Source organism: Streptomyces kanamyceticus (assembly GCF_008704495.1).
In the GTDB taxonomy this organism is placed as follows: Bacteria; Actinomycetota; Actinomycetes; order Streptomycetales; family Streptomycetaceae; genus Streptomyces; species Streptomyces kanamyceticus.
Genome location: NZ_CP023699.1, coordinates 6,677,009 through 7,599,754, shown reverse-complemented (window position 1 = coordinate 7,599,754; position 922,746 = coordinate 6,677,009). Strand labels below are relative to the sequence as shown.

The 922,746-nt window shown below is 71.2% G+C and carries 804 protein-coding genes, 7 tRNA genes, 1 other RNA gene, 10 pseudogenes and 3 riboswitches (2 of these 825 only partly in view); of the genes and pseudogenes, 379 read left to right on the top strand and 443 right to left on the bottom strand.

Annotated elements, in window-relative coordinates; translation table 11 throughout:
- The 3 genes in view from CP970_RS32890 to CP970_RS32880 are tightly spaced (at most 17 nt apart) and all read right to left on the bottom strand, a layout consistent with a single transcriptional unit that may run on beyond the window.
- Positions 1-746, bottom strand: partial view of an acetoin dehydrogenase dihydrolipoyllysine-residue acetyltransferase subunit gene (locus CP970_RS32890; protein ID WP_055554320.1) — the 5' portion only. It extends 457 nt beyond the left edge of the window; only the first 746 of its 1,203 coding nucleotides appear in the window; the start codon lies at positions 744-746; its stop codon lies beyond the left edge, outside the window.
- Positions 734-1,747, bottom strand: a complete 1,014-nt coding sequence (locus CP970_RS32885; protein WP_055554322.1) for an alpha-ketoacid dehydrogenase subunit beta — start codon at positions 1,745-1,747, stop codon at positions 734-736. The genes CP970_RS32890 and CP970_RS32885 overlap by 13 nt, the downstream gene beginning before the upstream one ends.
- A gap of 17 nt (positions 1,748-1,764) precedes the next feature.
- On the bottom strand, positions 1,765-2,775 hold the full coding sequence (locus tag CP970_RS32880) for a thiamine pyrophosphate-dependent dehydrogenase E1 component subunit alpha (RefSeq protein ID WP_055554324.1): 1,011 nt from the start codon (positions 2,773-2,775) through the stop codon (positions 1,765-1,767).
- Between the two features lie 243 nt (positions 2,776-3,018).
- Here CP970_RS32880 and CP970_RS45155 point away from each other — a divergent pair.
- A pseudogene (locus CP970_RS45155) lies at positions 3,019-3,549 on the top strand (ABC transporter ATP-binding protein); the annotation flags it as partial.
- A gap of 357 nt (positions 3,550-3,906) precedes the next feature.
- Here CP970_RS45155 and CP970_RS45150 read toward each other — a convergent pair.
- The 3 genes from CP970_RS45150 to CP970_RS32855 all read right to left on the bottom strand — a co-directional run bounded on the left by CP970_RS45150 (position 3,907) and on the right by CP970_RS32855 (position 6,598).
- Positions 3,907-4,098, bottom strand: coding sequence for a hypothetical protein (locus tag CP970_RS45150; RefSeq protein ID WP_079043924.1), 192 nt, complete (start codon positions 4,096-4,098; stop codon positions 3,907-3,909).
- A 219-nt stretch (positions 4,099-4,317) separates the two neighbouring features.
- Positions 4,318-5,001, bottom strand: coding sequence for a DUF899 domain-containing protein (locus tag CP970_RS32860; RefSeq protein ID WP_055554328.1), 684 nt, complete (start codon positions 4,999-5,001; stop codon positions 4,318-4,320).
- Positions 5,002-5,188: 187 nt separating this feature from the next.
- Positions 5,189-6,598 carry an amidohydrolase gene (locus CP970_RS32855; RefSeq protein ID WP_055554330.1) on the bottom strand — a complete coding sequence of 470 codons (1,410 nt, stop codon included), beginning with the start codon at positions 6,596-6,598 and terminating at the stop codon, positions 5,189-5,191.
- Positions 6,599-6,705: 107 nt separating this feature from the next.
- Here CP970_RS32855 and CP970_RS32850 point away from each other — a divergent pair, with 107 nt between their 5' ends.
- Complete coding sequence (locus CP970_RS32850) at positions 6,706-7,662, top strand: endonuclease/exonuclease/phosphatase family protein (protein ID WP_055554332.1); 957 nt, start codon at positions 6,706-6,708, stop codon at positions 7,660-7,662.
- Between the two features lie 64 nt (positions 7,663-7,726).
- Here CP970_RS32850 and CP970_RS32845 read toward each other — a convergent pair whose 3' ends face one another.
- Positions 7,727-8,761, bottom strand: coding sequence for a phosphatidylinositol-specific phospholipase C domain-containing protein (locus CP970_RS32845; protein ID WP_055554334.1), 1,035 nt, complete (start codon positions 8,759-8,761; stop codon positions 7,727-7,729).
- A 187-nt stretch (positions 8,762-8,948) separates the two neighbouring features.
- Here CP970_RS32845 and CP970_RS32840 point away from each other — a divergent pair, with 187 nt between their 5' ends.
- The 3 genes from CP970_RS32840 (at position 8,949) to CP970_RS32830 (ending at position 11,529) form a co-directional block, all read left to right on the top strand.
- Positions 8,949-9,521 carry a 2'-5' RNA ligase family protein gene (locus CP970_RS32840; RefSeq protein WP_055554336.1) on the top strand — a complete coding sequence of 191 codons (573 nt, stop codon included), beginning with the start codon at positions 8,949-8,951 and terminating at the stop codon, positions 9,519-9,521.
- A gap of 204 nt (positions 9,522-9,725) precedes the next feature.
- Positions 9,726-10,217, top strand: a complete 492-nt coding sequence (locus CP970_RS32835) for a DUF3574 domain-containing protein (RefSeq protein WP_055554338.1) — start codon at positions 9,726-9,728, stop codon at positions 10,215-10,217.
- Positions 10,218-10,323: 106 nt separating this feature from the next.
- Positions 10,324-11,529: a hypothetical protein gene (locus tag CP970_RS32830; RefSeq protein WP_150494340.1), complete on the top strand. Its 1,206-nt coding sequence runs from the start codon at positions 10,324-10,326 to the stop codon at positions 11,527-11,529.
- Between the two features lie 9 nt (positions 11,530-11,538).
- Here the strand turns inward: CP970_RS32830 and CP970_RS32825 are convergent, their stop codons facing one another.
- The 4 genes from CP970_RS32825 to CP970_RS32810 all read right to left on the bottom strand — a co-directional run bounded on the left by CP970_RS32825 (position 11,539) and on the right by CP970_RS32810 (position 18,017).
- Positions 11,539-12,357, bottom strand: coding sequence for a nucleotidyltransferase domain-containing protein (locus CP970_RS32825; RefSeq protein WP_055554342.1), 819 nt, complete (start codon positions 12,355-12,357; stop codon positions 11,539-11,541).
- A gap of 77 nt (positions 12,358-12,434) precedes the next feature.
- Positions 12,435-12,857, bottom strand: coding sequence for a hypothetical protein (locus tag CP970_RS32820; RefSeq protein ID WP_055554344.1), 423 nt, complete (start codon positions 12,855-12,857; stop codon positions 12,435-12,437).
- A gap of 86 nt (positions 12,858-12,943) precedes the next feature.
- Complete coding sequence (locus tag CP970_RS32815) at positions 12,944-14,698, bottom strand: SWIM zinc finger family protein (RefSeq protein ID WP_150494338.1); 1,755 nt, start codon at positions 14,696-14,698, stop codon at positions 12,944-12,946.
- Between the two features lie 208 nt (positions 14,699-14,906).
- A complete protein-coding gene (locus CP970_RS32810) occupies positions 14,907-18,017 on the bottom strand; it encodes a DEAD/DEAH box helicase (protein ID WP_150494336.1) in 3,111 nt (1,036 codons plus the stop codon).
- Positions 18,018-18,246: 229 nt separating this feature from the next.
- On the opposite strand from CP970_RS32810, the gene CP970_RS32805 reads away from it, so the two are divergent.
- The 5 genes and pseudogenes from CP970_RS32805 to CP970_RS45140 all read left to right on the top strand — a co-directional run bounded on the left by CP970_RS32805 (position 18,247) and on the right by CP970_RS45140 (position 22,550).
- On the top strand, positions 18,247-19,200 hold the full coding sequence (locus CP970_RS32805; RefSeq protein ID WP_055556461.1) for a metallophosphoesterase family protein: 954 nt from the start codon (positions 18,247-18,249) through the stop codon (positions 19,198-19,200).
- A 19-nt stretch (positions 19,201-19,219) separates the two neighbouring features.
- Positions 19,220-20,512, top strand: coding sequence for an MFS transporter (locus tag CP970_RS32800; protein ID WP_055556463.1), 1,293 nt, complete (start codon positions 19,220-19,222; stop codon positions 20,510-20,512).
- A complete protein-coding gene (locus tag CP970_RS32795; protein WP_055556465.1) occupies positions 20,509-21,567 on the top strand; it encodes a TolB family protein in 1,059 nt (352 codons plus the stop codon). Before CP970_RS32800 ends, CP970_RS32795 begins: the two co-directional genes overlap by 4 nt.
- Positions 21,568-21,668: 101 nt before the next feature.
- Positions 21,669-22,004, top strand: a pseudogene (locus CP970_RS45145) (RidA family protein); the annotation flags it as partial.
- Between the two features lie 96 nt (positions 22,005-22,100).
- Positions 22,101-22,550, top strand: a complete 450-nt coding sequence (locus CP970_RS45140) for a GNAT family N-acetyltransferase (protein WP_055556469.1) — start codon at positions 22,101-22,103, stop codon at positions 22,548-22,550.
- 43 nt (positions 22,551-22,593) lie between these two features.
- On the opposite strand, the gene CP970_RS32785 is transcribed toward CP970_RS45140, so the two are convergent.
- From CP970_RS32785 to CP970_RS32760, 6 genes are all read right to left on the bottom strand, one after another.
- The gene (locus CP970_RS32785) at positions 22,594-23,619 is read right to left on the bottom strand and encodes a glycoside hydrolase family 6 protein (RefSeq protein WP_150494334.1); all 1,026 of its coding nucleotides are present in this window, start codon (positions 23,617-23,619) and stop codon (positions 22,594-22,596) included.
- 363 nt (positions 23,620-23,982) lie between these two features.
- Positions 23,983-24,936, bottom strand: a complete 954-nt coding sequence (pip, locus tag CP970_RS32780) for a prolyl aminopeptidase (RefSeq protein ID WP_055556319.1) — start codon at positions 24,934-24,936, stop codon at positions 23,983-23,985.
- Positions 24,937-24,961: 25 nt separating this feature from the next.
- Positions 24,962-26,152, bottom strand: coding sequence for an MFS transporter (locus CP970_RS32775; protein ID WP_191094978.1), 1,191 nt, complete (start codon positions 26,150-26,152; stop codon positions 24,962-24,964).
- Positions 26,153-26,191: 39 nt separating this feature from the next.
- Positions 26,192-26,902, bottom strand: coding sequence for a uracil-DNA glycosylase (locus CP970_RS32770; protein ID WP_055556323.1), 711 nt, complete (start codon positions 26,900-26,902; stop codon positions 26,192-26,194).
- A gap of 23 nt (positions 26,903-26,925) precedes the next feature.
- Entirely contained in the window at positions 26,926-28,461 is a 1,536-nt protein-coding gene (locus tag CP970_RS32765) for a YfcC family protein (RefSeq protein ID WP_055556325.1), read from the bottom strand.
- Positions 28,458-29,810: a M20/M25/M40 family metallo-hydrolase gene (locus CP970_RS32760; RefSeq protein ID WP_055556331.1), complete on the bottom strand. Its 1,353-nt coding sequence runs from the start codon at positions 29,808-29,810 to the stop codon at positions 28,458-28,460. The genes CP970_RS32765 and CP970_RS32760 overlap by 4 nt, the downstream gene beginning before the upstream one ends.
- A gap of 136 nt (positions 29,811-29,946) precedes the next feature.
- On the opposite strand from CP970_RS32760, the gene CP970_RS32755 reads away from it, so the two are divergent.
- Positions 29,947-30,369 carry an RNA-binding S4 domain-containing protein gene (locus CP970_RS32755; RefSeq protein WP_055556327.1) on the top strand — a complete coding sequence of 141 codons (423 nt, stop codon included), beginning with the start codon at positions 29,947-29,949 and terminating at the stop codon, positions 30,367-30,369.
- Positions 30,370-30,460: 91 nt separating this feature from the next.
- On the opposite strand, the gene CP970_RS32750 is transcribed toward CP970_RS32755, so the two are convergent.
- The 3 genes from CP970_RS32750 to CP970_RS32740 all read right to left on the bottom strand — a co-directional run bounded on the left by CP970_RS32750 (position 30,461) and on the right by CP970_RS32740 (position 32,806).
- Positions 30,461-30,907: a DoxX family protein gene (locus CP970_RS32750; RefSeq protein ID WP_055556329.1), complete on the bottom strand. Its 447-nt coding sequence runs from the start codon at positions 30,905-30,907 to the stop codon at positions 30,461-30,463.
- A 207-nt stretch (positions 30,908-31,114) separates the two neighbouring features.
- A complete protein-coding gene (locus tag CP970_RS32745) occupies positions 31,115-31,810 on the bottom strand; it encodes a class I SAM-dependent methyltransferase (RefSeq protein ID WP_055556333.1) in 696 nt (231 codons plus the stop codon).
- A 69-nt stretch (positions 31,811-31,879) separates the two neighbouring features.
- The gene (locus CP970_RS32740) at positions 31,880-32,806 is read right to left on the bottom strand and encodes an acyltransferase domain-containing protein (protein ID WP_150494893.1); all 927 of its coding nucleotides are present in this window, start codon (positions 32,804-32,806) and stop codon (positions 31,880-31,882) included.
- A gap of 124 nt (positions 32,807-32,930) precedes the next feature.
- Between CP970_RS32740 and CP970_RS32735 the strand changes: the two genes are divergently transcribed.
- Positions 32,931-33,209, top strand: a complete 279-nt coding sequence (locus CP970_RS32735) for a DUF6343 family protein (RefSeq protein ID WP_055554882.1) — start codon at positions 32,931-32,933, stop codon at positions 33,207-33,209.
- A gap of 23 nt (positions 33,210-33,232) precedes the next feature.
- Here CP970_RS32735 and CP970_RS32730 read toward each other — a convergent pair whose 3' ends face one another.
- The 4 genes from CP970_RS32730 to CP970_RS32715 form a co-directional block, all read right to left on the bottom strand.
- The gene (locus CP970_RS32730) at positions 33,233-33,610 is read right to left on the bottom strand and encodes a tetratricopeptide repeat protein (RefSeq protein WP_055554884.1); all 378 of its coding nucleotides are present in this window, start codon (positions 33,608-33,610) and stop codon (positions 33,233-33,235) included.
- Between the two features lie 108 nt (positions 33,611-33,718).
- Positions 33,719-34,102 carry a DUF3592 domain-containing protein gene (locus tag CP970_RS32725; RefSeq protein WP_055554886.1) on the bottom strand — a complete coding sequence of 128 codons (384 nt, stop codon included), beginning with the start codon at positions 34,100-34,102 and terminating at the stop codon, positions 33,719-33,721.
- Between the two features lie 49 nt (positions 34,103-34,151).
- A complete protein-coding gene (coaE, locus tag CP970_RS32720; RefSeq protein ID WP_055554888.1) occupies positions 34,152-34,763 on the bottom strand; it encodes a dephospho-CoA kinase in 612 nt (203 codons plus the stop codon).
- Between the two features lie 23 nt (positions 34,764-34,786).
- The gene (locus tag CP970_RS32715) at positions 34,787-35,725 is read right to left on the bottom strand and encodes a PAC2 family protein (RefSeq protein WP_055554890.1); all 939 of its coding nucleotides are present in this window, start codon (positions 35,723-35,725) and stop codon (positions 34,787-34,789) included.
- A gap of 364 nt (positions 35,726-36,089) precedes the next feature.
- On the opposite strand from CP970_RS32715, the gene CP970_RS32710 reads away from it, so the two are divergent.
- Complete coding sequence (locus CP970_RS32710) at positions 36,090-37,067, top strand: right-handed parallel beta-helix repeat-containing protein (protein WP_055554892.1); 978 nt, start codon at positions 36,090-36,092, stop codon at positions 37,065-37,067.
- Between the two features lie 186 nt (positions 37,068-37,253).
- Here the strand turns inward: CP970_RS32710 and rpsA are convergent, their stop codons facing one another.
- Positions 37,254-38,771: a 30S ribosomal protein S1 gene (rpsA, locus tag CP970_RS32705; RefSeq protein ID WP_055554894.1), complete on the bottom strand. Its 1,518-nt coding sequence runs from the start codon at positions 38,769-38,771 to the stop codon at positions 37,254-37,256.
- 345 nt (positions 38,772-39,116) lie between these two features.
- Here rpsA and CP970_RS32700 point away from each other — a divergent pair, with 345 nt between their 5' ends.
- Entirely contained in the window at positions 39,117-39,938 is an 822-nt protein-coding gene (locus tag CP970_RS32700; protein ID WP_055554896.1) for a class I SAM-dependent methyltransferase, read from the top strand.
- A gap of 4 nt (positions 39,939-39,942) precedes the next feature.
- On the top strand, positions 39,943-42,525 hold the full coding sequence (gene hrpB / locus CP970_RS32695; RefSeq protein ID WP_055554898.1) for an ATP-dependent helicase HrpB: 2,583 nt from the start codon (positions 39,943-39,945) through the stop codon (positions 42,523-42,525).
- On the opposite strand, the gene CP970_RS32690 is transcribed toward hrpB, so the two are convergent.
- The 5 genes from CP970_RS32690 to polA all read right to left on the bottom strand — a co-directional run bounded on the left by CP970_RS32690 (position 42,522) and on the right by polA (position 49,874).
- Positions 42,522-43,526, bottom strand: a complete 1,005-nt coding sequence (locus tag CP970_RS32690) for a DUF3068 domain-containing protein (RefSeq protein ID WP_055554900.1) — start codon at positions 43,524-43,526, stop codon at positions 42,522-42,524. The two genes, hrpB and CP970_RS32690, sit on opposite strands and share 4 nt — an antisense overlap.
- Positions 43,527-43,544: 18 nt before the next feature.
- The gene (locus CP970_RS32685; protein ID WP_107099098.1) at positions 43,545-43,679 is read right to left on the bottom strand and encodes an SPW_0924 family protein; all 135 of its coding nucleotides are present in this window, start codon (positions 43,677-43,679) and stop codon (positions 43,545-43,547) included.
- Positions 43,680-43,850: 171 nt separating this feature from the next.
- Positions 43,851-45,662 carry a lytic transglycosylase domain-containing protein gene (locus tag CP970_RS32680; RefSeq protein WP_055554902.1) on the bottom strand — a complete coding sequence of 604 codons (1,812 nt, stop codon included), beginning with the start codon at positions 45,660-45,662 and terminating at the stop codon, positions 43,851-43,853.
- 181 nt (positions 45,663-45,843) lie between these two features.
- The gene (locus CP970_RS32675; RefSeq protein WP_055554904.1) at positions 45,844-46,794 is read right to left on the bottom strand and encodes a serine hydrolase; all 951 of its coding nucleotides are present in this window, start codon (positions 46,792-46,794) and stop codon (positions 45,844-45,846) included.
- Between the two features lie 338 nt (positions 46,795-47,132).
- Complete coding sequence (gene polA / locus CP970_RS32670) at positions 47,133-49,874, bottom strand: DNA polymerase I (RefSeq protein WP_150494332.1); 2,742 nt, start codon at positions 49,872-49,874, stop codon at positions 47,133-47,135.
- Between the two features lie 124 nt (positions 49,875-49,998).
- On the opposite strand from polA, the gene CP970_RS32665 reads away from it, so the two are divergent.
- From CP970_RS32665 to CP970_RS32625, 9 genes are all read left to right on the top strand, one after another.
- The gene (locus CP970_RS32665; RefSeq protein WP_055547625.1) at positions 49,999-52,278 is read left to right on the top strand and encodes an FdhF/YdeP family oxidoreductase; all 2,280 of its coding nucleotides are present in this window, start codon (positions 49,999-50,001) and stop codon (positions 52,276-52,278) included.
- A gap of 63 nt (positions 52,279-52,341) precedes the next feature.
- Positions 52,342-52,836, top strand: coding sequence for a PaaI family thioesterase (locus tag CP970_RS32660; RefSeq protein WP_055547623.1), 495 nt, complete (start codon positions 52,342-52,344; stop codon positions 52,834-52,836).
- A gap of 143 nt (positions 52,837-52,979) precedes the next feature.
- On the top strand, positions 52,980-53,378 hold the full coding sequence (locus tag CP970_RS32655) for a hypothetical protein (RefSeq protein WP_055547621.1): 399 nt from the start codon (positions 52,980-52,982) through the stop codon (positions 53,376-53,378).
- The gene (locus CP970_RS32650) at positions 53,375-53,968 is read left to right on the top strand and encodes a hypothetical protein (protein ID WP_063806090.1); all 594 of its coding nucleotides are present in this window, start codon (positions 53,375-53,377) and stop codon (positions 53,966-53,968) included. Before CP970_RS32655 ends, CP970_RS32650 begins: the two co-directional genes overlap by 4 nt.
- 291 nt (positions 53,969-54,259) lie before the next feature.
- Positions 54,260-55,510 (top strand): branched-chain amino acid ABC transporter substrate-binding protein, encoded by a 1,251-nt coding sequence (locus CP970_RS32645; protein ID WP_055547617.1) that lies wholly within the window; start codon positions 54,260-54,262, stop codon positions 55,508-55,510.
- 164 nt (positions 55,511-55,674) lie between these two features.
- Positions 55,675-56,604, top strand: a complete 930-nt coding sequence (locus CP970_RS32640) for a branched-chain amino acid ABC transporter permease (protein WP_055547615.1) — start codon at positions 55,675-55,677, stop codon at positions 56,602-56,604.
- A gap of 5 nt (positions 56,605-56,609) precedes the next feature.
- Positions 56,610-58,454 carry a branched-chain amino acid ABC transporter permease gene (locus CP970_RS32635; RefSeq protein WP_055547613.1) on the top strand — a complete coding sequence of 615 codons (1,845 nt, stop codon included), beginning with the start codon at positions 56,610-56,612 and terminating at the stop codon, positions 58,452-58,454.
- Positions 58,455-58,458: 4 nt separating this feature from the next.
- Positions 58,459-59,280, top strand: coding sequence for an ABC transporter ATP-binding protein (locus tag CP970_RS32630; RefSeq protein WP_224058856.1), 822 nt, complete (start codon positions 58,459-58,461; stop codon positions 59,278-59,280).
- Positions 59,280-59,996, top strand: coding sequence for an ABC transporter ATP-binding protein (locus CP970_RS32625; protein ID WP_055547611.1), 717 nt, complete (start codon positions 59,280-59,282; stop codon positions 59,994-59,996). Before CP970_RS32630 ends, CP970_RS32625 begins: the two co-directional genes overlap by 1 nt.
- Before the next feature lie 89 nt (positions 59,997-60,085).
- Here the strand turns inward: CP970_RS32625 and CP970_RS32620 are convergent, their stop codons facing one another.
- The gene (locus tag CP970_RS32620) at positions 60,086-60,748 is read right to left on the bottom strand and encodes an ANTAR domain-containing response regulator (protein WP_055547609.1); all 663 of its coding nucleotides are present in this window, start codon (positions 60,746-60,748) and stop codon (positions 60,086-60,088) included.
- Positions 60,749-60,850: 102 nt separating this feature from the next.
- Between CP970_RS32620 and CP970_RS32615 the strand changes: the two genes are divergently transcribed.
- The 3 genes and pseudogenes from CP970_RS32615 (at position 60,851) to CP970_RS32605 (ending at position 63,830) form a co-directional block, all read left to right on the top strand.
- Positions 60,851-60,936, top strand: a tRNA-Leu gene (locus CP970_RS32615).
- An 80-nt stretch (positions 60,937-61,016) separates the two neighbouring features.
- Complete coding sequence (locus tag CP970_RS32610) at positions 61,017-61,805, top strand: hypothetical protein (protein WP_055547607.1); 789 nt, start codon at positions 61,017-61,019, stop codon at positions 61,803-61,805.
- 115 nt (positions 61,806-61,920) lie between these two features.
- Positions 61,921-63,830, top strand: a pseudogene (locus CP970_RS32605) (alkyl/aryl-sulfatase).
- Between the two features lie 17 nt (positions 63,831-63,847).
- Here CP970_RS32605 and pyk read toward each other — a convergent pair.
- Entirely contained in the window at positions 63,848-65,284 is a 1,437-nt protein-coding gene (pyk, locus tag CP970_RS32600; protein WP_079044086.1) for a pyruvate kinase, read from the bottom strand.
- Positions 65,285-65,404: 120 nt separating this feature from the next.
- Positions 65,405-66,127 carry an SIMPL domain-containing protein gene (locus tag CP970_RS32595; RefSeq protein ID WP_150494330.1) on the bottom strand — a complete coding sequence of 241 codons (723 nt, stop codon included), beginning with the start codon at positions 66,125-66,127 and terminating at the stop codon, positions 65,405-65,407.
- 129 nt (positions 66,128-66,256) lie between these two features.
- Here CP970_RS32595 and CP970_RS32590 point away from each other — a divergent pair, with 129 nt between their 5' ends.
- Positions 66,257-68,059, top strand: a complete 1,803-nt coding sequence (locus CP970_RS32590) for a bifunctional metallophosphatase/5'-nucleotidase (RefSeq protein WP_055552572.1) — start codon at positions 66,257-66,259, stop codon at positions 68,057-68,059.
- A 4-nt stretch (positions 68,060-68,063) separates the two neighbouring features.
- Here CP970_RS32590 and CP970_RS32585 read toward each other — a convergent pair whose 3' ends face one another.
- From CP970_RS32585 to CP970_RS32555, 7 genes are all read right to left on the bottom strand, one after another.
- Positions 68,064-69,260 (bottom strand): GDSL-type esterase/lipase family protein, encoded by a 1,197-nt coding sequence (locus tag CP970_RS32585; protein WP_055552574.1) that lies wholly within the window; start codon positions 69,258-69,260, stop codon positions 68,064-68,066.
- Between the two features lie 167 nt (positions 69,261-69,427).
- Positions 69,428-70,867: a lysine N(6)-hydroxylase/L-ornithine N(5)-oxygenase family protein gene (locus CP970_RS32580; protein ID WP_150494329.1), complete on the bottom strand. Its 1,440-nt coding sequence runs from the start codon at positions 70,865-70,867 to the stop codon at positions 69,428-69,430.
- Complete coding sequence (locus CP970_RS32575) at positions 70,864-72,315, bottom strand: pyridoxal phosphate-dependent decarboxylase family protein (protein ID WP_150494327.1); 1,452 nt, start codon at positions 72,313-72,315, stop codon at positions 70,864-70,866. Before CP970_RS32575 ends, CP970_RS32580 begins: the two co-directional genes overlap by 4 nt.
- A 200-nt stretch (positions 72,316-72,515) precedes the next feature.
- Entirely contained in the window at positions 72,516-73,367 is an 852-nt protein-coding gene (locus CP970_RS32570) for an SDR family oxidoreductase (protein WP_055551738.1), read from the bottom strand.
- A 139-nt stretch (positions 73,368-73,506) separates the two neighbouring features.
- Positions 73,507-76,026, bottom strand: coding sequence for an aminopeptidase N (gene pepN, locus CP970_RS32565; protein ID WP_055551736.1), 2,520 nt, complete (start codon positions 76,024-76,026; stop codon positions 73,507-73,509).
- Between the two features lie 93 nt (positions 76,027-76,119).
- Positions 76,120-76,464 (bottom strand): chorismate mutase, encoded by a 345-nt coding sequence (locus CP970_RS32560; protein WP_055551733.1) that lies wholly within the window; start codon positions 76,462-76,464, stop codon positions 76,120-76,122.
- An 11-nt stretch (positions 76,465-76,475) separates the two neighbouring features.
- Positions 76,476-77,384, bottom strand: coding sequence for a helix-turn-helix domain-containing protein (locus CP970_RS32555; RefSeq protein ID WP_055551731.1), 909 nt, complete (start codon positions 77,382-77,384; stop codon positions 76,476-76,478).
- 128 nt (positions 77,385-77,512) lie between these two features.
- On the opposite strand from CP970_RS32555, the gene CP970_RS32550 reads away from it, so the two are divergent.
- Positions 77,513-79,267: a glycoside hydrolase family 35 protein gene (locus CP970_RS32550; RefSeq protein WP_150494325.1), complete on the top strand. Its 1,755-nt coding sequence runs from the start codon at positions 77,513-77,515 to the stop codon at positions 79,265-79,267.
- Positions 79,268-79,383: 116 nt separating this feature from the next.
- Here CP970_RS32550 and CP970_RS32545 read toward each other — a convergent pair whose 3' ends face one another.
- Both CP970_RS32545 and CP970_RS32540 read right to left on the bottom strand, forming a co-directional pair.
- Complete coding sequence (locus CP970_RS32545; RefSeq protein WP_055556302.1) at positions 79,384-82,476, bottom strand: endo-alpha-N-acetylgalactosaminidase family protein; 3,093 nt, start codon at positions 82,474-82,476, stop codon at positions 79,384-79,386.
- Positions 82,477-82,689: 213 nt separating this feature from the next.
- Positions 82,690-83,424 carry a S1 family peptidase gene (locus CP970_RS32540; protein ID WP_398656167.1) on the bottom strand — a complete coding sequence of 245 codons (735 nt, stop codon included), beginning with the start codon at positions 83,422-83,424 and terminating at the stop codon, positions 82,690-82,692.
- Between the two features lie 322 nt (positions 83,425-83,746).
- On the opposite strand from CP970_RS32540, the gene CP970_RS32535 reads away from it, so the two are divergent.
- Positions 83,747-84,646 (top strand): hypothetical protein, encoded by a 900-nt coding sequence (locus CP970_RS32535; RefSeq protein ID WP_150494323.1) that lies wholly within the window; start codon positions 83,747-83,749, stop codon positions 84,644-84,646.
- Between the two features lie 24 nt (positions 84,647-84,670).
- Here the strand turns inward: CP970_RS32535 and CP970_RS32530 are convergent, their stop codons facing one another.
- The 4 genes from CP970_RS32530 to CP970_RS32515 form a co-directional block, all read right to left on the bottom strand.
- Positions 84,671-85,537: a pentapeptide repeat-containing protein gene (locus CP970_RS32530; protein WP_150494321.1), complete on the bottom strand. Its 867-nt coding sequence runs from the start codon at positions 85,535-85,537 to the stop codon at positions 84,671-84,673.
- A gap of 417 nt (positions 85,538-85,954) precedes the next feature.
- Positions 85,955-87,589, bottom strand: a complete 1,635-nt coding sequence (locus CP970_RS32525) for a DEAD/DEAH box helicase (protein WP_055556532.1) — start codon at positions 87,587-87,589, stop codon at positions 85,955-85,957.
- A 142-nt stretch (positions 87,590-87,731) separates the two neighbouring features.
- Positions 87,732-87,935: a cold-shock protein gene (locus CP970_RS32520; RefSeq protein WP_055556530.1), complete on the bottom strand. Its 204-nt coding sequence runs from the start codon at positions 87,933-87,935 to the stop codon at positions 87,732-87,734.
- Between the two features lie 256 nt (positions 87,936-88,191).
- Positions 88,192-89,643 carry an MFS transporter gene (locus CP970_RS32515; protein WP_150494319.1) on the bottom strand — a complete coding sequence of 484 codons (1,452 nt, stop codon included), beginning with the start codon at positions 89,641-89,643 and terminating at the stop codon, positions 88,192-88,194.
- Positions 89,644-89,764: 121 nt separating this feature from the next.
- On the opposite strand from CP970_RS32515, the gene CP970_RS32510 reads away from it, so the two are divergent.
- The gene (locus CP970_RS32510; RefSeq protein ID WP_055551955.1) at positions 89,765-90,247 is read left to right on the top strand and encodes a MarR family winged helix-turn-helix transcriptional regulator; all 483 of its coding nucleotides are present in this window, start codon (positions 89,765-89,767) and stop codon (positions 90,245-90,247) included.
- Positions 90,248-90,420: 173 nt separating this feature from the next.
- Positions 90,421-91,365, top strand: coding sequence for a tyrosine-protein phosphatase (locus tag CP970_RS32505; RefSeq protein WP_055551952.1), 945 nt, complete (start codon positions 90,421-90,423; stop codon positions 91,363-91,365).
- Positions 91,366-91,371: 6 nt separating this feature from the next.
- Here CP970_RS32505 and CP970_RS32500 read toward each other — a convergent pair whose 3' ends face one another.
- Positions 91,372-92,094 (bottom strand): vWA domain-containing protein, encoded by a 723-nt coding sequence (locus CP970_RS32500; RefSeq protein ID WP_055551957.1) that lies wholly within the window; start codon positions 92,092-92,094, stop codon positions 91,372-91,374.
- A gap of 111 nt (positions 92,095-92,205) precedes the next feature.
- On the opposite strand from CP970_RS32500, the gene CP970_RS32495 reads away from it, so the two are divergent.
- Positions 92,206-92,952, top strand: a complete 747-nt coding sequence (locus tag CP970_RS32495; protein WP_055551950.1) for an SDR family NAD(P)-dependent oxidoreductase — start codon at positions 92,206-92,208, stop codon at positions 92,950-92,952.
- A 12-nt stretch (positions 92,953-92,964) separates the two neighbouring features.
- Here the strand turns inward: CP970_RS32495 and CP970_RS32490 are convergent, their stop codons facing one another.
- The 9 genes from CP970_RS32490 to CP970_RS32450 all read right to left on the bottom strand — a co-directional run bounded on the left by CP970_RS32490 (position 92,965) and on the right by CP970_RS32450 (position 105,651).
- Positions 92,965-93,321, bottom strand: coding sequence for a hypothetical protein (locus CP970_RS32490; protein ID WP_055551948.1), 357 nt, complete (start codon positions 93,319-93,321; stop codon positions 92,965-92,967).
- Between the two features lie 225 nt (positions 93,322-93,546).
- Complete coding sequence (locus tag CP970_RS32485) at positions 93,547-94,638, bottom strand: hypothetical protein (protein WP_055551945.1); 1,092 nt, start codon at positions 94,636-94,638, stop codon at positions 93,547-93,549.
- 30 nt (positions 94,639-94,668) lie between these two features.
- Positions 94,669-94,896, bottom strand: a complete 228-nt coding sequence (locus CP970_RS32480) for a hypothetical protein (RefSeq protein ID WP_055551943.1) — start codon at positions 94,894-94,896, stop codon at positions 94,669-94,671.
- Positions 94,897-95,065: 169 nt separating this feature from the next.
- Positions 95,066-95,899: a carbohydrate ABC transporter permease gene (locus tag CP970_RS32475; RefSeq protein ID WP_055551941.1), complete on the bottom strand. Its 834-nt coding sequence runs from the start codon at positions 95,897-95,899 to the stop codon at positions 95,066-95,068.
- Entirely contained in the window at positions 95,896-96,888 is a 993-nt protein-coding gene (locus CP970_RS32470) for a carbohydrate ABC transporter permease (protein WP_055551940.1), read from the bottom strand. Before CP970_RS32470 ends, CP970_RS32475 begins: the two co-directional genes overlap by 4 nt.
- Before the next feature lie 66 nt (positions 96,889-96,954).
- On the bottom strand, positions 96,955-98,256 hold the full coding sequence (locus CP970_RS32465; protein ID WP_055551938.1) for a sugar ABC transporter substrate-binding protein: 1,302 nt from the start codon (positions 98,254-98,256) through the stop codon (positions 96,955-96,957).
- Positions 98,257-98,586: 330 nt separating this feature from the next.
- On the bottom strand, positions 98,587-100,047 hold the full coding sequence (locus tag CP970_RS32460) for a glutamate synthase subunit beta (protein WP_055551936.1): 1,461 nt from the start codon (positions 100,045-100,047) through the stop codon (positions 98,587-98,589).
- On the bottom strand, positions 100,040-104,611 hold the full coding sequence (gene gltB, locus CP970_RS32455; RefSeq protein WP_079043797.1) for a glutamate synthase large subunit: 4,572 nt from the start codon (positions 104,609-104,611) through the stop codon (positions 100,040-100,042). The genes CP970_RS32460 and gltB overlap by 8 nt, the downstream gene beginning before the upstream one ends.
- Positions 104,612-104,919: 308 nt before the next feature.
- Positions 104,920-105,651, bottom strand: a complete 732-nt coding sequence (locus tag CP970_RS32450) for a VIT1/CCC1 transporter family protein (RefSeq protein WP_150494317.1) — start codon at positions 105,649-105,651, stop codon at positions 104,920-104,922.
- 302 nt (positions 105,652-105,953) lie between these two features.
- On the opposite strand from CP970_RS32450, the gene CP970_RS32445 reads away from it, so the two are divergent.
- Genes CP970_RS32445 through CP970_RS32415 form a run of 7 tightly spaced genes read left to right on the top strand, consistent with a single transcriptional unit; the run spans position 105,954 to position 113,716 of the window.
- Positions 105,954-106,967, top strand: coding sequence for an ADP-ribosylglycohydrolase family protein (locus tag CP970_RS32445; protein WP_055552193.1), 1,014 nt, complete (start codon positions 105,954-105,956; stop codon positions 106,965-106,967).
- Positions 106,964-108,253 carry an ADP-ribosylglycohydrolase family protein gene (locus CP970_RS32440; RefSeq protein ID WP_079043804.1) on the top strand — a complete coding sequence of 430 codons (1,290 nt, stop codon included), beginning with the start codon at positions 106,964-106,966 and terminating at the stop codon, positions 108,251-108,253. Before CP970_RS32445 ends, CP970_RS32440 begins: the two co-directional genes overlap by 4 nt.
- Positions 108,237-109,415 carry an ADP-ribosylglycohydrolase family protein gene (locus CP970_RS32435; RefSeq protein ID WP_055552195.1) on the top strand — a complete coding sequence of 393 codons (1,179 nt, stop codon included), beginning with the start codon at positions 108,237-108,239 and terminating at the stop codon, positions 109,413-109,415. Before CP970_RS32440 ends, CP970_RS32435 begins: the two co-directional genes overlap by 17 nt.
- Complete coding sequence (locus CP970_RS32430; RefSeq protein ID WP_150494315.1) at positions 109,412-110,794, top strand: ADP-ribosylglycohydrolase family protein; 1,383 nt, start codon at positions 109,412-109,414, stop codon at positions 110,792-110,794. Before CP970_RS32435 ends, CP970_RS32430 begins: the two co-directional genes overlap by 4 nt.
- Complete coding sequence (gene rbsK, locus CP970_RS32425; protein WP_055550370.1) at positions 110,791-111,702, top strand: ribokinase; 912 nt, start codon at positions 110,791-110,793, stop codon at positions 111,700-111,702. Before CP970_RS32430 ends, rbsK begins: the two co-directional genes overlap by 4 nt.
- The gene (locus CP970_RS32420; protein WP_055550368.1) at positions 111,699-112,886 is read left to right on the top strand and encodes a CaiB/BaiF CoA transferase family protein; all 1,188 of its coding nucleotides are present in this window, start codon (positions 111,699-111,701) and stop codon (positions 112,884-112,886) included. Before rbsK ends, CP970_RS32420 begins: the two co-directional genes overlap by 4 nt.
- On the top strand, positions 112,883-113,716 hold the full coding sequence (locus CP970_RS32415; RefSeq protein WP_055550366.1) for an HpcH/HpaI aldolase/citrate lyase family protein: 834 nt from the start codon (positions 112,883-112,885) through the stop codon (positions 113,714-113,716). The genes CP970_RS32420 and CP970_RS32415 overlap by 4 nt, the downstream gene beginning before the upstream one ends.
- 68 nt (positions 113,717-113,784) lie before the next feature.
- Here the strand turns inward: CP970_RS32415 and lgt are convergent, their stop codons facing one another.
- The 11 genes from lgt to hisI form a co-directional block, all read right to left on the bottom strand.
- A complete protein-coding gene (gene lgt, locus CP970_RS32410) occupies positions 113,785-114,726 on the bottom strand; it encodes a prolipoprotein diacylglyceryl transferase (RefSeq protein WP_079043696.1) in 942 nt (313 codons plus the stop codon).
- 85 nt (positions 114,727-114,811) lie between these two features.
- A complete protein-coding gene (locus CP970_RS32405) occupies positions 114,812-115,597 on the bottom strand; it encodes a DsbA family protein (protein ID WP_055550362.1) in 786 nt (261 codons plus the stop codon).
- A 62-nt stretch (positions 115,598-115,659) separates the two neighbouring features.
- The gene (gene trpA / locus CP970_RS32400) at positions 115,660-116,475 is read right to left on the bottom strand and encodes a tryptophan synthase subunit alpha (RefSeq protein ID WP_055550360.1); all 816 of its coding nucleotides are present in this window, start codon (positions 116,473-116,475) and stop codon (positions 115,660-115,662) included.
- A complete protein-coding gene (gene trpB, locus CP970_RS32395; RefSeq protein ID WP_055550358.1) occupies positions 116,472-117,755 on the bottom strand; it encodes a tryptophan synthase subunit beta in 1,284 nt (427 codons plus the stop codon). Before trpB ends, trpA begins: the two co-directional genes overlap by 4 nt.
- Positions 117,756-117,909: 154 nt before the next feature.
- Positions 117,910-118,056: a tryptophan biosynthesis modulator TrpM gene (gene trpM, locus CP970_RS46040; RefSeq protein ID WP_398656156.1), complete on the bottom strand. Its 147-nt coding sequence runs from the start codon at positions 118,054-118,056 to the stop codon at positions 117,910-117,912.
- 8 nt (positions 118,057-118,064) lie between these two features.
- Positions 118,065-118,874 carry an indole-3-glycerol phosphate synthase TrpC gene (trpC, locus tag CP970_RS32390; protein WP_055550356.1) on the bottom strand — a complete coding sequence of 270 codons (810 nt, stop codon included), beginning with the start codon at positions 118,872-118,874 and terminating at the stop codon, positions 118,065-118,067.
- Positions 118,875-119,061: 187 nt separating this feature from the next.
- Entirely contained in the window at positions 119,062-119,487 is a 426-nt protein-coding gene (locus CP970_RS32385) for a DUF2752 domain-containing protein (RefSeq protein ID WP_055550354.1), read from the bottom strand.
- A 143-nt stretch (positions 119,488-119,630) separates the two neighbouring features.
- On the bottom strand, positions 119,631-119,852 hold the full coding sequence (locus tag CP970_RS32380; protein WP_055550352.1) for an HGxxPAAW family protein: 222 nt from the start codon (positions 119,850-119,852) through the stop codon (positions 119,631-119,633).
- A gap of 125 nt (positions 119,853-119,977) precedes the next feature.
- Positions 119,978-120,625, bottom strand: coding sequence for a TIGR02234 family membrane protein (locus CP970_RS32375; RefSeq protein ID WP_055550351.1), 648 nt, complete (start codon positions 120,623-120,625; stop codon positions 119,978-119,980).
- Positions 120,626-120,632: 7 nt separating this feature from the next.
- Complete coding sequence (locus CP970_RS32370) at positions 120,633-122,135, bottom strand: anthranilate synthase component I (RefSeq protein WP_055550349.1); 1,503 nt, start codon at positions 122,133-122,135, stop codon at positions 120,633-120,635.
- 11 nt (positions 122,136-122,146) lie between these two features.
- A complete protein-coding gene (gene hisI, locus CP970_RS32365) occupies positions 122,147-122,533 on the bottom strand; it encodes a phosphoribosyl-AMP cyclohydrolase (protein WP_055550347.1) in 387 nt (128 codons plus the stop codon).
- An 82-nt stretch (positions 122,534-122,615) separates the two neighbouring features.
- Between hisI and CP970_RS32360 the strand changes: the two genes are divergently transcribed.
- Positions 122,616-123,251: a TIGR03085 family metal-binding protein gene (locus CP970_RS32360; RefSeq protein ID WP_055550345.1), complete on the top strand. Its 636-nt coding sequence runs from the start codon at positions 122,616-122,618 to the stop codon at positions 123,249-123,251.
- 10 nt (positions 123,252-123,261) lie between these two features.
- Positions 123,262-123,657, top strand: a complete 396-nt coding sequence (locus CP970_RS32355; RefSeq protein WP_055550343.1) for a glyoxalase/bleomycin resistance/extradiol dioxygenase family protein — start codon at positions 123,262-123,264, stop codon at positions 123,655-123,657.
- A gap of 10 nt (positions 123,658-123,667) precedes the next feature.
- On the opposite strand, the gene CP970_RS32350 is transcribed toward CP970_RS32355, so the two are convergent.
- The 10 genes from CP970_RS32350 to hisD all read right to left on the bottom strand — a co-directional run bounded on the left by CP970_RS32350 (position 123,668) and on the right by hisD (position 131,401).
- Positions 123,668-124,918: an MFS transporter gene (locus CP970_RS32350; RefSeq protein WP_055550341.1), complete on the bottom strand. Its 1,251-nt coding sequence runs from the start codon at positions 124,916-124,918 to the stop codon at positions 123,668-123,670.
- Positions 124,919-124,931: 13 nt separating this feature from the next.
- Positions 124,932-125,534, bottom strand: coding sequence for a winged helix-turn-helix domain-containing protein (locus tag CP970_RS32345; RefSeq protein WP_055550339.1), 603 nt, complete (start codon positions 125,532-125,534; stop codon positions 124,932-124,934).
- A gap of 121 nt (positions 125,535-125,655) precedes the next feature.
- Positions 125,656-126,411 carry an imidazole glycerol phosphate synthase subunit HisF gene (gene hisF, locus CP970_RS32340; RefSeq protein WP_055550336.1) on the bottom strand — a complete coding sequence of 252 codons (756 nt, stop codon included), beginning with the start codon at positions 126,409-126,411 and terminating at the stop codon, positions 125,656-125,658.
- Complete coding sequence (locus CP970_RS32335; RefSeq protein ID WP_055550335.1) at positions 126,408-126,812, bottom strand: RidA family protein; 405 nt, start codon at positions 126,810-126,812, stop codon at positions 126,408-126,410. The genes hisF and CP970_RS32335 overlap by 4 nt, the downstream gene beginning before the upstream one ends.
- Entirely contained in the window at positions 126,809-127,537 is a 729-nt protein-coding gene (gene priA / locus CP970_RS32330; protein WP_055550333.1) for a bifunctional 1-(5-phosphoribosyl)-5-((5-phosphoribosylamino)methylideneamino)imidazole-4-carboxamide isomerase/phosphoribosylanthranilate isomerase PriA, read from the bottom strand. The genes CP970_RS32335 and priA overlap by 4 nt, the downstream gene beginning before the upstream one ends.
- Positions 127,534-128,175 (bottom strand): imidazole glycerol phosphate synthase subunit HisH, encoded by a 642-nt coding sequence (hisH, locus tag CP970_RS32325; RefSeq protein WP_055550330.1) that lies wholly within the window; start codon positions 128,173-128,175, stop codon positions 127,534-127,536. Before hisH ends, priA begins: the two co-directional genes overlap by 4 nt.
- A gap of 17 nt (positions 128,176-128,192) precedes the next feature.
- Positions 128,193-128,357: a hypothetical protein gene (locus CP970_RS44405; protein ID WP_055550328.1), complete on the bottom strand. Its 165-nt coding sequence runs from the start codon at positions 128,355-128,357 to the stop codon at positions 128,193-128,195.
- Positions 128,358-128,361: 4 nt separating this feature from the next.
- Positions 128,362-128,955 (bottom strand): imidazoleglycerol-phosphate dehydratase HisB, encoded by a 594-nt coding sequence (gene hisB, locus CP970_RS32320; RefSeq protein ID WP_055550326.1) that lies wholly within the window; start codon positions 128,953-128,955, stop codon positions 128,362-128,364.
- Entirely contained in the window at positions 128,952-130,070 is a 1,119-nt protein-coding gene (locus CP970_RS32315; RefSeq protein ID WP_055550324.1) for a histidinol-phosphate transaminase, read from the bottom strand. The genes hisB and CP970_RS32315 overlap by 4 nt, the downstream gene beginning before the upstream one ends.
- Positions 130,067-131,401, bottom strand: a complete 1,335-nt coding sequence (gene hisD / locus CP970_RS32310) for a histidinol dehydrogenase (protein WP_055550322.1) — start codon at positions 131,399-131,401, stop codon at positions 130,067-130,069. The genes CP970_RS32315 and hisD overlap by 4 nt, the downstream gene beginning before the upstream one ends.
- Before the next feature lie 163 nt (positions 131,402-131,564).
- Here hisD and CP970_RS32305 point away from each other — a divergent pair, with 163 nt between their 5' ends.
- The 4 genes from CP970_RS32305 (at position 131,565) to ybaK (ending at position 135,842) form a co-directional block, all read left to right on the top strand.
- Positions 131,565-133,139, top strand: coding sequence for a hypothetical protein (locus CP970_RS32305; protein ID WP_055550320.1), 1,575 nt, complete (start codon positions 131,565-131,567; stop codon positions 133,137-133,139).
- Positions 133,140-133,565: 426 nt separating this feature from the next.
- Positions 133,566-134,537: a hypothetical protein gene (locus CP970_RS32300; RefSeq protein ID WP_055550376.1), complete on the top strand. Its 972-nt coding sequence runs from the start codon at positions 133,566-133,568 to the stop codon at positions 134,535-134,537.
- A 2-nt stretch (positions 134,538-134,539) separates the two neighbouring features.
- Entirely contained in the window at positions 134,540-135,286 is a 747-nt protein-coding gene (locus tag CP970_RS32295; protein WP_055550318.1) for an LON peptidase substrate-binding domain-containing protein, read from the top strand.
- A 52-nt stretch (positions 135,287-135,338) separates the two neighbouring features.
- Positions 135,339-135,842 carry a Cys-tRNA(Pro) deacylase gene (gene ybaK, locus CP970_RS32290; protein WP_055550316.1) on the top strand — a complete coding sequence of 168 codons (504 nt, stop codon included), beginning with the start codon at positions 135,339-135,341 and terminating at the stop codon, positions 135,840-135,842.
- A 196-nt stretch (positions 135,843-136,038) separates the two neighbouring features.
- On the opposite strand, the gene CP970_RS32285 is transcribed toward ybaK, so the two are convergent.
- The 4 genes from CP970_RS32285 to CP970_RS32270 all read right to left on the bottom strand — a co-directional run bounded on the left by CP970_RS32285 (position 136,039) and on the right by CP970_RS32270 (position 139,958).
- Complete coding sequence (locus tag CP970_RS32285) at positions 136,039-136,728, bottom strand: DUF2567 domain-containing protein (protein ID WP_063806145.1); 690 nt, start codon at positions 136,726-136,728, stop codon at positions 136,039-136,041.
- A 34-nt stretch (positions 136,729-136,762) separates the two neighbouring features.
- Entirely contained in the window at positions 136,763-137,584 is an 822-nt protein-coding gene (locus tag CP970_RS32280) for an ABC transporter permease (RefSeq protein ID WP_055550312.1), read from the bottom strand.
- Positions 137,585-137,627: 43 nt separating this feature from the next.
- Positions 137,628-138,608 (bottom strand): ABC transporter ATP-binding protein, encoded by a 981-nt coding sequence (locus CP970_RS32275; protein WP_055550374.1) that lies wholly within the window; start codon positions 138,606-138,608, stop codon positions 137,628-137,630.
- Between the two features lie 117 nt (positions 138,609-138,725).
- Positions 138,726-139,958, bottom strand: coding sequence for an NYN domain-containing protein (locus CP970_RS32270; protein WP_055550310.1), 1,233 nt, complete (start codon positions 139,956-139,958; stop codon positions 138,726-138,728).
- A gap of 329 nt (positions 139,959-140,287) precedes the next feature.
- Here CP970_RS32270 and CP970_RS32265 point away from each other — a divergent pair, with 329 nt between their 5' ends.
- A complete protein-coding gene (locus tag CP970_RS32265) occupies positions 140,288-140,467 on the top strand; it encodes a hypothetical protein (RefSeq protein ID WP_055550308.1) in 180 nt (59 codons plus the stop codon).
- 63 nt (positions 140,468-140,530) lie between these two features.
- Here CP970_RS32265 and CP970_RS32260 read toward each other — a convergent pair whose 3' ends face one another.
- Both CP970_RS32260 and dnaE read right to left on the bottom strand, forming a co-directional pair.
- Positions 140,531-140,740 carry a hypothetical protein gene (locus CP970_RS32260; protein ID WP_055550306.1) on the bottom strand — a complete coding sequence of 70 codons (210 nt, stop codon included), beginning with the start codon at positions 140,738-140,740 and terminating at the stop codon, positions 140,531-140,533.
- Positions 140,741-140,863: 123 nt separating this feature from the next.
- Positions 140,864-144,406 carry a DNA polymerase III subunit alpha gene (gene dnaE / locus CP970_RS32255; RefSeq protein ID WP_055550304.1) on the bottom strand — a complete coding sequence of 1,181 codons (3,543 nt, stop codon included), beginning with the start codon at positions 144,404-144,406 and terminating at the stop codon, positions 140,864-140,866.
- 181 nt (positions 144,407-144,587) lie between these two features.
- On the opposite strand from dnaE, the gene CP970_RS32250 reads away from it, so the two are divergent.
- From CP970_RS32250 to CP970_RS32235, 4 genes are all read left to right on the top strand, one after another.
- Positions 144,588-145,916, top strand: a complete 1,329-nt coding sequence (locus CP970_RS32250) for a DUF2252 domain-containing protein (protein WP_055550302.1) — start codon at positions 144,588-144,590, stop codon at positions 145,914-145,916.
- Between the two features lie 78 nt (positions 145,917-145,994).
- The gene (locus tag CP970_RS32245; protein WP_055550372.1) at positions 145,995-146,681 is read left to right on the top strand and encodes a hypothetical protein; all 687 of its coding nucleotides are present in this window, start codon (positions 145,995-145,997) and stop codon (positions 146,679-146,681) included.
- Positions 146,682-146,723: 42 nt separating this feature from the next.
- On the top strand, positions 146,724-147,542 hold the full coding sequence (locus CP970_RS32240) for a thioredoxin domain-containing protein (RefSeq protein WP_055550300.1): 819 nt from the start codon (positions 146,724-146,726) through the stop codon (positions 147,540-147,542).
- Positions 147,543-147,666: 124 nt separating this feature from the next.
- Positions 147,667-149,322, top strand: a complete 1,656-nt coding sequence (locus tag CP970_RS32235; protein ID WP_055550298.1) for an alkaline phosphatase D family protein — start codon at positions 147,667-147,669, stop codon at positions 149,320-149,322.
- 21 nt (positions 149,323-149,343) lie between these two features.
- Here the strand turns inward: CP970_RS32235 and CP970_RS32230 are convergent, their stop codons facing one another.
- Positions 149,344-149,913 carry a dienelactone hydrolase family protein gene (locus CP970_RS32230; protein WP_055550296.1) on the bottom strand — a complete coding sequence of 190 codons (570 nt, stop codon included), beginning with the start codon at positions 149,911-149,913 and terminating at the stop codon, positions 149,344-149,346.
- Positions 149,914-149,956: 43 nt separating this feature from the next.
- Between CP970_RS32230 and CP970_RS32225 the strand changes: the two genes are divergently transcribed.
- Complete coding sequence (locus CP970_RS32225) at positions 149,957-151,048, top strand: mechanosensitive ion channel family protein (RefSeq protein WP_055550294.1); 1,092 nt, start codon at positions 149,957-149,959, stop codon at positions 151,046-151,048.
- Between the two features lie 9 nt (positions 151,049-151,057).
- Here the strand turns inward: CP970_RS32225 and CP970_RS32220 are convergent, their stop codons facing one another.
- Positions 151,058-152,644: a Na+/H+ antiporter gene (locus CP970_RS32220; protein ID WP_150494313.1), complete on the bottom strand. Its 1,587-nt coding sequence runs from the start codon at positions 152,642-152,644 to the stop codon at positions 151,058-151,060.
- 413 nt (positions 152,645-153,057) lie between these two features.
- Here CP970_RS32220 and CP970_RS32215 point away from each other — a divergent pair, with 413 nt between their 5' ends.
- Complete coding sequence (locus CP970_RS32215) at positions 153,058-155,427, top strand: glycosyl hydrolase family 95 catalytic domain-containing protein (RefSeq protein WP_055548010.1); 2,370 nt, start codon at positions 153,058-153,060, stop codon at positions 155,425-155,427.
- A gap of 134 nt (positions 155,428-155,561) precedes the next feature.
- On the opposite strand, the gene CP970_RS32210 is transcribed toward CP970_RS32215, so the two are convergent.
- The 4 genes from CP970_RS32210 to CP970_RS32195 all read right to left on the bottom strand — a co-directional run bounded on the left by CP970_RS32210 (position 155,562) and on the right by CP970_RS32195 (position 158,930).
- Positions 155,562-156,029: a GNAT family N-acetyltransferase gene (locus tag CP970_RS32210; protein ID WP_055548012.1), complete on the bottom strand. Its 468-nt coding sequence runs from the start codon at positions 156,027-156,029 to the stop codon at positions 155,562-155,564.
- Positions 156,026-156,967 (bottom strand): RluA family pseudouridine synthase, encoded by a 942-nt coding sequence (locus CP970_RS32205; RefSeq protein WP_055548014.1) that lies wholly within the window; start codon positions 156,965-156,967, stop codon positions 156,026-156,028. The genes CP970_RS32210 and CP970_RS32205 overlap by 4 nt, the downstream gene beginning before the upstream one ends.
- Before the next feature lie 127 nt (positions 156,968-157,094).
- Positions 157,095-157,877 carry a signal peptidase II gene (lspA, locus tag CP970_RS32200; RefSeq protein ID WP_055548016.1) on the bottom strand — a complete coding sequence of 261 codons (783 nt, stop codon included), beginning with the start codon at positions 157,875-157,877 and terminating at the stop codon, positions 157,095-157,097.
- A gap of 78 nt (positions 157,878-157,955) precedes the next feature.
- Complete coding sequence (locus CP970_RS32195) at positions 157,956-158,930, bottom strand: TraR/DksA family transcriptional regulator (protein WP_055548018.1); 975 nt, start codon at positions 158,928-158,930, stop codon at positions 157,956-157,958.
- Positions 158,931-159,520: 590 nt separating this feature from the next.
- Between CP970_RS32195 and ileS the strand changes: the two genes are divergently transcribed.
- Complete coding sequence (ileS, locus tag CP970_RS32185) at positions 159,521-162,652, top strand: isoleucine--tRNA ligase (RefSeq protein WP_055548020.1); 3,132 nt, start codon at positions 159,521-159,523, stop codon at positions 162,650-162,652.
- A gap of 233 nt (positions 162,653-162,885) precedes the next feature.
- On the opposite strand, the gene CP970_RS32180 is transcribed toward ileS, so the two are convergent.
- The 16 genes from CP970_RS32180 to rsmH form a co-directional block, all read right to left on the bottom strand.
- Positions 162,886-164,016, bottom strand: a complete 1,131-nt coding sequence (locus CP970_RS32180) for a DivIVA domain-containing protein (protein WP_055548022.1) — start codon at positions 164,014-164,016, stop codon at positions 162,886-162,888.
- Between the two features lie 46 nt (positions 164,017-164,062).
- On the bottom strand, positions 164,063-164,353 hold the full coding sequence (locus tag CP970_RS32175; RefSeq protein ID WP_055548024.1) for a YggT family protein: 291 nt from the start codon (positions 164,351-164,353) through the stop codon (positions 164,063-164,065).
- A 68-nt stretch (positions 164,354-164,421) separates the two neighbouring features.
- Positions 164,422-165,057 carry a cell division protein SepF gene (locus tag CP970_RS32170; RefSeq protein ID WP_055548026.1) on the bottom strand — a complete coding sequence of 212 codons (636 nt, stop codon included), beginning with the start codon at positions 165,055-165,057 and terminating at the stop codon, positions 164,422-164,424.
- 124 nt (positions 165,058-165,181) lie between these two features.
- Positions 165,182-165,901: a YggS family pyridoxal phosphate-dependent enzyme gene (locus tag CP970_RS32165; protein ID WP_055548028.1), complete on the bottom strand. Its 720-nt coding sequence runs from the start codon at positions 165,899-165,901 to the stop codon at positions 165,182-165,184.
- Positions 165,902-165,907: 6 nt separating this feature from the next.
- On the bottom strand, positions 165,908-166,639 hold the full coding sequence (gene pgeF, locus CP970_RS32160) for a peptidoglycan editing factor PgeF (RefSeq protein WP_055548030.1): 732 nt from the start codon (positions 166,637-166,639) through the stop codon (positions 165,908-165,910).
- Positions 166,636-167,856, bottom strand: coding sequence for a cell division protein FtsZ (gene ftsZ / locus CP970_RS32155; RefSeq protein ID WP_055548032.1), 1,221 nt, complete (start codon positions 167,854-167,856; stop codon positions 166,636-166,638). Before ftsZ ends, pgeF begins: the two co-directional genes overlap by 4 nt.
- A 275-nt stretch (positions 167,857-168,131) precedes the next feature.
- The gene (locus CP970_RS32150; protein WP_055548034.1) at positions 168,132-168,923 is read right to left on the bottom strand and encodes a cell division protein FtsQ/DivIB; all 792 of its coding nucleotides are present in this window, start codon (positions 168,921-168,923) and stop codon (positions 168,132-168,134) included.
- Between the two features lie 14 nt (positions 168,924-168,937).
- Positions 168,938-170,032 carry an undecaprenyldiphospho-muramoylpentapeptide beta-N-acetylglucosaminyltransferase gene (gene murG, locus CP970_RS32145; RefSeq protein ID WP_055548035.1) on the bottom strand — a complete coding sequence of 365 codons (1,095 nt, stop codon included), beginning with the start codon at positions 170,030-170,032 and terminating at the stop codon, positions 168,938-168,940.
- 6 nt (positions 170,033-170,038) lie between these two features.
- The gene (gene ftsW / locus CP970_RS32140; RefSeq protein ID WP_055548037.1) at positions 170,039-171,349 is read right to left on the bottom strand and encodes a putative lipid II flippase FtsW; all 1,311 of its coding nucleotides are present in this window, start codon (positions 171,347-171,349) and stop codon (positions 170,039-170,041) included.
- Between the two features lie 48 nt (positions 171,350-171,397).
- On the bottom strand, positions 171,398-172,810 hold the full coding sequence (gene murD / locus CP970_RS32135; protein WP_398656136.1) for a UDP-N-acetylmuramoyl-L-alanine--D-glutamate ligase: 1,413 nt from the start codon (positions 172,808-172,810) through the stop codon (positions 171,398-171,400).
- Between the two features lie 5 nt (positions 172,811-172,815).
- Positions 172,816-173,886 (bottom strand): phospho-N-acetylmuramoyl-pentapeptide-transferase, encoded by a 1,071-nt coding sequence (mraY, locus tag CP970_RS32130; RefSeq protein ID WP_055548042.1) that lies wholly within the window; start codon positions 173,884-173,886, stop codon positions 172,816-172,818.
- Positions 173,883-175,289 (bottom strand): UDP-N-acetylmuramoyl-tripeptide--D-alanyl-D-alanine ligase, encoded by a 1,407-nt coding sequence (locus CP970_RS32125; RefSeq protein WP_055548046.1) that lies wholly within the window; start codon positions 175,287-175,289, stop codon positions 173,883-173,885. The genes mraY and CP970_RS32125 overlap by 4 nt, the downstream gene beginning before the upstream one ends.
- 4 nt (positions 175,290-175,293) lie before the next feature.
- Positions 175,294-177,003, bottom strand: coding sequence for a UDP-N-acetylmuramoyl-L-alanyl-D-glutamate--2,6-diaminopimelate ligase (locus CP970_RS32120; protein ID WP_398656133.1), 1,710 nt, complete (start codon positions 177,001-177,003; stop codon positions 175,294-175,296).
- 13 nt (positions 177,004-177,016) lie between these two features.
- Positions 177,017-178,972: a peptidoglycan D,D-transpeptidase FtsI family protein gene (locus CP970_RS32115; RefSeq protein ID WP_055548859.1), complete on the bottom strand. Its 1,956-nt coding sequence runs from the start codon at positions 178,970-178,972 to the stop codon at positions 177,017-177,019.
- A 4-nt stretch (positions 178,973-178,976) separates the two neighbouring features.
- Complete coding sequence (locus CP970_RS32110) at positions 178,977-179,525, bottom strand: septum formation initiator family protein (RefSeq protein ID WP_055548861.1); 549 nt, start codon at positions 179,523-179,525, stop codon at positions 178,977-178,979.
- Positions 179,526-179,588: 63 nt separating this feature from the next.
- The gene (gene rsmH, locus CP970_RS32105; RefSeq protein WP_079043611.1) at positions 179,589-180,596 is read right to left on the bottom strand and encodes a 16S rRNA (cytosine(1402)-N(4))-methyltransferase RsmH; all 1,008 of its coding nucleotides are present in this window, start codon (positions 180,594-180,596) and stop codon (positions 179,589-179,591) included.
- Between the two features lie 360 nt (positions 180,597-180,956).
- On the opposite strand from rsmH, the gene CP970_RS32100 reads away from it, so the two are divergent.
- From CP970_RS32100 to CP970_RS32085, 4 genes are all read left to right on the top strand, one after another.
- The gene (locus CP970_RS32100; protein WP_398656130.1) at positions 180,957-181,577 is read left to right on the top strand and encodes a beta-class carbonic anhydrase; all 621 of its coding nucleotides are present in this window, start codon (positions 180,957-180,959) and stop codon (positions 181,575-181,577) included.
- A 189-nt stretch (positions 181,578-181,766) separates the two neighbouring features.
- Positions 181,767-182,786, top strand: coding sequence for an AAA family ATPase (locus tag CP970_RS32095; protein WP_055548890.1), 1,020 nt, complete (start codon positions 181,767-181,769; stop codon positions 182,784-182,786).
- Positions 182,786-184,153, top strand: a complete 1,368-nt coding sequence (locus CP970_RS32090) for a DUF58 domain-containing protein (RefSeq protein ID WP_055548867.1) — start codon at positions 182,786-182,788, stop codon at positions 184,151-184,153. Before CP970_RS32095 ends, CP970_RS32090 begins: the two co-directional genes overlap by 1 nt.
- A gap of 61 nt (positions 184,154-184,214) precedes the next feature.
- On the top strand, positions 184,215-186,650 hold the full coding sequence (locus tag CP970_RS32085; protein WP_055548869.1) for a transglutaminase TgpA family protein: 2,436 nt from the start codon (positions 184,215-184,217) through the stop codon (positions 186,648-186,650).
- Between the two features lie 192 nt (positions 186,651-186,842).
- On the opposite strand, the gene CP970_RS32080 is transcribed toward CP970_RS32085, so the two are convergent.
- From CP970_RS32080 to CP970_RS32070, 3 genes are all read right to left on the bottom strand, one after another.
- Positions 186,843-187,253, bottom strand: coding sequence for a DUF3040 domain-containing protein (locus tag CP970_RS32080; protein ID WP_055548871.1), 411 nt, complete (start codon positions 187,251-187,253; stop codon positions 186,843-186,845).
- Positions 187,254-187,529: 276 nt separating this feature from the next.
- Positions 187,530-188,366: a methyltransferase gene (locus CP970_RS32075; RefSeq protein WP_055548873.1), complete on the bottom strand. Its 837-nt coding sequence runs from the start codon at positions 188,364-188,366 to the stop codon at positions 187,530-187,532.
- 96 nt (positions 188,367-188,462) lie between these two features.
- Entirely contained in the window at positions 188,463-188,990 is a 528-nt protein-coding gene (locus CP970_RS32070; RefSeq protein WP_055548875.1) for an SAV_6107 family HEPN domain-containing protein, read from the bottom strand.
- 160 nt (positions 188,991-189,150) lie between these two features.
- On the opposite strand from CP970_RS32070, the gene CP970_RS32065 reads away from it, so the two are divergent.
- From CP970_RS32065 to CP970_RS32045, 5 genes are all read left to right on the top strand, one after another.
- Positions 189,151-189,945: an ATP-binding cassette domain-containing protein gene (locus tag CP970_RS32065; protein WP_055548877.1), complete on the top strand. Its 795-nt coding sequence runs from the start codon at positions 189,151-189,153 to the stop codon at positions 189,943-189,945.
- Positions 189,917-192,001, top strand: coding sequence for a YhgE/Pip family protein (locus tag CP970_RS32060; protein WP_055548880.1), 2,085 nt, complete (start codon positions 189,917-189,919; stop codon positions 191,999-192,001). The genes CP970_RS32065 and CP970_RS32060 overlap by 29 nt, the downstream gene beginning before the upstream one ends.
- A gap of 47 nt (positions 192,002-192,048) precedes the next feature.
- Positions 192,049-192,669 (top strand): TetR/AcrR family transcriptional regulator, encoded by a 621-nt coding sequence (locus tag CP970_RS32055; RefSeq protein ID WP_055548882.1) that lies wholly within the window; start codon positions 192,049-192,051, stop codon positions 192,667-192,669.
- Between the two features lie 375 nt (positions 192,670-193,044).
- Positions 193,045-193,656 carry a DUF4126 domain-containing protein gene (locus tag CP970_RS32050; protein ID WP_055548891.1) on the top strand — a complete coding sequence of 204 codons (612 nt, stop codon included), beginning with the start codon at positions 193,045-193,047 and terminating at the stop codon, positions 193,654-193,656.
- Between the two features lie 72 nt (positions 193,657-193,728).
- On the top strand, positions 193,729-195,258 hold the full coding sequence (locus tag CP970_RS32045; protein WP_055548884.1) for a phytoene desaturase family protein: 1,530 nt from the start codon (positions 193,729-193,731) through the stop codon (positions 195,256-195,258).
- An 18-nt stretch (positions 195,259-195,276) separates the two neighbouring features.
- On the opposite strand, the gene CP970_RS32040 is transcribed toward CP970_RS32045, so the two are convergent.
- The 5 genes from CP970_RS32040 to CP970_RS32020 form a co-directional block, all read right to left on the bottom strand.
- The gene (locus tag CP970_RS32040; protein ID WP_055548886.1) at positions 195,277-196,167 is read right to left on the bottom strand and encodes a hypothetical protein; all 891 of its coding nucleotides are present in this window, start codon (positions 196,165-196,167) and stop codon (positions 195,277-195,279) included.
- Between the two features lie 52 nt (positions 196,168-196,219).
- On the bottom strand, positions 196,220-197,137 hold the full coding sequence (metF, locus tag CP970_RS32035; protein ID WP_055548888.1) for a methylenetetrahydrofolate reductase [NAD(P)H]: 918 nt from the start codon (positions 197,135-197,137) through the stop codon (positions 196,220-196,222).
- A gap of 103 nt (positions 197,138-197,240) precedes the next feature.
- Positions 197,241-197,909, bottom strand: coding sequence for a thiamine phosphate synthase (gene thiE, locus CP970_RS32030; RefSeq protein WP_150494311.1), 669 nt, complete (start codon positions 197,907-197,909; stop codon positions 197,241-197,243).
- Positions 197,910-198,007: 98 nt separating this feature from the next.
- The gene (locus CP970_RS32025) at positions 198,008-198,373 is read right to left on the bottom strand and encodes an Rv2175c family DNA-binding protein (RefSeq protein ID WP_150494310.1); all 366 of its coding nucleotides are present in this window, start codon (positions 198,371-198,373) and stop codon (positions 198,008-198,010) included.
- A 205-nt stretch (positions 198,374-198,578) separates the two neighbouring features.
- Complete coding sequence (locus CP970_RS32020; protein WP_398657005.1) at positions 198,579-199,748, bottom strand: NAD(P)/FAD-dependent oxidoreductase; 1,170 nt, start codon at positions 199,746-199,748, stop codon at positions 198,579-198,581.
- 184 nt (positions 199,749-199,932) lie between these two features.
- A riboswitch (TPP riboswitch) is annotated at positions 199,933-200,046 on the top strand.
- Here CP970_RS32020 and thiO point away from each other — a divergent pair.
- The 6 genes from thiO to CP970_RS31990 all read left to right on the top strand — a co-directional run bounded on the left by thiO (position 200,044) and on the right by CP970_RS31990 (position 206,100).
- On the top strand, positions 200,044-201,279 hold the full coding sequence (thiO, locus tag CP970_RS32015) for a glycine oxidase ThiO (RefSeq protein WP_150494306.1): 1,236 nt from the start codon (positions 200,044-200,046) through the stop codon (positions 201,277-201,279). Its footprint overlaps the riboswitch before it by 3 nt.
- A complete protein-coding gene (thiS, locus tag CP970_RS32010) occupies positions 201,276-201,497 on the top strand; it encodes a sulfur carrier protein ThiS (protein WP_150494304.1) in 222 nt (73 codons plus the stop codon). The genes thiO and thiS overlap by 4 nt, the downstream gene beginning before the upstream one ends.
- Before the next feature lie 7 nt (positions 201,498-201,504).
- Positions 201,505-202,299, top strand: coding sequence for a thiazole synthase (locus CP970_RS32005; RefSeq protein ID WP_150494303.1), 795 nt, complete (start codon positions 201,505-201,507; stop codon positions 202,297-202,299).
- Positions 202,300-202,448: 149 nt separating this feature from the next.
- Positions 202,449-204,422: a Stk1 family PASTA domain-containing Ser/Thr kinase gene (gene pknB / locus CP970_RS32000; protein WP_150494301.1), complete on the top strand. Its 1,974-nt coding sequence runs from the start codon at positions 202,449-202,451 to the stop codon at positions 204,420-204,422.
- Between the two features lie 91 nt (positions 204,423-204,513).
- Positions 204,514-205,428, top strand: a complete 915-nt coding sequence (locus CP970_RS31995) for a deoxyribonuclease IV (RefSeq protein ID WP_150494299.1) — start codon at positions 204,514-204,516, stop codon at positions 205,426-205,428.
- 120 nt (positions 205,429-205,548) lie between these two features.
- A complete protein-coding gene (locus CP970_RS31990; protein ID WP_150494297.1) occupies positions 205,549-206,100 on the top strand; it encodes a DUF4396 domain-containing protein in 552 nt (183 codons plus the stop codon).
- A gap of 25 nt (positions 206,101-206,125) precedes the next feature.
- On the opposite strand, the gene CP970_RS31985 is transcribed toward CP970_RS31990, so the two are convergent.
- On the bottom strand, positions 206,126-206,758 hold the full coding sequence (locus CP970_RS31985; RefSeq protein ID WP_150494296.1) for a sulfite oxidase-like oxidoreductase: 633 nt from the start codon (positions 206,756-206,758) through the stop codon (positions 206,126-206,128).
- Between the two features lie 165 nt (positions 206,759-206,923).
- Between CP970_RS31985 and bfr the strand changes: the two genes are divergently transcribed.
- The gene (gene bfr / locus CP970_RS31980; protein ID WP_150494294.1) at positions 206,924-207,403 is read left to right on the top strand and encodes a bacterioferritin; all 480 of its coding nucleotides are present in this window, start codon (positions 206,924-206,926) and stop codon (positions 207,401-207,403) included.
- 19 nt (positions 207,404-207,422) lie between these two features.
- Here bfr and CP970_RS31975 read toward each other — a convergent pair whose 3' ends face one another.
- Positions 207,423-207,674 (bottom strand): (2Fe-2S)-binding protein, encoded by a 252-nt coding sequence (locus CP970_RS31975; protein ID WP_150494293.1) that lies wholly within the window; start codon positions 207,672-207,674, stop codon positions 207,423-207,425.
- Between the two features lie 133 nt (positions 207,675-207,807).
- A complete protein-coding gene (locus tag CP970_RS31970) occupies positions 207,808-209,157 on the bottom strand; it encodes a class II 3-deoxy-7-phosphoheptulonate synthase (protein ID WP_150494291.1) in 1,350 nt (449 codons plus the stop codon).
- A 263-nt stretch (positions 209,158-209,420) separates the two neighbouring features.
- Between CP970_RS31970 and CP970_RS31965 the strand changes: the two genes are divergently transcribed.
- Positions 209,421-211,307, top strand: a complete 1,887-nt coding sequence (locus CP970_RS31965; protein WP_150494289.1) for an anthranilate synthase family protein — start codon at positions 209,421-209,423, stop codon at positions 211,305-211,307.
- Here CP970_RS31965 and CP970_RS31960 read toward each other — a convergent pair.
- From CP970_RS31960 to CP970_RS31940, 5 genes are all read right to left on the bottom strand, one after another.
- The gene (locus CP970_RS31960) at positions 211,253-212,257 is read right to left on the bottom strand and encodes a 2-hydroxyacid dehydrogenase (protein ID WP_150494287.1); all 1,005 of its coding nucleotides are present in this window, start codon (positions 212,255-212,257) and stop codon (positions 211,253-211,255) included. The genes CP970_RS31965 and CP970_RS31960 overlap by 55 nt on opposite strands.
- 74 nt (positions 212,258-212,331) lie before the next feature.
- Positions 212,332-213,360, bottom strand: a complete 1,029-nt coding sequence (locus CP970_RS31955; RefSeq protein WP_150494286.1) for a 6-phosphofructokinase — start codon at positions 213,358-213,360, stop codon at positions 212,332-212,334.
- A gap of 156 nt (positions 213,361-213,516) precedes the next feature.
- Complete coding sequence (locus CP970_RS31950) at positions 213,517-214,161, bottom strand: response regulator (RefSeq protein WP_150494284.1); 645 nt, start codon at positions 214,159-214,161, stop codon at positions 213,517-213,519.
- Between the two features lie 170 nt (positions 214,162-214,331).
- Positions 214,332-215,567 carry a MacS family sensor histidine kinase gene (gene macS, locus CP970_RS31945; protein ID WP_150494282.1) on the bottom strand — a complete coding sequence of 412 codons (1,236 nt, stop codon included), beginning with the start codon at positions 215,565-215,567 and terminating at the stop codon, positions 214,332-214,334.
- 28 nt (positions 215,568-215,595) lie between these two features.
- Positions 215,596-216,369 carry a lysophospholipid acyltransferase family protein gene (locus CP970_RS31940; protein ID WP_150494280.1) on the bottom strand — a complete coding sequence of 258 codons (774 nt, stop codon included), beginning with the start codon at positions 216,367-216,369 and terminating at the stop codon, positions 215,596-215,598.
- 169 nt (positions 216,370-216,538) lie between these two features.
- Here CP970_RS31940 and CP970_RS31935 point away from each other — a divergent pair, with 169 nt between their 5' ends.
- The 4 genes from CP970_RS31935 (at position 216,539) to CP970_RS31920 (ending at position 219,793) form a co-directional block, all read left to right on the top strand.
- A complete protein-coding gene (locus CP970_RS31935) occupies positions 216,539-217,318 on the top strand; it encodes an alpha/beta hydrolase (protein WP_150494278.1) in 780 nt (259 codons plus the stop codon).
- Positions 217,311-217,997, top strand: coding sequence for a hypothetical protein (locus CP970_RS31930; RefSeq protein WP_150494277.1), 687 nt, complete (start codon positions 217,311-217,313; stop codon positions 217,995-217,997). The genes CP970_RS31935 and CP970_RS31930 overlap by 8 nt, the downstream gene beginning before the upstream one ends.
- Positions 217,998-218,175: 178 nt before the next feature.
- Positions 218,176-218,796: an RNA polymerase sigma factor gene (locus tag CP970_RS31925; protein WP_150494275.1), complete on the top strand. Its 621-nt coding sequence runs from the start codon at positions 218,176-218,178 to the stop codon at positions 218,794-218,796.
- Positions 218,789-219,793 (top strand): CU044_5270 family protein, encoded by a 1,005-nt coding sequence (locus CP970_RS31920; protein WP_150494273.1) that lies wholly within the window; start codon positions 218,789-218,791, stop codon positions 219,791-219,793. Before CP970_RS31925 ends, CP970_RS31920 begins: the two co-directional genes overlap by 8 nt.
- 3 nt (positions 219,794-219,796) lie before the next feature.
- Here CP970_RS31920 and CP970_RS31915 read toward each other — a convergent pair whose 3' ends face one another.
- The 6 genes from CP970_RS31915 to CP970_RS31890 all read right to left on the bottom strand — a co-directional run bounded on the left by CP970_RS31915 (position 219,797) and on the right by CP970_RS31890 (position 224,707).
- On the bottom strand, positions 219,797-220,561 hold the full coding sequence (locus CP970_RS31915) for an endonuclease/exonuclease/phosphatase family protein (protein ID WP_150494271.1): 765 nt from the start codon (positions 220,559-220,561) through the stop codon (positions 219,797-219,799).
- Positions 220,562-220,689: 128 nt separating this feature from the next.
- Entirely contained in the window at positions 220,690-221,643 is a 954-nt protein-coding gene (locus CP970_RS31910) for an ROK family glucokinase (RefSeq protein ID WP_150494270.1), read from the bottom strand.
- 52 nt (positions 221,644-221,695) lie between these two features.
- Positions 221,696-222,175: a DUF5304 domain-containing protein gene (locus CP970_RS31905; RefSeq protein ID WP_150494268.1), complete on the bottom strand. Its 480-nt coding sequence runs from the start codon at positions 222,173-222,175 to the stop codon at positions 221,696-221,698.
- Positions 222,176-222,209: 34 nt separating this feature from the next.
- Positions 222,210-223,373 (bottom strand): ArsA family ATPase, encoded by a 1,164-nt coding sequence (locus tag CP970_RS31900; protein WP_055550028.1) that lies wholly within the window; start codon positions 223,371-223,373, stop codon positions 222,210-222,212.
- A gap of 50 nt (positions 223,374-223,423) precedes the next feature.
- The gene (locus CP970_RS31895; RefSeq protein ID WP_055550030.1) at positions 223,424-223,864 is read right to left on the bottom strand and encodes an SRPBCC family protein; all 441 of its coding nucleotides are present in this window, start codon (positions 223,862-223,864) and stop codon (positions 223,424-223,426) included.
- Positions 223,865-223,936: 72 nt separating this feature from the next.
- Positions 223,937-224,707 carry a metallophosphoesterase family protein gene (locus CP970_RS31890; RefSeq protein WP_079043676.1) on the bottom strand — a complete coding sequence of 257 codons (771 nt, stop codon included), beginning with the start codon at positions 224,705-224,707 and terminating at the stop codon, positions 223,937-223,939.
- Between the two features lie 298 nt (positions 224,708-225,005).
- Between CP970_RS31890 and CP970_RS31885 the strand changes: the two genes are divergently transcribed.
- The gene (locus CP970_RS31885; protein WP_055550034.1) at positions 225,006-226,802 is read left to right on the top strand and encodes an AMP-dependent synthetase/ligase; all 1,797 of its coding nucleotides are present in this window, start codon (positions 225,006-225,008) and stop codon (positions 226,800-226,802) included.
- Positions 226,803-226,971: 169 nt separating this feature from the next.
- Here the strand turns inward: CP970_RS31885 and CP970_RS31880 are convergent, their stop codons facing one another.
- Positions 226,972-228,114 (bottom strand): glycosyltransferase family 4 protein, encoded by a 1,143-nt coding sequence (locus tag CP970_RS31880; RefSeq protein WP_055550036.1) that lies wholly within the window; start codon positions 228,112-228,114, stop codon positions 226,972-226,974.
- Between the two features lie 128 nt (positions 228,115-228,242).
- Here CP970_RS31880 and CP970_RS31875 point away from each other — a divergent pair, with 128 nt between their 5' ends.
- Positions 228,243-229,499, top strand: a complete 1,257-nt coding sequence (locus CP970_RS31875) for a glycosyltransferase family 87 protein (RefSeq protein WP_055550038.1) — start codon at positions 228,243-228,245, stop codon at positions 229,497-229,499.
- Here CP970_RS31875 and CP970_RS31870 read toward each other — a convergent pair.
- The 5 genes from CP970_RS31870 to CP970_RS31850 form a co-directional block, all read right to left on the bottom strand.
- Positions 229,456-230,658, bottom strand: a complete 1,203-nt coding sequence (locus CP970_RS31870) for a hypothetical protein (RefSeq protein WP_191094976.1) — start codon at positions 230,656-230,658, stop codon at positions 229,456-229,458. The two genes, CP970_RS31875 and CP970_RS31870, sit on opposite strands and share 44 nt — an antisense overlap.
- Positions 230,659-230,695: 37 nt before the next feature.
- Positions 230,696-231,736 (bottom strand): C40 family peptidase, encoded by a 1,041-nt coding sequence (locus CP970_RS31865; RefSeq protein ID WP_055550042.1) that lies wholly within the window; start codon positions 231,734-231,736, stop codon positions 230,696-230,698.
- Between the two features lie 226 nt (positions 231,737-231,962).
- The gene (locus tag CP970_RS31860) at positions 231,963-232,997 is read right to left on the bottom strand and encodes a C40 family peptidase (protein WP_055550044.1); all 1,035 of its coding nucleotides are present in this window, start codon (positions 232,995-232,997) and stop codon (positions 231,963-231,965) included.
- A gap of 269 nt (positions 232,998-233,266) precedes the next feature.
- Positions 233,267-234,616 carry an NYN domain-containing protein gene (locus tag CP970_RS31855; protein WP_055550046.1) on the bottom strand — a complete coding sequence of 450 codons (1,350 nt, stop codon included), beginning with the start codon at positions 234,614-234,616 and terminating at the stop codon, positions 233,267-233,269.
- A 34-nt stretch (positions 234,617-234,650) separates the two neighbouring features.
- On the bottom strand, positions 234,651-234,890 hold the full coding sequence (locus CP970_RS31850) for a hypothetical protein (RefSeq protein WP_055550048.1): 240 nt from the start codon (positions 234,888-234,890) through the stop codon (positions 234,651-234,653).
- 128 nt (positions 234,891-235,018) lie between these two features.
- On the opposite strand from CP970_RS31850, the gene CP970_RS31845 reads away from it, so the two are divergent.
- The 7 genes from CP970_RS31845 to CP970_RS31815 all read left to right on the top strand — a co-directional run bounded on the left by CP970_RS31845 (position 235,019) and on the right by CP970_RS31815 (position 241,409).
- The gene (locus tag CP970_RS31845; RefSeq protein ID WP_055550050.1) at positions 235,019-235,750 is read left to right on the top strand and encodes a rhomboid family intramembrane serine protease; all 732 of its coding nucleotides are present in this window, start codon (positions 235,019-235,021) and stop codon (positions 235,748-235,750) included.
- Positions 235,747-236,028, top strand: coding sequence for an Lrp/AsnC family transcriptional regulator (locus CP970_RS31840; RefSeq protein ID WP_055550052.1), 282 nt, complete (start codon positions 235,747-235,749; stop codon positions 236,026-236,028). Before CP970_RS31845 ends, CP970_RS31840 begins: the two co-directional genes overlap by 4 nt.
- Positions 236,029-236,141: 113 nt before the next feature.
- Positions 236,142-236,444: a hypothetical protein gene (locus CP970_RS31835; RefSeq protein WP_055550054.1), complete on the top strand. Its 303-nt coding sequence runs from the start codon at positions 236,142-236,144 to the stop codon at positions 236,442-236,444.
- Positions 236,365-237,879: a sensor histidine kinase gene (locus CP970_RS31830; protein WP_191094975.1), complete on the top strand. Its 1,515-nt coding sequence runs from the start codon at positions 236,365-236,367 to the stop codon at positions 237,877-237,879. The genes CP970_RS31835 and CP970_RS31830 overlap by 80 nt, the downstream gene beginning before the upstream one ends.
- Complete coding sequence (locus CP970_RS31825) at positions 237,876-238,538, top strand: response regulator transcription factor (protein WP_055550059.1); 663 nt, start codon at positions 237,876-237,878, stop codon at positions 238,536-238,538. The genes CP970_RS31830 and CP970_RS31825 overlap by 4 nt, the downstream gene beginning before the upstream one ends.
- A 241-nt stretch (positions 238,539-238,779) precedes the next feature.
- The gene (locus tag CP970_RS31820; RefSeq protein WP_055550061.1) at positions 238,780-240,192 is read left to right on the top strand and encodes an SLC13 family permease; all 1,413 of its coding nucleotides are present in this window, start codon (positions 238,780-238,782) and stop codon (positions 240,190-240,192) included.
- Between the two features lie 17 nt (positions 240,193-240,209).
- A complete protein-coding gene (locus CP970_RS31815; protein ID WP_055550063.1) occupies positions 240,210-241,409 on the top strand; it encodes a glycerate kinase family protein in 1,200 nt (399 codons plus the stop codon).
- Here CP970_RS31815 and CP970_RS31810 read toward each other — a convergent pair.
- The 6 genes from CP970_RS31810 to ctaE form a co-directional block, all read right to left on the bottom strand.
- Complete coding sequence (locus CP970_RS31810) at positions 241,358-242,767, bottom strand: aminotransferase class V-fold PLP-dependent enzyme (RefSeq protein WP_055550065.1); 1,410 nt, start codon at positions 242,765-242,767, stop codon at positions 241,358-241,360. The genes CP970_RS31815 and CP970_RS31810 overlap by 52 nt on opposite strands.
- A gap of 212 nt (positions 242,768-242,979) precedes the next feature.
- Positions 242,980-243,097, bottom strand: a riboswitch (SAM riboswitch).
- A gap of 85 nt (positions 243,098-243,182) precedes the next feature.
- A complete protein-coding gene (trpD, locus tag CP970_RS31805; RefSeq protein ID WP_055550066.1) occupies positions 243,183-244,247 on the bottom strand; it encodes an anthranilate phosphoribosyltransferase in 1,065 nt (354 codons plus the stop codon).
- Positions 244,248-244,410: 163 nt separating this feature from the next.
- Positions 244,411-246,045, bottom strand: a complete 1,635-nt coding sequence (qcrB, locus tag CP970_RS31800; protein WP_055550068.1) for a cytochrome bc1 complex cytochrome b subunit — start codon at positions 246,043-246,045, stop codon at positions 244,411-244,413.
- Complete coding sequence (gene qcrA, locus CP970_RS31795; RefSeq protein ID WP_055550070.1) at positions 246,042-247,100, bottom strand: cytochrome bc1 complex Rieske iron-sulfur subunit; 1,059 nt, start codon at positions 247,098-247,100, stop codon at positions 246,042-246,044. Before qcrA ends, qcrB begins: the two co-directional genes overlap by 4 nt.
- Positions 247,097-247,906 (bottom strand): cytochrome bc1 complex diheme cytochrome c subunit, encoded by an 810-nt coding sequence (gene qcrC / locus CP970_RS31790; RefSeq protein ID WP_055550072.1) that lies wholly within the window; start codon positions 247,904-247,906, stop codon positions 247,097-247,099. Before qcrC ends, qcrA begins: the two co-directional genes overlap by 4 nt.
- 75 nt (positions 247,907-247,981) lie before the next feature.
- Entirely contained in the window at positions 247,982-248,602 is a 621-nt protein-coding gene (ctaE, locus tag CP970_RS31785) for an aa3-type cytochrome oxidase subunit III (protein WP_055550073.1), read from the bottom strand.
- Positions 248,603-248,783: 181 nt separating this feature from the next.
- Between ctaE and CP970_RS31780 the strand changes: the two genes are divergently transcribed.
- Complete coding sequence (locus CP970_RS31780; protein WP_055550075.1) at positions 248,784-249,185, top strand: DNA-binding transcriptional response regulator; 402 nt, start codon at positions 248,784-248,786, stop codon at positions 249,183-249,185.
- A gap of 104 nt (positions 249,186-249,289) precedes the next feature.
- Here the strand turns inward: CP970_RS31780 and CP970_RS31775 are convergent, their stop codons facing one another.
- From CP970_RS31775 to ctaC, 4 genes are all read right to left on the bottom strand, one after another.
- Positions 249,290-250,537 carry a L,D-transpeptidase gene (locus tag CP970_RS31775; protein ID WP_055550077.1) on the bottom strand — a complete coding sequence of 416 codons (1,248 nt, stop codon included), beginning with the start codon at positions 250,535-250,537 and terminating at the stop codon, positions 249,290-249,292.
- Between the two features lie 168 nt (positions 250,538-250,705).
- Positions 250,706-251,104 carry a cytochrome c oxidase subunit 4 gene (locus CP970_RS31770; RefSeq protein WP_055550079.1) on the bottom strand — a complete coding sequence of 133 codons (399 nt, stop codon included), beginning with the start codon at positions 251,102-251,104 and terminating at the stop codon, positions 250,706-250,708.
- The gene (gene ctaD, locus CP970_RS31765) at positions 251,101-252,837 is read right to left on the bottom strand and encodes an aa3-type cytochrome oxidase subunit I (protein ID WP_150494266.1); all 1,737 of its coding nucleotides are present in this window, start codon (positions 252,835-252,837) and stop codon (positions 251,101-251,103) included. Before ctaD ends, CP970_RS31770 begins: the two co-directional genes overlap by 4 nt.
- On the bottom strand, positions 252,834-253,796 hold the full coding sequence (gene ctaC, locus CP970_RS31760; protein ID WP_055547189.1) for an aa3-type cytochrome oxidase subunit II: 963 nt from the start codon (positions 253,794-253,796) through the stop codon (positions 252,834-252,836). Before ctaC ends, ctaD begins: the two co-directional genes overlap by 4 nt.
- A 347-nt stretch (positions 253,797-254,143) precedes the next feature.
- On the opposite strand from ctaC, the gene CP970_RS31755 reads away from it, so the two are divergent.
- Entirely contained in the window at positions 254,144-255,520 is a 1,377-nt protein-coding gene (locus CP970_RS31755) for a cysteine desulfurase/sulfurtransferase TusA family protein (protein WP_055547191.1), read from the top strand.
- 5 nt (positions 255,521-255,525) lie between these two features.
- Here CP970_RS31755 and CP970_RS31750 read toward each other — a convergent pair whose 3' ends face one another.
- Entirely contained in the window at positions 255,526-256,500 is a 975-nt protein-coding gene (locus CP970_RS31750) for a carbohydrate kinase family protein (RefSeq protein WP_055547193.1), read from the bottom strand.
- A gap of 136 nt (positions 256,501-256,636) precedes the next feature.
- Between CP970_RS31750 and CP970_RS31745 the strand changes: the two genes are divergently transcribed.
- On the top strand, positions 256,637-256,864 hold the full coding sequence (locus tag CP970_RS31745) for a hypothetical protein (protein ID WP_055547195.1): 228 nt from the start codon (positions 256,637-256,639) through the stop codon (positions 256,862-256,864).
- A 170-nt stretch (positions 256,865-257,034) separates the two neighbouring features.
- Positions 257,035-258,567, top strand: a complete 1,533-nt coding sequence (locus CP970_RS31740; RefSeq protein WP_055547197.1) for a hypothetical protein — start codon at positions 257,035-257,037, stop codon at positions 258,565-258,567.
- A 111-nt stretch (positions 258,568-258,678) separates the two neighbouring features.
- Here the strand turns inward: CP970_RS31740 and CP970_RS31735 are convergent, their stop codons facing one another.
- The gene (locus tag CP970_RS31735) at positions 258,679-259,035 is read right to left on the bottom strand and encodes a HesB/IscA family protein (RefSeq protein ID WP_055547199.1); all 357 of its coding nucleotides are present in this window, start codon (positions 259,033-259,035) and stop codon (positions 258,679-258,681) included.
- 258 nt (positions 259,036-259,293) lie between these two features.
- Here CP970_RS31735 and nadA point away from each other — a divergent pair, with 258 nt between their 5' ends.
- Complete coding sequence (gene nadA / locus CP970_RS31725) at positions 259,294-260,481, top strand: quinolinate synthase NadA (protein WP_055547201.1); 1,188 nt, start codon at positions 259,294-259,296, stop codon at positions 260,479-260,481.
- Positions 260,482-260,530: 49 nt separating this feature from the next.
- On the opposite strand, the gene CP970_RS31720 is transcribed toward nadA, so the two are convergent.
- Positions 260,531-261,031 (bottom strand): MarR family winged helix-turn-helix transcriptional regulator, encoded by a 501-nt coding sequence (locus tag CP970_RS31720; RefSeq protein WP_055547202.1) that lies wholly within the window; start codon positions 261,029-261,031, stop codon positions 260,531-260,533.
- Between the two features lie 74 nt (positions 261,032-261,105).
- Here CP970_RS31720 and CP970_RS31715 point away from each other — a divergent pair, with 74 nt between their 5' ends.
- Positions 261,106-262,257 carry a Bcr/CflA family efflux MFS transporter gene (locus tag CP970_RS31715; protein WP_055547203.1) on the top strand — a complete coding sequence of 384 codons (1,152 nt, stop codon included), beginning with the start codon at positions 261,106-261,108 and terminating at the stop codon, positions 262,255-262,257.
- A 112-nt stretch (positions 262,258-262,369) separates the two neighbouring features.
- Here CP970_RS31715 and CP970_RS31710 read toward each other — a convergent pair whose 3' ends face one another.
- The 5 genes from CP970_RS31710 to CP970_RS31690 form a co-directional block, all read right to left on the bottom strand.
- Positions 262,370-265,501 carry an efflux RND transporter permease subunit gene (locus CP970_RS31710; protein ID WP_055547205.1) on the bottom strand — a complete coding sequence of 1,044 codons (3,132 nt, stop codon included), beginning with the start codon at positions 265,499-265,501 and terminating at the stop codon, positions 262,370-262,372.
- Between the two features lie 173 nt (positions 265,502-265,674).
- Positions 265,675-266,355, bottom strand: a complete 681-nt coding sequence (locus tag CP970_RS31705; RefSeq protein WP_055547207.1) for a response regulator — start codon at positions 266,353-266,355, stop codon at positions 265,675-265,677.
- Entirely contained in the window at positions 266,352-267,617 is a 1,266-nt protein-coding gene (locus tag CP970_RS31700; RefSeq protein ID WP_055547208.1) for a sensor histidine kinase, read from the bottom strand. The genes CP970_RS31705 and CP970_RS31700 overlap by 4 nt, the downstream gene beginning before the upstream one ends.
- 223 nt (positions 267,618-267,840) lie before the next feature.
- The gene (gene pspAA / locus CP970_RS31695; protein WP_055547210.1) at positions 267,841-268,119 is read right to left on the bottom strand and encodes a PspA-associated protein PspAA; all 279 of its coding nucleotides are present in this window, start codon (positions 268,117-268,119) and stop codon (positions 267,841-267,843) included.
- A 26-nt stretch (positions 268,120-268,145) separates the two neighbouring features.
- Positions 268,146-268,937, bottom strand: a complete 792-nt coding sequence (locus tag CP970_RS31690; protein WP_055547212.1) for a PspA/IM30 family protein — start codon at positions 268,935-268,937, stop codon at positions 268,146-268,148.
- 291 nt (positions 268,938-269,228) lie between these two features.
- Here CP970_RS31690 and CP970_RS31685 point away from each other — a divergent pair, with 291 nt between their 5' ends.
- The 3 genes from CP970_RS31685 (at position 269,229) to CP970_RS31675 (ending at position 271,784) form a co-directional block, all read left to right on the top strand.
- Positions 269,229-269,849 (top strand): DUF3043 domain-containing protein, encoded by a 621-nt coding sequence (locus tag CP970_RS31685; RefSeq protein ID WP_079043491.1) that lies wholly within the window; start codon positions 269,229-269,231, stop codon positions 269,847-269,849.
- A gap of 74 nt (positions 269,850-269,923) precedes the next feature.
- Complete coding sequence (locus CP970_RS31680; RefSeq protein WP_263406803.1) at positions 269,924-270,631, top strand: class I SAM-dependent methyltransferase; 708 nt, start codon at positions 269,924-269,926, stop codon at positions 270,629-270,631.
- 94 nt (positions 270,632-270,725) lie between these two features.
- Positions 270,726-271,784 carry a S1C family serine protease gene (locus CP970_RS31675; protein ID WP_150494263.1) on the top strand — a complete coding sequence of 353 codons (1,059 nt, stop codon included), beginning with the start codon at positions 270,726-270,728 and terminating at the stop codon, positions 271,782-271,784.
- A 90-nt stretch (positions 271,785-271,874) separates the two neighbouring features.
- Here the strand turns inward: CP970_RS31675 and CP970_RS31670 are convergent, their stop codons facing one another.
- On the bottom strand, positions 271,875-272,135 hold the full coding sequence (locus CP970_RS31670) for a hypothetical protein (protein WP_055553739.1): 261 nt from the start codon (positions 272,133-272,135) through the stop codon (positions 271,875-271,877).
- Between the two features lie 100 nt (positions 272,136-272,235).
- Between CP970_RS31670 and CP970_RS31665 the strand changes: the two genes are divergently transcribed.
- Positions 272,236-273,450 carry a bifunctional adenosylcobinamide kinase/adenosylcobinamide-phosphate guanylyltransferase gene (locus CP970_RS31665; RefSeq protein WP_055553741.1) on the top strand — a complete coding sequence of 405 codons (1,215 nt, stop codon included), beginning with the start codon at positions 272,236-272,238 and terminating at the stop codon, positions 273,448-273,450.
- A gap of 30 nt (positions 273,451-273,480) precedes the next feature.
- Here the strand turns inward: CP970_RS31665 and CP970_RS31660 are convergent, their stop codons facing one another.
- Positions 273,481-274,551, bottom strand: coding sequence for a class I SAM-dependent methyltransferase (locus CP970_RS31660; RefSeq protein WP_055553743.1), 1,071 nt, complete (start codon positions 274,549-274,551; stop codon positions 273,481-273,483).
- Between the two features lie 218 nt (positions 274,552-274,769).
- On the opposite strand from CP970_RS31660, the gene cobT reads away from it, so the two are divergent.
- From cobT to CP970_RS44400, 3 genes are all read left to right on the top strand, one after another.
- Entirely contained in the window at positions 274,770-275,873 is a 1,104-nt protein-coding gene (gene cobT, locus CP970_RS31655; RefSeq protein WP_055553745.1) for a nicotinate-nucleotide--dimethylbenzimidazole phosphoribosyltransferase, read from the top strand.
- A gap of 102 nt (positions 275,874-275,975) precedes the next feature.
- Positions 275,976-277,742: a phosphatidylglycerol lysyltransferase domain-containing protein gene (locus CP970_RS31650; RefSeq protein ID WP_055553747.1), complete on the top strand. Its 1,767-nt coding sequence runs from the start codon at positions 275,976-275,978 to the stop codon at positions 277,740-277,742.
- Positions 277,739-278,491 carry a hypothetical protein gene (locus tag CP970_RS44400; protein WP_157877793.1) on the top strand — a complete coding sequence of 251 codons (753 nt, stop codon included), beginning with the start codon at positions 277,739-277,741 and terminating at the stop codon, positions 278,489-278,491. Before CP970_RS31650 ends, CP970_RS44400 begins: the two co-directional genes overlap by 4 nt.
- Here the strand turns inward: CP970_RS44400 and CP970_RS31640 are convergent.
- Entirely contained in the window at positions 278,377-279,195 is an 819-nt protein-coding gene (locus CP970_RS31640) for a hypothetical protein (protein ID WP_224058852.1), read from the bottom strand. The two genes, CP970_RS44400 and CP970_RS31640, sit on opposite strands and share 115 nt — an antisense overlap.
- 66 nt (positions 279,196-279,261) lie before the next feature.
- Between CP970_RS31640 and CP970_RS31635 the strand changes: the two genes are divergently transcribed.
- The 7 genes from CP970_RS31635 to CP970_RS31605 all read left to right on the top strand — a co-directional run bounded on the left by CP970_RS31635 (position 279,262) and on the right by CP970_RS31605 (position 290,097).
- Positions 279,262-280,044 carry an adenosylcobinamide-GDP ribazoletransferase gene (locus tag CP970_RS31635; protein ID WP_055553749.1) on the top strand — a complete coding sequence of 261 codons (783 nt, stop codon included), beginning with the start codon at positions 279,262-279,264 and terminating at the stop codon, positions 280,042-280,044.
- A gap of 147 nt (positions 280,045-280,191) precedes the next feature.
- Positions 280,192-281,739 carry a leucyl aminopeptidase gene (locus tag CP970_RS31630; protein WP_055553751.1) on the top strand — a complete coding sequence of 516 codons (1,548 nt, stop codon included), beginning with the start codon at positions 280,192-280,194 and terminating at the stop codon, positions 281,737-281,739.
- A 298-nt stretch (positions 281,740-282,037) separates the two neighbouring features.
- The gene (lpdA, locus tag CP970_RS31625) at positions 282,038-283,426 is read left to right on the top strand and encodes a dihydrolipoyl dehydrogenase (RefSeq protein WP_055553754.1); all 1,389 of its coding nucleotides are present in this window, start codon (positions 282,038-282,040) and stop codon (positions 283,424-283,426) included.
- A 97-nt stretch (positions 283,427-283,523) separates the two neighbouring features.
- Positions 283,524-285,239: a 2-oxoglutarate dehydrogenase, E2 component, dihydrolipoamide succinyltransferase gene (gene sucB, locus CP970_RS31620; RefSeq protein WP_150494261.1), complete on the top strand. Its 1,716-nt coding sequence runs from the start codon at positions 283,524-283,526 to the stop codon at positions 285,237-285,239.
- 148 nt (positions 285,240-285,387) lie between these two features.
- On the top strand, positions 285,388-286,011 hold the full coding sequence (locus CP970_RS31615; RefSeq protein ID WP_055556305.1) for a GntR family transcriptional regulator: 624 nt from the start codon (positions 285,388-285,390) through the stop codon (positions 286,009-286,011).
- Positions 286,012-286,310: 299 nt separating this feature from the next.
- Positions 286,311-289,007: a pyruvate dehydrogenase (acetyl-transferring), homodimeric type gene (gene aceE / locus CP970_RS31610; protein WP_150494259.1), complete on the top strand. Its 2,697-nt coding sequence runs from the start codon at positions 286,311-286,313 to the stop codon at positions 289,005-289,007.
- A 118-nt stretch (positions 289,008-289,125) separates the two neighbouring features.
- Positions 289,126-290,097: a helix-turn-helix transcriptional regulator gene (locus CP970_RS31605; protein ID WP_055556642.1), complete on the top strand. Its 972-nt coding sequence runs from the start codon at positions 289,126-289,128 to the stop codon at positions 290,095-290,097.
- Positions 290,098-290,105: 8 nt separating this feature from the next.
- Here CP970_RS31605 and CP970_RS31600 read toward each other — a convergent pair whose 3' ends face one another.
- A complete protein-coding gene (locus tag CP970_RS31600; RefSeq protein WP_055556640.1) occupies positions 290,106-291,032 on the bottom strand; it encodes an SDR family oxidoreductase in 927 nt (308 codons plus the stop codon).
- Between the two features lie 134 nt (positions 291,033-291,166).
- Here CP970_RS31600 and CP970_RS31595 point away from each other — a divergent pair, with 134 nt between their 5' ends.
- Complete coding sequence (locus tag CP970_RS31595; protein ID WP_055556639.1) at positions 291,167-291,688, top strand: DUF4240 domain-containing protein; 522 nt, start codon at positions 291,167-291,169, stop codon at positions 291,686-291,688.
- A 17-nt stretch (positions 291,689-291,705) separates the two neighbouring features.
- Here CP970_RS31595 and CP970_RS31590 read toward each other — a convergent pair whose 3' ends face one another.
- A complete protein-coding gene (locus tag CP970_RS31590; protein ID WP_055556636.1) occupies positions 291,706-292,572 on the bottom strand; it encodes an SDR family NAD(P)-dependent oxidoreductase in 867 nt (288 codons plus the stop codon).
- A gap of 20 nt (positions 292,573-292,592) precedes the next feature.
- A complete protein-coding gene (locus tag CP970_RS31585; protein WP_107099145.1) occupies positions 292,593-293,387 on the bottom strand; it encodes an SDR family NAD(P)-dependent oxidoreductase in 795 nt (264 codons plus the stop codon).
- Positions 293,388-293,510: 123 nt separating this feature from the next.
- Here CP970_RS31585 and CP970_RS31580 point away from each other — a divergent pair, with 123 nt between their 5' ends.
- A complete protein-coding gene (locus CP970_RS31580) occupies positions 293,511-294,158 on the top strand; it encodes a TetR/AcrR family transcriptional regulator (RefSeq protein WP_206188717.1) in 648 nt (215 codons plus the stop codon).
- On the opposite strand, the gene CP970_RS31575 is transcribed toward CP970_RS31580, so the two are convergent.
- Positions 294,155-295,318 (bottom strand): PP2C family protein-serine/threonine phosphatase, encoded by a 1,164-nt coding sequence (locus tag CP970_RS31575; RefSeq protein ID WP_150494257.1) that lies wholly within the window; start codon positions 295,316-295,318, stop codon positions 294,155-294,157. The genes CP970_RS31580 and CP970_RS31575 overlap by 4 nt on opposite strands.
- Before the next feature lie 70 nt (positions 295,319-295,388).
- Positions 295,389-295,877 (bottom strand): GNAT family N-acetyltransferase, encoded by a 489-nt coding sequence (locus CP970_RS31570; RefSeq protein ID WP_055545150.1) that lies wholly within the window; start codon positions 295,875-295,877, stop codon positions 295,389-295,391.
- Positions 295,878-295,937: 60 nt separating this feature from the next.
- Here CP970_RS31570 and CP970_RS31565 point away from each other — a divergent pair, with 60 nt between their 5' ends.
- The 3 genes from CP970_RS31565 (at position 295,938) to CP970_RS31555 (ending at position 300,834) form a co-directional block, all read left to right on the top strand.
- Positions 295,938-296,849, top strand: coding sequence for a TIGR01777 family oxidoreductase (locus CP970_RS31565; protein ID WP_055545131.1), 912 nt, complete (start codon positions 295,938-295,940; stop codon positions 296,847-296,849).
- Positions 296,850-297,139: 290 nt separating this feature from the next.
- Positions 297,140-298,471 carry an NAD(P)/FAD-dependent oxidoreductase gene (locus tag CP970_RS31560; protein ID WP_055545132.1) on the top strand — a complete coding sequence of 444 codons (1,332 nt, stop codon included), beginning with the start codon at positions 297,140-297,142 and terminating at the stop codon, positions 298,469-298,471.
- A gap of 218 nt (positions 298,472-298,689) precedes the next feature.
- On the top strand, positions 298,690-300,834 hold the full coding sequence (locus tag CP970_RS31555) for a family 20 glycosylhydrolase (protein WP_224058850.1): 2,145 nt from the start codon (positions 298,690-298,692) through the stop codon (positions 300,832-300,834).
- Positions 300,835-300,925: 91 nt separating this feature from the next.
- Here CP970_RS31555 and CP970_RS31550 read toward each other — a convergent pair whose 3' ends face one another.
- Entirely contained in the window at positions 300,926-302,371 is a 1,446-nt protein-coding gene (locus CP970_RS31550; RefSeq protein ID WP_055545133.1) for a hypothetical protein, read from the bottom strand.
- A 216-nt stretch (positions 302,372-302,587) separates the two neighbouring features.
- Between CP970_RS31550 and lipB the strand changes: the two genes are divergently transcribed.
- From lipB to CP970_RS31530, 4 genes are all read left to right on the top strand, one after another.
- Complete coding sequence (gene lipB / locus CP970_RS31545) at positions 302,588-303,385, top strand: lipoyl(octanoyl) transferase LipB (RefSeq protein ID WP_055545134.1); 798 nt, start codon at positions 302,588-302,590, stop codon at positions 303,383-303,385.
- A gap of 175 nt (positions 303,386-303,560) precedes the next feature.
- Complete coding sequence (locus CP970_RS31540; protein WP_055545135.1) at positions 303,561-304,526, top strand: lipoyl synthase; 966 nt, start codon at positions 303,561-303,563, stop codon at positions 304,524-304,526.
- Positions 304,527-304,830: 304 nt separating this feature from the next.
- Positions 304,831-305,034, top strand: a complete 204-nt coding sequence (locus CP970_RS31535; RefSeq protein WP_055545136.1) for an SCO2195 family GlnR-regulated protein — start codon at positions 304,831-304,833, stop codon at positions 305,032-305,034.
- 30 nt (positions 305,035-305,064) lie between these two features.
- A complete protein-coding gene (locus CP970_RS31530; RefSeq protein ID WP_055545137.1) occupies positions 305,065-305,766 on the top strand; it encodes a DUF4191 domain-containing protein in 702 nt (233 codons plus the stop codon).
- On the opposite strand, the gene CP970_RS31525 is transcribed toward CP970_RS31530, so the two are convergent.
- The 6 genes from CP970_RS31525 to CP970_RS31500 all read right to left on the bottom strand — a co-directional run bounded on the left by CP970_RS31525 (position 305,693) and on the right by CP970_RS31500 (position 312,127).
- The gene (locus CP970_RS31525; protein WP_079043306.1) at positions 305,693-307,777 is read right to left on the bottom strand and encodes a recombinase family protein; all 2,085 of its coding nucleotides are present in this window, start codon (positions 307,775-307,777) and stop codon (positions 305,693-305,695) included. The two genes, CP970_RS31530 and CP970_RS31525, sit on opposite strands and share 74 nt — an antisense overlap.
- 277 nt (positions 307,778-308,054) lie before the next feature.
- A complete protein-coding gene (locus tag CP970_RS31520) occupies positions 308,055-309,497 on the bottom strand; it encodes a replication initiator (RefSeq protein ID WP_055545138.1) in 1,443 nt (480 codons plus the stop codon).
- A 338-nt stretch (positions 309,498-309,835) separates the two neighbouring features.
- On the bottom strand, positions 309,836-310,027 hold the full coding sequence (locus CP970_RS31515; protein WP_055545139.1) for a hypothetical protein: 192 nt from the start codon (positions 310,025-310,027) through the stop codon (positions 309,836-309,838).
- On the bottom strand, positions 310,024-311,361 hold the full coding sequence (locus CP970_RS31510; protein ID WP_055545140.1) for an FtsK/SpoIIIE domain-containing protein: 1,338 nt from the start codon (positions 311,359-311,361) through the stop codon (positions 310,024-310,026). The genes CP970_RS31515 and CP970_RS31510 overlap by 4 nt, the downstream gene beginning before the upstream one ends.
- Positions 311,361-311,783: a hypothetical protein gene (locus CP970_RS31505; protein WP_055545141.1), complete on the bottom strand. Its 423-nt coding sequence runs from the start codon at positions 311,781-311,783 to the stop codon at positions 311,361-311,363. Before CP970_RS31505 ends, CP970_RS31510 begins: the two co-directional genes overlap by 1 nt.
- A complete protein-coding gene (locus CP970_RS31500; RefSeq protein WP_398657002.1) occupies positions 311,783-312,127 on the bottom strand; it encodes a hypothetical protein in 345 nt (114 codons plus the stop codon). The genes CP970_RS31505 and CP970_RS31500 overlap by 1 nt, the downstream gene beginning before the upstream one ends.
- 216 nt (positions 312,128-312,343) lie before the next feature.
- On the opposite strand from CP970_RS31500, the gene CP970_RS31495 reads away from it, so the two are divergent.
- A complete protein-coding gene (locus CP970_RS31495) occupies positions 312,344-313,144 on the top strand; it encodes a GntR family transcriptional regulator (protein ID WP_055545143.1) in 801 nt (266 codons plus the stop codon).
- Positions 313,145-313,762: 618 nt separating this feature from the next.
- On the opposite strand, the gene CP970_RS31490 is transcribed toward CP970_RS31495, so the two are convergent.
- The 3 genes from CP970_RS31490 to CP970_RS44395 form a co-directional block, all read right to left on the bottom strand.
- On the bottom strand, positions 313,763-314,104 hold the full coding sequence (locus tag CP970_RS31490) for a hypothetical protein (RefSeq protein ID WP_055545144.1): 342 nt from the start codon (positions 314,102-314,104) through the stop codon (positions 313,763-313,765).
- Between the two features lie 281 nt (positions 314,105-314,385).
- Positions 314,386-314,796, bottom strand: a complete 411-nt coding sequence (locus CP970_RS31485) for an SH3 domain-containing protein (protein ID WP_055545145.1) — start codon at positions 314,794-314,796, stop codon at positions 314,386-314,388.
- Between the two features lie 248 nt (positions 314,797-315,044).
- The gene (locus tag CP970_RS44395) at positions 315,045-315,524 is read right to left on the bottom strand and encodes an NUDIX domain-containing protein (protein WP_157877672.1); all 480 of its coding nucleotides are present in this window, start codon (positions 315,522-315,524) and stop codon (positions 315,045-315,047) included.
- Positions 315,525-316,241: 717 nt separating this feature from the next.
- On the opposite strand from CP970_RS44395, the gene CP970_RS31475 reads away from it, so the two are divergent.
- The 3 genes from CP970_RS31475 (at position 316,242) to CP970_RS31465 (ending at position 319,905) form a co-directional block, all read left to right on the top strand.
- On the top strand, positions 316,242-317,084 hold the full coding sequence (locus CP970_RS31475) for a helix-turn-helix domain-containing protein (protein ID WP_055545147.1): 843 nt from the start codon (positions 316,242-316,244) through the stop codon (positions 317,082-317,084).
- Positions 317,066-317,260 (top strand): DUF397 domain-containing protein, encoded by a 195-nt coding sequence (locus CP970_RS31470; RefSeq protein WP_055545148.1) that lies wholly within the window; start codon positions 317,066-317,068, stop codon positions 317,258-317,260. The genes CP970_RS31475 and CP970_RS31470 overlap by 19 nt, the downstream gene beginning before the upstream one ends.
- 266 nt (positions 317,261-317,526) lie before the next feature.
- On the top strand, positions 317,527-319,905 hold the full coding sequence (locus CP970_RS31465) for a tetratricopeptide repeat protein (protein WP_150494255.1): 2,379 nt from the start codon (positions 317,527-317,529) through the stop codon (positions 319,903-319,905).
- 285 nt (positions 319,906-320,190) lie between these two features.
- Here CP970_RS31465 and CP970_RS31460 read toward each other — a convergent pair whose 3' ends face one another.
- Positions 320,191-320,658 carry an RDD family protein gene (locus CP970_RS31460; protein ID WP_055548261.1) on the bottom strand — a complete coding sequence of 156 codons (468 nt, stop codon included), beginning with the start codon at positions 320,656-320,658 and terminating at the stop codon, positions 320,191-320,193.
- 257 nt (positions 320,659-320,915) lie between these two features.
- Here CP970_RS31460 and glnA point away from each other — a divergent pair, with 257 nt between their 5' ends.
- On the top strand, positions 320,916-322,325 hold the full coding sequence (gene glnA, locus CP970_RS31455; RefSeq protein ID WP_055548296.1) for a type I glutamate--ammonia ligase: 1,410 nt from the start codon (positions 320,916-320,918) through the stop codon (positions 322,323-322,325).
- 143 nt (positions 322,326-322,468) lie between these two features.
- On the opposite strand, the gene CP970_RS31450 is transcribed toward glnA, so the two are convergent.
- Both CP970_RS31450 and CP970_RS31445 read right to left on the bottom strand, forming a co-directional pair.
- Positions 322,469-323,536, bottom strand: coding sequence for an HAD-IIA family hydrolase (locus tag CP970_RS31450; protein WP_055548263.1), 1,068 nt, complete (start codon positions 323,534-323,536; stop codon positions 322,469-322,471).
- Positions 323,533-324,291: an NUDIX domain-containing protein gene (locus CP970_RS31445; protein ID WP_055548265.1), complete on the bottom strand. Its 759-nt coding sequence runs from the start codon at positions 324,289-324,291 to the stop codon at positions 323,533-323,535. Before CP970_RS31445 ends, CP970_RS31450 begins: the two co-directional genes overlap by 4 nt.
- Positions 324,292-325,136: 845 nt before the next feature.
- Here CP970_RS31445 and CP970_RS31440 point away from each other — a divergent pair.
- From CP970_RS31440 to CP970_RS31430, 3 genes are all read left to right on the top strand, one after another.
- Complete coding sequence (locus CP970_RS31440) at positions 325,137-325,634, top strand: FBP domain-containing protein (protein WP_055548267.1); 498 nt, start codon at positions 325,137-325,139, stop codon at positions 325,632-325,634.
- Between the two features lie 92 nt (positions 325,635-325,726).
- On the top strand, positions 325,727-326,455 hold the full coding sequence (locus CP970_RS31435; RefSeq protein ID WP_055548297.1) for an MgtC/SapB family protein: 729 nt from the start codon (positions 325,727-325,729) through the stop codon (positions 326,453-326,455).
- Between the two features lie 42 nt (positions 326,456-326,497).
- Positions 326,498-327,100, top strand: coding sequence for an exonuclease domain-containing protein (locus CP970_RS31430; RefSeq protein WP_055548299.1), 603 nt, complete (start codon positions 326,498-326,500; stop codon positions 327,098-327,100).
- On the opposite strand, the gene CP970_RS31425 is transcribed toward CP970_RS31430, so the two are convergent.
- Positions 327,051-328,403, bottom strand: coding sequence for an MFS transporter (locus tag CP970_RS31425; RefSeq protein ID WP_055548269.1), 1,353 nt, complete (start codon positions 328,401-328,403; stop codon positions 327,051-327,053). The two genes, CP970_RS31430 and CP970_RS31425, sit on opposite strands and share 50 nt — an antisense overlap.
- Positions 328,404-328,535: 132 nt before the next feature.
- On the opposite strand from CP970_RS31425, the gene CP970_RS31420 reads away from it, so the two are divergent.
- On the top strand, positions 328,536-330,425 hold the full coding sequence (locus CP970_RS31420) for a B12-binding domain-containing radical SAM protein (RefSeq protein WP_055548271.1): 1,890 nt from the start codon (positions 328,536-328,538) through the stop codon (positions 330,423-330,425).
- Positions 330,426-330,440: 15 nt separating this feature from the next.
- Here the strand turns inward: CP970_RS31420 and CP970_RS31415 are convergent, their stop codons facing one another.
- The 6 genes from CP970_RS31415 to CP970_RS31390 all read right to left on the bottom strand — a co-directional run bounded on the left by CP970_RS31415 (position 330,441) and on the right by CP970_RS31390 (position 335,743).
- Positions 330,441-331,205, bottom strand: coding sequence for a metallophosphoesterase (locus tag CP970_RS31415; protein ID WP_055548273.1), 765 nt, complete (start codon positions 331,203-331,205; stop codon positions 330,441-330,443).
- Positions 331,206-331,268: 63 nt separating this feature from the next.
- Positions 331,269-332,054 (bottom strand): ABC transporter ATP-binding protein, encoded by a 786-nt coding sequence (locus tag CP970_RS31410; protein WP_055548300.1) that lies wholly within the window; start codon positions 332,052-332,054, stop codon positions 331,269-331,271.
- Between the two features lie 29 nt (positions 332,055-332,083).
- On the bottom strand, positions 332,084-333,106 hold the full coding sequence (locus CP970_RS31405; protein WP_079043556.1) for a FecCD family ABC transporter permease: 1,023 nt from the start codon (positions 333,104-333,106) through the stop codon (positions 332,084-332,086).
- A complete protein-coding gene (locus CP970_RS31400) occupies positions 333,106-334,146 on the bottom strand; it encodes an ABC transporter substrate-binding protein (protein WP_055548278.1) in 1,041 nt (346 codons plus the stop codon). The genes CP970_RS31405 and CP970_RS31400 overlap by 1 nt, the downstream gene beginning before the upstream one ends.
- 66 nt (positions 334,147-334,212) lie before the next feature.
- A riboswitch (cobalamin riboswitch) is annotated at positions 334,213-334,399 on the bottom strand.
- Positions 334,400-334,427: 28 nt separating this feature from the next.
- Positions 334,428-334,877, bottom strand: coding sequence for a VOC family protein (locus CP970_RS31395; protein WP_055548281.1), 450 nt, complete (start codon positions 334,875-334,877; stop codon positions 334,428-334,430).
- Positions 334,878-334,882: 5 nt separating this feature from the next.
- Positions 334,883-335,743 carry an AraC family transcriptional regulator gene (locus tag CP970_RS31390; RefSeq protein ID WP_055548301.1) on the bottom strand — a complete coding sequence of 287 codons (861 nt, stop codon included), beginning with the start codon at positions 335,741-335,743 and terminating at the stop codon, positions 334,883-334,885.
- A 212-nt stretch (positions 335,744-335,955) separates the two neighbouring features.
- Here CP970_RS31390 and CP970_RS31385 point away from each other — a divergent pair, with 212 nt between their 5' ends.
- The gene (locus CP970_RS31385; RefSeq protein WP_055548287.1) at positions 335,956-337,107 is read left to right on the top strand and encodes an HAD family hydrolase; all 1,152 of its coding nucleotides are present in this window, start codon (positions 335,956-335,958) and stop codon (positions 337,105-337,107) included.
- Positions 337,108-337,135: 28 nt separating this feature from the next.
- Here CP970_RS31385 and CP970_RS31380 read toward each other — a convergent pair whose 3' ends face one another.
- The 5 genes from CP970_RS31380 to CP970_RS31360 form a co-directional block, all read right to left on the bottom strand.
- Positions 337,136-337,870 (bottom strand): dienelactone hydrolase family protein, encoded by a 735-nt coding sequence (locus CP970_RS31380; protein ID WP_055548288.1) that lies wholly within the window; start codon positions 337,868-337,870, stop codon positions 337,136-337,138.
- An 81-nt stretch (positions 337,871-337,951) separates the two neighbouring features.
- A complete protein-coding gene (locus CP970_RS31375; protein ID WP_055548289.1) occupies positions 337,952-338,932 on the bottom strand; it encodes an asparaginase in 981 nt (326 codons plus the stop codon).
- Positions 338,933-338,977: 45 nt separating this feature from the next.
- On the bottom strand, positions 338,978-340,318 hold the full coding sequence (locus CP970_RS31370; protein WP_055548290.1) for a DUF2252 domain-containing protein: 1,341 nt from the start codon (positions 340,316-340,318) through the stop codon (positions 338,978-338,980).
- 186 nt (positions 340,319-340,504) lie between these two features.
- Positions 340,505-341,476: an alpha/beta hydrolase family protein gene (locus tag CP970_RS31365; protein ID WP_055548291.1), complete on the bottom strand. Its 972-nt coding sequence runs from the start codon at positions 341,474-341,476 to the stop codon at positions 340,505-340,507.
- A gap of 116 nt (positions 341,477-341,592) precedes the next feature.
- Positions 341,593-341,913 carry a hypothetical protein gene (locus tag CP970_RS31360; protein WP_055548292.1) on the bottom strand — a complete coding sequence of 107 codons (321 nt, stop codon included), beginning with the start codon at positions 341,911-341,913 and terminating at the stop codon, positions 341,593-341,595.
- Between the two features lie 168 nt (positions 341,914-342,081).
- Here CP970_RS31360 and CP970_RS31355 point away from each other — a divergent pair.
- The 5 genes and pseudogenes from CP970_RS31355 to CP970_RS31335 all read left to right on the top strand — a co-directional run bounded on the left by CP970_RS31355 (position 342,082) and on the right by CP970_RS31335 (position 346,327).
- A pseudogene (locus CP970_RS31355) lies at positions 342,082-342,482 on the top strand (ArsC/Spx/MgsR family protein).
- 144 nt (positions 342,483-342,626) lie between these two features.
- Entirely contained in the window at positions 342,627-343,097 is a 471-nt protein-coding gene (locus CP970_RS31350; protein ID WP_055548294.1) for a hypothetical protein, read from the top strand.
- 171 nt (positions 343,098-343,268) lie between these two features.
- Positions 343,269-344,297 (top strand): glutamine synthetase, encoded by a 1,029-nt coding sequence (gene glnII, locus CP970_RS31345; RefSeq protein WP_055548295.1) that lies wholly within the window; start codon positions 343,269-343,271, stop codon positions 344,295-344,297.
- A 385-nt stretch (positions 344,298-344,682) separates the two neighbouring features.
- Entirely contained in the window at positions 344,683-345,273 is a 591-nt protein-coding gene (locus tag CP970_RS31340) for a winged helix-turn-helix domain-containing protein (RefSeq protein WP_150494253.1), read from the top strand.
- A gap of 61 nt (positions 345,274-345,334) precedes the next feature.
- A complete protein-coding gene (locus CP970_RS31335; protein ID WP_055552206.1) occupies positions 345,335-346,327 on the top strand; it encodes an NAD-dependent epimerase/dehydratase family protein in 993 nt (330 codons plus the stop codon).
- 65 nt (positions 346,328-346,392) lie between these two features.
- Here CP970_RS31335 and CP970_RS31330 read toward each other — a convergent pair whose 3' ends face one another.
- On the bottom strand, positions 346,393-348,624 hold the full coding sequence (locus CP970_RS31330) for an MMPL family transporter (protein WP_169801266.1): 2,232 nt from the start codon (positions 348,622-348,624) through the stop codon (positions 346,393-346,395).
- Between the two features lie 232 nt (positions 348,625-348,856).
- Between CP970_RS31330 and CP970_RS31325 the strand changes: the two genes are divergently transcribed.
- Genes CP970_RS31325 through CP970_RS31315 form a run of 3 tightly spaced genes read left to right on the top strand, consistent with a single transcriptional unit; the run spans position 348,857 to position 352,193 of the window.
- Entirely contained in the window at positions 348,857-350,134 is a 1,278-nt protein-coding gene (locus tag CP970_RS31325; RefSeq protein ID WP_055552204.1) for a sensor histidine kinase, read from the top strand.
- Positions 350,119-350,769 (top strand): LuxR C-terminal-related transcriptional regulator, encoded by a 651-nt coding sequence (locus CP970_RS31320; protein ID WP_055552202.1) that lies wholly within the window; start codon positions 350,119-350,121, stop codon positions 350,767-350,769. The genes CP970_RS31325 and CP970_RS31320 overlap by 16 nt, the downstream gene beginning before the upstream one ends.
- Positions 350,770-350,801: 32 nt before the next feature.
- Positions 350,802-352,193 (top strand): DUF1996 domain-containing protein, encoded by a 1,392-nt coding sequence (locus CP970_RS31315; protein ID WP_055552200.1) that lies wholly within the window; start codon positions 350,802-350,804, stop codon positions 352,191-352,193.
- 10 nt (positions 352,194-352,203) lie between these two features.
- Here CP970_RS31315 and CP970_RS31310 read toward each other — a convergent pair whose 3' ends face one another.
- Positions 352,204-352,623: a hypothetical protein gene (locus CP970_RS31310; protein WP_224058848.1), complete on the bottom strand. Its 420-nt coding sequence runs from the start codon at positions 352,621-352,623 to the stop codon at positions 352,204-352,206.
- A gap of 141 nt (positions 352,624-352,764) precedes the next feature.
- On the opposite strand from CP970_RS31310, the gene CP970_RS31305 reads away from it, so the two are divergent.
- The 5 genes from CP970_RS31305 to CP970_RS31285 all read left to right on the top strand — a co-directional run bounded on the left by CP970_RS31305 (position 352,765) and on the right by CP970_RS31285 (position 361,300).
- A complete protein-coding gene (locus CP970_RS31305; RefSeq protein WP_150494251.1) occupies positions 352,765-355,896 on the top strand; it encodes an alpha-N-acetylglucosaminidase in 3,132 nt (1,043 codons plus the stop codon).
- Between the two features lie 687 nt (positions 355,897-356,583).
- The gene (locus CP970_RS31300; protein WP_224058846.1) at positions 356,584-358,440 is read left to right on the top strand and encodes a hypothetical protein; all 1,857 of its coding nucleotides are present in this window, start codon (positions 356,584-356,586) and stop codon (positions 358,438-358,440) included.
- Between the two features lie 61 nt (positions 358,441-358,501).
- Positions 358,502-359,407 (top strand): metal-dependent hydrolase, encoded by a 906-nt coding sequence (locus CP970_RS31295; protein WP_055547258.1) that lies wholly within the window; start codon positions 358,502-358,504, stop codon positions 359,405-359,407.
- Between the two features lies 1 nt (position 359,408).
- On the top strand, positions 359,409-360,479 hold the full coding sequence (locus CP970_RS31290) for a PDR/VanB family oxidoreductase (RefSeq protein ID WP_055547255.1): 1,071 nt from the start codon (positions 359,409-359,411) through the stop codon (positions 360,477-360,479).
- Positions 360,480-360,553: 74 nt separating this feature from the next.
- Complete coding sequence (locus tag CP970_RS31285) at positions 360,554-361,300, top strand: TetR/AcrR family transcriptional regulator (protein ID WP_055547253.1); 747 nt, start codon at positions 360,554-360,556, stop codon at positions 361,298-361,300.
- Here the strand turns inward: CP970_RS31285 and CP970_RS31280 are convergent.
- On the bottom strand, positions 361,276-361,635 hold the full coding sequence (locus tag CP970_RS31280) for a 5-carboxymethyl-2-hydroxymuconate Delta-isomerase (protein ID WP_055547251.1): 360 nt from the start codon (positions 361,633-361,635) through the stop codon (positions 361,276-361,278). The genes CP970_RS31285 and CP970_RS31280 overlap by 25 nt on opposite strands.
- 50 nt (positions 361,636-361,685) lie before the next feature.
- On the opposite strand from CP970_RS31280, the gene CP970_RS31275 reads away from it, so the two are divergent.
- Entirely contained in the window at positions 361,686-362,201 is a 516-nt protein-coding gene (locus tag CP970_RS31275) for a GNAT family N-acetyltransferase (RefSeq protein ID WP_055547249.1), read from the top strand.
- On the opposite strand, the gene CP970_RS31270 is transcribed toward CP970_RS31275, so the two are convergent.
- Together CP970_RS31270 and pulA are read right to left on the bottom strand one after the other, a co-directional pair.
- Positions 362,198-363,805 carry a fused response regulator/phosphatase gene (locus CP970_RS31270; RefSeq protein ID WP_055547264.1) on the bottom strand — a complete coding sequence of 536 codons (1,608 nt, stop codon included), beginning with the start codon at positions 363,803-363,805 and terminating at the stop codon, positions 362,198-362,200. The genes CP970_RS31275 and CP970_RS31270 overlap by 4 nt on opposite strands.
- 89 nt (positions 363,806-363,894) lie before the next feature.
- A complete protein-coding gene (gene pulA / locus CP970_RS31265) occupies positions 363,895-366,600 on the bottom strand; it encodes a pullulanase-type alpha-1,6-glucosidase (RefSeq protein ID WP_317987172.1) in 2,706 nt (901 codons plus the stop codon).
- Between the two features lie 165 nt (positions 366,601-366,765).
- On the opposite strand from pulA, the gene CP970_RS31260 reads away from it, so the two are divergent.
- The 7 genes from CP970_RS31260 (at position 366,766) to CP970_RS31230 (ending at position 375,288) form a co-directional block, all read left to right on the top strand.
- Positions 366,766-368,205 carry an alpha-amylase gene (locus CP970_RS31260; protein ID WP_055547247.1) on the top strand — a complete coding sequence of 480 codons (1,440 nt, stop codon included), beginning with the start codon at positions 366,766-366,768 and terminating at the stop codon, positions 368,203-368,205.
- A gap of 125 nt (positions 368,206-368,330) precedes the next feature.
- Positions 368,331-369,626 (top strand): extracellular solute-binding protein, encoded by a 1,296-nt coding sequence (locus CP970_RS31255; RefSeq protein WP_055547245.1) that lies wholly within the window; start codon positions 368,331-368,333, stop codon positions 369,624-369,626.
- A 62-nt stretch (positions 369,627-369,688) separates the two neighbouring features.
- The gene (locus CP970_RS31250) at positions 369,689-370,567 is read left to right on the top strand and encodes a carbohydrate ABC transporter permease (RefSeq protein ID WP_055547262.1); all 879 of its coding nucleotides are present in this window, start codon (positions 369,689-369,691) and stop codon (positions 370,565-370,567) included.
- A gap of 14 nt (positions 370,568-370,581) precedes the next feature.
- The gene (locus tag CP970_RS31245) at positions 370,582-371,490 is read left to right on the top strand and encodes a sugar ABC transporter permease (protein WP_055547243.1); all 909 of its coding nucleotides are present in this window, start codon (positions 370,582-370,584) and stop codon (positions 371,488-371,490) included.
- Between the two features lie 44 nt (positions 371,491-371,534).
- Positions 371,535-373,175, top strand: coding sequence for a glycoside hydrolase family 13 protein (locus tag CP970_RS31240; protein ID WP_055547241.1), 1,641 nt, complete (start codon positions 371,535-371,537; stop codon positions 373,173-373,175).
- A 25-nt stretch (positions 373,176-373,200) separates the two neighbouring features.
- Entirely contained in the window at positions 373,201-374,226 is a 1,026-nt protein-coding gene (locus CP970_RS31235; protein ID WP_055547239.1) for a LacI family DNA-binding transcriptional regulator, read from the top strand.
- 105 nt (positions 374,227-374,331) lie between these two features.
- Positions 374,332-375,288: a phosphatase PAP2 family protein gene (locus CP970_RS31230; RefSeq protein ID WP_079043493.1), complete on the top strand. Its 957-nt coding sequence runs from the start codon at positions 374,332-374,334 to the stop codon at positions 375,286-375,288.
- Here CP970_RS31230 and CP970_RS31225 read toward each other — a convergent pair.
- From CP970_RS31225 to CP970_RS31210, 4 genes are all read right to left on the bottom strand, one after another.
- On the bottom strand, positions 375,176-376,519 hold the full coding sequence (locus tag CP970_RS31225; protein WP_055547238.1) for a cytochrome P450: 1,344 nt from the start codon (positions 376,517-376,519) through the stop codon (positions 375,176-375,178). The genes CP970_RS31230 and CP970_RS31225 overlap by 113 nt on opposite strands.
- Before the next feature lie 5 nt (positions 376,520-376,524).
- Complete coding sequence (locus CP970_RS31220; RefSeq protein WP_055547236.1) at positions 376,525-377,562, bottom strand: terpene synthase family protein; 1,038 nt, start codon at positions 377,560-377,562, stop codon at positions 376,525-376,527.
- Between the two features lie 19 nt (positions 377,563-377,581).
- Positions 377,582-378,307 carry a polyprenyl diphosphate synthase gene (gene uppS / locus CP970_RS31215; RefSeq protein ID WP_055547234.1) on the bottom strand — a complete coding sequence of 242 codons (726 nt, stop codon included), beginning with the start codon at positions 378,305-378,307 and terminating at the stop codon, positions 377,582-377,584.
- 365 nt (positions 378,308-378,672) lie between these two features.
- Positions 378,673-381,717, bottom strand: a complete 3,045-nt coding sequence (locus CP970_RS31210) for a bifunctional [glutamine synthetase] adenylyltransferase/[glutamine synthetase]-adenylyl-L-tyrosine phosphorylase (RefSeq protein ID WP_079043492.1) — start codon at positions 381,715-381,717, stop codon at positions 378,673-378,675.
- Positions 381,718-381,768: 51 nt separating this feature from the next.
- Here CP970_RS31210 and CP970_RS31205 point away from each other — a divergent pair, with 51 nt between their 5' ends.
- Together CP970_RS31205 and CP970_RS31200 are read left to right on the top strand one after the other, a co-directional pair.
- On the top strand, positions 381,769-382,227 hold the full coding sequence (locus CP970_RS31205; protein ID WP_055547232.1) for a pyridoxamine 5'-phosphate oxidase family protein: 459 nt from the start codon (positions 381,769-381,771) through the stop codon (positions 382,225-382,227).
- A 32-nt stretch (positions 382,228-382,259) separates the two neighbouring features.
- On the top strand, positions 382,260-382,691 hold the full coding sequence (locus CP970_RS31200; protein WP_055547230.1) for a VOC family protein: 432 nt from the start codon (positions 382,260-382,262) through the stop codon (positions 382,689-382,691).
- 53 nt (positions 382,692-382,744) lie between these two features.
- On the opposite strand, the gene CP970_RS31195 is transcribed toward CP970_RS31200, so the two are convergent.
- The 3 genes from CP970_RS31195 to CP970_RS31185 all read right to left on the bottom strand — a co-directional run bounded on the left by CP970_RS31195 (position 382,745) and on the right by CP970_RS31185 (position 385,080).
- The gene (locus CP970_RS31195; RefSeq protein WP_150494247.1) at positions 382,745-383,038 is read right to left on the bottom strand and encodes a hypothetical protein; all 294 of its coding nucleotides are present in this window, start codon (positions 383,036-383,038) and stop codon (positions 382,745-382,747) included.
- Positions 383,039-383,043: 5 nt separating this feature from the next.
- Positions 383,044-383,496, bottom strand: coding sequence for a hypothetical protein (locus CP970_RS31190; RefSeq protein ID WP_150494245.1), 453 nt, complete (start codon positions 383,494-383,496; stop codon positions 383,044-383,046).
- A 222-nt stretch (positions 383,497-383,718) separates the two neighbouring features.
- Positions 383,719-385,080, bottom strand: a complete 1,362-nt coding sequence (locus CP970_RS31185) for a glutamine synthetase family protein (RefSeq protein WP_055547224.1) — start codon at positions 385,078-385,080, stop codon at positions 383,719-383,721.
- A gap of 303 nt (positions 385,081-385,383) precedes the next feature.
- On the opposite strand from CP970_RS31185, the gene CP970_RS31180 reads away from it, so the two are divergent.
- Positions 385,384-386,670 (top strand): globin domain-containing protein, encoded by a 1,287-nt coding sequence (locus CP970_RS31180; RefSeq protein WP_055547222.1) that lies wholly within the window; start codon positions 385,384-385,386, stop codon positions 386,668-386,670.
- Between the two features lie 32 nt (positions 386,671-386,702).
- On the opposite strand, the gene CP970_RS31175 is transcribed toward CP970_RS31180, so the two are convergent.
- Positions 386,703-387,143, bottom strand: a complete 441-nt coding sequence (locus tag CP970_RS31175) for an RrF2 family transcriptional regulator (RefSeq protein ID WP_055547220.1) — start codon at positions 387,141-387,143, stop codon at positions 386,703-386,705.
- Positions 387,144-387,295: 152 nt separating this feature from the next.
- Here CP970_RS31175 and CP970_RS31170 point away from each other — a divergent pair, with 152 nt between their 5' ends.
- Together CP970_RS31170 and CP970_RS31165 are read left to right on the top strand one after the other, a co-directional pair.
- A complete protein-coding gene (locus tag CP970_RS31170; protein WP_055547218.1) occupies positions 387,296-387,955 on the top strand; it encodes a DUF3105 domain-containing protein in 660 nt (219 codons plus the stop codon).
- On the top strand, positions 387,952-388,593 hold the full coding sequence (locus CP970_RS31165) for a DUF305 domain-containing protein (protein WP_055547216.1): 642 nt from the start codon (positions 387,952-387,954) through the stop codon (positions 388,591-388,593). Before CP970_RS31170 ends, CP970_RS31165 begins: the two co-directional genes overlap by 4 nt.
- A 753-nt stretch (positions 388,594-389,346) precedes the next feature.
- Here the strand turns inward: CP970_RS31165 and CP970_RS31160 are convergent.
- A complete protein-coding gene (locus CP970_RS31160) occupies positions 389,347-390,318 on the bottom strand; it encodes a hydroxyacid dehydrogenase (RefSeq protein WP_150494891.1) in 972 nt (323 codons plus the stop codon).
- A 348-nt stretch (positions 390,319-390,666) separates the two neighbouring features.
- On the opposite strand from CP970_RS31160, the gene CP970_RS31155 reads away from it, so the two are divergent.
- The 4 genes from CP970_RS31155 to CP970_RS31140 all read left to right on the top strand — a co-directional run bounded on the left by CP970_RS31155 (position 390,667) and on the right by CP970_RS31140 (position 395,250).
- Complete coding sequence (locus tag CP970_RS31155; RefSeq protein ID WP_055553418.1) at positions 390,667-391,521, top strand: ABC transporter permease; 855 nt, start codon at positions 390,667-390,669, stop codon at positions 391,519-391,521.
- A 29-nt stretch (positions 391,522-391,550) separates the two neighbouring features.
- A complete protein-coding gene (locus CP970_RS31150) occupies positions 391,551-392,414 on the top strand; it encodes a carbohydrate ABC transporter permease (protein ID WP_055553416.1) in 864 nt (287 codons plus the stop codon).
- Positions 392,415-392,461: 47 nt separating this feature from the next.
- The gene (locus CP970_RS31145; protein WP_055553421.1) at positions 392,462-394,099 is read left to right on the top strand and encodes an extracellular solute-binding protein; all 1,638 of its coding nucleotides are present in this window, start codon (positions 392,462-392,464) and stop codon (positions 394,097-394,099) included.
- Between the two features lie 98 nt (positions 394,100-394,197).
- Positions 394,198-395,250, top strand: coding sequence for a LacI family DNA-binding transcriptional regulator (locus CP970_RS31140; RefSeq protein WP_150494244.1), 1,053 nt, complete (start codon positions 394,198-394,200; stop codon positions 395,248-395,250).
- 158 nt (positions 395,251-395,408) lie between these two features.
- On the opposite strand, the gene CP970_RS31135 is transcribed toward CP970_RS31140, so the two are convergent.
- Genes CP970_RS31135 through CP970_RS31125 form a run of 3 tightly spaced genes read right to left on the bottom strand, consistent with a single transcriptional unit; the run spans position 395,409 to position 398,408 of the window.
- Positions 395,409-396,206, bottom strand: coding sequence for an alpha/beta fold hydrolase (locus tag CP970_RS31135; RefSeq protein ID WP_150494242.1), 798 nt, complete (start codon positions 396,204-396,206; stop codon positions 395,409-395,411).
- Positions 396,203-396,928: a DUF998 domain-containing protein gene (locus CP970_RS31130; protein ID WP_079043754.1), complete on the bottom strand. Its 726-nt coding sequence runs from the start codon at positions 396,926-396,928 to the stop codon at positions 396,203-396,205. The genes CP970_RS31135 and CP970_RS31130 overlap by 4 nt, the downstream gene beginning before the upstream one ends.
- Positions 396,929-396,941: 13 nt before the next feature.
- Positions 396,942-398,408, bottom strand: coding sequence for an APC family permease (locus tag CP970_RS31125; RefSeq protein WP_055551231.1), 1,467 nt, complete (start codon positions 398,406-398,408; stop codon positions 396,942-396,944).
- Between the two features lie 70 nt (positions 398,409-398,478).
- Between CP970_RS31125 and CP970_RS31120 the strand changes: the two genes are divergently transcribed.
- From CP970_RS31120 to CP970_RS31110, 3 genes are all read left to right on the top strand, one after another.
- A complete protein-coding gene (locus CP970_RS31120) occupies positions 398,479-398,934 on the top strand; it encodes a hypothetical protein (RefSeq protein ID WP_055551233.1) in 456 nt (151 codons plus the stop codon).
- A gap of 136 nt (positions 398,935-399,070) precedes the next feature.
- Entirely contained in the window at positions 399,071-400,741 is a 1,671-nt protein-coding gene (locus CP970_RS31115) for a multicopper oxidase family protein (RefSeq protein WP_055551235.1), read from the top strand.
- A 147-nt stretch (positions 400,742-400,888) separates the two neighbouring features.
- On the top strand, positions 400,889-402,646 hold the full coding sequence (locus CP970_RS31110) for an NAD+ synthase (RefSeq protein WP_055551237.1): 1,758 nt from the start codon (positions 400,889-400,891) through the stop codon (positions 402,644-402,646).
- 10 nt (positions 402,647-402,656) lie between these two features.
- Here CP970_RS31110 and CP970_RS31105 read toward each other — a convergent pair whose 3' ends face one another.
- From CP970_RS31105 to CP970_RS31090, 4 genes are all read right to left on the bottom strand, one after another.
- Positions 402,657-403,871 (bottom strand): MFS transporter, encoded by a 1,215-nt coding sequence (locus tag CP970_RS31105; RefSeq protein ID WP_055551239.1) that lies wholly within the window; start codon positions 403,869-403,871, stop codon positions 402,657-402,659.
- Between the two features lie 226 nt (positions 403,872-404,097).
- Positions 404,098-405,126, bottom strand: coding sequence for an endonuclease/exonuclease/phosphatase family protein (locus CP970_RS31100; RefSeq protein ID WP_055554876.1), 1,029 nt, complete (start codon positions 405,124-405,126; stop codon positions 404,098-404,100).
- Positions 405,127-405,339: 213 nt separating this feature from the next.
- Positions 405,340-405,981, bottom strand: coding sequence for a TetR/AcrR family transcriptional regulator (locus CP970_RS31095; protein ID WP_079043958.1), 642 nt, complete (start codon positions 405,979-405,981; stop codon positions 405,340-405,342).
- An 82-nt stretch (positions 405,982-406,063) separates the two neighbouring features.
- Positions 406,064-407,659 carry an MFS transporter gene (locus tag CP970_RS31090; protein ID WP_063806230.1) on the bottom strand — a complete coding sequence of 532 codons (1,596 nt, stop codon included), beginning with the start codon at positions 407,657-407,659 and terminating at the stop codon, positions 406,064-406,066.
- 211 nt (positions 407,660-407,870) lie between these two features.
- Here CP970_RS31090 and panB point away from each other — a divergent pair, with 211 nt between their 5' ends.
- From panB to CP970_RS31075, 3 genes are all read left to right on the top strand, one after another.
- Positions 407,871-408,752 (top strand): 3-methyl-2-oxobutanoate hydroxymethyltransferase, encoded by an 882-nt coding sequence (gene panB, locus CP970_RS31085; RefSeq protein ID WP_150494240.1) that lies wholly within the window; start codon positions 407,871-407,873, stop codon positions 408,750-408,752.
- Between the two features lie 778 nt (positions 408,753-409,530).
- On the top strand, positions 409,531-410,559 hold the full coding sequence (locus CP970_RS31080; RefSeq protein WP_150494238.1) for an ATP-binding cassette domain-containing protein: 1,029 nt from the start codon (positions 409,531-409,533) through the stop codon (positions 410,557-410,559).
- Positions 410,556-411,383, top strand: coding sequence for an ABC transporter permease (locus CP970_RS31075; protein ID WP_150494236.1), 828 nt, complete (start codon positions 410,556-410,558; stop codon positions 411,381-411,383). The genes CP970_RS31080 and CP970_RS31075 overlap by 4 nt, the downstream gene beginning before the upstream one ends.
- A gap of 42 nt (positions 411,384-411,425) precedes the next feature.
- Here CP970_RS31075 and CP970_RS31070 read toward each other — a convergent pair whose 3' ends face one another.
- Together CP970_RS31070 and CP970_RS31065 are read right to left on the bottom strand one after the other, a co-directional pair.
- Positions 411,426-414,962, bottom strand: coding sequence for an AfsR/SARP family transcriptional regulator (locus CP970_RS31070; RefSeq protein ID WP_224058843.1), 3,537 nt, complete (start codon positions 414,960-414,962; stop codon positions 411,426-411,428).
- A 207-nt stretch (positions 414,963-415,169) separates the two neighbouring features.
- Positions 415,170-415,829, bottom strand: coding sequence for a DUF6578 domain-containing protein (locus tag CP970_RS31065; RefSeq protein ID WP_150494235.1), 660 nt, complete (start codon positions 415,827-415,829; stop codon positions 415,170-415,172).
- A 104-nt stretch (positions 415,830-415,933) separates the two neighbouring features.
- On the opposite strand from CP970_RS31065, the gene CP970_RS31060 reads away from it, so the two are divergent.
- Entirely contained in the window at positions 415,934-416,743 is an 810-nt protein-coding gene (locus CP970_RS31060; protein ID WP_055556010.1) for a site-2 protease family protein, read from the top strand.
- 34 nt (positions 416,744-416,777) lie between these two features.
- Here CP970_RS31060 and CP970_RS31055 read toward each other — a convergent pair whose 3' ends face one another.
- From CP970_RS31055 to CP970_RS31045, 3 genes are all read right to left on the bottom strand, one after another.
- Entirely contained in the window at positions 416,778-416,972 is a 195-nt protein-coding gene (locus CP970_RS31055) for a hypothetical protein (protein ID WP_055556008.1), read from the bottom strand.
- A gap of 78 nt (positions 416,973-417,050) precedes the next feature.
- On the bottom strand, positions 417,051-417,791 hold the full coding sequence (npdG, locus tag CP970_RS31050; RefSeq protein ID WP_055556006.1) for an NADPH-dependent F420 reductase: 741 nt from the start codon (positions 417,789-417,791) through the stop codon (positions 417,051-417,053).
- Between the two features lie 9 nt (positions 417,792-417,800).
- Positions 417,801-418,934 carry a sialidase family protein gene (locus CP970_RS31045; protein ID WP_055556004.1) on the bottom strand — a complete coding sequence of 378 codons (1,134 nt, stop codon included), beginning with the start codon at positions 418,932-418,934 and terminating at the stop codon, positions 417,801-417,803.
- Positions 418,935-419,013: 79 nt separating this feature from the next.
- Here CP970_RS31045 and CP970_RS31040 point away from each other — a divergent pair, with 79 nt between their 5' ends.
- Positions 419,014-419,616, top strand: a complete 603-nt coding sequence (locus CP970_RS31040; protein WP_055556002.1) for a hypothetical protein — start codon at positions 419,014-419,016, stop codon at positions 419,614-419,616.
- A 61-nt stretch (positions 419,617-419,677) separates the two neighbouring features.
- Positions 419,678-420,964 (top strand): MFS transporter, encoded by a 1,287-nt coding sequence (locus CP970_RS31035; RefSeq protein ID WP_055556000.1) that lies wholly within the window; start codon positions 419,678-419,680, stop codon positions 420,962-420,964.
- A 69-nt stretch (positions 420,965-421,033) separates the two neighbouring features.
- Here the strand turns inward: CP970_RS31035 and CP970_RS31030 are convergent, their stop codons facing one another.
- On the bottom strand, positions 421,034-421,267 hold the full coding sequence (locus tag CP970_RS31030; protein ID WP_055555998.1) for a hypothetical protein: 234 nt from the start codon (positions 421,265-421,267) through the stop codon (positions 421,034-421,036).
- A gap of 68 nt (positions 421,268-421,335) precedes the next feature.
- Here CP970_RS31030 and map point away from each other — a divergent pair, with 68 nt between their 5' ends.
- Complete coding sequence (map, locus tag CP970_RS31025; protein WP_055555995.1) at positions 421,336-422,193, top strand: type I methionyl aminopeptidase; 858 nt, start codon at positions 421,336-421,338, stop codon at positions 422,191-422,193.
- Between the two features lie 214 nt (positions 422,194-422,407).
- On the top strand, positions 422,408-423,076 hold the full coding sequence (locus CP970_RS31020; protein ID WP_055555993.1) for a biliverdin-producing heme oxygenase: 669 nt from the start codon (positions 422,408-422,410) through the stop codon (positions 423,074-423,076).
- 94 nt (positions 423,077-423,170) lie between these two features.
- Here CP970_RS31020 and CP970_RS31015 read toward each other — a convergent pair whose 3' ends face one another.
- Entirely contained in the window at positions 423,171-424,691 is a 1,521-nt protein-coding gene (locus CP970_RS31015; protein WP_150494233.1) for an HtaA domain-containing protein, read from the bottom strand.
- Positions 424,692-424,761: 70 nt separating this feature from the next.
- Complete coding sequence (locus CP970_RS31010; RefSeq protein WP_150494231.1) at positions 424,762-426,243, bottom strand: HtaA domain-containing protein; 1,482 nt, start codon at positions 426,241-426,243, stop codon at positions 424,762-424,764.
- 134 nt (positions 426,244-426,377) lie between these two features.
- Between CP970_RS31010 and CP970_RS31005 the strand changes: the two genes are divergently transcribed.
- From CP970_RS31005 to CP970_RS30970, 8 genes are all read left to right on the top strand, one after another.
- Complete coding sequence (locus CP970_RS31005; RefSeq protein WP_055549348.1) at positions 426,378-427,403, top strand: heme/hemin ABC transporter substrate-binding protein; 1,026 nt, start codon at positions 426,378-426,380, stop codon at positions 427,401-427,403.
- A gap of 5 nt (positions 427,404-427,408) precedes the next feature.
- Positions 427,409-428,497 (top strand): FecCD family ABC transporter permease, encoded by a 1,089-nt coding sequence (locus CP970_RS31000; RefSeq protein WP_055549379.1) that lies wholly within the window; start codon positions 427,409-427,411, stop codon positions 428,495-428,497.
- Positions 428,498-428,505: 8 nt separating this feature from the next.
- Positions 428,506-429,363 (top strand): heme ABC transporter ATP-binding protein, encoded by an 858-nt coding sequence (locus CP970_RS30995; RefSeq protein WP_055549381.1) that lies wholly within the window; start codon positions 428,506-428,508, stop codon positions 429,361-429,363.
- Positions 429,364-429,559: 196 nt separating this feature from the next.
- Positions 429,560-430,726, top strand: a complete 1,167-nt coding sequence (gene efeO, locus CP970_RS30990) for an iron uptake system protein EfeO (protein ID WP_055549350.1) — start codon at positions 429,560-429,562, stop codon at positions 430,724-430,726.
- 15 nt (positions 430,727-430,741) lie between these two features.
- A complete protein-coding gene (gene efeB, locus CP970_RS30985) occupies positions 430,742-432,037 on the top strand; it encodes an iron uptake transporter deferrochelatase/peroxidase subunit (RefSeq protein WP_079043637.1) in 1,296 nt (431 codons plus the stop codon).
- A 4-nt stretch (positions 432,038-432,041) separates the two neighbouring features.
- A complete protein-coding gene (efeU, locus tag CP970_RS30980) occupies positions 432,042-432,899 on the top strand; it encodes an iron uptake transporter permease EfeU (protein WP_055549352.1) in 858 nt (285 codons plus the stop codon).
- Between the two features lie 75 nt (positions 432,900-432,974).
- Positions 432,975-433,313: a hypothetical protein gene (locus tag CP970_RS30975; protein WP_055549354.1), complete on the top strand. Its 339-nt coding sequence runs from the start codon at positions 432,975-432,977 to the stop codon at positions 433,311-433,313.
- A gap of 71 nt (positions 433,314-433,384) precedes the next feature.
- The gene (locus tag CP970_RS30970; RefSeq protein WP_079043638.1) at positions 433,385-434,386 is read left to right on the top strand and encodes a hypothetical protein; all 1,002 of its coding nucleotides are present in this window, start codon (positions 433,385-433,387) and stop codon (positions 434,384-434,386) included.
- Positions 434,387-434,449: 63 nt separating this feature from the next.
- Here the strand turns inward: CP970_RS30970 and CP970_RS30965 are convergent, their stop codons facing one another.
- Positions 434,450-435,175 carry a bifunctional DNA primase/polymerase gene (locus CP970_RS30965; protein ID WP_055549359.1) on the bottom strand — a complete coding sequence of 242 codons (726 nt, stop codon included), beginning with the start codon at positions 435,173-435,175 and terminating at the stop codon, positions 434,450-434,452.
- Between the two features lie 168 nt (positions 435,176-435,343).
- On the opposite strand from CP970_RS30965, the gene CP970_RS30960 reads away from it, so the two are divergent.
- The gene (locus CP970_RS30960; protein WP_055549361.1) at positions 435,344-436,210 is read left to right on the top strand and encodes a glycerophosphodiester phosphodiesterase; all 867 of its coding nucleotides are present in this window, start codon (positions 435,344-435,346) and stop codon (positions 436,208-436,210) included.
- Here the strand turns inward: CP970_RS30960 and CP970_RS30955 are convergent.
- Positions 436,185-436,829 (bottom strand): TetR/AcrR family transcriptional regulator, encoded by a 645-nt coding sequence (locus tag CP970_RS30955; RefSeq protein ID WP_055549363.1) that lies wholly within the window; start codon positions 436,827-436,829, stop codon positions 436,185-436,187. The two genes, CP970_RS30960 and CP970_RS30955, sit on opposite strands and share 26 nt — an antisense overlap.
- Before the next feature lie 139 nt (positions 436,830-436,968).
- On the opposite strand from CP970_RS30955, the gene CP970_RS30950 reads away from it, so the two are divergent.
- Entirely contained in the window at positions 436,969-437,151 is a 183-nt protein-coding gene (locus CP970_RS30950) for a DUF6243 family protein (RefSeq protein ID WP_150494229.1), read from the top strand.
- Between the two features lie 129 nt (positions 437,152-437,280).
- Positions 437,281-438,114, top strand: a complete 834-nt coding sequence (gene ddaH / locus CP970_RS30945) for a dimethylargininase (protein WP_338061044.1) — start codon at positions 437,281-437,283, stop codon at positions 438,112-438,114.
- On the opposite strand, the gene CP970_RS30940 is transcribed toward ddaH, so the two are convergent.
- Positions 438,111-440,111: a glycoside hydrolase gene (locus CP970_RS30940; RefSeq protein WP_055549367.1), complete on the bottom strand. Its 2,001-nt coding sequence runs from the start codon at positions 440,109-440,111 to the stop codon at positions 438,111-438,113. The two genes, ddaH and CP970_RS30940, sit on opposite strands and share 4 nt — an antisense overlap.
- 232 nt (positions 440,112-440,343) lie before the next feature.
- On the opposite strand from CP970_RS30940, the gene CP970_RS30935 reads away from it, so the two are divergent.
- Positions 440,344-440,829, top strand: coding sequence for a hypothetical protein (locus CP970_RS30935; RefSeq protein ID WP_224059339.1), 486 nt, complete (start codon positions 440,344-440,346; stop codon positions 440,827-440,829).
- Position 440,830: 1 nt separating this feature from the next.
- On the opposite strand, the gene CP970_RS30930 is transcribed toward CP970_RS30935, so the two are convergent.
- Entirely contained in the window at positions 440,831-441,847 is a 1,017-nt protein-coding gene (locus CP970_RS30930) for a small ribosomal subunit Rsm22 family protein (protein WP_055549371.1), read from the bottom strand.
- 67 nt (positions 441,848-441,914) lie between these two features.
- On the opposite strand from CP970_RS30930, the gene CP970_RS30925 reads away from it, so the two are divergent.
- Positions 441,915-442,412 (top strand): GNAT family N-acetyltransferase, encoded by a 498-nt coding sequence (locus CP970_RS30925; RefSeq protein ID WP_055549373.1) that lies wholly within the window; start codon positions 441,915-441,917, stop codon positions 442,410-442,412.
- A 31-nt stretch (positions 442,413-442,443) separates the two neighbouring features.
- Here CP970_RS30925 and CP970_RS30920 read toward each other — a convergent pair whose 3' ends face one another.
- The 3 genes from CP970_RS30920 to CP970_RS30910 form a co-directional block, all read right to left on the bottom strand.
- Positions 442,444-443,619, bottom strand: a complete 1,176-nt coding sequence (locus CP970_RS30920) for a serine hydrolase domain-containing protein (protein ID WP_055549375.1) — start codon at positions 443,617-443,619, stop codon at positions 442,444-442,446.
- Positions 443,574-444,863 carry a Bcr/CflA family multidrug efflux MFS transporter gene (locus tag CP970_RS30915; RefSeq protein ID WP_055549377.1) on the bottom strand — a complete coding sequence of 430 codons (1,290 nt, stop codon included), beginning with the start codon at positions 444,861-444,863 and terminating at the stop codon, positions 443,574-443,576. Before CP970_RS30915 ends, CP970_RS30920 begins: the two co-directional genes overlap by 46 nt.
- Before the next feature lie 229 nt (positions 444,864-445,092).
- The gene (locus tag CP970_RS30910; RefSeq protein WP_055550793.1) at positions 445,093-446,727 is read right to left on the bottom strand and encodes an alkaline phosphatase D family protein; all 1,635 of its coding nucleotides are present in this window, start codon (positions 446,725-446,727) and stop codon (positions 445,093-445,095) included.
- A gap of 132 nt (positions 446,728-446,859) precedes the next feature.
- Between CP970_RS30910 and CP970_RS30905 the strand changes: the two genes are divergently transcribed.
- The 3 genes from CP970_RS30905 (at position 446,860) to CP970_RS30895 (ending at position 449,213) form a co-directional block, all read left to right on the top strand.
- Positions 446,860-447,633: an SDR family oxidoreductase gene (locus CP970_RS30905; RefSeq protein ID WP_055550794.1), complete on the top strand. Its 774-nt coding sequence runs from the start codon at positions 446,860-446,862 to the stop codon at positions 447,631-447,633.
- A gap of 121 nt (positions 447,634-447,754) precedes the next feature.
- The gene (locus CP970_RS30900; protein ID WP_055550801.1) at positions 447,755-448,225 is read left to right on the top strand and encodes a lamin tail domain-containing protein; all 471 of its coding nucleotides are present in this window, start codon (positions 447,755-447,757) and stop codon (positions 448,223-448,225) included.
- 103 nt (positions 448,226-448,328) lie between these two features.
- Entirely contained in the window at positions 448,329-449,213 is an 885-nt protein-coding gene (locus tag CP970_RS30895; RefSeq protein WP_055550797.1) for a PhzF family phenazine biosynthesis protein, read from the top strand.
- An 18-nt stretch (positions 449,214-449,231) separates the two neighbouring features.
- On the opposite strand, the gene CP970_RS30890 is transcribed toward CP970_RS30895, so the two are convergent.
- Entirely contained in the window at positions 449,232-449,558 is a 327-nt protein-coding gene (locus CP970_RS30890; RefSeq protein WP_055550799.1) for a hypothetical protein, read from the bottom strand.
- Between the two features lie 282 nt (positions 449,559-449,840).
- Between CP970_RS30890 and CP970_RS30885 the strand changes: the two genes are divergently transcribed.
- Together CP970_RS30885 and CP970_RS30880 are read left to right on the top strand one after the other, a co-directional pair.
- Positions 449,841-450,392, top strand: coding sequence for a DoxX family protein (locus CP970_RS30885; RefSeq protein WP_150494227.1), 552 nt, complete (start codon positions 449,841-449,843; stop codon positions 450,390-450,392).
- 54 nt (positions 450,393-450,446) lie between these two features.
- Entirely contained in the window at positions 450,447-451,259 is an 813-nt protein-coding gene (locus CP970_RS30880) for an SAM-dependent methyltransferase (RefSeq protein ID WP_079043977.1), read from the top strand.
- A 3-nt stretch (positions 451,260-451,262) separates the two neighbouring features.
- On the opposite strand, the gene CP970_RS30875 is transcribed toward CP970_RS30880, so the two are convergent.
- Positions 451,263-452,207, bottom strand: coding sequence for an aminoglycoside phosphotransferase family protein (locus tag CP970_RS30875; RefSeq protein ID WP_055555140.1), 945 nt, complete (start codon positions 452,205-452,207; stop codon positions 451,263-451,265).
- Positions 452,208-452,346: 139 nt separating this feature from the next.
- Between CP970_RS30875 and CP970_RS30870 the strand changes: the two genes are divergently transcribed.
- Complete coding sequence (locus CP970_RS30870; RefSeq protein ID WP_063806236.1) at positions 452,347-453,081, top strand: YqeB family protein; 735 nt, start codon at positions 452,347-452,349, stop codon at positions 453,079-453,081.
- Between the two features lie 121 nt (positions 453,082-453,202).
- On the opposite strand, the gene CP970_RS30865 is transcribed toward CP970_RS30870, so the two are convergent.
- The 4 genes from CP970_RS30865 to CP970_RS30850 all read right to left on the bottom strand — a co-directional run bounded on the left by CP970_RS30865 (position 453,203) and on the right by CP970_RS30850 (position 466,093).
- The gene (locus CP970_RS30865; protein WP_055555142.1) at positions 453,203-453,703 is read right to left on the bottom strand and encodes a hypothetical protein; all 501 of its coding nucleotides are present in this window, start codon (positions 453,701-453,703) and stop codon (positions 453,203-453,205) included.
- A gap of 275 nt (positions 453,704-453,978) precedes the next feature.
- Positions 453,979-461,523, bottom strand: coding sequence for a non-ribosomal peptide synthetase (locus CP970_RS30860; protein WP_191094974.1), 7,545 nt, complete (start codon positions 461,521-461,523; stop codon positions 453,979-453,981).
- Positions 461,520-464,789, bottom strand: coding sequence for a type I polyketide synthase (locus tag CP970_RS30855; RefSeq protein WP_055555827.1), 3,270 nt, complete (start codon positions 464,787-464,789; stop codon positions 461,520-461,522). The genes CP970_RS30860 and CP970_RS30855 overlap by 4 nt, the downstream gene beginning before the upstream one ends.
- A complete protein-coding gene (locus CP970_RS30850) occupies positions 464,786-466,093 on the bottom strand; it encodes an MFS transporter (protein WP_079044018.1) in 1,308 nt (435 codons plus the stop codon). The genes CP970_RS30855 and CP970_RS30850 overlap by 4 nt, the downstream gene beginning before the upstream one ends.
- A 259-nt stretch (positions 466,094-466,352) precedes the next feature.
- Between CP970_RS30850 and CP970_RS30845 the strand changes: the two genes are divergently transcribed.
- Positions 466,353-466,580 carry a response regulator transcription factor gene (locus tag CP970_RS30845; protein ID WP_079044019.1) on the top strand — a complete coding sequence of 76 codons (228 nt, stop codon included), beginning with the start codon at positions 466,353-466,355 and terminating at the stop codon, positions 466,578-466,580.
- Here the strand turns inward: CP970_RS30845 and CP970_RS30840 are convergent.
- Both CP970_RS30840 and CP970_RS30835 read right to left on the bottom strand, forming a co-directional pair.
- Positions 466,555-467,625 carry a methyltransferase gene (locus CP970_RS30840; protein ID WP_055555829.1) on the bottom strand — a complete coding sequence of 357 codons (1,071 nt, stop codon included), beginning with the start codon at positions 467,623-467,625 and terminating at the stop codon, positions 466,555-466,557. The genes CP970_RS30845 and CP970_RS30840 overlap by 26 nt on opposite strands.
- A complete protein-coding gene (locus CP970_RS30835; RefSeq protein WP_055555831.1) occupies positions 467,622-468,935 on the bottom strand; it encodes a cytochrome P450 family protein in 1,314 nt (437 codons plus the stop codon). The genes CP970_RS30840 and CP970_RS30835 overlap by 4 nt, the downstream gene beginning before the upstream one ends.
- Positions 468,936-469,566: 631 nt before the next feature.
- Here CP970_RS30835 and CP970_RS30830 point away from each other — a divergent pair.
- On the top strand, positions 469,567-470,157 hold the full coding sequence (locus CP970_RS30830; RefSeq protein WP_055555833.1) for a LuxR C-terminal-related transcriptional regulator: 591 nt from the start codon (positions 469,567-469,569) through the stop codon (positions 470,155-470,157).
- Positions 470,158-470,177: 20 nt separating this feature from the next.
- On the opposite strand, the gene CP970_RS30825 is transcribed toward CP970_RS30830, so the two are convergent.
- The 13 genes and pseudogenes from CP970_RS30825 to CP970_RS30760 all read right to left on the bottom strand — a co-directional run bounded on the left by CP970_RS30825 (position 470,178) and on the right by CP970_RS30760 (position 488,483).
- Positions 470,178-471,356, bottom strand: a complete 1,179-nt coding sequence (locus CP970_RS30825; protein ID WP_055555835.1) for an NAD(P)/FAD-dependent oxidoreductase — start codon at positions 471,354-471,356, stop codon at positions 470,178-470,180.
- A pseudogene (locus tag CP970_RS30820) lies at positions 471,356-471,943 on the bottom strand (nitroreductase family protein); the annotation flags it as partial. The pseudogene CP970_RS30820 and the gene CP970_RS30825, both read right to left, overlap by 1 nt.
- A 38-nt stretch (positions 471,944-471,981) precedes the next feature.
- Positions 471,982-473,604, bottom strand: coding sequence for a SagB family peptide dehydrogenase (locus tag CP970_RS30815; protein WP_150494225.1), 1,623 nt, complete (start codon positions 473,602-473,604; stop codon positions 471,982-471,984).
- Entirely contained in the window at positions 473,601-475,181 is a 1,581-nt protein-coding gene (locus CP970_RS30810; protein ID WP_150494223.1) for a nitroreductase family protein, read from the bottom strand. The genes CP970_RS30815 and CP970_RS30810 overlap by 4 nt, the downstream gene beginning before the upstream one ends.
- Positions 475,182-475,189: 8 nt before the next feature.
- A complete protein-coding gene (locus CP970_RS30805) occupies positions 475,190-477,199 on the bottom strand; it encodes a TOMM precursor leader peptide-binding protein (RefSeq protein ID WP_055550599.1) in 2,010 nt (669 codons plus the stop codon).
- Positions 477,192-479,114, bottom strand: coding sequence for a hypothetical protein (locus CP970_RS30800; RefSeq protein ID WP_150494221.1), 1,923 nt, complete (start codon positions 479,112-479,114; stop codon positions 477,192-477,194). Before CP970_RS30800 ends, CP970_RS30805 begins: the two co-directional genes overlap by 8 nt.
- A 149-nt stretch (positions 479,115-479,263) precedes the next feature.
- Positions 479,264-480,523: a nucleotide disphospho-sugar-binding domain-containing protein gene (locus CP970_RS30795; RefSeq protein ID WP_055550595.1), complete on the bottom strand. Its 1,260-nt coding sequence runs from the start codon at positions 480,521-480,523 to the stop codon at positions 479,264-479,266.
- 90 nt (positions 480,524-480,613) lie between these two features.
- Positions 480,614-481,612 carry a dTDP-glucose 4,6-dehydratase gene (gene rfbB, locus CP970_RS30790; protein ID WP_055550593.1) on the bottom strand — a complete coding sequence of 333 codons (999 nt, stop codon included), beginning with the start codon at positions 481,610-481,612 and terminating at the stop codon, positions 480,614-480,616.
- Positions 481,609-482,676, bottom strand: coding sequence for a glucose-1-phosphate thymidylyltransferase (locus CP970_RS30785; RefSeq protein ID WP_055550591.1), 1,068 nt, complete (start codon positions 482,674-482,676; stop codon positions 481,609-481,611). Before CP970_RS30785 ends, rfbB begins: the two co-directional genes overlap by 4 nt.
- Entirely contained in the window at positions 482,673-483,923 is a 1,251-nt protein-coding gene (locus tag CP970_RS30780; RefSeq protein ID WP_055550589.1) for a macrolide family glycosyltransferase, read from the bottom strand. Before CP970_RS30780 ends, CP970_RS30785 begins: the two co-directional genes overlap by 4 nt.
- A 38-nt stretch (positions 483,924-483,961) precedes the next feature.
- A complete protein-coding gene (locus tag CP970_RS30775) occupies positions 483,962-485,257 on the bottom strand; it encodes a cytochrome P450 family protein (RefSeq protein ID WP_055550587.1) in 1,296 nt (431 codons plus the stop codon).
- Positions 485,254-487,188: a macrolide family glycosyltransferase gene (locus CP970_RS45580; RefSeq protein WP_055550585.1), complete on the bottom strand. Its 1,935-nt coding sequence runs from the start codon at positions 487,186-487,188 to the stop codon at positions 485,254-485,256. Before CP970_RS45580 ends, CP970_RS30775 begins: the two co-directional genes overlap by 4 nt.
- Complete coding sequence (locus tag CP970_RS30760) at positions 487,185-488,483, bottom strand: macrolide family glycosyltransferase (protein WP_079043710.1); 1,299 nt, start codon at positions 488,481-488,483, stop codon at positions 487,185-487,187. The genes CP970_RS45580 and CP970_RS30760 overlap by 4 nt, the downstream gene beginning before the upstream one ends.
- A 340-nt stretch (positions 488,484-488,823) precedes the next feature.
- On the opposite strand from CP970_RS30760, the gene CP970_RS44390 reads away from it, so the two are divergent.
- The 6 genes from CP970_RS44390 to CP970_RS30735 all read left to right on the top strand — a co-directional run bounded on the left by CP970_RS44390 (position 488,824) and on the right by CP970_RS30735 (position 494,048).
- Positions 488,824-488,964, top strand: coding sequence for a hypothetical protein (locus tag CP970_RS44390; RefSeq protein ID WP_157877745.1), 141 nt, complete (start codon positions 488,824-488,826; stop codon positions 488,962-488,964).
- 102 nt (positions 488,965-489,066) lie between these two features.
- The gene (locus tag CP970_RS45130; protein ID WP_224058839.1) at positions 489,067-490,140 is read left to right on the top strand and encodes a flavoprotein; all 1,074 of its coding nucleotides are present in this window, start codon (positions 489,067-489,069) and stop codon (positions 490,138-490,140) included.
- Positions 490,127-491,305, top strand: coding sequence for a macrolide family glycosyltransferase (locus CP970_RS30750; protein ID WP_055557071.1), 1,179 nt, complete (start codon positions 490,127-490,129; stop codon positions 491,303-491,305). Before CP970_RS45130 ends, CP970_RS30750 begins: the two co-directional genes overlap by 14 nt.
- The gene (locus tag CP970_RS30745; RefSeq protein ID WP_079044098.1) at positions 491,302-492,144 is read left to right on the top strand and encodes an NAD-dependent epimerase/dehydratase family protein; all 843 of its coding nucleotides are present in this window, start codon (positions 491,302-491,304) and stop codon (positions 492,142-492,144) included. The genes CP970_RS30750 and CP970_RS30745 overlap by 4 nt, the downstream gene beginning before the upstream one ends.
- The gene (locus tag CP970_RS30740; protein ID WP_150494219.1) at positions 492,141-493,559 is read left to right on the top strand and encodes an NDP-hexose 2,3-dehydratase family protein; all 1,419 of its coding nucleotides are present in this window, start codon (positions 492,141-492,143) and stop codon (positions 493,557-493,559) included. The genes CP970_RS30745 and CP970_RS30740 overlap by 4 nt, the downstream gene beginning before the upstream one ends.
- Positions 493,560-493,610: 51 nt before the next feature.
- Complete coding sequence (locus CP970_RS30735; protein WP_150494217.1) at positions 493,611-494,048, top strand: hypothetical protein; 438 nt, start codon at positions 493,611-493,613, stop codon at positions 494,046-494,048.
- Positions 494,049-494,058: 10 nt separating this feature from the next.
- On the opposite strand, the gene CP970_RS30730 is transcribed toward CP970_RS30735, so the two are convergent.
- The 6 genes and pseudogenes from CP970_RS30730 to CP970_RS30700 form a co-directional block, all read right to left on the bottom strand.
- The gene (locus CP970_RS30730; RefSeq protein ID WP_055556961.1) at positions 494,059-494,313 is read right to left on the bottom strand and encodes a DUF6332 family protein; all 255 of its coding nucleotides are present in this window, start codon (positions 494,311-494,313) and stop codon (positions 494,059-494,061) included.
- A gap of 57 nt (positions 494,314-494,370) precedes the next feature.
- An RNA gene (rnpB, locus tag CP970_RS30725) (RNase P RNA component class A) lies at positions 494,371-494,786 on the bottom strand.
- Positions 494,787-494,895: 109 nt separating this feature from the next.
- Positions 494,896-495,678 (bottom strand): annotated as a pseudogene (locus CP970_RS46035) (DMT family transporter); the annotation flags it as partial.
- A 19-nt stretch (positions 495,679-495,697) separates the two neighbouring features.
- Positions 495,698-496,456: an AraC family transcriptional regulator gene (locus CP970_RS30710; protein WP_079044085.1), complete on the bottom strand. Its 759-nt coding sequence runs from the start codon at positions 496,454-496,456 to the stop codon at positions 495,698-495,700.
- Positions 496,457-496,681: 225 nt separating this feature from the next.
- Positions 496,682-497,239 (bottom strand): TetR/AcrR family transcriptional regulator, encoded by a 558-nt coding sequence (locus tag CP970_RS30705; RefSeq protein ID WP_055557050.1) that lies wholly within the window; start codon positions 497,237-497,239, stop codon positions 496,682-496,684.
- A complete protein-coding gene (locus CP970_RS30700; RefSeq protein ID WP_079044095.1) occupies positions 497,232-497,678 on the bottom strand; it encodes a DUF4260 family protein in 447 nt (148 codons plus the stop codon). Before CP970_RS30700 ends, CP970_RS30705 begins: the two co-directional genes overlap by 8 nt.
- Before the next feature lie 179 nt (positions 497,679-497,857).
- On the opposite strand from CP970_RS30700, the gene CP970_RS30695 reads away from it, so the two are divergent.
- The gene (locus CP970_RS30695; RefSeq protein ID WP_055557044.1) at positions 497,858-498,712 is read left to right on the top strand and encodes a MerR family transcriptional regulator; all 855 of its coding nucleotides are present in this window, start codon (positions 497,858-497,860) and stop codon (positions 498,710-498,712) included.
- Complete coding sequence (locus CP970_RS30690; RefSeq protein ID WP_224058837.1) at positions 498,709-499,377, top strand: hypothetical protein; 669 nt, start codon at positions 498,709-498,711, stop codon at positions 499,375-499,377. Before CP970_RS30695 ends, CP970_RS30690 begins: the two co-directional genes overlap by 4 nt.
- On the opposite strand, the gene CP970_RS30685 is transcribed toward CP970_RS30690, so the two are convergent.
- Positions 499,359-500,807: an RNB domain-containing ribonuclease gene (locus tag CP970_RS30685; RefSeq protein WP_055557042.1), complete on the bottom strand. Its 1,449-nt coding sequence runs from the start codon at positions 500,805-500,807 to the stop codon at positions 499,359-499,361. The genes CP970_RS30690 and CP970_RS30685 overlap by 19 nt on opposite strands.
- 533 nt (positions 500,808-501,340) lie before the next feature.
- Here CP970_RS30685 and yaaA point away from each other — a divergent pair.
- The gene (gene yaaA, locus CP970_RS30675; protein WP_150494213.1) at positions 501,341-502,147 is read left to right on the top strand and encodes a peroxide stress protein YaaA; all 807 of its coding nucleotides are present in this window, start codon (positions 501,341-501,343) and stop codon (positions 502,145-502,147) included.
- An 89-nt stretch (positions 502,148-502,236) separates the two neighbouring features.
- On the top strand, positions 502,237-502,878 hold the full coding sequence (gene eda / locus CP970_RS30670; protein ID WP_055546227.1) for a bifunctional 4-hydroxy-2-oxoglutarate aldolase/2-dehydro-3-deoxy-phosphogluconate aldolase: 642 nt from the start codon (positions 502,237-502,239) through the stop codon (positions 502,876-502,878).
- A gap of 7 nt (positions 502,879-502,885) precedes the next feature.
- Here the strand turns inward: eda and CP970_RS30665 are convergent, their stop codons facing one another.
- The 4 genes from CP970_RS30665 to CP970_RS30650 all read right to left on the bottom strand — a co-directional run bounded on the left by CP970_RS30665 (position 502,886) and on the right by CP970_RS30650 (position 507,021).
- A complete protein-coding gene (locus CP970_RS30665; RefSeq protein WP_055546229.1) occupies positions 502,886-504,142 on the bottom strand; it encodes a bifunctional RNase H/acid phosphatase in 1,257 nt (418 codons plus the stop codon).
- Between the two features lie 12 nt (positions 504,143-504,154).
- Entirely contained in the window at positions 504,155-504,898 is a 744-nt protein-coding gene (locus CP970_RS30660; RefSeq protein ID WP_191095087.1) for a zinc ribbon domain-containing protein, read from the bottom strand.
- Positions 504,895-505,749, bottom strand: a complete 855-nt coding sequence (locus tag CP970_RS30655; RefSeq protein WP_055546233.1) for a Nif3-like dinuclear metal center hexameric protein — start codon at positions 505,747-505,749, stop codon at positions 504,895-504,897. Before CP970_RS30655 ends, CP970_RS30660 begins: the two co-directional genes overlap by 4 nt.
- Positions 505,750-505,956: 207 nt before the next feature.
- On the bottom strand, positions 505,957-507,021 hold the full coding sequence (locus tag CP970_RS30650; RefSeq protein WP_055546235.1) for an ABC transporter substrate-binding protein: 1,065 nt from the start codon (positions 507,019-507,021) through the stop codon (positions 505,957-505,959).
- A 253-nt stretch (positions 507,022-507,274) separates the two neighbouring features.
- On the opposite strand from CP970_RS30650, the gene CP970_RS30645 reads away from it, so the two are divergent.
- Both CP970_RS30645 and CP970_RS30640 read left to right on the top strand, forming a co-directional pair.
- Positions 507,275-508,411 (top strand): hypothetical protein, encoded by a 1,137-nt coding sequence (locus CP970_RS30645; RefSeq protein WP_055546237.1) that lies wholly within the window; start codon positions 507,275-507,277, stop codon positions 508,409-508,411.
- A 47-nt stretch (positions 508,412-508,458) separates the two neighbouring features.
- The gene (locus CP970_RS30640) at positions 508,459-508,638 is read left to right on the top strand and encodes a hypothetical protein (protein WP_055546239.1); all 180 of its coding nucleotides are present in this window, start codon (positions 508,459-508,461) and stop codon (positions 508,636-508,638) included.
- A 116-nt stretch (positions 508,639-508,754) separates the two neighbouring features.
- On the opposite strand, the gene CP970_RS30635 is transcribed toward CP970_RS30640, so the two are convergent.
- The 3 genes from CP970_RS30635 to CP970_RS30625 are packed head-to-tail and all read right to left on the bottom strand — an operon-like array spanning position 508,755 to position 511,702.
- Complete coding sequence (locus tag CP970_RS30635; RefSeq protein ID WP_055546242.1) at positions 508,755-509,696, bottom strand: 3-oxoacyl-ACP reductase; 942 nt, start codon at positions 509,694-509,696, stop codon at positions 508,755-508,757.
- Positions 509,697-509,745: 49 nt separating this feature from the next.
- A complete protein-coding gene (locus CP970_RS30630; protein ID WP_055546243.1) occupies positions 509,746-510,822 on the bottom strand; it encodes a Zn-dependent alcohol dehydrogenase in 1,077 nt (358 codons plus the stop codon).
- 25 nt (positions 510,823-510,847) lie between these two features.
- On the bottom strand, positions 510,848-511,702 hold the full coding sequence (locus CP970_RS30625; RefSeq protein WP_055546245.1) for a MaoC/PaaZ C-terminal domain-containing protein: 855 nt from the start codon (positions 511,700-511,702) through the stop codon (positions 510,848-510,850).
- 274 nt (positions 511,703-511,976) lie between these two features.
- Here CP970_RS30625 and CP970_RS30620 point away from each other — a divergent pair, with 274 nt between their 5' ends.
- The 4 genes from CP970_RS30620 to CP970_RS30605 all read left to right on the top strand — a co-directional run bounded on the left by CP970_RS30620 (position 511,977) and on the right by CP970_RS30605 (position 515,707).
- Positions 511,977-512,900 carry an ABC transporter ATP-binding protein gene (locus tag CP970_RS30620; RefSeq protein ID WP_055546247.1) on the top strand — a complete coding sequence of 308 codons (924 nt, stop codon included), beginning with the start codon at positions 511,977-511,979 and terminating at the stop codon, positions 512,898-512,900.
- On the top strand, positions 512,897-513,622 hold the full coding sequence (locus CP970_RS30615) for an ABC transporter permease (protein WP_055546249.1): 726 nt from the start codon (positions 512,897-512,899) through the stop codon (positions 513,620-513,622). The genes CP970_RS30620 and CP970_RS30615 overlap by 4 nt, the downstream gene beginning before the upstream one ends.
- A gap of 32 nt (positions 513,623-513,654) precedes the next feature.
- Complete coding sequence (locus CP970_RS30610) at positions 513,655-514,878, top strand: sensor histidine kinase (protein WP_398656044.1); 1,224 nt, start codon at positions 513,655-513,657, stop codon at positions 514,876-514,878.
- Positions 514,879-515,074: 196 nt separating this feature from the next.
- Complete coding sequence (locus tag CP970_RS30605; protein ID WP_055546251.1) at positions 515,075-515,707, top strand: response regulator transcription factor; 633 nt, start codon at positions 515,075-515,077, stop codon at positions 515,705-515,707.
- Between the two features lie 64 nt (positions 515,708-515,771).
- Here CP970_RS30605 and CP970_RS30600 read toward each other — a convergent pair whose 3' ends face one another.
- The 4 genes from CP970_RS30600 to CP970_RS30585 form a co-directional block, all read right to left on the bottom strand.
- Positions 515,772-517,226 carry an MFS transporter gene (locus tag CP970_RS30600; protein ID WP_191094973.1) on the bottom strand — a complete coding sequence of 485 codons (1,455 nt, stop codon included), beginning with the start codon at positions 517,224-517,226 and terminating at the stop codon, positions 515,772-515,774.
- Between the two features lie 101 nt (positions 517,227-517,327).
- Entirely contained in the window at positions 517,328-517,978 is a 651-nt protein-coding gene (locus tag CP970_RS30595) for a DUF4232 domain-containing protein (RefSeq protein ID WP_150494209.1), read from the bottom strand.
- A 124-nt stretch (positions 517,979-518,102) separates the two neighbouring features.
- Positions 518,103-519,305 carry a lipid-transfer protein gene (locus CP970_RS30590; RefSeq protein ID WP_055544706.1) on the bottom strand — a complete coding sequence of 401 codons (1,203 nt, stop codon included), beginning with the start codon at positions 519,303-519,305 and terminating at the stop codon, positions 518,103-518,105.
- Between the two features lie 31 nt (positions 519,306-519,336).
- Entirely contained in the window at positions 519,337-521,643 is a 2,307-nt protein-coding gene (locus CP970_RS30585; protein ID WP_055544705.1) for an acyl-CoA dehydrogenase, read from the bottom strand.
- Positions 521,644-521,917: 274 nt separating this feature from the next.
- Here CP970_RS30585 and CP970_RS30580 point away from each other — a divergent pair, with 274 nt between their 5' ends.
- From CP970_RS30580 to CP970_RS30560, 5 genes are all read left to right on the top strand, one after another.
- On the top strand, positions 521,918-523,684 hold the full coding sequence (locus tag CP970_RS30580) for an MFS transporter (protein ID WP_055544704.1): 1,767 nt from the start codon (positions 521,918-521,920) through the stop codon (positions 523,682-523,684).
- A 388-nt stretch (positions 523,685-524,072) separates the two neighbouring features.
- Entirely contained in the window at positions 524,073-524,723 is a 651-nt protein-coding gene (locus CP970_RS30575; protein ID WP_055544703.1) for a class I SAM-dependent methyltransferase, read from the top strand.
- A gap of 22 nt (positions 524,724-524,745) precedes the next feature.
- Positions 524,746-525,789 (top strand): N-acetylmuramoyl-L-alanine amidase, encoded by a 1,044-nt coding sequence (locus CP970_RS30570; protein ID WP_055544702.1) that lies wholly within the window; start codon positions 524,746-524,748, stop codon positions 525,787-525,789.
- A 184-nt stretch (positions 525,790-525,973) separates the two neighbouring features.
- Positions 525,974-526,852: a hypothetical protein gene (locus CP970_RS30565; RefSeq protein ID WP_055544701.1), complete on the top strand. Its 879-nt coding sequence runs from the start codon at positions 525,974-525,976 to the stop codon at positions 526,850-526,852.
- A 126-nt stretch (positions 526,853-526,978) separates the two neighbouring features.
- Complete coding sequence (locus tag CP970_RS30560; RefSeq protein ID WP_055544700.1) at positions 526,979-527,989, top strand: LLM class F420-dependent oxidoreductase; 1,011 nt, start codon at positions 526,979-526,981, stop codon at positions 527,987-527,989.
- A gap of 24 nt (positions 527,990-528,013) precedes the next feature.
- Here the strand turns inward: CP970_RS30560 and CP970_RS30555 are convergent, their stop codons facing one another.
- Positions 528,014-528,577 carry a hypothetical protein gene (locus CP970_RS30555; RefSeq protein WP_398656039.1) on the bottom strand — a complete coding sequence of 188 codons (564 nt, stop codon included), beginning with the start codon at positions 528,575-528,577 and terminating at the stop codon, positions 528,014-528,016.
- A gap of 117 nt (positions 528,578-528,694) precedes the next feature.
- Here CP970_RS30555 and CP970_RS30550 point away from each other — a divergent pair, with 117 nt between their 5' ends.
- Complete coding sequence (locus CP970_RS30550) at positions 528,695-528,994, top strand: hypothetical protein (protein ID WP_055544698.1); 300 nt, start codon at positions 528,695-528,697, stop codon at positions 528,992-528,994.
- Positions 528,995-529,114: 120 nt separating this feature from the next.
- Here CP970_RS30550 and CP970_RS30545 read toward each other — a convergent pair whose 3' ends face one another.
- From CP970_RS30545 to CP970_RS30535, 3 genes are read right to left on the bottom strand one after another with little or no spacing between them, the layout of a single operon-like run.
- The gene (locus CP970_RS30545) at positions 529,115-530,185 is read right to left on the bottom strand and encodes a prenyltransferase/squalene oxidase repeat-containing protein (protein ID WP_055544697.1); all 1,071 of its coding nucleotides are present in this window, start codon (positions 530,183-530,185) and stop codon (positions 529,115-529,117) included.
- Complete coding sequence (locus CP970_RS30540) at positions 530,182-530,934, bottom strand: class I SAM-dependent methyltransferase (RefSeq protein ID WP_055544696.1); 753 nt, start codon at positions 530,932-530,934, stop codon at positions 530,182-530,184. The genes CP970_RS30545 and CP970_RS30540 overlap by 4 nt, the downstream gene beginning before the upstream one ends.
- Positions 530,934-532,298: a glycosyltransferase family 4 protein gene (locus tag CP970_RS30535; protein ID WP_055544695.1), complete on the bottom strand. Its 1,365-nt coding sequence runs from the start codon at positions 532,296-532,298 to the stop codon at positions 530,934-530,936. Before CP970_RS30535 ends, CP970_RS30540 begins: the two co-directional genes overlap by 1 nt.
- Positions 532,299-532,510: 212 nt before the next feature.
- Between CP970_RS30535 and CP970_RS30530 the strand changes: the two genes are divergently transcribed.
- Both CP970_RS30530 and CP970_RS44385 read left to right on the top strand, forming a co-directional pair.
- Entirely contained in the window at positions 532,511-533,131 is a 621-nt protein-coding gene (locus CP970_RS30530; RefSeq protein WP_055544694.1) for a TetR family transcriptional regulator, read from the top strand.
- Between the two features lie 142 nt (positions 533,132-533,273).
- Complete coding sequence (locus CP970_RS44385) at positions 533,274-533,882, top strand: response regulator transcription factor (protein WP_157877667.1); 609 nt, start codon at positions 533,274-533,276, stop codon at positions 533,880-533,882.
- A 249-nt stretch (positions 533,883-534,131) separates the two neighbouring features.
- On the opposite strand, the pseudogene CP970_RS45120 reads toward CP970_RS44385, so the two are convergent.
- From CP970_RS45120 to CP970_RS30500, 6 genes and pseudogenes are all read right to left on the bottom strand, one after another.
- A pseudogene (locus CP970_RS45120) lies at positions 534,132-535,199 on the bottom strand (ATP-binding cassette domain-containing protein); the annotation flags it as partial.
- 401 nt (positions 535,200-535,600) lie between these two features.
- The gene (locus CP970_RS30520) at positions 535,601-537,334 is read right to left on the bottom strand and encodes an ABC transporter ATP-binding protein (protein WP_055544711.1); all 1,734 of its coding nucleotides are present in this window, start codon (positions 537,332-537,334) and stop codon (positions 535,601-535,603) included.
- A gap of 161 nt (positions 537,335-537,495) precedes the next feature.
- Positions 537,496-537,621, bottom strand: a complete 126-nt coding sequence (locus CP970_RS30515; protein WP_063806018.1) for a SapB/AmfS family lanthipeptide — start codon at positions 537,619-537,621, stop codon at positions 537,496-537,498.
- Positions 537,622-537,668: 47 nt separating this feature from the next.
- Positions 537,669-540,392: a class III lanthionine synthetase LanKC gene (gene lanKC, locus CP970_RS30510; protein ID WP_055544693.1), complete on the bottom strand. Its 2,724-nt coding sequence runs from the start codon at positions 540,390-540,392 to the stop codon at positions 537,669-537,671.
- 283 nt (positions 540,393-540,675) lie between these two features.
- Positions 540,676-540,909, bottom strand: a complete 234-nt coding sequence (locus CP970_RS30505; protein ID WP_055544692.1) for a ferredoxin — start codon at positions 540,907-540,909, stop codon at positions 540,676-540,678.
- A complete protein-coding gene (locus CP970_RS30500) occupies positions 540,909-542,375 on the bottom strand; it encodes an aldehyde dehydrogenase (protein WP_055544691.1) in 1,467 nt (488 codons plus the stop codon). The genes CP970_RS30505 and CP970_RS30500 overlap by 1 nt, the downstream gene beginning before the upstream one ends.
- A gap of 176 nt (positions 542,376-542,551) precedes the next feature.
- Here CP970_RS30500 and CP970_RS30495 point away from each other — a divergent pair, with 176 nt between their 5' ends.
- The 7 genes from CP970_RS30495 (at position 542,552) to CP970_RS30465 (ending at position 550,670) form a co-directional block, all read left to right on the top strand.
- Positions 542,552-543,631: an MBL fold metallo-hydrolase gene (locus CP970_RS30495; protein WP_055544690.1), complete on the top strand. Its 1,080-nt coding sequence runs from the start codon at positions 542,552-542,554 to the stop codon at positions 543,629-543,631.
- Positions 543,632-543,949: 318 nt separating this feature from the next.
- The gene (locus CP970_RS30490; protein ID WP_055544689.1) at positions 543,950-545,182 is read left to right on the top strand and encodes a prenyltransferase/squalene oxidase repeat-containing protein; all 1,233 of its coding nucleotides are present in this window, start codon (positions 543,950-543,952) and stop codon (positions 545,180-545,182) included.
- Positions 545,179-545,856, top strand: a complete 678-nt coding sequence (locus CP970_RS30485) for an SCO2322 family protein (RefSeq protein ID WP_107098843.1) — start codon at positions 545,179-545,181, stop codon at positions 545,854-545,856. Before CP970_RS30490 ends, CP970_RS30485 begins: the two co-directional genes overlap by 4 nt.
- Before the next feature lie 19 nt (positions 545,857-545,875).
- Positions 545,876-547,030, top strand: a complete 1,155-nt coding sequence (locus CP970_RS30480) for an energy-coupling factor transporter transmembrane component T (protein WP_055544688.1) — start codon at positions 545,876-545,878, stop codon at positions 547,028-547,030.
- Complete coding sequence (locus CP970_RS30475) at positions 547,027-549,033, top strand: ATP-binding cassette domain-containing protein (RefSeq protein ID WP_055544687.1); 2,007 nt, start codon at positions 547,027-547,029, stop codon at positions 549,031-549,033. The genes CP970_RS30480 and CP970_RS30475 overlap by 4 nt, the downstream gene beginning before the upstream one ends.
- Positions 549,030-549,866: an ECF transporter S component gene (locus CP970_RS30470; protein WP_055544686.1), complete on the top strand. Its 837-nt coding sequence runs from the start codon at positions 549,030-549,032 to the stop codon at positions 549,864-549,866. The genes CP970_RS30475 and CP970_RS30470 overlap by 4 nt, the downstream gene beginning before the upstream one ends.
- A gap of 348 nt (positions 549,867-550,214) precedes the next feature.
- A complete protein-coding gene (locus CP970_RS30465) occupies positions 550,215-550,670 on the top strand; it encodes an aggregation-promoting factor C-terminal-like domain-containing protein (RefSeq protein ID WP_055544685.1) in 456 nt (151 codons plus the stop codon).
- 85 nt (positions 550,671-550,755) lie between these two features.
- Here CP970_RS30465 and CP970_RS30460 read toward each other — a convergent pair whose 3' ends face one another.
- Together CP970_RS30460 and CP970_RS30455 are read right to left on the bottom strand one after the other, a co-directional pair.
- Positions 550,756-552,012 carry a hypothetical protein gene (locus CP970_RS30460; RefSeq protein WP_055544684.1) on the bottom strand — a complete coding sequence of 419 codons (1,257 nt, stop codon included), beginning with the start codon at positions 552,010-552,012 and terminating at the stop codon, positions 550,756-550,758.
- Between the two features lie 204 nt (positions 552,013-552,216).
- Positions 552,217-553,386 carry a steroid 3-ketoacyl-CoA thiolase gene (locus CP970_RS30455; RefSeq protein WP_055544683.1) on the bottom strand — a complete coding sequence of 390 codons (1,170 nt, stop codon included), beginning with the start codon at positions 553,384-553,386 and terminating at the stop codon, positions 552,217-552,219.
- Between the two features lie 249 nt (positions 553,387-553,635).
- On the opposite strand from CP970_RS30455, the gene CP970_RS30450 reads away from it, so the two are divergent.
- Both CP970_RS30450 and CP970_RS30445 read left to right on the top strand, forming a co-directional pair.
- The gene (locus CP970_RS30450) at positions 553,636-554,880 is read left to right on the top strand and encodes a cytochrome P450 (RefSeq protein ID WP_055544682.1); all 1,245 of its coding nucleotides are present in this window, start codon (positions 553,636-553,638) and stop codon (positions 554,878-554,880) included.
- 180 nt (positions 554,881-555,060) lie between these two features.
- Positions 555,061-556,686: a hypothetical protein gene (locus tag CP970_RS30445; RefSeq protein WP_055544709.1), complete on the top strand. Its 1,626-nt coding sequence runs from the start codon at positions 555,061-555,063 to the stop codon at positions 556,684-556,686.
- Here CP970_RS30445 and CP970_RS30440 read toward each other — a convergent pair.
- On the bottom strand, positions 556,637-558,748 hold the full coding sequence (locus CP970_RS30440) for a bifunctional glycosyltransferase 87/phosphatase PAP2 family protein (RefSeq protein WP_055544681.1): 2,112 nt from the start codon (positions 558,746-558,748) through the stop codon (positions 556,637-556,639). The two genes, CP970_RS30445 and CP970_RS30440, sit on opposite strands and share 50 nt — an antisense overlap.
- A 588-nt stretch (positions 558,749-559,336) precedes the next feature.
- Between CP970_RS30440 and proP the strand changes: the two genes are divergently transcribed.
- Positions 559,337-560,710, top strand: coding sequence for a glycine betaine/L-proline transporter ProP (gene proP / locus CP970_RS30435; protein ID WP_224058835.1), 1,374 nt, complete (start codon positions 559,337-559,339; stop codon positions 560,708-560,710).
- A 153-nt stretch (positions 560,711-560,863) separates the two neighbouring features.
- Here proP and CP970_RS30430 read toward each other — a convergent pair whose 3' ends face one another.
- A complete protein-coding gene (locus CP970_RS30430; protein ID WP_055544680.1) occupies positions 560,864-561,985 on the bottom strand; it encodes a serpin family protein in 1,122 nt (373 codons plus the stop codon).
- 152 nt (positions 561,986-562,137) lie between these two features.
- Here CP970_RS30430 and CP970_RS30425 point away from each other — a divergent pair, with 152 nt between their 5' ends.
- The gene (locus CP970_RS30425) at positions 562,138-562,806 is read left to right on the top strand and encodes an O-methyltransferase (protein WP_150494207.1); all 669 of its coding nucleotides are present in this window, start codon (positions 562,138-562,140) and stop codon (positions 562,804-562,806) included.
- A 44-nt stretch (positions 562,807-562,850) separates the two neighbouring features.
- On the opposite strand, the gene CP970_RS30420 is transcribed toward CP970_RS30425, so the two are convergent.
- Positions 562,851-563,243: an FHA domain-containing protein gene (locus CP970_RS30420; protein ID WP_150494205.1), complete on the bottom strand. Its 393-nt coding sequence runs from the start codon at positions 563,241-563,243 to the stop codon at positions 562,851-562,853.
- A gap of 160 nt (positions 563,244-563,403) precedes the next feature.
- Here CP970_RS30420 and CP970_RS30415 point away from each other — a divergent pair, with 160 nt between their 5' ends.
- The 5 genes from CP970_RS30415 to CP970_RS30395 all read left to right on the top strand — a co-directional run bounded on the left by CP970_RS30415 (position 563,404) and on the right by CP970_RS30395 (position 565,505).
- Entirely contained in the window at positions 563,404-563,820 is a 417-nt protein-coding gene (locus CP970_RS30415) for a DnaJ family domain-containing protein (RefSeq protein WP_150494203.1), read from the top strand.
- A 121-nt stretch (positions 563,821-563,941) separates the two neighbouring features.
- The gene (locus CP970_RS30410) at positions 563,942-564,601 is read left to right on the top strand and encodes a hypothetical protein (RefSeq protein ID WP_150494201.1); all 660 of its coding nucleotides are present in this window, start codon (positions 563,942-563,944) and stop codon (positions 564,599-564,601) included.
- Positions 564,594-564,896, top strand: a complete 303-nt coding sequence (locus CP970_RS30405) for a hypothetical protein (RefSeq protein ID WP_055554013.1) — start codon at positions 564,594-564,596, stop codon at positions 564,894-564,896. The genes CP970_RS30410 and CP970_RS30405 overlap by 8 nt, the downstream gene beginning before the upstream one ends.
- A gap of 94 nt (positions 564,897-564,990) precedes the next feature.
- A complete protein-coding gene (locus CP970_RS30400; protein WP_398656028.1) occupies positions 564,991-565,137 on the top strand; it encodes an antibiotic biosynthesis monooxygenase family protein in 147 nt (48 codons plus the stop codon).
- Between the two features lie 53 nt (positions 565,138-565,190).
- Complete coding sequence (locus tag CP970_RS30395) at positions 565,191-565,505, top strand: antibiotic biosynthesis monooxygenase family protein (RefSeq protein WP_055554010.1); 315 nt, start codon at positions 565,191-565,193, stop codon at positions 565,503-565,505.
- An 81-nt stretch (positions 565,506-565,586) separates the two neighbouring features.
- Here the strand turns inward: CP970_RS30395 and CP970_RS30390 are convergent, their stop codons facing one another.
- On the bottom strand, positions 565,587-567,497 hold the full coding sequence (locus tag CP970_RS30390) for a pentapeptide repeat-containing protein (protein ID WP_150494199.1): 1,911 nt from the start codon (positions 567,495-567,497) through the stop codon (positions 565,587-565,589).
- Positions 567,498-567,682: 185 nt separating this feature from the next.
- On the opposite strand from CP970_RS30390, the gene CP970_RS30385 reads away from it, so the two are divergent.
- Entirely contained in the window at positions 567,683-568,609 is a 927-nt protein-coding gene (locus CP970_RS30385; protein WP_055554008.1) for an aminoglycoside phosphotransferase family protein, read from the top strand.
- Between the two features lie 3 nt (positions 568,610-568,612).
- On the opposite strand, the gene CP970_RS30380 is transcribed toward CP970_RS30385, so the two are convergent.
- Positions 568,613-569,983: a sporulation protein gene (locus CP970_RS30380; protein ID WP_150494197.1), complete on the bottom strand. Its 1,371-nt coding sequence runs from the start codon at positions 569,981-569,983 to the stop codon at positions 568,613-568,615.
- A gap of 209 nt (positions 569,984-570,192) precedes the next feature.
- Here CP970_RS30380 and CP970_RS30375 point away from each other — a divergent pair, with 209 nt between their 5' ends.
- Positions 570,193-570,747 (top strand): ATP-binding protein, encoded by a 555-nt coding sequence (locus CP970_RS30375; RefSeq protein WP_055554005.1) that lies wholly within the window; start codon positions 570,193-570,195, stop codon positions 570,745-570,747.
- 321 nt (positions 570,748-571,068) lie between these two features.
- Complete coding sequence (locus CP970_RS30370; RefSeq protein ID WP_150494195.1) at positions 571,069-571,371, top strand: hypothetical protein; 303 nt, start codon at positions 571,069-571,071, stop codon at positions 571,369-571,371.
- 410 nt (positions 571,372-571,781) lie between these two features.
- Here CP970_RS30370 and CP970_RS30365 read toward each other — a convergent pair whose 3' ends face one another.
- Entirely contained in the window at positions 571,782-572,564 is a 783-nt protein-coding gene (locus CP970_RS30365) for a GntR family transcriptional regulator (RefSeq protein WP_055557026.1), read from the bottom strand.
- A 162-nt stretch (positions 572,565-572,726) separates the two neighbouring features.
- On the opposite strand from CP970_RS30365, the gene CP970_RS30360 reads away from it, so the two are divergent.
- The 5 genes from CP970_RS30360 to CP970_RS30340 all read left to right on the top strand — a co-directional run bounded on the left by CP970_RS30360 (position 572,727) and on the right by CP970_RS30340 (position 581,125).
- Positions 572,727-573,083, top strand: coding sequence for an SCO3933 family regulatory protein (locus CP970_RS30360; protein WP_055557024.1), 357 nt, complete (start codon positions 572,727-572,729; stop codon positions 573,081-573,083).
- On the top strand, positions 573,083-574,384 hold the full coding sequence (locus CP970_RS30355) for an FtsK/SpoIIIE domain-containing protein (protein WP_150494193.1): 1,302 nt from the start codon (positions 573,083-573,085) through the stop codon (positions 574,382-574,384). Before CP970_RS30360 ends, CP970_RS30355 begins: the two co-directional genes overlap by 1 nt.
- Positions 574,381-574,578 carry a hypothetical protein gene (locus tag CP970_RS30350; protein ID WP_150494191.1) on the top strand — a complete coding sequence of 66 codons (198 nt, stop codon included), beginning with the start codon at positions 574,381-574,383 and terminating at the stop codon, positions 574,576-574,578. Before CP970_RS30355 ends, CP970_RS30350 begins: the two co-directional genes overlap by 4 nt.
- A gap of 238 nt (positions 574,579-574,816) precedes the next feature.
- Positions 574,817-576,250 (top strand): replication initiator, encoded by a 1,434-nt coding sequence (locus CP970_RS30345; RefSeq protein WP_317987196.1) that lies wholly within the window; start codon positions 574,817-574,819, stop codon positions 576,248-576,250.
- A gap of 534 nt (positions 576,251-576,784) precedes the next feature.
- Positions 576,785-581,125 (top strand): tetratricopeptide repeat protein, encoded by a 4,341-nt coding sequence (locus CP970_RS30340; protein WP_150494190.1) that lies wholly within the window; start codon positions 576,785-576,787, stop codon positions 581,123-581,125.
- Positions 581,126-581,202: 77 nt separating this feature from the next.
- Here the strand turns inward: CP970_RS30340 and CP970_RS30335 are convergent, their stop codons facing one another.
- Entirely contained in the window at positions 581,203-582,852 is a 1,650-nt protein-coding gene (locus tag CP970_RS30335; RefSeq protein ID WP_055546156.1) for a recombinase family protein, read from the bottom strand.
- Between the two features lie 25 nt (positions 582,853-582,877).
- Between CP970_RS30335 and CP970_RS30330 the strand changes: the two are divergent.
- Both CP970_RS30330 and CP970_RS30325 read left to right on the top strand, forming a co-directional pair.
- Positions 582,878-583,099, top strand: a pseudogene (locus CP970_RS30330) (antibiotic biosynthesis monooxygenase family protein); the annotation flags it as partial.
- Between the two features lie 106 nt (positions 583,100-583,205).
- On the top strand, positions 583,206-583,721 hold the full coding sequence (locus CP970_RS30325) for a GNAT family N-acetyltransferase (protein WP_055546158.1): 516 nt from the start codon (positions 583,206-583,208) through the stop codon (positions 583,719-583,721).
- Here the strand turns inward: CP970_RS30325 and CP970_RS30320 are convergent.
- Positions 583,704-585,764 carry an MDR family MFS transporter gene (locus tag CP970_RS30320; protein ID WP_055546160.1) on the bottom strand — a complete coding sequence of 687 codons (2,061 nt, stop codon included), beginning with the start codon at positions 585,762-585,764 and terminating at the stop codon, positions 583,704-583,706. The two genes, CP970_RS30325 and CP970_RS30320, sit on opposite strands and share 18 nt — an antisense overlap.
- A gap of 167 nt (positions 585,765-585,931) precedes the next feature.
- Here CP970_RS30320 and CP970_RS30315 point away from each other — a divergent pair, with 167 nt between their 5' ends.
- A complete protein-coding gene (locus CP970_RS30315) occupies positions 585,932-586,870 on the top strand; it encodes a peptidoglycan-binding domain-containing protein (RefSeq protein WP_055546162.1) in 939 nt (312 codons plus the stop codon).
- A 46-nt stretch (positions 586,871-586,916) separates the two neighbouring features.
- Here CP970_RS30315 and CP970_RS30310 read toward each other — a convergent pair whose 3' ends face one another.
- Positions 586,917-587,585 (bottom strand): HAD-IA family hydrolase, encoded by a 669-nt coding sequence (locus CP970_RS30310; RefSeq protein ID WP_055546164.1) that lies wholly within the window; start codon positions 587,583-587,585, stop codon positions 586,917-586,919.
- 286 nt (positions 587,586-587,871) lie between these two features.
- Positions 587,872-588,453, bottom strand: coding sequence for a TMEM165/GDT1 family protein (locus CP970_RS30305; RefSeq protein WP_055546166.1), 582 nt, complete (start codon positions 588,451-588,453; stop codon positions 587,872-587,874).
- A 486-nt stretch (positions 588,454-588,939) separates the two neighbouring features.
- Here CP970_RS30305 and CP970_RS30300 point away from each other — a divergent pair, with 486 nt between their 5' ends.
- The 4 genes from CP970_RS30300 (at position 588,940) to CP970_RS30285 (ending at position 594,059) form a co-directional block, all read left to right on the top strand.
- Positions 588,940-589,587, top strand: coding sequence for an HNH endonuclease family protein (locus tag CP970_RS30300; RefSeq protein ID WP_055546168.1), 648 nt, complete (start codon positions 588,940-588,942; stop codon positions 589,585-589,587).
- Between the two features lie 125 nt (positions 589,588-589,712).
- Entirely contained in the window at positions 589,713-591,359 is a 1,647-nt protein-coding gene (locus CP970_RS30295) for an alkaline phosphatase D family protein (protein WP_055546170.1), read from the top strand.
- A gap of 182 nt (positions 591,360-591,541) precedes the next feature.
- Entirely contained in the window at positions 591,542-593,557 is a 2,016-nt protein-coding gene (locus tag CP970_RS30290) for an FAD/NAD(P)-binding protein (protein WP_079043398.1), read from the top strand.
- A gap of 49 nt (positions 593,558-593,606) precedes the next feature.
- The gene (locus CP970_RS30285) at positions 593,607-594,059 is read left to right on the top strand and encodes a DoxX family protein (RefSeq protein WP_055546172.1); all 453 of its coding nucleotides are present in this window, start codon (positions 593,607-593,609) and stop codon (positions 594,057-594,059) included.
- A gap of 71 nt (positions 594,060-594,130) precedes the next feature.
- On the opposite strand, the gene CP970_RS30280 is transcribed toward CP970_RS30285, so the two are convergent.
- A complete protein-coding gene (locus CP970_RS30280; RefSeq protein ID WP_150494188.1) occupies positions 594,131-594,766 on the bottom strand; it encodes a superoxide dismutase family protein in 636 nt (211 codons plus the stop codon).
- A 226-nt stretch (positions 594,767-594,992) separates the two neighbouring features.
- Here CP970_RS30280 and CP970_RS30275 point away from each other — a divergent pair, with 226 nt between their 5' ends.
- Positions 594,993-595,604 carry a DedA family protein gene (locus CP970_RS30275; RefSeq protein WP_150494186.1) on the top strand — a complete coding sequence of 204 codons (612 nt, stop codon included), beginning with the start codon at positions 594,993-594,995 and terminating at the stop codon, positions 595,602-595,604.
- A gap of 4 nt (positions 595,605-595,608) precedes the next feature.
- Here CP970_RS30275 and CP970_RS30270 read toward each other — a convergent pair whose 3' ends face one another.
- Positions 595,609-595,836, bottom strand: coding sequence for a DUF2277 domain-containing protein (locus tag CP970_RS30270; RefSeq protein WP_150494184.1), 228 nt, complete (start codon positions 595,834-595,836; stop codon positions 595,609-595,611).
- Between the two features lie 44 nt (positions 595,837-595,880).
- Positions 595,881-596,807, bottom strand: a complete 927-nt coding sequence (locus tag CP970_RS30265; RefSeq protein WP_063806083.1) for a DEAD/DEAH box helicase family protein — start codon at positions 596,805-596,807, stop codon at positions 595,881-595,883.
- 116 nt (positions 596,808-596,923) lie between these two features.
- On the opposite strand from CP970_RS30265, the gene CP970_RS30260 reads away from it, so the two are divergent.
- The 5 genes from CP970_RS30260 to CP970_RS30240 all read left to right on the top strand — a co-directional run bounded on the left by CP970_RS30260 (position 596,924) and on the right by CP970_RS30240 (position 599,484).
- Positions 596,924-597,283 carry a hypothetical protein gene (locus CP970_RS30260; RefSeq protein ID WP_055547414.1) on the top strand — a complete coding sequence of 120 codons (360 nt, stop codon included), beginning with the start codon at positions 596,924-596,926 and terminating at the stop codon, positions 597,281-597,283.
- A gap of 143 nt (positions 597,284-597,426) precedes the next feature.
- Positions 597,427-597,765 (top strand): hypothetical protein, encoded by a 339-nt coding sequence (locus CP970_RS30255; protein ID WP_055547412.1) that lies wholly within the window; start codon positions 597,427-597,429, stop codon positions 597,763-597,765.
- 252 nt (positions 597,766-598,017) lie between these two features.
- The gene (locus tag CP970_RS30250) at positions 598,018-598,398 is read left to right on the top strand and encodes a hypothetical protein (RefSeq protein WP_063806082.1); all 381 of its coding nucleotides are present in this window, start codon (positions 598,018-598,020) and stop codon (positions 598,396-598,398) included.
- 8 nt (positions 598,399-598,406) lie between these two features.
- On the top strand, positions 598,407-598,988 hold the full coding sequence (locus CP970_RS30245; protein ID WP_055547410.1) for a hypothetical protein: 582 nt from the start codon (positions 598,407-598,409) through the stop codon (positions 598,986-598,988).
- Between the two features lie 121 nt (positions 598,989-599,109).
- Positions 599,110-599,484 (top strand): peptidase inhibitor family I36 protein, encoded by a 375-nt coding sequence (locus CP970_RS30240; protein ID WP_055547405.1) that lies wholly within the window; start codon positions 599,110-599,112, stop codon positions 599,482-599,484.
- Between the two features lie 104 nt (positions 599,485-599,588).
- Here the strand turns inward: CP970_RS30240 and CP970_RS30235 are convergent, their stop codons facing one another.
- Entirely contained in the window at positions 599,589-600,257 is a 669-nt protein-coding gene (locus tag CP970_RS30235) for a YceI family protein (protein WP_055547404.1), read from the bottom strand.
- A gap of 369 nt (positions 600,258-600,626) precedes the next feature.
- Between CP970_RS30235 and CP970_RS30230 the strand changes: the two genes are divergently transcribed.
- The 5 genes from CP970_RS30230 (at position 600,627) to CP970_RS30210 (ending at position 604,758) form a co-directional block, all read left to right on the top strand.
- Positions 600,627-600,989: a hypothetical protein gene (locus CP970_RS30230; protein ID WP_055547402.1), complete on the top strand. Its 363-nt coding sequence runs from the start codon at positions 600,627-600,629 to the stop codon at positions 600,987-600,989.
- Between the two features lie 791 nt (positions 600,990-601,780).
- Positions 601,781-602,044, top strand: coding sequence for a hypothetical protein (locus CP970_RS30225; protein ID WP_055547401.1), 264 nt, complete (start codon positions 601,781-601,783; stop codon positions 602,042-602,044).
- A 55-nt stretch (positions 602,045-602,099) separates the two neighbouring features.
- Complete coding sequence (locus tag CP970_RS30220) at positions 602,100-602,741, top strand: HAD family hydrolase (RefSeq protein WP_055547399.1); 642 nt, start codon at positions 602,100-602,102, stop codon at positions 602,739-602,741.
- A gap of 107 nt (positions 602,742-602,848) precedes the next feature.
- Positions 602,849-604,024: a helix-turn-helix domain-containing protein gene (locus CP970_RS30215; RefSeq protein WP_150494182.1), complete on the top strand. Its 1,176-nt coding sequence runs from the start codon at positions 602,849-602,851 to the stop codon at positions 604,022-604,024.
- 158 nt (positions 604,025-604,182) lie between these two features.
- The gene (locus CP970_RS30210) at positions 604,183-604,758 is read left to right on the top strand and encodes a DUF6415 family natural product biosynthesis protein (protein WP_150494181.1); all 576 of its coding nucleotides are present in this window, start codon (positions 604,183-604,185) and stop codon (positions 604,756-604,758) included.
- A 108-nt stretch (positions 604,759-604,866) separates the two neighbouring features.
- On the opposite strand, the gene CP970_RS30205 is transcribed toward CP970_RS30210, so the two are convergent.
- Positions 604,867-604,938, bottom strand: a tRNA-Val gene (locus CP970_RS30205).
- 210 nt (positions 604,939-605,148) lie between these two features.
- On the opposite strand from CP970_RS30205, the gene CP970_RS30200 reads away from it, so the two are divergent.
- The 5 genes from CP970_RS30200 (at position 605,149) to CP970_RS30180 (ending at position 609,735) form a co-directional block, all read left to right on the top strand.
- Entirely contained in the window at positions 605,149-605,952 is an 804-nt protein-coding gene (locus CP970_RS30200; protein WP_079044109.1) for a DUF4097 family beta strand repeat-containing protein, read from the top strand.
- A 75-nt stretch (positions 605,953-606,027) separates the two neighbouring features.
- Positions 606,028-607,452, top strand: coding sequence for a hypothetical protein (locus CP970_RS30195; protein WP_150494179.1), 1,425 nt, complete (start codon positions 606,028-606,030; stop codon positions 607,450-607,452).
- 104 nt (positions 607,453-607,556) lie between these two features.
- Positions 607,557-608,093, top strand: coding sequence for a DUF4383 domain-containing protein (locus CP970_RS30190; protein WP_055556587.1), 537 nt, complete (start codon positions 607,557-607,559; stop codon positions 608,091-608,093).
- Between the two features lie 23 nt (positions 608,094-608,116).
- Positions 608,117-608,764: a bifunctional 4-hydroxy-2-oxoglutarate aldolase/2-dehydro-3-deoxy-phosphogluconate aldolase gene (locus CP970_RS30185; RefSeq protein WP_224058829.1), complete on the top strand. Its 648-nt coding sequence runs from the start codon at positions 608,117-608,119 to the stop codon at positions 608,762-608,764.
- Positions 608,761-609,735: a sugar kinase gene (locus tag CP970_RS30180; protein WP_055556589.1), complete on the top strand. Its 975-nt coding sequence runs from the start codon at positions 608,761-608,763 to the stop codon at positions 609,733-609,735. Before CP970_RS30185 ends, CP970_RS30180 begins: the two co-directional genes overlap by 4 nt.
- Before the next feature lie 230 nt (positions 609,736-609,965).
- On the opposite strand, the gene CP970_RS30175 is transcribed toward CP970_RS30180, so the two are convergent.
- Genes CP970_RS30175 through CP970_RS30160 form a run of 4 tightly spaced genes read right to left on the bottom strand, consistent with a single transcriptional unit; the run spans position 609,966 to position 614,731 of the window.
- Positions 609,966-610,190 carry an FmdB family zinc ribbon protein gene (locus CP970_RS30175; protein WP_150494177.1) on the bottom strand — a complete coding sequence of 75 codons (225 nt, stop codon included), beginning with the start codon at positions 610,188-610,190 and terminating at the stop codon, positions 609,966-609,968.
- Between the two features lie 9 nt (positions 610,191-610,199).
- Positions 610,200-611,009, bottom strand: coding sequence for an HAD family hydrolase (locus tag CP970_RS30170; protein ID WP_191094971.1), 810 nt, complete (start codon positions 611,007-611,009; stop codon positions 610,200-610,202).
- Positions 611,006-613,528 (bottom strand): phosphoribosyltransferase, encoded by a 2,523-nt coding sequence (locus CP970_RS30165; protein ID WP_055557088.1) that lies wholly within the window; start codon positions 613,526-613,528, stop codon positions 611,006-611,008. Before CP970_RS30165 ends, CP970_RS30170 begins: the two co-directional genes overlap by 4 nt.
- A 33-nt stretch (positions 613,529-613,561) precedes the next feature.
- Positions 613,562-614,731, bottom strand: coding sequence for an HpcH/HpaI aldolase/citrate lyase family protein (locus CP970_RS30160; protein ID WP_055557086.1), 1,170 nt, complete (start codon positions 614,729-614,731; stop codon positions 613,562-613,564).
- A 257-nt stretch (positions 614,732-614,988) separates the two neighbouring features.
- Between CP970_RS30160 and CP970_RS30155 the strand changes: the two genes are divergently transcribed.
- Positions 614,989-615,864, top strand: a complete 876-nt coding sequence (locus CP970_RS30155; protein WP_150494175.1) for a TerD family protein — start codon at positions 614,989-614,991, stop codon at positions 615,862-615,864.
- Between the two features lie 16 nt (positions 615,865-615,880).
- On the opposite strand, the gene CP970_RS30150 is transcribed toward CP970_RS30155, so the two are convergent.
- The 7 genes from CP970_RS30150 to CP970_RS30125 form a co-directional block, all read right to left on the bottom strand.
- Positions 615,881-616,615, bottom strand: a complete 735-nt coding sequence (locus CP970_RS30150) for a TerD family protein (protein ID WP_055545605.1) — start codon at positions 616,613-616,615, stop codon at positions 615,881-615,883.
- Positions 616,616-616,805: 190 nt separating this feature from the next.
- Positions 616,806-617,951 carry a DUF475 domain-containing protein gene (locus CP970_RS30145; protein ID WP_055545607.1) on the bottom strand — a complete coding sequence of 382 codons (1,146 nt, stop codon included), beginning with the start codon at positions 617,949-617,951 and terminating at the stop codon, positions 616,806-616,808.
- A gap of 160 nt (positions 617,952-618,111) precedes the next feature.
- On the bottom strand, positions 618,112-618,288 hold the full coding sequence (locus CP970_RS44380) for a hypothetical protein (RefSeq protein ID WP_169801213.1): 177 nt from the start codon (positions 618,286-618,288) through the stop codon (positions 618,112-618,114).
- A 119-nt stretch (positions 618,289-618,407) separates the two neighbouring features.
- Positions 618,408-618,983, bottom strand: a complete 576-nt coding sequence (locus CP970_RS30140) for a TerD family protein (protein WP_055545609.1) — start codon at positions 618,981-618,983, stop codon at positions 618,408-618,410.
- A 104-nt stretch (positions 618,984-619,087) separates the two neighbouring features.
- Positions 619,088-619,663, bottom strand: coding sequence for a TerD family protein (locus tag CP970_RS30135; RefSeq protein WP_055545611.1), 576 nt, complete (start codon positions 619,661-619,663; stop codon positions 619,088-619,090).
- A gap of 190 nt (positions 619,664-619,853) precedes the next feature.
- Positions 619,854-620,312 carry a peroxiredoxin gene (locus CP970_RS30130; protein ID WP_055545613.1) on the bottom strand — a complete coding sequence of 153 codons (459 nt, stop codon included), beginning with the start codon at positions 620,310-620,312 and terminating at the stop codon, positions 619,854-619,856.
- A 210-nt stretch (positions 620,313-620,522) separates the two neighbouring features.
- Positions 620,523-620,954, bottom strand: coding sequence for a DUF3052 domain-containing protein (locus CP970_RS30125; RefSeq protein WP_055551818.1), 432 nt, complete (start codon positions 620,952-620,954; stop codon positions 620,523-620,525).
- A 370-nt stretch (positions 620,955-621,324) separates the two neighbouring features.
- Here CP970_RS30125 and aceE (CP970_RS30120) point away from each other — a divergent pair, with 370 nt between their 5' ends.
- Both aceE (CP970_RS30120) and CP970_RS30115 read left to right on the top strand, forming a co-directional pair.
- On the top strand, positions 621,325-624,057 hold the full coding sequence (gene aceE, locus CP970_RS30120; protein ID WP_055551816.1) for a pyruvate dehydrogenase (acetyl-transferring), homodimeric type: 2,733 nt from the start codon (positions 621,325-621,327) through the stop codon (positions 624,055-624,057).
- 110 nt (positions 624,058-624,167) lie between these two features.
- Entirely contained in the window at positions 624,168-625,013 is an 846-nt protein-coding gene (locus CP970_RS30115) for a potassium channel family protein (protein WP_055551813.1), read from the top strand.
- A 54-nt stretch (positions 625,014-625,067) separates the two neighbouring features.
- Here the strand turns inward: CP970_RS30115 and CP970_RS30110 are convergent, their stop codons facing one another.
- The 3 genes from CP970_RS30110 to CP970_RS30100 all read right to left on the bottom strand — a co-directional run bounded on the left by CP970_RS30110 (position 625,068) and on the right by CP970_RS30100 (position 627,666).
- Entirely contained in the window at positions 625,068-625,373 is a 306-nt protein-coding gene (locus CP970_RS30110; RefSeq protein WP_055551811.1) for a hypothetical protein, read from the bottom strand.
- A 49-nt stretch (positions 625,374-625,422) separates the two neighbouring features.
- On the bottom strand, positions 625,423-625,860 hold the full coding sequence (locus tag CP970_RS30105) for a peptidase inhibitor family I36 protein (RefSeq protein WP_055551808.1): 438 nt from the start codon (positions 625,858-625,860) through the stop codon (positions 625,423-625,425).
- A gap of 189 nt (positions 625,861-626,049) precedes the next feature.
- Positions 626,050-627,666, bottom strand: a complete 1,617-nt coding sequence (locus CP970_RS30100; protein WP_055551806.1) for an MFS transporter — start codon at positions 627,664-627,666, stop codon at positions 626,050-626,052.
- A 203-nt stretch (positions 627,667-627,869) separates the two neighbouring features.
- Here CP970_RS30100 and CP970_RS30095 point away from each other — a divergent pair, with 203 nt between their 5' ends.
- The 7 genes from CP970_RS30095 to CP970_RS30065 all read left to right on the top strand — a co-directional run bounded on the left by CP970_RS30095 (position 627,870) and on the right by CP970_RS30065 (position 635,680).
- A complete protein-coding gene (locus tag CP970_RS30095; RefSeq protein WP_055551821.1) occupies positions 627,870-628,487 on the top strand; it encodes a TetR/AcrR family transcriptional regulator in 618 nt (205 codons plus the stop codon).
- A 258-nt stretch (positions 628,488-628,745) separates the two neighbouring features.
- Positions 628,746-629,957 carry an alpha/beta hydrolase gene (locus CP970_RS30090; protein ID WP_055551804.1) on the top strand — a complete coding sequence of 404 codons (1,212 nt, stop codon included), beginning with the start codon at positions 628,746-628,748 and terminating at the stop codon, positions 629,955-629,957.
- A 75-nt stretch (positions 629,958-630,032) separates the two neighbouring features.
- The gene (locus CP970_RS30085; protein ID WP_191094970.1) at positions 630,033-630,920 is read left to right on the top strand and encodes a DUF4429 domain-containing protein; all 888 of its coding nucleotides are present in this window, start codon (positions 630,033-630,035) and stop codon (positions 630,918-630,920) included.
- Between the two features lie 163 nt (positions 630,921-631,083).
- A complete protein-coding gene (locus tag CP970_RS30080) occupies positions 631,084-632,451 on the top strand; it encodes a sensor histidine kinase (protein WP_224058826.1) in 1,368 nt (455 codons plus the stop codon).
- Positions 632,448-633,125, top strand: a complete 678-nt coding sequence (locus CP970_RS30075) for a response regulator (RefSeq protein WP_055551796.1) — start codon at positions 632,448-632,450, stop codon at positions 633,123-633,125. The genes CP970_RS30080 and CP970_RS30075 overlap by 4 nt, the downstream gene beginning before the upstream one ends.
- A gap of 168 nt (positions 633,126-633,293) precedes the next feature.
- Complete coding sequence (locus CP970_RS30070) at positions 633,294-634,457, top strand: alpha/beta hydrolase (protein WP_055551794.1); 1,164 nt, start codon at positions 633,294-633,296, stop codon at positions 634,455-634,457.
- Complete coding sequence (locus CP970_RS30065) at positions 634,454-635,680, top strand: acyltransferase family protein (RefSeq protein WP_055551792.1); 1,227 nt, start codon at positions 634,454-634,456, stop codon at positions 635,678-635,680. Before CP970_RS30070 ends, CP970_RS30065 begins: the two co-directional genes overlap by 4 nt.
- Positions 635,681-635,719: 39 nt before the next feature.
- Here CP970_RS30065 and CP970_RS30060 read toward each other — a convergent pair whose 3' ends face one another.
- Positions 635,720-636,676: an aldo/keto reductase gene (locus CP970_RS30060; protein ID WP_224059318.1), complete on the bottom strand. Its 957-nt coding sequence runs from the start codon at positions 636,674-636,676 to the stop codon at positions 635,720-635,722.
- A 171-nt stretch (positions 636,677-636,847) separates the two neighbouring features.
- Positions 636,848-637,366 carry a MerR family transcriptional regulator gene (locus tag CP970_RS30055; protein ID WP_150494173.1) on the bottom strand — a complete coding sequence of 173 codons (519 nt, stop codon included), beginning with the start codon at positions 637,364-637,366 and terminating at the stop codon, positions 636,848-636,850.
- 95 nt (positions 637,367-637,461) lie between these two features.
- Here CP970_RS30055 and CP970_RS30050 point away from each other — a divergent pair, with 95 nt between their 5' ends.
- Positions 637,462-637,944: a GNAT family N-acetyltransferase gene (locus tag CP970_RS30050; protein WP_063806220.1), complete on the top strand. Its 483-nt coding sequence runs from the start codon at positions 637,462-637,464 to the stop codon at positions 637,942-637,944.
- A 19-nt stretch (positions 637,945-637,963) separates the two neighbouring features.
- The gene (locus CP970_RS30045; RefSeq protein WP_150494171.1) at positions 637,964-638,785 is read left to right on the top strand and encodes a serine hydrolase domain-containing protein; all 822 of its coding nucleotides are present in this window, start codon (positions 637,964-637,966) and stop codon (positions 638,783-638,785) included.
- Between the two features lie 127 nt (positions 638,786-638,912).
- On the opposite strand, the gene CP970_RS30040 is transcribed toward CP970_RS30045, so the two are convergent.
- Positions 638,913-639,584: a pirin family protein gene (locus CP970_RS30040; protein ID WP_150494169.1), complete on the bottom strand. Its 672-nt coding sequence runs from the start codon at positions 639,582-639,584 to the stop codon at positions 638,913-638,915.
- Between the two features lie 59 nt (positions 639,585-639,643).
- Between CP970_RS30040 and CP970_RS30035 the strand changes: the two genes are divergently transcribed.
- The 5 genes from CP970_RS30035 (at position 639,644) to fabF (ending at position 644,587) form a co-directional block, all read left to right on the top strand.
- On the top strand, positions 639,644-640,876 hold the full coding sequence (locus CP970_RS30035; RefSeq protein WP_055554643.1) for a PucR family transcriptional regulator: 1,233 nt from the start codon (positions 639,644-639,646) through the stop codon (positions 640,874-640,876).
- Between the two features lie 89 nt (positions 640,877-640,965).
- The gene (locus CP970_RS30030; RefSeq protein WP_055554645.1) at positions 640,966-641,877 is read left to right on the top strand and encodes an ACP S-malonyltransferase; all 912 of its coding nucleotides are present in this window, start codon (positions 640,966-640,968) and stop codon (positions 641,875-641,877) included.
- 28 nt (positions 641,878-641,905) lie between these two features.
- Complete coding sequence (locus tag CP970_RS30025; RefSeq protein ID WP_055554647.1) at positions 641,906-642,907, top strand: ketoacyl-ACP synthase III; 1,002 nt, start codon at positions 641,906-641,908, stop codon at positions 642,905-642,907.
- A gap of 98 nt (positions 642,908-643,005) precedes the next feature.
- A complete protein-coding gene (locus CP970_RS30020; protein ID WP_055531551.1) occupies positions 643,006-643,254 on the top strand; it encodes an acyl carrier protein in 249 nt (82 codons plus the stop codon).
- Between the two features lie 70 nt (positions 643,255-643,324).
- Complete coding sequence (gene fabF / locus CP970_RS30015; protein WP_055554649.1) at positions 643,325-644,587, top strand: beta-ketoacyl-ACP synthase II; 1,263 nt, start codon at positions 643,325-643,327, stop codon at positions 644,585-644,587.
- 76 nt (positions 644,588-644,663) lie between these two features.
- On the opposite strand, the gene CP970_RS30010 is transcribed toward fabF, so the two are convergent.
- Positions 644,664-645,158: a DUF3145 domain-containing protein gene (locus tag CP970_RS30010; RefSeq protein ID WP_055554651.1), complete on the bottom strand. Its 495-nt coding sequence runs from the start codon at positions 645,156-645,158 to the stop codon at positions 644,664-644,666.
- Positions 645,159-645,498: 340 nt separating this feature from the next.
- Here CP970_RS30010 and CP970_RS30005 point away from each other — a divergent pair, with 340 nt between their 5' ends.
- Complete coding sequence (locus CP970_RS30005; RefSeq protein WP_055554653.1) at positions 645,499-646,410, top strand: SGNH/GDSL hydrolase family protein; 912 nt, start codon at positions 645,499-645,501, stop codon at positions 646,408-646,410.
- A gap of 43 nt (positions 646,411-646,453) precedes the next feature.
- On the top strand, positions 646,454-647,440 hold the full coding sequence (locus CP970_RS30000) for an aldose epimerase family protein (protein WP_055554655.1): 987 nt from the start codon (positions 646,454-646,456) through the stop codon (positions 647,438-647,440).
- Positions 647,441-647,509: 69 nt separating this feature from the next.
- On the opposite strand, the gene CP970_RS29995 is transcribed toward CP970_RS30000, so the two are convergent.
- Entirely contained in the window at positions 647,510-649,981 is a 2,472-nt protein-coding gene (locus CP970_RS29995) for a glycoside hydrolase family 3 protein (protein ID WP_055554657.1), read from the bottom strand.
- Between the two features lie 179 nt (positions 649,982-650,160).
- On the opposite strand from CP970_RS29995, the gene CP970_RS29990 reads away from it, so the two are divergent.
- Positions 650,161-650,793: a TetR/AcrR family transcriptional regulator gene (locus CP970_RS29990; RefSeq protein WP_079043946.1), complete on the top strand. Its 633-nt coding sequence runs from the start codon at positions 650,161-650,163 to the stop codon at positions 650,791-650,793.
- Here the strand turns inward: CP970_RS29990 and CP970_RS29985 are convergent.
- Both CP970_RS29985 and CP970_RS29980 read right to left on the bottom strand, forming a co-directional pair.
- The gene (locus tag CP970_RS29985) at positions 650,701-651,135 is read right to left on the bottom strand and encodes a RidA family protein (RefSeq protein ID WP_055554659.1); all 435 of its coding nucleotides are present in this window, start codon (positions 651,133-651,135) and stop codon (positions 650,701-650,703) included. The genes CP970_RS29990 and CP970_RS29985 overlap by 93 nt on opposite strands.
- Positions 651,136-651,167: 32 nt before the next feature.
- Positions 651,168-651,986: an NAD(P)-dependent oxidoreductase gene (locus CP970_RS29980; RefSeq protein ID WP_055554661.1), complete on the bottom strand. Its 819-nt coding sequence runs from the start codon at positions 651,984-651,986 to the stop codon at positions 651,168-651,170.
- Positions 651,987-652,044: 58 nt separating this feature from the next.
- On the opposite strand from CP970_RS29980, the gene CP970_RS45835 reads away from it, so the two are divergent.
- Positions 652,045-653,988, top strand: a complete 1,944-nt coding sequence (locus CP970_RS45835; protein ID WP_317987170.1) for a phosphotransferase — start codon at positions 652,045-652,047, stop codon at positions 653,986-653,988.
- A 43-nt stretch (positions 653,989-654,031) separates the two neighbouring features.
- Here CP970_RS45835 and CP970_RS29965 read toward each other — a convergent pair whose 3' ends face one another.
- A complete protein-coding gene (locus tag CP970_RS29965; protein ID WP_224058823.1) occupies positions 654,032-654,667 on the bottom strand; it encodes a LysE family transporter in 636 nt (211 codons plus the stop codon).
- A gap of 504 nt (positions 654,668-655,171) precedes the next feature.
- The gene (locus CP970_RS29960; protein WP_055553776.1) at positions 655,172-655,819 is read right to left on the bottom strand and encodes a TetR/AcrR family transcriptional regulator; all 648 of its coding nucleotides are present in this window, start codon (positions 655,817-655,819) and stop codon (positions 655,172-655,174) included.
- Positions 655,820-656,034: 215 nt separating this feature from the next.
- Here CP970_RS29960 and CP970_RS29955 point away from each other — a divergent pair, with 215 nt between their 5' ends.
- Together CP970_RS29955 and CP970_RS29950 are read left to right on the top strand one after the other, a co-directional pair.
- Positions 656,035-656,289, top strand: a complete 255-nt coding sequence (locus CP970_RS29955; RefSeq protein WP_055553775.1) for a hypothetical protein — start codon at positions 656,035-656,037, stop codon at positions 656,287-656,289.
- Between the two features lie 81 nt (positions 656,290-656,370).
- Positions 656,371-657,624, top strand: coding sequence for a pyroglutamyl-peptidase I family protein (locus CP970_RS29950; protein ID WP_191094969.1), 1,254 nt, complete (start codon positions 656,371-656,373; stop codon positions 657,622-657,624).
- Here CP970_RS29950 and CP970_RS29945 read toward each other — a convergent pair.
- Entirely contained in the window at positions 657,582-658,397 is an 816-nt protein-coding gene (locus tag CP970_RS29945) for an EI24 domain-containing protein (RefSeq protein WP_055553772.1), read from the bottom strand. The two genes, CP970_RS29950 and CP970_RS29945, sit on opposite strands and share 43 nt — an antisense overlap.
- A gap of 139 nt (positions 658,398-658,536) precedes the next feature.
- Here CP970_RS29945 and CP970_RS29940 point away from each other — a divergent pair, with 139 nt between their 5' ends.
- Together CP970_RS29940 and CP970_RS29935 are read left to right on the top strand one after the other, a co-directional pair.
- Positions 658,537-661,137, top strand: a complete 2,601-nt coding sequence (locus CP970_RS29940; protein WP_055553768.1) for a M14 family zinc carboxypeptidase — start codon at positions 658,537-658,539, stop codon at positions 661,135-661,137.
- Positions 661,138-661,215: 78 nt separating this feature from the next.
- The gene (locus tag CP970_RS29935) at positions 661,216-662,376 is read left to right on the top strand and encodes a serine hydrolase domain-containing protein (protein WP_055553778.1); all 1,161 of its coding nucleotides are present in this window, start codon (positions 661,216-661,218) and stop codon (positions 662,374-662,376) included.
- 73 nt (positions 662,377-662,449) lie between these two features.
- Here CP970_RS29935 and CP970_RS29930 read toward each other — a convergent pair whose 3' ends face one another.
- Positions 662,450-662,878: an organic hydroperoxide resistance protein gene (locus CP970_RS29930; protein ID WP_055553766.1), complete on the bottom strand. Its 429-nt coding sequence runs from the start codon at positions 662,876-662,878 to the stop codon at positions 662,450-662,452.
- A gap of 117 nt (positions 662,879-662,995) precedes the next feature.
- Complete coding sequence (locus CP970_RS29925) at positions 662,996-664,027, bottom strand: NADP-dependent oxidoreductase (RefSeq protein ID WP_055553764.1); 1,032 nt, start codon at positions 664,025-664,027, stop codon at positions 662,996-662,998.
- 111 nt (positions 664,028-664,138) lie between these two features.
- Between CP970_RS29925 and CP970_RS29920 the strand changes: the two genes are divergently transcribed.
- On the top strand, positions 664,139-664,615 hold the full coding sequence (locus CP970_RS29920) for a MarR family winged helix-turn-helix transcriptional regulator (RefSeq protein ID WP_055553762.1): 477 nt from the start codon (positions 664,139-664,141) through the stop codon (positions 664,613-664,615).
- Between the two features lie 308 nt (positions 664,616-664,923).
- Here the strand turns inward: CP970_RS29920 and CP970_RS44375 are convergent, their stop codons facing one another.
- From CP970_RS44375 to CP970_RS44370, 3 genes are all read right to left on the bottom strand, one after another.
- Positions 664,924-665,601, bottom strand: a complete 678-nt coding sequence (locus CP970_RS44375) for an SCO2400 family protein (protein WP_191094968.1) — start codon at positions 665,599-665,601, stop codon at positions 664,924-664,926.
- 113 nt (positions 665,602-665,714) lie between these two features.
- Complete coding sequence (locus CP970_RS29910; protein ID WP_055552436.1) at positions 665,715-667,046, bottom strand: helix-turn-helix domain-containing protein; 1,332 nt, start codon at positions 667,044-667,046, stop codon at positions 665,715-665,717.
- 6 nt (positions 667,047-667,052) lie between these two features.
- The gene (locus CP970_RS44370; RefSeq protein ID WP_169801268.1) at positions 667,053-667,205 is read right to left on the bottom strand and encodes a hypothetical protein; all 153 of its coding nucleotides are present in this window, start codon (positions 667,203-667,205) and stop codon (positions 667,053-667,055) included.
- A gap of 227 nt (positions 667,206-667,432) precedes the next feature.
- Between CP970_RS44370 and CP970_RS29905 the strand changes: the two genes are divergently transcribed.
- The 10 genes from CP970_RS29905 to CP970_RS29860 all read left to right on the top strand — a co-directional run bounded on the left by CP970_RS29905 (position 667,433) and on the right by CP970_RS29860 (position 679,915).
- Complete coding sequence (locus CP970_RS29905) at positions 667,433-668,467, top strand: DUF3068 domain-containing protein (RefSeq protein ID WP_055552430.1); 1,035 nt, start codon at positions 667,433-667,435, stop codon at positions 668,465-668,467.
- A gap of 286 nt (positions 668,468-668,753) precedes the next feature.
- Positions 668,754-669,920: a glycosyltransferase family 4 protein gene (locus tag CP970_RS29900; RefSeq protein WP_055552432.1), complete on the top strand. Its 1,167-nt coding sequence runs from the start codon at positions 668,754-668,756 to the stop codon at positions 669,918-669,920.
- Positions 669,917-670,645, top strand: a complete 729-nt coding sequence (locus CP970_RS29895; RefSeq protein ID WP_055552434.1) for a class I SAM-dependent methyltransferase — start codon at positions 669,917-669,919, stop codon at positions 670,643-670,645. The genes CP970_RS29900 and CP970_RS29895 overlap by 4 nt, the downstream gene beginning before the upstream one ends.
- Positions 670,642-675,075, top strand: coding sequence for an alpha-(1->3)-arabinofuranosyltransferase domain-containing protein (locus tag CP970_RS29890; RefSeq protein ID WP_150494166.1), 4,434 nt, complete (start codon positions 670,642-670,644; stop codon positions 675,073-675,075). The genes CP970_RS29895 and CP970_RS29890 overlap by 4 nt, the downstream gene beginning before the upstream one ends.
- Positions 675,072-676,598: a condensation protein gene (locus tag CP970_RS29885; protein WP_150494164.1), complete on the top strand. Its 1,527-nt coding sequence runs from the start codon at positions 675,072-675,074 to the stop codon at positions 676,596-676,598. The genes CP970_RS29890 and CP970_RS29885 overlap by 4 nt, the downstream gene beginning before the upstream one ends.
- Positions 676,595-677,341, top strand: a complete 747-nt coding sequence (locus CP970_RS29880) for a class I SAM-dependent methyltransferase (RefSeq protein WP_150494162.1) — start codon at positions 676,595-676,597, stop codon at positions 677,339-677,341. The genes CP970_RS29885 and CP970_RS29880 overlap by 4 nt, the downstream gene beginning before the upstream one ends.
- 17 nt (positions 677,342-677,358) lie before the next feature.
- Positions 677,359-678,267: a hypothetical protein gene (locus CP970_RS29875; RefSeq protein WP_055551262.1), complete on the top strand. Its 909-nt coding sequence runs from the start codon at positions 677,359-677,361 to the stop codon at positions 678,265-678,267.
- Complete coding sequence (locus tag CP970_RS29870; RefSeq protein ID WP_055551254.1) at positions 678,264-678,515, top strand: Trm112 family protein; 252 nt, start codon at positions 678,264-678,266, stop codon at positions 678,513-678,515. Before CP970_RS29875 ends, CP970_RS29870 begins: the two co-directional genes overlap by 4 nt.
- A gap of 10 nt (positions 678,516-678,525) precedes the next feature.
- Positions 678,526-679,329: an FkbM family methyltransferase gene (locus tag CP970_RS29865; RefSeq protein WP_055551252.1), complete on the top strand. Its 804-nt coding sequence runs from the start codon at positions 678,526-678,528 to the stop codon at positions 679,327-679,329.
- Positions 679,310-679,915 carry a hypothetical protein gene (locus CP970_RS29860; RefSeq protein WP_055551250.1) on the top strand — a complete coding sequence of 202 codons (606 nt, stop codon included), beginning with the start codon at positions 679,310-679,312 and terminating at the stop codon, positions 679,913-679,915. Before CP970_RS29865 ends, CP970_RS29860 begins: the two co-directional genes overlap by 20 nt.
- Positions 679,916-679,971: 56 nt before the next feature.
- Here the strand turns inward: CP970_RS29860 and CP970_RS29855 are convergent, their stop codons facing one another.
- Entirely contained in the window at positions 679,972-680,268 is a 297-nt protein-coding gene (locus CP970_RS29855; RefSeq protein WP_063806170.1) for a hypothetical protein, read from the bottom strand.
- 200 nt (positions 680,269-680,468) lie between these two features.
- Here CP970_RS29855 and CP970_RS29850 point away from each other — a divergent pair, with 200 nt between their 5' ends.
- The 4 genes from CP970_RS29850 to CP970_RS29835 all read left to right on the top strand — a co-directional run bounded on the left by CP970_RS29850 (position 680,469) and on the right by CP970_RS29835 (position 684,962).
- Positions 680,469-682,193, top strand: a complete 1,725-nt coding sequence (locus CP970_RS29850) for a serine/threonine-protein kinase (protein ID WP_055551248.1) — start codon at positions 680,469-680,471, stop codon at positions 682,191-682,193.
- Positions 682,194-682,278: 85 nt separating this feature from the next.
- The gene (locus CP970_RS29845; RefSeq protein WP_055551246.1) at positions 682,279-683,184 is read left to right on the top strand and encodes a LysR family transcriptional regulator; all 906 of its coding nucleotides are present in this window, start codon (positions 682,279-682,281) and stop codon (positions 683,182-683,184) included.
- A gap of 111 nt (positions 683,185-683,295) precedes the next feature.
- A complete protein-coding gene (locus CP970_RS29840) occupies positions 683,296-683,865 on the top strand; it encodes a cysteine dioxygenase family protein (RefSeq protein WP_055551243.1) in 570 nt (189 codons plus the stop codon).
- Positions 683,865-684,962 (top strand): YeiH family protein, encoded by a 1,098-nt coding sequence (locus CP970_RS29835; RefSeq protein WP_055551241.1) that lies wholly within the window; start codon positions 683,865-683,867, stop codon positions 684,960-684,962. Before CP970_RS29840 ends, CP970_RS29835 begins: the two co-directional genes overlap by 1 nt.
- 383 nt (positions 684,963-685,345) lie before the next feature.
- Here CP970_RS29835 and CP970_RS29830 read toward each other — a convergent pair whose 3' ends face one another.
- Positions 685,346-686,629 (bottom strand): acyltransferase family protein, encoded by a 1,284-nt coding sequence (locus CP970_RS29830; RefSeq protein ID WP_079043756.1) that lies wholly within the window; start codon positions 686,627-686,629, stop codon positions 685,346-685,348.
- Entirely contained in the window at positions 686,626-689,022 is a 2,397-nt protein-coding gene (locus CP970_RS29825; protein ID WP_079043755.1) for a glycosyltransferase, read from the bottom strand. Before CP970_RS29825 ends, CP970_RS29830 begins: the two co-directional genes overlap by 4 nt.
- A gap of 226 nt (positions 689,023-689,248) precedes the next feature.
- Between CP970_RS29825 and CP970_RS29820 the strand changes: the two genes are divergently transcribed.
- Positions 689,249-690,715 carry an acyl-CoA synthetase gene (locus CP970_RS29820; protein WP_150494160.1) on the top strand — a complete coding sequence of 489 codons (1,467 nt, stop codon included), beginning with the start codon at positions 689,249-689,251 and terminating at the stop codon, positions 690,713-690,715.
- Between the two features lie 77 nt (positions 690,716-690,792).
- Here the strand turns inward: CP970_RS29820 and CP970_RS29815 are convergent, their stop codons facing one another.
- On the bottom strand, positions 690,793-694,596 hold the full coding sequence (locus CP970_RS29815; protein WP_055545599.1) for a S8 family serine peptidase: 3,804 nt from the start codon (positions 694,594-694,596) through the stop codon (positions 690,793-690,795).
- A 519-nt stretch (positions 694,597-695,115) separates the two neighbouring features.
- Here CP970_RS29815 and mreB point away from each other — a divergent pair.
- From mreB to CP970_RS29795, 3 genes are all read left to right on the top strand, one after another.
- Positions 695,116-696,153: a rod shape-determining protein gene (mreB, locus tag CP970_RS29810; protein ID WP_055545597.1), complete on the top strand. Its 1,038-nt coding sequence runs from the start codon at positions 695,116-695,118 to the stop codon at positions 696,151-696,153.
- Positions 696,154-696,200: 47 nt separating this feature from the next.
- On the top strand, positions 696,201-698,468 hold the full coding sequence (locus tag CP970_RS45115) for a sensor histidine kinase (RefSeq protein ID WP_224058820.1): 2,268 nt from the start codon (positions 696,201-696,203) through the stop codon (positions 698,466-698,468).
- 82 nt (positions 698,469-698,550) lie between these two features.
- The gene (locus CP970_RS29795; RefSeq protein ID WP_055545595.1) at positions 698,551-699,105 is read left to right on the top strand and encodes a hypothetical protein; all 555 of its coding nucleotides are present in this window, start codon (positions 698,551-698,553) and stop codon (positions 699,103-699,105) included.
- Between the two features lie 18 nt (positions 699,106-699,123).
- Here the strand turns inward: CP970_RS29795 and CP970_RS29790 are convergent, their stop codons facing one another.
- The 6 genes from CP970_RS29790 to CP970_RS29765 all read right to left on the bottom strand — a co-directional run bounded on the left by CP970_RS29790 (position 699,124) and on the right by CP970_RS29765 (position 703,183).
- Positions 699,124-701,079 (bottom strand): ABC transporter permease, encoded by a 1,956-nt coding sequence (locus CP970_RS29790; protein ID WP_055545593.1) that lies wholly within the window; start codon positions 701,077-701,079, stop codon positions 699,124-699,126.
- Positions 701,080-701,143: 64 nt separating this feature from the next.
- Positions 701,144-701,941: a molybdate ABC transporter substrate-binding protein gene (gene modA, locus CP970_RS29785; RefSeq protein WP_055545592.1), complete on the bottom strand. Its 798-nt coding sequence runs from the start codon at positions 701,939-701,941 to the stop codon at positions 701,144-701,146.
- A gap of 96 nt (positions 701,942-702,037) precedes the next feature.
- Positions 702,038-702,439, bottom strand: coding sequence for a TOBE domain-containing protein (locus CP970_RS29780; protein ID WP_055545603.1), 402 nt, complete (start codon positions 702,437-702,439; stop codon positions 702,038-702,040).
- Between the two features lie 343 nt (positions 702,440-702,782).
- Positions 702,783-702,856: transfer RNA gene (locus CP970_RS29775), tRNA-Ile, on the bottom strand.
- Positions 702,857-703,032: 176 nt separating this feature from the next.
- Positions 703,033-703,105: transfer RNA gene (locus CP970_RS29770), tRNA-Asn, on the bottom strand.
- 5 nt (positions 703,106-703,110) lie between these two features.
- Positions 703,111-703,183 (bottom strand) — tRNA-Asn (locus CP970_RS29765).
- A gap of 213 nt (positions 703,184-703,396) precedes the next feature.
- Between CP970_RS29765 and CP970_RS29760 the strand changes: the two genes are divergently transcribed.
- From CP970_RS29760 to CP970_RS29745, 4 genes are all read left to right on the top strand, one after another.
- Entirely contained in the window at positions 703,397-703,699 is a 303-nt protein-coding gene (locus CP970_RS29760) for a YtxH domain-containing protein (RefSeq protein ID WP_055545590.1), read from the top strand.
- Between the two features lie 117 nt (positions 703,700-703,816).
- On the top strand, positions 703,817-705,256 hold the full coding sequence (locus CP970_RS29755; RefSeq protein WP_055545588.1) for a xylulokinase: 1,440 nt from the start codon (positions 703,817-703,819) through the stop codon (positions 705,254-705,256).
- A gap of 171 nt (positions 705,257-705,427) precedes the next feature.
- Entirely contained in the window at positions 705,428-707,161 is a 1,734-nt protein-coding gene (locus CP970_RS29750; RefSeq protein WP_055545586.1) for an ABC transporter ATP-binding protein, read from the top strand.
- A complete protein-coding gene (locus CP970_RS29745) occupies positions 707,161-709,080 on the top strand; it encodes an ABC transporter ATP-binding protein (protein WP_055545584.1) in 1,920 nt (639 codons plus the stop codon). Before CP970_RS29750 ends, CP970_RS29745 begins: the two co-directional genes overlap by 1 nt.
- An 86-nt stretch (positions 709,081-709,166) precedes the next feature.
- Here CP970_RS29745 and CP970_RS29740 read toward each other — a convergent pair whose 3' ends face one another.
- From CP970_RS29740 to CP970_RS29720, 5 genes are all read right to left on the bottom strand, one after another.
- Complete coding sequence (locus tag CP970_RS29740; protein WP_055545582.1) at positions 709,167-710,456, bottom strand: RNA polymerase sigma factor; 1,290 nt, start codon at positions 710,454-710,456, stop codon at positions 709,167-709,169.
- Positions 710,457-710,574: 118 nt separating this feature from the next.
- Positions 710,575-712,473, bottom strand: coding sequence for a DNA primase (gene dnaG, locus CP970_RS29735; RefSeq protein WP_055545580.1), 1,899 nt, complete (start codon positions 712,471-712,473; stop codon positions 710,575-710,577).
- A gap of 43 nt (positions 712,474-712,516) precedes the next feature.
- On the bottom strand, positions 712,517-713,779 hold the full coding sequence (locus CP970_RS29730) for an NAD(P)/FAD-dependent oxidoreductase (protein ID WP_055545578.1): 1,263 nt from the start codon (positions 713,777-713,779) through the stop codon (positions 712,517-712,519).
- A gap of 135 nt (positions 713,780-713,914) precedes the next feature.
- A complete protein-coding gene (locus tag CP970_RS29725; RefSeq protein ID WP_055545576.1) occupies positions 713,915-715,234 on the bottom strand; it encodes a deoxyguanosinetriphosphate triphosphohydrolase in 1,320 nt (439 codons plus the stop codon).
- Positions 715,235-715,281: 47 nt separating this feature from the next.
- Complete coding sequence (locus CP970_RS29720) at positions 715,282-716,172, bottom strand: sirohydrochlorin chelatase (RefSeq protein ID WP_150494158.1); 891 nt, start codon at positions 716,170-716,172, stop codon at positions 715,282-715,284.
- Between the two features lie 235 nt (positions 716,173-716,407).
- On the opposite strand from CP970_RS29720, the gene CP970_RS29715 reads away from it, so the two are divergent.
- Both CP970_RS29715 and CP970_RS29710 read left to right on the top strand, forming a co-directional pair.
- Complete coding sequence (locus CP970_RS29715) at positions 716,408-717,175, top strand: SanA/YdcF family protein (protein ID WP_150494156.1); 768 nt, start codon at positions 716,408-716,410, stop codon at positions 717,173-717,175.
- 331 nt (positions 717,176-717,506) lie between these two features.
- A pseudogene (locus tag CP970_RS29710) lies at positions 717,507-719,596 on the top strand (molybdopterin oxidoreductase family protein).
- Between the two features lie 48 nt (positions 719,597-719,644).
- Here the strand turns inward: CP970_RS29710 and CP970_RS44360 are convergent.
- A complete protein-coding gene (locus CP970_RS44360; RefSeq protein ID WP_055557163.1) occupies positions 719,645-719,935 on the bottom strand; it encodes a DUF6355 family natural product biosynthesis protein in 291 nt (96 codons plus the stop codon).
- Positions 719,936-720,170: 235 nt separating this feature from the next.
- Entirely contained in the window at positions 720,171-720,608 is a 438-nt protein-coding gene (locus tag CP970_RS29705) for a gamma-glutamylcyclotransferase family protein (RefSeq protein WP_055557161.1), read from the bottom strand.
- Between the two features lie 308 nt (positions 720,609-720,916).
- Here CP970_RS29705 and CP970_RS29700 point away from each other — a divergent pair, with 308 nt between their 5' ends.
- Both CP970_RS29700 and CP970_RS29695 read left to right on the top strand, forming a co-directional pair.
- Positions 720,917-721,597 (top strand): hypothetical protein, encoded by a 681-nt coding sequence (locus tag CP970_RS29700; protein ID WP_150494154.1) that lies wholly within the window; start codon positions 720,917-720,919, stop codon positions 721,595-721,597.
- Positions 721,597-722,949: a sensor histidine kinase gene (locus CP970_RS29695; RefSeq protein WP_150494152.1), complete on the top strand. Its 1,353-nt coding sequence runs from the start codon at positions 721,597-721,599 to the stop codon at positions 722,947-722,949. The genes CP970_RS29700 and CP970_RS29695 overlap by 1 nt, the downstream gene beginning before the upstream one ends.
- Positions 722,950-722,982: 33 nt before the next feature.
- On the opposite strand, the gene CP970_RS29690 is transcribed toward CP970_RS29695, so the two are convergent.
- The gene (locus CP970_RS29690) at positions 722,983-723,648 is read right to left on the bottom strand and encodes an NADPH-dependent FMN reductase (RefSeq protein ID WP_055556991.1); all 666 of its coding nucleotides are present in this window, start codon (positions 723,646-723,648) and stop codon (positions 722,983-722,985) included.
- Between the two features lie 63 nt (positions 723,649-723,711).
- Here CP970_RS29690 and soxR point away from each other — a divergent pair, with 63 nt between their 5' ends.
- The 4 genes from soxR (at position 723,712) to CP970_RS29670 (ending at position 726,797) form a co-directional block, all read left to right on the top strand.
- A complete protein-coding gene (gene soxR / locus CP970_RS29685) occupies positions 723,712-724,215 on the top strand; it encodes a redox-sensitive transcriptional activator SoxR (protein WP_055556989.1) in 504 nt (167 codons plus the stop codon).
- 9 nt (positions 724,216-724,224) lie between these two features.
- Positions 724,225-725,022, top strand: a complete 798-nt coding sequence (locus CP970_RS29680; RefSeq protein WP_055556987.1) for an aminotransferase class IV — start codon at positions 724,225-724,227, stop codon at positions 725,020-725,022.
- A 296-nt stretch (positions 725,023-725,318) separates the two neighbouring features.
- Positions 725,319-725,933 carry a hypothetical protein gene (locus CP970_RS29675; RefSeq protein WP_055556985.1) on the top strand — a complete coding sequence of 205 codons (615 nt, stop codon included), beginning with the start codon at positions 725,319-725,321 and terminating at the stop codon, positions 725,931-725,933.
- A 120-nt stretch (positions 725,934-726,053) separates the two neighbouring features.
- The gene (locus CP970_RS29670; protein ID WP_079044087.1) at positions 726,054-726,797 is read left to right on the top strand and encodes a class F sortase; all 744 of its coding nucleotides are present in this window, start codon (positions 726,054-726,056) and stop codon (positions 726,795-726,797) included.
- 24 nt (positions 726,798-726,821) lie between these two features.
- Here the strand turns inward: CP970_RS29670 and CP970_RS29665 are convergent, their stop codons facing one another.
- The 3 genes from CP970_RS29665 to CP970_RS29655 all read right to left on the bottom strand — a co-directional run bounded on the left by CP970_RS29665 (position 726,822) and on the right by CP970_RS29655 (position 729,489).
- Positions 726,822-727,604: a sulfite exporter TauE/SafE family protein gene (locus CP970_RS29665; RefSeq protein WP_055556995.1), complete on the bottom strand. Its 783-nt coding sequence runs from the start codon at positions 727,602-727,604 to the stop codon at positions 726,822-726,824.
- Between the two features lie 107 nt (positions 727,605-727,711).
- Positions 727,712-727,903, bottom strand: coding sequence for a hypothetical protein (locus CP970_RS29660; RefSeq protein WP_055556984.1), 192 nt, complete (start codon positions 727,901-727,903; stop codon positions 727,712-727,714).
- A 56-nt stretch (positions 727,904-727,959) separates the two neighbouring features.
- Positions 727,960-729,489 carry a ferredoxin reductase family protein gene (locus tag CP970_RS29655; protein ID WP_224058817.1) on the bottom strand — a complete coding sequence of 510 codons (1,530 nt, stop codon included), beginning with the start codon at positions 729,487-729,489 and terminating at the stop codon, positions 727,960-727,962.
- Positions 729,490-729,974: 485 nt separating this feature from the next.
- On the opposite strand from CP970_RS29655, the gene CP970_RS29650 reads away from it, so the two are divergent.
- The 6 genes from CP970_RS29650 (at position 729,975) to CP970_RS29625 (ending at position 736,691) form a co-directional block, all read left to right on the top strand.
- On the top strand, positions 729,975-731,195 hold the full coding sequence (locus CP970_RS29650; protein ID WP_150494150.1) for an NAD(P)/FAD-dependent oxidoreductase: 1,221 nt from the start codon (positions 729,975-729,977) through the stop codon (positions 731,193-731,195).
- A gap of 1 nt (position 731,196) precedes the next feature.
- Positions 731,197-733,800 carry a nitrite reductase large subunit NirB gene (gene nirB / locus CP970_RS29645; RefSeq protein WP_079043260.1) on the top strand — a complete coding sequence of 868 codons (2,604 nt, stop codon included), beginning with the start codon at positions 731,197-731,199 and terminating at the stop codon, positions 733,798-733,800.
- Positions 733,797-734,147 (top strand): nitrite reductase small subunit NirD, encoded by a 351-nt coding sequence (gene nirD, locus CP970_RS29640; RefSeq protein WP_055544844.1) that lies wholly within the window; start codon positions 733,797-733,799, stop codon positions 734,145-734,147. The genes nirB and nirD overlap by 4 nt, the downstream gene beginning before the upstream one ends.
- A 33-nt stretch (positions 734,148-734,180) precedes the next feature.
- Complete coding sequence (locus CP970_RS29635) at positions 734,181-734,765, top strand: TetR/AcrR family transcriptional regulator (protein WP_055544845.1); 585 nt, start codon at positions 734,181-734,183, stop codon at positions 734,763-734,765.
- Between the two features lie 81 nt (positions 734,766-734,846).
- Entirely contained in the window at positions 734,847-735,623 is a 777-nt protein-coding gene (locus CP970_RS29630) for an SDR family NAD(P)-dependent oxidoreductase (protein ID WP_055544846.1), read from the top strand.
- Positions 735,624-735,767: 144 nt separating this feature from the next.
- Entirely contained in the window at positions 735,768-736,691 is a 924-nt protein-coding gene (locus CP970_RS29625) for an oxidoreductase (protein WP_055544847.1), read from the top strand.
- 59 nt (positions 736,692-736,750) lie between these two features.
- On the opposite strand, the gene CP970_RS29620 is transcribed toward CP970_RS29625, so the two are convergent.
- The gene (locus tag CP970_RS29620; protein ID WP_224058815.1) at positions 736,751-737,212 is read right to left on the bottom strand and encodes a group III truncated hemoglobin; all 462 of its coding nucleotides are present in this window, start codon (positions 737,210-737,212) and stop codon (positions 736,751-736,753) included.
- 51 nt (positions 737,213-737,263) lie between these two features.
- Positions 737,264-737,890, bottom strand: a complete 627-nt coding sequence (locus tag CP970_RS29615; protein ID WP_224058812.1) for a hypothetical protein — start codon at positions 737,888-737,890, stop codon at positions 737,264-737,266.
- 251 nt (positions 737,891-738,141) lie between these two features.
- Here CP970_RS29615 and CP970_RS29610 point away from each other — a divergent pair, with 251 nt between their 5' ends.
- Genes CP970_RS29610 through CP970_RS29600 form a run of 3 tightly spaced genes read left to right on the top strand, consistent with a single transcriptional unit; the run spans position 738,142 to position 741,172 of the window.
- Complete coding sequence (locus CP970_RS29610; protein WP_055544848.1) at positions 738,142-739,398, top strand: ABC transporter substrate-binding protein; 1,257 nt, start codon at positions 738,142-738,144, stop codon at positions 739,396-739,398.
- On the top strand, positions 739,395-740,306 hold the full coding sequence (locus CP970_RS29605) for a carbohydrate ABC transporter permease (RefSeq protein ID WP_079043261.1): 912 nt from the start codon (positions 739,395-739,397) through the stop codon (positions 740,304-740,306). Before CP970_RS29610 ends, CP970_RS29605 begins: the two co-directional genes overlap by 4 nt.
- A 5-nt stretch (positions 740,307-740,311) precedes the next feature.
- Positions 740,312-741,172 (top strand): carbohydrate ABC transporter permease, encoded by an 861-nt coding sequence (locus CP970_RS29600; protein WP_055544850.1) that lies wholly within the window; start codon positions 740,312-740,314, stop codon positions 741,170-741,172.
- A gap of 20 nt (positions 741,173-741,192) precedes the next feature.
- On the opposite strand, the gene CP970_RS29595 is transcribed toward CP970_RS29600, so the two are convergent.
- Together CP970_RS29595 and CP970_RS29590 are read right to left on the bottom strand one after the other, a co-directional pair.
- On the bottom strand, positions 741,193-743,160 hold the full coding sequence (locus tag CP970_RS29595) for an amylo-alpha-1,6-glucosidase (RefSeq protein ID WP_055544851.1): 1,968 nt from the start codon (positions 743,158-743,160) through the stop codon (positions 741,193-741,195).
- The gene (locus CP970_RS29590) at positions 743,160-744,566 is read right to left on the bottom strand and encodes an MGH1-like glycoside hydrolase domain-containing protein (protein WP_224059316.1); all 1,407 of its coding nucleotides are present in this window, start codon (positions 744,564-744,566) and stop codon (positions 743,160-743,162) included. The genes CP970_RS29595 and CP970_RS29590 overlap by 1 nt, the downstream gene beginning before the upstream one ends.
- Before the next feature lie 179 nt (positions 744,567-744,745).
- Between CP970_RS29590 and CP970_RS29585 the strand changes: the two genes are divergently transcribed.
- Entirely contained in the window at positions 744,746-746,050 is a 1,305-nt protein-coding gene (locus CP970_RS29585; RefSeq protein ID WP_224058810.1) for an ROK family protein, read from the top strand.
- Between the two features lie 417 nt (positions 746,051-746,467).
- On the top strand, positions 746,468-749,227 hold the full coding sequence (ppdK, locus tag CP970_RS29580) for a pyruvate, phosphate dikinase (protein ID WP_224058806.1): 2,760 nt from the start codon (positions 746,468-746,470) through the stop codon (positions 749,225-749,227).
- Positions 749,228-749,390: 163 nt separating this feature from the next.
- Here ppdK and CP970_RS29575 read toward each other — a convergent pair whose 3' ends face one another.
- The 5 genes from CP970_RS29575 to CP970_RS29555 are packed head-to-tail and all read right to left on the bottom strand — an operon-like array spanning position 749,391 to position 754,180.
- Entirely contained in the window at positions 749,391-750,590 is a 1,200-nt protein-coding gene (locus tag CP970_RS29575; RefSeq protein WP_224058803.1) for an NAD(P)/FAD-dependent oxidoreductase, read from the bottom strand.
- 3 nt (positions 750,591-750,593) lie between these two features.
- Complete coding sequence (locus tag CP970_RS29570) at positions 750,594-750,785, bottom strand: ferredoxin (RefSeq protein ID WP_055544853.1); 192 nt, start codon at positions 750,783-750,785, stop codon at positions 750,594-750,596.
- 41 nt (positions 750,786-750,826) lie between these two features.
- On the bottom strand, positions 750,827-751,690 hold the full coding sequence (locus CP970_RS29565; protein ID WP_055544854.1) for a fumarylacetoacetate hydrolase family protein: 864 nt from the start codon (positions 751,688-751,690) through the stop codon (positions 750,827-750,829).
- Positions 751,687-752,607, bottom strand: a complete 921-nt coding sequence (locus tag CP970_RS29560) for a 3,4-dihydroxyphenylacetate 2,3-dioxygenase (protein WP_055544855.1) — start codon at positions 752,605-752,607, stop codon at positions 751,687-751,689. Before CP970_RS29560 ends, CP970_RS29565 begins: the two co-directional genes overlap by 4 nt.
- Entirely contained in the window at positions 752,600-754,180 is a 1,581-nt protein-coding gene (locus CP970_RS29555; RefSeq protein WP_150494148.1) for an aldehyde dehydrogenase, read from the bottom strand. The genes CP970_RS29560 and CP970_RS29555 overlap by 8 nt, the downstream gene beginning before the upstream one ends.
- Before the next feature lie 135 nt (positions 754,181-754,315).
- On the opposite strand from CP970_RS29555, the gene CP970_RS29550 reads away from it, so the two are divergent.
- Together CP970_RS29550 and CP970_RS29545 are read left to right on the top strand one after the other, a co-directional pair.
- Positions 754,316-755,830, top strand: coding sequence for an aldehyde dehydrogenase (locus CP970_RS29550; protein WP_150494146.1), 1,515 nt, complete (start codon positions 754,316-754,318; stop codon positions 755,828-755,830).
- Positions 755,827-756,591 (top strand): gamma-glutamyl-gamma-aminobutyrate hydrolase family protein, encoded by a 765-nt coding sequence (locus CP970_RS29545; protein WP_150494144.1) that lies wholly within the window; start codon positions 755,827-755,829, stop codon positions 756,589-756,591. The genes CP970_RS29550 and CP970_RS29545 overlap by 4 nt, the downstream gene beginning before the upstream one ends.
- A gap of 121 nt (positions 756,592-756,712) precedes the next feature.
- On the opposite strand, the gene CP970_RS29540 is transcribed toward CP970_RS29545, so the two are convergent.
- A complete protein-coding gene (locus tag CP970_RS29540) occupies positions 756,713-757,291 on the bottom strand; it encodes a MarR family winged helix-turn-helix transcriptional regulator (RefSeq protein ID WP_055556338.1) in 579 nt (192 codons plus the stop codon).
- 194 nt (positions 757,292-757,485) lie between these two features.
- Between CP970_RS29540 and CP970_RS29535 the strand changes: the two genes are divergently transcribed.
- The gene (locus CP970_RS29535; protein ID WP_150494142.1) at positions 757,486-758,955 is read left to right on the top strand and encodes an APC family permease; all 1,470 of its coding nucleotides are present in this window, start codon (positions 757,486-757,488) and stop codon (positions 758,953-758,955) included.
- Positions 758,956-759,006: 51 nt separating this feature from the next.
- Here CP970_RS29535 and CP970_RS29530 read toward each other — a convergent pair whose 3' ends face one another.
- Entirely contained in the window at positions 759,007-759,798 is a 792-nt protein-coding gene (locus CP970_RS29530) for an acetoacetate decarboxylase family protein (RefSeq protein WP_150494140.1), read from the bottom strand.
- A 712-nt stretch (positions 759,799-760,510) separates the two neighbouring features.
- Between CP970_RS29530 and CP970_RS29520 the strand changes: the two genes are divergently transcribed.
- Both CP970_RS29520 and CP970_RS29515 read left to right on the top strand, forming a co-directional pair.
- A complete protein-coding gene (locus CP970_RS29520) occupies positions 760,511-761,899 on the top strand; it encodes a glutamine synthetase family protein (RefSeq protein ID WP_079044045.1) in 1,389 nt (462 codons plus the stop codon).
- Positions 761,900-761,929: 30 nt separating this feature from the next.
- Entirely contained in the window at positions 761,930-763,204 is a 1,275-nt protein-coding gene (locus CP970_RS29515; protein ID WP_055556401.1) for a cytochrome P450, read from the top strand.
- 79 nt (positions 763,205-763,283) lie between these two features.
- On the opposite strand, the gene dusB is transcribed toward CP970_RS29515, so the two are convergent.
- On the bottom strand, positions 763,284-764,417 hold the full coding sequence (dusB, locus tag CP970_RS29510) for a tRNA dihydrouridine synthase DusB (RefSeq protein WP_055556399.1): 1,134 nt from the start codon (positions 764,415-764,417) through the stop codon (positions 763,284-763,286).
- An 89-nt stretch (positions 764,418-764,506) separates the two neighbouring features.
- Complete coding sequence (locus CP970_RS29505) at positions 764,507-765,421, bottom strand: helix-turn-helix transcriptional regulator (protein ID WP_398656994.1); 915 nt, start codon at positions 765,419-765,421, stop codon at positions 764,507-764,509.
- A 121-nt stretch (positions 765,422-765,542) separates the two neighbouring features.
- On the opposite strand from CP970_RS29505, the gene CP970_RS29500 reads away from it, so the two are divergent.
- The 5 genes from CP970_RS29500 (at position 765,543) to CP970_RS29480 (ending at position 771,545) form a co-directional block, all read left to right on the top strand.
- Positions 765,543-767,051, top strand: a complete 1,509-nt coding sequence (locus tag CP970_RS29500; protein ID WP_224058800.1) for an MFS transporter — start codon at positions 765,543-765,545, stop codon at positions 767,049-767,051.
- A 547-nt stretch (positions 767,052-767,598) separates the two neighbouring features.
- Positions 767,599-769,062, top strand: coding sequence for an MFS transporter (locus CP970_RS29495; protein WP_150494136.1), 1,464 nt, complete (start codon positions 767,599-767,601; stop codon positions 769,060-769,062).
- Between the two features lie 41 nt (positions 769,063-769,103).
- Positions 769,104-770,120 (top strand): aldo/keto reductase, encoded by a 1,017-nt coding sequence (locus CP970_RS29490; protein ID WP_055549923.1) that lies wholly within the window; start codon positions 769,104-769,106, stop codon positions 770,118-770,120.
- A gap of 24 nt (positions 770,121-770,144) precedes the next feature.
- Positions 770,145-770,729 carry a TetR family transcriptional regulator gene (locus CP970_RS29485; RefSeq protein WP_055549921.1) on the top strand — a complete coding sequence of 195 codons (585 nt, stop codon included), beginning with the start codon at positions 770,145-770,147 and terminating at the stop codon, positions 770,727-770,729.
- Between the two features lie 114 nt (positions 770,730-770,843).
- Positions 770,844-771,545: a hypothetical protein gene (locus CP970_RS29480; RefSeq protein ID WP_055549919.1), complete on the top strand. Its 702-nt coding sequence runs from the start codon at positions 770,844-770,846 to the stop codon at positions 771,543-771,545.
- An 81-nt stretch (positions 771,546-771,626) separates the two neighbouring features.
- On the opposite strand, the gene CP970_RS29475 is transcribed toward CP970_RS29480, so the two are convergent.
- Both CP970_RS29475 and CP970_RS29470 read right to left on the bottom strand, forming a co-directional pair.
- The gene (locus tag CP970_RS29475; RefSeq protein WP_055549930.1) at positions 771,627-771,827 is read right to left on the bottom strand and encodes a hypothetical protein; all 201 of its coding nucleotides are present in this window, start codon (positions 771,825-771,827) and stop codon (positions 771,627-771,629) included.
- A complete protein-coding gene (locus CP970_RS29470; RefSeq protein ID WP_224058797.1) occupies positions 771,824-772,141 on the bottom strand; it encodes a helix-turn-helix domain-containing protein in 318 nt (105 codons plus the stop codon). Before CP970_RS29470 ends, CP970_RS29475 begins: the two co-directional genes overlap by 4 nt.
- A 116-nt stretch (positions 772,142-772,257) precedes the next feature.
- Between CP970_RS29470 and CP970_RS29465 the strand changes: the two genes are divergently transcribed.
- Positions 772,258-772,743, top strand: a complete 486-nt coding sequence (locus CP970_RS29465; RefSeq protein WP_055549917.1) for an NUDIX domain-containing protein — start codon at positions 772,258-772,260, stop codon at positions 772,741-772,743.
- A 58-nt stretch (positions 772,744-772,801) separates the two neighbouring features.
- Here the strand turns inward: CP970_RS29465 and CP970_RS29460 are convergent, their stop codons facing one another.
- Positions 772,802-773,335: an NUDIX hydrolase gene (locus tag CP970_RS29460; RefSeq protein ID WP_055549915.1), complete on the bottom strand. Its 534-nt coding sequence runs from the start codon at positions 773,333-773,335 to the stop codon at positions 772,802-772,804.
- Positions 773,336-773,478: 143 nt separating this feature from the next.
- On the opposite strand from CP970_RS29460, the gene CP970_RS29455 reads away from it, so the two are divergent.
- Complete coding sequence (locus CP970_RS29455) at positions 773,479-773,949, top strand: NUDIX domain-containing protein (protein ID WP_055549913.1); 471 nt, start codon at positions 773,479-773,481, stop codon at positions 773,947-773,949.
- A 303-nt stretch (positions 773,950-774,252) separates the two neighbouring features.
- Here the strand turns inward: CP970_RS29455 and CP970_RS29450 are convergent, their stop codons facing one another.
- The 5 genes from CP970_RS29450 to CP970_RS29430 form a co-directional block, all read right to left on the bottom strand.
- On the bottom strand, positions 774,253-775,734 hold the full coding sequence (locus CP970_RS29450; RefSeq protein WP_055549911.1) for an MFS transporter: 1,482 nt from the start codon (positions 775,732-775,734) through the stop codon (positions 774,253-774,255).
- Between the two features lie 528 nt (positions 775,735-776,262).
- Positions 776,263-776,751, bottom strand: a complete 489-nt coding sequence (locus tag CP970_RS29445; RefSeq protein WP_055549909.1) for an allene oxide cyclase barrel-like domain-containing protein — start codon at positions 776,749-776,751, stop codon at positions 776,263-776,265.
- A 64-nt stretch (positions 776,752-776,815) separates the two neighbouring features.
- Positions 776,816-777,130: a DUF1330 domain-containing protein gene (locus CP970_RS29440; protein WP_055549907.1), complete on the bottom strand. Its 315-nt coding sequence runs from the start codon at positions 777,128-777,130 to the stop codon at positions 776,816-776,818.
- Between the two features lie 3 nt (positions 777,131-777,133).
- Positions 777,134-777,781 carry a class I SAM-dependent DNA methyltransferase gene (locus tag CP970_RS29435; protein ID WP_055549905.1) on the bottom strand — a complete coding sequence of 216 codons (648 nt, stop codon included), beginning with the start codon at positions 777,779-777,781 and terminating at the stop codon, positions 777,134-777,136.
- A gap of 58 nt (positions 777,782-777,839) precedes the next feature.
- A complete protein-coding gene (locus CP970_RS29430; protein ID WP_055549903.1) occupies positions 777,840-778,265 on the bottom strand; it encodes a VOC family protein in 426 nt (141 codons plus the stop codon).
- Between the two features lie 78 nt (positions 778,266-778,343).
- Here CP970_RS29430 and CP970_RS29425 point away from each other — a divergent pair, with 78 nt between their 5' ends.
- The gene (locus CP970_RS29425; RefSeq protein WP_055549902.1) at positions 778,344-779,156 is read left to right on the top strand and encodes a helix-turn-helix domain-containing protein; all 813 of its coding nucleotides are present in this window, start codon (positions 778,344-778,346) and stop codon (positions 779,154-779,156) included.
- A 35-nt stretch (positions 779,157-779,191) separates the two neighbouring features.
- Here CP970_RS29425 and CP970_RS29420 read toward each other — a convergent pair whose 3' ends face one another.
- Both CP970_RS29420 and CP970_RS29415 read right to left on the bottom strand, forming a co-directional pair.
- The gene (locus CP970_RS29420) at positions 779,192-779,404 is read right to left on the bottom strand and encodes a hypothetical protein (RefSeq protein ID WP_055549900.1); all 213 of its coding nucleotides are present in this window, start codon (positions 779,402-779,404) and stop codon (positions 779,192-779,194) included.
- Positions 779,405-779,489: 85 nt separating this feature from the next.
- Positions 779,490-780,872 carry a glycine--tRNA ligase gene (locus CP970_RS29415; protein WP_055549898.1) on the bottom strand — a complete coding sequence of 461 codons (1,383 nt, stop codon included), beginning with the start codon at positions 780,870-780,872 and terminating at the stop codon, positions 779,490-779,492.
- 164 nt (positions 780,873-781,036) lie between these two features.
- On the opposite strand from CP970_RS29415, the gene CP970_RS29410 reads away from it, so the two are divergent.
- From CP970_RS29410 to CP970_RS29395, 4 genes are all read left to right on the top strand, one after another.
- A complete protein-coding gene (locus CP970_RS29410) occupies positions 781,037-781,999 on the top strand; it encodes a metal ABC transporter substrate-binding protein (protein WP_055549896.1) in 963 nt (320 codons plus the stop codon).
- A 32-nt stretch (positions 782,000-782,031) separates the two neighbouring features.
- Positions 782,032-782,814 carry a metal ABC transporter ATP-binding protein gene (locus CP970_RS29405; protein WP_055549894.1) on the top strand — a complete coding sequence of 261 codons (783 nt, stop codon included), beginning with the start codon at positions 782,032-782,034 and terminating at the stop codon, positions 782,812-782,814.
- Positions 782,815-782,825: 11 nt separating this feature from the next.
- Entirely contained in the window at positions 782,826-783,716 is an 891-nt protein-coding gene (locus CP970_RS29400; RefSeq protein ID WP_055549892.1) for a metal ABC transporter permease, read from the top strand.
- A gap of 94 nt (positions 783,717-783,810) precedes the next feature.
- Entirely contained in the window at positions 783,811-784,212 is a 402-nt protein-coding gene (locus CP970_RS29395) for a Fur family transcriptional regulator (RefSeq protein WP_055549890.1), read from the top strand.
- 83 nt (positions 784,213-784,295) lie between these two features.
- On the opposite strand, the gene CP970_RS29390 is transcribed toward CP970_RS29395, so the two are convergent.
- Both CP970_RS29390 and recO read right to left on the bottom strand, forming a co-directional pair.
- The gene (locus CP970_RS29390; protein ID WP_055549889.1) at positions 784,296-785,117 is read right to left on the bottom strand and encodes an isoprenyl transferase; all 822 of its coding nucleotides are present in this window, start codon (positions 785,115-785,117) and stop codon (positions 784,296-784,298) included.
- Between the two features lie 26 nt (positions 785,118-785,143).
- Positions 785,144-785,893: a DNA repair protein RecO gene (gene recO, locus CP970_RS29385; RefSeq protein ID WP_055549887.1), complete on the bottom strand. Its 750-nt coding sequence runs from the start codon at positions 785,891-785,893 to the stop codon at positions 785,144-785,146.
- A 116-nt stretch (positions 785,894-786,009) separates the two neighbouring features.
- Here recO and CP970_RS29380 point away from each other — a divergent pair, with 116 nt between their 5' ends.
- Positions 786,010-786,279: a hypothetical protein gene (locus tag CP970_RS29380; RefSeq protein ID WP_055549885.1), complete on the top strand. Its 270-nt coding sequence runs from the start codon at positions 786,010-786,012 to the stop codon at positions 786,277-786,279.
- Positions 786,276-786,680 carry a type II toxin-antitoxin system VapC family toxin gene (locus CP970_RS29375; protein WP_055549883.1) on the top strand — a complete coding sequence of 135 codons (405 nt, stop codon included), beginning with the start codon at positions 786,276-786,278 and terminating at the stop codon, positions 786,678-786,680. Before CP970_RS29380 ends, CP970_RS29375 begins: the two co-directional genes overlap by 4 nt.
- 16 nt (positions 786,681-786,696) lie before the next feature.
- On the opposite strand, the gene CP970_RS29370 is transcribed toward CP970_RS29375, so the two are convergent.
- Positions 786,697-786,918: a hypothetical protein gene (locus tag CP970_RS29370; protein WP_055549881.1), complete on the bottom strand. Its 222-nt coding sequence runs from the start codon at positions 786,916-786,918 to the stop codon at positions 786,697-786,699.
- Positions 786,915-787,139, bottom strand: a complete 225-nt coding sequence (locus CP970_RS29365; protein WP_150494134.1) for a hypothetical protein — start codon at positions 787,137-787,139, stop codon at positions 786,915-786,917. The genes CP970_RS29370 and CP970_RS29365 overlap by 4 nt, the downstream gene beginning before the upstream one ends.
- Positions 787,140-787,254: 115 nt before the next feature.
- On the opposite strand from CP970_RS29365, the gene CP970_RS29360 reads away from it, so the two are divergent.
- Both CP970_RS29360 and CP970_RS29355 read left to right on the top strand, forming a co-directional pair.
- Complete coding sequence (locus CP970_RS29360; protein WP_055549928.1) at positions 787,255-788,097, top strand: helix-turn-helix domain-containing protein; 843 nt, start codon at positions 787,255-787,257, stop codon at positions 788,095-788,097.
- The gene (locus CP970_RS29355) at positions 788,079-788,360 is read left to right on the top strand and encodes a DUF397 domain-containing protein (protein ID WP_055549879.1); all 282 of its coding nucleotides are present in this window, start codon (positions 788,079-788,081) and stop codon (positions 788,358-788,360) included. Before CP970_RS29360 ends, CP970_RS29355 begins: the two co-directional genes overlap by 19 nt.
- A 62-nt stretch (positions 788,361-788,422) precedes the next feature.
- On the opposite strand, the gene CP970_RS29350 is transcribed toward CP970_RS29355, so the two are convergent.
- Positions 788,423-789,892, bottom strand: coding sequence for a pentapeptide repeat-containing protein (locus CP970_RS29350; RefSeq protein ID WP_055549877.1), 1,470 nt, complete (start codon positions 789,890-789,892; stop codon positions 788,423-788,425).
- Between the two features lie 896 nt (positions 789,893-790,788).
- On the opposite strand from CP970_RS29350, the gene CP970_RS29345 reads away from it, so the two are divergent.
- Both CP970_RS29345 and CP970_RS29340 read left to right on the top strand, forming a co-directional pair.
- Entirely contained in the window at positions 790,789-791,244 is a 456-nt protein-coding gene (locus CP970_RS29345; RefSeq protein ID WP_150494132.1) for a hypothetical protein, read from the top strand.
- A gap of 27 nt (positions 791,245-791,271) precedes the next feature.
- Positions 791,272-791,682 carry a hypothetical protein gene (locus CP970_RS29340; RefSeq protein ID WP_055549874.1) on the top strand — a complete coding sequence of 137 codons (411 nt, stop codon included), beginning with the start codon at positions 791,272-791,274 and terminating at the stop codon, positions 791,680-791,682.
- A 59-nt stretch (positions 791,683-791,741) separates the two neighbouring features.
- Here CP970_RS29340 and CP970_RS29335 read toward each other — a convergent pair whose 3' ends face one another.
- Positions 791,742-792,473: an alpha/beta fold hydrolase gene (locus CP970_RS29335; protein WP_055549872.1), complete on the bottom strand. Its 732-nt coding sequence runs from the start codon at positions 792,471-792,473 to the stop codon at positions 791,742-791,744.
- 228 nt (positions 792,474-792,701) lie between these two features.
- Between CP970_RS29335 and CP970_RS29330 the strand changes: the two genes are divergently transcribed.
- Positions 792,702-793,091 carry a hypothetical protein gene (locus CP970_RS29330; RefSeq protein WP_191094967.1) on the top strand — a complete coding sequence of 130 codons (390 nt, stop codon included), beginning with the start codon at positions 792,702-792,704 and terminating at the stop codon, positions 793,089-793,091.
- Here the strand turns inward: CP970_RS29330 and CP970_RS29325 are convergent.
- Both CP970_RS29325 and CP970_RS29320 read right to left on the bottom strand, forming a co-directional pair.
- Entirely contained in the window at positions 793,085-793,909 is an 825-nt protein-coding gene (locus tag CP970_RS29325) for an isocitrate lyase/PEP mutase family protein (protein ID WP_055549870.1), read from the bottom strand. The two genes, CP970_RS29330 and CP970_RS29325, sit on opposite strands and share 7 nt — an antisense overlap.
- Positions 793,910-793,966: 57 nt before the next feature.
- Positions 793,967-794,782, bottom strand: coding sequence for an AraC family transcriptional regulator (locus CP970_RS29320; protein WP_079043669.1), 816 nt, complete (start codon positions 794,780-794,782; stop codon positions 793,967-793,969).
- Between the two features lie 55 nt (positions 794,783-794,837).
- Between CP970_RS29320 and CP970_RS29315 the strand changes: the two genes are divergently transcribed.
- On the top strand, positions 794,838-795,410 hold the full coding sequence (locus CP970_RS29315; protein ID WP_150494130.1) for a class I SAM-dependent methyltransferase: 573 nt from the start codon (positions 794,838-794,840) through the stop codon (positions 795,408-795,410).
- Positions 795,411-795,424: 14 nt separating this feature from the next.
- Complete coding sequence (locus tag CP970_RS29310; RefSeq protein ID WP_150494128.1) at positions 795,425-796,105, top strand: AIM24 family protein; 681 nt, start codon at positions 795,425-795,427, stop codon at positions 796,103-796,105.
- A gap of 106 nt (positions 796,106-796,211) precedes the next feature.
- Here the strand turns inward: CP970_RS29310 and CP970_RS29305 are convergent, their stop codons facing one another.
- Positions 796,212-797,396 (bottom strand): PP2C family protein-serine/threonine phosphatase, encoded by a 1,185-nt coding sequence (locus tag CP970_RS29305; protein WP_191094966.1) that lies wholly within the window; start codon positions 797,394-797,396, stop codon positions 796,212-796,214.
- Positions 797,397-797,615: 219 nt separating this feature from the next.
- Here CP970_RS29305 and CP970_RS29300 point away from each other — a divergent pair, with 219 nt between their 5' ends.
- Positions 797,616-799,715: an ATP-binding protein gene (locus tag CP970_RS29300; protein WP_150494124.1), complete on the top strand. Its 2,100-nt coding sequence runs from the start codon at positions 797,616-797,618 to the stop codon at positions 799,713-799,715.
- Between the two features lie 4 nt (positions 799,716-799,719).
- Here CP970_RS29300 and CP970_RS29295 read toward each other — a convergent pair whose 3' ends face one another.
- A complete protein-coding gene (locus CP970_RS29295; RefSeq protein ID WP_191095086.1) occupies positions 799,720-800,448 on the bottom strand; it encodes a FadR/GntR family transcriptional regulator in 729 nt (242 codons plus the stop codon).
- 149 nt (positions 800,449-800,597) lie between these two features.
- Here CP970_RS29295 and CP970_RS29290 point away from each other — a divergent pair, with 149 nt between their 5' ends.
- The 5 genes from CP970_RS29290 to CP970_RS29270 are packed head-to-tail and all read left to right on the top strand — an operon-like array spanning position 800,598 to position 807,259.
- Positions 800,598-802,241, top strand: coding sequence for an ABC transporter substrate-binding protein (locus CP970_RS29290; RefSeq protein WP_224058795.1), 1,644 nt, complete (start codon positions 800,598-800,600; stop codon positions 802,239-802,241).
- A 47-nt stretch (positions 802,242-802,288) separates the two neighbouring features.
- Positions 802,289-803,248 (top strand): ABC transporter permease, encoded by a 960-nt coding sequence (locus CP970_RS29285; protein WP_055545365.1) that lies wholly within the window; start codon positions 802,289-802,291, stop codon positions 803,246-803,248.
- Positions 803,248-805,302 (top strand): dipeptide/oligopeptide/nickel ABC transporter permease/ATP-binding protein, encoded by a 2,055-nt coding sequence (locus tag CP970_RS29280; RefSeq protein WP_107098874.1) that lies wholly within the window; start codon positions 803,248-803,250, stop codon positions 805,300-805,302. The genes CP970_RS29285 and CP970_RS29280 overlap by 1 nt, the downstream gene beginning before the upstream one ends.
- A complete protein-coding gene (locus CP970_RS29275; RefSeq protein WP_055545364.1) occupies positions 805,299-806,333 on the top strand; it encodes an oligopeptide/dipeptide ABC transporter ATP-binding protein in 1,035 nt (344 codons plus the stop codon). Before CP970_RS29280 ends, CP970_RS29275 begins: the two co-directional genes overlap by 4 nt.
- Complete coding sequence (locus CP970_RS29270) at positions 806,330-807,259, top strand: dihydrodipicolinate synthase family protein (RefSeq protein ID WP_055545363.1); 930 nt, start codon at positions 806,330-806,332, stop codon at positions 807,257-807,259. The genes CP970_RS29275 and CP970_RS29270 overlap by 4 nt, the downstream gene beginning before the upstream one ends.
- Before the next feature lie 33 nt (positions 807,260-807,292).
- On the opposite strand, the gene CP970_RS29265 is transcribed toward CP970_RS29270, so the two are convergent.
- From CP970_RS29265 to leuA, 5 genes are all read right to left on the bottom strand, one after another.
- Entirely contained in the window at positions 807,293-807,973 is a 681-nt protein-coding gene (locus CP970_RS29265) for a response regulator (protein ID WP_055545362.1), read from the bottom strand.
- Positions 807,970-809,217, bottom strand: coding sequence for a sensor histidine kinase (locus CP970_RS29260; RefSeq protein WP_224058791.1), 1,248 nt, complete (start codon positions 809,215-809,217; stop codon positions 807,970-807,972). Before CP970_RS29260 ends, CP970_RS29265 begins: the two co-directional genes overlap by 4 nt.
- Before the next feature lie 62 nt (positions 809,218-809,279).
- A complete protein-coding gene (locus tag CP970_RS29255) occupies positions 809,280-811,379 on the bottom strand; it encodes an MMPL family transporter (RefSeq protein ID WP_079043340.1) in 2,100 nt (699 codons plus the stop codon).
- Positions 811,380-811,527: 148 nt separating this feature from the next.
- On the bottom strand, positions 811,528-812,268 hold the full coding sequence (locus CP970_RS29250) for a TerB family tellurite resistance protein (protein ID WP_055553305.1): 741 nt from the start codon (positions 812,266-812,268) through the stop codon (positions 811,528-811,530).
- Positions 812,269-812,439: 171 nt separating this feature from the next.
- Positions 812,440-814,161, bottom strand: coding sequence for a 2-isopropylmalate synthase (gene leuA, locus CP970_RS29245; protein ID WP_055553303.1), 1,722 nt, complete (start codon positions 814,159-814,161; stop codon positions 812,440-812,442).
- 335 nt (positions 814,162-814,496) lie between these two features.
- Between leuA and CP970_RS29235 the strand changes: the two genes are divergently transcribed.
- The 4 genes from CP970_RS29235 to CP970_RS29220 all read left to right on the top strand — a co-directional run bounded on the left by CP970_RS29235 (position 814,497) and on the right by CP970_RS29220 (position 818,634).
- Positions 814,497-815,573: a M4 family metallopeptidase gene (locus CP970_RS29235; protein ID WP_055553301.1), complete on the top strand. Its 1,077-nt coding sequence runs from the start codon at positions 814,497-814,499 to the stop codon at positions 815,571-815,573.
- Between the two features lie 44 nt (positions 815,574-815,617).
- Positions 815,618-815,884: a protealysin inhibitor emfourin gene (locus tag CP970_RS29230; RefSeq protein WP_055553299.1), complete on the top strand. Its 267-nt coding sequence runs from the start codon at positions 815,618-815,620 to the stop codon at positions 815,882-815,884.
- A gap of 162 nt (positions 815,885-816,046) precedes the next feature.
- Positions 816,047-817,399: a GH1 family beta-glucosidase gene (locus CP970_RS29225; protein ID WP_055553297.1), complete on the top strand. Its 1,353-nt coding sequence runs from the start codon at positions 816,047-816,049 to the stop codon at positions 817,397-817,399.
- Entirely contained in the window at positions 817,396-818,634 is a 1,239-nt protein-coding gene (locus CP970_RS29220) for an MFS transporter (RefSeq protein ID WP_055553295.1), read from the top strand. The genes CP970_RS29225 and CP970_RS29220 overlap by 4 nt, the downstream gene beginning before the upstream one ends.
- Before the next feature lie 106 nt (positions 818,635-818,740).
- Here the strand turns inward: CP970_RS29220 and era are convergent, their stop codons facing one another.
- The 3 genes from era to CP970_RS29205 all read right to left on the bottom strand — a co-directional run bounded on the left by era (position 818,741) and on the right by CP970_RS29205 (position 821,099).
- Positions 818,741-819,703 (bottom strand): GTPase Era, encoded by a 963-nt coding sequence (gene era / locus CP970_RS29215; RefSeq protein WP_398655968.1) that lies wholly within the window; start codon positions 819,701-819,703, stop codon positions 818,741-818,743.
- Between the two features lie 92 nt (positions 819,704-819,795).
- Complete coding sequence (locus tag CP970_RS29210) at positions 819,796-820,149, bottom strand: hypothetical protein (RefSeq protein ID WP_055553293.1); 354 nt, start codon at positions 820,147-820,149, stop codon at positions 819,796-819,798.
- A 26-nt stretch (positions 820,150-820,175) separates the two neighbouring features.
- Positions 820,176-821,099 (bottom strand): helix-turn-helix transcriptional regulator, encoded by a 924-nt coding sequence (locus tag CP970_RS29205; protein WP_055553291.1) that lies wholly within the window; start codon positions 821,097-821,099, stop codon positions 820,176-820,178.
- 90 nt (positions 821,100-821,189) lie between these two features.
- Here CP970_RS29205 and CP970_RS29200 point away from each other — a divergent pair, with 90 nt between their 5' ends.
- On the top strand, positions 821,190-822,620 hold the full coding sequence (locus tag CP970_RS29200) for an MFS transporter (protein WP_150494122.1): 1,431 nt from the start codon (positions 821,190-821,192) through the stop codon (positions 822,618-822,620).
- A gap of 102 nt (positions 822,621-822,722) precedes the next feature.
- On the opposite strand, the gene CP970_RS29195 is transcribed toward CP970_RS29200, so the two are convergent.
- Positions 822,723-822,929 carry a DUF397 domain-containing protein gene (locus tag CP970_RS29195; protein ID WP_055550020.1) on the bottom strand — a complete coding sequence of 69 codons (207 nt, stop codon included), beginning with the start codon at positions 822,927-822,929 and terminating at the stop codon, positions 822,723-822,725.
- A gap of 155 nt (positions 822,930-823,084) precedes the next feature.
- Positions 823,085-823,999 carry a helix-turn-helix domain-containing protein gene (locus CP970_RS29190; protein ID WP_055549986.1) on the bottom strand — a complete coding sequence of 305 codons (915 nt, stop codon included), beginning with the start codon at positions 823,997-823,999 and terminating at the stop codon, positions 823,085-823,087.
- A gap of 434 nt (positions 824,000-824,433) precedes the next feature.
- Here CP970_RS29190 and CP970_RS45570 point away from each other — a divergent pair, with 434 nt between their 5' ends.
- The gene (locus CP970_RS45570) at positions 824,434-824,565 is read left to right on the top strand and encodes a hypothetical protein (protein ID WP_263406802.1); all 132 of its coding nucleotides are present in this window, start codon (positions 824,434-824,436) and stop codon (positions 824,563-824,565) included.
- 224 nt (positions 824,566-824,789) lie between these two features.
- Here the strand turns inward: CP970_RS45570 and CP970_RS29185 are convergent, their stop codons facing one another.
- The 16 genes from CP970_RS29185 to hrcA all read right to left on the bottom strand — a co-directional run bounded on the left by CP970_RS29185 (position 824,790) and on the right by hrcA (position 842,692).
- Positions 824,790-825,146, bottom strand: coding sequence for an MmcQ/YjbR family DNA-binding protein (locus CP970_RS29185; protein WP_055549987.1), 357 nt, complete (start codon positions 825,144-825,146; stop codon positions 824,790-824,792).
- Positions 825,143-826,450, bottom strand: a complete 1,308-nt coding sequence (locus tag CP970_RS29180; RefSeq protein WP_055549989.1) for a hemolysin family protein — start codon at positions 826,448-826,450, stop codon at positions 825,143-825,145. The genes CP970_RS29185 and CP970_RS29180 overlap by 4 nt, the downstream gene beginning before the upstream one ends.
- 4 nt (positions 826,451-826,454) lie before the next feature.
- Entirely contained in the window at positions 826,455-826,952 is a 498-nt protein-coding gene (gene ybeY, locus CP970_RS29175; protein WP_055549991.1) for an rRNA maturation RNase YbeY, read from the bottom strand.
- A gap of 12 nt (positions 826,953-826,964) precedes the next feature.
- Entirely contained in the window at positions 826,965-827,981 is a 1,017-nt protein-coding gene (locus CP970_RS29170; RefSeq protein WP_079043674.1) for a PhoH family protein, read from the bottom strand.
- A 159-nt stretch (positions 827,982-828,140) separates the two neighbouring features.
- Positions 828,141-829,247, bottom strand: a complete 1,107-nt coding sequence (locus CP970_RS29165; RefSeq protein WP_055549995.1) for a carbohydrate kinase family protein — start codon at positions 829,245-829,247, stop codon at positions 828,141-828,143.
- 39 nt (positions 829,248-829,286) lie between these two features.
- A complete protein-coding gene (locus tag CP970_RS29160) occupies positions 829,287-830,591 on the bottom strand; it encodes a glucarate dehydratase family protein (protein WP_055549998.1) in 1,305 nt (434 codons plus the stop codon).
- A gap of 173 nt (positions 830,592-830,764) precedes the next feature.
- The gene (locus tag CP970_RS29155) at positions 830,765-831,955 is read right to left on the bottom strand and encodes a macrolide family glycosyltransferase (RefSeq protein WP_224058785.1); all 1,191 of its coding nucleotides are present in this window, start codon (positions 831,953-831,955) and stop codon (positions 830,765-830,767) included.
- Positions 831,956-832,106: 151 nt separating this feature from the next.
- Positions 832,107-833,108, bottom strand: a complete 1,002-nt coding sequence (locus CP970_RS29150; protein WP_055550001.1) for an adenosine deaminase — start codon at positions 833,106-833,108, stop codon at positions 832,107-832,109.
- A gap of 31 nt (positions 833,109-833,139) precedes the next feature.
- Entirely contained in the window at positions 833,140-834,045 is a 906-nt protein-coding gene (locus tag CP970_RS29145; protein ID WP_055550003.1) for a ribonuclease Z, read from the bottom strand.
- Positions 834,046-834,059: 14 nt separating this feature from the next.
- Positions 834,060-834,413: a histidine triad nucleotide-binding protein gene (locus CP970_RS29140; protein WP_055550005.1), complete on the bottom strand. Its 354-nt coding sequence runs from the start codon at positions 834,411-834,413 to the stop codon at positions 834,060-834,062.
- Between the two features lie 81 nt (positions 834,414-834,494).
- A complete protein-coding gene (locus CP970_RS29135; protein ID WP_055550006.1) occupies positions 834,495-837,722 on the bottom strand; it encodes a S41 family peptidase in 3,228 nt (1,075 codons plus the stop codon).
- An 82-nt stretch (positions 837,723-837,804) separates the two neighbouring features.
- A complete protein-coding gene (locus CP970_RS29130; protein WP_055550008.1) occupies positions 837,805-838,323 on the bottom strand; it encodes a hypothetical protein in 519 nt (172 codons plus the stop codon).
- Positions 838,324-838,464: 141 nt separating this feature from the next.
- Positions 838,465-839,205, bottom strand: a complete 741-nt coding sequence (locus CP970_RS29125) for a 16S rRNA (uracil(1498)-N(3))-methyltransferase (RefSeq protein ID WP_055550010.1) — start codon at positions 839,203-839,205, stop codon at positions 838,465-838,467.
- On the bottom strand, positions 839,202-840,275 hold the full coding sequence (locus CP970_RS29120) for a nitronate monooxygenase (protein WP_055550012.1): 1,074 nt from the start codon (positions 840,273-840,275) through the stop codon (positions 839,202-839,204). Before CP970_RS29120 ends, CP970_RS29125 begins: the two co-directional genes overlap by 4 nt.
- Positions 840,276-840,538: 263 nt before the next feature.
- Complete coding sequence (gene dnaJ / locus CP970_RS29115; RefSeq protein ID WP_055550014.1) at positions 840,539-841,675, bottom strand: molecular chaperone DnaJ; 1,137 nt, start codon at positions 841,673-841,675, stop codon at positions 840,539-840,541.
- Positions 841,676-842,692: a heat-inducible transcriptional repressor HrcA gene (gene hrcA / locus CP970_RS29110; RefSeq protein WP_055550016.1), complete on the bottom strand. Its 1,017-nt coding sequence runs from the start codon at positions 842,690-842,692 to the stop codon at positions 841,676-841,678. It abuts the gene before it with no gap.
- 201 nt (positions 842,693-842,893) lie between these two features.
- Here hrcA and CP970_RS29105 point away from each other — a divergent pair, with 201 nt between their 5' ends.
- Positions 842,894-843,637, top strand: a complete 744-nt coding sequence (locus tag CP970_RS29105; RefSeq protein ID WP_398655957.1) for an MBL fold metallo-hydrolase — start codon at positions 842,894-842,896, stop codon at positions 843,635-843,637.
- Positions 843,638-843,672: 35 nt separating this feature from the next.
- Positions 843,673-844,494, top strand: coding sequence for a DUF3097 domain-containing protein (locus tag CP970_RS29100; protein WP_055550018.1), 822 nt, complete (start codon positions 843,673-843,675; stop codon positions 844,492-844,494).
- A gap of 639 nt (positions 844,495-845,133) precedes the next feature.
- Here CP970_RS29100 and hemW read toward each other — a convergent pair.
- On the bottom strand, positions 845,134-846,366 hold the full coding sequence (gene hemW, locus CP970_RS29095; RefSeq protein WP_191094965.1) for a radical SAM family heme chaperone HemW: 1,233 nt from the start codon (positions 846,364-846,366) through the stop codon (positions 845,134-845,136).
- Positions 846,367-846,416: 50 nt separating this feature from the next.
- The gene (locus tag CP970_RS29090; RefSeq protein ID WP_055544874.1) at positions 846,417-848,318 is read right to left on the bottom strand and encodes a SpoIIE family protein phosphatase; all 1,902 of its coding nucleotides are present in this window, start codon (positions 848,316-848,318) and stop codon (positions 846,417-846,419) included.
- A 315-nt stretch (positions 848,319-848,633) separates the two neighbouring features.
- Between CP970_RS29090 and CP970_RS29085 the strand changes: the two genes are divergently transcribed.
- Both CP970_RS29085 and CP970_RS29080 read left to right on the top strand, forming a co-directional pair.
- Complete coding sequence (locus CP970_RS29085) at positions 848,634-852,728, top strand: HAMP domain-containing protein (RefSeq protein ID WP_055544876.1); 4,095 nt, start codon at positions 848,634-848,636, stop codon at positions 852,726-852,728.
- Between the two features lie 12 nt (positions 852,729-852,740).
- Positions 852,741-853,325 carry a response regulator gene (locus CP970_RS29080; RefSeq protein ID WP_055544873.1) on the top strand — a complete coding sequence of 195 codons (585 nt, stop codon included), beginning with the start codon at positions 852,741-852,743 and terminating at the stop codon, positions 853,323-853,325.
- Between the two features lie 40 nt (positions 853,326-853,365).
- Here CP970_RS29080 and CP970_RS29075 read toward each other — a convergent pair whose 3' ends face one another.
- Positions 853,366-855,255, bottom strand: coding sequence for an AMP-dependent synthetase/ligase (locus CP970_RS29075; RefSeq protein WP_055544872.1), 1,890 nt, complete (start codon positions 855,253-855,255; stop codon positions 853,366-853,368).
- A 225-nt stretch (positions 855,256-855,480) separates the two neighbouring features.
- Positions 855,481-857,352, bottom strand: coding sequence for a translation elongation factor 4 (lepA, locus tag CP970_RS29070; RefSeq protein ID WP_055544871.1), 1,872 nt, complete (start codon positions 857,350-857,352; stop codon positions 855,481-855,483).
- 248 nt (positions 857,353-857,600) lie between these two features.
- Here lepA and rpsT point away from each other — a divergent pair, with 248 nt between their 5' ends.
- On the top strand, positions 857,601-857,861 hold the full coding sequence (gene rpsT / locus CP970_RS29065; protein ID WP_055544870.1) for a 30S ribosomal protein S20: 261 nt from the start codon (positions 857,601-857,603) through the stop codon (positions 857,859-857,861).
- 245 nt (positions 857,862-858,106) lie between these two features.
- Here rpsT and holA read toward each other — a convergent pair whose 3' ends face one another.
- The gene (holA, locus tag CP970_RS29060; RefSeq protein WP_055544869.1) at positions 858,107-859,090 is read right to left on the bottom strand and encodes a DNA polymerase III subunit delta; all 984 of its coding nucleotides are present in this window, start codon (positions 859,088-859,090) and stop codon (positions 858,107-858,109) included.
- A gap of 84 nt (positions 859,091-859,174) precedes the next feature.
- Here holA and CP970_RS29055 point away from each other — a divergent pair, with 84 nt between their 5' ends.
- On the top strand, positions 859,175-859,420 hold the full coding sequence (locus tag CP970_RS29055; protein ID WP_055544868.1) for a hypothetical protein: 246 nt from the start codon (positions 859,175-859,177) through the stop codon (positions 859,418-859,420).
- Positions 859,421-859,469: 49 nt separating this feature from the next.
- Here CP970_RS29055 and CP970_RS29050 read toward each other — a convergent pair whose 3' ends face one another.
- The 7 genes from CP970_RS29050 to leuS all read right to left on the bottom strand — a co-directional run bounded on the left by CP970_RS29050 (position 859,470) and on the right by leuS (position 870,575).
- Complete coding sequence (locus CP970_RS29050; protein WP_055544867.1) at positions 859,470-860,351, bottom strand: YceI family protein; 882 nt, start codon at positions 860,349-860,351, stop codon at positions 859,470-859,472.
- Between the two features lie 210 nt (positions 860,352-860,561).
- Positions 860,562-861,752, bottom strand: coding sequence for a serine hydrolase domain-containing protein (locus CP970_RS29045; protein ID WP_055544866.1), 1,191 nt, complete (start codon positions 861,750-861,752; stop codon positions 860,562-860,564).
- A gap of 226 nt (positions 861,753-861,978) precedes the next feature.
- Positions 861,979-864,627, bottom strand: a complete 2,649-nt coding sequence (locus CP970_RS29040) for a ComEC/Rec2 family competence protein (RefSeq protein WP_055544865.1) — start codon at positions 864,625-864,627, stop codon at positions 861,979-861,981.
- Entirely contained in the window at positions 864,624-865,721 is a 1,098-nt protein-coding gene (locus CP970_RS29035) for a ComEA family DNA-binding protein (protein WP_107098848.1), read from the bottom strand. Before CP970_RS29035 ends, CP970_RS29040 begins: the two co-directional genes overlap by 4 nt.
- Positions 865,722-865,838: 117 nt before the next feature.
- The gene (locus CP970_RS29030; RefSeq protein WP_055544864.1) at positions 865,839-866,684 is read right to left on the bottom strand and encodes a DegV family protein; all 846 of its coding nucleotides are present in this window, start codon (positions 866,682-866,684) and stop codon (positions 865,839-865,841) included.
- A gap of 130 nt (positions 866,685-866,814) precedes the next feature.
- On the bottom strand, positions 866,815-867,552 hold the full coding sequence (locus tag CP970_RS29025; protein WP_055544863.1) for a hypothetical protein: 738 nt from the start codon (positions 867,550-867,552) through the stop codon (positions 866,815-866,817).
- Positions 867,553-867,674: 122 nt separating this feature from the next.
- The gene (leuS, locus tag CP970_RS29020) at positions 867,675-870,575 is read right to left on the bottom strand and encodes a leucine--tRNA ligase (RefSeq protein ID WP_055544862.1); all 2,901 of its coding nucleotides are present in this window, start codon (positions 870,573-870,575) and stop codon (positions 867,675-867,677) included.
- A gap of 427 nt (positions 870,576-871,002) precedes the next feature.
- On the opposite strand from leuS, the gene CP970_RS29015 reads away from it, so the two are divergent.
- The gene (locus CP970_RS29015; RefSeq protein WP_150494116.1) at positions 871,003-871,980 is read left to right on the top strand and encodes a hypothetical protein; all 978 of its coding nucleotides are present in this window, start codon (positions 871,003-871,005) and stop codon (positions 871,978-871,980) included.
- The gene (locus tag CP970_RS29010) at positions 871,977-873,551 is read left to right on the top strand and encodes an NADH-quinone oxidoreductase subunit NuoF family protein (RefSeq protein WP_150494114.1); all 1,575 of its coding nucleotides are present in this window, start codon (positions 871,977-871,979) and stop codon (positions 873,549-873,551) included. The genes CP970_RS29015 and CP970_RS29010 overlap by 4 nt, the downstream gene beginning before the upstream one ends.
- On the opposite strand, the gene CP970_RS29005 is transcribed toward CP970_RS29010, so the two are convergent.
- Both CP970_RS29005 and CP970_RS29000 read right to left on the bottom strand, forming a co-directional pair.
- Positions 873,548-874,132, bottom strand: coding sequence for a TIGR03086 family metal-binding protein (locus tag CP970_RS29005; RefSeq protein ID WP_055550459.1), 585 nt, complete (start codon positions 874,130-874,132; stop codon positions 873,548-873,550). The two genes, CP970_RS29010 and CP970_RS29005, sit on opposite strands and share 4 nt — an antisense overlap.
- A 210-nt stretch (positions 874,133-874,342) precedes the next feature.
- A tRNA-Ala gene (locus tag CP970_RS29000) sits at positions 874,343-874,415 on the bottom strand.
- Positions 874,416-874,536: 121 nt separating this feature from the next.
- On the opposite strand from CP970_RS29000, the gene CP970_RS28995 reads away from it, so the two are divergent.
- Entirely contained in the window at positions 874,537-875,754 is a 1,218-nt protein-coding gene (locus CP970_RS28995; protein WP_055550457.1) for a glycosyltransferase 87 family protein, read from the top strand.
- Here the strand turns inward: CP970_RS28995 and CP970_RS28990 are convergent.
- The 3 genes from CP970_RS28990 to CP970_RS28980 form a co-directional block, all read right to left on the bottom strand.
- The gene (locus CP970_RS28990) at positions 875,723-875,956 is read right to left on the bottom strand and encodes a hypothetical protein (RefSeq protein ID WP_016643127.1); all 234 of its coding nucleotides are present in this window, start codon (positions 875,954-875,956) and stop codon (positions 875,723-875,725) included. The two genes, CP970_RS28995 and CP970_RS28990, sit on opposite strands and share 32 nt — an antisense overlap.
- 3 nt (positions 875,957-875,959) lie before the next feature.
- Complete coding sequence (locus CP970_RS28985; RefSeq protein ID WP_055550455.1) at positions 875,960-876,142, bottom strand: hypothetical protein; 183 nt, start codon at positions 876,140-876,142, stop codon at positions 875,960-875,962.
- A 70-nt stretch (positions 876,143-876,212) separates the two neighbouring features.
- The gene (locus CP970_RS28980) at positions 876,213-877,688 is read right to left on the bottom strand and encodes an MFS transporter (RefSeq protein WP_191094964.1); all 1,476 of its coding nucleotides are present in this window, start codon (positions 877,686-877,688) and stop codon (positions 876,213-876,215) included.
- Positions 877,689-877,826: 138 nt separating this feature from the next.
- On the opposite strand from CP970_RS28980, the pseudogene CP970_RS28975 reads away from it, so the two are divergent.
- A pseudogene (locus tag CP970_RS28975) lies at positions 877,827-878,803 on the top strand (helix-turn-helix transcriptional regulator).
- 23 nt (positions 878,804-878,826) lie between these two features.
- On the opposite strand, the gene CP970_RS28970 reads toward CP970_RS28975, so the two are convergent.
- From CP970_RS28970 to CP970_RS28945, 7 genes are all read right to left on the bottom strand, one after another.
- A tRNA-Ala gene (locus CP970_RS28970) sits at positions 878,827-878,899 on the bottom strand.
- Positions 878,900-878,980: 81 nt separating this feature from the next.
- Positions 878,981-879,622 carry a histidine phosphatase family protein gene (locus CP970_RS28965; protein WP_055550454.1) on the bottom strand — a complete coding sequence of 214 codons (642 nt, stop codon included), beginning with the start codon at positions 879,620-879,622 and terminating at the stop codon, positions 878,981-878,983.
- On the bottom strand, positions 879,619-880,062 hold the full coding sequence (gene rsfS, locus CP970_RS28960; RefSeq protein ID WP_055550452.1) for a ribosome silencing factor: 444 nt from the start codon (positions 880,060-880,062) through the stop codon (positions 879,619-879,621). Before rsfS ends, CP970_RS28965 begins: the two co-directional genes overlap by 4 nt.
- 196 nt (positions 880,063-880,258) lie before the next feature.
- A complete protein-coding gene (locus CP970_RS28955; RefSeq protein WP_055550450.1) occupies positions 880,259-882,043 on the bottom strand; it encodes an LCP family protein in 1,785 nt (594 codons plus the stop codon).
- A 16-nt stretch (positions 882,044-882,059) separates the two neighbouring features.
- Positions 882,060-882,686, bottom strand: coding sequence for a nicotinate-nucleotide adenylyltransferase (nadD, locus tag CP970_RS28950; protein WP_055550448.1), 627 nt, complete (start codon positions 882,684-882,686; stop codon positions 882,060-882,062).
- Between the two features lie 65 nt (positions 882,687-882,751).
- Positions 882,752-882,916, bottom strand: a complete 165-nt coding sequence (locus tag CP970_RS44355) for a hypothetical protein (protein WP_098242496.1) — start codon at positions 882,914-882,916, stop codon at positions 882,752-882,754.
- 85 nt (positions 882,917-883,001) lie between these two features.
- On the bottom strand, positions 883,002-883,256 hold the full coding sequence (locus tag CP970_RS28945; RefSeq protein WP_055550446.1) for a hypothetical protein: 255 nt from the start codon (positions 883,254-883,256) through the stop codon (positions 883,002-883,004).
- A gap of 98 nt (positions 883,257-883,354) precedes the next feature.
- On the opposite strand from CP970_RS28945, the gene CP970_RS28940 reads away from it, so the two are divergent.
- A complete protein-coding gene (locus tag CP970_RS28940; protein ID WP_055550444.1) occupies positions 883,355-884,482 on the top strand; it encodes a M48 family metallopeptidase in 1,128 nt (375 codons plus the stop codon).
- 47 nt (positions 884,483-884,529) lie between these two features.
- Here the strand turns inward: CP970_RS28940 and CP970_RS28935 are convergent, their stop codons facing one another.
- The 5 genes from CP970_RS28935 to proB all read right to left on the bottom strand — a co-directional run bounded on the left by CP970_RS28935 (position 884,530) and on the right by proB (position 889,593).
- Positions 884,530-885,594: an SCO2583 family membrane protein gene (locus CP970_RS28935; RefSeq protein WP_055550441.1), complete on the bottom strand. Its 1,065-nt coding sequence runs from the start codon at positions 885,592-885,594 to the stop codon at positions 884,530-884,532.
- Positions 885,595-885,710: 116 nt separating this feature from the next.
- Positions 885,711-886,322, bottom strand: a complete 612-nt coding sequence (locus CP970_RS28930; protein ID WP_055550439.1) for an SCO2584 family spore wall biosynthesis protein — start codon at positions 886,320-886,322, stop codon at positions 885,711-885,713.
- A gap of 50 nt (positions 886,323-886,372) precedes the next feature.
- Positions 886,373-887,665, bottom strand: coding sequence for a glutamate-5-semialdehyde dehydrogenase (locus CP970_RS28925; protein WP_055550437.1), 1,293 nt, complete (start codon positions 887,663-887,665; stop codon positions 886,373-886,375).
- Positions 887,666-887,762: 97 nt separating this feature from the next.
- A complete protein-coding gene (locus CP970_RS28920) occupies positions 887,763-888,242 on the bottom strand; it encodes a hypothetical protein (protein WP_055550435.1) in 480 nt (159 codons plus the stop codon).
- A 223-nt stretch (positions 888,243-888,465) separates the two neighbouring features.
- The gene (proB, locus tag CP970_RS28915; protein WP_169801248.1) at positions 888,466-889,593 is read right to left on the bottom strand and encodes a glutamate 5-kinase; all 1,128 of its coding nucleotides are present in this window, start codon (positions 889,591-889,593) and stop codon (positions 888,466-888,468) included.
- 295 nt (positions 889,594-889,888) lie between these two features.
- Between proB and CP970_RS28910 the strand changes: the two genes are divergently transcribed.
- Positions 889,889-891,985: a hypothetical protein gene (locus CP970_RS28910; RefSeq protein WP_063806264.1), complete on the top strand. Its 2,097-nt coding sequence runs from the start codon at positions 889,889-889,891 to the stop codon at positions 891,983-891,985.
- Between the two features lie 79 nt (positions 891,986-892,064).
- Here CP970_RS28910 and obgE read toward each other — a convergent pair whose 3' ends face one another.
- The 18 genes from obgE to folC all read right to left on the bottom strand — a co-directional run bounded on the left by obgE (position 892,065) and on the right by folC (position 915,929).
- A complete protein-coding gene (gene obgE, locus CP970_RS28905; protein WP_055555989.1) occupies positions 892,065-893,504 on the bottom strand; it encodes a GTPase ObgE in 1,440 nt (479 codons plus the stop codon).
- A gap of 167 nt (positions 893,505-893,671) precedes the next feature.
- Positions 893,672-893,929 carry a 50S ribosomal protein L27 gene (gene rpmA / locus CP970_RS28900; RefSeq protein WP_055555987.1) on the bottom strand — a complete coding sequence of 86 codons (258 nt, stop codon included), beginning with the start codon at positions 893,927-893,929 and terminating at the stop codon, positions 893,672-893,674.
- Between the two features lie 14 nt (positions 893,930-893,943).
- Positions 893,944-894,264, bottom strand: coding sequence for a 50S ribosomal protein L21 (rplU, locus tag CP970_RS28895; protein WP_055555985.1), 321 nt, complete (start codon positions 894,262-894,264; stop codon positions 893,944-893,946).
- Positions 894,265-894,461: 197 nt separating this feature from the next.
- Entirely contained in the window at positions 894,462-895,814 is a 1,353-nt protein-coding gene (locus CP970_RS28890) for a phospholipase D-like domain-containing protein (RefSeq protein ID WP_055555982.1), read from the bottom strand.
- 220 nt (positions 895,815-896,034) lie between these two features.
- The gene (locus tag CP970_RS28885; RefSeq protein WP_150494112.1) at positions 896,035-900,057 is read right to left on the bottom strand and encodes an Rne/Rng family ribonuclease; all 4,023 of its coding nucleotides are present in this window, start codon (positions 900,055-900,057) and stop codon (positions 896,035-896,037) included.
- A 237-nt stretch (positions 900,058-900,294) separates the two neighbouring features.
- Positions 900,295-901,095 carry a TIGR03936 family radical SAM-associated protein gene (locus tag CP970_RS28880; protein ID WP_055555908.1) on the bottom strand — a complete coding sequence of 267 codons (801 nt, stop codon included), beginning with the start codon at positions 901,093-901,095 and terminating at the stop codon, positions 900,295-900,297.
- Between the two features lie 47 nt (positions 901,096-901,142).
- The gene (locus tag CP970_RS28875; RefSeq protein ID WP_055555910.1) at positions 901,143-902,522 is read right to left on the bottom strand and encodes a hypothetical protein; all 1,380 of its coding nucleotides are present in this window, start codon (positions 902,520-902,522) and stop codon (positions 901,143-901,145) included.
- Positions 902,523-902,528: 6 nt separating this feature from the next.
- Positions 902,529-903,074, bottom strand: a complete 546-nt coding sequence (locus CP970_RS28870; protein WP_191094962.1) for a GNAT family N-acetyltransferase — start codon at positions 903,072-903,074, stop codon at positions 902,529-902,531.
- A 15-nt stretch (positions 903,075-903,089) separates the two neighbouring features.
- Positions 903,090-905,012, bottom strand: a complete 1,923-nt coding sequence (locus CP970_RS28865; RefSeq protein ID WP_055555913.1) for a TIGR03960 family B12-binding radical SAM protein — start codon at positions 905,010-905,012, stop codon at positions 903,090-903,092.
- Positions 905,013-905,193: 181 nt separating this feature from the next.
- Positions 905,194-906,816 carry a CYTH and CHAD domain-containing protein gene (locus CP970_RS28860; protein ID WP_150494110.1) on the bottom strand — a complete coding sequence of 541 codons (1,623 nt, stop codon included), beginning with the start codon at positions 906,814-906,816 and terminating at the stop codon, positions 905,194-905,196.
- A 49-nt stretch (positions 906,817-906,865) separates the two neighbouring features.
- Positions 906,866-908,059: a rod shape-determining protein RodA gene (gene rodA / locus CP970_RS28855; RefSeq protein ID WP_055556281.1), complete on the bottom strand. Its 1,194-nt coding sequence runs from the start codon at positions 908,057-908,059 to the stop codon at positions 906,866-906,868.
- Positions 908,059-910,233 (bottom strand): penicillin-binding protein 2, encoded by a 2,175-nt coding sequence (gene mrdA, locus CP970_RS28850; RefSeq protein ID WP_055556279.1) that lies wholly within the window; start codon positions 910,231-910,233, stop codon positions 908,059-908,061. Before mrdA ends, rodA begins: the two co-directional genes overlap by 1 nt.
- Before the next feature lie 76 nt (positions 910,234-910,309).
- Complete coding sequence (gene mreD, locus CP970_RS28845) at positions 910,310-910,981, bottom strand: rod shape-determining protein MreD (protein WP_055556276.1); 672 nt, start codon at positions 910,979-910,981, stop codon at positions 910,310-910,312.
- A 12-nt stretch (positions 910,982-910,993) separates the two neighbouring features.
- Positions 910,994-911,947, bottom strand: coding sequence for a rod shape-determining protein MreC (gene mreC / locus CP970_RS28840; RefSeq protein WP_055556274.1), 954 nt, complete (start codon positions 911,945-911,947; stop codon positions 910,994-910,996).
- Positions 911,948-912,118: 171 nt separating this feature from the next.
- A complete protein-coding gene (locus CP970_RS28835) occupies positions 912,119-913,138 on the bottom strand; it encodes a rod shape-determining protein (RefSeq protein WP_030362602.1) in 1,020 nt (339 codons plus the stop codon).
- Positions 913,139-913,441: 303 nt separating this feature from the next.
- Positions 913,442-913,855: a nucleoside-diphosphate kinase gene (gene ndk / locus CP970_RS28830; protein ID WP_055556272.1), complete on the bottom strand. Its 414-nt coding sequence runs from the start codon at positions 913,853-913,855 to the stop codon at positions 913,442-913,444.
- Between the two features lie 182 nt (positions 913,856-914,037).
- On the bottom strand, positions 914,038-914,382 hold the full coding sequence (locus tag CP970_RS28825) for a DUF4233 domain-containing protein (RefSeq protein WP_055556269.1): 345 nt from the start codon (positions 914,380-914,382) through the stop codon (positions 914,038-914,040).
- 5 nt (positions 914,383-914,387) lie between these two features.
- Positions 914,388-915,929: a bifunctional tetrahydrofolate synthase/dihydrofolate synthase gene (gene folC, locus CP970_RS28820; protein WP_055556287.1), complete on the bottom strand. Its 1,542-nt coding sequence runs from the start codon at positions 915,927-915,929 to the stop codon at positions 914,388-914,390.
- A gap of 144 nt (positions 915,930-916,073) precedes the next feature.
- Here folC and CP970_RS28815 point away from each other — a divergent pair, with 144 nt between their 5' ends.
- Positions 916,074-917,090: a rod shape-determining protein gene (locus CP970_RS28815; RefSeq protein ID WP_107099136.1), complete on the top strand. Its 1,017-nt coding sequence runs from the start codon at positions 916,074-916,076 to the stop codon at positions 917,088-917,090.
- 213 nt (positions 917,091-917,303) lie between these two features.
- Here the strand turns inward: CP970_RS28815 and CP970_RS28810 are convergent, their stop codons facing one another.
- Entirely contained in the window at positions 917,304-918,464 is a 1,161-nt protein-coding gene (locus tag CP970_RS28810; RefSeq protein ID WP_055556285.1) for a sensor histidine kinase, read from the bottom strand.
- 159 nt (positions 918,465-918,623) lie between these two features.
- On the opposite strand from CP970_RS28810, the gene CP970_RS28805 reads away from it, so the two are divergent.
- The 5 genes from CP970_RS28805 to CP970_RS28785 all read left to right on the top strand — a co-directional run.
- Complete coding sequence (locus CP970_RS28805; protein ID WP_063806273.1) at positions 918,624-919,262, top strand: hypothetical protein; 639 nt, start codon at positions 918,624-918,626, stop codon at positions 919,260-919,262.
- A gap of 10 nt (positions 919,263-919,272) precedes the next feature.
- Positions 919,273-920,409 carry a sensor histidine kinase gene (locus CP970_RS28800; RefSeq protein WP_055556265.1) on the top strand — a complete coding sequence of 379 codons (1,137 nt, stop codon included), beginning with the start codon at positions 919,273-919,275 and terminating at the stop codon, positions 920,407-920,409.
- Positions 920,406-921,092 carry a response regulator transcription factor gene (locus CP970_RS28795; protein WP_055556263.1) on the top strand — a complete coding sequence of 229 codons (687 nt, stop codon included), beginning with the start codon at positions 920,406-920,408 and terminating at the stop codon, positions 921,090-921,092. Before CP970_RS28800 ends, CP970_RS28795 begins: the two co-directional genes overlap by 4 nt.
- A 292-nt stretch (positions 921,093-921,384) precedes the next feature.
- Positions 921,385-922,557: a non-hydrolyzing UDP-N-acetylglucosamine 2-epimerase gene (gene wecB, locus CP970_RS28790; RefSeq protein WP_224058779.1), complete on the top strand. Its 1,173-nt coding sequence runs from the start codon at positions 921,385-921,387 to the stop codon at positions 922,555-922,557.
- 37 nt (positions 922,558-922,594) lie between these two features.
- Positions 922,595-922,746, top strand: the 5' end (the start) of a protein-coding gene (locus CP970_RS28785) for a glycosyltransferase (protein WP_224058767.1). Its footprint extends 1,198 nt past the window's final position; only the first 152 of its 1,350 coding nucleotides appear in the window; its start codon is at positions 922,595-922,597; its stop codon lies off the right edge, out of view.

Sequence of the window (922,746 nt, the reverse complement as noted above, 5' to 3'; positions counted from 1 at the left end):
AGCGAGGCCACCCGGTCCGGGGCCAGCGCGGCCGCCGCGACGCAGACCGCGCCGCCCAGGGAGTGGCCGACCAGGTGGGCCCGTCCGATGCCGAGCGCGTCGAGGAAGCCGGTGACGAGCCGGGCGAGCGCGGCCAGGCCGCCGTCCCCCACCTCCTTGCCGGACTCGCCGTGGCCCGGCAGGTCGAGGGCGTGGACGGTGTGGTGCGCGGCAAGTGGCTCCTGCACGAAGAGCCAGGAGTTCTTGTCTCCGCCGAAGCCGTGCACCAGGACGATTTCCGGCTCGCCCGACTGCTCGCCCGCTCGCTCGGTCTCCTGTTCGCCCGCCCGCTCGCCCGCGCCCGATGTCGCGTACGCGAGCGCCGTGCCCGCCACCCGTACCGTCCCGGTGACGGGGCTGTCCTCGTCCGCCGCGGGCAGGCCGGCGGCCAGGTGGTCCCGCGCCTCGGCGGCGAGCCGTTCGATCTCCGCGTCCGGGACCTCCGCGGGGGCGATCAGCGCGATCACCCGGCCGACGGGTGCGTCGCCGCCCGCCGCCGCGACGATCCGGCGCAGCACACCCGCGCCCGGGGCCTCCAGGGTTCCCGCGATCTTGTCGGTGTCGATCTCGGCGAGGTCGTCGCCCTCCTCGACCTCCTGGCCCTCGGCCGCGAGCCACTCGGTGATGCGCCCGGTCTTCATGGACAGGCCCCACTTGGGCATGGTCACGCGCGTGACCTGGTCCTCGCACACCGTCACGGCTTCCATTCGACGACGGTCTTGACCGCGGCGGCGACCCGTCCGGCGTCCGGCACATAGAGGTCTTCGAGCGCGGGGCTGAACGGCACGGGCGTATGCGGCGGGGTGACCGTCTCGATCGGTGCCTGGAGCGCGCCGAACGCCTCGCGGGCGATGAGCGCGGAGATGTCGGCGGCCATGCCGCAGCGCGGCCCCGCCTCGTCGACGACCACGAGGCGCCCGGTCCGCTCGACGCTCTCGATGAGGGTCTCCGTGTCCAGCGGGCTGGTGGTGCGCGGGTCGATGACCTCGCAGCGCACGCCGGAGTCCGCGAGGCCGTCCGCCGCCTCGCAGGCGACGGAGACCATGCGGCCGAGCGCCACGACCGTGACGTCCCGGCCCTCGCGCACGATGTCCGCCTCGCCGAAGGGGATCGTGTAGCTCTCGGCGGGCACGTCGCCCACCACGTCGTACATCGCCTTGTGCTCGCAGAAGATCACCGGGTCGTCGTCCCTGATCGCCTGGATCATCAGCCCCTTGGCCTCGTACGGAGAAGACGGCAGGACGACCTTGAGTCCCGGCACGGAGGTGAAGACGGGGTACAGCGCCTGCGAGTGCTGGGCCGCGGCGCGCAGGCCCGCCCCGTACATCGCGCGGATGACGACGGGCGTGACGGCCTTGCCGCCGAACATGTACCGGAACTTCGCCGCCTGGTTGAAGATCTGGTCGAAGCACACCCCCATGAAGTCGATGAACATCAGCTCGGCGACCGGCCGCAGGCCGCGGGTCGCGGCGCCGATCGCCGCGCCGATGAACGCGGACTCCGAGATCGGGGTGTCCAGGACCCGGCCGGGAAAGCAGGGGTGGAGCCCCTTCGTCACACCGAGTACGCCGCCCCAGGCGTCGTCGGCCCCCGGCGCGCCCGCGCCGCCCGCGTTGTCCTCGCCCATGACGATGACCGAGGGGTCGCGCTCCATCTCCTGCGCCAGTGCTTCGTTGATCGCCTCGCGGTAGCTGATGCTGCGTGCCATGCGTCGGCCAACTCCCCTCAGGTGTACGAGATGTAGACGTCCGTCTCCAGGTCGTCGCGGGTCGGCAGCGGCGCCGCCTGTGCCTCCACGACCGCCTCGTCGATCAGCGCCGCGACCTCGGAGTCGATGGCGTCGAGCTGCGCCGCGGTGAGCTCGCCGCTGCCGGTCACGGCGGTGCGGAAGCGGGTGAGGCAGTCGAGTTCGGCGCGGGCGCGGCGCACCTCGTCCGCCCGGTAGGTCTGCTGGTCGCCCTCGAAGTGGCCGTAGTAGCGGGTGAGTCGGACCTCGATCAAGGTGGGGCCGCCGCCCGAGCGGGCCCGCTCGACCGCCTCGCCCGCCGCCTCGTGCACGGCGAAGAAGTCGAAGCCGTCGACGGTCACGCCCGGCATCCCGAAGGCCGCGGCGCGGGCCGCGATGGAGCCGCCGCCGACCGACCACTCGGCCGCGGTGGCCTCCGCGTAACCGTTGTTCTCGGCGACGAAGACGGCGGGCAGGTGCCAGACCGACGCGAGGTTCAGGGACTCCAGGGTGGTGCCCTGGTTGCTGCCGCCGTCACCGAAGAAGGCGACGGCCACGCCGCCGTCCCCGCGCACCTTGGCGGCGAGCGCGGCGCCGCAGATGAGGGGCGGTCCGCCGCCGACGATGCCGTTGGCGCCGAGCATGCCCTTGGAGAGGTCGGCGATGTGCATCGAGCCGCCCTTGCCGTGGCAGGAGCCCGTCGTACGGCCGTAGATCTCGGCCATCATCGCCTTCACGTCGACGTTCTTGGCGATGCAGTGGCCATGGCCCCGGTGGGTGGATGCCAGCACGTCGCGCTCGTCGTCGAGGTGGGCGCAGACGCCGGTCGCGGATGCTTCCTCACCTGCGTAGAGGTGGACGAAGCCGGGGATGTCGCCGGTCGCGAACTCGTCGTGGAGCCGCTCCTCGAAGTCGCGGATGGTGCGCATCGTGCGGTACGCGCCGAGCAGCGCGGGGCCGTCGAGGCCGCCCCCACGGGGGACCCCGGATGTCCGGAGGGTGTCGGTCACGGAATAACTCCTTTGCCGGTACGGGTGTGGAGTCGCGTCCGTGGGTCATGCCACTGCGGACCGCGCCGACCCGGCAAGAGTTGCCCGGGGTTGCAACCGTCCGGATGGCTCATGGTGGCCCTGAGCTGTGGCGAGCGCCCCGGGCGTGCACCGGGTACGCCCTGGCGCTGTGCGCACGCGCCCTGCCCGCGCCGGACGGCCGCCGCGATAGTGGCCGTTTCCTGCGCCGAGACGGAGGTCAGATTGGCCGAATCAGAGAACGACGGAGCCGCCGCGCCGGGCACCGGGTGGGCGCGGCACGAGGACGCCGTCCCGCAGCCGGGGTTCCGGTCCGTGCCGACCCGGCTGCCCGCGCTGCTCCGCGCGGCCTTCCGGCTCGCCTGGCGGGCCGACCGGCAGGCCGTCCGCATCGTGCTCGGCGCGGAGCTGGCCCGCGGCCTCGCCCGGGCGGTCAACCTGTTCGCGGTGAACAGCGTGCTCGCCCGCCTGATGACGGACGCGCCGGTCGGGGACCGGCTGCGCGGCGCGGGCCCCGCGCTGATCACGATGGCGGGCGTCCTGTTGGCCTCGGCGCTGCTGCGCGCCGCCGCCACGTACGCGACGGACCGCCTCGAACGGGAGGTCGAACGGGTCGCCACCGAGGAGTACTTGGAGTACGCCGCGGCCGCCCGCCGCATGGTCTGCCTCGCGATCCGCGTGGTGAACGCGCTGATCTCGCTGATCGCGACCGCGAGCGTGCTGACGGTCCTGCATCCGGTGCTGTTACCGCTTCTCCAGGCGGCTGCCACGCGGCACGATGACGGACATGATGTCACTGGGGGCGTCCAGAGCGATGCGGTGCCAGCGCCCGCGCGGCGCGCCCAGGAACGACTACGTGCTGCCGCGTCGTGGGAGGAGCGGCTCCTACGCCTGACGGCAGATGCTGCTCAGCCGGGGGCAGATCCGCGTCGAGCCGCTGGCGGCGGAGGTCGGCTGGAGCCGCAAGCAACTGTGGGCACGCTTCCGGTCCCGGCCCACCGCCTCGCCGCAGTGCACAGCATCGGCGCGGTGGCATCGGAGAGCGGCTACGCCGACCAGTCCCACCTGTACCGGGACGCCATGGCCTTCGCCGGGGTGACGCCCACGGCCGTCTCACGCGACGGCGGCCATCCCCTCGACGCCCTCCGCCTCGCGCACGATCACCAGGAAGGCGTCGGTGGCGAGGTCCATCACGACCTCCGCGCGCTGCCCTTCCTGACGGCGGGCCCTGGCGAACTCCTCGGCGGGCCACGACCCGCGCGGTCCGCCCGCGGGAAACCGCTCCAACACCGTTCGTCCGTTCATCATGATCCTGCTCCCCCGTGCGATTCGGTTCGGCCGTACCGAGCTGTACCGACCTGTACCGAGCTGTACCGGTGCTCATACTGAGCGCCCATACTGAGCGCCCGTACTGATGAGAACGCGCGAGACACCCCTCAGGGCTCGCAACGTGACCGAACCGACACGGAGTTGAGGCAATACCAGGGTTCTCCCGAGGTCTTGGGACTCCGCCCGAGGGACCGCTCAGTCCTCGTACTCGTCGTGGTAGCGCACCCGCGCGCTGCCCGCCGGTGCCCCTAGCGCGGAGGCCCGCCCCTTGGGCTCCTCCCACTCCTCCTGCCGCCCGAGCGCGGTGAGGTCGAGCAGGGCGGTGGTGAAACCGATGCCGTCCAGACCGCGGGCGAACGTGCCGTACGTGTGATAGATCCGGTCGCCGTCGCGCAGGAAGCAGTTGATCCCCGGCACGTCGTGCGGCTCCTCGGGGAACGACGCCTGGAAGTCGTAGTTGAAGTCGCCGCCGTTGGTCGAGTACCAGGGCACGGTCCAGCCCATCCGAGCCTTGAAGGACAGCAGCGTGGTGAACGGCGCGCGGGACACCGCGACGAAGTTCGTGCCCCTGGCCCGCAGGTGCGCGAGGTGCCCGATCTGGTCGAGGAATCCGGAGCAGCTGCGGCAGCCGGCGTCCCACTCGGGGGCGAACATGAAGTGGTAGACGACGAGTTGGTCGCGGCCGTCGAAGAGGTCGAGCAGGGTCGCCTTCCCGTCGGCGCCGTCGAAGTAGTACTCCTTGTCGACCTCGACCATCGGCAGCCCGCGCCGCTCGGCGTTGAGCGCGTCGCGCGCGCGGGTGGCGGCCTTCTCCTTGGCGAGCAGCGCCGCGCGCGCCGCGGTCCACTCCTCACGCGTGACGATGTCCGGAAGTCCCATGGTCCGTCTCCTCCACCCTTCGGGCGCGTATGTCTGCTGAGGGGTGGACCGAGGGGGTGCGCGGAACTCATCGGTTCCGGGCGAGAATTTCCGGAAAAAGTTGAGGGATTCCTTACGTCGCAGGTCAGAGGGGGTCATCCCGGACGAAGACGCGCACGCTCAGCGGGACCCGCGCCGCATGCCTCGCTCACGCCTCGTACTCCTGGATGCGCCCGCCGTGGCTCCGGTCGACGAGCGCGGGCAGCAGCTCCGTCAACTCCCCCACGACGGAGGGCACGTCCACGGTCAGGAGCTGACGGTCGCGCATCAGGACCCGCCCTTCGACGATCGTGGTGCGCACGTCGGAGGAGCGGGCGCTGTGCACGAGGGTGGCGGCGAGGTCGTGCACGGGCTGCGTGTGCGGGCCCGTCAGGTCGACGAGGACGAGGTCGGCGCGGCGGCCCGCGGCGATGCTCCCGATCCGCTCGCCGAGCCCGACGGCCCGCGCGCTCTGCAAGGTCGCGTGGTGCAGGGCCTGGCGTGCGGTGAGCCAGGACGGGTCCCGCTCGACGTACTTCTGTACGAGTGCGGTGAGCGTCATGGACTCCCATACGTCGAGGGTGTTGTTGGACGCCGCGCCGTCGGTGGCGAGGCCCACCGGGATGCCCGCGTCGCGCAGGGCCCGCACGGGCGTGGTGTCCCAGCCGAACTTCAGATAGCCGCGCGGCGCGCAGGCCACGGCGACGCGGCCGGTGGCGCGGCGCAGCACGGGCAGGTCGCGGGCGAGGTCGAGGCCGGTGGCGTGGGCGATGAGCAGGTCGCCGTCCAGCAGTCCGGCACGCTCCAGGATCTCCAGGGGCGTACGGCCGTACCTGGCCAGGCTGTTGTCGGTCTGCGCGCGGTCCTCCGCGGCGTGGGTGTGCACCAACAGGCCGTGTTCCCGGGCGAGTTCGGCGGTCGCGGCGAGGTCGTCCGGGGTGACGGTGTAGGGGGCGTGCGGGGCGAGGCAGGTGGTGATGCGGCCGCCCGCGGCGCCCCGCCGCCGCAGCGCGAAGTCGAGCGAGGCGGCCCGCCCTTCGGGCCCCTGCGAGCTGAAGTACGCCTGGCCGAGCACGGCCCGCAGGCCGCTCTCCTCGGTGACGGCGGCCACGGTGTCCATCGCGAAGTAGTGGTCGGCGAAGGTGGTGACGCCGCCGCGGATCATCTCGGCGCAGGCGAGCCGGGTGCCCAGTTCGACCACGCGGTCGGTCAGCCGCGACTCGATGGGCCAGATCCAGTCGTTGAACCACTCGTCGGCGGGCAGGTCCTCGGCGACGCCGCGCAGGGCCGCCATCGGCGCGTGCGTATGGCAGTTGACGAGGCCGGGGAGCGCGACGGTGCCGCGCCCGTCGATGCGTTCGGCGGCGTCGAGAGCGGCCGCTTCGGCCGCCGTGGTGACGGCGACGACGGCTCCGTCGCGTACGAGGACCGCGGCGTCCTCGACGAAGGAGATCTCCTCTTCGGGGCCGTCCCCTGTGAGGTCGGGTTCGTGGACCAGGACCGTGCAGCCCGTGACGACGAGGTCGAAGGGGCCCTGGGCGACGAGTTCCGCGGGGCCTGGTGCGGGAGGCGGCGTCATCTCTTCAAGGTAGCGGGAGTGCGCATCCGGCCACTCTGTCGCGCGGGCGGATTCGCGGGCACGCTGAGCTCAGGCAGCGTGCGGCGCGGCGAGGCGAGGAGACGGCCGTGATCATCGGGACCTGGAACCTGGAGAACCTCTACCGCCCCGGCGGCCCCTTCGGCCCCAAGGACAAGACGGCGTACGAGACGAAGCTGGCCTCGCTGGCGGCGACGATCACCGCGCTGCAACCGCAGGTCCTCGGCGTCCAGGAGGTCGGCGACCCGGCCGCCCTGGAGGATCTGGCCGCCCTGCTCGAAGGCACCTGGCACATCACGCTCTCGGAGTACCCGGACGACCGGGGCATCCGGGTCGGCTTCCTCAGCAGCCTGCCGGTCTTCGTCGTCGCCGACCGGGTCGCCTTCCCCGAGCGGCTGCTCCCCGTGCAGAGCGACGACTCGGGCAGGACGGTGGCGCGGGCGGGCCGCGGGGTGCTCGCGGTGACGGTGACGACGCGGGCGTTCTTCTTCGACGCGGTGGTCTGCCACCTAAAGTCGAAGCTGATCTCCTACCCCGGCGGCCGTTTCCAGCCGCGCGACGAGGGCGAGCGCGCGCGGTACGGCGCGTACGCCCTGTACCGGCGCACGGCCGAGGCGACCGTGGTGCGCGCCCTCGCCGACGAGCTCCTCAAGGGCGACGGCCGCGACCACGACGTGGCCGTGCTCGGCGACCTCAACGACGAGGTGGCGGCCGCCACGACCCAGCTCCTGCTAGGCCCGCCGGGATCCGAGATCGGCACGCCGGGCTACGACCACCCCGACAAGGGGGACGCGGCGCGGCTGTGGGACGTGGCCCCGCTGATCCCGGCCGAGCAGCGCTTCTCCCGCATCCACGCGGGCCGCCGCGAACTCATCGACCACATCATGATGAGCCGCGGCCTGCTCGACCACGTACGCACGGCGGGCACGGGCGCGCCGGGCGCCTCGTCGGCGGCGCTGCCGTCGGTCGCGGACGGGGATCCGGCGGTGCGCAGGGACGCGGCGGGGTCGGACCACGCGCCGGTGTGGGCGCGGATCCAGCCCTGAGAGACAGTCGGCGAGTCCCGGGTCCCGGGTCCCGGGGCCCAGCCGCAGGGATCAGCCGCGGGGATCAGCCGCGGGGCAGCACCATCGACAGCACGCCGGGCAGCGGCGTCCAGTCGGCCGACACGATGCTGGCGTGCCGACCAGCGAGCAGGGCGACCCGCTCCCTGGCCTGCGCCTCGGTCGGACTCGTGCCGTCGATGGCGGGGGCCACCTTGTGGGCGTCGGTCATGACGACGAGATAGCGCCGGTCGGCGTACCACCGGGTGTCGATGGAGCCGCCCGCGTACGCGGAGGCGTCGCCGTCGAACAGCACGAACCACGGCCGGATCGTGGCATCCGCGTACCGCCCGCGCGGATCGCCCGCCGCCGCCCCGAGCACGGCGGGGAAGGCGGCGGCGTCGCCGAGCCGCCCCTTGCCCGCGAGGTCGCGCAGATGGGTGGCGTACTCGCGGTCGGTCCACAGGGTGTCGGCGGGGTTGCCCTGCTCGACGGTGCCGGGGATCAGCTCGACCACGAACTTCCCCGCGAGCTCGGCCCGTCCGGGCCAGCCCTTGTCCCGTACGGCGTCGTCGAGGGTGGCGTGCCCCGTGGCCAACTGTCCCGGCCGGTAGACGGCGTCGCCGAGTGCGCTCGTGAGCAGCGCGTCGAGTTCGGCGGGCCCGCGGCCGTTGCGTGCCTGGAACCCGTCCTTCATCTCGACCTTCAGGAGTACGGGACGGTGACCCGGGTGGGCGTCGTGCCAGCTGCGCATGTCCCGCAGGCACCCGGCGAGGCTCTGGTTGCGCGGCTTGGTGCGCAGCTCGCCCGGGCTCTGGGCGTTCTCGCAGTTGTTGTCGTTGCCCAGCGGATTGCTGTGCGACACCCGCCACCCGCTGCCGAACACATTGGTCCACACGTCGAGTTCGAGCATCCCGGCACCCGAGTCGAGAGCATCGGCGAAGTACGGGTACTTCCCCTTCTCGTACGCGTTGTGCACGCCGACGCCGGTGGTGGCGGAGTACGCGGAGTCCGCGGCGCGCGGCGCGGAGCCGTCGGGCTCGGCGACGGAGAGCGACGCACCACCGCCCAGCACGGCCCAGCCCACGAGGGCCCCCACCATCAGCCCTCCACCGACACCCTTGCGTCGCACCACCACGCCCACCGCCCCCTCGCCCCTCGTGCCTCGTGCCTCCGACCAAGTCCCCCGCAAGGTAAGGGAGCCGAGTGACGGAGGGGAAGACGGCGGCTTACGGCCAGGAGCGGGGCGCAAGGGCACCTGTGGGCAACCCGTGGGGAACCGTTGCGGCATGACACGATGGCGCGTCATGGGGACGGAAACGACGGACGACGGCTGGCCCGACCTCCCCGGCGACACGGCGCTGACGATCCGGATCCCCGAGGCGAACCCCCTGGTACGAGCGGGTTTCCCGGCCCACGTGACGGTGCTCTACCCGTTCCTCAACGAGTCGCGCATGTCCCCCTCGACGGACCGCGCCCTGACCTCGCTCTTCGCCGCGAGCACCCCCTTCACGCTCAAGTTCACGGAGTTCCGCCGCTACCCGGGCGTCCTGTACCTCCCGCCCGAGCCCGAGGCCCCCCTGCGCACCCTCACCCGCGCGCTCACCGAACGCTGGCCTGAAGCGGTCCCCTACCGTGGCGTCTTCACCCCGCCCCTGGCCCCGCACCTGACCCTCGCGAACCACGAGGGCCCGGACACGTACGAAGCGGCGTACGACGCACTGGAACAGGAACTCGCCCCGCACCTGCCACTCGTCAGCCACGTGGACACGGTCCGCCTGATCGTGACGGACGGACCCGGCACCGGGTGGCGGGACCTCAAGACGTACGGCCTGGGGACGGACCGGCACCGCGCTCTGTGACAGGCGCGCGAAGCGGGCGTGAATCCGGCGGGCGCGTATCAGGCCAAATCACCGGAAGCGGGGCGGATTCGCTGGGCGTGTCCGCTACGGTTTGCCGCCGTTATGGGTCTGCGACGCCGCACACGCGGGGCCGCCAGCCCTAACTCCCCACCTCACCACCGAACTCCACGCCCCCCGAACTCCCCACCGAAAGGGATCCGCCCCGTGGCAATCACCCTCTCCCGCATCTCCCGCACCCGCCTCGCCGTGGCCGGTGCCGTGACGGCGGTCCTCGCGGTCGGCGCGCCCGCGGCGTACGCCTCGCTGGACGACGGGACGCAGCCGTCGTCCTCGACGGCGGCCTCCACTCCCACGATCACCCGCGGCAAGCCCTTCACCGAGACCCGCCTCTTCTTCGGCACCGAACGCCCCGACGGCGGCCCCGCCGTCACCGACAAGCAGTTCATGGCCTTCATCGACAAGGAAGTGACGCCGGGCTTCCCCGACGGACTCACCATCCAGGACGGCCGCGGCCAGTGGCGCGACTCCAACGGCAAGATCGAGCGCGAGCGTTCGTACGAACTGATCCTCCTGTACCCGACGCCCGAGGCGAAGAAGCGGGACGTACAGATCGAGGAGATCCGCAGCGACTACGAGAAGGCGTTCGCGCAGGATTCGGTGGCGCGGCTCGATGACAGGACCCGGGTGGACTTCTGAGCGCGTGTGGCGAGGGTGTCGGGCTGGCGGCCGCCGGTCCGGCCCCCTCTCAACCGATGGGCGCCGGAACCTAGTTGTCCGTCATGTCCCCCGGCACCATACGTACATGAACAGCGGCGCCGGAACCACGCCTTCGCCACCACCGCCCCCGCCATCGCCGCCGGAAAGGCGGCGCAATACGGTACTCCGCCTCTACGACGCGCCCCTGTACCGGGACTGGGCGGCCTGGACAACCGCGTTCATGGTGGTGTTCACCCCCTACGCCATCGGGACGAGCGACGACCCGCGCGGCATGCCCGCATGGCTGGACACCTTGCTGGCCACGCTCACCTTCACGCTCCTCTTCGGCGTGCTCCCTGCCTGGATGCGCCTCCGGGCCAGGAGGCGGAGTCGGCATACGCGCGACAAGCCTGCCGCCGTGGATCCGCAGCGCCCCCGCTCGCCCGCGCCGGTGCGGGATCTGCCGCGCCCCACGCCGACGTCCCGGGCGCTGACGCACGCACGGCAGACGCTGCCTCACCCGGTCGCCCGCGCCATCCGCGCCCTCCAGCAGGCGGACACTCCCCGGGACCAGTACGAGGCGATGCTCGACGCCGCCGAGAGCCTCGCCCTCACCGTGTGCGTCACGGCGGCCGCGCTGCTGCACCGGCCCGGAGCGGACTCGGGGGCGGGTGTCCTGTCCGTGCTGAGGAGCGCCTGCCTCGGAGCGGGCACCACGTTCGGCACCTGGACGGTCGGGCTCGACAGGGTTCTCGCCGTCGACGTGGGGCATCCACGGCTGCCGTCGGGACTCCGCTCGGGCGTGGCCGACATGGTCGACGACCTCAAAGCCCTGAAGGCGGAACGCAATCGCACCGCCCACGGCGACAAACCGCTCAGCAGACCCGAGTCCGCCCTCCGCGTGGCGGAGTGCCGCGGCTTCTTGGAACACGCCCTCGCCGCCGCTCAGTTCCTGGAGGAATTGCCCTGGTTGTGTGTCGCGTCGTGCGACTACCGGCAGAGAACCCGGAACTTCCTGATCGTGGCACGGAACGCGACCGGCGACCATCCCGTCTTCGAACGCCAGACGTACGAATGGGACCAACCGGTGGCCAGAGACGCGTTCTACCTCCTCGCGCGGGAAGAACGAGTACCCCTCTCCCCCTTCGTCACGTACACGTTCTGTCCGCAGTGCCGGGATACGGAGACCTGCTACACCTCGCGCGTACCGAAAGGCGGGAGCGATGCCACGGTGAAGAGCTTCAGCCGGGGCCACGAAATCCCCGTACCGGACCTGGGCGACGAAATCCGGGCGTTGCCCGGTCGGCGCTGACGGCTCCGGTCAGCCCTTCGTGACCGCCGTCGCGAACAGCCGGTCCGCCGCGTCCACGGCCCGTGTCAGCGAGTCCGCGGTGACGGCCGAGCCGCTCGCGCCCAGCCCCGCGAGGATGCCGTCCACGTCGCGCAGTCCCGCCCGTTCGAGCAGGCGCTTCTCGTTCGTCACCCACTCGCCCCGCGCCGCGAGCACCGCGTGGGCGCACTGCAGGGCGGCGACGGCGACGGCACCCGCGACCTCGGTGTGCTGAGCGCGTGGCGCGTTGTTGGACCGGGCGTACTGAAGCGTGGCCCTCGCCCGTTCCAGCCATGCCTCGGAAGCGGTGCGCCGCAGCGCCTCGGGGAAGGAGGGGCGCGGCAGTTCACCGCGCAGCACTTCGTTGACGCCGAGCTCGGCGACGACCAAGTAGCTGGCGATCCCCGCCAGATGGAACATCAAAGGCTCCCAGCGGAAGCGTCCCGCGCGAGCCTCGGCCAGTTCGTGCTCGACGGCGTCGAGATCCCGGTAGTGCACGTCGACGCGGCGCCCGTCGACGGTCAGCCAGGCCCCGCCGTTGAAGACGCCACCGCCCCAGGCGCCGAGCTCGGAGACCTCCCCCGCCCAGCCGATCTCCCGAAGCTCCCCCGGATCGAAGGAGCCGCGATAGTAGACGGCCATGTCCCAGTCGCTGTCGACCGTGTGCGTACCCTGCGCGCGGGAACCGCCGAGGGCGACGGCGTGCACACCGGCGAGGGCGGCGAGCCGCTCGGCGACGTGATCGGCGAAGACCTCGTCGGGGAGGGCGGACCGGGACGGCGGAGGCGAGGGCGGCGGCGCGGAAGTCACGGGTACAGCTCAGCACTCACCGCGACGGCGGGGCCACTGGATTTCGCCCCGCAACCGCCTCAGCCTCAGCAACCGCCTCAGCCGTTGCGCACCTCACCGATCGATCCGCTCTGGATCACCACGCCGTAGTGCACGCCGCCATTGAGGGTGTTGTACACATCGCCGCCGCGCCCCTCCCGCTCGGCTCTCGGCGACAACTCCTCCAACAGCGCCCGGAGTTCCGCCGCGGCCGCCGGATCCGCGCGCAGCGCACGCCGCATACGTCCCCGCCACGCGGCCAGCACGTCCGCCTCGGCCTCGGCGTCGGCACTGTCCCGCGCCGCGGTGAGATCGCCACGCGACTCCTCCAGTTCCCCGGCGACGGCCTCCTCGTCGTCCGCGTCCCCCCGCGCGAAGAATCCGGCGACGCGGTCCCGCACCTGCCCCCAGCCGTCGGTCACCATCTGCTGCACGAGAGCCGTGGCCCCCGCCGTCGCCAGTGCGGTCAACTCAGCGTCCACCGGGCCTCCTTCACGTCGCCACCCGCATCATCGCGCAGTGCGCCTGCGTGCTTCACGGTAACGCCACCACCGACGATTCGGCGTCGTCAGCCTTCGAGCACCCCCGCCAACGCCCCCACCGGATCCACGTCCGCCTCCCCCTCCGGCCACCAGTCGTCGCCGCCCGGCTCGCTGCGGTACGGGTACCAGCGGCCGTCCTGGCCGTAGCGGAGCTGGAGGGTTCCCTCGGCGTTGGTGAGGTGGTTGCGGTGGATGGCCATGCGGGGGAGGTCCGCCGCCACCAGGGCGCCGCGGGCCCGGTCGAAGGGGCCCGCCGGGGGGTCCCAGGGGGATTCCAGGGTCGCCAGGCCGTCCTCCGCGCCCTGGCGCCAGGCCGCTGCCGCGCGGGCCAGTTCCTTGGGGGTGCGGTCCACCGAGTCCGCCAGGTCGGTGAACTGGCGGCTGAACGTGCGGCGGCCCGTCAGCCCGGGGTGGGAGGCCGCCAGGCGCACCGCGTCGTGCCAGGGCTCCATCGCCGAAGGGAAGGGGTCCGCTCCCGTCATCAGGTACGCGTGGGCCCGCACCGCCGTGTCCGTCACCAGGAACTCCAGCGCCGTCGGGTCGGGGGCCCCGAGGGTCGCCGGGAGGACCGGGGGGGCGCCCGGGCGGGACGGGGGTGCTGGTGGGGGCGGGAGCGGGGGGCGGTACGTCGTCGCCAGGGCTTCTCGGGCCAGGGTGCTCGGGAGGGGTGGGGCGGAGGCTGGGGCAGGCGCGGGGGCTGAGGCTGGGGCAGGCGCGGGGGCTGGGGCAGGGAGTGACGGGTCGGTGGGGTGGGGCTGTTCGTTGCGGGCCTGGTGCTGGTAGCGGTACCGGTCGGACGCGGGCTGCGCCGCGGGCCCGGTGGGCGCGGTCGGTTCAATGGCGGTGGCGGTGCGTGTGGCCGGTTCGGTGGCGGTGGTGCGTGTCGTCCGTTCCGGTTCGGGCGTCTCGGTGGGGGCGGGTGGCGTGGCTGCCTCGGGTGAACCGGGCGGTGGTGTCGGGGCGGTGAGGTGCGGCGGGGCTTCGAGGTCACGGGGCCGGGTGGTGCCCCCGCCGCCCGTCCGCGCCTCCCGTTCCTCCCTCGCCGTCTCCTGCGCGTTGCGGTGCGCCAGTTCGTCGAGGAGGTCCGCCTCCTCGCCGCCGCGCAGCAGGAAGAGCACGAAGGGGTCCGCGTCCAGGAGGCGGGCCGTCTGGTAGGCGAGGGCGGCCGCGTGCTTGCAGGGGTGTCCTCGGTCGGGGCAGCTGCAGGACGGGGCCAACTCGCGTCCGGCGGGCAGGAGTTCGACTCCGGCTCGGGTCGCGGCCGCCGCCAGGGCCTGCGGCATGTCCTTGTCCAGGAGCGCCGCGATGTGCGCGGGGTCCGCGGCCACCACGTCCAGGAAGCGGGTCCAGTCCTCGGGGGTGAGCGTGCGCAGGCGGAGTTCGGCGCGGTAGGGGCGGGGGCGGCTGCCGTGGACGTACGCGACGATGCGGCCCGGCGCCACCGTGATCGTGTCCACGGAGCCCTCGCGGGCGTAGGCGCGGCCGCGGGACAGGCGGGCCTGGTCGAGGGCGGCCTCCTCCAGTGCGCGGATCCACGCGTTGCCCCACCAGGTCGCGGCGAACGGGGCCTCGGGGTCGGTGTGCGCGGGCAGCGCGGGGAAGACGCGGCCGCTGCCCATCCGGCTCGTCTCGCTCATCCCGCTGGCCCAGCCGAGACCGTGGCCCCGCCGAGAGCCATCGCCTCGGCGGGAGCCGTCGCCCCGGCGGGAACCGTCACCCAGGCGGGAGCCCTCGCCCAGGCGGGAGCCGTCACCCCGGCGGAAGCCCTCGCGCCGCGTCATGCCGTCCTCCTCAGCGCCACCAGGTCCGACAGTTCCGCGTCCGAGAGTTCAGTGAGGGCCGACCCGCCGCCGTCGCCTCGGCGGGAGCCGTCGCCCCGGCGGGAGCCATCGTCGCGGCGAGAGCCATCGCCTCGGCGAGAGCCGTCACCCCAGCTGGATCCCTCACCCAGGCGAGAGCCATCACCCCGGCCGGAGCCCTCGCGCCGCGTCATGCCGTCCTCCTCAGCGCCACCAGGTCCGACAGTTCCGCGTCCGAGAGTTCAGTGAGGGCCGACTCGCCGCCGTCGCCGAGCACCGCGTCCGCCAACGCCTGCTTCGCGGCCAGGAGTTCGGCGATGCGGTCCTCCACCGTGCCCTCGGTGATCAGTCGGTGCACCTGGACCGGCTGGGTCTGGCCGATGCGGTAGGCGCGGTCGGTGGCCTGTTCCTCCACGGCCGGGTTCCACCAGCGGTCGTAGTGGATGACGTGGCCCGCCCGGGTGAGGTTCAAGCCCGTGCCCGCCGCCTTCAGGGAGAGGAGGAAGACCGGGATCTCGCCGGACTGGAAGCGGTCCACCATCTCCTCGCGCCGCGCCACCGGCGTTCCGCCGTGCAGGAGTTGGGTGCGGACGCCCCGGGATGCGAGGTGCGATTCCAGCAGCCGCGCCATCTCCACGTACTGCGTGAAGACCAGGACGGCGCCCGCGCTCTCCGACTCGGTGAGGATCGTGTCGAGGAGTTCGTCGAGGAGTTCGAGCTTGCCCGATCGGTCGGGGCTCGCCCCGCCGTCCTTCAGGTACTGCGCCGGGTGGTTGCAGATCTGCTTCAGCGCCATCAGGAGTTTCATCACCAGGCCGCGCCGCGCCATGCCGTCCGACGCCTCGATGCGGGCGAGCGTCTCGCGCACCACCGCCTCGTAGAGCGAGGCCTGTTCGCGGGTGAGGGTGACCGGGTGGTCCGTCTCCGTCTTCGGAGGGAGTTCCGGCGCGATGCCCGGGTCCGACTTCTTACGGCGCAGGAGGAAGGGGCGGACGAGGCGGGACAGGCGGGTCATCGCCTCGTCGTTCTCGGCGAACTCGCCGCCCTCCGCCAGGCGCGCGTACCGGGCGCGGAACTCCTTGAGCGAGCCGAGCAGGCCCGGTGTCGTCCAGTCGAGCAGGGCCCAGAGTTCGGAGAGGTTGTTCTCGACGGGGGTGCCGGTGAGTGCGACGCGGGCCTGCGCGGGGATCGTGCGCAGTGCCTTCGCCGTCGCCGCGTGCGGGTTCTTGACGTGCTGCGCCTCGTCCGCGACCACCAACCCCCAGGTGTGGCCCGCCAGTTCTACGGCACTGGTGCGCATCGTGCCGTACGTCGTGAGGACGAAGCCGCCCGTCAGGCCGGTCAGGGTGCGGGCCGTGCCGTGGAAGCGGCGCACCGGCACGCCGGGCGCGAAGCGTTCGATCTCCCGCTGCCAGTTGCCGAGCAGCGAGGCCGGGCAGACCACCAGGGTCGGCGCGGCCCCCGCGGCGACACCGGACCGCGCCCGGTGCAGATGCAGCGCGATCAGCGTGACCGTCTTGCCGAGGCCCATGTCGTCCGCGAGGCAGCCGCCGAGGCCGAGGGACGTCATGCGGTCCAGCCAGGCGAGGCCCCGGAGTTGGTAGTCGCGGAGCGTCGCCGTGAGGCCGGGCGGCGGCGCGATCGGCGCGGGGTCGCCCGCCAGGCGCTCGCACAGTCCGGCAAGCGCGCCGACCGGGACCGCGGGCACCGGGCGGCCCTCCACCTCCGCCGTGCCGGTGAGCGCGACGGACAGCGCGTCCAACGGGTCGAGCAGGCCGAGGTCCCGCTTGCGTGCCTTGCGTACGAGTTCGGGGTCGACGAGCACCCACTGGTCCCGCAGCCGCACCACGGGGCGGTGGGACTCGGCGAGTTCCTCCATCTCCGCCTCGGTCAGCGTTTCGCCGCCGAGCGCCAACTGCCAGCGGAATTCCAGGAGTTCGTCCGTCTTGAAGAAGTCGAAGTTGTCGGCCGCGGTGCCGGGCGCGGCCCTGACCACGGCCGTCGCGGTCAGTCCGCGGGTCAGCTCCTTCGGCCAGTGCACGGCGACGCCCGCCGCGCCGAGCCGCGGCGCCGCGGCGCCGAGGAGGTCGTTCAACTCCTCCTCGTTCAGGGGCAGTACGTCGGGGCGGGGCCGGGCGAGGAGCCGGGCGAGCGGCGGCCATACGCGGGCCGCGCGGCGGATCGCGAGCAGTGTGTCGACGCGGGCCCGGGGCCCGAAGTGGTCGGCGCCCGACGACCAGAGCAGCGCGGCGTCCGTGACGAGCGTCGGGTCGGCGAGGCTGTGCACCTGGACGACGGCGGCGGCGGGGCTCGCCACGGCGGCGCGCGGGACTCCCGGCGCTCTCGCCGTCTCGGCGCCGACCCCATCCGCCCCATCAGCCCCATCGACATCCGCCCCGTCGAACACCTCGTGCGCCCGCAGATCCAGCCGCAGCGACACCCGCACCCCGGCGTCCACCCCGGCGGCGACCTCCGCGGCCCACTCGTGCACGGCCGGTCCACGCAGCCGCTGGGGCGCGCGGGCCGCGAAGGGCGCGCCGACCGCGTACGCCGCCGCCGGGGTGCGCGGCAGGACATCAACCACCGCGTCGACGAAGGCTCTGACCAGTGCGAACGGCTCCGGCACCCGGAGCGGCCCGGCCCCCGGCAGCGGCACGGCGTGCGCCTCGGCGGGCAGCGCCGCGGCGATCCCCCGCAGCTGCCTGACGTCCGACTCGTCCAGCGGCCCCGCCCGCCACGCGTCCAGGTCCCCGGCGGCGAGGCCGGGCAGCAGCCTGCCGCGCGCGGCCAGGTGCAGCGCGTGCCGGGCCGCGGCGGCCCAGCAGGCTCCGGTGGGGTGCGGGCGCGCGGTGCGCAACAGGAGCGGGACGGCGTCGGCCACCGGCAGCAGGACCGCGGGGACGGTCCTGGCCCGGGCACCCTTGCCGTGCTTGCGGGCGACGGTGAGCTCCCCCTCACGTACGGCAAGGAACTCGGCACCTACGGAAGAGCCCTCCTCACGTACGACAGGGAGCTCAGCACGCGCGGAAGAGCCCTCCTCACGTACGGCAGAGAGCTCAGCACGCACGGAAGAGCCCTCCTCACGTACGGCAGAGAGCTCAGCACGCACGGAAGAGCCCTCCCCACGCACAACAGGAAGCCCTCCCCCTACGACGGAGAGCCCCGCAAGCCCCTCCCCCCAGAAAGCCACCCGCCCCTCCCGCGGCACCTCCCCCGGCAGGAAGACCGCGGCACAGCCACGCACCAGCGCCTCCGCGGCCGCAGGCCACGCAGGCCACGTCGTCCCGTCCGCCGCCGCCATCCCGTTCAACCTCTGTTCGGCTCGTGCTCAGCCTCTGCTCGTTCCCCGCACGCCACCCTAGGCCAGACTCGGGCGGCCCCTCCTCGCCGCCGGGCGCACCCCGGGTAGGAAAGTTTCCTAACAATAATCCACCCAGCTTATTGACGCGGTCATGGCATGTCGCCAGGATGCGTCGGGACGGCCCCGCACCACCCCCACCGGCACCCCCAAGCCGATCTAGGAGACGGACATGCCGCCCACCCCACGCACCACGAATTCCCGCGCCCGCAAAGCCCGTTGGGGCATCCCCGTAGCGGCGGGCGGCGCGCTCGCCCTCGTCGGCGGCGTGCTCCTCTGGTCGCCCGCGGGCGAGGCCGATGCCACCCCGAAGGCCACACCCAGGGCCGCGTTCACCGCGGTCGCCGCCGGTGACATCGCCGAACAGTGCACGTCGAGCAGCAGCAGCTGCAAGCACCCGAAGACCGCGGCCCTGGTCAAGCAGATCAACCCGTCGTTCGTGATGACCATGGGCGACAACCAGTACGACGACGCGCGCCTGAAGGACTTCCAGAAGTACTACGACAAGTCCTGGGGCGCCTTCAAGAGCAAGACGAAGCCCGTCCCCGGCAACCACGAGACGTACGACCCGGCGGGCGCGCTCAAGGGCTACAAGTCCTACTTCGGGTCCGTCGCCTACCCCGACGGCAAGAGCTACTACAGCTTCGACCAGGACAACTGGCACTTCATCGCGCTCGACTCCAACAGCTTCGACGACGACGAGCAGATCGACTGGCTGAAGGACGACCTCGCCGCCAACTCCAAGAAGTGCGTGGCCGCCTACTGGCACCACCCCCTCTTCTCCTCCGGCGAGCACGGCAACGACCCGGTGAGCCGCCCGGTGTGGAAGCTGCTCTACGACAACAAGGCCGAGCTGATCATGAACGGCCACGACCACCACTACGAGCGGTTCGCCCCGCAGAACCCGGACGGCAAGGCCGACTCCAACGGCATCGTCGAGCTGCTCGGCGGCATGGGCGGCGCCAACCCGTACAAGATCGAGGAGGTCCAGCCCAACAGTCAGAAGCGGCTCACCGACACCTTCGGCGTGGTCAAGCTGAACTTCACCGACACCGGCTTCTCCTGGAACCTCGTCGGCACGGACGGTTCGACGAAGGACACCAGCCCGAACTACACCTGCCGCTGAGGCCGTCGGGAGCACCGCGATGTACCTCGCATCCACCGGCGCGGTCGCCCAGGGCGACCCGGCCGCCGCCAAGGCCCCGGAGCAGTCCGAGGCCCGGCGCGGCCGGGTCGCGGGGCCCGTCCTCGCGCTCGGCGCCGTCAGCCTCGTCACCGACATCTCCTCGGAGATGGTCACCGCTGTCCTGCCGCTCTACTTCGTCCTCCAACTCGGCCTGTCCCCACTTCAGTTCGGCTTCCTGGACGGGCTCTACAACGGCGTGACCGCCCTGGTGCGGCTCGCCGGCGGATACGCCGCCGACCGCGGCGGGCGGCACAAGCTCGTGGCGGGCGGCGGCTACGCCCTCTCCGCGCTCTCCCGGCTCGGCCTGCTCCTCGCGGGCGGCGCCACCGCGGGCATCGGCGCGGCGCTCGCCGCCGACCGCATCGGCAAGGGCGTGCGGACCGCGCCGCGCGACGCGCTGATCTCGCTGAGCAGTCCGCCCGACGCGCTTGGCCGCGCCTTCGGCGTGCACCGGGCGATGGACACCACGGGCGCGCTGCTCGGCCCGCTCGCCGCGTTCGCGCTGCTGTGGGCGACCGCGGACGCGTACGACGCCGTGTTCGTGGTCAGCTTCTGCTTCGGGCTGCTCGGCGTACTGATGATGATGGCGTTCGTACCGAGCCAGCCGCACCAGACGCACCCGCCTCGCACCGGCACCCCCTCCGAGTCCGGATCCGTGGCCGAGCCGCGCGGCAAAGCACTCGACCTGCTGCGCGTCCCCGCCTTCCGACGGATCCTCGGTGCCGCCGCGCTGCTCGGCGCGGCCACCATCGGCGACGCGTTCCTCTACCTCCTCCTCCAGCGGCGGCTCGACTTCGCCATCTCGTGGTTCCCGCTGCTCCCGCTCGGCGCCGCCGCGGTCTACCTGCTGCTCGCGATCCCCGCGGGAAGGCTCGCCGACCGCACCGGGCGCCGCGTCCCGTTCCTCGCCGGGCACGCCGCGCTGCTCGGCGGGTACGTCCTGCTGCTCGCGCCCACCGAAGGATGGCCCCTGCTCATCGGCGTACTCCTGCTGCTCGGCGTCTTCTACGCCGCCACGGACGGTGTCCTGATGGCCCTGGTCACCCCCGTCGTGGCCCGCGAACGCCGGGCCAGTGGCATGGCCGTCCTGCAGACCGGACAGGCACTCGCCCGTCTTGTCGCCGCCGCCGGGTTCGGCGCCGCCTGGACGCTGTGGGGCGTGGGGCCCGCGCTGACCTGCGCTTGTGTCGCGCTCACCGCGGCGCTCGCCGGGGCGGCCGTACTGCTCCCCCGAACCGAAAGGCAGCCATGACCTCGCTCCCCTCCGCAGGGCCGCGGTCGCTGCGCGCCCGGATCATCGCCGTCGCGGTGGCCGCCGCCGTCCTCGCGGGCGTCGCCGTCGCGTACACCCTGCACGCGTCCCAGCGCGCCCAGTCGGCCGACACCGCATCGGAGTTCGGCCTCGACCGGGGGCACCTCTACTTCCGCAGCACCGAGGCGGGCGCGGGCCGGGTCGCCCGCCTGCCCGCGCCCGGCGAGGCGGCGGCCCGCAGGATCGGCACCGCCCGCACCGCGGTCACCTCCCGCAAGCCCTCCCGCACCACCGGAGGCCCCTCCTGCGAACGCTTCTACGCCGCCGCGGGCACCGCTCTCTGTCTGCAGCGCCGCGCCGGGATCCCGCCCAAGTCGTACGCCGCCGTCCTGGACGGCCACCTGCGCGAGAAGCGCCGCATCTCGCTCACGGGCATCCCCAACCGGGCGCGGGTCTCCGCGTCGGGCCGGATGCTGTCCTGGACGATGTTCGCCACCGGCGACTCCTACGCGGGCTCGTCCTTCTCCACCCGCACCTCGATCCTCGACACCCGCACCGGCTATCTGATCAAGAACATGGAGGAGATCCCCCTCACCATCGAAGGGCGCCGCTACCACGCGCCCGACGTCAACTACTGGGGCGTCACCTTCGCCGAGGACGACAACCGCTTCTACGCGACCGTCTCGACCAAGGGCAAGACCTACCTCGTACGCGGCGACATGAAGAAGTGGGCCGCGACCGCGCTGCGCACGAACGCCGAATGCCCCTCCCTCTCCCCCGACAACACCCGCATCGCCTTCAAGAAGCGGGTGCGCGAGGGGACTCAGGACCCGTGGCGGCTGTACGTCCTGGACCTGCGCACCATGCGGGAACGCCCGCTGGCCGAGCGGCGCAGCGTCGACGACCAGGCCGCCTGGCTGGACGACGGCACCCTGGCGTACGCCCTGCCGGGCGAGGACGGGCGCAAGCAGGACATCTGGTCGACGCCCGCCGACGGCTCGGGAAAGCCCACGCTGCGGGTACGGGGCGGGAGTTCACCGGCGGCGGTGCGCTGATCCCCGGCCCTCCCCTGGCCAGCCCACTGGCGCCCTGCGCGAATGTGCCCTTATACGAAATTGAGGTGCGGTAGCCGTCCGCCGCACCCCACGATCGGTCCATGACCACTGACCGGACCGTCGTGCCCACCCTCTTCCCGCCTCCCGGATACGCCCACGCCGCCGTCGTCGAAGCCGGTACCCGCCTCGCCTTCATGGCGGGTTCCGTGCCGCTGGACCCCGAGGGCAAGCTCGTCGGCGAGGGCGACGTGGCGCGCCAGACCGAACAGGTGATCGCCAACCTCGACGAGGCGCTGCGCGCGATCGGCAGCGACCTGTCGCAGGTCGTGGCCAGCACGGTGTACGTGGTCAGCGCCGAGCCCGCCGTACTGAGCGAGGCGTGGGAGGTCGTCCGCGGGACCGACCTGCATGCCGGGCCGCACACCTCCACGCTGCTCGGCACGGCCTGCCTGGGCTACCCGGGCCAGCTGGTGGAGATCACCGCCACCGCGGTGGTCCCCGACAGGACCCGGGCCCAGGAGGCGGCGGCCGCCGTGGACGCCGTCGCCCTGCGCGTGGCCACCGAGGCCGACGGCGCGGCCGTCGCCGACGTGTACCTGCGTTCCTTCGACACCGCCCTGCCGAGCGTGCGAAGGGCCCACTCCGCCGCCGCGGTGCGGGAGTTCTTCCAGCACGTCGTCGTACCGCGCGGCAGCACCTGGGTCGCGGAGGCCGGGGGCGAGACCGTCGGGATGATGGTGCTCGACGGCGACGAGCTGAGTCAGCTCTACCTCGCCCCCGAGTGGCGGGGGCGCGGCATCGGCGACCGCTTCGTGACGCTGGCCAAGGAACTGCGCCCGGCGGGACTCTGGCTCCGTACGTTCCAGGTGAACACCCCGGCGCACCGCTTCTACGAACGCCACGGCTTCGCGGCGACGGAGCGGTCGGACGGCTCGGGCAACGAGGAGCGGGAGCCGGACGTCCGCTACGGCTGGCGCCCGTAGTCGCCAGCCCTCAACCCCTCAACCCCTCAACCCCTCAGCCCCTCTACCTCCTGGCCCTGCTGGCCAGTCCGAGCGCGTACTGCGGCCACCACTGCCCGGCCCGCGGCCCGCCCCTGCACGTCCCGTCGGACTCGCCCGGCCGCTTGATCCACAGATAAGCGTCGAGCGCGGGGACGCCGGTGCGTGTGGTGGGCGGGGTGCCGAGGGCGCGGCCCGGCGGATTGCACCAGGCGAGAGCGCCGCGGAAGGGGCCGTTTCCGTTGCGGCTGCTGTCGATGACGAAGTGCTTGCCGCCGCCGAGGACCCTGGCGAGCCGGTGACCGTAGTCCGAACTGACCTTGTTGGTCAGGTAGTTGGAGGTGTTGAGCGCGAATCCGTCGGCCCGCGCGACACCGGCCCTGCGCAGCGGGGCGACCAGCCTCCGCGGGTCGGGGATCCAGCCCGCGTTGCCCGCGTCGAGGTAGACCTTGGTGTGCGGCTGGCGCTTGAGGCGCTGGACCGCGTGGGCGAGCAGGCCGTAGCGCTCGCGCGCGTTGGCCCCGCGGCACCCCGCCACCAGCTGGGCGACGGCGTCCGGTTCGACGATCACGTACGCGCCCCGGTTGCCGAGTCCCCGGGCGAACCCGTCGATCCACCGCCGGTACTGGGCGGCGTCGCGCGCGCCGCCCGAGGAGTACGCGCCGCAGTCGCGGTGCGGGATGAAGTAGGCGACGAAGACCGGGGTGCGCCGCGCCCTGGCCGCCGCGCCGACGTGCGAACGCACGACGGATTCCGCGCCGTCCCTGTTCAGCCAGACGGCCTGCGGGCGCCCTGCGATGCGCTGGATGATCCTGGCCTGCCCGGTACGCCCCTGCCGCCGCCACGTGGCGGCCTGCCGGGCCGCGGCGCTGTACGGGTCGACCCAGAAGGCGGGCGCGGCGGCGGCTGGGGCGGGCGGCGCCCCCGCCCCAGCCGCGGTCTCCTCGCCACAGCCGGTCGCCACCGCGCCCAGCAGGAGCGCGCCGATGAGCAGGGACCGGGGAAGGTGGGAGCCGCGGGGGCGGCGGACGGGGGAGGACGGTCGGGACACCGGGCGGCTCCAGGGGCGCGGCGCCGGACCGGTCCGACGCGTTTCCCGGAGTCTGCGGCGCCCCCACCGCCCCGACGGCCCACTCCCCGCCGGGGCGACGGCGGTTCACCCCGAAGACCACTCGGACAGCGGCGTGTCCAGACAGGTGCGGGCGCGTGTGCGGACAAATTCAGCCCGTCCGGCGCTTGAGGACGAACTCGGCGAAGCCGGTGACCAGCACCGACCACAGGAGGCAGCAGCCGCAGAAGCCCCCGTGCGGACAAATTCAGCCCGTCCGGCGCTTGAGGACGAACTCGGCGAAGCCGGTGACCAGCATCAGCCACGGAAGGCAGCAGCCGCAAAACGCACCGGCCCCGGAACGCATCAACTGGACCGGAACCGATCCGTCGCCGCCACCAGTTCCTCCGCGATCCCCCGCGCCCCCGCGTTGTGCCCCGCGTCGTCCACGAGGATCAACTCACTGTCGGGCCAAGCCCGCTGGAGCCGCCAAGAGATGCCGAGGAGGTTCCCGAAGTCCAGACTCCCCTGCACCAGCACACCGGGGATGCCCGCGAGCGAGGGCGCGTCCCGCAGGACGACCTCGTCGCCGCCCAGCCAGTGGTCATGGGCGAAGTAGTGCGTGACCGTCCGCGCGAAACCGGCCCGGAACGCCGCGTCCTCGTAGCGCGGCTCCGACCTGGGCGGCGCGGGGATGATCGCCGTCTCCCAGTCCGTCCAGGCCCGCGCCGCCCGCGCGCGGACCTCGGGGTCCGGCGATTCGACGAGGCGGTTGTAGGCCGCGGCGAGATCCCCGTCCCGCTCCCCCTCGGGCACCCCGGCGCGGAACGCCTCCCACGCCTCGGGGAAGATCCGCCCGAGCCCGCGGGTCAGCAGGTCCACCTCGGCGCGGCTGCCCGTGGCGATGCCCGTGAGGACCAGTTCCGAGACCCGGTCGGGGTGCGTCTGCGCGTACCGAAGGCCCAGTACGGATCCGAAGGAGACGCCCCACACCAGCCACCGCTCGACGGCCAGGTGACGCCGCAGCAGCTCCAGGTCGGCGAGCAGGTGCTTGATCGTGTTGACGCCCATGTCGGTCGCGGGGTCGCTCGCGGGCGGCGTGGACCGGCCCGCGCCGCGCTGGTCGAGCAGGATGATCCGGTACGCGTCGGGGTCGAAGTACCGGCGGAAGAAGGGCGTGCAGCCGGAGCCGGGGCCGCCGTGCAGCACCACCGCGGGTTTGCCGAGCGGGTTGCCGCAGGCCTCCCAGTACACGCGGTTGCCGTCGCCGACGTCGAGCATGCCGTGGTCGTAGGGTTCGATGTCCGGATAGAGGCCCATCGCGGCACCCTAACCCGGCACTTGGTCAGTCCGCCTTCGCGTTTCGCATCCGTCCGTAGGCGTACACGCAGCCCGCGAGCGCCAGGTCGGAGAGCAGCATGAAGCCGATCGAGTACGAGTCCTTCGCACTGTAGATCGCCCCCATGACCAGCGGTGGGACGAAGCCGCCGAGGCCGCCCACCGCGCCCACGATGCCCGTCACCGAACCCACCTGCGGCTGCGGGGTGACCTGCGCGACGAGCGCGAAGACGCTGCCGCTCGCGGTGCCGAGGCCCGCCGCCATCACCAGGAAGCTGAGGGTGCCCATCGGATTCAGTGTCGGGTCGAAGGCCTGCACGACGGCGAAGAGGGCGACGACCGCGAGGGCGGAGGAGGTGACCGTGGCCGGGTGGATCCGGTCGGAGAGCCAGCCGCCGATGGGCCGGAAGACGACGGTGACGAGGGCGAAGCCCGCCGCCTTGGTCCCGGCCTCGGTGGGCGACAGGTCGTACCAGGTCTTGAGGTAGGTGGGCAGGTACACCCCGAAGGCGACGATGCCGCCGAAGCCGATCGCGTAGAGCGCGGACAGCTCCCAGGTGACCCGCAGCCGCCCCGCCTGCCCGAGCCGGGTGCCGAGCGACGTGGTGGGCACAGGCCGGTCGGGGCGGTCGCTGATGAGGAAGACGGCGAGCACCGCGAAGGCGGCGAGCGCGATCGCCACGACGACGTACGGCAGGTTCTCGCCGTGCTTGGCGATGCGCGGCGTGAAGTATCCGGAGAGCGCCACGCCGCCCATGCCCATCCCGAAGACGCCGATGGCGAAGCCCCGACGGGCGGGCGGGAACCAGGAGTTGACCAGCGGGACGCCGATCGCGAACGTCGTCCCGCCGAGGCCGAGCAGGAAGGCGACGGCCAGCATCGTGCCGTAGCCGCCCCTGGCCGGGATGATCAGCAGCACCGGGACGATGGTGAGCGCCGAGACCAGCGGGAACATCAGCCGGGCGCCGTAGCGGTCGGTGAGCGCGCCGACCGGGACCCGGCCCAGCGAGCCCACGATCACGGGCACGGCGACGAGCAGCGACTGCTGGAAGGAGCTGAGCCCGAGCCGGTCCTTGAAGTCGCTGCCGAGCGGCGCGATCAGGTCCCAGGCCCAGAAGGTCAGCGTGAAGCCGACGGTCGCCACGACCAGGTTGCGGTACGCGGCGGCGGAGGGCTTGGCTGCCAGAGTCTCGTCCACCCCGTCCACGCTAGGAACCGGGCCCCGTCTTGGCCCACTCTATTGAGCCGTCCGGCGTAGGCCCGCCGCCGTGGCCGCGGTGCTCAGCACGTCCCGCAGCATCGCGGGCGTCAGCCTGCCCGTGAACGTGTTGCGCTGGCTGACGTGGAAGCAGCCGAAGAGCTCCAGGGGCCCGGGGGTGCCGTCCAGCGTGACCCGCGCCCCGTGCCCGAACACCGGCCGCGGCTTCGGCACCGTCCAGCCCGCCGCCGCGAGCGCGGGCAGCGCGGCCTGCCAGCCGAAGGCGCCGAGCACGAGCACGGCCCGCAATCGCGGTGCGAGCAGCTTCAGTTCGCTCACCAGCCAGGGGCGGCAGGTGTCGCGCTCGTCCGGGGTCGGCTTGTTGGCGGGCGGCGCGCAGTGCACGGGCGAGGTGATGCGGGTGCCGTGGAGGGTCAGGCCGTCGTCGGCGCTCTCGGCGGTGGGGCGCGAGGCGAGGCCCACGTCGTACAGCGCCCGGTAGAGGACGTCTCCCGAGCGGTCGCCGGTGAACATCCGCCCGGTGCGGTTGGCGCCGTGCGCGGCGGGCGCGAGGCCGATGACGAGGAGGGAGGCGTCGTGCGGGCCGAAGCCGGGCACGGGCCGCCCCCAGTACTCCTGGTCGGCGAAGGCCGCGCGCTTGGTGCGCGCGACCTCCTCGCGCCAGTCGACGAGGCGGGGGCAGGCCCGGCAGTCGACGAGCCGCGCGTCGAGGTCGCTCAGCCCTTCCATGCCCTCCACCGTACGTACGTACGTCAGGTCAGCGCGGCCCCCAACGCCACGAACACGCAGATGAGCACGGACAAGATCGCGAGCAGCGGCCAGACGAACCGCAGGTATTTGTCGTAGCCGACCTTCGCGAGCGCCACCCCGCCGATGGTCACGGCCGTCGTCGGCACCCACAGGTTCATCCAGCCGCTGGCCGCCTGCCAGGCCGTGACGACGACCGCCCGCGAGACGCCCGCGAAGTCGGCGAGCGGGGCGAGGATCGGCATGGCGAGCGTCGCGTGGCCCGATGTGGAGGGGATCAGGAAGGCGAGCGGCAGGTTCACGACGAAGACGATGACGGCGAAGATCCCTGACGAGGTGCCCTTGACGACGCCTTCGATGGAGTGGAGCACCGTGTCGGTGATCTTCGAGTTGTTCATGATCGTCGTGACGCCGCGGGCCAGCAGGATGACGAGCGCGGGCGAGACGAAGTCGGCCGCGCCCTGGATGATCGTCGAGCTGAGCTTCTGCTCGCCCATCCGCGCGACGATCCCGACAAGCACCGCCGCGCAGAGGAAGAGCGCCGCCAACTGCGGGAAGGACCAGCCGAGTTCGAATCCGTACGGCCGCGCGTCCGCCTTGCCCGTGAGCGCGCTCGACCAGGGCACCACCGAGAAGATCATGAAGGCGAAGACGAGCCCCGTCGCGACGAGCACCGCCTTGTGCAGCCCGGTGAGCCCCGGCACCTCGTCCGTTTCGGCGGCGGACTGCTCCCTGTCGCCCGGCAGGAACCCGGAGAGGGAACGCTCGGGATCCTTCCGCACGCGCTTCGCGTACCGGATGACGTACGCGATCGTGACGCCCGTCAGGACGATCCACATCGCGAAGCGCAGCACGATGCCGTCGCCGAGCGAGATGCCCGCGGCGGACGAGGCGACGCCCGTCGCGAAGGGGTTGACCGTCGAGCACAGGACGCCGACGCCCGCGCCGAGGATGATCGCGCCGACCGCGGTCATCCGGTCGTATCCGAGGGCGAGCATCAGCGGCACGATCAGGCCGTAGAAGCCGAGGGTCTCCTCGGCGAAGCCCTCCACCGTGCCGAGTACGGAGAAGACGGCCATGACCCCGGCGATCAGCAACGCCCCGCGCTCGCGAAGGCGGTGCGCGAGCCGCCCGATGCCGCGGTCCAGCGCGCCGGTCGCGAAGACGACGGTGATGAAGGAGCCGATGGCGAGCACGAAGAGGAAGACGCCCGCGCTGCCGTACAGGGCGCCGACGTTGTCCGGCGCGACCAGGGACGTCTTCTCGTCCTGGATGCCGTAGAGGCCGTTGACCGGGGAGAGGAAGAGGTCGTTGAGGCGGTCGACGAAGGACTGCCCGGAGTCGACGCGGTGGTAGGTGCCCTCGACGGGGGCGCCGGAGTCGTTGCGGTCGTACTGCCCGGAAGGGATGAGGAAGGCGAGCAGCCAGACGGCGACGGTGACGATCGCGAGGACGGTCAGCGCGCTGGGAAAGGTGAACTTCCCCTTGCGCGGCGGCTCTTCGGTGCTGCCGGGCTCCGGCTCCGCCTCGGTGGTGCTCACGCGTCGGCCCCCGTCCCGTGGCCTGCCGCGTACTCCCGCACGAAGGCACACATCGCGACGACCGTGTTGCGCAGCTCGGAGAAGAGGACGCGCTCGTTCGGGGCGTGCAGGTTGCACATGCTGTCCTGCGCCCCGAAGAGCAGCACCTCGGCGCCGGGCGCCGCCTTCGCGAGGCCGTTGACCAGCGGGATGGAGCCGCCGGTCGCGACGTACGAGGCGTCCTCGCCCCAGCCCTCCTTCAGCGCGGCGAGCGCGGCGCGGTAGGCGGGTCCGCCGGTGGCGGCCTCGTAGCCGGGCCCGGTGTCGCCGGGCGTGACGGTGAGCGGCACCCCGAAGGGCCTGAGCGACCGCAGGTGGTCGACGAGCCTGTCCCGCGCCTCCCGCGGGTCCTGGCGCGGATGGAAGCGGAGGTTCAGCTTGGCGCGGGCGTAGGGGACGACGGCCGACGCCGCGTGCTCGACGCTCGGCGCGTCCAGGCCGATGACGGTGATCGCGGGCCCGCTCCACAGCCGCTCGCCGAGGCTGCCGCTGCCGATCAGCGGCACGCCGTCGCGCACCCCCGCGAGATCGCGGAACTCCTCCTCGGTGTACGTCGTTCCGTCCCACTCCTCGCGTCGAAGGCCCTCGACAGCGACGTCTCCGTGCACGTCGTGCAGCGTGCCGAGCGCCTTGAGGAGGACGAGGAGCGCGTCGGGGGCCGCGCCCCCGAACTCCCCGCTGTGGCGCGGCTCGTCGAGCGTCCTGACCTCCACGACCACCTCGCAGGCGCCGCGCAGTCCGGTGGTGAGGGTCGGGGTGCCCGGCCTGAGGTTGCCGAGGTCGGCGATGACCATCGCGTCGCACGCGAACCGCTCGGGATCGCTCGGCGGATAGTCGTCGAAGGCGCTGCCGTACTCCTCCTGCCCCTCGATGACGATCTTGATCCCGACCGGCGGCCGCCCGCCGTACGCCCGCAGCATCCCGAGGTGCGCGATGACGTTGGACTTGTCGTCCGCGATGCCGCGGGCGCGCAGCCCGCCCTCGACCGGGGTCGGCTCGAACGGCGGCGACTTCCAGAGCGCCTCGTCGCCGGGCGGCTGGACGTCGTAGTGGCCGTACAGCAGGACGGTGGGGGCCTCGGGGGTCGGGGGCAGGATCTCGCCGTAGATCACCGGGGCGGTGTCGGGCAGGTCGAGGCGCTCGACGTGCGGGACTCCGGCGTCCCGCAACAGCCCGGCCAGCAGGTCGTGCGCCTCCTCGACAGGACCGGCCGGGAAACCGGGAAAGGAGATCGAGGGGATCGCGGCGAGCCGTTCGAGGTCGGCGCGCAACCCGTCCATCAGACCGTCGACAGTGGCTTCGAGCTTCATGAGCAGCACCCCTGGGAGTCGTATCCGGACCGTTTTGTAGTGATGGGTCCGAATTATCGGCGGCGCGGGTCAGCGGTTTCCGGACGGCTCGCCGGGAGCAGACGATGCCGCTCCGCGGCCGGACTAAGGTCGGTGCATGGCTTCGGAGACTTCAGGCGGTGGCGCGAGCGGTGGCGGACAGACGGGTGGGGAGTCCGTACGCGTCGACAGCTGGATCTGGTCGGTCCGCCTCGTGAAGACCCGCTCCAGCGGCGGCGCCGCGTGCAAGGGCGGCCATGTGCGGGTCAACGGCGAGCGGGTCAAGCCGTCGTACGGCGTGCACGTCGGCGACGAGGTGCGCCTTCGCCAGGCGGGCGGCCGGGAGCGGGTCGTGATCGTGAAGCGCCTGATCCGCAAGCGGGTCGGGGCGCCGGTGGCCGTGGAGTGCTACGTCGACAACAGCCCGCCGCCCCCGCCCCGCGAGGCGGTCGCCCCGGCGGGCGTACGGGATCGGGGCACCGGCCGCCCCACCAAGCGGGACCGCCGCGAGATGGAACGGCTGCGCGGCGCGGAGGGCTGAGGCGCCGGGGGCGAATTGCGGAGAAGTCCCTGCAACACGCCGTGTGACACGGCGTGTTGCAGGGACTTCTCCGCAATTCGCGGCCCCGAGATCACGAACGGGCGCGCAGGCGGGCGATCAGCTCGACGGTCCTGTCGCGGCGCGCCCAGGCGATCCAGGCGAGGAACGGGATCAGGACCAGCGGCGTGGCCGCGTTCTCCCCGCCGAGCGCGGTGACGGTCACGATGAACGCGCCGATCATCAGGCCGACGAACGCCGTCGCGGCGAGCGAGGACAGCAGCGGGATCAGCAGCGCGATGCCGCCGAGCAACTCCAGGGCGCCGATGGTGTACATGCCGGGCGCGCCCCAGCCGAGCTTGTCGAAGGACTCGACCGCCGTCGGATGCGCGATCAGCTTGGGCACGCCGCTCGCGACGCCGAAGAACACGGCGAACAGCACCTGGAGGGTGCGCAGCGCGATACGGGTGACGCGGCCGCGGGCGGGGGACGCGGTGGTGGTGCCGGTGGCTGCTGCGACGGTGGTGGCTGTGGTGGCCATGAGGGGCTCCTCGATGCGCGGGGGTCGCCGTGCTGTCAAAGAGGTAGACCGACCCGCCGCACCGAACTCATCGCCCGGACAAGGAACTTCTCTCGCCAGTACCGGCGCCATTACCAGCACCGGTGCCAGTACCAGCATCGGCACCGCCCGGCCCGGCCCGGCCCGCTCCGCCGAAGCCTCCCCGCCTCACCCCGCCGGTGCCGGTACCTATACCGGCACCGGCACCGCCCGCACCCACGTCCCGTCGTCCGTCAGGTACTTGTCGACCTTCAGGCCCTCCTCCGCCAGCGCCTCCTCGAACTGTGCCGTGGTGAGCGGGCGGGCGCGGAACGTCTGGGTCCAGACGGCGTCGGGGAAGACGTACTCCGCGCGGACCTCGTTCACGCCGTCGCCGACCGGCTCCGCCGACAGGATCCGGACGGTGAAGCCGCCCGGATCGACGCGCTCCCTGGGCAGGTTCGTGTGGTAATCCGCGCCCTCCCGCTGGATCAGCACACACCCGTCGTCCGTGACATGGCTCCGGCAGGTCCGCAGCAGCCCGCGCCGCACCGCCACGTCTCCGTTGTGCACCAGGAACGACGCGAGCATCACCACGCCGAACTTCTCTTCCAGGTCCAGCCGCTCGATCGGGCTGCGGACCGTACGCACCCCGCCGTCGAGTCCGGCGACCTTCTCCAGCATCTCGGCCGACTCGTCCACGGCCGTCACCCGGAAGCCCCGCGCGAGCAGCGGGCGGGTCACCCGCCCCGCGCCGCTGCCCAGTTCGAGGATGTGCGCCCCGGCCGGGACCGCCCCGGCGATGACGTCCGGCTCGTCCCCGACGGACAGGCGTGCGTACAACTCGACCGCGCAGCCGTCCGGCGTGATCGCGCCGGGGCCCGTCCCCTCGTGTCCCTCACGCATCTCAACACCCATGCCCCGCCAACGAAGCGCCCGCGCGGCCCGTTCCCGCCCTCCCCGGCGACCCGCCCCCTACAGCGAGAACCAGCCATGCCCTCCGTACCAGTGCCCACCTGACCGCAGATGGTCGCCGACCGCCCGCTCCACCCTGGTGCGCCTGGGCAGTCGGTCCACGGCGAGATCGCGGTCACCGAAGACGAAGCCGACCGGAGTGCTGTCGTCCGGATCCCGCCCATAACCGTCGGCCTGGCGGAATCGGTCCTGGAAGCGGACGATGTTCGAGTCCGCGGGCAGGTAGTGCCTCAGCTGCGGATCGAGCAGCCAGGAGTGGCACACAGCTGTCTCATATCGTTCCTCGGGGAAGTACCGCGCGAAGAACTCCCGCGCCAGGGCGAGGGACCGGTCACACGCCTCGGGGCTCAACGGCCCCCGGTAGTCGGTGATGTGAAGGTTGAGGCAGGGATCCCCCGGACCCGCCGCGCGCCCAGCACCAGCACCAACTCCAGCCCCGCCCCCGGCCACCGCGCCGCCCATCCGCTCCCCCAGCACGGCCCGCTGGAACTGCAGCCGCCCCAGTTGGTAGAGCTCACCCCGGAAGTGCAGCCCGTGCCAGCCCGGCACGGCCAGGCCCCGGCCGCCGCGCGCCCTGCGGTGCACGGCCAGATGCCGCCCGAGGTCGGCGAGCGTACGGCGCGACACCTCCTCGGGTATGCCCCGGCCCCGGTGGTACTCCCGCGCGTACGGCAGCGCCGCCACATACACGTACACGAAGAAGCAGCGCCCGAGCTCCCCGAGCCCTTCGGGCAGCACCGGGAACTCGGGGGTGCCGCCGGGCTTCCCCATGTCGCGCACGAGCGCGTCGACGCAGCGGTCGAGCAGCCACCGCGCCTCCGCGTCCTCCCAGAGCCGGTCGCGCAGCGCCACCAGGCCGTTGATGTCCTCGTGCGGGACGGCGAGGTCGAGCAGCACCTCCGGCAGCTCGTCGGCCTCCGGGAGCACCGCCCGCGTCCGCGGCTCGCCCGCGCTCTCCATGCCCCCGAGCCAGCCCGCGAGCTGTTCGTCGGCCCGCAGCGCCTCCAGCACGTTCTCACCCTCTTATCCTGGAAGGAGGAGATGACCTCTCATGAAGCGCACAGGCAGTGAACCGGTGACCGCGCGCAGTCCGCTGCGCATGCGCCTCTGGTTCAGCGTATGGGGTCTGATCTGGGCGGCGTTCGGCACGGCCGTCTTCGCGCTCACCGGGCGTACGGGATGGGCGGTGGCCTGCGGCGTGCTGTGCCTGGTGGTCGTCACCGATCTGGCCATGGTGCTGCGCCATCTGCGACAGGGCCCGCACTATCAGCCGGGCCGCGACATCCCGCCCTACGAACCACCGAGAACGCCACCCGCCGGCACGCCTTAGCCCGCGCCGGGTCTCGCCGGGTCTCAGCCCGCGCCGCCACCCTCGTCGAACCGCGCGGCCGCCAGGTACTGTGGCTGCGGATCCAGCGCGGCCGCGAGCCTGAAGTGGCGCCGCGCCTGCTCCTGGCGCGCGCCGCGCTCATAGGTGCGGGCGAGCGCGAAGTGCGCGAACGCGTTGTCCGGCTCGCGCTCCAGGACGATGCTGAACTCCAGCTCGGCGGCGCGCAGTTGCGCCGCGGCGAAGAACGCGCGCGCCCGCAGCAACCGGGCCGCGGTGTTCTCGGGGTGGGCGGCGATGACCGTGTCCAGGAGCTTCACCGCGCCACGCGGATCCCGCGCGGCAAGGAGCTGCTCCGCCGCACGAAAGTCGATGACGTGCGTCTCCGGGGTGATGTCAGGCACGCTGCATTCCTTCCCTCTCTCACGGACCTCAACGCCCGCCGCGGCCCCGCCTATTCCACCCCGCGCCCGCCGCCCGTCCGGCGGCCCACGCTCCGCGCACGCGGGCGTTCAGAGCGCGAAGGCCACCAGCACGGCGCCCAGCACGACGAGCGCGAGACCCGCGCCCACGAAGGCCCGGTCGAGCCCCGTGCGCTCGCCGCCGAGCAGCACCGTCTCGCGCGGGTCCTCGGTGTCGTACGCGAGGTGCACCAGGTCGCCCGACGCGAGCGGCCTGCGCCGGGTGGGAGGCACGGGCGAGACGACCTCGACGACCCGCCCTTCGCCGGTCTCGAACTGCAGCGTGGGCCGCTCGGCGCCCGGTGGCGCGGCCTTGACCAGGGCCTGCGCCACAGCTCCCGCGGCGCTGATGCGCCGGGTCTGCCGCAGGCCGTACGCGCCCGCGAGGACCGCGACAAGACCGCCGAACGCCGTCAGCGCCGCGAGTACGACCACTGCCCGCCTCCCCCTGGGACGACCACGAAGACGACTACCTGACTTACGACTACTGGCCCGAGGCCGCCCGCGCCCGCCGCGCGAGGTCCTCCCAGACCGCCCCGACCCGCTCGGCGAGCCCGTCGAGCGGCCCGTCGTTGTCGATGACGACGTCCGCGATCTCCAGGCGCTTCTCGCGCGTGGCCTGCGCGGCCATCCGCGCGCGGGCGTCCTCCTCGCTCATGCCGCGCAGCCGCACCAGGCGGTCCAGCTGGGTCCCGGGGCTCGCGTCGACGACGACCACCAGGTCGTACAGCGGTGCGAGGCCGTTCTCCGCGAGCAGCGGCACGTCATGCACGACCACCGCGTCACCGGACGCGGACGCCTCCAGCTCGGCGGAACGGGCGCCGACGAGCGGGTGCACGATCGAGTTCAGTACGGCGAGCCTCTCCGGGTCGGCGAAGACGATGCCGCCCAGCTTCGGACGGTCCAACGAACCGTCCGGGGCGAGCACCTCCCGCCCGAAAGCCTCAACGACCGCCGCCAGACCCGGAGTTCCCGGTTCCACCACTTCACGGGCGATCTTGTCCGCGTCGATCAGAACGGCACCGCGCGCCACGAGCAGCCGCGACACCTCACTCTTGCCGGCGCCGATACCGCCGGTCAGGCCCACCTTCAGCATGACCGGCAGCTTAGGCCCTGCCCTTACGCGTCGCCCTCCCGCTCCGCGAGGAAGCGTTCGAATTCACGGCCGATCTCGTCGGCGGAGGGGATGTCCATCGGCTCGGCGAGCATGTTGCCCCGCTCCTGGGACCCGGCGGCCGCGTCGTACTGGTGCTCAAGTCCTTGGACGAGCGCGACGAGCTCCTCGTCGCCCTCCTGGATCTGCCGGTCGATCTCGGTCTGGGTGCGGTGCGCCTCGGTGCGCAGTCCGTGCGCGACGCCGGGCAGCACCAGACCGGTGGCGGCGGTGATCGCCTCCAGGACGGTGAGGGCCGCGTCCGGGTACGCGGAGCGCGCGATGTAGTGCGGCACGTGCGCGGCCACGCCGAGCACGTCGTGTCCCGCCTCGAGCAGGCGGTACTCGACCAGGGACGCCGCGCTGCCGGGCACCTGCGCCTCGTCGAAGGGGCTGCGGTGCCCCGGCACCAGGTCGGTGCGGTTGCCGTGCGGCGTGAGGCCGACGGGGCGGGTGTGCGGCACGCCCATGGGGATGCCGTGGAAGTTCACCGAGAGGCGCACGCCGAGCCGCTCGACGACCTGCTGGACGGCCGCCGCGAACCGCTCCCACTCGATGTCGGGCTCGGGCCCGGAGAGCAGCAGGAACGGCGCGCCCGTGGCGTCCTGGACGAGGCGCACGTCGAGCGTGGGCACCTCGTAGTCGGTCCAGCGGTCGCGCCGGAAGGTGAGCAGCGGGCGGCGGGCGCGGTAGTCGACGAGCCGGTCGTGGTCGAAGCGCGCCACCACCTGCCCGGGGAGGCTGTCCGTGAGCCGCTCGACGATCTGGTCGCCGGTTTCGCCCGCGTCGATGTATCCGTCGAAGTGGTAGAGCATGACAAGACCGGCCGACTCCTGGGCGAGCGCCATGTCGACGACGGCGAGGCCCTTCGGCTCCCATGCGTACAAACCCTGCGGATCAAGCACTGTGACCGCTCCTCCTCGTGTTCCTAAGGAAGAACGCACGTGACGACATGGGCATTCCCGCCCGCACCCCTTCACAGCGACTCCTCACCCGCTCCTTAACCTCCGCCGGTCCATCGCTCCGGACCGCACAGTTCGTGTCCATGAACGCGACGGGAGGGCCACCGAGTTCATACCCCCATCCGACCCCCTCATCGACAACTCCCTTCTCCCCCAAGGAAGTTGCCCACACCCGCACCATGCCGGCCCGCCCGCTTCGGCCAGGTCCAGACCTTGACGCGAACATGCCCCGCCCCTACGTTCATGTGCGCACCCAGAGTTCATGTACGAGAACTCCTCGCGTACACCTAAGGGAAGGCCACCCCCCATGCGCACCCGACGAACCCTGCTGACCGCCCTGCTGACCGCCCTGCTCACCGCGACGGCCGCCTCCGGAGGCCTCGCCGTGGCGGCGGCCGCGTCACCCGCCCCCGCGGGGACCATCGAGGTCTCCACCGCGGCCGAACTGAAGAGCGCCCTCACCGACGCCTCCCCCGGCGACACGATCCACCTCGCCGACGGAACGTACTCCGGGAACTTCAAGACGTCCGTGGCGGCGAGCGCGAACTCCCGCATCACGCTGACCGGTTCACCGAAGGCGGTGCTCACCGCAGGCGGCGGCTACGGCCTGCATCTGAACGGCGCCGCGTACTGGACGGTGAAGGGCATCACCGTCACCGGCGGCCAGAAGGGCATCATGATCGACTCCGCGCGGGGCGTCGTCGTGGACACCGTCACGGTGCACGGCCTCGACATGGAGGGCGTCCACTTCCGCAAGTCGAGCAGCGACGGCGTCATCAAGAACTCGCGGATCTACGACACGGGGAACGACGACCGCGGCATGGGAGAAGGCGTCTATGTAGGGAGCGCCAACACGCTCTCCGACAAGAGCGACAACGTGACGATCACCGGCAACACCATCGGCCCGGACGTGGGCGGCGAGGCGATCGACCTCAAGGAGGGCACCACGGGCGGCAAAGTCTCCGGCAACACCTTCGACGGCAAGGGCCTGACCGGCAACAACTACGACGACTCGTGGATCGACGTGAAGGGCAACGGCTACGTCATCGAGAACAACACCGGCAAGAACACCACGAACAACGGCTACGAGACCCACACCCAGCAGTCCGGCTGGGGCTGCGGCACGGTCTTCCGCGGCAACAAGTCCACCCTGACCGGCGCGACGGGCGACAAGCAACTGGCGATCAACGTGACGAACTACAGCTCCGGCTGCAAGACCACGGTCTACGCCAGCAACACGGTGACGGGCGGCAAGGGCCTGACGAACATCACGGTGACTCCGTAAAAAGGCGGGTCCCGAAGGGACAAGCTTTTAGTTTTAGGGGCGCGGGGCTGTCACATGTGCGGCTCCGCCGCGTGGGCGCGCCCAGCCCCCACAGAGCCGCACCCGAAACGAAAAGAAGCGGACCCGCACCTCCAAGAAGGAGATGCGGGCCCGCGACGTTCAACTGCTACCGCCTAGAGGCGAGCCTCAGCTCTGGCCACCCGCGAGCTTCTCGCGAAGCGCGGCAAGCGCCTCGTCCGAAGCAAGGGCGCCGGAGTTGTCGTCCGACTCCGAGGAGTACGAACCGCCGCCGCCACCGCCACCGGTGCCCGCAGCCGGAGCCGCGCCACCGGGAGCCGCAGCGCCCTCGGCCTCGGCCTGGGCGTCCGCCTCGCGGGACTTGATGACCTGGGCCTGGTGCTGCTCGAAGCGCGTCTGCGCCTCGGCGTACTGGCCCTCCCAAGCCTCACGCTGGGTCTCGAAGCCCTCGAGCCAGTCGTTCGTCTCGGGGTCGAAGCCCTCGGGGTAGATGTAGTTGCCCTGGTCGTCGTAGGACGCGGCCATGCCGTACAGGGTCGGGTCGAACTCGACGGCCGACGGGTCGGCACCGAAGGACTCGTTGGCCTGCTTGAGGCTCAGCGAGATCCGGCGACGCTCGAGGTCGATGTCGATGACCTTGACGAAGATCTCGTCGTTGACCTGGACGACCTGCTCCGGGATCTCCACGTGGCGCTCGGCCAGCTCGGAGATGTGGACCAGGCCCTCGATGCCCTCGTCGACGCGCACGAACGCACCGAACGGAACGAGCTTGGTGACCTTACCGGGAACAACCTGCCCGATCTGGTGCGTGCGGGCGAACTGCTGCCACGGGTCTTCCTGCGTCGCCTTGAGCGACAGGGACACGCGCTCGCGGTCCATGTCCACGTCGAGAACCTCGACGGTGACTTCCTGGCCGACCTCGACAACCTCGGAGGGGTGGTCGATGTGCTTCCAGGAAAGCTCGGAGACGTGCACGAGACCGTCGACGCCGCCGAGGTCCACGAACGCACCGAAGTTGACGATCGAGGAAACGACGCCGGAGCGGACCTGGCCCTTCTGCAGGGTCGTGAGGAAGGTCTGGCGGACCTCGCTCTGGGTCTGCTCGAGCCAGGCACGGCGGGACAGGACCACGTTGTTGCGGTTCTTGTCCAGCTCGATGATCTTGGCCTCGAGCTCCTTGCCCACGTAAGGCTGGAGGTCGCGGACGCGGCGCATCTCGACGAGGGAGGCCGGCAGGAAGCCACGGAGGCCGATGTCGAGGATGAGTCCACCCTTGACGACCTCGATGACGGTACCGGTGACGATGCCGTCTTCTTCCTTGATCTTCTCGATCGTGCCCCAGGCACGCTCGTACTGAGCGCGCTTCTTGGACAGGATCAGACGGCCTTCCTTGTCCTCCTTCTGGAGAACCAGGGCCTCGATCTCGTCACCGACGGCGACGACCTCGTTCGGGTCGACGTCGTGCTTGATGGAGAGCTCGCGGCTCGGGATGACGCCTTCGGTCTTGTAACCGATGTCGAGCAGGACCTCGTCCCGGTCGACCTTCACGATGACGCCGTCGACGATGTCGCCGTCGTTGAAGTACTTGATCGTCTCGTCGATCGCGGCGAGGAAGGCTTCCTCGTTACCGATGTCGTTGACCGCTACCTGCGGAGTGGTGGCGGTGGTCTCGGTGCTGCTCGTCATGTGGGTAAGGGCTCCGGTACGGACATTGAAGTCGTAGGTACTGCAACGCGCCGGAGCCGATTTCGCTCTGCCGAAGCCGGACAGCCTAGGAAGCGCGACTTCCGCGAAACGGAAGGCGCCTCGACAACCGAGGGGACATACAACAGACGCGAGCGCAGCCTGCTATGTCTGAGGAGCGCAGGCTCGCAGCGCAACTTGTAGCATACGGGGGCAGCCGGACAGGGTCAATGCGCGAAGGCGCACACCCGGGGCGGAACACCGCATACCCGGCACAATTCCTGTCGCATGAGGCCACACGGGCCGCACAGCGCCCCCTCGCGACGAGTTCGACGGAAGATTACGACGATGGAGCCGATCATCCAAGAGTCCGAGCTGCCCGAGCCCGAGGCCACCCGGCGTGACGCCAATGTCACGGAGAGCAGTCGCGCGAACCGCGGCTGGTGGGACCGGAACGCCGACGACTACCAGATCGAGCACGGCACGTTCCTCGGGGACGACCGCTTCGTGTGGGGCCCCGAAGGGCTCGACGAGGTGGAAGCGGAACTTCTCGGTCCGCCAGAGGGCCTCAAGGGCAAGGATGTCCTGGAGATCGGTGCCGGTGCCGCCCAGTGCTCGCGCTGGCTCCTCACGCAGGGCGCCCGCCCCGTGGCCCTCGACCTCTCGCACCGCCAGCTCCAGCACGCGCTGCGGATCGGCGGCACGGTGCCGCTGGTGCAGGCCGACGCCGGAGTGCTGCCCTTCAAGGACGCCTCCTTCGATCTCGCCTGCTCCGCCTACGGGGCGCTGCCCTTCGTCGCCGAGCCCGTCCTCGTCCTCAAGGAGGTGCGTCGCGTGCTGCGCCCCGGCGGGCGCTTCGTCTTCTCCGCGACGCACCCCATCCGCTGGGCGTTCCCCGACGAGCCGGGCCCGGAGGGCCTCTCCGTAGCGGCCTCCTATTTCGACCGCACTCCCTATGTCGAGCAGGACGAGCAGGGCAACGCCGTCTACGTGGAGCACCACAGGACGATCGGCGACCGGGTGCGCGACATCGTCGCCGCGGGCTTCCGGCTCGTGGACATCGTCGAGCCGGAGTGGCCCGCCTGGAACACCCAGGAGTGGGGCGGCTGGTCCCCGCTGCGCGGAAACCTGATCCCGGGGACGGCCATCTACGTGTGCGTACGAGACTGAGTGTGTGACCGCTCTCCGTTACGACGCCCTGGATCTGCCCGTACGCGCCGCGCTGCCCGCCCTCCGTACCGCTCTGGAGGGACCGGGCAGCGCCGTGCTGTGCGCCCCGCCGGGGACGGGCAAGACGACGCTGGTGCCGCTGGCCCTGGCCGGTCTGCTCGACGGTCCCGACGGCGCCGGCGAGCGCCGCGTCGTCGTCGCCGAGCCGCGGCGCATCGCCGCACGGGCCGCCGCGCGCCGGATGGCGTGGCTGCTCGGCGAGAAGCCGGGCGAGCGCGTCGGATACACCGTGCGCGGCGAACGCCAGGTGGGGCCGCGCACGCGCGTGGAGGTCGTCACGACCGGCGTCCTGCTGCAACGGCTCCAGCGCGACCAGGAGTTGAGCGGCGTGGACGTCGTCATCATCGACGAGTGCCACGAGCGGCATCTGGACGCGGACACCGTGGCGGCCTTCCTGGTGGACGTGCGCGCAGCCCTGCGGCCCGAGCTGCGCCTGGTGGCGGCGTCCGCGACGACCGACGCCGAGGGCTGGGCGCGGATCCTCGGTGACGCCCCCGTAGTGGAGGCGCAAGGGATCGCGCATCCCGTGGAGGTGGTGTGGGCGCCGCCCGCCCGCCCCGTGCGGCCGCCGCACGGCATGCGGGTCGACCCCGCGCTCCTCACTCATGTGGCGTCGGTGGTGCGGCGGGCGCTTGCCGAGCGCGCGGGCGATGTCCTGTGCTTCCTTCCGGGGGTCGGCGAGATCGCCCGGGTGGCCGGGCAGCTGGGCGATCTCGGGGACGTCGAGGTGCTGCAGGTGCACGGGCGGGCGCCCGCCGCGGTGCAGGATGCGGTCCTTGCCGGGGGTGAGCGGCGGCGGGTGGTGCTCGCCACGTCCGTGGCCGAGTCGTCCCTGACGGTGCCCGGGGTGCGGGTGGTGGTGGACTCGGGTCTGGCCCGCGAGCCGCGCGTCGACCACGCGCGCGGGCTGAGCGCCCTCGCGACGGTGCGGGCCTCGCAGGCGGCCGGGCGGCAGCGCGCCGGCCGGGCCGGGCGTGAGGCGCCGGGTGCCGTCTACCGGTGCTGGGCGGAGGCGGAGGACGGGCGTCTGCCGCGCTTCCCCGCGCCGGAGATCAAGGTGGCCGACCTCGCCGCGTTCGCCCTGCAGACGGCGTGCTGGGGCGATCCGGACGCCGCCGGGCTCGCCTTGCTCGATCCGCCCCCGGCCGGTGCGCTCGCGGCGGCGCGGGACGTCCTCGCGGCGGTCGGCGCCGTGGACGCGGCGACCGGCCGGGTGACCGGGCGGGGTACGCGGATGGCCCGGGTGGGCCTGCACCCGCGGCTGGCCCGCGCCCTCCTCGACGCGGCCCCCCTCGTGGGCACCCGGCGGGCGGCGGAGGTGGTGGCGCTGCTGAGCGAGGAGCCGCCCCGTGAGTACGGGGACGACCTCGCGGGCGCGTGGCGCTCCGCGCGCCGGGGCGGCGACGGGTACGCGGCCCGCTGGCGCACGGAGACCCGTCGTCTCGCGGCCGCGGCGAAGGACGCCTCCTCCCGCGCCGACGCCCCGGAGGAGACCTCCTGGAGCGAGGACCGGGTCGCGGGGACGGTCGCCGCGCTCGCGTTCCCCGAGCGGGTGGCCCGCGCCGTGGGCGGCGGTGTCTACCTCATGGCCGGTGGCACCCGGGCCGAGGCACGGCAGGGGTCCGCGCTGGCAGGCGCGGAGTGGATCAGCGTCGCCGTGGCCGACCGGCCCGTGGGCGCGGGGCACGCGCGCGTACTGCTCGGCGGGCACATCGACGAGGACGTCGCGCGGCGCGCGGCCGCCCCGCTGCACTCCGAGGGCGACGAGGTGGCCTGGTCGGGCGGCGATCTCGTCACCCGGCACGTGGAGCGCCTGGGCGCGGTGGAGCTCACGGTGCGGCCCCTGAAGAACCCCGACCCCGCGCTCGTACGCGAGGGTCTCCTCGCCGGGCTCCGGGAGGAGGGCACCGGGCTCCTGAAGTGGTCACGCGGCGCCGGGGAGTTGCGGGAGCGGCTCGCCTTCCTGCACCTGCGGCTCGGGCCGCCCTGGCCTGACGTATCGGAAGAGGCCCTCTACGCGCGCGTGGACGAATGGCTGGAGCCCGAGCTGTCCAAGGCGCGGCGCCGGGCCGACCTGGGGCGCATCGACGCCGGGCAGGCGCTCGCACGGTTGTTGCCGTGGGCGACGGGCGAGGCCACCCGCCTCGACGAGCTCGCCCCCGAGCGGTTCGAGGTGCCGAGCGGGTCCAGGATCCGGATCGACTACTCCGATCCCGAACAGCCCGTGCTCGCCGTGAAGCTGCAGGAGATGTTCGGACTCGCCGAGACCCCGCGGATCGCGGGCGGTACGGCCCCCGTGGTCGTCCACCTCCTGTCGCCCGCGGGGCGTCCCGCGGCCGTCACCGCCGATCTCGCGTCCTTCTGGGGCGGCGGGTACCGGGCGGTGCGGGCCGAGCTGCGCGGGCGCTATCCGAGGCATCCGTGGCCCGAGGATCCCGCGACGGCCGCCCCCACCCGGTACACCAAGGCCCGCCAGGCCCAGAAGGAGGCCCAGCGGGAGGCCGGTCAACGGGGCACCGGCGGCTAGGCGTTGAGGGGTTCGGGCTCGGGTTCGGGCTCGCTGGACGCCGTCGGTTCCGGGTCGCCCGGCCTGCGGCCGCGGGCCTCCAGCCAGAGGGAGAGCGCGAGCAGCAGGACGCCGAGGCCCAGGAAGCCCCAGGGGAGGTACGAGGTGAGCAGGAGCACCAGGACGCGCTGGGACTTGACCAGGTCGACGGTGTGCTGGATGTAGTCCTCGCGCATCTTCACGTTCCCGGCGAAGACGGTGACCTTGTCGCGGCCGCCGAGCAGGGTGCCGCCGCGCAGTTCGTTCTTCTGGTTCTCCTCGCCGTAGACGGGCGCCCCGGTGGTGGGGTCGACCCAGAACTTGCGGACCGTGGTGTACCAGCGGGTGGTGCCGGTCTTGGCGAGGGACTCCGGAGTGATGCCCTTGACCGGCATCGTCTTGGGGAAGGGGACCTTGGTCCAGGGGATGGTCTGCTCGAAGTAGTAGACCTTCACGCCGCGGAAGGTCTGGGTGCCCTTGTAGTGGATGGGCCGGGTGATGCGGGCCTGCGCGTCGAAGTACTCGTAGTCCCTCTTCTCGGTCAGGAAGGGCCACTTGAACTCAATGCCCTCCCGCTTGACCGGGTCCCCGTCGACCATCTCGCCGGTCGCGTGCACCGGCTCCTGGCTGTGCGCGTCGAAGATGTAGCGCTCGGGGACCTTGGAGACCATCTTGCCGTCGGCGTCCTGGACGTAGGAGAGGGCGTCCCAGACGACGACGTCGCGGTCGGCGCTCTTTTCGATCTTCTCCGAGGCCTCCACGTTGCCCTTGAGGGTCTGCACGATGGTGACCTTGTCGACCTTCTTGGCGGTCATGGAGCCGTAGTCGATGAGCGTCGGGTTCTTCGCCTCCAGGACCGCCTCCTGGTACTGACTGGGCGGGATCTTGGCCAGGCGCGGGAAGGCGTACCAGCGCATGAGCGGGGACATGGCCGTGAAGAACACGGCGAAGGCGAGCAGGACGAGGCTGGCCTTGCGGCGCATCGCGCGACCTCCCTACGTCTATGGGTGCTTGGGGACAGTGGTGAGGAGCGGTTCGGGGGACGTCTCGCCCGGTGGGGCGCCGATCGCCGTGATCGTCAGGACCAGGGCGAACGCGACGGCGAGGCCGGTGGCGGCGGCGATGAGGGCACGCATACGGGGCCTCCCGATTCGGCGTACGGCCGGAACTGATAGGGCGTCAGGGCGGGCACCGTAGCAACGGACGGGCCAGATGAGAACACGTTGCACAAACACGGACCGCCCCTCCGCCATGGGTGGCGGAGGGGCGGTCCCGAGGAGTCGCGTGGCGGCCGTGCGGCCGTCCGGTCAGCTGCTCTGCGAAGGACTCCCGGACGCGCTCGTGGACGTACTCGGGGAAGCGCTCGGGGACGGGGAGGCACTCGAAGAGGCGCTCGGCGAGGGAGTCGCGTCGGGCTCCGCGGCGCTCACCTTCAGCTCGACGGTGAGCGCGCCGCCGCCGGGCGTGGTGATGCGGAGCAGATACGTGCCCGCCGCGTCGTCCGCGTACAGCTTCGGGAGCTTCAGCACGCCGTTCGCGTCGGTCTTCAGGCCCTTGAGGGTGCGGACCGGCTTGCCGTCCGCGCCCTTGAAGTAGGGGCCCTTGTCGTTGACGGTCGCGTCCGTCGCCGACTTGACCAGCGTGGCGGTGGTCGCGACGCCGTCCGCCGCCTTGCCCTTGTACGTCGCCTTGACCTCGACCTGGTCCGCGAACTCCTTGCCGGCCTCGCAGGTCAGCTCCTTGTCGCTGGTCCTGGCGAGCGCGTCGGCCTGGCGTGCGACAACCTGCGCCTCGAAGTCGACGCCGGGCAGCGAGCGGCCCACGACCGTGGCGCGCACCACGAAGTCGCCGCTCTTCTGCCCCGCTTCGAGCACCGGGGCGGTGGCCTTGCCGGTGATGCCCGTGGTGACCGTGGCGCTCTTCGCGCCGCCTTCGAAGCGGGCGTCCGTGTCGCCCACGACGGTGAACTTCACCTTGGCCTTGGCCACGAACGCACCCGACTTCGCCTCCGCGCGCACCGCGACGCGCTCGGTGAAGGCGTCGCCCGTCTTCGCGACGAGGTCTCCCGTACCGGCGTTCGCCAGCGCGTCGACCCGGTCGGACGGCGAGGGGCCGGGCTTCTCCGTGCCGCCGTCGCCGGGCGGCTTGGGCTTGGTGCTGCCGCCGTCGCCCTTCCCCGGGTTCTTGTCGCCGGGGTTCTTGCCGCCCGGGTTCTTGTTGCCGGGGTTCGGCTTCTGCGAGGAGGAACCCGGGTGCTTCGAGTTCGGGCTCGTACCGGTGGACGGGAAGCGGGTGTCGCTGCTGCGGTCGTCCGGCAGGACGCCCTTGCCGTCCGGGACCTCGTGGGTGCCCTTGCGGTAGTACTCCAGCCACGACAGGACCGTGTTCAGGTACTCCGTAGAGCGGTTGTAACTCAGGATCGCCTGGTGCAGGTCGGTCTCGACGGCCAGGTCGCGGTCGTTCGCACAGAGGTAGTAGCCCGCCGCGAGCGCCGCGTCGTAGATGTTGTTGGGGTCCTTCTTGCCGTCGTTGTTGCCGTCCCTGCCGGAGGTGGCCCACGTCGACGGGATGAACTGCATGGGACCGACCGCGCGATCGTGCGTCGTGTCGCCGTCGTACGCGCCGTTGTCGGTGTCGGTGATCTTCGCGAAGCCGTCGCCGTTCAGGACCGGGCCGAGGATCGGGGTGAGCGTCGTGCCGTTCGCGTCGACGCGGCCGCCGCGGGCCTGGCCCGACTCGACCTTGCCGATGGCGGCGAGCAGTTGCCAGGGGAGGTGGCACCCCGGCTTGGCGCCCGCGAGCTCGGACTCGGCCTTCTTGTACGCGTCCAGGACGGTGGCGGGCAGGCCCGCCTCGGCTTCCTTGTCACCGCCGTTCGGCGGGGCGCCGGTCGGCGGGACGGGGCTCTGCAGGGGCGGCAGGTCCGTGTAGTACGGCGAGTTGCCCGTCGCGGAGTCGCCGGACGGCGGGGGCGTGTCCGCGGCGCCCGCGGCCCGCTCGTCGCGGGGTATGCCCACCGCTCCGGGCGCCCCTGACGCGGCGAGTGCCGCCACCGCCGCCGCGGCCACCGCGGTGGTCACCGCTCCCCTGCGCAGCCGCCTGCCGATAACCGGCGCCATGACCGAGTCACCCCTCCCCTATGTCGACACTTGCGCGTCGCCCCCGCCTCCGTACACGCTTGCTTCGTACGCGCGTGCTCCCCAGCGGGGCGACTCAGGCGACACTACGACAACTTCCGGCGTGCTAAAACCCGTTCGTGCCCGATATTCACCAGTTGGCCGTGAGACGGGGACAGGGCTGTTACGCGCCTGGGTCGACGTCGTCCGCGGTGTCGGGGACCGAGCCGTCGGGCACCTCGCTGATCTCGTCCTCCGGGGTGAGCCCCTGCCCCACGGCGCGGCCCTTGTTGAGGCCCCGGTGCACGGCCTGCGCGACACGTTCCACGGTACGCACCCCGTACGCCATCGTCGGGTTGTCGTGCGAGAGGACGACGATCCGGTAGGTGCGGCCGCCGCCGGTGAACGCGCCGATGCTGTGCACCCGCCAGCCGTGGGTGGCGCGCGGCAGCCAGCCGTTCTTGAGGTGGGCGCGGATGCCGCGCGGCATGCCCGCGGGCACGCCCCAGCGCTGGTCGCGCCGGACGTCGGCCATCTGCCGCAGCCCGTAGGCGCGCGCGGCGGGCTTGAGTACGTCGCGGGCTCCCGTGAGGACGCCGAGCAGCCGCTGCTGGTCGGCCGCGGTGGTCCGGGTCAGGCCCCAGAGGCGGGACGGGCCGAGGCTGGTGGCGGTGGTGCCGACGCGGCGCAGGAAGCGGGAGAGGTAGGGGTGGCCCAGGTCGTTCCAGAGCCGCCGCGCCGCGTTGTTGTCCGAACCGGTGATCATGGGGCGGATCTTCCGCCGCTCCCATGCGGTGAGCCCGCGCCGCCAGTCCTGCGCGCGGCGCAGCGTCGCCTCCATCATCAAGACCTTGGCGATGCTCGCCGCGTCGTAGCGCCGCCCGCTCGCCAACTGGCAGAACAGTCCGGTGCGGGTGTCGTGCACGGAGACGGAGACGCTGCCGGTCCGTGACGACAGCGCCGCCCGGATGTCGTGGGACATCCGGGCGGCGAGAGCGGGATCGCGGCGTGCCGTACAGAGGGCTTTGCCCTGCTGGGAACTGGCGTCGGCCGCGGTCGCGGATATCGGGGCCAGAAGAGCCGTCGTGAGCGCCGCGACGATGGCCGTGCGGCGCTTTCGCAGGTGAAGGGCCATGGTTCATCCTGGCCCCTGGGCCTTGACCGGTGCGTGCCACCGGGGGCCACGCGGGTGAGACCCACTGCGTGGAGCTTGGGCCCCCGGGCGCGGCCGGTGGCACCGCGGTGGGGGCCTGCGGGTGCGTCGTGGCCGGTCGCGCAGTTCCCCGCGCCCCTTTGGGGCGCGTCCCTCGGTGCACTCCTGCGGGGGGCGAGCCCCTTAGGGGCGCGGGGAACTGCGCGCCCAGCCACAGCACACCCGCAGCCAGCCAAGGCCCCAACCAACGCCCCCGCCCGGGAGGGCAAAACCCACCCGGGGCGGGCCAGCCCCGGAATCCGCCTCCCCGCCCGAGAGGGCTAGTGCGCCGCGGATTCCCAGTCCGCCCCCACCCCCACCGAAACATCCAACGGCGCCCGCAGCGTCACCGCGCCGGACATCTCCCTGCGGACCAGCTCCTCGACCTTCGCGCGCTCCCCGGCAGCGATCTCCAGGACGATTTCGTCGTGGACCTGGAGCAGCATCCGGGATTCGAGCTTCGCCTCGGTCAGCGCGCGGTGCACGTTCAGCATCGCGATCTTGACGATGTCCGCCGCCGTGCCCTGGATCGGCGCGTTGAGCGCCATCCGCTCGGCCATCTCGCGGCGCTGGCGGTTGTCGCTGTTGAGGTCGGGCAGATACCGGCGGCGGCCCAGCATCGTCTCCGTGTAGCCCGTGGCACGCGCCTCGTCGACCGCGCGGCGCAGATAGTCGCGCACCCCGCCGAAGCGCTCGAAGTAGGTGTCCATCAGCCCACGCGCCTCGCCCGCGTCGATGTTCAGCTGCTGGGAGAGGCCGAACGCCGAGAGTCCGTACGCCAGGCCGTACGACATGGCCTTGATCTTGCGCCGCATCTCCGCGTCGACGTCCGAGCCGTCCACGCCGAACACCTGCGAGGCCACCGTCGTGTGCAGGTCCTCGCCGGAGGTGAACGCCTCCAGGAGGCCCTCGTCCTCGGAGAGGTGCGCCATCACGCGCAGCTCGATCTGGCTGTAGTCCGCGGTCATCAGGGACTCGAAGCCCTCGCCGACCACGAAGCCGCGGCGGATCGCCCGGCCCTCGTCCGTACGGACGGGGATGTTCTGGAGGTTCGGGTCGGTGGACGAGAGACGGCCCGTCGCCGCCACCGTCTGGTTGAACGTGGTGTGGATGCGGCCGTCCGCGGCGATCGTCTTGATCAGGCCCTCGACGGTGACGCGCAGCTTCGCCTGCTCGCGGTGGCGCAGCATGATGACCGGGAGCTCGTTCTCCGTCTGGGCCGCGAGCCAGGCCAACGCGTCGGCGTCCGTGGTGTAGCCGGTCTTCGTCTTCTTCGTCTTGGGCAGGTTCAGCTCGCCGAAGAGGACTTCCTGGAGCTGCTTGGGCGAGCCCAGGTTGAACTCGTGCCCGGCCGCCGCGTGCGCCTCCTTCACGGCCTGCTGCACGGCGCTCGCGAACTGCTGCTCCATCGACTCCAGATGGGCGCGGTCGGCGGCGATGCCATGCCGCTCCAGGCGGGCCAGGAGCGTGGACGTGGGCAGCTCGATGTCCTTCAACAGGTCACTGGCGCCGACCTCCTGGAGCTTCTCGCCGAAGGCGGTGCCCAGGTCGAGGATGGTGCGGGCCTGCGCCATCAGCGACTCGGCCTCCGCCGTGTCGTCCTCCTCCGTACCGAAGGCGAGCTGCCCCTCGGCGGCGGACGCGGGAGCGAGCTCGCGGCCCAGGTACTCCAGGGAGAGCGCGTCCAGGGCGAAGGAGCGGCGGCCCGGCTTGACCAGGTACGCGGCGAGCGCCGTGTCCATGGAGACGCCGTCGACACGCCAGCCGTGCTCGGGGAAGACCCGCATCGCGGCCTTCGCGTTGTGCAGGACCTTCGGCTTCTCCGCGTCGGCGATCCACGCCGCGAACGCCTTCTCGTCCGCCTCGTCCAGCGCGGACGGGTCGAACCAGGCGGCCGCTCCCTCCGCGGCGGCCAGCGCCACCTCGGTCACCGAGCCCACGCCGAGCTGCCAGGTGTCGACCGTGGCGACGCCGAGCACCGCCGTGCCGTGCTCGGCCAGCCAGGGCGCGAGCTCGCCCGTGCCCAGCACCGCGCCGTCCAGCTCCACGCCAGGTTCGGCCGGGGTCTGCTCGGCCTCCTCGGCGCCCGGGTCGACGGCGAGCAGACGCTCGCGCAGCGACGGGTTGCGGATCTCCAGGGTGTCCAGGACCATCGCCAGCGTCGTACGGTCGTACGGAGCGCGCTCCAACTCGGTGACCGTCTTGGGCAGTTCGACGTCGCGCACCATCTCGGTGAGCCTGCGGTTGAGCTTCACCGCGTCCAGGTGGTCGCGGAAGTTCTGCCCGGCCTTGCCCTTGACCTCCTCGGCGCGCTCCACGAGGTCGGCGAACGAACCGAACTGGTTGATCCACTTCGCGGCGGTCTTCTCACCGACACCGGGGATGCCCGGCAGGTTGTCCGACGGGTCGCCGCGCAGCGCCGCGAAGTCGGGGTACTGGCTGGGGGTCAGGCCGTACTTCTCCTCGACCTTCTCCGGGGTGAAGCGGGTCAGCTCGGAGACGCCCTTGGTGGGGTACAGCACCGTCACGTGCTCGGTGATCAGCTGGAAGGAGTCGCGGTCGCCGGTGACGATCAGGACTTCAAAGCCCGCCGCCTCCGCCTGCGTGGCCAGCGTGGCGATGACGTCGTCCGCCTCGAAGCCGTCCACCGCGAAGCGCACCGCGTGCATCGCGTCGAGCATCTCGCCGATCAGCTCGACCTGCCCCTTGAACTCGTCCGGGGTCTTGGAGCGGTTCGCCTTGTACTCGGGGAACTCCTCGGAGCGCCACGTCTTGCGCGAGACGTCGAAGGCCACCGCGAAGTGCGTGGGCGCCTCGTCGCGCAGCGTGTTCGCCAGCATCGACGCGAAGCCGTAGATCGCGTTCGTCGGCTGGCCCGTCGCCGTCGTGAAATTCTCCGCGGGCAGCGCGAAGAACGCCCGGTACGCCAGGGAGTGCCCGTCCATGAGGAGCAGGCGCGGACGCTGCTCGCCACTCGGCTTCGTCGCGGTCTCGGACTTCTTCTTCGCTGCTTTTTCTGCCACGTCCCCGATCCTGCCACGCCCCACTGACAGTCCGGTCCCAGGCGGCCCCGACCCCCGGCATTGTCACCGGTGCGTGGGAGTATCGGAGAGGTAGGTCACGCACGTGCTCGAAGGGGAGCCGACCATGGCAAGCAAGCCGCCCAAGGGCGATCCGGTCCAGGACGCGCCGCAGGTCGCCGAGGTGCAGCACGCCGCGGCGGGCCTCCCCGCCATCGGGCACACGCTGCGCATCGCACAGCAGCAGATGGGCGTGCGCCGCACCGCGCTCACGCTGCTGCGGGTCAATCAGAAGGACGGCTTCGACTGCCCCGGCTGCGCCTGGCCCGAGCCCGACCACCGGCACAAGGCGGAGTTCTGCGAGAACGGCGCGAAGGCGGTCGCCGAAGAGGCCACGCTGCGCCGCGTCACCCCCGATTTCTTCGCCAAGCACCCCGTCGCGGACCTCGCGACCCGCAGCGGGTACTGGCTGGGCCAGCAGGGCCGCCTCACCCACCCCATGTACCTGGCCGAGGGCGCCGAGCGCTACGAACCCGTCTCCTGGGAGCGGGCCTTCGACATCGTCGCCGAGGAGATCGCCGCCCTCCAGGGCCCCGACGAGTCCGTCTTCTACACCTCGGGCCGCACCAGCAACGAGGCGGCGTTCCTCTACCAGCTGTTCGCCCGCGAGCTCGGCACGAACAACCTCCCCGACTGCTCGAACATGTGCCACGAGTCGTCGGGCTCCGCGCTGACCGAGACGATCGGCGTCGGCAAGGGCAGCGTCCTGCTCGAAGACCTCTACCAGTCGGACCTGATCATCGTCGCCGGGCAGAACCCGGGCACGAACCACCCGCGCATGCTCTCCGCCCTGGAGAAGGCCAAGCGCAACGGCGCGAAGATCATCACGGTCAATCCGCTGCCCGAAGCGGGCCTGGAGCGCTTCAAGAACCCGCAGACCCCCCAGGGCATGCTCAAGGGCACCGCCCTGACCGACCTCTTCCTGCAGATCCGCCTCGGCGGTGACCAGGCCCTCTTCCGCCTCCTGAACAAGCTGATCCTCGACACCGAGGGCGCCGTCGACGAGGACTTCGTCCGCGAACACACCCATGGGTACGAGGAGTTCACCGACGCCGCCCGCGCCGCCGACTGGGACGGGACCCTCGCGGCGACCGGCCTGGAGCGCGCCGAGATCGAGGAGGCGCTGCGCATGGTGCTCGCCTCCCGGCGCACCGTCGTGTGCTGGGCGATGGGCCTGACCCAGCACAAGCACTCCGTCCCCACGATCCGCGAAGTGGTCAACTTCCTGCTCCTCCGCGGCAACATCGGCCGCCCCGGCGCCGGCGTCTGCCCGGTGCGCGGCCACTCGAACGTGCAGGGCGACCGCACGATGGGCATCTTCGAACGCCCCGCGCCCGCCTTCCTCGACGCCCTGGAGAAGGAGTTCGGCTTCGCGCCGCCGCGCCACCACGGCCTGGACGTCGTCCGCGCCATCCGGGCCCTGCGCGACGGAGAGGCGAAGGTCTTCTTCGCGATGGGCGGCAACTTCGTGGCGGCCTCCCCCGACACGGAGGTCACCGAGGCGGCCATGCGCAAGGCCCGTCTGACCGTGCACGTGTCCACCAAGCTGAACCGCTCGCACGCGATCACGGGCGCGCGCGCCCTGATCCTGCCGACGCTCGGCCGCACGGAGCGCGATCTGCAGGGTGGCGGCGAGCAGTTCGTGACCGTCGAGGACTCCATGGGCATGGTGCACGCCTCGCGCGGCCGCCTGGAGCCCGCGAGCAAGCAGCTGCTCTCCGAGCCCGCCATCGTGTGCCGTCTGGCGCGCCGCGTCCTCGGCGAGGACTCCCGCACGCCCTGGGAGGAGTTCGAGAAGGACTACGCCACCGTGCGCGACCGCATCGCGCGCGTCATCCCCGGCTTCGAGGACTTCAACACCAAGGTCGCCGACCCCGGCGGATTCGCCCTGCCGCACGCCCCGCGCGACGAGCGCCGCTTCCCCACGGCCACCGGCAAGGCCAACTTCACCGCCGCGCCCGTCGAGTACCCGACCGTGCCCGAGGGCCGACTGCTGCTGCAGACGCTGCGCTCGCACGACCAGTACAACACCACCATCTACGGCCTCGACGACCGCTACCGAGGCATCAAGAACGGCCGCCGCGTCGTCCTGGTCAACCCCGAGGACGCCCGGGACCTCGACCTCGCCGACGGGACGTACGCGGACCTGGTCAGCGAGTGGCAGGACGGCGTGGAGCGGCGCGCGCCGGGCTTCCGCGTCGTGCACTACCCCACGGCCCGCGGCTGCGCGGCCGCCTACTACCCCGAGACCAACGTCCTGGTGCCGCTGGACGCCACCGCCGACACCAGCAACACCCCTGCCAGCAAGTCCGTCGTCGTACGCCTGGAACAATCCCCGGTCAACTGAGCGTTCGCTCAGGACAGTCCCCGTGACTGTGACAGTGGTCGACGTCGAACGGAGCCGGTCCCCATGGGCGAGCAGCACAGTGTGAAGTTCCCGCAGGAAGTCATCGACGAGTACGCGGCGCTCGGTGTCGATCTGCCCGCCCTCTTCTCCGCGGGCCACCTCGGCACCCGCATGGGTGTGCAGATCCTGGAGGCGTCCGCGGAGCGCGTCGTCGGCACCATGCCGGTCGAGGGCAACACCCAGCCGTACGGCCTGCTGCACGGCGGCGCCTCCGCGGTGCTCGCCGAGACCCTCGGCTCGGTCGGCGCGATGCTGCACGGCGGCACCGAGAAGCTCGCCGTCGGCGTCGACCTGAACTGCACGCACCACCGCGGCCCCCGCTCGGGCCTGGTCACCGGTGTGGCCACGCCCCTGCACCGGGGTCGCTCGACCGCGACGTACGAGATCGCGATCACCGACGAGCAGGGCAAGCGGGTCTGCAGCGCGCGCTTGACGTGCATGCTGCGCGACGCCGGAGGCCAGCCGCCGCTCGGCGCCGCGGGCGGCGCGGCGAGCTGACGCGGGGCGGGCGCTCCGACCGGACGCCCCCTGCCGCCCGACCGAGTGCCCCGCGCCGTCCGACAGGACCGCGCGGGGCGCCCGTGCATCCGGGCCGGAGCGACGCATTGTCGGAGCGTGCGCGTCCGGTCTAGCGTCGGTGCATGAGGCACCGGATACAGCTCTGTGCGCCCACCCTCGCCGCCGTCCTCGGCACCGCCCTCGCCGCCACCGGATGCGGAAGCTCCGGTACCGAGGGATCCCCGAGCACCAGCACCCCTCCCAGCGCCAGCGCCACTCCCCCCGCCAAGCTCTGCACCACGATCATCACCAAATGGGCGCGGGAGATCTACGACTCGGGCGACGACACCTACGGCGACTACCAGTCGATGGGCCTGTCCAACGGCCAGTACCTGATCCTGCGCGACGTCCTGGACGCGGCCCGCGCCGAACGCAAGCGCCAATCGGCCGCGGCCGGGCGGAAGTTGCTGGACAGAGAGGCCCGCGAGCGGTGCGCCGAGCGCTACCGCGACGGCGGGCCGAGCGGCGGGCCGTGGGTGTGAACGCCATCGGCCCGATCGAGCCGGGCGAGGACACCTACGACCACGAGAGCGCCGCCACCGAGCCCGTGCGGCTCGATCCGCGCCGGATCCGCCACCGCCGCACCGCGCTCGCCGTCGCGGCGGCCGTACTCGTCGGCGCCGCCGGACTCACCCTCTACCTGACCCGCCCGGAGCCGCCGCCCGAGCCCGCCCCGCCCTGGCCGTCGCAGAGCGTGGCCGTGACGTACACGGGCGAGATGTCCCGGCCGCGCGCCGGGGAGCGGGACTTCACATTCGCCGTCACCTTCGCCCAGGAGTCGGGGCCGCCGGTGATCGTCCGGCGCGTCGCCCAGCCCTCGGCGGCGCTGGCGGTCGACACCTCTCCTCCCACCCCATTCACGGTGAAATCAGGAACCCCACGGAAGTTGATCATCAAGATGCACATCCGCGAATGTGGAGAAGTGGCACGGAATGCTGGACTCCCTTTCCTCGAAGTAACGCTGCGTAATACGCGCGCAAACGAGAAGCAGAGTTACATCCTGGGTCCGGAATACGCGAATGATCTTTCTGGGGCACTGACCGCCGCATGCCCGCGAACACGGGTGTCATGAGTCAAACACCTTTACAGTCCTGCCAGTTGTCCTGGAGATTCTCAGCATGCGGATACGCCGAGATCGTCCGAACAACGTCCTATTCAGGCCCAACCACCCCCTGCGTTCCAGCCCGGAATACTCCGTGGCATAACAAGAGCGTCACAGCCTTGGTCCGACCACTCCACCTGGCACAAAGGCGCCCTTAGAGTCACGGCCAGTCACCGCGCCCACCGGATTCCTGTCAGTTCGGTTCCGCGCTCGACTCGGCATCCCAACAAGGGACAGCCGTGCCAGGGGAAAGGACTGATCGTGCGTCAACGTTCGCTCATAGCCATCACCGCCGCACTCACCGCGGGGGCACTCACCCTCACCGCCTGTGGCTCGCGCGACGACAAGGACAAGGACAACGCCGGGGGTGGCGGTACCACGGTGGTCATCGGCGTCGACGCGCCGCTGACCGGTGACCTCTCCGCGCTGGGCCTCGGCATCCGCAACTCCGTCGACCTCGCGGCCAAGCAGGCCAACTCCAAGAAGTTCGTCGACGGCGTCACCTTCAAGGTGGAGCCCCTCGACGACCAGGGCCAGCCCTCGTCAGGCCAGACCAACGCCACCAAACTCGTCGCCGACAAGGACGTCCTCGGAGCCGTCGGCCCCCTGAACTCCTCCGTCGCCGAGTCCATGCAGAAGGTCTTCGACGACGCCAAGCTCGTCCAGGTCTCCCCCGCCAACACCAACCCGGCCCTCACCCAGGGCCCGGACTGGAACGGCGGCAAGAAGGTACGCCCGTACAAGTCCTACTTCCGCACCGCGACCACGGACGCCATCCAGGGCCCGTTCGCCGCGCAGTACCTGTACAACAAGGTCAAGAAGAAGAAGGTCTTCGTCGTCGACGACAAGAAGACCTACGGCGCGGGCCTCGCCGCCACCTTCAAGGACGAGTTCACCAAGCTCGGCGGCAAGGTCGTCGGCACCGAGCACATCAACCCCGACACCAAGGACTTCGGCGCCGTCGCCACCAAGATCCGCAACTCCGACGCGGACCTCGTCTACTACGGCGGCGAGTACCCCCAGGCAGGCCCCCTCAGCAAGCAGATGAAGCAGGCGGGCGCCAAGGCCCCCCTCGTCGGCGGCGACGGCATCTACAGCGCCGACTTCATCAAGCTCTCGGGCAAGCAGGGCGTCGGCGACTACGCCACCTCCGTCGGCCAGCCCGTCGAAGAACTCCCCTCCGCCAAGGAGTTCATCGCCAACTACAAGAAGGCCGGCTACAAGGAGGCCTACGAGGCGTACGGCGGCTACTCCTACGACAGCGCCTGGGCGATCATCGAAGCCGTCAAGAAGGTCGTCGACGACAACGACGGCAAGCTTCCCGACGACGCCCGCACCAAGGTCATCGACGCCATGAAGAACGTCTCCTTCGACGGCGTCACCGGCAAGGTCGCCTTCGACGAGTACGGCGACGCCACCAACAAGCAGCTCACCGTGTACCAGGTGAAGTCGACCGATCCCAAGGCCGGCTGGAAGCCCGTCGAGTCCGGCACCTACACCGGCAGCAACTGACGCCGAACCCGCAGCGCACGACACGTCCGCGCGGGGCGCTGCACGCCAGCGCCCCGCGCGGCGTCGCATCCGACGCACTCGCCACCTGGAACGTGCGGCCGCGCACCGGCCGATGAGCCGCCACCGAACGGCCGCACGACATCGAAAGACTCGGAGGACCTGCGGTGCACGAACTGCCGCAACAGCTGGTCAACGGCCTGCTATTGGGATCCATGTACGGCCTGATCGCCATCGGCTACACAATGGTCTACGGCATCGTCCAGCTCATCAACTTCGCCCACGGCGAGATCTTCATGACCGGCGGATTCGGTGCACTCACGGTCTGGCTCTGGCTGCCCGCGGGCACCAGCGTGTGGGCCGCCCTACCGCTCATGCTGATAGGCGCCATATTCGTCTCCACCACCATCGCCGTCGGCGCCGAACGCTTCGCCTACCGGCCCCTGCGCGGCGCCCCACGCCTGGCCCCGCTCATCACCGCCATCGGCCTCTCCCTCGCCCTCCAGCAAGCCGTCTGGGCCTGGTACCCCGAGGCGAAGTCGCCCCGCTCCTTCCCCGAACTCCCCGGCGGCGCCATCAACATCGGCTCCGTCACCATGCAGCCCGGTGACATCTTCCTGCTGATCACCGCCCCCGTCTGCATGATCATCCTGGGCTACTTCGTCATGAAGACGCGCGTGGGCCGCGGCATGCAGGCCACCGCGCAGGACCCCGACACGGCCAAGCTCATGGGGATCAACACCGACCGCGTCATCGTGGTCGCCTTCGCCATCGGCGCCGCCTTCGCCGGAATCGCCGCCGTCGCCCGCGGCCTCAAATACGGCCAGATCGACTTCCGCATGGGATTCATCCTCGGCCTCAAGGCGTTCACCGCCGCCGTCCTCGGCGGCATCGGCAACATCTACGGCGCCATGATCGGCGGCCTCGTCCTCGGCCTCGCCGAATCCATGGCCACCGCCTACATCAACAACATCCCCGGCATGGACAAGCTCGGCGGTCAGTCCTGGGCCGATGTCTGGGCGTTCGTACTCCTCATCGTCGTACTCCTCGTCAGGCCCCAAGGCATCCTTGGCGAGCGCGTCGCGGACAGGGCGTGACATCCATGACCACACAGACCACAGCGGCCGACAGCCCCAGCCCGCGCAAGGACAAGGCGCCCACCGGCCTCCTCTCCATCCCCGAGGGCCCCGCCCGCGCACTCGCCACCGGCGGCGGCATCCTCACCGTCATCTCCTCCTTCCTCGCCTGGACCTGGACCGCCGCGTTCCCCGGCGACCTCACCGTCTACGGCTACCCCGGCGGCCTCCAGTGGCTCGTCCTCATCTCGGGCGCCCTCACCACCCTGTACGGCCTCGCCTCCTACGGCGTGAAGGGCCTGCGCTCCCTCGCCCCCGCCAGCGCCGACGCCGCACTCAAATTCGCCTCGCTCGCCGCCGTCGCCACCACCTGGTACACGCTCTTCGCCATCTCCAACACCCTCGGCGGACTCGCCAACCTGGAACCCGGCGGCTGGATCGCGGGCATCGCCACCCTCGCCGCCTTCATCGGCGCACTCGCCCTGCCCTTCGAACCGCCCCACACCTACCCGGTCGACTCCGAAGACAGCGGCTGGGAGCAGTTCAAACACCGCACCCGCAACGGACTCACCATCATCAAGGGCGCCTTCGCCGCCGAAGAACCCCCCATACCGCGCAAACTCAACTCGTCCGTCGAGATCCTCGTCATCATCGCGGCCCTCGCCCTCGGCCTCATGGTCTTCACCTACGGCATCGGCACCGAATACGACGAGCTCTTCATCGGCTTCCTCATCACCGTCGGCTTCGGCTTCGCCGCACTCTCCAAAGCCGGACTCGTCGCCCAGGTCTCCACCTACACCGCGCGCCACCGCAACGTCACCCTCACCGGCGCGTTCCTCGCCGCGGCCGCCTTCCCCTTCACCCAGAGCGACGACCAGTACGCCACCATCGGCGTCTACATCCTCATCTTCGCCACCGTCGCCCTCGGCCTGAACATCGTCGTCGGCCTCGCGGGCCTCCTCGACCTCGGATACGTCGCCTTCCTCGGCGTCGGCGCCTACGCCGCCTCCATGGTCTCCGGAGCACCCACCTCACCCTTCGACATCCACCTGCCGTTCTGGGGCGCCATCCTCGTCGGCGCCGGCGCCTCACTCGTCTTCGGCGTCCTCATCGGCGCACCCACCCTGCGCCTGCGCGGCGACTACCTCGCCATCGTCACCCTCGGCTTCGGAGAGATCTTCCGCCTCGCCGCCAACAACTCCGACGGCTCCTCCGGACCCGACATCACCAACGGATCCAACGGCATCTCCTCGATCCCGAACCTCAAGATCTTCGGCTTCGACTTCGGCATCGAACACAGCATCCTCGGCCAGCCCATCGGCCGCTTCGCCAACTACTTCTTCCTGATGCTGCTCATCACCCTCGTCGTCGTCCTCGTCTTCCGACGCAGCGAGAACTCCCGCATCGGACGCGCCTGGGTCGCCATCCGCGAGGACGAGACCGCCGCCCTCGCCATGGGCATCAACGGCTTCCGCGTGAAGCTCATCGCCTTCGCACTGGGCGCCTCCCTCGCCGGACTCGCGGGCACCGTCCAGGCCCACGTCACCTACACCGTGACCCCCGAGCAATACCAGTTCGCCAACTCCGTACCGCCCAACTCCGCCTTCCTCCTCGCCGCCGTCGTCCTCGGCGGCATGGGCACCATCAGCGGCCCCCTCGTCGGCGCCGCACTGCTCTACCTCATTCCCAACAAACTCCAGTTCCTCGGCGACTACCAGCTGTTCGCCTTCGGACTCGCACTCGTACTCCTCATGCGCTTCCGCCCCGAAGGCCTCATCCCCAACCGCCGCCGCCAGCTCGAATTCCACGAAACCGAGCTGGACCCCGGAGAGACGCCGCCGCCCACAGTCCTCAGCAAGACGGGGGTCTGACCCAATGCCCACTGACACCACCAAAGAGGACCAGGCCGCAGCCGCCCCGGCCGGCGAAACCGTCCTCGACGCCCGCGGCGTCACCATGCGCTTCGGCGGACTCACCGCCGTACGCTCCGTCGACCTCACCGTCAGCAGCGGCGAAATCGTCGGCCTCATCGGACCCAACGGCGCCGGAAAAACCACCTTCTTCAACTGCCTGACCGGCCTCTACATCCCCACCGAAGGGGAAGTCCGCTACAAAGGCACCGTCCTGCCCGCCAAATCCTTCAAGGTCACCGCGGCAGGCATCGCCCGCACCTTCCAGAACATCCGCCTCTTCGCCAACATGACCGTCCTGGAAAACGTCCTCGTCGGCCGCCACACACGCACCAAAGAAGGCCTCTGGTCCGCACTCCTGCGCGGCCCCGGATTCCACAAGGCCGAAGCCGCCTCCAAGGCCCGCGCCATGGAACTCCTGGAATTCGTCGGCCTCGCCGAAAAAGCCGAACACCTCTCGCGCAACCTCCCCTACGGAGAACAGCGCAAACTGGAGATAGCCCGGGCCCTGGCCAGCGAACCCGGCCTCCTCCTGCTCGACGAACCCACCGCCGGAATGAACCCGCAAGAAACCCGCACCACCGAGGAACTCGTCCTCGCCATCCGCGACATGGGCATCGCCGTCCTCGTCATCGAGCACGACATGCGCTTCATCTTCAACCTCTGCGACCGCGTCGCCGTCCTCGTCCAGGGCGAGAAACTCGTCGAAGGATCCAGCGAAACGGTCCAACAGGACGACCGCGTCATCGCCGCATACCTGGGCGAGCCCTTCGAGGAGAACAACTGATGACCGCACTCCTTGAGGTCGAGGACCTCCGCGTCGCCTACGGCAAGATCGAAGCCGTCAAAGGCATCTCGTTCACCGTCGAGGCCGGCGAAGTCGTCACCCTCATCGGCACCAACGGCGCGGGCAAGACCACCACACTGCGCACCATCTCCGGCCTCCTCAAGCCGGTCGGCGGCTCCATCAAGTTCAACGGCAAGGCCCTGCGCAAATACCGCGCCGACCAGATCGTCGCCCTCGGCCTCGCCCACTGCCCCGAAGGCCGCCACATCTTTCCCCGCATGACCATCGAGAACAACCTCCGCCTCGGCGCCTACCTCCGCTCCGACAAATCAGGCATCGAGAAGGACATCAACCGCGCCTACGAACTCTTCCCCATCCTCGGAGAACGGAAGAAACAAGCCGCGGGCACCCTCTCCGGCGGCGAACAGCAGATGCTCGCCATGGGCCGCGCCCTGATGTCCCAGCCCAAGCTCCTCATGCTCGACGAACCCTCCATGGGCCTCTCGCCGATCATGATGCAGAAGATCATGGCGACCATCGCCGAGCTCAAGTCCCAGGGCACGACGATCCTCCTCGTCGAGCAGAACGCCCAGGCGGCGCTCTCCCTCGCCGACGCGGGCCACGTCATGGAGGTCGGCAAGATAGTCCTCTCCGGGACCGGGAACGATCTGCTGCACGACGAGTCCGTGCGGAAGGCGTACCTGGGCGAGGACTGAGCCTTCGCGCCCTTTGCCCGTACGCGAGGAGGCCCGCACCCCCTGATCCGGGGGTGCGGGCCTCCTCGTACGTACTGCGTCCGGGTCGGTCAGCCCTTCGACGCCTTCTTCTCCTCGGCGTCCTCGATGACCGCCTCCGCGACCTGCTGCATCGACAGACGACGGTCCATCGACGTCTTCTGGATCCACCGGAACGCGGCAGGCTCCGTCAAGCCGTACTCCGTCTGCAGAACCGACTTCGCCCGGTCCACCAGCTTCCGCGTCTCCAGGCGCTGCGAGAGGTCCGCGACCTCCTTCTCCAGCGTCTTCAGCTCCGTGAACCGCGAGACGGCCATCTCGATCGCCGGAACGACGTCACTCTTGCTGAAGGGCTTCACGAGGTACGCCATGGCGCCCGCGTCACGGGCCCGCTCGACGAGGTCGCGCTGCGAGAACGCGGTGAGCATCAGCACCGGGGCGATGGACTCCTCCGCGATCTTCTCGGCCGCGGAGATGCCGTCCATCACGGGCATCTTCACGTCCAGGATCACCAGGTCCGGCTGGTGCTCACGGGCCAGCTCGACGGCCTTCTCACCATCACCGGCCTCACCGACGACGCTGTACCCCTCTTCCTCCAGCATCTCTTTGAGGTCGAGCCGGATCAGGGCCTCGTCCTCGGCGATGACGACGCGGGTCGTCAGCGGAGGCACGTGCGACTTGTCGTCGTCCGACGCGGACGCGTCGGTGGGCTGGGGCGACTCGGGGGCGGTCACGGGGGGCTCCTCGTTCATGGCAGGTGCGCTGCCCTTGCAGGGTACCTAGCTGCGGTGTCACCCGGTGACCCGGTACACTTCCCGGAGCGCGCAGCACCTCAAGCCGGGTTGGCGCAACGGTTGACGCGGAGGTCTCAAACACCTCTGTCCGAAAGGACATGTGGGTTCGAATCCCATACCCGGCACCAAAATAAGCGGATGTTCACGTTCTCGTGAACGTCCGCTTACTAGTTACCCGGCGCCATTATCCGTAGCGCAGAGTGGCGCCATGGGAACTCATGCACCCGAGGTACGACAAGCCGCGCTCACGCTGCTAAGCAGTGGCGCTAAGAACGCCGCCGTTGCCCGGGCGCTGCAATTGCCAGCAAGCACGGTTGGCGTGTGGCTGCACCGGGAGCGCGCCAGGCTCGGGGAGCAACCAGCAAAACGATCACCGAAGTGCCCACGTTGCGATGGGCGAGAACTTGACGTGGCCGCATACGCCTACCTCCTGGGCTGGTATCTCGGCGATGGCCACATCTCCCAGCCCTCCGGACACCGGGTTCCCAGCCTCCGGATCACCTGTGACAATTCATGGCCCGGCCTCATGGCCGAGTGTGAGCAGGTTGTACGAGCGGTCTTCCCTGACAATTCCGTCTGCCTGGCCCGCAAGACTGGATGCCACGACGTAAAGGTGTACTCCAACCACCTGTGGTGCATGTTCCCCCAGCACGGCCCCGGCAAGAAGCACGAGCGCAAGATCGCCCTCGAACCCTGGCAGCAGGAGATTGTCGACGCCCACCCCTGGGACTTCATCCGTGGGCTCGTCCACTCCGACGGCTGCCGCTTCACCAACTGGACGACCCGCATGGTCAGGGGTGAACGCAAGCGCTACGAGTACCCCCGTTACTTCTTCACCAACGTCTCTGACGACATCCGACAGCTCTACACCGACACTCTCGACAAGCTCGGCATCGTCTGGACGCACTGCACCCGCCACGGAAACCCGTACAACATCTCTGTCGCCCGCAAAGCCCCAGTCGCCCTCATGGACCTCCACGTAGGCCCCAAACACTGACCCGGGCAACGGGCAATAGGACGGATCACCGCCCTCCCCCACCCTCCCTGGGACCTGCCCCAATTCCCCGCCACCCCCCTTGCCGCCCCCGCGCCCCACTGCGAAGTTCGGCCGCATGACTCCCTTGAACCGCCGCACCTTCATCGCCGCCGCAGCGGGCGCCGCCGCCGCAGCCGTTGCCATGAACCCCCAGACCGCTTCCGCGATCGGCGATCACGACGGCCACGGAGACGGAGACTTCGCCGACGCCGGCAAGGGTTCATCGCCGCTCTGACGCCCGGCGTCGTGAAGAACGCCAAGGGGCAGGTCGTCTGGGACGCCGATGCCTATCGGTTCCTGAAGGGGGACGCTCCCAAGACCGCCCACAAGAGTCTGTGGCGGCAGTCGCAGCTCGTGTCGAAGCAGGGCCTCTTCAAAGTCACGGACCGGATCTATCAAGTCCGGGGGCTCGATCTGTCGAACATGACGCTCATCGAGGGCGACACCGGCGTCATCGTCATCGACCCCCTCATCTCCGCCGAGACGGCCACCGCCGCGCTGAAGCTGTACCGCACGCACCGGGGGAACAGGAAAGTCACCGGGCTCATCTACACCCACCCGCACGTGGATCACTTCGGCGGCTGCCGTGGGGTGCTCCCCGACGGCAGCGACGGCACCGGCGACGTGCCGATCCTCGCGCCCGAAGGCTTCATGGAGCACGCCGTCTCGGAGAACGTGTACGCGGGCACGGCGATGCAGCGGCGTTCCGGCTACATGTACGGCGCGCAGTTGCCCAAGTCGGCCGCCGGGCAGATCGGTTGTGGTCTGGGGCAGACCGTGTCCCTCGGTTCCATCGGGTTGATTCCGCCCACCAAGGACATCACGAGGACCGGGCAGTCGGAGACCGTCGACGGTGTGCGGTTCGAGTTCCAGATGACTCCCGGGACCGAGGCCGCCGCGGAGATGAATTTCCTGCTGCCCGAGTTGCGTGCCGTATGCATGGCGGAGAACGCGACGCACACGATGCACAACATCATCACGTTGCGCGGGGCGCAGGTGCGGGATGCCCGGCAGTGGGCGCATTACCTCGGTGAGTCCGTCACGCTCTTCGACGGGAAGGCCGATGTGGCGTTCGCTTCGCATCACTGGCCGACGTGGGGTGGCGGGACGATTGTGGAGCTTCTCGAGCAGCAGCGGGATCTGTACGCGTACATGCATGATCAGACGTTGCGGATGATCAATCTGGGGATGACGGGGCGGGAGATCGCGGAGGAGATCGAGTTGCCGCCGGCGCTCGCGGAGGTGTGGGCGAATCGTGGGTATTACGGGTCGCTCAGCCATAACGTGAAGGGGATCTATCAGCGTTACATGGGGTGGTTCGACGGGAATCCCGCGCATTTGTGGGAGCATCCGCCGGTCGCTGAGGCGAAGCGGTACGTGCAGGCGTTGGGGGGTCGTTCGGCGACGGTCGCGAAGGCGCGGGCGTTCGCGCGCGACGGTGATCTGCGGTTCTCGGCGACGCTGCTCAATCACGTGGTGTTCGCGGATCCGAGGCGTCGGGACGCCAGGGTCGAACTCGCCTCTGTGTACACGAGGTTGGGGCAGGCGTGTGAGAACGCGGTGTGGCGGAACTTCTATCTCTCGGGTGCGCGGGAGCTGCGTGAGGGTGTCGAGGAGTCGCCGACGTCCGTGGTGAGTGCGGACATGTTGATGGCGTTGGACGTGGACCAGTTGATCGATTCGGTGGCGATCAGGGTCGTGGGTCCGAAGGCGTGGGATCTGGAGGTGCGGATGGACTGGAGTCTGCCCGCGCTGGGGAAGGTCTGGCATCTGACGTTGCGCCACGGCGTGTTGACGTATCGGAGCGATACCGAGGCCGACCCGGCCGCCGGTGTCACTCTCACGATGACGAAGTCGCAGTTGCTTTCGATGCTGGCGGGCAAGGGCCTCGGCGATATCGACGTCGAGGGTGATGTGTCGCTGCTCGGCAAGCTCTTGGCGGTCGTGGGGAAGCCCGATCCGGACTTCCCCATCGTGACGCCGTAACTCTCGCGATTGGCGGCCTACTTGGGGCTGTCGTCCTCGCCGATGTGGTGGATGCGGACGAGGTTCGTCGAGCCGGGTACGCCGGGCGGGGATCCTGCCGTGATGACGACGATGTCGCCCTTCTGGCAGCGGCCGATCTTGAGGAGCATTTCGTCGACCTGGTCGACCATGGCGTCGGTGGATTCGACGTGGGGGCCGAGGAAGGTTTCCACGCCCCAGGTGAGGTTGAGCTGGGAGCGGGTGGCCGCGTCGGGGGTGAAGGCGAGGAGCGGGATCGGCGAGCGGTAGCGGGAGAGGCGTCGCACGGTGTCGCCGGACTGGGTGAAGGCGACGAGGAACTTGGCGCCGAGGAAGTCGCCCATTTCGGCGGCGGCGCGGGCGACTGCGCCGCCTTGGGTGCGGGGTTTGTTGCGTTCGGTCAGGGGCGGCAGGCCCTTGGCGAGGATGTCCTCTTCGGCGGCTTCGACGATGCGGCCCATGGTCTTGACGGTCTCGATGGGGTATTTGCCGACGCTGGTCTCGCCGGAGAGCATGACGGCGTCGGTGCCGTCGATGACGGCGTTGGCGACGTCGGATGCCTCGGCGCGCGTGGGGCGGGAGTTGTCGATCATCGAGTCGAGCATCTGGGTGGCGACGATGACCGGTTTGGCGTTGCGCTTGGCGAGCTTGATGGCGCGCTTTTGGACGATCGGCACCTGTTCCAGGGGCATTTCGACGCCGAGGTCGCCGCGGGCGACCATGATGCCGTCGAAGGCGGCGACGATGTCTTCGATGTTCTCGACGGCCTGGGGCTTTTCGACCTTGGCGATGACGGGGAGGCGGCGGCCTTCTTCGTCCATGATGCGGTGGACGTCTTCGATGTCGCGTCCGCTGCGTACGAAGGACAGCGCGATGACGTCGAATCCTGAACGCAGTGCCCAGCGGAGGTCTGCTTCGTCCTTGTCGGAGAGTGCGGGGACGGAGACGGCGACGCCGGGGAGGTTGAGGCCCTTGTGGTCGGAGACCATGCCGCCTTCGATGACGGTGGTGGTGACTCGGGGCCCGTCGACCGCGGTGACCTCCAGGGTCACTTTGCCGTCGTCGACGAGGATGCGTTCGCCGGTGGTGACGTCTTCGGCGAGGCCGCCGTAGGTGGTGCCGCAGGTCTGGCGGTCGCCTTGGACGCCTTCTTCGACGGTGATGGTGAACTCGTCGCCCCGTTCAAGGAGTACGGGGCCTTCGCGGAAGCGGCCGAGGCGGATCTTCGGGCCTTGAAGGTCGGCCAGGATGCCGAGGCTGCGTCCTGTCTCTTCGGAGGCCTTGCGTACGCGCTGGTAGCGCTCCTCGTGCTCGGCGTAGGTGCCGTGGCTGAGGTTGAAGCGGGCTACGTCCATTCCGGCTTCGACCAGGGCCTTGATCTGGTCGTACGAGTCGGTGGCGGGTCCCAGGGTACAAACGATTTTTGCTCGGCGCATGGTTTGAGCCTAGGGCTTACCGGTCGGTAGAGATTTGGTCGGGCATGACTACTCAACAACCTTTGCGTGAAGGGTTATTGACAAGTGTTGAATTGTGCGGGGGGACGCTCCGATGAGCGCTCAGCGTGCTGTTCCGGTCCCCAATGCGGGTGGTGCCATGGTGAATCGGGCGTTGACGGTGGCGTAGACGTGCTGGCGTTGCGGTTCGAGGTCGAGGGGTGCGGCTTCGGTGGCGGCGCCGGGCGCTCCGCCGTACGCGACGGAGCGCATGGCTCCGGGCGGGGCGCCGTAGCCGTGGGCGGGGCTGTTCTCGGCGCCGATGTCGGCGAGTTCGACGAGGGCGGCGAGTGAGGTGTTCAGGGCTTCGGCGTATTCGCGGGCGCGGGTGACCGCTTCGCGTACGGCTTGTTGGCGGGCGCGGGCGTGGTGGGGCGAGTTGTTGCGCAGGGCCCACCAGGGGCCTTCGACGCGGGTGAGGTCGAGGTCGGCGAGTCGGGTGGTGAGTTCGCCGAGGGCGGTGAAGTCGTTGAGTTCGGCGGTGAGGTGGACGCGGCCGTGGTAGGCGCGGATGCGTTCGCCGCGGCCGTGTTTGGCGGGTTCGGGGCTGATGGAGAAGGCGCCGGTCTCCAGTTTTTCGACTTCGTCGCCGTAGGACTTGATGAGGTCGAGGACGGTGGTGTTGCGGCGGGTGAGGTCGTTCAGGGTGTCGCGTCGGTCGGTGCCGCGGGCGCTGACGGTGATGCTGATGCGGGCGATCTCGGGTTCGACTTCGAGGTGGGCTTCGCCGCGGACGGCGACGCGGGGGGCGTCGGGGGTGCCGTAGGGGGCGGGGGTGTTGTCCATGGGGTCACTTTCGCATCGTGTGGACGTACCGGACAGTCACCGGATCGAAACCTGCGGGGTCTGTTGCGGATGTTGCTCCCGGGGTCAGAATCTACGCGCGTTACTTACGGTCGACCGAGGAGTACAGAGATGCCGCTGAACCGCAGGAAGTTCCTGGGCACGTCCGCCGCCACCGGTGTGGGCGTGGCGCTCACGGGGGCGGCCGCCGCGCCGTCCGTCGCCCATGCCCACGGGAAGCCCGCGAAGCGGAAGAAGCGGTACTCGTTCACCGTGCTCGGCACGACGGACCTGCACGGCAACGTCTTCAACTGGGACTACTTCACGGACAAGGAGTTCGACGACAAGGACCACAACGACGTGGGTCTGGCGAAGATCTCCACGCTCGTGAACGAGATCCGTGAGGAGAAGGGCCGCAGGAACACCCTCCTGATCGACGCGGGCGACACCATCCAGGGCACCCAGCTGTCGTACTACTACGCCAAGGTCGACCCGATCACCGCGGAGCACGGCCCGGTGCATCCGATGGCGCAGGCGATGAACGCGATCGGGTACGACGCGGCGGCGCTCGGCAACCACGAGTTCAACTACGGCATTCCGGTGCTGCGCAAGTTCGAGGAGCAGTGCGACTTCCCGCTGCTCGGGGCGAACGCCCTTGACGCGAAGACGCAGAAGCCCGCCTTCCCGCCGTACTTCATGAAGCGGCTTCGCACCCCGCACGGCCGCGATGTGAAGGTCGCGGTCCTCGGTCTCACCAACCCGGGCATCGCGATCTGGGACAAGGCGAACGTGCAGGGCAAGATGACCTTCCCCGGCCTTGAGGAGCAGGCCGCGAAGTGGGTGCCGAAGCTGCGTTCGATGGGTGCGGACGTCGTGATCGTGTCGGCGCACTCCGGGTCGAGCGGCACCTCGTCGTACGGCGACCAGCTGCCGTACATCGAGAACGCGGCGGGTCTGGTGGCCGAGCAGGTGCCCGGCATCGACGCGATCCTGGTCGGGCACGCGCACACGGAGATTCCCGAGTACTTCGTGGAGAACAAGGAGACGGGCAAGAAGGTCGTCCTGTCCGAGCCGTTGAAGTGGGGCCAGCGCCTGACCCTGTTCGACTTCGATCTGGTGTGGGCCAAGGGCCGCTGGACGGTGGAGAAGGTCGGCGCGAAGGTCCTGAACTCCAATACGGCGGCGGAGGACAAGAAGGTCACGCGGCTGCTCGCCGATGAGCACGAGAAGGTCGTCGCGTACGTCAACCAGGTCATCGGCACGTCGACGGCGGCGATGAGCACGGCCGAGGGCCCGTTCAAGGACGTCGCGATCATCGACCTGATCAATGAGGTGCAGAAGGAGACGGTGGCGGCGGCGCTCAAGGGCGGCGCGTACGCTGCGCTGCCGGTGATTTCGCAGGCTTCGTGCTTCTCGCGTACGGCGCGGATCCCGGCAGGTGACGTGACGATCAAGGATGCGGCGGGCCTGTATCCGTTCGAGAACACCCTGGAGGCGCGGCTGCTCACGGGTGCGCAGCTGAAGGAGTACCTGGAGTTCTCGGCACGCTATTACGTACAGACTCCGGCGGGCGGTCCGGTGGACCCGGCGAAGCTGACGAATGCCGAGAACATTCCGGATTACAACTACGACGCGGTGAGCGGTCTGACGTACGAGATCGACATCGCGAAGCCCGCGGGGTCGCGGATCGCGAAGCTGGCGTTCGAGGGCAAGGAGCTCGATCCGAAGGCTCAGTTCGTGCTCGCGGTGAACAATTACCGGGCGAGCGGTGGCGGGAATTTCCCGCATGTGGCGGGTGCCAAGCAGCTGTGGGCGAATTCGGAGGAGATCCGGAACACCATCATCGGCTGGGTGAAGGCGAAGGGGACGGTCGACCCGGGTCAGTTCGCGTCGGTGGACTGGAAGCTGACCCGGGACGGTACGCCGGTGTTCTGAGCCGCTAGACCTTCAGCGTGCTGAGGTCGACCGCGTCGGCGAGTGCTCGCGCGCCCGCGTCGTTGACGTGGAGGCCGTCGCCGCTGTCGTAGTCGTCGTGGATCCGGTCGGGGTCGGCCGGGTCCGCGACGGCGTCGAAGTCGACGTAGCCGTCGAAGGGGCTCTCGCTGCCGCGGATCCAGTCGCTGACCTCGCGGCCGACGGCGCTGCCTTCGGGGGTGGCGTAGCCGTCGTAGATGGTGCCCGCGAAGGGGCCGACGGTGGCGGCGATGGCGGTGAGGCCCGCGGTGTGCAGGCGCTCGGCGAGGGTGGTGAGGCCCGCGATGAGGTCGGCGGCCGAGGGGATGGGTGCGGCGGCGGGGTGGGCCTCCTGGCCGGGGATGCCGAGGTCGTTGAGGCCGAGGTGGACGATGACGTGGGTGACGCCGGGTACGTCGAGGACGTCGCGCCGTAGGCGGGCCAGGGCGTGTTCGCCGATTTCGTCGGTGAGCAGGCGGTTGGCGGAGAGTCCTTGGTTGACGACCCAGTCGACGAGGCCGGTCGAGGTGTTCTTCCCGGCTTCGCGCAGGCGGTTGTTGAGCAGGTCGGGGAAGCGGTTGTCGGTGTCGTGTGTGGTGCCGGTGCCTTCGAACCAGGAGTCTCCGAAGGCGACGGCGATGGCGGTGCCGGCGGGGGCGAGGACGTCGGCGCCGCTGATGAAGTGGCGGGTGACCAGTTCTTCCAGGCCTTCGGTGCCGTCGAGGGTGGTGGCGGTGAGCGCGTTGCCTGGGACGGCGTAGCCGGTGCGCAGGGGCACGGCGGAGTAGGTGGTCAGGCCGGTGTCGGCGGGCAGCCAGAGGGTGAGGGCCAGTTCGTCGCCCGCGGCCACGGTCTGTTCGACGGGGTCGGTGACGATGTCCTGGCCGACCGGGATGGTGAATTCCTCGGCGCCGCCGACGTGGAGGGGTGTGTCGCTGCCGGATTCGATGCCGCTGCCTTCGGTGCGTCTGGCGAGGCGGGCGCCCCCGATGTGGAGGGGTTCCTTGCCGTAGCGGTTGCTGAGGCGGATGCGGACGGCGCTGCCGCCGCCGTCGAGGCGGATGATCTGGCGGACGGTCTGTGCGGAGAAGGCGCGGAGCGTGAAGAGGTCGATGTCTTCGTAGGGGCTGATGAGGGCGGAGCGGAAGGCTGCGGTCCAGGAGGCCGTGGTGTCGGTGTTCATGGTCGTCCGAACCGGCGGCGCGGGGCTGGTATTTCGCCGCCGCGCATTTTTTTCGAAGGAATATTCGACGCTGGCGCGGCGCTTGGGGGCGGACATTTCGCCCGGCCTTCGGGGCTCCCCGGCTCGCCTCTAATGCTCTACTGCGGGCCGGGGTGCGGGTGGCGGTGTCAGCTCTTGAGGCGTACGAGGTTGCCGCGCTGTTCGCCGATGCGACCCGCGGCGCCCGCGGGTGCCTCGGGGGTCGCCAGGCCGAAGCTGGTGAACGCGGTGCGCCGGGGCAGGGGGTAGGGGTTCCTGCCGGTGAGGGAGTTGAGGATGGTGGCGCTGCGCCAGGCGGCGAGGCCGAGGTCGGGGGCGCCGACGCCGTGGGTGTGGCGTTCGGCGTTCTGCACGTGGACGGCGCCGGTGACGGAGGGGTCCAGGACGAGGCGGTACTGCTCGTCGACGCGGGGCCTGGCGGACGAGTCCTTGCGGATGTAGGGGTCGAGTCCGGCGAGGAGCTGGTCGATGGGCCGCTCCCGGTAGCCGGTGGCGAGGACGACGGCGTCGGTGGTGAGCCGGGAGCGGGCACCCTGCTGGAGGTGTTCCAGGTGGAGTTCGACGCGGGTGGTGGCGACGCGGCCCGCGGTGCGCACGGAGACGCCGGGGGTGAGGACGGCGTCGGGCCAGCCGCCGTGCAGGGTGCGCCGGTAGAGCTCGTCGTGGATGGCGGCGATGGTGTCGGCGTCGATGCCCTTGTGGAGCTGCCACTGGTGCGGGACGAGTCCGTCGCGTACGGCTTCGGGGAGCGCGTGGAAGTAGCGGGTGTAGTCGGGGGTGAAGTGTTCCAGGCCGAGCTTGGAGTACTCCATGGGTGCGAAGGCTTCGGTGCGGGCCAGCCAGTGGATCTTCTCGCGGCCCGCGGGGCGGGCGCGGAGCAGGTCGAGGAAGATCTCGGCGCCGGACTGTCCGGAGCCGATGACGGTGATGTGCTCGGCCTTCAGGAGCGGTTCGCGGTGGTCCAGGTAGTCCGCGGCGTGGATGACGGGGACGGTGGGGGCTTCGGCGAGGGGCTTGAGGGGTTCGGGGACGTACGGGGCGGTGCCGATGCCGAGGGCGATGTTCCTGGTGTAGGTGCGGCCGAGCGCCTCGGCTTCGCCGTCGGCGTCGAGCTGGGTGAAGTCGACCTCGAACAGGGCGCGTTCGGGGTTCCAGCGGACGGCGTCGACCTGGTGGCCGAAGTGGAGTCCGGGGAGGTTCTCGCTGACCCAGCGGCAGTAGGCGTCGTATTCGGCGCGCTGGATGTGGAAGCGCTCGGCGAAGTAGAAGGGGAAGAGCCGCTCGCGGGTCTTGAGGTAGCTGAGGAAGGACCAGGGGCTCGCGGGGTCGGCGAGGGTCACCAGGTCGGCGAGGAAGGGCACTTGGAGGGTGGCGCCGTCGATGAGGAGGCCGGGGTGCCAGTGGAAGGCGGGCTGCTGTTCGTAGCAGACGGTGTCGAGTTCGCCGAGGGGCTCGGCGAGGGCTGCGAGGGAGAGGTTGAACGGGCCGATGCCGATGCCGACCAGGTCGCGGGGGTGTTCGGGTGTGGTGAGCGGCGTGGGGTCGGGGTGGTCGGGCGTGCCGGTCATCGGGGGGTGTTTCCTTCCGGGGCGGTGGACTGGGGTGCCTGGGGTGCCGCTTCGACGAGTTCGACGAGTTTGAGGAGTGCGGCGAGGTCGCCGGGTGTGGTGTGCGGGTTGAGCAGGGTGGCCTTGAGCCAGCGGCAGCCGTCGAGGTCGGCGCGGCCGAGGACGGCGGTTCCTTCGGCGAGCAGGGTCCTGCGCACGTGGGCGATGTGGTGGTCGTCGGCGCTGGCGGGCCGGAAGAGGACGGTGCTGATGGCGGGGGTGTCGTAGAGCTCGAAGCCGGGGTGCTCCTCGATGAGGTCGGCGAACTCCAGTGCCTGGTCGCAGACTTGGTCGACGAGGGCGCCGAGTCCCTGGCGGCCGAGCGCCTTGAGGGTGACGGCGATCTTGAGGATGTCGGGGCGGCGCGTGGTGCGCAGGGAGCGGCCGAGGAGGTCGGGCAGGCCCGCTTCGGTGTCGTCGTCGGCGTTGAGGTAGTCGGCGCGGTGGGCGAGGGCGTCGAGGTCGCGGCGGTCGCGGACGGCGATGAGTCCGGCGGCGGCGGGCTGCCAGCCGAGTTTGTGCAGGTCGAGGGTGACGGTGTCGGCGCGTTCGATGCCGCGAAGGAGGGCTTTGCGGGTGTCGCTGAACAGCAGGCCGCCGCCGTACGCGGCGTCGACGTGGAGGCGGGCGCCGTGGGCGGCGCACAGGTCGGCGATCTCTTCGAGGGGGTCGATGAGTCCGGCGTCGGTGGTGCCCGCGGTGGCGGCGACGAGGAACCGCCTTGGTGGGCCGCCGAGTTCGGTGAGGGCTTCGTCGAGCGCGGCGGGGTCGAGGGTGCCCGCGGGGGCGGGTACGGCGACGGGTTCGGGCAGGCCGAGGAGCCAGGCGGCGCGGGCCAGGGAGTGGTGGGCGTTGTCCCCGACGAGGAGTTGGACGGGGCCGCGGACGGGTCCGTGTCCGGTGGCGGCCTCGCGGGCCAGGAGCAGGGCGAGTTGGTTGGCTTCGGTGCCGCCGGTGGTGACGAGGGCGTCGCCTTCGGCGTGGATCTCGGCGGCGATGGCGCGGGTGACGAGGGCTTCGAGCGCGGCGGCCGCGGGTGCCTGGTCCCAGGAGTCCATGGAGGGGTTGAGCGCGGAGGCGGCGAGGTCGGCGGCGGCCGCGACGGCGAGCGGCGGGCAGTGCAGATGGGCGGCGCACAGCGGGTCCGCGGGGTCGGCCGCGCCTTCGGCTACGGCGTGGACGAGGGTGCGCAGGGCGTCCTCGGGTCCACTGCCGTGCTCGGGCAGGACGGGGTGGGCGGCGGCGTGCACGCGGCCGGTGACGGCGTCGGGGCCGCCGGTGGGGAGGGGGCCGCCGCGGGCGGCCGCCCCTTCGCGCAGGGCGTCCAGCGCGATGGCGAGCAACGGGCCGAGTTCTTGCGGGCCTTGGGCGCCTCCGGCGAGGGGCGGCGGGGTGCGCGGGGTACTCATGGGGCGGGTGTCCTTCGGGTGCGCGCGTACAGGGGCACCAGCCTGTACGTCGCGCGGGCGGCGCGCCCGAATACCTCAACGAACGAAACCCGAAAGTGGTACTGCCGTGCGGAGAAAACGTGTTGGTACGCCTTGCGGTGCTAAGGCGCCCCCCCCGAGGCCCCGAGGCCCCGAGGTCCCGAGGCCCCGACGCCCCGAGGTCAGCCGCGGAAGTCGTCCTTGTGGTCGCGTGCCCATTGCTCGAAGGTGCGGGCGGGGCTGCCGGTGACGGTCTCGACGGTGGTGGTGATCTCCGGCGCCCGGCCGACGAACTCGCCGAACGAGGCGAGGAGTTCGGGCAGGATGGCGGGCGGTACGTGCGGGAAGATGTCGGGGGTGACCTCTTCGGGCGGGATCTCGACGAATCGCAGGTCGCGGCCGATGGCCCGGCCGATGGCGCGGATGGTCTCCTCGTGGGTCACGGGTTCGGGCCCGGTGAGGCGGTGGGCGGCGCCCCGGTGCGTGTCGTCGAGGAAGGACCGCAGGGCGACGGCGGCGATGTCGGCTTCGTGGATGGGGTTGCCCGCGAAGTCGGCGAAGGGGCCCCGGACGGTGTCGCCCGCGCGGATCTGTGCGGCCCATTGCAGGGAGTTGGCGGCGAAGGCGCCGGGGCGCAGGAAGGTCCAGTCGAAGCCCGCTTCGCGTACGGCCTCTTCCAGGGCGGCGTGGGCGACGTACAGCGGGTGGGTCTCGTCGGCGCCGTCCCCGACGATGGAGGAGGAGAGGACGACGACGTGCCGGACGCCGCCCGCGCGGGCGGCTTCGAGGAGCGCGGCGGTGTGCTCGCCGCCCGCTCCGGTGGCCTGAAGGTTGAGGAAGAGGCCGCTCGCTCCGGTGAACAGCGGGGCGAGGGAGGCGGGTTCGGTCGGGTCGAGGCGGGCGGTCTCGACGCCTTCGGGGAGGTGGGCGCGCGCGGGGTCGCGGGTCAGGGCGCGTACGGGTATCCGCTCCGCGGCGAGCTGGCCGACGAGGGCGCGGCCCACGTTTCCGGTGGCGCCGGTCACGACGATCACGGGGGCTCCTTCTGGTCCTGGTGGCGGCCGGACCTGCGGGCCCGGCTCTTGATCGAGCCTAGGCCGGGCCCGCGGTGCGCCGGATCGTCGTTTGGGACCAGTGGTCCTGGGCCTCGGGACCTAGGCCGGGTGAGCTACGTCAGCCCCTCCTGGTGCTCTGCCGGACGCGCAACGCCCTTGCGAGGTCGTCGAGTTGGTCGGCGAGCTTGCGGCGCAGGGCGGGCGTGGGTGCCGCGTCGCGCAGGCACTCCTCACCCAGGCGGAGCGTCTCGGCGTCCACGAACGGCATGGGGAAGGCGTGGCGTCCCGCGGCCTCGGCCATGGCGGGGCCGCGCCGGTCGGCGAGTGCGACCGCGTCCTGGTAGAAGCGGGGGACGTACTCCCTGACGAGGTCGGCCTGTTCGGGCTGCCAGAAGCCTTGCGCGGTGGCGGTGAAGAGGTAGTTGGACAGGTCGTCGGAGGTGAACATCGCCTCCCAGGCGGCCTGTTTGGCGGCCGGTTCGGGCAGTGCGGCGCGGCAGCGGGCGGCGCCTTCCTGGCCGGTGGCGCTCGGGTCCCTGTCGAGTTCGGCGGCGATGGCGGCCTCGTCGGTGGCGCCGAGGACGGCGAGCCTGGCCAGGGCGCGCCAGCGCAGCTCGGGGTCGAGTTCGGGGCCGCCGGGCACGGTGCCTTCGGTGAGCCAGGCGCGCAGCGGCTCGGGCCGGGTGGCGACGTCGATGGCGCCGCGCACCGCGGTCAGGCGCAGTCCGGGGTTGGTGCCGTCCTCGGTGCGGCGGATCAGGTCGCGGCAGAGCTCGCCGAGGGTGGCGAGGGCGGCGGGCCGGTCCTCGGGGGTGGCGAAGCGGCCCGCGATGTGGGCGGTGGCGAAGGTCAGGACGCCCTGGACGACGGCGAGGTCGCTCTCTTCGGGGAGGTGGACGAGGGCGGCCTGAAGGTAGTCGGCGCCGTCGAGTTCACCGTCGCGGACCATGTCGCGCAGGCTGTTCCACAGGACGGCGCGGGTGAGGGCGTCGGGGACGCCGGAGATGCCGCGCAGGGCGGTCTCCATGGACGTCTCGTCGAGGCGGATCTTGGCGTAGGTGAGGTCCTGGTCGTTGGGGACGATCAGGGCGGGGCGTCCGCCGTCGCGGGATTCGGCGGCGGCGGTGGTCGCGGGCAGGTCCGTCTCGAAGCGTTCGCGCAGGACCAGGGTGCGGGCGTCGGCGAGGTCGCGGTCGTAGACGCCGACGGCGATGCGGTGGGGGCGGCCGCCCGCGCGGTCGACGGTGAGCGTCCAGTGGCGGCCCTCGTCCTCGACGTGTGAGGTGAGGGTGTCGACGCCGGTGGTGCGCAGCCAGTCGGCGGCCCAGGCGTGCACGTCGCGGTCGGTGGCGTGGGCGAGGGATTCGATGAAGTCGGCGAGGGTGGCGTTGGCGAACTTGTGCCGGGCGAAGTGGGTGTTGATGCCCGCCAGGAAGTCCTTCTCGCCGAGCCAGGCGACGAGTTGGCGCAGCGCGGAGGCGCCCTTGGCGTAGGAGATGCCGTCGAAGTTGAGCATGGCGGACGCGGTGTCGGGCACGGCGTCCGGGTCGGGGGCGACGGGGTGGGTGGAGGGCCGCTGGTCGGCGTCGTATCCCCAGGACTTGCGGGCGACGCCGAAGTCGGTCCAGGGGTCCTTGAAGCGGGTGGCTTCGGCGGTGGTCTGGAAGCCCATGTACTCGGCGAAGGACTCGTTCAGCCAGATGTCGTCCCACCACCTGAGGGTGACGAGGTCGCCGAACCACATGTGGGCCATCTCGTGGGCGATGACCATGGCGCGGGTCTGGCGCTCGGTGTCGGTGACGGCGGAGCGGTAGATGAATTCGTCGCGGAAGGTGACGAGTCCGGGGTTCTCCATCGCGCCGGCGTTGAACTCGGGGACGAACGCCTGGTCGTAGGAGTCGAAGGGGTAGGGCTCGTCGAACTTCTCGTGGTACCGGTCGAAGCACGCGCGCGTGATGTCGAGGATTTCGTCGGCGTCGGCGTCCATGAAGGGGGCGAGCGAGCGGCGGCAGTGGATGCCGAAGGGCAGTCCGCGGTGTTCGGTGCGCACGGAGTGCCAGGGGCCCGCGGCGACGGCGACGAGGTAGGTGGAGATGAGCGGGGTGGCCGCGGCCTGCCACGTCCCGTCGCCGAGGTGCTCCGTGACGCCGTTGGCGAGGACGGTCCAGCCCTCGGGCGCGGTGACGGAGAGGTCGAAGACCGCCTTCAGGTCGGGCTGGTCGAAGGCGGCGAAGACGCGCTGGACGTCTTCCATGAAGAGCTGGGTGTAGGTGTAGGTCTCACCGTCGGTGGGGTCGGTGAAGCGGTGCATGCCTTCGCCGGTGCGGGAGTAGCGCATGGTGGCGTCGACGCGCAGTTCGTGTTCGCCCGTGGTGAGGCCTTCGAGCGCGAGGCGGTTGTCCGTGAGGCCCGCGGGGTCGAGCTTCTTTCCGTCGAGGGTGACGGAGCGCAGCTCGGCGGGCTTGAGCTCGACGAAGGTGGCGCCGTCCGCGAGGGCGCTGAACCGGATGACGGTACGGGAGTCGAAGGTGTCGGCTCCGGGGTCCGCGGCCTGGGTGAGGTCGATCTGGACCGTGTACCGGTGGACGTCGATGAGCTGGGCACGGGTCTGCGCTTCGTCGCGCGTCAGTACGGGCATGGCCCCATGCTGCCCGATGGCACCGACATCGGTGTAGGACCCGGGTCCCGGGCCCCGTGACGGGCGGGTCCTGCCGCTGTGCCGACGTGGCGGTCAGGACGACTTGGCGATCGTCTCGTGGTGGCGGATCACCTCGGCGATGATGAAGTTGAGCAGCTTCTCGGCGAACGCGGGATCGAGCCTGGCGTTCTCGGCGAGTTCGCGCAGGCGGGCGATCTGGCGGGCCTCGCGGGCCGGGTCGGCGGGCGGCAGGTGGTGGTTGGCCTTGAGGTGGCCGACCTGCTGGGTGCATTTGAAGCGTTCGGCGAGCATGTGGACGACGGCCGCGTCGATGTTGTCGATGCTCTCGCGCAGGCGGGACAGTTCGGCGCGCACGCTCTCGTCCTGTCCTTCGGGGGCGGCCGCGCCGTTCGTGTCGCTCGTGTGGCTGGTGGTCATGGTGGACGAGCCTACGTTGCCCCGGTGGTGCCCCCGGCGGCGGAAGAGCGCAAAATCGGCGGGTGCTCGGGGTCGGGTATCTGCTGTGACCAGCCGCCGGGTACGGCCCTTCCCTGCTGTTCGCGGAAGCGGACGGGGGCCATGCCCACGCGGCGGGTGAAAAGGCGTGAAAAGTACGCGGGGTCGTCGTAGCCGACGCGGCGGGCGACGGCGGCGACGGGCAGTTCGGTGGCGGCGAGGAGTTCCTTGGCGCGGCCGAGGCGGATGCCGAGGAGGTAGTCCTTGGGGCTGCAGCCCGCGCCGCGGCGTACGGCGGTGCGCAGCTCGGCGGGGGTCATGCCGTGCCGTGCGGCGTGTTCGGCGACGGACAGCGGCTGGAAGGCGTCGCGGGCCAGGGCCTGGAGGACGGGGTCGCCGTCGGGGGCGATGTCGGCGCGGGCGCGGCGCAGGGCGACGAGGAGTTCGTGGACGGCGGCGCCCGTCTCGACTTCGAGGAGCGGGTTGCCGCGGCGGGCGGCGCGGGCGATGCGGCTGACGGCGGCGCGGGCGCCCGCCGCGTCGGAGAGGGGCACGACGGGGCGGGTGGGTTCGATGTAGCCGAGTTCGGTGTACGTGGCGGTGGCGGGTCCGGTGAAGTCGACGAAGCACTCGTCCCAGCCGGTGTCGGGGTCGGGCCCGTAGTGGTGGCGGACGCCGGGGGTGAGCCAGATCAGGGCGGGTGCGGTCACCGTCGTACGCCTGCCGTCGGGGCCGCGGAACCAGCCGCCGCCCGCGCTGACGACGACGGCGACGTGGTGGTCGAGGGTGCGGGGGCCCACGGTGGGCAGGAGGCCGTGCTGCAGGCCGACGCCGAGACAGGCGAGGCCGAGCCGGTGGTGGGCCGGGCTGGGAGTGAAATACCGCATCCACGTGTGGTACATCCGCTTCCGCCCCTTTCGTCCGGCCGCTGGCCCGCTCTTTGCGTCCAACCCGGCTCGATCTTTGTCCATGGACCCTGCCGCCCGCCAGAGGTGATCGTGGGCGAGCAGTACGTGAGCGAGAGGACACGATGGACGGGTTCAGGGTCGGCGAGGACGATTTCGAGCTGGAGGGACGCCCTGTGCGGCTGCTCTCCGGCGCGCTGCACTACTTCCGGGTGCACGAGGCGCAGTGGGGGCACCGCCTCGCCATGCTGCGGGCGATGGGGCTCAACTGCGTGGAGACGTACGTCCCGTGGAACCTGCACGAGCCGCGCCCCGGCACGTTCCACGACGTCGGGGCGCTCGGCCGGTTCCTGGACGCGGCGCACGAGGCGGGCCTGTGGGCGATCGTCCGTCCGGGCCCCTACATCTGCGCGGAGTGGGAGAACGGCGGCCTTCCGCACTGGCTGACCGGTGCGGTGGGGGCACGCGCGCGTACCCGCGACGAGGAGTACCTGGGGCATGTGGACCGCTGGTTCCGGCGGCTGCTGCCGCAGGTGGTGGCGCGCCAGCACGGCCGGGGCGGTGACGGCGGCCCGGTGATCATGGTGCAGGTCGAGAACGAGTACGGCAGTTACGGCTCGGACCAGGTGTATCTGCGCCACCTCGCGGACCTGCTGCGCGCCGAGGGGGTGACGGTTCCCCTGTTCACCTCGGACGGGCCCGAGGACCACATGCTGACCGGCGGTTCGGTGCCGGGCGTCCTGGCGACGGCCAACTTCGGGTCGGGGGCGCGGAAGGCGTTCGAGACGCTCCGCGCCCACCGCCCCAAGGGGCCGCTGATGTGCATGGAGTTCTGGTGCGGCTGGTTCGACCACTGGGGCGCCGACCACGTCGTACGGGACGCCGACGACGCGGCCGCGGCGCTGCGCGAGATCCTGGAGTGCGGCGCCTCCGTGAACCTCTACATGGCGCACGGCGGCACGAACTTCGCGGGCTGGGCGGGCGCCAACCGGGGCGGAGGCGCGCTGCACGACGGGGAGCTGCAGCCCGATGTGACGTCGTACGACTACGACGCGCCCGTCGACGAGTTCGGCCGCCCGACGGCGAAGTTCTGGCGCTTCAGGGAGGTCCTCGCGGAGTACGCGTCAGGACCCCTGCCCGAGCCGCCCGCTCCCCCGCCCGCCCTCGGCTCCCCCGCGTCGGCGTCCCTCACGGACTGGTCATCGCTCGACACCGTCCTGGAGTCGCTCGGCACCCCGGAGACCGAGCACGCCGTCCCGCCCACGTTCGAGGACCTCGACGTGGACCGCGGCCTGGTCCGCTACGCGCTGACCGTGCCGGGCCCGCGCCGCCCCTACCCCCTGAGCGTGCGGGGCCTGCGGGACCGGGCGGTGGCGTACGTCGACGGGCGACGGGCCGGTGTCCTGACCGAGGACGCACCGGCCCTGGAGACCCCCGTGGCCGGGCACGCGCGCGTGGAGCTGTGGGTGGAGTCCCTGGGTAGGGTCAACTACGGCCCCCGCACGGGTGAGTCCAAGGGCATCACCGGCGGAATCCTGCACGAACGCCAGTACCTGCACGGGGTGCGGGCGCGCGGCCTCCGGCTCGACGCGTTCGACGTGCCGTCGGCGGTACGGGGCGTTCCGGCGACCGGTTCGTCGGAGTCACGCCCCGGCCTGTACCGGGGCGTGATCGAGGTCGACTCCCCCGGCGACGCGTCCCTCGAACTCCCCGGCTGGACACGGGGGTTCGTGTGGGTGAACGGCTTCAACCTGGGGCGGTACTGGGGGGTGGGCCCGCAGACCTCGCTGTACGTTCCCGGCCCTGTGCTGCGGGCGGGGGCGAACGAGGTGTGGGTGCTGGAGCTGGAGGGGGGCGGGGAGCGGGTCGAGTTGGGCTGAGGGCCTTCTGGGGCTCCGCCCCAGACCCCGGTCCTCAAACGCCGGACGGGCTATGAATAGCCCGTCCGGCGTTTGAGGACGAACTCGGCGGAGCCGGTGATGACACCGGCTCCGGATCAGAGTTCCGTCACGACGAACCCGTCCAACACGAACTCCGCCGTGCCGTCGTCCCCCACCTTGCTCAGCCCGACCCACGCCTCCCCCGCGTCCGGGGCCGTGAACTCGTAGGACAGCGTGGTGGGCGCGGTCACGACCGGCAGGTCCTTGCGGTCGAGCTCGCGGGCCGCCGGTTCATCGACGGCCGAAACCCACACGTACTGGCCCGCCTTCTCGTTCTCGTACCGGAAGGACACCCGGTAGCGCTTGCCCGGTGTGAAGCGGACGGTGTGCGGGACGGTGCGGTAGACGAGGCCGGTGTTCTCGCCGCGTGACTTCAGGGAGTTCGATCCGTCGATGACGTCGTCGATCTCCTTGCCGTTCCAGCCGCGCTGGGTGAAGGGGGCGTGGCGCTGAGCGATGTGGGTGCGCGGGTCGGTGACGTCGCCCGCGTCGCCCTTCACGAAGGGGCCCCAGCCCTGGGGCACGTGCTCGAAGTCCTCGCGGACGAGCGTGCCGCGGGGCTTGGCCGCGGGGCGGCCCGCCTCGGTGACGCGGACGTTGTCGAAGCGCACGCGCGCGTCGCCCGCCGCGGCCCGCAGCGCGAGACGGACCGTGCCGCCGCCCTCGGGGACGGTGAAGAAGGTGAACATGCGCTGGAAGCGCGTGCCGTGCTTGCGGTCGGCCGCGACGTAGTTGCCCGCGGTGGACGTCTCGGTGAAGTTGGCCGCGGTGACGCCGTCCGCGGTGCTCACCTCCAGGGCGGCCCTGCGCCGCTCCCCCGCCTTCTCGCCGACCTCAACCTGCACGGAGGCGACGTAGGACCCGGCCTTGAGGCGGGTGAGGCGCTGGGCGACGGATGCCGCGCCGCCCGCGCCGACGACCAGTTCGTAGTCGCCGAGCTCGCTGCGCCGCACGGTGGCGGGCCCGCTGACCTGCCAGCCCTTGAGGTTTCCCGAGTGGAAGCCGGGGTCGTGCAGCGGCGTCGCCTCGCCCCAGCGCGGGTCGGGCAGTTCGGCGGCGCGCTCGCGGTAGACGACGTAGGGCTGCTTCGCGGTGGCCTTGAGGGTGACTTTTCCGCCCACTACGGAGACGTACGAATCGAAGACGCGTCCCTGGTCGGTGAGCCGGTACAGGGCCACCCGGGAGCGGCTCGCCCACGCGCGCGGCACCTGCCAGCTGCTGCTGCCGCCCGCCGGGTTGTAGTGGTACAGCTTGGCGGGGTCGTGGGCCTTGCGGGGCTCCCAGGGCAGCAGGTAGCGGCCGTCTTCGTAGACGACGCGTCCTTCCGTGGTGATGCGGCGCTTGCCCGAGGCGTCGGAGACCGTCGTGGCGCCCGCTCCGAAGAAGGCGATCTCGTGCTCGCCCCAGGTCTTGATGGGGTACGCCTGGAGGTACTTGGCGGGCAGCGAGTGGGTCCAGATCAGGTCGTAGAACGCGGTCCAGTCGGTCTTGCCGACCCAGCCCTCGAAGTTGCCCATGCGGGCGATGCCGAGGAGGGTGGGCCATTTGTCGGCGAAGACGTCCTTCTGGTGGTTGCGCACGAAGCGGATCAGGCGGGAGTTGATGCCGCGCGAGGTGTCGCCTCCGTAGTCGGGCTCGGTGGCCCAGTGCGACCAGATCGCGGAGCGCTCGAAGCCGTGGCCCCACTCCGTGGTGATCGTCCAGCCCTGCTCGCGGAAGGCCCGCTGGAGCCGGTCGGAGGTCCAGCCCGACTCCCGGAACACGTCGATGTAGAGGGTGTTCAGGCCCTTGTCGGTCTGGGCGCGCAGATCGGCGAACCGCTTGACGATGTCTCCGGAGACCAGGTCGCGGCGCTGGTCGATGCGGTAGCTCTGGTCCAGCCAGTCCCACTGCTTGTTGCTCTTGTCGACGAGCTTCTCGGAGAAGGCGTTCGCCACGGGGTAGGACTCGGTGGCGTTGACGTGCACGCTGAAGTCGCTGTTCCACTTCCTGCCCGCGCGGACCAGGGTGTTGAGGTCCTTCAGGCCGCCCGCACGCTCGTTGTAGTTGTCCGCGTAGTCCGGGTGGGCGGAGTCGTGGCCCTCGGACTGGTAGCCCTTGAGGAGCGTGTACTGGCGCAGGCCGTCGGTCGCCAGGTGGATCCGCTTGACGTTGTCGAGCGTGGCGAGGAACGGGTTGGTGGCCTGTGAGGCGAAGTTGAAGGGGATGTGCGGGACGACCCGCAGATGCTGCTCGTCGGCGCCGAGCGGGGTCACCATGATGTCGCGCAGGGCGATCGCGGCGTCCTGCCAGTCGACCTTGCCGTCGCCGTTCCTGTCGCCGGTGATCACGACGGTGGCGTACGGCAGGGGCTCGGTGGCCCCCGCGGGTGCGGTCGCGGCGCGGTGCGTCCACTGTCCCGGGATCAGCCGGGCCTCTACGTAGTCACCTGTTTTCACGGTCTCGCGCCACAGGCGGCCGTTCTCCCAGGTGGTGCCCGCCTCGGTGGTGGGCTTGTCGTAGACGGTGTTCGTCTCGATCGCGCCGCCCAGCTCGTCGTGCGCGACGACGGCGTAGGCGCAGCCGGTCGCCGCCTCCGTAGGAGTGTCCTTCGTGGGCTGTACGAGGGTGTCGCCGCTCTTGGCCTTGTCCAGCTGCACCTTGGCGGCGAGCAGGGCGGCGCCCGGCTGGTCGCTGCGGACGGAGAGCAGGGCGAGGCCGGGGACGCGCAGGGTGCCGATCCGCAGCGCGTCGGTCTCCGCGATCTTCGTGACGCGCCAGTGGACCCGTCGCCCCTCGACGGCGATCTCCACGTCGACGCGGGTGCCGCCGTCGAAGGCGAGTACGTACGCGATGCGGGACCTGCCCGGGTCCGCGGTGACCTTCGGGGTGTGCTCGGCGTCGTCGATCAGGACCGTGCCGACGGCGTCCGTCCGGCCGTGCAGGACGGCGCCGCTCGCGCGGTCCGTGTAGGAGACGACGCGCGGGAAGGCGGTCGCGACGCGCACCTCCAGGTCGGCCGAGCGCAGGACCACCTCGTCGGCCCGCCTGCCGCGGGCGCCCTGGGCGAACGCGCTGCCGCCCGTCCCGACGGCGACGCCCATCCCGGCGATCGCGCCCGTGGCCACCACGGCCCTGCGGCTCGGTCCGGACGTGTCTGACGGCACCATGCGGCACTCCTCGTTGGAACGGAATTCGTGCCGATCACGATGCGCCGGGCGGGGTGAACGCGCCCATGGACAAAGAAGGGACAGGTGTTGGACTTACCGCGTGCCGGGCGGCGCACACGACGACGCGGGGCACCTGCCGTCGCAGACGCCCCGCGCCGGGGCCGTGCTTCAGATGCCGTGCAGATGCCGCTCAGATGCGGGCAGCGGGGGCCGTCAGAGCCCGGACGCCGCCTTCTCTATGTCGGCCGCGAAGGTCGACACCTCGGTGTAGACACCGGGGAACTTCGGCCGCGCGCAGCCGTTGCCCCAGCTCACGATGCCGACCTGGATGTACTCGCCGGCCTCGTCCTTGCGGAACATGGGACCGCCCGAGTCGCCCTGGCAGGTGTCCGTGCCGCCCTCGGCGAGCTTGCCCGCGCACAGCTCCTCGCCGGGCGTGAGGTCGTCGCCGTACGCCGCCTTGCAGTCGGCGTCGTTGACGAACGGGACGGTCGCCTTGAGGAGGTAGCGCTGCTGGTCGCCACCCTCCTTGTCGGCGCCCCAGCCCGCGATGGTGAAGTCACCCTCGTTGAGCTTGTCGTCCTTGGCGATCTTCAGCGTGGGCTGGTCGATCGGCTTCTCGAGCTTGATGAGCGCCCAGTCCTTGCCCTTGCCGTTGTAGCCGGGGGCCTGGAGGACCTTGGTGGACTTCACACTGATCGCGTCGGGGCTCTCGAGGTCCACGACGCCACCGGTGGCGGTGATGCTGGTGTTGTCGCCCGAGCCGTCCACACAGTGGGCGGCGGTCAGGACGATGTCCTTGGCGTACAGAGCGCCGCCACAGCCCATCGACAGACGGACCATGAACGGGAATTCGCCCTGCTCGGCAGGGGTGCCGCCGACGACGCGCTCACCGGGGGTGGGGCCCGGGTGCGGAGCCGCCTGGGCGGCGATGGGCTGAATGCTCACGGTGGCGAGGGCGATCGCACCGAGTGTTGCGGCTCTCTTCACTCCACGCAGCTTGGTCTTCAACTGACTTCCCTTCGTGGGGGGTTCGTGGGGGGTCACGCGCTCGGACCGGCCCTCACCGTCCCCGCTGGGTGCGCGTGGATGGCATGAGCCCGCCAAAGCGTTGTTGCGGATTATGGAGATCGATGTCCGCTCAGGACAAGGGGCGGTTTCCGGCCACGGCGTGTCGCGCCGTCCCTCGCCGCGCCCTGGCGAGGGGCCGGAACCGCCGTACAGTGGAGGCCGGTTGAGCCGATCCGACGCACTATCAGGGGGTACGGTCGTGGCTGACAGCGGCGGTCCCGTCGTACACGGCTATCCCCATCTGGACACGGTGCGCGCCGCGATCACCGCGCTCTACAAACGCCTCTCGTACGACACCGTGCACACCTTCGACACCAGCGTCGCCCCCGCCGACGTCGCCTTCAGCGACCAGGACGACCTCCATCTCGGCGTCCAGCGGATCGCCCGCGAAATGGTCCGGCACCTGCGCCTTCCCGACGCCCGCATGATCGTCAGCTTCCGCGGGATGGAACACGCCGCGTACGTCGAACTCGCCGCGGGGCCCGAGTACTTCATCGAACTCAACGACCGCTTCCGCACCCACCGGCGCGACATCGGGGCCGCGCTCGCCCACGAAGTCATGCACGTGTACCTGCACCGGCTCGACCTGTCCTTCCCCGGCACCCGCGACAACGAGATCCTCACCGACACCGCGACCACCTACCTCGGCGCCGGCTGGCTGCTTCTCGACGCCTACCGCGAGGACGGTGCCTCCTCCCAGAAGCTCGGCTACCTCACGCCCGAGGAGTTCGGATACGTCCTGGCCAAGCGGGCGTTGGCCTTCGGCGAGGCGCCGGAAACGTGGTTCACCAGCGCGCAGGCCTACACCGCCTACACCAAGGGGCTCGCGCAGGCCAGGCGCGACGAGCAGCAGCCGCCGTTGACCGCGGCGGGGTGGGCCGGGCGGCGGCGGTACGCCAAGGACCGGCGGTACGCGGCCGACCACGGGGCGGGGGTCCGGGGCGGCGGGGCGGGGTACTCCTTCTCCACCGACGGGCTCGGGGCGCTCCGGGTCTCGTTTCCCTGCCCCACCTGTCTGCAGCGGATTCGGGTGCCTGCTCGGGGGCGGGTCCGGGTGCGGTGTGCGTTGTGCCGGAGCGTGCTGGAGTGTGACGCCTGAGGTCTCTTGCCTGGGGCCTGGCGTCTAGAGCGTGTCCCAATGGGACGGGCGCTTCAGGGTGTTGGGGAGCTTTGTGGCCTGGTCGCCCTTCGCCGCGTTCACCTGCGACTGGGTCAGGAACAGTGCGTCGGTGAGGTCGGCTCCGCGCAGGTCCGCGTCGCGGAGGTCCGCGCCGATCAGGTCGGCCGAGCGCAGGTCGGCGCCGTTGAGGTCGGCGCCGATGAGGTAGGCGCCGCGCAGGTCCGCGCCGTTGAGGTCGGCGCCCCGGAGTCTGGCTCCGATGAGGTCGGCGCCTCGTCGCTGCTTCTGCTTCTTCTTGCCGCCCTTGCCGTTGCCCTTGCCGTTGCCCTTGCCCTTGCGTACGAGCTCGCTGGTGCGCAGGAGCAGTACGTTCACGTCCTGCCGGTGCGCGGCCACGTCGGTCTCCGCGAGCGCCTCGGGCGTGCCCTGGGTCAGCTGCTCCGTCGCGGCCTGCGCCTTCTTGAGTTCCGCGGCGATCGGGGCTGCCTGGGGGCGGCTCTGTGCGTCGGTCAAGTACCAGAGCAGTTCGTGGAGTTGCCGCATGATCGGGAACACGTCGAACATCTGGCGGGCGGTGGCCGGATCCTGACGCCAGTCGGTGCCGTCGAAGGTGCCCTGGGAGACGTGCTGACCGGCGCCGAAGCAGTCGTACACGGTGCAGCCGCGGAAGCCCTTGGTCCGCAGGTCGCGGTGGATGCCGCAGCGGAAATCCGTCTGGAGGTTGGTGCAGGGCTTGCCCGCGTCCTTGTTCACGGCGAAGTCGGAGGACGCGGAGAAGGCGAGCGCCACGCAGCACAGCCCGAAACAGTTACCGCAGTCAGCGCGCAGCGCGGCGCGGTCGTCCTGGAGGAGGGGCAGCTCCGGTGGCATCGAGTGGAACTCCTTCGGGGCGTCGTGTGGGGTGTGGGTGCGGGTCCGGGTGCGTGCGCCTCGCCGTCTTGGGGGCGGGGCCGCGGCGGTATGTCCGTCCTCGCCGTCCCAGGCGCACCGCCACGGCTTGGGCACCTCGGAACGAGGCCCCCAGTGCTCCGGGCGAACATACCGCCACGTCCCCTCAGGCCGGTTCGGCGGCTGCGGGCCGGTGGGGGTTCCGCCGCTGTGGGCAGGTGTTCCGCAGGGCGAGTGGGGTCTCCCCTGCTCGAGCGAAGCCGAGAGCTTGGGGAAGGGTGGGCACAGCCCCCGGCGCCGAGGAGCCGTTACGGGGGCATGCAGCCCTCGCAGACCCCCCGTCGCCAAGCGGGGGCCCGGGTGGCAAGAACCCACCCGGACCGTAGAACCGCCGAGGCGCTACGCCGCGCGGCGGCCTCCGCCGCCCTGGCCCTGGCCCCCGCCCCGGCGCGCACGACCGGCGCCGCCGGAGGACGCACGACCCGTGCCGCCGGAGGACGCGCGACCCGCGCCGCCCCCCGCGGAGCCGGATCCGCCCTGGCCCTGACCCTGGCGAGGGGCCCTGCGCTGGCCCTGGCCGCCGCCACCGCCACCGCCACCCTGCCCCGCGGGGCGGGGGCGACGACGGCGCTGCGAAGACTGTGCGGCAGGCTGCTGCGGCGTCTCGATGATCACCGGCACACCCGAAGGCTCCCGCGCCCCGGTGATCCGCACGAGCTCCTCGTCCGAGGACGTGATCCGCGCCGTGTTGGGGCGGATCTCCGCGTCGGACATCAGCCGCGTCATGTCCCGCTTCTCCTCGGGGAGCACGAGGGTCACGACGCTGCCGGACTCCCCCGCCCGCGCGGTGCGCCCGCCCCGGTGGAGGTAGTCCTTGTGGTCGGTCGGCGGGTCGACGTTCACGACCAGGTCGAGGTCGTCGACGTGGATGCCGCGCGCCGCGACGTTCGTGGCGACCAGCGCGGTGACCTGGCCGGTCTTGAACTGGTCGAGCGTCCGGTTGCGCTGCGGCTGCGAGCGGCCGCCGTGCAGGCCTGAGGCCCGTACGCCGTTGGCGAGCAGCCGCTTGGTGAAGCGGTCCACGGCGCGCTTGGTGTCCAGGAACATGATCACGCGGCCTTCGCGGGCGGCGATGCGCAGCGCGACGGCCTTCTTGTCCGTCTCGTCGGCGACGTAGAGGACGTGGTGCTCCATCGTCGTGACCGCGCCCGCGGACGGGTCCACGGAGTGCACGACGGGGTCGGTGAGGAACATCCGGACCAGCCGGTCGATGTTCTTGTCCAGCGTCGCCGAGAACAGCATGGTCTGGCCGCCCTGCTCGACCTGCTTGAGCAGCGCGGTGACCTGCGGCATGAAGCCCATGTCGGCCATCTGGTCGGCCTCGTCGAGGACGGTCGTGCGCACCCGCGACAGGTCACAGTCGCCGCGCTCGATCAGGTCCTTGAGGCGGCCGGGGGTGGCCACCAGGATCTCGGCGCCGCGGCGGAGCGTGCCCGACTGCTTGGTGATCGACAGGCCGCCGACGACCGTCGCGAGACGCAGGTTCACCGACGTCGCGTACGGCGTGAGGGCGTCCGTCACCTGCTGGGCCAGCTCACGCGTGGGGACCAGGACCATGGCGAGCGGGGACTTCGACTCGGCGCGCTGCCCCGCGGTGCGGGCGAGGAGGGCCAGGCCGAAGGCGAGGGTCTTGCCGGATCCGGTACGTCCGCGGCCGAGGATGTCGCGGCCCGCGAGGGAGTTGGGGAGCGTGGCCGCCTGGATCGGGAAGGGGGCCGTCACGCCTTGGGCGGCCAGCGTCTTCAGGAGTGCTTCCGGCATGTCCAGGTCACCGAATGCTTCGACGGCCGGGAGCGCGGGCGTGAGGCTCTCGGGCAGTGCGAACTCGCCGCCCTGCGCCGGCCTCGGCTTACGGCTGCCGGGCTTCTTCGCGGAATACGCGGCGCCCTTCGCCTGGCCGTTCGGACGTCCCTTTCCGGCTGCGTTCGTGGGGCGCTTGCGGGCGGGGCGTGCCGGGCGTTCGGAGCGGTTCATGCAGTAATGCCTTCCTGGTCGCTGGACTTCCGGACCTCTGAGCCTGTGCGGCTCTGGGCCCGGTAGGGCCCGATGACAGCGCAAGCCGAGGCCCGCACCTTCCGGTGCGGGCCTCGGCTGTGAGGTTCGCGCGCTGTGGCGATCAGGCAGGAACGATGTTCTCGGCCTGCAGGCCCTTCTGGCCCTGGGTCACCTCGAAGGAGACCTTCTGGCCCTCGACGAGCTCACGGAAGCCCGAGGACGCGATGTTCGAGTAGTGGGCGAAGACGTCGGGGCCGCCGCCGTCCTGCTCGATGAAGCCGAAGCCCTTTTCCGAGTTGAACCACTTAACGGTGCCGGTTGCCATGTCAATCTCCTCAACAGGGGCAGAGTATGGAGAGTCACGGTATTGCGAATCTCCAGCGCTGCAATGACCCCCATCATCCGGAGAGAACCGGAAAAACAATAATGCGCCCTCGGAGCATTCCCGTCAGGCGCACATAAAGTTCATGGGTACCAAAACTGCAACACATAACTTTAACATGCCGCAGGGGCCCCGTGTTCCCGGGTCCCCGCGAGACGTACGCCACCCGCGGACGCCGTACGGGACGCCCGCGGACGTCTCACGGGGCGCCGGTCACCGCCCGGCGCGGCAGCGCGAGGCACAGCACCGCGCAGAGCCCGAAGCCCGCCGCCACCCACGGCATCGCCGCGCCGAGCGCGTCCGTCAGGCCGTTCGACGCGTGGCCGAAGAAGACCGTGCCGATCACCGCCGCGCCCAGCGCCCCGCCGAACTGCTGAGCCGTCGAGAAGATCCCGGAGGCGCCGCCCGCCATCTCCGCGGGCACCGCGGACAGGACCACGTTCACCAGCGGTACGACGAGGAAGCCGAGCCCGGCCCCCGCCACCAGGAGCCCGGGCGCCAGCGGCCACGCCCCGGTGTGCCTGGAGGTGGACGCGGCGACGGCCGACCAGACCCAGAGGAAGCCGCCCGCCATGAGCAGCGACCCGGCGACCAGGACGAGACGCCCGTACGCCGCCGCGAGCCTGTCGGCGACCGGCGCGGTCAGGAAACCGCCGACGGAGAAGGCGACGGTCACGACGCCCGCCTGCAGCGGGCTGTAGCCCTCGGAGCCCTGCAGCCAGATCGCGAAGACCAGGAAGAAGCCCTGCATGCCGAGGGCGAAGAGCAGCTGGACGGCGACGCCGACGGAGAAGGCGGGCAGCCTGAAGGCGCGGGAGGGCAGCAGCGGCACGGTCGCGCCCGGGCGTCGGCGGCCCTCGACCACGGCGAGACCCACGAGCCCGAGCAGGCCCGCGGCCAGGCAGACCCAGCCCCACAGCGGCCATCCGTTGGCGCGGCCCTGCACCAGGGGAAGGACGACGGCCACCAGAGAGGCGGCGAGGACGAGGCTGCCGAGCACGTCGGGGCGGCCCGCGGACCGCTCCTTGGTGGCCGGTACGAGGAGGAGTCCCGCCACGAAGGTCGCCGCCGCCACCGGCAGGTTCACCAGGAACACCGAGCGCCAGCCCAGGCCGAAGAGGTCCGCGCTGGTCAGTACGCCGCCGAGCAGCAGACCGATGGCCGAGGCGAAGCCGCCCACGGCCCCGTACATCCCGAACGCCGCGCCCCGCTCCTTGCCCTGGAAGAGGGTCCGGAAGGAACCGAGCACCTGCGGCATGAGCAGTGCCGCCATGACGCCCTGCACGGCGCGCGCCGCGACGAGCTGTCCGGGCGACTGCGCGATCCCGCACGCCAGGCTCGCGACCCCGAACCCGGCGGTGCCCGCGAGGAAGAGCGCCTTGCGGCCGTAGCGGTCGCCGAGGTGCCCGGAGACGATCAGCGTCGCGGCGAAGCCGAGGAGGTACGCGGAGACGATCCACTGCAGGGCGCTCTCGGAGGCGCCGAGCTCGCGGCCGATCGAGGGGATCGCGACGTTGACGATGGTGACGTCGAGCAGGTCCATGAGCGCGGCGACCATCATGACGGCGGCCGCGGCCCAGCGGTGCGGGTGAGGGTGCGGGTGGGGGTGGCTCGCGCCGGTTGGGGTGGGGGTGGTGCGTGCGGTGGGCATGGCTCCTCCAAGGGATCCTCGGGCAATTTATTTCGTTCGGCCGAACGAAAGAGTTGCACGCGACCCACCGTGATCACAAGTCTTTCGTTCGGCCGAACGAAATATGGGCTAGGGTTCCCTCATGGCCACCGGCGAGGACCCCCAGCAGCAGCAGCGCGCCGAAGTCGTCGAGCGGCTCAACACCGCCGGGCGCGAGAGCAGCGCGGTCACCGTGATGTTCCACTCCGCGGTCGCCGCCCGGCAGGGACTCGGCGCCACCGAGACCAAGACCCTCGACCTGCTCCAGCGCGAGGGCCCCCTCACCGCCAAGGAGCTCGCCGAGCGCACCGCTCTCGCACCCGCCTCGGTGACCGGCCTCGTCGACCGCCTGGAGGGCAAGGGCTTCGTCCGCAGGGTCAAGCACCCCACCGACAAACGGCGCGTGCTCATCGAGATCCGGCAGGAGCGGCTCACGGACCTGGAGGAGACCTTCGCGGACTGGGCCCGCGAAGTCGGCGAGCTCTACGAGGAGTTCACGACCGGCGAGCTGGAGACCATCACCCGGTTCCTGGCGGGCGCCACCGAGCGCCAGCGCCGCGCGGCGGCCCGCCTCGCGGACGGCTGAGCCCTCTCAACTCGGCACGCCCTCTACAGAATTGACGATTCGTCAGTATCTGGCGCACACCCCTTCCTCCCTCGCGGGCGCCTCGCTACCTTCTCCGGACCACCCCCCAAACAATCGCTTGGTTGGGGGATCGCGGCAGAGCACAGCACCGCTACCGATGGGAAGGCGGACCGATGCGCATCTCTCGTACCCGTACCGCGACCGGCCTTGCGATCTCCGCTCTCGCCCTGGGCACGCTGCCCGCCTGGGCGGCCCCCGGCGAACCCTTCGCGGCCCCGGCCCGGCCCCTCGTGACGAGCGCACCCGCGTCCGCGCACCCCTCCATCACGTACCAGAACCAGATCCCGCTCCAGGGCGCCGTCAACGTACGGGACGTGGGCGGCTATCGGACCTACGACGGGGAGCAGGTCCGCACCGGACAGGTCTTCCGCGCCGACGCCCTCAACAAGCTCACCGACGCCGACCTCGGCACGGTCTCCCGGCTCGGGCTCAAGAAGGTCATCGACTTCCGGGTGCCCGCCGAGGTCCAGTACGACGGGGCGGACCGGCTGCCCGACGGGCTCGCGCCGACCTCACGGGCGATCACCGACAACGGCCTGTTCACCCAGCTCCTCACCGCGATCGGCTCCAAGGACCCGGTCAAACAGGAGGAGATGCTCGGCAACGGCAAGGCCGCGGCGTTCATGCGGGACGTCTACCGCACCTTCGTCACCGACGCGACCAACCGCGCACAGTTCGCGGCCACCCTGCGCGACATCGCGGGCAGCCGCTCGCCGCTGCTCTACCACTGCACGTCGGGCAAGGACCGCACCGGCTGGACGACGTATCTGCTGCTGCGGCTCGTCGGCGTGCCGGACAAGACGGCCACCGGCGACTACCTGGCCTCCAACACCTACCGCGCCGCGTACGACGCGAAGCTCCGCGAGGCGCTCAAGCAGGGCGGGTTGATGCAGAACCCGGATCTCATCATCCCGCTGCAGGAGGTCCGCACCGACTACCTCGGCACGGCGCTCGACGAGGCCGCCAAGCGGTACGGCGGCTTCCAGGGCTATCTCACCAAGGGGCTCGGCCTCGACGCGGGCACGATCCTCAAGCTGCGCCAGCGCATGGTCGACTAGCCTCCGTCAGCCCACTATCCCGTTCGCCCGCGCCGCCTTGAGCCACTCGGGGAACTCCCCCACCAGCTGGTCGTACAACTGGTCGTCCGGCACCTTCAGGGGGTCGTTCCCCGCGTGGAAGAAGCCCGCGTTGTCGACGGGGCGCTTGGTGGGCACGGCGAGTTCGTCGAGCTTGCGGAGATAGTCGAACTGCTTGCTCGTCGGGTCACCGAAGCCGATGAACTGCCAGAACAGGGGCAGCCTCGCCGCCTTGCACAGATAGCGCTCGGCGGCGAGCTTGTTGATGGGGCCGCCGTCGGTCTGGAAGATCACCAGGGCGGGCGCGGTGGAACCGCTGTCTACGTAGTGGTCGATGACGGCGTCCATCGCCAGGTGGTAGCTGGTCTTGCCCATGTGCCCGAGCCCGGCGACGATCTCGTCGATCCGGCCGTGGTGGTCGCCGAGCGCGATCTCCGTCACCGCGTCGACGTCCGTGGAGAAGAAGACGGTGGGCACACTCCCGTCGTCGTCCAGGTGCGCGGACAGGCCGAGCACGCGGTCGGCGAGCGCCTGCACGCTGCCGTCCTGGTAGTACGGGCGCATGGACCCGGAGTAGTCGACGACGAGATAGACCGCCGCCCGCGCGCCCGCCAGACCGTGCTTGCGCAGCGACACCCCGGCGCTCTTGTACAGGCTGACCAGCGCGGGCGCCGAGTCCTCCACCTTGCGCAGACTGATCGCAGATTCCATCCACCGCTCCGTTCCCGATCCCTTCTCCCTGTTGTACATGACTGCTAGACATATGCCTTTCAGGCACATGACAACCACCACGCGGCAACCAGGGCACGCAGGAGGCTCGGCATGGACTCCCGGGGAATCTCGTACGGCCTGGCGGGCAGGACGGTCCTGATCACCGGCGCGGGGCGCGGCCAAGGGGCGGCGGAGGCCCGGCTGTTCGCCGAGGCGGGGGCCAGGGTCGTGGTCACCGATGTGCGCGAGGAGGAGGGCAGGGAGGTCGCCGAGTCGCTTGGGGAGCAAGGTCTTTTCGTACGTCATGACGTCACGGACGCGGCGAGCTGGGCGGCGACCGTGGCGGGTGCCCTGGATGCCTTCGGGCGGCTCGACGTCCTGGTGAACAACGCCGCGCTGTGGCGCACGGCGTCCGTCGAGGACGAGACGTACGAGAATTTCGAGGCCCTGCTCCGGGTCAATCTGCTCGGGCCGTTCCTCGGCGTCCAGGCGGTGCTGCCCGCGCTGAAGGAGGCGGGCGGCGGCTCGGTCGTCAATGTCTCCTCGACGGCCGGTCTCGTCGGCATTCCGGGCCACGCGGCGTACGGATCGACGAAGTTCGGTCTGCGGGGTCTCACCCGGTCATCGGCGCTCGATCTGGCGAAGTACCGGGTCCGGGTCAACTCGGTTCACCCGGGGGCGGTCGACACCCCGATGGTCGCCGCGGCCTCCGCCGGGCGGGACTGGTCGCATCTGCCGCTGGGCAGGATGGGCCGCCCGGAGGAGGTCGGCGAGCTGGTGCTGTTCCTGGCGTCGGACGCGTCGTCGTACGTCACGGGTGCGGAGTTCACCGTGGACGGCGGCTCGACGACGGGGTGAGCGCGCCGATGCTCAGTGGCGTCCTGTCAGGAACACCGAGCGCAGCTTGAGCTCGTCCGTGGTGGGCCGCCCGTGCGGACGCAGCGTCCAGGAGTCGCCCGTGCAGTCCGGCTCGGTGAACACCATCACCCACTCGTCGGTGTCGTTGTGCGGGGCGAACGCGGGCTCGGAGGAGCCCGGGTCGGCGACCTCGGCGAGCGTGACGCAGCCGGGGCTCTGCGGGTCGTGGAGGGTGACCGACTGCGGTGTGCCGTCGAGGCCGACGAACTTGTAGGAGAAGTCGCCGGTGGCGGCGCTCGCCGAGGTCGGCAGGGTCACGACGAGGGCGAGCGCGCCGAGGGCGGCGGCGACGGTGGTGCGAAGGCGCATGAAGTCCTTTTCCGTGGGCGGGGCTGGCGGATCCGCCTGTGCCCTGCCCTGCGGGCGGCCTGCGGATGCGTGCGTTCCCCCGTACGGGGCTGGCGTATCGGTCCTGCCTGCGCCATGTGGGCTACCCATGAAAGAGCCGCGGTCGCGTCTGCCGGGATCTCGGCAGGCGCGACTGCGGCTTGTTCGTGGTTGCTCGCGCAGTTCCCCGCGCCCCTTACGGGGCCCCTACGGGGCGAACGCGGGAAGTTCGAAGATGCGGGTCTTCGCCTCGTCGTCCATCAACTCGACCAGCGGCATGACCAGTTCCCACAGATCCCGCTTGTCGACCTCCAGAGCGAGCGCGTCGAGGTCGGCCGCGGGCAGCGCTCCCGCCGTGTCGGCGACGACCTTGCGGGACTCCTCGGGCAGCGCCTGGACGAGGGGCAGGAACTCCGCCCACAGTCCGGTGGCCACGACCGCGTGCACGACGCCGCCGAGCACGTCGGCGCCGCGCAGCGAGGGCAGCGCGGCGACGGCCCGCCGCTCGTCCTCGCCGAGGAGCGCGACCAGGGGCAGGAGGGACTCCCACAGGTCCTGCGCGGCCACCGTCGTCACCAGGGTGTCGAGCCGGTCCTGCGGCTGGGAGGCGGCGAGCGAGGCGATGCGGCCGCGCTGTTCGCCGGTCACCATGCCTGCCACGGCGAGCGCCTCGGGCCACAGCCCTTCGCCCGCCGCCGACGCGATCACCGAGGCGAGCCGCTCGGGACCCATCAACTCGATGATCTGGCCGAGTCGTTCGGGGATGTCGATGGCGAAGCCGGTCCTCAGGACGGCGGCGTCGTCGACCTGCGGCAGGATACGGCGCAGCGCGGAGTCCGGCAGATGGCCGACGAATCGGCCCATCGTCAGGTGGTCACCCCGCTCGGCGAGGGCCACCGCGATGCGTACGACGAGGTTCTCGTCGAGCCGGTCGACGATGCCCTTGATGCGGCGCGGGTCGAGGTGTCCGCACGACTCGGCGGTGAACGGCACCGGCAGCTTCTCGATGATGTCGGCGGCGCGCGCCGGTTCGAGGCGTCCGGCGACGGCCGCGGCGAGGCGCGGTCCGAGCGCCTTCTGCGAGATGGCGGCCGCGACTCCGGCGGGCACCAGCTTGGTCGCGGAGGCGATGCGGTCGAGCATCTCGGGGGCCCGGTCGAAGAGTGCCGCCACGCTCTGTTCGCGGAAGCGGCGTACGTCGTCGACGGGCAGGGTCCGCAGGAACGCGAGCGTGTCCGGCTCGACGTCAAGGAGGCGGGCGATCTTGAGGGTCTCGGCCCTGCCGCGCAGCTTGTCCATGCTTGTCTCCTCGCTCCTCGCTCGCCTCGGCTATCGGAAGAGAATGCGTCGGACGGGTCCGCGGGCCAGCGCGGGCACCAGCTTCAGTGCCTCCTCGGCGGCCTCGTTGAGCCCGGCGGCCCTGCTCTCGCGCTGTCGCTTCAGCGCGTCGGCGAGCGTCGTCAGCTGTTCGGGGGTCAACTGGCCGAAGGATTCCGCCGGTTCGTCCCGCAGCTCCGCGCTCAGCTGCTCCCGTCGCTCCCGTGCTTCGGTGCTCATTCGGCCTCCCGCGGCGCCGTTCAGGGCTGGGTACGGCCCCGAGAGTGGCGCCGAATTGACTTTTAGTCAATAGAGCGGTCGATGGAGCGCGGCCCGGCGGGCGAACGCGAAGGGAGGCGTTCGGGGTCCCGAAGGCCGGGACCCCGAACGCCTCCCCTGGAACAGCCGCTCAGCCCTTGACGGCCCCCGCGGCGAGTCCGGAGCCGAGCTTGCGGTGGATGACCACGAAGAAGATCATCACCGGCAGCGTGACCAGCGTGGAGCTGGCCATGACCGGGCCCCAGGCCGTGGAGTTCTCACCGAAGAACTGGTAAATGCCCACGGCCGCCGTGTACTTGTCGCTGCCCTTCATGAACGTGTACGCGAAGACGAACTCGTTCCACGCCGTGATGAACGCGAAGATCGACGTGGCCACGAGCCCCGGCGCGACCAGCGGGAGCAGCACCGACCAGAACATCCTCGGCCAGGACGCCCCGTCGATGTACGCGGCCTCCTCGACCTCCTTGGGGACGGTGGCGACGAAGCCGCGCAGCGTCCAGATCGCGAAGGGCAGCGAGAGCGCGATGTAGACGACGCTCAGACCCAGCAGGGAGTTGAGCATGTCGTAGTCCCGCATCTGGATGAAGAGCGGGATGACCAGGGCTTCGAGCGGCACCATCTGCACGATCAGGATCATGATCAGTACGGAGGTGCGGAAGCGGAACTTGAAGCGCGCCACCGCGATGGCGGCGAAGAGCGAGAGCACGCCCGCCGCGACGATCGTGGCGAGACCCACCAGCGCCGAATTCAGCAGGTAGGTACCGAAGTTGCCCTTCTCGAAGACGTACGTGAAGTGCTCGAAGCTGATGCCGCTCGGCAGCACGTCCGAGCCGCGCAGGGACGCCTTCGGGTCGAGCGCCGTGGAGATCATCCAGTAGACGGGGAAGAGCGTGAAGACCAGGAGCGCGGCGACCGCGACCGACAGGCCGGCGCGCGAGGTGAGTGTGGTGCGGCGGGTACTCACAGGTCCTCCTCCCCCTGGCGGAACAGCGTGCGGATGTAGACGACGGTGATGAGCAGGAGCAGCACGGTGAGCAGCACCGCGGCCGCGGCGCCCGTGCCGTAGTCGTTCTTGGCGAAGGCCTGGATGTAGGAGAAGACGCCGAGGTTGTAGACGTCCTCGTTGGAGCCGTCGCCGCCGGGTTGCAGATAGATCTGGGTGAAGACCTTGAAGTCCCAGATGGTGGAGAGGATGGTCACCACGAGGAAGACGGGCTTGATCGTCGGCACCGTGATGTTCCAGAACCGCTGCCAGGCGTTGGCGCCGTCCAACTCCCCTGCCTCGTACAGCTCCTTGGGGATCGTCATGAGCCCCGCGAGGACGGTGATGGCGACGAACGGGAAGCCGTGGTGGATCACGTTCAGGGTCGCGATCGCGTAGAACGGACCGCGCTCGGTGAACCAGTTGGTGGTCTCCGGGTCGATCAGGCCGAGCGATCCGGCGATCTGGCTGACCATGCCGTCCTGCGGCTGGAAGAGCCAGATCCAGACGTACGTCCCGGTCACCGCGGGCATCGCCCAGGCGGCGAGGATCGCGATCGAGCAGATGAGCCGCCAGAAGTGGCCCAGGCGGTTGAGGAGCAGCGCGACGAGCGTGCCGAGCGCGACGGTGAGGCCGACGCAGGCGATGGCGAAGAAGACGGTGTTGGGCAGGACCGTCTTCCACAGCAGGCCGCTGGAGAGCAGATCGGTGTAGTGGTCGAAGCCGGTGAACGTCCCGACGCCGCCGCCGAACTTCACCTCGTAGTCCTGCATCGAGAGCTTGCCGACCTGGATCAGCGGCCAGAGCAGCAGGCCCGCGAGGACCAGCAGGGAGGGTGCGAGGAGGAGCCAGGGGCGGGTGACGGTGACGAGCTTCTTGCGGCGGCGGGCCGACTCTGCGCCGCCGTCGGACTTCGGGGGGCCACGGCGGGCCGGAGCTTCCGGCCCACCGTCGACGAGCGTCTCTTTCACGGTGTCGTGTCTTTCCCAGTGTCCTTCGAGTCCTTCGTGTCCTTCACGTGCCGAACTCGCCCCTGTCTACTTGTCCTTGGCGAAGATCGCGTCCATGTCCTTGGCCGCCTTGTCCGCCGCTTCCTTGACGGACGACTTGCCGGTGAGGATCGACTGGACCATGCCGGGGATGACCTTGGAGGCCTGGATCTCGCCGTACGCCTTGGTCTTCGGGACGGTCGCGCCCGCCTCCAGCATCTGCTTGGCGAACGGCTCGACCAGCGGGTCCTTCTTGGCCTCGATCTTCTTCAGCTCGGAGTTCTGGCCGGGGAAGTAGTTGGTCTGCTCGGCCCACTTGGCGGCGAACTCGCCGGTGGTGAGCAGCTTCACGAACTCCCAGGCGAGGTCCTTCTTGTCCGTGTTGAACGTGGACAGGTAGGAGCCGCCGAGGAAGGACTTGCTCATGCCGCCGTTCTCACCCGGGATCGGGACGGCGCCGAGCTTGCCCTTGAGGTCCTTGTTGGCGTCGACGATGGCCTTCGGGGTCCAGTTGCCGCCGACCGACATCGCGATCTCGCCCTTGTTCCAGGCGTCGCCGACCTCCTTCTCCGTCCAGGTGTTGACCTTGGCGGGAGAGACCTTGTCCTTGGTGGCGAGGCCCGTGTAGTACTCGATGCCCTTGATGGCCTCGGGCGAGTTGACGCCGGACTTCCACGTGCCGCCGGACTCGGTGGCGAGCTCACCGCCCGCGCCCCAGATGAAGGGGGCCGCGAACATCTCGGCACCGCCCGCCACCGGGAAGGAGACCATCTTCGGCTCCTTCTCCTTGAGCGTCTTGGCGGTCGCCTCGAGCTCCTTCCACGTGGTCGGGGCCTTCAGGTTGTGCTTCTCGAAGATGTCCTTGCGGTAGACGATCGAGCGGACGCCCGCGTACCACGGCATGCCGTACTGCTTGCCGTCGAGCGTGCCCGCGTCCTTGAGTCCCTCGACGAGGTCGTTGTCCAGGCCGGACTTCTTGACCTTGTCCGTGACGTCGACGAGCCCGCCGGTCTCGGCGAACTGCGGCACCCAGGTCGTACCGACCTCGGCCACGTCGGGCACCTGGTCCTCGCCGCCCTCGATGGCGGTCGTGAACTTCTTCTGCGCGGTGGCCCACTGCTGGTACTCGACGTGGATCTTCGCGCCGGTCTTCTTCTCGAAGGCCGCCCCGGCCTCCTTGAAGAACGGCCGCGCGTCGGGGTTGGTCCCCTCCATGATCCATACGGTGAGGGTCTTGCCCTTGCCGTCGGTAGCCTTGCCGCCCTCGTCGCCGTCATCCCCACCGCACGCCGTGGCGGTCAGTCCGAGACTCATGGCGATACAACCAGCGGCGATGACACGTCGATTCATGCCGGCCCCCTCCAGGTTCCGATTGGTGGGAGCGATTGTGGTCACACAGGACAGGGGCGGTCTAGACCCATTGGGATAAGCGGCCGAACCGTAATGAGGGTTGCGGGTGACGCAACATGCGCACATACCATTGCGCACCACGCAACGCGTGCGTCACGGCGGGGCGTTGCGCGGGGGCGGCGCACACCGGCGAGAACAGGCCGGAACGCGACGACGCCCGCCTCCGTCCGGTCGGGGACAAAGCGGGCGCCGCGTCAGTTCCGCACACCGTTGTGCGGGACGAATGAGGGGTCGTACGGAACGAAACCGTACGGGACGAAACCGTACGGGCTAGACCGTCAGGGCACGGTCCGTCGGGCGGATCGGGGCCGGAAGATCACTCGCACCGGTGAGGAAGCGGTCCACGCCACGCGCCGCCGAGCGGCCCTCGGCGATCGCCCACACGATGAGCGACTGGCCGCGGCCCGCGTCACCGGCCACGAAGACACCGGGCACGTTCGTCTGGAAATCGGCGTCGCGCGCCACGTTGCCGCGCTCGTCGAGCTCCAGGGCGAACTGGTCCACCAGACCGTTCTCGCGGTCGGTGCCGGTGAAGCCCATCGCCAGCGTGACCAGCTGGGCGGGGATCTTGCGCTCCGTGCCCGGCTTCTGGGTCAGCTTGCCGTCGACGAACTCCACCTCGATCAGGTGCAGGAACTGGACGTTGCCGTCCTCGTCGCCCTCGAAGTGCGTGGTCGAGACGGAGTAGACCCGCTCGCCGCCCTCCTCGTGCGCGGAGGTCACCTTGTAGAGCATCGGGAAGGTCGGCCAGGGCTGGCCGGCGGCCCGCTCGTCGCCCGGCTTCGGCATGATCTCCAGCTGCGTCACGGAGGCCGCGCCCTGGCGGTGGGCGGTGCCCACGCAGTCCGCGCCCGTGTCGCCGCCGCCGATGACGACGACGTGCTTGCCCTCGGCGGTGATGGGGGGCGCCACGAAGTCGCCCTCCTGCACCTTGTTGGCGAGCGGCAGGTACTCCATGGCGAAGTGGATGCCGGTCAGGTCGCGGCCCGGCACCGGCAGGTCGCGGGAGATGGTCGAGCCCGCGGCGATGACCACGGCGTCGTAGCGCTTGCGCAGCTTGGCCGCGTCGATGTCGCGGCCGATCTCCACGCCCGTACGGAACTTGGTGCCCTCCGCGCGCATCTGCTCGATGCGGCGGTTGATGTGCCGCTTCTCCATCTTGAACTCGGGGATGCCGTAGCGCAGCAGGCCGCCGATGCGGTCGGCGCGCTCGTAGACGGCGACCGTGTGGCCCGCCCGGGTCAGCTGCTGGGCGGCGGCGAGGCCCGCCGGGCCCGAGCCGATGACGGCGACGGTCTTGTTGGAGAGGCGCTCGGGCGCCTGCGGGGCTACGTCGCCGGTTTCCCACGCCTTGTCGATGATGGAGACTTCGACGTTCTTGATGGTGACGGCGGGCTGGTTGATGCCGAGCACGCACGCCGCCTCGCACGGGGCCGGGCAGAGCCTGCCCGTGAACTCCGGGAAGTTGTTCGTGGCGTGCAGCCGCTCCTGCGCGGCCTGCCAGTCCTCGCGGTAGGCGTAGTCGTTCCACTCGGGGATGAGGTTCCCCAGCGGACAGCCGTTGTGGCAGAACGGGATGCCGCAGTCCATGCAGCGCGAGGCCTGCTCGGAGATGATCGGGAGGAGCGAGCCTGGAACGTAGACCTCGTTCCAGTCCTGGACGCGCTCGCCGACCGGGCGGGTCTGCGCGACCTCGCGGCCGTGGTTCAAAAAGCCCTTGGGATCAGCCATTGGTCGCCGCCTCCATCATCTTCTCGGTGATCTCGGACTCGGAGAGTCCGGCTCGCTCGGCGGCGTCCTTGGCGGCGAGCACTGCCTTGTACGTGCTGGGGATGATCTTGCTGAAGCGGTCCACGGACACGGCCCACTCGGCGAGCAGCTTCTCGGCGACGGTCGAGCCCGTCTCCTCCTGGTGGCGGCGCACGGCGTCGTGCAGCCACTGCTTGTCGCTCTCGTCGAGAGGTTCGACGGCCGCCAGGTTCCCGGCGTTGACGTTGTCGCGGTCGAGGTCGATCACGTACGCGACGCCGCCCGACATGCCGGCCGCGAAGTTGCGGCCCGTCTCACCGAGGACCACCGCGTGGCCGCCCGTCATGTACTCGCAGCCGTGGTCGCCCACGCCCTCGGAGACGACGGTCGCGCCGGAGTTGCGGACGCAGAAGCGCTCGCCGGTGCGGCCGCGCAGGAACAGCTCGCCGCCGGTCGCGCCGTACGCGATGGTGTTGCCCGCGATCGTCGAGTACTCGGCGAGGTGGTCGGCGCCCCGGTCGGGACGGACCACGATGCGGCCGCCCGAAAGGCCCTTGCCCACGTAGTCGTTGGCGTCGCCCTCCAGGCGCAGCGTCACACCGCGCGGCACGAACGCGCCGAAGGACTGGCCCGCGGAGCCGGTGAAGGTGATGTCGATGGTGTCGTCCGGCAGGCCCGCGCCGCCGAACTTCTTCGTCACCTCGTGGCCGAGCATCGTGCCGACCGTGCGGTTGATGTTGCGGATGGCGACCTGGGCGCGCACCGGGTGCGCGTCCGTCGCGCTGGACGCGGCGAGCGCGTCGGCGGCGAGCTTGATCAGCTCGTTGTCGAGCGCCTTGGCCAGGCCGTGGTCCTGGACCGTGATCTGGTGCCGGACGGCGCCCGCGGGCAGCGCGGGCACGTGGAACAGCGGCGCCAGGTCGAGGCCCTGCGCCTTCCAGTGGCTGACGGCCTTCTCCGTGTCGAGCAGCTCGGCGTGACCGACGGCCTCCTCGATGGAGCGGAAGCCGAGCTCGGCGAGGAGCTCACGGACCTCTTCGGCGATGAACTCGAAGAAGTTGACGATGTACTCGGCCTTGCCGGAGAAGCGCTCGCGAAGGGCCGGGTTCTGCGTGGCGATGCCGACCGGGCAGGTGTCCAGGTGGCAGACGCGCATCATGACGCAGCCGGAGACGACGAGCGGCGCGGTGGCGAAGCCGAACTCCTCGGCGCCGAGCAGCGCGGCGATGATGACGTCGCGCCCGGTCTTCAGCTGGCCGTCGGTCTGCACGACGATGCGGTCGCGCAGGCCGTTGAGCAGCAGGGTCTGCTGGGTCTCGGCGAGGCCGAGCTCCCAGGGGCCGCCCGCGTGCTTGAGCGAGGTGAGCGGCGAGGCACCCGTACCGCCGTCGTGGCCGGAGATGAGCACGACGTCGGCGTGCGCCTTGGAGACGCCCGCGGCGACCGTGCCGACGCCGACCTCGGAGACCAGCTTCACGTGGATCCGCGCCTGCGGGTTCGCGTTCTTCAGGTCGTGGATCAGCTGGGCCAGGTCCTCGATGGAGTAGATGTCGTGGTGCGGCGGCGGCGAGATGAGACCGACGCCGGGCGTCGAGTGACGCGTCTTGGCGACCCACGGGTAGACCTTGTGCCCGGGCAACTGGCCGCCCTCGCCGGGCTTGGCGCCCTGCGCCATCTTGATCTGGATGTCGTCGGCGTTGACGAGGTACTCGCTGGTCACGCCGAAGCGGCCGGAGGCGACCTGCTTGATGCTGGACCGGCGGGCCGGGTCGTAGAGCCGGTCCGCGTCCTCGCCGCCCTCACCGGTGTTGGACTTGCCGCCCAGCTGGTTCATGGCGATGGCGAGCGTCTCGTGCGCCTCGCGGGAGATCGAGCCGTACGACATGGCGCCGGTCGAGAACCGCTTGACGATCTCGGCGACCGGCTCGACCTCGTCGATCGAGATCGGCTTGCGGTCCGCCGACTTGAAGCCGAACAGGCCGCGCAGCGTCATCAGGCGCTCGGACTGCTCGTTCACGCGGCCCGTGTACTGCTTGAAGATGTCGTAGCGGCGGCTGCGCGTGGAGTGCTGGAGGCGGAAGACCGTGTCCGGGTCGAACAGGTGCGGCTCGCCCTCGCGGCGCCACTGGTACTCGCCGCCGATGTCCAGGGCGCGGTGCGCCGAGGGGATGCCGGACGCCGGGTACGCCTTGGCGTGCCGGGCGGCGACCTCCTTGGCGACGACGTCGAGCCCTGCGCCGCCGATCTTCGTCGTGGTGCCGCTGAAGTACCGCTCCACGAAGGACGCGTCGAGGCCGACGGCCTCGAAGACCTGGGCGCCGCGGTAGGAGGCGACCGTGGAGATGCCCATCTTGGACATGACCTTGAGGACGCCCTTGCCGAGGGCGTAGATCAGGTTGCGGATGGCCTGCTCGGGCTCGATGCCGGGCAGGAAGGTGCCCGCGCGGACGAGGTCCTCGACGGACTCCATCGCGAGGTAGGGGTTGACGGCGGCCGCGCCGTAGCCGATGAGGAGGGCCACGTGGTGGACCTCGCGCACGTCGCCCGCCTCGACGAGCAGACCCACCTCGGTGCGCTGCTTCGTACGGATGAGGTGGTGGTGGACGGCCGCGGTGAGCAGCAGCGAGGGGATCGGCGCGTGCTCGGCGTCGGAGTGCCGGTCGGAGAGCACGATGAGGCGTGCGCCCGCCTCTATGGCGGCGTCGGTCTCGGAGCAGATCTCGTCGATGCGGGCGGCGAGCGCGTCGCCGCCGCCGACGACGCGGTAGAGGCCGGAGAGCGTCGCGGCCTTCATGCCGGGCATGTCGCCGTCGGCGTTGATGTGGATGAGCTTGGCGAGCTCGTCGTTGTCGATCACCGGGAAGGGCAGGGTGACGCTTCGACAGGACGCCGCGGTCGGGTCGAGCAGGTTGCCCTGCGGGCCGAGCGAGGAGTGCAGCGAGGTGACGAGCTCCTCGCGGATGGCGTCGAGCGGCGGGTTGGTGACCTGCGCGAAGAGCTGCGTGAAGTAGTCGAAGATCAGCCGCGGGCGCGCGGAGAGGGCGGCGATCGGGGTGTCCGTGCCCATGGAGCCGAGCGGCTCACCACCGGTCTTGGCCATCGGCGCGAGGATGACGCGCAGCTCTTCCTCGGTGTAGCCGAAGGTCTGCTGGCGGCGCGTGACGGAGGCGTGCGTGTGCACGATGTGCTCGCGCTCGGGCAGGTCGGAGAGCTCGATCTCGCCCGCTTCCAGCCACTCCTGGTACGGGTTCTCGGCGGCGAGGGCGGCCTTGATCTCGTCGTCCTCGACGATGCGGTGCTCGGCGGTGTCGACGAGGAACATGCGGCCGGGCTGCAGGCGGCCCTTGCGGACGACCTTGGCCGGGTCGATGTCCAGGACGCCGACCTCGGAGCCGAGGACGACGAGGCCGTCGTCGGTGACCCAGTAGCGTCCCGGGCGCAGGCCGTTGCGGTCGAGAACGGCGCCCACCTGCGTACCGTCGGTGAACGTCACGCACGCCGGGCCGTCCCAGGGCTCCATCATCGCGGAGTGGTACTGGTAGAAGGCGCGCCGCGCGGGCTCCATGGAGGCGTGGTTCTCCCAGGCCTCCGGGATCATCATCAGGACGCTGTGCGGCAGCGAACGTCCGCCCAGGTGCAGGAGTTCGAGCACCTCGTCGAAGGACGCGGAGTCGGAGGCGTCGGGCGTGCAGATCGGGAAGATCCGGTCGATCCGCTCCGCGCCGAAGAGCTCCGAGGCGAGCTGCGACTCACGGGCGCGCATCCAGTTGCGGTTGCCCTTGACGGTGTTGATCTCGCCGTTGTGCGCGACGAAGCGGTAGGGGTGCGCGAGCGGCCAGCTCGGGAACGTGTTCGTCGAGAAGCGGGAGTGGACCAGGGCGACGGCCGTGGCGAAGCGGCGGTCGGAGAGGTCGGGGAAGAAGGGCTCCAGCTGGCCGGTGGTCAGCATGCCCTTGTAGACGATCGTGCGGGAGGAGAGCGAGGGGAAGTAGGTCCCCGCCTCGCGCTCGGCGCGCTTGCGCAGCACGAACGCCTTGCGGTCGAGATCGAGGCCCGTGGTGTCACCGTCGGCGACGAAGATCTGCCGGAAGACGGGCATCGTCGAGCGGGCGGTGGCGCCGAGCAGCTCGGGGGCGACGGGGACGTCGCGCCAGCCGAGGACGGTCAGGCCCTCTTCGGAGGCGATCGTCTCGATCTGTGAGACGGCGGCATCGGTGGTGCCCGCGGTGTCCACCGGCAGGAAGGCGATGCCGACGGCGTAGGCGCCGGCATCGGGGAGGTGGAATCCAGCCACCTCGCGCAGGAAGGCGTCCGGCACCTGGAGCAGGATGCCCGCGCCGTCGCCGGAGTCCGGCTCGGACCCGGTGGCGCCGCGGTGCTCGAGGTTGCGCAGTACCGTCAGCGCCTGTTCGACCAGCTCATGGCTGGCAACACCGGTGAGGGTGGCCACGAACCCGACACCGCAGGCGTCGTGTTCGTTACGGGGGTCGTACATCCCCTGGGGGGCGGGGCGACCGTCCATGGGCGACCAGGCGTGGGTACGCATCGGCACTCCCGTCGTCGTCGTGGCATATGCGGCAAAGCGAGGGACGACGTTGGCCCTGGCGAAATTTCGTGCAGGTTACATGATGGAACGCTTCTCGAAAAGCGGATAGCTCATTCCACCATGTGGACACCGCCCGCTGAGGTGGGAGCGGCGGAGAGGGGACCTTTGCGGACAGATCGATGACCGGAGGCCCGGCGCGGCACGAGCCTCATTGCCCGCAGCGCTTACGGCTCATGCCCGGTGGTCATGGAATCGAAACCGCCAAGTAACGGCTACTTATGCAAGATCCCGTATAGCCCTGCACTGCCTTATCCTACGGCCGCCCCGAACAAGCTGCCCAGGGCGTACGTCACACCGGCGGCCGCGCCGCCGAGCGCGAGCTGCCGCAGCCCGCTGAACCACCACGAGCGCGCCGTCACCTTGGCCACCACGGCGCCGCAGGCGAAGAGCCCGACCATCGCCAGGAGCAGGGCGGGCCACAGCGCGGTGGCGCCGAGCAGGTACGGCAGCAGGGGAAGCAGCGCGCCCAGCGCGAACGAGCCGAACGAGGAGACGGCGGCGACGGTCGGCGAGGGCAGATCGCCCGGGTCGATGCCGAGCTCCTCGCGGGCGTGGATCTCCAGGGCCTGCTCGGGATCCTTGGACAGCTGCCTGGCGACCTCGCGCGCGAGGTCGGGCTCGACGCCCCGCGACGCGTACAGCTCGGCGAGCTCCCGCTCCTCGTCCTTGGGGTGCTTGCGCAACTCCCGGCGCTCGATGTCCAGTTCGGCCTGGACGAGCTCGCGCTGCGAGGCGACGGAGGTGTACTCGCCCGCGGCCATCGAGAAGGCACCCGCGGCGAGCCCCGCGAGACCGGTGATGACGATGGTCTCCCGCGAGACGGCGCCGCCCGCGACACCGGCCATCAGGGCCAGGTTCGAGACGAGACCGTCCATCGCGCCGAAGACCGCGGGGCGCAGCCAGCCACCGTTCACGTCCCGGTGGGTGTGGTTGTCGCGGTGCGCCTCGTGCAGAGTCGCTTCGGTCTCGATGATCGCCATGGTCGGCCCCCTCTTGCGTGCTTGGACGGTGTCGAAAGTACGCGCGAAAAAAATTCCCCGCCAGCAAGGAAGGCCGTACTTACCTGCGAAAACGCGCCGCGCGAAGGGTCCTCGCGACCACCCGGATCCGCACCCGCCCGACGAGCGAAGGAGTGATCTGAGCTCCGGGGTGCTCGTGTGAGCGCCGCACGTGGCAGACATGCAACCAAGCACCGCATCCAGCGGTCCGCGACGCACAGCCCGCGCACGGTCCGCACGGCCTGCGCACGGTCCGCACGGCCTGCGCACAAGGGAGGCACGGCATGTCAGCCACAGCATGCGTTCCCTCGGTCCCGCCGCCGGGCGACGCCGACGACCTCCGCGAGCGGGCGCGCGGCGCGCTGCTCGGCCTGGCGGTCGGCGACGCGCTCGGCGCCCCCGCCGAGAACATGAAGCCGTCCGAGATCCGCCGCCGCTGGGGCCGCATCACCGGGTACGTCGCCGAACATCCGGCCGGCACGGACGACACCGAGTACGCGATCTTCTCCGGCCTGCTGCTCGCCCGGCACGGCTCCGCGCTCACCGTCGCGCACGTCGAGGCGGCCTGGCACGAGTGGATCGCGGACCTGGACGAAGGCCCGTTCCGCGGCGCGGGGTTCAGCGAACGCGGCACCCTGGAGAACCTGCGCAGGGGGCTCGCCGCCCCCATCTCCGCCCAGCACCGGCACGCCTGGAGCGACGGCCTCGCGATGCGGGCCGCGCCCTTCGGCGTCTTCGCGGCGGGCCGCCCGCACGAAGCCGCCCGCCTCGTCGCGATCGACGGCTCGGTCAGCCACGACGGCGAGGGCATCTACGGCGGCCAGGCGGTGGCGGCGGGCGTCGCCGCGGCCATGGCGGGCGCGCGGGTCGACGCCGTGGTGGCGGCCGCGCTCGCCGCGATCCCCGACGACTGCTGGACGTCCCGCTCGCTGCGCCGCGCGGTGGCGGTCGCCCGGCGCGGCGAGCGCGCGGTCCGCTCCGCGGTGGTGATCGGCGGCTACCCCTGGACCGACCTCGCCCCCGAGGCGGTGGGCCTCGCCTTCGGGGCGTACGCGGCGGCGCGCGGCGACTTCGCCACGGCCGTCCTGACCGCGGTCAACATGGGCCGCGACGCGGACACGACGGCGGCGGTGGCGGGCGCCTTGTCGGGCGCGACGTGCGGGGCTTCGGCGATCCCCCCTGCTTGGTCGACCGAGATCGGCCCGGCGAGAGGCAGCTGCCTCCCCTCCATGCGCGGCCACCATGTGCTGGAGATCGCGGAGTTGTTGACCCCTGACGCCGAGGAGGGAGAGGGATGACCCCCGCTGTGGGCAGGCGTTCCGCAGGGCGAGTGGAGTCTCCCCTGGTCGAGCGAAGCCGAGAGCTTGGGGAAGGGTGGGCACAGCCCCCGTCGCAGAGCACCGTTCAAGGAGACATCCAGGCGTCGCAGACAGAAGGGCTCCTACTGGGCCTCGCCGCAGGCGACGCCGCCGGGTGGCCCGCGGCCAGACACAGAGCCACCCGCATGCCCGAGTGGACACGAAGACTCACCCGCGAACTCGACACCTTCGCGGAGCAGAACGCCACGACCACCCTCCCCGTCCCCATCGCCCTGAACCAGCCCCCCGAGCCCCTGCGCCTGGGCCCGTCGGACGACGCCGAATGGGCCGCGTTCACCGCCGAGTCCCTGCTCCGCGCAGCGGACGGCACCCTCAGCGCCACGCTGAGCGCCGACCGCCGCACCCGCGCGGTGCTCGACCTGTCCTGGAACACCCTCGCCGCCGAAGTCTCCGCGGCAGCGGCCCGCGCCCCCGAGGTCGAATCGGCGGTGCTCCCGCTGCGCGCCCGGATCTCCGTGCGCGCGGGCCTCGGCAACCTCGCCGCGGGCCTGCGCCCGCCCGCCACCGGCCACGACAACCCGCACTACTTCGACGACGCCGCCTGCGTACGCGCCTGTGTGCTGGCCCTCGTCCACCCCGGCCGACCCGAACAGGCCGCCGCCCTCGCGGAGTTCGACGCCCGCTACACCCAGGACGGGGACGGGGTGCACGGCGCCCGCGCGATGGCGGCGGCGATCGCGGCCGCGCTCGGCGGTGCCGATGTCGACACGGCGGTGGACACCGCGCTCGAACAGCTCCCCGAGCACACGGAGATCGGCCGCAACGCGCGCCACGCCGTGAAGCTCGCCCGCGCCGAGGCCACCCAGGACGACGGCGGCGGCGCCTTCGCCCTCGTACCGCTCCTCGAACATCAGATCGTCGACCACGTCTACAGCTACGGCATCGCCGCCGCCGAGACCGTCCCCGTCGCCCTCGCCCTGACCACCGCCGCGCGCGGCCGCATCCACGAGGCGGTGCCCGCCGCCGCGTGCCTGTCCCGTGTCGCCGACTCCGCGCCCGCCCTCGCCGGGGCGCTGACCGGCACGCTCGGCACGGCCGCCGCGATCCCCGAGAGCTGGCGCGCGGCCTGCCGCACCCTGTCCGGCTGCGCACTCCCCCACCTCGCGGGCACCGACCTGGTGGAACTCGCCGGGCAGCTGAGCCGCGCGGAACCCACGGAACTGACCACTCCAGGTGGACAATTCCGGCATGACGCCCACACTTAACACCCCGGAGCCCGGCACCCCGGATCTGGCGGACCGCATCACGGGCAGCCTCGTCGGAGCGGCGGTCGGCGACGCGCTCGGCGGTCCCGTCGAGGGGTACGCCCCCGAGCAGATCGCCGAACGGCACGGCGGCCGCGTCCGGGGCATCGTCGGCCCCTGGAACGGCGACCGCTGGCGCACCGCCCGCCCCATCGCGCCGTACCACAAGGGCGACGGGCACGTCACCGACGACACCTTGATGACGCACGCCGTCGTACGCGTCTACGGCACCGTCCGCGACCACCTCGACGCGTACGCGGTCGCCGACCACCTGGTCCCCGACCTGATGACGACACCGCGCTGGATCCCCGAGCTGGAGGCCGAGGCGATCCCCCTGCACCGGATCTTCCTCGCCGAGAAGTGGCTCGCGGCCCGGCTCCACTACGGCCACGTCGACCCCCGCGAGGCGGGCGCGGGCAACATCGTCAACTGCGGTGCGGCGATGTACATGGCGCCGGTCGGCCTGGTCAACGCGGCGAACCCGGCGGCCGCCTACGCCGAGGCGCTCGACGTCGCGGGCGCCCACCAGTCGTCGTACGGCCGCGAGGCGGCGGGCGTCTTCGCGGCGGCGGTCGCGGCGGCCTGCGCACCGGGCGCGACCCCGGACTCGGTGATCGGCACCTGCCTCGACCTGGCGAAGGACGGGACGCGGGCGGCGATCGAGGCGGTGGCCGAAGCGGCAGCGCCGCACCGCGACTTCGAGACCGCGCTGGCCCCGCTGCGCGCGGCGATCGCCCCGTTCGACACGGTCGGCCCCGACTACCGCGCCCCCTCCCTCGGCGCCCGCCGCCCCTCCCGGCTGCACTCCATCGAGGAACTCCCCATCGCTCTCGGCATGCTCCTGGTCGGCGAGGCCGACTACCGCCGCACGGTCCTCGGCTCGGTCAACTACGGCAGGGACTGCGACTCCATCGCGACGATGAGCGGCGCACTCGTGGGCGCCCTGCGCGGCGAGTCGGCGATCCCCCGCGACTGGTCCAAGACGGTGGCCGAGGCGAGCCGCCTCGACCTGCACGCCCCGGCGAGGGTCCTCACGGACGTGGCGCGGGAGATCTTCACCCGCGACGTACGCCGTCGCCGCGCCCACGAGTCCGCCTTCGCCACGCTCACGGCCACCCGGTGATCCGCCTGACCTGGGTCCAGCCGGAGGACCTGATCGGCCACGAACTCCACCAGGCGGAACGGGAGGGACGCGACGTCGCGTCGGTACGTTCGCGCTGGCTGGCGGCGGGCGGCCACGAGGCACCTTCTCGCGGGGGCGCGTCCGAGACACCGGCCCCGGCCCACCTGCGCGCGTTGGCGGAACAACTCCTGGACGAGTTGGGTGCGCTGTTGTGGGCAGGCGTGCCGCAGGGCGAGTGGGGTCTCTCCTGCTCGAGCGAAGCCGAGAGCTTGGGGAAGGGTGGGCACAACGCCCCGTCGCCGAGAACCGATACGACGGCACCAGCCCTGCTCCCACGTCTACACGCGGCCTGGCTCGGCAGAGCAATCGGCTGCCTCCTCGGCAAACCGGTGGAGAAACTCCCCCTGGCAGGGATCCGGCAACTCGCCAAGGCCACAGGCAACTGGCCCCTGCACACCTGGTTCACGGAAAAGGGCGTCCCACCCGCACTGAGGGCGACCTACCCGTGGAACAAGCGCTCCGCGAAGACCTCCCTCGCCGAGAACATCGACGGCATGCCGGAGGACGACGACCTCAACTACCCCCTCCTCAACCTCATCCTCCTCCAGCGCCACGGAAAGACCTTCACCACCACGGACGTGGCAAGGCTCTGGCTCGACGAGCTCCCCGCGGGCCGCACCTTCACCGCGGAACGCATCGCGTACCGCAACCTCCTCACCGGCATCGAGCCCCCGCGAACCGCCACCCACCGCAACCCGTTCCGCGAGTGGATCGGCGCCCTGATCCGCGCCGACGTGCACGGCTGGACCAACCCCGGCGACCCCGCGGCGGCCGCGGCGCAGGCCCGTCGCGACGCGGCCCTGACCCACACGGCGAACGGCGTCCACGGCGCGGAGTTCGCCGCGGCCACCATCGCCGAGGCCGCGGGCGGACACGGCGACGTCCACCGCTGCCTCCAGGCAGGCCTCACCGTCGTACCCCCGGACTCCCGCCTCGCCGCAGCCGTCCGGCACGGCATCCAACTGGCGGAAGACGAAAGGGACTTCGACCGCGTGGTCGACCTGCTGCACGCCACCCACGCCGACCACCACTGGGTCCACGTCGTCCCCAACGCCGCCCTGCTCGCCGCCGCCCTCACCCACGCCGACGGCGACTTCACGGGCTCCATCACCCGCGCGGTCTCCGGCGGCTGGGACACCGACTCGAACGGCGCGACGGCCGGGTCGGTCGCGGGCCTGCTCGCAGGGCATCCGGCGCGGATCCCCGACCGCTGGAAGGACCCCCTCAAGAACCGGCTCGCCACGTCCATCGGCGACTTCGACGGCATCGGCTTCGACACCCTCGCAGAACTCACCGCCCGGGAGGCACACCGCTCATGACCCCCACGCCCCACATCGCCGTCCTCGGCAGCGCCAACATGGATCTCGTCGCGTACGTCGCGAAGGCCCCGCAGCGCGGCGAGACCGTGACGGGACGCGAGTTCCGTACGGTCCCCGGCGGCAAAGGCGCCAACCAGGCGATCGCCGCGGCCCGCGCGGGCGCCACCGTCTCGATGATCGGCGCGGTCGGCACCGACGCCTACGGCACCCGGCTCCGCTCGACGCTCGAACACTCCGGCGTCGACACCGACCTGCTGCGCACCGTCGAGACCTCGACCGGCACCGCGCACATCGTGGTGGACGACGACGGCGGCAACTCGATCGTCGTCATCCCCGGCGCCAACGGCAGCCTGACCGCGCTCGCCCCCGGCGACGAGGGCCTGATCGCCTCGGCCGACGCGCTCCTGCTCCAGCTGGAGGTCCCGGTCGACGGCGTGCTCGCCGCCGCGCGGGCCGCCCGCAGACACGGCGTACGCACCGTCCTCACCCCGGCACCCGCACAGCCCCTGCCGCCCGAACTCCTCGCCGCCACCGACCTGTTGCTGCCCAACGAGCACGAGGCGGCCGCACTCACCGGCATCACCGACGACCCGCACGCGGCGGCCGGGGCGCTCCTCTCGCAGGTCCCCGAGGTCGTGATCACCCTCGGTTCGCGCGGCAGTCTGTACGCGGCCCGGGGCGCGGAGCCGGTCGTGGTGCCCGCGCGTCGGGTCACCGCGGTCGACACGACGGGCGCGGGCGACACCTTCGCGGGCACCCTCGCGGTGGCGCTCGCCGAGGGCGACTCCGTGACCGAAGCGCTCGGTTGGGCCTCCGCGGCGGCCGCGCTCTCCGTCCAACGGACCGGCGCGTCGGCCTCCATGCCGTACCGCTCGGAGATCGACGGCGAGGCGGAAGGCACCTCATGACGCCCCCGCTGACCGGCCTGCGCGTCCTCGACCTGGCCACCCTCTTCGCGGGCCCGCTGGCCGCCACGATGCTCGGAGACTTCGGCGCGGAGGTCATCAAGGTCGAGCACCCCACCCGCCCCGATCCCTCGCGCGGCCACGGTCCCTCGAAGGACGGCGTCGGCCTGTGGTGGAAGCTGCTCGGCCGCAACAAGCGCACGATGACCCTCGACCTGTCGACGCCCGGCGGCCGCGACACGCTCCTGCGCCTGGCCGCCACCGCCGACGTGGTCGTCGAGAACTTCCGCCCCGGCACCCTGGAGAAGTGGGACCTGGGCTGGCCCGAACTGAGCGCGGCCAACCCGCGTCTGGTCCTGGCCCGCGTCACCGGCTTCGGCCAGTTCGGACCGTACGCGCGCCGCCCCGGCTTCGGCACGCTCGCGGAGGCGATGAGCGGTTTCGCCGCGATCACCGGCGATCCCGAAGGCCCTCCGACGCTCCCGCCGTTCGGCCTCGCCGACTCGATCGCGGGCCTGGCGACGGCGTACGCGGTGATGACGGCGCTCGCGGCCCGGGACCGCACGGGCCGCGGCCAGGTCATCGACATGGCGATCATCGAGCCGATCCTCACGGCCCTCGGCCCCCAGCCGCTCTGGTACGACCAGTTGGGCCACGTACAGCCCCGCACCGGCAACCGCTCCACGAACAACGCGCCCCGCAACGCCTACCGCACGGCGGACGGCAGCTGGGTCGCCGTCTCCACCTCGGCCCAGTCCGTCGCGGAACGCGTGATGCGTCTGGTGGGCCGCCCCGAACTGATCGCCGAGCCGTGGTTCGCGACGGGCGCCGACCGCGCGCGGCACTCGGACGTCCTGGACGAGGCCGTGGGCTCCTGGATCGCCCGCCGCACCCGCACCGAGGTGATCGACGCGTTCGAGAAGGCGGAGGCGGCGGTCGCCCCCATCCAGGACGTACGCGATGTCATGACGGACCCCCAGTACGCGGCCCTGGACACGATCACCACGGTCGACGACCCGGAACTCGGCCCCCTGCGCATGCAGAACGTCCTCTTCCGCCTCTCCGAGACCCCCGGCGCGATCACCTGGGCGGGCCGCCCGCACGGCGCGGACACCGACGCGGTCCTCACCGAGATCGGCCTGACGGAACGGGAGATCACCACCCTGCGCAAGGAGGGCGCCCTGTGACCGCCCCGCACCCCCTGACCTGGCTGTACGCCCCCGGGGACCGCCCCGACGTGGTGGCCAAGGCACTCCTCGCGGGCGCCGACGTGGTGATCGTCGACCTGGAGGACGCGGTAGCCCCCGACCGCAAGGAGTACGCCAGGTCGGCCACCGCCGAACTCCTCGCGGAGCCCCGGCCGGTGCCCGTGCACGTCCGCGTGAACGCCCTGGACAGTCCGCTCGCCGAGGCCGACCTGCGCGCGCTCGCCCCGCTCACCGGAGTCGCCGGGCTGCGGCTGCCCAAGGTCACCTCGCGCGCCGACGTCATCCGGGTCGCGGAACGCGCGGCCCCCGCCGACGGCGGCGCCCCCACCCTCTACGCCCTCATCGAATCGGCGCTCGGCCTGGAGCACGCCTACGCCATCGCCACCGCGCACCCCGCCCTGCGCGGCCTCTCCATCGGCGAGGCGGACCTCCGCGCCGACCTGGGCGTACGCGAGGAGGTGGGGCTCGACTGGGCGCGCTCGCGCGTGGTGGTGGCCGCGCGCGCGGCGGGCCTCGCGCCGCCCGCCCAGTCGGTCCACCCGGACATCCGCGACCTCGAAGGGCTCGCCGCGTCCTGCGCCCGGGGCCGCGCGCTCGGCTTCCTGGGCAGGGCGGCGATCCACCCCCGCCAACTCCCGGTGATCGAACGGGCGTACCTGCCCACCCCCGAGGAGATCGAACAGGCGGAAGAGATCACCAAGGCGGCGGCGACGGACGCGGGAGCGCTGGCCCTGCCGGACGGCCGCTTCGTGGACAGGGCGGTGGTGGAGGGCGCGCGGAGAACCCTGGCGCTGGCCCGGCGAGGCTGACCGCCAACGCCGATGGGGCCGCCGGATCATGTGATCCGGCGGCCCCATCGGCGTACAGCCAAGGAACGTCAGCGCTTCTTGGCCGACTCGGCCTCGTCTTCCGCGGGTTCCTTCTTGTCCGCCGCGGGTTCCGACTTCTCCGCCGCAGGCTCATCCGCGGAGGCACCGTCATCGTCCGCTTCGCCGGAGGCGACCGCTGCGGGTTCGACGATCTCCTCGCGGCCGGGGCGGGTCTTCGCCGACACCACGAGGTAGACCACGGCCAGGACGAAGACGACGATCGCGGTCCATACGTTCAGGCGCACGCCCAGGACGTGGTGCGCGTCGTCGACGCGCATGTACTCGATCCAGGCGCGCCCCGCGCAGTACGAGGCGACGTACAGCGCGAACGCCCGTCCGTGCCCGAGCTTGAAGCGGCGGTCGGCCCAGATGACCAGGACGGCGACGCCGATGCACCACAGCGACTCGTACAGGAAGGTGGGGTGGTACGTGCCGGGGACGCGGCCGTCCTCGGCCGAGGTGATCTTCAGGGCCCACGGCACGTCCGTGGGCTTGCCGTACAGCTCCTGGTTGAACCAGTTGCCCCAGCGGCCGATCGCCTGGGCGAGCGCGATGCCGGGGGCCAGCGCGTCGGCCCAGGCGGGCAGCGGGATGCCGCGGCGGCGACAGCCGATCCACGCGCCGACCGCGCCGAGCGCGATCGCGCCCCAGATGCCGAGGCCGCCCTCCCAGATCTTGAAGGCGTCCACCCAGTCACGGCCGTCGCTGAAGTACAGCTGGTAGTCCGTGATCACGTGGTAGAGCCGCCCGCCGACGAGGCCGAACGGCACGGCCCAGACGGCGATGTCGGCCACGGTGCCGGACTGGCCTCCGCGGGCGACCCACCGCTTGTTGCCGAGCCAGACGGCCACGAAGACGCCGATGATGATGCAGAACGCGTAGCCGCGCAACGGAATGGGGCCGAGATCGACCACACCGCGCGACGGACTGGGAATGAAGGCAAGGTCCATGGCAGGTCCGACGCTACCGTGCCGGGCGGCGGGGACGGCAACCCGCCCGGCTACGGGTCCATAACAGGAGCGTCGGCGGCGAGCCCTAGCCCTTGTTCGCGTCCTCCACCATCTTCTTCAGCTTCGCGGGGGTCAGCGGGTTCTGCTGGTCGCCGAAGATGTCCTTGCCGTCGAGCCGCACCGTCGGCGTGCCCCGCAGCTTGGCGTCCTGGAAGGCCTGGTTGGACTCGGTGGCCCAGCTGTCGTGCTTGCCGTCCTCGACGCACTTCTTGAAGGAGTCCGTGACGAGACCGTCCACCTGGCCCGCGAGCTCGATCAGCTTGGCGTTCTTGCTGAACGCGTCGTCGGATTCCTCGGGCTGGTTCTTGTAGAGCACGTCGTGGTACGGAGGGAACTTCCCCGCGTCCTGGGCGCAGCCCGCCGCGTTGGCCGCGCGCAGCGAGCCGCTGCCGCCGAGGTTCTTGTCGATGAGCGTGGCCAGGTGATATTCGACCTTGAGCTGGCCCTTGTCGGCGAGCTCGTGGATGGTCGAGCGATAGGCGTCCTCGAACTGCTTGCAGGCCGGGCAGCGGAAGTCCTCCCAGATGTCGAGGGTGGACTTGGCGCTCTCCTTGCCGAGCGGGAGCGACAGCTTGTCCTTGCCGTTCGCCCCCTTGGGCGCGACCACGGGGCCCGACGACGTGTCGCTCTTGTCATCGCCACCGGAATTGGCGGCGAGCAGGCCCACCACCGCGGCGAGGCCGAGCACACCGACCACCGCGGCTCCGACGATCAGCCCTCTGCGCTGCTTGTCGCGGGCCTTCTGCCGCTCTCGCTCTTCCGCCAGCCGCTCGCGGGCCGATCGCTTTCCCTCACGGTTCTTCTCACTCACACCCCGCCAACGAACCGGGGAGGCACGAGCGTGCCTCCCCGGTCCGAATCCACCCGTACGGGTTATGCCTTGCCGCGGACACCGTCCGCGAGTTCGCCCGCGAGCGCCCGCACGGCCGCGAGGCCCGCCTGCTCGTCCTCGGCGTCGAGCATCCGCTGGACGAAGGCCGAGCCGACGATCACGCCGTCGGCGAAGCCCGCGACCTCGGCGGCCTGGCGGGCGTTGGAGACGCCGAGCCCGACGCAGACCGGCAGGTCGGTGGTGGCCTTGGTGCGCCGCACCAGCTCCTGCGCCTGTTCGCCGACAGAGGCGCGGGTGCCGGTGACGCCCATCAGGGACGCCGCGTAGACGAAGCCGGAACCGGCCGCCGTGATGGTGGCGAGCCGCGCGTCCTTGCTGCTCGGCGCGACGACGAAGACCGTCGCGAGGCCGTGCTTCTCGGCGTGCTCCCGCCACAGCGCCGACTCCTGGACGGGCAGGTCGGGCAGGATGCAGCCCGCGCCACCCGCCTCGGCGAGCTCGGCGGTGAAGCGCTCCACGCCGTAGCGGTCGATCGGGTTCCAGTACGTCATGACGAGCACCGGCTTGCCGGTCGCCGCATGGGCCTCGCGGACCGTGCGCATGACGTCGCGGATCTTGAGGCCGCCGCGCAGCGCGATGTCGTCGGCGGTCTGGATGACCGGGCCGTCGAGCACCGGGTCGGAGTGCGGCAGGCCCACCTCGACCACGTCGGCGCCGCCCTCGAAGGCGGCCTTGACCGCCGCGATGCCGCCGTCCACGGTCGGGAATCCGGCCGGGAGATAGGCGATGAGCGCGGACCTGCCCTCGGCCTTCGTGGCCGCGAGAGTGTCGTCCAACAGCTGGATGTTGCCGCTCACTTGGCGTCCCCCTGAATCTCCGCGGTGGCCGCCGCGTCCGCCTCGACGGCGGCGTCCGTGTCGTACAGGCCGAAGTAGCGCGCGGCCGTGTCCATGTCCTTGTCGCCGCGTCCGGAGAGGTTGACGATGATCAGCCCCTCCTTGCCGAGCTCCTTGCCGACGTCCAGCGCGCCCGCGAGCGCGTGGGCGCTCTCGATGGCCGGGATGATGCCCTCGGTCCTGGACAGGAGCCGCAGCGCCTGCATGGCGGCGTCGTCGGTGACCGCGCGGTACTCACCGCGGCCGCTGTCCTTGAGGTAGGCGTGCTCGGGGCCGATGCCGGGGTAGTCGAGTCCGGCCGAGATCGAGTAGGGCTCGGTGATCTGGCCCTCCTCGTCCTGGAGGACGTAGCTACGGGAGCCGTGCAGGATGCCGGGCTCGCCCGCGGTCAGGGTGGCCGCGTGCTCGCCGGTCTCCACGCCGTGCCCGGCGGGCTCGCAGCCGATCAGGCGTACGTCCGCGTCCGGGATGAAGGCGTGGAAGAGGCCGATGGCGTTGGAGCCGCCGCCCACGCAGGCGACGGCGGCGTCGGGCAGGCGTCCGGCGCGCTCCAGGATCTGCCGCCTGGCCTCGACGCCGATGACGCGGTGGAAGTCGCGGACCATGGCGGGGAAGGGGTGCGGGCCCGCGACGGTGCCGAAGAGGTAGTGCGTGCGGTCCACATTGGCGACCCAGTCGCGGAACGCCTCGTTGATGGCGTCCTTCAGGGTGCGGCTGCCGGACTTCACGGCGACGACCTCGGCGCCCAGCATGCGCATCCTGGCCACGTTCAGGGCCTGGCGCTCGGTGTCGATCTCGCCCATGTAGATGGTGCATTCGAGGCCGAAGAGCGCACAGGCGGTGGCCGTGGCGACGCCGTGCTGGCCCGCGCCGGTCTCGGCGATCACGCGGGTCTTGCCCATGCGCTTGGTGAGCAGGGCCTGGCCGAGCACGTTGTTGATCTTGTGCGAGCCGGTGTGGTTCAGGTCCTCGCGCTTGAGGAAGATCCGGGCGCCACCGGCGTGCTCCGCGAAACGGGGCACCTCCGTGAGGCTGCTGGGGCGGCCGGTGTAGTTGACGAGCAGGTCGTCGAGCTCGGCGGCGAAGGCGGGGTCGCTCTTGGCCTTGTCGTACTCGACGGCGACCTCGTCCACGGCGGCGACGAGGGCCTCCGGGATGAACTTGCCGCCGAACGCGCCGAAGTAACCTTCGGCGCTGGGGATTTGACCCTCCGGGTCGGGGATGAAGTACTCGCTGGGCATGTGGAAACCTCGCGTTGGCATGGCATTGGCGGTCGGGGTGCATACGCCTTTGCGCCGTCGCTGGTCACGGGTCCATCGCGACTGCGGCCCAGATTGGGCTGATCGCGCAGTTCCCCGCGCCCCTTATCAGGGGCGCCTCAGCTCGCGGCGGCGCTCAGGCGCCGCCCTGCCATCGCATGCCCGGAATCTGGCCCGGCTCCGACCCGATGTGGTACCGCACCCGCCTGCCCCGCACGCGCCGCGCGGGCGCCCGGCAGCCGCGGGGGCGGCAGCCGGGTGCGAGGCGGGCGGCAATGGACATGGGTGGAGTCAGCTCCGTCCGTGGCGCAGGGCCGGGTGGGCGCCCGCGGCGACCAGGTCCGAGACGGCGGACCTCGGGTCGCGGCCCGTGACCAGGGACTCGCCCACGAGCACCGCGTCGGCGCCCGCGTTGGCGAAGGCGATGAGGTCGTGCGGACCGCGCACACCGGACTCGGCGATCTTGACGACGCTGTCCGGCAGCTCGGGGGCGACCCGCTCGAAGGTGGAGCGGTCGACCTTGAGGGTCTTCAGGTCGCGGTTGTTGACGCCGATGACGCGGGCTCCCGCGTCCACGGCGCGCTCGGCCTCGTCCTCGTCGTGCACCTCGACGATCGGCGTGAGGCCGATCGATTCGGCACGCTCGATGAGGGACTCCAGGGCGGGCTGCTCCAGGGCGGCCACGATCAGCAGCGCGAGGTCGGCGCCGTACGCCCTGGCCTCCCACAGCTGGTACGAGGTGACGATGAAGTCCTTGCGGAGCACCGGGATGTCGACCTTGGCGCGGACGGCCTCCAGGTCGGCGAGCGAACCGCCGAAGCGGCGCTCCTCGGTGAGCACGGAGATGACGGCGGCGCCGCCCGCCTCGTAGTCGGCGGCGAGCCCCGCGGGGTCGGCGATCGCGGCGAGCGCGCCCTTGGAGGGGCTGGAGCGCTTGACCTCGCAGATGACCTTGACGCCGTCGCCGCGCAGGGCGGCCGCGCCGTCCTTGGCCGCGGGCGCCTTGGCCGCGCGCTCCTTGAGCTCGTCGAGGCTGACGCGCGCCTGCCGCTCCGCGAGGTCGGCACGGACTCCGTCGATGATCTCGTCGAGCACACTCACGCGAGCGGCCCCCTTCCTGACGGTTGAGCTGACGTTCAAGCTGGTCACTGCGATGGTATCCGCAGGAGGGCGAAGGCCCCGCATCCGGTTGACGCGCGTCCCACGACCTGGACACCCGACGCGCCCGTGACCTGGACGTTCACCACCGCCACGGCCCAAGTGTCCACCGCTCCCGCGGCGTGCGCCGTCAGGGGTGCAGCCACGATCCGAACGGCAGATTGCGGACCAGGGTGAAGACCGCGATCAGTGCGCCGACGCTCCACAGCTGCACCGGGCCCAACTCGATCCGCAGCGGCTTTCCGCGCGCCGTCCGGATCGCCCACACGGTCCACAGGACGGCGAAGAGGACGTATCCGGCGACGGCCATCGCGTTGGCGCCGAGCGCCGTGGCGAAGTCGCCGTGGATGAACGCGTGGGCGCTGCGCAGACCGCCGCAGCCGGGGCAGTAGATGCCGGTGAGGCGCAGGAGCGGGCAGGCGGGGTAGTGGCCGGGTTCGTTCGGGTCGACCGCGCCGACGTAGACGAAGGCCCCGACGACCGAGGCGAGCACACCGGCGGGCACGAGCAGGCGGGTCAGGACGGCGGGCTCGGCGCTCTCGGTTTCGGCGGTCACCCGTGCATTCTGCCTCGCGCGAGGTGCCGTCGCCCGGCGGGCGGACGCGCAAGAGGCGGACGCGCAAGAGGCGGACGCGCAAGAGGCGGCCCCGGCGACTTGCCGGACCGCCTCTTGGCGTACGCCGATCCCCTACGAGCGGTTCAGCTCTCGGAGCCAGCGACCTGTCGCTGCGGGCGCTTGGTCTGGCCCATGCCCGCCATGCGCATGACGCCGCCCACGATGCCGCCGATCACGATGATCGCCATGCCGGCCCAGAACCCGGGCACGTTCGCCATCACCATGAAGGCACCCGCGACGCAGAAACCGATGAAGGCGATGATGACACCGGTCCAGGCGGCCGGGGTGTGTCCGTGGCTGGCCATGACTTGCTCCTCGTTGCTGTGCGTGGTGATGGGGGAAGCCCACCGCGAGTCGGACGCTCGCGGCCATTGTCCCGTACTCGCGCGTATGCCGTGAGCGCGGGGTCACGCTACGCGCGTCGGTCCTGTCAGGTTTCGCGCGTCGGGTCCTCGCCGCGGTCGAGGGCCTTCCACATCTCCTCGGGCCGCTCCGGGTCCGGCGCGCGGCGGGCCTTGCGGGGTCGTGGCGAACCGTCGCGTTCGTAGCGGCTGGACATCGCGGGCCAGCCACGGCCGTAGGTGAGCGCGAGCAGGCCCGCGAGCAGGAGCAGGACGCCCGCGGCGGCCGCGGCGTACGGCCAGCCGGTGTGGCTCAGCTCCCCGATGGTGGCGGCGGCGTCGCCGGACGCCGTGGCGGCCTTCTCGTCGAGGGCGGCCCGGTCGCCCGCGCCGAGGAGGGCGGCCGCGATCGTGCCCGCGCCGCTGAGCGTGAGCAGCAGGGAGACCAGGACGCGGCCGGTGCGGCGGACCGCGAAGACCGCGACGAGGGCGGCCAGGCCCACTATGGCGAGCGCCGCGGGGACGCCCGTGACGTCGCCTCCCGTGGCCGAGAGCGGCAGGGAGCCGCCCGCCACGGAAGCGGTGCCGTGCGCCCACTCCTGGCGCGATGCGAGCAGGGCGAGGGCCGCGCCGACGGCGCCGAGCAGCAGCGCTGCGGCGATGCTGCGCCTGCTGCTGCGCTGCTCTCGGCTCTCGGCGGGAGCCTCGGTACGGGGCGGTGGTACTGCGGAAGTCACCTGTCCACTATCCCTCACGGCCCGAACGCGCGTGCAGCCGGTTCGCCGTGTGGATGGCGCGCAGTACGGCGGCGGCCTTGTTGCGGCACTCGGTGTCCTCGGCGACGGGGTCGGAGTCGGCGACCACACCCGCTCCGGCCTGCACGTATGCCGTGCCCTCGCGGAGCAGGGCGGTGCGGATGGCGATCGCGGTGTCGGAGTCGCCCGCGAAGTCGAGGTAGCCGACGCAGCCGCCGTACAGGCCGCGCCGGGACGGCTCCAGCTCGTCGATGATCTGCATCGCGCGGGGCTTGGGGGCACCGGAGAGGGTGCCTGCCGGGAAGCAGGCGGTGAGCACGTCGAAGGCGGTGCGTCCGTCGGCGACCTGTCCGGTGACCGTCGACACGATGTGCATGACGTGCGAGTACTTCTCGATGGACATGAAGTCGACGACCTCGACGGAGCCCGGCTCGCAGACCCTGCCCAGGTCGTTGCGGCCCAGGTCGACGAGCATGAGGTGCTCGGCGCGCTCCTTGGGGTCGGCGAGCAGTTCGTCGGCGAGCGCCTGGTCCTCCTGCGGGGTGGCGCCCCGGTGCCGGGTCCCCGCGATGGGGTGCACCATGGCGCGCCCGTCCTCGACCTTGACGAGGGCCTCGGGCGAGGAGCCGACCACGTCGAATCCGTCGAAGCGGAAGAGGTACATGTACGGCGAGGGGTTGGTCGCCCGCAGCACCCGGTAGACGTCCAACGCGCTTGCCGTGCACGGCGTTTCGAACCGCTGCGAGGGCACGACCTGGAAGGCCTCACCGGCCCGGATGCGCTCCTTGATGTCCTCGACGGCCTCCTGGTACTGCTCGCCGCCCCACAGCGCGGTGTACTCGGGCAGCTCGGAGGGCGGCAGGGCGGCAGGGGGCTGGGAGACGGGCCGGGAGAGGTCGGCCTCCATGGCGTCGAGGCGGGCGACCGCGTCGGCGTACGCCTCGTCGACGCCGGTGTCGAGGTCGTTGTGGTTGATCGCGTTGGCGATCAGCAGGACCGAGCCGTCCCAGTGGTCCAGGACGGCGAGGTCGCTGGTGAGGAGCATCGTCAGCTCGGGGAGTTTCAGGTCGTCCCGCTCCCCCGGGCCGATCTTCTCCAGGCGGCGCACGATGTCGTAGCCGAGGTAGCCGACCATGCCGCCGGTGAAGGGCGGCATCCCGGCGGCCAGGTCGCGCGGGGTGTGCAGCAGTTCGACGGTGGCGCGCAGCGCGGCGAGCGGGTCGCCCGACGTGGGGACGCCGACGGGCGGGGTGCCGAGCCAGTGGGCCTCGCCGTCGCGGACGGTGAGGGTGGCGGCGCTGCGGACGCCGACGAAGGAGTAGCGGGACCAGGTGCGGCCGTTCTCCGCGGATTCCAGGAGGAAGGTGCCGGGACGCTCGGCGGCGAGCTTGCGGTAGAGGCCGACGGGGGTGTCGCCGTCCGCGAGGAGCCTGCGGCTGACGGGGAGCACGCGGCGGTCGGCCGCCAGCTTGCGGAAGGTCTCGAGGTCCATGGGTGCAGACCCTACTGACCGGGCGCGGGCGCGGGGGACACGGGAAGCACGTCGGAGTCGAAGCAGGTGCGGGTGCCCGTGTGGCAGGCCGCGCCGACCTGGTCGACCTGGACGAGGACGGTGTCCGCGTCGCAGTCAAGGGCCACCTCCTTGACGTACTGGAAGTGGCCCGAGGTGTCGCCCTTGACCCAGTACTCCTGGCGGCTGCGCGACCAGTAGGTGCAGCGTCCTGTGGTGAGGGTGCGATGCAGTGCCTCGTCGTCCATCCAGCCGAGCATCAGCACCTCACCGGTGTCGTACTGCTGGGCGATGGCGGGGACGAGCCCGTCGGCGCTGCGCTTCAGGCGCGCGGCGATCTCCGGGTCGAGGCTGCTGCTGGGCGGGGGAACGCTGGTCATGGGCCCATTGTGCCGCGCTCCCGGCCCGCGCCCCGCGTGCGTCCACTGTCCGGACCGGGTGGGTGGTCGTAGGCTGGCTGGCATGTCGACCCATGCCAAGCGTGAACGACTTCTCCTCGCCGACCTGTTGGAGGCGCAGGGCCCGGCGGCCCCCACCCTGTGCGAGGGCTGGCAGACCCGGGACCTCGCGGCCCACGTGGTGGTGCGCGAGCGCCGCGCGGACGCCGCGGGCGGGCTCGTGATCAAGCAGCTGGCCGCGCGTCTGGAGCGGGTGCAGGCCGAGTTCGCCGCGAAGCCGTACGAGGAACTGATCCAGCTGATCAGGACGGGCCCGCCGCGCTTCTCGCCGTTCTCGCTCAAGCAGGTCGACGAGGCGTCGAACGCCGTCGAGTTCTACGTGCACACCGAGGACGTGCGCAGGGCCGCGCCCGACTGGACGCCGCGCGAACTCGACCCGGTGTTCGCCGACGCCCTGTGGTCCCGTCTGGAGCGCACCGCGCGCCTGGTGGGCCGCAAGGCGCCCACCGGCCTGGTGCTGCGCCGTCCGGACGGCCGGACGGTGGTGGCGCACCGGGGGACGCCGGTGGTGACGGTGACCGGCGAGCCCTCCGAGCTGCTGATGTTCGTGTACGGCAGGCAGGAGGTCGCCGATGTCGCCCTGGACGGCGACAAGGACGCGATCGCCACGCTCCACGAGTCCAAGCGGCTCGGACTCTAGGATTCCTTCCATGATCAAAGTAGCCATGGTGAGTGTGTACGTCGACGACGTCGCGAAGGCCCAGGCCTTCTACACGGACGTGCTGGGCTTCGAGACCCGCACGCACATCGACATGGAGGACGGCAACCTGTTCGTCACGGTGGGCGCGGCCGGTGCCCAGGCGGACCTCGAGGTGCTCCTCGAACCGGGCCAGGGGCCGATCGCCGAGCCGTACCGCGCGGCCCTGCGCGCGGCGGACCTGCCGTGCATCGTCTTCTCCGTGGACGACGTGCGCGCCGAGCACGAACGGCTCGGCGCGCTCGGCGTGACGTTCCCCCAGCCGCCGACGGAACAGGGCCCGTTGCTCACCGCGGTGCTCGACGACACGGTCGGCAATCTGGTGATGCTGTCCCAGCCGATCGGCTGAACGCGCCGGGTCAGCGCGGGAGTTCGGCGCGGCGCAGGGCGCGGGAGCAGAGTCCGTACACCCCGCCCGCCACGGTGACCGCCGCTCCCGTGACGAATACGGGGCCCGCGCCCCAGGCGCCGATCGCGATCCCCGTGAGGGGGTAGCTGAGCGGCGGTATGCCCATGGTGAAGAGGCTGCTCACCGAGGTGACGCGGCCCAGGTAGGCGGGGTCGGTGGCCGTCTGCAGGAGCGCCCCGGCCAGGGCGCCGCCGAGGCCGAGGCACAGCCCCACGAAGAACGCGGCCACCACTCCGGCCGCCACGGACGGCGCGAACGCGAACGCGCCGAGCGCGGCCGCCCCCGGCAGCACCGACCACGACATCACGAGCCCCGCACGCGGCACCCGGCGCCGCACGGTGAGCAGCAGCGACGCGGCCCCCGCGCCCACGCCGAAGCCCGCGAGGATCCACCCCATCCCGGCCGCGCCCCAGCCGCGCTCGTCGGCGAGCAGCACGAGGCCCACGTTGACGGGTCCGGCGAAGCCCATCTCGCTCACCGCGATCGTGACCACCAGCGGGGCGAGGACGCGGTGGCCGCGCACGTACCGCAGCCCGTCGGCCAGTTGGCGCCGCGCGGTGTCCGCGCGGCCCGCCCGTTCGTCGGCGGCGGGCTCCCGCAGCCGTACGGCCATGAGCAGCGGCAGGGACACGGCGAACAGTACCCCGGCCACCCCGAACCCCGCCGCGGGCCCGCCCACCGCGACCGCGAGGCCGCCGAGCGGCGCCGAGCACACGGTGGCCACGCGCTGGGCGAGCCCGCGCATCCCCTGCACCCGGCTGAGCTGCCCCGGAGCGGTGATGCGCGGCGGCAGGGCGCCGACACTCGGCAGGAAGAGCGCGTCCACGGCCCCGAAGACGAGGGCGACGACGGCGAGCAGCCAGATCCCGGGGGTGGTCACCAGCAGCAGCGCGGCGACCGAGAGGATCACCGCGCAGCGCACGGCGTCGCTGCCGATGACCACGCGGCGCGGCCCGAAGCGGTCGGCGATGACGCCCCCGCCGAGCATGAGCACCGCGCGCGGCACCGAGCCGACGGCGAGCACGAGCCCGGTCTGCGCCGCGCCACCGCTGCGGGCCGCGGCCCAGGACAGCGCCACGAAGTAGACGCTGTCGCCGATCATCGATGCGGTGTAGGCGCTCAGCCAGCGCAGGACGTTGGGGTCGCGGTGGGCGGGGCGTTCGGCGGTGGCGGGGGCCAGGGATATGCCGGTGGCGGTCATGGTGGACGCCCTCTCAGAGCCGGAACGGGAAGCTGGCCAGGTGTACGGCGACGTTCTCGCGCCCTGCGGTGTCACCGGCCGCCTCGGCGGCCTTGCCCCGCTCCTCGTACGTCCTGACCAGGGCGTGGATCTCGGCGTTGAGCGAGGTGAGCTCGGCGGGGTTGAGGCGGGCGAGGAAGTCCGACTGGTCGGCCGCCTCGCGCCACCGCTCACCCCACGCCGTCTGCTGGTCCAGGTAGGTCTCGTACTGCTCGTGGCGGTGCGCGATGAGCCGACGGATGATCGCGGAGTGCGCGGCGACGCCCTCGGGAGTGTCCTTGAAGTCCTCGTGGCGGAAGCTCAGGTTGTCCTGCGCGGCACGCCACCAGCGCTCCCGCGCGTCGCCGCTTTGCGCGTCGGCCTCCTCGATGAGGCCGTGCTCAGCGAGCTTGCGCAGGTGGTAGCTGACCAGGGATACGGCCTCGTCGACCTGCGCGGCGAGCTGCGACGCGGTCGCGGTGCCCGCCGCCCGCAGCCTGCCGTAGAGCTTCAGGCGCAGGGGGTGACCGAGGGCCTTCAGCGTCCCGACGTCGGTGATCCGGCGGGTCTCGGCGGGCCGGGGCTGCTTGTCGTCCATGTGCTCACCGTAGATAGGAAGGAAATGTTGCGCAATATAAATTGCGCAACTTTCGCTTCCTACCTGGACGGAAAACGGCCCCGATCACCCAACGGTGACCGGGGCCGTGGACCCGAGGGCCTCAGCGAACGGGATGCCCCGCCCCCCGAAGGGCCTCCTTCACCTCACCGATCCGCAGATCCCCGAAGTGGAAGACCGACGCGGCGAGCACCGCGTCCGCGCCCGCCGCGACGGCAGGCGGAAAGTGCTCCAGGCGGCCCGCGCCGCCCGAGGCGATCACCGGCACCGTGACGTGCTTGCGGACCGCCGAGATCATCTCGATGTCGTAGCCGTCCTTGGTGCCGTCCGCGTCCATCGAGTTGAGCAGGATCTCGCCCGCGCCGAGCTCGGCGGCGCGGTGCGCCCATTCGACGGCGTCGATTCCGGCGGACTTCCGGCCGCCGTGGGTGGTGACCTCGAAGCCCCCGGACGGAGTCCGCCTCGCGTCCACCGAGAGCACGAGCACCTGGCGCCCGAACCGCTCCGCGATCTCGCGGATCAGCTCGGGGCGCGCGATGGCGGCCGTGTTCACGCCCACCTTGTCGGCGCCCGCGCGGAGCAGCTTGTCGACGTCCTCCGCGGTGCGCACGCCGCCGCCGACCGTGAGCGGGATGAAGACCTGCTCGGCGGTGCGGCGGACCACGTCGTACGTCGTCTCGCGGTTGCCGGAGGAGGCCGTGATGTCCAGGAAGGTGAGCTCGTCGGCGCCCTCGGCGTCGTACACCTTGGCCATCTCGACGGGGTCGCCCGCATCCCGCAGGTTCTGGAAGTTGACGCCCTTCACGACGCGGCCGTTGTCCACGTCGAGGCAGGGGATGACGCGTACGGCGAGGGTCATGCCGTGCCTCCCGAAGGCCGGTACGCCTCCACCTCGACCTCGACGACCAGGCTGGGGTCGACGAAGCCGGAGACGATGAGCATCGAGGCGGCGGGGCGCACGTCGTCGAAGAGCTCCTTGTGGGCGCGGCCCACGTCGTCGACGTCGCGCGCGTGCGTGAGGTACATGCGGGTGCGCACCACGTGCTCGCGGCCGAGGCCCAGCTTCTTCAGGGCGTCGAAGGCGACCTGGAAGGCGTTGACCGTCTGCTCGTAGGGCGTGCCCGCGTCTATGGAGCCGTTCACCACGGAGGTGCAGCCGGACACCAGGACGAGGCCGCCCGGCAGTTCGACGGCGCGGGAGTAGCCGAAGGCGTCCTCCCACGGGCCGCCCGAGTTCACCCGGCGTACGACGTCGCTCATGACGACGCCACCGCGGCGAGCGCCTCTTCGAGGGTGAACGCCTTCGCGTACAGCGCCTTGCCGACGATCGCACCCTCGACGCCCTGCGGGACGAGCTCGGCGATGGCGCGCAGGTCGTCCAGGGAGGAGACGCCGCCCGACGCCACCACGGGGCGGTCCGTCGCCGCGCAGACGTTGCGCAGGAGTTCCAGGTTGGGGCCCTGCAGCGTGCCGTCCTTGGCGATGTCGGTGACCACGTAGCGCGCGCAGCCCTCGGAGTCGAGGCGCTCCAGGGTCTCGTAGAGGTCGCCGCCGTCGCGGGTCCAGCCGCGGCCGCGCAGCGTCGTGCCGCGTACGTCGAGGCCGACCGCGATCTTGTCGCCGTACTCGGCGATGACCTTGGCGACCCAGTCCGGGGTCTCCAGGGCGGCCGTGCCCAGGTTCACGCGGGTGCAGCCGGTGGCGAGGGCGGCGGCGAGCGTGTCGTCGTCGCGGATGCCGCCGGACAGCTCGACCTTGATGTCCATGGCGCCCGCGACCTCGGCGATCAGGGCGCGGTTGTCGCCGGTGCCGAACGCGGCGTCCAGGTCGACCAGGTGCAGCCACTCGGCGCCCGACCGCTGCCAGGCGAGGGCGGCCTCCAGCGGGGAGCCGTAGGACGTCTCCGAGCCGGACTCGCCGTGGACGAGGCGTACGGCCTGGCCGTCGCGGACGTCGACGGCGGGAAGGAGTTCGAGGGTGCTCACAGGGTTCCGATCCAGTTGGTGAGGAGCTGGGCGCCGGCGTCGCCGGACTTCTCGGGGTGGAACTGGGTGGCGCTCAGGGCGCCGTTCTCGACGGCCGCCACGAAGGGCTCGCCGTGCGTGGACCAGTGCACGTACGGGGCGCGCATCACCGGGTTCACGACTTCGAGGGACCACTTGTGCACGGCGTAGGAGTGCACGAAGTAGAAGCGCGCGTCGTCGTCCAGGCCCTTGAAGAGCGGGGACCCGGCCGATGCCCGCACCGTGTTCCAGCCCATGTGCGGCACGATGTCGGCCCGCAGCGGCTCGACCGTGCCGGGCCACTCGTCCAGGCCCTCGGTCTGAACGCCGTGCTCGATGCCGCGCGCGAAGAGGATCTGCATGCCCACGCAGATGCCCATCACGGGACGGCCGCCGGACAGACGGCGCCCGACGATCCAGTCGCCGCGCACCTCCTTCAGCCCCTGCATGCAGGCGGCGAACGCGCCGACGCCGGGCACGAGCAGGCCGTCGGCGTTCATGGCCTTGTCGTAGTCGCGGGTGATCTCGACGTCGGCGCCCGCGCGCGCGAGGGCGCGCTCGGCGGAGCGGACGTTGCCGAAGCCGTAGTCGAAGACGACGACCTTCTTGGGAGTGCTCATCTCGCGTACGCCTCCCGTCAGTTCCAGTAGTCGAGCCGCAGGATGCCCGCGGCCAGACACATCACGGCGCCGATGGAGAGCAGCGTGATGAGGCTCTTGGGCATCCCCTGCTTGACGAAGGAGATGATGCCGCCGATCAGGAAGAGGCCGACGACGATGAGGATGGTGTTCAGACCGGTCATGGGTTTACAGCGCGCCCTTCGTGGAGGGGAGGATCCCGGCGGCGCGCGGGTCGTGCTCCGCGGCGTAGCGCAGGGCGCGGGCCAGGGCCTTGAACTGGCACTCCACGATGTGGTGGGCGTTGCGTCCGTACGGCACGTGCACGTGCAGGGCGATCTGCGCCTGCGCGACGAAGGACTCCAGGATGTGCCGGGTCATCGTGGTGTCGTACTCGCCGATCATCGGCGCCATGTTCTCGGGCTCGGTGTGCACCAGGTACGGACGGCCGCTGAGGTCGACGGTCACCTGGGCGAGGGACTCGTCGAGCGGGACCGTGCAGTTGCCGAAGCGGTAGATGCCCACCTTGTCGCCGAGCGCCTGCTTGAAGGCGGCGCCGAGGGCGAGCGCGGTGTCCTCGATGGTGTGGTGCGAGTCGATGTGCAGGTCGCCCTCGGTCTTGACCGTGAGGTCGAAGAGGCCGTGGCGGCCGAGCTGGTCGAGCATGTGGTCGTAGAAACCGACCCCGGTCGACACGTCGACCTTTCCGGTGCCGTCGAGGTCGATCTCGACGACGACGGAGGTCTCCTTGGTGGTTCTCTCCACCCGTCCAACGCGGCTCATGCGCTCTGCTCCTTCTTGAGTTCGCGTACCGCATCGAGGAACGCGTCGTTTTCGGCGGGGGTTCCCGCGGAGACCCGCAGCCACCCGGGCACTCCGTTGTCCCTGACCAGGACGCCCCGGTCGAGGATCTGCCGCCACACGGCGTGGGCGTCGGCGAACCGCCCGAACTGCACGAAGTTGGCGTCGGAGTCGGTCACTTCGTAGCCCGTCGCGCGCAGCTCGGTGACCAGGCGGTCGCGCTCGGCCTTGAGCTGCTCGACGTAGCCGAGGAGGGTGTCGGTGTGCTCCAGGGCGGCGAGCGCGGTGGCCTGCGTGACGGCCGAGAGGTGGTAGGGCAGCCGGACCAGCTGTACCGCGTCGACGACCGCGGGGTCGGCGGCGAGGTAGCCGAGGCGCAGGCCCGCCGCGCCGAACGCCTTCGACATGGTGCGCGAGACGACGAGGTTCGGCCGCCCCTCGATCAGCGGGAGCAGCGAGTCGCCGTGGCTGAACTCGACGTACGCCTCGTCGACCACGACGATCGCCCCGGCAGTCGCAGCCTTGGCGGCCTGCGCCGCTTCGTAGAGGGCGAGGACGGTCTCGGCGCTCACCGCGTTGCCCGTGGGGTTGTTGGGTGTGGTGATGAAGACGACGTCGGGCCGGTTCGCGGCGATGGCCTCGGTGGCGGCGGCCACGTCGATCGTGAAGTCGTCGTGGCGCGGCCCCGAGATCCAGCCGGTGCCGGTGCCGCGGGCGATCAAGCCGTGCATCGAGTACGAGGGCTCGAAGCCGATGGCCGTCCGCCCGGGGCCGCCGAAGGTCTGCAGGAGCTGCTGGATGACTTCGTTCGAGCCGTTGGCCGCCCAGACGTTGCCGAGGGCGACCCGGTGGCCCGCGGTGCGGGTGAGATAGCGGGCGAGCTCGGTGCGCAGCTCCACCGCGTCCCTGTCGGGGTAGCGGTTGAGGTCGCGGGCGGCCTCGCGCACCCGCTCCGCGATGCGCTCGACGAGCGCGTCGGGCAGCGGGTAGGGGTTCTCGTTGGTGTTCAGGCGTACGGGTACGTCGAGCTGGGGGGCGCCGTAGGGGGACTTGCCGCGCAGTTCGTCGCGTACGGGAAGGTCGTCGATGTTCGTCACTTGCCCTCCGGCACCTTCCACCCGAACCTGGCCTTGACCGCCGCGCCGTGGGCGGGCAGGTCCTCGGCCTCGGCGAGCGTCACCACGTGGTGCGCGACGTCGGCGAGGGCCTCGCGGGAGTAGTCGACGATGTGGATGCCGCGCAGGAACGACTGCACGGAGAGGCCCGAGGAGTGGCAGGCGCAGCCGCCGGTCGGCAGGACGTGGTTGGAGCCCGCGCAGTAGTCGCCGAGGGAGACCGGCGCCCAGGGCCCCACGAAGATCGCGCCCGCGTTCTTGACGCGGTCCGCGACGGCGGTGGCGTCCGCGGTCTGGATCTCCAGGTGCTCGGCGCCGTACGCGTCGACGACCCTGAGGCCCTCCTCCAGGCCGTCGACCAGGACGATCGCGGACTGGCGGCCGCTCAGCGCGGGCACGATCCGGTCCTCGACGTGCTTGGTGGCCGCGATCTGCGGCGCCAGCTCCTTGTCGACCGCGTCGGCGAGCGCCACGGAGTCGGTGACCAGGACGGCGGCCGCGAGCGGGTCGTGCTCGGCCTGGCTGATCAGGTCGGCCGCGACGTGCGCCGGGTCGGCGGTGTCGTCGGCGAGGACAGCGATCTCGGTCGGGCCCGCCTCGGTGTCGATGCCGATGCGGCCGGTGAAGTAGCGCTTGGCGGCCGCGACCCAGATGTTGCCGGGGCCCGTGACCATGTTGGCGGCGGCGCAGCTCTCGGTGCCGTAGGCGAACATCGCGACGGCCTGGGCGCCGCCGACCGCGTACACCTCGTCGATGCCGAGGAGCGCGCAGGCGGCGAGGATCGTCGGGTGCGGCAGGCCGTCGAAGTCGGCCTGCGGCGGGGACGCGAGCGCCATCGACTCGACGCCCGCCTCCTGCGCGGGGACCGCGTTCATGATCACCGAGGAGGGGTAGACCGACCGGCCGCCGGGCGCGTACAGCCCGACGCGCTCGACGGGTACCCACTTTTCGGTGACCGAGCCGCCCGGGACGACCTGGGTGGTGTGCGGGGCGCGGCGCTGGGCGCGGTGGACGGTGCGGGCGCGGCGGATGGACTCCTCCAGGGCCGCGCGGACCTCGGGGGCGAGACCGGCCAGGGCCTCGGCGAGCGCGGCCGCGGGCACGCGGACCTGCTCAAGGCGGACGCCGTCGAACTTCTCCGCGTACTCGATCAGCGCCGCGTCGCCACGATGATGCACGTCCTCGCAGATGGGCCGCACCTTCTCCAGGGCGGCCGCGACGTCGAAGTCGGCACGGGGCAGCAGGGCGCGCAGGGCGGCCCCCGACGGAAACTCCGTAAGGGCATCGCCGCGCAGATCGATTCGAGAGATCACATGGCCAATTCTCTCAGACCTTCTTTCGGCGCCGAACGCCCGTATCACTGGCTGATATGAACCTCGGAACCGCGCGTTCACCACTAGCGTTCAGGCCGTCACGGAACGGGCATGAACAGGTGTACGAAATACAAACGCACGTGGCACGGGGAGGACGGAAGCAGTGGCCGACGGCACCGGCATCGGGGACCCGCCGGACGGACTGACCGCCGCGGAGATCGGCATGTGGCAGGCCTTCCGCAACGGCAGCGTCTACGACCTCAGATCGGGCGACGCGACCGTGGACGATCCGCACGGCGGCCACCCCTGGGGGCCCGAGCGGAGCGTGCGCGCGCGCATCGTGTGCTGGCTACTGCTCGACGGACCGCCCGCGCTCGCGGGCCGCGTCTCCTCCCTCAAACTCGCGGGCGTGCAGGTCACCGACGCGCTCGACCTCGCGGGCGGCACGGTCGTCCCGTACACCGAGATGAAGCACTGCCGCTTCGAGAAGGAGATCGTCGTCCCGGAGGCGCGCTTCACCACGCTCCGGCTCGTCGACTGCGCGATCCCCCGCTTCGAGGCCGCCCGCCTGCACACCGAGGGCGACCTGCACCTGCCGCGCTGCCGGATCCACAACGGCATGCGCCTCACCGACGCCCACATCGGCACCGACCTGCTGCTCAACCAGGCCGTCGTCTACCGCGACCGGCGCGGCAACTCGATCCTCGGCGACGGCCTCTCCGTCGGGCAGGACCTCCAGGCCGAGATGATGGAGTCGCACGGCATGCTCAGCCTGCGCGGCGCGAAGATCGGCGTCTCGCTGAGCCTGCGCGGCAGCCTGCTCACCAACCCCTACGGCAAGCGCGCCCTGAACGCCCCGCAGCTGACCGTGGAGCGCTCGCTCTACCTGACCCCGGCGGGCCTCGGCAACCCGTCCCTGACCAGCGGCACGACCCCGGCGCGCGGCACGCGCGTGCAGCGCTTCGAGTGCCAGGGCGGGATCCGTCTGGACGACGGCAGGTTCGGTGACGCCATGGACCTCACCCAGGCCCGCTTCACGCTCCAGAGCGACCAGGAGCTGTCGCTGCGCCGCGTCCAGACGCCCGAGCTGCGCTTCCTCGGCGAGGCGCCGCAGCGCGGCAAGGTGGTGCTGTCCGGCGCCAAGATCGTCACCCTGATCGACCGGTCGGCGAGCTGGCCGGGCCCCGGCTGTCTGCAGATGGGCGGCTTCACCTACGAGAACCTCGTCCCGCAGGGCAGCTTCCCGCTCTCCCTGCGGCTGAGCTGGGTGGCGGCCGCGACCGCGGAGTACAACCCCGAGCCGTACGAGAAGCTCGCGACCGTCCTGCGCAACGGCGGCGAGGACGCGGACGCCCGCGAGGTGCTCCTCGCCAAACAGCGCAGGCGCCGCGAGACGCTGCCGCTGGCGGCGAAGCTGTGGGGGTACGCGCAGGACTGGACGGTCGCGTACGGCTACCGCCCCGGCCGGGCCGCGGTCTGGATGGCCGTGCTGTGGGCGATCAGCGCGGTGGCCTTCGCCCGCGCCGACCACCCCGCGATCAAACCGGGCGAACACCCCAACTGGAACCCGGCCCTGTTCACCCTGGACCTGCTCCTGCCCGTCATCGACCTCGGCCAGGACAGCTACTGGCAGCTGCGCGGCGGCTGGCAGTGGTTCGCCGCGGTCCTGATCCTCCTGGGCTGGATCCTCGCCACGACGGTGGCGGCGGGGGCGACGCGGTTGCTGCGCCGCAGCTAGGCGCTGCGCTTGGCTGGGGCGGTGTGGGTGTGCCCTCCCCCCGGCGTGGGGCTGTGCGCCATCTGCGGGAGCGTCGTGGCTTGTCGCGCAGTTCCCCGCGCCCCTTAGGGGTCCTGCCGGTCGGGTCGCTGCTGCGGGAGCATCGTGGTTGCTCGCGCAGTTCCCCGCGCCCCTTAGGGGTCCTGCCGGTCGGGTCGCTGCTGCGGGAGCGTCGTGGTTGCTCGCGCAGTTCCTCGCGCCCCTTACGGGGCGCTGCGCCGCCGAACCGTTATCCATCCGGAGGCAACCTTCCCCACCCCTGGACCGTCATCCCTGCGCAACCAACAATCGAGCAACCACGACGGTGACCGGCGAGTCCGCGCGAGCGGGGCCGGTTGAGGCGTAAAGGAGGGCACGGTGCTGCGTGCCTTCATCCGTACCGCCCGCATGGTCCGGCACACCCCGCGGCTCGCCGCCGGGCTGCCGCCGGACGACGAGGTGCTCCTCGACGTCCCCGACGAGCGCCTCGCCCCCGCACTGGTCGCCGCGGGCCGGGGCGACTACGGACCCGCCGCCAAGCTCCTCGCCACCTCCCGCGAGGCCGCCGAGTGGGAGAACCGCGACCGCTACACGACGCGGCTCGCCGCCTTCGCCCGCTCCCGTTCCGAGTGGTTCGACGACTGGCTCGGCGCGTCCCCGCACGACCCGGACGCCCTGCTCGTCAAGGCCGAGCTCGCCGTGATGCGCGGCTGGGAGTCACCGGCCCGCGTCGAGCTGCTCAGGGACGCTGGCCCGCTGCTCAGCGCCGCCGCCGACGCGGATCCGCGCGACCCGGTGCCCTGGCGGATCGCGCTCGACCACGCGCGCGGCACCCACGCCCCCCACACCGTCTTCGAGCAGCTGTGGGCGGAGGCGGTGCGCCGCTCCTCGTACCACTACGGCTGCCACGCCTCGGCCCTGCAGTACCTGTCCGCCGCCTGGTACGGCTCGCACCGCGAATGCTTCGACTTCGCCGAGCGCGCCGCCCAGGACGCGCTGCCCGGCTCGTTGATACAGGTCCTCCCCGCCCGCGCCGCCTTCGCCTACCTCACCAGCCCCTCGGGCAACCTGCCGCGCGAACGCCTCGACGCGGCGGCCGACCTCGCGATCGGCCTGTCCAGGGAGTACGACAGCGGCGACCCCTGGCCCGCCGAGGTCCGCAACCTCCTCACCTACGTCCTGGTGCGCCTGGAGCGCTGGGAAGACGCCCTCGAACAACTGCGCCTGATCGGGCCGTACGCGACGTCCTTCCCCTGGGACCGGATGGCCGACGATCCGCTCGGCCAGTTCCTGGAACTGCGCGACGGCGTACGCATAGAAGTCGCGTCGATGACCCCGCTGCGCACTCCGCGGGACCGCGCGCGCCCCGGTGAGCATTAGGCTTGCCGGTCGTGACCACCCGGCTTCCGCTCTTCCCGCTCAACTCGGTGCTCTTCCCCGGCCTCGTACTGCCGCTGAACGTCTTCGAGGAGCGATATCGCGCCATGATGCGCGAGCTGCTCAAGACCCCCGAGGAGGAGCAGCGCCAGTTCGCCGTCGTCGCGATCCGCGACGGCCTGGAGGTGGCGCCGAGCGCGCCAGGACTCCCCGATCAGACGGCGCTGCCCGAGCACGGCCCCGCCGCGGGCTTCGGCGACGACCCCCTCAAGGCGTTCCACACGATGGGCTGCGTGGCCGACGCGGCGACCATCAGAGAACGCGACGACGGCGGCTTCGAGGTGCTCGCCACCGGCACGACCCGGGTCCGGATCCACTCGGTCGACACCTCGGGCGCCTTCCTCACCGCCGAGGTCGAAGAGGTGCCCGAGGAGCCGGGCGAGGGCGCGGGAGCTCTCGCCGAGGGCGTGCTGCGCGCCTTCCGCTCCTACCAGAAGCGGCTCGCGGGGGCGCGCGAGCGCTCCCTCTCGACGGGCGCCGAACTGCCGGACGAGCCGTCCGTGGTGTCGTACCTGGTCGCCGCCGCCGCCGTCCTGGACACCCCCACCAAGCAGCGGCTCCTGGAGTCGGACGACACCGCGGCGCGGCTGCGGGACGAGCTGAAATTGCTGCGCGCCGAGACCGCGATCATCCGTAATCTGCCGTCGTTGCCCGCGACGGAACTGACGCGGGGCACCACGAGCCTCAACTGACGTGCGGCCACGGCCGCCGGGGGCCACGAGCGACGTAAGGGCGCGAGCGATCATGGCGAAGAAGCAGAAGAAGCAGACGGGCGCGGGCGGCACGCCCGCGACGGTGGCGCTCACCGCGGCGGGCACCGCCTTCACCGTGCACTCCTACGAGCACGACCCCGCCCACCCCTCGTACGGCGACGAGGCCGCCGAGGCCATGGGCGTCTCGCCCGACCGGGTCTTCAAGACGCTGGTCGCCGAGGTGGACGGGGAGCTGACCGTCGCCGTCGTGCCCGTCGCGGGCACCCTCGACCTGAAGGCACTGGCCGCCGCGGTCTCCGGCAAGCGCGCCGTCATGGCGGACCCGGCGGCCGCCGAGCGCACCACGGGCTACGTCAGGGGCGGCATCTCCCCGCTCGGCCAGCGCAAGAGGCTCCGTACGGTCCTGGACGACTCGGCGTCGGCGCACGCCACGATCTGCGTGTCCGCGGGCCGCCGCGGCCTTGAGGTCGAGCTGGCACCGGCCGACCTCGCGGCGCTCACGGACGCGGTCCTCGCGCCGGTGGGCCGGGCCTGAGCCGTGGGCACACCTCGTATCCGTACGACGTGAAAGTGCCCTCGACACCCGCGCGGGGCGGGACTAAGAACCCAGGGCATGTCGAAGAAGACGCGCATGCGCAAGTGGCGGGCGAAGAAGCGCAAGGCCAATCACGGCAAGCGCCCCGCCTGAGACCTCAGGCCTCAGGCCTCAGGCCTCAGGCCTGATGGTCCGCCTAGGAACCCATTCCTTCGGGATGGCCGTCGCTCCGGGGCCCTTCGTAGGGCGCGTGTCCCGCGTAGGGCGCCGGATACGGCTCCGGGTCCCTGGGCCCGAACAGCCCGGTGAGACCGAGGTGCACGACGAGCGCCGCCACCGGCCAGGCGAGCAGCACGCCCTTGGCCTTGAGTTCGAGCGGCGCGTCGAAGACGACGCCCTTGCCGACCGCCTTGGCGTGCGCGACGACGTCCGTCTCGGGACCGAACAGGATGCCGACCCGCCAGGCGATCAGCGCCGCGCCGAGGCTGCCGAGCGCGAGCCCGACGACCAGCGGGAGCCCCCCGCGCTTGCGCCACAGGAAGGCGACCACTCCGCAGACCACGCCGAAGGCCAGCGCGAGCAGGGTGAACGTTCCGTCGATCGCGATCGCCTGCTCGCCCTCGGTGTCCTTGAGGTACACCGCCTTGCCGTCCGAGATGAGCGGCACGCGCGGCGTGAGCCACATCCACAGGAGTCCGACCAGGAGGCCGCTGACGGCCACCGCCACCGCGAGCACCGCGGCCTGCCGCACTTCGGTCTTCATGCCGGGCCCGTCCTCCTCGTATCCGTAAGGAGTCGCGGCTCCCGACGTCTGCGCGGGTGCCTGCCAGGGGTCGTTCGCGTGCTCGTCGTGCGGCGGTTGGGAGGGTGTCAACGGTGCGGTCACCCACACATCGTGCCAGTACTCCCTGTGCGGCGCGTCACCGGACGGCCGCCCGGCGGTACGCCCAGGTGGCGACGGCGAGCGACGCGACGCCGACCCCCGCGCAGACCGCCAGGTCGAGGGCGACGACCGCCCAGTCCGGATCGGGTCCGAACGTGCGGGCGAAGGCTTCCACGCCGTACGTCGAGGGCAGCAGGTCACGCGCGAACTGCAGCACCGTCGGCATCCGGTCGGCCGGGAGCACACCGAGCAGCAGCGCCGCCGACATGCCCATCTGACCGAGCAGCGTGGCGAGTTCGGGCCGTGGCGCGAGCAGCCCGAGCGCGGCGCCGAGCCCCGCGAGGGCGGCACCGGCGAGCGGGATCACCGCGATGAGCACCCACAGGTGCGTGAGCGGAAGCCCGAAGAGCCCGCAGCCGACGATCGCCGTGACGACCGTGCCGGGCACCGTGAAGGAGGCGTACGCGGCCGCGGCGCCGAGCACCACGGCGGCGGGCGGCACGGGCAGCGTGGCGTAGTGGTCGAGCCCGCCGTCGGCCCGCAGCTGCCCGAAGTACTGCGCGAGCAGGTTGAGCGCGACGAACGCGACGACGAGCACGGAGGAACCGGCGACGACCGCCCGCGCCTCCCCGCCCCCGTCGACGACGCCGCGCATCAGGATCATGATCCCGACGGACTGGAAGGTCGCCACGAAGAGCAGCGGAATCCGCGCGACCCGCGCCCGGGACAGCTGGGCGCGGTAGACGGCGGACAGCGCGGGAAAGAGCCGCGCGGCCGGCGCGAGGGGCGCGGGCCCGTCGACGTCGCGCTCACGGCTGACGTCGGCCCGCACCGCGGCTTCCAGAGGAACCGCACTCACCGGACAACCCTTCTGTCACTGTTCCTACGCACACTGCTCGGTGTCATGCCTTGACCAGCCCCCGCCCACTCCCGCCCAACGCAAGATAGACGTCTTCCAGGCTGGGCGTGGCCAACGTGAAGTCGTCCAGAGCGGCGAACGCGGCCCCGCCGGTGACCGCTGCCACCGCGGCCCTCGCCTCGTCGGGCGCGAGCCGCAGCGACCACCGCCGCCCCGATTCCACCGCGGAGGAGCGCAACGCCGCCACCTCGGGAACGTCCAGCGGCGCCCGCTCCCGCCACACGAGCTCCACCCGGACCTCGTCGGCGACCTGTTCCTTGAGCCCGGCCGGAGTGTCGCAGGCGATGACCTTGCCCTGGTCGAGCACGGCGACCCGGTCCAGGACGGTCTCGGCCTCGATGACGTTGTGCGTGACGAGGAGCACCGTCGTGCCCCGCTCGGCCCTGCGCCGGTCGATCGCCGCCCAGACGGCCCGCCGTGCGACGGGGTCCATCCCGGTGGTCGGCTCGTCGAGGACGAGCAGCGGCCGCTCCCCCACCAGCGCGGTGGCGAAGCAGGCGAGCCGCCGCTGTCCTCCGGAGAGCTTCTTCAGCGGGCGCGTGGCGAGGTCGGTGAGCCCCAGCTCCTCAAGGACCGCGTCCCGCTCACCGCGCGCCTGCCGTACGTCGAGTCCGCGCAGCCGCCCGGTCGTCTCGACGGCGAGCGACACGGTCAGCTCGTCGAGCGCGGTGGACTCCTGCCCCAGATAGGCGAGGATCCGCGCGGCCCGCTCGGGATGGCGCACGATGTCGTGGCCGAGGATGTCGACGGCGCCGCTGTCGGGCCGCATCAGGCCTGTCAGCTGGCGTACGAGGGTGGACTTGCCCGCGCCGTTGGGCCCGAGCAGGCCGAAGATCTCGCCGCGCCGGACCGTCAGGTCGATCCCGTCGGTGGCGCGGACCTCGGGCGTCGCGGGCCTGCCGCGCCTGGCGCGGGCGGCCGGGTAGGTCTTGACCAGGTCGCGCACCGCGCAGACGGCGTCGATGCCGAATTCCTGACGGAGTCCCTGTCGGACTGCCGGTGCCGGGCGCGTACTCACGAAGGACGAGCCTACGGGGTCCGCGGGCACGAACGACGCCCGGGGCGCCCCCGGCGCCCCGTATCAGTCACCGGCGCGGTCCCCCGCGGGCGCGTGCTCCGCGGCCGTGCGCACGTCGATCTCCCGCCAGAAACCCGCCCTGATCGCATACCGGTCGTGCTCGTCGATCTGGTCGTCCTTGTGGGCGAGCAGGCCGAATCGTGCCGCGTAGCGCAGCAACTCGCCGTCGACGCGGTGCGGGATGCGGGGGTACATCGTCGACAGCTTCTGCAGGTTGTGCTGTTCCGGGAGCCGGGCCATCCAGCGGCGGGCGAACACCTGTCCCACCTCGTACGGGTCGCCGCCGACGGTAGTGATGTCCTCCTCGCGGTCGGCCCAGCGCTGCTCGGCCGTCGTCAGCTGGGCGAGGGTGGGCAGGGCGGCGATCTCGGGGCCCTCGGGCGCGCCGCCGGGCCGCTCGACCCAGCCCTTGTCGGAGGACCAGCGCAGCGTCGCGTTGGCGGGGTGCTGCGCGGGCTGGGTGCCGGGTCCGCGCAGCGCCGCGAGGTCCTTGGGGGTGGGCACGCCCTTGCCCGCGGGCATCCGGTGCTCGCCGCCGTCGCCGTTGGCCGAGGTCTCCGGGTGCCGGGCGGGGGCCTCCTCGGCGCGCTGGGCGGCGGCCGCGAGCGCGGACTCCGGCAGCGGCGCGGAGAGGATCGCGGCGATCTCGGGGCGCGGCACGGGCGGCGGCGCGCAGCTGCCGGTGAGCTCCTTGGGGCGGACGGCCTTGGTGATCCAGTTCCGGTCGAGCACCCGCCGCTCGTCGGCCTCGGCGACCAGGTCCTCGGACTGGTTGTAGTCCCCGTCGGCGGCCTGCACGGCCCACAGGTGGACGGCGACGCCGTGCTCCTTGGCGGCCATCATGCCGGGCAGCAGATCGCCGTCGCCGGTGACGAGCACGATGTCGGAGCAGGCGCGGTTGCGGGCGAGCTCGGTCAGCTCGGCGTGCATCGCGGCGTCGACACCCTTCTGGGCCCACCGTCCGTCGCTGCGGGTCAGGGCGCCGAGCCTGACCGTCACGCGGGGCATGACGCGCAGCCGCCGGTGCTCGGGCTGCGGCACCCGGTCGGGTGCGCCGTCGAACCAGTAGATACGCAGCAGAGGGCGCTCGGTGTCGGATTCCGCGCGCTCGCGCAGGCCCTGGATCAGGGCGGTGTGATCGACGGTGATCCGGGACCTGGAAGGCTCGCCCGCGAGGAGACTCGCGGCGGCACCCAGCAGATACCCGGCGTCCACCAGGACGATGCAGCGGTCCACGCGATCCACCCTCTTTCCCTGGAGATTCCCTGGTGTTCATGGAAGTTCCCGAAAAGTGCCCGGAGGTTCCTGGACGTTCCCTCGAAGGCCCACGAAGACACCCCGTAAGGGCAACGAATCAGGGTGTGGGTCCGCGTCGGGTTTCCTTCGAGTCTGCCCGACCCGGCAGAGGTTAACGGCCCGAACTCGATCTTCGGCGTGGCGCATCGGATGTTCACTCTCCGGCGGCCCTTATTACGCACGGTAATTCTCCGAAATGCGCACCTTGGTGCCATATGTGAATCTGGTCGCGTCCTGGCCCCCAGATCCCCCTCAGGAGGAAGATCACCATGGCCAAGAACAAGAACCGCAAGCAGGGCGGCCAGCAGAACCGCGCCTCGCAGGCCGAGCAGGCGCAGGAGCAGTCCAAGTCGACCGCGACCGAGGCCCAGTCGCCGCTGCAGTCGCAGGCCCAGGGCAGCCCCGCGGACGTCGCCCGCAAGCACCAGCGCCGCTTCGGCCACAACTGACGGCCCCCAGACGCACGCGAGGGGCGCACCCGGTCCGGGTGCGCCCCTCGCGACATGCGTGCGTCAGTCGGTGAAGCCGTGCCGCTCGTGGGCGACCATGAACGCGCTGGGCTTCTGGAGTTCCGACAGACCGGGCCTCGCGACCTTGCGGCCGCCCTGGATGACCTCATAGGCCACCCGCACGTGGGACACCCGGTCGGCGAACTCCATCTGCGGGAAATAGGACTTGAGCGCCCGGCGGGTCGCCTCCGGGGACTGGTGCGTCTCACGCATCAGAAATACGGCCTTGTCGACAGCGGCACCATTCACGGCACTCAACCCTCACACGCGAGAAGAAGTAGATGCACTATGCATCTTACTCCCCGAGATGTCCGGTTCGAATAAGTAAGGGGCCGGTCAGCCCGCCAGGCAGGACGCGCCGAGCAGCACCTTCAGATCGCCGAAGAGCGCCGGGTCGGGCTTGACGCGATGCCGGTCGAGCCGGAGCACGGTGGTCTTCTGCGCCCCCTGGAGCTTGATCCGCACCTCGCTGTTGCCCCGGTGGTGGCTGAGGACCTCGCCGAGGCGGGTGATCATCGGCGGGCTCACCTTGACCGTCGGAATGGTGATGATCACGGGCGCGTTGGTGCCCGCGTTCGACAGGTCCGGGACCTGCATCTCCATGGCGACGAGCCGCGGCACGTCCTCGCGCTTGTCCAGGCGCCCCTTGACGAACACCACGGCGTCCTCGACCAGTTGGGTCGACACCAGCTGGTAGGTGGCCGGGAAGAACATGCACTCGATGGAGCCCGCGAGGTCCTCCACGGTCGCGATGGCCCAGGCGTTGCCCTGCTTGGTCATCTTGCGCTGGAGGCCCGAGATGATGCCGCCGATGGTGACCACCGAGCCGTCGGAGAAGTCACCGCCGGTCAGCTGTCCGATGCCCGCGTCGGCCTTGTCGGACAGGACGTGCTCCAGGCCGAAGAGCGGGTGGTCGGAGACGTACAGACCGAGCATCTCCCGCTCCTGGGCGAGCAGGTACGTCTTCTCCCACTCGTCCTCGGAGAACTCCACGTCGAGCCCGAAGCCCGGCTCGTCGCCGCCGGTCTCCTCACCCATCCCTCCGAAGAGGTCGAACTGGCCCTCGGCCTCCTTGCGCTTGACCGCGACCACGTTGTCGATCATCGGCTCGTACTGCGCGGTCAGGCCCTTGCGGGTGTGGTTCATGGTGTCGAACGCGCCCGCCTTGATCAGCGACTCCGTAGTGCGCTTGTTGCAGGCGGTCGCCTCGACCTTGTCGAGGTAGTCGGGGAAGGAGGTGAACCGCCCCTTCGCCTTGCGCGACCGGATGATCGACTCGACCACGTTCGTCCCGACGTTACGGACGGCCTCCAGACCGAAGAGGATCACGTCGTCGCCCTGGGCGGCGAAGTTGTGCACCGACTCGTTCACGTTCGGCGGGAGCACCTTGATGCCCATGCGGCGGCACTCGTTCAGATAGACGGCCGACTTGTCCTTGTCGTCCTTCACCGAGGTGAGCAGCGCGGCCATGTACTCGGCCGGGTAGTTCGCCTTCAGATAGGCGGTCCAGTAGGTGACCAGGCCGTACGCGGAGGAGTGCGCCTTGTTGAACGCGTAACCGGCGAAGGGGACCAGGACGTCCCACAGGGCCTGGATCGCCGCGTCCGAGTAGCCGTTCTTCTTCGCGCCCTCCTGGAAGAGGACGAAGTTCTTCGCCAGCTCCTCGGGCTTCTTCTTGCCCATCACGCGGCGCAGGATGTCGGCTTCGCCGAGCGAGTAGCCCGCGATGATCTGCGCGGCCTTCTGCACCTGCTCCTGGTACACGATGAGGCCGTAGGTGAGGCCCAGCGTCTCCTTCAGGGGCTCTTCGAGCTCCGGGTGGATCGGCGTGATCTCCTGGCGGCCGTTCTTGCGCTCGGCGTAGTTCGTGTGCGAGTTCATGCCCATCGGGCCCGGCCGGTACAGGGCCGAGACGGCGGAAATGTCCTCGAAGTTGTCGGGCTGCATCTGGCGGAGCAGCGAGCGCATCGGGCCGCCGTCGAACTGGAAGACGCCGAGCGTGTCACCGCGGCAGAGCAGTTCGAAGGTCTTCGGGTCGTCCAGTTCGAGGGAGAGCATCTCCAGGTCGATGCCCTTGCCCGCCCGCACCATCTTGACGGCGTCGTCCATGATGGTGAGGTTGCGCAGGCCCAGGAAGTCCATCTTGAGCAGGCCGAGCGACTCGCACTGGGGGTAGTCCCACTGCGTGATGGTGACGCCGTCGGTGTGGCGCGTCCACAGCGGCGCGTGGTCCACGATCGGCTCGCTGGACATGATCACGCCGGCCGCGTGCACACCCATCTGCCGGACCAGGCCCTCCACACCCTTGGCGGTGTCGATGACCTTCTTCACGTCCGGCTCGTTCTCGTACATCCCCCGGATCTCGCCCGCCTCGCTGTAGCGCGGGTGCTTGGGGTCGGTGATGCCGGAGAGGTCGATGCCCTTACCGAGGACGTCGGCGGGCATCGCCTTGGTGAGGCGGTCGCCCATCGCGTACGGATATCCGAGCACGCGCGCGGAGTCCTTGATGGCGTTCTTCGCCTTGATCTTTCCGTACGTGCCGATCATGGCGACCTTGTCGGCGCCGTACTTCTCCGTCACGTACCTGATCACTTCGACGCGCCTACGCTCGTCGAAGTCGATGTCGACATCGGGCATGGAGACGCGCTCGGGATTCAGGAACCGCTCGAAGATCAGCCCGTGCGTGATCGGGTCGAGGTCGGTGATGCCCATGGCGTACGCGACGATCGAACCGGCCGCGGAGCCTCGGCCCGGACCCACCGCGATGCCGTTGTTCTTGGCCCACATGATGAAGTCGGCGACCACGAGGAAGTACCCGGGGAACCCCATCTGGATGATGATGTCCATCTCGTACTCGGCCTGCTTCTGCCGGTCGTCGGGGACACCTCCCGGGTAGCGGCGGCCCATGCCGACCCGGACCTCTTCCTGGAACCAGGTGACTTCGGTGAAGCCCTCCGGGATCTCGAACTTCGGCATCAGGTCGCGCTTCTCGAACATGCCGGTCGTGTCGATCTGCTCGGCCACCAAAAGCGTGTTCCGGCAGCCCTCCTGCCACGCGTCCGAGGAGTCGATCGCGTACATCTCATCCGTCGACTTCAGGTAATAACCCGTCCCGTCGAACCGGAAACGATCCGGGTCGGACAGGTTCTTACCGGTCTGGATGCACAGCAGGGCATCGTGCGCCACGGACTCGTGCGCATACGTGTAATGCGAGTCGTTCGTCACCAACGGCGGAATGCCGAGCTTCTTGCCCACCCGCAGCAGGTCATCGCGGACCCGGCGCTCGATGTCGATGCCGTGATCCATCAGCTCCAGGAAGTACCGGTCCTTGCCAAAGATGTCCTGGTACTCGGCGGCCGCCTTCACCGCCTCGTCGAACTGCCCCAGACGCAGCCGGGTCTGCAGTTCACCGGACGGGCAGCCGGTGGAGGCGATCAGGCCCTCCGACCACTGGGAGATCGTCTCCTTGTCCATGCGCGGCCACTTCTGCAGCCAGCCCTCGGCGTAGGCGTCCGAGGACAGCTTGAAGAGGTTGTGCAGCCCCGTCTCGTTCGCCGCCCAGATCGTTTTGTGCGTATAGCCACCCGAACCCGACACGTCGTCGCGCTTCTGGTGCGGCTGGCCCCACTGGATCTTCCGCTTGTTCCTGCGCGACTCCGGGGCGACGTACGCCTCAATCCCGATGATCGGCGTCACCCCCGCCTTCTTCGCCGTGTGGAAGAAGTCATACGCACCGTGCAGGTTTCCGTGGTCCGACATCGCGATATGGGTCATGCCCATCTCATTGGCCGCGTCGAACATGTCCTTGAGCCGCGCGGCACCGTCGAGCAGGGAGTACTGCGTGTGCACGTGCAGGTGCGTGAAGGGCGGCTTGGTCACGGCGGAAGGCCTCCGGAGAACGCTGGGCGACAGGCTGCGGACAGTCTGGGGGGACAGCGTGGAAGTCTAATCCGGAGCACTGACAGTCGGCGGGCACTCGGGGGTACCGTCGTGCGTTGGACCGGTCGAGACACCAGTCCCCTCATGTCACGCACCACCCTGTACCAGGAGGCACCCAGCGATGTCGGTCCCGCAGCCCACTGCCGAGCAGCGCGGCGAGCAGATCCTCGCCGTCTTCGGCACCGCGTTCGGCGAGCTGCTGGCCGCGGACCCCGCCGCGTTCCGGGTGAAGTTCCGGAAGATGGCCTCCTCCGCCTTCGCGTTCTACCGGGGCACGGCCTGCCTCTTCTACGCCGATTTGGAGCGCGAGCAGCACGGCGGGCCCTACCTGGACGACCGCACGGGCCGGGTGTGGATCCACGGCGACCTGCACGCGGAGAACTTCGGCACGTACATGGACGCCCAGGGCCGCCTGATCTTCAACGTGAACGACTTCGACGAGGCGTACGTCGGCCCCTTCACCTGGGACCTGAAGCGCTTCGCCGCCTCCATGGCCCTGATCGGCTACTCCAAGGCGCTCAGCGACGAGCAGATCGCCGACCTGGTGCGGGTCTACGCGGCGGCCTACCGCGAGCGCGTCCACGACCTGGCGACGGGCGCCAAGAGCGACGAGGTGCCGCCCTTCACCCTGGACACCGCCCAGGGCCCCCTCCTGGACGCGCTGCGCGACGCCCGCTCGCTGACCCGCTTCTCGCTGCTCGACTCCATGACGGAGATCCGCGACTTCGAGCGGCGCTTCGCGCCGGGCGGCGGCTCCATCGAGCTCGACGCGGCCACGCGCTACAAGGTGCTCGCCGCGTTCGACGGCTATCTGGAGACGCTGCCCGATTCCTCGCTGACCCGCCCCGACTCGTACCGCGTGAAGGACGTCGTCGGCCGCCGCGGCATCGGCATCGGCTCCGCGGGCCTGCCTTCGTACAACATCCTCCTCGAGGGCAACAGCGACGCCCTGGAGAACGACGTCGTGATCTACCTCAAGCAGGCGCAGACCCCGGCGGTCTCGCGGCACATCACGGACCCGGCGATCCGTGGCTATTTCCAGCACGAGGGGCACCGCACGGTCATCTCGCAGCGCGCCCTCCAGGCGCACGCCGACCCGTGGCTCGGCTGGACCGAGCTGGACGGCGCGGGCCAGCTCGTCGCCGAGGTCTCGCCGTACGCGGTGGACCTGGACTGGTCGGACATCGACGACCTGGACGAGATCTCCCAGGTGGTCGCCGACCTGGGCCGCGCCACCGCCACGATGCACGCGGCGGCGGACGACGAGAGCGGGCACTCGGACCTGGTGCCGTTCTCCACGGAGCGGGCCATCGACGCGGCGATCGCGGCCGACGAGGGCGGCTTCGCGGACCTGCTCGTGGACTTCGCGCACGCCTACGGGGCACGCGCACGCGCCGACCACCAGATCTTCGTCGACCTGTTCCGCAACGGTCGGATTCCGGGTCTGTAAAGCGTCCGCAGGCCATTGCGGAACTCATAGGCACCCTTTAGGGACCTCCTACAGGAACACATGGCACACTCCTCCGCGATGGACATATCCGGGACCCAGCTCAGAGCCGTGCGCGCGGCGCTCTTCACGGCGCTCGTCGTGACGCTCTCCGCCGCGTCGCACGTGCTGCTGTCCCAGGTCCCCCTGCCGCTGACCACCGTCGCGGCGATCGCCGCCGCCGTCTTCGTCATCGCGTACGCGATGGCGGGGCGCGAGCGCGGCTACGGGCGCATCGCCGCCCTCCTCATCCCGCTGGAGCTGGCCGCCGACACGGTGTTCACCGCGGGCCAGCACGTCTGTTACGGCGAGGCGGGCGGCCCGGTCGCGGGCCCGCTGCGCTCCGTCGGCTTCGACGTGCTGTGCGGCGGCACCCCGCTCGGCACCCCGCTGGCCCGGATGACCGCCGACGGACACAACAGCGCGGCGGCACTGCTCTCGGAGGCCGACCCCGGCGCCGCCTGGCTGCTCCTCGGCGCGCACGTCGGCGTGGGCCTCCTCGCGGCGGCCTGGCTGCGGCGCGGCGAGCGGGCGCTCGGCCAGCTCCTTCGCGCGGTCGCCGCCGCCACGTTCCGGCCGCTGCTGATCGCGGTCGCCTCGGTGACCTCGTCCCCCGCTCCCGTACGCCGCCTGCCGCGCCCCGAGCGCCGGGTGCGGGCCGTACGGACGCGTCTTCTCGTGCACTTCGTGGGGCGGCGTGGACCGCCTTGCTCGGCCGCTTTCGCCTGAGCACAGCACCCCACGCGGTACACCCACACGGAGAAAAAGATCATGAGCAAGCGCAACAGCCAGGCCGCCAAGTCCGCCGCCCGCGAGCGGATCCGCGCCCAGCAGGAAGCCGAGCGCAAGCGGGAGAAGCGCAAGCGCGCCACCATCGTCGGCATCTCGATCGTCGGCGTCCTGGCGATAGCCGGCGGCGTCGGCTACGCCGTCATGCAGTCCAACAAGCCCGGTTACTGGGACGAGGCCAAGGACGCCAAGCTGGTCAAGCCCGCGAACACCACGGGCGACAACGGCACGACCGTCGTCATCGGCAAGGAGTCCGCGAAGAAGACCCTCAAGGTCTACGAGGACCCGCGCTGCCCCGTCTGCGCGTCCTTCGAGCAGACGGTCGGCCCGACCGTCGAGAAGGACCTGAAGGACGGCAAGTACAAGATCCAGTTCATCGGCGCCACCTTCCTCGACCGGAACCTGCCGGGCGAGGGCTCCCGCAACGCGCTCAGCGCGCTCGGCGCGGCCCTGAACGTCAGCGACGACGCCTTCCTCGAGTACAAGAAGGCGCTCTTCTCCGCGAAGAACCACCCCTCGGAGCAGGACGACAAGTTCAAGGACGACGCCGCGCTCCTGAAGATCGCCAACGAGGTGCCCGCGCTCAAGAAGAGCAAGACGTTCGAGAAGGACGTCAAGGACGGGACCTTCGACCGGTGGGCCCTGGAGATGTCGAAGACGTTCGACGACAACAAGGACGGCGTCGAGGGCACGCCCTCCTTCGTCATGGACGGCAAGCAGCTGACAGGCCCGGGCTCGAAGAACGCGCCCGCCACGGTCGAGGACTACAAGAACGCGATCGACAAGGCCCTCAAGGCCTGAGCCGGACGTAACCGGCTGAACTGACGCACAACACCCCGCGCCGAGAAGGCGCGTGGCAAAAGAGCGGGCGAACTCGTGGAGTTCGCCCGCTCTTTGCGATTACCGATCAGTAAGGTGATCGCCCGTGACCAGTCGATTGAACCCAGAAACACCTGCCAACTCCCTGACGCCGAGACGCCGTACCGTCGTGAAGGTGGCGGCCGCCACCGCCGCGCTCGCCCCGCTCGCCGCCGTGCCCGCGCACGCCGCCGCGGGGCCCGCTTTCCACCACGGAGTCGCCTCGGGAGACCCGCTGCCCGACGGCGTCCTGCTGTGGACCCGCGTGACCCCCACGCCCGACGCCGTGCCGGGCTCGGCCAAGGGGCCCGACACCGAGGTGCGTTGGGAGGTCTCCGAGGACAAGGGCTTCACCCGGGTCGTCGGCCGCGGGAGCACCATGGCACGGGCGGCATCGGACCACACGGTCAAGGCCGACGTAAGGGGCTTGCGCCAGGCGACCACCTATTACTTCCGCTTCTCCGTAGGCGATGTCCACTCCCCCGTGGGCCGCACCCGCACCACCCCGGCGCACGACGCGGCCGCGCCCGGCGTCCGCTTCGGCGTGGTGTCGTGCGCCAACTGGGAGGCCGGGTACTTCTCCGCGTACCGCCATCTCGCGGCCCGCACCGAACTCGACGCGGTCCTGCACATCGGGGACTACATCTACGAGTACAAGAGCGGCGAGTACCCGTCCGCCGAGAACGTCGTACGCCCGCACGAGCCCAAGCACGAGATCATCACGCTCGCGGACTACCGGACCCGGCACGGCGTCCACAAGACCGATCAGGACGCGCAGGCGATGCACGCCACGCACCCGGTCATCGCGATATGGGACGACCACGAGTTCGCCGACAACGCCTGGTCGGGCGGCGCCGAGAACCACTCGGCCGACACCGAGGGCGGCTGGGACCACCGCATGGCGGCCGCCAAGCAGGCCTACTTCGAGTGGATGCCCGTGCGCCCCTCCACCGAGGGCACCGTCTACCGCCGCGTCCGCTACGGCAAGCTGGCCGATCTGCACCTGCTCGACCTGCGGTCCTTCCGCTCCGAGCAGGCGGGCTTCGGCAGCGGCGAGGTCGACGACCCGGACCGTACGATCACGGGCCGCGCCCAGCTCGACTGGCTGAAGTCGGGGCTCGCCGCCTCCGACGCGGCCTGGAAGCTGGTCGGCACCTCGGTGATGATCTCGCCGGTGGCCTTCGGCTCGCTGCCCGCCCACCTCCTGGAGCCCATCGCGGAGCTGCTCGGCCTGCCCAAGGAGGGTCTGGCCATCAACGCCGACCAATGGGACGGCTACACGGACGACCGCAAGGAACTCCTCAGCCACCTGCGCGACAACAACATCCGCAACACCGTCTTCCTGACCGGTGACATCCACATGGCCTGGGCGAACGACGTGCCCGCCAAGGCTGCCACCTACCCGCTGTCGCAGTCGGTCGCCACGGAGTTCGTGGTCACATCGGTGACCTCCGACAACGTGGACGACCTGCTGCACGTCGCCCCGCACACGATCTCGCTGGTCGCGGTCGGCGCCATCAAGGCGGCCAACCGCCACGTGAAGTGGCTGGACATGGACTCGCACGGCTACGGCGTCCTCGACGTCACCGCCGAGCGCTCGCAGATGGACTACTACACCCTCTCCGACCGCGAGGACCCGAAGGCGACCTCGTCCTGGGCCCGCTCGTACCGCACGCTCAGCGGCACGCAGAAGGTCGAGCGGGCGGACGCTCCCGTGCGCTGAGCCTGCCGTGCGGCGGGCCGCTCAGAGGGTGTCGAGGAAGCCGAGCGCCGTGCGCCACGTCGCCTCCGCGGCCTGGGCGTCGTAGTCGTCCAGGTCCGGGTCGGTGTAGAGGTGCCCGGCGCCCGCGTAGCGGTAGACCTCCACGTCGGCCCCGGCCCGCTGCATCTGCAGGTACCAGGCGCTGAGCCAGTCGTCCGTCTCGAACGGGTCGGGCTCCGCCACGTGCAGCTGCACCGGCAGCTCGTCCGCCGTCGCGTTCTCCGCGATGTCGGACGTGCCGTGCAGGAGCAGCAGGCCGCGGGCCTTGTCGTCGCCGAGCGCGAGCGTCTGCGCGGTCGCCGCACCGAGGGAGAAGCCCGCGTAGACCAGACCGCGCTCGGAGTAGGGCGCGGCGGCCAGGATGGCCCGCTTCAGGAGCTCGTCCTTGCCCAGCTCCTCCTTGAAGGCCATGCCTTCCTCGACGTCGTCAAAGGTGCGGCCTTCGAAGAGGTCCGGGGTCCACACCTCGTGACCTGCGGCGCGCAGGCGGTCCGCCGCCGCGTGCACCGCGGGCCGCAGCCCGTACGTCGAATGGAAAAGCATGATGTTCATGGGGCCATCGTGCCATCCGTCCCCTCCCCCTACCCTCGGAGGCATGGAGAACGTACTGCGCCCGTTGATCGTGATCGGCGGCTCGGTCGTGCTTCCGGTGGTCGTCGGCTGGCTGGCCGACGTGCTGTTGCGCCGGACCGACGAACGGCATCACGAGACCCCGCTGTGGGGCCTGCTGCGCCGCTGCCGCGTCCCCTTGCAAGTCGTCCTGTGCACGGCCCTGTTGAGAGGCTCATACCGCCAGACGAAGATCATCGAGGATCACTCGGCCGCCATCGGCCGGATGCTGTCCCTCGTCCTGATCGGCTCCACCGCCTGGCTGGTGGTGCGGATCGCGACAGCCGTCGTCGAGTCCTCGTACACCCGCTACGCCGCGGCCCACCGCGATCCGGCCCGCGTCCGCCGGGTCCGTACGCAGGTGACGCTCATCCAGCGCGTGGTCACCGCGATCGTCGGCGTCGTGGCGGTCGGCGCGATGCTCCTGACGTTCCCCGCGATGCAGGCGGCGGGCACCTCGCTGCTCGCCTCGGCGGGCGTCCTCGGCATCGTCGCCGGTGTCGCGGCCCAGTCCACCCTCGGCAATCTCTTCGCGGGGCTGCAGATCGCCTTCGGCGACATGGTGCGGCTCGGGGACACCGTGGTGGTGGACGGCGAGTGGGGCACGGTCGACGAGATCACCCTGACCTTCCTGACCGTACGGACGTGGGACGAGCGCCGGATCACCATGCCGGTGTCGTACTTCACGTCGAAGCCCTTCGAGAACTGGTCACGGGGCGGCGCCGAGATGACCGGCACCGTCTTCTTCCAGCTGGACCACTCGGCGCCGATCCCGCAGCTGCGCGAGAAGCTCCACGACGTCCTGCGCGACTGCGCGGCCTGGGACGGCAGGGACTGGGGCCTCGCCGTCACCGACACCACACCGAACACGATCCAGGTCCGCGCCCTGGTCACCGCCAAGGACGCGGACGACATCTGGACGGTGCGGGTCACGGTCCGCGAGCAGCTGGTCCGCTGGCTCACCGAGCGGCACCCCTACGCCCTGCCGAAGGTCAACACGGCCTGGGCCGAACCCACCCCGAACGGCCACCACCCGCACGCCGTCTCCCCCGAAATCCCGCGCACCGGCCGGGGCTGACGGCCGGGTTCACCGCAGGCTCCGTACGTCCAGGTGGTGCAGGACCCGGTCGACGATCTCCGGGTCCGCACCGGGCTCGCTCCGCGCGGCGAGCACCTCGTGCCGGGCGGCCGACATCATCTCGCGCTGGATCCGCTGGACCGCCTTGAACCGGTCGACGCGCTTGGCGTACCGCTCCCGCCGCTCCTCGTCGACCACGTCAGGGCTGATCCTGGCCCCGATGTCGAACGCCCCGCGCTGCAGCCGCTCGGCGACCTCCTCGGGGAGCTCCTCGACCTCCTCGATCTCCTTGAGGCGGCGCTTGGCGGCCTTGGCCGCGCGCAGCGCGAGCTCGCGCTCCAGCTCGCGCTCCGCGTCGGTGTCGGCGCGCACCCCGAGCTTCCGCACCAGCCAGGGCAGCGTGAGTCCCTGGGCGACCAGGGTCGCCATGATGACGCAGAACGCGATGAAGATGATCTCGTCACGGGCCGGGAACGGCGCCCCGTCGTCCGTCTTGAGCGGAATGGCGAGCGCGAGCGCGACGGACGCCACACCACGCATCCCGGCCCACCACATGACGACGGTCTCGCGCCAGGTGGTCGGAATGTCCTCGTCGTAGTCCCTGCGCTTGTGCAGCCGCTTGGCGAGCCACGTGGCCGGCATCAACCACAGCAGCCGTACGCCGACCACCACCACGACGACCACCGCGCCCCACCCGAACATTTCCGCCTCACGGCCGTCCGCCGTCCCGAAGACGTTGTGCAGCTCCAGACCGATGAGCCCGAACGCGGCACCGGTGACCAGCGTGTCCACGATCTGCCAGAACGTCTGCCCGGTGATCCGCCCCAGCACGTCGTCGGCGTCGACGGCCTGCTCGGCGAGGTACAGCGCGGTGGTCAGCACCGCGAGCACCCCGGAGCCGAGCAGCTCCTCGGCGAGAACGTAGCTGACGAAGGGCACGAGCAGCGTGAGGCCGGTCTGCAGGGTGGCGTCGCCGAGCAGCCCCATGAGCTTGTTGGTGAGCCAGCCGAGCACCAGGCCGACGATGACCGCGACCACGGCGGACAGCACCAACTGCCCCACCGCGGACGGCCAGGAGAACGTCCCGCTCACCGTCGCCGCGATCGCCACGTGGTAGAGCACGATCGCCGTGACGTCGTTGAAGAGCCCCTCGCCCTCCAGGATCGACACGAGCCTGCGGGGCAGCCCGAGCGAGCCCGCGACGGCGGTCGCCGCGACCGGGTCGGGCGGCGCGACGAGCGCCCCGAGCGCGACGGCCGCGGCGATCGGCAGCCCCGGGACGACCGTGCTGGCCACCGCCGCGACCGCCGCCGTCGTCACGAACACCAACGCCACCGCGAGCAGAAAGATAGGGCGTTTGTTGGCCGCGAACTGCCTCCAGGAGGTGCGCTGCACGGATGCGTAGAGCAGCGGCGGAAGCACCAGCGGAAGGATGTAGTCCGGCGGGATCTCGACATTGGGCACGAACGGCAGCAGGGCCATGCCGATGCCGGCCAGGGTCATCAGCACGGGCGCGGGCAGCCCGAGCCGATCTCCCAGCGGCACGGTCACCACGGCACCGAGCAACAAGATGAGCAGCAGCGCCAGTTGATCCACGGAAGCGCCCTCCGGCGGTCGAGACTCGGACGATCAAGACCTCAACCCTGCCACGCATTCCCCGCGAACCGGACCAATGCCCCCTCTTGTCTCGCTCGCGGCGATGACCTTGCCATTCACTGACATGAACAGTCCTCGGATGAATCAGGGAAGAACGCGGTCTCCGAGGTCTTCCGGTTCGGCCGCGCCACGGGCACGATGCGGAGGGATTCAGGGACGAGAACCCACGACACATATCTGTCTGGAGCCCGTATGCCCGTCTCACACCGAGCCCTCCCCGGCCGACCGGCAGGTCCCTTACCCGCCCCGCCGGGCCCCCGCGACCACGCCCCCGACTCTGACTTCAGCTTCGACCTCGCCTTCGCCTTCGGCGTGAGCCCCTCTGTCGACCACTCCCGCAAGGAGCTCACCGCATGAACCGTCCCGAACACCGCCCCCTCTCCCGCAGACGCTTCGTCTCCACCGCCGCCGTGACCGCAGCGACCGCCACCGCCGCGGGCACCACCCTGTGGACCGCCTCCTCCGCCACCGCTTGGGCGGGCCCGTCTCCGACCTCCGCTGCGCACACGGATGCTGGAGACGGGGCCGACCCTTACGAGGCGGCGGTGCGGGCAGCCGCCATGGTGTGGCGGCGGCTGCCGACCGGCTGGCAGGAAGGGCCCTTCCTCGCCAACGGCCTGCTCGGCGCCCAGCTGTACGCGGGCAAGACGGCGAACACCCTCACGCTGATGCTGAGCCACACCCAGGTGCAGGACCAGCGCGGCCAGTGGCGCGGCGGCATCGGCTATTCGCGGCTGCCCATCGGGTACTTCACGTTGACTCTGCGCGGGAACATCACCTCCGTCGACTGGACACTGGACCTCTACGACGCCGAACTGCGCGGCACCGTGACCACCACCGCCGGCAGTGTGGCGTTCACGGCGCTCGTGCAGAACGACAGCAGCGCGCTGCTCGTATCGACCAGGCCGAGCGCCGGAGAGGAGGACTCCGCCTGGACATTCCAATGGTTGCCCGCCGCGACCACCCGCACATCGGGGAAGCCCCCCGAGTACACCCCGAACCCGGACCCCGAGATCGGCAGGGGATCTGTTCGATACGTCCAGCAGCCCCTGCTCGCGGGCGGCGGCTGGACCACCGCGTGGCGCGAACGCCGCGTCGGCACCGGCAGGTTGCTCGCCGCGCACCTCGTCTACCGCCACCCCGGCGACGTGTCGGAGGCGACCCGCGAAGCCCGCCGCGCCGTCGAGCGAACGCTCTCCGCCGACCTCGACGAGCTGCTGGCCCGGCACCGCGGCTGGTGGCACCGCTATTACCGGCGCAGCTTCCTGTCCGTACCGGACAAGCGACTGCAGGCCTTCTACCTCGCCCAGCTCTACAAGCTCGCCGCGTCGACCCGCTCCGGCGGCCCGACGATCTCCGAGTGGGGCCCCTGGTTCCCCGAGGTCGGCAACAACTGGACCGCCGTGTGGTGGAACCTCAACGTCCAGATCGGTATGGCGCCCATCCACGGCTCCAACCACCCCGAACTCGACTCGGTCACCAGCACGTTCGCGCGCTTCGAGAAGAACCTGCCGACCTCCGTGCCCGCCCCGTACCGCGACGGCGAGAGCTATGCGCTCGGCCACCCCTCCGACTGGCAGCTGCGCGCGGGTGACACCTACGACGTGGGCGCGCCGGGCAGCAGCCACGTCTCCGACAACTTCGGCAATCTGACCTGGGCCATGCACAACGTCTGGCAGGCCTACCAGCACTCCCTGGACAGGACGATCCTGCGCGACGTGCTCTTCCCCGTGCTCACCAAGGCGATCAACTTCTACGCGCACTTCCTGCACGAGGGCCCGGACGGCAAGCTGCACCTCCTGGAGACCCGCTCCCCCGAGTACGCGAACGCCGCCGACTGCACCTACGACCTGTCGCTGATCCGCTGGGGCGCCCGCACCCTCATCGAAGTGGCCCGCATCCTGCGAACCGACCACCCACGCGCGCGGGTGTGGCAGGACATCGCCACCCGCCTCACCCCCTACGCCGAGGACCCGGCGGACGGCGTGCTGATCGGCAAGGGCGTCCCGCTCGCCGAATCGCACCGCCACCACTCGCACCTGCTGTGGCTCTACCCGCTCCGCGAGCGCACCTGGGACCGGCCGGCCGACCGTGACGTGATGCGGCGCAGCATGGCCCACTGGGTCTCGATGCAGCAGCTCTGGCACGGCTACAGCTACGCGACCGCGTCCTCCATGTACTCCGTCATGGACGAGCCGGAGAAGGCCCTCGACCACCTGACGTTCTTCACCGACCTGAAGGTCGTCGCGGACTGCGCGATGACGGTCAACACCATGTACCGAGAAGGAAAAAACTTCGCTCTGGAGAGCCCGCTCTCGGCCGCGCAGTCGATGCTCGACATGGCCGTGCAGGGACACGACGGGGTGGTGAAGGTCTTCCCCTCGGTCTCCTCGCGCTGGCCCGACGCCTCCATCGCGTCGCTGCGCACGCCCGGCGCCTTCCTCGTCGACGCGGACCGTTCCGGGGGTGCGACGCGATGGGTGCGGGTCCACAGCGAGGCCGGAGCCCCGCTGACGCTGCAGCACGGCATCAAGGGTGAGATCACGGTGCGCGACCAGCGCGGCCGCCCGCTTCCGTGGCGTGAGACGACGCCGGGCAGGATCTCGGTGCGCCTGCCGCGCGGCGCGACCGCGCTGGTCACCCCGCGTGGTGGCAGAGCGCAGGAGGGGCCGCGCGACGTCCCCTCCACGGGCGCGTGGACACGCTGGGGGCTGCCCTCCTGACGCACTCCGCGGCCGCTCCGACGGACGACCGTCGGGGCGGTACGCGCCGCTGAGCGAGCGGCTTCAAAAGCCCAGCGGCTTCAACGGCTCACTGGCTTCACGGGCCCAGTGGCCGCGCTAGGCCAACGGCTGCGCTAGACCAGCGGCTTCCGCATCGCACGGTGCGGAATGCCCGCATCCGGGAACTCGGGTCCGTACACCTCGTAGCCGAGGCGCTCGTAGAAGCCCAGGGCGTGCGTCTGCGCGTGCAGGTCCACCGCCGTCAGGCCACGCGCGCGTGCCGCGTCCTCGATCGCCCGCACCAGGGCCGCGCCGATGCCGAGCCCGCGTGCGGCCCGCGTCACCGCGAGTCGGCCGAGCGCGCCCACGCCCGCGTCGCCGCCGTTCTTCGCGGCGGCCGCGACACCGGTGAGGAGGCGTCCCGTGCCCAGTGGCACGCCGTCGTCGCGGACGGCGAGGACGTGCACCGCCCTGGCGTCGTACTCGTCGTACTCAAGGTCTTCGGGCACCTGCTGCTCGGCCACGAAGACCTCCTTGCGGACCGCGAAGCAGGACTCCAGGTCCTCCGGGCTCTCCGCGACGCGAACGGCCGTGCCGCTCACGAGCTCTCCGCCCGCACCCGGTCGAGCGCCGTCTGGAGGTCGTCCGGGTAACCGCTCTCGTACTCCACCCACTGGCCGTCGCCCGGGTGCTCGAAGCCGAGCCTGACCGCGTGCAGCCACTGGCGGGTGAGGCCGAGCCGCTTGGCGAGGGTGGGGTCCGCGCCGTACGTCAGGTCGCCGACGCAGGGGTGTCGATGTGCCGACATGTGGACGCGGATCTGGTGCGTGCGCCCCGTCTCCAGCTTGATGTCGAGCAGGGAAGCCGCGCGGAAGGCCTCGATGAGGTCGTAGTGCGTCACGGAGGGCTTGCCCTCGGCCGTGACCGCCCACTTGTAGTCGTGGTTCGGGTGCCGGCCGATGGGGGCGTCGATGGTGCCGCTCATCGGGTCGGGGTGGCCCTGGACCAGCGCGTTGTAGCGCTTGTCGACCGTGCGCTCCTTGAACTGGCGCTTCAGGGACGTGTACGCGCGCTCGGACTTGGCGACCACCATCAGGCCCGACGTACCGACGTCGAGGCGGTGCACGATGCCCTGGCGCTCCGCGGCACCGGAGGTGGAGATCCGGTACCCGGCCGCCGCGAGGCCGCCGATCACAGTCGTCCCCGTCCAGCCGGGGCTCGGGTGCGCGGCCACGCCGACCGGCTTGACGATCACGACGATGTCGTCGTCGTCATGCACGATCTCCATGCCCTCGACGGGCTCCGCGACGATCTGCACCGGAGCGGGTGCCTGCGGCATCTCCACTTCCAGCCAGGCGCCGCCGTGCACCCGCTCGGACTTGCCGACCACCGAGCCGTCGACCGAGACCTTCCCCGCCGCGGCGAGCTCGGCGGCCTTCGTACGGGAAAACCCGAACATGCGCGAGATGGCGGCGTCGACGCGCTCGCCCTCAAGGCCGTCCGGGACGGGCAGGGTACGGATCTCGGGAATCGTGCTCACCCATTGAGTATGCAGGAGCCCACCGACACTCCCGCACCACAAGCTCCCGCACTCCCGGCGCGGCAGGCCCCCGCGCCCTCGGCGCGGCAGGCCCCCGCCGGGAGCCTCAGCCCTTGCACCGGGAGCCTCAGTCCTTGTGGACGGTCCCGTCCGGGTCCAAGCCACGGAAGGAGAGCAGCACGATCAGGATGCCGCCACAGACGATCGCCGAGTCCGCGAGGTTGAAGACCGCGAAGCCCTTCGGGGCGATGAAGTCGACCACCGCGCCCTCGAAGACACCGGGCGAGCGGAAGAGGCGGTCCGTGAGGTTGCCGAGGGCGCCGCCGAGCAGCAGGCCGAGCGCGATCGCCCACGGCAGGCTGTAGAGCTTGCGGGCGAGCCGGGCGATCACCACGATGACCCCCGCGGCGATGCAGGTGAAGATCACCGTGAAGGCCTCGCCGAACCCGAAGGCGGCGCCCGCGTTCCGGATCGCGTTGAACCGGAGCAAGTCGCCGACGACTTCGATCGGCTCGTGGTGCTCGAGCTTGGCGACCACGATCATCTTGCTGATCAGGTCAAGGGCGTACGCGAAGACGGCCACCGCGAACAGCACGGCGATCTTCCGCTTTCCCTTGTCCTTCGGCCCGTCCGCGTCCGCGCCGTCCGCCGCATCGCCGGACGTGCCCGCCACCGCGCCACCGGACTCCCCGTCGGCCCCCTCGGACGCCCCCTTGGCGCCCTTGACGTCCTTGGCGCCGTCGGACTCCGCAGCGGGCTCAGCCGCCGCCGTCCCGTCCGACGCGTCGGACGTCGTCCCGTCGGACGTGCCCGCCGCGGTCGCGTCCGAGCCGGGGACGGACCGCTCCGGCTCGGCCCCAGCCGCCTCAGGGATGTCCGGCGTACCGATGATGCGCTCCGCCTCTGCCACGTGAGTCCCTCAACCTAGGTACCTGACTGGGGACGAGCGTACGGCACACGCCTACGCCCCCAGGCGCCCAGGCCACACTCAGTAGCGCCGCTCCTCCTTCTGCTTGCACTCCACGCACAGGGTCGCGCGCGGGAAGGCCTGCATCCGCGCCTTGCCGATCGGATTGCCGCAGTTCTCGCAGAGTCCGTACGTCCCCGCGTCGAGCCGCTCCAGGGCTCGCTCGGTCTGTACGAGCATCTCGCGCGCGTTGGCGGCGAGGGACATCTCGTGCTCGCGCGTGATGTTCTTCGTGCCGGTGTCCGCGTCGTCGTCGCCCGCCCCGTCTCCGGAGTCCCGCATCAGACCGGCCAGTGACTCCTCCGACGAGGCGATCTCGCTGCCGAGCCGCAGCGCCTCGCTCTGGAGCTCGGCACGGGCCTCCTCGACCTCGTCCGGGGTCCAGGGGTCCTCACCGGGGCGGACCGCCAGCTCGCCGGGCTCCACCGCGGCGGCGCGCGCCTTGGGCACCGCCGTCGGCTTCTTCGCTGCGGTCGCCGTGCCCGGAGTCTTCTTCGCAACCACTGTCGTGGCTCCCGTCGTCTCCGCGGCCTCAGCCGCACCTTCGGCCACGGACGCGGCCGTCTTCTTCGCCGTGCTCTTCTTCGCGGTGCTCTTGTGCGCCGTGCTCTTCTTGGCGGCCGTCTTCTTGGCAGCCGCTGTCTTCGCCGGGGCAGCCTTCTTGGCCACAGCCTTCTTGGCAGCGGCCTTCTTGGCAGCGGCCTTCTTCCCCGGGGTCTCCTCGGCAGAAGCCTTCTTGGCAGGCGCCTTCTTGGCGGCCGCCTTCTTGGCGACGGTCTTCTTCACCGCCGCCTTGGGCGCCGAGGGCTCCGTCCCCTCCTTCGAGGACGCCTTCGCCGTCGCCGTCGCGCGCGTGCCGTGCGCGCCACTCGTCGTGTGCGCGCCCTTGGCCCCGTGCGCGCTCTTCTTGCCGCTCACATCCTTGGCCGTCGCCGCGACCGCGCCTGTGGATCTACCGGACGCCGACTGCTGTACGGCGGTCTTCTTCGCCACCATGGCCGCGGCCCCTTCACATATTGTGATCTTGCTCGCGAATCGTGCTGGGACGATAAATCGACTTCAGGCCCGCGGCAACGGGGCACGCCGCCCGATTCGCCCGCCCCGCGGGTGCCGCGCGGCGAGTCTGCATGCGTTGTGCCCAACTCCCTGCCGGGTAATCCGCAGGCCGGGGCGCGTCCGGATCCGCTCGGTCCGCGTCTCGCCATTCGGGTCAGTCGGCGCGAGCGGACCCGGCCCCCGGAGGGCTCCCGGAAAACCGGTCGGCCGCCGCAGTCCTCGCGCCGTACACTGGACGACAGCGAGAAGCGTGGATGGGGACGAGTAGCGGCGTACGCAGCCATGAGCGACCCGGGGACGGTGTGAGCCCGGGGGCCAGCGCGACGTGAAGATCACCCCGGAGCCGCCGGAAGAAAGCCGACGCCCTCAGCGAAGGCCAGTAGACCCGGTATCGCGACCCCAATGAGGGGGCTCACCGGCACAGACCCCGTTCCGGAGAGCCAAGGAGGGTGGTACCGCGGGAGCGCGCCTGACAGGGCGTGACGGCTCTCGTCCCTCCGACGGAAGGCAGCACATCCGCCGGAGGATCGATGACGCAGTACCGCCAGGTGCCCGCCCAGGTCGACCTGCCCGCCCTCGAGCACGCCGTGCTCGACTTCTGGCGCGAGCAGCAGATCTTCGCCAAGAGCCTTGAGCAGTCCGAGGGCCGCCCCGAATGGGTGTTCTACGAAGGCCCGCCGACCGCCAACGGCATGCCGGGCGCCCACCACATCGAGGCCCGCGTCTTCAAGGACGTCTTCCCCCGCTTCCGCACCATGCGCGGCTACCACGTGGCCCGCAAGGCCGGCTGGGACTGCCACGGCCTGCCGGTGGAGCTCGCGGTCGAGAAGGAGCTCGGGTTCAACGGCAAGAAGGACATCGAGGCGTACGGCATCGCCGAGTTCAACGCCAAGTGCCGCGAGTCCGTGACCCGGCACACCGACGCCTTCGCCGCGCTCACGACCCGCATGGGGTACTGGACCGACCTCGACGGCGCCTACCGCACCATGAACCCCGAGTACATCGACTCGGTCTGGTGGTCCCTGAAGGAGATCTTCAACAAGGACCTCCTGGTCCAGGACCACCGCGTCGCCCCCTGGTGCCCCCGCTGCGGCACGGGCCTCTCGGACCACGAGCTGGCGCAGGGCTACGAGACGGTCGTCGACCCGTCCGTCTACGTCCGGTTCCCGCTCACCTCGGGCCCCCTCGCGGGCGAGGCCGCCCTCCTGGTCTGGACGACGACCCCCTGGACCCTGGTCTCCAACACCGCCGTCGCCGCGCACCCCGACGTCACGTACGTCGTCGCGACGAACGGCGAGGAGAAGGTCGTCGTCGCCCAGCCCCTCGTGGAGAAGGCCCTCGGCGAGGAGTGGGAGACCACCGGTGAGTCCTTCACCGGTGCCGAGATGGAGCGCTGGACCTACCAACGCCCCTTCGAGCTCGTGGAGTTCCCCGCTCCGGCGCACTTCGTGGTCAACGCGGAGTACGTCACGACGGAGGACGGTACGGGTCTGGTCCACCAGTCCCCCGCCTTCGGTGAGGACGACCTCAAGGTCTGCCGTGCGTACGGCCTTCCCGTGGTGAACCCTGTCCGTCCCGACGGCACCTTCGAAGAGGACGTCCCGCTCGTAGGCGGCGTCTTCTTTAAGAAGGCGGACGAAAAGCTGACCGAGGACCTCCAGGACCGCGGCCTGCTCTTCCGGCACACCCCGTACGAGCACAGCTACCCGCACTGCTGGCGCTGCCACACCGCGCTCCTCTACTACGCGCAGCCGTCCTGGTACATCCGCACCACGGCGATCAAGGACCGTCTCCTCCAGGAGAACGAGAAGACCAACTGGTTCCCCGACTCGGTCAAGAACGGCCGCTTCGGTGACTGGCTGAACAACAACGTGGACTGGGCGCTCTCCCGCAACCGCTACTGGGGCACCCCGCTGCCCCTGTGGCGCTGCGAGAACGACCACCTCACCTGCGTCGGCTCGCGCGCGGAGCTCGGCGACCTCACGGGCACCGACCAGTCGGAGCTCGACCCGCACCGCCCGTTCATCGACGCGGTCACCTTCCCCTGCCCGACCTGCCAGGAGACGGCCACGCGCGTCCCCGAGGTCATCGACGCCTGGTACGACTCGGGCTCGATGCCGTTCGCGCAGTGGGGATACCCGTACAAGAACAAGGAGCTCTTCGAGAGCCGCTACCCGGCGCAGTTCATCTCGGAGGCCATCGACCAGACCCGCGGCTGGTTCTACACGCTCATGGCCGTGGGCACCCTGGTCTTCGACAAGTCGTCCTACGAGAACGTGGTCTGCCTGGGCCACATCCTCGCCGAGGACGGCCGCAAGATGTCCAAGCACCTGGGCAACACCCTGGACCCGATCCCGCTCATGGACCAGCACGGCGCCGACGCGGTGCGCTGGTTCATGGCCGCGGGCGGCTCCCCGTGGGCGGCACGCCGCGTGGGCCACGGCACCATCCAGGAGGTCGTCCGCAAGACCCTCCTCACGTACTGGAACACGGTCGCCTTCCAGGCGCTCTACGCCCGTACGTCGACATGGGCGCCCAGCGACGCCGACCCGGCACCCGCGGAGCGCCCGCTCCTGGACCGCTGGCTCCTCAGCGAGCTGCACGCGCTCACCGACCAGGTCACCCAGGCCCTGGACAGCTACGACACCCAGCGCGCGGGCAAGCTCCTCTCGGTCTTCGTCGACAACCTCTCCAACTGGTACGTGCGCCGCTCCCGCCGCCGCTTCTGGCAGGGCGACAAGGCGGCCCTGCGGACCCTGCACGAGGTCGTCGAGACGATCACGAAGCTGCTGGCCCCGCTGACGCCGTTCATCGCCGAGCGCGTCTGGCAGGACCTGATCGTGCCGGTCACCCCGGACGCCCCGGAGTCCGTGCACCTCGCCTCGTGGCCGGAGGCGGACCTCTCCGCCATCGACCCCTCGCTGTCCCAGCAGATGGTTCTCGTACGCCGGCTCGTCGAGCTCGGCCGGGCCACGCGCGCGGAGTCGGGCGTCAAGACGCGCCAGCCGCTGTCGCGCGCGCTGGTCGCGGCGTCGGGCTTCGACGCGCTCAACCCGGAGCTGCACGCCCAGATCACCGAGGAGCTCAACGTCTCCTCGCTGGCGTCGCTCTCCGAGGTCGGCGGTTCCCTGGTCGACACGACCGCCAAGGCGAACTTCCGCGCCCTGGGCAAGCGCTTCGGCAAGGGCGTCCAGGCGGTCGCCAAGGCCGTCGCCGAGGCCGACGCGGCCGCGCTGTCCCTGGCACTGCGCGAGGGCACGGCGTCCGTCGAGGTCGACGGCGAGAAGATCACGCTGGCTCCGGACGAGGTCATCATCACGGAGACCCCGCGTGAGGGCTGGTCGGTGGCGTCCGACTCCGGTGCCACGGTCGCGCTCGACCTGGAGATCACCGAGGAGCTGCGGCTCGCCGGTCTGGCCCGTGACGCGATCCGCCTGATCCAGGAGGCCCGCAAGAACAGCGGCCTGGACGTGGCGGACCGGATCGCCCTGCGCTGGACCGCCACGGACCCGGCGGTCATCACCGCCCTGTCCGACCACTCCGAGCTCATCTCGGACGAGGTCCTCGCCACGGACTTCGCGCAGGGTGAGGCGGACGACACCTTCGGGCAGCCGTTCACCGACGACTCGCTGAAGCTGACGTTCCGCCTCCGCAAGGCGTAATGGCGTAAAGACGTAAAGGCGTAAAAGCGCAAGCAGTCGTACGAAGGCCCGGTCCCGCCAAAGATCTTGGCGGGACCGGGCCTTCGGCGTTGCGTACCCACGCACAGATGAACGTTTCTGCACAGGACGTAAAGACAACACAGCCGCAAAGGCGACACAAAAGGGCCGGGCCCCCAGAAGATCTGGGGGCCCGGCCCTGAACGCTGCCGACGCCTAAGGCGTGGTATCGCCCGTCAGTTGTCGTCCTCGTCGATGAGGAAGCCACGCATCGGCGACGGAGCCTGCTGCATCGGAGCCGGGCCCTGGGGCCGCACCGGTGCCATCGGCTGGGTCATCGCCGGGGACATCTGCTGCTGGCCGCCGTAGGACGGACCGCCGGGGGGCTGGTTGTTGCCGCCCATCGACTGGTTGCCGCCGTAGGACGGGGCACCCGCACCGGCCGGAGCCATCGACGGCGCCGGGGACGGCGGCAGCGAGGCGGTGGCCGGCGTGCGCGGCGGGGCCAGCGAGTCGTCGGCCTGGGTCTCCAGCTGACGCAGCTGCGACTCCAGGTAGGACTTCAGACGTGTGCGGTACTCGCGCTCGAAGCCGCGCAGGTCCTCGACCTTGCGCTCCAGCGTGGCGCGGGCGGACTCCAGGGAGCCCATCGCGACGCGGTGCTTCTCCTGCGCGTCCCGCTCCAGGGCGTCGGCCTTGGCACGGGCGTCACGCTCGAGGCCCTCGGCGCGCGAACGGGCCTCGCCGACGATCTTGTTGGCCTCGGAACGGGCCTCCGCGATCGCCTGGTCGGCGGTCTGCTGCGCGAGGGAGAGGACACGGGCGGCGCTGTCGCCACCGGGGCCCTGACCAGGCTGCGGCATCTGCGGACCGTGGCCGCCCATGGGACCGCCCATCGGGCCACCCATCGAACCCTGCTGGCCCATCGGGCCCTGACCCATCGGCCCCTGGCCCATCGGTCCCGGACCCTGCGGACCGCCCTGCGGGCCGTGTCCACTGGGGCCTGCGGGCAGCTGCGGCGCACCGCCCGGCAGCTGCGGCGGGCCGCCCATCGGGCCGCCCATCTGCTGCTGCTGCGGCGGGACCGGCTGCGGGCCCGATATTGCGGCAGGCACGGGGGCGCCGGGACCGCGCTGGTCCTGGGGCCCGTCGGGGCCCTTGCGCATTCCGCCCTGCTGCTGGTTCTGCGCGGCGGCACGGGTGGCCGCGGCGAGCTTGGCGCGCAGGTCCTCGTTCTCGCGGAGCAGGCGGGTCAGTTCGGCTTCGACCTCATCGAGGAAGGCATCGACCTCGTCCTCGTCATAGCCTTCTCGGAGGCGGACGGTCGTGAACTGCTTGTTCCGCACGTCCTCGGGGGTCAACGGCATCTCTTCACCTCAACGTAGTCGTCGGCATTCGGCAAGACCGTATCGTTCACACCAACACCGACCTCACAATGGTGATCAGGATGTAGACGATGATCATCAATACGAAGAAGGACAGGTCGAGCGCCACGCCCCCGAGACGCAGCGGCGGAATGAACCGCCGCAGAAGCTTGAGTGGTGGATCAGTGACAGTGTAGGTGGCCTCCAGAACGACCACCATCGCCTTGCCGGGTTGCCATGAGCGGGCGAACTGGAAGACGTAGTCCATGACCAACCGGAAGATCAGCACGATGAGGAAACACATCAACGCGATGTAGAGCACCTGTCCAACAACGCCCATCTCCGCGCTTCCCTCTCCCCATGTTCCTGTGCTGCTCGATCCGGTACTGCTACTGCGTCACTCGCGTCTCAGCTCTGGTTGAAGAACCCGCCCTCTGCGATGCGAGCCTTGTCCTCCGCCGTTACATCGACGTTAGCAGGCGACAACAGGAACACCTTCTGCGTCACTCGCTCAATGCTGCCATGCAGACCGAAGACCAGACCGGCGGCAAAGTCGACAAGTCGCTTCGCGTCCGTGTCGTCCATCTCCGTCAGATTCATGATCACCGGAGTGCCCTCACGGAAGTGTTCCCCGATGGTACGGGCCTCGTTGTAGGTCCGCGGGTGCAATGTGGTGATGCGGTAGGGCTCCCGCTCGGACACGACCTTGGGCATGATCACCGGTGCGTTCTTCTCCAGGCTCTGGCGTTCAGGTGTGATAGATGCCACGGGGGCGATTCGTGCCGGACGTCCCGATTCCGCGGCCAGCGATGCGGAATGGGCGGCCGGTTCGCGCTGGGCGGGGGGCTGCACCACTCGTACCGATTCGTCCCGTTGTGACTGATGGGACTGGTGCGACTGATGCGGCGGTTCGTGCCGCCTGCGGTCCCGCTCGGGTTCCGGCTCGGGTTCGAACTCGTCATCGGGGTCGAACCCCGGACCGTCGTACCCATCGTCCTCCACGAGGCCGAGGTAGACCGCCATCTTGCGCATCGCGCCGGCCATGCTCTGAGTCCTCCGCTCTGTGGTGGATCGGCTGTCGTCACCAACTGCCCGCGATCCACGTGGTATCCCCGCCCAACAGCGAGAATGACCATATTTTCTGCTGTGGTCCGACTTCTTGGCGACGTTACCCGAGCCCGGGTCGGACTCCGAGTACCGCCGTACCGACGCGCACATGTGTCGCCCCGGCCGCAACGGCCTGTTCGAGGTCCGCACTCATCCCTGCCGACACCATGTTCGCAGCAGGATGAGCCGCGCGCATGAGGGTTGCGAATTCCATCAACCGCTCGAACGCCGCCTGTTGCCGTCCCGCGTACGGTCCGGTGAGCGGCGCGACGGTCATCAGACCGTCGATCCGCAGCCCCGGCGCCCCGGCCACGAGATCGGCCAACTCTTCGATTCCGCCGGGTCCTACGCCCCCGCGCTCGCCCCGGCCGTTCTCCTCCGCGTCGAGCGCGACCTGGATCAGGCAGCCGAGCTCGCGCCCCGCGCGGACCGCGTCCTTCGACAAAGCTGTGACGAGCTTGGGACGGTCCACGGACTGCACCACATCGGCATAACCGACCACGGAACGGACCTTGTTGGTCTGCAGTTGACCGACGAAGTGCCAAGTAAGGGGGAGATCGGCGCACTGAGCCGCCTTCGGTGCCGCGTCCTGGTCGCGGTTCTCCGCGACGTGCCGCACACCGAGTTCCGACAGGATCCGCACATCGCTCGCGGGATAGGTCTTCGTGACCACGATCAGGGTCACTTCTTCCCGCTTGCGCCCGGCCGTCGCGCACGCCGCGGCGATGCGCTCCTCGACCGCCGCCAGATTCGCCGCGAGTTCAGACTTTCGGTCCGTCATGCCTTATCAGTCCAGCCAGACATAGCCCGCGAGACGACCGGTGGTGCGGTCGCGGCGGTACGAGAAGTGGTCACCGGATTCCAGCGTGCACACCGGCGACCGCTCCCGGTCGCGCACGCCGAGCCGTTCGAGCTGTGCGTGCACGCCCGCCGTCACGTCGACCGCGGGCGTACCCCAGCTCGTCTCGGCGTACGCCGCGGGCTCGACGGCGGCCACGTCGGCGCGCATCGCCTCCGGCACTTCATAACAACACCCGCAGACCGCGGGCCCCGTCCGGGCGACGATGCGGGCCGGGTCCGCGCCGAGTTCCACCATGGCCTTGACGGCGGCGGGTACGACACCCGCCACCATGCCCGGGCGCCCCGCGTGCGCCGCGGCCGCGACCTTGGCGACCGGATCGGCGAGCAGGACGGGCGTGCAGTCGGCGGTGAGGACCGCGAGGGCGAGCCCCCTGCGGGCGGTCACCACCGCGTCGACGGCGGGGATTTCGGCGTCGGAACCCCAGGGCCCGTCGACCACGGCGACGTCGCGGCCGTGCACCTGGTTCATCCAGACCACCCTGGCCGGGTCGATGCCCAGCGACTTGGCGGCAAGAGCGCGGTTGGTGCGGACGGCCTCGGCGTCGTCGCCCACCGCCCCGCCGAGATTGAGCTCCTCGTACGGAACGGCGCTCACTCCGCCCCACCTGTCGGTGAAGGCGAAGTGCGCGCCGCTCTCGGTGCTGTGCTCGCCTATCACTTCAAGAAGTCCGGCACGTCCAGCTCTTCGGCCTGGCTGTCCTGGTAGGGACGGGCCGGCGGGACCTGCGGCGGCGTCGCGGGCGCGGACGGGGCCTCGTTCACCGGGGCCGCCTCGGCGGGCTCCGGGGTCGCGGGCTCCTCGCGCGGCGTGACGCTGCCGAGGCCGCCGAAGGCCGGGCGGGAGGATTCGGCGGGCCGGGAGGCCGGTGCCGGCTCCTCGCGCTTGGCGGACGCCGAGCCAAGCACGGTGTCCCGCTTGGACGGTGGCTGTCCGCCGTCGAAGCCCGCCGCGATGACGGTGACCCTGACCTCGTCGCCCAGGGCGTCGTCGATGACGGCACCGAAGATGATGTTGGCCTCGGGGTGCGCTGCCTCGCTGACCAGCTGGGCCGCCTCGTTGATCTCGAACAGGCCGAGGTCGGAGCCGCCGGAGATGGAGAGCAGCACGCCGCGCGCTCCGTCGATGGACGCCTCCAGGAGCGGCGAGGAGATCGCCATCTCCGCGGCGGCCACCGCGCGGTCGTCGCCGCGGGCCGAGCCGATGCCCATGAGCGCCGAACCGGCCTCGGACATGACCGACTTGACGTCGGCGAAGTCGAGGTTGATCAGGCCGGGCGTGGTGATGAGGTCGGTGATGCCCTGAACACCGGAGAGCAGGACCTGGTCCGCCGACTTGAAGGCGTCGAGGACGGATACCTGGCGGTCCGAGATGGACAGGAGCCGGTCGTTGGGGATGACGATGAGGGTGTCGACCTCTTCGCGCAGCTCCGCGATGCCGTCCTCGGCCTGGTTGGCGCGGCGCCGGCCCTCGAAGGTGAACGGCCGGGTGACCACACCGATGGTGAGGGCGCCGAGCGAGCGCGCGATGTTGGCGACGACGGGTGCGCCGCCGGTGCCGGTGCCGCCGCCTTCGCCGGCGGTGACGAAGACCATGTCGGCCCCCTTGAGGACCTCCTCGATCTCCTCGCGGTGGTCCTCTGCGGCCTTGCGGCCGACGGCCGGGTTGGCGCCGGCGCCGAGGCCGCGGGTGAGTTCACGGCCGACGTCGAGCTTGACGTCGGCGTCGCTCATCAACAGGGCTTGCGCGTCGGTGTTGATGGCGATGAACTCGACGCCCTTGAGACCGACCTCGATCATCCGGTTGATGGCATTGACACCACCGCCGCCGACACCGATGACTTTGATGACTGCGAGGTAGTTCTGCGGTGCTGCCACGTCGAAGGCCTCTCGCCTCGAGTTACGTGTCGCCGTTTCGCTCTGGCGCGACACGACGACTGATGCCGAATGGGACGGTCCGAACGCCGACCCGAACCCTAACGCTGAAGTTTAGGGTTACCAGTGTGTCTGTTCCCTGGACTCTTCCGAACAGGACACTAAGTCGACAAGTGGCGCACGTTCAACGAACACGCCGAACCTCCCGTTTTTCTTTTCACCCTATGTGATCAGCCGTAGCGGTGCCGAACCAGGGTGCTGGCCTGCGGTGATGCACGTCAACTCCCCGATGATGCAGGGGCGGTGGGGACGCTCACATCGAAGTGCCGTGCCTTGGGTGTCGTTTTCATCAGTGCGAGGAGAGCGGACGCTTTCGTACGCCCCTTCTCGCCGCTGCCCCACGCGACGCCGCGCCCGCCGCTCAACTCCAGCGAGATGGAGTCGTACGAACGGACCTTGACGTTCCGAGTGTCCCTGGCCACCGCTTCGGGCAGGTCACCGGCTACCCGCACGGCCTCGCGCAGCAGCCGGTCCGGGCCGAACCTGCGCAGACTGGCCGCCCCGTTCTCCTGATCCGGCGTCAATTCGAGATGCGGTACGCCCTTCGGCGCGCGCTCGACCGTGTCGAATCGCACTCCCTTGGCGTCCACTTCGACGAACTTTCCGCCCTTTTCGATGAGGAGAACCGGCTTACGTTCCGTCACTTTGAGACCGATTCCGTGCGGCCAGGACCGCACGACGTCAACCGAGTCAATTCGGGGCAATTTCGAGCGCAGCCGCTCCTCAAGGGCGTCCGCATCGACCGAAATCAGTGGGGCCCCGACGGGGGCGTCCGCCGCCTCGCGGACCTCTTCGGGGGTCAGCACCCGGGTCCCCGAGATGGTCACGCGCTCAAGACGCAGCCACTGGGAGCCGTAGAGCACCCACACGCCGCCCGCGGTGAGGAGCACGGCGAGCACCAGTACGACGATCAGAGTGCGCGAGCGCGGCAGGCGCAGCCGCCGGACGCGCTGCGGGCGGGGCGGGCCGGACTTCTTCTGCTGCCGTTCGGCGGTGGTCGGTCCGGCCACGGTCCCCTGCCTTCTCACGCGTTACGGCGTGACGCAATCGCCTCGTACACCATGCCGACGAGCAGCTCGTCGGCGTCCCTGCGGCCGAACTCCGAGGCGGCGCGGGACATCTCGTACAGCCGATGCGGATCGGCGAGCACGGGCAGGACGTTGCCCTGGACCCATTCGGGCGTCAGTTCCGCGTCGTCGACCAGCAGTCCGCCGCCCGCCTTGACCACCGGCTGGGCGTTGAGCCGCTGTTCGCCGTTGCCGATCGGCAGCGGGACGTAGGCGGCGGGGAGCCCGACGGCGGAGAGTTCGGCCACGGTCATCGCGCCCGCGCGGCAGAGCATCATGTCGGCAGCGGCGTACGCGAGGTCCATCCGGTCCACGTACGGTACCGGGATGTACGGGGGCATCCCCGGCATCTGCTGCACGTGCGGCAATTCGTTCTTGGGGCCGACCGCGTGCAGGATCTGGATGCCCGCGCGCTGCAGCACGGGGGCGGCCTGCTGGACGACCTCGTTGAGCCGCCGCGCGCCCTGCGAACCGCCGGAGACGAGCAGGGTCGGCAGGTTGGGGTCGAGGCCGAAGGCGGCGCGCGCCTCCGGGCGGACCCTGGCCCGGTCGAGCGTGGCGATGGTGTGCCGCAACGGGATGCCGATGTAGCGGGAGTTGCGCAGCTTGCTGTCGGGGGTGGCGACGGCCACCCCGGAGGCGTACCGCGAACCGATCTTGTTGGCCAGGCCGGGGCGCGCGTTGGCCTCGTGCACGACGATCGGCGTCCCGGTCCGCTTGGCCGCGAGGTAGCCGGGCAGCGCGACGTAGCCGCCGAAGCCGACCACGCAGTCCGCCTTGGTGCGCTCCAGGATCTGCTCGGCCGCCTTGATGGTGCCGCGCAGCCGTCCCGGGACGGTGATCAGCTCAGGGGTGGGCTTCCGCGGCAGGGGTACGGCCGGGATCAGCGCGAGTTCGTAGCCCCGCTCGGATACGAGCCGGGTCTCGAGTCCACGCTCCGTGCCCAGGGCCGTGATGCCCACGGTCGGGTCCTGCCTCCGCAGGGCGTCCGCGAGGGCGAGCGCGGGCTCGATGTGGCCGGCGGTCCCCCCACCGGCGAGTACGACATGCACCGAAATTCACCGCTCTCCGGACGAACGCGCCTTGACGCGCCGTCTCATCGTGTTCCATCTCACCCGAGGTTGCCGCATGGCGAGGGCCGCCTTCGCCGCGGGGTCCGATCGCGCGAAAGCGATGAGGAGCCCGACGGCGAACATGGTCGGCAGCAGGGCCGAACCCCCGTAGGAGAACAGCGGGAGCGGGACACCGGCGATCGGCAGCAGACCGAGCACCGCACCGACGTTGATCACGGCCTGGGCCGTGATCCAGGTGGTCACGCCTCCCGCGGCATACCTCACGAAGGGGTCCTCCGTGCGTCCGGCCACGCGGATACCCGCATAGCCTAGAGCCGCGAACAGGGCGAGCACCGACAGTGTCCCCGCCAGGCCGAGTTCCTCGCCGGTGATGGCGAAGATGAAGTCGGTGTGCGGTTCAGGCAGTTGACCCCATTTTTCCACACTCGCGCCGAGTCCGGAACCGAAGAATCCGCCGGAGGCCAGGGCATAGATGCCGTGTACGGCCTGCCAGCACTGGTCACCGGGGCCCGGCTCCGTGGCGCCGATGCAGGCGAGCCTGGCCATGCGGTTGGGGCTCGTCTTGATGAGGATCACACCGAGCAGACCCGCGACGCCGAGCACACCCGCGAACAGCCGGGTGGGGGCGCCCGCCAGCCAGAGCAGGCCGAAGAGGATCGCGGTGAGGATGATCGCCGTACCCATGTCGCCGCCGAGCATGATGAGCCCGAGCAGCATGAAGGCGACCGGGACGAGCGGCACCAGCATGTGTTTCCACTGGGTCAACAGACGCTTGTCGTGTTTACGCGCGAGCAGGTCGGCGCCCCACAGGACGAGGGCGAGCTTGCCGAACTCACTGGGCTGGAGCTGGAAGGGCCCGCCCAGATAGATCCAGTTCTGGTTGCCGTTGACGCTGCGCCCTATCCCCGGGATCTGCACGAGGACCATCAGGAAGACGGTGACCGCGAGCATCGGATAGGCGAGCGCCCGGTGCAGCTTGATGGGCATCCGCATCGCGGCGAGCAGCAGGATCGCGCCGAGCACGGCGGCGACGAACTGCTTGCGGAAGAAGTACGACGCCGGCAGGTCCAGCTGCAGCGCCTGGATCATCGAGGCCGAGTAGACCATCACCAGGCCGAGCACGGTGATCAGCAGGCTGCTGCCCAGGATGAGGTAGTACGCCGTCAGCGGCCGGTCCCAGGCCTTGCGGGCCCGGTCGTAGAGCCGCCGGGGCCCCCGGTCGCCCGGAGGGTGGGAGGCACCTCTGGCGCGTACCGGAGCCGGTCGTTTGGCGACCCGCACGGAAGACCTGGCCACGTTCCCCTCCCAAGGGTGTGCCCGGCGCCCGCCGGGCAGAAAGCCCGGTCAGGCGCTCGTGGAGCCGAGTTCGCGGACGGCGTCCGCGAACGCTTCACCACGCTTGTTGTAGTTGGTGAACATGTCCATCGAGGCGCAGGCCGGGGCCATCAGGACGGTGTCCCCCGGCCGGGCCAGCTCTGCCGCCCGGCGTACCGCCTCGGACATCGCACCAGTGTCGGTGCGGTCGAGGTCGACGACCGGGACCTCGGGCGCGTGTCGCGCGAGGGCTTCCCTGATCAGCTCGCGGTCGGCACCGATCAGGACGGCGCCGCGCAGCCGCTTGGCCGACTTGGTGACGAGCTCGTCGAAGGTGGCGCCCTTGGCGAGTCCGCCCGCGATCCAGACGATCGACTCGTAGGACGCCAACGAGGCTTCCGCCGCGTGGGTGTTGGTCGCCTTGGAGTCGTCGACGTACGCGACCTCGGCCACGTCGGCGACGTGTTCGATGCGGTGCGCGTCGGGACGGAAGGCGCGCAGCCCGTCGCGTACGGCCGTCGCCTGTACGCCGAAAGCGCGTGCGAGGGCCGCGGCGGCCAGCGCGTTGGCGATGTTGTGCGGCGCGGGCGGCTGGACGTCGGAGATCTCGGCGAGCTCCTGCGCCTGCTTCTGGCGGTCCGGCACGAAGGCACGGTCGACCAGGATGCCGTCCACGACCCCCAGTTGCGAGGGCGCGGGCGCGTTCAGCGTGAAACCGACGGCGCGGCAGCCCTCTTCGACGTCGGCCTCGCGGACCAGGTCCTCGGTGACCTTGTCGGCCACGTTGTAGACGCAGGCGATCCGATTGCCCTCGTAGACGCGTCCCTTGTCGGCGGCGTACGCCTCCATGGAGCCGTGCCAGTCGAGGTGGTCGGGCGCCAGGTTCAGGACGGCCGCGGAGTGGGCGCGCAGCGAGGGCGCCCAGTGCAGCTGGTACGAGGAGAGCTCGACGGCCAGGACGTCGTAGGGCTCTTCGGAGAGGACGACGTCGACGATCGGCGTACCGATGTTGCCGACGGCGGCCGTCCGCAGGCCCGCGGCTTCGAGGATCGAGGCGAGCATCCGCGTCGTCGTGGTCTTGCCGTTGGTGCCCGTGATGGCGAGCCAGGGGGCCGCGTCGGGGCCGCGCAGGCGCCAGGCGATCTCTACGTCGCCGACGACGTCCACGCCCGCCGCCGCGGCCGCCGCGAAGAGCGGCGACGACGGCTTCCAGCCCGGCGACGTGACCACCAGGTCGGTGCCGTCGGGAAGCGTTTCCGCGTCCCCCAGGCGTACGGAAATGCCGTCGCCCTCAAGAGAAGCGGCGCGTTCCCGGTGCGCCTCCGAGGAGCCGCCGTCCACGACCGTCACCGACGCGCCGAGGCCGGCCAGGGCGCGGGCGGCGCTGATGCCGCTCACGCCGAGACCGGCGACGGTGACGTTCTTGCTCTGCCACTCGGACACAGGGGTCACTTTTCGGCTGCCCATCCCGCGTAGAAGAGACCCAGACCGACGATCACGCACATGCCCTGGATGATCCAGAAGCGGACCACGACAAGGACTTCGGACCACCCCTTTAGTTCGAAGTGGTGCTGGAGTGGCGCCATCCGGAAGACGCGTTTGCCGGTGAGGCGGAACGAGCCGACCTGGATGACCACCGACATGGTGATCAGGACGAAGAGGCCGCCGAGCAGCGCGAGGAGCAGCTCGGTGCGGGAGCAGATCGCGAGACCCGCGAGCGCGCCGCCCAGGGCGAGGGATCCGGTGTCGCCCATGAAGATCTTGGCGGGCGAGGTGTTCCACCACAGGAAGCCGAAGCAGGCGCCCATGAGTGCGGAGGCCACGACCGCCAGGTCGAGCGGGTCTCTGACCTCGAAGCAGGCCTGCGGGTTCGTCAGCGTGTTCGCGTTGGCGCAGGACTCCTGGTACTGCCAGACACCGATGAAGGTGTAGGCGCCGAAGACCATCACGGAGGCGCCGGTGGCGAGACCGTCGAGGCCGTCGGTGAGGTTCACGCCGTTCGACATCGCGAGGATCATGAACAGCGCCCAGACCACGAACAGGACCGGGCCGATCGACCAGCCGAAGTCCGTGACGAACGACAGCTTGGTGGAGGCCGGGGTCTGGTTGCGGTTGTCCGGCCAGTTCAGCGCGAGCACGGCGAAGCCGATGCCGACGATCAGCTGGCCCGCCATCTTCGCCTTGGCGCGCAGACCGAGCGAGCGCTGCTTGACGATCTTGATGTAGTCGTCGAGGAAGCCGACGAGGCCCATGCCCGCCATCAGGAAGAGCACCAGGAGGCCGGAGAGCGTGGTCTCCGTGCCGGTGATGACCTTCGTGAGGAAGTACGCGATGAGCGTGGCGAGGATGAAGGCGATGCCACCCATGGTCGGCGTGCCGCGCTTGCTGTGGTGCTCGCGCGGGCCGTCGTCCCGGATGAACTGGCCGTAGCCCTTGCGGGCCAGGAACTTGATCAGGAGCGGGGTCCCGGCCAGGGTCAGGAAGAGCCCGATCACACCCGCGAAGAGGATCTGCCTCATCGGCCGGAGACCTCACCCTCGGTGTGGTTCTCCAACAGCGCCGCGGCGACCTTCTCGAGGCCCACCGATCTGGACGCCTTCACCAGCACGACGTCTCCTGCGCGCAGCTCGCTGCGCAACAGGTCGATCGCCGCCTGTGCGTCGGACACGTGCACCGACTCCTCACCCCACGAACCCTCGTTGTATGCGCCCAGTTGGAGCCAGGACGCTTCCCTGCCCCCGACTGCCACGAGCTTGCTCACGTTGAGCCGGACGGCAAGGCGTCCGACCGCGTCGTGCTCGACGAGCCCCTCGTCCCCGAGTTCGGCCATGTGACCGAGCACCGCCCACGTACGACGTCCCTTGCCCATGGCCACGAGCGCGCGCAGGGCGGCTCGCATGGACTCGGGGTTCGCGTTGTAGGCGTCGTTGACGATAGTCACGCCGTCCGGGCGCTCGGTGACCTCCATCCGCCAGCGGGACAGCGTGCCCGCCTCGGAGAGCGCGAGGGCGATCTCGTCCACGGACATGCCCAGCTCATGGGCGACGGCGGCCGCGGCAAGCGCGTTCGACACGTGGTGCTCACCGTACAGCCGCAAGGTCACGTCGCTGCACCCGGAGGGTGTGTGCAGCGTGAAAGCGGGCTGTCCATTCTCCGTGAGCCGGACATTCTCCGCTCGTACGTCGGCGTCGGCGGCCTCTCCGAAGAGCAGCACGCGCGCCTTCGTACGCGACGCCATCGCGCGCACCAGCGGGTCGTCGGCGTTGAGGACCGCGGCGCCGTCCGCGGGCAGCGACTCGACCAGCTCGCCCTTCGCTTCCGCGATCTGCTCGCGGCCGCCGAACTCGCCGATGTGGGCGGTGCCGACGTTCAGGACGAGGCCGATCTTCGGCGGCGTGAGGCCCGTGAGGTACCGGATGTGGCCGATTCCGCGCGCACCCATCTCCAGGACGAGGAACCGCGTCTCGTCGGTGGCGCTGAGCGCGGTCAGCGGCAGGCCGATCTCGTTGTTGAACGAGCCCGGCGTCCAGACCGTGGGCGCGTGGCGCCGCAGAACCTGCGCGAGCAGGTCCTTGGAGCTGGTCTTGCCGACGGACCCGGTGAGCGCCACCAGGGTCGCGCCGAGCCGCTCCACGACGTGGCGGGCCAGGGCGCCGAGCGCCGCCTGCACATCGTCGACGACGATGGCGGGCACCCCGACGGGCCGCGACGCCAGGACGGCCACGGCACCGGCCGCGACGACGTCCGCGGCGTAGTCGTGGCCGTCCACGCGCTCGCCGACGAAGGCGACGAAGAGGCTGCCGGGCACCACCTCACGGGAGTCCCGGACCACGGATCCGGTGACCGAAACGGCCGGATCCGGTATGTCGTACGTCTGCCCGCCGACGACGGTGGCGATCTCGGCGAGGGAGAGGGCGATCACAACTTCATCCCTGGGTTTGCTGGATAGCTTCGCGAAGCACCTGGCGGTCGTCGAAGGGACGCACCACCCCGGCGATGTCCTGTCCCTGCTCGTGGCCCTTGCCCGCGACCAGGACGGTGTCGCCCGGTCCCGCGTGGGCGACGGCCGCGCGGATGGCCGCGGCACGGTCCTCGAAGACGGCGACCTCGGCGCGCTCGTGGGCCGGCACGTCGGCGGCGCCCGCGAGCATCGTGGCGAGGATCGCGAGGGGATCCTCGCCGCGGGGGTTGTCGGAGGTCAGTACGGCGGTGTCGGAGAGGCGGGCCGCGGCCGCGCCCATCGGCATCCGCTTGGTCTTGTCCCGGTCGCCGCCGCAGCCGAGCACGATGTGCAGCTTGCCCTCGGTGACCTTGCGCAGCGCGCGCAGGACCGATTCGACAGCGTCCGTCTTGTGGGCGTAGTCGACGACCGCCAGGTAGGGCTGGCCCGCGTCGATGCGCTCCAGGCGGCCCGGTACGCCGGGCACCGCGGCGACGCCGTCGGCGGCCTGCTGCGGGTCGATGCCCGCGACGGCGAGCGAGACGATCGCGGCGAGCGTGTTGGCGACGTTGAAGGGGCCCGCGAGCGGGGACTTGGCGGTGATCCGCTCGCCCTTGGGGCCGACCGCGACGAACGTCGAGTCGAGCGGCCCGACCTCGACGTCCTCGGCGCGCCAGTCGGCGTCCGGGTGGCCCTCCGCGGAGAACGTGGTGACGGGGACCTCGGACTCGGTGATGAGCCTGCGGCCGTACTCGTCGTCGAAATTGACCACACCGACCCGGGAGCGCCGCTGGGTGAACAGCTGCGCCTTGGCCTGGAAGTAGTCATCCATGTCGGAGTGGAACTCCATGTGCTCCGGGCTCAGGTTGTTGAAGACGGCGACGTCGAAGACGCAGCCGTCCACACGGCCGAGCACCAGGGCGTGGCTGGAGACCTCCATGGCGACCGCTTCGACGCCGCGCTCGCGCATCACCGCGAACAGCGCCTGCAGGTCGGTGGCTTCGGGGGTCGTGCGCTCCGACTTGATGCGCTCGTCGCCGATGCGCATCTCGACCGTGCCGATGAGGCCGGTCGCGCGCAGGCCCTTGAGCCCGCCCTCGACGAGGTACGCGGTGGTGGTCTTGCCCGACGTACCCGTGATGCCGATCTGGAGGAGGTCGCGGCCGGGGTGGCCGTAGACCGTCGCCGCGAGCTCGCCCATGCTGCCGCGCGGGTCGGCGACGACCAGGACGGGCAGGCCGGTCGCGGCGGCGCGCTCGGCGCCGGTCGGGTCGGTGAGGATCGCTCCCGCACCGAGGTCGGCGGCCTGGGCGACGAAGTCGGCGCCGTGCATCCGCGCGCCGGGCAGCGCCGCGTAGACGTCGCCGGGGCGGACCGCTCGGGAGTCGTGCGTGATGCCGGTGATCTCCGCGTCGCCCTCGACGGCGACGCCCAGCTGGCTCCCGAGCTCCGTCAGTGAGGTCGGGGAGACCTGGACCGGCCGCGGCGGCCCCGGATATGTCACGGGAACGCCCTTCTGGGTGGTTTGGGACTGATCAGCGTGTGGCACGGCGGTGAGCGTACCGGGCGCACCCGCTTGAGGGCCAAAAGGGAGGGGTCTGCGCGTAGCGCGGTCGGGCAAGGGTGGTGGTGGGAGACGGGTGGGCGGGCGGTGTGGCGGGGGGCGGTTCCCCGGGTCCGGGGTGATCGTTGTCACGAGCGGTTCCTGGTCAGTCACCGGGTTTGAAGGTGACGGGGAGGCGGGCCGGGCCCTTTCCGGTGGGGGGCTCCTGGAGGGTCTTCAGGGAGAACTGCATGACCTTCTTGTAGATGGGACCGCAGATCTGGCCGCCGAAGTAGCTGCCCTTGGTGGCGTTCTGGATGGCGCAGTAGACGGCGATGCGCGGCTTGTCGGCGGGTGCGAAACCGGCGAACGACGAGGTGTAGCCCTTGTAGCGGCCCGTCTCCGGATCGACCCGGTTGGCCGTACCCGTCTTGCCCGCGACGCGGTAGCCGGGGATCCGGGCGGAGTTTCCGGTGCCCTCCACGTCGTCGACGACGGACTCCAGCATCTTGGAGACCGTGCGCGCGGTCTTGTCGCTCACGATCCGGGTCTTCTTCGGCTTGGGCGCGGGCGTGAATCGGCCGTCGGGGCCCTTGGTGCCGCGGACGAGCGTGGGCTCGATGCGGACGCCTCCGTTGGCGATGGTCTGGTAGACCGAGGTCGCCTGCATGGCGTTGATCGACAGGCCCTGGCCGAACGGGATCGTGAACTGCTGCGAAGTGGACCACTTCTGGGGAGGCGCGAGGATGCCGGGGGTCTCGCCGGGGAAGTCGAGCCCGGTCTCCTTGCCGATGCCGAACTTGCGCAGGTACGAGTAGAGGATCTCGTTGGACTCCCGCTGCGTCTTGCCCATCTCACCGGTGGCGAGGATCGTGCCGATGTTGCTGGACTTGGCGAGCACTCCGTTGAGCGTCAGGTGCCAGGTGGGGTGGTCGATGTCGTCCTGGAACAGCCGGTCGCCGCGGTGCAGCCGGTTGGGCACGGTGACGTGGGTGCCGGGCGTGGCCGCGTTCTCCTCCAGGACGGCGGCCATCGACATGACCTTGGAGGTGGAGCCCGGCTCGTACGCGTCCTGGAGGGCCGCGTTGCCCAGGGCCGCGCCGTTGGCCTGGGAGAGGTCGTTGGGGTCAAAGCCGGGGGCGTTCGCCATCGCGAGGACCTCGCCGGTCCTGGTGTCCTGCACCATCACGTAGCCGCGGTCGGCCTTGGACTTCTTCACCTGCTCGGTGATGGCGTCCTGCGCGGCCCACTGGATGTCGCGGTCGATGGTGAGCTCGACGTCGGAGCCGGGCACGGCGGGGGTCTCCGTGCTGCCCGCGGTCGGCACCTGGCGGCCGCCTGACTGCGCGTACTTGATCTTGCCGTCCTCGCCCGCGAGCTGCTTGTTGAGCTGCTGCTCCAGGCCGCCCGCGCCCTTGCCGTCGGCGTTGACCCAGCCCAGTATCCCGGCGGCCAGGTCGTGGTTGGGGTAGACCCGCTTGCTGCTCGGGTCGGCGAGGATGCCCGCCAGCACGTTCGGCGAGCTCGGGTCGGTGCCCGCCTTCTCGGCGAGCGCGCCGCGCAGGTCCTTGATCTGCTTCCAGACCTGGGGGGTCTGGCGGCGGGCGAGCAGCACGTAGCGCGTGTCGGGGGTCTTCAGCTTCTTGGTGATCTCGGCGGCGTCCTTGCCGAGGATGGGGGCGAGGAGCGCGGCGGCCTGTTCGGGCGCGTCCTTGACCTTCATCTCCTTCGGCGTGAACAGCGTGGGGTCGGCCGTGATGTCGTACGCGTCCACGCTGGCGGCCAGCTCGACGCCGCCGCGGTCGGTGATGCGGCCGCGCTCGGCGGCCAGGGTGTGCGTGAAGTAGCGGTTCTTCTCGGCCTTGGCCGCGTACGCGTTCGCGTCGACCGCCTGCACCTGGAGCAGCCGTACGACGAAGGCCAGCATCACCAGCGTCAGGCCGAGGCTGACCATGCGCAGGCGGGGCCGCGGGCTGCCCAGGCGGATGGTGCGGGCCTTGGCGGACGCGGGGCGGCGCGCGGCGGGGCGGGAGCCGCCCTGCCCCGGGCGCCGGGGGGCACCGGGACGCGCGGGCCTCGCGGGCCCCGGCACCTTGCGCCGCGGGGGTTGGCGGTCCGTCACTTGGTCACCTGCCGGATGTCGTCGTGGGGCCGGGCTTCGCGGCCTGCTCGGGCGTGGGCGGTGGAGCGGCGGGGCGCGCGACCGGCTGGGGCGCGGCGGGCTTGGGAGCGGCGGGTGGCACCGAGACCGAGGCGGGCGGCGATGCCACCTCCTGCGGGCGCGGATCGGGGCGCTGCAGCGCGGAGGGCAGGGCGGCGGCGCCGGGGATGCCGCGCACGGTCCCGTCCGGGTCGAGGAAGGCCGGGTCGCCGCCGGGGACCATGCCGAGCTCGCGGGCGCGGCGCTGCAGGGCGTCCGGTTCGGCATAGCCGTCCACGTCGCGCTGGAGCTCCTGTTCCTCCTCGGTGAGGTCCTTGGTCTCCTTCTTGAGCTCGCTCAGCTGGAACGAGCCTTCGTTGAGCGAGGAGTTCAGGATGAGGAGGGTGATCAGTCCGCCGCCCAGGAGCAGGACGACAAGAAGCACGAAGGGGGTGCGCGCGGCCTGGCTCGGACCCTGGGGCAGCAGCCGCGCGAGGCGGGCGGCCCTCCCCCGCAGCTCGGGCTTCTTGCTCATGGAGCCTCCTCGCGGACTCTGGTCGGCGGACTCTGCTCGTGGGGCCTGGTCGCGGCGTCCGGCTCAGCCGACGTCCTCGCGGACGCGCTGGGCACCCCGCAGCCGCGCGGGGGCCGCTCTGCGGTTCTCCGCGACCTCTTCCTCGGTGGGAAGTTCGGCGCCTCGGGTGAGGAGCTTGAGTCGCGGCTGGTAGCGCTCGGGGACGACGGGCAGTCCGGGCGGCGCCGTGTTCGCGGCACCGGCCGCGAACACCTGCTTGACCAGGCGGTCCTCAAGGGAGTGGTACGACAGGACGGCGATCCTGCCGCCGACGGCGAGGGTCTTCACGGCCGCCGGAATGGCCTGCTCCAGGACGCTCAGTTCGCCGTTGACCTCGATGCGCAGGGCCTGGAAGGTGCGCTTGGACGGGTTGCCGCCGGTGCGCTTGGCGGCCTGCGGCAGGGAGTCGCGGATGAGTTCGACGAGCCGCGCGCTGTTGCTGAACGGCTCCTTCTCGCGCTCGCGCACGACGGCGCTCACGATGCGCTTGGCCTGCTTCTCCTCGCCGTACTGCCGCAGGATCCGCACCAGTTCGCCCGGGGCGTAGGTGTTGAGGACGTCGGCCGCGCTGATGCCGGTCGTCTGGTCCATGCGCATGTCCAGGGGCGCGTCCTGGGCGTACGCGAATCCCCGGTCCGCCTCGTCCAGTTGCATGGAGGAGACACCGAGGTCGAAGAGGACGCCCTGCACGCGCGGGACGTCCAGGCGCTCCAGTACGTCGGGGAGTTCGTCGTAGACCGCGTGCACCAGGGTGGCCCGGTCGCCGTAGGGCGCGAGGCGCTCGCCGGACAGGCGCAGCGCTTCCTTGTCGCGGTCGAGGGCGATGAGGCGGGCCGAGGGGAAGGTGGCGAGGAGGGCCTCGCTGTGGCCGCCGAGGCCGAGGGTGCAGTCGACGACGACCGCTCCGGGCTCGGCGAGGGCGGGGGCCAACATGTCCAGGCACCGCTGGAGCATCACCGGGACGTGTCGGCTGTTGTCGCCCTCCCGTCGCCCGCCACCGCCCTTGTTCGGAAGCGCTTCGCGCCCTTGCATTTGGCCCTCTCAGGTCCGGCGCGGCGTTCGCACGCACTGCCGGGTCCCCGCCCGCTCCGTGAAGGGGAATGGACTGCTGGCGCCGGGGAAGTGGCGTCAGCCGACCGGGAGCGGGAGGAGGCCGAGCCGTACGTACGCGCCGCGCACGTGGGGGGATTCCGCGGAATCCCCGTGATGTTCAGTCCAGCAGGGAGCTGGTCACGCCTCCCGCTTCGCGTCACTTTAGTCCACCGTGTCGCCCGGTCAATCAACCGGCCTGCGCGTCGCCGCGCGGGTCCGGGCGGGGGTGCGAATCCTGTTGCGATCACCCGTTCGGCGGTAGCCGGGCGACCTCTGTGGGTTACCTCACAACAAGAGTCTTTGACGTTCTTTGTCCCTTCTCACAGCGGGTGCAGTCGATCAGTGAGCACTAACGTCATAGCCATGTCGACTTCCGCATCTCCTTCGGGCAGCACCCCCGTAGAGCCGATCGGCGACATAGTCGTCGGCTCGGTCACCGACCGCCTCGTCGAGGCCAACGAGAGGTACGCGTCCGGGTTCACCGACCCCGGCATGGACGCCCGCCCCGTCCTGCACGTCGCCGTGGTCGCCTGCATGGACGCCCGCCTCGACCTGCACGACGCGCTCGGCCTCGAGCTGGGCGACTGCCACACGATCCGCAACGCGGGCGGCGTGGTCACCGACGACGTCATCCGCTCGCTGACCATCAGCCAGCGCGCCCTCGGCACCCGCAGCGTCGTCCTCATCCACCACACCGGCTGCGGCCTGGAGTCCCTCACCGAGGAATTCCGGCAGGACCTGGAGACCGAGGTCGGCCAGCGGCCGACGTGGGCGGTGGAGTCCTTCCGCGACGTCGACCAGGACGTGCGGCAGTCGATGCAGCGCGTGCGGACCTCGCCGTTCCTCCTGCACACCGACGACATCCGCGGCTTCGTGTTCGATGTGACGACCGGTCTGCTGCGGGAGATCGACCCTGCGTGACTGACAAAAGGTCGTAACACCCGACAAATCGGCGCCAGTTATCCACAGGCGAGTGACACAACCCGCCATGCCCAACAACAATGCGGGGGTGGCATCACGCGGAACCACACGCGAGGTGCCGGGTAATTCGGGGTGGACCGGGCCGTGCGCGTGCAGCGACGGCCCGGAGAACGGGCCGAGGAGGGCCGGGTGACGACCTATGACGATCGAGCGAGCCTCACTGATCTGACCACGACCGCGGAGCGTGTGCGCGCGTCGGTGGAGGGTGTGATCGAGGGCAAGCCAGAGGTCGTACGGCTTTCGCTGACCGTGCTGCTCGCCGAGGGGCACCTACTGATCGAAGACGTGCCGGGCGTCGGCAAGACCATGCTGGCCAAGGCGCTCGCGCGGTCCATCGACTGCTCGGTCCGGCGCATCCAGTTCACGCCGGACCTGCTGCCTTCGGACATCACCGGTGTGTCGATCTTCGACCAGCAGCGCAGGGACTTCGAGTTCAAACCGGGCGCGATCTTCGCGCAGATCGTGATCGGCGACGAGATCAACCGCGCGTCTCCCAAGACGCAGTCCGCGCTCCTGGAGTCCATGGAGGAGCGCCAGGTCACCATCGACGGGCAGACGTACGAACTGCCCAGTCCGTTCATGGTGGTGGCCACGCAGAACCCCGTCGAGATGGAGGGGACCTATCCGCTGCCCGAGGCGCAGCGCGACCGCTTCATGGCGCGCGTCTCGATCGGCTATCCCAGCCCGGAGGCCGAGCTGCAGATGCTGGACGTCCACGGCGGCGTCTCGCCCCTCGACGACCTCCAGCCGGTGGCGCACGCCCACGACATCGTGAAGCTCATCGACGCGGTGCGCACGGTGCACGTCGCCGACTCCGTGCGGAGGTACGCGGTGGACCTGGTCGCCGCGACCCGCAGCCACCCGGAGCTCAGACTCGGGGCCTCGCCGCGCGCCACGCTGCACCTGCTGCGGGCCGCCAAGGCCTCCGCCGCGCTCAGCGGCCGTGAGTTCGCGCTCCCCGACGACGTGCAGGCACTCGCCGTCGCCGTCCTCGCCCACCGCCTGCTGCCCACCGCGCAGGCCCAGTTGAACCGGCGTACGGCCGAATCGGTGGTCCTGGAGATCATGCAGCGCACCCCGGTGCCCGCCGCCGCACAGCCCAGCAACGGCTACTTCGGTCAGCAGCCGCCCGGCGCCCGGAGGCTGTGATGACGGCCGGGGGGAGGCCGGGGGCCGCCACCGAAGACGAGAAGGGCGGACTGCGCACGGCCCTCGCGGGCCTGACCACCCGTGGGCGTTCCTTCCTCGCCGCCGGCATCGCCGCCGCCGTCTGTGCCTATGTGCTCGGCCAGAGCGATCTGCTGCGCGTCGGGCTGCTGCTCGCCGTGCTGCCGCTGGTCTGCGCCCTCGTGCTCTTCCGCACCCGCTACCGCGTCGCGGGCAGCCGCAGGCTCTCCCCCGCGCGCGTGCCCGCCGGTTCGGAGGCGCGCGTCCATCTGCGCATGGACAACGTCTCGCGGCTGCCCACGGGCCTGCTCATGCTCCAGGACCGGGTGCCCTACGTGCTGGGGCCCAGGCCCCGCTTCGTGCTGGACAGGGTCGAGGCGGGCGGCCGCCGCGAGGTCTCCTACCGCGTCCGCTCCGACCTGCGCGGACGCTATCCGCTCGGCCCCTTGCAGCTGCGTCTGACGGACCCGTTCGGGATGTGCGAACTGACGCGCTCCTTCTCGACGTACGACACCCTGACGGTCATCCCGCGCGTGGAGGCGCTGCCTCCGGTGCGCCTGACGGGTGAGGCCAAGGGGTACGGCGACGGGCGCAACCGCTCGCTCGCGCTGGCCGGTGAGGACGACGTCATCCCGCGCGGCTACCGGCACGGCGACGATCTGCGCCGGGTGCACTGGCGCTCCACCGCGCGCTACGGCGAGCTGATGGTGCGCCGCGAGGAGCAGCCGCAGCGGGCCCGCTGCACGGTGCTCCTGGACACCCGGGGCGTCGGCTTCCGCGGCGCGGGCCCCGACTCGGCCTTCGAGTGGGCGGTGTCGGGCACCGCGTCAGCCCTGGTGCACATGCTCGAACGGGGCTTCTCGGTGCGCCTGTTGACCGACACGGGCACCTCCGTGCCGGGCGAGGGCTCGGACGGCTTCGCGGGCGCGAGCCAGGAGTCGGCGGACGCGGCCGGACTGATGATGGACACCCTCGCGGTGATCGACCACTCGGACAGCACCGGGCTCTCCCGGGCGTACGACGTGCTGCGCGGCGGGAACGAGGGCCTTCTTGTCGCCTTCCTCGGCGACCTCGACGAGGAGCAGGCCACGGTGGTCGCCAAGATGCGGCAGCGCAGCGGCTCGGCGGTCGCCTTCGTCCTGGACAGCGAGAGCTGGGCGCGGGGACCGGGCGGCGAGCCGTCCGGCGCGGGCGACGCGCGCGTGCGGATGCTGCGCGAGGCGGGCTGGACCGCCCTGGTGGTCCAGCCGGGGGCGGGCTTCGGGGACCTGTGGCGCCAGGCGGACCACGCGCGCGCCAGCGCGGGCCCGGCCCCGGCGACGGGCACGACCACCGGGGGCTGGGCATGACGGGCTCGCACCCGGGCGTCGCCCCGGTGCGTGAGAGAACGACGACAGTGGGGGGACGGTCATGAGTGGACGCACGCGACTCGCGCTGTGTGCCACCGCGGCCACGCTGATGGCATCGAGCGCGCTGCTGCCGCTCGTCGATCCTGCGACGTGGTACCTGCAAGCGGTGATCCTGCTCGCGCTGCAGAGCGGGGTGGGCGCGCTGACCCGGCGGATCCCGCTGGCCAGGCCGGTCACCGTGGCCGTGCAGGCACTGGTGACGCTGCTGCTGCTCACGCTGGTCTTCGCCCGCGAGCAGGCCATCGCGGGGGTGCTTCCCGGACCTGAGGTGTTCCAGAGGTTCGGCGTGCTCCTACAGGCGGGCGGCGACGACGTCGGGCGGTACGCGATCCCGGCGCCGCTCAGCGACGGCATCCGGCTGATGCTGGTCGGCGGCGTCCTGGTGATCGGCCTCGCGGTGGACGCCCTCGCGGTGACGTTCCGTACGGCGGCCCCGGCCGGGCTCCCGCTGCTCGCGCTGTACTCGGTCGCGGCGGGCCTCTCCGGAGACGGCGCCGGATGGCTGTGGTTCCTGCTCGCGTCCGCCGGTTATCTGCTGCTGCTCCTGGCCGAGGGCCGCGACCGGCTCTCCCAGTGGGGCCGGGTCTTCGGCGGCGCGGCGCGCGCACCCGGACGGGTCTCCGGCGGTCTGGAGAGCAATACGGGAGCGATCGCGCCGGTCCGCACGGGTCGGCGCATCGGCGCCGTCGCGCTGGGCGTCGCGCTGGTGGTGCCGCTGGGCCTGCCCGCCCTCGACGGCGGACTCCTGGACGGCCCTGGCGGTGCGGGGGTCGGTGGCCGGGGCGGCGGCGGCACGATCTCCGCCGTCAATCCGCTGGTCGCGCTCCAGGACAGCCTGAACCAGCCGGAGGACCGCGAGGTCATCTCCTACCGGACGAACGCCGAGCAGACCGACGAGATGTACCTGCGGATCGTCTCGCTCGACCAGTTCGACGGGACGACGTGGAAAACGACCGTCCGGAGCATCGAGGACGTGCCCTTGCCGCTTCCCGAGCCCCGGGGCCTCAACCCCGACGTGCGCAGGACCGAGGTCCAGACGAACATCTCGGCGGCCGAGAGCTACGCGCAGAACTGGCTGCCCATGCCGTTCCCCGCCAGTCAGGTGGAGATCGACGGCCGCTGGCGGTTCGAGCCGGTGGGCCGCGCCCTGGTAGGGGACCGGGGCCAGACCACCAGCGGCGCGCAGTACAAGGTCAAGAGCCTGATCGTGGAGCCCACGGCCGAGCAGTTGGCGAACGCGCCCGCTCCCCCTGCGGACCTGGCCCGCGAGTTCACCAAGGTGCCCGACTCGCTGCCCGGGGTGGTCGCGAACACGGCCCGCAAGGTCACCAAGGGCGCGGCCAATCCCTACGAGCAGGCGGTCAAGCTCCAGGACTACTTCGCCTCGGACGGCGGGTTCACGTACAACACCCAGGTGCGGGCGGGCAGCGGTCCCGCCGCGATCGGCCGCTTCCTGGAGCAGAAGGAAGGCTTCTGCGTCCACTTCTCGTTCGCGATGGCCTCGATGGCGCGGACGCTGGGGATCCCGGCCCGGGTCGCGGTGGGCTTCACGCCGGGGTCCGCACAGGCCGACGGCACGATGTCGGTCGGCCTTCGGGACGCGCACGCCTGGCCCGAGCTGTACTTCGAGGGCGTGGGCTGGACCCGCTTCGAGCCGACGCCGACCCGTGGCTCGGTGCCCGACTACACCCGCTCGGACTCGCCGTCCGACGGCGCGAGCGACCCGGCCGCCCCCGAGCCCTCCGCCTCCGCCGAGCCGTCCACGGCTCCCTCGGCGTCCGACAGCTGCCCGCCCGACCAGCGCAAGCAGGGCGGCTGCTCCAGCGCGGCCCCGCAGGTCGTGGCCGGTTCGGGCGGGGAGGGACCGCCTCTCGCGATGATCGTGGGGGTGGGGCTCGCGGCCCTGCTGATCCTCACGGTGCCCTTCTTGCCGCTGCTGTGGCGGACCAGGGTGCGGGCCGTCCGCCTGGGGGCCACCGGACGCACCGAGGCGGACTCGGCCGCGCGGACCCTGGCCGCCTGGCTCGAAGTGATCGACACGGCCTGGGACCACGGCATCGAACCGGACGAGTCACAGACGCCCCGGAAGGCGGCGGCGCGGATCGTCCGCATCGGAGAGCTGTCCGGCGATCCCGCGGAGGCCGTGCACCGGGTGGCGGCCGCGGTGGAACAGGTGCTCTACGCTCCACGGCCGCAGCTCCCGGCAGGCCTCTCCGAGGACGTACGACGTGTCCGCGACGGGCTGCGGGCCTCGGCGAACCGGGCCGCCAGGCTGCGGGCGACGCTCGCGCCGCGTTCGGCCGCTCGGGTGGTGTGGGCGGCATCGGACCGCTGGGCGGCGTTCCGCACGCGCTGTGGCGAACGTCTCGGCTCGTGGTGGGCGACGCTCCTGAAGCGGGGGCCGTCGCGGCGGGCACAGGCGGAACAGCAGGGCTGAGGGGCTGAGGCGGTGAGGAGCTGAGGCACTGTTCGGCGCCGGTCCGGTTCGGACCGGCGCCGCCGGGTGTGGCTGCCTGGCCCAGTCGTGCGGGATACGAAGACATGTATGAGGGGTGACCGCCCGCGGGCGGTCACCCCTCATACATGTCTGTCGGGCCGGGTCCGTCAGGTCAGCGCGGCGGCGCCGAACTCACTGACCACCCTGCTCGTCTCGGCGGCGCTGCCAGCGCTGCTCGATCCGGTCCATCACGGAGCGGCGCTGCCTGGTCTGCCGACGGGGCTGTGCCCCACCCTGCGCGGCGGCCGCGCCCGAAGGCTGTTCGCCCGGCTTCGGCGCTTTGCGCCAACCGGTGACGGCCAGCACCGCGCAGCCCAGCATGACGAGGAACCCCACCACGCTGATCCAGATCTGCTGGGCGACCATTCCGGCCATGAGAAGGGCGATGCCCACCAGGAAGCCCGCGACCGCTTGGTAGACCCGCTTCCGGGTGTACGTACGCAGCCCGCTTCCCTCAAGCGCTGTCGCGAACTTGGGATCTTCGGCGTACAGCGCTCGCTCCATTTGCTCGAGCATGCGCTGCTCGTGCTCCGAGAGCGGCACGGAGTCCTCCTCATCGTGCAGTCGCCGGGGCGACCGGGGGTCCCCTTCAGGATAGGCAGGGAATCGCCCCCGTGAAACCCGCCCCTCTGCGCCAACTTCGCCAAACCGGACCCTGCACATCGCTCCGGCTCGCTGAAGCGTGCATTCCCCAGCGGCCGAACCGTCATGCAGGACGGTGTCCCTCGATCATACGGCGCCGGTAGCCCGTTCGGGGGGCCTGTGGCGTACTCCATGTGCGGCTGCGTCGCTGATCAGCGGGGCAGCCGCACGCGTACCTCATGCCTCGGTGGACTCCCTGGCCTCACCGAGCACATGCAACTGGGTGGCCACGGAGTGGAACGCGGGCAGTTCGGCGGCCGCCGCCTCCAGCGCGAGGAGGGCCTCCAAGGCGCCCGGCTCGGTGTCCACGAGGACGCCGGGGACCAGGTCGGCGAAGACCCGCACGCCGTGCACCGCGTCGACGCGCACGCCCGCCGCCTCGACCAGCTCGGTGAGCTGGTCGGCGGTGAAGCGCCGGGGCACGGGGTCGCCCTCGCCCCAGCGTCCCGCCGGGTCGGTGAGCGCGACCTGTGCCTCCTTGAAGTGCCCGGCGAGGGCGCGCGCGAGCACGGCGCCGCCGAGGCCCGCGCCGAGCAGGCTGAGCACGCCGGAGGGGCGCAGCGCGTCGACGGCGAGGCGGACGCCCTCGGCCGGGTCGTCCACGTACTCCAGGACGCCGTGGCACAGGACGGCGTCGAAGCCGCCGCGCTCGACGACGTCGAAGAGGCCGAGGACATCGCCCTGCACGCCTCGTACGCGATCGGCGACACCGGCCTCGGCGGCCCTGCGCTCCAGGGCGAACAGCGCGTTCGGGCTGGGGTCGACGACGGTGACGCGGTGACCGAGGAGGGCGACCGGCACCGCGAAGTTGCCGCTGCCGCCTCCCGTGTCGAGCACGTCGAGCTCGGTGCGCGACTCCCGGCCCGTGACCTTGACCCGGCGGTCGAGGGCGTCCTTCAGGACGTCCCAGACCACGGCGGTCCGCAGCGAGGCGCGCGGACGAGGGGGGTCGGAGCGCTGCGACGCCGCTTGCGGGCTGTGGTGGGAGGCGGGCGGGCGCATCGGGTCCGACACGGCAGTTGACTCCTCGGCGCGTGGGATTCGGTTGCCCCCACCCTATTGCCTGACGCCCGGTGCCCCGGCCACCGTCCCGTGCCGCGCCCGCGCCGGTCAGCCCACGTGTGGCGGCTCCTGTCTGGGCTGGGGCAGCACGGGCTGCAGCACCAGCATCCGCTCGACGATGCGCAGGAACATCGCGACGTCACGGAGCAGGTCGTCGGCGTCGCGGACGGTGGCCGCGCCCTGGATGCCCGCCTCCGCGCGGGCCCTGCGGGCGGCGCCGGAGGCGAACAGGGCGCTCCACTCGGTCAGTTCGGGGGCTATCTCGGGGAGCACTTCCCAGGCGCTTCGGATGCGCTGCCTGCGGCGTGGGGTGGTCTCCGGCCTGCCGCGGGCGGCGAGCACGGCGGCCGCGGTGCGCAGGGCGGCGAGGTGGGCGGTGGCATAGCGCTCGTTCGACGTGTCCAGGCGGGCGGCCTCGTCGAGTCCGGCGCGGGCCTGGGCGAGCAGTTCGAGGGCGGCGGGCGGGGCGGTCGCGCGGCGCAGGACGGGGTGGACATCGCTCGCCGGGCCGGTCAGTGAGGAAACAGGGCCGACGGCGCTGTGCCGGTGTGTGGCTGCTGCGGAACTCCTGGCCATGACGAACCTCCTGTCGTCGTGTGACGGCGCAGTGGCCGTATGTGCCCATCGTGGAGTACGCCACTGACAATCGGCTCTGACCTGGGCCTTTGCCTCGATCGAGGGTTCGGGCTTATTTTTGAACTGACCAGTCAGTCCAAAAGGAGGGGCAGGGGGGACTGTGGACGGTCCGACCGACAGCGTGCGCGGAGCCGCCGTCACAGCCGAGGGGTTCGGGCTCAAGGGCCCGCGCGGCTGGGCGTTCCGGGGCATCGACATCGACGCGGAGTCCGGCTCGCTGATCGCACTGGAAGGCCCTTCGGGATCCGGCCGCACCTGTCTGCTGCTCGCCCTGACGGGACGCATGCGCGCCACCGAGGGCCGGGCGTCCGTCGGCCGCCTCCGGCTGCCCAAACAGCTGGCCGGGGTGCGCCGGATCAGCGGGCTCGGCCCCGTGCCTGGCGTCACCGATCTCGACCCGGCGCTGACCGTCGCCGAGCACCTGCGCGAACGGGCGCTCCTGGAGCGGCGGTTCGGCGGTCCGCTGCGAGGGCTCCTGCGGCCGCGCGCCGAGCGCGTGAACGAGACGAAGCTGCGGATCGACACCGCGCTGATCGCCGCCGGGCTCGACATGGAGCAGCTCCCCAAGGGGCGGCGGACCTCCGTGCGCGACCTGGAGCGGCTGGAGGCCCTGCGGCTCTCCATAACCCTCGCCCTGATCGGCAGGCCGCGCGTGCTCGGCGTCGACGACACCGACCTGAAGCTCTCGGACGCCGAACGGGCCGAGGCATGGGCCCTGCTGAAGTCCCTCGCCGACGGCGGGACGACCGTGGTGGCGGTGTGCAGCGAGGCGCCCGACGGCGCGGTCGTGGTGCGCACGGGCAACGCCACCACGGGCACCACGGGCACCACCACCGACTCGACGACTGACGACAAGGAGACGGCGGATGCGCTCGCCGAAGCTGGCCGCGCTTGAGCTCAGGCGCTTCGGCAGGGGGAAGCTGCCGCGCGCCGCGCTCGTCGCGCTCCTGCTGCTTCCGCTGCTGTACGGCGCGCTGTACCTGTGGTCCTTCTGGGACCCGTACGGCCGCCTCGACCGCATCCCCGTGGCGCTCGTCAACGACGACAAGGGAGCGTCCGCTTCGGGCCAGAAGCTCGCGGCGGGCGACAACATCGTCGAGAAGCTGCGCGACAGCAAGACCTTCGACTGGCACGAGGTGAGCGACGAAGAGGCGCGCAAGGGCGTCGAGGACGGCACCTACTACCTGTCGCTGACCATGCCGTCGGACTTCAGCAAGCGCATCGCGTCGAGTTCGGGGGACTCTCCGGAGACGGGTGCCCTTCGGGTCCGTACGAACGACGCCAACAACTACATCGTCGGGCAGATCTCCCGGACGGTCTTCTCCGAGGTACGTTCCGCCGCGTCCACGAAGGCGTCCCGCGGCTTCCTCGACAAGATCTTCGTCTCGTTCTCCGACATCCACGGCGCGACGCAGAAGGCCGCCGAGGGCGCCGACAAGCTCGACGGCGGCATCGGCAAGGCGAAGAAGGGCTCCAAGGACCTCGCGAACGGCCTCAAGGACGCCAAGGACGGCAGCGGCGATCTGGCCGGTGGCGTCAAGAAGCTGCACAAGGGCGCGGGCGACCTGGAGGTCGGCGCGAAGAAGGTCTCGGACGGCACGCAGAAGCTGGCCGACAAGGTCAACGGCACCGCGGACCAGGTGCGGCCCTTCCTGAAGGACAACGGCAAGACCATCGGGGACAGCGCACAGCTCGCCGCCGACTCCTCCAAGGCGATGCGCCGCAACCTCGCCGACTGGGTCAAGCTCGCGCCGGAGGCCGCCAAGGGGGCCAAGAGCGGCCACCGGGTCATCAGCAACTTCTACGCGGAGCAGTGCGAACAGGCTCCCGTGGCCGCCCCCTTCTGCCCCGAGCTCAAGGACGTGAAGGAGGCCGCCGCGAACGTGTCGACCATCGCGGACGACCTCGACACCCTGGTCAAGGACCAGAACAGCGACGTCAAGCAGCTCGACGAGAACCTCGCCACGCTGCAGAAGCAGTCGCAGCGCCTGGCCGACCGGGCGCCGCACCTCGACGAGGACCTGAATACGGCCGTCACCCAGATCAACGACCTCAACAAGGGCGCGGGCAAGGTCACCAAGGGCGCCACGAAGCTGCACGCGGGACTCGGCACCGCCAAGACCGGCGCCCGCGACCTGGACACGGGCGTCGGCAAGCTGGAGACGGGCGCGAGCGACCTCAAGGGCGGCATGTTCAAGCTGGCCGACGGCTCCGCCGAGCTGTCGGGCGGGCTGCACGACGGCGTCAAGAAGATCCCCGACTACGACAAGAAGGACCGGGACGCGCGCACCGACGTCATGGCCGACCCCGTGCAGCTGGCCTCCCAGTCGATGCACAAGGCGCCCAACTACGGCACGGGCTTCGCGCCGTACTTCATCCCGCTGTCCCTGTGGGTGGGCGCGATGGTGGCGTACATGCTGATCCAGCCGCTCAACCGGCGCGCGCTCGCCGCGGGCGCCTCCGCGTGGCGCATCGCGCTGGCGGGCTGGCTCCCGGTGGCGGCGCTCGGCGTGCTCCAGACGGCGGCCCTGCTCTCGGTCCTGCACTGGGGCCTCGGCCTGCAGATGGCGCGGGCGGCCGGGACGGTGGGCTTCCTGTGCCTGGTGACGGCGTGCTTCGCGGCGATCGTGCAGTGGCTGAACGCCCGCTTCGGAGCGGCGGGACGGATCCTCGTGCTCGCCGTCCTGATGCTGCAGTTGACCTCGGCGGGCGGTACGTATCCGGTGCAGACGAGCCCCGGATTCTTCAGCGCGATCCACCCCTTCTTGCCGATGAGTTACGTCGTCGAGGCTCTCCGGAGACTCATCACGGGCGGCGGGCTCGGCCCGGTCTGGCAGGGCTGTGCGGTCCTTTCGGCCTTCACTCTGGGCGCCCTGGCACTCACCGCGCTCTCCGCTCGCCGCAAGCAGGTGTGGACCCTGGACCGGCTGCACCCAGAGCTGAGCCTGTGAGCACGGCGGGTCCTGGCAGCCCGGCGCGACCTGTGAGAATCAAGGCCATGGACAGCAGTGCAGGCAGCACCCGGCGCGAGGCCACCCGGCAGAAGCTCTACGAGGCCGCCGTCACCCTCATCGCGGAACAGGGCTTCTCGGCCACGACGGTCGACGAGATCGCCGAACGGGCCGGGGTCGCGAAGGGCACGGTCTACTACAACTTCGCGAGCAAGTCGGTCCTCTTCGAAGAGCTGCTGCGGCACGGCGTCGGCCTGCTGACCGCCTCCCTGAAGGAGGCGGCCGAGGAGGCCGCCAGGAACGACGGCACCAAGGTCGACGCTCTGGACGCGATGATCAGGGCAGGTCTTGTCTTCATCAACCGCTACCCGGCCTTCACCCAGCTGTACGTGGCCGAGCTCTGGCGGACCAACCGGGCCTGGCAGTCCACGCTCCTCGTGGTCAGGCAGCAGGCCGTCGCGGTGGTCGAGGACGTCCTGCGGGCGGGCGTCGACAACGGCGAGCTGAGCGAGGAGATCGACATCCCGCTGACGGCCGCCGCGCTCGTCGGCATGGTCCTGGTGGCCGCCCTCGACTGGCAGGCGTTCCAGCCGGAGCGCTCGCTCGACGACGTGCACGCGGCGCTCTCCCGGCTGCTGCAGGGCCGGGTCAGCGGCACGCGCGCGTAGGCCCCCGTAGGCCCCTCAACGCCTCCGTGGAACGACACCGGCCCGGTGCCTCCTGATACTCCAGGTGGCACCGGGCCGGTGCTTTTCTCTTGTTCCCCCGTGACCCCCGTGCGACCCCCGTGTGGTCGTCCCCCGAGTCACCCCCGTGTCTCGCTCCCACCTTTCGGCGGGAGGAGCGGCCAAGGGCGCCGCACCGTTCCGCCGCCCCGTGTCGGCGGTACCGGCGCTGCGCCCTTCTCCGTGCCCCACACTCTTCCGTCTTCGCAGGTGGGGGCCTATCCGCGCAGCTACTCATCTCACTCACTAGGTACGGATACTCAGGCGTACGCACTCAACCCCAGGCCGATGGATCTCCAACTGGTTACGATCGCGTCCGTGTCCGTACTCCCCCTGGTGTTCACCAGCGGCTGGGCGAGCGGGATCAACGCGTACGCCGTGGTCCTGCTGCTCGGCGTCTTCGGCGCGACCGGGCTCACCGACGAGGTGCCCGAGTCGCTCCAGCGTCCCGATGTGCTGATCGCCGCCGGTGTGCTCTTCCTCTGCGAGGCCGTGGCCGACAAGGTCCCCTACGTCGACTCGGTGTGGGACACCGTGCACACCGTGATCAGACCGGTGTCCGGTGCCGTGGTCGGGGCGCTGCTCGCGGGGCAGAGCGGGTCGCTCTCGGATCTGGCCGCGGGGGCGGTGGGCGGGTCGACCGCGCTGGCCAGCCATGCGGTGAAGACCGGCACGCGGATGGCGATCAACACCTCGCCCGAGCCGTTCAGCAACGTCGTGATGAGCACGGCCGAGGACCTCGGGGTCGGCGGGATCATCACCTTCGCGATGTTCTATCCCGAGGCGGCGGCGATCATCGCGGCCGTACTGCTGCTGATCGGCCTGTTCCTGCTGTTCTTCCTGGTCTCGCGGATCCGGCGGTTCCTGCGGCGCAGGGCGCAGCGGCGCGAGGAGAAGCTGCTCGCGGGCCGCACCGGGCCGCCGCCCTGAGCCGCGTTGAGCCGCCCGCCCAGGACCGGGGCTCCGGCGTGACTGTCAGTGGCGGCCGATAAAGTCCCTGGCATGGCACGGATTGTGGTGATCGGCGCCGGGATGGGCGCGATGACGGCTGCCGCCCGGCTGGCCGTCGCGGGCCACCGGGTGGTGGTGTACGAACGCGGGCAGACGTACGGCGGCGCGCTCGGCCGCGTCGAGCGGGACGGCTTCGCCTTCGACACGGGCCCCGCGCTGCTCCAGCTCCCCGCGGTCTACCGCGACTTGTTCGTCAAGACGGGCAAGGAGCCCCTGGAGAAGTGCGTCGAGCTCTCCCAGGTCGAGCCCGCCGCGCGCCACGTCTTCGCGGACGGCACCACGGCCGACCTGCCGAACGCCTCACGGGCGGGCGTGGGAGAGGCCCTGGACGCGGCTCTGGGGGGCGGCGCGGGCGCCCGCTGGGCGGCCTTCATGAACCGCGCGCGGGATGCCTGGGACCGCACCCGCCGCCCGCTCCTCGAAGAGCCGCTGTGGGCGGACTGGAAGGTGTTCGCCGAGCGTGAGCCCTATCCCTCGGTGGCCCGGAAGCGGCTGCTGCGCCGCGAGCGGCGTGCGGTCACGCTCGGTGAGATCGCCGAGTTCGAGCTGGGCGACGACGCCAGACTGCGCGCGCTCCTGGAGCACTTCGCGCTCGGGGCGGGCCTCGACCCCAGGACGGCACCGGCGAGCGCGGCGATCCTGCCGTATCTGGAGCAGACCTTCGGTGTCTGGTCGGTGGCGGGCGGCATGCGCGCCCTGGCCCGGGCCGTGTACGAGCGGTGCCTGGCCCGCCGGGTCGAGTTCGTGTTCGGTGCGGCGGTGACGCGGATCGTGACGAAGGACGGCCGGGCCGCGGGCGTCGAGCTCGCCGACGGCAGCGTGGCCGATGCGGACTTCGTCGTCGCGGGTGTCGCCCCCGCCGCGCTGGACGGGCTGCTGCCCGGCCCCGGCGTGGACCTGCGCGCGGCGGACGACGCCCCCGCCCAGTCCGGCATGCCGAGCCGTCTGACGGTCCTGCTCGCCCTGTCAGGACCCCGCCCCGCGGGCGCCCCGCACCGGACCGTGGTGCACGCCGCGGACCGCGCCGCCGAGCTGGCGGCCCTGTTCGGCGGCGGCGACGCCATGGCGGACCGCCCCACGGTCGCCGTGACGCGCCCCGACGACCCGGCGGCGGTGCCGGACGAGGCGCACGAGGCGGTGACCCTGACCGCGACGGTGCCCGCGCACCGCGCCGCCTCCGACCGGGCCTCGCGGGAGGTCTTCGCGGCGCGGGCCGAGCAGCTGATCACGCACGCCGAGCGGGCCGTGCCCGGTCTGCGCGAGCGGCTCCTGTGGCATGAGGTCCGCACCCCGTCGGACATCGCGGAGGCCACCGGTGCCGACGGCGGAGCGGTGCCCGCCCCGACGCTCGCCGCGGCCGACGGCAGGCATCTGCACCCGGCCAACAGCACGCGCGTGCAGGGGCTTTACGCCGTCGGCGGCTGGTCCCACCCCGGCGGCGGCCTGCCGCACGCGGGCATGTCGGGCACGCTGGTGGCCGGTCTGATCGTCGAGGGCCCGGAGTTCCGCGGCTCGCAGTGAGCCTTCCCCGGGCCGGGCTCAGTACCGGTACTGCTGCTCGTTGTAGCCCGAGTTGTCGTAACCGCCGGTGTTCCCGCCCTGGTACGGATGGGGCTGCTCCGGCGGGAGTTCGCCGCCGTAGGGGTACGGGTCGTCGGTGCTGCGCTGCTGCGGCACCCAGACCCCGCCGGGCGGCGTCTCCTGGTAGGTCTCGCCTAGCCCGCCGTAGGTGTCGCCGCCGTACGGCGCGTACTGCTGCTGGTCTCCGTAGGCGTCGTAGTTCTGGCCCGCGCCGTAGGTCTGCGTGCCGATGTACGGATCGGAGTAGGCGGCGTACTGCTGCTGGCCGGTCTCGTCGTACCCGTACGCCTGCTGGTCGTACCCGGTGAAGGCCGCGGCGTCGTATCCGTAGCCGTCGCCCTGGTAGGCCTCGTCCGCGCCCTGCTGTCGCGCGTACGCCGCGTCGCTGTACACGCCGTACTGCCCTGTGTCGTCCGGCAGCGGCTCGGGCTCGTATATCCCGGGGTCGCCGAGGCCGAGTCCGTCGGGGTCGTGCGCGGGCGGCGGCGGGACCTCGAACTCCAGGTCGGAGACTTGGAGCGTCGGGTCCTTGGTCTCCGCGCCCTGCGCGGCGGCGCCCCGCGAGGAACCCCTGCGGCGCTTGCTGAGACCCGGCTGTCCGCCGAGCGCCCAGCCGGTGGAGAAGCCCTTGCGGAACGACAGCGTCACGTAGGTCTGGCCGGTGGCGAAGGCGACGGCGCCGAGGGCGATCACCCACACCGACGGCATCAGCACGCCGAGTACGACGCCGAGGAAGCCCACGAAGGCCAGCAGCCGCCAGCGCAGCCTGGCCTTGTACTGCAGCAGCACCTCGCCCAGCAGCCACAGCGCGACGAATCCGAACGCGATGTAGAGGACCGCCCAGCCCATGTACGCCCCTCTCCCCTACCGCTGTTCCCCGTGGGTATCGGGGTACGGCCGTTCAGGCCTGGTGGTGCAGGCCCAGATTTTCGTAGATCTCCAGCGTCGCCGTGGAGTTGTTGAGCGTGATGAAGTGCAGTCCCGGCACGCCTTCGGCCAGCAATCGCGCGCAGAACTCCGTTGCGAACTCGATGCCAATGGAGCGTACAGCGGCGGGATCGTCTTTGACCGAGAGGATGCGCTCTTTCAGCTCGGCCGGGAATACGGCGTTGCTGAGCTGGGGCAGCCGTTCGAGCTGGCGGACGTTGGTGACCGGCATCATCTCGGGGATGATCGGCGTCCGGCAGCCCGCGGCCTCGACGCGGTCGCGCAGCCGCAGGTATTCCTCCGGGTCGAAGAACATCTGCGTGATCGCGTAGTCCGCGCCGGCCCGGCACTTGTCGATGAAGTGCCGGGTGTCGGACTCCCAGTCGGGCGAGCGCGGGTGCATCGCGGGGAAGGCCGCGACGCCCACGCAGAAGTCACCCGACTCCTTGATGAGTTCGACCAGCTCGGCGGCGTAGGTGAGGCCCTCGGGGTGGGCGATCCAGTCGCCGAGGGGGTCGCCCGGCGGGTCGCCGCGGACCGCGAGCATGTTCCTGATGCCCGCGTCCGCGTACTGCCCGATGATGTTGCGCAGTTCGGCCACGGAGTGGTCGACCGCGGTCAGGTGGGCGACCGGCGTCAGCGTCGTGTCGGCGACGATCTGCTGGGTCTCCTTGACCGTCCCGGTGCGGGTCGAGCCGCCCGCTCCGTACGTCACGGAGACGAAGTCAGGCGCGACCGCCTCGACCCGGCGCAGCGCGTTCCACAGGTTCCGCTCGCCCTTCGGCGTTTTCGGCGCGGAGAACTCGAAGGAAAACATCGTCTTACCGGTCGCGAGCATGTCGCGCACCGTGCGCGCACGGTCAGTCCTGGTCGAAGCTGTGCCTAGGGCCATACCCGCAGGTTAGCCAGGCTGCGCCGGTCCCCCAACCACGCATCCGTGAATTGTCCGCTTTGCCGGGCTGTTGTCCACGGATCGGACACTCCCGGGCTGTTGCTCACACAGACGTTCGTGCGCGCAGCCGCTTGGCGAGCTCGGCGGCGGCCGCACCGGGATCGTCCGCCTCGGTGATCGCGCGGACCACCACGACCCGGGAGGCGCCCGCGTCGAGCACCTCGTCGAGATTGCCCGCGTCGATGCCGCCGATCGCGAACCACGGACGGTCCGTGCCCAGCGAGGCCGTGTACCTGACCAGGTCGAGCCCGGGGGCGTGGCGCCCCGGCTTGGTCGGCGTGGGCCAGCAAGGGCCCGTGCAGAAGTAGTCCACGCCGTCCTGCACGGCGGCCGCCGCGGCCTCGGACTCGGCGTGCGTGGAGCGGCCCACGAGGACGTCGTCGCCGGTGGCGCCGAGGATGGCGCGGGCGGCGGGGACGGGCAGGTCGCCCTGGCCCAGGTGCAGCACGTCGGCGCCGATGGCGTGCGCGACGTCCGCGCGGTCGTTCACCGCGAGGAGCTTGCCGTGCCTGCGGCAGGCGTCGCGGAAGACCTCGAGGTGCTCCAGCTCCTCGCCGGCCTCCATGCCCTTGTCGCGCAGCTGCACGATGTCCACGCCGCTCGCGAGGACGGCGTCGAGGAACTCCGGGAGGTCTCCCTGGCGCTTGCGGGCGTCCACGCACAGGTAGAGCCGGGCGTCGGCGAGCCGTGCGGGCGCGGGCTTGATGGCCATGAAGAGGTCCCCCCGTGATCGGTTTCGGTGCGCACGGGGCCGCGGGCGGTGCGGTACGCGCACCACCCTCGGCCCCTGCGTCGAACGGTTCGTTCAGGTCAGACGGCGAGCGCCTGGGCGCGGCGCTTCACCTCCGTGCCGCGATTCTCGCTCAGTGCCTGCGCGGGGGTGCCGGGCAGGGTCGGGTCGGGGGTGAAGAGCCACTCGAGCATCTCTTCGTCGGAGAAACCGTCGTCCCTCAGGAGCGTCAGGGTGCCGGCGAGGCCCTTGACGACCTTGTCGCCGTCGATGAAGGCGGCCGGCACCTGGAGCGCGCGGTTCTCACCACGGCGTACGGCGATCAGCTGGCCCTCCTTGACCAGCTGGCGCACACGCGTCACCTCGACATCGAACATTTCGGCGATGTCGGGGAGGTGGAGCCAGGCGGGGACGAGAGCATCGGTCTTTGCGTCAATCTCGGTCACGTGGTCAAGCGTGCCATCTCTGGCCGGGGGCCGGAAACTGGGCGGGGGTGTGGGGGGCTGGTGGGGGCGTTTTCGGCTGCGGGTCGTGGGGGCCGTTCGCGCCGTTCCCCGCGCCACTGAACATCCCCACCCGTCGCCGTTCTGCTGCGGGTTGTGGGGGCTTGGCGCGCCGTTCCCCGCGCCCCTTGCGGGGCGCCCATGGTCGTCAGTTCGGGAGTTCTGCTTTTTTCAGGGGGATGGAGGGGTCCGCCGTCAGGGCGGGGTCCAGGCGGGTGCCCGCCTCGATCAGTTTGCGGCCCTGGGCCAGGTCGCGGGGGCGGCCCACCGCCAGGACCGCGGCCAGGGCGCCGTCGCGGAGCCAGCACACGGACCAGGCCGCGCCCGTCGGGTCGCCGCGCCACACCAGCTGGTCGGCGGCCGCGTGATGACCGGCGTACTGCACGAAGCGGCCGAACTGCTCCGACCAGAAGTAGGGCACGGGGTCGTACGCCGCGGGGTTCTCTCCGACGATGTTCGCCGCCACCGTGCGCGGGCCCTGGAGGGCGTTGTCCCAGTGGTGGACGAGCAGGCGCTCGCCGTACCTGCCCGAGGGGAAGGAGGAGCAGTCGCCGACCGCGTACACGTCGGGCACCGAGGTGCGCAGGCGTTCGTCGGCCACGACCTCGCGGTGGGCGCCGAGCTCGATGCCGGAGTCGGTGAGCCAGTCCGTCGCGGGGCGCGCGCCGATGCCGACCACGACGGCGCCCGCGGGCAGCCGCGTGCCGTCGGCGAGGACCACGACGCCGGGCTCGACGCGCTCCACGCGCGCGTGGGTGCGCAGCGTGGCTCCGGAGTCCGCGTACCAGCCCTCCATGGGGGCGGCGACCTCCGCGGGCAGCGCGCCCGCGAGCGGCCGTTCCGCCGCCTCGACCACGGTGACCGCGCAGCCCGCCTCGCGCGCGGCCGTGGCGAACTCGGCGCCGATCCAGCCCGCGCCGACGACCACGACGTCGTGCTGCTCGGCGAGCACGGGACGCAGCCGCTCGGCGTCGTCGAGGGTGCGCAGGAGGTGGACACCGGGAACGCCTTCGGTGCCGGGCAGCCGGATCGGGGCGGCGCCGGTCGCGAGGACCAGGACGTCGTACGCGACGGGCCCCGTGGCGGTGTCCAGCTCATGGTCGGCGGGGCGCACCCCGGTGACCTCGCGGCCCAGGTCGAGGCCGATGCCGAGCGCCTCGAAGTCGATGTCGAACGCGGAGCCCTCCGCCTTGCCGAGCAGCACCGCCTTGGACAGCGGCGGCCTGTCGTAGGGCTGATGGGGTTCCGCGCCGATCAGGGTGACCGATCCTTCGAACCCCTGTTCGCGCAGGGCGACGGCGGTCTGCACACCGGCCATCCCCGCACCGACGATGACGACCTGCCGCTCTGCGTGCCTCCGCTGCTCGCTCACCCGATCACCTTAGGACCGCGGCCCCGCCGGGCTTCAGAGGTCACGGAGGAGATCTTTGACACACCGTCACTGCGCATACCCGGACAGCTCCCCTACTGCGGCCGGAAGCGACGGGCTAGGGTGGCCGGTGCAGAGCACTCGCGGGAGCCCGGACGCACCGGGCTGAGAGGGAGGCTGGGACGGCCTCCGACCGTACGAACCTGATCCGGGTCATGCCGGCGAAGGGAGGGGCTGGACGCCCATGCATTCACCTCCGACCACACCGTCCGCCACCACTGACGTCCTCGTCGTGGGAGGCGGCATCATCGGCCTGGTCACGGCTTGGCGGGCGGCGCAGCGCGGCCTGTCCACCGCGGTCGTGGACCCCGAACCTGGCGGCGGCGCGGCGCGGGTCGCCGCGGGCATGCTGGCCGCCGTCACCGAACTGCACTACGGCGAGCAGACACTGCTCGACCTCAACCTCGCGTCCGCGCGGCGCTATCCGGACTTCGCCGCCGAACTGACCGAGGCGAGCGGCCGCGACATCGGCTACCGCGCGTGCGGCACGCTCGCCGTCGCGCTCGACTCCGACGACCGCGCCCATCTGCGCGAACTGCACGCGCTGCAGCGCGGTTCGGGCCTCGAATCGGAGTGGCTGAGCGGCCGCGAGTGCCGTCGCCTCGAACCGATGCTCGCCCCGGGCGTGCGCGGCGGGCTGCGGGTGGACGGCGACCACCAGGTCGACCCGCGCCGACTGACCGCGGCGCTTCTGGTGGCCTGCGAGCGGGCGGGCGTGGTCTTCCACCGCGCCTGGGCCGAGCGCCTTACGGTCGCGGGCGACCGGGCCCGCGGAATCGTCATGGCGGACGACACCGAGCTGGCCGCGGGGCAGACCGTGCTCGCCGGGGGCAGCCTCAGCGGGCGCCTCGCGGGCGTGCCCGACGACGTCCTGCCGCCGGTGCGCCCCGTGAAGGGGCAGGTGCTCAGGCTGACGGTGCCGAAGGCGTACGCGCCGTTCCTCAGCCGCACCGTGCGCGCAGTGGTGCGCGGCAGCCACGTCTATCTGGTGCCCCGCGAGAACGGCGAACTTGTCGTCGGCGCGACCAGCGAGGAGCTCGGCTGGGACACCACGGTCACCGCGGGCGGCGTCTACGAGCTGCTCAGGGACGCCCACGAGCTCGTCCCCGGCATCACGGAACTGCCGCTCACCGAGACCCGCGCGGGCCTGCGCCCCGGCTCCCCCGACAACGCGCCGATGCTCGGCCCGACGCGCCTGCCCGGGCTGCAGCTGGCCACCGGCCACTACCGCAACGGCGTCCTTCTGACGCCCATCACGGGTGACGTGCTGGCGCACGCCCTGGTCACCGGCGAACTGTCGGACGAGGCGCGCCCGTTCACCCCTCGGCGCTTCGCCGTCCCTTCCCCCGCTTCCTCCCCCGCTCCCTCTCCCGCTCCCTCTCCCGCCGCTTCTGCCGCCCTTACGGAGCAGCCCGTATGACCACCACACCGCTGTCCGTCTCCGTGTCCCTCAACGGAGAAGTACGGGACGTCGCCCCCGGCACCACGCTCGGAGCGCTCGTCGCCACCCTCACGACGGCCCACTCCGGAGTGGCCGCCGCCCTCAACGAAACCGTCGTCCCGCGCACGCGCTGGTCCAGCACCGCGCTCGGCGCCGGCGACCGCGTCGAAGTACTCACCGCCGTCCAGGGAGGCTGACACGACCATGGCAGACGACCCCTTCGTCATCGGCGGTCTCACCCTCTCCTCGCGCCTGATCATGGGCACCGGCGGGGCACCGAGCCTGGACGTCCTGGAGCGTTCCCTCGTCGCCTCGGGCACCGAGCTGACCACCGTCGCGATGCGCCGCCTCGACCCGGGCGTACAGGGCTCCGTGCTCTCCGTTCTCGACCGGCTCGACATCCGCGTCCTGCCGAACACGGCGGGCTGCTTCACCGCGGGCGAGGCCGTCCTCACCGCCCGTCTCGCGCGCGAGGCGCTCGGCACCGACCTCGTGAAGCTGGAGGTCATCGCGGACGAGCGCACCCTGCTACCCGACCCGGTCGAGCTCCTGGACGCCGCGGAGACCCTGGTCGACGACGGCTTCACGGTGCTGCCCTACACCAACGACGATCCGGTGCTCGCGCGGAAGCTGGAGGACGCGGGCTGCGCGGCGATCATGCCGCTCGGCTCCCCCATCGGCTCCGGGCTCGGCATCCGCAACCCGCACAACTTCCAGCTGATCGTGGCGCACGCGCGCGTGCCGGTGATCCTGGACGCGGGCGCGGGCACCGCGTCCGACGCGGCGCTCGCGATGGAGTTGGGCTGTGCCGGTGTGATGCTCGCCTCCGCGGTGACCCGTGCGCAGGAGCCGGTCCTGATGGCCGAGGCGATGCGGCACGGCGTCGAGGCGGGGCGTCTGGCGCACCGGGCAGGGCGGATCCCGCGACGGCACTTCGCGGAGGCGTCCTCTCCGACGGAGGGCATGGCACGCCTCGATCCGGAGCGGCCCGCGTTCTGAGGAGGCCGTGTTCCGAGGGGGCCGTGTTCTGAAGAGCTCGCGTTCTGAGGGACCGGCCCTTGGGGGCCCTGTTACAGCTCGGCTGCATTACTGCTGTGAATCCCCCCGTACGGGATGGCCTGTCGGTGGTGGCTCGTAGACTCCCCTCCGTGGACACGACCCTTCAGGACCCGCTCGTCGGGCAGCTGCTCGACGGCCGTTACCGGATCGACGGGCGCATCGCGGTCGGCGGGATGGCCACGGTCTACCGGGCCGTGGACACCCGCCTCGACCGCGTGCTCGCGCTCAAGGTGATGCACCCGACGCTGGCGGCCGACGCCTCCTTCGTCGACCGCTTCATCCGCGAGGCCAAGTCGGTCGCCCGCCTCTCCCATCCGAACGTGGTCGGCGTCTTCGACCAGGGCACGGACGGTTCGTACGTCTACCTGGCGATGGAGTACATCGCGGGCTGCACCCTGCGTGACGTCCTGCGCGACCGCGGCGCGCTGCGGCCCCGGGCCGCGCTCGACATCCTGGAGCCGGTCCTCGCGGCGCTCGGCGCCGCGCACCGCGCCGGGTTCGTGCACCGCGACATGAAGCCGGAGAACGTCCTGATAGGGGACGACGGCCGGGTCAAGGTCGCCGACTTCGGGCTCGTGCGCGCGGTGGACACCGTCACGAACACGACCGGCACCGTTCTGGGAACCGTCTCCTATCTCGCCCCCGAGCAGATCGAGCACGGCACGTCGGACACCCGTGTCGACGTGTACGCCTGCGGGGTCGTGCTCTACGAAATGCTGACCGGCGCCAAGCCGCACTCCGGGGACTCCCCGGCCCAGGTGCTCTACCAGCACCTCAACGAAGACGTGCCGCCCCCGTCGGCCGCCGTCCCCGGCCTCGCCTACGAACTCGACGAGCTGGTCGCGTCCGCCACCGCCCGCACCCCCGACGTCCGTCCGTACGACGCGGTCGCGCTGCTCGCGCAGCTGCGGCAGGCGCGGTCCGCCCTCACCGAGGAGCAGCTGGACGCGGTGCCGCCGCAGGCGCACCCGGAACACGCCAACGCCGACGACCGCACGCACGTGATCCCGCGCGCGGGACGCTCGGTCCAGCTGGCGCTCCCCGAGGAGGACGGGCGGGACGGCCGGACGGGTCCGAGCGGCCAGGACGCCCTCAACCGCACCAGTGTCCTGCCCACCCCGGCGCCCGGGCCACCCGCGCCGCCCGCCCCCGCGCGGGCCTCGCGAAGGCGGCTCGACCCGCGTCGCCGGATGGTCGCGGTGATCACCACCGTGCTCCTCGTCCTGGGGCTCGGCGCGGGCGTCTGGTACATCAACTCCGGCCAGTTCACGAAGGTCCCGCCGCTCCTCACGAAGACCGAGGCGCAGGCCAAGAAGCGCCTCGACGAGGCCGGGCTCGACGTGAAGGAGGTCAAGCAGGCGTACAGCGACACCGACAAGCGCGGCACCGTCATGGCCACCGACCCGGCGGCCGGCGAGCGCATCCGTGACAACGGCAAGGTGACGCTGACCGTGTCGCGCGGCCCGGAGACCGTGAAGGTCCCCGACGTCAAGGGCATCGCGCTGGCCACGGCCAAGAAGGAACTGAAGAACTCCGGGCTCGAACCGGGCATGGTCACCGAGAAGTTCGACGAGGACGTCAAGCGCGGCACCGTGATCAGCACGGAGCCGCGGTCCGGCTTCACGCGCAAGGCGGGTTCGGCCGTCGCCCTCGTCGTCTCCAAGGGCGCCCCGGTCCCGGTCCCCGACGTGACGGGCGACACCGAGGAGGACGCCGTCTCCGAGCTGGAGGAAGCCGGGCTCAAGGTCGAGATCGCGGAGAAGCGGGCCTTCTCCGACGAGGACAAGGGCAGCGTCGCCAAGCAGTCCCCCATCGAGGGCAGGGAGCTCGCCGAGGGCGACACGGTCACCCTGACGATCTCCAAGGGCCCGGTGATGGTCGAGGTCCCCGACGTGACCGGCATGAACGTCGACGACGCCACCTCGAAGCTGGAGGGCGCGGGCTTCGAGGTGGACGAGGACCGCGGCCTGCTCGGCCTCTTCGGGGACACCGTGAAGAAGCAGTCCGTGGAGGGCGGCGACGAGGCGCCCAAGGGGTCGACGATCACCATCACGATCCGCTGAACCCGCGGCCCCGGCCCGGGAGCCCCCCGGGTTCCGCGGCCGGGGTGGACCGCCGACGGGGGCGCCACGCGCGCGTGCCACCCTGGACGGCGTGAGCAGCGACAAGTCCCCCAGCACGCCGTCCCCCAGCAGCACGCCCTCTCCGAGCGCCGCGTCCCGCAATCCCGTCGGCGGCCACGTCCCGGTGGCGGGCGGCCTCGCGTCCGTCGGCCTCTCGTACGCCCGTGAGCTGGCCGCCGAGACCGTCCAGGTCTTCGTGGCCAACCCGCGCGGCTGGGCGACTCCGCCGGGCAACCCGAAGCAGGACGAGGAGTTCCGCGCGGCCTGCGCCGCCGAGAACATCCCGGCGTACGTCCACGCGCCCTACCTGATCAACTTCGGCTCGCACACCGAGGCCACCGTCGAGAAGTCCGTGGAGTCCCTGCGCCACTCGCTGCGCAGGGCCCGTGCGATCGGCGCACTCGGCGTCGTCGTGCACACCGGCTCGGCGACCGGCGGCCGGGAGCGCGCGGTGGCCCTGCGGCAGGTGCGCGACCGTATGCTGCCGCTGCTCGACGAGCTGACGCACGACGACGACCCGTATCTGCTCCTGGAGTCGACCGCGGGACAGGGCTCCTCGCTCTGCTCCCGCACCTGGGACTTCGGCCCGTACTTCGAGGCGCTCGACTCCCACCCCAAGCTGGGCGTCTGCCTGGACACCTGCCACATCTTCGCGGCGGGCCACGACCTGGCGGGCCCCGGCGGCATGAAGCAGACCCTGGACCTGCTGGTGGACACCGTCGGCGAGGGCCGCCTGAAGCTCGTGCACGCCAATGACTCCAAGGACGTGGTCGGCGCCCACAAGGACCGCCACGAGAACATCGGCACCGGCCACATCGGCGTGGAGCCGTTCCGCGAGCTCCTCGCGCACCCCGCCACCGAGGGCGTGCCGCTGATCATCGAGACGCCCGGCGGCAAGGAAGGACACGCGGCGGACGTGGCGCGGCTGAAGGAACTGAGGAACTGAGGGATTGAGGAGCTGAGGAGCCGCTAAGAGGCCCCATGAAGATCTCTTGAGGAATACCCCCTAGGGGTATACGGTTCTTGCCAGACGGCAGGAACCGCTATCCGACGTTGGGGGATTCTCATGCGGCACGACACGCACACCGAGCACGCGCACGACGAGCACGAGGGTCACGGGCACCACGCTCACGAAGGCCACGCGCACCACGGCCACGAGGGCCACGCGCACGGCATCGGCAAGGTCAGCTGGCGCATGGCCGCCCAGGCCACGCTCCACTGCCTCACCGGCTGCGCCATCGGCGAGGTGCTCGGCATGATCATCGGCACCGCGCTCGGCTGGGGCAACATGCCCACGATGATCCTCGCGATCGTCCTGGCCTTCGCCTTCGGTTACGCCCTCACGCTGCGCGGGATCCTCAAGGCCGGTGTCGACTTCAAGACCGCGTTCCGGGTCGCGCTCGCCGCCGACACCCTGTCCATCGCCGTCATGGAACTGATCGACAACGGTGTGATCGCGCTGTGGCCCGGCGCCATGGACGCGCACCTCGGGGACGCGATGTTCTGGTGGGTCCTCGCCATCGCACTGGCCGCCGCGTTCGTGATCACCACACCGGTGAACAAGTGGATGATCGGCCGCGGCAAGGGCCACGCCGTGGTGCACCAGTACCACCACTGACCTGCGAGAACAGCAGGTGGCAGGACTAGAGCTCGGGGCCGTCCCCGGGCTCTTCCTGGTACGAGTAGCGCTGCTCGCGCCAGGGGTCGCCGACGTTGTGATAGCCGCGCTCCTCCCAGAAGCCGCGGCGGTCGGCGGTCATGTACTCGATGCCCCGGACCCACTTGGGGCCCTTCCAGGCGTACAGGTGCGGCACCACGAGCCGCAGCGGGAAGCCGTGCTCGGCGGTGAGCAGTTCACCGCCCTTGTGGGTGGCGAAGATCGCGCGCTCGGAGCGGAAGTCGGCCATCCGCAGATTCGAGCTGAAACCGTACTCGGCCCAGACCATCACGTGGGTGGCGGTGGGCGCGGGCGGCGCGATCTCCAGGAGCGCGCGGGCCGGTACACCGCCCCATTCGGCGCCCAGCATGCTGAACTTCGTCACGCAGTGCAGATCGGCGACCACCGTGTCGTACGGCAGGCCCGAGAACTCCTCGTGCGTCCAGCAGTGCTTCTCGCCGTCGGCGGTGGCCCCGAAGACCCTGAACTCCCAGCGCTCGGAGCGGAACTTCGGCACGGGTCCGTAGTGCGTGACCGGCCAGCCGCGCTGCAGCCGCTGACCCGGCGGAAGCTCCGGCTCCGCTGCCTCTCCAGATGCGCGTTCCGCCGGCTGACCCATGCCTCCATCCTGACAGACCCGGGGCGGTGGACGTGACCAGGCGAAGCCCGGCATAGGCGGATTCGGGCAACTCCTACTAAGCGTGCACTTACTGGACGGCTTCGGAACGCCGGTGCAAGGATGCGCGCTACCTGCCCAGTCACCCGCGTGGAAGGAGCCTCTGCGATGCAGGGCGACCCCGAGGTCATCGAGTTTCTGAACGAGCAGCTGACCGCCGAACTGACGGCGATCAACCAGTACTTTCTCCACGCCAAGATGCAGGAGAACTTCGGCTGGACCAAGCTCGCCAAATACACCAGGTCCGAGTCGATCGACGAGATGAAGCACGCGGAGGTGCTCACCGACCGGATCCTCTTCCTCGACGGCCTGCCCAATTACCAGCGGCTCTTCCACGTCCGCGTGGGCCAGACGGTCACCGAGATGTTCCAGGCCGACCGGCAGGTCGAGGCCGAGGCGATCGACCGCCTCAAGCGCGGGATCGAGGTGATGCGCGGCAAGGGAGACATCACGTCCGCGAACATCTTCGAGTCGATCCTGGCCGACGAGGAGCACCACATCGACTATCTCGACACCCAGCTCGAACTGGTCGAGAAGCTGGGCGAGGCCCTCTACATCTCGCAGCTGATCGAACAGCCGGAGGGCTAGACCCCGTAGGACCTGTCGGTCAGGCCGCCTCGTCGAGCCCGGAGAGCACGGGCTCGCCCTGCTCCACGAGCTCCCGGCGGGGGCAAGCGCCACGGCCGAGCAGCGCCTGGATGCTTCGTACGCACGAACCACAGTCCGTGCCCGCCTTGCAGGCCGACGCTATCTGGCGAGGGGTGCAGGCGCCGTCCGCCGCGTGCTTCTTCACCTGCGCCTCGGTGACCCCGAAGCAGTTGCAGACGTACACGCGGTTCACCTCCCGGACAGGACTCATCGGTAGCGCCGTCCCGATTGATCGGTGAGGCTAACCTAACCTTACCCGCGACATCGGGCGCGCAAAAGCCCCGGATACGACGGTGGGGCGCGGATCACATGGATCCGCGCCCCATTCGTCCGTACGACGAGAACTACTGGTCCCGGTACATCTCCGCGACCAGGAACGCCAGGTCGAGCGACTGGCTGCGGTTGAGCCGCGGGTCACAGGCCGTCTCGTAGCGCTGGTGCAGGTCGTCGACGAAGATCTCGTCGCCGCCGCCCACGCACTCGGTGACGTCGTCACCGGTGAGCTCGACGTGGATGCCGCCCGGGTGCGTGCCGAGCGCCTTGTGGACCTCGAAGAAGCCCTTGACCTCGTCGAGCACGTCGTCGAAGCGGCGGGTCTTGTGGCCCGATGCCGCCTCGTACGTGTTGCCGTGCATCGGGTCGGTGATCCAGGCGACGGTCGCGCCGGACGCGGTGACCTTCTCGACGAGCTCGGGCAGCTTGTCGCGGACCTTGTCGGCGCCCATGCGGACGATGAAGGTCAGCCGTCCCGGCTCGCGGTCGGGGTCGAGGCGCTCGATGTACTGCAGCGCCTCCTCGGCCGTCGTCGTCGGGCCGAGCTTGATGCCGATGGGGTTGCGGATCTTCGAGGCGAACTCGACGTGCGCGTGGTCCAGCTGACGGGTGCGCTCGCCGATCCACACCATGTGGCCCGACGTGTCGTAGAGCCGCCCGGTGCGGGAGTCGACGCGGGTCAGCGCCGACTCGTAGTCCAGGAGCAGCGCCTCGTGGGAGGCGAAGAACTCGACGGTCTTGAACTCCTCCGGGTCCGTCCCGCAGGCGCGCATGAAGTTGAGCGCGTTGTCGATCTCGCGCGCCAGCTGTTCGTAGCGCTGGCCCGACGGCGAGGACTTCACGAAGTCCTGGTTCCAGGCGTGCACCTGGCGCAGGTCCGCGTAGCCGCCCGTGGTGAAGGCGCGCACGAGGTTGAGCGTCGAGGCGGAGGCGTTGTACATCCGCTTCAGGCGCTCGGGGTCGGGGATCCGGGCCTTCTCGTTGAAGTCGAAGCCGTTGACGGAGTCGCCCCGGTAGGTCGGGAGCGTCACGCCGTCGCGGGTCTCGGTGCCCTTGGATCGCGGCTTGGAGTACTGCCCCGCGATGCGGCCTACCTTCACGACGGGCACGGACGCCGCGTACGTGAGGACGGCGCCCATCTGGAGCAGGGTCTTCAGCTTGTTCCGGATGTGATCGGCCGATACGGCGTCGAAGGCCTCGGCGCAGTCGCCCCCCTGGAGCAGGAACGCCTCGCCCTTGGCAACGGACGCCAGTCGGGCGCGCAGCTGATCGCACTCGCCCGCGAAGACGAGCGGCGGATACGACTCGAGCTCCGCGATCACATCGCGCAGAGCCTCGGCATCGGGGTACTCGGGCTGCTGCGCCGCGGGAAGGTCTCGCCAGGTGTTGCCACTGGTGGTGGTCTTAGCGTTCACGGTCACCCCGTCAACATTACGGGGTGATGCGCCCCGCCCATTCACCCGCTCACGAAGTGAGACGGAGCCGACACGCAGAAGCGTCACGCCGATGCGCTAGGGTGCGGCACATGCTCGCGCAGACGACGATCCGAAACTGGTGGTGGCCCGCTCAACCGGCGGCCCACTGACTGCGCGTACCCACAGACTCGCGAAGGCCGCCCGAGAGGGCGGCCTTCCGCGTTCCACGCCCCGGGCCGTTCCTCTCCCAGTGAGAAGGAACCGCACCGATGCAGCTGACAGAACTCCTTTCCGACGACCGCCCGTTCGCCCTGCTGCGCCGCCGCACGCCGGGGCACGACCACGACGTCGTCGAGGTCCTGACCGGCCCGACGGCCACCTACGAACGGCTCGCCGACATCCCCGAGGGCCTCGCCCTCATCCCCTTCCGGCAGATCAGGGAGCGCGGCTTCGACGTCCGCGACGACGGCACGCCGCTGACGGTCCTGGCCCCCGAGGAGACGTACGAACTCCCGCTCGCCGAAGCCCTCCGGGCGCTGCCCTCGCACGACGTGCGGGTCGAGGGCGGGGCCTTCGACGTGGACGACGAGCGGTACGGGCGCATCGTCGAGCGGGTCCTGCGGGAGGAGATCGGCCGGGGCGAGGGGGCCAACTTCGTCATCCGCCGTACGTACGAGGGGGAGATCCCCGGCTTCGGCAGGGCGGACGCCCTCGCGCTCTTCCGGCGGCTGCTGCTCGGCGAGCGGGGCGCCTACTGGACGTACGTCGTGCACACCGGGGAGCGCACGCTGGTGGGGGCCAGCCCCGAGGTGCACGTGCGGATGTCCGGCGGGACCGTCGTCATGAACCCCATCAGCGGGACCTACCGCTACCCGGCCGACGGGCCGACCCCCGAGGACCTGCTCGCCTTCCTCGCCGACGGCAAGGAGATCGAGGAGCTCTCGATGGTCGTCGACGAGGAGCTCAAGATGATGTGCACCGTCGGCGACATGGGCGGCGTCGTCGTCGGGCCCCGCCTCAAGGAGATGGCCCACCTCGCGCACACCGAGTACGAGCTGCGGGGCAAGTCGTCGCTGGACGTGCGGGAGGTCCTGAAGGAGACCATGTTCGCGGCGACCGTCACCGGGTCGCCCGTGCAGAACGCCTGCCGGGTCATCGAGCGCCACGAGGCCGGGGGGCGCGGCTACTACGCGGGAGCCCTCGCCCTCATCGGCCGTGACGCGGGCGGCGCGCAGACCCTGGACTCCCCCATCCTGATCCGCACCGCCGACATCTCCGCCGCCGGGAAGCTGCGGGTCCCGGTCGGCGCGACGCTGGTGCGCGGCTCGGATCCGGCGGGCGAGGTCGCCGAGACCCACGCCAAGGCCGCGGGGGTGCTCGCCGCCCTGGGCGTACGTCCCGGCAGGCCGCGGCACGAGGACGCGCGCCCCGCGCTGGCCGACGACCCGCGCGTACGGGCGGCCCTGGACGGGCGGCGGCACGGGCTCGCGCCGTTCTGGCTGCGGATGCAGGAGCCGTCACACGAGCTGGCCGGGCACGCGCTCGTCGTGGACGGCGAGGACACGTTCACCGCGATGCTCGCGCACGTCCTGCGCTCGTCAGGGCTGACCGTTTCCGTGCGCCGCTACGACGAGCCGGGGCTGCGCGAGCGGGTCCTCGCGCACGAGGGGCCCGTCGTGCTCGGCCCCGGGCCCGGCGACCCGTCCGACCTCACCGATCCGAAGATGCGGTTCCTGCGCTCGCTGACGGCGGAGGTGATCGGGGAGCACCGGCACGGTGTCCTCGGCGTCTGCCTGGGCCACGAGCTGATCGCGGCCGAGCTCGGCCTGGAGATCGTCCGCAAGGACGTGCCCCACCAGGGCGCGCAGACGGCCGTCGACCTGTTCGGGCGGAGCGAGACCGTCGGGTTCTACAACAGCTTCGTGGCGCGCTGCGACGACGAGGCCGCCGCCGAACTGGCCGCGCACGACGTCGAGGTCAGCAGGGACGCGGCGAGCGCCGAGGTGCACGCGGTGCGCGGTCCGGGCTTCGCGGGGGTGCAGTTCCATCCGGAGTCGGTGCTCACCCTGCGCGGGGCCGCGATCGTGCGGGACCTGCTCGGTCAGCTCCTGACCGCCGAGGGGACCAGGACGTTCTCGGAGCGGCGGCCCGCCTGATAGTCCAGGACGTTCCGCACCGTGGTGTCGATGATCTGACCGACCGCGTCCACGGTGTAGTACGCCTGGTGGGAGGTCACCACGACGTTCGGGAAGGTGACGAGGCGGGCCAGGGTGTCGTCCTCGACGACCTCGAGGGACTTGTCGAGGAAGAAGAGCCCGGCCTCCGCCTCGTACACGTCGAGGCCCACGCCCGTGAAGCGTCCGGCACGCAACTCCGCGACCAGCGCGTCCGTGTCGATCAGGCCGCCGCGGCTGGAGTTCACCAGGATCGCGTCGTCCTTCATCAGACGCAGCGCGTCGGCGCCGATGATGTGCTGCGTCGCGGGGAGCAGCGGGACGTGCAGGCTGATCAGGTCGGCCTCGGCGAAGAGCTGGTCCTTCTCGACGTACTTCATGCCGAGCTCGACGCAGGCCGGATTCTGTGCGACGTCCCAGCCGAGCAGGTTCATGCCGAAGCCGTGCGCGATCCGGGTGAACGCCTCGCCGATCTTGCCGGTGCCGAGCACGCCGACCGTGCGGCCGCGCAGATCGCGGCCCATCAGGCCGTCGAGGCGGAAGTCGAAGTCGCGGGTGCGGTTGGAGGCGCGCACGATGCGGCGGTTGACGGCCATGGCGAGGGTCCAGGCGAACTCGGCCACCGAGTACGGCGAGTAGTACGAGACGCGGGCGACGGTCAGGCCGAGGCGCTCGGCGACCTGGAGGTCGATGTTGTTGAACCCCGTGGAGCGCTGGGCGATCAGCTGCGTCCCCCCGGCCGCGAGGGTCTGCAGCACCCGGTTGTTGAGGGTGGCGTTGACGCTGGAGGAGACGATCTCGTAGCCCGCGGCGATGGGGGCGGTGTCCTCGTTCAGGAAGACGTCGAGGCAGCGGACGTCGTGGTGGCCCGCGAAGGCCTTCTCGATCAGCGGCTTCTCGTCGGACTGCACGCCGAACGCCAGGATCTCCATGGGCGTGAGTCTAGGTACGGGTTTCCGGGACGGCACCTGGAGCCGGTGCCGTCCCTGTGGGGCACCCGCGCCGGTCACCCGAAGAAGACTCCGACCTCCTTGTACAGCTCCGGGTTCACCGTCTTCAGCTTCGCCGTGGCCTCGGCGATCGGGACGCGGACGACGTCCGTGCCCTGGAGGGCCACCATCTTCCCGAAGTCGCCGTCCTTGACGGCCTCGATCGCGTGCAGCCCGAAGCGCGTGGCGAGCCAGCGGTCGAAGGCACTGGGCGTGCCGCCGCGCTGGACGTGGCCGAGCACCGTGGTGCGCGCCTCCTTGCCGGTGCGGCCCTCGATCTCCTTGGCCAGCCACTCGCCGACGCCGGAGAGCCTGACGTGCCCGAAGGAGTCCTGCGTGCCATCCTTGAGGACCATCTCGCCGTCCTTGGGCATCGCCCCTTCGGCGACGACCACGATCGGGGCGTACGACGCCTTGAAGCGCGAGGTCACCCAGGCGCAGACCTGGTCGACGTCGAAGCGCTGCTCGGGGATGAGGATGACGTTGGCGCCGCCCGCGAGGCCCGAGTGCAGCGCGATCCAGCCCGCGTGGCGGCCCATGACCTCGACGACCAGGACGCGCATGTGGGACTCGGCGGTGGTGTGCAGGCGGTCGATCGCCTCGGTCGCGATGCCGACCGCCGTGTCGAAGCCGAACGTGTAGTCGGTGGCGGAGAGGTCGTTGTCGATGGTCTTGGGCACGCCGACGACCGGCACTCCGTACTCGTCGGTGAGTCGGGCGGCGACGCCGAGCGTGTCCTCGCCGCCGATCGCGATGAGGGCGTCGACCTCGTACTTGGTGAGGTTCTCCTTGATGCGGCGGACGCCGTTCTCCGCCTTCAAGGGGTTGGTGCGCGACGAACCGAGGATGGTGCCCCCGCGCGGCAGGATGCCGCGGACCGCGGGGATGTCGAGCTGGACGGTGTCGCCCTCCAGAGGACCGCGCCAGCCGTCCCGGAAGCCGACGAAGTCGTATCCGTACTCCTGCACGCCCTTGCGGACGACGCCCCGGATGACGGCGTTGAGCCCGGGGCAGTCGCCGCCTCCGGTCAGTACTCCGACCCGCATGGAAAAGTCCCTTCGCCTCAGTGACCTGATGCGAGTCACGCTAATGGTGATCCAGGTCACTCAGGGACAGGGCGAATGGTCAATTCCTGGGCGTTACAAGGCAGTTGATCACGCGTGTTCACTCATATGAGGGGTCGCGCGTCGGCACCGCGGGGCTCACGCGTCGTCGAGCCCGCGCTCGATCGCGTACCGCACGAGCTCCACCCTGTTGTGCAGCTGGAGCTTGCCCAGGGTGTTCTGGACGTGGTTCTGCACGGTGCGGTGCGAGATCACCAGGCGCTCGGCGATCTGCTTGTAGCTCAGGCCCTTGGCGACCAGGCGAAGCACCTCCGTCTCGCGGTCGGTGAGCTGCGGGGCCTTCTGCTCCTCCGGCGTGCCTGGCGAGGAGTCGGAGGCCAGCCTGCGGTACTCGCCGAGGACCAGGCCCGCGAGGCCCGGGGTGAAGACGGCGTCGCCGACGGCCGTGCGGCGCACCGCGTCGATCAGCTCCGCCGTGGACGCCGACTTCAGGAGATAGCCGGTGGCGCCCGACTTGACCGCCTCCAGGACGTCGGCGTGCTCGCCGCTCGCGGACAGGACGAGGACACGCACGGCCGGATTGGCGCCGACGAGTTCCTTGCAGACCTGGACGCCCGGCTTCAGCGGGAGGTTCAGGTCGAGGACCAGGACGTCGGGGTTGGCGGCCTGCGCACGGCGGACCGCCTGCTCGCCGTCGCCCGCCGTCGCGACCACGTCGAGGCCCGCCTCTGCCAGGTCGCGGGCGACCGCGTCGCGCCACATCGGGTGGTCGTCGACGACCATGACCTTGATCGGTCCCGTGCCCGCGCCACCCGCGCCGCCCGCGCCGCCCTCGGCACTCGTACCCGCGCTCGCCTCGACGCCCGTGCCCGCGCTGCCCCCGGCGCTCGTACCCGCGCTCTCCCCGGCGCCCGCCGCCTGCTCCACCGGCTTTCCCCGCTCTCGCTCGCTCGTCATGTTCTTCCCGCCTTCCCCCGTGCGTCCCGCACCGCGCGCGGGACCTGCAATTCCACTTCCGTGCCCTGGCCCGGTACCGAGATCAGCTCGGCCGTGCCGCCGATGTCCCGCAGCCGCCCCCTGATCGACAGGGCGACCCCGAGGCGCCCCTCCCCCTCGGCCTCGGCGAGCCGCCCCTCCGGGATGCCGGGTCCGTCGTCGCGCACCGTCACGATCACCGCGTCCGGCTCGTCCTCGACGAGGATCCAGGCGTGCGCGTCCGCTCCGGCATGTCTGTGGACATTGTCCAGTGCGGCACTGACAGCGGCCGCCAGCTCCCTGGCCGCGCGCGGCGCGAGGTGGACCGGTGCGCCAGGCTCCGAGAGGGTCACCTTCGACCCGGCGTACGGGAAGAGCAGGGCCCGCAGGTCGCAGGGGGCCGCGTCGTCCGGCTCTTCGTCGGGTTCCTCTACCGCGCGGACGAGAGCGCCCTGCGAGGCGTCCTCCGACGCGTGCGAGGTGCGCACCAGGCCCCCGGCGACCAGGGTGCGCAGCGCGACCTCCTGCTCCCCCGCCATCCGGCCGAGCTCCGCGGCCTCGCCGCCCATCGCGCTGCCGCGCCGCTGCACCATCGCCAGGACCTGGAGGACGCTGTCGTGGATGTCGCGGGCGAGCCGTTCGCGCTCGCGGGTGGCGGCCTCGATCTCCAGGGCGCGGGCGAGGGTGCGCTCGGAGGCGCGGGCCACCTCGACCACGTAGCCGATGGCGATGGAGGCGATGCAGACGAGCAGGACGTTGTGCACGGTGGACTGGGTGAGCTCGCCGCGCTGCACGATGTTGGCGACGCCGACGAGCGCGGACGCGCAGGCCGCCCACCGCCAGCCGCCCTTGATCGCGTACGCGAGGACGGCGCCCGCGGTCCATATGGAGGGCAGCGTCGGGCCCTCGCCGACGACCTGCTGGCGCGAGTCGGCGAGCGGGGTGAGCAGGATGCCGGTCAGCGCGACGGCCAGGTCCACGACGAGGAACCGCTTGGTGCAGCTCGCCGCGTTCGCGACCCGGGGCAGCGTGCCGAGCGTCCAGAGGGCGAGCACCGTGAAGAACGCGAAGGCCACCCAGGGGCGGTCGAACTCGTCGTACGCCCGCACGAAGAGCGCGATCGCGTAGAGCATCGTCAGGACGCGATAGCCGGTGAGCGCGCGCCACAGCGGCTGCTCGACCGACATCCTCATGACTCTTTCGCGCTTGGCCATGTCGTCCCCCACCCCCGAACGGACGCGGCTAGGAGCCGGACCGTTCCTTTTCCTCGGCCTTCTCCGCGGCGGCCTTCTCGGCGGCCTCCGCCGCCTTCTCCGCGGCCTTCTCCGCCGCCTTGACCGCCTTGGCCTCCTCGGTGATCTGGCGCTTCGCCGCCGTCGCGTACACGTCGACGTACTCCTGGCCGGAGAGCTTCATGATCTCGTACATGACCTCGTCGGTCAGCGCGCGCAGCACGAAGCGATCCTGCTCCATGCCCTGGTAGCGCGTGAAGTCGAGGGGCTTGCCGATGCGGATGCCGGGGCGCATCAGCTTCGGCATCACCTTGCCGGGGGGCTGGATCTTCTCGGTGTCGATCATCGCCACGGGGAGCACGGGGGCGCCGGTGGCGAGCGCCACGCGCGCGAGGCCGCCGGGCTTGCCGCGGTAGAGACGGCCGTCGGGCGAGCGCGTGCCCTCGGGGTAGATGCCGAAGAGCTCACCGCGCTCCAGGACCTCGATGCCGCTCTTGATGGCCGCCTCGCCCGCGCCGCGCGCGCCGGAACGGTCCACGGGGAGCTGGCCCACGCCCTTGAAGAAGGCGGCCGTGAGCTTGCCCTTGACGCCGGGCGTCGTGAAGTACTCCGCCTTCGCGATGAAGGTGACCTTGCGGTCGAGGACCGCGGGGAGGAAGAAGGAGTCCGAGAACGACAGGTGATTGCTCGCCAGAATCGCGGGGCCCTCGGCGGGAACGTTCTCAAGGCCCTCCACCCAGGGCCTGAAGCCGAGCTTCAGGGGCCCTCCGATGGCAACCTTCATTGCGCCGTAGATCAAACCGAGTGCCTCCTGTGTCTGTGGATCAGACCTTAACCCGGGGCGCGGGCAATGGGCCCGACGACCCTGGTCGGTGTCAGTCCGGTCGCGTACGGTGAAGTACTCCTCGATTCGCCATGAACCCCCCTTCCCCCTCTCACGAAGGAGACCGAAGGTGCCGGTCCTCCCCGGAGCCGAGCCGTACCGCCACGAAGGCGGCGAGGTCGGCGTCCTCCTCTGCCACGGCTTCACCGGATCCCCGCAGTCGCTGCGCCCCTGGGCCGAGTATCTGGCGGAGCGCGGCCTCACCGTCTCGCTGCCGCTGCTGCCCGGGCACGGGACCCGCTGGGAGGACATGCAGATCACCGGCTGGCAGGACTGGTACGCGGAGGTGGAGCGCGAGCTGCGCGTGCTGCTCGACCGGTGCGAGCGGGTCTTCGTCTTCGGGCTCTCCATGGGCGGCGCGCTCGCGCTGCGCCTCGCGGCCAAGCACGGGGACGCGATCAGCGGCCTCGTCCTGGTCAACCCGGGGAACAAGGTGCACGGCCTGGCGGCGCACGCGCTGCCCATCGCGCGGTATCTCATCCCCTCCACCAAGGGCATCGCGAGCGACATCGCGAAGCCGGGCTCGAAGGAGCTCGGCTACGACAGGGTGCCGCTGCACGCCGCGCACTCCCTGCGCCGCTTCTTCCGCCTCGTCGACGCCGAACTGCCGCAGGTGACCCAGCCGCTGGTGGTGCTGCACAGCCCGCAGGACCACGTGGTGCCGCCCGCCGACTCGGCCCGGGTCCTCAGCCGGGTGTCCTCCACGGACGTCCGGGAGATCCTGCTGGAACAGAGCTACCACGTCGCGACGTTGGACCACGACGCGGACCGGATTTTCGAGGAGAGTCACACGTTCATCGGCCGGCTCGCCCCCAGCGTCGGTAAGGAAGGGACGGCCACCGGTGGCTGAGCACGAGGCGGACCGAGAAGAGAGCCGCGAGGAGAAGACGCCCAAGGGCGAGGGCGGCGAGGAGCAGCAGCCGCGCGAGCCCGAGCAGGGCCCCGAGCAGACCGAGGCGCCCGACGACGGGCTGCCGATCGACGAGGACGCCGCCTGGCAGGCGATCGTCGCGGGGTACGGCGAGGAGCCCGCGGACCCGCCGGGCGCCAAGCCCTTCAAGTCGGTCGAGGACCTGGCGCTCCTCGAACCGGAGACGAACGGCTCGGCGAGCGGTCCCGGCAAGCCGGAGCCCGATGCCAAGTCCGACGCCGAGTCCGACGCCGAGTCCGGCACCGACAAGCCGCTGGGCAGCTCCGTCTCCTTCGCGCCGGGAGTCGGCGGGCCGCGCGACTACTCCACGCCCGAGCCCTCCGAGACCGACTTCGACGCGGACGACGAGGGCCACTTCGTACCGCCGGAGCCGCCCCCGCTGCCCGCGGCGGACGTGACGGCCAAGTTCGCCTGGCTCGCGGTGATCGGCGGACCGCTGCTGATCCTGCTCGCCGTGCTGCTCGGCTGGCAGATGACGTGGTGGCTGACCACGCTCGGCATCGGCGGCTTCCTCGGCGGCTTCGCCACGCTCGTGATGCGGATGACCGGCGCGGACGACGAGGACGAGGACGACCCGGGGCGCGGCGCGGTCGTCTGAGCCCCCCGCCCCCCTCCCCCGAAGGCCCGTCCGGACACGCTCCGGGCGGGCCCTTCGCGTGTCACGGGCCATCCGCGGCCGCCTCGATGGAACCCGATCCGGGCGAGCGGCGAAGAGGAGGTGAACCACCGAACGAGCCCAAGCCTTCGAGGCGTTCAGACGAACGAAAGGAGCCCCGATGACCGTCGAACCCGGCGTCCCCCTCCGCGCGGGCAGTCGCGAGCAGAGTGACGCCTGGTCAATCGAGCGGTCCCGGGACGAGCCCGAGCAGTTCGCCGTCCTCTTCGACCGGCACGCCGACTCCGTGTACCGGTACGCGGCACGCAGGCTCGGTCCCGAGGCGGCGGAGGACCTGATGGCGGACACCTTCGCCACCGCCTTCAAGCAGCGCCACCGCTACGACCTGGCGCGGGCCGACGCCCGCCCCTGGCTGTTCGGCATCGCGACCAACCTCATCGGCAGGCACCGCAGGGCCGAGGCCCGCCGCTTCAAGGCGCTGGCCCAGGTGCCCGCGCCGGTGCAGCACGAGGAGCCGGTCGCCGAGCGCGCGGTCGCCCGGGCGGGCGCCCGGGGCATCCGCCACGAACTGGCGGCGGCCCTGGCCTCCCTCTCCCCGCGCCACCGCGACGTGGTCCTGCTCGTGGCGTGGGCCGACCTCAGCTACGAAGAGGCGGCACAGGCCCTCGGGGTGCCCGTCGGCACCGTGAGATCCCGGCTGCACCGGGCCCGCAGCACATTGCGCGAAGCACTGGGCGGATCCGATCCGACAGCTTTCCAGGAGGCACACGCCCATGAATGAGCTCGATGAACTGCGCGACTGGGACGCGGGCGCTCCCCCGCTGGACGACGGCACGCGCCACCGCGCGCGCGTGCGTCTGTTCGCCGCGATGAACGAACGGGACACGGCTGCGACACGGCCGCTGTGGCGCCGCCCGGTGCTGCGCGTCGCCGTCGCGGGGGCCGTCGCGGCCGCGGTGACGGGCACGGTCCTGACCGTGGTGAACAGCGGCGATCAGGGGGACCCCCGCGCCAACCCGCCCGCGAGCAGCGCCCCTTCGATGCGCAACGTCAGCGCGCGCGCCGTGCTGAACGGCGCGGCGGCGTACGAGCGCGCGCACGAGAAGACCGTCGCCCCGCGCGACGACCAGTTCATCTACACGAAGGAGATCATCAAGGAGACCGAGGAGAAGACCGGCAAGGTCCTGCGGCACGTCGACGAGAACTGGCGCTCCGTGGACGGATCGAAGCGCTCCTGGATCATGGAGATCGGCAAGGGCTGGTGGTCGGAGCCGCTCAAGGAGAACGAGGGGATGTGGCCGCCGCAGGACTGGGGCACCCTCAAGAAGCTGCCGAAGGACCCGGAGAAGCTGATCCTCTCGCTGCTCCACAAGAGCGGCCCGAACGACAAGAACGACTCCCTCGACGAGATCACCGACCAGGAGTGGTCCGAGATCCACTTCAGTCTCGCAGGGCTCCTCAAGCTCGTCCCCGTGATGCCGGAAGGACTGCGCCCGGCCGCCTACGAAGCGCTCGGCATGGTCCCCGGAGTGAAGGCGGTCCCCGGCCAGAAGGACGCGAAGGGCCGCACGGGCGTCGCGATCACCTACGACGACCCGACGCGGCCCAAGGGCTCGTCCGGCTTCGGCGCCTACTTCATCTTCGACCCGAAGACGTACGAATTCCTGGGCTTCCGCGACATGCGCGGCTCGGGCGAGGGCAAGGCCACGAAGACGTACGTCCAGCTCTCGTACCTGGAGAGCTGGGCTATCACCGACCGGGCGAAGCAGCGCCCATGAGCCTCACTGAATAGGGGGAACCCTGAGGGCGGCCAGGACCGGAAGGTGGTCCGTGGCCGCCCTCAGGTCCGTCGCGGTCACGCCCGGCAGGTCCGACGGCACGCCGCAGCCGAGGACTTCGATCCCCGCGGTGGCGAAGACCGCGTCGATGCGCTGGTGCGGGTCGTCGGGCGTCGAGGTCTGCTCGCCGCCCCAGGGCTTGGCGGCCCAGCAGTCCTGGAGCGCCGACGCGAGGCGGCTGAACGTCCGTCCGCCGGGGCGTTCGTTGAGGTCTCCGCCCGCGACCGCGTGCGCCACGCCCAGCTCGGCGAGCCGGTCGAGCAGCATCCCGCCCTGCGCGTACCGCTCGTCCTTCTGGAGGCTCAAGTGGCAGCTCAGGGCGCCGATTCGGGCACCGCCGAACCGTACGACGGCGGTGGCGAAGCCGCGCCGGTGCAGTCCTGGGGTGAGCGGAAGCAGCACGTCCTCGGTGCGCTCGACGGTCGCGCGCAGCGAGCAGAGCAGCGCGGGGCCCGCGGCGCTGCCGCCGCCGGAGAGGATCACCAGGTCGGCCGCGCGGGCGAGGCGGGCCAGCTTCTTGCGCCAGCGGAAGAACCGCGGCGCCTCCTGGATCAGGACGAGGTCGGGGGCGCAGGCGGCGATGACCCTGGCGAGTGCGTCGGTGTCGTCGCGCATCGAGCGGATGTTGTAGCTCAGCACCCGGATGACCGCCGAACCGTCGGGTTCGGTACGGGAGTTGGGGAGCGCGGAGGTCGGGCTCGTCGGCATGGCGATCAAGATACGCGAACGCCGGACGGTTGCGCGGGAACGCCGGACGGGCCGGGGAAACCCAGCCCGTCCGGCGTTTGAGGACGAGCGCGCCAGCGCGATGGACCGCGCCCCCGTCGCACGCGGGGTCACATGACCGGATCAGGCTCCCGCGCCAGATCCGCCGCACCGACAAGCCCCGCCTTGTTGCCCAGCTGCGCGGCGATGACCTGCGCCTCGGGGCGCCAGTTGCTGCCCACCAGCCAGCGCTTGAAGGACTTGCGGATCGGGTCGAGGACCAGCTCGCCCTCGTCCGAGAGGCCGCCGCCGATGATGAAGGCGGACGGGTCGAAGAGCGAGGCCAGGTCGGCGAGACCGGCACCGGCCCAGCGGGCCAGCTCGCGGTAGGAGTCGACCGCGACCGCGTCGCCCTGCCGCGCGGCCATCGAGATGTGCTTGCCCTCGATACCTTCGGGGGTGCCGTCGCCAAGGGAGAGCAGGTATTCGGCGTTCTCGGGGGTGGCGTTGGCGCGCTGCTTCGCGTACCGCACGAGGGCGCGGCCCGACGCGTACTGCTCCCAGCAGCCCTGGCTGCCGCAGCCGCAGAGCAGACCGTCCGGGACCATCCGGATGTGGCCGAACTCGGCGGCCACGCCGAAGTGGCCGCGGCGCAGCTTGTTGCCGATGATGATGCCGCCGCCGAGGCCGGTGCCGAGCGTGATGCAGATGACGTTGCGGTGGCCCTTGCCGCCGCCGAACCGGTACTCGCCCCACGCGGCGGCGTTGGCGTCGTTCTCGACGACGACCGGGAGACCGACGCGCTTTTCGACCTCGTCCTTGAGCGGCTCCTGGCGCCAGTCGATGTTCGGCGCGAAGTACACCGTGGAGCGCTGGCGGTTGACGTAACCGGCGGCGCCGATGCCGACACCGACGATCTCGTGCCCGGCCCGCGCGCCCTCCACGGCGGAGGCGATCGCGTCCACGATGGCCTCGGAAGTACCGGGGGTCGGCACCTTGAAGGTCGAGAGGATGGTGCCGTCCTCGTCGACCACGCCGGCCGCGATCTTCGTGCCGCCGATATCGACGCCGATGGTGAGTCCCATGAATCCCTCAGTTCGATCGAGCCCCGCTACGGCCCACCGTACCCGAGGGGGGTCAGTCCAGATCGATGTGTTCGCCCGACGAGGGCCCCTCGTCGGGGCGGTCGTCACCGCGCGCGCCGCCCGGTGCGCCGCCGCTCGCCTCGTCGTCGCCCCGGGTCCAGCGGTCCTCCTGTCCCGTGACCGCCGAGCGGTAGGCGGCGAGCAGCTCGGAGCCCGCCGCGGCGAGGTGGTCGAAGACGTCGGGGTTGCGGTCGATGACCGGCTCGACGACGGCCTTCGCCTCTCTGACGACCTGCTTCAGGGTGTGCTCGACGGCGCCCTGCGCGACGGCGCCGAGCAGCGGCGCCTGGAGCCCGGAGAGCTTGTCGGACACGGCGTCGACGAGCTTGCGCAGCTCCTCGGCGGCCGACCCGGGCGGCGGGCCGTACCGCGCGCGGCGCCGGGCCTTCTCCGCCGCGAGGTCCTCGGCGCACGCCTTCTCCCAGGCGTCGGCGTCGACTTCGGGGGCTTCCCGCTCGGTGGCATCGCTCATGCCTTACGACGTTACCCGAATGGCGGTAGCACGTTCACCGGTCGCGCGGCCACAGGTCCGGGTCGGGCCTGAACCGCACGCGCAGCTCGCCCTCGCGGAGCCCGGCGCCCGCGACGGTGCAGCGGCGCAGCGCGGACGGCAAGGTGACGATGCGGCGGAAGGGACCCGCGGTGACGACGAGTTCGTCGCCGCGCCTGATCAGCCCGAGCTCCTCGCGCAGGACACCGGGCAGCGGGATGTGCCAGACGAACACGCGCTCGCCGCCGTCCTCGGCCGTGGCCTCGGTGACGGGCCACTCGACGGGTCCCGGGGCGGCGTCCGGCGCGGGCACGCCGAGGGCGGCGAGCTCGTCGGCGCCGCGCGGGTCGCGCCCGAGGTGCGGGACGCCGACGACCCGGTCGTACGCCGTCTCCCACTCCGCGAGCGTCTTGCGCTGCTGGGCCGAGAGCGCCGCGAGCCAGGTGTCGGCGGAGGCGTCGGGCAGGATCCGGTTGGCGATCACGAGGTCGGTGCGCAGGCCGTGCAGGGCGAGTCCCGCGGTGGCGGCGCGCAGCGCGTCGGCGCCGCCGGGGCCCGGCTCCGCGACCAGGTGGACGGTGGTGTCCGGCGCCTCGACCAGGGCCTGGGCGGCGGCGAGTTCGTCCTCCCAGCGGGCCGCGGTCTCGTACAGCCAGGAGGCGGGCATCGGCACCCCGGCGAGGCGGCCGAGCATCGGGCGAAGGGCGCGGGCCGCCTGCCGCTCGGGCGGGAGCAGCCTGCGCAGGTAGCGGCGGAGCTGCTCGGGCAGGGCGAGGGCGGCGAGCGCCTTCGGGGCGGCGGGCAGGTCGACGACCACGGTGTCGTACGCGTCGTCGCGCGCGGCGTCCCGCAGGGCGCGCAGCAGGGCGAGCTCCTCGCCGCCGGGCAGCGGGGTCAGCTCCTCGCCGTCGATGCGGTCGGCACCGAGCAGCTCGAAGACGGATCCGGCCCGCTCCTGGAGGGCGACCAGATCGTCCCTGAACCGGTCGTCGGGGGTGAGCCGCAGCGCGGTGAGGCCGGGGTGCGCGTCCGGGGCGCCGAGCGCCGCACCGAGGGTGTCGGTGCGGTCGGCGGAGATCACCAGGGTCCGGCGGCCCGCGCGCGCGGCGGCGAGCGCGGTGGCGGCGGCGACGGTGGTACGCCCGGCGCCGCCGGGTCCGGTGACGAGGAGGGTGCGCATAAGGGTGAACCGTACGTCAGCGGCATCAAGAGGACGCCGGGGGCGTCGGCTCAGGCCTTGCTGGTCTCCACCCGCTGCTTGAGGCCCGCGAGGGCCCGGTCGATGATGACCTTCTCGGCCTTGCGCTTGATCATGCCGAGCATCGGGATCTTGACGTCGACGGTGAGCCGGTAGGTGACCTCGGTGCCCGCGCCCGCGGGCTTCAGGAGGTAGGAGCCGTCCAGGGAGCGCAGCATCTGCGACTTGACGAGGGTCCAGCTGACCTCGTCGTCGCCGGTCCAGGTGTAGCCGAGCGTCTGGTCGTCCTTGATCGCGCCCGCGTCCATGACGAGGCGGACCTCCTTGGCGCGGCCCTGCTCGTCGGTGGCGAGGACCTCGGCCTCCTTCACCTCTCCCGTCCAGTCCGGGTAGCGCGCGAAGTCGGCGATCACTCCCATGACCTCGGCCGGTGCCGCCTCGATCATGATGCTCGAGCTGGTGTGTTCCGCCATCGCTGTGGCTCCTCCAGATGCGGTCCGGGATGGGTCAGGTCTACCGCGTGAAGGCTACCGCGCGCCGGGGTGTCACCACTCCAGGGCCCAGGGCCTCCCGGACCCGGCGAAGTGCCCGACGTTCACGCACTCCGTCGCGCCGACGCGCATGCGCCGGACCAGCGGCTGGTGCACGTGGCCGAAGAGCGCGTACTTCGGACGGGTCCTGCGGATGGCGTCGAGCAGCGCGACGCTGCCCCGCTCGAAGCGGCGCGCCACGGTGTCGTAGAGGAGCTCGGGGATCTCCGGCGGGATGTGGGTGCAGAGCACGTCGACCTCGCCGACGGCCTCGATCTTGGCCGCGTACTCCTCGTCGCTGATCTCGTAGGGCGTACGCATGGGGGTGCGCAGGCCGCCGCCGACGAAGCCGAAGACGCGGCCGCCGATCTCCACGCGCTCGCCGTCCAGGACGGTGGTGCCGGGTCCCGCGTACTCCGGCCACAGGGTCGGCATGTCGACATTGCCATAGGTGGCGTACGTAGGAGTGGGGAAGGCGGCGAACATCTCGGCGTACTGCTTGCGCACCGCGCGCTCGATCGCGGGCCGACGGTCGATGCCCGCCCAGAGCTCGGCGCCGAACCTCCTGGCCTCCTCGAAGCGCCGCGCGGTGCGCAGCTCCACGAGGCGGCCCGCGTTCTGGGCGCCGAACAGGTCGGGGAAGATCCCGCGCGAGTGATCGGCGTAGTCGAGGAAGAGCACGAGGTCACCGAGGCAGACGAGCGCGTCCGCGCCGTCCCCCGCGCGGGCGAGGTCCGCCGCGTTGCCGTGCACGTCACTGACCACATTGACCCGGAAAGCTGGCATGCCGATCACCCTAGGACGGGCGTCCCGCGACGGGTAGGGGCCCTGGGCAGCGGCCGGACCTGCGGTTACTTCCGAGTCAGGAAGACGGTGGCGTACTGTGCGATTCAGACCACAACGACGTGTGACGCACCGAACATCTGGGCCTGCCCCCCTACCGAACAAGCCATACCGATGGGTAACGTCCGGGCAGTCCAGTAGTGCTCAGCCCTTCCCCCGCATGAGCACCTGCCCGATCTTGGACCGCACCGTCGCAGCACACAACGTCGTGGCGCCGGCGCCCTATGTAGGAGCAGCAGTCTTGCGCGAGTTCAGCCTTCCGGCCCTGTACGAGGTCCCTGCGGACGGCAATCTGACCGACATCGTCCGCAGAAACGCCACGCAGCACCCGGATGTCGCCGTCATCGGCCGCAAGACCGAAGGCCACTGGCAGGACGTCACCGCCAAGACCTTCCTCGCCGAGGTGCGCGCCACCGCCAAAGGTCTGATCGCCTCCGGTGTCCGGGCGGGCGACCGCGTGGGCCTGATGTCCCGCACGCGCTACGAGTGGACCCTCCTCGACTTCGCCATCTGGTACGCGGGCGCGGTCACCGTTCCGGTGTACGAGACGAGTTCGGCCGAGCAGATCCAGTGGATCCTCGGCGACTCGGGCGCCGTGGCCTGCTTCGTCGAGCTGGACGTGCACGCCGCGGCCGTCGAGTCCGTGCGCGACCGGCTGACCTCGCTCACCCACGTCTGGCAGATCGACAAGGGCGGCATCGAGGAGCTGAACCGCGCGGGCGCCGACGTCACGGACGAGACCGTCGACGAGCGCGGCGCGGTCGCGGGCGCCGACGACCCGGCCACCATCGTCTACACCTCGGGCACCACGGGCCGCCCCAAGGGCTGCGTCCTCACGCACCGCAGCTTCTTCGCGGAGTGCGGCAACGTGGTGGAGCGCCTCAAACCCCTGTTCCGCACGGGCGACTGTTCGGTCCTCCTCTTCCTTCCCGTCGCACACGTCTTCGGACGGCTCGTCGAGGTCGCCGCGCTGATGGCGCCGATCAAGCTCGGCCACGCGCCCGACGTCAAGAACCTCACCGACGAGCTGGCGTCGTTCCGGCCGACCATGATCCTGGGCGTCCCGCGCGTCTTCGAGAAGGTCTACAACTCGGCGCGCGCCAAGGCGCAGGCCGACGGCAAGGGCAAGATCTTCGACAAGGCCGCGGACACGGCGATCGCCTACAGCCGCGCGCTCGACACCCCCGCCGGGCCCTCGCTCGGCCTGAAGATCAAGTACAAGGTCTTCGACAAGCTGGTCTACAGCAAGCTCCGCGCGGTGCTCGGCGGCCGCGGCGAGTACGCGATCTCCGGCGGCGCCCCGCTCGGCGAGCGCCTCGGCCACTTCTTCCGCGGCATCGGCTTCACCGTCCTGGAGGGCTACGGCCTGACCGAGTCCTGCGCCGCCACCGCCTTCAACCCCTGGGACCGCCAGAAGATCGGCACGGTCGGCCAGCCGCTGCCGGGATCCGTCGTGCGGATCGCCGACGACGGCGAGGTGCTGCTCCACGGCGAGCACCTGTTCAAGGGGTACTGGAACAACGAGGGCGCCACCGAAGAGGCCCTCGCCGACGGCTGGTTCCACACCGGCGACATCGGCACCCTCGACGAGGACGGCTATCTGCGCATCACAGGCCGCAAGAAGGAGATCATCGTCACCGCGGGCGGCAAGAACGTCGCCCCGGCCGTGATCGAGGACCGCATCCGCGCGCACGCCCTGGTCGCCGAGTGCATGGTCGTCGGCGACGGCCGCCCCTTCGTGGGCGCGCTCGTCACCGTCGACGACGAGTTCCTCGGTCGCTGGGCCGCCGAGCACGGCAAGCCCGCCGACTCCACGGCGGCCTCGCTCCGTGACGACGCGGAGCTGCTCGCGGCGATCCAGAGCGCGGTGGACGACGGCAACGCGGCGGTCTCCAAGGCGGAGTCCGTACGCAAGTTCCGGATCCTCGGCTCCCAGTTCACGGAGGAGTCGGGGCACTTGACGCCTTCGCTGAAGCTCAAGCGGAATGTGGTTGCCAAGGACTACGCGGACGAGATCGAGGCGATTTACCGCGGGTAGCGGGGGCAGGGTCGCCTACTCGCCGTAGGAGCGTCGCTTGTTCTGCGGCTGCGGGTTCGTTGTGGTTGCTCGCGCAGTTCCCCGCGCCCCTTAAGGGGCGCGGGGAACTGCGCGATCAGCCCGTGACGGCGGTCGGTCGCGCAACAACCCCAGGCGGCAGCCCCTGGCGCTACAGAAGCTCCTTGAGCCTCTCCGCCAGGAGGTCCCAGCGCCACTTCTCCTCGACCCACTCACGGCCCCGCTGCCCCATGCGCTGACGCAACTCCGCGTCGCCGAGCAAGGCGGTGATCCGGTCCGCCGCCTCCTCCGGGGCGTCGCCACGGACCACCCACCCCGTCTCACCGTCAAGCACCGCGTCCGGCGCCCCGCCGGAATCCCCGGCGACAACCGGAATCCCCGTCGCCGACGCCTCCAGGTAGACGATGCCGAGGCCCTCCACGTCCAGGCCGCCGCGCCGCGTCCGGCAGGGCATGGCGAAGACGTCGCCCGCGCCGTGGTGAGCGGGGAGTTCCGCCCAGGGCACGGCCCCGGTGAACCGCACGGAGTCCGCGACGCCCGTCTCCGCCGCGAGCTTGCGCAGGTCCTTCTCGTAGGGGCCGCCCCCGACGATCAGGAGCACCGCTTCGGGCTCCCGCGCCAGGATCCGCGGCATGGCGAGGATCAGCGTGTCCTGGCCCTTGCGCGGCACGAGCCGCGAGACGCAGACGACCACGGGGCGGTCGGTCAGGCCGAGCCTGGCCCGCACGGCGGCGCCGCCCGAGTCCGGGTGGAAGGTCTTCTCGTCGACGCCGGGCGGCAGTTGGACCATGCGGTCCGCGGCGGCGGGCGTCAGCGCGGGGGCGATCCGCGAGCGCGTGTACTCGCCCAGGTAGGTGATCGTGTCCGTCGACTCGCCGATCCTGCGCAGGAGTTGGCGGGAGGCGGGCAGCTGGGCCCAGCCCGCCTCGTGCCCGTGCGTGGTGGCGACGAGCCGGGTCGCCCCCGCGCCGCGCAGCGCGGAGCCCATCAGGCCGAGCGGCGCCGCCGCCCCGAACCACACCGACGTACAGCCGTGTTCGCGCAGCAGGGAGACCGCGCGACGGGTGACGCGCGGGGTGGGGAGCAGCATCGTCGTGGGGTCGCGTACGACCTGGAAGGGCTGCTCGGCGTCGAAGGCCGCGGTGGCCTCCGCGCCCTCGCGGCCGCGCTTCCAGGTGGAGGCGTAGACGACGATCTGCTCGGGGTCCAGGCGCAGCGCCATGTTGTGCAGGAACGCCTGGATGCCACCGGGCCTGGGCGGGAAGTCGTTCGTGACGATCAGGGTCTTGTGCATCGCGCCCGACAGTACCGAAAGCCGCCGGTACTCACCGAACGGCCCAGCCTCTTGGCCCTCGGCCGGTTCCCCCCGGCATCATGACGTCCTGAATCACTATTAAGTGTGCGAAAAGGGGTGAGACGCGTATGACGCGCATGGCAGGCACGGCACGCATCCTGGCCGTCTGGGTCCTGACCAGGACCGTCCTGCTGCTCTGCGTCTTCCACGTGCTCACGGCCCCGGGTCCCGACGTGACGAGCGACGTCTCCGTCATCTACCAGGGCTGGTACGAGGTCCTGCGCACCGGCACCTTCCCGCTCGACGACGTCACCTGGCAGTACCCGCCCGCCGCCGCCCTCGCCATCCTCTCCCCCGACCTGCTGCCCTTCCTGAGCTACGCCGCCGCCTTCTTCGTGCTCTGCCTGCTCGCCGACGCCGCGGTCTGCGGGCTGCTCCTGTACGCGGGCGGACGGCCCGGCAAGTCGCCGCGGGGCGCCTGGTTCTGGGTGGTGGGCGTGGCGCTGCTCGGCCCCATCGTGTACGCCCGCTACGACGTCCTGGTGACCGCCGTCGCCGTCGCCGCCCTGCTCGCGGGGGCCCGGCACCCGCGCGCCATGGGGGCGCTCGCCGGGTTCGGCGCGCTGCTCAAGGTGTGGCCCGTGCTGCTGCTCGTCGGCACCCCGCGCGGCCGGTCGACCCGCCGCTCCTGGACCGCCGCCGCGGCCACGGCCGCCGGGGTCGCACTGACGTTCCTGGTGGCGATGCCGGGGGCGCTGGCGTTCCTCACCTTCCAGCGGGACCGGGGCACCGAGGTGGAATCGCTCGGCGCCCTCGTCTTCCACCTCGCACGGCACCTGGGCTGGCAGGGCGAGGTCCGGCTCAACTACGGCTCGGTGGAATTCCTCGGCCCCTACGTCCCGCTGGTCAGCACGGTCGCGCAGGTCCTGTCGGCCGCGGCCTTCGGCTGGCTCCTGGTGTGGCGGCTGCGCGCCCGGGCCAGGTCGGCGAGCACCCTCGCGGACGCGGCCTTCGTGGCGGTGCTCCTGTTCACGACGACGAGCCGGGTGATCAGCCCGCAGTACCTCCTGTGGCTGATCGGGGCCGCCGCCGTCTGCCTGGCCTTTCGCACCAGCCGGATGGAGCTGCCCGCCAGGCTCGTCCTCGTGGCAGCCTTCGTGACGTTCCTGGAGTTCCCGGTGTGGTTCTCCCACGTGGTGGCGAGCGACCCGCTGGGCATCGCGCTGCTCCTCGTACGCAATGGTCTGCTCGTCGCGGCGGCGCTGCTCGGCTGCCGCGACCTCTGGCGGCAGACGGTGTCCGAACCGCGCGCCGAGGAGCGGCAGTCGATGCCGGGGCAGGTCAGCCGAGCTCCGAGCGAAGATACGTACGCCAGCGCGCCGTGAAGTCCTCGGGCGTGGTGTCCAGGACGTCCCGCAGCGCGTCCTCGACGGCGCCCGCGCGCCGCTTGTGGCCGCCCACCGCGCGGTAGAAGTCCGTGAGCTTCCGCTCGCCCCACCGCTCCGCGATCATCCGGCAGGCCAGCCACGCCCCTTCGTAGGACTGCGCGAGCGCGTCCGCGTCGCCCCCGAAGCCGAAGTCGTCGTCCTCGGGGAGCGCCTTCGGCACCCGGCCGTCCAGGACCGCGCGCCGCAGCTCGGGCGCGGCCTGTGCCGCCGTGCGCCCGGTGTCGCGGTAGCCCACCCAGTCGGCGAAGCCCTCGGAGAGCCAGAGCGGGGTGGCCGCCGAGGTCTGCGCGCGGGTCGCGACATGGGTCGTCTCGTGGGTGAGGACGACCTGCTTGCCGAAGTCGCCGAGGACGCCGTACGCGTCGGGGTTGATGATGATCCGGTCGGCGGGCGAGCTTCCCGAGCCGCCCGCCTCGCCGGTGGTGACCGCGGCGATCCCCCGGTACCCGGAGGCGGGCGCCCCGAGGAGCCCCGCCATGCCGTCCAGGGACCGGGGCACCAGGACGACGACCCGCTCCGGCCAGCCGCCCGGCCAGGCGGCGCGCACCGCGGGCACCGCGCGGTCGGCGATCTCCCGGTGGGTGCGCAGCTCCGCGGCGCTCCGGCCGACGCCGAGCACCAGACTGCGCTCGCCCCGCTCGGCCGTCACCCGCCCCTGATCCCAGAGCTGCTCCCCGGACTTCTTCGCGGGCCGCTCCGCGGTGACGTACCACCGCCCGTCGTCCCGCGTCAGGGAGAGCGTGCGCCGGGCGGTGAGCGGCGCGCGGTCGTAGCCCTTGACGCGGTAGCGGAGCCGGACGCTCGCCGTGGCCTTCGCGCCCGAGTGGTCGAGGCGGGTCAGGCGGTACTCCCAGGAACTCAGCGGTACGTCGCGGACGTTCTCGAAGAGGTCGGCGCCGCCCGCCGCCGTCCGCTCGGTCCGTTCGTACGCCCGTGCGTCCCCGGTCAGGACGGCGTGCGCGCGCTGTGCGAGCAGCGCCCGCACCTCGCGTCCCGCGGCGTCCGGGACCGGATCGCCGCCGCATCCGGCGAGCACGGCGAGGCAGAGCGCGAAGCACAGCGCCACCGCCCCTGACCCACGCCTGTGACCAGCCACGTTCCGATCGTACGGTGCTGCGCGTCCGAGCCGCCGGTCAGACCCGGGTCACGGACGAGACCGGCATCATGCCCACCGGGTCGTAGCGCACCGAGGCGCCGGGGTAGGGGGCGTGCACCACCTGGCCGTTGCCCACGTACATCCCGATGTGGCTGGCGTCGTCGCGGTAGGCGACCAGGTCGCCCGGCTGCGCCTGGGACAGCGGCACCTGGCGCCCCGCGTACCGCTGGGCCTGCGAGGTGCGCGGCAGGCCGACCCCCGCCTGGGCGTACGACCACTGGGTGAGGCCCGAACAGTCGAAGCCGGAGGGCCCGTTGGCGCCCCACACGTAGGGGCGGCCGACCGCGGTCCGCGCGGCGGCGAGCGCGGCGGCGGCGCGCGAGGAGGACGCGGCGCCCGCGCCCGCGAGGTCGGGCAGCTCGGCGCGCCCTCCCTCACCGGAGCGCGAGGACCTGTCGTACTCCTCGCGCTCCTTGCTCGGCATCGAGTTGAGCAGCCGCCTCGCCTTGGCGAGCTTGTGCTCGACGGTGCGCTTGTGGCGGGCGACCGCGGTGCGGCTCTTCTCCAGCTCGGCCAGCTTGCGGGTGGCCTCCGCGCGCTGCTGGGAGAGCTCCCGCTGGGCCTGCTGGAGGTCCTTGAGCTCGCCCGCCTGTCGGGACCCGATGCGGTCCAGGGCGGCGGCCTTCTCCAGGTAGCCGTCCGGGTCGGAGGAGAGCATCAGGGCCAGGGACGGGTCGATGCCGCCCTCGCGGTACTGCGCGCCCGCCAGCGAACCGAGCGCGCCGCGCATCGTGTTGATGCGCTCCTGGCCGCGCGCGACGCTGTCCTTGGTCCGCTCGACCTGCGCGCGCAGCTTGTCCGCGCGCTCATCGGCCTTGTTGTACGACTCGGTCGCCTGCTCGGCCTGTTCGTACAGCCGGTCCACCTGGGCCCGGGTGTCGGACGGCTTGTCCCGCGGCGCTGCGCCGGCGGGCGCCGCGCCGAAGGCCGTCGCCGCGGTGACCGCGGCGACGGAAAGAACGGTGACGCGCGTGCTCCGGTCGAGACCGGGCTGTGCGGGACGGCGATGGGACCCCACGGGACGCCGCTCTCCCTTCCGCTGAAGGACCCCCGGTTGTCCGGGGGAATGCGCGCCGACAGTAGCCGTGCGACTACGGAGGGGCCAAAGACCTCGCGGGGTGCGGAAAGTGCGCGGACAGCCCGACGCCCCGCCTCAGACGCAGGTCATCAACGGGGCGTGGGGTCAGCGGGAGTTGCCGGAATTCGCCCGTTTGGGCGGTGCCGACAGCGCGTTGACGTCCGGGTCAGGCGACGCGGACGCCGAACTGGAAGGTGCCCAGGTAGGCCATCGACTCGTAGCGCACCACGGCACCGGGCTTGGGGGCGTGCAGCACCTGGCCGTTGCCCGCGTAGAAGCCGACGTGCGCGAGGTTGTTGAAGAACACCAGGTCGCCGGGCTTCAGCTCGCCGCGGCCGAGCCGCGTGCCGTCGTTCTGCTGGGTGTACGTGGTCCGGGTGATGGAGACCCCGGCCTGGTTGTACGCCCACTGGGTGAGCCCGGAGCAGTCGTAGGAGTTGGGGCCCGAGCCGCCGGAGACGTACGGCTTGCCGAGCTGGGTGGCCGCGGCGGAGAGGGCGGCGGCGCCGCGGTTGGAGGCCGGGGCCTCCTTGCCGAGGTCCGCGCGGTCGTCGGCGGCGCGGCTCGCGCGCTGCTTGTCCTTGGCCGCCAGGGCCTGCTTCTCCTTGGCGGTCAGCGTGTTGAGGAGCTTCTGCGCCTCGCCGAGCTTGCCCTGGACTTCCTGCTTCTTGCGGCCGAGCTCCTTGCGGGTGTCCGCGAGGTCGTCCAGCTTGCCCGCGGCCTCCTTGCGCTGCTGCGCGAGGTCCCGCTGCTTCTCCTGGATCTTCTTGAGCGACTCGACCTGCTTGCTGCTCAGCTGGTCGAGGGCGGACGCCTTGTCGAGGTAGTTGTCCGGGTCGGAGGAGAGGAAGAGCTGCAGGGAGGGGTCGATGCCGCCGGAGCGGTACTGGGCGCTGGCCATCGAACCGAGGCCGCCGCGCAGGTCGTTGAGCTCCTCCTGGCCGCGGGCGACCTTGTCCTGGAGGTCGCCGATCTGCTTCTCGAGCTTCTCCTGCTTCTCCTTGGCCCCGTTGTACTTGTCGGTGGCCCGGCCCGCGTCTTCGTAGAGCGCGTCGACCTTGGACTTGACCTCGTCCTTGCTCGGCTTCGGCGCGGCCTGGGCGGCGCCCTGCGACGTGAGGGCGACGGCAGCGGCGGCGGTCGCGGTGAGCACGCTCACGCGGGTGCGGCTCGGCTGCTTGGGTCGACGGTGGGACGCCACGAAGGCGGCTCCTTCTTCCTCCAGCCGCCTACCGAGACCCGGTGGGCGGGTACCGCCGCCGTCACCCCGGATGGGTGATCAACCGAGCGGAGGTTCGAGGCGAGACATTAGTGACCTTCCTGTGATCAGTTCAAATCCTGACCAGGAAAAAATGATTCGCCGCATGCATTCTTTACCGACAACCCACAGCCAGTGATGATCTTCTGACGCTACGTCGCGTGCGGCGCGCCCCAATCCGGGCATAGGGCGCAGGAGTTACTTGCGCACCCTTAGCCCCGCGAAAGCCGCTTGAGGAGCACCACCGAAGCCACCGGGCGCGCACCCGCCTTGGCGATCCCGTCGGCCACTTCACGGTCGGTCGAGACGACGACCACCGGCCGCCCCGGCGGCTCCGCGCGCACCAGTTGGCGGATCAGCTCGTCCGCCGTCACACCGGGCTTGGAGAAGAGCACCCTGACCCCGCGCGGCGGCGCGAGCAGCACCGGCGCGGCCAGCTCGGCGCCATCGAAGACGCAGGTGACCTCCGCGCCCGACTGCAGGGCCAGCTGCGAGAGCGAGCCGAGCAGCCGAAGCCGCTGCTTCTCCAGGGGCATCGTGGGGTAGCCGGTCTTGGTGACGTTGTAGCCGTCCACGACCAGGTGGGCCTGGGGCAGGGCGAGCAACTGGTCCAGGATCGCCGGGTCGTTCTCGGAGAGCGCGCGGGTCGCGATGTCCTTGGGCGACATCCGGCCCGGCTCCACGGCGTCGACGGTCTCCGCGGGCCGCACCGACACGGGCGGCAGGGCCAGCTCGCGGCGCAGCCCCTGGGCGGACTCCAGGACCGTGTCGAGCAGCAGGCGCACCCGCATGTCCTCGACGCTGCGCCCCTCGCGGGCGGCCCTGCGGCTGGCTTCGAGGGCGGCCTCGGTCTCGGCGAGCCGCGCCTTGACGCGCCGCGTCTCGCTCTCCGCGGCGGAAACCTGGGCCTGCCCCTCGGCGCGCACCGACTCCATCTCACCGGCCACCTTGCGCAGCGCGGCCTCGCCCCGCTTGACGTCGCTGAGGGCCCCGCGCAGCTTGCGGTGCATCGATTCGGCTTCCCTGCGCGCCGATTCGAGCTCGGTGCGCAGCCGCTCGGTCTCCGCCCTGGTCTGGTCGCGGGCGGCGGCGAGTTCCTCGCGCAGCCGATCCAGCTCGGCCCTGGTCTCCTCGTCGGCGCGCTCGGCGTCGGCCCGCTGGGCCTCCTCGCCCGCCGCGGTGACCAGCTTCACCCAGCCCGTGGGGCGCAGCACGTACGCCGCGGCCGCGACGTCGAGGGGGTCGGCTGCGGGGGGCGGCGAGCCCGCGTCCAGGGCGCCCGCGAGCTCGGGCTGGGCCTCTCTGAGACGTTCACCGATGCGCTGCCGGAAGAGGGTGTCGCTCTCCAGCGCCGCCGCCATGGCGTTGCCCGCGAACTTCGCGCGCCGCGTGGGCGTGAAGCGGGCGTACTGCCGCAGCTGTGCGGGCAGTTCGGTCAGGGTGAGCCCGCCGAAGCCGTCCGACGCGATCTGGACGACCCGCCGACGCACCCCGTCGGGCAGCGGGCGGTCGAGCACCTCAGCGGCGCCGTCGTCCGGCTCCCCGCTCGCGCTCTCCACCATCCGTCACCCCACTAGCTGTGCGGGCCCCGCTCCCTCAGGAGTCGGTGCCCGGCCTGTCCACGAGTTCCACCTGGTCCACTGCGTTGCACCAGCGGCAGCGCACGGACTCGATGGTCTCACTGACCACCTCGCGTTCCTCGACGTTCGACTCACCGGCCAGGTCGAGATGGACATACTCGACGACCTTCGACGTGCGGGTCACGTCGAAACGCGTGAGATTGCCGCACAGCGTGCAGCGCCACCGGGTGGAGTCGGTCGGCAGGGGAACCGTCATCGTGGCTGTTCGCTTTCGTCGGCTGCGTATTGCCCGTAACCCTAAGGCCTGTAAGGGGTGCCACGCGGCGGCCTCCGGCGCGGCATGGCGGTCTGTGCAGGTAGCGCCCGTTACGTCATGCTCTGTTCATGATCAACACATGGGGTTCGACGGCGGGCCGGATGCTCCGGGGGCAGTCCGCCCCCGTGACGTACGGACTGATCGTCGTCTGCTGCCTGGTCTTCGTCGTCTCCCCGGTGTCCGGGCTCAACCCCGGGTACGGCGACGGCGCCCGGCTGATCGCGGCGCAGCAGACGTACTTCGAGCGCTGGGGGGTGGTACCCGTCGAACTGTTCAGCGGTGTCCCGCGTGCCGCACTGGGACCGCTCACCGCCCTGTTCGTGCACGGAAGCTGGCTTCATCTGCTCGGAAACATGCTCTTTTTGTACGTCTTCGGTGCGATGGTCGAGGACCGCATGGGCCACCTCCAGTACGCGCTCTTCTACGTCGTCTGCGGATACTTCGCGCTCCTGGCCTACGCGGCCGCGCACGCCGGATCCGACAAGACGCTGGTCGGGGCGTCCGGGGCGATCTCGGCCGTCCTCGGCGCCTTTCTCTATCTCTTCCCGAAGGCGCGCGTCACCAGCCTCTTCCCGTTCCTCTTCTTCCTGCCGCTGCGCTTTCCCGCCTGGGTGGTGCTGCCGTTCTGGGTGGCGCTGCAGTGGCTGGCGGCGGGGCAGGGCGGTCAGGGCACGGGGGTGGCCTATCTGGCCCACCTGGTGGGCTTCTCCCTCGGCTTCCTGTACGCGTGGGGCGTCTACGGGTGGCGGGCTAAGGTGAAGGGCACAGCACCGGCCACCGAGGGAGACAGCCAGCCGTGATCACCGCGATCGTCCTCATCAAGACCAGCGTGGACCGGATTCCGGAGATCGCCGAGTCGATCGCCGCGCTCGACTGCGTCAGCGAGGTCTTCTCCGTGACCGGTACGTACGACCTGATCGCGATGGTCCGCGTCGCGCGCCACGACGACCTCGCCGACGTCATCCCCGGCCGGATCAGCAAGATCCCGGGCGTGGAGGGCACGGACACGCACGTCGCGTTCCGCACGTACTCCCAGCACGACCTGGAAGCGGCGTTCGCGATCGGCCTCGACTCGTGACCACCGCCTCGTAGGCGCCGCTCCGTAGGCACCGACGGTCGCCCGACCCGCATGAGGGTTTCTTCATCCGCCGCTCATCCTGGCGCCGCGGTACGTCGGCCACGCTCGCTGTCATGGTCTTCTCCCACCGCATGGCCGCCCTGGCCGCCGTCGTCGCGATCCCCCTGGGCATCGCCGCGACCAGCTACGCCTTGACCGACAGCCCCGAGTCCCCCAAGGCGCCGCCCAAGGTGGAGCTGGAGACCGGCTCCCCGTCGTCGAAGCCCACCACCCCCCGGCCGACGCCGAGCGACGAGAAGGTGTCCCCGCCGCCGGTGAGCGAGAATCCCTCGGGCGATGACAACGACGACGACGGCAACGAAGGCACCGAAGGCCGGGGCGACAACGACGACGACGGCCCCGGTGACGACGGCTGAGCGCCCGCACCGCTGGATATCGGCCCGTGTCCGCATCCTGCTCTGGCTCCTCGTGGTGATGGCCGTGGCGCTGACCGCCGTCGCCGCCACCACCCGTTCCGTCCTGCTGCGCGACGCCGACCACCGCATCGACGGCCTCCTCGCCCAGGAGACCGGGGAGTTCACCAACCTGGCCCGCGAGGGCGTCGATCCGCACACCGGCGAGCGGTTCACCGCGCCCGATCCGCTGCTCCGGCTCTTCCTGTCCCGGCAGTACGCCGACCCCGACGAGGAACTGCTCGGCCTGGTCGGCAGGCCCGGCAAGGCGCCCGCGAAGAAGGAGCAGGCGCGCGAGCCGCGGATCGACCACCCGCTCGCCGAGGACCCCGCCGCGCTGCGGACGGTCTTCGAGTCCCCCGACGCGACCGGCACGCTCCACCGCGACCTGGGCGAGGTGCGCTGGGCGAAGGTGGAGATCGCGCCGAGCGGCGGCCATCCGGCGGCCGCGTTCGTCGTGGCCTTCCATCCTGCGGGCGAACAGGCCAAGGCCGGTGACGTGTTCACCATGCTGCTCGCGATCTCCGGGGTCGCGCTCCTGATGACGACGGGCATCGGCTGGGCCGTCGCCGGACGCATCCTCAAGCCGGTGCGCCTGGTGCGTACGACCGCGGCGCAGCTCACCGAGCAGGACCTGACCCAGCGCATCCCGGTCCAGGGCAGGGACGACATCGCGGCCCTCGCCGAGACGTTCAACGGCATGCTGGACCGCCTGGAGCGGGCCTTCGCCGCGCAGCGGGAGTTCGTCGACGACGCGGGCCACGAGCTGCGCACCCCGATCACCATCGTGCGCGGCCATCTGGAGCTCATGGGCGACGATCCCGGCGAGCGCGAGGAGACCGTCCGCATCGTGACGGAGGAGCTGGACCGGATGAGCCGCATCGTCGAGGACCTGCTGCTGCTCGCCAAGGCCGAGCGCCCCGACTTCGTCACCCCGGAGCCGGTGCAGCTCGCCGAGCTGACCGCGGACGTCTTCGTCAAGGCGCGGGCGCTCGGCGAGCGGGACTGGGCCCTTGCCGAGGTCGCCGACGCCGAGACCGACCTCGACCCCCAGCGCATCACCCAGGCGATGGTGCAGCTGGCCCAGAACGCCGTCCAGCACACCGCGCCCGGCCAGCGCGTCAGCATCGGCTCCCGGCTGTGCGAGGGACGCGTCGAGCTGTACGTCGCCGACACCGGACCCGGCGTACAGCCGCAGGACGCCGCGGTGATCTTCGAACGGTTCCGGCGCGGCACCGCGCGGCGCGGCTCCCGTGCCACCGGTGCGGGGCTCGGCCTCGCCATCGTGAAGGCGATCGCCGAGGGCCACGGCGGGCGCGTGGAACTGCGCCCGACGGACGGCGGCGGCGCCACCTTCGTACTCGTACCAGGGCAGTCGGAAGGGGCAGCGCACCAATGAACCGGATCCTGATCGTGGAGGACGAGGAGCGCATCGCCTCCTTCGTCGAGAAGGGCCTGCGCGCCAACGGCTTCACCACCACCGTGGTCGGCGACGGCGACAGCGCCCACGACTACGCCCTGACCGGCGGCTTCGACCTGGTCGTCCTGGACATCGGGCTGCCCGGCAAGGACGGCTTCACGGTCCTGCGGCAGCTGCGCGAGGCCCGGGTGAGCACGCCCGTCATCGTGCTCACCGCCCGCGACTCGGTGCGGGACACCGTGGCGGGCCTGGAGGGCGGCGCCGACGACTGGATGACCAAGCCGTTCCGCTTCGAGGAGCTGCTCGCGCGGGTCCGGCTCCGGCTGCGCACGGCGGCGCGGGCGCCCGAGGTGACGGTGCTGCGCAGCGGAGAGCTCACCCTCGACCTGCGCACCCGCAGGGCCCGTTCGGGCGAGCGCACGGTGGATCTGACGGCACGTGAGTTCGTGCTGCTCGAACTCTTCCTGCGCCACCCCGGGCAGGTGCTCTCGCGGGAGCAGATCCTGTCGCACGTCTGGGGCTACGACTTCGATCCGGGCTCCAACATCGTGGACGTATACGTCCGGGCGCTGCGCAAGAAGCTGGGCGCGGAGCGGGTGGAGACGGTGCGCGGGATGGGCTACCGGCTTCCGGAGTGACGTGGGCTGCGCCCCGTCAGGGGCGCGGGGCTGTGACATGTGCGGCTCCGCCGCGTGGGCGCGCTCAGCGCGCGAAATGCCGCGGTCGCGTCTGCCGAGTTACCTGGCAGACGCGACCGCGGCTTCTTCTTTGGTTGCTCGCGCAGTTCCCCCGCGCCCCTGACAGGGCGGGGGCCTTCGGTGAAGTTCCTTTCATCTTCGGCTCATTGAGGGCTCACCGCGCCCCACCACGCTGAACGGCGTGACCCTGACCCCGCGCCAAGCCGTGACCCTCTGCATCGCGCTCAGCATCTGCGCGCTGCTCCTGGTCCCCGGGAACTTCCCGGGCCTGAGCGGCGACGCCCGCCTCACCCTCGGCGTCTTCGCCCTCGCGACCTGCGCCTGGATCGGCACGCCGATCGACGACACCTACATCGCCCTCGGCGCGGGCCTCGCCCTCACCGCGACCGGGGTGATAAGCAGCGACACCCTCTTCGGCACCCTCGGCGACGAGACGGTCTGGCTGCTGATCTGCGCCTTCGTCCTCGCGGCCGCGGTGGCGCGCAGCGGTCTCTCGGGGCGGGCGGCCGCCTTCCTGGTCAGCGGGGCGCGCAGCGTGCGGCAGTTGACCCATCTGACCACCGCGGCGCTGGTGGTGACGGCCTTCGCGGTGCCCGCCACCTCGGGGCGCGCCGCGCTCGCGCTGCCCGTCTTCCTGGCCCTCGCCAAGGTCCTCGCCGACCGGAAGCGACTGGTCGTGATGCTCGCGCTGCTCTTTCCGACCGTGATCCTGCTGTCCGCGGTCGCGACCCTGATCGGAGCGGGCGCGCATCTGATCACCGTGTCGGTCCTCTGGGAGGCGACGGGTGAGCGCATCGGCTTCACCCAGTGGCTGCTGCTCGGTCTGCCGCTGGCCGTCGCTTCATCCCATCTGGCGGCGGAGGCCGTCCTGTTGACGACCACGCGGCGCGCGGACCGCAAGGGCCCGGTCAGCATCACCCTCGACCAGCTCCAGGAGCACAGCGAGCAGCCGGTCACCGGACCCTGGGAGCCCGCGGAGACGCGCTGCGCCCTGCTGCTCGCCACGGTCGTCGTGCTCTGGTGCAGCGAGCCCCTGCACCAAGTGCCGCCCGCCGTGGTCGCGTTGATCGGCGCGGTCGTCGCGTCGTCGCCCGCGCTCGGCACCGTACGCCTCAAGGACGCGCTGAAGACCGTCCCCTGGTCACTGCTCCTCTTCATGGCGGCGACGATGGCGATGGGCGTCGCGCTCGCCGACTCGGGCGCGGCCAAGTGGCTGGTCGGCGGCCTGCCCCTGGACCTGCCCCCGTGGCTGTTCCTCACCGTGGTCGTCGCGGTCAGCACGGCCGCGCACCTGGTGCTCCAGTCCCGCTCGGCCCGCTCCTCCGTCCTTGTCCCGCTGGTCGTCGCGGCGGCCGTCGGCGCGGGCGTGAACCCGGTCGCCGCCGCGCTCGCCTCCACCGCGGCCGCGGGTTTCTGCCACACGCTGCCCGCCTCCGCCAAGCCGGTCACGCTCTTCGCCGAGGTGCCGGGAGTCCCCACCTACACCCCGCGCGACCTGCTGCGGCTCTCCGCCGTCCTGGCCCCGCTGTCCGCCGCGCTCGTCCTGCTGTGCGCCGTCACGCTGTGGCCGCTGCTCGGCGTACCCGTCCGTTAGATCCCCTGGAGACCCTCATGCTGACCCGTTTCGCCATCGCCCCCAGCGGCTTCAAGGAATCCCTGTCCGCGGGCGCGGCGGCCGAGGCCATCGCCGCGGGCGTACGCCGTGTCGTCCCGGACGCCGAGACCGACCTGATCCCGCTGGTGGACGGCGGCGAGGGCACGGCACGCGCGCTGGCCGCCGCGGAGGGCGGCCGCCTGGTCGCGCTGCCCGCCACCGGACCGGTCGGCCAGCCGATCGGCACGCACTTCGCGCTGCTGCCCGACGGCACCGCGGTCGTCGAGATGGCGGCCGTGGCGGGCCTCTCCCTGGTCCCCCGCGATCTGCGCGACCCTGGCGCCACCACGACGTACGGCGTCGGCGAGCTGATCCGCGCCGCCCTGGACGCGGGCGCGCGGCGGATCCTGGTCGGCTGCGGCGACTCGGGCACGTCGGACGGCGGCGCCGGGGCTCTGCAGGCCCTTGGCGCCCGCCTCCTTGATCTGGACGGCTGGGAACTGCCGCCCGGCGGGCGGGAGTTGACGCGCCTGAACCGCATCGACGCGAGCGGCATCGACCCCCGTCTCGCGGACACCGAGATCCAGGTGGCCTGCAACCCCTTCAACGTCCTGTGCGGCGAGCGCGGCGTGGCCCGCGTCTTCGGCCCCCAGAAGGGCGCGACCCCCCGCCAGGTCGAGGAGCTCGCCGCCGCCCTCGACCACTGGGCGTACGTCCTGACGCGCGACCTGCGCGTCACGTCAGACCTCTCGCTGGGCCCCGGCACGGGCGCCTCGGGCGGACTCGGCGCCGGCCTCGCGGCCCTCGGCGCCGCGCTGCTCCCCCGCTTCGACGTGCTGCTCGACCAGCTCGACCTGGACGCCAGGCTCGCCCGCGCCGACCTGGTCGTGACGGCCGAGGGCGCCCTCGACCACCAGACCCCGCGCGGCAAGATCCCCGCCGAGGTGGCCCGCCGCGCCAAGCTGTTCGACCGCCCGGTCCTGGTGCTCGCGGGCACGATCGGCCAGGGCGCGCACCACGTACGGGCCGCCGGTGTCGACGCCTACAGCGCGATCCTGCCCGCCCCCGTCTCGCTGACCGAGGCGCTCGGCAGGGGCGGCGAGTTCCTCACCGACGCGACCGAGCGGGCCCTGCGGATGATCCAGCTCGGCGCGCGCCTGCCGGGTCAGGCGGCCACGCTGGTGTCCGGCACGCAGCGCCCGTCCTCGGTGCGGTAGCTCCACCGCGCGCCGTCGGCCACCAGCTCCTTGACGGCGCGCACGAAGCGCTCGACGTGCTCGTCGGGGGTACCGGCGCCGAAGCTCACCCGGATGGCGTTCAGCGACTTCTCGCCGGGCGCGGCCTCGGGCGCGCCGCACTCGCCGGGCTCGTCGGGCTCGCTGCCCAGCAGGGTGCGCACCAGCGGGTGGGCGCAGAAGAGACCGTCGCGTACGCCGATGCCGTACTCGGCGGAGAGCGCGGCGGCGAAGTGCGAGCTGTTCCAGCCGTCCACGACGAAGGAGATGACGCCCACGCGCGGCGCGTCGTCACCGAAGAGCGAGAGCACGCGCACCGCGGGCACCTCGGCGAGTCCCTCGCGCACCTTCGCGATCAAGTGCCGCTCCCGGGCGACCAGTTCGTCGAAACCGGCCTCGGTGAGCGCCTTGCAGGCGGCGGCGATGGAGTAGACGCCGATGACGTTGGGCGACCCTGCCTCGTGCCGCGCGGCGCTGTCGTGCCACTCCACGTCCACGCCGCCGTCGGCGCGCCGCGCCACCTTCCGCGAGGCCCCGCCGCCCGCGAGGTACGGCTCGGCGCCGCGCAGCCAGTCGGAGCGTCCCGCGAGCACGCCGGACCCGAAGGGCGCGTACAGCTTGTGCCCGGAGAAGGCGACCCAGTCCACGTCCAACTCGTCGATGGAGACGGGGTGGTGGGGCGCGAGCTGCGCGGCGTCGAGCACGATCCGGGCGCCGTGCGCGTGCGCGGCCGCCGCCAGCTCGCGCACCGGCCACAGCTCACCGGTGACGTTGGAGGCACCGGTCACGCAGACGAGCGCCGGGCCGTAGGGGTCACGGTCGGCAAGGGCGCGCTCCAGCGTCTGCACGGCCTCGTCCGGAGTGCGCGGCGCGTTCAGGTAGGTCACCCGCGCGTCCCGCCACGGCAGCAGCGAGGCGTGGTGCTCGGTCTCGAAGACGAAGACCTGGCAGTCGGCGGGGAGCGCGGCGGCGAGCAGGTTCAGCGAGTCGGTGGTCGACCGCGTGAAGATCACCTGGTCGTCCTCGCGGCACCCGAGGAACTCGGCGACGGTGGTGCGGGAGTTCTCGAAGAGGTCGGTGGAGAGCTGCGAGAGGTACCCGGCCCCGCGGTGCACGCTGCCGTAGTACGGGGCGTAGGCCGCCACGTCGTCCCAGACCCGCTGCAGGGCGGGCGCGCTCGCCGCGTAGTCGAGCGCCGCGTACGTCACCTCGCCACCGGTGACCAGCGGCACGGTGACGTCCCGGCCGAGCACCGGCAGCGGCGCGGCACAGCAGGGGTCGGCGGACTCGGTGGCGGAGGCGGCGGAGGCGATCTGGGCGGCAGCGGGGCGTGCGGACATGACGAAGTCTCCCTGCGGGCATGGCGGAACAGCTGCGTAAGATCCCGCGCGGCAGCACGGCAGCACAACTGCCGCCCTGCGTACGGGTGTTGCCTCAACGCGCGGCGCTCTTCGCCGGGCGGAGGGGTACGACAAAAGGGGCCGAAGGCCCTATCGCATTCGCTTGCTCACGAGACTGCTCCCTTGAGGACCAGGACCCCAGGGTTGCGAGGGGTCCGCGCTTGCCATACGCCTTGCTGCGTACGACCTGGTCTTCACCCGGGGCACCCCGCCACGGACGGAGGGTTGCCGGACAGCGGGCCGGGGCCGTAGTCGCTGTCACTCATGACCTGTGCAGCATCCTGCCACACGATCTTCGGCGCGCAAGGCGCAGTCCAGGATCCGGACTGCGCCGTGCGTCACACCTGCGGCGCGCTCAGCGGTTGCTGGCCGCCACCCAGCGCTCCAGGGCCCGCTTGGCGGACCCGGAGTCGATGGACTCGGCGGCCCGCGCCATACCGGCCCTGATCTGCTCCGCGAACGGCTCGTCTGTCGGCTTCAGGGCCACCAGCGCCGCGGCCGAGTTGAGCAGCACCGCGTCCCGTACGGGCCCGGTCTCGCCGTCCAGGAGGCGCAGCGCGACCTCCGCGTTGTACGAGGCGTCCGCGCCGCGCAGCGCGGAGATCTCCACCAGGTCGATGCCGACGTCCCGCGGGTCGAAGGACTCCTCGCGCACGACGCCGTCGCGCACCACCCAGACGCGGGAGGTGCCCGTCGTCGTGAGCTCGTCGAGTCCGTCGTCGCCGCGGAAGACGAGCGAGGAGTGCCCGCGCTCGGCGAAGACGCCCGCCACGATGGGCGCCATCCGCGGATCGGCGACGCCGACCGCCTGGGCCCGCACCTTCGCCGGATTGGTGAGCGGACCGAGCAGGTTGAAGACGGTCCTGATCCCCAACTGGCCGCGCGCCGCGCCCGCGTGCCGCAGCGCCGGGTGGAACTTCACCGCGAAGCAGAAGGTGATCCCCGCCTCCTCCGCGACCTCGACGACCCGGTGCAGCGGCAGCTCCAGGTTCACCCCGAGCTTTTCGAGTACGTCGGAGGAGCCCGAGGCACTGGAGGCGGCGCGGTTGCCGTGCTTGACGACCTTCGCCCCCGCGCCCGCGACGACGATCGCGGACATGGTCGAGATGTTGACGGTCTTGGCCCCGTCGCCGCCGGTCCCGACGATGTCGACGGTCTCCCCCGGCACCTCGATCACGTTGGCGTGCTCGTACATCGTCCGTACGAGCCCCGAGATCTCCTCGACGGTCTCGCCCTTGGCGCGCAGCGCGACCACGAAGCCCGCGATCTGCGCGTCGGTGGCCTCGCCGCGCATGATGCGGTCCATGGCCCAGGCGGTGTCGTCGGCGCTCTGGTCACGCCCGTCGAGCAGGCCGTTCAGTACGTCGGGCCAGGAACGGCCCGCCGCGGTAGTGCCTCCTGCGGGGGTCACAGCGCTCATGGCCGCTCCTGGGGGTTCCTAGACGTATGAAGTGACGCACCCCTTGATGAGGGGGTGGGACCACCCTATCCAGCCCTCGGGACGGCAAAGAGCCCCGTCCATGCAATGGACGGGGCTCCTGCCGTGGCGACCTTGTGGTCAGAGCTTCAAGAGCTTCGGTTGATCAGTGGTGGCCGTGGCCGCTCGTGATCTCCTTGTACTCCTCGGCGGTGGCCTTGGGGATCTGGTTGTCCTCCCCGTAGTAGCTCTTGGAGAGCTTGGCCCTGAGCTTCTCGGAGCCGGACACCTTGCGCTCGACGCCGTTCTCGTCGACCGTCGGGCCGATCTCGAGCGGCTGGTACTGCTCGTGCGCCGTGAGGGTGTGCAGCTTCTCCTGGCTGAGCGGCTCGTGGACCTCGATGAACTCACCGTGCGGCAGGCGCTTGATGATGCCGGACTCGCGCCCGTGCAGCACCTTGTCCTTGTCGCGCCGCTGCAGACCCATGCAGATCCGCTTGGTCACGATGAACGCGATGACCGGTCCGGCGAAGAAGAAGATCCGGACGAACCAGGTGATGGCGTTCAGCGACAGGTGGAAGTGCGTGGCCCACAGGTCGTTTCCACCACCCACCAGCATGATGAAGTACGCCGTGATCCAGGCGACACCGAAGGCCGTACGGGTCGGGGCGTTGCGCGGGCGGTCCAGGATGTGGTGCTCGCGCTTGTCCCCGGTGACCCAGGACTCGATGAACGGGTAGACCGCGATGGCCACCAGGACGATCGGGAAGATCGCCAGCGGGATCATCACGCCCAGGACGAGCGTGTGGCCCCAGGCGTTGATCTCCCAGCCCGGCATCACACGGATCAGACCCTCGGCGAAGCCCATGTACCAGTCGGGCTGGGCGCCGGTGGACACCTGGTCGGGACGGTACGGGCCGATCGCCCAGATCGGGTTGATCGAGGCGATCGCGCCGATGGCCGCGATGACACCGAAGACCAGGAAGAAGAAGCCTCCGGCCTTGGCCATGTAGACCGGGAGCAGCGGCATGCCGACGACGTTCTTGTTGGTCTTGCCGGGGCCCGCGAACTGCGTGTGCTTGTGGTAGAAGACCAGGATCAGGTGCGCCACCATCAGGCCGAGCATGATGCCCGGCAGCAGCAGGATGTGCACCGAGTAGAACCGCGCCACGAAGTCGCCGCCGGGGAACTCCCCGCCGAACAGGAACATCGACAGGTACGTGCCGATGACCGGTACGGACAGGATCGCGCCCTGCATGAAGCGGACACCGGTGCCGGAGAGCAGGTCGTCCGGGAGCGAGTAACCGGTGAAGCCGGTGAACATGCCGAGGACGAACAGCAGGAAGCCGAACAGCCAGTTGACCTCACGCGGCTTGCGGAACGCACCCGTGAAGAACACGCGCATCATGTGCACGAACATCGCCGCGAGGAAGATCAGCGCCGCCCAGTGGTGGATCTGCCGGATCAGCAGACCACCGCGCACATCGAAGGAGATGTGCATGGTCGAGTTGAACGCCTCGGACATCAGCTGACCCTGCAGCGGGACGTAGCTGCCCGCGTACTCCACCTCGTTCATCGACGGGTGGAAGAACAGCGTCAGATACACACCCGTGAGGATGATGATGATGAAGCTGTACATGCAGATCTCGCCGAGCATGAAGGACCAGTGGTCCGGAAAGATCTTGCGCATGTTGGCCTTGGCCAGGGAGTAGATCCCCAGGCGGCCGTCGGCCCAGTCCGCGACCCGCTCACCGGCGGGCGCTTTCTGCCGATTGTCGTTCGAAGCAGTCGAGGTGCTCATCCGCGCTCCCAGAAGGCAGGACCGACGGGCTCTTCGAAGTCGCCGAGCGCCTCGAGGTAGCCCTCCTCGTTCACACCGATGCGCAGCTGCGGCAGGGCGTGACCGGCCGGGCCGAAGATCACTCGGGCGCCGTCGGAGAGGTCGAAGGTGGACTGGTGGCACGGGCAGAGGACGTGGTGCGTCTGCTGCTCGTACAGGGAGATCGGGCAGCCCACGTGGGTGCAGATCTTGGAGTACGCCACGACGCCCTCGTGCGACCACGCCAGCTCGCGCTTGTCCTTGATGTTCTCCGGCTGGATCCGGACGATCATCAGGGCGGCCTTGGCGATCTGGACCTGGAAGTCGTGGTCGTGCTCCGACATGCCCTCGGGCATCGCGAACGTCAGCGAACCGACCTGCACGTCCGAGGGACGCAGCGGCTCGTGCGTGTTCATGTTCACGAGCATCTTGCCCTTGGCCCACTTGGTGTGCCGGAGCTTGTCCTCGGGCAGCGGCCCGAGGTCACGCAGCAGGACGACACCGGAGAGCGGGACCAGGGCGAGCGCGCCGAACATCGTGTTGCGGATCAGCTTGCGCCGGCCGAACTGCGACTCCTCGGCACCGGCCTTGAAGTCGGCCATGACCTTGGCCTTGACCTCGGGCTCGGCCTCGATGGCGTGCCGCTCGTCGGCGACCTCCACATCGGACATCAGGGTGCGGGCCCAGTGGACCGCGCCCGCGCCGATGCAGAAGAGAGCCACGCCGAGGGTCATGCCCAGGGCGAAGTTCAGACCGCTGATGTGTCCGATCGGCCAGATGAACACGCTCTTGTCCGCCGGGATGGCGACGAACGAGGCGATGAAGCCGACCGTCGCCAGCATGGACAGCGTGAACATGAACGCGATCGCGCGCTCGGAGCGCTTGGCGGCCTGCTCGTCGATGTCCTGGACGCGGTGCTCGTGGGGCGGAAGGCCCGGGTCGGCGAACGGGTTCTCGTCCGCGACCGCCACCGAGCCGTGCTCGGTGTCCTGCGCGCTGGGCAGGTTCTTCTCTTCTGGAATCTCTTGGCTACTCATGACTTCTTGGCCTTTGCGGTCCGAGCGGCGACCCACACGGCGACCGCGATCAGCGTGCCGAGACCGAAGATCCAGCCGAACAGGCCTTCACTGACCGGACCCAGACCACCCAGCTTGAGACCGCCAGGGCTCTCGGTCTTCTCACCGTTGACCGCGTCGAGGTACGCGATGATGTCCTTCTTTTCCTTCTCCGGCATCGTCGTGTCGGGGAAGGACGGCATGTTCTGCGGGCCGGTCTGCATGGCCTCGTAGATGTGCTTCGGGGACACGTCCTCCAGCGGAGGCGCGAACTTGCCGTGCGTCAACGCGCCACCTTCACCGGTGAAGTTGTGGCACTGGGCACAGTTGGTGCGGAACAGCTCGCCACCCTTGGCGATGTCCGCCCCGTCCGGGCTGTACTGCTTCTCGGTCGGCACCGTCGGACCGGCGCCCAGCGACGAGATGTACGCCGCGAGCTGGTCGATCTGGGCCTGGTTGTAAATGACCTTCTTCTTGGGCGCCTGGGCGCTCTGCTGCTGGAGCGGCATGCGCCCGGTGCCGACCTGGAAGTCGACAGCGGCGGCGCCCACGCCCACCAGGCTCGGACCGTCGGAGGAGCCCTGACCGCCGGTTCCGTGGCAGCTGGAGCAGCCCACGGCGTAGAGCTTCTTGCCCTCGTCGATGGCGAGGGACTGGGCGGTGTCATCGGCTTGCGCCTTGTCCGCCGGCGCGAACGCGGCGTACAGCCCCCCGGTGGCCGCCAGCGCGAGGAGTAGGACGACGACCGCCGCCAGCGGATGGCGTCGTCGTGCGGAGAGCTTTTTCACGGATTACCCCGGTGTCAGGATCTTCTGCGTCGATGCTTCTGGAATGTTCGGTACGTCGCGTCGGCGACCCGCCGACTACTTGATCATGTAGATCGTGGCGAAGAGGCCGATCCAGACCACATCGACGAAGTGCCAGTAGTAGGACACGACGATGGCTGCGGTCGCCTGTTCATGGGTGAACTTCCTGGCCGCGTAGGTGCGACCGAGGACCAGCAGGAAGGCGATCAGGCCGCCTGTCACATGCAGTCCGTGGAAGCCGGTGGTCAGGTAGAAGACCGAGCCGTACGGGTCGGACGAGAGCGAGAGGCCCTCGTGCTTGACCAGCTCGGTGTATTCGTACACCTGACCGCCGATGAAGATCGCACCCATGATGAAGGTGACGATGAACCACATCCGGAGCTTCTTCACGTCACCACGCTCAGCGGCGAACACGCCTAGCTGACACGTGAGGGAAGAGAGCACCAGGATGGTGGTGTTCGTCGCCGAGAACGGGAAGTTCAGGGCCGAAGCCATTTCCTTCCAGTGATCAGGACCTGTCACCGATCGCAGGGTGAAGTACATCGCGAAGAGGGCCGCGAAGAACATCAGCTCGGAACTCAACCAGATGATGGTTCCGACGCTGGTGAGGTTCGGTCGATTGACCGGCGGGTGCGCGTGCCCGGTATCTACTGTCGTTGCTGTCGCCACGACCGACATTATGTCGGTCGCTTATCTCGCTCTCACCCCGGGGGGTGCCGTTCGGAGTGTCTGCGGGGTGTGTCCTGCCCGGATGGCCCATCGGAGGGCCGTGCGAACCGCTGTTGACGGGGTGTCGGGAGGAGTAGCATCCGCGCATCGGTTCCCGTCCCATGACGCAGCTCGACGTATCGGAGGAACAATGCAGCCGACCGCCACGGTGCTGGTCTACAGCGACAACGCGAGCACCCGCGAGCAAGTCCGGTTGGCCACCGGACGCAGGCCGGCGACGGACGTTCCCGAGGTCGAGTTCGTCGAGTGCGCCACGCCCGCGGCCGTGCTCAAGGAGCTGGACCGGGGCGGCATCGACGTCTGTGTGCTCGACGGCGAGGCAAGGCCCGCGGGCGGCATGGGCGTGTGCCGCCAGATCAAGGACGAGATCTTCCGGGCCCCGCCCGCGCTGCTGCTCATCGGGCGCCCGCAGGACGCCTGGCTGGCCACCTGGAGCCGGGCGGAAGCGGCGGTGACCCTTCCGGTCGACCCGGTGGAGTTCGCGGACGCACTGGCCGCCCTGCTGCGCTCCAGGCTCGCCGTCGAGGCCTGAGCGGTCCCGACAGGACGATCACGGCCGAACGATCACGACAGAGCGATCACGACAGAGGGCCCCGCGCCGTCGCGCGGGGCCCTCTGTGCTGTTCTGCGGCGCCGCTAGACCTGCGGCCGCAGCCGGGCAGCTTCGACCGCCGCGGGGCCCTCCTTGGCGCCGCTCAGGAGCGCGCTGCCCGCGCGCCACTTCTTCCAGCCGAGGTTCCAGTCGCCGTAGCCGTTGCCGAACGGATCCATGTCCTCGCCATAGCTGTTGACGACCGTGACGATGTCGCCCTGGCGGACGGTCTCGTAGAACCAGGCGGCGTTGCCGGTGCTCATGCCGGTGCAGCCGTGGCTGGTGTTGTCGTAGCCCTGCGATCCCACCGACCAGGGTGCGGCGTGGACATATTCACCTGAATCAGTGACGCGGGTGGCGTAGTACACCTGCTTGTCGTAGAAGTCCGACGCCCCGATGCTGGCGCTCGTCATGCGGACGACGTACTCCTTGCCCAGGACCACCTTGACGCCGTTGCGGGTGGAGTAGCCGGGCTTCCCCGTCGTGACGGGGATGGAGTTGATCTCCTCGCCGTTGCGGTAGATCGTCATCCAGTGCGAAGAGGCGTCCGTCACAGCGACGATCTTGTCGCCCGTGGTCAGCTTCAGCGGCTTGGCCTCGCCGCCCCACAGCTTGTCGTTGACCTTGATGCCCTCGAGGTTGCTGGAGACGTTGATGGTCGCGTTGGCGGGCCAGTACTCCTTCGGGCGGTAGTGCAGCGTCTCACTGTCCACCCAGTACCAGGCACCCTCCGTGGCGGGCATCGACTGGACCCGCAGGGCGCGTTCGACGATCGACCTGGCCTCCTTGCCCTTCACCGGGGCGCTGAGCTTGGCCGTGACGGGCTGGCCGACGCCGTACTTGCCCGCGTCGGGGCCGAAGGTGACCTTCAGCTGCTTCTTCTTGGCGGCCTCTGTGGTGTCGAAGGCCATGACCTTGCGGCCGGGCGACCCTTCCTCGTCCTCGGTGCTCACCCGCACCGTGTAGTGGGCACCCGCCGCCAGCGGCACGGTGCTGTGCCATCGGGCGCCGTCGGCGGAGAGTTCGCCCGCCACGTACCGCCCCAGCTCGTCGGTGGCCGTCACATCGGTGATGCGCCCGTCCTCGCTCTGGGCGGTCACTTCCAGGGGCTTGTCCGGATCCGCCTTCTGGCTGCCCACGGGGCCGTTGAAGGCGATCTGGCCGGCCGCGTCGTACGGCTTCGCCGAGAGCGGGTGGCCGTCGGAGCTGCCGCATGCCGTGGCCCCCGCACCGAGGGCGGCCACCAGCATCGTGCAGCTCAGTACCGTGCGGATTCGCGGTGAGTGGCTCATAAAACACACGGTATGAAGATTGGTCAGGTCCGGCGCGGCGAGTGACCCGTCCGAGGGTCCCCCGCCCGCGGAGCCCACCCGGGAGCGGGCACGGAGCGCACGCGAAGGGGCCCGGACGCTCCTCGCGGAGTGTCCGGGCCCCTTCGGTGCGGATCGGGAACTACAGACTCACTGGGTCTGGTTCTCGCCGCGGTAGTACTCGAATACCCAGCCCCACAGGCCGATCAGGATGATCGGGGCCGAGAAGTACAGCAGCCACCAGCCGAAGACGACACCCATGAAGGCGAGCGCGCCACCGACGGCCAGCGAGAGCGGCTGCCAGCTGTGCGGGCTGAAGAAGCCCACCTCGCCGGCCTCGTCCGCGACGTCGGCCTCCGTGTTGTCCTGTGCGGCCGCGTCGACCCGCCGGGCCGTGAAGGCCAGGTAGTAGCCGATCATGATGCACAGACCGAAGGCCAGGAAGAGCGCCGTGGTACCGGCGGGCTCCTTCGACCACACGCCATAGACGATCGCCATGGCGAGGACGAAGACGCTCAGCCAGATGAACATCTTGCCCTGGATCTTCACTTGCCGGCCTCCTTGGTGCCCGCGAGCGCCTTGTCACCGTGACCGGCGTTCTCGAGCTGGTCGAGCGCGGCGATCTCGGGGTGGTGCAGGTCGAATGCCGGGGATTCACTGCGAATGCGCGGCAGGGTGAGGAAGTTGTGCCGCGGCGGCGGGCAGGACGTCGCCCACTCGAGCGAACGGCCGTAGCCCCACGGGTCGTCGACCTCGACCTTCTTGCCGTACTTCGCCGTCTTCCAGATGTTGTAGAAGAACGGCAGGATCGACAGGCCGAGCACGAACGAACAGATCGTCGAGATCGTGTTCAGCGCGGTGAAGCCGTCGGCGTCGAGGTAGTCCGCGTAGCGACGCGGCATGCCCTCTGCACCCAGCCAGTGCTGCACCAGGAACGTGCCGTGGAAGCCCACGAACAGCGTCCAGAAGGTGATCTTGCCGAGCCGCTCGTCGAGCATCTTGCCGGTGAACTTCGGCCACCAGAAGTGGAAGCCGGAGAACATCGCGAACACCACGGTGCCGAACACCACGTAGTGGAAGTGCGCGACCACGAAGTACGAGTCCGAGACGTGGAAGTCCATCGGCGGCGAGGCCAGGATGACGCCCGTCAGACCACCGAAGGTGAAGGTGATCAGGAAGCCGACCGCCCACAGCATCGGGGTCTCGAACGACAAGGACCCCTTCCACATCGTGCCGATCCAGTTGAAGAACTTCACGCCTGTTGGCACGGCGATCAGGAACGTCATGAAGGAGAAGAACGGGAGTAGCACGCCGCCCGTGACGTACATGTGGTGGGCCCACACCGTCACCGACAGACCGGCGATCGCGATGGTCGCGCCGATCAGACCCATGTAGCCGAACATCGGCTTGCGGGAGAAGACCGGAATGACCTCGGAAATGATGCCGAAGAACGGCAAAGCGATGATGTACACCTCTGGATGGCCGAAGAACCAGAAGAGGTGTTGCCATAGCAAGGCGCCGCCGTTGGCCGCGTCGAAGACATGGGCGCCGAATTTACGGTCCGCCTCCAGGGCGAACAGCGCGGCGGCCAGGACCGGGAAGGCCAGCAGGACCAGGACGGCGGTCAGCAGGACGTTCCATACGAAGATGGGCATCCGGAACATCGTCATGCCGGGCGCGCGCATGCAGATGATCGTGGTGATGAAGTTGACCGAGCCGAGGATCGTGCCGAAGCCGGAGAAGGCCAGACCCATGATCCACATGTCCGCGCCGATGCCCGGCGAGCGGACCGCGTCCGACAGCGGGCTGTAGGCGAACCAGCCGAAGTCGGCCGCGCCCTGCGGCGTGAGGAATCCGCCGACCGCGATCAGCGAGCCGAACAGGTAGAGCCAGTAGGCGAACATGTTCAGTCGCGGGAAGGCGACGTCGGGCGCGCCGATCTGGAGCGGCATGATCCAGTTCGCGAAGCCCGCGAACAGCGGCGTCGCGAACATCAGCAGCATGATCGTGCCGTGCATCGTGAACGCCTGGTTGAACTGCTCGTTCGACATGATCTGCGTGCCGGGACGGGCCAGTTCGGCGCGCATGAAGAGCGCCATCAGACCGCCGATGCAGAAGAACGCGAACGACGTGACCAGGTACATCGTGCCGATGGTCTTGTGGTCGGTGGTGGTGAGCCACTTGATGACCACGTTGCCCGGCTGCTTGCGCCGTACCGGCAGCTCGTTCTCGTACGAGTCGTCTGCTGCCGCGGCACCCTGGGGTTCGTTGAGGATGCTCACAGGTTGTTCGTCTCCCGGTTCTTCTCGTGGCCCGTCTGCTCGATGCCGGCCGGGATGTAACCGGTCTGGTTCTTCTTCACGAGCTCTTCCAGGTGCTTCTGGTAGCGCTCGGGAGAGACGACCTTGACGTTGAAGAGCATCCGGGAGTGGTCGACGCCGCAGAGCTCGGCGCACTTGCCCATGAAGGTGCCCTCCTTGTTCGGAGTCACCTCGAAGGCATTGGTGTGGCCCGGGATGACGTCCTGCTTCATGAGGAACGGCACCACCCAGAAGGAGTGGATGACGTCACGCGAAGTGAGGACGAAGCGAACCTTCTCGCCCTTGGGGAGCCAGAGGGTCGGACCCGGGTTGCCGTTCTGGGGGTTCCGCTCGCCAGGGGTGCCGACTTCGTAGACACCGTTGGCGTTGGCCGGGAACGCCTTGCGGAACCGCTCCGGAATCGCGTCGAGGTCCTTGGACGTCTTGGCGTTGTCCTTGCCTGCGCCCGGAACGTTCTCGACGTAGTTGAAGCCCCAGCTCCACTGGTAGCCGACCACGTTGATCGTGTGGGCGGGCTTCTCGTCGAGCGCGAGGAGCTTCGATTCGTCGCGTGCCGTGAAGTAGAACAGCACGGAGACGATGACGAGGGGGACGACCGTGTACAGCGCCTCGATGGGCATGTTGTAACGCGTCTGCAGAGGTACTTCCACCTTGGTGCGGCTGCGCCGGTGGAAGATGACGCTCCACAGGATCAGGCCCCAGACCAGCACGCCCGTGGCGAGCGCTGCCGCCCACGAGCCCTGCCAGAGGGAGAGAATCCGCGGAGCCTCTTCCGTTACCGGGGTGGGCATTCCAAGGCGGGGGAAATCCTTATATGTGCAACCAGTGGCGGTTACAAGGATCAGGCCCGCAGTCAGCACCTGCGGCAGCTTCCGCCGCATCGGGCGCCGCGACGAGCGGTCGGAGCCGTTGGGACTCACGTAGCGCCTTCCCGAGAGTCTCGCCCGCGCTGTCGGCTGCGGCCTTCTCGCTGGTCGGTCGCCGCCCTGCTGCGGGCAGGGGTTTGGATGTTTATGCGGACCAAACCCTACTGGACGCTATTTGGGGTCGCGCGGGGAGGGTGCCTAACGCGCCGCGGGTCACTCCGAAGGGTGGGATGTCCGTGCGTCGGGGGCTTTCTGACGGGGCTTCCGGCGTGGCTCGGGACGCCCAGGAGCTCGGCGGAATCTCTGGGTCCGCGGCTGCGGGCGCGCGCTGGCTGATCGCGCAGTTCCCCGCGCCCCTTACGGGGCGCCCCGCTCGCGCCCGAACGTCTTAGCGTGGGGGCGTGTCCTACTTCGATGTTGCCTCGTCCGCTCCCCTGCATCCCGTTGCCCGGCAGGCCCTGGTGGCCTCGCTCGATGAGGGGTGGGCCGATCCCGCGCGGCTCTATCGGGAGGGGCGGCGGGCCAGGCTGCTGCTCGACGCCGCGCGCGAGGCGGCCGCCGAAGCCGTCGGCTGCAGGCCCGACGAGCTCGTCTTCACCTCGTCGGGGACCCGCGCGGTGCACTCCGGGATCGCGGGCGCGCTGGCCGGGCGGCGGCGCGTCGGAGACCACCTGATCGTGTCTGCCGTCGAACATTCGTCGGTGCTCCATTCGGCCGCGGCCCATGAGGTGGACGGCGGGGCGGTCACCGAGGTGCCGGTGGACCGGGGCGGGGCCGTGGCCGTGGACACCTACGCCGCGGCGCTGCGCGCGGACACCGCGCTCGCCTGTCTGCAGTCCGCCAACCACGAGGTGGGCACCGAGCAGCCGGTGGCCGAGGTGGCCGCCGCGTGCCGCGCGGCCGGGGTGCCGCTGCTCGTGGACGCGGCGCAGTCACTGCCCTGGGGTCCCGTCGAAGGAGACTGGTCGCTGCTCACGGGAAGCGCCCACAAGTGGGGCGGCCCCGCGGGCGTGGGACTCCTCGTCGTACGCAAGGGAGTGCGGTTCGCCCCCCGGGGCGCGGTCGACGAGCGGGAGTCGGGGCGGGCCGCCGGTTTCGAGAACATTCCGGCCGTCGTCGCCGCGGCGGCCTCGCTGCGGGCGGTGCGGGCCGAGGCGGCGGCGCAGGGCGCGCGGCTGCGGGAGCTGACGGAGCGGATCAGGGCGCGGGTGCCCGCTCTCGTGCCGGACGTGCAGGTGGTGGGCGATCCGGTGCGGCGCCTTCCGCACCTGGTCACCTTCTCCTGTCTCTATGTCGACGGGGAGACGGTCCTGCACGAGCTGGACCGGGCGGGCTTCTCCGTGTCGTCGGGCTCGTCGTGCACCAGCTCGACGCTGACGCCGAGCCACGTGCTGCGCGCCATGGGGGTGGTGAGCGAGGGGAACGTACGGGTCTCGCTGCCGATGGGCGCGGACGAGGCGGAGGTGGAGCGGTTCCTCGACGTGCTGCCCGGGGTGGTGCGCGGGGTGCGGGGCACGCTCGGTGTGCCGGTCGAGGGCGGCAGCGGGGACGCCGAAGCCGTGACCGTCGACGCGCTCGGGATGAGCTGCCCGCTGCCGGTCATCGAACTGGCCAGGGCTATCGGGCGGGTGCGGGTGGGCGGCACCGTCACCGTGCTCGCCGACGACGAGGTCGCCGCGGTGGATATCCCGGCGTGGTGCTGGACGCGGAAACAGGAGTACGTGGGTGAGCGGCCGGCGGACCGCGGAGTCGCCTACGTGGTCCGCCGGAGCTCGTGAGCGGCTTAGGAGAGGTGCTCCCGGATCTCGGCGGCGGCCTCGTCGCCGTACGCCTTGGTGAAGCGGTCCATGAAGTTGCTGCGCTTCAGCTCGTACTCCTGGGTGCCGACGGTCTCGATGACCAGAGTGGCGAGCATGCAGCCGACCTGGGCCGCACGCTCGTGCGAGACGCCCCAGGCAAGGCCCGAGAGGAAGCCCGCGCGGAACGCGTCGCCGACGCCGGTCGGCTCGACCTTCGCCTCCTCCTCCGGCACGCCGACCTCGATCGGGTCCTGGCCCACGGCCTCGATGCGGACGCCGCGCGAGCCGAGGGTCGTCACGCGGTGGCCGACCTTGGAGAGGATCTCGGTGTCGGTCCAGCCGGTCTTGGACTCGATGAGGCCCTTCTCGTACTCGTTGGAGAAGAGGTACGTGGCGCCGTCCAGGAGGACGCGGATCTCCTCGCCGTCCATGCGCGCGATCTGCTGCGAGAAGTCCGCGGCGAACGGGATCTCGCGGGAGCGGCACTCCTCGGTGTGGCGGAGCATCGCCTCGGGGTCGTCGGCGCCGATCAGGACGAGGTCGAGGCCGCCGACGCGCTCGGCGACGGCGTGCAGCTCGATGAGGCGGGCCTCGCTCATCGCGCCCGTGTAGAAGGAGCCGATCTGGTTGTGGTCGGCGTCCGTGGTGCAGACGAAGCGCGCGGTGTGCAGGGTCTCGGAGATCCGGACCGCCGAGGTGTCCACGCCGTGCCGGTCGAGCCAGGCGCGGTACTCGTCGAAGTCCGATCCCGCGGCGCCGACGAGGAAGGGCTTGGTGCCGAGCTGCCCCATGCCGAAGGTGATGTTCGCGGCGACGCCTCCCCTTCGTACGTCGAGGGCGTCTACCAGGAACGAAAGAGAGACCGTGTGCAGCTGATCGGCGACCAACTGGTCGGCGAAGCGGCCGGGGAAGGTCATCAGGTGGTCGGTGGCGATGGAGCCGGTGACTGCGATACGCACGGCTGGATGCTCCCGAGGACGAAAGGCGAGGGGTTGACAGTTCACGCTACCGGGTCGGGGTGCTGCCACTGAAGCGGCAAAAACTACCCGATAGTAGGGCTTTCTTCGTACTGGGACGGATGCATACGGTTCCGGTATGGCCGCTCACTCGCACATCTCGAAGCATTCCGTCGCACGGCGCCCCGGCGAACTCGCCCCGGAAACCATGGAGTCGCTGCGCGGGGACTGCGCCCGCATGGCCCCGCACTGGGCGGTCCCGGCCGCCACCGCGGCCGCGCCCGTACCGCCCTCCTTGATCCACGGGGTCACCGTCCCGCCCGCCTCCGCGCGGATCCTCGACGGAATGTCCGAATACGGGAACTGAGAGAGACTGGTTCCGGGCTGGTTCCGGGCCCGGCGCGCGTTCAAGGGAACCGTGCGCTCCCCTGCCGCGTCCCATCGCCGTCCCCCGTAAAGGGGATGTGAGATACGACGAGGCCCACTGCAGCTTTCCGTGGGTCTCCAGGGACAGCAGTGCAGCGAAGGAGCGATGCGGTGAGCACCGAGCGATCCGATCAAGAGGCGGCCGAGCCACAGCGGCGGCGTTCCCGTCTCGCCGTCGCCTCGGTCGCGGCCACCGTGCTGCTGATCGGCGGCGGTGGCGCGTACTTCGCGACGACCGCGTCCGGCGGCAGTGGCGACCGGGGCGGCGACGGCGCCCCCGCGGGGGGCGACGGCACTCCACCGCCGCTCGCCCTGGACGGCTACACGGACAGCGCGAAGGACAGCGGCTCCGGCGGTACGGGTGATGCGAACGGCACGGGCGGCACGGGCAGCACGAACGGCATCGCGCCGGGCGAGCCCGACCCGAGCGGCGCCACGTACAAGGCGACGGGGAAGCTGCCCGAAGGACCGGGCTCCGCGCCCGTCTACCACGCGCGGGGCGAGGTCGCCCGGGGCGAGGTGAGCGATCTGGCGAAGGCACTCGGCGTCTCCGGGACGCCGACGAGCCAGGACGGCGCCTGGCGGGTCGGCCAGGACAAGGACGGCTCGGGCCCCTCCCTCCAGGTGACCAAGCAGGCGCCCGGCACCTGGACCTACTCCCGGCACGGCATCGGCGGGACCGACAACTGCCCGAAGGCCAAGCCTTGTTCGTCCACCTCCACCGCGCCGAACGGCGGCACCGGCGACAGTGGGGACGCGGTCGGCGAGCAGGCCGCCAAGAAGGCCGCGGCGCCGGTCCTCAAGGCGCTCGGTCAGGACGACGCGAAGCTGGACGCCTCTCAACTCATGGGCGCCGTACGGGTGGTGAACGCCGACCCCAAGATCGGCGGTCTGCCGACGTACGGCTGGTCGACCGGCATCCAGATCGGCTCCGACGGCCAAGTGGTCGGCGGCAGCGGCCTGTTGAAGGCCCCCGACAAGGGCGCCACCTACCCGGTGATCAGCGCCGAGGCGACCCTGGACCGGCTGAACTCGACCAACGGCGGCGGCCGGGTCGGCATCGGCGGCTGCGCGACGCCCGTGCCGCACGCCGACGACTACACGAAGTCCGAGGGCGGCAGCGGCGGCAAGCAGGCGCCGTGCGATCCTTCGTCCACTCCCCCGAAGCCGCGACCGGTCGCGGTGAGCGGCGCCGTCTTCGGGCTCGCGACGCACTTCGTGGACGGCAAGCAGGCCCTCGTACCGTCCTGGCTGTTCGAGGTGAAGCCGCAGGGCGCGCAGGACACCTTCACGGTGACGCACCCGGCGGTCGACCCCAAGTTCCTCACCTCGCCCTCGCCCTCGCCCAGCGATCCGGGGACGCCCGCGGAGAAGCCGGGCGACAAGAGCAAAGCCGGGATCGAGTCCTACAGCGCCGACGGCACGTCCCTGACCGTGACCTTCTGGGGCGGCGCGTGCAGCGACTACGCGGCGTCGGCGAGCGAGGACGGCGACCGCGTGACGGTCACCGTCACCGAGACCCGGCAGAAGGGCAAGGTCTGCATCATGATGGCCAAGGAGATCTCGAAGACGGTGCACCTCGACAAGCCGCTCGGCGACCGGAAGGTCGTCGACGGGACGGGCCGGACCGTGCCGCGGAAGTAGCGCCGGGACGCCTCAGGGCCTGACGCAAAAGGCGGCGGCCCCCGATACTTCGGGGGGCCGCCGCCTTACGCGTACGCCTTGAGGCCCGCGGCCGGTCGCCGGGCCCGCGGGCTAGTTGAAGGAGTCGCCGCAGGCGCAGGAGCCCGTGGCGTTCGGGTTGTCGATCGTGAAGCCCTGCTTCTCGATGGTGTCCACGAAGTCGATGGACGCGCCGCCCAGGTAGGGAGCGCTCATCCGGTCGGTGACGACCTTCACGCCGTCGAAGTCCTTGACGACGTCGCCGTCGAGCGTGCGCTCGTCGAAGAACAGCTGGTAGCGCAGGCCCGAGCAGCCGCCGGGCTGAACGGCGACGCGCAGCGCCAGGTCGTCCCGGCCCTCCTGCTCAAGGAGGCCCTTCACCTTGGCCGCGGCGGCCTCGGACAGGAGGATGCCGTCGCTCACGGTGGTGGTCTCGTCCGATACGGACATCTGCTTCTCTCCCGGGTTGTTCGGAGACTGCTTGCCGACGGTTGCAACCGGCGGGGCCGCGGATTCATTCCGGGCCGAGCGCTTTCGTCTTACCCCTTCATGCTCGCACATGGCATCCCGTGGGGCACCGGGCCTGGGTCCCGCGAATTCGTCACATCGACACTATGGCCATCGTCAAACTGACGTGAAGCGGTTATGATAGATAACGTCAATTAGACGAAAAGGCATCGTCTGCAGAGAAGAAAGGGTGCGTGTCAAGTGACCACCGCCCAGTCCCCCGTGGACCTCGACGTCCAGCCGTCCCCGCTCGCCCTGCTGCTGCTCGGCCGTGAGGCCGACCCCAAGAGCGAGCGCGGCGTGGAGTGCCCCGGCGATCTGCCGTCCCCCTCCGACCCCGACCTGGTGGAGCGCGCCCGCGCGGCCAAGGAGAAGCTCGGGGACAAGGTCTTCGTCCTCGGCCACCACTACCAGCGCGACGAGGTCATCCAGTTCGCGGATGTCACCGGCGACTCCTTCAAGCTGGCCAAGGACGCGGCCGCCAAGCCCGAGGCCGAGTACATCGTCTTCTGCGGCGTGCACTTCATGGCCGAGTCCGCGGACATCCTCACGACGGACGACCAGAAGGTCGTCCTGCCCGACCTCGCGGCCGGTTGCTCGATGGCCGACATGGCCACCGCCGAGCAGGTCGCCGAGTGCTGGGACGTGCTGTCCGACGCCGGGATAGCCGAGCAGGTCGTGCCCGTGTCGTACATGAACTCCTCCGCCGACATCAAGGCCTTCACCGGCAAGCACGGCGGCACGATCTGTACGTCCTCCAACGCCAAGCGCGCCCTGGAGTGGGCCTTCGAGCAGGGCGAGAAGGTCCTCTTCCTGCCCGACCAGCACCTCGGCAGGAACACCGCCGTGCGCGACATGGGCCTCTCGCTCGACGACTGCGTCCTCTACAACCCGCACAAGCCGAACGGCGGCCTGACCGTCGAGCAGCTGCGCGACGCGAAGATGATCCTGTGGCGCGGGCACTGCTCGGTGCACGGGCGCTTCTCGCTGGAGTCGGTCGAGGACGTGCGCGCGCGGATTCCGGGCGTGAACGTCCTGGTGCACCCCGAGTGCAAGCACGAGGTCGTGGCCGCCGCCGACCACGTGGGCTCCACCGAGCACATCATCAAGACCCTGGAGGCGGCCCCCGCCGGGTCCAAGTGGGCCATCGGCACCGAGCTGAACCTCGTACGCCGCCTGGCGAACCGGTTCGCCGCCGAGGACAAGGAGATCGTCTTCCTCGACAAGACGGTCTGCTTCTGCTCGACCATGAACCGCATCGACCTGCCGCACCTGGTCTGGACCCTGGAGTCCCTCGCCGAGGGCAACCTCGTCAACCAGATCGAGGTCGACCGCGAGACCGAGCAGTTCGCGAAGCTGGCGCTTGAGCGGATGCTGGCGCTGCCGTAGGCCCTCTCTTCCGCATGCCGTAAGGGGCACCCGCCATGGCGGGTGCCCCTTACCGCGTTCTGCGCTCCTTCAAGGCCGCGGCCAGCGCCTCCAGCGCGGGGACGGACGCGGCCAGTGCCGTCCGCTGCTCGTCGCCGAGCAAGGCCAGCGCGTCGGCGAACATCTCCGACCAGGCGTTCTCGATCAGGGCCATGCCCTGATCCGCCTTGAGGGTCGGCCTCAGCCGCACCACCCGGCCGTCGTTCGGGTCCTTCTCGCGCTCCAGCAGCCCCTGGTTGACCAGACCGCGCACCGTGGCGCTCGCGTTGCTCGCGTGCAGACCCAGCTCGCGGGCCAGGACGCCCACGGTCGTGCCGGGCTCCGCGTGGACGTAGCGCAGCAACTCCAGCTCCGAGGGCGGCAGTCGCCACAGCCCCGCCTCGTCCATGCCCTGGAAGCGCAGGACGCGCGAGAGGGCGTACAGCGGCGAGGTCAGCTCCCTGGCCTGTCGGCAGAGCTCCCGGTCGGTCTCGTGCTCGGCCTCGGTCCGCGCGTTCCGTTTCTCGCTCACTCCCCCATGCTAGCGTTCCTTATAGTTATATAGCTATCTACAGTTGCCCCGACGCCCGGAAGGGTCTCCTCACCATGCCCCTGCTCACCGCCGCGCTCGCGCTGCTCTCGTTCATCGGCCCGCTGTCGACCGACATGTACCTGCCCGCCTTTCCGCGCATGGCCGAGGAGTTGGGCACCGACGCCTCCGGGGTGCAGCTCACGCTGACCGCGTTCCTCGTCGGGATGACGGTCGGGCATCTCGTCTTCGGGCCGCTCTCCGACCGGTACGGCAGGCGTGGGCCGCTGCTCGCGGGGGCCGCCGTGTGCACCGTGGGGACCGCGCTGTGTGCCGTCGCGCCGTCCCTCGGGTGGCTGGTCGCGCTGCGGTTCCTGACCGGGTTCAGCGGGGCCGCGGGGGTGGTGATCAGCCGGGCCGTCGTCTCCGACGTGGTCCAAGGGGCCGCCGCCGCGCGGCTGTTCGGGGTACTGATGACGCTCGCGGGGATCGCGCCGATCCTCGCGCCGCTCGCGGGCGGGGCCGTGATCGGGGGCGCCGGATGGCGGGGCGTGTTCTGGGTGCTCACCGGGGTGTCCGCGCTGGTGGCGCTCGCCGTCGTGGTCGGCGTACCCGAGAGCCTGCCCAGGGAGCGACGGCACGCGGGCGGGATGCGGCGGACGGCGGCCGCGGTGCGCGAGGTGCTCGGCGACCGGGCGTACGTGGGGTACACGCTCGCCTTCACCTTCGGGTTCGGGATGCTCTTCTGCTACATCGCCGGGTCGCCGTTCCTGCTGCAGAACGTGCTGGGCATGGGAGTGGGGGCCTCGTCCGTCGCGTTCTCCGGGGGCGCGGTGGTCGCGACGCTGTCCAGCGCGGTGGGGGCCCGCCTGGTGGGGTGGGCTCTCGGCGATGCTCGCCGGGTCGTGCGCGCTGCTGGTGCTCGCGGTGGGCGGCGGGCTCTCCGTCGTCGTGTGCCTGCCGTTGCTGGGTTTCGTGTGCGGGGGCTTCGGTCTGGTGGTCGCCAACTCGGCCGCGTTGGCGCTGGCCAGGGTGCCGGGGGCGGCCGGCGTGGGATCCGCGCTGCTCGGCACGGCGCAGAGTGCGCTGGGCGCGGTGGTCGCGCCGCTGGTGGGGGTCGGTGGGGAGCACACCGCGGTGCCGATGTTCTGCGGGATGGCTCTGTGCAGTGGTGTGGCCCTGGTGGCGGCTCGGGCGGGGGTACGGGGACGGGGTGCTCCTCGCCGTGAGGAGCACCCCGTCCGGGGTGAGGCTGAACGCCTCCGTTAGCGCTGCTCGGCACCGGTGCGTCGTGCCCACCCGTTCCGCCGTGCGGAACGCCTGCCCACAACGAGGAACCCGCTAGACCGTCGCGGGCTCCGGGGTGTCGGACTCCGCGCCCGCCTTCTTCGCCCGCTTCGCCGCCTTCTTCTTCGCGCGGCGCTCCTTGCGGAGTTCCACCATCGCGTAGAGCGTCGGGACGAGGAGGAGGGTGAGGAGGGTCGAGGTGATCAGGCCGCCGATCACCACCACCGCGAGCGGCTGGGCGATGAAGCCGCCCTCGCCCGTGATGCCCAGGGCCATCGGGAGCAGGGCGAAGATCGTCGCCAGGGCCGTCATGAGGATCGGGCGCAGCCGGTGGCGGCCGCCCTCGATGACCGCCTCGACGGTGCCGTAACCCTGCTTGCGGTACTGGTTGATGAGGTCGATCAGCACGATCGCGTTGGTGACCACGATGCCGATGAGCATCAGCATGCCGATCATCGCGGGGACGCCCATCGGGGTGTCCGTGACGACGAGCAGGCCGATCGCGCCGGTGGCCGCGAACGGGATGGAGACCAGCAGGATCAGCGGCTGGACCAGCGAGCGGAAGGTCGCGACCAGGAGCATGAAGACGATCGCGATCGCCGCGAGCATCGCCAGGCCCAGGGACGCGAACGCCTCGTCCTGGTCCTCGGACACGCCGCCGATCGAGGCCGTGGCGCCGTCGGGCAGCTTCAGCGCGTCCAGCTTCTTGGTGAGGTCCGCGCTGACCGCGCCGGTGTTGTCACCGGTCGGCTTCGCGGTGATCGTCGCGGCCCGCGCCCCGTCGATGCGGGTCATCGACACCGGGCCGTCCACCAGCTTCACCTCGGCGATCGAGCCGAGCCGCACGCCCGGGCCGAGCGGCAGCTTCTTCAGCTCGTCGATGGTCACGGCCGGCTTCGCCGACTTGATCACGACGTCGCGCTCGGTGTCGTCGAGCGTGGCCTTGCCGCTGGTGGTGCCGCGCACCGCCTGGGCGACGGCCTGGCCGAGGGTCGACTGGTCGAACCCGGCCGCCGCCGCCTTGTCGTTGGCCTTGACCGAGATCCGCGGGACGCTCTGCGACAGGTCGCTCTGCACGTCGGTGACGTCGTCGAGCTTCGCGACCTCGGCGCGCACCTCGTCGGACGCCTCGCGCAGCACGTCACCGTCGGCGGCCTTCACCACGACGCTGAGGTCCTGGCTGCCGAAGCCGTCACCGGCCGAGACCTTGGTCTGCCCGATGCCGGAGAGCCCGGCGAGCTCCTTCTCGACCCGGTCCTGCGTCTTGTCGTACGACGCCTTGTCCTTGAGGGTCAGCGTGTACGACGCCTGGTTGGTGTCCGTGGATCCGCCGAAGGCGGCCATGAAACCGGAGGAGCCGACCGTGACCTGGTAGTCCTTGATCTCGTCGATGCCGGAGAGCATCTTCTCGACCTTCTTGGCGGCGGCGTCGGACGCGGCCAGGCTGGTGCCGGGCTTCAACTCCTGCTTGATGGAGAGGACTTCCTGCTCGCCCTGGTCGAAGAAGTTGGTCTTCAGGAGGGGGGCCATGCCGAAGGTGCCGACCAGGATCACGATCGCGATGCCGAGGCTGGTGAGGCGGCGGCGGGTCGCGAAGCGCAGGACGGGGACGTAGATCCGCTGGAGCCTGCTGCGGTTCTCCTTCTCCTCCGCCTTGCGGCGGGCCTCCTCCGGGTCCACTCCGCGGATCGCCTTGGGCGGGCGCAGGAACCAGTACGAGAGGACCGGCACGACCGTGAGGGAGACGAGGAGGGAGGCGAGCAGCGCCGCCGTGACCGTCAGCGAGAACGAGCCGAAGAGCTCGCCGATCATGCCGCCGGTCAGGCCGATGGGCAGGAACACCGCGACGGTCGTCAGGGTCGACGACGTCACCGCGCCCGCGACCTCGCGCACCGCCTTGAGGATCGCCTCCTGGCGCTCCTCGCCGTAGCCGAGGTGGCGCTTGATGTTCTCCAGGACCACGATCGAGTCGTCCACGACGCGGCCGATCGCGATGGTCAGGGCGCCCAGCGTCAGCATGTTGAGCGAGAGGTCGCGGGTCCACAGGACGATCAGGGCCAGGACGACCGAGAGCGGGATGGAGACCGCGGTGACCAGCGTCGAGCGGATCGACGCGAGGAAGACCAGGATCACGAGCACCGCGAAGACCAGGCCGAGCGCGCCCTCGGTGGTGAGGCCCTCGATGGACTTGGAGACGGCCGGGCCCTGGTCGCTGGCGACCGTCAGTTCGGCGCCGGATCCGAGGTCCTTGCGCAGGTCGGGGAGCTTGTCCTTGACCGCGTCGGAGATCGCGACGGCGCTGCCGTCGTGGTCCATGGTGACCGAGACGGCGAGGCTGGGCTCGCCGTCGGTGCGGGTGATGGACGTCGCGGTGGCCTGCTCCTGCTTGACCGTGGCGACGTCACCGAGCCGCGCGGGCTTGCCGGGCTGCTCGCCGGGCTTGGCCTCGGGCACGACCCGCAGGTCCTGGATCTGCTTCAGGGAGGTGAAGCCGCCGCCGACCTGGACGGTGCGGTTCTTGCCGTCCTCGTCGAAGGAGCCCGCGGGAAGCGTGGCGCCGCCCGCCTGGAGCGCCTTGCCGAGCGCGGCCGTCGTCAGGCCCGCCTTGGCCAGCTTCTTGTCGTCGGGGGTGACGTTGACCTGGAGGTCGCGCACGCCGTCGACGGTGACCTGGCCGACGCCGTCGATGTCCTTCAGGGACGGTACGACGGTGCGGTCGAGCTGGTCGGCGAGTGCCTGCTGGTCCTTGTCGGAGGTGACCGAGAGGACGACGGTCGGGATGTCGTCGGTGGAGCCCGCGACGACCTGCGGGTCGACGTCGTCGGGGAGTTCGGCGCGGGACCGGTTCACGGCCTGCTGGACGTCGGCGACGAGCTGCTTGGTGCCGCTGCCGTAGTCGAACTGGGCCATGATCACGGCGTTGCCCTCGCTCGCCGTGGAGGTGATGCCGGTGATGCCGTCGACCGCGTCGATGTTGTTCTCGAGCGGCTCGACGACCTGCTTCTCGACCACATCGGGGGACGCACCCTGGTAGGGGGCGAGCACGGACACCATGGGCAGTTCGATGGTGGGCAGCAGCTGCTGCTTGAGCTGCGGTATCGCGATGGCGCCGAAGACGATCGCGATGATCGACATCAGCCCGACTAGTGCCCGTTGGGCAAGGCTGAACCTGGACAGCCAGGACATGGTGGTCTCTCTCTGTGGCGTACGCGGGGAAGCGGGCGGGCTCCGGGAGGTCACTTCCTCCGGCAGGCGGATGCCCACCCCACACCCTCAGCCATGGGGAAGGCATCGAGCCTCACCCCAGGGACCCGTTCTTACGCCGCGCCTACTGCGGGCGCAGTACGCCACTCCCGCACTCACTCCACCCTTGGACGGACCAGGCCCGATTCGTAGGCGATGACGACGAGTTGGGCCCTGTCCCGCGCGCCCAGCTTCGCCATCGCGCGGTTCACGTGGGTCTTCACAGTGAGCGGGCTGACTTCCAGGCGCTCGGCGATCTCGTCGTTCGAGTGGCCGCCCGCCACCTGCACGAGGACTTCGCGCTCGCGGCCGGTGAGCGCGTCGAGACGCCCGCCGCGCACCGTGCCCTCGCCGTCCGAACCGTCGCCCTGCGCGAGGAACTTGGCGATCAGGCCCTTGGTGGCCACCGGGGAGAGCAGCGCCTCGCCCGCGGCCGCGATGCGGATCGCACCGAGCAGCTCGTCGGGTTCCGCGCCCTTGCCGAGGAAGCCCGAGGCGCCCGCGCGCAGCGACTGCACCACGTACTCGTCGACCTCGAACGTCGTCAGCATCACCACGCGTACGTGGGCGAGGGTCGGGTCGGCGCTGATCAGGCGGGTGGCGGCGAGGCCGTCCGTGCCCGGCATGCGGATGTCCATCAGGACCACGTCGGCCCGCTCCGACTTGGCGAGCCTGACCGCCTCCGCCCCGTCGGACGCCTCCCCGACCACCTCCATGTCGGACTCGGAGTCGACGAGCACCTTGAACGCGCTGCGCAGCAGTGCCTGGTCGTCGGCGAGCAGTACCCGGATCGTCACGCGGTGCCTCCCTTGGCGGTGACGGGCAGGATCGCATGGACGCGGAAGCCGCCTCCGTAGCGGGGGCCTGCCGAGCAGTGGCCGCCGAGGGCGCCGACGCGTTCGCGCATGCCGATGAGGCCGTGGCCGCCGCCTTCGTTCTCGCCGCTCGCGTCACTCGCGTCGCCCACGTCGCTCTTGTCCTTCCTGTCGTTCTTGTCGTCCTTGTCGTCGCCGGGGCCGTCGTCCAGGATGGTGACCTCCACGTTCGGCCCGACGCGTACGACGCTGACCTCGGCCTTGGCCGCCGCGCCCGCGTGCTTCTGCACATTGGTGAGCGCCTCCTGGATGATCCGGAAGGCGGCGAGGTCGACGGCGGCGGGCAGGTCGAGGCCGATCTGTCCCATCGCCACCTCCACGGGCAGGCCCGCGTTGCGGAAGGTCTCGACCAGTTCGTCGAGGCGGTGCAGGCCCGGCGCGGGTTCCGTGGGCGCCTCCGGATCTCCGGTCTGGCGCAACAGGCCTACGGTGGCGCGGAGTTCGTTGAGCGCGGAGCGGCTGGCGTCCCGCACGTGCGCGAGCGCCTCCTTGGCCTGGTCGGGCCGCTTGTCCATGACGTGCGCCGCGACGCCCGCCTGCACGTTGACGAGCGCGATGTGATGGGCGACCACGTCGTGCAGGTCCCTGGCGATGCGCAGCCGCTCCTCGGCGACGCGGCGCCTCGCCTCTTCCTCACGGGTGCGCTCCGCGCGTTCGGCGCGCTCCCTGATCGCGGCGACGAACGCCCGGCGGCTGCGCACCGCGTCGCCCGCGGCCGCGGCCATGCCGGTCCAGGCGAAGATGCCGAGGTTCTCCTGGGAGTACCAGGGCATCGGTCCCGAGAGCATCGCGACGCCGGTGAGGCCCGCCATGGTGATCACGCCGATCCGCCAGGTCGTGGACCGGTCGGTGCGCGCGGCCACGGTGAACAGCGCGATCACGGCGCACATCACGACGGGGGCGCGGGGCTCGCCGGTGAGCAGCTCGGCGAGGGAGGCGGCGCAGGTCGCGCCGAGCACGGACCAGGGGGCGCGGCGGCGGAAGACCAGGGCGAAGGCGCCGAGGGTCATCAGGAGCAGGCTCGGGAGGTCCGGGGTGCGGGTGCCCCAGGTGGGACCTTGCTGGCCGTGGGGCTCGGCGAAGGAGCCGATGACCATGCAGATGAGGACGACGGTCGCCAGCAGCGCGTCCACCGCGAGCGGGTGCGTTCTGGCCCAGCCGCGGCCTCGTACGAGAGTGGTCACTGGCTCAACGTTACGGGGCCTGGGCGGCGGCCTGGGCTGGGTACGGGGAACCTGTTCCCCGTGGGCCCCTGAGTCCCGGGGCGGGGGGCTTGTCTTTTGACTGCGGGCCCGTTTGCGCTGGGCGCGCAGTTCCCCGCGCCCCTTACGGGGCGTGCCTGCTCCCTGCATCCTGCGGGCCCGTTCGCGCTGGGCGCGCAGTTCCTCGCGCCCCTGACGGGGCGCGTCAGCCCGGGATCAAGCCGTCGTCGCTCAGCATGTCTCGGACCTCGTCCAGAGTCGCGTCCGGGGCGGGGAGGATCAGTTCCGAGGGTTCCAGGGCGTCGTCCGGGAGGGGGGTGCCCAGCTCCCGGACCTTGTCCAGGAGCGCGTGCAGAGTGCGGCGGAAGCCGGGCTCGTCGCCGCTCTCCATCTCCTCGAGCAGCTCGTCGTCCAGCTTGTTCAGCTCGGCGAAGTGGCCGTCGGCCAGCTTCACCTGCCCCTCCCCCATGATCCGTACGATCATGTCGTCCTCCTCGGACGTGCGTAGGGCTACTGCTTGTCGAAGCGCGGGGTGTCCTGCGGCTGCTGGGCCTGGGGCGTGCCCTGGCCGGGCTCGATGGCCTGCTTCGCGGTGGATCCGCCGGCGAGCTCCGCCTTCATGCGCTGCAGTTCCAGCTCTACATCTGTACCACCGGAGAGGCGGTCAAGCTCGGACTGGATGTCGTCCTTGGCGAGCCCGGAGGAGTCGTCGAGGGCACCGGACGCGAGCAGTTCGTCGATCGCACCGGCCCGCGCCTGGAGCTGCGCGGTCTTGTCCTCGGCGCGCTGGATCGCCATGCCGACGTCGCCCATCTCCTCGGAGATGCCGGAGAAGGCCTCACCGATGCGGGTCTGCGCCTGCGCCGCGGTGTAGGTGGCCTTGATCGTCTCCTTCTTCGTACGGAAGGCGTCGACCTTGGCCTGCAGCCGCTGGGCCGCGAGGGTGAGCTTCTCCTCCTCGCCCTGCAGCGTCTGGTGCTGCGTCTCCAGGTCCGTCACCTGCTGCTGGAGCGCGGCACGGCGGGAGAGGGCCTCGCGGGCCAGATCCTCGCGGCCGAGGGCGAGCGCCTTGCGGCCCTGGTCCTCCAGGGTGGAGGACTGCTTGTTCAGCTGGGCGAGCTGCAGCTCGAGGCGCTTGCGGGACGTCGCCACGTCGGCGACACCCCTGCGCACCTTCTGCAGCAGCTCAAGCTGCTTCTGATACGAGTAATCGAGGGTCTCGCGCGGGTCCTCGGCCCGGTCAAGGGCCTTGTTCGCCTTCGCGCGGAAGATCATCCCCATACGCTTCATGACACCGCTCATGGGCTTCGCGCGCCCCCTTCTGACGGACTTCCAGCTCCAGGTACTGCTCAGAACCCACAGTACGGGCCCTGCATCCATTACCGCACTGTTCGCGAGCGGATGCGCTCATCCCCAAGGACGACTGCGTCCGGCACCGATCCGGCGTAAGGAGTAGGTGCACCCCTGGGAGCCGACCCCGAAACAGGCGGATAACCGACCATGAACCGGCTGGATACCGCCTGCTACGTCCCCTTAGGCACGTAAATCAAGACGCTTGGTGTTGCCGGATCGTTCCCCCGTGGGCTGGGGTCCATGCGTCCGCACCCCGTACCCTTGGATTTTGTGTTCCGTAGCCGATCCAAGGAAGAGAAGGCCCCGGCCGCGCCGGTGACCGACTCCAACCAGCCCCGTGACCCGCAGGCCCCGAAGGGCCGCCCCACCCCCAAGCGCTCGATGGCGCAGTCGCAGCGCCGCAGCGTGACGAATACGCCGACGACGCGCAAGGAGGCGGCGAAGCGGCAGCGCGACGAGCGCCGCACCCAGATGGCCAAGCAGCGCGAGGCGCTGGCCAGCGGTGACGAGCGGTATCTGCCCGCTCGTGACAAGGGTCCCGTGCGCAAGTTCGCGCGCGACTTCGTGGACTCCCGCTTCAACATCGCCGAGTACTTCCTGCCGCTCGCGGTGATCATCCTCGTCCTGAGCATGGTCCGCATTCCGCAGCTGCAGAACATCGCGCTGTTGCTCTGGCTCTTCGTGATCGTGCTGATCATCGGTGACTCGATCTCCACCGCGTTCCGCCTGAAGAAGCGCCTGGCCGAGCGCTTCCCGAGCGAGAGCAAGAAGGGCGCCGTCTTCTACGCCCTGATGCGCACGCTCCAGATGCGTCGGCTCCGTCTGCCGAAGCCGCAGGTCAAGCGCGGAGAGCGGCCCTGAGCGGATTCACCGGCGGGGCCACCGCCTGGCTGACGAAGCTGGGCGGTCTGCGCAATGCCGTGCGTCAGGAGCTGGTGGCCCGGCAGCTCGACGAGCAGATAGCCGCCCGCTTCCCCGTGGGGCAGCGGCTGCGGGTCCTTGACGTCGGCATGGGCCAGGGGACGCAGGCGCTGCGTCTCGCCCGTGCCGGGCACAAGGTGACGGGCGTCGAGCAGGACCCCGAGATGATCGCCGCCGCGCGTGCGGCGCTCGCCGGGGAGCCCGAGGGCATCCGCGGCCGGGTGCGGATCGTCGAGGGCGACGGGCACCAGACCGGGGTGCACTTCCTGCCGGGCAGCTTCGACGTGGTGCTCTGCCACGGCGTCCTGATGTACGTCGACGAGCCCGACGCGCTGCTCGCCGGGCTCGCCAGGATGCTGGCTCCCGGCGGTCTCCTCTCGCTCCTGGTGCGCAACGCGGAGGCCCTCGCCATGCGGCCGGGCCTGGCCGGTGACTGGTCGGGGGCGCTCGCCGCGTTCGATTCCGCCACGTACCGCAACCGGCTCGGCATCGAGGCTCGCGCGGACCGGCTCGACGCGCTGACCGCCACGTTGGCGGGGATCGCGGCGCCGTTGCAGGTCTGGTACGGGGTGCGGATCTTCACGGACACCGTGGGCGACGACCCCGTCCTGCCGCCGGACGCGGAGCTGGAGTCGCTGCTCGCCGCGGAGGAGCGGGCCGGGCGGATCGATCCGTATCGGCGGGTCGCTGCTCTGCTGCATCTGTGTGGGGTGCGGGACTGACTGAACCGCCGCTTCGCGGCGGACGCTTCCCGCCCGCCCACCCGTTTACCCCGCACCGCGGGCGGCACGAACAGGCGAAAAGCACACTCGGGGCATGACAAGGCCCCATACCCGCGCCCTCTCCGCGCCCCTCGTCGCCGCCCTCGCCGCCGTCGCCCTCGTCGGCGGCTGTGCCTCCTCCGGATCCGGTGACTCCGGCGGCTCCACCACGCAGGCCGCCCCCGCCGCCGCCAACGACCTCCAGGACGACTACCAGAAGGTGATCAAGGACGTCCTGCCGTCGGTCGTCCAGATCGACGCCGGGGACAGCCTCGGCTCCGGGGTCGTCTACGACGACAAGGGGCACATCGTCACCAACGCCCATGTCGTGGGCGAGGAGAAGTCCTTCAAGGTGACCACGGCCACCGGCGAGCAGGCGCTGACCGCCGAGCTCGTCTCCGCCTATCCCGAGCAGGACCTCGCCGTCATCAAGCTCAAGGACGTGCCGAGCGGTCTGAAGGCCGCGACGTTCGGCGACTCCACCAAGGCCGGGGTCGGGCAGATCGTGCTCGCCATGGGCTCCCCGCTCGGCCTGTCCTCCAGCGTCACCCAGGGCATCGTCTCGGCCACCGGGCGCACCGTGAGCGAGGGCCGCAGGGGCGGCGGCACCGGCGCCACCATCGGCAACATGGTGCAGACCTCGGCGGCGATCAACCCGGGCAACAGCGGCGGCGCCCTGGTGGATCTCGACGGGCAGGTCATCGGGATCCCGACGCTCGCCGCGACCGACCCGGACATGGGCGACAGCGCCGCGCCCGGCATCGGCTTCGCCATCCCGTCCTCGATGGTGAAGACCGTCGCGGGTCAGATCATCAAGGACGGCAAGGTCACCGACTCGGGCCGGGCCGCGCTCGGCATCACGGGCCGCACCGTCCTCGGGGACGACTACCGGCCCGCGGGCGTGGCCGTCGTCGAGGTCAAGAAGGACGGCGCCGCCGACGGCGCGGGGCTGCGGGCCGGTGACATCGTCACCAAGCTCGGCGACGACGGGATCACCACCATCGAGTCGCTCTCCGAGGTGCTCGCCGGTGACCGGCCGGGCCAGCGGACGAACGTGACGTACGTACGCGACGGCGACGAGGAGTCGGCCGAGATCACCCTCGGCGAGATGTAGCACTCCCCCGGCGCGAGGCGGGCGGAACGCACGGGAGGCGGCGGCCGGAGTCCGGCCGCCGCCTCCCGTGTGCCGAGCACCCGGCGCCGGTTACGCCTGCGACTCCTCCGGCTCCGGATCCGACTCGGAATCCGCCGCCGCCCCCGCCTCCGCGTGCAGGCTCATCGGGCCGTAGATCTCGTTCGCGTCCTCGAAGAGCCGCACCTGGTCGGCACCGCCGTCGGCCAGTTCCTTCCAGTACTCACCGACCCAGGACTCCGCGTCGCCCTGTGTGGTGAACTCCTCGGGCTGCACCGCGGGCTGGACCTCTGTCCCGTCCGCCTTCTCGAACCGCCACGTCCATGCCGCCATGTCAGCCTCCCGAAGGTCCGTAGCGGCCTGAGAACCGCCTGAATCCGCTTGAAGCCTAGCCGGGCGCGCGGCCCTGGACCCGACGCGGGAGGATCTTCGTGTGGAACTGACTCTGCTCGGCACCGGTGCCCCCGAAGGACTGCCCCTGGCCGCCTGCCCCTGCGCGGCCTGCTCGACCGCTCTGGGCGGGGCGGCGCGCGCCGCGACGGCGCTGCTCGTGGACGGCGTCCTGCTGCTCGACCTCACGCCGGGCGCCGCCTTCGCGGCCGCCCGCGCGGGGCACTCGCTCGGCGGTGTGCGCCAGGTCCTGCTCTCCCACCCGCACGACGGACCCGCCGTCGACGTCCCCGCGGGCCTTCCGCAGCCCGGCCGGGTCGCCGACGGACGGGAGCTCGCGCTGCTCACCGGGCACCGGGTGCGCGCGGTGGCGCTGGACGCGCCTGGCACCGGGTACGAGGTGACGGGTCCTGACGGCGAGCGGCTCCTGTACCTGCCGCCGGGCGGGGCCCCCGCCGGGATCGGCGAGGGGAACGGGTCCGCCGAGCGGCTTCCGTACGAGATGGTCGTCGCCGATGTCGTCGCGCGGCCCGACGGCCTGGCCAGGCTGCGCGCCGCCGGGGCCATCGGGCCCACCACCGATGTCGTCGCGGTCCACATCGGCCACGAGGCGCCGCAGGGCCGGGAGCTGACGCGCCGTCTCGCGGCCGCGGGCGCGCGGGCCGTGCCGGACGGCACGACGCTGGTGGTCGGCGCGTACGAGGACGTGCCCGACGTGCCGCGCCGCACCCTGGTCATCGGCGGTGCCCGCTCGGGCAAGTCCGTGGAGGCCGAGCGGCGCCTGGAGTCCTTCCCCGAGGTGCTGTACGTGGCGACCGGCGGGACCAGGAACGGCGACACGGAGTGGGACCGGCGGGTGAGCCTGCACCGCGAGCGGCGGCCGGGATCCTGGCGTACGACGGAGACCTGCGACCTGGTGCCGCTGTTCGCCGACGACGGGCCCGCGCTGCTCGTCGACTGTCTCTCCCTGTGGCTGACGCACGTCATGGACGAGGTGCGGGCGTGGGACGACGCCGAGTGGGCGGGCGGCGGCGAGCGCGAGCTGCGGGCGCGGGTGGCCGAACTCGCGGCCGCGGTCCGCGCGACGCGCCGCACCGTCGTCGCCGTCTCGAACGAGGTGGGCTCGGGCATCGTCCCCGCCACCGCGTCGGGCCGCCGCTACCGCGACGAACTGGGCCGTCTCAACGCGGCGTTCGCGGCGGAGTGCGAGCACGTGCTCCTCGTGGTGGCGGGCCAGGCGCTGCCGCTGCGCGGCTGACCTCAGGCCGCCCGCCGGGCACCGGCCGCCTCACGTGTCGTCGCCCCTGCGCGCGATGACCCGGTAGGCGTTGGAGAAGCCGGTGCGGGTGAGGAGCGGGGGCAGGGCCCTGTCGAGGCCGCGGGCGGCGGCGACCAGCGGCGCCGAGGTCCAGCGCGCGGCCTGGCGCAGCTTGAGCTGGAGCGGCGTCGCGGGCCTGGCCCGCCAGGGGACGTCGGCCCTGGGGAAGCGGCTGTCGAGGAGCAGCGCCACGGCCGTCGCGAGGTCGAACGGCACGTGCGGCGCGCGGCGTTCGACGCCGACGACCGTGAAGCCGAGCTCCGTCAGCTCCTTCTCCAGGTTCTCCAGCGGCACGAAGTGCAGGTGCTGCGGCTGGAGGTAGGACACCCACCACTTGCCGAGCAGCCGGGTGTAGCGGCACTCGGGGTCGGGGGCCTCGATCATCAGGTGGCCGCCGGGGCGCAGCACGGTCCTGGCGGCCCTGAGCTCCTCGCGCGGGTCGGGGCGGTGCTCCAGGTAGTGGAACATGCTCATCGCGTCGTAGCGGCCCGCGAGGTCCGCGGCGAGTTCGGTGAGGGTGCCGCGGTGGCCCTCCTCGATGCGGCCGCGCCGCACGCCCTCCTCGACGCCGTCGCCCGGGTCGAGCCCGTCGAAGGAGGTGTACGGCAGCAGTTGCTTGGCCAGGGCCGGGAAACGGGCGCGGCCGGTGCCGACGTCCAGCCAGCACTCGGGCTCGTCGAAGGCGCGCAGGGCGCGGGCGCGGGAGAGCTGGCGCCTGTCGCCGGACGCGGCACCCAGGAGCTGCTCGGCCGCCTTGCCGCCGAGGCCGTCGTAGAAGTCCTTGCGGTAGAAGTCCAGGCCCTCGGGGGTGAGGCGGGGGTTCTGGAAGGAGTGGGCGCAGGCCTCGCACTGGTCGAGCGTGAAGGTGCCCGGCTTGTGCTGGATGAGGTCGGTGGTGCGCAGCCTGACCCGCAGCCGCGAGGAGCCGCACCAGGGGCACTCGGTGCGGCGCGGCTCGTGGAACCGTTCGGTGCCCCGGGCGAGTTCGGCGAGGTAGGCGGGGCGGCGCTCGGCGACCCGCTGGGCGGCATCCGTGGTCATGGTCGTACCTCCTGGAGTGGGGGTGGCGGGGCCGCGGGCGCCGGACCGCGAGGGGGTCGGCGGCACCGGCGTGCTGGCGCCGCGCATCCAATTGATCACATGGCGCGACCGGATCGCGGTCGCGCCACGACCGGCCCTGACAGCCCGTCACTTCGGTGGCCCGGCGCCCGCGGGGCCGTCCGAGGCACATCGCCCCGCCTCCCGGTACTGTTCGCCGAATGAGCTCGCTGAATCTCGACGACTTCACCGACCTGATCGAGCGCCCCGACGGCGGGGTGCGCCGCGACGCCGAGGAGCGCAGGGCACGGCAGGTCCTGCCGCCCGGGTCCCTGGGCCGCCTCGACGAGCTCGGCGAGTGGCTCTCGGCGGCCCAGTCGGCGGTCCCCGTCCGCCCCGTCGAGCGGCCGCGCGTGGTGCTCTTCGCGGGCGACCACGGAGTCTCCGAACTCGGCGTATCGGCACGGCCCGCGGGCGGCGCCGCCGACCTCGTGCGCTCCGTGCTCGCGGGCACGAGCCCGGTCGCCCTGCTCGCGCGCCGCCTGGACGTGCCCGTCCGGGTCGTCGACATGGCGCTCGACTGCGACCCCGGCGAACTGCCCGCAGAGGTCGCGGGCCACCGGGTGCGGCGCGGCTCCGGGCGCATCGACATCGAGGACGCGCTGACCGCGGAGGAGGCCGAGCAGGCGGTGCGCGCGGGCATGGCCGTCGCCGACGAGGAGGCGGACTCCGGTACCGACCTGGTCGTACTCGGCGACATCAGCGTCGGCGGCACGACGCCCGCCGCGACGCTGATCGCCGCGCTCTGCGGCACCGACGCCTCCGTGGTGACGGGCCGCGGTGGCGAGGCCATCGACGACCTCGCGTGGATGCGCAAGTGCGCGGCGGTGCGGGACTCCCTGCGGCGGGCCAGGCCCGTGCTCGGCGACCAGCTGGAGCTGCTCGCCGCGGTGGGCGGGGCCGATCTGGCCGCGATGACCGGGTTCCTGCTGCAGTGCGCGGTGCGCCGTACGCCCGTGATCCTGGACGGCGTGGTGGCGTCCGCGGCCGCGCTGGTGGCCCAGCGGGTGGCCTTCCGGTCGCCCGACTGGTGGCTCGCGGGGCACGACAGCGGGGAGCCCGCGCAGGCCAAGGCGCTGGACCGGATGGCTCTCGAGCCGCTCCTGAACCACGGGGTCAAGGTCGGCGAGGGCGCGGGGGCGCTGCTCGCGCTGCCGCTCGTACAGGCCGCGGCGGCGCTCTCGGCCGAGCTGCCGGAGCGGGCCGAGGACAAGGAGACCGAGCCGCAGGAGGCCGCCGCCGCGGAGTCCGAGCAGCAGGGATAGCCCGGAGCGCCCCGAACCGGACAGAACCCCCGGTAGCCCCTGGTACCCCCTGGGAACCCCTAGATCATCTCCAATGGACGAAACCCCATATGATCCCCTTTCATGGGAGATGAGCAGAACATCGGGCGCCGGGAACTACGCCGCAGCACCACGCGACGCAGAGCCGCGGGCTTCGCCGTCTGGTATCTCCGCGCCGTCACCTTCATCAATTTCCTGAGCGCGGTCTGGGTCTCCCTCGGCCAGGACCTGCGGCAGCACAACACGGAGAACTACTTCACTCCGTACCTGCTGACCGCGGGCTTCGCCTCCGGTCTCTTCACGCTGTTCCTGGCGATCACCATGCGGCGCCGCAAGCGCGCCGCATGGATCCTCAACCTCGTGCTCAGCGGGCTCTTCCTGCTGCTCTTCGCCTTCGCGATGATCTTCCCGGAGATCCGCGCGTACGCGCAGAACTGGATCTCACTCGTCCTGACCGCCGCGTTCGTCGCGTCGCTGATCGTCGGGCGCAAGGAGTTCTACGCGAAGGGCGACCGCTCCAACCCGAAGCTGGCCTCGGCCGTCGCGGTCGGCGGGCTCCTGGTGACCTCGCTGATCGCCACGCTGATCGTCACGCTCACCAACACCGCCCACGACGACTACCGCTCGACCTTCCTGGACCGCTGGCGCTACGGCGTCATGCGCCTGGTCTCGCTGGCCGCCGACGACAAGCGCTTCGAGGGCATCACCACCCCCGGCTGGGTCAACGTCGCCATCAACGTGCTCAGCGCGCTGCTGCTCTGCGCCGTCCTGTACGCGGCGTTCCGCTCCCGCAGGGCCGTCGACCCGCTCACCGAGGCGGACGAGGAGAAGCTGCGCGCGCTGCTCGACCAGCACGGCGAGCGCGACTCCCTCGGCTACTTCTCGCTGCGCCGCGAGAAGAGCGTCGTGTGGTCGCCGACCGGCAAGGCGGCGGTCGCCTACCGCGTGGTGGGCGGGGTCTCGCTGGCATCCGGCGACCCCATCGGCGACCCGGAGGCCTGGCCCGGCGCCATCGAGCCGTGGCTCGCCGAGGCCCGTGAGCACGGCTGGCTCCCCGCCGTGATGGGCGCGAGCGAGGAGGCGGGCACGATCTACGCCCGGCACGGCCTGGACGCCCTGGAGCTGGGCGACGAGGCGATCGTGGAGATCGCCGACTTCACGCTGGAGGGACGGGCCATGCGCACCGTCCGCCAGGCCTACAACCGCGTGAAGCGCGCCGGGTACACCGTCCGCATCCGCCGCCACGAGGACATCCCCGCCGACGAGATGACCCACCTCCTGGAGCGTGCCGACGACTGGCGCGACGGCGCCACCGAGCGCGGCTTCTCGATGGCGCTCGGGCGGCTCGGCGACCCGGCGGACGGGCAGTGCGTGATGCTCGAATGCACCGACGGCGACGGCGAACTGCGAGCGGTGCTCTCCTTCGTGCCGTGGGGCCCGCACGGGCTCTCCCTGGACCTGATGCGGCGCGACCGCGACTCCGAGAACGGCCTGATGGAGTTCATGGTGATCGAACTCCTCCAGCGCGCCCCCGAGATCAAGATCACTCAGGTCTCACTCAACTTCGCCATGTTCAGGTCGGTCTTCGAACGTGGTTCGCGACTCGGCGCGGGCCCGGTCCTGCGCATGTGGCGCTCGCTGCTCAGCTTCTTCTCCCGCTGGTGGCAGATCGAGTCGCTCTACCGCGCCAACGCGAAGTACCGGCCGATCTGGGAACCCCGGTTCCTCCTCTTCGAGAAGAGCGGCGACCTGCTGCGCATCGGCATCGCGTCCGCACGCGCCGAGGGCTTCCTCGAAGCCCCCGGACTGCCGAAGTGGCTGCACCGCAAGCACCTGGAGTCAAGACGATGAGCCCACTGGCCCGCTGCGCCCGCGCCGAGTGGGGACCCCTGTTCTCCACCGTGCGGGCCGCCCTCGCGGCCCGGCGGTGGCGGGCGGTGCCCATGACGCTGGCGGCGGTCTGTCTGACCGCGGCCTGCCAGTTCGTGCAGAACCAGCCCTGGGGCTACCAGTTCGTCCAGAACATCGGCTCCGTGCGCGCCGAGGAGCCCCTCTGGCTCGCGCTCCTGCGCACCCCGCTCTCCCTCTTCGTCCCCGCCCTCGACCTGCCCGTGTGGGGCGCGCTCGCGCAGATCCTGCTGGTGTTCGGGATCGCGGAGATCTGTCTGGGCTGGTGGCGCACGCTCGTCATCGGCTACGCGGCCACCCTCGCGGGCACGCTCTACGCGCGCGTGGGCATCGACCTCGGCACGGGTAACCCGTTCGGCCTGCCCGCCACCGACGCGCAGGTCGTCGACACGGGGCCCTCGGCGGCCGTCGTGGGCCTGGCCGTGTTCGTCTGCTGGCGCTACCGGGCGTACTTCACGGCGGCCCTGGTGAGCGCCGTGATGGTGCTCGAAGTGCTCGTCAAGAACAACCTCGCGGGCAAGGAGCACCTGGCCGCCATCCTGGCCGTCGCCGTGCTCTGCGCGATCTCGACGCTGCGTCACCGGCGCCGCGACACCCGCTCGGGATCCGGCTCGGGATCAGCCGTGGACCCGGGCTCCGGTGCCGCGCCCACCGAAGGTCCCGGCTCCGAGAAGCCGCCGATCAAGTCCTGAAACCTGCGGCGCGGACCCGCCCAGCGCCGGTCGTGCCGGAAGGCCCGCAGGCCCGCGCGCGCCCTGGCCCGGTGCCGGTTGCCGTAGAACCGCCGCGCCCACGCCGACCCCGGCCTGGCGAGCCTGATCGCGCCGACCAGCGCGACGAACGGCACGACCATGCCGATCAGGGCCGTGCGCAGCTTGCCCTTGAGGAGCGCGATCAGCGCGAAGGCGCAGTTGATGCCGACGTTCAGCGCGAGCAGGGCGCGGTTGTGCCGCTCGGTGACCGACAGGTCGTTGACCCCGAACGGCGTGAAGCCGGTGAGCACGAGCACCACCAGGGCGGCCGTGAGCATCACGACCTCCACGCTCTTGCGGCCCTGCTCGCTCCAGTAGACGTCGTCGAGGTGGAGGATCAGCGCGAACTCGTCGAGCACGAGCCCGGCGCCGACCCCGAAGATCACCGCGGCGTAGAGCGGCCCCGCGCCGTGCCGTCCGGCGGCCACCGCCCAGAAGCCGCCGACCAGCATCAGGAAGATCCCCGGCACGACGTGGTGGATGTGCACGTCGCCCGAGCTGATGTTCCTGAACGGCCCCTTGCCCGCGCGGATCAGCCGCGTGATGGTCCTGGTGACCAGGAACGAGCCCACGAAGGAGAGCAGCGCGAGCAGCAGCGGCAGCTTCCCCGGCTCGACGATGTTCCGGTACCACCAGTCACCCATGGGCTCATCCTCCGTCTCCGAAGAGCGTTCCGCAGGGCGGGGCGTTCCCCGGGGTAGCCTGCCGCGGTGTCCAGAACCTCCCCCGCCGACGGCATACGTTTCACCTTCGGCACCCTCACCGCGCTCCCCGTCCACGTCACCCGCTGGGACCGCGCGGCGGCCCGTGCGGGCATGCAGTGGGCGCCCCTGGCCGGTCTGGTGATCGGCCTGTGCTCGGCCGCCGCGGGCGGCGCGCTCCTCGCCCTCGGCGCGGGCCCCCTCCTCGCCGCCGTCGCGACCGCCGCGGTCCCCGCCGCCCTCACCCGCGGTCTGCACCTCGACGGCCTCGCCGACACCGCCGACGGCCTCGGCAGCGCCAAGCCCGCCGATGACGCGCTGCGCATCATGAAGCAGTCCGACATCGGCCCGTTCGGCGTCATCACGCTGCTCTTCGTCCTGCTCGCCCAGGTCGCGGTGCTCTTCCAGCTGTACGACGCCTCATGGGCCCGGGGCGCGGTGGCCGCCGTCGTCTCGGCGGTCGCGGCCCGTCTCGCCCTCACCCTGGCCGCCCGCGCGGGCGTGCCGCCGGCCCGTCCCGAGGGCCTCGGCGCCGCCGTCGCGGGCGTGGTCCCGCGCGGCCGCGCGCTGCTCGTCGCGGCCGTCGTGGTGGCCGCCGCGGGGGGCGCGGGGGCGCTCTTCGGGGCGTACGGCGCGGTGCGCTGCGCGGCCGCCGCTGTGCTGGCCTGCGGCGCCGCCGAACTGCTCCTGCGGCACTGCGTACGACGCTTCGGAGGCGTCACCGGGGACGTCTTCGGCGGCCTCGCGGAGACGGCGGCGACCGCCTCGCTGATCGTCCTCGCGCTCGGCTGAGAGCCAGGTCGTACGAAACCCCGGCGTACGCGACACCACGATGAACACACACAGTGATGCGCACCGCAGCGCTCACGGGCGTAGGCTCGCGACGGGCTCACCACCCCACAAGCCCGTCGCAACTCACTGAAAGAGGACCTCACCACCGTGACTGCTCTGACTCTCAGCACCGCCGCCGCGTCCGGCCTGCGTGCCGACGCGATCGTCGTCGGTGTCGCCAAGGGCGCTGGATCCAAGGGGGGCCTGGTCGTCGCGTTCGGCGCCGAGGCCGTGGACAAGGCGTACGACGGCAAGCTCGCGTCCGTCCTGGAGACCCTCGGCGCCTCCGGCGGCGAGGGCGAGGTGACGAAGCTGCCCGCGCCCTCCGGCTTCAAGGCACCGGTCGTCGTCGCGGTCGGCCTCGGCGAGGTCCCGGAGAAGGACGAGACGTACGGCACGGACGCGCTGCGCCGCGCCGCTGGTGCCGCCGCCCGCGCCCTGACCGGCGTCAAGAAGGCCGGTTTCGCGCTCCCCGTCGAGCAGGCCGGTGACATCGGCGCCATCGCCGAGGGCGCCCTGCTCGGCGCGTACTCCTTCGACGCCTACAAGGACCAGGGCGACGCCAAGGACGCGAAGAAGAAGGGCAAGAACGCCAAGGCCCCGCTGGCCGAGGTCGCCCTGCTCGGCGGCAAGGCCCGCGACAAGGCGTACAAGGCCGCCGTCGAGCGCGCCGTCGCCGTCGCCGAGGAGATGAACCGCGCCCGCGACCTCATCAACACCCCGCCGAACGACCTCAACCCCGAGGCCTTCGCGGCGGTCGCCACCGCGGCCGCCAAGGAGCACGGCATCAAGGTCCAGGTGCTCGACGAGAAGGCGCTCACCAAGGGCGGCTTCGGCGGCATCCTCGGCGTCGGCGTGGGCTCGGACTCCCCGCCGCGCCTGGTCAAGCTCTCGTACACGAGCTCCAAGGCGAAGAAGCACCTCGCCTTCGTCGGCAAGGGCATCACGTACGACTCGGGCGGCATCTCGCTCAAGCCCGCGGGTCACAACGAGACCATGAAGTGCGACATGGCCGGTGCCGCCGCCGTCTTCGCCGCCGTCGTGACCGCCGCCCGCCTGGGCCTGGAGGTGAACGTCACCGGCTGGCTGGCGCTCGCCGAGAACATGCCCTCAGGATCCGCGACCCGCCCCGGCGACGTCCTGCGGATGTACAGCGGCAAGACCGTCGAGGTCCTGAACACCGACGCCGAGGGCCGTCTCGTCCTGGCCGACGCGATCGCCAAGGCCTCCGAGGACAAGCCCGACGCGATCGTCGACGTGGCGACGCTGACCGGCGCCATGATGGTCGCCCTCGGCAGCCGCACCTTCGGCATCGTCTCCAACGACGACGCGTTCCGCACCTCGGTCCACGAGATCTCCGAGGAGGCGGGCGAGCCGTCCTGGCCGATGCCGCTCCCCGCCCACCTGCGCAAGGGCATGGAGTCCCCCACCGCCGACATCGCCAACATCGGCGAGCGCATGGGCGGCGGCCTGGTGGCGGGCCTCTTCCTCCAGGAGTTCGTGGGCGAGGGCATCACCTGGGCGCACCTGGACATCGCGGGCCCGGCCTTCAACGAGGGCGGCACGTTCGGCTACACGCCCAAGGGCGGCACCGGCACCGCGGTCCGCACCCTGGTCGGCCTCGCCGAGCACACCGCCGCGGGCGACCTCGGCTGATTCTCCGTACGACGGTCCAGGGCTCCGGACGTTCCCCGTCCGGAGCCCTGGGCGATTTCGCCCTCGACGAAATCCGTACGTTCATGAGCAGCAGCAGGCCCTGGAGACCGTCGCTCCGACGTCTCACACCCCGGCCCGGCGTCCCGTCTCCCGCCGACAAGTGCGAAGATGGGTTCTCGGCAGGACAGGGCCCCCACCAAAGGGCCGAAACAAGAGCGGCCGAATACCAGCCGACCGACCGGTCGTCCCCCGCGAAGACGGGGTCCGGCGTACGGCGCACATGCATGGAGGACGTGACGTGGCGAACGACGCCAGCACCGTTTTCGACCTAGTGATCCTCGGCGGCGGTAGCGGCGGTTACGCCGCGGCCCTGCGCGGAGCGCAGCTGGGCCTGGACGTCGCACTGATCGAGAAGAACAAGCTCGGCGGCACCTGCCTGCACAACGGCTGCATCCCCACGAAGGCGCTGCTGCACGCCGGCGAGATCGCCGACCAGGCGCGCGAGGCCGACCAGTTCGGCGTGAAGGCCACCTTCGAGGGCATCGACATCGCGGCCGTCCACAAGTACAAGGACGACGTGATCACCGGCCTGTACAAGGGCCTGCAGGGTCTCGTCGCCTCCCGCAAGGTGACGTACATCGAGGGCGAGGGCAAGCTCTCGTCCCCGACCTCCGTGGACGTGAACGGCCAGCGCGTCCAGGGCCGCCACGTACTCCTCGCGACCGGCTCCGTGCCGAAGTCGCTGCCCGGCCTGGAGATCGACGGCAACCGGATCATCTCCTCGGACCACGCGCTGACCCTGGACCGTGTCCCGGAGTCCGCGATCATCCTGGGCGGCGGCGTCATCGGCGTCGAGTTCGCCTCGGCGTGGAAGTCCTTCGGGACCGACGTCACGGTCATCGAGGGCCTCAAGCACCTCGTGCCCGTCGAGGACGAGAACAGCTCCAAGCTTCTTGAGCGCGCCTTCCGCAAGCGCGGCATCAAGTTCAACCTCGGCACGTTCTTCGAGAAGGCCGAGTACACCGAGAACGGCGTGCGCGTCACCCTCGCCGACGGCAAGACCTTCGAGGCCGAGGTCCTCCTGGTCGCCATCGGCCGCGGCCCGGTCTCGGCCGGTCTCGGCTACGAGGAACAGGGCGTCGCCATGGACCGCGGCTACGTCCTGGTCGACGAGTACATGCAGACCAACGTCCCGACGATCTCGGCCGTGGGCGACCTGGTGCCGACCCTCCAGCTCGCGCACGTCGGCTTCGCCGAGGGCATGCTGGTGGCGGAGCGTCTGGCCGGTCTCAAGACCGTTCCTGTCGACTACGACGGCGTGCCGAAGGTGACGTACTGCCACCCCGAGGTCGCCTCCGTGGGCATCACCGAGGCCAAGGCCAAGGAGATCTACGGCGCGGACAAGGTCGTCGCCCTCAAGTACAACCTCGCGGGCAACGGCAAGAGCAAGATCCTCAAGACCGCGGGCGAGATCAAGCTCGTCCAGGTCAAGGACGGTGCCGTGGTCGGCGTCCACATGGTCGGCGACCGCATGGGCGAGCAGGTCGGCGAAGCCCAGCTGATCTACAACTGGGAAGCGCTGCCGGCCGAGGTGGCCCAGCTCATCCACGCCCACCCGACGCAGAACGAGGCGCTGGGCGAAGCCCACCTCGCCCTGGCGGGCAAGCCGCTGCACTCCCACGACTGATTCAGTCATTCGGGCGCGACGACCAGACTTCCGCTTCCCCAAGCTCTCGACTTCGCTCGAGCAGGGGAGACCCCATCCGTAAGGAGCAACTGAAACCATGGCGGTTTCCGTATCCCTTCCGGCGCTCGGCGAGAGCGTCACCGAGGGCACTGTCACCCGTTGGCTGAAGGCCGAAGGCGAGCGCGTCGAGGCCGACGAGCCGCTGCTCGAGGTGTCGACCGACAAGGTCGACACCGAGATCCCCTCGCCCGCCTCCGGCATCCTGGCCTCCATCAAGGTCGCCGAGGACGAGACCGTCGAGGTCGGCGCCGAGCTGGCCGTCATCGACGACGGCTCGGGCGCCCCTGCCGCCGAGGCTCCGGCCCCGGCCGCCGAGCCCGCCCCCGCCGCCGAGGCCCCCGCCGCTCCGGCTCCGGCCGCCGAGGCGCCCGCGGCCCCCGCCGAGGGCACCGACATCACGCTGCCCGCGCTCGGTGAGTCCGTCACCGAGGGCACCGTCACCCGTTGGCTGAAGGAGGTCGGCGAGGAGGTCGCGGCCGACGAGCCCCTCCTTGAGGTCTCGACGGACAAGGTCGACACCGAGATTCCCTCGCCGGTCGCGGGCGTGCTGCTCGAGATCGTCGTCGGTGAGGACGAGACCGCCGAGGTCGGCGCCAAGCTCGCCGTCGTCGGTGTCGCCGGTGCCGCTCCGGCCGCGCCCGCCGCCCCGGCCCCCGCCGCTCCGGCACCGGCCCCGGTCGCCCCCGCGGCTCCGGCACCGGCTCCCGCCGCGCCGGCCGCGCCCGCCGCTGCCGCCCCGGCGCCGGTCAAGCCCGCGGCCCCGGCCGCTCCGGCTGCCCCCGTCGCTCCGGCCGCGCCCGCCGCCCCGGCTCCGGTCACCCCGGCCGACGACGGTGCCTACGTGACCCCGCTGGTCCGTAAGCTCGCGTCCGAGAACGGTGTGAACCTCTCCGAGGTCAAGGGCACCGGCGTCGGTGGCCGCATCCGCAAGCAGGACGTCATCGCGGCCGCCGAGGCCAAGAAGGCCGCTCCGGCTCCGGCCGCCGCTGCCCCCGCCGCCTCGAAGGCCCCGGCCCTGGAGGTCTCCCCCCTCCGCGGCCAGACGGTCAAGATGACCCGCATGCGCAAGGTCATCGGCGACAACATGATGAAGGCCCTGCACTCGCAGGCCCAGCTGACCTCGGTCGTCGAGGTCGACATCACCAAGCTGATGAAGCTGCGCGCCAAGGCGAAGGACTCGTTCGCGGCTCGTGAGGGCGTCAAGCTCTCCCCGATGCCGTTCTTCGTCAAGGCCGCCGCCCAGGCGCTGAAGGCCCACCCGGTCGTCAACGCCCGGATCAACGACGACGAAGGCACCATCACGTACTTCGACTCGGAGAACATCGGCATCGCCGTTGACGCCGAGAAGGGTCTGATGACGCCGGTCATCAAGGGTGCGGGCGACCTGAACATCGCCGGTATCTCCAAGAAGACCGCCGAGCTCGCGGGCAAGGCCCGTGGCGGTGGCCTCACCCCGGACGACATGTCCGGCGCCACCTTCACGATCTCCAACACCGGTTCGCGCGGCGCCCTGTTCGACACGGTCATCGTGCCGCCGAACCAGGCCGCGATCCTCGGCATCGGTGCCACGGTGAAGCGTCCGGTCGTCATCAACCACCCGGACCTCGGCGAGACCATCGCCGTCCGTGACATGACGTACCTGTCGCTCTCCTACGACCACCGTCTGGTGGACGGCGCGGACGCCGCCCGCTACCTGACCGCGGTCAAGGCGATCCTGGAGGCCGGCGAGTTCGAGGTCGAGCTCGGCCTGTAGGTCACCCGGCGATTGACCTGGGAGACGCTGTAACACTCGTCTCATCAGCGCGTACGCCCCCGTTCGGAGGTTTCCGGACGGGGGCGTCGCCGTATTGTCTAGGGGTCAAACGCCCTTGGGGTCCAGAGCCCCTGCCGGAGGAGCCCACATGACCGCGCCCGTCGTTCACTCGCTGCGCGAACAGATCCGCGAGCACATCGTGGAGGGGATCGTCAGCGGGCGTTGGAAGCCGGGCGAGCGCATCGTGGAGCGCCGCATCGCCGTCGAACTGGAGGTCTCCCAGACCCCGGTCCGCGAGGCGCTGCGCGAGCTGGAGACGCTGCGGCTCATCGAGTCCGCCCCCAACAAGGGCGTACGCGTACGCAACTTGACGGCCGCCGACCTGGAGGAGAGCTACCCGGTGCGGGCGGGGCTCGAAGCCATCGCCGCCGAGCTGGCGGCGGAGCGGCTCGCCGAGGACTGCTCGGCCCTGGAGCCCCACGTCACGGCCCTCTACGAGGCGGACAGGGCCGCGGACGGCACCGGGCAGGTCCGGCACACCGTCGGCTTCCACCGCGAGCTGGTGCGGGCCGCGGACAACTCTGTGCTCCTGCACACCTGGGAGGGCCTGGGCATCGAGGTCTTCACGGCGCTCTCCATCCGCTGGCTTGGCACGGTCCAGCAGTCGTACGCGGAGGAGCACGAGGCCCTCGTCTCTGCCTTCCGGCGACGCGATCCGGCCATCGCCGAGCTGGTGAAGTCCCACGTCCTGGGCTGCGCTCCGCGCGCCTGAGCCGCTCCGCGGGGCCTTCGCGGGAGCCCGCGCTCATCCGTGGCCGTCCCGCTCATACGTGCTCCCACCTGCGGGAATCCTTCAATTCGAAGGCACCGCGTGCCCATTTCCCTGGCACCGGATGCCGACTTTCTCCATATCGAGGAGTTTTCGCCTTCAACCCTTTGATCGATCATCGATCACGGAGTTAGAGTCTCCGACGGGCTCTCACCAGAGCCTCACGCCCTGTCCTGCCAAGAACCGGGCACCCCTACCCCTTACCGAACAGGGGACCCCCTCCGACTCAGGAAGGCGGCGACATGACCGACCCCTCCGCAATCCAGCCGAGCGAGCTCGACCAGCTCCCGGACCGCGACCCCGAGGAGACCGCCGAATGGCAGGCCTCCCTGGACGCCGTTACCGAGGCGGCCGGGCCGCACCGTGCCGCGTACTTGATGCGCCGCACGCTGGAGCGCGCCGAGGGCGCGGGCCTGGCGCTGCCCAAGCTGCTCGAGACGGACTACGTCAACACCATCCCCACCTCCGCCGAGCCGTCCATCGACGGTGACGAGGAGATGGAGCGGAAGATCACCGCGTGGAACCGCTGGAACGCTGCCGCGATGGTGACCCGCGGCTCCAAGCACGGCGTCGGCGGCCACATCGCGACGTTCGCGTCCGCGGCCTGGCTGTACGAGACCGGCTTCAACCACTTCTTCAAGGGCAAGGAGGGGGACGGTTCCGGCGACCAGCTGTACATCCAGGGCCACGCCTCCCCCGGCATCTACGCCCGCGCCTTCCTCGACGGCCGTCTGAACGAGGCACAGCTCGACAACTTCCGGCAGGAGGCGGGCGGCAACGGCCTGCCCTCCTACCCGCACCCGCGCCGCCTGCCCTGGCTGTGGGAGTTCCCGACCGTCTCCATGGGTCTGGGTCCGCTCTCCGCGATCTACCAGGCGCGCTTCAACCGGTACCTCACCAACCGCGGCATCAAGGACGTCTCCGCCTCGCACGTGTGGGCGTTCCTCGGTGACGGCGAGATGGACGAGCCCGAGTCGACCGCGGCCCTCGCACTGGCCTCGCGTGAGGGTCTGGACAACCTCACGTACGTCATCAACTGCAACCTGCAGCGCCTCGACGGCCCGGTCCGCGCCAACTTCCGCGTGGTGCAGGAGCTGGAGGCGCAGTTCCGCGGCGCCGGCTGGAACGTCATCAAGATCATGTGGGGCAACGCCTGGGACGAGCTCTTCCAGCTCGACACCACCGGCGCCCTGGTCCGCCGCCTGCGCGAGGTGCCTGACGCGCAGTTCCAGACGTACGCGACGCGTGACGCCGCCTACATCCGCGAGCACTTCTTCGGCGCCGAGCCCGCGCTCGTCGAGCTGGCCAAGCTGCTCAGCGACGACAAGATCAGCGAGTGCTTCCACCTCTCGCGCGGCGGCCACGAGGCCCGCAAGGTCTACGCGGCCTACCGTGCGGCGCTCACCCACAAGGGCGCGCCGACCGTGATCCTCGCGCAGACGGTCAAGGGCTTCACCCTCGGCAAGGGCTTCGAGTCCAAGAACGCCAACCACCAGATGAAGAAGCTCTCGGTGGACGAGTTCAAGGACATGCGCGACCTGCTCGGCCTGCCGATCCCGGACAGCGACTTCGTCGACGGCCAGGTGCCCTACGGCCACCCCGGCGCCGACTCCCCCGAGGTCCGCTACCTCCAGGAGCGCCGCGCGGCGCTCGGCGGCCCCGCCCCGGCCCGCCGCACGCAGCCGCTCGCGCCGCTGCCCGCCCCCGCCGAGAAGGCGTTCGCCTCCTTCGACAAGGGCTCGGGTACGCAGTCGGTGGCCACGACCATGGCGTTCGTACGCCTGGTCAAGGACCTCGTACGCGACAAGGAGTCCGGCAAGCGCTGGGTGCCGATCGTCCCCGACGAGGCGCGCACCTTCGGCATGGAGTCGCTCTTCCCCTCGCTCGGCATCTACTCGCCCAAGGGCCAGACGTACGAGCCGGTCGACCGCGACCAGCTGATGTACTACAAGGAAGCCAAGGACGGCCAGATCCTCAACGAGGGGATCACCGAGGCCGGTTCGATGGCGGACTTCATCGCCGCTTCCACGTCGTACGCGACGCACGGCGAAGCGATGATCCCCTTCTACATCTTCTACTCGATGTTCGGCTGGCAGCGCACCGCCGACCAGATGTGGCAGCTCGGCGACCAGCTGGGCCGCGGCTTCCTGGTGGGCGCGACGGCCGGTCGTACGACGCTGACGGGTGAGGGTCTGCAGCACGCGGACGGTCACTCGCCGGTGATCGCGGCGACCAACCCGGCGGCGCTCTCGTACGACCCGGCGTTCGCCTACGAGGTCGCGGCCATCGTCAAGGAGGGCCTGCGCCGCATGTACGGCGAGGCGGCCGAGGGCGAGGACCAGAACGTCTTCTACTACCTCACCGTCTACAACGAGCCGATGCCGCAGCCCGCGAAGCCCTCGGGCATCGACGAGGGCATCATCAAGGGCCTGTACCGCTTCAACACGGCCGAGACCGCCGGGGTTTCCCCGGCCGCCAACGCCGCGCGGATCCAGCTGCTCGGCTCGGGCACCGCGATCCACTGGACGCTCAAGGCGCAGCGGCTGCTCGCCGAGGAGTGGGGCGTGGCCGCCGACGTGTGGTCCGCGACGTCCTGGACGGAGCTGCGGCGCGACGCGCTGGAGGCCGACGAGGCCATCCTGCGCGGCGAGGAGCGCACTCCCTTCGTCCGCAAGGCACTTGAGGGCGCGCAGGGTCCGGTGCTCGCCGTCTCCGACTACATGCGTCAGGTCCCCGACCAGATCGCGCAGTGGGTCGAGCAGGACTACTCCTCGCTCGGCGCGGACGGGTTCGGCCTCTCCGACACGCGGGACGCGGCGCGCCGTCACTTCGGCATCGACGCGGAGTCGATCGTCGTCGCGGCGTTGGCTCGGCTCGCCGCGCGGGGTGAGGTGCCTGCCTCCGCGGTGAAGGAAGCCCGGGCCAAGTACGGCCTGTAGGTCTGCGGGATCACTGGCCCGCCGCTTCGCGGCGGATATCCCCCACCCGCCCGCCCTTTCACCCCGCTTCGCGGGTGAAAGGGCGGGCGGGTGTTTTCGTGCGCGGCATCATGGACGCATGCGCGCTGCTCGCCTCATCAAGATGGTGCTCCTGCTCCAGGCACGCCCCTCCATGACCGCCGCCGAGCTGGCCGCCGAGCTCGAAGTGTCCGAGCGGACCATCACGCGCGACGCCCAGGCGCTGTCGGAGGCGGGGGTTCCGGTCTACGCCGACCGGGGGCGGACCGGCGGGTACCGGCTCATCGGCGGCTACCGCACCCGCCTCACCGGGCTCGGCCGCAGCGAGGCCGAGGCGCTCTTCCTCTCCGGGGTGCCGGGCGCGCTGCGCGAGATGGGCCTGGACGACGCGGCGTCGGCGGCCCGCCTGAAGGTGTCGGCGGCGCTGATGCCGTCCCTGCGCGACGCCTCGCAGAACGCCGCGCAGCGCTTCCATCTGGACGCCCCCGGCTGGTTCAAGGAGACGCCCGCGCCCGAGCTGCTGCCCGCCGTCGCCGACGCGGTGTGGGACGACCGGCTGATCGAGGCCCGCTACCGGCGCCAGGACTCCGAGGTGGAGCGGGAGCTCGAGCCCTACGGCCTCGTGCTCAAGGCGGGCGTCTGGTACTTGTGCGCGCGGGTCACCGGCTCCGGGGCGTACCGGGTGTACCGCATCGACCGCTTCACCGCGGTCGCCGCGGGCGGGCAGCGCTTCGTACGCGACGAGGAGTTCGACCTGCCGGGCTTCTGGGAGGAGCGGGCCGCGCAGTTCGCGCGGGCGATCCTGCGGTCCCGGGTGGTGGTGCGGCTCTCCGACGCGGGCGTGCGGGCGCTGCCGTACGCCACCGATGCCGCGTCCGCGCGCGAGGCGATGGAAACGGCGGGCGAGCCCGACGCGACGGGCCGGGTGACGGTCACCCTGCCCGTCGAGAACGAGGACGTGGCGTACACGCAGCTGATGGCGCTCGGCCCGGAGGCGGAGGTCCTTGAGCCCGCCGCGCTCCGCGAGCGGTTCGCGGACGCGGCGGCGCGGGCCGCCGAGCTGTACCGATGAGCCGGGCTCTACCGGTAACCCGTGACGTCCGCCTCCTTGCCCGTCTGCTCGACCTCCGCGATGTAGCGCCAGGCGTCCGGCGCGGAGCCGTCCACGTCCGTGAAGCCGTACTCCTTGGCGAGTCCGCCGCTGGAGAGCGAGGCGCCGTTCCTGCGGGCCACCTCCGGGTCGGTGGCGAGCGCGACGAGGGCGCGGCCCACGAACGTCGGCGTCTCGGAGATCGCGAAGTGCGGGTTCTGCTCGCAGCCGTCCTGCCAGTTCTCCTCGGTCACCTTGAACGCGGTGTCGAGCATGAATTCCGAGCGCAGCCAGCCCGGTGTCAGGCACAGCGCCGTGCAGCCGTACTCCTCGACCTCCTCGGCGAGGTTGTGCGCCATCCGCAGCGGGGCCGCCTTGGCGAGGTCGTAGTAGAAGGGCTTGCGGTAGTTGGCGCGGTTGTACTCCTCGGTGCCGTCGGTGACCTCGACGACCAGGCCGCCGGGGTTCTTGATGAGCAGCGGCAGCGCGTACCTGCTGGTGATGATGTGGGTCTCCATGCCCAGGCGCAGGAGGCGAAGACCCTTGTCGAGGTCGTGCTCCCACATCTTCTTGTCCCACTCGACGTGGACGTCGCCGCCCCAGATGTCGTTGACGAGGATGTCGAGGCGGCCCTGTTCCCGGTCGATGCGCTCGACGAGTGCCTCGACCTGCTCGGGCTCCAGGTGGTCGGTGGGCACGGCGATGCCCTTGCCGCCCGCCGCGTCCACCAGCTCCGCCGTCTCCTCGATGGTCTCGGTGCTCCGGCCGATCTCGCTGGTGTGCTCGCGGGTGGTCCGTCCCGTCACGTACACGGTGGCTCCCGCGCGGCCCAGCTCCACGGCCATCGCGCGGCCCGCGCCGCGGGTGGCGCCCGCGACGAGGGCGATCTTCCCGGTCAGTTTCTGCGTGGTGTCCATGTTGGTGAGGCTTCCACCAAAAGCCGACAACCCCTGTCGGTTTTTCCATCGGCATGTGCACGCATAACGAGACAGCCGCATTCCGGCTCACTCCGCGTGCGCCCCCACTCTCCAGGACCGATGCTTGACCCGTGATGGACGAGACGGAGTTCTGGGAGATCGTGGACGGTACTCGCGAGGCCGCCGGCGGCGACCCCGAGGACCACGCCGAGCTGCTCGTCGAGAGACTGGTGCGCTCCGATCCGGACGCCGTCCTCGACTTCGCCCGTCACTTCGAGGTGCGCTACAACCGCGCCTACCGCTGGGACCTGTGGGGCGCCGCCTGGGTGCTGCTCGGCGGCACGAGCGACGACGCCTTCGACTACTTCCGGTGCTGGCTGATCGGCCAGGGCAGGGAGGTCTTCGAGGGGGCGGTGCACGATCCCGACGCGCTCGCCGAGCTCCTCGACGACTTCGACGAGGACCTCGACGGCGACGGCGAGGAGCTCGGTTACGCCGCCGACGAGGCCTACGAGCAGCTCACCGGTGTCGTCGCCCCCGACCTCGGCATTCCGCCCGCTCCCCCGGAACCGGAGGGCACGGCCATCGACTTCGAGGACGACGCGGTGATGGCGCAGCGGTATCCGCGGCTGTGGAGCCGGTTCATGGCCGACTGACCGGTCCCGGCCGGGCCCTAGACCGCGCCGAGGTCCAGCTCCGGATTCGTACGCCGGAGAATCATCTCCGTGCGCGACGGCAGGCCCGCGTCGATCATCTCCGGCTGCGGGGTGACCCAGTAGCGGCCCTCGGCGATCTGCTCGAAGCAGCGGCGGGCGTGTTCGTCGGCGGTGATGCCCTGGGTGTCGGCGCGTGCCTGGAGCATGTCGTTGAAGCCCGCGATCTCGGGCGGGGTGCCGTCGTGCGTGCCGTCCCCGGCGCTGTCGCCCGGCCTGGCCGCACGGAAGATCTCGCTGCGCACCGAGTCGGGCAGGACGACGGAGACCTGGATGTCGGCCCCCTTCATCCTCAGTTCGTACGCGAGCGACTCGGTGAGCGCGAGCGTGCCGAACTTGGTGACGCTGTACGGCGCCATCAGCGGGCTCGGGAAGAGGCCGCCGACGGAGGAGACGTTGACGATCCACGCCTTGGTGCCGCGCTCGATCAGGCGCGGCACGAAGGAGCGGATGCCGTTGACGTACCCGCCGACGTTGACGCGCAGGGCGGCGTCCCAGCGCTCGGCGGGGATCTCCCAGGAGTAGCCCATCGCCATGATCCCGGCGTTGTTGACGAGCAGGTCGACCGCGCCGAACCGCTCGCAGGCACGGTCGGCGAGCGCGTCGACGGAGGCTGGGTCCGCGACGTCGGTGACGACGGCCTCGACCTCGGCGCCGGCGCCCGCGAGCTCGTCGGCGACCGCCGTCAGGCGCTCGGCCGCGATGTCGGCGAGGACGAGCTTCATGCCGAGGGACGCGGCGTGCCGGGCGAACCCGGCGCCGATGCCCGCCGACGCCCCGGTGATGACGGCGACCCGGCCGCCGAAGGTCTCTGCTGCGCTGCTCATGATCGGGTGTCCTCCGCGGCTCAGAAGTGGGTGCCGCCGTCGACGCGGACCTCGGTGCCGGTGATGAAGCGGCCGTCGTCGGAGGCGAGCATGGCGACGACGGAGGCGACGGTCTCCGGGCCCGCGAAGCCCTGGCCGAGCGCGGGCGCGAGCTTCACGAACAGGCTCATGTCCGCGTCCTCGGGCAGGCCGGGGCCGACGCTCTGCCTGCTGGCGCCGGAGCCGTCGGTCATGCCGGAGGAGATGGAGCCCGGCTGTACGGCGGTGAAGCGGATGCCCTGCTTGCCGTACTCGCTGGCCAGCGCGTGCGTCATGGACTGGATGCCGCCCTTGCTCGCCGCGTACGCCGCCATGTACGGGTGGGCGAACATCGCCGAGGTGGAGCTGAAGTTGACCACCGCGGAGCCGTTGCCCTGGAGCAGCGCGGGGATCGCCTCGCGGATCATCAGGAAGGTGCCGGTGAGGTTGACCCCGATGACCTGGTTGAAGGCGTCGAGGGTGGTCTCGTGGGTGTGCGAGGAGCGCAGGATGCCCGCCGCGTTCACCAGGACGTCCAGGCCGTCGAGGGCCTCGACGGCGGTGGCGACGCCCGCGCGGACCGAGCCCTCGTCGGCGATGTTCACGACGACGGTGGTCAGGCGCCCCGCGTCGGCACCGGCCTTGGCGACGGTGTCCTTCAGGCCGTCCTCGCTGACGTCGGCGGCGACGACGGTGCCGCCCTCGGCCAGCATCCGCAGCACGGTGGCCTGCCCGATGCCGGAGCCGCCGCCGGTGACCAGGGCGCGGCGTCCTTCGTAGCGGTTCAGGGTCTGCATGGCGCTCATGGCGTTCTCCCACTCTCGCAATCTTGCCTTCTCCTGCACGGTACGCCCCGGTGGCACAATGTGCCACTTCGACCAGCCATGCCAATGTGGCTCGGTCGGCGTAGGCTCGGCGGGGTGAGCACCCAGTCGCCGACCCCGCCCCTCTCCCTCACGGAGCGCCGCAAGCTGGCCACCCAGCTGGAGATCGCGCACGCCGCGGCCGCGCTCTTCACCGAGCACGGCACCGAAGGCACCACGGCCGAGGCGATCGCGGGCCGGGCCGGGGTCGCGCTGCGCACCTTCTACCGGTACTTCCGCACCAAGCAGGACGCGGTCGCCCCGCTGCTCGCCGTCGGCGGGGAGCGCTGGCGCGCGCTCCTCGCCGCGAGCAGGCCCGGCGCGGACCTGCCGAAGGCCCTGGAGGCGGCGATCTCGGAGGCACTCGCCGCGCGGGACCCGGCCGCGGCGGACGGCCTGCGCCAGGCCCGCGGACTGCTGCGCGCCGCGGTGGACGACCCCGCGCTGCGGGCGGTCTGGTACCGCGTGAACCAGGAATCCGAGGAACGCCTCAGACCCGTCCTTGAGACCCTCGCGGGCCCCGGCGCCCCCGCACTCCACATCCGCCTGGCGGCGGCCGCGGCGACGGACGCGATCCGGGTCGCCCTGGAGACCTGGGCGGAGTCGGACGCGGACGTCACGGGCCCGGACTCCCCCGCGGAACTCGCGGTGCGGTGCCTGCGGGAACTCGTGGGCGGGACGGGGCTGTTGACGCGGTCGGGCTAAGAACCCCCCGCCCCCGCCCCACCTTCCCCCTCGCCCTCCCCCTCACCCACCGCACTCGGCGCGAACACCATCATCGTCACGTCGTCGCGCACGCTGCCCGCGTAGCCCACCACGTCCGACCAGACCCGTTCCGTGAGGGCCTGGGGCGCGTCCAGGAGAGCGGGGTCCGCCTTGAGCATGGCGGTGAGGCGGTCCGGCAGGGGATAGAACGTGCCGGTCGCGTCCCGTGCCTCGCTCACGCCGTCGGTCAGGGCCAGCACCAGATCGCCCGCGAGCAGCGGCACGGTCAGCTGTTCGGGGGGCGCCAGGCCCGCGAGGCCGAGGCCGAGCGGGGCCCCGGCGGGGATGGCGATTTCGGTGACCTCGGAGCCGCGCAGCAGCAGCGGAGGCGGGTGACCGCAGGAGACGACGCGTACGACGGACGAGTCGTCGGGGAACTCCAGGAGCACCGCCGTGGCGAACAGTTCGGCGTGCTCGTCGCCCGCCGAGTCCACCACGAGCCTGCGGTCCAGACGGGCGGCGACGCCCTCCAGGTCGGGCTTGTCGAGAACCGCCTCGCGGAACGCGCCGAGCAGCGCCGCCACCGTACCGACCGCGGCGAGCCCGTGCCCCTGCACGTCGCCGACCACGGCCCGCACCCCGGTCGGCCCCCTGCGGACGTCGAAGAAGTCACCGCCGACGAGCGACTCGTGCTGCGCCGCCTCGTACAGACCCGCGCACCCCACCCCGCCGACCCGCTCCGGCAGCGGCGGCAGGACCGCGAACTGGGCCGCCTCCGCGACCGTGCGGACCGTGACGAGCTGGGCCTCGCGGCGGCTGCGCACCCAGGCGAAGAGCACGCTGAGCAGCGCGATGAAGCTGATCGTCAGCTCGTCGCTGTTGCCGGGGTGGCCGAGGCCGAAGCCCGGCAGCGCGAGCAGCATGACCACGACGCCGCCGAGGACCGCGGTGGCGGCGGGGCCGTAGGACAGGGCGGCCAGCGGCGGCACGGCGGCGACCAGGAAGCTCAGGTCCACCGTCTCCGGGGTGACCAGCTGGATCAGGACGATCGACAAGAGCAGCAGCGGCGGCGGCCACCGCACCCACGGCGGGGGCGGCGTGCCGCGCAGCAGCCAGTCGCGCTGCTCCGCGTCGCGCCGTCTGGCCGCAGCCCTGATCATCTCTTCACGCTCCTACGGCGGGCGGGACACCGCACCCCGGGCCGGTCCGTCGGATGGGGCGTCCCGCAGGTCAGAGGGGGCGGCCCATGAGGACGTCGTCGACGTACGCGCCGTCGAGGAGGAACTCGCCGGGCAGCACGCCCTCGATCACGAAGCCCTCCGCTTCGTAGAGCTTGCGGGCCGGGGTGTTGTGCCCGAGGACCCGCAGCGTGATGCGGACCGCGCCCTGCCTGCGGGCCTCGTCCATGGCCGCCCTGATCAGCGTCCTGCCGACGCCCTTGCCGCGCTGCTCCTCCGCGACGACGAAGCCCTGGATCTGCCGGACGTGCGCGTTGACGAGGAGCGGGGTGGGGTAGCCGAGCTTCACATAGCCGACGATCCGCTGGTCCACCTCGGCGACCAGGTGGTCGCGCGGGCCGAAACGGTCGTTGAAGAAGGGGTCGTACGGCGGCTGCGGGCGCGGCTGGACCGCGTGCAGCGTGGACCAGGTGGCGCGGTCGAGGCGGGCGAGGGCATCGTCGTCCTCGGGCAGGGCGGTGCGTATGTGCATGTCCGGCATGGCGCCACTGTACGGCGGCACCACGGGCCCCACCGTCGTTTTTGGGGGCAGGATGGGCCCATGGAAACCACACGGTCCCGCGTCGCCGTGGCCGGCGCCTCCGGGCTCATCGGTACGGCGCTGACCCGCTCCCTCACCGAGGACGGGCACGAGGTGGTGCGGCTCGTGCGCAGAGCGCCCCGCACGAAGGACGAGGTGCGCTGGGCCCCCGAGCAGGGGCGCGTGGACACGGCCGGACTCGCCGGGTGCACCGCGGTGGTCAACCTCGCGGGCGCGGGCATCGGCGACCACCGCTGGACGGCCGCGTACAAGCGGGAGCTGCGCGACAGCCGGGTGCTCGGCACCGCGGCGCTCGCCTCCGCCGTCGCCTCGCTCGACGAGCACGAGCGGCCGCGGGTGTTCCTGAACGCGAGCGCGATCGGCTACTACGGAGACACCGGACAGCGCGCGGTCGACGAGAGCGCCCCCGCCGGTGACGGCTTCCTGCCGTCCCTGTGCGTGGAGTGGGAGGAGGCCACCGCCGCAGCGAGGGAGGCGGGCATCCGGACCGTCGTCGCCCGCAACGGCCTGGTGGTGGGCCGCGGGGGCGGGGCCTGGGCCCGTCTCTTCCCGCTCTTCAAGGCGGGGCTCGGCGGACGCCTCGGCGACGGACGGCAGTACTGGAGCTACATCTCGCTGCACGACGAGGTGGCCGCCCTGCGACACCTCATCGACACGCCCGCGCTGTCGGGCCCGGTGAACCTGACGGCTCCCGAGCCGCTCACCAACCGTGAGGTGACGGCCGCGATGGGGCGCGTGCTGCACCGCCCCACGCTCCTGACGGCCCCCGCGCCCGCGCTCCGGATCGTGCTCGGAGAGATGGCGGCGGACGTACTCGGCAGCCAACGGGTCCTGCCGACGCGCCTCCTGGAGTCCGGTTTCACGTTCGCGTTCCCGACGATCGAGGAAACGCTCAGATCGGCGTTGCGATAGCTCTGCGCGGGAGCGGTTTCTACGCCACCGCGATGGCTCTGTACGACAGCGGTTCCTATCCCCCCGTTAACGCCCCTCGGCAACGTGGGCTGTGCCCACCCGTGCCGCCCCAGCGGCACGATTGCCCACAGCAGGGCAGCCCCGACGCGACCCCCGTGCGCCCGTGCCCGGTCCATGCGCGACTCCCCACGCCGTCCCCCGCTCCTACCCTCGATCCGAACTCGTGGATTCCGGAGCCCTGTCGGGGGCATCAGGCCCCCACAAGCCCGCACGACCTCTGGGAGGGGCACGTGCTAGAGCCTGCGCACCATGCCGACGTCGTCATCGTGGGAGCCGGGGCCGCGGGCCTCTCGGCCGCACACCGGCTGACCAGCGCCGGTGTAACGACCGTCGTCCTGGAGGCCGCCCCTTACGTCGGCGGCCGCATGTCGACCGAGAAGATAGACGGGTTCCGGCTGGACAGGATCGGGCAACTGCTCACCACCTCGTATCCGGAACTACGCCGCACCCCGGGCCTCGACTCACTGGTCCTGCGCCCCTTCTCCCCCGGCCTCCTCGTCCACAGCGAAGGCCGCCACCACCGCGCGGCGGAGCCCGTGCCCGCACGGAGCGCGAGGGGCGCACTCAGCGCCGCGCGCGCCCTGGCGAGCGCCCCCCGCGGACCGCGATCCGCTCCCCCCGGCGGCCCCCTCGGCGGCCCCTTCGACCAGGCACGCCTGGGCGCGGCCCTGGCCCGCCTCGCGGCAACCCCCGTGGAGCGCATCCTGTCGCGCCCCGAACTCCCCGCGGGAGACGCCCTGTCCGCCCGCGGACTCCCCTCGCGCACCATCCAGGGCTTCCTGCGCCCACTGCTCTCCGCGCTCCTGTGCGACCCCGACCTGACCACATCGAGCCGCTGCGCCGACCTCGCCCTGCACGCCTTCGCGAGCGGCCGCCTCTGCCTGCCCGAGGGCGGCGCCGAGGTCCTGCCCGAGCTCCTCGCCGCCACCCTGCCGCCGGGCACGGTCCGCACCGGCGTCCGGGTCACCTCCGTCTCCACGTCCCGCGTCGCCACCGAGGGCCACGGCGAGATCGGCTGCCGCGCCGTACTCCTGGCCACCGACGCCCGCGCCGCCGCCGAACTCCTGCCGGGCCTGCGCGTGCCGCCCTTCCACGAGATGACGGTGGTGCACCACACCGCGCCCGAGCCGCCCCTCGACGGGGCCGCGCTGCTCCTGGACGCGGACCGTGCGGGTCCGGTCGCCCACACGGCGGTGATCAGCCAGGTCGACCCCTCGCGCGCGCCCGCCGACCGCGTGCTCGTCTCCTCGACGGTGCTCGGCCCGCCACCCGACCAGCGCGCCGTCCGCACGCACCTCGCCGACCTGTACGGCACCCCGACCGACCGCTGGGAGCTGCTCGCCGTGCACCACACCCGCGAGGCCGTGCCCGCGATGCCGCCCCCGCACGACGTGCGCCGCCCGGTGCGGCTGCTCTCGGGGCTCTACGTGTGCGGCGACCACCGGGACACCAGCACGGTGCAGGGCGCGCTGTACTCGGGCCGCCGCGCGGCGCACGCCGCGCTCACGGACTTCGGCATCACCACGGCGTACGCCCCTGAGTCACTGGCCACGGCCGCCTGAGCCATCCGACCTCTGTCCCGCTCCCCCGGAAGCCCCCGCGCCCCCCAAGCGGGGGCTTCTCCCTGCCCACGGCTCCACCCATCCCTGCAACCACCCTTGCCACATGGGTAGTACGCGGTTACGTTCCCTCGCAATCGCCCAGCAGCGGGAGGACTGACGTGCGTCGCACCTTGCCGGTGATATCGCTCATCCTCGGCCTATTCATGGGAGCTCTAGCCTTGCCCACCGCCCACGCCGACGGCCCTCGCGAGGGATCCGCGGGAGCGGCGACCCCGCCGTCCGTCATCCCCCGCCCCACGCAATGGACCGCACTCGACGGCCACACCTCACTCACCCGCCGCACCCGCATCCTCATCGACCCGCGCACCGAGTCCACCACCGCGCTGCCCGAGGGACGCGCCGAACTCCCGGGCCCGGCACGGCAGTCCGTACGACAACTCGCCGCTCAGCTGCGTACGGAGATCAAGCAGGTCACCGGCATCACGCCCCGCATCACCAGCGACCGCCACCCGGCGGCGGGTGACATCGTCCTCACCCTCACGGACAAGGACGCACCCGGCGCCGAGGGCTACCGCTTCGACAGCAGGGGCCCGGTCCGCGTCGAGGCCGCCTCCACGCACGGCCTCTACTACGGCACCCGCACCCTGCTCCAGCTCCTGCGCGCCACGGCCGAAGGACACCGCGAGGTGCCCCGCGCCACGGCCACCGACCGCCCCGCGCAGCGGATCCGGATGGTGCACCTCGACGCGGGCCGCAAGTACTGGCGGATCCCTTACCTGGAGAACCTGATCCGCAGGATGGGCGACCAGAAGCTCAACACGCTGCTCCTGCACCTCTCCGAATCCGAGGGCTTCCGCCTGTACAGCCCGAAGTTCCCGGGCCTCGCCGACCCCGAGCACAGCTACAGCCGCGCCGACATCGAACACCTCAAGGCCTTCGCGGCCCGCCACCACGTCCAGCTGATGCCCGGCCTCGAACTGCCGGGCCACGCCACCGCGATCATCCGCACCTTCGGCATCGGCTTCGGCTCGGGCCCGAACCCGTGCACGGGCGCGCACACGCACTCCCACCTCACGCCCGACTGGATCATCGACATGACCAGCGAGAAGGCGATCGAGAAGTCCGAGGAGATCGTCGACGAGTTCGCGGGCTGGTTCGACGCGCCGCTGTTCTCGATCGGCGCCGAGGAGGTCCCTGGGCAGCTCGCCGAGTGCCCGCGCGTGCAGGACTACCTGGCGTCCGCCCCCGACGTCTCCACCCTGGGCGACCTCCTCAACCGCTACATCAACACCCTTGACGACGTGGTCACTTCGCACGGCAAGCGGACCGCCGTGTACAACGGCTCCGAGCACCTGGCCGCACCCCAGCAGAAGGTCCGCGCCCCGGTCGTCTTCCTCACCTGGGAGGGCACGGGCGCCGAGCCCGCCGTCCCCGGGCACGACGAGATCGCCATCGGCCCGTTCTACGACACCCCGAACAACTACCACCACAAGTATCCCGACGAGCCCTGGATGTACGACAGTTGGGCGCCCAGTACCGAGCCCGACATGCTCGGCGCGGGCGTCACCAACTGGGCCGACTACAACTTCTGGGCCGACGACGGCTACTTCGAGCGGCACATGGCGGGCGCCCGCGCGATCCTCGCCGACCGCGCCTGGAACAGGTCCGTGACACCGGACGCGCTCGCCGACTTCCGGGCCCGCGCCGCGCGCGTCGGCGACCCGCCGGGGACGACGCCCGCGCCCGTGGTGCCCCGCGTCCAGGGGCGCCCCAGCCACCACTGGACCTTCGACGACGCGCCGTACCCGAGCGGCTGGACGTACGCGGGCAGCCCCGGCAACACGCTCCTCGCCGAGGACGTCGCGGGCGGCCTGTCCGGCACCTCGTACATCATCGACAACCCGACCCCGGTGCCCGGCGTGCGCGGCCGGGCCTGGCGCTTCGACTCCGACCGGGACGGCGTGGGCTTCGGCGGCCTGGACGTCGCCGAGCCCTGGACGGTCTCGGTCCGCGTCCGCGTCTCGTCGCGCACCCCCGACCAGGTGCTGCTCAGCTCCGAGGCGGGCGCCCTGAAGCTGATGCAGCACGGCACGGGACGGGTCGGCTTCACGCGCTACGGCGAGGCCGACCTCAGCTTCGACCACACGCTGCCGCTCGACCGCTGGACCCGGCTGACCTGGGTCGCGACGCCGGGACACACGGTCCTGTACGCCGACGGGAAGCGGATCGGCGCCGTCGACGCCTCGATCCCGCTCCCCCTGCGCTCCATCGGCACGGAGTCCGCGAGCCTGCGGGGTGACGTGGACGACTTGATCACGTGGGACGAGCCCTTGAGCGCCGAGGAGGCATCCCGCTTGCGGTGAGTCCGGCACCTGCGGTGAGCCCGGCACCACCTCGCGGTGAGCCCGGCACCGCGGGACTCACCGCTTCGCTCCGCACGGTCGCGGCACTGGCTCATCCCAGCGCCGCGACCTTGTCGCGATACCCCCGCACGGGGGCCGCGTCCCGGTAGGGCTCAAGACGCCGCTCGAAGTCGCGTACGTATTCGTGGGCCCGCGCGGACCGCATCTCGCCCGCGGCCTGCGCCGCCTCCGCGCCCAGCTGACAGGCCTGCTCCAGCTCGCCGAGGCCGAGCCGCGCGGTGGCGAGCACCACCCGGCAGAACAGGCGGCTGCGCGCGAACGCGGGCGCCCGCAGCTGGAGGGAGCGCTCGGCGTACTGGGCCGCGGCGCGGTACTGCTGCAGATCGCGGTAGCTGTGCCCGAACTCGTCCGCGAGCTGCGCCTCGTCGAAGAACCGTGCCCAGTGCGGCACTTCGTCGCCGGGCCGCGCCGCTTCGAGCGACCGCTCGGCCCGCACCAGGGACGCCGTGCAGGCCCGCACCTCGCCGAGCACCCCGTGCCCGCGCGCCTCCGCCGAGTAGAGCAGGGCCTGGACGACGGGCGACGCCGACGAGCCGACGCCCTGCTGGGCGACGCGGGCCAGCTGGACCGCCTCGCGCCCGTGCCCCAGATAGACGGCCTGGCGGCTCATGGTGACCAGGACGTACGAGCCGTACGCACGGTCGCCGGCGGCCTGCGAGAGGCGCAGGGCCTGGACGTAGTACCGCTGGGCGAGGCCGTGCGCGGCGATGTCGTACGAGGTCCAGCCCGCGAGCCGGGTCAGGTCGGCGGCGGCCGCGAAGAGCCGCCGCCCGGCCTGCTCGCCGTAGGTGCCGCGCAGCATCGGCTCGGCCTCGTGCTCCAGGTAGCGCACCAGGGCCTGGCGCGCGTGCCCGCCTCCGTAGGCGTGGTCGAGGGCGCGGAAGAGCTCCCCGACGGCACGCAGGGCCGCGATGTCGCCGCTGGTGACCCGCTGACCGGGACCGCGTTCGGGGCCCTGCCGCTGCCGGGGTACGACGGGGCGGCCCTGGATCGGTACGCGCGAGTGGCCGGGGTCGGCCTCCCCGCGTCCCACCCGCTCGTCGGCCCTGCCGATCAGCCAGTCCCTGCTCGGTACGACGAGGCCCGCCGGGGTGAAGGCGATCTTCCGCAGTTCCGCGTGGCTGCCGGAGTCCTTGCGCCACAGGCCGCCGACGATGTCGACCGCCTCCTCGGGCGAGGCCGCGAACTCCAGGCCCGCGTAGACCGGCGCGCACGCGTCGAGGCCGAGGTCCTGTGCGGACAGGCGCCGCCCGAGCCGCCGCGTGAACACCTCGGCGATCAGCGCGGGCGTGGTGCCTCTGGGTTGCTGACCGCGCAGCCAGCGGGTCACGGACGTCTTGTCGTACCGCAGGTCGAGGCCGTGCTCAAGCCCGAGCTGGTCGACGCGGCGCGCGAGGCCCGCATTGGAGAACCCGGCTTCCGCGATGAGCGCGGCTAGCTGGCGGTTGGGAGTGCGCTGCGGGGGTCGTTCCGTCATCGGCTGTGCGGTCTCCTGCCTTTCGGGCCTGCCTTGAGCAGCCCTTATGGCCTCGTGAACGGCGTGAATGTAGCGGCCAGCAGAGCCGCCGTCGGGCGCTTGACCCGTCATTCATCCGATCGTGTGAGGAACCCGGGTCGGAGTTGCCGGTCGAGGGGGCCCGTACAGTGGCAGAGGCGCGATATGTGCACGGTGAACGTTCAGGGAGGCACTGCCGTGAGTGAGTTTCGGTTCGTCCGGCTGGGCTTCGGCCCGGACGCCGTCGAGTACCAAGAGGCGTGGGACGAGCAGCGCCGCGTGCACGCCGCCCGCTTCGCCGACGAGGTCCCCGACACCTGCCTGCTCCTGGAGCATCCGCCGGTCTACACCGCGGGCCGCCGCACCGAGGACAGCGAGCGCCCGCTGGACGGCACTCCCGTCGTCGACGTGGACCGCGGCGGCAAGATCACCTGGCACGGACCGGGGCAGTTGGTCGGCTATCCGATCCAGAAACTGCCCCGCCCGGTGGACGTCGTAGCACATGTGCGCCGCCTGGAGGAGGCGCTTATCCGTACGTGTGCGGAGTTCGGTCTGGAGACCTCGCGCGTCGAGGGCCGCAGCGGCGTGTGGGTCCTCGGCGACCCGGTGGAGCGACGTCCGGCGCTCGGCGGGCTCTCCCTGGACTTCGACCCGCGCCTTCAGGACGACGAGTTCGACGCCCGGTTCAACGGTCCGGAGTACGCCCCGTCCAACGCGGGCCAGCGCCGCGAGGACCGCAAGATCGCCGCGATCGGCATCCGCGTCGCCAAGGGCGTGACGATGCACGGCTTCGCGTTCAACGTGAACCCGGACAACACCTGGTTCGACCGGATCATCCCGTGCGGCATCCGCGACGCGGGCGTGACGTCCCTCTCGTACGAGCTGGACCGCGAGATCACCATCGCGGACGTGCTGCCGGTCGCCGAGCGGCACCTGCGGGACGTGCTGGAGAACGCGGAGCTCGCGCCGCGGGTCATCGAGAAGGCCACCGCTTAGGGAGCCTCAGGGCACCTCAGGGCGCTTTAGGGCGCCTCAGGGCGGGTCCTGGACCCACGGGTCCGGGGCTCGGGGGAATGCACCCCCTTGGCCAGAGGTTGGCCAGAAGTAAGCCCAACGACATCACGGGCGTACCCTGGTGTGCGCCGAAGAATCGAAGCTACAGGGAGCCGATGTGTCCGCAGTCGCACCCGACGGACGCAAGATGCTGCGCCTGGAGGTCCGGAACGCCCAGACCCCCATCGAGCGCAAGCCCGAGTGGATCAAGACCCGGGCGAAAATGGGCCCCGAGTACAACGCCCTGCAGAAGCTCGTGAAGAGCGAGGGTCTGCACACGGTCTGCCAGGAGGCGGGCTGTCCGAACATCTACGAGTGCTGGGAAGACCGCGAGGCCACGTTCCTCATCGGCGGCGACCAGTGCACGCGGCGCTGTGACTTCTGCCAGATCGACACGGGCAAGCCGCAGGCCCTCGACCGCGACGAGCCCCGCCGCGTCGGCGAGTCCGTCGTCACGATGGACCTGAACTACGCCACGATCACCGGCGTCGCCCGCGACGACCTGGAGGACGGCGGCGCCTGGCTGTACGCGGAGACCGTGCGCCAGATCCACGCGATGACGGCGGAGCGCGCCGAGGGCTACACCAAGGTCGAGCTGCTCATCCCGGACTTCAACGCCGAGCCCGACCAGCTGGCCGAGGTCTTCTCGTCCCGCCCCGAGGTGCTCGGGCACAACGTCGAGACGGTGCCGCGGATCTTCAAGCGGATCCGCCCCGGCTTCCGCTACGAGCGCTCGCTCGAGGTCATCACGAAGGCCCGCGAGGCCGGTCTCGTCACCAAGTCCAACCTGATCCTGGGCATGGGTGAGACCCGCGAAGAGGTCAGCGAGGCGCTGCGCCAGCTGCACGAGGCGGGCACCGAGCTCATCACCATCACCCAGTACCTGCGGCCCACGCCGCGCCACCACCCCGTGGAGCGCTGGGTGAAGCCCGCGGAGTTCGTGGAGCTGAAGGACGAGGCCGACCAGATCGGCTTCTCCGGAGTGATGTCCGGGCCGCTGGTCCGCTCCTCGTACCGCGCGGGGCGGCTGTACCAGATGGCGATCGAGAAGCGCGGTGCGTACGTCGCCTCGCAGGCGGTGTGACGCGAGCGCCGTCGTGCTCCGCGTGACGCGGGCACATGCCGGGCACGCACACACTGTGTGAATCGGCGCACAAGTGACTACCACCCAGTAGTGGCCGTAATGACGCGGCCCATACGATCCCCGCAGGTGAACGGGACCGTATGGGCCGCGTCAGCGTTTTGGGCCCCCGCGTCAAGGTTTCATCGGTGTTTGACCGGTCGGTCACGCCCTGGTAACACCAATCAGTGACCCTGGAATTACCGCACGTACAGCCTTACCCATAGCCGCTCCCCCCACCCGAGCCGCTCCCCAGGAGGGCCCCATCATGCAGGCCGCGCCCGTACGCGCCACCGCGATCCCGTCCGTCACCGACGCCCTGCGCGCCGTCGAGTCGCTTCTGATGAGCGGCGGCCAGCGCACCGCACGCCGCAACGCCTGGACTTCCGTGCTCGAGGACCGGCGCCGCGCCAAGGACCGGGTCGAGGCGCAGCGCGTGCTTGAAGAGGCCGTGACAACCCGCACGTCGTAGTCGGTACCGGGGGCACGTAGACTTCACCGCATGGCGAGGAAGGAAACCACCGCGGCGGCTTCGGCCGCGGAACCAGGGCGACTCAAGCAGATTGCCCTCACCTACAAGATGACCCGGCGGGCCGACTCGAAGATCGGCCTCATCATCGCGGCTGTGGGAATCGTCACCTTTGGTGTCTTCCTCGCGATCGGCTTCTGGCTCGGTCACCCGGTCTACCTGGGCATTCTCGGATTCCTGCTCGCCTTCCTCGCGATGGCGATCGTCTTCGGACGCAGGGCCGAGCGTGCCGCCTTCGGGCAGATGGAAGGCCAGCCCGGTGCGGCCGCCGCGGTGCTCGACAAGATCGGCCGCGGCTGGACGACGACCCCGGCGATCGCGATGAACCGCAGCCAGGACGTGGTGCACCGCACCGTCGGCAAGGCGGGCATCGTCCTGGTGGCCGAGGGCAACCCGAACCGGGTCAAGGGCCTGCTGGCCGCCGAGAAGAAGAAGATGGCGCGCATCGTCGCGGACGTCCCGGTGCACGACGTCATCGTCGGCACCACGGACGACACGGTCTCCCTGAAGAAGCTGCGCACCACGCTCCTGAAGCTCCCCCGCGTACTGACAGGACCGCAGGTCACGGCGACCAACGACCGGCTGCGCGCGATGGGTGATCTTATGTCGAACATGCCGCTGCCGAAGGGGCCGATGCCGAAGGGTGTGAAGGGCGGTCGCCCGCCTCGCTCATAGCGAGGAGGAGCACCCCAGGCCGTACCTCTCCCGTCATCTGCATGGGCGGGAGAGGATGAGCCCGCGCTACCGGAACTGTCTGACAGGCGCCCTCCAGGGCGCCCATAACCCGCTCCCAGCGCCCTGAGGAACGCCACCGCTTCCAGTGCCCGATGAGGCCCGTGGAGCCGTGCTCAGCGTCCAACTCGGGCCACGAGGCGCCAGTGCGAGCCTTCTTGAGGAAGGCTTCCAGCGCCGTCCGAGGAGCAAGCCCGCCCTTCTGGCGCGGCACGACACCGCCACCTGCGAACCCCTCCGACTCCATGACGCGCTCCCACGCGCAGTCGCACAGTGTCGGCACCGGACGCTTATGGGTGCGGAACCACTCCCCTACGGGACAGACGAGTCCACGATGCATGCCCGGGGGCGGACCGGTAATCACGATCTCGGTGTTGAGCAAGCTGAAGAATTCCTGCTTCTCCTCCGCAGAGAAGTGCTCCAACCTCCCCCGAGCCCTCCGCGCCAGCACCTGAAGACTCCGCCCCCGCTGATCTTCCAGAGACGCCGCCTCTTGCCAACCGGCCACCGTTGCCCGGCTCCGCTCCAACTCGTCCAAGCCGTCGTTGAGCGGCTTGATCGCTCGATTGACCGCCGCCTGAGCTTCACCCGGTGAGAGCCCTCTCCTAGCCGCTTGCTGCGCGGCCACGGCCATCGTGATGTCGATCGTGCTCTCTTGTTCAGCGATCTTCTGGTCCAACTCAGCCAGTCGGGAAGCAAAGTCCACTTTGCGCTCTTCCGCGCGCCCCATCCACTCGTCGGATAGCGCTTGGAGCCTTTTCCCGTCTCGGAAGAAGTCGCAGACGCTCCCCCAAGCCCAGTCTTCGATTCCCTCTGCGTAGAGTTGCGGGCATGAGCAGGCGGGCGTCCCCGGATAAGCCTCTCGCTTACCGGCACAGAGATAATGGGCCGATGGTTCACTCTGCGGAGAGCAGCCAACATAGTGCTTGCCACACTGGCTTTTGATACTGCCAGTGAGCAGGTAAACCCGCCCCTGCGAGTACACGCGCCTAGGCTTCTCTGTAGCGCGCCGAAGCTCCAATACTTCTTCGGGCGTGAACATCGGGGCAAGCGGGATCACGCATGTTTCACCCCACACGGGCACACCATCTGGGTCTTTTATTGCACTCTTACCACGGAACACATAACGCGCCTCAAGTAGGTCCTCATCGAGCAAGCGAGACCGGAAGTTTGGCTCACTCCAGGGTTTCCCGGAACGAGTTACCAGCCCCTCGGCATTGAGAGTTCGGACCGTTCGCCGCCAGTTCCCTTTGTACTTGACGACCAGAACACGCCCCCTGCGTAGGACAACTGCCTCATGTAAGGCCGTGCAAACGTCAGAGCGAGAGCATTTCTCGCCCCCGTCGCAGGCGTCGATTACTTGGCGCTGCTTGCCTTTAACTCCCTTGTTCTCGATGCGGTACCCGTAGCGGGATGCACCACCCACGTAGCCACCCATTCGGGCCTTCTTCTGAATCCCGCCTTGAGTCCTCTTCCGTATTCGATTGAGTTCCTTGAAGGCTTCGTCCGCCTTCTCACGCATTCGCTCTTCGCCGTCCTCGGTCGTGTTGTCTATGTCGTCATCCACGATGGCGACATAGACACCGAGGTCTTGCAGCTTCCACACCCATTCCCAGAAGACCCGATTCTTACGACCCACTGCCCGAGTCTCATAGACCACGACCATATTGAAAGGGCAGTTCTTCCCTAGGGCCAGATTCATGATGTCTGTCGCCCTCGGCCGCTCGTCCCACGGGAGCGTGCCCGACTCCCCTTCATCCTTGAAGGTGTCGACGTGGCGCCAGCCCTTGCGCGCGATGTACGCGGCTGTCTCATCCCCTGTGTAGGCGATGCCGTACCCATCAACCTGTTGACCGGTGGAAACCCGCAGGTAGTCCACTGCGTTGTAAACGGGTGCAGCGCTGTCGCGCGCTTGGGCCTCAACGTCGATCGCAGATGTGACAGAGTTTCCCATGTCAGTCCCTCCAGACTGGCCGGACCCCGGGGTGTTGGCCCACCGCCGGGGTCACCCATGCGATTCGTCAACTGTAGAGGAACAGTCGCCGGGTCGGGCCTCAAAGAGGATTTCAAGTATCCGTTGATGCGCCGCTTTCGACCCTGGTTCCTCGGTCGCCCTCCAAATGACCTTGAGATCGTTTTCTCGATATGGATGGAGATCAGTTCCGGGATCATCGGAGTTACCACATCCGCATTTCCACGACGGGCAGCACGGTGAAGCGCCCGCCTCGCCATTACCGCTGGTCATGGCCCCACGCCCTAGCCTCTCTAGCCAGGTCACGACCACGGGCATGGTCCTCTGCGATGCCTGCCGCTAGTTCGGCTTCCGCCAGGGAGTGCCCCGAGCCGACGTAGCGCCAGGCCGATTCCGTGACCGTCGTACCTTCCAGGTCGAGCGGTGCAGTCTGGCTGCGGTGTCGGGCCCGTGCGGTGCGGAGTTCGCCGTAAGTGGTGGAGTAGCGGCGGGATTTGGTGAGGACGTGGCCTCGGAAGCCGAGGGTGTGAGTCCAGGAGCGGAGGTTCAGGTCTGTCAGTTCGGGCAGGCCGCCCAGGCGCCAGCAGGTGCCCATGAGGGCGCGAAGATGGGCGTTGACCGGAGCCAGGCGGATGCTGTCGACGTCCGTGATCCGGCGGTCGATGCCGCCCGCGTCGCCGACAGACTTGGATACGTACTTGGCGACGTAGGCCGCGACGGCATCATCGGTCACCGCGGATCCTGCGAAGGCCCTACTGCGGATCGCGTGCACGTCGAGCTGGACGCCCCAGCGGATGACCCGCTCACCAGTCGCCGGAGAGTAGGGCGTACGGACCTCTACAGAGGCCGCAGCGGACCGCACGGCGGCTTCCAGGAGCTCGGTCGTGGCCCACAAGGGTGGGGGCGATGCAGGACCGAGTGGACCGTCCAGACGGACGACGGCATGGAAGTGCACTGCCCCGCGCTTTTGGTACTCGGCGACCTTGGCGAAGGAGAGCGTCAGGTGCTCGCGAAGCCGGGTCTGTGTGATGCCTGCGGCCGAGGCCAGGTGCCGCCGCACGGTGTGGACGTAGCGGCTCCACAAGAGGCCAGCGGACGCGTGCCAGAGGACGTGGCCCGTGTAGTCGTAGCAGTCCGGGCAGAGCGGCTGACCTAGTGCCGGGTCAGTGTCTGAGTGCTGCCTGCCGCATCCCAGCGGCCGCCCATGTGAGCATTGCCCGCCCTCGCGCCGGGGGTGGCAGTAGGCCGAGTTGGCAGTGCCGGACCGGTGCACGCTGCCGAAGGAGGGAGCGGTCAGGGTGACGAAGAGCCGGGGGTGCAACTGCACGCGGTCAGCGACGCCCTTGCCGCCGACCAGGCCCGCACGGACGAGGTGGAAGGTGTCGCCCGCATGCAGGCGTGCACACGGCTGGCAGCGGGATGCGCGGCGGTTGCGGCAGCGGACCGGCATCCGCCCGCCAGGCTCGCCGCTGGTGTCGTAGTGGCGCAGCACGGTCCCGGTGAACGCGTCGCGCACGGTGGTGTGCCCGCTCAGGTAGATGGGGTGGGCACAGCCGCCGGTGGCTTGGATCTGTTCGAGCCAGCGCGGGAATCCCGGCTCATGTACGAGCCGGATCAGATCGCGCTCGGTGGATGAGAGAAGGCGCAGACGCTCAGCCTGATCGAGCACTGAACGCCGCGCCTTGTCGGTGGTCGGATACATGCGGAGGTCCCCTTTCGCGAGGGGTAGGCACAGCGGTCATGGCAGCTCCTGATATGTCGTGGCTCAGCTATGGCAAAGATGCGCAGCAGAGAAATATTCGGTGAGTGAGAGCGTCAATTCTGGATTTCACACCTCAGTGAGGACTGGCCCGTTTTGAGGCCGGATCGGTCCCGTACGGACTGGCGCACTGCGCCGGGACGTATCCGTTGATTCGCTTGCCGTCTTGCTTCCGGGTCACCTTGCAGACGCGCCCAGCGATCACGGGCCGCTTGCATACGACCGCTACGACCGACCGATTGAGGGTGTGGAACTCCATTGCGCTTCCCCTCTGTTGAGCGTCAGGCGAATAGGTGGTTGCCGATGAACAGGAAGGTCCACCAGACCGGATAGCCGAAGGGCGTCATGGCCATCAGGAATCCGCAGAGCCCAATCAAGATCACCTGATGTGTCTTGATCTCCCTGGACCGCGCGAGCATGAACGCGTACAGCACCAGGAAGAGATCAATGATGACGATCGTGCTTTCCGTCATGGCGCCGTCCCTCCTTTCTGCACGGCGACCGGAACCGGCCGGTCCCGCAGGAACGGGTCTGCCGGGGCCGGGGCAGTGGCGATGGCCGCGACGTCGGACGCCGTGACGAGGTGCGAGCGGGCGCGTACCCACTGGCCGCCCGAGGCGTAGACCGCTACGCCTTTCTCGTCTTCGGTGATGGTCTGCGCGACGATCACCGCGTCCGGGTTGATGTCGCCCAGCGTCATCTGTGCCGACGCCTCGTCGTGGGCCCGGTGTGCGATGCGGCCGCCGAGCTGGGCCCGCAGCGCGGTGACCCGGGGGCCAAGATCGGAGCCGACCCGTTGTCCGGCCACGACCAGGTGCAGGCCGAGGGCCGCGCCGAGCTGGGTCAGCCGCAGCAGCAGTACGCCGCATTGCTCCGCCTCGTCCCGCTCTTCGCGGGAGCCATCGGTCAGGTAGAGCTCTGCCAGCTCATCGACGATCACGACGACCGGCACCGGACGCTCGGTCTCGGGCAGGTCCCAGATGGAGCGCACACCTTCGGCCCGGCACAGCGCCATGCGCTCGCGGATCTCCTCGACCAGGTGAAGGAGCAGGACCAGGGCCTGTGGGCGGTCGGTGGCCAGCTTGGTCAGCCGCCGCCCGAAGAGGCCGAGTTCCATGCCGCCCTTGCAGTCGATGCCGACCAGGGCGACCCGCTGTCTGCTCAGAGACCGCACCAGGGCCGCCAGGAGGGACGACTTGCCGCTTTGGGTGGCCCCGGTCACCAGCCAGTGCGGCACCCGCCGCAGGTTGATGATCCAGGCCGGGCCGTCCTCCAGGGTGCCCACGTCCGCCGCCATCAGTTCGGACGGATCAGTGCGGCCCTGCTGCCGGGCCCCGGTCAGCGGGTCCAGGGCGATCACGGTGATCTGGACGAACCCGCGACGCGGTGAGGCGACCCGGACGCGGTAGACGCGCCAGGCGTGTTCCATCGCGCCCGCCGCCGCGAAATACGGCGCGGGGGTCTGCCCGGGGTGCAGCAGCACGGTGACGGTCAGCCCGTTGCGGGTAGGCCGGGCGATGCGCAACCGGGGCGTCCTGGGGCGCAGCGCCTGACCTTGCACCACCACGTCCCCCAGTAGGCGCCCGGTCGGGCGGTGGCTGACCGAGAGGTTGTTGAGCAAGGTCAACTGCCGCCACGTCAGCCGCATCCGTAGGACGACCCGGGGGTAGCCCAGCAGCCACCACCGCCAGGGCCAGTCAGCGGTGTTGACGCCCCGCGCTGCCAGCTTGGGCTCCCACCAGCTCTGGGTCAGCGCGCCCAGGGTCAGCAGCGCCGAGAGGATCCAGACGATCAAGGAGCCGGGCATCACTCCTCCCGCAGCGTCATGCGGGCAAGGAGCGTGCGCGAGCGGATCATGGCCTGCTCGGACTGCACCGCCGCCATCTGCAACAAGAACCGGAGGGTGGCCAGGTCATCCACGGTCGCGAGGAGTGCTTCCGCGCCCACCAGAATCCGCAGGTCCCGCAGCAGGCGCCCGAACTCGCCGTCGGCCCCCAGGCCGCTGTCGTCCGCCTGTCCCGCCGATTCCCGCATCTCCCGCGCCAGGCGTTCCGACTCCTCCGCGATCCTCACCGCGCACGGCTCCGCGCAGGCGTACACCTCCTGTTCGGTGGCCGGGTCACGGCCGACCGGGACGTGCCGCATCTGCTTGCCCAGGTCGACGCCGCAGACCACGCAGGCCAGTCCCCGCGCCTGCGAGGGCGACAGGTGCCAGAAGTAGCGATCCATCAGGAGTCACCGCCCTTGCCCCGGCCGCCCGCCGCCGACGACGTCGAGGCCGAGGGCGCCGAACTCGCCGTCGACACGGGGGTGATCGCATCCGCCCGCCACGATGTGCCCGTCCGGCCGTCCACCGCCCATTCATTGGCCCACAGGCCCGTGACCCGCACCTCCGCGCCCTCGATCACGCCCTGCGGCTCGACGCCGGACACGATCACGTGGATCACGTCCGTACGGCGCCCTTCCGCCTGTCTCACCGATAAACCGGTGATCCACTGCGGGTTTCCCTCCCGGTCCCTGCGCACCTCCCCTTCCGGGGTGACCCGCGCTTCCGGTGCGATCACGCACCGCATGGACCCCAGCCGACTCACGTCAACCGGCTTGTTCTGCATGGCACTTCACCTCTCTCAAGTTGAACCTCATATCCACATAACCGGTTATGCGGATATGGCCAGACTGAGTGTCTGTTCCGGTGAGCGTCAACCGCTTATCCTCATATCCGGCGAAGCCGCCGAGCACCGACGAGAGACCCGTCCAGCACGCGGCCCCACCCACCCCGAGGAGAGCGCATGACGAAGAAGCCCCTAGCGCGCCCGCGTCCCATGTACCTGGAGATGGCGCACCAACTGGCCACGCAGATCAGGAACGGCGAGTACAAGTCCGGTGATCTTCTGCCCTTTGACGGGGACCTGGTGGAGACCTACGGGGTCAGCAAGCACACGGTGCGCTCCGCCATCGCCGAGCTGCGCAGCATGGGCCTGGTGTACACCCGGCACGGCAAGGGGACCATCGTGCGGGACCGGGGCGGCCCTGCCCCTGCGGTGACCATCGACCGCTCCATCCAGCGCACCGGCAAGGCGTGGCGCCTGTCGGATCTGCCCGAGCACGAGGCGCCCGCCGTCACCCGCACCGTCCTGGAAGGGCACTTGGGGGCAATGCTCGACCAGGTCGACCAGGACGCGATCAGCGTCGACCGCCTCCTCAGCGATCCCACCACCGGCACACGGGCCGCCCACCGGATGCTCATCCCGCTCGCCACGGCCGCCGAGGTGCCCTCTCTCGCCGAGGTGCCCGACGCACCGCCCAGCGATCTCCTCAAACAGCTCTCCGACGCGGGGAAGACCCTCACCTTTACGGAGCACGTCACCGCGCGCGCCCCCTACCCCGACGAGCGGACCGCCTTGGGCCTCACCGACCACAGCCCGCTCCTGATTAGCTACCGAATCACCGCCGAGTCCCAAGACGGCGAGTACCGCCCTCTGCTCTGCGAGGAGTTGAGGGCACCCGCCGCCACGTGCGAGTTCGTCTTTGCCGTGACACCGGCCAAGGCAGCCGCCAAGCGGGCCCCGCGCCGTCCGGCATCGGCGTAACTCTTCTCTACTTGCTCCAGGGCGCGCCTGCGGCGCGCCGGGCGGCTTGGCCGCCCCGGTCGGGCATGCGGCCTGCGGCCGGTCCCGACCGGACGACCACCGCCCGACCGCCGACCCGACCGAGCAGCAGGAAGGCCCCGCGACACCCCCGCGCGAGGGCCTTTCCCTGCCCCGCCTCACCGCCAGGGACCTCACGTCGGAGGGTCGGTCAACCTCCACTCCAGAGCAGGGAGTTCGACCGCACCAGGGTCGGCGTCTCCTCGGCCCCGGGGGGCCTGCGGTGCCCCGACGGGGACCGCGCGAAGAGTGGCGCCTCCAGGCCGAGGGGGCACAAGACCATGGCAGCGCGGCCGGGGCCGGACCGGGGCCCAGGTGGCCACTGACCCACCGCGGATTCCCGCCCCACCGTGGGGGCTGACTTTCGGTGGTGCACGCCGCAGACCCGGTCCAGTTCGCTTCCGCGTTCATCTCCGGCACTCGTCCGCATGCCGCCGGGCCGCGAACATCGCCGGACCGCCACCCGTGATCTTGATTTCGCGCCGACAGCCGTCACAGTCGATGAAGTCACCGCGCCGCGTGGTTTTGATCCTCACCCGCGAGCCCGCCTTGGTCCGCCACTCATCGTTCGACACTCCCGCCCTCCTCAGCGTCCGCCGTGCACCAACGAGCCGTCCCTGCCCCGCCCTTGCAGGGCTTCGCGCCGTTCCTCGCATCCAGTGCCGCAGCGATCGTCCGGGCATCGGCCGGACGCAGCCACACCACCGCCTCACCCACCGCCGACGCGTGCGGGACCGCCTTTACCCGGCCACGGTCCAGCCCCGCCGCCTCAGCGGCTCTGTTGATCGCCAAGGCCGCGCCGTGAGCCGCCCGCCACGCCGACACATAGTCCACGCCACGCGTGAACGTCATCTCAGTCTCATCGGATATGCCATCGCAGCCATCCCCCCGTTCGCCAGCCATTTGCACCCTCCCTGGTCAGGGCCTCAGGATCTCGCCGACCTTGCGCAGAGTGGCGCAAGTGGCCCACGCACGCCCGGAATTGGGCGGCATGTCGTCCCAGATGCTACGCGCGGTCACCCTGAGACGCAGCAGGTCTGCGTATTCAATTGCAAATCATGATGCAAACGTCCACTCTCGTGGCATATGTCGAGCGATCGTGACGCACCTACGGCACGGGCCCCCTCCCCGCCGCAGCAGAGAGGGGGCCCAACTCGCCCAGCCGAACGGCCAGTTAGGGCCACTCAGTACAGATACGCGGCCGTCACCCAGCCCTTGAACCCGCGCGGCAGACCGCCCGCCGAGTGCCGCTTGAGCACCACCCGGTGCCATATCTGCCCGCGCTTGTCCTGCCGCGCACCGATCAGCGTCACCCGCTCCCCCTCGTATAACTGCCCCAGGATGCGCCGGGACGTGCCGGGCCCTGTACGCACCCGCAAACCGTCCACCGTCACCGAAGCGACGTCACCGCGCTTGGCCTTGCCACCGGAGGAGTAGGCACTCCTCTCATGCCCGGACGGAGCACTGTTGCGCGACGACCCGACACCATCCGGCCCCGGCAGCGGCGCAGCCGAGGCGACCACCGCCCCCGTCATGCCGACACCCGCCACCAGCGCACCGGAGACGATCAGCGTCCGCAGCTTGCTTCCCATCATCTGACGACCCCTCAGGTTGAGTTGAGACGAGCCGCCGACCGACGGTCAGCGACTCATCCGGTTGAGTGGCCAGCATCGAACACTCACAACTCACAGGTCAACCACATAACCGGTTATGTGGTCAGAGGGGGGACTCAGGATCATGGCAGACAGCACCACACCCGGCACAGAAAGACCCCGCCAGCTCATAGGAGTTGGCGGGGCATCTCGAACCGAAGCGCCAGCCGACCAGGGGCCGAGCACCCCCGCTAGCGGCTGCTCGTCGCAACATCCAAGCCCTGCACGAGGTAGACAGTCCCCTTGCCCAGCGCATCCACCGCACAGCGCAGACGACGTTCATACAGAGGCCGCATCATGCCCTTCAGGCGCGACAGCTGCACCCACGCGCGGCCACTGAAAGCCGCTTCCTCGATCAGCATGGGCACACCAGCTTCCACAACGCCTCCGTCGTACACGAACTCAACCCCCTCAGGCGCGCCCCCGCCCGCCCGCACGTAGTCCACCGCCAGCAGGTGAACCGTCTCGCAGAGCAAGCCGGTGGCCGCACGCACCTCCCGCATCAGCCCCGCATGCGGCATCTCATCGGCCCGCAACAGACCGCCAGGCAACCGCCAGCCGGAAGTCTCGTGAGGCTTCAGGAGCAGCACAGCGCCAGCCTCATTCCGGATCACGACCGATGCCCCCATCCAGCGCTGCGGCACGGGCACAGGTTCCTTCCCGTTGGACATGGCCATCCCCTCAGCCCGCGCGAATCGGGCTCCTTGATGAAACGCTGGTTCCGCTGGGAATACGCACGGAGAACCCGCCCTCGACTGCGGCACGGTCCAAGTGGGAACAGCCGAGGACGGGGGTTCATGCGCGATCGGGTACCTGCCCAAATCGTGGTATAAGCGGGCAAGCTCCATAGCCTCAGGCGTCGTTGCAGGCCGCAGGTCATGGAGCCTCACCTTCCATTCGAGCCCGGTGGGCCGACTCAGATAGGCATGACCGCCCGCCACGAACTGAACGGTCCCCACACGACCCGAATGCCGGTCCATGACCGTTGCCCCCGGGTCAGGCGTCCGAGACGCGCCCACCTATTTCCCCTCGGACTGCCGATGCTTCGGGCACCGACACGGAGGGAACTCCGTGGACCCAGGCGCAAGGATTGCCCCCTCCACCAGTTCCTTCTCCTCCTCCGGACGCAAGCGCCCCAGAGGCTCACCTTGCTCGCCCAACTCCGCCTGCTCAACCGCACGTTCTACGGTTCCAGTCACCGCTTCTCTCTGATCCGACATCTGATTCCGCTCCGCCCACCGCACCCCTGCATGAAGAGCGATGCGTGGACTACTCTGCGTGTTCGGGTGAAACGAGCTTGCCCCTTGAACACAGCCGAGGCACTGCGGACGAGGCGTACTTCACCAACCGCACGGCGTTAGTTCCACACCTTCCACGGAGGGCCCCTCATGCCACCAAGGCGCGCCGTCACCGGACGGAGCCAGGAACCGCGTCGCCGATTCATCGAAGAGTTGCGGGCCAAGCGAGCACAGAGCGGTGAAAGCCTGCGGCAGCTGGCTGAGGTCCTCGGATGGGACTACTCACTCTTCGGCAAGATGGAGAGCGGAGAGACCCTAGGCGGCCCCGAGGTCGTTCAGGCTCTCGATCAGCATTACGGCACACCCGGATTCCTGCTCGCCCTGTGGGAGTTGGCCGTTGGCGACCCCACCCAATTCCGAGAGCAGTACCGCCGCTACATGGCACTAGAAGCCGAGGCAACAAGCCTGTGGCACTACGCGGTGAGCGCCCCGCCTGGCTTGCTTCAGACAGAGGGGTACGCGCGCGAAGCTCTGTCAGCAGGAGGATTCAGGGGCGAAGAGCTGAACCAACAAGTCGAAGCACGCATAGGCCGACGCTCGTTGCTCACAGGAGACGACGCACCGCCGTTCCGGACCATGCTCTCCGAGGCAGTGTTGCGCACCCCTCTACGGGATCCCCAGGCATGGCGGCATCAGCTTGAACACCTCATCGAGGCAGCCGACAGCCCCAACATCATGTTGCATGTCGTGCCTCAAACGGCCGGACTACATGGCCTGATGAACACCGCCGTCATGTTTCTGAGGCTGGCCGACGGTCGTACCGTGGCGTATACGGAGAACGACATCCGTGGCCAACTGATCGAGGAAAATGACCAGGTAGAGCGGCTACTTCGCACATATGATGCGGTCCGCGACTTGGCTTTGTCCCCGGCAGAGTCGCGGAAGGTCATCACGCAGATGTTGGAGGAAGTCCCGTGCGCCCCATCGACCTGAGCGCCGCCACCTGGCGCCGGAGCAGCTACAGCAACACGAACGGTGGCGAGTGCGTCGAGGTTGCCGACGGTTTCACCGGTGTCGTCCCAGTGCGAGACAGCAAGAACCCTGGCCCCGCGATCATGATCTCTGACACTGCGTGGGGCTGCTTCGTCGACTACGCACAGCGCCAGTAGCCGCGAGAGAACTAGGGCCCCGCCGATGTCGGACGGGGCCCTTCTCAGTGCGCTAGAGGCCCGACGCGCCTGGCGATTGCAGCAGGTCACGCCTAGGCACGGTGAGGGAGCACAGGCTCCACCAAGGGGCATCTCCTCGATACCGCCGCAGATCTTTTGCCGTGTGTGGTGGCTGACGGAACACACCAGTTCATGATGGACGCATGAACTGGGGGAAGATACGCCCATGGTTGGCCCTGGTTGGTCCGCTGCTCGCAGTGATCTTGTTGACTGCGCTGCCAGCGGGAGCCAAGTCCGGCGAACTCTCCTGGCCCAAGTGGCTAGTGGCCAGTCTGGTAGCCGCCAGCGGTGTCCTGGTCGCCCTCTGGACTCCCACGCTCAATGCCTGGGCCACCGCCATGGCGAACCGCACCATCCGGAGCGCTGAGAGCGCGGCACAGGCGAAAGACGCCCTGGAGCGGATGCCGGGCGAAGGCAAGATCCTGCTGTCGGAAGAGATCGCCGATCGCGCCCAACTCGGAATCCACGAGGCCCTCCCTCTCCCGGAAGGCGCCGCAGAAGAGTTGGGACTGTCACCGGATCTTCCCAGCTACGTCCCGCGCGACATCGACGCGGACCTGCGCGCCACTCTCCAGGCCATGACCACGACTGGTGGATTCGTTCTCCTCATCGGACCGGCCGCCGCAGGCAAGACCCGGTGCGCCTGGGAAACCATCCGCGCGGTCCTCCCCAACTGGCACTTTCTGATGCCCGCCACCGCCGCCGACTTAACCGCCCTGGTAAGCAGCGGAGCCGACCTGAAGCACCGCGTGATCTGGCTCAACGAGACCCAGCAGTTCCTGACCGGAACGGATCCCCTACGCGCCGCCACACTCCGTCGGATCCTCGCCGACCGGGCCCACCCAACGATCTTGATCGGCACCATCTGGCCCGACATTGACGCGCAGCTACGCGCGCCTGCCCGTGGGGAGGAGGGCAACGGAGCCGGGGAGGACTTGAACCAGAACAGCCGTGACGTTCTGGAACTTGCTCGCCGCTTCCGCCTCGTCAGTTGGAGCCAGAAGGAAAGGGAGAGGGCCGAGGTACTGGCTGCGTCAGACCCGCGAATCGCACAGGCCGCACGCCATCACGGACCCACTGGCCTCACGCAGGTCCTGTCAGCCGCGCCAGAACTGATCTACCGCTGGGAGCTGGGGGACAACCCCTACGGCCAAGCCGTCATCACCGCGGCGGTCGCAGCGCGCCGTTGCGGCCACCCCCCACTCCTCCCCCGCCCACTACTCGCAGAACTCGCCCAGGAATACCTGACCGGCCCCCAGCTCGCCGCCGCTGAGGACACCTGGTTCCTCGTCGCACTGGAATGGGCCTGTGAGCCCGTCCTACACAGCGGCGGCATCGCCCCCCTCCAACCTCACGCCGAGGCCATCGGTCAGACCGTCTCCTACACCGTCTCCGACATCCTCGTCGACCACACCGATCGGGACCTGCCAGGCGCACCCGAGGAGATCCCCGCTCGCATCTGGAGTCGCCTCATCGCGATCTCCTCCGTCCGGGCATGCATGTCCATCGCAAACACCGCCTACTTCGCGAACAGACTCGACCACGCTCACACTGCACTCCAGCGCCCAGCTGACGCAGGACAAGCCGTCTCTATGTACAACCTCGGCTTTCTCCTCAAGGAGCAGGGCGATACCGAAGCAGCCCTCACCTCGTTCACCCGGGCCGCCGACCTCGGCAACACCAACGCCATGAACCACCTCGGCGCTCTCCTCAAGGAGCAGGGCGACACCGAAGCAGCCCTCACCTGGCACACCCGGGCCGCCGACCTCGGCAACACCAACGCCATGATCCACCTCGGCGTCCTCCTCAAGGAGCAGGGCGACACCGAAGCAGCCCTCACCTGGCACACCCGGGCCGCCGACCTCGGCAACATCAGCGCCATGTTCAACCTCGGCGTCCTCCTGGCCGAGCAGGGCGACACCGAAGCAGCCCTCACCTGGCACACCCGGGCCGCCGACCTCGGCAACACCAACGCCATGAACCACCTCGGCGTCCTCCTCAAGGAGCAGGGCAACACCGAAGCAGCCCTCACCTCGTTCACCCGGGCCGCCGACCTCGGGAACACCAACGCCATGTTCAACCTCGGCGTCCTCCTGGCCGAGCAGGGCGACACCGAAGCAGTCCTCACCTGGCACACCCGGGCCGCCGACCTCGGCAACATCAGCGCCATGTTCAACCTCGGCGTCCTCCTGGCCGAGCAGGGCGACACCGAAGCAGCCCTCACCTCGTTCACCCGGGCCGCCGACCTCGGCAACATCAGCGCCATGTTCAACCTCGGCGTCCTCCTGGCCGAGCAGGGCAACACCGAAGCAGCCCTCACCTGGCACACCCGGGCCGCCGACCTCGGCAACATCAGCGCCATGAACAATCTCGGCACTCTCCTGGCCGAGCAGGGCAACACCGAAGCAGCCCTCACCTCGTTCACCCGGGCCGCCGACCTCGGAGACACCAACGCCATGAACAATCTCGGCGTCCTCCTGGCCGAGCAGGACGACACCGAAGCAGCCCTCACCTGGTTCACCCGGGCCGCCGACCTCGGCCACACCAACGCCATGAACAACCTGGCTTCTCTGAAAGAGGACTAAGGATCAGCTCCTGGCCAGGTTCTGCCCCCTCCCACCGCCGGGCCACACACCCAGGGAGCCCTCGCTCGCGATCTTGATGAGTTGTCCAGCGCTCTGTTTCCCCAGGTGAGGGCTAAGTACTCAGAGTGAACACAAGCGCAACATTGGCGAACGCTCCCGAAGGGGCCCATGCCGAAGGGCGCGCGCATGCCGCGCGGCGGCCCGAAGATGAAGTAGTCGTCGCCACTTCCACGTGCGCGAAGGCCCCGGAACCGATCGGTTCCGGGGCCTTCGTCGTTGGTTCTCTCAGATCCGGATCTGGACGGCGCGGGCGAGGCGGTCGTGCAGGCCGCGGCCGTCGCGGTCCCAGATGAGGGCCGGGATGGCGAGGCACAGCAGGATGCTGCGGATCAGGACCCGGCCGAAGCCGAGACGCTCACCGCCCTCGGCGACGACACGCAGCCGGAAGAGCGCCTTGCCGGGGGTCGCGCCGATCGTGCCGACGGTGAGCACGCTCATCACGAAGAAGATGCCGAGGGCCCAGTTGCCCATCGCCTGCTGGTCGCCGCGGGCGAACAGGCCGTACGAGATGACCATGCACAGGCCCCAGTCCACGGCGATGGCGCCGATGCGGCGGCCGGGCCGGGCGATCGAGCCCGGTCCCTCCTCCGGGAGGCCGAGTTGCTCTCCCCGGTACCCGAAGTCGACACCGGCTTCCTCCGCGGCCGCGCGCGGGCCTGACAGCCACGATCCGATTGCTTGCCTGTTGTCCACCCGTCCACGGTACTGCGCCCGATCTCGTACGGGGACTCGCGGGGTCGTACGACGGGGTCGTACGCGACGTCGTACGACGGCCCATGACTCGGCCCGCACACCCGGGCCGGTTAACTTCGGCGAAACAAATGGGTCATGCTTGAGAAATCCCCCGTCCCTATGGTCGGGTCCCAGCGTGTGCCACCGCACTGGCCGCACCACGAGCTGCGAAGCCGCAAACCCGTCCCGCCCGGGGCGGGAGTAGGAGGAGTTGGATGTTGTTCCAGAACGCCGACGACGCGAAGAAGTTCATCGCGGACGAGGACGTCAAGTTCATCGACGTCCGATTCTGCGACCTGCCCGGCGTCATGCAGCACTTCACGATCCCGGCGGCGGCGTTCGACCCGGACGAGGAGCTGGCCTTCGACGGTTCGTCGATCCGTGGCTTCCAGGCCATCCACGAGTCCGACATGGCGCTGCGCGCGGACCTGTCGACGGCTCGCGTGGACCCCTTCCGCCGCGACAAGACCGTCAACATCAACTTCTTCATCCACGACCCGATCACGGGCGAGCAGTACAGCCGTGACCCGCGCAACGTGGCGAAGAAGGCGGAGGCGTACCTGGCCTCCACCGGCATCGCGGACACCGCCTACTTCGGCCCGGAGGCGGAGTTCTACGTCTTCGACAACGTCCGCTTCCAGACGTCGGCGAACGAGAGCTTCTACCACATCGACTCCGAGGCGGGCGCCTGGAACACCGGTGCGGTCGAGAACAACCGCGGCTACAAGGTCCGCTACAAGGGTGGTTACTTCCCGGCCCCGCCGGTCGACCACTTCGCGGACCTCCGCGCGGAGATCTCCCTCGAGCTGGACAAGAACGGCCTCCAGGTCGAGCGCCAGCACCACGAGGTCGGCACGGCCGGCCAGGCGGAGATCAACTACAAGTTCAACACGCTGCTCGCCGCGGCCGACGACCTGATGCTCTTCAAGTACATCGTGAAGAACGTCGCCTGGCGCAACGAGAAGACCGCGACCTTCATGCCGAAGCCGATCTTCGGCGACAACGGCTCGGGCATGCACGTGCACCAGTCGCTGTGGGCCGGCGGCGACCCGCTCTTCTACGACGAGCAGGGCTACGCGGGCCTCTCGGACACCGCCCGCTACTACATCGGCGGCATCCTCAAGCACGCCCCCTCGCTGCTCGCCTTCACGAACCCCACGGTGAACTCCTACCACCGCCTGGTCCCCGGCTTCGAGGCCCCGGTCAACATGGTCTACTCGCAGCGCAACCGCTCGGCCGCGATGCGCATCCCGATCACGGGCTCCAACCCGAAGGCCAAGCGCGTCGAGTTCCGCGCGCCGGACCCGTCCTCGAACCCGTACCTCGCCTTCTCGGCGCTGCTGATGGCGGGCCTGGACGGCGTGAAGAACAAGATCGAGCCGCCGGAGCCGATCGACAAGGACCTCTACGAGCTGGCCCCCGAGGAGCACGCGGGCGTCGCCCAGGTCCCCACGTCCCTCCCCGCGGTCCTCGACGCCCTCGAGGCGGACCACGAGTACCTGCTGGCGGGCGGTGTCTTCACCCCCGACCTGATCGAGACGTGGATCGACTACAAGCGCACGAACGAAATCGCTCCGATCCAGCTGCGGCCGCACCCGCATGAGTTTGAGCTTTACTTCGACATCTAGGAGGCAGGTCGGACGGCCTGCGAAGGGTCGTCCGGAAGGACGGAAGCGGGGCGGGGCACATGTGTGTGCTCCGCCCCGCCTTCTGCTGAGTCGGCTCTTGCCGTCCGCCGACTTGTCGTCGCGGTCCTAGCCCTCCCCGGATGTCACCAGCCGAGCCGCGCGAGCGCCGCGGTGAGGTCCGGGAGAGGGGCGCCGGTGTCCGTCGCGTTCCAGGACGTGGCGCACAGGGCGCGCAAGCCGTCGAGTGGGTCGTTGCCGTCGCCGGTGACGGTGATGCGGTTGGTCGGTGGGTGGTGGGTGGCGTGCCAGCCCGCGCAGGTGTAGCCGTCGGCGGCGCTGTGCACGGCGGGGTGGGCGACTAGCAGGTCGCGCAGGTCGCGGCCGATGTGGGTGGGGCGTTGTCCCGGCTGGGCGCCGAGGAGTTCCGCGGGCCGGGTGGTGCCGGTCAGGACGAGTAGCGTGGCGGCGCCGGCCGCGTGGGCGCCCGCCATGTCGGTGTCCAGGCGGTCGCCGACGGCCAGCGGCCGGTGGGCTCGGCCACGGGCGATCGCCTCGCGGTGCAGCGCGGGTGCCGGTTTCCCCGCCACCCGGGGCGTACGACCGGTGGCGGTGGTGACGGCGGCGACAGCGGCACCGACACCGGGAGCGAGCCCCCGAGGCGTACGCAGCACCGGATCGGCGCACGTGGCGTACCAAGGCAGCTCCTGGCTGACGGCGTAACACAGCTCCGACAGCGCGGCCCAGTTGAGTGTGGTCGTGTACCCCAGGGCCACCGCCTGCGGGGCCTCGTCGGCGGAGGCGACCGGTGTCAGACCGGCCCCGAGCAGCGCGGAGCGCAGTCCTCCGCCGCCCACCGTCAGCACCCGTGCGCCCGGTGGGAGATCGGCCGCGGCGAGCTGAGCGAGGGCCTGCGCGGCGGTGACGACGTCATGGGCACCGGCGGGCACGCCCAGGCCGGTGAGATGGGCGGCGACGGCGTGTGGGGCGCGCTGGTCGTTGTTGGTCACGTAGACCGCGGACAGTCCGTCCGTGCGGGCGGCGTGCAGGGCGTCCACGGCGTGCGGCAGCGCCTGGTCCCCGATCGTCACGACACCGTCGAGGTCGAGCAGCAGTACGTCGTGCAGCGCGGCGAGCGGCGCGCCCTCGGTGCCCCGCGGAGCCGTACCTTCCGCGCGCGGAACGGTTGCCGTCGTGGAGGCGGCGTCCGTCACGCTGCTTCCCCCGCCTCGCATAAGCACGCGTCCACCTGCCCGTAGTACGTGCGTGAGGGGCTGCCGACCCGGTTCACGCCGACCACGACGTCCTCGGGCCCGCGGCCGATTTCCTCGGCGAGCAGCCGGTGGGTGAGCGCGGTGGCCTCGTGCACCAGCAGCGGCGTACCGAAGTAGAACTGGCCGGTCTTGGTGAACGCCGTCCGGTTCTTGGCGAAGAAGGTGAGGAACTCGGTCCACTCCATCCAGAAGGCGCGGCGCACCTTGGGCGAGGCGGGCACTATCTCGTCGCGGTTCTCGGACGTGACCAGGTATAAGGAGATCAGTTCGCGGTTCAACGTGTCGGGGTGCTCGTCATAGGTCTTGACGATCCGCAGACTGCGAGGGAGCCGCACTGATCTGTAGGCGGTGATGCCCAGTTCGTCGCGCAGGCCGCGGCGCAGAGCGGTGTCCTGGCAGCGGCCGTCCTCGTCCAGCATCTGGGTGGCCAGGCTCTGGTCGAACTTGCCGCCCGCGATGTCGACTCCGCTCGAACGTTCCTGCACCAGGATGTCGAACGTGCCGATGGCGTTGGGACGCACGACGTTGGCCTGCACGCCACGGTGCCAGTCGCCCTCACGGTGCACCCGCACGCGCGGCTTGTGCCCCTGGAACTCCTCGGTCACCGGGTCGAAGACCGGGAAGACGTCACCGCTCTCGGTACTGCTCTCGGTACTGCTCTTGGCACCGCTCTCGGCCACTTGGTGCTTCTTCACGCGTATGCCCTTCCATGACTACATGACTAGGTGTAGGTGGCACGCGCGCCACCGCGAGCCGGGATCGTAATTGAACGATCACCCTCAGCGGATCTTGGTCGGGCATTTTTGGACAGAACGCGCGCGTACCGGCATGACCCTGGTGACTTGCTCTGTTGCAGAGGGCACTGGTGCCCCTTGCGGAGCCGGGCCGCATCTGTTCGGGCATCGGGGAACGTGCGAGTTGCGGGGCGAGCACCGTGCGGGATCGAACGTGCACTCAGGGATGGCACACGTATCCGGTAAGGCCGAAAACATGGGGATAACAGCCCCTCGCACCACTGGTGAGGCAGCCACTCACAGTCAGCACTCGCGGCCAATAATTCCTCGCCCGTGACCCGCAGGGTGATGTACCGTTCCGGTGATCACTTGCGGCGGTCCCCCAACGGGCATCCGCCGCCCCACTCGACGCGCTCGGCGTCGACGCGCACCGCGCGCCCCGGCCGGAAGGAGGCGAGAGACATGGACCGTGCTGAAGTTGTTGCGGCCATAGTTGCTTCCGGCCGTGTGCCCTCGTTCTTCTGCGGCGCGCGGTAAGGCTCGAACCTCGTATCTCATACGTCGTATCCCATACGTCGCATCTCTCGCGGCGTATCTCATGCGACGTATCTCTTACGTCTAGCCTCCCCCCTTCGCTCTCCCTTCCCCGCGGCATCGTCATGCGATGACGTGTCCTTCCCGCGCGGCTCTTCGCCGCGCGGGGCGCGGGGCTGCGCGACGCCCGGAGATCGACCGCACATACGGACGACCCTCCCCTCCCTACGTCTCGTAGCCGAAGGTCCCGCAAGGACCCGTAAGGACCCGTCATGAAGACTCTGACCGAGCACGACATCCGCACCTCGTTCGTCAACTGTTCCAAGGGCGAGGCCAAGCGCCTCCCCCTGCCCAAGGCGTTGGCGGACATCGATCACTGGGACGCCCTTGACTTCCTGGGGTGGTGCGACCTGTCCGCGCCCGATCGCAGTTACCTGGTCGCCGAACGCCGCGGCGAGCTGATCGGCGTCACCCTGCGTTCGCCCGCCGCCAAGCGCGGCTTCCTGCGCCGCAGCATGTGTTCGCTCTGCCTGACCACCCATCCCGGCAGCGGCGTCTCCCTGATGAGCGCCCGCAAGGCGGGCCGGGCCGGGCGTGAGGGCAACTCGGTCGGCCTGTACATCTGTGCCGACCTCGACTGCTCCCTGTACGTACGCGGCAAGAAGCAGCCCGCGCCCGGTGGCCGTATGGAGGAGTCCCTCACCGTCGAGCAGCAGATCGAGCGCACGCGCGGCAACCTCGACGCCTTCCTGGAGCGGCTGTTCGTCTGAGCCCCTCGGCCCGGTCCGCCCCCGATCGGCGACAGTGGAGGGGCGACAGGAATGAGCCGAGTGGAGGGAGTACGGACGTGGTGGCGGCGCACATGGGGGTGGAGCCCGGTGGGCAGGGGTGGCTGCAGGTGGGTGAGTTCGGGGTCGCCTTCCTGTTGTCCGGCCTCATCGGTCTTGAGCGCGAGATCCGGCAGAAGGCCGCCGGGCTGCGCACGTACACCGTCGTCGGGGTCGGCGCGGCCCTGTTCACCCTGGTGAGCAAGTACGGCTTCACCGACGTCCTGCACTCCGGGACGGTCTCCCTCGACCCCTCGCGGATGGCCGCGCAGATCGTCTCGGGGCTCGGCTTCATCGGCGCGGGTGTGATCTTCGTGCAGCGGGGCTCGGTCCAGGGCCTCACCACCGCGGCGACGATCTGGCTGACGGCGGCGGTCGGATCGGCCGCCGCCGCGGGGCTCCCGCTGCTCGCGGTCCTCGCGACCGCCGCCTACTTCCTCGTCTCGTACGGGGTCCGGCCCCTGGCCCACCGGCTTTCCGCCCTGCGGTCCGTCCCCGCCGGGTACCGCATCACCTATCTGCAGCGGCCCCGGCTGCTGCGCGACCTCCTCGAACAGTGCGAGTACGCCGGGTTCACCGTCGCCGAGCTGCGCACCCTCTCGGCGGACGGCAGCGCGGCGGGCCCGGCCTCGCAGGACGCCGAGCGGCCCGCCGAGGTGCTCATCCACGTGGTCGGCCGCGGTGATCTCGGCGCCCTGACCGTCCGGTTCGCCGACGTTCCGGGCGTGGTCGCGTGCCGTCGGGAGGATTCCGTCGACGAGTGAGGGGGGACTGCAGTGAGCGGGAACTACTGGGACGATGCCCGCATGTCTACCTTCGTTGTGTTCGACCTGGAGTTCACCTCATGGCCCGGCGCGCTGGAGCGGGATTGGGCGGCGGCGGGGCAGCTTCGGGAGATCGTGCAGGTCGGGGCCCTGCGGTTGGACGAGGGCTTCGGTGTCGTCGAGGAGTACGAGGCGTTGATTCGCCCCGTCGTCAATCCGGAGTTGTCCGCCTACTTCACCGGGCTCACCGGTATCGGGCAGGAGGAAGTGGATCGTGAAGGGCGTTCTCCCGCAGAGGTGTTGGGGGATTTCTTGGGGTTCTGCAAGGGGCAGACCGTGCTGTCGTACGGCAACGACATGGTCGTGCTCGGGGAGAACGTGGGGTGGGTGCGCGGGCGCGGGGAGGGGATCGAGAACAGTTATCTCGATGCCGCCTTCGTGAACATCAGGCCCTGGGTGAATTCCCTGGCACCGGCCACGGCGTCGACCAACGTGGGGCGCCTGTGGGAGGTGCTCGGGCTGGCCGAGCCCGTCGTCTCCGGGCACGGTCAGGAGCACTCCGCCCTCTTCGACTGTTACTCCTTCGCCGCTGCCCTCAAGCATCTGTGCGACGACGGGGCCACTCTGCCTGCTGGCTGCCTGTAGTTCCGGGTACCGGAGCGATGGAGCGGGACCCCGCACGCGGCAGCCAGCGCGGTACCAGCACCGCAAGCAGCAGCGGCACCGCGGCGAAAGTCGCGATCACCGTGGAGACCCCGGCCCACAGCGAACCCACGCCGTAGGCGACGTAGAAGAGGATCGCCACCGCGTCGGTGCCGAGGCTCGCGACCGAGGTCACCGTGGCACGGGCGGCGCACTCGATGGTGTCCTGGAGGCGGGCCTGCGACAGCACGATGCCGAACTGGACGATGCCCAGGCACAGGGCGACGGAGCCGATGCCCCAGGGGGTGCCGCTGAGCGCGCCCGCCGCCAGCAGGGCCGTGGCCGCGCCGAGAGCGAGGGCGAGGGTGGCCGGGCGCGTGCCCGCCAGCGGTCCTGCGAGCCAGCTGCCGCACGCCTTGCCCGCCACCGCGAGCACCACGAGGAGTGGCACCGTGGCGGTCGCGACGCCGGTCGACCGCACGAGGAGCGGAAGGTACTCGTCGATCACGAGGACCGCGGGGAGGACCGCTGCCACCACGGCCGCGCGCCGGACCGCGCGGCTGGTCCGCAGCTCGGCAAGGCCGGTGCGCAGCATCGCGACGTAGCCCGTGCCGACATGGCCGGTCCCGGCATGACCCGTGCCGGTATGGCCCGTGCCGACATGACCCCCGCCGCCCCGTTCGGCGCGAGCCCGAGAAGGTCCCGGCAGGCACAGCGCGGCCCCGGCCGCCGCCAGGCAGACCAGCGCGCTCGCCCCCTCCACCAGCGCGTAGTGCCCTAGGGCCAGCAGCGGAGTCGCCGAGAGCGTGGCCAGTACGTTCGCGGCCAGCGCGCCGATCCTGGCCCTGCCGAGCAGTGCGGGGAAGGTCGCGGTGGCGTCCTTGTCCGCCAACTCGTCGTAGACCAGGGCCTCCAGGGTTCCCGAGGTCAGGGCGTGACAGGCACCCCAGAGCAGGACGCCGACGACGAAGGCGGGGTAGGACGGCAGGAACATCCAGAGGGTGAAGCACGCGGCGCGCAGCAGGGCGCCGAGCGCGAGCAGCAGTCGGCGCGGGGCGACGTCCGCCCAGGCGCCCGAGGGCACCTCGAGGAGCAGCGCGGATATCGCGAGCAGGCCGAAGAGGGAGGAGACTTCCAGGGCGTCGAGCCCGGCGTCCGTGAAGCGCAGTGCGGCGACGGGGACGAACGGAATCAGGTCGTTCAGGGCGGAAAAGGCGAAGAGCGCTCTGCGTAACCTGAGTAACTCACGTGAGCAGTAAGGGGATTGCGCAAATTCCGCACCGGGAAGCCGATCGCTGCTCCCCATTTACCTGCCCCCTCTGCAAGCACTTTTCCACGGCTGGTACGCGGCGGGAAACCACCTGTCACGTACAGGCACCGTGACACAGACTGAGACAGGAGAACAGGAAGAACAAGGGGTTACGGGGGGACTTCCGCCATGCGCATTCTGCTTGTCAAACCGCCCATTCGTGCCTGCATGGTCGAAGTCGGCCGACACGTACCCATCGGATTGGCCTATCTCTCGGCCGTACTCCGCGAACAGGGGCACCACACCACGGTCTTCGACTCTCTCGCCTTCGTGGAGGACAACCACATCGTGGGCGAGGCGGATCTGACCGAAACCGAGCGGGCGAAGATCCGTCACCATCCGCGCTGGCGGCACGTGATGCACTGGGGCGCGCGGTGGGAGCGCATCGAAGAGGCCCTGCGCGAGGCCCGTCCCGACGTCATCGGCATCTCCTGCATGTTCACACCGTTCTACGAGGCCGCCTACGACGTGGCCCGCCTGGCCAAGCGGATCCATCCCGAGGCCACCGTCCTCCTCGGCGGCCAGCACGGCACGGTCTGCTACCCCCACGTCCTGCAACTGCCGGAGATCGACGTCGTGGTCCTCGGCGAGGCCGAGAGCACGATCGGACCGCTCATCACCGCGCTCGGGGAGGGACGGCGCCTGGACGAGCTGCCCGGGATCGCCTTCCGCTGCGGTGCGGGGCACTGCGCGTGCCCGGATCCCGGCGCGCCGCACATCCGGCCCCGGGCGCCGTTCGTCGCCGACCTCGACGCGCTTCCGCTGCCCGCCGCGGACCAGCTGGACTTCTCCCGGTACGACGACGCGACCACGCTCATCACCAGCCGTGGCTGCCCCTTCTCCTGCACGTTCTGCACGGTGCACGCCACGGTGGGCAAGGAGTTCCGGGCGCGGTCCGCGCAGAGCGTCGTCGAGGAGATCCAGCGCTACGTCGAGGGATTCGGCGTACGTCAATTCCTCATCGAGGACGACAATTTCACCTTCGATGTCGAGCGCGTCCATGAGATATGCCGCGCGATCATGGAACAGGGTCTGCGGGTGCGGCTGAGGCTGCCCAACGGGATCACCGTGGTGAAACTCTCCGAAGAACTGGTCGAGGCGATGGTGGGCGCCGGTTTCGAAAGCCTCTTCTTCGGGCTTGAAACCACCGATGTGAAGCGTCTGCGAAAGTTGCGCAAAGGGTTTACTTCCCTGGCGAAGGTGGCCGCCGGTGCGGAGATCTTCCGGCGGCACGGCCTCGATGTGAACGGCTCACTGATCGTCGGACTGCCAGGACAGAATCTTGCCGAGATAGCGCAGGACTCCGTGAATTGCGCCCTGGCCGGTGTGCGTTTCTACACGAACCCCTTCTATCCGATCCCGGGTTCGCCGGATTACCGGACGTGCCTGTCGGCGGGCCTGATCGACCCCCTCACCGAGCCCGCGCTGTTCGACCAGTACAACTTCGCCTTCGGCAACGGTGAGTTGTCGGCCCAGGAGATGTACTGGGCGTGGATCGTCACGCAGGCCGTGGCGCTGTGGCCCCGGTACGTCGTGGAAGGCGGTGCCCGACGGGAGCAGGGCCTTGTCACGCTGCCCGAGGCGGCTCGGCGCCTGGTGGACCACAGCGAGCTGCTGCGGGCCACCGGGCGCAGGCCCGATGTGCCCGCCCTGGTCAAGGACTTCACCGTGCGCGGGGACGAGCTGCGGATCCGCACGCATCCCCAGGGCTGCTTCTGCGCGACGCAGCGGGTGATCGGGGAAGACCAGGAAGACCACGACGGCGTCCGGGTCATTCGGGCGACCGACACCTGCCTGTACTCCGGCGATGTGATCGCCGCCGCCCTGTCCGCCTACACCGGCTCGCCGTACCGGGCCGAGCAGGTGGCCGCGGTCACCGCGGGCGATGCGGAGGCGTGCGTCTTCACCCTGCACCCGACCGATGCCGAACCGGTCGTGCCCATCCTGCGCACCTTCCTCGACCGCCTGGACGCGACGCGGCACGAGCCGGATCACCTGCTCGTACCGAGTAACGCCTGACGGGCCAACGATGCCCTAAGGGAGCGGCACCGGCCGGAAGTGCGTTGTCAGGCGCGCCTCCTCGTCCAGGACGTGGAAGGCGAGGGACGGCGGCAGGTCCCGGTGGACGTGGTGGGCCGCGTCGTCCTGGCGTTCCCAGGGGAGGCGGAGCGTGGAGACCACTCCCGGGGCCACCAGGAGGGGGCGGTTCGCGAAGGTCGTCGCGGCGGGGGTGTGGGCGTGGCCCGCGAGGAACGCCGTCACGTTGGGGTGGCGGGCGGTCAGTTCGGCGAGGCGGTGCTCGTCGCGCTGGCGGATGACGTCCACGTACGGCGTGTGCAGCGGGACCGGCGGGTGGTGGAAGGCGATCAGGACGGGGCGCGTGGGCGGGGTGTCGGCGAGGAGTGCGGACAGCCAGGTCAGGGTCTCGTCGTCGAGGCGGCCGTGGGGCTCGCCGGGGACCGACGTGTCGCACAGGGCCAGGGTGAAGGCGTCCGTGACGCACGACTGGTTGACCGGTCCTGTCCCGGGAGCTTCGCCGAGCAGGTGCTCACGGAACGCGGTGCGCTCGTCGTGGTTGCCGGGGCAGGTCAGCAACGGGTGCCGGGAGGCGAGCAGTTCGCGGGCCGCCGCGTATTCGGCGGGGGCGCCGTGGTCGGCGACGTCACCGGTGACGATGACCGCGTCCAGGTCGTACGGCAGGTCGTTCAGGTAGGTCATGACGACTCGGGTGCGGTCCACGCTGTGGCCGCCGTCGTCGGTGTCGATGTGGATGTCGCTCACATGGGCAATCACAGGCATACCCCGAACCTAGGCGGGCGCTGCGGGGCGGGTGAAGGGCCAACCGCCGGCGGTTGGCCTGGATCACTTGCGCAGGAAACGCACCGACAGGGCCTCCGCGTCCTGCGTCACCACCGCCCGTACCCCGTACACCTCCGCGATCAGCTGCTCCGTGATCACCTCTGCGGGAGTGCCCGCCGCGTACGCCCTGCCCTCCTTCAGGACGAGCAGCCGGTCGCAGAACATCGCCGCCAGGTTGAGGTCGTGCAGCGCGACGACGCTGGTGACGGGGAGGTCGGCGACCAGCGAGAGCAGGTCGAGCTGGTGCTGGATGTCGAGGTGGTTGGTGGGCTCGTCCAGGAGGAGTTCACGGGGGTTCTGGGCGAGCGCGCGGGCTATCTGGACGCGCTGGCGTTCGCCGCCGGACAGGGTGTGCCAGGACTGGGCGGCGCGGGCGGTCAGGCCGGTGCGGTCCAGGGCGTCCCGGACGGCGCGCTCGTCCTCGGGCGAGGGCGCCGACCAGGCGCGGCGGTGCGGGATGCGTCCCAGGCGTACGACGTCTCCCACCGTCAACTCGACCTGGGTGTCTGAGTGTTGCTCGACGACGGCGATCCTGCGCGCCACGGCCCGGCGGCCCGTGTCGGCCAGCGTGCGGCCGTCCAAGGTGACCACTCCTGACGCCGGGGCGAGGACGCCCGCGAGGATGCGCAGGAGCGTGGACTTGCCGGAGCCGTTCGGGCCGAGGAGGCCGACGGTGGCGCCCGCGGGCGGGGCGAGGCTGACGCCGTCGACGACCAGGCGGCCGCCCGCCTCCCGGGAGACGCGTTCGGCGCGCAGACCCGCGTCGCCGGAGACACCTTCGGCGCGCACACCCGCATCGCCCTCGTACGCGTACGCCGTCACGTCGCCCTCCTCGTCCGGTACAGCACGACCACGAACGCCGGTACGCCGATCAGCGACGTCACCACGCCCACCGGGACCTCCTGCGGGTCGAGCACCGTGCGGGCCAGGGTGTCCACCCAGACGAGGAAGACGGCGCCGGCGAGCGCCGTGACCGGCAGGAGGCGAGCGTGGCTGGAGCCCACGAGAGCGCGGGCCGCGTGCGGCAGGACGAGGCCGACGAAGCCGATGGCACCCGCGGAGCTCACCAGCGCCGCGGTCAGCAGCGCGGTCGTGCAGAGCAGGACCAGGCGGGTGCGGGCCACACGGACGCCGAGCGCGGCCGCCGCCTCCTGGCCGAAGGCGAAGGCGTCCAGGGTGCGGGCGTGCGAGAGGCAGATCAGCAGCGCGGCCGCGAGCACCGCCGCGCACAGCCATACGTCCGTCCAGCCGACCCCGCTGAGCGAGCCGAGCAGCCAGAACAGCACGCCGCGCGTCGTCTCCGCGTCCGCGGCGGTGAGCACGAAGAAGGAGGTCAGCGCGGAGAAGAGTTGCATCGCCGCGACGCCGGACAGGACCACGCGGTCCGTCGAGCCGCCCAGCGTATGGCTCAGGAGGAGCACCAGGGCGAACGAGCAGAGCGCCCCCACGAAGGCGCCCGCCGAGACCGACACCACTCCCCCGCCGACGCCGAGCACGACGACCGCGACCGCTCCGGTGGACGCGCCGGACGACACCCCGAGCACGAAGGGGTCGGCGAGCGGGTTGCGGAGCAGGGACTGCATGACCGCGCCGCAGACCGCGAGGCCCGCGCCGCAGACCGCGGCGAGCAGGGTGCGCGGCATCCGCAGGTTCCAGACGATGCCGTCCCTGATCGGGGTGAGCCGTGCCTCGCCCCAGCCCAGGTGCGCGGCGAGCGCCGACCACACGTCGGGCACGGAGATGTCCGCGGGCCCGATGGTGACGGCCACCGCCACGGAGAGGACCAGCGCGGCGAGCCCCACGGGCCACAGCAGCCACTGTCGCGCCAGGGCGGCCGAGATCACTTGGCGAGCCCGAACTTCCGCAGCCCCGCCGCCACTTGCTCGATGCCGTCGACCGTACGGATCGTGGGGTTCATGGCCTGGCCGCTGAGGAGTACGTAGCGCTTCTTCTTCACGGCGGTCAGGTTCTTGGTCGCCGGGTTGGTCTCCAGGAACTTGATCTTCGCCGCGGCGCTCTCCGCGGACTGCGACTTGCGGGTGAGGTCGCCGATGACGAGGACGTCGGGGTCGCGGTCGGCGACGGTCTCCCAGTTGATCTGGGGCCATTCCTCGCGGGTGTCGTCGAAGACGTTCTTCGCGCCGAGCTCGCGCGTGATGATGCCGGGGGCGCCGCAGCAGCCCGCCATGTAGGGGGCGTCGGAGTTGGCGAACCAGTAGAGGAGCGTCGCGTCGGAGGCGTCGATGTCCCCGGTGGCCTTGGCGACGCGGCCCTTGAGGTCGGTGACCAGCTTCTCGCCGCGCTTCTCGACGTCGAACACCTTCGCGAGGTCGCGGACCTCGCCGTAGACCGTGTCCATGGTGAGCGTCTTGACGCGCTTGCCGTCGCCGCCGCCGTCGTTGTCCTTGCCCGCGCAGTCGGTGGGCGAGACGTAGACGGGGACGCCGAGCTCGGTGAACTTGGCGCGGTCGGCGACACCGCCCTTGCCGACCGTGTACAGGAAGGAGGCGCTGACGAAGTCCGGCTCCTTGGCGAGGACCCGCTCCAGGGACGGATAGCGGTCGGCGAGCCGCTCCACCTTGGCGTTGTCCTTCGCCAGGTTCTTCAGGACCGGGTCGGTCCAGGTGCCGGTGCCCACCATGCGGTCGGCGAGGCCGAGGGAGAGCAGGATCTCCGAGGAGCCCTGGTCGAGGGAGACCGCACGCCGTGGCGGCGCCTTGACCTCGGTCTTCTCGCCGCAGGACGCGACCGTCACGGGGAAGCCCCGCGCCTTCTCCTCCGCCCCCGCCGACTTCTCCGTGGCGCCGCCGCCGCATGCCGTGAGGGCGAGCGCTCCGGCGCAGAGCAGGGCGAACTGACGTATACGGGCTTTGGAGGACACACGATCCCTTGAGTCTCACGGCTCATACGCGGAGCCTGGCCTGCGTCACGCCCTCCGCCGCCCGGTGTGCGAGCGGAGGCGCCAGCAGGTCTTCGGACTCGGGGATCGACCGGGTGGGGCGCCTTCCCGGGCGTCCGTGGACGCCCAGTGGCCGTGGCCCCGCCCGTTCTCCCTCACCGCTGCGCGTCAGTTCCGGATTCGCACCGGATTCCCTGGCCCACGTGTGGGTTTGACTGGCTTGCGCAAGTTATCACGCCTGCTCAAGGGGTCGTCATGCCCGCTCAGGAGGCCGGTCCCGGCCTCGGCTCGCCCCGGTAGGTGCCGAACGACCAGCGGTTTCCCTCCGGGTCCAGGATGCCGAACTCCCGGCTTCCGTACGGCTTGTCCTCGATCTCCACGGTGACGCGCACGCCCGCCGCGACGAGGCGGTCGTACAGCTCGTCGACCCGGTCGGTGACGACATAGGCACCGGCGGTGCCGGGCGTTCCGCAGGTGCCCTCGGGCGCCGAAGGGTCGTAAGAACCGAGCATGACGCCGCCGCCCTCGGGCCAGTCGAGCTGGGCGTGGGCGACGCGGTCGCCGTCCTCGTAGACGGCGGTGCGCAGGAAGCCGACGGTGCCGACGAGGAAGTCGATCAGAGCGGGGGCGTCGTTCGCCTGGAGGCCCGGCCAGATCGCCGGGGCGGGGGTGCTGAGCTGCTGATTCGCTGTGGTGTCAGGTGTGGTGTTCATGGCTCTCAGTCTTCGCCCGTGCCGTGCGCCCCGGCTTGGATATTCCGGCACTCTTCGGCCAGCCAGCGGGTCGGACTCGCCCCCGTGTACTGCTGGAAGTCGCGGACCAGGTGCGAATGGTCGTAGTACCCGGTGTCGGCCGCGACCCGGGCGAGGTCGGGGCCCGCGCCCGCCGCGACGGAGCGGACCACCGCGGTCCTCGCGTGCTGGAAGCGCATCAGGCGCGCGGCCTGCTTGGGGCTCAGTCCGGTCTCGGCGCGGAACACCGCGGTCAGCCTGCGCTCGCTGAGCGCGACGTGCCGGGACAGGCCGCCGACCGTGCCCGTGCCCCGGTGTCTGGCGAGCCAGGCCCAGGCCTCCGCGACCTCGGGACGCACCGGACCCGCCTCGTCGGCGGCCGCCGCGCGCCGCCGCAGGTAGTCGGCGAGGAGGGCGAAGCGGTCCTCCCAGCGCGCCAGGCCGCACAGCCGCTCGCGGATCTCGTCGGCACGGCCGCCGAACACGTCGGCGCCCCTGGTCACGAGCTCTCCGGCCAGGGCGCCTGCGGGCAGACCGAGGAGCGCGCGGGCCGCCATGGGGTGCACGGCGAGCTGGATGCCCGCCTCGTGCTCGGGCGAGACGAGGTAGGCGGGGCTCTGGTGCAGGCCGCCGACCATGATCTCGGTGCGCACCGCGTCCGCGCCGGTCGCCTGGTCCGGGGTGGCGCCGCCCGCGATGGGCCCGTCCAGGGAGAAGACCACCGTCAGATACGGCGAGGGCAGGCCCCGGTGCAGGGCGGGACGCTGCCCGGCGGTGCGGTAGCCGACCGCCGAGACGACCATGCCGTCGAGCCGGGGGACGGCCCTGACGAACTCTTGGGAGCCCATGCGTCCCAGTATGCGCGGGACCACTGACACGGACCCCGCGACGACCCCCGCGGCGCTCTCGGCGTCCGGTTCGACTACCCGTGTTCCCCCTCTCCATGCCCGGCGTTCACGGTGACTTCGATCATGGGAAATGAGCGCGGCGCCCCATAGCATTGCGCGCCGCTCCGGACGGGGCCGCACACCGCTCTCAGGAACGGCAGGACACCGCAGACATGGCAGTACGAGCAAAGAACAAGCCCGCCCTCATCGGCGCTCTGGGGGCGCTCGCCGCCGCCGTCCTCGCGGGCAGCGCGCTCTGGCCGACCTCCGAGGCGAACGCCGCGGGCTCCGAGGCGAAGACCGCGCGGGCGGCGAACAGCGCGGCCGGTGAGCTCTCGCACTGGCCGAAGCCCGTCGCCAAGAAGCTCGGCAAGGTCATCGCGAAGAACGACCACCAGGGCGCGTACGCCGTCTTCGACGCGGACAACACGACGTACCGCAACGACCTGGAGGAGTCGCTGCTCCCCTTCCTGGAGATGAAGGGCGTCCTGACCCGCGAGACGATGGACCCGTCCCTGAAGACCATCCCCTTCAAGGACACGGCCACGCACAAGGAGAGCCTCTACAGCTACTACAACCGGCTGTGCGAGGTCGACGACCAGGTCTGCTACCCCTGGGCCGCGCAGATCTTCTCCGGCTTCACGCTGAAGGAGCTCAAGGGGTACGTCGACGAGCTCCTGGCGTACGAGAAGCCGATCCCCGCCGAGTACTACGAGGCCGGCAAGCTGACGAAGACCGAGGTGAAGCCGCCGGAGTTCTCGCGGGGCATGCAACAGCTCTACAAGACGCTGCAGGCGCACGGCATCGAGGTGTACGTGGTCAGCGCGGCCAGCGAGGACCTGGTGCGGATGGTGCTCGCCGACCCGAAGTACGGCTACGGCGTGAAGCCGCAGAACGTCATCGGCGTCGCCCTGCAGCTCAAGGACCGCGAGACCGGTGAAGTGACCAGCTCCCGCAAGGAGATCGCCGAGGGCCGCTTCGGCGAGAAGGACCGCGCGAAGCTCGCGAAGCGCGAGCTGACGCCGAACCTGTGGGCGCCGCTGACCTGGTACGAGGGCAAGCCCGCGGCGATCAACACCTACATCGACGAGTGGAAGAAGCCGATCCTCGCCGCCGGTGACACCCCGGTCAGCGACGGCCCGATGCTGTTCCACTCCGCGGACGTGGAGCACGGCGGCGTACGGGTCTGGGTCAACCGCAAGGACTCGTACATGAAGCAGCTCGACGGCATGAAGAAGGAGAACGCCGACCGTCAGCGCGAGCTCGGCCGGAAGGTGACCGCCGACAAGCGGTGGCTGACGGTCACGCCGGACCAGATCGGCTGACGGCCCGCCCGCGCCGCCACGCCGTAGGTCAGTCCGCCAACGGCACGCACTCGGCGAGCAGTTCGACGACGTCGCGCCAGGCCCGCCGCGCGTGCAGCGGGTGGTGGCCGACGCCGGGGAGCACGGTCTGCTCGTGGTCGACAGGCGGGTGGTGGAAGGCGTGCTGGGCGCCGCCGTAGACCACCATGCGCCAGTCGACGCCCGCGGCCTGCATCTCGGCGGCGAACGCCGCCCGATGGTCCTGGGACATGATCGGGTCCTCAGAGCCGACCCCGGCCCACACGGGGCAGCGGATCCGCGCGGTCTCGCCGGGGCGGCCCGTGGCCAGGCCGTTGACCGTCCCGATGGCCCGCAGGTCGACGCCGTCGCGCCCGAGTTCCAGCGCGATGATGCCGCCGGTGCCGTAGCCGACGGCGGCGATCCGGTCGGGGTCGGTGCGCGGTTCGGCACGCAGGACGTCGAGTGCCGCGTGGCCGATGTCCCGCAGCCGCGCGGGGTCGGCGAGCAGCGGGGTCGTGCGCGCCAGCATCTCCTGCGGGTCGGTGAACCAGTGGCCGCCGCCGTGGAGGTCGAAGGCGAACGCCACGTAGCCCAGTTCGGCGAGGGCGTCGGCCCGGCGGCACTGGACGTCGTTGTGGCCCGCGCCCTCGGGACCGAGCAGGACCGCGGGCGCACGGCCGGTTCCCGCCGGCACCGCGAGGTGCCCGATCATCGTGAGTCCGTCGGCCGGGTACTCGACCGCGCGTGTGGTGATCGTCGTCATGGCACGGGACAGTACTGATCGCCGGGGCCAGGCCGGGCAAGAATTAGCTGTCGGCAGAGCGGCGCGGCCGACACCTCTCGTCTACGCCAACGCGCGGAAGGCATCGGCCACTTGGTGGTGGTCGGCGCCGTCCGCGAGGAGTGCGTGCAGCAGCAGCCTGGCCTTCGGGGCGTCCAGCGGGCCCGCGGAGACGAGGCCGCGCCCGAGCATGTCGTGTTCGGATCCTGGCCCCCGGTAGGTGTGGGCGAGCAGCGGGCCCGCGCCGGTGCGGGACGCGAGGACCACGGGGATGCGGGCGGCGAGCGCGGCGAGCGGTTCGACCAGCCAGGTCGGCACGTGGCCCGCCCCGAACGCCGCCACGACCAGGCCGCCGAAGCGATCGTCCACCGCGTCGAGCAGTTCGCCGCGGTCGCCGAGCGAGAGCGTGACCAGGGCGACGCGGGCGACGCGGGCGGCGGGGCGCAGCGGCAGCGGGTGGGCGACGGTGGGCCGCGCGGGGCGCAGCAGGACGCGCGGCCTGCCCTCGACGACCGTGCCGAGCGGCCCCGCGCCCGGTGACGCGAAGGTCGCCACGGACGTGGTGTGCGTCTTGCGCACGTGCCGTGCCGCGTGGATCTCGTCGGCGAGGACCGCCAGGACGCCGAGCCCCGCGCAGCCGGGGTCCGCGGCGACCGCGAGGGCGGCGGCGAGGTTGGCGGGCCCGTCGGCGCCGGGCAGGTCGGGGCGGCGCATCGCCCCGGTCACCACCACCGGGGTGCCGGGCGCGCAGGCCAGGTCCAGGAGGAAGGCGGTCTCCTCCAGGGTGTCGGTGCCCTGCACCACGACGACGCCGTGCCCCGCCCCGCGCGCCTTCTCGACGTGTTCCGCGAGGTCGGCGACGTCCTCGAAGTCCAGCGACGAACTGGGCAGCTTCCGTACGTCGTGGACCTCCACCTCTACGTCCGCGGGTGCCGTGCCCGTCGTGTCGGCGAGGAGCTGCGCCCCGGTCAGGCGGGGTGAACTGCCCCCGCCCCGCGCGGAGATGGTGCCGCCGAGGGTGAACACAGAAACGGTCTTCGCCATGTGCGTGTGCCTATCACACCCCGGGCAGCTCACACCCCGGGCAGCTCACACCCCGGGCAGCGCGCCGATAACTCCTGACTCGATCGCTGTCGTAAGTGCCGCGTGGTCCCTGGCGTTCTGCGCCGCGTAGCGCAGCGCGAAGTCCGCCACGGCCCGGTCGAAGGTGTCGGAGCCGCCCAGATAGGCGGCTATCGCCAGGCGGTCGCCCGAGCGGGCGTGGGCGCGGGCCAGGGCCGTGCCGCAGAGCCCGGCGTACCAGCGCAGTTCGGCCGTCGACATGGCGGTGATGTCCGCCGAGCCCTTCATGTCGCGCAGCTGGCGCCAGTAGAAGGCGCGGCCCTGGGGGCCCGTCATCCAGCCGAGGAAGATGTCGCCCGCGGCCTGGAGCAGCCGCTGGCCCGCCACCACGCGGTGCCCGGGGTGGAGGTAGGGCCCGCTCGGCAGCTGCTCCTCGACGACGGACCGCACCGCCTCCTTGATCTGCAGGAAGAGCGGGTCGCCCGGGTCGCGCCCGGCGAGCAGCACGATGTAGCAGCGGGTGCCGACGCTGCCGACCCCGACGACCTTGCGGGCGGCGTCGACGAAGCGGTAGCGGTCGAGGAGGAGGCGGCGCTCCTCGGAGAGCGTGGAGCGGTAGTCGCCGAAGATCTTGCGCAGGGCGGCCAGGTCGGGGGCGCCCGCGGGTTCGAGCAGCGGCGGGTCGTGGATGATGCGGCGGGCGCCGTCCACCACCTCGGTGAGCTTGCCGAGCGCCTGGAGGCTGGTGCGCCCGCGGGCGTGGGCGAGGCCCGCCTCGACGCGCTTGCGGTGGCCCGGGGAGCGGATGAGGTCCAGCACTTCGCGGGCGTCGAGGCGCTCGTACCAGACGGCGAGTTCACCGAGTCCGGCCAGGCGCCGCATGCCCTTGCGGTAGGCGGTCACGGCGTCCTGGGCGGCGTCGCGGGCGCCGTTCTCGCCCGCGCCGTTCCCGTGGGCGGCGACCGCGACGCTGGCGGCGAGCCGTTTGACGTCCCATTCGAAGGGGCCTTGGCAGGTCTCGTCGAAGTCGTTGAGGTCGAAGAGCAGGGCGCGCTCCGGCGAGGCGAAGACGCCGAAGTTCAGCAGGTGGGCGTCGCCGCAGAGCTGCACGGTGAGGCCGGTGTGCCGCTGGGCGGCGAGGTCGCCCGCCATGACGGCGGCGGCGCCGCGCAGGAAGGCGAACGGGGTCGCGGCCATCCTGCCGTAGCGGATGGGCAGCAGTTCCTGGACGCGGTCCGCGCCCTGGCGTTCCAGGACGGCCACCGGGTCGGGGCGGTCGGCCGAGGGGATCCAGGCCGCGTGCGAGGAGCGCGATGCGCGTCTGCGGGCCGCCTTGCCGGTACGGGCGCGTTCCTCCGGGGTGGTCATGCTCGCTCCCCTCTCACGCTCGCGGCGGACACCGGCCGCCCCGCGCTCGCCGCGGGCGCGGGGCGGCCCTCATCAGCAGCCAATGCGGCCGCGGTCGCCTGCGCATGCGGGGTACGCCGAACGGGTGAGCGCTCCCGGGCGCCGCGCGGGCCCCCGGGGACCGCCGTCGGCTCGGCGCCCCGCGACTCAGTGTCCCGCGGCTCGGTGTCCCGCGGGTGTCTCCTCGGCGGCCGCCCACGCCGCGACCTGCTTGGCGAGCGCGCCGCCCGCCCGGGTCCAGGCGAAGTGGTCGAGGCGGCCGCCCGCCTCGTGGGCGGTGTAGTGGCGGCGGGTGAGGCGGGCCGCCGGGACCTTGCCGACGAGGTGGTCGAGCGCGCCGGGCGGTGCGAAGGTGTCGCCCTCGACGGATACGGCGAGCACCGGCAGGTCGAGTTCGCGCAGCGCCGCCTCGTAGTCGAGCGCGGAGCCCTTGCCCGCGTAGCGTCCTGTGCGCCCCTGTCTCGCCCAGTCGCGCATGACGCCCTTGGGCTGGTCGCCGCCGAAGCGGAACAACTTGCCCGGCCAGCGGCCGAGGACGGTCGATGCCGCGGCGGCGAACAGCTCGCCGAGGAGCAGGGCCGGCCCGCGCAGCCGTCCGTACGCCCGGAACCAGACGGACCCCGAGGCGACGAGGACCACCCCGTCGACCGCGCCGCCACCGGACCCGGCGCCCAAAGCGGCGTACACCAGGCCGAGTTGCCCGCCCAGGCTGTGCCCGAGCAGGTGCAGGGGCGGCTCGGGGCCGAGCTCGGCGCGGACCGCCGAGACGATCGCGGGCAGGTCCTCCTCGACGATGGCGCGGTAGCCGTGGTCGAGGGCCGCGCGGTCGGTGACGTGCGGGGTCGCCTCGCCCTGGCCGCGCAGGTCGACGGTGAGCGCCGTGAGCCCCTCGTCGTGGAGTTGGCGCGCGAAGCGGCGGTAGAAGCGGGTGGGCGTGCCCATCGCGGGCAGGACGAGCACGGCGGGCGCGGGTGGCGGACCCGGCGCGGGCCCCGACCCCGACGGCAGGAAGCGGTCCGGCGCGGGGGCGAGCAGGGCGCGGACGGGAAAGCGGGCGCCGTCCGGGAGTTGGGCGGTGGTCAGGAGCGGCAGCTCGCCGACGGGTTGCTGCTGGGTCATGGGGCACAGCATGCCCCTTCGCACAATTGTCCGCACAGGCCCTTGCCGGGCCTGACGGGAAATGGGCGAAGTGCCGGGCCCACCGGGACGACTTCCCCGGCGGGCCCGGCACTTGCTCAGCGGCTGTACCGCATCAGCGCGCGCACCATGTGGCACGTGATGTCGGAGGGCGGATGGATCCCGATGTCCTCCGCCATGCGCCGTATCGTCGTGTTCTTCGCCTGGTTCGGCATCCATACACCCGCGTCGAGCAGGGCGATGGCCAGGCGCATGGCCTTGAGACGACGGTTGTGGGTGATGTACCACTCCCGGGGGCGTCCGGGCGGTAGGGCCTTCTTCTCCAGCGGTACGTAGGGCAGGTCGATCAGCACGGGCCTCGACGTGGACTTCGATGTCGACTTCGACTTCGTCTTCGATGTGAGTGCGGCAGCGGGCACAGGCATCCTCCTGTCGCGGTCAGGACCCCCCGTCGGGCGCCCTCGAACACTACTGTGATTCTACTGCGCGGCACTGACAATCGCCGCTGGCCAGACGGTCTTTGGGGTATTCGAACAGAACTCCGCCGCGAGCCCTGTTGCGGGTGATTCGCGGGTAGCGTGTGCGGCATGGAGATCTGGATCAACCCCGCCTGTTCGAAGTGCCGCAGCGCCCTCACCCTGCTCGACGCGGAGGGCGCCGACTACACCGTGCGCCGCTACCTGGAGGACGTGCCCTCCGAGGACGAGATCCGCGCCGTGCTCGACCGGCTCGGCCTCGAACCCTGGGACATCACCCGCACCCAGGAGGCCGCCGCCAAGAAGCTCGGCCTCGCCGACCGCGCGGCGTGGCCGCGCGACGCGTCGGGCCGCGACCGCTGGATCGGGGCGCTCGCCGGGCACCCCAAGCTGATCCAGCGTCCGATCTTCCCCAAGCTCTTAAGGAGCAGGGGAGACCCCACCCGGCAGACGACGGCACGGCCGTGGTGGCGCGGACCGAGGAGGCGGTGCGGGACGCGCTGTCCCGCTGACCGGACCCCGACCGGACCCCAACCGGAACCTGACCTCAGGTCGATGGCCAATACCTGGCAAACCGTTACAAACAGCTGCCTAGCGTTGAGGGCTCCACAGTCCACGCCCGGACGGACGATCCGGCGGACGGAAAGGAGCGCTCCGTGCGGAGCTGGATGTTCGGGGGTGTATACGGAACGGTCCTCGCGAGCGCGCTGCTGGCGGCGCTCCAGTCGGAGGGGACCCCCTATACGCCCTACTACGACGCGGCCTGGGTGATGGTGACCGCGGGCACGGCCGCCCTCGCGCACGGCTACGCGCACCACATGTCCACGCACCGGCCGGGCTCCGGCATCCACCGGTGGCGCCAGCTGGCCCTGACGCTCGTCGACGAGTGGCCGGTGATCGTCGCCTGCTGGCCCACCGTGCTCCTGCTGCTGCTCGCGGGCGCCTTCGGCTGGCCCGAGTCCCCCGTCACGTACACCGGGCTGCTCCTGAACGCCGCGCTCCTCTTCGCCTGGGGCACGACCGCCGCGCTGCGCGTGGGCTACCGGCGCCGCTCGGCCGTCCTGATCGGCGCCGCGGACGCGACGATCGGCCTGGTCATCGCGGCGGCCAACGCCGTCATCAAGTGAGGCCCGCCGGTGCCCGACGCGTGACGTCAGCCACACTCGCCCCAGGTAACACGGGGTTCACATGAGGGCAACGGTCGGGAAATCGCCGGTTGCCAGGCTGCCGCACATCACCACGGCACCGCAGCGCCCGCACGTTCTGCGCCGTACCGAGCGTTTTAAGGATGAGGCCCCGTGACCTTCAAGGCTGAGTACATCTGGATCGACGGCACCGCGCCGACCGCCAAGCTCCGCTCCAAGACGAAGATCCTGGCGGACGAGGCGAAGGGCGCCGAGCTGCCGCTCTGGGGCTTCGACGGATCCAGCACGAACCAGGCCAAGGGTCACGCCTCGGACCGCGTCCTCAAGCCCGTCTTCACCTGCCCCGACCCGATCCGCGGCGGCGCCGACATACTCGTCCTGTGCGAGGTCCTCAACACGGACATGACGCCGCACGAGTCCAACACCCGTGCCGAACTGGCCGAGACCGAGGCCCGCTTCGGCGCGCAGGAGCCGATCTTCGGCATCGAGCAGGAGTACACCTTCTTCGAGGGCGACCGCCCGCTCGGCTTCCCCGTCGGCGGCTTCCCCGCCGCGCAGGGCGGCTACTACTGCGGCGTCGGCGCGGACGAGATCTTCGGCCGCGACGTCGTCGAGGCGCACCTGGAGAACTGTCTGAAGGCCGGTCTCGGCATCTCCGGCATCAACGCCGAAGTGATGCCCGGGCAGTGGGAGTTCCAGGTCGGCCCGCTGGCTCCCCTGGAGGTCTCCGACCAGCTGTGGATCGCCCGCTGGCTGCTCTACCGCACCGCCGAGGACTTCAAGGTCTCCGCGACCCTGGACCCCAAGCCGGTCAAGGGCGACTGGAACGGCGCGGGCGCGCACACCAACTTCTCCACCAAGGCGATGCGCGAGGGCTACGCGCCGATCATCACCGCCTGCGAGGCGCTCGGCGAGGGCTCAAAGCCGCTGGACCACGTCAAGAACTACGGCGCGGGCATCGACGACCGCCTCACAGGACTGCACGAGACCGCGCCCTGGGACGAGTACAAGTACGGCGTCTCCGACCGCGGCGCCTCGGTGCGCATCCCGTGGCAGGTCGAGGTGGAGCAGAAGGGCTACATCGAGGACCGCCGCCCGAACGCCAACGTCGACCCGTACGTCGTGACGCGGCTCCTCGTCGACACCTGCTGCGCCGCCCTGGAGAAGGCCGGACAGGTCTGATCCCGACGCGTACGACGAGGGGGCGCCCACCGATTCCGGTGGGCGCCCCCTCGTCGTACGAGCGGCGTGAGCTGGCCCACCCGAGGTGGGGTGCATTTCCGGCCAAGAGCCGTCAAGAGGCCGTATCACTGGGCGAGAGGGAACTGCCGGTAACCGTCCCATCTGCTTCAATGGGGTCATGGGAAGCCACCGGATCACCGCGACAGGTCGTCACGACCTCGAGCCGTTCTGGCCCTCCCGTCAGCACCACGACTTCGACCGGGTGTGTTGCCGCGCGATGAACGCGCGGGCCTTCTAAAGCCGTTCACCCGGCCTTCGCCTGACGCGCACGACGTACGTCTCGTTCTCGACGACTCCTTCTTCGCGCGAAAGAGCTGACTTCACCATGGCGAACTCTCGTTCCTTCTCCGCCTCCCCCGCCCTCACCTCCCCGGCCCTCACCCCTCCCGTCTCCCCCGCCCGGGGACGACTGCGGGCCGTGGACCCCGACGAGGTCGTGCAGATCACCGACTTCCTGCCGCCGGGCGCCACTTGGCTGCCCGCGCCGCAGCACACCCTGCCGAGCCTGCCGGGCCAGCCGCCGATGGTCGGCTACCTCGTGCTCGTGCCCGCCGGACAGGAACCCGTCGCCGCGGAGCCCGTCCTGCCCGACGTCAGGCCCGCCGCCACCGGGCCCGTCAGGATCGACACGGTGCAGCGCGCCGCCGAGGTGGACGGGCGCGCGCTCGACCTCACGTACCTGGAGTTCGAGCTGCTCGCCCACCTCGTCGCGCACCCCCACCGGGTGCACACCCGCGACCAGTTGGTGACCACGGTGTGGGGCTACGGCCACGTGGGCGACGGCCGCACCGTCGACGTGCACATCGCCCGGCTGCGCCGCAAGCTCGGCGCCGACCACCGCAGGACGATCCAGACGGTGCGGCGCGTCGGGTACAAGTACGCGCCGCCCTCCGTCGCCGCCCCGACGCAGCGCTGATCATCTGCTGCGAGCAGAAACCTGTTCCCCTGGGCGGGGGTCCGGCGGCAGAGTCGACGGCATGAGACTTCTGATGCTGGGTGGTACGGAATTCGTGGGACGCGCGGTCACCGAGGCGGCCCTCGCCCGGGGCTGGGAGGTGACCGTCTTCCACCGCGGTCACCACGCTGCGCCCGAGGGCACCAGGGCCCTGCACGGCGACCGTCTCGCCGACGGCGGCCTCGCCTCGCTCGCCGACGGCGAGTGGGACGTGGTGGTCGACACTTGGTCGGCGGCGCCGCGGGTGGTGCGCGAGTCGGCCCGGCTGCTCGCGGGGCGCGTCGGGCGGTACGTCTACGTGTCGAGCGGATCCGTGTACAGCTACCCGGGCGAGGCCGGGTCCGACGAGAACTTCCGCCTGGTGGACGGCGATCCGGACGCGGAGGCCGTGAGCTACGAGGTGGACAAGCGGGGCGGCGAGCTCGCCGCCCTCGCCGAGTTCGGGGCCGAGCGGACGCTGCTCGCGCGGGCGGGGCTGATCCTCGGCCCGTACGAGAACATCGGGCGGCTGCCCTGGTGGCTGAACCGGGTCGCGCGGGGCGGTCCCGTGCTCGCCCCAGGACCCCGGGACATGGGCATCCAGTTCATCGACGTACGCGATCTCGCGGAGTGGATCGTCGACGCGGCGGCGGCCGGGCTGCACGGGCCCTACAACCTCGTCTCGCCCGTCGCGCACACCACGATGGGAGAGCTCCTCGATGCGTGTGTCGCCGTGGCGGGGGCGGCGGACGCGGAGCTGCGGTGGACGTCGTCCGAGGTGATCGCCGCCGCGGGCATCGAGCCGTGGATGGAGCTGCCGGTGTGGGTGCCGCCGGTCGGTGAGCTGTACGACACGTTGCACATCACGTCGTCGGAGAAGGCGGTGGCCGCGGGGCTGCGGGCCCGGCCCGTCGCCGAGACCGTCGCCGACACGTGGGGCTGGCTCCGGAGCCTTGGCGGGGTCGCTCCCCAGCGGGGGGATCGGCCCGTCGTGGGGCTTGACCCCGACAAGGAGGCGAAGGCCCTCGGGCTTTGACGTGGTGTACCCCCGGCGCCTTGTTCTTCTGCGCCGGGGGTACGTCACTTGAGCCCTATGCCTCCTTAACGGCCCGTCGGTACCGGGGCGTTGTGCCCACCCGTTCCGCCGTGCGGAACGCCTGCCCACAACGCGGACGGCTCGTCTGCCCGCGACGAGGCAGCCTCCTCCTCGCCGTGTGAGACCTTCGGCAGCCATGAGAGCCAGCGCGGGGTGTGCCAGTTGCGGTCGCCCAGGAGGGTCATCAGGGACGGGAGCAGGATCATGCGGACCAGCGTCGCGTCCAGCAGGACCGCCACTCCCAGGCCCACGCCCATCTGCTGCATGTCCTGCATGGACAGCGTGCCGAAGACCGCGAAGACCGCCACCATGATCACGGCCGCCCCTGTCACCGCGCCCGCCGTGCGGGTGATGCCCTCGCGGATCGCCGAGCGGTTGTCCATGCCCCGGTCGCGGGACTCGCGGATCCGGGAGACCACGAAGACGTGGTAGTCCATGGAGAGTCCGAAGAGGACGACCAGGACGAACAGCGGCATCCAGTTCTCGATCGCGCCGACCTTCTCCGAGCCGATCAGCTCCGCGCCCCAGCCGTGCTGGAAGACGGCGGTCATCACTCCGTAGGCGGCGCCCACCGACAGCAGGTTGAGCGCGATCGACGTCACCGCGATCACCAGCGAGCGGAAGCTGAACAGCATCAGGAGGAACGTCACCGCCGCGATGAAGGCGAAGACCGGGACGATGCCCTTGCTGAGCTGGTCGCTGAAGTCCTCGGACGAGGCCAGGTCACCGCCGACGTAGGCGTGGGCGTCCACCCCGTCGAACGCCGCGGGCACGGTGTCGTCGCGCAGGGCGCGCAGGGCCTTCTTCGCCTCGGCGTCGGTGCCGTCGCCCGGCAGCGGCACCGCGATCTCGGCGACGTTCGCCGCCTTGTGGACGGTGAGTTCGGCGCCGTCCCCCGCCTTCTTCGTCAGCGAGCCGAGCGCGGCGCGCACCGGCTGCGCCTGGATGTCGTCGGCCTTGACGACCACCCTGGCGGGCGCGGGACCGCCGGGGAACTTCTCGGTGATCTTCTTGTACGAGACGGAGAGCGGCGCGTCGGAGCCGAACTGCTTCTCCAGGCCCAGCTGTTCGGTCTTCATGCCGAGCGCGGGCGCGGCGAGCGCGAGCAGCACGACGGCGGCGGCGACGGCGAAGAACTTCGGGTGGTTCAGGACGGGCCGCAGGACGCGTCCCGCCACGGCGCCACCGGCGTGGGCGCCGCGCTTGGAGCGCCGGTTCAGGAAGGGGATGCGGCCCGCGTCGATGCGGTCACCGAGCCCGGCGAGCAGCGCGGGCAGGACCGTGACGGAGCCGAGCATCGCCACGCACACCACGAGGATGGTGGCGAGCGCGAAGCCCTTGAAGAGGAGCAGGCCGGAAAGGAACATGCCCGCCATCGCGACCATCACCGTCAGGCCCGAGACCAGGACGGCCCGGCCGCTGGTGGCCGCCGCGATCCGCAGGGCCGTCTCCGCGTCCCGTCCCGCCGCGCGCTCGTCGCGTTCGCGGCGCAGGTAGAAGAGGCAGTAGTCGACGCCGACCGCGAGACCCATCAGGAACATCACGGAGTAGGTCGTCTCGAACAGGTGCAGCTGGTGGCTGGCGAGGGACAGCAGGCCGAAGGCGCCCACGCACGCGGTGAGCGCGAGGCCCACCGGGAGCAGCGCGGCGACCACGGCCCCGAAGGCGACCAGGAGAATGCCGAGGGCCAGCGGCACCGCGGTGAACTCGGCCTTCTTCAGGTCGTCGGCGAGCAGGTCCGACAGGTGCTTCTGGGAGCTCGCGTCACCGAACTGGTAGACGGAGACGCCGTGCCCCGCCCCGTCCTCCTTGGCCCGCTCCACCGCGTCGAGCACGGGCTGTACGCGGTCGACGGCCTTGTCGGACGCGCCCTTGATCTCGAAGCGGAGCAACGCGTCCTTGCCGTCCTTCGAGGGCAGCGGCGCCTGGACGCCGCGCACCTCGCCGGTGGCGGTCAGCGCCTTCGACAGATCGGCCGCCGCGTCCCGCCAGCCGTCGGCCGTCCGCGCGCTGACCATGACGAGTTCGCCCGCGGGTTCGTCGATGTCCGCGTCCTTGAGGATCTTCTCGGCCCGGCCCGATTCGCCGACGCCCATCTCGTCCTCGGAGGCGGTGACCATGCCGGAGGCCCCGCCGATGACCGTGGCCAGGACCACGAAGAGCAGCCAGCCGAGGATGGCCGTCTTCCTGTGGTGTGCGCTCCACACACCGAGTCGTGCCGCGAGGTTGCGCCGCATGGCGTTTTCGCCCCCATAAGTCTGCGTCGGTAAGCGTCGGATAAGACGTCACTCACGCTAGAAATCGGGGGCTTCCCGCCCCAGCCGCCGAGACCCCCTCTGTCCGAAGCACAGGGCGAGCCCCGGGGGGTGTCGTCAGGTACACCCCCGCCCGGGTGAGGGGCCCAGTGACCCGCACCCCCGTGACCAGGGAGACTGTCCTTCTGACAGGCAGCTTGAGGAGAGGGACATCATGGGGACATCACGGGTGGGCAGGGCCGTGATAGCGGGTGCACGCGGCCTGTATCTATCGGTCGTCTCGCTGGCGGGCGGGATCATCTTCTTCGTCAACGCGGTCCTCGCGATCGCCTTCATCCCCCTCGGCATCGGCGTGCTCACCACCCCGGTGGTGCTGACCGGCCTGCGCAAGCACGCCAACCTGCGCCGCGTCCAGGCCGGTGAGTGGTCGGACGTCCACATCCCGATCCCGTACCGGCCCTTCCCGCCGAACATGCGACGGGGACTCATGGGGCAGGTCGACCGCTGCCACCTGATGCTGAAGGACCCGGCGACCTGGCGCGATCTGCAGTGGCTGCTCGTCGACATGACCGCGGGCTTCATCGTCGCGATCCTCGCACCCTCGCTGCTCCTCTACATGCTGTACGGCTGGGTGCTCGCCCTCGGCGTGTGGGAGCCCATCTACAACGCGGGCGGCGGCGAGTGGTACGCCTTCATCCACGTCACCTCGCAGACCACCGCGAACTACGCGGCCGCGCTCGGCACGGGCCTGTTCGTCGTCGGGCTCTTCCTGAACCCCGTCCTCATCCGCACCCACTTCCGTATGGCGCGTGGGCTCATCGCCCCCACCACGAGCATGCGCGAGCGTGAACTCGCCCTGCGCGTCGACCACTTGACGGAGACCCGGCACGACGCCGTGGACACGTCGGCCGCCGAGCTGCGCCGCATCGAACGCGATCTGCACGACGGGGCGCAGGCCCGTCTGGTCGCCATGGGCATGGACCTCGGCACCATCGAGGCCCTCGTCGAGTCGAACCCCGCCAAGGCCAAGGAACTGCTCGCCAAGGCCCGGCAGAACTCCGGCGAGGCGCTCACCGAACTGCGCGACCTGGTCCGCGGCATCCACCCGCCGGTCCTCGCCGAACGCGGCCTCGGCGACGCGGTCAAGGCCCTCGCGCTGCGGCTCCCCGTCACCACCGAGGTCGACGTGGAACTGCGGGGCAGGGCCGAGGCGCCGGTCGAGTCGGCGGCGTACTTCGCGGTCAGCGAGACCCTGACGAACGCCATCAAGCACGCGGGCGCCGAACGCATCTGGGTCGACCTGCACCACACCGACGGCATGCTGCGCATCGCGGTCACCGACAACGGCAAGGGCGGCGCCGCCGTGGGCACCGGATCCGGGCTGAGCGGTATCGAACGCCGACTCGGTACATTCGACGGCGTACTGGCCGTCAGCAGCCCGGTTGGCGGCCCGACCATGGTGACCATGGAGATCCCTTGCGAGTTGTCCTAGCCGAAGACCTCTTCCTGCTGCGCGACGGCCTGGTGCGGATGCTGGAGGCATTCGACTTCGAGATCGCGGCGGCGGTGGAGAGCGGGCCCGAACTCACCAAGGCCCTAGCGGAGTTGCAGCCGGACGTCGCCGTCGTCGACGTCCGGCTTCCGCCGTCCCACACCGACGAGGGGCTCCAGTGCGCGCTCGCCGCGCGCCGGGCCAAGCCGGGCCTGCCGGTCCTCGTCCTCTCGCAGCACGTGGAGCAGCTGTACGCCCGCGAGCTGCTCGCCGACGGCACCGGCGGCGTCGGCTACCTCCTCAAGGACCGGGTCTTCGACGCCGGGCAGTTCATCGACGCCGTACGCAGGGTGGCGGCGGGCGGCACCGCGATGGACCCGCAGGTGATCCAGCAGCTCCTCTCGCGGCGCTCCGCCGACCAGCCGCTCGGCGCGCTCACCCCGCGCGAGCGCGAGGTCCTCGAACTCATGGCGCAGGGCCGGTCGAACGCGGCGATCGCGGGGCAACTCGTGGTCACGGAGCGGGCCATCGCCAAACACACGTCCAACATCTTCGGAAAACTCGATCTTCCCGTTTCCGATGACGACAATCGGCGCGTCCTCGCGGTGCTCGCGTATTTGGACCAGGGACGCTGAACGCCTCGGATTCCTGATGCGTATGTACCCCCATGGGACGTACCTCACGTAAACGATCGAGGCTGGCGCGACGCATGGTCGCCGCGTCCGCGGCGTTACTCCTGGGCGGCGGCGGACTGATCGCCGTGAATGTCTACGCCAACGCCGAAGAAAGCGCGGATCAGCCTCCCCCACAGAGTGCCGGGCAGCAGGTGTCCACCATCAGCTGCCCGGACGTGGCCAATCAGCTTCCCGAAGTGCCGGACGCGGCGCGCGGCGATGTCGATCGGCAACTCGCCGCCCTGGACAGCCAGATCACACGGGCGTACGACGCGTTCGGCAAGGCACAGGCGCAGGACAAGGAGTCCGTGCTCCCGCCGCTGGAAGCGGAGCGCAGGGACACGCTGGGCGAGATCGCGCGGTCCATGGAACAGGCCGGTGAACGGCCCGACAACCTCGACAGCATGGCGCCTTGCACGCTGCGCGCGGCTGACCAGGAGCAGGGGCAGACCCAAGGCCAGAGCCAGGGCCAAGGGCAGGCGCAAGGGCAGAAGGGCAACGGACCCGAGGCCGGTGACTTCGTGGACATCAAGTCCGTCCGACCCAATGTCGACCGCCCCCGGGAACGCCGCGGCGCGTCCCTCGGCACCTTCACCACACAATGCGGACGGAACGCGAACGGCAAGTTCAATCCCGACAATGTCATCGTCGCGCCCGGTGTGAGCAATGGCGCTCACCACATGCACGATTACGTCGGAAATCAGGCGACGGATGCCTTTTCCAGCGATCAGGATCTCGCGAACGGCAGGACGAGCTGCCGCAATCAGGGTGACAAGTCGACCTATTACTGGCCCGTCCTGCGACTCCAGAACGGAAAGGACGAGAACGACGCGGGAGCGGACGGCGGCGGCAAGGACCAGAATGTCGGGGAGATCCAGACCCCGGCTTCCGTCACGCTGAAGTTCACCGGAAATCCGACGGGAAAGGTGGTCGCGATGCCGCGCTTCCTGCGGATCATCACCGGTGACGCCAAGGCGTTCACGAACGGCGACGCCAACGCCAACGCCTCCTGGAGCTGCACCGGATTCGAGAACCGGCAGCTGAAGGACAAGTACCCGATCTGCCCCCGGGGCAGCGACGTCGTGCGGACCTTCAGGTTCCAGAGCTGCTGGGACGGCCGCAACACCGACAGCGCCAACCACCGTACGCACGTCGCCTTCGCCGACCCCCGCACAGGCGCCTGCCCCCAGGGCTTCCGGGCCGTTCCCCAGCTGGTGCAGCGCATCGTGTACGACGTGCCGCCGGGGCCCGGCTTCGCCGTCGACTCGTTCCCCGAGCAGCTGCACAAACCCGTCACCGACCACGGTGACTTCATCAACGTCTTCGACCAGAAGCTGATGCGGCGCGTCGCGAACTGCGTCAACTCCGGTCAGCGCTGCACCTGACCACCCACCCTCAACCCCTCCCCATCCCCACCCCCATCTCCATCCCCGCTCCCCCACCCTGGTGGCCGCCGCCGTGCCCGTGCATTCCGGCGGCGGCCACCACGGTTCCGCCGAGCCGCTTGCGCAGCGCCGAGATGTCCTGGGCACCGCCGACCGCGACCCAGCTGGTGCCGACGAGGTACGTGCCCCCGTAATCGTTCGCCTCGTCGAGCCATTCGGCCTGGCCACGGGCGTTTGTAAAGGTTACGAACACGTAGTGCCGGGCACCGTTGTCACAGGTGGCCTGCCGCAGTTCGGCCGCGTCCGTCTGGACCTCGGGCCTGCACCGCGCCCTGGCCGCCAGCTGCTCCAGGCTGCCGCTCGCCGTATCCGGTGTGTCGTCACCGTCCGAGCCGCACCCCGCCACCGCAAGCAGCACTCCCATCGCCATGCCCAAAAGCGCGCTTCGCGCTGCCCTCATCGTCCCACCAGACCCTTCCGGCGAGCCGAACTCGCCATCTTCTTCCGCACCGTTGAGCACCTCGGGCCACGCGGATACCGTGCGCCGGGTCCTTCAACACAGGAGGTACACATGTCCGATCCGTCCCGCCGTACCGTGCTCGGCACCGCAGGAGCGCTCGGCCTCGGCGCCGCCGTCGGCGCGATGTCGCCGCCGGCCCACGCCGCCGGGCCCGGTGAACCCGCCGGGGGCCCTGCCTTCGATACGGATTCCGCGCGCTCAGCACTCAACAGACTCCTGCCGCACCACGCGGACCAGATCCGTCTCAGACTCGTCGCGGCGCGCGACCACGAGGACCGCTTCCGGGTCACCGGGACCACCGGACGGATCGAGGTGTCGGGCACCACGCCCGCGGTGCTGCTCACCGGCGTCCACTGGTACCTGAAGTACGTGTGCGGCGCCCACATCACCTGGAACGGCAGCCAGTTGAACCTGCCGACCCGACTGCCAGCACCCGCCAGGCCACTCGCACGCTCCACCTCGCTCCCCCACCGCTTCGCCCTCAACGACACCAACGACGGGTACACCGCGCCGTACGCCGACTGGGCGTACTGGGAGCGGATGATCGACGTACTCGCCCTGCACGGCTGCAACGAAGTCCTGGTGATCGCGGGCGCCGAAGCCGTCTACCACCGCGTGCTCAAGGACTTCGGCTACACCGACGCCGAGGCCAGGGCCTGGCTGCCCGCGCCCTCGCACCAGCCGTGGTGGCTGCTGCAGAACCTCTCCGGATACGGCGGGCCGCTCTCCGCCCAACTCATCGCCAACCGCGTCGAGTTGGGGCAACGCATCGTGCGACGACTGCGCTCGCTGGGCATCGCGCCGGTGCTCCCCGGCTACTACGGGAACGTGCCCGACGGATTCGTCCAGCGCAACGGCGGTGACGCCCGCGTCGTGCCGCAGGGCGTCTGGCACGGCTTCAAGCGGCCCGACTGGCTCGACCCGCGCACCTCGGCCTTCGCCAAGGTCGCCGCCTCCTTCTACCGTCACCAGGAACAGCTCTTCGGCCCCGCCTCGCACTTCAAGATGGACCTGCTCCACGAGGGCGGCACCGCGGGTGACGTACCCGTGCCCGACGCCGCGCGCGGCGTGGAGAAGGCCCTGCGCACCGCGCGGCCCGGCGCCACCTGGGTCATCCTCGGCTGGGAGGCCAACCCCCTGCCCGCGCTCCTGGACGCCGTCGACAAGAAGCGGATGCTCATCGTCGACGGGGTGTCCGACCGGTACGCGAGCGTCACCGACCGGGAGAAGGACTGGGGCGGCACCCCGTACGCCTTCGGCACCATCCCCAACTTCGGCGGACGCACCACGATCGGCGCCCGCACCCACCTCTGGAACGAGCGGTTCTTCGCCTGGCGCGACAAGGCGAACAGCGCCCTGGTGGGCACCGCGTTCATGCCCGAGGCCACCGACCGCGACCCCGCCGCCTTCGAGCTCTTCTCCGAACTGGCCTGGACGAAGACCGTGGTGGACCGCGCCGACTGGTTCTCCTCGTACGCCGACTTCCGCTACGGCGGAGCCGACCACGACGCGCGGGCCGCCTGGCGCGCGCTCAACGACACCGCCTACCAGCACACCGCCGTCGAGCGCAGCGACGCCCACGACTCCCTGTTCGCCGCCCGCCCCGACCTCGCGGCCAACCGCGCCGCCGAGTACGCGCCGCGCGCCCTCACCTACGACCCCGGGCGCTTCGACGCCGCGTTCGCCGGGCTGCTCGGGGTGCGCGGGCCGCTGCGGGGCAGCGCCGCCTACCGGTACGACCTGGTGGACGTGGCCCGCCAGGCCCTCGCCCACCGCAGCCGCCAGCTCCTGCCGCAGCTGCGGCGCGCCTACGCCCGCGGGGACCGGGCCTCCTTCGCCGCGCTGTCCACCCTGTGGCTGCGGTTGATGCGGCTCGGCGAGGAACTGACGGGGACCGTCCCCGCCTTCCTGGTCGGGCCCTGGATCGAGGCGGCCAGACGGATGGGCACGACGGACGCGGAACGGGCCGAGTTCGAGCGGACCGCGAAGGTCCTCGTCACCGTCTGGGGCGGCCGCGACACCTCCGAGGGCGGCAAGCTCCACGACTACGGCAACCGCGAATGGCACGGGCTCACGGGCGACTTCTACCTCCCCCGGTGGCAGCGGTGGCTCGACGAACTCTCCGACGCGATGGCCGCGGGGCGCGAGCCGAAGGCCGTCGACTGGTTCGCGGCCGAGGAACCGTGGACGCGCGAGCGCAAGAACTACCCGCTGCGGCCGGTCGGCGACGCCTACCGGACGGCTTCACGGGTCCGCGACGTACTCGCCCGCGCGCCCTACCAGGGCACGCTGGAGGTCACGGCCGACCCTCCCGCCCTGCCGCCCGGCGGACACGGGCGCGTCACCGCGCTCTTCCGCAACGTCAACGGCCTGCGCGCCACGGGGCGCGTCGACTTCGACCTGACCGGCGTCGACGCGGAGCCCTCCGGCCCTGTCTCCCTGGACCGGGTCGCGCCCGGCGGCACCGGGCGGGTCGCCTGGCGGGTCCGTACGCCGGGGACGCCACTGGACCGTCCGCTGCGACCGCTGCCGTACGAACTCGCGGTGCGGTACGGGCCGCAGGGAGAGTCGCGGATACGTACGGTGGCGGAAGGTTCCTTGTACGAAGCCGGTCCTCTCAGCGACGGCTGGCGGACCTACTCCAACAACGGCTCCGTATTCGGGGAGTTGGAGGGCCGGTTCGCGATTCACGGGGGCGGGGCGGACCTGTGGAAGGGAACGACGGAGTTCGGAACGCTGTACCGAACGGGAGCTCTGGCCCCCGGCGTCTCCGCGACGATCCGCGTCGACTCCCAGGAGACAACGGGCCCCTGGGCCCGAGCAGGCCTGATCGCCCGCAACTCCCTCGCGACCCCCGGCTCCCCCGGCTTCCTCGACCTCGCGGTCACGCCCGCCAACGGCGTAGTGCTCTCGTACGACACGAACGGCGACGGCACTCTGGACACGTACAAGCGGATCACGGGTCTCAAGGCCCCGGTGCTGCTGCGGTTGACGCGGGGGTCGGGGGGCGTGTTCACGGGTTCCTGCTCGACGGACGACGGGGAGACGTGGCGGACGGTGGCGTCGGTGACGGTGCCGGGGGCTGGGGGTGGCGGGGTCGATGTGGGGCTGTTCATGAGTGCGACGAATGGGGGTGACGGGGGAAAGGGCCTGGTGGAGTTCAGCGGGTGGCGTGTGGAGTAGCTGGCGGGTTTCCCTTGGGCTGGGGTCTGCGCCTTGTCTTCGTCTTGGGGGCGGGGCCGCGGGGGTATGTGCGTACTCGCCATCCCGGGGCGGAGGCCACTGGCCTTGCTTCCTTGCCCCGGTCTCCACTGTGCTCCGTTCGCACATACCCCCACGTCCCCTCGGGAGCGCGGGCGGCTGCGGGCCGGTGGGGGTGTCCCCACCCCCGCCCGCGCCGTGTTTTGTGCTCCCGTTCCCGTCCCTCGGCGCCGGGGGCTGTGCCCACCCGTGCCGCCCAGCGGCACGCCTGCCCACAGCGGCGGGACCCCCACCGGCCCGCAGCCGCCATCCCGGCCTGAGGGGACGTGGCGGTATGTCCGCCCGGAGCACTGGGGGCCTCGTTCCGAGGTGCCCAAGCCGTGGCGGTACGCCTGGGACGGCGAGGACGGACATACCGCCGCGGCCCCGCCCCACAGCCGAACCCAAGGCGGGTTGCTCCTACAGGAACGGTCCGTCGCGGAGATACGGGTGGGCGGGTGGGCACGCATCCGCCGCGAAGCGGCGGGGTAGTCGCTCCCCCCAAGGCCCAGGGGCCCGGCAAGGTGACCATCTCACCATTCCCTCGTTTAGCTGAACGTGTCGTCGAAAGCGCAGACCCACCCCAAGCCCCATCCCCAGCCCCGGAACAGCGCCAGCGCCCCTGTAGACGTGGAACAGGCCGAAGCCGCCCTCGTCGAGCACTACCCACGGCTCGTCAGGATCGCCTACCTGGTGCTGCCGCCGAGCCTCGGGCGCAATCGCCGGGTGCTGACCGCTCACGCCCTCGCGCAGCGCGCCCTGCCGCGCGGCAGGAAGTCGGGGGACGAGGTCGTCCTCCCCGCGCAGCACGGTGCCCGTGAGCGGCGCAACGGCGACCCGGGCTACGCCTACGTACGGCTGCGGGTGGTGCGTACCGCGCTGGAGGCCGGACTGCCGCTGAAGCGGAAGGCGTGGCCCAAGCGGTCCCAGTTGCCGCCGCTGCTTCCGCAGGTGTGGGGGCTGCGGCTCTTCCCGCGGTCCGGCGGCGCCGATGAACTCGACCTGGACCAGCGGCTCTCCGCGCTGTCCGGCTCCGCACGCGCCGCGTACGTGCTGCGCGGCCTGGAGCGGCTCGACGACTCCGCCGTGTTCGACGTGCTCTGCGCGGCGGGCTGCGCGGACCCCGGTGACGCGCTGGCGGAGGCGGACGGCGTCGAGGCCGGGTACGGGCTCTTGGAGTCGCCGGAGTTCGACCCCTGTTCGCTGCACGCGCGGCCGACCGATCTGATGCGGCGCAGGCAGCACATGAAGGCCGCGGGCGTGGCGGCCGCGGCCGCGCTGGTGTGCGGCGCGCTGCTCGGGCTGCCCGGTGAGGGATGGAGTCCGGACGGCGCCGCCGCCCCGCCGTACGCCCGCAATCCGGCGGGCCAGGCCGCCCTGGATCCGGGCAAGTTGACGACCGCCACCGCGAGTTCGTGGAAGCGTTCGGCGCGGACGGACTTCTCCGTGTGGCCCGCGCGGGGCGATCTCGTCGGCGATCGAGCGCTGTTGCGGCGCGCGCTCGCCGTGTGGGCGCGGCCCGGCGAGTCCGTTCAGGTCTCCGCCACGCCGGGCACCGCGGCGGGGGCGCCGCCGGGGCCCCCGCAGTTGCTCTTCGCCGGTGTGGTGGACGAGACCCGCGTCGTCCTGCTCTACGACGGGCAGCGCATCGCCCGGTACGCGGAGCCGAAGGAGGGCACGAGCGGCGCCGCCCTGGACTTCGCGCGGGTGGACGGCGCGACCGGCGCGGAGGCGAACGCCGTGGTGGTCAGCCGCGCGGACGGCAACGTCCGCTATCTCACCGCTCCTTGGATCGGCTCGGCATCGGTGAGCGATCTGCTGAAGCCCGCCGCGAAGGGGCTGTCCCTGCACCGTTCGGCGGACGGCGTCACCGACCCCTTCGCCAGTCCGGCGACCGCCCGCGACTGCACCTCGTGGAACGCCTTGCGGCTGCGCGACAACTCCGGCACGGTCCGGATGTCGACCGACCTCGGGGAACTCGTCCCGGCGCACCTCACATCGGGACGGCCGGGAGCCCCGCGCGAGGCGTCGCCCGCGCAGTGGGCCAAGTCCGCGTGCTCCCTCGCCTCGGTGCGCTCGCACGGCGTACGGTCCGTGAACTCCTGGGCGTACGCCCGTCAGGCGCTGCCCGAGGCCAACGGCGCCGCCGAGTGGGTCTGCACGCGCGCCGACACCTGGCAGGGCGGCGGCAGCCGGATCCTCGCGCAGTTCCAGACGTCGGGCCCCGCCGGGGCGGTCGCGGCGAAGGCCGAGGACTCGCCGGCGTGCGGCGGCAGGGATCCGCTGGTCCTCGCGGGCGTCCTGTGGAAGTCGCGGGCCGGGAACTGGTACCTGCTCGGCGCGGGCAGCAAGGAGGTCACGTCCATCACCGCGTCCGGCGGCGAGCGCGTGAGCGGCCACGTGCTCGCCGTGCGGACGGAGCGGGCCACCCGGGCCCGGCTCAGTGGCGAGCTGGCGGACGGCCGGAAGGTGGCCACCTTGCGGTAGGCGCAAAGTTCCCGCCGCAGACCCCTGTACCCCCACGACTACCCATCAGTACATTGACACCATGTCTAATACGCAGGGCCGGGCGCCCAAGCCCCTCGCGTCCGAGCACATACCGCTCAAGGCACGCAACGTCTCCTTCTCCTGGGAGAAGACACCGCTCCACTGGCTCCCGAACGACCCGTTCACCACGCACACCATCAATGTGCTGCACCTGCTCCTGCCCGCGGGCGAGCGCTGGTTCGTGCACGTCTACAAGCAGGTGCTCCCGCTCATCCGCGACGAGCGGCTGCGCGAGGACGTGATCGGGTTCATCGGCCAGGAGGCCATGCACTCGCAGGCCCACGACGAGGTCCTGCCGCACCTCAAGGAGCAGGGGCTCGACCCGACGCCGTACACCGCGCAGGTCGACTGGCTCTTCGAGAAGCTGCTCGGCGACCGGACGCTGCCGCCCGGCAAGGCGCGCGAGTGGTGGCTGATGGAGCGGGTCGCGATCATCGCGGCCATCGAGCACTACACCGCCTTCCTCGGCGACTGGGTGCTCAACGCCGACGAGCTGGACCGCAGGGGCGCCGACCCGACCATGCTGGACCTGCTGCGCTGGCACGGCGCGGAGGAGGTCGAGCACCGCTCCGTCGCCTTCGAGCTGTTCATGCACGTCGACGGGGGCTACCGGCGCCGGGCGAGGACCTGGGCCACCGCCTTCAGCGCGCTGGTCTTCCTGTGGCAGCGCGGGGCGCGGTTCTTCATGGAGAACGACCCGACGCTCGTCGACGGCCACGCGAGCTTCAAAGCCTTCTACCGCAGTGGGCGCGCGGGGACCCTGCCCTCCACCGGCGCCATGATCCGGTCCATCCCCCGCTATCTGAGCCGGAGTTACCACCCCTCCCAGGAGGGCAGCACGGCGCAGGCCGTCGCCTACCTCGCCTCCTCGCCCGCCGCCACCGCCGCCGAGAAGGGCGCCGTCTGACATGCCCCGCATCCGCACCGTCGTCCTCGTCGCGGGCGTCGCCCTGCTCACCCGGCGGGCCATGCGCCGCCGCATCGACGCCTCCCCGCTGTGGCCGCTGCCCGCCCTCGCGGAGCCGGTCTCCGGGCAGCCGCGCTCGCGTGCGCTGCGGCTGCGCGTGGCCCGGCACGAGAGCGTCGCCGACGGCGTCGTCCAGCTGCGCCTCACGGGCGAGCGCCTGCCCGCGTGGCAGCCGGGCGCCCATCTGGACCTCGTCCTGCCGTCCGGGCTCGTGCGGCAGTACTCGCTCTGCGGCGACCCCGAGGACTCCTCCTCGTACACCGTGGCGACCCGGCTGATCCCCGCCGAGCAGGGCGGCAGGGGCGGCTCGCGCGAGGTGCACGAGGAGCTGCGGGAGGGCGTCGAGGTGGAGGTGCGCGGGCCGCGCAACCGCTTCCCGCTCGCCGACGCGCCGTCGTACGTCTTCGTGGCGGGCGGCATCGGGATCACCCCGATCCTGCCGATGCTGCGGGCCGTCGAGGCGGCGGGGGCGGACTGGCGGCTGCTGTACGGGGGGCGTTCGCGGGCCTCGATGCCGTTCCTCGAAGAGGTCGAGAAGCTCGGCGGGCCCGCGGGCGAGCGGGTCACCGTCGTCGCGCAGGACGAGGACGGGCTGCCCGATCCGGCCGCCTTCCTGGCCGACAGCGCGCCGGGCACCGCGGTGCACGTGTGCGGCCCCGAGCCGCTCATGGACGCCGTCGCCGCGGCGCTGCCCGCGGACTGCACGCTGCACCTGGAGCGGTTCGCGCCGCGCGCCGTCACGGACGGCGACACCGCCTTCGAGGTCGAACTGCGGCGCAGCGGACGCACGGTGGCGGTGCCCGCCGACTCCACGGTGCTGGCCGCCGTCCGCGCCGAGCTGCCCGACACCGCGTACTCGTGCGCGCAGGGATTCTGCGGGACGTGTCAACAGCGGGTCCTGGAAGGGGAGATCGACCACCGGGACGAGCTGCTCACGGACGCGGAGCGGGACGGTTCGATGCTGATCTGCGTCTCGCGGGCGCGCGGCGAGCGGATCGTCCTGGACATGTGAGACATGCCGGATGCGTGAACTGCCGTACGGGGCCGGTTCGTCGGCGGTTCTGTTCCGCTCGGTAAGGTGTTCGCATGACTACCGGGGTGCGCCGCAGGATGGGTGTCGAGGAGCGGCGGCAGCAGTTGATCGGGGTCGCGCTCGAACTGTTCAGCCACCGCTCTCCCGACGACGTCTCCATCGACGAGATAGCAGCGGCCGCGGGCATCTCGCGCCCGCTGGTCTACCACTACTTCCCCGGCAAACTCAGCCTGTACGAGGCGGCGTTGCGCCGGGCGGCCGATGATCTGGCCGAGCGGTTCGTGGAGCCGCACGAAGGGCCGCTCGGGGCGCGCCTGCTGCGCGTGATGGGACGTTTCCTCGCCTTCGTCGACGAGCACGGGCCCGGCTTCTCCGCGCTGATGCGCGGCGGTCCCGCGGTCTCCTCGGTCTCCACGGGCGGCGCCTGCTCGATCGACACGGCGTCGACGACGAACGCGCTGATCGACTCGGTGCGGCAGGCGGCGTACGACGAGATCCTCAAGCACCTGGGGATCACGGACCCGCCCGCCCGCCTCGAACTCGTCGTGCGTACCTGGGTGTCGCTCGCCGAGTCGACGGCGCTGATCTGGCTGGACGGACGGCGCATCCCGCGCGCCGAGCTCGAACTGCAGCTGGTGCACGACTTCGCGGCGCTCGCCGCGGTGAGCGCCGCGTACGACGAGGAGATGGCGGAGGTGCTGCGCGGCATCCTCGCCGCGGAACCGGCCGACGGGCCGTTCGGCGAACTGATCAGCCGCCTCGTCGCCCTGGTGCCTCAGGCGTCGGCCGACTTGCGGTAGGAGTCGTCCAGGTCCCGGATCTCGGCCGACGCGTGCAGGCGCGGGCCGCCCTCGGTCCGCACGTACTGCCGCAGGAGTTCCAGCGCGCCCTCGGTCACCCGCGCCTTGACCTCGGGCGAACGCCCGGGCAGCAGACCGATCATGACGTGCACGATGCCGTCGTCGCCCGCGCCGTCCCCGACCAGGCTCCCCTCGGTCGGTACGAAGCGGGTCTTGCAGGCGTCCGAGGTGGCGCCCGCGACGTCGACGAGCAGCGGGTGCAGGGCGAGCGCGAACCCCTTGCGGTCGAAGGCGCCCGCGAGCTCCTCGGAGTAGTCGACGGTGATCTGCGGCATGGGCCACCCCTCGTGCGTCCGGTGTCGTGCCCACCTTTACGGTGATCGCCATGACGGCGCAACTGACCTTCCGCGGCGCGGCGGACGACGACACATCGACCCTGGTCGGCCTCTACGACGACGCGGCCCGCTGGATGCTGGAGCACGGCATCGAGCAGTGGAAGCCCGGCGGCAAGGACGCACAGCACTTCCGGCGCCTTATCGGGTCGGACACCCACGAGGTGTGGCTCGCCCAGGACGGCGACGAGGTCGTGGGGGCGTACGAGGTGTGGTGGGACGACGAGGCGGCCTGGGGGGTGCGGCCGCCCGACGCGGGCTACGTGCACCGGCTGATGACGCGGCGCGGGGCCCGCCCCGGCACGGGCCGCGCGATGCTCGCCGCCGCCGAACGGCGGATCGCCGCGGCGGGCCGCGACCTGTGCCGCCTGGACTGCATGACGACGGTGCCCCGGCTGTGCGCCTACTACGAGCAGGCCGGGTACACGGCCGTCGGCGACCTCGCGGGCAAGGTGGCGCCCGACGGGAGCACCTACGGCGTGACGCTCCTGGAGAAGCGGCTGCGCTAAGGGGCGCCCGCCAGGCATACGGCGAGGAGGGCGATGTCGTCGTCCCTGCCGTGGCCGAAGCAGGTGAGCAGGGTGTCGCAGAGGGCCGCGACGCCCGGGGGCGCGTCGGCCGCGGCGGCGCGCAGGTGTTCCATGGAGACCGCGAGGTCCGTGCCGCGGGTCTCGATGAGGCCGTCGGTGACCATGAGGAGCCGGTCGGTGGGGCGCAGGACCGTCTCGGTGGGTTCGGGGCGGCCGAGGCCGAGGCCGAGCAGCGGGCCCTTGGCGTCGAGGTAGTCGGCGGTGCCGTCGTCGCCGACGACGAGCGGCGGGATGTGTCCCGCGTTGGCGACGCGGGTGCGTCCCGTCTCCGGGTCGATGAGCGCGAGGCACAGGGTGGCCGTCCGCTCGGGGTGGTAGCGCTGCAGCATGGTGTCGAGCCGGTGGGCGAGCGCGGCGGGGTCGGGGTCCTCCAGGCAGTAGGCACGCAGCGCGTGCCGGATCTCGACCATCACGGTGGCGGCGTCCAGGGAGTGCCCCACGACGTCGCCGATGGCGGTGAGCAGGCCCTGCGAGGTGTGCAGCGCGGCGTAGAAGTCACCGCCGATCTCCGTGTCGCGGGAGGCGGGTTCGTAGCGGACGACGACCTCGGTGCCCGGCAGCTGCGGGACGTGCGTCGGCAGGAAGCTGCGCTGCAGGGTCAGGGCGATGTGGCGTTCCATCTCGTACATGAGCAGTCGCTCCGCGGCGAGCGCGGTGGCTCCGGCGAGCCTGCCCACGAGACGCCCGGTGTCGGGGTGGATTCCTTGGGCGTACGCGGGGACGGCGAGGCAGACGGGCTCGCAGCCCTCGCGAGCGCGGGCCAGCGAGAGCCGGGCGCCGTCCTGGGGTCCGGTGCCGCCGGGCCCTTCGGCGTGGAAGAAGCCGGGCGGCCAGAGCGGGGCGGCCACGACCGTGGTGTGCACGCCTGTTCGGCCCGCCATGACGCGCCGGGTCAGGCGGGCCACCGCGTCGTGCGCGCCGTCGTCGGGCAGCGAGGCGGTGGACCTGCGCCGGGACAGGCCGCGGTACAGCGTGCCGTCCTCGCCGAGGACGAAGGCGGCGGCGGGTCCCCGGGTGATGCTGGCCGCGCCGACGGCGGCGGCCTCGGCGAGTTCGGTCGGGCAGCGGGCCGACTGCACGTGGAGGACGGTCTCGGCGAGCTGGGCGAGATGCCCTGCGTGCGCCTCGGCGTCGCTGCGGTGCCGGGCACCGCGGGCCACGGCCCGCACGACGGCCTGGATCTCCTCCGGTTCCGCGGGGACCGTCAGATAGGCCTCGCCGCCCGCGTCGAGGCCGCGGCACCGGTCGGCGGGGGCTATCCGGGCGGCCGAGAAGTGCACGACGGGCAGCGCCGCCATCAGCGGTGACTGTTTCATGCGGCGGCACAGCTCGAAGCCGTTCATGTCGGGGAGCCCGACGTCGACGAGGGCCACGTCGGGCAGTTCGCCCGCGCGCTGGCGCACGTCGAGTTCGACGAGGGCCTCGCCCGCGCTCGCGGCGAGCACGACGCGGTGGCCGTCCCTGCGCAGCACGGCGCCGATGGCGTATCTGTTGGCGGCGACGTCGTCGACCACCAGGATCATGGTCTCTGCCTTGTCGTTGACGCTCACGCGGGGCCTCTTCGGGAGTGGTGGGCAGACCCCCCGCGGGCCTGCCCGACCAAGTTAGCGCCCTAGTGCACGCTCCGGGAGAAGACGGCCACGGTCCGCCCGGGAACGGTGAAGATCCCGGAACTCTTCTCGTACGTGGCGGACTTGACGATAGGATCTGCGCCCTTCGCCTGCACCTGGTGCAACGCGTACGCGTGCCCCGCGACCCCCCGTACCCGCTGTTCACGGGTGTCGGGGGTGGCGTTGATGACGACGACGAGGTCACCCGCGCGCAGAGTGATGACCCCCGGTGTCTCCTCCCGACCCGACAGCGGGAAGGAGAGGGTCCGCTGCACGTCCGCGGTGGTGCGCTGCTTGAAGGCGGGCTCGGTCGTACGGATCCTCAGCAGATCCCGGTACGCGGCGGACGTCCGCTCGATGTCCGCGCAGCCGACCCGCACCGACGTCAACAGGGGCTTGGCGTACGGCCACTTGGGTTTGTTGTCGGCGGCCGGAGGCAGCCCGCGCCCGAAGCCGTTGCCGTCGCGGCAGTCCCAGTGCAGGGCGTTGAACCAGTCGCCGCTGTCGTAGGAGTTGCGGTCGAGGGACTTGGAGCGCAGCAGGTCGGTGCCCGCCTGGGAGAGCGCGGGGCCCTGGGAGAGCGCCGCGGTCGCCAGGGCGATGACCTGCATGCGTGAACGGGCGGCGGGCGATGTCGATGTGGGCAGCTTGAAGGCGAGGGCGTCGAAGAGCGTCTCGTTGTCGTGCGCGTCGGCGTAGGCGAGTGCGTCGCCGGGGGCGGCCGCGTATCCGGCGGGCGCGCCGTTGTAGTCGACGTCGGAGCCCTTGACCGTACGGCCCGACGAGTCGGTGAACGTGTAGGCGGCGAGGTTGCCGGTGAGGCCGACCTTGATGAGGTCCTGGTAGTGCAGGAGCCGGGCCTTCTGCTCGGCCGGACTTCCGTTGGCCACCGAGGAGTTGGGGTCGGTGTACAGGCCGCTGGCGAAGCCCTGGACGCCCGGGTCCTCGTCGAAGGGGCCGCCGCCGCGCACCGCGTCGCGGGCCCGGTCGGAGAAGGTCGCGATGCCGGTGCCCGCCATGTTCTTCTGGGTGGCCTGGACGAAGCGGGCGTCGTCGGCGACCTCGCCGAAGTTCCAGCCCTCGCCGTAGAGGACGATGCGCTTCCCGTCCACGCCGTCCTTCTCGGGGGTGAGCGCGTCCAGGGCCTTGCGTACGGCGAGGATGTTGGCCTTGGGGTGGTGGCCCATGAGGTCGAAGCGGAAGCCGTCGACCTTGTACTGCTTCGCCCAGGTGACCAGGGAGTCGACGACGAGCTTGCCCATCATGGCGTTCTCGGGCGCGGTATTGGCGCAGCAGGTGGAGTCGGCGACGGTGCCGTCGGCGAGGAGCCGCTGGTAGTAGCCGGGCACGATCTTGTCGAGCACGGACTTGGGGTCCTGGCCGCTCGCCGCCGTGTGGTTGTAGACGACGTCCATGACGGCGCGCAGCCCTTCGCCGTTGAGCGCCTTGACCATCTTCCGGAACTCGACGGTGCGCCGGGTGCCGTCGGGGTCGGTGGCGTACGACCCTTCGGGCACGGTGTAGTGGTACGGGTCGTAGCCCCAGTTGTACGCGTCGTCGGCGGCGACGGCGCTCACGCACTCCTGCTGCTTGTCGGAGTCGGCGGCGTAGGCGGCGAGGTCGCAGTCGGGCGCCTTCTGGTCGGCCTTGCGCTCGGGGATGGTCGCGATGTCGAAGGCGGGCAGCAGGTGGACGTACGAGGTACCGGCCCTGGCCAGCTTCCTGAGGTGCCGCGATCCCTTGCTGCGGGTGTCGGTGAAGGCGAGGTAGGTGCCGCGGTGGCGGGCCTTGGCCGTGCGGTCGGACGCGGAGAAGTCGCGGATGTGCAGTTCCTGGATCCGCGCGTCGCTCAGGGGCACGGCCTTGGGTTTGCGCAGGGTCGACCAGCCGTGCGGGGCAAGGGACTTGGCGTCCAGGTCGACGGCGATGCTGCGGGTGGAGTCGGCGGTCAGGCCGAGCGAGTAGGGGTCGGTGACCTTGTTGGTGACGACCGCGCGGGCGCCCGGTGACCAGACCTTGACGACGTAGCGGTAGGTCTTGCCGGTCCAGCGCTTCGGTCCCGTGAGGGACCAGATGCCGCTGGCGCCGTCGCGCTCCATGGCCAACGGGGCGCGCCCGCCGTCGAGTTCGAGGGCGACGGACTGGGCGGTGGGGGCCCAGACGGAGAGGGTGACCTTGCCGTCGCGGAAGACGGGCCCGAGCTCGGCCTTCGCGGCGCGGGCGGCGTAGAGGTCGTCGAGCACGCCCTGGGTCTGGACGCCGGTGGCGGTGACGAGGGTGCCGTCGGCGGCGTGCTGGGTGAGGATCACCTGCCCGGTGAGGGCGTGGGCGACGCGGTCGCGGTCGTGGTTCTCGACCCGGTAGGCGGCGTAGGAGGCGAGGTGCGGGAACTTCTCGCGCTGGGCGGGAGACAGACCGCCGGTGATCTTGTGGAGGTCCAACTCGGCTCCACCACGAGTGAGTTCACCGTCCTCCACGGCGAGCTTGCCGTCCCGGTCGGCGACCAGCCGCGTGGTGGCCGCACCCTCGCCGTCCTTCTGGACCGCCACCGTTTCGCGGTCGATCCACTGCGCGGTCGACTTCGCCAGATCGACGGGACCGTCACCGGGAGGCGGCGCCGCCCCCGCCGGTATCGCCGCGAAGAGGGCCGCGACGAGCGCGAGAACGATGCCGGTGACCGCCACGGTGCGGTGCCTGTGCTGGGCCATGACCGGGGAACGTACCGCCAAGTTCCCCTTGCAGCAAGACCTTGCAAGAATTTCCAGTCGACGCATTGACTGGGCCCCTCCCACCCCTCCACGCTCACCACGACACGCAACTTGGTCCGCATGGAACGACGTTGCCCCCCACCGTGAACGTGAAGGAGCCGCAGCATGCCCATACCCCCACGACCGCGGCCACGACGGCGCGCCGCGAGACTGCTCGCGGCGGGCGCCCTGGCCCTGGGCGGCCTCTCCGCCCTGCCCGCCACGCCCGCGACGGCGCGGGCCGCCGACACCGGCGTGCCCAACGGCGACACCATCGCCAACCTCTGGGAGTGGAACTGGAAGTCGGTCGCCGCCGAGTGCACCGACGTCCTGGACCCGGCGGGCTACGGCGCCGTCCAGGTCGCCCCGCCCGCCGAGTCCCTGAAGGCCACCGGCCTCAACTGGTGGGACGTCTACCAGCCCTACTCGTACGGCCTGAACAGCCGCTTCGGTACGGAGCAGCAGTTCAAGGACATGGTCGCCACCTGTCACGGCGCGGGCGTCAAGGTGTACGTCGACGCGGTCGTCAACCACACGTCCGCGCAGCCGGGGACCGGCTACGGCGGCACGAAGATCTCCAACAAGTACGACACCCCCGACTGGGATCCCGGCGACTTCCACCAAGGCGACGACTGCAAGGACGAGGACCTCACGATCGACGACTGGTCGAACCTGAGCGAGGTCCAGAACTGCGAACTGCTCGGCCTGCCCGACCTGGAGACCGAGGAGGACAACGTCCGCAAGGGCATCGCGGGCTACCTCAACAAGCTCACCGGCATCGGCGTCGACGGCTACCGCATCGACGCCGCCAAGCACATCCCCGCCGCCGATCTCGCCGCGATCGAGGGCTACTTGGAGCCCACCGCCTCGGGCGCGAAGCCGTACGTCTTCCAGGAGGTCTACCCGGGCGCGACCCCCACCCCCGGCGACTACTACGGCACGGGTGACGTCCTGGACTTCACGTACGCGAGCAAGCTGAAGGACCAGTTCAGGGGCGACATCTCCAACCTGGAGACGTTCGGCGAGACGTGGGGCTTCGTGCCCGCCGACAAGTCGGCGACGTTCGTGACCAACCACGACACCGACCGCAACGGCTACACCCTGGGCCTGAAGGACGGCGCCGTCACCCGGCTCGCGAACATCTTCCAGCTGGGTCGCGGCTACGGCACCCCGTCCGTCTACGCCAGCTTCACCTGGTCGGACTCCGACGGCGCGCCGCCGAACGCGGACGGCTTCGTCACCGACACGGACTGCGCGGGCGGCTGGACCTGCCTCGACCGGGACACCGCGGTCAAGGGCGCGGTGGCCTTCCACAACGCCACCGACGGCGCGAGCTACACGAACTTCCAGGCCAAGTCGTCCGACGTCATCGGCTTCAGCAGGGGCGACAAGGGCTTCATGGCGCTCAACAACACGTCCGCCGACGCCACGTACACCTTCGCGACGAACCTCGCGGACGGGACGTACGAGAACGTCATCGACGGCGGTGCGAGCAGCGTGACGGTCTCCGGTGGATCGGCCGAGATCACCGTGCCCGCGATGGGAGCGGTGGCCTTCCACCGCTAGGCGGCCCGACAGAAAATGCCCTGCAAGGTCTTTCGCAAGACCTTGCAGGGCTGTTAACTTCCCTCCAGCCCGGCGGCCGTCGAAGGGACGGACGGCACAGCGGGTCCATCCCTCAGGAGTTCACTATGCGACGTGGCATATCGATCGCCGCCGCGGTCTGCGCCCTTGCGCTCACCGCCACCGCCTGCGGCGACGACGGTGACGACGGCTCGACCGGCAAGGCGAAGGACGCCAAGGACATCTCCGGCTCCCTCACCTACTGGGACACCTCGGACGCCACGACCGAGGCGCCGGTCTACAAGAAGCTGATCGACGACTTCGAGAAGAAGTACCCGAAGATCAAGGTCGACTACGAGAACGTCGAGTTCGCGTCGATCGAGCAGAAGTTCAAGTCCGCGGCCAAGACCGGCAAGGGCGCCCCCGACGTGATGCGCGCCGACGTCGGCCTGATCCCCGAGTACGCCTCGCTGCACTACATCGCCCCCCTTGACGGCACCCTCGCCCTCAAGGGCGGCACGGACGACTTCACCGAGGGCCCGCTGAACACCACGAAGTACCAGGGCAAGACGTACGGCGTCCCTTCGGTCACCGACACCCTCGGGATCCTCTACAACAAGAAGCTCTTCAAGAAGGCGGGCATCGACAAGGCGCCCACCACCTGGGACGAGTTCATCGAGACGGCGAAGACCATCAAGAAGAAGACCGGCGTCGAGGGCACCTACCTCAACCCCGACTCCTACTTCCTGCTCCCCTTCCTCTACGGCGAGGGCACCGACCTCGCCGACACGAAGTCGAAGAAGATCACGATCAATTCGCCGGAGGCCGTCAAGGCCGTCACCACGGCGAAGAAGGTCTACGACCAGGCGTCCGCGAAGGTCGACTTCGCCAACTCCTACGACAACATGCAGACCTCGTTCAAGAACGGCGAGGTCGCCATGCTGGTCCAGGGCCCCTGGTCGGTCACCGACGACCTCTCCGGCAAGGCGTTCAAGGGCGACGAGGGCAACCTCGGCTTCGCCCCGGTCCCCGCGGGCTCCACGGGCAAGCCGCAGGCCCCCACCGGCGGCCACGACCTCACCGTCTACCAGGGCTCGGAGAACCTGGACGCCGCCTACCTCTTCACCCAGTTCATGACCTCGTCGCAGAGCCAGCAGAAGGTCGCCGAGGGGACCGCGACGCTGCCGACCCGCGAGTCGGCGTACACCCCCAAGGTCCTTGAGGACCCGCGCATCAAGGGCTTCCACCCGATCATGAAGACCGCCCGGCCGCGCGTCGCGCTCCCCCAGGTCGGCAGCCTCTTCACGCCGCTCGTGCAGCAGTACACGAAGATCCTTCAGGGTGACGTCTCCGTGAAGTCCGGCCTGGACGCGGCCGCCAAGGACTTCAAGAAGCTGCTGCCCGGCTACACCATCGGCAGCTGAGGCAGACTCACGTGATCACCGCACTTCGCCACTCCTGGCAGAAGTACTGGTACGCCTGGGCGATGGTGGCGCCGGTCGTCATCGTCCTGGCCGTACTGGTCCTCTATCCGCTGGGCTACGGCTTCTACCTCTCGCTCACCGACGCCAACGAGGCGAACGTGGCGCGGGACATCGGGGCCTTCCACGCCCCCGCGACGTACAAGATGGTCTGGTTCGACAACTACTGGTCGGTCCTGTCCGGCGCGGACGGCGACTTCTACCCGCGCCTGATCTGGACGGTCATCTGGACCCTGTCCTGCGTCGTCCTGCACATCGCCATCGGCATGGGCCTCGCGCTCCTGCTCAACCGGCAGATGCGCGCCAAGCTGCTCTACCGCGCCCTGCTCATCCTGCCGTGGGCGGTCCCCGCGTTCGTCGGCGTCTTCGCCTGGCGCCTGATGCTCAACTCGCAGTACGGCGTCTTCAACGACATGATCACCGCGGTCGGCCTGCCCGCCCAGAACTGGCTGGCGACCCCGTTCGCCCAGAAGACCGCCGTGATCATGGTGAACGTCTGGATCGGCGTCCCCTTCAACATGGTGGCGCTGCTCGGCGGGCTCCAGTCCATCCCCAAGGAGCTGTACGAGGCCGCCGAGATGGACGGCGCGTCCCCCTGGCAGCGGTTCGTGCACATCACGCTGCCCGGACTGCGTCCGGTGACCAACACCGTGGTCCTTCTCGGCTGCATCTGGACGTTCAACATGTTCGCGGTGATCTACCTCCTGCTCGGCCAGAACACCACCGGTGAGGCGGACATCCTCGTGACCTTCGCCTTCCGCAAGGCGTTCACCGGAGTGTCCGACTACTCCGGCGCGGCCACCTACGGAATCGTGATCCTCGCCCTCCTCCTCGCCTTCTCGACCTTCTACCGCCGCCGCCAGCTCAAGACCGAGCAGGCCTGAGGGGGCTCCTCACCATGACCTCAGCAACCACCCACTCCCCGGCCTCCGTCACGGCTCGCGCCGAGGCCGCCGCGCCGCGCGCCAAGAAGGTCCGCGGCCGCGAGGAGCGCTCCACGCTCGCCTCCGTGGCGCTGCACGGCACACTGATCCTGGCGAGCCTGGTCGCCGCGTTCCCCGTCGTGTGGATCGTCTTCATCTCGCTGGGCCCCAAGACCGCCTGGCAGAGCCCCGGCGAGGTGCTCGGCAACCTCAGCCTCGACAACTACGCCAAGGTCCTCACCGACACCGACTTCCCGCAGTGGTTCGGCGCCTCGGTGATCGTCGCGGGCGGCACCACGGTGCTCGGCGTGTTCCTCGCGGCGAGCGCGGGCTACGCGGTGTCGCGGATGCGGTTCCCCGGCCACAGGCAGCTGATGTGGTCCTTCCTGGTCACCCAGATGTTCCCGATGGCCGTCCTGATCGTGCCGCTGTACGAACTCCTGGCGCGCTTCGACCTCATCGACAACTACCTGGGGCTCATCCTCACGTACGCGACGACCGCGGTGCCCTTCTGCGCCTGGATGATGAAGGGGTACTTCGACACCATCCCGCACGAGATCGACGAGGCGGGCCGGGTGGACGGCCTCACCCCGTTCGGCACGTTCTGGCGGCTCATCGTGCCGCTGGCCAAGCCAGGACTCGCGGTCACCGCGTTCTACAGCTTCCTCACCGCGTGGGGCGAGGTCGCCTACGCCTCGCAGTTCATGGGCGCCGACCACTACACCCTGGCCGTCGGCATCCGCACCTTCGCCACCGAGTCCCGCGCGGACTGGGCCATGATGACCGCCGCATCGGTGCTCATCCTGATCCCCGCGACGCTCGTCTTCCTCCTGGTCCAGCGCAATCTGGTGTCGGGCCTCACGGCCGGCGGCACCAAATCCTGACACCTCATCAGCCCCGTTAACTCCCCGCACTCCTAAGGGACTTCATGACCCAGCACGTCACCGCCGCGCCCGCCACCGCCGACTCCGCGCCCGTCCGCGAGTGGTGGCGCGACGCGGTCATCTACCAGGTCTACCCGCGCAGCTTCGCCGACGGGAACGGCGACGGCATGGGCGACCTGCCCGGCATCACCGCCCGCCTCCCCCACCTGCGCGACCTGGGCGTCGACGCCGTCTGGCTCTCCCCCTTCTACGCCTCGCCGCAGGCCGACGCCGGATACGACGTGGCGGACTACCGCGCCGTCGACCCGATGTTCGGCACCCTCACCGACGCCGACGACCTGGTCCGCGCGGCGCACTCGCTCGGCCTGCGCGTCATCGTCGACGTCGTGCCCAACCACTGCTCGGACCAGCACGAGTGGTTCAAGCAGGCCCTGCGCGAGGGCCCCGGCTCACCGCTGCGCGACCGCTTCCACTTCCGCGCGGGCAAGGGCGCGGACGGCGAACTGCCGCCGAACGACTGGGAGTCCATCTTCGGCGGCCCCGCCTGGACGCGCGTCGAGGACGGCCAGTGGTACCTGCACCTCTTCGCCCCCGAGCAGCCCGACTTCAACTGGGAACACCCCGCCGTACACGACGAGTTCCGCTCCGTCCTGCGCTTCTGGCTCGACCTCGGCATCGACGGCTTCCGCATCGACGTGGCGCACGGCCTGGTCAAGGCCGCGGGCCTGCCGGACATCGGCCACGACGAGCAGGTCAGGCTGCTCGGCAACCAGGCCGTGCCGTACTTCGACCAGGACGGCGTGCACGAGATCTACCGCGACTGGCGCAAGATCCTCGAGGAGTACGGCCCCGAGCGCATCGCCGTCGCCGAGGCGTGGACCCCCACGGTCGAGCGCAGCGCCCTGTACCTGCGCCCCGACGAGCTGCACCAGGCGTTCAACTTCGAGTACCTGACGACGGACTGGGACGCCGCGGCACTGCGCGCCGTCATCGACCGCTCCCTGGTCGCGATGAACGCCGTCGACGCGCCCGCCACCTGGGTGCTCTCCAACCACGACGTCGTACGCCACTCCACGCGCTTCGCCGACGGCGACGAGGCGCGCGGCCTGCGCAGGGCCCGGGCGGCCTCGCTCCTGATGCTGGCGCTGCCAGGATCGGCGTACCTCTACCAGGGCGAGGAGCTCGGCCTGCCCGAGGTCACCGAGCTGCCGGACGAGGTGCGCCAGGACCCGGCGTTCTTCCGCAGCGCGGGGCAGGACGGCACGCGCGACGGGTGCCGGGTGCCGCTGCCGTGGTCCGGGCAGCGCGCGCCGTTCGGCTTCGGGCCCGCCGAGGACGGTCCGAGCTGGCTGCCGCAGCCCGCGAACTGGAAGGACCTGTCGGTGGCGGCGCAGACGGGCGACCCGGCGTCGACCCTTGAGTTCTACCGCGGCGCGCTCGCCGTGCGTCGCGAACACCCGGCGCTCGGCGCGGGCCGTGACATCGAGTGGCTCGCGGCCCCCGACGGCGTGCTCGCGTTCCGCCGCGCCACCCCGGCCGGTTCGTTCGTCTGCACGGTGAACCTCACCGGCTCCGACGTCGCGCTGCCCACCCCCGGCACCCTGCTCCTGGCGAGCGCGGACCTCGCCCCTGGCGCCGCCGAGACCGTGCTCCCCGCCGATTCAACGGTCTGGTGGGCAGCCTGAGATGCGACCGGTACAGTCCAATCCTGTGACCGCACGGCTAGCCGACATCGCAGCCCAGGCGGGGGTCAGCGAAGCGACGGTCAGCCGCGTGCTCAACGGCAAGCCGGGCGTCGCCGCGGCCACCCGCCAGTCCGTGCTCGCCGCACTCGACGTGCTCGGCTACGAACGGCCGGTGCGGCTTCGCCAGCGCAGCGCGGGCCTGGTCGGGCTGATCACGCCGGAGCTGGAGAACCCGATATTCCCCGCGCTCGCGCAGGTCATCGGGCAGGCCCTTACCCGCCAGGGGTATACGCCGGTACTCGCGACGCAGACCCCGGGCGGCTCCACCGAGGACGAGCTGACCGAGATGCTGGTGGACCGGGGGGTCGCCGGGATCATCTTCGTCTCGGGGCTGCACGCGGACACCTCGGCCGACATGCAGCGCTACGAACAGCTGCGGGCCCAGGGCGTGCCCTTCGTCCTGGTGGACGGCTTCTCGCCCAAGGTGCAGGCGCCCTTCATCTCGCCCGACGACCGCGCGGCGATGCGCCTCGCGGTCACCCATCTCGTCTCCCTGGGTCATACGCGCATCGGGCTCGCCCTGGGCCCGAAGCGGTTCGTGCCCGTACAGCGAAAGATCGAGGGTTTCGTACGCACGATGCAGGACCAGCTCACCCTCTCCCCGGACGAGATCGAGACCGATCTGGTGCAGCACTCCTTGTACACCCTGGAGGGCGGCCAGGCGGCGGCCGCGGCGCTGATGGACCGCGGCTGCACGGCGATCGCGTGCGCCAGCGACATGATGGCGCTCGGCGCGATACGGGCGGCGCGCCAGCGCGGCCTGGAGGTGCCGGACGACGTCTCGGTGGTCGGCTTCGACGACTCCCCGCTGATCGCTTTCACCGATCCGCCGCTGACCACGGTGCGCAAGCCGGTGCCCGCGATGGGTCAGGCGGCCGTGCGTACGCTCCTGGAGGAGATCGGCGGCACCCCCGCGCCGCACAGCGAATTCGTCTTCATGCCGGAGCTGGTCGTTCGCGGTTCAACCGCTTCGGCGCCCAGGCGCCCCTAGGGGCCCTTCGGGGCCCCTGCTCGTCCCACGGGCGGAGAGAATGCGCTCCGAACCCGACCAGGGGATGATCGGTCGAAGCATGCGGATCTGGCAGACTCTGTCCCTATGGGTGAGACGACTGTGACGACGATCGAGGGCCGGCAGGGCCCCACCACATCACCCATCGCGGACACGCAGAGCGACGACCGCAATGGGCGGAAATTCGTGCGGGCATTTCAGCGGCTCCGCACTCCCCGCCGCCCCCGGCTGTGGTTCGAGGTCCTGCTGATCGCGGTGAGCTACTGGACGTACTCACTGATCCGCAACGCGGTGCCGGAACAGAAGTCACAGGCCCTGCGCAACGCCGACTGGATCTGGCGGGTCGAGCACGACCTGGGGATCGCCGTCGAGCGAAGCGTCAACCACGCCGTGGACTCGGTGACATGGCTCATCGTCGGCATGAACTACTACTACGCGACGCTGCACTTCGTGGTGACGCTCGGCGTCCTGGTCTGGCTGTTCCGCAAGCACCCCGGGCGGTACGCGGCCGCCCGCCTGGTCCTCTTCGCGACGACGGCGGTGGCCCTGGTCGGCTACTACCTGTATCCGCTGGCACCGCCCCGCCTGATGAACGACACCCGGTTCATCGACACCGTCGTGGTCCACAACACCTGGGGCTCGATGGCGTCGGGCGACCTGAAGAACATGTCGAACCAGTACGCGGCGATGCCGTCGATGCACATCGGCTGGTCCCTCTGGTGCGGCCTGACGATCTTCGCCCTGGCCTCGGTGCCGTGGGTGAAGGTGCTCGGCCTGCTCTACCCCACCGCGACCCTCGTCGTGATCGTGGCGACCGCCAACCACTTCTGGCTGGACGCGGTGGGCGGCATGATCTGCCTGGCCTTCGGGTTCGCGGTGGCGCGGCTCTGGTACGGGGCCATGCCGTACGCGCTGGCGCGCGAGGTGGCGGTCAAGGGCGCGGCGTTGCCCGCAGGCGCAGCCGCTGGGGCCGCAACGCGAGCCCCAGAGCGGCGCGGACCTGCTGGTGGCCCGGCAGGTGTGCCAGGCGCCAGCGGGCGGTGATGGTCGCGAGGGCGAGGACCGCCTCGGTCATGCCGAACGCGTCGCCGATGCATTTGCGGGCGCCGGAGGCGAAGGGGAGGAAAGCGTGGCGGGGTGGCTGGGGGCGCGCCGGATCCCAGCGGTCGGGGTCGAAGGCTTCGGGGTTGTCGTAGAGGTCCGGCCGGTGGTGGACGAGGTAGGGGCTGTAGGCGACGTAGCTCCCGGCGGGCAGCAGGTGCCCGCCCAGGCGGGTGTCGGCGGTGACGGTGCGCGTGAAGATCCAGCCCGGCGGGCGGAGCCGGAGGGTTTCGGTGATGACGCGGCGCGTCAGTTCCAGCCGCGGCAGGTCGGCGTGGGTGGCCGTGGCCCCGCCCAGGACGGCATCGACCTCGGCGTGCAGCCGCTGCTCCATCCGGGGGTTCCCGGCCAGCAGGTCCAGCGCCCAGGCCAGGAGGGAGGCGGCGGTCTCCGTACCGGCGAGGAAGAGGGTGACGACCGTGTCGCTGACTTCCGCGTCGGTCATGCCGGGACTGCCGTCCTCGGTGTCGTGGGCCGCGATCAGGGCCGAGAGCAGGTCGTCGTGGTCGACGCCCTCGGCGCGGCGCTCGGTGATGATCTGGTCGAAGGCGGCGCGTAGGCGGGTGCGCGCGCGCACGTGGGAGCGGTTGCCCTGGGTGGGGATCCGGTCCAGCGGGGGGACCATGAACATGCGCTGGTAGAAGCCGTCGAAGAAGGTCTTCACGTCGTCGAGGACCGGGCCGAGCTCGCCCGGCGGCAACGCGCCGGAGAACAGGGTGGTGGCCGTGATCTTGCACGTGATGGTCATCATCTCGGTGGGCACGTCCAGGACCTGTCCGGCATGCCAGGACCCGGTCACGTCCTCGACGCAGGCGCTCATGGCCTTCGCGTAGCCGGGGAACCGTGCCGGATGGAAGGCGGGCTGGGCCAGCCTGCGCAGCCGCCGATGCGCGCTGTAGGGACAGCTGGCGAGGCCGTCATCGCCGACGACTTCCCGCACCCGGTCGAAGATCGGGCCGCCTTTGTCGAAGACGCGGTCGTCGACCAGGGCCTGCCGGGTCAGTTCCGGGTCGCAGATCATCACCAGCGTGAAGGGGCCCAGCTGGATGCGGACGAGTTCCCCGTGCACGGAGAGGGAGTTGATGAATCCCAGCGGGTTCCGCAGCAGCGGGATCAGATGACCGACGACGGGGAGCGCCTTGGGCGCGACGGGGACCGAACTCAAGCTCGCCATGTCCCTCACTCTCCGGCCGGGCAGGAGCGCGTCACGAGTTCGTGGGCATCGGTGCTCCGCAAGCCGTAGCGGGGCGTCTCCAAGGACCACGTGTAGACGGAGTCGACCCAGTGGAAGATGGTCCTGGCATGCCTCCTGGCCGTATCGGGCAGGGAGGTGTCCGCGCAGATCGAGGCGACGGTGTTGGCGTTCTCGTAACGCATCGCCGCGTTGAGGGTGAGCGCGCAGGAGAAGGCCATGTCCACCGGAATTCCGTACTCCTGGCAGATGACGCCGATGAGGCTGAGCCTTTCTCCCGATTCGGCCGCCACATGGCAGCTGTGCAGGTCATTGTCGAGGCCGACGAGAAGGCTGCCCTGTTTCATGAGCTGGAGCAGCGGCGCGGGCAGCTGCTCCCCAGGACCGGTGAGGCCGGGCTGAAGCCGCTGCACCCACATGCCGAGGACGATTCCCGCCGTGCGCGTCCTGTGCTGCAGGTACCGGTCCAGGCTCGGGAGGGGTTCCCCGCTCTCCCACGCCTGCCGAAACGTGTACTCGTGCAGGAATCCCAACAGCAGCTCGGTGAACCCGGGAATCAGGCCGGCCCCTCCCGCGGCGATGATGTCGTCGCGGAGACTGGCGATCGGCCTGAGGATGTCCGGCCCGCCGGACGGCGAATGCCCCCTTTCCAGGGTCTCCCTCACCGGCTCCATGAGATGACCGACCGGTTGATCGGCACCGAGGTCCACGGTGTTCAGCCAGAACAGGATCATTTGCAGCTTGGCCAGCGGGAGCAGCACGTTCCACGGGGCCTGCGGGGCGAAGAGCCCCACCAGGTGCCCGGGCGTCGCCTCGGCCGTTATCTTGATGTGCTCCTTGCTCAACCCGAGATCTGCCGCCCAGGCGAGAATGGCGGACTCCAGCTCGTCGGTCCACGGGTGCGCGGGATACGTCTCACGCCCCTTTCCCAGATGGGAGAGCAGCCAGGGTTTCAGGGGGTGGAACGCACCGGGGATGTCGTCCGTGGTCTCGGGGCCGGGAGACAGAAGAGGCCTCTGGAGCATGCTGCGGTTCCTTCCTGCTCTACTTTCCGAATCGCCGCTGACGGTCGCCGTAGAAGGCCAGGGCGCGGTGGAGGTCGGACTGCGTGAAGTCGGGCCACAGAACGGGGCAGAAATAGAGTTCGGAGAGAGCCGCCTGCCAGAGCATGAAGCCGGAGAGGCGCTGTTCGCCCGAGGTGCGGATCACCAGGTCCGGATCGGGCAGCCCGCTGGTGGACAGGGCCTGGGCGAACGACCTCTCGGAGACGGAGAATCCGGCGGACGTGACCGCCTGGTGGGCGATGAGGCGCGCCGCGGCGAGGATGTCCTGCCGACCGCTGTAGCCGACCGCGAAGTTGATCTGCGGGCCCTGATTGCGAGAGGTGGTGGCCTCCGCCCGGCACAGCGCGGTCGCCAGCGAGTCGGGGAGCAGCCGGGGGTTCCCGAGGTGACGCATGCGCCAGTGCCCGGCTGCCGCGAGACGGTCGGTCAGTTCGGAGATGATGTCGAGGAGTTTGTGGAGCTCGGCCTCGGTGCGGTTGAGGTTGTCCGTCGAGAGCAGCCACCACGTGGTGGTCTCTATGCCCACGGACTCGCACCAGTGAACGGCCCGGCAGACGTTGTCCGCGCCCACCTGGTGACCGTGCTCTACGGGGTGGCCGTGCGCCTGCGCCCAACGGCGGTTGCCGTCCACGATGAAGGCGACGTGCCGTGGCCCGCCGCCCGGGGCGAGGGCCGTGGGGTTGGGGTGGTCGCGCGGAGTACTCATCGGGCACTTCCTTATCGCCTGGGACCGGGGTGTGCAGGTCGATACGCGTCGAGCGGGCTCAACGAGCGCGGAAACGGGAGCTGCCGACCGCCGCTCACCCTGAGAATCCTGATCGGCGCCGCCGGGCTTGCAAAGGCGCGTCCAGGGGCGCTAGACGTGCGCGCACCTCTCACCGGAGGTCGCTACGGCTCTTGCGGAGGGCGCTCAAGACGCGCCTCGATGCACGGCGTTCTCGCCACGCGACCCACGCGCGGGACCGTCGGCGCCACTCCTGCCCCGGCCGCCGCGTCCCTGCCCGTCAGGACCAGCCTGGCCCCGCCCGCGAAGCGGGTTGAGGTAATGCGCCGAAACTGCTCAAGCGCGCCCTACGCCCCGTAAAATCGCTCCTCCATGACCGCCCGCGCCCTGCGGGTGATCCGCCGGTAGTCGTCGAGCATGTCGCCGACGTGTCCGGGGTCGTAGCCCAAGTAGCGCGCCACCGCGGCCAGTTCCCGTCCATCGGAGGGGAAGGTGTCGCCCGCGCGGCCGCGCACCAGCATCACCGCGTTCCGTACGCGCGTCGCGAGCACCCAGGCCTCGTCGAGGGTCGCCGCCTCCTCGGCCGGGATCAGCTCCGCCGCGCAGGCCGCGGCGAGCGCCTCGCGGGTGCGGGTCGTGCGCAGGCCCGGCTCGGCCCAGGCGTGCTCCAACTGCAGGAGCTGGACGGTCCATTCGACGTCGGAGAGGCCGCCGCGGCCCAGCTTGGCGTGCAGGGTCGGGTCGGCGCCGCGCGGCATCCGCTCCGCCTCCATGCGGGCCTTGAGGCGGCGGACCTCGCGGATCGCGTCCTCGCCGAGGCCCTCGGGCGGGTAGCGCAGCGGGGCGACGAGGTCGATGAAGGCGCGGCCGAGTTCCTCGTCGCCCGCGACCGGTTCGGCCCGCAGGAGCGCCTGGGACTCCCAGACCAGGGACCAGCGGCGGTAGTAGGCCGCGTACGACTTGAGCGTGCGCACCAGGGGGCCGCTCCTGCCCTCCGGGCGCAGATCCGCGTCGATGAGCAACGGCGGGTCGGCGGAGGGGAGTTGGAGGAGCCTGCGCATCTCGGCGACCACCTTGGCGGCCGCCTTCGCCGCCTCCTGCTCGTCGGCGCCCTCGCGCGGCTCGTGCACGAACAGGACGTCGGCGTCCGAGCCGTAGCCCAGCTCGTGGCCGCCGAAGCGGCCCATGCCGATCACGGCGAAGCGGGTCGGCAGCGTGTCGCCCCAGCCGTCGCGGACGACCGCGCGGAGCGTGCCCGCGAGGGTGGCCGACGTCAGGTCGGAGATGGCGTCGCCGACCCGGTCCACCAGCGCGCCGGGGTCGGCCTCCGCGGGGCTCTCCTCCGTGCCGTAGGAACCGATGATGTCGCCCGCGGCCGTACGGAACAGCTCGCGCCTGCGCACTCCGCGGGCCGCCGTCACCGCCTGCTCCGCGCCGTCCGCGCGGCGCACCGCGGCCAGGATCTCCTGTTCGAGGGCCGCGCGGCCGCGCGGTTCGAGGCCCCGCTGATCGCCGAGCAGGGCGACCGCCTCGGGGGCGCGCAGCAGCAGGTCGGGGGCGAGCCGTCCGGCGGAGAGGACCCGCGCCAGGTTCTCGGCCGCTGCGCCCTCGTCCCTCAACAGCCTGAGGTACCAAGGGGTTTTGCCGAGCGCGTCGGACACCTTGCGGAAGCCGAGCAGGCCCGCGTCCGGGTCGGCCGAGTCCGCGAACCAGCCGAGCAGGACGGGAAGCAGCGTGCGCTGGATGGCCGCCTTGCGGGACACCCCGGACGCCAGCGCCTCCAGGTGCCTGAGCGCGGCGCTCGGGTCCGCGTAGCCGAGCGCGACGAGCCGCTCGCGCGCCGCGGTCGTACTCAACCGGGTCTCGCCGGGGGCGAGTTGGGCGACGGCGTCGAGCAGCGGACGGTAGAAGAGCTTCTCGTGCAGCCTGCGCACCACGGAGGTGTGCCGCTTCCAGGCGCGGTTCAGCTCGGTGATCGGCTCGGTGCGCATGCCGAGCGAGCGGCCGATGCGGCGCAGGTCCGCGTCGTCCTCGGGCACCAGGTGGGTGCGCCGCAGCTTGTAGAGCTGGATGCGGTGTTCCAGGGCGCGCAGGAAGCGGTACGCGTCGTCGAGCTGGGCGGCGTCGACCCGCCCCACGTACCCGCCCGCGCCGAGCGCCGCGAGCGCTTCGAGCGTGGAGCCGCTGCGGATGGACGTGTCGCTGCGGCCGTGCACCAACTGCAGCATCTGTACGGCGAATTCGACGTCCCGCAGCCCGCCGGGTCCGAGCTTCAGCTCCCGGTCGACCTCGCCCGCGGGGATGTTCTCGATGACGCGGCGGCGCATCTTCTGCACGTCGGCCACGAAGTTCTCGCGCTCGGCGGCGTGCCAGACGAGCGGCGCGAGCGTGGCGACGTACTCCTCGCCGAGCTCCAGGTCGCCCGCGACCGGGCGGGCCTTGAGCAGCGCCTGGAACTCCCAGGTCTTCGCCCACCGCTGGTAGTAGGCGAGATGGCTGCTCAGGGTGCGCACCAGCGGGCCGTTGCGGCCCTCCGGGCGCAGGTTCGCGTCGACCGGCCAGATGGTGCCCTCGACGTTGGTCTCCGAGCAGATCCGCATCATGTGCGAGGCGAGCCGGGTCGCGGCCCGCAGCGCCTTGCCCTCGTCGGCCCCTTCGACGGCCTCGCCGACGAAGATGACGTCGACGTCCGAGACGTAATTGAGCTCGTGGCCACCGCACTTGCCCATCGCGATGACCGCGAGCCTGCACTGCGCGGCGTCGGCGGGCGCGGCCGCGCGGGCCATGGCGAGCGCCGCGCGCAGCGTCGCCGTCGCGAGGTCGGCGAGCTCGGCCGCGGCCTCGGCGACGTCGGTGGTGCCGCACACGTCGCGGGCCGCTATGGCGAGCAGACAGCGGCGGTAGGAGACGCGCAGCGACACCGGGTCCGTGGCCTCGGCCAGGCCCCGCTCGAACTCCTCGACACCGGGGTGCAGGTCGACCGCCTCGTAGGTGACGAGGGCCCGCCAGTCGCGGGGGTGCCGCGCCAGGTGGTCGGCGAGCGCCTCGGAGGCGCCGAGCACGCCGAGCAGGCGGTCGCGCAGCGGCTTGGCGGTGACCAGGGTGTCGAGCAGCTCGCGGCGGCCCACCTCGTCCTCCTGGCCCTCGACGAGCCGGACAAGGCCGAGCAGCGCGAGGTCGGGGTCCGCGGTGGCGCCGAGTGCGTCGAGGAGCAGCGGGTCGTCACGGACCGTGTCCAGGTCCGGGGCGTCGAGCAGCCGCTCGGCCGCCGAGGGATCGGTGAAGCCGTGCCGCAGCAGCCGCGTGAACGTACTGCTCCTGCGTCCCCCGGTCTCCCGCCACCCCCCTTTCAGCGGGCGCTTCGCGCTCTCCCCCTCGTGCGGCAGCGTCATGGTCCCGCGCCTCCGTTCCCTCACTCCTGGCCAGAGCCTACGGCCTCGCCGATGAGTTCCGCCCGCGCGCGGAGTCCGACCCCGTACGGACCATGCAGACAGTTCCGGATCTCGACCGTACGCCCGGAAGGGCGCCCGCACGTCACGCCGCTCCCCGCGGTCTGGCGGGACGGCGCGCTGCACTTCGCCACAGGACCCGAGGAGCGCAAGGCCCGCAATCTCGCCGCCAACCCCGAGACCGTCCTGACCACCGGCGTGAACCTCTGGGACAAGGGCTACGACCTGGTCGTGGAGGGCACGGCGGTGCGGGTCGCCGACGACGCGGAGCTGCGGGGGCTCGCCGCCGCGTGGGAGGAGAAGTACGGCAGCTTCTGGCACTACGAGGTCAGGGACGGCTGCTTCCACCACGGCGCGGGACACGCGTACGTCTTCGCGGTGCGGCCGCGCACCGTGTTCGGTTTCGGCAAGGGCGAGCCGTTCAGCCAGACGCGGTGGCGGTTCGGGCGCTGACAGGGGGCCGACTCCCTGGTGTACTGCGGCTCATGGAGTACACACTCGAAGTGATTCCGCTGCCCGTGAGCGACATCGACGCGTCCATGGCGTTCTACCGCGACAAGCTCGGCTTCCACGTCGACATCGACACGGAGGTCATGCCGGGCATGCGCATCGTCCAGCTGACCCCGCCCGGATCGGGCTGTTCCATCGCCCTGGCCGACACACTCTGGGACACGATGGACGGACCGACACCGGCCGCGGGCTCGTACCAGGGCCTCCAGCTCTGCGTCGCCGACGCGAAGGCCGCGCACGCGGAGCTGACCGCGCGGGGGCTCGACGTCTCCGAGCCGGTGGCGCACGCCCCGCAGGACGGGGGGACGTTCATGTACTTCAAGGACCCGGACGGCAACGGATGGGCGATCCAGGAGTACCGGGTCAGGGCGACGACGTCGCTCCGCGAAGCGATCGTCCCCGGCTAGGAACCGGGAAAGGGCGCCGAGTCGCCGGAACGCGGCGACTCGGCGGTACCGGCCTACGACTCGTAGAACATGAACCAGCTGTTCTGCGCGGAGTTGAAGACGCAGGTGGTCGCGTCGACCCACCAGTATTCGTTCTTGTACGCCGCGGCCTTGGCCCAGCAGGCGCCCGCGGTCGCGAACGCGGCGTAGAAGGTCCACCCCGTGCCGGGGTCCTGCGCCACCGTGGCAGCGGCTTGGGGACGGGCGGCCTCGGGCGCGCTCGCCGCCGCGGTGTGCACGCCGGCCGCGGACGTCAGCAGAACGGCCATCAGAGTGGCGGTCGAAAGTCGCTTGGCGACTGAATTCATGATGACTAGTCCTTCGTCCAGATGAAAATGTAGGAGTTCCCGCCGGACATCTTCTGCGTGGCGTCGACGATGTTGTACATCTCCGTGTGCACGCCGAACGTCTTGGCCTTCCACAGCTGCAGTCCGTGGGCGTTGAAGTCGGAGACGGAGACCTGGGCGCTGGAGGACTGCTGGTTGTCCTGGGCCTGACAGAGCACGATGGACCCCGTCTGGATGCCCTTCCACCAGGTGACCCCGGACAGCTTCAGCTGGATGGAGATCGTGTCGGGGGCCGCGCCGCCGGGCAGGACGGTCGCCTGGACGACGTCGCCGTCAGGAAGCTTCTCTCCGTTGAGGAGCTGCTGGAACTGGATTCCCTCGGCCGCCTGCGCGGACGACGCGTAGCCGATGACTTGTACGGCGCCGAGCATGGTCGTCATCAGAGCGACGACCGGTAGCCGCTTCACGGCTGAACGCATGGTGACACCTTCCCTGGTGGGATTCGGTCATCGAGAGTCGATAACCGGAACCAAGAGTGTCGGTTTCCGGAGCTTTCCCCTCAGTGGACGCGCCCAGACGTTCGGTTTACCGTGCGTGACCACATTTTTCAGGCAATAGGAAAAGCCGCGGGCGCGGCCGCCGAATTTCCCGGCGGCCGCGCCCGCGGCTTTTCTGTGGTTGCTTGAGTTAATCGCGCCGCATTACAGCACCGGCAGGTTCTTGCGGAGTTCGAAGGCCGTGACCTCGGAGCGGTACTCCTCCCATTCCTGCTTCTTGTTGCGCAGGAAGAAGTCGTACACGTGCTCACCGAGCGTCTCGGCCACCAGTTCGCTGCGCTCCATCAGCGCGATCGCCTCGCCGAGGTTCTGCGGGAGCGGCTCGATGCCCATCGCGCGGCGCTCGGCGTCGGAGAGGGCCCACACGTCGTCGTCGGCGCCCGGCGGCAGCTCGTAGCCCTCCTCGATCCCCTTGAGGCCAGCGGCGAGGAGCACCGCGTACGTCAGGTAGGGGTTCGCGCCCGAGTCGATCGAGCGGACCTCGACGCGCGCCGAGCCCGTCTTGCCGGGCTTGTACATGGGGACGCGGATCAGGGCCGAGCGGTTGTTGTGGCCCCAGCAGATGTACGAGGGGGCCTCGCCGCCCGCGCCCGCCGTGCGCTCGGAGCCGCCCCAGATGCGCTTGTAGGAGTTCACCCACTGGTTGGTGACGGCGGAGATCTCCGCGGCGTGCTGCAGCAGGCCCGCGATGAAGGAGCGGCCGACCTTGGAGAGCTGGTACTCGGCGCCCGATTCGTAGAACGCGTTGCGATCGCCCTCGAAGAGGGAGAGGTGCGTGTGCATGCCCGAGCCGGGGTGCTCGGAGAACGGCTTCGGCATGAAGGTCGCGTTGACCCCCTGCTCCAGGGCGACCTGCTTCATGACCAGGCGGAACGTCATGATGTTGTCCGCGGTGGAGAGCGCGTCGGCGTAGCGCAGGTCGATCTCCTGCTGGCCCGGGGCGCCCTCGTGGTGGCTGAACTCGACCGAGATGCCCATGGATTCGAGCATCGTGATGGCCTGGCGGCGGAAGTCCATGCCCACGTTCTGCGGGGTGTGGTCGAAGTAGCCGGAGTTGTCGGCGGGGGTGGGCCGCGAGCCGTCCAGCGGCTTGTCCTTGAGCAGGAAGAACTCGATCTCGGGGTGGGTGTAGAAGGTGAAACCGAGGTCGGAGGTCTTGGCGAGGGCGCGCTTGAGCACGTAGCGCGGGTCCGCGAAGGACGGGGAGCCGTCCGGCATCAGGATGTCGCAGAACATCCGGGCGGTGCCGGGGGCCTCGGCGCGCCAGGGCAGCACCTGGAAGGTCGAGGGGTCCGGCTTGGCGATCATGTCGGACTCGTACACCCGGGCGAAACCCTCGATCGCCGAGCCGTCGAAGCCGATGCCCTCGTCGAAGGCCTGCTCGAGCTCGGCCGGGGCCACGGCCACCGACTTCAGGAAGCCGAGGACGTCCGTGAACCATAGGCGTACGAACCGGATGTCGCGCTCCTCAAGAGTCCTGAGCACGAATTCCTGCTGCTTGTCCATCTTCCGATTCCACCCATCCTTGCTGGTCAGGCCGCCTGCGCCCGCGCCACGGACACATCGGGGCACATGAGCATCCCACTACACCGTTTCGAGCGCGTTGCAGACCGCGTACCCGCCCGTGCCGTGCCGCCCTGTGCCCATAGTGCCTGCTGAACCGCGCCTCTGTAACAGCGGGCCGCCCCCGCTCCTCCGGCCCTCCAGGACCGCCCCCCTATAAGTTGCATCTCAGATGCAACTTATATACGGTCAGAAACCGACAAGGGGACGGTTATCCGCCCCTCTCGACCGGCCAGAGGAGTCCCGTTGCTGTCAGAACCGTCCGCCGCGACCGTCCGCGCCACCCTCCCCGTCGTCGGCGGGGCCATCGGCGACATCACCGGGCGCTTCTACGACCGGCTCTTCACGGCCCACCCCGAGCTCCTGCGGGACCTCTTCAACCGCGGCAACCAGGCCGCGGGCACCCAGCGGCAGGCCCTGGCCGGGTCCATCGCCGCGTTCGCCACGTACCTGGTGGAGCACCCCGACGAGCGGCCCGACGTGATGCTCCGGCGCATCGCGCACAAGCACGCCTCGCTCGGCGTCGCCCCCGGCCAGTACGCCGTGGTGCACGAGCACCTCTTCGCGGCCATCGCCGAGGTGCTCGGCGACGCGGTGACCCCCGAGGTCGCCGCCGCCTGGGACGAGGTCTACTGGCTGATGGCCAACGCCCTCATCGCCATCGAGGCCCGGCTCTACGCCGAGCAGGGCGTCACCGCGGACGACACCTGGCGCGAGTGGGAGGTCGTGGGGCGCGTCGAGGAGACGGCGGACGTCGCCACGTTCCAGCTGCGGCCCGTGGCGTCGCCCCCCGCGGCGGCGGTCCCCGTACCGGGCTTCCGGCCGGGGCAGTACGTCTCGGTGCAGGTCCAACTGCCCGACGGGGCACGGCAGATACGGCAGTACAGCCTCTCCGCGGCGCCCGGCTCGGACGTGCGGCAGATCAGCGTCAAGCGGGTGCGGGGTGGCGCGGGGGCGCCGGACGGCTCGGGAAGGCCGGACGACTCGGGAACGCCTGACGGCTCGCGAACGCCGGACGGGGAGGTCTCGCGGTATCTCCACGCGCACGTGCGGGAAGGTGCGGTGCTGCGGCTCTCCGCCCCCTACGGGGATCTCGTCCTCGACGAGAGCGACGCCGACACCCCGCTTCTGCTGGCGTCCGCGGGCATCGGCGTCACCCCAATGATCGCCATGCTGGAGCAGCTGGCCGCCACCGGACACCGGGCTCCCGTCACCGTCGTGCACGCCGACCGCTCCCCCGCCGAGCACGCGCTGCGCGCCGACCACGCGGCGTACACGGGCAAACTCCCGGACGCCGCCGCGCACTTCTTCTACGAGCGGCCCGGCCCGGATCAGGAGCACCCCGCCGCGCTCACCGGGCGCGTCGATCTCACCGCCCTGCCGCCGATCGCCGCGGGCACGCGCGCGTACCTGTGCGGGCCGCTGCCCTTCATGCGGGAGGTGCGGGCCCAGCTCATCGGGCGAGGGGTGGCTCCGGCCGACATCCACTACGAGGTGTTCGGGCCCGATCTGTGGCTGGGGCAGCAGGCCTGAGGCAGCAGGTCGGCGGGATCAGGTCCGCGGGATCAGGTTTCGTCGCGGGACGCGATGTTCAGGAGCAGCGGGCCCGTCGGGGATGCCGCGATGTCCTCCACCGTGACCGGGTCCAGCGAGGCGTAGAACGCCTCCTGGGCCCTGCGCAGCGCCCCGCGCAGGCGGCACGCGGAATTCAGCGGGCAGGGTGTGGGGCCCTCGCACTCCACCACGTCGCCCTCGCCCTCGAACGACCTCACCAGCGCGCCCACCGACGCCGTACGGCCCGCCTCCGTCAGCGTCAGGCCGCCGCCCCTGCCCCTACGCGCTTCCAGCAGGCCCAGCTTCTGCAGCTCGGCGACGACCTTCGCCGCATGCGTGTACGGCACCGCCATGTCGGCGGCCACCTCGCGCGTCGTGGGCGCCACGTCGCCCGCCACGGCCAGGCGCATCAGGGCGCGCAGGGCCAGGTCGGTGGATCGCATGAGGCGCATCCCTCGAGCGTAGGTAATGCGCATCCCCGGTTCAAATTTCGGAGGCCCTACAGCCCTGGCGCCCATCACCCTTACGATCAGCTGATCTGCTCTACTGATCTGTTCTACGTCTGTTCTACGTCCCGTTCGCTTCTTTCGCAGAAGGACACACCATGGGCTCCGCCAAGAACACGAGCAACGCCTCCCGCAAGGCCCGGATAGAGGAGATGCGCCGGGCGGACCGCGCACGCGAACGCCGGGGGCGCGCCCTCACGGTGACCGTCAGCGCGGTCGTCGTCGCGGCGCTCGGCGTGGGCGGCTTCGTCCTCTTCTCCAAGGCGTCCGACGACGACGGCTCGACGACGGACTCGAAGGCGTGGCCCGCGGCCAAGGTCAACGCCGACGGCGAGAAGGTCTGGGGCAAGCTCGGGCGTACGCACGTGTCGAAGAAGGTCGACTATCCGATGACGCCCCCCGTCGGCGGTGACCACAACCAGGTGTGGATGAACTGCAACGGCGACGTCTACAAGAAGGAACTCCCCGAGGTGAACGCCGTGCACTCGCTGGAGCACGGCGCCGTCTGGGTCACCTACAACGACAAGGCGAAGCCGGCCGACCTGAAGAAGCTGGCGGCCAAGGTCAAGTCCACTCCGTACTCGCTGATGAGTCCCGTCAAGGACCAGAAGGACCCCGTCATGCTGACCGCGTGGGCGCACCAGCGGAGCGTGACCGGGGCGGACGACCCCAAGGTCAAGGAGTTCTTCTCCACGTACGTCCAGGGCAAGCAGACGCCTGAGCCGGGTGCGGCCTGCACCAACGGCATGGCGCAGTGAGGCGTCGCACGACCACCCGGACGAACTGGATCGTCGGCTCCGCCGCCGCGGCGGTCCTCGTGGCGGGTGGCATCACCGCCGCCGTCGCCGCGACGGACGGCTCCGGATCCGACTCCGGTGGGGCGCCCGCGAGTTCGTCGGCGGACGCGGGCTTCGCGCGGGACATGGCCGTCCATCACCAGCAGGCCGTGGAGATGTCGTACATCGTGCGCGACCGCACCGACGACGTGGAGATTCGGCGGCTCGCGTACGACATCGCGCAGACGCAGGCGAATCAGCGCGGGATGCTGCTGGGGTGGCTGGACCTGTGGGAGCTGCCGAAGGTGCCGGAGGGGGCGCCGATGGAGTGGATGGGGATGGGGGACGCGCCGGCGGGTGAGGACGGGGCGTTGATGCCGGGGATGGCGACGAACTCGGAGCTTGCGCGGCTGCGGGGGCTGAGCGGGAAGAAGGCGGAGGTGCTGTATCTGCAGTTGATGACTCGGCATCACCGGGGTGGGGTGCATATGGCTCAGGGGTGTGTGGAGCGGTGCGGGGTTGAGGTGGAGCGGAGGTTGGCGCGGGGGATGGTGGAGTCGCAGGAGTCGGAGATCTCGCTGATGGCGACGCTGCTCAAGGCGCGGGGCGCCAAGGCGTAACGGGTGGGTGTGGGGCGGGGGTCTGCCTCGGGCTCCGGTGTCGGGCGGGGGTCTGCCTCGGGCTCCGGTGTCGGGCGGGGGTCTGCCTCGGGCTCCGGTGTCGGGCGGGGGTCCGCCTCGGGCTCCGGTGTCAGGCAAGGCTCCGCCTCGGGCTCGGTCGTGGAGCGGGATTCGCCTCGGGCTCGAGGGTGGAGCGGGATTCGCCTCGGGCTCGGGTGTCGGGCGGGTTCGCCTAGGGCTCGGACTTGGGGCGGGGCCGCGGCGGTATGTCCGTCCTCGCCGTCCCAGGCGCACCGCCACGGCTTGGGCACCTCGGAACGAGGCCCCCAGTGCTCCGGGCGAACATACCGCCACGTCCCCTCAGGAGCGCTCGCGACTGCGGACCGGCGGGGCTCCCTCCCGGCCCCTCGGGCGCGCTCGCGACTGCGGAACGGTGGGAGTTGCCGCGCGACGGAGGCCGGTGATGGGGCCGCTCCCGCCACCGCTGTGCGCGACCGCGTGCCCGGTGGGACGGTGGGCAGAGCCGCTCCCGCTAGCGCTGTACGCGACCGCGCGCCGGTGGGACGGTGGGCAGAGCCGCTCCCGCTGTGGGCAATTGTTCCGCACGGCGGAACGGGTGGGCACAGCCCCCGGTGCCGAGGGGCGGAACGGGGGCTCAAGCCACGGTGCGGGTAGAGGCAGTCCCCCGGTGCAGAAGCGCGGGAGCGGGGGCTCAAGCCACGGGGCGGGTCGGCAGGGGGCGGTGCCGAGGGGTTATGCCAGGCGGGGCAGGTCGTCGCGGTGCAGGCGGCCCCTGAGCGGCTCCCCACGGGTAAGACGTTCCACCTCTGAGACCGCGTACTCGCCGAGGCGCCGAACCTCGCTCCCCTGAGCCCCCGCGACATGCGGAGTCACCAGCACGTTCCGAAGGTGGAGCAGCGCATGCCCGGGAGGCAGCGGCTCGGGATCCGTCACGTCCAGGAACGCGTCCAGGCGCCCCAACGCACACTCCCGCGCCAACGCCTCCGTATCGACGAGGGAACCGCGAGCCGTGTTGATGACGACCCCGCCGTCCGGGATCAGTTGGAGCATCGCAGCGCTCAAGAGGCCCCGCGTCTCAGGGAGTTGAGGAGCGTGGACGGTGACCACGCTGCTGCGGCGGCAGAGTTCGGGGAGGTCCGCGAGCTCCGTCCCCAGCGACGCCGCCTCCGCAGCCGTCACGTAGGGATCCGTGAGGAGGATCCGGAAACCCGCATCCGACGCCCGCAGCGCCGCGATGACCCTGCGGCCGATCCGCGACGCCCCGATCACCCCGATCGTGCGCGCGTCCGCACCGGTGCGGTCGGTGAACGACGGCCAGCCCCGGGCGTAGTTCGCGGCCGTCGGCAGCGCCCCCTTCGCCGCGAACGTGATCGCCGCCAGCGTGAACGCCACCACCGGATCCGCGTTGGCGTCCGCCGCGGAGGAGACGATGATTCCGCGGTCCCACACCGCCTCCGTCACCATCGGTTTGACCGAGCCCGCGGCGTGCACGACCGCCCGGAGGCGGGGCGCGTGGGCCAGCACCTCCGCCGTGAGCGGTGGGCACTCCCAGCCGGTGACCAGGATCTCCGTGTCGGCGAGCACCGCGCGGGCCGCCGGGGTGGTGAGCCCGTCGGCGAGGACGTCCGGGCTCAACTCGACGCCGCGCGCCAGCCGTTCGCGTAGATCGGGCGCGAACACACGCTCCGCGACCTCGACGCCCATGGCCAGGGCCACGACCGGTCCCCGTTTCGCCTCTGCCTGTTCTGCCACGCGTGACCGTCCCTCGTAGTAACCGGTTACTCACCAGCGCACTGGAGGCTAGGACCAATCCGGGAGAGCGGTCAAGAGACAGGCGGGCGGAGGGGGTTGACCAAGGCCAGTAACCGCTTTAGATTCCGGGCACCTTATTCCGACGACGGAGGGGTTGCCGTGCCGACGGTGACGAAGGACCGGGCGGAAACCGAGGCGGTGAAGCCGCCAAAGCGAAGCAACAGTGGTTCAAATGGTAGGAAAACCGGGCGTGGTGAGCTGTGGAAGCGGTTTCAGCGCACCCGCTTCCTGGTGCTGCTCATGGTGCCGGGGCTCGTGTACTTCCTGGTCTTCCACTACGGCGCGTTCATCGCCAACGCCGTGGCCTTCAAGGAGTACGTGCCCTTCGACGGCCTGTGGGCCAGCCCTTGGGTGGGCACGGAGAACTTCTCGCGGATGTTCGGCGATCCGGACTTCTGGCACGCGACGTGGAACACCCTCTTCATCGCCGTACTGCAGCTGGTGTTCTTCTTCCCGGCCCCGCTGGCGCTCGCGCTGCTGCTGCACAGTCTGAGCTCGGACCTGCTGCGCCGCTTCACGCAGTCCGTGATCTATCTGCCGCACTTCCTCTCGTGGGTCGTCGTGGTGGCCTTGTTCCAGCAAGTGCTCAGTGACACCGGCCTTTTGAACACCTTCCTCAGCGACTCCGGGCTGCACACCGTCGACATCATCGGCAACCCGGAGGCGTACAAGCCGCTCGTGGTCATCGAGGTGATCTGGAAGGACGCCGGGTGGGGGACGATCATTTTCCTCGCCGCGCTGATGCAGGTCGACGAGCAGCAGTACGAAGCCGCGGCCATCGACGGGGCGGGCCCCTGGCGCCGCTTCTGGCACGTCACGTTGCCCAGCATCCGACCCATCGTCATCCTGCTGCTGATCATGCGACTCGGCGACATCCTCTCGGTCGGCTTCGAACAGATGCTGCTGCAGCGGCAGTCGGTGGGCCCCGAGGTCGGCGAGGTCCTCGACACCTTCGTCTTCTGGCAGGGCATCGTCGGCGGCGACACCGGATACGCGGCGGCGGCCGGTCTGTTCAAGGGTGTCGTCGGCGCGGCGCTCGTCTTCACCGCCAACCGGGTCGCCCACCGGCTCGGCGAGCAGGGGGTCTACAAGTGAGTGCCAGTCAAGCAACGCGCCCGGCCTGGATGGAGAAGCCGCGGTTCGCGACCAAGGCCGCGAAGGGCATCGCCGTCGTCGTCGTACTCGGCCTCGTACTGATCCCGTTCCTGGTGATCATCTCGACGTCGCTCGCCTCCAACCGGGAGGTCGTGGACAACGGCGGCTGGGTGCTCTGGCCGAGCGATCCGACGCTGCGCGCCTACCGGAACATCCTGGAGGGCGGCATCGTCACCAAGGCGCTCGGGGTGAGCGTCGGCCTGACGGTCGCGGGCACGCTCTTCTCGCTCGCGTGCACCACGTTCCTCGCGTACGCCCTGGCCCGCCCCGGCGTCTTCGGCGGCAAGCCGGTGCTGCTCCTCATCCTGTTCACCTTCCTCTTCCCGCCCGGCATGATCCCCGCGTTCCTGCTGGTCAAGGGCATGGGGATGATGGATACGTATGCCGCTCTCGTCGCGCCCGTACTGATCAACGTCTTCAATCTGATCGTGCTGCGCGGCTTCTTCCAGGGCATTCCCGAGGAGCTGTACGAGGCGGCCAGGCTCGACGGCGCCGGGGACTGGCAGATCCTCTGGCGGATCGTGCTCCCGCTGTCCAAGGCGGCCCTCGCGGTGGTCTCCCTGTTCTACGCGGTGAGCTACTGGAACGCCTGGTTCCATGCCTCCATCTACATGGAGTCGGACCACTGGCCGCTCTCCCAGGTCCTTCGCACGTACGTCATCGGCGGCTCGCAGATCGCCGACACCGGGCTGAGCGAGGCGGGCATGGTCTCCGCCCCGCAGACGACGCAGATGGCCGTCCTGGTGATCGCCACCGTGCCGATCCTGCTCGTCTACCCCTTCCTCCAGAAGTACTTCACCAAGGGCGTGCTCACCGGCGCCATCAAGAGCTGACCCCAACTCGTCGTCCAGAAGGGCTCATTCACGTGTCCGGTTCCTCGATGTCGCGGCGCACGCTGCTCCGCTCCATAGCCGTCGGCGGCGCCGCGCTCGCCGCCCCGTCCCTCCTCACCGCCTGCTCCACCGACTCCAGCGGCGGCGGCAACGTCTCCAACGCGGGCAAGAAGGTGGTGCCCTGGCCGAAGTACACGCCCGCCAAGGGCCCCACCCCCGATCTGGCGCCGACCGCCGAGGGCGTGCAGCCCGGGTACACGAAGTACCCGGAGGACCTCGTGCGGGCGATGGCCGAGAAGCCCGGCGACGGCAAGCAGAAGATCAAGGTCATGACCATCACCTACGGCACCCCGCCGAAGCCGGTCGGCGACAACAAGTACTGGCAGGCCGTCAACGAAGCCCTGGGCGTCGAGGTCGAGTTCACCGTCGTGCCGGACGCGGACTTCCGCGCCAAGATGTCCACGCTGATGTCCGGCGACGACCTGCCCGACATGATCAACTTCGGTGGCGGGTACGTGCTGCCGCGCGAATCGCAGTTCGTGAAGTCGCGGTGCGCGGACCTGAGCGACTATTTGTCGGGCGACGCCGTCAACGACTATCCCAACCTGGCCAACATCCCCACGTACGCCTGGGAGGGCATGGGCCACATCGCCGGGCGCATCTACGGACTGCCGATCGAGCGGGCCAAGGTGCAGGGCGCGATGTTCATCAACCGCGAGGCGTTCGACAAGGCCGGGTACAAGCCGGGCATGTCCGCCCCGGACTTCCAAGCCATGGCCCAAGAGGGCTCGCAGGGAAGGAAGTTCACCCTCGGCGCGTCCACGGTGGGCTTCTTCGGGTACCTCTACCACGCGATGTGGCACGGCGCGCCCAACCAGTGGCAGATCAAGGGCGGCAAGGTCACCGACATGTACGGGACCGACGAGTTCAGGGCCGCCCTGGAGTACATGGCCACCATGCGCAAGAACGGCTCGTACAACCCGGACGCCACCTCGATCTCCCAGGTGGACCTGAAGACCCAGTTCTACAACGGCACCGTCCGCTCGATGACCGACGGCTGGGGCGCCGTCATCTCCAACGCCCAGGGCATCAAGGACGAGTTCACCCTGGACGTCGCCGAGCCCTACGCGGTCGACGGCGTCACCCCCGTCTACCAGCAGAACCGCGGCTGTTTCGGCTACACCGTCATCAAGAAGGCGTCCAAGGAGCGCGTCAAGCTGATGCTGCGCGTCCTCAACTGGCTTGCCTCGCCGTTCGGTTCGAAGGAGTACGAGCTGATGCACTACGGAGTGGAGGGCACCCACTTCACGTACAACAAGGACGGCGATCCGGTCGCCACGTCGCTGGGCCTGGTCGACTCCAAGACCAACCTCCCCTTCCCCTACCTGATGGACGCGCCGCAGCCCCTGTACTTCCCCGGATTCCCCGACCTCACCGAGCGGCTGCACGCCTGGGAGAAGAAGGTCGTGCCGCTCCTGGTGCCCGACGACCACTGGGGCCTGATGTCGGACACGTACAACCGGCAGGGCGCCTCGATGCAGCAGATCATCGAGGACGGCGTCACGGCGATCGTCTCCGGGCGCAAGAAGCTCTCCGACTGGGACGCCGTGCACGCCAAGTGGCAGTCGCAGGGCGGCAAGCGGTCCGCCGAGGAGTTCCTCAAGGAGTACGAGGCCGCGCACTGACCCGGCGGTGGGGCGCGGGATGATGGGTCCGGGGCGGGTGGGCCGCCGTGGGAGCAACTCCGCCCCGGATCAAGCTGGTTGCCGAATGAGGGAGAGACATGGGCGAGCGGGTCACCATCCGCGAAGTGGCCGCGCGGGCGGGCGTCTCGGTAGCGACCGTCTCGCGGGTGCTCGCGGGCAACTACCCGACGTCGACGGCGTCGCGCGCCAAGGTGCTGCGGGCGGTCAAGGATCTGGACTACGTCGCCAACGCGCACGCGCGCGCGTTGGCCGGCGCGGGCCGCAAGACGATCGCCGTGCTCATGTTCGACGTGGTGGGCGCGTTCTACGCGGGGGTCGCGCAGGGCGTGGAGATGGAGGCCGCCCAGCGCGGCCGCCTCACCCTCGTCTCCTCCACGGGCAGCGATCCCGCCCGTGAGCTCGCCCTCGTCCAGATGATGCGCGAACAGGCCGCCGAGGCCGTGGTGCTTGTGGGCGGCGTCATCGAGGACGACGAGTACCGCCAGCGGATGGCGCGTTACGCCGAGGCGCTCGCGGCGGCGGGATCCCGGCTCGTGCTGTGCGGCAGGCCCGCGCCCGCGCCCGACGTGCCCGCGCTCGTCGTGGAGTACGACAACGAAGCGGGTGCCCACGCCGTCACCAGCCATCTCCTGGGCGCGGGACACCGGCGGATCGCGCTGCTCGGCTACCAGCCGGGGAACACCACCGGCGAGGACCGGGTCGTCGGCTACCTCCGCGCGCTCGACGACCACGGCGTATCGCGTGACGACGCCCTCCTCCACGGGGTCGGCTTCGGGCAGAACAACGGCTACCGGGCGATGCGGGACCTGCTCGAAAAGGCAGGAGGGAAGCCGGAGTTCACCGCCGTCTTCGCGGGCGACGACCGGGCCGCCGCGGCGGCGATCATCGCGCTGCGCGAGTTCGGGCTCCGGGTGCCCGATGACATGTCGGTGGTCGGCTACAACGACGACCCCGTCGCGGGCGACATCACGCCGGGGCTGACCACGGTGCACATCCCCGCCGAGGAAATGGGGCGCACGGCCGTACGCCAGGCACTGTCCGGGTCGCCCCGCGCGGGGCAGGAGCGGCATCTCCTGGGCACGCACATCGTCATCCGCGACAGCGTGCGGCCGCGCCCTGCGGGCTGCTGAGCGGTTCGGGGGCGCCCCGTAAGGGGCGCGGGGCTGTGACATCTGCGGCTCCGCCGCGGGGCGCGAGCAACCACAAAGAAGCCGCAGTCGCGTCTGCGGGGACCTCGGCAGACGCGTCTGCGGCTCTTCGCGCGCTGAGCGCGCAGTTCCCCGCGCCCCTAACGGGGGCCCGTCGTCAGGATCGCCTCCGCCACGTCCGCGGGGCGGTCCCGCATGACCAGGTGACCCGACGGCTCCGCGACATGGAACGGTGCCGCGAGGCTCGTGGCCAGGTGGTGCTGGCGGGTCAGCCAGCGACGGGAGCCGCCCGCGTGGGCGGCCAGGACCGTCACCGGCAGGTCGGCCAGGGGGAACTCGCTGCGCAGGGCGGAGAGTTCGATCGCCACGTCGCCGTACGTCGCGTACTCCATGAGTGCCGCCTGCCACACACGGCTGGTTCCGTAGACCCAGGCCTGGGGGTGAGGTGCCAGCAGGCGCCGCAGCAGGGGGCCCACCGCCCTCGGCACCCCGGCCGCGCACAGCACCGTCGCGCACGCGCGCGTGCAGGCCACCCGTGGGGCACGCGGCAACCGGACGCGCGGGTGTTCCTCCACGCTGGAGTCCACCAGGACGAGGCCCGCAGTCCGCTCCGGGTACAGGCGCGCGAACGCCTCGGCGTGGAATCCGGCGAGCGAGTGGCCCGCCACCGTGACCCGCCGCCCGCCGAGCCCCACCGCGTCGAGGACGGCACGGATCCGCTCGGCCTCGCCGCGCGCGGTGGGCGCCACGCGCGCGTGCCCGCTCAGGCCGAGCCCGGGGCGGTCGAAGCGGACGACGGTGCGGGACGGCGCGAGCAGCGGCACCACGCGGTCCCAGTCGAACCAGCTGAGCCCGAGCCCGGCGCTCAGCACGCAGACGGGCCCGCTGCCGGTCACCTCGACGTGGTGCGGCACTCCCCCGACGCGTACGAAGGTCACCGCCGCCGCACCGACCAGGCGAGGAGCGCGATCCAGACCGCGATGGACAGGAGCTGGAAGCGCTGGGCGATCCCGAGGCCCCAGGTGCCGTGCCCCGCGTCGAACGCGGCGACGGACGCCAGCGTCCAGCCGGTGGCGGCCAGTTCGATGACGACGAGGACGGGTCCCGTGCGTGCGAGGAGGGGCCAGGCGGCCGTGCCTCGCCGGGCGGCGACCGTGAGCAGCACCATGCCGATCAGCGCCCCCGCGACCGCCAGGCTGCTGCTGAACGCGTGCGCGGCGTGCGTCCAGGGGATGTCACCCGCACGCTCCCGCGCCGCGCAGCCCGCGTCGGCGGTCGGCGCGCAGCTCAGCGGCAACCGCGAGTCGGCCACCGTGGCCGCGCCGAACAGGACGAGACCGGCCCAGCCCGCCACGGTCAGGACCCGGCGTTCGAGCCACACCAGCGCGGCCACCGCGCCCAGGAGGACGAAGAGGCCCCCGAGCAGGTCGGCCGTGCGGAAGAAGGTCCCGTACGGCTGGTCCTCTCCGGCGAGTTCGCTGACGTACGACCGCAGGGGCGACAGGCCCGTCGGCAGGAACGCCTCCAGCAGCCAGGTGCTGTACGTGAGGGCGCCGATGAGCAGGAGGAGCGGGACGAGCACGGCGGAGGTCCGGGTGGTGCGCGGCTGCTTCCGTGGGGACATGGCCTCTGCCGTGACGGTCGTCGTGGATGATGACATCGGTTGACAAATGCTATTTGGTTCCATCGAGCGCCCTGTGGTCGGGGTGGATCCAGCCGGGTTTGCGGAACTTGAGGAACGCGGCGGGAGCCAGGACGCCCAGCGCGAGCAGACCGCCGCCGACGATCAGCAGATAGCGCCAGAGCGGCCCCTTGCCGAACTGGTCGGGCGGCACGAAGCCGATGGCGAGGGCGAGGACCGAGGCGACGAATCCGACGCCCGCGACGAGCGTCACGGCAGGCACCACGAAGCCGCGCGCCACGTGCGGCTGGGACTTCCGCAGCCGCACGACGGACACGAACATCAGCAAGTAGGCGATCAGATAGATCTGCACGGTGATGACGGAGAACATCCAGTAGGCACTGGAGACGTCGTCGCTGAAGGCGTAGAGGACGCCGATCAGGGTGGTCACCACGCCCTGCGCGACCATGATGTTCCGCGGCACGCCCGCCTTGTTGAACTTCTGCAGGAAGGGCGGCAGATAGCCCTCCTGCCTGGCGAGCGTCACCAGCCCCTTGGAAGGCCCCGCGAGCCAGGTGAGCATGCCGCCGAGCGCGGCCATGACGAGCATGATGCCGACGACCTTCGTCAGCCAGCCGACGTGGAAGTGGTCGAAGAACGCCTGGAACGCCTGCATCAGCCCCGCGGTGAGGCTGAGCTGCTCCGACGGCATGACCCAGCTGATGGCCAGGGCCGGAAGGATGAAGATCAGCAGGACGAGGCCGGTGGCGAGGAAGATCGAGCGCGGGTACTCGGCGCGGGGGTGGCGCAGGGACGACACATGGACGCCGTTCATCTCCATGCCCGCGTAGGAGAGGAAGTTGTTGACGATGAGGACCAGGCTGGCGAGCCCGGTCCACGGCGGCAGCCAGTGGTCCGGGGACATGGGCGCGGCGGACGCGTTGCCCTGCCCCAGGAAGACGAGGCCGAGCACGACGAGGACGACGCCGGGGATGAGCGTGCCGATGACGAGCCCGAGCGAGGAGAGCCCCGCGACGGTCCTGGTGCCGCGCGAGGTGATCCACACGCCCGTCCAGTAGATGACGACGATGACGATCGCTACGTAGGGGCCGTTCTCGGCGAGGCTCGGGTGCACGACGTACGCGAACGTCGAGGCCACGTAGGCGAGCAGGCTCGGGTAGTACGCGATGGTCATGGCGAACTGGCACCACACGGCGACGAACCCGAGCGGCTTGCCGAGCGCCTCGCTCACCCACCGGTAGATGCCGCCGGACCACCCGGAGGCCAGTTCGGCGCCGACCAGGGCGGTGGGGAGCAGGAAGACGATGGCGGGCAGCAGATAGAGGAAGACCGCGGCGAGCCCGTAGATGGCCATCGACGGCGAGGGGCGCAGGCTGGCCACGGACGCGGTGGTCATGAGGGCGAGCGTCACCCAGGAGATCAACTGCCGCGGCGCGGCGGGGTCCGGCTCCGCCAGGGCACCGTCGCCGGTCTGTGCCGGTTCGTCCGTACTCGTCATGCGCTCATGATCGTCCGAGTACCGGGGGCCCGCATGTCGCCGAATACCCAGCGGGGGTAGGGTTCGCCGCATGGCGAGGACGAGGAGCCGCACGGGCTACGGGCAGTTGCTGCTGCTCGCCGCGCTGCTTCTCGGGATCGTCACGATGCATACGTTGGGGCATCCCTCGGGCGGTCACGACGGTCACGATGGGCACGACGGTGGCGCGAGCATGCCCGCCGCCGCGTCGGCGCCGATGTCGCCGTCGATGGGGCACGAGATGGCGGGGGCCGCGCCCACCGCGCCCACCGCGCGCGTGGTCGCGCCCGCCTCCGAGCCGCACCACGGCATGAGCATGGATCCGCTGTCCGTGTGCCTGGCGGTCCTCGGCGCCTTCACGCTCATCGTGCTGGTGCGGGCCGGGCTTCTGCGGCCCGGCGGGACCCGCACCCCGCTGCCGTCGCCCGGGCGGCTCCTGCCCGCGCCACGGCCCGATCCGCCGCCACCTCGCATACGTCTGGCCCGCCTCTCGGTGCTGCGCATTTAGACCGGCGCACCGGCTGCTTCGCGCTGCCCGCGAGATCCGTGCGGTTCCGGTGGGAACCAACAGGGGTCGAGCGGTGTACCAGAAGCAGCGGATGCGCCCATCCGCACGCACCACCACCACGAGGTGTCACTCAGTCATGCGTCAACAAGTTCCGCACACCCCTTCACGCCGTACCCTGCTCGGCGCCGCGGCCGCCGCCGCCGGGACGGGAATCCTGACGGCCTGCTCCGGCTCCGGCTCGGGCTCGGGCGGCCACGGCGGCGGCCACGGCGCGTCGGGCGGCGCGTCCGGCCCCGAAGGCTATGTCGACCCGGCGGGCAAGGAAGTCGCCGCCGCCGAGAAGAAGCGCGCCCGCGGCGGCAAGGTCCGCGAGGTCAGGCTCATGGCCATGGAGACCAAGCTCGACCTGGGCGGCCCCCAGGTCAGGACGTGGGCGTACGGCGAAGGGCTGCCCGGCAAGGAGGTCCGCGTCACCGCGGGCGACACCCTGGCGCTCACCCTCGCCAACCACCTCCCCGAGGCCACATCGCTGCACTGGCACGGCATCTCCTTGCGCAACGACATGGACGGCGTCCCCGGCCTCACCCAGAAGGACATCAGGCCCGGCGGCGACTTCACCTACCGCTTCGCGGTCCCGCACCCGGGGACGTACTGGTTCCACCCGCACTCCGGCACCCAGCAGGACCGCGGGCTGTACGCGCCGCTGATCGTCGAGGACCCCAGGGAGCCCCTGAAGTACGACAAGGAGTGGGTGATCGTCCTCGACGACTGGGTCGACGGGGTGGACGGCTCCACTCCGGACGGCGTGCTCGCCGAGCTCAGCAAGGGCATGGCCGACCACGACATGGGCGGCGGCGAGAAGGACGGCTCGGGCGGCATGGACCACGGCGGCGGCCACGACATGTCGAACATGTCCTCCACCTCCATGTCCTCCACCTCGGCGCGCAAGGCCCCGTCGCCGAAGCCTTCGGGGCCCTCGCGGATGATGATGGGCGCCAAGAGCGACCTGCTCGGGGGCGACGCGGGCGACGTCGCCTATCCGCACTACCTGATCAACGGGCGGGCGCCGAAGGACCCTTCGCAGTTCCGTGCCCGCCCCGGCGACCGCATCCGGCTGCGCATCATCAACGCGGGCGGTGACACGGCCTTCCGGGTGGCGCTCGGCGGCCACGAGATGACGGTGACGCACACGGACGGCTTCCCCGTGGCGCACGCGAAGACGGACGCCCTGCTCCTGGGCATGGGCGAGCGTTACGACGTGCTCGTCACCGCGGGCGACGGCGTCTTCCCGCTGACGGCGGCGGCCGAGGGCAAGAAGGCGTCGGCGCTCGCGGTGCTGCGCACGGGCGGCGGGGCCGCACCGGCCGCGTCGGTCCGCCCCAAGGAGCTGACGGGCCGTCTCCTGACCGCCGACAAGCTGCGGTCGCACGAATCCGTCGCGCTGAAGTCCCGCAAGCCGGACCGCACGATCAAGCTCCAGCTGACCGGGGGCATGGCGAAGTACGACTGGGCCTTCGACAAGAAGCCGTACTCCCCCGATCAGCGCCACCCGGTGCGGGCGGGTGAGCGGGTCCGCCTGGTCTTCGCCAACTCGACGTCGATGTGGCACCCCGTGCACCTGCACGGCCACACCTTCGCCTTGGCGAACGTGGCGGGCGGCCCCCGCAAGGACACCGCGATCGTCCTGCCGAACGGCACGCTGACGGTGGACTTCGACGCGGACAACCCGGGCCTGTGGATGATCCACTGCCACAACGTCTACCACGCGGAGGCAGGAATGATGACGGTCCTCGGCTACCGCAAGTAGCTCCGTAAGGGGCGCGGGGAACTGCGCGAGCAACCACAACGGCCCGCACCCGCAAGCGAGCCGCCGCAGGCAGACGCTCCGCGCCCCCGCGCCCCACCCACCCGTCCGGCAGGACATCGCGTCGCTCTGACGATTAGACTGGGAGACGTGCCTCAACTACGTCTCGCCCTGAATCAGATCGACTCGACCGTCGGCGATCTCGCCGGGAACGCCGAGGCGGTCGTCCGCTGGACCCGGCACTCGGCCGAGCAGGGGGCGCACCTCGTCGCGTTCCCCGAGATGGCACTCACCGGGTACCCCGTGGAGGACCTCGCCCTGCGCTCGTCCTTCGTCCAGGCCTCGCGGCAGGCGCTGCACGCGCTCGCCGCGCGCCTCGCCGACGAGGGCCTCGGCGAGCTGCCGGTCGTCGTCGGCTATCTCGACCGCACCGACGAGGCGAAGCCCAGGTTCGGCCAGCCCGCGGGCGCCCCGCGCAACGCGGGCGCCGTGCTGCACCGCGGCGAGGCCGTCCTGACCTACTCCAAGCACCACCTGCCCAACTACGGCGTCTTCGACGAGTTCCGCTACTTCGTGCCGGGCGAGACCCTGCCGGTGGTGCGGGTGCACGGCGTCGACGTGGCCCTGGCCATCTGCGAGGACCTCTGGCAGGACGGCGGCCGCGTGCCCGCGACCCGTACGGCGGGCGCGGGCCTGCTGCTCTCCATCAACGCCTCGCCGTACGAGCAGAACAAGGACGACCAGCGCCTGGAGCTGGTGCGCAAGCGCGCCCAGGAGGCGGGCTGCACCACCGCCTATCTCGCGATGATCGGCGGCCAGGACGAGCTGGTCTTCGACGGCGACTCGATCGTCGTCGACAAGGACGGCGAAGTGATCGCGCGCGCACCGCAGTTCGCCGAGGGCTGTGTCGTGCTCGACCTGGAGCTGCCCGCGGCGGGCGAGGTCCCTTCGGGCGTCGTCGACGACGGTCTGCGCATCGAGCACGTCACGGTCTCCGCCGAGCCGCTGCCCGCGTACGAGGCGGAGCTCACCGGCGGGTACGCGGAGCGGCTCGACGACGACGAGGAGGTGTACTCGGCGCTGGTGGTGGGCCTGCGCGCGTACGCCGCGAAGAACGGCTTCAGCAGCGTCCTGATCGGGCTCTCCGGCGGCATCGACTCGGCGCTCACCGCCGCCATCGCCTGCGACGCGCTGGGCGCACAGAACGTGCACGGGGTGGCCATGCCGTCCCGCTACTCATCCGACCACTCGATCGCCGACGCGGAGGAGCTGGCGCGGCGGACCGGGCTCCCGCTGCGGACCGTGCCGATCGCCCCGATGTTCGACGCGTACATGGGATCGCTCGGTCTGACCGGGCTCGCCGAGGAGAACCTCCAGTCGCGGCTGCGCGGCACGACGCTGATGGCGCTCTCCAACCAGGAGGGCCACATCGTGCTCGCGCCGGGCAACAAGTCCGAGCTCGCGGTGGGGTATTCGACGCTCTACGGAGACTCCGTCGGGGCGTACGGACCGATCAAGGACGTCTACAAGACCTCGATCTTCCGGCTCGCGCGGTGGCGCAACCGAGCGGCCGAGGAGCGCGGGCAGCTCCCGCCGATCCCGGAGAACTCCATCAGCAAGCCGCCGAGCGCGGAGCTGCGGCCCGACCAGGTCGACACGGACTCGCTGCCCGACTACCCCGTCCTCGACGGCATCCTGGAGCTCTACGTAGACCGCGACCAGAGCGCGGAGGCGATCGTGGCCGCGGGCTACGACCGGGAGCTCGTGGTCAAGACGCTGCGGATGGTCGACACCGCCGAGTACAAGCGCCGCCAGTACCCGCCGGGCACCAAGATCTCCGCCAAGGGCTTCGGCAAGGACCGCAGGCTGCCCATCACCAACCGCTGGCGCGAGTCGGCGACGGGCTGACCCGCGCCGCTCAGTGGTGGCGGGACGGCTCCCTGGCCGGAGTCCCCGCCGCCACCAGGCGCTCCGTGCCCGCCGTCGGCGTACGCAGGTCCACCAGGTAGGCGGCGCCCGCCACCGCGAGTCCGAGCACCGCGAGCACCGCGCCCGTCACCGCGGGGGACGTGACGCCGAAGCCCGCCGCGAGGGCGAGGCCGCCGATCCAGGCGCCGCCCGCGTTGGCGAGGTTGAACGCCGCCTGGTTCGCGGACGAGGCGAGCGAGGGGGCCGCGGCCGCCTTCTCCATGACCATCAGCTGCAGGGGCGATCCCGTGGTGAACGCCGCCATGCCGAGCAGCACCACCGCGAGCGCCGCGCTCCACCCTGCGCTCATCAGGAGCGGGAACAGCGCGAGGACGACGGCGAGGGCGGTCAGGCCGCCGAAGAGCGTGCCCCGCAGGGAGTGGTCGGCGAGGCGGCCGCCGAGGAGGTTGCCCGCGGTGGCGCCCACGCCGAACAGGGCGAGCAGCAGGGTGACGCTGGATTCGGCGTAGCCCGCCGAGTCGGTGAGCATCGGCGTGATGTAGCTGTACGCGGCGAAGAGCGCGCCGAAGCCCGCGACCGTCGTACCGAGCGCGAGCCAGACCGGCACACTGCGCAGCGCCCGCAGCTCGCCGCGCAGGCCGACCGCGTCGCCGTGGCCGTGGTCGGCGGGGACGAGCAGGGCGAGCGCGGCGACGGCGGCGATGCCGATCGCGCTCACGCCGAGGAACGTGGCGCGCCAGCCGAGCTGCTGCCCCATCGCCGTACCGACAGGAACGCCGACGATGTTGGCGACGGTGAGGCCGAGGAACATCAGGGAGACCGAGCGGGCCTTGCGCTCGGGGGCGACCAGGCCGGTGGCGACGACGGCGCCGACGCCGAAGAAGGCGCCGTGCGGCAGTCCGCTGAGGAAGCGGGCGGCCATCAACCAGTGGTAGTCGGGCGCGGCGGCCGACAGGGCGTTGCCCACGACGAACAGGACCATCAGGCCGATCAGTACGCGCCTGCGCGGCAGCTTGGCGGTGACGGCGGCGAGCAGCGGGGCGCCGATGACGACGCCGAGGGCGTACGCGGAGACGAGGTGGCCCGCGGTCGGGATGGATATGTGCAGGTCGTCGGCGACGTTGGGCAGCAGGCCCATCATCACGAACTCGGTCGTGCCGATGCCGAAGGCGCCCACGGCGAGGGCGAGCAGGGCCAGGGGCATGGGGAGGTACCTTCCACGGAAGCAGGGGGCGGCCCGGAGCGGGGCGAATCCATTAGTTTACGTACGGAACAAAGCAAAGCCGCGCGCCGAGTATTCCGTGGGGCCTGATCCGCACCTGGTCCGTGCCTGATCCGTGCCGGAACCGGGCCGGAACCGGGCCGGAACCGGGCCGGAACCGGGCCGGAACCGGGCCGGAACCGGGCCGGAACCGGGCCCGATCCAAGCGCTACTCGGAGAGCTCGACCCGCGCCGCGATCGGCAGGTGATCGCTGTTCGTCTTCGGCAGCGTCCAGGAGGAGACCGGCTCGACGCCCTTGACCATGATCTGGTCGATGCGGGCCATCGGGAACGACGCGGGCCAGCTGAAGCCGAAGCCGTTGCCCGCCGCGCCCTGCGTGGAGCGCATCTGCGCGGTGACGCCGTTCAGGGCGCGGTCGTTCATCGTGCCGTTCAGGTCGCCGAGCAGGATGACCTTGCCGAGCTTCTCCTTGGAGATGGCGTCGCCGAGCGCGTCGGCGCTCTCGTCGCGCTGGTTGGCGGTGAAGCCCGCGTCGAGCTTCACGCGCACCGACGGCAGGTGCGCCACGTAGACGGCGACCTCGCCCTTGGGGGTGTCGACGGTGGTCCGCAGCGCGCGGACCCAGCCCAGCTTGATGTCCACGGGCTTGGTGTCGGCCAGCGGGTACTTGCTCCACACGCCGACCGTGCCCTTGACCGAGTGGTACTTGTAGATGCGCGAGAGCGCCTTCTCGTACGTCGGTACGGCGTCCGCGGTGAGCTCTTCGAGGGCCAGCACGTCCGCGCCGGAGGCGGCGACGTCCTGGGCCGTGCCCGTCGGGTCGGTGTTGTCCGCGTTCACGTTGTGCGTGGCGACGGTCAGGTCGCCCTCGCCGCCCGACTTGTCGCTGATCAGGCCGCCGAACTGGTTGATCCAGATGATCGTGGGCAGCAGCACCGCGATCAGGGCGGTGGCGGACTTGCGCACCACCGCGATGACGACGATCACCGGGACGAAGACGCCGAGCCAGGGCAGGAAGGTCTCGGTGAGGCTGCCGAGGTTGCCGATGTTGTTGGGGATCTGGGCGTGGAACAGCATCACCAGGGCGATCAGGAGCGCGGCACCCGCGGTGACCAGGCCGCGCCGCCAGATGCCGGGGTCGCCGCGCCAGCCGTCCACCAGGCGCCGGAACCAGGACCCCGGACGCTCGGGCCCCGAGCCTTCGCTGTCCGTCTCCGTCTTGTACGCCTGCGCCATAACTCTCGTCGCCTCACTGCCTGCCGTGCACACCGTCTGTCCCGCCCCCTGAAACCCTAGGCGATGATCGGGTGCGTCTCTGCCGTCCGCGACGGCCGTACTGGCACGAGGACGAACGAAGCGGCGCGGCGAGTTCCTGACCGGCCCCGCGGAGTCGGCTCTGTGACGAAATGCGCATACTCCGCACTCCCGGCAGGCGGCGGCGCCGGGGCGCTAGGACGTCTGCGGTCGCAGCCCTTCGAGGACCGTGTCGACGATCCGTTCCGCGAGGTCGTCGTCGAGCGGCGCGTCGGGGCGCATCACCGTGCGCAGCAGCATGGGGCCGACGAAGAGGTCGTTGGCCATCTCGATGTCGACGTCCGTGCGGAGCACGCCCTCGGCCATGCCCCGCCGCAGCACCTCGACCATGGTGCGGCGGCGGGGCTCGATGACCGTGCTGTGGTAGGCGTCCCACAGCTTGGGCAGGGCCTTCATCTGCGCGAAGACGTTGTGCAGCAGCGCCGAGGAGCGCATCGTGAGGCCGCGGCGGCGCAGGCCCTCCAGGATGACCACCAGATCGTCGCGCACCGAGGTGCCGGGCAGCTCGGGGTCCGGCTCCTCGAAGACGCTCAGTACGTCGACGAAGAGTGCCTCCTTGCCGTCCCAGCGCCGGTAGATGGTGGCCTTGCCGACGCCCGCGGTGCGGGCGATCCGCTCGATGGACAGCTCCGTGAGCGACACCCCGTCCTCCAGGAGCCGCACCACGCCCTCGATGATCGCCTGCTCCACGGCCTCGCTCCTGGGGCGGCCGCGGCCGCCCCGCGCGACGGGCACGCCCTTTCCTGCGGCGTGCGTTCCCTTGGCGGTGTGGACCACGTCATCTCCGTCTCGTCGCGCGGCTGGCCGGGCCGATTCTCCCTCAGCCCCCTTGAGCGCCCGGCCGAGTCCCCCCTCTCCCTCAGTGCCCCGAAGCGCCCACCGGCTCGGACTTCTCCTCCGCCGCGTCGGGCTTCGGCGTACGTCCCGGCAGGAACAGGAAGACGATCACCGAGCCGATCAGCGCGACGCCGGCGCCGCACAGCGCCGTGACGTGCATGGCGTGCAGGAAGGAGTCGTTGGCCGCGCTCACCAGCGGCTCACCGCGCGGGCCGAGCTTCGCGGCGACGCCGAGCGTCGCCTCGATCGACTCGCCCGCCGAGTGCCGCGCCCCCGCGGGCAGCAGGGTCAGCTTGTCCTCGACGCCGCTGCGGTACGCCGCGGACAGCACCGAGCCGAGCACCGCGATGCCGAGGGCACCGCCGACCTGCCGGAAGGTGTTGCTGAGGGCGGACGCGGAGCCCGCCTTCTCGCGCGGCAGGGCCTGCATGATCACGACGCTGGTCGGCGTCATGATGTGCGCCATGCCGGTGCCCATCAGGAAGAAGATGATCTCCAGGATCCAGATCGGCGTATCGGCCTCCAGGCTCGTGAAGGCCACCAGCGTCGCCACCACGAGGAGCAGGCCGCCGGTGCACACGGCGCGGACGCCGAAGCGGTCGACCACGAGGCGGGCGCGCGGCGCGAAGATGAGCTGGGCGGCGGCCAGCGGGAGCATCAGCAGGCCGGTCTGCAGCGGCGAGTAGCCGCGCACGCTCTGGGTGTAGAAGACCGAGAAGAAGGTCACGCCCATCAGGGCGAAGAAGACCAGCGCTATGGCGCTGATCGCCGCGGAGAAGACCCGGTTCTTGAAGTACGAGATGTCGATGGACGGATGGTCGCTGCGCTTCTCGTACAGGACGAAGGCGACGAGCACGGCGAGGCCCGCGGCGACGGTGGCGAGGACGGCCGGGTCGGTGAAGTCGGCGAGCTGGCCGCCCTTGATGATGCCGTAGACGAGCAGGACGAGGCCGACGACGGAGAGCGCGACGCCGACCAGGTCGATCCGGCCCGGATTGGGGTCGCGCGAGTCGGGCACCAGCCAGACCATCAGGGCGAGCGCGATCAGCACGATCGGCACGTTGACGAAGAAGACCGAGCCCCACCAGAAGTGGTCCAGCAGCACGCCGCCGGTGATCGGGCCGATCGCGATGGCGAGGCCGACGCCGCCCGCCCAGATGCCGATGGCCTTGGGCTGCTCGTCGCGCTCGAAGACGTTCATCAGGACGGCGAGGGTCGCGGGCATCACGAAGGCCGCGCCGAGGCCCATCAGCGCGCGGAACGCGATGAGCTGGACGGGCGAGCCGGACTCCGCGGCGAGCGCCGAGCCGAGACCGAAGACGACGAGGCCGCCGAGCAGGACCTTCTTGCGGCCGAGCCGGTCGCCGAGCAGGCCCGCGGTGAACAGCAGGCCCGCGAAGACGAGCGTGTAGGCGTTGATGGCCCACTCGAGCTCGCCCTGGGTGGCGCCGAGGCCGGTGGGCTCCGGGGTCGAGATCGTCTTGATGGCGACGTTCAGGATCGAGTTGTCGAGCACCACGATCAACAGGCTGAGCATGAGCACCCCGAGGATCGCCCAGCGGCGCCGGTGCACGGCTTCCGGTATGCGGGGCGAGGCGGGTACGGCAGGAGTTGACATGGCGTTCAGCCTAGAACCATTTCGATACGAGACCGTCTCGTATTGGAAAGAATTTACCCGTGGCGCGGTACGGCTTTACTCGCGGGGCCGACCGGCCCGCCGACGCGGTCCACTGCGGACCCACTAGCCCCCGGGCGGCACGTGATGCCACCATGGAGGGGATCCGGGGACGCCGTCAGGGCGCCTCGAGATGACAGAAGGAGCCGTTGCGATGACGCAGCTTTCGGCTGCCCAGAAGAGTGCCGACGCCCCCCAGAGCCCCGACAGCAGCAAGGCGCTGTACGGCGGCAAGGGCACCCGGCGCATCACTGTGCGCGACATCACCGCCGCCAAGGAGCGGGGCGAGAAGTGGCCCATGCTCACCGCCTACGACGCGATGACCGCGTCCGTCTTCGACGAGGCGGGCATCCCCGTCATGCTCGTCGGCGACTCGGCGGGCAACTGCCACCTCGGGTACGAGACGACCGTGCCCGTCACCCTCGACGAGATGACCATGCTGTCGGCGGCCGTCGTACGGGGCACGTCGCGTGCCCTGATCGTCGGTGACCTGCCGTTCGGCTCCTACCAGGAGGGACCGGTCCAGGCGCTCCGCTCGGCCACCCGCCTCATCAAGGAGGCGGGCGTCGGCGCGGTGAAGCTGGAGGGCGGCGAACGCTCCCTCGCGCAGACCGAGTTGCTGGTCCAGTCGGGCATCCCGGTCATGTCCCACCTCGGCCTGACCCCGCAGTCCGTGAACACCATGGGCTACCGCGTCCAGGGCCGCGGCGACGAGGCCGCCCACCGGCTCCTGCACGACGCCAAGGCGGCGCAGGACGCGGGCGCGTTCGCGGTCGTCCTCGAACTCGTCCCCGAGGAGCTGGCGGCCGAGGTCACCCGCTCCCTGAACATCCCGACCGTCGGGATCGGGGCGGGCGCCGGGTGCGACGCGCAGGTCCTGGTCTGGACGGACATGCTCGGCCTGACCGGCGGCAAGATGCCGCGCTTCGTCAAGCAGTACGCCGATCTGCGGGCCGTCATGTCCGGCGCGGCCAAGGCGTTCGCCGATGACGTGGTGGGCGGGGCGTTCCCGGCGCCGGAACACGCGGTCCACTGAGCCTGGGGCGGCCGCCGGAGCGGGGGCCGCCTGAACCCGGGCGGTGACCGCCGCCCGGTTTGAGCCAATGCGGCACCATGGCAGCCCGTCGATTCCCCCGTCGACGGGCTGCCTTTTTCTCGCCTGGGGGCGGGGTGGGGTGGGGTGGGCTCGCTTGCCTGGCCTGGCCTGGCCGGTCTGTCGGCGCCGCTGCGCGGGGCAGCTGCCGATTGCCAGGTGCGGATCGGCCGCCGGTTTCCGCCGCTCCGCGGCGGTTTCTTCCCCACCCGCCCACCCGTTGCCCGGCACCGGGCGGACTTGCCGGGCCTACCCAGCCTGCCCGGCCCGTCGGCGCCGCTGCGCGGGGCGTCTGCCGGGTACCAGGTGCGGGCCGGTCGCTGGGTTTCCGCCGCTCCGCGGCGGTTCATCCCCACCCGCCCACCCGTTGCCCGGCACCGGGCGGACTTGTAGGGGCGGTCGGGTGGGGGGGAATCCGGCGCGGAGCGGCGGGGAAAGTGTGGGCCACCCGACCGGCAGGATTCAGCCAGGGATGTCCAGGTCCAGCAACCCCGGTGCCGAGAAGGGGCGGGCGGGTGGGGGAAAGCGCAGGCCAGGCCGGGTGGCAGGGGGCGGCCAAGGGCGTGCAGGACCGGTAAGCCCGGTGCGGAGGAAGGACGTGCAGGATCGGCAAGCCCCGTGCGGGGAAAGGGCGGGCCGGATCGGCAAGCCCCGTGTTGGGGAGGGTCCCTGTCGGTGGGATGTCGGTGGTTTGTCGGTGGGGGATGGCACCTTGTATTCCATGACGCGAATCGACAAGAACCCCGGCGGTGCAGAGAGTGCCGTCACCGTGAGGGGACTGGTCAAGCACTACGGCGAGACCAAGGCACTGGACGGCGTGGACGTCGACGTGCGCGAGGGCACCGTCCTCGGCGTGCTCGGCCCCAACGGCGCCGGCAAGACCACACTCGTACGCTGCCTCTCCACCCTCGTCACCCCGGACTCGGGCACCGCCTTCGTAGCGGGGTACGACGTACTGAAGCAGCCCCGGCAGCTGCGCCGCGTGATCGGCCTGACCGGTCAGTACGCATCGGTGGACGAGAAGCTCTCGGGCCGCGAGAACCTGTACATGATCGGGCGGCTGCTCGACCTGTCCCGCAAGGAGTCCAGGTCCCGCGCCGACGGCCTCCTTGAGCGGTTCTCCCTGACCGAGGCGGCCAAGCGCCCGGCGAGCACCTACTCCGGCGGCATGCGCCGCCGCCTCGACCTCGCGGCGTCGATGATCGGCAGCCCGGCCGTCCTCTATCTGGACGAGCCGACGACCGGCCTCGACCCCCGCACCCGTAACGAGGTGTGGGCCGAGGTCAAGCGCATGGTCGCCGACGGCGTCACCGTGCTGCTCACCACCCAGTACATGGAGGAGGCCGAGCAGCTGGCCTCCGAGCTGACCGTCATCGACCGCGGCAAGGTCATCGCCAACGGCGGCATCGACGAGCTCAAGGCGAAGGTCGGCGGCCGCACCCTGCGGGTCCGCCCGGCCGACCCGCTGGAGCTGCGCCCGCTGGCGAACGCCCTTGACGACCTCGGCCTGACCGGCATCGCCACCTCCACGGTGGACGCCGAGTCCGGCACGGTCCTGGTGCCGATCCTCAGCGACGAGCAGCTGACCGCCGTGGTCGGCGCGGTCACCGCGCGCGGCATCACGATCGGCTCGATAGCCACCGAACTGCCCAGCCTGGACGAGGTGTTCCTGTCGATCACCGGCCACAAGGCCAGTGCTCCGCAGGACGCCCGCCCCAGCGAAAAGGAACTCGAGGAGGCCGCCGTATGAGCGCCACCACTCTCGCGGCCCCCCTCAAGACGGGGCAGGCCGACGCCCGCATCGGCCTGCGCGACCACGTCAGGCACACCAGCGCCCTGGTCCGCCGCAATCTGCTCTGGATCCGCCAGGACCCCGAGTCGATGTTCGACGCGGTCCTGATGCCGATCGTCTTCACGCTCCTGTTCGTGTACGTCTTCGGCGGCTCCATCGGCCAGGCGCTCGGCGGCGGTCAGGACCAGTACGTGCAGTACGTGGTGCCCGGCATGATGGCGATGATGAGCATGAACATCGCCATGGCCGTCGGCACCGGCTTCAACCAGGACTTCCAGAACGGCATCATGGACCGTTTCAGGACCCTGCCGATCGGCCAGGGTTCGGTCCTCTTCGCCAAGATCGTGGTGGAGCTGATGCGGCTCCTCATCGCGACGACGATCATGATGATCGTCGGTGTCCTCGTGGGCTTCGACATCACCAACTGGGGCGGCCTGTTCGCCGCCGTGGGCCTCTCCGCCCTCTTCGGCACGTCCATCATGTGGATCTTCCTGGTGCTCGGCGTCTCCATGAAGAGCGCCCAGTCCGTGCAGGCGATGGGCTTCCTGGTCCTGATGCCGCTGCAGTTCGGCTCGTCGATCTTCGCGCCGACCCAGTCGATGCCCGGCTGGCTGCAGGGCTTCACCGACTACAACCCGCTGTCCTCGCTCGCGGACTCCGCGCGCGGCCTGATGGTCGGCGGCCCCGTCGCGCACGACCTGTGGGTGACGGTCGGCTGGTCGGTGGCGCTCACACTGGTGATGGCGCCCATCGCGATCCACAAGTTCCGCACGAAGAACTGACCGAAGTATCACGAAGAACTGACCGGAGTACCGGTCAGCGGGTCAGCCGGACTCCGCGCCGCACAGGGCGGCGGCCTCGTCGACAGTGAGGCCGCCGCCCTCCGCGTACGCCGCTTCGTACGCCTCGTCCCCGAGCGCGGCACGCACCGCCCGCTCCGCGTCCGCGCGGATCTCCCGCTCCATGCTGTTCGCGGCGTGCCCCGGCGGCAGCTCGCGGTCGGCGATCCCCAGGAGCCTGGCGGCGTCGTCCGCGCGGGCGCCGCCGGTCGCCCCCGACAGCGCGAGCGCGGCGATCCACAGGTGGACGGAGACCATCTGCGGGGCGACCATCCGCGACAGCGGGTCGAGCGCCTTCGCGAAGGCCTCGCCCACCGTGGCGGCACTCCGCGCGTACCGCCCGTCCAGCGCGTCGAGCCAGGCCGAGATGCCGAGCACGGAACTCTCGAAGACCGCGTAGCCGATGGCGCTGAACTCCATGCCGAGGAGCCGCAGATGCTCACGTGCCTCGTCGAGGCGGCCGCTGCGGCCGAGCGCGATGGTGAGGTAGATCCGGGCGGCGGGCAGCGCCTCGCCCGTGTGGTGGCGGCCGGAGTTGTCGATGACCTCCCGCAGCATCGCCTCGCCCCGCGCGAAGTCGTCCCGCTGCTCGGGCGCGTCCGTCAGGAGCGAGCCGAGGCGGGCCTTGAGCAGGGCCACCTGGGTCAGCGCGCCGAGCTGCTCGGCGTAGTCGACGGCGGCCCAGAAGTCCTGGGCCGCGAGCGCCAGTTCGCCGCGCCGCTCCCGTGCCTCGCCGCGCGCGGAGAGCGCCTCGGCGACGCCCCACACATCACCGAGCCGCTGGAACCCGCGCAGCGCCTCGTCCGCGTCACGGATGGCGTCGCCCGACCAGTCGGTGCGGTTGGCGAGCATGTTGGCGCGCATCTGCAGGGCGGCGGCGAGCTCCCACTCGTAGCCGAACTCGCGGCAGGCGGCGACGGTCGCGTCGATGGTCTCGTGCAGCAGGCCCGTCTCGCCGCCGAGCAGGATGGCGAAGAACCAGAGGTTGCCGGGCGTACGACAGGTCTGCGGGAGCCCGGGGCGGTAGGCCTCCCTCATGCCGAGCAGCTTCTCCTGCGACTCGGGGGACTGCCAGTGCGTCACGTCCACCTCCATGTCCATGCAGGAGAGGTGGAGCAGGTGCGCGCCGCGGCGGGCCTCCACGAGGACCTCGGGGCTCATCGGCGGCGGCTCGGCCGTGCACGGTTCGTGCAGCGGGGGCGCGGGGGCGACGGGCCGGGCGAACGGGTCGGGGCCCAGGGACATGACGTCGAGGGACCAGTTCTTGGTCTCCATGCGCAGACCGCGGATCTGCCAGTACCAGGAGAGCGAGAGGACGAGGCAGAGCGCCTCCTGCTCGTCCCGTGCGGCGACCGCGTGCCGCAGGGCGGTGCGCAGGTTCTCGTACTCCACCTCGAGGCGCTCCACGGCCGCGTGCTGGCCGTGGCCGCGCAGTTCGGGGTCGGTGGTCCTGGCGACCTCGCGGTAGTGCACGAGGTGCGCGCGCTCGGCCGCGGCCCGGTCGCCGGCCTCGTCGAGCCGCTCCCCCGCGTACTCCGAGACGGTCTCCAGGAGCCGGTAGCGCATGCCGCCGCCGGAGACCGGCGAAGGGGCCGCGACGACGAGGGACTTGTCGACGAGCGAGCCGAGCAGATCGGCGACGTCGCGCGCGTCGCCCCCGGCCGCGCACACCTCTTCCGCCGCGGTCAGGTCGCAGCCGCCCGCGAAGACCGAGAGCCTGCGCAGCACGGCCCGTTCGGGCGCGTCGAGCAGGTCCCAGGACCAGTCGACGACGGCGCGCAGGGTCTGCTGGCGGGGCAGTACCGTGCGGGCGCCGCTGGTGAGCAGCCGGAAGCGGTCGTCGAGGCGGTCGGCGATCTGGCGCGGGGTGAGCATCCGCAGGCGGGCGGCGGCCAGTTCGATGGCGAGCGGCAGGCCGTCCAGACGGCGGCAGATCTCGGCGACGGCCTCGGGATCGCCCGCCACCGTGAACCCGGTCCTGGCCGCGGCGCCGCGCTCGGCGAAGAGGCGCAGCGCGACCGGTTCCGGCAGCGGCTCGACGGGGCGGAGCAACTCGCCGGGGACACCGAGGGGTTCGCGGCTCGTGGCCAGGACGGTAAGGCCCGGGCAGCGGGCGAGGAGCTCCTCGGCGAGCCGGGCCGCCGCGTCGATGACGTGCTCGCAGTTGTCCAGGATGATCAGCATGCGGCGGGCCGCGCAGTGCTCGACGAGCCGGGCGACGGGATCCTCGCCGCTCCGCTCCGAGATGGCCCGCAGCTCCTCGGCACCGGCACCGCGCAGCACGGTCTCGCGGGCGCCGAGCGCGGTGAGGACGGCCGCGGGCACGTCGTCCGGGTCCTCGACCGGCGCGAGCTCGGCCAGCCACACGCCGTCGGACACCTCCCCCGCCACGGTCTCCGCGGCCTCCTGCGAGAGCCGCGTCTTCCCGGCCCCGCCTGGCCCGATCAACGTCACGAGCCGGGCCCGCCCGAGGTCCCCGCGCAGCGCCCCGATGTCCCCTTCCCGCCCGACGAAGGAGGTGAGGCGGGCGCGGAGGTTGCCGGGCGGGCGGGGGGCGCGGGCGGTGGGAGGGCGAGCGGTGAGGGGAACACCGCTGCCGCGTACGACGGGGTCGGCCGATGTGTCCGGCTCGCGCCCGGGCCCGCCGGGAAAGCCTCCGGGGCCGGGAACGCCTCCAGGGCCGGGAACGCCTCCGGGGCCGGGGCCGACGACATCGCCGGCCTCCTCGTACGCGTACGCGTCCCCGCGCAGCAACTCCTGGTGCAGCGCCCGGAGTTCCGGTCCCGGATCCGTGCCGAGGCGGTCCGCGAGGACGGTGCGGATGTCGTCGTACGCCGCGAGTGCCTCGGCGGGGCGGCCCGCGTCGCGCAGCGCGCGCAGCCGCAGGGCCTGCAGCGGCTCGTCGAGCGGCTGTCCTTCGCACAGCGCGGTGAGCTCGGGCAGCACCAGTTCCGCCTCGCCGATGGCGAGCGCGGCCGCCGCCCTCGCGCGGTGCGCGTCGAGGCGGCGGGCCTGCCAGCGCGCGACCTCCGCCGTGCGCTCCGGCAGGTCGGGAAGGGGCTCGCCGGTCCACAGGGCGAGCGCGTCGTCCAAGACGGCGGCCGCCTTCGCCGCGTCGCCGTCGGCGAGGGCCCGCGTGCCCTCGCCGACGAGCCGGTCGAAGCGGAACACGTCCACGTCGTCGGGCACCGCGCACAGTCGGTAGCCGCCGTCCGCCGAGGCCACCGCGTCCGCGCCGAGGGCCCTGCGGAGCCGTCCCGCCAGCGCCTGCAGCGCGCCCGTCGCGTCGGCGGGCGGGTCGGCGGCCCAGACCTCGTCGACCAGGACCGGGGCGGAGACGGTGCGGCCCGCGTGCAGGGCGAGCACCGTGAGGAGGGCGCGCAGCCGCGCGCCGCCGACGGGCAGGACGGTGCCGTCGGGGCGGAGGGCCTGGGTGGTGCCGAGGACGCGGTAGCGCACGGGTCCATTGTCACCGCCTCCGGAGCACGCCACGTCCACCTCCAGGCCCATCTGCGGGTCCATGACCCCGTTCACCTCCGCGTTCACGTCCGCGTTCGCGTCCGTGTTCGCGTTCGCGTTCGCGCCTGAGCGGCACCGGCCCCCCTTCGGACTCCGTCCCGCCCGGCGCCCGACTCCGTCGTACCGGCCACGCACCCGCCGTCCCCCGCACTCCCGGCCCACCCCGGTCCCCCCCGCTCTCTTCTCAAGCTCCGACTCCCCCCGCCCCGCTCAGTCCTCGTCGTCCCGGACCTCCAGCTCCACGAGCACCCCGGTCTCGGCCCGCCGGTAGCCCGGCCCCTGCGACGTCCGCGAGAGGTGTTCTCCGTGGAACCACTTCGGGCAGAGCTCGACGGGGCGCAGCCAGCGCTCGCCGGGCACCGGCGCGTACGTCCCCGACCCCTCGGTCGTCTCCGCGAAGCCCTGGGTCACCACGTGGATGGTGCGGACCCTGCCGACCGTGTCCGGCCAGCGGCCGCCGTGCCGCTCCACGGAGAGCAGGCCCCTGAGCGCGGTCCGCGCGGGGCGCGGGGGCGCGTGGTTCCACGGGACCGTCACCCCGTGCGCCCGCACGACGGACGCCTCCCACGGCTCCTCGTCGCCCTCGTCGTCCTTGTCGCCCTCGTCGGCCTCGTCGCCCTCGTCGCCCTCGTCTTCGATGTCGTCCGCCAGCCAGTCCCCCGGCAAGGAGTCGAGCGCCACCACGGGCCCCTCGATCTCGCTGAAATCCTCCTGCCAGCCGTCCATGCCGTCCATGCCGTACAAGCCGTCCCCGCCGCCAGACAGGACGAGCAGCGGCCACGTCACCTCGTCCCCCACCGCGAACGGCGTACCGCAGCACTCCATCTGCCAGTCCGCGTACAGCACCTTCCACACCCCGCGCAGAGTCATGACCCCCAGCCTCCCCGGAACTCGGGGCCGAGTGCGAGACGTTTTCCGTACGCGCCCGGTACGGTCGGGCACGCCAGGACCTCGTACGCCAGGAGCCCCGCCCCATGACCACCGCCCCCACCCGCAGCAGCGACCGGCGGATCAGTCCGGTCTTCCTGGGGATCGCCGCCGTCACCGCGGTCGCAGGATGGGCCGCCTGGACCGGCTTCGCGGACAATCCGGGTATCGCCGTCTTCCTCTTCGTGACGGCCGCCTGGATCGTCTCGCTCTGCCTGCACGAGTACGCGCACGCGCGCACGGCCCTGCACAGCGGCGACATCTCCGTCGGCGCGAAGGGGTACTTGACGCTCAATCCGCTCAAGTACACGCACGCGCTCCTGAGCATCGTGCTGCCGGTGCTCTTCGTGATCATGGGCGGCATCGGCCTGCCCGGTGGCGCGGTCTTCATCGAGCGCGGCCGGATCCGCGGCCGGTGGAAGCACAGCCTGATCTCGGCGGCGGGCCCGCTGACGAACGTGCTGTTCGCCGTGGTGTGCACCGCGCCGTTCTGGCTCGACGCCCTGGACGGGGTGCCGTACGCGTTCCGCTACGCGCTCGCGTTCCTCGCGCTGCTCCAGGTGACGGCGGCCATCCTGAACTCCCTGCCCATCCCGGGCCTGGACGGGTACGGGGTGCTCGAGCCCTGGCTGTCGTACAAGATCCGCCGCCAGGTGGAGCCGTTCGCGCCGTTCGGTCTCATCGCGGTCTTCGGCATCCTGTGGATCCCGGAGGTCAATCACGTGTTCTTCGACGCGATCGACGCGATCCTGCGCGGGCTCGGCGTCAGCGAATGGGACAGCGAGTGGGGCCAGCGGCTCTACAGGTTCTGGGAGGGCTCGCAGGAGGTCCCCTCGCCCAGCGGCTTCAGCCAGTAGTGGCCCGTCGGCGTCAGCCAGTCGGCCGTCGGCGTCAGCCAGTGGGCGAGGCGGAGGACGCCGCCCGCCGCATCTTCTCCTTGCGCAGGTAGAACCACGCCATGTTCGAGGAGAGCCCCGCGAGCAGCACCCAGACGATGCCCAGCCAGCTGCCCTGGGCGAAGGAGATCACGGCCGCGGCGACGGCGAGCGCGCAGACCACGAGGGCGTAGATGGCGAGGCGGGGCATGGGGGTCGGCTCCTGTCGGTGCAGCGTGGATGCGTACGCGTCCAGTGTCCCCCATGCCCGCCGGGGCCCCGCACGTCCCTATACGTCGGTGATCCGCAGCCCCGCGTGCGCCTTGTAGCGGCGGTTGACCGAGATCAGGTTGGCGACGAGCGACTCGACCTGGTGGGCGTTGCGCAAGCGGCCCGCGAAGACGCCCCGCATGCCGGGGATGCGGGCGGCGAGCGCCTGCACCACGTCCGTGTCGGCGCGGCTCTCGCCGAGGACCATCACATCGGTGTCGATCTCCTCGACCGAGGCGTCCTGGAGCAGGACGGCGGAGAGGTGGTGGAAGGCGGCCGTGACCCGCGAGTCCGGCAGCAGGGCCGCGGCCTGCTCGGCGGCGCTGCCCTCCTCGGGCTTGAGGGCGTACGCGCCCTTCTTGTCGAAGCCGAGCGGGTTGACGCAGTCGACGACGAGCTTGCCGGTCAGCTCCTCGCGCAGGGACTCCAGGGTCTTCCCGTGTCCCTCCCACGGCACGGCGACGATCACGATGTCGCTGCGCCGCGCGCACTGGGCGTTCTCGGCGCCCTCGACGCCGAGGCCGAGCTCGTCGGCGGCGGTCCGCGCCCGCTCCTCGGCGCGCGAGCCGATGATCACCTTCTGCCCGGCCCTGGCGAGCCGGTAGGCGAGCCCGCGCCCCTGGTCGCCGGTGCCGCCGAGCACGCCGACGACGAGGCCGGAGACGTCGGGCAGCTCCCAGGGGTCCTTGGCGGGCGCCTTCGCGGGGGCGTTCCCCGTGGTGTCCGCTGCGGTGTTCTGCGCACTGTCTGTAGAGGTCATGGGGCGACCTTACTCACCGGTCGCCCCGGTCAGTCCGGACACCGGTATCCGCCGGAAGGTGATCGTCTCGTACGCGCTGAAGTCGCCCGTCTCGTAGAGCAGTCCGATCGTGTCGTCGTCGAGGCGTACGAGATCGGAGTACGCGGCGGGCAGCCCGTCGACCGTGTGCGCGGTCTCCCAGGTGGTGCCTCCGTCGTGGCTGCGGCGCACGGTCATCAGGGCGCGGAAGGCGGGGTCGGCGGGTCCCGAGAAGAGCAGTACGTCGGGGTCGCGGAGCTGGAGGACGCTGCCCTCCACGACGGGTCCGGTGAGCCCCGCCTGCGGGCGGAAGGGTCTGACGAGGCTCGCGCCGCCGTCGCGGGAGTGGGCGTCGGCGCGGTTGCCGGGGGCCGGGGAGTCGTTGCGGGTGTTGAAGTAGAGGCGTCCGTCGGGGAGTTCGGCGGCGGTGGTCTCGTTCACGTTGATGTAGCCGTTGGTGTTGTCGTCGATGTAGCCGATGCGCCAGGTGGCGCCCGCGTCGTCGCTGAGCAGGCAGTGGCCGCCGTTGTACTTGCCCTCGGCGCCGGTGTCGGTACCGGTGGGCGGCAGGGAGTGGTTGGCGGGGACGACCACGCGGCCGCCGGTGCCGCTGGCGCCGGCGCCGGCATCTTCTTCGCCGACGCCGGCCAGCTGCACGGCATGCCCCGGCGTGGTCGCGTACCACCGCCAACTCGCCTTCTTCACCTGCCCGGTGATCTCGCGCGGCGCCGACCAGGTGAGTCCGTCGTCGTCGCTGCGCTGAAGCCAGACGCGGCGCCCGTCGGCGGCGGACACCTTGCCGCGCCGGATGGCGTCCTCGGTGGCCGACGCGGCGTTCCTGACCTGGACGAGCAGGACGCGTCCGGTGTCCAGGACGACGGGGGCGGGGTTGCCCGCGAGGTCGGCGCCGTTCTTGCCGACGATCTGCGGCGGGCCCCAGGTGCGGCCGCCGTCGACGGAGCGCTTGAGGACGATGTCGATGTTGCCGAAGTCGTCCTGGGAGCCGACGCGGCCCTCGCAGAAGGCGAGGACGGTGCCGGATGCCGTGCGCACGACGGCGGGGATGCGGAAGCTCGCGTATCCCTCGCGGCCCGCCCGGAAGGGAACAGATGTTTCAGCAGTCATCCCCCGCCCTTCCCCGCTCCGGGGGAATTCCCGGTGAACTCCCGGTCACGAGTGGCCCGTTCGGGCAGGATGCGACGGCATGGACGCCGTACGGGTCGCGCTGCTGCGCGAAGTGCTCGCGGGAACCGAGTGGCCCGGTGCCACCCGCCGCTTCGCGGGGACGCTGCGCTCCTCCGTGCTGCCGCACGGCGGCGGGCTGCTGCTTGTGGGCACCGAGGTGTACGAGCCGTGGCACCTGGCCGCGCACCTGGTGGACGAGGCGGCCTGGTCGGGCACGCCGGAGCTGACGCCGACGCTCGTACGGCACCGGATCCTGCCCGGCGATCCCGCGCACCTGTCGACCGGGCTCGGCCGGATCGAGGCGGCGCGGCGCGGCGAGACGCTGCTCGTCGTGGCGCCGGACGCGCCGGACGCGGAGCTGCTCTCGCGCGTGCACGACGCGAGGCGGGCCGGGGCGACGGTGCTCTCGCTCGGCTCGGGCGACCGGGACCTGGACGCCCTCTCGCACGAGGCACTCGCCGTACCGGCCGACACGGACCTCGACCTCGACACGGTCCAGCACCTGGTGAGCGCGGCGACCGGCGAGAACGCGCTGCCCACCCCGCGCCCCCGCCACCGCTTCCGGGACCGTCTCTCCCGCCTCGCCGACCAGCTGACCTCACCGCCGCCCACGCGGTGGTGAACCGGCCCGGCGCGGATAATTGAGTTGCCCGTACACGTGCCTCCGCTGAGCATGGTTCCTCGTGCCTCTCTCAGCGATACTGCCCGACCTCTCCCCCTGGCGGTCCACCCGTGACTTCCGGCTGCTGTGGGTGCAGGGGCTCGTCACCACCTTCGGCAGTTTCATGGCGCTGGTCGCCCTGCCGCTGCAGATCAAGGAGCTGACGGACTCGCCGCTCGCCGTCGGTGCGATGGGCGCGGTGGAGCTCGTGCCGTTGATCGTCTTCGGTCTGTACGGGGGCGCGCTCGCCGACGCCGTGGACCGGCGCAAGGTGATCCTGCTGACCGAGGCGGGCCTCGGACTGCTCGCCGTCGTCCTCCTGGTGAACGCCCTGCTGTCCGAGCCGCTGCTCTGGCCGCTGTACGTCGTGGCGGCCGGTGTCTCCGCGCTCGCCGGGCTGCAACGGCCCGCCCTGGACTCGCTGATGGCGCGGATCGTGCCGCACGACCAGCTGACGGCGGCCGCCGCGCTGAACTCGCTGCGCTGGAACGTGGGCGCCATCGCGGCGCCCTCGCTCGCGGGCATCGTCGTGGCGTACGCCGGTCACGCGTCGGCGTACGCGGTCACGGCCGTCTGTTTCGCCCTCTCGGTCGCGCTGTGCACCCGCATCTCCCCCGCGCCCGCCGCGCACGACGCGGAGAAGCCGTCGCTGAAGGGCCTCGCGGAGGGCGCGCGGTACGCGTGGTCGCGTCCCGTGCTGGTCGGCACGTACGCGATCGACATGGCGGCGATGTTCTTCGCCTTCCCGAACACGATCTTCCCGTTCCTCGCGGACGACCTGGACGCGAAGTGGGCGCTGGGTCTGATGTACGCGGCGGGCGCGGTCGGCTCGCTGCTGCTCAGCCTCACCAGCGGGTGGACCTCGCGGGTGCGGCGGCACGGACTGCTCGTGATCTTCGGCGCGACGGGCTGGGGCCTGGCCATCACGGCGGCGGGCTGGTTCTCGAACGTCTGGGTGGTCCTCGGCTGCCTCGCCCTCGCGGGCGCGGGCGACATGCTGAGCGGGCTCGGGCGCTCGACCATCTGGAACCAGACGATCCCCGACGAGCTGCGCGGCAGGCTCGCCGGGATCGAGGTCCTCTCCTACAGCGTGGGCCCCCAGCTCGGCCAGGTCCGCGCGGGCGCGGCGGCGGGCTGGACCGGCACCCGCTCCGCCATCTGGTCCGGCGGCCTGGCCTGCGTGGCCTCGGTGGGCATCCTGGCGGCGGCGCTGCCACGGCTGATCTCGTACGACGCGACGACGGACCCGGACGCGAAGCGACGCAGGGAGCGCGGCGCACCGGACACGTCGGAGCCGGTGGCCCCGTAAGGGGCGCGGGGAACTGCGCGACCAGCCACACCCTGCCCGCAGGTCCCCGCCAGCCGCCAGCCGCCAGGCTTACGCGTCGCCGTCCTCGCCCCGGGCCCCCGAGTCATGCCACTTGGGATCGTTCTCCCACTCAAGGTTCCGCTCCCGAGCGGTCCGCATGGCGTGTTCCGCCTCCTCGCGGGACGCGTAAGGCCCCATCCGGTCCTTGCCGGGGCAGTCCGGCCCCTCCTCGACCTTCTGGTGTTCCAGGCAGTAGAACCACTCGCCCGGCTTGCCGACCGTCCGCTTCTTGAACAGCGCCATGACCCGCTCCTCTCGTCACGCGTTCCTGACGCCATGCTGCCCCACCTCCGCTGGCTAGACTCGCTGGCATGTCTGGCCAGTCACCGCTCGTCCCAGGGGAGCTCTCCCCCATCCGTTCCGTACCCGGCAACATCAGGCGCCCGGAGTACGTGGGGAAACCCGCGCCGACCCCGTACGCGGGGCCCGAGGTGCAGACCCCCGAGACCATCGAGCTGATGCGCACCGCGGGCCGCATCGCCGCCCGCGCCATGGAAGAGGCCGCGAAGCACATCGCGCCCGGTGTGACCACCGATGAGCTCGACCGCGTCGCGCACGAGTACATGTGCGACCACGGCGCCTACCCCTCGACGCTGGGCTACCGCGGCTTCCAGAAGTCGCTGTGCAGCTCGGTGAACGAGGTCATCTGCCACGGGATCCCCGACTCCACCGTCCTGAACGACGGCGACATCATCAACCTCGACGTCACGGCGTACATCGGCGGCGTGCACGGCGACAACAACGCCACCTACCTCGTCGGCGACGTGGACGACGAGTCGAAGCTGCTCGTCGAGCGGACCCGCGAGTCCCTCAACCGCGCCATCAAGGCCGTCAAGCCCGGTCGGCAGATCAACATCATCGGCCGTGTCATCGAGTCGTACGCCAAGCGCTTCGGCTATGGAGTGGTGCGCGACTTCACCGGTCACGGCATCAACACGTCCTTCCACTCCGGGCTGATCGTCCCGCACTACGACAGCCCGCACGCCACGACCACCATCCAGCCCGGCATGACGTTCACGATCGAGCCGATGCTGACGCTCGGCACGTACGAGTACGACATGTGGGAGGACGGCTGGACCGTCGTCACCAAGGACAGGAAGCGCACCGCGCAGTTCGAGCACACGCTCGTGGTGACGGAGACCGGCGCGGAGATCCTCACGCTGCCCTGAGACCGCCCCGCCGCGCGCCGAGCGCCCCTTCGAAGATCCGGATCCGACCAGAGGATCCGGATCTTCGTGGTTCCGGGCGCGGGGAGCGGGTAGTTTTTTACCGACAGGACGTCGGGAACCAGTTGACTTAGGTAAGCCTAAGTTGCCATGATCTGCAGGGATCGCACCGGTTCCCGCCATCCCGTCATCGCCCGGCTCCCTCTGGAGGTCCCTCATGGACACGCCGCTCACGCCCTTCTCCACGGTCATCCGCACCGCGTCGCACGAGCAGCACACCGAGGCCGAGACCTCCACGTTCATGGGCGACATGCTCGGCGGCAGGCTCGGCGTCGACGCCTACACGCGCTATACGGAACAGCTGTGGTTCGTGTACCGCTCCCTGGAGGACGGCGCCCGGACCCTGCGCGACGACCCCGTCGCGGGGCCGTTCATACAGCCCGAGCTGGCGCGCGTGAGCGAGCTCGAGCGGGACCTCGCCCACCTGCGCGGCGCCGACTGGCGCACGGGCCTCACCCCGCTGCCCGCCACCGCCGCGTACGCGGACCGCGTCGCCGAGTGCGCACGCACCTGGCCCGGTGGCTACGTCGCCCACCACTACACCCGCTACCTCGGCGACCTCTCCGGCGGCCAGATCATCAGAGGCAAGGCCGAGCAGACCTGGGGCTTCGCGCGCAAGGGCGACGGCGTCCGGTTCTACGTCTTCGAGGGCATCTCCAACCCGGCCGCGTTCAAGCGGGGGTATCGGGAGCTGCTCGACGGGATCGACTCGGTGGTCACGGACGAGCTGGAGAGGAAGCGGATCGTGGACGAGTGCAAGAACGCTTTCGCTTTGAATACGGCGGTCTTCCGTGAGCTCGGGGAAGAGTTTCCGCTGAGTGCCTGACGGGGCTGGTGTCTCGGGGGCTCCGCCCCCGGGCCCCCGCTCCTCAAGCGCCGGAGGGGCTGAATTCTCAGCCCCTCCGGCGCTTAGGTGTGTGTCAGGCCGTTTCCGGGCCGCCGCGCTTGCGGCGCGCCACTACCACCGCCGCCGCGCCCGCCGCCATCGCCACGCCCGCCGTGCCGAGCAACGCGGTCGAGGGCACGGAGGCGCCGGTGGAGGCCAGGGAGCCCGTGTCGCCGGTGTCGGCCGAGCCGCCGCCGACCGAACCGCCGCCGCCCACCGAACCGGAGCCCGTCGTACCGCTGTCGGCGATCGGGGCGTTGCCGGCCTGGCCGCCGTCGGAGGGGAGGTCGCCGCCGAGCGCGAGGGTCACCGGGTCGAGCTTCTCGCCGGGCTCGTAGGGGCGCGTGCCGCGGTTGACGAACTGCTGGGCGCCCGCCTCCGTGAGGGTCGCGGGGACCTTGTCGAACCGGACGACGCCGTCCTTCGCGGCGTACGAGACCTTGGAGAGGTCGAGCGTCGCGAACTTCACGTCGTTCTTGGTGCCCTGGGGCGTGGTGACGTCGACGAGGAGCGTGCCCTTGGCGCCGTCGGCCTGCACCTTGAGGTCGCCGAACTTCATGTCGAGGCCGTGCGCCTTGTACAGGAAGCGGACGCTGCCGCCGAAGGACGCGTCGATCTTCTTGGCGTCGGCGTCCACGTCGGCCTTGGCGTACGGGAACGTGTAGCCGCTGGAGACCTTCTTGGCCCCGCCCGCGACGGAGATGCTGCCGCCGGAGGAGATGTACTTGCGGAAGGTCTGCTTCAGGCCCCAGGAGAGGCTGCCTTCGGCGATCTTGTCGGCGGGCTGCTCGGTGCCGGAGGTGGGCTTGGCCGTGGGCTCGGTCGGGTCGGCGGTCGGCTTCGGGCTCTTGGTCGGCTCCGTCGGGTCGACCGTCGGCTTCGGGGTCTTGGTCGGCTCGGTCGGGGCGACCGTCGGCTCCTCGGTCACCGGGCCGCCCGGCGTCACGGTGAGCGTGGCCGGGTCGAGCTTCTCGCCCGCCGCGTACATGCCGTTGAACGCCTTGGCGCCGTCGGCGGTCAGCGTCGTCGGGATGTCCTTGAAGACCATCGCGCCGCCCTCGCCCTGGCCAGGGCGGACGGTGCTCAGGTCGAGCTTGGCGAGGTCGATGTCGTTCTGGGTGGCGCCGTTGAGGGTAACGTCGGCCTGGATGGCACCGGCCTTGCCCTCGGTGCGGACCTTCACGTCGGCGATCTTGATGTCGAAGGTGTGCGCCTTGGAGACGAAGCGGAGGCTGCCCTTGAACGCCGTGTTCATCGCGTGCGCGGGGCCGGGGTCGTACGTCCCCTTGCCCTCGGTGAAGGTGAACACCCCGTTGCCCTCGGCCTGCTTGGCGCCGTCCGTGGCCTCGATGGTGCCGTGGGCGATCCCCGCGACGTACTTGCGGAAGGACTCCTTGAGCCCCCAGTCCAGCGTGCCGTTCTTCAGTTCCAGCTTCGGCGGCGCGGCCTTCTCGCCGTCGGCGGCGAGCGCGGGCAGCGCGAGGGCGCTCGCGCCGAGCGTCACCGCGGTGGCGACGGCTGCCGCGAGGATTATGGGTCGACGGTTGGCGGCCATGATCAGGCTTCTCCTTGGGAGAGGGAGGGAGGGAGGGAGGGAGGGAACGGAGGGAAAACCGCGGGAGGGGTCAGGAGTCCGTGGACGTCGGTGCGCCCGACGCCGCCCGCTTCTTGCGTACGACGCCGAACGCCACCGCCGCGGCGAGCAGCAGCGCCACGCCCGCGCCGATGCCGATCGGCACGGCGTTCGACGAGGAGTCGGAGGATTCGGCGGCGTTCTCGGTCTTGGGCTCCGCGGACTTCGCGGGCCGCGGCGCGGGCTTCGCGGACGAGCCGAGGTCGGGCAGCGCGGGCAGCTTCGCGTCGCCGTCGAGCGCGACGGCGAGCGAGAGGGGGTCCATGGCGGAGCCCGCCTTGTACATGCCGCCGAACGCCTTGGCGCCGTCGGCGGTGAGCTTCGAGGGCACTTCGGTGAGGGAGACCAGGCCGTCCTTGGGCTTCAGGTCCAAGCCCTCGGCGGCGAAGGTGACCAGGGGCGCCTTCTTCAGGGAGACGTCCTTGCCGTCGGAGCCCTTGCTCTGGACGTCCGCGCTGAGCGTGCCCTTGCCGTCTTCGACCTCGACGGCGACCTTGCTGAGCGCGAGGTCGAGGCCGTGTTCGCCGGTGAAGCGGACGGTGCCCGCGAAGTCCGCGGCCAGGGTCCCCTTCTTCTCGTCGTACGTCCCCGCGCCCTTCGGGAAGCGGAAGAGCGCGCCGCCGTCCTGGGCCCCGGCGGACAGTTTCCACTCGCCCTTGGCGATGGATCCCGTGACGTACTCACGGAAGGTGCGGCGCACGCCCCAGTCGACGGCGGCGTCCTCGATGCGGCCCGCCGCCTTGTCCTTCTTGCCGGATTTCTTGTCGGACGACTTCTTGTCGTTGTCGCCCTTGTCGCCCTCGTCGCTCTTGTCGTTCTTGCCCTCGGCGGGCTTCCGCGCGGCGGTCAGGTCCGTGGACAGGCTCACCGGGTCGAGCGCGGTGCCCGCCGTGTAGTAACCGGCGAAGGCCTTCGCGCCCTGTGAAGTGAGCGTCGCGGGCAGGTTGTTGAGGGCGATCGGCCCGGTGCCGCCCTTCATGTCGATGCCGGAGATGTTGAGCGAGGCCAGCGGCACCTGCGCGGTCGAGGTGACCTTGCCGGTGCCCTTCTGCTTGCTGACCATGTCGGCGTAGAGCGTTCCGGAGCCGCCGGAGATCTTGACGGTAGGGCGGCTGATCGTGAGATCGAGCTCGTACGAGCCGCCCTTCTTGTGCCCGGTGAAGCGCACCCCACCGGAGAAGCCCGCGCCGAACGCGCCGCTGTCCGGGTCGTACGAACCCTTCGCCGAGTGGAAGCGGAACTGGCTGCCGCCGACCGTGGCGGCGCCGCCCTGGAGCGTCGAAGCGCCCTGTGCGATGGGTCCGGTGACGTAGCTCTGGAACGAGGATTTGATGCCCCAGTCGAGCCGTCCGCCCTGCACCGTGCGGCTCTCGGCGTGCGCGGTGGCCGCCGGGAGCAGTGCTCCGACGAGTGCGGTCAGGACGGCCACGGATCCGGCGCGGGCGGTGGCGCGCGCCTTTCTCGACGACGGCATGGGGGACCCCTCCAGGGCTAGCTAATGAGGTAAGGCTAACCTAAACTACGATCATCTCGGCCGGAACCCCCACCACCGGGAACCCCGGCACCTCGGACCTCAACAGCACGACAGGACGGTGGACTTCGGTGCGTATGCCGCGCTCACTCCGTATCGCAGGCGCGTGGGCCGCCGTACTCGCCCTCGGCCTCACGGGGTGCCAGACATCGGACGGCGACGGCGGTGCGGGGTCGCCGAAGACGCAGGCGAAGGCGGCCGCCCCCGACCGGGTCGAGCCCCTGAAGACGGCGCCGAAGCCCGTGCTGCCCGCCACCGTCACCTCCGCCGACGGGCACGAGGTGACGGTCGAGGACACCAGCAGGATCGTGCCGCTCACCGGCAGCCTGAACGAGATCGTGTTCACCCTCGGGCTCGGGAAGAACGTGGTGGCGCGCGACATCACCGCCACCTTCGAACAGGCCAAGAAGCTGCCGGTGGTGACACGTGCCCACGACGTCTCGGCGGAGAGCGTGCTCTCCCTCAAGCCGACCGTCGTCCTCGCGGACACCACCACCGGGCCCGCCGAGGCCATCGACCAGATCCGTGACGCGGGCATCCCGCTCGTCGTGTTCGACCCGGCCAAGGGCCTCGACGACGTGAGCCCGCGCATCGAGGCGGTCGCCAAGACCTTGGGCGTCGAGAAGTCGGGCGCCGAGCTGACCGCGCGCACCGAGCGGCGGATCGACGCCGTCCGCGCGGGCATCCCCGCGAACAAGGGGAAGGGCAAGGGCGGGAAGAAGCCTCGGGTCGCCTTCCTCTATCTGCGCGGCTCGGCCTCCGTCTACCTGCTCGGTGGCCGTGATTCCGGGGCCAGTTCGCTCCTGGAGGCGGCGGGCGCGGTCGACGCGGGCAAGGAGTCAGGACTGAAGAAGGACTTCACCGCGATCACCAGCGAGGCCCTCGCCAAGGCCGCGCCCGACGCGATCCTGGTGATGAGCAAGGGACTCGAATCGGTGGACGGCGTGGACGGGCTCCTCAAGGTGCCCGGCGTCGCCGAGACCCCCGCGGGCCTCGACCGGCGCATCGTCTCGATCGACGACGGAGTGCTCCTCAACTACGGGCCGCGCACCGACCGGGTGCTCAAGTCCCTGGTGGACCAGCTCCACGGGGACACCGAGTGAGCGTCCTGACCAAGGCCGCGGACCCGACCGCCGCCCCCGTGGCGCCCGGCGAGCCCCCGCGCCGCCGTCGCGGTGCCGCGTTCTCGCTGACCGTGGGGCTCGCGGCCGCCCTCGTACTCCTCTGTCTGATCTCCGCGGGCACCGGCGCCTACCGCATCCCGCTCGGCGACGTGCTCGGCTCCGTGCAGCACCGGATCGGGCTCGGCGGGGCCGCGCTCGACCGGGTCGGCGAGAGCGTGCTGTGGAACGTGCGACTTCCGCGCGTCGTGCTCGCGCTGCTCGTCGGCGCCTCGCTCGGCTGCGCGGGCGCGCTGATGCAGGGCGTGTTCGGCAATCCGCTGGCCGAGCCCGGCGTGATCGGGATCTCCTCGGGCGCGGCGGTCGGCGCGGTCGCCTCCATCGCGCTCGGCCTCAGCTTCTTCGGCAACTGGACCATCACCGTCTGCGCGTTCGTCGCCGGGCTCGCGACCGTCCTGCTCGTGTACGCGATGTCGCGCGAGGGCGGCCGCACGGAAGTCGTCACGCTGATCCTCACCGGCATCGCCGTGAACGCGTTCGCGGGCGCGCTCATCGGCCTGTGCATCTTCTTCGCGGACAACGCGCAGATCAGCCAGATCACCTTCTGGCAGCTCGGCTCGCTCGCCCAGGCGACCTGGCCCAAGGTGCTCGCGGTGCTTCCGTGCGCGCTGCTCGGGCTCGCCGTCGCGCCCTTCTACGCGCGCAAGCTGGACCTGCTCGCACTCGGCGAGCGGCCCGCGCGGCACCTGGGCGTGGACGTGGAGCGGCTGCGGCTCGTCCTCGTCCTCGTGGTGGCCCTGCTGACCGCGGCCGCGGTGGCCGTCGCCGGGATCATCACCTTCGTCGGCCTCCTCGTGCCGCACCTGCTGCGGATGGCCGCAGGCCCCGGGCACCGCTTCCTCGTGCCCGGGAGCGCGCTCGGCGGAGCGCTGGTCCTGGTCGCGGCCGATCTGGCCGCGCGCACCGTGGCCGCGCCCGCCGAGCTGCCGCTCGGTGTGCTGACCGCTCTCTTCGGCAGCCCGTTCTTCTTCTGGCTGCTGCGCAGGACCCGTCGCAAGCAAGGTGGTTGGGCATGATCCGCGGCATGACCGGGCGCCTTGGCAGGCGGCTCTTCGCCGGGCGCGAGCGCGCGCTGCCGGGGCCGAGCACACCGGGTGACGTGCTCGCAGAGGCCGAAGGCCTGCGCGTGCGGCTCGGCGGGCGCGAGGTGCTCCGCGGGGTCTCGCTCACCGCGCGGGCCGGTGAGGTGCTCGCCCTGGTCGGCCCCAACGGCGCGGGAAAGTCGACCCTGTTGGCCGCGCTCGCCGCCGACCTGCCCGCCGACGAAGGCGTCGTCCGGGTCTGCGGGAGACCCACCACCCAGTGGCCCGCCGCCGAACTCGCGCTGCGCCGAGCGGTGTTGCCGCAGTCGGCCGCGCTCTCCTTCCCCTTCCCCGTCGAGGACGTCGTCCGGATGGGCCGCGCGCCCTGGGCGGGGACGCGGCTCGCCGATGACGACGACCGGGTCGTGCGCGAGTCGATGGCGGCCACCGAGGTGGGCGACTTCGCCGTACGCCCCTTCTCCGCGCTCAGCGGCGGCGAGCGGGCCCGGGTGGCGCTTGCCCGGGTGCTCGCCCAGCGCACCCCGCTGCTGCTGCTCGACGAGCCGACCGCCGCGCTCGACCTGCGCCACCAGGAGCTGGTCCTGCGGATCTGCCGGGAGCGGGCGGCCGCGGGGGACGCGGTCGTGGTGGTCCTGCACGACCTGGGGCTCGCGGCGGCGTACGCGGACCGGGTCGCGGTGCTGCGCGCCGGGAGCGTCGCGGCGGCGGGCGCGCCCGCCGAGGTGTTCGACCAGGAGCTGCTCTCCGAGGTGTACCGGCAGCCGGTGGAGGTCTTCCCCCACCCGCGCACCGGCGCCCCCGTGGTCACCCCGCTCAGGGGCTCGGACATCCCCGCTTGACCCTCGCTTTGCCTGGTCATGGCCGACTCATCAGGCCCTTGTGATCGGTTTGTGAGAGCACGTGAAGCGTGAGAGCTGAATCACGGAACATGCGGGTATCACCGAGGTAAGGCTCAGTTAAGTTAGGTCCGCCTCACCGGCCCCCGGTGGGGTCTGCGCCAGTCCGTGAACCGCCTTGGAGCCCTCTATGCGACCCGTGCGACCCGCCCGCGTCTCCGTCGTCACCGCCGTCGCCACGGCGGCGGCCCTGACCGCCGTCACCGGCTGCACGGAGAAGAGCGACGCCAAGAGCGGCGGGGCGAACAGCGTCAGCGTGATCGCCACCGACGACAAGTGCGACGTCTCCAAGAAGGAGCTCTCCGCCGGGCACGTCGAGCTGGCCATCGAGAACAAGGGCTCCAAGGTCACCGAGGTCTACATCCTCTTCCCCGACGACCGCATCGTCAGCGAGCGCGAGAACATCGGCCCCGGCACCAAGCAGAAGCTGACCGCCGAGGTGAAGGCCGGGTCGTACGAAATCGCCTGCAAGCCCGGCATGAAGGGCGACGGCATCCGGCAGAAGGTCACCGTCACGGGCGGCACCAAGACCGCCAAGCGCGACCCGCGCCTGGACAAGGCCGTCGCCGAGTACCGCGCCTACGCGCAGGCACAGGCCGACGAGACGCTGCCCAAGACGAAGACCTTCACCGACGCCGTGCGCAAGGGCGACCTGGCGGCGGCGAAGAAGGCGTACGCCGCATCGCGCATCGGCTGGGAGCGCACCGAGCCGGTCGCCGAGTCCTTCGGTGACATCGACCCGAAGGTCGACGTGCGCGAGGACGGCCTCGAAGAGGGTCAGGACCTGGAGAAGGACTGGACGGGCTGGCACCGTCTGGAGCGCGCGCTGTGGAAGGACAAGAAGATCGGCGCGCGCGAGAAGACGCTCGCCACGCAGCTCGACAAGGACCTCCTGGACTGGCAGAAGCGGGTCGGCAAGGCCGTGATCACGCCGACCTCCATGGCCAACGGCGCCAAGGAGCTCCTCGACGAGGTCGCCACCGGCAAGGTCACCGGCGAGGAGGAGCGCTACTCGCACACCGACCTGGTCGACTTCAAGGCCAACGTCGAGGGCGCCCAGAAGTCCTACGAGCTCCTCAAGGCCGTCGCCGCCGAGAACGACCCGAAGCTCGCCAAGGAGCTCGACAAGCAGTTCGCGGCCCTGAGCAAGCTCCTGGAGAAGCACCGCGAAGGCGGCGCGGACTCCTACGAGTTCACCTCGTACGACAAGGTCGGCAAGGCGGACCGCAAGGAACTGCAGGACGGCGTCAACGCGCTCGCGGAGCCGCTGTCGAAGCTGGCGGCCGCCGTCGCCACGTCCAAGTAGCGGCAAGGGGGAACGATGGCTGAGATCACCAAGAACGAGCCGGGGACCGCGCCCGAAGCGGTCCCCGCCGCGGGCAACTCCCCCGCGCCGACGAGACGTTCGCTCCTCGCCGTGGGCGGCGCCGGGCTCGCGCTCGGCGCGGCCGCGGCGGGCGGCGCGGTGGCGATGGTCCGCACCGGCGACGAGGTGGCACCCGCCGCCGAATCGGGGGCCGCCGTCGCCTTCCACGGCGCGCACCAGGCAGGCATCGCGACCGCCGTCCAGGACCGCCTCCACTTCGCGGCGTTCGACGTGAAGACGGCCGACCGCGAGGAGTTCGTCCAGCTCCTGAAGGACTGGACGAAGGCCGCGGCGCGGATGACGGCGGGGCACGTGGTCGGCGAGGGCGCCTACGGCGGGCTCGCCGAGGCGCCGCCGGACGACACCGGCGAGGCGCTCGGTCTCAAGCCATCCCGGCTCACCCTGACGATCGGCTTCGGCCCCTCCCTGTTCGAGAAGTTCGGGCTCGGCGACCGGCGGCCCGACGCGCTGGTGGACCTCCCCAAGTTCCCCGGCGACAACCTCGACAAGGCACGCAGCGGCGGCGACCTGTGCGTCCAGGCGTGCGCGGACGACCCGCAGGTCGCGGTGCACGCCATCCGCAACCTCGCTCGCATCGGCTTCGGCAAGGTCGCCGTGCGCTGGTCCCAGCTGGGCTTCGGCAAGACGTCGTCGACGACGCCCGACGCCCAGACGCCGCGCAACATGATGGGCTTCAAGGACGGCACGAGGAACGTCTCGGGCACCGACACCGACGCGCTCGTCAAGCACGTGTGGGTCGGCGAGAAGGACGGCCCCGGCTGGATGACGGGCGGCTCCTACCTGGTGGCACGCCGGATCCGGATGAACATCGAGACGTGGGACAGGACCTCGCTGCAGGAGCAGGAGGACGTCTTCGGCCGCGACAAGGGCGAGGGCGCCCCCGTCGGCAAGGCCAAGGAGCGCGACGAGCCCTTCCTGAAGGCGATGAAGCCGGACGCGCACGTCCGCCTCGCCCACCCCGACGCCAACCACGGGGCGACGATCCTGCGCCGCGGCTACTCCTTCACGGACGGCACCGACGGCCTCGGCCGCCTGGACGCGGGCCTGTTCTTCCTCGCCTACCAGCGGGACGTCCGCGAGGGCTTCATCCCGGTGCAGCGCAGTCTGGCGCGCTCCGACGCGCTCAACGAGTACATCCAGCACGTGGGTTCCGCGGTCTTCGCGGTCCCGCCGGGCGTCCGCGGCAAGGACGACTGGTGGGGCAAGGGCCTGTTCACCCGGGAGGCGTGAGCCGATGTTCGGCAACTATCTGATCGGCCTGCGCGAGGGCCTGGAGGCCAGCCTGGTCGTCTGCATCCTCATCGCGTACCTGGTGAAGACCGGGCGGCGGGACGCGCTCCTGCCCATCTGGGTCGGCATCGGCGTCGCGGTGGCGCTCGCGCTCGGCTTCGGCTGCGCGCTCACCTTCGGCTCGCAGGAGCTGACGTTCGAGGCGCAGGAGGCGCTCGGCGGCTCCCTGTCGATCGTCGCGGTGGGCCTGGTGACGTGGATGGTCTTCTGGATGCGGCGCACCGCGCGGCACTTGAAGGCCGAGCTGGGCGCCAAGCTGGACGCGGCCCTGCAGATGGGCACGGCCGCGCTGGTGGCGACCGCGTTCCTCGCGGTGGGCCGGGAGGGCCTGGAGACGGCCCTGTTCGTCTGGGCGTCGGTGCGCGCCTCCAGCGACGGCTCGCACGCGCCGCTGATCGGCGTGGTCCTGGGGCTGCTCACCGCGGTCGCGCTCGGCTGGCTGTTCTACAAGGGCACGGTCCGCATCAACCTCGCGAAGTTCTTCACCTGGACCGGCGCGATGCTGGTCGTGGTGGCGGCGGGCGTCCTCGCGTACGGCGTGCACGACCTCCAGGAGGCGGAGTTCATCGGCGGTCTGCGGGACAAGGCGTTCGACATCAGCGCGACGATCCCGCCGGACAGCTGGTACGGCACGCTCCTGAAGGGCGTCTTCAACTTCCAGCCCGACCCGACGGTGCTGCAGGTCGTGGTCTGGCTGCTGTACCTGGTGCCGACGCTGCTGTTCTTCTTCGCGCCGACGCGGCGGACGGCCCGCGACAAGGCCCCGGCACCGGCGAAAGCAACGGTTCCGGAACAGGGCTGACCCCACAGGTCGCGGCCCGAACTCCCGTGCCTATGATCGCCGTTCACCAGTTGTTCGACATCCGAGGATCCCCCCATGCGTAACTCCCGCTTCGGGAAGAGCATCGCCACGCTGACGGCGGCCACCGCCGTGGCACTCGGCGCCTCGCTCATGACCGCCCCCGCGGCCTCCGCGGTCGGCGGCAGCGCCTGCACCAAGAACGTCAAGAACCACAAGATGATGGTCATCAACGTCGGCGCCACCGCCCGCTCGGGCCCCGGCAACAGCTACAGCAAGCGCAAGCACCTGGAGTGGTTCGACCAGGTCTACGTCCGCTGCTACACGGTCAAGCGCGGCACCCAGTGGTACTACGGCGACCTGCCGGGCACCAGCAAGCGCGGCTGGGTCGACGGGATGCTCCTCCAGGAGATCTGACCCGCGCCGAACGCCCTTTTCCCGGGCCCGATAAGGTTCGGCCCCGGGAAGGGGTAGGTGAAGGAATTCCGATGAGCAAGGTTCGCAGGGTTCGCGGTCTCGGTCGGCCTCTCATGGCGTCGGCGGCGGTGACGGCTCTGGCGCTGGCGGCGAGCGGGTGCGTGACCGTGCACGGCGAGCGTGAGGTCGTGCCTTCGGCCACCAAGTCCGAGGCGGCCAAGGCCCTCAAGGACTTCCTCACCGCGTACAACAAGGCCGACAAGGCGTACGACCCGGCCCTCGACGCCTCCCGGATCACCGGTCCGCTCGGCGCCATCAACCAGGCGGGCCTGAAGTCGCGCGGCGTCCAGCACCCGGGCGGCAACCCCAACGCGGTGCCGCTGGAACTGACGGACGTGAAGTACTCGATCCCGAAGAAGGCCGGCTGGCCGCGCTGGTTCCTCGCCGACTCCAAGGCCAGCCGCCGCGCGGACCTGCGCTGGCTGTGGGTCTTCACCAAGGACGGCCCGGACGAGCTGTGGCGCGCGACGTATCTGAACCTGGTGTCGCCGGGGCAGCTGCCCGAGCTGAAGAAGGACAAGGACGGCTGGGCGGAGCCGGTGACCGAGGGCGCGAAGGATCTCGCCCTCCCGCCGTCCGACCTCGGCAAGGAGTACACGTCGTACCTGAAGTCCGGCGGCGACGCCTTCGCGCCGGGTGATCACACGACGCGCTGGAAGGAGTTCCGCGACCGGAACTCCGAGCGGGCGGGCCTGGCCGTGCAGTACATCGACGAGCCGCAGAACGGCGGCACGTTCGCGCCGCTGGGGCTGCGCACCGAGGACGGCGGCGCGCTGGTGTTCTTCGCCACCCGCCACTACGAGCGGCAGACCGCGTTCAAGGGCCTGAGCCCGAAGGTCGACGCGGACGCGAAGGCACTGCTCAAGGGCGACGTCAAGCAGTCCCTGACGCTGACCAGGGTGTCCAACCAGGTGGTCGTCGACCCGGAGAAGTCTGGCGGCGGGAAGTCGGGCGGCGAGAAGGTGACGTTCCTGAGCCGCATCCAGGGGCTCACGGGGGCCCGGGGCGAGTAGGACCCCGCGGCCGCCCTCGGAGGCCGTCCAGGGCCCCTGAGGGCACCCGGCCGGTACTCGGTCTCAGCCGCGCGAGGGCCAGGCGGCGACGTCGTCCTGCGGCTCGCCCGCGACCCTGGCGCACTCGTCGGTGAGCGTCTCCAGGAGCGTCAGCGGGTCAGGCAGCGGGTGCTCGGGGCCGCGCACCCAGCGCATGCCCAGGTCGCCGGGGAGCCTGGCGGGCGGCACCAGGACGTACGAACCGCGGCAGTGCCAGCGCAGCCCCGGGTGCTCGTCCATCGTCTCGGGGTGGCAGTCGAGCTCACAGGGCCACCACTCGTCCTCGTCCTCGGGGGTGCCGCGGGTGGCGGTGTGGAAGAGCATCCGGTCGTCACCCGACTCGGCGACGGGACCGACCTCGATACCGGCGGCGAGCAGCCGCTCCAGGGCCTCGCGCCCGGCGCTCAGCGGCACGTCGAGGACGTCGTGGACCATGCCGGTGGCGGTGATGAAGTTGGCCTGGGGCTGGTGGCGCGCCCACCGCTCGATCTGGCCGCGGTCGGTCGTGGACTGTGTCTGCCAGGCGAAGGAGACGGGGTGCCTGGCGGGCGTGGGACAGCCGATCCGGTCGCAGGAACATCGGTAGCCGGAGGGATACGCGGCCGGTGCGAGCGGCAGTCCGGCCGCCGCTGCGGCCAGGAGCAGGTCCTCGCGGGCCCGGTCGTCGGCCGTGGTGTCCTTGGGGCGGCGACGCAGCCACTGGGAAATCCTGCCCTGTACGCCGGACCGGCTACCGTACTCCGCGCCCATCTAGCCCCTCACCTCGCCGTTGTGCCGAAAGCATGACCCATGGTCCCACCATCCTGCGCCCCGGGGGGCCGGAGCCCACATCCGGGGTACCTGGGGTGATCCAAGGCGCCGGATCACTTCGCGCGTCATTGCGTACTAAGAGGGGATTTACTCCCCTACGGTGTCGCCATGGTCATCAGGACTGTGCTGACAGCTCTCACGGCGCTGACCCTCACGGCACCGAGCGGCTTCCTTGCTCCGATCGAATGGGGCGGCGGCCCCCTGACCGTGGACGCGCTCCCCGGCGTCGTCTACACCGCGCACCGGGGCGGCGCCCTGGAGGTGCCCGAGAACAGCATGTCGGGCCTCGCGGCGGCGTACGAACGCGGTACCGCCCAGGTCATCGACTTCGACACCCGGATACTGCGCGACGGCACGCTGGTGGTCATGCACGACGCGACCCTGGACCGCACCACGTACGAGACGGGCCCGGTGCGGGAGCTGGACGGCGACGCGTGGCAGGACGTCCTGGTGCGGCCCGGCAGGAAGCTGCCGGGGTTCTGGATCCCGGAGCGCCCCCCGACGGTCGCGGAGGTGCTCGACCGGTTCGGCGGGCGCATCATGCTGATGCTGGAGGCCAAGGACCCGCAGAGCCTCAAGAGGCTGGCCACGCTGATCCGCTCGCGCGGCCTGACCCGCTCGGTCTTCGTGAACTCCAACAACCCCGCGGTGGCCCGGCAGGCCCACCGGATGGGCCTGCTCGCGCAGTTGTGGCGCTCCAAGGCGCAGATGCGCGCGGACAGGCCCGAGCACTGGGCGTCGTACGTGGACGTGCTCGACGTGGACTACAAGGCACGCGACAGCGATCTCCTGCGTGCGGTGAACTCGGGGATCCCCCGGGTGTGGGCGCACACGGTGACCACGCCCAAGCAGCGCGACCGGGCGCTGCGGCTCGGCTGCAACGGCATCATCACGGACGCGCCGGGGCTCCTGTCGCGCACCCCGATCGAGGCGTCGGCGTCGGCCGCGCTCAGGACGCGGCGGGGCGCGGCGTGATGCCGTGGAGCGCGTACTCGACGAGTTTGTCCGTGTAGGCGTGGGTGAGCGGGCCCGATCGCATCAGCCAGCGCTGGGCGAGCGGGCTCGACCACAGTTCGAGGGCGATGCGCGGGTCGACGTCGGGCGCGACCTGGCCCGCGTCCTGGGCCTGGCGCACGCGCTTCACGAAGAGCTGGAGCTGCGGCTCCAGGAGCTTCTCCACGAACTCGGCGCCCAGCTCGGGGTTGAGCAGCCCCTCGGCGGCGAGCGCGCGGTAGGGGGCGTCGTACTTGGGGTCGTTGAACTCGTCGACGGTGGCCCGCATCACGTACTTGAGGTCGGCCTCCAGGTCGCCGGAGTCCGGGATCTCGGTGACGGTCTCGTCCCGGCCCGCGTTCTCGCTGGCGGCCACGGACGCCTGCTCGGCGAGGTCGAGGAAGGCGTCGAGCAGGACGGCGCCCTTGGAGGACCACCAGCGGTAGATCGTCTGCTTGCCGACGCCCGCGCGGGCCGCGATGGCCTCGATCGTCAGCTTGCCGTAGCCGACCTCGCCGACGAGGGCGAGGGCGGCGTCGTAGATCGCGCGGCGCGAGCGTTCACTGCGGCGCGTGGAGTCAGGGGCTGATTTCTGGGCCATGGCATCGAATGTAGCAGCGAGCGAGGCGAGACGTTCCGTCTTGACAAGACGATACGTCTCGTTCAAAGTGGAGGGCGAAGCGAGACGAGTCGTCTCGCTTGATGCATCCCCGGCACATCCCCGACACGGAGGTACGACGATGACGCGAGGCGGATCCGGAAACATGCTGGGCGTCGGCGGCACGCGCAGCAATCTCTCCCGCAAGGACCTGCGCGGCGGCGGCCGCGACGGCCGGGTCGGCGGCGGTCTCAGCCCCCAGGAGCAGAAGCGCGAACTGCTGCGCAAGCTGCGGGAAGGCCGCGGGACGCACGGCCGGTCATGAGTGAAAGGCCGGATGGTGCCGCAACCACCCGTTCGGTGCACAGCGCGAAGGCTCCTCAGACCGCACTATGGGCAGCAACTGCCCCCGACAGGGGCAGCATCCGACCCTGCGGTACGTGAGGAGCCTTCGTTGTCCCGTTTTCCTCGCTCTCCTCGGTGCGCCACACCCCGGCGCTATCTGATGTGCCCACCGGCACACTTCAAGGTCACGTACTCCATCAACCCCTGGATGGATCCCGCCAAACCGGTCGACGTGCCGCTCGCCGTCGCCCAGTGGGAGGACCTGCGCGACGTGTACCGCTCGCTCGGCCACACCGTCGAGGAGCTCACCCCCAGAACCGGCCTGCCGGACATGGTCTACGCCGCCAACGGCGCGACCGTCGTCGAGGGCCGCGTGCTCGGCGCCCGCTTCGCCTACCGCGAGCGCGAGGAGGAGGCCGCCGCCCACCTGGAGTGGTTCAGGGCGCACGGCTACACCGAGATCCACGAACCCACCCACATCAACGAGGGCGAGGGCGACTTCGCCGTCACCTCCTCCTACCTCCTGGCCGGGCGCGGCTTCCGGGCCAGCCCGCTCTCGCACGGCGAGGCGCAGGAGTTCTTCGGCCGCCCGGTGATCGGGCTCGACCTGGTCGACCCCCGCTACTACCACCTGGACACCGCGCTCGCCGTCCTGGACGACGCGGCGGACGACGTCATGTACTACCCGCCCGCCTTCTCCCCCGGCAGCCGCACCGTCCTGGAACGGCTCTTCCCCGACGCGCTGATCGCCGAGGAGCCCGACGCCGTGGCGCTCGGGCTCAACGCCGTCTCCGACGGGCTCCACGTGCTGCTCCCGCAGGCCGCGATCGGCCTCTTCGAACCGCTGCGCGAGCGCGGTTACGAACCCGTCGGGGTGGACCTGGGCGAGCTGCTCAAGGGCGGCGGCAGCGTGAAGTGCTGCACGCAGGAGCTGCGGACCTAGCCGAGTTCCGCGGGGCAGAGCCGACGCGGCTCGTCGTCGCCCTTGAGGCGGGCGTCGACGCAGCCGCCCGGCAGCCCCTCGTACGCCGTGGTGCCGAAGTTGGCCGTGACGGTCAGCGTGCCCCTGCCGAACACCGTGCGCTGGACCGTGCGGTCCGCGGTCAGCCGCCGGTAGGAGGTCAGGGGCTCGGTGCCCGCCGCCTTGTGCAGCGGCGAGAAGTACCGCTGGAGCGCGGCCAGTTCGGCGCCGTGCTTCTTCAGTGAAGGACCGTCGAGGACGTAGTTGAGGGGCGTGTTGTAGAGCATCGCGAGCAGCGCGCGGTTCTTCTTCTGGCGCGGCAGCTTCTCGTAACTGAGCTCCCAGCGCTCGGTGTTGACCAGCGAGCCGTGCAGCGCCGTCTCGTAGAGCGGTGCGCGGTAGCGGGGGTCGTACATCGCCTTGGCGAGGTCGGCGGGCAGGTCGACCGGCTTGAAGAAGACACCGGGGGCGTTCTCCGGGTAGTAGCCGCCCCACTTCTCTCGGTCCTTCTGGAGCGCCCACAGGCCGTCGGCGGCCGGGGTGCCGCCGCCGTGGTCGAAGGCGAGCACCTGGTTCGCCCAGGCCTGGGCGGTCTCGGAGCCGAGGACGAGGCCCTTGCCGGTCTCCGCGATGCGGCGCATCCGCGCGAGGCGGTTCTCCCGGTCCCCCGCCTTGGTCATGCGGTGGCCCTCGCCGTGGTCGCGGAAGAGTTCACCGGTGGCGTCGACGTCGAGGAAGTAGCTGTCGGCGCCGTTGGCGACCATGGCGCGGGTGCGCTTGGCGAGGTAGTGGTGGCGGGGCTCGGCCTTCTCGAAGGCTTCCGAACTGAGGTAGCAGCCGCGTCCGCCGAAGCCCGTCTCGGGCTCGCCCTTCGCGTCGCGTACGCAGAAGTCGGGGTACACGGTGCCGGGCCAGCGGGAGTTCGGCGCGTCGGCGCTCTTCGGGTCCTGGCCGTTGGCGAAGGAGTCGTAGGGGCCCGTCAGGTATCCGGCCTTCTTGGCGGCGCTCACCGCTGCCTTGTCCGGGTAGGGCGTCCCGTCGTAGCCGAGCCACATCCGGTCGACGCCGAGCTTGCGGAGCTGCTCGACGCCCCCTGCCGTACGGGCCGTTCCCCAGGTGTAGGCGTGGAAGGCGCCGAGGAGCTTCCCGGTGGCGGGGTTCTTTGCGATCTTCCGCTTCAGGCTGCCGAGCCGGCCGCGTTCGGCGAGGTAGGAGCGGTAGTCGGCGGCGGGCGCGACCGCGTTGCCGTCGGTCAGGGCGAAGGTGACGGTGTAGTCGCGGGTGCCCTCGCCGCCGTCGAAGGCGTGCTTCGCCGTGGTGCGCAGGCGGCCGTCGGGGGCGGTGAAGCCGAGGGTCGTGCCGATGTCGGTGGGGGTGAGGTAGCTGACGCCGGTCCCGCTGCCGAGGGAGTAGCCCCACAGCGGCAGCGTCAGGCCTTCGCCCACGTCGACGGTGCTGCCCCCGAGTCCGCCCTTGCCCGTGGTCCAGAAGGCGTCGTCGACGGGGATGTCCAGGCCCTCGCCGCGCGGGAGTTGGAGCGCCGAGGCAGCGGCGTCGGTGCCGGTGACGGGCCAGCTGACGGAGGTGTCGCGGCCCGCCTTCAGACGCAGCGAGAGGCGGCCGTGGTCGGTGCGGGCGCTGACGTCGATGCCGCGTTCGGGGTAGCTCCAGCGGGCCCGGCCCTTGCCGGTGCGGGTCACCGGGCCCGGCGCGCCGAGGTCGGTGCCCGAGGCGTCGGAGAGGGTGAGGTCGCGGCCGTCCCCGGTGCGGGCGCGGACGGCGAGCGTGGCGGTGTCGACGACCGCGGTGCCGCCGTGGACGGCGAGTTCGACGCGGCTGCCATGCGGCTGTCCCGCGCCCGCGGTGAAGGCGTACGTGGTGGCACCGGCCGCGGTGAGCGCGAGGGCGATGGACAGGGCGAGGAAACGGGTCTCCGAGCGCCTGCGGGCATGGCCTGGAGAACTGATCTTGGTGGGCATAGGGATGTGGATAGTCGCCGCGTCTAAGAACCTCTTAAGAAGGCGGGTCAGCCTCTGAGGAAAAGGCGGGTCGGCCTCTTAAGAAGAGGGTCAGTTCAGCCATCTGGCCGGGGACGTGCTAACAATACGGACGCGCAGTGACACCGACCGTCCTGTGTGAACGCAGCACCACAACCAAAAAGTTGGGTCCACGGGGGCCCAGGGGGAAAGAGGTATCAGCGCAGTGAACCGTATGCGCACGTCCGCCGCGGTCCTTGCCACCGCGGGGGCACTCACGGCCGCACAGCTCGGCCTCGCCGGATCCGCGTCCGCCGCGACGGGATCGGCCGCTCCGAAGGCAGCGCCGCGCGCCGTCGCCGGATGCCCGATCGACATCGTCTACACGTCCCGCTTCCAGATCAACAGGAACGGCTGGGTCACCAACGGCGGGCTGTACTTCGGCATCAAGAACAAGAGCAGGTCGACCATCAAGAACGTCACGTTCACCGTGACCAACGTCAAGAACGTCCGCTTCGGCAGGGCCCTGCCGAAGGGCGGCAAGGTCACCCACAAGACGTCGAAGACCGTCTCGGTCTTCGACAAGACCTTCAAGGGCAAGGCCAAGCTCGGCTTCAAGGTGAACACGCACCTGCTGAACACCCGGTCCTACAAGGTCAAGTTCGCCGTGCACGGCACCGGCTGGAACTGCGCCGTCAACCAGGGCACCTGGGGCGCGTGAGTCACCGCGCGGACTGGGGCGGCCACGCGTCGCCCCAGTCCGCGTCGCGCGCCGCGCGGTAGAGGGGGCCGTGGCGCTTGGTCACGGTCTCCCTGCGCAGCTCCTCCTCGGCCCCGCACAGGTCGAGGAGGACCTGGCCCTTGCGGATCTGCGGGCGGCGCACCACCCGGGAGGGCGGCGGGGCAGGATCGAAGCGGACCGCCGCGACATAGCTGAACTTCTCGTCCTCGTACGCCAGTGAGCCGCCCTTGACCTTGCGGTGCAGGGACGAGCGGCTGACCCGTGCCGAGAAGTGGCACCAGTCGGTGCCCGGCTCGATGGGGCAGGCGGCGCTGTGCGGGCAGGGCGCGGCGATCCGGTACCCGGCGGCGATCAGCCGCTCGCGCGCCGCCATGATCCGCGTGTAGCCGTCGGGGGTGCCCGGCTCGATGATGACGACGGCCTGCGTCGCCGCCTCCGCCGCCGCCTCCACGACCGAGGCGCGGTCGGCCTCCGTGAGCTCGCCGAGGACGTACGACACCGTGACGAGATCGGTGCTCTCGATGGCGAGCGATGCTCCGATGCGAGAGCGCTGCCACCGCGCGGCCTTCAACCGGGGCTCGGAGCCCGCCAGTTCACGCCCGAGGGCGAGCGCGGGCTCGGCCCAGTCGAGCACCGTCACGGGCCGCTCCCCCGCCCAGGTCGACGCGACCGCCCAGGTCGCGGCCCCGGTCCCGCCGCCCACGTCCACGTGGCTGCCCGGCGCCCAGCCCTCGGGCGCCGCGTCCGCGAGGGCGTCGAGCGCGGCACGGACCGCCTCGAAGGTCGCGGGCATGCGGTAGGCGGCGTAGGCCGCGACGTCCGCGCGGTCGCGCAGGATCGGTGCGTCGGTCGGCGTGCGGCCCCGGTAGTTGGCGATGAGCCGGTCCACGGCCTGGGTCGCCTGCTTGGGCGGGAGCCCGTCGAGGAGCCCGGCGAGCGCGGCGCGCAGCGTATCGGCGGGGGAGGCTGGGGAAGCCGGGGAGATCGGGGCGTTCACCCCGTGAGTCTACGGGGGTAGGAGGGAAGCGTGAGCCGACGGTGAACGGTGTGAGAGAAGGAGCGTCATGAGCACAGAGGTACGCCGGGCCAGGGTGTCCGACCACGGCGCGATCGTCGATCGCGTACAGACCTGGTGGGGCGCCACCCACTCCCCCGAGCAGTCCAGGGAGCTGTCCCTGCTGCTGCCGAAGCTGTTCCTGCAGTTCTTCTCGCGCACCAGCCTGGTCATGGAGGAGGACGGGGCGGTCAGGGCGTTCCTCGTCGGCCTGTACTCCGCCGACGACGACCACGGCGCGTACATCCACTTCGTGGGCGTCGCCCCCGACCTGCGCGGCCGGGGCGTGGGCCGCACGCTCTACGAGGAGTTCTTCCGCCAGGCCACCGCCGCGGGGCGCACCGAGGTCCGGTCGATCACCTCGCCGCGCAACACCCGCTCCATCGCGTTCCACCGCGCCATGGGCTTCACGCTCGAACCGGGTGACCACGAGGTCGACGGGCTGCCCGTGCACAGCGACTACGACGGTCCCGGGCACCACCGGGTCTGCTTCCGCAGGACCCTTTAGCCGCTGCTCTTCAGCCGCTGCCCTTCAACCGCTACCGCCCCCGGGCCGCCCGCGCGAGGCGAGTGGCAGCCGCCGCCCGCGGCGCGCTGTCGGCGGGCCTGCGCACCGGGTGCACGGTGTTGGCGAGCAGCACCAGGAACGTGTCGGTCACCGGGTCGAGGACCAGGGACGTGCCGGTGAAACCCGTGTGACCGGCCGCGCCGCCGCCCGCGAGCTCCCCCATGAACCACGACTGGTCGATGCCGAAGCCGAGTCCCGGCGCGGTCAGCATCAGCTCCACGAAGTCGGGGCCGAGGATGCGGGCCCTGCCGTACGAGCCGCCGCACAGCAGCGTGCGGCAGAACACCGCGAGGTCGCGGGCGGTGGAGAAGAGCCCGGCGTGCCCGGCGACGCCGCCGAGCGCCCACGCGTTCTCGTCGTGGACCGTGCCGCGCAGCATCCCCCGGTCGGCCTTCGCCCAGGGCCTGCGCTGGTCCTCGGTGGCCGCGGCGTCCGGGCGGGGACCGAAGCCGGTGTCGGCCATGCCGAGGGGCCGGGTGATGCCCTCGCGCACGAGGACGTCGAGGGGGCGGCGGGTGAGGCGCTCCAGGACCTGCTGGAGCAGCAGCATGTTCAGGTCGGAGTAGACGTACGCGCCGGGCTCGTTGACCGGGGCCTCCGCGCGCAGGGCCACGCGGCGCGCGGTGTCGTCCGGGCAGTCGTACAGCGGCAGTTCGGGACGCAGGCCCGAGGTGTGGGTGAGCAGCTGGCGCACCGTGATGCCGTACGCGGCGGCCGCCGTGAACTCCGGGACGTACGCCCCCACCAGGGCGTCGATGCCGAGCGTGCCGCGTTCCAGCTGCTGCACGGCGGCGACGGTCGTGAAGAGCTTGGTGAGCGAGGCCAGGTCGAAGGGGGTGCTCGTGCGCATCGGCACCCGCCATTCGCGGGGCAGCTCGACGCCCGCGTCGGTCTCCGGGTCGTACGAGGCGTAGCGCACGGCCCAGCCGTCGGCCGCCTCCGCGGCGATCACCGGGCCGCGGCCCGCGAGCACGACGGCGCCCGCGCACCAGGGGTGCGGGCCGCGCGTCAGGTCGCGCACCTCGGAGACCAGGCGGCCGATCTCGTCGGGGTCGAGCCCCGCGCGGTCGGGCGTGCCGGTGCGCAGGAGCCGTGGTGCGGTCAGTGGTCCACTCCCTCCGTGGTCCTGTGCTGCCAGGGGCGGCACAGTCCCACGAAGCAGGCGATGGCCGCCACCGCGCAGACCACTTGGACGACGGCCATCGGGACGGCGGTGTCCTCGCCCGCGATGCCGACGAGCGGCGACGCGATGGCGCCGATGAGGAAGGAGGAGGTGCCGAGCAGCGCGGAAGCGGAACCGGCCGCGTGCGGGGTGCGGACGAGCGCGAGGGACTGGGTGTTCGGCATGGCCAGCCCCATCGCCGACATCAGGACGAAGAGTCCGGCCGCGACCGGAACGAGCCCGACGTCGCCGAAGACGCCCGTGGTCATCAGGAGCAGCGCGGTCGCGGCGAGGGTGATCACGCTCAGGCCGAAGGCGAGCACCTTGTTCAGGCTGATCCTGCCGACCAGGATCTTGCCGTTGATCTGGCCGACGGCGATCAGGCCGACGGAGTTCACGCCGAAGAGCAGGCTGAAGGTCTGCGGGGACGCGCCGTAGATCTCCTGGATCACGAACGGTGACGCGGAGATGTACGCGAAGAGCGCGGCGAACGCGAAGCCGCCCGCGATCATGTAGCCGGTGAAGACGCGGTCGGCGAGCAGCGACCTCATGGTGCGCAGTGCCTCGACGGTGCCGCCGCTGTGCCGCTTCTCGGGGGCGAGCGTCTCGGGCAGGCACCGCCACACCAGCGCGGTCAGCGCGATGCCGACGCCGGTGAGGACGACGAAGATGCCCCGCCAGTCCGTGAAGCGCAGGACCTGGCCGCCGATCAGGGGCGCGACGACCGGGGCTACGCCGGAGATCAGCATGAGGGTGGAGAAGAACCGGGCCATCTCCACGCCGTCGTACAGGTCACGGACGACGGCGCGGGCGATGACGATGCCCGCCGCGCCCGCGAGTCCTTGCAGGAGGCGGAAGCCGATGAGCAGTTCGGCGGTGGGCGCGAAGGCGCAGATCGCGGTGGCCACGATGTAGACGAGCAGGCCGATGAGGAGCGGGCGGCGGCGCCCCCACTTGTCGCTCATCGGGCCGACGACGAGCTGGCCGAGCGCCATGCCCATCAGGCACGCGGTGAGCGTCAGCTGGACGGTCGCGGCGGGGGAGCTGAGTGCGTCGGTGACCTCCGGCAGGGCCGGGAGGTACATGTCCATGGAGAGCGGGGGGACGGCGGTGAGGCCGCCGAGGACGAGGGTGACGAGTGCCCCGGTGCGGCGGACGGCGACGGGGTTCTTCGGCCCCGTCGCCGTCGGTATCTCGTGCTCTTCCGTGGTCTGCCCGCGCTCAGGCATCGTGCCCCTCCCAGTGGTCTTGGATCCATGACCATGGTCGCAGCTCCGGGCTCCGCCGTGGACCGGTGCACGGGGCTGGCGGAAATCACCGGCTTCGCCGAGTTCGTCCTCAAACGCCGGACGGGCTGAGAATTTCCGGCCCGCGCCGAAAATTGATCAGCCGCGCCGCGAAGAAATCAGCCCCTCCGGCGTTTGAGGAGCGGGGTCTGGGGCGGAGCCCCAGGAGGAGCTACGCCGAGTGCAGCCCCGGGTTGCCCGACTCCGTGAGGAAAGACGCCGCCGTCTTGATGGGCGCCCCCGGCGTCGTCACGGCGTTCACCGTCTTGAAGTCCGCCCGCGCCGCCTCCCTGTCCAGGGCGACCGTCACATAGCCGCGGCGGCCGTTGTAGAACTTCATGTGGGGGTTGGCCTTGGTGTACGTGTCCCAGTTGGCCGGCTTGTCCGCGCCGTCCTTGCCGCTGGCGATGGACGTGGCGACGATCTCCGTGCCGAGGGTCTTGGAGGACGGGTCGTCGAAGTCGTCCTTGATGTCGAAGGCGTAGCCGACGTGCACGTCGCCGGTGAGGATCATGAGGTTCTCCAGGTCCGCGGCCTTCGCGCCCGCGAGGACCCGCTGCCGCGAGGCCCGGTAGCCGTCCCAGGCGTCCATGGAGAGCTTCGCCTGCGCGGTGAGGTCCAGCTTGCGCTGGGAGAAGGTGACCTGCTGCGGGACGAGGTTCCACAGCGCGCGCGAGCGGCGCCATCCTTCGATGAGCCAGCGCTCCTGGGTGGCGCCGGTGATGGTGCGCGCCGGGTCGTCCGACTCGGGTCCCGGGGCGTGGGCCGTGTCGCCGTACGCCTGGTCGGAGCGGTACTGCCGGGTGTCGAGGATGTCGAACTGGGCGAGGCGGCCCCAGCCGAGACGGCGGTAGAGCTGGGCGTCGGGGCCGCTCGGCAGCTGCTGGCGGCGCAGCGGCTGGTTCTCCCAGTACGCGCGGTAGGCGGCGGCGCGGCGCAGCAGGAACTCGGCGGGCGGGTCGTCGTTCTCGGAGATGTCGCCCGCGTAGTTGTTCTCGGCCTCGTGGTCGTCCCAGGTGACGACGAAGGGGTGCGCGGCGTGGGCGGCGCGCAGGTCGGGGTCGGACTTGTAGAGGGCGTATCGCAGGCGGTAGTCCTCCAGGGTCTGGGTCTCCTTGTTGTAGTGCGCGGGCAGCGTGCGGTCGGTGTACTTGCGGGCACCACCGACCGCGTCGACCGCGTACTCGTAGAGGTAGTCGCCGAGGTGGAAGACGACGTCGACGTCGTCCTGCGCGAGGTGCTTGTACGCGGTGAAGTAGCCGTCGTGGTACGCCTGGCAGGAGACCGCGGCGAGGGTGAGCGCGCCGGGGCGGCTGCCGGTCGGGGGCGCGGTGCGGGTGCGGCCCGTCTCGCTGACCCACGTGCCCGCCTTGAAGCGGAAGTAGTAGGTCCGGCCCGCTTCGAGGTGGTCGGCCTCGACGTGCACGCTGTGGCTGAACTCCGGGTGCGCGGTCACCGTGCCTCGTCTGGCGACGCGCCGGAAGCGGGCGTCGTGGGCGAGCTCCCACTGGACGGTGACGCGCTGTTTGGGCAGGCCGCCGCCCGGCTCGTAGGGGGCGGGGGCCAGCCGGGTCCACAGCAGTACGGATCCGGGCAGCGGGTCGCCGGAGGCGACACCGAGGGTGAAGGGGTTGTCCTTGATCCTGCGCCCGTCAAGATCGGCGGCGCTCGCTACGCCCGCGCTGGGCAGCTCGGTGGCGAAGGCGAGCGCGGCGGCGGCCCCCGTGACGGTGAGGAACCTGCGGCGCCCCAAGTGGCGTGCCGCTGCCTTCAGTTCGGGTGCGTGGTGCTGGCCTGCGGTGGTCATGGACCCTCCCCTGACGATTGGTGTCAGGGGCATGGAAGTGGCGGGGGACGACGCCCGACTGTCGCGTACACAACAGCCGCATGGCGGTCGGATGATGTCCGCGTGGACAGCCCTCCCGTACGCTGCGGGGCCATGAACGCTGAGCGAACTGCACCGACGAAGACCGCCGTGGTGACCGGAGCGGGCTCCGGGATCGGCCGTTCCGTCGCCCTCGAACTGCTCGCCGCAGGATGGTCGGTGGCGCTCGCGGGCCGCCGCACGGAGACCCTCGAGGAGACGGCCGCCCTCGCCTCCGCGAAGGACGGCGCGACCCTGTGCGTACGCACGGACGTGGCGCGGCCCGAGGACGTGGCCGCGCTCTTCGCGGGCGTGCGCGAGCGCTTCGGCCGCCTCGATCTGCTCTTCAACAACGCCGGTACGTTCGGTCCCGGCGGCGTCCCGGTCGAGGAACTCCCCTACGATGCCTGGCGCCATGTCGTCGACACCAACCTCAACGGCGCGTTCCTGTGCGCCCAGGCCGCGTTCCGGCAGATGAAGGAGCAGGATCCGCAGGGCGGGCGGATCATCAACAACGGCTCGATCTCGGCCCACGCGCCGCGCCCGCACTCGGTGGCGTACACGGCGACGAAGCACGCCCTGACGGGCCTGACCAAGTCCCTCTCCCTGGACGGCCGCCCGTACCGGATCGCGGTGGGGCAGATCGACATCGGCAACGCCGCGACCGACATGACCGAGCGCATGCAGTCCGGGATCCTCCAGGCGAACGGCTCGCTGGCGAGCGAGCCGGTGATGGACGTGGCCGACGTGGCGCGCACGGTGCGGCACATGGCGGAGCTGCCGCTGGAGGCGAACGTGCAGTTCGCGACGGTGCTTGCGACCAACATGCCGTACGTCGGGCGGGGTTGACGCCACGCGGCCACCGGAGGGAAATCTGCACAAGTGGAATGGGACCTACCGCCTCAATCCCGCTCAGCGCACCCCGTATGCTCAGCTTCTCTCCACGAGAACTTCACACTTGGAGCACTCCTTGCGCATACGCATCGCCGCCCCCGCCGTCCTCGCGGCCACCGCCCTCTCGGTGTCGCTGCTCGCCGCCTCGCCCGCGTCGGCGGCGACCGTCCGGCACCAGGGCGGACTGCACCTGGGCTACATCCAGTACGACAGCCCGGGCCGTGACAACCGCAGCAACTCCTCGCTGAACGCGGAGTGGGTGAACATCCACAACAGCTCCCGCTCCACGGTCCAGCTCAAGGGCTACAAGCTGAAGGACAACACCGGCTACACGTACACCTTCGGCAGCTACAAGATCGGCGCGGGCAAGACCGTCAAGGTCCGCACCGGCAAGGGCCGCGACGCCTCGGGCGTGCGCTACTGGGGCCGCGGCAGCTACGTCTGGAACAACACCAGCGACAAGGCCCGCCTCGTCAAGCCCAGCGGTTCGCTCCAGGACTCCTGCTCCTGGACGCGCGCCGACCGCGGCTACAAGAACTGCCACTGACCACCGCGAAGGGGAGGGGGCAGGGCAACCGCTCCGCGAAGGACCGGAACCCGCGGTTGGGGCCGCGGGAATCTCCCGGAGCGCGGAGTGGTTGCCCTGCGACATGACGACGAACAACGCCGGGGACTCCCCCGGCACCGCCCCTGATGTGTTGCGCTACACGGCCTTCGCCACCGACCCCGCGGGCGGCAACCCCGCCGGGGTCGTCCTCGACGCGGCGGGCCTCGACGACGCGGCGATGCTCGCGATCGCGGCCGGACTCGGCTACAGCGAGACGGCGTTCCTCACCCCGGACCCGGCGGGCGCCGAACGGGCCTACGCCGTCCGCTACTTCAGCCCCAAGGCCGAGGTGCCCTTCTGCGGGCACGCCACCGTGGCCACCGCGGTGGCGCTCGCCGAGCGGGACGGGGTGGGTGAGTTCGTGTTCGCGACGCGGGCGGGCACGGTGCCGGTGACGGTCTCCCGGGCGGCGGGCACGGTGCGGGCCACGCTCACCAGCGTCGCGCCGCGCGTCGAGGCGGCCGCCGGGGACGACGTCGCCGAGGCGCTCGCCGCGCTCGGCTGGGACGCGGGCGAGCTCGACGCCGCGCTGCCGCCGCGCATCGCGTTCGCGGGCGCCCGCCACCTCGTGCTCGCCGCCGCGACGCGGGCGCGGCTCGCCGACCTCTCGTACGACTTCGCGCGCCTCGAAGCGCTGATGCGCCGCCTGGACCTGACCACCGTCCAACTGGTGTGGCGCGAGAGCGACTTCGTCTTCCACGTGCGCGACCCGTTCCCGGTCGGCGGCGTCGTGGAGGACCCGGCGACGGGCGCCGCCGCCGCGGCCTTCGGCGCGTACGCGCGCGAACTCGGCCTGGTGCCCGCCGACGCGGAACTCACCCTGCACCAGGGGGCGGACATGGGCAGGCCCGGCGTACTGACGGTGACGCTGCGGGAGGGGGACGCGCGGGTACGGGTGAGCGGGACGGCGGTACGGATCCCGTCCTGACCCTCCCGCCGCCCGGCGTCAGGCCTGGCCGGTCTCGAAACGGGAGATCTTGCCCGCGCCGTCGACGGTGAAGTGCCACTTCGTGCGCATCTCGCCCCAGGTGTCGTTCCGGAACGTGACGAGCAGCGTGCGGCCGCCGTCCGACTCCGACTCGATGTCCATGTGGCCGTTGCTGGAGAAGATCTCCCGGTCCGTCCAGTCGGCGATGTCCCGGTCGGAGCCGTCGTCGGCCATGGTCGCGCCGGGCGTGAGCAGGGCGTTGAAGGCGCCCGTGTCGTGGGCGTTCACGGCGACGACGAAGTCGCGGACCACGGGGTCGGCGAGCCGGTTCACTTGGATGCTCATGGGCCCACGGTCACACCAGGGCATCCTCGGCGCCACCGGTGCGGGCGCCCGTCAGGGGCGCGGGGAACCGCGCGAGCGGCCGCGAACGACCCGCGGACGCGTCTGCGGGGACCTCGGCAGACGCGACTGCGGCTCTTCGCGCGCTGAGCGCGCAGTTCCCCGCGCCCCTGACGGGGCCGTACGCGTGTCACCCGTACGGCCCCGTGGGCAGGGTGCCCGGCGCCGCTCCGTTGGACGGTGGGAGCGGACCCGACCGCCCTCGGAGAGACCCCGGGAGTTCCCATGACCTGCTCGTGCCTCGACCGCCGTGACCTCGGCCTGCTGCTGCTCCGCGCGGGAACCGGCGGGGTGCTCGCCGCGCACGGCGCCCAGAAGCTGTTCGGCTGGTTCGGCGGCGGCGGCATCGAGGGCACCGGCGCCTTCATGGAGTCCGTCGGCTACGCGCCGGGCAAGCTGAACGCGCTGGTCGCGGGGGTCTCGGAGGCGGGCGGCGGGGTCCTGCTCGCGCTGGGCCTCGCGACACCGGCGGCGGGCGCGGCGGCAGCGGGCGCGATGGCGGGCGCCACGGCCGTGCACGCACCCAACGGATTCTTCAGCCAGGGCGGCGGCTACGAGTACCCGGCCTTCCTGGGCCTGACCGCGGCGACCCTCGCGGTAACGGGCCCCGGCCGCTACTCCGCCGACCACGCCCTGGGCCACGCACTCAACCGCACCTGGATGGTCCCGGCAGCCCTGGCGGGCACGGCGATCGGCGTACTCGCGACGCTGGGGGCCAGGAAGAGGACGGTGGGAGGGGCGGGCGAGGGTGAGGAGGAGGGAGAGGGAGTGGCATAGGCGGAGGGAAATTCGTTGTTCCCCTGAGCGGGCGACACGTTAGCGTCCACGGCCATGAGCGTTGATTCCAGCACTTCCCGTACTCCCGGCGCCCCCGACGCCCCCACCTCCGACGGCCCCCCGCGGCTCACCCGACTCACCTTTCACGGACCGCTCTCCGAAGCGCGTGCGGAGCGGATCGTTCGGCGGATCGTGGTGAGCGAGCCGCGTTCCGTGCTCGATCTCGGGTGCGGATGGGGGGAGTTGATGTTGCGGGTCCTCGATCGGGTGCCGGGAGCCACCGGGATCGGGGTCGATCTGAACGGGGAGGATCTGGCCCGGGGGCGGGCGAACGCCGAGGGGCGTGGGCTCGGTGGGCGGGCCGCGTTCGTCGAGGAGTCGGCCACCGACACCGCGCACGGCCCCGCCGACGTGGTGCTCTGCCTCGGCGCGAGCCACGCCCTCAGCTCCGCCGAACCGCCCCTGGCCACGGTGGAGGCGCTGCGTGCCCTGCGCGGCCTGGTGAACCCCGGCGGCCGCGTCGTGCTCGGCGAGGGCTTCTGGCAGCGCACGCCGACCGCCGCCGAGCTCGCCGGGATGTGGCCGGACGCCCGCGCCGACGAACACCTGTCCCTCGGCGACCTGGTGGACGCCGCGATCGAGGCGGGGTTCCGCCCGCTGTGGGTGGAGGCGGCGAACGACGAGGAGTGGGAGGAGTTCGAATCCGCCTACCGCTCCGACGTCGAGGAGTGGCTGGCCTCCCACCCCGGCCACCCGCTGGCCGCGCAGACGCGCGCGAAGGCCGACGCCCAGCGCGCCAACTGGCTGCACGGCTACCGCGGGGTGCTCGGGATCGCGTATCTGACCTTGGTACCGGTCGTCGGCTGACGCCTACCGCCCCTGTCCGAACCACGTCTCGGCGAGCGCGTCGAGCGTCGGTTCGGGCGGGGCGGGCAGTTCCCGGAGATACCAGGGCAGATTGCTGTACACGTGGAGCAGGGTGTACGCGAGGAGTTGGCGCGGATCGTACGTCCTGCCGTACGCCTTCATGAAGCGCGCCAGCAGCCCCGGCTCGGCGCGCGTGACGAAGAGGCCGACGCCCACGAAGTCGTACGCCCGGTCCCCGATCATGGCGGGCTCGAAGTCGAGGAGTCCGGTGAGGCGCCAGCCGTCGGCCGGTTCGACGGTCAGGTGCTGGCGCATGAACTCGGTGTGCAGCAGGGCGTGTTCAGGGATTCCTTCGGTGGTGGCGCACGGCAGGGTGACGGAGGCCAGGAAGCCGGGGATCTGGTCGAGCCACTCCTGGGAGAGCCCGCGCCCGCGCTGCCGCTCGACCGCGCCGGTCCGCTGCCGGTCGAGGAACGCGCCCCAGTCGCCGGGCCCGAGGACGTCGGCGAGCGGCTCGGGGTCCAGGGCGTGCAGCGCGGCGAGCGCCTCGGCGGCCTCGGTGACCACGCGCTCCCGGTCGGCGCGCGGGGCGCGCGGCCAGGCGGTGGCAAGGTCCTCGCCGCTCAGGCGGGACATCAGGACGTAGCGCCAGCCGTTCTCGTACGCTCCGGCGGCGTGCACCCGGGGCGTGGGGACGGGGAGGCGGCCCTCGACGTGGCTCAGCACGCGGGCCTCCGTGATCCCGTCCTGGGCAGCGGCCGCGGGGAAGAGCTTGAGGACGTGCTCGTCGCCGACGGCGTAGACCGGCTGCGAGCCCTCCGGATAGCGGGTCAGGGTCGCTCCGGCGAGGCCGAGCCCCGCGCAGAGGTCGGCGGCACCGGGCCGCATGACCCTCTCGTCGGGGACGACGCGGTCCCAGTCCTCCTCGGTGATCACCTCGGGCAGCATGACCGGCACCGTACGCGCTACCGAAGTAGGACCGCGACCGACTTTCGGCGGCAGCGAAGGGCGGCGCCGGGCCCCTAGCGTCCCGGGAGGAGGCGGTCGACGACGGCGCGCCCACAGGGGACGAACGGAGCACCACGGGATGCCGGACGAACGGTTCCACGAAGGAGCGGGGCAGGAGAGCGCGGCTGCGCGCGGCGGGACGACCGTGCTCGGTCACCCGCGCGGGGATCTCCTCCTGCTGCTCGTCGGCCTGCCCGCCGTCGGCCTCGCGCTCGGCCTGGCGCTGCCCCGGCTCGCCCGCTGGGTGTCCGGATCGCCGGTGCTGCCCTGGCGGGACGCCGTCGAGTTCGTCGGCGGGCTCGACGCGCTCTGGCAGACCGGGCTCGTCATGGCGGCCGGGCTCGTGGCGGGCGTCGTCCTCGCCCTCATGGCGCTCGCGGAGGACATGACGCTGGAGCTGACCGACACCCGGGTGCGGATCAAGCGGGGCGACGAGCCGCGGACCTTCGAACGTACCGACGTCTCCGCGGTGTTCGTCGACGGCAAGCAGCTCGTGCTGCTCGGCGCCGACTCCGGCGAACTCGTGCGCGGCGGGCACGCGCCACGCGCCGCCGCGCTCGCCGACGCGTTCCGCGCACACGGCTACCCGTGGCGGGACGGCGACCCGTACGCGTCGCTCTTCCACCGCTGGATCCCCGGCACCCCCGACCTGCCCGCCGAGGTGCACGCGCTGCTCGCGGCGCGGAAGGCCGCGCTGAAGCGGGACGCCGGGCAGGACGCGCGGGACCTCACGGGGATGGCGCGGGGCCTCGGCTACGTCGTGCGCGACGAGGGCAAGGAGCAGTACTGGCGCGCGCTGGCCACCGGGGCGTGACCGGCGGCCGCGGAGCACGGCGGGACACGGCGAGACACGGCGGGACACGGCGGAGGGCGGCTCCCGTCCCCGGGGAGCCGCCCGGCTTGCGTGCCGTACAGCGCGCGTCAGGACACGCGGGTCAGAACACGAACGGTCCCGGTGTCTGCGCCGATGTCCCGTTGCAGGTCACGGTGATGCCGAGGACCACGATGGTCAGGGACTTCCCTTCGAGGCTGTCGCCCGAGGCGACGGTCCCCTTGAGCGGTCCCGTGGAGACGGCGCCGCCCGCGGGGATGGCCGGGTTGGCGTTACCGGTGAAGTCGGTCGTGCCGCTGCCGTTCTTGGTGAGGGTGAGCGTCGACTTGACGGCGCCGGCGCCGATGTCGATGGGGGCCTTGATCGCGGAGGTGGACACCTCGATGGTCGCGTTGGTGCCGTCCTGGGCGGCGGTGAGCGTCGCCGTTCCCGAGCCGTAGGACCCGCAGTCGAAGGAGAGGGTGGCGGACTGCGGCTCCACCGCGCCTGCCGCGGGTGCCATCGCGAGGGCACCGACGGCGAGCGCGCCCGCCGCCAGTGCCGCGCCTATGCCGGTGCGGGCCGTGCGTCCTGGACTGCCCGTGCCGAATCTGCCATGTCGCATGGAGGACCTGCCTTCATGGTGGGGGGATCGAGCGGGGGTCGATCCGGTGTGCGGACCGGTCAGGTGGGGGTGGCGATGTCGGTGCTCAACTCCCGTGCGCTTCCATCGCTCTGACGGGTCGTCAGCATTCCGGATCGCTGCCCATTGAGGCACAGGACCCCGGGGACGGCAAGGCCGACCCCGGGGTCTTTGACATGTCACGACCAAAACCGGTCGTGCCGTAACAGCTCGCCGCGTACGTCACAGTCCGCCACGCGCGGCACGGCGCGACCGCCTCACAGCGCGGCCGCCACCTCCTTCGCCAGCAGCTCGACGTACGCGGCGGTCCACGCCTCGACCGTCGCCCGGTCCCACAGGTCGCTGGAGTACTCCAGGTAGCCGGAGAGCACGTCCCCCGTCGGAATCAGACCGAAGTTGAACTCCGAACGGGCGCCCGAGACCGCGAGGTCCTCCACCGCCGTGGTCACCCCCGGCAGATCGACCTCCGTCTCCAGCGAGCTCTGGTACTGGAAGCCGAGCGGCAGCCGGTCGGGGACGTCCCTGCCGAGCGCGGCGCTCAGTTCGGCCGCCACGGCGCGGATCGGGGCCGCGTGGTCGATCGCCGCGACGGCGCTGCGCGCCACCTGGTCGACGAGCGGGCCGAAGGCACCTTCGCCGCCGCGCACCCGCAGCGTGAACGAGGAGACCGTGCAGGCGGCGAGCGCCTCGAACTCGCGTCGCTCGCGGTTGGCGTAGGAGATGCCGAGCACCGTGTCGCCCTCCCCCGACACCTCGCCGACCAGACGCGCGAACGCCGCGGCCGTCACCACGAAGGGCGTCGTGCGGTGCCTGCGCGCGAGCGCCTCGACGTCGGCGCGGACCGCCGCGGGGACGGTGAAGAGGACGACGTCGCCCGCGCCGCTCAGCTCGTCGGGGCGCGGCCTGTCGAGCGGCAGCGGCAACGCGAAGGGAGCGCCCGCCAGTTCCTTGGCCCAGTGGTCGACGAGTCGGCCCTTGTCCTGCGTACGGGACTGTTCGCGCTGCCAGCGCGCGTACTCGCCGGGCTGCGGCACGCTCTCCGCGAGGCCGTGCGGCGCACCGGTGACGGCGGCCCGGTACAGCGCCGCGAGCTCGCGCAGCAGGATGCTGACCGACCAGCCGTCGCACGCGGCGTGGTGCAGCACGAAGAGCAGCACCCTGCGGTCGGGCCCGGTGCGCAACAGGCGGAACACCGGGGCGAGTTCGGCCTCGATGTCGAAGGGCGCGGCCGCGGTCTCCGCGCCGATGCGCTCCGCCTCCTCCAGGGCCTCGTCGGCGGCCCCGCAGCGGGCGAGGAGGTCGTCTTCGGGCAGTTCGACGGGCCTCGGCCGCAGCGCCTCCTGCCACCACTCGCCGCCGTCCTCGACGAAGCGCGTGCGCAACGCCTCGTGACGGGCGACGAGTTGACTCAGCGCGATGCGCAGGGCCGGTACGTCGAGGTCGCCGTTGAGAGTGAGCCGCATCGCCACGTTGTAGATCTGCGGGCGGGGGTGGGTGCGGTGGCGGTCGATGAAGGCGCGCTGCTGGGCGGTGAGGGGGGCGCGGCCGAGTACGTCGGCGACGGCGGTCGCCTCACGGGGCACGTCGCCGGACCCCCCACGGGTCACATCACCCGTCACCTCACGGGACACGCCACCGGACGCCTCACGGGGCACGTCGCCGGACCCCCCACGGGACACGCCACCGGACGCCTCACGGGGCACGTCAGCCGTCGCCTCATGAGTCACGTCCCCGGACCCCTCACGGGGCGCGTCGCCGGACGCCTCGCGGATCACGTCACCCATCGCCCCATCTGCCCCACCGGCCGTGCCTTCGTCGCCCCCGCCCAAGAACGCCGCCATCGCGCCCAACGTGGGCTGTTCGTAGAAGCGGGCGATCGGGTACTCCGTGCCGAACTCCTCCCGCACGCTGTTGGCAAGGCGGATCGCCGTGATGGAGTGGCCGCCGAGGTCGAAGAAGGAGGCGTCGGGGGCGATCGACGCGGGGGCCACGCCGAACTCGTCGGCCCACAGCCGCGCGAGGCGTTCCTCGACGTCCGCCGCCCCGGCCGCCGTCGCCGGTTCCGTGCGCTCGGACGGCGCGGCCGCCGTCGCGGTGACCAGGGCCGGTTCCGGCAGGGCCGCCCTGTCCAGCTTTCCGTTGCCGGAGAGCGGGAGCCGGGGCAGGACCGACCAGGCGTGCGGGACCAGGTAGTCGGGCAGCCGCAGGGACAGTTCCGCCGTCAGCCGCTCGGCGAGTTCGCGCTCGCGTCCGGTGGCGGGGGTCGCGGGCACGACGTACGCCGCGAGGTGCGCGTCGCCGCGCCGGTCGCGGCGGGGCAGGACGACCGCGTCCGCCACCCCGGCAAGGCTGTTGAGCGCGCGCGACGCCTCCTCGGGCTCGACCCGGTAGCCGCGGATCTTGACCTGGTCGTCGGCCCTGCCCAGGAACTCCAGGGCACCGTCGTCGAGCCGTCGCACCAGGTCACCGGTGCGGTACAGGCGCCCGCCCGCCGGATCGAGGGGATCGCGTACGAAGCGCTCCCCGGTCAGGTCCGGGCGGCCGAGGTACCCCGTGGCCACGCCGGGACCGCCGACGTACAGCTCCCCCGGCTCCCCCGCGGGGACCTCGCGGGCGTCGGCGTCGAGCACCCGCAGCGTGACGTTGTCGACGGGCCCGCCGATCGGGATCGGGGCCGGGTCGTCCGCGCCGGGCGCCAGAGGCGTGACCGTCTGCGTGGTGCACAGGACGGTCACCTCGGTGGGCCCGTAGACGTTGACGGTCTCGTACGGGGCGGTGCGGCGCGGCCGGGTGCGCAGGACGTCGCCGCCGAGCAACAGGTGGCGCAGCGGCGGCTGTTGGTCGTCGGGGAGGGCGAGGACCGCCTCGCCGAGCGCGGTCGGCAGGATGGTGAAGGTGATCCGCTGCTCGGCGTACCAGCGGGCCAGCAAGGCCGGGTCCCTGCGGACCGCGTCGTCGGCGATGACGACCGTGGCGCCCGCGGTCAGCGCGGGCCAGATCTCCAGGACGGCGGCGTCGAAGCTCTGGCTGCACACGGCGGCGGCACGGTCCTGCGCGCTGAACCCGAAGCGTTCGTGGTGCCATTGGCACAGGTCGGTGATGGCGCGGTGGGGCAGGGCGACGCCCTTGGGGACGCCGGTGCTGCCCGAGGTGTAGATCGCGAGACAGAGGGACTCGGGGTCCCGCTCCGGCGCGGGTCGCGGGCTCGCCCCTTCCGTACGGAGCGGTGTCGCGTGGACGTCGACGGCCTTGGCCCCGGCGGGCAGCGCGGGCACGTCGCCGCGGCCGCCGCCGGTCACCAGGACCCGCGCCCCGCACTCGGCGAGCACGGCCGCTCCCCTGGCCCGGCCGATGGCGGGGTCCAACGGCACATAGCCGTGGCCCGACTTGAGGGTGGCGAGCATGGCGACGACCAGGTCGGCGTGGCGCGGCAGCCACAGCGCGACGGGGACGTCGGCGCCGCCGCCCTCCTCCCGCAGGACGTCCGCGAGCCGCTCGGCCCGCTCGTTCAACTCCCGGTAGGTGAGCTCCACTTCACCGCTGCGGACGGCGGTGCGGTGCGGGGCGGCCTCGGCCCAGCGGGCGGTCAGGACGTCGACGGTGCCGCGCGTGCGCGGCCTGACCGGGCCCGTGCGCCACGCCTCGGGCACGACGGGTTCCGGCGCCGGTGCCGCGACGGGCGTACCGATGTCGCGCACGGCGGCGGCGAGCACGTCGCGGAACGTCCCGAAGAGCGCGTCGACGGTGGCCTCGCCGAAGAGGTCGGTGCAGTACTCCAGGTGGCAGCGGATGCCGTCCGCGCCGTCGGTGAAGTACACGCTGAGGTCGGTCAGCGCCTTGTCGGGGCCCGAGTCGAGCGGTGTGGCGCGGACGTCGGGCAGGTCGAAGACGAAGGGGTCCGCCGTCTCGAACTCGGCGAGGGTCTGGAAGACCGGGGTCCTGTCGATCGCCCGTGCGGGCGCCAGCTCCTTGACGACCGCCTCGAAGGGCACGTCGGCGTGGTCGTAGGCGTCCAGGGCGACGGCGCGCACCCGGTCGAGGAGCGTGCCGAAGTCCGGGTCGCCGGAGAGGTCGAGGCGCAGTGCCAGGGTGTTCACGAAGAAGCCCACCACGTCCTCGTACGCGGGGGTGCGGTCGGACATCGGGGTGCCGATCACCAGGTCGTCCTGCCCGGTGACGCGGTGCAGGGCGGCGGCGTACGCGGCGAGCAGCGTCATGAAGAGGGTGCTGCGCCGCCGCTTGCCCAACTTCCGCACACCCTCGGAGAGTTCGGGATCGAGGGTGCGGAAGAGGGCGCGGCCGTTCGACGAGAGCACGGCGGGGCGGGGGCGGTCGGCGGGCAGGGCGAGGACGGGCAACTCGCCCTCGAGAGCCTTCTTCCAGTACGCCAGGTCCTCGGCGCCCTTCGCGGCGTCGAGCGCGGCGAGCTGCTCGCGGGCGTGGTCGGCGTAGGTACGGGGCAGGGCGGGGAGTTCCGCGGCGGGTGCGCCCGTGAGTTCGGCGCGGTAGAGGGCGGACAGGTCGCGGGCGAGCACGCCTGCCGACACCGCGTCCATCACGATGTGGTGCAGGGACAGGACGAGGACGTGGCGCGCCGCGCCGAGCGTGACCAGTCGCGTGACGAAGAGCGGCCCGCCCGCCAGGTCGAAGCGGCGGGCACTCTCGGCCTTGAGGAGGTCGGCGACGGGGTCACCGGGCCCGGTGCCGTCGACCACCGCGAAGTCCACGTCGCCCGCGTCCCGCGCGAACTGCCGTGGCGCACCGTCCACTTCACGGAAGACGGTCCGCAACTGCTCGTGCCGCGCGGCGAGGGAACGGAGGGCGGCACGCAACGCGGGGACGTCCAGAGCCCCGTCCAACGCGATGGCCTTGACCTCGTTGTACGCGGTGCGCCCGGGGAGCATCCGCTCCAGGAACCAGATGCGCTGCTGGCCCGGGGAGAGGGGGGAGCCGGAGGGGGCGGGGGCGGCGAGTGGCGTGGGGGTTGGGGCCTTCGTTGTTGTTGCCGTGCAGGTGCGGCGCAGTTCGTTCAAGCGGCGCAAGCCGTCTCGCATCGGCGTGGGGGCGACTCCGAAGTCGACCAGGGCCACCACCTCGTCCGCGCCCGCGGCACGCACCCCTTCGACGACGGGCCGCACGCTCTCCGGGCTGCCGATGAGGGCCCGCTGGTCGCAGTACCGGTCGTAGGCGCGGCGGAAGACGACGTCCAGGTCGTCGTCGGACATCGCCGACAGGTCGACCTGGTGGCCCAGGCTGTTGGCGACGCCGCCGAACAGGGACAGCGAGGCCCGCATGTAGCGCGACAGCGGATCGCGCGCCTCGGCGCGGGCCGCCGCGTGGTCGTCGGCGAGGTAGGTGTGCAGCAGCACCGCGACGTGCCCCGCGTCGGGGTCGAGCCCGTGTGCGGCGCGCGTACGGCGGTAGAGCGCGATGTTCTCGCCCAGCTGCTCCACGCCCTGCGTCATGAGGTTGGTGACGATGCCCAGGTCGTGCCGGGCGGCCAGTTCGTAGGAGGCGGGGTTGCCGACCACGGCCGTGTACATGGGCGGTGCGTCCTGGACGGGGCGCGGGAAGAGGTTCAGCTCCGCCTCGCCGTCTCCGGTGGTGCGGCGCACCGGGTCACCGCGCCACAACTGCCGTACCTGCTCGACCTGTTCGTACATCTTCTCCTTGTGGGTGCCGAAGCGCCCGGGGAAGAACACGAAGTCGTTGGCGTGCCACCCGCTCGCGCAGCCGATGCCGATGCGGCCGCCGGAGAGGTTGTCGACCATGGACCACTCTTCGGCGACGCGGATCGGGTCGTGCAGCGGGAGCACCACCGAGCCCGCGTTGATCCGGATGCGCTCCGTCTCCCTGGCGAGCGCGGCGGCCAGCACGGCCGGGTTGGGGAACAGGCCGCCGAAGGAGTGGAAGTGCCGCTCGGGGATCCACACCGAGCGGAAGCCGTTGCGGTCGGCGAACCGGGCGGTCTCCAGGAGGTGGTCGTACTTGCCGTGGCGTGGCGCGCTCTCGTCCTGGGGGTAGTCGCCGAAGAAGTAGACGCCGAAGTCGAGGTTGCGGGTGGGCGGTTGAGGTGCCACCGGGAGAAGCTGTGGCCGTGGCTTCGCCTGCGCCGAAGCGGCGGCGCCGTTCCAGGCCACGGGCTTGGGACGCGGCTCCGGCGCGGGCTCGGCTCGGGGAGCCGGTACGGACGCGGTCCGGGCAACCGGCGCGGAGACCGGCCTGGAGGCAGGGACAGAGGCAGAGGCAGGGGCAGCCTTCTTCCGCGCCCCCCGGAAGAACCCCGCGTCACGCAGCTCCCGCAGGGACCCCCGCACAGCGTCCACGATGAACTCGACGTCCCCGTCAGTGTGTTCCGTGGACAGGAAGAAGTTGCGCCACTCCCACACGTGCACGCCGCGCAGCATGAGGTGGTGGTACAGGAGCTCCATGTCCGCGCGGTGCTCGAAGCGGAACATCGAGCCGAAGTGGCTCATGCTCAGGGCGAATTCCTCGGCCTCGAAGAAGGCGTTGAGCGTACGGGCCAGTTCGTCGGTCCGTGCGTTCAGGCGCTCCTGGAGGCGCGGGCTGTGCTCCTTGAGGTGGGTCAGCACCGCCCGGGCGGCGACCATCGACACCGGGTGCTGGATGTAGGTGCCGCCGAAGAACGTGGTGTCGGCCGCCGGATAGCTGTCGTCACCGTAGTTCCAGTGGCCGCCGTCGATGCCGTCCATGATGTCGGCGCGGCCCGCGATGGCCCCGATGGGGAAGCCGCCGCCGAGCAGCTTGCCGTACGTGGCCAGGTCGGGCGTGACGCCGTAGAGCTCCTGGGCGCCGCGCGGCGCGGGCCTGAAGCCGGTCAGCATCTCGTCGAAGAGCAGCACGATGCCGTGCCGCCGGGTCAGTTCGCGCAGGCGGTGCACGAACTCGGCTGGCTGCAGCGCGGGGTGGCGGCTCTGCACCGGCTCCACGACGACCGCGGCGATCTCCCCGGCCTGCTGCTCGATGACGGCGAGGCTCTCCTCACCGCCGTACGGCAGGACCAGCAGGTCGGCGACGGCGTTGTGCGGGACGCCCGCGGACATCGGGACGGTGGTCAGGCCCTCGCCCCCGGTGCGCGGGGAGCGCCCGAGGACGTTGTCGTTGTGGCCGTGGTAGGCGCCCTCGAAGGTGATGATGCGGGAGCGTCCGGTGGCGGCGCGGGCGAGCCGGATGGCGGCGGAGTTCGCCTCCGTACCGGAGTTGGCGAAGGCGACGCGCTCCATGCCGGTGAGGTCGGCGAGCAGCTCGGCGGCCTCGCCGGTCTCCACGTTGCGCGGGCCGAGCTGGATGCCGCGCGAGAGGTGCTCGCGGACCGCGTCGGCGACGAAGGCGGGCTCGTGGCCGAAGAGCAGTACGCCGAAGCCCATGGTGATGTCGACGTAACGGTTGCCGTCGACGTCCTCCAGCCAGGAGCCGCGCGCCCGCCGCCCCGCGATGGGGTAGAGCATCTCCTTCGTACTGCTGCGGAAGCCGACCGCCGCCCTGCTGTCGGCGAGCACCCGGCGGTAGCGCTGGGCGATCCGCTTCGAGGTGGGCGTCTTGGCGGTGTAGCGGCGCACCAGGTCGTCGAGGTGGGTCCGCTGGGAGTCGGGGGCGCCGCCGCGGACCATGCCGGAGGCGCGGGGCACCTCCAGACGGGGCCCGTGCTGGGCGGGGGCCTGGACGGCCGGTGACCGGTCCTGGTCCTGTGCGCCCATCTGCTCGGCGATGCGTCGCGAGAGGTCGGCCATCGCGGCGAGGTCCTGGTCGACCGCCGCGGAGACGGATTCGGAGACGGTCACCGGTCCGCCCTTCCCGCCGTCTGGGCAGCGAGCAACTGCGAGAGCTGGCCCATCAGTTGGAGCTGCATCTGAGAGAGCTGGTGAACCTGGCGTACGAGGTCCTGGACTTCCTGGCGGGTGGCGTACTCGGGGTACTCGGAAGCCGGGGAAACCCGCGCGGCGACCGGAGCGGGTTCGCGCACGACCGGCGCGGGCTCGGGTTCACGCACGACCGGCGCGGGCTCGGGCGCCCGCACGACCGGCTCGGGCACCACGGGCTCGGTCACGACGGGCGCCCCGCCGCCCCCCGCCTTCTCCACGATGATCACGGCGAGCCCCCGCGCCGTGCCCGCCTCCTCGAAGAGCTCCCGCATCGACACCTTGACCCGGTGCTCCTCCTCCAGCTCGCGGAGCACACCGATCATCTGGAGCGAGTCGGCGCCGAGGTCGAAGAACGAAGCGTCCTCGGCTATCTCGCTCGTGTCGTAGCTGAGGTGCTTCGCGGTCACCTTGACGACGTGCTGGAGCACGCGCTCGACCGCTGCCTCGTCCTGTCCCACTTCGGCCCCATCCCTTGCCCGTTGTGCGGACCGGGGAAGGAAGTTCTCCGGTCCTGTCCAGTAGTCCTTGTGTTGGAATCGGTAGCCGGGCAGGGGGATCCTGCGGCCCGTCCCGGCCAGGAAGGGGCGCCAGTCGACCGGCGCCCCGGCCCGGTACAGGCCCGCGGCCGCGTCCCAGAGCGGGGCGAGCCCGGCGCCGCGCCGCAGGGTCGGCAGCGCCGTGCCGCCCGGCAGCGCCCGCCGCGCGAGGCCGCTGAGCGTGGTGTGCGGACCGATCTCGACCAGCGCGCCCGCCTCGGGGTGCGCCGCGCCCAGCTCGGCGAGCACGTCGGCGAACCGCACGGGCTCGCGCGCCTGCCGTACGAAGTAGTCGGCGTCCGGCAGCCAGCCCCGCTCCCTGGTGCGCCCGTCGAGCCCGCTCACGAACGGCACCTCGCAGGGCCGGAGCCGCACCTCGTCGAAGAGCGCGCGCAGCCCGTCGAGCACCGGGTCCATCAGGGCGGTGTGGAAGGCCTGCCGCACCGGCAGCTCCCTGGCGGGCACGGCACGCGAAGCGAGCAGCTCCGTCAGGCGGGCCATCGCGTCGGCCGGGCCCGCGAGCACCTGGCTGTCGGCCGCGTTGACGACCGCGAGCGTCACCCCTGGCACCTCGGCGGCCAGGTCGCGCGCGGCGTGCTCGTCGAGCGTGACGGCGACCATCGCGCCGGGCGCGCAGTGCCGCCGCATCAGCTCCCCGCGCCGTACGGTCAGGCGCAGCCCGTCCGCGGCGGAGAGCGCCCCCGCCGCGTGCAGCGCCGCGTACTCCCCGACGCTGTGCCCCGCCACCACGCGCGGCGCGATGCCCGCCGCCCGCCACAGGCCGACGAGCGCGCACTGCAGCGCGAAGAGCGCGGGCTGCGCCACCTCGGTGGGCAGGACGTCATCGGTACCGGGCGGGTCGGGCTCGCCGAGCAGCACGTCGAGGAGGCCGGAGCCGTCGCCGGTCAGCGCGCGGTACTGGCGGTCGCAGGCATCCAGGATCTCCCGTACGACGGGGAAGCGCTCGTAGAGCGGGCGTGCCGCGCCCCGGTGGAGGCTGCCCTGTCCGGTGCAGAGGAAGCCGGTGTCGGCGCCGTCCGTGCCGCCGTCGGCGGGGCGTGGCCCTGCGAGCCAGCTGTCGAGGGCGTGGGTGAGCGCGCCCACGGTGTCGCCCCGCAGCGCGACGCGGTGCCTGCGGTGGGCGCGGCCCGTGGCCATCGTCGTCAGGAGGTCCGCGGGATGCGTGCCGGGGTGTGCGCGCAGATGGTCGCGCAGGGCGCGGGCGTTGTCGGCGAGGGCCTCGGCGGTGTGGCCCGCGACCAGCAGGACGCCGGGCGGGCGCGGGGCGTCGGCGGGGCGCGGGGCGGGCTCGGGTGCCTCTTCGAGGACGACGTGGACGTTGGTGCCGCCGACCCCGAACGAGCTGACGCACGCCCTGCGCGGTACGTCGCCCCGTGGCCAGGGTCGCGCGGCGTCGGGGATGTGGAACGGGCTCGCCGCGAGATCGAGCGCGGGGTTGGCGCGGCGGAAGTTGGCCATCGGCGGGATGACGCCGTGCCGCAGCACGAGCAGTGCCTTGATGAGGCTGGCCAGGCCCGAACAGACGTCGAGATGACCGATGTTGGCCTTCACCGAGCCGAGCGCGCAGTAGTTCGTCGCGTCGGTGTCCTGGCGGAACGCGGCGGTGGCGCCGTCGAACTCGATGGGGTCGCCCTTGAAGGTGCCGGTGCCGTGCGTCTCCAGATAGCCGACCGTGGCCGCGTCGACGCCCGCTCTGTCCAGGGCCCGCCGGATGACCGCCCGCTGGCCCTCGGCGCTCGGCGCGGTGAAGGTCCGCTTGCCCGCGCCGTCGTTGTTGGCGGCCGAGCCGCGGATCACGCCGTGGATGTGGTCGCCGTCGGCTACGGCCCTGTCGAGGCGCTTGAGGACGACGGCGGCGACGCCCGTGCCGCCGACGGTGCCGTCCGCGTCGGCGTCGAAGGGCCGCAGCGTGCCGCTCTTGGAGAGGATGGAGCCCTTGACGTACTCGTAGCCGATGACCTGCGGCACGTGTACGGCGGTGGCTCCCGCGACGGCGATGTCACACTCCCCGGTGGCCACGGAACGCGCGGCGAGGTGCACGGCGGTGAGCGAACTGGAGCACGCCGTCTGGACGTTGACCGCGGGTCCGGTGAGGCCGAGGCGGTAGGCGGCGCGGTTGGCGGTGAAGTCGGTGAAGTTGCCGACGGTGACCTGGAGTCCCGCGACCCAGTCCTCCACGCCGCCTCGCAGGACGTTGTTGAGGAGGTACGTCTGGAGGGAGTAGAGGTGGTAGCCGGTGCTGGCGTAGACACCGACCTCGCAGCCGCCGTCGTACGACTGGGCGGTGCCCGCGTACCCGGCGTCCTCCAGGGCGTGGTGCACGCACTCCAGGAAGATCCGGTGCTGCGGATCGGTGATGCGGGCCTCCTGCGCGCTCATCCCGAAGAAGCCCGCGTCGAAGCCCGCGATGTCCTCCAGGACGCCGCTCGCGCCGACGAACTCGGCCGCGCGGTAGCGCTCTTCGGGGATTCCGGCCGCCGCGAGTTCGGCCTCGGTGAAGCGGCGAATGCGGTCGGCGCCGTCGTGGATCGTGCGCCAGTACTCCTCCGAGGTGTCGGCGCCGGGCAGCCGGAAGGACATCCCGACGACGGCCACGGCGTCGCGCGGGGCGGGCGGGTGGTCGCTCATCGGGACTCCTTCTCCGTGGTCTCCGAGGTCTCAGTGGTCTCCGTGCTTTCCACAGGCGCCGCGGCTGCCGCGGACGCGGCCGTACCCCCGCGCCGCTGCCGCACCAGGACCACGAACAGCCCCGCGCACAGCACGATCGCCACGCCGTGCAGCAGACCCACGACGCGCAGCGGCGAGTAGTGGTCCAGGAGCGCGCCGCTGACCAGCATCCCGAGGCCGAAGCCGGTGTTCTCGACGGAGGCGGAGAGGCCGAAGAGCCGCCCGCGCTGCTCGTCGGGGGCCGCCTGGAGCCGGGTGACGTACGCGGTCTCGGTGAGGCCGTCGGCCATCCCCGCCACCAGCGCCGCCACGATCGCCAGGACCGTGGGCAGCCCGGTGAAGACCACGATGAACGCGGCCGACATGACGCACGAACCGATCGCGAAGGCCCGCTCCCCCGGCCCCTGCCACGTGCCGCGCCCGGCGAACCGGCTGCAGACCTGCTGCGCCACGATGTTGCCGATCGCCCACGTCGCCCAGAACTGGCTGATGAACGTGGCCGGATGGGACGGGTCGAGGCCGCTGGAGTAGACGGGCAGGGCGACGTTGTGCGACGACGAGCCGAGCCCGTCGGCGGCCCGCACCACGAGCATGACGGCGAGCACGGGGGCGGCGCGCAGCAGCATGAGCGAGCCGGTACTCGGTCCCCGCCCCGCCGCGTCCCTCCCCGTGCCCTTCTCGGCCGCCGACTCGGCCTTCGCCCGCCGCCCCGCGTTCGTACGGATCGGCAGCGAGAACAGGACACTGGCGGAGACCGCGAAGGTGGCGGCGTCCAGGGCGATGGCCGCGGTGTATCCCAACTGCGCGACCAGGACGCCCGCCGAGGCGAATCCCGCGATCATCGCGAGGGAACGCCCGGTCGCGAGCAGCGCGTTCGCCCGCAGCCGCAGCTCGCCGCCGACGATCTCGGGGATGCTGCTGCGCAGGGCGACGCCCGACAGGGTGGAGCAGAATCCGGTCACGACGGCCAGGACGTAGAGGAGCCCGGCGCGCGCCCCGTCGGGGGCGACCAGCAGGGCCACCATGGCGGCGCCCTGGGTCAGATCCGCGCCGACCATCAGCCGTTTCCGGTCATACGCGGAGACCAGGCGACCGCTGGCCCAGCCGGACACGACACTCGTCAAGAGGCGTACGGCCATGAAGAGCCCCGCGGCGAGCGCGCTGTCGGTCACCTCGTAGATGAAGACGTTCAGGGCGACCATGTTCAGATAACTGCCGTACGCCGAGACGCCGTTGCCGACGACAAGCAGGCGAAAGTGCCGCAAGCGTTCCCCCCTGGTCCGCTGATGGGCTGCCACTCACTGGTCGTGCACGGCCGCCGTCAGCCGAGACCGTCTTCACACTCACTCGCGCCGAACCACACCTAAAGTCCCCCGAATTGGTGACTTGACAACTACGCGAGGGCTCAATAGGTCCGTCTCACGCCTCGGGATGCAGGGTTTCCTTTGTGTTTGCTCGTGACCATGGTTAGATCAAGTCGCGGCCCTGACCGCAGCAGAGTTGAGAGTCCCTCACGGAGGGAAAATGCCAGCACACAGTCGTCCCGAGACCGCACCGGCCCTGTCCCTCAGGGAACGTCAGGTGCTCGCTCATATCGCGGCGGGACTTTCCCACAAGCAAGTGGCCAGGCGCATGGGCATCAGCGTGCACACCGTGAGCACCTATCTGCGGCGCATCAGGAACAAGCGCTCCGCGCCCACCGTGGCGCATCTCATCCGGCTGAGCCTCACCGAGAACTGCGGGCCTCGATGATGCGATAGCCGCTGAATCCCAAGGGCTCGCTCCGTGCGACGAGTTCGAGCCCGGCGCGCCGGAAGAGTTCGTCGAACTCCGCCGCGGTGCGCTCCCTGCCGGGCGTGAGCACCATCAGGGTGAGGTCGCTCACCGCGAGGAACGGATCGGTGCCCGCGTCCACGACCGGGGGTGCCACGATCTCCACGACCATGATCCGTCCGGTGTCGCTCATCGCATCGCGGCAGTTGCGCAGCAGGTCCACGCAGCGGTCGTCGTCCCAGTCGTGCAGCACGCTCTTGATCACATAGCGGTCGGCACCCGCGGGCACGGACGCGAAGAAGTCGCCCGCCACGACGTCGCACCGCTCCCCCAGGCCCGCCCGCGCGAGCCGGTCCCCGGCGCCCGCGACGCCCTGCGCGGTGTCGGCGAGCACGCCCCGCAGGTGCGGGTGCCGGGTGAGCAGTCCGGTCAGCAGGGTGCCGTCGCCGCCGCCCACGTCCACGACGGTGGCGACGCCCGAGAAGTCGTACGCCTCCGCGACCGCCCATGCCTCCGCCTGCGCGCTGACCGCCATCGCCGCGTGGAACTCCGCCCCCAGCCGCGGGTGCTGCTCGAAGTACGCGAAGACGGACCCGCCGGTCACCGTCTCGATGGAGGGCCGTCCCGTACGCACCGCGTCCAGGAGACCGCCCCAGGCGGCCCAGATGCCCTCGTCGAAGTAGGGCAGGAGCATGGGCCGCAACGAGTGCGGCACGTCCTCGCGGAGCAGCTGCCCGGCGGGCGCGAGGCGGAAGCCGCCCTCGTCGGTCTCGGTCACGACGCCCAGCGAGGCGAGGCCGCGCAGCACCCGGCGCAGCGCCTGCGCCTGGACGCCCGCCTCCCCGGCCAGGTCGGCCGCGGTCCGGGTGCGCTCGGCGAGCAGGTCGGGCAGGCGCAGGCGCACCGCGACGTGGATCATCTGCGCGGGTACGAAGCCGAAGGCGAGCCGGTAGAGGTGCGCGGCGGCGCCGGGGTCGAAGGGGGTCGGGTGTTCCGTGGGCGTGGACGTGTGGGCCGTGGTCATTCTGCGCTCGCTTCTTCGGGTCGGGTGTCGGGACGGGCTTCGGGACGGCCTTCGGAGCCGCCTTCGGAGCCGCCTTCTGGACGGAACGACACCGGCAGGCGCGTCAGACCGCAGAGGATGCTGATCTGTCGCCAACGCAGCTCCGAGGGCGGCACGTCGAGGGCGAGTCCGGGCAGCCGCGCGAAGAGCGCCGTGAACGCGCACGACGCGAGGGCGCGGGCCAGGGGCGCGCCGAGGCAGAAGTGGATGCCGTGTCCGAAGGCGAGGTGGGGGTTGGGCGCGCGCCGGATGTCGAAGCGGTCAGGACCCGCGCCGCCGCCCTGTTCTCCCCCGAAGGCATCCGGGTCCCGGTTGGCCAGGGACAGGCCGACGTTCACCACGGACCCCTTGGGGATGAGCGTCCCGCCGAGCTCCACGTCCTCGACGGCGACCCGCAGCGAGGACTGTCCCGCGGATCCCTCGAAGCGCAGCAGTTCCTCGACCGCGCCGGGCAGCAGCGCCGGTTCCTCGCGCAGCTCACGGAACTGGTCGGGGTGGGCGAAGAGCGTGAGCAGGCCGTTGCCGATGAGGTTGGTGGTGGTCTCGTGGCCCGCGACGAGGACCAGCATGGCGAGGCCCACGAGTTCCTCGTCGCTGAGTCCGCCGCCCTCCTGTGCCACGAGCAGCGCGCTCAGCAGGTCGGGCTGTCCGTCCGGCGGTACGTCGTGCCGTACCCCTGCCCGCTTCTCCTCGACGAGCCCGCCGAAGTACGCCCGCAGCCTGCGCGAACGCTCGTCGCGGGTGCGCGGCCCGGTCTCCACGGAGAGGGTGCGCGAGGCCCAGGTGCGGAACGCCGCGCGGTCGCCGATGGGGATGCCGAGGAGTTCGCTGATGACGAGGACGGGCAGCGGGAAGGCGAAGTCGGCGATCAGGTCCGCGTGTCCGGCGGGCGTCACGGCGTCGAGCAGCTCCGCGACGGTGCGCTCGATGCGAGGTTCGAGGGCGGCGATCCTGCGCCTGGTGAACCCGTGCGAGACCAGTCCGCGCAGCCTGGTGTGGGCGGGCGGATCGTCGTTGGCCATCGGTGAGTACGCGACGGCGGCGCCGGACGCGTGGCCGAGGCGGCGCGGGTCGTTGGAGAGCCGCGGGTCGCGCAGCGCCCGGCGCGCCTCGGCGTGGCCCGACACCAGGAAGTAGGTGAAGCCGCTCTCCTCGCGGACGAGCCTGACGGGTGGCTCGGCGCGGATGACGCGGTGCGTCTCCTCGGGCCGCGTGAGCAGGACGTAGGGGCTGAATCCGGCCAACGGTTCGGACCGCGACTGAACCGGCATCCGCATCTCCTGATCTGTCTCTCCTGGTCCCGGGCGACCGGCCCACCCTCGCACCGGGCGCGGCCCGTGTCGTCCGTCTGGAACGGCGGATCGCCTCTCCGACCGGAGGCTGAGACGGGCGGGCGGTCTCCGCCCCGGCGAGCGGTGCCGACGTCCGATAAAGAATGAATAGCGGCCGCGAGTTGAATGCTGATACAGCGGTGTGAGCGCGACCGATGTGTGGCGGGACTCACTCGGCGCAGGAAGATCAACGATCACAAGTGCGCCGGGAGTTGCCCGTCAGTAAAGAGGTTGAGCAATCTGGACCAGCCCCGGTCAGTCGAGTACTGTACTGATCACTCTCGTGGTCCAGACCAGTCAACGCGAGTTCGGCTGAGTTCAGCTGAGTTCGGATGAGTTCGGGCGAGTTCGGACGGGTCCACACCCACGAAGACCTCAATTTCATCCGCCGTTCAACGGCGGTGAATACTGCGTAAAAGCGCGGCCAGAAAGCTGTGAACAATCAGGCGGGGGACAGCCTATGCGTCAAATAGCTCCTGTTAATTGTATCCGGATTGCCGTTTGCGACTCGCGCCATCTGGCGCGGGCGGGACTCATCGGAGTCCTTGCGCGAGAGCCCGACATCTCCGTGGTGGCGGAGGTCTGGGACGCGGCGGACGTGGCGGGAACCCTGCGGACGGAACGGCCCGACGTGGTGGTGGTCAGCCATGATCCACTCGTCATGGACGGCATCGCGGTGGCCGAAGCGCTCGGCTCCTGCCCGGAGTTGGCGTCCTTGGGCGCGGGCGTCCTGATGCTCTGCGACTCCCTGGAGCACGACGAGCTGCTCTCGGCGCTCCGGGGTGGTGTGCGCGGGGTGCTTCCGGTGAACGGCGACCCCTACACGCTCGCCGCCGCCATCCGTGAGATCGCCGCGGGCGCCATGCTCCTCAAGTCGCCGACGGCCGTGGGCCTCATCAACCGCCTGGTCAGCCGGTCGCCCGGCGTCACGGTGGTGCCGGGCTCGCATCTGGCCAGGCTCACCCACCGCGAGCGCGACGTGCTGTCCCTGGTGGCCAACGGGCACTCCAACTGCGAGATCGCCCAGAAGCTGACCCTCAGCGAGGCGACCGTCAAGTCGCACCTCTACCACCTCTGCCAGAAGCTCGGCCTGCGCGACCGCGCCCAGGCCGTCATCCTCGCCTACGAGACGGGGCTCGTCCGAGCCTGCCCCGCGGCCTGACCCACCCGCCCCGGCCGGGTTCACGCCGGGGAGAACTGGGCCGCGTCGACATGGCTCACCGCCACCGACAGGAACGCCCGCGTGGAACCCGGGTCGCTCGCGATCCACCGCAGGAATCCCCTTCTCTCGTCGGTCACTTGGAGCCCCGCGCTGTCCAGAGCCATCTGGTAGCGGGGCTCCATCAACCGGTCGCGGGCCGCCGCGTAGCCGCGCAGCGCCGCGTCGAGGGTCGCCGTGTCGCGGTCCAGCCCCGGCCCCACCGCGTCGGCCAGCGCCGCCGCCTGCTCGAAGGCGTCGCTGATGCCGGTCCCGGTGATCGAGTCCTTGTGGCAGCCCGCGTCGCCCACGAGCACCCAGCCGGGCCCCGTGGCCTGCCGGAAGAAGTTGAACTGACTGCCGGTGCCGCGCAGCCGCTCCACACGGTGCGCGCCGGCGGCCCGTTCGGCCAGGTCCGGTGCCGTGCTGCGCAGGGCCTCCTCGTACGCGAGGTGCGGGTCCCTGCGTACGTCGGGGAACTCCGCCTGCGGGAAGTAGGCGGCGACCAGGGTGAGTTCGTCGTGCGTCGGCACCACGCCGATCAGTCTGCCCGTCCGCTCATGGACCTCGAACTGCGCGGGCAGCCCCGCCCAGTAGCCGTAGTACACGCAGGTCATCGGGGCGTCCTCGCGCTCCGTGCGGGCCCCCACGAGCCGGGCCACCGTGGAGCGCATCCCGTCGGCGCCGACCACCAGGCGGGCCCCGATCTCCTGGGTGGCACCGCCCTCGGTGCGGCAGGTGACCCCGGTGACGCGACCGTCATCGCCGGTCAGCACCCCGGTGACCGTACAGCCGTCCCTGAACTCCGCGCCCGACGCGAGGGCCGCGTCGGCGACCAGCCCGTCCAAGACGTAGCGACGCGGCGCGTACACGGCGTCGATGCCCTCCTCCACCGGGACGGGACCTTCGAGTCTGAGCTCGCCCTCCAGCGCGTACGAGATGTGCCGCACCGGCGGGCACCCCCCGGCCTTCAGCGGCCCCAACAGACCCCACCGGTCGAGCAGGCGCAGGCCCGGACGGTGGATGTGCTGGGTGGAGAGCGTGTCGCTGGGGAACCTGGCGCGGTCGAGCAGCAGCACGCGGTGGCCCGCCCTGGCAAGCAGCATCGCCGTCGCGGCACCCGCGCTCCGCGCGCCGACGACCACCACGTCGTAAGACTCCATCAGTCGCTGTCCCTCTCACTCGTGATCGTGCCCCGCAGGGGCAGCTGCGGATCGGTCCTGTCGGGGGCCGCGCGCCCCACCGTCACCAGGACGAGCGGCGTCAGCGGCGCGGGCAGCGCGAGGGCGTCCGCGATGCCCGTCAGGTCGAAGTCGCAGTGCACGTGGCTGTCGAGCCCCGCGGCGGCCGCGGCGAGGGCGACGCGCTGCACGGCCGTGCCCGCGGCGATGTTGAGCATGCGGTACCACCGGTCGCCGTAGGCGACGATCCCGCCGCGCGGATCACCGCAGACCACCAGGCTCGCGGTCGCGGTACGGCACTCGTCGGCCAGCATCGGACTCTTGGCCGCGTACAGCACGGCCCGCGCCGCGTCGACCCCCCGGGTGGCCACCAGCGCATGCGCCCCACGCTCGTAGAGGTACGCCCCCGTGGGCACGCCCGGCACGCCGCGCACCACCCCGGCGATCCACACCGAATCCCTGCCGCCGGACGGCGCGGGCGGCAGATCGGAGCGCACGGGCGCGGTGGCGGTGGCGAACAGGGAGGCGAGGACTTCGGGGGGCACGGGGGCGGGTCGGTAGCCGTAGACGGTACGGCGCCGGGTGAATCCGCTGGCGGGGGCGGGGTCTACGGGGGCAAGGGGATGGCGGGGGCGGGGGTCGGGAGGTCCGGGGAGGCGGGGCCGGGAATCGCGGGATCTCCGGTCGCAGCGCCCGGTCCCGGCATTGCCCCGGCGCCGACTGCAGGCCGGACGGCCGCGTCCGCGACGGCAGGGGCGGCGGGGTGTACGGGCGACAGGGAGATGGCCGGGGCGGCGGGGCTCAGTCCCGACTCTGCCCCGGCGCCGACCGCAAGCCCGCCGAGAATGGCCTCCTGCACCGCAGCCGCGTCCGCGACCGCAGGGGCAGCGACCGGGAGGCCCGGGGCCGCAGCGCCCGGTCCCGGCATTGCCCCGGTGCCGACTGCAGGCCGGACGGCCGCGTCCGCGACGGCAGGGGCGGCGGGGTGTACGGGCGACAGGGAGATGGCCGAGGCGGCGGGGCTCAGTCCCGACTCTGCCCCGGCGCCGACCGCAAGCCCGCCGAGAATGGCCTCCTGCACCGCAGCCGCGTCCGCGACCGCAGGGGCAGCGACCGGGAGGCCCGGGGCCGCAGCGCCCGGTCCCGGCATTGCCCCGGTGCCGACCGCAGGCCGGACGGCCGCGTCCGCGACGGCAGGGGCGGCGGGGTGTACGGGCGACAGGGAGATGGCCGAGGCGGCGGGGCTCAGTCCCGACTCTGCCCCGGCGCCGACCGCAAGCCCGTCGAGGATGGCCTCGTGCAGCGCGGCCGCGTCCTCTACGGCGGGGATGCCTGTCAGCGGCCGGGGCGTGGGGCGCTCCGCGGGGATGCCGGTCCGCCACCATGACGCCACCGGCGACGTGGGTGCCACCGCAGGCTCGGGCGACGTCTCAGGTTCGGGTGACGCCACCCGTGCCTTCTGACCCGCCCCGCCCCCGGCCCCCCGCACCGTGACCACCGCGAACACGCTCTCCGCCAGTGCGTCCAGGCCCAGCTGTCGGGCCAACTCCCGGTCCTGGAACCGCAGATGCACCTCTGCCGTCAGCCCCGTGCTCTCGGCGGCCGCCACTACCTGAGCCACCGCGACGCCGCAGTCCAGGCTCTGGAGGCGGTAGCCGAACGAGCCGTACTTCGCGGAGTTCCGCCACAGGACGCTGCTCAGCAGGAGCACGAACTCCGGGCGTGCGGAGGGTGGTTCGGCAAGGTGCGTGAGCAGTAGGTCCCGGCCCTCGCCGTCCCTGAGCCGCTCCAGCGCGTGGTGCGCCGGGTCGTAGTGGGAGAGCCCCGCGGCCGTGCCGTCCACGGCGGAATGGGCGACGTACAGCTCGACGGGATAGCGGGATCCGGAGGCCGCGCCGGGGCGTCCCGGCGCGAGGATCACCCGCCGTTCGCGCGCCGCTTCCGTGGCCGCGGTGGCGAGTCCCGTCGGCATGATGCCGCTCATCCACCGCATCCGGGTGAGCCCGCCCGTCTGCCTCAGCAGCCAGGAGAGCCGCTCCCCCGAGGTGTCTCCCGGCGTCTCGCCCGGCGTGGTCAGCGGGTGGCGCGGGGCGGCCGGGTAGCTCTTGTAGAGCGGCGGCATCAGGCCCGTGTCCGCGGTGGGCAGCGCGTCGGGCGGCAGGTGTCCGGTGCCGAGGAAGCGGAGCGCGGCGGCGCCGACGGCAGGTTCGGTCGTGGCGGGTGCGGTCACTGGTGGGCCCCTTCCGGGTGCGGGCTACCCGCGAGGGTCTGGCCGGGTACGGGCAGCAGGCAGCGTTCGTCGGGCCCGGGGGCGCCGAGCGCTATCTGGAACAGCGGCTCATGCCCCTCGGGCAGGGCGAGGGCGCGGGACAGGACGGCCGCGTCGTAGCCGTTGTGGATGCGCGCGGCGAGCCCTTCGGCGGCGCCCAGCACGCACGCGCGCTGAGCGAGCACGCCCGCCTCGTGGTGGAGGACCCTGAACCCCCGGTCACCGAAGGCCAGTTGGGCGGCCTCGCGCGGGCCCGAGAGGAAGAGCACCGCGGGCACGGACCGGTAGTCGATGTTGGGCGCGGCCACCCCGAGCCGCTCCAGCGGAAGATCCCCGAGGTGCACGGGCCCGTCCGGTGTCAGCTCGTGGACACCGGCCCGCATGCCGTCGACGCGGGAGGTCCACAGGTGGGCCCGGACGGGGGACGGCGTGCCGTGCGGCCGCGCGTCCGACACGTACGCGTACGGCAGGCGGTCGGTGATCCGGCGCACCGTCTCCGCCGGGACCGGCGGCCCCGCCACGCGGAACACGAGGCTGCCGGACGTGCGGTCGCGCAGGACGGCGGCGAGATCCACCGGCGGCGCGGACGGCACCGCGCCCGCGCCCTCCCGGGCGGGCAGCTCGCCGAACGCGGCCGTGTCGGCGAGCCGCGCCGAGCGGTCCAACTCGACCAGATCGGGGCAGAGTTCGAGCCCGTGCCCCGGCGAAGGCGCGGGGCGTTCGACGGGCGCGGGTACCGCGAGCTCCGCCTCGGCGACCGGTGCGGACCTGCGGCGCGAGGAACCGCCCCGCGCGTACAGGGGCAGGGCGAGGGCGACGCTCTCCTGCGGCGGGCGTACGCCGATGAGCCGTTCCAGGACCCCGTCGAGGAACTGGTGGTGCACCTGCCCCCGCACGCCCAGCGCTTCGGCGACGAGGAGCGCGTTCCCCGCGACGAGTCCGGTCTCCTGCGCGCACAGGCGGTACGCGTAGTCGCCGTACCGAAAGGCGGTCCGCCAGAAGACCGTGGACAGGAACAGCACGCCGACGGCGCCGTCGAGGTGCGCCCCGAGCGCCGCGCCGACGACCTCGTCGAAGTCGCCGGACCTGAGCCGCACCAGGGCGTGGTGCGCCGGGTCGTGGGCGTAGATCCCCGCGGGCAGACCGTCGTGTCCGGGTGTCCACAGCGTGATGTCGACGGGTGCGAAGCAGCGGGCGGACGGGGTCGCGCGGTGGTAGGGCCAGCGCGCGGTCGGGCCGAACTCGGTGCGGAGCACGCCGTTGGTGTAGTGGAGCAGCGCCGAGTGGAAGGCGGCGCTCGGCACCTGCTCCGAGGGGGCCAGCGCGGCCGGCGGCGCGGGCAGCGGGAAGCGGGGCAGGGCCCCGAACCGCCGGAACCGCTCCGGTTCCTGGGGACCGCCCTCCCTGCCGCCCGGCGCCTCGGCGGTCATGGCCGCGTAGTCGTACAGCGAACGCCGCCAGAAGCGCTCGCCGGGCGTCGCACCCGCCGCCCGGTCCCGGGCGAGGGTCATCGCGGGACTCATCGCGGGACCGCTCACGGGACTCCTCACGGGAACGGGTGCGGGTGCGGGTTGATGTCGGCGGGGGTCAACGGGCGCTCGGTGTAGCCCAGTTCGTAGGGCACGTTCAGGAGCCGCGGGATGCCGTCGACGCGGCGGTTGCGGTGGCCGAAGGTCATCGGGAGCGTGCCGGGCACCATCACCTTGACGCAGGCGAAGCCGCCCGCGCGGTGCTCGGGGGTCGTCTGGTCGACCACGATCACGTCGAGGCCCCGGTCCGCGTAGCGGCGGACCAGCTCGGCCAGGTCGTCGCGCAGGTCGGTGTGTTCGGGCCACTTCCAGGCCGCTTCGAAGTCGCTGAACGGCTGGGCGGGGCGCTCGCCGAGAAGGAAGTCGAAGCGGTCGAACGCGTCCTGGTGGCTGTAGAGCACCGAGTGGTCGCCCATGATCTTGACCAGCGATGGATCGCGCACCATCGCGGCCGCGCGCTCGCGCTCGTCGGCGTCGTAGATCTTGGCGTGCTCAAGGAGGTGCGCCATCTCGTGCAGGACGTTGACGACGGCCTTCTCCGCGGTGAGCCCGGACCCTCCGGCGCAGAGCGCCTTCGGCCTGCCCGGGTCGTCGAGGGCGTCGAGGCCGACCGCCCAGAAGCACGGCACGCCCTGTTCCAGGGTGGCGGAGTAGAGCTGGATCTCGTATCCGGTCCGCTGGCGCAGGTGCTCGACGAGCATCGGGATGCGGCGGTCGCGCGCCGAGCCCGGGTCGACGCGGGGAATGGGCATGCGGCCGTACCAGGTCATCAAGAAGGCGTCCCGCTCGGCGACTTCGAGGAGGCCGCACAGGATCGCCTCCTCCAGGCAGCCGCCGAGCGCGCAGCCGTTGGATATCTCGTAGACGAAGCGCGGCTCCTCGTGGCTGTGCGCCGCGTAGTACGCGTACCGCTCGGGCACCAGGACCGGCTCGCCGCGGCCGAAGGAGTACCCCCAGACCCAGGGCATCACCAGATCGTCGTCGTAGCGCACGTAGGGGAAGCCGGGCAGGTCGTGGCGCTCGTCCGGGTAGAGCCCGAACTCGCGCGGGTCGACGGCCTGTCGGCCCAGTGCGCGGCGGCTCGCGGTGACGGCGGTGCGGCGCCCGCGCGGCTGCTCGCCGCCGAAGCGCTCAAGGGCCTCCAGGACGGCGGTGATCCGCGACGAGCGGTAGTCGAGGGTGCGGCCCCAGCCGTGCTGGGAGCTGTTGCCGCGCAGCGAGCTCAGGGGGGCGACGGCGCGGGGCAGCGGTCCCGTCCGTTCGTCGTCGACGGACGGCACGACGCCCGCGGCGCCGTCCACGTAGAGGTCGTACAGCTCGTCCGCGCGGGCGAGGACGTCCTGCGTGCGGAACACGTCGGGGGCCCGCTTGGGCCTGGCGGCGGGCTCGACCACGGCGTCATCGGGGGCGTCGTCCGGCAGGCCGCCGCACACCTCGCACGGCGCGTAGGGGAGATAGCGGTGCGAGCCGACCGCGAGGGACGCGAGGTCCACGCTCAGGAACCGGTCGCCGGGCCTGCGGCCCTCGAACTCCCTTTCAGGACGCGGCGGTTCGCCCGCGAGGGTCCTGGTCAGCAGGTCGACGGCGAGCTCGGCGGCCACGGCCGCGGCGGCCCTGGTGCGCAGCGCCGACGGCCGCTCGGTCAGCGCCGAACCGTGCCGCTCGCGCAGCGCCTCGTACTCCCGCGCCTTGTCGCGGGCGAGCCTGCGCCGCCAGTCGGCGCAGTCCGGGCAGCCGCCGTCGGGCGTCCCCGCGAGCGGCCCGACCCGCACGGCGTCGGCGGCCGCGGTAACGGGCAGCCAGGGGATCCCGGCGAGCGCGGCCGCCTCGCGGACCCGGGCGACGGGGTCGGCGCGGGGGGCGTCGCCGACGACGAGGACCGCGGCGCAGCCGTCCAAAACGGTGGCGGCGCTGTCCGGGCGTACGACGTCGAAGACGCGCGCGGCGACCGCGGCGACCGCGTCGTCCAGGAGGCCCCCGTCGCCGACCAGGGCGACCGTGGGGCGGGGCGGCGTGTGCTCAGCCATCGAGCAGCACCACCTTGAGCAGGTGCGGGAGTACGCCGGTGACGGCGGCGGCGCCGTCCAGCGGGACGGCCACCGGCTCCTTGCCCCGCGCGCGCAGGGCTTCGACCAGGGGTCCGTAGCGCCCTTCGCCCGGTTCACGGGCGCCGGTCCGCAGGCGCACCGCGGGCGACGGGGCGTACTGGGGCTGGTCCGCGGCGGCCGCCTGGTGGCTCAGGAGCAGCTGTCCGAGCGCCGACTCGACGGCTTCGTCGGCGGTGAACCCCGCGCCGTGGGCGACGAGTTCGGCGTCCAGGGCGACCGTGCGGACGAACGCGCCGTCGAGCGCGTCCACCGCGTACGCGCGCAGTTCGCCGCCGGTCGCGGCGAGCAGTCCGTGGAACCGCTGTGCGGTTTCGGTGAGTTGAAGGTCCGCGAGGTCCAGCGGGCGCGCCGAATCCGGCACGGCGCCGACCGGGAGGCCGTGCTGGACGTGGTCGAGCAGGCCCTGTTCCACGGCGTCGGCCCAGGTGACCCCGGCGGCGACGCCGACGGCGGCCGACTCGCCCGGGACCGGCACCGGCCGGGCCGTTCCGTCGGCGAGGGCGACGCCTCGCGCGTCCCCGGGTGCGGTGGCCCGCGCCGCGTACGACGCGAGGCCGTGCCGCAGGGCGGCGTCCCTGGCCGCGTCGAAGTCCGTGCCCGCGCCCCAGACGTCGAAGGGCTCGCCCGGACGTCCCGGATCCTCGACGGCGAGCCGTACGACGCGCAGCGGGAACTGGTCGAGGTGCTCCTCGGTCACCGGCGCGAGCACACCGAGCCGGGCGTCGGTCACGGCGACGACCCGTTCGGCGAGCTCTTCCGCGTCAACTGCCTTATCCGACACGGGAGTTGTGGAATTAGAAGCTGACGCCACGGCAGCGGGATGCGGGGACAAAGCATGCGTGACCGTCTGCAGGGTCTCCAGGTCGAGGTGGACGACCCGGCCCGAGACCGTGGTGTCCGCCGCGTCGTCGGCGACCCCCGTGACGTACTCGAAGGCACGGAACGCCAGGTGGTTGGCGATGATGCCGGGCACGGGCCCGGTGAGGAAGCGGCCCTCGGGGGCGGGGGCGTCACCAGTGCCCACCCGTCGCCACAGGCTCTCCCAGCGCGCCGCTCCCGCCACCCGCTCCGGTGCGCACACCGGGCCGATCCACGCCTCGTCGCCGACGACCGTGGCCGTGATCAGCATCGTCCCGGCGGCCCCGCACGCCTCATCGAGTGCCGCGAGCAGGGCCGGTCGCGCGGAGTCCGTCACGGCGAGCAGGACGTCGGCGGCCGCGGCGGCGCGGGCGAGCCCGGTGCGGTCCGTGCCGTCTAGGGGCTCGGTCGTGAGGCGCTGACCCGGGTCGCGGTCCCCCGCCGAGGCGGCGAGCGCTTCGAGCCTGGCTCGGTCCCCGGGTTCGTCCGTCACGGGCCGTGCCGTCACCCGGGCCGCGCCCGAGAGCAGGACCGCCTCGACGAGCGCGGTGAACACCGTGCCCGCGCCGACCACGCACACCCTGCTCTCGCGGTAGCGCTGGAAGCGGCGGGCGGGCGAGGTGCGGAACGCCTCGATGAACGCGATCTGCGAGGCGTACGCCGACACGGCCTCCTCGGAGAGCGTGTGCGGCTCGTCCGCGCCCACGTCGCGGACGAGTCCGGCCTCGTGCAGCGCGCCGACGAGCCGCTCGACCATCTGGCGCTTGGCGGGCGGCAGTCCCGATGTGAGGTCGCCGACGCTGTGGCCGCCGTTCAGATGGGGGGAGAGCTTCTCCAGCCAGGTGTAGGTGGAGGCCCCTTGGAAGGTGACGACGTCGCTGCCGTTGGTCAGCAGGACACCGTCGCCCTCGGGGGTCGGGGTGAAGAACACTCCGGCCCTCATCCGGGGGCACAAGGCCGCGACATCGCTGTGCATGGTGGCTCGCTCCTCTTCTCAGTGATCGTGATCGTGCCAGCGGGCGGTGCCGCGGTCGTCCGTCCCTGGACTGCTTTCTCGGGTCCGCCCGCCGGACGGAGTTCCGGCCCCGGCTCCGACCTGAGTGGGGGTTCCGGTCTCCTCTGAGGTCAGGAGGTCCGCGCGTGCCGACGGGTCAGGTCGGCCAGGACGGGCACGAGATCGGCCGGTCCCGGCAGCGCCGCGAGTTCCTGGCGCAGCACGGCCGCGCCGTTGTGGAACAGGGGCTCCGACACGAGCCTGCCCAGCGCCTCGCGCAGCGCGTCCGGGCTGAACTCGGCCGGTTCCAGGGTGAGTCCGGCGTACCGCTCGGTGGTGTAGCGGGCGACGGCGCGCTCGCCCCAGTACGACGTCGGCACGATCAGCTGGGGCACGCCGAGCGCGGCGGCGGCGGAGAACGTGCCCGAGCCGCCGTGGTGGACGACGGCCGCGCACTCCGGCAGGAGCTGGCTGAGCGGCAGGCTGTCGACGACCCGTACGTGGTCGGGGACCGCCACGCCCGCCGTCTGGTCGGGGGTGAGCGCGGCGACCAGTTCGACACCGAGGCCCTCGGTGGCGGCGAGGACGTCGGAGACCGGCACGCCGCTCCCCCGGAACAGCCGTCGGCCCCCGCCACCGTCCCCGAGCGTCAGGCAGACCCGCGGCCGCGAGGGGCGCGCGTGCAGCCAGTCGGGCACCACCGCGCCGCCGTCGTACGGGATCCAGCGCATGCTCTCGTAGCGCAGGTCGGCGGGGACGGAGGGGCGCAGTCCCGGCGGCATCGGGTCGATGGTCCACTGGCCGAGGAGCAACTCCTCCTCGTACGGCAGGCCGTACGGCTCGAGAAGCTGCTGCATGACCTCTTCGAGCGGCTCGGGCCATGCGGTGCCCGCGTGCTCCGCGCGGTAGCGCACCGAGCGCCCGCGGAGCCAGGCGACGGTGTCCTGTCCCCACAGGAGCCGGGCGTGCGCGGCGCCGCTGATCCTGGCCGCGACGGCGGCGGGCAGACAGAACGGGTCCCACAGGACGAGGTCGGGCCGCCAGCGCACCGCCGTCCCCGCGAGGTCTTCGAGGAGCGGGCGGAGCCGGGCGAAGAGGCGGGTCAGCCCGAACCACTTCTCGCCCCAGTCCGGGCAGTCCTGCGGGTCGGCGGCGAGGTCCCCCGTGAGGCCGCCGAGGAGGGCGGGGTCAGCGCTGTACGCCACGAGCTGGTCGAGCTCGTCGCCCCGGCCGAGCGGCACCGCGGCGAGTCCGGCCTCCGTGACGGGGCGCGTCATGTCGGGGTGGGTGACGACGCGCACCTCGTGGCCCGCGTTCCGCAGCGCCCAGGCGAGCGGGATGACGGGGAAGGTGTGCGTGGTGGCGGGGAAGACGACGAACAGGACACGCATGGACGCGCTCCTCTCTGGGCCGGTCGGCCCCTGGATCGTGGGGCGGGGTGCCCGTCCGCTGGCCGGACCGCCGCGGGCAGCGGCCGTCGGTCATCGTGCGCCCGCCGGGTCCAGGGCGTCGGCCGTACGCCCGGTGCCCGTTCCTCGGTGCCGCGCCCGGTACCAGTCGATGGTCTCCGCGAGGCCCCGCGCGAAGGGGACGCGGGGGCGGTAGCCGAGGCCGCGGAGCTTGCCGTCGTCCACGCAGTAGCGGCGGTCGTGGGCCTTGCGGTCCTCGACGCGGCGCACCGCGCTCCAGTCGGCGCCGCACGCGTCGAGGAGCATGCCGGTGAGCGCGCGGTTGGTGAGCTGGGTGCCGCCGCCGACGTTGTAGACCTCGCCGGGCGCGCCGCGCTCGATGACCAGGCGGATCGCCCGGCAGTGGTCGCTGACGTGCAGCCAGTCGCGGATGTTCCCGCCGTCCCCGTACAGCGGCACGGACCCGCCGTCGAGCAGCGTCGTCACGAAGTGCGGGATGAGCTTCTCCGGGTGCTGGCGCGAGCCGTAGTTGTTGCTGCACCGGGTGATGCGGACGTCGAGGCCGTGGGTGCGGGCGTAGGAGAGGGCCAGCAGGTCCGCGGACGCCTTGGACGCGGCGTACGGCGAGTTCGGGTCGGGCGGCGACTGCTCGGTCCAGGCGCCCTGGTCGATCGAGCCGTACACCTCGTCGGTGGACACGTGCAGGAAGGTGCCCGCCCCCGCGGCGCGCGCCGCCTCCAGGAGGGTGTGGGTGCCCAGGACGTTGGAGCGCACGAACGCCCCGGAGTCGGCGATCGACCGGTCGACGTGGGTCTCCGCGGCGAAGTTGACGATCACCGTGCCGGGCCCGATCAGGCGGGCCACGAGCGCGGCGTCGGTGATGTCGCCGTGCACGAACCGCAGCCGGGGGTCGTCGTCGAACGCGCCGATGCGGGCCCGGTCGCCCGCGTAGGTCAGCGCGTCGAGGACGGTCACCTCGGTGTCGGCGGGCGATCCCGGGCCGAGCAGGTCGTGGACGAAGTGCGAGCCGATGAATCCGGCGGCGCCGGTGACGAGGTAGCGAACGGTCATGACGTGATGTGCACCTTGCTGTGATCGCCCAGCATGAAGCGGTGGGCTGCGGGGCGGCGTGGGGCGGGCGCGACTTCGACGTGGCAGCCGATGAGCGAGGCGTCGATGCGGCGCACCCCGGTGATCGAGGAGTGGCCGAGGACGATGGAGAACTCGATCTCGCTGTCCTCGATGCGGCAGTTCTCCGCGATGGAGGTCGAGGGCCCCACATAGGAGTTGACGACGGACGTCCCCGCGCCGATCAGGGCGGGCCCGACGATGCGCGAGCCGCGCACCTCGGCGCCGGGACCGATCCGTACCCGGCCGATGAGTTCGCTGTCGGCGCTCACCACGCCCTCGACGCACGGCTGAAGTTGTTCGAGGACCTGCCGGTTGGCCTCCAGCATGTCCGCGGCGCTCCCGGTGTCCTTCCAGTAGCCGCTGATCATCGCGGGGCGGACGTCCCTGCCCTCGTCGATCAGCCACTGGATGGCGTCGGTGATCTCCAGCTCGCCGCGCGCTGAGGGCGCGATGGCGCGTACGGCGCGGTGGATGAGAGGCGTGAAGAGATAGACGCCGACGACGGCGAGATCGCTCCTGGGCCGCTCCGGCTTCTCCTCCAGGCCGGTGACCCGGCCCGTCTCCGAGAGCGTCACGACGCCGTACGCGCTGGGGTCGGCCACCCGGGTCAGCAGGATCTGCGCGTCGGGCCGCTCGGCGCGGAAGCCGTCCACGAGCGAGGTGATGCCACCGAGGATGAAGTTGTCCCCGAGGTACATCAGGAAGTCGTCGTCGCCGAGGAAGTCCCTGGCGATCAGCACCGCGTGCGCGAGGCCGAGCGGGCTCTCCTGCGGCAGGTACGTCACGTCGAGGCCGAAGGCGGAGCCGTCGCCGACGGCCCGTTCGATCTCCGCGGCGGTGTCGCCGACGACGATGCCGACCTCCTTGATCCCGGCGTCCGCGATGGCTTCGAGGCCGTAGTGGAGCACGGGTTTGTTGGCGATGGGCACCAGCTGTTTGGCGGAGGTGTGGGTGATGGGCCGCAGCCGCGTTCCCGCGCCTCCCGCCAGGACGAGCGCTTTCACGATGCTCCTTCCGTTTCCGTACGGCCGGGCGCGGTGTGCGCGACGGGCAGGTGGCGTTCCACGAGGTCCGCCGCCCGTACCGGCCCCCCGGCGGCGCGGATCTGCCCGCGCATGGCGCGGGCGCGCTCCTGCGCCACCGGGTCGCCGAGCAGCCGGGCGACCGCGTCGCGCAGTACGGCGGGTTCGAGCGCGTCACGGTGCAGCGGGACGCCGATGCCCAGCTCCGCGAGCCGGTCCGCGTTGGCCCGCTGCTCCCCCATCTGCGGCACGGTGACCATGGGGACGGCGCTGCTCAGCGCCTCCAGGACGCTGCCCATTCCGGCGTGCGTGACGAACGCGTCGGCGTGCCGCAGGACCGCCTGCTGGGGCAGGTGGGCGTGCGCCTCGATGTGCGCCGGGAGCGGGCCGAGCCCGGCCGGGTCCTGCTCGCCTACGGCCATGACGACATGCCAGTCGGTGTCGCGCAGCGCCTCCACGCAGGCACGGAAGAAGCCGGGCCTGCCCCTCTGCACGGTGCCGAGCGACACCAGGACGACGGGGCGCCCGTCGCCGGGCGGTGTCCAGTCGCCGTCGAGGGTGCGGGGCGCGGCGCAGGGGCCGACGAAGTGGTGGCTCGCGTCGAAGGTGTCGCCCGCGGGCTGGAGGGCGCGCGGCACGAACACCAGCGTGGTGGTGCGCGGCCCGTTCCCTCCCCCGAAGAAGTCCTGCGCCGCGCCCACCGCGTCGAGCTCCTCGAACAGCGTGCCCATCTCCCTGAAGACGGCGGCGAGTTCGGGGTCCGCCGGGTCGAACGCGGCGTATCCCGCCGAGGCCAGCGACCAGTGCTCGTTGACGGCGAGCGTCGGCACGCAGCGGATCGCGGGCACGCCGAGCGCGTCGGCGACGACCCGTCCCGCCCAGCCGAGCACCCCGTCGTAGAGCATCAGATCGGGCGGGTCCGCGCGGAACGCGTCGAGCAGCCGGGGCACGATCGCGCGGGTCTCGCGGGTCAGCCCGCGCAGGTTGTGGACGTAGTCGACGGTGGTGAGCCGGTCCGGGTCCGCGGTCGCGGCGAGCATGGCCCGGGGGTCGCTGAGCGTGGTGTCGTACGGCAGCAGGCGGGCGCCCGCGCGCTCGATCTCCGCCCCGTACGCGGCGGGCACGGCGTAGCTCACCCGGTGGCCACGGGCGACGAGTTCGGCCACCAGGCCCTGCGTGACGTTGACGTGCCCGAAGCCGGGGACGTTGAAGAAGCCGATGTGTGCCATGACGTGCTCCGTTCAGTACCGCGGGGCGTGGAAGGCGCTCATCGGGTTCCACTCGGCGACCAGGCGGAGCGGCGCGCGTACGCTCCGGAGGTGAGGCGCACCGGCAGCGTGAGCAGCCCCCGCATGTCGCCGACGGGCCGCCAGTGCTGCGGCTGGTCCCGCTCGGCCAGGGCGAGGCCGGGGTACCGGTCGAGCAGCGCGCCCAGCGCCGTACGCACCTGGAGCCTGGCCAGCGGGGCGCCCAGACAGAAGTGGATGCCGTGGCCGAACGACAAGTGCGGTGCTCGCTCCCTCGTGACGTCGAGCCGCCCAGGATCCGGGCAGACGGCCGGGTCGCGGTTGGCGGCGGCCAGCGACACGCTGACGATGGCACCGGCCGGGATGACGGCGCCCGCCACCTCGACGTCCTCGCGGGCCACGCGCAGTGTCGTACGCGCCAACGAGGTCTCGTAGCGCAGGAGTTCCTCGACGGCGCCCGGCAGCAGCCCCGGCTCGGCGCGCAGCCGGGCGAGCTGGCCGGGGTGGCGCAGCAGGGCGTCGACCGCGTTGCCGAGCATGCCGGTGGTCGTCTCGTGCCCGGCCACCAGCAACAGCACGAGCAGGCTGACGAGTTCCTCGTCGGAGAGCCGCTCCTCCTGGTGGTGCGCCGCGATCAGCGCGCTCAGCAGATCGGGCTGCTCCTCCGGCGGTACGTCCATGCGTACGCCGGGCCGCCGCGCGGCGACCAGCGAGGCGAACCAGCGGCCGAGCCGCCGGGTCCGCTCCCCGGGACCGCCGCCCGCCGCCCCCGAAACGGTGAGCATCCGCGTGGCCCAGCCGATCAGGGCGGCCCTGCTGCGGTGCGGCACACCGACGAGTTCGCTGATCACGAGGACGGGGAGGGGGAAGGCGAGGGTCGCCATGAGGTCGACGGGCTCGGACTCCTTGCCGTGTACGGGGAGTTGGTCGATCTCGTCGAGGAGCTGATGGGTGATCTCCTCGACGCGGGGTTCCAGTTCGGCGACGCGGCGCGGCGTGAACGCACCGGAGACGAGCGCGCGGAGCCGGGTGTGGTCCGGCGGATCGCTGTTGACCAGGGGCAGGAAGAAGCTACCGGGCCCCTGGTCCGGATAGCCCGCCTCGCTCAGGGCACGCGCCGCGAGCCGGGGCTCCTTGGAGAACCGCGCGTCGAGCAGCACGGTCTTGGCATCGGCATACCGGGTGACCAGCCAGTACTCGAGCCCGTGCGGGTTGCGCACCAGCTGGGGCCCGGGGCCGCCTCCGCGTACTCCCTCGTAGTAGCCGTGCTGGTCGGCGAAGAAGGCGGGGTGGTCGATCGGGGCGGGGGCGGTCATGACCGGGCTCCGGTCCCGGCTTCGGTCATGGCTTCGGCTTCGGCTCCGGTCCCGGCTTCGGCTTCGACTTCGGCTTTGGTCCCGACTCCGGCTCCGGCTTCGGCTCCGGTCCCGACTTCGGTCCTGGCTTCGGCTCCGGCTTCGGCTCCGGTCCCGACTTCGGTCCTGGCTTCGGCTCCGGTCCCGACTTCGGTCCTGGCTTCGGCTCCGGCTTCGGCTCCGGCCCCGGCCCCGACTCCGGCTCCGGTCCCGACTCCGGCTTCGACTTCGGCTTTGGTCCCGGCTCCGGCTCCGGCTTCGGCTCCGGTCCCGACTTCGGTCCTGGCTTCGGCTCCGGCTTCGGCTCCGGCCCCGACTTCGGTCCTGGCTTCGGCTTCGGTCCCGGTCCCGGCTTCGGTCCCGGCTCCGGTCCCGGCTCCGGTCCCGGCTCCGGCTCCGGCTCCGGCTCCGGCTCCGGTCCCGGCTCCGGCTCCGGCTCCGGCTCCGGCTCCGGCTTCGGTCCCGGTCCCGGCTTCGGTCCCGGCTTCGGTCCCGGCTCCGGCTTCGACTTCGGCCCCGGCTTCGGCTCCGGCTCCGGCTTCGATCCCGACTCCGGCTCCGACCCCGGCTCCGGCTTCGGTCCCGGTCCCGGCTCCGACTCCGGCTTCGGCTCCGGCTTCGGTCCGGGCTTCGGCAGAGGCCGTAGCCCCTTCGCCCCCGACGGGCTCGGCAGCGAGCAGCGACTCGATCACGTCCACCGCCGCGCCCGCGCCGCCCGACCGCTCGATGTGCCCCCGCATGACCCCGGCCCGCTCCGCGAACCCCGCATCACCCATCACCGACTCCGCCGCGGCCCGCAGCGAACCGGCCGACACCTCGTTCCGATGCAACAACACCCCCGCACCCAACTCCACCACCCGGTCCGCGTTCGCCCGCTGCTCCGCCATCTGCGGCACCGCCACCATCGGCACACCGAACGAAAGCGCCTCCATCACGCTCCCCATCCCCGCATGCGTCACGAACAGATCCGCCTCACGCAGCACTTGGAGCTGGGGCACGTGGCGCCGTACCTCCACATGCGCGGGCACCCCCACCAGGCCCGCCACATCCACCTGGTCGCCCACTGCCATCACCACGTCCCACTCCGCGTCCGCGAACGCGTCCACGCACCGCTGGTAGAAGGAGAGGTCCCCGTTGTGGATGGTCCCCAACGAGACGAGCACGAGGGGGCGTTGAACGTCCTGACGGCCCGCGCGGTGCCAGCCGCCCTCGGACGCGCGTCGGGCGAGGCAGGGGCCCACGAAGTGGAAGTCGTCGCCGAAGGTCTCGGCCCGGTACTGGAACGCGCGGGGCACGAACACCAGCGCCGGACCCTTGTCGCTGCCCGCCATCAGTTCCTGCGGCCGCATCCGGACGCCGACGCGGGCGAGCAGTTTGCCGATGCCCCGGTAGATCCGCACGATCTCGGGGTCCGCCACGTCGACGTCCGTGTGCCGCTCCGCCAGCGACCACTCCTCACCCGCGGCGAACGTCGTCCGGTACGGCAGGGCGGGAATGCCGCGGCGCGCGGCGACGAGCCTGGCGCCCCAGCCCGACGGGTCGTCGTACACGATCAGATCGGGGCGGTCCTCGGCGCAGAACCGGTCCAACGGACCGAGGACGGCGAGGGTTTCACGCAGCAGGTCGTGCAACACCCTGACCAGGTCGCCGCTGCCGAAGCGCTCCGCGCGGTCGGCGGGGTCGTCCTTGGCGGGGAGCCCGTCCATCGTCGACTCGTACGGGACGAGGCGCGCGCCCGCCTCCTCGACGGCCCCGACGAACCGCTCCGTCACGGCGAAGCTGACGCGGTGGCCGCGCGCGACCAGTTCCTCGACGACCCCGAGGGTGGGGTTCACGTGCCCGCTGCCGGGCAGCGAGAAGAAGGCTATGTGCGCCCCGCGTTCTCCACTCATCGCCCGACTCCGGCCCGCACGGTCTCAGCTCCGGCTCCGGCCTGCGCGGCCTCGGGAGCAGCCGCTTCACGAGACCCGCGCTCCGCGCCGAGCAGCGACTCGATCACATCGGCCGCCTCGCCCGCGCCGCCCGAGCGCTCGATGTGCCCCCGCATGACCCCGGCCCGCTCCGCGAACCCCGCATCACCCATCACCGACTCCGCCGCGGCCCGCAGCGAATCGGCCGACACCTCGTTCCGATGCAACAGCACCCCCGCACCCAACTCCACCACCCGGTCGGCATTCGCCCGCTGCTCCGCCATCTGCGGCACCGCCACCATCGGCACACCGAACGAAAGCGCCTCCATCACGCTCCCCATCCCCGCATGCGTCACGAACAGATCCGCCTCACGCAGCACCCGCAGCAGCGGCACATGCCGCCGCACCTCCACATGCGAAGGCACCCCCACCAGACGGTCCACGTCCACCTGACCGCCCACCGCCATCACCACGTCCCACTCCGCGTCCGCGAACGCGTCCACACAGCCCTGGAAGAACGCCACGTCGTCGTTGTGGATCGTCCCCAACGACACCATGACCAGGGGCCGTTCACCGTCTCCACGCCGCCGCTGCCAGTCACCGTCGAGCTTCCGCTCGTTCCAGCCGGGCCCCACGAAGTGGAAGTCGTCGGCGAACGTCTCGGCCCGGTACTGGAACTCCTTGGGTATGTACACCAGCGCGGGCCCACGGTCGTTGGAGGCGAAGAAGTCCTGCGAGGAGATGCCCGCGCCGAGGTGCTCCAGCATCAGGCCGATGTCGCGGTACACCTCGTTGAGCCCGGCGTGCTCGCCGTCGAACGACGCGTACTCGCCGTCGCTCGCCAGGGACCAGTGCTCGTTCGTCGCGAGCGTCGGGATGCTGCGCAGCGAGGGGATGCCCCAGCTCTCCGCGAGCAGCCGCCCGGTCCAGCCGGACAGGCCGTCGTAGACCAGGAGGTCGGGACGGTCGTCGGCGAAGGCGCGGTCGAGGGCCGGATGCAGCGCCTCGGTCTCCCGCAGCAGACCGCGCAGCACCTGGACGAAGTCGCCCGTCGTGAAGCGGTCGTTGTCCTCCAGCTTGGTCATGGTGGCCCGGAAGCGCTTCATCGTCGTCTCGTACGGCACCAGCGTGGCGCCCGCCTTCGCGACCTCGGCGCCCTGGCTCGCCGTCACGGCATAGCTGACGCGGTGCCCTCGCGCCACGAGTTCCTCGACGATTCCCACGGTCGGATTGACATGACCGGCCCCTGGAATGTTGAAGAAGGCGATATGGGACATCGTTCCACCTGCTATCTCAGGACGGACAGTACTCGCACGCACACTTGCGGGGAATTCAGAACCGCACCGTAGCAAAGGAATTATCGGTACTGGTAGGCGGTTCGACCACTCGCGTACGCCATGTTCCATTCCCCACCCAGGGGTTGAGCCCCCCGCCTCCCACCTGAGTAGGAGATCCGGCCGCGACTCCCACCGGAACGGGGTCCCAGAAACCAGGTGAGCGGCTGAAGAATTCACCATTCGGCGCGGACATCATGAGGTCGGCCGCTCGCCTCCCGCGGCGGCCCCGGAGAGCTGTCCCGCTCCCCGGTCTTCGCATTGCACAGTGAAGGAGACAGTCGTGCCGATCGCTGACCTGCTCGCCGATGACCTGCTCGACGTGGACGCCCTGACCGAGGACGAGCTCCTCAAGGACGACACGGACAACAACGAGGCGCAGGCCATCCTCTGCTCCTGCTGCTGCTCGTGGTGCGGCTGCTGACGCAGGTCCACTCGCGTGTGCCGCCCGGGTCCCCCCGGGCGGCATTCGCCCCTCCCCTCCCACGATCCGGAGTACGCCATGCCACGTGAAGAAGACTGGGGAATGCCTGGTACCCAGGCGCCTCCGACCGGAATTGAGAGACTCCTTCTCGTCGGCACCGGATCTTCCAATGCGAGTTTCCTGCCGCTCTGGGTGAACTGGTTTCAGGTGAGTTACCCGAAGACCGAATTGCGGATTGTTCTCACCCGGTCCGCACAGCGCTTCGTCACGCGCGAAGGACTTTCCGTACTCACCAATCGCGTCGTGTTCGAGGACGCCTGGTCCGAGGAACCGCAGGCGCGGAAACTCCATGTGGAACTGGCGAACTGGCCCGACGCCGTCGCGGTGTATCCCGCCGGAATGCACTTCATCGCGCGCCTCGCCCTCGGCCTCGCCGACACCCCGGCGGTGATGGCCCTGCAGTGCACCGAGGCGCCCATCGCGCTCGCGGCCGCGCTGCCGCCGGGCGGCTGGGAGAGCGCCGCGATGCGCGGCCACCGCGCCGCGCTGGCCGAACGCCCCAACGTCACGGTCGTCCCGCCCGTCACCGGCCTGAGCATGACCACCGGCAAGCGCGACGGCAACCAGCCGGTGCCGCTGCCGCGACTCATCGGGAGCCTGGAGGAGTTGCGGGTGCGGATGGGGAAGGCGGGGGACGGGGGGACGGGGACGCATGCGGGTGGCGTCGGTGCCGCCAGAGCCACCACGCAAACGCACGCCAGTGCCACCCGTGCCGCCACGGAAACACACGCCAGTACCGCCGGAGCCACCACGCAAACGCACGCCAGTGCCACCCGTGCCACCGCAGAGACACACGCCAGTACCGCCGGAGCCACCACGCAAACGCACGCCAGTGCCACCCGTGCCGCCACGGAAACACACGCCAGTGCTGCCGGAGCCTCCGCGGAAACGCACGCCGGTACCGCCAGAGCCACCACGCAAACGCACGCCGGTACCGCCAGAGCCACCACGCAAACGCACGCCAGTGCCACCCGTGCCGCCGCAGAGACATACGCCGGTACCGCCAGAGCCGCCGATGCCGCCGCAGCGTCCGAGATCAGCGGTCCCACCGACCCTTCCAACCCCACCCACCCCACTGGCCCCGCCACCCCCCTGAAGAGCAGTGGCCGGGCCTAGCCGCGCGCCGCACGTAGCGGTCTGCACCGCCGCCGCGCACAGCCACATCAGCCCGCTCCTGGGCGTGGTGGCGGAGTTGGTGCGCCGCGGGCACCGGGTCAGCTACGTGACCACGGAGGAGTTCGCCCCGCTGGTGCGCTCCGCCGGGGCAACGCCCGTCCTCTTCCGCTCCTCGCTGCCCACCGACCCCGCCGACTGGCCGCGCGAGGTGCACCGCCTCCCCCTCCTCTACCTCGACGACGCCCGCGCCACGCTCCCCGCCCTCGCCCGGAGCTTCGAGGGGGACCGGCCCGACCTCGTCCTCACCGAGGACCCGGCGGGCGCGGGCAGCGTGCTCGCCGCGAAGTGGCGCATCCCCGTGACGCAGGTGTGGACGTACACGGCGTCGCCCACGCACTGGTCGCTCGCCGAACCGGGCACGCCCGGCGCCAACCCGGTGGCCGCGGAGTTCCTCGCCGTGCTCGACGCGTTCCTCACCGAGCACGGCGTGCGCGGGGGCGCGCGCGCCCATCTGTCCGCCCGGCTCGCGGGCGGCCTCGTCCTGACACCGAGGCTGTTCCAGCCGGGCGGCGCCGAACTGGGCCCGGAGTTCACCTTCGCGGGCCCAGCACTAGCCCCCGCGAAGGATGCCTGGACGCCTCCCCCTCCGGACGGCCGCCCGCTAGCCCTGGTCACGCTCGGCTCCATCGACACCGCCCACCCCGAGTTCTTCAAGACCGTGGCCGAGGGGTTCGCAGGTACGGACTGGCGGGTGGTGCTCGCCGTCGGCGACCGGATCGACCCGGCGGAACTCGGACCGCTGCCGGACGGCGTGACGGCGTACGCCTGGGTCCCGCAACGATCCGTGCTCGACCACGCGTCCCTGGCCGTCCACCACGGCGGGATGGCGACGGTCATGGAGTGCCTCCACCACGGGGTGACGTCCCTGATCGTGCCCCGCCTCCGCGAACAGGCGGGCAACGCAAGGCGGTTGATGGAGCTCGGCCTCGGCGGCGCGCTCCCGCTGCGCGCGGTAACCCCCGACGCCGTGCGCAGCGCGGTGCTGCGGCTGCACTCGGACGCGGGCGTGCGTGCCCGCGTCGGCGCGGTGCGCGAGGAGATCCGGGGCTTCGGCGGAGCGGAAGCCGCGGCCGACGCGGTGGAACACCGGCTCGCGGCATCATGAAGGCAGACGTCACGAAGACGGAAGTGACCAACACCGACACCAACAACAACACCAACACCGACATGGGCGTGGAAGTGCTCGGCGGCGGCTTCGTCGCCCGGCAGGCGGCCCGGTACTTCGGCGCAAGGACCGACGCCCCGGCCGCGACGCTGGTGGCGGCCGGGGTGTCGGACACCGCGGAGACCTCGCCGGAACGCTTCGGCCGCGAGGAGCGGCTGATCCGGCGTACGGCGCAGCGGTGCCGCGAACACGACAGGATCCTGGTGTTCCTGTCCTCCGCCGCGGGCGGTCTGTACGGCAGGGAGGGCGAGGGCCGCGAGGACGGCACGCCCGCGCCGGTCTCCGCGTACGGCAGGCACAAGCTCGCGATGGAGCGGGTCGTCGCCGACTCCGGTGCCCGCTGGCTGACGCTGCGGCTGAGCCATCTCGTCGGCACCCAGCAGAACGCCAGGCAGCTGCTGCCCTCGCTGGTGCGCCAGATCAGGTCGGGCGAGGTCGCCGTGCACCGCGGCGCGTCCCGCGACCTCCTCGACGTACGCCATTTCCTCGTCGTACTCGACCGGTTGCTCGCGCTCGGCGTACACGGCCGCGTCGTCAACGTGGCGTCCGGCACCGCCGTACCCGCCGAACGCCTGGTGGCCGGGGTCGAGGAACGGCTCGGCCGCACGGCACGCCGACGCTTCCACGACGTACCGCCCGAGACGCTGCGGATCTCCAACCGCCAGATGTGCGAACTCGTCCCCGAGGCAAGGGAGTTCGGCCTGGGCCCCGACTACCCCGACGAACTCCTCGACCGCTATGTGCGCGGCGGCGAGCCAAGCGAAGGTGGGGAAGCATGACGCTCCCACCCACCCAGCGCCCACCCGCCCTGCGCCCACGCGGGGACGCTCGCCTCGCCGACCGCCTGGCCCTCTCGGTCCTCGCCCGCGAGGGCTCCGGCCCCAGCTCCGACGTGCGTACGGCGCAGGTGCCCGACCTGCTGGCCGCGCGGGCCAGCACCGGCGGCTACGTCGTGGACCGGGTCCCGCTGGACGCCCTGTCCGGCTGGTCGTTCACGCCCGGCACGGGGAACCTCGCACACGACAGCGGCCGCTTCTTCTCCGTGGAGGGGCTGCGCGCCGAGGTCGGCGGGTCGGAGCCGCACGGCTGGCAGCAGCCGATCATCCACCAGCCCGAGGTGGGCATCCTGGGTCTGCTCGCCCGGGAGTTCGACGGCGTACTGCACTTCCTGATGCAGGCGAAGATGGAGCCGGGCAACGCGGGCCTGGTGCAGCTCTCCCCGACGGTCCAGGCCACCCGGAGCAACTACACCAAGGTGCACCGGGGCCGCGACGTCGCCTACCTCGACCACTTCGTCGGCCCCGCGCGCGGCCGCGTCCTCACCGACGTGCTCCAGTCGGAACACGGCTCGTGGTTCTTCCACAAGACCAACCGCAACATGGTCGTCGAGACGGACCGGGACGTCCCGGTCCGCGACGGATACCTGTGGCTCACCCTGGGCCAGCTCGGCGAACTCCTGCGCCAGGACGACGTCGTGAACATGGACTCCCGTTCCGTGCTGGCCTGCCTCCCGTTCGCCCCGGATTCGACGTCGGCCCTGCACTCCGACACGGAGGTCAGGTCCTGGTTCGCCGAGGAACGGTCCCTGCGCGACGTACGGGCGGAACTGACCCCGCTGTCCTCGGTCACCGGCTGGCACCGCGACCGCTGGTCCATCGCCCACGAACAGGGCCGGTACTTCGAGGTGGTGGGCGTCTCCGTATGCGCGCAGGGCCGCGAGGTCCCGCAGTGGACCCAGCCCCTGTTCCACCCGCTCGGCACGGGCGTCACGGCCTTCGTCACCCGGCGGTTCGGCGGCGTACGCCACGTCCTGGCCCGCGCCCGCAGGGAGGGCGGCTTCCTCGACACGGTGGAACTGGGCCCCACGGTCCAGTGCACCCCCGCCAACCACGCACATCTGCCGGCGGACCGGCAGCCCCCGTTCCTGACGGCCGTCCTGGCGGCCCGGGGGTCCGCCGTCCTGTTCGGCACGGTGCTCTCCGAGGAGGGCGGCAGGTTCCTGCGCGCCCGCAGCCGCTATCTGATCGTGGAGGCGGACGAGTCCACGGCCCCCACGACACCACCGCCGGGCTTCGTCTGGCTCACCCCCGGCCAGCTGAACTCCCTGACCCAACACGGCCATTACGTGAACGTGCAGGCCCGCTCCCTGCTGGCCTCGCTCCTGACGACGGAGGCCCCTCACTCGCCCGCGTAACATCACAGAACCCTCACGATCCCCATAAGCCGGGCGAAAGGCGCGAACCTCATGGGCGAACTCCTCGCAGGACTCTTCCGCGTCACCTTGGAGGCCCTCGCCTACCTGGCCCCCATCGGCCCCGTCCAGAACCGCCTCAGAAAACGCCGCCTCACCCGCCTGGCCCAGGGCGGGGATGTCCGCGTCCCGGTGGACCTCAAGGACGCGGAACTCACGGAGAACACCTGGGAGAACGGCCACCTACTCCTGAGCGGCAAACCCCCCGAGCCCTCCACACCCGCCACCCCCGCCTTCTGGCAACCCCGCAAGGGCAACCGCAACGCCGTCCCCTTCACCTCCCCCACCCTGGAGATGACCTCGGCCGACAGCGCGACGGTAGCTTTCCGCTCCCGCTCGGGCCGCACGGAACTCCGCGTACACGCGGACGAGGCCCCGGCGGTACTCAAGGCACTCGGAGCGGATGGAGCGGACGGGGCGGACGGGTCCTAAAGCAGCACGATCAGCGCCCGTCGCGCCGATGCCGGTCATGCCGCCACAGCACCCGCACCATCTGCCCCACGGCCGCCGCGAGAGCCAGCACCCCGGCGGTCACCTTGAGCCCCCTGTCGACACCCGACGGCACGTCCCAGAAGAGGGTGGGGAACAGAACGAGCCCGACCACGGCGACCGCGAGGAACGCGGCGCTGAGCAGGGCGAACATGATCTCGACGGTCATCGCGTCCTTTTCCCAGCGTGACTCGCGGCCCATGTCCATGAAACGAGTCTCGCACGGAGGCGCCGCTTCACATCCAGGAGGCGAGGGCGTGAGCGGCAGACGAGTCGGGCTGTACGCCGGGTTCTGTCGCCCGGGCGCCTCGCGGCGGCCGGGGAGACGGCCATCCATCTAGGGTCGGCATTGCTGCCGACCTCGTGCGGTCTACCCGCGGACTCGGGCGGGCAGCCCTCGAACGTCCGCGCAGAAGCGTCCTTCTCGCGAAGAGGCGCTTCCTCTTGACCTTGCTCCAGGTGGGGTTTACCTAGCCGCCTGAGTCACCTCAGGCGCTGGTGGTCTCTTACACCACCGTTTCACCCTTACCGGGGGCCGAAGCCCTCGGCGGTCTGTTTTCTGTGGCACTGTCCCGCGGGTCACCCCGGGTGGCTGTTAGCCACCACCTTGCCCTGTGGAGCCCGGACGTTCCTCGGGAAGGGCCCCCGAGGGGGTCTTCACGCGGCCGTCCGCCCGGCTCGTCTGCCGTGCCGACCATGGTACCCGCCGTACGCCGGGTGCCTGCGCCGTGGCCAGGAAGGATCCGGCGATGATCAGCGCGAAGGCGGCCACGACGTCGGCGGTCAGGGGCTCGGAGAGGAAGGTGACGCCCGCCGCCACCGCCACGGCCGGATTGACGTAGGTGAAGACCATCGCCCTCGTGGGGCCCGCCTCGCGGATCAGTTCGAGGAAGAGGACGAAGGCCAGGGCCGTGCAGATGACGCCGAGGACGGCGAGGGCGGCGAGGGTCGGCCCTTCGGGCACCGTCCCGGGCCAGGAGGCCGCCGCCGCGGGGGCGTAGACCAGCGCCGCCAGGGCCAGGCAGGGGGCGACCAGTTGGAGCGTGGGGACCTCGCGCAGGTGGCGAGCGGCGATCAGCGGGGCGATCGCGTAGCCCAGCGCGGTCAGCATCACCTCCGTGAGGGACCAGGCGTCGCCGCCCGTCAGCTGGGGTGCCGTCAGGACGGCGACGCCCGCGAGGCCGAGGCCGAGGCCGGTGAGGCGGCGCGCGCCGAGCCGTTCGGTGTCGCCGAAGAAGCGGGCGAGCAGCGCGCCGATGATCGGGACCGCGGCGATGAGGAGTCCCGCCGTGGAGCTGGAGAGGTGGCGCTCGGCGTCGGTCAGGGTCCACCACGGCCCGAGGATCTCCACGCAGGCGAAGGCGAGCATGGGCCGCCAGTGCGTCTTCAGTACGCGGGGCAGTCCCCCTTGTCGTACGGCGAAGGGGAGCAGGATGGCCGCGCCGAGCGCGCAGCGCGTGAAGACCACGGTCGACGGTGTCAGGCCGCTGTCGACCGCCACCTTGATCATGAAGTACGGGATGCCCCACAGGACACCCATGAGCGAGAACAGGAACCAGCCACGTGCCGTCATGGAGGCAGTTTCGGCCGCGTCAACGCCGGGAGTCTTGAACGCTGTTGCGGTACGCGGCGGGCGTGACGCCGAGTACGCGGCGGAACCAGCGCGTGAGGTGCGCCTGGTCGGCGAAGCCCACGAGCGCGGCGGCCTGCGCGGGGCTGCGGCCCGCCTCCAGGTGGGCGCGGGCCCGTGTCACGCGGTACTGCGCGAGCCAGGCGTAGGGCGGCAGGCCCGTAGACGTACGGAACGCGCGCAGGAGTTGGTAGCGGGACAGGCCGAGAGGGGCCGCGAGCTCGGCGAGGGACGGCGGGGCGAGGAGCTCGTCGGCCAGGCTCCTGCGGACGGCGCGGGCGATGCGGTCGGCGCCGGGGACGCGGTCGCGGCCCGGGAGGGCGGTGCCGTGCCTGCGGGCGAGCGCGGTGAGCAGCCACGGGAGGCGCGACTCGGCCTCCAACGGGTCGACGCCCACGCTCAGTTCGGTGTGCGCGGCACGCAGGGCGGCGGCCAGTTCGGGGTCGTTCACCACCGGGTCGCGGAAGTACGGCGGGGTCACGGTGCCCTCGGAGAGCAGGTGCGTCGCCGGGTACACGGCGCGGTAGGCGTACCCCTCGCCCGCGCCGGGGCGACCGGTGTGCACCTCGCCCGGGGCGAGTACGACGATGGAGCCGGGCCCCAGGTGCAGTGTGCCGCCCCGGTAGTCGATGACCTCGTGGCCGCCGACGCAGATGCCGACGCTGAACTCCTCGTGGCAGTGCGGGGCGTAGCGGTGCCGGTCGAACCGGGCGGTCAGCAGGTCGAGGGCGGGGCCGCCGGGGCCGAGGGGGGTACGGGTCCATACGGCGTGCTCGCGGGGGCGTGGGCGCCGTCCAGCCGCTCCGGCCGGTTCAGCCGGTTCAGCCGGTTCAGCCGGTTCGGCCGCCCCGGCCGTTTCCGACCCCAGCCCCCGGATTGCCCCTCCACCACCCACGCCGACCCCCACCCCACGCCCCCGGTATCCCCTGGCCCGCCGCTCACCCCGTCAGCGGTCCAACGCGCGCGTGCCCCTCTTCCATGCCGCTCCGAGGTCCGCGCCCTCGGGAAAGCGGCCGTGGATCTCCAGGATGACCATGCCGTGCGCGAACGCCCAGGCGGCCCTGGCCAGGTCGGCGTCGCCGTCGCAGGCCCGCACGAGGGGGGCCGCGGCACGGTTCTCCAGGCCCGGTGGCAGGGCGTGGCGCGGGAGTGGGCGTTCGGTGGCCAGGCGGTAGAGGTGGGGGTGGGCCAGGGCGTACGCGCGGTACGCGTCGGTCAGGGCGTCGAGCGAGCCCGACGCAGCGGCCTCCGCCTCCTCGCAGGCCCGCGCCGACTCGTCGAGCAGCTGCGCGATCAGCTCGACCTCCACCGCGGACTTGTCGGGGAAGTGCTTGTAGAGCGATGGCGCCTTGATGCCGAGCCGGTCGGCGAGTGAGCGCATCGTGAGCTTCTCGGCGCCGGACTCCTCCAGGAGTTCGCGGGCGGCGCCGACGATCTCCCTGGCACGGGGGGTGAGGTGCGCCCCCCACGTCGGGAGATCGTCGGTCCGGTGCTTGTCAGCCACGCTGGAACCCTTCCTTCGTACGGAGTCCATAGCCGAAGGCGCGATCGTACGAGATGTGGGCGAGCCAGCCGCACAGGGCGGCGAAGGCCGGGGCCCAGACGACGGGCGAGAAGGGGTAGAGCGCGATGAGCGCGACGGGGACCAGGGCCCGGTGGGCCGTGTTGTAGTACGGGACCGCGCGGGGCGGGAGCTGGCCGCGGGCCATCTTGGGCGCGTCGCGCAGGCCCACCAGGAACGTCAGGTCGGGGGCGATGAAGAAGAGTCCGGCGAGCAGCCCCGCGAGCCAGCCGTGGTTGACGCCTTCGAGCACCGCGAAGGCCGACCAGAAGAGAGCGTTGGCGAGCCAGGCGGCGCGGCGGACGAGGGTCCACTTCGCGGTCTTGCCGAGGGCGGGGCCGGAGACAGGGGCGGGAGTGGGAGCGGGGGTCAGCGTGCTCATCAGGTCCTCCTCGGAAATGGGCGGCTAACTGCGTTAGCCAGACATTATGGCTAACGCAGTTAGCCGTCAAGGCTCCGGCCGTCGTGGAAATCGCCGGGCGGCCCCCCACCGACCCCCGCCGGTCGCCACCGGTCGCGTCGCCTTGACCTTGCCGCAGCGTCAACGTTTCTACTGGGCCCATGCGGATCGGAGAGCTCGCCGGCCTCGTCGGCGTCACCACGCGTGCCATCAGGCACTACCACCACCTGGGCCTGCTGCCCGAGCCCGAACGGCGGTCCAACGGCTACCGCGAGTACGGGCTGCGGCACGCCGTCGCCCTGGCCCGCGTCCGGCGGCTCACCGAGCTCGGCCTCGGGCTCACCGAGGTACGGGACGTGCTCGCGGACGACGCGGGCCGCGACCTCGCCGAGGTCCTCGCCGAACTGGACGCGGACCTCGCACGGCAGGAGGACGCGATCCGGGAGCGCAGGAAACGGCTGCGCCCGCTCCTCGACGACGCGGAGCACGGGCGCCTCTCGCCCGAAGGGCCCGTCTCCCCCGAACTGGCCGCCTTCTTCGGCGAGATGGCACACGCGACGGCGGAGCGCACCCGCCCGGAGTCCGTGATGGCCGCCAAGGACCGTGAGTTCCTCGCCCTGTTCGACACCACCGCCTCGCCGGAGGACCGCGCCGCCTTCCTCACCGCGCTGCGCCCCGCCCTCAGTACGCCGGGGGCCGTCGAGCGGGCCCACGCGGTGTACGAGCGGCTCGACGCCCTCGCCGACGCCGACCTCGCGGACCCCCGCACCCAGGCCGCCGTGGACGAGGCGGCGCGCACGCTCGTCGACGCCCTGCCCGACTCGCTCCTGACGCATCTCGGCAGCGAGGGCGCACAGGCCTTCGCCGAGGGCCGCCCGGTCCGCGACGACGGGTTCCTCGAAGCCTTCCTCGCGGACTTCGCGCCCGCGCAGGCCGCGGCCGTGCAGCGCGCGATGGGACTGCTCGCCCGGCGCGCGTCGGACCGGTCCGACGAAGGACGAGAGGGGACCCGATGAACAGGCTGATGAACAGGCTGATGAACAGGCTCACGACACTCCTACCGACGCCCGCGCGGCGACTCGTCGGACACGAGCTGCGCGTCCTGGTCAGCCTCGCGATGTGGGTGACCCGACGGCGGCACGGCATGCGCGACGGCGCGGGCGACCTCGCCTTCGGGCACGCCCGCGGCCAGGCGGCGATCATGTACGGGCTGACGTTCGTCTGTGTCGTCGAGGCGTTCGGGATGGCCGTGCTGCTCCGGAACTGGCCGACCGCCCACGCCGTGATGCTGGTGATCGACATCTACAGCGTGACCCTGATGCTCGGCATCCACGCCGCGTCGGTGACCCGGCCGCACGTCCTGTCGCCCGACGCGCTGCGGGTGCGCCAGGGCGCCCACCATGACCTGCGGATACCCCTCGCGCGGATCGCGGCGGTGCGCGCCGAGCGGCTGTTCACGCACGAGCCCGCGGACGGGGTGCTCGACCTGCCCGTCGCCTCGACGACGTCACTCACCCTGGAGCTCGCCGGGCCCGTCACCGCCGTCGGCTTCCTCGGGAAGCGCCGCGAGGTGACGACGGTACGACTGCACGCCGACGAGCCCGACCAGCTCATCGCCGCGCTGCGGGAGCGGCTCGCCGCCCTCCCCGACCTCGGTCGCCCTCACGCGGGCGCGAACTGAACCGTCGCCGTTCCGGGGTCCGCCTGGGTGAGTCGGACCCGCAGCCGCTCCCCCAGCGGCAGCTTCGCCGCGCCGCCCTCGATCCGGGCCACCACCGCGGGATCGGTCAACTGCACCGTACCGACGGCCGGTTCGCCCTCCTTGACGTCCACCACCACCGCGTCGAAGATCTCGCCGACCCGCTCCTTGAGCAGCGCGGCCTCGACGATGTCCACGCACGCGCGCTCCACGGTGTTGCCGCGCCGGGTGCCGTCGGCCATCTCCTTGGGCAGCGCGTCGAGCGCGCCGAGCACCCACTGCGGGACGCCCGCGCCCGCGCAGGCCGCGACGCAGAGCTCGGAGGCGTAGCGGTCGACGAGGCGGCGCAGCGGTGCGGTGCAGTGGGCGTAGGGGGCGGCGACCGCGGCGTGCGTGGTGAGTTCGGGGACCGCGCCGCCGGAGAACACCGTGTAGCCCGCGCCGCGCAGCAGCGTCGTGCACTCCTGGAGGAAGGCGGCGTGGTGCGGCTTGCGCGGGTCGAGCGAGCGTACGAGCTCCGCGTACGGCACGTGGTGCGGCCAGTCGATGCGGAGCGCCTCCGCGGTGCGGCGCAGTCGGCCGACCGCGCCGTCCGGGGCGGTCGGCAGGGTCCGCAGGACGCCCGTCCCCGAGCCGATCATGATCTCGGCGGCGGCCATGCCGGTGAGCAGGGAGATCTGGGCGTTCCAGCCGTCGGCGGGGAGTGGTGCGCGGAAGGCGAGTTCGTACCTTCCCGACCGCTCGACGATCTCCTGCTCGGGCACGTTCAGGGAGATGCCGCCCCGGTCGACCTCCAGTTGCTCGCGCAGCTTCCCGATGTCCCGCAGCAGGGCGAGGGGCTCTTCCGCCGTGCCGTCGTCGATGGCCTTCTGCACCCCGTCGTAGTCGAGCTTGGCCCGGCTGCGTACGAGGGCGCGGCGCACGTCGGTCCGCTCGGCGCGACCGTCCGCGTCCAGGTCGATCGTCCACAGGACGGCGGGGCAGGTCTGCCCCGGGAGCAGGCTCGCGGCGCCCTCGCTCAGCGCGGTGGGGTGCAGGGGGATCTTCTCGTCGGGGAAATAGAGGGTGGTGACGCGCCGGTGCGCCTCGGCGTCGAGCGGGCCGGTGGGGGTGACGTACGCGGCGACGTCGGCGATCGCGTACCGCACACGGAACCCGCCGCCGCCTCCGTCGCGGCGTGCCAGGTGCATGGCCTGGTCGAGGTCGACGGAGGTGGGCGGGTCGATGGTGAACAGGGGGATGTCGGTGGCGTCGTGCTCGGGAAGCCGGGGCTCGGCGGCGGCCCGCTCCGCTTCCGCGAGCACATCGGCGGGGAACGCTTCGGGCACGTCCAACTTCATCCGCAGATCACGCAGCGCGACCCGCAACGGGGCCTCCGCCGCGCCGGTCACGTGGAGGTGGCGCCGGGGCATGCATTGAGCGTAGGGCGGGGTGGGCGGCTTGGCACCTGGTGGGGCTTCCGTCTCCCTCGGCACCGTGGACTGCCTCCACCCGCACCGTGGCTTGTGCTCCCGCTCCGCCCCTCGGCGACGGGGGCTGTGCCCACCCTTCCCCAAGCTCTCGGCTTCGCTCGAGCAGGGGAGACCCCACTCGCCGTGCGGAACATTTGCCCACAGCGGGAGCGGCCCACCGGCCAGCGGGAGCGGTTCTGCCCACCGGCCCGCAGTCGCGAGCGCTCCTGAGGGGACGTGGCGGTATGTCCGCCCGGAGCACTGGGGGCCTCTTTCCGAGGTGCCCAAGCCGTGGCGGTGCGCCTGGGACGGCGAGGACGGACATACCGCCGCGGCCCCGCCCCACAGCAAGCGAGGCGGCTCCTACAGGAAGGGCCCGTCGCGGAGACACGGGTGGGCGGGTGGGGATAATCCGCCGCGAAGCGGCGGCGTAGGAGCCCGTACGATTTCGAGGGGGCCGCACCCCCCTCCCCGCACCGCCCAAGGAGTCCACCGTGCTCGTCCTGCTCCCGCCGTCCGAAGGCAAGGCCCCCTCCGGCCGGGGTGCCCCCCTCAAACCGGAGTCGCTGTCCCTGCAAGGGCTGGCCGACGCCCGGCAGGCGGTGCTCGACGAGTTGGTCGAGCTGTGTGCCGCCGATGAGGAGAAGGCACGGGACGTACTCGGCCTGAGTGAAGGACTGCGCGGCGAGGTCGCGAAGAACACCGAGCTGCGCACGGCGGGCGCGCGTCCCGCCGGGGAGGTCTACACGGGCGTCCTGTACGACGCCCTGGACCTCGCCTCGCTCGACGCCGCGGCCAAGCGCCGCGCCACCCGTTCGCTGCTCGTCTTCTCCGGCCTGTGGGGCGCCGTCGGGGTGGGCGACAGGATCCCGTCCTACCGCTGCTCGATGGGCGTGAAGCTGCCGGGGCTCGGCGCGCTCGGCGCCCACTGGCGTACGCCGATGGCCTCCGTCATGCCCGAGGCGGCGGGCGACGGGCTCGTACTCGACCTGCGTTCGTCGGCGTACGCGGCGGCGTGGAAGCCGAAGGGCGAGGTCGCGGGGCGGACGGCGACCGTGCGGGTGCTGCACTCGCAGATCGACCCGGGCACGGGGGCCGAGAAGCGGTCCGTCGTGTCGCACTTCAACAAGGCGACGAAGGGCCGCATCGTCCGGACCCTGCTCACCACCGGCACCCAGCCCAAGGACCCGGCCCAGCTGGTCGAGGCGCTGCGCGACCTAGGCCATGTCGTGGAGGCCGAGGCTCCGGCCAAGGCGGGCAAGCCGTGGGCCCTGGACGTGGTGGTCCGCGAGATCCATTGAGGGGTCACGCGAGGGGCCACGCACGACACCCGTTGCAGCATGCGCAACACCCTTTGCGCATGCTGCGTACGCCGGTGCAGGATGCCCCTATGACCTCGACCTCCTCCGCGCCCTCCGTACTCGATCTCGCCCCCGTCGTCCCCGTGGTCGTCGTCGATGACCTCGACGACGCCGTGCCGATGGCGCGTGCCCTGGTCGCGGGCGGGCTGCCCGCGATCGAGGTGACCCTGCGCACGCCCGTCGCGCTCGACGCGATCTCGGCCATCGCCGCCGACGTGCCGGACGCGGTGGTCGGCGCGGGCACCGTCATCTCGGCGCGGAACGTCGCCGATTCCGTGGAAGCGGGCGCCCGCTTCCTCGTCAGCCCGGGCTGGACGGACACACTGCTCGACGCGATGCGGGGCTCCGGCGTGCCGTTCCTGCCCGGCGTCTCGACGACCTCGGAGGTCGTGGCGCTGCTGGAGCGCGGCGTCAGCGAGATGAAGTTCTTCCCGGCCGAGGCCGCGGGCGGCACCGCCTACCTGAAGTCGCTCGGCGCACCGCTGCCGCAGGCGCGGTTCTGCCCGACCGGCGGGATCACCCCGGCCTCCGCGCCCTCGTACCTCGCGCTGAAGAACGTCGGCTGCGTGGGCGGCAGTTGGATGCTTCCCGCGGACGCCGTCGCGGCGAAGGACTGGGACCGCGTCGAGTCCCTGGCGCGCGAGGCGGCGTCGCTGCGTCAGGCCCTGTGAGCCGAGCTCAGCGCAGGTGTGACGTGTCGTTCAGAAGCCGTACGGAAGCGTTGCCGTCGGCGTAGTACGCCACCGCCGACACCGACGCCGCGGAGAGCTCCATGCGGAACAGGGACTCCGGCGGGGCGCCGAGCGCGAGGCGCACCAGCGTCTTGATCGGCGTGACGTGGGTGACGAGCAGCACCGTGCGGCCCGCGTAGGTCCCGGTCAGGCGGTCGCGCGCCGCCGACACCCTGCGGGTGACCGTCGCGAACGACTCTCCGCCGGGCGGCGCCACCTTCGGCGAGGCCAGCCAGGCGGTCAGCTCCTCGGGCTGGCGCTCGCGCACCTCGCCGAACGTCAGCCCCTCCCAGGCCCCGAAGTCCGTCTCGCGCAGGCCCTCTTCGAGATGTACGTCGAGTCCGAGGCGGGCGGCGACGGTGTGCGCGGTCTCCTGGCAGCGCTTGAGCGGCGAGGAGACGACGGCCTGGATCGTGCCGCGCGCGGCCAGCGCCGCCGCCGCGCGTTCGACCTGCTCGCGGCCCGCGTCCGAGAGGGACGGGTCGCTGCCGCCGCTCCCGGAGAACCGCTTCTCGGGCGTGAGGGGAGTCTCGCCGTGCCGCAGCAGGACGAAGGTCGCGGGGGCTCCCAGGTCGGCGGGGGCGGCCCAGCCGACGGGCGGTGCCGCCGCCTTGGCGGCCGGAGCCGCCGCCGAGTTGCCCGCCGCCCGCGCGTCGGCCGTCGTCGCCAGCGCCGCGCGTGCCTTCGCCGCGCCCGCCGCGGCGTCCCCCGGCGGACCGGCCGGAGCCTCGGCGGCCGACCGCGCGGCCCGCGCGTCGAACTCCGCGGTGGACGCCGAAGGCGACCACCGCTCCCCCCGCTTGCCCGCGTCCATCGCCTCGTTCGCGAGCCGGTCGGCGTGCTTGTTCTTCTCGCGCGGGATCCACTCGTACGTCACCTGGGACGACGGGAAGACCCGCGCGGCCTCGGCGGCGAGCGGCTTCATGTCGGGGTGCTTGATCTTCCAGCGGCCCGACATCTGCTCGACGACGAGCTTGGAGTCCATGCGCACGTGCACCGAGGCGGCCGGGTCCAGCTGGTGGGCCGCCTTGAGGCCTGCCACCAGGCCCTTGTACTCGGCGACGTTGTTCGTCGCGACGCCGATGTACTCGGCGGCCTCCATCAGGGTCTCCCCCGTGGTGGCGTCGATGACCACTGAGCCGTAGCCCGCGGGCCCCGGGTTGCCCCGGGAGCCGCCGTCGGCCTCGACGATGAACTCGCGCATGGACGGGGGTCCTTACAGGCCGGACTCGGACGTACGGACCAGGATGCGGCTGCAGTTCTCGCAGCGCACGACCGTGTCCGGGGACGCCGCCTTCACCTCGTTGAACTCGGTGATGTCGAGCTCAAGGCGGCAGCCCTCGCAGCGGCGCTGGTTGAGCCGCGCGGCGCCGATGCCGCCCGCCTTCTCGCGCAGCCGGTCGTACAGCTTGAGCAGGTCGGCCGGGATCGAACCCGCCACGACCGCGCGCTCCTTGCCGACCGTCGCGGCCTCGCCGTCGAGCTCGCCGAAGGCGGAGTCGCGGCGGCCCGTCGCGTCGTCGATCTTCGACTGGACCGAGGAGACGCGCCCGGTGAGCTCGCCGACCCGCTCCTGCGCGGACTCGCGGCGCTCCATGACCTCCAGGACGACGTCCTCCAGGTCACCCTGGCGCTTGGCGAGCGAGGCGATCTCCCGCTGGAGGCTCTCCAGGTCCTTGGGCGAGGTGACCGCGCCCGAGTCCAGGCGCTGCTGGTCGCGGGCCGCGCGCTGGCGGACCTGGTCGACGTCCTGCTCGGCCTTGGTCTGCTCGCGGGCGCAGTCGCTCTCCTCGGTCGTCGAGGCGACGAGCAGGTCGCGCAGCTGCGAGAGGTCCTTGGTCAGCGACTCGATCTCGGCGTGCTCGGGCAGCGACTTCCTCTTGTGCGCGAGCTGCTGCAGGCGTACGTCCAGGGCCTGGACGTCGAGCAGTCGGATCTGGTCGGCGGGCGCGGCGTTCAGTTGGGGGCTCCAGAGGATTGAGAAGGGGAGGACGCCGCGTGGGCGGTCCAGGGGTCGGTGACCGTCTTGGAGACGTGGACGCGGAGGTCCCATCCGTGCCGGTCGGAAATCTCGTCGAGCTGGGCTGCGGCCAGCTCGCACCAGGGCCACTCGGTGGCCCAGTGCGCGGCGTCGAGCAGCGCCAGGGGCGTGCGCTCGCGGGCCTCGGACGCCGGGTGGTGGCGCAGGTCCGCGGTGAGGAAGGCGTCGACGCCCGCGGCGCGCACGTCGTCGAAGAGGCTGTCGCCGGAACCACCGCTCACCGCGATCGTGCGGATGAGCCGCTCCGGGTCGCCCGCGACCCTGATGCCCTGTGCGGTGGCGGGCAGCCGCTTCGCGGCGCGCTCGGCGAGCTCGCTCAGGGTCAGGGGGTGGTCGAGTTCGCAGATCCTGCCGAGCCCGCGACGGCCCCGCTGGTCGGCGGGGTCCGGCACGAGGGGGCGTACGACCCGCAGGTCGAGGGCGCCCGCGAGCGCGTCGGAGACGCCCGGGTCCGCGCGGTCGGCGTTGGTGTGCGCGACGTGCAGCGCGATGTCGTTCTTGATCAGGTCGTGGACGACCCGGCCCTTGAAGGTGGACGCCGCGACCGTGGTCGTACCCCGCAGGTAGAGCGGGTGGTGGGTGACCAGGAGCTGGGCGCCGAGCCGCACCGCCTCGTCGGCGATCTCCTGGACGGGGTCGACGGCGAACAGGACGCGCGACACCTCGGTGTCGGGGTCGCCGCAGACCGTGCCGACCGCGTCCCAGCTCTCGGCCAGTTCGGCGGGCCACAGGGCGTCGAGCGCGGCGATTACTTCTGGCAGACGGGGCACGGAGAAAGGCTACCTTCCCGCTGCGCTTGACTGGGCGTGGGTTACGTAGCGCTACGGGGGCGCTACGGAGGGCCCCGTCAGGGGCGCGGGGAACTGCGCGCTCAGCGCGCGAAAAGCCGCAGACGCGTCTGCCGAGTGCTGAGCAGACGCGTCTGCGGCTTGTTCGTGGTTGCTCGCGCAGTTCCCCGCGCCCCTGACGGGGCCGACTTACCCGGCGAGGTTGGTCTTGAGGTCCCCCAGGACCTCGTTCGCCGCGGTGACGCCGAGACCCAGGTACCACGTCTCGTCGGGAACGTCCTTCGCCTGGCCCTTCTTCACCGCGTCGAGCTTCTTCCACAGGGGGTTCTTCTCCGCGGCGGAGCGGCCCGTCTTGATCGCGTCGCCGTAGACGCCCGTGAAGATCCAGTCCGCGTCGGCCTGGTCCATCTTCTCCGGGCTGATCTCCGTGGCGAGATCGTTGACCTGCTGGTTCTTGGGGCGGGGCAGACCGGCGTCGTCGAGGATCGTGCCGATGAAGGACGCCTTGGCGTAGAGGCGGATGCGGTCCGGCATGTAGCGGAGCATCGTGATCGTCGGCTTCTTGCCGTCGTGCGCCGCGGCGATCTCCTGGCCGAGACCCTTCGCCCTCTTCTCGTACGCGGCGAGCTTCTCCTTGGCCTTGGAGGTCTTGTCGAGCGCCGCGGCGTTCAGGAGGTAGTTCTCCTTCCACGTGAAGCCGGGGCGGATCGAGAAGACCGTGGGGGCGATCTTGGAGAGCTGCGGGTAGAGCTTGGCGGCGCGCAGCTCGCTGCCGAGGATCAGGTCGGGCTTGAGGTTCGCGATGGCTTCCAGGTTGAGGGAGTTGATCGTGCCCACGTCCTTGGGGCTGCCCGCCTCCTTCTTCAGGTAGCCGGGGATGCCGTCGTCGCCTTCGGTGGGCGCGTAGCCGACCGGCTTGACGCCGAGCGAGACGACGTTGTCGAGCTCGCCGACGTCCAGGACCACGACGCGCTTGGGCTGCGCCTTCAGCTCGGTCTTGCCGCGGGCGTGGGTGAGGGTGCGCGGGAACTCGCCGGGCTTGGCCGTCGTGCCCATCTTCGCGGTCTGCTCGGCGGCCTTGGCGAAGTCGTCGCCGCCCTGGGCGACGGCCTTGCTGCCGCTGCCGTTCTCGGACTTGCCCGAGCCGTCGTCGCCGGACCCGCAGGCCGCGAGGGAGAGCGCGGCGGTCACGGCGAGGGCTACGGCGGCGGCGCCGCGGCGGTTGCGCCGCACGGACCGGATGGACACGGACATCGGGACTCCAGGGGGTGCGCTGCTCGGATCCGACCGAGCTCGGGTTCGCCCAAGCCCGATGAGACCGAGCTTAGGTTCGCCTAACTTTAAGCGGAGTCCTCTCGTACGGCACAACCGCCCCCCGCGCAGCACAACGGTGCCCGTCCGCTCAGGCGAACCGTCACATCGCCACCCTTCTGTGTGAAGTGAACAGCCACAGATGCCACGTCAGTGCGGCCGAAAACTAGCTTCGGGGCCGGAGGTGTCACCCACCATGACGACAGCGCCACCCGCGCCGGTCCCTTCCGTGGGCCCCGCCCGCACGGCGGGCTGCACGATCGCGGCGGACGGGTCGTACGCGGCGCGCCTGGCCCGTGGCGTGGACGCGCCGGACTCCTGGTTCCCCGAGCGCTGGACGCTCGGCTCAGCCGAGCCCTACGCGGTGCCGCTGCCCGGCAACCAGCCGGAGGAGCCGGGCACCCAGGTCCTTCCGATGGCCGACGGCCGGGTCCTCATCCACCGCGCGGTGGACACGAGGCACGTCTTCACGCTGCTCTACCCGACGGGACCCGGCACCGGCGAGGTGCCGCTGGGGGCCGTGGAGTGCGGCGAGCTGAGGCTGCTGCCGCCCGCGCCCCGCGGCACCCGCGCCTACGCGATCGCCCCGGGCGAGCGTTCGTCGTCGGTCTGGCTGGTGGCGGGCGGTTCCTTCGGGCCCGAGCACCTGGCGGAGATCCCCGGGCGCTGTTCGGGCGGCGTCTGGCTGGACGACACGGACCGGCTGCTCGCCCTCGACCGCGAGTTCGACGGACGCGTCAAGACGGTCGCGGTCGACCTGGCACGCGGCGGCGAGGTCTCCCCGCTGCTGCAGATCTCCGAGGAGAGCGACGACCGGCTGCTGCTCGCGGACCGCGACAGCGGTCTGCTGCTGCTCCGCTCCGACGCCCCCGGCGAGGACCGCGTCGGCTGGGGCGTCCTCGGCGGTACGCGCCCGGTGCGCTTCCCCGAGTGTCTGCGGCTGCCCGGTCTCGCCCTGACGCCGTTCGCGGTCCAGCCGGGGCAGGTGCTCACGCCGGAGGCCTGCGCGGTGGCGCTGCGGATCGACGGGCCCGCGGGCAGCTGGCTCGGCGCCTGGCGGCCCGCCGAGCGCGTGCTGCGCCAACTGGCCGCGCCACCGGGGTGGTTGACGGGTTCGGGGTGGTGGACGCGGGCGGGCGAGCTGTGTCTGCCGTATGCGACGGACGCGGCGCCGTGCGGTGTCGCCCGACTGGACGCGGCACCGTCGCCCACGCCGCCCGACGGGGATCCGTGCAGGTCACAGGCGGCCGTGCCGGATCCGCCGAAACCCATGGCGGCCCGGCCCGTGCCCTTGCAGCAGGCGCCTCTCACCGGGCGAGTGGTGGACGGTTAGACTCGCCCGGCTGTACCGAACGATCTTCTTACGGGGTGAGTAGTTTGATGACGACCGAGACCAGTACGGAGACCCAGTGGAACACCGAGCCGCAGGAAGCGGCGCCCGCGCGTTCCGGCCTCGCTAGCCGCCTTTCCGGTGCCGGACGGCACCGGGGTCCGGTGGCCGAGCACGACGAGGTCGCGGCGCCGCGCGGACGGCACCGCAAGCAGGACCAGGCGTCCTGACCCGACGCGTCCGACGGGGCCCGGCACCATCTGGTGCCGGGCCTTTGCGTGCCGGGCCCTTGCGTGCCGGGCCCTTGCGCGTCGATCCTTCGCCCGTCGGCTCAACTTCCGGCGCGCTAGCCCCTCTTGAGGCCGAGCACCTCCGCCGCCGCGAACGTCTCGTTCGGCGGCCGGTCCGCGTAGTACGGAGAGATCAGCTCGTCCAGTTCGTCGAAGGTGAACGTCTCCTTCGCCGAGTCGAACTTGGCCGCCACCTTGGGGCGTTCGACGATGGCGACCATGCCGCCGTGCACCACGAGCAGCTGCCCGTTGACCTTCGCGGCGGCGGGCGAGGCCAGATAGCCCACCAGCGGCGAGACGTGCTCGGGCGCCAGCGGGTCGAGCTGACCGGCGCCCGGTTCCTGGAAGCCCTGGAAGACGTCCTCGGTCATCCGCGTACGGGCGCGCGGGCAGATGGCGTTGGCCGTCACCCCGTACTTGGCGAGCGCGAGCGCCGTCGACGTGGTGAGTCCGACGATGCCGCCCTTGGCCGCCGCGTAGTTGGGCTGGCCCGCGGAACCGGCGAGGTACGCCTCCGACGAGGTGTTGACGATCCGCCCGTACACCGGGCCGCCCGCCGCCTTGGAGCGCTCGCGCCAGTGCGCGGCCGCGAAGTGCGTCGTGTTGAAGTGGCCCTTGAGGTGGACGTGGATGACCGAGTCCCACTCCGCCTCGCTCATCGAGAAGATCATCCGGTCCCGCAGGATGCCCGCGTTGTTGACCAGGACGTCGAGCTTTCCGTACGTGTCGATCGCCGCCTGGACCAGCGCGCGGGCCTGTTCGTGGTCCGCGACGTCGCCGGTGTGGGCGACGGCCTGCCCGCCCGCGGCCCTGATCTCGGCGGCGACCTCCTCCGCGGGCGTCGCCGACGCCTCGCCCGAGCCGTCGCGGCCCGGCTGCCCGAAGTCGTTGACGACGACGCTCGCGCCGAGGCGGGCCAGTTCCAGCGCCTCGGCGCGGCCGAGTCCGCGGCCCGCCCCGGTGACGATCGCGGACAGGCCATCAAGTGGCAGTGACATCAAAGTCCTTTCGGAGCAGGGCGGTTCGGATGTCGCGGAGCCGGGCGGTTCAGATCTCGATGCACGTGCGCAGCGCCGCGCCCGTCCGCATCTGGTCGAGCGCCTCGTTGATCTCGGCAAGGCCCACGCGGTGCGTGATCAGGCCCTCCAGGTCGATGCGGCCCGCCCGCCACAGCGCGATGGCCCGCTCGTACGACGTGAGGACGTCACCACCGCCGTACATGGACGGCAGGATCTTCTTCTCGTCGAAGAACAGCTCGAACATGTTGAGCTGCAGGTTGTCGTCCATGGCGCCCGCGCCGACGACGCAGAGGGTGCCGCCGCGCCGGGTCGTCTCGTACGCCGTGCGGGCCGTGGCCGATTTGCCGACGACCTCGAAGACGTAGTCGAAGCCCTCGCCCGCGGTGATCCGCTGCTTGGCGTCGGCGAGTTCGTCCGGCGAGACCGCCTCCGTCGCGCCGAACTTCAGGGCAGCCTCGCGGCGGGACGCGACCGGGTCGACGGCGACGATCTGCGCCGCGCCCTTGAGCCTGGCGCCCTGGATCGCGGAGATGCCGACGCCGCCGCAGCCGATCACGGCGACCGACGAACCTGCCGCCACATCGGCGGTGTTGATGGCCGCGCCGAGTCCCGTGGTGACGCCGCAGCCGATCAGTGCCGCGATGTCGAAGGGCACGTCGTCGGGGATCGGCACGGCGCAGCCCGCGTCGACCACGACCTCCTCGGTGAAGGTGCCGGTGCCCGCGAAGCCGAAGACGTCTCCGCCGGGGCGCTTGAAGTTGGGGGTGCCCGCGTTCATGAACCCGGCCAGGCACAGCTGGGTCTGGCCGCGCTTGCAGGCGGGACAGGCGCCGCAGGCGGGCAGCCAGCACAGCAGTACCCGGTCGCCCTGGGCAAGGCCGGTCACGCCGTCGCCGACGTCGATGATCTCGCCCGCGCCCTCGTGGCCAGGGATGAAGGGGGCGGGCTGCGGCAGCACGCCGTTCATCGCGGAGACGTCGGAGTGGCAGAGCCCGGTGGCCCGGACCCTGATCTTCACCTTGCCCGGGCCGAAGCCCGCGGCCTCGACGTCGTCGAGGACCTCCAGCTTGTCCTGGCCTATCTCGTGCAGTACGGCTGCGCGCATGGTGCGGCTCCTCTCGTACGAAGATTCAGGCGTGCTCGACGACGGTGTCGGCGAGTACCGGCGCGTCGTCCCGCTCGACCGCCGTCACGGTGGCCTGGACGCGGCCCTCGGTGTGCCACATCCGGATCCGCAGGGTCTCGCCGGGGAAGACGACCCCGGTGAAGCGGGTGCGGTAGCTCCGCACCCGGGAGACGTCGCCGCCGAGCAGCGTGTCCACCACGGCCTTGAGGGTCATCCCGTAGGTGCACAGGCCGTGCAGGATCGGCCTGTCGAAGCCCGCGAGCTTGGCGAACTCGGGGTCGGCGTGCAGCGGGTTCCAGTCCCCGGAGAGGCGGTAGAGCAGCGCCTGGTCCTCGCGGACGGGGCGCTCGACCTCCGCGTCGGGGTCGCCTTCGGGGGCCGGGACCCGGACGGAGGGGCCCCGGTCGCCGCCGAAGCCGCCTTCGCCGCGTACGAAGATCTCGGCGTCGCTCGTCCACAACGGCCCGTCGGCGTCGGCGACTTCGGTGCGCAGGACGAGGATGGCCGCCTTGCCCTTGTCGTACACGGCGGCGACCTTGGAGGTGCTGGTGGCCCTGCCGTCGGACGGGATGGGGCGGTGCAGCGTGATGGCCTGGCCGCCGTGCAGGACGGCGGCCAGGTTCACCTCGACACCGGGGGCGGAGAGCCCGCCGACGACGCCCATGCCCGCGCCCGCGACGGTGGCGAAGCTGGGCAGGACGTGCAGCTTGGACTCCAGCGTGTAGCGCAGCTCGTCGGGGTCGGTGGCGGGCAGTCCCGCGCCGAGGCCCAGGTGGTAGAGCTGGACGTCCTTGTGGTCCCAGGCGATCTCGGCGGACCGGGGTTCGGCGGCCACGGCCTTCGCGGCGTCAATGGGCATGGGGCGGCAGCTCCTTGGGGCGGTGGCAGAAGACCTCGGTGCGGCCGTCCGCACCGTCGGCCGCACCGAGGTCGCAACTGGGCCGGGAGGCCGGTCGGTGAACCGGCCCGTTCTAGAACGCGTTCCAGTCCGGCGACCCCATGTATAGCCGAGGCCCCGGCACTTGTGAAGACTCCTGACGCAACGTCAGATGCGCCGTTGTGACATTTGTACCCGCCGAGTCCGTACAGCCGCATCTGCCGCCGACCCGCACCTGATTCGTAGCGTCGTCCCCATGAAGAAGACATCACAGGAGGAGCCCGCGGTGGCCTTCTCCCGAGCGGTCAAGAGCTTCGGCGCCGTCCGCGCCGTGGACGGCCTCGACCTGGAGATACGCACCGGCGAGACCGTCGCGCTGCTCGGCCGCAACGGCGCGGGCAAGTCCACCGCCCTCTCCCTGCTGCTCGGCCTGAACGAACCCGACGCGGGCTCGGTGCGGCTCTTCGGGCACTCCCCCGCGCGGGCCGTGGCGGCGGGCCGGGTCGGCGCGATGCTCCAGGAGGGCCGCCAGGTGCCCCGCGTCACCGTCCGCGAACTGGTCGGCTTCGTCGCCCGCACCTACCCCGCGCCGATGCCCCTCGACCAGACCCTCGGCCTCGCGGGCATCGCCGAACTCGCCGACCGGCGCGTGGACAAGCTGTCCGGGGGCCAGATGCAGCGGGTGCGGTTCGCCGTGGCACTCGCCGGTGACCCCTCGCTCGTCGTCCTCGACGAGCCGACCGCCGCCCTCGACGTCGAGGCCAGGCACGCCTTCTGGACCTCGATGCGCGGCTACGCCCGGCGCGGCCACACCGTGCTCTTCTCCACCCACTACCTGGAGGAGGCCGACGCGCACGCCGACCGGATCGTCGTCATCGACCGCGGCCGGATCGTCGCCGACGGCACCGGCGAACAGCTGCGCCGCGCGGCGGGCGGCGGCCTGGTCGCCTTCGACCTGGCGGGCCGCCCCACCGAGGGCCTCACCGAACTGCCCGGCGTCCTCTCCCTGGAGGTGCGCGGTGACCGGGCCAGGCTGCGCACCGAGGACCCGGACGCCACGGTCGTGGCGCTCGCCTCGCTCGGCGCGGTCCGCGGCATCGAGGTCGCGCCCGCCTCCCTGGACGACGCGTTCCTCGCCCTCACGTCCGCCCACGCGACGCCTCTGGAGACCGCGCGATGATCATCGACTACGTCAGGCTCGAGGTCCGCAGGACCCTGCGCGACACCACCTTCGTGGTCTTCGGGACCGGCATGCCGGTCCTGATGTACCTCCTGTTCACCAACATCGGCGGCGGCGAAGGCGACCAGGGCTGGAAGACCGGCACCATGGTCGGCATGGCCGCGTACGGCGCGCTCGGCTCGGCCCTGGCCACCGGCACGGGCGTCGCCGAGGACAAGTCGATCGGCTGGCTGCGGCAGCTGCGGATCACCCCGATGCGGCCGCGCGACGTGGTGCTTGGCCGGGCCCTCTCCGGCTCCGTGACGGTGCTGCCCTCCGTCCTCGCGGTGCTCGCGGCGGGCGCCCTGATCAACGACGTACGACTGGGCGCGGGACAGTGGACGGCGCTGCTGCTCTTCCTCTGGCTCGGCGCGCTGCCCTTCACGCTGCTCGGCATCGGCAACGGCTACCGCCTGACGGCCCAGACCACCGGCGTGGTGAACGTCGCCTGCAACCTCGGGCTCGCGGTGGTCGGCGGCCTGTGGTTCCCGGTGAGCGAGTTCCCCGGCTGGCTCCGCGCGATCGGCGCGTACACGCCCGCCCACCGCTTCGCCGACCTCGGCTGGTCCGCGGCCGACGGCCACGCGCCGGGTCCCGGCACGGTCGCGGTCCTCGCCGCCTGGCTGCTGGCCTTCGGTTCGTACGCTGTGGTCTCGTACCGCAGGGCCGCGCGGACCATGTGAACGGGTACCGCGTCACGGGAGAGGGGACCGTCGTGTCCTGGAAGCACCAGACCACCTGCCGGATGCGGGAGTGGCGGGACGCCCGCCGGGCGTGGCAGGCCGACTACGCCAAGGCCAAGCCCGTCTGGCGCGCCAAGAAGAAGGCGGGCGAGATCCCGGAGGAGATCGGCCCGCCCAACGGCTTCACCCTGCTGCCCTGGCTGCTCATGGGCATGGGCGCCTTCTCCCACCTGCTCCAGGGCAAGACCCCCAACCCGTGGATCGCGGGCGTGGGCCTGCTCGCCTTCAACTCCCTCTACATCGCCGTCGTGTTCCGCGCCTTCGACAAGAAGTCGCGGACCGCGCCCGCCACCCTCTGGGCGCTCGGCGCCCTGGCCGCGATCACCATCGGCCTCGCCGCGGGCTACGGCGGCAACTGGCTGATGTTCTTCCCGCTCCTCGGCCTCGCCACCGGAGCCGTCGTCCGGGGCCGCGGGCTCGGGCCCGTCGGCCTCGGGCTCAGCGCCCTCGCGGGCGTCATCGGCGGGATCAGGGACGGGTGGGGCGCGGCGAACATCGCGTACGGGACGTTCCTGTCCGTGATGGTGACCGCGGCGATCCTCTCCCTTGCCGAGACAGTCCGCGAGCTGCGCGCCGCCCGCGAGGAGCTGGCCCGCAGCGCCGTCGAGAAGGAACGCCTCCGCTTCTCCCGCGACCTGCACGACCTGCTCGGCCACACGCTCTCGGTGATCGTGGTGAAGGCCGAGGCCACTCGCCGCCTCGCCCCGCGCGACCTGACCGCGGCGCTCGATCAGGTCTCCGACATCGAGTCCGTCGGGCGGCAGGCGCTCACCGAGATCCGCGAGGCCGTCACCGGCTACCGCGAGGGCAGCCTCGCCACGGAGCTCGACCGCGCCCGCGATCTGCTCGGCGCGGCGGGCATCGAGGCGGTCGTACGCCAGTCGGGCCCACCGCTCGCCCCGGAGACCGCGGCGCTCCTGGGCTGGGTGGTGCGCGAGTCCGCCACCAACGTCGTACGACATTCCGGCGCGGCCCACTGCGACATCGAGGTCACCGGGACCGCCGAACGGACCCGGCTCACGATCACCGACGACGGACGCGGCACGGGCGAAGGCCCGCCGGGCAGCGGCCTCAAGGGCCTGACCGAACGCCTCGCCGCGGCGGGCGGCTCCCTCACGTCGGGCCCGGCGCCGCGCACCGGTTTCCGCGTCACGGCGGAACTCCCGGTCACGGAGACGGATCCGGTCCCTGTGTAGCTGTCCGGGGGGGGCGGGCTGGAGGTGGACCTCCGCGCACACCCGGCAGGCAGTACGGCTGCGCGGCGCGGCCAAGCCGCCGTCTCTCCTCGCCCGCGGGGCGGGTGCAGGCCGCAGGCCGAGCGCAGGCCAGGCGACGCCACTCCGGCCGAGCGGGCGCCGAGCCTCGCCGCTCTATCCTCGTCCCGTGACAGAGATGCCGCGGGACCACCGCCCGATGAAGTCCGTGAGAGTTCTCCTTGCCGAGGACCAGGGCATGATGCGGGGCGCGCTCGCGCTGCTGCTCGGCATGGAGCCTGACATCGAGGTCGTCGCCCAGGTCGGCGCGGGGGACGAGATCGTCTCCGCGGCGCTGACCAGCCGTCCCGACGTGGCCCTGCTCGACATCGAACTGCCGGGCCGCAGCGGCCTGGACGCGGCGGCCGATCTGCGTGACGAGTGCCCCGACTGCCGGGTCCTGATCCTCACCACGTTCGGCAGGCCCGGCTATCTGCGCCGCGCGATGGAGGCGGGCGCGGTCGGCTTCCTGGTCAAGGACGGCCCCGTCGAGGATCTCGCCGAGGCGATCCGCCGCGCGCTGCGCGGCGAGACCGTCATCGACCCCGCGCTCGCCGCCGCCGCGCTGAGCGCGGGCCCGAGCCCCCTGACCACCCGCGAGGCGGACGTCCTGAAGGCCGCGGTGGACGGGGCCACGGTCGCCGACATCGCGGGCAAGGTCCACCTGTCGGAGTCGACCGTGCGGAACTACCTGTCGGCGGCCATCGGGAAGACGGGCACGCGCAACCGGATGGAGGCGGTCCGGGAGGCCCGTCAGCGCGGCTGGCTGTGAGCCGAGCTCCGGGAAGCCCGCCGGCGCGGCTGGCCATGCGCCAGGCGCGCGGCCCCCGCCGGACTCAGTTCTCGCGCCGCCGGGCCGCGGAACGCTCCCCCGGCATCCACAGCAGCATCACCACGACCCCCGCGAGCAGGATGATCCCACTCGTACGGAACGCCGCCGCGTAGCCGTCGGTCAGCGCCTGCGGCGTCGTCGAACCGGCCATCGTGGTCGCCGCCACCGTGGAGAGCACCGCGAGGCCCAACGAGCCGCCCATCGTGCGCGAGGTGTTGATCAGGCCGGAGACCAGGCCCGCGTCCTTCGGCTGCGCGCCCGACGTGGCCAGCGAGGCGAGCGGCGTGGAGGCGAGGCCCGCGCCGAGCATCATCACGATGCCGGGCAGCATGATCGCCGTGACGTACGCGCCGTCGGCCGTCATGGTCGACTGCCAGCCGAACCCGGCCGCCGCGATGACGATGCCGATGACCGAGACGTTCTTGGCGCCGATCACCGGCATCAGACGCGGCGCGAGCTTCGAGCCGAGGACGATGGTCAGCGAGGACGGGATGAGCGCGAGACCCGCCTTCATCGGCGAGTAGTCAAGGACGTTCTGGGCGTACAGCGTCATGAAGTACCACATGGCGAACATGCCGCCGCCGCACATGAACATCGCGGCGTTCGCGGCCGACACCGAGCGCACCCTGAAGAGCTTCAGCGGCATCAGCGGCTCCTTGGTGCGCGCCTCCACCAGCAGGAACGCGGCGAGCAGCGCGAGCCCCGCGGCCAGCGGCACCAGGGTCTCCGCCGCCGTCCAGCCCTTCTGCTCGGTCTGCACGATGCCGTACGCCAGGGTCGCGAGCCCCGCCGTCACCAGGATCGCGCCCGGCAGGTCGATCCGGCGCGTGCCGCTCGCGCGGCTCTCACTCAGCCAGGCGGCACCGGCGAGGATCACCAGCGCGCCGATCGGCACGTTGATCAGCAGCACCCAGCGCCAGGACAGCAGGTCGGTCAGGACGCCGCCGACCAGACCACCGGCCGCGCCGCCGCCCGCGCCCACCGCGGACCAGGTGCCGATCGCCCTGACCCGCGCCGGGCCCTCGGGCACCGCCGAGGTGAGGATCGTCAGGGTCGAGGGCGCGAGGACCGCGGCGCCGAGGCCCTGCACGGCCCGCGCGGCGAGCAGCTGCCAGTCGGCCTGCGCGAGGCCGCCCGCGAGCGAGGCCGCGGTGAACAGGGCGAGCCCGACGAGGAACATCCGCTTGCGCCCGAAGAGGTCACCGGCGCGCCCGCCGAGGAGCATGAAGCCCGCGAAGGCGATGGAGTAGGAGTTGACGACCCACTGCAGCCCCAGGGGGCTCATGCCGAGATCGGCCCGCATCGACGGCAGCGCGGTGTTCACCACGGAGACGTCGAGGACGACGAGGAACTGTCCCGCGCAGGCGGCGAGCAGCACGGCCCACATGGGGGCGGACTTCTTGCCGGGGGCGGTGGGGCGGTCGGCGGGTATGTAAGTGCCGGGGGACGTCTGAGCCATGACACTCATCATCTCAAGCAATGAGTGCCTTGGGCATCGGAATTTCGCTCGACGAGTCCTCGGGCCGTAGGCCTAGGTCTCGGGCCCCGCGTGCGGTGCTCTCAGTCGGTGGTGTGGGTGGGGTAGACCTGCACGTCGGTGTACGCGCCCTTGATGGCTCCGGCGGCGGAGGGCCAGTCCAGGGTTACGTTGTGGGTCTCGTTGGGGGGCGTGACGATGATGTTGGTCGGGGAGGCGAGGCTTTCGCCGGAGGTGTCGATGTCGTAGGCCAGGTTGAAGACCGCGGCGTCGCCCGGCTTCAGGGTGGTGACGCGGGGCTGGGCCTGGCCGCGCTCGATGGGGTTGGACGTGTTGTCCTCGTCCTTGATGTCGACGCCCGCGAAGCCCGTCGCCGAGCAGGTCGTCGAGCCCCGGTTGATCATCGTGATGTCGATCCGGCCCTCGCCGTCGGCCGCGGCGTCCTGCGCGTCTATCGCCAGGTCCGCCGTCTTGCAGAACGTGACCTTGCCGCCGCCGGACTTCGCCGCGCCGCCCCCGGCCGCCTCCGCCTTCGTGTCCGAACCGGAACCCGAACCCGAACCCGCCTTCGCTCCGTCCGCCTTCGCGTCGCCCGCCTCCGACTTCGAGGACGAGGAAGACGAGGAGCCCTTGGAGGACGTGTCCGTCCCGGAGTCGTCTCCGCCACAGGCCGTCAGCGAGAGGGAGGCGGCGAGGCCGAGAGCGGCGAGTGCGGCTATACGGGTGTGCTTCACGGTGTTCCCCCAGAAGTGGCTCGGTGGAGTAGCTCGGTGCTTGCGGTCTGGAGTATTTGTAGCCCGCACCGAGTTACAGCCGGTCCACCGCGAAGTCTCCGTTCTGTCACAGGCGTTGGGCCCCCTACGCCGCCCGCCGCAGCAGCGTCACCACCGCCGCCCCGCCGAGGCCGATGTTGTGCGCGAGCCCCACCCGCGCCCCGTCGACCTGCCGTGCCGCCGCCTCGCCCCGCAGCTGCCAGGTCAGTTCGGCGACCTGCGCGATGCCCGTCGCGCCGAGCGGGTGGCCCTTGGAGATGAGGCCGCCGGAGGGGTTCACCACCCAGCGTCCGCCGTAGGTCGTCGCGCCGCTCTCGACGAGCTTGCCGGACTCGCCGGGGGCGCACATGCCGAGCGCCTCGTACGTCAGGAGTTCGTTGATGGAGAAGCAGTCGTGCAGCTCGACGACGTCCACGTCCTCGATGCCGAGCCCCGACCTGTCGTACACCTGGCGCGCTGCCTCCCGGGACATCGGCTGTCCGACGGCGTCGACGCACGACCCGGACGCGAAGGACTCGCCGGTGTCGGTGGTCATGGCCTGGGCGGCGATCTCCACGGCGCGGTCCTGGAGGCCGTGCCGCTCCACGAAGCGTTCGGAGACGACGACCGCGGCCGCCGAGCCGTCCGAGGTCGGGGAGCACTGGAGCTTGGTGAGCGAGCGGTGGATGGTCTTGGCGGCGAGGACCTCGTCGACGGTGTACGCGTCCTGGAACTGGGCGTAGGGGTTGTTCACCGAGTGCCGGTGGTTCTTGGCACCGACCGCGGCGAGCTGCGCCTCGGTCGTGCCGTACTTCTCCATGTGCTCGCGGGCCGCGTTGCCGAAGATCTGCGCGGTGGGCGGGGTCATCTCGAAGCCGTGCCGTGCGGCCATGATCCCGTAGTGCCGGGCGACCGGCGACGTCTTGAAGTCGCCCCCGTCGCTGCCGCCGCCGAGCGAGCCGCGCGCCATCTTCTCGAAGCCGAGCGCGAGCACGCAGTCGTTGAGTCCGCCCTCGACGAACTGCCGCGCCATCATCAGCGCGGTCGACGCGGTCGCGCAGTTGTTGTTGACGTTGTAGACGGGGACGCCGGTCAGGCCCAGTTCGTAGGCGGCGCGCTGCCCGGCCGTCGAGGCCTGGAAGCAGTAGCCGACGGGGACCTGTTCCACGTCCTCGTAGGAGATCCCCGCGTCGTCGAGGGCCTTGGTGCCCGCCTCCTTCGCCATGTCCCAGTACTGCCAGTCACGCGTCTCGGGCTTCTCGAACTTGGTCATCCCGACGCCGACGACGTACGCCTTCGTGGAGGTCATGAGGTTCCCTTCAGTCACGGGGCGGGCCGATTCAGTCACGGGGCAGGCCGAGGATCCGCTCGGCGACGACGTTGAGCTGGACCTGGGTGGTGCCGCCCGCGATGGTCAGGCAGCGCGACATCAGGAAGCCGTGCAGCGCCCGCTCCGCCGCGCCCTCGCGCACCGCGCCCGCCGGGCCGAGCAGTTCGAGGGCGAGTTCGGCGACCTTCTGCTGGTGCGGGGTCTGGACGAGTTTGCGCACCGAGGCGCCCGCGCCCGGCTCCGCGCCCGCCACCTGCCGGCTGGTGGTCCGCAGGCCGATGCAGGCGAGCGCGTGCGCCTCCGCGGCGAGCGCGCCGATGCGGGCGCGGCAGGCGCCGTCCAGGTCGGCGGCGCGCGCGATGAGCGCTTCGAGTCCGGTGTCGAAGGTCAACTGGTCGGCCATGTGGACGCGTTCGTTGCCTAGGGTGTCGCGGGCCACCCGCCAGCCGTCGTCGACCCGGCCGACCACGGCGTCCTCGGGGAGCAGGACGTCGTCGAAGTACACCTCGTTGAAGAGGGAGTCGCCGGTGATCTCCTTGAGCGGGCGGATGTCGATCCCCGCACCCCCCGCGGAGCTCGCCGCCTTCATGTCTACGAGGAAGTAGGTGAGGCCCTTGTGCTTGGGCGCGTCCGGGTTCGTGCGGGCGAGCAGGATGCCGAAGTCGGCCCACTGGGCCGCGCTCGTCCACACCTTCTGGCCGTTGACGCGCCAGCCCCCTTCGACGCGTTCGGCCTTCGTGCGCAGCGAGGCGAGGTCGGAGCCCGCTTCCGGCTCGCTGAAGAGCTGGCACCAGAGCAACTCGCCGCGCAGGGTGGGCGCGAGGAAGCGTGCCCGCTGTTCTTCCGTGCCGTACGCGAGGAGGGAGGGGACCACCCAGGTCGCGATGCCGAGCTCGCTGAGCTTGACCCCTGCCGCCGCCAACTCCTCCTGGACGGCGAGCTGTTGGACGGGTCCCGCGCCGAGGCCGTACGGCTCGGGCAGGTGCGGGGCCGCGTAGCCGGTGGGCGCGAGTGCCTTGCGGGCCGCCGCGGGGTCGAGTCCGCGGGCCCCGGCGATCACCTCGCGGGCCTGCGCGCGGTACGCCTCCGCCTCGCGCGGCAGCGCGAGGCGCAGCTCCCTGCGCGCACCGCCCTCGGCGAGCCGCACGGCCCGCTGCCGGTGCGTGTCACCGGCGCCGAGCAGCTGGCGCGCCACGACCGCCCTGCGCAGGTATCGGTGTGCGTCGTGCTCCCAGGTGAAGCCGATGCCGCCGAGGATCTGCACGCAGTCCTTGGCGCAGGAGTAGGCGGCGTCCAGGGCGGTGGCGGCGGCGAGGGCGGCGACGAGGCCGCGCACGTCGTCCGGCAGTCCGGGCTCGTCGGCCGCGCGGGCCGCGTCCCAGGCAAGCGCGCGGGCCTGCTCGACGCGGACCAGCATGTCGGCGCAGAGGTGCTTGACGCCCTGGAACTGCCCGATGGGCCGCCCGAACTGCTCGCGCACCTTGGCGTGTTCGGCCGCGGCGTGCAGCGCCCAGGCCGCGGTGCCGCAGGCGTCGGCGGCGAGCACGACGGCGGCCAGGTCGCGCACGGTCGCCACGTCCAGGGCGAGCAGCCGCCCGGCCGGTACGTGCGCGGCCCGCGCGCTCACCTCGGCGGTCGGCCGGGTCGGATCGGCGCTCTCGTGCGTACGTACGGTCAGCGCGTCGGCGTCGACGGCGAGCCAGACCGGGCCCGCGGCGGACGCGGCGGCCAGGACGAGCAGATCGGCGTCGGCTCCTGAGAGCACGGGCGGCGCGGTGCCGTCCAGGACGTAGCCGTCCGGGACGCTGACGGCGGTGAGCGTGCCGGGGCCTAGGGCGACGGCGCCGATGCGGGTGCCGTCGGCGAGGAGTGCGGCGAGCGCGTGGGCGCCCGCGCGGTGCAGGACGGCGGAGGCGAGGGAGCTCGCGGCGTACGGGCCGGGGAGCGCGGCGTGTGCCGCCTCTTCCAGGACGACGGCGAGATCGACGAGGCCGCCGCCTCCGCCACGGCATGCCTCTGGCAGGTGGACCCCCAGCAGTCCTTGCTCGGCGAGGCCGGTCCAGTGGGCAGGGCGGGGGACGCCGCCGGGCGGCGCGTCGAGCGGCTTGCCCGCCTCTTCCGGCAGCCCGTCCGAGCGCCCTGCCGGAAGCGCGGTCGCGGACCCGCGGGCCGGTGGGGGCTCGTCGCGCAGTTCCCCGCGCCCTTTACGGGGCTCGTCGAGCAACACCCGCGTCTCCTCGGGCGGCGCCGCCCGCGCGATCCAGCCGCGCACGGCCGAGGCCAACTCCCTTTGTTCCTGCGTGATTCCGATCCCCATGCGCATCCTCGCCGGTAGCAGCTGCCGGGACGGCGGCCAGACTAGAACACGTTTCAATCTGACGGAAGGTCAGATACGGGTCGTCTTCCGTGACCGCTCCGGTTCGGCGGCTGCTGAAGTTCCGTGACCGCTTCGGGCGCCGGATGATGAAGCGGTTAACAAAAGGTCAAGAGTTCGCCGGGTACGCCAAAGGTCGGAATAGTCGCCCTGGGTAACGGGTTCGGCCTACACGTACCCCTGCCACGCACCACCTTCCGCCCGGAGGCCCCACGCAATGTCGATGACCGCGACCTCACCACGCGGCATACGCGGAGTCGTCCCCGTACTCGCCTTCTCAGGCATCGTCGTCGCGGTCATGCAGACCCTGCTCGTGCCGGTCATCAAGGACCTGCCGACCCTGCTGAGCACCGCGCCCTCGAACGCCACCTGGGTCATGACCTCGACCCTGCTCGCCGGTGCCGTGTCCACCCCGATCATGGGGCGCCTCGGCGACCTCTTCGGCAAGCGCCGGATGCTGCTCAGCAGCCTCGCCGTGATGGTCGTCGGCTCGCTGATCTGCGGATTCACCGACGATCTCGTAGTGATGATCGTCGGTCGCGCGCTGCAGGGCTTCGCGATGGGCGCCATCCCGCTCGGCATCGGCCTGATGCGCGACATGCTGCCGCGCGAGAAGCTCGGCTCCGCGATGGCCCTGATGAGCTCGTCCATCGGCGTCGGCGGCGGTCTCGCGCTGCCGCTCGCCGCCCTGACCGCGCAGCACGCCGACTGGCACGCGCTGTTCTTCGGCGCCGCCGGACTCGGCGTACTCGCCATGGTCCTCACCGTCCTCTTCGTGCCGGAGAGCCCGCTGCGCGCCCAGGGCAGCTTCGACGTGCTCGGCGCGATCGGCCTCTCCGCCGGGCTCGTCCTCTTCCTGCTCCCCATCACCAAGGGCAGCGACTGGGGCTGGAGCTCGGGCACCACGCTCGGCCTGTTCGGCGCCTCGGCCGTCGTGCTCGTCCTGTGGGGCGTGATGGAGCTGCGCATGAAGGCCCCGCTGGTGGACCTGCGCACCACCGCACGGCGCGAGGTGCTGCTCACCAACCTCGCCTCGATCATGGTCGGCGTCGCCTTCTACGCGATCTCGCTGGTCCTGCCGCAGCTCCTCCAGCTGCCGAAGGCCACCGGCTACGGGCTCGGCCAGTCGATGGTCGTCGCGGGCCTGTGCGTGGCCCCGCTCGGCCTGACGATGATGTTCACGGCCCCGGTCTACGCCCGCCTCTCGGCGAAGTACGGCCCGAAGACCACCCTCATCCTCGGCATGCTGATCATCGCCATCGGCTACGGCGCGGGCCTCGGCCTGATGAGCGCCGCCTGGCAGACCATCGTCATCTCGGTGGTCGTCGGCGCGGGCATCGGGCTCGCCTACTCCTCGCTGCCCGCCCTGATCATCGGCGCGGTCGACCCGTCCGAGACCGGCGCGGCCAACGGCCTCAACACCCTGATGCGCTCCATCGGCACGTCCGTGTCCAGCGCCGTCATCGGCATGGTCCTCGCCAACACGGCGAACCACGTCGGCGGCGTCGACGTACCCACCCTGCACGGCTTCCGCGTCTCGTTCCTGATCGCCACGGGCGCGGTCGCGGTCGGCCTGCTCTTCGCCCTCTTCCTCCCCTCGCCGCGCCGCTCGACCAAGCCGCAGCTGCGCGCGAGCAGCGAGGAGGACGCCAACCTGGAGCGCGCCACGGAGGTCCTCGCGGGCTTCCACGGTCAGGTCCACGGCGCGGACGGGGGGCCGCTCGCGCGGGCCAAGGTGACGCTGATCGACCGGCGCGGCAAGCAGGCGGGGGCTGCCCTCACCGATTCCGAGGGCCGCTACTCCCTCGCCGTTCCCGCCGACGGGTCGTACGTCCTCGCGGCCACCGCGTCCGGGCACGCGCCGCATGCGTCTGCGGCGGCGCATCCCGGGGACGAGCGGGCGGTGCGGGTTGACTTGGCGTTGGCTGGGGTGGGATCCCCGGCCGGATCCCCTGCGGGGGGCGGGAGTGATGTGCCTGCCTGAGTGGTAACCGCGGGCCGGTTGTGGCTGGTCGCGCAGTTCCCCGCGCCCCTTACGGGGTAGCTGCGGGGCGGTTTGTGGCTGAGCGCGCCGTTCCCCGCGCCCCTTACGGGGCAACCGCGGGCCGGTTTGTGGCTGAGCGCGCCGTTCCCCGCGCCCCTTGCGGGGCAACCGCGGGGCGGTTGTGGCTGGGCGCGCCGTTTCTCGCGCCCCTTCCGGGGCGCCCCCTCCGTCGGACCGGCGGGGACGTGCCCCGTAGGGGCGCGGGGAACTGCGCGCTCAGCCACAGCGGGCCCGCAGGGGCGCACCCCGGCACACCCCCCTTCCCTCCGCCGGTGGGCGCGCCATGCATCATGGGGCGCCCACCCACCCACACGCCCAGGAGCACCCCGTGGCCATCGCGCCCGAGCCGGAGATCGTCGCCGCCTTTGAGGCCGCCAAGGGCTTCATGCCCAAGGGCGAAGGGCTCGCGCTCTACGCGGCCGCCACGGAGGCCGCCACGCTCGGGCTGCCCCTCCTCGAAGTCGGCACGTACTGCGGCCGCTCCACGATCCTGCTCGCCGACGCCGCCCGGCGCGCCGGGGTGAGCGCGATCACCGTGGACCACCACCGCGGCAGCGAGGAGCAGCAGCCCGGCTGGGAGTACCACGACCCGGAGACGGTGGACCCCGAGGTCGGCCGGATGGACACGCTGCCCACCTTCCGCCGCACCCTGCACGCGGCGGGCCTCGAAGACCACGTGATCGCGATCGTCGGCCGCTCGCCGCAGGTGGCGAAGGCGTGGGGCGGCCCCCTCGGGTTCGTGTTCATCGACGGCGGCCACACCGACGAGCACGCCACGGGCGACTACGAGGGGTGGGCCCCGCACCTCGCCGACGGCGGCCTCCTCGTCATCCACGACGTCTTCCCCGACCCGGTCGACATCATGACCGGCCAGGCTCCGTACCGCGTCTACCTCAGGGCCCTGGAGTCCGGCGCGTTCACCGAGGTCGCGGCGGTGGACTCGCTGCGCGTGCTGCGCCGAACAGGAGCGGGGACCTGACCTCCCGGATAGGCTCGCCCTCGTGTCGTACGTAGGTCCGGAATTCGATCCCTCCCCGCCGCCGAGGCGCCGCTTCGGCAGGCGCCCGCTGACCATGACGGTGGCCGCGCTGGTGCCGACGTGCCTGGCGGGCTGGCTGGTCTACCAGGCCACGGGCGGCTCCGACGACGGCGGCCCCGACCGGTCGCTGCCCGCGTCGAGCAGCTCGTCGCAGCAGGGCACGCCATCGGAGTCCGGGTCCGGCTCGTCCTCCTCCTCGCACCCCGAGCCACACAAGTCCGACAAGGAGAGTGGAAAGGGGGACGGAAAGGGTGGTGACGGCAAGGCCGACGGCAAGGGCGACGACAACGATTCGACTACGAAGCCGCCCGCCCGTCGCCCCGCCTCCGAAGGACCGCTCAAGGGCAAGATCGTCGTCGTCGACCCCGGCCACAACTCGGGCAACTTCCGGCACACGGCCGAGATCAACCGCAAGGTCGACATCGGGACGAACCGCAAGGAGTGCGACACCACCGGCACGTCCACCAACGCCGGTTACACCGAGGCCAAGTTCACCCTGGACGTCTCCCGCCGCCTGCGCACCCTCCTGGAGAAGCAGGGCGCCACGGTCGAGTTCACCCAGGACGGCGACCGCCCCTGGGGCCCGTGCGTCGACGAACGCGCGAAGATCGGCAACAAGCTCCACGCGGACGCGGTGGTCTCCGTCCACGCCGACGGCTCGGGCGCCGGGAACCGCGGCTTCCACGTGATCATGCCCGGGAAGGTGAAGGGCGGCTCTGCCGACACCACCCCGATCGTGGCGCCCTCCAAGGAGTTGGGCGAACGCATCGCGGGCACCTTCCTGCGCGCCACGGGCAGCGCCCCCTCCAACTACGTCGGCGGCGGCACGGGACTCGACACCCGCAAGGACCTCGGCGGCCTGAATCTCTCCACCGTCCCCAAGGTGTTCATCGAGTGCGGCAACATGCGGGACGCGAAGGACGCGGCGCTGCTCACGAGCGGCGCGTGGCGGCAGAAGGCGGCGCAGGGGATCTCTGACGGAATCGCGGGATTCCTCCGCGGGTAGGCCGTGCGGGTCCCCCGTGATCGAAACGTGGACGTCTTTATCCCGAGCAGACACCCCGGCCGTCCGAACGATATTGTCCTCCATACGATGAGGGGCCACCCCCGCGCTTCGCGCACCGCGACACAACCGCGACTACGGCGACAGCGACGCCTCCACTGACGAGACGACTGACGAAGGACCTGAAGTGAATTTCCGCTCCCTCACTCGAGGCGACGGCGTGGTGATCGGAGCAGCGGTGTTGCTCTTCATCGCCTCGTTCCTCAAGACCATTGACGCCGATGGCGGCGACAGCTCCAAGCTGCCGAACGCCTGGGAAAACGGCAACCTCCTGATGAGCGTCTACCTGCTGGGCATCATCGGTGCGGCGCTCATCGTCGTCGGCCGCGCGCTGCCGCAGCCGACCAAGGTCGTGGGCCTGGACCTCGGTCAGCTCGGTGTGGCCTTCGCCATCGCCTCGGCGTGGAGCTCGCTCGGCGCGATCTTCGACGTCGACCAGTCCTACGGCTTCTTCTTCGACAGCGCCCTCGGCCGCTCCAGCGGTCCCGACGCCGGTGTCGGCCTCATCCTCGGCATGATCGCCGCCCTGGTGCTCGCGGCCGCCGCGGTCACCTCGCTGATCGTCCCGGCCCTGAAGGCCCCCCTCATGGGCGCCCCGCGCCCGATGACCCCGCAGCCCTACGGCGGCCAGCCCCAGGGCGGCTACGGCTACCCGGGTGCGGGCGCCCCGCAGCAGGGCACTCCGTACGGCGGCCAGCCCGGTCAGCCGGGCCCCGGTCAGCCGCAGGGCGGTCAGTCCTTCGGCGGCCAGCCGCAGCCGCAGGCCGGGCAGACCCCGCCGCCCGCGCAGGCGCAGGCGCCCGCCGGTGACTTCTCGCCGTTCTGGTTCGCCGTGCCGGTGCCGCGTCCGCTGTACGCGGAGGACGGCTCGCCCACGCCGATCGCCGAACTGGCGCCCGGCACCTGGTACTTGGCCGTCGAGCAGCGCGGCCCCGGCCTGGTGGCCCAGACGCAGGACGGCCGTCGCGGCGTGCTGCAGGACACCACGGGGATCCAGCGCGGCTGATCCACCCCGACGCACATCGCGGCCCCTCGCCCTTCCGGGCGGGGGGCCGTTGTCGTACAGTCGCCTCCCGACAGACAGCTGACGGTCCGTCAGAGGCATGGTTGAGAGACCTGACTGGGAGGGCGTATGCGGCTCGGGCTCGCACTCGGGTACTGGGGGCGCGGCCCCGACCCCGGCCACCTCGCGCTCGCCCAGGAGGCCGAGCGGCTCGGCTACGACTCCGTGTGGACGGCGGAGGCCTGGGGGTCCGACGCCTTCACGCCGCTGACCTGGATCGCGGCGGGGACCTCGCGGATCAGACTCGGCACGGCCGTCGCGCAGATGGCCGCGCGCTCACCCGTCACCACCGCCATGCACGCGCTCACCCTCGACCACCTCTCCGGCGGCCGCGTGATGCTCGGGCTCGGGCTCTCCGGGCCGCAGGTGGTGGAGGGCTGGTACGGACGGCCGTTCCCGAAGTCGCCGCTGACCGCGACCCGCGAGTACGTCGACGTGATCCGCCAAGTCCTGCGCCGCGAGGGCCCCGTGGAGCTGGCGGGCCGCTTCCACACGCACCCCTACGGCGGTGCCGACGGCACCGGACTCGGCAAGCCCCTCAAGCCGATCACCCACCCCCTCCGCCCCGACCTGCCGATCCTCCTCGGCGCCGAGGGCCCCAAGAACATCGCGCAGACGACCCGCATCGCGGACGGCTGGCTGCCGCTGTACTGGTCGCCGCTGCGCACGGACGTGTACGAGGCCTCGCTCACCGACCTGCCCGAGGGCTTCCTGATCGCGCCCATGGCCCGCGCCAAGGTCTGCGACGACGTCGCCGAGGGCCTGCTCCCGGTCAAGGCCATGCTCGGCTTCTACATCGGCGGCATGGGGCACGCCGCCCGGAACTTCCACGCCGACCTGATGGCCCGCATGGGGTACGCGGAGGAGGCCGGGCGCATCCAGGAGCTCTTTCTCGCCGGACGCAGGGAGGAGGCGGTCCTCGCCGTGCCCGACGCCTTCGCCGACGAGATCTCCCTGGTCGGCCCGCGCGCACGCATCGCCGAACGGCTCGAACTGTGGCGCAAGGGGCCGGTGACTGACCTGCTCGCCCTCGCCCCCGACCCGCTCACGCTGCGGACCCTGGCCGAGCTCAACTCCTAGGCGCCTCAGGGAAGTTGGCCGCACCTAGCCCTTGGCGAGCTCGCCCGCCGACGGCACCTTGTCCTTGACCTCGGCGCCCGCGCTGCTCCCCGCGCCCTTCACGTCATTGATGATGCCGTCGAAGGAGTTCACGATCGAGTCCGTGCCCTCGCCCTTGCGGAGCTTGGACGGCAGGTCCTTCAGCGCGTCGATGCCCGCGGTCAGCGGCGCCACGGCCTTGGCTAGGGTCGGGTCGCCCTGGGCGTTCTTCGTCGCCGCCTTCAGCCTGTTGTACGTGAAGGCCCCCGCGAGACCCGCCTTGATCAGGGCGAACCTGCGGCCGTCCGCGCCGCCCTTGAACTTCCCCGCGCGAAACGGCTTCACGATCCACTGGTAGGTCGCCCCCGCGGCGAGCCCCGCGTTGGCCACGAAGCGGGTCTTGGCGAACTTCTGCTTCTCGGCCGAGCTGGACCCGGTCGGCGTCGCCGCGCTGTCCTTGTCGTCGTCGTTGCAGGCGGTCGCGCCCACGAGGAGCGTGCAGCACAGCGTGAGGGAGACTCCGGCGCGGCGGACGGATACGGGGCTGAGCACGGCAGCGGGTCTTGGCACGACAGCGGCCTCCTGAGGTGAGCGGTCCTCCCGGCAGCCTCACCCCGGCCGCCCGGTGCCGCCACCCGGACGAGCCCGTACGGGTTTCAACGGTGCGGCGCCCGGTACCCGTCCCTCATGTCTCCCCGAACCCGGAACACCCGTGGCACCAACGAGGCGGCGAAAGTCATCGCGATCGTCGCGGACGTCATGGCCTTCGTTCTCGGCCTGTGGATCCTGATGTACCTCCTCGACGCGAACCGCGCCAACGACCTCGTCCAGTTCGTGCACGACGTGGCCCGCTGGCTGGCGGGCTGGTCGCACGACCTGTTCACGTTCGACGACGCCTGGGCGAGGGTCGTGGCGGGCTACGGCCTGGCGGCGGTGGTCTACCTGTTCATCGGCCACGCGATAGCGGGCCGCCTGCGCCGCTACTGAGCCCCGAAGGGGCGAGCGCTATAGGGGCGCGGGGCTGTGACATATGCGGCTCCGCCGCGTGGGCGCGCTCAGCCACATCCGGGCCGCGGACGATCCCCCGCCCAAGCCCGCGCGGCGCGCTCAGCAACAGTCCGGATCCAGCCCACCGGGCAACCGCTCCCCGGAAAACACCGCACAAGTCGCCTCGTCCCCGCCCAGCGCCGCCACGGCAAGCAGCAACGACCCCGCCGTCCACGTGGTCAGCTCCTCGGGCCAGACCGCCTTGTCGTCGAAGACGTAGCCCGTCCAGTACAGACCCGTCGCGGGATCGCGCAGGTGCTGGATGGACTGGAGGACCTCCAGGGCCCGGTCGGATTCGCCCAACGCCCAGAGCGCCAGGGCGAGTTCGGCGCTCTCGCCACCCGTGACCCAGGGGTTGGGAACGACGCAGCGCACCCCGAGGTCCGGCACCACGAAGCGGTCCCAGCCCTCCTCTATGCGGGACTTGGCCGCCGCGCCGGTCAGCGCGCCGCCGAGGACCGGGTAGTACCAGTCCATCGAGTAGCGGTCCTTGTCGAGGAAGCGCTCGGGGTGGTGGCGGATGGCGTGCGCGAGGGCCCCGGTCGCCAGCTCCCAGTCGGGCTGCGGCTCGTCGCGCTGCTCGGCGACGGCGAGCGCGCAGCGCAGCGCCTGGTGGATCGACGAGGAACCGGTGAGCAGCGCGTCGGTCACCGGCGTGCCGTCGGGCTCGCGCTTCCAGCCGATCTGGCCGCCGGGCTGCTGCAGGGCGAGGACGAACTCGACGGCTCCGACCACGGCGGGCCACATGCGGTCGAGGAACGCCTCGTCGCCGGTGGCGAGGTAGTGGTGCCAGACGCCGACGGCGAGGTACGCGCAGAAGTTGGTCTCGCGGCCCCGGTCGGTGACGTCGTGCGGATCGCCGTCGCGGTAGGCCGCGTACCAGGAGCCGTCCGGGTTCTGGTGGCGTGCGAGCCAGTCGTAGGCGCGCTCGGCGGCCGCGTGCTCACCGGCGGCGTCCAGGGCCATGGCGGCCTCGGTGTGGTCCCACGGGTCGAGGTGGTGGCCGCGGAACCACGGGATGGCGCCGTCCGGGCGCTGCACGGCGAGGATGCCGCGCACCGTCGCCGTGGCCTGATCGGCCGTCAGGACGCCGGGCAGGACGAGGTGTTCGGTCCGCTCCGGGCTCGTCACTTGGCGTCCGCCACGGACTCCGCGGCGGCGACGGGCAGGTGCGGCTTGGTCGCGTACGCCACGAAGCTCTTGCCGACGACGGGGTTGAGGAGCTGCTCGGCGACCCGGGTGGCCAGCGGCTTCTTCATGATGTCCCAGACCAGGAGCTTGTGGTACGCGCGCACCGGCAGCGCCTTGTCGTTGTCGACGCCGAAGGCGCACTTGAGCCACCAGTAGGGCGAGTGCAGGGCGTGCGCGTGGTGCGTGCCGTACGGCTTGAGGCCCGACTCCCGCATCTTGCCGAGGAGTTCGTCGGCCTTGTAGATGCGGATGTGGCCGCCCTCGACCTCGTGGTAGGCGTCGGAGAGCGTCCAGCAGACCTTCTCGGGGCCGTAGCGCGGGACGGTGACGGCGATGCGGCCGCCGGGCTTGAGGACCCGGACCATCTCCGCGAGGACGCCCTTGTCGTCCGGGATGTGCTCCATGACCTCGGAGATGATCACGACGTCGAAGGAGGCGTCGGGGAAGGGCAGGTTGAGCGCGTCACCCTCCATCGCGGTGGCCGTCGCGCCCGCGGGGGCCTCGCCCGCCTCCTTCATCGCGGCGAACCACTTGGCGACCTCGCGGATCTCCTCGGCGTTCTGGTCGAGGGCCACCACCTGGGCGCCCCGCCGGTAACACTCGAAGGCGTGCCGGCCCGCGCCGCAGCCCAGGTCGAGCACGCGGTCGCCGGCGGCGAGCGGGAAGCGGGTGAAGTCGACGGTCAGCATCAGCGATGGCTCCCGGAGTACGTCGGGGTGGCCGCGGGGCGGCCGGGATTCTGGGCCGCGGAACGGCTCATGGCCTCGCGGTAGCGGTCGGCGGTGCCCTTGGCGGCCTGCGCCCAGGTGAACTTGGCGAGCACCCGCGCACGCCCTGCCGCGCCGAGCCTGGCCCGCAGTTCGCCGTCGCCGAGCAGCCGGGTCAGTCCTTCGGCGAGGGCGCCGGGGTCGCCGGGCGGCACCGCGACGCAGGTCTCGCCATCGGGGCCCGCGACCTCCGGGATCGCGCCGCCGGTGGTGGCGAGGAGCGGTCTGCCGGTGGCCATCGCCTCGGCCGCGGGCAGCGAGAACCCCTCGTACAGGGAGGGGACGCAGGCGACCTGCGCCGAGCGGACCAGGTCGACGAGCTCGGCGTCGGTGATGCCCTTGACGAACTCGATCGAGCCCGCGAGGCCGTGCCGCTCGATGGCCTGGGCGACCGGGCCGTCCTCGGCGCGCTTGCCCACCACGACGAGGTGGGCGGCGGGGTTCTCGGTGCGCACCTTGGCGAGCGCCTCGACCAGGTATATGAGGCCCTTGAGGGGGACGTCGGCGCTGGAGGTCGTGACGATCCGGCCCGGCACCTCGGCGACCGAGGGGTCGGGCGAGAAGAGGTCGGTGTCGGCGCCGATGTGGACGACGTCGATGCGGTCGTCGTGTACGCCGAGGTGGTCGATGATCTCCTGGCGCGAGGTGCCGGAGACGGTGAGCACCGAGGGCAGGCGGCGCGCGACGCGCTTCTGCATGCGGGTGAACGCGTACCAACGGCGCACCGACATGCGGCGCTTGAGGTCGGGCGCGGCGTCCAGTTCGAGCTGCCGGTCGACGGTGATGGGGTGGTGGATCGTGGTGACCAGCGGGGCGCCGAGATCGCCCAACAGGCCGTATCCCAGGGTTTGATTGTCGTGCACGACGTCGAACTCGCCGCGTCTGGCGCGCAGATGGCGCCGGGCGCGCAGGCTGAACGTGGCGGGCTCGGGGAAGCCGCCGGTCCACATCGTCGCCACTTCGAGGGCGTCCACCCAGTCGCGGTACTCGTCGCGCCTGGGGGTGCGGAAGGGGTCGGGCGAGCGGTAGAGGTCCAGGCTCGGGAGCTCGGTGAGGCTGAGCCCTTCGAGGCCCTCGCCCTCGTCGAGCACCGGATAGGGCTGCGCGCCGATCACCTCGACGCGGTGGCCGAGCCGGACGAGCTCGCGCGACAGGTGGCGCACGTAGACGCCCTGTCCCCCGCAGAACGGGTTCCCTTTGTACGTCAGGAGAGCGATGCGCAACGGACGATCACCTTCGGCGGCCGAGCCCTTCCGGGGGCCTGCCTCCATGGCCTCAGCGGTCACTCTCGGTCCCCTTCTCCTGCAGTTGTCCGCGAGGTTACGCCGGGACGGTAATCTAGAACAAGTTTCAGACTTGATCGCTGAATGATCGCTGAACGAGCTCTGAATCTACCGGCAGGTAGGCGAGCTGTAAGGCCCGGATCAGGTGATTCGCGCCACGGCGGGCTCCCTGCCATGCTGTGCGATCTCGTGAGGCGTTTTCGGAGGGGCAGCACATGACAGCGGAAGCCAAGACAGGGAGCCCTGCGACGCCGCCCCTCACCGAGCGCCAGGAGGCGCGCCGCCGCCGCATCCTGCACGCGAGCGCCCAACTGGCCAGCAGGGGCGGGTTCGACGCGGTGCAGATGCGCGAGGTCGCCGAGGCCGCGGGCGTCGCGCTCGGCACGCTCTACCGCTACTTCCCCTCCAAGGTGCATCTGCTCGTCGCCACCATGCAGGACCAGCTGCAGCACATGCACACCACGATCAGGAAGCGCCCCCCGGCCGGTGAGACCCCTGCCGAGCGGGTCGCCGAGACCCTGATGCGCGCCTTCCGCGCCCTGCAGCGCGAGCCGCACCTCGCGGACGCCATGGTGCGGGCGCTGACCTTCGCGGACCGGTCCGTGAGCCCCGAGGTCGACACCGTCTCTCGGCTGACCACGGCGATCATCCTGGACGCGATGGGCCTGTCGGAGCCGCCGACCGCGCAGCAGCTCTCGGCGGTGCGGGTGATCGAGCACACCTGGCACTCCGCGCTGATCACCTGGCTCTCCGGGCGGGCCTCGATCGCCCAGGTGAAGATCGACATCGAGACCGTCTGCCGCCTCATCGACCTCACGGCGACCCCCCGAGCGTGACAGGGGGGCGCACAGGCGCCCGGCAAATGCGCCCCCTAACTCCCCCTTGGCCAGTTCTCAGTGTCACGACGGGGGTACTCACCGCTATTAATGGTCTGCGTCCCTGAAGGGGCAACCGGAGCGGGAGCTGGAGGGGCAGAGCGTGATCCGGGTACTTCTCGTGCACGACGCCTGTCTACTGCGATTAGCCCTGGCGGAACGTCTCGCCCGGGAAACCGACTTGGAGGTGTTCCATGCGCCGTGGTCACAGGCCCACGGCCGACAGCGCACCGTACGGCCCGATCTCTGCGTGGTGGACCTGGACGACGAGTCGACGTACGCGCTCACCCCGCTCACCGAGCTGACCGGCCCCTCGGCGCACGGTCGCGGCTGCCGCGTCCTGGTGCTCGCCACCGCCGACCGGCCGGGGCAGCTGCGCCGTGCCGCCGAGTCGAACGCGCTCGGCTACGTGAACAAGGCGAGCCAGCCGGAGCGGCTGATCACCGGCATCAGACAGGTCGCGGCAGGTCAGCGGTTCGTCGACGACTCACTGGGGTTCGGGTTTCTCAAGGCCGCCCAAATGCCGCTGACACGACGGGAGTTGAGCGTTCTGTCACTCGCCGCGCGGGGCGCCTCCGTCGCCGAGATCGCCCACAGTCTCCATCTCTCCAACGGAACGGTGCGCAACTACATGGCCGCGATCACCCGCAAGACCGGGGCGCGGAACAGGATCGACGCCATAAGGATCTCGCAGGGCGAGGGCTGGGTCTGAGCCGACGCCACCCCGGCCCTCGCTCCAGTCACCGGCCCCGTTGAGGTCCCGGTACAGGGGCGAGATCTCCATCAGCTCGTCGTGCCGACCGCACAGGGCGTGTGCCCCGTCCATCACCAGGATCCGGTCGGCACGGCGGGCCGAGCTGATGCGGTGCGCGATCACCAGGAGGGTGCCGCCCGGGCGCGCCGCGAAGGCCCGCTCGGCGCGGGACTCCGCGACCGGGTCGAGGTGACAGGTCGCCTCGTCGAGGATCGCGAGCGGGGCGTACGCGACGTAGGCGCGGGTCAGCGCGATCAACTGGCGCTCGCCCGCGGACAGTTCACCGGGTACGAGGCCGGCGTCGAAGCCACCCAGGCGCGCGACGAGCGGTGCGAGGCCCACGACCTCTGCCGCACCGGCCAGCTCGTCCTCCGGCACCTGCTCCGACCGCAGGTACCCCAGGTTCTCCCTGAGCGTCCCGGTGAAGACATACGCCTCCTGAGGAATGAGCACGCGCCGAGCGACGGCCTCCGTCCCACGCACCCCACTGCCCCCCACGCGCACCTCTCCCGCGTCCGGCACGAGCAACCCGGCAACAATTCCAGCCAAGGTGGACTTCCCGATCCCGCTGGGCCCCACCACGGCAAGGTGCTCCCCCTGAGCCACGCTGAGCCCCAGATTCCGCAGCACGGGCTCGGCGTGCGGGCCGTAGGCGAAGGTGACGGAGGAAAGCTCAAGGGCCGGGCCCTGGGGTCCGCGACCTGCGTCGACTCCCGCACCGCCCCCGTCCCCCGGCCCCTCCCAGATCAGGCGCCGCAGCACGATCGCCAGGCGGGAGCCGCTCGTGCCCAGGCCGTGGACCAGGTTGTGGAGGGCGGGGAGCAGGGCCTGGGTGACGTAGGCGAGGGCTCCTACCAGGGCGCCCGGGGTGACTCCGTTGTCCAGGAGCCAGGGGGCCGTGGCCAGGAGCAGGACCAGCGGGAGCTGGCCGCCGATCGCCAGGGCCGCGGTGCGCAGGATGCCCCAGCGGGCCAGGGCCGCGGCCGTCCTGTACTCCGTGGCGACGCCCCGGCCCAGGTCGTCGGCGACGTCGCCCTCCGCGCCCGCCGCCGTGACGTCGCGCAACCCGGGGCAGACCACGCCGAGTTGGCTCGCGAGTTCCTCGTCCGCGACGAGGAACTCCTCCTGGCGCCTGGCCAGCGGACGCAGCGTCGCGACGAACAGCGTGATGCCCGCGAGCAGCGGCGGCGCGACCACCAGGAGGAGCAGCGGGTCCAGGGAGAAGAGGCCCACCAGGGCGCCGATCGCCGTGAAGACGAAGGAGCGGGAGACCATGATCAGGCCCGCGAAGGTGTCCCTGGCGATCTCCACCTGCTGGGTGAGCCGGGACACGGCGGCGCCGTCCGCGTCGTGCAGGCCCCGGCCGACGACCTGTCGCACCAGGGAGTCCCTGAGCGGTTCCACCAGGTCGGCGACGGCCCGGTACACGCGCCCCGTGCCGTACGCGGCGACCACCACACCGAGCCCGGCCGCGCCCAGCCACCAGAGGCCGACCGCCTCGTCGCCCGCCAGGAATCCGTCGTCCAGGGCGCGCGCCAGGGCGTATCCGGTGAGGAACGTCTGTCCGGTCTCCAGGACCGACCAGAGCGCGAGCCGCAGCACCACCGGCCACTTGCGCCACAGGAAGCGGACGCCACGGCGATAGGGACCTTGCGTGTGGGGCGGGCGGGGCGGGTTCACGCGCCGAACACCTCCCGGTACTCCGGGCGTTCCCACAGTTCCTCGTGGCTGCCCACCGCCCGGATCCGGCCGTCGTGGAGCCAGGCCACCGCGTCCGCGCGGGCCGCCGTCGCGGCCCGGTGGGCGATGATCAGGCGGCTGCGGTGCGGGGTGTGGTGGAGCAGCGCCTCGGCGATGTGGTGTTCGGTGACCGTGTCCAGGCTCGACATCGCGTCGTCCAGGATCAGCAGCCGCCCGCCGCGCGCGAACGCCCTTGCCAGGCCCAGGCGTTGGGACTCGCCACCGGAGAGCGGCGCCTGCGCGCAGGGCGTGGCGTAACCGTCCGGGAGGCGGGTGATGAAGGTGTCGGCGCGCGCGGCGCCGGCCGCCTCGCGGATCCGGTCGGGCGCCGGACGCGGGATGCCGAGGCCGATCGTGTCCTCCAGGGTCGCGCCGAGCAGCGCGGGCCGCTCGAAGGCGTAGCCGACCTCGCGGCGCAGTTCCGTCCTGTCGAGCGAGCGGAGCGGGACCCCGTCCAGGCGTACGTCCCCTTCGTCGGGGTCGGCGAGCCGCCCGGCGAGCGCGGCGAGCAGTGATTTGCCCGCGCCCGAGCGGCCGACCACGGCGAGCGTGGTGCCCGCGGGAACCGTCAGGTCGACGCCGTTGAGGACGGTACGCCCACCACGGCTCGCCATGACACCGCGCAGCTCCAACAAGCCGCCCTCAGCGGGGAGTTGCTTGTCGCCGTACGAGGCCGGAGGTTCGGTGAGGACTTCCTCGAGGCGGCGGGCCGCGGCCCTGGCCCGCACCAGGCCGCTCAACTGCCCCACGAGCATGCCGATGCCGGTGGCGAGCACCGCGTACCGGGACGCGGCGAGCAGGTCGCCGACCGAGATGCGGTGCCGGATGAGCAGCAGGCCCGCGACCGCGGCGACCGCGATCTGCAGCAGCGGCGCGACCGCGACGGCCTGCGCCTGGGAGCGACCCTGCACCCGCCACATCCGCCGTCCCTGACGGCCGAGTTCGGGCAGTTCGCCGAGGACGCGCGCCGCCTCCTTGTCCTGGGTGTGCGCGGCCGCGACGGTGCGCGCCCCGGCGATCGCCTCGCTCAGGCGCCCGGCGATGTTCCCCTGGACCCGCTGGTAGCGCGCCACGCAGTCGGAGGAGACGCGCACGAAGGTCCGCAGGAGCAGGAAGAGCACGGGTGCGCCGACGAGGAACACCGCGGCGAGCCAGCCGTCGATGAGCGCGAGGGCCACCACGGCACCGATGGGCGTGACCAGGGCGGCCAGGAGCGCGGCGAAGGTGGCGGGCGCGATGCCCGCGTGCGCCGCGTTGTCGATGAGGCGCGCCACCAGGTCGCCGTGGGCGAAGCGCGCGGTGGTGCGCGGTCCGACGGCCAGCACGTGTCCGGTGACGCGGCCGCGCAGCCAGGCGGTGGTGCGGGCGTTGGTGGTGCCGGTGAGGACGCCGTCGAGCGCGTCGAGGAGGGCGCTCGCGGTGATCAGCGCGGCGCACGCGGCGATCCAGCGGGTGGCGTCGGCGTCGCCCGTCCCCGTCAGGTGGCCGGTCAGGACGGCGTCGAGGGCGCGGCCGATCGCGAGCGGCAGCAGCAGTCCGGCGCCCGCGCTCGCGAGGGCGCACAGCGCGAGGATCGCGCAGCGGGCGGCGCTGTAGCGGGTCGCGGCGCCCAACAGGCGGGCGTCGTCGGTGGGTTGGGTTTGGTGCGGGCGGGGGGTCGTCGTCGCCATCCGGTCCGGGTCCTCGTCGCCTTCGTCGCGCCGGTCTCGTTCGTCGTCCTCGAAGCTCGTGCCGCGCACGCGGCCTTCGGCCAAAACGGTCGGCCCGGGCGGGCCCCTCGCAGGGTGCCGCCCGGGCCTTCAATACCGTGCCGGTCAGGCGCGGTTGAGCATCAGAGACAAAGAACGATGCTCGCGTCGCTCCAGCACAGCAGGAGGCTGGCCAGGCTGCCGCCGCCACCGTGGCCGCCGCCGGTCATCTCGTCGGATTCCATGCTCTGCAGGTCGAGAAGTGCCATGAACTTCCCTCTCTCTCGGGGGACTCGTGAGTTCCCTGTGGGCGGTGTCACGACCCCGCGGTGTCGCGGGACCGGCTCTGGGGCCGCCGGATCGGCGGCAGGAAGGGGACGTGCGCTCCGGTGTCGCCGAGCGCGGTGGCGAGCGCGAGGAGGCAGCCCGCCGTCCCGGTGTTGAGGTCCATGGAAAGGCGCAGCATCTGGTGTCCGGGGAAGGCGAGTTGGCCCGCGTACGACATCGCGAACCAGCCGAGCTCCTCGATCTGCGCGGCCACGTCCTCGGGTGTGATGCCCGGTGTGGTGCTGCGGTTGACGTGCAGGAGGAGTCCGGCCCGTCCCTGGAACAGCCCTGGCTGCACGCAGAAGCGCGAGTTCGCCGCGGCCAGGATGCCGGGGCGGGCCGCCTCGAACCGTTCGTCGTCCCGGTGCGTGAGGTAGTCGTCGATGACCATGCCGATGCCGACGCTGCCTTCGCCGAGGTAGGGCATGGTGCGCCAGCCCTCGTTCACGGCGAGGCTGCCGTCCCGCGGCTGGGTCACGCACTGGTCGAGGTCCGCGCGCAGGGCGCGGGCGGCGAGGTCCAGGAGGGCGGGGTCGCCGCCTCGCTCGTACAGCCGCAGGAAGAGCAGGGCGGGCCCGGTGGCGCCGCGCAGCAGTCCGGCCCTGCGTCGGCCGCCGTTCGGCGGTTCCTCGGCGGTGAGCCGTTCGCCGAGCAGTTCGGCGGCGCGCAGCGCGTACTGGCCGAGCGTGCGCTCGCCGGTGCTCTGCGCGAGGGAGTCGAGGGCGAGGCCGAGTCCGGCGAGGCCGCCGTACAGGTCGGAGGGGAGCCGCTGCCAGCGCTCCTGGAGGATGAGCTCCGTCAGGTCGAGCGCGCGCTCGCGGTGGCCTAGCCTGTCGAGTACGTGGGCGATGCCCGCGAGTCCGTCGTGGAGCCCCAACGGGGTTCCCGCCGGGGCGGGTTCGCTGTGCTTGAGGAGCCAGCGCTCGCCCTCCTCGTACCGTTCCGCGCCGCTCTCGGCGAGGGCCAGCAGCACACCGGCGGCGCCGTGCGCGAGGCCGAGCCCGCCGCCTTCGGCGAACTGCGAGATGTCGCCGGGGAAGAGCCGGTCGTCGCGCTCGGGGGTGGCGGACGCGAGGATGGCCTTGACCATCGAGTCGCGGCTGTAGGGCCAGTCGGCCGGGTCGACCAGTGGAGCGGCCGCCCGGGCCGCGGGCCTGGCGGCGCCGGTCCCGCCCCCCTCCGGAAGGCCGTTCTCCAGGGCCTCCGTGTCTCCCGCTTCGCGGACCGGCGCCCGCTCGTCCCCGACGGCCCCGGCGTCCCCGCCCGGTGCGCCGCGGTCGATCTCGGCCACGGCCTCGGCCAGGAACTCGGCGGGCACGTCGGGGAATTCGGTGGCGATCACCTGCGCGAAGTGCGCGGCCTTGCCCCGGTCTATGGAGAGCAGCGTGGTGATCGGCAGGAAGAGGGCGAGCCGCAGACAGGCCAGTGCGTAGCGGTCGACGTCGACGCCCGTGCGGTCCGGCGGCGCGAGGAATCCGGGGTGCGCGACGATCTGGCGCCCCTGGTCGCCGACGGCCGCAGCGGCCTCGAAGTCGAGGAGCGATACGGACTGTTCGTCGGGCGCGACCATGATGTTGAACAGGTGCAGGTCGTTGAAGACGACGCCCCGCTCGTGCACGGCGGCGACGGCTTCCTCGACGGCCCTGTGCATGCGCAGCGCCCAGGCCGTGTACTCCGAGATGTCGGCGGCGTCCGGCTCGCTGGTACAGAGCGGGTGCCGGTGGGCGAAGAAGGAGTTGAGGGTGGAGCCCTCCAGGAAGTCCATGACGAGGAAGCGGTGTTCGCCGAGGAGGAACCAGTCGCGCACCTCGGGTGCGACGCCGAGCCCGGAGAGCTTCTCCAGGGCGTCCCGCTCGCGTTCGAGGCGGGCCACGGCGTCGGCGCCGTCGGAGGCGAGGCCCGCGTGCGGGCGGCCCTCCTTGAGGACGACCTTGCTGCCGTCGCGGGTGTCGGTGCCCGCGTAGACCCCGCCGCCGTTGGAGAAGTGCAGGGCCTTCTCGATGCGGTACGGCAGGTCGCCGACGGTCGTCGTGTTGCGCGCGGCCAGCGCGGGTTCGAGGAAGTCGGGCAGCGTCACCCACGCGGGGACCTTGAAGGCGGGGCCGCGGTCGTCCGGCACGAGCTGCCCTTCACCGTCCTCGACGGCGGGCACGAGGGTGCCCTTGCCGTCGTCGCACATGCGGCGGGTGAACGCGCCGTACCTGACGTACAGCGGCCCCTGCTCCCAGCGCAGGTCGGTGAGGATGTAAGGGCCTTCGAACCCTTCGAGGAGCTTGCCCAACTCATCGAGAAGCTCGTGGAGTTGAGTCTCGTCGGCCGGGTAGACGGTGGCGAACTTGCCGCTCATGTCGCGGCCCGCGTACTTGCTGTTGCGCAGGTGCAGCAGGTGCTTGGCGGGCACGAACTTGAAGGGGACCGAGCGCGGCACGCAGTGGTCCCACACGAGGGCCGCGATCCGGTCGGCGTTCTCCAGGGTGGCGGAGACGTGGATCTTCCAGCCCTGCTGGGGCGTGGGGAGCGGGGTTCCCTCGTCGTCGAGCGGGACGAAGGAGAGCCAGTCGCCGGAGCGTGCGGAGCGCCATCCTTCGGGCACCGGGCGCTGGGCGGCGGGGAACTCTCGGGCACCGCTTCGGGTGCCCGTGGACGACAGCCGGTCCGGGGTCTCGTAGAAGAATCTGTCGGCCAGACAGTAGACCTCGTACCGCTTGTCCATGGTGTCCCCTCCCTGCTCGGCGTGGCAGAGAGATTTCCAGGACGTAAACGGGCGGAACAGTAACGACTGTCACCAGATCGCCGTGCGGAACGCATGCGTAAAGTGGCGTTCGCCCTTGTTCGAGTGCACAGAATATCCAGGGGATCGACACATGGCGATGCCCGCGTCGCGCTGGTTCGAACACGACGCGGGCATCCGCCAGTTGACGTAGGAAGGCCGCCCCTGAGCCTCCCTCGGGCCGCCCTTGAGCCTCCCTCAGGCCGCCCTCAAGCCGCCCTCCGGCCTAGTCCTCAGGTGGGAAGACGACCTCCCCGCTGTCCGCGAGCGTGATCGTGATCGCCTCGACCGGGCAGCCCTCCGCGGCCTCCAGGACCTTTTCGTTGGCGTCGGTGTCGGGGTGGGTGGGGTGCGACTGACGGGCGGAGTCGAGGGTGAAGCCGTCGGGCGCGGTGCCCACGCACATCCCCGACCCGATGCAGACCGACCGGTCGACCTCGACGTGCCAGCGGTCGCCCATCAGGCACCACTCCCCTCGTAGCCCGCGGGCAGGTGGATCATCTGGTGCTCGAAGTACTCGGCGTACCCCTCGGGCCCGAACTCCCGCCCGATACCCGAGTTCTTGAAGCCGCCGAAGGGTCCGAGCATGTCGAGGCTGAAGGTGTTCACGGAGTACGTCCCGGTGCGCACCTGCCGCGCGACATCGATGCCGCGTTCGACGTCGGCCGTCCACACGCTGCCGCTGAGCCCGTAGTCGGAGTCGTTGGCGATCTTCACGGCCTCGTCCTGTTCGCCGTACGGCAGCAGGCAGATGACGGGGCCGAAGATCTCCTCGCGGGCGACGCGCATGGAGTTGTCGACGTCGCCGAAGAGCGTCGGCTCGACGTACCAGCCCTGATCGAGCCCGGCGGGACGGCCGCCGCCCGCGAGGATCTTGGCGCCCTCCTCCTGGCCGATGCGGATGTAGTCGAGGGAGCGCCGCTGCTGGCGCTCGGCGACCAGCGGGCCGAGTTCGGTGGCCGGGTCGAGGGGGTCGCCGACCTTGAGCGCGGACGCGGCGGCGGCGAACGCCTCGGCGAACTCGGCGTAGCGCGTGCGCGGCACGAGGATGCGCGTCTGGGCCACGCACGCCTGGCCGTTGATCATCCAGGCGAAGGGCGCGATGCCCGCGACGGCGGTCGCCGCGTCGGCGTCCGGCAGGACGATCGCGGCGGACTTGCCGCCGAGTTCCAGGGTGACGCGGGTGAGGTTGCGGGCCGCGACCTCCATGACGCGCTTGCCCGCCGCGACGGATCCGGTGAAGGAGATCTTGTCGACGCCGGGGTGCGCGACGAGGTACTCGCTGACCTCGCGGTCCGCGGAGATGACGGAGAGGACGCCCTGCGGCAGCCCGGCCTCGGCGGCTATCTCGGCGAGGATGTACGCGTCGAGGGGCGCCTCCGGCGAGGTCTTGAGGATCACCGGGCAGCCCGCGAGCAGCGCGGGGGCGAGCTTGGCCGCGGCGGTGAACTGCGGCACGTTCCAGGGGACGACGGCCGCGACGACGCCCACCGGCTCCCGCCGTACGAGCAGCTTCCCGAGGACTCCGTCGCGCGCCTCCTCGTAGGTGAAGTCGCGGGCCACCGTGATGGCCGCGTCCCACGCCATCATCGCGGCGAGCGCCTGCACCATCACGCTGGAGGTGTACGGGGTGCCGTTCTCCGAGCTGATGACGCGGGCGATCTCCTCGTGGCGTACGGCGATCCCGTCCTTGATCCGGGTGACGACCTCGATCCGCTCGGCCAGGGTCATCCGGCGCCAGGGCCCGTCGTCGAACGCCTTGCGGGCGGTGGCGACGGCGCGGTCCACGTCGGCGGGGGCCGCGTGCGGCACGCGGGCGAAGACCTTTCCGGTGTGCGGCGACACGACGTCGATGACGCCCTTGCCGAGCGGGTCCACCAACTCCCCGCCGATGAACAGCTGTCCGTGTTCCACGAGCTCGGTCATGGCTGACTGCCTCCTGCGGAGCGCTTTCTGACACCGTTTCAGAACTGATACCAGTTCTAGTTGGAGGAGTCCACGAATCGGACGCGCAACCGGCCGCCCATTCAGTCGACTTGGGCGACTATTGGAACTAGTTCTAGTTATAGTGGCCGCACCCGACGACAAGAGACGAGGCCTCCATGACCCCGCAGGTGATCTCGCACGGCGGCGGCGTCTGGAGCATCAAGGTGCCGATCCCCGACAACCCCCTCGGCTTCACCCTCGTCCACCTCATCGACACCGACCGGGGCGCCGTCCTCATCGACACCGGCTGGGACGACCCGGCCTCCTGGAACGCCCTGGCCGACGGGCTAGCCGACTGCGGCGTCGCCGTCGACGACGTGCACGGCGTGGTCATCACGCACCACCACCCCGACCACCACGGCCTGTCCGCGAAGGTCCGCGACGCCTCGGGGGCCTGGATCGCGATGCACGCGGCGGACGCCTCCGTGGTGCGCCGCACCCGCGCCAACCCGCCGGGCCGCTGGTACGCCTACATGGCCGCCAAGCTGATGGCCGCGGGCGCCCCCGCCGAGCACGTCGCCCCGCTGGTGCGCGCCGCCGAGGAGGGCCGCCCCAGGAAGCTGCCGGGGCTCGACCCCGCGCTGCCCGACCGCGACATCGCCCCCGGCGAACTCCTCGACCTCGCGGGCCGCAGGCTGCGCGCGATCTGGACCCCCGGACACACCCCCGGCCACGTCTGCCTGCACCTGGAGGAGGACCACCCGGCCAACCTCCGCGGCAACGGCCGCCTCTTCTCCGGCGACCACCTGCTGCCCGGCATCACCCCGCACATCGGCCTGTACGAGGACCCCGACGACGCCACGGTCACCGATCCTTCCCCAAGCTCTCGGCTTCGCTCGAGCAGGGGAGACCCCATTGGCGACTACCTGGACTCCCTGGAACGGGTGGCCCGCCTCGACCCCGCCGAGATCCTCCCCGCCCACCAGCACGCGTTCACCGACGCGCCCGCCCGCGTCGGCTCGCTCATCGCCCACCACGAGGAGCGCCTCACCGGGCTGCACGCCCTCCTCGCCGAGCCCCGCACCGCCTGGCAGCTCGCCGAGCGCATGGAGTGGAACCGCCCCTGGGCCGAGATCCCCTACGGCTCGCGCAACATCGCCGTATCGGAAGCGGAGGCCCATGTGCGGCGCCTCGTGAAGCTGGGCCGCGCCGAGGTGATGCCGGGCGGCGACCCGGTGACGTACGTGGCGGTGTGAATCCCCGCCGCCCGGCCGCGCCTGGTACGGGCCGGTAGAGTGGGCGAGTCGTCCTCACGCCCGTACAGGGGGAAGCCGGTGCGAATCCGGCGCTGACCCTTCCCCAAGCTCTCGGCTCCGCTCGAGCAGGGGAGGCCCCATTCCGTAAACCGCTTCAGCGGAGAGCCGGAATGCCCGGTGCGGAACGTGACCGGCTCGCTTCATCGGACCCCGATGAGCGGCACCGTCGAGGTATACGGAGCCGGAGCCGCCCGGAAGCCGTGCTCGCAACGGACCGTGCCGCCCCGCTCCCCGCAGGGAGAGGCAACCCGCCGCATCATGAACGTTCGCCGCAGCGCAGCGGTCCTGGCCGCCGTCGCCGTGTTGGGCTCGGCCGCCGCACCGGCCGCCTTCGCGGACGACGCGAAGCCGTCGCCCTCGACCGCGCTCCCCTCGGGCCTCTACGGCAAGACCGACCCCAAGTTCGACGGCGTCTTCCGCCAGTCGTACGCCCTGCTCGCCCAGGACGCGGAGGGCGTCGAGCCCGCCGCGAAGGCCGTCGACTGGCTGACCGGGCAGCAGTGCGCGAGCGGCGGTTTCGCGGCGTACCGCGCGGACGCGAGCGCGCCGTGCAACTCCAAGACCACGGTCGACAGCAACTCCACCGCCGCGGCCGTGCAGGCGCTCGCCGCGCTCGGCAACGAGAAGAAGACGGTCGGCAAGAGCGTCGAGTGGCTGAAGTCCGTACAGAACAAGGACGGCGGCTGGGGCTACAACCCGGGCCTGCCCACCGACGCGAACTCCACCGGCATCGTCGTCGGCGCCCTCGTCGCCGCGGGCGAGAACCCCGCCGACGTGAAGTCCAAGGACGGCAAGTCCGCCTTCGACGCGCTGCCGAAGCTCGTCATGGACTGTGACAAGGACGGCGGCGCCTTCGGCCTCGCCGACCCCAAGTCCGGCAAGCTCTCGCCGAACGCCGACGCCACCGCGGCCGGTGTGCTCGGCAGCCTCGGCAGGGGCCTCGCCTCGGTGTCCCCCAAGAAGGGCGAGGCCACGAGCCCCAAGTGCGCGAAGCCGGACACCGCAACACAGGCCGCGAGCAACGGCGCGGGCTATCTGCTCGACACCCTCGGCAAGAGCGACGACCACCTGATGTCCGCGATGCCGGGCGCCAAGGACCAGCCCGACTTCGGCAACACCGCCGACGCGGTGCTCGCCCTCGCCGCCGCGGGACAGCAGGACCAGGCCAAGAAGTCCGCCGAGTGGCTCGCGAAGAACTCCGCGGACTGGGCGAAGCAGTCGGGCCCCGCCGCCTACGCCCAGCTGGTCTTCGCCGCCAACGCGGCCGGGATGGACGCCCGCGACTTCGGCGGCGCCGACCTCGTCAAGCAGCTGAACGCCACGGGCCCCGCCCCGCAGAGCGCCTCGAAGTCCCCCTCCGCGTCCGCGTCGGACGAGAAGAAGGACGACGGCGGCGGCGTCAGCATCTGGTGGATCATCGGCGTCGGCATGGTCGCGGGCATCGGCATCGGCTTCCTCTACAGCGGCAACCGCAAGAAGCAGCAGCCGTGACCGCGGGCCGTGCGCGGCGCGGGCACCGGCGGGTCGCGGCGCTCGTCGCCGTCCTGCTCTGCGCCCTCGGCGTCCTCGCCGCCGCGCCCGCCCAGGCCGTCGGATACCGCTACTGGTCGTTCTGGGAGCGCGACGGCGACCGCTGGGTCTACGCCACGCAGGGCCCCGGCACCGCCAGGCCCGACGACGGCGACGTCCAGGGCTTCCGCTACTCGGTCTCCGACGACTCCAAGGACTCCGCCACGCCGCGCGGCGCGGCGGACTTCGACGACATCTGCGCGGACAGGCCCGCGAAGGACGGCCGCAAGCGGGTCGCCCTGGTCATCGACTTCGGCCTGCCGGGGGACGCCCCCGAGGGCGAGCGGCCGCCCGCTGCCAGGACGGCCTGCGCGCAGGTCGGCGAGGACGCCACCAGCGCCGAGGCCCTCGCCACGGTCGCCAAGCCGCTGCGCTACGACAGTCACGCCCTGCTCTGCGCCATCTCCGGCTACCCGAAGTCGGGCTGCGGCGACCAGGTGTCCGGCGACGGCACGTCGAAGAAGGATCCGGCCGAGCGGGCCGCCGGTGACAAGGGCGACGGCGGCGGGCCCTCCGTCGGCCTGATCGCCGGGGCCGCCGCCGTCGTGGTGCTCGGCGGCGCCGCGCTCTGGCAGGCCCGCCGCCGTCGCGGCTGACGCGGCCTCGGACAGCACGATGACGGACCACGGCAGCGGCACGCCCGGCGCCCTCGGGCGGCGCCTGGCCCCCGCGGCGCACCGGAGCAACGCCCTGCACCCGGGTGCCTGGTGGATCTGGGCCCTCGGCCTCGGCACCGCCGCGTCGCGCACGACCAATCCGCTCCTGATCGGCCTCCTGATCGGCGTCGCCGGATACGTGGTGGCGGCGCGGCGGACGTCCGCGCCGTGGGCGAAGTCGTACGGCGCGTTCGTGAAGCTCGGCCTGCTCGTGATCGGGATCCGGCTCGTCTTCGCGATCGTGCTCGGCTCGCCGATCCCCGGTACGCACGTCCTCGTCACCCTGCCCGAGGTCCCGCTGCCCGACTGGGCGAGGGGCGTCCGGATCGGCGGCCGGGTCACCGCCGAGGGGCTGCTCTTCGCGCTGTACGACGGCATCAGGCTCGCGGGCCTGCTGATCTGCGTCGGCGCCGCGAACGCGCTGGCCAGCCCGGCGCGGCTGCTCAAGTCGCTGCCCGGCGCGCTCTACGAGGCCGGGGTCGCCGTCGTAGTGGCGATGACCTTCGCGCCGAACCTGATCACCGACGTACAGCGGCTGCGGGCCGCGCGACGGCTGCGCGGGCGCCCCGACAAGGGCGTGCGGGGGCTGCTCCAGGTGGGCCTGCCGGTCCTCGAAGGCGCCCTCGAACGCTCGGTCGCGCTGGCCGCCGCGATGGACGCGCGCGGCTTCGGCCGCAGCGCCGCCGTGCCCGCCGGGGTGCGCAGGGCCACCACCGTGCTGACGCTCGGCGGGCTCATGGGCGTGTGCGTCGGGACGTACGGACTCCTGACCGCGCAGGGCGCCGCGTACGGCCTGCCCGTCCTGGCCGTCGGGCTGCTCGCCGCGCTCGGCGGGCTCAGGCTCGGCGGCCGCAGGGCCGTGCGCACCCGCTACCGGCCCGACCGGTGGGGCGCCAGGGCCTGGGCCGTCGCCGGTTCGGGGATCGCCGTCGCGGGACTGATGATCCTCGCCTCGTCGTACGGCGTCGCGGCCCTGCAACCCGGCGTCGTGCCGCTCGTCGCGCCGACGCTGCCGCTGTGGCCCGCGGCCGCGGTGCTGATCGGTCTGCTGCCCGCTTTCGTCGCGCCGGTGCCCGCCGATTCCTCGCCCACGGTCCCCAAGGAGACGTCATGATCCGCTTCGAGGACGTCTCCGTGACGTACGAGGGAAGTGCCGGGCCCACCGTCCGGGGGGTCGATCTCACCGTCCCCGAGGGCGAGCTGGTGCTGCTCGTGGGTCCCTCGGGGGTCGGCAAGTCGACGCTGCTCGGCACGGTCAGCGGGCTCGTGCCGCACTTCACCGGCGGCACCCTGCGCGGCCGGGTGACGGTGGCGGGCCGCGACACCCGTACGCACAAGCCGCGCGAACTCGCCGACGTCGTCGGCACGGTGGGCCAGGACCCGCTCTCGCACTTCGTGACGGACACCGTCGAGGACGAGCTGGCGTACGGCATGGAGTCCCTCGGCCTCGCCCCTGACGTGATGCGCCGCCGCGTCGAGGAGACCCTCGACCTGCTCGGCCTCGCCGATCTGCGCGACCGTCCCATCGCGACGCTCTCGGGCGGCCAGCAGCAGCGCGTCGCGATCGGTTCGGTGCTCACCCCGCACCCCCAGGTGCTCGTCCTGGACGAACCGACGTCCGCGCTCGACCCCGCCGCCGCCGAAGAGGTGCTCGCGGTGCTGCAGCGCCTCGTCCACGACCTCGGCACCACGGTCCTGATGGCCGAGCACCGCCTGGAACGCGTCGTGCAGTACGCGGACCAGGTCCTGCTGCTCGCGGCCCCCGGCGAGCCGCCGGTGCTCGGCGACCCCGCCGAGCTGATGGCCCGCTCCCCCGTCTACCCGCCGGTGGTCGCCCTCGGCAGGATCGCGGGCTGGTCCCCCCTGCCCCTGACCGTGCGCGACGCGCGCCGCAGGGCGGGGCCACTGCGGGACCGCCTCGCTCGGGCGGCGTCGGAACATCCTGCCGAGTACGCACCCGGCCGGAGCCCGCGCCCGTTCGAGGGCCGCACGTCCGAACCGGCCCACGCGACGCACGCCGACGCGGCGCCCCGCACGGAGACGACGGCCGGAGGGCCCGGCGGCGGCCGCGCACCGGGCCGCTGGCCGCGCCTGCGCAGGGGTCGCGCGGCCGCACCGACCGGTACGTACCCGGAACCGGGGTCCGGACAGGCTGGACAGGCTGGACAGGAAGGGGACGGGGCGTCGGACCGTCGGCCCAGCCCGCGCGAGGACCGCGCGTCCGAGCATCCGCACGGGACATCCACCAATGCCGCGCCCGGGGCGCAGCCCACGGCCGGAAAGACCGGCGTACCGGCGCCGGGACGCCCCTCTCGGCTGCGCAAGGAGCGCGACCCCGCGCCGGTCCACGCCGCCCTGGTCGACCGGCTCGCCGTCCGGCGCGGTCGCGTCGAGGCGTTGCGGCGGGTCGACCTCACCGTCACGCCCGGCGAGACCGTCGCCCTGATGGGACGCAACGGCGCGGGCAAGTCCACGCTCCTCTCCACCCTGGTCGGCCTCCTCGAACCCACGTCCGGCACGGTCCGCGTCGGTGGTGCCGTTCCGCACCGGACGGCGCCGCGCCAGCTGATCCGGCACGTCGGCCTGGTCCCGCAGGAGCCGCGCGACCTGCTGTACGCGGACACCGTGGGCGCCGAGTGCGCGGCGGCCGACCACGACGCGGACGCGGTGCCCGGGGCGTGCCGCGCCCTGGTGAGCGAGCTGCTGCCGGGCATCGCGGACGACACGCACCCCCGGGACCTCTCCGAGGGCCAGCGCCTCGCGCTCGCCCTGTCCATCGTCCTGACCGCGCGCCCGCCCCTGCTCCTCCTCGACGAGCCGACCCGCGGCCTCGACTACGCGGCCAAGGCCCGGCTCGCCGCCGTCCTGCGGGGGCTCGCCGCCGAGGGCCACGCGATCGTGCTCGCCACGCACGACGTGGAACTGGCCGCCGAGATCGCCCACCGCGTGGTGATCCTCGCGGACGGCGAGATCGTCGCGGACGGTCCGACGCCGGAGATCGTCGTGTCGTCGCCGTCCTTCGCGCCGCAGGTCACCAAGATCCTCGCGCCGCAGGAGTGGCTGACCGTGACGCAGGTGCGCCGGGCCCTCGACGCGGCCGGGCAGGACGCGTCGTGACGGCCGCCCCCGCCACCCAGGCGCAGGCCCGCCCCATCCGCCTGGGCCGCCGCTCGATCGCCGCACTCGCCCTGGTCAGCGCCGTGGGCGTGGCCGCCTTCGGCTGGCCGCTGCTCGCCGGTACCGAGTCAGGGCTCAGCGAGCACGCGCAGGACGCGCCGTGGCTGTTCGCCGCGCTGCTCCCGCTGCTGCTCGCCGTGGTCGTGGCGACCATCGCCGACGTCGGCCTGGACGCGAAGGCCATCGCGATGCTCGGGGTGCTGGCCGCCGCGGGCGCCGCGCTGCGACCCCTTGGCGCGGGCACGGCGGGCATCGAGCCGATGTTCTTCCTGATGGTGCTGAGCGGCCGGGTGCTCGGGCCCGGCTTCGGGTTCGTCCTCGGGGCGGTGTCGATGTTCGCGTCGGCGCTGCTGACCGGCGGCGTCGGCCCGTGGATGCCCTTCCAGATGCTGTCGATGGGCTGGGTCTGCATGGGCGCGGGCCTGCTGCCGGGCCCCGACTCCCTCCGCGGCCGCAGCGAGCTGTGGCTCCTCGCGGTGTACGGGGCGGTCTCCTCCGTCCTGTACGGCACGGTCATGAACCTGCAGGGCTGGCCCTACCTCGGCGGCCTCGCCACCGGCGTCTCCTTCGTGCCGGGCGACCCGCTCGCCGACAACCTCGGCCGCTTCATCGCGTACTGCCTGGCCACCTCGCTCGGCTGGGACCTGCCGCGCGCCGTCGTCACGGTGCTGCTCAGCCTCGCGCTGGGGCCCGCCGTCCTGAAGGCGCTGCGCCGGGCCACGCGCCGCGCGGCGTTCGAGGCGCCGGTCACATTCGAGGCCCCCAAGTCGTAGGTACGCCTGCGCGTTCCGTTACATCGAGGCCCCTGCGTGGTGAGGCGGCCCACAGGACTTTGGTCCTCTACGAAGGTGGCTCGTAGCGCGCAGCCCTTGATGTGCATGCGTCAATCACCGCGCTGACCTGGGCATTGAGAGCCACATCACACGACGGACATTCGGCGCGGGTGCGACTTCCACTAGTAAATGGGGTCATTGCGGCGGGGTAACAGCCCTGCTTCTCTGGAGGAGTCGCACGGCGCCGACGAACCCACCCGGGTCGCGGCGCCGCCGCATGTCCCCCACGGATCCCCGCGATCCACGGCGTGCACGGCGACAGCCCCGTCCCCCACCGGAAGGTCCTCTGTGTCCGCCTCGCTCATCCGCCGCATCGCTTCTCCGAAGAAGGCCATCACCGGCGGCCTCGTCGCCGCAGCCGCCACCGGCATGGTCTTCGCCGCGGCCCCGGCCCAGGCAGCCACCCCGACCACCGCGAAGGCCGCTGTCCCGGCCGCCGCCCCCGCCGCCGCTCCCGCGTCCGCCCAGTCGGTCGCGAAGCAGATGATCCCGGACGCCGCGCAGTACCAGGCGTTCAGCAACATCGTGGCCCACGAGAGCGGCTGGAACCACACCGCGACCAACTCCTCCTCCGGCGCCTACGGCCTGGTCCAGGCGCTGCCCGGCTCGAAGATGGCCTCGGCGGGCTCGGACTGGAAGACCAACCCGGCGACCCAGATCAAGTGGGGCCTGGACTACATGAACTCCCGCTACGGCAGCCCGGTCGGCGCCTGGAACTTCTGGCAGGCCAACGGCTGGTACTGAGCCGCCGCGAGCCGCCACTGAGCCACCGAAAGAGGCGGCGACCCCTCCGCGGGGGTCGCCGCCTCTTTCGTACGTCCGGGTCCGCTCACCGCGCGGCGAACCACCGCGCGATCTTCGGCGCCGACTTCACCGCCGACTCCATGTGCGAGACGCCGCCCTGGTCCACGACCGGCGCCCGCACCCCGTGCGACGCGAGGTCGGCCGCGCAGCTGCGGGCGTTCCCGATGGGTACGTCGGTGTCGCCGCGCGCCGCGTAGAGCCGCACCGGCACCTCCGGCTTCCAGTCGCAGACGCCGTCGTTCGCCTCCAGCGCCTCCTTCAGGCCGCCCGTGGGATGCCGCATCCGCTCGTAGAAGCCGGGCGTGAGCAGTTCCTTCACCGACGCGGGCAGCGCGGCGAAGACGTCCTCCTCCCCGTGCCGACCGTCGAAGAGCCGCTCGACCCGGTCCGCGTAGGGGGCGCGGAACGCCTCGGCGGGGTTCTTGTAGAGCGGGTGCAGCCGGTTCTGGGCCACCAGGAAGTACGCGGTGTAGAAGATGCCGCTGGTGTCGTTGACGCGGCCGTCGAACAGGGCGGGGATCTCCTCGCCGGACAGGTCGTAGGGCCCGCTGACGGGGGCGACGGCGCGCACCCGGAACGGCAGGCTCTTGCCACCCCTCCCGCTCAGCTCCCGGGCGAGCGCCATCGCGACCTGGCCGCCCTGCGAGAATCCGGTGAGGTAGAGGTCACCGGTCAGCGTCCTGCCCGCGCGCCCCGCCGCGGCCCGCGAGGCGCGGAGCATGTCCTGGGACGCGGTCACCGCCGAGCGCGTGTCCATGTACGGATGGACGCCCGGGCCCTTGCCGAGCCCGAGGTAGTCGGGGGCGGCGACGGCGTTGCCCGACGCGGCGTACAGATAGGGGCTGAGCCGCCCGAAGTCCTCGCCGACGGAGGGCGCGTAGTCGCGGTGGACCATGGTGCCGTGGGTGTCGGAGACGAGACCGAGCGCCCGCTTCCCGGGGATCTTGGGCAGCACGAAGAGGCCGGTGGCCGTGGTGGGCCCGCCGTCCGTTCCCACGGTGCGGTAGGTGAGGCGGTACGCCGTCACTCCGTACCGCACGGTGGCCGTGTCGACCTTCCCCTTCGCCAGGAAGGCGACGACCTCGGCGCGGCTCAGGTCGGCGACCGGGGTGACCTTCAGGAGATCGCCCCGGTCACCCCGGTCGCCCCGGTCGGCACGCACGGCATGGCGGGCATCGGCCTGCGCGACGGGCGCGGCGACACCCCCGGCGAACATCAACGCGACGAGGGCGGCGGCGCATCGACGTACGGAACGGGTCGGGCCGGACGAGGAGTTGTTCATGCCCTGGACGCTACGGAGCTCCCCTGCCACGCCGACATCCGAGAGCCCCCCGGACAAGGGGTGTACGTACCACCACCCGGGGCAGGGCTTCAGCCCGTCCGGCGCTTGAGGACACCCCCAGGAGGGCGATCCCCGGGGGAATTTCAGCCCGTCCGGCGCTTGAGGACGAACTCGGCGAAGCCGGTGACAGACACCGACCCCGGACTACAGCCGCTGAATGATCGTCCCCGTAGCCACCGCACCCCCCGCACACATGGTGATGAGCGCGAACTCCTTGTCCCTGCGCTCCAGTTCGTGCAACGCCGTGGTGATGAGCCGCGCCCCCGTCGCCCCCACGGGGTGGCCGAGCGCGACCGCGCCACCGTTGACGTTGACCTTCTCCAGGTCCTGCCCGAAGACCTGCGCCCAGCTCAGCACCACGGAGGCGAACGCCTCGTTGATCTCCACGATGTCGATGTCCTTCAGGGACATCCCCGCCTTGCCGAGCACCGCGCGCGTCGCGTCGATCGGCCCGTCCAGATGGAAGTGCGGGTCGGCGCCGACCAGCGCCTGGGCGACGATGCGGGCCCGCGGCTTCAGCTTCAGCGCCCGCGCCATCCGCTTGGACGCCCACATGATGGCGGCCGAACCGTCCGAGATCTGCGAGGAGTTGCCCGCCGTGTGCACGGCGGTCGGCATCACCGGCTTGAGCCGCGCGAGGCCCTCCATGGTCGTGTCGCGCAGCCCCTCGTCGCGGTCGACGAGCCGCCACATGCCCTGCCCGCCGGACTGCTCCTCCTCCGTGGTGGGCACCTGCACGGCGAACGTCTCGCGTTTGAAGCGCTCCTCGGCCCAGGCGGTGGCGGCCCGCTCCTGGGAGATGAGGCCGAGCGAGTCCACGTTCTCGCGGGTGAGCCCGCGCTTGCGGGCGATGCGCTCGGCGGCCTCGAACTGGTTGGGCAGGTCGACGTTCCACTCGTCGGGGAAGGGCTTGCCGGGGCCGTGCTTGGATCCGGAGCCGAGCGGAACCCGCGACATCGCCTCGACGCCGCAGCTGATCCCGACGTCGATGACACCGGCCGCGACCATGTTGGCGACCATGTGGCTGGCCTGCTGCGAGGAGCCGCACTGACAGTCGACGGTGGTCGCCGCGGTCTCGTAGGGAAGTCCCATGGTGAGCCAGGCCGTGCGCGCCGGGTTCATGGACTGCTCCCCGGCGTGCGTCACCGTGCCGCCGACGATCTGTTCGACGCAGTCGGCGTGGATGCCGGTACGGCCGAGGAGCTCGCGATAGGTCTCACCGAGCAGATAGGCGGGGTGGAGATTGGCGAGCGCGCCACCGCGCTTGCCGATGGGCGTGCGTACTGCTTCGACGATGACGGGTTCCGCGGCCATGGGCTCGTCCTCTCCCTCCACGTCCCGCGAGCCGTCCCGGCGCCTCGCGAGAGGAACTAGTACGCGTTCTAGTTCTGTTGTGCAGTCTGCTGAGCGGACCCCCGGCGCCGCAAGGGTCTTGCACGTACCTTGCGCGGGACCCACACGTATTCCTCCGGTCCTGGGCCTTGCCTCTTGTAGAACCCGTTACTACCTTTCGAGCCATCTCCTGATGGTCCGTCAGAATTCAGCACACGCCTGGAGTTGCCGATGCCCTGTCCAGCGCTGCCCGACGGGTTCGACTTCACCGACCCCGACCTGCTCCAAGACCGCGTGCCCCTGCCGGAGTTCGCCCAGTTGCGGCAGACGGAACCGGTGCACTGGATCACCCAGCCGTACCGGATATCCGGCTTCGACGACACGGGCTACTGGGCCGTCACGCGACACGAGGACGTCAAGTACGTCTCCACGCACCCGGAGCTGTTCTCCTCCAACGTCAACACCGCGGTCATCCGGTTCAACGAGTCGATCAGCAGGGACCAGATCGAGGTCCAGCGGATGATCATGCTCAACATGGACCCGCCCGAGCACACCCGGGTCCGCCAGATCGTCCAGCGCGGCTTCACGCCCCGGTCCATCCGCTCCCTGGAGGAGACCCTGCGCGGCCGCGCCCGCTCCATCGTCGAGACGGCACTCGAACAGGCGGGCCCCGACGGCTCCTTCGACTTCGTCACCAACGTCGCCGTCGAACTCCCCCTCCAGGCCATCGCCGAGCTGATCGGCGTCCCGCAGCAGGACCGCTCCAAGATCTTCGACTGGTCGAACAAGATGGTGGCGTACGACGACCCGGAGTACGCCATCACGGAGGAGATCGGCGCCGAGGCGGCCATGGAGATCGTCTCGTACTCGATGAACCTCGCCGCGGCCCGCAAGGAGTGCCCGGCCAAGGACATCGTCAGCCAGCTGGTCGCCGCCGAGGACGAGGGGAACCTCTCGTCCGACGAGTTCGGCTTCTTCGTGATCCTGCTCGCGGTGGCGGGCAACGAGACCACCCGCAACGCCATCACCCACGGCATGCACGCCTTCCTCACCCACCCCGAGCAGTGGGAGCTCTACAAGCGCGAGCGCCCCGAGACGACGGCGGAGGAGATCGTGCGCTGGGCCACCCCGGTGGTCTCCTTCCAGCGCACGGCCACCCAGGACACCGAGCTCGGCGGCGCGTCGATCAAGAAGGGCGACCGGGTCGGCGTCTTCTACTCCTCGGCCAACCACGACCCCGACGTCTTCGAGGACCCCGGCACGTTCGACATCACCCGGGACCCCAACCCGCACCTCGGATTCGGCGGCGGCGGCCCGCACTTCTGCCTCGGCAAGTCCCTCGCGGTCCTGGAGATCAACCTCCTGTTCAACGCCATCGCGGACGTCCTGCCGGACCTCCGGCTCGTCTCCGACCCGCGCAGGCTCCGCTCCGCCTGGCTCAACGGGGTCAAGGAACTGCGGGTCAGCACCGGCTGACCCGCCTCCAAGGGAGGCGGGGGCAACCCCTCACGCCCGTCCCCGCCTCCCCCGGAGGGCCCCGTACGCGCAAACGGACGTATCCGGTCGACTCCCGACACGAAACCAACGTTTCCGTTGCACAGGGCGTCTTGAGAGGTGAACCTTGCCGTCCCAAGACTTCGAACGGAAACGGTGGCCGTGGCTTCTGCCGACATCTCGCTCGCGCCGTCCGGCAGTTCGCCCGCCGAGCGGAACTCCGCCTTCCGAGCATTCTGCCGCCGCCACCGCGTTCCGCTCCTGGCCACCGTCCCCACCCTTCCCCTGTACGCGGTGTGGGCGGCGTTCCTCGCGACCGGCGGCGGTGATCTCGCCGCACAGGAGGCCTGGGCGAGATTCGCCTCCGAGCACGGGGCGGCCGCGTACAACCTCTTCTGGTACGGCGGCATGCACACCGCCAACTACAGCCTGATCTCGCCGTATCTGATGGCGCTCGCCGGTGTGAAGACCGTGACGGTGCTCTCCGGCGTCGCGGGCGCCTGGCTGGCCGCCGCGCTGGTCCAGCGCTCCGGGATCCGCAGGCCGCTGGCGCCCGCGGTGCTCGCCTCGCTCGGGGTGTGGTGCAACGTCGCCTCCGGGCGCACCACGTTCGCGCTCGGCCTCGCCTTCGGCCTCGGGGCCTGTCTGGCCCTGGCGCGGGAGCGGCGCCTGACCGTCGCCGTGCTCTGCGCGGCGCTCGCCACCATGGCGTCCCCGGTCGCGGGGCTCTTCCTGGTGGTCGCGGGCGCGGGCTACTTCTTCGTACGCGACTGGGCGCGCGCCGCGACACTGATCGTGCCGCCGTTCGCGGTCGTGGCGACGACGACGGTGCTCTTCCCCTTCAACGGCGAACAGCCGATGGCCTTCGACCGGATCTTCCCGCCCGCGCTGTTCGGCCTGGCACTCGCCCTGGCCGCGCCCGCGCACTGGCGGGTGCTGCGGTGGGGCGCGGGCGTGTACGCGGCCGGCACCGTCCTGACCTTCCTCATCCCGTCCCCGATCGGCACGAACGTGGAGCGGCTCGCGGAGCTGTTCGGCCCCGCCGCGCTGCTCGCGGCGCTGCTCGCGCCCGGCCTGACCAGGCTGCGGCGCGTCGCGCTCGCGGTGGCGCTCGTCCTGTCGTCGGCCTGGGTGGTGCAGAAGACCGTCGACGACCTGATGGTGTCGACGAAGGTGCCGAAGTGGGCGGCCGACACCCACGGCGTGGTGCGCGAGCTCGAACGCCTCGGCGCCGACCGGGGCCGCGTCGAGGTGGTCCCGGCCCGCAACCACCGCGAGGCCACCGCGCTCTCCCCGTACGTGAACATGGCGCGCGGCTGGAACCGCCAGCTCGACATCGAACGCGGCCGCCTCTTCTACGACGGGTCGTTCTCGGCCACCACCTACCGGGCCTGGCTCGACCGGTGGGCCGTCGGCTACGTGGTCCTGCCGCTCGGCAGGCCGGACGGTCCCGCCGAGGCCGAGGCGGCCCTTGTGGCGCGCGAACCGGCGTGGCTGCAGCCGGTGTGGAAGGACGCGAACTGGCGGATCTACCGGGTGCGCAACTCGGTGCCGCTGGTCTCCGAACCCGCGTCCGTGGTGCGCTCCACCGGCTCCGACATGGTGGTCCGGGTGCCGAAGCGGGGCTCGGTGACCGTACGCCTGGTGTACTCGCCGTGGCTTCGGGCAGAGGGAGCCTGCCTGAAGCAGCACGGCGAGTTCACCCGGCTCTCGGTGCCGGGGCCCGGCACCTACAAGATCAGCTCGGGGTACGGTCCTTCGCGGGGTCGTCCCTCGACGTGCCGGTAGCGGGAACGGTGGCGGGATCGGTCGCGGGATCGGTCGCGGGATCGGTCGCGGGATCGGTGGCGGGCACCGCCTTGAGTGGCTGTCGCACCCTGGGTCCCTGGAGCAGATACGTCAGGCCGAAGCCCGCGCCCACCACGGCCGCGCCGCCCACCGCGTCGAGCACCCAGTGGTTGCCGGTGCCCACGATCGCGCAGACCGTGAAGAACGGGTGCAGCAGGCCGAGCGCCTTCATCCACCACTTCGGCGCGACGATCGCGATGACCAGACCGCACCACAGGGACCAGCCGAAGTGCAGCGAGGGCATCGCCGCGTACTGGTTGGTGAGGTCGGTCAGCGTGCCGTAGTTCGGCTGGGTGAAGTCCTGGACGCCGTGCACCGTGTCGATGAAGCCGAGCTCCGGCATCAGGCGCGGCGGGGCCAGCGGGTAGGCCCAGAAGCCGATGAGGGCGAGGACCGTCGCGAAGCCGAGCGCGGAGCGCGCCCAGCGGTACTCGGCGGGCCTGCGCGCGTACAGGACGGCGAGGACGGTCAGCGGCACCACGAAGTGGAACGACGTGTAGTAGAAGTTGAGGAAGTCCTCGAGCCAACCGGTCCGCGCCGTGAGGTGGTTGAACCAGTGCTCGACGTCGATGTGCAGGAACTGCTCGATCGCGTACACCTGTTCGCCGTGCCGCTCGGCGGTGGCCCGGCCCCCGGAGATGGTGCCGCCCGTCGCGGCCAGCCTGACCTGCTGGTACGCGGAGTAGCCGACGCGGATCAGGAGCAGTTCGAGGAGCAGGTTCGGACGGGTCAGGACGCGCCGCCAGAACGGGACGAGCGGCACCCACTGCCAGCGGGCGGGGAGGGGCGCCGCGTAGTCGGTGGGGGTCGGGCTCCGGTACCGCGGATGCGTACGGGACAGGAACGGCACCACGACGGCGGCGGCGAGCGCCGCGACCAGGACCACGTTGTCCCTGACCGGCTCGCTGGCCGGTACGTTCGGCAGCATCATCTTGGCGGGCAGCGTCGACACCAGAACGACGGCCACCGGCCACACGTACCGGTCGGACTGCTTCTTGCCCGCCCTGCCGACCACCGCGAAGAGCACCCACAGGAGCTGGTGCTGCCAGGTCGTCGGCGACACCACGACGGCCACGCAGCCGGTGACCGCGGTGGCGAGGAGGAGCTGCCCGTCCTTCGCGTAGCGCACCGCGCGGCGCACGCCGAGGAAGACGACGGCCGCGCCGAGCCCCAGGAAGAGCCCCGTCTCCAAGGGGCCCCTGATGCCGAACCGGAGCAGCATGCCGTGCAGCGACTGGTTGGCGTTGGCGTCCGGGTTCGCGCCGAGTCCCGCGCCCGCCAGGTGGTGGACCCAGTACGTCCAGGAGTCGTGCGGCAGGACGGCCCAGGCCAGCGCGGTGCAGGCGGCGAAGGTGAGCCCGGTGGAGGCGGCGGCGCGCTTGCGTCCGGTGAACCAGAGCAGCCCGGCGAAGAGCAGGATCGTGGGCTGCAGGGCCGCGCCCACGCCGATCAGGACACCACTGGCCCGTTCACCGCGGACCGCGAAGAGTCCCAGCAGGACGAGCAGCACCGGGATGATGCTGGTCTGGCCGAGGTAGAGGGCGTTGCGGACCGGCAGCGAGAGGATCAGGAGACTGATCGCCACGGGCGCGGCGAGCAGCGCGGTGCGCCGTGACACCGGCTGCGGCAGGGCGCGGGCCGCGAGCAGCCCGATGACCACGACCAGGCCGAGCGTGCCGAACGTCCAGCCCCAGCCGAGCGCCTGCTCGGCGGAACGGGCCAGGGGTTTGAGGACCAGACCGAAGAACGGCGTCCCGGTGAACTTGTCCGCGTCGTAGAGCGAGCCCTTCACGTGCAGGACGCCCTCCGGGCCGATCCAGGTCTCCAGATCGGTGAAGCGCTCGGTCCTCGGCGTAAGCAGCACGGCGGCCGCCTGCCGGGCCGCGAGGAGCGCGGCGATCAGCCAGAGGGCGATGCGGATCGCGCCGATCCGCGCCTGAGGGCCGTCGGGCGGCCGGGCCCCCAAAGCACCGCCGGGTCCCCTGTGCTCCCTGTTCACCACGCGCTCTCGGCCCTCCCGTCAGATGTGTCATGTCTGCGGTCCTGCCTTCCCGCGGGCCCGAAAGGGGCCCGGGAAGTCGTGCTGGTGCGAAGTTGCACTTGTGCGCAGTCGTGCTCGTGCGAAGCCGTGCTGGTGTGAAGTTGTACTGGTGCGCAGCAGTGCTCGTGCGCAGTCGCGCTCGCCCCTGTGGTGAGACGCTCGTCGCCGCCGTTTCACCTGACGGCCATACCGTTTTCTATCGGCTTTTCTCCACCACCGCCCCACCGAGTACCCGGCCGTCCGGTTCCTGACGTGCGGTTCCCGCCTGGCTCCGCGACATAGATCACAAGGGCGACTTGTCCGCACTACCGAAGGAAACGCCGTTTGACCTGGATAGCAGCGGTTTTCCCGCCCTGCGCGGTCGCCCGGCCACCGACCGTAATGATGGCCGATGCACCTATGGTCGCTTTCGGGCCGCCCCGGTTTCCGTGGGTGGCCCTGTCCTTTGTCGTCGACCGAGAGCAGGCGAGCGAACCCTTGGTGAGCGCCACAGCCGTCGCACCCAGCGAGACCGGAGCCCCGCGGCCCCGGAACGGAACAGCCCAGGACGTGACCGTCACCGACCCCGCGATGGTCAAGCGCGCGGTGAAGGCGGCCGCCCTCGGCAACGCGATGGAGTGGTTCGACTTCGGCGTCTACAGCTACATCGCCGTGACTCTCGGCAAGGTCTTCTTCCCCTCGGGCAACCCCACCGCCCAGCTGCTCTCCACCTTCGGCGCCTTCGCCGCGGCCTTCCTGATCCGCCCGCTCGGCGGCATGGTCTTCGGCCCGCTGGGCGACCGCGTGGGCCGCCAGAAGGTGCTCGCCCTCACCATGATCATGATGGCGGCGGGCACGTTCGCGATCGGCCTGATCCCGTCGTACGCCACGATCGGCGTCTGGGCACCGATCCTGCTGCTGCTCGCCCGCTTGGTGCAGGGCTTCTCCACGGGCGGCGAGTACGCCGGTGCCGCCACGTTCATCGCGGAGTACGCCCCCGACAAGAAGCGCGGCTTCCTCGGCAGCTGGCTGGAGTTCGGCACGCTGGCGGGCTACATCGGCGGCGCGGGCCTGGTCACCCTGATGACGGCCCTCCTCTCCACGGACGACCTGCTCTCCTGGGGCTGGCGCATCCCGTTCCTGATCGCGGGCCCGATGGGCCTGATCGGCCTCTACCTGCGCATGAAGCTCGAAGAGACCCCGGCGTTCGCGGCCGAGCTGGAGAAGGCCCACAAGGACGAGCAGACCCGCCCCAAGGTGCGCCTGCGCGACATGGTGACGGGCCAGTGGAAGGCCCTCCTCCTCTGCATGGGCCTGGTCCTGGTCTTCAACGTCACGGACTACATGCTGCTTTCGTACATGCCCAGCTACCTCACCAGCGAGCTGAAGTACGACGAGACGCACGGCCTCCTGGTCATCCTCGCCGTGATGGCGCTGATGATGTGCGTCCAGCCGTTCGCGGGCGCCCTGACGGACCGCGTCGGCCGCCGCCCGGTGATCGCCGCGGGCTGCGCGGGCTTCTTCCTGCTCTCCGTCCCCGCCCTGCTCCTGATCCGCGAGGGCTCGCTCTGGGCGATCGCCCTGGGCCTCGGCGCGCTCGGCCTGCTCCTGGTCTGCTTCACGGCCTCGATGCCGTCGACCCTGCCCGCCCTCTTCCCGACGAAGGTCCGCTACGGCTCCCTCTCGATCGGCTTCAACATCTCCGTCTCGATCTTCGGCGGCACGACCCCCCTGGTGGTCACGGCCCTGATCGGCGCGACCGGCGACAAGATGATGCCCGCGTACTACATGATGGCCGCGGCGGTGATCGGCGGAATCGCGGTCTGGTTCCTGACGGAATCGGCCCGCAGGCCCTTGCCGGGGTCGCCTGCGGCGGTGGAGACGCAGGCGGAGGCGGAGGCGATGGCTCTGCGCGGGGGCAAGTTCAGCCCCTCCGGCGCTTGAGGAGCGGGGTCCGGGGCGGAGCCCCGAGGATGTGACGCCCACCCTCCGGGGGAACGCGGGCACAGAATTCAGCCCCTCCGGCGCTTGAGGAGCGGGGCCCGGGGCGGAGCCCCGAGGACGTGACGCCAACCGAACCCAAGGCAGAGTCACCGCTCAAGCCCCGCGAGGAACCCCCGCCTGCCACCCCACGAACAACGGCACCTCCCCCGCCCCATCAAGAACGACAACCCCGAACGGCCGGTCAAAGGCAACCCACTCAACTCGCCCAGACACCGCCGCCCCACCGGGCCGCATAGGCACAGCCGTGACCGCCGCCGCCTCGACCCCCTCCTCCGCGACCTTCACCACCGCCTCCTGAACGACCTGCGATATCGCGAGCCGCTCCGGCGACATCCCGGAGAAGTCCGCCGCATCGCTCATGGCCCACCGCACCCCCAGCCCGGCCAACTGCTCCGTCGCGTCGATCCGCGTACGGAGCGAGAAGCGGGGCAGTGCCATGACGACCCGGTCGGCGTCGATCGCCGACCGCCGTTCGCGCGGCGCCCAGCCGAGCGGCAGCACCGCATCGGCCCCGGCACCGGGTTCCCCCACCACGAACCGCACCCGGACGGGCGCGCGCCCACCCGTCGAGGCACACCGCATCTCGACAACGCGCACACGACCACCCACCGCACCGTCCACCACCCAGGCGTCCCCCGCAGCGACCCCCCGCCGCATCGTGGGCACCTGATGCACACGCCCCGCCGCGTCCGTGAAGGCGGCATCGCGCGTACCGGCCCCTTCGAAGGGGTCCTCCCAACGCGCCTTCAGGGCAAGCGCGTTGACCAGGAGAAGCAGGGTGTCCGGCGTGACGGCCACCGGCAGACGCTCGATCAGCCCGCCCGTCACGTCCCGCACCCACGCGTCCGCCGCTTCGGGGTCCATGTCCCCGAAGCCCACGCCGGGCAGCGCCTCCCGATACTCCCGCAGGACCGGAACCCCGCTCCACACGCGCGTGGCGACGCCCACGGAGTCCGTGTCGGCGAGGGCCCGCGCCGCTCCCGTCACCGCGCGCGCCGCGTCCGGCCCGGCGCAGCCGAGCAACTCCCGCAGCTCGACGGCGGTTTCCCCGCGGGCACCCGCCGCGACGGCGGCCAACGCGAGCCACAGCCCCACAGGTGAACACAGAAAATCCCCGCCCTGCTCCTGCCCGCGCAGCACGACCCCCGGCAGCCACCGCTCCGCAAGCCCGCGCATCGCCGCCGCGGGCAACACTTCCCCCACCTCGTACGCCATACCGCCCCCGCCCCCGAAACCCCACACCACGCCGCGCCACGCCACGCCACGACCTTCAGCCCAGTATGGGAGCCACCACTGACAATCGCCCGCTCCCCCAGTAGACTCCTTAGCGAAACTAACTAGGCAGTCGAAGGGAACGTACGAACCACATGACTCAGCAGCAGTGGAACTCCGTCGACGACTACTTCACCGGCCTCCTCGCCCCGTCCGACGACACCCTGACCGCCGCCCTGCGCGACAGCGACGCGGCCGGACTCCCGCAGATCAACGTCGCCCCGAACCAAGGCAAGTTGCTCCAGCTGCTCGCCCAGGTCCAGGGCGCCCGCCGCATCCTGGAGATCGGCACGCTCGGCGGCTACAGCACCATCTGGCTGGGCCGCGCGCTGCCCGCCGACGGCCACCTCGTCACCCTCGAATACAGCCCCGAGCACGCCTCCGTGGCCCGCGGCAACCTCGCCCGCGCCGGACTCGACAAGATCGCGGAGGTCCGTGTCGGCCCCGCCCTCGACTCGCTCACCGCACTCGCCGCCGAGCACCCCGACCCCTTCGACCTCGTCTTCATCGACGCGGACAAGGCCAACAACCCGCACTACGTGGAGTGGGCGCTCAAGCTGACCAGGCCCGGCAGCCTGATCGTCCTCGACAACGTCGTACGCGGCGGCGCCGTCACGGACGGCACCAGCACCGACGCGAGCGTGCGGGGCACCCGCGCCGCGCTGGAACTCATGGCGAACCACCCGAAGTTGAGCGCCACGGCGCTGCAGACGGTGGGCACCAAGGGGTACGACGGCTTCGCGCTGGCCCGCGTACAAGACTGACCGCCCACGGGGCGACCACCTCACCCCCGTACTCGCCCCCGTACTCAACCCTCGTGGAAAAAGCCCACGTTCACGCTGCGCGGCCCCGACCTGTCCTGGATGACGACCTCGCCGGAACCGCCTCGGGGAAGCGGTTCCGTCGCCCCGTACACGAGGGGCCGCGCCATGCCCTGCGACACCACCCGTACCTCGGATGCCGGGTCGGGGTTCGAGCCGCGCAGCCAGGTCACCGCCCAGCCTCCGTCGGGCCCGCAGCGGAACTCCAGGTGCGCACGGGACACGAACAGCCAGTCGTCGGGCGTCACGAGCCCGCACAGGCTCCGGTCGCGCCCCACCCGCAGCACCGCGCCCGGCTCGCTCGACGCGTCGGCCATGTGCATGCCCGCGGTCGCGCCGGAATCGGCCCCGGACACCGAGGCCATGGTCAGCTCCAGCACGTACGCACGCTCCTTCGACTCACAACTTCACGACACACCCGGCCCGGACACCCGGCCCGGACACCCAGCCCGGCACGGCGAACACCGCCGACGCGCACCGCGCCGCCGCATCTTAGGTCGGCCACCCGCACCAGCACACCCTCGCTGGGACAATGACCCCATGACTGAACGCAAGCCACCTGGCGTGAACTTCGAGTCCTGGATCGACAAGCAGATCAGGGAGGCCGAGGAGCGCGGCGACTTCGCCGAGCTGCCGGGCAGGGGCAAGCCTCTGTCGGGCGACCAGAGCACACCGTACGACGAAATGTGGTGGGTCAAGCAGAAGTTGGCCCGCGAAGGCGTCTCCTATCTGTCTCCGACCCTCACCCTGCGCAAGGAGGCCGAGGACGTCATAGCCGCGGCCGCCGACGCCCCGTCCGAACGGATGGCGCGGCAGCTGGTGACGGAGCTCAACGACAAGATCCGCGAGGCGCTGCGCGTGCCGCCACCGGGGCCGCCGCTCGGCCTGACCCCCTTCGACCTGGACGAGGTGGCCCGCACCTGGCGCGAACGCCACAAGGAACGCCACAAGGACTGACACGACCCGCCGTTTCCGGCCGTTTGACGAGTCGCTTCCTGGCAACTCGTCCCGGGGACACGCGCCGGGGCCGCACGCGGGCCCGGCGCCCAGGCCCACTCCCCCGGGAAGGCACTCACCCATGTCCACAGTCATGATCATCGTGCTGATCGCGGTCGTCGTGGTCCTAGCCGCCGCCACGGGCGTCGCGGTGAGCCGCGGCGGGCGCACGGGCGGCGGGCGCAGCCTGAAGCGGCGCTTCGGACCCGAGTACGACCGCACGCTCGCGCGGCACGACGGCGACACCAGGGCCGCCGAGCGCGACCTCGGCGAACGTGTGAAGCGGCACGGTTCGCTGCGGACGCTGCCGCTCGACCCCGCGGCCCGCGAACGGTACGCGGCCCGCTGGGCCGTCGCCCAGGAGCGCTTCGTCGAATCCCCGAGCGAGGCGGTGGCAGAGGCGGACCGGCTCGTCGCCGAACTGGCGGGCGCCCGCGGCTTCCCCGACAGCGGTCACTACGAGGACCAGCTCGACGCCCTCTCCGTGCACCACGCCCACCACGTCCACGGCTACCGCAGCGTGCACCGCGCGGCCCTCGGTACGACGGGCGCCGGGAAGAACCCGGAGGAGAACCCGGCAGGGACCGAGGAGTTGCGCGCGGCGATGGTCGAGGCGCGGGCGCTCTTCGACGACCTCCTCGCGGACAAGGGCGACCGCTCCGCCACGCGCCCCGACTCCGACAAGCACGCCTCGGGCAAACGCTCGACCGGCATCACCCGAAGGGGAGTTCAGCATGGCTGACACAGCGCTCTTCCCGCCCGGCGAACGCGACAAGCTGATCCTGCGCCTCCAGAACGCCGTGGGCGGTTTCGTGGACGGCCCCGGTGACGCCGTGGAGGACGCCGACCGTGTCCTGGAGGACACGATCCAGCACCTCACGGCGGCCCTGGCGGAACGCCGCCGCACGATCCGCACGTCCTGGCAGCCCCCGGAGACCACCCCCGAAGCCACCCCCAAGGAAGCCACCAACACGGAACAGCTCCGCCTGGCCCTCCGCGACTACCGCGAGACGACCGAACGCCTGCTCCAGATCTAGACCCAACGTCCAGGCCCACGTCTACGTCCACGCCAGCCGCACCAGGGGCCACACCTCACACCGCCCCGACAAGCCCGTGCGGCAGGATGGCGGCATGAGCATCGTGAAGATCAACGCCCTCACCGTCCCCGAGGAACAGCGCGAAGTCCTGGAGAAGCGCTTCTCCGCCCGCGCGGGCTCGGTGGAGAACTCCGACGGCTTCGAATGGTTCGAACTGCTGCGCCCGCAACAGGTGCGTTGATGTACCACTAGGTCGCTCATCGCGACTGTTGGCTCTTACGGCAGGATGGGCACATGAGCGTAGTCAAGATCAACGTCCTGACCGTTCCCGCCGAACAGCGGGAAACCCTCGAGAAGCGCTTCGCGTCCCGCGCAGGATCCGTCGAAAACTCGGACGGCTTCGAGTGGTTCGAACTTCTCCGCCCCATCGAGGGCACAGACGACTACCTGGTCTACACGCGCTGGCGTGACGAGGAGTCGTTCCAGGCCTGGATGGAGGGCCCGATGAAGTCGGCCCACCAGGGCGGCGGCGACCGGCCTAAGCCTGCGGCTAGCGGGTCCACGGTGTGGTCTTTCGAGGTCGTGCAGCAGGCAGCACCCAAGAGCTAGTAGGCGTCAGGCCCAAGAGCTCCGCACCGAAAACTGGTGCGGAGTTCTTTTCTACCCCGCACCGTTGATTTGCAGACATATTCAGCTTCCGCGCTTCAGTCGACCACGAATCGCCAAAACACCAAGGCCTAACAGAACCGGCTCAGAAAACCGTGAGACCATCTCAACGTATGTTCCTGACGTGGTGAGGTCCTGCCCACTGGAACGGAATACCACAGAGTTTAATGTGACGTTTAAAGCTTTCTCGAGTCTTTTGCCAGTGAACCAGTCACCCGAAGGGTTCTTCAAGCCCTCCTCATCAACCTCAAGGGACACCTCTCCCCCACCACGCGGAATAGCCCCTGTCACCTTCTGACTGGGGGAGTTAAGTGGGAGACCAATCCCCATCATGAGAAGAATAGTGATAATCATGGCCGCGCCAAGCCAGCCGAATGCACGCGAGGCGCGGAGTCCATATCCCGATAGCAGCCAATAGGCTTGACGCAGCCAACGTTCCCCCATCCCCCAATTTTGACCATGCCGCCGCATCTCCATCTCACCGTAGTAGAAGTCGTTTGCTCCTGGTTCGTCCTTCGCGTCTTCACGCCCCTTCCGAAGCTGCTGATAAATGGTCATCAGCGCCGCAACTCCGGGGTCGGGCTGCATACTTTCCGGCGGGTCACCCCAGCCATTTCTCAGATATTTAGGATGACTTTCCAGTGCACGCCATTGCCGCTCTTCTTCAATCACCTTACGCTTCGCCCAACCGAATGGCGTAAACCCAATACGTCCCGACGGGGGCGCACCAAACGTCCACCGACCCTCAAGTCTGAGCTGATCAAGGTTGAACGCTCCAGCGAATCGACAATTTGTTAAATCGACGTCCACAAGCGTTAAATTGCTCGCATCAACGCTACCGATGTCGAGCAGCTTTACCCTTTCGCCCGAATCGGACATCACAGATTCATCCAGGACATCTCCAAACATTCCTACAAACGTCCGACTGGCCGCAATTACGCTCGTCGGACCGCCGAGTGTCGCCCCAGTCATGCGCACCGTGGCATAACGCAGCAACAGCGTTGCCCCTGACTCAAACCTTGTGCCACCAAAGTCGACGTGGCTTGCGCATGCTCGAATCATGACGGGGGATCGAAAAATAGTACGCCCAAAGCTGACGCTCGAGCGAAATACACACGCCCCCTCCACCAGGCCCGCAATATCCCCCTTATCGAATATTACTTCATCCCGAAACGTTGCCCCCTCCCACATGAAATCTTCAGCGACGCACAGCCCTTCAAACTCAACAAGTCCAGTGAAGTCACAGCCCGACACATTGAAGTAGCCGCCCGTTGTTTTCGAATAGATAAACTGCACCCCACTCCTGAATGTTGAATCACGAAAAGATACGTTCTCGACCGCTTCCATGTTCGACAAATAAGCATGTCCGGACACCTTGACTTCATAGCATTCGATATCCCCGTCAGTCCTGCATCCTCTCAACAGAAAGGAACCATCTATTTGACATCGCGCCACTCTGATACGGCTGCCAATCTCTGAGCCTTCCAAATTTAGAGAGCCGCCAACCTTGGCTCTATAGAAGTCAACACCCATAGGAGCCTTGATAAAGCTAGCCTTGATCCCCTTTTCAAGTCGAGCTCCTTCGAGATCCAGATAAGAAGAGGTCCGCATACCCCAGCAGTCGACTTCTTCAGCGAATCGCGCATAAGCGAGATCCACACTTCCTTCGACTTCCGCCTTCTTGAGGCAGAGATAGCCGAAGTGCGGCCTCCCCTCCTCGTCGGCGACAGCTTGTTTTATTCTTTCAAAGTGACTCTCCGAGATCCTGGTGTGTTCCAGATGAACGTCAGATCCAGGCGCGAGTTGTGCCAACCATGCATCAAATTGCCCGTCAGAGAGATGAGCGATACACCGTTCGTATCCGCCTCCCGACTGGGCGCCTTCACAACTTTCCACTGTGCAAGTCGGCCATTCCGGTATGATCCTCAAAGACATGGACTAGATTCTCCACATCCTCATTGGCATCCGCAGTGGATTTGCTATAAAAGCTAGGAACTGGCTGGCCTCTCGCCGCGGGCGGTGATCGATGGGTACGGTCTAAGTCGTGTCCGGCAGCGTCGGGTTGGTCACCCATGGGCGTGTGCCGGTGGATCGCGCGCGACTAGGGAGCTGGTTCGGGCATGGCGGCTGACGCTGCTCAGGGTTCGGAAGAGGCGTTCACATCCACGGTGGCGACGCGGGTGATGGTTGCCGCATGCCAAGCCGCGGGACTCGACGCCAGAGACGCGGAGTTGATCCGGCTCGGGGAGAACGCGCTGTTTCGGCTGGCCTCTGTGCCAGTGATCGTGCGTGTGGCCCGCGGGACACAGTGGCTACCCAAAGCCCGTACCGAAGTAGGTGTCTCGCGCTGGCTGACCTCTGAAGGGTTCCCTGCCGCTCGTGTCGTCGAGGACCTGGAACAGCCCCTCCTGATCGACGGGCACCCTGTGACGTTCTGGCATCTGATCGTCGAAGGAGGTCGGAGGGCAACGTACGGCGAGCTCGGCGGTGTCCTGCGGGATCTGCACTCGCTGACTGTGCCGGATGGCCTTCAACTGCCTTCGTTCGAGCCCTTCGACAAGCAGGAGCTGCGGCTCGATCGGGCCGTGATCCCGGAGGATGACAAGGTCTTCCTCCGGAAGCGTGCGCGGGAACTGCGGGACAGGTTCGCCGAGTTGCGGTTCGAGACACCGAAGGGGCCCGTACACGGTGACGCGCATGTGCAGAACCTCATGGTGGACGCTCAGGGGCAAGTGATCCTGATCGACTTCGAAGCCTTCTGCTTCGATCATCCGGAATGGGACCTGATGGTCACGGCCACGGAGCATCACAGCCTTGGGTGGCAGACCGATGAGCAGTATGCCGACTTCGTGGGCGCCTACGGTCGCGACCTGTACGACTGGGACGGGTACGAGACGCTGCGGGGCCTGCAAGAGTTCGGCATGACGACCTGGCTCATGCAGAACGTGCAGGAGGATGAGCGCACGGCAGCTGAGTACCGGCGGCGTATAGCAGGGCTGCGCAACGACGACGCGCCCCGGGACTGGCGTCCTGACGGTGCCTGGTAGCGGCTACTCGTCGTCCAGGCGGGCGATTGCCTCGCGGACCTTCTCGTTGAAAGCTGCCACCGTGGCGTTCGCCGAGTGCTCGCTGACCTCGTGCTGGAAGTCGTTCACGTAGCGCTGGAAGCGGGCGGACTGGAGGGTGTCGCCGCCGTCGACGGCCAGGCTGGCGGTGGTGACAGCGGCTTCCAACTCGCCGTTCAGCAACTGGCTTTGGGCTAGCACCATGCGGCAGAAGCCGAGAGTGCGCGCGTACTGCGGGTCGGTGTTGTCCACCGCTCGCTGAGCGTGCGCGACGGCTTCGCGTCGCTGCTTGAGGTCGCGGAAGCAGTGGCAGAACTCGCCCATGAGCTCGGCGGAGTCGAAGTAGCCGAGCCATTGGGGATCTTCGGCCGTGTCGGCCCGCTCGAAGGCGCGCTCGGCCTCGTTCATGGCTCGGCCCGCACCGATGGGATCTCCGGCGTTGGACAACGCGCGGGCCTCCATCGCGGAGAACAGCGCCATGGCTCGGGGAGTCGCCTTGCCGTGCGCGCCCTCGACGCCTGCGCGGGCGAGCTGGATGGCCTGGGCGTGGTTGCCGAGGTAGTTCGCCTGATGGCTGAGGTTGGACAGGATGCGGGCACCGAACATCCGGTCGTCGATGACCTTCGTGAGGCGGAGTGTCGAGATCAGGTAGCGGTGCGAGAGCGTGTGGTTTCCGCTGTCGTACGCCGTCCATGCGAGCAGTTGGGAGATCTCGGCCGCGGCGCCGAACAGGGAGTTGCCGACCTTCTCGCTGTAGCTGGCGCTGAGCAGTGGCAGGACCTCGTGGCGGAAGTAGTGGCGCAGCGCCTTGTGGCCGTGGCCCCCGCCGTACAGGAAGTCGAGGCGCATGAACATGTCGGCGGCGGTTCTGACGGCTCGTACGTCGCGCATGCCGACGCGCTGGGACGCGGGCCTGTCGGCCTGGACGCCATCGGGGCGCGCGACCATCCAGGACAGGACGGCGGCACTGAGGTCGCTCTCGGCCACGATCAAGCCGGTGCCGTCCACGGATTCCGGTCGCTCCTGGGCCAGGCCGTCAAGCATGGTCAACACGTCGGGTAGGGACTGCTGGTAGTTGACGTCCAGCGGTGTCGGTGGTTCGGTCTGGCCGAAGAACCCGAGATCGGCGGGGGTGACTCGGCGACCGAGTTTGACGCTCAGCGCGTCCGCCATGATTGCGGCTGTTTGCGGTTGGATACCGGCCCCGGACCGCCATCGCTGAACCGCAACGTGTGTTGTTCCGAGGTCGGTTCCGCGCTGCCGCCCGAGATCGCGCATGCGCTTGGCCAGGCCCTTGTTCGAGACCTGGGCCTCGTCCATGAGTGAGATCAGTTGCGCGTTCGGCTCTCGGTTCATGTTCCCCTGCCAACCCGAGATGACGGCTTGTGTTCATCGTGGCACAGGCCGGTGATCCCCAGGGGGTTCATCGGTGAACCCCCCTCTCCTCCACCGGTGTTCACGTGAACCCCGTAGTGAACGCTCCCGATCGCGCGGCCCGCGCCGTTCACTGGTCTGCACGGAAAGCGGCGGTCATGAGGACCGGCCGACATTCGGGAGGGGGCGCAATGAACGCGCCGGACAGCAGACGCCTAGCGAACACTTCAGCGGTGCCCGCTGCTCGCGCTCAGGAGCAGGTACCGGTCGGCGGGCGCTTCCGTGCGCTGACGCTCTTCGCCGAGTCTCCGGACTCCGTGCGCGGCTCGCGCCAAATGGTGAGCGCATGTCTCCGGGACTGGGGACTTGCCCGCCTCGTCGATGACGCTCAACTGGTCGTCTCAGAGTTGGTCGGAAACGTCGTGCATCACGTCGTGCCGGACGACTGCTTGTCGCGGCCCGGTGCCGCGCGGCGTATCGACGTAGTCCTCAAGATGTGGCCGAAGTGGCTGTTCATCGGGGTGGCCGATGAGGACTCGACGCCGCCTGATCTGCCGGTGGGTGAGTTCGTCTCCCCCGAACTGGCAGGTGAGTTGTGCGCGGCGGTGTTGCCGGACACAGGGCGCGGTCTGTTCATCGTGCACCGCCTCGTCGATGCCGTGTGGTGGGAGCCGGGTGAGGTGGGCGGCAAGACCGTTTGGTGCCGGTTCGACCTCGCCCCGGGCTCTGCCGACGGGGTGACGTAGAGACCGCCGGGCCGTCGTCTCCCTGCATGCTCCCTCGCGATCGGGAGCGTGGGCTACGGCCCGGTTAGCGGCCGGGGTCTGACCAACCCGGCCCTGGGGTGCGGCCCCTCGGCAGAGGCGAATCACTCTTGCCTGAGGGGCCGCGCTTCACAACCACATACCGAGACCGGACCACCCCCGCGCCGGGAAGCAACCGGGGTGGTCCGGCAGGGGACGCAGCGGTCCCCGGTGCCTGATGGTACCGGGGCCGCTGCGCTGCGTTTCCGCCTCAGGCCAAGGAAGTTGATGATCCGTCACTAGATTAAGGCAGAGGTGTGCAAGGTGACTGGCGTGGGTGAGGACTGGTTGGGCGACGGTCTGGACGTCGCGGGCGTGGACCCCGGTCGGCTGTGGGTTCCGGGCGTCGACTACGTGGCGGGCTGGCGCGATGCGCGAGGGGCTGCCGACCGGCTGAACCGTGCACTCCTGGGCGTCGGGTTGGAGCTGTCGGAGGTGCGCGCGGCCGCGTCGACGAACGAGGACGGGCGCGGGGTCGTGCGGGTGATGGGACGGCCGGACGCCGTGGAGCGGCTTGCCGGACTCCTGGAAGCGGTCGCGATCGGCGACGGTGGCGGTGCCGCATGAGGCGGCGGTTATCTGCTGGTCAGAGCCGCGCGTGGGCACGTCGGCGGCCGCAGAGACTTTGGGCGGTAGCTGCCATGGGGCGAGTGGACAGGGGGCCTTACGCTCGCCCGGCGAATCGGGCAGGTACTGGGCCTGCCCGCTGGTGTGCCCGATTGGCCCCCTGTTCGTCGAGGCTCGCCCCATGGGAGCTGCCTAAAGTCTCGGAGGCCGTCGACCCCCAGCCCCGCGGGCCCCGACCCAAGCCGCCCGGGCGACGCCTCAACTCCCTGGGAGCGCTGCGGATCAGGGCGCCGGGCGACCGGCCGGGACCGGCGGCCACGCCGCACGCCCGGCCGGGGCGGCCGGGCTGCCCGGCGCGCCGCAGGCGCGCCCTTGAGGAAGTGGAGAAAGTTTCGACCGATCTTCGGCGCTCAGGCTCGGGTGCGCCGCGCGGGCTCCTTGTCGGCGGTGATCCGGTAGGCGAGTTCGGCACGGTCCGCACCGGTGCGGAGTTCTTCGAGGAGCAGCGGGCGGTCGTCTGTGCCGTGCGTGACGCGGGCGACGTGCAGGATCGGTGTCGCGTCCGGCAGTCGGAGAGTGGTCCGCTCGTCAGGGAGCGGCATGCGGGCGCGGACCGTCTCGGACCACCACAGCTTGTGCCCGGCCTGCGCCATGAACTCGTACGCGGTCATCGGGGGCGGGCCCGGCGGCTCCTGGCCGAGGGCAGGAATGTCCGCCGCGACGGCGAGCGGGGTGATCGTGCGGTGCATGGCTCGGGTGCCGCTCGCGGGGTCGATGAGCAGCCTGTCGCAGACGAAGAGATCTTCCTCTGCACCGATGCCGAGCAACTGGCCGCTGCCCTTCGTCGAGTGGCCGCGGTACGGGGTCGGCTCCTCGGCCTCATCCCAGACAGCACCACTCGGCATGACGAACTTCCCGTCGCGCGCACGGCTGATGCGGCGTTCGATGGTGACGGTGGGCTGGCCGTCGGAGCGTACGAAGCTGCCCTTGCCGTGGCGGACGTTGACCAACCCTTCTGCTCGCAGGGCGGCGACGGCGTTGCGGACGGTGGGGCGGGAGACCTGGTAGCGCTCGATGAGCTGGGCCTCGGAGGGGAGCGGGGCGCCGGGCTCGAACTCGCCCGAGAGGATCGCTTCCCGGATCGCTGAGGCGACCTGTTGGTAGAGGGCTCCGGGGCGTTGGATCTCCGTCATCTCGGCACCTTCAGGTTGAAGTCGTAGGCACGTCGCACGCGCGACATCACTCGTCAGCATAAGTACTTGACCCCGCGCCGTACAGAACTCCATAGTCGTCACTCGTCAGGACAAGTGACGTCGGCATGTGCCCGACGTCTAATCGGCCAAGGAGGCCAAAAAATGCAGTCCATTCCCGTGGACACGGCACGACTGGGCGTACTGCGGTGCGCCATCGCGCCCGAAGCGAAGATCAGCAACTCCGAGACACAGGAGGTCAAGAAGGACCGGGACGGCAACACCGTCTACACCGTGGCGGTCACCGTGCGGCAGGACCGGCGGCGTATCTCCGTGATCGAGATCGCCGTCTCCGGCGAACCGAACGGGATCCAGGAGGGCCAAGTCGTCAAGGTCACCGGCCTGGTGGCGTTCGCCTGGGCGATGGGCGACCGACACGGTGTCAGCTTCCGCGCCGACGCGGTCACCCCGGTGAGCGGCGCTCCGGCTGCGGGCCCGGCCAAGGCTGCGGGCGGTGCCTGATGGGTGCCATCCTCGTCGCCTTCGCGCTCGCCGTACTTGCCTGGGTGTTCGTCGTCGCCGATCTGCTGCGGCGGCACCGTCCGGCCTGGCACTGGTACGTCACCGGCTACCCGCTCACCGCGTGGCGGGTGCTGCTGACCTGGCGCAAGGTCGCGATGCTCAACGACCTTGCGGTCTCCCGGCGTCCGCCGCGCGGGCTGGTCGGCGACCTGATCGTCAAGGGCGACCCGCTGCGGCCGGTGGCGCCCCGGATCTCGTTCCCGCGGGCTACCCCCATGGGGTTGAGCGTGGCCGTGCGTCTGCACGCGGGGCAGACCCCGGCGACGTTCATGAAGGCGGCCGAAGCGCTCGTGCATGCGTGGAAGGTCCACGCCGTGCGGGTCACCTCGCCGGAACGCGGCCTCGTGCTGTTGACCGCGACGGCCAGCGATCCGCTGGCCCGGCCCGGCTTAGCCTCGGCCCCGGCCGCGCTGCTGTCCGCGCTCATCGGCGCACTGGAGAGCGGCGGGGCCTGGGTGATGGACCTCCGGTTGGTGCCGCACTGGCTGATCGCCGGGGCCACCCGCTCGGGCAAGTCGACCTTGCTGGCCCGGCTGATCACCCAACTCGCCCCGCAGGATGTCGCTCTGGTCGGCATCGACTGCAAGGGCGGCATGGAGCTGGGCTTGTTCGCCGGGCGGTTGAGCGCACTCACGACGTGCAGGCGGGAAGCGGTCGCTGTGCTTGCCGCGCTCGTCGTCGACATGCAGGACCGCATGCGCGATTGCCGGGCGGCGGGAGTCCGCTCGATCTGGGAGCTGCCCGACAAGCTGCGCCCCGTGCCCGTCGTGGTGATCGTCGACGAGCTGGCAGAGCTGTACCTCTCCGACGGCAGTCGGGAGAGCAAGGCAGAGGCGGATCAGTGTTCAACCCTCCTTCTGCGCCTGGCCCAACTCGGTGCCGCCCTGGGCATGCACCTGGTTGTCGCCGGGCAGCGCGTCGGCTCGGACCTCGGGCCCGGCGTCACCGCGCTGCGGGCTCAGCTCGGCGGCCGGATCTGCCATCGGGTCAACGACCCCGGCACGGCGGAGATGACCCTCGGAGACCTCAACAAGGACGCCGTGGCCGTCGCCCAGTCGATCACCGCTGAGGAACAGGGCGTGGCCGTCTGCACCGGCCCGGACGGCGGCTGGAGCCGTGCCCGCTCGCACCTGACGACAACCGAAGAGGCCATGGCCACCGCCCGCAAGCACGCGGCCCTGACCCCGCTCCTGCCCGCCATAGACCGTGCCCTTGCGGCGCCGGGAGGAGACGCCAAGTGATCAGCGAGACAACGGCGTTCACGTTCGCGGTGATCTTCGGGATCATCACCGCCCTCCTCGTCCGCTCCCGCGACGTCCGCGCCTGGCAAGCGGTCTGCGTCGGCCTCTTCGGCGTCTACCTCGGACAGACCCCGGTGGTCTTCACCGTCCACGGCATCGTGACCTGGCTCATCAACGGCTTCTCCCACCCCTGAGCAGGAAGGACCGGCCATGCCCATGAGTCGCGTGAGGTGCCCTCACTGCAAGGGCGAGGGAGCCCGCACCACCTGGACCGGACGGCGTCGCCGCTGCCGCATCTGCCGGGGCACCGGCTCCATCCGCTGACCTAGAACCGCACCACCCGACCGAGCAAGGAGCGATCCCCATGGCCAACGCCGCGCCACCAACCACCATCCGTGCCGCCTCGGCGGCCCACCCTGGAAGGTCCCCACCATCACCCCGGACTTCACCCCGGCTGACAGGCGCGCCGCTCTCGACCGTGAGGCGCGCCTGCGTCAGCTTCCCGAGACCGACCGCGATGCCATCCGCATCGCACAACACCCTCAATACGCCCGGTGGTTCGAGCAGATCGTGGCCACCGGTGGCTGCGCACATCCCATCCACCTCTCCGGTTGGACGACGACGCGGGACGCGACAACCGGCGAGATCCTCCACCACTACGACACCCGCAATGAACCCGGCGAACGCCTCTTGCTCCGCTGCGGCAATAGACGCGCGACCGTCTGCGCGCCGTGCTCCCGCCTCCACGCCGGAGACACCTTCCACCTCGTCCGCGCGGGCCTCCTCGGTGGCAAGAACGTCCCGTCCACGGTCCGCGATCGGCCTCGCCTCTTCATCACCCTGACTGCACCCTCATTCGGCCCGGTCCACCGCGCGGCCGACGAGCGATGCCGCCCTCGCCGCAATGCGGGTGACTGCGAACACGGTCGGTCCCATGGCTGCGGCCTCGTCCACTCCACGGGCGACCCCCTAGTCGGCCAACCGCTCTGCCCCGACTGCTACGAATACGTGGCTCATGTGCTCTGGCACGCACACGTGGGAAAGCTCTGGGACCGCTTCGTCATCGGTGTCCGTCGCCGCCTCGCCTCATCGGTCGGCGTCGCACAGTCGCGCTTCCCCGAACACGCTCGGCTGTCCTTTGCCCGAGTCGCCGAGTATCAGCAACGGGCTGCCGTCCACATCCACGCCGTCGTACGCCTCGACGGCCCGGCGGGGCCCGACGACGAACCTCCGATCTGGGGTACGGCTGAGAGCCTGATCAACGCCGTTCGAGCCTCCGCCCAACGCGCCATGGTCCACGTTCCGTACTCCCCCGCCATCGGCGAACTCGCCCTTCGCTGGGGCGTCCAACTCGACGCTCGTCCCCTGACGGTGCATGCCGACGGTGAGACCCTGCACGACGACGCCGTAGCCGCGTACGTCGCGAAGTACGTCACCAAGGGAGCCAGCGAGACCGGCGCGGGCCTCGACCACAAGCTCACCAACAGCGACGACATCGAAGCAGCCCCGGTCACCGCGCACGTGCGCACTCTCATGCGCACCTGCTGGCGCCTGGGCGGTCTCCCCGAGTACGAACCGCTCCGCCTGCGTGCCTGGACTCACTCTCTCGGCTACCGCGGACACATCCTCACCAAGTCCCGCAGCTACTCGACGACTTACGCCGCGCTGCGCGCCGCACGCGCAGTCCATGCGCACAAGGGTCCCGACGACGTATCCACCACCCAAGTCGAGGCCAACTGGCGCTATGCAGGATCTGGGCATACAGCAGGCGCCACTCTGATAGCCGCCACCGTCGCTGAAGACCTCGCCCAGAATCAAGAGATCGCCCGAGCGACGCTTGCTGCTTCCTTAGCCATGGAACGCTGATGGAGTCAGACCAGGGACTACGCGAATGGGCCCGAGCGCACGCTCGAAGCACGCCACCTTGGTCGGAAAAGAGATGGCGGCAGATCAACATAACGTTACGTATGAATGTCACAGTGCCACGCCGCTCCCCCGAGGCCTCGGCCCACCCGACGGACTAGCCCCTGCTCAGCGGTGTCGTCGTCTACTCACGCCGTCGACAGAGACGGGGATGGCACCTGCTCCCCCAGCAATCAGCGTACGACATTCAATGGTGCGAGAACGTCGTAGCTGAGGCCGCTCCTTCGTGGATTCTCCAACCTCCTGGCACGGCCTGGTCCCGCGTCAAGCAAGGAGGGCCAAGGCTGCCCATGCCCAGCAGAGCCGTCCTCGGGAACCGAGTCGACCCGCCCCATCAAGATCAACTCGTAAGCGCAGGTTGTCAGCAGACCTACGCGTTCGTTCGCCAAGCCGTAATATGAGCCTGTGCGAAAAGGTTCCCAGACCCGCAGCGCGTCAACAGCGGCCAGCCCTTACTCTACGGGCGGTGGCGGAACTGTGCTGGAGCATCGCTATGGAGCGATTCTCCTGGGCCATCTCCTGACGGGCGACCCCCTAACCGAACTGGGTGACGATGTCACCCCACGCCGGATAACATTCCAGGCAAGTTCATTTAGCCCGGTGGACGATGTCGTCGTTATTGGAAATTCGGCCAATGAAATAGAACACAGAGTATCAATTGGCGTCCGAAGAGACCCATCATTCGTAGCCAGCAATAAATCAACAGTAGACCTTATTGGATCATACCTTCGCACTCTACATCAACACTTGACCGAGATCACGGCGGGCACATGGAAACTCGCCTTGGTCGTCGCAAGCCCAAATAGCCATATACGACAAATGCAAGAACTGGCTGCAATCGCACGAGACGTAGGCGATGATCTGGAATTTCGCAAGGAGGTGGACCGACCTGGTCGCACCACCCGGGCCGTTCGAGAAAGGCTTAGGCAGTTCGATCAGGTTGTCGCCATCGCCTCAAATAATATTGATATCACCTTTGACGCCACACCCGTAAGCGAAGTCACTTGGCGTCTATTAGGAGCCCTGCGACTCAGAGAGATTCGCCTAGAGGGAACCGATGAAACCGATCGAACGCAAGCAGTAGGACGGCTGCGGCAGATAACCGGAGATGGAACCCCCGCTACCGCAGACCGTCTATTCAGTCGACTTTGTGAACTGGCCGGCCGCTATGCCCCCGCGGCTGCGACAAAAGATGAGCTCTCACTCCTTCGCGATCTAAAGGGTTTCTCTCTTTCGATATCAAATAGCAGTTCCGCTCGCCACACTAAAAGCCAGGTAGACGAGGAACGCGATCACGCAGCAGCGCACTCCGACCCCCCGGTGCGTTCCAATTATCTATCGCAGGTAAGACGAATAGCTCCAGTTAGGCTACTAGGCAGGAAGGAGGAACTAGAGTTTCTATCAGAGTTCTGCAAAGCCCCTAACCTGAACAACTACCTATGGTGGCGAGCAAAGGCGTGGGCAGGAAAGTCAGCGTTGCTGTCATGGTTTACCTTGAATCCGCCAGATGGAGTTCACATAGTTTCGTTCTTCATCACTGCCCGCCTGGCAGGTCAAGCCGATCGAGTAGCGTTCTCCGATGTCGTACTTGAACAGCTTCTAGAGATACTGGGCGAGCCAATGCCTCCCCTGCTAACCGACTCTACCCGCGATGCACATCTACTCGGTTCACTGGATCGCGCAGCCAGAATATGTAGGCAGAAGGGCAAGCGTCTTGTATTGATTGTCGATGGGCTTGATGAAGATCAAGGAGTTACTGCCGGTCCTGACGCCCATAGCATCGCCGCGACACTTCCTTCGGACCCTCCAGCCAACATGCGCGTGATCGTAGCCAGCAGGCCGAGTCCACCTATCCCGGCAGATGTTCCTGGCAATCATCCATTGCGTCAGCGAGTGACAGTTCGCTCGCTACGTGATTCTCCCCACGCTGAAGTGGTACGCCAGGACGCAGAACGCGAACTTAAAAGACTATTTCACGGGACCACCACGGAGTTGGATCTACTAGGCCTATTGACCGCTGCGGGAGGCGGGCTATCTGAGGCCGACCTGGCTGAGCTGACCGGGCTATCTCCCTGGGAGATTAATAGCTACCTCAGCGCTGTCTCCGGTCGAACATTCACATCACAGTCTGGACGCTTGCAACGCAACACCGTGTACATGTTGGGCCACGAGGAACTCCAACAACAAGCGGCAAATTTCCTCGGAAAACTCCGCCTAGATTCCTACCGGCAAAGACTATATAACTGGTCGGACGAATATTCCAGAAGGCGTTGGCCATCGAACACACCAGAGTATTTGCTACGGGGATACTTCAAGCTGCTGCAGGCTACTGGCGATCAAGTGCGCATGCTTACTTGCGCTACGGACCCTGATCGTCATGACCGAATGCTCGACATTATTGGTGGAGACACGAGTGCCCTCGCCGAGATCGTAACCACTCAAGAGATAATTGCTAATCAAGCTGACCCCGATCTGTCAGCAGTAAGTAGACTAGCCATTCATAGAGCAAGACTTTCGACACGGAACGACAACATCCCTGCAAACCTGCCGAGTGTCTGGGTCCAACTTGGACGCTTCAACCGTGCAGAGGCGTTGGCTCGCTCAATTACCGCGCCCTTTCGTAGAGTCCAGGCACTGACTGCGGTGGCTAGAGATATGGCTGCGGCTGGAGACCTCTCCCTGGCTAGGCTGGTTATCAGCCAGGCCGAACAGGCCCTGGAGGAGATAACCGACGAGTACGAGTACGCGCATGCCACCGCAGTAGTTGCACGTGCCGCTGCAGGAGCTGGGGATCCGCAGAGAGCTGGCGACCTAATCAGCCGTGCCGAGATGGCGTCCAGTTCACTAACCGACCCCCATCGCCGTGCCCATGTGACCGTCGCAATTGCCCGAGCCGCAGCTTCTATGGGACATGTGCAGAGCGCCAATAGAACGGCTCAGGGAATTCCTACCTGGTCCGAACGCGCCCAGGCTCTACTGGCAGTTGCCACAGAACTAGCAAATATAGGAGATGTGAAATCGAGTCGCAGGATTGCCCATTCTATAAGGAGCCGATCCGAACGGTCCCAAGCCCTGTCCGCTGTAGCTCGGGCGGAAAGCTCCCGCGGCAATAAGCGCGCCGCCATTAAGACGAACGAGCTCGCTGAAGCGACAGCTCGCGCAATTCGTAATCCGAGCCGACAGTCCTGGACGCTAGTATCGGTTGCCCACGCGGCAATGGACATCGGACAGGACAAGATGGCTGCAGCCCTACTAGAATCTGCTTTGAGGCTTGCCGAGACAATTGGTAGGTCCTCTGACCGTGAGGATGTCCTGACTTCCATCGCTCGCGTGACAGCCATAGCAAAAAATCCAGACCATGCAGCGAGAATCGCCCGGAAAGTGGCAAGCCCAGCACGACGGGTCAAATCTCTGGCCGCTCTCGCATCGGGGCTGGCGTCAGCTGGCTACGAAAATCAAGCCGAGAAAATAGCGATCGAGGCAGAGATTGCCGGTCGATCAATTACGAGTCCGTCTCAAGCTATCAAGGGACTTGCTGAACTCTCTCAAGCAACAGCAGCAGCGGGTGACGTCGATCAAGCCGAACAGATCGCTCAGGAAATTCCTAACCGACCCCAACGGGAAAGAACACTCACAGTTGTTGCGGAGGCGATGGCCCGAACTGGTAATCTAAATCGAGCGATAGACATCGCCGCCTCATTCACGGATGAGCTTCAGCAGGACAAAACGCTTTCACTCATCGCAGCAGCAGCAGCTACCACTGGAAAATTTGAACAAGCTAAGACAATAGCCCAATTGATTAATGATCCAACGATAAGGGCAAGAACCCTGGCAACTCTGTTGCGCATCGAATCAGGAACAGATAAGCGGAGCTCCGATCAGACAGTCAGAGTCGACGCGTCTGCGCACCATAGATTTCCTCAGGAAGTGCGGTTAGAGCTAAATTCTGGCGATTTTGCAGCTGCGGAGGCAGTGGCCGTTGCGATCGATCACCCATACCATCAATATAATGCATTACTCGCAATAGCATGCGAACTAGCAGCGATTAGGGGTTTCGAGCGGGCCAAAACCTGTGTCGGGTTTATTAGCAACGTGCCACTACGAGCTAAAGCACTTGCGCATGTGGGGGAAGTTCTGACCGAGAAAGGAGAGACAAGCACAGCGAAGCAATTCTTCAACCAAGCCATCACAGTTGCCAATACGATCACCACAGCTTACAGAGATCAGTTGCTGGTAGATGTATCCCAGCGAATTGCCTCCGCAGGATACACAGAGTGGGCTGAAAGTATCGTACGGTCCATTAAGAGATCCGCCATTCAGCAAAAAGCATTGTCATCTATTGCGGTTTCGGTAGCTACGTCGGGCGAGATCGATCAGGCTCAAAATATCGCTATTTCAATTCCCGAATCAAGAGTAAAGGCGAGAGCGCTTACGGCAATCGTGCGGTCGGGAATCAGTGCGGGCGAGCTAGATAAGGCCGAAATGATCGCCCGCTTGATCACCAATCCCATTTCGCAAGGACAGGCTCTAAGCGCGGTTACCGAGGCCTTCGCCAGTTCCGGCAGGCCAGAACATGCCGAAGAGGTTGCGCATTCGATTAATCATCTTCCCGAGCAAGCTCGAGCGCTAGCATCTCTTGCATCTCGGCTAGCTGCTACGGAATCTCGTCGAATCCTCGCCCAAGCGCTTACGGTTGGGCATTGGCAAATATGCCTACCGGTGTTGGCTCGCCTTGAGCCAAGCGTGGTGTCCGTCATGGCGGAAGAGTTCCTTCGCACAACTCGGCAGCCTCCGGACGAACGCGGCTTCAATAACTAGCCTTGATGGGGCATCTTGGCGCTTCCCCAATCCCTTCACCAGCATGACTAAATGGCTCAACTCCCAACTCCTGTTGCTTACTGCTCGTCATCCGCACGAAACAGCGGCGTGAGCCTCGTGTAGACGGGCTTGCGGCGCCCGACCGCTGGCGCGACGAGCACTGCCGTCAGCGTCTGCTCTATGTAGGCCCGCTTCTCCGGCAGCGTCAGGTCGTCCCACTCCGCCCGCAGGTCGACGGGCTTGCCCATCGCGGCCACCTGGTGCTTGACCCACCGGTTGCGATCACGCACCAACTGCCTCTCCTGCACCGTGAGTTCCTGAAGCATCGCGAAGTACCGCTCCTTGCTCAGGATCCGCATCCGGCGGGCCTCCTTCGCCTCCTCGATGTCCTCTCGGACGCGGGCCAACTCCTCCTCGCGGCCCCACTCCTTCGGTGCCACCTGCGCCTCCCTGGCTGCGGCCTCCTCCTCGTACTTGGCTATCACCAGCTCCGTGACTGCCTTGTCGGCGTCCGGGCCCGGGATCTTCGTGCCTCCGCCGCAGCCTCCCTGTCCCTTGTCCGGACAGGCGTAATAGAAGAACCCCTCGGGCTTGTTGGCGCCCCTCGGTGCCTTGATGGCGCGGTGTGGTGTGCCGCAGTCGTCCTTGTCGCAGCGGAGCGTTCCCGTCAGGAGGTACTTGCGGGAGTTGTGGCCTGTGCCCGGTGACATGTTGTCGCCGATCACTTCCAGGAGTGCCTTCCACTGCTCTTCGGTGATGACGCGGTCCCATTGCCCTCGGACCGGCTCGCCCTCGTCGCCGTAGACGATCTCCCAACGCTCAGTCTCGCTGCCCGTGTCCGAGTTGAGCTCCCGAGACTTCCGCGAACGGATGCCGCACATACGCGGGTTACGCAGGACCGTCTTGAGCTTGGTGGTACTCCACCTGCTTCCCCGCGGCGTCATCACGCCCTGCTCGTTCCAGCGGGTCGTGAACGCCCGGATGGGGGCGCCGCCGAGAACCCCTAGCGCGGCCTCCCTCAGCAGCTTCGCCTCGGACGCGTGCAGCATCCGCTTGTCCTCGTTCCAGCCGAACGGCCTCGCTCCCCCGGTCGGGATGCCCTCCCGCTCCAGGGCGCGGTGCTTCCGGCGCACTCGGCGGGCCGTATCCGCCGACTGCTTGTTACTCATCGCCACGACCACTCGCGCCGTCGCTCGGCCGTTCTCCGTGAGCAAGTCCAAACTGCCGTTGATGTCGATGATCGGTCGCCGGTGGCGTTCCACCACATCGATCGCGTCCTCAAGGTGCCTGTTGTCGCGCGTCAGGCGGTCGATGTCGTAGACGATCAGGCCGTCCAGGCGCTCGCCCTTCGGGGCCTGCCCCGCCTTCAGGTCCTCCAACGCGCCCTCGAATACCGGGCGTACGACTCGATAGACCACCCGGCCGTCCGGCAGACGTACACGCTTCTTCCGCCACGCCGACGTGTCCGGCTCGTAGTAGACGTGCACGCACACGCCGCCGTGCCGGTCGATGAACTCCCGGCCGTCGCGCTCTTGTTCACTCGTGCTCTTGATGTCGCGGCCCGTCATCGGGCCTCGTCGCCGGGCGCCCTCTCCCGGCTCACCGGGCTCCGCGACCGGCTCCTCGTCGTCCTCGGCCTCATCCGTGGACAGGCGCACAAGCACCGCCCAGTTCTGCCCCTGCAGGTCTCCCCACTGTGCGCGAGAGACTAAGTCGTCATCGCTCATGCAGCGAAAGGTACATCCGCGCACCCTCTGCCCCATCGAAGGCACGGACCAGTACCTCGTCTACACCCGCTGGCGCGACGAGGCCGCCTTCCAGGCGTGGATGGAAGGGCCCATGAAGGCCGCGCACCAGCAGGGTCGTCCGGCGGGTGACGGTGGCGGCGAGGGCGGTGAGCGGCCCAAGCCCGCCGCCTCCGGTTCCACCCTCTGGTCCTTCGAGGTCGTCCAGCAGGCCGCGCCCAAGAGCTGACCCGCACGCCACGGCACGCGGCACCAGCCCAAGGGCACCCGCAAGATCGCGCCCCGCGAGCCAATTCGCTTGCGGGGCGCCGCCCGTCGCGCCTCAGAATGGCACCATGACCACCGCTTCCTGGACCATCGCCCCCGAGCCGTACGACTCCCCCGCGGCCGCCGCGCTCTGGCGCGCGTACTACACAGAGGTCAGCGACCGCTGGTACCTGCTGCACGAGGGCCGTCCCACGGACCCCGAGGAGCTGGAGCGCGAGGTCGCCGCGGAGACGGGGGCCGATCTCGCGCCGCCGGACGGGGTGCTGCTCCTCGGGCGGTACGGCGGCGAGCCCGGGGCCACCGCGGGCGTGCGGCTGCTCGACCCGGCGACCGCTGAGCTCACGCGCGTCTTCGTACGGGAGGACCTGCGCGGCAAGGGCGGCGCCCCCGTCATCCTGGCCGCGGCCGAGGACGCGGCCCGCGCGCTCGGCGCCGGGCGCGTCGTCCTGGACACCCGCACCGACCTGGTGGAGGCCCGCGCGCTGTACGCGCGCCACGGATACGAGGAGATCGAGCCGATCATGGAGCGTCAGTACGCCGACCACTGGTACGGCAAGAAGCTCGCCTCAGGTGACGCGCGCTGACGCCGACCCGTCCTGCGGCCGCTCCGACTCCGACCCGCACAGTTCGGCGCTGAGTTCCTCGACGAGCCGGGTCAGGTCGGTGGGCCGGTCCGGACCCCACCAGTCGCCGAGCAGTTCGGAGAGGGATGCCTCGCGGGCCTTGGCGAGCCTGCCCGCGACCTCCCTGCCCCGCTCGGTCAGGAGCATCTCCAGGCCCTGCCGTTCGGCGAGGCGGCGCTCCTCGACCTGGCGGGCGGCCGCCGTGATGACGGTCAGCGGCACCGTGGTGCGCTCGGCGAGCACGGCGGGTTCGACGGTGCCGTGCCTGGCCATGCGCAGGAGCAGCCAACTGGCCGCGGGCAGCAGGTCGTAGCCCGCGCGCTCGGTGATCCGCTCGTAGATCTCGCGGCGCCCCTCGCGCGTCCCGAGCACGGACAGGGCCCGCGCGCACTCGTCGTACGACGAACGTTCCACGGGGTTGCTGGCGAGGGTCTGCGTGGGGTCGGGCGCCGTCACCGAGCCGCGCAGCCTGTCCTCCTTCAGGAACCAGGCGAGGACGAAGGCGACCAGGGCGACCGGTGCCGCGTACAGGAAGACGTCCGTGATCGACGAGGCGTACGCGTGCAGGGCGCTGGGGCGTAGCTCTGCGGGGAGCCGCGCGATGCCGCGCGGGTCCGCCTCCAGCGCGCCCACGCTCACTCCCGGCGGCAGCTGCTGCCCGGCGAGGGCGTCGGTGAGCTTGTCGCCGAGCCGGTTGGTGAAGATCGTGCCGAAGATCGCCACGCCGAAGGAGGCGCCGATGGAGCGGAAGAAGGTCGCACCCGACGTGGCGACGCCCAGGTCCTCGTAGCTGACGGCATTCTGCACGATGAGCACGAGCACCTGCATGACCAGGCCGAGGCCCAGGCCGAAGACGAAGAAGTAGGCGCTCATCTCCAGGGTGGGACTGTTCTCGTTCAGCTGGTGGAGCAGGAGCAGGCCGAGCGTCGTCACCGCCGTGCCCGCCACGGGGAAGACCTTCCAGCGGCCCGTACGACTGACGATCTGGCCGGAGGCGGTCGTCGACAGCAGCATGCCCGCCACCATCGGCAGCATGTGCACGCCCGACATGGTGGGCGTGACGCCCTGCACGACCTGGAGGAACGTCGGCAGGTAGGTCATCGCCCCGAACATCGCGAAGCCCACGATGAAGCTGATGACGGCGGACAGCGTGAAGGTGCGGATCCGGAACAGCTTCAGCGGAAGCACCGGCTCCACGGCCTTCTTCTCCACGGAGACGAAGGCGAACGCGAGCAGCACGCCGAGGACCGCGAGCCCGATGATCTGCGGCGAGCCCCAGCCCCAGGTGGTGCCGCCGAGCGAGGCGACGAGCACCAGACAGGTGGCGACCGACGCGATCAGGAAGGTGCCGAGGTAGTCGATGGTGTGCTTGGTGTCGCGCACCGGGATGTGCAGGGTGGTGGCGATGACGAGGAGGGCGACCACGCCGATCGGCAGGTTGACGTAGAAGACCCAGCGCCAGCTGAGGTGTTCGGTGAAGAGCCCGCCGAGCAGCGGCCCGAGGACGCTGGTCGCGCCGAAGACCGCGCCGAACAGGCCCTGGTACTTGCCGCGTTCGCGCGGCGAGACCAGGTCGCCGACGATCGCCATGGACAGCACCATGAGCCCGCCGCCGCCGAGGCCCTGGAGGGCGCGGAAGCCGATGAGCTGCGGCATGTTCTGCGCCATGCCGCAGAGCGCCGAGCCCACCAGGAAGATCACGATCGCGGTCAGGAACAGCTTCTTGCGGCCGTACTGGTCGCCGAGCTTGCCCCACAGCGGCGTGGCGGCCGTCGCGGCGAGCATGTACGCCGTGACGACCCAGGACAGGTGGTCCATGCCGCCGAGGTCGCTGACGATGGTCGGCAGCGCGGTCGAGACGATGGTCTGGTCGAGGGCCGCGAGCAGCATGCCGAGGAGCAGCGCGCCGATGGAGACAAGGACCCCGCCGTGCGCGTGGCCGTCCGCCGGCGGTCCTGGTACGGGCTCCGGCTCCGCGGGCCGTGCGCTCACGTCCTGCGTCATGCACAACCTCCTGAGGGCGCCGCCCCGGGCCCTTGCTGCGGGTCCTTGCCGCGGGGCCTCACTCTCCATCCTGGTCCGAGTCGCGCGTTATGGCCTGTTGAGCCAGGGCTCTGCATAATCGCTGGAGTTCTCGGGGCGGGCGCGACACGAGAGGGGAGGGGTGGACCATGGGCGGAGAGAGCGAGCAGCGGTGTCCCGAGTGCGGGGCGACGCGTGCGGCGGGGAGCGCCCCGGAGTGCGGCTGCACCCGGCGGGCCGCCGAGCAGGCGCGCAGGACGCGGTCCACGGAGGCGGCGGCAGCGGAGGACTTCGATCCGCTGCGGATCCGGCCCTACGTCTCGCTGCCGGAGCCCGAAGGGCCGCCGGAACCGGCCGACGTACGTCTCTTCGCGGCGGCCGGTGGCCGTGAGGGGACCGCCGAGACCGCGCCGTCCCCTGCGTACGAGGAAGGGGCCGGTGCTCCCGCCGAAGACAGGGACGGGCGCGCGGGCGCGGGCGGGAACGAGGACGGCAGCGCGGCCCGCAAACGCCGCTACGTCCTGCTCGCCGGGGCCCTCGCGGTGGCCGCGGTGACCGCTGCCGCCATCTTCACGACCGGGCTCTTCTCCTCGGCGGCGGACCGGCCGACCAGGGACCTCGCGCTGCCCGACGCGCCGACGGCGGCGGCTCCGCGTACGCCCGCGAGCCCGGCGCCCTCCTCGGCGGAGCGGCCGTCCCTGGCGCCCTCACACGCCCCCTCCGTCACACCCACACCCACACCGAGCGCGACACGGCCGCCGCCGTCACCGAGCCGCTCGGAGCGCCGTACGGCCGCGCCGCCGAGCCTGCCGACGGCCCGCGCGACGGGCTCGGTGGGCACCTCGAAGCCCAGCAGGGGCGCGGGCGCCGCGCTGCGCGAGGGCGACGAGGGCCCGCGCGTGAAGGAGCTGCAGGGCAGGCTCGCACAGCTGTACTTGTACGTGGGCGAGCCGGACGGGACGTACGGCCCCGAGGTCACCGACGCCGTGACGCGCTACCAGTGGGCCCGCGGCCTCACCCGCGACCGGCTCGGCGAGTACGGGGACGAGACGCGCCGCAGCCTGGAGTCGGAGACGAGCGAGCCCTAGAAGGAGCCCCGGCAGGGCCCCGGCAGGCCCCCGGCAGGGAGGAGTCTCAGCCGAAGACCAGCCGAAGCCCCTCGTCCCCCGCGCCCTCGACCCGCACCCCCGTCAGGTCGTCCACGTGCACGGTCGGCCCGAACCGCGCGGCCCTGGGACCCACGCCCACGACCCGCATGCCCGCGGCGCGACCGGCGAGTATGCCCGCCTCGGAGTCCTCGAAGACCACGCAGTCGGCCGGGTCGAAGCCGAGCTCGGCCGCGCCCTTGAGGAATCCCTCGGGGTCCGGCTTGCTCGCGGCGACGCTCTCCGCGGTCACCCGCACGTCCGGCAGCGCGAGGCCCGCCGCGGCCATCCGCCCGGTGGACAGCGGCACGTCGGCCGAGGTCACGAGCGCGTGCGGCAGCCCCACGAGGGACGCCATGAAGGCGGGCGCGCCGGGGACCGGTACGACGCCCTCCATGTCGGCGGTCTCCGCGGCGAGCATCTCGCGGTTCTCGGCGAGGTTCTCCGCCATGGGCCGCTCGGGCAGCAGTACCGCCATGGAGGCGTAGCCCTGCCGTCCGTGGACGACCTCGATGACCTCGTCGAAGTCGAGTCCGTGCTTCTCGGACCAGCGCCGCCAGCAGCGCTCGACGACGGCGTCCGAGTTGACGAGGGTGCCGTCCATGTCGAGGAGGACGGCCCGGGCGGTCAGGGCGGGGGCGGCGGTGGTGGCCGTCATCGGCGTGCTCCAGGGCGCAGAGGGCTTGTGCTGGTCCGCGCGATCCGCAGCCGGAGGCTCCGAAGGCGCGGAGCAGAGATGCAGGGAGATCAAGGCAGCCCCGCCCGCCGGTCAGGGAATACGGGCGGAGCCACTTTGTTCCTGCACGGTACAAAACGAGCGCCGCAAAAGCCAACGCCGCAGGTCACGACGGTCAAGCGGCACGAAACAGGCCTACTCGGACAAGCGTGACCGAGCGGCACCGAGCGCCGCCGAGCACCGCCGAGCACCGCCGAGCGGCGCGGAATCAGCCCGCGATCGCCTCGTACAGGCTCCACACGCCGAGCCCCAGCATCAGCACCGCCGCGATCTTCGTGATCAGCGCCAGCGGCACCCGCTTCATCAGCGCCTTTCCGCCGACGATGCCGAGCCCGGCGACCGCCCACAGCGCGAGCACCGCGCCCAGGCCGACGGAGATGGGGTCGTCGTAGCGGGCGGCCAGGTTCGCGGTCATGATCTGCGTCAGATCGCCGAACTCGGCGACCAGGATGAGCATGAAGCCCGCCCCGGAGACCTTCCAGAAGCTCTGGTCCTTGGGCTCCTTGACCTCCTCGTCGTCGCCCGCGCCCTTCAGCAGGAGCATCGCGGCGCCGCCGAGGAAGAGGACGCCCGTCAGCGCGTGGAGCAGCTGTTGCGGCAGCAGGGTGAGGACGCTGCCCGCCGCGACGGCGAGCACCACGTGGACGGTGAAGGCGGCGGCGACGCCGACGAACACGTACGAGGCGCGGTAGCGCGTGCCGAGGACGAGACCTGCCAGCGCCGTCTTGTCCGGCAGCTCGGCAAGGAAGACGACGCCGAAGACGAGCGCCATCACGCTGATGCTGATCAAGGGTTCCTCAATCGGTCGGGCCGCCCCGCCGAGAGTGTTTCACCGTTTCGCGTACGACACCTCGGCACGGCAGCGCACACGGACGCACACGGGTGTGCGCGTCGTGACGTACACGGGTGCGTACGTCAGGCACTGCTTTGCCGAAGGTCTCGCTGGCCTGCCCCATGGGGCCTGCCTCCGGGCGCCGGCTCAGACGAGCTGAGCAGTATGTCGACGGTCCGGCGAAGAGCTACTCCCCTTCTGCGCCATCCATAGTACGGGACCCCGGACCATCCCCGACCAGGGCCTTTCGCCCCGCCCGGGAGTGACGTGGGTCACCTTGGGACAACTGCGGTCGCGCGCGGCACATATGACACGGCGCCAGAACCCTTGAAGTCCGCACCTGATTGACGCGACCCTGTCATCGGATGCACATCCACAGGTAACCCCGCAACGCGACCATGGCCGCCCCACCGGCCAACTTCCCCCCACACCTAGGGAGTTCGCATGTCCGCTGTCTACGCGCGTCGATATGCCCGTTACGCCTCCGCAGCCGTCGTCCTCGCCTCGGCGGCCACCCTCCTCACCGGCTCGCCCGCCCAGGCCGCTCCCCCGGCCCCGGTCAGCGCCGCCACCGCCCGCACCTACCTCGGCGGGCTCACGGTCAAGGCCGAGGGCTCGTCCGACGGCTACAGCCGCGACAAGTTCCCGCACTGGAGCACCCAGTCCGGCGCCTGCAACACCCGCGAGGTCGTCCTCAAGCGCGACGGCACGAACGTCGAGCAGGACTCCAGCTGCGCCGCCACGAAGGGCACCTGGAAGTCCGCCTACGACGGCGCCACCTGGACCGCCGCGTCCGACCTGGACATCGACCACGTCGTGCCGCTCTCCGAGGCCTGGAAGTCCGGCGCGAACGCCTGGACCACCGCGCAGCGCGAGGGCTTCGCCAACGACCTGACCCGGCCCCAGCTGATCGCCGTCACCGACAACGTCAACCAGGCCAAGGGCGACAAGGACCCCGCCAAGTGGCTGCCGCCCACCGCCTCGTACCACTGCTACTACGCCCGGATGTGGGTGGACGTGAAGCACTACTACAAGCTCTCGGTGAACTCCGAGGAGAAGACGGCCCTCTCCTCCATCCTCAACGGCTGCTGATCCTCGACGGCTGCTGATCCTCAAGGGCTGCTGATCTTCCCGGCACCCGGCGGGAAATCCCGGAACCGCCCCACCCTCCTCCGTCGTTCCGTACCGTACGGGACGACGGAGGAGAGTGATCATCTGTGGCACGGCTGCGCCTTGGTCCACTGCTGAGGTACGTGGACGGATCCACGGCGACCGTCTGGGTCGAGGCCGACCGGCCCTGCGCCGCCGAGGTGCGGTGCGCCGACGGGGCGCGCGGCACCGCGCGCACCTTCCAGATCGCGGGCCACCACTACGCGCTGATTCCGGTCACGGGCCTCACCCCCGGCACCGAGACCGCGTACGAGGTGCGCCTGGGCGAGCAGGACGGGACGGTCGTCTGGCCGCTGCCCGACTCCGCCTTCCCCGCGAGCACGATCCGCACGCCCTCGGCCACCGGCGACGAGGAACTGCGCGTCACCTTCGGCTCCTGCCGCTGGGCCGCCCCGCCCTCCGACGAACACGATCCGGTCGGCCCCGACGCCCTGGACACCCTCGCCGCCCGCATCTCCGCCGCCCCCGGCACGGAGCGCCCCGACGTCCTGCTCCTCCTGGGCGACCAGGTGTACGCGGACCAGACCTCCAAGGCCACCCAGCGCTGGCTCGCGGCCCGCAGGAACCTCGCGGACCCGCCGGGCCCACAGGTCGCGGACTACGAGGAGTACACCCACCTCTACTACGAGTCCTGGCTCGACCCCGAGGTCCGCTGGCTGCTCTCCACCGTGCCCAGCTGCATGATCTTCGACGACCACGACGTGATCGACGATTGGAACACCAGTGCGGCCTGGCTCGCCGAGATGCGGGCCACGCCCTGGTGGCGCGAGCGCGTCCTGAGCGGCCTGATGTCGTACTGGGTCCACCAGCACCTCGGCAATCTCCGGCCGGACGAACTGGAGAGCGACGACGTCTACGCCGCCGTGCGCGCCGCACCCGACGGCACGGACACCCTCCGCGCCTTCGCCGCCGCGGCCGACGCGGACGCCACCGCGACCCGCTGGAGCTACCGGCGGGACTTCGGGCGGGTGCGCCTGCTCATGGTCGACACCCGCGCCGCCCGCGTACTGGAAGAGGGCAAGCGCGCCATGCTCGACGCCGACGAGGCGCGCTGGCTGCGCGAACAGGCCCTCGAAGGCGACTGCGACCACCTCCTCATCGGCACCTCGCTGCCCTGGCTGCTCCCCCACCTCATCCACGACGCCGAGGGGTGGAACGCCGCGCTGTGCCGCGGCGAGCGCGGCGCCCGCTGGGCCCGCTTCGGCGAAGACCTGCGCAGGCGCTCGGACTTGGAGCACTGGGCGGCCTTTCCCGCCTCCTTCGAGGCGCTCACCGCCCTGATCGCGGAGGCGGGTTCGGGCGCGACCGCCCCCGCGACGGTGTGCGTGCTCTCCGGCGACGTCCACCACGCCTACGTCGCCGAGCCGAGCTGGCCCACGGACGACGCGCCCACCTCCCGCGTGCTCCAGCTGACCTGCTCCCCCGTCCACAACTCCATTCCCGCGTCGATAAGGCTCGGCTTCCGCTTCGGCTGGAGCCGCGCGGGCCGCGCCCTGGGCCGCCGCTTCGCCCGACACGCCGAGGTGACGCAGGCGGGCATCGACTGGCGCAGGACCGGAGGCCCCTGGTTCGGCAACCAACTCATGACGCTGACGCTGCGCGGCCGTACGGCACACCTGCGGCTGGACCAGGCACGCGCCCGCCGAGGCGGTGACGTACGCCTGGAGACCGCGGACAGCAGGAAGCTTTCGTAGAGAACACCTCCACCACGCGGGGCGAACCACCCCAAGCCAGTCACGAGACACACGCCCCGCCCGTGACACACCCCACACCCGGATATGGATCCTTGGCCAGGGGTTCGGCATCAGGGCTTCCGGCGGCATGATGATGCGGACCATCCGCTTCCAGCGTTCCCTATGCCCCGGGAGTCACGCTTTTGTCCGCACCTGCACCCGCTCCGCTCCCACCCGCACCGCGCTCTCCCGCGCCGGAAGCGACCACCATCGCCCTGGTCGGTGCGGGCCCGCGCGGCACCAGCGTGCTGGAACGGATCTGCGCGTCGGCCCCCGAACTCCTGGCAGGGACACGGCTGACGGTCCACGTCGTCGACCCCGCGCCACCGGGCCCCGGCCGGGTCTGGCGCACGGCACAGCCGACCGAGCTCCTGATGAACACCGTCGCCTCACAGGTCACGCTCTTCACCGACGAGAGCGTCGACTGCTCGGGGCCGATACGTCCGGGCCCGAGCCTGTACGAATGGGCGGCCGCGGGGCACCTGCCGGGGCTCGGCCCCGACGACTACCCGACCCGCGCCTGCTACGGCCGCTATCTGGAGTGGGTCTTCGCGGAGACGGTGCGCCGCGCGCCCGGCACCGTGCGCGTCAGGGTCCACGCGGCACGCGCCCTGCGCCTGGACGAGAGCGCCGAGGGAGGGCCGCAGACCCTCGTACTGGACAACGGCCTCGAACTGTCCGGGCTTTCGGCCGTCGTCCTCGCGCAGGGACATCTCCCCACCCGCGCCGACCGGACCCAGGAGCACCTCGCGGAGCACGCGGCGCGGCACGGCCTGCACCACTTCCCGCCCGCCAACCCCGCCGACCTCGACCTGTCCGCGATCGCCCCCGGCGCACCCGTCCTGCTGCGCGGCCTCGGCCTCAACTTCTTCGACCACATGGCCCTGTTGACCGAGGGCCGCGGCGGCCGCTACCTCCGCGACGCGACGACGGGGGGCCTGCGCTACGAGCCGTCGGGCCACGAGCCGCGCCTGTACGCGGGTTCGCGGCGCGGCGTCCCCTACCAGGCGCGCGGCGACAACGCGAAGGGCCCTTACGGACGGCACAGGCCCGCGGTCCTCACGCTGGAGGCGATAGCCCGCTTCCGCAAGCGCGCGGACAGCGGAGACGCTCCCGACTTCCTCGCCGAGATATGGCCGTTGGTGGCCAAAGAGGTGGAAGCGGTCTATTACGCGACACTGCTGGCGGAATACGACACGGGACACACGGAGCTCGGTGGGTCCAGTGGGCCCGCCGAACGATTCCGTGAGCGGTTTCTCGCCACGGAGCACCTGAGCCCTCAAGAGACCCTGGTTCTTGCGGAGTTCGGGATCGGGGACGCCGACCGCTGGTCCTGGGACCGGCTCTCGCACCCCCACCCCGACCAGGGCTTCACCTCCCCCGAAGCGCATCGCGCATGGCTGCTCGCCCTGCTGCGCGAGGACGCCGCGCAGGCCGCGCTCGGCAACGTGGAAGGCCCGCTGAAGGCCGCGCTCGACGTACTCCGCGACCTGCGCAACGAACTGCGCCTCATCGTCGACCACGGCGGCCTCTCCGGCGTCTCGCGCCGCGACCACCTCGACCGCTGGTACACCCCGCTGAACGCCTTCCTGTCCATCGGCCCGCCGCGCCGCCGCATAGAGGAGATGACGGCACTGATCGAGGCGGGCGTCCTCGACGTGCTCGGCCCGCGCCTTGCCGTGCGCCCGGACGGCGACGCGTTCCTCGCGCACTCCCCCGACGTACCGGGTTCCGATGTGCGCGTCACCACACTGATCGAGGCCCGGCTGCCCGAGCCCGACCTGCGCCGCACCGCCGACGAACTGCTCGGACGACTCCTCGACGACGGCCGGTGCCGCCCCCATGTGGTCGACGGGCACGAAACCGGAGGGCTCGACGTGACGCCTCGCCCGTACCACCTGATTGACCGTCAAGGGCGCCCGCACGCACGCCGGTTCGCGTTCGGGGTACCCACGGAAGGGGTGCACTGGGTGACCGCGGCGGGCGCCAGGCCCGGCGTCGATTCGGTGACGCTGACGGACGCGGACGCGGTGGCGCGGGCCGCCCTGCGCGCCGCGACGGGGCGCGTCGCGGCGCCGCCCGAGGCCCGCGGCGGCGGGCAAGCGGAAGACCCGAATGACCAGATGTTGAACTTGCAAGCACTAATTAGGTTCCCCTAATCTAGGCCCTCCGCTCGGTTCCGTCCCCAAACCGAAGGAGTCCCCCACCATGACTGGACGTCTCAACAGCGCCCAGCCCTACGCCCTCGGGCTGTTCCGCATAGTCATCGGCCTGCTCTTCGCCTGCCACGGCGCCTCCACGCTCTTCGGCGTGCTCGGCGGCGCGGACGGCAACGGCGGCACGGTCGACGCGGGCACCTGGCCCGGCTGGTACGCGGCAGTGATCCAGCTCGTCGGCGGCACCCTGGTCGCCCTCGGCCTCGGCACCCGCGCCGCGGCGCTCATCTCGTCCGGCTCGATGGCCTACGCCTACTTCAAGGTCCACCAGCCGGAGGCCCTGTGGCCCCTGCAGAACGGCGGCGAACCCTCGGCGATCTTCTGCTGGGCGATGCTCCTGTTCGTCTTCACCGGGTCCGGCGCGTTCGGCATCGACCGGCTCTTCGCGGCCCGCGGCGAGCGCGACGAGGACAAGGCGTCCGACCGGACGCCGGTCGCGGCCTGACCTTCGACGCGTGACGGAGCCCCCTTCCTCGTACGTACCCGGTACGAGGAAGGGGGCTCCGTCATGTCGCGTCACGCTGTCGGCTGCTCCATGGGCATTCCGGGCGCCGAACCGAACGGCACGGTGAAGCACGCCACCCGGTCGCCCGCGCCGCCCGGCTCCCGGTGCAGGACGACGGAGCCCGCGCCGCCCGGCCTGAAGCCCCAGAGGTGGTGCGCGCTCGCCGCCCCGGAGCCGTCCGCCCCGGCCGTGAAGTCGAGCCACACCTCGTTGTCCGGGTTGGCGTAGGCCGGGTCCTTCGACGGCTGCACCGGGTCCTGGAGGTGCTGGTAGTGCCCACCGGCCGCCTCCGGACTCGCGCCGCACGGGTTCTGGTGGACGTGCACGCCGTACGCGTGGCCCGGCTTCAGGCCCCGCACGCGCGCGGTGACGGTGGTGCCGCGCCCGTCGACGCGCTGTTCGACGCTGATCCAGGACGCGGCGGGGACGAGTTCCTGCTCGTACGTCACCGCGGGCGAGGGGATGAAGGCCGTGGGCGGCGCGAACCTGGCCTCCGCCCGCATCCAGTACTGATCCGCCACGGCGGCGACGGCCACGCTGCTGGATAGGTCGCCGTCCCCCAAGGCGTCCGCCCAGCCATCCGCTCCGCCGCCGCCCGTGGCCAGCACCGCCGCCGCGACCGCACCCGCCACCATCCCTGCCACCATCGCCCACTCCTGTCCGCTGTCCTGCAACGTTCGTACGGGACATGTGGGCCGTACGCCGCATCGGGGGTGGCAGCCGGGTGAACGTGACGTGGGGAACATCTGAGCCCCCAGCGGATCTACGACCGGGCGCGCGGCGTACGCTGTACAGCTGTCATCAGGCCGCCCACGCCGCTCCCCGCGACACAGCGGCAACGCGCTGCCGAACGGGGAGTCACGGGGAGTTGTGGTGCTTGAGAGTGTGGGGGCGCTGACCGGCAGCCCATGGATCTACGCCGTCGTGGCGGTTTCTGTCATCTTCGACGTTTTCGTACCGGTCCTGCCGAGCGGCATGCTCGTCATCATGGCGGCCACCGCGGCGACCGCCGCCGGAACCGCGGGTGTCCCGCACGGCGTACCCGACATCCTGCTCCTGACGCTCTGCGCGGCCACCGCGTCGGTCCTCGGCGACCTGGCGGCCTTCCGCGTCGCGTGGCGCGGCGGCGCACGCCTCGACCGTGCCATCGCCCGCTCCCGCCGCCTGACCAGCGCGCAGGAGCGGCTCGGCACGGCGCTCGCGCGGGGCGGCGGCGTCCTCGTGGTGATCGCGCGCTTCGCCCCCGCGGGCCGCTCGATCGTCTCCCTCGGCGCGGGCGCGGCCCACCGCAAGGTGCGCGAGTTCCTGCCGTGGTCGGTGCTCGCGGGCATCGCCTGGGCCGGGTACAGCGTCGCCCTCGGCTACTTCGGCGGCCAGTGGCTCGGCGCGACCTGGCTGGCCACGGGCGTCTCCCTGCTCGCACTCTTCGCGGCGGGCGCGGCCGCGGCATTCCTGGTCCGCCGCCCCCGCCCGTCAACGAGCTGACCTCCTAAGACGCGCGGGCGGCCGCCCCACGCACCTCGATCCCACCGAGCAACTCGGCGGTCGCCTCCGCAACGGCGTCGACCGCACGATCGAAAACCTCGCGATTGTGCGCGGCGGGAGCACGGAACCCGGACACCTTGCGCACGTACTGAAGCGCGGCGGCCCGAATCTCCTCCTCGGTGGCGTCCTCAGGGATGGCGGGCGGACGGAGCGTCTTGATGCTTCGGCACATGCTTCCAGCTTGCCACCGCGGAGGGGCGGTGGGGTGGCGGGGGTTCACGGGAGGGCGGGGCGGCGGCGCCCCGGCGACGCCCGGTGCCCCGGAGCGAGGACCGGCGGGAAGGCCGGTTCGTCCGCCGAGTCGGGAGCGGGAGCGTCCGGCGGGGCGTGAGCCTCCGGCGGGGCGTGAGCCTCCGGCGGGGCGGGGAAGTCGGCGAGGGTCAGTGGCACCTCGGCATCGCAGTCCGCGTCGCCGCACTCGCAGGTGAAGAGCCGGACCGTGCCCGCGAGGTCGCCGACCGTCCAGGGGCGGGCGAAGTACGCCGCGTACTGGCGGACGATCCCGCGGTTGGCGTACCGGGCCAGCCGCGCCCGCTCCGCCGCGCTCCCGGCCGAAGGACCCACCGCCAGCGCGTCGGCGAAGAGCTTTTCGACCTCCGCGAAGGTGTCCGCCACGCTCCGCGTCCCGTCGACCGCGAGCGTACGGGCACCGGCCTGTGCCACCTGGGCCTCGATCTCCTCGAGCAGCAGGCGGTACAGCGCCGTCACCCCCGCCCCGATGCCGCGCTCCGCGAGCCTGGCCCGCTGCACCTCCGGCGTCGGCATCAGCCACACCGAGCGGTCGCCCGCCCCGGCGACCCCGGGCGTGACGGGCGTGCCCTCGGCGACGGTCAGCGGCGCGCGGGGCAGGGCGCGGAGGTCCTCGGCGATCATCGGGCCGCGCTCGTGGTGCAGGGACATCGCGAGCAGTTCGTCCGGCGGCCGCGACCAGCGCTCGGCGGGCGGGAGCCGCTCCCACCGCGCGGCCGCCGCGTGCCCCGCGGCGAGCGCCCGGTCGCGGTGCTCCCAGGTGTGGACGTCGGCGCTGTACCTGCGCAGCCCGTACCGCCGGGCGAGCAGCCGGGCCATCGTCGTCTTGCCCGCCCCCGGCGGGCCACCGATCCACAGCACGGACCCCACCACCGGCGCTCCGCCCTTCCGCATACGTCCCGATCCACCCTGTTACGTCGTACGACCGGTCAGTGAAGCATTCCGGACACCCCAGGACTCGCCACCCGCATCACTCGCACATGAAATTCGAACAGGAGTAGCATTACCGCGTGCCTCCAACCCCTTCCCATGACTTTCCGAGCGACCTCCTCGCCGGCCAGGAGGAACTCCACCAGATCCGTTCCGAGCTCCTGGCCCTGCTCAAGCGGCTGCCCTGGTCCGTCGAGCCGCTCGACGGCTTCAGCGACACCGGCGGCTGGCGCAAGGTGGAGCGCCCCGCGTCCCCCGGCTGGACCCCGGACGAACAGGCCGAGGTCGAGAAACTGCGCGCGCGGGAGCGGGAGTTGGCGGTCTTCGTGAGCTGCCACCGCTTCTGGGAACAGGTCTCAGGACCCGAAGCGGTGCACGCGAGGGCTCGCCTCAAGCACGCCCACGAGACGCCGGACGGCTCGCTGCCCGCAAGCCATTGACAGGGGCGGGAGGCGGGCGTTGACTCCTTCTCCTACGGATCGGGGCCCACTCTCCCGCACCGTCAGGACACCGCGCCGTGGGCCCGGTGCACCCAGCTCCCGTGAACCAGGGAGCCACCCCTGCGAGCCGCGGAGGTGCAGCCATGAACGTACTCATCGTCATCGCGATCCTGGCCCTCATCGGCCTGGGGTTCGACCAACCGCTGCTGTGGCTGGCCGCAGCGGCGCTCCTCTTCTACCTGGCGCGCTTCTACGAAGGCGGCGGAAGCGGCAAGAGCAGCTCCGGCACGAGCAGTTCGGGCAGTTCGAGCGGCGCGGGCGGCTCGGGCGGTTCGAGTGGTGGAGGCGGGATGGGTGGAGGCGGCGGAGGCGGAGGTGGCGGGGGCTACCCCAAGACCTACCGCGACTACCGCATCCGCAAGGAACGCCAGGAGCGCTGGGACCGCAGGTACCGCAGGACCCATCCCGGTTCCGGCCGCTGACGCCACGCTCGGGCGCGACCGCGGTCCCGCGCGCCCACCGATGGGCCGACCGCCCCGTGCCGTCGGCCCCGTGCCGCCCGTCCCGTGACGGGCGGCACAGCCGCGCGCGAGCGCCCCGTACCGACGGACCTGCCGGTACGACTACTCACTGATCCGGGTGACACCAGGCTTACCGGCGAGAACGGCGGGGATTGAGGTCATGCCCGGCGCGATGATCGCGCCGGATCCGACCGCACCTGGGGAGCCACTCGCATGCGCCTGAGAGCCGCCGCGACCACCGCTGTCTTCGCCGCCCTGCTGACCGCCGTCGCCCCGACCGCCACGGCGGAGCCGACCACTCCGCACGTCGCCACGCCCCCCGGCCGGATCTGCTTCTGGACCAAGCCCGGCATGATGGGCCAGTCCTGGTGCTACGGCCCGCCCGGCTACGCCGAGGCCGAGAACGGCACGCAGCGCAACGCCTATTCCTTCGAGTCCCGCTACAACGGCACGGTCTACGCCATCAGTTACGGAGCGGGCAGCAGCTGCGTCTACCGCGAGATCCGTGGGGACGACTACGACGAGAACTGGACGGCCTGGGCCACCAAACTGGACGGCGTGAGCCACGAGACGATGGGCTGCGAGCCGGGCTGACCTCCACCGTGCACACCACCAGCACCGTCCGGCCCCGCGCCGCGGTCCTCCTCCTCACCCCCTGCGCCCTGCTCGCCCTGCTGCTCGTCGGCGGCTGCGCCCAGGTCCCCTCGGCCACCCCGCACGTACTGTCGTCCGACGACGTCATCAGGGCCGCCCAACAGCGGCTCACCGACCGCTGTCTGACGCGCCAGGGCCTCACCCCGCCCCGTGCGGGGCAGCGGCCGGGGACCACACCGGCGGCGAGGAAGCGGGACGAGCGCGTCTCGGACGCCCTCTTCGGCGCGGGCCGCACGGAGCTGTCCCTCACCCTGCCCACCGGCTACTCCGTGCGCGCCCACACCGACGGCTGCCTGGCCGCCGCCCAGCGGACGCTCTACGGAGACCAACGGCGCTGGTTCCGCGTCTCGACCGTCGTCAACAACCTCAAGCCGGAGGCGGCCCACCGCGACCGCGGCCTCGCCTCGGTCCGTGCCATGCACCGCGACGAACTGGCCGACTGGCGGCGGCTTCGCGCCCACGCCCTGGCCCGCTCGAAGTCCGTGCTCCGCGCGTCCCCGAACGTCCCCCGCCCGCACGGCGACGGCTGATCGCCACAGCGCCGCCGACCACGGCCGACCGGCACCGGCCGGGGCTGACCACCCGCCGACCATCCGCCGACCACAGCTGCCCACAGCTGCCCACTCCCAACCCCTTCTCAGGAGACTCCGCATGATCAGCAAGCCCATGGCCGTCCTGGCCGCCACGCTCCTCGCCATCGGCACCGCGCTCACCGCCTCGGGCACGTCCCAGGCCGCCTCCTGCCCCAGCGGCCAGTTCTGCGCCTGGACCGACGCGGACTTCGGCGGCCAGCGCACCAACTGGTCGGGCGACGACCACGACTGGGAGGACCCGATCCAGGACCAGGACTCCTCGTGGGCCAACCACGGCATCTCGGGCCCCGGCATCAAGGACCACGTCCAGGTCTACGAGAACCCGGGCCTGATCGGCTTCGGCACGGTCTGCCTCAGCCCCGGCCAGGAGATCAACTCCAACGGCTGGGCCAACGACAGCGGCGACTCCCACACGTGGAAGATGGAGTGCTGACACCCCGAACGCTCCACCCGCCCCGTCCCTGACGGGAAGAACGACCCCGAGGCTCCCGGCCGAACCCGCCCGGGGGCCTCAGCACGTCGTCCCGTTCGGGGGCCTCAGCCCGCCCCGCCTTGCGCCCCGGCCCGAACAGCCGAAATGTCGAACTGCAGGCGGACCTTCTCGCTCACCATCGTGCCGCCCGCCTTGAGCCGCTGGTTGTAGACGAGGCCCCACTCGGTGCGGTCGATGGTGGTGGTGCCGTCGAAGCCGACGCGCTCGAAACCGAAGGGGTCGAGCACCGAGCCGAGATAGTCGAGCTGCAGTTCGACGGGTCGGGTGACGTCGCGGATGGTCAGATCCCCCGTCATACGGAAACTCTCCCCGCCCTCATGCCGCGTGGACGTACTCCGGAACACCATCTCCGGGAAGCGCCTCGCGTCGAAGAAGTCGGTCCCGACGAGATGCGCGTCCCGCTGCTCCACACCCGTGTCGACGCTGCCGACGCGTATGACGAGCTCGGCCCGCGAAGCGGAGGGCCTGGCACCGTCGAAGTACAGCGCGCTGTCGTAATCGGCGAAAGCCCCCCGCACCGTAGTGACCATCGCGTGCCGCACGGAGAACCCGATGCGGCTGTGCGGACGGTCGATGACCCACTGCCCGTCCAGCGCCCGAAGCGCCGGATCGAGCGCGACACCGGCGCCCCCGGTCTGCGCGAGAGGCACACCGGCGCCGCCGCCTGACACTGGCTCGACGGCATCGGTCTGACGACGGCTGAAGATACCCATGGGACCGCGCCCCTTCTTCGGAATTGATTACTCCGTGTTATCACGGCTTCCGAAGGCGGCCCCCTGCGAGATGGGCGGCCTCGTCCGGCTTCCATGGCGTAGACGGCAAAGATGCACAGGATCGACATGATGTGGAGGCGCGGCCGGACGATCCACTACTACACAGGGCAATGACACAGAGTCATCACGCGGAAGACGACCCGGATCGACTTGAGCACGCCGAGTGGATCATGAGGTGATTGTGTGCCCGAGTCTCCCCCTCGCCGCAGTCGCCCGCCCCTTGTACCTAAGCTCCTGCTGATCAAACGCGCCCGAAGGCACCAGAGGGCATCCAAGGGCGCCCAACCCATAACCGAACGGGGTTAGTTCGTGAAGAAGTTCGCTTCGCTGCTGAGTGTGGTGGCGATGACGGGGGCGACGTTCGCGGCCGGGACCATAGCGGCCGGTGCCGTGACGCCCGAGGCAGCGCCCACGGCGGCCTCCTCCGGGTCATGTCCCGGCAAGGGCACGACGGTCAAGGCGAAGGAGAGCGTGAAGATCCGCAAGACCAAGAAGCTCAACGGCACGGCGGTCGGCCTCTTCCCCAAGGGCGCGAAGGCCAAGTTCACCGCGTGCACGGTCTCGAGCGGCCAGACCTACCACAACCTGTGCGGCTGGGACGAGGACAACCGCTGGTCCCCCATCGCGTACCGGGGCATGAAGGGCTGGGTCCCCACGGCCTGCGAGATCTGAGCCGCCTTGCCGCCCCCTCGCGCCTCCGGGCGGGAGGGGGCACCGGCATAGCACCTACTCCGGTCCCAGCTAACTGGCCCTCTCCATAGCTGCCTCGCACTCCGGGCCGCCCCGCAAGGCGAGCAGAGACAGATAGTCATTGCCTTCAGGGGTCCGGTGGATCACTTGAAGGGTCCAAGGCCCTTTGCTGAGCGACGTCAAGCCAGCCTTCTCATGAGTACGACGCCCGGTGACCTTCCACCTCCGCTCGCGGAGCTCACTCACGGCCGTGTCGACTTGCGCGCCGGTCACGGGAGAGAAAGTGCCCCAGTCCGCAGCGCACTTCTTCGATCCCTCATCCAGCGGCAGGTCAGCCTCCGGGCCGACGCCTGCTTCCTCAGCGGCTGCCACCAGGTCCGCGCGAATCACAGACTGCTCCCAGCCCTTCGAAGCAGAAGCCGAAGCAGAAGCCGAAGTTGAGGCGGAAGCGGAAGCCGAAACGGACGGCTTGGCCGCGGCCTCGACCGGCGTGCGCGGAGATTCGGCATCGCCGCACCCCGCCACGAGCACGAGAACCGCTGACGCCGCCCCCAGCCCCGCGGCCCGTCTCCTCGATCTGTCGCGCATTCTCTTCCCCACCCCTGTCCGACGCCCCACACATCATGTTCGGGGCGCCACGGAGTGTCGCACGGAGCATTCGCGCTGTGCGGCCTTGTCGAGGTCACACGGCCGCCGTAGCGTCGCCTCGTGGCAGACCTCGATGCCACCCGTCGCGCACGCGAGGGCGGCAGGCCGAAGAAGGAGCAGAGCGCATGAGCGAGCCCGTCGACCCGTACGAACTGCGCGCCCGCCAACTCCGCATCCTGGCCGGGCTCCACCGCAAGCGGGCCGCCGAACTCGAAATGACAGCGGAGGCGGGGCTCGCGGCCCGATCGATGCGCAAACTGACGGAAGCGCTGACCGCGGCAGAGGTCCGCGACATCGCCGAACACCCCGACCTGGCGGAACTCAACGCGCAGCTGGACGGCTTCTACGGCGACGACTCGGCGCCCCCGTCCCCTCCGAACCCCACGTGAACGATTCGAACGATCACAGAAGAGCCCCGGACCGACCCCCTACTAGGGTTCCCGAATGATCCGCACCATCGCATTCGATGTAGGCGAAACCATCGTCCGAGATGACCGCTACTGGGCGTCATGGGCCGACTGGCTCCACGTGCCACGCCACACCATGTCGGCGCTCGTCGGGGCTGTGGTCGCGCAGGGGAAGGACAACGCCGAGGCGCTGCGTCTGATCCAACCGGGGATCGACATCCGGTCCGCGTACCAAGCCCGCGAGGACGCGGGCCGCGGTGAGTACCTTGACGAGACCGACGTGTACGAGGACGTCCGACCGGCGCTCACGGCCCTCCGCGAAGCCGGTGCGCGCGTCATCATCGCGGGCAACCAGACGGTGCGTGCCGGCGAGTTGCTGCGCGGCCTCGACCTGCCCGCGGACCTGATCGCGACGTCCGGAGAGTGGGGCGTCGCGAAGCCCGCGCCGGAGTTCTTCGAGCGCCTCGTCGTCGAGTCCGGCGTCCCGGCCGAGGAGATCCTGTACGTCGGCGACCACCCCCAGAACGACACGCTGCCCGCGCACGCGGCGGGGCTGCGTACGGCGCACCTGCGGCGCGGACCGTGGGGGCACCTGTGGGCGGAGGCCGCGGAGGTGGTCGCGACCGCGGACTACCGCGTCAGCTCCCTCACGGAGCTCGTACCGATCGCTGCGCGCTGAGCGTCAACGAAGCGGCCCCACCAGCGGATTAACGGTGAGGTCGTTCGCGCACCAGCGCGTAACCGCGCGAGTACGGTTCGAAGCGGATGCATCGAACTGGAGCCAGTATGCCCGCAGTTGAAGACCCGGGGCTCGGCAAGCGCATTGCCGCCACCCGGCGTGCGAGGAACAAGCGTCAGGCCGACCTCGCCCGCGACGCGTACCTGTCGCTCGGCATGATCCGCGCCATCGAGCAGGGCAAGCGGTACCCCGGCGACACGGCCCTCGAATCAATCGCGGCCGCGCTCGGAGTCGACCCCACCCGGCTCCTCGCCGGATTCACCGGCACCGAGACCTGCGTACACACGGCCCTGCCGCTGGTCTCCGCGGCCCTCGCCGCGTACGACGTGCCGCTCTCCGCGCCGCGGCGCGGCCTCGACGAGCTGCACGCGGCCGTGAGCGACGCCGTGAACTGGCGCCTGGCGGCTCAGTACGGGCGCATCGCGCAGAACGCCGCCGCGCTCCTCGACGACGCGCTCGCCCTGTTCCACGCCTCGACCGACAAGCGCGAAGCGGCGCGCTTGTTGGTGGCCACGGCCAGATCGGTCGACGCGGTGGCCTACAAGTACGGGGCCCACGACCTGAGCGCACGGCTCATCGACCTCATGCGGTGGGCCGTCCCGCACGCCGAGGACCGCCTCGTGAGCAACTCGGTCGCCTACGTCCGCACCGAGGTCTTCTTCACTGCCCGGGCCCACGCGGCGGGCACGCGCGCGCTGGAGGCCGCGATCGACGCGGCCCCTGCCGTGAGCGATGAGAGCACGGCAGCTTCTCGGGGCGCCCTGCACATGCGCGCCGCGGTCATCGCCGGTCGCGACGGTGACGCCGGCGCGGCCGAGACGCACCTCGCAGAGGCTCGGCGCCTGAGCGCCAGCACGAGGGAGACCGCGTATCTGGGTACGGCGTTCGGGCCCGCGTCCGTGAAGATTCACGAGCTCTCTGTCGCCGTGAGTCTGGGGCAGGGCTACGTCGACCGGGCGTTCGCGGTTGCCCGTGAGTGGGCGCCGCCGGGAGATCTGCCGGCTGAGCGTCGCTCGGGGTTCTGGATCGAGCTGGCCCGGGCCCAGGTGTGGGGCGGGCGCATGGAGGACGCTTTCGAGTCGCTGAAGGTCGCCAGGAGCATCGCTCCCCAGCACACCCGCGAGCACCCGTGGGCCCGTGAGACGACGAGCACGTTGGTTCGTCTGCGCCGAGCGGACGAAGAATCTCTGCACCACTTCGCCGGGTGGCTCGGAGCCGTCTGAAGCAACCCTTCGGAGCCGTCTGAAGCAACCCTGTTGAGCGAATCCAGGTACCACACCTTGTGGTACCTACCCCTTCTCCCGGCGCCCAAGATCTGTGCATCGACATCACAGGGCAGGGGCCAGAAGAAGTGCGGCCGCCGCGGGACGGAGGCGAGGGGATGACCACCCCGAGAGAGGGGACAGCGATCGAGGACTGGCTCGCGCACCGAGCAGGCGGCCTCCTTGTGACCCCCGCCGAGAGCCTCTTCGCTCCGCTGCTCCCTTCGGTCGGCATGCTGTCGGAGGGCCAGTTCCGTGGCCGGGACTGCGCGTTCTGTGGCATCACCCTCAGTCCGACCACCGCGGTCGACCTCGGGGCACACCACATCAAGCGCTCCGGGGTCGACGTGCGCTGGTTCCCTCGCGCGTGCCGCACCTGCGTCGAGGGCGGGTACGTGAACGCCCTGCTCGACGCGGCGTTCTCCGCGTGCCGCGCCCTGCCGCCGCCCGCTCACCTCACGGATCTCTACGCTCGGCTCCGGCACGAGATCCGTCGGCGATTGCCTGCCGCCTGGGCCGCCGCCGCGCAGGCCGGCGAGGACACGCTGACGTGGCACGCGCATCAGCGCGTCATCGACGCCAGCACCGACGCCCTGGCCGACGGCCCCGGCGACCGCCCCAGCCCACTGACGCTGGCCATGCGCGTCGCCGAGCTCGGCCGCCGACTGCGCGACCTCGCCCCTTACCCGCCTTGAAGACCTGGGGGCATGGACTCTCAGTGGACTTCGATCACGAAGAGACCCCCCGACCGATCACGGTCGGGGGGTCCAAAAGCAGGCTCTCACCTGCTACTTCCTACCCGGTGGGCGCGGACGGTTTCGAACCGCCGACATCCTCCTTGTAAGGGAGGCGCTCTACCCCTGAGCTACGCGCCCGGGACGAACCGACAGCCTACCTTGCCGATGGCAGTGCCTCGCAAACCCCTCGTTCCGGCGCTCCGGGGGGGGCGGGAGGGGGCGGGCGCCCGGGGGTTAACCCCACCCCGGATCCGGTAGTCGGCCGGATCCTCCCCGCGGGCGATGGTCCATACCGTCGTGGCAGGCCCGTAAGTCGGGTCTGACCGAACGTCGTTCAGGGGAGAAATCATGGCCACCCGCACCCGTCGCCGCCCGCGCACTGCCCGCGCCCTCGCCGCCGCGACCGGCACGGTGGCCGTCGTCGCGCTCGTCGGGGCGTGCGGGGCCGACGCGTCGAGCGACGGCGATCCGGAGCACCGGACGTTCACCCTGCCGGGCAGGACGCTGACGGTGGACTCCGAGGACTCCGCGCTCGAACTCGTACCGAGTGACAGCGGCGGCAAGGACGTGAAGGTGACCCGGTGGTTCGACGGCAGGACCGTGCTGGGCGGCACGCCCGAGGTGAAATGGAAGATGTCGGGTGACCGGCTCACGTTCCGTACGACGTGTTCCGGCGTCATCAGCGACTGCTCGGTCAAGCACCGCGTCGAGGTGCCCCGGGGCGTCGCCGTGACCGTCGAGAACGAGGACGGGCGGGTCACCGCGAGCGGATTCAGGGACGCCCTGAAGGTGCGGTCGCAGGACGGCGCCGTCACCGTCGAGAAGTCCAGCGGGCCGCTCGACGTCCGCAGCGAGGACGGCTCCGTCCGGGCGCGCGGGATCACCTCGAAGCGCATCGCCGTCGCGTCCAAGGACGGCGCCGTGCGGCTCGAGCTGGCCACCGCGCCCGACCGCGTCGACGCCCGCAGCCAGGACGGTGCCCTCACGGTGGCGCTGCCCCGCACGGAGAACGGGGCCGCCCTCTCGTACGACGTGAAGGCCGAGGCCCACGACGGCGCCGTCGATGTGTCGGTGCCGCGCGACAGTGCCAGCCCGCACCGGGTGTCCGCTCTCAGCGATGACGGCAAAGTCACCGTGCGCAGCGCGAACTAACCGGCCCGTGCGTTCGTCTAACCGGTGGGAGAATGTGACACCGGGCAGGGCGGATGACAGCACGGGAGAGGGATAGTGACGGCGACACCTTCGCAGCCGTACACACCGGACGGAGAGAGCGCGGCAGCCGGGAATCGCCCGGTACGCATGCCTCGTCACGCGAGGACGCGCCCCGCCGGGCCCCTGCGTGACGTCCTCACCCTCGTCCTCCTCCCCCTGCCCCTCCTCGCCGCCACCCTCCCCGCCGCCTTCGCCGGCGGCGGCACGCGCCGGTGGTTCGGCGGCCGCGGCGAGAGCGTGCGCGCCGAGGCGCAGGCCGCGAAGGACGCCGCTGCCGCCGCCTTCTACGAGCTGGACACCGCCCAGCGCGACCTGCGGATCTCCGTGGAGACGATCGTCGCCGTGGACTCCTCGCCCGCCGCGCAGCGCGCCGTGTCGGACTTCGAAGCCGTCGGACGGCGCATCGACGAGGTCAGCCACCAGTACATCAGCGCCGTGGACGCCCACGACCTGGACAGGGACGACCTGGACACCTCGGTCGCGGCCCAGGCGCGGACCGAGCTCACCCGGGCCAAGGACGAGCTGGGCAGGGCCAAGCAGGACCTCGACCGCTTCCAGCAGGGCCTCGGCCCGCTGCTCGACAAGGCGGAGACGCAGCTCGCGCGGCTCGCCCCCGCGATCGAGCGGGCCCGCCAGACCCTGCTGGCCGCCAGCAACGCCCTCGATGCCGTACGCGGCGCGGGGCTGAAGGCCGACGACCTCGCCGCCCGGCTCGCCGCGCTCGGCCCCGAGCTGACCAAGCTCAACCAAGGGGCGGGGCAGCACGGCGTACCGGAGACCCTGCAGCGCGCCGACCGCGTGCTGCGCGACGCCGAGGCCGTGCGCGCCGAGGCCGAGCGGCTGCCGGAGCGCGCCGCCGAGATCGACCGGCGCCTGGTGTCGCTGCGCACGCGCGCGCAGGCCCTGACCACCCGCAGCGGCCAGGTCGAGCCGGTGCTCAGCGAGCTCAGGCGCCGGTTCTCCGTCGCCTGCTGGCAGGACCTCCAGCACGTGCCGGACCAGGCCGGGGAGAGCGTGCGGCAGGCCGAGGCCAAGCTCAAGGAGGCCAGACAGGCCCGCGAGGAGCAGCGCTGGCCCGACGCCACCTCGCTGCTCTCCACCGTGCGGGCGCTGCTCAATTCGACGGACGAGGCGGTCTCCGCGGCAGGCGACCGGCTGCGGCGGCTGAACGCCGTGTCGAAGGACCCGCAGCAGGAGATAGAGCGCACCCGCTTCGCCATCCGGGACGCGCAGCGCCTCGCGATGACGGGCCGCCAGACGCCGGAGCCGCGCCATGCGCGCCCGCTGGACGACTCCGTGGCGCGCCTGGACCGCGCGGTGGCTTCCCTGGAGGGCCGCCACCCGGACTACTGGCACTTCCTGACCGAGACCGAGGCGGTCCGCTCGACGGTGGCGCGCGTGGTCGCGCAGATCCGGGAGGAGCGGGGCCAGGGGGCCTGAGAGCGGCCTGAGAGCCATCGCTGCGTTTGGCAGTCGCGGCCTGGCGGGCGGATCCTGAAGATACGCGAGTTGCGTACGGCCGCCGCGCGACCAGGGAGGCGGACATGGCCACGCACGTACTTCATCCAGGGAATCCAGGGACGCCACGGGCAAAGGGCCACAAGCGTCACATCACCCTCGACGAGGATCTGCCCGTCGATCACCGGCTGAGCAAGGTCTACCGCGTCGGAGCGGGCCTGATGGGGCTCGTCCTGCTCGCCTTCGGCGTCCTCGGTCTCATCGACAAGATCGGGTTCTTCGACACCCGCGGCGACACCGTCGCGGGGCTCAACACCAACGGCGCGCTGAGCGTCCTGTCCATCGCCGTCGGCCTGCTGCTCTTCGTCGGCATGGTGATCGGCGGCAACGCCGCGTCGACGCTCAACATGGCGCTCGGCGTGCTGTTCCTGCTCAGCGGCTTCGTCAATCTCGCGCTGCTCGACACCCGCTACAACTTCCTGGCGTTCCGGATCCAGAACGTCCTGTTCAGCTTCGTGGTGGGCGTACTGCTGATGACCTTCGGGATGTACGGCCGGGTCAGCGGCGGGCTGCCGCACGACAACCCGTACTGGAGGGCCCGCCACCCGGATCAGGCCCGCTAAAACGGCTGTGCGAATCTGGGGACATGCTGGACATGCTCGACTTCCCCGCGGCTCTCCGGGCCCGGCGCCTCGTCGCCATCGTGCGCGGCACCGACCCGGGCGCCTCCTTCCGTACGGTCATGACGCTCGTCGAATCCGGAGTCCCGCTGGTCGAGGTCTCCCTCAGCGGCGCCGACGCGCTGGGCGTACTGCGCAGGGCGCGGGCCGAGCTGGGCGCGGACGCCTGGCTCGGCGCGGGCACGGTCCTCACCGCTGACGACGCGCGCCGGGCGGCCGACGCGGGCGCCAACCTCATCGTCACGCCCGGTCTCGGCGCGGGCGTCGAGGAGGCCGGGCGCCTCGGCCTTCCGGTCCTGGGCGGCGTCCTGACGCCCACCGACGTCATCGCGGCCCAGGCGGCGGGCGTGACGGCGCTGAAGATCTTCCCCGCGTCGGCGATGGGCGGCCCCAGCTACCTCAGGGCACTGCGCGCCCCCTTCCCCGACACCCCCTTCGTGCCGGTCGGCGGCGTGGACGCGGCGGCCGCCGAGGCGTATCTGGCGCTCGGCGCGGTCGCGGTGGGCGTCGGCTCCCCCCTGATCGGCGACGCGGCGGACGGTGGCGACCTGGACGCGCTGCGCACCAGGGCGGCGGAGTTCGTGCAGGTGGCTCAGGGGTCGGTACGCCGATGAGCGCGGCCACCGGCGAAGCCGGAGTCGGCGTCCTCACCCTCGGCGAGACCATGGTCGCGCTGCGCGGCAGCGGCCCGCTCAAGCTGGGCGGCGCCATGAACGTGTCCGTCGCGGGCGCCGAGAGCAACGTGGCCATCGGCCTGGCCCGCCTCGGCCACACCGTCCGCTGGGCGGGCGCGGTCGGCGACGACGAGGCGGGCGAGCTGGTCCTGCGCACGCTGCGCGCGGAGGGCGTCGACGTCACCGCCGCCACCCGTGACCCTGCCGCGCCGACCGGCCTGATCCTCTTCGAGCCGCGGCTGCCCGAGGTGACCCGGGTGCACTACTACCGCGCGGGCAGCGCGGGTTCCCGTCTGTCGGCGGACGCCGTGCCTGCCGCCTTCGCCGCGCCCGGGCCGCCGCGCGTCCTGCATCTGACCGGCATCACCCCGGCGCTCGGCCCCTCGGCCCGCGACGCCTGCCGCCGCGCGCTGCGGCTCGCGCGCGAGCACGGCGCCGAGGTGTGCCTGGACGTCAACTTCCGCTCCCGGCTGTGGAGTCGGGAGGCCGCGGCGGCCGAACTGCGCGAGTGGATCCCGTACGTCGACGTCCTCATCGCCTCCGACGACGAGTTGCCGCTGTGCCTGCCGGGGACAGGACCCACCGACGCCCCGGAGAAGTCCCTCATCGACGGCGGCGTCCGGGAGGTCGTGGTCAAGCTCGGCGCGGCCGGCGCCACGGCCCACACCGCCGACGCCGAACTCCACGCCCCGGCCCGCGAGGTGCGGGCCGTGGACGCGGTGGGCGCGGGCGACGCGTTCGTGGCCGGTTACCTCTCGGCACTCCTGGACGACGCCGACGTACCGTCCCGCCTGGAACGCGCGGTCACCACGGGCGCGTTCGCGGTGGCATCACCCGGCGACTGGGAAGGAGCGCCGACGCGGGCGGAGCTGGACTTGCTGGGATCGCCCCCAGGCACGGTCGTCCGCTAGCAGAAAGGCGGGGCCACGCTTTTAGGGCCGCGGGGAACTGCGCAAAACCCCGCCGGACCCGTCTTAAGGGGCGCGGGGAACTGCGCAAAACCCCGCCGGACCCGTCTTAAGGGGCGCGGGGAACTGCGCAAAACCCCGCCGGGCCCGCACGAAACGACCCGACAAACCCCGCCACGGCCAGGGGCGCGAGGAACCGCGCGCCCAGCCACAACGAACCCGCGGCAAACCCCTCAGCCGCAGCAGCCCCCACCACAACAACCGCCCCCGCCCCCGCCGGAAGGCGCAGGCGCAGGCGCAGACGCGGCCGCAGACCCCCCAACAGCAACGGTCGACAAGAGCTTCACCGTGTCCTCATGCCCGACAGGGCACACCGCAGGCGCGGACGACTCCGCCATGGGCCGACTCAACTCGAACGTGTCCCCACAGGACCGGCACCGAAATTCGTAACGAGGCATGCCGCCAGGCTAGCGCTCCCCCGCCGCGAGGAACGCGCGGAGAATCTCCTCCCCCGCCGCGACCCCGCGATGAGGAAGCACCGTGAGCCCCGGAGCCACGAACCCCGTCTCCGCCAGCTCCCCGTGCCCCGGCCGCCAGGACCGGTCCGCCGCGAGCAGCAGATCCGCGTCGAGCAGCGAGTCCCCCGCCGCGAGGATCTCCTCGGCACCGACCCGCCGGGCGACCTCCCGTACCGCCGCGCTCTTGGTGAGCGGCTTCGGCACCGCGTAGATCTTGCGGCCCTGCAGCGAGACGGTCCAGCCGCGCCCTTCCGCCCAGGCGGCGAGCTCCTTGACCCAGCCTTCGGGAAGCCGTGAGCGCTCGACGACGAGGTAGGCGAAGAGGTCCTCCGCGACACGTTCCTTGAGCAGCCAGGCCGGGTCCGCGGTGCGCACCAGATGCGCGCGGACCTCGGCGAGCGAGGCGCACTCGTCGGCGAGGCGGCGCGCCACCCGGGCCGTCCAGTCGGGGTCGGACACGCCGTCGACGAGGAGGTGCCCGCCGTTGGCGCAGATCGCGAACTCCGGCGCGGGGCCGGGGAGATGGATGCGCCCGTACTGCTCGCGCGTCCGCGTGGTGGTCGGCACGAAGACGGCCGTACGCCCCAGTTCGTCGAGGAGTCCGGCGGCCGTCTCGGTGACGTACGACAGGGGCTTGCTGTCGTACACCTCGACGCAGAGCAGGCGCGGCGCCTCGGCGTCGGGCATGGTCAGGCCGAGCGCGGCGGCGGAGTAGATGAGGGTCCGGTCGAGGTCGCTGGCGACAAGCACGGCACTCACTTGGCGGCCACCGCCTTGCCGTCCGCACCCGTGGCGCCGCGCGTGTACTTGGGGTGGATCAACCCGACGCAGGTGTACGGGAGTTCGGCCACCTCCTCGACGGGTACGCCACGCTGTTCGGCGAGCAGGCGCACGTGGTCGAGGTCGGCTCCCGCGCCCGCCCGGGCCAGGATCTTCCAGGGGACGCGGCGCAGGAGTACGCGCGTCGTCTCGCCGACGCCCGGCTTGACGAGGTTCACGTCGTGGATGCCCAGCTCCTCGCTGATCCGCTCGACGGCGGCCCAACCCTCCCAGGTGGGCGTGCGATCGGCGGCGAGGAGCTCCTTGACCTGTACGTCCACCGCGTCCGCGACCTCGTCGAAGCGGGCCGCGACGGCGTCGACGAAGTCGCCCGACACATCGGTGTCCGCGAGTTCGCGGTAGAACTTCGCGCCGTGGAAGTCGTCGGGCCCGACCAGGTCGGCACGGAGCACGGTGCGCGAAATGAGCCCGGACACCGTGGAGTTGAGGCAGGCGGAGGGGATGAGGAAGTCCTCGCGGGTGCCGTAGGTGCGTACGCACGAACCGGGGTCGGCGAGCACGGCGATCTCCGGATTGAACCCGGCGGGACCACCGGCCTCCTCGAACTCCCGCACGGCGTCGGCCAGTTCACGCGTGATGGCGCCCTTGCCCGTCCAGCCGTCGACGAAGACGACGTCGGCCGGGTCGTGGTGGGCGGCGAGCCAGCGCAGCGCGTTGGCGTCGATGCCGCGGCCGCGCACGATGGAGACGGCGTAGTGCGGCAGGTCGAGGCCGTGGCGGTGCGCGGCCCAGCGGCGCATCAGGACGCCGACGGGGGTGCCCGCGCGGGCGAGCGACACCAGGACGGGGCGCGGCAGGGGGGTCCCCCCGCGCTTTCGGCTGTGGGGGAGCTCGGCGAGCACGGTCTCGGTGACGGTGCCGACGGCCCGGGCGATGCGGGCGGCCGAGGTGTCGAGCGCGGCGCGGAACAGCTCCTGGTACTGGCCGCTCGGCTGGTACTCGACCGGCAGCGACTCGGCGTAGTGCGCGCCACCGCTCTGTATCGCCTCCTCGCGCTCCTCCGTGGGCGCTTCGAGCGTCACGTCGGAGAGGTCCTGAAGCAGCCAGCCGACGTCGTCGGGCGCGTACGAGGAGAAGGCGGGGCCGCGGAGGGGCTCGGGGAGCATGGTGGGCCTTTCGGGGACGTACGACGGGACGTACGACGGGACGACGGCCAGCAGGACCTGCCCCGTGTGCGCGGAGAGCTGCGCCAACAGACCGTCCGGCGCGTGCAGTTGGGGGGTGTCCGCGGTCGAGTCGACGACGGCGACGATCGCGTCGAAGCCGCCGCCCGCGACGTTGTAGGCGTAGCGGGTGCCGGGCCCGTCGGCCGGGTCGTCGTGCGCGGGGAAGGCGATGCGGGTGCGGATCGCGTAGCCGGGGTCGTCCACGGCGAGCACCGGCGAGCGGGTCGTGGTGGAGAACCGCACCTCGGCGCCGCTCCGCCGCTCCAGCTCCACGCCGAGCGCGAGCGGTGCGTACATGAGTTCCTCGAAGCCGAGGACGAGCACACGCCGCGCGCCGCCGTCCAGGGCGTCGGCGACCCGGGCCGCCATGCCGGGCAGCGCCGCGTCGAGCGCGGCGCGGTGCGCGGGGGTGAAGCCGTGCCGACCGCCGTCGGGTATCTCCCCGGGCCAGTCCAGCTCGACGCGGGCGACCGGGGCGCGCGCCGCGCGCGGCCGCGGCACCGCGGCGCTGTCGTGCTCAGGCGGCACCGCCGCGCTCTCGTGCTCGGCGACCAGCGCCTGCCCCCGCTCCAGGACGCCGTCCGGCAGCCGGACCGTCCCCGAGGCCGCCGCGATCAGGTCGACGCGCGCGCCGATCTCGCGGGCGAAGTCCGCGAGGCGCCCCCGGTCGTCCGGCGAGCGCATGTCGACGAGGGCCACGATGACGTACCGCCCGCGCGGGAAGCGTTCGTTCAGGGCGCGGATGGTGTTCAGGACGGTGTTGCCGGTGGAGAACTCGTCGTCGACCAGGACCAGCGGTCCCTCCCCCGCGAGCATCCCGGGGTCCTCGGGCAGCAGCAGGTGGGAGGTGGCGTGCGAGTGGGACTCCTCGAAGCCGCCCGCGCGCTCGACGCCTGCGACGGGGCGCCGGGTGGAGTGCAGGTACGGCGCGAGGCCGAGGCCGTCCGCCACCGAGTGGCCCAGGCCGGTGGCCGTCTCCGCGTAGCCGAGGACGACGGCGCGCCGGGCCTCCTCGTCGCCGAGCAGTTCCCGCACCCGGACGCCGAGGTCGTGCCCGGCCGCGTGGACGACCGAGGGGCGCTGCGGCACGTGCTTGCCCAGGACGTTCGACACCAGGAGGTGCGCCCGCTTGGGGTTGCGGCGCAGCGCGAGGCCGAGCAGGCCGCGCAGCCCCTCGTCGCCGTCGAGCCCGACCCCGAGCCGCTCGGCGACCCAGGTCCCCGACCACACCGCGTCTCCCGACCCCACCGCGTCTTCCGTCACGTACGTCATGTTCCTCATGTTCGATGTGTTCGATGTGTTCGATCAGCCGGGGATTCCGGCGGCGAGCAGCTCCACGAAGCCGACGTCCTCCTTGGCGACGCCGAAGACCTCGGCGCGCCGCAGGGTCCGCTCGGCCCAGGCGCGGTGCGGCTTCACCTCGTTCATCTTGTTCGTGTACGAGGAGCGCAGCACTCCGCCCCCGCCCCGCTCCGGGCGCAGGATGTCCTCGGCGTCGCTGAACTCCTCGTGGCTGACCACCGAGAGCGCGTGCACGGGCAGTACGTGGGAGGGGTGGATGCAGGTCTTGCCGAGCAGTCCGTTGGCACGGTCGAGCTCGATCTCGCGGAGCAGTCCGTCCATGTCGTGCTCGATGAGGGCCTGGCGCAGTTCGTCGGCGCGGCCCTCCAGGAAGGGGCTGCGGCGCAGCTGCGGCTTGAACATCCGCTCCTGGACCCGGAAGTACTCCCACACGGGCCCGGTCACCGTGAACCCCGTGCCGTCGGCCCTGCCCAGGACGTTCACCACGTCCGCGATGACGGACGCCACGATCTGTACGTCGTAGGCGGTCATGTCGGGCGGCCTGCGCAGGCCGTACGCCGAGCAGAAGTCGGTGACGCCGAGGCGCAGGGCGAGCACCCGGTCGCGGTACTTGTCGACGGTGCGGGCGATCCCGGCGAGCGTCTCCGCGCGGCTCTCCAGGTGCAGCAGCTCGGGCGACTCCAGGACGGGCATGGCGAACAACTTGCGGCCCTCCGGCGTGCCGCCCTCCGCCTCGATGAGCGCCTCGAGGAAGGGCACGCCCCGCTCCTCGGTGAATTTCGGCAGTACGAATCCGGACAACAACCGGATGCCGGGGCCGATCCTGCGGACCAGGTCGGGTATCTGTTCGGCGACCCGCACCCGGATGAAGAGCAGCGGCGGCTCCACGCCGCGTTCCACCAGGTCGGCGAATTGTCGGACCAGGTTCTCCTCGGCGGCCGCGACGTCCGCGTCGTCGATGGAGTCCTCCAGGCACAGCACCATGGAGGTCACTCCGCGCCCGGCCTGCTTCAGGATGTCGTCGGCGAGGCGGGGGCGGGTCGCGGGGCTGTAGAGCGTGCCGCCGAGGGCGGGCGCGAGCAGGTATGGGGCGGAGTCCGCGCCGAAGGCACCGGGCTCCCGGTGGAAGAGGCGCTGTCGCACCTCTGGGGCGATGTGCCCGAAATGACGCATGAGATCCCCTGCTATCGCCGGTTTCGTCGACTCGGCCCGACGTGATGTGGCCGGTAATAGTACGTAGAGAGGCCTGTCGGGGGTTCCCACCGGGCATGAACTTCAGGTAACCCGGCCAAGTCACACACGCAGACCACACAACCGTCGCATGCCCGTGCCACCCGCGGGCCACCCGCAGGTCAGGCGCCTGCCGACGCGACCGGGCCCTTGAGGCCCCCACGTTGTCCCGCCGGGGCGGGGGAAGGCAGGATGATCGCATGACGCACGCGATGCTGAAGGGGTCGAACGTCCCGCTCGAAGCCACGGCGGTCCGCGCCGTGCTGCGCTGGACCCCGGGCCAGGGCGTGCCCGACGTGGACGCCTCCGCGCTGCTCCTGGGCGGCGAAGGACGGGTCCGCTCCGACGAGGACTTCGTCTTCTACAACCAGCCGCGGCACCCCGCGGGCAAGGTCTGGCGGCTCGGCAAGAAGCGGGTGACCGAGGGTCTTACCGACACCATCCAGACGGATCTGGCGGGCCTGGACCCGGCCGTGAGCCGGGTGCTCATCGCCGCGTCCGCGGAGGGCGTCTCCTTCCAGCACGTACCGGCGCTGCGCATCCTGCTGTACGACGCGGCGCTCGCCGACGCCGAGCCGCTCGCGTACTTCGACATCACCCCGCAGACCGGCGAGGAGACCGCGCTGATCTGCGGGGAGCTCTACCGGCGCGGCGAGGGCTGGAAGTTCCGGGCCCTGGGCGAGGGGTACTCCAACGGGCTCGAAGGCCTGGCGTCGGACTTCGGGATCTCGGTGGACGACACGGACTCCGCCGGGTCCCAGCCGCCCGTCTCGCTCCCCCAGCCGCCCGCCTCGTTCCCGCTGCCGCCGCGGCAGCCCGCGCACCAGCCCTCGATCGCCCAGCCCGCCCCGCAGACGGCCCCGCAGCCCGCGTACGGCTATCCGCCCGCGCCGCCCCGGCACCCGGCGCCCCAGCCCGCGTACGGCTACCCTCCGGCGGCTCCCACGCAGCCGACGCCGATCGTCTCCGCGGCGCCGGTCGCACAGCCCTCGTACGGCTATCCGCAGCCGGTCGCCCAGATGCCGGACCCGAACTTCCGGCTGCCTCCGCAGGGGCCGCAGTTCCTGCCCCGCTGAGGCCGCTCCCGGTGGCTCAGCCCACCTTCGACTTGTAGCCCCTGCCCCACTGCAGGCCCCAGCCGTACAACCGGTCGAGCTCCGCCTGGAAGCCGTAGACGAACTTCACCTCGCGGCGCACCACCAGCTCGCCCTTGACGTTCTCGACGGAGACCACGGCGCACGAGCGGGCCTGCGGCTGGCGCTCGTCCAGGTCGATCTCGATCCGGGGGCCGTTGCTGGGGTAGAGCGTGACCTTGGCGTGCGTGCGGTCGAAGGCGGGCGTCTGGTCGTAGATGTACACGAACACCAGCAGCCGCTTGATCGACTCGCGGTGGTCGAGATTGACGTAGAGCGTCTCGCCCGACCCGGAACCGAACCGGTCGTCGCCGCTGCCCTGCACGTACGGCGGCGAGTTGAGGCTCCCGAAGAAGTGCCCCAGCGGCTGCACCACGCCCTTCTCGCCGCTGGTCAGTTCGTACAGACAGCCGAGGTCGAGGTCGACGTTGACCATGCTCTGCGTGTGCGCCTGGACCGGCTCGGGCCGGAACATCTGGAAGGGGTGCCGCAGACCGCCGCCGCGCTGCTTGCCGAGGAGGTCGGAGGTGCGCATCTGCCAGGAGAGGTTGACGCGCAGGTTGCCGGTGGCCGCGCCCTGTTTGCTGAGCGAGACCGTCGGGTGTCGTTTGGTCAGTTCGATGGAGTTGGTCGCGGCGCTGCCCGATTCGTAATCCATCGAACGCCCACGCCACAGACCGTCCCAGAAGGACATGCCGCCCCCAAGTGCCCTCGTGCCACGTACGGATACGGGCCCTGTGTCTCGTCTGTCTCGTTCGAAAAGCGACGGGGCGGCCATGAGGACATCTCCTCGACGGCCGCCCCGAAAAGAGCGTTCCTCACCCGGGCCGCCGTCACACTCCGGAAACCGGAACCGGACACGGCGGCGCGGGATTCAGACAGTGTCAGACCCCGGACGAGACCTCAGGCTTCTCGCCCGCCCCCGCTTTTCCCTCCGCCGCCGCCAGCGCGCGGTTGCGGCGCACGGACGAGTAGAAGGACCAGGCGATCAGGAGGACACCGACGGATCCGGTGATCACCTCGTGGATCTCGTACTGGATCGTGACCAGGAGGATCACGGCGAGGGCACCGATCGCGTAGTGCGCGCCGTGCTCCAGGTAGACGTAGTCGTCGAGGGTGCCCTGGCGGACCAGGTAGACCGTGAGCGAACGGACGTACATGGCGCCGATGCCGAGGCCGAGGGCCATCAGGACGATGTCGTTGGTGATCGCGAAGGCGCCGATGACGCCGTCGAAGGAGAACGACGCGTCCAGGACCTCGAGGTAGAGGAACATGAAGAACGCGGCCTTGCCCGCCATCACGACAGCAGGAACCTTCTTGCCGCTCTTCTTGGCCTCTTCCTCCTCCTCGTGCTCGCGCTCCTCGTTCTCCTCGAGCTTGTTCTCGAAGAAGCCGGACAGGCCGCCCACGATGAGATACGTGATCAGACCCGCGATACCCGCGATGAGGACTGTCTGTGCCTTGTCCACGTGCGCGCCGCCGTGCTGGTGGGCGTTGGTGGCGAAGGTCATCGCGGTGATCATGAGCACGATGAGCGCGATGCAGACCGACAGCATGTCGACCTTGCCGAGCTTGGCGAGCGGACGCTCGATCCAGCTCAGCCACTTGATGTCACGGTCCTCGAAAATGAAGTCGAGGAAGATCATCAGCAGGAACATGCCACCGAACGCGGCGATCGACGGGTGAGCGTCGGTCACCAGCTGCTGGTACTTGTCCTTGTCGTTGAGCGCGAGCCGCACGGCTTCGATCGGACCGATCTTGGCGCTGATGGCCACGATCGCGACGGGGAACACGAGCCGCATGCCGAAGACGGCGATCAGCACACCGATGGTGAGGAAGATCTTCTGCCAGAAGGCATTCATCTTCTTCAGGATCCCGGCGTTGACCACCGCGTTGTCGAAGGACACCGAGATCTCGAGGATGGACAGGATCGCCACTACGCCGAACCCGGTCCACCCCCCGTAGAACACCGCGGCCACCAGGCCGAGCGCGGTGACCGCGAACGACCAGCCGAAGGTTTTCAGAAGCACTGGCTACCCAATCGTGTGTGTACGGGCTCCCGTTTAGCGGTCTCCCCCGCGGCGGTCCCCTGCTTTACGAAACGTTGACCCCGAAGTGTAGAGGTCCCGCTACGCGTCCGGAGAGGGCGACCCTCCCCGGACACGGAGCTCGGTCGGCGGGCCTCCTCCGTCAGCCGCGCGCCCTCGCCCCCTCGAAGATCAGAAGGAACGGGGAGACGTAGCCGGACGCCTCGACCGGTGTGGCCCCACCGGTGACGACGAGCACCACTCCGGCGGCGAGCGCCGCGCAGTACATGAGGACATGGCCCATGGGGCGCACGCCCGTCAGCTGAGGTTCCTTGGGCATAATGAACAGACTCCCGTCCTTCGGGGCGGCGAGTTCCCCGGAGAGTCATCTGCCTCGTTTCCAGGCGCAGCAGGTGGCTCTCCGTCTTCGTCGCCGGGCCACGCTGCGTGCGCAGCCCTTTACGAAACGTTGACCCCGAAGTCTAGGGCGATGCCCCGCAGACCCGACGCGTACCCCTGCCCGACGGCGCGGAACTTCCACTCTCCCCCGTAGCGATACACCTCACCGAAGATCATCGCGGTCTCCGTGGAGGCGTCCTCGGAGAGGTCGTAGCGCGCGAGCTCCTGGCCGTCCGCCTGGTTCGCCACACGGATGAAGGCGTTGCTGACCTGCCCGAACGTCTGGCCGCGGTTGTCCGCGTCATGGATCGAGACGGGGAAGACGATCTTGTCGCAGTTGGCGGGCACCTTGGAGAGGTCGATCAGGAGCGATTCGTCGTCGCCCTCGCCCTCACCGGTGAGGTTGTCACCGGTGTGCTCCACGGAGCCGTCCGGGCTCTTGAGGTTGTTGTAGAAGACGAACCACTCGTCACCGAGCACCTTGCCCGCGTTGCACAGCAGCGCGCTGGCATCGAGGTCGAAGGGTGCGCCGGTGGTGGAACGCGCGTCCCAGCCGAGCCCGACGAGGACCTGGGTGAGATTCGGTGCGGCCTTGGAGAGGGAGACATTGCCCCCCTTGGCGAGCGTGACGCCCATAGTGATGGTCCTCCCCGAGGTGACGGGACTGGAGGGTGAGCACGTCCGGCGCCGCACTGGTGTGTGTGCGGCGCCGGACGACTGGCAAAGGGTGGTGACTCGGCTCAGACGTTGACGCCGAAGTCCTGCGCGATGCCGCGCAGGCCCGAGGCGTAGCCCTGGCCGACCGCGCGGAACTTCCACTCGGCGCCGTGCCGGTACAGCTCACCGAAGACCATGGCGGTCTCCGTCGAGGCGTCCTCGGAGAGGTCGTAACGGGCGATCTCCGCGCCGCCCGCCTGGTTCACGACGCGGATGAACGCGTTGCGGACCTGGCCGAACGACTGCTGGCGGTTCTCGGCGTCGTAGATCGAGACCGGGAACACGATCTTCTCGACGTCGGCCGGGACCGCCGCCAGGTCGACCTTGATCGCCTCGTCGTCGCCCTCGCCCTCACCGGTGGTGTTGTCACCGGTGTGCTCGACGGAGCCGTCGGGGCTCTTCAGATTGTTGAAGAACACGAAGTTCTGGTCACTGCTGACCTTGCCCTCCGCGTTCGTCAGGATGGCGCTGGCATCGAGGTCGAAGTCGGTGCCGGTGGTCGTACGCACATCCCAGCCGAGGCCGACCAGGACTGCGGTCAGGCCCGGCGCCTCCTTGCTCAGAGATACGTTGCCGCCCTTGCTGAGGCTGACTCCCACGAGTCCTCCCAATTGGTGTCCAGGGGCGGGGAGCCCCAAGCGTTGCGTTGCCATCGGATCAACGAGTGGATCCTAGTGACCGGTTCCCGGCCGCCACAGGCTCTGCACCTGAAGAATCACAGGGTGTCACCCCTGAGAAGACTCAGGGTCCTGCGGGGCGTCCGGGCCCGGCCACCTCACCGGGCGTCGGTCACAGGGTGCCGAGCGCCTTGACGTACTCGTTCAGGTCACGGGCGTCGGGCAGGCCGTTGACGACGGTCCAGCGCACGACGCCCTCCTTGTCGATGATGAAGGTGCCGCGCACCGCGCAGCCCTTCTCCTCGTCGAAGACGCCGTACGCGCGCGAGACCTCGCCGTGCGGCCAGAAGTCGGAGACCAGCGGGTACTCCAGGCCCTCCTGCTCGGCGAAGACGCGCAGGGTGTGGATGGAGTCGTTGGACACGGCGAGCAGCTGGGTGTCGTCGTTGACGAACTTCGGCAGCTCGTCGCGGAGCGCGCAGAGCTCACCGGTGCACACGCCGGTGAACGCGAACGGGTAGAAGAGCAGCACCACGTTCTTCTCGCCGCGGAAGTCGGAGAGCTTCACGGACCGGCCGTGGTTGTCCTTCAGCTCGAATTCCGGCGCCTTGGTGCCGACCTCGATCGCCATGAGTACGCATCCCTTCGACGGGGCCCCTCGGATGGGGCTGTTCGGGTGATACCACCCTACGTGCGCCGATCAAGGCTGCACGCGCGCGTGAGGCCCCCGCCGACAGGTACGTCGGCGGGGGCCTCACGCGATGGCGCCCTGAAGGGGCGCGGGGAACTGCGCGACCAGCCACATCCGGCCCGCAGGAAAGCCCGCTACCCCAGCGGAGCGTTACCGCTTCTTCGCCGCCCCCTTGGGGGTGATCAGCCGGCTGCCGTTCCAATCCTTGCCGGCGTTGATGCTCTTGGTCTGGGAGAGGCCCGCGGTGGTGGCCGCCTCGCCGATCTCGCTCGGCTCGACATAGCCGTCGCGACCGGTCTTCGGAGTCAGCAGCAGGATCGAGCCGCCCTCCTCCATGTACGCGATGGCATCCACCAACGCATCAGTCAGGTCCCCGTCGTCCTCACGGAACCAGAGCACCACGGCGTCGGCCACGTCGTCGTACTCCTCGTCGACGAGCTCTGTGCCTGTGGCCTGCTCGATGGCCTCGCGGAGCTCCTGGTCGACGTCGTCGTCGTAGCCGATCTCCTGGACCACCTGGTCGGGCTGGAAACCAAGCCTTACGGCCAGGTTCGTCTCCGCGTGGTCCGCGGTCGCGCTCACGGATTGCCTCCTGATCATGTTTTCGGGAATGCCTGTCAGCCACGCGCGTGCGCGGGGCGTTGGCCGTAGTCCACACGGGCGGGGCGGATCGCGCAAGTACCCGGCGGCCGAGACCGCCGAAACGGTGACGTTCCCGACCGTGTCGCCGCAACTGCCGCCACATCCGTCCGGGACCGAACGGCTCTGCGAAGCGGCTAGGCAGGATGGGCGTATCGTTGCGATTTGGCCGAGCCTACCGCAGGGTCGCCGGATCACCGCCTCGGTTACCTCTCGGTAGAGATGACGTTTGCGCCCATGCGGTCCACGATGGGGGAAACGGCGCACGGCCAGGCAGAACCCAGGCGAAGGCCCTCAACAGCGAAGGAACAGCGTGGCTTCCGGCTCCGATCGCAACCCGATCATCATTGGCGGCCTGCCGAGTCAGGTCCCGGACTTCGATCCCGAAGAGACCCAGGAGTGGCTCGACTCCCTCGATGCCGCCGTCGACGAACGCGGCCGCGAGCGGGCCCGCTACCTGATGCTCCGGCTGATCGAGCGCGCGCGGGAGAAGCGCGTCGCCGTGCCCGAGATGCGCAGTACCGACTACGTCAACACGATCGCCACCAAGGACGAGCCGTTCTTCCCCGGAAACGAGGAGATCGAGCGCAAGGTCCTGAACGCGACCCGCTGGAACGCCGCGGTGATGGTCTCCCGCGCCCAGCGCCCCGGCATCGGGGTCGGCGGTCACATCGCCACCTTCGCCTCCTCCGCCTCGCTCTACGACGTGGGCTTCAACCACTTCTTCCGGGGCAAGGACGAGGGCGACGGCGGCGACCAGATCTTCTTCCAGGGGCACGCGTCCCCCGGCATCTACGCCCGCGCCTTCCTCCTCGACCGACTCTCCGAGCAGCAGCTCGACGCGTTCCGGCAGGAGAAGTCCAAGGCGCCCAACGGCCTCTCGTCGTACCCGCACCCGCGCCTGATGCCGGACTTCTGGGAGTTCCCGACCGTCTCCATGGGCCTCGGCCCGCTCGGCGCGATCTTCCAGGCGCGGATGAACCGCTACATGGCGGCGCGCGACATCGCCGACACCTCCAAGTCGCACGTCTGGGCGTTCCTCGGCGACGGCGAGATGGACGAGCCCGAGTCGCTCGGCCAGCTCTCCATCGCCGCCCGCGAGGGCCTGGACAACCTCACCTTCGTCGTCAACTGCAACCTGCAGCGCCTGGACGGCCCGGTGCGCGGCAACGGCAAGATCATCCAGGAGCTGGAGTCGCAGTTCCGCGGCGCCGGCTGGAACGTCATCAAGCTGGTCTGGGACCGCAGTTGGGACCCGCTGCTCGCCCAGGACCGCGACGGCCTCCTGGTGAACAAGCTGAACACCACGCCCGACGGCCAGTTCCAGACCTACGCCACCGAGACCGGCGCGTACATCCGCGACCACTTCTTCGGCGACGACCAGCGCCTGCGCGCCATGGTCGAGGGCATGACCGACGAGCAGATCCTGCACCTGGGCCGCGGCGGTCACGACCACAAGAAGGTCTACGCGGCGTTCGCGGCGGCCAAGGCCCACAAGGGCCAGCCGACCGTGATCCTCGCCCAGACGGTCAAGGGCTGGACCCTCGGCCCGAACTTCGAGGGCCGCAACGCCACGCACCAGATGAAGAAGCTGACGGTCGACGACCTCAAGGGCTTCCGCGACCGTCTGCACATCCCGATCACGGACAAGCAGCTGGAGGACGGCGCCCCGCCGTACTACCACCCGGGCCGCGACTCCGAAGAGATCCAGTACATGCACGACCGCCGCAAGGGTCTCGGCGGCTACGTCCCGACCCGCGTGGTGCGCTCCAAGCCGCTCCAGCTCCCCGAGGACAAGACGTACGCGACCGCGAAGAAGGGCTCGGGCCAGCAGTCGATCGCCACCACCATGGCGTTCGTCCGCATCCTGAAGGACCTCATGCGGGACAAGGAGATCGGCAAGCGCTTCGTGCTGATCGCCCCCGACGAGTACCGCACCTTCGGCATGGACGCGTTCTTCCCGAGCGCGAAGATCTACAACCCGCTCGGCCAGCAGTACGAGGCCGTGGACCGCGACCTGCTCCTCGCCTACAAGGAGTCGCCGACGGGCCAGATGCTGCACGACGGCATCTCGGAGGCGGGCTGCACGGCGTCCCTCATCGCCGCCGGTTCGGCCTACGCCACCCATGGCGAGCCCTTGATCCCGGTGTACGTCTTCTACTCGATGTTCGGTTTCCAGCGCACCGGCGACCAGTTCTGGCAGATGGCCGACCAGCTGGCGCGCGGTTTCGTCCTGGGCGCGACCGCTGGGCGCACGACCTTGACCGGCGAGGGCCTGCAGCACGCGGACGGGCACTCCCAGCTGCTCGCCTCGACCAACCCTGGCTGTGTCGCCTACGACCCCGCCTTCGGCTACGAGATCGCGCACATCGTCAAGGACGGCCTGCGCCGGATGTACGGCCCCGACAGTGAGGACGTCTTCTACTACCTCACCGTCTACAACGAGCCGATCCAGCACCCTGCCGAGCCCGCCGACGTGGACGTCGACGGCATCCTCAAGGGCATCTACCGCTTCAAGTCCGGTGAGCAGGGCGCCATTTCGGCCCAGATCCTCGCGTCCGGCGTAGCGGTGCCGTGGGCGGTCGAGGCGCAGCAGATCCTCGCGTCGGAGTGGAACGTCAAGGCGGACGTCTGGTCGGCGACCTCCTGGAACGAACTGCGCCGCGAGGCCGTCGACGTGGAGCGCCACAACCTCCTGCACCCCGAGGAGGAGCAGCGCGTCCCGTACGTCACGCAGAAGCTGTCCGGCGCCGAGGGCCCGTTCGTGGCCGTCTCCGACTGGATGCGGAGCGTCCCCGACCAGATCTCCCGCTGGGTGCCCGGCACGTACCAGTCGCTGGGCGCGGACGGCTTCGGCTTCGCGGACACCCGCGGTGCGGCCCGCCGCTTCTTCCACATCGACGCGCAGTCGATCGTGGTCGGCGTGCTGACCGAACTGGCCCGCGAGGGCAAGGTCGACCGCTCCGTCCTGAAGCAGGCGATCGACCGCTACCAGCTCCTCGACGTCACGGCCGCCGACCCGGGTGCTGCCGGGGGCGACGCGTAGGGGCGGAACGCACACGCCGGGCACCCACGCCGGGCACTCAGCACACGTCTCCTCCTGAGGGCGGCGGGCCACAGGTCCCGTCGCCCTCTGGCGTTTCCTACGATGCGGCCATGAAGGAACAACCGGCACAGATTCGCTGGGAGCGCCGCACCCAACGTCCGCTCCTCGCGCTCGCGGTGGCGTTCGCCGTCGCCTACGCCGTGCCGATCGTGGTGCCCGACGCGAGCAGGACCGTCACCAGAACCTGCACGGCGGTGGAGTGGTTCGTCTGGGCTTCGTTCGCGCTGGACTACCTCGTACGCCTCCTCCTGACCGATCACCGCAGACGCTTCGTCCGCACCCACTGGCTGGACCTGGTCGCCGTGATCCTTCCGATGCTGCAGCCGCTGCGGTTGCTGCGGCTCGTCTCCACGCTGATGCTGGTCGGCCGACGGGCCCGGATGGCGTCGCAGATACGGCTGACGACGTATGTCGCGGGCTCGGTGGTGGGCCTGTTGATGTTCGGTTCCCTGGCGGTGCTCTCGGTGGAGCGCGATTCACCGAACGGGAACATCAAGACGCTGGGTGACGCGGTCTGGTGGTCCTTCACCACGATGACGACCGTCGGCTACGGCGACCACGCGCCCACGACCGGGCTCGGCCGGGTGATCGCCGTCGGCCTGATGCTGTCCGGCATCGCGCTCCTCGGTGTCGTCACCGCGAACATCGCCGCCTGGTTCATCGCCCGCTTCGAGAAGGACGACGTCGAGGAGCGGCGTCAGACGGCTGCGATCGAGGAGCTGACGGCGGAGGTGAAGGCGCTGCGCGCCCAAGTGTCGGCTTTGTCGGGTTCGTTGGAGCCGGGGTTGGAATCGGACTTGGAGCCGGGCTTGGAGCCGGGTGTGGTGCCCGGGCCCGCTCCCGCCGGGTCCGCTGTCGCGGGGACAGAGGCCCTCGGCGGGACGGGGGTGTCCTGACCCTGGTCGGGATCCAGGTCGGAATCCGCGTCGGAATCCGGATCGGAACTCCGGTCAGAACATGCCGTTCATGGTGGTCACCCCGGCTATCCATATCAGCGCGAGTACGGTGTCGATCGCGCCGAGGACCAGGGCTATGAGGGCCGGCACCGGGCGGGCGCCGGTCCAGCTACGGCCCATGCCGAGCCAGCCGCAGACGATCGCCATGGGGCCGAGGACGATCCCCAGCACGAAGAATCCAGCGACCGCGCAGATGGCTCCGACGATCCCGAGCGTCGCGCGGTCCGGCCCGGTCCGCGACCACGTACGGCCGCGTGAGCGGGGGTGCTTGCGCGTGGTGTGTCCGAAGCCCGCCATCATCACTCCTTCGAGTCGGCCCGTTCGGGCTCGGCTCCGCGAGTACCCCCATTCAGCTTTCCCAGACCTTGAAAGCCCGTACGCGATAAGGGGATTCGGGCGCCCAGGTGCCGCTCCCTGGATAGGTGTTGAACTCGCCGGTCTCGGCGCATTCCGCCGACTGGTACACGGTGACGGGCCGACCCGTGCGATTCGCGAGCGCCTCCGCGCTGCCCCCCTCCGGCAGCGCGACGCAGCTCTCGATGTCGATGTCGGAGAGCTCATAGGTCTGCCGAACGCCCTCGAACCCCGCCTTCTCCCAGAGGCAGAGCTCGCCGGGTCCGCATCCTGTGAGCCTCGGCGGGGCCACGGCTTCGGCGTGCGTCGGCGGGGCCGCGGCCCCGGTGCGCGTGGGCGGAGCCGCGGCCCCGGCGTGCGCGGGTGTCAGGATCGCCGCGGCGAGTGCGGCGACCGCGACGGTCGTGGCGGCTGCGGGCATGGTCGTACGCATCTGGATTCAACCCCCGTGTCGTATGGCTCAGTTGTCCGCGTCGTGCGGATCGCCATGTCTGCACTGTGGACCGACCGACCGCGCCATCGGAAGGGGTACGAATGTGCGTCACCCGGATAGGCGAAAACCCCCCAGGTTGTCCCTGAGGGGTTATCCCTGAAACGGGCCCCGAAGAGGCCCGGATGAGACCTAGATGTGCCCGACGCCCGCACCCGCGTCGGCGTTGGCGCCCCGCTTGGTCAGCACGGCGACGAAGGCCGCGATGACGGCGACGACGCCCGCGACGGTGAAGGCGAGGCCCATGCCCGACATGAACGTGTCGTGGATCGTGTCCGTGATCTTGGCGAGGACGCCGGGGTTCATGTTCGGGGCCTTGGCCACCTGCTCGGGCACCGCGCCGATCGCGGCGGCCTTGTCCAGCCCCGGCGGCGGCGCGTCCGGCAGCCCGGCCTCCTTCCAGTTGCCCGCCAGCTCGGAGTTGACCTTGTTGGACATGACGGCGCCGAGCACCGCGGTGCCGAGGCTGCCGCCGACCTGCATGCCTGCCTGCTGGAGACCGCCCGCGACACCGGAGAGCTCCAGCGGGGCGTTGCCCACGATGACCTCGGTGGCGCCGACCATGACCGGAGCCAGGCCCAGACCGAGCAGGGCGAACCAGAGCGACATCGCCGGCGTGCCGCTCTCGGTCGTCAGGGTGGTCATGCCGAACATCGAGACGGTCGTGAGCACCATGCCGCCCACCAGGGGCACCCGTGGGCCGAACTTCGTGATCAGCGCGCCCGCGATCGGCGACGAGATGATCATCATGGCCGTCAGCGGCAGGAGGTGCAGGCCGCTGTCGACCGGGCTCATGTTGTGCACGTTCTGCAGGTAGAAGGTGACGAAGAACAGCCCGCCCATGAAGGCGAAGGCCATCAGCACCATCAGCACCGTGCCCGCGGAGAGCGGCACGGAACGGAACAGGCCCAGCGGAATGAGCGGTTCCTTGACCTTGGTCTCCCAGACGGCGAAGACCGCGAAGAGCACGACGGCGGCGCCCAGGAACGCCAAGGTCTTGCCACTGCCCCAACCCCAGGAGTCACCCGCCTTGATGAGCGCCCAGATGAGGGAGAACATCGCGCCGGAGAGCAGGATGATGCCGGGGATGTCGAAGGACCGCGGCGCGTTCTCCGCGCGGTGGTCCTTGAGGATCACCAGGCCGAAGACCACGGCGATGATGCCGACCGGCACATTGATGAAGAACACCGACTGCCAGCTGACGTGCTCGACCAGCACACCACCGAGGATCGGGCCGCCCGCCGTGGAGGCACCGATGACCATGCCCCAGATGCCGATGGCCATGTTCAGCTTCTCGGCGGGGAAGGTGGCCCGCAGCAGACCGAGCGCGGCCGGCATCAGGAGCGCGCCGAACAGGCCCTGGAGGACACGGAAGGCGATGACCAGGGACACGCTCCCGGAGACGCCGATGGCACCGGAGGCGGCGGCGAAGCCGATGACGCCTATGAGGAACGTCTGCCGGTGGCCGAAGCGGTCACCGAGCTTGCCCGCCGTAATGAGCGCGACGGCCAGCGCGAGGAGGTAGCCGTTGGTGATCCACTGGACGTCCGCGAGCGAGGCGCCGAGATCCTTCTGGATGGCCGGGTTGGCGATCGCCACGATGGTGCCGTCCAAGGCGACCATCATCACGCCGATCGCGACGGAGAAGAGCGTCAGCCAGGGGTGGCCGCGAAGCCCCTTGGCCGGGGCCGGAACCGAGGCGGGCTCCGGCGCCTTGTCCGCCTTGTCGACGGTGGTCTGACTAGTCATGCGACGAGGCTAATGACAGCGACTGACAGTTGACAAACAATTTCACAAGTCGGTAGCTGTCATGTAGCTCACAGGTATGGCGAGCTGGGCAAATAGGCAGAAAAGAGGACCATGGCGTGAAAACCGAGCAGCCAGTAGCAGCCCTCGCGGAACCGCGAGCGGAAGGCGCCGAGGACGCATCCGGCGAGCCCTCGAAGCCGGGCCTGCGCGAGCTCAAGAAGCAGCGCACCCGGGACGCGCTTCTGCGCGCGGCGCTCGAACTCTTCACGACCAAGGGGTACGAGGAGACCACCGTCGACGAGATCGCCGAGGCCGTCGACGTCTCCCAGCGCACGTTCTTCCGGCACTTCACCAACAAGGAGGAGGCCGCCTTCGCCGTGCAGCACATGGTGGAGGCGCGATTCATCCAGGCGCTGCGCGAACGACCCGCCGACGAGGCGCCGTTCACGGCGATGCGCGGCGCCATGCTCGGCGCCTGGGAGGTACTGGGACAGTCCGTCGAGGAGGTCGTCCCGGTCGAACTCCACATGCGCACCTACCAGATGATCGAGTCGACCCCCGCCTTGCTCGCGGCCCATCTGCGCCGCTCCATCGAGATGGAGGAAGAGATCGCCCACCTGATCGCCGAGCGCGAGGGGCTCGACGTGGACTCCGATCCACGACCGCGCGTGGCGGTCGCCGCGTTCGGCGGAGTCATGCGCGTCACGGGGCGCCTGTGGGGTGCGGGCGAGGACCTCAGCGTGGATTCGATCCGCGCGCTCACCGAAGAACATCTCGACCACCTGGGGCCCGCACTGGCGGAGGACTGGCGCACTCCGTAGGCGTACGCGGCAGACGTGAGCGGCGATGGCTCGACGACATTTCCAGAGGTCCAACACTCGGAATCCACAAACACGTTGAGCGATTACACACGCACTTTCAGTGACTCTCACCCCTATTGCGCCGCGCGTACGCGGTGTCTACGTAGCGTGACGAAAACACTCAAGATGTGCCCGCTTTGCCTCAATTACCCCTCTAGAAACGTGATCTACCTCACGCGATGCACGGTAGGCATCACGGTTCTCCTAGGGTGTTCCGCAGTGACTTCCTTCGACTCATCCCCCCAACTCAGCGTATGGCGCGCATTGCTTGCGCTCGCCGTCGTGTTCGTCATGCTGGCGACGACGGGCTGGACCGCCGTGCGTCACAACAGAGGTGACGCGTCCCCTCTCCAAGCCGCGCTCTCCGCGTGGGAGCGAGGGAGCATAGACGGGCACGCGCTGCCGGACCCGGACTCCTCCGCAGGTCGCCTCAGCCACTTCTTCGCCTCGCTCGACGGACAGCAGCGCGACCGTCTCGCCGCCCGCTATCCCCTCGCGGTCGGCAACATGAACGGCGCGCCCGCCACGCTGCGCTATCGCGCGAACCACATCGCCCTGGGGCAGGCCCGCAAGGTCGAGCGGGAGCGCATGCACGACAAACGCCTCTCCCCCGTGGGGAAGCAGGAGGCCGAGCGCAGGATGAAGCGGTTCGGGGTCATGATGCGCCCCGGACGGCACGTCATCGCCTTCGATCCCATGGGCTCCGGTCGCATGGCCGAGGTCTTCGGAGACCTCGACAAGGCCCAGCGGGTCTCCGTCGTGGTGCCCGGCGTCGACACGAACGTGTTGACCTTCGAGCGCACGTTTCGCAAGTACTCGGCTCCGGTGGGCATGGCGAAGGCGCTCTACCGCGCGGAGCGCTCGGCGAAGCCACGCGCGCGTACCGCCGTGATCGCCTGGGCCGACTACACCGCGCCCGTCGGCATCGGGGTGGACGCCGCCACGGCCATGCGCGCCGAGGACGGTGCCGTCCGCCTCGACTCCATGGTGCGGGGCCTGCCGGGGAAGGCCCCGGTGGCGCTGTACTGCCACAGCTACGGCTCCGTGGTGTGCGGCGTGGCCGCGCGTCGGCTGCCCTCCCGCGTCAGTGACATAGCGGTCGCGGGCAGCCCCGGCATGCGAGCCGACAGGGCGGGGCAGTTGGGTACGGGGGCCCGGATCTGGGCCACCCGGGACAGCGACGACTGGATTCAGGATGTGCCGTACATGGAGGTCGGCGGACTCGGCCACGGTGCCGACCCGGTGTCCGGCGGCTTCGGTGCGCGGGTGCTGTCGGCGGCGGGCGCCGTGGGGCACACGGGCTATTTCGAGCCGGGCACGGAGAGCCTGCGCAACTTCGCCGAAATCGGCACTGGTTCGTACCACGGAGTGCGGTGCGCGAGCGGGGACGCCGGCTGTCGGAAGGGCATTTCCGACAGCGCGGTGGCCTGACGCGCGTAGAAATCGATGAAACAGCGGCCCGCCGCAGGAGGGACGGAGGCGCGCGTGCCGCCTACGATGAGCCGCATGGGTGACGTACTGGCCGGATTTCATGCCGCCTGGGAGTTCGAGTCAGACTCCGTGCTCATCCGCTTCGAACGGGGGATCCGCACACCGAAGCTCTTCCAGGCGCTCGGTGAGCGGCGTATCCCGCATGAGGCGATCGCGGCGGTGACACTCTCCCCGGGGAAGCGCGGGACCGTCGTTCTGCATGCCGTGCCGAGACCGGGCGCGGATCCTCTGATGGAGGCCGCCGCGGGCCAGCTCAAGGACGGCTGCGACCCGTACCGCCTGGTGCTGCCCGCCGAGCGGGAGACGCTCGCCGAGTACTACGCGGACGAACTGCGGGCCCAGCTCACCTCGGCCGACGGCGAGCCGACCGATCGCTATCTGGTGGCCGCGCCCGAGGCTCCCCTGCAGTTCAAGGCGTACGACGGGAAAGCCTCCTTCGACGGCAAGCTCGTGTCCTTCCGGTGGTTCTGGACGGGTGCGTCGTCGGCGAAGTGGAAGGCCGGCGACCAGAGCTTCCCGATCACCGACCTGTGCGGCATCGAGTGGCGCTCCCCGGAGGTCTTCGAGGGGCATCTGCGGCTGCTGCACCGTGACGCTGGCGTGGCCCGACCGGGCCAGGCGGACCAGGATCCGGCGGCCGTGGTGTTCGGACTCGGCTACGGCCCGGTCCACGAGTCGCTGCCGTTCGCCGCGTCGGTCCTCGCGGCGGTGCGAGCCTCGGGCCCCGCGCTGCTGACGCCCGAGGGCGGCGTCGCCCCGAGCGCGGCGGCCGCACCGGCCGTCCGGCGCGATCCCGCGGACATCGCCGAGCGCATCAGGCACCTGGGCGAGCTGCACCAGGCGGGCCTGATCACCGACGAGGAATTCACGGCGAAGAAGGCCGAGCTGCTCGCGGAGTTGTGAGGGGGACTGTGAGGGGAACTCTGAGCGGACCCGCACGGCGGCGCCGGGGGCCGTGCGTGATGCCTGGGCATCGCGAGCCACGGGTGATACCTGGGTATGAGGTGCGGTCCAGCTCCCCGGTATGACGGCACGAGGGTGGCTTCATGCCTACCCTGAACAGGCCATGAGCAGCGCATCGACACCACCACCTGACCAGTACCCGCGCCGACCCGACTACGAGCCGGGCGGCCGCGGGCCCACCCTGCGGCGTGCGGTCGCGGCCGTCATCAACGGCTTGCGGGCGGCCGGAAGCTCGCTCGCGACGCCCGCGAATTCGACCGAGCCATTCCTCGCGGGCGCGCCCAAACGCTGGGTGCGCATGCTGCCCTACGTGGTCGCGCTGAGTTTCGTCGTCGTGCTCATCCCGGTCACCGTCCAAGTGCTGACGCACGACTACGGCGTGAACGGCGGCTTGGCCGGTGGCCTCGCGGTCGCCCAGTCCGCCCCGCTGCTGCTCGCGGTCACCCGGCCGCTGCCCGCGTGGTGGATCGTGATCGTCGCGGACGTCTGCGGGGCGATCGCGACACTGTCCGCGGACGCCGACCGCCCCGCACCCTGGACCCCCATGATCATCGTGGGGTACGTGGTCCTGTGCTGCGCCCTTTCGCTGCGCGAGAGCCGCCGCACGCTCCTCGGGATCTGGCTGGTCACCGCCGTCACCGGATTCCTGCTCGGACCGTTCAGCGGGGAGGACAGTCAGGACACCGGCGTGCTGCTGATGGTGCTCAGCGGCGCCGTGCTGCTGCTCGGCACGCTGCTGCGCGAGCGCGGGGACGCCCGGCGCAGGCTCGTCGAGCAGGAGACCATCAGCGAGGCCGAGCGCGCCCAGCGCACGCTCCTTGAGGAACGGGCCCGTATCGCCCGGGAGTTGCACGACGTCGTCGCCCACCATATGTCGGTGATCACGGTCCAGGCGGACTCCGCGCCCTACCGGCTCGACGGCCTCCCTGACGCGGCACGCGAGGAGTTCGGGAGCATAGCGGCGAGCGCCCGGGAGTCCCTCACCGAGATGCGCCGACTGCTCGCGGTCCTGCGCAGCGAGGGCGTGGACGGCGAGCGGGCGCCCCAGCCCGGCCTCGACCGCCTGCCGCACCTGGTCGAGGCCACGGTGCGGGCGGGCGTACCGATCGATCTGTCACGTCCCGAACTGGCCCTGCTCACCCACCTGGCCAAGGTCACACCGGCCGTCGACCTGTCCGCGTACCGCATCGTGCAGGAAGCCCTGTCGAACGTGATGCGTCACGCGCCGGGCGCCCGTACCGAGATCACACTCAGCCTCGACGACGAGTACCTGCTGATCCTCGTGGTCAACGGCCCGCCCACGGCGCCATCCGCCCCGTTGGAGAGCGGCGGCACGGGACACGGTCTCGTCGGCATGCGCGAACGCGTACGGTTGGTCGGTGGCACAGTCGATGTAGGACCGCTGTCCGACGGCGGCTTCCGCGTGGCCGCCCGACTCCCCCTCCTCCCGAAGGACTCCGGCAGCGCATGACCATCCGCGTGATCATCGTCGACGACCAGGCCATGGTGCGGGCGGGATTCGCCGCCTTGTTGGCGGCACAGAGCGACATCGACGTCGTGGGCGAGGCACCGAACGGCAAGCTGGGCGTCGAAGTCAGCCGAAGCACCCATCCCGACGTCGTCCTGATGGACGTCCGGATGCCGGAGATGGACGGACTGGCCGCGGCCCGCGCCGTGTTGAACCCACCGCCTGGCGTGGTGCACCTGCCGAAGGTCCTCATGCTGACCACCTTCGACGTGGACGACTATGTGTACGAGGCGCTGCGCGCCGGAGCCTCCGGCTTTCTGCTCAAGGACGCGCCACCCGCCGATCTGATCTCCGCCGTGCGCGTGGTGGCGTCCGGGGAGGCGCTGCTCGCCCCGTCGGTGACCCGCCGTCTGATCGCGGACTTCGCGAAGCAGCGGCAAGCGCCCCGCCAGGACCAGTCGCTCCGGCTGAACGGTCTGACACCGCGTGAGACCGAGGTACTGGTGCTGATCGCGCGCGGCCTGTCCAACCAGGAGATCGCCGAGCGGCTGGTCCTGGCCGAGCAGACGGTCAAGACCCACATCGGCCGCGTGCTCAACAAGTTGGACCTGCGCGACCGCGCCCAGGCTGTGATCTTCTCCTATGAGTCGGGCCTGGTCACCCCCGGCGAGCAGTAGCTCTCCCGCTCTCTCCCCCCGCCTTACCCCCTACCTCGGTATCACCACCGCATACCCCGGTATCACCTGAGAGTTGGCTCCTCGGTGTGACGTGCCGCCGCACACCGTCTTCCTACCTTTCCCTTCGTCAAGCCAGAGCGCGCCACGAAGCGGGGAGGGAGACGAGCCATGCGGCTTCGGTCCTGGAAAGCACGGAGCAAGAGGGCACTGGTCGCCGCCGCCCTCACCACGACAGTCGTGACCGGCACGGCGGGCTGGGCCCTCGGCAACGAACAGCAGCCGCTCACCGGGCCGCCACCCGGGACCGCGTCCTGGCGCGCGGACCACTCGCTGGGGCTGCGCCTTCCGGACCCGGCGACCGCTTCTCCCGTCCGAGTCGCCGCGTTCTTCGACGCGTTGAGCGACGCGCGGCGTCAGGAGCTGGTGGCACGCCATCCCTCGGTCGTCGGCAATCTGGACGGCGTGCCCACGGCCCTTCGGTACGAGGCCAACTCCCGCTCCCTGAAGGCCGAGCGCGCCCGGGAGCAGGCCCGCTCGACCGACCCTGACCTCACCCTGCAGGACCACGAGCGGGCCCGCTCCCTGGTCACCCGCTACACGGAACTGCTCGCGCCCGGCCGCCAGATACTGGCATTCGACCCGCGAGGGCGCGGCCAAGTGGCCGAGGTGTACGGCGACTTGGCGCATGCGGAGCACGTCTCGGTCGTCGTGCCGGGATCCGACATCGACCTGAGCACCTTCGACCGCGCCAACGACGCGTACGGCACACCGGCAGGCATGGGCCGGGCCCTGCGCGCCGCGACGGACGAGCGCACCGCCGTGGTGGCCTGGGTGGGATACACGACACCGGTCGGCATCGGCCCCGACGCGGCGTCGGGGCGGCTCGCGGCGGCCGGTGCCCCGCGCCTTGCCCGCTTCGTGCAGGGCCTGACAGCGGTCGGCGCCCCGCGGCCCTCCGTGTTCTGCCACAGCTACGGCTCGGTGGTGTGCGGCCTCGCCGCCCCGAAACTGCCCGCGGCCGACCTGGTGGTGCTCGGCTCCCCCGGCATGCGTGCGGACAGCGTGACCGATCTGCACACCACCGCCCGTGTCTGGGCCGCCAAGGACGACAGCGACTGGATAGGCAAGGTCCCGAACGTCGAGCTGTTCGGCCTCGGCCACGGCGAGGACCCGACCGCCGCCGACTTCGGCGCACGTCGCGTCCCCGCCGAGAAGGCCGAGGGCCACACCGGGTACTTCGCCCCCGGTACCGACTCCCTGCGGGCCTTCGCCCGCATCGCCGACGCGGATCCGTCCACCATCGGCGCCCGACCCACCGGAGAGCGGACATGAGCCTTCCCACCCTGAGCGGACTGCGCGCGGCCGTGTCCGCCGTCGACGCCAAGACCCCCGCGCACCGTGACCGGGCCATCGACGGACTGCGGGCGCTGGCGCTGCTCGCCGTGCCGACCGGACACTGGCTCCTGGGCGGCTTCACCCTCGACTCCCAGGGCGCGCTGCACAACGCGAGCCCGCTGGCCTCGTTCGGCTTCTTCGCGCCCATCAGCTGGGTGCTGCAGATGCTGGGCATCTTCTTCCTCGTCGGCGGCTATGCCTCCACGCTGTCGTACCGCAGGGCGGTGGCGCGCGGCGAGTCCACGGGCGGCTGGCTGCGCGCACGCCTGGCGCGACTGGGGCGACCGGTCCTCGGAGTGACGGCCGTGTGGGCCGCGCTGATCCCGATCCTGTACGCGATGGGAGTGCCGGGCACGACACTGCGCACCGGGTCGACGCTCGTCATCCAACCCCTGTGGTTCGTGGGCGTCTATACGGTGATCACGGCCCTCACACCGTGGTGCATACGCGCCGCGGAGCGGATGAAGGGCTGGGCCGCGGTGCCCCTGCTCGGGTCGGTGGCCGCCGTGGACTTCCTGCGCTATGGACCGTTCGCGGACGCCATGCCTTCCTGGCTGAGTCTGCTGAACCTGCTGCCCGGCTGGCTGTTCGCCTATCAACTGGGCGTGTGCTGGAGCGAGAAGAAGCTGGGCAGACGCGGCGCGTGGCTGCTGCTCGCCGGGGGCACGGCGCTCTTCGCCGCGCTGCTGCTCGTCTTCCACTACCCGGCCTCGATGGTCGGTGTCCCCGGCGAAGCCAGGACGAACTCCCATCCGCCGTCGCTGCTCGTCCTGGCCCTGGCCGCCGCGCAGAGCGGCGCCGCGATCCTGCTGCGGGACCGCATCGGCAAGCTGCTGCGCAGGCCCGCCCTGTGGGCTCCGGTCGTCGTCATCAACCTGTCGGCGATGACGATCCTGTGCTGGCACCAGACGGCACTCCTCGCCGCGGCCGTCCCCGGCTCGTTCCTCGGCACGGTGCCCGGGCTGACCTCGGGGCCCGACACGCTCGGCTGGATAGCCGCACGGGTCGCCTGGCTTCCGGTCTTCGCGGCGCTCCTGGTGCTGATAGCCCGGTACGCCCGCGGCTTCGAGGCCCCGTGGAAGCGTGCGACGCATGCGCGCCGGGCGCTGGCCGGGCTCCTGGCGGCCGGGTTCGCGGTCTTCGCACTGGGGCTCGCGTGAGCGCCGCGGCTCGCGTGGCCGCCGAGGCTCGAACCTGGCCTATACCCCCAGTTGCTTCTCCCGGGCCGCCGAGGTGAACGTCATGTCGGCGTAGCGGTCGCCCGCGACGGCGTCGGCGATCGGTTCGAGGAGGGCGAGTTGGTCCTCGGTGAGGGTGATGCGGGTGGCCGCGGTGTTCTCCTCGACGCGGACGCGCCTGCGGGTGCCGGGGATCGGGACGACGGGGAGGCCGTGGACCGCGGCCCGCTGCTGCACCCAAGCCAGGGCGATCTGGCCGAGGCTCGCGCCGTGGGCGTCGGCGACGGTGCGGACGGGGGCGAGGAGGGCCGCGTTGGCCGCGGCGTTGGCGCCGGTGAAGCGGGGCTGCTGGCGGCGGAAGTCGTCCTCGCCGAGTTCCTTGTCGGCGCTGACGAACGAGCCGGTGAGGAAACCGCGGCCGAGCGGCGAGTAGGGCACGAGGGCCACGCCGAGGTCGGCGGCGGCCCGGACCACGCCCCGCTCGATGTCGCGGCTGAAGAGGGACCATTCCGACTGGAGGGCGGTGATGGGGTGGACGGCGTGGGCGGCGCGCAGTTCGGTGCCGGTGACCTCGCTCAGGCCCAGGTGCTTGACCTTGCCCGCGGCGACGAGTTCGGCCAGCACGCCGACCGTCTCCTCGATGGGCACGTCGGGGTTGCGGCGGTGCACGTAGTAGAGATCGATGACGTCGGTTTCCAGGCGGCGCAAGCTGGCGTCGACGCTGGAGCGAATGTAGGAGGGGGTGTTGTCGATGATCCGCTTCGTCGGGTCGGCGGGATCGATGGTCAGGGCGAACTTGGTCGCGAGGACGATCTCGTCGCGGTGGGCCTTGACGAAGGGAGCGAGGAACCGCTCGTTGTCGCCCATGCCGTAGACGTCCGCGGTGTCGTAGAGGGTGACGCCCAGCTCCAGGGAGCGTTCCAGGGTGGCGCGGGCCTCGTCGGCGTCGGTGGGTCCGTAGGCGAAGCTCATGCCCATGCATCCCAGGCCCTGGACACCGACCTCGGGCCCCTCGGTACCGAGCCGCACCCGCGCGATGCCCTCGGTCCTCACGGAACCGGTCGTCGCGGACCCAGTCGTCGCGGACCCGGCCGTCGCGGGCCCAGTCCTCCCGGACCCAGTCGTCATGTTCTCGGTCGTCATGTGGTGTCAGGGCCTTTCCGACGCCCGGCGGGCGCCCGCGTACGTGTCTATCTTGTGGTCGAGGACAGCGAGGGTGTCCTGCAGCTCCGCGATCCGCGTGCGGACGTCGCGGCGGGTCCGCTCGAGGAGTTCCTGGCGTTCGGCGAAGGTCTGCTCGCCCTCGCGGACCAGTTCGGCGTAGCGGACCATGTCGGCCACGGGCATCCCGGTCAGGCGGAGTTTGCCGACGAGGGCCAGCCAGCGCAGGTCGGGGTTGCGGTAGCGGCGCTGGCCCGTGTGGGAGCGGTCGATGTGGGGCATCAGGCCGATTCGCTCGTACCAGCGCAGGGTGTGTGCCGTCAGGCCGGTGAAGGCGACGACCTCGCTGATCGTGTAGTGGTCCTGGCCGTCGGGGCGCGGCGACCCGGTGGGTACCGAACGACAGGGGTCCGTCCCGTCAGCCGGGGCCGGGGCGGGGGCCGGGGCTGAGGCTGAGGCTGGGGCGGGGGCTGAGGCTGGGGCGAGCGTGGTCTCCATCACCGTCATGGCCCTCACGCTAGAACCTTGGAGTGCACTCCAAGCAAGCGGCTGCCGGGGAAATCCGGGAGGCGTCTCGCTTCTTGGTCACTACCGTGCCGGGCGTGAGTGAAGTGCGTCGTGCCACGCCGGAGGATGCCGGGGAACTGCTCAGACTGCGGCAGGTGATGATCGACTCGGTGTTCGGGGAGCGCTCGCCCGCCGAGTCGGACACCGGTTGGCACGCGGAGTCGGTGACCACGGTGCGGCGTCGGCTCGGGGAGCCCGAGGGGGAGCTCGCGGCGTTCGTCGTCGATCATCCCGAGCGTCCCGGGCGCCTTGCGGCGCTGGTGGTCGGCACGCTCGAGTACCGGATCGGACGCGCGGGCAATCCGCACGGCAGGGTCGGCCAGGTCTTCAGCGTGGCCACCGACCCGGACCAGCGGCGTCGTGGGCATGCGCGGGCCTGCATGGAGGCGCTGCTCGACTGGTTCAGGGAGCACGGCGCGGTCAGCGTGGACCTCAACGCGTCGGCCGACGCGGAGCCGCTCTACGCCTCGCTCGGATTCGTGCGCAAGCCCGACCCCTCGATGCGGTTGAACCTGTAGGGCGCTTAGGCTCGGGGGCATGCAGAGCCTGGCGTTGATCGAGAACTGGCCGGTCCCGACCGCTGCCGCAGCCGTCGTCCGCGCGGACGGCACGGTCGTCGGAACCCATGGACCCACCGGGCAGCGCTTCGCCCTCGCCTCGGTCACCAAGCCGCTCGCGGCGTACGCGGCGCTGGTCGCGTACGAGGAGGGGGCGATCGAGCTCGACGAGCCCGCGGGGCCGGAGGGTTCCACCGTGCGGCACCTGCTCGCGCACACCAGTGGGCTCGCCTTCGACGAGCACCGGGTGACGTCGGGGCCGGGGACGCGGCGGCTGTACTCGAACGCGGGCTTCGAGGTGCTCGGGGACCACATCGCCAAGGCGGCGGAGATGGACTTCGCGGAGTATCTGCGCCAGGCGGTCCTGGAGCCGCTCGGTATGGACGCCACCTCGCTGGAGGGCGGGGCGTCGCCTGCCAAGGACGGCGTGTCCACCGTCGACGACCTGGTCAGGTTCGCCGCCGAGGTGCAGGCGCCGCGTCTGCTCGACGCGCGGACGGTGGCCGAGGCGATGACGGTGACGTACCCGGGGCTGAAGGGCGTGCTGCCGGGGTACGGGCACCAGAATCCCAACGACTGGGGGCTCGGGTTCGAGATCAGGGACTCCAAGTCGCCGCACTGGACGGGGAGTTCGTCGTCGCCGAGGACCTTCGGGCACTTCGGGCAGGCCGGTACGTTCCTGTGGGTCGACCCGGACGCGGGGGTCGCCTGTGTGGCGCTGACCGATCGGCCCTTCGGGCCGTGGGCCGCCGAGGTGTGGCCCGCGTTCACCGACGCGGTGCTTTCCGAGCTGCGCGACTGAGCGGGTGAGCGGCCACTCGCCGTGGCAGGGAACGGTTCGCCGCCGACCGACCGTCGTCGCTGGCTGATCGCGCAGTTCCCCGCGCCCCTAACCCCCCGCCCCTAACGCGCGCCCCCGACCCCCGCCTCTAACCCGCGCTCGCCATCTCCCAGATCAGCAGCTCAGCGGCGTCGGAAGTCGCCCCGGCCACCCCTTCCAAGCCCGTCTCCCCGCTGATCCGCGCCGAGTCCCCCGGGCCCAAGCGGTCTTGGGCCAGGGCTAGTTCGCCGTGCACCACGTGGACGTAGACGAACGGCGCGTCGGGGAGCGCCAGCCGTTCGCCCGCGCCCAAGCGGCGCACATGCAGCAGGGCGCCCGCCGCGGGGACCGCGTACGGGGTGGAGTCGGCGATGCCGTGCACGACCTCGTAGGACGGTTCGCCGCCCGGGGAGAGGGGGGCCAGCCACATCTGGACGAAGACGAGAGGGTCCGTGCCGTCGTTGCGTTCCACGTGCCGGACGCCGCCGCCCGCGGAGAGACGCTGCACGTCGCCGGGCACGACCCGCGACTCGTGGCCCGCCGAGTCGCGGTGGGTGAGCTCGCCGGAGACCACCCAGGTCACGATCTCGGTGTGGCTGTGCGGGTGTTCGTCGAAGCCGGCGCCGGGGTCGAGGCGCTCTTCGTTGCAGGCCAGGATCGCGCCGAAGCGGAGGTTGTCGGGGTCGTAGTGGGGCCCGAAGGAGAAGGCGTGGCAGGACTCGATGCCGGCCGCCGCCTCCCCGCCGCGGTACCGGTCGCCGGAGCGCCGTACACCAATCACGCATCCCACGTTAGCCCCGGCACCGCATGCCCCCGCCCCGATAAGGCAGTCTTGTCCCCGTGCCCGAACCCTCAGCGAACGCAGCCCATCAGGAGCCCGAGCCGGGGTCCCGCCAGGACGCCCGCCGCAACCCCCACGCGCACGCCGCGACCCTGAAGCGTCTGGAGAAGTCGTCCGGCAGCCTCGCGGCGCAGGCCATCGCGCGCATGGACGAGACGCTGTCCTGGTACCGGGCCATGCCGCCGGAGAACCGGTCCTGGATCGGTCTGGTCGCCCAGGCCGGTATCGCCGCGTTCACCGAGTGGTTCCGGCATCCGGACGCGCCACAGGCCATCTCGACCGATGTCTTCGGCACCGCGCCCCGCGAGCTGACCAGGGCGATCACCCTGCGCCAGACCGTGGAGATGGTGCGTACGACGATCGAGGTGATGGAGTCCGCGATCGACGAGGTCGCGGCTCCCGGCGACGAGTCCATCCTCCGCGAGGCGCTGCTCGTGTACGCCCGCGAGATCGCCTTCGCGACCGCACAGGTGTACGCGCAGGCCGCCGAGGCACGCGGTGCCTGGGACGCCAGGCTCGAGTCGCTCGTCGTCAACGCGGTGCTTTCCGGAGAGGCCGACGAGGGCGCCGTGTCCCGCGCCGCCGCGCTCGGCTGGAACTCCCCCGACCACGTCTGCGTGGTCCTCGGCACCGCTCCCGACGGCGACAGCGAGCTCACCGTCGAGGCCATCCGCCGGGCCGCCCGGCACGCGAAGCTGCAGGTCCTGACCGGTGTGCTCGGCAACCGCCTGGTCGTCATCGCGGGCGGCAACGACAATCCGCTGGCGGTCGCGAAGGCTCTGATCGGGCCGTACGCCGCCGGTCCCGTGGTGGCCGGTCCCATCGTGCCCGACCTGCTCGCCGCCACCCGCTCCGCGCAGGCCGCGGCCGCCGGGCTGAAGGCGAGCGCCGCCTGGCAGGACGCACCGCGGCCCGTTCTCGCGGACGATCTGCTGCCGGAGCGCGCGATGGCGGGGGATCCGGCGGCCCGTGAGCAGCTGGTGGAGGAGATCTACAGACCGCTTGAGGAAGCGGGCTCCGCGCTCCTGGAAACGCTCAGTGTCTATCTGGAGCAGGCGAGCAGCCTCGAAGGCGCGGCCCGGATGCTCTTCGTGCACCCGAATACCGTGCGCTACCGGCTCCGACGTGTGACTGACGTCACCGGTTGGTCACCTTCCGATGTGCGCTCCGCGTTCACGTTGCGGATCGCGTTGATCCTGGGGCGGCTGGCCGACGGCGATCCTCAATCGTAGGGTTTTGTCGGGCCCCTACAATTCCCCCAGCCGTTCTTCGTCCCTGTCCCCACGGGCGGCCCCTACCGTCCACAAGAGAGAGTGTGAGAGTGCTCGTACTCGTCGCTCCCGGCCAAGGCGCTCAGACGCCCGGCTTCCTGACCCCCTGGCTCGATCTCCCCGGTGCCGCCGACCGGCTTGCCGCCTGGTCGGACGCCATCGGGCTCGACCTTGCCCACTACGGCACGCAAGGCGACGCGGACGCGATCCGCGACACCGCCGTGGCCCAGCCGCTCCTTGTCGCGGCCGGTCTGCTCTCCGCGTCGGCACTGGGTGACATCACGCCCGGCGCCGTCGCCGGACACAGTGTCGGCGAGATCACGGCCGCCGCGTACGCCGGTGTACTCACCGACGACGACGCCCTGCGCTTCGTGCGCAAGCGCGGCCTGGCCATGGCCGATGCCGCCGCAGTCACGGAGACCGGCATGGCGGCGCTGCTCGGCGGCGACCCCGACGTCACCGTCGCGCACCTGGAGAAGCTGGGTCTGACCCCGGCGAACGTGAACGGCGCGGGCCAGATCGTGGCCGCGGGCACCCTGGAGCAGCTCGCCGCCCTCGCGGAGGACAAGCCCGAGGGCGTGCGCAAGGTCGTCGCCCTCAAGGTCGCCGGTGCGTTCCACACGGAGCACATGGCGCCCGCCGTGGCGAAGCTGGAGGAGGCCGCCGGTGACCTCACCGTCGCCGACCCCCGGCTCACCTACGTCTCGAACCGCGACGGCAAGGTGGTCGCCGACGGCACCGAGGTGATCTCCCGCCTGGTCGGCCAGGTCGCCAACCCGGTCCGCTGGGACCTGTGCATGGACACCTTCCAGGAGCTCGGCGTGACCGCGCTGATCGAGGTCTGCCCCGGCGGTACCCTGACCGGTCTGGCCAAGCGCGCGCTCAAGGGTGTCAAGACGCTCGCGGTGAAGACCCCCGACGACCTCGACGCGGCCCGCACGCTCGTCGCCGAGTATTCCTGAGCCGACGAGAGACAAGGAGCCGTAGCGCATGTCGAAGATCAAGCCCAGCCAGGGCGCCCCGTACGCGCGGATCATGGGCGTCGGCGGCTACCGGCCCATCCGCGTCGTACCGAACGAGGTGATCCTGGAGACGATCGACTCGTCCGACGAGTGGATCCGTTCGCGTTCGGGCATCGAGACCCGTCACTGGGCCTCCGACGAGGAGACCGTCGCGGCGATGTCCATCGAGGCGTCCGGCAAGGCCATCGCGGACGCGGGCATCACGCCCGAGCAGATCGGCGCCGTGATCGTCTCGACCGTCTCGCACTTCAAGCAGACCCCCGCCATCGCCACCGAGATCGCGGACAAGATCGGCGCGGGCAGGCCCGCCGCGTTCGACATCTCCGCGGGCTGTGCCGGTTTCGGCTACGGACTGACCCTCGCCAAGGGCATGGTCGTCGAGGGCTCCGCCGAGTACGTCCTGGTCATCGGCGTGGAGCGGCTCAGCGACCTCACCGACCTGCACGACCGCGCGACGGCGTTCCTGTTCGGTGACGGCGCGGGCGCGGTCATCGTGGGCCCCTCCAAGGAGCCGAAGATCGGCCCGACGGTGTGGGGCTCCGAGGGCGACAAGTCCGACACGATCAAGCAGACGATTTCCTGGGAGGAGTACCGCGAGGGCTCCCCCGAGAAGTTCCCTGCCATTACGCAGGAAGGTCAGGCGGTCTTCCGCTGGGCCGTGTTCGAGATGGCGAAGGTCGCCCAGCAGGCGCTGGACGCGGCCGGAATCACCGCGGACGACCTGGATGTCTTCATTCCGCACCAGGCCAACGAGCGGATCATCGACTCGATGGTGAAGACTCTGAAACTGCCGGAACACGTCACGGTCGCCCGTGACGTGCGCACCACCGGCAACACCTCGGCCGCCTCGATTCCGCTCGCCATGGAGCGGCTTCTGGCGACCGGCGAGGCGAAGAGCGGCGACACCGCGCTCGTCATCGGCTTCGGGGCGGGTCTCGTGTACGCCGCCACGGTCGTTACCCTCCCCTAGGCATCACGTCCGGATCACCCGGTCCGGACAGCTGTAACCAACCTGCCGCTGCCGCGGCGGGCGCCACACCCCCCGGATACATAAGAAGGAGCGCCAACATGGCCGCCACTCAGGAAGAGATCGTCGCCGGTCTCGCCGAGATCGTCAACGAGATCGCCGGCATCCCGGTCGAGGACGTCCAGCTGGACAAGTCCTTCACCGACGACCTGGACGTCGACTCGCTGTCCATGGTCGAGGTCGTCGTCGCCGCCGAAGAGCGCTTCGACGTCAAGATCCCGGACGACGACGTCAAGAACCTCAAGACGGTCGGCGACGCGACCAAGTACATCCTCGAGCACCAGGCCTGATCAAGGCCTTGCTCAGTCGCCACCCGGCGGTGGCGCCGCTGTTCCCCTCAACACCGTGGAGAAATTTCCTGTGAACTCGACCAATCGCACCGTGGTCGTCACCGGTATCGGCGCAACCACACCGCTGGGTGGTGACGCGGCCTCGACATGGGAGGGGCTGCTCGCCGGCCGCTCCGGCGTCAGCAAGCTGGAGCAGGACTGGGCAGCCGAGCTGCCCGTCCGCATCGCCGGTCAGATCGCCGTGGAACCCGGCGAGGTCATCCCGCGCCCGCAGGCCCGCAAGCTGGACCGCTCGGCGCAGTTCGCGCTGATCGCGGCGAAGGAGGCCTGGGCCGACGCGGGTTACACCGCCAAGGCCGGTGAGGACACTTCGGTGGATCCGAACCGCCTCGGCGCGGTCATCGCCTCCGGCATCGGCGGCGTGACCACCCTGCTCGACCAGCACGACGTGCTCAAGGAGAAGGGCGTACGCCGCGTCTCCCCGCACACCGTGCCGATGCTGATGCCCAACTCCCCGGCGGCCAACGTCGGCATCGAGCTGGGCGCCCGCGCGGGCGTCCACACCCCGGTGTCGGCCTGCGCCTCGGGCGCGGAGGCCATCGGCTACGCGATCGAGATGATCCGCACCGGCCGCGCCGACGTCGTCGTCGCGGGCGGCACGGAGGCGGCGATCCACCCGCTGCCCATCGTCGCGTTCGGCAACATGATGGCGATGTCCAAGAACAACGACGACCCGCAGGGCGCCTCGCGTCCCTACGACGCGAACCGCAACGGCTTCGTGCTCGGCGAGGGCGCCGGTGTGATCGTCCTGGAGTCCGAGGAGCACGCCAAGGCCCGCGGCGCGGAGATCTACGCGGAGGCCGTCGGCCAGGGCATCTCGGCCGACGCGCACCACATCACGCAGCCCGAGCCGTCCGGCAACGGCATCGCCGCGGCGCTGCAGCACCTGCTCGACACCACCGACCTCAAGCCAGCCGAGATCGTGCACGTGAACGCGCACGCGACCTCGACGCCGCAGGGTGACGTCGCGGAGATCAAGGCGCTGCGCAAGACGTTCGGCGACGACGTCGACCACATGGCGATCGCGAGCACCAAGTCGATGACGGGTCACCTGCTCGGTGGCGCGGGCGGCGTGGAGACCGTGGCCACGGTCCTCGCGCTGAAGAACCGCATCGCCCCGCCGACGATCAACATCGAGAACCTCGACCCCGAGGTCGACGCGGACATCATCCGCGACGAGGCCCGCGCGCTGCCCGAGGGCAGGATCGCGGCGCTGAACGATTCGTTCGGCTTCGGCGGCCACAACGTCGTCCTGGCGTTCCGGTCCGTCTGATCCGACCGTAGAGCGTACGTAACGCGAAGGGGCCCCACCGGACGGTGGGGCCCCTTCGCGTCGTCTCACACCGCCGTCACACCACTTGGTGCAGCCAGCGCACCGGTGCGCCCTCGCCCGCGTACCTGAACGGCTCGAGCTCGTCGTCCCAGGGCTTGCCGAGCAGCTTGGCGAGCTCGGCCTCCAGGACGCTCTCGCCCCGCTGGGAGCGGGCCAGGGCGGCGCGCAGCCGGTCCTCGGGGATCAGGATGTCGCCGTGGATGCCGGTCACCGCGTGGAAGATGCCGAGCTCGGGCGTGGCGCTGTAGCGCTCGCCCTCCGCGCTCGCGCAGGGCTCCGCCGTGACCTCGAAGCGCAGCAGATCCCAGCCGCGCAGGGCGGAGGCGAGCTTGGAGGCGGTGCCCACCGAGCCCTGCCAGGAGAATTCGGATCTCCAGGTGCCCGGCGCCGCGGGCTGCCTGATCCAGTCGAGGCTCACACGCGCGCCGAGCACGCCCGCGACAGCCCACTCGACGTGTGGGCACAGCGCGCGCGGAGCGGAGTGCACGTACAGAACTCCACGTGTCGTCACCGGGACCTCCAGTGTGGGTCGAGGTTCGCCTTCCCCAGCGGCCTCGCGCCCGTGCCGAGCAATTTTCCCAAAGACTAGAGAAAACTAGAAAAACGGGACAGATCTGACGTGATGTAATTTAGCGGAACCAATGCGGCGGTGCGCCACCGGGTGGATCACCCGCCCTGTCGCCGCCGTGACGCACAGGCCGGGCAGCTACGGGCCGAGGCTACCGTGCGACGGCGCAAGGAGTGTGACGTACCGTCGGTCCGGAGGCCCGGAAACTCCGACCTTTCACCCGGCGGGACGCAACCCCGGGCACACGCATGACGTCACGTTGAACGACAGAGGGGACCAGGGGATGCGGAACCGCAGGCACCGCTCGCGTGCCGTCGTCGCTTTCGCGACGGCGGCTCTTCTCGGCACCACCGTCCTCACCGCGTGCGACGCGCAGGGCGGCGACGCCTCGGCCCCCGGCGGGTCGGCGGCGCACGACGGGCCCTCCCCGAAACCCACCCCCACCTGGGACACCTCGCCCCGTTCGCTGGCCGCGGTCGGTGACTCCATCACCCGTGGCTTCGACGCCTGCTCGGTGCTCTCCGACTGCCCCGAGGTGTCCTGGGCGACCGGCACGGACAGCGAGGTGGACAGCCTCGCGACCCGTCTCCTCGGTAAGCGGCGCGCCGCCTCGCACAGTTGGAACCACGCCAAGACCGGCGCCCGCATGACGGACCTGAACGGTCAGATCGAACAGGCGGCGACGGAGCGGCCCGAGCTGATGACGGTGATGATCGGCGCCAATGACGCCTGCCGTTCGTCGGCGGCCTCGATGACGCCGGTCGCCGAGTTCCGGACCGGTTTCGAGGAGGCCATGCGCACGCTGCGCCGCTCGTTGCCCAAGACCCAGGTGTACGTCGCGTCCGTCCCCGACCTGAAGCGGCTCTGGGCCCAGGGGCGCACCAATCCGCTGGGCAAGCAGGTGTGGAAGCTGGGCATCTGCTCCTCGATGCTGGCCGAGCCCGACGACCTGGCCGCGGCGGCGAGCGAGCGGCGCGACTCGGTGCGGGACCGGGTGGTCGCGTACAACAAGGTGCTCAAGGACGTGTGCGGGAAGGACAAGCACTGCCGATACGACGACGGGGCGGTCTTCGACTACCGCTTCGACGGCGACCAGTTGAGCCACTGGGACTGGTTCCACCCCAGCAAGAACGGCCAGTCGCGCCTGGCCGAGCTGGCCTATCGCCAGGTCACGTCCGAGAAGCCCGCGGCCTAGGGCGGGACCTCCCGCCGAGCGGCCCCGGCGTAGGGTCGCGATCATGCGCAGTGAACTCTTCGGGACGCTTCCCGACGGCACGCCCGTCCACCGCTGGACCCTGGAAAGGGACGGGGTGCGGGTACGCGTTCTGACGTACGGCGGCATCGTGCAGTCGGTGGAAGTTCCCGACCGCTCGGGGCGAACCGCGCAGGTGGCACTGGGGTTCGAGGGGCTGGAGGGGTATCTCGCGCACCCCGGGCCCTACTTCGGGGCGCTGGTGGGGCGGTACGCGAACCGGATCGCGGGCGGCACCTTCTCACTGGACGGGCGCACGTACCGCCTCGCGCGCAACAACGGCCCCAACGCCCTGCACGGCGGTGAGCGCGGCTTCGACAAGCACGTCTGGGACGCGGAGCCGGACGGCGCGCACGGGGTGCGGCTCTCGCGGGTCTCCCCCGACGGCGACGAGGGCTATCCGGGGCGGCTCGCGGTCGCGGTGACGTACTCCCTGGACGGGGCGGGCGCGCTGCGGATCGCCTACGAGGCGACGACGGACGCGCCGACCGTCGTGAACCTCACCAATCACACGTACTGGAACCTCGCGGGAGCGGGAGCGGGCAGTGCTCTCGGGCACGAGGTGCGGATCGCGGCGTCCCGGATCACGCCGGTGGACGGTTCCGGGATTCCCACGGGGGCGTACGAGGAGGTGGGCGGGACCCGGTTCGACTTTCGTGCCGCGCGGGCGGTCGGCCCCGGCCTCGACCACAACTACGTGCTGGACAAGGGGGTCACCGAGCGGCCGGTCGAGGTGGCCTGGCTCGGTGACCCCGGGTCCGGGCGGGTGCTGACCGTCTCCACGACGGAGCCGGGGCTTCAGCTCTATACGGCGGACCATTTCTCTCAGGATCTGCCGTTTGACCCCGGCGCCGGGGTCGCGTTGGAGACTCAGCACTTTCCGGACTCCCCTAACCAGGCGTTTCCCTCGACGGTTCTCCGGGTGGGTGAGGTTTTCCTGTCGGAGACCGTTTATGGATTCTCGGCTCGGTGAGGTTTCCGCGGGCTCGTTGGGGCTGGTCGCGCAGTTCCCCGCGCCCCTTTAGGGGCGCCCGGCTCCCTCTCAGGCGATCAGCGTTTCTGTGAGGCGGCGGTCCGTCAGGGAGTGGGCCGCCGCCACCTCGTACGAACCGCCCTGGTACGCCCAGGCGTTGAGGTTCTCGTCCCAGATCTCGAAGGCTCGGCGCGGGAGTTCTACGGTGACCTCTACGATCTCGCCCGGTGCCGCCTCGACGCTCGCGCAGCCCGCGAGCCAGCGCGCGGGGCGGGTGCCGTCGTTGTCCGCGGGGGCCAGGTAGACCTGGACGACCTCGCGGCCCGTGCGCTCGCCTGAGTTGCGGACGCCGATCGTGGCCGTGGCGCCCTCGACGGTCAGCGACTCGTACGTCCAGTCGGTGTAGCCGAGGCCGTGCCCGAAGGCGTACGAGGGGGTGGCCGATGCCTGATCCCAGGCGCGGTAGCCGATGAACACGCCCTCGGCGTAGGAGAGTTCGCCGTCAGACGGGGTGACCTCGGTGACCGGCGCGGCGGCGAAGTCGCCCCAGGTGGTGGGGAGTCGGCCGCCCGGCTCCTCGGCACCGAGCAGCACGTCGGCGAGGGCCGCGCCGCCCTCCTGTCCCGGGAACCAGCCGAGCAGGACGGCGGCGACGTCGTGGCGCCACGGAAGTTCCACCGGGGAACCGGAGTTGACGACGACCACGGTGTTCGGGTTGACCGCGGCGACGGCGCGGACGAGGTCGTCCTGGCGGCCGGGGAGCGCGAGGTCCTTGCGGTCGAAGCCCTCGGACTCGACGCATTCGGTGGTGGCGACGACCACGACGGCGGTGTCGGCGTTCCGCGCCGCCTCGACGGCCTCGGCGATCAGTTCGTCGGCGTCCCGGCGCGGACCGAGGTGGACGAGGCAGAACATGACGCCGGGCAGCGGGGCCTTGTACTCCTTGTCCAGCGGGTGGCTCAGGGAGATCTCGACGGGCTCGCCCGCGGTGAGCGTCACCTTGCCGCGCTCGATCGGCGAGCCGAAGAACGCCTCGAAGGGGTCGGCCTCGGAGTCCATCTCCTGGACGCCGTCGTAGAGGACCTCGCCGCCGACGGTGAGGGTGAAGGCGCCGAGGCCGCGCGTGCCGAAGGAGTGCTCGCCGCTCTCGCGCGGGGTGAAGGTGCCCCTCACCTCGATGCTCGCCATGGTCTCGTGGGTGACGCCGACGGGCAGGTCGTCGCCGATCCACTGGACCTGGCCGGTCGGCAGGCTGCCCTCGCCGAGCAATGCGCCCGCGGCGTCGCGGCAGATCGCGCGCAGCGCGAACCCCTTGTCGGCGGGGGCGAGTTCGTCGCTCGGGTCGGCCCCGACGGCGTACGTCAGGGAGCCCTCGGGCAGGGCGGCGGCCAGCCCTTCGAGCGGGGAGACCGTACGGGCGGGGAAGACGGTGGCGGAGCCGCCGCCGAGGATGCGGGCGTCACGGGCGGCGGCGCCGACGAGGGCGACGGTGCCGGTGGGCGCGAGCGGGAGCACGCCGCCCTCGTTGCGTACGAGGACGAAGGCGCGCCGGGCGATCTCGCGGGCCAGGGCCTCGCCGTCGATCTCGGCGGGCGGTTCGGCGACGACCGGCTCGGCGCCGTCGAGGACGCCGACGCGGGCGGCGAGGCGCAGTACGTTGCGGACGGCCTCGTCGACGGTCTCCTCCTCGACCTTCCCGGCCCTGACCGCGGCGGCGAGGGGCGCGCCGTAGACCGTCTGCGGGCCCGGCATGGCGAGGTCGAGGCCGCCCTCGATGTCGCCGGTGGTGGAGCGGGCGGCCACCCAGTCGGAGACGTTGCAGCCGTCGAAGCCCCATTCGCCGCGCAGGACTTCGTTGACCAGGTACCGGTGCTCGGTCATGGTCACGCCGTTGACCTGGTTGTAGGCGGTCATGATGCCCCAGGGGTGGGCGTTGGCGACGATCGCCTCGAAGGGGGCGAGGTAGAGCTCGCGCAGGGCCCGCGCGCCGATCTTGTTGTCGACGGTGAAGCGGTCGGTCTCGGCGTCGTTGCCGACGAAGTGCTTGACGGTGGTGCCGACGCCGCCGCTCTGTACGCCCTGGACGTAGCCGGTGCCGATGACGCCGGTCAGGTACGGGTCCTCGCTGTACGCCTCGAAGTGGCGGCCGCCGAGCGGGGAGCGCTGCAGGTTGACGGTGGGCGCGAGCAGGACGTGGACGCCCTTGCGGCGGGCCTCCTGGGCGAGCAGCGCGCCCGCGCGGCGTGCCAGGTCCGGGTCCCAGGTGGCGGCGAGCGCGGTCGGCGAGGGCAGCGCGATCGAGGGGTCGTCGGCGGTCCAGCGGACGCCGCGCACGCCGATCGGGCCGTCGGACAGCACGAGGGACTTCAGGCCGATCTCCGGCAGGGCGTGCAGCGACCACATCTCCCGGCCGCCGAGCAGCCGGGCCTTGGCGTCGAGATCGAGCTTGCCGAGCGCCGCTTCGACGACGGTCTCGCGCGCCTGATCCGCCTCCCTCGCCCGGTCCGCCTGCGTGCCCTGGGTGGCCTTGCGTCCCGCCATGGCGGTGCCTCCTCGTAGAAGTCCCCGTAGAAGTCCGTTCCGTTCCCTCTCATCGTGCATCGATTACCTGTAGAGCGGTAGATTTCGTTATCTTGCTGTTATCTTTAGATGTCGTACGGTCCTCTCGGGATTACGGGGATCACGGGGATCACGAGGACCACGGGGAAGGGGTACCGGCCATGGCGGCGAGGGCCAGGAGCGAGGAACGGCGCGCGGAGATCCTCCGTGCCGCCCTGGAAGTGATCGCCGAGCGCGGCTACCGGGGCGCGAGCCTCGCGGCCGTCGCCGAGCGGGTCGGGCTCACCCAGCAGGGCCTGCTGCACTACTTCCCGACCAAGGAGGCCCTGCTGGTCGCCGTCCTGGAGGCCCGTGACCAGTGGGACGCGGTGCCGCGCGGCCAGTGGCGGCTCGATCTGCTCGGCTCGCTCGTGGAGTACAACACGATGCGCGCGGGGCTCGTGCAGACCTTCTCCGCGCTGCTCGGCGAGAGCGTCACGGCCGGGCATCCGGCCCGGGAGTTCTTCACCAAGCGGTACGGGGCGGTGCGCGAGAACTTCGCCGAAGTGCTGCGCGCCGAGTACGGGGAGCGGCTGCCCGGCGGGCTCACCCCGGAGGCCGCCGCCCCGCTGCTGGTGGCGGTGATGGACGGGCTGCAGTACCAGTGGCTGCTCGACCCCGAATCGGTGGACATGCCGGGGGCGTTCAGGGACTTCCTCGCGCTACTGGGCGAGCCCCGCAGCCGCGAGCGGACCGGAGGCGTCGGCGGTACGGCCGGGACCGGCGACGGCGGCCACCACGTCGACCTCGATTAGCGCCTCGGGCCGGAAGAGCCGGGGGACCTCGACGGTGGTGCTGGTGGGCGGCGTGCCGGTGAGGAACTCCCGGCGTACGGCGGCGTATTGGGGCAGTCCGTCGAGGTCGGTCAGGAACGTGCGGATGTTGATCACGTCGGCCAGGGTGGCGCCGTGGGCCCGGAGCAGGGCGGCAAGCGTCTCGAAGATGCCGCGGGACTGGGCGGCGAGGTCGGCGCCCTCGGCTATCTGGCCCGAGAGGTACAACAGGGCGCTCCCGTCGGGTAGTTCGACGCGGGCGACCTGGGAGTAGGGGCCGAGGGGGCGGGGCGCCCCGGCCGGGTCGTCGAGGGTGATCAGCACGGGTCGGCTCCTCCGGTGCGGTCGACGGGGGGTCACGGGGCGTGGTGGCCGCGGATGTGCGCCACGGCGCGGGTGACGTCCTCGTGGGCGAGCGAGGGGATGGCGGCCGCCGCCTCGTAGTGCGCCAAGGCCGCCTCCATCATGGGGAGTTCGGCGGATCCGGTGGCCAGGGCGACGTCCTTGACGGCGAGGTCGCTGCCGAAGTGCACGCCGTCCGCGAAGGCTCGCGCGACGGCGCCGCCCAGCGGGCCCTTGGAGAGAGCCTCCTTCGCGGTGTCCTCCGTGAGGCCAAGGGCGTCGGCGAGTTTCATGGCCTCGGCGACCAGGGCCACGCCGCCGAGGACCGCGGTGTTGACGACGAGCTTGAGGGCGGCGCCGGAGCCGAGGGCGCCGGTGCGGGTGACGGGGCCGAAGTGGGCGAGCACGTGCTCGACACCGGCCGCGTCACCGCCCGCGAGGATGCCGAGCTGCCCGGCGGCGGCCTTGTCCGTGCTGCCCATCACGGGGGCGTCGACCAGCGTGACCCCGGCGGGGACGAGCGCGCCGAGCTCCGCCACGACATCGGGGCCCACGGTCGACATCTCCACCCAGTACACGCCGGGGCGCAGCGCGGGGACGACGGCGTCGGCCAGTGCGCGTACGGCGGCGGGGTCCGCGAGCATCGTGATGACGACGTCGGCCTCGCGCACGGCGTCGGCGGGACTCGCGGCGAGCGTGGCGCCCGCCTCGACGAGGGCGTCGGCCTTCTCGGCGGTGCGGTTCCAGACGGTCAACTCGTGCTTCGCGGCCAGGAGTTGGCGGGCCATCGGCTCACCCATGTGGCCGAGCCCGAGGAATGCGATCTTTTCCATGCCTGAGACGCTAGGCCCGGCGCCGGAATGCGACAAGCGAATCCTTAGCATGTGAGCCATGCCGAACCCGCATGCCGCACGCCCGGCGGACACCGCTCCCCCCGACCTCTCCACCGTCTGGCTCAGGACCTTCCTCGACGTGGCGCGGCACGGGTCGTTCACCGTGGCGGCGCGCGAGCTCGCCCTGACCCAGTCCGCCGTCTCGCGGCAGATCGCCGCGCTGGAGGCGGCGCTGGGCGGCGCGCCCCTCTTCGACCGGCTGCCGCGCGGCGTCCGCCCCACCGCGCACGGGCGCGCGCTGCTGCCGCACGCGACGGACGTCATGGCCCGACTGACGTCGCTGGGGCGGGAGTTGACGGCGCTGCGGGACGCGGCGGGCGGTCTGCTCAGGGTCGGCGCGTTCGCGACGGCGGACGCGGGGCTCGTCCCCCGGGCCATCGCGCGGTTCCGCGCCACGCGTCCCGGCGTGACCCTCGTCCGCGAGGAGGGCCTGACACCCGCGCTCCTCGCCCGCGTCGCGGACGGCGGGCTCGACCTCGCCGTGGTGTCGACGACGGGCGGCGCGCTGCCCGCCGACGCGTACGAGCTGCACCACCTCCTCGACGAACCGCTGTACGTCGCGCTGCCGTCCTGTCATCCGCTGGCCGCGCTGCCCGAGGTGCGGTTTCCCCAACTCGCCGACGAGGAGTGGATATCCGGCAGCCCCCGGATCGAGGGGACCCTCCTGGAGGCGGCGGTGCGCCACGGACTGCGCCCGCGCGTCGCCCACGTCGTCGCGGAGTGGACCGCGAAGCAGGGGTACGTCGCCGCGGGGCTCGGGGTGACGCTGATCCCCGCGCTCGCCGCCGAGTCGGTACGGCAGGACATCGCCCTGGTCCCGCTCCGCGACGAGGGCGCCCCGGCCCGCGCGGTGTACGCGGCCACGCCTCGGGGGCACTCGGCGCCGCCCGCCGTGGCACCGTTCCTCCAGGCGCTGCGGGCGGCCTGCCCGGTCGGCCGCCGCCCCCTCCCGCAGACAAACCCCGGCCCCCAGACGAGAAGGTCATCCATGTCCACCACGCCCACGACGCACGCCGACGAACCCGACATCGACGAAGATCTCGTACGCCGCCTGGTCGCCGCCCGGTTCCCGGCATGGGCCGGGCTTCCCGTGCGGCTCGCGGGGGCCTCGGGGACGTCCAACGCCATGTACCGGCTCGGCACGGACATGGTGGTGCGGCTGCCGCGCCGGGCGGGGGACGACGAGAGCGCGCGGCGGGAGCACGAGTGGCTGCGCAGGCTCTCGGAGGTGCTTCCGGTTCCCGTACCCGCGCCGCTCGCCATGGTCGAACCGGGTGAACCGGGTGAACCGGGTGAACCGGGTGAGGGCTACCCGTACCCGTGGTCCGTCTTCCGATGGCTCGACGGCGAGACGCCCGTCGCGGGGCGGCCGCTCGCCGAACCCGCCCTGTTCGGGAAGGACATGGCCGCGTCCCTCACCGCCCTGCGCGGGGTCGACACGGCCGGTGCGCCCGCCTCCTACCGCGGCGACCCGCTGGCGTCGCGCGACGCCGACACGCGTGCGGTGATCGCCGGGCTGCGCGGGGTCGTCGACTCCGACGGCGTCGACACCGACGCCCTCACCGCCGTGTGGGACGCCGCGCTGCGTGCCGCGCCCTGGCGGGGTCCCGGCGTCTGGGTGCACGGGGACCTCCAGCCGGGGAACGTCCTGGTCGAAGGGGGGCGCCTCAGCGCCGTCATCGACTTCGAGTGCATGGGCACGGCGGACCCCGCGGTCGACCTGATCGCCGCGTGGTACCTGATGGACGGCGCGGCACGGCGGTCCTTCCGCGCCGCGCTCGGCCCCGCCACGGACGACGCCATGTGGGAGCGGGGGCGCGGCTGGGCCCTGACGATCGCCGTCAACGAACTCTCGTACTACCGGGAGACGAATCCGTGGATGGCCGGCACGGCGCGGCATGTCATCGCCGAACTGACTTCGGGGGGTGCCGAGTTGGGGTGACCGGCGTCCCGGTGCACCCCGGCGCACCCCGCCTCGCCTCGTCTCACCCCGCCGACATCAGCAAATGCCCCGCGAGGCCCGCGATCAGCGCGCTCGACGCGAGCCCCGTGAGCAGACGGCCCCTGCCGCCCGTGAGCGCACGGCCGAGGAGGGCGCCGCCGCCCGCGAGGAGCAGCTGCCAGCTCGCCGACGCGGCGAACGCGGCCAGCGCGAACAGTGCCTGTTCCGGTTCCGTCAGCGACGTGGTGGCCGGGCTGCCGAGGACGAGTGCGGCGAAGTAGACGACCGTGGCGGGGTTCAGGAGCGTGATGCCGAGGAGGGCGGCGTAGGCGCGGGCGGGGCTGACGGGGGTTCCTGTTGTGGCGGCAGCGGCGCCGGTGCGCCCCCGGTACTGGCGGACCACCGTGATCGCACCGCGCGCCGCGAGTGCGAGGAGGACCAGGGCCGATGCCCAGCGCAGCGGGGTCATCAGCGGTGCCAGGAGGTGGGTGAGCCGGGTGCCGCCGACCGCGGCGACCAGGGCGTAGAGCCCGTCGGCGGTCGCGACGCCGAGCGCGGCGCAGGCGCCGGTCCGCAGGGACGTGCGGGCCGTGAGCGCGACGAGGTAGGTCGCGACACCGCCGACCGGCATGGCGATGCCGTAACCGGCGAGGAGTCCCGCGACCAGGACCGCGCTCACGGGTGCGCGGGGATCGGCCTCCGGCGTCGGCCCGTCTGCTGCTGGCCCCGTGCCGACGGGTGGGCGTCGGTGGCGGAGGGTGTCAGCGGTGGGGTGGCGGGGGCCGGGGGCGTGGTCATGTGGGCGAGCCTCTCGGGAACGGATCCGCTGCCGCAACCGGTTTATCCGCGGGCCGGTCGTGGCTGGTCGCGCCGTTCCTCGCGCCCTTGCCTCGTGGCCGGTCGCCCCGTCCCCGCAGGCCGTGCGTGGCCCGTCGCGCAGTTCCCCGCGCCCCCTCTACCCCGCGGCCAGCCCCACCGTTCCCCACAGGCCGAACGTGGCCCGTCGCGCAGTTCCCCGCGCCCCTAAAACAACCCCGCCGCACACCCACGATCTACCCGCGGGCCACTCGTGGCCGATCGCACCGTTCCCCGCGCCCCCTACCTCGCGGCCGGTCCCACCGTTCCCCGCAAGCCGTCCGTGGCCTATCGCGCAGTTCCCCGCGCCCCTAAAGGGGCCCACGATCTACCCGCGGGTCGGTCCTGGCTGATCGCGCCGTTCCCCGCGTCCCTGGCGGGGCGCCCTCAGCCCCTCCGCGCAGGCCCGCAAGACCCCCCTCGCATCACCCGGCGTCACATGCCCCACCAGCACCTGCGCGGTGAGGCCGTCCGTCAGGGCCAGCAGGGTGTGGGCCTCCGCGGTGGCGTTCACCTCCGTGTGGAATTCGCCGGTGGATCTGCCGTAGTCGAGCAGCCAGACCAGGAGGTCGTGCAGCTTGGCGTAGGTGTCGCGCAGGACGGTCGCCAGGTCCTTGCTCACCGTGGCGTGGGCCACGAAGGCGACCCAGACCTGGGCCTCCGTCCTGTCCTCCGTCTCTACCAGGGCCAGCGCGGAGAGCGTGCGGTCCAGCAAGGTCGCGGCCGACTGCGGCGTGTCCGATGCCTCGATGCGGGCCTTCGCCCGGTCGGCGACGCGCTGCGAGATGTCCTCCAGGGCGAAGAGCAGCATCTCGTCCTTGGTGCGGAAGCAGCGCTGGACCGCGCCCATCGAGACCCGCGCCTCCGCGGCGACGTCGCGCAGGCTGACGGACTCCATCCCGGAGCGGGCGATCAGCAGGCGGACCGCCTCGGCGATGCGGCGGCGCCGGTCCTCGTAGTCGACCTGCTTGGGCACGTGCGGCGGCCTTTCGTCGGGCGTGGGGGTGGCTCTGTGGCTCTGTGGCTCTGTGGATCTGGCGTACCTGACGTACCTGACGTACCTGACGTCTCCACGTTCTGCGTTCTGATGCGGTTGCATCATATCCCGCCCCCGATGCATGATCTGATGCGACCGCATCGGAAAAGGTCAGCGGTATCAACGCCGCGCCGCCGCACTCGGGGAGATACGTCATGTCCGCACAGCCCAAGGCCCCTCAGTCCAAGAAGTCCTCCACGGAAGGCATGCTCGCCCTCTTCGGCTTCATCCTGATCGCGCAGGGCTTCGGCTCCGCGATCACCGAGTCCGGCTGGGACACCAGCTTCGGCGTCTCCGCCCTCCTGCGAGAGGCCAACGCCCCCGCGTGGACCGACCTGTTGGTCGGGGCGCTCGGCTGCGTGCTGCTCGCGCTGGCCGCGCGGCGCCGGTTCACCCGCGAGGCGCCGTAGCGCTCACCCCTCCCGTCCCGCGATACTTCCGCCACCTCACCCGTCACTGATCCACTGGTGACCGGCCACGGAAGGACTCGCGTGTTCCCTCGTATCGGCACCCTCGGCGCCGCCGCCCTGCTGGTCGGGCTCGGCGCCACCGCCCCCGCCTCCGCATCCACATCCGCCGCCACGCCACCCGGTTCCACCGCCGAAGAACAGCGGCTCGACCGCGCCGCGCCCCAGGAGATCCTGCGCCGCAGCGGATTCGACTCCCGCGCACCGCAATTGGCGCGGGCCCTCGCCAAGACCCGCTCCTACGCGCAGGCCCGGCGGCTCGTCGCGGGCGAGGGCGGCGAGCTGTGGCGGCGCGCCGTGGACCGGGTGCAAGGGCGCGGGCCCGCCGGAGGCGATCTCAGCAGGGACGACGACCGGCCGCTCTACTGGGCCAGGCTGGGAATGACGCGGGAGCTGCGGCAGTGGGAGCCGAGCGGCTTCCGACTCTCGGAGAAGCAACGGGCCCGGCTGATAGGTGCGTTGGAGACCTCGTCGCGCGGGCAGGACGCCGTCGCGTATCCCCGGGGGCACAAGCACGCCAAGCGCATCCTGGTCACCGGCTTCGACCCGTTCACCCTCGACCGTGACGTACGCATCAGCAATCCGTCGGGCGCCGCCGCGCTCGCCCTGGACGGCACGACGATCCAGACCGCCGAGGGTCCCGCCCGCATCGAGGCCGTCACCTTCCCCGTCCGCTGGCAGGACTTCGGGGACGGGGCCGTGGAGCGGGCACTGCGGGCGCAGCTGCCGCGCGTCGACCTGTTCACCACCATCAGCCAGGGGCGCGTGGGCAAGTTCGACATCGAGCGGACCAACGGGGCCTGGCGGGGCGGTTTTCCCGACAACGAGAACCTCTCGCGCACGGAGACCGTGCCGGTGCGCGACCCCGCCTCACAGCCGCAGTGGACGTCGACGACCCTCCCGTACAAGGCGATCGTGGCCGCCGACACCGGGCGCTTCCCGGTGTACGACAACACGTCGGTGACGGAGATCCCGGCGGGCGGCACCGCGCCCGTGGTCAGGCCCGACGGGCCCTCCGAGGGGTCCACGGCCCGTGAGGGCGGCGGCGGGAACTACCTGTCGAACGAGATCGCCTACCGGGCCACGCTCCTGCGCGACAGGCTCGGGCTGCACGACCGGCTGCCCGGCGGCCATGTCCACACGCCCGTCCTGCAGTTCGGCGCCGGGAACACCGATCCGGCGACGGGCGCCGTGACCGATCCCGAGTTCGTGCGGAACCGGCTCGACATCGTCGCTCAGGTGCGGGGGATCCTCGGGGCGGCCGTCTCGTCGTCTTGACCGGCGGCGGCAGGTGAGCCGTCGCCTTCCGTGTCGTTCTCGCCCAGCAGGTCCCGTGCCATCAGCGTCGCTCCCGCGACCGCGCCCGGCATCAGGAACACCGCGACGAACGGCACCAGGAAGGCGACGGCGAGCGGCGTCCCGAAGCCCCAGGCGAGCTGCTTGCGGCCGCGCAACAGGGCCAGGCGCTCACGGAGTTGGATGCCGCGGCGCTGCATCGCGACCGCGCTGAGCTCCTCGACGAGGAAGAAGCCGGTCACACCGAAGCCGATCACCGGGACCACGGTCTGGCCGACGACCGGGATGAAGCCGAGCGCGAAGAGCAGGACGCCCCAGAGCATCGCCCGTACGACGATGCGCAGGCTGTCCCGCGCCGAGATCCACAGGTCGCGCCAGAGCGGCAGGCCCGACTCGGGGGCGTGGCCGCACTCGGAGATGTCGACCTGCTCGGACAGCGACTCGTAGAAGGGCTCTCCGATGAGCAGCGTCACCGCGGTGAAGGTGATGACGGAGAGCAGTAGCGCGAGGGCGAAGAGGAGCGCCGTCAGGAAGCCGCGGAAGAGGCCGAGCCAGGGCGAGGACCAGTCGTCGGCGAAGGGCGTGGCCCAGCCGACGAGATCGACGCCCCACAGGGCGAGCGAGACGAGCGCGGCCGCGTAGAGGACGAGCGTGATGAGGCCGGGCAGCAGCCCCCATCCGTACTGCTTGCCGTGCTGGGCGACCCAGCGCTGCCCCTTCATCAAGTAGCCGAAGCCCACACCCAGATCGCGCATGCGGCACACCTTAGCCGCAGGTCGCCGGGGGTTCGCGCGCCGCTGTGTGCCAGGTCTGTCACGGCTGGGGCGCAACGCCCCCTTGTTGTCCGGGAGTTGAACCGGTAAGACCTCGCTTAACGATCTCCCGGAGGTACATATGGGTATGTCCCGGCCATCCAGACCCGTTCTGGTCACCGCCGCCGCCACCGCGGGCGCGCTGCTGTTCACCGCGCTCGCCCCGGGCAGCGCGACCGCGGATCCGACACCGCGCCCGGTCACCCGCGAGGGTTCGCCGCTGGGGCCGGACCGGGCGGCCAAGGCCCCGGAGGCGGCCGCGGAGCGCGCCCTCGCCGAGGCCGGGGCCCCGGAGCTCACCGGCGACAGGGGGCGCGGTTATCCCCGTGTGCGCAAGCTCGATCCGCCGCCGGAGAATCCGGCCGACAAGTCGATAAAACTGGGGCTGACGCCGTACCACGGCATAGCCCCGAAGCTGAACGCCCTGCAGCGCGTCGGCGACCGCGTGAGCGTGGAGATCGCGGGCCGCTCCGCCGGTGGGCACCAGCTCTACCTCGTGACCGTCACCGCGCCCGAGTCCGCGCGCGAGAGCGCCCGCCAGGAGCGGATGCGCGAGCGCATCGAGGACTCCCCCGCCGCGGCGGCCAAGGACAAGGCGATCAAGTCCGGGTACAAGACGCCGGTCTTCATCAACAACAACATCCACGGCAACGAGTGGGAGGGCACCGACGCGGCCCTGAAGCTCATCGGGAAGCTCGCGAAGGCGAAGGACGCGAAGAGCAAGGACCTCCTCGCGCACAACCGCCTCTACTTCAACATCACCACCAACCCCGACGGGCGCATAGCGGGCACCCGCGCCAACGCCAACGGCTTCGACCTCAACCGCGACTTCATCACCGCATCGCAGCCCGAGGCCCGCGCGGTCCGACAGATCGCCATCGCCAAGCAGCCCGCCGTCATGATCGACCTGCACGGGTACGTGAACGGCACGCTGATCGAGCCGACCACTCCCCCGCACGGCGAGAACTACGAGTACGACCTCTTCCTGAAGAATTCCTACGCCAACGCCCTCGGCATGGAGGCCGCCATCAAGGGCCTCGGCTACACCGAGGAGAAGGACGGCGTGAAGCCGCCCGTCATCCCCTTCCGCGACCAGCAGGAGGGCTGGGACGACTGGCCGCCGATCTTCACCCCGCAGTACATGCCCTTCCACGGCGCGGTCGCCACGCACACCATCGAGTTCCCGATGCAGGTGAACAACGAGGAGTACGACACCCAGCCGGTCGCCGAGCTGCGGCGCAGGGCCGCCATCAACGTGGACATCGCGGGCGCGGCCATGCGCGCCACCCTCGACTACACGGCCGCGCACCGCCGTTCGGTGATCGCCGACCAGATCGAGGTCTTCCGGCGGGGCGCGACGGGCGCCAAGCAGGTGCCGGTGTCGGAGGAGACCGTGCCGGGAGTGCCCGGGATCGGCCCTGAGGACGTCTACACGACCGAGTTCCCGCGCGCGTACGTGATCCCGGCGGCGGGCCGCGGGCAGGGGGTCCCCCCGCGCTTTCGGCAGCGGGGGAGCTCGGCGACGGCCGCCGCGCGCCTGGTGGACCACCTGCTCGCCAACGACGTCCGCGTGGAGCGCGCGAAGCACTCCTTCCGGCTCGGCGGCCGTACGTACGCGAAGGGCTCGTACGTCGTCGACATGCACCAGCCCAAGCGCGGCCTGGCGAACGTGATGCTGGCCGACGGCAGGGACATCAGCGACAAGGTGTCGACCATGTACGACATCTCGGGTTGGAGCCTGGGACGCCTGTGGGGCGCGAGCGTGGACGCGGTCAAGGGCGGCGACCTGGACGGCGTGCGCGCGCGTCCGGTGCACGCCGCGTCCCGCGTCGGCCAGGTGGCCCCGCGCGGCAACCTGCGCCTGCGGCTCGACGACCCGCGCGAGATCGCCGCGCTCAACTCCCTCCTCGCACAGGGCGTTTCGGCGCGCCGCGACCGCGAAGGCAACGCCGTCCTGCCGTCGTCCGCGCGCCGTGCCGCGACCGCCGCCGCCAAGACGTACGACGTGCCCTTCGACGCCACCAAGGCCGAGGGCGGCGCCGCGCTGCACCGCACCCGGGTCGCCGCGGCCGTCACACCGGGCGAGCTGTTCGCGCTGCGGGAGATGAACTTCGACGTGGTGCCGGTGTCGAACGCCGTGCTCAACTCCGGTTTCGACTGGAGCCGGGCGGACGTCCTGTTCGTCTCGGCCGGGCTCGACCGCGGTGAGCTGAACGCCTCGGCGAAGGCGGGGCTCGACCGGTTCCTCGCCCAGGGCGGCGGTCTGGTCGGCCGCGGTGAGACCGGCGCCGCGCTCAACGCCGACGCGAAGCTGCTCGCCGCCAAGCCCGTGGCGGGCAACGGCGACGCCAACGGCGTGGTGCGGGTGAGCAATTCGGGCGGGGCGATCACCGGTGACGCACCGGGGCACAGCTTCGTCTACGCGCCGATGTGGTTCACCGACCTCGGCACCACGGTGCGCGTGGAGCAGAAGTACGGCACGGGGAACCCGCTGGTGTCCGGGCACTGGCGGGCCACCGACGACGGCACCGGAGGCCCCGCGGCCGCCGCGGGCCGGGCCTCGGTGATCAGCGGGACCGCGGGCCGCACCGACGTGGTCCTCTTCGGCACCGAACCGCTCTTCCGCGACCACCCCAAGGGAGTGTTCCCACAGGTCGGAAGGGCGCTGCTGGCGGTCGGCTGACGGACGCCAGGAAATACCCTCGGGGGCGCGGCGGTTGACCGGGTACAGATCATCCGCCGCGCCTTGGAGGCCATCACCATGACCCGTGAGATCCGAGTGCGGGGCACCGTCGCCGACGGATACGAGGCCGTGCGCGACGAGTTCACCGCAGTCCTCGCGAGCGAGGAACCGCACTACGCGGGCCAGCTGTCCGCCTACGTCAAGGGCCGCCAGGTCGTCGACCTGTGGGTCGGGCCCGACACGGACGCCGACACGCTCTACGGGGTGTACTCCTCCACCAAGGGCGCGGCCCACCTCGTCGTCGCCCTGCTCGTCCAGGACGGCGTGCTCGATCTGGACCGCGAAGTCGCCCACTACTGGCCGGAGTTCGCCGCCGAGGGCAAGGGCGCCGTCACCCTGCGGGAGCTGCTCGCGCACCGCGCGGGCGTCGTGGGCGCCGACTCCGGGTTCTCGCCCGAGGAGTTCGCCGACGACCGGGCGATCGCCGCGCGCCTGGCCGCGCAGCGCCCGTTCTGGCGCCCCGGCAGCGCGTTCGGCTACCACGCGCTCTCCATCGGGGCGCTCGCCGGCGAGGTGGTGTTCCGCGCCACCGGGCGGACACTCCAGGAGCTGTACGAGGAGCGGGTGCGCGCCCCGTTCGGGCTCGACTTCTTCCTGGGCCTGCCCGAGGAGCACGAGGACCGCTTCCACTCCGTCCTGCCGATGGACCCGACGCCCGAACAGAAGGCACTCATCGCGGCGCAGCCGACCGGGCCGCACAGCCTCGCCTCGATCGCCTTCAACCGCAACGCGGCGCACCCCACCGACCTGGAGGCACTGCCCAACTCCCGCCTCCTGCGCGCCAAGGGCCCCGCGTCGGCCGGTGGCGTGGCCTCCGCGCGCGGCCTCGCGGGGATGTACGCGGCGGCGACCACCGGCATCGGCGGGCGCGAGGCGCTCCTGAGGCCCGACACCCTCGGCGCGTTCGGGCAGATCCAGTCGATCGGGTACGACCTGGTGGCACGGACCCACAAGGCGTTCGCGGTCGGCTTCCAGGCCACGTCGGACGTCTGGTACCCGTTCCTCGGCGCGGGCTCCATCGGGCACAGCGGCGCGGGCGGCTCGCAGGCGTTCGCGGATCCGCGCGCCTCCCTCGCGTACGGCTACACGCGGCGACGGTTCGCGTTCCCCGGCGGCCCCGCGGCGGAGAACGAGCGGCTCGCGCGCGCGGTGCACGAGGCGGCGCTCGCGACGGGCTGACCCTTCCGGTCCACGACGGAGGGCCGCACCCCCGCCGGGGTGCGGCCCTCCGTCGTACGGGCGACCGACGAGGTCAGGCGGCCGAGACCTCGACCTTGATGTTGCCGCGCGTGGCGTTCGAGTACGGGCACACCTGGTGCGCCTTCTCGACGAGGGACTGCGCGGTGGCCGCGTCCACGTTCGGGATGGCGGCGGTGATCACGACCTCCAGGCCGAAGCCACCGGCCTCGTTCTGGCCGATGCCGACCTTGGCGGTCACGGTCGAACCGGAGATGTCGGCGTTCTCCTTGCGGGCGACCACGCCGAGGGCGCCCTGGAAGCAGGCGCTGTAGCCCGCCGCGAAGAGCTGCTCGGGGTTGGTGCCCGCGCCGCTGCCGCCCATCTCCTTCGGGGGGTTCACGACGACGTCGAGCTTGCCGTCGTCGCTGGCCACCCGGCCGTCGCGGCCGTTCTCCGCGGTGGCGACGGCGGTGTACTTGACGTCGATCTTCTGGATGGACATAAGTGCCTGTTCCTCCTGAGATGTGACGTGGTGCGCGCCCACAACCACGGCTTGTGGAATTAGGTTATCGGATACCGGAAGAGCGCCCCTGGGTGCCCGCCAACCAACAGCGGCGCCTCAGGCGAGGGAGACGATCATCTTTCCGGTGTTCTCACCGCGGAGCATGCCGAGGAACGCCTCCACGCCGTTCTCCACGCCCTCGACGACCGTCTCGCGGTACTTGAGCTCACCGGAGCGCACCCACGCGCCGACCTCGCGCACGAACTCGGGCTGCAGCGCCTCGTGGTCGCCCACGAGCATGCCCTGCAGCCGCAGGCGCTTGCCGATGACCATGGCGAGGTTGCGCGGGCCCGGGGTCGGCTCGGTGTCGTTGTAACCGGCGATCATGCCGCAGATGGTGGCGCGGCCGTGCACGTTCATGCGGCTGATCGCGGCCTCCAGGTGCTCGCCGCCGACGTTGTCGAAGTAGACGTCGACGCCGTCGGGGGCGGCCTCCTTGAGCTGCTCGACGACCGGCTTGGCGTCCTTGTAGTTGAAGGCCGCGTCGAAGCCGTACTCCTCGACGAGCAGCTTCACCTTCTCGTCCGAACCCGCCGAGCCGATGACGCGCGAGGCGCCCTTCAGCTTGGCGAGCTGGCCGACCTGGCTGCCGACGGCACCGGCGGCGCCGGAGACGAAGACGGAGTCGCCCTCCTTGAAGGAGGCGACGTCGAACAGGCCCGCGTACGCGGTCAGGCCCGTCATGCCGAGTACGCCGAGGTACGCGGAGAGCGGCGCGGCCTGCGCGTCCACCTTCGTGGCGTGCCGCGCGGGGACGGCGGCGTACTCGCGCCAGCCCGCGAAGTGCAGGACGTGATCGCCGACCGCGAAGCCCTCGGCATTGGAGGCGATGACCTCGCCGACCGCGCCGCCCTCCATCGGGTGGTCGAGCTGGAACGGCGGGACGTACGACTTCACGTCGTTCATCCGGCCCCGCATGTACGGGTCCACGGAGAAGTGCAGGTTGCGGACCAGGACGCGGCCCTCGGCGGGGGCGGTCACGGGGACCTCGCGCAGCGCGAAGTCCTCCGGCACGGGCCAGCCGCTCGGGCGGCGCACGAGGTGCCATTCGCGGCTTACGGAGGGGAGCTGCTCGGGGGTGACGGACATGGGGGGGGCGTCCTCCAGGTAAACGCTTGATGCGCAGAAATGCTTCAGGTACTGAAACAACCATGCGCCTGGATATTTCATGATGTCAAGTAAACGGGTAGCCTGGTGACCATGGCCACCAGCAGCTCCCCGTCCTCCCCTTCGCCCTCGCCCTCGCCCTCGCCCCGTACCGACCCGCTGACGCTTGAGGTCGTCGAGCTGATCGGCACGGTCGTGGCGCGCTACTACGAGGAGTACGAGGCGGCGGCGGGCGAGCACTCGCTGACCGGGGCGCAGGCCCGCGTGCTCGGTCTGCTCTCCATCGAGCCGATGCCGATGCGGCGGATAGCCCAGAAGCTGAAGTGCGAGCCGTCCAACATCACGGGGATCATCGACCGCCTGGAGGCGCGCGGCCTCGTCGAACGGCGCCCCGACCCGGCCGACCGGCGCGTGAAGCTGGCGGCGCCGACGGAGGAGGGGGTCCGGGTCGCCCGGGGGCTTCGGGACTCGTTGAACTTCGCGCGTGAGCCGTTGGCTGAGCTTTCTCGCGAGGAGCGGGTTTCTCTGCGGGGGCTTTTGCGGAGGATGCTCGGGGAGGGGGCGGCGTGAGGGTCCGCTCCGGGGTGGGTCTGCACGTCAGGCTCGTGCCCTGCGGGGCTGGTCGCGCAGTTCCCCGCGCCCCTTGAATCCTGGCTCCCTGCACCCGTCAGGTACGGGCTACCCGGGGTTTCGCGCAGTTCCCCGCGCCCCTGACGGGGCCCGCTAGGGGCGCGGGGAACTGCGCGAGCAACCACGATGCGCCCGCGGGCGTGCCACTGCGGAGGGCGCCCGATCAGGGGCGCGGGGAACTGCGCGAAACCCCGTAGGGCATGCGGATGCCGTGCCGGTGACATGGGCGCGGTCGACTCAGCCAGCGGCTATGCGCACCACCACAAGAACCGGTCACACGTCTCCGATGGGGACGGCTCCGGGGGCCCCGTCGGGTCGGGGGCCGAGGTGGCCGGGGGTGAGGTCGGGTGGGTCGAGGGCCGGGGGTCGTCCGGCGGGGAGGACTCGGCCGGGGTGGTCGCACCGGGGCCGTCGTCACCGGGCTTCCCCGACGCCGTCCGCCGAGCGGAGGGCTCCCGCGCATCCTTCGCCCGCCGCTCGGAAGCGGAAGCGGAGGAGGAAGAGGAAGTCGGCGAGGAGGCAGAGGGCGACGCCGACGCCGACGGGCCCACCGGCGTCGTACCGCCAGAGGCACCCCCCTCCGCGGAGGGCGACCGCGAAGGCTCCTCGTCCGGCGCGGACGCCGCCGCGGGCTCGTCAGCGGACCCTTCCGTACCCAGTTCCGCCAGGCTGAGACCGCCCGCGGCGAGCGCGAGCCCCGCGGTGATCAGCAGGACCTTGCGGCGCCTGCGCCGATGCACCCTTCGGCCCCGGCCGCGGCCCCGCGCACGCGGGGACTCCTCGTCGTACGCGTCGTCGTGATCCGCGGGCTCCTCCCGCACCGCGACGGACTCCGCGTACTCCCGGCACGCTTCGGCGGGCGTCCCGCAGCCCGGGCAGGCGAGGGCGCCGTTGAGGTGCCTGCGGCACGGGTGGCAGTAGTCCATGAGGCCTGGAGGCTAGGTGCCGCGCCGGTAACAGTGGAAGCCGCCCCTGTGAAAGTTGTGTGCGGGATCGAGCCGTCCGGCGCGCCGAACCCGGTCCGTGCCGGGTTCCACCGCTATGCCCTGCCCAGCTGCCCCCGCAACCGCCGCGCCCGCAGGACAAGTTCGAGCTCGAAGCGACGGTCGGGGTCGTCGATCTCGTCGCCCCACAGCTCCCTGATCTGCCGCAGGCGGTAGCGGACCGTCTGGGGGTGGACGCCGAGCCTGGCCGCCACCTCCGGGGCGCCGCCGCGGGTTTCCAGCCAGGCGAGGAGCGTCTCGGCCAGGCGGCGGCCGTGGGCGGGCCCGCAGTGGGCGAGGGGCGCGAGGCAGCGGCGGGCCAGGTCCTCGATGAGCTCCTCCGGCTGGAGCAGGACGAGGGCCTCGGTGTGCTCGGTGCAGTGCAGGACCTCGCCCGCGGGCAGCAGGCCGCGTTCCATGAGCCGTACCGCCGCCTCCGCCCAGCGCAGCGACTTCGCCGCGTCGGCGAGCGGCACGGGCGGGCCGATGGCGCCGGACCAGCCCGCCATGGCGCGGCGCAGCAGTTCGGGGCGGCCCGCGGCATCGGGGTCGGGCACGACCATGCGGGGCTGTTCGGCCTCCATGTCGAGCAGCACGCCCTGTCCGACGGCGGGCGCGACGGCTTCGCGCGCGGGGCGCAACAGGACGCCCACGGCGACGCGTTCGGGCAGTTGCCAGCCGACCCTGGCGGCCCGTTCGCCGAGGCCGTTGCCCAGGGAGGCGTGTCCGGGGCCCGCTGCGGCGCCCTGGCCCGAGCCCGGCAGCGGTCCGGCGAGCACGCCGTGCGCGCCGCCGCCGTCGGGGCGCCGCTCGGCGAGCAGCAGCTCCATCAACTTCCGCTGCAGGCGCAGCCGTTCACCCGCCTCGCGGGCCGCGGCCTCGGCGTAGCCGCGTACGGACTGGTCGACGAGGCCGTCGAGGTATTCGAAGCCCGCCTCGGCGAGTTCGTACATGGCGGGCGGCGGGATCTCGATCTGCTGGCCGATCTCGGCGAGCCTGCGCCAGGCGAGGCGCACGCCGAGCCGGTAGATCGCCTGGAGCGAGTCGAGGCTGCGGCCGTGCAGGCCCTCGCCGCGGCCGAACTCCTGGAAGACTTCGAGGTGGTAGCGGGGCCGCCCCTCCTGGGAGGCGAGTTGCTGGACGAAGCCCTCCAGGGCGCGGCGGATCCCGATGAGCGCCATCGGCTCGCCCGAGTCGTCGAGGACGACGGGCAGGCCGGGGTACTCCGCGCGGATCTCGCACAGGATGTCCTGGGCGAGCGCGGGCACCTCCTCCATGGCGAGCGCGGCGAACTGCCGCACCTGCACCGGGGGCACGTCGCGCCAGGCGGAGCGGCCCGTGGCGGGCGCCTGGCTCTCGGCGGCGGGCGAGGTCTCGGTGGCGGGCACGGTCACTCACTGCCCCCGCGCGGGCGCCTCGTAGTGCACAAGGGGCGTATTGGGCTGATCCGGCGTGGCGTTGAGGAGCGCGACGACTCCGAGCGCGGCGGCCACGGCGACCAGCGCCCCGGCGGCGACGGTGAGTGAAGCGGCGAGCAGTCGGTGCATGCGAGGGTCAGCCTCTCGGTCGGAGGTCGTCCCCACCCTGGTCGGACAGTCCTCGCGCGGGCCAGGGCCGCGTCCGTCCGCGGTCCTCGTCGCACGCTTCGCACCGGGCCCCGTCCGGCAAGTGCCCAGTCTCGGCAATGCATTGACACCTCGTCAAGGGTGCGCCTACGGTTCCCGGCCCATACGGCTCGGTAACACTCTCCCGCCCTCAGCCCAGGAGTGCCCCCATGCGCCGCACCGCCTCACCGCTCTCCCTGATCCTTCTCGGCCTTGGCGCGTTCCTTCTGGTCCTCGCACCGATGCTCGCCTGGTACGTGGAGCCACGCGCGAAACGCACCCCCGTCGACATCGACGTCGTCACCGTCTTCAAGGGCAAGGGGAGTTATTTCGACACCGAGAAGGTCAAGACGGTCCACGACAAGAACCTCACGATCACCCGGCAGGTCCGCGGCGACGTCGAGGACAGCGAGGACAGCGGGCGCGCGGTGTGGGACGTGTCCACCTCCGTCGACCCCGACAAGTCGCTGCCCGCGGCCGATCCGCACGACTCGCTCCAGTGGACGCTGGAGCGCTGGGTCACCGACCGGAAGACCAACGCCCCGGTGCACTGCTGCGGCGAGGAGCCGTACTTCGAGGGCGAGGCGTACCTGAAGTTCCCCTTCGACCTGGAGAAGCGCTCCTACCGCTGGTGGGACAACACGCTGGGGGCGACGGTGCCGCTCACCTACCGGGGCACCAAGAAGATCCAGGGGTACGAGGGTTACCGCTTCACCGGCTCCGTGAAGGCCACCAAGACGGGCACCCGGCAGGTGCCGGGCGCGCTGGTCGGGCAGCCGAGGAAGAGCCAGGTGATGGCCAATGAGTACTACGCCAACCACGGCATCGAGCTCGTCGCCGACCAGCGCACGGGCCGGATCATCTACGCCGCGATCGGGCCCCGCAAGACGCTGCGCGCGCCGGGTTCGAGCAAGGACGCGACGGTACTGCTCGACAGCGAGCGGGTCGCGTTCACTCCGGCCACGCAGAAGGCCCAGGTGAAGCTCGCGGACGACGACAGCAGCCAGTTGAAACTGGTCGGGACCACGCTGCCGCTGGTCGCGGGGATCCTCGGGGCGGTGCTCGCGGTGGCCGGAATCGTACTGGTTCTGCGAGGGCGGAGCGACGACGGGGCAAACGGCCACGGAAGGGACGATGAATCCGCGGAGCCGGGGAGTCCGAATCCTGATACGTCCCCAACCGCCCTGCAACCCACCACGATGTGATGAGACGTCAGCTCTTAAAAGCCCGGAAATTATCACCTCCGTGAGTAGCCGCGCCGAACGGGGCGGCGAAAACTGTCCACCCCACCCGAGCACAGTCCGCGCACCGCCCCCGCACCGGCCGAGCACAGCACCTCCGCGGAACCACCCCCACGGTTCCGCGGCCCGCCCGGCAGCACGGCCCGGCAGCACCAGCAGCATCCGCAGGACCGCTCCGCCGCACCACCGCAGGACCGTTCCGCCCGACCGCCCCCCACAGTTCCGCACCCTGAGACGAGTTGGAGCACGCATGCCCCAGCACGTACCGTCCTCGCTGCGCGCGGCCGCCCCACGCCGCGCGGAGTACCCTCCTGCGCCTCCCCCACAACCGCGCCGGATCGTCTTCCTCGCCCACCGCGACCTCAGCAACCCGGCCGCGGGCGGCTCCGAACTCCTCGTCGACAAGCTCGCCGACGGGCTCAGCAAACAGGGTCACCAGGTGACCCTGTTATGCGGGGGCCCGGCCGCCTTCCGCGACTACCGCGTGGTGTCCGCGGGCGGCGACCTCGGCCACTACCTGCGGGCGCGCTCGGCGTTCACCCGGCAGGTCGGCGACTGCGATCTCCTGGTCGAGGTGTGCAACGGCATGCCCTACCTGGCGCCGCTGTGGCACCGCGGCCCCACCCTCTGTCTGGTCAACCACGTCCACACCGACCTGTGGGGCATGCGCTTCCAGGGCGCGCTCGCCCCCGCGGCCAGGATCGGCCGAAGACTTGAGCACTGGGCCCTCTCGGGCGCGCAGCGCGGCAATCTCCTGGTGGCCGTCTCGCCGTCGACGGCCACGGCCCTGCGCACGATCGGCGTCGAGCGGGAGCGCATCCGCATCGTGCACAACGGCGTCGAGGAGCCGGGGCCGCTGCACGCCCGCTCCGACGAGCCGCTGTTCCTCGCGATGGGACGCCTCGTCGAGTACAAGCGGATCGATCTGCTCCTGCGGCTGTGGGAGCGCGTGAGACCCGTCACGGGCGGCCGCCTGGTGATCGTGGGAGACGGGCCCGAGCGCGGCCGCCTCGAACAACTCGCGGGCGCGGGAGTGGAGTTCAGAGGTCACGTCACCGAGACGGAGAAGCACCGGCTGCTCTGCGAGGCGTGGCTGTTGCTCCATCCGTCGGCCGTGGAGGGCTGGGGGCTCGTCATCACGGAGGCGGCGACGCGCTCGACGCCCTCGATCGGCTTCGACGTCCCCGGCGTACGCGATTCCATCGAGGACGGCGTGACCGGCCTGCTGGCCCGCGGCGAGAGTTCCTTCGCCGCCGCGTGGTGCACCCTGGCGCTGAGCACCGAGCGGCGCGAGACCTTCGGCAAGGCCGCCGGTGAGCGCGCCGCGCGGTTCCGCTGGGCCAACACGGTCCGGCAGTTCCAGGCGGTGGCGACGGAGGCCGTGGCCCTGCGACAGGCACCTCAGGGGTCTGCGTGAAGGACCCCTCGCTGCGGCGCTCCGTCACCCTCTTCCGGGCCTTCCTGCACGAACAGCGGGATCCGGAGCACTGCTACACCCTGCTCGCCCGCGACGCCGCCGACCAGGTCGAGGCGTACGTACCGGTGAAGGACCGCGTCGTCGTCGACGTGGGCGGCGGGGGCGGCTACTTCACCGAGGAGTTCAGGCGGCGCGGCGCGCAGAGCTTCCTGTTCGAGCCGGACCTCTCGGAGATGACGGCGCACGGCACCAAGCCGCCCGAGGGCTCGGTCGTCGCGGACGGCTATCTGCTGCCGCTCGCGGACGGCGTCGCCGACGTCACGTTCTCCTCGAACGTCCTGGAGCACGTCGACGACCCGGAGACCTTCCTGAGCGAGCTGGTCAGGGTCACCCGCCCCGGCGGCCTGATCTACGTCTCGTTCACCAACTGGCTCTCCCCCTGGGGCGGTCACGAGTGGGCGCCCTGGCACTACCTGGGCGCCGAACGGGCCCGCGCCCGCTACGAAAGACGTACCGGCAAGGCCGCGAAACACACCCTCGGCGAGAACCTCTTCGCCCACCACGTCGGCACGACCCTGCGCCAGGTGCGGGCCCGTGACGACGTGGCCGTGGTGTCGGCACGCTCCCGCTACTGGCCGTTCCTGGCCGGTGCCATCACCAAGGTGCCGGGGGTGCGCGAGTTCGCGACCTGGAACCTTCTCCTCATTCTCAGGCGGTGTCCATGACCACGGTCCAGGCCCCACCCCCGGCGGCCGTCAGGCCCACCACCCAGGCGCCTGAACCCTCGGGGGGGCCGCGCTCGCGGCGTTGGCTCCTGGGGTTCTGGGCCGTGGTGTTCGTGCTCTTCCTCGCGGTGAAACCCGGGCGGATGACGTTCGACACCAAGCTCGGTGTCGCCGTCGACCCCTGGCAGTTCCTCTCCGACCTCGGCCAGCTGTGGCACGACAGGGGCGGCTTCGGCGGGATCCAGGACCAGTACGCGGGCTACACCTTCCCGATGCTGCCGTTCTACGGCCTGGCCAAGCTCGTGCAGCTGCCGGTGTGGCTGGCCGAGCGGCTCTGGTTCTCGCTGATCCTGGCGGTGGCCTTCTGGGGCGCGCTGCGCCTTGCCGAACGCCTGGACATCGGCAACCGGCAGAGCCGCCTGCTCGGCGCCGTGGTGTACGCGCTGTGGCCGACGTTCACCGTCGTGGTCGGCTCGACGTCGGCGGCGGCGCTGCCCGGCGCGTTCCTTCCCTGGGTGCTGCTGCCGCTGACCAACGACCGGATCAGCGCGCGCCTCGCGGCCTGCCGTTCGGCGCTGATCATCCCGTTCATGGGCGGCGTGAACGCGGCCGCCACGCTCGCCTCGCTGCTGCCCGTGGGCCTCTATCTCCTCTCGCGCCCCAACGGCCCGCGCAAGCGGAAGCTGATCACCTGGTGGGTGCCCGGCGTCATCCTGGCGACCGCCTGGTGGGTGGTCCCTCTCCTGATGCTCGGCGTCTACGGCGAGAACTTCCTTCCGTACGTGGAGAATTCGGCGACCACGACCGGCACGATGTCGGCCACCGAGGCCCTGCGCGGCGCGGGGAACTGGGTCGCGTACCTGAACTTCGGCGAGGCGTGGCTGCCCGCGGGCTGGACGGTGGCGACGGCCGTCGTGGCGGTCGTCTGCTCCGCGCTCGCCGCCGCGCTCGGCCTCGCGGGCCTGGCGCGGCGCGACCTGCCCGAGCGCCGCTGGCTGGTCCTGACCGTCCTCTCGGTCGTCCTGGTCACCCTGGCCGGATACGGCGGCGCGTTCGGCGCCCCCTTCCACGAGACCGTGCAGTCCTGGCTGAACGGCTGGCTCGTCCCGTTCCGCAACATCTACAAGTTCCAGGCGGGCCTGGCCCTCGCCCTTGTCCTCGGCCTGATGCACCTGGTGGGCGTCGCGGCCCAGGCGCGCGGGGCGCGCCCGGTGCGCGGCCGCCGCTACGCGCCCCTGATCGCCGCCGTCCTGGTCCTGCCCGGACTCGCGTGGCCGTACCTCAACGGCTCGATCCTGCAGCCGGGTTCGTTCCAGAAGCTCCCCACGTACTGGCAGACCACCGCCGACTGGCTGGAGAAGTACTCCCCCGACTCGCGCGCCCTGGTCGTCCCCGCGACCGCGCACGGCATCTACACCTGGGGCTCCCCCATCGACCAGCCCCTCGACGTGCTCGCCGACTCCCGCTGGGCACAGCGCGACTACGTGCCGTTCGGTACGCCGGGCAACCGCCGCGCGATGGACGCGGTCGAGCAGGCGCTGACGACCGGCGCCGAAGTACCCGGCCTCCAGGACTACTTGAAGCGCGCGGGCCTGCACTACGTCGTCGTACGCAACGACCTGGACCCCGACCAGATCGGCAACGTGCCGACCTCGACGGTGAAGCGCACCCTGACGGAGTCCGGCTACCGCCGCGTCACGGGCTTCGGCCCGACCGAGACGGGCGGCAAGATCCCGAACGACACCCCCATCCAGGTGGAGGGCCTCTACCCGCGCCAGCGCGCGGTGGAGATCTACGCCCCCGGATCCGGCGCCGGACGCCCGGGACAGGCGGGCCTGAAGCCGGTGTCCAACACGGCGGTGGTCAGCGGCGGCCCCGAGTCCCTGCTCCCGCTCTCCGCCGACCCGGCTATGCGCGACCGCCCCACCGTCCTGACCGGCGACAACCACCCCGGCATCGGAACTCCCGGCCTTCAGGCGGTCGGTGACGGGCTGCGCCGCGCCGACACCCGCTTCGGCCTGGTCAGTTCCAACACCTCGTACACGTACGGACGCGACGAACGCAACGCGCCCGACGCGCTCCAGGACCCGGGCAAGAAACCGCACCAGATCCTGCCGACGAAGGGCGTCGAGCACCAGACGACGGCGGAGCTGCGCGGCGCGAAATCGGTGACGGCCTCCTCCTACGGCAACTGGCTCTTCCACCTGCCGCAGTACGACCCGGTGAACGCCTTCGACGGCAATCCGGCCACGGCCTGGGCGGAGGGCAACGCGGAATCGGCGAAGGGCGAGTGGCTCAAGGCCGAGTTCAACTCGTCGATCGACGTCCCGTCCTCCTTCCGCGTCACACCTCTTTCGCAGGAGGGCGGCGTGCGGGCGGCGCCCACCCGGATCCGGGTGGAGACGTCGCACGGCAGCGTCACGAGCAACCTCCAGCCCAACGGCATGGCCCAGCGCGTCAAGGCCCAGGCGGGCTCCACCAAATGGATCAAGATCACGATCCTGGACACCCAGGAGGCCAAGCCAGGGCTGACCGGCGCGGGCTTCGCGGAGATCAGCCTCCCCGACGTACGCGTCACCAAGCTCCTCCAACTCCCCACGGACGCCGAGAAGTCGACGGACGCCAAGTCGACGACCTACTCCCTGCACCGCTCGTCCGACCCGGGCGCCCTCTCACCGGTGAACACCGAGTCGGGCCTGCACCGCCGATTCACGACCGCGCGCGACGGCGAATACACCGTCAAGGCGAGCGCGATCGCCGTGCCGAGCAGGGAACTGGACGAGCTGCTCTACAAGGTGGCGCCCGAACAACAGCAGCAGATCATCGCGACGGCGGACTCCACCGCGCGCCTCGGCAGCGACCTGTCGCCGCGCAACCTCACGGACGGCGACCTCACCACGGGCTGGATCGCGGGCACCACCAACCGCCCGGTGATCCACCTCAAGTGGCCCGACAAACAACCGGTCGGCGAGATCGTGCTGCCCGCAGCGGGCGGCCTCTCCACCCGCCCCCAGAAGATCGAGATCAGCTCGCCGGACGGCGCGGCGACCGCGGGCGTGGACGAGAACGGCAACGCCCGCTTCGCCCCGATCACCACCGACGAGATGGACATCACCATCACCGAGACGGCGCCGCTGACCGTCCACAACCCGGTGGCGGACGAGAACCTCCAGCTCCCCGTGGGCCTCACCGAGGTCTACGTCCCGGCCCTCGACAAGTACCGCACGCCCCAGCCCGACCCCACCGACACCTTCAGCCTCCCCTGCGGGCAGGGCCCGACGATGTCGGTCGACGGCGAGCTGTACGAGACCAGCGCCAAGGGCAAGGTCCAGGACCTCACGGACCGCCGCCCGGTCGACATCACGCTCTGCCAGGAGGGCAAGAAGGCGGACACCATCCGCCTGGAGGCCGGGGCGCACCACGTGGAGACGGGCGACGCGGGCCCGCTCACGGTCATGGACGCCTCCCTGACCACCGGCACCCCGGACCAGCTCGACAAGACCTCCCGCGACCTACAGGTCAAGGACTGGCTCGGCGACCGCCGCGAGCTGAAGGTCGGCTCGGGAGCGGCCTCGTACCTCACCACGTACGAGAACGTGAACGACGGCTGGAAGGCCACGCTCAACGGCAAGGAACTGACCTCCCTGCGGCTCGACGGCTGGCAGCAGGGCTGGCTGGTGCCCCAGGGCGAGGGCGGCACGGTCAAGCTCACCTACGAGCCCTCGGGGACCTACGAGATCGGCCTGATCCTGGCCGGAGTCGCCGTCCTGGCCCTCATCGCCCTGGTCCTGATCCGCCGCCGCGACCCCAACCCGGACGCCCCGTCCCCGACACCGCCCGCGCCGGGGCTCATCCTCGGCACGGTGGCGCTCACCCTGATCGCCGCGGTCATCGCCGGGCCGTTCGCCCTCCTGGTCCCGGCCCTGGCACTGCTCGCCAGGTACCGCCACGCGCTGCTGGTGCCGATCGCCTTCGTGGCGATGGCGGGCGCGGGCATCGCGGCCGCCATCGGGGCGGGCGAGCCCATCGCCTCCGACGAGGGTGCGTTCGGCCCCGCGGCCCAACTCCTCGCGCTCATCGCCCTGTTCGCGGCGCTGGTGTCAGTGGGGGAGCAGACACGCCCCCGCACCGCGGATACGTTGGAAGGCGAGCAGCCCCCCGAACCCCCGGCCCCCGAGCCCCCGCCCCACGCGCCCTCGAACCCCGCCACCCTGAACCTGGGCGGCCCGGACCGGGACCCGGGCGGCCAGGCACCCCCGCTGCCCAGGCGCACCCGCGGCGAGAACGGCCCGGCGGGCCCCACGGTCTCGGCAAGGGGTCCCGCGTCCGCGCAGCCGGACCCGGCCCCACCAGGAAGGGCCACGATCCGCTTCCCGCGCCGCAGGCAACGGACAGCGCCCAGCACGCCGGACCCGGGGAAGGACACATGACGGCACTCGACCACCCGGCACACCACGCGGAGGACGGCCCCACCCGGGTGCCGTTCCCCGTAGTGGACGAGGTCTCCCGGCACTGCCTGCAAGAGGAGGAGCCGGAGACCGTCCACATAGAGGTGCACCTGCCGGGCACCCCGGACCCGGACCGCCTCCGGGCCGCCTTCCACGAGGCCCTGCGCCGCCACCCCCGCATCCTGATGCGGGAGGCCAAGGGCCCTTGGTACCGCCGCCGCTACGAATGGGAACTCACCGGGGACCCCGACACCGAACCGGTCTCCTTCCCGCCCCCCGAGCCGGACGCCCTGAAGCGAGCCCGAGAGCGAGCACTCGCCCAAGCCCCGCCCCTGACCTCCTCCCCGCCGATCCGCCTGGAGGTAGTGGCCGCTCCCGGGACGGCGGACGGGCGGGCAGCCGACGGGAGGGGACGTACCGGTATTCCCGCCCGGAGCACAGTGGCGCAGGCTCCAGGGGCGAGTCCGGAGGCGTCGGCGCAAGGATGGCGAGGACGGGCATACCGGGACGGCCCCGCACCACAAGGAACAGACCACCACCCGACGGACCCGGCGCAGGACACGGAACCCCGGCCCCCCGCCGGCTCCGTCCTGTTCCTCACGATCAACCACACCGCCCTGGACGGCCCGGCCTGCCTCCGCGTCCTGGCGACGGCCGCCGAGATCTACGGCGGCAGGGACAACTCCCCGGCAGCACCGCCCTCGCGCACCGCTACCGAGGACGCCACACCCCAGCCCCCACCCGACACCCCCTCCGGCTGGTCCCCACCCGCAAGGGTCGCCAAGGGCACCCCGGAGCCCTCCCCGGGCAACGGCATGCTCGTAGCCGAGCTCCCCGTCCCCCGCCGCCCCAAGGGCTCCCCCTTCACCGTCAACGACCAGCTCATGGTCGCCACCGCCCTGATGATCGCCCACTGGAACCGCGAACACGGCGCCCGCCCGCGCCCGTTCCGCATCACGATGCCCGTGGACGACCGCCCCAGGGACGCCACGATGCCGATAGGCAACGGCACCCGCCTGGTCGAAGTCCCCTTCAGTTCATCAGAGTTGACGAGAGAGGACTGGTCCCCCGAGGCCATCCGCGACCTCCTGCGCCGCACCTCGGACCGCACCCGCGCCCTCAAGGCCCTGGCCCGCCCCCAACTGGGCCACGGCGCAGCGCTCCTGACGGCCCCCGTACTCCCCGTCACCCTCAGAGCCGCCGTGACCAGAGGGCTGCGCAGAGCGGCGGCCCCCTGGACGTCCACCACCCTCCTGAGCAACATCGGCCGGGTCCCGTACGCCCTGGACTTCGGCGACGCGGGCCGAGCCCACGCCGTGTGGTTCTCCGCGCCCGCCCGCCTCCCGCGCGGCCTCACCGTGACGACGGCATCGACGGCGGGCCGCCTGCACGTGGCACTGCGCTGGTCGAAGACGCTGCTGAGCCACGGCGACGGGGCACATCTGCGCGACCTCTTCGAGCACTACCTGCACGCGACGGAGCACACGGAGGAGGCCCCGCAGTGACCACACAGCTGACACCGCACCGCCCCCCGGGCCTGCGGGACTTCTACGAGAACCCGGCGGTGCCCGTGGCGTCGGGCGACGCCCGCACCCTGCGCCAGGCCCGCATCCTCGCGACCGCGCTGGGCCGGGACGCGGCGAGCACCGCCCCCGCCACCATCCTGGACATCGGCTGCGGCGACGGCACGGCCGCGGCCACCGCCGCGCCCCTCCTCGCGGGCCACCGCCTCATCGGCGTCGACTGGTCCCAGGACGCCCTCAAGCGGGCCCACTCCCTCATCCCCCACGTAGTACGGGGCGAACTCACCGACGGCGGCCTGCCGTTCGCGACCGGCTCCGCGGACGCCGTCCTGTTCAGCGAGGTGATCGAGCACCTGGTCGACCCGGACAGCGCCCTCGACGAACTGGGCAGGGTCCTGAGGCCGGGCGGGCACCTCATGCTGTCCACCCCCAACCTCGCGGCCTGGTACAACCGGGGCCTGCTCCTGGCAGGCGTGCAGCCGGTCTTCTCCGAGGTGAGCCTGCGGGGCATCCACGGCCGCCCCGGCAAGGAGGTCGTGGGCCATCTGCGGCTGTACACGGCCCGCGCCCTGCGGGAGTTCGTGGCGGCGTCCGGCTTCGAGGTCGTGAGCCTCGCGGGCGCGCCCTTCCACGGCGTGCCGCGCCCGCTCAGAGCGCTGGACCGGCTGGCCTGCGCCGTGCCGAGCGCGGCCTCGATCCTGCTGCTGCACGCCCGAAGGTCTTGAGTCCCATGTGGTGGGGTGTGGCCGCGGCACTGCTCGCGAACGTGCTCTACAGCACCGGATTCGTCCTGGAGAAGCGGGCGTTGACGTCGATGCCCTCGGTGAGCGTCCGCAACCCGGCCCGCCTGCTGCGCCAGGTGCTCGGCAGCCCGCTGTGGATCGGCGGCTCCCTCGCCCTCGCGGCGGGCTTCGGCGCGCAGCTCGCGGTCTACCGCACGCTGCCGATCGCCGCCGCGCAGGGCATCTTCGTGTCGGGCCTCGTCCTGCTCCTCCTGCTGTCCTCGGTGCTGCTCGGCGAGCAGACGTCGGGCCGCGAGCGGTACGCGGTCGGGGCGATCCTGCTCGCGCTCCTGATGGTCGTCCTGTCGCTGAGCGAGAACTCCGACACGGTCGGCCACGGCGCGCCCGCGCCACTCGTCTTCACGGTGTGCCTGCCCTCGCTCGCGGCGGGCGTCTGGCTGTACGCGACCGCCGAGCGCCGCGCGAAGCACCGGCACCGGATGCCGACGGCGGGCGTCGAGTACGGGGTCGCGGTGGGCCTGCTCTACGGCGTGAGTTCGCTGGCCATCAAGGGCGTGTCCAGCTACCTCACGACGGAGGGCATCGGCGGCGCGCTCGTCGACCTGCTGCGCTCGCCCTACCCGTATCTGCTGCTCTTCACCGGCGCGTTCGGCCTGGTCATGTCGCAGGCGGCGCTGCAGCGCTGCCGGGCCTCGCTCATCGTCCCGGTGTGCACGACGGTTACGTCGCTGTTCACGGCGGTACTCGGGACGCTGGCGTTCGGCGAGGCGCTGCCGCACGAGCCGGTGCGGCTCGCGCTGCGGATCGCGGGCACGGTCCTGGCGGTCTGCGTGCTCCTCGCCATGCCGAAGCACGACGGCACGGCGCCCCGACCCACGCCCCCCACCAAGGAGTTGACGAGCGGATGAACCCCGACGACCCGCTGCTGAAGATCCTGGCCTGCCCGCTGGACAAGGGCCCGCTGCACCTGCTGAGCCCGACGGAGCCGCTCGGCGCGACCGGGCCCGTACCGGCGGAGGCCCTCTACAACCCCCGGCTGCGGCGCCGCTACCCGATCATCGACGGGGTCCCGCAGCTCCTGCCGTCCTCCGGCGAGCAGGTCCCCGAGGACGAGCACGAACGGCTGCTCAAGCTGATCCCACCGACCGCACCGTGACGGGGGCCCCATGACTTTCGCCGCGCGCGTCGCGCCCTACGTCCCCGGCCGCCTGGTCGCCGCCCTGGCCCGCCTCGTCTATCCGCGCTTCGAGCCGGAACTGGCCCGCCTCGCCGACCTCTGCCCGCCGGACTGCGGCACCGCCGTGGACGTCGGCGGCTGGTACGGCCCCTGGTCGGCGCGGCTCGCCGCGCGCGCGGAGCGGGTCGTGGCCGTCGAGCCCGTGCCGCACCTGGCACGACTCCTCGAATCCAGTACGCCGGGCAACGTCAGCGTGGTCCGGGGCGCCGCGACGGACCGCCCCGGCACGGCACGGCTCTGGCTGCCGCGGGGCGACAGCGGGGAGCGGGGCGTCTCCTCGCTCATCCGCCGCGACATCCACGCCACCGCCGTCGACGTACCGTGTCTGACCCTCGACGGGCTCGGCCTGCGGGACGTCCACTTCGTCAAGATCGACGTGGACGGCAACGAGCTGCCGGTGCTGCGCGGCGCGCACGAGCTGATCGACCGCGACCGCCCGGCGATCTTCATCGAACTGGAGTCGCGGATCCAGCCGATCGCGCCGATCGTGGAGCTCCTCACCGACCACCACGGCTACCGGGGCTGGGTCCTTCCGCACGACACCTGGCTGCCGCTCGCCGCCTTCGACCTGGAGGCGCACCAGTCCGGCACGTCGTACGTCGTCGCCCAGGGGCTGCTTCGCCGGGTGCTCACGCCGAGACATCCGCGGTACGTCAACTCGGTCCTCTTCCTTCCTGAAGGCCGCCGTCCGGGATCCTTCGCGGTGCGCGACGATGGGGTGCATGTCCGCTAGCCCCGCCCCGTCCCCCGGCCCCTTCACCGCACTGGACTTCCAGCTGGTCCTGCTGCGCCGCATGGCCGACCACAACCCGGATCTCGTGGAGAGCGCACGTCACGAGCTGGGCGTCTCCATCGCCGGGATGCGCGAGGCCAACCGGCGCTGGCAGGCGATGACCAGGTCGGCCAGGTCCCGTGGCGCCGTCGCGCGCTACCGCTCGGTCCTCGGCGCCCCGGAGTCGACCGCCCGCAGGCAGATCGGTGACCTGGAGTGCGAGGCGCTGCTCTGGCCGGTCCCGCTCTGGCCCGATCTGCGCTTCGAGGTGCTGCTCGCGCCGAACGGCGCCGTGTGGAACGAGTGGCTGGTGCGGGCGCCCGGGGCGGCGGGCCCCGCCCTGCGCACGGTCGACGACCTGACCCCCTGGTCGTGCACGGTCGACGAGGCGGCGCGTGCGTTCGCGCCCGCCAGGCCCATGGAGGGGACGGCGCCGACGCGCTGGCGCCTGGCGTTCACCGCGCCGGACACGGGCGGTGAACGTCGGCGCTGCGTCGCGGAGTTCACCTGGGGGCTGCTGCAGCGGGTGGAGTTCCCCGACTCGTGAGGCGGCCCCCAGCGGCCGCCCCCCACGTAACCCCTCAGTGGCCCCTCAGTGGCCCCTCAGAGGACGAAGACGCTCTGCGCGGTCTCCGTGAAGTACGTCTCGCCCGGGTACACCAGCCATTCGACCTGACCCGTGCAGTTCGGGCCCGAGTGGACCTCGGCGATGGCGTCGGTGTAGTTGGCCACCGAGGAAGGGAACCGGTCCACTGGGTAGCAGCCGCTCGGGTCCTCGTGCGCCGCACCGTTGATGACCAAGAGCCCCTGCGCCGCGTACGCCGAGTTCGGCACGGACAGTGCCAGTGCCGCGGCCGCCGCGAGTGCCCCGAGCGCCGTGGACATGCGTCGTCGCCTCATGTGTGTGTTCCCCTCCACCGCGTGGGTCGCACCCGTCGCGCCCCACCGAAGTAACCAAAAGTAGTGAATCAGACACCATTCGTAACCGGCGCGCGGGGGCAACCCCTTCCCGGGCGCGCGCCGTTCACACTCCCCCCACACCCCACCCACACCCCACGCCCAACTGCGTTGTGGGGCACGGGAGTTCGTATGATGCGGCCATGGCAAGCACGGGGGAACTGATAGTCGGCCGCTACCGCATCACGGCGCGGCTCGGACGCGGCGGCATGGGCACGGTGTGGCGGGCCGAGGACGAGCTGCTCGGGCGCGCCGTCGCCGTCAAGGAACTGCACGTGGACACCGGGCTCTCGGAGCTCGACGCGGAGCGGCAGCGGGAGCGGACGCTGCGCGAGGCGCGGTCGGTCGCGCAGGTGAAGCACCCCGGCATCCTCGTGCTGCACGACGTCGTACGCCACGACGAGCAGCCCTGGCTGGTGATGGAGCTGATCGACGGCTGCTCGCTCGCCGACCGCATCACCGCGCGCGGGCCGCTGCCGCCCGCGGAGGCGGCCCGGATCGGCCTCGCGCTGCTCGGCGCGCTGCGCGCCGCGCACACCTCCGGCGTACTGCACCGCGACCTGAAGCCCGCCAACGTACTCCTGGAAGCGGGCACGGAACGCGTCGTCCTCTCCGACTTCGGCATCGCCCAGGTCGCCGGGCAGACGACGCTGACGCAGACGGGGGCGTTCGTCGGCTCCCCCGAATACACCGCGCCCGAGCGGATGTCGGGGCGGCACACGGGCCCCGAGGCCGACCTGTGGTCGCTGGGCGTGCTGCTGTGCGCGGCCGTCGAGGGCGAGTCGCCCTTCCACCGGGACTCGGTGGCGGGCGTGCTGCACGCCGTGGTCGTCGACGAGATCAGGCTGCCCGAGGCGGCGGGGCCGCTGCTTCCCGTCGTACGGGGGCTGCTGGAGCGGGACCCCGAGCGGCGGTTCGGCGCGGACGAGACGGAGCGCGCGCTGCGCGGCTTCCTCGACGAGGAGCGGCTGCCGACCGTGGCGCACACGCCGGTGGCGGCGGGCGGGGGCCCGGCGCCCGCCGCGCCTCCTCGGCCTTCGCCCAGACCCCCGAGGGAGCCGGACGACGGCACCCCCGTCGTGCTCAGCCATTCTCCCCCGCCCGCCCGGCGCGGCGGCCGCAAGCGGATCTCGCTGCTCGGCGGTGTCCTGATCGCCGTGCTCGCGGCGGGCGGCGTCGGCACAGGGGTGTGGCTCCTGACGCGCGACGGCTCGGGCACCGAGCGGCAGGCGGGCCCCGCCGAACAGGTGCGCGAGGAGACGGGCGCGCCGGAGCCGACGAAGAGCACCACGAAGAAGGCCGAGCCCAAGCCGCCGCCGAGCGCCGCCAAGGACCCCGAGGGCAGCGCGTCCCCCACGAAGGACGCGCCCACGAAGGCCCCCGAGCCCTCCGACGCACCGACCGGGTCCCCCGGCGCCGGAGGCGGCCAGGCCCCCGCGGGCTACCGCACCGTCACGGACCCCGCGGGCTTCACGCTCTCGGTCCCCAACGGCTTCGACCGCTCCCCCGAGCCGCCCCGCACCTACTACTACTCGGCGGGCAAGAAGTTCCGCGTCGGCATCCACCCCCAGACGCCGGACCCCAAGGGCCCGCTCGCCGTGATGCGGCAGGCCCACGAGGACGGCCCCGACGACTACCCCGGCTACCGCGGCGGCTCGGTCCAGGAGACCACCCACGGCGGGCATCCGGCCGCCCTGTGGGTCTTCACCTGGGACGGCACCGCCGCGGACGGCGGCCCCCGGGTCACCTACGACGTGAGCTGGAACGAGAACGGCAAGATGTACGACCTGTGGGTCTCGGCCCCGGCCACCCAACGCGCCACGGGCAAGGCCTACTTCGACGAGGCCCTGGCGTCCTTCACCCCGTGACGCCGCCCCGCCCCCGACGGGCGGGACCTCCAAGCCCGAACCCCACCCTTGTTCGACCCTTCCAACATCTGCTTATGATTCGACGGTGTTCGACTCACGGCACATCAAGACGTTTCACGAAGTGGTCCGGGCCGGGTCGTACTCGGCGGCCGCCCGCTCGCTCGGCTATACGCAACCGGCGATAACCCAACAGATGAAGGCCCTCGAACGGTCGGTGGGGACTCCGCTGTTCACCCGGGTCGGGCGCAACATGCGCCTCACCGAGGCCGGTGAGGCGCTGTCGCGGCACGCGGGGATCATCCTGGCCGACATCTCCACCGCGCAGCAGCAGATGAACGCGATCACCCGGCTGCGCACGGGCCGGGTGCGGGTCTGCGCCTTCCCCAGCGCCAACGCCACCCTGATCCCCGAGGCACTCGCCAAGCTCGCCTCCGGACATCCGGGCGTGCGCGTGGAGCTCCTGGAGGACGAGCCGCCGGAGTCGCTGCGCCGCATGGTGCGCGGCGAGTGCGACGTCACGCTCGCCTTCACCTATCCCGGCCTGCACGAAGAGGTGCCGGACGAGGTGATGGAGATCCCGCTGATGGAGGACCAGCTGACGGTCCTGATGCCGACCGGGCACCCGATGGCCAGGCGGCGTTCGGTCAAGCTCGCCGAGCTGGCGCAGGAGCGGTGGATCGCGGGCTGCCCGCGCTGCCGCGCCAACTTCCTGCACGAGTGCGCCGAGCTCGGCTTCGCCCCCGACATCGCGTTCACCACCGACGACAACCTGGTGGTGCAGAGCCTGGTCGCCGAGGGGCTCGGGGTGGCGATGATGCCCGGTCTCGTACTGAACTTCCTCTGCCACCGGAAGGTGACGGGCCGCGCCCTCGACCCGGCGTCCCGGCGGCAGGTCTCGGCGTACGTCCTCAAGGACCATCTGCGCATTCCGGCCACCGCGCTCGTCATCGACGTGCTGAAGTCCGTGGCGGCCAACCGCGTCGGCTGCTGAGCCGGGGGCGTGCCGCGGGTGCCTCCGCCTGCTCATCTATAAGCAGAAGTTTCAGTACTGCCAAAGAACTGTCGTTGGACGTGATGGACCGGGCGGCCCGACGCTGCCTGTATGAGCACTACGACCGCGTACCGGGCCGCCCGGACCACAGCACGCCTGGACTCCCTCGTCGCCGACGTGCGCGAGGCCGTCGGGCGCGGACTGCCGCCCGACCTGACCGCGTATCTGGTCGGCGAGCGCCTCGCGCCCCATCTCGGCACCCCCGATCTGCTCACGGACGAGCAGTGCGAGGGCGACCCCGAGTGTTACCGCCAGCACGTGCTGCACGCCGAACAGGACGGCAGCTTCTCGATCGTGGCACTGGTCTGGCTGCCCGGGCAGCGGACCTCGATCCACGACCACGTGTCGTGGTGCGTCACGGGAGTCCACGAGGGCGAGGAGCACGAGCGGCGCTACCGCCTGGTGCCCGCCACGGAGACCGGCGGCCCCGGCCGCCTCGTGGCCACCGAGGACGTGGTCAACCCGCGGGGCGCGGTCTGCGGGTTCGCGCCGCCCGGCGACATCCACCGGGTGTGGAACGCCTGCGGCTCGCGCGCGATATCCCTGCACATCTACGGCGCCGACATCGCCCGCCTGGGCAGCAGCGTGCGCCGGGTGTACGAACTCCCGGCCGACCGGTAATGGCGCTGCTCGGAGAGCGCGCCAAGTCCCTTACCCAGCACGCCACTTCAACAGTCGTACGCCCCAAGGGCAAGCCGCCAGGACTCGCCCTCGCCGTGCTCGGCGTCGCGCTCGCCTGGGGCGTGCACCAGCTCCTGCCCGGCGTGCCGATGCTCACGGCCGCCGTGGTCCTCGGCATCGTCGCGGCCCATCTCCCCGGCCGCGCGCGGACGTTCGTGCGCGGCCCCGGCAAGGCGGGCCTCACCTTCGCCGGCAAGCGGCTGATGCGCGTCGGCATCGTGCTGCTCGGCCTGAAGCTGAGCCTGGACGACGTGCTCGGCCTCGGCTGGGCGTCGGTCGCGATGGTCCTTTCCGTGGTGGCCGTGACCTTCTTCGGCACCTGGTGGCTCGGCCGTCGCCTGGGCCTGCGCGGCGATCAGCCGCTGCTCATCGCCACCGGCTACTCGATCTGCGGCGCGTCCGCGATCGGCGCGGTCAGCGAGGTCTCGGAGAGCGACGAGCGGGACACCGCGACCTCGGTGGCCCTGGTGACGCTCTGCGGCACCCTCGCCATCGCCGTGCTCCCGCTGCTCCAGGGCCCGTTGGGGCTCACCGACGCCGAGTTCGGGCGCTGGGTGGGGGCGAGCGTGCACGACGTGGGACAGGTCGTGGCGACCGCGCAGACCGCGGGCGCCGGGGCGCTCGGCGACGCGGTCCTCGTCAAGCTGATGCGGGTCGCGCTGCTCGCGCCGCTGGTCGCGGCGGTGGCCCTGTCGGTCAGGGCCAGGGCGCGGTCGGGTTCCGGCGCGGGAAAGGCGGGTTCCGGCGAAGGGCAGGCAGCGGCCCCGAGCGCCAAGAAGCCGCCCCTCGTACCGCTCTTCGTCGTCGGCTTCCTCGCGATGGTCGCCCTGCGCACCACGGGCCTGCTGCCGGGCGGCGCCATCGACGCGGCGCAGACGGCGCAGGAACTCCTGCTCGCCGCCGCCCTGTTCGGGCTCGGCAGCGCGGTGGACCTGCCGTCCCTGACCCGCACCGGCGGACGCGTCGCGGCGCTCGGACTCTGCTCGTGGGTCATGATCGCCGGGATCTCGTACGTGGGCGTGGTCCTGACGTACTGAGCGACGCCGAGGTACCCCTGCGGGCCGGACTCGACGAGGCACGGCGATCCGAACAACGGATGCGAACGACTGGGCAGTTGTTCCCTGGAACAGGTGATCGTCACGCCAGGAATTGCGCGGGGCCCCTGTGATTGACGATGCTTACGGTGCGCAAGCGACGGGCTGCAGACCGTTACCGCGCTCCCGGTCCATGTCCCAAACAGGGCCGGGGAGTTGGTCCCGAAAGTCCCACACGGAAGCACCAAGGAGAAGCACCACCATGAACCTCATCACTGACGTCCTCGCCGGTCTCGTCCACTTCGTCGGCTGGCTGGTCTGACGTCACCCGCGGTCCGCAGCGGCGCCGCCTCTCCCCGTCCCACGGAGAGGCGGCGCCGCCGTGTTCAGCGGGAGTCGGCGGCGGTGGAGCCCTCCGGACGGGAGCCCTCCGGATAGAAGTCCCGCGCCGCCCCCTTCGCGCCCTTCGCCCTGGCGAGCAGGCTCGCCGGATACTCCACCAGCCAGTAGCTCGCCGTACCGACGGCCAGGGCCACGACCACCACCAGCAGCATCGCGACCGGGAACCCGGCCCCCGACGACGGCAGCAGCCCAGCCTCGTCGAGCTCCAGCATCACCGGCTCGTGCCAGATGTAGAGGCTGTAGCTGATGAGCCCCACGGCGGTGACCCAGCGGGCCCGCAGCAGGCCGTGCCAGCGCACCCGTTCGCGCTCGGGGCGCCGGATGTGCAGCGTCGCGTACAGCAGCACGAACCAGAGCAGCGCGGCCAGCGGGTGGTAGAAGGTGTGCGCGAAGTTCTCCGGTGCGGAGAGGTACGACAGGGCGTACAGGCCGCCGAACGCCGCGGCGGAGAGCGCGGTCACCCAGCGCGCGCCGACCCTGCCCCGCCCGTCACCGAGCGCCGTGAGCAGTACGGCGAGGGCCATGCCCGCGGCGAACGAGCCGAAGCGGGCCTGCGGGCCGAAGTACACCGGCCAGTCGGTGTGCGGGATCTGCCGGACGTAGTGCGCGTACGCGATCCATCCGACCGGCAGCGCGAAGAGCGCCGCGCACCCCGACGCGCACAGCGCCACCCGCGCCCGCCGGGTCCGCATCCCGCGGCAGGCCCGCACCGCGAGCGGCCCGAGCACCACCAGGGCGAGGTAGAAGGCCACTTCGAGGGAGAGCGACCAGGTCGGGCCGAGCGTGTAGAAGATCCGGCCGCGGTCGAAGACGTGCGTGAACGTGAGGTGTTCGACGAGGTCGCGCCAGTCGCCGGGCAGCGTCGGGTTGCGCATCGACCAGACGACGAGGACCGCGAGGAAGTACAGCGGCAGGATGCGCACGGCGCGCCGGAAGAGGAACACCCGGCCCGGCCTGACCGAGCCCGCATCGCCGTCGATCGCGGCGCGCGCGTACGACAGCGTGAGCAGGTACGCCGACATCACGAAGAACAGGTCGATGACTTCGAGCGATGCGAGCGCCCCGATGTAGGGGTTGTCGACGGGCGGGTGCGCGCCCTGCGCGTCGTACCGGTAGTACTGCTGCCACACGTGGAAGACGACCGTGCTGAGCGCGGCGAGGCCGCGGTAGCCCTGGAGTTCGAGGGCCCGGCCCCGGGTGGTGGCGGGGGCCCGGCGCGCGGCCGTGGCGGGCCGCGCGGCGGCCTCGGGCGCGATGAGCGACGTCACGAACGGCCCCCGACCGCGGTGGAATCGGCCGCTGTCAGGGCCCTCGGCGTCACCCGCCACTGCCGGTCACCGAGCACCTCCTTCAGGTGCGCGGCGCGCGCCACCGTGTTCTTGAAGTGCGTGTAGAAGACCGTCGACACCAGGAGGTAGCGCCAGAACCACCCCTTGTTCAGGCGGAGTTCGGGCACCGCGAGCCGCCAGGCGAAGGCCGCCTGCACGAGCCCCGCCGAGAGCGTGAAGGCCGCCGCGATCAGGCAGACGGGCACCGCCCAGTCGAGCCGGTCGGCGCCGCCCGCGCGCCAGGCGGCGTGCACCAGGATGGGCAGGATCTGCAGCGTCAGCCACGGCTGGGCCTCGCGCCAGCCGAGCAGCACGAAGAGCCCGGTCTTCTGGCGCCGGGTGAACACGGGCGAACGCAGGCCGCGCCACAGGTGTTTGAGCGAGACCTGCAGCCAGCCCTGCGCCCACCGCGAGCGCTGGTTCCACAGCGGCCGCAGCAGGGTGGGGGCCAGCTCGCGCGAGATGAGGGTGCGGTCCATGGCGATGCGGGCGCCCTCGTTCAGGGCCCGCATCGTGGAGTCGATGTCCTCGGTGAGCATCGAACCGTGCATCCGGGTACGGGCGAGCAGGTCCGTGCGCCAGAAGCCGTTGGAGCCGCCGAAGACCCCGAAGCCGTACAGACGCGTACGGCCCGGGTGGCTGACCGCGTAGATCGCCTCGAACTCGACGGCCACCAGGCGCGCCACCCAGGAGCTTTCGCCGTTGCGTATGACGCAGTGGCCCTGCACGACGTCGTAGCCGTTGGACAGCCAGTCCCAGGCGTGCCGGAAGGCGTCGGGCGCGGGATGGTGGTCGGCGTCGAAGATCCCGACGAACTCGCCGCGCACCCGCGTCACGGCCGCGTTGAGGTTCTGTGCCTTGGAGGTGCTGCCGGGGACGGGCAGGAGCACCAGGCGCGGATCGCGGCGCGCGATGTCGCGCAGGGTCTCCTCGACCGGCAGCGCGTGCGGGGTGTTGTACGCGAGGACGATCTCCAGTTCGTTCGGGTAGTCCAGGCGCAGGAACGATTCGACGGTGTCGACGATCGTCGCCGCCTCGTTCGGCAGGTACGCGGCGATGACCGCGCTGGCCGCCGGATAGGGCTGCGCGGCGGCGGCCGGGCGCTGCTTCGCGTCGAGCGAGAAGAGGCATTCGAGGAGGATGAGCAGGGCGGAGGTGACCAGGCCCGCGACCACCACCCAGTAGGCGACCGACGCCAGGTCCCAGCCCATGTCGTACGCCTGCTGGTAGAGCAGGAACGGCGCGCCCACGCCGAGCGCGAGCATCAGGACCGGCGAGAGCAGCGGCGTCACCGCCGCGAGCAGGGCGCGCGGCCCCCGCCGGGTGCGGCGGTGTCCCGGCGCGGCGGCCGCGCGCATCCACGGCTCGTAGCGCACCGGGCGCAGATCGCGGTGGCGCAGGGCCTCTTCGGCGGCGTCCCTGGCCTGCTCGGCGGCCCGCGCGCCCGCGCCCCTCTCGGTGCCCGCGGCGAGAGGGGTCCAGCCGACGGCCGGGGTGAGCCGGACGTTCTCGTCGGCGACGACGAACCGGGTGCCCGCGACGGCCGCGGCGAACTCCCGCAGGCTCGCGGCCGCCGTGTCCTCGTCGACGCCCGGCATCAGCAGGAGGAGGCGGCCCGCCTCGTCCCAGCCGAGCCGGTCGCAGACGCTGCCCATGCGCTCGGCCACCTGGGCGAGCCGTTCGGCGACCTCGCGGCGCACGCGGGGCCCGAGCCGGGTCTCCAGGGCCGCCGTCTCGGCGACGCGGACCACGGCGAGCACGCCGCCGCGCCGGGCGGCGGCGGGCCGCTGGAGTTCGCGGTCGAGTTCGGCCATGAAGTGCGGCGCCGAGTACAGGCCGGTGCGCGGGTCCAGGAGCAGCTGGTCGACGGGGACGGGGACCCGGTGCAGTTTGGCCGCTATCCGGGCCGAGAGCTCGACCGGGTCGGACGCCTCGGGAACGCAGTCGTCGGCGCCGTGCCGCAGCAGTTCGGCGACCGTCGCGGGCGCCTCGGGGGCGGTGACCATGAGCAGTGGGAGCGCCCGGCCCGCCGGTTCCGCGCGGACCTCGGCGATGACGTCGGTGCCCTGGCGCCGCCCGTCGGGGCCGTCGTCCAGGGCGACGATGGCGTCGGGCGTGGCCTGCCTGACCTGGCGGTGCACATCGCCGGGCACGGCGTGGGTGACCTCGTGGCCGGTGAGGCGGAGCGTGCGGGTGAGCTGTTCCCTGCCGGGTCCCGGCGCGCCGACCGCGAGCACGTGGGGGTGGCTCGGCGGCGCGGGATCGGGGGTGGTGGACTGGTGCGGTATCAGCACCTGTTGACGGGCGTCGGGACGCCTCAGAACGTCGGACATGAAGGTGGTCCCATCCTGTTCGGATTGTGGGGGGAGGACCGGACTACTGATCGCTGATGTGCTCGAATTCGGGCAATCGGTCACATCAGCCTCAACGATCACTGTGACACCGCACCTTCAATGGCGTAACGCTCTCATTACGCGCCGGTGCAGAGACTGCACAGGCACCGCGTCGGCCGTCCGGTCAACGCACCCACGACGAAGAGAACTTGAGGAGTACGACAACGTGGACCCCCTCTTCCCGGCCCTGACCACCGCGCGCGGCGAAGCCCTGCGTTTCGGCGAACGCTCCCTCACCTACGCCGAACTGGCCGCCACCGCGGGCGCCTTGGCCCAGCGGCTGCGCGACGCGGGGCGGGTGGCGCTGTGGGCGACGCCCTCCCTGGAGACCGCCGTCGGCGCGGTCGCCGCACTGCTCGCCGGGGTGCCCGCCGTGCCGCTCAACCCGAAGTCGGGCGACTCCGAACTGACGCACATCCTCGGCGACAGCGCGCCGTCGCTGGTGCTCACCGAGCCGGGGGCGGAGCTGCCGTCGGCGCTGGCGGGTCTGGCGCGGCACGACGTCGACGTACGGACGGGCACGGACGTCGGCGCGAGGGAGGTCGACTCCGTGCCCCTCCCCGCCGAGCCCGACCCCGAGGCCCCCGCCCTGATCGTCTACACCTCGGGCACCACGGGCCCGCCCAAGGGCGTCGTCCTGCCGCGCCGCGCGATCACCTCGACCCTGGACGCCCTCGCGGACGCCTGGCAGTGGACCGGCGACGACGTGCTCGTGCACGGCCTGCCGCTCTTCCACGTGCACGGCCTGATCATCGGCGTGCTCGGCCCGCTGCGCCGCGGCGGCTCCGTACGGCACCTCGGCCGGTTCAGCACCGAGGGCGTGACGCGCGAGCTCGGCTCGGGCGCGACGATGCTGTTCGGCGTCCCCACGATGCACCACCGCATCGCCGAAGCGCTGCCCGGCGACCCGGAGCTGGCGAAGGCGCTTGCCGGTGCGCGGCTGCTGGTGTCCGGCTCGGCGGCGCTCCCGGTGCACGACCACGAGCGGATCACGGACGCCACGGGACGCCACGTCATCGAGCGGTACGGCATGACGGAGACGCTGATGAACACCAGCGTCCGCGCCGACGGCGAGCCCCGCGCGGGCACGGTCGGCGTGCCCCTGCCCGGCGTCGGCCTCCGCCTGGTCGACGAGGCGGGCGCGGAGCTGACGGAGGCCGGGCCCGATTCGGTCGGCGAGATCCAGGTGCGCGGCCCCAACCTGTTCACCGAGTACCTGAACCGTCCCGACGCGACCGCCGACGCCTTCGCGGCGGGCGGCTGGTTCCGCACCGGCGACATGGCGGTGCGCGACGCCGACGGCTATGTGCGCATCGTCGGCCGCAAGGCCACCGACCTGATCAAGAGCGGCGGCTACAAGATCGGCGCGGGCGAGATCGAGAACGCGCTCCTGGCCCACCCCGGGGTGCGCGAGGCAGCCGTCACCGGGGAGCCCGACCCCGATCTCGGCGAGCGCGTCGTGGCCTGGATCGTCCCCGCGGACCCCGAAGCGCCGCCTTCGGCAGAGGAGTTGGCGAACCACGTGGCATCGAGCCTCGCCCCGCACAAGCGGCCAAGGGCCGTGCGCTATCTGGAGGCGCTGCCGCGCAATGACATGGGCAAGATCATGAAGCGGGCGCTGACGGAGAAGTAAGCCCCTCCGGCGATTGAGGAGCGGGGTCCGGGGCGGAGCCCCGCGTCAGTGAGCGACGCGGGGCTCCGCCCGGAGGGCTACTTCACCCCTACCGCCCGGATGATCTCCTGGGACACGGAACCGCCCCGGTCATCGCTGGCGGAGGCCCGCAAGGACACGGACTTCGCCCCACCCGGAACCTTCAACTTCCCTTCCCAGGCAGCCTTCTTACCGTCCCGATCCAGCGGGACGCCCGCCCAGGACTTGCCCTCGTCGTACGAGACGGACAGCTCACCACCCCCGATGGCACCGGTGCCCACCGCCCCCTTGACGTACTCGGCGAAGATCCCGACCGGCACGGTCCGCCCGCCCCGCACGTCGCCCGACAGGGACGTGTCCACATCGAACCCGAGGTTCAGCAGCGGCAGGAACGTCTTCTTGTCCGCCGCCGTCTCCTTCGACCTGAAGGTCCACTCGGCGTGCCCCTTCGTGCCGAGGACCCACCGCTCCGGATCGAGCGTCGTATCCGTCACGACCTTGTACGTCCGCTCGGCGGCATCCGCGTCCCACACGTAGACGGCCGAGCTCTTGCGCCGGTCGGCGCTCACACCGTCCACGAAGACCTCGCTGTTCTGCGTCATGGAGTCCTCGTTCCACACGTCGCCGAAGCCGGTGTGGTCGGGCCCCGAGTCGCCCCAGCCGGGGACGTTGAACTCCAGGTTGTTGCCGGTGCGCGTCTGGCCCCAGCCGAGGCCGGTGCCGAGCCAGGGGTGCAGCACGGGCTTGAACCAGTTCAGTTCGGTGTGCTTGCCGCCCCGGTAGGTGACGAGTCCGCTGCGCTCCTCCAGGGCGCCGGGCCCGGTGGACACGGACTCGTGCCACGTCTGCCCCGCACCCATGGAGACGTACTCGGTCCGCTCGGTCGGGTAGTCGATCTTCTCCTGGAAGCCGATGCCGATCGGGAAGGTGTCCGTGATGGAGTACCGGTACTCGCCGCCCGCGGCGAGCTTGACCGCGTGGAACTTGCTGTCCACGACGGCCAGTTCACGCTTGGACGGGCGGTAGACGAGATCCTTCGGCACGGCGCCCTTGTGCCCCTCGGACAGGTCGTACACATAGGGCGTGTTGCGCGTGCCGGTGCTCTCGGCCTTCCGGCCCGCCCCCGCGGCGGCGATGAGCCGGGCCCCGTCCGCCGCGTCGACCGTGGCGATCTGCAGTGGCCGGTCGGCGTTGTCGTCCGTGCCGAACCAGGCGTTGAGACGCCCCGGCTGATCGTCCGTCACGAACAAGGCGGCGGCGCCCGCGTCCTGGGCCGCCTGCCCCAGCCGCGCGGGGGTGACCCCCGCCGTACGCCGGACGACGACCGCCTTGCCGCGCACGTCCTTGCCCTCGTACGCGGCCGGGGTGCCGTCACCGGCGTCCACCAGCGTCCACTTGTGGCGGCCCTCGGCGATCGTCCCGCCGGGCTGGGCGACGGCCTCCTCGACGCCCTTCACGTCCACGAGCGGCTTGCCGAGGCGCCAGACGGTGCGGTACTCGAAGCTGCCCTCGGTGACCTTCGCGGTCGGGGCCGCGAAGACGCTGTCGTACTTCACGGGCACCTGGACCGCGCCCTGCAGATCGGCGCCGCCGGATTTCCTGTCGTACTCCATGAGGAGCTGACGGGTCTCCGTGCGCCGCTCGACGTCGGCCCTGACCTCGCGCAACTTCCTTCCATCCAGGGTGATCTCACGGTCCCTGTCGAGCTTGACCTGCGGGTCGGCGAGGAAGCCGAGGCCGAGGGAGTCCTTGCCCCCGGCGCCGCGCACGTCGAGGAAGGAGGAGAGCGCGTACGTCCCCGGCTTCAGGCGCAGCTCCAGCGTGCCGGAGTCGCCGACGGCCGCCGGGAAGGGGTCAGTGCCCTTGACGAGCTGCTGCACCACCAGGTCGGCGGCGGTCGCCGCACCGTCGCGGTCCTTGACGTGGACGGTGAGCGTGTACCGCTCCTCCTCCTTGACCAGGCCGAACGCGGTGTGCGCGAGCTCCTTGCCGCCCGCGCTCGCGACGACCCGGCCGCTGGTGTTGCCCACCGGGGCCTTCGCGCCGTCACCGGTGACGGTGGTCGACGCGGTGCCGTGCGCGGGGACGGTGAGGGTGGAGTCTGCGAGAGCGACGACACCGTCCGCGGCTCCCTGCGCAGTCAGGTTCAACTCGACGGCCGCAGCGGAGGAGTTGGCGTACGTGAGGGTCTTGGTGACCGGCTTGTTCCCGTCGTACGGCCAGCCGTAGAAGCCGAAGTCGACGCTGCCGCTGGCGGTGACCCGCGCACCGACGGCGTCCGGCACGCTGACCCGCCCCGCACCCAACTCGTATGCAGACGCGTCGAGTTCCTTCGACGTGGACATCAGCGCGTCCTTGAGCCGCGCGGGCGTCCAGTCGGGGTGCTTCTCGGCGAGCAGCGCGGCCACGCCCGCGACGTGCGGGGTCGCCATCGACGTACCGCTCATCTCGGTGTAGAAGCCGTCGCCCTCGACCAGTTGCGAGCGCCCGGCCAGGATGTCGACGCCGGGCGCCGACAGATCGGGCTTGAGCGCGTGGTCACCGAGGCGCGGCCCCTGGCTGGTGAAGTAGGCCGCCTTGTCGCCGGAGTCGACGGCGCCGATGGTCAGCGCGGAGTCGGCGGCGCCGGGCGAGCCGATGGAGGAGGGTGCGCCGGTGTTCCCCGCCGCGATGACGAAGAGGGCGCCGGTCTCCTTGGTCAAGGTGTTCACCGCGGCGGCCATCGGGTCGGTGCCGTCGCTGGCCTCCGACGAGCCGAGGCTCATCGACACGACCTTGGCGTCGATGTCCTTGGCGGCCCACTCCATGCCCGCGATGATCTCCGACTCGCTGCCGAAGCCCTCGTCGCTGAGCACCTTGCCGACGGCGAGCGTCGCGCCGGGCGCCACGCCCTTCTCCTTGTTGCCCTCGGAGGCGGCGCCGCTGCCGCCCACGGTCGAGGTGACGTGGGTGCCGTGGCCGTTGCGGTCGGCGACCTCCTCGCCGGGGATGAAGCTCTTGGTCTCGCCGACCCGGTCCTTGAGGTCCGGGTGCCCGGTGTCGACGCCCGTGTCCAGGACGGCGACCTTCACGCCCTTCCCGGTGAGCCCGGCCTCCCAGGCCTCGGGGGTGCCGATCTGCGCGTTGCTCTGCGCCATGTCGGCCTCGACGCGGCCGTCGAGCCAGACCTTGTCGATGCCGGACGCCTTGCCGGTCTTGGCCGCCTCGCCGGTGCCGGACGCTTTGCCGGTGCCGGACGCTTTGCCCGTGCCGGACGCTTTGCCCGTGCCGGACGCTTTGCCGGTGCCGGACGCCTTGTTACGTGCGGATGCCTCGTCGCGCACGGACCGCCAGAGTGCGCCGGGCCGCTCCACGCTGACGGCGACGCCGTCCACGCTGGGCAGCGAGCGCACCTTCTCCGTGCCGGGCGGCAGGTCGCGGGCGGCCCGGCTCGCCCCCTTGTCGTACGTGACGATGAGGGGCAGGGCCTTGGCGCCGGGCCCCGCGAAGCCCTGCCGGATCAGCTCCGTCACGTCGAAGAGACGCTCGTCGAGCGTGCCCGCGCGCAGAGCGGGCCGCGCCTCGTCGGGCACGACGGTGATGTGCCCGTCCGATATCCGGCTCCGCACGGCCCCGCTCGCCCCCGCGGGCCGCTCGACCGTGACGGACCGCTTGCCTCCGGGGAGCGGGTGGACGGTGACCCGGTCACCGGTAATCAGGGTGACGGTCTGGGCGGCGCGCGCGGTACGGGTGGCCGGTGCCGTCGGCGCGGAGCCGTCGGGTCCTGGCTCCGCGACGGCGCTCTGCCCGGCAGGAAGCAGGGCGAACGCGAGACCGGCGGCGGCCACGAGCGCGGCTCTTCGCCGCGCGGGGGCTCTGGTCATGGGGCTGCCTCTCTTCGTCGGACCCGGGCGGGGGTGGTGCCCGAGTGCTGCGAAGAGTGTCAGGGGCCTTTTGTTGCAGGGGAGTTGACGGGAAGTGGCGGGAAGCCGCCAGGGCACGTTCCCGCCAGCGGGCGGGGGCCGGGTGCCGCTCCGGGTGCCGCCTCGGGCGCCTTCGGCAGGGTGTCTTCGAGCAGGGTCGCCCGGGGCCGTACGCAAAGGCGTCAGATCGGCGAGTATCCGCCTTTGCGCCACGAGGCTGTCCGGGTCCACTGGAACCGGGGGAACCTCGCCCCTCCCTTCGGTCATGGCAGTGTCACCGTCAGGGAGCCTTTCCCGCCAGGGGCGTTCGCCCCGAGCGGGGCGAACGGACGCCCTGCCTGCGACGCCTCGAAGACCACCCGTGCGGCGGCACCCCGCCCGGCTCAGCCCAGCGCGCGCGCCGCCCGCGTCCACCGCACGATGCGAGACAGGACCGCCGTCCGACGGTCCGTACGGTCTGCGCTCTCGGGAGGATCTGCCATGACCGTCAGTCTGGAGCAGTTGCGCCGCTGCCATATCGCCGTCGACCTGGGAGCCGCGCGCACGCGCGTGTTCGTGAAGGGCGCGGGTCTCGTCGTCGACGAGCCGAGCGCCGCGGCCGTGAACACGCGGACGGGCGCGCTCATCGCGGTCGGCCAGTTCGCGGAGCAGATGACGGGACGTACGCCCGACTACATCCGGGTCGTCAGGCCCGTCTCCGGCGGCACGGTCGTCGACATCGAGATGGCCCAGCGGATGCTCCGTCACCTCCTCGGCGAGAAGCTCCGCAGGGCCCTGCGCCGCAAGCCGCGGCTGCGCGCCGCCGCCTGCACCCCGCACGACGCGGACCCGCTCGCCCAGCGCGCCGCCGTCGAGACGATGGTCGGGCTCGGCGCGCGCCGGGTCGAGCTGGTGGACACGCTCATCGCGGCGGCGGTCGGCTGCGGCCTCCCCGTGGAGCGGCCGGAGGCGACGATGATCCTGGTCTGCGGCGCCGCGACGACCCAGGTCGCGGTGCTCTCGCTCGGCTCGATCGTGACGGCCCAGCGCATCCCGGTGGGCGGTGAGGCCATCGACCACGCGATCGTGCAGCACCTGCGCCACCAGCACGAGTTGATGCTGCCCTCGCAGTCGGTGCGGCCCCTCCAGCTCGCGCTGAGCGGCAACGGCCTGACCCCGCACGGGCCGGAGTCCACGGAGATCCACGGCCGTGACGTCGCGACGGGCCTGGCCCGCTCGGTCCAGGTGGACACGGCGGCCGTACGCAACGCGATCCACACGCCGCTCACCGCCGTGCTCGACGGCATCGGCAAGGTGCTGCGCGACTGCCCGCCGGACCTGGTGGCCGACCTCGCGGACCGCGGAATCATGATGGTGGGCGGCAGTGCGCTCCTCCCCGGCCTCGACCAGATGCTGCGGGACGCGACCGGAATGCCCGTACATATCGCGGAACGGCCTGATGTGTGCGCTGTGCTCGGGCTCGGTGCGATGCTGGAGGGCAAGATCCAGCCGCTGGTCCTGGACCCGCTGTCCGGCTGACCGGCACGGCGCACGTGCCCGACCCCGACACGGAGTACGCAACCGAGATGCCCGCAGGAGCGGAAGCACCGCTGCCGTCCATCCCCCCGCTCCTCGAAGCGGTCCTCGCCGTCGGCACCGACCTGGAACTGCACGCCACGCTCCAGCACATCGTGGACAGCGCGGCCCGGCTGACCGGGGCGGGGTACGGCACGCTCACCGTCGGCGCCGCGGGTGCCGGGGGCTCGGCGGAGCTGTTCGTGACGGGCGACAGGGCCTCGGCGGGGCCCGCCACGGCACAGGACGTCATCGACATGCCGATCCACGTCCACGACGAGGCGTTCGGCGACCTCCTGCTCGCGCGCAAGGAGCGGGGCGCCTTCACCGACGACGACAGGCAGCTCCTGAAGGTCCTGGCGGGCCAGGCGGGCATCGCCATCGGCAACGCCCGCCTGTTCGAGGCGGCGCGCCAGCGGGAACGCTGGATCGAGGGCGCGGCCGCGGTCACCACGGCGCTCCTGACCGGCGAGGCGGCGGCGGACGCGCTGATGACGGTGGCGGACCGCGCGCGCATCCTGGCGGGCGCGGCGGCGGGCGTGATCCTGCAGCCCACGGAGGCGGGCGGCATGACGATCGTCGCGGCCGCCACGGATGGCGCGCCGCACGGCTGGGGCACGAAGTCCTGGCGGGGCGCCCACACCGGATCCGCCCACGGCCCGGACCGACTGGCGGACACCGGTGGCTCCCCCAACGCCGAGCCCGCAAGCGCGGAGGCTGCCGCGCCCGACACGGAAACCGGGCAGGCCACCCGCACCGACGCCCCCCACGGAACAGACCGGCGACCGAACCCCACCGGCCCCCAAGGCACCGAGCCCACCACCGCGGAGACCGCCGCGCCCGACACGGAAACCGCGCGCGACACCCACACCGACACCCCCCACGCCACAGACCGGCAACCGAACACCACCCGCTCCCAGAACACCGAGCCCATCAGCGCGGAGACTGCCGCCCGCGACACAGAAACCGAGCAGGAGGCCCGCGCCGACACCCCCCACGCCACAGACCGGCGACCAAGCCCCACCGGCCCCCAAGACACCGAGCCCACCAGCGCACAGGCCACCGCCCCCGACACGGAAACCGGGCAGGACACCCACACCAGGGCCCCTCACGGCACAGACCGGCAACCGAACACCACCCGCTCCCAGAGCACCGCACCCACCAACGCGCAGGCCACCACCCCCGACACAGAAACCGAGCACGACACCCACACCAACACCCCCCACGCCACGGACCAGCGCCCGAACCCCGCTGGCCCCGACGCGGTGACCAGGCAGGACGCCCGCGCCGGAGCCCTGCCCGGCACCGACCGGCGATCGAACACCGCCCGCGCCCAGGACACCGCTCCCGGCCCAGGCTCCCGGCAGGCCGCCCACACCGAAGACTCCCCTGCCACCGCGGGCGAGCCGGACCACGCCCGCCCCGGCCCCAGCCCCAACGACCTCATCGGCACCACCATCGAGCCCGGCAGCGCGGTGCTCGAGCAACTGCTCGGTGGGGAGCCCGTGTTCATCGAGGACTCGGCTACCGACCCGCGCATGACCACTCACGTGCGCGCCCGTTTCGGGCCCAGCATGATGCTGCCCTTGCAGGCGGGCGGGCGGCTCATCGGGACGCTCGCGCTGCCCCGGCGGCGCGGCGCCCCCGCCTACACCGCCGCCGAACGGCTGCTCGCCACCCAGTTCGCCTCGCAGGCCGCCCTCGCCCTCGTACTCGCCGACGCCCAGCAGAGCAGACAGCGCCTCGCCGTCTTCGAGGACCGCGACCGCATCGCGCGGGACCTGCACGACCTGGTCGTACAGCGCCTCTTCGCGACCGGCATGATGCTGGAGTCGACCCGCCGCAGGGCCGCGTCGGCCAAGGTCGAGTCCACCCTCGACCACGCCGTGGACGAGCTGGAGTCGACCATCCAGGAAGTCCGTACCGCCATCTTCGCGCTCCAGCAGCCGCCCGCCGACGCCCCGACCACCTTCCGCGGCAAGGTCCTGCGCGAGACGGCGGGCGCGGCCGCGGTGCTCGGCATCCAGCCGTCGACGCAGTTCGCGGGCGCCGTGGACGCGCAGGTCACCGAGCCGGTGGCGAGCCACCTCCTGGCGGCCCTGCGCCGGGCGCTCGCCACCACGTCGCGACGCACCGGCGTCAGCCGCGTCGACGTCACGGTCGACGCGCGGGCGACGCTGCCGGACGGCAGGACCGGCGTACGTCTGACGGTGCACGACGACGGCGCCACGGACGGCGTGGAGGCGGGCACGACGGTGACCTGGCAGGCACCGCTGTAGGCGGGTACCACGCACCACGCCCCATGTTCAGCGGGGAGATGACCGCGTACAGTCACCAACCCGCCGCCGTCGGGAGGTACGCGTGGGCTCCCCCAAGATCGACCGCTCGCTCCAGCAGGTACTGGCGCACCGGCAGCTCTTCCTGAGAACCGAACACGGCGGACGAACCGTCATCGTGTGTCTGGCGGACGGCAGTCCGGAAGGTTTCGAGATCGGCCGCGTCCTGTCGGGGGCCGGTTCCACCGGGTGGCGGGTACGCCACCGCAGGCGCCTGCCCGACGGCACGTACGACGTGCAGGAGGACGAGGGCCTGCCCTGGGTCGGCCTCGACGAGCACATCGGCGACGTCCTCAGATTCGCCGCGTACGCGGACGTCCTGCGCCGCGAGGAATCGGCATCGGGCGTGGCCACGACCTACACCGCCCATCTCGGCCCGGAACTCGCGGCGTGGCTCGCGGACATCCCCGCACCGGAGGGCATCACCGACCTGGGCGACGGCAGGGTCCGGCTCACCGAGTCCGCCGTCGCCCACCTGCGATGCCCTTCGACCCTCTACACGCTGGTCCTCTGGGTGCACCCCGACATGGACACCCTGATGATCGAGATGGACTCTTACAACCTGACCCGCGAGGAATGACGGCCGAGGGCCGACGATTCAGAGCTCCACGACCGAAACCTCCGTCGCCTTCACGCTCGTCCACACCTCGACCCCGTCCGCGAGCCCCAGTTCGAGCGCGGCCTGCGGGGTGATCTCGGCGACCAGGTCGGGCGCCAGGTCCGAGGTGATCAGGACGCGCAGGCGGCTCCCGGCCGAGGTGATCTCCCGCACCGTGCCCGGCCACACGTTGCGCGGACTGCCCGCCGGTTTCTCTCGGTGCACGGACACGGCCTCCGGCGCGATGACGGCCAGCGCCCGCGTCCCCGCGCCGAGCGGCTCCGCGACGACGAGCCGCCCCTCCCCCGCGAGCGCGAGGTTCCCTTCGGCGTCCGCCGTGCCGGGCCAGGCGTTGCGGCCGAGCATCCGAGCCACCCAGGGCGAGCGCGGGTGCCTGGCGACCTCGGCGGGCGGCGCGTCCTGCAACGTACGCCCTTCGTCGAGTACGAGGACCCGGTCGGCCAGCGAAACGGCCTCGACGGGATCGTGCGTGACGATGAGACAGACCCCGCCGAAGCCGTCGAGGTGCCGCCGCAGCGTGTGCCTGACATGGGCCCGGGTGGTCTGGTCGAGCGCGGCGAGCGGCTCGTCGAGGAGCAGAAGGCGGGGCCGCGCGGCGAGCGCCCTGGCAAGGGCGACCCGCTGGGCCTGCCCGCCGGACAGCTGGGCGGGCCTGCGGTGCGCGAGGTGTCCGACGCCGAGCCGGTCGAGCCACGCCCGCGCCGCCGCGCGGGCCTCGGCGCGCCGGACGCCCTGCGCGCGCAGCCCGTAGGCGGTGTTGCCGAGCGCGGTCAGGTGCGGGAAGAGTGCGCCTTCCTGGGGCACCCAGGCGACTCCGCGCCGGTGCGGCGGCAGCGCGCTGACGTCGCGTTCGCCGAGCCGCAGCTCCGCGCGGGCGCGCGGGGTGAGGCCGAGGAGGGCGCGCAGCAGGGTCGTCTTGCCCGCGCCGTTCGGCCCGACGACGGCGATGGTGGTGCCGGGCTCGGCGTCGAGGGTGAGTTCGTTGTAGCCGGTGACGGTGGCGCTCAGCGCCCACTTCTCCGGGAGCGGCTCGGACGCGGCGATCAGGTGGGGCGGCTCCACGGCCACGGCGGCCACGTCATCATCCGCCGCCACGGACTCCGCGCCCCGTACGCGTACGGAGGCGGATGCCGACGCCCCCGCCGTCCACCTCCCCCGCAGCCCCACGAGCACGGCCATGGCGATGGCGAGGAGCAGCAGCGAAAGCGAGGTCGCGGCCTCCGGTGAGTCCTGGAGCAGCAGATACACCTGGAGCGGCAGCGTCTGCGTGGTGCCCGGCAGGTTGCCCGCGAAGGTGATCGTGGCGCCGAACTCGCCGAGCGCCCGCGCCCAGGTCAGCGCGGCGCCCGCGGCGAGCCCGGGGGCGACCATCGGCAACGTGACGGTGAGGAACACCCGTACGGGAGAGGCCCCGAGGGACGCCGCCGTCTCCTCGAAGCCGGGCCGCAGCCCGCCGAGCGCCCCCTCCAGACTGATCACCAGGAACGGCATCGCCACGAACGTCGCCGCGACCACCGCACCGGAGGTGTGGAAGGGCAGGACGATCCCGAAGGTGTTCTCCAGCCAGGGCCCGAGCAGCCCGCGCCGCCCGAACCCGAGCAGCAGCGCGACGCCGCCGACGGTCGGCGGCAGGACCATCGGCAGCAGCACGAGGGACCGTACGAACGCCTTCCCCCGGAAATCCACCCTCGCGAGCAGCCAGGCCAGCGGCACCCCGAGCAGCAGGGACAGGCCGAGCGCCCAGAAGGACACGAGGAGCGAGAGCTTGAGCGCCTGGGTGACTCCGGGCGTGCTCAGATGCGTGCCGAGCTGACCCCACTCGGTCCGCGCGAGGATGCCGACGAGCGGCATCAGCAGGAACGCGACGGCGAGCAGGGCAGGTACGGCCAGCGTCAGCGGCGTACGGGTCCGGGGGCGGGACCGGGTCGGGATCATGACGGCTCCGACGGCTCTAACGGCTGTGACGGCTCTGACAGCTCTGACAGCTCTGACGGCTCGACTACGGCTTCTGGAAGCCCGCGTCCCGCAGGATCTTCTGCGCCTCGGGCGTGCTCAGCCACTTCACGAACGCGGCGGCGGCGTCGCCGTTCTTGGAGCCCTTGAGGGTCGCGGCCGGGTACGAGGCGACGGCGTTCTGGTCGTCGGGGATCTCCACGGCGTCGACCTTGTCGGTCGCGGTGGCGGCGTCCGTCTTGTAGACGATGCCCGCGTCGGCCTCGCCGAGCTCGACCTTGCTGAGCACGGACCGGACGTTCGCCTCCTTGGAGACGGGCTTCACGTCGACGTTCTGCTTGTCCAGGACCTGCTTGCTGTAGCGCCCGACGGGCACGGTGTCGTCGGCGAGAACGACCTTCAGCTTGCTGTTCGCGAGGTCCTTGAGTCCCTTGACCTTGTCCGGATTGCCCTCACGCGTGGCGATCACGAGGCGGTTCTTGGCGATGACGGTGGGCGCGCCGGTCTCGCCCTTGAGCCCGTCCATGGTCTTGGTGTCGGCGGTGACCAGGACATCGGCGGGCGACCCCTGCTTGACCTGCGCGGCAAGCTCCTGGGACCCGGCCGGGGAGATCGTCAGCTTGGTGCCGGGGTGCTCCTTCTCGTACACCTTCTCGGCGGCGGCGAAGACGTCGGTGAGCGAAGAGGCGGCGAGAACGGTGAGGTTCACGTCCTTGCCGCCCCCGTCCTTCTTGCTCCCGTTGTCGTCGTCGTTGCCGCAGGCGGCGAGCGGGACGAGCAGGGCGGCGGTCACGACGGCGGCGGCACCGCGGCGGGCGGTGAACGCGGAGTGCTTCGGGGACATGAGGCGAAACTCCTTGCGGAAGTGCGAAGAGGGGGAGAAGAGGGGTATGCGAGGCGAAGCGAGGCGAAAGCGGAAGCGGCGGCCGGACGCCGTCGTTCAGGTCCGGTCGATATGCACGCTGGTGGACTTCACCCGGGCCGTGGCCTGCATCCCGACCTCGAGGCCGAGCTCCTCCACCGCCTCCCGGGTCAACAGCGAGACCAGCCGGTGGGGCCCCGCCTGAATCTCGACCTGGGCTGCCACGTCACCGAGCTTCACGGCGGTGACGATGCCGGGAAAGGCGTTGCGGGCGGAGGTGTACGAGACGTCTTCCTCACCCGCACCGCCCCCGTTCTGCCCGACCTCGACGGAGAAGGCGGCAAGATCCCGCCCATCGATGAGCCGACGCCCACCCTCATCGCGGTGCGTGGCGACCCGCCCGGCATCCGCCCAACGCCGAGCGGTATCGGGACTGACACCGAGCAGACGCGCGGCCTGCCCAATCGTGTAGGACTGCATGTGCGACAAGATAATCGTGTTTGCCTCGCATTTGAAAAACTTGAGAGAGATCTCCATGGCAGGTGCGACTCACGTTGGAGGATTCCCCAACCGGAACCACCCTGCTCCACACCTGCCCACAGACAGCACGGTGATCATGGTGTTCACGGCGACGCTCACCGACCGCGCGGCACACCCGAGGAGGAGCCGCACGGGGAGCCGCAGCTGAAGCCGTACGGAGGACCCCGCGCCACCCGAAAGCGGCCTACGCCCCAAGAGTGAAAAAGGGCCGCCACGGTTTACGTGGCGACCCTGACGGATACGTTCGCGCAGGTCAGAACGATTCTGCACAGACCCGCTGAGGTGGGGCGGGTGGGACTCGAACCCACGGCCGACGGATTATGAGTCCGCTGCTCTAACCGGCTGAGCTACCGCCCCTAACGGCGCGTCGCGCACATTTGTGCGCGCCGTCTGCCGCAGCATAGCCGCTCATACGATCTCCTGCTTCGGATGGTCGGCATCGCTCGACCATGAGGACCGCAGGGCTGCCCGCATGGTTCCATCAGGCACGAAAAAGGGCCCCTGAGAGTCATCTCAGGGGCCCTTCGTCACAGCTCTCCCGACTGGACTCGAACCAGTAACCTGCCGGTTAACAGCCGGCTGCTCTGCCAATTGAGCTACAGGAGACCGAGCTCCCCCGACTGGACTCGAACCAGTAACCTGCCGGTTAACAGCCGGCTGCTCTGCCAATTGAGCTACAGGGGATCGTCTCGTTCGCATCGAACGCACCTACCTGGGAACTCTCCAGGCGGCGGGCGCTCGCTGCGACACATACATTAGCGCAAGCAGGGGGGTGCTCCGCCAATCGGTATCCCCCGGCCGATCACCGGCCGACCGCCGACCGGTCACCAGCCGATCAACAACGAGCGACAGACGAGCGACAGACGAGCGACGTCGACGCAAGGAAGGGTGGCAGTCATGCGCTACCGGCTCACATTCGTCGCGGGACTGGCTCTCGGGTACGTACTCGGGACCCGGGCCGGACGCGAGCGCTACGAGCAGCTGAAGAAATCAGCCAGGGGGATCTCCCAGAACCCTGCCGTGCGCAACACCGTCGAGTCCGCGACGCAGCAGGGCCGCGAGGTGGCGGGCAAGGCCTTCCACTCGGTGTCCGACAAGGTCGGGGAGAAGATGCCCGACTCGGTGGCCGACCGGGTGCGGTCGCTGCGCCAGCGCGGACAGGGCGACGCCGAGGACGACTGGGGCACGAGCAACACGTAGCCAACGCCTGGAGGACTTCCAGGGGAAACCCAGGGGGAACCCGGGGAACCCGCAGGTAGGGCCCCCAAGGGGAACAGGGGTACGGGACACGTCTCGTGGTGCGGCAGAATTCCCGGCATGGGGATAGTCGCAGGGTTGGACAGTTCGCCCGATTTCACGCGCATCGTGGTCTGTGACACGGACACGGGCGCCGTACTCAAGCAGGGCTATGCCCCGCACCCGCTGGAGAGCGCGGAGGGTGGCGGCCGTCCTGTCGACGTCGATCCGCAGGCCTGGCTGCTCTCTCTCGGCGAGGCCGCGGGCGGCGGGCTGCTCGAAGGCGTGCAGGCCATCGGCGTCTCCGCGCAGCAGAACGCGCTCGTGGCGCTCGACCAGCACGGCAACACCGTGCGGCCCGCGCTCGTCGGCAACGACCGGCGGGCGCAGGTCTCCGCCGTCGACCTGGTCGACGGGCTCGGCAGCCGCGAGGCCTGGGCGCAGGCCGTGGGCTGCGTCCCGCAGGCCGCGCTGCCCGTGACGAAGCTGCGCTGGCTGGCCAGGACCGAGCCGGAGGCGGCGCAGCGCGTGGCCGCCCTGATGCAGGCTCCCGACTGGCTCGTGTGGCAGCTGCTCGGCAGGCCCTCGCGGCGCACCACCGACCGCGGCGGGGCCTCCGGCACCGGCTACTGGTCGGCGGCGACCGGGACGTACCGCCCCGATCTCGTCGAACTGGCCCTGGGGCACCAGGCGATGCTGCCCGAGGTGATCGGTCCCGCGGAGGCCGCGGGGACCACTCCCGAGGGGCTGCTGATATCGGCGGGCACCGGCGAGACGATGGCGGCGGCCTTCGGGCTCGGCGTGCAGCAGGGCGATGCCGTGGTGTCGCTCGGGGCCTCGGGGTCCGTGATGGCCGTGCACCACGAGGCGCTCGCCGACGCGGGCGGGATGATCACCTCGCTGGCGGACGCCACCGGGCTGCACCTGCCGGTGGTCCACACGCTCAACGCCGTGCGGGTGCTGCGCGGGACGGCCGAGATGCTCGGGGTCGCGGACCTGGAGGAGCTCTCCGCGCTCGCGATGAAGTCCACCCCCGGCGCGCACGGCCTGGTGTTCCTCCCCTATCTGGAGGGTGAGAAGACGCCGAACCTGCCGCATGCGGCGGGCACGCTGACCGGGCTGCGGCGCGAGTCGATGAAGCCCGAGCACCTGGCGCGGGCCGCCTTCGAGGGAATGCTCTGCGGGCTCGGTGACGCGCTGGACGTGCTGCGCGGGCGCGGGGTCGAGGTGCGGCGGGTGTTCCTGCTCGGGGCCGCCGCCGAACTGCCCGCCGTGCAGGCCGTGGCGCCGATGATGTTCGGGACCCAGGTCGTGGTGCCGCAGCCCGCCGACTACGCGGCGATCGGTGCCGCACGGCAGGCCGCGTGGGCGCTGACCGGCCGACTGCCGTTCTGGCAGGGAGCGGCCGCGCAGGTCTTCGAGCCGGGCGAGGAGCTCGCGGTGGGACAGGCGGTGCGGCAGCAGTACGCGACGGTGCGGGAGCAGTCGCATCCCGGGGCCTTCGCGCCGCCCGTCTCCTGAGACATACCGGAGATCCGCGCGTTCCTAGATCCTTAAGTGAGCCCAGTTCTGTACCCGGGCTGAAATTTGACCCGGTCATGGGTTAATCGGTTGCACGGCGACCGGTCGGGTGTCGGAGTATGGGGGCGACCTCGCCCACCGGCCGACACCCGACTCCTCGAGAGACCGAGCGTGCTCATACGACTCCTGCGGACATACCTGCGTCCGTACAAGAAACCCATCGCCCTGCTGGTGCTGCTGCAGTTCCTGCAGACCTGCGCCGCGCTCTACCTGCCCACCCTCAACGCCGACATCATCGACAACGGTGTCGTGAAGGGGGACACGGGCTACATCCTGAGCTTCGGCGGCATCATGATCGCCGTCACGATCGCTCAGATGGTCTGCAACGTCGGCGCCGTCTTCTACGGCGCGCGGACCGCGTCGGCCCTCGGGCGCGACGTCCGGGCCGCCGTCTTCGACCGTGTGCAGTCCTTCTCCGCGCGCGAGATGGGCCACTTCGGTGCCCCCTCGCTGATCACGCGCACCACCAATGACGTCCAGCAGGTGCAGATGCTGGTCCTGATGTCGTTCACGCTGATGGTCACCGCGCCCATCATGTGCGTCGGCGGCATCGTGATGGCGCTCGGCCAGGACGTGCCGCTCTCCGCGGTCCTCGTCGCCGTGGTGCCCGTGCTCGGCATCAGCGTCAGCCTGATCGTGCGGCGCCTGCGGCCGCTGTTCCGCACCATGCAGGTGCGCCTCGACTCGGTGAACCGGGTGCTGCGCGAGCAGATCACCGGCAACCGCGTCATCCGCGCCTTCGTCCGCGACACCTACGAGAAGGACCGGTTCCGGAAGGCCAACGCGGACCTGACCGAGGTCTCCCTCGGCACCGGCAAGCTGCTCGCGCTGATGTTCCCGATCGTCATGACCGTCGTGAACGTGTCCTCGATCGCCGTGGTGTGGTTCGGCGCGCACCGCATCGACAGCGGCCACATGCAGATCGGCGCGCTCACCGCGTTCCTCGCGTACCTGATGCAGATCGTGATGTCCGTGATGATGGCCACCTTCATGTTCATGCAGGTGCCGCGCGCCGAGGTCTGTGCCGAGCGCATCGAGGAGGTCCTGGACACCGAGAGCAGCGTGGTGCCTCCGGCCGCCCCGGTGCGCGAACTGCGCAGCCACGGGCACCTGGAGATCCGGGGCGCGGGCTTCCGCTATCCCGGCGCCGAGGAGCCCGTGCTCAAGGCCGTCGAGCTCATCGCGCGGCCCGGTGAGACGACCGCCGTGATCGGCTCGACCGGCAGCGGCAAGTCGACGCTGCTCAGCCTCGTACCGCGGCTGATCGACGCGACCGAGGGCGAGGTCCTGGTCGGCGGCGTGGACGTGGGCACCGTCGAGCCCGCGCTGCTCGCGCGGTCCGTGAGCCTGGTCCCGCAGAAGCCGTACCTCTTCGCGGGCACGGTCGCCAGCAACCTGCGGTACGGCAATCCCGACGCGACCGACGAGGAGCTCTGGCACGCGCTCGACGTCGCCCAGGCCAAGAGCTTCGTGGAGGGCCTCGACGAGGGTCTCGACGCGCCGATCGCCCAGGGCGGCACGAACGTCTCCGGCGGCCAGCGCCAGCGCCTCTCGATCGCGCGCACCCTGGTCCAGCGTCCGGAGATCTACCTCTTCGACGACTCCTTCTCCGCGCTCGACTACGCCACCGACGCGGCACTGCGCGCGGCACTGGGCAGGGAGACCGCGGAGGCGACCGTCGTCATCGTCGCCCAGCGCGTCTCCACGATCAGGGACGCGGACCGCATCGTGGTCCTCGACGAGGGCCGGGTCGTGGGCACCGGGCGCCATCACGAACTGATGGAGAGCAATGAGACCTACCGGGAGATCGTGCTCTCCCAGCTGACGGAAGCGGAGGCCGCGTAATGGCTGGTCACGGTGGGGCGATGATGGGCCCCAACTCCCGCTCGATGGACTTCAAGAACTCCGGCAAGCGACTGCTCGCGCAGTTCAGGCCGGAGCGCGCCACGATGCTGGGGATGCTCGCGGCAGGCGTGTTCAGCGTCGCGCTGACCGTGGTCGGCCCGAAGATCCTCGGCCGGGCCACCGACCTGCTCTTCGCGGGCATCGTGGGCCGCGGCATGCCCGAGGGGCTCTCGAAGGAGCAGGCCATCGACGGCCTGCGCGACAAGGGCGACGGCGGCATGGCCGACATGCTCTCCGGCGTCGACTTCACCCCGGGCAAGGGCATCGACTTCGGCGCGGTCGGCGAGGTCCTGCTGCTCGCGCTCGGCACGTTCCTGGCCGCGGGCCTGCTGATGGCCGTGGCGACCCGGCTCTCCAACCGCGCCATCAACAAGACGGTGTTCCGCATGCGCGGCGACGTACAGGCGAAGCTGTCGCGGCTGCCGCTGTCGTACTTCGACAAGCGGCAGCGCGGCGAGGTGCTGAGCCGGGCCACCAACGACCTCGACAACATCAACCAGACGCTGACGCAGACGATGGGCCAGCTCATCAACTCGCTGCTGACGATCATCGGCGTGCTGGTGATGATGCTCTGGGTGTCGCCGCTGCTCGCGCTGGTGGCGCTGATCACCGTGCCGCTGTCGTTCTTCGTGGCGACGAAGGTCGGCAAGCGGTCGCAGCCGCAGTTCGTGCAGCAGTGGAAGACCACCGGCAAGTTGAACGCGCACGTCGAGGAGATGTACACCGGACACACCCTGGTGAAGGTGTTCGGGCGCCAGGACGAGTCGGCCAAGGCGTTCGCCGAGCAGAACGAGCAGTTGTACGAGGCCGGGTTCAAGGCCCAGTTCAACAGCGGTGTCATGCAGCCGCTGATGTTCTTCATCTCGAACCTGAACTATGTGCTCGTGGCCGTGGTGGGCGGTCTGCGGGTGGCCTCCGGGTCGCTGTCGATCGGTGACGTGCAGGCGTTCATCCAGTACTCGCGGCAGTTCTCGATGCCGCTCACGCAGGTCGCCTCGATGGCGAACCTCGTGCAGTCGGGCGTCGCCTCCGCCGAACGCGTCTTCGAGATCCTCGACGCCGAGGAGCAGGAGGCCGACCCGGTGCCCGGCGAGCGCCCCGACCGGCTCACCGGGCGGGTCGAGATGGAGCACGTGTCCTTCCGCTACGAGAAGGACAAGCCGCTCATCGAGGACCTGTCCCTGGCGGTGGAGCCGGGACACACGGTCGCCATCGTCGGCCCCACGGGCGCGGGCAAGACGACGCTCGTCAACCTGCTCATGCGGTTCTACGAAGTGACGGGCGGGCGCATCACCCTGGACGGGGTCGACATCGCCAAGATGTCGCGCGACGAACTGCGGTCCGGGATCGGGATGGTGCTCCAGGACACCTGGCTGTTCGGCGGCACCATCGCGGAGAACATCGCGTACGGCGCGGCGAAGGACGTCACCAGCGAGGAGATCGAGGAGGCGGCCCGCGCCGCCCACGCCGACCGCTTCGTACGGACGCTTCCCGACGGGTACGACACCGTGATCGACGACGACGGCACGGGGGTCAGCGCGGGCGAGAAGCAGCTCATCACCATCGCTCGGGCGTTCCTGTCCGACCCGGTGATCCTCGTACTCGACGAGGCGACGAGTTCCGTCGACACGCGTACGGAGGTCCTCATCCAGAAGGCCATGGCCCGTCTTGCGCACGGGCGGACCTCGTTCGTCATCGCGCACCGGCTGTCCACGATCCGTGACGCGGACACCATCCTGGTGATGGAGAACGGTGCCATCGTCGAACAGGGCACGCATGACGCGTTGCTGGCGTCCGAAGGGGCGTATGCGCGGTTGTACGCCGCGCAGTTCGCCCAGGCCGTGGCTGAAGTCGACTAGCGCCGTGGGGGTGTTGGGGAGCTGCGTGTGCCGGTCTCATGTGGCTGAGCGCGCAGTTCCCCGCGCCCCTTAAGGGGCGCTCCCCTTCAGTCCAGGTAGCCCCTCAGCTGGTCCGCGAACGCGTGGTCGCGGAGTTTGTTGAGGGTTTTGGATTCGATCTGGCGGATGCGTTCGCGGGTCACTCCGAAGATGCGGCCGATCTCCTCCAGGGTGCGGGGGCGGCCGTCCGCGAGGCCGTAGCGGAGCTGGACCACCTTGCGTTCGCGCTCGCCGAGCGTGGACAGGACCGCTTCCAGGTGTTCGCGCAGCAGCAGGAACGCCGCTGATTCCACCGGAGACGTCGCGTCGCCGTCCTCGATGAGGTCGCCGAGCGCGACGTCGTCCTCCTCGCCGACCGGGGCGTGCAGCGAGACGGGCTCCTGAGCGAGGCGCAGGACCTCGCTGACGCGCTCGTGCGGCAGGTCCAGGTGGGCGGCCACCTCTTCGGGCGTGGGCTCGTAGCCGCGCTCCTGGAGCATGCGGCGCTGGACGCGTACGACGCGGTTGATGAGCTCCACGACGTGCACGGGGACGCGGATGGTGCGCGCCTGGTCCGCCAGGGCGCGGGACATGGCCTGGCGGATCCACCAGGTCGCGTACGTCGAGAACTTGTAGCCGCGGGCGTAGTCGAACTTCTCGACCGCCCTGATCAGGCCCAGGTTCCCCTCCTGGACGAGATCGAGCATGGTGAGCCCACGGCCCACGTAGCGCTTGGCGACGGAGACGACCAGGCGCAGGTTCGCCTCGATGAGGCGGCGCTTGGCCATCCGGCCCATGACGACCAGCTTGTCGAGGTCCAGGGCGAGCTGGGAGTCCAGGTCGGGGGTGTTGCTCAGCTTCTCCTCGGCGAAGAGGCCTGCCTCCACGCCGCGGGCGAGCTCCACCTCCTCCGCCGCTGTCAGCAGGGGGATCCGCCCGATCTCGCGCAGGTACTGGCGGAACAGGTCGGACGAGGGGCCGCCGGTGTCGGTGCGGCTGCGGGGCGCCGGGAGCTCGGTGGTCTCGGGCTCCAGGGATTCGCGGGCGTCCGGCGGACCCGGTGCTTCGGCCTCTTCCGCGGCCTCCGCTTCCTGTACCTCCGGGTGCCGGGCGGCCCGGCTCTGCGCCGGGACTGCCTCCAGGACGTCCGCGTCCGCATCCGCGTGCGCGGCGGTGTCGGTCTGGGTGAGGGTCTGGGTCTGCACGGGGGCGACCTCCAGGGTGATCGCAGCTGAGGCGTGCGGCAACGGGAGAGGGACGACGGCCTCGCCGCTGTCCGTCCCGAACACGATGTGTGGAACCGCGGGGGTGTCGGACCCGCTGTCTGCGGGCCGGCCGCGCTCCGAGGACTCAGGCACCGGAACCCAGTGTGGGGCACGACACGCGGCCGCCACGAGGGGCGTGCGGTGACTTTTTGAGACCGGTCCGTGACCGCGTGATTACCCGACGGGTAACCATTGGCCCGAGCGTCACGCCTCAGAGGGCGTCGGAACCTCGCTCGCGCAGTGCCTGGGCGTACTGCTGGAGGACCCACAACTCGTTCTGGACGGCGGCCAGATGCTGCGGGTCGCCGCCCGCGCCGAGCCGGGCGAGGCTGCCCTGGACGTCCCGGATGCGGCGGTCCACGGCGCGCAGGCGGACCTGGACGAGCTGGATGCCCGCGTACATCTCGTCGACGGTCTTGCGCAGGATCGACTCGACGGCGAGCTCGGTGACCATGCGGCGCACCGTGTCGTCGGGGGCCGCGTCGAGGACCCGGCCCAGATAGGCCTGCGGTTCGGCGATGCCCGCCTCGGCGCCGCCCGCCTCCTCCACGCACTGGCGCACGGCCGCGTAGGGCGGGGCGGTGAACTCGTCCATGCCGTACGCGTCGAAGGCCGGGGAGACCAGCTGCGGGTACTGCAGGGCGAGCTTGAGCAGCTCGCGCTCGGTGCGGTGGGCGGGGCTGCGCAGGGTGAGCGCGGGGCCGCTGGGCGCGGGCGGTCCTTCGCCGTACGCCTGCGGGGCCCTGCTCTGCTGCGGGGCGGGGCCCCGGCCGCCGCGGTCGCGGGCCCAACGGGCCAGCTGGGCGACCCGCTTGACCACGAACTGGGTGTCCAGGATGCCGAGCATCCCGGCGAGCTGGACGGCCACCTCGTGCTGGGCGCCGCTGTTCTTGATGCGGGCCACCACGGGCGCCGCCTCGTCCAGGGCGGCGGCGCGGCCCGCGGGGGTCTCCAGGTCGTACCGCGAGACGATCTGGCGGAGCGCGAACTCGAAGAGCGGCGTACGGGGTTGGACCAGGTCGGCGACGGCCTCGTCGCCCTTGGCCAGGCGCAGCTCGCAGGGGTCCATGCCGTCGGGCGCGATGGCGATGTACGTCTCGGCGGCGAACTTCTGGTCGTCCTCGAAGGCCCGCAGCGCGGCCTTCTGTCCGGCCGCGTCGCCGTCGAAGGTGAAGATCACCCGCGCCGAGCCGTTGTCCATCAGGAGGCGACGGAGGATCTTGATGTGGTCGCCGCCGAAGGCCGTGCCGCAGGTCGCGATGGCGGTGGGGACGCCGGCCAGGTGGCAGGCCATGACGTCCGTGTACCCCTCGACGACGACCGCGCGGGAGGACTTGGCGATCTCCTTCTTGGCCAGGTCGACGCCGTACAGCACCTGGCCCTTCTTGTAGATCGGGGTCTCGGGGGTGTTCAGGTACTTCGGGCCGTTGTCGTCGTCGCGGAGCTTGCGGGCGCCGAAGCCGACGACCTCGCCGCCGATGTCGCGGATCGGCCACATCAGGCGGCCGCGGAAGCGGTCGATGGGGCCGCGACGGCCCTCCTGGGAGAGGCCGGAGAGCGTCAGCTCCTTGTCGGTGAAGCCCTTGCCGCGCAGGAAGCGGGTGAGGTGGTCCCAGCCCGCCGGGCTGTAGCCCACGCCGAAGTGCGCGGCCGCCGCCTGGTCGAAGCCGCGCTCGGCGAGGAACTTGCGGCCGATCTCGGCCTCGGGGGTCTCCAGCTGGGCCACGTAGAAATCGGCGGCGGCCTTGTGGGCCTCCACCAGGCGGATGCGCTCGCCGCGCTGGTTGGTGGGGTTGTACCCGCCCTCTTCGTACCGCAGGGTGATGCCCGCCTTGGCGGCGAGGCGCTCGACCGTCTCCGAGAACGTGAGGTGGTCGATCTTCATCACGAAGGCGATCGTGTCGCCGCCTTCCTGGCAGCCGAAGCAGTGGAAGAGACCCTTGCTCGGGCTGACCTGGAAGGACGGGGACTTCTCGTCGTGGAAGGGGCACAGGCCCTTGAGGTTTCCACCACCCGCGCTGCGCAGCTGGAGGTAGTCGGAGACCACGGCGTCGATCGGGACCGCGTCCCGAACCGCCTTCACGTCCTCGTCATTGATCCTGCCAGCCACGTAGGAATACTACGGCGCGCCTGTGACACTCCTGCCCGGCCCTTCACGCCAGGAGCGACGCCAAGGGGGTGGACGGGTCCGCCAGGGCGTCCGGATCCGGCCGCCTGCCACTGCGGATGAGCTCCTGGATGGGTTCGGTGACGTCCCACACATTCACGTTCATCCCCGCGAGGACCCGCCCGTCGCGCAGCCAGAACGCGATGAACTCGCGCTTGCCGGTGTCGCCGCGGACCACCACCTGGTCGTACGAGCCGGGGGGCGCCCAGCCCGAGTACTCCAGGCCGACGTCGTACTGGTCGGAGAAGAAGTAGGGCACGCGGTCGTACGTCACGTCCTGGCCGAGCATGGCGCGGGCCGCGGCGGGGCCTCCGTTGAGCGCGTTCGCCCAGTGCTCCACGCGGAGCCTGTCTCCGTAGAGGGGGTGGGCGGTGGCCGCCACGTCGCCCGCCGCGTGGATGTCGGGGTCGGAGGTGCGCAGCGAGGCGTCGACGGCGATGCCGCCGCCGTGCGCGCGGTCGGCGAGCTCCAGGCCCGCGGACTCGGCGAGCGCCGTGCGCGGGGCCGCGCCGATCGCGGCGAGCACGTCATGCGCGGGGTGCTCCTCGCCGTCGTCGGTGCGGGCCGCGAGAACCATACCGTCCTGGCCCACGATCTCGGTGAGCCGGGCGCCGAAGTGGAAGCGGACGCCGTGCTCGGCGTGCAGATCGGCGAACATCTGGCCGACCTCGGGGCCGAGGACGGCGTGCAGCGGGGTCGCCTCGGGCTCGACGACGGTGACCTCCGCGCCGTACTCCCTGGCGGCCGCGGCGATCTCCAGGCCGATCCAGCCCGCGCCCGCGATCACCAGGTGGCCGTTGTCCCTGCCGAGGGCGGCCAGGACGTGGCGCAGGCGGTCGGCGTGCGCGAGGCGGCGCAGGTGGTGGACGCCCGCGAGCTCCGTGCCCGGGACGTCGAGGCGGCGCGGCTCGGCGCCGGTGACGAGCAGGAGCTTGTCGTAGTGGATGACGGCGCCCTCGCCCAGGCGCACCGCCTTGGCCGCGCGGTCGATGGCGACGACGGTCTGGCCCAGGTGCAGCTCGATGTCCGCCTGCGCGTACCACCCCGGTTCGTGGACGAAGACGCTGTCGCGCTCCTCCTTGCCCAGGAGGTAGCCCTTGGACAGGGGCGGGCGCTCATAGGGGTGGTCGCGCTCGTCACCGATGAGGATCACCCGGCCGGTGAACCCCTCGGAACGGAGTGTCTCGGCCGCCTTGGCGCCGGCCAGCCCTCCTCCGACAATGACGAACGTCTGATCCGCGTCGACCACTTGATGCCTCCTCATAACCGAACCGCCACAGGGAGCGTCCCGCACAGAGCGTGATGGGGGAAGGGGGCGTGGCTCCAACTGGCCACATTTCGTCACGCCCTGTGGTCACTCCATGGTCACTTACCGCCGTTTTTCCTACCGTCTCGCCGTCATCCGATGGTGCAGGGCGCGGGCCGCCGCGTCCGTGAGTGAGGCGATTTGATCGACGATCACGCGCTGCGCCGCCCGGTCGTCGGACGCCGTGTCGTACAGCGCGCGGAACTGCGGGTCGAGGCCGTCGGGGGCGCGCGTCGTGAGCGCGTCCGCGAGCTCGGCCACGACGACGCGCTGATCGGCGCGGAGCCGCTCCTGGGCGGGGCGCTGCATCACGTAGCGGTCGGCGACGGCCTTGAGCACCGCGCACTCGTGCCGGGCCGCGCGGGGCACGACGAGCTCCGCCGCGTACCGCGTGAGGGGGCCCGTGCCGTACCGCGCGCGCGTGGCGGACTCCGCGGCCAGGCAGAAGCGGCCGATGAGCTGGCTGGTGGCGTCCTTCAACCGGGCCTGGGCGACGGCGGATCCGTCGTACCCGTGCGGCCACCAGTCCTGGTCGAGGAGCCGATCGAGGGCCCCCGCGAGCTCTTCGGGGTCGGTGTCGGCGGGGACGTAGCGCCCGAGCGCCACCTCATAGATGTCCCTGCGCTCGGGCTCGGCGTGCAGCGCGTTCGGATCGATGTGCCCGGCGTGCAGGCCGTCTTCGAAGTCGTGCACCGAGTAGGCGACGTCGTCCGACCAGTCCATGACCTGGGCCTCGAAGCAGGTGCGCTGCCCGGGGGCCTCCTTGCGGACCCAGTCGAAGACCGGCCTGTCGTCTTCGTAGACCCCGAACTTGGGCGACGCGGGGTCGGTGGGGTGGACGCCGCGCGGCCAGGGGTACTTGGTGGCGGCGTCCAGGGCGGCGCGGGTGAGGTTGAGGCCGACGCTGACGAGTTCGTCGGTGTCCTCGGAGCGCACGAAGCGCTTCGGCTCGATGCGGGTGAGGAGCCTGAGCGACTGGGCATTGCCCTCGAATCCGCCGCAGTCCGCCGCGAATTCGTTCAGTGCCTGCTCGCCGTTGTGCCCGAAGGGCGGGTGGCCCAGGTCGTGGGAGAGGCAGGCCGTCTCCACCAGGTCCGGGTCGCAGCCGAGGGCGGCGCCGAGCTCGCGGCCGACCTGGGCGCACTCCAGGGAGTGCGTCAGGCGCGTACGGGCACTGGCGTCCCAGGCCTGGCTCCTGGTCCCCGGCGTGACGACCTGGGTCTTTCCCGCGAGCCGGCGCAGCGCGGCGGAGTGCAGCACGCGCGCGCGGTCGCGCTGGAAGGCCGTGCGCCCCGGCCTCTTGTCGGGCTCGGCCGCCCATCGCTCGACGGCGGGTTCGTCATAGGTGCCATAGGCGCCGCAGTCGTCGTCCTGCGCGTTCGGTGCTGTGCCTTCCATGCACCGACAGTAGACGCAAGCGGTGACAAAGGAGGATCTGGCCCCGGTCAGACCCGGGTCAGGCGGCGCGGTTCGGCCACCGGACGCGTGGTGCTCGCCCGGTCGTAGCGGTGCAGGACGAGGCGGGCGAGCGCCGGGTGCGCGCCGAGCGGCGCCGCGGCGATCCAGGGTGCGGCGTCGGCGGCCTGCGCGGCGAACCGGCCCGGCGCGGTGAAGTACGCGGCGACGGCGGCGCGGTGCCGTCCCTCGGCGGCCAGGGCCCGCAGCGCCTCCGGCACGGTGCGGGCGCAGGCCGCGGTGGGCGCCGCGTAGGCGGGTACGACGGGCACGCCGAGGCGTTCGGCGAGCAGCCCCGCCGCGGTCTCGGTGTCGGCGGCCGCGTCCGGGTCGCGGGAGCCCGCCGCCGCGAGGACCACGCCGAGCCCGCGGCGCCGGGCCGTGCCGGGCGCCACGGGCCAGCCCGCCTCGGTGAGCCGCGCGTGCAGCGCGTCGACGAGCAGCGGGTGCGGGCCGAGCGGAGCGGCGGCACGGCAGTCGAGGTGCGGTGCGCGGGCGGCGGCCGCGGGCAGGTCGCGCTTGACGTGCTGGCCGCGCCCGAGGAGCAGCGGCACGAGCACGGCGGGTCCTGGCCGCAGGCCGGTGAGGGTGTCGGTGAGCAGCGGTTCGGTCAGCTCGATGTGGCCGATCCCGACGGTGAGCCCCGGCCGCAGCTCGCGGACCCGCTCGGCGAGGTCCTCGACGGTGGCGAGGGCGCGTGGGTCACGGCTGCCGTGGGCGACCAGGACGAGGGGCGCGGACGGGTCGGGGCGACGGCCACCGTCCGGGGAGACGCGGCGGAGCTGGCTGCCGAGCTGGCTGGTGATGCGGTCCATGAGTTGCGCCGTACTGTCGAGGTGAGTGCTGCCGGACTCGTCGCGAAGAGGGTTCGACGGCGTCATGGACCGAGGATGGCCGGGGCAGGTTGCGGTGGCGTTGCATGGCCGTGACGACTGTTTTCGGGGGGCTCACGGGGCGGGTCGGGGCGAGGGCCTGTCCGGCGGATCAGGGCGCGCTCGGGGGCGATCTCCGGGTTGTTTCAGGGGCGGAGCCCACCCGATGTGTCGGTGGGGGCGCTTACGGTTGTCGCAGTGCTCGGATCGGGGAGGTCCGGTGGGCTCGGGGGGCGGATCACGGATGGAACGGACAGGGTGGGCACGGCGGTTGTGGCCGTCGGACGGCTTCGCGCGGCTGCGGGGACGGGCGTCGCGGATTACCTGGCGCCCGCGGCGGCCCGAGTGGCTCCGGCTGCCGCGCACGAGAAGGGGACAGCGGCGGACCGTGCAGGCGGTGGTGGCACTGTGCGTGCTGGCACTGCTGCCCTCGACGTGGCTGTTCGTGACGACGGACGACAGGATCGGCACGGTCGCGGACGCGCCGCGCACCCGGGTCGCGGTGGTCTTCGGGGCCGGGCTGTGGCGGGGCGAGCCGTCGCCGTACCTCGCGCACCGGCTCGACGCGGCGGCCGAGTTGTACCGCACGGGACGGATAGAGGTCGTGCTCGTCACGGGGGACAACAGCCGCGAGGAGTACGACGAACCGGACGCCATGCGCGCCTATCTGCAGAAGCACGGCGTGCCGGGGCGCCGGATAGTGAGCGACTACGCGGGCTTCGACACCTGGGACTCCTGCGTCCGCGCCAAGAAGATATTCGGCGTGGACCGGGCGGTGCTGATCAGCCAGGGCTTCCACATACGCAGGGCGGTCGCGCTGTGCGACGCTGCGGGCGTCTCGTCGTACGGGGTCGGGGTGGACGCCGTCCACGACGCGACCTGGTACTACGGCGGCGCGCGGGAGGTGTTCGCGGCGGGCAAGGCGGTGGTGGACTCGGCGTTTCAACCGGATCCCCACTTCTTGGGTCCACACGAGACGGGTGTGGAGCGGGCGCTGGCCGCGCCCCGCTGAGAGGGGCGCCCTGTCAGGGGCGCGCCCCTTAGGGGCGCGGGGAACTGCGCGAGGACGGACCACGACCCGCGGTCGGCGCTCTACGGAACGAGGCAGACGCGGCCCCGTTGCCCGCTGCGGACCGGCGTTGGCTGAGCGCGCAGTTCCCCGCGCCCCTAAGGGGCGCGACCACCTCACCGTGAGGCACAAGGAACGCTGAGGTTGGCTTACCGCGCGTGTAACGCGATCACGCGGGGGCGCGTAACAAGCCCGGCGGAGGCTGGAGCCCATGCACTCCATCGCGGCACCCGTGACCCCGACCCACTGCCCGTACTGCGCCCTGCAATGCGGGATGGGGCTGACCACGGGCCCCCAGGGAGTCGAAGTCGTGGAGCGCGCCGGGTTCCCCGTCAACAAGGGAGCCCTGTGCGGCAAGGGCCGTACGGCTCCCGCGCTGCTCTCCTCCCGGGTGCGGCTGACGGAGCCGCTGGTCCGGTCCCGCGCCACGGGCAGGCTCACGCCCGCCACCTGGGAGGAGGCGCTCGACCGGGTCGCCGACGGCCTCTCCCGTACGCGTACGGAGTACGGCGCGGACGCGTGCGGGGTGTTCGGCGGGGGCGGTCTGACGAACGAGAAGGCGTACGCGCTCGGCAAGTTCGCGCGGGTGGCGCTCGGCACGTCGCAGATCGACTACAACGGACGGTTCTGCATGTCGTCGGCGGCCGCGGCCGGGCAGCGGGCGTTCGGGCTCGACCGGGGGCTGCCGTTCCCGCTGGCGGACATCCCGCGCACCGGGTGCGTGATCCTCGTCGGGTCGAACCTCGCGGAGACGATGCCGCCCGCGCTGCGGTACCTGACGGAACTGCGCGAGAACGGCGGCACGTTGATCGTCGTCGACCCGCGCCGCACCCGCACCGCGGAGCACGCCGATCTGCATCTGGCGCCGCGGCCGGGGACGGACCTCGCCCTGGCGCTCGGCCTGTTGCACCTGGTGGTGGCCGAGGGCCGTACGGACGAGGCGTACATCGAGGAACGGACCAACGGATGGGAGGAGGCACGGGCCGCGGCGATGGCGCACTGGCCCGAGCACGTCGAGCGGATCACCGGGGTGCCCGTTCCCCGGCTGCGCGACGCGGTGCGGCTCTTCTGCGACGCCGGGTCGGGGATGGTGCTCACCGCGCGCGGGCCCGAGCAGCAGTCCAAGGGAACCGACACCGTCGGGGCGTGGATCAATCTCTGTCTCGCCACGGGGCGCGCCGGGCGGCCGCTGTCCGGGTACGGCTGTCTGACCGGGCAGGGCAACGGGCAGGGCGGGCGTGAACACGGGCAGAAGGCCGACCAGTTGCCCGGGTACCGCAAGCTGACCGATCCGGCGGCGCGGGCGCATGTCGCCGGGGTGTGGGGCGTGGACCCGGAGTCGCTGCCGGGCCCCGGCAGGTCGGCGTACGAACTGCTCGACGCGCTCGGCGGCGACGTCAAGGCGCTGCTCCTCATGGGCTCCAACCCGGTCATCTCGGCGCCGCGGGCCGGGCACGTGGAGGAGCGGCTGCGTTCGCTGGACTTCCTCGCGGTGGCGGACGTGGTGCTTTCCGAGACGGCCGAACTGGCGGACGTGGTGCTGCCGGTGACGCAGTGGGCGGAGGAGACCGGGACGGTGACGAACCTGGAGGGCAGGGTGCTGCTGCGGCGCCGCGCGGTGTCGGCGCCGCCCGGGGTCCGCAGCGACCTGGACGTCCTGCACGGCCTCGCCGACCGGCTCGGCCACGGCAAGGGGTTCCCGACCGACCCCGAGGAGGTCTTCGAGGAGTTGCGCAGGGCGAGCGCGGGCGGGGCCGCGGACTACTCGGGGATCTCGTACGCACGGCTCGTGGAGGGCGAGGAAAAGGGAGAAGGAGAGGGAGGGGGAGGGGAGGGGGAGGGGGAGAGAGCGAGGGGGTTGGGGTGTTCTGGCCCTGCCCGGACACCGGGTCCTCCCCGCACCCTGGGACGCCGCGGCTCTTCCTCGAGCGCTTCGCCACCGAGGACGGGCGGGCCAGGTTCGTGCCGGTGGCGCACCGTGCGGCGGCCGAGGAGCCGGACGCGGAGTATCCGGTGCTGCTCACGACGGGGCGGGTGCTCGCGCAGTACCAGTCGGGGGCGCAGACGCGCAGGGTCGACGAGCTCAACTCGGCCGCCCCGGGGCCCTTCGTGGAGCTCCATCCGCGGCTCGCCGCGCGGCTCGGCGTCGTCGAGGGCGAGCCGGTGGCGGTGGTCTCGCGGCGCGGCCGGGCGGTCGCTCCCGCGCGGGTCACGACGGGGATCCGCTCCGACACCGTGTTCATGCCGTTCCACTGGCCGGGCGAGGGGCGGGCCAACTCCCTGACGCATCCGGCGCTCGACCCCGTGTCGCGGATGCCGGAGTTCAAGGTGTGTGCGGTGCGGCTTGAGCGGGCCCGGGGCTGAGAGCGTCCCCGGACCCGCCGTCATGCGGGGGTGTCGCGGATCAGCGGATCAACAGAGGCGTCCTGTGTACCAGGCGCCGCTCACGTCCGATGCCGAGCCGATCCAGGTCACGCCGGGGCCCACGCACTGCTCGGAGTTCGGGCCCCAGTCGTCGATCTCGATCACGATGTGCGAACCGTCGCTCGTGCAGTGGTTGTAGTAGGCGTCGCTGGCGGTCGCGAAGTATCCGCAGGGGTCCTTGACGGCCGCCGGGGAGGCGGTCGCCGAGGATGCCATGGACATCCCGAGGCCGAGGGCAAGAGCGCCGATGAGTGCCGGCAGGGAACGGCGAACTCGCATGAGGCGGCTCCTTCTTGAGGACAGGGTGCTCGCGCACCGACGTGCGCACCGAGTGGTGCACACGGAGAGCCTCCATGTAATTACTCTCGGTAGTCACGTCAATTCGCTCGGACGAGTGATGGAGTCCATCAGATCGAAGTCGAGCGGGTTTGAGCTGCGGTTTTCGTCTCCCGTGCCGTGAGTTCAGGGGGTGGTTCCGTGGGGCGGCCGGTGACTCGGCTCGGGCGGTTCACTCTCACTTCCGGAGCCGGAAGGACGACCAGTCGCCGCCCTCGATCACCGTGCCCGAGGCCCGCAGCCGCGCCTCCACCCGGGGCGCGGCCACATAGACCCAGGCTCGGACCGCCGCGCCGTCGGCGGTGCGGGTCACTTCGCGCACCACGCGCTCGTAGAGGTTGCGCGGATCACCCGGCGCGTACTCCTCCAGGAGGTCGAGAGAGATGAGCAGCCGGTCATGGGCGGACGGTAGCGGGGTCACCAACTCTCCGCGTATGGGCTCAGCTTGGGGTTCCTCCACGGCGTACGGATAACCGGGGCCCTCGTAGAGGACCGCGCCCGGCAGCAGGGCCGGGTCCTCGCGGGCGACCCGGCCGGTCAGCAGCGCCGCGTGATTGCACTCCCCCGGCCGCAACGTGCCGTAGACGAAGAACGGCAGCGCGGTCGGTTCTGGCATGGGGCACCTCGTTCTCGCTCGTACGGAAGTCGCGGCGGTCGCGGCGGTTCTTTCAGAAGTCGTAGCGGTGATCCTTCTTGAAGTCCACCGGCCCGGTGCGCGGGCCCTAGGGCCCGATCCGAAGGTCCCTAATTGGCCGGTTCAGCCATTCTTAGGCGCAGCTGTTACACAATCTCCCGATTTTCGTGACGGATGGTTCCTAGCGTCGGAGGCGGTGGCCGGTCCACTGCCGAATCCCCAGCGCAGTCCCGGGACCGGCCACCGCCACATCCGCACGCACGCCCCCCACCCCGACGGTCCCCCACTCCATGAACCCGATCCTCCGCCACCGGCTCGTCCTGTGTGCCGCCCTCTTCGCCGTTCTTGCGGTCCTCGCGCTCTCCGGATGCGGCAGGACCGACGGCCTCGGCGCCGGTGAGGCCGCGCCGTCCGTTTCGGTGCAGCCGCGCCCCGCGTCGGTCTGGCCCGCCTGGGTGAGCAAGTCGGCCAAGGTGCCCGGCGCCGAAGCGGCCACGCGCCAGCCGCCGCCCCAGGCGCTCAAGGGGCTGCCGAAGGTGGGTTCCGGCGGGCTCGCTTCGATGGACGTACGGGCGATCCTGCGGGCCGATCCGCGTACGAAGCCGCTGGCGGACCGGGAGATGATCGACCGCCCGGGGCAGGCCGGGCTCCGGCCGCCCATGTTCACCGACCTGACCGGTGACAAGAAGCCCGAGCTGCTCGTGGCCGCGGACACGGAGAGCGGACGGAACGTGCTCGTCGTCTACACCGAGCGCGGCGGCAAGGTCTATCCGATCCTGTTCACCTCGGGGCGGAGCCTGAGCGTCGAGACGATCGGCCCCGATCTGCTGGTGCGCACGCCCTGTGCGGACGGCGGCGAGCAGGCCGTGCGCTTCCACTGGGACGGCACGCGGATGTCCACGCTCAGCGACGTCAAGAACTACAAGCCCTCCCGGCCGCCCACCCCCTCCGACTCCCCCGGCGGCCACTGATGGCGCGCGGGGCCCGCGCCGCGCTCAACAGCCTCGGACTGCGCTGGAAGATCACCGCGCTGCTCGCCGCGGGCTGTGCCGTCGTCGCCGTCGCCATCGGGGTGCTCATCCATCACGCCCGGCTCGACCAGGTGTCCGCCAACGCCAGGTCGGGGGCGGTCGCCCAGCTGGTGCGGGTGCGTCAGCTGTACGAGCTGACCGGGCAGGTCGACCAGGACGACATGGGCGCCGCCATCGACTCGCCCGACCTGCCGAAGCCGCTGCGCGATGCCGCGCTGGCCGGGCGGCGCACCACGTACCTCGACATGGGGTCGGGCGATCCGTGCGTATGGGCGGCGCGACCGGTCGGCGACCAGGTGCTCTCCGTCCGCGAGTCGCTGCGCGAACAGGCCGACGAGATGGCCGAGTTCGACCAACAGCTGATCGGTTCCGGTGCCGCCGTCGTCGGCCTGGCCGCGCTCGGCGGCGCGGGCCTGTCCAGCAGGCTCAGCCGCGAACTGCGCACCGCCGCCGCCACCGCGCGCCGGATCAGCCAGGGCGACCTCGACGCCCGCATCGACCATCCCAGGCCGCCGGGCCTGCGGCACGGCAAGGACGAGGTCGCGGACCTCGCCACCGCCGTCGACACGATGGCCGCGTCGCTGCAGCAGCGCCTGGAGGCCGAGCAGCGCTTCACCGCGGACGTCGCGCACGAGCTGCGTACGCCGCTGACCGGGCTGCACACCGCGGCCGAACTGCTGCCGCCGAGCCGCCCCACCGAGCTGGTGCGCGACCGGGTGCACGCCCTGCGCACCCTCACGGAGGACCTCCTTGAGGTGGCGCGGCTCGACGCCGAGGTGGAGAAGCCCGATCTGGACGTGCATCCGCTGGGGCGTCTCGTCGAGGGGATCGTGCAGCGCGCGGGGTACGACGGCGACGCGGTCCGGTTCACCGACCGGAGCGCCGACAGTGACGGTGACAGTGACAGTGACGACCGTGGTGCGGAGGACATCTTCGTACGCACCGACGCGCGCCGCCTGGAGCGGATTCTCGCCAACCTCGTCACCAACGCCCTCAAGCACGGCGGCGGTTGCGTCGACGTGCGGGTCAGCGGGACGCGCGTCACGGTCACCGATCACGGCCCCGGGTTCCCCGAGTGCCTGCTCAGGGACGGTCCGCAGCGCTTCCAGACCGGCGCGCGCGAACGCGGTCAGGGCACCGGGCTCGGTCTGACCATCGCGCTCGGCCAGGCCCAGGTGATCGGTGCCCGCGTCGACCTCTCCAACGGGCGGGACGGCGGGGCGGTCGCGGTGGTCGACCTGCCGAGGGCCCGGCCGCCGCGCGCGGCCGGGGACTCCCCGGCCGCCGCCTGACACCTCTCACATCTCTCGTGTCTCTCGTATCTATCAACTTCCGTACGGGCGGACCTCCTTGGCGCTCCGCAGCGCCCACGCCCACCACGCCAGCTGGTCGAGCATCGTCTTGGCCGCCGCGTCCGCGCCCGCCGGGTCCTGGTGGTTGCCTTCGGCGTCGAAGAGCGCGCCCGCGTTGTGGAAGGAGACGGTGTCGCGGATCGTCACGGCGTGCAGTTCGGCGAGGACCGGACGCAGGTGTTCGACGGCGCGCAGGCCGCCGGAGAGCCCGCCGTAGGAGACGAGGGCGACTGGCTTGGCCTGCCATTCGGCGCCATGCCAGTCGATGAGGCTCTTCAGGGAGGCCGGGTAGGAGTGGTTGTACTCGGGGGTGAGGACGATGAACGCGTCGGCGGCCGCCAACTTCGGTGTCACCTTGGCGAGTTCGGCGCTCACGGCGTCGGACGGGTTGAAGGAGAGGGACGTGGGCAGATCCGCGTCGGCCAGGTCGACGACGTCGACGACGAGGTCGGTTCGCTCGCGCACTCTGGCGAGCAGCCACTCGGCGACGACGGGCCCGAAGCGGCCCTCCCGGTTGCTGCCGATGACGACGGCGACGCGGAGCGGAGCGGCGGCGGACTCGGAATCCGCGGCGGACGCGAACTCGGTGACAGCGGAAGCGGATTCGATGACAGCGGAGGGTGCCGTGGTTTCGGTCATGAGGGAAGCCTCGTACCTCAACCGCGCTTAAGGTCAAGGCGATCTCGCGGTTAGTCTGCCCGCATGACCTCGCACCTCGCACCGGACGCCAGGGAAGCCACCGTCGGCGAGATCGCCCGGCGCAGCGGTGTCGCCACCTCCGCGCTGCGGTTCTACGAGCGCGAAGGGCTCATCAAGAGCCGCCGCACCGGGGGCAATCAGCGCCGCTACAGCCGCGACACCCTGCGCAGGGTCGCCTTCATCCGCACCTCGCAGGGTCTCGGCATCCCGCTGGCCACGATCCGCGACGTACTCGGACTGCTCCCCGAGGACCGCACGCCGACCCGCGAGGACTGGGCGCGGATCTCCGAGCGCTGGCGCGCCGACCTCGACGCCCGCATCCGCACCCTGGAGCGGCTGCGCGACAGCCTCAGCGACTGCATCGGCTGCGGCTGCCTCTCGCTCACCAAGTGCACGCTGTCCAACCCGCGGGACGACCTCGGTTCGCGCGGCCCCGGGGCGCGCCGGTTCGTCGAGGACCCTTCCTCCGCCGGGGGCCGCGGGTCCGCCGCGCCGGACGCCTCGTAGCGTGACGGCATGACAACGACCCCGCAGGTGCGGCGCATCGAGATCGACGGCCGCCCCGCCACCGCCGAAACGCTGCTCCATCCCGCCACCGTGAACACGGGGCACTTCACCGCGATGCAGATCAGGGGCGGGAAGGTGCGCGGCATCGGCCTCCATCTGGCCCGCCTCGACGCGGCCACCCGCGAACTCTTCGGGCAGGAGCTTGACGGGGACCACGTGCGCGGTCTGATCCGGCACGTCCTGCGCGACGACATCACCGAGGCGTCCGTACGCGTCCACGTGCACGCGCCCGACGGCACCCCCTCCCTGCTGATCACCGTCCGGGCGCCCACGGAGCTGCCCGCCGCGCTGGCGGACCGCGCCCAGGCGCTGCGGTCCGTGCCGTACCAGCGGCCCTTCGCGCACATCAAGCACCTGGGCGGCTTCGCGCAGGCCCGGCACACCGAGCTCGTGCGGCGCGCGGGCTTCGACGAGGCGCTGCTCACCGGGCCCGGCGGGGAGATCAGCGAGGGCGCCGTCACGAACATCGCCTTCTTCGACGGCACCGAGATCGTGTGGCCGAGCGCGCCCCACCTGTCCGGCATCACCATGCAGCTGCTGGAGCCCCGCCTGCCCGCCGCCGGCCTGCCCACCCGCCACGCCCCGGTCACCCTCACCGACCTCCCGTCGTACGCGGCGGCCTTCGTCGTCAACTCGTGGGGGGTCAGTCCGGTGCGGCGGATCGACGACAGGGCGTACGACATCGACGACGCGCTGATGGAGAAGGTGGCGGGGATCTACGCGGGGGTGCCCTGGGACACGATCTGAAAAGAGTGGGACACACCGCCCCCCACACACACCGCACACCCCGCACACCCCCGAGTCACCCATTCACAGCCGTCGCCCGCACCCTTCGGAGACTTCCCCTCGGTACGCCGGTGACCTGCTGGAACGCTCATGGCGCGGCGTCACCGGGTGGGCGATCGAGACGTTTCTGATGGGGTATCAGCAGGCGTGCGGGTGCGAGTGCCACTTACCTCGGCAGTGCGGGGTTCGACCGACGCAGCGGCACTTGGGGGTGCCGCGGGGCGGGCCCGCGCGGAGGTCTCGGAGGAACTAGCACCATGCGCATCGCCCGCCTGCTGTCCGGTACCGCGCTCGCCGTAGCGGCGGCGGGTGCGCTGACCGTCCCCGCGTCCGCCGCGTCCGCCGCGTCCGGTGGCGCCGTCGGGGCCATCGGGGCTGTCAGGGCCATCGGGGCTGTCGGGGCCGCCGGAGGTCTGGAGATCCATCCGGCCACCGTCTCCCCCGGCTCCACCGTCACCGTCAACACCACCGCCTGCGGCTCGGGCGGCACCGCGACGGGCGACGCGAGCGCGGTCGGCGCGGGTACGTTCACGCTGGCGCCGAGCACGCACCCCGAGGACGCGATCGGACAGTTCAAGGTCCCGCCCTCCGCACAGCCCGGCACCTACGAGATCGTCGCGAAATGCTCCGGCGCGGGCGGCCCAGCGACCAAGAACAAGCAGATGGCGGGTGACCTGATGGTCACGGTCACCTCCACCGCGGACGCCGGGGAGCGGCAGCAGCCGCACCCGAAGGGACATGTGAAGACGGGGGTCGGCGGCGCACTCGGTCCCGACCCCGTACAGACCGCGGCGGGAGTGGCGGCCCTTGCCGTCGCCGCCGCGGGCGGTACCTGGCTCCTGCACCGCCGGGCGAGAGGCGACAGGATCTGACGGACACCCTCCGCTGTCCACCGGTACCGCCACCCCTGCCCCCTTCCGGCCCGTGTCCCCTCGCGGGCCGGGAGGGGGACGAGGCACGACAGGACCGACCGAACCCGAGGGGGACGCCGTATGCGCCGCACACACCGCGCATCCCAGTCGCGCACGCGAGAAGGCACGGGTACCCGGTCCCGTACGGGTACGGGCACCCAGTCCCGCACCCGCACCCGCACCCGCACCCGCACCCGCAAGAAGACCGGCAACGCCGTCATAGGAGCCGTCACCGTCGTCGCCCTGTGCTCCGGCGCGTGGCTGCTGCGCAGCGGCGCCGAGTCGCATCCGCCGCCGCAGCCCTCCGCCGCGCAGGCCGCGTCGGCCCACCCCGGTGTCCACCGGCAGGGCGCGGGGCCCGCGCCGCTCGCCCCGTCGCCGCCCGACCGGGTGCGGATCCCCGCGATCGGCGTCGACGCGCCCCTGATGGGGCTCGGCCTGACCCCGCAGGGCAGCCTCGACGTACCGCCGCCCGAGCGCGAGAACCTCGCGGGCTGGTACGAGGCGGGCACCACGCCCGGTGAGCGGGGCACGGCCATCGTGGCGGGGCACGTCGACAACAAGGAGGGCCCCTCGGTCTTCTACGAGCTGGGCGCGCTGCGCAAGGGCCGCACCATCGAGATCGAGCGCAGGGACGGCAGCGTGGCCGTCTTCACGGTCGACGCGAACGAGGTGTACGACGCGGCCGACTTCCCCGACGAGAGGGTGTACGGCGCCGCGCACCGCCCCGAGCTGCGGGTGATCACCTGTGGCGGCAAGTACTCGAAGAAGACCGGCTACCAGGGCAACGTGGTGGTCTTCGCGCACCTCACCGGGGTCCGCTAGGACCCGGACCCGGACCCGGATCCGTTACGCGAGCCACTGCTCGTACGCCATCTTCACCACGAGCCCGAAGACGGTGGTCAGCAGGACGACCCTGACGAATCCGGCACCCTTCTTCAGCGCCGTGTGCGCGCCGAACATGCCGCCCGCGAGGTTGAAGACGGCCATGAGCCCGGCCAGCTGCCACATGACCGCGCCCTGCCAGGCGAACATGGCGAGGGCGCCCGCGTTGGTGCAGCAGTTGACGATCTTGGCGGTGGCGGACGCGGAGACCAGGTCGAGGTGGAGCACCGCGGTCAGGGCGAGCACCAGGAAGGTGCCGGTGCCGGGTCCGATGAGACCGTCGTAGAAGCCGATGCCGAGCCCCGCGAGGCCGATCGCGGCGAGGATCCGCTTCGGGGACGCGGGCTCGGCGGACGGCGCGGTGCCGAAGGCGGGCCTGAGGATCACGAAGGCGGCGACGGCGAGCAGCACCACCATGATCACGGGCTTGAGCACCTCGGTACTCATCCCGGCCGCGAAGAAGGCGCCGCCCATCGACCCGGCGAGCGCGGCGAGGCCGATGCGGACGGCGGTCGACACGTCGACGGGGGTCTTCCTGACGTACGTCACCGCCGCGCCCGTGGTCCCGACGATCGCGACGGCCTTGTTGGTGCCGAGGGCGTGCGCGGCCGGGGTGGAGCCGGGCAGGCCGAGCAGCAGGGCCGGGAGCAGCAGCAGCCCGCCGCCGCCCACCACGGCGTCGATCCAACCGGCCGCGAGGGCGGCGAGGCAGAGGACGACGACCGTGGTCAGGGATATGTCAGGCATGATCATGACCTTATGGACGCGGCGATCAGGACGTCCACGGAACGGGTGAGAGTTGAGCGACTTCTGAGCTTTGTGGTGCAGCTTCGTCGCACAGGTTCGTGGTGGCTTCAGGGGGCCGCTTGAGGCTCGGGCGCCGTGGCCGGGGCGCGGTCGGGGGCCGGGGGCGCCGCCGGGTCGACCGTGAGGGCGAGGACGGTGGCGACGAGCGCACTCGCACCGGCCAGGCCCGCGGTGAGCCTGCGGCGGGCCTCGCGGGTGGGGCCCTTCGCCGGGGCGGCGGGTCTGCGATGGCGTCCCATGATCAGCTCTCTCAGTAGGTCCAGCAGGTCCAGCAGGTCCAGCAGGTCCAGTTAGTTCAGTAGGTGAAGCACTCGGTGTGGATGCGTTCTTGCGGGACGCCCGCCCGTACGAGCGCCGCCGTCGCCGCGGCGGACATCCCCGGCGGACCGCAGAGGTAGACGTCGTGCTCGGCGAGGTCGGGCACGAGGTTGCGCAGGGACTGCGGGGCGAGCATGTCGAAGGCGGCGTCGGAGCGGCCGAGCAGGAAGTGCAGACCTGCCTGGCGGCTCGCGGCGATCGCCTCCAGCTCCGCGCGCAGGACGAGCTGTTCGGCGCTGCCCGCGCGGTAGAGCAGCGTGAGGTCGCCGGGGCCGCCCGGCAGCGTCTCGAAGAGGGCCCGCAGCGGCGTGATGCCGACGCCGCCCGCCAGGAGCAGCACCTTGCGCCGCGTACGGCGGTGGGCGGTGAGCGCGCCGAAGGGCCCGGTGGCGAGGACGCGCGTGCCGGGCCTGAGGCGCCGCATCCGCCGGGTGTGGTCGCCCGCCGCCTTCACGGTGATGCGCAGGGTGTCGTCGCGGACGGGCGCGGAGAGGGAGAAGGGCAGCGCGGTGTGCCAGAGCCTGCGCCGCAGGAAGCGCCAGCGGAAGAACTGCCCGGGTTCGGCGCGCAGTTCGTCGAGCCCGATGCCCTGGACGACCACGGAGACGACACCGGGACCCTCCGTCCGTACGTCGATGACGCGCAGGCTGTGCCGCAGCGCCTGCCGTACGGGGACGACCAGGCGGTACCAGACCAGCAGGACGGCGACGGTGGCGTGCGCGAGGGCCCACAGCCAGAGGGTCAGGACGCTGCCCGCGACATCGGGCCCGGCGAGCTGGTGCGCGAAGGCGAGGGCGGCGCCGAGGTAGGTGAGCAGGTGGACGGCGCGCCAGGTCTCGTGCGGGACGCGACGGCGTACGGCACGGGCGGAGCTCACGCCGACGGCGCCGAGCAGGGCGGTGCCGACGGTCGCGGCGGCGATGCCCGGGTAGCCGAGCAGGTCGAGGGCGGCGCTGAGGAGATCGGTCCCGGCGTGGGCGGCGTACCCGCAGAGGGCGAGGAGGGCGTGCCCCGCGCAGAGGCTCAGCACGTAACGCCCGCCGATCGCATGCCGCCGGGCGATCCTGTCGGCACCGACGCCGTGCTCGACGGCGGGCACGCGGGCCATCAGGAAGAGCATGACGAGGATCCCGTACCCGGCGAGCAGCCCGGTGAGATGAGCCCCGGTGGCGAACAGCACGTCGAGCCGCGCGGACGGCTCGGCCTGCACGGCCCATTGGGCGGTGACGGCGAGGGCGCCGGTGAGGAGGCCGGTGCGGAGGGTGGCGGGTGAGAGGCGGAGGGGCGCGGCCGGTTCCGTCGCGGCCCGCGCGTTGCGCTTCCGCTTCGGCGTCGACTTCCGCTTCGGCGTCGACTTCCGCTTCCGCACGGAGCCCACCCGGGGCGGCTCGGCGGGCATCGGCGGTACTGGTGCGGGGCGCGTGGCCCGGGTGGGATCCGTCCGGCTCAGGTAGGCGGACAGCGCCGGGTACGCGTCGAGTCGGGAATCGGCTGCCTCGGTGGTCACGGCGGCACATTAGGCGCCGGGGGCACCGGGAAACGGCTGGTCGGCGACGTATCCGAGATCCTTAAGGCGGCCTTGAGGATCGGCTCAAGGGGGGTTAAGCAACGGGGCTTGCGGGGGTGCCGGGGCAGGTGTGGACCCGCCGGGGATCGGTGACGTGCCGACGGGCCCCTACTCCACCGCTCGGTGCGGAGCAAACGGGTGGGCGGATGGGCGCGTGCCTGACTCCGAGTGGGACCGGCACCTACCTCGCAGCTCGGTGCCGAGTAAACGGGTGGGCGTGGATCCGCCGCGAAGCGGCGGCATACCGGGCGCCGGACGGGACCGGCATCAACCTCACAGCCCGGCGCCGAGCAACCGGACGGGACCCGCCACCAAGCCGCGCAGCGGCCCCTCACACCCGCCCCGACCCCCCACTGAGAACACCGTTCCCCGAGGGAAACAACCCGGCCCCGGCCGGGTAACACCCACCCCGCAGGCTGCGGGACATGACATCCACGCCAGTGGTGATCGGCACGGGCCCGGCCGGCATCCGCGTAGCGCAGCGGCTCGGCGACGACACCGTACTGATCGGCGAGGAGGACCACGCCCCGTACAACCGTGTCCTGCTGGCGGAGGTCCTCGCGGGCCGGTACGCCCCGGACGTCATCGCCCTGCCGACCCCGCGCGGCACCACGCTCCGCACCCGCGCCGTCCGCGTCGACCGCGCGGAGCGGCGGGTGCACTGCGCGGACGGCGCCGTCGTCCCGTACGGCACGCTCGTGCTCGCGACGGGCGCCAACCCCGTCCTGCCCCCGCTGCGCGGCCTGTTCGCGCCTGACACCACCGAACTCCCCCGTGGCGTACACGCCTTCCGCACCCTGGACGACTGCCTCGCGCTGTCCGCCGAAGCGGGTCCGGGCGTCCGCGTCGCCGTCATCGGCGGCGGGTTGCTCGGTGTCTCGGCCGCCCGCGCGCTGGCCCGCAGAGGCGCCCAGGTCGTCCTCCTCCAGCAGGCCGAACGCCTCATGGAGCGGCAACTCGACCCACCGTCGTCCCAGTTGGTGCACGCACACCTGACAGGCCTCGGCGTCGAGGTGCACACGGAGTGCCGGGTGCGCGCCGTCGGCGTGGTCGACGGCGCCGTCCGCCGGGTCGAACTCGCCGACGGGTACGTACTCGGCACCGACGTCACCGTCCTGGCCTGCGGCGCCCGCCCCCGCACCGGTCTGGCGCGGGCCGCCGGACTCGACGTACACAAGGGGATCGTCGTCGACGACCTGCTGCGAACCTCGGACCCGCACATCCGCGCGATCGGCGACTGCGCGGAGCACGCGGGCCGCGTCTACGGCCTGGCGACGCCCGCCGTGGAACAGGCCGACGCCCTGGCCGACGACCTCCTGTCGACGGCAGGGAGGCACCCCCGCCCCCGCCCCTACTCCGGCACCCGCACCCTCACCCGCCTCACCCTCGCGGGCCCAGGCCCCCTGGACCTCGCCGTCTTCGGGGAACTGGAGCCGCGCCCCGAGGACGACGTCGTCCAGCTCACCGACGCCACCCGCGGCACGTACCGCAAGGTCGTGGTCCGCGGTGACCGCCTCGTCGGCGGCGTACTCCTCGGCGATCTTGACGCGGTCGGCGCGCTGGCCCGCGCCTGGGAGGCCGAGGAGCCGCTGCCCGACGACGACACTCCCCTGCTCCATCTGCTCACCCACGACGGAGGCCGCTGACATGCCGATCCCCACAGACATGCCGAGCTCCCGGAATTCCTGGGACTCCCAGAACTCCCCGGACCGCCGCCCCACGATCGTGCTCATCGGCCACGGCATGGTCGGCCAGCGCTTCCTGGAGGCGGCCGCCGAGCGCGGTCTCACCGCCACGCACCGGATCGTGGTCCTGTGCGAGGAACCGCGTCCCGCCTACGACCGCGTCCAGCTCACCTCGTACTTCGCGGGCCGCACGCCCGACGAACTCTCCCTCACCGACCGGGAGTTCATCGAGCGGCACGGCATCGAGCTGCACGTCGGCGACGCCGCCGAGCGGTTCGACAGGGACGCGCGGACGGTGACCGCGCGCTCGGGCCGCGTGTTCGCCTACGACACGCTCGTCCTGGCCACCGGCTCCTACCCCTTCGTGCCGCCCGTGCCGGGCAAGGACGCGACGGGCTGCTTCGTCTACCGCACCATCGAGGACCTGCTGGCCATCGAGGAGTACGCGAAGGCGCGGGCGACGACCGGCGCGGTGGTCGGCGGCGGGCTGCTCGGCCTGGAGGCGGCTGGCGCCCTGCGCGGGCTCGGACTCGCCACGCACGTCGTGGAGTTCGCGCCCCGGCTGATGCCGGTCCAGGTCGACGAGGGCGGCGGCGCCGCGCTGCTTCGGACCCTCACCGGCATGGGCCTGACCGTGCACACCGGCACCGGTACGCAGGAGATCGTGACGGGCGATGACGGCGCCGTGCGCGGCATGAAGCTGTCCGACGGGAGCGAACTCGCCACGGATCTGGTCGTGTTCTCCGCCGGGGTGCGGCCGCGCGACCAGCTCGCCCGCGACCACGGCCTGTCGGTCGGTGAGCGCGGCGGCATCACCGTCGACGAGCGGTGCCGCACCAGCGACCCCGCCGTGTACGCGATCGGCGAGTGCGCGCAGGCCTCGGACGGCCGCGTCTACGGCCTGGTCGCGCCCGGCTACGAGATGGCGGAGACGGCGGCCGCCGCCATCGCCGACACGGAGTGCGCGGGCTTCACCGGCGCCGACCTGTCCACCAAGCTGAAGCTGCTCGGCGTGGACGTGGCGTCCTTCGGCGACGCGCACGGCGCGGCGGAGGGCTGCCTCGACGTCGTCTACGCCGACTCGCGCTCGGGCACGTACAAGAAGCTGGTGATGGGCGCGGGCGGCGAGCTGCTCGGCGGCATCCTGGTGGGTGACGCGGACGCGTACGGCCTGCTGCGCCCGCTGACCGGGACCGTACCCCCGCTGCCCGCCGAGCAGTTGGTGCTGCCCGCGGGCGCGGGCGCCGCCGCCGCGCTCGGCCCGGAGGCGCTGCCGGGCTCCGCCGTGATCTGCAACTGCCACAACGTCACCAAGGACGCCATCCGCGCCTGCTCCTCGCTGCCCGAGGTGAAGAAGTGCACCAAGGCCGGTACGGGATGCGGCAGTTGCCTGAAGGTGATCGGGCAGCTGCTGCCGAAGAGCGGCGACAGCGGCCTGTGCGGCTGCTTCGGGCAGACCCGCCAGGAGCTGTACGAGATCGTGCGGGCGCTGCGGATCACCTCCTACCGCGCGCTGCTCGACGCGCACGGCCGCGACGCGGCGCGCGGCGGCGAGGGCTGCGAGGTGTGCAAGCCCGCGATCGGCTCGATCATCGCCTCGCTGGCCCCGACGATCGGCGCGGGCGGGCACGTCCTCGACGGCGAGCAGGCCGCCTTGCAGGACACCAACGACCACTTCCTCGCCAACCTCCAGAAGAACGGCTCCTACTCGGTGGTGCCCCGCATCCCCGGCGGCGAGATCACCCCCGACAAGCTCATCGTCATCGGCGAGGTGGCCCGGGACTTCGGGCTCTACACGAAGATCACCGGCGGTCAGCGCATCGACCTGTTCGGCGCGCGCGTCGAGCAACTGCCCGTGATCTGGACGCGGTTGGTCGACGCGGGCTTCGAGTCCGGGCACGCGTACGGCAAGGCGCTGCGCACGGTGAAGTCCTGCGTCGGGCAGACCTGGTGCCGGTACGGCGTGCAGGACAGCGTCCGCATGGCGATCGACCTGGAGCTGCGCTACCGGGGCCTCAGGGCGCCCCACAAGCTGAAGTCGGCCGTCTCCGGGTGCGCCCGCGAGTGCGCGGAGGCCCAGTCCAAGGACTTCGGCGTGATCGCCACGGCGAGCGGCTGGAACCTGTACGTGGGCGGCAACGGCGGCGCCACCCCGCGCCACGCCGACCTGCTCGCCCAGGACCTGGACGACGCGGGGCTCGTGCGCCTGATCGACCGCTTCCTGATGTTCTACATCCGCACCGCGGACCGCCTGGAGCGCACCTCGGCCTGGCTGGAGCGGATCGACGGCGGCCTCGACCACGTGCGCGACGTCGTCGTGCACGACTCGCTCGGCATCGGCGCCGAACTGGAGGCCCTGATGGCCGACCACGTCACGCACTACCGCGACGAGTGGGCCGACACCCTCGACGACCCCGAACGGCTCGCGCGCTTCGTGTCCTTCGTGAACGCGCCGGGCACCCCCGACCCGACGGTCCGGTTCGTGCCCGAGCGCCGCCAGATCAAGCCGGACCTGCCCCTGCTGGCCCTCGGCACCCGCCCCCTGGAAGGAAGTGTCGCCCCGTGACCCTCGCGCCCGAGACCACCGCCCTGAAGGTTCAACTCCGCCTGGACCAGGACTGGTTCACGGCCTGCGACCTGGACCGGCTCATCCCCGGCCGGGGCGTCGCCGCACTACTGCCCGACGGCCGACAGGCCGCGCTCTTCCTGGACAGGGACGGCCGCGCGTACGCCATCGACAACCGGGACCCCTTCACAGGCGCGGCGGTACTCTCGCGGGGCCTGGTCGGCTCCGAGCGCGGGCGCCCGTTCGTCGCGTCGCCGCTCCTGAAGCAGCGCTTCGACCTGGAGTCGGGGCGGTGCCTGGACGACGACGAGGTGACGGTCGCCGTCTACCCGACGCAGATTGCTTGACCGATCGTTCTAGAACGGCGTAGCGTCCTCCTCGTGGCAAGGACCAAGGAATTCGATCCGGACGCCGCGCTCCAGTCGGCCCTAGAGCTGTTCTGGCGGCGCGGCTACGAGGCGACCTCGATGGCCGACCTCGTCGAGGAGCTCGGCATCGGCCGCGCCAGCATCTACGCGACCTTCGGCAACAAGCACGACCTGTACCTGAAGGCACTGGACCGCTACGGCGAGAACCAGAACCCGATCCTCCTCGCCGAGCTGTCGGCACCCGGGCCCGCACTACCTGCCGTACGCGCGGCGGTGCGCCGCTTCGGCGCCGAGGCGGCGGCCGACGAATGCCGCCTGACCGGGTGTTTCATCACCAACACGGCGGCCGAGCTGGCCCCGCACGACGAGGCGGCCGCCCGCACCGTCGAGCGCAGCTGGGAGCGGATCGAGACCCTGCTGCACTCCGCGCTCGTCCGCGCCCAGGCGCAGGGCGAGCTGCCGCGGGACCGCGACCCGCTGACGCTGGCGCGGATGCTCCTCGTCCTGATGCAGGGGCTGCGCGTGGTCGGCAAGGCGTCCACGGATCCGGCGCGGGTGCGGGACGCGGTGGAGCAGGCACTGACCCTCCTGGACTGAGCCACCCCCTCTCCAGACACCCTCTTACGACGCTTTTTCATGCCCTAATACTAGATCGATCGGTCAAGAAAAGAGTTCATCATGACTGCAGCAACCCGCACCCGCTTCACCGGCCGCACCGTCCTCGTCACCGGCGGCGGCTCCGGCCTCGGCCGGGCCATGGCGCTCGCGTTCGCCGCCGAGGGTGCCTCCGTCGTCGTCGCGGGGCGCTCCGAGGGCCCCCTGAAGGAGACCGTCGGGCTCATCGAGGACGCGGGCGGCACCGCCCTGGCCCGCACGGCCGACGTCTCGCGCTCCGCCGACCTCGCGGCCCTCGTCGAGGCCACCGTCGAGCACTTCGGCTCGCTGGACGTCGCCGTCAACAACGCGGGCGTCCTGCGCGCCGGGCAGCCGGTCACCGAACTGCCCGAGGACGACTGGCGGACGATGCTCGACATCAACGTCACCGGCGTCCTGCTCGCGCTACAGGCCGAGGTGCGGCAGATGCGGACGCAGGCCACCGGCGGCGCGATCGTCAACATCGGCTCGACCCTGGGCGCCCACACCAGCACCCCCGGCACCGCGGCCTACGGGGCCACCAAGGCCGCCGTCTCCGCGCTGAGCCGCGCCGCCGCCGCCGAGCACATCCGCGACGGCGTCCGGATCAACACTGTCAGCCCCGGCTCCTCGGACACCACCATGTCGTTCCGCCCCGGCGAGACCGAGGCCGACCGCGCGGCCCGCGTCAAGGAGAGCAACCCGCTGGGCCGCGTCTCGACGACCGAGGAGGTCGCCGCGGCCGTGCTGTACCTGGCGTCGGACGAATCGGGCTCCGTGGTCGGCGCCGACCTGCTGATCGACGGCGGCGCGGCGGCCTGACCCCTCGGGACCCGGCCCGTACTCGCCCGTACTCGCCAGTACCCGCCCGTACGCCTCGGTCCCGGGGCCGGGCTCCCTCTCGGCCCCGCCCTGCCTTACCCTGCGGCGAGACTCCGGTACATCCGCTGCAGAGGGAGCCCTGCCATGCCCGCCTGGACCGCGCGCGACATCCCCGACCAGAGCGGCCGCCGGGCCGTGGTCACCGGCGCCAACAGCGGCATCGGGTACGTCACGGCACGCGAGCTCGCCCGTCGCGGCGCCCACGTGGTCCTCGCCTGCCGCAGCGCGGAGCGCGGTCTGCGCGCGGTGGACGAGCTGCGGGCCGAGGTGCCGGACGCCGACGTCGAGTTCGGGCGGCTCGACCTCGCGGACCTGGCGTCCGTGCGGCAGTTCGCCGAGGCGTACGACGACGGCCGCCTCGACCTGCTCGTCAACAACGCGGGCGTGATGGCGCTGCCCTACCGCCGCACGGCGGACGGCTTCGAGACGCAGTTCGGCGTCAACCACCTCGGACACTTCGCGCTCACCGGGCTGCTCCTGCCCCGCCTCCTGGGGACCCCGGGCGCCCGGGTCATCAGCGTGTCCAGCGGCGCCCACGCGCTGGGCAACATCGACATCGGCGACCTCAACAGCGAGCGCCACTACCGCCGCTGGATCGCCTACGGCCGCTCCAAGACGGCCAACCTCCTCTTCATCCACGAGCTGGCACGCCGCCTGGCCGCCGTCGGCTCCGAGGTCGTCGCGGCCGCCGCCCACCCCGGCTACGCCTCGACCAATCTGCAGGCCACGGGCCCCAGGATGGAGGGCCGCAGGACCGCAGAGCGATTCATGGAGCTCGGCAACCGGATCATCGGGCAGGCCGCGGAGACGGGCGCGCTGCCCACGCTGTACGCGGCCACGGAGCCGCGGGTCAAGCCGGACTGGTTCACCGGGCCCGCCTGGGGCGTCCGCGGGGCGCCCACCAGGTCCTGGCGGGCGAAGTGGACGCTGAACGACGTGGCGGGCGAACGGCTCTGGGCCGCCTCGGAGGATCTGACGGGCGTGACGTACGAGACGCTCAAGACCTGACGTACGAGACGCTCAAGACCTGACGTACGAGACGCTCAAGACCTGACGTACGAGACGCCCTACGCCGCCGCCCGCAGCTCCACCGCCGCGAGCGGGACGAAGCCGGGGCCTTCGCCCGCCGTGGACACGTCCTTGCCGCCGAGCCTGCGCAGCACGGCGAGCGCGATCCGCTCCCCCTGCGCCTTCGCGCGGTCCGCGTTCGGGCCCCGGTGCAGCCCGTCGACCGTGGCGTGCCACAGCTGCACCCAGCGCCCGAAGTGCTCGGCGGTGAGCGGGCGCACGGAGTACAGCGCGGCGTGCGGGGCGAAGGCGTTGCGGCGGTAGTCGGCGGTGCGGAACAGCGCGCGCTCCCAGAAGTCGGTGATGCGCGGCAGATGGACGTCGAGGTCGGTCCCGGCGATCTCGGTGAAGAACGGGCCGATCAGCGGGTCGGCGAAGGCGGCCGTGTAGAAGCGGCGGAGCACTACGTCGAGGTCGGCGCGGGAGGAGACGTCCGTCGAGATGCCCATCGAGATGTCCATGTCTCAACGGTCCGCCCCGCGCCCGGCACCTCCCAGGGCCGAAGGTCCCCGTCAGCGCAGGTCGGACGCCTCGAAGACGGCCCGCGCGGCGGCCCCGTCGACGCGGGCCGTGAGGCGCCGCAGCTCGACGCAGCCGGTCCTGAGCAGCCCGGCGTCGCGCGCGGCGCGGGCGCCGGTGTCCAGGCGGTGCAGGAGCAGCGGGTTGTCGACGAGCACCTGCGGGTCGATCTCGACGCGGTTGCCGAGGGAGTCGCACAGGACCAGGCGCGCGGCGACGCCCTCGCTGTGCCGCACGGCGGTGAGCAGCCCGGTGCAGACGTGCCTGCGGCGCCCGAGACCGCGCACGGCGAGCCAGCCGGGCCCCGCCGTCACGCGCACGGGGTGCAGCACCAGGTAGAGCAGCGCGGAGAGGCCGAACCACAGGACGAGCCTGACGGCGCCGAGCGTGCCGTTGGCCCAGTCGACGAGGAGGACCAGGCAGAAGAGGACCAGCGCGCAGAAGCGGGCGTCCCGCACGTCGGAGGCCCAGCGCCGGTCGGCGATGACCTCCCGCCCCGCATCGAGCACATCGCCGTACGCGTCGTGTTCGCCGTACGCGTCGTGCACGACGTCGTCCCGTGCCCGCCCCCGCGCCCGGCCCAGGTGGGCGGCGCGCCGTGTGGTCCTGTTGTGTCCCATGTGCGGCACCGTAGGACGGCCGCGGGGCGCCGTCACCGGCGTTGACGTGGCGCATACACGCACGGCCCGCACCTTGACGTGCCGCATACGTTCACGGCCCGCACCTTGACGTGGCGCTGACGGCGCGCCGGGCCGCCGGACCGCCGACAGCGACACCCGGCCGCAACACCCCTGTCGTAATCCCCGTCCATGGTTGATCGTTGGGCCGGACACGTACCGAGACACCGACATCACGCAGGGGGACGACCAGCATGACCATCAGCCGCAGGACACTGCTCGGGACGGGCGCCGCGCTCGGACAGCTCACCGCGTGCGGATCCAACACCGGACGCGACGGCGGGAGTTCGGGCGGCAGCGGCCCGAAACTCTCGCAGTGGTACCACCAGTACGGCGAGCCGGGCGCCGAGCAGGCCGTCAAGCGGTACGCCGCCGCGTACAAGAAGGCGGACGTCGGCGTGCAGTGGCGCCCGGGCAACTACGACGAGCAGACCGCCGCCGCCCTGCTCACCGATTCGGGCCCCGACGTCTTCGAGGTCAACGGCCCCACCCTCGACCAGATCCAGCGGGGCCAGGTCGTCGATCTCACCGGCCTCTTCGAGGGGGTCAAGGACGACTTCAACCCGGTGATCCTCGCCCCCAAGACGTACGACGGCAAGATCTGGGCGATCCCGCAGGTCGTCGACATGCACCTGCTCTACTACCGCAAGAGCCTGCTCGCCGACGCGGGCGTCAAGCCGCCGAAGAGCCTGGACGAGCTGGTCGACGCGGCGAAGGCGCTCACCACGAAGAAGGTGAAGGGCCTCTTCCTCGGCAACGACGGCGGCGCGGGCGCGCTCGCCATCACCCCGCTGTACGCGGCGGGCCTGTCCTCCGTCACCGAGGACGGCGAGGTCGGCTTCGACGACCCGGCGGCCGCGCGGACGCTCGGCAAGCTGCGCCAGCTGTACGCCGACAAGTCGCTGCTGCTCGGCGCGCCGTCCGACTGGTCGGACCCGTCGGCATTCACACAGGGTCTGACCGCCATGCAGTGGTGCGGCCTGTGGGCGCTGCCCGCCGTGAAGAAGGCGCTCGGCGACGACTTCGGCGTGCTCGCGCTCCCCGCGGACGGCGCGGACGGCAAGCCGTCGCTGCCCGTCGGTTCGTACGCGGCCGCGGTGAGCGCCCGCGGCGGACACCGGAAGGAGGCGAAGGACTTCGTGAAGTGGCTGTGGATCGACCGCACGGATTACCAGGAGGACTTCGCGCTCTCCTACGGCTTCCACATCCCGGCCAGGCTCTCCCTCGCGAAGAAGGCCGACAAGCTGAAGGAGGGCCCCGCGGCGGACGCCGTGCGCTACTCCACCGAGTACGGCTACGCGGAGCCCCTGCTGTGGACGCCCGCGAGCCGCACCGCCTACCAGGACGCGCTGAGCCGGATCATCAAGTCCGGCGCGAACCCGGAGAGCGAGCTGAAGTCGGTGGTGCGCAAGGTGCGGGCGGAGCTCGACCGCGTCAAGAAGAAGCCGTGAGGCGGGTGTTGGGCACCCAGAACCGCACGCTGTGGTTCTGGGTCTTCGTCGGCCCCTTCGCGCTCGGCCTGATCGTCTTCACCTACGTACCACTCGCCTGGAGCGTCTACCTCAGCTTCTTCGACGCGCACAACACGGTCTCGCCGACCGACTTCATCGGCTTCGACAACTACACGTCGATGCTGCGGAACGACGCGTTCACCGACAGCCTGGTCACCTTCGCGGTCTTCTCCGCGTTCATCGTCCCGACGACCTTCGTGCTGTCGCTCGCGCTCGCGCTGATGGTGAACCGGACGCGCCGCGGCCAGGCGTTCCTGCGCTCCGTCTTCTTCCTCCCGGCGGCGTGCAGTTACGTCGTGGCGGCGCTCATCTGGAAGCTGTCGATCTTCAACGGGGTGCGGTTCGGGCTCGCCAACACCGTCCTCGGCTGGTTCGGCGCCGACCAGACCGCCTGGCTCTCGACCACGGACCCGCCCTGGTACTGGCTGGTCATCGTCACCGTACGACTCTGGCTCCAGGCGGGCTTCTACATGATCCTCTTCCTGGCGGGCCTGCAGCGGATCTCGCCCACCCTCTACGAGGCGGCGGCGGTGGACGGAGCGCGGCCCGGCTGGCAGGTCCTGCGCCACATCACGCTCCCGCAGCTGCGCGCGACCTCGATCGCCGTGGCGCTGCTCCTGGTCATCAACGCCTTCCAGGCCTTCGACGAGTTCTACAACCTGCTCTCCAACTCCAGCGGCTACCCGCCCTACGCCCGCCCACCGCTGGTCTACCTCTACTACACGGCCCTTGGCCGCGAGCAGAACCTCGGCCTCGGCAGCGCGGGCGCGGTGCTCCTCGCCCTGATCATCGCGGTGGTGACGGTCGGCCAGGCCCGCTGGTTCGGCCTCGGCAGGAAGGAGGACTGAGAACCATGACCGCACCGGTGAAGAGGCCCACGGACGACGCCCTGGTCCGGGTGGGCCGCGCGCTGCGCGTCGTCCTGCTCATCGCCCTCGCACTGCTCTTCCTGATCCCCTTCTACCTCCTCGTACGCAACGGACTCGCGTCCGAGGAGGACATCACGTCCCCCGACTGGACGTTCTTCCCCACCACCCTGCACTGGTCGAACCTGTCGGAGCTCTTCGACGACCCGACGGTGCCGATGGCGCGCTCCCTGTTCAACTCCTCGCTGATCGCGGTCGCGACGACGCTGGGCACGCTCGTCCTGGCCTCCCTCGCGGGCTACGGCCTGGCCCGCATCCCCTACCGCTACGCGGACCAGGTCTTCTACGCGATCCTCGGCACGATGATGGTCCCCGCGGCCGTCACGTTCGTCCCGAGCTTCGTGCTGGTCTCCTCGCTCGGCTGGGTCTCGACGCTGCGCGGCCTGATCGTCCCCACCCTCTTCTCCGCCTTCGCGTGCTTCATCTTCCGCCAGTACTTCCTGGGCTTCCCCAGGGAGTTGGAGGACGCCGCGCGCGTGGACGGCCTCGGCTACTGGCGCACGTACTGGCGGGTGGTCGTACCCAACTCCCGCCCGGTCTTCGCGGCCGTCGGCACCATCGTCTTCATCGGCGCCTGGAACTCCTTCCTGTGGCCCCTGGTCATCGGCCAGGACCGGCAGGCCTGGACGGTCCAGGTGGCGCTGGCCACCCTGAACACCTCCCAGGTCATCCGCCTGCACGTGCTGTTCGTCGCCGCCGCGGTGTCGATCATGCCGCTGCTCGTGGTGTTCCTGTTCTTCCAGCGGTGGATCGTGGCGGGGGTGGAGAGGTCGGGGATCGACGACTGAGCAGGGCGGCGCGGGGCGTGTCACGCCCCGCCCACCGCCGTCAGCAGAGCCAACGGCGCCGCCGCCGACCGCGATTCGAGCACGCACGAGTGCGGGTACGGCACCGGCACCGGATACGCCCCCTTGTCGTACCCCGCGAGGACCTCCGGGAGGCGGCCGCCGCCCGTGGTCGCGGCGTCGACCAGGCCGCGGGCCACCGCGCGTGCCTCGTCGTGCAGGCCGTAGCGCGCGAGGCCCAGCGCGATCAGGGCGTTGTCGTGCGGCCACACCGAGCCCCGGTGGTAGGAGAGCGGATGGAACGCGGGCTGGCCCGCCGCGAGCGTCCGCACGCCCCAGCCGGAGAAGAAGTCCCGCTCCAGGAGGCGGCGGCCCACCGCCTCCCCGTACTCCTTGTCGAGCAGGCCGGACCAGAGCAGGTGCCCGGCGTCCGAGGCGAGCGCGTCGAGGCGGTGGCCCTCGCCGTCGAGCGCGAGTGCGGGGAAGCCCCGCTTCGGCATCCAGAAGTCCCGCTGGAAGCGGTCCCGCAGGTCGGCGGCGGTCTGCGCGAGCAGATCCGCGTACACCGCGTCGTCCCAGACGGTCCGCGCGAGCCACGCGGTGCGCCGCAGGGCGTCGTACGCGTACCCCTGGGCGCCCGCCGCCATGACGGGCCCCGTCGCCCGCTCGCCGTCGGCGGAGCAGATCGCGCCCGGCGAGTCCTTCCAGTTCTGGTTGGCGAGGCCGCCCTGGTCCGCGCGGTAGACGAGATAGCCGCGCGAGGTGAGCCCGCCGTGGTCGAGCATCCAGCCGACGGCGGCCCTGGCGTGCGCCTGGAGGCGGTGGGCCGTGGCGCGGTCCCCGGTCTGTTCGGTGTACGCGCCGAGCAGGACGAGGAAGAGCGGTGTCGCGTCGACCGAGCCGTAGTAGCGCCCGAACGGCACCTGCCCGAAGTGCGCGAGCTCGCCGTGGCGCACCTCGTGCACGATCTTGCCGGGCTGGGCCACCCTGCCGTCGACGGCCTCGGTCGCCTGGGTGGCGGCGAGGGCGGGCAGTGTCGCGGCGGCCAGGCGGGGCAGATAGGGCAGCGCGAAGAGCGAGGTCAGCAGGGCGTCGCGGCCGAGCAGCGTGAGGAACCAGGGCACCCCGGCGCCCGGCACCCGCAGCTCCTCGCCGTCCGGGCCCTTCGCGGGGACCTGGAGCACCGCGAGATCCGCGAGGCCGCGCGCGCAGGCCGCCGCGAGATCGGGCCAGGTGGCGGGCAGCGCCACCCCTGACGCGTACTCCGCCTGGATCTCGTGGAGTTGGCGCACGGCCTGCTCGGGCGAGCCCGGCGCGCGCGGCCCCGGCACCCCGTGCGGATACGCGGCGGCACGCAGTGCCACCTCCGCGGATCCGTGCGCGTCGAGCTCCAGCGTCCATACGAGGCGCCGCGCGCCGGTGCCGGTCTCCTCGATGCCGTCCGGGGCGGGCTCCGCGGTCACCGTCGTGCGCGAACACCACTCGCCGCGCCGGTAGGTGAACTCGACGCCCTCGCCGCCCTCCAGCGGCAGCCGGGACCTGACGACACCCGGCTTGGTGTAGGTGCGGTGGTCGGCGCGGAGTTCGAACTGGTCGGTGAAGTCGGCGTCCACGGTCAGCGCGAGCCCCACCCGCGTCGGCACCGGGCGGTTGCTCCGCACCCGCAGGGCCTCCGTGAACACCCCGTCGGCGACGGCCTGTTCACGGAAGAGCGTGTAGGCGGGCGGCTCCTGGCGGCCGCCGCGCGGCACCAGGACGCAGCGCGCCGCGTCGGCCGCCGCGGCCGCCGACGTCTCCACGGGTGCGAGGACCTCGGGCACCGCCCCTTCGACGGTGAGCTGCCAGCGGCTCAGGTGCCGCGCGTCCCGCACGAACAGGCCGTCGGGGCCCGCCGCCGTGCCGCGCACGGCGCCGACCCCGCTGATGTCGCCGCCCGCGCCGACGGCCGCGAAGGTCCGTCCCCGCACGAGCAGCCGGTGCCGATCGCTCATCACCACACCTCTTCTCCCAAGAGCCCGCCCCGCCCGCTCCGGCCGTCGTCGAGCAGCAGGTCCAGCGCCAGCGCCGCGGTCCAGCCGAAGCCGCGCGCGCCGCTTCCCCGCGCGGTGTACGGGTCCACGTACTCGGCGAACCCGGAGGTGACCGCCGCATCGAGGAGCGCGTCGCGCAGTCCGTCCGCGCGCGGGTGGTCGCCGTGCAGCCGCAGCCCCTTCTCCAGGAGCCAGTTGGTGTTGAACCAGGCGGGTCCGCGCCAGTACCGCCGGGGGTCGAAGGCGGGGCCCGTCAGGTCGTAGCTCGGCACGAGCCGCGCCGGTCCTTCGAGTCCGAAGTGCGGGCCGCACGCGGTGCGCACCAGGGTGGCGGTGATGTCGCGGTCGAGCCCGGGAAGCACCAGCGGGATGAGCCCGGTGACGCCGCGCTCGGGCACGAGTTCGCCGTCCCGCCCGGGGGCGCACAGGTCGCGGCAGAGGAAGAGGCCGCGCCGCGGGTCCCAGAGGCGGTCCACCAGGGTCTTGGTCAGCGCGTCGGCGCGCCCCCGCCGCTCGTCCGCCGACTCGGCCAGGCCGTCCGACTCGATGCCATCGGCGGCCATGTCGGCCGACTCGCTCTCATCGGCGGCCAGTTCGCGCTCGATCAGGGCGAGCGCGTACTCCGAGACGATCAGCAGCGCGTTGAACGCGGGGTCCTCGACCGCGAAGGCGCCGGGCCCTTCGTCATCCGCGTACCGCCGGTCGCGGTAGGCCTCGGCGAGCCGCACGTACCTGCCGTAGTCCAGGTCGGTGGGCCGGTCCTCGGGCGCCCCGTGGTCCAGGTCGGCCCTGCGGTAGGCGGCCGGGTCGGCGGGCTCGACCCGGCTCAACGGGGCGTCCCAGCAGGGGCTGTTGTCCATGCCCTGTTCCCAGGGGTGCACCACGGCGGCGAGTCCGGCGCCGCCCGCGTCCCTGGCGCACAGCAGATAGCGGTGCCAGGCGGCGAGCCGCGGCCGCAGGCGGGCCAGGAACGAACGGGCCCTGGACAGGCCGGGGTCGGCACGGTGCACCAGCCAGGCGGCCAGCGCGTGCGCGGGCGGCTGGACGATGCCCGAGGTCTGCACCGCGGCGGGCGCGCCCGCCGCGCGGCCCGCGGTCGTGGAGCGCCAGAAGTCGGGGCTCGGGAAGTAGGCGTCGAGCGGCACGGCGTCGTTGAACACTATGTGCGGGACGCGGCCGTCGCCCCACTGGGCGCGCAGCAGCGTCTCCAGCTCCAACTGGGCGCGCAGCGGGGAGAGGTGGCGCAGGCCGATCGCGATGAACGCCGAGTCCCAGGACCACTGGTGGGGATACAGCTCCCGGGACGGCACGGTGGACGCCCCCGTCCAGTTGGCCCACAGCACCTGGGCGCCCAGCTCCCGCAGCACCTCTCCCGGCGCGGCGGCGCGGTGCGCGTCCTGCCGGGTGCTCGCCCTGGGGTCCACGCGACGCCTCCTCGCGAGACTCGACACCCTGTCAGTTAGGTACTCTCCACCATAGGGTTACGTCCAGTCCGCACGCAAAACCCCCTGCTTTACGTGAAGTTGGGGAGCACAAGGGGGGTCACATGGGCACGGGAGGGCGCATGGGCACGGGGGAGCACCTGGGCACGGCGGGGCGCGCGGACGCCGAAGGCCCAGGACGGACGCGGGCGCGCCCCGACGCGCGGGTCCCGCTCCGGGCCGAGGGCGCCGGGGACCTCCTCCATCTGGTGCGCAGCGGCCGCGCCACCACGCGCGGCGCCCTGCAGCAGGTCACCGGGCTCTCCAGGGCCACCGTCGGCCAGCGCCTGGACCGGCTCTTTCGCGCGGGGTGGCTGCGGGAGGTCGCGGGCGGTCCCGCCGGATCGCCGCTGGGCGGCAGGCCCGCGCTGCGCCTGGAGTTCGACGACGCGCACGCCGTGGTGCTCGCGGCCGCCCTGGAGACCCGGCACGCCCGCGTGGCCCTGCTCACCCTCGGCGGGGCGGTCCTCGCCGAGCACGCGGGCCCGCTGGACGTCGAGGACGGGCCCGACGCGGTCCTCGGCGAACTGGCCGACCGCTTCACCGGGCTGCTGCGCGGCACGGGGCGCCCGGCCGCGCCGGTGTGCGGCGTCGGGCTCGCCGTGCCGGGTCCCGTCGACAGCGAGACGGGCCGCGTCGTACAGCCGCCGATCATGCCGGGCTGGGACGGCTACGACATAAGGGGCCGCCTGCGCCGCGCGTTCGCCGGGCGCCCGGGCGTGGCCGGTGACCTGCCGGTCCTCGTCGACAACGACGCCAACCTCATGGCGTACGGCGAACAGCGCGCCCACTACCCGCACTGCCCGTCGTTCGCCTTGGTCAAGGTCTCCACGGGGATCGGCTGCGGTGTCGTCGTCGGCGGCGAGGTGTACCGGGGCGTGGACGGGGGCGCGGGCGACATCGGCCACATCCGGGTGCCCGAGGGCGCGGACGCGCTGTGCAAGTGCGGCTCGTACGGCTGCCTGGCCGCCGTGGCGAGCGGCCGCGCGGTGGCCCGCAGGCTGACCGGGGCGGGCGTGCCCGCGGCGTCGGGCTCGGATGTGCGGGAGCTCCTCACGGCGGGGCACCCCACGGCGGTGGGGTTCGCGCGGGACGCGGGGCGGCAGGTCGGCGAGGTCCTCGCGACCGTGGTGACGCTCCTGAACCCCGGAGTTCTGATGATCGCCGGAGATCTGGCCGGAACTCCCTTCCTGACCGGCGTGCGCGAGCTGCTCTACCAGCGGGCGCTGCCCCGCTCCACGGCCCGTCTGGACGTGGTCACCTCTCACCTCGGCGAGCACGCGGCCCTCGTCGGCGCGGGAACACTCGTGGTCGAGCACCTCTACGCCCCGGAGCGGGTGGAGGAGCGGCTCCTCGCGCTGGGTGTGTAGCCGCGGCGCGCGGTGTCTCCCTCCGTGGTCGCGGGAGGTCCGGATCCTGACATTCGGCCGCTTCAAACGGCGTGATTCTCGCCACCCCTGATAGCCCTTGCGCTCAGATGAGCGCTTCTTGGTCGACTGCACTTCTCCAAGGGGTGGCACTGAGTGCCAATGCTCGATCATTCATGAGGTGAACTCACATCTGAGTTGGAGTTGCTCATTTGAGCAAATACCCAGGTCTACGGGGGTTGATCGTTCAAGAAGTGAATGCATCAGCCCTCATGTGGTTACCGCTCCGTCACTTTCGATCTAGTGGCGGACCACCGGTTACGTCCTCATGTCGCACAAGTGGACGTACCCAGGCGCCTTGGATCTGGGTATGTTCCTCGCCGTCAGGGCAGCCACCGAGCTCTCGAGGAGTCGAGACCCGTGTCGGAAAACAAAGATCCCCACGCAGCGCAGAGCGATGCGAGCGGCAGCGGTACGAGCGATGCGGCCGTGAAGTTCGTCTACGACTTCACCGAGGGCAACAGGGACCTCAAGGACCTCCTCGGCGGGAAGGGCGCGAACCTCGCCGAGATGACCAATCTCGGGCTGCCGGTCCCTCCGGGCTTCACCATCACCACCGAGGCCTGCAAGACGTACCTCGGCAGCGGCGAGGAGCCCGTCGAGCTGCGTGACGAGGTGAGTGCGCACCTCGACGCCCTCGAGAAGACCATGGGCAAGAAGCTCGGCCAGGCCGACGACCCGCTGCTCGTCTCCGTGCGCTCGGGCGCCAAGTTCTCGATGCCCGGCATGATGGACACCGTCCTGAACATCGGGCTCTCCGACAAGTCCGTGACGGGCCTGGTCAAGCAGTCCGGCGACGACCGCTTCGCGTGGGACTCCTACCGTCGGCTCATCCAGATGTTCGGCAAGACCGTGCTCGGCGTCGACGGCGAACTCTTCGAGGACGCGCTGGAGAAGGCCAAGGAGGCCAAGAAGGTCGCGGTCGACACCGACCTGGAGGCCGCCGACCTCAAGAAGCTGGTCACGAAGTTCAAGAAGATCGTCAAGACGGAGGCCGGGCGGGACTTCCCGCAGGACCCGCGCGAGCAGATGGACCTCGCGATCCGTTCGGTCTTCGAGTCGTGGAACACCGACCGCGCCAAGCTCTACCGCCGCCAGGAGCGCATCCCCGGCGACCTCGGCACGGCCGTCAACATCTGCTCGATGGTCTTCGGCAACCTCGGCCCCGACTCCGGCACGGGCGTCGCGTTCACCCGCGACCCGGCCAGCGGCCACCAGGGCGTGTACGGCGACTACCTGCAGAACGCGCAGGGCGAGGACGTGGTGGCGGGCATCCGCAACACCGTGCCGCTCGCCGATCTGGAGCAGCTCGACAAGAAGTCGTACGACCAGCTCATGCAGATCATGGAGACCCTTGAGACGCACTACAAGGACCTCTGCGACATCGAGTTCACCATCGAGCGCGGCCAGCTGTGGATGCTGCAGACCCGCGTCGGCAAGCGCACCGCCGGTGCCGCCTTCCGCATCGCGACGCAGCTGGTGGACCAGGGCCTGATCGACGAGGCCGAGGCGCTGCAGCGCGTCAACGGCGCCCAGCTCGCGCAGCTGATGTTCCCGCGCTTCGACGAGGGCGCGAAGACCGAGCAGCTGGGCCGGGGCATCGCCGCGTCACCCGGTGCCGCGGTCGGCAAGGCGGTCTTCGACTCGTACACCGCGATCAAGTGGTCGCGCTCGGGCGAGAAGGTCATCCTGATCCGCCGCGAGACCAACCCGGACGACCTCGACGGCATGATCGCCGCCGAGGGCATCCTGACCTCGCGCGGCGGCAAGACCTCGCACGCCGCCGTCGTGGCGCGCGGCATGGGCAAGACCTGTGTGTGCGGCGCGGAGGACCTGGAGGTCGACACCAAGCGGCGGCGGATGACGGTGGGCGAGACCGTCATCGAGGAGGGCGACGTCGTCTCCATCGACGGCTCGACCGGCAAGGTCTACCTCGGTGAGGTGCCGGTGGTCCCCTCCCCCGTCGTCGAGTACTTCGAGGGCCGCATGCACGCGGGCGCCGACGACGCCGACGAGCTGGTCGCCGCCGTGCACCGGATCATGGCGTACGCGGACCGAGTACGGCGCCTGCGGGTGCGCGCCAACGCGGACAACGCCGAGGACGCTCTCCGCGCCCGTCGCTTCGGCGCGCAGGGCATCGGCCTGTGCCGCACCGAGCACATGTTCCTCGGTGAGCGCCGCGAGATGGTCGAGCGGCTCATCCTCGCCGACGCGGACGACGCGCGCGAGGAGGCGCTGAAGGAGCTCCTGCCGCTCCAGAAGCAGGACTTCATCGAGCTGTTCGAGGCGATGGACGGCCTCCCGGTCACCGTGCGCCTCCTGGACCCGCCGCTGCACGAGTTCCTGCCCGACATCACGGAACTCTCCGTCCGTGTCGCCCTCGCCGAGTCCCGCAAGGACGCCAACGAGAACGACCTGCGCCTGCTCCAGGCCGTGCACCGGCTGCACGAGCAGAACCCGATGCTGGGTCTGCGCGGCGTACGCCTCGGTCTGGTCATCCCCGGCCTGTTCACCATGCAGGTCCGCGCGATCGCCGAGGCCGCCGCCGAGCGCAAGAACGCCAAGGGCGACCCGCGTGCGGAGATCATGATTCCGCTCGTCGGCACTGTCCAGGAGCTGGAGATCGTCCGCGAGGAGGCCGAGCAGGTCATCGCGGAGGTCGTCGAGGCGACCGGCGTCGAGCTGAAGCTGGCGCTCGGCACGATGATCGAGCTGCCGCGCGCCGCGCTGACGGCCGACCAGATCGCGGAGGCCGCCGAGTTCTTCTCGTTCGGCACGAACGACCTCACCCAGACCGTCTGGGGCTTCTCCCGCGACGACGTGGAGGCTTCGTTCTTCACGGCCTACCTGGAGAAGGGCATCTTCGGCGTCTCCCCCTTCGAGACGATCGACAAGGACGGCGTCGGCAAGCTGGTCCGCGACGCGGTCAAGGCGGGCCGCGAGACCCGCCCCGACCTCAAGCTCGGCGTCTGCGGCGAGCACGGCGGCGACCCGGAGTCCGTGCACTTCTTCCACGAGGTGGGCCTGGACTACGTCTCCTGCTCCCCGTTCCGGATCCCGGTGGCCCGCCTGGAGGCCGGCCGCGCGGCCTCCCACTCGGTGGGCAGCGACCACCGGTAACCAGACCCCGGGACCGTCGCCGTGTCCCCGACCCTCAGTACCGATGCGGCGGCGGTTCCGGTTCGCGATGAAGGGGCAGCGCCTTGTGCGGAGGCGCTGCCCCTTCGGCATGCCTCCCCCGGGGCATGCCTTCGGGTGGCGTGTGTCCGGTGGGGCGCGGGGGTCAGACCACCGGTTCCGGCAACGTCATCAGTTCCGTTCGGTGGCGGGCCGCCGCTGCCGATGCCGCCGGGCTGCCCAGTGCCGCCACGCCGATCAGGCGGTCGTTCTCGTAGTAGCCGTAGAGCAGGTCGCCGTCGGGGGACTCGGGGTCTCCCGAGAGGAGTTCGGTGCGGTCGGCCAGCGAGGGCTGGCCGAAGGACTGGAGGCGGAGGGTGAACTGGTCGCTCCAGAAGGCGGGGAGCGGGGCGCAGGGGGTCGGGTCGCGCGGGGTGTCGGTCAGGGCCGCCAGCAGGGTGCGGGCCGCGTGGCGTGCGGTGTCGCCGGGGACCGACCAGTGTTCTACGCGGCGCGGCACGGGGCCGTAGCGCGGGTTCGGGAAGCGGGCGACGTCGCCGACGGCCACCGCGTGCGAGAGGCCGCCGATGCGCAGGTGGGCGTCGCAGAGGATGCCGTCGGTGAGGTCGAGTCCGGGGGTCGTCGCGAGCCATTCGGTGTTGGGCAGGGAGCCGACCGCCTCGACGAGCACGTCGGCGGCGAGCTCCGTGCCGTCGTCGAGCACCGCGCCCCGGGGCGTGAGCGCGGTGGCCAGGTGGCCCATGCGGAACCGCACGCCGCGTGCCTCGTGGCGGTGGCGCAGGGCGCGCCCGAGGTCCTCGCCGACCGCCAAGAGCATCGGTTCGGACTCCGGGGCGACGACCGTGACCTCGCAGCCCGCCGTGCGCGCGGTGGCGGCCACCTCGCAGCCGATGAATCCGGAGCCGATCACCAGTACCCGGGCGCCCGCCACCAGCTCGGCGGCAAGGGCCGCCGAGTCCTCCAGTGTGCGGACGACGTGCCGGGGCGGACCCCCGGGTAGCGGGAGCCTGCGTGGCCGCACCCCCGTCGCGGCCACCAGACCCTCGTACAGGTGGACAGAACCGTCGGTCAGTGTGAGCGTGCGCGCCGTGAGGTCGGCGGCGGCGACGGCCGTGCCGAGCCGCCACTCGACGTCCTGGACGCTGGGGCGGCGGCGCAGTTCCGTGCCGGACGCGGGCGCCTCGCCCGCGAGAACCTCTTTGGACAACGGCGGCCTGTTGTACGGGAGATGAGGTTCCTCCCCGAAGAGCGTGATGGTGTCGCGCCAGCCCGCGGCGCGCAGTTGTTCGGCGGCGCGCAGGCCGCCGAGCGAGGCCCCGACGACGGCGATGCCCGCCCCCGCCACGCCTCAGCCCTCGACCCGGATGGCCTGCAACGGGCAGACGTCGGCGGCGTCCTCCACGTCGTCGCGCAGCGCGGCGTCGGGTGACGCGACGTACGCGAGGTGACCGTCCTCGTCGAGCCGGAAGACGTCCGGCGCGGCGAAGACGCACTGCCCGTGGTTCTGGCAGACATCCATGTCGACGGTGACCTTGACCATCTGAACTCCCTTCAGACGTACGGAATGCGGGGCCTGTCGTGCTAGCGGCGCGGTGCGCGGACGCCTCTCAGTTCCCAGTCGCCGCCGAGGGCCGTGGAGCGGACTTCCTCGGACTCGGTGGGCTGGGCGCCGACGTCGGTGCGGATGGCCGTCGGTCCTGTGACGATGTGGTTGGTGAGGCGGCCGAGGCCCTCGGCCTCGACCTCGACGGTGTCGCCGGGGCGGACGGGGCGGGATCCCGCGGGCGTCCCGGAGAGCAGGACGTCGCCCGGTTCCAGGGTGATGGTGCGGGCGATGTCGGCGACGAGGTAGTGCATGTCCCACTCCATCTCGTCGGTCGAACCGTCCTGCACGAGTTCGCCGTTGACGTACGTCCGCAGGTATTTGCCGTGGAAGTCCCAGCCGGTGACGAGACCCGGGCCGAGCGGGCAGAGCGTGTCGGAGCCCTTGACGCGGAGCATCGACCCCGCGTCGGTGTCGCGGAAGTCGTGCAGGCCGTAGTCGTTGGCGACGGTGAAGCCCGCGATGTACGAACCCGCGTCCGCAGGCGCCACGTTGCGGCAGGTGCGGCCGATGACGATGGCGATCTCGCCCTCGTAGTTGAGGTACTTGCAGCCTTCGGGGCGCACGACGGCACCGCCGTGACTGTTGAGGGCGGAGACCGGCTTGTGGAAGTAGGTGGGCGCGGGCGGCAGCGAGACGCCGAACTCCGTGACCCTGCTGCGGTGGTTGAGGTGGACGGCGATCACCTTGGACGGCCGGACGGGCGGCAGGTGGTGCGCCTCGGCCGCCTTGACCCTGCGGCCGTCGGGGGCGATCAGCTCGTCGCCCTCGCGCACGACCTGGACGGCGGCCCCCTCAAGGAGGACGCGGCGGTACTCGGTGGTGGTGGCTCGGGCGGTCATGCGGCGTCCTCGCTCCGGTCGTCGGGGGCGGTGCCGGTCCAGCCGTCGGCGGGGCGGTCGAACCACAGGTGCATCTGGCCCGTGCCGACCGAGTTCTCGTAGGCGCTGTAGGGGCGCCCCGGCGCGGTGCAGCGGTCCTCGCCGAGCGCGCCGATCATCATCAGGTAGTGGCCGAAGCGCGCTTCGGGCTTGTGGGTGAGGAACTCCGGCATGGTGGCGAGGACTTGGGCGTGGTCGCCGCGCTCGAACCAGTCGATGCGGCGTTCGTCGGCGGCGCGCGCCTCGGGGGTGCGGATGTGGGAGGGGTCGCTCGACTCGTGGGCGCGCAGCTCGCGCAGCGGCCAGAACGTGTGGGACAGGGCGCCGGACGCGATGAGGAGGACCCTGCGTCCCGGCAGGGCCGCGACACCGTCGGCGAGCGCGCGGCCGAGCCGCAGGTGGTCCTCCACATCGCCGGTCTGACAGACCCCGATCGAGATCCACTTCTTGTCGGGGAGGCCGTCGCCCAGGTACTTCCACAGATTGATGGTGGCGTAGTACACGGGCAGGAAGGGATCCTCGATCGGGGTGATCCAGGTGCCGTGCCGGTCGGCGAACTCGGCGATGCTGTGGGCGAGTTCGGGATCGCCCGGGTAGTCGTACGGCATCCGGCACATGCCGCGCGGCAGCTCCTCGGAGGTGAAGAGTCCGGCGCGGCTCCGATGCGAGGTGACCACGAATTCGACGGTGGTGGCCCAGTGCGAGTCGAGGACGACCACGGTGTCGTAGTCGAGCTCCTCGAAGACCTCGGCGCGCAGCCTGCGCAGGCCGGGGACGAGGCTGATCTCGCGGCCCTCGTTGAGTTCCTTGCGGGTCCGCTCGGGCAGCACGATGGTCGGCACGTGGGCGAGGAGGCCCGCCCCGACGATTTCACCCATGGCGGGCCTCCCGGCTCCCCGGCGCGGTCACGGTGTTCTTCAGGTCGCAGTAGAAGTCGAAGGACCAGTCGCCGCCCTCGCGCCCCACGCCTGACTGGCGCGAGCCGCCGAAGGGTGCGGAGAGGTCGCGTACGAAGAAGCAGTTGACCCAGACCGTGCCCGCGACGAGCCGCGCGGCGATCCGGTCGGCGCGGGCGGGGTCGCCGGTGGCGAGGGTGGCGGCGAGGCCGAAGCGGGTGCCGTTGGCCAGGCGTACGGCCTCGTCCTCGTCGCCGTCGGGGAAGGTCTGGAGGGTCAGGACGGGACCGAAGACCTCCTCCTGGACGATCTCGGAGTCCTGGGCGACGTCGGTGAGGAGGGTGGGCAGGTAGTAGGTGCCGCCGAGTTCGGTGTTGGGGCCGCCGCCGGTCACGGCCTTGGCGCCCGCTTCGAGGGCGCGGCGCACGAACCCGTCGACGCGCTCGATGTGCCGGGGGTGGATGTTGGGCCCGATGCGGGTGGCCTCATCGCGCGGGTCCCCCTGCCGCAACTCCCTTACGCGGTCCAGGACATGCCCGAGGAAGGCGTCGCGCACCGGTTCCTCGACGAGGATGCGGGTGGCCGCGAGGCAGACCTGGCCCGCGTTGTCGTACTGCTCGACGGCGAGGTCCGCCGCGAGCTCCAGGTCGGCGTCGGCGAAGACCAACAGCGGTGACTTGCCGCCCAGTTCGAAGCTGCACGGCACGAGGTTCTCGGCGGCGGCCGCGGCGATGCGGCGCGCGGTGGGCACGGATCCGGTGAAGCTGACGCGGCGTACGCCGGGGTCGGCGACGAGCGGGGCACCGACCTCGGGGCCGTACCCCTGCACGACGTTGAAGACGCCGGGCGGCAGGCCCGCGTCGCGCGTGATGTCCGCGAAGAGCGAGGCGGTCAGCGGGGTCCACTCGGCGGGCTTGAGGATCACGGTGTCGCCCGCGGCGAGCGCCGGGGCGATCTTCCAACTGGCCAGCATCAGCGGGGCGTTCCACGGCGTGATGAGGACGGCGGGGCCCGCCGGGTCCCAGCTGACGTGGTTCGTGTGCCCGCGCGTGTCGAAGTCGTCGTGGCCGAGGGCGAGGAGGCGGTCGGCGAAGTAGCGCAGGTTGTGGGCGACGCGGGGCATCACGCCGCGGCGGTGCGAGCGGAGCAGGGCGCCGTTGTCGGCGGTCTCGACGCGGGCGAGTTCATCGGCGCGGGCCTCGACCCCGTCGGCGACGGCGTGCAGCAGCCCGGCACGCTCGGCGGGGGGCGTCGCGGCCCAGCCGGGGAACGCGTCGAGGGCGGCGGCCACGGCGGCTCGTGCCTCGCCGGGGCCGCCGCGCGCTATCTCGGCGAGCGGGGCGCCGTCGATGGGCGAGTGGTCGGTGAAGGTGGCGGTGGGGGTGGCGGTGGCGGTGGCGGTGGCGGTGGCGGTGGGGAAGGCTGCGGCATCGGCATCGGTGGCGGCCCTGACCGAGGCGACGCGCGTGCCGCCGATCCAGTGCCGGGTGTCGACGGGGACACCGGCGACGGTCGCCGTGTCCGTGTCCGTGTCCGGAAGCTCGGGGGGAGCCATCGCGACCTCCAGTTCGTTTGAACCCAAACAACATTAGGAGCGACGGGACCGCGGGGTCAACCCCTCGTAGGCACCGGCCCGTTGGGATACCGTTTGAATTCAAACGATATGCCGAACCCCTCCCGGGAGGCAGCCATGCCGCACGACGAAGCCCCGGCCGCCCGCGGCCACCAGGACTGGCTCGGCGAGGCCGACGCCCTCATCCCCCGCCTGCCCACCCGGCACCGCGTCGCGGGTGCGGACGCGGACGGCTCGGGCAGCGCGTTCCCCGTCGTCTCGCCGCGCGACGGCCGCGTCGTCGCGCTCGTCGCCGACGGCGGCGAGAAGGAGGTGGACCTGGCGGTCGCCGCCGCCCGCCGCGCCTTCGACAGCGGGCCCTGGCCGCGCATGTCCCCCGTGGAGCGCGGCCGCGTGCTGCTGCGGATCGCCGATCTCGTCGAGGAGCACCGCTCCGAACTCGCCCTCACCGTCACCCTGGAGAACGGCAAACCGATCACCGAGTCCTACGGGGTCGAACTGCGCGCCCTGGCGGGCACGTTCCGCTGGTACGGCCAGCTCGCCGACAAGCTCACCGACGAGTCCCCGCACACCGGACCCGGCGCGCTCGCCCTCGTCACCCGGGAGCCGTCCGGTGTGGTGGGCGCGGTGGTGCCGTGGAACTTCCCGCTCACGCTCGCCGCGTGGAAGGTCGCGCCCGCGCTCGCCGCGGGCTGTGCCGTCGTCCTCAAGCCCTCCGAACTCACGCCCCTCTCCGCGCTCTCGCTCGGCCGGATCGCCGACGAGGCGGGGCTGCCGCCCGGCGTCCTGAACGTCGTCGCGGGCGGCGGGCCGACCGCGGGCCGCGCGCTCGGCACACACCCGGACGTGGACGTCATCGCCTTCACCGGGTCCACGGCCGTCGGCAGGCACTTCCTGCGCTACGCCGCCGACTCCAACCTCAAGCGGGTCTGGCTCGAACTCGGCGGCAAGTCACCGAACATCGTGCTGCCCGACGCCCCCGACCTGGCGACCGCGGCGGCCACCGCCGCCTGGGGCATCTTCTTCAACCAGGGCGAGATGTGCACGGCTCCCTCGCGGCTCCTCGTGCACGCGTCGGTGGCCGACGAGGTGACGGACGCGGTCGTCGCGCGGGCCGGGACGCTGCGGGTCGGCGATCCGCTCGACCCCGCGACCGAGATGGGCGCGCTCGCCGGGGCGGCCCGGGTCGCGGCCGTCCAGGACCACGTACGCAGGGGCGCCGACGCGGGGGCGCGGCTGCGGGCGGGCGGCTCACCGCGCCACGTCGTCCCCGGTGGCGCCTACTTCGACCCCACCGTCCTGGACCGGGTCACCCCCGACATGGCCCTGGCCCGCGAGGAGATCTTCGGCCCGGTCCTCTCCGTGCTCACCTTCGACACCCTGGACGAGGCGGTGGCGCTCGCCAACGACACCGAGTACGGGCTCGCGGCGGGTCTGTGGACCTCGGACCTGTCGACCGCGCACACGGTGGCGCGGCGGCTGCGGGCGGGCACGGTCTGGGTCAACTGCTACGAAGAGGGGGATCTGACGGTGCCGTTCGGCGGCTACAAGCAGTCGGGGCACGGGCGGGACAAGTCGATCCACGCCCTGGAGAAGTACACGGAGCTCAAGACGACGTGGATCCAGCTGTGAGCGATCGCCCGGCGGGCCGCGAGGACTTCCACACCCGCCCCCGGCCCCGTACCCGCCCGCTGATCGCCCTCCCCCAGCGGTACGCCGCGTCGACCTCCGCCCTGCGCTACGCCGCCGTCGTCACCGCGCGCGCCCTCGCCGACGCGGTGTTCCGCGCGGGCGGCGAGCCGTTCATGATGCATCCGGGGCCGCCCGAGGAGGCCGCCGAGCGCCTCGCCCGCTGCGCCGGGCTGCTGCTGCCCGGCGGCGGGGACCTCGCGCCCTGGCGGTACGCGACCGGGTCCGACGTGCACCGTTCCGTGTACGACGTGGACGACGCGCAGGACGAGTTCGACCTCGCGCTCGCCCGCTGCGCGCTGGCCCGCGGCCTGCCGACGCTCGCGGTCTGCCGCGGCATGCAGGTGGTGAACGTCGCGCTCGGCGGCACGCTGCGGCAGGACATGGGCGGCCCCGAATCGGAGCACCGGCACAAGGTGCATCCGGTGCGGGTGGCCGCGGGCTCCACGGTGGCGCGTGCGCTCGGCGCCGAGAAGGTGGACGCCTCGTGCTACCACCACCAGTGCGTGGACCTTGCCGGTCGTGGCCTTGAACCCACGGCGTGGGCGGCCGACGGGACGGTCGAGGCGCTCGAACTCGTGGGCGGGGAGGGGTGGTTCGCGGCTGTGCAGTGGCATCCGGAGGATACGGCGGGGACGAGTGCGGCGCAGCAGGGGCTGTTCACGGGGCTGGTCCGGGAGGCAGGGGGCCGGGGCGCCCTTTAGGGGCGCGGGGAACTGCGCGACCAGCCGCGACGCGCCTGCGGCGGGCCGCTGGCCTTGAGCTCGGCCTGCGGGCCGGTGGGGGCGGGCCGCGCAGTTCCCCGCGCCCCTTACGGGGCGTACCTCAGCCGTCCGCGCGTGCCCTGCGGCCGCTCCTGCGAGGGGCAGGCTCCGCACCGTCGAGGAGGTGCAGCCTCCTCTCCTCGCCCTTGTCCTCCGTACGCACGACGATCTTCCGCAGCAGGTCCGCGAGGACTTCGCACTCGGCGTCGGTCAACCCCTCGGTGACGAAGACCTCCTCCGCGTTGAATGCGGGGAACACCTCGCCCATCAGCCGCTCGCCCCCGGGCGTGAGCCGGAGCAAGGCGAGCCTGCCGTCGTCGGGGTGGCCCCTGCGCTCCAGGAGGCCGCGGCCCGCGAGGGTCCTGGCGACTCCCGTGAGCGTGCCCTTGGAGATGCCGGCCTCCTCCGCGACGTACCGCGTCTCCATCTCGCCCCAGATCCAGACGACATAGAGCACCACGAACGACGTCCAGGTCAGTTCGGCACCGCGCAGCACGGAGTTCTCGAAGTGCTGCCGGACGGCCGACGCCGCGCGGTAGATGTTCGAGACGGCGGCCATCTGCTCGTGCTTGACGGGGGTACCGCCGAGCTTGGCCCTGACCGCCTTCTCGGTCTCGCGGATGGAGCGTTGGCCCGTCACGTGCGTGTCTCCTCGGTCCGATGGCTTGGGGTGGTTCCGGTGGTGCCCGTGTGTGTTTCCAGTCTCCCAAGAGCTCTTGAGGACTCTTGCCCGGGCACGGGGGCGTCCGTACCATCAGCGCCATTCGAATTCGTACGGGCTCAAACGATATCGCGTTCCCCGTGGATGCGCCCTCCTCCCCCCGGAGTCCCGGCATGGCTCTCGACCATCAAGGCTCGGCCTCGCCCGCACCACCACTGTCCCCCACCACCGTCCCCGAACGCCGCATCGGCGTCGCGGGCATCGTCTTCGTCGTCGTGGCCGCATCGGCCCCGCTCACCGTCGCCGCGGGCGGGGTCCCGCAGTCCCTCGGCGTCACGGGTGTCCTCGGGATACCCCTGCTCTACCTCATGACCGCCGTCGTGCTCGGGCTCTTCAGCGCCGGATACGCGGCGATGAGCAGGCACATCACCGGCGCCGGCGCCTTCTACGCGTACACCGCGCAAGGGCTCGGCCGTACGCCGGGCGTGGGCGCGGCCTTCGTCGCGCTGCTCTCGTACAACGCCATGCAGATCGGCATCGCCGGTCTCTTCGGCGCCACCACCGCGGAGTTCATCGACGCCCGGACCGGCGTGGAGATCCCCTGGTGGGTCCTCGTGCTCGCCTGCACAGTGGTCGTCGGAGCGCTCGGCTACCGGCGCGTCGACGTGGGCGTGCGGGTGCTCGCGGTGCTGCTCGTCCTGGAGTTCGGCACCGTACTCGTCTTCGACATCGGCCAGTTCACGCACGCCCCCGAGGGCGTCTCGGCCACGCCGCTCACCTGGGGCGCCGCCACGGACGGCTCCCTCGGGGTGGCGCTGTGCTGCGTCTTCGCCGCGTACATGGGCTTCGAGTCCGCCGCCCTGTACAGCGAGGAGTGCCGTGATCCGCGCCGGACGGTGGCGCGGGCCACGTACATCGCCGTCGGGCTCATCGGGGTCTTCTACGCGGCTACCGCGTGGGCCATGGTGAGCGGCGCGGGCACCTCCCGGGCGAACCGGGTCGCGGCCGAGCAGGGCCCCCAGATGATGTTCACCCTCAGCGACTCCAGCCTCGGCACGGTCTTCTCCGACTTCGCGCAGCTGTTCCTGATCACCAGCCTGCTCGCGGCGCTGCTCTCCTTCCACAACGCCGTTGCCCGGTACGCCCGTTCGCTGGGCCGTGAAGGTGTGCTGCCGCGTGCGCTCGGCGTGCTGCACCCCCGGCACACCTCTCCGCACCGCGGCTCCCTGCTGCAGACCGCGGTCACCGTCATCGTCATCGGAGTGTTCGCGCTGGCCGGTCGCGACCCGGTGGCGGACGTCTTCACCTGGCTGACCAACCTCGGCGCGCTCGGCGTGATCCTGCTCCTGTTCGCCACGTCCGCGTCGGTCGTCGCCTACTTCGTCCGCCACCCCGACCTGACCGAGCCCCTGTGGCACCGGCTGATCGCCCCGCTCCTCTCGGGCGCCGCGCTCGCCGTCATCTTCTGGCTCGCGCTCACCAACTTCAGTGTTCAGCTGGGGGTTTCGTCGGGCAATCCGCTGCGGTGGGTCCTGCCGTGCCTCATTCTGATCGCCGCGGGGGCGGGCGGGGTGTGGGGGCTCTGGCTGCGGCGGGCTCGGCCCGAGGCGTATGCGGGGATCGGGTCTTCGGCGGGTGGGTAGCGGGCTGGGTAGCGGGTGGGCGGGAGCCTGCCGGGTGGGGCTTCGGCCCCGTCACAGGCCCCTCTCCAGCAGGGTTCCGCCGTCCCAAGTGACGCCCACCTGGCGGTAGTACGCCCCGATCGGCTCCTCGACCGCGAGCGCGGCCAGTTCCTCCGTGGGTGCGTCGAAGAGGTCCAGTTCGGCATCGCCCGACCAGGCCTGGCCGCCCTCGAAGGCGGCGGCGCCCGAGGAGATCAGCTCGTCCAGGGCCAGGCCCTTGCCGTCGATGGCGGGGAGTTGGCGGTGGTGGGCCATGGGGTGGGCGTTGACGAAGCCGTTGCTCTCCGAGGGTTCGCGCAGGGTCACCACGGCCTGCGCGAGCCTGCGGTCGGCCGCGGCGAGCGTGGCGCCGAAGGCCGCGCCGGACTCGATGCGGGGGGCGGGGCCGTAGGGGTGGGGGCGGGTCAGGTGGATGGAGCCGAGCTTCTTCGGGTAGCCCTGGTGGTTGCCGCGGGCGATGGCGAAGTCCTTGTCGACCCAGATGTACACGCACCGGGAGTACGTCTTTCCCCGGTATCCGCACCGTACGACGGCGAAGCACTCCTTGTACTGGGACCGTACGGGGTCGAGCAGTTCGGTGCGGGACGCGCCGCAGGACTGCCAGTCGGCCCAGATGAGCGCGACGGCGCCGGGATCGCTGGCCGCCAACTCCAGCGGGGCGGGGAGCAGTTCGCGGACCCGGGTGGGGTTGGTGCGGTACTCGATGGTGAGCAGGTCGCCTGAGTAGTGCCAGGGGGGCGCGGGCACGAGCGAGGACCTTCCGGTGGCACTCTTGGGCGGAAAGAATCCTTGAACTCCGGTCATTTGCGGGCTCCTTCGCCTTCCGTCCGGGTAAATCGTTTGAGCCCGTACGATATTCGGGCTGGGCGGGGTTGTCACGGTGCGGGCCTCGCCTCATTCGCCGTGAGGCGGGGCGGGGCGGGGTCGGGCCGGGTTGCCGCCGTGCGGGTCTCGCCTCGCCGTCTTGGGGGCGGGGCCGCGGCGGTATGTCCGTCCTCGCCGTCCCAGGCGCACCGCCACGGCTCGGGCACCTCGGAACGAGGCCACCAGTGCTCCGGGCGGACATACCGCCACGTCCCCTCAGGCCGAGAGGCGACCGCGGGCTGGTGGGGGTTACCGCGCGCGGCGGAAGGCCGGTGGGCAGGGCCGCTCCCGCTGCGGGCAGGGCCGCTCCCGCTGCGGGCAGGGCCGCTCCCGCTGTGGGCAGGGCCGCTCCCGCTGTGGGCAGATGTTCCGCAGGGCGGAACGGGTGGGCACAGCCCCCGTCGCCGAGGAGCGGAACGGGAGCACAAGCCACGGTGCAGGGTGCGCAGCCCCGGCACCGGGGGCGGGACCAGGGGCATGCACCCCGCACAGGGCACGCAAGGCGCCGCGCCGAGCAACTCCCCCTGCCCACGGGGACGTTCCACGTTAATTGAGGGCCGCCCCCTTGCGCGCACCCCGGGGGGCTTCATATCGTTTGAAGTCAAACGATGGAGCCGCCCCCTCCTCCCTCACCGGAAAGGCTGGGACACCGATGAGCGAAGCGAGTGCGTTAGGGCAGGACAGTGGGGGCGAGGGAGTCCGGGAGGTCGTACGGGGGCTGGAGGAGCGGGGGACCGATGTCGTGCGGGTCGTGTATCCCGATCTCATCGGGGCCGACCGGGGGCGCGACATCCTCGTCGGACAGCTGCCGGGGGCCTGCGAGCAGGGGCTGACCTTCTGCCGGGCGGTCTACCACACCACCCCCAGGGGCGACGTCGTCCCCGTCGCCGGCGGCCTCGACGCGGGGCTGCCCGACATCTGCGTACACCCGGATCTGAGCACGCTCAAGCCGCTGCCCTGGGAGCCGGGAGTCTCGTGGTGCCTGGGCGACACCATCGACCCGCGCACCGGACAACCCGCCCCGGAATCCCCGCGCGCCCTGCTGCGCCGGGTCCTCGAACGCACCGCGGAGTACGCGGGGGGCGGTGGGCTCACCCCCGTCGTCGGGCCCGAGCTGGAGTACTTCCTGTGTGACGCGGACGCCGCGGAACCTTCCGGCTGGGTGCCGTACGGCGGCGCCACCGGCAACGTCTACAGCGCGGGCCGCCGCGGTGACCCGGACGGCCATCTGCTGCGCACCCTGCGCCAGTTGGACGCGCTCGGCATCGGAGTCATCGCCGGCAACCACGAGTTCGACGGCGGGCAGTTCGAGATCAACCTCACCCACTCCGAGGCCCTGGACGCCGCCGACCGCGCCTTTCGCTTCAAGGCCGCCGTCAAGGAGACCGCCCGCCGCGAGGGGCGGCTCGCCACCTTCATGGCCAAGCCCTTCAACGGCCTCGGCGGCTCCGGCTTCCATCTGCACATCTCGCTGGTCGACGCCTCGGGACGCAATGTGTTCGACGATCCCGGCGCCCCCGACGGGCTCTCCGCCACGGCCCGGCACGCCATCGCGGGCGTCCTCGCGCACGCCCCCGCGCTCACCGCCCTGCTCAACCCGACCATCAACTCCTACAAGCGCTTCGGCCCCGACACCCTCGCCCCCTGGCTGGTCGACTGGGGCCTGGACAACCGCAGCGCGATGGTCCGCATACCGCCCGAGCGCGGCGCGGGCACCCGCATCGAACTGCGCCTCGGCGACGCGTCCGCCAACCCGTACCTCATGATCGCCGGGGCCGTCGCCGCGCTGCTCATCGGCATCCGCGACAAGCCCGAGCCGCCCGCCCCGCTGGAGGGCTACGGCTACGACGAGAGCTCCGCGCCCCGGCTGCCCGGCACGCTCACCGCCGCGCTCGACGCCCTGGAGGCCGACGAGGCGCTCACCGGACTGCTCGGCGCGGAGTTCACCGGCGCCTTCCTCACCTACAAGCGCAACGAGCTCGAACGCTTCCAACAGGCCGTGACGGACTGGGAGTTCACGGAGTACGCCTTCCTCATCTGACCGCCCGAGCACGCACGAAGGAGTACGTCCATGCGTACGGCCAAGGGCCCCGCGCCCCTCGCCATCGGCGACGTCGACCTCGCCGACAACGACCGGTTCACCGACGGCGCCCTGCCCTGGCGGATGTTCGACGTGCTGCGCCGCGAGGACCCCGTCCACTGGCAGCCCGAACCCGCGCCCAACTCCGGCTTCTGGGCCGTCACCCGGCACGCGGACATCGTGCGCGTGGACCGCGACCCCGACACCTTCACCTCGGAGCGCTTCACCAATCTCGAAGAGGTCGACGAGGACTACATCGCGCTGCGGCGGTCCCTCCTTGAGACCGACGGGATGCGGCACCGGGCCATGCGGCTCATCCTGCAGAAGCGGTTCACGCCGCGGGCCGTGGCGACGTACGAGGACTTCCTGCGCGGGCTCACCGCCCGCACCCTCGACGCCGCGCTGCCCAAGGGCACCTTCGACTTCGTCAGGGAGGTCTCCGCCGACTTCCCGATCAACGTGCTCGCGCGGATGCTCGACGTGCCGGAGGGTGACACCCAGCAGCTGATCGACTGGGGCAACCGCATCATCGGCAACACCGACCCGGACTACGCCGACGTACTGCTCGAAAGCGCGGAGAGCGAGCGCTACCGGGATCTGCCGTTCCGCTCCCCCGCCTCGCTCGAAGTCTTCGCGTACGGAAGGGAGTTGGCCGCAGCTCGGCGCGGCGGCCGTGGCGACGACCTGGTCACCACGCTGGTCAACAGCTCCCCCAGGGACGGCGTCCCGCTCTCCCCCACCGACTTCGACAACTACTTCCTGCTGCTCGTCGTCGCGGGCAACGAGACGACACGGCACGCCATTTCGCACTCCATGCTCGCCCTCATCGAGCACCCCGAAGAGCGCGCCAAGCTCGTCGCCGATCCCTCGCTGATCCCCGGCGCCGTCGAGGAGTGCCTGCGCTGGGCCTCGCCCGTCTACCACTTCCGGCGCACGGCGACCCGCGATGTGGAGCTCGGCGGCAAGCTCATCAGGGAAGGCGACAAGGTCGTGCTGTGGTTCGCGTCCGGCAACCGCGACGAGGACGTCTTCCCCGATCCGTACCGCTTCGACGTCACCCGCGAGAACATCGACCACGTCACCTTCGGCAAGGGCAGCCCGCACTTCTGCCTGGGCAACTCGCTTGCCCGCCTGGAGATGCGGATCATGTTCGAGGAGCTGCTGCCCAGGTTGGCGGACATCCGCCTGACCGGTGAGGTGCGGCGGGTGCGGTCCAACTTCGTGAACGGGATCAAGGAACTGCCTGTGACGGTGACGCTGGCGTAGCGCTCCCGCCTGAATACGCATTCGCGCGGGTCGGATGTGGCTGGGCGCGCAGTTCCCCGCGCCCCTAACGGGGCCCTCCTCAGCCGCCCGACGTGTCCAGTTCCGCGTCCTCGCTGATGCCCGCGCAGTCGTACGGATCCTTCAGCCAGCCGTCCGGCAGGACCACGCGGTTGTTGCCCGACGTGCGGCCTCGCGGGCCGTCCGCGCCGGTCGGCCAGGGCTGGTCGAGGTCCAACTCGCCGAGGCCGTCCTCCAGTTCGGCAAGCGAGGACGTGATCGCGAGGCGCTTGCGCATCTCGGAGCCGACCGCGAAGCCCTTCAGGTACCAGGCCACGTGCTTGCGGAAGTCGATGACGCCGCGCGCCTCGTCGCCGATCCACTCGCCGAGGAGGGTCGCGTGGCGCAGCATGACCTTCGAGACCTCGCGCAGGTCAGGGGCCTTGGGTGCGCCCGTGCCCTCGAAGGCGGCGACCAGGTCGCCGAAGAGCCAGGGGCGGCCCAGGCAGCCGCGGCCCACGACGACGCCGTCGCAGCCGGTCTCGTTCATCATGCGGATCGCGTCCGCCGCCGACCAGATGTCGCCGTTGCCGAGCACCGGGATCTCGGGGACGTGCTCCTTGAGGCGGGCGATGGCGTCCCAGTCGGCCGTGCCGCCGTAGTGCTGGGCGGCGGTGCGGCCGTGCAGGGCGATCGCCGTGACGCCCTCCTCGACGGCGATCCGGCCCGCGTCGAGGAAGGTGATGTGCTCGTCGTTGATGCCCTTGCGCATCTTCATGGTGACGGGGAGGTCCCCGGCGCCCGCGACCGCCTCGCGCAGGATCGCACGCAGCAGGGGGCGCTTGTACGGGAGCGCGGAGCCGCCGCCCTTGCGGGTGACCTTGGGGACGGGGCAGCCGAAGTTCAGGTCGATGTGGTCGGCGAGGTTCTCCTCGGCGATCATGCGGACCGCCTTGCCGACGGTCGCCGGGTCCACGCCGTACAGCTGGATGGACCGGGGCTTCTCGGTCTCGTCGAAGTGGATCAGCTGCATGGTCTTCTCGTTGCGCTCGACCAGGGCGCGGGTCGTGATCATCTCGCTGACGAAGAGACCCTTGCCGCCGGAGAACTCCCGGCACAGCGTCCGGAACGGCGCGTTCGTGATGCCCGCCATGGGGGCGAGCACGACGGGCGGCCGCACGGTGTGCGGGCCGATGGACAGCGGCTGGGACGGCATCGAGGCTCTCCGGGACGGACGACGGGACCCTCCATTGTCCCTCACTCCCGACGTCCTTCACTCCCGGTGCCCCTCACTCCCGGTGCCCCTCACTCCCGGTGCAGCTCCGCCAGGCGCTCCAGGCGCTCCTCCGTCTCGTCGTCGGCGGGCACGTACGCGACGAGGCGGTGCGCCTGCGCGAACGGGGCCATCCACAGCATGCGGTGCTCCAGGCGGAGCAGCCCGACCCGGGGGTGCTGATAGCGCTTGACGTGCGGTGCCATGGCGGCCACCTCGTGCCGCTCCCACAGCTCGCGGAACTCCGCGGAGACCCCGAGCAGCCGGTCGCGCAGCTCCTTCCAGGCGGGCTCGGCGCCGTGCTCGGCCATCGAGCCGCGGAACTTGGCGATCAGGTCGCGCAGCATCTCGTCCCGGTCGAGGAAGGTCTCGCGCCAGCTGTCGCTGGTGGCCAGGAGCCACAGGCAGTTGCGGTCGCGCGGCTCCATCGCGTCGAAGTCGCCGAAGACGTGGGTCCAGGAGCGGTTGTAGGCGAGGACGTCGTAGCGGCCGTTCTGCACGGTGGCCGGGTAGGGGGCGACCCGGTGCATGAGGCGGCGGACCGGCGCGGAGAGCGCCGTGCACTCGGCCTCGGGGCGCGGATCGACGGCGCCCGCGAGCGCGAAGAGGTGGGCGCGCTCGCTGGGGTCCATCAGCAGGGCCCGTGCGATGGCGTCGATGACCTGCGCCGACACCTTGATGTGCCTCGCCTGCTCCAGCCACGTGTACCAGGTGACGCCCACCGAGGAGAGCTGGGCGACCTCCTCGCGGCGCAGCCCAGGGGTGCGGCGCCGGGTGCCGCGCGGCAGGCCCGCCTGCTCGGGCGTGACGCGCTCGCGGCGGCTGCGGAGGAACGCGGCGAGCTCTTGTCTGCGGATGTCGGCGCCCGGCTGCGGTTCCGGATCCAGCTGCGTCGCTGGCTGGGGCTGCGGCTCCGGTGTGGCGGACACGGCGGCTGCGGTATCGATCACGGTCACGGTCCCAGGCTGCCGCACTCCGCGGCCTGTTCGCAGCCTGTTTCCAGGTGCGTCTGATACCAGGATAAAGACACTCTGGTACCCCTCTGAGGTCCGGAACATCGTCGTATCCGTGACTCTTCCGACGAGTGCGACCAGTACGCCCAGTACGACGACCAGTGCGACCAGTGCGACCAGTGCGACCAGTGCGACCAGTGCAACAGACAAGTCCTCCACGCCCTCCCCCCTCAGCTCCCCGGCCCCCCTGACCCCGCTCGGCCTGCTCACCGTCCTTCTCGGCGCCTGCCTCTCCAGCCTCGACTTCTTCATCGTCAACGTCGCCCTGCCCAGCATCGAGCGCGACCTGCACGCGTCGCCCGCCACGCTGGAGATGGTCGTCGCGGGGTACGCGGTGGCGTACGCCGTGCTGCTCGTCCTCGGCGGCAGGCTCGGCGACACCTTCGGCCGCAGGCGGCTCTTCCTGTGGGGCGTGGCCGCCTTCGGCGTGACCTCGCTGGCCTGCGGGCTCGCGCCGGGCGCGTGGTGGCTGGTGGCGGCGCGGGTGGCGCAGGGCGCGGCGGCCGCGCTGATGCTGCCGCAGGTCCTCGCCACGATCCACGCGACGACGCGGGGCGAGCGGCGGGCGCGGGCCGTCGCCCTGTACGGCGCCGTGAGCGGCATCGCGGGCCTGCTCGGCCAGGCGCTCGGCGGCGCGCTGGTCGCCGCGGACCTGGGCGGCACGGGCTGGCGCGCGGTGTTCCTCATCAACGTGCCGATCGCGGCGGCGGCCCTGCTCTTCGGCGCCCGCGCGGTGCCGGACAGCAGGACCGAGCGGCCCGCGCGGGGCGACGTCCTCGGCACCGTGCTGTTCGCGGGTTCGCTGACCGCGCTCCTCCTGCCCCTCACCGAGGGCCGCGCGACGGGCTGGCCCCTGTGGTCCGTGCTGCTCCTGGTCGCGGCGCCGGTGCTCGGCTGGGCGTTCGGGGCGGTGGAGAGCCGTGCCGAGCGCACCGGCGGCAGTCCGCTGCTGCCCCCTTCGCTGCTGCGCGAGCCCGCCGTGCGCAAGAGCCTGGTGCTCGGTCTGCCGATCTTCATCGGCTTCAGCGGGTTCATGTTCGGATTCGCGATCCTGCTCCAACAGGGGCTGCGCTACGGGGCGTTGAAGGCGGGCCTGACCGTGGTCCCGATGGGTCTTACGCAGATCCCGGCGGCCATGCTGGTGCCGCGCCTGGTACGCCGCTGGGGCACCCGCGCGATGACGCGCGCCGCCCTGGTGCACGTCGTGGGCCTCGCGGTGACGGGCCTGACGGTGCTGTGGGCACCGTGGACCGCCCTGACCCCGCTCGCCTTCGCCCCCGGGCTGCTCCTGTGCGGGCTCGGACAGGGCGTCCAGCTCGCCCTCTACTACCGCGTCGCGCTCGCCGCGGTACCTGCGGCGCGGGCGGGGGCGGGCAGCGGGCTCGCGGCGACCGTGCAGCAGTCGTGCCTGGCGATGGGCGTCGCGGCGCTCGGCTCCCTCTTCCTGTCGCTCGCCCCATCACTCGGCATGCGCCCCGCGTTCGCACTCATGCTCGGGGTCCAGCTCGCCGGACTACTCGCCCTGGCCCTGCTGAGCTTGCGGCTGCCGCGGGGGTTGTCTTGAGCTTGAGCCTGCGGCTGGGGCTGGCTTGCGGCGGCGCTTGCCTGCGGCAGCGGCTACGGCAGGGCCGGACTGAGCGGCCGGCCGCCGCCAGCCGGTCTGAACCCGCACCTGCGGCCGAGGCCGGACTGCGGCGAAGGCTGCGGCGGAGGCCGGACTGCGGCTGCGGCTGCGGGGCGGAGGCCGGAATGCGGCTGCTGCGGCGGCGGAGGCCGGAATGCGGTTGCGGCTGCGGGGCGGAGGCCGGAATGCGGCTGCGGCTGCGGGGCGGAGGCCGGAATGCGGCTGCTGCGGCGGCGGAGGCCTGACTGCGGTTGCGGCTGCGGCGGAGGCCGGAATGCGGTTGCGGCTGCGGGGCGGAGGCCGGAATGCGGCTGCTGCGGCGGCGGAGGCCTGACTGCGGTTGCGCCTTGCGGCGAGGGCCAGTCCGAGGCTGCGACCGCCGCACAGCCAGTCCGAACCCCCGGCCCCGACCAGCCCGCACCAGCCCTCCCCCACGCCCCCACTCCCCCTCGCGCCCAGCACCCCCAAGAGGACTACCGTCAGATACATGCCCGATGAACTCACCCACCGCGGACGCATGCTCGTTCTCGCGATCTGCTGCATGAGCCTGCTGATCGTCAGTCTCGACAACACCATCCTGAACGTCGCGCTCCCCACCATGCAGCGGGAGTTCGACGCGAGCGTCTCGGGCATGCAGTGGACGATCGACGCGTACACCCTCGTCCTCGCCGCGCTCCTCATGCTGGCGGGTTCGACCGCCGACCGGATAGGCCGCCGCAAGGTCTTCCAGGCGGGGCTCATCACCTTCACCGTCGGCTCGGTGCTCTGTTCGCTCGCGCCCAACCTCGAATCACTGGTGGCCTTCCGCATGGTCCAGGCGGTCGGCGGCTCGATGCTCAATCCGGTCGCGATGTCGATCATCACCAACACCTTCACCGAGCCGCGCGAGCGGGCCCGCGCCATCGGCGTCTGGGGCGGCGTCGTCGGCATCTCCATGGCGGCGGGCCCGCTGGTGGGCGGGCTGCTCGTGGACTCGGTCGGCTGGCGCTCGATCTTCTGGGTCAATCTGCCGGTGGGCCTCGCCGCGCTCTTCCTGACCATGCGGTACGTCCCCGAGTCCCGCGCCCCGAAGCCGCGCCGCCCCGACCCCGTGGGGCAGCTGTTCGTGATCGTGCTGCTCGGCGCCCTGACGTACGCGATCATCGAGGCGCCCAGCGCGGGCTGGACGTCACCGCTGATCCTGGCCTTCGCGGGCGCCGCGCTGCTCGGCCTCGCCGGGCTCGTCTGGTACGAGCCGCGCCGCGCGGAACCCCTCATCGACCTGCGCTTCTTCCGCTCGGCGCCGTTCAGCGGCGCGACGGTGATCGCGGTCTGCGCGTTCGCGTCCCTCGGCGGCTTCCTGTTCCTCTCGACCCTCTACCTCCAGGACGTACGCGGCCTCGACGCGCTGCACGCGGGGCTGTGGATGCTGCCGATGGCGGCGATGACGCTGGTCTGCGCGCCCCTGTCGGGCCGCCTGGTCGGCAGCCGGGGCCCGCGCCTCTCGCTGCTGGTCGCCGGGGTGGCGATGACCGCCTCCGGGGTCCTCTTCGCCGCCTTCGACGCGGCGGACTCGGCCGGGACCCGGTTCCTCGCGTACGTCCTGTTCGGGCTCGGCTTCGGCTTCGTGAACGCCCCGATCACGAACACGGCGGTGGCGGGGATGCCGCGCGCACAGGCGGGCGTCGCGGCCGCGGTCGCCTCCACCAGCCGCCAGATCGGCCAGACCCTCGGCGTCGCGGTGATCGGCGCGGTCCTGGCGTCGGGCGTCGCCTCCTCCTCGTACGCGAAGGACTTCACGGCGGCGAGCCGCCCCGCCTGGTGGATCATCACGGGCTGCGGACTCGCGGTCCTGGTGCTCGGGGCGGTGACGAGCGGGCGGTGGGCACGGGGGACGGCGGAGCGTACGGCGCAGCGGCTGGAGGAGCCGGAGGTGGCGGTGCGGGAGGCCGCCACCCCGAGTGACAGATGACAGATATTGAAATCTGTCATCTGTCATGTCATCGTGGACGCATGCGTACTCTCACCCTCGGAAACACCGGCCCCCAGACCTCCGCCCTCGGCCTCGGCTGCATGGGCATGTCCGCGCTGTACGGCGAGGCCGACCGCGCGGAATCCATCGCGACCATCCACGCCGCCCTCGAAGCGGGCGTCACACTCCTGGACACCGGCGACTTCTACGCCATGGGGCACAACGAGATGCTGATCGGCGAGGCCCTGCGCACCGCCCCCGCGGCCCGGCGCGAACAGGCGCTCACCAGCGTGAAGTTCGGCGCCCTGCGCGACCCGGACGGCGGCTGGTCGGGCTACGACGGTCGCCCGGCCGCGGTGAAGAGCTTCGCCGCCTACTCCCTCCAGCGCCTCGGCGTCGACCACATCGACGTCTACCGCATCGCCCGCATCGACCCCGACGTGCCGGTCGAGGAGACGGTCGGCGCCATCGCCGAGCTCGTCGAGAAGGGCCACGTCCGGCACATCGGCCTCTCCGAGGTCGCCGCCGACACGATCCGCAGGGCGGCGGCCACCGCCCCGATCTCCGACCTCCAGATCGAGTACTCGCTCATCTCGCGCGGCATCGAGGCCGAGATCCTGCCGACGGTCGCCGAGCTCGGCATCGGCGTCACGGCGTACGGGGTGCTCTCGCGCGGCCTGATCTCCGGCCACTTCACCCGCGACCGCAAGCTCGCCGCGAACGACTTCCGCTCGATGAGCCCCCGCTTCCAGGGCGAGAACCTCGACCGGAACCTCGACCTGGTCGACGCCCTGCGCAAGATCGCCGAGCGGAAGGGCGTCAGCGTCGCGCAGACCGCCATCGCCTGGGTGCTCGCGCAGGGACCCCGGCACGGGGCGTCGATCGTGCCGCTGGTCGGCGCCCGCCGCCGCGACCGGCTCGACGAGGCGCTCGGCGCGCTCGACGTGACGCTGGACGACGCGGACCTCGCCGCGATCGAGGCGGCGGTCCCCGCGGACGCCGCCGCGGGCGCCCGCTACCCGGAGTCGCAGATGGCACACCTCGACAGCGAGCGCTGACCCTCCCCCGGGTACGGTCTAGCCATGGCAACCGCGGCTCCCCTGACCCCCGAGCGCATCCTCGAAGCGACCGAGGAGGTGCTGCGCAGGCACGGCGCGGCCAAGGCCACGGTGGTCGACGTGGCCCGCGCCCTGGGGGTGAGCCACGGCACGGTGTACCGCCACTTCCGTACGAAGGCGGAGCTGCGCGGCGCGGTGACGCGGCGCTGGCTGGACCGTACTTCCGTGACCCTCTCCGTGATCGTCACGGGCACCGAGCCGCCCGAGGCGAAGCTCCGCCACTGGCTGGCGGCCCTCTTCGAGGCCAAACAGCACAAGGCCGGTGACGACCCCGAGCTCTTCGCCACGTACACGGTGCTGACCGAGGAGAACGGCGGCGTGGTGGACGCCCACATCGGCGACCTCACGGACCAGCTGACCACGATCGTCCAAGAGGGCGTCGACAAGGGCGACTTCACCACCCCGGCCCCCGCGGCATCGGCCCGCGCGGTCTTCGACGCCACCAGCCGCTTCCACGACCCGTGCTATGCCGCGCACTGGTCACGGCCGGGCATCGAGGACGCGTTCGCCGCGGTGCTCGACCTGACGGTGCGAGGGCTTCGGGCCTGAACGGCCTTGAAGACCGTCGTGGCGCGAGTCACCGTGGGTTCAAATCCGGCACCCAGCGGGATCATCGTGCGGGAACACCAGTGGTGAAGCGTCACTAACTGGCAGACTCCGGGCGTGATTTCACTGACCGCTGCGGAGCAGCAGAGCAGTGCTTCTCTCCCCCTAGCCGCCTTCGTCGCGGCGTGCGCCCTTGTGTTCACGGTGGCTTCGTTTTGGTGGATAAATGCCCGTCAGGGAGACCTGAAGGTCTGGGAGCCGCATTCGTTTGCGGCCGCCGTGACCTCCAAGATCGCTCGGATCCGCTTCCCTCTCGTGCTCTACAACACAGGTGCCAAGCCGATCGTGGTGCTCGACCTGCGCTTGCGTTTCCTCGATGAACCTGGATCGGCGCTGGTGCTGCCGTGGACCAGCACACGTGACCGACTGCGGCCAGAGGAGGCGGACGATTTTCGCCTGCCAGCCTGTTTCGCCGTCACAGGCCGGACAGCTGAGCAGCTGTTCATCGAGTTCGGAGCGCCGTTCCCCGCTTTCGTGCCTGAAGCGCGCGACTACAAGGTGGTCGTCGAAGCAAAGCTGGGATACCGGAAGTTGCGGCATCGCACCTTGGGGCGGCGCGGAGACTGGCAGGCTCTCGTGGTGTTCCCCCTCCGCGTGGGCCACATCGCTCACCCCAGCTCCTACATCGCGTACAGCAACTCTCCCCACGACATGACGGAGGACGACCGCCGCGAAGCCGAAGTGGCGCTAAGTGACTTGCGGGCAAAGTTCAAGGGAGGCGCAGCCGCACGCCGTGCGCCAGAACCTGAAGCCGAGTAGCTTCCGCCAGGTCTGAACGGGCGATGCGCGCACGCGAAGAGGGCGCCCGCCATCCCGGACGCCCTCATTGAACATGCCCGGTTACTGCTCTTCTGACTCCTCCTCGGCTTCTGCCAACGCTCGCTCGATCTGCTGGTTCGAGCGGCCCTGACTGCGGTGAATGGCCTTCGCGCAGAAGCGGAAGAGGACAGCGATGCCGTGGCCCGCGCGACGGGCGACCTCCGCCGGGGGCGAAGCGGCTTCGGACTCCGACAGCACTGCGATGAGCAGCCGCTGCCTCACCGTCGCACCGCCCACCGCGCGGATATCCCGACAGGAACCGCCGGTCTCGGGGCGAAGCCTCGGCGCACACGGGGAAAGTGGTTGTTGTGATCATCCAGGAGTGTCGGAGCCCCTTGGAGATCTTCCACGTGCACTCTCAGGGCGTGCGCCAGGTCCTCCCGTATCTTGACGTTGTTCACCGGGATGCGTCCGGACTCGACCCGGTACACCCAATCATCCGAGCGATTCAGCAGCTCGCCGAGCTGCCATTGATGGAGATCCCGACGTTCCCGGTAGAACCGCACACGCTTGCCGAACGGGAGATGGCTAGCCATGCCACGCACTGTGTGACCCCCTCACTCGGTGAGGCCGAGTGTCACACGAGGAGCGGTGTCCCGACGGTGGAATGGTCGACTCAAGCCTTGGCTGCCATGGTCAGTAGGCTCGTGCCATGGCCGAGAACGAGCACGAGCACGAGCACGAGCAACGGATGGCGCGACCGCGGATGGCAGCGGGCGCCCTGTTCTTCGATGCCCAGGGACGCGTGTTGCTGGTCCGCCCCTCGTACAAGCCGGTGTGGGAGATCCCCGGCGGGTACATCGAGACGGGCGAATCCCCCTTGGCCGCGTGCCGCCGCGAAGTCGAGGAGGAGCTAGGCATCACACCGGCCATCGGCCCGCTCCTGGTGACCGACTGGGCACCGAACCCCGGCGAGGGCGACAAGGTCCTCTACATCTTCGACGGCGGCGAACTGAACGCGGACGCCGCAGCGTTGATCAAGCTCGCCTCTGACGAGCTGCTGGCCGCCGAGTTCCACCCGGCGGAAGACTTCGATGAGCTGCTGATCCCCAGGCTGGCCCGCAGAGTGAAGCGCGCCGTGATCGCGCGAAGCGAAGGACGGGCCGCCTACCTCGAACACGGCGAGCCGCCAGCGTAGCCAAATCATGATCGCTAACGTGGGCGATCAGTTCATGAGGCTGACGAGGGCTTGTCGGTCAGCGGATCGATTCGTCCATCAGCAGGTAGAGAAGACCCACGAGCGATCCACTGCTCACGATCTCCTTGCGGTCGATCATCCCTCGCACCTCCGAGAGGGGGACCCACTCGATGCGGTCGGACTCGTTCTTCTCGGTCGGCGGGCCTGCGTAGGTGGCGCCGTCGATGCGGAAGACGTGGTGCTGTGAATCAGTGATCCCGTTGGCGGGCTCGGCGTAGATGAGGGATTTGACGGGGCCAGGCTGGTAGCCCGTCTCCTCCAGGACTTCGCGGGCCGCCGCCTCTTCGGGGGTCTCGCCCTCCTCCACCAGACCCATGGGCAACTCCCAGGCCCAGGAGTTCGTGATGAAGCGATGCCGCCACATCATCAGGACCTCTTGTCGATCGTTCACCACGGTGGCAACGGCCAAGTGCCGAAGGCGAACGACGTGGTACTCCCACCTGTGTCCGTCAGGTTGTTGGACGTCGACCAGACACAGATTCACCCACTTGTTGGTGTAGACCTGCCGCTCACCGTGAGTCTTCCACTCCATACCTGCGGCCCCTCTCGATCGGTCTCCAGGATCTCGGACCGATCGGAGACCAGACGCAGGTTCGGCCCTTCTCGCGTCAGACTGGCGGGAGTTCCCTCCGCTGCAATGGCGACGGCGGAGCCGGTACAGCAGGAAGGGTGACCATGGCGCGGACCGAGTACTACGACGATCCGAACGCGCCTGAGCCGAACAGCTTGGTTGTCGCGGCCTCCGCGGTCGTCACCGATGACCAGGGGCGCATCCTGCTCCAGCGCCGCCGGGACAACGATCTGTGGGCGATGCCGGGAGGCGGGATGGATCTCACCGATTCTCTGCCCGGCACGGCGGTCCGCGAGGTCAAGGAAGAGACCGGCCTGGACGTGGAGATCACGGGATTGGTCGGTACGTACACCGATCCGAAGCACATCATCGAGTACACGGACGGCGAGGTCCGGCGGCAGTTCAACGTGTGCTTCACCGCTCGGATCGTCGGTGGCCAGCTCGCGATTTCCGACGAGTCGACCGAACTCCGATTCGTCCCTTCGGACGAGCTTGGGGAACTGCCGATGCATCACACCCAGCGGCTCAGGCTCGGGCATTTCCTGGAACACCGCGAGCAGCCGTATCTCGGTTGATGAGGACAGGGCGCGAGCCGGAGCCAGTGGACCAGGTGTGGACCACCAGTGCTCGTGGCCCCAGCGGAAGGCGGCGTAAAGGCAGGTCAGAGTGCCTATCCCGCCGGTGAGGCGCACGTTCTTGAAAACCGTCGTGGCGCGAGTCACCGTGGGTCCACATCCCACACCCACCGCTTGCGGGTCAGAGAAGGACCCGGCGTGGGCCAGATGGCCAGCCGGGAACCGGGCGGCGGCCGCCACGGGCGCCTTACAAGGCCCCCCGATGCTGTCGGGGACCTTGTAAGGCGCGGGCCGCGAACTGGATCAGTAGTCGGCCGCGCTGTCCGCCCGCTTGGGCAGGCAGAACATCAGGGCCCACAGCAGGGCGACGAGGCTACCGACCCACCACAGCACGTTGACGAACGCGTCGCGGTTGGGTCCGGCGTCGGGTGAGCCGCCGGTGGTGGCGAAGAACACCAGGGCGGTCAGCGCGGTGCCGAGGGCGATGCCCAGGTGCATGACGGTGTTGAACAGGCCCGAGGCCGACCCGGCGTCCTCGTGCGGGACCCTGGCCAGCGACATGTCGGCGAGCGGGCCGCCGACCATGCCGAGGCCGAACCCGATCAGTACCACCGGAGCGGTCATCGCCAGCAGGGTCAGGTCCGCCTGGCCTGCGTCGACCTGGAACCCGTAGGCAGCCGTCGAGGCGAGCGTGATGAGGGCTCCGGTCTGCGGCAGGCGGCGGGCGAAGCGCCCGCCGCTCTTCGCCGTGACCGTCGCACCGGCCAGCTCTCCGATGGAGAGCAGCACGAAGGCCAGGGCCGCATGGAAGGGGCTCATGCCCAGTCCACGCTGGAGGTAGAGGGTCCAGGTCATGAAGAACAGCCCGCACAGCAGCCCGTGCATCAGCTGCGCGGCCATGCCGCCGGAGAACTGCCGACTCCGGAAGAGGGACAGGGCCACGAGCGGGGCGTTGCCCTGCTTGCGCTGCTGATGGCGCAGGAAGACACCGAGGAGGAGAAGGCCCGCGGCGAGCAGGACGAAGCACCACAGCGGCCAGTGATGGAGGTGCCCCTCGGTGAGCGGGAAGACGATCAGGACGATGGCCGGCGCGGACAGCAGCATGCCGGTCAGGTCGAGCCGGTCGGCCTTCTTCACGGTCGACTCGGGGATGAACCGGCTTCCCAGGAGGAGCACGGCGAGGCCGACGGGCACGTTGACCAGGAAGATCGGCCGCCAGGACAGCCCGAACAGGTCCGCCTCGGTCAGCAGACCGCCCATCACCGGGCCCAGGACATTGGCGAGCGACATGACGGCCCCGTACAGACCGAACACTTTGCTGCGGTTCTGCCCCTCGAAGGTGACGTGGAGGGTGGCCAGGACCTGCGGGATCATGATGGCCACTCCCACGCCCTGGAGGGCGCGGGCGCCGATCAGCACGCCCGGCCCGGCAGCGAGGCCGCACAGCAGCGAGGCCGTGGTGAACACGACGGTGCCGATGAGGAGGATCCGGCGCCTGCCGTAGAGATCGCCGAGGCGCCCGCCGGTGATCAGCCCGACGGCGACGGGCAGCGAATAGCCGGTGGTCAGCCACTGCACCGCATCCGGTCCGGCACCAGTCGACTCCTGGATCGCGGGCAGGGCGGTCAGGACGACCGACTGGTCGATCATGTCCATCAGCTCGGCGCCCAGCAGCACCAAGAGGGCGATCCAGGCAGCCAGGCCCATCTTCGACAGGCCAGGTGTGGGTTGGGTTGGGGGCGGGGTGGTGTGCTGCGGCTCGTTGTCGAGCGCGGAGGAAGACACGACGGGAAACTCCTGATCCAAAGGGATCGGGGAGCCCTGCCGACAGCCGCACCGGAGCCGGGGACCACAAAACCCGGGGCAGACGACAGAGCTGCACCCGGGAAAGACAGAAAACAGGGGGAGGGTGACGCAACTCAGGCCAGCGCGACGTCCGCCCCCGGACACGTGCGACACAACAGCACGCGGGGAACACGGACGACTACATGGCCTGGTTAATAAGAAGTCACCTCAAGATCGACACAGAAGGAACAGGAACTCCGGCCGCTGCTGCCGAGACTCCGGCGCAGAAGCCTGACCACGGTATGACATCTCGGGGCCCTTCGTACAACAGATTACGAGGGCCCGCCTGCGACGGCCCCCCGCCGCTCAGCGCGCAGTACTCGCCAAGGCGGACGACCGGACCAGGAAGCACCCAACGCGCCATGCCGCTTGACCCTCAGAACGACACCCGGGGCCCAGTGGGCAAGCAGCGTCGGCAACGCCCAGGCCGTCTTCGGGCCTGGACGGTCCAACACCCAACGCCCTCCCTCAGTGCAGGATTTCGGCGCGCAGCCTCTCCTGCGGCGTGTTGATGTCCCAGTAGCGAACCGTGCCCCGGGCGTCCCTGAAGTCGCCCGTGCCGCCGGTGATGGCCATGTCCAGCGAGCTCGCCTCGCCCGGCCGCAGCGACTGCATCGTCAGCGCGCCGCGCTCGAGTTCTATCGTGATCACGGCCTGCGACGTGACGTCGTCGCCGTCGACGCGGACGACCTGAGACGTCCCGGCCCCCCGTCCGACTTCGCGGCCGTTCTCCACGGCGGTGCCCGAGTAGGCGCTCATGTCGCCGAGGCTCGGGCCCGCCTTGCCGAGGTCGACGTTCTCGTACGCGAGGTCCTTGAGCCGGAGTTCGATGACCTCGACCCGGCCCTTCTGCGAGGTGTCGGCAGCCGCTCTCGGGGCGTCGGCATTCGCGCTGCCCACCGCGAAGACGCCGACAGCGGCGGCGGCCAGCGTCAGGGCGGCGAATCTCATGCGCATGGGTCGAGTGTTGTTGTTCCCCATGGTGAAGTCTCCTCACGGTGATCTGTACGGGGCCATGGACCTAAGTCGGGAGGGTGAAGCCCTCGGGTGGTGCCTCCTCGGCGAACAGCAGTGACACCCGGACCTTGCCCTCCCTGATCTCCCGGGCGTGCCGGTACTCCGGGGAGTCGTACCACTCCCTGATCCGGGCCATGTCGGGGAACTCCAGGAGGAGGAAGCGGGAGGAGTCCCACGTGCCTTCTACGGGGTCGGGGGTCGGGCCCGCGACCAGGTAGCGGCCGCCGTGGTCGAGGATCGACTTCTGGGCCACGGGGGCGTAGGCCAGAGCGGCCTCCTCGTCGAGCACGTCGACGTTGACTATGACGTAAGCGGACATGATCTAAGCACTCCGTTTCATCAGCAGATGGCCCCTGCGGAACCGCTCCCCCTCTCGGGGCTCCCGCAGCATGCGGCCGGTTTCGGTGAAGCCGGACCCGGTCGCCAGTTCCGCGAGGCCGTCGACCGGCCAGCGGTACGCCGTGGTCACCTTGTGGTCGAACGGCGTGACCGGGGCGCCCTCCGACTCGAAGAAGGCGAGCAGGAGGTGGCCACCGGGGGCCAGGATCCGGCGGAACTCCGCGAAGAACGGCGGCAGTTCCGCCGGGGGTGTGTGGATCACCGAGTACCAGGACACGACGCCGGAAAGGCCGCCGTCCGGCAGGTCGAGGGCGTCCATCGAGCCGACCTCGAAGCGGATGTCCGGGTACGCCTCGCGGGCCAGGCCGATCATCACCGGCGACAGGTCCACGCCGAAGGCGTCCAGGCCCAGGTCCCGCAGGAGCGCCGTCACGGGGCCGGGGCCGCAGCCCAACTCCGCGACAGATCCCGCGCCTTGAGACAGAACCTGGTCGGCGAACGCGGCGATCCACGCGCGGTCGAGCGAGGGGCCTTCGAGGTCGTCGCGGGCCATTCCCGCGTACACGGTGGCGATGGCGTCGTAGGCGTCCGCCGTCTGGCTGAGGTAGGTGGAAGATTGAGTCCGAGTCACAGGCGGACCCTAGGGCCCGCCACTGACATCGACGTCTACGACCCCCGTCTACGACCCCCTACAGCCCCTCCCCCGTCGGCCGGTGCTCCACGTACTCGATCACCGTGCCGTCCCGGTGCCGCGCCGTGAAGCCCGAGCCCGTCGGGACCTTGATCAGCGGGTCCGTGATCTCCGCGCCCTCCGCGGCCAGGCGGTCCAGGTACGTCTGCGCCGAGTCGACGAGCAGCGTGCCGTGCGTCGCGCGGAAGGGGGCCAGGGTCTCCTCCGTGCCCTCGATCAGGAGGAAGGCGCCCACCACGGCGAGGGCCAGCTTCTTCTCGGGGTAGGCGAACCACATGTCGCGTTCCGTGCCGAGCAGGCGCTCGTAGGACGACGCCAGGGCGTCCAGGGTGCCCGGGCCCGTGTAGACGCGGATGAAGGGGCGGGGTTCGGGCAGGTTCGTGGAGTCGTTGCGGCGGCGCCACATCACAGGGGTTTCGGTCATGGGGCAAGCCTCGGGCCCCGTGCGCGCCCCAACCAGTGGGGCAACTGTGGGGGTGAGTACGGGTCATAGGCTGAGCCCATGGCGACGACGACGGCGACCACCGCCCTCCGGCAGCACCTCGGCGGCTTCCTGCGCGCCTACCGCGAGCACCTCTCCCCCGGCGACGTCGGCCTTCCGCACACCGCCCGCAGGCGCACCTCAGGGCTGCGCCGCGAGGAGGTGGCGGCGCTCTCGGGCGTCTCCGTGGCCTGGTACACCTGGCTGGAGCAGGGCCGCGTGGACACCTCGCGGCAGGTCCTCGACGCGGTCGCCCGCGCCCTGCGCCTCGATGACGCCGCCCACCGGCACGCCCTGGCCCTCGCCGGGTTCGCCCCGGCGCCGGGCGGTGCGGAGGCGCCGTACGACCCCGCCCTGCGCACCGTGCTGGACAGCTGGCCCGACAGTCCGGCGCTGCTGCTCGGCCCCGCCCTCGACATCCTCGCGAGCAACCGCGCGTACGCCGCCGTGTGGCCCGACCCCGCCCTGATCCCCGAGGAGCGGCGCAATCTGCTGCTCCTGCTGGTCGGGGACGCCCGCCACCAGCGGGTGCTGCCCGGCTGGGAGCCCGTCGCCATCGACCTCTACCGGCACCTGCGCACCCGCGCGGACCGCCGCCCGGGGAACGAGGGCTTCCGGCGCCTCACCGACCAACTCCGGTCCGTGCGGCCGGACCTGGACGCCTGGTGGGCCTGCCGCTCGATCGGCGACTTCGCGTCGCGGACCGTCGAGATCACGCCACGGGATGACCGGACGCCCCGGACGTACGGCATGACGCTGCTGCTCACCCCGCAGCAGCAGGACACGACGATCCTCGTGCTGACCCCTACGAAGGCTGCCCCCTACGAAAGCTGATCCCTACGAAGGCCGCCCCGTACGAAAGCTGCCCCCTACGAAGCCGGGGCCGACGGATCCACCGTCGCCTGATGCGCCGCCGTCAGGTGTTCCTCGGCCTTGAGCCACGGCAGGAACTGCGCCTTCCTGCGCCACCCGCAGGTCACGCAGCTCAACTGCCGCTGCATGCCCGCCCGCTGGACCTGGACGACGTGCTCGCGCCCGTGCTGGTCCCATCTGCTGACCTTGCTCGTGGTCATTGGAAGCATGCGCCTCAGTGTGCACGGAAGCCCCCGGTTCCATAACCCGGAACCGGGGGCTTCCTCAACGCTTCACTCAGGGAACGTACGACCGTCAGCAGCCCACGAGGCGGGTCGCGAGGTAGCCCTCGATCTGGTCGAGGGAGACGCGCTCCTGCTTCATGGAGTCGCGCTCGCGCACGGTGACCGCGTTGTCGTCCAGGGTGTCGAAGTCGACCGTCACGCAGTACGGCGTGCCGATCTCGTCCTGGCGGCGGTAGCGGCGGCCGATGGCGCCCGCGTCGTCGAAGTCGATGTTCCAGTTCTGCCGCAGGGCCGCCGCGAGGCCCTTGGCCTTCGGGGACAGGTCGGGGTTCCGCGACAGGGGCAGGACCGCGACCTTCACCGGGGCGATGCGGTGGTCGAAGCGCATGACCGTGCGCTTCTCCAGCTTGCCCTTGGCGTTGGGCGCCTCGTCCTCGAAGTACGAGTCGAGCAGGAACGCGAGCATGGTGCGGCCGAGACCGGCCGCGGGCTCGATGACGTACGGCGTGTAGCGCTCGCCCGCCTCTTGGTCGAAGTAGGAGAGGTCCTGGCCGGAGGCCTTGGAGTGCGCCGACAAGTCGTAGTCGGTGCGGTTGGCGACGCCCTCGAGCTCGCCCCACTCGCTGCCGCCGAACTGGAAGCGGTACTCGATGTCAGCGGTGCGCTTGGAGTAGTGGGAGAGCTTCTCCTTCGGGTGCTCGTACCACCGCATGTTCTCCTCGCGCAGGCCCAGGCCGGTGTACCAGTTCCAGCGCTGCTCCATCCAGTACTCCTGCCACTGCTCGTCCTCGCCCGGCTTGACGAAGAACTCCATCTCCATCTGCTCGAACTCGCGGGTCCGGAAGATGAAGTTGCCGGGCGTGATCTCGTTGCGGAAGGACTTGCCCGTCTGCGCGATGCCGAACGGCGGCTTGCGGCGCGAGGTCTGCTGGACCTGGGCGAAGTTGGTGAAGATGCCCTGCGCGGTCTCGGGGCGCAGGTAGGCGACGGAGCCGCTGTCCTGCGTGGGGCCGAGGTGCGTGGCGAGCATGCCGGAGAACTGCTTGGGCTCGGTGAACTGGCCCTTGGTACCGCAGTTGGGGCAGTTGATGTCCGCGAGGCCGTTGGCCGGCGGGCGGTTGTGCTTGGCCTCGTACGCCTCTTCCAGGTGGTCGGCGCGGTGGCGCTTGTGGCAGGAGAGGCACTCGGTGAGCGGGTCGGAGAAGGTCTGGATGTGGCCGGAGGCCTGCCAGACCTCGCTCGCCAGGATCACCGACGAGTCGATGCCGACGACGTCCTCGCGCGAGGTGACCATGTAGCGCCACCACTGGCGCTTGAGGTTCTCCTTCAGCTCGACGCCGAGCGGCCCGTAGTCCCAGGCGGCGCGCTGGCCGCCGTAGATCTCACTGCAGGGAAAAACGAAGCCACGGCGCTTGCTCAGGCTGACGATGGTGTCGATCTTGTCGGCGGCCACGGTGCTCTCTTCATTACGACGGCGGGCGAAGCAGGTTCAGCGCTTCGGGAGCGAATGCTTCAGGTTACCGGCGGCCTTACCCCCCTAATCAAATCGGTTACCCGCGCACGCCCGAACCGAGGGCTTGTTGACAATCGTTTCCACATTTGTTGAAAATGAGTGTCATGAACGTACGACGCCTCATACCCACCGCCGCCCTCGCCTCCGCCACCGTCCTCGGCCTCACGGCGCTGACCGCGTGCTCCACATCGGCCGCGAGCGACAACGACGGCAAGCTCGACGTGGTGGCGTCGTTCTACCCCATGCAGTACCTCGCGGAGCAGATCGGCGGCGACCACGTCTCCGTCACCAACCTCACCGAGCCCGGCCAGGAGCCGCACGACCTGGACGTCTCCGCCCGGCAGCGCGGAGAGCTGGAAGAGTCCGACGTCGCCCTGTACCTCAAGGGCCTGCAGCCCGCCGTCGACGACGCGATCGACCAGTCCGGCATCAAGACCAAGATCGACGCGGCCACGCTGACCAGCATGGAGAAGCACGGCGACGAGGTCGGCGGGCACGCCGACGAGCACGACCACGACGATCACGGCTACGACCACTCCCACGAGGGCGCCGACCCGCACATCTGGCTGGACCCGGTGAAGTACGCCGAGGTCGCCGAGGGCGTCGGCAAGGCCCTGAAGAAGGCCGACCCGGACCACGCGGCGACGTACGAGAAGAACACCGCGAAGCTCGTGAAGAAGCTCGGCGGCCTGGACACGTCCTTCAAGGACGGCCTGAAGAACACCGACTCCAAGGTCTTCATCACCACCCACGCCGCCTTCGGCTACCTCGCCGAGCGCTACGGCCTCACCGAGGAGGCCATCAGCGGCCTGGACCCCGAGGCCGAGCCCAGCGCCAAGCGCGTCAAGGACCTCCAGAAGATGGCGAAGGCCGACGGCGTCACCACCGTCTTCTACGAGACGCTCGTCAGCGACAAGACGGCACAGACCCTCGCCAAGGACACCGGCCTGAAGACCGACGTGCTCGACCCCATCGAGGGCATCACCGACAAGTCCAAGGGCAAGGACTACATCCAGGTCATGGAGTCCAACCTCAAGGCCCTGCAGAAGGCCCTGGGCACCAAGTGACCCCCACCCCCGCGGCTACGGAGGCACGAGCCATGAGCGAGCAGCACGACACCGGCGAGGCCGTCATATCCCTGCGCAAGGTGACGGCCGAGCTCGGCTCGCGCCCCGTCCTGCGCGGCATCGACCTGCGGGTCGGGCGCGGTGAGGTCGTGGCCCTGCTCGGCGCCAACGGCTCGGGCAAGTCCACGGCCGTGCGCACGATCATCGGCCAGGTCACGGCCACCGGCGGCGACGTCGAGCTCTTCGGCACCCCGCGCCGCCGGTTCCGCGACTGGGCCCGCGTCGGGTACGTCCCGCAGCGCACCACCGCGGCGGGCGGCGTGCCCGCCACGATCACCGAGGTCGTCGCCTCCGGGCGGCTCTCCCGCGCCCGCTTCGGTGTCCTGCGCAAGGCCGACCGCGAGGCCGTGGCCCGCGCCATCGACCTGGTGGGCCTCGCCGACCGCGCCAAGGACTCCGTCGACGCGCTCTCCGGCGGGCAGCACCAGCGGGTCCTGATCGCCCGCGCGCTGGCCGCCGAGCCGGAGCTGCTGATCATGGACGAGCCGATGGCGGGCGTCGACCTGGCCAGCCAGGAGATCCTCGCCGCCACGCTGCGCGAGCAGGTCGCCAAGGGCACCTCCGTCCTCCTTGTCCTGCACGAACTCGGCCCCCTTGAGCCCCTGATCGACCGCGCCGTGGTCCTGCGCGACGGCTGCGTCCTGCACGACGGACCGCCCCCGGAGGCCGTCGGCCAGCACGCGCTGCCCGGCCACGACCACGTCCACCCGCACACCGCCGACGCGGAGCCGGTCCGCACCGGCCTGCTGACCTAAGGACCACGGCGATGGAACTCCTCAACTACGCCTTCATGCAGCGGGCCCTGCTCGCCGCCGTCCTGGTCGGCATCACCGCGCCCGCCGTCGGCATCTACCTGGTGCAGCGCCGCCAGGCCCTGATGGGCGACGGCATCGGCCACGTCGCGATGACGGGTGTCGGCCTCGGCTTCCTGCTCTCCACCTCGCCCGTGTGGATGGCGACGGCGGTCGCGATCGTCGGCGCCGTCGTGATGGAGCTGATCCGCTGGTACGGCAAGACGCGCGGCGACATCGCGCTCGCGATGCTGTTCTACGGCGGCATGGCGGGCGGCGTCATGTTCATCAACCTCGCCCCCGGCGGCTCGAACGCGAACCTCCAGTCGTACCTCTTCGGCTCGCTCTCCACGGTCTCCGAGCAGGACGTCACGGCGATCTGCCTGCTCGCCGCCTTTGTGGTCCTGGTCACGCTCGGCCTGCGCCGACAGCTCTTCGCGGTCAGCCAGGACGAGGAGTTCGCGCGCGTGACGGGCCTGCCCGTGCGCGCCCTGAACCTGCTCACCGCCGTCACCGCCGCGGTCACCGTCACCGTCGCCATGCGCGTCGTGGGCCTGCTCCTGGTCTCCGCGCTGATGGTGGTGCCCGTCGCGGCCGCCCAGCAGCTCACCCGGAGCTTCGCGGCGACCTTCGCGGTCTCGGTGGCGATCGGCGTCGCGGTGACGCTCGGCGGCACCGTCACGTCGTACTACCAGGACGTACCGCCCGGCGCGACGATCGTGCTTCTCACCATCGGCGTCTTCATCGCCCTCACGGTCCTCGCGACGCCGCTGGCCAGGCGCAGAGCCCGTGCGGCGGCGGCCGCCCAGGCCGGGGGCGACCCCGCGGAGTGCGTGGTTCCGGCGCAGGCGCCCGCCAAGCTCTGACCTGAGCTCAGGCTTACCTGGCACAATGGCCCGGCAGGCTTGAGCAGCGGCAGGCTCGGGCCGCAGACCAGAGCGCAGATGCGAGGAGGCAACCGTGGGAGCCCCGGTTCGAGGCAGGTCGACCCGCCAGCGCGCGGCAGTGGCGGCGGCGCTCGACGACGTGGACGAGTTCCGCAGTGCGCAGGAGCTGCACGACATGCTCAAGCACAAGGGCGACTCCGTCGGTCTCACCACGGTCTACCGCACCCTCCAGTCGCTCGCCGACGCGGGCGAGGTCGACGCGCTGCGCACCAGCGAGGGCGAGACGGTCTACCGCAGGTGCTCCACCGGCGATCACCACCACCACCTGGTCTGCCGCGTCTGCGGCAAGGCCGTCGAGGTGGAGGGTCCCGCGGTCGAGAAGTGGGCCGAGGCGATCGCCTCGGAGCACGGGTACGTCAACGTGGCGCACACGGTGGAGATCTTCGGTACGTGCGCGGAGTGCGCGAGCAAGTAGTCGTACGCATGGGTGAGGGGCCCGCACCGTCAGCTCGACGGTGCGGGCCCCTCACGCATGTCTGCGGCCTCTGTGTGTGACGCCTAGCTTTCCGCGATCTGCTGCTCGTTGGGGATCGCCCCACCGAACCGGCGGTCGCGCGAGGCGTACTCAAGGCAGGCCCGCCACAGGTCGCGCCGGTCGAAGTCCGGCCACAGCACGTCCTGGAAGACCATCTCGGCGTAGGCGCTCTGCCAGAGCAGGTAGTTGGAGGTGCGCTGCTCGCCGCTGGGGCGCAGGAACAGGTCGACGTCCGGCATGTCCGGGTAGTACAGGTACTTGGCGAAGGTCTTCTCGTTCACCTTCGACGGGTCGAGCCGCCCCGCCTTCACGTCCTCGGCGAGGGCCTGCGCCGCGTCGGCGATTTCCGCACGGCCGCCGTAGTTCATGCAGAAGTACAGGGTCAGCTTGTCGTTGCCCTTGGTCTGCTCCTGGGAGATCTCCAGCTCCTTGGCGACCGACTTCCACAGCTTGGGCATCCGCCCCACCCAGCGCACCCGGATGCCGAGTTCGTCGAGCTGGTCGCGGGTCTTGCGGATGAAGTCGCGGTTGAAGTTCATCAGGAACTTCACCTCGTCCGGGGACCGCTTCCAGTTCTCGGTCGAGAAGGCGTAGAGCGAGATCGCCCCGACGCCCATCTCGATGCCGCCCTGCAGCACGTCCAGGACGCGCTCGGCGCCGACCTTGTGCCCCTCGGTGCGCGGCAGGCCGCGCTCCTTGGCCCAGCGCCCGTTCCCGTCCATGACGATGGCGACGTGCCTGGGCACCAGCTCGCCGGGGATCTTCGGCGGCCGCGCGCCCGAGGGGTGCGGCTCGGGGGTCGTGTACTCACGGCGGGACCGTCCGAGGATTCCGCGTCGTGCCATGGGGGACTCTCTCCTAGCTACTGGCTTCAGTTCTTCTCTACGTACCGCAGTGAACGCAGTCCGCGCTCCAAATGCCAATGCAGATAGGCGGAAACGAGCCCACTGCCCTCCCTGGCGTGCCGCGCCTCGCACGCGTCCGCCGTCGCCCAGTCGCCGGTGAGCAGGGCGGCGAGGAGCGTGAGGGCCTCGGCCGAGGGTACGACGCTGCCCGGCACCCGGCAGTCAACGCAAATCGAGCCGCCCGCCGCGACCGAGAAGAACCGGTTCGGCCCGGGCATCCCGCACTTCGCGCAGTCGTTGAAGCTCGGCGCGTAGCCGTTCACGGCGAGGGAGCGGAGCAGGAACGCGTCCAGTACGAGATGGGGCTCGTGCTCCCCGCGGGCCAGGACCCGCAGCCCGCCGACGAGCAGGAGGTACTGCTGCACGGCGGGCTCGCCCTCGTGGTCGGTGAACCGTTCCGCCGTCTCCAGCATGGCCGTACCCGCGGTGTAGCGGGCGTAGTCCGTGACGATCCCGCTACCGTACGGAGCGATCGTCTCGCTCTGCGTGCACAACGGGAGCCCGCGCCCGACCAGTTCGCTGTTGCGCGCGAAGAACTGCACGTCGACGTGGGAGAAGGGTTCGAGCCGCGCCCCGAACTTGGACTTGGTCCGCCGCACTCCGCGCGCCACTGCGCGTACGCGGCCGTGACCGCGCGTGAGTATCGTGATGATGCGGTCCGCCTCACCCAGCTTCTGGGTGCGCAGCACGATGCCGTCGTCGCGGAACAGGCTCATGGGGCCATTCTCGCGCACGGGACCGTGTGCACGGGGCGGAGGGCGTCATACCTCGTACTGGTGAACGTGGCCGGTCCGGCTGGCGCGGCACCGGCCACGCCAGTAAGACTCACAGTATGAGCCTGGAACGCGTCACGATCACCATCCCCAGCGAGACGCTGGAGGCCGCCAAGTCGGCCGCCGAACGCGAAGGTTTGAGCGTCTCCGCCTGGCTGTCACGGGCCGCCGAACACGCCGCGAAGATCGAAGCCGGGCTGGCCGCAGCGGAGGAGGCCATGGCGCACCTCGATCCACCGACACCGGAGGAGCAGGAATGGGTGGACGCCGTCATGGATGACGCCACACGCTCCGAGCATTCGGGGAACCAGTCGCGAGGCGCCGCGTGAGCACTCTGAAGCCGTTCGTCTACGACGCCGGGGCGCTGATCGCCGCCGAGCGGAACCAGGTCGCTTTCTGGCGAGCCCATCGCTCCTATCTGACCGCCGGTGGCGTGCCGCTGGTACCCGCGCCCGTCGTGTCCCAGGCGTGGCGGGACGGCGCCCGCCAGGCCCAGATCGCACGCCTGCTCAGCGGCTGCGACGTGCCGCCCCTTGACCACCCCCTCGCCCGGAGCGTCGGCGAGCTCTTAGGGCAGGCCGACACCTCGGATCCGGTGGACGGCGCCGTCGCGGTGATCGCCGCGCGGCTCGGAGCCAGAGTCTTCACCTCGGACCCCGGCGACATCCAACACCTCCTGGATCACCTCGGCCCGGCCGGTAAGCACGCCAGGGTCTGGCCCTTGCGCTGAAGCCCGGAGAGCACACTCAAGGCACCTCCCCCCGGCTCCGCGCGTTCGCATACGCCGTCGCCGCGCGCATCCGCTCCTCCGTAGTCGCCGTACGGGCGGCCTCCGGCGCACAGTCCCACTCCCTGCCGCCCCCGTACGGGCGCAGCTGGACGTACGGCCCCTCATGGCCCATGACCCTGCCGACGCGGCCACTGCGGGTGTCCACGACGTACGCGCCGACCGGAAGCGGAAAGTTCACGCCACACTCCTCAACGCGGCGGCCAGGCGAGCCGCCACATCGGCGGAACAACCGCCCAATTCGATTCGCGGGCAAGGCGCTTCGCGGGCGAGCGAGGCCTGGTCGATCCGCAATGACGGCAAGGTAATTCCCGCCCGCGTGAGTGCGTCGCGCAATTCCTTCACGGTGTCCTCCGCCTGTTCGATACATGCCACTGCGTGGTGCTCCGATGCAGCTTTCACGTGGTTCCCCTAGGTCTGTGGATTTCACTCTTCGCCCTCCTACGGTGACGGAGTCCACCTACACTCGGCAGGAGTCTGTCCGCTACAACTGCGGGGCATGGGAGGGCGGTTGGCCATGGCCAATGGTTCACGTGGATCACGACAGGCGGCGTGGGAGTTCTTCGGAGCGGAGCTCAAACGACGCCGCGAGGACGCGGGATTCTCTCAGTCGGTCCTTGGGGCGCGGGTTTTTGTCTCCGGTGGGTACATTGGGCAGTTCGAGCAGGCAATTCGCCGCCCGCAGCTGGATGTGGCTCAACGTATTGACGAGGTGCTACAAACCGACGGCTTTTTCGAACGGTTGTGGCGCAAGCTCATCAAGGAACAGCCATTCACGGACTACTTCGCCCATGTGGCGGAGCTGGAGCGACTGGCCACTGAGATCTGCGAGTTCGAACCGGCGCTTGTTCCTGGGCTGCTCCAGACCCCCGAGTACGCCCGCGCACTGTACGAGTCAAGCAACCCCTTCGTCACTGACGAGTACATCGAAGAGCAGCTCAGAGCCCGCATGGATCGCACCCTGCTCCTCAAGGACGCTACACGGCCCCTGTATTGGGCGATCTTGCATGAAACCGCGCTGTGCGTACCGGTCGGCGGCCCCGACACCATGGCCGACCAACTGGATCACCTCTTGGTGATGGCACGGGAACGCAAGGCGCTGCTGCAAGTGCTCCCCTTCGCGGCTGGAGCCCACACCCGCATGGGCAAGATGATGAAGCTCATGGAGTTCGACGATGCGCCGCCAACTGTCTATACAGAGGGGGTGAGTTCAGGAACCCTCCTCGACGAACCCGCAGTGGTGAAGCGGGTAAGGGCGTCTTACGATCTGCTCAGGGCCGTCGCGTTGTCACCGGAAGCGTCCTTGGCCCTGATCAACTCTGTGTCGGAGGACTACAGAACATGCGCGAGTACGCCCTGAGTAGCGCCCGCTGGCGCAAAAGCAGCTACAGCAGCGGCGACGGCGGCGAAAACTGTGTCGAGGTCGCGTACGACTTCATCGGCGCCGCCCGCTGGCGGAAGAGCACGTACAGCAGCGGCGACGAAAGCGACAACTGCGTCGAGGTCGCCGACGGAGTCCCCGGCGTCGTCCCCGTCCGGGACAGCAAGACCGCCCCCGAGGGCCCCGCCCTGCTGATCGGCGCCGCCGCCTGGTCCGCGTTCGTGGCGTACACGAAACGCTGACGCAAGGGCGGCCCCGCAAGGGGCGCGGGGAACTGCGCGCTCAGCCCCCACCAACCCGCAGGCTACTGACGGCTGATCGCCCTCGTAACACCCGCCGCGATCGTCGTGGCGAGAGTCCACCCCAGCACCACCAACGCGTACCCGAACCACTGATACGCCCCCTGCGCGGCATACGCACTCTCCTGACCGAAGTCGACGATCGGCAGCAGCAGGTCAAGGGAGTAGAAGACCGGATTGAAGTCCGGCGCCTCATCCGGCTTCAGCGCGGACGGCTCGCGCACCGCGAACGTGACCGCCCCCACGAGCAGCAGCGAGAACAGCCAGACCGCCGCCCGCGTGGGCCGGAAGCCATAGCCGACGGTCCAGTCCTGGAGGTACCCCCAGGCCCTGGCGTACCACGCCAGGGTCGCCCGGTGCCGCCGCTGCTTGGCGAGCTGCACCGTGCGGGCAGCCGCGTCATCGCCCACCCGGCGGTACGCGGCGGTGAGCTGCTCATACGCGTACGGAACGTACCCGTCGACATCCCGTTCAAGGGCCTGGAGCCGCCGCTCGGCCGGTTCGTGCGGGCCGATCCTCGCGTACGTGAGTCCGTCGAGGCGGACCTCGTCCGGCCAGGTCTCCGGGGCGATGTGCAGGTAGTCGAGCTGGCAGCCGCGCAGCGTGATGGCGCCCTCGATGGGCTCGGCCAGGTTCAGATAGAGGGAGCCCGCGACGAGGCTGGCGCGCAAGGCCGTGCCACCGGGGTTGGAGAGCCGGGCGCCCTCCAGGTTGAGCTGGCCGGGAAGGCGGACCCCGGGCAGATTGACCCGGCCGTACGCCCTCAGCCGCGCCGCGTGCAGATCCGAGCCGCCGTTGAGGTTCGCCCCGTGCAGAGCCGTCCCACCCGGATTCCTCAGCACCGCGTCGTCGAAGGTGATGTTCCCGGCGACGACCGCACCCGCGAGGCTCACGAGCCCGTGGGCGATGAGCCCGCCGTCCGCCTGGAGGTCGTCTTCGATGCTGACGCGGTTGAGCGCGAGGACGGGCTCGTCAAGGGCGACGCCCTCCTCCCCCACGTGCGCGCCCTGGAGGAACACCGCCCCGGCGATCCGCGCGCCACCGAGCCGTACGCGCCCTCGGACACGGCACCCCGCCATCCGCAGGGAACCGTCCACCCGAAGGGCTATCGCGTTCACGCCGGGCAGCACGGACCAGCCCAGGTTGAGCTGACGCAACTGCGCCCCGTACACGTCGAGTTCCTCGTCGAAGTAGCAGGCCCACAGATGAATCGGCCCCGCGACCTCCGCGCACTGAAGGTCAAGCCGCCCACTGATCCGGGCACCGTGCAACCGCAGGAACGGGATCTCCCCCTCCGCGCGCGGCCCGCCGACGAGCAACGCCCGCAACACCTCGGCCCGCACGGTCCGTTCGGGCCCCCACTCGGCGCCGGAGGTCGCGGGTTCCCTGGGCCGCACCCGGAAGTCGACGGACTGCCCCAGGGCATACGCGTCCCACACCCGCCGCTCGGCGTCGGTCAGTTGACTGGTATCCACCGGCGCGACTCTAGGTTCCCCACCCGGAGCCGATCTTGGCTTTCAGCCGTTCTGGAGTCGCCACCGCGTCACCCCTTCAGAATAAACACACAACTAACTCCGTTCCCACACAGGCGAGTTGCGCACAGGAAACCGGCGGCCACCGATGCCGGGACCACCTCACGGGCGGCTCCCTGCCGCGTTCCTCATGACGGGGGGGACGCACTCTTGCGTTCCAGATGCCATGAAGGAAGAAGGAAACCTATGCCCGAGATCGGTTTTATCCGTGCATCTGATGAAGTCCTTGCCCTACGGAACGAGCTGGCCGACCGGGTGGTCCAGGCTCTCCGGCGTGCTGGTCTGCCCGCTCTTCGTGACATGGAAGTCGGCACGGCAGACCAGTCCGGTTCAGCGGTTCAAGTCGATTCCGACGCCGAGACGGCTTCAGCGCCTGTCTCTGTGATCTGGAGGTGCGGCGCTGCCGCAACCCAGGCCGCTGTCGACAGCCTCACCTCAGGAAATGCTGACGCACCAGCTGTCCGGTATCCCGGGACGATAGGTCTCCACATGCAGAGTGCGTTGATTCAGATCTTGTTGTCGTCGGGGATCATCGCAACACTGAACAACGACAACATGAACCCGGAACGCGTTCTAGTTTTCGGGGCCATGTCCGACTTGCCACCTGCCCTGAGGCCTACATTCGTCCCAACGGGAAGTCGCTGACGTAACAGGTGCGGTGACACGGTCGTCACGCCTTCCGGATTGGTCGGCCCAGAGTTGCCGCCGAGGGGAAAGAATACCGATGAGCCACGAACTGTGGATCCATAAGTTCGTTGACGGTGAGAATGTCTCGCCAGACATGCAAGTGGTGCGGGAAATCCTGGAGCCCCATAACGTTGGCGAACCAACGAGCGAGGGTGAAGATATCCACTTCTCGATTCGCGCCGCTGATGGTGGCGAAGCTGATTTGGTGGGAGGGATTTGTGAGTTACGAAATTTTCGTGTGCCGGTTCGTGAACGGTGAACCAGTTGCGCTGGACAAGGAAGCTGTGCACGAAGCCCTTGGCCCCTACGTGACGGTGAGGGACCGAAATTTCCTCCAGATCAAGGCAGGAAGCGATGGAGGTGGTGCGGATGTTTACTTCAGCTCCGACACCAACATCACGATCAACCATTTCGGGGGAGATGAGATCATGAACGTCATCTCCGAGCTCGTACGGCGGACGGAAGCCTCCCTCATCCTGCCTGGTGGAACGGTGATCCTCAGTCGAGGCGAAGAACGTGAATGTCTACCTGCGAGCATCAGGGACGGGTGGGCAGTCGCCGTCGCGGCAACAGGCGAGGAAATCACGCGAGCGATCCGTGAATCTTGATTATTTCCCAACCAAGCAGGCGCAGTCATGAGCTACGGCCTGACCCTCTACAGGTTCGTGGACGGCGAACTGTCCGGGGTGGACATCGAGACGGTGAGGACGCTGCTGGCCGCGTACGATGCCGCGCCGGGGAGGGCCGCTGAGGATTCTCCGGAATTCTGGGTGCGGGCCCCTGACGGCAGTGAGGCGGAAGTGAGTGTCTCGGACAGCATCATTACCGTCGAGCGTCCACAGGCCGGCGAGGTGTGGAAGGTCATCATCGGCCTGATCAACCAGACCGGTACGGGTGTCCTCCTTACCGACGGCAGGTTCCTCTGCCCGGAGGTCATGCGCGGACACCTTCCCGAGGGCATGGCGAACGACTCCGTCTTCGTCCCGGAGATCACCCTGGAAGCTCTGGAGCGGATTGCCGGACCCTTCACGCATCCGCTGGCATAACAGGTTCTGCGACACGGTGGCCTGATGGTGTGCCCCTGCTTTCGAGCAGGGGCACACGCTCAGCCGACAGCAGGGAGCTGGCGGGCGAAGCGGCGGACGGCGTCAGTGAAGGCATCCGGGTCGTCGAAGTTCGCGAGGTGCCGTGCCCTCGGGATCAATTCGACGCGAGCGTGCGGATGCGCGCGGGCGAAGTCCGCCTCACCGGCGCGGAAAAGGGTGTCCTTCTCGCCGTTCAGGATGAGGACCGGACCCTTCACATGACGCATCGCCCCCGCGTCGAAGCGTCCGAGCACTTCACCCCAGGCCGCTGGCAGGGTGTGGAAGGCATAGCCGGAACGGATGGTCGCCTCCACCACTTCCCGTGGGTAGAGCCGCCGCAGCAACCGATCGTTCCACCGGGCCAGCCGATCCGCCGACATACGAGGCACCTGCCTGGCGACCCACCGATAGGGCGCTGTCCAGAGTCCGCGGGTGGAGGCACTGGCTCCCGCGAGGATCAGCCCGCGCAGGTGTTCCGGACAGCGCCGCGCGAACTCCAGCGAGGCGTATCCGCCGAGCGAGTGCCCGACGACCAGGGCCGGTCCACGGTCGAGCGAGTCCACCGCGGCAGCGATGATCTCCGTCGCGGCGCTCAGGCTCCAGGGCTGAGCCGAGCGCTCTCCGTGGCCGGGCAAGTCGACGGCGACCACCGGGAATTCGTCCCGGAGTGCGGCGATCTGCATGCTCCACTGGCCCGCGCTGAAGCGCGTCCCGTGAACGAAGACGATGGGCACCGCGTCCGCTGCTGTCATCAGTTACCAATTCCCTTCCCCGGCTGGCACCTTACTTCGTCGGGGATTCCACTGCCGCGACGGTTTACTCCGCACCCGGCTAACACCCAGGTTTACCCCTCATCGACACCCATGGGTTGACGTGTACCACCGCGCTCCCCGCGTAACTTCTCCGCTCGTCGGCGAGTACGCCGATGACCACGGATGAAGCCGAAACAGGGGGAAACACTCATGCGCATACGTTCACGCATGGCTCCGATCGCTCTGACCTCCGTCATGCTCGGCGGAGGAATGGCCGCCGCGACCGCCGCGACGGCGAGCGCCGACGCGCCGAAGGCCGGGGCCCAGATCCAGTCCTGCTACGGCAGCGCGAAGAACTACAAGGCCGAGGGCAGCGGCACCACGGCGATCTGGCCCGCCGGTACCGCCTGGGCCAAGACCACCGGCAACTGCGCGGACATCAACATCAAGGTGAACTACAACCGGCACGTCAAGATCTGCTACCGCCACGGCTGCGGGGACTACCAGTACGCCAAGGCGGGCCAGTGGAAGGTGCTCGACGACAACGTGCCGAACGGGTGGGAGTTCTACCTCGAATTCTCCGGCGGCAACGACGGGACCGGCAAGGTCGCCTACTGACCCGGGGCCGACCTCGCCACGGCGGCCGCGTCGGACAAGGCCTGGGTCTCGGCGTACGACGGGACGCGGGCGGGCACCGGGACGCCCCGGGCCACCGACGCGGCCGCCGCCACCGCCGCGCCGAGTGCCGCGCGGAACAGCAGCGAGCCGGTGCTGATCCGCCGGACGCCCGCCTCCGCGAGCTCGGCGAGGGAAGGGCCGTCCGGCGCGTGGAGGATGTTCAGCGGGGTGTCGAGGGTCGCGGCGGCCAGCTCCGTGATCGCACGTACGTCCCGCAGTCCGGGGACGAACACCCCGTCCGCGCCCGCCCGTTGGTAGGCACGGAGCCGGTCGGCAGTCTCCGCCGCCGCCCCTGCACCCGGCAGCCAGTACGTATCCGTGCGGGCGTTGACGAAGAGCCGCCCCGACGCCGTCTCGCGCACGGCGTGCAGGATCTCGCTCTGGTGCCCGGCGTCGCGCAGCGTGCCGTCGGGGCGGCCGTCCTCGATGTTCACTCCGACGATCCCGGCGTCCGCCAACTCGCCTACGAGAGCGGCGACTTCCTCGGGTCGGTCACTGAAGCCGCCCTCGATGTCGACGGTGACGAGGGCGTCGGTGCGGGCCAGGCCGCGGGCGAGCCGTACGGTCTGCGCGCGGGCGGCGCCCGTGCCGTCCGGCAGTCCCGCGGCGGCGGCCACGCCCAGGCTGGTCGTGCCGATCGCGCGGAACCCCGCGGCGACGAGCGCGGCGGCCGACGCGTGGTCCCAGGCGTTGGGCAGGACCAGGGGCGCGCCGGGGCGGCGGTGCAGGTCGCGGAACTCCTCGTACCGAAGTGTCATGGCACGAACGTACGGGCGCGACGCTTCGGTGCGGGCCGAAGCGTGCCGCCCGGCGCGTCACTCCTCGCGGACGGGGAAGTACTGCCGGGGCGTGAGGCCCACGACCCGGTGGAAGGCCGCGACGAACGAGCTCGCCGACGCGTAGCCCACGCGCCGGGCGACCGCCTCCACCGGGAGGCCCTCGGCGAGCAGCGGCATCGCGGCCCGCATCCGCAGCCGCTTGCGCCACTGGCCGAAGGCCAGGCCGGTCTCCGCGGTGAAGAGCCGCGCCAAGGTCCGTTCGGCGGCGCCCACTTCGCTCCCCCAGGCCTCCAGGGTCCGGTCGTCGGCCGGGTCGTCGGCGAGCGCACGCGCGACCCGCAGGGCCCGCGGGTCGCGCGGCTCGGAGACGGAGACCGTCGCCACGGGCACGGGCCGCAGGACGTCGAGCAGTACCGCCTCGGCGCGCGAGCGGGCGTCCGTGGGCAGGTCGGTACGGACCAGGTGGTCGATGAGGGCGCGCGGGAGAGGCCCAACGGCCAGCACAGTGGGTTCGGTCCAGACGGAGTCGGCGGGACAGTGCGTGGGGTCGACGTAGGGGCTGCGCATCACCGTGTCGCCCTCCGCCTCGGTCGCGTGGGGCAGCCCGGCGGGGATCCACAGGGCGAGCGAGGGCGGCAGCATCCAAGTGCCCTGTCCGGTGCGGACGCGGAGCAACCCCTGGGAGGCCCAGGCGAGTTGGTGGACCGGGTGGGTGTGCGTGCGGAAGGCGCGGCCGCGCGGCATCGCGAAGCTGCCGACGAAGATCGCGGTGGTGATCGGCGCGCTGGGCCCGGCGGTTCGGGCGTGTCCGGTTCGGCCATGACCCGTTCGACCGTGTCCGGTTCGCGACATGGGACGGCAGTCTAGCCCGTGGCTGACACGACGGGGCGCGGCCTAGCGTCGCCGTATGCCGATGAACGAAGCACACCAGCAGCTGTGCAGCTCCGAGGAGTGGGCGCAGACCGTACGGGACCGCATCCTGCCGTGGGCCCTTGAAGACATCGAACTCGGCGACGAGGTGGTGGAGATCGGGCCTGGCTACGGCGCCAACCTCCGCGTGCTCGTCGACCTCGTCCCCTCCCTCACCGCCGTCGAGATCGACGGGGCGACCGCCCGGCTCCTGGAGCGCGACTGGGGCGGCCGGGCCCGGATCCTGCACGCGGACGCCGCCAGGATGCCGCTGCCCGACGCGGCGTACTCCGCGGTCGTCGGCTTCACGATGCTGCACCACGTGCCGACCGACGAGCTCCAGGACCGCATCTTCGCGGAGGCGTTCCGCGTGCTCCGCCCCGGCGGCGTCTTCGCGGGCAGCGACAGCCAGCCGAGCCGCGAGCTCGACGAGCTGCACGTCGGGGACGTCATGAACACCGTGGACCCGGCCGGTCTGCCCACCCGTCTCAAGGCGGCGGGCTTCTCCGGGGCCGAGGTCCTGCTGCACCCGGAGACCGGCGGAATGCGCTTCCGCGCCCGGAAGCCATAGCCCAAGATGTGGTCATGAAGAGTGACCTGTTCTCCAACGACCACATGGCGCAGCCGGCCCACATACCCGGCATGACCCTCCAGAACGCCAAGTCCATCAAGTACGCCGTCAATGGCGAGATGCTCGCTCGCCAGGGCGCGATGATCGCCTACCGGGGCAGCCTCCAGTTCGAGCGGAAGAGCCAGGGCGGCGTCGGCGGCCTGCTCAAGCGGGCGGTGACCGGCGAGGGGCTGCCGCTGATGGCCGTGCGCGGCCAGGGCGAGGCGTGGTTCGCGCACGAGGCGCAGAACTGCTTCATAGTCGACGTGGAGCCCGGCGACGTCCTCACCGTCAACGGCCGCAACGTCCTGTGCTTCGACGCGACCCTCTCGTACAAGATCGAGACGGTGAAGGGCGCGGGCATCACCGGCGGCGGCCTGTTCAACAGCGTCTTCACCGGCACCGGCCGCCTCGGCCTGATCTGCGAGGGCAACCCCCTGGTCATCCCGGTCACCAAGGACCAGCCGGTGTACGTCGACACGGACGCGGTGGTCGGCTGGACCGCCAACCTCGGCACCTCCCTGCACCGCTCCCAGTCGATCGGCTCGATGATCCGCGGCGGCTCGGGCGAGGCGGTCCAGCTCATGCTCCAGGGCGAGGGCCACGTCATCGTCCGCCCGAGCGAGGCGACTCCGCAGAAGCCGCAGCAGCACTGACGGTTCCCGGCCGCCGGCCGGGGCCCGGCGCCACCTCCGTGCCGGTCATCGACGCCCCGTGGGAGAGCAGCTATCTCGCGGTGCGCGCGGGAGCTGGGGCCCGTCATCAACAGCGGGGGTGACCACCCGGTGCGGGACCTGCCGTAGCGATCGGCGACCGGCGGACGCCGCCGAATCCCGGGGCGGAGTGCTCGGCGGGCTGGCAGAGCACCAGGGCGACGTCGTCGGCGAGCGGTGCGCCCGTGTGCGCGGTGAGCAGTGCGTACAGCGCGTCGAGCGCGTCGCACGGGAGCGGCGCGGCCAGCGCGTCGGCGACACCCTGGAGCAGCGGGAAGTCGACGCCGCCCGCGTCCCGCGCCTCGCTGAGCCCGTCCGTGTAGAACAGCACCCTGTCCCCCGGCTGTAGCCACCCGCGCCACAGGGCGGGCCGCGGGCCGAGGCCCAACGGCGTGGTGTGGTCCGGGGGTTCGAGGAGTTTCGTCTCCTGGCCCACGCGCAGCGGCGCGGGGTGACCGCAGTTGACGATCCTGACCTCGCCCGGCACGAACTCGGCGAAGAGCGCCGTCACGAAGTCCTCGGGGCCCAGCTCCGTGCCGATGCGGGCGTCCAGCTCCCGCGCCAGGTCGGGCAGGCGGGGCGTGAGGTAGGCGAGGTCGCGGAAGGCCCTGAGCGCACCGGCCGAGATCCGCAGCGCGTCCAGGTCGTGGCCGCGCACGTCGCCGATGAACACCCTTGTGCCGTACGGCGTGTGGGCGATGTCGTACACGTCGCCGCCCACCGTCGCCCCCTGGACGGGGCAGTAGTGCCGGGTGCAGACGTCGACGCCGCCGATCCGTTCGGCGAAGGGGCGCAGGATCGCGCCCTGTGCGGCCCGCGCCACCTCGGTGGCCCTGGCGAGCGCGGCGGACTGCCCGGCGCGCCGGGCTGCGACGGTGACGGCGAGCCCGCCGCCGGTGAGCAGCGCGAGGAAGTCGAGGGGAAAGGGCGGCGACGCCGAGTAGCCGTGCCCCGCCCAGGCGAGGAGGGCGAGGAAGGTGGTCCAGCAGACCATGGCTGCCGTGTGCACGACGCCGAACCGCAGGCAGGCGGCGAGCGGGCCGATCAGCAGCGCGGCGGTGGCCGGTTCCCAGCCCGCGAAGAATCCCGGGGCGGCGAGGACGGAGCAGGCGGTCATGGGCAGTACGCGGACGGCTCCCGCGCCCCACCCGTCACGGCCGATACCGGTGGCCCAGCTGTCACACCACCCCGCACGGGCGCGCCATCGCTCACGCCACCCTTCACGGATGGCCATGCAGGGACCCTCCTGACTCTCCGTAACTCTCCGTAACCCCGCTCGCTGAACGGCCACTATGACGCAGGAGACCGACCCCCACCACCCGTTGATCACAGCAGGCGCGGGGATGACCGGAGCCGGCCGACCGTTGCGGGAAATTGAGCGCATCGCCCTCTCCAGGGCTCAACTTGCGGCAACCGCGCGCCACCGCCACCCCCGCGGAGGAGACTACGGATCATGAATCTCCCCTCTGAGACAACGAGTTTCGTCGGGCGGGCAGCCGAACTGCGGGAGATCAGCGACCTGTTGGCGGAGGCCCGGCTCGTGACCCTGACCGGGGTGGGCGGAGTCGGGAAGTCACGCCTGGCCCTGCGCGCCGCCCACCGGCTCCAGGGCGATTACGCGCACGGGGCGCGCCTGGTCCAGCTGGCCCCGCTCCGCGACGCCTCCCTGCTCGGGCACGTCCTGTTCGAAGAGCTGAAGCTCGCCGACCAGACCCTGCGGCCCCCCGAGGAACTGGTCGCCGAGTGGCTCGCCGACAAGCAGCTCCTGCTCGTCCTCGATTCGTGCGAGCACCTGGTGGCGGACTGCGCCCGCCTGACCCAAACCCTCCTGGACACCGCGCCTGACCTGCGGATCCTGGTCACCAGCAGACAGCCGCTCGGCGCGCGCGGCGAGCGAGGCATGGAGGTGCACCCGCTGCCCGTGCCCCTGCCGCCCACCCATCGGGACGCGCCACCCGAGCGCAGCGACGCGCTGACGCTCTTCGCCGAGCGCGCCGCGACCGCGCTGCCCGGCTTCGAGCTCTGCGCGGCGCGCCGGGCGTCCGCGGCCGCCGTCTGCCGCCGCCTCGACGGCATCCCGCTGGCCATCGAGCTCGCCGCCGCCCAGCTCGCCGAGCTCTCCCTGGAACAGCTCGCCGACCGGATCAACGACCGCTTCGACGCGCTCACCGAACGGACGGGACCCGGCACCGGCACCGCCGTGCTGCCGCGCCACCGGACCCTGCGCACCACCATCGGCTGGAGCCACGAACTGTGCACGCCCCTGGAGCGGTTGCTGTGGGCGCGCCTCTCCGTCTTCACGGGCGGCTTCGACCTGAGCGGCGCGCGGGCGGTGGGCGCGGGCGGGCCGATCCCCGCGGGCGAGGTCGAGCAGCTCGTCGACGGCCTGGTCGCCAAGTCCCTGGTGCGCAGCCACACGGACGACACCGACCACCCGCGCTACGGCATGCTCGACACCGTCCGCGAGTTCGGCGCCCAGTGGCTGCGCGAGCTCGACGAGGAGTACGAGACCCGGTGCGCGCACCGGGACCACCACCGGGACCTGGCCCTGCGCGCCGACGCCGAATGGATCGGCCCGCACCAGGTCACCTGGTACACCCGCCTGGCCGCCGACCACGCCAACTTCCGTACGGCGCTGGACTTCTGCCTCACCAAGGGGCACGGCCACACCGCCCTGGAGATCGGCGGGGCGCTCTGGTTCTTCTGGGTCGCGTGCGGGTTCGCCCGGGAGGGCAGGCACTATCTGGAGTGGGCCCTCGACGTGTGCGAGGACCCGGGCCCGGCCCGCGCCAAGGCCCTGTGGGCGTGCGGCGCCGCGGCCATCGGGCAGGGGGACGCCGGGGCGGGCTCGCGGTTCACCGGCGAGTTCCGCGAAGCCGTGGCGGGCAGCACGGACCCGGGCGCGGCCACCGCCGCGGCCTACCTCGAAAGCGCCGTGCTGACCCTGCGCGGGGACCCGCCGACGGCCGGCGCGGTGCTCGCGTCGGTGCCGGAATCCCCCGCCGGGTACGGCGCCTTCGAGGGAGCCGCGTTCCTGAACGAGGTGACTCGCTCGTTCGTGCACGTCCACCTCGGGGAGTTCACCGCCGCGGCGGACGTCGCCGAAGCGGCGAGCGCCCGGTGCGAGGAGCTCGGCGAGCGGTGGATCCGCGCCTGGGCCGAGTACCTCAGGGCGCTGGCCGCCACCGGCCTCGGCCGTCCCGCCGAAGCCATCGCCCACGCCGGGACGGCCCTGCGGGGCAAGGCGCTCCTGCACGACACCATCGGCGTCGTCATGGTCGTCGACCTGCTCGCATCGGCGTTCGCGGGAACGGGCCACGGCGAGCGGGCGGCCCGGCTCCTCGGCATCGGCCAGCGGATGTGGCAGACGGTGGGCCTGGCCCAGATGGGCATCGCCGAACTGCGCGCCGCGCGCGAGCAGTCGGAGCAGCGGATCAGGCGGTCCATCGGCGACGCGGCCTACGAGGCGGCCTACCGCGCGGGCCTGGACACCGACCCCGCCGACGGTCTCGCCTACGCCCTCACCACCCCCTCGGAGCCCGCACGCCCCTGAGACCTCACCCCACCCCCCGCATGCCCTGCCCCGCCCGCTCCCCGATGCCCCGGAAGTGGTCCGCCATCGCCCGTTGCGCGCGGACCACGTCCCTGGCGCGCAGCGCGGTCACGATGTCCCGGTGCCTGCGCACCGTCACGTCAGGCGCCGGATCGCTCGACCAACCGCGCGCGCCCGCGACCCGGTGGAAGACGTGCCAGAACGCGCCGAGCAGCTGCGGCACCAGCTCGTTGCCGAGGGAGCGGTAGAGCGTCTCGTGGAACTCGCGGTCCAGTTCGGGGAAGGCCGTGCCGGTCCCCGCCGCGCGCTCCATGCGCCCCACCAGGTCCTCCAGGCAGCACAGTTCGGCGTCGGTGAGCGATCCCGCGACCCGTCGCATCAGGCCCTCCTCCAGGACCTCGCGCACTTCCAGGATCTCCGCGAGGGCGTGGTCGTCGTCACGGACCTGGACGAGCGCGCGGAAGGTCAGTCCGTCGGCGAGCGGGGTGAGGGACGCCTGCCCGACGTACGTTCCATAACCGTGTCTGATCTCCACGATGTCCAGGGCCTGGAGCGCCTTGAGCGCCTCGCGCACGGAGTTCCGGCTCACCCCGAGGACCTCCATCAGCTCGGTCTCGGTGGGCAGCGGGGACCCCGGCCGCAGCCCTCTCTCCAGTATCAACTGCACGACCTCGCGCCGCACTTGACCGCTCACACGCCGCTCTCGGACTGGCTCCTTGGGCATGCGGGCCATCGTAGGCACGGGTGACATCCCACGTCCCACCTCCGGTACGACTTCGCCGTATTCGGATCCCTGCGCGATCTCTTGACCGGGTCCCTGACCGCTCCTATCGTCGCCACGCCACCACGACGTAGGACGTGGGATCTCTCAAGGGAGACACAGTGAGCGACCAGACCCCCCGGATCACGCACCACGGAGTCGCGCCGGACCGCCGCTCCTTCCTCAGGTACACCGGAGCGCTCGGCGCGGCCGCCGCCATCACCACCACGCTCTCCGCCTGCTCGTCGGGGCCCGAGTCCACCAACGAGACCGGGGGCGGCGGCAAGGGCGGCGACGCCACGCTCACGGCGGTCATCGGCTATGGCAACGACGGCAGTTGGGATCCGACGCAGACCGCGTCCGCGTTCGCGATGGCGGGCAACGAGCACATCTACGAGGGCCTGCTCGGCACCGACCCGATCACCCGCGAGCCCTACCCCGCGCTCGGCACCCAGATCCCCGCCGACCTCAAGGCGACCACCTGGAAGTTCGCCCTTCGCCCCGGCGCCAAATGGCACGACGGCAAGCCGGTCACCGCCGACGACGTGGTGTTCGTCTTCGAGCGGATCCTGGACCCGAAGACGCAGACCCTGGCCAAGGGCTTCTTCGAGAGTTGGCTGAAGGAGGTCAGGAAGGTCGACGCGATGAACGTCGAGCTGATCCTGAAGTTCCCCTTCCCCGACGGCGCGGCGCGCCTCTCCCTCGCCAAGATCATGCCGAAGCACGTCTTCTCCAAACCCGGCGCCTGGGAGGAGGCGACCAAGGGCAAGGCGGTGGGCTCGGGCCCGTACAAGCAGACCGCCCACAACCCGAAGTCGAACACCACCTTCGAGTCGTTCGCCGACTACAACGGCCCGCGCAGGGCCGCCTTCAAGAAGATGAACTGGCTGACCATCGTGGACGCGGCGCCGCGCGTCGCGAAGATCTCCGGTGGCAGCGCGGACGCGGAGATCTCCGACAACATCCCGTACGCCAACATCGAGCAGCTCAAGAAGGACGGCCTCACCGTCGAGGGCGGGGCGGGCATGAACAACCTCTTCCTGCTCTTCAACACCGAGCACAAGCCGTTCGACGACGTGCGCGTGCGGCAGGCCCTGCACTACGCCATCGACCGCGAGAAGATGATCCAGGCCGCCCTCAAGGGCCACGGCAAGGCGTCGACGTCCTTCCTCAACGAGGCCAACCCCACCTACCGGCCCGCCAAGACGGTCTACGGCTACGACCTGGCGAAGGCGAAGAAGCTCCTGAAGGCAGCCGGGGTCACCGACTTGAAGATCAACCTCATGGCCGTGAACGTGAGTTGGATCGTGGACTGCCTGCCCACCATCCAGGACGGCTGGAAGAAGCTCGGCGTCGACGTCACCCTCGACCCGCAGGAGACCACCGCCGTCTTCACCAAACTGGACCAGAAGAAGGACTTCCAGGTCGTCGCGGCCGCCTCGAACCCCAACCAGTTCGGGCTCGACGCCGACCTGATCATGCACTACAACTACGGCCCCGAGAACATCTGGATGGGCTACGCGCGCTGGGCCGACAACGCTGTCGCCAAGAAGCTCTTCAAGGACATGGACCAGGCGACGCGCGAGCCCGAGGCGTCGAAGAAGCGGGCCATGATCCAGGACTACATCGACACCGTGGCCGAGCAGGCCGTGCTCTACCCGGTCGTGCACAACGAACTCATGACCGCCTGGGACCCCAAGAAGCTCACCGGCGTCAAGGCCCAGCCGTATCCCGGGATCAATCTGCTCCAGGCCAAGTGGGCCTGATCCACGGCCAGTTCATGAGTTCGTAGCCAGTTCAGGAGTCGTACGCCGTGACCGCTGTCCTCAGAATCCTGGCCCGCCGCATCGCCCTGCTCGTCCCGCTGCTGCTCGGCATCGTCCTGTTCGTGTTCCTCGTGATGCGGTTCTCGGACGTCGACCCGGCCTCCGCCTTCTTCCAGGGCGCGAACCCGACGCCCGAACAGCTCCACCAGTTCCGGCAGGACAACGGCCTGCTCGACCCGCTGCCCGTGCGCTACGTCGCCTTCGTCGGCGACCTGCTCCACGGCGACATGGGCATCAGCGTCCTCAACCGCTCCCCCGTGCTCGACCAGGTCACCACCGCGCTGCCGCTCACGATGCAGCTCACCTTCCTGGGCCTCGGCATCGCGGTCGTCCTCTCGCTCACCCTCGGCGTGACCGCGGCGATCTACCGCGACCGGCTGCCCGACCAGCTGATCCGCGTCGTCTCGCTGACCGGCGTCGCGGCGCCCGGCTTCTGGCTGGCGCTCCTGATGATCCAGTACCTGGCGGTGGACCTCGGCTGGTTCCCCACCGGCGGCTACATCAACCCTGGCGACTCCCTCACCGGCTGGCTCAAGACCATGACGTTGCCCGCCCTGGCGCTCTCCCTGCCGGTCGCGGCGGGCCTCACCCGCATCATCCGCACCGCCGTGGTCGAGGAACTCGACAAGGACTACGTCCGCACGGCGATCGGCAGCGGCCTTCCCCCGGTCGTGGTCGTCGGCCGCAACGTCCTGCGCAACGCGCTCATCAACCCGCTCACCGTCCTCGGCCTGCGCGTCGGCTATCTGCTCGGCGGCGCCGTCGTCATCGAGACGATCTTCTCGCTGCCCGGCATGGGCAAGCTGATGATCGACGCCGTGAAGAACGGCGACCCCGCCGTCGTGCAGGGCGTCGTCATCACCACCGCCGTCGGCTTCGTCGTCGTCAACCTCGCCATCGACGTCCTCCACCTCCTGGTCAACCCGCGCCTGAGGGGGACGAGTTGATGATCACCTCACGCAAGGCGCTGACCGAGCGCCTCTCCGTACCCGGCATCAGGCTCCGCTCGCTGCGCAAGCTGCCCGTCCTGTCCCGGATCGCGGTCGGCGTCGTCGGCGTCATCGTCCTGGTGGCGCTCTTCGCACCGCTGCTCGCCCCGCACGACCCGCTCGACCAGCAGCCGCAGGTCGACGGCACGGGCCACCCCTCGGCCGACCACTGGATGGGCCAGGACAGCCTCGGCCGCGACATCCTCAGCAGGCTGATGTACGGCGCCCGTTGGTCCCTGGCCATCGGCCTCGGCGCCACCCTCCTCGCCCTCATCGTCGGCGCGGTCATCGGCGCGATCGCCGCGACCTCGCGCAAGGCCGTCGACGAGACGCTGATGCGCTGCCTCGACGTCGTCATGGCGTTCCCCGGCATCGCGCTCGCCGCCGTGCTCGTCGCGGTCTTCGGCGGCGGCATCACCGTCCTCATCTGCGCCATCGCGTTCCTGTTCACCCCGCCGATCGCCCGCGTCGTACGGGCCAACGTGATGGACCAGTACGGCGAGGACTACGTCGTCGCCGAACACGTCATCGGCGCCCGTACGCCGCACATCCTGATCCGCCACGTCGCCGTCAACTGCGCCGCCCCGATCCTCGTCTTCTGTACGGTGCAGGTCGCCGAGGCCATCGTCTTCGAGGCGTCGCTCTCCTTCATCGGCGCGGGCGTACGGCCGCCGGACCCGTCCTGGGGCAGCGTCATCGCCGACGGCAAGAACATGGTCCTGATCGGCGGCTGGTGGGCGACGGTCTTCCCCGGCCTCCTCATGCTCCTCACCGTGCTCGCCCTGAACATCCTCTCCGAGGGCGTCTCCGACGCGTGGGCCGCGCCGTCGGGCCGCGACGTCGCGGGCACGGCCCGCGACGAGGACCCCCTCGAAGCCGCCGAGCCCGGCAGCGGCGAGGTCCTCGCGCTCCCCGGCCTGACCGAGGCGGCCCTGCGCCTGCGCTCACGGGCCCGCCCGCTCCCCGAAGGCGCCCCGGTCCTCACGGTCACCGACCTCGCCATCGGCTTCGACGAGCGCCACGCCGGGGTGGACATCGTCGACGGCATCAGCTTCGACGTACGCCCCGGTGAAGTCCTCGGCCTGGTCGGCGAGTCGGGCTGCGGCAAGTCGCTGACCGCGCTGACGGTGATGGGCCTGCAGCCCAGGGGCGCCCGGGTGCGCGGCCGCGTCACCTTCGAAGGACGGGAACTGACCGGCCTGCCGATGCGGGCCCGCCGGGGCCTCCTCGGCCACGACATGGCGATGATCTACCAGGACGCCCTGTCCTCGCTGAACCCGGCGATGACGGTCCGCTCCCAGCTCAAACAGGTCGTACGCAGAGGTGGCCGCCGCACCCCCGTCGAGCTCCTCGAACTGGTGGGCCTCGACCCGGAACGCACCCTGCGCAGCTACCCGCACGAGCTCTCCGGCGGCCAGCGCCAGCGCGTCCTGATCGCCATGGCCCTCTCCCGCGACCCCAAGCTGATCGTCGCCGACGAGCCCACCACCGCGCTCGACGTCACCGTCCAGGCGCAGATCATCCAGCTCCTGCTGCGCCTGCGCGAGGAGTTGGGCTTCGCGCTGATCCTCGTCTCGCACGACCTGGCACTGGTCGCCGACGTCACCGACCGGGTGGTGGTGATGTACGGCGGCCAGATCGTCGAGACGGGCGTCACGGCGGACTTGGTGGAGACCCCGACCCACCACTACACGCGGGGCCTGCTCGGCTCGGTCCTCTCCCTGGAATCGGCGGCCCGACGCCTGACGCAGATCAGGGGGGTGGTGCCGTCTCCGGCGGACTTCCCGCGGGGTTGCAGGTTCGCGGACAGGTGCCCGCTGGCTTCAGCGGTGTGCCGGACGACAGCACCGGAACTCCTGGGCGGGAACCGGCACGCGACGGCATGCCATCACCCGGCGCAGGTGCAGGCGTGCCCCGTAAGGGGCGCGGGGAACGGCGCGCCCAGCCACAACAAACCCGCACCCGAGATCCCCGCAGCGCGCAGCTCCACAACGGAGAGTGAGCCGAAATGACCACCCCCATAGTGGAGTTGAACGACGTGCACGTAGTGCACAGGGCCCGCTCGGGCGGCCTCCTGTCCCGAGACAGGGTCTACGCGCTGACCGGCGCCACCCTGGCCATCTCGCCCGCCGAAACGGTAGGCATCGTCGGCGAATCGGGCTGCGGCAAATCCACCCTGGCCAAGGCCCTGGTCGGCGTGCAGCGCCCGACATCCGGCACGGTGTCGCTCCGGGGCCGCGACCTCGGGACGATGCCCCCGGCCGAACGCCGCACCGCCCTGGGGACCCGCACCGGAATGATCTTCCAGGACCCCTCGACCGCCCTGAACCGCAGACTCTCCGTACGCCAGATCCTCCGCGACCCCCTGGACGTGCACAAACGCGGCACCCCGAAGGAACGCGACGCCCGCGTGCGGGAGTTGATGGACCTGGTCGGCCTGCCCAAGGTCCTCGCCGACGGGCTGCCGGGACAGCTGTCCGGCGGACAGCGCCAACGCGTCGCCATCGCCCGCGCCCTGGCCCTGGAGCCCGACCTGGTCGTGGCCGACGAGCCGACCAGCGCGCTCGACGTGTCGGTCCGCGCCCAGATCCTCAACCTCCTCCTCGACCTCAAGGAACGCCTGGGCCTCGCCCTGGTCTTCGTCTCGCACGACATCCAGACCGTCCGCAGGATGAGCGACCGCGTCGTCACGATGTACCTCGGCAGGATCGTCGAGGAGTCGCCCGCCGCCGAGATCCTCGACCGGGCCAGGCACCCGTACACCCGCGCCCTGTTCTCCGCGACGCCCGGACTCCTCGACCCCATCGACCCGATCCCGCTGGTCGGCCCGGTGCCGTCGGCGACCCACCCGCCGAGCGGCTGCCCGTTCCGTACCCGCTGCTGGAAGGCCGACGAGGTGTGCGCGACCGCCATGCCGAACCCGGAACCGGCGGGCCCCGCTCACACGTTCCGTTGCCACCACCCCGTGGGCGAAGGACAGTCGACCCACGAACTCGTCACCCAGGCCGCCGCCACGGCCCCGCCCTCCAGGGAGCATCCATGACTCTGCCCACCCCGCTCACCGGTGTCGTCCCGCCCGTCTGCACCCCCCTGACACCGGACCGCGAGGTGGACACCGCATCGCTCGTCAGGCTCGTCGACCATCTGGTGGCGGGCGGCGTGGACGGCCTGTTCGTCCTCGGTTCGACCTCCGAGGTGGCCTACCTCACCGACCGGCAGCGGGCGCTGGTGCTCGACACGGTCGTACGTCATGTGGGCGGTCAACTGCCGGTCCTGGCAGGGGCGATCGACATGACGACGCCCCGCGTCCTGGACCACGTGCGCGCGCTCGGCGCGGGCGGCGCCGACGCGGTGGTGGTCACCGCCCCCTTCTACACGCGCACGCACCCCGCCGAGATCGCCCGCCACTTCCGCCTGGTCGCGCGCGGCTGTGAGGTCCCGGTCTTCGCGTACGACCTGCCGATGGCAGTCCACACGAAGCTGACGCCCGACCTCGTGCTCGAACTCGCGGCGGAGGGCGTCCTGGCGGGCCTGAAGGACTCCAGCGGCGACGAGGGCGGCTTCCGGCGCGTCCTCATCGGCAGGCGCCCAGGGCCCTCGTCCTTCAGCGTGCTCACCGGCTCCGAGGTGACGGTCGACGCGGCGCTCGCGATGGGCGCGGACGGGGTCGTGCCGGGGCTCGGGAACGTCGACCCCGAGGGGTACGTGCGCCTGTACCGCGCCTGCCGTTCGGGCGACTGGGCCCTCGCGCGGACCGAACAGGAGCGGCTGTGCGGCCTGTTCGGCATGGTCACCGCGGGCGATCCGGCCCGGATGGGCGGCAGCTCGTCGGCGCTCGGCGCCTTCAAGGCGGCGCTGCGGCTGCGGGGCGTCATCGACTGCCCCGCGACGGCCGAGCCGCAGATCCCCCTGTCGACGGAGGACGTCGAGCGGGTCGGCAAGTACCTGGCGGCGGCGGGGCTGATGTGACCCCGGCGCACGCCCTCATGGCGGCGCACGTCCTCATGGCGACGCCACCGAACCCGGCGCCACGAGTCCCGACTCGTAGGCGATGATGACCAGTTGGGCCCTGTCGCGCGCGCCCAGCTTCCCCATGATGCGGCTCACGTGGGTCTTCGCGGTCAGGGGGCTCAGGCCGAGCGTCTCGGCTATCTCCGTGTTGTTCAGGCCGCGCGCGACGAGCCGCAGCACCTGCCGTTCCCGCTCCGAGAGCCCCTCGGGGCCACCCGCCCCGGTCAGCTCGGCGGCGTCCGGTGACCGCAGCACCCGGGCGATCAGCCGTGCCGTGGGCCCCGGCGAGAGCAGCGATTCGCCGAGGGCCACCGTGCGGATGGCGTCCAGGAGTTCGGCGGGTCGGGTGTCCTTGACCAGGAAGCCGGACGCGCCCGCGCGCAGCGCGTCGACGACGTGCTCGTCCGTGTCGTACGTCGTGAGCATCAGGACCTTCACGCCCGCCAGATCCTCGTCGGCCGCGAGCAGCCGCGTCGCCTCGATGCCGTCGAGATCGGGCATGCGGATGTCCATGACGACGAGGTCGGCCCGCTCGGAGCGGGCGAGTTCGACCGCCGAGCGGCCGGTGCCCGCCTGCCCGACGACCTCCATGTCGGGCGCGGATTCGACGAGCATCGCGAACGCGGCACGCACCAGCGTCTGGTCGTCGGCGAGCAGCACGCGGATCGTCATGCCAGACCTCCCAGGGAAACGGGCGCCAGGGGCAGCACCGCCGACACCATGAAACCCCCCTCGGGCCGCGGCCCCGCCTCCAGGGTGCCGCCCACCGTACGCGCCCGCTCGCGCATCCCCACGAGGCCGAACCCCGGCGCGTGGGACGCCTCCTTGTCCCCCGCTCCGTCGTCGGCGACCGTCACGTTCAGCGCGGCGTCCTGGACACGCACCGCCACGCGCACGGTGAGGTCGGGTCCCGCGTGCCGTACGGCGTTGGTGAGTGCCTCCTGCACGATGCGGTAGGCGGCGGCGCCCACCGCGGGCGGCGCCCGGCACTCGGCGACCGAGAGGTCGACGTCGGCGCCCGCGGTGCGGGCCGCTTCCGCGAGGTCGGTCAGTCCTTCGAGGCCCGGCAGCGGCCCCCTCGTCTCCTCCTCGGCGCCGCTGGACCTCAACACCTCCAGCGTGGCGCGGAGTTCGATCCTGGCGTCGCGGCAGGTGTCGGCGACGTCGTCGAGCGCCCTGGCGACCGCCGCCCGGTCCAGGCGGTCCGGGTCGGCGGCCAGGACGTGCGCGGCCACCGACGTCTGGACACCGACCAGGGTGATGCTGTGCGCGAGCAGGTCGTGCAGGTCGCGGGCGACCCGCAGCCGCTCCTCGGCGACCCTGCGCCTGGCCTCCTCCTCGCGGGTGCGCTCGGCGCGCACGGCCCGTTCCAGGACGGAGGCGACGTACTGCCGGTGCATGCGCACGTACACGCCGAGCAGCAGGAAGGACACGATCCAGCCGGATATCCGCAGCGACTCCGTGCCCTCGGCCATCCCTTCGGAGAACTTCAGGCTGAGCATCACAGCGAGCACGCTCGCGCCGACGAGGACGGCGTACAGCGGGCGGCGCCGCGACGCGACCGTGTACAGGCCGCACATCGAGACCGCCATGGGGGCGGTGTGGTTGACGTCGAGGAGGTGGTACGACATCAGGATCGCGATCAGCACGGCCATGACGCCGAGCGGCGCGCGCCGCCGCCACACGATGACGACGTGGGCCGCGACGAGCAGCGCCCAGCCAGCCGCGCCCGGCGGCTCGCCGTTGTCGCGCACGAACCCCACGACGGCGCCGCTGCTCGCGAACATCACCAGGGCGAACAGGACGTCGGCGCGGAGCCTGCCCGCCGGTCCCGGCATGCCGACCACCCGCTCGATCAGGCGGGGGCGCACCACGTCGGAGAGTGTCTTCGCGTCCACCTCCTCATCTTCCGGCACGCGGGTGCCCCTCCGGGAGGGGAGGGGCACCCTGGGCACACGGGCCGACCCGGGTACACGGGTCAAGGCGTCGGCACCCGTACGGGCTCGGGCTCCGGGGCGGCAGCCACCGCCCGCGGCCTGGACAGCGCGCCGGGCCACCACACCTTCCTGCCGAGCGCCACGCTCGCGCTCGTCACCAGGTACGTACGCACCAGGAAGGTGTCGAGCAGCACGCCGACCGCGATGACGAAGCCCAGTTCGACGAGTTGGACCAGCGGCATGTTGGTGAGCACGGCGAACGTCGCGGCGAGCACGAGGCCCGCCGAGGCGATGACGCCGCCGGTGGTGCGCAGTGCGGTGAGCGCGGCCGTCCCCGGTTCGGCCCCGTTCAAGCACTCCTCACGCATCCGGTGCATCAGGAAGATCCCGTAGTCGACCCCTAGTGCGACGAGGAAGACGAACGAGAGGAGACCGAGCCCCGGGTCGGTGCCCTCGAACCCGAAGAGCGGTTCGAAGACGAGCCCCGCGATGCCGAGCGAGGCGCCCCAGACGGCGACCACGGCACCGAGCAGCAGCAGCGGCGCGACGAGGCTGCGCAGCAGGGCGACGAGGATCAGGAGCACGGCCGCGAGCACCAGCGGCACCACGACCGTCCGGTCCCGCGCGTTGGTGTCCTTCAGGTCGAGCTGCTGGGCGCTCGACCCGCCCACGTAGGACCCGTCGAGTCCGTCGCGCAGCGCCTCGATGGTGGCGGTCTCCCCCGCCGACTCGGGCGGCGCGGCGGCGAGCACGGAGATCTCGGTCCACCCGTCACCCGTACGCCCCTTCTCCGCGCTCTCGACGCCCTTCGTGCCCCGGATGTCGGCGAGCGATTCGGCGGCCCGCCCGGCCGGGGTCATCACGGTGATGGGCTGGGTGCCCTGCTCGGGATAGGCGGCGGCGAGGGTCTCCATGGCCGACACCGAGTCCGGCGTCTTGGTGAAGGAGTCCTCCTGTTTGAGGGCGCCGGGCAGGTTGAACGCGCCGAGCGCGAGCGCCCCGAGCAGCACGGCGCCGCTCGCGAGCACGGTGAGCGGCCGTCGCCCCGCCGAACTCCCCATCGCGGCGAAGAGGCTCCGGCGCTGCTTGACCGCGCTGCCGAAGGCGGGCACGAGCGGCCAGAACACGCGCCTGCCGAGCAGTACGAGGATCGCGGGCAGCAGCGTCAGCATGGTGGCGAGCGCGCAGAGCACCCCGACGGTGCCGAGCGGCCCCATGCCCCGGCTGCTGTTGAGATCGGCGGCGAGCAGGCAGAGCAGGCCCGCGGCGACGGTCCCCGACGAGGCGAGCACGGCGGGCCCGCAGCCGCGCAGGGCAGCCACCATCGCGTCGTAGGGCCGCTCGATCCTCCTCAGCTCCTCCCGATACCGGGAGACGATGAGCAGCGCGTAATCCGTCCCCGCGCCGAACACGAGGATGGTCATGACGCCCGAGCTCTGCCCGGTGACGGCGGTCCCGAAGGCCTGGTGGAGCCCGTAGGCGACCCCCATCGCGAAGTAGTCCGCGACCCCCGCGACGGCGAGCGGCACGAGCCACAGGAACGGGCTGCGGTAGATGAGGATCAGCAGCAGCGCGACGACCCCCGCGGTGGTGTAGAGCAGCGGCCCGCCGAGCGAGTTGTAGACCTCCCCCGCATCGGTGTCGAGCGCCCCCGCCCCGCCGACCTCGACGCTCAGCCCGCCGTCGCCCCTGGCCACCTCCCGCACACTCTCGACCAGCGCGTCCCGCTTGTCCTCGTCCTGGCCGGGTTCGGTGGTGGCGACGGGATAGATGAGGGTGGTGCCGTCCTCGGAGGGCACACCCTCGGGCTCCGCGACGAGCGCGTGCGCACCCGCCACCTCGCGGACCTGCTCACCCGCGAGACTCCGGTCGGCGACGGTGAGCCCCCCGTCCCGGTGGTACACGAGCACCAGCTCGGTGGCCTCGCCCCCGGGCAACTGGTCCTGGATCTTCGCGACTTCGGTGGAGTCGGCGCTCGCGGGCAGGTAGTCGACGGGCCGGTCCTTCTGCACGTCGGCGAGTTTCGCCGCGAAGGGCGAGGCGAGCGCGAGGACGACGATCCAAAGCCCGAGAAACACCCAGGGCACGGCGCGCCGCCGCCCCGGTGGCGCTCCGGTCCGTACGGTCTGTGCGGCCCCCATGACGGGCCTCCTTCGGCAGGGGTGACTTGTCCGGGTCAACCCTTCCGGGGCGCGGGGCTCAATCCGTCCGGCTGGGGGGCGAGTTGGGGCGTACGACGCGGGGAGGCCGGGGCCGGGGATTACTCCCCGCGGAGTACGCCCGGGGCGCTCAGGACGGCGTCCGCGCCGCCACGAGGAGGCGCGCCACGTCGTCCGACCCGATCGTCAGCGCGCACCCCGCCGTGGCGAGCACGTCCCGTTCCGCGGGCGTGTAGGGCCCGTCGGCGAGGGCGATCCTGGCGCCCTGGAGGAGCAGTGCCTCGCGGCCCGCGGGGGCCAGGTGTGGGGCCAGGGGGCCCAGCGCCTCGTGGAGTTCGATGGCGAGGCCGGGGACCGCGGGGCCGCAGTCGGGCTCGGTGGCGCGGCCGGTGTCGGCGGCGAGCGCGTCGACGAGGGCGCCGAGCTGGTCCCGGGTGCAGTCGTCGAAGCCCGCGCCGCGCAGGGTGCCGACGGCGGTCTCCAGGGTGGTGCGCGAGGTGGCGCCGCCGGTGGAGAGGACGGCGAGGACGACGGTGTGGACGGCGTCGCGGAGCATCGCGGAGAGCCGGGTGGTGGTGGGGTGGTCGAGGACGTCGGGGTCGAACAGGTCCTGGCAGGCGGCGCACCGGATGACGGGCCCCGCGCTGCCGCGCGGCACGACCGGCAGGCCGAGCAGGACGAAGCGGCGCCGCCCGGTGAGCCGCTGGTAGTTGCGGTCGCCGCCGCAGGCGGGACAGAAGAACTCGCCGTCGCCGACGCAGTCCCAGACGGTGTTCATGCCGATCACGCGCCTGAAGAGGGCGTGTCCGCGCGTGACGGGCCTGCCGCAGATGCGCGTTTTCCGGCCGTTTCGTCCCCGATCTGGCAGCACCACGCACCTCCGTAACTCCCCGGCTGCATTGCCGCGTTGGCGTGATGTTAGCCACATCCATGATGCGGCGTCAGCACCTCGCACAGGAGATCGAGCGGGAGATGGCCGGGAGACGACGGAGCCCCGCCCGCCCGATCGGCGGACGGGGCGGGAAAAGCGCCGGTGAGAGGGTCAGCGCGCGGCCCGGTTCACGGCGGAGACCACGGCCTTGAGCGACGCACGTGTCGTATTCGCGTCGATGCCGATGCCCCACAGGACCTTGTCGCCGATCGCGCACTCGATGTACGAGGCGGCCTGCGCGGACGCTCCCTCGCTCATCGTGTGCTCCTGGTAGTCGAGCAGGCGTACGTCGATGCCGATGCCCTGCAGCGCGCCGAAGAACGCGGAGATCGGTCCGTTGCCCGTACCGGTCAGAACGGTGTCGGCGCCGTCGAGGGTGGCCTCGACGGTGAGCGTGTCGACGCCGTCCGTGTCGGTGGTCGTCTGGCCGTTCTTGACCTGAATCCGACCCCAGGGGTTGTCCGGGTTGGGCAGGTACTCGTCCTGGAAGACGCTCCAGATCGCACCCGGCGTGACCTCGCCGCCCTCGGCGTCGGTCTTCGCCTGGATGATCCGCGAGAACTCGATCTGCATGCGGCGCGGCAGGTCCAGCTTGTGGTCGTTCTGCAGGACGTACGCGATGCCGCCCTTGCCGGACTGGGAGTTGACGCGGATGACGGCCTCGTACGAGCGGCCGACGTCCTTGGGGTCGATGGGCAGGTACGGCACGGCCCACTCGATGTCGTCGATGGTCTTGCCCTGGCCCGCGGCCCGGGTCTCCATCGCGTCGAAGCCCTTCTTGATGGCGTCCTGGTGGGAGCCGGAGAAGGCGGTGTAGACGAGGTCGCCCGCGTAGGGGTGGCGCGGGTGGATCTCCATCTGGTTGCAGTACTCGGCCGTACGACGGATCTCGTCGATGTCCGAGAAGTCGATCTGCGGGTCGACGCCCTGGCTGAAGAGGTTCATGCCCAGCGTCACCAGGTCGACGTTGCCGGTGCGCTCGCCCTGGCCGAACAGGCAGCCCTCGACGCGGTCGCCGCCCGCCATCACGGCCAGCTCGGCGGCGGCGACGGCGGTGCCGCGGTCGTTGTGCGGGTGGATGGAGAGGCAGACGAACTCGCGGCGGGACAGGTTGCGCGACATCCACTCGAAGCGGTCCGCGTGCGTGGAGGGCGTGGAACGCTCCACCGTGGCGGGCAGGTTGAGGATGATCTCGCGCTCGGCGTCGGGCTGCCAGACGTCCATGACGCCCTCGCAGACCTCCAGGGCGAAGTCCAGCTCGGTGTCCGTGAAGATCTCGGGGCTGTATTGGTACCCGAAGGTCGTACGGTCGTCGAGCAGCTTGTCGGCGTACTCCATGACCAGCCGGGTGCCGTCCACGGCGATCTGCTTCACGGCGTCGCGCGAACCCCGGAAGACGACGTCGCGCCAGACGGGCGCGGTCGCGTTGTACAGGTGCACGGTGGCGCGCCTGGCGCCCTTCAGGGACTCGACCGTGCGCTCGATCAGCTCTTCGCGCGCCTGGGTCAGGACGGAGATCGTCACGTCCTCGGGGATCGCGTTCTCGTCCTCGATGATCGAGCGTACGAAATCGAAGTCGGTCTGGCCCGACGAGGGGAAGCCGACCTCGATCTCCTTGTAGCCCATGCGTACGAGCAGGTCGAACATGGCGCGCTTGCGGGCCGGGGACATCGGGTCGATCAGGGCCTGGTTGCCGTCGCGCAGGTCGGTGGAGAGCCAGCGGGGCGCGACCGTGATCCGGTTGTTCGGCCAGGTGCGGTCGGTGATGTCGACCTGCTCGTACCTGCCGTACTTGTGGACCGGCATGGATGTGGGGCGCTGGAAGTTCGGCATGTGCGGGGCTCCTCGGGAGTGTCCTGAAGGACGGCCGACGGTCTTAGCGCAACGCCGAACTCCGCGGGGAGGGGGTCGGCCTCGTCTACAGGCCCTCGCCGCGGCAGCTAAGGAGAAGCAGCCCGAATCGCATGATGTGCCGCAGCCTAGCCGAGCCGTGCTCTGTGCGCGGGCCCGTATCAGTATGCGGGACCGCCGTCAGATTCCGGCCAAAAGGTGCGGTATCCCACTGAGGTGGTCACGACGGGGTCACCTTCAGGCCCTCGTATACCTCTATTTCACTAATCATGGTTGCAGGTAGTGACAGCGGCATGACCCAGTGCCACATTGCCGCCATGACCGCCAACCCGGCGGGCTTCGAGCCCGTCTTCTGCAGCATCGTGCCGCCGCACGTCCTGGACACTCTCGCCCAGAGCCAGGACCCCGCGCTCTCCGCTCCCGCCCGCCGCACCCTGCAGCGGGACGCCTTCGAGCGCACCCAGCGCCGCCTGACGACCGTCATCGGCGCGCCCAGCGTGAGCCCGCCCAAGGAAGCCGCGGCGGGCAGGCCGCACCGCACGCTCTACGACGCCAGGCACCGCACGGAGCTGCCCGGCCGCAAGGTGCGCGGCGAGGGCGACAAGCCCGGCAAGGACGCCACCGTCAACCGCGCGTACGCGGGCCTCGGCGCGACCTTCGAGCTCTACCAGAAGACCTACGAGCGCAACTCCATCGACGGCAGCGGTCTGTCGCTGAACGCCACGGTGCACTACTCCGAGGAGTACAACAACGCCTTCTGGAACGGCGAGCAGATGGTGTTCGGCGACGGCGACGGCGAGATCTTCCTCGACTTCACCATCCCCGTCGACGTCATCGGCCACGAGCTGACGCACGGCGTCACGCAGTACACCGCGAACCTCACGTACTTCGGGCAGCCCGGCGCCCTGAACGAGTCCCTTTCGGACGTCTTCGGTTCGATGATCAAGCAGTACACGCTCGGCCAGACCGCCCAGGAGGCCGACTGGCTGATCGGCGCGGGCCTGCTCGCCCCGCGCGTGACCGGCAAGGCGCTGCGCTCCATGAAGGAGCCGGGCACGGCGTACGACGACGACGTGCTCGGCAAGGACCCGCAGCCCGCCGACATGGACCACTACGTCAAGACAGGCCGCGACAACGGCGGCGTGCACATCAACTCCGGCATCCCCAACCGCGCCTTCTACCTGGTCTCCGACGCCCTCGGCGGCCACTCCTGGGAGCGCGCGGGACAGATCTGGTACGCCGTACTGACCGGCGGCGAGCTGGCACAGGACGCCTCCTTCACCGACTTCGCGAAGCTGACGGTCGCCGCGGCGCGCGCGAAGTACGGCGACGGCGACGAGCTCAAGGCCGTCATCGACGCGTGGTCCACGGTCAAGGTCCCCGCCACCGACTGACGGACGCGCTACCCGCCGCCCATCCGGTGGAGTAGACAGGACCCATGCGTATCCAGGTGAAGCGCACGGGAGGATTCGCGGGCATCGACCGGCACGCCGAGGTGGACACCTCGACGCTGGCCGATGCCCCCGAATGGCACGCCCTGGCCGAACAGGCCTTGGCCGAGGGCCGCGGCACCCCGCCGATAGGGGTGCCGGACGGCTTCAACTACCAGCTGACGGTGGACGGGCACACGGTGTACTGCTCGGACCCACGACTGACGGATCCGCAGCGCAAGCTGATCTCGCGGGTACTTAAGGAGGGCGCCTAGAGCGCCCCCGTAAGGGGCGCGGGGCTGTGACACGTGCGGCTCCGCCGCGTGGGCGCGACCAGCCACAGCGGACCCGCAGATCCCCTAGAAACCTGAGCCCTGTTCATCTTTTCCCCGCACGGCCGTTGACTTCCGTACCCGACAGTACGGAAGATCCCGCCCATGGCAGCGACCGCGGCGATACCCCAGTTCCCCCACGACTTCCTGTGGGGCGTGTCCACATCGGCCCACCAGATCGAGGGCGCCGCCGACGAGCGCGGCGCCTCGGTGTGGGACGCGTTCACCACCGTCCCCGGCAACGTCAAGGACGGCAGCACGGCCGCCGTCGCCTGCGACCACTACCACCGCTACCGCGAGGACGTCGCGCTCATCAGGGAGCTCGGCGTCGGCGCCTACCGCTTCTCGGTCTCCTGGCCGCGCGTCCTGCCCACCGGGTCGGGCTCCGTGCACACGGCGGGCCTCGACTTCTACGACCGCCTCGTCGACGAGCTGTGCGCGGCGGGCATCCGCCCGGTGCCCACGCTCTTCCACTGGGACACCCCGCTGGTGGTGCAGGAGGCGGGCGGCTGGCTGAAGCGCGACACGGCCGAGCGGTTCGCCGATTACGCCGCCGTGGTCGCGGCCAGGCTCGGCGACCGCGTCACCCGGTGGATCACCCTCAACGAACCCGCCGAACACACCCTGCTCGGCCACGCGCTCGGCCAGCACGCGCCCGGCGAGCGGCTCCTCTTCGACGCGCTGCCCGTGGCCCACCACCAGCTGCTCGCGCACGGCCTCGCCGTACGGGCGCTGCGCGCCGCGGGCGCGAGTGACATCGGCATCGCCAACTCGCACGGCCCGACCTGGCCCGCGTCGGCCGACGCCGAGGACACGGCGGCGGCCGACTTCTACGACATACTCCTCAACCGCCTCTTCGCGGACCCGCTGCTGCTCGGCCAATACCCGGACGGCATCGGCGAGTTGATGCCGTCCCCCGACCTCGCGGCGGACCTGAGGACCATCTCCGCCCCCCTCGACTGGTACGGGATCAACTTCTACCAGCCGACGAAGGTGGGCGCCCCGCTCCCCGAAGGCACCGCCGCCGAGTTCTCCGGCGTCACCCTGCCGCCCGAACTCCCCTTCTCCCCCAGGGAGATCGACGGCTACCCGGTGACCGACTTCGGCTGGCCGGTCGTCCCCGACGCGCTCACCGAACTCCTCACCGCCTTCCGCGACCGCTACGGAGACGGCCTCCCGCCCCTGGTCATCACCGAGAACGGCTGCTCGTACGAAGGTCTCGACGACCAGGAGAGGATCGACTACCTCGAAGGCCATCTGCGGGCGCTGCACCGGGCGTTGGAGGCGGGGGTGGACGTGCGCGGGTACTTCGTCTGGTCCCTCCTCGACAACTTCGAATGGGCCGAGGGCTACCGGCGGCGCTTCGGCCTCGTCCACGTCGACTACGACACCCTGGAGCGCACCCCGAAGGCGTCCTACGACTGGCTGCGCGAGGCCCTGCGGGCGCAGCGTCCATGACCGCCACCGCGCTGCGGGAGCCGACCGAGCGGGTCGGCGGGGGCTGGGCGGGTGCCCTCTCCCTCGCCAACGGCGCGATCTGGGTGGGCTGGTACGGCCCGCTGCAGATCCTCCTCGCCGTCCAGGCGGAGGACCTCGCGCCCGCGGGCACCTCGAAGGAGACCGTCCTGGCTTGGGTCACCGGTGTCGGCGCGGTCGTCTCCCTCGCCGCGAACCCGCTCTTCGGCGCCCTCTCGGACCGCACGACGTCGCGCTGGGGGCGGCGCACCCCCTGGATCGTGGCGGGCACGGCGGGCGGCGCCGCCTCGCTCCTCCTGCTCTCCGCCGCGGGCTCCGTGTGGTCGATGGCGGCGGGCTGGTGCCTGGTCCAGCTCACCCTGAACGCCGCGTTCGCCGCGGTCACGGCCGCCGTCCCCGACCGGGTGCCGCGCGCCCAGCGCGGCTCGGTCGGCGGCTGGCTCGGTGCGGCGCAGCTGCTCGGCGTGGTGGTGGGCACGGGGCTCGCGACGGTGGCGGGCGGCACGGTGGCGGGGTACGCGGCGTGCGCCGTCTTCACCGTCGCGGGCGTGCTCCCCTACGTCGTACGCCACCGGGACCTGCGCCTGGCGCGCGCCGACCGGCCGCCGTGGAACGGGCGGGAGTTCCTGAGGGGCTTCTGGCTGAGCCCGCGCCGCCACCCGGACCTGGCCTGGGCCTGGCTCACCCGGTTCCTGATCAACGTCAGCAACTCGGTGGTCCTGCTCTACCTGCTGTACTTCCTGCGCGACCGGATCGCGTACGCGGACCCCGAGCAGGGCGTCCTCATCCTCACCGCCGTGAACGGCGTGACGATGCTGGCCACCGTCGTGGTCGGCGGCGCCTGGTCGGACCGGGTGGGCCGCCGCAAGCCCTTCGTGACCTGGTCCGGCGCGCTGATGGCGGCGGCGACGGGCCTGCTCGCGCTCTGGCAGACCTGGCCGGGCGCGATCGTCGCGGCGGCGGTCCTCGGCATCGGCTTCGGCGTCTTCACGTCCGTGGACTTCGCCCTGATGACCGACGTCCTGCCGAAGGCACTCGACCGCGGCAAGGACCTGGGCGTCATCAACATCGCCAACTCCCTCCCCCAGGTCGCGGCCCCGGTGATAGCGGCCCCGATCGTGACGTACCTGGGGGGCTACCGGGTGCTGTACCTGACGGCGGCGGTGGTGGGGCTTGCGGGGGCGGTGCTGGTACGCAGAATCAAGGGGGTGCGGTAGGAAATCGAGCCCGTCCGGCTCAGAGGGGGGGACAGTTCAAGCCCGTCCGGCGATTGAGGACGAACTCGGCGAAGCCGGTGATGACACCGGCCCCGTGCGACCCGCCTCAGAAACCGAGCTTGCGCAGCTGGCGCGGGTCCCGCTGCCAGTCCTTCGCCACCTTGACGTGCAGGTCAAGGAAGACGGGCGTACCGAGAAGCGCCTCGATCTGCTTGCGGGACTTGATGCCGACGTCCTTGAGCCGCTTGCCCTTGGGACCGATGATGATCCCCTTCTGGCTGGGCCGCTCGATGTAGACGAACGCGTGGATGTCCAGGAGCGGCTTGTCGGCGGGGCGGTCCTCGCGCGGCAGCATCTCCTCGACGACGACGGCGATGGAGTGCGGCAGCTCGTCCCGCACGCCTTCGAGCGCCGCCTCGCGGATCAGCTCGGCGACCATGACCTGCTCGGGCTCGTCCGTGAGGTCGCCCTCGGGGTAGAGCGCGGGGCCCTCGGGGAGCAGCGGCACGATGAGATCGGCGAGCAGGTCCACCTGCTTGTCGCCGACGGCCGACACCGGGACGATCTCGGCCCACTCGAAGCCGAGCTCCACGGCGAGCTGGTCGATGGCGATGAGCTGCTCGGCGAGGGTCTTGCCGTCGACGAGGTCGGTCTTCGTGACGATCGCGATCTTCGGCGTCTTCTTGATGGAGGCGAGCTCCTTGGCGATGAAGCGGTCGCCGGGGCCGAGCTTCTCGTTCGCGGGCAGGCAGAAGCCGATCACGTCGACCTCGGCCCAGGTGGTCCGCACGACGTCGTTGAGGCGCTCGCCGAGCAGCGTGCGCGGCTTGTGCAGCCCGGGGGTGTCCACCAGGATCAGCTGCGCGTCCTCGCGGTGCACGATGCCGCGCACGGTGTGCCGCGTGGTCTGCGGCTGGTCGGCGGTGATCGCCACCTTCTTGCCGACCAGAGCGTTCGTCAGGGTGGACTTGCCCGCGTTGGGGCGGCCGACGAAGCAGGCGAAACCGGCCCGGTGGGCGGCCTCGGACGACGCGGCTGAAGACGGATTACGAACGCTCATGGCGCCCATTGTCCCTGATCCCCGGAGCGCCGCCGCACCGCGCTCGAAATCTCAGCCCCTCCGGCGATCGAGGAGCGGGGCCGGGGCGGAGCCCCGAGGCGTCAGCCCGCTTCCGCCCGCACGCGAACCTCGCCGTCCGCCCCGGCGAGGAACACCGGCGTCCCGGCCCCGCCCAGGTCCCGTACAGCCGCAAGATCCTCATCCCGCACAGCCGTCTCGCCAGAGACCACCGCCGCCGCCTCAAGGGACTCCGCCCCTGACGCCACCGCCATGGCGACCGCCGTCCGCAGCGCGGAAAGCTGGAGCGAGTCGAGCGCGACGGTCCCGGCCACATACGTACGCCCGGTCGAGTCCCGCACCGCCGCCCCCTCGGGCACCCCGTTACGGGCCCGGGCCGAACGGGCCAGGGTGACGATCTTGCGGTCCTCGGGGTCCAGCGCGGCGCTCTCAGTCATGCCCCGAGCATACGGAGCACACCCCGCTAGCCCGCCACCGGATAGATGGACCCCCGCCGCCCCTCGGGCGAGGCGAGCCACGCCAGCTTCCCCGCCGTGTCGACGGCCTCGCCCTCGTCAGACCCTGCCCCCGGCATCGGCGTGTGCATCACGATCGTGAGATCGGGCCTGGCCGGAACCTTCAGCTGCGTCGACTCCAGGAAGAGCGTCCCCACCACGGGATGCTCGATCTCCTTGGCTACCTGCCCGCCGGGCAGGATGTCGCGGCGCTCCCACAGCTCCGCGAACTCCGCGCTCGTCGACCGCGCCTCCGCGATCACCGCGGAGAACCCGTCGTCCTGGGGGTGCTCCGAGCACGCGGCCCGGTACATCGCCACGACCTGCGGAGCGTTGCGCTGCCAGCTCGTCGCGCGGGCGCGGTAGATGGGGTCGCTGAAGAAGGTGAGCAGGCAGTTCTCGGAGGTCTCGGAGCGCATGCCGAGCACGGAGGCCGCCGCGTCGTTGTACATGACGCAGTTCCAGTACGCGTCCATGATGTGCGCCGGGTACGGCATCCAGGTGTTGATGAGCCGGTGCAGCCCCTCGCACATGGCCCAGTCGTCCTGTGCGACCTCGGGGGCCGGCGGGTTGAGCCCGGCCAGGACGTACAGATGACGCCGCTCGGCGCTGCTCAGCTTCAGCACGCGCGCGACGGAGTCCAGGACCTGCGGCGACACGGAGATGTCGCGGCCCTGCTCCAGCCACTGGTACCAGGAGGCACCGACACCGGCGAGCACGGCGACCTCCTCGCGGCGCAGACCGGGCGTGCGCCTGCGGGCCCCGCCGTCCGGAAGCCCCGCCTCCGCCGGGCTGACCCGCGCGCGGCGGCTCATCAGGAACTCCCGCAGCTCCCCGAGGCGATGCGCCTTGGACGCGTCCGTGTGTGTCGTCGCGACCGACGGTGTGGCCATGTGGCGCTCCCCCAAGCCTGACTGGTGTTCCGACCACCAGCATAAGTTCCCGCTCCCCACGTCTATTCCGGCCGTCGCAAGCTCTTGACCATGGCGATCGACACCACCCCTGCCCCGTCCCCCCAGGCCGCCCCACCGGCGCCGCGTCCGCACGCCCCCAAACTCTCCTCCCGCGACAAGCTCGTCCTGTTCGTGCTCTGCGCCGCGCAGTTCATGGTCTCGCTGGACTTCTCCGTGCTGAACGTGGCGCTGCCCGTGCTCGGCGCCGACCTCGGCATGAACCAGTCCGCGCTGCAGTGGGCGGTGACCGCCTTCGCGCTGCCGTCGGGCGGCTTCCTGCTGCTCTTCGGCCGCTTCGGGGACCTCTTCGGCCGCCGGAAGCTGTTCCTCGCGGGCCTCGCGCTGTTCGGCCTGGCCTCGCTGCTCGCCACGTTCGCGTGGGACCCGGCGTCGTTCCTGACCGGCCGCGCGCTGCAGGGCGTGGGCGCGGCGGCCATCGTGCCGACCGGCATGTCCCTGCTGACCACGACGTTCCCCGAGGGCCCCCAGCGCGACCGGGCGCTCGGCATCTCCGGCACGCTGCTCTCGCTCGGCTTCACGGTCGGCATGGTGCTCGGCGGCGTACTGACGGACACTCTCGGCTGGCGTTCCACGATGGGTCTGCTGACCGTCTTCGCGCTGCTCGTGCTGCCGCTGGCGCCCGGCCTGCTGCCCGAGTCCCGCACCCCGGACCGCCCGCGCCTGGACATCCCCGGCGCGGTGGCGGTGACCGGCGGTCTGCTCGCCCTGATCTACGCCCTGTCCACGGCGGCCGAGCGCGGCTTCGGCGGCGCCGACGTCATCGTCACGCTGGTGGCGGGCGTCGCCCTGCTTGTGGCTTTCGGCTGGATCGAGTCGCGCGCCGCGGCGCCGCTCGTCTCCCTGCCGATGCTGCGCCGCCGCACGGTGGCGTGGGGCAACCTGGGCGGCCTGGTCACGTTCTCGATGATGACGACGGTCGTGTTCGTCCTCACCCTCTACTTCCAGGAGATCCTGCACCTCTCCGCCTTCCGGACCGGTCTGGTCTTCGGCGTGCAGGGCGTCCTCTCGGTACTCGCGGGCATCTACGCCCCCAAGGCCATCGGCCGCTTCGGCGCGCGCCGCACGCTGGTCGGATCCCTCGCGGGACAGGGCGTGCTCGGCGCCGCGCTGCTCGGCATCGGCGAGGGCGGCTGGTCGGTGTGGCTGGCCACGGCCGCGGTGTCCCTGGCGAGCATGTTCCACCTGGGCGCGATCGTCTCCTACGGCGTGACGGTCACGTCGGGCGTCCCCGACGAGGAGCAGGGCCTGGCGACGGGCCTTGTCACCTCCACGCAGCAGGTGGGCATCACGATCGGCATCCCGCTGCTCGGCGTACTCGCGACGACGAACTCGGACCTTCTGACGGGCACCCGTACGGTCCTGGCGATCGACGCGGCGGTGGTGCTCGTGGCGGCGGCCCTGATCTGGTTCGGCCTGCGCCGGGGTGCCGCGCGCGGCTAGAAGGCCCGGAGCGCGCGACGGCCCGGCCTCCCATCGAGGCCGGGCCGCCGTCGAGCTTCGTGACAGGGCTGCTGGGCCTACGGGTCGACCTGCGAGCCGGGCCTACATCAGCGGCGAATCCTGTGCGGGTGGCCGGGCCGCCAGGGTGAGGAAGGCCGACCATGCCTCCGGGCCGAGGACGAGCTCGGCTCCCTCTCTGCGGGTGGAGTCGCGCACAAGGACCGACTCACCGGTCCAGGCGGTCTCCACGCAAGTGCCCGAACCGCCGTCGCTCGCACTGCTCTTGCGCCACGTCCATGAGCCGCCCACGCTCTCCTCCACCCCGGGTGCAGAAGCGGCCAGCCGTCGCTTCCCCCGCGCGGCTGGTGCAGGGACACGCAGCACCTCTTCCAGAGTAACGGGACGTCATACGAATATGAACGACTCGTTTCTCGCCAAGGTCGCGCGCCCCGCGCCGGGGGAAGTCAGCTCTGTGGCACCTCCTGTGGCGTGGCATCCCGGACCAGCGACTCCAGGTCGTCGCTGCCCTCTTCCATCCGGACGGCCAGGGCGCGCAGCAGAGCGGGCATGTCGTCCTTGATGGCGAGGTCCTCGAGCTCCCAGAACCGCTCCAGGTAACGGCCGGTCTCCTCCGGGGCGTCGGTGACGTACGAGTCGCCGCGCGGGTTCTCCAGATAGAGCGAGTCCGGCATCTCGTCGGCCTGGAACTCGAAGTGGCTGAAGGGCCCTTGAATGCCCGCATGGGCGCCGACGCTGAACGGCAGGATCTGGATGGTGACGCCCGGCCGCTCCGCCAGCTCGGCCAGCCGCTCCAGCTGGGCACGCATCACCCCGCGCCCGCCTACGTGGCGGCGCAGCACCGCTTCGTCGAGTACGTAGAAGAGCTCCCGGCCGCCCGAGGTCAGCAACTCCTGGCGGGTGAGGCGGACTTCCACGCTGCGTTCCAGGCGGTCCTCGGTGATGTCCTTCTCGTACGAGAGCATGATCGCGCGCGCGTACTCCTCGGTCTGCAGCGAGCCAGGCATCAGCAGGGCGCCGTAGTGCCGGACGATCGATGCCGAGGACTCCAGGGCGAGGAACTGCAGGAACTCTTTGGTGTAGAGGTCGCGGTACTCGCTGAAGGGCATGCGCCGACTGCCTCGGGCGAGATCGAGCAGCTCCTCGATCTTGCGCCGGTCCCGGATGCCGTAGGCGTCGAGCAGGGGCCTCAGGTCATTGACGGAGATCCCCACCTCGCCGGACTCGATCCGGATCAGCTTGGAGGGGCTCCACTCCATTTTCAGGGCGACTTGGCGCTGTGTGAGACGCGCAGCGGTCCGCGCCTTACGGAGCTCGGTGCGCAGTCGCAGCCGCTGAAGTGCTGCACTCGGCACGTTCATGATGGCTCCACCCCCAAGCGGACCGTGCGAGATGCAACATAGCAGACCAGTACCTTACCCATCGAGACCTTCCGGGAAGAGAGTTCACGCCACGGCCACCAGACCCCGGTCTCGGCCCGGCGGCAACCGCAGAAGGCCGAACGGGGCACCAGCCGGGCCGACAGTTCCCGGAAAGCTATATCGCACATGGCGAGACTTCCTTCAGCGAGCTATCCGACGGGCACTACCCACGTGGCGATGTGCAGGTTACTCTATGGCAGAGGGTAGCCTGCTCAACTGACCATCGACGCAAGGGGGTTGAGAAGAGAACCGACGCGGCGCGGACTCACTCCAACGAGTGCTCACGAGCCACCGGATTCCCCCTTCCTGGCGCCACCCGTTCGTGGATCGCCGCGGTATCCACGACAGCGTGGACCAGGAAGGAGATCAGCCCGATGGCGGAGAAGCCGGACGGGCGCCGCACCAGCCGCATGTGGACCGAATGGGCCGCTGTAGCAGCCCAGTGGGCCAGTGTCCTCGTCGCGATCCAGGAGATCGTCGACCGATGGGTGCTCCCCCACATATGAACCGGGACCCACGTGTGAAAAAGGACTGACCCCGACCTGAGGGTCGGGGCCAGGATGCGGCGGACGCCTTCGCACAGACGTTTCCACTCCGAGTTCCCTTGCCCGGCAGCCCGGAGTGGGATCGTTCGGGATCCGCCGGTGCTTCCATTCTGCCGCCCCGCCACCCCGATGGCGAGGGGCTGTTGGGACACTCTGCCAAGCGCGTGCTCCGTACCGCGCGCCCCTCAGGGCCGGTCGAGCCGCAACCGCTCCGCCCGTGGCAGTCCTGCCACCACCAAGTCGTACGAATCTTCGATGAGTTCGCGCACGTGTCGGTCCGGCAGCCCCGCGTCGACCGTCACCGTGTTCCAGTGCCGCTTGTTCATGTGCCACCCCGGCACGATCTCCGGATGGGCCGCCCGCAGCTGGACCGCCATCTCCGGATCGCACTTGAGGTTGACGGTGAGCGGGCGCCGGTCCAGCGCGGTGAGCGCGAACAGCTTTCCCGCGACCTTGAAGACCGAGGTCTCCGGGGTGAAGGGGAACTCCTCCACCGCGTCGTTGAACGACAGGCAGAACGTCCGCAGCTCGTCGGGCGTCACCCGGACTCCCCCTCCTTGTGCTCGTCCGCACCGGACGTCACGGGCTCCACGAGCACAGTGACGATCTTGTTCCTGCGGCCCCCCGCGGACTCCGCGGTGAGCCGCAGCGCCCGTCCGTCGGGCAGCGGCACGACCGCCGACGCGTCCGCGATCGGGACGCGGCCAAGGGCCTTGGCGAGCAGTCCGCCGACCGTCTCCACGTCCTCGTCGTCGAACTCGTCGAGGCCGAACAGCTCGCCGAGGTCGCCGATGTCGAGCCGCGCGGTGACGCGGTAGCACCCGTCGGCGAGCGCCTCCACCGGGGGCAGCTCGCGGTCGTACTCGTCGGTGATCTCGCCGACGATCTCCTCGAGGATGTCCTCGATGGTCACGATGCCCGCCGTGCCGCCGTACTCGTCGATCACCACGGCCACGTGGTTGCGCTCCTGCTGCATCTCGCGCAGCAGGTCGCCCGCGTTCTTCGTGTCGGGCACGAAGGTCGCGGGGCGCATCGCCGTCGACACCAGCTCCGACTCGCTGTCGCGGTTGATGTGCGTCTTGCGGGCCAGGTCCTTCAGGTACACCATGCCGACGACGTCGTCCTCGCTCTCCCCCGTCACGGGGATGCGCGAGAAGCCGGAGCGCAGGGCGAGGGTGAGCGCCTGGCGGATCGTCTTGAAACGCTCGATGGCGACCAAGTCCGTGCGCGGCACCATGACTTCGCGTACGAGGGTGTCGCCGAGCTCGAAGACGGAGTGGACCATGCGCCGCTCCTCGTCCTCGATCAGGGACTCCTTCTCGGCGAGGTCGACCATCGCGCGCAGCTCCGCCTCGGAGGCGAACGGGCCGCGCCGGAAGCCCTTTCCGGGCGTGAGCGCGTTGCCGATGAGGATCAGGAGCGGCGGGATCGGGCCCATCACGCGGGCCAGCGGGAGCAGGACGTACGCCGCGGCGGTCGCCGTGTTCAGCGGGTGCTGGCGGCCGATCGTGCGCGGTGACACGCCCACGGCGACGTAGCTGACGAGGACCATCACGCCGATGGCGACCGCGAGGGCCTGCCAGGTCTCGTCGAACTCCTGCAGACAGGCGTACGTCACCAGGGCGGCCGCCGCCATCTCGCAGGCGACCCGCACGAGGAGGGCCACGTTGAGATAGCGGGTCGGGTCGGCGGCGACCTGCGCGAGCTTCGCGCTGCCGCGCCGCCCGGAGCGGACCGCGCCGTCGGCGCGGAAGCTGGAGACGCGCGCGATGCCCGCCTCCGCGCAGGCCGCGAGCCAGGCGACGACGACAAGCGCGACGGCCCCGGCGATCAGCGACAAACTCATGGCGCTACGAGACGGTGGGCGCCGGGGACGGGCCGGTCAGGCCCTTCTCGGCGCGCCAGCCGTCGACGATGGCCGCCTGGAGACCGAACATCTCGGCCTTCTCGTCGGGCTCCTCGTGGTCGTACCCGAGCAGGTGCAGCACTCCGTGGACGGTCAGGAGCTGGAGCTCCTCGTCCATGGAGTGCTGCGTCGGGGCGTCCTTGCCCTGCTGGGTGGCGACCTCGGGGCAGAGCACGATGTCGCCGAGGAGGCCCTGCGGGGGCTCGTCGTCGTCCTTCAGGGGCGGCCGCAGCTCGTCCATGGGGAAGGACATGACGTCCGTGGGCCCCGGCAGGTCCATCCACTGGATGTGCAGCTGCTCCATGGCGTCGGCGTCCACGACGATCACCGAGAGCTCGGAGAGCGGGTGGATGCGCATCCGCGCGAGGGCGTAGCGGGCGATGTCGAGGATCGCCTGCTCGTCGACCTCGGTTCCGGATTCGTTGTTGACGTCGATCGACATGGTGGTGCTGGTCTACTTCCCGTCGCGGCTGTCGTGCTGCTCGTACGCGTCGACGATACGGCCGACCAGCTTGTGCCGTACGACATCGTGGGACGTGAGCCGCGAGAAGTGGATGTCCTCGACGCCGTCGAGGATCTGCTGCACCTCGCGCAGACCGCTCTTGGTGCCGCCCGGCAGGTCGACCTGGGTGACGTCACCGGTGATGACGATCTTCGACTCGAAGCCGAGGCGGGTGAGGAACATCTTCATCTGCTCGGCGCTGGTGTTCTGCGCCTCGTCCAGGATGATGAACGCGTCGTTCAGCGTCCTGCCGCGCATGTACGCCAGCGGGGCGACCTCGATCGTGCCCGCCGCCATCAGGCGGGGGATGGAGTCGGGGTCGAGCATGTCGTGCAGCGCGTCGTACAACGGGCGGAGGTAGGGGTCGATCTTCTCGTAGAGCGTGCCGGGCAGGAAGCCGAGGCGCTCGCCCGCCTCGACGGCGGGGCGGGTCAGGATGATGCGGTTGACCTGCTTGGACTGGAGCGCCTGGACCGCCTTGGCCATGGCCAGGTAGGTCTTGCCGGTGCCCGCGGGACCGATGCCGAAGACGATGGTGTGCTTGTCGATCGCGTCGACGTACCGCTTCTGGTTCAGGGTCTTGGGGCGGATGGTGCGGCCGCGGGACGAAAGGATGTTCTGCGTGAGGACCTCGGCCGGGGTCTCCGGCGCGCCGTCCCCGTTCTCGTCCGCCCTCAGCATGGCGATCGAGCGTTCCACCGCGTCCTCCGTCATCGGCTGCCCGGTGCGCAGCACGAGCATCATCTCGTCGAAAAGGCGTTGGATGAGGGCGACTTCGTGGGCATCGCCCACGGCGCTGACCTCATTGCCCCGGACATGGATGTCGGCCGCCGGGAAGGCCGTCTCGATGACGCGCAGCAGGGCGTCACCGGAGCCGAGGACGGTCACCATCGGATGTTTCGCCGGAACGGTGAAGTGGGCTCGCGCCTGGCCGTGCTCGGGGGTCTGAGCTGTGGGTGTCTGAGTCATGGGCCGGCTCTGAAGGCCGCTCGATCCTCCTCGTGCGGGGCTTGGGGCCGCGTCTCAGCCTTGCAGTGCCAAGAGTACGTCGGGGCACCGACAAGACCGAGAGGTTTTCGGACCTTGCCTTCCCCGGGCCCTTCGCCCCCTGGCCCGGCGGCCCGCGCCTCAGGCCGAGCGGCCGAAACCGATCGTCGGCACCGCCCGGCGCAGCGGCCACGGCCGGGCAGCGGCCGGAAGGAGATCCTCCAGGAAGCGGTAGCGGCGCAGCGCCACCGGGTCCTGGTCGTCGACCTCGCGCACCGTGCGCCACCAGGCCCCCACCTCGGCCCAGCCCGGCGCCGACAGGGAGCCGCCGAACTCCTGCACGGAGAGCGCCGCGGTGAGCCCGGCGAAGGCGAGGCGGTCGGCGAGCGGCCAGCCCGCCAGCGTCCCGGTGACGAAGCCCGCGACGAAGACGTCGCCCGCCCCGGTGGGGTCGAGTGCCTCGACCTCGATCGCGGGCACCTCCGCGGTCTCGCCGGTCCGCCCGTCCACCGCGTACGCGCCCTCCGCACCGAGGGTCACCACGGCCAGCGGCACGTGCTCGGTCAGCGCCCGCGCGGCCGCCCTGGGGCAGGAGGTGCCGGTGTAGCGCATGGCCTCCGCCGCGTTCGGCAGGAACGCCTCGCAGTGCTCCAGGTCCGCGAGTCCGGCCAGATCCCACCGTCCGGTGTCGTCCCAGCCCACGTCGGCGAAGATCCGCGTGCCGCCGCGGGCCGCCTCGGCGATCCACGGCGCGCGCGTGCCCGGCGTCAGCGCGGCGACGGCGGCACGCGCGCGTGGCGGGCGGTGCGGGACCCCGCCGTCGGGCGCGTCGGCGTCCGGCGGCGGCTCGTGGCCGTGGCTGACCATGGTGCGTTCGCCCTCGTACGCCATGGAGACGGTCACCGGGGAGTGCCAGCCCGGCACGGTCCGCGACGTCGCGAGGTCGATGCCCTCGCCCTGCTCCAGGGCGTCCCAGCAGTACTCCCCGTAGTGGTCGTCCCCGAAGGCGGCGGCCAGTGAGGTGTGCAGGCCGAGCCTGGACAGCGCGGTCGCCATGTTGGCGACGCCGCCGGGGCTCGACCCCATGCCGCGCGCCCAGGACTCGGTCCCGCGCACCGGCGCGGAATCGAGCCCGGTGAAGATGATGTCGAGGAAGACCGTGCCGGTGAGGTAGACATCGCAGTCCGGATCACCGGCTCTGCGGGCAGCCTTCAGCGGGTCGACGGTGGGCTGGGCTGGTACGACCATGGAGGCAACGTAACGGACGATCCTCCGGGGAGCCCGGGGTTACCAGCGCGGCACCGCCGGAGTCACCCACTCCGGATCCACCACGCGCATCGCCGCGGCGTCGTCCCGCTCCCGCATCGCGCGGTGCTCGTCGGCCAGCCAGCGGGCGTGCAGGACGGCGAGCCCGTCCCGGTCGAGCTCGACGCCGAGCCCGGGGGTGTCGGTGACCGCGACCCGCCCGTCCACGAACCGCGTCCGCGTGGTCAGCACGTCCTCCGACTGCCACGGGTAGTGCGAGTCGCAGGCGAAGTCGAGCGCGGGCACGGTCGCCGCCACCTGCGTCATCGCGGCCAGGCTGATGCCCAGGTGCGTGTTGGAGTGCATCGAGATGCCGACCCCGAAGGTCCGGCAGAGCGCGGCCAGTTCGCGGGTGCGCCGAAGACCGCCCCAGTAGTGGTGGTCGGAGAGCACCACCTGCACGGCCCCGGCGGCGAACGCCTCCGGTATCTCCTCGAAGGTGGTCACGCACATGTTCGTGGCCAGCGGCACCGAGGTGCCCGCCGCGACCCGGGCCATCGCGGGCGTGCCGAGCGCCGGGTCCTCCAGGTACTCCAGTACGTCCGCGAGCTCGGCGGCGACCTTCAGCGAAGTCTCCACCGACCACGCCCCGTTCGGGTCGAGCCGCAGCGGCTGCCCGGGGAACGCGTCGGCCAGCGCGCGGATCGCGGCGATCTCCTCGTCCGGCGGGAAGACACCGCCCTTGAGCTTGAAGGAGGAGAACCCGTACCGCTCGGCGAAGAGCCGTGCCTGCGCGACGATCCCCGCGGGGTCCACGGCCGCGCCCCAGGAGTCGCCGTCCTCGGCGCCGGGGTGCGCGGCCCACTTGTAGAAGAGGTAGGCGCTGTACTCCACGGCGTCCCGCACCTTGCCGCCGAGCAGCGCGTGCACGGGCAGACCGAGCGCCTTGCCGAGCGCGTCCAGGCACGCCACCTCGAACCCGGAGACGACGGAGAGGCGCAGCTTGTCGGCGGTCTGCACACCGCGCAGACCGCCGACGTCCACGGAGTCGTCGACCCGCGCGCCGTCCACGGCCACCTCGTCCGCGAGTGTGAACAGCCCGTTCAGATCGGCGACTTCGCGCCCGACGAGCCGCTCGGCGAAAGGCCGCGCCAGCTCCAGGTACTTGCCGTCGCCGTACGTCTCCCCGATCCCCACCACGCCACCGGCCGTGACCACCTCGATGATCAGGCGCGGGGTGTAGGGCTGGTGAACGCCCTGGGTGTTGAGGAGCGGCGGATCGGCGACGAGGACGGGCGTGAGACGGACATCTTCGATGACGAGACTGCCGGAACTCTGTCCATACATGAGAACGGAGACTAGGTATGAGAACGCCCCAGCGTCAATGGGACAGTTCCCCACGCCCCGTAAGGGGCGCGGGGAACTGCGCAAAGGGGCGCGGGGAACTCCGCAAGGGGCGCGGGGAACTGCGCGCCCAGCCACAGCGGACCCGCAGATCAGACGGGCCTACCAGCGGAGCGCTAAAGCTCCGCCTCGATCAGGTCCGCCGCCCGCGACGCACCCCCCTCGCCCCGGGCTTCCGCCTTCAACCGCGCACAGCGCACCGCGACGTCAGGATCCGACGTCAGCTCAAGCAGGGCCGCCCGCAGCACCTCCCCCGTGACATCGGCGTTGTCGACGCGCCGGGCAACCCCCAGCTCCACCAGCCGATCCGCGTTCATCGGCTGCTCCGCCCCTTGCGGCACGGCGATCATCGGCACCCCGGCGAACAGCCCTTCGCCACTGCTCCCCATCCCCGCATGGGTGACGAACGCGTCAGCCTGCTCCAGGATCGCCAACTGCGGTACCCAGGACCGCACTTCGACATTGCCCGGAAGATCACCGCCAAGCTCCGCAGGATCCACGTGCTTGCCGATCTGCAGCACCACGTGCCACCCGGGCAGGTCCCCGAAGGCGGCCACGCACTCCCGGTAGAACTCCGGCCGCAGGGTGTACGAGGAGCCGAGGGAGACCAGGAGCACCTTCTCCGCCCCCTCGGGCCGCGTCCAGCTCTCCCGCCGGGCGCGCTCGCCGACGCACGGCCCCACGAAGTCGATCCGTTCGGCGTCGACGGTGTCGGCGTGCGGCTGCATGGCCCGTGCGATGGTCGCGATCGCCCGCGGCGGGCGTCCGGAGAACTCCGCGACGTCCAGCGTGGTGGCCCCGCACCCGGCGAGCCACTCCTTGAAACGCCGCTCCAGGACGTCCGCGCCGGGCAGCCGCGCGATGTGCGCGGCGACGTCCTCCTGGTAGCCGCCCCAGGCCACGAAGGTCGGTGACAGCTGCACCAGCGGCCGCCCCTGCGCCTCGGCGAGCGCCCGGGCCACGTAGGCACCGATGTCGTAGAGATAGAGGTCGGCGGGGTCCTCGTCGTACGCCGCGTGGAGCTGTGGGAGCACCGCCATCGCGTCGTCCAGGAAGAGCGAGCTGGCCTCGATCGGGTCGTCGGGCCAGATGTTGTCGCGGAAGGGGAGCGTGGAGTCGTACGGGACGAGTTCGGCGCCCGTCGGCTCGATGAGAGCGGCGGTGGCCGGGTCATTGGCGTACGTCACGCGGTGGCCGCGCGCCGCCAGCTCGCGGATGACCTCGAGGCCGGGCAGCACATGGCTGACCATCGGCACGCCGATCATGGCGATATGGGCAGGGCGACGGGGAAGTCGGCTGGATGACATGAGAGTTCCTTCGCGTACAGAAAGCTACGGATGACGACACGGCGGCCCGCCGCCACGGCCCTCGAAGGGCGGGCGGGGGCCAGGAGGGCCGTGTCAGCCGTAGATCTGCGCGATGGTGTCCATGAGTGGGACCGTAGCCCACCGCCCGCGATCAGTCGAACGAATAAGCCTCGACCTCGGCGAGGTACTTCGCCCGCAGCGCCTCGTCCGCCGCGTCGCGGTCGAGGAAGGACGCCTCGAAGGAGTTCCGCGCGAGCGTCCGCAGCCGCTCGTGGTCGATGCCGAGCGCCTCGCGCACCGCGTGGAAGGTGTCGTCGACGTATCCGCCGAAGTACGCCGGGTCGTCGGAGTTGACCGTGCACATCAGGCCCGCGTCGAGCATCCGGGCCAGCGGGTGCTCCTCCAGGACGTCGATGGCGCGCAGCCGGACGTTGGAGAGCGGGCAGAGCGTCAGCGGCACCCGGTCCCGCGCCAGACGCTCGACCAGCTCCGGGTCCTCCATGCAGCGCAGACCGTGGTCGATGCGCTCGACCCGCAGGACGTCCAGGGCCTCGGTGATGTACGCGGGCGGACCCTCCTCGCCCGCGTGCGCCACGAGCCGGAGCCCGAGCGCGGCGGCCGCCTCGTAGACCTCGCGGAACTTGACGGGCGGGTGGCCGACCTCGGCCGAGTCGAGGCCGACGCCGATGATCCTGTCGAGGTACGGCTTCGCCGCCTCGAGGGTCTCCAGGGCCGATTCGGCGGACTGGTCGCGCAGGAAGCACATGATGAGCCGCGTGGAGACGCCGTGCCGCTCCTGGCTGCGCTCCAGGGCGCGGGAGAGGCCCTCGATGACGGTGCCGATGGGGACGCCGCGCACCACGTGGGCCTGCGGGTCGAAGAAGATCTCCGCGTGCCGCACGCCCTGTGCGGCGGCGCGCGCGAGGTAGGCGTCCGCGAGCTCCTCGAAGTCGGCCTCGGTGCGCAGTACGGCCATCAGGCCGTAGTAGAGGTTCAGGAAGGTCTGGAGGTCGTCGAAGAGGTAGGCCTTGCGCAGCTCTTCGGTGTCCGCGTACGGCAGTTCGACGCCGTTGCGCGCGGCGAGGGCGAAGGCGAGCTCGGGTTCGAGGGTGCCTTCGATGTGGAGGTGGAGTTCGGCCTTGGGGATCGGCATGGTGCGGTCTCGCTCAGTTCTCTGGTCGTGCTCAGGTTCGTTTGGGCAGGGGCACGCGCGACAGGTCGCGGGCGACGGTGAGTTCACCGTCGAACCCGGCGGCGCGGGCCTGCTGTTCGTAGACGTTCGGGTCGGGGTAACGCTGGCTGAAATGCGTCAGGACGAGATGGCGCACGCCCGCGTCGATCGCCACCCGGGCTGCCTGACTTGCCGTCAAGTGCCCATGGTCGGTAGCGAGTTGCTCGTCCTCGTCGAGGAAGGTCGACTCGATGACGAGCATGTCGCAGCCCTCGGCGAGCGCGTGCACGCCGTCGCAGAGCCGGGTGTCCATCACGAAGGCGAACCGCTGCCCGCGCCGCACCTCGCTGACCTCGTCGAGCGTGACGCCGCCGAGGCTGCCCTGCTGCTGGATCCGCCCCACGTCGGGCCCGGCGATGCCGCGCTCGGCGAGCAGCTCCGGCAGCATGCGGCGCCCGTCGGGCTCGACGAGGCGGTAGCCGTACGACTCGACGGGGTGCGAGAGCTTCATCGCGTCGAGGGTGTACGAGGGGGCGGTGGCCAGCGGCCCGTCGGCGGCGACCGGCGCCTCGGTGAGCGAGACGGTCTCGCGGTACGCCGTCGCGTACCGGAGCCGGTCGAAGAAGCGCTGGCCCGAAGCCGGGTAGTGGGCGGTCACCGGGTGCGGGACCCGGTCGAGGTTGATGCGCTGGATGACGCCCGCGAGACCGAGGGAGTGGTCGCCGTGGAAGTGCGTGACGCAGATCCGGTGCAGGTCGTGGGCGGCGACCCCGGCGCGCAGCATCTGCCGCTGCGTGCCCTCGCCGGGGTCGAACATGATGCCCTGGCCGTCCCAGAGCAGGACGTAGCCGTTGTGGTTGCGGTGCCTGGTGGGGACTTGGCTCGCGGTGCCGAGGACCACCAATTCGCGTACGGACAAGGAGCGTTGCCCCGCTATCCGGGAGGCCACTGGAGGCCACGGCCGCCCAGGACGTGCGCGTGCGCGTGGAAGACGGTCTGCCCGGCGCCGGAGCCGGTGTTGAAGACGATGCGGTAGCTCTCCGACTTCTCCTCCAGAGCGACCTCACCGGCCTCGCGCAGCACGTCGGCGGCGACCTTCGGCTCGGCGGCGGCGAGCGAGGCGGCGTCCGGGTAGTGCACCTTGGGGATCACCAGGACGTGGGTCGGCGCCTGCGGGTTGATGTCGCGGAAGGCGACGGTCGTCTCCGTCTCCCGCACGACGGTCGCGGGCACGTCGCCGGCGACGATCTTGCAGAACAGGCAGTCGCTCTGTGGTTCGCCCGCCATGGGTCCGGCCTCCTCCGTAAAAGTGATCAGTACGAGCGAAAGCGTATCGCCCGCGGTTGCGGGCGGACGGAACAGCCGCCCCTAGGTCCCTGGTACGGCGGGCGCCGACCGGGCCGGGCTCTCCGCGAGGGCGGCCAGCGCGATGCGGATCGCCTCGTCCAACTGCGGGTCGCGCCCCGCCGCGTAGTCGTCCGGGGTGGTCACGACCTCCACGTCGGGGTCGACCCCGTGGTTCTCGACGCCCCATTCGTACCCCTCGAACCAGAAGGCGTACTTCGGCTGCGTGACCAGCGTGCCGTCCACCAGGTGGTAGCGGCTGTCGATGCCGACCACACCGCCCCAGGTGCGCGTGCCCACCACGGGCCCGATGCCGAGCGCCTTGATCGCGGCGTTCACGATGTCGCCGTCGGATCCCGAGAACTCGTTGGCGACGGCGACGACGGGGCCGCGCGGCGCGTCCATGGGATAGCTGAGCGCCCGCGAGCCGCGCGGCAGGTCCCAGCCGACGACGCGGCGCGCCAGCTTCTCCACGACGAGCTGCGAGGTGTGGCCGCCGCGGTTCTCGCGGACGTCCACGACCAGGCCCTCGCGGGCCACCTCGACGCGCAGGTCGCGGTGGATCTGCGCCCATCCCGGCGCCTGCATGTCGGGGACGTGCAGATAGCCGAGGCGGCCGTCGGAGTGCTCGTGCACGTAGGCGCGGCGGTCCGCGACCCACGCGTGGTAGCGCAGCGGTTCCTCGTCGTCGACGGGGATCACCACGGCGTGCCGCGGATCGCCGCCGCCCGAGGGCGAGACGGTCAGCTCGACGGGCTTGCCCGCGGTGCCCGCGAGGAGCGGCCCGGGGCCCGCCACCGTGTCGACGGGCCTGCCGTTGACCGCGAGCACCGCGTCACCGGGGCGCACCGCGACGCCGGGCGCGGCGAGCGGTGAGCGGGCGGCCGGGTCGGACGTCTCCGACGGCAGCACCCGGTCGACGCGCCACAGGCCGTCGTCGCCGCGCGAGAGGTCCGCGCCGAGCAGTCCCTGCCGGGTCGCCGCGCTGCCCCCGCCGCCACCGGGGACGACGTAGGCGTGCGAGGTGCCGAGTTCGCCGTGCACCTCCCACAGCAGGTCGACCAGGTCGTCGTGGGTGGCGACGCGGTCGAGCACGGGGCGGTAGCGCTCCAGGACGCCGTCCCAGTCGACGCCGCCCATGTCGGGCCGCCAGAAGTTGTCCCGCATGAGGCGGCCCGTCTCGTCGTACATCTGGCGCCACTCGGCGGCCGGGTCGACGGTCTGGCGGACCCGGGAGAGGTCGACGGTGATGTTCGAGTCGCTGTCCTCGTCGCCGGAGGCGCGCCGGTCGCTCGGCACCACCTTCAGCTTGCCGTCGGTCCACAGGAGCACCCGCTTGCCGTCGCCGGTGACCGCGAAGTGGTCGGCGTCCGCGGCGAGTTCCTCGACGCGGTGCTGCGCCAGGTCGTACCGCTCCAGTTCGGTCTTCGGGTCCGGGTCGGAGGGCGTGGCGCGCGATGCGCCGAGCACGCCGCGCACCGGGTGGCGCAGCCAGAGCAGCCCGTCCTTGGCGGCCCGCAGCATGGTGTAGCGGGCGGCCTCGACGGGGAACGGCACGATGCGGTCGGCGAGGCCGTCGAAGTCGATGCGGGTGACGGGGGCGCCCTCGCTGTCCGGGGTCTCCGCACCCGCGCTGTCCTGTGCCTCGAAGGGCCTGCCGTGCCGCTGCGGCCCGAACGGCGAGGGCGTGGTCGCGCCGAGCGTGATCAGGTACGGCCGCGAGCCGCCGACGAACGCCAGGTCGAAGACGTGCTCGTCGTAGACCGGGTCGAAGGCGCGCGCGGAGAGGAAGGCCAGGTGCTTGCCGTCGAGCGTGAAGGCGGGCGCGTAGTCGCGGAAGCGCAGCGGGGTGGCCTCGGTGACCGAGAGGTCGGCGGTGTTGGCGAGCTTGAGCTGGCGCAGCGGGCGCGGGCCCGGGTGCGACCAGGCGAGCCAGGCCGAGTCGGGCGAGAAGACGAGCCCGCTGACCTCGCCGTCCTCGCTGCGGTCGACCTCGCGGACCTCGCCGCTCTCCCGCTCGACGAGCAGGACGCGGCCGTCGTGCGAGGCGACGGCGGCGCGGGAGCCGTCGGGGGCCATGGCGAGCGCGAGGACGCGGCCGAGCTGTCCGGCGGCGAGCCTGCGGGGCGTCGCGCCGGGCGCGGTCCCGGTGGCCGGGGCGAATTCGAGGGCCTCGTCGCCCTCGGCGTCGGTGACCCAGACGACGTGCTGCTCGCCCCCCACGCGGAAGGTGCGGGGCAGCCTGGCGCGCACGCCGTGCGTGGCGGCGAGCGCGCGGGCGGGCCCTTCGCGGTGCGTGACCCAGTGCACGGAGCCGCGCACGGAGACGGCGCTGCCGCGCCCGGTGTGGTCGGGCGCCGCGGCGCCGAACCAGCGGGCGGCGGTGACGGGGTGCGGCTGCAGATCGGTGCGCTGCCCGCCGAGGCGGACGTCGAGACGGCGCGGTTCGGCGTCCGACAGGTCGTCCAGGAGCCAGAGTTCACCGGCGGACGCGTAGACGACGCGGGTGCCGTCGGTGGCGGCGTGCCGCGCGTAGAAGCCGTCCACAGGGGTGTGTCTGCGCAGTTCGGAGCCGTCGGGCAGCGAGGAGTAGAGAGCGCCCACGCCCTCGTGGTCGGAGAGGAACGCGATCCGCTCCCCCACCCACAGCGGGTACTCGATGTTCCCTTCGAGCTCTTCGTGAAGGCGTACGAAGGGTTGTTCCTGCTCCCCGTCCGGCGTGCGGATCCACAACTTGCCCGCGGTGCCGCCCCGGTAGCGCTTCCACCAGGCGGCCTCGCGGCCCATCGGCGCGGAGAGCAGAAGCACTTGTCCGTCTGGGCCGTGCGCGACATCGCCCACGACGCCGTACGGCAGGGTGGCCGCGGGCCCGCCGTCGAGCGGCACGGCACGCGCCCAGGTGCGGCGCATCGACGCCTGGTCGGCCGAGCTCAGCGCGAGGACCTGCCCGTCGGGCGTCCAGCCGCGCACGCCGGTCTTCCAACTGCCCCAGTACGTCAGCCTCTTGGCGGGACCGCCGTCGATGGGCGCGATGTGCACCTCGGGCGCGCCGTCGCGGGTGGAGGCCCAGGCGACGGTCGTGCCGTCCGGGGAGATCCTCGGGTGGCTCACGGGCATGTTGTCGGCGCTGACGCGCCAGGCGCGGCCGCCGTCCAGGGGGGCGACCCAGACGTCGTCCTCAGCCGTGAACGCGGTCAACTCGCCGTGGATGTGCGGATACCGGAGATACGCGGAGTTCGCTGCCTGTGTCACGGCATCCAGCCTAGGCAGGCTTCGGGCGGCCCGGCAGCGTTTTTGATCACTTGCCCCGCGGCCGCCCGGCCGGTGCCGGGTCTCACTTGCCCGGCAGGCAGGTGCAGGTGGGTTCGGGCGGCGGGGCCGGGGTCTCGGTACAGGGCGTCGAGTACGACGCGGGCGGGTTGGAAGGCTGCTGGCCCCCGTCCTGACCGCCGTTCTCGTTGCCGTTGCCGTTGTCGTTGCCGGATTCGCAGTTGCCGAGGACGTCGACGCGGAACCACACCTTGCCCTCGATCTTGGCGGTGAGGTTGCCGCGGACGCACGCCCCGTCGACGACGTCGTGCACCGTGCCCTTGATGGTGATGTCCTTGCCGTCCTTGGTCTCGCCCTGGCAGTCGACATCCACCAAGGCGCCCTCGGTCGGCCCGCCGCTGCTCGGCGTGACCCGGTCCTGGAAGCTCGCGGTGCAGCTGAGCCACGCCACGTCGGCGTGCTGCCGCTCCAGCTCCTTGGTGCCCATCTCATCGGTGGTGAGCGCGACCACGGACGTGTTCAACTCCCCGTCCACGGGATCGCACGCGGTCACGCCGAGCGCGGCCGCCCCACCGAGCGCCACGGCGAACAGAACGAGCGAACGCCGCTTGCGCCTACCCCTGCCGCTCAATCGCCTTAATGCCCCCATAGGCGGCAGAGTGCCACCGCGAGCGCCCTGGCGGTAGACCGGTTGCGGCCATCTGTCCACCCCGGTCGGTTCAGGTCAGGACCAACGGCCCGTGCGGCCGAGCAGCAGCGCGGTCGCCGCGGTGCCCGCCGTGGACGTACGCAGCACGCTGCGGCCGAGCCGGTACGGCTTCGCGCCCGCCGCCGCGAAGGCCGCCAGCTCGTCAGGGGACACGCCCCCTTCGGGCCCGACCACCAAGACGACGTGCCCGCTCGCCGGCAGCTCCGCGGTGGCCAGCGGCTCGCTGCCCTCCTCGTGCAGGACCGCGGCGAAGTCGGCCTCGGCGAGCAGCGCGGCGACCTGCTTGGTGGACGCCGCGTCGAGCACCTCGGGGAAGCGCACCCGGCGCGACTGCTTGCCCGCCTCGCGCGCGGTGGCCCGCCACTTGGCGAGGGCCTTGAGGCCGCGCTCGCCCTTCCACTGCGTGATGCAGCGCGACGCGGTCCACGGCACGACGGCGTCCACGCCGGTCTCCGTCATGGTCTCGACGGCCAGCTCGCCCCGGTCGCCCTTGGGCAGCGCCTGTACGACGGTGATGCGGGGCGACTCCGCGGGCTCCTCCGAGTAGGAGTCCATCTTCACCACGAGCCGGTCCTTGCCCTCGGTGTCGAGGACCACGCAGTCCGCCCAGCGCCCCGCGCCGTCGGTCAGGACGACGTCCTCACCGGCGTGCAGCCGCTTCACCGATACGGCGTGCCGTCCCTCGGGCCCGTCCAGTACGTAGCGTCCGCCGTCGCCCGCGTCGAAGTGCTCGACGACGAAGACGGGCGCGGTCACGCCTCGTCTCCCGACGCCAGCGCGGCCCGTGCCTCGGCCAGTTCGGCCACCAGGACCTCGACGAGCTGTCCGGCGGGCAGCTCACGGGCGAGCCGGTGGCCCTGCCCCGCCCAGAGCGCCATGCCCTGCGCGTCACCGGCCTTGGCCGCGGCCTTGCGCAGACCGCTGGTGAGGTGGTGGACCTGGGGATAGGCGGCGGGGGCGTAAGGCCCGTGCTCGCGCATGAAGCGGTTGACCAGGCCGCGCGCCGGGCGCCCGGAGAACGCCCGGGTCAGCTCGGTGCGCACGAACAGCGGGTTGGTCATGGCCTGCTTGTGCAGCGGGTTCGCGCCCGACTCGGGGGTGACGAGGAACGCCGTGCCGAGCTGCGCGGAGTCCGCGCCCGCCGCGAGGACGGCGGCGATCTGCGCGCCGCGCATCAGGCCGCCGGCCGCGACGACGGGGATCTGCACGGTCTCGCGGACCTGCGCGATCAGGGCGAGCAGCCCGATCCCCGCGCCGTCGGTCTCCGGGTTGTCCCGGTGGGTGCCCTGGTGGCCGCCCGCCTCGACGCCCTGCACGCACACGGCGTCGGCGCCGGACCACTGGGCGGTCTGGGCCTCCTCCGGCGTGGTCACGGTGACGACGGTGAGGGTGCCGACGCGCGCGAACGCGTCGAAGACGTCGCGGGTGGGGCACCCGAAGGTGAAGGAGACCAGCGGGACCGGATCGTCGAGCAGGATCGCGAGCTTGGCGTCGTACCCGTCGTCGCGCCCGCTGTCGGGGTCGCCGAGCTGCGTCTCGTACCAGGTGGCCTCACCGGCGAGCTGGTTGCGGTACACGTCGATAGCGGCGGCGTCCGCGTACTCGGGCTGCGGCATGAAGAGGTTGACGCCGAAGGGCTTCGCCGTGAGCCCCCGCAGCTGTTTGATCTCCTGGTACATCCCGTCGGCGGTCTTGTACCCGGCGGCGAGGAACCCGAGCCCACCGGCCTCGGCGACGGCGGCAGCCAGCTGCGGCCCCGAGGCGCCACCCGCCATGGGCGCCTGCACGATCGGATAGCGGCAGAGATCGGTCAGTGCGGAGGACATGACGGCATCGTGCCACGTCCGACACAACCCACCGAATTCACGCCCCGTAAGGGGCGCGGGGGCTGGGCGCATCGTGCTTCGTAAGGGGCGCGGGGGCTGGGCGCATCGTGCTTCGTAAGGGGCGCGGGGGGCTGGGCGCATCGTGCCCCGTAAGGGGCGCGGGGAACTGCGCGAGCAACCCCCACGACCCGCGGGAGGAGAACGCCGAAGCCCCCCGGCACGGGATGAACCGTCTCCGAGGGGCCAACGCACGGCTCAAGGCGCTACCGCCCGTTAAACGCATCCTTGAGGCGAGAGAAAAGCCCCTGCTGCCCCGGCTGGAACTGCCCCGTGGGCCGCTCCTCCCCACGCAGCTGCGAAAGCTCCCGCAGCACCCGCTCCTGCTCGGGATCGAGCTTCGTCGGCGTCAGGACCTCCACGTGCACGATGAGGTCACCACGCCCCCCACCCCGCAGATGCGTTACGCCACGGCCGTGCAGCGGAACCGACTGCCCCGACTGCGTGCCGGGCCTGATGTCGATCTCCTCCAGGCCGTCCAGCGTCTCCAGCGGCACCTTCGTGCCCAGCGCCGCGGCCGTCATCGGGATGGTGACGGTGCAGTGCAGATCGTCCCCGCGCCGCTGGAAGACGGCGTGCGGCAGCTCGTGGATCTCGACGTAGAGGTCACCGGCGGGGCCACCGCCGGGGCCGACCTCGCCCTCGCCCGCGAGCTGGATCCGGGTGCCGTTGTCGACACCCGCGGGGATCTTCACGGTCAGCGTCCGCCGCGACCGGATGCGGCCGTCGCCGGCGCACTCCGGGCAGGGCGTGGGTACGACCGTGCCGAAGCCCTGACACTGCGGGCACGGCCGCGACGTCATGACCTGCCCGAGGAAGGACCGCGTGACCTGCGACACCTCGCCGCGACCGCGGCACATGTCACAGGTCTGCGCGGAGGTACCGGGAGCGGCACCTTCCCCACTGCAGGTCGTACAGACCACGGCCGTGTCGACCTGGATGTCCTTGGTGGTGCCGAAGGCGGCCTCGTTGAGGTCGATCTCCAGACGGATCATGGCGTCCTGGCCGCGGCGCGTGCGCGACCGGGGGCCACGCTGCGACGCCGTACCGAAGAACGCGTCCATGATGTCCGAGAAGTTGCCGAAGCCACCGGCCCCGAAACCGCCCGCACCGCCGCCGCCCGCCTGGGACAGCGGGTCACCGCCGAGGTCGTAGACCTGCTTCTTCTGCGGGTCCGACAACACCTCGTACGCGGCGTTGATCTCCTTGAAGCGCTCTTGAGTCTTCGGATCCGGATTCACATCCGGGTGAAGCTCTCGCGCCAGCCTCCGGAAGGCCTTCTTGATCTCGTCCTGGGAAGCGTCGCGGCGCACGCCGAGTACGGCGTAGTAGTCCGTGGCCACTTACGACTCCGCCAGGATCTGTCCGACGTAACGTGCCACTGCGCGTACTGCTCCCATCGTTCCCGGATAGTCCATGCGGGTCGGTCCGACCACGCCGAGTTTGGCTACTGCCTCGCTGCCCGAACCGTAGCCGACCGAGACCACGGACGTGGAGCTGAGGCCCTCATGGGCGTTCTCATGACCGATCCGTACGGCCATGCCCGAATCCTGCACCTCACCAAGCAACTTGAGGAGCACGACCTGCTCCTCCAGGGCCTCGAGGACGGGCCGGATGGTGAGGGGAAAATCATGTCCGAAGCGGGTGAGATTGGCGGTTCCGCCGATCATCAGCCGCTCCTCGGTCTCCTCCACGAGTGTTTCGAGGAGGGTGGACAGGACGGTCGCGACGGTGCCGCGGTCCTCGGCCTCGAAGGCCTCGGGCAGGTCCTGCACCAGCTGCGGCACGTCCGCGAAGCGGCGTCCCGCGACCCTGCTGTTGAGCCTGGCCCGCAGATCGGCGAGCGAGGTCTCGCCGAACGGCGCCGGGCAGTCGATCATGCGCTGCTCGACCCGGCCCGTGTCCGTGATCAGTACGAGCATCAGCCGGGCGGGAGCCAGCGAGAGCAGCTCCACGTGCCGCACCGTCGACCGCGTGAGCGACGGGTACTGCACGACCGCGACCTGCCGGGTCAGCTGCGCGAGCAGCCGCACCGTGCGCCCCACGACGTCGTCGAGGTCGACGGCGCCGTCGAGGAAGTTCTGGATGGCCCTGCGCTCCGGCGCGGTCATCGGCTTGACGCCCGCGAGCTTGTCGACGAAGAGGCGGTAGCCCTTGTCCGTCGGGATGCGCCCCGCGCTGGTGTGCGGCTGGGCGATGAACCCCTCCTCCTCCAGCGCGGCCATGTCGTTGCGGACCGTCGCCGGGGAGACCCCGAGACTGTGCCGCTCCGTCAGCGCCTTGGAACCGACCGGCTCCTCGGTGCCTACGTAGTCGTGGACGATGGCGCGGAGCACCTCGAGCCTGCGTTCACTGAGCATCGCGCACACCTCCAGCTGTCATACGTCGCGTCGAGCCCCGCCGAGCCCCCTTGCCTGGCACTCACCACGGGCGAGTGCCAGCTACCAAAGGGTCAGTGTACGGCCGTGAGGTACGGCCCCGGCAAGGGCGGACCCGCCGAAGTCACGCACGCGTGTCGGGCAGCGGCTGCCGAACACGGCCCGTACGGATAGCGTCACCGTATGGACGTGGCGCTGGCATGGGAAGCGGCGGGCTGGGAACGACTCGCACCGCGTGTGGGGCGGTGCCGCCTGCCGGTCTGGGACTGCACGGCGGGCCTCGTCGTCGGCGACGACGCGGCCCTCATGATCGAGGCGGGGGCGACCCTGGCCGAGGGCGCGGCACTGCGGACCCGCGCCAGGGAGATCATCGGCGGCGGGCGACGGGTCACGCACCTCGTGTTGACGCACCCGCACTTCGACCACGTTCTGGGGGCCGCGGCCTTCGCGGGCGTGGAGGTGTACGGGGCGGTGGGCATCGACACGGTCTTCGAAAGAGGCCGCGACGAACTGCGCGCCGACGCGGTGCGCCAGGGCGTGAGCCCGGACGCGGCGGCCGAGGCGGCCGATCTCCTCGTCCACCCGCGCCACCTGGTGTGCGGGGAGTGGACGCTCGACCTCGGCGGCGGGGTGCGGGTGCTGCTCGCCAACGTCGGCCCCGGCCATACCGGGCACGACCTCGCGGTGCTTGTCACGGGGGCCGACGGGGGCCGCGAGATCGTGTTCTGCGGCGATCTGGTCGAGGAGTCGGGCGAACCGCAGGCAGGACCCGACGCCGTACCGGAGCAGTGGCCCGCGGCGCTCGACCGGCTCCTGGAGCTGGGCGGTGAGGACGCGCTCTACGTGCCGGGGCACGGTGCGGTGGTGGATGCGGCTTTTGTCCGTGCGCAGCGCGCCACACTGGCGGGCCGCTTCGGCGTGTCGTAGCGGAGGTCCTTGCCACTCTTCCTATCGTCGGCAGAATGCGCCAGTACTCCGCCGATCTCACACCCCCTTGGAAGAAGCCGAAGCCCGTGCCCGAGGTGGCGGCGGACGCCGGCCTCGTCGTCGAGGAGCTGAGCACCGGATTCTGCGGCGCGGTGATCCGCTGCGAGAAGACCGCGCAGGGGCCGACGGTGACGCTGGAGGACCGCTTCGGCAAGCACCGCGTCTTCCCGATGGAGCCCCGCGGCTTCCTCCTCGAAGGCCGCACGGTCACACTGGTCCGCCCCGCCACGGGCGCGGCCGCTCCTCCCGTACGCCCCTCACGCACCGCCTCCGGCTCGGTGGCGGTACCCGGGGCGCGGGCCAGGGTCGCCCGCGCCGGACGCATCTACGTAGAGGGCCGCCACGACGCCGAACTCGTCGAACGCGTCTGGGGCGACGACCTGCGCATCGAGGGCGTCGTCGTCGAGTACCTGGAGGGCATCGACGACCTGCCCGCGATCGTCGCGGAGTTCCGGCCGGGCCCCGACGCCCGCCTGGGCGTCCTCGTCGACCACCTGGTCCCCGGCTCCAAGGAGTCCCGCATCGCGGCGGAGATCTCCACGTCGGACGCGCTGGTGGTGGGCCACCCCTACATCGACGTGTGGGAGGCGGTGAAGCCCTCCTCGGTCGGCATCGCGGCGTGGCCCCGGGTGCCGAGGGGGCAGGACTGGAAGACGGGCGTCTGCCGGGCCCTCGGCTGGCCGGAGAACACGGGGGCGGCCTGGCAACGGATCCTGGGCTCGGTGCGCAGCTACCGGGATCTCGAGCCGGAACTCCTTGGCAGGGTGGAAGAGCTGATCGACTTCGTCACGGAGTAACTGGCCCCTGGGCCTTGACCGGCGCCCCTCCGCAGGGGAAGCGCCCCTGCGGGAGCAACCCCACCCGGGGCGGGCCGGACCCGTCCCAACAGGACCAACCCCGCCGCTCCGCGACGGCCACACCCACCCGTACCTCGGCACCGAGCCACCCCGGCAGAGAACCCTCCGCCGCTCCGCGGCAGACACCCCCACCCGCCCACCCGTACCTCCGCGCCGGACCACCCCAGTAGGACCACCCCCGCCGCTCCGCGGCGACCACGCCCACCCGCCCACCCGTGGCTCCGCACCGAACCGCCCCAGCAAAACACTCGCCGCTGCCGCCGACGGCGCCCCGCCCCCACAAGAAACTCCCACCCGACGGGTGACAGCACGGGTGGAGCGGGCGGGTACAAGGACCGCCCGAAGGGCGGAACAAGGCAGGCGCCAAGCCGACACGAACGCCACCGGGGGCACAAGCCCCAACGCCCACGAGCCGCTGCCGCCAACGGCGCCCCACCCCCACAAGAGACACCCACCCGACGGGTGACAGCACGGGTGGAGCGGGCGGGTACAAGGACCGCCCGAAGGGCGGAATGGGGCAGGTGCCGAGCCGACACGGACGTCACCGGTAGCACCAGCCCCGGCGCCCGCCCGCCCGCCTCAGTCGACCAGCCCCCGAACCACCCCATCCGCCAACAACCGCCCCCGCAGGGTCAGCACCGCACGCCCCTCCCCGAAGGGCCCCTCCTCAAGCAGCCCGTCGGCCAGCGCACGCCCCGCCGCGGCGAGACCGGCCGGGCGGAGGAGATCCAGCGGGCAACCGTCACGGAGGCGGAGTTCGAGGAGGATCCGCTCGACCCGCCGGTCCTCGTCCGCGAGGACCTCACGCCCGGCCCCGGGCGACCGCCCCTGCGCCAGCGCCCCCGCGTACGCCCCGGGATGCTTGACGTTCCACCACCGCACCCCGCCCACGTGGCTGTGGGCCCCTGGCCCGGCCCCCCACCAGTCGGCCCCGCGCCAGTACAGCTCGTTGTGCAGGCAGCGCCCCGCCTCCGAGGTGGCCCAGTTGGACACCTCGTACCAGTCGAAGCCCGCACCCCCCAGCACCTCATCGGCGATGAGGTACCGGTCCGCGTGGACGTCGTCGTCCGTCATCGGCACCTCCCCGCGCCGGATCCGCCGCGCGAGCTGCGTGCCCTCCTCGACGATCAGCGCGTAGGCGCTCACATGATCCGGACCGGCCCCGAGCGCGGCCTCCAGCGAGGCGCGCCAGTCGTCGTCGCTCTCCCCCGGGGTGCCGTAGATCAGGTCCAGGTTCACGTGCTCGAACCCCGCCGCCCGCGCCTCGGCGACGCACGCCTCGGGCCGCCCCGGCGTATGCGTGCGGTCGAGCACCTTCAGGACGTGCTGCCTGGCGCTCTGCATGCCGAAGGAGATCCGGTTGAAGCCACCGGCCCGCAGCTCACTCAGGTACGCGGGGTCGACCGATTCCGGATTCGCCTCGGTGGTGATCTCCGCGTCGTCCGCGAGCCCGAACTCATCGCGTACGGCCCCCAGCATGCGCACCAGGTCGGCGGCCGCGAGCAGCGTGGGCGTACCGCCGCCGACGAAGACGGTCCGCACCGGGCGGGGGTCGTCGCCGAGGACCTTCCTGGCCAGGCGTACCTCGTCGATCAGGGTGTCGGCGTAGTTGTCGCGCGAGGCGAGCACGCCGCCGGAGCCGCGCAGCTCGGTCGCCGTATAGGTGTTGAAGTCGCAGTAGCCGCAGCGCGTGGCGCAGTACGGGACGTGGAGGTAGAAGCCGAGCGGGCGCGCGGCCGCGCCGTCCAGGGCGGACGCGGGCAGCGCACCGTCCTCGGGCATGGGCTCACCATCGGGCAGTGCGGAAGGCATACCTTCCATTGTCCCGCACCGGTGAACCCCCCACCGGCCGACACCTCACCTCACCGCGCCTGCAGCACCAGCAACGCCATGTCGTCGTCCGGCGGCCGCTCCGAGAACTCGTGCACGAGCCGCCTGATCCGCTCCGCCACCAGGCCCGCGTCGAGCCCCGCGCACCCGGCGAGCGCCTTGGCGAGCCCGTCGCCGTCGTCGAACTGGAGCCGTCCCTGGCGGCGCTCGGTCACGCCGTCGGTGACGCACAGGAGCGTGTCGCCGGTCCGCAGCTCGAAGGTCTCACTCGTGTACGTCACGTCGTCGACGACGCCGAGCAGCATCTGCGGACTGGCCGCGGGCCGCACCTCGCCCTCGGGCGTGAGCAGCAGCGGCAGGGGGTGCCCGGCGCACGCCACGGTGCAGCGGACACCGCCCTCGAACGGGACCAGCTCTCCGTAGAGGAGCGAGAGGAAGCGCGAGGTGGGCCCCTCGGGCGGCACGCCTTGGCCGCCCGCGACCGCGACGACCGCCGCCGCGGCGGCCGCCGCCTCCGCCGCGTCGTCGAGCAGGAGCTGGTTGAGGTGGCCGAGGACTTCGGCGACCTCGTACCGCTCGCGGGCGAGCAGCCGCAGCCAGGGGCGGGCGAGGCCGATGACGACGGCGGCCTCGGGGCCCTTGCCCTGGACGTCGCCGAGCGCGAAGCACCAGCGCCCCTCGCCCGCCTGGAACACGTCGTAGAAGTCGCCGCCGGGGCCGCCCTGGTCCCGTGGCTCGTACACGAGGCCGCTCTGCACGCCCGGGATCTCCGCGATCCGGCTGGGCAGCAGTCCGCGCTGCAGGACCTGGCTGATGGTCGCCTGCCTCTGATAGCGGCGGGCGGCGCTGATGGCGAGGGCGACCCGGCGGCTGAAGTCCTCGATGAGGCCGGTGACCTCGTCGGGGAAGCGCACCAGAGCGGCCCGGCCGATCACCAGCGTGCCGAGCGCCCGGCCGCCCGCGGTGAGGCGGTACGCGAGCGCCGCGCCCGAGCTCTCGCCGGTGAGCGCCTCGCCGGGCCAGGGGACGGGATAGGCGCCGCCCACGGCGAGCGGCAGCTGCGGCGGGTCCTTCTCCAGGACGCGGCGCAGTTCTTCTATGCGGTGCTCGCTGGTGTGCCAGACGCGGGCGAGCCGCTCGCCCGTCCCGCCGCCCACCGCGCCGCGCCCGGGCCCCTCCGACGCGTCGTCGAGCCAGACCGCGCACCAGTCAGCGAGCCGCGGCACGAGCAGCTGTCCGGCGAGGGCCGCCACCAGATCCTCGTCGAACTGCCCGGCCAGCAGGTCGGAGGCCTCGGCGAGGAAGGAGAGCGCGCCGCGGTTGATCCAGTCCGTGTCGTGCGTGGCCCGCTTGGGCAGCGGCGCGAGGATCTCGGTGGCCCGCAGCCCGCGCTGCAGCGCCTGATCGCTCGCGTACGTCTCGAGCTCCTTGCCGGCCTGCACGCCGTCGACGGGCAGCCGGGCCCAGACGGTCTTGGTGCCCGTGCGGTAGGTGATGCCCCAGGAGTCGGAGAGGGTGGCGACGAGGTGCAGGCCGCGGCCGTACTCCGGGGTGCCGGGCGGTGGCGTGCCCTGTTCGCCGCGGACCGCGCGGGAGGGGTGGTGGTCGGCCACCTCGATGACGAGGGTGTCCGTGCTCTCGCCCGCGCCCACCTCGTCGAGCCTGCACAGGAGCTCGACGGCCGTGCCCGCGTGCACGACGGCGTTGGTCACCAACTCGCTGACCAGGAGCACCGCGTCGTCGGCGAGGCGGTCGGTGATGCCCGCTGCGGCGGGCACGCCGAGTTCGGTCCAGTCGGCGAGCGCGGCGCGCACGAACCTGCGCGCGGCCGCGGGCGCCAGGGGGTTTCCGGGCAGCGACGTACGCACCACTGCCGGTGGCCCCGGCAGGGGGCCAGAATGGGCAGAGGCACGGAAAGCGGTCTCCCGTTGCATCGGAATGGACCCCACTGTGCGGCTCCTGAGCAGTTCGGTCGAATACGCCTCAGGCGACACCCACAGAGTGACAGACTGGCCACGCCCATAAGCACCGAGTTACTGAAGTGGGCCACTATGAGTGAGAACAGTGCTACGCCCGCGCTCAGCCGTGGCAAGATTCCGGCCCCCGCGCAGACCAGGTCCTCCGCCGCGGCACCACCCGGTTCCCCAGGCGGCGGCGCCGGGAGCCCCCGCGCCGCCACGGGCCCCGGCGCCATCGCCAGGAGTCCCGTCGTGGCCACCGAGGCGGAGCTGCGCCCGCTGCTCGCCGCCATGCGGGCCGCGCGCGACGGGGACTTCTCCAAAGTGCCCCCCATGGGCGAGGGCACGACGGCCGAGCTCTACGCGACGCTGAACGAGATGCTCGACCGTTCGATCCACTTCGACAACGAACTCGTGCGCATACGCCGGGAGATCATCCGGCACGGCCGCCTGGACGAGCGGTTCTCGCCGAGCCCGGGGCAGGGCAGGTGGGCCGCGCGCGTCCTGGAGATCAACACGCTGCTCGACTCGCTGGTCGCCCCCGCGGCCAACGCCACCCGCGTCCTGAACGCGGTGGCGGGCGGCGACCTCACGCAGCGTGTCGACCTGCACGACGGCACCCGCGAGCTCCGGGGCGATCTGCGCCGTTTGGGCCGCGCCGTCAATACGATGGTCGATCAGCTGTCCCTCTTCACGGGAGAGGTCACCCGCGTCGCGCGCGAGGTGGGCACGGAGGGCCGGCTCGGCGGGCGCGCCAAGGTGCGCGGCCTGTCCGGCAGTTGGCGGGACGTGACCGAGGCGGTCAACACGATGGCGGCGCGGCTCACCGCCCAGGTGCGCGACATCGCCCTGGTGACCACGGCGGTGGCGCAGGGCGACCTGACCCGCACGGTCACCGTGGAGGCGACGGGCGAGCTGCTCGAACTGAAGCTCACCGTGAACACGATGGTGGAGCAGCTCTCCGCGTTCGCCGCCGAGGTGACCCGCGTGGCGCGCGAGGTGGGCACGGAGGGCCAGTTGGGCGGCCGCGCGCAGGCGCGTGGCGTGTCAGGCGTGTGGAAGGACCTCACCGACAACGTCAACTTCATGGCGTCGAACCTCACCTCACAGGTCCGCAACATCGCCCAGGTCACCACCGCCGTCGCCAACGGAGACCTGAGCCAGAAGATCACCGTCGACGCCCGGGGCGAGATCCTGGAGCTGAAGTCGACGGTGAACACGATGGTCGACCAGCTCTCCGCCTTCGCCGACGAGGTCACCCGCGTCGCCCGCGAGGTCGGCACGGAGGGAAACCTGGGCGGGCGCGCTCAGGTCCGTGGCGTGTCGGGCGTGTGGAAGGACCTCACCGACAACGTCAACTTCATGGCCGACAACCTCACCTCACAGGTGCGGAACATCGCGCTGGTGTCGACGGCCGTCGCCCAGGGCGACCTCGGCAAGAAGATCACCGTCGAGGCGAAGGGCGAGATCCTCGAACTGAAGTCGACGATCAATACGATGGTCGACCAGCTCTCCGCCTTCGCCGACGAGGTCACCCGCGTCGCCCGCGAGGTCGGCACGGAAGGAAACCTCGGCGGCCAGGCCCAGGTCCGTGGCGTGTCGGGCGTGTGGAAGGACCTCACCGACAACGTCAACTTCATGGCGTCGAACCTCACCTCACAGGTCCGCAACATCGCCCAGGTCACCACCGCCGTCGCCAACGGCGACCTGTCCAAGATGATCACGGTCACCGCGCGCGGCGAGATCCTGGAGCTCAAGGACACCGTCAATACGATGGTGGAGCAGCTGCGCGCCTTCGCCGACGAGGTGACCCGGGTGGCCCGCGAGGTCGGCACCGACGGCCGCCTCGGCGGCCGCGCGCAGGTCCTCGGCGTATCGGGCGTCTGGAAGGACCTCACCGACAACGTCAACTACATGGCGGACAACCTCACGGGCCAGGTCCGCAACATCGCGCAGGTCGCGACGGCCGTGGCCCAGGGCGACCTCTCCAAGAAGATCGACGTGGACGCGCGCGGCGAGATCCTGGAGCTGAAGACCACCATCAACACCATGGTGGACACGCTGTCCTCGTTCTCCTCCGAGGTCACCCGGGTGGCCCGCGAGGTCGGCTCCGAGGGCCAACTGGGCGGCCAGGCGCGGGTCGAGGGCGTGTACGGCACGTGGAAGCGCCTGACGACGAACGTGAACGAGCTGGCGCTGAACCTGACCACCCAGGTCCGTGCCATCGCCGAGGTCGCGTCCGCCGTCGCCCAGGGCGACATGACCCGCGCCATCACGGTCGAGACGCGCGGCGAGGTCTCCGAGCTCAAGGACAACATCAACCTCATGGTCTCCAACCTCAGGGAGACCACCCGCGCCAAGGACTGGCTGGAGTCCAACCTGGCCCGTCTCGCGGGCCTGATGCAGGGCCACCGCGACCTGATGGAGGTCGCCGACCTGATCCTGCGCGAGCTGACCCCGCTGGTGAACGCGCAGTACGGCGCGTTCTTCCTGGCCGACCCGGAGACGGCGGAGAGCCCGGCGCCCACCCAGGTCACCGCGAAGGGCCTCGCGTTCATCGCCGGGTACGGCTCCGCGCAGAGCGCGGTCGTCGACACGGGCGGCATGCCCGCACAGGGGCTCGTACGGCAGGCGGCGCTGGAGAAGAAGCGCATCCTCGTGGAGGAGGTGCCCCCGGAGTACATCAAGATCCATTCGGGTCTCGGCGACGCCGCCCCCGCCACCGTCGTGATCATCCCGATCCTCTTCGAGGACAAGCTGCTCGGCGTGATCGAGCTGGCCACGTTCTCCCGCTTCTCCGACGTCCACCTGGCGTTCTTCGACCAGTTCGTGAACACCATCGGCGTCGCGATCAACACCATCATCGCCAACTCCCGTACGGAGTCCCTGCTCGGCGAGTCGCAGCGCCTGGCCACCCAGCTCCAGGAGCGCTCGGACGAACTCCAGCGCCAGCAGGCCGAGTTGCGCCGCTCGAACGCCGAACTGGAGGAGAAGGCGGCCCTGCTCGCCACCAGCTCCCAGTACAAGTCGGAGTTCCTCGCGAACATGTCGCACGAGCTGCGCACCCCGCTGAACTCGCTGCTCATCCTGGCCAGGCTGCTCTCCGACAACCCCGACAACCACCTCTCCGACCAGGAGGTGCAGTTCGCGACCACGATCCACCGCTCGGGATCCGACCTCCTCCAGCTCATCAACGACATCCTCGACCTGTCGAAGATCGAGGCGGGCCGGATGGACGTACGCCCCAAGAAGCTCCCGCTCATCAAGGTCCTCGACTACGTCCACGCGACGTTCCGCCCGCTCACTCTCGACCGCGGCCTGGCGTTCGAGGTGTCGGTCGGCGAGGACGTGCCGCGCGAGATGTTCTCCGACGAGCAGCGCCTCCAGCAGATCCTGCGCAACCTCCTGTCGAACGCGGTCAAGTTCACCTCGTCGGGCCGCGTGGAGCTGCGCGTCAGCCGCGTCAAGAACGCCTCGGCCGAGCGGCTCCTGCACGACGACGAAGACCTGCTCTGCTTCGCCGTCAGGGACACCGGCATCGGCATCCCCGCCGAGCAGCTCCCGGTCATCTTCGAGGCGTTCCAGCAGGCGGACGGCACCACCAACCGCAAGTACGGCGGCACGGGGCTCGGCCTCTCCATCAGCCGGGAGATCGCGGGGCTCCTCGGCGGCCGCATCACCGCCGAGAGCCACCCGGGACAGGGCTCGACCTTCGCGCTGTACGTCCCGGTGGTCCACCCCGGTCACGGCGCGGCCGCCATCGCCTACGCGGCCTCGCGCACCCAGCTCCTGCCCGAACCGCTCGAACCGGCGGCACTGCGCCCGCACACCACCCTGGAGCCCGACGACAGCTGGCCCACCCCGACCAAGCTGGAGGAGTGGAAGGAGGGGCGCGCGGGCCGCATACTGCCGAACCGCAAGGTGCTCATCGTCGACGACGACATCCGCAACGTCTTCGCGCTCACGCACGTGCTCAGCCGGGTCGGCATGCCCGTCCTCTACGCGGAGAACGGGCGCGAGGGCATCGAGACCCTGGAGCGCAATCCCGACGTCGACATCGTCCTGATGGACATCATGATGCCGGAGATGGACGGCTACGAGACCATGGTCGCCATCCGCCGGAGCCCTCGCTGGCGGGGCCTGCCCATCGTCGCCCTCACCGCGAAGGCGATGCCGGGGGACCGCGAGAAGGCCATCTCCCAAGGCGCCACCGACTACGTACCCAAACCCGTGGATGTGGATCAACTGCTCGGCGTCATCTGCGCCCTCCTGGACCCCGAGGGCGCTGGCGGCACCGAACAGGCCACCTCCCCCGATTCAGAGTCCGTCGCTCCGGAACAGCCGGCCACTCCGGGGGAGAGCGCTGTTCCGCCGACAACTGAGTGAGGCACCGTCACCATGAGCGCAGAGGCCATGACCGACAACCGCGCGAGCATCCTCCTTGTCGACGACATGGAGGACAACCTGATGGCATTGGAAGCCGTCCTCGGGTCCCTGAACGAGCCGCTGGTCCGCGCCCGTTCGGGCGAGGAGGCGATGAAGGCGATTCTGCGGCAACGATTCGCCGTGATCCTTCTCGACGTCCGGATGCCGGGCATGGACGGCTTCGAGACCGCGTCGAACATCAAACGCCTCGACCAGACCAAGGACGTGCCCATCATCTTCCTGACGGGCACCGACAACGACGCGGGCTTCGCCTTCCGCGGCTACGCGACCGGCGCCGCGGACTACCTCACCAAGCCGTTCGACCCCTGGGTGCTGCGCGCCAAGGTCACCGTGTTCCTCGAACTGCACCGCAAGAACCGGCAGTTGGAGCGGATACTGGCCCGCGAGCAGCGCCAGTTCGACGAGCTGGCGGCGCGCCTCTCCGCGATCGAGACCCACATGGCGGCAAGCAGCCTCAAGGACGTCCTCGAACTGCGCCGCCACGTCACCCACATGGAGGAACTGGTACAGGAAATGCGCCGCGGGCGGGTCGTCTGAACCATCCGACGCCTCGCCCGCCCCGCTCACTTCGCCGGGCTCACGCCTCGCGCGAGCCCGCGTACATCTCCTCGATCAGGTGCTTGTACTCCCGCTCCACCACCGGACGCTTCAGCTTCAGGCTGGGCGTCAACTCGCCGTGCTCGACGTCGAGATCACGCGGCAGGAGCCGGAACTTCTTGATGGTCTGCCAGCGCTGAAGGCCCTCGTTGAGCTCCTTCACATAGCCCTCGATGAGCTCGACCGTGACGGGAGCCGCGCACACATCGGCGTACTCCCTGCCCGACAGGCCGTTCTCCTTGGCCCAGTCGAGGATCGCGGGCTCGTCCAGGGAGATCAGCGCGGTGCAGAAGTTCCGGTCGGCGCCGTGCACCAGGATGTTGGAGACGTACGGACACACGGCCTTGAACTGGCCCTCGACCTCTGCGGGCGCGATGTACTTGCCGCCCGACGTTTTGATGAGGTCCTTCTTGCGGTCGGTGATCCGCAGGTACCCGTCGACGGACAGCTCGCCGATGTCCCCGGTGTGGAACCAGCCGTCGGACTCCAGGACTTCGGCGGTCTTCTCGGGCAGCCCGTGGTAGCCCTCCATGATGCCGGGGCCGCGCAGCAGGATCTCGCCGTCGTCCGCGATGCGCACCTCGGTGCCGGGCAGCGGCTTGCCGACGGTGCCGGTGCGGTACGCCTCCCCGGGGTTCACGAAGGAGGCCGCGGAGGACTCGGTGAGCCCATAGCCCTCCAGGATGTGAATCCCGGCTCCGGCGAAGAAGTACCCGATGTCGGGCGCGAGAGCGGCGGATCCCGACACCGCGGCCCGCAGCCGCCCGCCGAACGCCTCGCGCAACTTGGAGTAGACGAGCGCGTCGGCGACCTTGTGCTTGGCGCCGAGCCCGAAGGGCACCGACGCGGTGCCGGTCCTGCGGAAGTTGTCCTGGCTGGCCTTGGCGTACTCGCGGGCGACGTCCGCGGCCCACTGGAAGATCTTGTACTTGGCCCCGCCACCGGCCCGCGCCTTGGCCGCGACGCCGTTGTAGACCTTCTCGAAGATGCGGGGCACCGCGGCCATGTACGTCGGCTGGACCACCGGAAGGTTCTCGATGATCTTGTCCACGCGGCCGTCGACGGCGGTGACGTGCCCGAGGTCGATGTGCGCGGAGGTCAGCACCTTGCCGAAGACGTGCGCGAGCGGCAGCCACAGGTACTGCACGTCGTCGGGGCCGAGCAGCCCGGTCGCCACGATGGCCTTCGCCATGTACGACCAGTTGTCGTGCGGCAGCCGCACGCCCTTGGGCTTGCCGGTGGTGCCCGAGGTGTAGATCAGCGTGGCGAGCTGGTCGGCGGCGATCGCCGCGACCCGCTCCTTGACGAGGTCCTCGTTCTGTTCGAGGAGCGCGGCGCCGCGCAGTTCGAGCTCGGCGAGCGTGAGCACCCAGCCCTCAGGGTCGCTCTCGTCCTTGGTGACGCCCTCGGAGTCGAACACCACGACGTGCCGCAGCTCCGGCAGCTCGGCCCGCTTCTCGCGCGCCTTGGCGAGCTGTGTCGCGTCCTCGGCCATGAGCACGCGGCTCTCGGAGTCGGCCAGGATGTAGGCGGACTCCTCGGCGTTGGTCTGCGGGTAGACGGTGGTGGTGGCCGCGCCCGCGCACATGATGCCGAGGTCGGCGAGGATCCACTCGATCCGGGTCGCGGAGGCGAGGGCCACGCGGTCCTCGGGGTTCAGGCCGAGGTCGATCAGGCCCGCGGCGATCGCGTGGACACGGCTGGCGGTCCCCGCCCAGCTCAGCGACTTCCACTCGTCGGGACCCGCGCCGGACGCCGCTGGCACCGGGTAGCGGTAGGCCTCGGCATCCGGTGTGGCCGCCACGCGCTCCAGGAAGAGATGCGCCACGGAGGGCGGACGGTTCTCGATCAAGGTCTGTGTGTCGCTCACGACATCCTCCGGGCCCACGGCAGTGCGGCGAACTGGCTGGCGGCTGCTTCTTACGTCCCTGTCGGCTACTTGTTTAACTTGCGAGTAACCTACGAGCAGTGATCAGAGTAGAGCGCCGACGCCCGGTGCGTAAGGGGCTTCTGCCTGTCACTTTCTCCGGACTACCCGTACGGGAAAGGCCCGCGGCGCCGAAGCGCCGCGGGCCCGTTCCAGCGTGCTGTGTGGTTACTTCTTCGCCTTGCCTGGACCGCTGTCGTCGCTGGAGAGCACCGCGATGAAGGCTTCCTGCGGCACCTCGACGTTGCCGACCATCTTCATGCGCTTCTTGCCCTCCTTCTGCTTCTCGAGCAGCTTGCGCTTGCGCGAGATGTCACCGCCGTAGCACTTGGCGAGGACGTCCTTGCGGATGGCGCGGATGGTCTCGCGGGCGATGACCCGGGAACCGATCGCGGCCTGCACGGGCACCTCGAAGGCCTGCCGCGGGATCAGCTCGCGCAGCTTGGCCACGAGCCGCACGCCGTACGCGTACGCCGCGTCCTTGTGCGTGACCGCGGAGAACGCGTCGACCTTGTCGCCGTGCAGCAGGATGTCGACCTTGACGAGCTGCGCCGCCTGCTCGCCCGTGGGCTCGTAGTCCAGCGAGGCGTAACCGCGGGTCTTGGACTTCAGCTGGTCGAAGAAGTCGAAGACGATCTCGGCGAGGGGCAGCGTGTAGCGGATCTCGACGCGGTCCTCGGAGAGGTAGTCCATGCCGAGCATCACACCGCGCCGGTTCTGGCAGAGCTCCATGATCGAGCCGATGAACTCGCTCGGCGCGAGGATCGTGGCGCGCACGACGGGCTCGTGGACCTCGTCGATCTTGCCCTCGGGGAACTCGCTCGGGTTGGTGACGATGTGCTCGGTGCCGTCCTCCATGATCACGCGGTAGACCACGTTGGGGGCGGTGGCGATCAGGTCGAGTCCGAACTCGCGCTCCAGGCGCTCACGGATCACGTCGAGGTGCAGCAGGCCGAGGAAGCCGACGCGGAAGCCGAAGCCGAGCGCCGCGGACGTCTCGGGCTCGTAGACCAGCGCGGCGTCGTTGAGCTGCAGCTTGTCGAGGGCCTCGCGCAGGTCCGGGTACTCCGAGCCGTCCAGCGGGTACAGGCCCGAGAACACCATCGGCTTCGGGTCCTTGTAGCCGCCGAGGGCCTCGGTCGCGCCCTTGTGCAGGGAGGTGATCGTGTCACCGACCTTGGACTGCCGGACGTCCTTCACGCCGGTGATGATGTAGCCCACCTCACCGACGCCGATGCCGTCGGCCGGGGTCATCTCCGGCGAGGAGACACCGATCTCCAGGAGCTCGTGCGTGGCGCCGGTGGACATCATCCGGATCCGCTCGCGCTTGTTGAGCTGGCCGTCGACCACTCGTACGTACGTCACGACGCCGCGGTAGGAGTCATAGACCGAGTCGAAGATCATCGCGCGCGCCGGGGCGTCGGCGACGCCGACCGGGGGCGGGATCTCGGCGACGACCTTGTCGAGGAGCGCCTCGACGCCCATGCCGGTCTTCGCGGAGACCTTCAGGACGTCCTCGGGCTCACAGCCGATGAGATTGGCGAGCTCCTCGGAGAACTTCTCCGGCTGGGCGGCGGGCAGGTCGATCTTGTTCAGGACCGGGATGATCTTGAGGTCGTTCTCCATCGCCAGGTAGAGGTTGGCGAGAGTCTGGGCCTCGATGCCCTGGGCCGCGTCGACCAGGAGGACCGTGCCCTCACAGGCCGCGAGCGAACGCGAGACTTCGTACGTGAAGTCCACGTGGCCGGGAGTGTCGATCATGTTCAGGATGTGCGTACTGCCTTGGTCCTGGCCCTCCGTGGGGGCCCAGGGCAGACGCACCGCCTGAGACTTGATCGTGATGCCGCGCTCGCGCTCGATGTCCATCCGGTCGAGGTACTGAGCACGCATCTGCCGCTGCTCCACCACACCGGTGAGCTGGAGCATGCGGTCGGCGAGCGTGGACTTGCCGTGGTCGATGTGCGCGATGATGCAGAAATTGCGGATCAGCGCCGGGTCGGTACGGCTCGGCTCGGGCACATTCTTAGGGGTCGCGGGCACGCAGGGTCCTGTCTCTTGAGGCGCCACTCGCCTCGGGTCGGATCTATACGTAGCCTCCATCGTCCCATGGGCGGGGCACTGCGCTCGGTGTGGGCCGGTGAGAGGGGTGCGGCGCTCGGTTTGGGCGGGCGAGAGGGCGGCTGGTAACGTGGGCAGCTGTGTCTCGTAGCCCTCTCAAGCCTCGAGGCGCGTGTCATAACACTCATCTGCAGTACCTCTGCAGTACCTGAACCTGAAAAGGCTCTTTCGTGGCGAACATCAAGTCCCAGATCAAGCGGATCAAGACCAACGAGAAGGCGCGTCAGCGCAACAAGGCGGTCAAGTCTTCCCTGAAGACCGCGATCCGCAAGGCCCGCGAGGCCGCTGCCGCCGGTGACACCCAGAAGGCCGCCGAGCTCACGCGTGAGGCCACGCGCCAGCTCGACAAGGCCGTCTCCAAGGGCGTCATCCACAAGAACCAGGCCGCCAACAAGAAGTCGGCGCTTGCTTCGAAGGCCGCGTCCCTCTAAGGGCTGAAGCCCTTGCCCCGGTTCGCCGGGGCGTTTGATCAATCCTCCCGCGAGGGTAATTCGAGCCCTCTACCTCGAATCGCGGACAGACCACGCAGTACGCCACGCTGCGACGATGCCCCCGGCCCACTCCGGGGGCATTGCTGTGTCCCCGTAAGGGGCGCGGGGAACCGCACGACCGGCCACGGGCGGCCCGGGGATCCGGAACCGACGGATCCGGACCCGGCGGGTGGATCGGTCCCGTCTCAGCGACGCGACCTCGCCGCACGGGCAATGGCGACGACGGCCTTCTCCAGGGCGTACTCGGGGTCATCGCCGCCCCCCTTGACCCCCGCGTCAGCCGCGGCCACCGCGGTCAGCGCCGCCGCGACCCCGTCCGGAGTCCAGCCCCGCATCTGCTGCCGGACCCGGTCGATCTTCCACGGCGGCATGCCCAGCTCGCGGGCGAGGTCGGCCGGACGCCCGCCCCTCGCGGAGGACAGCTTCCCGATCGCCCGCACGGCCTGCGCCAACGCGCTGGTGATCAGAACGGGGGCGACACCGGTCGACAGCGACCAGCGCAACGCTTCGAGCGCCTCAGCGGCACGGCCCTCGACGGCCCGGTCGGCCACCGTGAAGCTGGAGGCCTCCGCCCGGCCCGTGTAGTACCGGCCGACGATCGCCTCGTCGATCGTGCCCTCGATGTCCGCCGTCAGCTGGGAGACCGCGGAGGCGAGCTCGCGCAGATCGCTGCCGATCGAGTCGACGAGGGCCTGGCACGCCTCGGGGGTGGCCGAGCGGCCCAGGGTGCGGAACTCGCTCCGCACGAACGAGAGCCGGTCCGCGGGCTTGGTCATCTTGGGGCAGGCGACCTCGCGCGCCCCCACCTTGCGCGCGGCGTCGAGCAGGCCCTTGCCCTTGGCGCCGCCCGCGTGCAGCAGGACGAGGGTGATCTCCTCGACGGGCGCACCGAGATACGCCTTCACGTCCTTGATCGTGTCCGCCGACAGGTCCTGCGCGTTCCGCACGACGACGACCTTGCGCTCGGCGAAGAGCGACGGGCTCGTCAGCTCGGCGAGCGTGCCGGGCTGCAGCTGGTCGGGGGTGAGGTCGCGCACGTCCGTGTCCGCGTCGGCGGCGCGGGCGGCCGCGACCACCTGCTGCACGGCGCGGTCGAGGAGCAGGTCCTCCTGCCCCACGGCGAGCGTGAGAGGAGCGAGCGGATCGTCGTTTGCTGTCTTCCTGGCCATCGCGGTCAAGCATCCCACGCGGCACTGACAGCCCGTCCCGTACGGCCTTCGCCCGTGGCCTCCCCGGTAGCGGAGAATGGGCGGGTGAACGACGTACGACATGTCCTGGTGCTGCCCGACCGCGATGCCGCGGAAGACGTGGCCGAAGAGCTCCCCGACCGTTTCGGTGTCACCGAGGAACCCCAGCTCGTGCGCGACGCGCTGGCCGGTGAGGACGACGCCGAGGACGCCCAGTGGCTGGTCGTGGTCGAGGACCCCGATTCCCGCCTGGACCGGGCCGCGCTGGACGAACTGGCGACGGAGTACGAGGGCTGGCTGGAGGCTCCGTAGCACCGGCGGGTCGGCGCCGGTCAGCGCCGGTCCGCCGGGGCGGCGCCGGTCAGCTCTTGGGGATGACCTGGATGTCGAGGTCGATCGTGATGCTGTGCCCCACGGCAGCGATGCCGCGCGCGAGCATCGTCTGCCAGGTGATCGTGAAGTCGTCGCGGTGCAGCTCGGTGGTGGCGCGGCAGGCGACGCGGGTCTCGCCCTCCAGGCCCTGGCCGACCCCGAGGTACTCGGTGTCGAGCGTGACCGTGCGCGTCACTCCGTGCAGCGTCAGGCCGCCCGAGATCGCCCAGCGGCTGCCGCCCTTGTGCACGAAACGGTCGCTGTAGAACTCCATCGTCGGGAAGCGGTCGACATCGAGGAAGTCGCCCGAACGCAGATGGTCGTCGCGCATCTTGACCGCGGTGTCGATGGAGGCCGCGTCGATGACCACGTGCATGGCGGAGTCCTCCATGCGCTCCCCCACGCGGATGGCGCCCGCGAAGCTGTTGAACCTGCCGTGGATGCGGGCCAGGCCGATGTGCCGCGCGGTGAAGGCGACCGAGGAATGCAGGGGGTCGAGATCCCAGTCACCGGGCTCGGGCAGCGCCGGAGGCTGGGCGACCTGGAGCATGACGTCGCCCAGCGAGGCGTGCGCGCCCTCCCCGACCGTGGCACTGGCCCGGTACGGGGTGAACCCCTCCGCCGAGACCGCGAGCCGGTAGTCCCCTGCGGGCACGGTCGTGACGAACGAACCGAACGGGTCCGTGCCACCGGTGACCACCTTGCGCCCCGCGGCATCGCTGACGACCAGCTCGGCGTTCCGCACCGGCTCGTTGACCGGGTCGAGCACCCGGCAGCTGAGCACGCCCGCGCTCGCCGGCACCGGCACCGCCGACAGGGGCCCCGTCCGACCCGCCCTGTTCGTACGGTTTCCCAGCCATCGGCCGAACACCCGCGACACACCCCCGCGCTACTTGACATCACCTGCACACTGCAACGATTAGGCATTCGATCACCGTTGCGGCATTCGATGCAACACGGCCATACATCACAGGAATACTGTCGATGCGCTGGCAAGTGTCACGAGTAGCCCGAATTGATCGCTCAGCTTCGCGTTTCAGCAGGTCGCGGCGGGGTTCCCCGCGGTAGCAGCCATCGCTGCTCAGAGTCGAGGCAACGCACGCCCCTTCCCGGTGTCCGCGCCGGACGTCCCGCAGAACTCCGCGTCGACCACGCCGCCCAGCGCGCTCCAGTCACCGTTCACGTTGTAGGCGAGGGTGTGGCGCCCGTCGGGGGTGGACACGGCCTCCGTGCCGGAGCCGGGAGTTCCGCCACTGTGGCTCCACAGCTTCGCGTCGCAGCTCGTCCTGACCTTGTACAGGCCGAGTCCATAGCCGGAGTACAGGTCGTCGTCGGGCGTGGGCACCACCGTCTGCATGGCGGCGAGTTGCTTCGCGGGCATCAGCTTGCCGCGCAGCAGAGCGCTGAAGAACCGGTTGAGGTCGCCGGTCGTGGATATCCCTTCACCTGCCGCCCAGCCCCAGGACATGTTGTTCTCGGTGACGTCGTAGATCTTGGTCGCCGCGGGGTCCAGGCTCAGCTTGGAGTACGCACGGCTGCTCGGCTTCGGCAGGAACGGGTCGGTGCCCGGCAGGCTGGTGTTCCGCAGGCCGAGCGGTTCGATGACGCGCTCACGGACCTCGTCCCGATAACTGTGGCCACTGATCTTCTCGACGATCAACCCGGCGAGGATGTAGCCGGTGTTCGAGTACGAGTGCCTGGTGCCGGGCGCGAAGTCCGGCTTGTGCGCCAGCGCCACCCGCACCAACTCCCGCGGGCTGTGGGTGTCGTACCGGTGCACGGGGAATCCCGTCAGCAGGTTCCGCTCGAGGAACTCCGTGTCGTTGGTGTAGTTGAAGAGCCCGCTGGTGTGGTTCAGCAACTGCCGCACGGTGATCGCGCGGCCGTCGTTGCCGTTGCCCCGCACGACACCGGGCAGCCAGTGCTCCACCGTGTCGTCCAGGTCGAGCCGCCCCTCGGCCTCCATCTGCAGCAGCACGGTCGCCACGAACGTCTTGGTGATGCTGCCCATCCGGAACCGGTCGTCGGCCCCTCTCGGCGCGCCCGTCCGTAGGTTCCCGACCCCCGAAGTCCCCTTCCAGGCCGCGCCCTTCTCGACCACCGCGGCGGTGACACCGGGCGTGCCCGCGGCCACCATGGCGTCCATCGCACGCTGGGTCGCCGCGTGTCCCTTCCCCGACTCGGCGTGGGCGGGCGCCGTGAACGCGGTGACGGCCACCGCCGCCACGGCGAGTCCCACCACCCCGGTGCGCACTCGTCGACGTACTGCCATCCCGTACTCCTTCGTCTTCAGCCCAGTTGTCGTCAGCCCGTTGTTCGTCAGTCCAGTTGCCGTCAGCTGATTTGTTGTCGTCAGCGGAGTCGTCGTCAGCCCATCCGTTCTCACAGGAAGGGACCTCTCACCGGAGCAGCGCAGTTGACTCGCGCCCCAACGTTGGCCAAAGTCGCGCGGTTGGCCGAGAGTTCCGCTTCGCCACGGGTCCGCACCAGGGCAGGCCCTAGGGCGGCCGGGTGGCCACTTCGAGTCGCGGCGCCGTCCGCGACCCCGCGCCCACCACCGCGATGGCGCCCTGCGTGTCCGTACGCAGCACCTCCGCTCCCCCGCCCCGCAGCGCCTCGACCGTGCGCGGCGACGGGTGACCGTACGAGTTGTCCGCCCCGCACGAGATCAGCGCGAGCCTCGGCGCCGCTCTGCGCAGCAGCTCCGGATCCTGGTGGGCCGAGCCGTGATGAGCGACCTTGAGGACGTCCACGGAGCCGAGTGACGCGGCGGCCGGACTGCGCAACAGGGCTCGCTGGGCCGGTGGTTCGAGATCACCGAGGAGCAGCAGCGCCAGCCCTCCGGTCCGCACGAGCAGGGCGACACTGGCGTCGTTCGGCCCTTCGGGTCTCGGTGCCGGCAGTTCTGGTGACTGTGGCGGGGGCCAGAGCACTCGCCAGTCCAAGGCGCCCACGCGGCGCCGCTCACCCGCTGCCGCCCTGGTCACGGGGACGCCCTCGGCGGCCGCCCGCTCCCGCACGAACTCGGCCTGCTCCCACGGCTCCTCGAACCCCGTCGTCTGGATCACGCCCACCTCACGACCGCGCAGCACGCCGGGCAGCCCCGCCACATGGTCCGCGTGGAAATGCGTGAGGAGGACGAGAGGGATGCGCGTGATGCCGAGCGAGCGCAGACAGCGGTCGACCGCCACGGGGTCGGGCCCCGCGTCGACGACCACCGCGGCTCCGTCGCCCGTGGCGAGCACGGTGGCATCCCCCTGCCCCACGTCGCACATCACCATCCGCCATCCCGCGGGCGGCCAGCCCGCGATGACACGGGTCAGGGGCGGAGGCTGGACGATCACCAGGAGGAGCAGCAGCGCGCAGGCGGCGCACAGCCACGGGCGGCGCACGAGCCTCCGTCCCAGGAGGACGACGGCCACCGTGGCGAGCGCCAGCAGCAGTCCGCCGAGCCAGCCGCCCGGCCAACCGAACCCGCTCCCTGGCAACGCCGCACCGGTCCTGGCGATCTCCGCGATCCACCCTGTCGGCCAACTCGCGCACCACGAAAGGGCCTTGGCAACAGGCATTGCCACGGGCGCCGATGCCAGCGCGGCGAAGCCGAGCACGGTGGCGGGAGCGACGGCGAACTCCGCGAGGAGATTGCACGGCACGGCGACCAGACTCACCCGGGCCGCGAGGACGGCCACGACGGGCGCGCACACCGCCTGCGCAGCCGCCGCGGCGGCCAGTGCGTCGGCGAGCCTCGGCGGCACCCGGCGCCCGCGCAGCGCCGCACTCCACCGCGGCGCGAGGGTCAGCAGCGCGCCGGTGGCGAGCACGGAGAGCAGGAAGCCGTAGCTCCGCGACAGCCACGGGTCGTACAGGACCAACAGCAGCACGGCGGCAGCCAGCGCCGGGAGCAGGGAACGGCGCCGCCCGGTCGCCAAGGCCAGCAGGGCGATCAATCCGCACGCCGCGGCCCGCAACACACTCGGATCCGGCCTGCACACGATGACGAAGCCGAGGGTGAGGGCCCCGCCGCACAGCGCGGTGGTGCGCAGCGGGAGACCCAGCTTCGCCGCGAGGCCCCGGCGCTCGGACCGCTGGGCGAGCCCCGGCGGGCCGATGAGCAGGGCGAGCACGATCGTCAGGTTGGCGCCGCTGACGGCGAGCAGATGCGTGAGGTCGGTGTCCCGGAACGCCTGATCCAGCTCGGGCGTTACCCGCGAGGTGTCGCCGATCACCAGCCCCGGCAGGAGCGCCCTGGCATCGGGCGGCAGCCCGTCCGTGGCCTCGCGCAGCCCGGCCCGCAACTTCCCCGCCAGGCGCTGCGCTCCGCTCGGCGGCCCGGTCACGTGCGGTGGGCGCTCGCCGGACACCCTGAGCACCGCCGCCGCCTTGTCGCTCTCCGGCAGCGGCGGCGCGAGCCGGGCATGCACCCGCAACCGTGTCGAAGGCAGCAGCGCGAGCCAGTCGGCTTCTGGGCGCGCGCCACGCTCCGCCGCCGAATCGCCCTCGCCTGCCTCTTCGACGTCCGTCCCGGCGCCCGCCCCGGTGTCCGTTCCGGCGTCCGTCCGCACGACGACCAGTACCGGGGTGCGCGTCACGGTCTGAGTGCCGTCCGCCTCCGTGACACGGACCGCCTCCGCGTCCAGCACTACGGCGGGCGGCGCGGCGTGGGCCGCCGCCGTGCGGGGCCGGGTGCGGCGCGGGTCGGAGGTGACCTCGAGCTCCGCCTCGACCTCGGCGTACTCACTCGCCAGCGCGGGCAGGGGGCCGCGGTGCAGATCCGCCCCGTGCAGCGCGGCGGAACTCGCCGACGCCGCCGCGCAGAGCAGCACTCCGGCCACCGAGACCCGCTTCCATGAGCCCCTCCCCGACGGGACGCGTTCCCGCCCCGCCTTCCTTGCCACCAGCAGGCCACCGGCCACGACCACACAGGTCACCACGGTGGCGACCGCCCACCGGGGCGGAGCGTCCAGCATCAGTGCGGCCGCCGCCCACGCGGCGAGGGCGGGCGGCACCAGACGGAGGTCGACCGGCCCCTCCTGCCGGGGGTGCGAGGCGCCGAGGCGATGACCCGACGCGGCATGAACTGCCGCACGCGGTGGCGCGACGGTCCGTGCGCCCGGGGCCCCTCGCGGCCCACCGGAACCCGGCCTCATGGCCGCACGAGGTCCTGTAGGTCGGCGAACCGCCGGTCGCCGATTCCGTTGACCTCACGGAGCTCTTCGACCGAGCGGAACCCGCCGTGCTCGGTGCGGTAGTCGATGATGTGCTGGGCCAACACGGGCCCTACGCCGGGTAGTTCTTCGAGCTGCGCCGCGCTCGCCGTGTTCAGGCCGATCGGTCCGGCGCCCGCCGCGCCACCGACGCCCGCCGTTCCGACTCCCGCCGCGCCGGCGTCCGCTCCACCCGCGCCTGAAGCGGGCGCGGGGCCTCCCACCACCACCTGCTCGCCGTCCAGGAGGAACCGCGCGCGGTTGAGGCCGCCCAGGTCGGTGCCCGGCGCGGGCCCACCGGCGGCCCGCAGGGCGTCGGCCACCCGGGATCCGGCCGGCAGCCGGTGGATCCCCGGACTGCGGACCTCTCCGCTGACGTCCACGACGATCGCGCCGGTCCCGGCCGCTCCGGTCGCCCCGGCTGATCCATCGCGGCCTCCGCCCCCGCCCCCACCGCCCGACGTTCGCCCCACCTCGACCGGCGGCCCCGGCGAGGGAGCAGGTTCCGCCTCGCGATCGGAGGCCGCGCCCGCCTCGTGCACCACGTCGGGCGGGCGCACTGGCTGGGTACGCCCCGTCCAGAAGTGCTGGGCCGCGAAGAGTCCGGCGACGGCGAGGACCACGACGAGCGCGATCACGCCGCGCCGCTCCAGGCCGCACCGCGACTGCAACCACACCGGCAGCCGCTCCCGCACGGCAAGGCCCCACCGCTCACGCCGCGAGGGCGCCACGTCCACCCGCACGCCCGAGCCGGTGGCAGCCTCCTCGTCCACCACCCGCTCCCGCGCCTTCTCCGAGGCCCGGGGCAGCAGCGCCTCGTCGGCGCCCGCGACGTCCAACGGCGGTGAAGCAGGTGGTGGTTGACCGTCAAGGTCGACGAAGAGTCGCTGCGCGCGCAGCCGCACCGCCTCCGTCGCAGCGCGCCTGCGCCGGGCACGCCCGCGGGCATGACGGCTGCTCGCCCGCCCGTCGGACGCGGGGCCGCGCCCAGGTCCACTCGTCGCGGAAGGTGCTCGGGAAAGTGATCGAAGTGCCATGCCGACGACGTTAGGCACAGTCGCCGAATCTTGTTGATCTTGGTCAATTCCCGTGGATTACTCGGCAGTTGTGCATATCCCCGTCACCCACACGAGCGACCGGGTGACCGGGTGACCTCACCGAGGCGAGACCACAGCCCCCAGCAACCCCGGCCCCGTGTGCGCCCCGATCACCGCGCCCACCTCGCTCACGTGCAGCTCGGCAAGGCCGGGTACCCGCTCCCCCAGCCGGTCGGCGAGGACCGAGGCCCGCTCCGGGGCCGCCAGATGGTGCACCGCGATGTCGACCCGGCCCGATCCGGCCTTCTCGACCACGATCTCCTCGAGCCGCGCGATCGCCTTCGAGGCCGTCCGGACCTTCTCCAGCATGTCGATGCGGCCGCCGTCCAGCTTCAGCAGGGGCTTCACCGCGAGCGCGGAGCCAAGGAGCGCCTGCGCCGCGCCGATGCGGCCGCCCCGGCGCAGATAGTCGAGCGTGTCGACGTAGAAGTACGCGGCCGTGTTCGCGGCCCGCTTCTCCGCGGCCGCCACCGCCTCCTCCGCCGAGTCGCCCGCCTCCGCGGCCTCCGCCGCCGACAGCGCGCAGAAGCCGAGGGCCATCGCGATCATGCCGGTGTCCACCACCCGTACGGGCACCGGTGCGTCCTTCGCCGCGAGTACCGCCGCGTCGTACGTGCCGGAGAGCTCGGCGGAAAGGTGCAGGGACACGATGGACGTCGCACCCGCCTCCGCGACCTTCCGGTAGGTCTCGGCGAAGACCTCGGGGCTGGGCCGTGACGTGGTCACCGACTTGCGCTTCTGCAGCGCGAGAGCGAGGGAACGGGCCGAGATCTCGGTCCCTTCCTCGAGCGCCTCGTCACCCAGGACCACGGTCAGGGGCACCACGGTGATGCCGTGCCGCTCCGTCGCCCGCTGCGGCAGGTAGGCCGTTGAATCCGTGACGATCGCGACATGGCGGGACATGAGCTGGAGATTACCCGCCTGGGTCGACCGGTGGCAGCCCGGCCCCTGCCCGCCAGGATCCCGGAACTCCCCGCCCGGATCCCCGGGCTTCTCGCCAGGGCCCCAACTCACCACCCACGTCACAGGAGGCTCAAGTGGTGCTCTCCGGCCTCGTCTCCTTCTGCCACGAATACGTGGGGCGAGGGGTCGGCGGGGTGATGGCGGGCCGCGTCGGCTCCTGGGACGTCCGCTCGGGCTCGGACGGCTCGGGCCAGGTCTGCTCGGCGGTCTTGCCGGGCTCCGCCGTGGGCTCGGGCCAGGAGGCCGGGGTCCGCTCGGGCGCCGGCTCCGTCGTCCAGTGCCGCAGCGCGCCCGCCTCCATGTCGATCTGGGTGCTCAGCGAGTCCACGTCGTCCTCGGCGAACCGGCGGGCCCGGTCACGGGCCGCCCAGCGCAGCGAGTCGGCGGCCTTCGTGATCTGTTCCGTGCGCTCCCGCAGGCCGGGGAGGCGCTGGGCCAGGGCCGCCTTGTCCGGGTCGCGCTCCAGGCGCCGGAGCTCGTCGTCCAGTTCGTGTCCGTGCGCGCTGAGCCGCTCGAAGAGTCCCAGGGACTCCTGCAGCGAGGCGTCGTCGACCGCGCCCGCGCGCAGCACGTCCTGGGTGGCGCGCATCGACGTACGCAACGAGAGCCGCAGCTGGGCCAGTTCGCTCGCGGCGCCCGGTGTGAAGGTCTTCGCCCGGAGGGTGGTGTCCTCCACCGTGCGGCGAGCTTCCGAGATCGTGCGGTCCACCCCGCGCTTGACGGCCTTGACGGCCTTGACCGTCATGTACACCCCCAAGACGAGGAAGAGCACGACGAGCAGCGCCACGACAGCGACCACGGCTTCCATGACGCCCCTCTCCGATACAGCTACCGTCCTCCCACCGTAAACGGAGAAGGCAGGCCGGAGGTTCCAACGGAACCCCCAACCTGCCCGTAGGGGAAGACCCCGATGCCGCTACGCGGGGACGATCAAGCCGGAACGATGTTCACCAGCTTCGGCGCCCGCACGATCACCTTGCGGATCCCGGCGCCGTCCAGCGCGGCCACGACCTTCTCGTCGGCCAGGGCCACCTTCTCCAGCTCCTCGTCGGAGATCGAGGGGGAGACCTCCAGGCGCGCCTTGACCTTGCCCTTGATCTGCACGACGCAGGTCACGGACTCGTCCACGACGTACGCCGGGTCGGCGACGGGGAAGTCCTGGTGGACGACCGAATCGGTGTGGCCCAGCTTGCGCCACAGCTCCTCGGCGACGTGCGGGGCCAGCGGCGCGATCAGCAGCACCAGGCGCTCGGCGACGGACTTGGGCACCGTGCCGCCCACCTTGGTCAGGTGGTTGTTCAGCTCGGTGATCTTGGCGATGGCGGTGTTGAACCGCATGCCGTCCAGGTCCTGGCGCACGCCGTCGATCGACTTGTGCAGAGCGCGCAGCGTGCTCTCGTCGATGTCGGCCTCGGCGACGTCCGCGACCGTGACCTCACCGGTGGACTCGTCGACGATCAGCCGCCACATGCGCTGCAGCAGGCGGTACTGGCCGACGACCGCGCGGGTGTCCCAGGGGCGGGAGACGTCCAGCGGGCCCATCGCCATCTCGTACAGGCGCAGGGTGTCGGCGCCGTACTCGTCGCAGATCTCGTCCGGGGTGACGGCGTTCTTCAGGGACTTGCCCATCTTGCCCAGCTCGCGCTTGACCGGCTCGCCCTCGAAGAAGAACGTGCCGTCGCGCTCCTCGACCTCGGCGGCGGGCACCGGGAAGCCGCGGGCGTCCCGGTAGACGTACGCCTGGATCATGCCCTGGTTGTACAGCTTGTGGAACGGCTCGGCCGACGAGATGTGGCCCAGGTCGAACAGGATCTTCGACCAGAAGCGCGCGTACAGCAGGTGCAGGACCGCGTGCTCGGCGCCGCCCACGTACAGGTCGACGCCGCCGGTCGGCTGGCCCTCGCGCGGGCCCATCCAGTACTGCTCGATGGCCGGGTCGACCAGCTTCTGGTCGTTGTGCGGGTCCAGGTAGCGCAGCTCGTACCAGCAGGAACCGGCCCAGTTGGGCATGGTGTTGGTCTCACGGCGGTACTTCTTGGGCCCGTCGCCCAGGTCCAGCGTGACGTTGACCCAGTCCTCGTTGCGGGACAGCGGCGTCTCCGGAGAGGTGTCCGCGTCGTCCGGTTCGAAGGTGCGCGGGGAGTAGTCGTCGACCTCCGGCAGCTCCAGGGGCAGCATCGACTCGGGCAGCGAGTGGGCGACGCCGTCCTCGTCGTAGACGATCGGGAAGGGCTCGCCCCAGTAGCGCTGGCGGCTGAACAGCCAGTCCCGCAGGCGGAAGTTGACGGTGCCCTCGCCGATGCCGCGGGTGGCCAGCCAGCCGGTGATGCGCGCCTTGGCGTCGACGACGCCCAGGCCGTCCAGGGACACCTCCTCGTTCGAGGAGTTGATCAGCTTCGCCTCGTACGAGGAGAAAGCGTCGTCCCATGCCGACGTGTCGGTGCCACGGTCGTCCGACGGCTCGACCACGCAGTGCATCGGCAGGTGGAAGGCGCGCGCGAAGGCGAAGTCGCGGCTGTCGTGTGCCGGGACGGCCATGATCGCGCCGGTGCCGTAACCCATCAGTACGTAGTCGGCGATGAAGACGGGGACCTGCTCGCCGCTGACCGGGTTGGTGGCGTAGACGCCGGTGAAGACGCCGGTCTTCTCCTTGGCGTCGGCCTGACGCTCGACGTCGGACTTGGCGGCGGCGAAGGCGCGGTACTTGGCGACGGCCTCGGCCGGGGTGGCGTGCCCGCCGGTCCACGTCTCGTGGGTGCCCTCGGGCCAGGCGGCGGGGACGACCTTGTCGACCAGCTCGTGCTCGGGCGCCAGGACCATGTAGGTGGCGCCGAACAGGGTGTCCTGGCGGGTGGTGAAGACGGTGATGGCATCGCCTTCGGATCCGACGGGGAAGGCGACGCGGGCGCCTTCGGAGCGGCCGATCCAGTTGCGCTGCTGCAGCTTGATGGCCTCGGGCCAGTCCAGTGCGTCCAGGTCGTCCAGCAGGCGGTCCGCGTAGGCGGTGATGCGCATGTTCCACTGGCGCAGCTTGGCCTTGAAGACGGGGAAGTTGCCGCGCTCGGAGCGTCCGTCGGCGGTGACCTCCTCGTTGGCCAGCACGGTGCCCAGGCCGGGGCACCAGTTGACCGGCGCGTCGGAGGCGTAGGCCAGGCGGTACTGGCTCAGCACCTCGGCGCGCTCGTCGGCGGCCAGCTCGCTCCACGCGCGCGTGGTGCCCGGTACGGCGCGCTCACCGCTGGCGAACTGCGCGACCAGGTCGGCGATCGGGCGGGCCTTCCCGGCGTCGGCGTCGTACCAGGAGTTGAAGATCTGGACGAAGATCCACTGGGTCCACTTGTAGTAGTCCGGGTCGATCGTCGCGAACGAGCGGCGCTTGTCGTGACCCAGGCCCAGGGCGCGCAGCTGCGCCTTCATGTTCTCCATGTTGGCCTCGGTGGAGACCCGCGGGTGGGTGCCCGTCTGCACGGCGTACTGCTCGGCGGGCAGGCCGAAGGCGTCGAAGCCCAGGGTGTGCAGGACGTTGTGGCCGGTCATCCGCTGGAAGCGCGCGAAGACGTCGGTGGCGATGTAGCCCAGGGGGTGGCCGACGTGCAGGCCCGCTCCGGAGGGGTACGGGAACATGTCCATGATGAACTTCTTGGGCTTGGCGACCAGGGCCGCTTCCGCCTCGCCCCGCGCGGCCATGTCGCCGTTCGGGTTCGGCGCCTCGTAGGTGCCGTCGGCGTCCCAGAAGTCCTGCCAGCGTGCCTCGATGTCAGCGGCCAGAGCGGCCGTGTAGCGGTGCGGCGCGGCCACCTCGGAGGCGGCAGCAGAATTCGTCTCGCTCATGATCCTCAAAGCTCCATCGATCGTCTCTGCCTGCGGAATTGACCGGCACCACGGCGGCCCAGGTCAAATAAAAATGCCCCTCGCACAGGAGGGGACGCCGCGCCGATTCCGACCGCGATTCACCGGCGGTCGGGACTGATCAGCGCGGCCCGCTAAGCAGAAGGCGTACGGCACGCATGGCGTCAGGGTACCGCAGCCCTCGTGCGCCCCGCGACGGGCTTTCACGCCGGGCCCGCCACCACCGCCCGACCACTCCCGCATCACCAGGGGCCGCAACCCTGGCCAAGGATTACTCCGCGTACCGCCCTCTATCGGGGCAACACAAAGATCGTGTCGCGCTTTGATAACAACGCAATAACTCAAACCCCGTACCCGTCGGTATGGAGCGATTTAGCATGCGGCGATCGAACCAATTCGGAGCCGCCCCATGAACCCTCTGAACCCGCACCGTCCGCTCCCCCGTTCGCGCCGCCCCGCCTTCCTCGATCCGAGCAGGAACACCCGGAGATCCTTAGGGGCCGCGGCACTGCTCCTGATACCGCTCCTCGTCTTCGCGAGCGGGGACGGCTTCCGTTCGGCGCTCGACTTCACCACCGGCGTCCTGTGCCTGGTCTCCCTCACCGCGGCCGTGGTCTGGGGCCTGGTCGCCACGGACGGCCTCTTCCTGCGCTCGCGCCAGCGGCTGCTCGCCCAGGCCGTGCACCGGGCCACCTCGGTCGCCGCCGTCGGCTTCCTGCTCCTGCACGGCACCGTCAAGGTCGCGCTCGACCACGTGTCGCTCCTGGGCGCCCTGGTGCCCTTCGGGCTCGGCGTGACCGGCAGCGCGGGACTCGTCGGACTCGGCTCGCTCGCGGGCCTCCTGATGGTGCTCACGAGCGTCACCGGGGCCCTGCGCAGCGCCTTCGCCTCGCCCGCGAGGGTCGCCTCGCGCTGGCGGGCGCTGCACATGCTGGCCTATCCCGCCTGGTGCGCGGCGCTGCTGCACGGCCTGTACGCGGGCCGCCCGCCGAAGCCCTGGGTGATCGCCCTGTACTGCGCGTGCCTGGTCGCGGTCGCCGGAGCGGTCGCGCTGCGCTCGGCGCCGCCCTCGGTCAAGCGGCGGGTCGCCGCCAGAATCCTGGCCCTGCTCGAACCGGCGGGCTCGCCCCCGCACCGGTCCGAGCCGCCGGTGCGGGACCCCGCCTCCGCGCCCGACCCGGCCGTCGGCATCTCGGCGGCCTACCGCGTGCTGGCCACCGCCGATCCCCCGCCCCGTACCGAGCACGTGGGGCGCTGGCCCGCGCCCTCCCCGCCGCCACCCGCCGAATCGCCCCACGTGGCCCCCCAGCCCACGTACGACACCGCCCCGCAGCCCGTCTACGACCCCACGTACGACAGCGGCCCCGCCACCGGAGGCCACCAGTGAACGCGCCACTGCCCGACGTCCCCGAAGTCCGCGTCGTCGGCCTGCCCCTGCTCACCTCCGGCTTCGACCTGGTCGAACGCCTCGATCTCGGCATGCACCTGAAGGTGCACGGCCCCCTGGAGCCGATGGCGGGCGAGCCGCTCGCCGCCCTCGCCGAGCAGATCGCGCTGCGCGGCAGGGGCGGCGCGGGCTTCCCCTTCGCGCGCAAGCTGCGGTCCGTCGCGGACGCGGCGATCCGGCGTGGCGTACGCCCCGTGGTCGTCGTCAACGGCAGCGAGGACGAGCCCGCGTGCCGCAAGGACACCGTCCTGATCAACCGGGCCCCGCACCTCATCCTGGACGGCGCCCTGCTCGCCGCCGAGGCCCTCGGCGCGCGCACCCTCGTCATCGGCGTGACCCGCGACTCCACCGAGGCGTCGATGGCCGCCGCCCTCGCCGAGCGCGGCCTCGGCAACCGGCGCGGATCGCGCCTGCGCGCGCGTGTGCAGCGCAACCCGGTCCGCATGGTCACCGGGGAGTCCTCCGCCCTGGTGCGCTCGGCGGACGGCGGCCCACCGCTGCCGCCGGGGCGCAAGGTCCGCACCGCCGACTCCGGAGTGGGCGGCGCGCCCACGCTCCTGTCCAACGCCGAGACCTTCGCGCAGCTCGCGGTCGCCGCACGGGCCGGTGCCGAGCGCTACTGCCGCACCGGGCTGCGCGACGAACCGGGCACGGTCCTGTTGACCCTCTCCGGAGCGGTCGCCAGGCCGATGGTCCTCGAAGTGCCCACCGGGGTGCCGCTGGCGTACGTCCTCCAGCTCGCCGGTGCCCCCGCGCTCCTCCAGGGCGTGCTGACCGGCGGCTATCACGGCAGGTGGCTCGACGCCGTCACCGCGCACGACGCGGTGGTCTCGCGCGCCTCCCTGGACGCCTGCGGGGGCGCGCTCGGCGCGGGCGCGATCCTGCCGATCGGCGAGGACACCTGCCCGCTCGGGGAGTCGCTGCGGGTGGCGCGATGGCTGGCCGCCGAGAGTTCCGGGCAGTGCGGCCCCTGCTATCGCGGACTGCCCGCCGCCGCCCGCGGCCTCGCGGACGTACTGCAGGGCGGTGGCCCGACCGCGCTGGAGGCGCTGCGCGAGGTGACCCGGGCGGTCAAGCGGCGCGGGGCGTGCAAGCACCCCGACGGCTCGGCCGCCTTCCTGGAGTCGGCGATCTCCGCGTTCACGGACGATCTCGCGGCGCACGTCCTTGGCGGCGGCTGCGGGCGTCCCGTCGAAGGCTTCCTGCCCCTCCAGGAGGAGATTCCCCAGGGGGAGGCGCCCACCGGCCGCAGGCTGGCCGTCGACTGGACGCTCTGCCAGGGGCACGGGCTGTGCGCGGACATCGTCCCGGAGCTCATCCAGTTGGGCCCCGACGGCTTCCCCTCGGTGGCGGAGGCCTCCGTACCGCGCTACTCCGAAGCGCACGCTTTTCGCGCGGTACGCCGCTGCCCCGCGCTCGCCCTGCGTATCGAGGAGGACCCCGCGACCGCTCCCGCAGCCCGCCCACCGGCACCGGCCGCGCTCCCGCGCGGACGCGGCCTGGGCGACTAGGGTCGGCGCCCCGCGTAGGCGGCCAGCCGGGTGTAGACGTCGGCGTCGTCGGGCACCGGTACGACCGGGCCGAACGGGCCCTCCTCGCCGCGGGCCTCCGGCGGCGCGAACTTCGCGAAGGCGTCGAGTGCCCGCGAGCCGAGGTCGGGGTCGAGCCCGGCGAGCCGCCGGGTGGCATGGGCGAGGTCCCAGGAATGCACCGTGAACTCGTGGGTGTAGGCATCCAGAGCGGTCCGGCCAGGCAGCGTGGCCCACGGCAGCTCGACCATGCGGTCCAGCTTCTCGTCATCGGCCCACACCCGCTCGACCTCGGCACGGGCCTGGGCGAACGCACTTGCCCAGCCGTCGTCGGCGATGCCGTCGATCACGTCGGGGACGTCGCGCGCATCGTCTCCGTTGCCGACGCGGACGAGCTTGTGCAGTACGGAGACCACGTGCCCGAGCAGCTCGCGGACGTCGTAGTCGGCACAGGGAGTGCGGTTGCCTAACTCGGCGGGGCTCACCGCCGCGACCTGCTTCTCGGCTTGGTCAAGTGCCCTGGCGAAGATCGGACGCGGATCTTGGGTCAGTTCAGTTGTCATGCGGCGGAGGCTACAAGGACGCACTGACAACGCCCCCGCTCGACCACGCAGCCACCCGTGGCCGCTCTCGCACGACAACTTGCCGGTGTCCGCCGCGAGTTGACGGCAGCCCTCGAAAGACCTCCGGAAACGACAAGATCCCGCCCGGTCGAATCGACCGGACGGGATCTCGGGAAGTCACCTTGAGCGAACTCAAGAACTTCTCTTCTGTGGAGCTAAGGAGAATTGAACTCCTGACCTCCTGCATGCCATGCAGGCGCTCTACCAACTGAGCTATAGCCCCTTGCTTGTCCGCCCGGTTCCCCCGGCGGCTTCGCCAACATTACACGGTCTCCCCCGTGCTCCACCAAATCGATTCCGTTCTGGCCCGATACGCCCGGTACCGACCGGTACTGTCGCCTTTCGTGACCGTGCTCGCGCTCGCCGCCGTCCACCGCCGTGTACCGCCTGCCGCCGGGGCCTGCCTGCTCTCCTTCACGGCCTTCTGGCTCGCGCAGCGCGCCGCCGACGTCTCGATGATCGACCTGCTGGTCTACCGGGCCGAGGGCGCGACCGTGCGTGCGGGCGGCGACCTCTACGCGCTGCGCACCACCGAGGCCGGCCTGCCCACGACCTACCCGCCGTTCGCCGCCCTCCTGTTCACCCCGCTGACGCTCCTGGACACGGCGGACATGCGCACCCTGGCGACCCTGGGGAACCTGCTCCTGCTGGTCGCGCTGGTGCGCCTCTCCTTGCGCCTCACCGGGCTGCCCGCGCACGCGCGGAGCGTCCTGTGGGTCTCCGCGGCCGCGGTCTGGTGCGAGCCGGTGTGGACGACCCTGCGGTACGGACAGATCAACCTGCTGCTCGCCGTCCTGGTCCTGTGGGACCTGACCCGGCGTCCCGGCCGACCGGGACACCGCTGGGCGGGGGTGGGGATCGGGGTCGCGGCGGCGGTCAAGCTCACGCCCGCGCTCTTCGTGGTGTTCCTGCTCCTGGTCGGCGGCGCCGAGGCGCTGCGGCGCGGTGCGTGGCGGCCTCCCGTGCGCCACGCGTGCGTGGCGGTCGCCGCGTTCGGCTGCGCGACGCTGCTCGCGGCCGCCGCCCTGCCGTACGACTCACTCCGGTTCTGGACCCGGATGGTCTTCGAGGCGGGCCGGGTCGGTCTCGCCGAGGACACGGCGAACCAGTCGCTGCGCGGCGTCCTCGCCCGGCTCCTGCACACCGGCGATCCGGGCCTGTGGTGGGTCGCGGTGGCCGTCCTGGTGGCCGCGGCGGGCCTCGGGGCCGCGGTGGCCGCCGCGCTGCGCGGGGAACGGGCCTGGGCGGCCCTGTCCTGCGCGGCGACGGCGCTCCTCGTCAGTCCGGTGTCGTGGTCGCACCACTGGGTGTGGTGCGTGCCGATGCTGCTGCTGCTCGGGGCGGAGGCGGCGCGCCGGGGCGGCCGGGTCCGGTGGGCGGTCGCCGGGGCCGCGTCCCTGGCCTTCTGCTCGTACGCCCTCTGGTGGGTGCCGCACGGCGAAGGTCGGCTGGAACTCGCCCAGAATTATGGCCAGATGACGCTGTCGGCCCTCTACGTAGTGACCGCCTGCGCGTTCCTGCTGATCGCGCTCACGCGGTCGCGAACGAGTAGAACCTCTTGAGCGTGCAGTGCTCGTCGAGCAGCCGACCGTAGATCGGCTCCCCTTCGAGTTCGCGGTAGGTCTCGATGGGGTCGCCCTTTATGATCAGCGCCCGTGCGCATTCCTCGCACCAGTACTGGTAGTCCGGGTTGACCGGTTCCATGTCGCGGACGATCGGCGTACCACTGCCGCACCAGTCGCACTTTCGCCTGTGTGCACCCATCGATCAGCTCCAGCTGTGGCCGCAGGCGGTGCAGACGTACGAGACTCCGCCGTTGTCACCGAGCACTTGGGCGACGTGGGACGAGCCGCAGGAAGGGCAGTCCAGGAGGGTGCGGAGCGCGGCTCGACTCCGTATCGCCGCCGCGTCGGAGAGGTGGTCGACCTCTCCGAGGATGCTCGCAGGCATCGCGCTCTCCCTCCCGTCGGGCTGCGTCCCCTTCCGGCCGTCCGATTCTGCCACGCTCTGAGCGACCCGGTCAGCGACGCATTCGTACCAGTCCGGACACGGCGCCCAGTGCGGCCACCGAGGCCAGCGCGTAGAAGCACACCAGGAGCGCGTTGCCGGATGAATACGCCCCAGGGGCCCCTTGCGACTCAAGACGGTTCAAGAAGAACGCTCCGAAGGCGGCGACTCCGGTCAATTGGCCGAGCTGTGTGACCGTCGAGAGCAGCCCGCTGGCGTCCGCCGCGTCCTCGGCCCGTACCCCGGCGAGCGCCCGCGTGAGCGTCGGGCCGAAGCCGAGGGAGAGCCCGCCGCCGACGCCCACGAAGGCCACGTAGAGCCAGGGTCCGCCGTCGCCGCCGTCGCGCAGGAGCAGCCCCACCGCGGCCGTCGATACCGCGGTCAGCGCGAACCCGCCCGGAATCAGCGTCCGTTGGAGCGCCTGCGGCCAGCGCCGCCACACCAGGCCGACCAGGCCGAAGGCCGCGGCGGTCGGCGCGAAGGTGAGACCCGCGCGCAGCGGGCTGTAGCCGAGGCCGCTCTGGACGTGCAGCGTGAGCGCGAACAGGAAGCCCGCGTTGACCGCCATCACGGCGACGATCCGGAAGACCGCGAGGCCGATCCCGGGCGTGCGCAGGACCCGCGGCGCGATCAGCGGCGCACCGCCGCGGCGCGCGAGCCGGGACTCGTACGCGCGGAAGAGGGCGAAGAGCACCACCGCGGCGGCCATCGACAGCCAGGACCACAGCGGCCAGTCCGCCTCCTGCCCGAGCACCAGCGGCACCGTGAACAGCGAGACGGCGGCGCCGAGCAGCACGAGGCCCGGCAGGTCGAGCCCGCGCGCCCGCCCCGCCGCCCGCTCGGCCCTTCGGCCGACCTCGTCGCGTGGCAGCACGCGCACCGCCGCGACGAGCAGCACCAGGCCGACCGGCACATTGACCAGGAAGACCGGGCGCCAGCCGGTGCCGAACAGGTCGGCGCTGACGAGGATCCCGCCGAGCACCTGCCCGGCGGCGGCACCGGTCGCGAGGACCGCCGAGTACGCCCCGAGCGCCTTCACCCGCGCCTCGCCCGTGAAGTTGCGCTGGATCAGGCTGAGCACCTGCGGGATGAGGATTGCGGAGCCCGCGCCCTGCAGCAGCCGGAAGGCGATCAACTCGCCGGTGCTCTGGGCGAGTCCGCAGGCCAGCGAGGCCGCGGTGAAGACCGCGAGCCCGCCGAGGTAGACGCGGCGGTGGCCGACGCGCTCGCCGAGGCGGGCGCCGGTGATCAGGAGTACGGCGTACGTGATGGTGTAACCGGCGATCACCAGCTGCAACCCGGCGCCGGACGCGTGCAGTTCGGTGCGGATGGTGGGCGCCGCGACATTGACGATGAAGACGTCGAGCGGGGCCATGAACTGGGCGGCCAGCACGACCGCGAGCAGCGGCCCGCGGCGATTGTCAGTGCCGGACGCTTTACTGAGTGCGGGAGTTGAACCCGCGGGTGCGGGTGGAGTGGTCGTCGTCATGCCATCGAGCGTGCCGACGTTCCGGTACGGGTAACGAGAGCCCGCTGATGCTGGTACTGACAGCACCTGGCAAGGGCCGCGGCAGGCGCGGACCATGGAGAGCGTGACGACGGGGGACGTGGCGATGGGGACGTGGCGATGGGGGACGTGACGATGAGGACGACACAGCGACGCCGGCCGGAGCTCGCCGCGTTCCTGCGCGGCCGCAGGGCCAGGGTGACGCCCGCCGACGTGGGCATGGCCCCCGGCCTGCGCCGCCGCACCCCCGGGCTGCGCCGCGAGGAGGTCGCGCAGCTCTCCGGCGTCGGCATCACCTGGTACACCTGGTTGGAGCAGGGCCGCCCGATCAACGCGTCGGCCCAGGTCCTGGACGCCGTGGCGCGCACCCTGGGCCTGGACCAGCCGGAGCGCGAGCATCTGTACCACCTGGCCGAGGTGCCGTACGCCCCGGACCACCAGCAGGCCGCGGAGGTGGTGGGCGCGGAGGTCCAGGGCATCATCGACGCCCTCGACCCACGCCCCGCCGTCGTCTACAACGCGCGCTACGACGTCCTCGCCACGAACCCGGCGTACCAGGACCTCTTTCCATGCCGGTCCCCGAGACGATGGCCTCCCGCGTGCCGAACGTGCTCTGGAGCCTGTTCACCGTGCCCGAGCGGGAGTGCCCCCTGGTCTTCCGCGAGACGGAGCTGCCCATCATGGTGGCGACCATGCGCGGGGCGTACGGCAGGCATGTGGGCGAGCCCGTCTGGGAGGAGTTCGTCCGGGGCCTCTCCGCGGCCAGCCCGCGCTTCAGCGAGCTGTGGGAGAGCGGTGACGTCATACCGCCGGGGCGGCGCGTGAAGACGTTCCGGCACAAGACGATCGGCGAGCTGCGCATGACGTCCGTCTCCCTTTCCGTCAACGGCATGCCGGAGTGCCGGATCGTCGTGTACACCCCGGACGACGAGGAGAGCGAGCGCCGCACGCGGGAGCTGTGGGAGATACGGGAGCGCAGGAACCGGGACCGCGAGGGCCGGAACGGCGAAAGGAACGGCGAAAGCCGAGACCGCGAGAGCCCAGACCGCGAGAGCCGGGAAATCGGGAGCCGGGAAGCAGAAGATCCCGCCCCCTGACGGGGACGGGATCTTCGGGACTGTGGAGCTAAGGAGAATTGAACTCCTGACCTCCTGCATGCCATGCAGGCGCTCTACCAACTGAGCTATAGCCCCTTGCGTTCTTCCCGCTCGGCGGGCGAACAAGAAGAACTTTAGCCTGCGACCAGCCGGAATGTGAAATCCGGTCCGGGGTGCTCAGTCGTCGTCGCCGAGCACGGGTTCCGGAAGGGTGCCCGCGTTGTGCTCGAGGAGCCGCCAGCCGCGCGCGCCCTGGCCGAGGACGGACCAGCAGCAGTTGGAGAGACCGCCGAGCCCTTCCCAGTGGTGGGAGTCGAGACCGAGGAGGCGACCGATCGTGGTGCGTATGGTGCCGCCGTGGCTGACCACCACCAGCGTGCCGTTGTCGGGCAGCTTGTCGGCGTGCCGGAGCACGATGGGCGCGGCCCGGTCGGCGACCTCGGTCTCCAGCTCGCCGCCGCCGCGGCGCACCGGCTCGCCCCGCTTCCACGCGGCGTACTGGTCGCCGAAGCGCGCGATGATCTCGTCGTGCGTCAGGCCCTGCCACTCACCGGCGTACGTCTCCCGCAGCCCCTCCTCGTGCGTCACGGGCAGGCCCGTGACGGCGGCGAGCTCGGCCGCGGTGGCCGCCGCCCGCTTGAGGTCGGAGGCGACGATGGCGTCCGGCTTCAGGGAGGCGAGCAGCCGGGCGGCGCGCCTGGCCTGGGAGACGCCCGTCTCGGTCAGCTCGATGTCCGTGGAGCCCTGGAAGCGGCGCTCCAGGTTCCAGGACGTCTGGCCGTGCCGCCACAGGATGACGCGGCAGCCGCGGTTGCTCACCGCAGCTCACCGTCCAGGTCGGCCTCCTCCGCGGCCCGCTGCTCGGCGTGCTCGGCGGCCTTGCCGCGGGTCGCCTTGGCTTCCTCGGGCAGGTCGATCTCGGGGCAGTCCTTCCACAGGCGCTCGAGCGCGTAGAAGACACGCTCCTCGCTGTGCTGGACGTGCACCACGATGTCCACGTAGTCGAGGAGGATCCAGCGGGCGTCGCGGTCCCCCTCGCGGCGGACCGGCTTGGCGCCGAGCTGCTTGTTCAGCTGCTCCTCGATCTCGTCGACGATCGACTTGACCTGGCGGTCGTTGGGCGCGGAGGCGAGCAGGAAGGCGTCCGTGATCGACAGCACGTCGCTGACGTCGTACGCGATGATGTCGTGCGCGAGCTTGTCGGCAGCCGCCTGGGCGGCGACGTTGATGAGCTCGGTGGAGCGGTCCGTGGCGGTCACTAGAGAGCTTTCCTTCGGCTGGTGGATACACCCCAAGGGTCTCACGGACCGCCGACGACGCCCCAGACGATTACTCGATCCCCCTGTCTGCTCCGTCACCCCGCCCTGTCCGTCCCCGTCACTCCGGCCTGTGGACGGGGTGACGGAGACGGTCGGGAGCGGCCCGTCCGGACGGCTTCAGCCCGCCCGGACGGCTTCAGCCCGCCTTGTAGTCCTGGCCGAGGACGACCGACACGTCCGCGTTGGCCGCCGTCTTGCCCTTGCGGACCGCGCTCGCCGGCAGGCCGAGGGTCTTGGCGACCTCGGTGGCCTGCGTCTTCTTGGCCTCGTCGGCATAGGTGACCTGCGAGGTGGGTTGGGCCGCGGAGCCCGCGCCGCCGTCGATGAAGGAGTAGCCGCCGTTGACGAGGGTGACCCTGGCCTCCTGCGCCGCGGCCTTCGCCCCGGAGGCGTTCTTAACGCCGACCCGTACGGCCGCGCCCTTGTCCGGGCTCTTCACCGCGCCGCCGAGGACGTCCTTGACCACGCTGTCACCGGCCTTCTCGCTCAGCGTCCCGTCCTGTTGCACGGGCAGCAGCGTCGTCTTGTAGTCGCCGCCCTTCGCGCGGTCGGCGAGCTTGGCGAGGAAGGCGCCGAGGTCCTTCTCCTCCAGCGAGGGGTCGAGGATCTGTGCGAGCGACTGCACGGTGGTGGTCGCCGCCTGCGGGTCCGACGACAGCTTGCGCAGGATGCCCTGCATGACCTGGCCGAACCGGGTGAGCTGGGCGTTCTCGTCCTCGCCCGAGGCCCGGTAGGTGGCGTAGGCGACGGCCATCGGGCCGCTCAGGGTCTGCTGCTCGCCCTTCTTGACCAGGGGTGCCTGGCCCTTCTTGGCCTTCGGGTCGGGTACGTCGGTGTTCGTGTCGACGTCGACGTTGCCGACGAGTTCGACGAGGTTGTTGAGGTAGGGGGTGTCGAGGCGCCAGGTGCCCTCGACCTCGGTGCCGAGCACCGTGTCGATCGACTCGCGGGTGCCGGTCGAGCCGTCGTCGTCGACGGACTTGCCGAGCGTGGTCGAGGCTCCGTTGTCGTCGGGGACGGCGAGGGAGTTGGGCAGCAGGACGGTGGCGCCCTGCTTGGTGGTGGCGTTGTTCACCAGGAGCGCGGTGGAGGTCGCCTTGTTCTTGGTGTTGTGCAGATGGACGACGACCACGTCGCGCTTCTGCGGGCCCGCCGCGGCGGCGGCTCCGCCGGTCTCCTCCGACTGGCCCGGCAGCTTGTCCGCGAACCACAGGTAGCCGACGCCGCCCGCCACGACGAGCACGAGGGCGACCACGAGCGCGACGACACGGGAGCGGCCGCGCCGCTTGGCCTCCTCGCGCCGCTCGGTGCGGCTCTCGGTGAACTTCAGCCAGTCGATGACGTCTTCGGAGTCCTCGTCGGGCTCCTCGATGAACGAGAACTGCTGGGTCTCGTACTCGCGCTGGGAGTCGCGCTGGGGCTCTCGCTGGGCCTGGGCCTGGTGCCGCTGCTCGTCCTGCGCGGGCTCGGGGACCTGCGGAGGCTGTTGCGGGGCCTGCTGCTGGGACTGCTGCGGGGCCTGCTGCTGCCTGGGCTGCTGCTGAGGGATCCATCCGGCGTCGTGCGCGGTGCCGGTGCCGGTCCCCGTGTCGTACGAAGCCCCCGCGCCGCCGCCGTACGTGTCGTACGCGTCGTACGTCCCGTTCTCGTACGCCCCGGTGTTGTAGGACCCGGCCCCGGTGTCGTACCCCTGCTGCTGCCCGCCCGAAGCCGCGTACGGGTCGTACCCGTACCCCTGCGGCTGCTGTGGCTGCGGTGGCTGCGGTGGCTGCGGTGGCTGCTGTTGAGGGACCTGCTGCTGCACCTGCTGGTACACCGGCCGCCCGTACTCGTCGTACCCGACGACCTGGTACTGATCAGCCGGGTACTCGCCCGCGTACGGGTCGCTGCCCGCATACGGGTCGTACTGTCGGTCGTTCACCGGTGCCCCTCTCGGCTCAGTCGCCGCGGTACAGCTCGCGCTTGTCGATGTAACGCACCACGCCGTCCGGCACCAGGTACCAGACGGGGTCTCCCTTGGCGACCCGCGCGCGGCAGTCCGTGGAGGAGATCGCCAGGGCGGGGACCTCGACCAGGGAGACGCCGCCCTTCGGCAGGCCGGGATCGGCCAGCGTGTGCCCGGGCCGGGTGACCCCGATGAAGTGCGCGAGGGAAAACAGCTCTTCGGTGTCGCGCCAGGTGAGGATCTGGCCGAGGGCGTCGGCGCCCGTGATGAAGAAGAGGTCCGTGTCGGGGTTGAGTGCGCGCAGGTCGCGCAGGGTGTCCGTGGTGTACGTGGCACCGCCGCGGTCGATGTCGATGCGGCTCACCGAGAACTGCGGGTTCTCGGCGGTCGCGATGACCGTCATCAGATAGCGGTCCTCGGCCGGGGACACCTGTTTGTCGCTCTTCTGCCACGGCTGCCCGGTCGGCACGAACACCACCTCGTCGAGGTGGAACTGCGCGGCGACCTCACTGGCCGCCACCAGGTGTCCGTGGTGGATCGGATCGAACGTTCCGCCCATGACGCCCAGGCGACGCTTGCCGTTGCTCACCGGACCGGTAGGCATGTCCTGCTCTCCCATGCGTGCAGACCCTACCGGCCCGGTCGACGGGCTCCGTTGCGGCCGCCCCTTACCAGGGTGGTCGCTCAGCGATCCCGGTTGAAGCGCGTGGTGATCCACAGGAGCAGCAGGAGCGCGACGAACGCGCCACCGCCGGTCAGGAGGGGGCTGAGGCTCTCGTGGTTGCCGCTGTGCTCCCCACCCTCGGAGGCGAGGGTGGCCAGCTGGGCGGCGGTGCTGTGGAAGCTCATCTCAGGCAGACCTATCCGGAGGTGGGATGGACATAAAGATTTCGGGCCCATCGTAAGCGGGGGCCTCGCTCCGGCTCACGCCGACTCAGCCGTTGCGGTCCTCGTCCGCGTCGCCGCGGCCCTGGTTGACGCTCTCCGAGGGCTTGTCCGCACTCTCACGCCCGGCACCCTCGCGCTCGTCGTCCGCGCCCTGGCGGTACCCGCGCAGCAACAGCCAGGCGATGAGGACGCACCCCACGATGCTGACGAGCAGTACGACGCGCAGCAGATTGCCGGGCCCCTGATCTCGTGCGGCCTTGGCCGCCTCGGTGACCCAGGTGGCCGTGGGGGTGTGCTCCATGAGGACTACTCCTTAGGTGTGCTGCCCTGTCACGGTATCTCCGCCTACGCTGGGTTCCACCTCGGGGGCAGGAGAGGACGAGACATGGGGGATGCGGCATGACCGACGACCACAACGGCGGCCAGGAGAACGGCGGCCACGAGAACGTGCCGAGCCGACAGCGCAGGCGTTTCCCCGGCATCTCCTCACGGGCGTACGAACACCCGGCCGACCGCTCGGCCCTGGTGGCCCTGCGCAAGCTCAGCGGCTTCGACACGGTCTTCAAGACGCTCAGCGGACTGCTGCCCGAGCGCAGCCTCAGGCTGCTGTTCCTCTCGGACTCGGTCCGGGTGTCCGACGCGCAGTTCGCGCACCTCAACAGCATGCTGCGGGACGCCTGTTACATCCTGGACCTGGAGAAGGTCCCGCCGATGTACGTCAACCAGGACCCGGTGCCGAACGCGATGTGCATCGGCCTCGACGAGCCGATCATCGTCGTGACGACGGGCCTGGTCGAACTGCTCGACGAGGAGGAGATGCGGGCGGTCGTCGGCCACGAGGTGGGCCACGCGCTCTCCGGCCACTCCGTCTACCGCACGATCCTGCTGTTCCTGACCAACCTCGCGCTGAAGGTCGCGTGGATCCCGCTGGGCAATGTCGCGATCATGGCGATCGTGACGGCGCTGCGCGAGTGGTTCCGCAAGTCCGAGCTCTCCGCGGACCGCGCGGGCCTCCTGGTCGGGCAGGATCTCCAGGCCTCCATGCGCGGCCTGATGAAGATCGCGGGCGGCAATCACCTGCACGAGATGAACGTGGACGCGTTCCTGGAGCAGGCCGAGGAGTACGAGGCGGGGGGCGATCTGCGCGACTCCGTCCTGAAGATCCTCAACGTCATGCCGCGCACGCATCCCTTCACCACGGTGCGCGCCGCCGAGCTGAAGAAGTGGGCCGAGTCCCGCGACTACCAGCGGATCATGGACGGCCACTACCCGCGCAGGGACGAGGACAAGGACACCTCGGTCTCGGACTCCTTCCGCCAGTCCGCTTCGTCGTACGCGGACAACGTCCGCAACAGCAAGGACCCGCTGATGAAGCTGGTCAGCGACATCGCGGGCGGCGCGGGCGACCTGGGCGGCAAGCTGCGCGGCAAGTTCGCGGGGCAGGGCCCCCAGGACCGGAGCGGGCCGGACGACGACCGCCCCGGCAGCGGCGGCCCCGACAGCGACAGCAACGGCGGCGCGAAGTAACCGTCGTACTCCTCACCGGCCGTACTCCTCACCAGGAAGGCCGCGCCTCACCACGAAGGCTGCGCCGAAGCCGCCAGCGTCCCGCACAGCGCCGTCGCGCCGCCCGTCGCGTACGGATCGGTGCCCGCGGGCCCGCCCGCCTTCGCCTTCTGCCCCGCGAGCAGCGGCCGCAGGTGGTTCGCCGATTCGGCGGGGCAGGCCAGCGGGCCCGCCTGGAGGTAGCTGACGAGCAGCTCCGCCTGGCGGATCCGCAGGTCGTCGCGGTCGAAGCGGAACTGGAGCTGGCGGCGGACGGTGAACAGGGACGCCTCGGCGTCGCCGTTGTCGGCCGGTCGCAGCGCGTAGACGAAGGTGTGGTCGGAGGTCACCTCGATGGTGCTCTTGTCCGTCTCCGTGGCCCGCAGGGTGCCCTGGACCCTGACCCGCTCGTCGGCGAGCTCGACGGCCGTCGGATCGAACCGCACCAGCCAGCCGGTCGCCGCGTGCCGCCCGTCCGCCGCCGGGTGCCTGAAGCTCCGGTCGAACTGGCCGAGCTGGCCGGGGTCGACCAGGATCCGCACGGGCCTCGTGGAGCCGCCGGTGAGCACGTCCGCGTCGAGCGAGGACTCGACGAGGTAGTCCTTGACGGTGGTCAGCGCGGTCATCACCTGGCTCTCCGAGAAGTGCGAAGTGCGGTGTACGGCAGGGAGGTTGATGCCGTCGGCGCCCACGCTGAACTGCGCGGCCGGGCTGTGCGCGTAGAGATCGGCGACCTTGCGCGATCCTGGCACCCGGCCCTGCGGGGCGAGCGGTATCACCGTCATCCGCAGCGGCTCCGGCGGCTTGCCGACCGGGGTGGCGTCCGGATGGCGTACGCCCATGTAGATCGCCGTGCCGAAGGCCACCGCGATCAGGACGACGAGGATCACGGCCTGCCGGGACAGGTTGCGCTGGACCGTGGAGCGGCGGCGCACCGCGCGCGCGTGATCGCCCATGCGCTCCTGCGCGGAGAACTCCTGGAGGCGTGCAGCACGGACGAACGACTCGTCGAAGACGACGGATCGGTATTCGTCCTCACCACCGTTGGGGGCGCCTTCGGGTTCCCCCGCAGGTGGGTCTCCTGGCCCGCCCATACATTCAGGTTAGGTCTCCGGGACCTCAGGTAAACGCCCTGGTACACGACAAGTTCCGACAACTCTTCACAGGTGGGAGCGGGTTCACGCCATCGCGGGGTGCGCGCCGCGCGCCGTCATGGCGTGCGCGGCACCGCGGGGACGGCGGCGCCGCCGAACTCGGCGGAGGCGGAGGGCGCGGTCGACGGCTCCTTGTCGGCGCTCTGCCCGACTTCGGTGGAGGCGGGTGCGGGCACCCTCTCCTGGCGGCTGGACGAGGCGCCTCGGTACACCGCGGTGAAGGCGAGCGCGACCATGCCGATGCCCATCACGAGGGCGAGCATCCAGGCGACGGGGCGGTGCCAGCGGGCTCTTCCCAGGTGGCGGCCCGGGCGGCCGTACCGCTCCTCGAAGGGGTCGTGTTCGTACGCGTCGTCAAGGTCGTCGTCCGCGCCGAACTCCGCGCCGTCGACGCCGAAACCGTCCTCGTAGAGGTCGTCGTCCGGAGAGTCGTGGCCGGGGCCCCGGGTGCGGGCCCTGCGGGCTTCCGCTTCGGAGGCCTCGGCGCGGGCCTGCGCGGCGGCGAGCAGCCGCTCCACGGCGGTCGGTTCATGGATCTCCGCGGCCCGCACGAAGTCCTCGTCGAAGACCACGGAGGCGAACTCTTCGTCCGCACCCCCGCGGTCGCGGTCGTCGTCGGGCTCCCCGCCGTCAGGGAACGACGGCGTGCCCCCCACGTCCTCCGGCACCCTTCCAGCCTAGACCTGGAAGGGGCAATTTGGGCAGACGGTACGGGAATTCAGCGGATGTGACCGTCGCCCGTCACGATGTACTTCGTCGAGGTGAGCTCGGGCAGCCCCATCGGCCCGCGCGCGTGCAGCTTCTGCGTGGAGATGCCGATCTCGGCGCCGAAGCCGAACTGGCCGCCGTCGGTGAAGCGCGTGGAGGCGTTCACGGCGACCGTCGTGGAGTCCACGAGCTGCGTGAAGCGGCGCGCGGCCTGCTGCGAGGTGGTGACGATGGCCTCGGTGTGCCCGGAGGTCCACAGGCGGATGTGCTCGACGGCCTGCTCCAGGGTGTCGACGACACCGGCGGCGATGTCGTACGAGAGGTACTCGGTCTCCCAGTCCTCGGTCGTCGCGGGCACGACGGTGGCCTTGCTGCCCTCCGCGTACGTGAGGACGCGCTCGTCGGCGTGGACGGTGACGCCCGCCTCGGCGAGGGCGTCCAGGGCGCGCGGCAGGAAGGCGTCGGCGATGTCCCGGTGCACGAGCAGCGTCTCGGCGGAGTTGCAGACGCTGGGGCGCTGCGCCTTGGAGTTGATCAGGATGTCGACGGCCATGTCGAGGTCGGCCTGCGCGTCCACGTACACGTGGCAGTTGCCGGTGCCGGTCTCGATGACCGGGACGGTGGACTCCTCGACGACGGTCTTGATCAGCGAGGCGCCGCCGCGCGGGATGAGCACGTCGACGAGGCCGCGGGCGCGCATCAACTCCCGTACGGAATCACGGTTCTCGCCGGGGACGAGCTGGACGGCGTCGGCGGGCAGGCCCGCCCCGTGCACCGCGTCGCGCAGCACGCGCACCAGGGCCGTGTTCGACGCGTACGCCGACGACGAGCCCCTCAGGAGCACGGCGTTGCCGGACTTCAGGCAGAGGGCGGCCGCGTCCACGGTGACGTTCGGGCGGGCCTCGTAGATGATCCCGACGACGCCGAGCGGGACGCGGACCTGGCGCAGGTCGATGCCGTTGGGCAGGGTCGAGCCGCGGACGACCTCGCCGACGGGGTCGGGCAGGGCCGCCACGTCGCGCACGTCGGCGGCGATGGCGCGGACCCGCTCGGGGGTGAGGGTGAGCCGGTCCACGATCGACTCGCTGGTACCGGCCTCGCGGGCGCGCGCGGTGTCCTTGGCGTTGGCCTCGACGATCTCGGCGGTCCGCACCTCGAGGGCGTCGGCGATCGCGAGCAGCGCGTCGTCCTTGACGGAGCGCGGCAGTGGCGCGAGCGTGGCCCCGGCGCCGCGGGCGCGGTAGGCGGCCTGAGCGACCGGCGAGAGGTTGTCGTAGGGCGAGACGGGAGAGAGCGACGTCATGCCCGCAGCGTAATCCCCGCGCGGCGGCCGACCACCCGATATTCCAGTCCCCGAGACCGGGGGGCCGCCTGTTCCCGAGGTGTCCGCGGAGGACGGCTCAAAACGGGTGCACGCCCACCGGCGTCGCGGGCAGCGGGCCGTACCCTTCCGCGATCCGCTGGTGATATGTGTCGCGGTCGATCACTTCGAGCCCCACGATCTCCCACGGCGGCAGCTGCGCGCTCTGCCGGTGCTCGCCCCAGAGCCGCAGCGCGACCGCGGCCGCGTCGTGCAGATCGCGGGCCTCTTCCCAGTAGCGGATCTCCGCGTGGTCGGGCGCGTACCTGCTGGTGAGGAGAAAGGGATGGTCGTGGGCGAGCTGCTCAAGACCGCGCCTGACCTCCTTCAACGGGGCTTCGGCGCCCGAGACGCTCAGCGTGACGTGCCACAGTCGGGGCGCCTCCACCGTCTCGCCCTCCCGGCTCTCGCGCGCTTCGCCCTCGTGCGCCTCGTACGGGTCGCTCTCGTAGGCCGCTCCCGCGGCGACGCTCGTCAGCGCCCGCTCAGCCGAACCGCGGGACGCCGCCCCCGGGCGCACTCGTCTCACGACGGCCTCCTTTACGCAATGGTGGTGCGGATACGCAACGGTCATGCAGAACTGTCTTCAACAAAGTTGAGCAGGCCAAGCGGTCCCGCGGGGCGGTTTTGGGGAGTTTCACCTCCCACGGGCCGGTCCGCGCGGAGCGTTCGCGGCGGTTTTCGGCCGGGACGGATGGGGCTCGTGTGACGGACGAGCGATCGCGACCTCGAACGATGCGCGGCTACCCGTGCAGCAGGACCAAGTCGTCCCTGTGCACGACCTCTCGTTCGTACGCAGGTCCTAGTTCGCGCGCCAGGTCCCGGGTGGAGCGGCCGAGCAGCTGCGGGAGTTCCTTGGCGTCGAAATTCACCAGTCCGCGCGCGACAGGGCGCCCCTCGGCGTCCCTCAGTTCGACCGGGTCGCCCGCGCCGAAGTCACCCTCGACCGCGGCGATCCCCGCGGGAAGCAGCGACTTGCGCCCCTCGACGACCGCGCGCACCGCCCCGTCGTCCAGGGTGAGCGCGCCGCGCGGCTCCGAGGCGTGCTGCAGCCAGAGGAGCCGGTCGGCCGAGCGGCGTCCCGTGCGGTGGAAGTACGTCCCCGTGGCGCGGCCCGCGAGCGCGTCGCCCGCCTGGCTCGCGGAGGTGAGCACCACCGGGATCCCGGCGGCCGCGGCGATCCGCGCGGCCTCGACCTTGGTGACCATGCCGCCGGTGCCGACGCCCGCCTTGCCCGCGCTGCCGATCTGTACGTGCGCGATGTCGGCGGGCCCGGCGACCTCGGAGATCCTCGACGTGCCCGGCTTCGCGGGGTCGCCGTCGTACAGACCGTCCACGTCGGAGAGCAGGACGAGCAGGTCGGCGTGGACGAGGTGGGCGACGAGGGCGGCGAGCCGGTCGTTGTCGCCGAAGCGGATCTCGTCGGTCGCCACGGTGTCGTTCTCGTTCACGACGGGCAGCGCGCCCATCGCCAGGAGCTGGTCGAGGGTGCGGGACGCGTTGCGGTGGTGGGCCCTGCGCGCCATGTCGTCCGAGGTCAGGAGCACCTGACCGACCCGTACGCCGTAGCGCGCGAAGGACGCGGTGTAGCGGGCCACGAGCAGGCCCTGGCCGACGCTGGCGGCGGCCTGCTGCCGGGCGAGGTCCTTGGGGCGCCGCACCAGACCGAGCGGCGCGAGCCCCGCCGCGATGGCACCGGACGAGACGAGCACGATCTCGCGCTCACCGCCTCCGCGACTTTTGGCCAGTACGTCGACCAGCGCGTCAACGCGGTCCGCGTCCAGGCCCCCCGATGCGGTGGTCAAGGATGAGGAACCGATCTTGACGACGACCCGCCGCGCTTCTGCCACTGACTGCCTTGCCGCTGCCACGCGTTTCCCCAAGTGATCCCGATTGCGTCGGAGCCGTGCTCCCCGAGCTCCGGACCAGCAATCTACGCGAGGTCACAGCGGGTACGCCGCCGCATTCCGAGGGGCGGAACGGGGGCCTCTTCGAGAGGTGTATTTAAGTCAGAGGGGGAAAAGGCCTCCGAGGTTCAGTCCCTTTGCCCCTTTAATCGGTGATTGTGGTCACGAAAAATTGCTAGGGACCCTTCGCACGTCATACGGTCAGTGGCCGACTTCCCCCAGTCTCCCCTCCCCCCATCCCCGCCAGGAGCCAAAGCCCGTGCCCTCTGCCGGACTCGCCCCCCGTCGCATCGTGCAGCTCTCCGCGCTGTTCGCGATGCTCGCGCTCTTCACGACCCAGCTCGTGACCGCGCTGCTCCCCTACGTCCCGGTGTTCGTCGCCGCGGCCGTGGCGAACCTCGCGCTCGACATCTATCTGCAGTACAAGCAGCCGGGGCTGCTCTCCCTCCTTGGCAAGATCCGCTTCGACGTCACGGTGCGCCAGCTCCTGCGCGACATGCTGATCCTGGTCGGCCTGCTGCGCATCGACGACATCGCGCCCCTGGCCGAGCAGTCTCCCCTGACGATCGCGCTGCTCGCCTTCTACGCCCTGCACTTCGGCTGCCAGGCCGCCGCCGTGCTCGTGCGCCGCAGCCGCGCGCTGCCGATCGTCACGCGCAACGTCGACACGTCGAAGCTGCACCTCACGGCGGCTCCCCCGCGGATCCTCTCGCGCCGCCAGGCCCACCGCCTGCTGACCTTCTCGGTGCCCGGCACCATCGGCCTGATGTTCACCGCGGTGACCACGGACGCCTACTGGGGCGGCATCGGGCTCGGCATCTCCATCGCGCTCATCGGCGCCGGTGCGCTCCACCTCGCCACCTGGCTGCTGCCGAAGAAGCGCGCGAAGAACGACCAGCGGGTCCTGGAGTGGCTCGACGAGTGGCTCGCCGACTACCAGCCGACCGTCGCGATGTACTTCTCCGGCGGCACCACGTCCGCCTACCAGGCCAACATGTGGCTCTCCACCCTCTCCCAGCTCGACGGCAAGCCGCTGATCGTGCTGCGCGAACGGTTCATGGTGCAGAAGATCGACGCCACGGACGTCCCGATCATCTGCTTCCCGAAGGTCGCGACGCTGTTCTCCCTGGAGACGTCGACGCTGAAGATGATGCTGCACCCGGCGAACGCCGCGAAGACCTCGCAGGTCCTGCGCATCCCCACCATCAAGCACGCCTTCATCAACCACGGCGAGAGCGACAAGCTGTCGTCCTGCAACCCGTACGCCAAGGCGTACGACGAGGTGTGGGTGGCGGGTCCCGCCGCGCGCGACCGCTACCAGGCCGCCGACATCGGCGTCGAGGACAAGGACGTGGTCGAGGTCGGCCGCCCCCAGCTGTCCCCGATCCTGCCGTCGACCGGCGCCCCCACGGGCCAGTACACGACCGTCCTGTACGCCCCCACCTGGGAGGGCTGGGACGGCAACCCCGGCAACACCTCGGTGGTGCTGGCGGGCGAGAACATCGTGCGCGAGCTGCTCGCCGACCCCGGTGTGCGCCTCCTCTACAAGCCGCACCCGATGACCGGCTCGCAGAACCCTGAGGCGGGCGCCGCCAACGAGCGCATCAAGGCGCTGATCCTGGCGGCCAACACCAAGCGCTCCGGCGCGCGCCCCGGCCCCGAGGCCGCCGCCGAGCTGGAGCTGCGCACCGCGGCGCTCGACGAGCTGACCGCCCGCAAGTTCCGCAAGAGCGCGGACGAACAGGAGCGGATGATGCTCCAGGGCGCCCCCGACGGCGACGCGCAGGCCGCGGTGGCCGCGGCGACGGCCGCCTGGGAGACGGCGTTCTGGGCCTCCTTCCCCGAGTGGGAGCACCAGATCGTCACCTCCGCACGACCGGCGATCTTCTCCTGCTTCAACCAGGCCGACCTGCTGATCAGTGATGTCTCCTCGGTCGTCTCCGACTGGCTGACCAGCGAGAAGCCGTACGCCGTGGCCAACACGGCGGGCATGTCCGAGGCGGAGTTCCGGGCGAACTTCCCGACCGCGTCGGCGGCGACGATCCTCAGCCCCGACGCCGACGGCGTGACGGACCTCCTGACGGCCGTACGCACCCCTGAGCTCGACGCGTACGCGGAGGCCAGGGCCGGGCTCAAGGAGCACCTCCTGGGCCCCTCGGACCCACCCTCGCTCGCCCGCTTCAACGAGGCGGCCCTGGCCCTGTGCGCCAAGGCCGACGAGCGCCGGGTGCGCATGTCGGTCCGCGTCGACGCGGAGATCCCCGGCCAGCGCGCCGCACAGGACGCGGCGGAGGAGATGGAACTGGACCCGACGAACGCCGAACAGAACGGCGCGGAGGACTCGGTCACCGCGTAAGCGCCGACATACGAGAAGGGCCCCGGAGCAGAAGCTCCGGGGCCCTTCTCGTGCGCTGAGAACGGGTTGAATCGTGCGCTTAGAACGGGTTGAAGTCGTCGTACTCGCGCTGCGCCTCGTCCCGCTCCGCCTCGCGGTCCCTGCGCCGCTGAGCGGCAGGCCGGGGCGCTTCGAGGCGGTGGTCCTCGCCACGACGGCCGAGCATCTCCGCACCGGCCATCATCGTCGGCTCCCAGTCGAAGACGACCGCGTTCTCCTCGGGGCCGATGGCGACGCCGTCGCCGTTGCGGGCGCCCGCCTTCATCAGCTCGTCCTCGACGCCGAGGCGGCTGAGCCGGTCCGCGAGGTAGCCGACGGCCTCGTCGTTGTTGAAGTCGGTCTGGCGGATCCAGCGCTCCGGCTTCTCGCCGCGCACGCGGTAGATGCCGTCCTCCTCGCGCTTGACCGTGAAGCCGGAGTCGTCGACGGCCTTGGGACGGATGACGATGCGGGTCGCCTCCTCCTTCGGCTTGGCGGCACGCGCCGCCCCGACCAGCTCGGCAAGGCCGAAGGACAGCTCCTTGAGGCCCTTGTGCGCCACGGCCGACACCTCGAAGACGCGGTAGCCGCGCTCCTCCAGGTCGGGCCTGACCAGGTCGGCGAGGTCCTGTCCGTCGGGTACGTCGATCTTGTTGAGGACGACGATGCGAGGACGGTTCTCCAGGCCCGCGCCGTACTCCCGCAGCTCGGCCTCGATGACGTCGAGGTCGGAGACGGGGTCGCGGTCGGACTCCAGGGTCGCCGTGTCCAGGACGTGCACGAGCACGCTGCACCGCTCGACGTGCCGCAGGAACTCAAGGCCGAGGCCGCGGCCCTGGCTGGCGCCGGGGATGAGCCCCGGCACGTCCGCGACGGTGTAGACGGTCGAACCCGCCGTCACCACACCGAGGTTGGGGACGAGCGTGGTGAACGGGTAGTCCGCGATCTTCGGCTTCGCCGCGCTCAGCACGGAGATCAGCGAGGACTTGCCCGCACTCGGGTAGCCCACGAGCGCGACGTCGGCGACGGTCTTGAGCTCCAGGACGACGTCCCGCTCCTCGCCGGGCACACCGAGCAGCGCGAAGCCGGGGGCCTTGCGCCGGGCGGAGGCGAGCGCCGCGTTGCCCAGGCCGCCGCGGCCGCCCTGGCCCGCGACGAAGGTGGTGCCCTGGCCGACCAGGTCGGCGAGCACGTTGCCTTCCTTGTCGAGGACGACCGTGCCGTCGGGGACGGGCAGGACCAGGTCCTGGCCGTCCTTGCCGGAGCGGTTGTCACCGGCGCCGGGCTGGCCGTTGGTGGCCTTGCGGTGCGGGCTGTGGTGGTAGTCGAGGAGCGTGGTGACGTCCTGGTCGACGACCAGGATCACGTCGCCGCCGCGACCGCCGTTGCCGCCGTCGGGGCCGCCGAGCGGCTTGAACTTCTCACGGTGGACGGAGGCACAGCCGTGGCCCCCGTTACCCGCGGCGGCATGCAGCTCGACGCGGTCCACGAAGGTGGTCATGGTTGGTGCCTCCTGGGGGTCCCCCCACGCCTTTGGGGCAGAGGGAGTGTACGGAAATGTCTTACATGTAACACGCGAAAGGCGGACCCTCTTCCCGATCACCGGAAAGAGAGGTCCGCCCTCGCAGGAATCGCTCGACGAGCGCCCAGTCAGTCGTGAAGACAGACTCAGACGGCGACCGGAACGATGTTCACGACCTTGCGGCCACGGTGGGTGCCGAACTCCACCGCACCCGCGTCCAGCGCGAACAGGGTGTCGTCCTTGCCGCGGCCGACGCCCGAGCCCGGGTGGAAGTGGGTACCGCGCTGGCGGACCAGGATCTCACCGGCGTTGACGACCTGACCGCCGAAGCGCTTCACGCCGAGCCGCTGAGCATTGGAATCGCGCCCGTTCCGAGTGGACGATGCGCCCTTCTTGTGTGCCATCTTGTCTCAGTCCCTTACTTCGCAGCCGTCGGGATACCGGTGATCTTGATCGCCGTGTACTGCTGACGGTGACCCTGACGACGGCGGTAGCCGGTCTTGTTCTTGTACCGCAGGATGTCGATCTTGACGCCCTTGTGGTGGTCCACGACCTCGGCCTGCACCTTGATGCCGGCAAGGACCCACGGGTCGCTGGTCACAGCGTCGCCGTCGACAACGAGCAGGGTCGAGAGCTCGACCGTGTCGCCAACCTTGGCAGTGGAAATCTTGTCAACCTCAACGATGTCGTCGACAGCAACCTTGTGCTGGCGACCACCGCTGCGCACGATGGCGTACACGCGGATCTCTCTCTCGCTCGGAACGGGACCCCCGCAGTCCAGCCGTCCACAGAAGCAGGCGGCCTCTCCCGCACCCGGAGCAGTGCCCGCGGCCCGGAAGGAAAAAGGTTTACAGGGGGTGGTCGTGCATATGAACACGCCGACGGTCAAGGTTACGGGGCCCGCCCGTTAGGGTCAAACCGGCCCCGTACCCCCGCTCACGTGGTGGGATTCTCGCCGTCCGGCGGCAGCGGCTTGACGCCCTTGCACAGATCGGTCTTGTCGGCGCTGCCCGGCCAGGCCACCGCCCGCGTGCGGTCGAAGTGCGCGCGGTAGGTGTCGTGCACCGAGTCGTCGTCGACCTTCACGATCGCCTCGTCGTTCTCGCGCAGCGCGGGCGCCGTGTAGTTCTGCGAGCCGGTGAAGGAGAGCTTGTTCCGCTTGCCGTCGTAGCCGCCGTCGATCAGCAGGTACTTCGAGTGGATGATGTACGGCGTCGTGAGCCTGCCGCCCGGGTTCAGCAGGTCCCTGTCGTCGTTGTAGCAGCGCACGGAGGGACCGCCCGCCTTGTGCAGCTGCTCCCAGGTGCCCGGGGTGCCGTTCTGGCTCTTGGCGCTGTCCGTCTCGGCGTACAGGATGCTCACCGAGCAGCCCGCCTTCTTCAGGGCGACGAGCTTGTCGGCGATCTGCTTCCGCGTGATCTTGAAGATGGCGGCCCGCACCTTGGTCTGCTGCTTCACGCCCGCCGCGTCCTTGTACGAGCACTGCACGTTGTTCAGGACGGAGTACATGGTGTCGGTCTCGTTCACCGTGCCGTTGCGCGGGAAGAAGTACGACTTGTAGCGGCCGCTGCTGACCGTGCGGTAGTCCCAGTCCTGCCAGCGCTTGCCGAGCATGTCGGTGAAGTACTCCGCGTACGCGTCGTACATCGCGGGGTTGTCGGGCAGCAGCAGCGCGTCGTTGAAGAACTTCGTGTGCGCCGACGGCGTGGAGTTCGACGTGGTCTGTACGACGACGTCCCTGGCGCCCTTGACCTCGGAGAACAGCCAGAACTTGTTGTGCATGATCGACTTGCCGTACCGCGGATCGCCCAGACAGGACTTCCCCGCCGGGCAGAGCGACACGAACGACGGCTTGCTCCTGTCGGTGCCGAGCGCCGTCTTGAGCGTGTTGTACGAGGTGTTCGCCGGGCGGTCGCTCCTGCTGCTCTCGTCGAGGAGCATCTGCACGTGCACACCGCGGTTCTTGGCGGCCACCAGGGCGTCGACGACGCCGGCCTCCCACACGTGGTAGACCGCGACCTTGATCGTCGAGCCGGGCACCGCGGAGTTCGTCAGTTCGAGGAGCCGGGTGCGTATCGCGTACTGGTGCTCGGCGTCGCCCTTCGGGTCGTTGAAGACCGGGCCCTCGGTCCAGGTCGGCGTGGTGTCCGCCTGAGCGGCCCCCGCGGACCCCACGGCCTGGAGCCCCGCCGCCGAGAGGACCGTGGCGAGCGCCACGGCCTGGCGTGCGCCCTTGACCGGTTTCACCGCACGGTGTCGCCCCGTGCCCCACAGGCGCGCATGCGCCATCCGTCATCCCTCCCCCGGCATGGACGCGCGGTCTCCCCAACCGCGCGCTCACGCCCCCGTGCTCTTATCGGATCGCATGAGTTTTACAGGTAACTCCCCGCGCTCCAAGGGCAGGGGCCGCACTTCAGCCTTTCGAGCTGCGGCGACGCCGTTCTCCTGACACAGCGGTGCCCCCTGTCGGCGAGATCGCCGAACAGGGGGCACCGGAGTCGCGAAGGGGTCAGCCCTCGCTGGCGGCGGTCGCGGAGACACCGGACGGCGACTGCTCCGCCGCCGCGGCCTTCTTCGCCGTCGTCTTCGACGCCTTCTTGGCCGTCGTCTTCTTGGCGGCCGTCTTCTTGGCCGCGGTCTTCTTGGCGGTGGTGGCCTTGGTGGCGGCCTTCTTCGCCGTCGCCTTCTTGGCCGTCTTGCGCGCCGCCTTCTTGGCCGGAGCGGCCTCCTCGGCGGGGGCGTCGGCGGCCGCGTCGGACGCGGGCTTCTCGGCGGCCTTCTCAGGCGCCTTCTCCGCGGCCTTCTCGGAGGGGACGACCATCACGGCCGTCTCCTCGGACGCGGTCGGCGCGGTGGCCTTGCGCACCGCACGACGGCGCGGACGGGCAGGCGCGGCGTCGGCCACGGGCTCGGCGACGGGCTCCGCCACCGGCTCGGCCTCGACCGACTCCTTGGGTGCCTGCGCCACGACCACCTCGGCGGCCTCGGCGCTCTCTGCGGCCTTCGGCGACCCTGCGGGCGACGTCGCCTTGCGGACCGCGCGACGACGCGTACGGCCCTTGGGCGCGGCGTCGTCCACGGGCGCCTGGGCGGCGGCCTCCTGCGCGGCCTCGACCGCCTCGGGCGCGGCGACCACCGGGTCCTCGGCGGCCGGGGCCGCCGCACGCGGCGCCTCGTCCTCGACGACGACCGGCTCCTTGACCTCGGCCTCGGCCTCGGCCGTGAGCTCGGCCTTGGCCGCCTTCTGCGCCGCCTTGGCCTTCTTGCCCGACCTCTTCGAAGCGGCCCTGGGGGCCTCGGCCCGCTCGGGCTCGGCCTCCGGCGCCTCGACCGGAGCGGACTCCGCCCGCGGCGCACCGGCGGGAGCCGACGCGCGACGGGTCGCCCGGCGCCGCGAACGGCCACGGGAGACGGCCGCCTCGGCCTCGGCCGCGCTGCTGTACAGCTCCTCGTCCGGGACGAACTCGGGCTCGGGCAGCGCCACCGGAGCGGCGACCTCCGCCGCGACCTCGGCCTCGGTCTCGACGGCGTCCGCGCTCTCCGTCTCGTGCTCGTGCGTGTGCTCGTGGCCGTTGTCCTGGCCGTGCTCGGAGCCGCCGCGCCCGCGCTTCTTGCGCTTGCCGCCGCCACCGGCGGAGGTGGGCTGCTCCATGTGCACGATGACGCCGCGGCCGTTGCAGTGGACGCAGGTCTCGGAGAAGGACTCAAGGAGGCCCTGGCCGACGCGCTTGCGGGTCATCTGCACGAGACCCAGCGAGGTGACCTCGGCCACCTGGTGCTTGGTGCGGTCGCGGCCCAGGCACTCCAGGAGACGGCGCAGGACCAGGTCCCTGTTCGACTCAAGGACCATGTCGATGAAGTCGATGACGACGATGCCGCCGAGGTCACGCAGGCGCAGCTGGCGCACGATCTCCTCGGCCGCCTCCAGGTTGTTCCTGGTGACGGTCTCTTCGAGGTTTCCGCCCTGCCCGGTGAACTTGCCGGTGTTGACGTCGACGACGATCATCGCCTCGGTCTTGTCGATCACCAGCGAACCACCGCTGGGCAGCCAGACCTTGCGGTCGAGCGCCTTGGCGAGCTGCTCGTCGATCCGGTACGTCGCGAAGACGTCGACCTCGGACGTCCACTTGGAGAGGCGGTCCGCCAGGTCGGGCGCGACGTGCGAGACGTAGCCGTGGATGGTCCCCCACGCCTCGTCACCGCTGACGATGACCTTGGAGAAGTCCTCGTTGAAGATGTCGCGCACGACGCGGACGGTCATGTCCGGCTCGCCGTACAGCAGGCTCGGCGAGCTCGTCGAGGCCGCCTTCGCCTTCTTCTGGATGTCCTCCCACTGCTGCTGCAGACGCTCGACGTCACGGCGCAGCTCGTCCTCGCTCGCGCCCTCGGCGGCGGTGCGCACGATGACGCCCGCGTCCTCGGGGACGATCTTCTTGAGGATGGTCTTCAGACGCGCGCGCTCGGTGTCGGGCAGCTTGCGGCTGATGCCGGTCATCGAGCCCTCGGGGACGTACACGAGGTAGCGGCCCGGCAGCGAGACCTGGCTGGTCAGACGGGCGCCCTTGTGACCGATCGGGTCCTTGGTGACCTGCACGAGGACCGACTGGCCCGACTTCAGGGCGGACTCGATGCGGCGCGGCCCGTTGGCCATGCCGAGCGCCTCGAAGTTGACCTCACCGGCGTACAGGACCGCGTTGCGGCCCTTGCCGATGTCGATGAAGGCGGCCTCCATGGACGGCAGCACGTTCTGGACCTTGCCCAGGTAGACGTTGCCGACGTACGAGGTGGCCTGCTCCTTGTTGACGTAGTGCTCGACGAGCACGTTGTCCTCAAGGACGCCGATCTGGGTGCGCTCGCCGTTCTGGCGGACGACCATCACGCGCTCGACGGCCTCACGGCGCGCCAGGAACTCGGCCTCCGTGATGATCGGCACACGACGACGGCCCTGCTCACGGCCCTCGCGGCGGCGCTGCTTCTTGGCCTCCAGGCGGGTCGAGCCCTTGATGGACTGGACCTCGTCGGCGCCGGTGCCGGGCTCGCGCTCTTCCTTCTTGCGCGGCTCACGGACCTTGACGACCGTACGCTCCGGGTCGCCGTCGCCCGGCTCGCCCTCGGCGGAGTCACCGGCGCGACGACGGCGGCGGCGCCGGCGACGGCTGCTGCTGGAGCCGGAACCACCGGACTCCGAAGCCGATTCGGCCTCCTCCGCGTCGTCGGCATCCTGCTCGGCGTCGTCCGTCGCGTCCTCGTCGGACTGCTCGGCGGCGGCCTCGTCGGACGCGTCGTTCTGCTCGCCGTCCTGGTCGGCGGAGTCACCGCGGCGGCGGCGACGGCCACCACGACGACGGCGACGGCCCTGGCGCTCGCCGGAGTCCTCATTGTCGTCGTCGGCCTCGGGCTGCTCGGCGGCGGCCTCTTCGACGGGCTCGTCGGCGGGCTGCTCGGCGGCGGCCTTGGCGGGCTCCCGCTCCTCGGCGGCCGCGGGCTGCTCGTCCGCGGCACGACGGCGGCGGCGACGGCGGGGAGCCGTCTCCTCCTCCACGACCGGGGCGGCGGCCTCGACCTGCTCGACGCGCTCCTCGGGCTCCTCGGCGGCCTCGGCGGCGGCCGCCGCGGCGGCGCTCTCCGGGGTCTGGAACATCGGCGCGGCGAACACCGGCGCCTGGAAGACGGCGACGGCGGGGCGGGCGGGCTTGCGGCCGCCGTCCTCACCGGAGTCGTCGGCGCTCTGGGCCTTGCGGGCCTTGTGGCCCGCGGGGGCCGAGAAGCCGGTGGCGGCGGTCTTGCGGGTGGCGCGGCGACGGCGCGGGGCCGGGGCGGCCTCGGCCTCTGCGGCCTCCTCGACGGGGGCCTGCTTCGCGGCCTTCTCGGTCTTCTCGGCCTTCGCGGCGGGCTCGGCAGCAGCGGCCTGCTCGGCGGCCTTCGGCTCACCGGCGGGCGCGGAAGCGCTACGGGTGGCGCGGCGGCGCGAACGGCGCGGCGCGGCATCGTCGGCGACCGGCGCGGCCTCCGCCTCGTCGACGACCGGCTTGGCGGGGGCCTCGGCGGCCGCGGGGGCCTGCTCATCGGCGGCCTGCGGCGCACCGGTGGGGGCGGTGGCGCGACGGGTCGCACGGCGCCGGGCGCGCGGCGCAGGGGCGGCCTCGGGCTCCGGGGCGGGCTCGGCGGCGGGCGCGGCGGCCTCGGCGGGCTCCGTCACCTCGGCGGCCTGCGGCGCACCGGCCGGGGCGGAGGCGCGGCGGGTCGCACGACGGCGCGTACGCGGCGCCGGGGCGGCCTCGGGTTCGGGGGTGGGCTCGGCGGCCTGCGCCGGAGCCTCGGTGGCCTCGGCCACCTCTTCGGTCTCTTCGACCTCTTCGATCTCGTCGGCGGCGGGGGCGGCCGGTATGGCCGGGGCCTCGGCGGCCGCCGTCTTGCCCCCGGGCGGACCCGCGGGGCGCGAAGCGGCACGGCGCCGACGACGCGGCGGCAGGGTGTCGCTGGGGGTGTTGTTGTTCTGCGAGCCCTCGGCGGGTTCGTTCGGCTCAAGCATGCGGGCGGTTCTCCCGTCACGCTCCCGGGCGCCGCGCCTGATCCGGTGATGTCCGCGGCTCGCGCTAGGTGCGCGGGGCCGCCATCCGGGGGCGTGGGCGCCGCACGGGAGCTCTCTATGTCTTGTCTCGCCGGTTCCGTACGCCCAATTGCGGACGGCCTGGCGAAAGTCTCGGTCAGTGCGCTGCCCGACCCAGGTGGCTCCCGAGTACGAGGGCGGCGCTTTGACGTACGTCCTTTAGCGGGGGCCTTCCGGCGCCGGCGCCTTCGCGGCGGCAGGTACGGCGGCCGTAGGTTCTGCGGCCGTGACTGCCTCGCGGTCGGGCGCGAGCGGGTCGGTCACCGTGCCGGTCTCTTCATCGAAAAGCCCCTGCGCCAGCCTGGTCACCGCTGCGGGGACCGGCGGCGCCAGGTCGGCCACAGCTCGGAGACCGGACAGGACGTCGTCAGGTCGTACGGCAGGTGTCACGTGCCGAACAACCAGCCGCAGTATCGCACAGGGCTTGTCGCTCGGCCTATCAGTGTCGTGAGTGATCACTTCGCCATCGGCGATCACCGCGAGGCTCACGACCGCCTCGCGCGCGTCGAAGGTGCGCATGCCGTTCTTCGTGCGGCGCTGCACCTCGACGGTCTCGGCGGTCCGGAAGAGACCGGCCGCGCGCTCCGCTTCCGCGGGCTCCACGCCGTCCAGGCGCAGCTCCCAGACGGAGGCGGTCAGGCGGTCGGCGAGTCCGGAAGTGTGGGACTCGACGGCGTCGACGATGTCGAGCCCCGCGGGCATCGACTCGTCGAGGAGCGCCCGGAGCTTCTCCGGGTCGCGCGGCGCGGTGAGCGCGATCTCCAGGTACTCGGCCTCACTGCCGGTGCCGGTGGGTGCGGCATTGGCGTACGACACCTTGGGGTGCGGAGTGAACCCCGCCGAGTACGCCATGGGCACCTCGGCGCGGCGCAACGCACGCTCGAAGGCGCGCTGGAAGTCACGGTGGCTGGTGAACCGGAGGCGGCCGCGCTTGGTGTAGCGCAGTCGGATGCGCTGCACCGCGGGTGCGGGCGGCGGGCCTACGGGCTGTCGCTTGCCCAGTGTCGTCAGTCCTTCATGAGTGCGGTCGTACTGCTACCTAGAGTACGTGGCTCCGGTGTGTCCTGTTCCCGCCGGGCCACCGGTACCGGCACCGGCACCGGCTCCTTCGGCGCTCCGAAGAGCATGCGCCGTACGTCGGCCCGGGCCTGGCGGACGCTGTCGCGGGCCGAGGCGATCGCCGCTCGCGCGGTGCGGCCGACGCCGCGGGCGGCCGCGGCCGCGGGGCGCCACACCAGGTCACGGACCGCGTGCCCGACGGGGGTGAGGACCGCCCTGTACGCCCAGCGGACCGGCTCGACGAAGATCCACCGAAGGAGCTTGGCGAGGAAGCGGCCCACGACGAGCGAGATGTGCCCGGCGATGCGCCAGGCGTGCCCGAGCGCGTCGCCGACCTCGCGCGCGACGACGGCGATCGCCCGCCCGACGGGCGCGAGGACCCAGCGCCACAGGGCGACGGCGGGCACGACGAAGACCCAGCGGCACAGCGTCGCGAGGACGGTCCAGATGCCGCGCCCCAGCCAGGCGATTCCGGCGCCGATTCCCCGTGCCAGCCAGGCGATTCCGGTGCCGATCCCGCGGGCCAGCCAGGCGATGCCGTGCCCGATCGGCGTCAGCACGCGCGCGTACAGCCACACCGCGGGCACCACGACCAGCACCCGCCCGAGCCACGCGAGCCCCACACCCACCGGCACCACCACGTACCGCCAAAGACCCACCCACGGCCACACGAACACGGCCTTCAACAGCCATGTCAGGACCGCGCCGATGCCACGCCCGGCAGCCGTGGCGCCGGCGCCGATCACCCGGGCGAGCCAGGCGATGCCGTGTCCGATGGGCGTCAGCACGCGCGCGTACAGCCACATCGCGGGGGTCACGACGAGGGTGCGCCACAGCCATGCGCAGGCCGCGCCGATGCCGAACGCCACGGCGGCGATTCCGGCGCCGATCCCTCGGGCCAGCCACGCGATGCCGTGCCCGATCGGCGTCAGCACGCGCGCGTACAGCCACACGGCAGGCACCACGACCAGCACCCGCCCGAGCCACGCGAGCCCCACACCGACCGGCACCACCACGTACCGCCAAAGACCCACCCACGGCCACACGAACACGGCCTTCAACAGCCACGTCAGGACCGCGCCGATGCCACGCCCGACCGGGCGCAGGGCCTTGAAGTACACGAAGCGGCCGCACACGGCGAGCGCGTCCCAGACGAGGCGCACCGGGACGACGAGGACGAGCACCACGATCCGTACCGGGATGCGGATGGCGACGGCGAGACAGCCGTCGGCCCCCGGCGGTGCGGAGGGCGGCGGGGGCTGCTCTCCCTGCCGAGCAGGTCGCTTCTCCAGGTCCACCTGCGGAGCGGGCCGTTTTTCCAGGTCCATGTCGTCCTAGACGCGTGCGGCGTCGGTTCGGATCCAGTAGCGCAGTTTCCCGGCGCGCTCGTCCTCGAAGGCACCGCCCGCGGCCTCGATCACCTTGCGGGACCCGATGTTGTCGGTGTCGCAGGTCACCAGGACGGATTCCAGGCCGAGACCGGCCGCGTACGGCAGCGAGGCGCGGAGCATCTCGGTGGCGTGGCCGCGGCGGCGGGCGGTGGGGCGTACGTCGTAGCCGATGTGGCCGCCGTACTCGCGCAGGAAGCGCGTGGCGACGCTGTGGCGGACGGAGATGCGGCCGAGGTAGTCGGCGCCTTCCGAGTACCAGAGGGTGGTGACGGGCACGCCGAGCGGCTCGGCGGGGTAGGCGGCGGAGCGGACCTCGGCGACGTACGACGCGAAGACGCCGGGGTCCTGCCACCGCCCGCCGTAGTCGCACAGGGTGCGGCCGAGCGTCGTGTCGTCGTCGGGCCCGCCGCGCCCCTCGGCCCGGAACTCCTCCATCGCGGCGATGAAGGAGCGGTGCACCAGGCCCGAGGGCGGGGCGAGTTGAGGCACTGTCAGGTGTCTCGGTTACTTCACGACCGTGAGCGGCAGGAGCTTCTTGCCGGTCGGGCCGATCTGGATCTCGGTCTGCATCTGCGGGCAGACGCCGCAGTCGAAGCAGGGGGTCCAGCGGCAGTCCTCGACCTCGGTCTCGTCGAGCGAGTCCTGCCAGTCGTCCCAGAGCCAGTCCTTGTCGAGACCGGAGTCCAGGTGGTCCCAGGGCAGGACCTCTTCGTACGTACGCTCGCGCGTGGTGTACCAGTCGACGTCGACGCCCACCTCGGGCAGCGTCTTCTCGGCGCAGCGCATCCAGCGCTCGTACGAGAAGTACTCGCGCCAGCCGTCGAAGCGGCCGCCGTCCTCGTAGACGGCGCGGATGACGGCGCCGATACGGCGGTCGCCGCGCGAGAGCAGGCCCTCGACGATGCCGGGCTTGCCGTCGTGGTAGCGGAAGCCGATCGAGCGGCCGTACTTCTTGTCGCCGCGGATCTTGTCGCGGAGCTTGGCGAGGCGGGCGTCCGTCTCCTCGGAGGAGAGCTGCGGGGCCCACTGGAACGGCGTGTGCGGCTTGGGCACGAAGCCGCCGATGGAGACGGTGCAGCGGATGTCGTTGCCCGCGACCTCGCGGCCCTTGGCGATGACGTTCGCCGCCATGTCCGCGATCTGCAGGACGTCCTCGTCGGTCTCGGTGGGCAGGCCGAGCATGAAGTACAGCTTGACCTGTCGCCAGCCGTTGCCGTACGCGGTCGCGACGGTGCGGATGAGGTCCTCTTCGGAGACCATCTTGTTGATGACCTTCCGCATCCGCTCGCTGCCGCCCTCGGGGGCGAACGTCAGACCCGACCGACGGCCGTTCCTGGTCAGCTCGTTCGCGAGGTCGATGTTGAAGGCGTCCACGCGGGTCGAGGGGAGGGACAGGCCGATCTTGTCCTCCTCGTACCGGTCGGCGAGGCCCTTGGCGACGTCGGCGATCTCGGTGTGATCCGCGGAGGAGAGCGAGAGCAGGCCGACTTCCTCGAAGCCGGTCGCCTTGAGACCTCGGTCCACCATGTCGCCGATGCCGGTGATGCTTCGCTCCCGCACGGGGCGCGTGATCATGCCGGCCTGGCAGAAACGGCAGCCGCGGGTGCAGCCGCGGAAGATCTCTACGGACATGCGCTCGTGGACGGTCTCCGCGAGCGGCACGAGGGGCTGCTTGGGGTAGGGCCACTCGTCGAGGTCCATGACGGTGTGCTTGGACACGCGCCACGGGACACCGGACTTGTTCGGCACGACGCGGCCGATGCGGCCGTCGGGGAGGTACTCGACGTCGTAGAACGCCGGGACGTAGACCGAACCGGTCCGCGCGAGCCGGAAGAGGACCTCCTCGCGGCCGCCGGGGCGGCCCTCGGCCTTCCACTCGCGGATGATCGCCGTCATGTCGAGCACGGCCTGCTCGCCGTCGCCGATGACCACGCAGTCGATGAACTGGGCGATCGGCTCGGGGTTGAAGGCGGCGTGGCCTCCGGCGAGCACGATCGGGTCGTCGATGGAGCGGTCCTTCGACTCCAGCGGGATGCCCGCGAGGTCGAGGGCGGTGAGCATGTTCGTGTACCCGAGCTCCGTGGAGAAGCTGAGCCCGAAGACGTCGAACTCGCCGACGGGGCGGTGCGAGTCGACGGTGAACTGCGGGACCTGGTGCTCGCGCATCAGGGCCTCCAGGTCGGGCCACACGCTGTAGGTGCGCTCGGCGAGGACGCCCTCACGCTCGTTGAGCACCTCGTAAAGGATCATGACGCCCTGATTGGGCAGCCCGACCTCGTAGGCGTCCGGGTACATGAGCGCCCAGCGGACGTCGCAGGAGTCCCACGGCTTGACGGTCGAGTTCAGCTCACCGCCGACGTATTGGATCGGCTTCTGCACATGCGGGAGCAGTGCCTCAAGCTGAGGAAAAACGGACTCGGCAGGCATCTCGCGAACCTTCGTGAGCTGGCAGGGGTGACCCTCAAGCCTAACGTGGCCGGGGCCACCCCTCACACAGTGATCGGAAACCCCCGCAGATGCGGGGAGCACATGAGAGACGTCGACATGCCGGTCGATTCCGTCGGATCACCCCCGCGCCAGCGGGGAAGCCGTGCATCAGATGGAACGATCAGCCGCTCGTTCCGTCACGAAGCGCCGCCCGCACCTTCTCCCCGGCAGCCCTGGCCCACACCCCCGGCAACTCCCCCTCCCGGTCCGCCCCCGCCGCCTCCTCCTGTCCGTACAGAAGACCCCAGGTGAACGCCGTCTCCCCGGCCAGATGCGCCTGGATCGCGAGTGTTCGCAGGGCCTCGCGCGCGAGCACGCTGTCCTGGTGGTCGCCGAGCACCGTCTGTACCGACTTCATCCGCCCGGCGAACCGCTTGGCGGGCTTGCCGAGGGCCGGGGTCGCCGCCTCGCCCGCGTACCTGGCGCGCTTGGCGGCCTTGCGGGCGTCGTGCATCGCGAGGTCGCGCGCCGCGCCCGGCGGCTGTTCCAGGGCGTGCTCGACGCGGGTCGCGAGGCGCGCGTAGTCCTTGAGCAGCGCTTTGGGCAGGGCGTCGGAAGGCGCGGCGGTGGCGGCGTCGCGCAGCGGGGGCGCGGCGAGCAGCGCGTCGACGGTGTCCAGGAGCGCCAGGTACCGCTTGCCGTCGAGCACGGCGACGGTCCTGCGCCGGGATCCGGTGCGGCGGGCGACGGTCCAGATGCGGAGGCGGCCGCGCACAGGCCCGAGGAGGAGCGTCCTGGGCAGCGCGTCGATGCGGGCGGTGAGCCGCTCGGTGAGCACTTCCTGGTCGCGGTCGACGCCCAACTCGCCCGCGAGCCACTGGAGTTCCTCGCCCACCGGGTCGGTGACGGTGCGGTCGAGGATCTTGCGGTACGTCTTGAAGGCGCTGCGCATCCGCCGCGTGGCGACCCGCATCTGGTGCACGGAGTCGGGCAGGTCGCGGCGGACGGCCGGGTCGAGGGAGACGAGGGCGTCGCGCTGGGCGCCGAGGTAGGCCAGGACGTGGTCGGCGGCGGTCCCCGGCCCCTCGCCGACGCATCCGCGCACCGCGTCGGCGACGGCCTCGGCCTTGCCTGCCTTCTTCCCGCGCCTGACCGCTCCCTCGGGCGGGGCCTTCTCGGGCCCGCGCTGCTTCTTCGGCGCGGTCTCCGCCAGCGCCCTGCCGAGCTTCGAGGAGGCGGCGGAGCGTCGTACGCCCGCCTTCTTCAGTTTCTTCTCGACCTTGTCGAGGAGCGCGGGGTCGCCGTCGTCCGCCAGTTCCACCTCGACCTCGGACCACGCGGTGGTGGCGCCGCCGCCCCCGGTGAGCCGTTCGGCCCGTACGCCGTCGATGCTGACCTCGGCGAGCAGGGCGCCGTCCGCGTCGACGAGGTGGCGCAGGTTCCTGGCCGACAACAGCCGTACGACGGGGACGAGTTCGGCCTCGCGCACCCTGGAGCGCACCAGGCCGAGCAGGGCGCGCGGCACGGCGCCCGAGAGCGGTGCCCTGACCTCGTCCCGTACGCCCTCGGCGAGCGACACCGGGAGCTTGAGGTGCCAGCCCGCGTCGGCGCCGCCGGTGCGGCGGCGCAGGGTGATCGAGGCGGCGGCGAGGCGCTGGTCGGGGGTGTCCCAGTAGACGGCGTCCAGTTCGACGACGCCCTTGTCGACGACGTCCGCGACTCCGGCGACGCCGGACAGGTCGGGCAGTTCGGCAGCCGCCCCGACGTCGTACTTCCGCTCGATCTCGCGCTTCGTCTCCGCCATGAACCGAATTTAGACGCGAAAGGCGGAACTGGGCAGTCCCCCGGCAGCGCTACGCGGACATCGGCCGCTGCACCTTGATCGACTGGAGCAGTCCGACGGCCACCCAGACCGCGAACATCGACGTGCCTCCGTACGACACGAAGGGCAGCGGGAGGCCCGCGACCGGCATGATGCCGAGCGTCATGCCGATGTTCTCGAAGGCCTGGAAGGCGAACCAGGCGATGATGCCCGCGGCGACGATCGTGCCGTAGAGCTCGGTGGTCTCGCGCGCGATGCGGCAGGCGCGCCACAGGACGACGCCGAGCAGGAGCAGGATGGCGCCCGCGCCGACGAAGCCGAGCTCCTCGCCCGCGACCGTGAAGACGAAGTCCGTCTGCTGCTCGGGGACGAACTGTCCGGTGGTCTGGGAGCCGTGGGTGAGGCCGGTGCCGGTGAGGCCGCCGGAGCCGATCGCGATGCGGGCCTGGTTGGTGTTGTAGCCGACGCCCGCGGGGTCGAGCGCGGGGTTGGCGAAGGCGGCGAAGCGGGCGATCTGGTAGTCGTCCAGGACGCCGAGCTGCCATATGGCGACGCCACCGGCGACGCCCGCGCCGAGCAGGCCGAAGACCCAGCGGTTGGAGGCGCCGGAGGCCAGCAGGACGCCGAGCACGATCATCGCCATCACCATGACCGAGCCGAGGTCGGGCATCAGCATGACGATCATGACGGGGACTGCGGCGAGGCCCAGGGCCTGGACGACCGTGCGGTGGTCGGGGTGTTCCCTGTCGCCCGCGTCGACCCGGGCGGCGAGCAGCATCGCCATGCCCAGGATGATCGTGATCTTGCAGAACTCGGAGGGCTGGAGCGATTGGCCCGCGATCACGATCCACGCGTGGGCGCCGTTGATGGTCGCGCCGAGCGGGGTCAGGACGAGCAGGACCAGGAAGACCGAGACGCCGTAGAGGATCGGCACGGCGGTGCGCAGCGTGCGGTGGCCGAGCCAGATCGTGGCGGTCATCAGGGCGAGGCCGATGCCGACGTTGATGACGTGCTTGATCAGGAAGGCGTACGGGTCGTCGCCGACCAGCTCGGTGCGGTTGCGGGTCGCGGAGTAGACGAGCGCGGCGCCGATCCCGGAGAGCGCGAGGGCGGCGAGCAGCATGGGCCAGTCGAGCCTGCGCACCATCGAGTCGCGGGCGAAGAGCCGCGACATGCTGGAGCGTTCGGGTCCGTACCCGGAGACGGAGAAGCCACTGCCGGTCATCAGTCCCGCCTCCAGCTGTTCGGGGCGCCGGCCAGTTCCTGCTGTCCGGCCGGGGGCTTGGGGGCCTCGGGCTTGTACGGCTTGAGCTTGGGGGAGTCGATGGAGCCGTCGGTCTCGATCTTCGGCAGGCTCTTCTGCGGCTGGGGCAGGAGGGCCTTCTTCGGGTCCTGCTTGCCGCTGTCGTCCAGGCCGTAGATCGCGTCGTAGATCTTGCGGACGGCGGGTCCAGAGGCGCCGGAACCCGTACCGCCCTGGGAGATCGTCATGATGATCGAGTAGTCCTTGGTGTACGTCGCGAACCACGAGGTGGTCTGCTTGCCGTAGACCTCGGCGGTACCGGTCTTGGCGTGCATCGGGATCTTGTCCTGGGGCCAGCCGCCGAAGCGCCAGGCGGCGGTGCCGCGCGTCGCGACGTCCGCGAGGGCACCGTCTATGTCCTTCTGCAGCGCGGCGTTCATCGGCAGCTTGCCGTGCGACTTGGGCGCGATCTCCTGGACCTGCTTGCCGTCGGCGCTGATGATCGCCTTGCCGACGGTGGGGTTGTAGAGCGTGCCGCCGTTGGCGATGGCCGAGTAGATCGTGGCCATCTGGATCGGGGTGACGAGGGTGTCGCCCTGGCCGATCGAGTAGTTGACCGAGTCACCGGCACGCATCTTCATGCCTTCGAGGCAGTTCTCGTACGCGATCCGCTCGGTGTAGTCGCCGCTCTTCTTGCCCTGCTTGCACCAGCCGTCCTTGTTGGCCTTCCAGTAGTCCTTCTTCCACTGGCGGTCCGGGACGCGTCCGGTGACCTCGTTGGGCAGGTCGACGCCGGTCTCCTTGCCGAGGCCGAACTGGTGGGCGGTCTTGTAGAACCAGTCCTTGGCGTCCTTCTTCGGCTTGTTGCCGCCGTCCTTGGCCCACTGGTCGTGGCTGAGCTTGTAGAAGACGGTGTCGCAGGAGACTTCCAGGGCCTGGCCGAGGGTGATGTTGCCGTGGCCCTTGGACTCGAAGTTCTTGAAGGTCTGGCCGCCGATGGAGTACGAACTGGGGCACGGGTAGCTGCCGTTGAACCCGTAGCCCGCGTTGACCGCGGCGGTCGTCGGGATGACCTTGAAGATCGAGCCCGGTGCCGCCTGGCCCTGGATCGCGCGGTTCAGGAGCGGGTAGTTCGACTTCTTGCCGGTGAGCTTGGCGTAGTCCTTGCCGGAGATGCCGCCGACCCAGGCGTTCGGGTCGTACGCCGGGTTGGACGCCATGGAGACGATCCGTCCGGTCTTGTTCTCCATGACGACGACGGCGCCCGCGTCGGCCTTGTAGTTCTCGCCGGTGTTCTTGTCGAACTCGTGGCGGGCCTTCTTCATCGCGTCGTTGAGCCAGTACTCGGAGACGGCCTGCACGCGCGCGTCGATGCTCGTGACCACGTTCGCGCCGGGCTCGGCCTTGTCGGACTTGGCCTTGCCGATGACGCGGCCGAGGTTGTCCACCTCGTAGCGGGTGACGCCCGCCTTGCCGCGCAGCTGCTTGTCGTAGGTCCGCTCAAGACCGGAGCGGCCCACCTGGTCGGAGCGGAGGTAGGGCGATGCGCTGTCCTTGGCCTTGTTGATCTCGTCGTCGGTGACCGGCGAGAGGTAGCCGAGGACCTGCGCGGTGTTGGACTTGCCGGGGGCGGCGTAGCGGCGCACCGCGGTGGGCTCGGCGGTGATGCCGGGGAAGTCCTCGGAGCGCTCGCGGATCTGCAGGGCCTGCTTGGGCGTCGCCTCGTCGGTGATCGGGATCGGCTGGTAGGGCGAGCCGTTCCAGCAGGGCTGCGGGGTCTTGGCGTCGCAGAGGCGGACCTTGTCGCCGACGTCCTTGGGGCTCATGCCGAGCACGTCGGCGAGTTTGGCGAGGACCGCCTTGCCGTCGTCCTTCATCTTCATCAGGTCCGTGCGGGACGCGGAGACGACGAGGCGGGTCTGGTTGTCGGCGATCGGCACGCCGCGCGCGTCCAGGATCGAGCCGCGCACGGCGGGCTGGACGACCTGCTGGACGTGGTTGCCGGAGGCTTCCTTGGCGTACTCGTCGCCGTTGCGGATCTGGAGGTACCAGAGGCGGCCGCCGAGGGTGAGCAGGAGGGATACGACGAGGATCTGGATGACGACGAGACGGATCTGGACCCGTGGGGTCCGGCCGGTCTCCGGAATGTTGGTCACTTCTCCCCTCCCCTGGTGTGGGCCGTGGCCGGTCCCCCGGTGCGGTCGGCGGTGCGGTCGGCGAAGTGCTGCGACCTCACAGGCGCTTGACCCCCTTGATGCGTCCGGCGCGTGCGACGCGTGCCTTGGCCGCCTTGGCCCGCAGGCCGCCGCGCTGGTTGCCGATGCGCAGTCCGGTGCCGGACGAGAGCCATCCCGCGGAGACGTCGGCGGCCTTGTTGGCCGGGGAGCCCTCGCCCAGTGGGTCGTTCTCCGCGCGCCGGGCCAGGGCGATGATCAGCGGCACCGTGAACGGCGCGAGCAGCAGGTCGTAGAGCGCGGCGGTGAAGAGCAGCCCGCCCAGGCCCACGTGGCGCGCCGCGGTGTCGCCGACGAGGGCGCCCACGCCCGCGTACAGCAGCGTCGATCCGATGGCGGCGCCGACGACCACGACGAGCGGGCCGCTCGCGGAGCGCAGCCGTCCGGTCTCGGGCTTGGCGAGGCCCGCGAGATAGCCGATGACGCAGAGCACGAGCGCGTACCGCCCCGCCGCGTGGTCGGCCGGTGGTGCCAGGTCGCAGAGCAGTCCGGCGCCGAAGCCGACCAGGGCGCCGCCGACGTGGCCGTAGACCAGGGCGAGGCCGAGGACGGTGAGCAGCACCAGGTCCGGGACCGCGCCGGGCAGCTGGAGCCGGGCGAGGACGGTGACCTGGATGACCAGGGCGACGACGACCAGGGTGGTGGCGAGCAGGATTCGGTTGAAGCGCATGGGTCCGGTCTCCTACTGCTCGTTGCCGTTGTCGGCGGCTTCGCCCTCGGGCTTGCCCGGCGGGGTGGCCGTGACCGTGACCGTCGGGGTCGGCTTGGGCTTCGCGGGCTTGGGCGGCAGGACCGTGTCCCGCGGGTCCTCGCGGGGTGCCTGGACGACGACGCCGACGATGTCGAGCTTGGTGAACCCGACGTACGGCTTCACGTAGACGTTGCGGGTGAGGTCGCCGCCGGAGGGGTCGACGCGGACGACCTCGCCGACCGGTACGCCGGGCACGAACGGCTTGTCCTTCTGCGAGCCGAAGGTGACGAAGCGGTCGCCCTTCTTGACCTTGGCCTTGCCGTTGAGCAGCTGGACGGAGAGCGGGCGGTCGCCCTGTCCGGTGGCGAAGCCGAGCTCGTCGGTCTTCTCCATGCGGGTGCCGACGGTGAAGTCGGGGTCGTTGGCGAGCAGGACGGTCGCGGTGTCGGGGCCGACCGTGGTGACGCGGCCGACGAGGCCCTCGCCGTTCAGTACGGTCATGTCACGCTTGAGTCCGTCGTTGGCGCCGGCGTCGATGGTGACGGTCCAGGAGAAGCCCTGGGCCGCTCCTATGCCGATGACCTCCGCGCCCTTGATGCCGTACTGTCCGGCGCCCGCCTTCTTCAGCATGCTGTCGAGCTGCCGCACGCGGCTGCGGTTGCGGTCGTCGCTGCCGAGCTTCGCCTTCAACGCGGCGTTCTGGCGCTCCAGTTCGGCGATGCGGTTGTGGCGCTCGCCGGAGTCACGGACCGCGCCGATCGCGTTGCCGACCGGGTCGACGGCGGAGGAGACACCCTCCTCGACCGGGCCGAAGACGGTGGCGGCGGCCTGGCGGGCACCGTCGACCGGTGAGTCCTCGCCGCCGCGGATGTCCACCGTGATCAATGCGAACGCGATGGCTACCAGCAGCACCAGGAGCAGCCGGCTCTCTCGTGTGTCCCTCACGTGCGGCGGCGTGCCTTCCTCAATCGGATTCCGTGAGATCTGCGCGTCCCACGGGGGGTCTGGGGAATCCCTCTGCCTTGCCTATATATCAACGATCCGCCGCACGAGGTGGCAGGCACTCGTACGGCGGACCCCTGTCAAGGGTGTTCGCGTCAGGTCATCCGCGCGTGATCATCTGCGCGGCTGGGCGTCGAGCACCTGCTGCAACGCCTCGAACTCCTCGACGCACTTGCCCGAGCCGAGCGCCACGCTGTCCAGCGGGTCCTCGGCGATGTGGATCGGCATGCCCGTCTCCCGGCGCAGTCGCTCGTCGAGGCCGCGCAGCAGAGCGCCGCCCCCGGTGAGAACGATGCCGCGGTCCATGACGTCACCGGAGAGCTCGGGCGGGCACTTGTCGAGGGTCGTCTTGACCGCGTCGACGATGGCGTTGACCGGCTCCTCGATGGCCTTGCGGACCTCGGCGGCGGAGATGACGACGGTCTTGGGCAGCCCGGAGACCAGGTCCCGGCCGCGGATCTCGGTGTGCTCGTCGGCGTCCATGTCGTACGCCGAACCAATGGTGATCTTGATCTGCTCGGCCGTGCGTTCGCCGAGGAGGAGGGAGTACTCCTTCTTGATGTGCTGGATGATCGCGTTGTCCAGCTCGTCGCCCGCGACGCGGATCGACTGTGCCGTGACGATTCCGCCGAGCGAGATGACCGCGACCTCGGTGGTGCCGCCGCCGATGTCCACCACCATGTTGCCCGTGGCCTCGTGGACCGGCAGGCCGGAACCGATGGCCGCGGCCATGGGCTCCTCGATGATGTGCACCTGGCGCGCGCCGGCCTGCGAGGAGGCCTCGATGACGGCGCGGCGCTCGACTCCCGTGATGCCCGAGGGCACACAGACGACGACGCGCGGGCGGGCGAGGTAGCGCCGCTTGTGGATCTTCAGGATGAAGTAGCGGAGCATGCGCTCGGTGATCTCGAAGTCGGCGATGACGCCGTCCTTCAGCGGGCGCACCGCGACGATGTTGCCGGGCGTGCGCCCGATCATCTTCTTCGCTTCGGCGCCGACCGCGAGAATGCCACCGGTGTTGGTGTTGATCGCGACGACGGACGGCTCGTTGAGTACGATCCCCCGACCCCTGACGTACACCAGCGTGTTGGCGGTCCCGAGGTCGACAGCCATGTCACGGCCGATGAACGACATGTTGTTCCCCATGAGGATGCGTCTGGCCTTCCCTAGTGGAGCGTGTAAGGGCTTTTTAGGTAGGCGAGGTGGGTGCTGTGTGGCGGTGGAGGCTTCCATCGTAGTCTCGGCCGCGCGAAGACGGCGCGAGGGTCTTCGCCATTGTCAGCAGATGATGTACCGCCCCGCCCTTGGAGACGTGCCATCAGAGGCACGGGTTCCCCCAATTGGGGTGCATATGCCAAAGGACGGCCGAATTCCTCCGGCCGTCCCTGGTCGAGGCGGCGCGCCGCTGACGCGGTGTCAGTGGACGATACGAGCTGGTTACGCGACACCCGGGAAGAAGATCTTGAGCTCGCGCTCGGCGGACTCCTCGGAGTCCGAGGCGTGGATCAGGTTCTCCCGGACGATGGAGCCGAAGTCACCGCGGATCGAACCGGGCGCCGCGGCGATCGGATCGGTCGGACCGGCGAGCGCGCGCACGCCCTCGATGACCCGCTCGCCCTCGACGACGAGGGCGACGACGGGGCCGGACGACATGAAGGCGACCAGCGGCTCGTAGAAAGGCTTGCCCTTGTGCTCGCCGTAGTGCTGCTCCAGGGTGTCCTGGTCCAGCGAACGCAGCTCCAGCGCGGAGATCGTCCAGCCCGCCTTGCGCTCGATCCGGCCGATGATCTCGCCGACCAGACCACGACGAACGGCGTCGGGCTTGAGGAGAACGAGGGTGCGCTGGCTCATGTGCGGCTCCAAGAGGTGTTCTTAAGATCTTTACGAGATCACGAGGGATGGGCCGCACGATACCGACCTGCTGTGGGCAGATGTTCCGCGGGGCGTGTGGGGCCTCCCCTGCTCGAGCGGAGTCGAGAGCTTGGGGAAGGGTGGGCACAGCCCCCCCGTGCCGACCAGCCGGAACCGCGGCGTCAAGCAGTCTCCGCAGCCTGTGCGGCGAACCTGGCCTTCGCCTCGTCGATCTTGCGCCCGAAGTGCACCGACGCCCACCACAGGGCGGCGAACACCGCCCCCATGAAGAACATCGTCGGCACCACGAACCCGCTCGCGATCAGCGCGATCTGCAGGGCCCAGCCGAGCTGTACCCCGCCGGGCCGGGTGATCACGCCGCACAGCAGCACGCACAGGAGCATCGCGATGCCGCTGACCGTCCAGACCGTGCCCATGGTCAGGTCCGGGTCCTTCATGGCGACCAGACCGGCGAAGCCGATGATGAAGAACTCGCCGATCAGCGTCGAAGCGCAGAGCGTACGCACAGGTGTCAGCCCCTCCCCAGGAGCAGTCGGGCCTCGCCGACCGTGATGACGGAGCCGGTGACCAGGACGCCGCCGCCCGCGTACTCGCCCTCTTCCTCGGCGAGGGTGATCGCCGCCTCCAGGGCGTCCGGCAGGCGCGGCTCGACCTGGACGCGGTCGTCGCCGAAGACCTCGACGGCGAGCGCGGCCAGCGTGTCCGCGTCCATCGCGCGGTGGCTGGTGTTCTGCGTGATGACGACCTCGGCGAAGATCGGCTCGAAGGCTTCGAGCAGCCCCTTCATGTCCTTGCCCTCGCTCGCGCCGACCACGCCGATCAGGTTGCTGAAGTCGAAGACCTCGCTGATCGCGGCGGCGGTGGCGCGGGCGCCCGCGGGGTTGTGCGCGGCGTCCAGGACGATGGTCGGCGAGCGGCGCACGACCTCCAGGCGGCCCGGCGAGGTGACCGTGGCGAACGCCTTGCGGATGGTCTCGATGTCCAGCGGCCGCGCGTGCTGCGAGCCGATGCCGAAGAACGCCTCGACCGCGGCGAGCGCCACCGCCGCGTTGTGCGCCATGTGCTCGCCGTGCAGCGGCAGGAAGACCTCTTCGTACTCCCCGCCGAGGCCGCGCAGCGTCAGGAGCTGGCCGCCGACCGCGACCTGACGGGCCACCACGCCGAACTCGAGGCCCTCGCGGGCGACCGTCGCGTCGACCTCGACGGCCTTCTTCAGGAGCACCTGCGCGGCGTCCACCGGCTGCTGGGCCATGATCACCGTCGCGTCCGGCTTGATGATGCCGGACTTCTCGGTGGCGATCTCGCCGGGCGTGGAGCCCAGGCGGTCCGTGTGGTCCAGGTCGATGGGGGTGACGACGGCGACCGAGCCGTCGATCACGTTCGTCGCGTCCCAGCTGCCGCCCATGCCGACCTCGACGACGGCCACGTCCACGGGGGCGTCCGCGAAGGCCGCGTACGCCATGCCCGTGAGCACCTCGAAGAAGGAGAGGCGGTACTCCTGCTGGGAGTCGACCATCTCCACGTACGGCTTGATGTCGTTGTACGTCTCCACGAAGCGCTCGGCCTCGATGGGGGCGCCGTCCAGGCTGATGCGCTCGGTGATCGACTGGACGTGGGGCGAGGTGTAACGGCCGGTGCGCAGGTCGAAGGCGGCGAACAGCGCCTCGATCATGCGGGCCGTGGACGTCTTGCCGTTCGTCCCCGTGATGTGGATCGAGGGGTACGCGCGCTGGGGCTCGCCGAGCACGTCCATCAGCGCGGCGATGCGGCTGACGGACGGCTCCAGCTTCGTCTCGCCCCAGCGGTCCGCGAGCTCCGCCTCGACCTCGCGCAGCGCCCTGTCCACCTCCGGGTCGGTGGGGCGCGCGGGGATGTCGCCCTGCGGCGGACCCGCCTGGGTGCGCAGGGTGCGGCTGCCCGCCTCGATCACCGCGAGGTCGGGGTCTCGGTCCGTCTCGGCTTCGACGATGTCCTCGAAGGCGTCGGCGGAGTCGGCGTCGTCGGTGGGGTCGGTCGGATTGCGGTCGTCGTCGCGCGGGGGGAGGTCACTCACGTACGCCAGTCTACGGAGCGGCACCGACACTCGCGGCTCGGACCGCCCCCTCGCGGTCCGGGACCTTCGTCGGGACCTTCGCCCCGCCCGTTTCGGGACCTTGGTCCCTCCGCTTCGGGAGGCCACCGGGCAAACTTGGCGATCATGGACATAGGTATCGACCTCGGCACTGCGAACACCCTCCTCTATGTGCGCGGCAAGGGGATCGTGCTCAACGAGCCGTCGGTGGTCGCCGTACGGGCGGACAAGGGCGGCAAGAGCGGGGTGCTCGCCGTGGGGGCGGAGGCCAAGGAGACCATCGGGCGGACGCCCGGGTCCATCACCGCCATCCGCCCGCTGCGCGACGGCGTGATCAGTGACTACGAAGCCGCCGAGGAGCTGATCCGGCACTTCGTGCGCAAGGCCGTGCCTGGCCGCCGCCCCCGTACGCGCATGGTCGTCTGCGTACCGAGCGGCGTCACGCCCGTCGAGCGGCGCGCGATCGTGCACGCCTCGCAGCGGGCCGGGGCGCGGGCCGTGCACCTGGTCGAGGAGCCGATGGCGGCGGCGATCGGCGCGGGCCTGCCCGTCGCCGAGCCCCGCGGGTCGATGGTCGTCGACATCGGCGGCGGCACGACGGAGGTCGCGGTGATCTCCCTGGGTGGCATCGTCACGGCCCAGTCGCTGCGGGTGGGCGGCGACCGGCTCGACGCGGCCATCACCGACTTCGTCCGCAAGGAGCACGCGCTGCTCATCGGCGAGCGCACCGCCGAGGACATCAAGGTCGGCATCGGGTCGGCGTGGCCGGTGCCGGGCGAGGACGCCCTGGAGATGCGGACGTTCACCGTGCGGGGCCGGGAGAAGGTGGGCGGGCTGCCGAAGACGCTCGACCTGACGGCACGTGAGGTGCGGACCGCGCTCGACGAGCCCGTCGAGCAGATCATCGCGGCCGTGAAGACGACCCTGGAGGAGTGCCCGCCGGAGCTGTCCGGCGACATCATGGAGCACGGGATCGTCCTGACGGGCGGGGGTGCGTTGCTTCCGGGGCTGGACCTGCGGCTGGCCTCCGCCACCGGGATCCCCGTGTTCGTGGCCGAGGATCCGCTGGACAGCGTGGCGATGGGGTGCGGGAAGTGTGTTGAGGACTTTGATGGGTTGGAGCGGGTGATGTCCGCGGCGTAGGCGCTGCGCTGGCTTGGCTGGCATGGGGCTGTCGTGGGGCTTCTGCGGGTTCGTTGTGGCTGGGCGCGCAGTTCCCCGCGCCCCTGGCCCAGCCGTCCCGGCCCGGACGTTCAGGAGATCGCGCCGTTCCCCGTGCGTCTGCGGGTTCGTCGTGGCTGGGCGCGCAGTTCCCCGCGCCCCTACGGGGCCCGACCTCGGCCCGGGGGGGGTGCGTCAGGTCAGTTCGCCTGCCGGTAGGCGGGCCCATACCTCGTACGTGCCCGCGCGTGCGCCCGCCGAGAACATTCCGCCCACCGCGCGGATCCGCTCCGCCATGCCCGTCGTGCCCGTGCCCGCGGAGACCGGTGTGGACGTGGGGGCCGTCGCGGGCAGGGCGTTGCGGACCGTGATGGCCAGGTGGCCGCCCGAGACCTCCACGCGGACGGAGACGGGCTGGCCGGGTGCGTGCTTGGCGGCGTTGGTCAGGCACTCCTGGACCACGCGGTGCACCGCGGCCTGGCGCAGCGGTGAGAGGCGGTGGGCCGCGCCGTCGATCAGGAGTTCCACGGGGCTGCCCGCCCGGCCGCTGCGCTCGGCGAGGTCGGGGAGCGCGTCGAGCCCGGGCGTGGGGCTGCCGTCGCAGCCGCGCTGCACGATGATCTCGTTGAGCATGCGGTGCGCGCTGCGCGCCGTCTCCGAGAGTTCCTCGAAGCCGTCCTCGAAGGGCCCGTCCGCGGCCCGGCGCGCGAGGACCTGCGAGCGCACGCTGAGCAGCGTCAGTTCGCGCCCGACGAAGTCGTGCACGTCGCGCGCGATGCGGGCGCGCTCCTGCTGGACGGCGTGCAGCGTGTCGGTCTCCGCGCGCTGCGCCTCAAGCGCGTGCACCAGGTCCCGCCGGTTCGCCGCGACGCCCACGCCCGCCGCGAGCACGCCGATCGGGACGACCAGGCTGAGGAACGAGCTGAGCGTGTCCCCGCGGTGCGCGGGCCAGCCGGGCTGGTTGAACATCACGTAGGCGAACGCCACGTACCCGATGACGCCGAGCGCCCCCGCGCGACGGCCCCGGTAGCGGCCCAGGGAGTAGAGCGCGAACTGCGCGAGCGTCAGCTCGTGCAGCCAGCCGAGGAAGAACAGCGAGACGAGGTACGTCAGCCAGGGCGCCCCGCGCCGCATGAGCAGCGAGGCCGCGCCGACCGCGAGGGCCAGGGCGGCGAGCGGCCCGTTCAGCGAGTTGTCCGCCTCGGCGAGGCCCGGCACGTCCAGGCTCATCAGGGCGAACGCGCTCAGGGCCGTGAGCACGTCGAGCGCGCGCGGCGCCTGCGCCCAGCGCCCCGCGAGGCGACCGGCCGTTGCCGTCGCCTGGCGGATCGCCTGGGCGACGGGCAGGTTGCGCATGTCTTCCATCATCCAAGGTCTTTCGGCCCGTTTCACCGGACCAACGTCCTGGATTTGGTGATTTGCGGCACTGCTCCGCTTTGGCCGGGCATCGCCACAACGGGCGTACGTACGGCGCGGCTGACCGGCACGGGGCCGCACCGGGGGTCAAATCGGACCATGTGGTATGCCCAGAACTCCGCCAGGCGGACCCATCAGCTCGCCGGTGACGCCGGTGTGCTCCTGTGGACCGCGCTGTGGGCCACCGCCGCGGTCATCGCGTACCGGCTGGCCTGTCTGCTCGCACTCCCCCGCGCCCTCAAGGAGCACAGCAGGCCGCTGCCCCTGATCGGCGGGCGCGCCGACACCGCGCTGCGACGCGTGGCGGGTGCCGTCGACGCGATGGACCCGGTGGCCGTCAGGAGCGCGGTGGCCGTCGGCGCCGTCGCCCTCTTCGTCGTACCCGTCGCGCTCGTCCTCGTCCTCTGGCTGCCCCGGCGGCTGCGCTGGATCCGGCAGGCGGGCGCCGCGAGGGACCTCGCCACCTGTGACGACGGCCGTGAACTGCTCGCCCTGCGCTCGCTGCTCAGGCCGCTCGACGAGGTCGCCCTGACCGCGTCGGAGATCCCTGACGCGACGCCGGGCAGCCTCGCCTGGGGCTGGCGGCACGGTGACCCGGAGACCCTGGACGCGCTGGCCGCCGCCGAGCTGGAGCGGCTCGGGCTCGCCTTCGCACCGCCGCCTCCCGCCGCGCAGGGACCGCTCGGCCGCCCGGTCCCGGCGCAGGCCGCCGAGACCGTCGCGGACCCGGTCCGATAGGGCCGCGCCCGTGCCCCGGAACCTGAGGCTGACCTCGCGGGTCGCCGAAGCCCTGCTCATGGCGGTGCCCGAGGGGGCGCTCCTGGTCGGCTCGGACAACCGGGTGGTCGCCGTCAACCAGCGGCTCATCGAGCTGGCCCGGCTGCAGGACGTCGACACCTCACCGGGCGCGCCGATCGGGCCGCTCGCCGACGCCGTCGCGGAGCAGCTGCCCTCGGGCAGCACCGCCCTGCGCCAGCTCAACCGGCGCCACTTCCCCCGGACGGCCGAGTTCCGGTTCCTCGACGGCCGGGTCACCAGGACCAGCCGCAGAGCGATCGACGTGGACGGCGAACACGTCGGCGTCCTCTGGCTCGTCTGGGACGTCACCGACCAGCGCCGCCGCGAGAACGACCTGCGGCGGCACGTCCACACCCTGGGGGAACTCGCCCGCGAACGCGCCGAGTTCACCGCCCGCGCCTCGCACGAGCTGCGCACCCCGCTCGCCACGATCCTCAGCTTCTGCGAACTGCTCACACCGCCGTCGGCCGGTCCGCTCTCCCCCACCCAGAGCACCTACCTGGACACCATCCAGCGCAACGCGCACCGGATGCAGGAGATGGTCGACGGGCTCCTGCACGCCTCGACGACGGCGGGCGCCCACGGGCAGACGACGTACGCGCGCGTGGACATGGCCCGGCTCCTCGGGCGCCTCACGGGCGAACTGCTGCCGCGCGCGGAGGCCGCGGAGATCTTCCTCGCCCACGACCACGAGGCGGGCCCGCCCGCCTACGCCGACCGCGGCCAGCTGGAGAACGCGCTGGCCGCGCTGCTCGACAACGCCGTGAAGTTCACCCCACCCGGCGGCACCGTCACCGTCTCCGCCCATCCCTACGCCGAGCCGGACGGCAGCGGCTGGGAGATCGCCGTCGCCGACACCGGCATCGGCATCCCCAAGGAGTTCCAGGAAGAGGTCTTCACCGAGTTCGTCCGCGCCCCCAACGCCCGCCGCGGCGGCTACCCGGGCACCGGGCTCGGGCTCGCCACCGTCCGCGACACCGTGCGGCTGCACGACGGGCAGATCGCCCTGCACGGCGCGGCGGGCGAGGGAACGACCGTGGTGCTCAGGCTCCCCACCCGGAGCCCCGGACCCCCCGGACACGAATGAGCTGTCTCCTCGTCGTCGAGGACGACCCCGACCTCGGCATCGCGCTGCGCGCCGTACTGGGGCAGGCCGGGTACGAGACGGTGCTCGCCGACGACGGGCACGCGGCACTGCGGCTGCTCTTCGCCGAGCGGCCCGCCCTGATGGTCCTCGACCTGATGCTGCCCGGGCTCGACGGCTGGGAGGTCCTGGACCGCACCCGGGACATGACCGACCTGCCGGTCCTCATCCTCTCCGGCCGCACCAGCCCCGCCGAGCGGGTGCGGGGGCTGCGCGCGGGCGCCGACGACTACCTGATCAAGCCCTTCGACTCCCAGGAGCTGCTCGCCCGCGTCGAGGCGCTGCTGCGGCGCAGCAGGCCAGAGCAGTGGCGCGGCGACTACGTGGAATCGGGCCTGCGGATGGTGCCCGAGCGGCGCTCCGCCGTCTGGCAGGGGCGCGAGATCCGGCTCAGCGACATCGAGTACCGGCTGCTTCAGGTGCTCGTACGCAACCGGGGGCGGGTCGTCACGACGGAGCAGCTGCTCGATCTGGTGTGGGATTCGCCGGACGGGGCGGGGCGGGAGCGGGTGAAGTTCGCCGTGCTTCGGTTGCGGCGGCGCTTGGCGGTTCCCGAGGCCTCGGGGGCGGAGGATCCTCTGGAGTCCGTGCGGGGGCTGGGGTATCGGTATCGGGGGCCCCACTAGTGCCCTTGCGGGCCGGTTGTGTTCCGCTGCGGGCCGGTGGGGGCTTGTCGCGCAGTTCCCCGCGCCCCTGAGCTACCCGGCCCTGCCCGGAACGTCCGTGGATCGCGCAGTTCCCCGCGCCCCCAACCACGTACCCCCGCGAGGACGAAAGTCCCTGCCCAAGGTCCCGAACCCCGTGCCCCGCGCATTCGCAACCGTCGCGCAACCGACTGCGATCCGGGAGCGCAACCATCCCCCCGCACTCTCCAGGACATAAGCCGCTATGCCCCCTTTTCCCCTGGAGTGCCCCCGCGTGTTCGCCCCCGTCACCGCCCCCGCCGCCCACCAGCTCCCCGCGGGCAGCGTCGCCGTCGTTCTCGGTACCCGGCCCGAGCTGGTCAAGCTGGCGCCGCTCGTTCGGCTGCTCGGGGACGCGGCGCGGCTGATCCACACCGGGCAGCACTACGACGACTCCCTCTCGGGGCGCTTCCTCGCCGAGCTCGGGCTGCCCGCGCCCACGCTGCTCGGCGGGGTCGGCGGGCAGGCGCGTGCCGTGCAGATCTCCGCCGCGCTCGCCCAGCTCGACGAGGAGTTCGCCGCCAGGCCGCCGCGCGCCGTCGTCGTCCAGGGCGACACCAACGCGGCGCTGTCCGGCGCGCTCGCCGCCAACGCCCGCGACATCCCGCTCGTCCACATCGAGGCGGGCCTGCGCAGCCACGACCGCGCGATGCCCGAGGAGCACAACCGCGTCCTGATCGACCAGCTCTCCGACGTGCTGTGCGCGGCCACCGAGGACAACCGCGCCAACCTGCTCGCCGAGTCGATCCCCGCCGAGCGCATCGCCGTCACCGGCAACACCGTCGTGGCCGCCGTCGCCGACGCGCTGCCCGGCCCCACCGAGCGTGCCGCGCTGCTCGACTCGCACGGCATCACCCTGGACGCGTACGTCCTGGCCACCGTGCACCGCCCCGAGAACACCGACGACCCGGCGGCGCTGCGGTCCGTCCTGACCGAACTGGCCGCGCTCGCCGAGCGGCTGCCCGTGCTCGTCCCGCTGCACCCGCGCACCCGCGCCCGCGCCGAGGCCGCCGGGCTCGACGGGCTGCTCGCCCCGCTCACGCTCCTGCCGCCCATCGGGTACGGCGAGTTCCTCGCGCTCGCCCGGCACGCCGCTCTGCTCGTCTCCGACTCCGGCGGCGTGCAGGAGGAGGTCACCGTCCTCGGTCGGCCGCTGGTCGTCGTACGCCGGTCCACCGAGCGCCCCGAGGCCATGGCCGCGGGCTTCGCCGACCTGGTCTCCCCAGGACCCGAGGTCGGCGAGGCCGCGCGGCGCAGGCTCGCCGAAGGCCCGGCCGGGCTGCGCCGCCTCGCCGCCGTCCCCAGCCCCTTCGGCGACGCCACGGCCGCGGAGCGCATCGTCGCGCTCCTGACGGACCTGGTGGCCCGCGGCGCCACGGCCGCCACCGCGCTCCCCGCAGCGGCCTGACCACCGCCGCCCTCCCCCCACCACGCTCAGGACTTCCATGCTGACGCCCGACCGGCTCCTCTTCCTCTTCCCCTTCGTCCTCCTCGGCTGTTTCCTCCTCTACTGGGCGGGCGCCCGCCACGCCTATCTGCGGCGGCCCGCCCACGAGGCCGGTGACTCCGGGGCCTTCGACTGGCACTTCTTCGTGCC

Coding starts and splice junctions, on each gene's coding strand:
- CP970_RS29550 (WP_150494146.1), top strand. CDS start 754,316: ATGCCGCACGACGAAGCCCCGGCCGCCCGCGGCCACCAGGACTGGCTC.
- CP970_RS31895 (WP_055550030.1), bottom strand. CDS start 223,864: ATGGCGGAACACACCAGCTCGAGCATCATGATCGAGGCGGCACCGGCC.
- CP970_RS29865 (WP_055551252.1), top strand. CDS start 678,526: ATGACTTTCGCCGCGCGCGTCGCGCCCTACGTCCCCGGCCGCCTGGTC.
- CP970_RS28945 (WP_055550446.1), bottom strand. CDS start 883,256: ATGGAGCACACCCCCACGGCCACCTGGGTCACCGAGGCGGCCAAGGCC.
- CP970_RS29400 (WP_055549892.1), top strand. CDS start 782,826: ATGGAACTCCTCAACTACGCCTTCATGCAGCGGGCCCTGCTCGCCGCC.
- CP970_RS30235 (WP_055547404.1), bottom strand. CDS start 600,257: ATGGGTATCTTCAGCCGTCGTCAGACCGATGCCGTCGAGCCAGTGTCA.
- CP970_RS28935 (WP_055550441.1), bottom strand. CDS start 885,594: ATGGGCGGGCCAGGAGACCCACCTGCGGGGGAACCCGAAGGCGCCCCC.
- CP970_RS29015 (WP_150494116.1), top strand. CDS start 871,003: ATGAACCCTCTGAACCCGCACCGTCCGCTCCCCCGTTCGCGCCGCCCC.
- CP970_RS30020 (WP_055531551.1), top strand. CDS start 643,006: ATGGCCGCCACTCAGGAAGAGATCGTCGCCGGTCTCGCCGAGATCGTC.
- CP970_RS31365 (WP_055548291.1), bottom strand. CDS start 341,476: ATGACCCAGCAGCAACCCGTCGGCGAGCTGCCGCTCCTGACCACCGCC.
- CP970_RS29930 (WP_055553766.1), bottom strand. CDS start 662,878: ATGTCCATCCAGAAGATCGACGTCAAGTACACCGCCGTCGCCACCGCG.
- CP970_RS29270 (WP_055545363.1), top strand. CDS start 806,330: ATGACTCTGCCCACCCCGCTCACCGGTGTCGTCCCGCCCGTCTGCACC.
- CP970_RS28810 (WP_055556285.1), bottom strand. CDS start 918,464: ATGCGCAACCTGCCCGTCGCCCAGGCGATCCGCCAGGCGACGGCAACG.
- CP970_RS29225 (WP_055553297.1), top strand. CDS start 816,047: ATGGCAGCGACCGCGGCGATACCCCAGTTCCCCCACGACTTCCTGTGG.
- CP970_RS30300 (WP_055546168.1), top strand. CDS start 588,940: ATGTCCGCTGTCTACGCGCGTCGATATGCCCGTTACGCCTCCGCAGCC.
- CP970_RS32515 (WP_150494319.1), bottom strand. CDS start 89,643: ATGCCCACCGCACGCACCACCCCCACCCCAACCGGCGCGAGCCACCCC.
- CP970_RS31390 (WP_055548301.1), bottom strand. CDS start 335,743: ATGGGCTCCCAAGAGTTCGTCAGGGCCGTCCCCCGGCTCGACGGCATG.
- CP970_RS30405 (WP_055554013.1), top strand. CDS start 564,594: ATGGCTGACACAGCGCTCTTCCCGCCCGGCGAACGCGACAAGCTGATC.
- CP970_RS32530 (WP_150494321.1), bottom strand. CDS start 85,537: ATGCCACCGGAGCTGCCCCTCCTCCAGGACGACCGCGCCGCGCTGCGC.
- CP970_RS30150 (WP_055545605.1), bottom strand. CDS start 616,615: ATGTCCTTCTGGGACGGTCTGTGGCGTGGGCGTTCGATGGATTACGAA.
- nirB (WP_079043260.1), top strand. CDS start 731,197: ATGCCGATCCCCACAGACATGCCGAGCTCCCGGAATTCCTGGGACTCC.
- CP970_RS32020 (WP_398657005.1), bottom strand. CDS start 199,748: ATGGCCGGTGTGCAGACCGCCGTCGCCCTGCGCGAACAGGGGTTCGAA.
- CP970_RS30935 (WP_224059339.1), top strand. CDS start 440,344: ATGCGCACGTCCGCCGCGGTCCTTGCCACCGCGGGGGCACTCACGGCC.
- CP970_RS30115 (WP_055551813.1), top strand. CDS start 624,168: ATGAAGGAACAACCGGCACAGATTCGCTGGGAGCGCCGCACCCAACGT.
- CP970_RS30190 (WP_055556587.1), top strand. CDS start 607,557: ATGGCCACGCACGTACTTCATCCAGGGAATCCAGGGACGCCACGGGCA.
- CP970_RS29890 (WP_150494166.1), top strand. CDS start 670,642: ATGACCACGGTCCAGGCCCCACCCCCGGCGGCCGTCAGGCCCACCACC.
- CP970_RS28925 (WP_055550437.1), bottom strand. CDS start 887,665: ATGACGTCGCTCTCTCCCGTCTCGCCCTACGACAACCTCTCGCCGGTC.
- CP970_RS29680 (WP_055556987.1), top strand. CDS start 724,225: ATGACAACGACCCCGCAGGTGCGGCGCATCGAGATCGACGGCCGCCCC.
- CP970_RS28815 (WP_107099136.1), top strand. CDS start 916,074: ATGGACATAGGTATCGACCTCGGCACTGCGAACACCCTCCTCTATGTG.
- CP970_RS29355 (WP_055549879.1), top strand. CDS start 788,079: ATGCGCGAGTACGCCCTGAGTAGCGCCCGCTGGCGCAAAAGCAGCTAC.
- CP970_RS31670 (WP_055553739.1), bottom strand. CDS start 272,135: ATGGCGGCATGGACGTGGCGGTTCGAGAAGGCGGACGGGACAGAGGTC.
- CP970_RS32555 (WP_055551731.1), bottom strand. CDS start 77,384: ATGTACCACACGTGGATGCGGTATTTCACTCCCAGCCCGGCCCACCAC.
- CP970_RS31525 (WP_079043306.1), bottom strand. CDS start 307,777: ATGGGAAACTCTGTCACATCTGCGATCGACGTTGAGGCCCAAGCGCGC.
- CP970_RS31185 (WP_055547224.1), bottom strand. CDS start 385,080: ATGGACAAGCAGCAGGAATTCGTGCTCAGGACTCTTGAGGAGCGCGAC.
- CP970_RS30560 (WP_055544700.1), top strand. CDS start 526,979: ATGCGGCTCGGGCTCGCACTCGGGTACTGGGGGCGCGGCCCCGACCCC.
- coaE (WP_055554888.1), bottom strand. CDS start 34,763: ATGCTGAAGGTGGGCCTGACCGGCGGTATCGGCGCCGGCAAGAGTGAG.
- CP970_RS30800 (WP_150494221.1), bottom strand. CDS start 479,114: ATGCACAGCGATGTCGCGGCCTTGTGCCCCCGGATGAGGGCCGGAGTG.
- CP970_RS31060 (WP_055556010.1), top strand. CDS start 415,934: ATGACCACCGCCCCCACCCGCAGCAGCGACCGGCGGATCAGTCCGGTC.
- CP970_RS29380 (WP_055549885.1), top strand. CDS start 786,010: ATGAGCCTGGAACGCGTCACGATCACCATCCCCAGCGAGACGCTGGAG.
- CP970_RS32830 (WP_150494340.1), top strand. CDS start 10,324: ATGAACAGCGGCGCCGGAACCACGCCTTCGCCACCACCGCCCCCGCCA.
- pip (WP_055556319.1), bottom strand. CDS start 24,936: ATGGGCCTCTATCCGGACATCGAACCCTACGACCACGGCATGCTCGAC.
- CP970_RS31940 (WP_150494280.1), bottom strand. CDS start 216,369: ATGAAGGTTGCCATCGGAGGGCCCCTGAAGCTCGGCTTCAGGCCCTGG.
- CP970_RS30735 (WP_150494217.1), top strand. CDS start 493,611: ATGGGCGAACTCCTCGCAGGACTCTTCCGCGTCACCTTGGAGGCCCTC.
- CP970_RS30380 (WP_150494197.1), bottom strand. CDS start 569,983: ATGAACCGAGAGCCGAACGCGCAACTGATCTCACTCATGGACGAGGCC.
- CP970_RS32805 (WP_055556461.1), top strand. CDS start 18,247: ATGCCGCCCACCCCACGCACCACGAATTCCCGCGCCCGCAAAGCCCGT.
- CP970_RS32045 (WP_055548884.1), top strand. CDS start 193,729: ATGGCACGGATTGTGGTGATCGGCGCCGGGATGGGCGCGATGACGGCT.
- nadD (WP_055550448.1), bottom strand. CDS start 882,686: ATGGGAGAGCAGGACATGCCTACCGGTCCGGTGAGCAACGGCAAGCGT.
- CP970_RS30825 (WP_055555835.1), bottom strand. CDS start 471,356: ATGGAGTCTTACGACGTGGTGGTCGTCGGCGCGCGGAGCGCGGGTGCC.
- CP970_RS32710 (WP_055554892.1), top strand. CDS start 36,090: ATGCGCACCCGACGAACCCTGCTGACCGCCCTGCTGACCGCCCTGCTC.
- eda (WP_055546227.1), top strand. CDS start 502,237: ATGACCTCGACCTCCTCCGCGCCCTCCGTACTCGATCTCGCCCCCGTC.
- mreD (WP_055556276.1), bottom strand. CDS start 910,981: ATGCGCTTCAACCGAATCCTGCTCGCCACCACCCTGGTCGTCGTCGCC.
- CP970_RS29150 (WP_055550001.1), bottom strand. CDS start 833,108: ATGCCGATCCCCAAGGCCGAACTCCACCTCCACATCGAAGGCACCCTC.
- CP970_RS31220 (WP_055547236.1), bottom strand. CDS start 377,562: ATGCTCCAGAGGCCTCTTCTGTCTCCCGGCCCCGAGACCACGGACGAC.
- CP970_RS30890 (WP_055550799.1), bottom strand. CDS start 449,558: ATGAGCATCCAAGTGAACCGGCTCGCCGACCCCGTGGTCCGCGACTTC.
- CP970_RS44380 (WP_169801213.1), bottom strand. CDS start 618,288: ATGCCCAAGGAACCTCAGCTGACGGGCGTGCGCCCCATGGGCCATGTC.
- qcrA (WP_055550070.1), bottom strand. CDS start 247,100: ATGAGTAGCCAAGAGATTCCAGAAGAGAAGAACCTGCCCAGCGCGCAG.
- CP970_RS31955 (WP_150494286.1), bottom strand. CDS start 213,360: ATGCGGGTCGGAGTACTGACCGGAGGCGGCGACTGCCCCGGGCTCAAC.
- CP970_RS31950 (WP_150494284.1), bottom strand. CDS start 214,161: ATGGTCGTCGACGACCACCCGATGTGGCGCGACGCGGTCGCCCGCGAC.
- CP970_RS29790 (WP_055545593.1), bottom strand. CDS start 701,079: ATGATCCCGACCCGGTCCCGCCCCCGGACCCGTACGCCGCTGACGCTG.
- CP970_RS31170 (WP_055547218.1), top strand. CDS start 387,296: ATGGGCTCCGCCAAGAACACGAGCAACGCCTCCCGCAAGGCCCGGATA.
- rsmH (WP_079043611.1), bottom strand. CDS start 180,596: ATGCAAGGGCGCGAAGCGCTTCCGAACAAGGGCGGTGGCGGGCGACGG.
- CP970_RS30875 (WP_055555140.1), bottom strand. CDS start 452,207: ATGCTGCCCGAGGTGATCACCGAGGAGGACTGGGACCGCGTCGTCCCC.
- CP970_RS29360 (WP_055549928.1), top strand. CDS start 787,255: ATGGCCAATGGTTCACGTGGATCACGACAGGCGGCGTGGGAGTTCTTC.
- CP970_RS29315 (WP_150494130.1), top strand. CDS start 794,838: ATGCCGATGAACGAAGCACACCAGCAGCTGTGCAGCTCCGAGGAGTGG.
- rodA (WP_055556281.1), bottom strand. CDS start 908,059: ATGACCGGCAGTGGCTTCTCCGTCTCCGGGTACGGACCCGAACGCTCC.
- CP970_RS32665 (WP_055547625.1), top strand. CDS start 49,999: ATGGCAAGCAAGCCGCCCAAGGGCGATCCGGTCCAGGACGCGCCGCAG.
- CP970_RS31845 (WP_055550050.1), top strand. CDS start 235,019: ATGATCAACACATGGGGTTCGACGGCGGGCCGGATGCTCCGGGGGCAG.
- CP970_RS29650 (WP_150494150.1), top strand. CDS start 729,975: ATGACATCCACGCCAGTGGTGATCGGCACGGGCCCGGCCGGCATCCGC.
- CP970_RS29390 (WP_055549889.1), bottom strand. CDS start 785,117: ATGGCACGACGCGGAATCCTCGGACGGTCCCGCCGTGAGTACACGACC.
- CP970_RS30515 (WP_063806018.1), bottom strand. CDS start 537,621: ATGGCACTTCTCGACCTGCAGAGCATGGAATCCGACGAGATGACCGGC.
- CP970_RS30690 (WP_224058837.1), top strand. CDS start 498,709: ATGAACAGGCTGATGAACAGGCTGATGAACAGGCTCACGACACTCCTA.
- CP970_RS45150 (WP_079043924.1), bottom strand. CDS start 4,098: ATGAACGGACGAACGGTGTTGGAGCGGTTTCCCGCGGGCGGACCGCGC.
- hisI (WP_055550347.1), bottom strand. CDS start 122,533: ATGACCAGCGTTCCCCCGCCCAGCAGCAGCCTCGACCCGGAGATCGCC.
- lanKC (WP_055544693.1), bottom strand. CDS start 540,392: ATGGACAAGCGGTACGAGGTCTACTGTCTGGCCGACAGATTCTTCTAC.
- CP970_RS30390 (WP_150494199.1), bottom strand. CDS start 567,497: ATGTCTTTGAGGATCATACCGGAATGGCCGACTTGCACAGTGGAAAGT.
- CP970_RS30950 (WP_150494229.1), top strand. CDS start 436,969: ATGACGCGAGGCGGATCCGGAAACATGCTGGGCGTCGGCGGCACGCGC.
- CP970_RS32360 (WP_055550345.1), top strand. CDS start 122,616: ATGTCGACCCATGCCAAGCGTGAACGACTTCTCCTCGCCGACCTGTTG.
- CP970_RS29235 (WP_055553301.1), top strand. CDS start 814,497: ATGACCGCCAACCCGGCGGGCTTCGAGCCCGTCTTCTGCAGCATCGTG.
- CP970_RS30335 (WP_055546156.1), bottom strand. CDS start 582,852: ATGAGCGATGACGACTTAGTCTCTCGCGCACAGTGGGGAGACCTGCAG.
- CP970_RS30240 (WP_055547405.1), top strand. CDS start 599,110: ATGATCAGCAAGCCCATGGCCGTCCTGGCCGCCACGCTCCTCGCCATC.
- pyk (WP_079044086.1), bottom strand. CDS start 65,284: ATGCGCCGAGCAAAAATCGTTTGTACCCTGGGACCCGCCACCGACTCG.
- CP970_RS30025 (WP_055554647.1), top strand. CDS start 641,906: ATGTCGAAGATCAAGCCCAGCCAGGGCGCCCCGTACGCGCGGATCATG.
- CP970_RS29230 (WP_055553299.1), top strand. CDS start 815,618: ATGCGTATCCAGGTGAAGCGCACGGGAGGATTCGCGGGCATCGACCGG.
- CP970_RS29885 (WP_150494164.1), top strand. CDS start 675,072: ATGACGGCACTCGACCACCCGGCACACCACGCGGAGGACGGCCCCACC.
- CP970_RS31905 (WP_150494268.1), bottom strand. CDS start 222,175: ATGAGCGATGCCACCGAGCGGGAAGCCCCCGAAGTCGACGCCGACGCC.
- CP970_RS29780 (WP_055545603.1), bottom strand. CDS start 702,439: ATGCAGTCCTACACGATTGGGCAGGCCGCGCGTCTGCTCGGTGTCAGT.
- CP970_RS32440 (WP_079043804.1), top strand. CDS start 106,964: ATGACCCCCGCTGTGGGCAGGCGTTCCGCAGGGCGAGTGGAGTCTCCC.
- CP970_RS30100 (WP_055551806.1), bottom strand. CDS start 627,666: ATGACTAGTCAGACCACCGTCGACAAGGCGGACAAGGCGCCGGAGCCC.
- CP970_RS31710 (WP_055547205.1), bottom strand. CDS start 265,501: ATGTCCTGGCTGTCCAGGTTCAGCCTTGCCCAACGGGCACTAGTCGGG.
- leuS (WP_055544862.1), bottom strand. CDS start 870,575: ATGAGCGAGACGAATTCTGCTGCCGCCTCCGAGGTGGCCGCGCCGCAC.
- CP970_RS29630 (WP_055544846.1), top strand. CDS start 734,847: ATGACTGCAGCAACCCGCACCCGCTTCACCGGCCGCACCGTCCTCGTC.
- CP970_RS31280 (WP_055547251.1), bottom strand. CDS start 361,635: ATGCCGCAGATCACCGTCGACTACTCCGAGGAGCTCGCGGGCGCCTTC.
- CP970_RS44355 (WP_098242496.1), bottom strand. CDS start 882,916: ATGAGCTTCCACAGCACCGCCGCCCAGCTGGCCACCCTCGCCTCCGAG.
- CP970_RS30895 (WP_055550797.1), top strand. CDS start 448,329: ATGACGACGAACAACGCCGGGGACTCCCCCGGCACCGCCCCTGATGTG.
- CP970_RS29850 (WP_055551248.1), top strand. CDS start 680,469: ATGGCAAGCACGGGGGAACTGATAGTCGGCCGCTACCGCATCACGGCG.
- CP970_RS30070 (WP_055551794.1), top strand. CDS start 633,294: ATGCGGCTTCGGTCCTGGAAAGCACGGAGCAAGAGGGCACTGGTCGCC.
- CP970_RS30200 (WP_079044109.1), top strand. CDS start 605,149: ATGGCCACCCGCACCCGTCGCCGCCCGCGCACTGCCCGCGCCCTCGCC.
- CP970_RS29445 (WP_055549909.1), bottom strand. CDS start 776,751: ATGCGCATGAGATTCGCCGCCCTGACGCTGGCCGCCGCCGCTGTCGGC.
- CP970_RS30615 (WP_055546249.1), top strand. CDS start 512,897: ATGATCATCGACTACGTCAGGCTCGAGGTCCGCAGGACCCTGCGCGAC.
- CP970_RS30975 (WP_055549354.1), top strand. CDS start 432,975: ATGCGTAACTCCCGCTTCGGGAAGAGCATCGCCACGCTGACGGCGGCC.
- CP970_RS31335 (WP_055552206.1), top strand. CDS start 345,335: ATGAGACTTCTGATGCTGGGTGGTACGGAATTCGTGGGACGCGCGGTC.
- CP970_RS29140 (WP_055550005.1), bottom strand. CDS start 834,413: ATGGCGGGCGAACCACAGAGCGACTGCCTGTTCTGCAAGATCGTCGCC.
- CP970_RS30415 (WP_150494203.1), top strand. CDS start 563,404: ATGACTGAACGCAAGCCACCTGGCGTGAACTTCGAGTCCTGGATCGAC.
- hisH (WP_055550330.1), bottom strand. CDS start 128,175: ATGAGCACTCCCAAGAAGGTCGTCGTCTTCGACTACGGCTTCGGCAAC.
- CP970_RS31005 (WP_055549348.1), top strand. CDS start 426,378: ATGCCGCGCTCACTCCGTATCGCAGGCGCGTGGGCCGCCGTACTCGCC.
- CP970_RS32885 (WP_055554322.1), bottom strand. CDS start 1,747: ATGGCACGCAGCATCAGCTACCGCGAGGCGATCAACGAAGCACTGGCG.
- CP970_RS29220 (WP_055553295.1), top strand. CDS start 817,396: ATGACCGCCACCGCGCTGCGGGAGCCGACCGAGCGGGTCGGCGGGGGC.
- CP970_RS29900 (WP_055552432.1), top strand. CDS start 668,754: ATGCCCCAGCACGTACCGTCCTCGCTGCGCGCGGCCGCCCCACGCCGC.
- CP970_RS29210 (WP_055553293.1), bottom strand. CDS start 820,149: ATGACTGAGAGCGCCGCGCTGGACCCCGAGGACCGCAAGATCGTCACC.
- aceE (WP_150494259.1), top strand. CDS start 286,311: ATGACCGACCCCTCCGCAATCCAGCCGAGCGAGCTCGACCAGCTCCCG.
- CP970_RS32085 (WP_055548869.1), top strand. CDS start 184,215: ATGAGTGGACGCACGCGACTCGCGCTGTGTGCCACCGCGGCCACGCTG.
- CP970_RS31575 (WP_150494257.1), bottom strand. CDS start 295,318: ATGATCAGGGCTGCGGCCAGACGGCGCGACGCGGAGCAGCGCGACTGG.
- CP970_RS29695 (WP_150494152.1), top strand. CDS start 721,597: ATGGCGCGCGGGGCCCGCGCCGCGCTCAACAGCCTCGGACTGCGCTGG.
- CP970_RS30490 (WP_055544689.1), top strand. CDS start 543,950: ATGAACGTTCGCCGCAGCGCAGCGGTCCTGGCCGCCGTCGCCGTGTTG.
- CP970_RS31550 (WP_055545133.1), bottom strand. CDS start 302,371: ATGACGGAACGACCCCCGCAGCGCACTCCCAACCGCCAGCTAGCCGCG.
- CP970_RS30475 (WP_055544687.1), top strand. CDS start 547,027: ATGATCCGCTTCGAGGACGTCTCCGTGACGTACGAGGGAAGTGCCGGG.
- CP970_RS29670 (WP_079044087.1), top strand. CDS start 726,054: ATGCGCCGCACACACCGCGCATCCCAGTCGCGCACGCGAGAAGGCACG.
- ybaK (WP_055550316.1), top strand. CDS start 135,339: ATGGCGAAGAAGCAGAAGAAGCAGACGGGCGCGGGCGGCACGCCCGCG.
- CP970_RS31105 (WP_055551239.1), bottom strand. CDS start 403,871: ATGCCCCTGGCCCTGCTCGCCCTCGCCGTGGGCGCCTTCGGCATCGGC.
- CP970_RS28885 (WP_150494112.1), bottom strand. CDS start 900,057: ATGCTTGAGCCGAACGAACCCGCCGAGGGCTCGCAGAACAACAACACC.
- macS (WP_150494282.1), bottom strand. CDS start 215,567: ATGGCCAAGCGCGAAAGAGTCATGAGGATGTCGGTCGAGCAGCCGCTG.
- CP970_RS31965 (WP_150494289.1), top strand. CDS start 209,421: ATGCAGCTGACAGAACTCCTTTCCGACGACCGCCCGTTCGCCCTGCTG.
- CP970_RS45835 (WP_317987170.1), top strand. CDS start 652,045: ATGCCGAACCCGCATGCCGCACGCCCGGCGGACACCGCTCCCCCCGAC.
- CP970_RS32520 (WP_055556530.1), bottom strand. CDS start 87,935: ATGGCAACCGGCACCGTTAAGTGGTTCAACTCGGAAAAGGGCTTCGGC.
- CP970_RS32845 (WP_055554334.1), bottom strand. CDS start 8,761: ATGGTGGGGGCCCTCGTGGGCTGGGCCGTGCTGGGCGGTGGTGCGTCG.
- CP970_RS31245 (WP_055547243.1), top strand. CDS start 370,582: ATGACCTCAGCAACCACCCACTCCCCGGCCTCCGTCACGGCTCGCGCC.
- CP970_RS31325 (WP_055552204.1), top strand. CDS start 348,857: ATGGGGACATCACGGGTGGGCAGGGCCGTGATAGCGGGTGCACGCGGC.
- CP970_RS30385 (WP_055554008.1), top strand. CDS start 567,683: ATGGCGGCTGACGCTGCTCAGGGTTCGGAAGAGGCGTTCACATCCACG.
- CP970_RS32055 (WP_055548882.1), top strand. CDS start 192,049: ATGGACAGCAGTGCAGGCAGCACCCGGCGCGAGGCCACCCGGCAGAAG.
- CP970_RS30780 (WP_055550589.1), bottom strand. CDS start 483,923: ATGGCACACATCGGCTTCTTCAACGTCCCCGGCTTCGGGCACGTCAAC.
- CP970_RS30315 (WP_055546162.1), top strand. CDS start 585,932: ATGGGCGGAGAGAGCGAGCAGCGGTGTCCCGAGTGCGGGGCGACGCGT.
- CP970_RS30530 (WP_055544694.1), top strand. CDS start 532,511: ATGACAGCGGAAGCCAAGACAGGGAGCCCTGCGACGCCGCCCCTCACC.
- CP970_RS31715 (WP_055547203.1), top strand. CDS start 261,106: ATGCCCCTGCTCACCGCCGCGCTCGCGCTGCTCTCGTTCATCGGCCCG.
- CP970_RS29815 (WP_055545599.1), bottom strand. CDS start 694,596: ATGACCAGAGCCCCCGCGCGGCGAAGAGCCGCGCTCGTGGCCGCCGCC.
- CP970_RS30665 (WP_055546229.1), bottom strand. CDS start 504,142: ATGCGCGAGTTCATCGTCGAGGCCGACGGCGGCTCCCGGGGCAACCCG.
- CP970_RS31690 (WP_055547212.1), bottom strand. CDS start 268,937: ATGAGCGGTGTCATGAAGCGTATGGGGATGATCTTCCGCGCGAAGGCG.
- CP970_RS31045 (WP_055556004.1), bottom strand. CDS start 418,934: ATGACTGCTGAAACATCTGTTCCCTTCCGGGCGGGCCGCGAGGGATAC.
- CP970_RS31375 (WP_055548289.1), bottom strand. CDS start 338,932: ATGGCGAAGACCGTTTCTGTGTTCACCCTCGGCGGCACCATCTCCGCG.
- CP970_RS28990 (WP_016643127.1), bottom strand. CDS start 875,956: ATGGGTGCACACAGGCGAAAGTGCGACTGGTGCGGCAGTGGTACGCCG.
- CP970_RS30270 (WP_150494184.1), bottom strand. CDS start 595,836: ATGTGCCGAAGCATCAAGACGCTCCGTCCGCCCGCCATCCCTGAGGAC.
- CP970_RS32545 (WP_055556302.1), bottom strand. CDS start 82,476: ATGGTGCCGTCAGACACGTCCGGACCGAGCCGCAGGGCCGTGGTGGCC.
- uppS (WP_055547234.1), bottom strand. CDS start 378,307: ATGAGTACTCCGCGCGACCACCCCAACCCCACGGCCCTCGCCCCGGGC.
- CP970_RS30265 (WP_063806083.1), bottom strand. CDS start 596,807: ATGCGGAAGGGCGGAGCGCCGGTGGTGGGGTCCGTGCTGTGGATCGGT.
- CP970_RS32460 (WP_055551936.1), bottom strand. CDS start 100,047: ATGGCTGATCCCAAGGGCTTTTTGAACCACGGCCGCGAGGTCGCGCAG.
- CP970_RS32215 (WP_055548010.1), top strand. CDS start 153,058: ATGAACCGTCCCGAACACCGCCCCCTCTCCCGCAGACGCTTCGTCTCC.
- obgE (WP_055555989.1), bottom strand. CDS start 893,504: ATGACCACCTTCGTGGACCGCGTCGAGCTGCATGCCGCCGCGGGTAAC.
- CP970_RS28940 (WP_055550444.1), top strand. CDS start 883,355: ATGACCGACGACCACAACGGCGGCCAGGAGAACGGCGGCCACGAGAAC.
- CP970_RS30505 (WP_055544692.1), bottom strand. CDS start 540,909: ATGGGCGACCGCTGGCACGTCGAGGTCGACCGGTCGGTCTGCATCGGG.
- CP970_RS30065 (WP_055551792.1), top strand. CDS start 634,454: ATGAGCCTTCCCACCCTGAGCGGACTGCGCGCGGCCGTGTCCGCCGTC.
- CP970_RS32680 (WP_055554902.1), bottom strand. CDS start 45,662: ATGGCGCCGGTTATCGGCAGGCGGCTGCGCAGGGGAGCGGTGACCACC.
- CP970_RS31505 (WP_055545141.1), bottom strand. CDS start 311,783: ATGGATCGCTACTTCTGGCACCTGTCGCCCTCGCAGGCGCGGGGACTG.
- CP970_RS30865 (WP_055555142.1), bottom strand. CDS start 453,703: ATGCGACATGGCAGATTCGGCACGGGCAGTCCAGGACGCACGGCCCGC.
- CP970_RS29565 (WP_055544854.1), bottom strand. CDS start 751,690: ATGACCGCCCGAGCCACCACCACCGAGTACCGCCGCGTCCTCCTTGAG.
- CP970_RS29170 (WP_079043674.1), bottom strand. CDS start 827,981: ATGACTCAGACACCCACAGCTCAGACCCCCGAGCACGGCCAGGCGCGA.
- CP970_RS29755 (WP_055545588.1), top strand. CDS start 703,817: ATGGGGATAGTCGCAGGGTTGGACAGTTCGCCCGATTTCACGCGCATC.
- hrcA (WP_055550016.1), bottom strand. CDS start 842,692: ATGCTCAGTGAACGCAGGCTCGAGGTGCTCCGCGCCATCGTCCACGAC.
- CP970_RS31900 (WP_055550028.1), bottom strand. CDS start 223,373: ATGCGCACCCTCCTCGTCACCGGACCCGGCGGCGCCGGGCGTACCACC.
- CP970_RS30075 (WP_055551796.1), top strand. CDS start 632,448: ATGACCATCCGCGTGATCATCGTCGACGACCAGGCCATGGTGCGGGCG.
- CP970_RS32165 (WP_055548028.1), bottom strand. CDS start 165,901: ATGACGGACCGAAAGTCTGAACTCGCGGCGAATCTGGCGGCGGTCGAG.
- hisF (WP_055550336.1), bottom strand. CDS start 126,411: ATGACCCTCGCCGTACGCGTCATCCCCTGCCTCGACGTGGACAACGGC.
- CP970_RS31605 (WP_055556642.1), top strand. CDS start 289,126: ATGCGCGCTGCTCGCCTCATCAAGATGGTGCTCCTGCTCCAGGCACGC.
- CP970_RS32655 (WP_055547621.1), top strand. CDS start 52,980: ATGAGGCACCGGATACAGCTCTGTGCGCCCACCCTCGCCGCCGTCCTC.
- thiO (WP_150494306.1), top strand. CDS start 200,044: ATGCATTCACCTCCGACCACACCGTCCGCCACCACTGACGTCCTCGTC.
- CP970_RS29555 (WP_150494148.1), bottom strand. CDS start 754,180: ATGGCTCCCCCCGAGCTTCCGGACACGGACACGGACACGGCGACCGTC.
- CP970_RS29100 (WP_055550018.1), top strand. CDS start 843,673: ATGCGCCAGTACTCCGCCGATCTCACACCCCCTTGGAAGAAGCCGAAG.
- pepN (WP_055551736.1), bottom strand. CDS start 76,026: ATGCCCGTACTGACGCGCGACGAAGCGCAGACCCGTGCCCAGCTCATC.
- CP970_RS29615 (WP_224058812.1), bottom strand. CDS start 737,890: ATGGGACACAACAGGACCACACGGCGCGCCGCCCACCTGGGCCGGGCG.
- CP970_RS29410 (WP_055549896.1), top strand. CDS start 781,037: ATGAACGTACGACGCCTCATACCCACCGCCGCCCTCGCCTCCGCCACC.
- CP970_RS29200 (WP_150494122.1), top strand. CDS start 821,190: ATGGCGATCGACACCACCCCTGCCCCGTCCCCCCAGGCCGCCCCACCG.
- CP970_RS29725 (WP_055545576.1), bottom strand. CDS start 715,234: ATGGAAGGCACAGCACCGAACGCGCAGGACGACGACTGCGGCGCCTAT.
- ndk (WP_055556272.1), bottom strand. CDS start 913,855: ATGAGCCAGCGCACCCTCGTTCTCCTCAAGCCCGACGCCGTTCGTCGT.
- CP970_RS31255 (WP_055547245.1), top strand. CDS start 368,331: ATGCGACGTGGCATATCGATCGCCGCCGCGGTCTGCGCCCTTGCGCTC.
- ybeY (WP_055549991.1), bottom strand. CDS start 826,952: ATGTCGATCGACGTCAACAACGAATCCGGAACCGAGGTCGACGAGCAG.
- CP970_RS31120 (WP_055551233.1), top strand. CDS start 398,479: ATGGCGAGGACGAGGAGCCGCACGGGCTACGGGCAGTTGCTGCTGCTC.
- CP970_RS45130 (WP_224058839.1), top strand. CDS start 489,067: ATGCCTGGTACCCAGGCGCCTCCGACCGGAATTGAGAGACTCCTTCTC.
- CP970_RS32840 (WP_055554336.1), top strand. CDS start 8,949: ATGACACGATGGCGCGTCATGGGGACGGAAACGACGGACGACGGCTGG.
- CP970_RS29440 (WP_055549907.1), bottom strand. CDS start 777,130: ATGTCCGCTTACGTCATAGTCAACGTCGACGTGCTCGACGAGGAGGCC.
- CP970_RS30005 (WP_055554653.1), top strand. CDS start 645,499: ATGCGGAACCGCAGGCACCGCTCGCGTGCCGTCGTCGCTTTCGCGACG.
- CP970_RS44395 (WP_157877672.1), bottom strand. CDS start 315,524: ATGTCCAACGGGAAGGAACCTGTGCCCGTGCCGCAGCGCTGGATGGGG.
- CP970_RS29825 (WP_079043755.1), bottom strand. CDS start 689,022: ATGTCCGACGTTCTGAGGCGTCCCGACGCCCGTCAACAGGTGCTGATA.
- CP970_RS45115 (WP_224058820.1), top strand. CDS start 696,201: ATGCCCGCAGGAGCGGAAGCACCGCTGCCGTCCATCCCCCCGCTCCTC.
- CP970_RS29030 (WP_055544864.1), bottom strand. CDS start 866,684: ATGTCCCGCCATGTCGCGATCGTCACGGATTCAACGGCCTACCTGCCG.
- CP970_RS29300 (WP_150494124.1), top strand. CDS start 797,616: ATGAATCTCCCCTCTGAGACAACGAGTTTCGTCGGGCGGGCAGCCGAA.
- CP970_RS30845 (WP_079044019.1), top strand. CDS start 466,353: ATGCCAGCACACAGTCGTCCCGAGACCGCACCGGCCCTGTCCCTCAGG.
- CP970_RS28985 (WP_055550455.1), bottom strand. CDS start 876,142: ATGCCTGCGAGCATCCTCGGAGAGGTCGACCACCTCTCCGACGCGGCG.
- CP970_RS29420 (WP_055549900.1), bottom strand. CDS start 779,404: ATGCTTCCAATGACCACGAGCAAGGTCAGCAGATGGGACCAGCACGGG.
- CP970_RS31600 (WP_055556640.1), bottom strand. CDS start 291,032: ATGGACACCACGCAGAAACTGACCGGGAAGATCGCCCTCGTCGCGGGC.
- CP970_RS30540 (WP_055544696.1), bottom strand. CDS start 530,934: ATGCTGACCGTCGACTTCACCCGCTTCCCGCTCGCCGCCGGCGACCGC.
- CP970_RS31130 (WP_079043754.1), bottom strand. CDS start 396,928: ATGTCATCATCCACGACGACCGTCACGGCAGAGGCCATGTCCCCACGG.
- CP970_RS31985 (WP_150494296.1), bottom strand. CDS start 206,758: ATGGGTCAGCCGGCGGAACGCGCATCTGGAGAGGCAGCGGAGCCGGAG.
- CP970_RS29690 (WP_055556991.1), bottom strand. CDS start 723,648: ATGACCGAAACCACGGCACCCTCCGCTGTCATCGAATCCGCTTCCGCT.
- CP970_RS30960 (WP_055549361.1), top strand. CDS start 435,344: ATGGTCATCAGGACTGTGCTGACAGCTCTCACGGCGCTGACCCTCACG.
- CP970_RS29855 (WP_063806170.1), bottom strand. CDS start 680,268: ATGAGGCGACGACGCATGTCCACGGCGCTCGGGGCACTCGCGGCGGCC.
- CP970_RS29860 (WP_055551250.1), top strand. CDS start 679,310: ATGGGGTGCATGTCCGCTAGCCCCGCCCCGTCCCCCGGCCCCTTCACC.
- CP970_RS31590 (WP_055556636.1), bottom strand. CDS start 292,572: ATGAGCAGCGCAGCAGAGACCTTCGGCGGCCGGGTCGCCGTCATCACC.
- CP970_RS30880 (WP_079043977.1), top strand. CDS start 450,447: ATGAGCGTTGATTCCAGCACTTCCCGTACTCCCGGCGCCCCCGACGCC.
- CP970_RS30620 (WP_055546247.1), top strand. CDS start 511,977: ATGAAGAAGACATCACAGGAGGAGCCCGCGGTGGCCTTCTCCCGAGCG.
- CP970_RS30760 (WP_079043710.1), bottom strand. CDS start 488,483: ATGTCCCATATCGCCTTCTTCAACATTCCAGGGGCCGGTCATGTCAAT.
- bfr (WP_150494294.1), top strand. CDS start 206,924: ATGCAGGGCGACCCCGAGGTCATCGAGTTTCTGAACGAGCAGCTGACC.
- CP970_RS31140 (WP_150494244.1), top strand. CDS start 394,198: ATGGGCGAGCGGGTCACCATCCGCGAAGTGGCCGCGCGGGCGGGCGTC.
- CP970_RS30320 (WP_055546160.1), bottom strand. CDS start 585,764: ATGACGCAGGACGTGAGCGCACGGCCCGCGGAGCCGGAGCCCGTACCA.
- CP970_RS30455 (WP_055544683.1), bottom strand. CDS start 553,386: ATGGCCGCGGAACCCGTCATCGTCGAAGCAGTACGCACGCCCATCGGC.
- CP970_RS32175 (WP_055548024.1), bottom strand. CDS start 164,353: ATGGGCGTTGTTGGACAGGTGCTCTACATCGCGTTGATGTGTTTCCTC.
- CP970_RS30325 (WP_055546158.1), top strand. CDS start 583,206: ATGACCACCGCTTCCTGGACCATCGCCCCCGAGCCGTACGACTCCCCC.
- CP970_RS31240 (WP_055547241.1), top strand. CDS start 371,535: ATGACCCAGCACGTCACCGCCGCGCCCGCCACCGCCGACTCCGCGCCC.
- CP970_RS29495 (WP_150494136.1), top strand. CDS start 767,599: ATGCCCGATGAACTCACCCACCGCGGACGCATGCTCGTTCTCGCGATC.
- CP970_RS30425 (WP_150494207.1), top strand. CDS start 562,138: ATGACTCAGCAGCAGTGGAACTCCGTCGACGACTACTTCACCGGCCTC.
- CP970_RS31485 (WP_055545145.1), bottom strand. CDS start 314,796: ATGATGGGAAGCAAGCTGCGGACGCTGATCGTCTCCGGTGCGCTGGTG.
- CP970_RS31615 (WP_055556305.1), top strand. CDS start 285,388: ATGACCGCGCCCGTCGTTCACTCGCTGCGCGAACAGATCCGCGAGCAC.
- CP970_RS30695 (WP_055557044.1), top strand. CDS start 497,858: ATGCGGATCGGAGAGCTCGCCGGCCTCGTCGGCGTCACCACGCGTGCC.
- CP970_RS32635 (WP_055547613.1), top strand. CDS start 56,610: ATGACCACACAGACCACAGCGGCCGACAGCCCCAGCCCGCGCAAGGAC.
- rfbB (WP_055550593.1), bottom strand. CDS start 481,612: ATGACCGTTCGCTACCTCGTCACCGGCGCCGCCGGATTCATCGGCTCG.
- CP970_RS29720 (WP_150494158.1), bottom strand. CDS start 716,172: ATGACGCCGTCGAACCCTCTTCGCGACGAGTCCGGCAGCACTCACCTC.
- CP970_RS30995 (WP_055549381.1), top strand. CDS start 428,506: ATGACCGGGCGCCTTGGCAGGCGGCTCTTCGCCGGGCGCGAGCGCGCG.
- CP970_RS32610 (WP_055547607.1), top strand. CDS start 61,017: ATGGGAACTCATGCACCCGAGGTACGACAAGCCGCGCTCACGCTGCTA.
- CP970_RS31925 (WP_150494275.1), top strand. CDS start 218,176: ATGACCGTCGAACCCGGCGTCCCCCTCCGCGCGGGCAGTCGCGAGCAG.
- thiS (WP_150494304.1), top strand. CDS start 201,276: ATGACCACCACACCGCTGTCCGTCTCCGTGTCCCTCAACGGAGAAGTA.
- CP970_RS32625 (WP_055547611.1), top strand. CDS start 59,280: ATGACCGCACTCCTTGAGGTCGAGGACCTCCGCGTCGCCTACGGCAAG.
- CP970_RS30625 (WP_055546245.1), bottom strand. CDS start 511,702: ATGCCCATTGACGCCGCGAAGGCCGTGGCCGCCGAACCCCGGTCCGCC.
- dusB (WP_055556399.1), bottom strand. CDS start 764,417: ATGCCGTCCCAGCCGCTGTCCATCGGCCCGCACACCGTGCGGCCGCCC.
- CP970_RS31070 (WP_224058843.1), bottom strand. CDS start 414,962: ATGGACCCGCAGATGGGCCTGGAGGTGGACGTGGCGTGCTCCGGAGGC.
- CP970_RS28860 (WP_150494110.1), bottom strand. CDS start 906,816: ATGGCGGAGACGAAGCGCGAGATCGAGCGGAAGTACGACGTCGGGGCG.
- CP970_RS29310 (WP_150494128.1), top strand. CDS start 795,425: ATGAAGAGTGACCTGTTCTCCAACGACCACATGGCGCAGCCGGCCCAC.
- CP970_RS32005 (WP_150494303.1), top strand. CDS start 201,505: ATGGCAGACGACCCCTTCGTCATCGGCGGTCTCACCCTCTCCTCGCGC.
- CP970_RS31420 (WP_055548271.1), top strand. CDS start 328,536: ATGCGCATTCTGCTTGTCAAACCGCCCATTCGTGCCTGCATGGTCGAA.
- CP970_RS29560 (WP_055544855.1), bottom strand. CDS start 752,607: ATGGGTGAAATCGTCGGGGCGGGCCTCCTCGCCCACGTGCCGACCATC.
- CP970_RS31585 (WP_107099145.1), bottom strand. CDS start 293,387: ATGCAGACCCTGAACCGCTACGAAGGACGCCGCGCCCTGGTCACCGGC.
- CP970_RS29585 (WP_224058810.1), top strand. CDS start 744,746: ATGGGCACGGGAGGGCGCATGGGCACGGGGGAGCACCTGGGCACGGCG.
- CP970_RS32525 (WP_055556532.1), bottom strand. CDS start 87,589: ATGAACCGCTCCGAACGCCCGGCACGCCCCGCCCGCAAGCGCCCCACG.
- CP970_RS29405 (WP_055549894.1), top strand. CDS start 782,032: ATGAGCGAGCAGCACGACACCGGCGAGGCCGTCATATCCCTGCGCAAG.
- CP970_RS30870 (WP_063806236.1), top strand. CDS start 452,347: ATGCCGGACGAACGGTTCCACGAAGGAGCGGGGCAGGAGAGCGCGGCT.
- CP970_RS30450 (WP_055544682.1), top strand. CDS start 553,636: ATGCCCTGTCCAGCGCTGCCCGACGGGTTCGACTTCACCGACCCCGAC.
- CP970_RS29490 (WP_055549923.1), top strand. CDS start 769,104: ATGCGTACTCTCACCCTCGGAAACACCGGCCCCCAGACCTCCGCCCTC.
- CP970_RS29320 (WP_079043669.1), bottom strand. CDS start 794,782: ATGTCGCGAACCGGACACGGTCGAACGGGTCATGGCCGAACCGGACAC.
- CP970_RS28875 (WP_055555910.1), bottom strand. CDS start 902,522: ATGGACCTGGAAAAACGGCCCGCTCCGCAGGTGGACCTGGAGAAGCGA.
- holA (WP_055544869.1), bottom strand. CDS start 859,090: ATGGCCAGGAAGACAGCAAACGACGATCCGCTCGCTCCTCTCACGCTC.
- CP970_RS31830 (WP_191094975.1), top strand. CDS start 236,365: ATGACAACGACGACGACGGCAACGAAGGCACCGAAGGCCGGGGCGACA.
- CP970_RS29675 (WP_055556985.1), top strand. CDS start 725,319: ATGCGCATCGCCCGCCTGCTGTCCGGTACCGCGCTCGCCGTAGCGGCG.
- CP970_RS31275 (WP_055547249.1), top strand. CDS start 361,686: ATGACGGCGCAACTGACCTTCCGCGGCGCGGCGGACGACGACACATCG.
- CP970_RS30285 (WP_055546172.1), top strand. CDS start 593,607: ATGACTGGACGTCTCAACAGCGCCCAGCCCTACGCCCTCGGGCTGTTC.
- gltB (WP_079043797.1), bottom strand. CDS start 104,611: ATGCGTACCCACGCCTGGTCGCCCATGGACGGTCGCCCCGCCCCCCAG.
- CP970_RS30965 (WP_055549359.1), bottom strand. CDS start 435,175: ATGGGCGCGGAGTACGGTAGCCGGTCCGGCGTACAGGGCAGGATTTCC.
- CP970_RS31015 (WP_150494233.1), bottom strand. CDS start 424,691: ATGGCCGCCAACCGTCGACCCATAATCCTCGCGGCAGCCGTCGCCACC.
- CP970_RS31210 (WP_079043492.1), bottom strand. CDS start 381,717: ATGACGCTGCCGCACGAGGGGGAGAGCGCGAAGCGCCCGCTGAAAGGG.
- CP970_RS31030 (WP_055555998.1), bottom strand. CDS start 421,267: ATGGCGCTGTTCAAGAAGCGGACGGTCGGCAAGCCGGGCGAGTGGTTC.
- CP970_RS29305 (WP_191094966.1), bottom strand. CDS start 797,396: ATGGCCATCCGTGAAGGGTGGCGTGAGCGATGGCGCGCCCGTGCGGGG.
- CP970_RS31230 (WP_079043493.1), top strand. CDS start 374,332: ATGGGTGAGACGACTGTGACGACGATCGAGGGCCGGCAGGGCCCCACC.
- CP970_RS31160 (WP_150494891.1), bottom strand. CDS start 390,318: ATGGGCGTCGAGGTCGCGGAGCGTGTGTTCGCGCCCGATCTACGCGAA.
- CP970_RS32810 (WP_150494336.1), bottom strand. CDS start 18,017: ATGGCGGCGGCGGACGGGACGACGTGGCCTGCGTGGCCTGCGGCCGCG.
- CP970_RS31825 (WP_055550059.1), top strand. CDS start 237,876: ATGAACCGGATCCTGATCGTGGAGGACGAGGAGCGCATCGCCTCCTTC.
- CP970_RS30085 (WP_191094970.1), top strand. CDS start 630,033: ATGGGTGACGTACTGGCCGGATTTCATGCCGCCTGGGAGTTCGAGTCA.
- CP970_RS29460 (WP_055549915.1), bottom strand. CDS start 773,335: ATGGAGTGGAAGACTCACGGTGAGCGGCAGGTCTACACCAACAAGTGG.
- CP970_RS31425 (WP_055548269.1), bottom strand. CDS start 328,403: ATGGGGAGCAGCGATCGGCTTCCCGGTGCGGAATTTGCGCAATCCCCT.
- CP970_RS29935 (WP_055553778.1), top strand. CDS start 661,216: ATGACCCGTGAGATCCGAGTGCGGGGCACCGTCGCCGACGGATACGAG.
- CP970_RS30500 (WP_055544691.1), bottom strand. CDS start 542,375: ATGACCGAGCTCGTGGAACACGGACAGCTGTTCATCGGCGGGGAGTTG.
- CP970_RS30600 (WP_191094973.1), bottom strand. CDS start 517,226: ATGGCTCAGACGTCCCCCGGCACTTACATACCCGCCGACCGCCCCACC.
- CP970_RS31115 (WP_055551235.1), top strand. CDS start 399,071: ATGCGTCAACAAGTTCCGCACACCCCTTCACGCCGTACCCTGCTCGGC.
- CP970_RS30395 (WP_055554010.1), top strand. CDS start 565,191: ATGAGCGTAGTCAAGATCAACGTCCTGACCGTTCCCGCCGAACAGCGG.
- CP970_RS30155 (WP_150494175.1), top strand. CDS start 614,989: ATGACGCACGCGATGCTGAAGGGGTCGAACGTCCCGCTCGAAGCCACG.
- CP970_RS29520 (WP_079044045.1), top strand. CDS start 760,511: ATGAGCGAAGCGAGTGCGTTAGGGCAGGACAGTGGGGGCGAGGGAGTC.
- CP970_RS31660 (WP_055553743.1), bottom strand. CDS start 274,551: ATGACCACGGATGCCGCCCAGCGGGTCGCCGAGCGCCGCCCCGCCTAC.
- CP970_RS30605 (WP_055546251.1), top strand. CDS start 515,075: ATGCCGCGGGACCACCGCCCGATGAAGTCCGTGAGAGTTCTCCTTGCC.
- CP970_RS31920 (WP_150494273.1), top strand. CDS start 218,789: ATGAATGAGCTCGATGAACTGCGCGACTGGGACGCGGGCGCTCCCCCG.
- CP970_RS32510 (WP_055551955.1), top strand. CDS start 89,765: ATGGCCACCGGCGAGGACCCCCAGCAGCAGCAGCGCGCCGAAGTCGTC.
- CP970_RS44375 (WP_191094968.1), bottom strand. CDS start 665,601: ATGGACTACTGCCACCCGTGCCGCAGGCACCTCAACGGCGCCCTCGCC.
- CP970_RS32585 (WP_055552574.1), bottom strand. CDS start 69,260: ATGAACACCGACACCACGGCCTCCTGGACCGCAGCCTTCCGCTCCGCC.
- CP970_RS31020 (WP_055555993.1), top strand. CDS start 422,408: ATGGACACGCCGCTCACGCCCTTCTCCACGGTCATCCGCACCGCGTCG.
- CP970_RS31745 (WP_055547195.1), top strand. CDS start 256,637: ATGGCCGCTCACTCGCACATCTCGAAGCATTCCGTCGCACGGCGCCCC.
- CP970_RS32245 (WP_055550372.1), top strand. CDS start 145,995: ATGGACATATCCGGGACCCAGCTCAGAGCCGTGCGCGCGGCGCTCTTC.
- CP970_RS29275 (WP_055545364.1), top strand. CDS start 805,299: ATGACCACCCCCATAGTGGAGTTGAACGACGTGCACGTAGTGCACAGG.
- mraY (WP_055548042.1), bottom strand. CDS start 173,886: ATGAGGCAGATCCTCTTCGCGGGTGTGATCGGGCTCTTCCTGACCCTG.
- CP970_RS29570 (WP_055544853.1), bottom strand. CDS start 750,785: ATGGTCAAGGTCACCGTCGACATGGATGTCTGCCAGAACCACGGGCAG.
- thiE (WP_150494311.1), bottom strand. CDS start 197,909: ATGGCCATCAAGCCCGCGCCCGCACGGCTCGCCGACGCCCGGCTCTAC.
- CP970_RS30480 (WP_055544688.1), top strand. CDS start 545,876: ATGACGGACCACGGCAGCGGCACGCCCGGCGCCCTCGGGCGGCGCCTG.
- CP970_RS44360 (WP_055557163.1), bottom strand. CDS start 719,935: ATGCGAGTTCGCCGTTCCCTGCCGGCACTCATCGGCGCTCTTGCCCTC.
- CP970_RS31250 (WP_055547262.1), top strand. CDS start 369,689: ATGGTGGCGCCGGTCGTCATCGTCCTGGCCGTACTGGTCCTCTATCCG.
- CP970_RS29090 (WP_055544874.1), bottom strand. CDS start 848,318: ATGCAACGGGAGACCGCTTTCCGTGCCTCTGCCCATTCTGGCCCCCTG.
- CP970_RS31890 (WP_079043676.1), bottom strand. CDS start 224,707: ATGCCAGCTTTCCGGGTCAATGTGGTCAGTGACGTGCACGGCAACGCG.
- CP970_RS30280 (WP_150494188.1), bottom strand. CDS start 594,766: ATGGTGGCAGGGATGGTGGCGGGTGCGGTCGCGGCGGCGGTGCTGGCC.
- CP970_RS29610 (WP_055544848.1), top strand. CDS start 738,142: ATGACCATCAGCCGCAGGACACTGCTCGGGACGGGCGCCGCGCTCGGA.
- CP970_RS30055 (WP_150494173.1), bottom strand. CDS start 637,366: ATGACGGTGATGGAGACCACGCTCGCCCCAGCCTCAGCCCCCGCCCCA.
- CP970_RS31415 (WP_055548273.1), bottom strand. CDS start 331,205: ATGCCTGTGATTGCCCATGTGAGCGACATCCACATCGACACCGACGAC.
- CP970_RS29920 (WP_055553762.1), top strand. CDS start 664,139: ATGGCCACCAGCAGCTCCCCGTCCTCCCCTTCGCCCTCGCCCTCGCCC.
- CP970_RS29870 (WP_055551254.1), top strand. CDS start 678,264: ATGAACCCCGACGACCCGCTGCTGAAGATCCTGGCCTGCCCGCTGGAC.
- CP970_RS30955 (WP_055549363.1), bottom strand. CDS start 436,829: ATGGCCCAGAAATCAGCCCCTGACTCCACGCGCCGCAGTGAACGCTCG.
- CP970_RS32370 (WP_055550349.1), bottom strand. CDS start 122,135: ATGGACCTCGAGACCTTCCGCAAGCTGGCGGCCGACCGCCGCGTGCTC.
- CP970_RS30840 (WP_055555829.1), bottom strand. CDS start 467,625: ATGACCACGGCCCACACGTCCACGCCCACGGAACACCCGACCCCCTTC.
- CP970_RS30585 (WP_055544705.1), bottom strand. CDS start 521,643: ATGGGGATCGGAATCACGCAGGAACAAAGGGAGTTGGCCTCGGCCGTG.
- CP970_RS32465 (WP_055551938.1), bottom strand. CDS start 98,256: ATGAATCGACGTGTCATCGCCGCTGGTTGTATCGCCATGAGTCTCGGA.
- soxR (WP_055556989.1), top strand. CDS start 723,712: ATGACCTCGCACCTCGCACCGGACGCCAGGGAAGCCACCGTCGGCGAG.
- CP970_RS30360 (WP_055557024.1), top strand. CDS start 572,727: ATGCAGTCCATTCCCGTGGACACGGCACGACTGGGCGTACTGCGGTGC.
- CP970_RS30730 (WP_055556961.1), bottom strand. CDS start 494,313: ATGGACATGGGCCGCGAGTCACGCTGGGAAAAGGACGCGATGACCGTC.
- CP970_RS31735 (WP_055547199.1), bottom strand. CDS start 259,035: ATGTCCGTATCGGACGAGACCACCACCGTGAGCGACGGCATCCTCCTG.
- CP970_RS30925 (WP_055549373.1), top strand. CDS start 441,915: ATGAGCACAGAGGTACGCCGGGCCAGGGTGTCCGACCACGGCGCGATC.
- CP970_RS44370 (WP_169801268.1), bottom strand. CDS start 667,205: ATGCACCGACTGCTCGCCGCTTCACTCACCGTCGCCGCCGGGGCGCTG.
- CP970_RS32380 (WP_055550352.1), bottom strand. CDS start 119,852: ATGGCCAGCCACGGACACACCCCGGCCGCCTGGACCGGTGTCATCATC.
- CP970_RS28865 (WP_055555913.1), bottom strand. CDS start 905,012: ATGCCTGCCGAGTCCGTTTTTCCTCAGCTTGAGGCACTGCTCCCGCAT.
- CP970_RS30365 (WP_055557026.1), bottom strand. CDS start 572,564: ATGACGGAGATCCAACGCCCCGGAGCCCTCTACCAACAGGTCGCCTCA.
- CP970_RS32630 (WP_224058856.1), top strand. CDS start 58,459: ATGCCCACTGACACCACCAAAGAGGACCAGGCCGCAGCCGCCCCGGCC.
- CP970_RS29515 (WP_055556401.1), top strand. CDS start 761,930: ATGCGTACGGCCAAGGGCCCCGCGCCCCTCGCCATCGGCGACGTCGAC.
- CP970_RS30915 (WP_055549377.1), bottom strand. CDS start 444,863: ATGCCTGAGCGCGGGCAGACCACGGAAGAGCACGAGATACCGACGGCG.
- CP970_RS32445 (WP_055552193.1), top strand. CDS start 105,954: ATGTCAGCCACAGCATGCGTTCCCTCGGTCCCGCCGCCGGGCGACGCC.
- CP970_RS31100 (WP_055554876.1), bottom strand. CDS start 405,126: ATGGCGCAGGCGTACAAGACGGAGACGGACAGCGAAGGCTCGGGGCCC.
- CP970_RS29155 (WP_224058785.1), bottom strand. CDS start 831,955: ATGTCATCCAGCCGACTTCCCCGTCGCCCTGCCCATATCGCCATGATC.
- CP970_RS32230 (WP_055550296.1), bottom strand. CDS start 149,913: ATGAACATCATGCTTTTCCATTCGACGTACGGGCTGCGGCCCGCGGTG.
- CP970_RS31495 (WP_055545143.1), top strand. CDS start 312,344: ATGACGAAGAAGCCCCTAGCGCGCCCGCGTCCCATGTACCTGGAGATG.
- recO (WP_055549887.1), bottom strand. CDS start 785,893: ATGAGCCTGTTCCGCGACGACGGCATCGTGCTGCGCACCCAGAAGCTG.
- CP970_RS31285 (WP_055547253.1), top strand. CDS start 360,554: ATGACTACCGGGGTGCGCCGCAGGATGGGTGTCGAGGAGCGGCGGCAG.
- CP970_RS31475 (WP_055545147.1), top strand. CDS start 316,242: ATGCCACCAAGGCGCGCCGTCACCGGACGGAGCCAGGAACCGCGTCGC.
- CP970_RS30410 (WP_150494201.1), top strand. CDS start 563,942: ATGTCCACAGTCATGATCATCGTGCTGATCGCGGTCGTCGTGGTCCTA.
- CP970_RS31205 (WP_055547232.1), top strand. CDS start 381,769: ATGAGTTCCGCCCGCGCGCGGAGTCCGACCCCGTACGGACCATGCAGA.
- CP970_RS32170 (WP_055548026.1), bottom strand. CDS start 165,057: ATGGCCGGCGCGATGCGCAAGATGGCGGTCTACCTCGGCCTCGTGGAG.
- CP970_RS31430 (WP_055548299.1), top strand. CDS start 326,498: ATGTCTACCTTCGTTGTGTTCGACCTGGAGTTCACCTCATGGCCCGGC.
- CP970_RS31810 (WP_055550065.1), bottom strand. CDS start 242,767: ATGTCCGCACGCCCCGCTGCCGCCCAGATCGCCTCCGCCGCCTCCGCC.
- CP970_RS29425 (WP_055549902.1), top strand. CDS start 778,344: ATGGCGACGACGACGGCGACCACCGCCCTCCGGCAGCACCTCGGCGGC.
- metF (WP_055548888.1), bottom strand. CDS start 197,137: ATGGCCCTAGGCACAGCTTCGACCAGGACTGACCGTGCGCGCACGGTG.
- CP970_RS29925 (WP_055553764.1), bottom strand. CDS start 664,027: ATGTCCGTCACCCCCGAGCAGCTCCCCTCCGTAAGCCGCGAATGGCAC.
- CP970_RS32250 (WP_055550302.1), top strand. CDS start 144,588: ATGTCGGTCCCGCAGCCCACTGCCGAGCAGCGCGGCGAGCAGATCCTC.
- CP970_RS31780 (WP_055550075.1), top strand. CDS start 248,784: ATGCAGCCGACCGCCACGGTGCTGGTCTACAGCGACAACGCGAGCACC.
- CP970_RS30520 (WP_055544711.1), bottom strand. CDS start 537,334: ATGGCGACGACGACCCCCCGCCCGCACCAAACCCAACCCACCGACGAC.
- CP970_RS31570 (WP_055545150.1), bottom strand. CDS start 295,877: ATGCCGGACATGCACATACGCACCGCCCTGCCCGAGGACGACGATGCC.
- trpB (WP_055550358.1), bottom strand. CDS start 117,755: ATGCCCAGCGAGTACTTCATCCCCGACCCGGAGGGTCAAATCCCCAGC.
- CP970_RS32815 (WP_150494338.1), bottom strand. CDS start 14,698: ATGACGCGGCGCGAGGGCTTCCGCCGGGGTGACGGCTCCCGCCTGGGC.
- CP970_RS30000 (WP_055554655.1), top strand. CDS start 646,454: ATGCGCAGTGAACTCTTCGGGACGCTTCCCGACGGCACGCCCGTCCAC.
- CP970_RS31175 (WP_055547220.1), bottom strand. CDS start 387,143: ATGCGCCTCATGCGATCCACCGACCTGGCCCTGCGCGCCCTGATGCGC.
- CP970_RS32180 (WP_055548022.1), bottom strand. CDS start 164,016: ATGCCGTTGACCCCCGAGGACGTGCGGAACAAGCAGTTCACGACCGTC.
- CP970_RS30745 (WP_079044098.1), top strand. CDS start 491,302: ATGAAGGCAGACGTCACGAAGACGGAAGTGACCAACACCGACACCAAC.
- CP970_RS29035 (WP_107098848.1), bottom strand. CDS start 865,721: ATGGCACTTCGATCACTTTCCCGAGCACCTTCCGCGACGAGTGGACCT.
- CP970_RS29265 (WP_055545362.1), bottom strand. CDS start 807,973: ATGACGATCCGCGTGCTGCTCGCCGACGACCAGACGCTGGTGCGTGCC.
- trpD (WP_055550066.1), bottom strand. CDS start 244,247: ATGAGCGCTGTGACCCCCGCAGGAGGCACTACCGCGGCGGGCCGTTCC.
- CP970_RS29955 (WP_055553775.1), top strand. CDS start 656,035: ATGTCCGCACAGCCCAAGGCCCCTCAGTCCAAGAAGTCCTCCACGGAA.
- CP970_RS31145 (WP_055553421.1), top strand. CDS start 392,462: ATGTCGCGGCGCACGCTGCTCCGCTCCATAGCCGTCGGCGGCGCCGCG.
- CP970_RS29665 (WP_055556995.1), bottom strand. CDS start 727,604: ATGCCTGACATATCCCTGACCACGGTCGTCGTCCTCTGCCTCGCCGCC.
- CP970_RS30175 (WP_150494177.1), bottom strand. CDS start 610,190: ATGCCTCGTTACGAATTTCGGTGCCGGTCCTGTGGGGACACGTTCGAG.
- CP970_RS30220 (WP_055547399.1), top strand. CDS start 602,100: ATGATCCGCACCATCGCATTCGATGTAGGCGAAACCATCGTCCGAGAT.
- CP970_RS30375 (WP_055554005.1), top strand. CDS start 570,193: ATGAACGCGCCGGACAGCAGACGCCTAGCGAACACTTCAGCGGTGCCC.
- CP970_RS32855 (WP_055554330.1), bottom strand. CDS start 6,598: ATGACGCCGCCTCCCGCACCAGGCCCCGCGGAACTCGTCGCCCAGGGC.
- CP970_RS29485 (WP_055549921.1), top strand. CDS start 770,145: ATGGCAACCGCGGCTCCCCTGACCCCCGAGCGCATCCTCGAAGCGACC.
- CP970_RS31150 (WP_055553416.1), top strand. CDS start 391,551: ATGGAGAAGCCGCGGTTCGCGACCAAGGCCGCGAAGGGCATCGCCGTC.
- CP970_RS31055 (WP_055556008.1), bottom strand. CDS start 416,972: ATGCCCCGCCTCGCCATCTACGCCCTCGTGGTCTGCGCGCTCGCCGTC.
- ctaE (WP_055550073.1), bottom strand. CDS start 248,602: ATGTCGGTCGTGGCGACAGCAACGACAGTAGATACCGGGCACGCGCAC.
- CP970_RS31515 (WP_055545139.1), bottom strand. CDS start 310,027: ATGACGGAAAGCACGATCGTCATCATTGATCTCTTCCTGGTGCTGTAC.
- CP970_RS31915 (WP_150494271.1), bottom strand. CDS start 220,561: ATGCCGACGAGCCCGACCTCCGCGCTCCCCAACTCCCGTACCGAACCC.
- CP970_RS30140 (WP_055545609.1), bottom strand. CDS start 618,983: ATGGGCGTCACGCTCGCCAAGGGGGGCAATGTCTCCCTCTCCAAGGCC.
- CP970_RS31815 (WP_055550063.1), top strand. CDS start 240,210: ATGCTGACCCGTTTCGCCATCGCCCCCAGCGGCTTCAAGGAATCCCTG.
- CP970_RS32350 (WP_055550341.1), bottom strand. CDS start 124,918: ATGACCGCCACCGGCATATCCCTGGCCCCCGCCACCGCCGAACGCCCC.
- CP970_RS30130 (WP_055545613.1), bottom strand. CDS start 620,312: ATGGCGATCGAGGTCGGCACCAAGGCGCCGGAATTCGAGCTGAAGGAC.
- CP970_RS32240 (WP_055550300.1), top strand. CDS start 146,724: ATGAGCAAGCGCAACAGCCAGGCCGCCAAGTCCGCCGCCCGCGAGCGG.
- CP970_RS29760 (WP_055545590.1), top strand. CDS start 703,397: ATGCGCTACCGGCTCACATTCGTCGCGGGACTGGCTCTCGGGTACGTA.
- CP970_RS31190 (WP_150494245.1), bottom strand. CDS start 383,496: ATGCGTTCAGCCGTGAAGCGGCTACCGGTCGTCGCTCTGATGACGACC.
- hemW (WP_191094965.1), bottom strand. CDS start 846,366: ATGCCTTCCGCACTGCCCGATGGTGAGCCCATGCCCGAGGACGGTGCG.
- CP970_RS31835 (WP_055550054.1), top strand. CDS start 236,142: ATGGTCTTCTCCCACCGCATGGCCGCCCTGGCCGCCGTCGTCGCGATC.
- CP970_RS31270 (WP_055547264.1), bottom strand. CDS start 363,805: ATGATCCTGGTGGTCGACGACGTCGCCGCCAACAGATACGCCATCGGC.
- CP970_RS31200 (WP_055547230.1), top strand. CDS start 382,260: ATGGAGTACACACTCGAAGTGATTCCGCTGCCCGTGAGCGACATCGAC.
- CP970_RS31565 (WP_055545131.1), top strand. CDS start 295,938: ATGGAAACCACACGGTCCCGCGTCGCCGTGGCCGGCGCCTCCGGGCTC.
- CP970_RS29530 (WP_150494140.1), bottom strand. CDS start 759,798: ATGACCGGAGTTCAAGGATTCTTTCCGCCCAAGAGTGCCACCGGAAGG.
- CP970_RS31775 (WP_055550077.1), bottom strand. CDS start 250,537: ATGAGCCACTCACCGCGAATCCGCACGGTACTGAGCTGCACGATGCTG.
- CP970_RS30805 (WP_055550599.1), bottom strand. CDS start 477,199: ATGGCTGAGCACACGCCGCCCCGCCCCACGGTCGCCCTGGTCGGCGAC.
- CP970_RS32040 (WP_055548886.1), bottom strand. CDS start 196,167: ATGGGCTGGGCGGTCCTCTACATCGCGTTCGGATTCGTCGCGCTGTGG.
- CP970_RS29165 (WP_055549995.1), bottom strand. CDS start 829,247: ATGGTCGTACCAGCCCAGCCCACCGTCGACCCGCTGAAGGCTGCCCGC.
- CP970_RS30700 (WP_079044095.1), bottom strand. CDS start 497,678: ATGAGCACGCTGACCCCCGCTCCCACTCCCGCCCCTGTCTCCGGCCCC.
- CP970_RS30180 (WP_055556589.1), top strand. CDS start 608,761: ATGAGCGCGGCCACCGGCGAAGCCGGAGTCGGCGTCCTCACCCTCGGC.
- CP970_RS32580 (WP_150494329.1), bottom strand. CDS start 70,867: ATGACCGGCACGCCCGACCACCCCGACCCCACGCCGCTCACCACACCC.
- CP970_RS30630 (WP_055546243.1), bottom strand. CDS start 510,822: ATGCGCGCAGCCGTACTGCACGAGATAGGCCAGGACAAGCTGGAGGTC.
- CP970_RS28795 (WP_055556263.1), top strand. CDS start 920,406: ATGAGCTGTCTCCTCGTCGTCGAGGACGACCCCGACCTCGGCATCGCG.
- hisB (WP_055550326.1), bottom strand. CDS start 128,955: ATGAGCCGCGTTGGACGGGTGGAGAGAACCACCAAGGAGACCTCCGTC.
- CP970_RS29980 (WP_055554661.1), bottom strand. CDS start 651,986: ATGGAAAAGATCGCATTCCTCGGGCTCGGCCACATGGGTGAGCCGATG.
- CP970_RS30355 (WP_150494193.1), top strand. CDS start 573,083: ATGGGTGCCATCCTCGTCGCCTTCGCGCTCGCCGTACTTGCCTGGGTG.
- CP970_RS29745 (WP_055545584.1), top strand. CDS start 707,161: ATGGCTGGTCACGGTGGGGCGATGATGGGCCCCAACTCCCGCTCGATG.
- CP970_RS32355 (WP_055550343.1), top strand. CDS start 123,262: ATGATCAAAGTAGCCATGGTGAGTGTGTACGTCGACGACGTCGCGAAG.
- CP970_RS29715 (WP_150494156.1), top strand. CDS start 716,408: ATGGAACGGACAGGGTGGGCACGGCGGTTGTGGCCGTCGGACGGCTTC.
- CP970_RS32060 (WP_055548880.1), top strand. CDS start 189,917: ATGCGCTCGCCGAAGCTGGCCGCGCTTGAGCTCAGGCGCTTCGGCAGG.
- CP970_RS31910 (WP_150494270.1), bottom strand. CDS start 221,643: ATGGGACTCACCATCGGCGTCGATATCGGCGGCACGAAGATCGCGGCC.
- CP970_RS30550 (WP_055544698.1), top strand. CDS start 528,695: ATGTCTCCCCGAACCCGGAACACCCGTGGCACCAACGAGGCGGCGAAA.
- CP970_RS29940 (WP_055553768.1), top strand. CDS start 658,537: ATGGGTATGTCCCGGCCATCCAGACCCGTTCTGGTCACCGCCGCCGCC.
- CP970_RS32260 (WP_055550306.1), bottom strand. CDS start 140,740: ATGCGTGAGACGCACCAGTCCCCGGAGGCGACCCGCCGGGCGCTCAAG.
- CP970_RS30885 (WP_150494227.1), top strand. CDS start 449,841: ATGACCTGCTCGTGCCTCGACCGCCGTGACCTCGGCCTGCTGCTGCTC.
- CP970_RS29990 (WP_079043946.1), top strand. CDS start 650,161: ATGGCGGCGAGGGCCAGGAGCGAGGAACGGCGCGCGGAGATCCTCCGT.
- pulA (WP_317987172.1), bottom strand. CDS start 366,600: ATGGCCCAGCACAGGCACCGCACCGTGGCGGTCACCGGCATCGTTCTC.
- CP970_RS32345 (WP_055550339.1), bottom strand. CDS start 125,534: ATGGACGACAAGCAGCCCCGGCCCGCCGAGACCCGCCGGATCACCGAC.
- CP970_RS30400 (WP_398656028.1), top strand. CDS start 564,991: ATGAGCATCGTGAAGATCAACGCCCTCACCGTCCCCGAGGAACAGCGC.
- CP970_RS29180 (WP_055549989.1), bottom strand. CDS start 826,450: ATGAGTTTGTCGCTGATCGCCGGGGCCGTCGCGCTTGTCGTCGTCGCC.
- pspAA (WP_055547210.1), bottom strand. CDS start 268,119: ATGATCGTACGGATCATGGGGGAGGGGCAGGTGAAGCTGGCCGACGGC.
- CP970_RS29325 (WP_055549870.1), bottom strand. CDS start 793,909: ATGACACTTCGGTACGAGGAGTTCCGCGACCTGCACCGCCGCCCCGGC.
- CP970_RS30160 (WP_055557086.1), bottom strand. CDS start 614,731: ATGCGTCATTTCGGGCACATCGCCCCAGAGGTGCGACAGCGCCTCTTC.
- CP970_RS32560 (WP_055551733.1), bottom strand. CDS start 76,464: ATGACCACCAGCCACACGAGCGACACGAACGGCGCGGCCGCCCCCGAA.
- CP970_RS29160 (WP_055549998.1), bottom strand. CDS start 830,591: ATGTATGGACAGAGTTCCGGCAGTCTCGTCATCGAAGATGTCCGTCTC.
- CP970_RS32590 (WP_055552572.1), top strand. CDS start 66,257: ATGCCGCTGAACCGCAGGAAGTTCCTGGGCACGTCCGCCGCCACCGGT.
- CP970_RS32700 (WP_055554896.1), top strand. CDS start 39,117: ATGGAGCCGATCATCCAAGAGTCCGAGCTGCCCGAGCCCGAGGCCACC.
- sucB (WP_150494261.1), top strand. CDS start 283,524: ATGGCGGTTTCCGTATCCCTTCCGGCGCTCGGCGAGAGCGTCACCGAG.
- CP970_RS29455 (WP_055549913.1), top strand. CDS start 773,479: ATGGCGCGGACCGAGTACTACGACGATCCGAACGCGCCTGAGCCGAAC.
- CP970_RS31090 (WP_063806230.1), bottom strand. CDS start 407,659: ATGTCAACTCCTGCCGTACCCGCCTCGCCCCGCATACCGGAAGCCGTG.
- CP970_RS30215 (WP_150494182.1), top strand. CDS start 602,849: ATGCCCGCAGTTGAAGACCCGGGGCTCGGCAAGCGCATTGCCGCCACC.
- CP970_RS29430 (WP_055549903.1), bottom strand. CDS start 778,265: ATGACCGAAACCCCTGTGATGTGGCGCCGCCGCAACGACTCCACGAAC.
- CP970_RS30460 (WP_055544684.1), bottom strand. CDS start 552,012: ATGAACAACTCCTCGTCCGGCCCGACCCGTTCCGTACGTCGATGCGCC.
- CP970_RS29595 (WP_055544851.1), bottom strand. CDS start 743,160: ATGAGCGATCGGCACCGGCTGCTCGTGCGGGGACGGACCTTCGCGGCC.
- CP970_RS29255 (WP_079043340.1), bottom strand. CDS start 811,379: ATGGGGGCCGCACAGACCGTACGGACCGGAGCGCCACCGGGGCGGCGG.
- CP970_RS45580 (WP_055550585.1), bottom strand. CDS start 487,188: ATGAGTGGAGAACGCGGGGCGCACATAGCCTTCTTCTCGCTGCCCGGC.
- CP970_RS31380 (WP_055548288.1), bottom strand. CDS start 337,870: ATGACGACGATCACCACACGCGCGGTCGAGTACCCGGCCGACGGACTC.
- CP970_RS32800 (WP_055556463.1), top strand. CDS start 19,220: ATGTACCTCGCATCCACCGGCGCGGTCGCCCAGGGCGACCCGGCCGCC.
- CP970_RS44400 (WP_157877793.1), top strand. CDS start 277,739: ATGAGCCCACTGGCCCGCTGCGCCCGCGCCGAGTGGGGACCCCTGTTC.
- map (WP_055555995.1), top strand. CDS start 421,336: ATGTCTGGCCAGTCACCGCTCGTCCCAGGGGAGCTCTCCCCCATCCGT.
- CP970_RS30645 (WP_055546237.1), top strand. CDS start 507,275: ATGACGACAGCGCCACCCGCGCCGGTCCCTTCCGTGGGCCCCGCCCGC.
- CP970_RS32795 (WP_055556465.1), top strand. CDS start 20,509: ATGACCTCGCTCCCCTCCGCAGGGCCGCGGTCGCTGCGCGCCCGGATC.
- CP970_RS30185 (WP_224058829.1), top strand. CDS start 608,117: ATGCTGGACATGCTCGACTTCCCCGCGGCTCTCCGGGCCCGGCGCCTC.
- CP970_RS45570 (WP_263406802.1), top strand. CDS start 824,434: ATGGCGGAGAAGCCGGACGGGCGCCGCACCAGCCGCATGTGGACCGAA.
- CP970_RS32685 (WP_107099098.1), bottom strand. CDS start 43,679: ATGCGTGCCCTCATCGCCGCCGCCACCGGCCTCGCCGTCGCGTTCGCC.
- CP970_RS30060 (WP_224059318.1), bottom strand. CDS start 636,676: ATGGGCATGAGCTTCGCCTACGGACCCACCGACGCCGACGAGGCCCGC.
- CP970_RS29085 (WP_055544876.1), top strand. CDS start 848,634: ATGCGGGCCGCGCGCGACGGGGACTTCTCCAAAGTGCCCCCCATGGGC.
- CP970_RS32660 (WP_055547623.1), top strand. CDS start 52,342: ATGGGCGAGCAGCACAGTGTGAAGTTCCCGCAGGAAGTCATCGACGAG.
- CP970_RS31225 (WP_055547238.1), bottom strand. CDS start 376,519: ATGGCGAGCTTGAGTTCGGTCCCCGTCGCGCCCAAGGCGCTCCCCGTC.
- CP970_RS32225 (WP_055550294.1), top strand. CDS start 149,957: ATGGAGAACGTACTGCGCCCGTTGATCGTGATCGGCGGCTCGGTCGTG.
- lgt (WP_079043696.1), bottom strand. CDS start 114,726: ATGGACCTTGCCTTCATTCCCAGTCCGTCGCGCGGTGTGGTCGATCTC.
- CP970_RS29340 (WP_055549874.1), top strand. CDS start 791,272: ATGAGCTACGGCCTGACCCTCTACAGGTTCGTGGACGGCGAACTGTCC.
- CP970_RS28835 (WP_030362602.1), bottom strand. CDS start 913,138: ATGTCGTTCATCGGCCGTGACATGGCTGTCGACCTCGGGACCGCCAAC.
- CP970_RS29040 (WP_055544865.1), bottom strand. CDS start 864,627: ATGAGGCCGGGTTCCGGTGGGCCGCGAGGGGCCCCGGGCGCACGGACC.
- CP970_RS31370 (WP_055548290.1), bottom strand. CDS start 340,318: ATGACCACCCCGGAGGAACGCGCCCGTACCGGCAAGGCGGCCCGCAGA.
- CP970_RS32550 (WP_150494325.1), top strand. CDS start 77,513: ATGGACGGGTTCAGGGTCGGCGAGGACGATTTCGAGCTGGAGGGACGC.
- CP970_RS32690 (WP_055554900.1), bottom strand. CDS start 43,526: ATGCGCCGCAAGGCCAGCCTCGTCCTGCTCGCCTTCGCCGTGTTCTTC.
- CP970_RS32070 (WP_055548875.1), bottom strand. CDS start 188,990: ATGGCCAGGAGTTCCGCAGCAGCCACACACCGGCACAGCGCCGTCGGC.
- CP970_RS31440 (WP_055548267.1), top strand. CDS start 325,137: ATGAAGACTCTGACCGAGCACGACATCCGCACCTCGTTCGTCAACTGT.
- leuA (WP_055553303.1), bottom strand. CDS start 814,161: ATGCCGAACTTCCAGCGCCCCACATCCATGCCGGTCCACAAGTACGGC.
- CP970_RS31535 (WP_055545136.1), top strand. CDS start 304,831: ATGCAGGCCGCGCCCGTACGCGCCACCGCGATCCCGTCCGTCACCGAC.
- CP970_RS32750 (WP_055556329.1), bottom strand. CDS start 30,907: ATGGCCACCACAGCCACCACCGTCGCAGCAGCCACCGGCACCACCACC.
- CP970_RS29625 (WP_055544847.1), top strand. CDS start 735,768: ATGCCCGCCTGGACCGCGCGCGACATCCCCGACCAGAGCGGCCGCCGG.
- CP970_RS29205 (WP_055553291.1), bottom strand. CDS start 821,099: ATGGCCACACCGTCGGTCGCGACGACACACACGGACGCGTCCAAGGCG.
- CP970_RS32675 (WP_055554904.1), bottom strand. CDS start 46,794: ATGGCCCTTCACCTGCGAAAGCGCCGCACGGCCATCGTCGCGGCGCTC.
- CP970_RS29005 (WP_055550459.1), bottom strand. CDS start 874,132: ATGACAACTGAACTGACCCAAGATCCGCGTCCGATCTTCGCCAGGGCA.
- CP970_RS29840 (WP_055551243.1), top strand. CDS start 683,296: ATGAGCACTACGACCGCGTACCGGGCCGCCCGGACCACAGCACGCCTG.
- CP970_RS29190 (WP_055549986.1), bottom strand. CDS start 823,999: ATGAACGTGCCGAGTGCAGCACTTCAGCGGCTGCGACTGCGCACCGAG.
- CP970_RS31650 (WP_055553747.1), top strand. CDS start 275,976: ATGGGAGATGAGCAGAACATCGGGCGCCGGGAACTACGCCGCAGCACC.
- CP970_RS28805 (WP_063806273.1), top strand. CDS start 918,624: ATGTGGTATGCCCAGAACTCCGCCAGGCGGACCCATCAGCTCGCCGGT.
- CP970_RS29835 (WP_055551241.1), top strand. CDS start 683,865: ATGGCGCTGCTCGGAGAGCGCGCCAAGTCCCTTACCCAGCACGCCACT.
- CP970_RS30640 (WP_055546239.1), top strand. CDS start 508,459: ATGACGACCGAGACCAGTACGGAGACCCAGTGGAACACCGAGCCGCAG.
- CP970_RS29025 (WP_055544863.1), bottom strand. CDS start 867,552: ATGGAAGCCGTGGTCGCTGTCGTGGCGCTGCTCGTCGTGCTCTTCCTC.
- CP970_RS32450 (WP_150494317.1), bottom strand. CDS start 105,651: ATGGCGATCATCGAGACCGAAGCGACTCTGCACGAGGCGCACCGCGAC.
- CP970_RS32760 (WP_055556331.1), bottom strand. CDS start 29,810: ATGAAGCTCGAAGCCACTGTCGACGGTCTGATGGACGGGTTGCGCGCC.
- CP970_RS30635 (WP_055546242.1), bottom strand. CDS start 509,696: ATGTCACTGCCACTTGATGGCCTGTCCGCGATCGTCACCGGGGCGGGC.
- CP970_RS31960 (WP_150494287.1), bottom strand. CDS start 212,257: ATGGAGATCCTGGCGTTCGGCGTGCAGTCCGACGAGAAGCCGCTGATC.
- CP970_RS29905 (WP_055552430.1), top strand. CDS start 667,433: ATGCGCCGCACCGCCTCACCGCTCTCCCTGATCCTTCTCGGCCTTGGC.
- mreB (WP_055545597.1), top strand. CDS start 695,116: ATGACCGTCAGTCTGGAGCAGTTGCGCCGCTGCCATATCGCCGTCGAC.
- CP970_RS31510 (WP_055545140.1), bottom strand. CDS start 311,361: ATGCCCGGCTCCTTGATCGTCTGGATCCTCTCGGCGCTGCTGACCCTG.
- CP970_RS30855 (WP_055555827.1), bottom strand. CDS start 464,789: ATGAGCGACCACCCGCCCGCCCCGCGCGACGCCGTGGCCGTCGTCGGG.
- CP970_RS32575 (WP_150494327.1), bottom strand. CDS start 72,315: ATGAGTACCCCGCGCACCCCGCCGCCCCTCGCCGGAGGCGCCCAAGGC.
- npdG (WP_055556006.1), bottom strand. CDS start 417,791: ATGACCTCTACAGACAGTGCGCAGAACACCGCAGCGGACACCACGGGG.
- CP970_RS32495 (WP_055551950.1), top strand. CDS start 92,206: ATGGACTCCCGGGGAATCTCGTACGGCCTGGCGGGCAGGACGGTCCTG.
- CP970_RS31640 (WP_224058852.1), bottom strand. CDS start 279,195: ATGGGTGACTGGTGGTACCGGAACATCGTCGAGCCGGGGAAGCTGCCG.
- CP970_RS30255 (WP_055547412.1), top strand. CDS start 597,427: ATGAACGTACTCATCGTCATCGCGATCCTGGCCCTCATCGGCCTGGGG.
- CP970_RS30795 (WP_055550595.1), bottom strand. CDS start 480,523: ATGCGTGTCCTGTTCGTCGTCTTCCCCGCCACCACGCACACCTTCCCC.
- CP970_RS30210 (WP_150494181.1), top strand. CDS start 604,183: ATGACCACCCCGAGAGAGGGGACAGCGATCGAGGACTGGCTCGCGCAC.
- CP970_RS29080 (WP_055544873.1), top strand. CDS start 852,741: ATGAGCGCAGAGGCCATGACCGACAACCGCGCGAGCATCCTCCTTGTC.
- CP970_RS31075 (WP_150494236.1), top strand. CDS start 410,556: ATGAGCGCCACCACTCTCGCGGCCCCCCTCAAGACGGGGCAGGCCGAC.
- CP970_RS31080 (WP_150494238.1), top strand. CDS start 409,531: ATGACGCGAATCGACAAGAACCCCGGCGGTGCAGAGAGTGCCGTCACC.
- CP970_RS30165 (WP_055557088.1), bottom strand. CDS start 613,528: ATGACGTACGTGACGGAAGACGCGGTGGGGTCGGGAGACGCGGTGTGG.
- CP970_RS31315 (WP_055552200.1), top strand. CDS start 350,802: ATGGGACGTACCTCACGTAAACGATCGAGGCTGGCGCGACGCATGGTC.
- CP970_RS30590 (WP_055544706.1), bottom strand. CDS start 519,305: ATGACCTCCACGAAGGCGTACGTCGTCGGCGTCGGGATGACCAAGTTC.
- CP970_RS29470 (WP_224058797.1), bottom strand. CDS start 772,141: ATGGCTAGCCATCTCCCGTTCGGCAAGCGTGTGCGGTTCTACCGGGAA.
- CP970_RS31155 (WP_055553418.1), top strand. CDS start 390,667: ATGGTGCCGGGGCTCGTGTACTTCCTGGTCTTCCACTACGGCGCGTTC.
- CP970_RS31595 (WP_055556639.1), top strand. CDS start 291,167: ATGGACGAGACGGAGTTCTGGGAGATCGTGGACGGTACTCGCGAGGCC.
- CP970_RS30905 (WP_055550794.1), top strand. CDS start 446,860: ATGAACGCTGAGCGAACTGCACCGACGAAGACCGCCGTGGTGACCGGA.
- CP970_RS29535 (WP_150494142.1), top strand. CDS start 757,486: ATGGCTCTCGACCATCAAGGCTCGGCCTCGCCCGCACCACCACTGTCC.
- CP970_RS31010 (WP_150494231.1), bottom strand. CDS start 426,243: ATGCCGTCGTCGAGAAAGGCGCGCGCCACCGCCCGCGCCGGATCCGTG.
- CP970_RS31295 (WP_055547258.1), top strand. CDS start 358,502: ATGTCTAATACGCAGGGCCGGGCGCCCAAGCCCCTCGCGTCCGAGCAC.
- CP970_RS44405 (WP_055550328.1), bottom strand. CDS start 128,357: ATGACCGGTCTGAACACCATCCTCATCGTCGTCGGCCTCTTCCTGATC.
- rbsK (WP_055550370.1), top strand. CDS start 110,791: ATGACCCCCACGCCCCACATCGCCGTCCTCGGCAGCGCCAACATGGAT.
- CP970_RS30580 (WP_055544704.1), top strand. CDS start 521,918: ATGTCGATGACCGCGACCTCACCACGCGGCATACGCGGAGTCGTCCCC.
- qcrB (WP_055550068.1), bottom strand. CDS start 246,045: ATGAGCACCTCGACTGCTTCGAACGACAATCGGCAGAAAGCGCCCGCC.
- CP970_RS29600 (WP_055544850.1), top strand. CDS start 740,312: ATGACCGCACCGGTGAAGAGGCCCACGGACGACGCCCTGGTCCGGGTG.
- CP970_RS30110 (WP_055551811.1), bottom strand. CDS start 625,373: ATGATGGCGGGCTTCGGACACACCACGCGCAAGCACCCCCGCTCACGC.
- CP970_RS29995 (WP_055554657.1), bottom strand. CDS start 649,981: ATGGCGGGACGCAAGGCCACCCAGGGCACGCAGGCGGACCGGGCGAGG.
- CP970_RS31435 (WP_055548297.1), top strand. CDS start 325,727: ATGGGGGTGGAGCCCGGTGGGCAGGGGTGGCTGCAGGTGGGTGAGTTC.
- CP970_RS31065 (WP_150494235.1), bottom strand. CDS start 415,829: ATGACTCTGCGCGGGGTGTGGAAGGTGCTGTACGCGGACTGGCAGATG.
- CP970_RS32265 (WP_055550308.1), top strand. CDS start 140,288: ATGGCCAAGAACAAGAACCGCAAGCAGGGCGGCCAGCAGAACCGCGCC.
- CP970_RS30835 (WP_055555831.1), bottom strand. CDS start 468,935: ATGCCGGTTCAGTCGCGGTCCGAACCGTTGGCCGGATTCAGCCCCTAC.
- CP970_RS32110 (WP_055548861.1), bottom strand. CDS start 179,525: ATGAGCAAGAAGCCCGAGCTGCGGGGGAGGGCCGCCCGCCTCGCGCGG.
- CP970_RS31850 (WP_055550048.1), bottom strand. CDS start 234,890: ATGACGGTTCCCCTGCCGACCGACTCCACCCGGTGGCGCTGCACGCTG.
- CP970_RS32755 (WP_055556327.1), top strand. CDS start 29,947: ATGGCTTCGGAGACTTCAGGCGGTGGCGCGAGCGGTGGCGGACAGACG.
- CP970_RS29330 (WP_191094967.1), top strand. CDS start 792,702: ATGGCTCCGATCGCTCTGACCTCCGTCATGCTCGGCGGAGGAATGGCC.
- trpM (WP_398656156.1), bottom strand. CDS start 118,056: ATGTCCATTGCCGCCCGCCTCGCACCCGGCTGCCGCCCCCGCGGCTGC.
- CP970_RS32335 (WP_055550335.1), bottom strand. CDS start 126,812: ATGAGCGACGTCGTACGCCGGGTGAACTCGGGCGGCCCGTGGGAGGAC.
- CP970_RS31855 (WP_055550046.1), bottom strand. CDS start 234,616: ATGGTGGAGAGCGCGAGCGGGGAGCCGGACGACGGCGCCGCTGAGGTG.
- CP970_RS29280 (WP_107098874.1), top strand. CDS start 803,248: ATGATCACCTCACGCAAGGCGCTGACCGAGCGCCTCTCCGTACCCGGC.
- CP970_RS31040 (WP_055556002.1), top strand. CDS start 419,014: ATGGACGCCGTACGGGTCGCGCTGCTGCGCGAAGTGCTCGCGGGAACC.
- CP970_RS29700 (WP_150494154.1), top strand. CDS start 720,917: ATGAACCCGATCCTCCGCCACCGGCTCGTCCTGTGTGCCGCCCTCTTC.
- CP970_RS31305 (WP_150494251.1), top strand. CDS start 352,765: ATGTCCGATCCGTCCCGCCGTACCGTGCTCGGCACCGCAGGAGCGCTC.
- CP970_RS31530 (WP_055545137.1), top strand. CDS start 305,065: ATGGCGAGGAAGGAAACCACCGCGGCGGCTTCGGCCGCGGAACCAGGG.
- CP970_RS28980 (WP_191094964.1), bottom strand. CDS start 877,688: ATGACGACGACCACTCCACCCGCACCCGCGGGTTCAACTCCCGCACTC.
- CP970_RS31675 (WP_150494263.1), top strand. CDS start 270,726: ATGACAAGGCCCCATACCCGCGCCCTCTCCGCGCCCCTCGTCGCCGCC.
- CP970_RS30250 (WP_063806082.1), top strand. CDS start 598,018: ATGCGCCTGAGAGCCGCCGCGACCACCGCTGTCTTCGCCGCCCTGCTG.
- CP970_RS31880 (WP_055550036.1), bottom strand. CDS start 228,114: ATGCACAAGACCCTGATCGTCACGAACGACTTCCCGCCCAGGCCCGGT.
- CP970_RS32745 (WP_055556333.1), bottom strand. CDS start 31,810: ATGCGTGAGGGACACGAGGGGACGGGCCCCGGCGCGATCACGCCGGAC.
- modA (WP_055545592.1), bottom strand. CDS start 701,941: ATGTCCCCGAAGCACTCCGCGTTCACCGCCCGCCGCGGTGCCGCCGCC.
- CP970_RS30650 (WP_055546235.1), bottom strand. CDS start 507,021: ATGTCCGTGTCCATCCGGTCCGTGCGGCGCAACCGCCGCGGCGCCGCC.
- CP970_RS31685 (WP_079043491.1), top strand. CDS start 269,229: ATGCGTCCGCACCCCGTACCCTTGGATTTTGTGTTCCGTAGCCGATCC.
- era (WP_398655968.1), bottom strand. CDS start 819,703: ATGGGCGCCATGAGCGTTCGTAATCCGTCTTCAGCCGCGTCGTCCGAG.
- CP970_RS31290 (WP_055547255.1), top strand. CDS start 359,409: ATGCCCCGCATCCGCACCGTCGTCCTCGTCGCGGGCGTCGCCCTGCTC.
- CP970_RS32500 (WP_055551957.1), bottom strand. CDS start 92,094: ATGGAATCTGCGATCAGTCTGCGCAAGGTGGAGGACTCGGCGCCCGCG.
- CP970_RS31330 (WP_169801266.1), bottom strand. CDS start 348,624: ATGCGGCGCAACCTCGCGGCACGACTCGGTGTGTGGAGCGCACACCAC.
- CP970_RS32090 (WP_055548867.1), top strand. CDS start 182,786: ATGACGGCCGGGGGGAGGCCGGGGGCCGCCACCGAAGACGAGAAGGGC.
- CP970_RS32435 (WP_055552195.1), top strand. CDS start 108,237: ATGACGCCCACACTTAACACCCCGGAGCCCGGCACCCCGGATCTGGCG.
- CP970_RS32770 (WP_055556323.1), bottom strand. CDS start 26,902: ATGGAAGGGCTGAGCGACCTCGACGCGCGGCTCGTCGACTGCCGGGCC.
- CP970_RS31385 (WP_055548287.1), top strand. CDS start 335,956: ATGGCAGTACGAGCAAAGAACAAGCCCGCCCTCATCGGCGCTCTGGGG.
- ileS (WP_055548020.1), top strand. CDS start 159,521: ATGACGCAGTACCGCCAGGTGCCCGCCCAGGTCGACCTGCCCGCCCTC.
- CP970_RS30775 (WP_055550587.1), bottom strand. CDS start 485,257: ATGACCGCCCCCGCCCCGATCGACCACCCCGCCTTCTTCGCCGACCAG.
- CP970_RS31500 (WP_398657002.1), bottom strand. CDS start 312,127: ATGCGGTGCGTGATCGCACCGGAAGCGCGGGTCACCCCGGAAGGGGAG.
- CP970_RS31990 (WP_150494297.1), top strand. CDS start 205,549: ATGCGGCACGACACGCACACCGAGCACGCGCACGACGAGCACGAGGGT.
- CP970_RS32860 (WP_055554328.1), bottom strand. CDS start 5,001: ATGGGACTTCCGGACATCGTCACGCGTGAGGAGTGGACCGCGGCGCGC.
- CP970_RS30430 (WP_055544680.1), bottom strand. CDS start 561,985: ATGGCGTACGAGGTGGGGGAAGTGTTGCCCGCGGCGGCGATGCGCGGG.
- CP970_RS29945 (WP_055553772.1), bottom strand. CDS start 658,397: ATGCGCGATCTGGGTGTGGGCTTCGGCTACTTGATGAAGGGGCAGCGC.
- CP970_RS30105 (WP_055551808.1), bottom strand. CDS start 625,860: ATGCGTACGACCATGCCCGCAGCCGCCACGACCGTCGCGGTCGCCGCA.
- CP970_RS28890 (WP_055555982.1), bottom strand. CDS start 895,814: ATGGCGCATGCGCGCCTGTGGGGCACGGGGCGACACCGTGCGGTGAAA.
- CP970_RS31875 (WP_055550038.1), top strand. CDS start 228,243: ATGACGCGCATGGCAGGCACGGCACGCATCCTGGCCGTCTGGGTCCTG.
- cobT (WP_055553745.1), top strand. CDS start 274,770: ATGAGCTCGCTGAATCTCGACGACTTCACCGACCTGATCGAGCGCCCC.
- CP970_RS30685 (WP_055557042.1), bottom strand. CDS start 500,807: ATGCCCCGGCGCCACCTCCACGTGACCGGCGCGGCGGAGGCCCCGTTG.
- CP970_RS32490 (WP_055551948.1), bottom strand. CDS start 93,321: ATGCGCCTTCGCACCACCGTCGCCGCCGCCCTCGGCGCGCTCGCCCTC.
- CP970_RS31340 (WP_150494253.1), top strand. CDS start 344,683: ATGGCGAACTCTCGTTCCTTCTCCGCCTCCCCCGCCCTCACCTCCCCG.
- CP970_RS32480 (WP_055551943.1), bottom strand. CDS start 94,896: ATGAGCACCGAAGCACGGGAGCGACGGGAGCAGCTGAGCGCGGAGCTG.
- CP970_RS30495 (WP_055544690.1), top strand. CDS start 542,552: ATGACCCCGCAGGTGATCTCGCACGGCGGCGGCGTCTGGAGCATCAAG.
- CP970_RS32485 (WP_055551945.1), bottom strand. CDS start 94,638: ATGGACAAGCTGCGCGGCAGGGCCGAGACCCTCAAGATCGCCCGCCTC.
- CP970_RS29660 (WP_055556984.1), bottom strand. CDS start 727,903: ATGGGACGCCATCGCAGACCCGCCGCCCCGGCGAAGGGCCCCACCCGC.
- CP970_RS31520 (WP_055545138.1), bottom strand. CDS start 309,497: ATGTATCCGACCACCGACAAGGCGCGGCGTTCAGTGCTCGATCAGGCT.
- CP970_RS29105 (WP_398655957.1), top strand. CDS start 842,894: ATGGACGTGGCGCTGGCATGGGAAGCGGCGGGCTGGGAACGACTCGCA.
- CP970_RS29335 (WP_055549872.1), bottom strand. CDS start 792,473: ATGACAGCAGCGGACGCGGTGCCCATCGTCTTCGTTCACGGGACGCGC.
- CP970_RS31195 (WP_150494247.1), bottom strand. CDS start 383,038: ATGAATTCAGTCGCCAAGCGACTTTCGACCGCCACTCTGATGGCCGTT.
- CP970_RS31395 (WP_055548281.1), bottom strand. CDS start 334,877: ATGAACACCACACCTGACACCACAGCGAATCAGCAGCTCAGCACCCCC.
- CP970_RS29620 (WP_224058815.1), bottom strand. CDS start 737,212: ATGGACATCTCGATGGGCATCTCGACGGACGTCTCCTCCCGCGCCGAC.
- CP970_RS30225 (WP_055547401.1), top strand. CDS start 601,781: ATGAGCGAGCCCGTCGACCCGTACGAACTGCGCGCCCGCCAACTCCGC.
- CP970_RS29705 (WP_055557161.1), bottom strand. CDS start 720,608: ATGCCAGAACCGACCGCGCTGCCGTTCTTCGTCTACGGCACGTTGCGG.
- CP970_RS31260 (WP_055547247.1), top strand. CDS start 366,766: ATGCCCATACCCCCACGACCGCGGCCACGACGGCGCGCCGCGAGACTG.
- CP970_RS31125 (WP_055551231.1), bottom strand. CDS start 398,408: ATGACGAGTACGGACGAACCGGCACAGACCGGCGACGGTGCCCTGGCG.
- CP970_RS32505 (WP_055551952.1), top strand. CDS start 90,421: ATGCGCATCTCTCGTACCCGTACCGCGACCGGCCTTGCGATCTCCGCT.
- CP970_RS32300 (WP_055550376.1), top strand. CDS start 133,566: ATGGTCCGGCACACCCCGCGGCTCGCCGCCGGGCTGCCGCCGGACGAC.
- CP970_RS31310 (WP_224058848.1), bottom strand. CDS start 352,623: ATGGCGATGGGAGTGCTGCTTGCGGTGGCGGGGTGCGGCTCGGACGGT.
- CP970_RS30910 (WP_055550793.1), bottom strand. CDS start 446,727: ATGACCACCGCAGGCCAGCACCACGCACCCGAACTGAAGGCAGCGGCA.
- CP970_RS30310 (WP_055546164.1), bottom strand. CDS start 587,585: ATGACGGCCACCACCGCCGCCCCCGCCCTGACCGCCCGGGCCGTCCTC.
- rpmA (WP_055555987.1), bottom strand. CDS start 893,929: ATGGCACACAAGAAGGGCGCATCGTCCACTCGGAACGGGCGCGATTCC.
- efeU (WP_055549352.1), top strand. CDS start 432,042: ATGTTCGGCAACTATCTGATCGGCCTGCGCGAGGGCCTGGAGGCCAGC.
- CP970_RS29295 (WP_191095086.1), bottom strand. CDS start 800,448: ATGGCCCGCATGCCCAAGGAGCCAGTCCGAGAGCGGCGTGTGAGCGGT.
- CP970_RS31490 (WP_055545144.1), bottom strand. CDS start 314,104: ATGGCTGGCGAACGGGGGGATGGCTGCGATGGCATATCCGATGAGACT.
- CP970_RS32420 (WP_055550368.1), top strand. CDS start 111,699: ATGACGCCCCCGCTGACCGGCCTGCGCGTCCTCGACCTGGCCACCCTC.
- CP970_RS29045 (WP_055544866.1), bottom strand. CDS start 861,752: ATGGCAGTACGTCGACGAGTGCGCACCGGGGTGGTGGGACTCGCCGTG.
- efeB (WP_079043637.1), top strand. CDS start 430,742: ATGGCTGAGATCACCAAGAACGAGCCGGGGACCGCGCCCGAAGCGGTC.
- CP970_RS30970 (WP_079043638.1), top strand. CDS start 433,385: ATGAGCAAGGTTCGCAGGGTTCGCGGTCTCGGTCGGCCTCTCATGGCG.
- CP970_RS30740 (WP_150494219.1), top strand. CDS start 492,141: ATGACGCTCCCACCCACCCAGCGCCCACCCGCCCTGCGCCCACGCGGG.
- CP970_RS30045 (WP_150494171.1), top strand. CDS start 637,964: ATGCAGAGCCTGGCGTTGATCGAGAACTGGCCGGTCCCGACCGCTGCC.
- CP970_RS29120 (WP_055550012.1), bottom strand. CDS start 840,275: ATGTCCTCCGCACTGACCGATCTCTGCCGCTATCCGATCGTGCAGGCG.
- CP970_RS32735 (WP_055554882.1), top strand. CDS start 32,931: ATGAAGCGCACAGGCAGTGAACCGGTGACCGCGCGCAGTCCGCTGCGC.
- rpsA (WP_055554894.1), bottom strand. CDS start 38,771: ATGACGAGCAGCACCGAGACCACCGCCACCACTCCGCAGGTAGCGGTC.
- CP970_RS32595 (WP_150494330.1), bottom strand. CDS start 66,127: ATGGACAACACCCCCGCCCCCTACGGCACCCCCGACGCCCCCCGCGTC.
- CP970_RS30940 (WP_055549367.1), bottom strand. CDS start 440,111: ATGCCCACCAAGATCAGTTCTCCAGGCCATGCCCGCAGGCGCTCGGAG.
- CP970_RS32195 (WP_055548018.1), bottom strand. CDS start 158,930: ATGGTGGCGAAGAAGACCGCCGTACAGCAGTCGGCGTCCGGTAGATCC.
- CP970_RS29465 (WP_055549917.1), top strand. CDS start 772,258: ATGGCCGAGAACGAGCACGAGCACGAGCACGAGCAACGGATGGCGCGA.
- CP970_RS31975 (WP_150494293.1), bottom strand. CDS start 207,674: ATGAGTCCTGTCCGGGAGGTGAACCGCGTGTACGTCTGCAACTGCTTC.
- panB (WP_150494240.1), top strand. CDS start 407,871: ATGACGCAGCTTTCGGCTGCCCAGAAGAGTGCCGACGCCCCCCAGAGC.
- CP970_RS30080 (WP_224058826.1), top strand. CDS start 631,084: ATGAGCAGCGCATCGACACCACCACCTGACCAGTACCCGCGCCGACCC.